The following is a 922,746-nucleotide window of genomic DNA, read 5'->3' as shown; positions in this document are numbered from 1 at the left end:
AGTAACCATGCTGGCATATATGAAATGTGCAAGAAGGATTATCCTGATATTCTGGCGGAGCTGGAGAAAGAGCCGTTTAGAGAATTGCTGGATGCAGGATGTGGTCCGGCTCCAATGATTTCTTTATTATCAGAAAAATATCCAGACAGACATTATACCGGACTGGATTTGACTCCTGCAATGATCGAACAGGCAAAAAAGAAAGATATTCCAAATGCAACATTTGTGGTAGGAGACTGTGAGAATTTTCCTTTTGAAAATGATTCATTTGATGCAATTATTTGTTCTATGAGTTTCCATCATTATCCGGATCCACAGGCATTTTTTGACAGCGTAAAAAGATGCCTTCGCCCAAATGGAAGATTGATTCTGCGGGATGTGACCAGTGACAATAAAGTATTGGTATGGCTGATGAATACACTGGAAATGCCTCTGGCAAATATATGTGGACACGGAGATGTCCGGGTTCCAACAAGAGATGTGGTTATGAAATGTTGCAGAAGAGCAGGGTTAAAAGTAGAAAAATTTGAAATCCGTAAAGGCATGAGGATGCATTGCGTTGTAAGAAAACAATAGCGGAAGGCGATAGATAATGAAAGAAAAAGTGAATGTGACAGGTGTACCTGAAACGATGGTACAGACTTTGTATGCAAGAGCAAAAGAAACAAAAAAGCAAAATGCAAAGATCAAAGATGAGATCGCAGTAAAACTAGTGGAAAAGCTTGATTATGACTTTTCCAAGGCGGATAAGGATAATGCCATGACTTATGGTGTGATTGCAAGAACAATTGTATTAGACCGGATGGTTGAGCAATATTTGAAGAAGTATGAAAATGCAGTTGTTATAAATCTTGCATGTGGACTGGATACCAGATGTTACCGTATGAAGGGAAAATATCTGCGCTGGTACAATGTCGATTTGCCGGAGACTATGAAGATAAGGCGGCAGTTTCTTCCGGAAACGGGTCCGATATACCAGATTGCAAAGTCTGCAATGGATGATTCCTACGTGGACGATATCGATTATCATGGAGAAAATGTTCTGGTGATAATTGAAGGACTTACCATGTATTTGTGTGAGAAGGACATCAGAAAGATATTTTCTATTATTGAAAGATCATTTCAGAAAGTAAACGTAATGGTTGAAACCATGTCACCATTTGTTGTAAAACATGTGAAAGAAAAATCTATAGAGAACAGCAATGCAAAATTTACATGGGGTGTTAAGAACGGAACAGAACTACAAAAGATTGTACCGAATTTTTCTATCCTGCATGAGGTCAGTCTGGTTGAGGGAATGAAAGAACTTATGCCCGTTTATTGTGTAATAGGCAAAATTCCAGCGGTTCGGAATATTTCGAACAAAATAATAGTTTTGAAGAAACGCGGCTGATACTGAGGAGATGATACAGATGCAGAAAAAGCATTTTGAAGTGGAAACAGATGGATTTTATGGTGCATATTGGAAATGTAAAACCGACTCAGACTGTGCAATGATTGCAATGATCGGAGATGATTCAGAGGATTATCTGGCACGGACATCCGTGAAATGGTTACATAAACTCGGTGTGAATGTGATGACAATGTCACCGGCAAAAAAGGATTATGGACATCATAATTATCCGCTAGAACGTATAGAGAAAGCTATCAGTTGGTTAAAAACACATGGTAATCAGAAGATAGGAATTGTCGGGGCATCTACTACAGGAACACTTGCTTTAACTGCCGCTTCTTATTTTGAAGATCTTACATTGACAATAGGCCTGACACCGAGTGACTTTATCTGGCAGGGGTTTATGCAGGGCAAAAAAGATGGATGTAAGGAATGGCCGATTGAGGGCGAATCACTTTTCTCTTATAAAGGAGAACCTCTTCCATATATGCCGTTTTGTTATAAACATCCAGATTACTGGCATGTGATTGATGAAGAAACAAAGCGGACCGGTGATATGCTTAATTCGAGAAAACTGTTTGATGATTCAGAGGCAACTCATCCAATTACGGAAGAAGAAATAATTAAGATTGAAAAAATTCATGGGACATTATTGCTGATTGGCGCTGAAGATGATGTGTTGTGGGATACTGCAAAATATATACGCCGTATGGAGCAGCGTATGAAAGAACATCCACATACGTGCAGGTTGGAGTCTGTTATTTACGAGCATGCGACCCATTTCGTTTTTCCGGAGAGTATGTTAAGGACGATGCTGCCAATTGGTTCTGGAATCTTTATGAAACTGGCATTTCAAGCGGCAAGAAAATATCCGAAAGAATGCCAGAGAGCACGTCTGGATATTGACCAGCGGGTGAGAAATGCTGTTGCTGAATGGAAGAGTGCAAAAAGATAGATTAAAATAGATAGAAGGTATAAGTATGGTATTTAAAACAATAGGAAATAAATCAAATCCAGTCATCTTGTTTTTCCATGCAATGGGAGTAATTGGGGAAAGCAGTATGCCGGTTGCAGAGAAAATGAAAGAAAAATATTACTGTATTATGCCAACATCAACCGTGTATTGCCCTGGACAGAGATATCAAAGTAAAAGAGATGAGATACAGCAAATTGTACGATTTCTGGAAAATCATGGAATCAAAGAGATAGAACTTGCAGTTGCATCTTCGATTGGTGCAGATCTTGCCATGGCATTCCTGACAGAGGCAAAAATACCGGTAAAGCATGTTTTTTTTGATGGCGGACAGTTTGCACAGATTGGAAAGGCAACACGCAGAATCATGGTCCCATTCTTATATATAGCAATGAAAAGTTTATATTGGTCAAAGGGAAAGACACTAAAGAGAATCATGTGGTGTGACGATGACAAAATTAAACCCTATTTTATAGAGGCAGGGAAGAACTTGACATATGGAAATCTGAGAAGACAGCTGGCAGACAGCTTGGAAGATAAAGCATTTCCAGAACTGTCAGAAGAATTGCAGAAACATACATTTTGGGAATTTGGAAGTATAGAAGAACATTTTAAATATAGAAATGCAGTGATGCAGACCTATATACACGGTAACTTTCCTGTTTTTGAGAGATTTAACCATATGCAATATCAAATCCAAAATCCGGAAGGATTTGCCAGAATGCTCAAAAAAATTATTGAGACAGATAGATTACCTAAATTGGTATTTTGAAAGAAGGTATCAGAAAAATGTTATTATTGTTGCAAAATGTATTGTACTGTCTGCTGTATGCATCACTGATAAAATGTGCAGTGAGGAACGACGGGCGTAACTGTTTATATTTTTATCCGAAAGAATATATAGAAGAAGCACAGAAACGTGGAATTGCTGATAAAGAAACTGTGATGAAAAGGTCAAAGTGGTTTATGATACCATTTTGTATTATTATATTTGTGGCTCTGATTTTGATTATTTCTGTTTGGAATCATGTTATGGATTTTAAAACAGCATATCTTCAAGCCTGTCTTTTTCTTGTGGTCATGAACTGGTTTGATGGTATTGTGATTGACAGATTATGGGTGGGACACAGCAGAATCTGGCATATAGATGGTATGGAAGGAATTCCGTATGTAAAGCCTTGGAAGACTGTGTTGGTAAAACGAGGGGCGGCTACTGTACTGTATTTGGTGGTTGCATTTGTAGTAGCAGGGATTGTGGAATTACTTGGTAAAATATGGTAAATTTCAGTTTCATTAAGTGAAAAATATTTTGTTGTAGAGACAGAGGTGTATTTAATGATGAATATCCATGAATTTGGTAAAGAAAATAATGAAATTATTTTGCTGATTCATCCATCAGTCGTAAAGTGGGATTATTTTGAAAACGTGATTCCTTTATTACAGGAAAAATACCATTTGCTGATTCCGGCACTTCCAGGATATGATTTTGAGAATGATAGTGATTTTACAAGCGTAGAACAAATTGCCTCAGAATTGAATGATTGGCTCAGTACAAGAGGTTACAGAAATCTATATGCAGTATATGGCTGCTCCATGGGTGGATCTATTGCATTAATGGTAACATTGGAACAAAGGATCAAGATAAATCATTGTATTATGGACGGCGGAATCACACCGTATCAGCTTCCGTGGTTTGTGACACGTTTTATCGCTCTAAAAGATTATTTGATGATGATGCTTGGAAGGGTGGGTGGCATTAGCTTATTGGAAAAGGCATTTGCAACAGATGAATATTCTAAGGAAGATTTACAATATGTGGTAGATGTTCTGCGACATTGTAGCAGAAAAACACTATGGCGTACCTTTGATTCCTGCAATAATTACAGAGTACCTGAGCCTGTTTCGGATATTAACACGCAAATTCATTACTGGTGTGCAAAAAATGAGGAAAAAGAGCGGAAACAGGATATTGCCTATATGAAACGCAAGTTTCCTCAAACAGAATTTACAAAATTGCCGGACTTGGGACATGGAGGGTTAGTTTTACTGAAACCTGAAGTATTCTCAGAAATGATTTGTAAACTTTCGTGAGATGTGAACTTTTTATAGAGTGTATGGATTCAAATTCCATATGCTCTTTTTCTTATTTAAATCCAGGAAAAATGTAGAAATCTAATGTTACGAGTTTCTTACGAGTGGCATTAAAAAAAACTCGCAAGAAAAAAGTAAAAAAATTTGCTTTTGACCACTGTAAAACATGCTCTGAGCGTTTCGTTATATGAAGGGATAATTTTTCTTTCGTATTTCAAAGAAAAGAGGATAAAGAAATGTTAGAAAAAAGATGTTATACAGTTCAAGAGTTACAGGAAATCTTAGGAGTCAGCAGACCTACTATTTATAACCTTTTGAAGAAAAAGGAATTCCGGTGGATTCAGTTGGATGGCGGAAAGTATCGCATCTCTAAGAAGAGTTTCGATGACTGGCTCGATAACTTGGAACAGTAAAAAACAGGGTGTTGATCAGGCAGATTTTGTCTGCAATCGACATCCTAAATTTTTATCTGGATTTGAGATATGATATAAGAAAAACACTAACACTAAAAAAGACAGGAAGTGAAGAATAAATGGCAACAGCAATTATGAAACAAAAAGAAGTTCCGGAAATGGACGATGTTGAAGAGATCATTTCAAAGATATCAGAAGACAGTCCTTACAAACGGCGTCCGACACAAAAGAGAACCTGGATGACCGTGCCGGAAATGGGAAAGCTGCTGGGATTAAAAAAGACAGATCGATACTGGCTGGTGCATAAAAATGTTTTTGAATCAAAAGAGATTGCCGGAAAGATACGAATCAATATTGCCAGCTTTGAAAAATGGTATGCCAATCAGATTAAATATCATAAAGTTACCGGAGAAGAACCAGGGAAAGAATTGAAATCCTGGTCCTATTCCGTTAAGGAAGTCGCGGATCTGTTGGGCGTGGATGATTATCTTGTTTATGAATTACTCAAGAAAAATCAAATGGAAGTTGTTATTGTCGATTACTGGAAACGAATACCAAAAGAATCCTTTCAGAACTGGTATAAAAGCCAGTCCCGGTATCGAACAAAGGAAGACAGAGAAAAAGACGCCCTTCTGGAAGATGCAACTATTACGATGCCTGAGATGGCACAGCTGTTAGGAACAACCAGAAGCTCAGTATATACAATTCTTGATAATCCAAAGTATAGTCATTTTTTTGAATTCATTGTGATTGCAGAAAAGAAAAGGATCACAAAAGAGAGTTTTCAAAAATTCCTGGAAGGTCAGGATCGTTATAAGCTGGATCCATCGAATGTTTATGAAGAACTTGCACAGGAACAGAATATTGCCCTGGCTAATTTCCGGCGGAAGAAATTATCACAAACCGGAATACGAGGAAGCAATGGAAATATAAAGTATCTTACTTTTGATGAAGCTTCCTATCTGGCAAAGGTCAGCAGAAGCATGATCAACAAGTGGGCGGATAAAGGAAAGTTCACCGTAATAAAAGTTGGCAGTCGAGTTAGGATCCTTCGGGATGAATTTGAGGACTGGATGGAACAAAGAGATTTGGAAAGGAGCATGCAATAATATGGCATCAATAAGAGAACGAAACGGAAAATTCAATGTAATCTATTCTTATACGAATGAAAAAGGTGAGAGGAAACAGAAATGGGAAACCTATGAAACAAAAGCCGAAGCTAAAAGAAGAAAAAAAGAAATTGAATATAAAAAAGAGATGGGATCATTTGTCGTTCGTAAATGCAAAACACTGGATGAGCTTATTACAGAGTATGTTGCACTTTATGGAAAAGAAAACTGGGCGCTTTCTACATATGAAGGAAATGTCTCTCTTATCAATAACTATATTCTTCCAATTATTGGTGATACGAAACTTTCAGAAATCAATACCCGATTCATCGAAAGATATTATCAGAGTCTTTTGAAGAGACGTGCAGTTATCAATCCATTGAATAAAACCAGTCGAAATGAATTTGTATCGTCCAGTACGGTCAGGGATGTTAATAAGCTGCTCAGGAACTGTTTCGAACAGGCAGTAAAATGGGAGTTGATGGAGAAGAATCCCTGTACTCATGCGACTGTACCAAAACATAAATCCCAAAAAAGAGACATCTGGACAGCGGATACATTGATGTATGCGCTCAGTGTCTGTGAAGATGAACGATTAAAGCTCGCAATTAATCTATCTTTCTCATGTTCTCTGCGACTTGGTGAGTTGCTTGGTCTTACCTGGGATTGTGTAGATATCTCTCCTGAGGCAATTGAAGAAAACCGTGCATATGTCTTCATCAACAAAGAATCACAGCGTATAAGAAAAGAATCGTTGAATGCATTGGATGGAAAAGATGTGTTGTTGGTATTTCCGACAAATCATAAGAAGAATTCTACGGTCCGTATTCTGAAAACACCAAAGACAGAAAGCAGTGTGCGTAAGATATTCTTACCAAAGAGTGTCGCTAATATGTTGGTAGACTGGAAAGCTGAACAGGATGAAATGAAAGAAATCCTTGGTGATGAATATATGGACTATAACCTGGTTATGGCAAGTACCTTTGGGCTTCCTCTTGGTGATGGAGCAATCCGTGGTCCTTTAAAGAAACTGATTGAGGACTATAATCTCCCACCGGTTGTGTTTCACAGTTTCCGTCATAGTAGCGTTACTTATAAGCTGAAACTGAATGGTGGGGACATCAAAGCGGTACAGGGTGATTCCGGTCATGCTCAGGTCAATATGGTTACGGATGTGTACTCTCATATTCTGGATGATGACAGAAGGAAAAATGCAGAGCTTTTTGAAGAAGCATTTTATGAGAAAAAGAATCTGGATCCACAGATGCATGTACAACAGGAAAATAATAATGCAACTGTTGCTGATGAAGTCGATCCGGAACTTCTGGCAAAAGTGTTGGCAAATCCAGAGATGCGGGCATTGCTCAATTCACTGGCGAAGACGATGAAGTAATTAGTCTATCTCCATCATATCTATTGGAATCTCCATCATTTGATGATGGAATGATGGAGATTCAATTACAAAAAAGATTACAGATATTTTTACTGAATAAAATTTGCCAGTCAAAAACGCATGGACAAACCGTCTCGTATGCGTTATATTAATTATAGACAAGAAAATATCTTGTGCTTTCGATAGGAAGTTTAATTGAATACTGTTTACCATGATCGAACGTACGAAGCATGGTGGTCATATAACAGATGTCGATGGTAATATCAAGGCATTCCCCAATTATTAGCTGCAGCAAACAATCAGCTAACTCTCAGAGCTTTACAGAGCTTGACAGAGGGGGTATTCAGAATAACTCGAATTGAATCGGAAACAGTTTTATATAGTATCCCACTTGGGTTTACCTTACCTCAGATTGATAGAGAGTGACAATAGGTTGGAGCTCTCCTAAGCACTAGATGTGGGTTCGATTCCCGCACGGGACGTCCTATCAAAAGCGGAATGTATTAGAAAAATATCTAATATGATTTCCGCTTTTTTGTTTTTTCAAGTGGAAAATGGAATGGAATATCAGCTAATACGGAAAGAATCCTATTAGCCGCTGTCTAATAAAACGCACTGCTGGTATAATAGCTGGAAATAAATCGAAATTCTAATAAAAGAGAAAAGCCAGCTGTTTATTTGAGAAAGTGGATGTAAATTTAAGCTCAGATAAGAAAAAAGAGGAAGGGAAATATCCGGCGGTAAGTTATTAGGCGTGAATACAATAAAATCTTTGCTTAGTGAAAACTAAGGTCAACAGTAAGCCTGTTTGGATCAGATTTCAAAAAGAAATCTATCTGGACAGGCTTTTTCTGTTGCAGATAAGAAATGGAGGAAAGATATGGATACAGTGGATACACGAAGTGCATCAGTTCCAGAAGATGGCGAAAAAATCATAGAGCTTCCGTCAAAATCACAGGGATGGGAGTGTAGAACGTCAGAGAAAGACGATTCAATACGAAAAGGAGATTTTGATAATGACAGAAAGAGATTATGCGATTAGATCGTTTAAAGAAGTAACCTTAAATGCAGCACGCCATACAGAAGAAAGAATGAACCTGTACTATGGAAAAATCAAGGAACTGATGAACAATTATCAGGACTTGATTTTGGAAAATCAGATGGTTCTGGATGAATTAGAGCAGGAGTGTCAGGAAAAGATCAATGAGAACATGGCTTATGCTCTTCAGTATATGGATTCTTACGATTACCGCATGAATTTAGGAAAACTGAAAAAAGAAGTAAACAATATCATTCTAATCTATGGACTTTGCGATATGGTCAACCGGGCAATGACATTGGTAAAATATTTTACCCCGAATTTTGGAACCGAATATTATGATGTGCTTTATGGCTGCTTCTGCAGACACAGAAAAATGACAGATATGGAAATTATGCTTGAACTGGGGATGAGCCGGGCAAGTTTTTACCGGAAGAAAAAAGTAGCTCTCCGGTATCTTGGATATTATTTTTTTGAAATCGTAGTGCCACAATCTGCAAACAAACGATATAAGCCGTCTTTTCCGGAAACGGAAGAGTAGATTTGAAAGAGCCTGGTGGAATCTCCCTTTTCCATCAGGCTTATCTGTTCGTGCAGGTGTATTGATGGAAAGACTGAAAGCCTATGATCCGGAGCTTCCAAAAGATATGGAGCCGATGGTGTATGTGAATTATTGTGAGAAAAGTGAGTTGGGGAATCCAAGATGTGCTAAAAACTCTCGAAAAATTTGAACTTTATACAAAACACATAAAAACCTTATAAAATAAGGCTTTAAGGAATTTGTCCATAAATTTGATATTTGAACAATATTCAGTTTTGAACAAAAGAATATTGTTCATTCTTTTTAAAGTAACATAGATTCTCAATTGTTCATTTTTATAAAGTAAGCAAAATGTTATATTGCCACGATTGTTTTTGCTGATATACCATATTATAATTAGTACGAATGAGTGCAATGGCTGATAGATGCTTTAAGGAGGACTCATTTCATGAAAAAAGTAATTCAGGTAGCAGTCAAAGAGCCGCAGTACGTCGTCAGCACGGATGTGGCGTTCGCACAGGTAGATGCGTGGTTTGGGCATACGGTGCGGGATCTGAAGCTGGATGTTATTTATCCGGAGCACACGGAAAAACGTCCATGTATCGTGTGGATCTGCGGAGGTGCGTGGCTGCAGATGAGTGTGAGCGCACATCTGGCATACCTCTGTGATCTGGCACGCGAGGGTTTTGTCGTGGCGAGCGTACAGTATACCGCACGAGTAACGAGGCGGTATTCCCGGCACAGCTTGAGGATGTAAAGGCGGCGATCCGGTATCTGAAGGCACACAGTGAGCGCTATGGCATCGATCCGGAGCGCTTTGGTGTGATGGGAGAGTCAGCCGGAGGACATCTGACGGTTATGACAGCTCTGACCGGTGGCCATAAGGAATTTGACAAGGGGGATTACCTGGAGTACAGCAGTGCGGTGCAGGCAGCCTGCCCGTGGTATCTTCCGGCGGATATCAGCAAAATGCCGCGTCTTTCCGATGTGGAGATGATGGCTGCGCCGGAATCTCTGATGCTTGGAAAAAACGCGGCATTGCATGAAGAGGAGGCGATGAAGGCCTGCCCGATCAGCTATGTGACAAAGGATGCCCCGCCATTTTTACTGCTGCACGGCACCAATGATCATACGGTACCGTACACACAGGGCGAGGCGATGTATGAGGCGCTGACCAAAGCGGGCGCAGATGCGGATCTGATCGCCATCGAGGGCGCGGATCACGCAGATTTGCACTTTTTCCAGAGAGAAGTCTGGAAAATCATCGCAGATTTTTTTAAAGAAAAGCTCAACGTAAAGTAAATCCTGTTCCGTTTTCCGTGGCACTGCTGCCGCCGATCCATACGCGGAAGGCACCCGGCTCTGTGCCGTAGCTGCCGTCTGCCCGGTGGAAGGACAGCTCTGCCTCGGAAATCCGGAAGGAGACGGTCTGTGTCTCACCAGGAGTCAGGGTGATACGTGTAAAGCCTTTCAGCTCCCGAACCGGGCGAACCGTGCTCGCGGCAACATCCTGAATATAGAGCTGTACGACTTCCGTACCGGTGCATGCACCGGTATTTTTTAATTGTACGGATGCAGTGATGGAATCTTCGCTCGTCAGAGAATCGGAAGAAAGGCTCACATCAGAATAAGAGAACTCTGCATAGCTTAATCCGTATCCAAACGGGAAGAGCGGTGTGTTTGGCGTATCGGTGTATTTGGAGACAAAACGCTGTGGATCTGTTCCGGTCAGCGGACGCCCGGTAGAAAAATGGTTGTAGTAAATCGGAATCTGTCCCATATTCCGCGGAAATGTCATCGGAAGCTTTCCGGATGGATTTTTTGTACCGGTCAGAAGATCAAGGATCGCATGACCGCCCTCAGTACCCGGAAGCCATGCTTGGAGAATTGCAGCGGCATTACGGGAGAGCTCGTCAAGAAGCAGCGGGTGTCCGTTAAAGAGCACAACGGCGACATTTGGATTGACTGTCTTTACTGCGCAAAACAGCTCCATCTGATTCTCCGGAAGGGAAAGCTCAGTGCGTGAGGTCGCTTCGCCGGTCTGGAGGTAATGCTCTCCAAGACACAGAATGACGACATCAGCAGCCTTAGCGGCCGCGACTGCATCTGCCAGTGCCTTTTCCGGATCCGCAAACACGTCGGCATAAAATTCTTCGGCGCGATTTGGCTCTGCAAAGCCGGCAAAGACGTGGTCACGCGGAAGAAGCGTCGTGCCGTGGCAAAAGGTGAGGTCAGAGTCCGGGAGCAGTTCCTTAGCGGCCTGTCGGATCGTGACGGAGTCCTCTGGATGTCCGGTGACGGCCCAGCTGCTGCAAATCTCGTAATTGTCGATGTACGGCCCGATAAAAGCTACTTTCTGGGATGGGCGGATCGGCAGCACTTTGTCGTTTTTGAGCAGTACGCAGGAAGCGGCAGCTGCCTCGCGGGCCAGCGCGCGATGTTCCGGACAGAGGATATAGCGGGCTTCTTTTTCCGGGTCGGCATCCTTATGCGGATGCTCAAAGAGACCGAGCTGATTTTTCAGCTGCAGGATGCGCAGGACACTCTCGTCGATCAGTGACTCCGGAATCGTGCCTTCTTTTACGAGCTTTGCAAGCTCCCCGGCATAGCAGCCGGTCATCATATCGATGTCGACACCGGCGAGCAGTGCTCCCTGATCCCGGCATTCACGAATATCGACAAGGATGTTACCAACATGCTGGCACAGAGCGTTCAGAACTACGTGAAGGAAGGCAAAGTCATCAACGTACCGTACTCCTACCCGGGAGATCACTGGCAGACCGTTGGTGCTTACATGCAGAAGTACTTCGCAGGTGAGACCGACCGCGCTACCTTCGCAACGGAGATTCAGGATTACTGGACCGGACTTGCAAAATAATTCCGAACTGATTCAATGGACATACAGAGCTTGAACGGCTGATGATAGCTGCTGTCGGCGGTGACGGCAGCTATTCTTCGATTAAGAGAGGGAATTATGAATAAAAAAAATGAGTCTTTAAAAAATACGGGACTGTTTCTGGCCTTTGCAGGACCGGCAGTCTTTGCCTTCATGGCAGTAGTTATTATCCCGTTTTTATACGGATTTTATCTGACCTTTACGAGCTGGGACGGCCTTTCCAAGTCAAAGCCGTTTGTAGGACTTGCGAATTACGCTGAGCTATTTAAGGATACCGGCTTCTGGCAGGCACTCGGACTGACATTGATCTATGTGGTTGTGTCCGTGGTTCTGGTCAATGTCGTAGCATTTCTTCTGGCACTGCTGGTTACCGGAAAGCTCCGTGGCAAAAAGTTCTTCCGTGCAGGCTTCTTCGTTCCGAACCTGATCGGAGGAATCGTACTTGGCTACATCTGGCAGTTCATTTTCAAGACCATTCTGGTTTATATCGGTAAGAACGCAGGCATCGGATTTTTATCCAAGTCCTGGCTGTCCTCCCCGGTACCCGCATTTATCGCACTGATCATCGTAACGGTATGGCAGCTGTCCGGTTACATGATGCTGATCTACATCGCAGGACTGACAAGTGTATCTGCCGACCTGCGCGAGGCTGCCAAGATCGACGGATGTACGGAGAGCCAGGTGACAAGAAACATTGTCATCCCGCTGATGCGTTCCTCCTTTACGATCTGTCTGTTCCTGACAATTACCCGCTGCTTCATGGTTTACGATCTGAACCTTGCCCTGACTGAGGGCGGCCCGTTCGGTTCTACCGTTATGGCGGCAATGTACGTATACAACAAGGCATTTGTGACAAAGTCCTACGGACCGGGTCAGACCGAGGCGGTCATTCTGTTCCTGTTTACGGCGATTATTGCAGTTTCTCAGGCTGTTATGAATAAGCGGAAGGAGGTAGAAGCGTAATGGATGAGGGAAGAAGTGTAGAATCCAGCAAAATAAGACCGATTATCCGTACGGTGGTTGCGGTATTGCTGTTCCTGTTTTATATGTTTCCGTTTTTCATGATCGTGCTGAACTCCTTTAAGGATAAGCGTGATATTACAAAGCTGCCGCTCAGCTTCGGCGGCAAGAAGGGATTCACGATTGACAACTACATCACAGCTTTCCAGAGACTGGATTTCTTGAATGTATTTAAGAACTCCTTTCTAGTAACAGGTATCAGTGTCCTTCTGATCATTCTGTTTTCTTCCATGTGCGCTTACATCTTTGTAAGAAAAGACTGGAAGATCAATAAACTCCTGTTCCTTTTGATGATGTTTTCGATGGTCATTCCGTTCCAGGTAGTCATGATCCCGCTGATCTCCATTTACGGCGGCATGTTCCATCTGCTGAATCACAGATATACGCTGATTTTCATGCATCTGGGCTTTTCTGTCTCAATGGCGGTATTCATGTATCATGGCTTTATCAAGGAAAATGTTCCTCTGGCACTGGAGGAGGCGGCGCACATTGATGGTGCAGGCCCGTTCCGGACATATTTCTCCATCGTATTTCCACTGCTGAAGGCGCCGACGGCGACACTGGTCATCCTGTATGTCCTGTCTTTGTGGAACGATTACCTGCTGCCGAGCCTGATACTGACCGACAAGAAGGTATATACCCTTCCGGTAGCGATGTCGCTGTTCCAGGGTACTTATTCAAATCAGATGGATCTGCTTCTGGCAGGCCTTGTGATGTCGATTATTCCGATTATTATCTTATATGTCGTGCTGCAGAAGTATATTATTGCAGGTGTTGTTGCAGGAGCAGTAAAATCCTGATGAATGTATAAGCAAGAAAAAGGGCAATGCAGCAATTTAGTAAAAATGCATTGCCCTTTTCTGCATACAGCAAAGCTGTTTATTTGGCAGAGATAATACGAAGATGCAAGGAGAAAAACGCATGAATCAGCGGGTTTTAATTGAAAAAAATTATCTTCGGATACCGATCAGAAAAGATGCAGTCGAAAAAAATGTGTGGCTTTACCAGGAACTGACCGCAGTGCTGCAGTTCCAGGCGGGCCTTTTTGTGGATTATGGATCCGGGGCACCGGATTTTTATGCGGAGCTTCCGGTAGAACGATGGAAGGGTTCGGTACTGACGCTTGTGCATGAGGAGGACCGGCCGGTTCCGTTTCTGCAGTCGGATGAGCTCCTGCCAAATACAGAGCCATTTCAGCCATGGATTCATTTTGCACCGAAAAGCGGATGGATGAATGATGTCTGCGGAGCGTGCTGGTATCAGGGAAGCTATCATCTGTATTTTCAGCACAATCCGTTTGGTGTTCAGTGGAACAATATGAGCTGGGGGCATGCAGTGAGCAGCGATCTGCTGCACTGGCAGCAGCTGGAGGAGGCACTGCTCCCGGAGGCAGACGGACCGGCTTTTACCGGAAGTGCCATTTTGCATGAGGGTGAGCTCCCGGAAGTGCCGGAGGATGCACTGGTGGTCTATTATACCTGTGCCGGAAATCGCAGCGTATGGAGCCGCGGGAAGAAGATGTGTCAGAAAATCGCGTGGAGCGAGGATGGAACACATTTTCAGACACTGGGTGAGATACTGCCAAATCAGATTTTTGAAAACCGGGATCCAAAGGTATACAGGTTTGGACAAAAGCACTGGTTTATGGTATTATTTCTCGATGGGCATGAATTCGGAATTTTTGTCTCGGATAATATGAAGGACTGGAGGCAGACGCAGAGTCTGGTGATTCCGGAGGCATGGGAATGTCCGGATCTTGTCCGGCTGAGAGTACAAAGTACCGGTGAAGAAAAATGGCTGTTCTGGACACCGGACGGATTTTACCTGGTGGGAGAATTTGACGGCATGCAGTTCACCGCGACACAGCCGGGAAGAAGATTTTACGGAAGCGAGAAGGTCTATGCGGCACAGACGGTCACCAATCTGGATGGACGTGTCCTCCAGATTCCGTTTTTGCGCGGACATACGCAGCCGTATTACAATCATCGCGGCCTGATGGGCGCTCCGAGAGAAATGCAGCTTCAAAAAGACGGCGGTGAATATGTCTTATCCGAACCGCTGTGCCGGGAGCTGCAGCAGCAGAAGATTCCGTTGTGGCGGCGGACGGTTCAGAAGGAACCGATGGAATTTTGCTGGGAAGAGGACGGGGCGATGCTGCTGCAGCTGACTTTTTCCGAGGATACGTCTTTCGCACTGTGGATCTGCGGCGAACGGATTGAATGGGATGCCGAAAAGAAAAAGCTGGCATTTACCTTTATGAACCGTCTTGACATCCTGGAAATCAGAAATATGACGATTCTGGCAGACCGTGGTGTGCTGGAGATCGCAGTTAATGAAGATACAGCCTGCTATTATGTCCCGGGAAACGGGGAACTTGTGAAAAGTATTGAACTTTCCGGTGAGATGGAAGCAGAGCTGTTCCTGATTCGGTAAGAACCTTGCCCACATCTGTGTGAAGGCAGAGTAAGCATTTCCTGATTCAGATGTGCGCAGTGCTGAGCAGTTGGCAGGGAGGATGCTCCCGCTTTGCCAACGGGGATAGAATGGAGATTACTATGTTAGATAAAGCTTTAATTACAAGAGCAGATGATTTTGGGTCCAGCCATTCGGCGAACCAGGCGATTTATGAAGTGTCGAAAAAAGGAATTGTAAAAAATGTATCCGTGATGGCATGTGCACCATATCTGGAGGAGGCAGCGGAAATGCTTGCATCCAGTAAGGATGTCACGTTTGGTATGCACAGTGTGATTAACGCAGAATGGGATCGGGTCGTATGGGGACCGGTAGCGCCGAAGGAGAAAGTGAAAAGTCTGATCGATCACCGGGGCGTTTTTTACCAGGACGTGTTGGAGCTGGCAGCGGCAAAGCCGGATCTGGATGAGATTATTACCGAATACAAGTATCAGCTGGAGCGGCTGCGCAAGGTGGGTTTCCCGATTGCGTATATTGATTCTCATATGATGCCGGAGGGAGACATTCCGGGACTGGCAGAAAAATTTGACCGGTGGGTGGAGGAAGAGGGGCTGATCAACCACCGCTATTACAACCGGATGCTTCCGGATAGCGATAAGTTTTCTCATGACCGGACGCTGTTCGAAAAAGAGATCCGAAAGCTGGAGGGCCAGTACAAGCTGGTGCTGCATCCGGCAAAGACCTCAGATGAGATGAAGATGACCGGAAATCACAATTATTCCGGGGAATTTATTGCGTGGGAACGGGAGGATGACTATGAGTTTTATAATGATCCGACGGTTCTTAGCTTTTTACAGGAGCAGGGGGTAAAGCTTTTGAGCTACAAGGATGCAGAGCCTGCAAAAGAGCCATATAATTTCAGCTTGTGGAGAAAATAGCGTGAGGAACGTTTATGGATATTACAGTGAGTGAGAAGTATCTCTGGTTTCCGGTGGATATGTCCGGAGAAATGGTCTGGGTGTCGGTATATGACGGGGATCAGAAAATCCAGGAGATGAAAGTTTCCCTCGGAAAAGAGCATATTGATTTTTACGGGGTATGGAAGGCGACGGAGTATCTTGGAAAAGAGCTTCGGATTGTCAGTGAAAAGGGCGAGGAGTATCTGGATGGCGTTGATATCCGCCAGGAGAAGACGCGTCCGCAGAATGATTATCCGTACCGCCCGCGGTTGCATTACACACCGGCATACGGCTGGGTGAACGATCCGAACGGACTGGTATATGTGGATGGCGTTTATCATATGTTCCATCAGTATAATCCGTATTCGACGGAATGGCAGAATATGTCCTGGGGACATGCCACCAGTACGGACCTTATGCACTGGGAAGAGCAGGAGGTGGCAAGCACGCCGGATGAGTACGGCACGATGTATTCGGGCTGTGCGATGGTTGATGAAAAAAATACAGCCGGTTACGGAAAGGATGCACTGCTGTTTTTCTATACAGCGGCAGGAGGGATGAACGAGTGGTCGAAGGAAGCAGGCAATCTCTTCACACAGAAGCTGATGTGGTCAACGGACGGAGCGAAAACCATTCATAAGCGTGACGAAGAGCTGGTTCCGTGGATTGTCGGGGAAAACCGCGACCCGAAGGTATTTTGGCATGCGGAATCAAACGCCTATGTGATGATTATGTACCTGGAGGAAAATGATTTTCTGATCCTGCGCTCTGCCGATTTACTTCACTGGGAGCAGACGCAGAAGATGATGGTACCAGGGATGTGGGAATGTCCGCTTCTGATCGAGGTTCCGGTAGAGGGGACAGATAAGAAGGAATGGGTATTCTGGTCTGCGGACGGTTATTATCAGATCGGCAGCTTTGACGGCTATACCTTCCAGACGAAGACGGAGCGGAAGATGGCCTATTTCAGCAGACGGGCCTATGCCGCACAGAATTTTGTAAATGTTGGAGAGAGAGTATTACTCGTTCCGTGGGTGCGGCTGGATAATGCAAACGGCTGGTATCGCGGCGCAATGGGAATTCCGCAGGAAATCTGCCTGAAGGACGGAGCGGACGGATTGCAGCTGGCATTTTCCATGGCAGAGGAGCTGCATGCTCTGCGCGGCAGCTGGGAGGTGCTTCCGCAAAATGAGACCATTTTCATTGCAGGAGAAGCAAGGGAGGTTGTGCTTAGCTGGAATGTCGGAATGACAGGAACGGAGCTTCTTGAGATCGGAGAGACGACGATCCGGGTAGATTTTACACATGGAGAGCTCTGGGTGGACACCGATCGGAAGCATGAGCTGGATGGAGAGCTGCGCGGTGTGTTTGATCCAGCGAAGCCGCTTGATATGACAGTTGTGATCGACCAGGAGATGCTGGATATCCTGGCGGACGGCGGACGGCTTTGCGGCACCATTGAGACCGAGGAAAATGTACTTGGAAAAACGCTTAAGCTGCGCGGAGATGCGGCTCCAGGAGCTGCAAAGTGGTGCGTATTGAAATAAAGGCGCCAAAGAACAAATAGTTGAACAGATAAAAAATTCGAATACCGGAAAAGAAGTGAGGACATACAGGGATGGCAACAATCAAAGATGTGGCGATGGATGCAGGTGTATCGGTAGGAACGGTATCCAATGTCATTAATGGCGGAAATGTAAGTGAAGAGCGGAGGCAGCGGGTCGAGCAGTCGATTCAGAAGCTTGGCTATCAGGTGAATGGGATTGCCCGGAAGATGCGTACACAGCGCACCGACTATGTCGTCGTCATTTTGCCTGATATTACCAATCCGTTTTACAGCCTGCTGCTGCAGGGGCTTGAGCATGCACTTTCTGCCTATGATAAACAGCCACTGCTGTGTATTTCAGACGGCGAGAAAGAGAAAGAGATCAAATATATCGAAATGGCCAGAACCAACAAGGTCGACGGTATCATTGGTGTTACGTTCAGTGATGTGGAGGAATATCTGGATGATACACTGGCATTTGTGTCGATTGAGCGTCGTTTTTCAAAAAATATCCCGTGTGTATCCGGAGATAATTATCTGGGCGGACGTATGGCAGCAGAGAATCTGGTTCGGCGAGGTGCGACGAATCTGTTGCTTGTGCAGACCATTATGTCAGTGGACAATGAGGTGCGAAAGCGCAGACTTGGCTTTGAAGGGTATTGTGAAGAAAACGAGATTCCATATGCAAGCATTACGTTTTCCGAGAAGCAGGTACCGTCCGTGTACTCATCCTTTTCTGCACGCAGCCTGATCGGAAGTGTATTGCAGGCACATATGAATAATCAGATGACGGAAAATGGAAGGCCGAACGGAATTTTTGCAGGTACAGATCATCTGGCGATCGTCATTCAGGAGGAGCTGGAGCAGATGGGCCTGCGTGTCCCGGAGGATGTGCAGGTGATTGGTTATGACGGGCTGCGCTGGATGAATACCGGACAGCCATTTGTGTCGAGTATTTATCAGGATACCGGGATAATCGCAAAGACAAGTGTTGATTGTCTGATGCGGCTTCTGAATGGAGAAGCGGTGGAGGATATTGTGGATCTGCCGATTGTCTTTCAGGACGGCGGGACGACGCTTCCACTGCCAGAGACTGATATAAAGGAGAAACAGGGCATCATGCTTCCGATTCTGGAGGGAGAGGATAGAAGATGAAAAGAACGAGAAAAAAGACAACAAAGCAGGAGACATTACAGCAGCCGACCGTGGCGATCACGATGACAGCTGAGGATAAGGCGGCAGCTGAGAAGGTGGCTGCACTGCGCGAGGCAGAGGCAGCCCAAAAAGCACGCGAGGATGCAATCGAAGCGACGTACCGGAAGCGGTTTGACCGGCACTTTGAGGAGCTGCGCTGGCTGTATATGGAGCTTTATGGCAACAGCTCCATGTTTGCAGAGCTGTGCGACAATATGAAACGCTTCTACATGGAGCGAAATACCGATCTGCGTGCATCTGATGCGAGCAGAGAGAAACGCCCGGACTGGTACAAGCAGAATGACATGATGGGCATGATGTTCTACATCGACAATTTTGCAGGCAATATGAAGGGCGTGCAGAAGAAGCTGGATTATATAGAACAGTGTGGCGTCAACTACATTCATCTGATGCCGTTTCTGGATACTCCGGAGGGGCGCTCCGATGGTGGCTATGCAGTATCAGACTTCCGCAAGGTACAGGAAAAGCTTGGCACAATGGAGGATCTGGAGCATCTGACCGCAGCTTGCCATGAGAAGGACATTAATGTCTGCATGGATTTTGTCATGAATCACACCTCAGAGGATCACGAGTGGGCGAAGCGTGCGCGTCAGGGAGATGGCGAGTATATGGGCCGTTATTTCTTCTTTGACAACTGGGATATTCCGGCAAAATATGAACAGACGGTTCCTCAGGTATTTCCGACGACAGCACCGGGCAACTTTACCTGGCTTCCGGATGCCGGACATTTTGTCATGACCTCCTTCTATCCGTATCAGTGGGATCTGAACTACCGCAATCCGCGCGTGTTCAATGAGATGATGTACAATTTCCTCTTCCTTGCAAATAAGGGAATCGACATTGTCCGGATCGATGCGGTGCCATATATATGGAAGGAACTCGGTACGACCTGCCGGAATCTTCAGCAGGTGCATACGATTGTGCGCATGATGCGTATGATCGGTGAGATCGTCTGCCCGGGTATTCTGCTGCTCGGTGAGGTAGTCATGGAGCCGGAGAAGGTCGTTCCGTATTTCGGCACAGTCGAGAAGCCGGAATGCCACATGCTCTACAATGTGACGACGATGGCTACGACCTGGCATACCGTAGCGACACGTGATGTGAGCCTTTTAAAGAAGCAGCTGGATATCGTGGACAGTCTGCCAAAGGATTATGTATTTCTGAATTACCTGCGTTGCCACGATGATATCGGCTGGGGACTGGATTATGCGACACTGGAGCAGGAGGGCATGATGGAGCGCTCCCACAAGCAGTATCTGAATGACTATTTCCAGGGCTATGCAGGAAACAGCACGAGCCGAGGTGAGCTGTACAATGCCGATCCGGTGACCGGAGATGCGCGGTTCTGCGGAACGACCGCTTCCATGTGTGGAATCGAAAAAGCCGGTTTTGAGCAGGATCCGGCCGCGATGGATCTGGCAATCCGCAAGGATCTGATGCTGCATGCGTATATGTTTATGCAGTCCGGTATTCCGGTACTCTACAGCGGAGACGAGATCGCACAGGTCAACGATTATACCTACAAGGATGATCCGAACAAGGTGGCAGATTCCCGTTACATTCACCGTGGCGTGATGCACTGGGATCTGGCAGAAAAGAGAAACGATCTGTCTACCGTAGAAGGGAAAATGTTCCTTGGCCTGCAAAAGCTGGAGCAGATCCGCAAGGAAGAGAAGGCGTTTGTCTCCTATGCAGATACATGGACAGTCGAGACGTGGGAAAAGGGTGTACTCTGTATCGGAAGATTTTATGACGGAGAGAAAATTTACGGTCTGTTTAATTTCAGTGAGTATGACAAGACGGCATGGATCAATGGAAATGACGGTCTGTATGTCGACCTGATCTCTGGACAGAAGATGAAGGCATGCGGGGTTAATATTCCGGCGTTTGGTTACTATTATCTGAAAAAGCTGTAAAAAAGTAAATTGTAGGAGGAAAAAGAAATGAATGGATTTGGTGGTATTTCAGATCTGACGACAGCAAAAAGAGGCAGAAGCCGTTCTGTCAATGCAGAAAATCCGACAGGCGAAAAAGGAAAGGGCGGGATGGCACCCAGCAATCTGGGACCTTCCAGAAAAGGTTCTCCGTGTCTGCGAAACCTTGCTTCCGGAAGCGTGACAACGCTGGCAGATATCAAAGGGCCGGGCGTGATCAATCATATCTGGATCACGGTAGCAGATCAGACGGAAAAGGACTATTATGTTCTGCGCGATCTGGTGCTGCGGATGTACTGGGATGATGAGGAGACACCTTCTGTGGAGAGCCCGCTCGGGGACTTCTTCTGCTGCGGCTTTGCCAGGGACTGTATCGTCAATTCCCTTCCGATCTGCGTGGTTCCGGCGAGAGGTTTTAACTGCTATTTTCAGATGCCGTTCGGAAAGCGGGCAAGGATCACACTGGAAAATCAGCACGAGACAGAGCTGGAGTGCTTCTTTTATCAGGTTGATTATCTGGAGCTGGATGAGCAGCCGGAGGATACCTTATACTTCCATGCACAGTGGCGCAGGGAGAAGCTGACGCAGCTGCAGAAGGATTATACGATTCTGGATGGCGTGAAGGGACGCGGACATTATGTCGGCACGTATATTGCCCATACATCACTGGAGCGTTACTGGTATGGCGAAGGTGAGATGAAGTTCTATATTGACGGAGATGAGGAATATCCGACGATCTGTGGAACCGGGATGGAGGACTATTTCGGCGGCTCCTGGAGCTTTGCAAAGCAGGTGGACGGGAAGACGGTGGAGCAGAATTACAATACGCCGTTCCTCGGATATCCGTATTATTCCACACACGATGAGCGGGCCTGGAGTGCGTATCATAATGATGATACACTTCCGCAGCGTGGCTTTTATCGCTGGCATATTCTGGATCCGATTCTGTTTGAGGAGGATCTGCGCGTGACGCTTCAGCAGATCGGAGGCTGCCATAAGGGAAATTTTGAACGGCAGGACGATGTGGCAAGCGTGGCTTACTGGTATCAGAGCGAGCCACATCAGGCGTTTGCTCCGCTTTTGAAAAAGGAAGAGCGCTGGCCGAGATGAGTATGGAAGCACATTTTCTTCATTTTGGTTTGACAAAATAGTGCGTTTCCGCTAAGATAGCAGGTATGTAACCTGACTTCCGTCGTTTCTCTCAAAACCTAGTACTCAGTTATCAATTAGCATGGTGAACTCAAAGATATTTTCGATCTCTTTTTCTGTCAGATACAGTGCATCGAGATTGGTTAAGCCGATAAGGTTTTTGATTTTTTCATTAACACTTTGGTTCTGAGAAATATTGATATAGCTTCCGTCGCCTTTGTCAATAACCCTGAAGTCACGCATAAAATTTACAAGATCATAGGAATTGATTTTATTTTTGAAACATTTGATTTCCAGAATCTTTAAAAGAAACAAACTAAGGTAGCAGATTAAAAAATGCCCATAGATTGTTTCTTTTTTTTGCACATAAACAGGCCGGGCATCCAGATAAGATTTGGTTATACGGAAGGACTCTTCTATTTTCCAGAGGTTGTGATACGTGTGGTATACCTGTGAGGGTTCCATATCTAATTCAGATGTTACCAGGAGATTATACCCTGCGTATTTCAGATCCTCGTCAATCTTTGCCTGGTTGATTTCAATTACCGGTTTTTTACTTTTTCCATCTTTATCTGTATTTGTGATCTGTATGTATTTAACGGAATCTCCCAGATCCTCCCGTGCCATTTTTTTATAAGTGGTATAGTTGGTAGCTTTGTCAACCATTTTCATGATTTCAGCTTTTTGCTTCTGGGCAAGGGAAGGGTTATAGGAAACGATGCGTTTTTCTTTTACACGGAAAGAGATTACTTTTTCTTCACCGGTTTCGGGATTCAATTCCTTGAATTTATAAGAAAAAGTATCTACACAGGATTTTAAGCGGAATAGAAGTTTCCCGTTTTTATCCCGGTAATCCGTATAGACATTGGCATCATTTTCAAGAAGCAGCCATTGTTTTTCTTTTTCACTCAGTCCTTTTCCATGGACAGATTTTGAAAAAATGTATCCGTCCCTGGCTTCTATGACAGCAGCATAAATGTTCCTTGCACAGTTTAACCCTTTATCTGCAACCTGTACGGTTTTCCCGGTAACTTTATAACGCTCCTTCATTTCCTGTATGATTTTTCGGATGTACGGTTTCTCTGACTCATTTCCGGGATACATCTGCATGGCAAGCGGAACCAGGTCTGCATCCAGAAGCAGTGCCTGGCCAATGATCGGTTCATGCCTGTTTTCTTTGGAAGGCCCCTTTTGTTTATCTTCCTTTGGGAGGTCAATTTCAAAATAATAGTTAGTGCAGTCAAAAAAAACACTGCTGAAATCCCGCCTGTAATGCTCTTCATAGCAGTGGTTGAACAGTTCAATATATTTTTTATAGGATTCCCCGATGAAAGCACAGCCATCATAAACCTGATCCTCGGAAATAGGAACGCTATGGTAAAGACGCGGGAAGACCGTAGATACTGTTTTGGATTTTGAACAGGGATAAAGGATCCGTGCATAGATCAGCTGTGCAATCATATCATAAAGGTTAAACTGGAACCGTTTTTGTAACGCAAGGATATCGACGGTCTCTTTTACGTTCAGTTCTGAAAGAAGAGAATCGACAAGGAAGTAACCAATGTTTTTTTCAAGCTGTGTGGCAAAGACCCGGGGACGGGTTTCATCGGCAACCGAGGCCGCGTGTTCCCTGTTTTTTTCCGCCACGTATTTTTGGTAATAAGAAACAGGGTCTGGGATCTCATCGGAGATAAGCTCTGAGACGTAACCAAAGCTTTCAATATTTCTTGAACGGGGCTGCTTTTTTTCTTTATCCCAGAAACTTTCATACATCTGGAGATAGAGCCCTTTTTTCTTTTTATCCTGCCGTAAATAGTATGCCATATGCCCCTCCTGATAGAGTACTATGTAGTACTATTATTATACAACATACCGAAAAAAATTTTCAATAAAAAAATGCCCTGTAAGGACATTAAATTTTCCAGTAAAATCAAGCCTTTTAAGATATTTGAGCAATCTGAAATGCATTGGAAGAATTGAAAACGTCGGAACTTTCATAGTACTACGACGGAAGACGGGATTTTACCATGTTTTGTACTTAAAATGTACTCGTAACATGAACTTATTTTGTACTTATCAAATGGAGAGGAAGCCATATGGAAAAAGATAAACACCTTGGTCTTCGGATTGATTCTGAGACGCACGGAAAACTGAAAAGTCTTGCTGAATTTGAGGGGCGTTCTATCAATGGAGAAGTGCTGTATCTGATTCGTCAGGCAATTGCTCAACATGAGAAAAATCATGGCACATTAAATAAATAGGAAGATCATACATCGGGCTGGTGAGTTCCGGTGTATTTTTATGCCAATTTAAAAAGTATCAAATGATGATACTTTTAGAGGAATCAGTGATACTTTACGGTAGGTATTTGAGATACCCTTGATACTTTGGACTGTTATACTGATTATGCTGGAAATAAAAGAATAGCAGGAAAACTTCATATGATTATTAGAAAAGCTCTTTCGGGTTAGCACCCCGGAGGGGCTTTTTTTGTTGCCCTGAAATTTTGATTTCCGGCCAATAAGCCACAGGTCTGCCTGATCTGGTGGCCTGAAAGGAAATCAGTACGCATGATCAGAGACATCAGAAGGAGTCGGTCTCCTCCGCTCCTGAATTTGGAACACGAAACAGATTTCAAATTCAGGAGGAACGGACGATGTATGTAGAGCATCCATATAAATTCAATGACAAATTTTATGCAAAAGTTGATGGAAAATTTTATGAAATAACCAGAGAGGTAGCCAAGGCAATGCTTTCCGCTTACCGTAATGAGATTTACAGAAGTAAAAAGTGGCAGCCAGAAGATCCGGAAACCATGACAAGAAAAACAAAGTGGACGGAGCTGTTAGATTGTGTTTTCAGTGAGAATACAGATGGAATTGGAGTGCAGGACTTACCAGATGAGGGACAGCGGAGCGTAGAAGATCTGGTAATTCTGCAGGCTGAATCAGCAGAACTGCATCAGAATATCGCAAAGCTGTCAGAACATGAGCAGTTTATTATCAAATCCATCTACTTTGAGGGCATGAAGCAGGTAGAACTGGCAAAAATACTGGGAATTTCAAAGGTTCGGATGTCTCAGAAGGTCAGCGCAATCTTAAAGAAAATGCGGAAAATGTATGAAATGGGTTAAAGAGTGGGAACGGCACTCTTAACTTTTTCACGAGTTTTGTATTTAGAAATAAAATCAAAACAGATAGAAAGAGAGTGAAAATATGGCAGAAAAAAGATGTTATACGGTGAAAGATTTACAGGAAATGCTGGATGTCAGTAGATCAACGGTCTATAAGCTGTTGAGACAACATGAGTTCCGCTGGATTCAGTTAGAAGGCGGTGGATACCGCATTTCCAAGAAGAGTTTTGACGAGTGGCTGGATAAAGGAAATGCTTCTGTGACATCCTAAATTTTTTGCGAATTGTGAGATATGATTTAAGAAAAATAAATGGAAGGAGAGTGAAACAAGGCAGTGATACAAAGAGTTGGATCGCCGGCAAAACCCCGAAAGTGGATGAGTGTCCACGAGATGGGGGATATGCTGGGATTAAAGAAGACGGATCGTTACTGGCTGGTTCATAAAAACTATTTTCGGACAGAAACATTGCTTGGAAAGATGAGGGTTGAAATAGCCAGTTTTGAAAAGTGGTATGCCAATCAAGACTGGTATCACAAAGTCAATGGAGAAGCACCGGGAAAGGAGTTGAGGCTCAGATCTTATTCCCCAAAAGAAATACAGGAAATGCTGGGGACGGACAACGCAACGGTATATGAGATATTGAAGAAAAACAATATTGAGACAGTTACCGTGAATGAAAGAATGCGAGTGCCGACGGATGCCTTCTGGGACTGGTATTACAGCCAGTCCAGATACCGTACACAGGAAGATCGTAAGAAAGATGCAGCTGCAGAGGCAGCCAGTCTCAGTATGCCGGAAATGGCCCGGCTGCTTGACGTTCCAAGAAGTACCGTATATGGAATCCTGAGCAGTAAAAAATATGCCCCATTGCTGGACGTTATTGTAATTGCCGGACGGAGAAGGGTGACAAAGGAGAGCTTTGAGCGATTCTTGCAGGCACAGGATACCTATGAGCTGTTTAATTTTGAATATGAAGAATTGGAGTTGAAAGAAAAACGGGAATATGAGAATTATAAGCGAAGATGCCTTGCAGAAGCAGATCACAGCCAGGAGAAAAAATGTCTGGAGTATCTGACAGTGCCGGAAGCGGCAGAACTGGCAGGAGTGGAGCCTGCAACCATAGCTTATTGGTACACCACAGGAAAAATCTCGGTCAGAAAAACAGGAAAGATTATTCGTATTCCAAGAGAAGCATTTGAACAGTGGTTATTGAAGCGGAAGGAAAAGGGGGTGGTATAGCATGGCTTCGATACAGAAGAAAAATAACAAATATTGTGTCGTATATTACTGTAAAGATACAGAGGGAAAACGGAAACAGAAATGGGAAACGTATGATACGAAGAACGAAGCTAAAATAAGAAAAGCAGAAATCGAACTGAAAGAGAAAAAAGGCGGTATTATCGTATCGAACTGTAAGACGTTGGAGGATCTGATAAATGAGTATGTAGAACTGTATGGAAAAGACAGGTGGGCATTGTCTACCTATGACGGGAATATGTCATTGCTGAAGAATTATATATTGCCTATCATTGGGAAAACTCCACTGACGGATATCAATACCAGATTTCTGGAGATTTACTATAAGACTCTGACAAAGACGCCATCCGTTCCAGACTTGAACGGAAATGTCAGAAGCGAGTTCGTATCTACCAGTGTAATCCGTGATGTACATAAGCTGCTGAAGAGTTGTTTTAATCAGGCTGTGAAGTGGGATATCATGGAGAAGAATCCAGCATTTAAAGCGACGGTACCAAAGCATAAATCAGAGAAACGGGTAATATGGGATGCAGAGACCTTTGCATATGCTCTGGATGTGTGTGAAAATGAGTGCCTGAAATTGTGTATGAACCTTGCCTTTGCCGGTTCTCTTCGAATAGGAGAACTACTGGGGCTTACCTGGGACTGCGTAGATATATCAGAAGAAGCGATCAAAGAAAACCGGGCGTATCTTTATGTAAATAAGGAAGTACAGAGAGTCAGCAAAAAAGCGTTAGAGGAATTAGACCAGAAAGATGTGATCGTCATATTTCCAGAGGAGCGGAAAACGAATAAGACGGTACGCATTATGAAAACACCAAAAACAGAAAGCAGCGTGCGGAAAGTGTTTTTACCCAGGAGCGTAGCTGAAGAACTGATTGCATGGAAAGCACAGCAGGAGGAGATAAAGGATATTTTGCAGGAAGAATACCAGGACTATGGCCTTATCCTTGCTACTGAATATGGACTTCCAAGGGGCGGTGCGTATATCAGAGATTCCCTGAATAAGCTGATCAAACAACATGATTTACCACAGATTGTGTTTCACAGTTTCCGGCATATGAGTGTTACCTATAAGCTTAAGCTGAACGGCGGTGATATAAAGGCGGTACAGGGAGATTCTGGTCATGCACAGGCAGATATGGTTACAGAAGTATATTCGCATATTATAGATGAAGACAGACGGCGCAATGCGACACTGTTGGAAGATTCCTTTTATAACAGGAAGAATCTGAATCCGCAGATCCATGATACAGAAAAGAGGACGATGATGGAAGTTCCAGAAGGAGTGGACGCAGAGTTACTTGCAAAAGTTCTCAGCAATCCGGAAATGGCTGTGTTGCTGACATCATTAGCAAAATCAATGCAAGGGGAACATAATTAGGATAAAAGCAGACCGGTGGAGAGCAAAATCTCTGCCGGTTTTATTTATGAGATCAAATCAGAGCATGTGAGAAAAAAGAGGTAAAATAGTGGTCAAAGCATCTTGCGTAAATGGCGGTATCTGATGTATAATTTAGAAGAAATCTGACAAAGAAAATAGTGTATCACACATTTCATTTCCCGCTTTTAAATGGGCAGGATAGTTGGATTTTATGATTTGAAAAATTATAGATGGAGTTGGCGCTTTATATTAGAAGCGTACAATCATTTTCTCAGAAAATGTAAAAATCCGGAATAATTTTCAATGATCTTATATGAACAGAAATAGTCCGGGAAGGCGCTTTTTTACTGGACTTATAAATGAATAGGTTGTCTCTGTTGGACTAGTCTGAACCTGCATAAAAGTTGCTCCTAAGCGAGGGGTCGGAGGTTCAAATCCTCTTGGCGACGGGCTTCAAAGCGTTCGAAAATGTTAGCTGGATTAGCTGACAACGAACGCTTTTCTTATTTTCTAATCACGTTCGTGACATGAAATTCCATTCAAAATGATCCATTTCCAGCTAACACAATCCGATTTTTGTTAGCTGACAGCTAATCAAAATCACCAGTTTGCAAACATGGTTTTTAGGAAGTCTAGCTAACATTTGGGTTCCGCTCTGTTGTCACCCCGTATTTGGGGATGTAAATCAGAGAAAAGGCGGGAAAAGAAACAATCTCTCCCAAACCTGCAAACATAAATTAGCTGAAACAGTATACAATTCTATTAGCTATAGCTAATAGGTTGACGGGAGGCCAAATGGCAATACCGTTAAACATGGGTGGATCTTGCTCTTATTTGTATCCCTCTATATAACGAAACGCTCAGAGACTGTTTTACAGTGGGGGAAAAGAAAAAATATCAAAAAATTGATGATAATGGTGAGCTTGTGATAGAATGGAAAAAAGAGAAAAGCATAAAGTATGTAGTTGTGGAGAATATTTGTTATGATTAGAAAATTACTGAACGGAGATATCGATAGAGTTGCTGACATATGGTTAAAGACAAATCTGAAAACACATTATTTTATTTCCAATCAATACTGGAAAAGTAATTATGAATTAGTGAAAGAAATGATGTTACAATCCGAAGTCTATGTGTATGAAGATGATAAAATGATTCAAGGATTTGTAGGATTAAATGATGAATATATCGAAGGTATTTTTGTCTCTGATGAAATGCAGTCGTGCGGCATCGGTAAGCTTTTATTGGATTATATTAAGGATAAAAAAGTTAGATTACAATTAAATGTATACCAGAAGAATGCCAGAGCAATTTCTTTTTACCAAAGAGAAGGGTTCATTATTCAATGTGAAGGTTTGGATGAAGCTACTGGTGAAAAAGAATACACCATGCTATGGAAACAAAAATAGAAATCGGAAGTTATGGAGGTAATTATCAATGAGAAATATTTACGATAATAGTGAATTTTTTGCCGCATATGCGGAAATGGGAAGAAGCAAAGATGGTCTGAAAGCTGCTGGAGAGTGGCATCAGTTGCAACCGTTATTTCCTAAATTACAGGGAAAAAAAGTTTTGGATTTAGGATGTGGTTACGGTTGGCATTGCAAATATGCCGCACAAATGGGAGCTACTGAAATTCTTGGTATTGATAGTAGTCAAAAAATGATTGCAAAAGCAGTAGCTGATAACTCTGATGACAAAATCAAGTATAAAGTTTGCGGTGTTGAAGAATACATTTATCCTGAAAATACTTATGACCTAGTTGTTTCTAACCTGGTACTGCACTATATCGAAAATTTAGCTAATATTTATCAAAAGGTGTATTGCACATTAAAAGTAGGTGGGTATTTCCTATTCAATATTGAACATCCGACTTTCACCGCAGGTGTTAATGAGGATTGGATTTATGATGAAAATGGGAAACCTAAATATTGGCCAATCGACAATTACTATTACACAGGCGAAAGAGAAACCAATTTTCTTGGTCAACGAGTAATTAAACAGCACCACACATTAACGCAGATATTGAATCCACTTATAAAATGTGGTTTTCAAATTGAGGCTATTGAGGAAGCAATGCCTCCGGCAGATATGATGGGTATGCCGGGAATGTGTAATGAAATGCGTAGACCTATGATGTTGTTGGTTAAGGTTAAAAAGGTTTAATAAACAACTTCCAGTTGATATTTCACTTATTTTAGGAAATTTAATAACTGTTATATTTGATTATCAAATTCTTCGCAAACCCTTGAAAATACTAAGTTTGTAGCAAGTGAACTTTCCCTTACTCTTTCCCTTGTGTTATATCCTCCCATTGGTTTTCATGAACTTTAATATGGGAAAAATTAAGGGAAAGAAAATTTCATAACACATTATAACATATAACAATAGCGACATGGTGAACTGATTGAAATGTTTTCGATATTTAACTCTGTAACTGATTATAAAAAAATGGAGATAAGATACGATGAGAACAATTTATGCAAAATACAACATAAACCACGATAGTATTGATGTTTACACAAGTGCCGGATATATGCTTCGTATTGATTGCTGGGAAGCTGAAAAAAATCTAAAAACCACATACAGATCAGAATGTGCGCTTACTTCATTGGCTGTGGATGAACCTTTGGAATATGCGAGATTATATCTTAATGGTAATTTACAGATGTGGGTGGATGCAGAAGATTCACTTGAATTATAGGCAATTTAAACAAAAGTTTATATCTGATTTTCGATTGGAAAAATGAACGAGATACAAGCAAGGCAAGAGACTCGTTAACACAGATATTTTTTACATAATCAAAGTGGCAGGGGAGAAATCTCTGCCGCTTTTCTTCTTGTTAGGGCAAAGCCCTGTTTACCATTGTGTAGTTTTTCGTTGATCCGAAAAACGGAACTTTGGGAAACAAATAAACCACCTGCTATGCAGGTGAGTTAGGAATGCTTCAGCTTACAGTAAAAAACCTCCTGTGTTACAATAATGTTGGTTCGCCAACCGCATTAAAGGACAAAGGAGGTTATCCAAATGGATAGTAATAGTTTATCACATACAAAATGGAATTGTAAGTATCATATTGTATTTGCACCAAAATATAGAAGAAAAGTAGCATATGGAAAAATAAAGCAGGATATAGCGAATATTTTGAGTATGTTATGTAAGAGAAAAGGTGTAAAAATTGTAGAAGCGGAAATATGTCCAGATCATGTACACATGCTAGTAGAAATTCCACCGAGCATAAGTGTATCGTATTTTGTAGGGTACTTAAAAGGAAAAAGTACACTTATGATATTTGAAAGACATGCAAATTTAAAATATAAATATGGAAATAGACATTTCTGGTGTCGAGGATATTATGTAGATACGGTAGGGAAAAATGCAAAGAAAATACAGGAATATATAGCAAATCAGTTACAAGAAGATTTGGAATATGACCAGATGACACTGAAAGAGTATATTGACCCGTTCACGGGTGAGCCAGTAAAACCGAACAAATAAAAGAAGCCCTTTAGGGCTTAGTGGGTAAATGATGTTGCGCTTGGCGAACCTATTTCAGTGAGTCTTTAGACTCCAGTGCCGGTAATAGACCCTTATAGGGTCAAAGCAAGCCACCGGCTAAGCCGGTGGTCTTGACTAGTAGGACCATTCATAATTCATTTATTGATATTATTCCTTTGAACGAGTATCCTCCTACGCCACCATGTTTGTGTTAGAATATTATTTGCACGAAAGATGGCGGCTTTGAAACCGCCATCAAGTTTTTTATGTGAATAAGCAATGTAATACACCTACTTTATAAGCGTTTTTTTTAACCACCAAAGCAGGTTCATCAGTTTTTTATCCTTTTTGCTTAGGAAAGCACACTACAATTTCAAAAACATTATTATTTAGAGAAGCACTGATAGAACCGCCCATTTTCACAGTTAAATTCTTTGCTATCGTGAGACCTAAACCAGTTGTTTTGCGAGAACGAGATAAATCTGTTGTATAAAAGCGATTAAATATTTTATCTATATCAGATTCACTTATGCTGTCAGTAATATTCTGAAAAGAAAAGTAATAATATTCATTATTATCATAAGATGAAAAATGATAATCACTTTTCCCATGTGACAAGGCATTAGAAATGATATTTTCAAAAATTCTGGTTACTGCTTTTTCATCTCCATAAAATGGAAAAGAAATCTCTGCAATACTTAATGCTGGAATTATTTTGCGTTCCTCAAAAGATTTAAAAAAGGAAACTGCAACAGAGCGTAAAACAGCATTTAAATCAAATGTAGTATAAGAAAATTCCATTTCATCAGCTTCTATTCGTGCAAATTCAAACAACTGATTTAGTAACTGATTTAAAACATTCAATCTTTCATTTATAACAGCTGCTGCATCTAAATCTTCCTCGGACAACTCCGGCGATTGTAGAAGCATTTGGGTATATCCTTGAATAGCAGTCACAGGTGTTCTAAGATCATGAGCTAAATTTGTAATTGTTTCTTTGATTGCCTCATCCTTTTTTTGTAATGAATATACTTGTTTGTGGTAAACTCGAAGCAATTCATTTAAAGCATTTACAAGATCGGTTATATCGGAAGAGGGAAAATCTAATGTCAATTCCGCATGGGTAAATGAATGTAAAAGTGTTTGCAATTTCTGGCTTAACCGGGTTACCTCCCTACGATGAAGCAAGTAAAATGATAAAACAATAATAAGAGATAGTGTCACAATGATAGCATATATTTGAAGTACCACACTCATAACATTATCCCTCCCTGCATTATGTAATATCTCTTTTCTTGAAAATTGTTCCTATAACTCCACCAAATATAATCATATAGGCGAAGAAAATGATAATTGCGGTTGGAAGCCATTGAACTGCCATATCTATTCTTGTTTTATTGATATTACTAATTGCCCAAAAAATTGTGATGTTATATCCTAAGCCCAAAATACTTTCCAATCCATGAAGAACCAGATAACCAAAAAATATAAGCAAAGCATTAACTGCCATGCTAACTGAACTGTTTCTTATGAGAAAAACAAGTGAAATTGCGAGCGTTGATACAGCCATATGATATAATGCCTCACAGAATATGTAGGACACTATATTGCTAATGTTTGTAAAAGTAAGACCGCTTATTTCAAAAAAAATTTTATTACATAACAAACCAATTAAAAAGGCAGACACCAAAAAAAAGAATGATACAATCCAGCCAATTACAAATTTTGAGAAGAAGTAACTCCATCGTGACAGACCTTTTTCTATATAATGTTTTACAGTCCCTTGACGAAAATCATTTGAGAAATAGTAGCTGCAAAAAACAATCAAAGGGAATACAACCGGGTAATAATTAAAAAAAGAATCCCAGTAATTTGCAGAAACTTCTGTACCTACCAAATATTCCCTCATGCCAATCGTTGCTTTTTGTGCATAAGCACATAAGAATATCCATCCTGTCATCATAAGAAAACATACTTTCAAGACTTTTCCATGTATTGCTTTATAAAAATCAGCTCTAATTAAATTAAGCATTGACTATGCCTCCTCTCATTTTTTCATTAAAGTAATCTTCCAGTGACTCCTTTGTTACAGTACATTCATCAACAGAAATTCCATGATTAACCAGTAAGGAGTTTACAATTCCGGGATTGTCTACATATTCAAAAATCCGAATATTATTATCGGAAAGAATTTCGTAGTTTTTAGTATGGAGATTTTTCTCTATTAAAATAGCGGCCTGTGCAGTATCTGATGCCTTAATTTTTAAACAACATTGACATTTTTCATTTAATTCTTTTGCAGTGATTTCTTCAATCAGCTTGCCATTTTTAATAATGCCGTATTTCGTTGCAATTTTTGACAATTCCCCCAAGATATGACTGGAAATCATAATGGTAATATGTTCTTCCCTATTTAGTTTTAATAAGAAATTCCTCATATCTTGTATTCCAGTCGGATCTAAGCCATTGATAGGTTCATCAAGAATCAGAAAATCAGGATTTCCCAACAAGGCAATGCCAATGGCTAAACGCTGTTTCATACCTAATGAAAATTTTTTGACAATTTTATTTTCATATTGTGACAGACCCACCTGCTTTAAAATTTGTTGTACAGATTCTTTGCTTGACAGTCCATATGCATTTCTAAATACTTCCAAATTTTGTTTTGCGGTTAATTCTGCATAAAGTGCCGGAGATTCAATCACACAACCAATACGATAACGCTCAGTCTGGGGAACAAAATTTCCAAATAGTTCAATAGAGCCTTCTGATGGTTCAACCAAACCTGCAATCATTTTCATTAAAGTAGACTTACCAGCACCATTTTCTCCAATCAAGCCATATATTTCGCCTTTTTTAATAGAAATGGATACTTTATCAACAGCATAATAATTTGTGTATTTTTTAGATACTGTGTTCGTTCTTAGTATATATTCCATGATATATCCCTCCTTGTGGTTTTAGTGTAAGGGATAAGTTTAAGTAAATTATTTTCTAAATCTAAGGATTTCATAAAGATTATATGTCCATCTTAAACCCAATTCCCCAAACCGTTTTAATATATGATTTACTATTATCTATTGCAGCAATTTTTTTGCGTAAGTTGCTGATATGAACATTGATAGCATTTTCAGTTCCCTCTAAAGTTTCATTCCATAATTGCTCATAAATCATATCTTTCGTAAATACTTGTTGCGGATGTTCCATAAGCATTTTCAATATAGCAAACTCATTTTTTGTAAGGGGCAATTTTTGATTTTTTAGAGTGGCCTCCATTCCTATTGTATCTAAATTTAAATCGCCACAACATAACAAGGAATTTGATGTATATTGATTTTCATAAATCCGTCGCAAAATCGTTTCAATCCTTGCAAGTAGTTCTTCTATATCGAAGGGTTTCGTTACATAATCATCAGCACCGTTTTTCAATAAGAAAATTTTACTTTTAGAATCTTCTTTTGCAGATAGACCGATTACAGGTACATTTTTTGTTTTCTTTATTTCTGCTAAAACTTGTTCACCAGAAAGACCGGGAAGCATTAAATCCAAAATAATCAGATTAACTTTTTGCTTTTCAAGAAAAAGAAGGGCTTCTGTTCCTGAATAAGCAGAATATGTTATATAACCATTTTTCCGAAGATATTTAACAAGCATATCATTGATAGCCATATCGTCATCAACTATTAGAATTGTGTAATTCATATAAAATACCTCTCTTTAACATTGATCAATTTGCAGAATATAATTTTATGGCATATTCGTATCAACTTTATCACAATCGTTTGCTATATTCAATCATGTGGCTATTTGATAATGAAATAAAATACTACTTAACATCAAATTTCATTACATTCTCATAATTCAACCCGAAATGTACAATGATATAGGGTGATATGAGAATGAACCAAGATGAAATCAGGTTTGACTTTCATGGGCTCGGGCTGGCAATCAAACAAGCCAGAGAGGAAAGGGGCTGGACACAGGCCTATGTGGCGGAGCTGGTCGGCAAGACAGACCGCACGATTATGAATATTGAAAACAAGGGACAACATCCCAGCTTCAATTTATTTTTCAAACTCGTTACCATGTTCGATATTTCCGTAGACCAGTTTTTCTACCGGGAAGAACAGCGGGACGAACACAGTTGCAGAAAGCACATTATGTTAGTTTCCAATGTTATTTACATTGCTGAAACAATGAAACAGACATATCCTAATAGAAATTGAAAAGGATAATATAATAGCAGGGGACGATGTGCGTTTTATCCCCTGCTCTTATACGTTTTTCTATCATATTTTCATCAATATAGCTTGGTATTTAACTGATTTTTCAAATAACATCTAAGTCCAACATATGCTCCCTGTGAAAGCACAAAAAGCAATAGAAGATTTACTGACAGTACCTTTTTGATTGTTTCTCCAAAATAAATGATGACAGCAGTACTTGTCAGTATTATCAGTAGGGTAATAACATCCCAACAGTTTTTCTTATATAATTCTATAACCTTTATTTCTATCAGTATCGCCAGTATCCCTGTCCCTGCGACACATATTCCGACAACCAATATCAGCAATACCCAATATATGATTCCGGCTATAAACGCATTAGGAATTTTGGTACTAATCTGTGCCACAGATTGCCCGGCAGAAATCGTCCATCCGATAAAGGTCTGTATGAATGACGCCGCATCATGAAAGAATGATTTACAATCGGAAAGGAACACATCTGACTGTACTGCCTGAAAAAGAGTGGTTGTCAGCGAATACCATGCAAGAAGGAACAAGGTTGTTTGGAACCTTACCGTTTTTGCTTTATACTGTCCGGCAAGTCGCTCTTTTTGTGTTTCGTATTTCGCTTTTTCATTCTGATAGGCTGTCCGGTCACAGGCTTCACATTTTTCATAGAGTACCGGCTTTTCTACCGGTATCTCTACGATTTTCTGATGTGTCCGGGCATAATCCCGTTGTTGTGTTAAACAGCGTATTTTATCTTGACATTCCCCGATCATGACGTTTGCGCTTAGCAGCTTCTCTTTCTCGATCCGCAATGCTCTGTCTGCCAGCTTCAAGTCGTTCTTTAATGCTTGAATATTCCCGGATCTGTTCTCTTTGTTTAATTTCTCGTTCAAGGTCAGAGATTCGCTGAGCTGCGTCTTCAGTTCCACGATAAGCTGGTCTTTCTGTTCCAGTTCTTCTTGTATCTCCTCGGTCAAGCGCAGAAGTTCTTCCAACTGTTCGGCGTTCTTTAATTCTCTGGATTCGTTCATCTATATCACGTCCTTTCTCTATCTGCTGTTCCAGTTCAGCAATTCGGTGTTCTGTTTCAGTAATAAACTGTTTTCGCTGTTCAGCTTCTGTGCCAATATCTGCCATTGCTGATTTTCGTTTTCCAAAAGTTCTATCTTCGTTTTCTGTTCTTCCATCTTGGAAAGCAGTTCCTCGGTATTTGGCAAAATGTTGAGCAGCTCGGATAACTCGCTGTTTAATTTTTGTAATTTCTGATTCTGTTCCTGCATAAGAGAGAGTTGATTGTCCCGGTTCTGCATTTCCAGAAGCATTTCTGCCATTAAGGTCTGCTGTTCTTCGATTTGCACAATCATGGATTCCATTAAGGGTATAATTTCCCAGCTTTCTTCTAATGTCATTTAATCGCTCCTTCCATAATGATAATGCACCTGATACTTTCCCAAAGGTGTCCAGTATCTTTTGCAATAATGTGTTTTGTTGTTTTATGATTTGATTTTCCGCTACTTTCCACGAACCTTCTATTTCCTGCCCGGCAAGAAACTTTTGTTCAATCTTTCTTGCGTCAGCACCTTCATGGATGGTAGGGATCTGGAGTTTTCCCTGCTTTTCATAAGAACGGTGATCGACCTGATTATGCAAAGGCAGATGTTCATTACACACCTTTGCCCACTCACTCCGCCACAGTTCACAATTTTTTGGATTGTTCCATCCGGTAGCATCGGTCAGCACACGTTTCCATTGCAGGCGGTTTCTTGTAGCAATCTTTTGGATTCCGTTTTCATCTAATACAGGGATACGGATTCCATGACGGTCAGGGTTTTTCTTATCCTGCCACCAGTTCGGATGGGATTCGTCAATCACGACATTTCCGTTTTTATCTCTGAGAAAATCCCAATCCTTGACTTCTTTCTTTCCCCAAGAATGATCCGGGTTAAAAGGACGCATAGTCAGAAGCAGATGGACATGGGGGTTGCCATCCCCTTTATCGTGGATACTCCAATCAGCACACATTCCTCTATCTACAAAAGTTTTTTGAATATAGTCAGTTGTATATTGAATTTGTTCCTGTCTGTTCCATTCTTTGGGAAGGGCAAATTCAAATGACCTGCCAAGTTGGGCATCTGCATTTTTTTCAATCTTCAATACCTCATTCCATAACCTTTGTTTCTGAAATGTGATTTTAAATTTTTCTAAAGCAGCTTCTTTATCTGCTGACCTTTTGTATCGGACAGATTCCTGAAAGCGTTTTATATTTTCTTCTGGTACTATCTGCCATTCAGGAGGTGCGTTTTCACACATCATCAGACTGGTGTAGACCACTTCTTTTTTGGAAGTGTAATAACTGATTCTCCCGGTTTCCTCGTTTTTCATCACATCTCCATTGAGATATGCGGAAGCGGAGATAACAGATTTCCCTTTACTTCGTCCGACTATTTTGATTGTGTAATGAAAAATCGCCATATCTGGATTCCTCCTTTCTGCACATCCGGTATAGATTTCCGGCAACATTGCTTTCGATTTTAGAAAAGGCAGCATTGCCGGAACGCCCTCTGCGTAAGAGTGCCCTGCGCATAGCAGCCTGCATGGAATGCGCCTCTCTGGCGAAGAGTGCCTCCTGTGGCATGAGCAGGTCTGGCTGAAAGCCCCGCCGACGGAACGAGCCCGGCAAGCGTGAGCGCAGACCGGTTGCCACTTGTGGCAAACTTATTGGGACGACCTCTGGTTGTCCATAAGTGCGCCCTTCATGAAAAAGCAATGAAGGGAATGAAAAACTCATCCCCTCCGCCATTACACTTCCTCCATATCGGTATTGGCTTCTTTCTGCATTGCCTTTGAGAAAAACTTCCCATTGGCTTCCTGCCTTTTCAGAAAACCAATCAGCTTTGGGATGTCCTCTTCCTCAATAGGAACACCAAGAACGGATTCCACCGCACCGCCAACCTGACAGAGCCTATGGGTTCGTTTTTTACTTTCTTCGGCTTTCTTTCGTTTCAGAAGTTCTTTCTTCTGTGCTGCATATCGTTTTGCTTTTTCAAGGCTTTCCTGTTCCTTCTTTTCCATTTCAAGCATTCGTTCTTCATAACTTTTTGTTGATTTTGCCATGATTACATTCCCCTTTCTTTTGCAAACATAAGTTCTCGGTTGCGTATCAGAAGAAGCACATGGTATAATCTTCTTGCGTGTAGGTATATCATGGCTTCGGTCTGATAGAACCTTTGGCGGTTTCTTTGGAAGCCGCCTTTTTAATTTGCCGCAGTTCTTGTTACGGCTTTTACATTTCCTCTATCCCTCAAATCACGACCTTCATTAGCTTCCATAAACATTTCCAGAATATCGGTTTTAATCAGGACTTTGCGACCAACCTTTAATACCGGAAGTTTCTTCCATTCTACAAGCTGTCTTAAGGTGTTTCTGCCGATTCCCGTATAGTCAGCAGCTTCTTCGATGGATAATGCAATTTTTCTTTGCGTCATATAATCACCTCCTTATAAATTGCATTATGCAATTCTTGTGATGTAAGTATATCCTTTTCATATCTTTTTGTCAAGCGTTACGAAATATTAAAAACAAACCTTATATTGCATATTGCAATTTTGGAAAAGCAATGCTATAATTCATACATACCGAAAAAGGAGGCAGTCAGCATGAAAGATAAAGAACTACGCAAGCTGATAGGCAGCAGAGTAAAACAGCGCCGTCTGGAATTGAATCTGACACAGCCTTATGTCGCAGAAAAGATGGGGGTTACCGCTTCTACAATCCTGCGTTATGAGAATGGTTCGATTGACAATACGAAAAAAATGGTGCTGGAAGGTCTTTCGGAAGCACTTCATGTATCTGTGGAATGGCTCAAAGGGGAAACAGATGAATATGAAACCGACATTACGGATAAGAGAGAGTTACAGATTCGTGATGCGATGGGAGATATTCTGGAACAGTTACCGCTTGCCCTTACCAAAGAAGAAGATGCTTTTTCAAAAGATTTATTACTGCTGATGTTAAAACAATATGGTCTGTTTTTGGATTCCTTTCAGTTCGCCTGCAAAAACTTCAAGGGGAATGATGGTCAGACGGATATTGCCAAAACAATAGGGTTTGAATCGAATGATGAATATAATGAGATTATGTTCTTAAGGGAAATCACTCCTACCATCAATGCTTTTAATGAGATGGCAGACGTTGTAAGGCTCTATTCCAAGAAACCAAAAACAGCAGAACAAAGGCTTGCAAATCTTTTATCAGAAGTCTTATACGAAGATTCCGAATCGGTATAGTAAGACAACCGGAGTTATGATATACTTACACGCACGAAGCATTTCATCAGTTCCGATTGTCTAATATCGAAAGGAGACATACGATTATGGCAAAAGGATCTGTAAGAAAAAAAGGAAAGAAATGGTACTACCGCTTCTATGTAGAGGACGCAAGCGGCAATCTTGTTCAGAAAGAATGCGTTGGAACAGAAAGCAAAAGTGAAACTGAAAAGCTGCTCCGTCAGGCAATGGATGATTATGAGAAAAAGAAATTTGTTGCCAAAGCGGAAAATCTCACAGTCGGACAACTTTTAGATGTGTGGGCAGAGGAGGAATTAAAAACAAGTACGCTCAGCAATGGTACGGTGGAGAATTACCTCGGAACAATACGAAATATTAAGAAACATCCGCTGGCAGAACGGAAATTAAAAAATGTAACCTCTGAGCATTTGCAATCCTTCTTTGATTTGCTTTCCTTTGGGGGAGTTCATCCCGATGGAAAAGAGAAAAAGGGTTACAGCAAAGATTATATCCATTCTTTTTCCGCAGTCATGCAGCAATCTTTCCGTTTTGCAGTATTTCCAAAGCAGTATATTACGTTCAATCCCATGCAGTATATTAAACTGCGGTATCAGACGGATGAAGTGGATTTGTTTTCCGATGAGGATATGGACGGAAATATCCAACCAATTTCACGAGAAGATTATGAAAGATTACTTGCTTATCTGCAAAAAAAGAACCCAGCCGCAATACTTCCAATCCAGATAGCTTATTATGCCGGACTCCGTATTGGAGAAGCCTGCGGTTTGGCATGGCAGGATGTAAATCTGGAAGAACAATGCCTTACCATAAGACGCAGCATCCGATATGATGGCTCAAAGCGCAAATATATCATCGGACCAACCAAGCGGAAAAAAGTAAGGGTTGTTGATTTTGGAGATACGCTGGTAGAGATTTTCCGTAATGCCCGGAAAGAGCAGTTAAAAAACCGGATGCAGTACGGAGAACTTTATCACACGAACTACTACAAAGAGGTCAAAGAGAAAAACAGAGTGTACTACGAATATTATTGCTTAGACAGAACAGAGGAAGTCCCGGCAGATTATAAAGAAATTTCTTTCGTCTGCTTAAGACCGGATGGTTGTCTGGAACTTCCGACTACTTTGGGGACGGTATGCAGAAAGGTAGCAAAAACATTAGAGGGATTTGAAGGCTTTCATTTCCACCAGTTACGTCACACCTATACAAGCAACCTTTTGGCAAATGGAGCTGCTCCAAAAGATGTGCAGGAATTATTAGGACACTCAGATGTAAGTACCACCATGAATGTCTATGCTCACTCCACAAGAGATGCGAAACGAAAATCGGTTCGGCTTCTTGATAAAGTGGTAGGCAATGACTAAAAAAATTCCCTTATTTCCCTTGTGATTATCTCATAAGGGCAAAAATAAGGGAAACTACATATCATTTCACTAATGGACAGGCGGGAAAGCCTATAAAATGGGGAAAGTTAGAGAGATAATTATATAAATTTCAGTTTGCAGAGCTGACAATCTATCATTTTGTCAATGTAAGATAATTACAATGAATAACGCCGGTGCGGGATTTTGATATCCAGTACCGGCGTTATTGATTCCACAGGGGCTTGGGGGTGTAGCCACCAAATACATTATTCATTTTCGTTTTCAGAAAGTTTGTTAAGGATCCACAAGTATAAAGGAAGCATCTCGAATCTGAAGCCGAGGAAAGCATTTTCTCTCAAATGTTTCCTGCCCGGAAATGTTGTCGCTGATCTGAATATAAAATTTCTCGTTGCTTCTCTGAGCAACAAAGTCGATTTCCTTTTGATAGAGCTTGCCGACATAAACATTATATGAAAATAGATCATACGCTCTGTTTTTTGCAATATTTTATCTTGCGAATTTATCATTGTAACGAATATGCATATCTTCCCAATCCATGAACAATACATAAAATACTTTCCCGTATTGCGGGCTCTCTACAATTCTTCCATGATCAAGAACAGAAAAATAAGTTCCGTCAGCTTTTCGAAGATGAAAGTGAATATAGTCATTTTCATTGCCGTTGTCAATCTGTTCCCAGATACTTGATTCTATCTGTTGCTGTTCATCTTCACGAATCAAGTTGCGAAAACTTTTCTCAGTAAGTCTGAACAGTTCATCTATATCTTTATATCCGGACATATGAAGAAATTCATCATTTGCAAAAAATAGTTCATCATCTTCTTTGTCAGCTCTGTATATGATGAATGCACCTGGAAGATGTTCAGAGATATCCTTGAATGCGAATCCAAGTTGTTTGCGGGCACCTGACCGAAAAAGAAAGACGAAAATGGTTTGGCTACGTGGAGCAGTCTTATCACATGGTGCCGGGAACGATTAGAGATCAGATTACTTTATACGATGAGTCGATCACGGAAGAGCAGTCGTGGCAGAATCGGAGATCCTGCTTCTGGATGAGATTACTGCAAACCTGGATGCCGAGACGGAACACCAGGTGCTGCAGGCATTGAAGAGAGCATCGGAGAACAGAATAGTTATCAATATTTTACATAGAGTACCGCTTAAATAGGAAAAAATATACAATAATCACAACATCAATATACAAAAGTAAAAAAATTATAAAAAAATCGCCGATTATTGATATGTACCCAGAATTCTGGACACATATTTATAAGTTAGGCGGACATCATGGATGCTTCTCTGTATTTTACAGGAGGCATCCATTTTGTTTTTGCCTGGATTCGTTTGCTATTATAGTAATCAATATATTCATCAATAGCAATTGCAAATTCTTCAAATGATGTATAATCTTTTTCAAAACCATAATACAGTTCTGTTTTTATTCTTCCAAAGAATGTTTCCATGATGCAATTATCGTAGCAATTCCCCTTTCTAGACATAGATTGAATTATTCCATGTTCTTTCAAACGATTTCGATAATAAGCATGTTGATATTGCCATCCTTGATCAGAGTGCAAAATTAAACCGTTTACAGAAGAATACTTATCAAAGGCTTTATCAAGCATTCTTTTTATTTGTTCTAAATTAGGACTTAGCGCTAAATCATATGAAATAATCTCATTTGTATTCATATCCAAAATAGGAGAAAGATAGCATTTTCCCCACGAAAAATTAAATTGGGATACATCTGTTGTCCACTTTTGCAGAGGTAAAGTAGTTGAAAAATTTCTATTAATTACATTGTCGGCTACTTTCCCAACTTCACCTTTATAAGAATGATATTTTTCTTTTGGACGTTTTCCAAATAATCCAGCGTCATGCATAAGACGTTGAACTCTCTTATGATTTACGTTGTAGCCACGATTTTTTAATTCCATATAAACTCTGCGTACCCCATATCTGCCTTTGTTTTCTACGAATATTTTTTTAATAACTAGAAGTAATTCTTCATTTCGTATAGCAACTGGATCTGTTTTATTAATTTCAAAATAGTATGTAGAACGCGCCATATTCATAGCCTTTAACAAGTGTTTTAACAGATATCCTTTTTCTTTGAGTTCTTTGATGATTGCTGCTTTTTCGCCTTGAGTAGCGCAGCTTCCCTTTCTTCTCTCAAGGCGATCTCTTTTTTTATTGCTTCATTTTCTGCTTTAATATAAGTAATTTCAGCTCGTAAACGAATCAGTTCTTCATATTCAGACTCATTTAATTTACGTGGATTATTTATGTTCATTTTTTTCATTGCGGACTCCTTTGGTTTTCGCCCTTTTCTTCGGCCTACAAGTCCATTATAACCCCATATTTTATATTTGCGAATCCATTGAGCAAGTAATCCACTGTTTATACCCACAGTATAAGCAACTGAAGTAATAGTATCTCCAGCTATAACTCGTGCAACAAGTTCATATTTTTCCTCTGGAGACCACTTTTTATTTGTACCATAGTGTTTTAAACAATCAGAAGTATTTGATTCTTCCAAATGATGCCATCTGACAATCATGTCATGAAAATTTTTTAGATTTATTATATCATTGGGTGCATCAATCCATTTTCCTTGGCGATACAATTCAACAGCTTTTTTCTTAAATTCGTAAGTATAACGCATAAAAATACCCCTTTCACTGGATGTCCAGTAAAAGGGGTACATATCATATTAGAAATACAATCGGCGATTTTTTATGTATAATGAACACATCATGAATGAGGGAAGAAAAGGAGGAACTATGGAAAAGGTATTACTGAACATGAAGGCCATAAGCAAAACTTTCGGAAGTGTGCAGGCATTAAAAGAAGTTTCTCTGGACCTTTATGCGGGTGAAGTACTTGCTCTGATGGGAGAAAACGGAGCAGGAAAATCCACACTGATGAACATTCTCAGTGGTTCTCTTCAGCCTACAAAAGGAGAAATTTATCTGAAAGGAGAAAAAGTAACTGTCCCGGGACCGATCGCAGCAAAAAAACTTGGAATTTCTAAAATTCATCAGGAACTTCAGATTGTTCCGGAAATGAGCGTGGCAGAAAACATTTTTCTTGGAAGATGGATGAAGAAAAAGGGCGGATCGGTTGATTTTAAAACGATGGCTGCAGAGGCTCGTAAATATCTGGAGATGTTGGACGTACATGTTGATCCGGCAACAAAATTAAAAGATTTAAGAATCGGAGAGCAGCAACTTGTTGAGATCGCAAAGGCGATATCCTTGAATTCTGAAATTATTATCATGGACGAACCGACTTCTGCTATCAGTGAAAAAGAAGCTGAAAAGTTGTTTACGATCATTCGAAAGCTTCGTTCAGAGGGAAAAGGAATTATCTACATCACACATCGAATGGAAGAAATTTTCCAGATTGCAGACAGACTTACTGTAATGCGTGATGGAACGTATATAGGTACCGTAAAGGCCTCTGAGACCTCAAAAGATGAGATTATAAAGATGATGGTTGGACGTGATATGAGCGAGCAGTATCCAAAAGATCCTACTGAAAAAGGTGAGATTGCTCTTAAAGTAGAAAACCTTACATACACTCCACCAGCAGGAAGTTTTCGAAGATCACTCAAGAATATTTCTCTGCATGTAAGGCATGGCGAAGTTCTTGGAATCGCCGGACTTGCAGGTGCAGGAAGATCAGAACTTTTTGAATGTCTGGCAGGTGTACATTACAAAGACACTACAGCAAAGATTTCTATTGATGGTAAAGAAGTAACTATAAAAAATCCTGCAGATGCGATCAAAGCGGGCATTTCCTTTGCAACTGAAGACAGAAAGGGAACAGGTCTTGTTCTTCAGAGATCTATTGGAGAGAATATGTCTCTTCCTCTTCTGAAAAAATTTAGTCCGGCATTTTTTATGAAATCCGGAGAAGAGAAAAAAGAATGGAACAAACAGATGGAAACCCTCAGAGTAAAAGCTCCTGGAACAAAAACTCTTGCCAGTGCTCTTTCTGGAGGAAACCAGCAGAAAGTTGTACTAGGCAGATGGTTGATGACTGAGCCAAAGATTCTTCTTTTGGATGAACCTACCCGAGGAATTGATGTAGGTGCAAAAGCAGAAATATACCAGTTGATCAACAATCTTGCGAAACAGGGGATGGCGATCATTGTAGTATCCTCAGAGCTTCCGGAAGTAATCGGTATTTCAGACAGAATCGTTACTTTCTGTGAGGGAGAACTGACGGGTGAATATCTCCAGGAAGAAGCAACTCAGGAAAAACTTCTTCAGAGTGCAACAAAATAAGGAGGGTGGATAGATGGATAACAAAAAGAAAATGAAAGCTATGATTAAGCAGATGCAGAGTGTAATCGCACTGGTTATTATCTTTGTGGTGGCATCTACAATCTGTATTAAGGATGGCAGAAATAACTTTCTGGATATAAGAAACCTGATGAATGTGCTAAGAGCCGTATCAGAAAATGGAATCATTGCAATTGGTATGACGATCATCCTGATCCTTGGTGATATTGATCTTTCTGTAGGTTCTGTTGTAGGTCTTATCTCAACAGGATGTGCATATCTGATGGTAAAGAGTGGTCTGGGATTTGTACCGGCCATCCTTGTAAGCCTTGGAATCGGAGCATTGTTTGGATTGTTTAATGGATTATGTATCACAAAGCTGAGACTTCAGGCTTTTATCGTTACTCTTGCATCTATGAATATCGCGAGAGGACTTGCAAGATTCTGGGCAAACGGAATCGGTATCCCGCTTGCATATGGAAAAGGTGAAGGAATGGCTCCGCCGGCATTTGAAGTACTTCAGATGCGTCTATGGGGAATCATACCGGTACCGGCAATCATCTTCATTGTTCTTCTGATCGTTTTCCAGATTATTTTGAGTAAGACAAGATTCGGAAGACAGGTATATGCAATTGGTGGAAATAAGAATGCGGCATATCTCTCAGGTATCAAAGTAGACAGAATTAAGATCTATGCATTTATGATCTGTGCAATGCTTTCATCTGTTGCAGCTATGATTCATGCAGCTCAGATCAGCCAGGGTGGACCGAACGAAGGTCAGGGCTATGAACTTAATGCAGTTGCAGCCTGTGCTATTGGCGGAACAAGTCTTGCAGGCGGCAAGGGAACTGTTTTTGGTACACTTATCGGAGCGCTTATCCTTGGTATGCTGGATAATGTCCTTGGTCTTAAAGGAGTCAATTCAAACCTTCAGCTGATGGTAAAAGGATTCCTTATCATCATTGCAGTATTTATGCAGGCAGATAAAGTAAACGACTAACAATTAATAAAGATAATAATTCTCAGGCTCTGTCCGGCAGCAGGCCCGGAGAATAAAATAATAAACAAAAGCGATGCCGGAGAAAGAAGGTAAGTATGAATAAAAAAGCGATCAGTATCCTCTTAACAGCAGCTATGGGTGTTTCTGTCCTGGCAGCAGGCACAGTTACAGTCAGTGCAGCAGAGAAAAAGGACAAATATGTGATCGGAATGTCACAGTGTAATCTTGGTGAGCCATGGCGTGTAGCTATGAATGATCAGATTGCAATGGCAGCAGAAAAACATCCGGAATTTGAGGTTATTTTCGCAGACGCTGCTCAGGATAACTCCAAACAGATTGCAGATATTGAAAACTTTGTACAGATGGGTGTAGACCTTATCATTACATCTCCTAACGAAGCTACACCACTTACTAATGCAGTTAGTGCAGCTTATGATGCAGGAATCCCGGTTATTCTTCTTGACAGAAAGATTGACGGAGACAAGTATACTCAGTTTATCGGTGCAGACAACGTAGATATGGGACGTATTGCAGGAGAATATATTGCAGATACACTTCTTCCTGACGGTGGTAAGGTTTGTGAGATCAAAGGTCTTGAAGGAACTTCTGGTGGAATCGACAGAGATAATGGTTTCCGCGAAGGTATCAAGAAAAATGACAAGATTGAAATCGTAGCTGTAAACAATGCAGACTGGCTTCGTGAAAAAGCAATCACAGTTGCAGAAGAAATGCTTCAGACAAATGATGAAATCGATCTTTTCCTGGCTTTAAATGACCCGATGGCAGAAGGTGCATATATCGCAGCTAAGAATGCAGGAAGAGAAGGAGACATCCTTTTTGTTGGATTTGATGGACTTCCTACACCAGATGGTGGTATTCGAAGCGTTATGGATGGAAGACTCAGCATGACTCAGGTTTATCCTACAGGTGGTACAGAAGCAATTGAAAGCGCTTATCAGCTGCTCGTTGAAGGCAAAGAACTTGACAAAACTCTGACTCTTACTTCTGAAATCGTTACTCCTGACAATGCAGAAGAACTCCTCGAAAAATTTGGTGGATCTGCAGAATAATCAGATTTGAAAAATTATAAAAATGAAATATAGTACGATGCGAAGAAACGGGAATGGCTTAGGCTGTTCCTGTTTTTTCTTTCTGTTTGACATGAAGAGATACTTACTATATCATGGAAGAATAGACAGATAAAAGGAGGATAATATGTTCAGTAAACTGAAAAGAATTCTACATCCGGAGAATATGCTGTTCAAAATGATCATACTGAACTGTGGCCTACTTTTGTTAGTTACATTGGTCCTTACAGCTGCTGGAAACTATATATATGAGGAATCTATTGCAGAAAGATCCTATGCAAACACAATGGAAATCCAGAATCAGGTGTTGAAATCGCTTGATCTGATTTTTAAATCCGTAGAGGATAATGTTGAGGCTTTGGGAAATTATCCGGAAGTACAAGAGTATTTAAAAGTAGATGTTGAAAATCAGCAGGCAAGCCGTGTGGAATTGGAAAGACAGGTGCGAGACCTTCTTCTGGATTATTCCAGAATATACAGTGAATATTTAAATATTGTTGTTGTCAGTGAGAAAGGCCAGTATCTTTCTAATGATTCATACCGAGTCAAAAAGCTTCCGCTTACGGAAGAAAAATGGTATCAGGATGCGGTTCTGGCAAATGGAGAACTGGTTTTAAGTCCTACCAGTCTGGGACGAAATTTAAAAGCCTGGAAAAACTACAGTACAGACAATTATGTCAGCACAGCTAAATTAATTTGTGACAGACAGACGTCTGCGGGGATTGGTGTGATCCTTATAGATTTGGATTTGAAGAGTATTCAGAATCTTGTCGAAGATATTACAATGGGACAGACTGGATTTGGTTATATACAGGATAGTCAGGGGCATGTGCTCTATGCACCCCAAAATGAAGTTGTATACCGGATGAATCCAAACTGGGTCACGGACGGAGAGAGTGGACGTGTCAGATGTCGCATAAAGGGAAAAGATTACAATGTCATATATAGTCATTCAAAATATACAGACCTGACTGCAGTTGGAGTATTTGACTGGGGGAAAACTATCGAAGGCATTTCCAGAGCAAGGACAGTTTCGAAATGGATTGCAGTTATAATAATGATCTTTGCGGCAGGAGCAACGGTTATTTTTTCGGCATCCATTACAAGGCCTATTTCGACGCTTTCAAAACTTATGAAAAAAGCGCAGACCGGAGATATGACGGTTCGTTTTGAAAATCATTATAAAGGTGAAATAGGGCAGCTGGGAGATTCTTTTAATGCAATGGTAGAAAAAATTAATGAACTTCTTGGCGTTGTATACAAAGAACAGAAAAATAAAAGAGAAGCAGAGCTTAAGATTCTTCATGAGCAGATTAAGCCGCACTTTCTTTATAATACACTTGATACGATACAGTGGATGGCAAAGCAGTACCATGCGCAGGATATTGTTGATCTGGTGCTTGCTTTGTCAGGATTTTTCCGTATCAGTCTGAGTCAGGGAAAAGAATTTATTACATTGGAACAGGAAGTTTTAATGGTAAAGAATTATCTGGACATCCAGAAAGTACGGTATGAGGATCTGTTTGAATATAAAACAGAGATTGAAGAAGGACTGGGAAATTATATGGTATTAAAAATCTGTCTTCAGCCGCTTGTGGAAAATGCTCTTTATCATGGGATAAAGGAATCCGATCAGGACAGAGGAACTATATGGATCCGTGCTTTTTCAGAGTCAGAGGATTCGATCATACTTAAGGTAGAAGATGATGGTGCTGGCATGAGTCAGGAAAGAATAGATCAATTGAATTCCTGGCTGAAACTGAAAGAACGTGGAGAAGAAGTAAAAGCCTATGGAACGTTGAATGTAAATGACCGCATAAAGATCGCTTACGGTGACGAATACGGACTTCATTATGAAAAGAGAACGGGAGGAGGTACCGTGGCTGTTGTAAGGCTCAAACGGCTGCAGAAAGAAGTATGTGGAAAGTTTTGATTGCTGATGACGAACCGAAAATTCGTCAGGGATTAAAAAGTGTATTGGAGGAAATGAAACTTCCGATCACAGTCTGTGCAGAAGCACGGAATGGAATGGAAGCATTAGAAAAAATTGAGCAGTTTCAACCGGATTTTATTCTGATGGATATCTGCATGCCTAAGTTGAGTGGTATACAGTTTCTGGAGGAATTGAGAAAACTGGATAAAAACTGTCCGGTAATCGTAATCTCCGGATTTAATGAGTTTTCCTATGCAAAACAGGCAATTAAGCTTGGGGTTTCCGAATATCTTTTGAAACCTATCGCAGAGGAAGAACTTCAAGCTGCGGTCGTGAAGGTGACTGAAGAGATAAAGCAGAAGCGAAAATCTGAAAAATTCATGGAACTTGTGAAACAACAGATGATTCAGAATCAGGATTATCTGAGAGATGTGTTTTTCAATGAATGGATGGAAGGAAAATTATCTAGATTCGAATGGGAAGAACAGGCAAGATTTCTTGATATGGATTTTCCGGATAATATGATTCTCATACTTGTGTCAGTTCAGTCCAGTTATGACAAGAAAATTGATAAAGGTACGGTGACTGAGGAAATATATAAGATCACTCTTGAAAAGATTATCAGAGAACTTATGGAGCCTTATCATACGGTAAGTGTGTTTTCCAGTAAGTATGAGGATGTAGCGATTGTTATGGAAAAGCTGCCGGAAAATTTTCAGGAGTTCAGTGCAGATCTTCAGCTGCAGACAGAAGAAAAAGTGGGTGGAAAGTGTTTTATTACGGCAAGAGAATGTACTTTTGAAACATTGCCTGATATTAGCCGTGAGATGCGCCGGGAAGTGCAGAAAATGCAGGAATGTAGACCAATTGTACAGGACGCAAGAAAATATATTTATGCCAATTATCAGGACAGAAATCTGGATCTCAGACAGGTGGCACATGCAATTGGCTGTAATTCTTCTTATATTAGCAGGATTATGAAACAGGAATTGGGGATATCTTTTAAAGATTTTCTTACAAGGCTTCGTATCAGTCAGGCAGTGCGGCTTATGGAAGATCGGGAATTGTCGATTAATCAGATTGCAGAAAAGGTAGGGTACAGCAACCAGCACTATTTTTCTGCTGCATTTAAAAACTGTCAGGGTATGTCGCCCTCAGAATTCCGTAAAAATATGCTGCAGATTGACAGAAACGGATTATAACTATGAAGAAAATATGGAAAATATGGACAGTGATACTGGTTGCGGCAGCAACAGTCTTACTTACGATCAGTACACAGTATAGCAAAAAAGAAGAGATATCTACAGATAGTTATCAGTATCTGATCGGTGTTAGCCTTCCAAATGTAATAGAACCGTGGCTAAATAATTTTGTTGATGTATTTACAGAAAAAGTATCCCAGGATAAAAAAATAAATGTAATTTTTCGAGATGCAGCTGGAAATCCGGAAAAACAGATTCAGGATATTGAGACGTTGATGGAGTACGGGATAGATATTCTGATTGTCTCTCCTGATGGAAGTGACAGCCTTTCTTCTGTTCTTTCGGAGGCTTTTCAGAAGATACCGGTCATTCTGACAGGTGTTGGTGCAGGGACAGAGGATTATACGTGTCTTATCAAGTCAGATGATCAGAAGATTGGCAGGCTTGCAGGAGAATATATTCTGAATAATCTTTATGAAAAGAATAAAAAGATCGTGGTCTTTCAGGGGGTTGAAGAATCCCCGGTATCCAAACAGAGACTAAAGGGTTTTCAGGATTCTGTTCAGGGTACAATACCGGAAGAAGATATCACTTATTACTGTGGCGACTGGCTTCGGGATCGGGCAGAGCTCAGGATGAAAGACTATCTGATCTCGCATGATTCTGCTGATATAGTTTTCGCTTTTAATGATGATATGGCATATGGTGCATATCAGGCCTGTCAGCAGTACAGGATTGAGGGCAAGGTACATCTGATAGGTGTGGATGGGTTTGAAGGAGAAAGTGCAGGGCTGAGTCTGGTAGACAAAGGTGTACTGGATGCAACGATACAGACACCGGACTTTGGTGGACTTTCTTATGAAATTGCAAGAAAACTTCTTGAGGGAAATAAGGTTGAGAAAAATATTATTATCCAGCCGGAATTGATTCTTCAGGGAGGAGCGGAAAGGAAAGAGTAATTGTAGCTATGAAAAAGAGTTTGAGAATGACAGAGGGACGTATCTCTAAAAAGATCATTTTTTTTGCCATTCCATTGTTTCTGGGGAACCTGTTTCAGCAGTTGTACAATACTGCGGATTCCCTGATCGTGGGAAATTTTTTAGGAAGCAATGCACTGGCGGCGGTCAGTTCATCTGGAAATCTGATCTTTTTGATGGTAGGTTTTATTAACGGTATTGCCATGGGTGCGGGTGTAGTTATTGCCAGATATTACGGTGCCAAAAAAAGAGACAGCCTGCAAAAGGCAATCCATACAACCGTTGCATTTGGTCTTGCGGCCGGTGCGGTCTTGACTGTTTTGGGAATGTTTCTGGCGCCAAAGATCTTGGTGCTGATGGGGACTCCTGCGGATGTTCTCCCGGAATCCATTATATATTTTCGTACATACTTTGCAGGTTCTATGGGTGTTGTCATGTACAACATTTTTGTTGGAGTTCTGCAGTCGGTTGGTGATGGACGTCATCCATTGATCTATCTGATCATTTCATCCTGTGTCAATGTTGTTCTGGATATTTTCTTTATCGCAGGTCTTGGCATGGGAGTTGGTTCAGCAGCGCTCGCAACTGCTATTTCCCAGTTTGTCAGTGCGATTCTCTGTATGGTTCATCTGATGCGTGTGGAAGAAGAATATTGCCTGGAACTGTGGGAAATTCGTTTTGACAGCATTATGTTGAAGCAGATTATTCAGAATGGTGTGCCGTCTGGCTTTCAGAATTCAGTCATCGCGATCGCGAATGTTTTTGTACAGTCAAATATTAATGCATTTGGAAAAATGGCGATGGCAGGATGTGGATCTTATTCTAAGATTGAGGGATTCGCCTTTTTGCCGGTTACCTGTTTTACGATGGCACTGACAACATTTGTCAGTCAGAATCTTGGCGCAAAACAGTATGACCGGGCGAAAAAGGGAGCAAGATTTGGGGTTCTCTGTTCGATCATTATTGCAGAATTGATCGGCGTGATCATATATGCTGCCGCACCGGTGCTGATCGCAGCATTTAACAGAGATCCCGATGTTGTACATTATGGCGTGATGCAGTCAAGAACAATTGCATTATTTTATTGTCTGCTGGCGTTTTCTCATTGTATTGCAGCAGTACTCCGTGGTTCCGGCCACGCATCTGTTCCGATGATCGTTATGCTCTGTGACTGGTGCCTGTTCCGTGTAAGCTATATCACCGTTGCAGTTCGCATCATCCCGGATATCCGTGTGATCTTTTGGGCATACCCATTGACCTGGAGTATCAGCTCCGTGATTTTTCTGTTTATGTTCCTGCGAGGAAAATGGGTATATGGGTTTGAGAAAACATCACAGATGTAATTAAAAATTCAATCTTTTTAAATAGGTCTCCTGGAACTGCCTGGAGGTGGCAAGCTCAACAAACTTGGCCTGCTTTGCAAGTTCTTCGCTTTTTGCGAGAGCGGTCTGGCTGTAAGCGGCCAGTTTTTTCAAATTCATGCATGCAAAGGTAAGCCCGGCTTTCATTTCCATCCGTGCTTTTCCTATATACTGCGTATATCGAAATCCATGCTGTTCTTTAGCTGTACCGAAGATCCGTTCTATGGTTTCTTTTCTTAACTGGTAGATCTGTCTGTTTCCGATTGTGTGCCGAATGTCTTCTGCCACTTCCATGTATTCTTCCCATACATGACGTGTGATTAGTTTTACATGATCTTTGCTTTCTGTGCATTTTGAAAGATATTGACATTCAGCACAATGCTCACCGCAGCTTTTATACTCTTTATATCCATTTCTGTTTGTTGTACTGTATGTCAATATATGTGCTCCCGGACATATATAACAATCATAGTATTCATCATATGCGAAGGCGTGTTTTCCGAAAAAGCCTTCTTTGGTCTTGGGACGGGTATACGGAAAAGTGGTTGAATTCCATCTTCCAACAGCCGATGGGCGATTGCCGGAGTTTTATATCCTGCATCTGCAACTACCATCTGCGGATTCAGTTTAGATATTTTATCGTATAATGCTTTAAAAGTATGACTGTCATGCTCAGGAAGTTCTTCAGATATAGAATCCTTATCATTTCCGGTTCCACCGGATGCAGGTGGCTGGTTATCATCTTTCTTCTTTAATGGCTTTTTTCCATGTGCCAGACGATCTTTTTCAATCTCTTTATTTAATTCTTATTCATACCAGAGAGCCTGTTTCGTATCCCCGGTATCACGGATTTTGAAGCAATCTTTGAGCGGGTAAATGATCAGTGCGATCTGTTCTGGCTCGAAAATCTCAATCTTCGAGGCGGTTTCAAAAAGACAATTATGGATTATATCGCTGGAAAATATCCTGATCTTGTACCACTTTACGACGAGATCTATAACAAGCATAACCGCAGCTACTTTGAAACACTTGAAGTAAAAGCTGAGGAAATGGCTAAGAAGTATGATTGTGCCTTTGTGGATAATGAAATGCCTTATGGCAGAGTCCCACAGGGGCATCCGGTGATCGTAGATTATTTCTATCATGAGGAAATCCGTGGGACAGAGAATACCGGAAAAAGAAATCGCTAACTTCAAGTTTGTAGAATTAAAAATGAAATAAAGTTCCAGTAATCATAGAGTGTATGGATTCAATTCCATATGCTCTTTTTCTTTACTGAAAAATCTAATGTTACGAGTTTCTTACGAGTGGTATTAAAAAAACTCGCAAGAAGACTCGTAAGAGATATTTCGCACTTCTTATTCTTGTAGTAACCAATCGGCTATATCGTGAATTTCGATTCCTTCATAGCTATATAAGGGATGTTTGGTTCTGGCAATAATCATTTTCGGATAAGCATCTCGAATCTGAAGCAGAGGAGAGTATTCTCTCTCAAATGTTTCCTGCCCGGAAATGTTGTCGCTGACCTGAATATAAATCTTCTCGCTGCCTCTCTGAGCGACAAAGTCGATCTCCTTTTGATAGAGCTTGCCGACATAGACATCGTATCCACGGCGAAGAAGCTCGATGCAAACAATGTTTTCATATACTCTGCCATAATCCATATTTCTGCTTCCCAGTATTGCATATCGAATACCGCTGTCACACAAATAGAACTTTTCAGAGCTTTCAAGGTATTTCTTACCTCGGATGTCGTATCTCTTAATATCATAAAATACAAAAGCATTGCACAAATACTTAATGTACTTTCCAACGGTTACATGATTGGTTGGAGTCTCATTTGCTGTCAGTAGCTGACTAACCTTATTCGGAGAAGTCAGGTTGCTGATATTATCCATCAAGAACTCGCTCAGACGCTGCAAAACCAAAGTGTCCGGCAGAGCATATTTCTGTACCAAGTCCCTTGTAACAATGGTTTCGTAGACTTCTTTTATATAGTTTGTTCTGTCTTTTTCGGTTCGATAGGCATAGGAACCTGCTAAACCGCCTTTGATAGCGTACTCATCAAAGAGCTTATCTTTGTCGCTAATATCATCATAAAATTGGCAATATTCCTGGAAACTGAAAGGAAACACATGAATTTCAATATAGCGTCCGGTAAACAGAGTTGCCAGATCCGCACTCAACAGGAAAGCATTAGAGCCTGTTACATAGATGTCGTATTTTCCCTTAGAGTACAGGCTGTTGATTGCCAGCTCAAACTTGGGACACATTTGAACCTCGTCTACAAACAGGTAGTTCGTTTTGCCTTCTTGATAATGTTCTTCCACATAGGCGTGTAAGGCATGGTATTCCTTGATTTCTTCATACGCTAAATCCATGAAGTCAATGAAGATAATATTGATGTTTTCAAAGTTGCTTTTCAGATACGCAATATACGCCTGCATCAGTTTGGACTTACCAGATCGACGAATACCTGTGATGATCTTGATGTCAGGAGTGCCATTCAGTTCAATGATTCTATCGAGATATTTTGCTCTCGTGATTGTTTTCATATAGTCCCCCACTTTCAAAAATTGAAGTTTTTTCATTTTCCGAAACCGCTTCGTTGTACTTAGTATACTGTCTGCTAAAAGTATATGCAAGATGTCGCTTTCAAAAACACAAATTTTTTTATTTTTTGAAAGCGGAAACTATGTACAGGCAACCCGATTCTTTACTGAATTTCAAGTAAAATGCAGAAATTTTCGAAAGATTGCTTTTGACCACTGTAAAACATGCTCTGAGCGTTTCGTTATATGAAGGGATAATTTTTCTTTCATATTTCAAAGAAAAGAGGATAAAGAAATGTCAGAGAAAAGACGTAGAGGAATCTGTTGATAAGATAATCGCCAATCGTATGAGCAAAGCATATTCTGAATGGAAATCAAATCAAGATACACAGTCATTTAATGAAAATATCGAGAAGGAATACCAGAAGCTTTTGGAAACACTGTCTCCGGAACAAGAGAAAGTGCTTACGAAGTATTGTGATGAAATATTTGCCAGCGGAGCAGAAACAGAAGAGTTTTTCTATCGCCTGGGTATAAAGGATGGACTGAGATTAAAAAGTACGGTAAAATCTGTATTAGAAATGATGTCGTGAAATTGGTATTTGAGGAGATAGACTAGTGAGAACATACGAGAACAAAGATGAACTTAAGAACGAGATAAATAAAAGTTTTGCAAAGTACATTTCAGAATTTGATATTATTCCGGAATCATTAAAAGATAAGAGAGTTGAGGAAGTTGACAGAACTCCAGCAGAAAATCTTGCTTACCAGGTTGGCTGGACAACTCTTGTTCTTAAATGGGAATCAGACGAAAGAAATGGTCTTCATGTCAAGACTCCTTCGGATGATTTTAAGTGGAATCAGCTTGGCGAATTATATCAATGGTTTACAGATACATATGCTTATCTGTCGTTGCAGGAGTTGAAAGATATGCTGAAAGAGAATATTAATTCGATTTATGAAATGATTGACTCATTAAGCGACGAAGAGTTATTCGAGCCCCATATGAGAAAGTGGGCCGATGAAGCAACCAAAACAGCGGTCTGGGAAGTATACAAGTTTATACATATTAACATGATTGCTCCGTTCGGAACATTTAGAACTAAAATTAGAAAATGGAAAAAGATAGCACTATAACTTTCAGTTTGTATAACAGGAAAATTTAAATTTAACGCTTGAAAAAAGGAGAAATAAACATGGCAAAGAAAGAAGAAAGATTTGAAGTTACATTTAGAGACGGAAGTCAGCTTAAGGATGAAGGAGTTCGCCAAATCCTTGTAGATAAGGAGACTGGGGTTAACTATCTTTGTTGGAAATCTGGATATGGAGCGGCTATTACACCTCTTCTGGATTCAGAAGGAAAAGTCATAGTTACAAAGTAAAATCGAAAGTTGTAGTAAAGGAGGTTTACAATGGGGTTTTGGATTTTTATGTTGATTATGGATTTGCTTCTTCCATTTACGATGATTGGTTTTGGAAGATATTTTATGAAAAAGGCTCCAAAGGAAATAAATTCAGTATTTGGATATCGGACTTCGATGTCTATGAAGAACAAAGACACATGGGAATTTGCTCATAAATATTGTGGTAAAGTTTGGTATGTCTGTGGAATGGTTATGTTGCCGATAACAGTAATATTCATGCTTTTAGTAATCGGAAAAAATGAAGATTGTGTTGGGAGTATAGGAGGAATTATCTGTGGTGTTCAACTTATTCCTTTAATTGGATCTATTCTCCCAACAGAAATAGCATTAAAAAAGAATTTTGATAAGAATGGAACAAGACGATAAATTCAAGTTTGTTGAAAACCTGTGCGTCGCATTCTCGTTACTTCAGTGATGAGTTAGACGCACTATTTTTTTGAAAATAAGCAGAACAAATGTTTGCAAATTCTATTTGCATATGGTATAATAAAAACATGGATAAAAATATGTTTAATATCAATAACAATGAACTTTCATATGGTAGAGGATATGTGTATTCCCTGCAGTATCATCTGGTATGGTGTACAAAATATCGGAAAAAGGTTTTAAAAGATGGTATTGATGCAGAATGCAAGAGAATGCTCTATAATCTTGCAGAAGAATATAAATTTCAGATCCTGGCAATGGAGGTTATGCCGGATCATATCCATCTGCTTGTAGACTGCAGACCACAGTTTTATATCTCGGATATGATCAAGATCATGAAGGGGAACATTGCCAGGCAGATGTTTCTTGCGCATCCGGAACTGAAGAAGGAACTTTGGGGAGGGCATCTGTGGAATCCATCTTATTGTGCAGTAACGGTGAGTGACAGGAGCAGGGAACAGGTATGCTCTTATATCGAAGGGCAAAAAGAAAAACAGTAATCAAAGCCTCCGTTTTTTATATTTGTAGATGGATAATTCCTTACTGGCTGTAAGGGATATTAACCATAATTATATTGTAATAGAAAGAGGAAAAAAGATGAGGACAGTATCCAGTTATGGCGTAGAACTGCGAAAACAGAATATCCCGATCGGCCAGACACTGGATATTTATCGTTCTGCGGTCAGCTGTCTGATTGAGATCTATGCCCAGGTATGGGATGAACTGGCAGTGATCACGGAACCTAAAAAACGTTTCAATACTGCAGAACATCTGGTGCATACTACAAAAAAGAATCAGGCAAGGTTTGATTTTGACCTGCGATTTCCAAAGATGCCTTCTTATCTCAGAAGGGCAGCTATCCAGCATGCCCTGGGAAGCGTATCTTCATATAAGACGAGGCTGGAACTGTGGAAAAAAATGGATAAGAAAGGCGGCACGCCGAAGCTGGTGTGTGGTAATCATGCCATGCCGGTATTTTACCGTGATGTGATGTACCGTGAAGATACTGAGGAAAAAGATGGAGCGTACCTGAAACTTTATGATGGCCATGACTGGAAATGGTTCCGGGTCAGTCTCAGCCATACAGATATGGAATATCTGAGGAAATACTGGGCAGGAAAAAGAGCAGCAGCTCCCGTGCTGGAAAAAAGGCATCGTAAATACTTCCTGCGTTTTTCTTATACAGAAGAGGTTCCGCTTACAAAGACACCTGTAAAAGGACAGATCATCTGCAGTGTGGATTTAGGGATCAATACGGATGCAGTCTGTACCATTATGCGGTCAGATGGAACTGTCCTGGGAAGAAAATTTATTGATTTTCCCAGTGAAAAAGACCGGATGTACCGTGTGCTGGGACGGATACGCAGGTTCCAGCGGGAACATGGTTCTGTACAGGTGAAAAGCAGATGGGCTTATGCGAAGCGTCTTAACACAGAACTTGGAAGAAAGATCGCAGGAGCAGTTACAGGATATGCGGAAGAAAACCACGCGGATGTGATCGTGTTTGAGTATCTGGAGACAAAAGGAAAGATATCTGGGAGAAAGAAACAGAAGCTGCATCTGTGGAGGAAAAGGGATATCCAGAAAAGATGTGAACATCAGGCGCATCGCAGAGGGATGCGGATATCCAGGATCTGTGCGTGGAATACCAGCAGGCTTGCCTGTGATGGATCGGGAACAGTTGTCCGTGATCCAGACAATCACAGTTTATGTACATTCCAGAATGGAAAAAGATATAACTGTGATCTTTCGGCGTCCTATAATATTGGAGCAAGATATTTTATACGGGAACTCTTAAAACCCCTTCCGGCAACGGAAAGGTCTTTGCTGGAGGCAAAAGTCCCTTCAGTAAAGCGTAGGATCTCATGTGTATATGCGGACTTAAGAGAACTATTTTCAGAAATGGAACTCTTAAGAGCAGCATAAACACAGGCAGATATACAGCGGATTACCTGCAGTGTGGGAACCTGCCATATCTGGCATGGAAAAAGCGCATGACTGCGCATATCCTAAGCTACAGGCGTATCTGCCGATATTTAGCCTTGTCGCTTAAAGCGACCGAGGAGCATGTGACTTTAGTCATGTGAGATCCACTTAAAAATCAGAAGAAAGTCCTTACAAACGGCGTCCAACACAAAAGAGGACCTGGATGACAGTGCCGGAAATGGGAAAGCTGCTGGGATTAAAAAAGACAGATCGATACTGGCTGGTGCATAAAAATGTTTTTGAATCAAAAGAGATTGCCGGAAAGATACGAATCAATATTGCCAGCTTTGAAAAATGGTACGCCAATCAGATTAAATATCATAAAGTTACCGGAGAAGAATCAGGGAAAGAATTAAAATCCTGGTCCTATTCCGTTAAGGAAGTCGCAGATCTGCTGGGGGTTGATGATTATCTTGTTTATGAATTACTCAAGAAAAATCAAATAGAACAGGTACATATCTGGATACCGTAGCAGCATCCACAGATCAGGCAGAACTGAAAACAGTACAGGACTTTCTGGATCGTATTGAGAATCAGGAATTGTATCATGTGCTGATCACCGTGGACAGGCTTACCCTTCAGATCGTTCTGATGAAGATCCAGGGGTATAGCACTCATGAAATAGCCAGGTATCTGAAGATTACCGAAAAGGCGGTTTACAGGCATATGGACAGGCTGAAAGAAAAAGTGAAGAAGATCTTCGAGTAGTTCATGATAATCACAAAGCAGGGTGTGAGAACAAACTCCACCCTGCTTATCATTTATTAGAAAAAATGAAACTTTTGTCAAAACCAGTATTTGAAAATTTTATCAGTAATAAAGTGCAGAATGCTGTTTGGATTGCTATTTTTATGCAACTATTTCTTGTTGCTCTTGACAAAATAATTTTTAGAGATTAAACTTATAACAGTGTTATATATCACTGTTATATAGGAGGTGTGCAAAATAAACGGAAATGGAACGACTTTAGAAAATATCCACCGGGCAGCGAAAGCAGAATTTTTAGAAAAAGGATATAAAGACGCTTCCCTGCGGAATATTGTGAAATCCGTGGGAATGACTACCGGAGCCTTTTACGGATATTATAAAAGTAAAGAAGAACTTTTTGAAGCCATCGTTGGTGAGCATTACGAATATATTCTCAAACGTTTTATAAAGGCACAGCAGGAGTTTGCCGAACTACCAGCTGCCCAGCAGCCGGAAGTCATGAGTGACATTTCGGGGCTTTGTATGTACGATATGCTCCATTATGCGTACGAACATTTAGAGGAATGTAAACTGATCCTCTGCTGTTCGGAAGGAACAAAATTTGCCAGGCTAATTGATGAAATGGTGGAGATTGAAGTGGAAGGGACTCATGCCTATCAGGAGGTTTTAAGGAAGCTTGGAAGGCCCTCTCCGCATATCGATCCTTCGCTGGAGCATATTCTGATCACCGGAATGTTTCATACCTTTTTTGAATTGATCATCCACGAAATGCCGCTCAAAGATGCCGAAAACTACGTCAGAGAAATGCGCGCCTTTTATACAGCGGGATGGATGAAAATTATGGGGCAGTAATGCCTTATAATTTTTGCTTGGTAGTTAGCTAAAACTAATCTAAATTCGGATATTGTAAGAACATAGACGTGTTCTCTTTATCATAAACACAAAGAAAAGGAGGAATTTTTTTGAAAAAGCAATCCAATTTATCACGCCTGCTGGAAATTGCAGGCAGCCATAAGTACCTGACCTATGCTTCCTGGGTGCTTTCTGCGATCAGTGCCCTGATTGCTCTGGTACCATTCTATTACATCTGGAAAATGATCAAGGAAGTATTGGAGGTGGCACCGAATTTTGACCAGGCACAGAACCTGACCGGTAATGGCTGGATGGCAGTATTGTTTGCGGTTATAGCGGTGCTTGTCTACATAGCAGGGCTGATGTGTTCCCATTTGGGAGCATTTCGTATTGCCACAAACCTGCGTATCCAGACCATGGAGCATATTGTTAAGTTGCCTCTTGGGTTTGCCGAGAGTTTTGGCAGCGGAAAACTGCGCAAGATTGTCAACGAATCCAGCGCAGCCACCGAAACCTATCTCGCCCATCAGCTTCCCGACAGAGCCAATGCCATTGCAACCCCCTGCGGTCTTTTGGTGCTGTTGTTCGTGTTTGACTGGAGACTGGGACTATTGAGTCTTGTTCCGGTTGTGCTGGGGTTTCTGATCATGATGGCAATGACCGGAAAGCAGATGCAGGAAAAGATGAAAGAATACCAGAATGCGCTGGATGATATGTCCAATGAAGCGGTAGAGTATGTCCGTGGGATTCCGGTGGTAAAAACCTTTGGCCAGACGATCTTTTCCTTTAAGAAGTTTAAAGACTCCATTGACCGGTATAAAGTATGGGTGATTGCTTATACCAGGCAGCTTCGGACACCGATGATGTTCTATACAGCTGCGATCAACGGCGTTTTTGCCACACTGATTGCCGGAGGACTGTTGCTTACGCAAGACGGTGTGACTTCCGGTTTCTTACTGGATCTTATTTTCTATATCATCATTACACCGGTTATTTCTGTCACACTGACACGCATTATGTTCCAAAGTGAAAACGCCATGATCGTAGACGACGCTTTACAGAGAATTGACAGCGTTTTGCATTTGAAGCCTCTGGAGGAAACGAAACATTCAAAGCATCCTCAAAACGCTTCCGTGGAGCTGAAATCGGTTCATTTCAGCTATGATGGAGAAAAAGAAGTATTAAAAGATATTTCACTGACCATTCCTGCAGGACAGACGGTAGCTTTTGTAGGTCCATCCGGCGGTGGAAAAACAACCCTTGCCAACCTGATTTCCCGATTCTTTGATCCCCAGAGCGGAATGGTAAAAATCGGTGGTGTTAATGTGAAAGACATCCCGAAAGAGGAACTCATGAACACGGTGTCTTTCGTATTTCAGAACAGCCGTCTGATCAAGGCATCCATTCTGGAAAATGTGCGTATGGGAAAACCGGAAGCTGCCCGTGAGGAAGTTCTGACTGCCCTTCATCACGCGCAATGCGATGATATTCTGGAAAAACTCCCACAGGGTGTGGATACGGTCATCGGTACAAAGGGTGTCTATCTTTCCGGCGGCGAGCAGCAACGAATTGCCATTGCCCGTGTGATGCTGAAAAATGCTCCGATTATCATTCTGGATGAAGCCACTGCCTTTGCTGACCCGGATAACGAAAGCCGCGTACAGGCTGCTTTCTCAAGACTTTCCGAGGGTAAGACCGTGATTATGATTGCCCACAGGCTTTCTACCGTAACAAATGTGGATCAGATTTTTGTCATTTGCGACGGACGGGTTGCCGAGTGCGGAAACAGTCGCGAATTGCTTGCAAAAGACGGTATATTCAGCCGTATGTGGAAAAATTACCAGACTTCCGTGCAATGGAAGGTAACAAAGGAGGTGCAGTGATATGATCAAAAAACTGCAGAAAAAATATGCCCTGTCTGAACAGGGAGCAAAAGACCTGATCAAAGGCTGCCTGGCCTGTGTCCTTCAGAATCTGTCTTTTATGTTTCCGGTGGGACTTTTATATTACCTGGTCAGCGATCTGATGAACGGGGGTGTTCCCGGTGGGAAAATTCCATTTTATGTGGCAGGCTGCGTGGTGTGTATCGGCTTGATTCTGCTGACCACTTTCTTTCAATACAATGCGACCTATTTTGCCACTTACAAAGAAAGCGGTATCCGCCGCATTACCCTGGCAGAGCATCTGCGCAAAATCCCCCTTTCCTTTTTCGGGAAAAAGGATTTAGCCGATCTTACCAGTACCATTATGGCGGATTGCACCTTCCTGGAGCAGAGTTTTTCGCATTTTATCCCTGAGCTTGCGGGTTCGATCATTTCTACAGTTCTGATTTCCATTGGTCTGCTCTTTACGGACTGGAGAATGGCACTGGCTGCCTTATGGGTTCTGCCGGTTGCCTTTGCGATTGTGGGATTTTCCGCAAAGATTCAGGAAAATCTGAATCAGAAAGCCATGGATGTAAAGATGGCCTGCGCAGACGGGATACAGGAGTGCATTGAAACGGTTCGTGACCTGAAAGCGAACAATGCGGAACAGGCATATTTAAAAGGTCTGGAAAAGAAGATCCGTGCCGTGGAGCATCGTTCCATCCTCAATGAATTCGGCCTTGCTGTTTTTGTGGTTTCCGCATCGCTGGTGCTGAAGCTTGGTATTGCAACGGTTGCGCTGGTGGGAGCTGTTTTGCTCATGCAAGGAAGCCTCTCCGTGCTTACATTCTTTATGTTCCTTCTGGTAGTATCCCGTTTATATGACCCTCTGCAGGGCGCACTCCAGAATCTTGCGGCAGTCATCAGTACACGAACCAACATTGCCCGTATGAATGAAATTCTCGATCATCCGATCCAGCAGGGCAGCGACAGGCTTTCCAATCAGGGGTATGATATTGTCTTTGACCATGTTGGGTTTGCCTACAATACCGGAGAAACCGTATTGAAAGATGTTTCCTTTACGGCAAAACAGGGAGAGGTTACGGCTTTGGTCGGCCCATCTGGCGGCGGAAAAACAACCGTATCCCGGCTGGCAGCAAGGTTCTGGGATATTAACAGAGGAAAGATTACCGTGGGAGGCATGGATGTATCCCGAATTGACCCGGAAACACTGCTTTCTCTGTATTCCATCGTATTCCAGGATGTTACACTGTTTGACAATACGATTCTGGAAAATATCCGAATCGGAAACAAAGACGCCACAGATGAACAAGTCATTGCTGCTGCGAAACTTGCCAATGTGGATGAATTTGCGGAAAAACTGCCGGATGGATGGCATACCAATATCGGGGAAAATGGCTGTGAACTTTCCGGCGGAGAGCGCCAGCGTATCTCTATTGCCCGTGCATTTCTGAAAAATGCGCCGATCATTCTTTTAGATGAAGCTACTGCTTCCCTGGATGTGGAGAATGAAACTCTGATACAGACAGCCCTTTCCCGTCTGATCGCAGATAAAACGGTTCTGGTCATCGCCCACAGGATGCGTACCGTAGCAGGAGCAGATAAAATTGTTGTCCTTTCTGATGGCACCGTGGCAGAAGAAGGATCACCAAAGGATCTGGAAGAAAAGAATGGTGTATATGCCCATATGGTAAAACTGCAGACAGAAAGCCAGAATTGGAAACTTGCATAAAGAAAAAGGAGGGCTGGTTATGCAAACATTAGGCGTTGTGGAGGATACCCTGTTTGTCCCTATGCTGGGCAGAATCTATGCCAGTGAGCATTACCCGCAAATTTTATATGATAAAAAAGCATTGGAATTGAAAAAGAAGCTACCTTCAGACTTGATTAAACAGAATATGCAGAGCCAGTATACCCTTTTGGCCTCTGCTTCCCGGTCTGCTAATATGGATCGGATTATTCGGACTTTTCTGGAACGCAGACCGGACGGTGTGATTGTCCAGTTGGGCTGTGGTCTGGAGACAACCTATCACCGATGTGATAACGGAAAGACACACTGGTATGCCATGGATCTGCCTCATGTAATCGAATACCGGCGGGGACTTCTTCCCGAACCAGAGAGGGAATTATATATTTCCGGGGATGCCTTTGCAAAGGATTGGATCAAAAAAGTTCGCAATGATGTACTTGATGCTCCTATTCTCGTTACTGCAGGCGGGTTATTTCATTATTTTGAGGAACATAAGGTCATTGCCCTTCTGCGTATGATTGGGCAATTTGGAAATATGGAAGTTGTTTTTGATACGGTGAACAAAAGAGGAATGACCATGATGAAGAAAAAATATATGAAACAGGTCGGCCATGCCGATGCACAAATGTTCTTTTATGTGGATTCAGCGGAAGAACTGGCAGCAAAGATCGGGGGTAATGTGAAGGTGATTGCGGAGGAACCATACTATCGTTACATCCCTAAAAATGGCTTAAAGTTGTCCACAAAGGTCAGTATGGCGGTTTCTGATCAATTCAAGATGGTAAAGATGATACATCTAAAACTATAGTGGATATACAATATCAGAGAGATAGAACTTTATCATTTTTTCGGACGCACTGATGAAACACCATCAAAAGCCGCCTTCTATCACCAGCGTGCAAAATTAAAAGATAATGCACTATGGGAACTTTTGCAAATCTTTAACCAGAAGCTTCAACCAACTCTATACAGAAACCGTTATCGTTTGGTTGCTTGTGACGGTTCTGTTGCTGATGAAGTTGATCCGGAACTTCTGGCAAAAGTATTGGCTAATCCAGAGATGTGGGCATTGCTCAATTCACTGGCGAAAACGATGAAGTAATGAAAAATAGTGAAAAAATAGTGTGATTTTAGTGAAAAAACAATTCATAAAACGATATAATATATGGATAAAATGAGGATATTTATTGTGTATATGGATATTCTATCTCCATCAGTAAACTAAGTAAAATAAAAATTCTGCTTTACAAATAACAGATAAAGTATTAAAATAAACAAAAAGATATCTTCAGGGCAGGGTGAGATTCCCTACCGGCGGTAAAGCCCGCGAGCCGAGAGGCATGATCCGGTGAGATTCCGGGGCCGACAGTACAGTCTGGATGGAAGAAGATGATAGTACAGTTGATTTTTTGTATGAATGAATGTAGTATCAGAGCTCTGAGATGGTGATCCATTTCAGAGCTTTTTATATAGGAAAATCAGACATTCATTTATCAATCATATGTAACAGATCAATTCCACCCTGCAGATATTTCTGCAGGCTTTTTTTGTATCTGGTACATCGTTTTCGAAATAACTATACCATTCACTTGTCTGTGAATCCGATTGCACATGTTTAAAAGCCTCGGCGTAGCCCAGGCAAAGAACAGGAATAAGAAAGAAGGAATAGAAATGACGGATCAGGAATATATGCTTCGGGCTATTCAACTGGCCAAAAAAGGAGAAGGCTGGACGAATCCCAATCCTATGGTAGGGGCAGTGATCGTAAAAGACGGAAAGATCATCGGGGAAGGCTATCATAAAAAGTATGGAGAACTTCACGCGGAACGTAATGCAATTGCTTCTCTTACAGAATCAGCAGAAGGTGCGGTGATTTATGTCACGTTGGAGCCTTGCTGTCATCATGGTAAAACACCTCCATGTACGGAAGCGATCATTGAACAGAAGATCAGAAAAGTGGTGATCGGTTCCAGAGATCCGAATCCGAAAGTGGCAGGAAAAGGTGTACAGATGTTAAGGGAAGCCGGTGTAACAGTAGTTGAAGATTTTATGAGAGAAGAATGTGATCAGCTGAACCCGGTGTTTTTCCATTATATTACTACGAAGACTCCTTATGTGGTAATGAAGTATGCCATGACACTGGATGGGAAGATCGCAACGAAAACAGGAGCATCAAAATGGATCACCGGAGAATCTGCACGAAAAGAAGTACAGCATATGCGGCATCAGTACATGGGAATCATGGCTGGTATTGGAACTGTGCTTGCAGATGATCCGATGTTAAACGTCCGGGTAGAAGGCTGGAAAAGTCCTGTCAGGATTGTGTGTGACAGTAAGCTCAGGATCCCGCCGGGCAGTCAGATTGTAAAAAGTGCGGAAAAGTACCGGACGATCGTGGCTTATGCAGAACAGAAAAATGCAAAAGAGAAAATAAAAATATTACATACCATGGGAGTTGAAACCATTTACTGTCCCGACGAAAAGAATCAGATAGACCTTAAGAAGCTGATGGCAGATCTTGGAAACAGAGGCATTGACAGCATCCTCCTGGAGGGAGGAGGTACGTTAAATGACAGTGCACTGCGAGCTGGAATTGTAAAGGAAGTACAGGCTTTTGTGGCACCAAAGCTGTTTGGCGGTGTGGCTGGGAAGACACCGGTAGAGGGTATTGGAGTTGAACTGCCGTCTGAAGCAGTGGAACTGAAATATACAGATATCTGCCAGATCGGTGAGGATATCCGGATAAAATGTCAGGTGTGTGATAAAAAACAGGAGGAATCATGTTTACAGGAATCGTAGAAGAGAAAGGAAAAGTCCGTTATATACAGCTGACAGGGGAATCAGGGATCCTGGCAGTGAAAGCCCGGAAAGTCCTGGAAGGGACAAGGATCGGTGACAGTATCGCTGTGAATGGTGTGTGTCTGACAGTTACGTCGATTCAGCCGGACGGATTTACTGCCGATGTGATGGCAGAGACGATCAGAAGAAGCAGTCTTGGCAGCTGCAAGGCCGGAAGCCAGGTAAACCTGGAACGTGCAATGGCTGCAGACGGCAGGTTCGGGGGACACATAGTAAGCGGCCATATTGATGGGACTGGCGTGATACGTTCCATGCTCCGGGAAGAAAATGCCATCTGGGTATCAATTGAGACATCGCCACAGATTTTGCATCTGATCGTGGAAAAAGGATCCGTCTGTATTGATGGGATCAGTCTGACAGTTGCAAGGGTTGATGAAGCTGGTTTTCAGGTGTCGGTCATTCCACATACAGGAGAAGAAACCACTCTTTTGGAAAAGGTGCCGGGGGATCTGGTTAATCTGGAAAATGATGTGATCGGAAAATACGTAGAAAAACTGCTTGGCATCAGAAAAAACGAAGAAGAGAAAAAAGAATCCGGAATTACGATGGAGTTTCTTGAAGAATTCGGGTTTTAGAACAGGAGGATATACACTATGTCACAAAATTATCAGTACAACACAATTGAAGAAGCACTTAGGGATCTTAAGGAAGGAAAAATAGTTCTGGTCACAGATGATCCGGACAGAGAAAATGAGGGAGATCTGATATGTGCGGCAGAGTTTGCGACCAGAGAAAATATTAATTTCATGGCGACCTATGCAAAGGGTCTTATCTGTACACCGATGAGTGCAGAAATTGCGGTGAGATTGAACTTTCCGCCGATGGTTGCGGAGAATACGGACAATCACAGTACAGCATTTACCGTGGCAGTAGATCACGCAGATACAACCACAGGTATCTCTGCGGAAGAGCGCTCCTATACTATCATGAAGTGTGTGGATGATCAGTCAAAACCGGAGGATTTCAGAAGACCGGGACATGTGTTTCCGCTTATTTCCAGAAAAGGCGGGGTTTTGGTACGAAATGGCCATACAGAGGCAACAACAGATCTTATGAGACTTGCCGGACTGAAAGAATGCGGCGTGTGCTGTGAAGTTATGAAAGAAGATGGAACTATGATGCGTACATCACAGCTATGGGAAATGGCAAAAGAGCATAACCTTACATTTATTACGATCCGTGATCTGCAGGATTATATAAGAATACATGAAAAGCATGTAAAGGAGGAAGCCGTTGCAAACCTCCCAACGCAGTACGGTGATTTTAAAATGTATGGTTATATCAATGATATTACAGGAGAGCATCATCTGGCACTGGTAAAAGGTGATCTGGGAGATGGTGAGGATGTGCTTTGCCGGGTACATTCGGAGTGTCTGACAGGGGATGCATTCGGATCGCTCAGATGTGACTGTGGCCTGCAGCTGCAGACAGCGATGCGCCAGGTAGAAGCAGAAGGCCGAGGAATCATTCTGTATATGAGACAAGAAGGCCGAGGAATCGGACTGATCAATAAGATCAAAGCATATGCGCTTCAGGAGCAGGGATACGATACTGTGGAGGCTAATGTGAAGTTAGGGTTTGCACCGGATCTCAGAGAGTACTGGGTCGGGGCACAGATACTGTCAGACCTTGGTGTGAAATCATTAAGATTACTGACAAATAATCCGGATAAAGTCTATGGACTTGGCGAATTCGGACTGAAGATCAATGAGAGAGTACCTCTGGAGATTCCGGCACAAAAGTATGACCGGAAGTATATGAAGACGAAGCAGGAAAAGATGGGTCATATTTTTAAAGAAATAAATTTATAAAAAACAGCAAATATCAGGAGGAAGAAAAAATGAGACAGATCAATTTAGTAGAAGGAAAAGTAGTAGCACCGGAGGGAATGAAGGTTGGTATCGTGGCAGCGAGATTCAATGAAATTATTGTGAATAAATTATTGGGAGGGGCAGTCGACGGACTGGTAAGACATGGAGTAGAAGAAGAGAACATTACTGCAGCATGGGTACCGGGAGCATTTGAGATTCCGATTACAGCACAGAAGATGGCACAGTCAGGAAAATATGATGCAATTATCTGCGTTGGAGCTGTCATCCGTGGAGATACTTCACATTATGATCTGGTGTGTAATGAATCTGCCAAGGGAATCGCACAGGTTGAACTTGCAACAGGAATCCCGGTTTTATTCGGAGTGATCACGACTGAAAATATCGAGCAGGCTATTGCGCGTGCAGGAAGCAAAGCGGGAAATAAAGGCTATGATTGTGCATTATCTGCGATTGAGATGGTCAATCTGATGAAGCAGCTCTAAAAGACAGGAAAATAAATGATGACAAAAACGATCATATTCGATTATGATGGAACGATCCATCATACCCTTGGAATCTATGAACCGGCATTTCGTGAAACCTATCAGTGGCTGACAGAACAGAAGGTTACCGAAGAACGGGAGATAGGCTCGGTGGAAATTGCCGGCTGGCTGGGACTTAACAGTAAGGAGATGTGGAATACATTTTTGCCGGAACTGGATCAGAGCTATAAAGAGCAGGCAAGCAGGATGGTAGGAGATCTGATGGTAAGACAGATCAGGAAACATAAGGCAGTGTGGTATCCGGGAGCAGAGGAGATGCTAACAGCTTTGAAGAACCGGGGATATCACCTTGTGATCTTAAGTAACTGTAAAGCTTCATATCGTGAGGCACACTGGAAGGAATTTGGGATGGAACGATGGTTTGATCGTTTTTATGACTGTGAATCATACAGATTCCGTCCAAAGACAGAAATTGTGCAGGAAATCATCCGGGAATATAGTGGCCCTTATCTGGTAGTCGGAGACAGGAGACAGGATCTGGAATGTGCCAGGTCCTGCAAAAGCCCTTTTATAGGATGCCTGTATGGATATGGTGAGAAAGGGGAACTGAATGGGGCTGATTATTATGCAGAACATATAGAGGATATACTGCAGATGGTGATATGATTTTTGCAATATAAAAATCTGAAGGAAAAAAGTTAAAAATAAGTACTTCTGTAAAATAAAAGGATATAGAAAATTTGCAACAATTTGTTGCAAATTCTGAGGCGGGGATGATTTTAGGATAGTCATAGTGATAGAGGTAATCCACTTTCCTAACCCCATCTGTACAGTAAAGTTCTCAAGTCCAGTTGTACAAAGCGCTACTGCACGAGGAACCAGATGGAATGCATCTCCACTTCCTAAAAGAACTGCCATAATTCCAAACATGGTAAACTGTCGGTTTCCTTTGCCTTTGCGGATTATTTATAGATTTTACTGTGGAAGATTTTGCATAAAGTGTTTTCCGTGCTTGTGTGTACCATTATCTGATATCAAAGCAGTACAGGGTGATTCCGGCCATGCACAGGTCAATATGATTACGGATGCGTACTCTCATATTCCGGATGATGACCAAAGGAAAAATGCAGAGCTTTTTAAAGAAGCATTTTATGAGAAAAAGAATCTGAATCCAGAGAGGCGGGCGTTGCTCAATTTGTTGGCGAAAACGATGAAGTAATGAAAAATAGTGAAAAAATAGTGTAATTTTAGTGAAAAAAACAATTCGTAAAACGATATAATATATGGATGAAATGAGGATATTTATTGTGTATACGGATATTCTATCTCCATCAAATCTATCGAGATCTCCATCATTTGATGATAGAATGATGGAGATAAATCTGAAATGAAGGAGATTCCTATGAGAGACTTTGATTTTATTGTAAGTCCTGCAAAGTTGTTAACACCTGAAATTGTTCAGATGGTTAGCAGCATCCATGAACATAAAGGCAAACAGGAATTATTTCTCGAAGCCAATGTAGATGAATTGAAAACACTCTTAGAAGTTGCATTGATTCAGAGTACGGGAGCATCCAACCGAATCGAAGGTATATTTACAAGCGATAAGCGTTTGGAAGAATTGGTAAGTCAAAAAGCAGAACCCCGCAACCGATCTGAGCAGGAAATTGCTGGTTATCGTGAAGTACTTTCCACAATTTACGAAGGTTATGAATATATCAACCCAAGACCGAACATTATTTTGCAGTTACATTGAGATCTGTACTCCTATTCACAGGGGGCTGCTGGTGGAAGTTATAAGAATTCCGATAATGTAATTGCAGAAACAGATGCCGAGGGTCATCAGAAGGCACGTTTTATTCCAGTTCCCGCATTTCAGACTGATGAAGCAATGGAAGAACTTTGCGCTCGCTTCCTTGAAGCATGGGAAGCTGACCGCATTGATAAACTGGTTTTGATTCCCATGTTCATTCTGGACTTTCTGTGTATCCATCCTTTCAATGACGGAAATGGTAGGATGAGCCGTTTGCTCACTTTATTGCTTTTTTATAAGGCGGGATACATCGTTGGAAAATATATCAGTATGGAAATGTTGATTGAAAAGACAAAGGAAACATATTATGAAGCCCTTCAAGCAAGTTCTACTGGCTGGCATGAGGGAGAAAACAGCTATGAGCCTTTTGTTAAATATTATCTGGGTATCATGTTGAAAGCATACAATGAATTCGAAAGCCGTGTAGAGCATTTGAAGCATCGGAGTCTTTCTAAGCCTGATAGAATTAAAGCGGTTATTGATAACAAGGTTGGCAAAATTACAAAGAAAGAAATCATGGAGCTTTGTCCTGATATAAGCAAAATTACCGTGGAAAGGACTTTGACGAATCTGGTTAAGAGTGGGTATATCGCAAAAGTTGGTGCAGGTCCATCTACTGGTTATGTCCGTGTTTAAAAATATGAAAGCAGCTTATAAATTTAAAGTGTCCTTGACAAAGGGTACACTTTACAGGTGAAATCTAAATCGAAGTTTGTCTTGCTGTGTTCAAATCACAAAAAGGTCATCGTTTCACGATTATGGTAAAACGATGATCTTTTTTATTTCTTCCAATAACAGATTAGCAACAGGAGTGAATATTTGATATTTTTTCCATATAACATACATTTTTGTGTGGAGAGGTGGTGTGATCGGACGGAAGCATAAATCACTTTCTGCATTTGTTTCTACTAACTTTTCAAAGGTAAGCTCAACCCCCAGCCCTTCACGGACAAAAACGGCACCGTTATTGCAGAGATTAAATGTCGCTAATATATTAAGTCGGTCAAGGTTATCGGAACACCAACGGGGTAAATCCATTTTAGCAGACTGTTCCGAACAAAAAATAGGAATATCCAATAAATCATCAAAGGCAATAGCCTCTTTTGCGGCTAATGGATTGTCCTTTCTCATCAGAACACCCCATGTATCGTATTCAGGCACTTCAAGATAATTGTATTTTGATAAATCGGGCGGTTCTACTATAAATGCCATATCCAGAAGTCCACGGTCTAATCGTTCTGTTACCTGTTCGGTATCACCGCTGGTAACATGATAATGGATATTGGGATAAATGCTGCTTAACTTTTTTACAGCACGGGCAAGATATTTTACAAGATAGGATTCTGCACAGCCAATATAAATATCACCTCCTGTGATATCATCCATTGCCTGAAATTCGTTTGTGATTTTGTCAGCCATGGCCAGTAAATCTTCTGCTCTTTTTCGCAGAAGCATACCCTCATCAGTAAGACTGACGCTTGTGCTGCCACGCTTAAATAGTTTTTTGCCAAGCTCTTGTTCCAGATCTTTCATCTGTTTAGACAGCGTTGGCTGTGTAACATGAAGTCTTTCAGCAGCCCTTGACATATTTCCTTCACGTGCAATTTCAAGAAAATAACGAAGTACACGAATTTCCATAGTACACCTCCAACCTTTTTTATTATCCTATACTCAAATGATATTCCTGTCAAGAATATCGTGATATGAATTATAAGTATTAGATATATCGTTTGAAGCATGTATAATTTAAGCAGGAGGTGCAGACAGATGGCAGAAGCAAATGACAAATATGGAATAATTTATCAGAATCTTGTGGACGCAGGCTGTAATCAGAAAACAATCCAGTGTTGCATGAAACTGGCACAAGAAAACAATGTAGAAGCGCTGTTATCACAGTTATGTATGTATAGAAAACATTTAATGGAACAGACACATATTTATCAGGATAACATAGATTGCCTGGATTATTTGATCTACTCGTTAAAGAAATCTAATGAAAATAGATAAGGAGAATGTAAATGACAGATTATAAAATTATTCAAACAATTAACGGACCGGAAGATGTAAAAAAATTGTCTATGGAGCAGCTGGAGGAACTTGCTTCGGAAATCAGAGAGGCATTGTTTAACCGGCTGACTAAAATCGGCGGTCACTTTGGTCCAAATTTCGGTATGGTGGAGGCAGAGATTGCCATGCATTATGTTTTCTCTTCGCCTAAGGATAAGTTTATATTTGATGTATCTCATCAGAGCTATCCTCATAAGATTTTGACCGGAAGAAAGAATGGATATATTTCCGATGAGCACTTTTCAGAGGATTCCGGTTATACAAATCCGGAAGAAAGTGAACATGACTTCTTCAATGTAGGTCACACTTCGACCTCAGTTTCTTTAGCTACGGGTCTGGCTAAGGCGAGAGATATAAAAGGAGATAAAGAAAATATTATTGCAATTATTGGTGATGGCTCCCTCTCAGGCGGTGAAGCACTAGAGGGATTGAATGTAGCTGGATCAGAGATTAACTCCAATTTAATTATTATAGTAAATGATAATGAGCAGTCGATTGCCGAAGTACATGGCGGAATGTATAAAAATCTTGCCGAATTAAGAGAGACAGGCGGAACTGCTTCCAATAATCTCTTCAAAGCGTTTGGATTAGATTATATATATGAGGAAAACGGCAATGACATAGCATCACTGATTTCCTTATTCCGCAAGGTGAAAGATACGGATCATCCAATCGTAGTCCATATCCATACACAAAAAGGAAAGGGATATGAGATTGCTGAAAAAGACAAAGAGGGATGGCATTGGTGTATGCCATTTGACCGTGAAACAGGCAAACCAACAATCTCTTTTGGCGATGGAGAAGATTATACATCTATCACTGCTGAGTATATTATGCGAAAAGCAAAAAGTGATTCTGAGCTTCTTGTGATTACTCCTGCTATGCCGGGCAGTGCAGGCTTAAATCAGGAACAGCGAAAGGAGCTTGGATTGCAGTATGTGGATGTAGGGATTGCGGAAGAACAGGCGGTTGCCATGGCATCTGGTGCTGCAAAAAACGGTGCGAAGCCGCTTGTGGTTACAAACACAACCTTTATTCAAAGAGCGTATGACCAGATTTCCCATGATGTATGTATTAACAATAGTTCTGTCACGATTCTCTTAAACTACAATTCTTTTGATAGTTTGACAGATGTTACGCATCTTGGAATTTTTGGACTGGCGGCATACACGAATGTTCCGAATCTGGTAGTGCTTGCACCTACCTCAAAAGATGAATACCTTTCTATGCTTGATTGGTCAGTTGATCAAAGGGAACATCCTGTTATGATTCTCATCCCCGGAAATCAGGTAACCTATCGTGAAGCAGATAAGGATTTTGACAGACTGAATCATTTTAAAGTGGAAGAAGCTGGTGAAAAGGTTGCAATTCTGGCACTTGGTGATTTTTATCAGCGTGGTGAACAGCTCAGTGCAAAAATAAAAGCAGAACTTGGCTTTACGCCGACACTGATCAATCCTCGTTTTGCTTCTGGTATTGACAAAGAATTACTGGAAAGTCTTTCCGAAAGACATCAGATGGTCATTACCATGGAAGACGGTATTTTAAGCGGCGGTTTTGGCGAGAAAATAGCTTCCTTCTATGGTAGTTCTGATATGAAAGTGAAAAATTACGGACTTGAGAAGAAATTTTATGACCGATATGACCCAAATGAATTACTGAAAGAGGTTGGTATGACACCGGCTCAGATTATTGCGGATATTTGCAATCAGTTAAAATAAGAATTGGGAGGCTGGAAGTAGTGACACCAGAATTGTAATTCCGGGTTCAAGCAATCCTGATCACATCATGGAGAACACGCAGTTGTATGATTTTGAATTAACTGACGAAGAGATGGAGCAGATTGAGGCTTTGGAAAAAAATGAGAAGCATGACTGGTACTAAGATTGAAGAATAAAAAGATAAGGTGATGGAAATGAAGATATTAGTATTAAATGGAAGTCCACATTCACAGGGAAGTACAAAAGATATGGTTAATGCATTTAAGAAAGGAGCTGAGAGTGCAGGACATATCGTTGATGTGGTGGATGTATGCAAAAAGAAGATAGGTGGGTGTTTGACATGTGAATACTGTCATAGCAAAGGACACGGTGAGTGTATTCAGAAGGATGATATGCAGGAAGTATATAATCTTTTGAAAGAAGCAGAAATGCTTGTTATTGCATCGCCCATTTATTATCACGGCATATCCGGTCAGCTAAAATGTGTAATCGACAGATTTTATTCTGCGGCATATCCGAGAGGACCGAAGAATTTGAAAAAAGTTGCCATGATACTTAGCTCCGGAGATGCTAATATGTATGAGGGTGCTCTTTTCTCGTTCAAAGGAGACTTTCTGGATTATCTTGGACTTGAAAACATGGGTGTGTTTACAGCACATGGGTCTGAAAACAAGAGCGAGAAAAAGAGAGAAGAACTAAGGGCGTTCGGGGCATCGCTGCGTTAGGTAAATTCCATTTGGCGAGATGTCGATAGACCATAAAATTGTTTTTTTCTAAAGCAGACTATTGATTGTATTTATATTAAGTTTTCAACAACAATGTAACCATTGAAATTACATCTGTTTTTTGATATGATTACTGTCAAAGAGAGGTGTTTATAATGCAGATTTCAAGCAGATTTACAATGGCAATCCATATGTTTGCCTGTATAGATATATTTTCGGATCAGAAGATGACTAGTGATTTTATGGCAGCAAGCATTGGAACTAATCCGGTGATTGTTCGTAAAATATTGCAACAATTAAAGGCTGCTGGTCTTATTGAAGTTGCAAGAGGGACAGGCGGTGTGACAATTACCAGACCATTGGAGCAGATTACATTCCTTGATGTGTATAAAGCAGTGGAATGTGCACCAGATGAAGAACTGTTTCATTTTCATGAGAATCCCAATCAGAAATGTCCGGTAGGAAAGAATATTCACCATGTTCTTGATAAGAGACTGTTAGAAGTACAGAAGGCAATGGAGGAAAAACTTTCAGAAATGACACTTGCTGATGTGAAAAAAGATATTGCAGTGTATACAGAGGAAGAGTAGCCTACAGAAGGCTTCGGATGAGTGATTATATCATCACAATTTCCGGAGCCTTTTCGTTTTTCATAATCAATGTAAAATCTTCAAAAGGAGTTGTAACAAAAAAAGTTACAAAAAGTTTGATGTAACTATTGACATTACATTAAACGGATGATATTGTATAGCTACAAGATGTAATAATCATTGTTACAACATATCGAGGAGGTAATTTAAAATGCAGAAAGTAGTAGAATTTTTACAGAAAAATTCAGTTCAGTACTTAGCAACAGTCGGAAGAGATGGAAAGGCAAAATGCCGTCCATTCATGTTCTGTTTTGAGCAGGACGGAAAGCTTTGGTTCTGTACTAACAACACAAAGGATGTTTACAAGGATATGTTAGCAAATCCTGAAGTAGAAGTATCAGTATCTTCCCCTGAATACGCATGGATTCGCCTTCATGGCAAAGCAGTATTTGAGGACAACAAGAGTGTAAAGGAAGGATGCATGAACAATCCTATCGTTAAGGGACAGTACCAGACAGCAGATAATCCTATTTTTGAGGTATTCTATCTTGAAAATCCGCATGGTTTAATCGCAGATTTCTCTGGAAATCCACCTTATGAATTTTAAAGATAATTAACAGAAAAAATTACAGTCTTCGGGACAAGGTGTAATTCCTGACCGGCAGTATAGTCTGCGAGCAAAAGCTGATATGGTGCAATTCCATAACCGACGGTAAAGTCCGGATGAGAGAAGATATGATAAAACAAGTCCCGCAGGGAATCCCGTCCTGCGGGCTGTTTTAAATTCAGGCATATCTCACAAAAAGGAGATTTATGAGTAACAATACAGCAACTATTAAAACAAGAAAAAATTTAGTTTCTACAAGAACGATAACAATGACAGCTCTACTGGCAGCTATATCATATGTGTTGGCATTTTTAGAGTTTCCGGTTCCTTTGAGTCCATCATTTGGCGAATTTCTGCCATTTATTAAGACTAAGCTGGACGTTGTGCTATTCAATGCATTGCCGTTTAATATCTTAAAAGGCTTGGTAATTGGAGCAATTGCCATGATGATATATAAAAAACTTACACCGATACTGAAAGGAGAGACTTTGAAATGACAAAAATGGATTATCTTAAACTTCTGGTGGATGAAATTCATTCAACAACAGTTGCAACGATAGGTTCAGATGGACATCCTCAGACAAGAATCATAGATATGATGTACTATGATGAAGAAGGTGTGTATTTCCTTACAGCAAAGGGAAAAGCATTTTATGACCAGTTAATGGAGCAGCAGTATGTGGCAATATCCGCAACAAAAGACAAAATTGCGGTGTCTCTGCGTGGAAAAATAAAGAACATCGGAAAAAAGAATCTTGATATTATGTTTGAAAAAAATCCATATATGAAGAAAATCTATCCGGGAGATACGAAAGACGCAATCGAAGTGTTTCGGCTGTATGAGGCACAGGGAGAGTATTTTGATATCAGCAATCCATCAAATATTGTGAGGGATACTATAACAATTGGAAAAACCGAGGCAGTTCAGACAGGGTATTTTATTGGAAAAGAATGTATTGGATGCAAACTGTGTTGCTCTGTATGTCCGCAAAAATGCATTGATATATCTTCAGTTCCGGTTACTATCAACCAGAATCATTGTCTGCATTGCGGAAGATGTGCAGAAATTTGTCCGAAGCAGTGTATTGAGAAAAGAGGTTCATTATGATTTTTAAGAAAATCAGAAAAGGGCATGCTGACTGGAGAAACTTTTTATGTAGTACTCCGGCAAGGGATTATGTATTCCAAAAAGATGCATATGAAGATCAGATTGACAGGGCAGCAAAGAATATAAGAAATACAGACTGTGTTATAATCGGGGCAGGAGCCGGGGCATCGACAGCTGCGGGAATCCAATATGGTGGTAAAAGGTTTACAGACAATTTTGCAGAATTTATAAAAAAATACGGTGAGTACTACATGACAGATATGTATGCAGCCGGATTTTATCCATATCCGTCTGAGGAGGCAAAGTGGGGATACTGGTCAAAACATGCATTGATGAACCGCTTTGATCCTCCGGCATTGCCGCTTTATACAGAGCTTTATGATCTTGTAAAGAATAAAGAATATTTTGTACTTACAACCAATGTGGATCATCAGTTTTATAAAGCGGGATTTGATGAAAAAAGAATATTTGCAACACAGGGAGATTATGGGAAAATCCAGTGCCAGAAAGCCTGTCATTCAAAGACTTACGATGCAAAAGACCTGTTTCGTAAAATGGATAAAGCAAGAAGAGACTGCCTGATTCCATCAGAACTTGTACCAAAATGTCCGGTGTGTGGCGGCAATATGGCTATGAATCTCCGTTGTGATAATTATTTTGTGGAAGATGAAGCGTGGCATGAGGCAGCCGACAGGTATGCGGGGTTTCTGGAACAGCATAAAGATAAAAAGGTTGTTCTTTTGGAACTTGGAGTTGGATTTAATACGCCGATTATTATACGTTTCCCTTTTGAAAAGATGGTGAGGGAGAACTCGTCTTATAGTTTGATACGCCTGAATATGGATGAAGCGGTAGTTCCGGAAAGCTTCGGGGAACGTGCAATCGGTATTGGCGGTGATATGGCAAAGGCAATTACTGATATAAGGGGGCTGGTATTATGACACAGGATGAGCAAAGAGAATATCTGATTCAGTATCTTTTAAAAGAAGAGATACCGTTTGGCAGACAGAACATTCCTACGGATAAGCAGGGGCAGGAAAATCTGCTCCGCTCACTTATGAATGTCAGACCGCCAAGACCAATCAGTAATGATTTTTTGAAAATACAGGATGAGTATCTTACAGAAAGAAATATAGAGCGTGGAATCACAGATGTTGACACGCTTGCACCTGTAAAATCCGATTCGAGATTATATATCTGGCAAGGGAATATTACCACTTTGAAATGTGATGCGATCGTGAATGCGTGTAACTCACAGATGCTTGGTTGTTTTTCACCGATGCATGCCTGTATTGATAACTTTATTCATACTTATGCTGGAATGGAACTTCGTCTGAAAATGCATGAAATTATGGCAAAGCAGGGGCATGAAGAAGAGACCGGCAAAGCAAAGATAACATCGGGATACAATCTTCCGACAAAATATATTCTTCATACGGTAGGACCTATTATACAATGGAAAGTCACAAAAGAAGATGAAGACCTGTTGGCAAGCTGCTACACAGAGTGCCTAAAGCTTGCAGCGGATACTGGTGTGGAATCTATTGCATTCTGTTGTTTGTCTACAGGTGTATTCCGTTTTCCACAGCAACGAGCTGCCGAGATTGCAACGAGCACTGTAAAGCAGTATCTTAACAAAGACAGCAGAATAAAAAAGGTAATCTTTAATGTGTTTAAGGATGAAGATTTAAAAATATACAGTGGATTGTTATAAACGTCTGTTGAAATATCCGATAAATCTTATTGTACTGTTACTGCCTGAGAATGTGATTTATATTGGAATCCGATGTTAAGTGAAAGAATGGTGGGAAGAACGAGAATATTATTAAAAAAGTGGACAGTTCACCAATTGGGGGCTGTCCACTGAGAGGACGGCGGTTAGTCACCGCCTCCTACTCAATTTTTAACAGGAAATATTAAAGTTCAAGTGAATCTTCTGCATCAACCCACATCTGTAAATTTCCATCAAGATATAATCTTGCATATTCCAGTGGTTCGTCAATAGCAAGTGTATTTAATGCACAGTCTGATCCAGGCGTGGTTTTTAAGTCCTTCTCAGTTTCCCAGCAGTCAATGCGAAGCATATAGCCGGCACTGGTATAAACATCAATACTGTTGCATTGTGGATTATATTCTGCAAATATTGTTCTCATCGTATCTTATCTCCTTATCGATCAATAAATCATCAGTTACAAAAATCAGAAGCATTTCAATCAGTTCACCATGTCACTTTTATTTTGTGTTATACTGTTTTATATGATTTTCTTGCCCTTGTATTTTCCCTTATCAGAGTTTGTAAACACTGGCGGGACGATATAACACAAGGGAAACAATAAGGGAAAGCTCACCTGCGACAAATCCAGTGTTTTCAAGGGTTTACAGAGAATTTAATAACAAAATATAACAGTTATTAAATCTCTTAAAACAGGTGAAATCTCAATCGGAATTGATCGCGAAGCGACTGCGTTCATGAGCAAGTAGCGAAGCAGATTGCGAATGTCCGCTTTACAAGCTTGAAGAAAAAAGAAATGCACAGTTCTTAGCTTATCGAGAGCTGTGCATTTTTGTAAATAAATACTTTTAATTAGCCGATTACGGCATCCTCTGCTGTAAAATGTTCCAGAGAATTTTCTTTTACCTGAATGCAGATATAAGTAATTCCGGAAATATCGGATGCAAAAAACTGACGTTTTGCAGCAGGTGCGATCTTTAGCCAGTCTCCAGTTGAAAGACTGATTTCTTCTCCATCAATTATGGCTTTGCCGTTACCTGAAAGAATTCCATAGATTTCTTCATTTTCTTTATGAGAATGAACAAATGGGACATTTGCTCCTGCAGGTAGTTCGTTTAAACTGATTTCTGCACCTGTTAAAGACAACTTTTCATGCAGCTCAATTCGGTTTTCCTTTCCAATAGTTGTTTTTGTGTAATTTGCCATAATAATACCTCCATAGTTAATTTGTAGTTTCTGGTCGCTTGGTATTAGTATAGTGTGAGACACATACAAAAACAAGTACGCACCTTTTTGTAACTGTACACTCAAAAATGAATGTGTTACAATGGACTTGGAGGTGAGAATTATGCGAGCAAAAGAAGAATTACCGGAATGCCCAGTTGCAACAGCAGTATCTCTCATCGGAGGAAAATGGAAACTGCTGATTTTGCGTAACTTGAAAGAGCGTCCATGGAGATTCAATGAGCTACAACGAAGTATAGATGGTATTTCACAAAAGGTTTTGACGGATAGTTTAAGGCAAATGATGAGTGATGGACTGGCATATCGCCACGATTACCATGAGCAGCCACCGAGAGTTGAATACGGCTTAACGGAACTCGGAACAAAAATGCTTCCAATTGTTAATTCACTTGCTGACTTTGGTAACTACTATAAATCAATTATTGAACAGAATTAAGGACGTTAGCATTTGAAAAGCTTGAACAATTCCAGTTTGTTGAATTAAAAATGAAATGAAGTTCCAGTAATCATAGAGTGTATGGATTCAATTCCATATGCTCTTTTTCTTTACTTAATTTCATGAAAAATGTAAAAATCTAATGTTACGAGTTGCGTTAAAAAAACTCGCAAGAAAACTCGTAAGAAAAAAAGTAAAAAATTTGCTTTTGACCACTATAAAACATGCGTTGAGCGTTTCGTTATATGAAGGAATAATTTTTCTTTCATATTTCAAAGAAAAGAGGATAAAGAAATGTCAGAAAAAAGATGTTATACAGTTCAAGAGTTACAGGAAATCTTAGGAGTCAGCAGACCTACTATTTATAACCTTTTAAAGAAAAAGGAATTCCGGTGGATCCAGTTGGATGACGGAAAGTATCGTATCTCTAAGAAGAGTTTCGATGACTGGCTCGATAACTTGGAACAGTAAAAAACAGGGTGTTTATGATTTACTCAAGAAAAATCAAATGGAAGCTGTTATTGTCGATTACTGGAAACGAATACCAAAAGACTCTTTTCGGAACTGGTATAAAAGCCAGTCCCGGTATCGGACAAAGGAAGACAGAGAAAAGGACGCTCTTCTGGAAGATGCAACAATTACGATGGAACAAAGAGATTTGGAAAGGAGTATGCAATAATATGGCATCTATAAGAGAACGAAACGGAAAATTCAATGTAATCTATTCCTATACGAATGAAAAAGGTGAGAGAAAACAGAAATGGGAAATCTATGAAACGAAAGCCGAAGCAAAGAGAAGAAAAAAGAAAACTGGGCGCTTTCTACGTATGAAGGAAATGTCTCTCTTATCAACAACTATATTCTTCCGATCATTGGTGATGCAAAGCTGTCAGAGATTAATACCCGATTCATTGAAAGATATTATCAGAGTCTTTTGAAGAGGCGTGCCGTTATCAATCCATTAAATAAAACCAGTCGAAATGAATTTGTATCGTCCAGTACGGTCAGGGATGTTAATAAGCTGCTCAGGAACTGTTTTGAACAGGCAGTGAAACACTGTCTCCGGAACAAGAGGAAGTGCTTACGAAGTATTGCGATGAAATATTTGCCAGCGGAGCAGAGACAGAAGAGTTTTTCTATCGCCTGGGTATAAAGGATGGACTGAGATTAAAAAGTACGGTAAAATCTGTATTAGAAATGATGTCGTGAAAACGAAACATACTTTAGAACTACTAGTTCTGGCAAATCCGTTGGTTGTGCGGATTTATGCACTGCTATTTGATGTAAACTGATAACATCAGAATTAGATAAAAGAGATAAAGGAGAAGAGATATGTGGCTGCCGGATTTTTTTATTCAAAGACCTTTAAAATCATAGCGACAGTAATCCTTAGTGTTGAGCTGATAATCATAATTACATTGAAGGTAGCGGATCTTTACTGTGATGAACCGGGATGCTGGAACAAAAAAGATTGGGGAACAAACTATTGCATGGAGCATATTAACAGTATTTATGAAGAGGCGATGAAAAGAGAAAGAGCATATGAAAATTCTCAAAGAAAAAACAGTACGAGTAACAGCTATTCTAACAAATCCCAAAGAAGTTATTCTTCTGGAAAAAAGAGTACTCCATCGCGTTCATACAATACATACAGCAATTCTTATTCCTCCCGGAGAAACGATTCTTATGATGTTTATAATTATGATGATCCGGATGATTTCGCCGATGACTGGGCTGAGGAATTCGATGGAGGAAATTATGATGGCGGATATGATGATGCGTATGATTACTGGGAGGAGAACTACGGGAATTAATAATACAAGGAAATTGTGGAGTTGAAAAAGATTATAACAATCGAGATTTGGAGGGATAATGAGATGAATATAAAAGATTTTAAGTGGACGAGAGAACCTGATGATTACACGCTGACAGATGACAAAATTGAGATTATTACACAGCCTGGAACTGATTTGTGGCAAAGAACTTACTATCATTTCCGTAATGATAATGCTCCGGTTCTGCAGATAGAAACAGAGGAAAAGTTTTTTTCATTTATAGTGAAAACTGATTTTAAGGAAAGCCATCATCGCTTTGATCAGTGCGGTGTGGTTATGTATCTTGACAGTGAGAATTGGTTGAAAGGTTCTATAGAATATGAGAATGACTATTTTCAGCACCTGGGAAGTGTTGTGACAAATAATGGATATTCAGATTGGGCAACTACGGAAATTGATGCAGAGATTAAATCTATGTGGTATCGTCTCAGTAGACGTGAAGATGATTATTGCATTGAATGTTCTGAGGATGGAATACGGTTTAAGCAAATGAGGATTTGTCATATGTGGGCTGGTGCAGGAAAAATCAAATTTGGAATTTATGCATGCAGTCCGGAAGATTCATCGTTTAAAGCGGTATTTACAGATATGAAATTGACGGAGTGTCAATGGAAAGCCCACGATGGTCAAAAGCCGGATGAGATGTAGCAGAATGTATTTGATATAAAAAACCAATATGAAAATAGGAAAGTACATATCAAACTCCTTGCGGAACAATTCACTATTGGTCAAATAATCTGAGTTTGGATACAACGACGCTTGTATTTTTACCAGGCTTATGCACATTATCCATGGAAGTTGCTTTTGAAATCCGGAACTGAGGGAGTTGCAATTTCTAATTATGGCAGAAACCTGATGAAGGAAATGATGCTGGTCTATGATGGTAATCAACATCGTTATGCCCAAATTGCTGGGCATGGATTTCGTATTCTGGCAGAGGCAATGGAAAAGGATCTGCCATATGAAATCAAATGTCCTTCCATGTTGATATGTGGTACAAAGGATCATGCCGGCTCATGCATAAGGTATAACAGAGAATGGCATCGAAAAATGGAAATTCCTTTAAAGTGGATTGAAGGGGCCGGTCATAATTCTAATACAGATAAATTGGAGATGATCAATAGTTTACTAGAAGAGTTCTTTTCGAATATTTTATGAGAGGCAACCTAAAGTTATTTGAATTGAAAAGTGGGAGAGGAGAAAAACTAATGAAAAATATATTGATTATTTCAAGCTCACCAAGAAAAAAAGGAAATTCACAAATCTTATGTGAACAGTTCAAAAAAGGTGCAGAAGCAAAAGGACACCAGGTGAAAATCGTACGTATCATGGAGCAGAACATAGGCTTTTGCAGGGCCTGTGACGGTTGTATGAGAAATGGCGGTACCTGTGTATTAAAAGATGATATGGCTGAGATACTTAAAATGTTTCAAAAAGCAGATGTACTTGTACTGGCTACTCCGGTTTATTTTTATGGAATCAGTGCCCAGATGAAGACTTTTATTGACCGTACTTATCCAATCTGGCAGCATCTTGGTAAAAAAGAAGTTTACTATATTATATCAGCTGGTCTGGGTGAGGACATTATTGAAAGATCACTTGGTGATCTGAATGGTTTTGTAGAGCATCTGGAAGAATACAAGATTTCAGGAAAGATATATGCAGCAAACGTGATGGATGCTGGATTGGTCAAGAATCAAAGTGTTTTCCAAAAAGCCTACGATATGGGATATGCCATTTAAGTGAGGAATGTCATACCCGATTATACGCAATGGGAGGTCGCGCAGGAGAAGAATACGGAGAAATATTGAAAGAAAACAAACTATGAAATGAGGTGACATTTATGATGAAAAACGAAGCGGGAGTAAGAATCGAAGAAATGCTGTGTCAGCTGGCCGATGCGACGCGCATCGACGGAGAGATCTGGCGTGCAGCGTATACTCTGGAAGACAAAACCGCGAAGAACATCCTGCGTGAGTGGATCGAGGATCTGGGGCTTGAATACAGAGAGGACGCGATCGGTAATGTGTATGGACGGCTTCCGGGGACAGAACCTGGAACCATACTGACGGGATCCCACCTGGATACCGTAAAGAACGGTGGAAAATATGATGGCGCACTGGGCGTTGTGACCGGTGTGGCAGCGCTGGGATACCTCAAACAGTCGGGCTTCGTTCCGAAACACAGCCTGGAAGTGGGTGGTCTGATGGAGGAAGAGGGCAGTCGTTTTCCATCCGGCTGTCAGGGGAGCCGCGCAATCTGTGGCACGCTGAAAGAAGAGGATCTCGAGGAGCTCAGCCGTGATGGCGTCACACTTCGTGAAGCACTGGTATCTGCCGGGTATCAGACGGAAGCGCTGAAAAACGTGAAACGTGACGATATTCGAGCAATCGTAGAATTGCATATCGAACAGGGACCGGTGCTTGAAAGCGAGCAGAAGCAGATCGGTATTGTGGACAGTATCGTCGGTATCGTCAACTATGAGCTGACCATTCAGGGAAGCCAGAACCATGCAGGTACCACCTCGATGCCTTTACGGCACGATCCTGTGGTAGCTGCTGCGGAATTTATCACAGAGTCTACCCGTCAGATGATGGCGCAGGCCCCTTCTGCCACCCTTACCTATGGCGCGATACAGGTATTTCCTGGAATGCAGAATGTCATTGCAGATCGAGTGAATCTGCTCATCGATCTGCGCGATGGTAGCAATGAGGAACTGCTTCAAGATGTGGTTCTTCTGAAACGTGTACTGGAATCCATCGAACGCAAGGGCTTTCAGACCCAGCTTCGACAGAATGACTGGCTGGAGTCCGTACAGATGGATCCGAACGTGATTCGGGTGATCGAGCGGCACTGTGAAGAGAAACATCTCGCGTATAAGCATATGAACAGCGGCGCCGGACACGACTCGATGGTATTCGGAAAGCATTTCCCGACCGCGATGATCTTCGTGCCGAGTATCGGAGGTATCAGCCATAATCCGGCAGAAGCCACCGCTGTAGCGGATATACAGACTGGTTTTGAACTGCTTTGTGACGTGTTAAAAGAATTATCAGCTCAAACCTTTTTATCATGGTAAGTTTTATTACATTGCTAATGATAATAAAGCCTTTAGTAAAGAACTGTTTCATATGACTGATACATATGTTATTGACGTACAGGATCCAGGAAATGCATTGGATGCGCTGATGTTTGTACTGGCAATCGATGCAGAAAAATGTTCCAGAAATTAAATAATTGATCTTGTTACTGTAATTATTCGGAGGATGAAGCATGGGATTATTCAAAAAGAAAATCGTGAAAAAAACATATGACCGAGAACATATGAAACCAGTTATTCGTGCAAGCATTTGTACCGGGGAAGAAGTAGCAGGATTCAAAGACATACGGACCGGAAAAATCGAAGAAATCATGCTGATCAGATCGCCGGAGGAGCTAGAAAGATTCAAAGAGATATATGAGATAACAGAGGAAATCTCAAAAGAATATTAGACATCTTCTGGGTCGTGGATGAACGCTAGGTATTCGTCTGTAAGCTTATAGGGAAAAAGGAGTTATTTTATAAAGGTGATGAAAATTACTTACTCATATATGTTTATCATGATCAGACTTATAATCTGGATAATGGCACCCAAGTCGATACATTGCTATCTAACGATAGTGGTGTAGCATTTATTGTCAAAACAAAGGAAGGCACCATTTATCATGCCGGTGACTTAAATGACTGGTATTGGGATGGTGAGCCAAAAGCTGATAACCAGAGACTTACTTCAGCATATCGTGCGGAGATCAGGAAAATCAAGGGTATGCATTTTGATGCTGCATTTGTCCCTTTAGATCCGAGACAGGGAAATCACTATGCCGACGGGATCCTGTATTTCCTTAAAAATGTAGATTGCAATGTCATTTTTCCAATGCATTACTGGAATGATGCCAATGTAATTAAGCGGTTTATTACAGAATATCCGCAATATAAATCACGTATTAAAAACACAGAATGTGCAAAAGGAGAAGAATTATGAAGTTTAAGATGATTCACGAAAACTACAATGTATCAGACCTGGACCGATCTATTAAATTTTACAACGAGGCCCTTGATCTGCACGAAGTGAGAAGAAAGACTACCGATGATTTTATCATTGTGTATTTGAGCAATGATGTAAGTGATTTTGAGTTGGAACTTACCTGGCTTAAAGATCATCCACAGCCATATAATCTGGGTGAATGCGAATTCCACCTGGCATTCCAGGCAGAGGATTACGAGGCAGCGCATAAGAAGCATGAAGAGATGGGATGCATTTGTTTCGAAAATGAAGCAATGGGAATCTATTTCATTGTAGATCCAGATGGATACTGGCTTGAGATACTGCCGTAAAGTTAGAGTATATTGGGAATTTTAAAATCACCTTCAGACTATAAAAAAAATAGTCTGAAGGTGATTTTTTCAAATATCTTTAAATGTTGTTTCTCTTTGGAAGTGATTGTTTGTTGTTTACGTGAGAATGTGTTTTACGCTTATTTTCCAAATGTATTGCTGGATTTAGCAGCAGCTTTTGCAGCCATGGTGTTGGTGGACTCAAACAAGGAAGTTGTCGGTGCGACCGGACACATCAGTACCCGTCCTGTTCCACGATAAACATTTACCAGACCTTCTCCGCTAACTGCAGATCCGACAAGTGTTTTGGTTGATCGTTCTACGGTAAATTCAAGGTTTGATGACCAGCATACGGCAAGGTTTCCATCAATTTTCAGTTCATCATTTTCCAATATGACTTCAATCAATTCATCTTCGGGAACATTAGACTCCAGTGCAGCTATACCATTTCCCTGCAAACTCAGATTAAACAGACCTTCGCTACCTAATACTGCTGATGAAAGGTTCTTTCTGGCTACAACTTTACTTTTTACATTTGCATCACAAGCCAGGAACATGCCATCTTCAATTGTCATTCCGGCCGAACCCCATTTTCCAATGTCTGCAAGGATAATGTATTTGTATGTCGGTTCTAATATCAGGCAGCCTTCACCAACATATTCCGGTTTAACTGCGGTTTCTTTGGTAACCGCACCCTTGAGTGCCTTTCCAAGGAAATCTCCGATACCTTTTACACCAGATGTGGCTTGTACATTACCACCCATCCATTGCATGGCACCAGCCTGGATAACAGCTGAATGGTCTTTATCAATATCAATAACAACCTGTCTTCTTCTGACATTCATTTTACTCATGAAATACTCATTCATTGCATTCATAGGTGAAACGCTGGCATCCTGCACGTATTCAAGCACATGGAAGTTTCCGATACTTTTCGCATATTTTCTGTTTTCATTTTGTAAGTTTTCAATTCGCATAGCATAATCTCCCTTTAATAACAATCTATGATGTTGCTCGTATATGCTTATTATAAAAGAGTCAGCATAGATAGAAAACAATTCGTGCAGAGAAATATAAAGAGAGAATTCTCAAAATTCGAGAAATACAAAGATGCAATTCCTCATGGTGGATGTGTATTGTGAAAAATAAATTTGTTATAGTGACAATATCAACAAAAAAGCAGAATGTAAATGGGGTGACCAGATGGAAGCAGCACAGAGAATTCGATTAGTCCGGATTATAGAAAAGATGGAGAAAAATCCGGCATTCAGTAATAAACTTGGTATAAAGAACACATCTGAATATTTAGCAGAAAAAGAACAGAAAAAATGAAAGACACATGTCAGAAGGAGTAAAAAATGTTATCGTTATTATTTACAATTTGTATAATTTGGTTTGTTGGAAAATTTTTTATATTTGGATTAAAAGCGTCCTGGGGAATTATGAAACTACTTTGTACAGTTATTTTCTTCCCGGTGATATTGATAGGTATGGTTGTAGGTGGACTGATGTACATTGCTTTTCCATTATTGATCATTGGTGGCATTATAGCATTGGTGACGTCACATTCATAATCGATCAGGAGGAGAAAACAGAAAGTATCGTCAATCAATTACAGCGTATGTAAAGGAAAAGGCAATGAGTCAGAAATGGTTCATTGCCTTTCTTGGCGTTATGGATTATTTTAATTTTTCTTTTTCGGTATTTAAGAGCTCAAGATTAAGACCCTGTTCTCTGGCGGTCTTATCTACCCAAAGATTCAAAGAGTCTATGGCTAAAGAAATTTCATCAAGTTTTTTACTGATATAAGCAAAATCTTTCATTTCATCATCACTGATCTTACCGTCACGGGCAATCTGGATCAGACGACCGGTAAGAGGATTGATTTCATTTAGACTGGCAATTGTCTCCAAAATGATATTTGACAGATTAGTCATTTCTACTTCTGGAACATAACGATGGCCGATCTCGCATTTGTGAGAGCAATAATAATTGCAAAGCTCTGGTCTTTTATAGGCATCTGCCATCTGGAGGATGTCATAGGGCGTAGGTTCTTGTGTTTCATATTCAAATTTTTCAATTTTTGAATCAGAGACAGCATCCATTTTTTCACTGGCCTCTGCTCTTGTAAGTCCTGCCGCTTCTCGGCAAAGCTGGTAAATTGTTTTGTTTTCCCTGGTGGATTGCTTACCCATGAGAATTTCCTCCCCGTATATCGCTAAACATTAGGATTATCAATATTTAAGTCCTCATGCAAGACGTGTATTTCTCGCATAGAGTTTATTATACTTGAATTATCAATTAACAACAAGGATTCCAGCAAGATCTTTCTTCATATGTGTAGAGTAAAGAGCGATGCGGTCATTCCCATAGAAACGAAAACAGGCACGGGCTGTATGGATAAATACAACTGTGTCATCCCAGTAAATAAGATCAGAGGAAATACAGGCACTGCGTAATTCTTCAACGAAGAAAGAGAGTTTACGTGAAAAACGTTTTTGAAGCTTGCGGACTTCCCTCTGGCATGCGTGAAGTTCATTTTTTTGTTTGTAAAAAGCCTCCTTGATATCCATGGCATCCTCCGAAAAACTATTTATTGGTAAGTTTCAAGATCTGTGCCTTAAGTTCAGCGTTCTCTTTTAGCAGGCGTAGGACTTCAGCCTTAAGTTCCTTGATCGTTTTAGGCATGCTGTAATCTTCCTGCGTAGGACCAGTTGGTTGTCGGGATTTTTGCACAGCCATTTATTGTAAGATGATAACATCAAAAAAGAAGAAAAATCCAAGGAGGACTGGCAGATGAAAGGTTATGATACAAGCAACGGATATATGGGATATGTAGAAGGCAAATACATTTTATTTGCCAGTGAACGGGAATATTTCGAGTTTATGGAAGATTAAGAGGAGGAAGGGCAATGAGTAAAATTTATTTCACACTGACAGGAACAAATCATTATTTCGGAAAAGAATTTCTGAAAAAAGGAACGAAGATCCGCTTAGAAAAAGAACCAGACAATGAGTATGACAAGGAAGCAATTAAAGTAATTTACGAAGGTCTGGGAAAAATCGGATATGTAGCGAACAGTTCTTATACAGTACTTGGAGATTCCATGAGTGCCGGAAGAATCTATGACAAAATCGGGAAGAAAGCAAAAGCAAAAGTGGTGCTTGTCACAGAGCACGGAACAATCTGCAGCATCAGCAAGAAGAGCCTTCTGGATAATCAAAAGAAGGTTAAGAAATCTGAAACAGAAGTTGAAGAATAAATTTCCAAGGTTATAAAAATGGTAGAAAAAGGTGATTTATGAGCAGAAAAAATATTTCATATGTAAAAGGTTATGAACATTCAGATTTTACTGATTTGCTTAATGAATTACAAGGAAAAAAACAAAATATAGAAATGGCAGATGGAGCATTGGCACTTGATGCTCCATCATCAACGGAATCTGTCTGCTCATATGAAGAATCGGAAGAACGTCATCGTATTATGAGTGATCAGAGAATTAAATATCTTTATTCAAAGAAAGATGGCATTATTCACGATAAGCATTGTGATAATGCAAAAGATATTCTGGATGAAGATTTACTCTGGTCTGAAGAATATCTTCCGAAATTAAAACCGTGTCCTGATTGTATGATTCATGCTTACGTTATAGCCGGGGCAAAAGATCCAAAGGAGATAGAGACATATCTTGATTTTTTTGAGAGAACCAAAATGACAACAGAGCAGATCAGAAATATCTATGTTGAGAATGGAATGAAAACCAGGATATCTATAGACACTATGACAGTGTGGCATAAGGAAGATACGTGGAGAATAAAAAGCCTTCCAAAGAAAGGGCATGTGCAGCTTTACCACAATAATTATGCTGTGAGAGCAAACGGAGTACGAGAGTTTACTCAAGGGTTTCATATTCAAAGTCTTATGTGCGCAGATACCGATATCAGATATGTGCTGAACATAATTAAGAAATATGAATATAAACCAGAAGAATGTGCATTACACAACGGTAAGTTAAATAAAGCTGAGAAAAAGAAAGCAAAACAGTGCCAGGTAGAAAAAATACAAAAGTTAACACTTTCATTAGAAGCATTGCTTGGCGAGAAGACAGCAGAACCAACATTATGGCAGAAAGTGAAGTCATATATATCCGGCTTATTTAGCAAGAAAACATTCTTTGAGTTGAATGACTTTCTGATGGTATCAGAGCAGGGATATCCCAAGAATCAGGCAATCTGTGTTTACATATGGAAAGATAAGAATGAACAGTTATTCTGGCAGACGGGTATCTATAATCAGAAACTGAAACAATTCTCAGTTTGTTATGGAACAGTGAGGTATGCGATTAATGAAGATAAAGTAATTGCTTGGAAAAAAATGAATGCAGATGCTGTGGCGTTAGAGATAACGGATCGCAGGAATTAGAAATAGTAATCAAAACTAGGGATAAAATGGGAAAAGAACAAATATTTTTACAGGGAGAGGTGATAGTGCAGAATGATAAGTATGTTTTACAGGAAAGATTCACTATAGAGGTTATATCTATGTTATACTTGAGTTGATGTTGAGTGAGAGTATTTGAATTGAATATAGCAGAACAAAATCTGAGAATAAAAGATAAATTTTCTGTATTATCAGTGGAAGTTGTACAGAAATAATAATGCGATATGTGTAAAGTATTTTATGAAACCGGAGGACAAATAAATGGCTGAAATTGAAAATAGCACCAGTTGTCGTTGGTGTTGCTCAGAAGGTGGCTAAGGATGAAAAAAACCAAGCTATTGATGCAGGAGCGAAGGCTGTCGAAGGTTTTGTAAAAGCAATAAGAAAAAAATGAAATCCGAAAATCAAGATAGTGCACTTGGAAACGGAGTACAGGAGAAAGTAAATGGTAAAGCAAATTGTAAGAGACGTTTTCTTTTTAGGTCAGCCATCCGAACCAGCCACGAAAGCAGACATCCAGGTTGGAAAGGATCTGCAGGACACACTGCGGGCAAACCGGGAACGTTGCGTTGGTATGGCTGCAAATATGATTGGTGTAAAGAAGAATATCATCATTGTGAATATGGGATTCATAGATGTTGTGATGTTTAATCCGGTGATTGTTTCAAAGCATGACATGTATGAGACAGAAGAAGGCTGTCTGTCCCTGGACGGTGTTCGTAAGACGACCAGATACCAGGAAATTGAAGTGGAATATTATGACTTTAACTGGAAAAAACAGCGCCAGAAATTGTCAGGATGGACAGCACAGATTTGCCAGCATGAAATTGATCATTTGTCTGGAAAGATTATTTAACTGCATGCGGATTGCGAATATTCGCTTGACTCAAAGCGGAGTGTGAGGTGACGGATATGCTGAAAAACGTACTGATCGTGGTGGATGATATAGAAAAATCCATAGAGTTTTATAGGGACTTATTTGGACTGCAAGTGATTCTTAAGAATGAAGGTAATGTGATCTTATCGGAGGGACTTGTTTTGCAGGATGCCGCCGTATGGGGGAAAACATTGAATGAAAATTCTACGCCATTCAATAACATGATGGAATTGTATTTCGAGGATTTTGATATAGATGGATTGCTTGCGAAATATGAATCCGGTAAGTATTCCGTTCGATATGCCACAGAATTGACAGAACTTGCAGGTGGGCAGAAGCTTGTAAGGCTGTATGATCCGAGTGGTAATCTCATTGAGGTTCGCGCTCCATTCAGGTGTAATTAAAGGAGAGATTATGCAGATTTTTGTTGATGCAGATGCAGTGGATTATAAACTGATCAGTATTTGTCATAAAGGCGATATTGTTGTATCACAGGATTATGGAGTAGCGGCAATGGCACTTGGAAAAAATGCGTATGCGATTCATCAATCCGGGAAATGGTATACGAATGAGAATATTGACCAGATGCTTATGGAGCGGCATCTGAATAAGAAAGCACGAAGGGCATCCGGAAAGAAGCGCTTAAGAGGCTCAAGAAAACGAACAGCGGAGGATGATGAGCATTTCAGAGAATCCTTCGAGAAAATGATACATATGGCGATGGATAAGGAGAAGTAGTTAGAAACGGAACACAGGAGAATCAGGAGGTGTAGAATGATGGAAAAGGAAAGAACCTATATTGCAATCGATCTTAAGTCATTCTATGCGTCTGTGGAATGTATAGAACGAAATAGGGATCCTTTGACGACCAATCTTGTGGTTGCGGATAAAAGCAGAACAGAAAAAACAATCTGTCTTGCGGTATCTCCAGCCTTAAAGTGTTATGGGATACCCGGAAGGGCCCGTTTATTTGAGGTTGTTCAAAAAGTAAAAGAAGCCAACAGTGCCCGCAGGTGGAAGGCACTGAACAGAACATTTATTGGTTCTTCTGATGACAGTACAGAATTAAATAGCAATCTTGCACTGGAGATTGATTATATTGTTGCGCCTCCCCGGATGGCTCTCTATCTGGAATACAGCACCAGAATTTACAGCATTTATCTGAAATATATTGCGCCGGAAGATATTTTCCCTTATTCGATCGATGAAGTATTTATGGATGTAACGAGTTATCTGCATACTTATAATATGACACCAAGAGAACTGGCGATGACGATGATACAGGATGTGCTGAAAACGACAGGCATAACAGCAACTGCAGGAATCGGAACGAATATGTATCTGTGTAAGATTGCGATGGATATCGTGGCGAAGCATATTAAAGCAGATAAAGATGGCGTACGAATTGCGGAACTGGATGAAATGTCATACCGAAGGAAACTCTGGAGTCACAGACCACTTACTGATTTCTGGAGAGTAGGGAAGGGATATGCAAAGAAGCTGGAAGAATACGGGCTTTATACAATGGGTGATATTGCAAGATGTTCCATCGGAAAAGAGAATGAGTTATACAACGAAGATTTGCTATATAAACTGTTTGGCGTTAATGCAGAGCTGTTGATCGACCATGCCTGGGGGTATGAGCCCTGTACAATGGAAATGGTCAAGGCCTACAAACCGGAAACGAACAGTGTTTGTTCCGGACAGGTGCTTCATTGTCCCTATGATTTTGAAAAAGCAAAATTAGTCGTCAAAGAGATGACGGACCAGATGGTTTTGGATTTGGTGGATAAGAAGCTTGTAACGGATCAGATCGTGTTGACAGTTGGTTATGATATTGAGAATCTGAACAATCCTGACCGGAGAAAGAAATACCATGGAGAGGTTACGATCGACCGTTATGGAAGAAGAATTCCAAAACACGCACATGGAACGACCAATCTGAAACGGCAGACTTCCTCAACAAAACTGATAACGGATGCAGTAATAGAGCTATATGACAGAAGCGTTGACAGAAACCTGCTTATCAGAAGAATCAATATCACAGCGAACAGGCTTGTGGATGAAAGTTCGGTAAAGAAAGAAGAAGTATATGAGCAGCTGGATCTTTTTACGGATTATGAGGCACAAAGGAAAAAGCAGGAAGAGGAAGAAGTCGCGCTGGATCGCGAAAAACGTATGCAGGAAGCAATGCTTAGCATCAAAAAGAAATTCGGAAAAAACGCTGTGCTGAAGGGGATGAATCTTCAGGAAGGTGCAACTGCCAGGGACAGAAATGAACAAATCGGCGGACATAAGGCGTAAAGGAGTTGAAAGAGGATGAAAAATAATTCTTATGACGATATCATCAATTTACCGCATCCGGTCTCTAAGAATCATCCGCAAATGCCTCTTTGGGATCGGGCAGCGCAATTTGCTCCTTTTGCAGCCTTGACCGGACATGATGCAGCGATAAAAGAAACAGTAAGATTAACTGATGAAAGATTGGAACTGAGTGAGGAAGTGATTGCTCAGCTGAACGAAAAAATCAACATAATCAGAAATAATATCGGTATAGAACAGAATGTATCGATAACTTATTTTATTCCCGATGCAAAAAAAAACGGTGGATCCTATGTTGTGTGTTCTGGTGTTGTAAAAAAGGTAGACGAATACGAGCATACCATAATCATGACGGATCAAATGGTCATTCCAATCGATCAGATAATTGATATTAAATGTGAAGAGTGGTAAATGTGAAAATATTTCACTGGGAAGAGTGGAAACAGAAAATAGAGGTGATGTGTTATGGCTTCATTTGATCAGAAACTCCGTACGTTATATCTGATGGAAATCCTGCTGGAACGTACCGATGATGAACATATGTTGAATGCATCGGAATTATGCACGATTCTGGATCAGAAATATGGGATCAGTACGGACAGAAGAACAATTTATACAGAGATGGAGATTCTTGATAAATTCGGACTGGATATCCAGCAGAAGAAAGGCAAAATCCCGAGACATACGGGGTAAAATGCCATCACCGAAGGTGATTTGGAACGCATTTTGACCAAGTTACTGTGAACGGAGTGAACAGTAACGGAGAGAGAAAAGTGTAGAAGTGTATCAGGAGGTACGGAAGATCACCAGGAGAGAAAAAGAAATAATCGGAAATTTCGTTTTTATGATACAATTCATTATAGGAATGATACAATCACCATAGCATATAAAATTGTAAAAAACGGGAGGACGTATATGAAAATTATAATTATTAATGGAAGCGCCAGAAAAGGAAATACATTAACAGCAATCAATGCACTTATAAAAGGTGCTTCTGAGAAGAATGAAATTGAAGTAATCGAGCCGGATAAACTGCAGATAGCTCCGTGCAAGGGTTGTGGTGCCTGTCAATGCCATAAGGGATGTGTAGATAATGATGATACAAATCCAACAATTGATAAGATTGCAGCAGCTGATATGATTCTCTTTACAACACCTGTATATTGGTGGGGGATGTCGGCGCAGCTGAAGCTTGTGATCGACAAATGCTATTGCCGTGGACTGCAGTTGAAAAACAAGAAAGTCGGTGTGATTGCTGTTGGAGGTTCACCGGTTGACAGCATACAGTATGAGCTGATCAACAAACAGTTCGACTGCATGGCTGATTATCTGTCATGGGATATGCTTTTTCAGAAATCATATTATGCCAGTGAAAAAACAGATCTTGCGAAAGATGAAAATTCATTGAAAGAACTGGAGGATATCGGAAAAAACTTATGATATGAAAAAGAGAAAACTTATAATTCTTGCCATCACGATAATCGCTGCGGCGTTATTGTTGGAAGGATTTATTCTAAAGTATGTTAATGACAAAAACTCAGACCGGACGTCAAAAGTACTTCTGGATCGTGTCATCACCGTACTCGATAAAAATGATAAGAGTGAAGAAGCGCTTATCAAATCGCTGAAAGACGATTATATAGTAAGAGCTAAGGCGGTTTCTTATATTATCGATGCAAAACCAGAGGTAGAATATGATGTCGACGAGTTACAGAAGATTGCGGCGTTGATATCTGTGGATGAGATACATTTGTTTGACACAAAAGGTTATATTTACAGCGGTTCTGTGCCAAAATATTTTGGTTATAGCTTTGATTCCGGAGAGCAGATGGCATATTTTAAACCAATGCTTAAGGATAAGAAGCTTACCATGTGCCAGGACGTTACGCCGAATACTTCCGAGGCTAAAGAAATGATGTATGCGATCACCTGGAATGAAGCGGGAAACAAAATGATCCAGGTCGGCATTGAGCCGAAACGCCTTCTTAACGAGGCAAAGCAGAATGAGGTTTCTAATGTAGTTGCGGATATGCCGGTTTACAAGGGAATGGAGATTCTGGTTGCGGATGCAGATACAAAGATCGTAGCCGGAGCTACAGACAGCAGCAAAATAGGACAGGAAATTGACAGCATTGATATGCGGAATTATCGGTGCGTGGAGAAACAGGACGGGGCATATATTGTTGCTGTAATGGTAGAGGATTCTTATTATCTGCAGGGAAGTCTTTTTGCTATTCTTATAGTTGGAATATATCTGACTCTGGCTTCGTGCTGTATGGTATATATGCTGTCGAAGGTCATGAAAGAGAAGTACGAAAAGGAGAAATTCCGTTATACGTTGAATACAGACGAACTTACCCGGTGTTACAACAGACGTGCATATGAGGAGGACATAAACAAGCTCGACCTTACTAAGGAGTGGGTGTATGTTTCTATGGATATTAATGGACTCAAGAACGCTAATGATTTCTTCGGACATGCGGCAGGTGATGAGCTTATACGGGCAGCTGCGGATTGTATGAAGAACAGTTTCAGTGAACATGGCAAGGTATACAGAGTGGGCGGTGACGAGTTCGTTGTCATCATTACAAAAGATATACCGCAGTTTGAAAACCTTCTGAGAGCATTTGAGCAGAGAGTGGAAAGCTGGCATGGAGAATTTGTCGAGTCGATGGCGGTTTCGTACGGATATGTCTTCAGTTCGGAGCGCAAGTGGAACAGCATATTTGATATTTCAAAAGCTTCAGATGAAAGAATGTACGAGAGTAAGAAGCAATACTACACCAGAAGTGGAATGGACAGAAGCAGACAGTAAAAGAGCCAAAAACACCGTCCCCATATTACTATTACAGTTTCTGAAATAGAAAAAGAGCCTTCATCTCGTAAGAGACGAAGACTCTTTGCCACTGCCATTGGCGGTACTTTATAAGGTGCCACTAATAGAGAGTAATTCTTTGAATGTAAACGGATTATTCGGGAGAGACTTTTGCAGAAAGTGTTATAGCGGTCAGTACATTTTTTACATATTCTATAGCCGTAATCCTTTGATATCTTTAATACGTGATAAGATTGTATTGCAGCTGCAGCTGACAATGCCAGGCAGGGTATCAATGACATTATGCAGAAAGAGTTCCATTTCATCACTAGATGAGGCAACGGCATGTACATGCAGTTTGTCTCTTCCGGTGACACGGTAAATCTGCGTGACTGTATCATTTTTATATAATATATCTGTCACCTGCGACAGATTGTCTGGTTTTGTTTCAATTTCAAAATAGCATGACACAGCACCACTGATTTTCTGAGGATTTATTATTGTTGTATATTCTTCAATTACACCCTTTTTCTCCAAAGACTGGATCCGGGCTTTTACTGCTACCCTGGAAATACCAATTTTTTCACCAATATCCGAGTAAGAAATCCGTGCATTTTCTATCAGTAACTGGATAATCTTCTGATCCAGTTCATCTAAACCGTCCAGGTACATAAACGTTCCTCCTGTAAAATAATATTCGCTGGATAGCATTTTCTTAAATATCATATCATTCATATTACCAAAAGTAAACAGAAGCTTGACTTAACTGTTATAGCTACCTATAATTATTACATAATGTAACTTACAACTTGCGTTTAGAAGATACGAAATTGATTCAGATGGAGGAAAGAATAAGATAATGTCAAAAGATGAGTATTTGATCACAGATGCGCCTCTTAAAGCGCTGACGGTTTTTGCAATGCCGATGATTCTGGGCAGCTTTTTTCAGCAAATATATAATATGGCTGATTCCATCATCGTCGGTCAGTTTGTGGGTTCCTCCGCGCTTGCAGCTGTCGGTGCATGTGCAGCGTTGACTAATGTTTTCATTTGTGTGGCACTGGGGGCCGGTGTCGGTGCAGGTGTACTCGTGAGCCGCTATTTTGGTGCCAGGGAGTATGGAAAAATGAAAACCATCGTGTCAACGTCTCTGCTTAGCTTTTTAGTTCTAAGCATAGTCCTTGGCGTTTTTGGCTTTTGCTTTTCTCGCTCGATGATGAGTACGCTACAAACTCCTGCCGATATACTGGATGACGCAGTGCTGTATTTGCGGGTCTATTTTGTGGGCTTTCCGTTTTTGTTTATGTATAACATTCTTTCAACGATGTTTAATTCTATAGGAGAATCCAAAATTCCACTGGGACTTCTGATTTTTTCATCAATCTTAAATATCTTCATGGATCTTTGGATGGTAGCCGGACTTGATCTCGGTGTGTTTGGTGCAGCGCTTGCGACCTTGATCGCACAGGGAATTTCTGCGGTGTTCTCACTTTTGCTTTTCCTTAGTCGGATGCGGCGATATAAAAGTTACTTTGACTGGTTTGACAGGCAGGAGTTACATTCCATGTTTCAGATTGCTGTGCCTTCAGTTCTTCAGCAGTCTACAGTATCTATCGGTATGATGATCGTACAGGCAGTTGTAAATCCTTTCGGTACACAGGCACTCGCGGGGTATGCGGCGACAATGCGGGTAGAGAATGTTTTTTCTCTGATTTTTGTATCTATCGGCAATGCGGTTTCGCCATATGTATCCCAGAATCTTGGCGCAAACAAACCCCAGCGTATCAAAAAAGGCTACCGCGCTGCATTAGTGCTGGATGTGTGTTTTGCAGCCATTGCCTTCATTGTGATTGAAACACTCCACACGCAAATTTCCTCGCTGTTTCTTGGTAAAGACGGAACAGACCTGGCCTACCAGGTATCTGGGGATTATATGAGATGGCTTGGCTATTTCTTCATCTTTATGGGAATCAAAATGGCAACTGATGGAGTCCTTCGTGGTCTTGGAATCATGCGCCCATTTCTCATTGCAAATATGGTGAACCTGGCAATCCGTCTTTCTGTTGCTTTGATTTTTGCGCCGCGTTTTGGCATTGCATTTGTCTGGCTTGCTGTACCAGCTGGATGGCTTGCAAACTTTTTAATATCCTATGTGGCTCTCAGAAGGTCATGGCCGACTGATAAATAGATGTGTAAGATGATATGGGAGTGTATGGAGAAATCCATATGCTCTTTTTTTACTCAAAGACTTTAAAATATATGGAATTTCGGAAAATAAGTTAGGCCCCAAAATATTCAAAACTATAAAACTTTTCGGAGAGTTGGGCTGTCTATATAGTAAGAGAGGAGGAACGGCAGAGGTGACGATTCTATGAAAAACAAAATCATGCAGTGCTCTGAAGAGTATTGAACTGCCGAAACAGGTTACCACCATTGGTGCAAATGCATTCATGAGATGCAGTAGAATCAAAACACTGGAAATTCCGGGAAATGTTCAAACAATCGGTAAAACAGCTTTTGCAAAATGTACCGGACTTGAAGAACTTGAGATTGAAGAAGGTGTTCAGACTGTGGAAGAGGCGGCATTTGCAGAATGCTCCAGCCTGAATGCAATGATCTTACCGAAGTCTGTCAGCAATTTTGCAACAAATTTTGTGACAGATTACAATCCAGTCAAAAGAATCTGTTACAGAGGAACCAGAGAACAGTGGATTGCAGCGAACTTAAGCAGTGATAATTTTTATAATGCAAAAGAGTATATTATGTAAGAGTACGTACATATAAAAAATCCGGAAACAGAAGATGCTACTCTTCCTGGTCAGCATCGAAAGCAGTAAAAACAAAATAATACGAGATTTAACGAGAAGGTAGAAAATATAGATGTAAAAGAGATTATTGGAAAAGTAGCAAAAGGAATTTGCTCGTTTGTGTTGCTTCTTCTTTTGATGAGAGGATTTGAATTTGGATTTAGGACGATAAGCGGGAATCCTCGGCAATTCAATTACCGAGATGAAAGCGTAGAATTGTGCATATCTGCACATGGAAATAATATAATAATCCTTTAACCCTTTGATATTAATGCCGTAACCGGCATATAATTAATCGAAAATATGTTCGATTTTTATTGTATGTTTCCAGTTGTTATGTTATACTATATGTATGAAAGAAAATCTAATACATTATAGAACTTGTGTATGTAATATTAACTACCATATGGTATGGTCAGTGAAATACCGGCGGAAGATATTAACACCAGATATTGAGGAATACCTTCAGGAACTGGTGCAGCAGATTGCTGAGGACAAGGGCTTTGCCGTTCATTTATTTGAATGTGGTGAAGGTGACCATGTCCATTGTTTTGTATCAGCTCCACCAAAGCTGTCTATAACAGCAATTGTCAAGTATCTGAAGGGGATCACCGGCAGAAAATTATTCGAACGTTTTCCGGAAATAAGAAACCAGCTATGGAAGGGAGAGCTGTGGAACCATTCCTATTATGTGGAGACAATCGGATCAGTATCTGAAGAAAATATCCGCCGTTATATTGAACATCAGAGCAAATCGTATTAAATCAGGGTGGAGTGTAAAACTCCATCTGCATAGCTGTCTGAAGGAGGGGAGAGGAATGCTGCTGTCACACAGAACATCGTTAAAGATCTGTCCGGAATATTCCAACATTATAGGGCATATGTGTTATGCGGCTTCCAAACTCTGGAATGTCTGCAACTATGAACGTCATCATTATAAAGAACTGGGACTGGAAAAGTATCCTGACTGGTATTATCAGAAAAAAGCACATAAAGGAGATCTGTGGTACAGACAGCTGCCATCACAGACAGCGCAGGAGACCTGCAAGCAGTTGGACAAAGCATGGAAATCTTTTTATGTCCTAAAAAAGACCGGAGGAATCAAAGAGCCAAATCCGCCCCGTTTTAAACAGGACAATATACCGGTCACATATATGCAGATGGGGATCCGGCATGAGAAAGGCTCAGACCAGCTGCGTCTGTCTCTGCCAAGGGATCTGAAAAGCTATATGGAAGAAACCTATGGGATCCATGAAAAATTTCTATATCTTGAAAATAAGATTTTCAGGAACATGGATCATATAAAACAGCTGCGGATCTATCCGCCGGAAAATGGAACATGTGAGCTTATCGTTATCTATGAGATTGAAGAGCCGGAACAGCTTTCTCAGAATGGACATTATTTATCTGTTGATCTGGGACTTCATAATCTGATGACCTGTTATGATTCCGGAAATGGCAGGACTTTTATCCTGGGAAGAAAATACCTTTCATTGGAAAGATATTTTCATAAAGAGATCGCCAGAGTGCAGTCCGTATGGTATGCACAGCAGTCGGAAAGAGGAATAAAATATCCAAAATCATCGAAACATATCCAGAGACTTTACAGGAAAAAGCAGAATGCAGTGAAGGATTACCTTCATAAAACAACCAGATGGATCGCAGAATACTGCAGAAAAGAAGATATCCGATGTGTGGTTGTGGGAGACATCCGAAACATCCGTAAAGAGAAAGATATGGGACATAAGACCAACCAGAAGTTTCACGGACTGCCATATAACAGGCTGTATATCATGCTGGAATATAAGCTGAAACTGTATGGAATACAATTGATAAAACAGGAGGAAAGCTATACCAGTCAGTGCAGCCCGTTATCACCAGAAGTATCAAAAAGACATGCAGAAGCATCAAATCGAAAAGAACGTGGTATGTATATAACTGATGGAGTAAGATTTAACGCAGATGCAGTAGGCGCATTTAATATCCTGCGGAAACATCTTTCCGTATCCGGAAAACAGAAGGAAATGTCCGTAACCGGACTAAAAACACCAGAAATAATAAAAGTAGCTGCATAGCCGAATGGTGAGCAGTATTGGTGTTATGGACGCACCCTGAAAAAAGGCGGTATCCCGCCAGATTTCAAATGCTCTGGTAACTCAGTTGCCGAGTAGTTCACATATAACAAATGCGGGTGACAGAATAAAAATTCGGTGGATCTGCACCGCTTGTAGCATTAAAACTTCCTGGCAGTTTATATTGTTTCTCTTGTCGTGCTTGCTTTTATTTCTCAGAAATCAAGAGCACCGAAGGCAGAAGGAATTCCATACGATAAGGGACAGAGATAAAGAAAGAGAGGAATCAGACATGAAAAATTATTCAGAAGATGCAAGCAAACAGTATCATATTCAGGTTGGAAAAGGAGAAGTCGGACGATATGTGATCTTACCGGGAGATCCGAAACGCTGCAAAAAGATCGCACAGTATTTTGATGATCCGGTTTTTGTTGCTGATAACAGAGAATATGTAACTTATACAGGAACACTGGATGGAGTAAAGGTGAGTGTAACTTCTACTGGTATTGGTGGACCATCTGCTTCTATTGCAATGGAAGAGCTTTATCGCTGTGGTGCAGATACGTTTGTCCGTATCGGAACCTGTGGTGGAATGCAGACAGAAGTAAAGAGTGGAGATATTGTCATTGCGACAGGGGCGATTCGTATGGAAGGCACCAGCAAAGAGTATGCTCCGATCGAATTTCCGGCAGTAGCAAACCTGGAAGTGCTCAATGCTCTTGTGGCAGGCGCCAAAAAAGAAGGCTGTGAATTCCACACAGGTGTAGTACAGTGCAAGGACGCATTTTATGGACAGCATGAACCGGAAACCAAACCGGTCAGCTATGAATTGATGAATAAATGGGAAGCATGGAAACGTCTGGGCTGCCTTGCTTCCGAGATGGAATCTGCAGCACTTTTTGTAGTAGCAAGCCATTTAAGAGTACGTGCCGGCTCCTGCTTCCTGGTATTAGCAAATCAGGAAAGAGAAAAGTTAGGACTGGAAAATCCGGTAGTACATGATACAGATAAGGCAATCCAGGTTGCGGTGCAGGCAATCCGTGAGCTGATCCGCGCAGATAAGGCCAAGGAAAGATGACAACAAAGACAAAAGCATTTGAGACAAAGGATGCACTTGATCTATATAAAAAGATAATCTATACAGAAGGAAAGGCAGGCAGGAGAATGGATAAAAAACAGATTGAAGAAATGATCGATCTGGCGATAAAACAGCTGGGTTATTCTTATGCGCCATATTCACATTTTCATGTGGGAGCGGCACTTCTGGCAAAGAATGGCACGTATTATACAGGATGTAATATTGAAAATGCTGCTTATACACCAACAAACTGTGCTGAGAGGACTGCTTTTTTTAAAGCAGTCAGTGAAGGAGTAAAGGAATTTCAGGCAATCTGTGTTGTAGGCGGCAGGGATGGAGTTCTGACAGGGTATGCGGCACCGTGTGGTGTGTGCAGACAGGTCATGATGGAGTTCTGTGATCCGGAAACATTTCAGATCATTCTGGCAGTCAGCAAAGATAAATACGATGTCTTTACTTTAAGGGAACTTTTTCCGCTTGGATTTGGACCGGCAGATCTGGCATAGTTTAACGGACATTCGCCTGATGGGAACAGGCAGAAAGGAGTGTTTATGGAAACTTATAAGAGAGTATTTGTGATCGTTCTGGATTCACTGGGGATTGGAGCAATGCCGGATTCTGAGAAATTTGGCGATAAGGGTGTGGATACGTTCGGACATATCCTGGATAAGATGGGAACTTTGGATATTCCAAATCTTCAGAAACTTGGAATGTTGAATCTGCATAAGGGTGGTACGATGGAAGGCGTGGAAAATCCGATTGGCCGCTATATGCGAATTGGGGAGACCAGCAATGGAAAGGATACAATGACAGGTCACTGGGAAATGATGGGAATCTATACACAGAAGCCGTTTATTACTTTTACAGAAACAGGTTTTCCTAAAGAACTGATCGATGAACTGGAAAAGAGATGTGGCAAGCGTGTGATTGGAAATAAGAGTGCCAGTGGAACAGAAATCATCGAGGAACTTGGTGAGGAAGAAATCAATACAGGAGCGATGATTGTCTATACTTCTGCGGATTCGGTAATGCAGATCTGTGGAAATGAAGAGACATTTGATCTTGCCAACCTGTATCGCTGCTGTGAGATTGCCAGGGAACTGACCATGAAGGATGAGTGGAGAGTCGGCAGAGTTATTGCGAGACCGTATGTCGGAAAGAAAAAGGGTGAGTTTAAGAGAACCAGCAACCGCCATGACTATGCGTTGAAACCGACTGGAAGAACAGCCTTAAATGCATTGAAGGATGCAGGTCTTGATGTGATTGGTGTTGGAAAGATCAATGATATTTTCTGTGGTGAGGGAATTACACAGACTTACCATTCAGACAGTTCTGTGCATGGCATGCAACAGACGATTGATATCTGTAAAAAAGATTTTCATGGCCTCTGCTTTGTGAATCTGGTGGATTTTGACGCTTTGTGGGGGCATAGAAGAAATCCGGAAGGATACGGACGTGAGATTGAGAAGTTTGATAGTGGACTCGGAACTCTGATGAATGAGCTGCGCGAGGATGATCTTCTGATCCTGACTGCGGATCATGGAAATGATCCAACTTATACCGGAACAGATCATACAAGAGAATATGTACCATTTATTGCATATTCAAAGAAAATGAAAGAAACAGGAGCTATTGAGAATCAGGATACATTTGCGGTGATCGGTGCATCTGTTGCAGAAAATTTTGGGGTACAGATGCCGGAAGGCACGATTGGAAGATCAATATTGAAGGAGTTGCAGTAGGTAAATAAAACTGTTGGTGGGGAGAATATGGGCGAACAGTATTTATATCAGAAATTCCCCTTCTTAAGTCAGAAAAAAAGGAGCTGTCTGAAATATATTTTCGGACTGCTCCTTCTTTTTACTACCTATCGAATGCCTTTGAAAGTGACAGTTTTGCGCATTCCTCGTTTCAGGAATAATTTTTTATAATTTTTGGCCTGTTTTCTTGGAACATAGACTTTCATTTTTGCAGGTGTTCCTTTAAAGGCATTTGAACCAGTGTATTTCTGCGATAATCCTGGAGACTGAATGTTCAGTGTTCTTAATTTCTTACATCCGTATAATCACTGGTGTCAGAAGCTTTTTTGAGAATCTGGGACGCAGGCAGATTGGCTGCGCTGCTGCCAGTGCTGAGATAAGAAGAGACAGTATCTGTACCATCGTCAAAAACCAGAGTTCCGGTATTCTGAGATGAAGAGGTGTTACCATCAGACTGGTGTAAAAGCTATTCTTTTCGCAGAAAATGCAATATCATGAAGAAAAGTAAACAGAAACGTAACCTGCCTGTGATTCAGGACAATAATTTGTTCTGTTGGCGATATTGTCTTGGTGACATCCCGTAAATGTTACGGAATGCTCTGGAAAAATGAAGCTGGTTTGGATATCCAACCTGAACGCTGATGTCACCAATGGACAGGCTGGTGCTGGTAAGCAGAGAGGTTGCTTTACTCATTCGATAGCGAATCAGGAAGTCCTGTGGAGACTGTCCGATCATATCTTTGAAAACTTTACCAAAATAGCTTCGATCAAGATTGCATCGATTAGCCATATCTTCGACTGTAATAGGTAATGCATAATTTTGTTCAATAAAAGAAAGTGCTTCCTGTGCGTAAAATCTAGAAAGCTTTCCGCCCTGAAGCCTTTTTTTATTGGAAGAACCCTGGATAAGGGCATCCATAATAAGATATAACTGACCAATGATTCCAAGTGGGCGGGAATTGTCCGGGTATTGTGTCAGACGCAGCATTTCATCGCGAAGCTTATCTGCTGCTGTATCGGAAATGGGATGAAAGACCGGATGATCGTTGGACAGTCCGGCTTCTTCCATCAGCTCTTTTGCACGCAGTCCATCGAACTCTACCCAGACGTATTCCCATGGGAATTTCTGGTCAGCACTGTAAAGATTGATACGCCCCGGTTCAATGAGAAAGCCGGAATGTGCTTCCATATGGTAAACAGCATTGTCATCTTTTTCTGTAACACTCAGCATTCCTTTGCCGGAAATAATATAGTGAAAAAGATAATGATTACGTACAAATGGACCATAAGAATGCAGCGGTTCACATTTCTCGTAGCCGTACTGATACACGGTCAGGTCAAGAAAACGTTCATCGGAAAATATATGAAAAATAGAATCTGACATGGTTTTTATCATTTCCTCCTACAAAATATAGTAAAATATGCATAAAAACGAGATACAGAAATCGTACAATTTTAACGAAATATCGCTATTTAGTACTATTATATACCATAATGCGTAGTAACATCAACATTATTCTGGAAATAACGCATTATGGTATATTTTGATGTTATCGATCTATGTACGAAGCTTTTCTTTTGGTGTTAGAATCAAATCAAACAGAGATGACCGGTCTGAATCTGAACTGCCAGATGGCAGTGAATAGCTGTAAAGAAGGGAGAAACAAATGGGAAAGCATAAGGTAGGTGCTGTTTTCCTTGCGGGAGTTCTGGCAATGGGAACAGTTATGACAGGATGCTCCGGAAAGGACGAAACAGAGGGCAAAACTGTAATTGAAATGGTACAGTATAAACCGGAGGCGGTAGATATTTTTGAACAGTTTCAGGATGAGTTCAATGCGACACATGATGATATTTATTTAAAGATTGATTCACCGAACGATGCAATGACAATCCTGAAAACAAGATTTATCCGCGAGGATAATCCGGATATCATCGGAATTGGCGGGGATATTAATTATTCCAATTTTCTGGATGCAGACATGCTGATGGATATTTCTGATTTTGAAGGACTGAACGATATTAAAGAGAAATATCTTGAGATGAACAAAGATCTGGAATATGTGCCGAAAGATGGTGTTTATGCCGTTCCGTATATGGCAAATGCAGCTGGAATTCTTTTTAACCGGGATATGTTTGAAGAACATGGCTGGGAGGTTCCGACCACATGGACAGAATTTACGAATCTTTGTGATCAGATCCAGTCAGAAGGAATCCAGCCATTATATTTTGGTTTTAAGGATACATGGACTACACTGGCACCGTGGAATGCAATTGCAGTAAGTCTGTGCGATTCTGATCTGACTTATCAGGTAAACAGTGGAAAAACAACTTTTGCAGAAAATTACAGAGAAGTGGCAGAAAAGGAAAAAGCGCTTCTTACATATGGACAGAAAGATCCGGTGTCTCAGGGATATAACGATGCCTGCACTGCATTCGCAAGAGGAGCATCTGCGATGTTTACAATTGGAAGCTATGCGATCTCTCAGATCAAATCTGTAAATCCGGATATGAATATTGGTTCTTTTGTATTTCCGGCAAATGAAGATGCGGATAAAAATGTGCTGAATTCCGGAAATGATCTGATGTTCTGCGTGATGAAAGATTGTAAAAATAAAGAGGCAGCCTATGAAGTGCTCAGTTATATGCTTGAAGATGAAAATGTCAAAAAATATCTGAATGCACAGAGTGCTGTTCCATGTAAAAAAGGTGATTTTGAGGTTACTCCGGAGCTGGAAGAAATGCGTGATTATATCGAAAACGGTATTGTAGCGGATTATCAGGACCATCATTACCCGAGCGAAATGTCGGTAGATGCAATGATCCAGACATATCTGATGGATGACAGTGCTGATGCGACAGATACATTTATGAAACGATTTGACAAAGAATGGATCCGCTATAACAGAGATATCGTGGCAAAAGTAAAAGCATATGAGGAGGGCAATGATCATGAATAAAAAGCATGGTGCGTGGAGCAAAAATGAAAAGATATTTCTTGGCCTTCTGGCGCCGATTCTGGTTCTTTTCTTCTGCTTTAATACATTACCGCTGATCAAAGGTTTTTATTACGGACTTACAAACTTCCGCGGATATGGAAGTTATGATTTTGTAGGACTGCGGAACTTTGCAGAAATTTTCCAGGATTCCCGTGTGGGTCACTCATATCTGTTTACATTTAAATATGCGTTGGTTATGACAATTGTGGTCAATCTTCTCAGCCTGATCCTGGCACTGGGACTGAACAGCAAGATCCGTGGAAAAAATGCACTCAGAGGAATCTATTTTGTACCAAATATTCTGGGAGGTCTGGTTATCGGTTATATCTTCAGTTTCATTTTTACATATATTCTGCCAACGATCGGAGAAGTAACAGGAATTGATTTCCTGAAAACAAGTCTCCTTGGAAGTACAAAATGGGCATGGATCGCAATTGTGATCGTCGGAGCATGGCAGGGAATCGCGATGAATACGATCATTTATATTTCCGGTCTGCAGACTGTTCCGGAAGAAGTTTATGAGGCATGTATGCTGGATGGAGCATCTGGATGGAAGAAATTTAAAAGCATTACACTTCCGCTGATCATGCCATTTGTAACAATTAACCTTGTCCTTTGTATGAAAAATGCGCTGATGGTATTTGACCAGATCATGTCTTTGACAAAAGGTGGCCCGTCACAGAGCACAGAGTCCATTTCTTATCTGATCTATAACAATGGTATGAGTGGAGGACAGTTTGGTTTCCAGAGTGCGAATGCATTTGTATTCTTTATTGTGATCGTTGCGATATCACTGTTTCAGATGAAATTCCTGGGAAGTAAGGAGGAGCAGTTATAATGAGCAGAACAAAGAAAAAAGAAGGCGCTGTTCGTGGTAAGACTACAAACAGGATTATTAATATTTTACTGGTACTTGGCTGCCTGACGGTTTTATTTCCACTGTATATGACAGTGATCATTGCATTTAAGAAGCCATCGGAAATGACAAATGATGTAGCTGGTGCACTGGCATTCCCACAGAAATGGAGTTTTGAAAACTTTGCAGAGGCAATGCGTGTAACTGATTTCTGGCATTCTCTTGGAAACAGTCTTCTTATTACCGGGGTAACTGTGGTATTATGTATATTGATACATTCACTTGCCGGTTATCTGATCGGAAGAAAGATGAAGCAGCGTAAGATATTTAAGATTTCTTACTATTACATTGTAAGTGGTATGTTTGTACCGTTTGCGGTTCTTATGATGCCGCTGGTAAAAGAAACTGCACAGCTGGGAATCGCAAACCGCTTTGGTGTTATTGTATTGTATGTTGTGTTTTTTATGCCGATGAATGTACTGCTTTATTCAGGATATCTGAATAATATCCCAATGGCACTGGAAGAGGCCGCCTGTGTGGATGGAGCCGGAGTATGGCAGACTTACTGGAAGATTATTTTTCCAAATATGAAACCGATGCATGCAACAGTAGCAGTTCTCACAGCAATGAGTACCTGGAATGACGTTATGACTCCACTGGTCATCATGTCCGGTACAGATCAGAACACACTGCCGCTGGCACAGCTGAATTTCCAGACACAGTTCGGAACGAATTATAACCTGGCATTTGCATCTTATCTCCTGGCACTTTTACCAATTCTGATCTTCTATATCATTTGCCAGAAGCAGATTATCAATGGTGTTGTAAACGGAGCAGTAAAATAATTCTTGAAAAAGACAGAAAGGGAAAACGACAATGGCTATCAATATAAAGAATCAGATTTTTACTCTTCATACAAAAAACAGTACTTATCAGATGAAAGTGGACGAGCAGAATATGCTTATTCACACTTATTACGGAAACCGTACGGATGATACGGACTGTTCCTATCTGATTCGTATGGCAGACCGTGGATTCAGCGGAAATATCCCGGGGACTGACAGAGAGCGTGTATATTCTCTGGATTTTCTTCCGCAGGAGTTTCCGGTATATGGCGACGGAGATTATCGTGTAGACTGTCTGAAAGCAGACCTTGGAAGCGGTGTACAGGACGGGATATTTTTCTTTGACAGCTATCAGGTAAGAGATGGAAAATATAACATTCCGGGGCTTCCGGCATTCTTTTCTTCTGAGAAATCAGAAGGAAAGACACTGGAGATCGTTCTGAAAGATGCTGTTGAAGAAGTCTATGTACATCTTCTTTATGGAGTCTTTGAAGAGCTGGATATTATTACAAGAGCAGCAGTAGTCGAAAACCGTACAGAGGGTGATATCCAGATTTCCAGAATTATGAGTGCGTGTCTGGATCTTGGAATGGGAAAATATGATCTGATTCATTTTTATGGAAAACATGCCGGTGAGCGTCAGATGGAAAGAAACAGTCTGCCACACGGCATCACGGAGCTTCGCAGTACCCGTGGAACTTCCAGCCACCAGCATAATCCTTTTGTGATTCTTGCGGATAAAGACACTACAGAGAGTACTGGTGAGTGCTACAGTGCATCTTTTCTGTACAGTGGCGGTTTTCATGCACAGGCAGAAGTAGATCAGTTTAATCAGACAAGACTGGTCATTGGAATTGATGACTATGATTTTTCCTGGAAACTAAAAAAGGGTGAAAGCTTCAGCACACCTGAGGTATGTCTGACATACAGTGCAGATGGATTTTCAAAGCTGTCCCAGACTCTGCATCAGGCAATCGTGTCGAATCTGATCCGCAGCTGCTGGAAAGACAGAGTGCGCCCGATTCTGGTAAATAACTGGGAAGCAACCTATTTTGATTTTAACAAAGACAATCTGATTGCAATTGCAAAAGAAGCGGCAGAACTGAATCTGGATATGCTGGTACTGGATGATGGATGGTTTGGAAAAAGGGATGATGATTTCTCCGGTCTTGGCGACTGGTTTGTAAATGAGAAAAAGCTGTGCGGAACCCTTTCTGAGCTGGTGAAAGAAGTACATGATATGGGACTTTCTTTCGGGCTTTGGTTTGAGCCGGAGATGATCTCTGAGGACAGTGATCTGTATCGGGCACATCCGGACTGGGCACTGGTCATACCGGGAAGACAGCCGATCAGAAGTCGTTCCCAGCTGGTATTGGATATGTCCAGAGAAGATGTGACAGATTATCTGACAGAGCGGATCTGTGATATTGTAGAGAAAGCGGATATCCAGTATATCAAATGGGATATGAACCGTTCACTTATGGCTGCTTACAGTGCGAAGCTTCCACGTGACCGTCAGGGGGAACTGAGACATCGTTATGTGCTTGGCCTTTATAAAGTACTGGAAGCTGTGACTCAGAGATTCCCGGAACTTCTGCTGGAAGGATGCAGTGGCGGCGGTGGACGGTTTGATGCAGGTATGTTGTATTACTGTCCGCAGATCTGGTGTAGCGATAATACGGATGCGATTGAAAGACTGCGTATTCAGTACGGTACTTCCTTTGGCTATCCGATGTCTTCTGTTTCCGCACACGTATCGGTTTGCCCGAATCATCAGAATCATCGCGTGACACCATTCAAGACAAGAGGAATCTGTGCAATGCAGGGAACATTTGGATATGAACTGGATCTCAGTAAGATGACTGATGAAGAAAAGAAGATGGCGGGAGAACAGATTGCGTTCTTCAAAGAACATGGAAGACTGTTCCAGTTCGGAGATTATTACAGACTGACTTCACCATTTGAAAACAGAGACTATACTGTATGGGAATATGCGGCACAGGATGGCAGTGAGGCCTGCATGTCTGTCGTTTATACAGATATGTATGCAAATGCAGCATCTGAGATCGTGAAATGGAAAGGGCTGGATCCGAAAAAGGTTTATCAGATGCAGCTGGATGGAGAAGACGCTGGAAACTTCTCCGGCGCGGCGTTGATGCATGCCGGAATCCTGCTTCCATTACCAGAGCAAAATTATGATGCATTCCAGATTTATCTGAAGGCAGAATAGAATAAAGAAAAATTACAGAGAAAGCTCCTATGGTGTCGAAAGGCATTGTAGGGGCTTTTTTTATTTAGGAAACCGCGAAATTGTGAATAATATACAAAAATAATTTGATAAAACCATACATAATGCATGAAATGAAAAAAGTATATTTACAAAGTAAAAAATGAATGGTAATATAAAGAAAAATAAACAATGTGAAACCGGTTAACATATGGAGAAAAGTTATAATACGAAGGGAGAACAAAATGAAGAAAAAGGTAATTGCACTTGTATTAACAGCATGTATGGTGCCAGTTGTCAGCGTTGGCAGTGGGGTGGATGTAATGGCTGCCAAGGGAGATTCCGGAGATAAAATTACATTAAACTGGCAGAGCTATGATAGCTATGACAAATATCAGAAAGTTATCGAAGCTTTTGAAAAGGAAAATCCGGATATTGAAATCAATTTTGAAGAAGTATCCGATTATGCAACTAAAATTCTGACAGAAGCTACAGCAGGTGACCTTCCGGATCTTATCAACTGTAATACAGGGACTACGCAGATTCTTGCAAATGCCGGGGCATTACAGAAATTCGATGTAGATGCGCTGAAAGCAGATACAGAATACAAATTTGATGACTTCTGGGATGTCGCAGAAAGATATTGTACATATGATGGTGACTGGTATTCACTCCCACTTGATGGAGGAAATTACGGCTGGGTTTATAATGTTGATATGTTTGACAAGTGCGGAATTGAAGTTCCGGAAGATGGATTTACATGGGATGAATTTACAGAGGCATGTAAAACATTGATGGAACACAAAGATGAACTTGGAATTGAATATCCGACAATTATTAATGATATGTCTTCTGCAATTGATACTATGTATCCATGGATTACAGAGGCTGGTGGAAGCTACCTGAATGATGATGGAACCTGTGGATGGAATTCAGATGAAACCGTTACGGCTTTCGAATATGTCAAGAGTCTTGTAGATGAAGGTTATGTGCCTGCAATAGAAAAATTGGGAGACGGTTATGATGCACTGATCACAAAATTTAATGCGGGTCAGATTGCTATGTGCCGTGTGGCTCTCTGGAATTCCACATATCTTCAGGACGATGTAAACTGGAAAGCGATGAATGCACCGCGTGCGAATGATGGCACACAGGCAGAAGTACTTTTCCTGAATGGTATTGGTATTTCAAGTAGTTGCGAAAATCCGGAAGCGGCAGAAAAATTCATTAAATATTTGACCAGCGAAGAAGGTCTTGCATTATATCTTGAAGATAATACATCTCCACAGATTGCAGTAAGACAGTCTCAAGCAGATCTTTCCGTATCTATGTTTGACGAAAGTCATGATATGAAATTATTTAATACAGGACTGGAGTATGCAGGATATATTGATCTTACAGAAACATTTGCAGATCAGCAGACAATCATTGGACAGTGTTTTGATGAAATCTGGCATAATGATGCAGATATCAAGAGTACACTGGATGGCATGGTAGATCAGTTAAATAGTTTACTTGCTCAGTAACTGAAAACAAAAGGATGATGTGGAAAATATTCCGTATCATCCTTTGAATTTAACAGGAGGGATTCATGTGAGTAACACAAAAACAGTAGTAAAACGTAAAAGAGGAGACTGGCAGATCGCTGTTTTGTTTCTGTTGCCGTCCCTGATTTTGTTGGGATTGTTTGTATTCTGGCCAATGATAGATTCCATCCGTATGTCATTTTATGACTGGAATCCATTAAAAGGTAAGATATTTACAGGATTGGAAAATTATCAGAATCTGCTAAAAGATAAACTTTGGTGGACAAGTCTGGGGAACACGATCAAATATATCCTGATGAATGTTCCGCCGATCGTCATATTTTCCGTCATCATGTGCGAACTTGTGTTGTTTGCAAATAATAAAAGTAAAGTTATTTCGAAATTTATCAGAGGCAGTTTCTTTTTACCATGTGCACTTTCTCTGGTTGCAACTGGTGTTGCATGGAGATATCTGATGGGAACGAATTATGGTGTTATCAATAATTTCTTGAGTGCATTGGGCCTTGAAAAAGTTGGTTGGCTGACAGATGGAAAGATTGCACTGGGTTCTATGGCAATCGTAACAATCTGGAGATGGGCAGGATATTACATGGTTATGGTTGTTGCTGGACGTCTGGAAATTTCGCAGGAATTTTTTGAAGCGGCAGATTTGGACGGCGCAAATGCATGGCACAAATTTGTTTATATTACATTGCCTCAGCTGAAACCAGTTCTTACATATATTATTCTCATGTGCGTAATCGGTACTTTCCAGGAATTTGATCTTGTTTATACGATGACAAATGGTGGACCTGGAACAAGTACGTATTTAACTGGTCTGACATTATATAAGACTGCTTTTTCATCTTTGAAAATGGGATATTCCTGTACAATGGCAGTATTTATCTTTATTCTTTCGATTATTATTTCGGTTGTACAGTTGAAGCTGACAAGTGACAAAGACTGAGAAGGGAGAAGAGACTATGTCCAGAAAATTAAGAAAGAAAATTCTGGGAGACAGTTTAATCTGGGTAGTTATAGCTGCATTTGTAGTGATCATGCTGTTTCCATTTGTTTATATATTATCTACTGCATTAAAATCAGATACAGATCTTGCGACAAGTGTAGGAAGGATCTTACCGAAAGCGGTACAGTGGGAGAATTTTACAAAAGCATGGCAGCTGCTGGATTTTCCTAAGTGCTTTTTCAATTCATTTATTGTTGCGATAGCAGTGACTGCACTTACTATTTTTCTTTGTAGTTTAGCTGCATATGTATTTACGAGACTTGAGTTCAAAGGCAGAAATATTGTTTTTATTCTTTATCTGTCAACGATGATGATTCCGATTACAGTAAGATTGATTCCTTCTTATAATTTATGTAGAAATCTCAACATGCTGGATACATATATGGGAATGATACTTCCGCAGGTAGCATGGTCCATTCCGTTTGGAACATTTCTTATGCGTCAGTTTTACATGGGAATACCAAAGCAGCTGGATGAAGCAGCAAAAATTGATGGAGCAAGTCATTTCCAGATATTCTGGAAGATCTTACTGCCAAATACGAAATCAAGTATGACAACATTAGGAATCTATACATTTATTTCCGCATGGAATAATCTGATCTGGATGTTGTTATCCGTTAGAAGTGAAAGCAAATGGACAGTAACATTGGGAATAAGCTCAATCTGTGGTGCATCTGTAATCAAACAGCCGACATGGAATCTGATCATGGGTGTTATCGTGATTGGAATGATTCCTGTTCTGATTCTGTTCTTTGCATTCCAGAAATATTTTATGCAGTCTGTAGCTGCAACCGGCATTAAATAATAAAAGGAGATCAGTTATGAAAGGTTTAGTGGTAACAAAAGATAACAAACTGTATCTGGAAGAAAATCTTCCGATTCCGGAGATTGGAGATTATGAAGCACTGGTAAAAAATGAATGTTGTATGATCTGCAATGGAACGGATCTGGGAGTTATTGGAGGAAAGGTCAGAGAAGTAACGAGATATCCAGCGGTGTTAGGACACGAAGATGCAGGAAGAGTTGTTAAAATTGGTAAAAAAGTTACTTCTTTTAAAGTGGGAGACCTTGTAGTCAGGGCAGGACAGCCGGACAATGATAAATTTTCCAGTGCTTGGGGCGGATTTGCTGAATACGGAATTGTAAAAGACTATAAAGCTGCTATGGAAGACCAGGCCGATGTAAAAGACATTAATCTTGGAATTACACAGCAGGTGTGTCCGGAAGGAATGCAGGCAGAAGCTGCTTCTATGTTGATAACTTTAAAGGAAACATACAGTGCATTAAAAAGAATTGGCGTTGAAGATAAAAAGAAGATGGTCATACTCGGAGACGGACCGGTTGCGCTTGCTTTTCTAAGCTGTGCAAAACTGATGGGAATTCAGGAGATTTATGTCCTGGGAAATCACAGAGACAAGTTGGAAACAGCAGAAAAAATGGGAGTAGCAGGTATATTTCTTAATAAAGATGAAAAAGAAAAGAAAAAAGCTTCTGATCTGTTTAACAGAAAGATCGATATCTGTATAGATACGATTGGATCAAATCAGACGATCACACAGTGTCTGGACTATATTAAAGAGACAGGGACAATTGCTGTATATGGCTTAAAAAGCGGAGAAAATCTGGATGTACCATTACCGGAACTCAGAAATTTTAATATTCAGTATATACAGTGGCCGGTTCCTGAGGTAGAAGCTGAAGTACATAAGCCAGTTTGTGATGCAATCATGGACGGGAAAATAGACATTGATTTATTTGTGACACACAGATTTTCAATAGATGATTACGAAAAAGGATTTCAGGCAGTGAAAGACAGAACTGCATTGAAGGTAGTTTTAAATTTTTAAGGCAGCTCAGGAGGAAAGCATGATGGCAGGTTATCGATTCAATAAAGAAGAATATTTTAAAGAGACCAAAGCTGTATATTCTAATTATCCAACAGATGTTTCAAGAATGGAAAAAGAACTGGATCGCCTTCAGAAAGAAAATCCAAAGGCAAGTTCTTTTCAGAAAAAAACATGGATTTACAGAACAGCAGCCAGGGATGCTGAGGTGATTCTTTTTCCATCCAGTCCGTTTTATGCAGAAATTGATACAGGAAGAGAGCAGAACAGTGTTACTGCATCATTTCCACCGCAGCCAGGCATAGGATGCTGGTTAATGAAACAATATCCAGATTTCGTAGATGGATATGGAGAATGGAGTGGATACTACGGAAAATATGGTGTCATGAACGGACCACAGTTTATGGATGCGGCACATCATTATGCAAATTGCGAGACTATATTGAAATATGGCTTATCCGGAATAATCAGACATGCAAGGATGCGCCTGGAAGAGAAAGATCTTACAGATCATCAGCAGGATTTTTTAAAATGCATGATTGACGTATGCCGCAGCCTGCAGAGAATCTCTGAGAGATTTGCCGAAAAAGCAGAGGAAATGCTGAAAACAGAACACGATGAGGAACATGTAAAGGCACTTAAAATGATTGCTGTTACAGCACGCCGAATTCCATCTGAACCGGCTGAAACATTTTATGAAGCGATGTGTGCAATCTGGTTTACGCGTGAGATGTGCAACGCGCTGGATGGACTTGGATTTGCTGTGATTGGACATCTGGACAGAATTCTGATCAGTTATTATGAAAGAGATCTGAAAAACAATCGAATAACGCCAGATGAGGCACAGGAACTGATTGACTGTTTTGTATCGATGACAGATGCAAGATGGAATCTTGAGGCAGATCTTCCAGGAGGCACAAATGCAGATATTATCATAGGTGGATGCGATAAAAATGGTGATATTGTTTATAATGACATAAGCAGGATGATCATAAACAGTTATAAAAAATATCATTTCGCAAATCCGAAACTACAGGTGAGAATATCGGCAAAACATCCAGATGAATTTCTGCTGCAGGTAGGCGAGCTGGCAGGAATGGGGCTAAATGTGCTGTCCATCTTTAATGATGATGTTATAATTCCTGCAAATCAGAAGCAGGGAAAGAGTTTGGAAGATTGCCGGCTTTATGTTGCTGGCGGCTGTCAGGAAATCTGCCTTTCTAATGAAGTCAACAGCAGAGCATATACCTATCTAAATCTTGTGCAGATGTTAAATGGATCCTTATATCCAGAGTACTGGAATGACATATTCAAAAGAGATGGGTTTGAGTTTCTACCAGCTGCGAATGCGAGCGATTTTGAAGAATTCTATCATATTGTAATTGAAAATTATAGAAATGAACTGAATTTCTTTGTGAAAAAATATAACGAATATGGTTCATGGTGGAAAATAATAAATCCGTCGTTGTTCTTTTCTGCAACTATGCCATCATGTACTGAGACGGCAAAAGATGTCTCAGAAGGCGGTGCTGTCTATAATACAGATAATTTTGCTGCTGCGGGTGCAGGGACAGTAATTGATTCGTTATATGCGATAAAGAAGGCAGTATATGAAGATAAGATTACGACATTTGGTCACCTGCTTAAAGCGATGAAAGAAGACTTCAGAGATGATGAGATCCTTCGACAATATTTGCTTCATAAAGTCCCAAAATTCTGCAAGGATAAAGATGCTACAGAATTTGGAAAAAAGGTTATGGATGATCTGGCTGAATGTCTTGGAGGACAGGCAAATTACAGAGGCGGAAAATTTGAGCCGTCATTATTTGCTTTTTATTCTTATAACTGGTTTAAAAATGTAACGATTGCAACGGCCGATGGACGAAAAAGTGAAAGTGCTCTCTCACGAGGCGTTAACCCAAGTGAAAGTACAGAAAACATCAATATTGCAGCATTACTTGATGCAATAAAAACAATGGATTACACGAAATATCCGGGTGGGGCAGTTATTTATATGGACATTCCACTGATGTATAAAACTCCGCAGCCGTCATTGTTTGCAAGTGTGATGCGGGCCTTCTGTGAAAATGGCGGAAGCATTATGGATTTTAATGTTATCAGCAGGAATGCACTTTTAGAGGCACAGAAAAATCCGGAAACACATAAAAATATTGTAGTAAGAGTGTGTGGATACAGTGCATATTTCCATACATTGACTGCGGAAATGCAGAATGAGGTAATTCAGCGTACACAGAGGTAATCGGTAAAATGAAGCAAAAATTACTGGTAAGTCAGATACAGAACTTTTCTCTGCATGACGGACCGGGAATACGGACAACTGTATTTTTACAGGGATGTAATTTGCGATGCAAATGGTGTCACAACCCGGAGACATGGAAAAAGAAAAGTATACTGAGTTATACGGAAAATAAATGTATTGGCTGTGGTCAGTGTATTGAAATCTGTCCCTCAGGAGCACAACAGATACAAAACGGGCAGCATATTTATGAAAGAACTCTTTGTACTGTGTGTGGAAAGTGTGTGGAAATTTGCTGCACAGAAGCATTGGAAATCGTAGGAAGTTATTATTCTGTTGAAGAATTATCGGAACTTTTACTCAGAGACAGAAGACTCTATGAAATTTCAGAAGGCGGTGTTACTTTTTCTGGTGGAGAACCAATGATGCAGGCAGAGATTCTATATGATTTGTGCAGCAGACTTCAGGAAGAGCATATTTCAGTTGCTTTTGAAACAGCACTTGCTTTTCCCTGGAAAGTGATACACAGAATGACAGAATGTGTAGATCTGTTTCTTGTAGATTTCAAGATATTTGACAATGAAAAACATAAAGAATATACAGGAACAGAAAATACTCTGATCAAAGAGAATCTGAAAAAATTGGTGAATTACAGACCGATCATGATCAGGATTCCAATCATAAAGGGAATCAACGATGAGATAGAAAATGCTGTTGTAACAGCGGATTTCCTTGCGGCTCTTGGAAAAAACATCAAAAGTGTGGAACTTTTGCCATATCATGATTTTGGAGTTGAAAAAGCAAAACATGTCGGAGTGAATCAGCAGATGTTTGAAGCACCTGATGAAAAACAGCTGGAGCAGTTGAAAGAAGTCTACAGAAGCAGGAAGCTTAACGTAGTGGAATAAAGAAGATTGCTAACAGAAAGGAACAGAGACAGAAATGAAAAAGCTTTTTATGAAAAGGCACGAAGAAAACTGGTTGCGCATTCCTTATGAAGAGAATGCAGATCCATGTATCATAACTATTTCAGACAGTACTGGAAAAAAAGAAATTGTCCGGATGAAAGTATCTGAGACAAGAGTGGACTATTGGATGGCATATCCGTTGAAAGAATTTTCCGGGGACGATATTCAGGCAGAAGGCCCGGCGAACAGATGGATCAATGCAATAGAACTTTCTGATAATCCGGAAAAACAGAGAAGAAGAGAATTGTCTAAGTCTGTCATTCAGTATATGCCGCCAACCGGATGTATCCAGGAACTGAAAGGTGTAAAAAAAGCAGGAGAAAAGTGGATTCTGGACTGTGTGATTGATCCGTGTTCGATGACAGGAATTGAAGAAAATCAAACAGCTATGTGTCTTGTAAGCAAGGATCTCCTACACTGGAAACGTGAGGAAAGTGAGCTTCCGGGGATCGAAAGTATCTGTCGGAAAGCGGATAAATGGATTGGTGATATTGAACAACAAATAGAATTTGAAGAAGATGGAAAAATATGGATTTTAGGTCAGACTGCGAAAAAAACATGTGAAGGTGTTGCTGCATCCAATGCAATCAGTATTCCATCCGTTTTTTCAGGAGAACAGTTAAAGCCGGCTGCACAGGTGGATAATCTGCGTGTGTGGGTCAGACAGTGGCATAATGAGCATATTGATAAGAAGTTTGAATTTCTTATGAGATTTCGTCAGGGACCGGATGTATGGCCGGAAGTCCGACTCCTGGCACCCGAAAATATTGTATCCGATATTCAGACAAAAGCCTGTGAAGTAGAACTGGAAATGTTTGTCGGGCAGGAAACGGAAATTGAGTTTGAGTTGTGTGGAGTAAAATGGATCTGGAAGGCATTGGATCAGACGCTGAACTGCCGGGGATATAAAATGAAAGTTCCAACAGAAAAGGGAAGGTTGTACCTGCATTTTTACAGAGATATGGCAATTCAGGAATTATACGCAGACAGGAAGAATGCAATGCTCATAGTTCAGGACGATGGTCCTAAAAAAGAGGATTATAAGATTCGAAGTGAGCAGGTGGAAAACATCAACAATCCATCCTTTTATCTTCAATATAATGCAGAACCGTATTTTGAAATCCATACAAATGGAAAAACAGCCTCTGTCATTTGTCTGAATATATGGGGACTGAGATCTACGCGATACGAAGAAGAAAACAGATTGTTGATTAAACAGGAAGAAAAAGGACAACCGTTGTTTAAATCTGAATCCTATACAGTATATGAGAACTGTGTAGAAGATCGTATTTATGGAGAACCGGCAGCATGGGCAGTGAGGGATGGAAAGACCGTGTTATCACCGGTGAGGGCTGTAGAAGAATTTTGCTGGAGAGATACTCCGTGGGGAGACATGACAAGAATCCAGAATAGAACCGAGCGTTGGGATGCACCGGAGGAGTCTGTTTATCCGAGTCTGCACACAAAGCATAATGTTATAAATGCCGCATTTTCTCTTGCAACAGATATTATGTGTCAGAACAGGAATAAAAAATATGCCCTGCCAGGCCAGGAAGGTCTGATGAATGCAGCTGTTTTTCAAAGAGAAGGAGAAGGTTTCGGAAGCTGGGTAAGAGACACCTGTCATGCAGCATTTCGATGTCAGAATCTACTTGCACCGGACGAAGCCAGAGAATCTTTGTCCTATATTTCTGAACATGGATTTAATAATGGCGTTGACTGTGCAGCAATGCCGGCGATTGCTGCATGGGATCATTATATAACAACAGGAGATATTCAGCTTTTGTATGAAATGTTGCCGGGAATTATAAAATATGCAGAAGAGGCAGATGCACGCTATGATGAAGAAATGCAGCTGATTCATGCGACAATGTGTCTTGCACAGGATGCCTTTGAAGAGCCGGAAAATGGAGGATATTGTCTTGGGACAGAAATTACATTTGCTTTGATGTATCAGGATGTTGCCAAGATATGTAAGGTTACAGGATGCTATCTGGAGAGAATTAAGTTCTGGGAAAATCGTGCAGAAGAAATGTTTACATCCATAAAGGAAAAATACTGGAATGAAGAAAAAGAATGCTTTACAAGTGGACCGATAGGAAGCGAAGCATATGAAAAAGGCTGGTGGGAAACGACTGGTGCAGAAATGGTTTTGTGGCCACGGTTTGGCATTGCAACTGAAAGACAGAGAAATTTGTTTTTGAAGACAATCGAAAGTAATCCGGAGGCATTTTCTGAGTTTGGAATTAACTGGTATCCTTTCCGTAAAGAAAAAAATCATTTCTGGAGAGCTTGCTGGGTATCATGGACGCTTGGATTATCGGAAGCGGCTGGTGAAAGTGGAAATAAAGAATTTCTGAAAAAGCTTATTTTTGCACAGGTAAGGAATGTGCTTCTGAATAAATCGTTCCATGAAGTAATGGATGTTGATACAGGAAGAGCATGGAGATGGCCGCACCTGCCATGGCATGCAGCAGGGTTTATTGGGTTTATTGTCAATGGAGTTTTTGGAATACGTTACAGTGAGCAGGGAATTCAGGTACATCCATGTATTCTGGATGAATTTGAGGGAGCAGTACTTGATTCTGTTCCATATCAGAATGCAAAATTTGTATTTGAGATACATGGGCATGGTGACAGCTATACAGTAAAACTGGATGGAAATCCGCTGGAAGGTTTCTTTGGCAAAGAAATGACAGGAGAGCATAAAGTGGATATATATGCTCATGAAACTGAATAAGAGTAACGTAGCAGAAAGCTCCTGAATGGGAGCTTTTTGCATGCAAAAAAACAGAGTTTGGCTTGCGAAACATACGAGTAAATAGTTATAATAATAAAAAGATGAGTTAACCTGTAAAAACGCGGAGGATTAAATGGCAAATATTAAAGATGTGGCTAAACTGGCCGGAGTCTCGGTGACAACCGTTTCGAGAGTATTAAATAATAAAGGATATATATCACAGGATACATATGAAAGTGTATATAGAGCAATTGATCAACTGGACTATGTTCCGAATCAGATTGCACGAAATCTTTTTAAACAGAAGTCTTATTATATCAGCCTGATCGTGCCGGACAGCTCGCATCCTTTTTGGGCGGAAATAACGAAATATATTGAAAGGAAGCTTTATAAACATCATTATAAACTTTTTCTTTGTAATACGGGAGATACGGAAGATAAAGAAAGAGATTATATAAAAATGATGAGAGAAAATATGGTTGACGGTATTATTCTTGGAACACATATGCTGGCAGAGACAGAATATCAGAATCTGGATTTGCCTATTGTAGCGTTGGATTACCGGGTGGCAGAAGATATTCCGACCATCTATTCCGATCATAATAAAGGTGGCCTGCTGGCAGCAGGAGAAATTCTAAAGAATGACTGCAAATGTGTTTTAAATGTAACAGCCGTTGTGACAGATAAATCTCCATCTATTAACCGTCATAGAGTTTTTTCAGAAACATTGAAGAAAAATGGTGTAAAATGCATTGATTATACCTGGGATACAAAACAAAAAACGGAAGATTATTATCAGCAGATGAATGAACTTTTTGATAAATATCCAGAAATGGATGCAATGTTTTCAGAAGATCTGATTATTATGAATGCGTTAAAATGTGCAGGTGAGAGGGGAATGCATATTCCTGACGAATTTAAAACGGTGGGATATGATGGAACTTTGATTGCAAAGATGAGTTATCCATCAATGACTTATATTTCACAGCCAATAAAAGAACTTGCAGATACATTGGTAGATGTATTGTTAAAGAAAATAAACGGTGCAAAATTATCTGAAGATATTGTTTTAGAGGATGTCTGTCTGGTAAAAGGGCAAACTACAGAATAAAGAGAAATTGCAGAGAAAGCTCCTATGGTGGCGAAAGGCATTGTAGGGGCTTTTTTTATATGAAAAATCCACAAAACAAAGCACAAAAAAGGAAGAACGGAGTCGAGCAATGCCTTAACTAAATGACATTGCGGAGTCGAGTTCTTCCTTTTTTGAGATATACTTAATTCGATTAAATTGCGTCCAGTGCCTGAGCGATATCTGCGATCAGGTCGTTTTTATCTTCAAGGCCGCAGGAGATACGGATCAGTCCGGCTGGAATTCCGGCAGCAGCGAGCTGCTCGTCATTCATCTGGCGGTGTGTGGAGGTTGCCGGGTTGAGGCAGCAGGTTCTTGCATCTGCTACATGTGTTTCAATTGCTGCAAGTTTCAGATTTTTCATGAATTTTTCGGCAGCAGCACGTCCACCCTTTAATTCAAAGGAAACAACACCGCATCCACCGTTTGGCAGATATTTCTTTGCAGTTTCATAGTATTTGTTGGATGGAAGTGTCGGATAGTTTACGAATTCTACTTTGTCGTGTTTCTCAAGGAATTCTGCAACTGCCTGGCCGTTTTCAACATGTCTTGGCATACGTACATGAAGTGATTCCAGTCCAAGGTTCAGAATAAATGCACTTTGTGGAGACTGAGCGCAGCCGAGGTCTCTCATCAGCTGAGAAGTACATTTGGTGATGAAAGCGCCTTCTTTTCCAAATTTTTCAGCATAGGTAACTCCGTGATAAGAATCATCCGGTGTGCAGAGTCCCGGGAATTTGTCTGCATGTGCCATCCAGTCAAATTTGCCGCCATCGATGATCGCACCGCCGAGCGCTGCTCCGTGTCCATCCATATATTTGGTTGTGGAATGTGTAACGATATCTGCGCCCCATTCGATCGGACGTAAGTTGACCGGTGTTGGGAAGGTGTTATCTACGATGAGCGGCACACCATGTGCGTGCGCTGCTTTTGCAAATTTCTCGATATCAAGAACGGTAAGTGCCGGATTGGCGATAGATTCACCGAAAACAGCTCTGGTATTTTCTTTGAAAGCTGCGTTTAATTCTTCTTCTGTGCAGTCCGGGTCAACGAAGGTAACGTCTACGCCCATTTTTTTCATTGTAACTGCAAGAAGGTTGTAGGTTCCTCCATAGATGGAAGAGGAGGAAACGATATGGCTGCCGGCTTCGCAGATATTGAAGACAGCGAAGAAGTTTGCTGCCTGTCCGGAAGAAGTCAGCATACCAGAGGTACCGCCTTCGAGAGCTGTGATCTTGGCTGCAACATAGTCGTTGGTAGGATTCTGTAATCTTGAATAGAAATATCCTTCAGCTTCAAGGTCAAAGAGCTTGCCCATGTCTTCGCTGGTATCATATTTGTAAGTGGTTGACTGAATGATCGGAATCTGACGTGGTTCGCCGTTTCCTGGTGTGTAGCCTGCCTGCACGCATTTTGTATTAATAGTATAGTCCATGAATTTGCCCACCTTTATATAAATTGTAATATCTTTATGTTATACTTTTTTTTGTTATATGTAAAGAAAAAATACATACTTGATCGGTATGAGAACGAATGGGCTGTGAAGATTGAGACAATCTGTTTTTCACTTTGTTCTGGGGTAGCCGTATCGGGCACGAAATAGACCGCAAGATGGAAAAAGCCGAAATGCAGATGTCATTCTTGGGCGAAAGATAGACTGCAAATTGAGAAAAGATGAAATGCAGATAATATTCTGGGATAAAATGTAGACTTCAAATGTAGACTTCAGAACAGAAAAATATAGAATGTAGATTATATACGCGAAAAATATAGGTCCTTTTATGCATGTAAAACAGAAAAGTGCATTTACCCCAAAAAGAAAAAACTGGAATAAAATATAGCAGGTGATTAATAGGCAGGTATTAAGTAATGCTATAAACAGGAGAAACATTTATGAGACAATACAATAAAAAATTACATGAGAAATATGAATTCCGCGATATCAGGCGGGATGAGATCGAACAGGCCGTGAGAATTGAGGCAATCTGTTTTCCCCCAAATGAGGCTTGTACATATGAGCACATGGCACCACGAATCGAAAATGCACCGGATCTTTTTCTGGTGGCAGTGGACCGAAAAACTGGAAAGATGGCAGCTTTTCTGAATGGTCTGGCAACGAATCGGGAACATCTGACGGATGACTTTTTTACGGATGCTGACCAGCATGATCCGGCTGGTACAAATATTATGCTCCTTGGACTGGATGTGCTGCCGGAGCACCAACACCAGGGACTGGCAAGAGAACTGATGGAACAATATAAGGAAAGAGAACAGGTTAAGGGAAGAAAGAAGCTGATCCTGACCTGCCTCCCGGATAAGGTTGAGATGTATAAGAAATTTGGCTTTAAAGACCATGGAATCGGCGATTCTGTGTGGGGCGGCGAAGCCTGGCATGAGATGGATATTGTGTTGGAGTAGAGTAAGATATCCTTCTTTGCAGACTTGAATTTACATTCGTTTGATATTATAATCAAAGGGATTGAAACGAATCCTGAAACAGCGGGAACATTTAATTTTAAGGAGGAATCTTATTATGATTACCTGGAACAACCTGGATACTCTTGAATCATTCAAAGAACTTTTCAATGTAAAAAAAGTAAACCTTGTAGAAGCCATGACCGGAGAAAATGGTGCAGAACGTGTAAAGAACTACAGTGTACCGATGGCTGCTGGTCTTGCATATAACTATGCTGCAAAGCAGGTAGATGATGAAGTGCTGGAAGGTCTTAAAAAACTGGCAAAAGAAGCACAGCTTACTGAAAAATACGCAGCTCTTTACAATGGCGAAATGATCAATACAGGTGAGAAACGTCTTGTTCTTCATCAGCTGACACGTGGACAGCTTGGTGATACTGTCACAGCTGACGGTGTTGACAAACGTGCTTTCTATGTAGAACAGCAGCAGAAGATCGCTGACTTTGCCAATAAAGTACATGCAGGTGAGATTACAAACGCAGCAGGAGAAAAATTCACAACTGTTGTTCAGATCGGTATCGGCGGAAGTGACCTTGGTCCTCGTGCAATGTATCTTGCACTTGAAAACTGGGCAAAGAAAAACGACAAATTCAAAATGGAAGCAAAATTCATCAGCAACGTAGATCCGGATGATGCGGCAGCAGTTCTGAATTCTATCGATGTTGCACATTCCATTTTTGTACTGGTTTCCAAATCAGGTACAACCCTTGAAACTCTGACAAACGAATCTTTTGTTAAAGATGCTCTGAAGAATGCAGGTCTGGATGCTTCCAAACATATGATCGCAGTTACAAGTGAGACATCTCCTCTTGCAAAGAGCGATGATTACCTTGCAGCATTTTTCATGGATGACTATATCGGCGGACGTTATTCTTCCACATCTGCAGTTGGTGGTGCTGTATTATCTCTGGCATTCGGACCGGAAGTATTTGCAGAATTCCTTGAAGGTGCAGCAGAAGAAGACAAGCTTGCAAAGAACGAAGACGTTATGCAGAATCCGGCTATGCTGGATGCACTGATCGGTGTATATGAAAGAAATATCCTCGGATATCCAAGCACAGCTGTTCTTCCATATTCACAGGCACTGAGCCGTTTCCCGGCACATTTACAGCAGCTTGATATGGAATCCAACGGAAAATCTGTAAACCGTTTCGGTGAGCCTGTAGATTATGTGACAGGACCGGTTATCTTCGGAGAGCCAGGAACAAATGGACAGCATTCCTTCTATCAGCTCCTGCATCAGGGAACAGACATCGTACCGCTTCAGTTTATCGGATTTAAGAACAACCAGATGGGTACAGATGTAGTGATCCAGGACAGCACAAGCCAGCAGAAACTCTGTGCAAACGTAGCAGCTCAGATCGTTGCATTTGCATGCGGTAAAGCAGATGACAATCGCAATAAGAACTTCGAAGGCGGACGTCCGTCCAGCATCATCATCGGCGAGCAGGTAAATCCGGCAAGCCTTGGCGCACTCCTTGCACACTTCGAAAATAAAGTTATGTTCCAGGGATTTCTGTGGAATGTAAACAGCTTTGACCAGGAAGGCGTTCAGCTTGGTAAAGTCCTTGCAAAACGTGTTCTTGCACACGAGACAGACGGAGCATTGAAAGTATTCAGCGACCTTCTGAATATCTGATCTTGAAATTAGATTAATTATGAAATGATATAAGCCCTTCATTTACAGATGAGATTCTGCAAGTGAGGGGCTTACTTTATATGTTGTTATCTCCGTTCTACGATATGATAATACGATTTTGCGGTCATAAGATAGATCAGGCCATATACCAGTGCAAAGATCAGCACCGTACCGGCGGTACAGCCGATGAACAATCTGGTATTTGTCATGCCGAACAGCAGGAGCATCCGGCGGATCAGTGGAAATGCCATGGAAATATGAAGCATTGCCATGAGAAGCGGAAGGAAAAATACCATCAGGATCTGACGTCGGATTGAGCTTTTGACTTCGCGATGGCTCAGTCCTACTTTCTGCATGATCTCAAAACGATTCTGGTCTTCGTATCCTTCCGAGATCTGTTTGTAGTAGATGATCATCGCTGTACCGAGAAGGAAAAGTGATCCGAGGAAAATTCCGATGAACAGAAGGGAACCGTTATCTGCGTAGTAGGAATCATATTCCTGTGCACGGATTCCGGAAGTAATCCAGGAGTTATCCGACAGCTGTCCATTATCTTGCAGAGCTTTTATTGCATCCAGTACCGGTGTACCATAGGCAATTTTTGTTTCATCGGAGCCGGTGATATCCAGACCAAGATGAACGGTCAGATCCTGTCCAGCAGGGGTAGCTGAGGTATTCTTATACATTTCTGTTCGCATTTTATCAAACTTTTCAAAATCAGAATCAGTGACAACAAATACTGCATTTCTATAGACGATATCGCGACCGCAGGTCAGAGGAGAATTCTCCAGCCATTTTTTTACAGAGAAAACAGAATCATTGACTGTGAGAGAATCTGATTTTTCAGTCATCTTTGAAGCCCATGCAAGAATCTCTCCATCCTGTAATGCCGGATTTGTACCAGTGAGTTTTTCATATTCAGACTGACGCACAAGTGAAAGTGTCAGTACAGAACCAGACTCCGTTAAAGTACCTGGCTCAGCAATCTGAATCTGCCCGTGATCTATACGACTGATGATTGTGAGATAAATTTCTTCGGCTTTTTTGTCTACAGGAACCTTGTTGTCAGAAATTGCTTTTTCAAATGTTTCTATTGCAGTCTGGCATTCCTCTTCACCGACACCGGTAATGGAGATATCGGTATCGTATGGGTAACGGTTTACCATGATATCATTCATACCAAAATAGATAGAGACAGTCATGGAGATCATGAGCAAAACTCCGGTACTTAAGATACAGATGCTGGCCAGTCCGACAGCGTTCTGCTTCATACGGTAAAGCATACCGGAAATACTGATAAAATTTCCAGTCTTGTAGTAAAAGCTTTTTCTGCGGCGAAGAAACTTCAGAATTACAATACTGCCTGCAGTAAAAAGCAGATAGGTTCCTGCCATAACAAGGATTACGGCAAGCAGGAAGATTGTGATTGCTTTAATTGGTGATTCTGTTGTGATGGCAAGGTAATAACCGATACCAAGACAGATAAAACCAAGCAGTGCCATAAGCCATTTTGCTTTCGGCTCTCTTTCTCCCGTGTTGTTGCCACGAAGTAATTCTACCGGACGGCTTAAATGAATCCTTCTGAGATTCAGAAGAAGGATCAACAGGAAAATGGCACCGAACATCAGAAGACAAGTAATAATTCCCTTTGTGGAAATATAAAATCCAAGTACTGCCGGAATATGCAGCAGTCTCAGAAGAAGGAGAAGTGACAGTTTACTGGCAAGGATTCCGATTGCGATTCCACCAGTGAGGGAAAGGATCGTTGTAAAAATCGTTTCCAGTAACAGTACAATGCCGATATGATTTCTTTCCAGTCCAAGAATATTGTAAAGTCCGATTTCTTTCTGCCTTCTTTTCATCAGGAAACTGTTACTGTAGATCAGAAAGATCACACAGAAGATCACAACAACAACTTCTCCTGTAGAGAGAATCATTCGTACTTCTGCGGCATGGCGAACAGCCTGATCCAGCGTTGGACAGTCGCGTAAAAATTCCATCATATAGATCATGGCGATGCAGAAGATACAGGTGATCATGTAAGGAATGTAGGTGCTTTTATTGTTGCGGATGTTCTGAACTGCCAGTTTTGAGAAGATTCCTTTACGCATGATATTCACCGCCTGTTGTCAGTATGGTAAGCGTATCGGCAATCATCTGATACATTTCCTGGCGGGATTTACTGCCCTTATAAATCTGATGAAAAACTTCTCCATCTTTAATAAAAAGGACTCTGGATGCATGGCTGGCAGCCTGTGCACTGTGCGTGACCATCAGAATCGTCTGTCCTTCGTCATTGATCTCGCCAAACATGGAAAGCAGTGCAGATGCTGCTTTTGAATCGAGGGCTCCTGTGGGCTCATCAGCAAGAATCAGCTTCGGGTCTGTGATCAGAGCTCTGGCAACCGCTGCACGCTGTTTCTGTCCACCGGAAACTTCATAAGGATATTTATCCAGAAGTTCTGTGATACACAGTGCCTGTGCAATCGGGCGAATCTTCTGTTCCATTTCTCGGTAATCTTCGCCGGCAAGGACGAGTGGAAGATAAATATTATCTCTTAAAGAGAAGGTATCCAGCAGATTAAAATCCTGAAAAACAAAGCCAAGGTTTTTTCTTCGGAAAGCCGAGATTTCTTTTTCTGTAAGATGTACGATATTTTTTCCTTCGAGGAGAACTTCTCCGGAAGTCGGGCGGTCGAGAGATGCCAGTATATTGAGGAGGGTAGTCTTTCCGGAACCGGATTCTCCCATGATTGCAACAAATTCCCCTTTTTCTATAGAAAAAGTGACATTGGAGAGTGCCTGCACTTTGTTTCCTCCGAAACGGGTGCTGTATATTTTTTTGATATTAGTTACTTCTAGTAAAGCCATAACCGGGGCTCCTTTCTTTTTTATTGATAAGGTAAGTATAGAAATCTTTCCCGGCTTCTGCCATCGAAGCAGGTTACAATATACGAAAAAACCTTACATTTCTGTAAGGTCGTTTCGAATGGAGGCATAAACTCCTAGGATATTTCTAATTAATACATGGTCAGGACATTCTGGGAAAATTCCAGGAATACTTTTGTTCCTTTGCCTTCTTCGGAAGTTACATAGATGCGATGACCGAGACGTTTCATGATTTTCTTGCTGAGATACAGACCGATACCGGTTGCACGGTTGTTTTCACGCCCGTTGACTCCGGTGTAGCCTTTTTCGAAGATACGTGGAAGATCTTCCTTGCGGATACCGATGCCGGTATCTTCGATTATAAGTGTAACGGGAGATGGGCTTATCATGTTTGAAATATCCTCTGTATTTTGTGAGTTACCGGGGACATCTTTCAAAGAAATACGAATCCCGCCGGTACGGGTGTATTTGAGTGCGTTTGACAAAATTTGTCCAATTACAAAACCAAGCCATTTTTCATCGGTCAGGACATTCTCTGAAATTCCTTCATAAGTCAGAGACAGTTTTTTTGAAATAAAGATTCCGGCATATTTATGTATCTGTTCGCGGATGATCGAATCAAGGGCACAGCGTGAAAGTTTCAGATCTGAGGACATATCTTCTGTGCGCAGATAACCCAGAACCATTTCTACATACTGTTCAATCTTAAAAAGTTCAGTGAGAGCTTCTTTATTCACTGTCGGATTTTCCTGAAGGAGCAGACGCAGAGCAAAAATTGGTGTCTTGATCTGGTGTGCCCACATCGTGTAATAATCAGTCATTTCTTCCAGTGTCTTCTGGTTAGCAGTTTCAGCATCTATTCGCATTCGGTTCAGGCTGTGCATGATCTCCTGCTGAAGAGCATCGGCTTCGTTGGAAGGAGCATCCATACGGGACAGATTAATATCCGGTGCTGCAGAGATAATCTGAAGATTATGAATGTTCTTCTGGTAGTTATGAAAGCCGAAAGCACACGTACCAAGCCCGGTCAGAATCCAGAGGACCGCAATGTACAGAATGGGTTCCAGTGGAAGTTGGTACAGAAGGAAGATCATTCCTGTAAGTATCGTCGGAAAAAGCATCAGTAAGATTTGTAGTTTTATTTTGTTCAGATAATCCAGAAATAATTTCATAAAGTAATCCTTCATAGGGTGAGTGCTTTTAAGTTGCACATTATACCATGTATCCAAGTCCTTTTTTGGTGATGATAAAGTCTTTCAGCCCTTCCCCTTCCAGTTTTTTGCGCAGACGGGTGATATTTACGGTCAGGGTATTGTCGTCAACAAAGCTGTCACTTTCCCAGAGCTTTGTCATAATGGCATCTCTGGAGACTGCTTTTCCGGCATGTTCCAGAAGTATCTCCAGAATGCGGAGTTCGTTTTTCGTAAGGTCAATATCATGACCGTTCCAGGTCAGGGTACAGCGGGAAGGATTCAGGACAGCACCCTTATGTTCAAGGACACTTCCCGGAGTTCCGAAGGAATAGGTACGGCGCAGGATTGCCTGAATCTTGGCAGTCAGCACATCCAGATCAAATGGTTTTGCAATAAAATCGTCTGCACCACGGCTCATTGCCATGACCATATTCATATTGTCAGATGCAGAGGAAATAAAGATGATCGGTACCTGGGAAATCCGACGAATCTCCTCACACCAGTGAAAACCGTTATAAAAAGGCAGTTTCAGATCCAGCAGGACAAGCTGCGGATCTCTGTGAGCAAATTCCTGTATGATATTGGAAAAATCTTCTGCGCAGGAGACATCATATCCCCAGGAACAGAGATTCTTTTTCAGAAGGTTGGCGATGATCTCATCATCTTCTACGATGAAAATACGGTACATGGGCAGTCCTTTCTGGTAAAATTGTATTTTATGCTAATCATAACATGTCTTTGAAAGATTGCAACAAAATTCACTTTGTGGCATTATAGTAGAAGGAAATTATTTGATGTGTATAATAGAAGACTATGAATAACAACAGAAGGGAGAGTTTAATATGGATCTGGTGAAAGAGGCAATTTTCCTGGGATTTTCGGGAGCTGCCGTTATGGATACAAAAGAGCTTGTTTTTGTGCCGGAATACCGAACGTTCTGTGAAGAAAACTTATGTGGATGTTATAATGTAAATCCGGCCTGTCCTCCGGAGAGCGGAACAGCAGAAGAGATGAAACAACGTGCACTACAGTATGAAAAGACGCTGGTGCTGCAGACCATGCAGGAAGACATGCATGATTCTGCACAATACAAGAAGGACAAGTTACTGCAGAACAAAATGACTGAAGAACTTGCAGAGAAGATGAAAGCAGAGGGCAAAACAGATATCCTGATCATGAGTGCCGGACCGTACAAACATAATTCCTGTATGTCTGCATATTGCGTGGATGCACAGAAGATGGCAGATGCAGCAGGGATGCTCTGCTGGACAGACGATGGAATGGTACGGTATTTTTCACAGATTCTGTTTCATGAATAAAAGAATTTTCGAAAAAATTTCACAGGTAATATTTTACCGTAAATCAAATTGTATTACGAATGCGGATGTGGTAAAATCAGTATCAGAAAATTTGATTTTATAAATCCAGGTGGAAAACCTGGCGCATACACATATGACAGGAGGCTTCTTATTATGGAAAGACATGCATTTGCAATGAAAGTAAAAGCAGGCAGAATGAATGACTACCGCAAGAAACTCGGAGAGATCTGGCCGGAGCTGACCGCTCTTCTTGACCGCAATAAAGTAAAGAATTTCAGTATCTGGAATGCAGAAGACCTGATCTTTGGTTATTATGAAAATGAAGACGGAGCGAAATTAAGCGAAGAAGAAGTTGCAGCAAAAGATGCAATCACTGCGAAGATCGATGACACATTTGACTGGATTTCCACACCGGGTGAAGATATGAGACTGATGTATCATAACTTTGGTATTGTAAGAGAAAATAAAGAATTGATCCGTCACAGAATGTTTATGACAAAACTGAAAGCAGGATGTGAAGAGGAATACAAGAGACGCCATGACGGACTGATCGCACAGAGAGGTGACACTGTAGATCCGGGTCCGGACAGTAATTTCAGCATCTGGTGTGCCGGTGGCTATATTTTTGGATACGATGAGATCGATACTACAATGGAAGTAGAAGAAACGGTTGAATCCAGAGAGCAGACCGTTGAATGGGAAATGCGTCAGCTGGGAATCATGGACTGGATCACCAATGATGTAGACTGGATGACAGGTGATGTACATGCAGATGTAAAACGTCTGGCATGGCATAATTAAGATTACATAAAAAGAACCTTGCAGCTTCGGACAGAGATGAGTTTAAAATTTCTGTAAGAATCCGCAGGGTTCTTTTCTGTTATAATTATTTTTTCATATTCAGATAACCCTGTATGGTATTTTCAATCAGATGATAAGTCAGTCGCGCCACCTGTTCAGGAGACTCACTCTGTGGCGAAGACAGCCAGGTACGGATCAGTCCAACACATCCGTTAAGAATAAAGGCATATGGATATTTGATATCCGGATCATTTTTTGGAAATCTGTCAGGAAGTTGTTTCAGAAAAGTTTCTGCCAGAAGGTTTTCAATCTGTTCTACAAATGCCATGTCACCGTGCGGTCCGAGAAGTGCCAGGCAGAGGTCCCTGTCATTATCCATGATGGAGAAGAACTGGACAATAAATGGAAGTACGGAATCCGGGTTACCTGGGTCAATCAGGTGGTTCTGCATAACTTCCGTAATATTCTGCATTGCTTCTTCTTCAATTTTGTGCAGCATCTGATAAATGTCTGTATAGTGCAGATAAAAGGTAGAACGGTTGATATCGACCTCATCTACCAGTTCTTTTACGGAAATTTCCTTGATACTCTTCTGTTGCATAAGCCGGGCAAGTCCCTCCCGGAGCTGCGCTTTCGTTTTGCGGACGCGTCGGTCCATTTTTTCTGCCATGTAAAAATCCCCCAATCTTTTTACCAAAAACAAACAGGTTTTATGTAAAATGTCAAATTTTGACACCTAATAGACAAATATACAAAAAACGTCTATTAATATACAAAATATAAAATGTTTGTCGGTTGTAACTGTTTCCTGTGTTTAGTATAATACGGATTGCAAAGAAAAGCAACATGATGTTGATTAATAGAGCTAAAGACTTTTACTAGAAAGAAAGGGGCACAATTATGATCAAAAATGAGTGGAAAAGCTTATGGAATAATAAGATTCTGATCATTGTCGTGATGGCGATCATTGTTATTCCGGTGATCTATGCGGGACTGTTCCTGAAATCCATGTGGGACCCATATGGAAATCTCGATAAACTTCCGGTAGCAGTAGTCAACAATGACAAATCAGTAGAATATAATGGAAAGACGTTAAGCGTCGGTTCAGATATGGTGGATGAACTGAAAGACAACGATTCACTGGATTTCCATTTTGTAGACAGCGACGAGGCAGAACAGGGACTGAAAAATGGAACCTATTATATGGTAATTACGATTCCGGAAGATTTTTCTTCTGATGCTTCTACACTGATGGATGACAATCCGAAGAAAATGGAACTGAAATATGAAACAAACCCGGGAACAAACTACATTGCTTCCAAAATGAGCGAAACTGCTCTGTCAAAGATTCGTGAGGCGGTTGCTTCCAAAGTAACAGAAACATACACACAGACAGTGTTCGATCAGATAGGCACAGTCGGAGACGGCATGCAGGAAGCTGCCGATGGATCAACAGAGCTTAAAGATGGTCTGACAACAGCCTCTGATGGAAATAAAACCATTACAACCAATCTGAAAAAACTTGCAGACAGCACGCTGACTTTCAAAAGCGGTGCTGAGACTCTGACAGAAGGTTTGAAAGAATATACAGATGGTGTATCGCAGGTTGACAGTGGTGCAGCACAGCTTGATGAAGGTGTTGGTACACTGACTGACAAAGTGCCGACACTGACAAATGGTGTGAATACATTAAATGATGGTGTGAAAAGTTATACAGACGGAGTGGCAACATTAAATGCTAATTCCGCACAGATCACATCCGGTGTGAACAGTCTGGCAACAGGTGCACAGAGTCTGGAGACAGGTCTGGATACATTAAAAAGTGGTACTACTCAGTATGTCAGCGGAGCAAATACACTGGTGGATGGTGTGACACAGTATGTTGCAGGTGCAGAACAGCTTGCAGCAGGTGCGAAACAGTTATCTGCACTGGAAAATCTGGATCAGGTTTCTACAGGAATCTCACAGTTGAATGCAGCAGTTTCTGACGGAAACAGTTCTCTTACAAGTGGAACACAGCAGCTGGAAAGTGGACTTGGACAGCTGTCATCGCAGTTAAAGACATTGGCAGGAAGTACAACCGCAGAGAGTATCAAACAGCTCGCATCCGGGTTAAACACAGCTAAAACGGGTATGGAATCTGCCAGTGCAGGAATGAGCAGTGCGGCAGATGGTATGAATCAGGCAGCATCCGGGATGAATACGGCAGCCGAGACAATCAGCGCAGCCAGTGCAGGTATCTCCCAGGCAGCATCCGGTATGCAGAGTGCAACGCAGCCGGTTGCTGCAGCAGCTAACAGCATGACAGGCATCGTCCAGCAGTGTGCACAGGATGCCAATAACCAGATCAGTGCAGCGAACGCACAGGTACAGGCAGCTAATAATCAGACAGCAGCCGCGAATGCGACGATTGCAAATGCTGCAGCAGCATTAAGTACACTGCAGGGTCAGGCTGATGAGAATGGAATGATTTCCGCAGAAAGTCTCAGTGCGGTGATCGGCTCTCTTACTCAGGCAGATGCAGGAGTCGCAGGCGTTGATGGAATCAGTGCAGACAGTTATACAGGTCAGGCACAGGCGGTTGTCAGTGCAGTTTCTGGCCAGCTGGCATCTGCACAGGCATCATTGAATGATACAGCTTCACAGTTAAATCAGGCAGCAGCCGGACTGAACAGTGGAGCAGAGACATTAAAAACAAAATCTTCTGATATGAGCAATGGTGCTTCTCAGATGAGTGCCGGAGCAAAACAGATGGAAGCAGGAGTTTCTTCGATTCCGGAAGTACCTTCTGATCCGATCAATACGGTAACTGCAGCAGTAAATCAGCTTTATGCAGGTGCACAGAAAGTGAATGCAGGCACAGGAAGCGTTTCTTCTGCATTGGATACACTGGAAGCAGGAACAAAAGATTTCCCGAAGGCAGCAGCCGGTGTAAAAGCACTGAACACAGGTTTTGAAACTCTGACAGCAAATGATGAAACTCTGACAACAGGAGCTGCAAGTCTGAAAGCAGCCGGAAGCAGTGTGACATCCGGTATCAGCCAGCTGAGTGTCGGTGGAAAGACACTTGCATCTGGTGTGACAACTCTCAGCAATGGACTGAAAACATATACAGATGGTGTAGCTACTCTTGCCGGCAATAACAAAGCATTGACAAGTGGAACACAGCAGCTTGCAGATGGAGCAAAGACACTTGCAGATGGAGCCGACCAGCTTGCATCCGGTACACAGACACTTCATGCAGGAACACAGAAACTGGTTTCCAATAACAGTAAGCTTAACAGTGGTGCTGACCAGCTTGCAGACGGAGCCGGACAGATTCAGGATGGTTCCTCCAAGCTTTATGACGGTTCCAAAGAACTGGGCGATGGTATCACAAAACTGGAAGATGGTTCTGATACACTTGCAACCAGTCTGAATGACGGTGCAAAAGAAGTAAAAGAAACAAATGCATCTGATGATACGATCAGCATGTTTGCAACACCGATCACAGATGAAGAAACAAAGATCACAACAGTAGAAAACAACGGTCACGCGATGGCACCTTATATGATGTCTGTAGGTCTCTGGGTAGGATGCCTGGCATTCTGCCTGATGTATCCGCTTACAGAGTATAAAGGAAAACTGAAATCCGGATTTGCATGGTGGGCAAGTAAAGCTTCTGTACTTTATCCGGTAGCAATCCTTCAGGGCGTACTTCTGATTCTTCTGCTTCATGTATTTGATGGATTTACTCCGGTAGAAATGACGAAGACAATCCTGTTTGCAGCACTGACTGGTGCATGCTTTACATCTATTATGTACTTCTTCAACATTACATTTGGTAAGGTAGGAAGTTTCCTGATGCTGATCTTCATGGTTGTTCAGCTTGCAGGATCTGCCGGAACTTATCCGGTTGAGATCTCACCGTCCTTTGTGGCGAAGATTCACTATTATCTGCCGTTTACTTATACAGTAAATGCATTCCGCAGCACGATATGCGGAGGAGAGAGCATCCGTCAGGCTGTGATCGTTCTGATCGGACTGACGATCATTTTCTCAATATTAACAATCCTTCAGTTCAACCATATGGCAAGAAGAAAGAAACAGGGCAAACTGGTTCTTCTCGACTGGCTGGAAGAAAAAGGGGTTGCATAAAGGCAGTCTTATATGCATAATAGAAGAGTGTTCTGATTATATAGAGTCACATCTGTAAAAGCGGATGTGGCTCTTTTTGGATAATGTTGCTTTTGGCGGAAGATGAAGTTTCCAGAATTAACAATTTCATCACATTTTTCCCACAAAGTAAACACAAATCATCCTTATACTCTTAAGCATAAAAGGAAAACAGAAACAGAGATAGCTATTCACGGGAAATGATTTATGAAGTGAACAGTAATGATCCTAAGGAGGGGATTTTGATGAGCGATAAAAACAACAACGTAATGATGAACAATGATATGAATAACAATATGAACAACGACAACGATCCGAAAGAAAGAATGAGAAAAAAAGTAAAGAAAGCAGCAGGTATTGCTCTTTGTGCAGTACTTGCCGGCGGACTTGCAGCAGGCTCCTTTGAAGGAATCAATACACTGACCGGATGGAACAGTAGCACAGTAGAAGCTGCATCCAATAAAGAAAATACAACATTTCTTCAGACAAAATCAAAGAAGAAGAGTTCCGATAAGAAATCAGATGACAAAGAGAAAAGCAAAGATGACTCTGAATCAAAGACAAAAGGAAGTCTGGATGTCTCTGATATCGCAGCAGAAGGAATGAAATCTGTTGTATCTATTACAACAAAATCTGTTCAGGATGTACAGAACTATCTTGGATATTATGGATTTGGCGGAAGCCAGGGATATACAACACAGCAGGAAGTTGAAGGAAGCGGTTCCGGTATCATTGTCGGAAAGAATGATGACAATCTTCTGATCGCTACCAACTATCATGTAGTAAGTGGCGCAGATACCGTATCTGTTACCTGCATTGATGGGGAAACCTATGCAGCAACCGTTAATGGCTATGATGAAGATAAAGACCTTGCAGTTGTTTCCGTACCGCTCTCTGATATTTCTGATGACACGATGGATCAGATCGAGGTAGCTACGATTGGAAGTTCTGATGATCTGAAAGTCGGTGAACAGGTTGTTGCAATTGGTAATGCACTTGGTTACGGACAGTCCGTAACAACCGGTATTGTCAGTGCAAAGAACCGTAAAATGAACGATCAGGGCATTGAGCAGGATGAAGATTCTGATGCAACAAATCTGATTCAGACAGATGCAGCAATTAACCCTGGTAACAGTGGCGGTGCTCTTCTGAATATGGATGGAGAAGTGGTTGGTATCAACTCTGCAAAACTTGCTTCCACAGAAGTTGAAGGTATGGGTTATGCGATTGCAATTTCAGATGTAACAGATACTCTGGAGCAGCTGATGAATGAAACACCTAGAGATAAAGTAGATAACCATGGTGTACTTGGTATCACAGGTATGTCTGTAAGTGATGAAGCTTCCCAGTATTATGGAGTTCCGGAAGGTGTTCTTGTATCCGAAGTAACAGATGGCGGAGCAGCAGACAAAGCCGGAATCAAAGAGAAATCTATCATCACAGAATTTGATGGTAAGAGAGTTCGCAGTATTGATGAACTGGTAAGCCGTCTTGAGTACTATGAACCAGGTGAAGAAGTAGAGGTAACTCTGGAAGTTGCAGATGGTGATTCTTATAAAGAGAAGAAAGTTACAGTAACACTCGGTGAGAATCCGGATGCAGATTCCAGCGATTCAAAGGATACATCATCTAAAGATGATGCGCAGGCTGAGGATTCTCAGGACGATTCACAGGATCAGGAAGACCAGAGTACGGACAGCCTTCTGCAGGATTTTGAGAATCAGCAGGCGGATGGAACTGCTTACGAACAGTTCTTTGGATTCCTTAATTAACTGTCATTAAAAGAGGTTTCTTGCGGGAAAATTTGTTTCCGTAAAAATATAATATTATAAGCAGGAAAGACCGGTGCAGAGAATTGTACCGGTCTTTTTCTGCTTGTGTTGAAAGAAAAGAGTCTGTCTGTTATACTAGACAACAGAGTAAATCCAAAGTAACTGTTTAAATAAAAAGAAGGAAATACTGTATGAATTATATTGTTTTTGACCTGGAGTGGAATCAGAGTCCCGGTGGAAAAAAATATTCCAACAGTCGTCTGCCTTTTGAGATCATTGAGATCGGTGCTGTGAAAATGAATGAGCAGAGGGAAGTTGTGGATGTTTTTCAGAGACTTGTGAAGCCACAGGTATATAACTGGATTCATGACAGCATACATGAAGTGATCCATGTGGATTATAAGGATCTTGCAGATGGCGAGCCTTTTCAGCAGGCGGTCAGAGAGTTTCTGAAGTGGTGCGGAGAGGAATATGTTTTCTGTACCTGGGGAAATCAGGATGTTATGGAACTACAGCGAAATATGAAGTATTATGGAATGCTTTCGCTGCTTCCAGGACCGGTCACATATTATGATGTGCAGAAAATATACGGAATCTGTCATGAAGAGGCCGGCGGACGAAGGAGCCTGGAATTTGCCATTGACCAGATGGGAATCCCGAAGGCGCAGGATTTTCATCGGGCACTGACGGATGCCCGGTATACCGGGGATATTTTTAAAACACTGGAACCTGCAGCAGTCTGTGTGAATTCATCTATTGATGTTTATCAGAATCCAAAGAATAAAAAAGAAGAGATTTTTATTTCATATCCCACGTATGATCAGTATGTGTCACGTGAGTTTGCAGACAAAGAAAAGGTAATGAAAGACCGGGAGGTTGCAAGTACCCGCTGTCCGGTATGTCATATGCCGGCCAAGCGTAAGATCCGCTGGTTTATGAATAATTCTCGTGCATATGAGAGTGTATCACTTTGTCAGAAGCATGGATATATCAAAGGAAAGGTGCGAATCCGCCATACGGACGAGGATGCATATTATGCAATCAAGAAGTTAAAGAGGATAGAAGAAAAAGATGCGGAAGAAATCCGTGAAAAAAGGGATTCCCTCCGCAAGAAGAGACAGGCGAAACGTCAGTCAGAGAAGCTGGTCTGAAAGAAGCCGTGTCTGATAATATCTGGCAGAGCCGACTACATGATCGTTATACGTATACGTAACGGTCAGAAGTGGGAGACCTGCCGGATTTTTTGTTATAGAGTAAGTTTTTTCCAGAGCATTGGTATCAACACCGGATGGGAGAGATACGCTGGCGGTACGTCTTGTTTCAAAGAGCGTATCGTCTTTATAATCTTTTAAAATGTATTTTTCAGCCGGAAGAAGATGTCTTGTTATTTTTGATGGAAGATCTTTTACCGCAGTTCTGGAAAAATTATTAAAACCATAATCCAGAAGAGCTTTTGTATCAGAGTAAGCACCGTTCACAGACTGCAGGACGACCGAAACCAGATAAGTATTGTCATTCTTTGCATAGGTAACAAGCGTATTTCCGGCAGCTTCGGTGTAACCGGTCTTTCCGCCTAAGACTCCGTTATATGCATATGCCTGATTCTTCATCATCTTATGATGGTTCAGAAGATAACGTGTCTCTGCAAACTTGTTTGTAGGAGGAATTTCATAATACTGCGTGGATGCAAATTTGCGGAAGGTTGGATTAAACCAGGCCGCGCGGGCAATCTTAGCCATATCGGAAGCCGTTGTATAATGGATTTCATCCGGAAGACCGTTCGGGTTATTAAAATGTGTATTAGTGCATCCAAGCTGACGCGCCTTGAGATTCATTTGTTCTACGAATTTTTTGGTGGAACCGGAAGTCAGTTCAGCGACCGCGAGAGTCATTTCATTAGCAGACTGGAGCATAACAGCCATCAGAGCCTGCTCGATGGTGAATTCCTCATCTGTGTCTGCATAGATACTGGAACTGTTGGTTTCGGTAATGCTTCGGGCAGCAGATGCAGTCATAGCAAATTTCTGTGAGGGATTCAGTTTTTCACAGCCGAGGAGAGCAGTCATGATCTTGGTGATACTGGCAGGGTACTGAGTCTTGTCCGCGTTTTTGGAGTAGAGGACTGCTCCGGTAAACATATCTACCAGAATTGCAGATTCACCTTCAATCTGTGGCCCTTTGACCCAGTCCTTGATGGAGTCGGTGTCTGCAGGCTGTTTATAATATGGAGTGTGCGGATCTGGTGTAGGAGTTGCCGTCACCAGAGGAGCACCGTATTCGTCTGTGGCGAAGACCGGGACTGCCTGTGTGATGATAACCGCAGAGCAGAGAACACCGGTCAGTATCCGCCGGAAAAATTGTTTCTTTTTTATATTCATGTAATTACCTTTCTGCACATACTTTCTTACAGTATATCATTCTTTACAATTATACTGTAATCATTTTCTGCATACAAGGGTTAAATCCATGCAAAATCCTTATAAAACCCCGTGATTCTCATAAAAAGACCTTGACATATGGAAAAATATAACCTTATAATAAAACAGCACAAATAGATATAAGTAAAAACTTTGATGGAGACAGTAGATCGGAATAAAATCCGCAGAGAGCCGGGAGAAGGTGGAAGCCTGGTGAGAGTAATTTCGATGGAAGATCACTCCGGAGTTTCTTTCCTGAAATTTTGAATAAGTAAGGAGAGACGGTGTTTCCGCCGTTAAAGGGAACATGTATCGGCATATATGATTATACTACCAGCCCGTACAATGTAACAGGTGGTGCGAATGTGGAAATTGCTTTCGTCCTTTTACAGGACGGAAGTTTTTTTTATTTCATTTGACTATTGATGAAAATTTTTCTGAAGAATTTAAAGGAGGAATCTGTTGTGTATCAGAAAGTAGATACGAACCTGAATTTCGTAGATCGTGAAAAACAGGTAGAAAAATTCTGGAAAGAAAACCATATCTTCGAAAAAAGTATGGAGGACCGTAAAGACGATCCTACTTATATGTTCTATGATGGACCGCCGACAGCAAACGGCAAACCGCATATCGGTCATGTACTGACCCGTGTTATCAAAGATATGATCCCGAGATACCGTACTATGAAAGGCTACATGGTACCTCGTAAAGCAGGATGGGATACCCACGGACTTCCGGTAGAGCTGGAAGTAGAGAAGAAACTTGGTCTGGACGGAAAAGAACAGATCGAGGAATATGGTATGGAGCCATTCATCCAGCAGTGTAAAGAGAGTGTCTGGAAATACAAAGGAATGTGGGAAGACTTTTCTTCAACAGTTGGTTTCTGGGCAGATATGGAGAATCCATATGTTACTTACCATGATGACTATATCGAGTCAGAATGGTGGGCTCTGAAAGAAATCTGGAATAAAAAACTTCTTTACAAAGGATTCAAGATCGTTCCTTACTGCCCGCGTTGTGGTACTCCGCTTTCTGCACAGGAAGTTTCCCAGGGATATAAAACAGTTAAAGAACGTTCCGCAATCGTTCGTTTCAAAGTTGTTGGAGAAGATGCATACTTCCTGGCATGGACCACAACACCGTGGACACTTCCGTCCAACGTTGCACTCTGCGTAAATCCAACAGAGACTTACTGCAAAGTAAAAGCAGCAGACGGCTATACTTATTATATGGCAGAAGCTCTGCTTGACAAAGTTCTCGGCAAACTTGGTTCCGAAGAGACACCGGCATACGAAGTTCTTGAGAAATATGTCGGAAAAGATCTGGAATACAAAGAATATGAGCCACTCTTCGCATGCGCAGGAGAAGCGGCAGCAAAACAGAAAAAGAAAGCTCATTTTGTTACAGCAGACAATTATGTAACTATGAGCGATGGTACCGGTATCGTTCATATCGCACCTGCATTCGGTGAAGACGACAGCCGTGTAGGACGCGATTATGACCTTCCGTTCGTACAGTTTGTAGACGGTAAAGGTGATATGACAGCAGAAACTCCATATGCAGGCGTTTTTGTCAAGAAAGCAGATCCGCTTGTACTTCAGGATCTGGATAAAGAAGGAAAACTTTTCGATGCTCCGAAATTCGAGCATGATTATCCGCACTGCTGGAGATGTGATACACCACTGATCTACTATGCACGTGAATCCTGGTTTATCAAGATGACAGCAGTTAAAGATGACCTGATCCGCAACAACAATACAATTAACTGGATTCCGGAGAGCATTGGTAAAGGACGTTTCGGTGACTGGCTGGAAAACGTTCAGGACTGGGGTATTTCCAGAAACCGTTACTGGGGAACACCACTGAACATCTGGCAGTGTGAATGTGGACATATGCATTCCATCGGAAGCCGTCAGGAACTGTTCGAGATGAGCGGTAACGAAAAAGCCAAGACAGTAGAACTTCATCGTCCATACATCGATGAGATCACACTGAAATGCCCGGAATGCGGTGGAACCATGCATCGTGTACCGGAGGTTATTGACTGTTGGTTTGACTCAGGAGCAATGCCTTTTGCACAGCATCACTATCCATTTGAAAATAAAGAACTTTTTGAAAAACAGTTCCCGGCAGACTTTATCTCTGAGGCTGTTGACCAGACGAGAGGATGGTTCTACTCCCTGCTTGCTGAGTCCACAATCCTGTTCAACCAGGCTCCATATAAGAACGTTATCGTTCTCGGACATGTACAGGATGAAAATGGCCAGAAGATGAGTAAGTCCAAAGGAAATGCAGTTGATCCGTTCGATGCACTTGAAAAATATGGTGCAGACGCGATCCGCTGGTACTTCTACATCAACAGTGCTCCATGGCTGCCGAACCGCTTCCACGGCAAAGCTGTTCAGGAAGGACAGCGTAAGTTCATGGGTACTCTGTGGAATACCTACGCATTCTTTGTTCTTTATGCAAATATTGACAATTTCGACCCGACAAAATATACTTTAGATTATGACAATCTTCCTGTTATGGACAAATGGCTGTTAAGCAAGCTGAATTCTGTAGTGAAGACTGTTGATGACTGCCTTGCAAACTACAAGATTCCGGAAAGTGCAAGAGCTCTTCAGGAGTTTGTAGATGAGATGAGTAACTGGTATGTAAGAAGAAGCCGTGAACGTTTCTGGGCTAAGGGCATGGAGCAGGATAAGATCAATGCTTACATGACTCTGTATACTGCTCTGGTAACAATTTCCAAAGCAGCAGCTCCGATGATTCCGTTCATGACAGAAGAAATCTATCAGAACCTTGTAAGAAGCGTTGATAAAGAAGCGATTGAGAGTATTCATCTCTGTGACTTCCCGAAAGTCGAAGAAGCATGGATCAATAAAGAGCTGGAAGACGATATGGAAGAACTCCTCAAGATTGTTGTTCTTGGACGTGCAGCAAGAAATACTGCAAATATCAAGAACCGTCAGCCGATTGGTACAATGTATATCAAAGCTGACAAAGAAATGGGCCAGTTCTATACAGATATCATTGCAGATGAGCTGAATGTCAAAGAAGTGAAGTTCGCAAATGATGTCGAATCCTTCATTTCCTACAGCTTTAAACCGCAGCTTCGTACAGTAGGACCGAAATACGGTAAACTTCTGAACGGTATCCGTACAGCACTTGCTGAGATCAACGGAACAGAAGCGATGAACGAGCTGAGATCCACAGGTCTTCTGACACTGGATATTAACGGAAACAAGGTAGAACTTTCTGAGGAAGACTTATTGATCGAGACTGCACAGACAGAAGGTTATGTAACAGAAGCAGATGGTGATATTTCTGTAGTTCTTGATACAAATCTGACACCAGAGCTGATTGAAGAAGGATTTGTCCGTGAGATCGTCAGCAAAGTACAGACAATGAGAAAAGAAGCTGGATTTGAAGTTATGGATAAGATTCATATCTATGCAAAAGACAATGACAAGATTCTTGAGCTCATGAAGAACCACAAAGAAGAAATCATGTCTGAAGTACTGGCAGAGGATATGACTCTGGGCACAACCGATGGCTATGTAAAAGAATGGAACATTAACAAAGAGCCAGTTGTTCTTGGTGTTGCAAAAATGTAAGAAGCTCATGCCCGGTAAATATACCGGGCATGATTTGCAAAAATTGGGGGAATAAAAAAGCGCAGCATTGCTGTGTGATTAAGGAGGAAACGCAATGATTGACAAGCAGTTTAAAAAAGAAGCTTTCAAAGAGAGCGTAAAGGAAAACGTTAAATTTCTTTATCGTAAAAAACTCGAAGAAGCTACACAGGAACAGATTTTCCAGGCTGTATGCTACACTGTAAAAGATGTTATCATTGATAACTGGCTGGAAACACAGAATGCATATAAAGAGCAGGATCCTAAGACAGTTTACTATATGTCCATGGAGTTCCTTATGGGACGTGCTCTTGGAAATAACCTGATCAACCTGACAGCATACAAAGAGGTAAAAGAAGCTCTGGATGAACTTGGTCTGGATCTTAACGTGATCGAGGATCAGGAACCGGACCCGGCACTTGGTAATGGTGGCCTGGGACGTCTTGCAGCATGCTTTCTAGATTCTCTTGCGACTCTGAATTACAGTGCGTATGGATGTGGTATCCGTTATCGTTATGGTATGTTCAAACAGCAGATCAAAGACGGATATCAGGTAGAAGTACCGGATAACTGGCTGAAAGATGGATATCCATTTGAACTTCGTCGTCCGGAATATGCAAAAGAAGTTCATTTCGGTGGATATGTTGATGTAGAATATGATCCGGCAACAGGATCCAACAAATTCGTACACAAGGGATATCAGGCAGTAAAAGCGGTTCCGTTTGATATGCCGATTGTAGGATATAATAACAAGATCGTAAACACCTTAAGAATCTGGGATGCAGAGCCAATCGTAGACTTCGAGCTTGACTCTTTCGATAAAGGTGATTATAAAAAAGCAGTTGAGCAGGAAAACCTTGCCCGCAATATCGTAGAAGTTCTTTATCCGAACGACAACCATATGGCTGGTAAAGAGCTGCGTCTGAAACAGCAGTATTTCTTTGTATCTGCAAGTCTTCAGGCTGCTATTGATAAATACAAAAAGAACCACAAAGATATCATGAAACTGCACGAAAAAGTTACTTTCCAGATGAACGATACTCATCCGACAGTAGCAGTAGCAGAACTTATGCGTATCCTTATGGACGAAGAAGGACTTGGATGGGATGATGCATGGTCTGTAACAACTAAATGTGTTGCTTACACAAACCATACAATCATGGCAGAGGCTCTTGAGAAATGGCCGGTTGAGCTGTTCTCCAGACTGCTTCCACGTGTATACCAGATCATCGAAGAGATCAACCGTCGTTTCATTCTTGACATTCAGGCTAAATATCCTGGAAATTATGACAAGATCAAGAAGATGGCAATCCTCTATGATGGACAGGTAAAAATGGCTCATCTTGCAATCGTTGCAGGTTACTCTGTAAACGGTGTTGCAAAACTTCATACAGAAATCCTTAAGAAACAGGAACTGAAAGATTTCTATGAAATGATGCCGGAGAAATTCAACAACAAGACAAACGGTATCACACAGAGACGTTTCCTGCTTCACGGAAACCAGCTTCTTGCAGACTGGGTAACAGATCATATCGGACCGGAATGGATCACAGATCTGTCTCAGATCAGCAAACTGAAAGTTTATGTTGATGATGAAAAAGCACAGCAGGAATTCATGAACATCAAATACCAGAACAAAGTTCGTCTGGCAAAATATATCCTGGAGCACAACGGAGTAGAGGTAAATCCACGTTCTATCTTCGATGTACAGGTTAAGAGACTTCATGAGTACAAACGTCAGCTTCTGAACATCCTGCATGTAATCTATCTGTATGACCAGATTAAGAAACATCCGGAAATGGATTTTTATCCAAGAACATTCATCTTCGGTGCAAAAGCATCTGCAGGTTATGCACGTGCTAAGAAAATCATTAAACTGATCAACTCTGTAGCAGATGTTGTAAACAATGATGCATCTATCGAAGGCAAGCTGAAAGTTGTATTCATCGAGAACTATCGTGTATCCAACGCTGAGATGATCTTTGCAGCAGCAGATGTTTCTGAGCAGATCTCTACTGCAAGTAAAGAGGCTTCCGGTACAGGTAACATGAAGTTCATGCTGAACGGTGCACCGACTCTGGGAACTATGGATGGTGCTAACGTTGAGATCGTTGATGAAGTTGGCAAAGAAAATGCATTTATCTTCGGTCTGAGCGCAGACGAAGTAATCAACTATGAAAACAATGGCGGATATGATCCGAGAGTCATCTACAATACAGATGATGAGATTCGTCAGGTACTGACAGAGCTTGTCAATGGAACATTCTCTTCTGATACAGAACTGTTCCGTGACCTGTACAATTCTCTTCTTAACCAGAACGGTGGAGAAAGAGCAGACCAGTACTTTATCCTTGCTGACTTCCGTTCTTATGCAGCAGCACAGAAGAAAGTGGAAGAAGCCTACAAAGATGAAAAAGGCTGGGCTCGTATGGCTATGCTGAACACAGCATGCGCTGGTAAGTTCACATCTGACAGAACTATCCAGGAATATGTGGATGATATCTGGCATCTGGACAAAGTTTTCGTAAAGTAAAAACTCTGCAAAGGGGACTTTGCCAGTCCCCTCTGCACACCCCTGGGCAGAAAGGCAAAAAATTTCCAGATAACATAAGACAGAAGGAAAGTATAAGATATGCTTGGCTCCTGGATTGTGGTATGGGGAAGTGTATCCTGTGTGGGGACAGATAGATGGAATAAATAAAGGGAATCTGGATTTTCAGTAAAATTGAAAATTCTGATTCCCTTTTTTACATAAGGTCGGATGGTGGGGGGTGAATGTGGATTTTTACCAGGTGCATCCGGAATTAGTGTGGATAAATGCGGCCAGATGGGTGCGAATGGTTTCCATTTTCTGCCGGGTGTCGGGATTGGTGTATGGGATGCGGTTAATGATTCGGTTCAGGTAGTGGTGTTCTTCGATGATATCGAGGCTTGCGCGGAAATAGATATCGCTGAAGTAGGCAACGTAGGATACCCAGTAGTCCATTTTGGTAACCCGGTCAGGGGAGTAGATGCACTGATTTTTAAAGATGGTGTCGTATACGACAGGGGTGATTTCCTGTGCGCCGATTTCTTCGGCAGAGGCTCCCATAAATATCTGAAGGTCGTCTTTCAATTTGACGCGACAGTTGTCCAGCTTGTCAGCATCGCGGATCAGGCGTGCATGAAGAAGTGTACGTGGATCGGTAATTCCTTCAAGACAGAAATCGCTGTGGTGTGCAATGGAGGTTTTGATGATATCATCCCAGGTGTCTTCTGGAACGAACTGGCGGATCATTCCTTCCTCAAATAAAACCTTTACACCGTAGGCAGCGTGATCCATAGTGGTTGGTTCGAAGCTGTCAAAGCGTTTTAACTGTTCAAAACGGCCAATGTCATGGAGAAGGGCGATGATACGTGCAAGTTCAGTGTCTTCTTCTGATAATTGCATGCGATGGCAGATTTCTTCCATGGCATGTACGACACCGTAGGTATGTATGATTTTGAGACGGACTTTATCGTTGTTACTGTCATAGCTATCCAGGTATTTCTCGAATTGCTGTTTTGCATTATTGTAATTCATAGATATTCATCCCTTTACGTTTTTATCTCAGTATATAAAAATATAAAATGCTTGACAAGATTCGACAAAAAATGACATCTTTATTGCTTCAAGAGATTTTTTCGGTATTCTCTCGGGCTGCAACCCTTGATCTTACTGAATACTTTTGTGTAATAGTTGGAATCTGAAAATCCGGTCTTTTCAGCAATGTTGCTGATGGATTCTTTTGTATTCAGGTATTCCAGGCTTCGCTCGATTCGGTATTCTTTAAGAAAAGCGAAGAGTGTAGTATTCATATGTCGCTTGAACAGGCGGGTGCATTCGCTTTCACACAGATGTATATTTTCGGAAATATCTGTAAGAGTGATCCGGTTCATATAATTCTGCTCTATATACGAGAGGATTTTACGGATACGTTCATACTCTGTGAGATCAGATGCGGGAGATACAGCCTGAAGCGGAAAATGCTCTGCCAGCAGTTTCCACATAGTCTGCATATGTATGGAAATATCCAGCTCATAGAAATCAGGCTTTTCTTTGTCCAGGGAGATGACTTTCAGCATATGGTCGCGAAAAATCGTATGCCAGTTTTCAGAATAATCGATATGCATGGCACATACGGCAAGATTCTGTATGACAGGATCTACATATTTGGTACAAATCGTACTCTGAAAGAAGCCGTAGATCAGCTTGGAATCAAAGGTGATCGGAATATAAGAACAGTCTTCCTGATCCTCCATTTCACCGGAATGTAGTGCATTGGAATTGCAGAAAATAATGTCTCCTTCCTTCAGATGGAAGGAACGATTATTCACACGGTAATGCATCGAGCCTTTTTTTATATAGGTGATTTCAATCTCCGGATGACAGTGCCACAGGAAGGAATTGGAATCATACTCTGATAAACGCTGGTAACTGACGAGAAACGGAAAATGATCGCTGCCGTGTTTTTTTAATTCTTTTTGAAACTGATTTGTGATGATCTGCATGGACTCTGGCCTCCGTTAAGTAGCGTCAAACGCATAAAATTACAGATAGTGTTCTTTTATTATAGGCATATTTTTATATAAAACGCAAGATTTTACCATTTTTTCGCAGATTAATTAAGGAATTTTACTATAGATACGTTATAATAAAATTACAGGATGTATTTAGATCGTAAAAAATATAAAGGAGAATGAAATCATGAATTTACCGGAAACAGCAAAACTTCAGGAAATTTACGGGGAAACAGAAATCAGCGGAGCACGTTTCAAAAATCTTGCAGATAATTTTTCAAAAATCTATGGACAGGATAAGGCAGAATACTTTACAGCACCTGGAAGAACAGAGATCATTGGTAATCATACAGATCATAACGGTGGTAAAGTAATTGCAGGAAGCATTAATCTGGATACGATAGGGGCAGCTTATCCGAATGGAACACAGGTGATCCGTATCACAAGTGAAGGATACAGGGATGAAATCGTAGTTGACCTTACAAAGCTCAGCAAGAGTAATTACAAAAAAGGCACAGCAGCACTTGTAGCAGGAATGATGGAAGGTGCGCAGAAGAATGGTTTTGAAACAGGTGGATTTGATGCTTATGTCAGCACCAATGTTATTGCGGCAGCAGGTGTCAGCTCTTCTGCTTCTTTTGAAATGCTGATCTGTACGATCATTGATTACTTTTTCAATGAGAGCAAAATGTCCTTTAATGATTATGCCAAAGTAGGTCAGTACGCAGAAAATGTATACTGGGACAAGGCATCCGGAATGATGGATCAGATGGCATGTGCAGTTGGTGGTCCGGTACTGTTTGATTTTGCAGACAGAGATAACCTGAAATATAGCAAACTGGATTTTTCCTTCGGAAAATTTGGATACAGACTTGTTATTGTAAACACAGGAAAAGGTCATGCAGATCTCAGTCAGGAATATTCTGAGATCCCTGGTGAGATGAAAGCGGTTGCAAAAGTACTTGGTGTGGAACTTCTTCATGAAACAAATGTAGATGCACTTCTTGAACACTGCAATGAAATTGAAGATGACAGAGCCGTCCTTCGTGCACTTCATTTCTTTGGAGAAACATCACGCGTAGAAGATGCAGCAGATGCGATTCATCACAATGATTACGACAAGTTCCTTGAATTGATCGATGAGTCAGGAAAATCTTCATGGGAACTTCTTCAGAACTGCTACACAATGAAAGATTTTCATGAGCAGAAGATTACCAGAACACTTGCATTGACTCAGCTCTTCCTCAAGAAGATCGGGGCAGGTGTATGCCGTGTTCATGGAGGCGGTTTTGCAGGTGTTATCGCAGCAATCGTGCCGGAAAAAGAACAGGATAATTACGTAGAATATATTTCCAGATTTGTTGGAAAAGAAAATGTATATCCGATGGACATCCGCGCGATCGGAGCAGTACATATTGGATAATATGAAAGATAAACGACAACAGTTGATTATCCTTTGAAAATTATTAAAATACATACATAAAAAACATAAGGTATCATAAATACAGACAAAGGAGAGATTCTTTGAAGATCATTTCCTATATTTCTGTATTTATGATACCTTTTTTATACCAGTGATTTATTCTTTTCAAGCATTTCGTAAATGATATTTTGAGTATAAGTTCCGAGATGCCTCTGATCCTCTTTGGAAAGTTCTTTTACATAGATCGGTTTACCGTATTCCAGAACAACATGTGTGGATTTGATCTTTGGCATATGTGCCTCAAAAATTTCTGCGGTATTGTTCATCGCCATCGGGATGATCGCACACCCGGATTTGCTGGCAATTTTGAAACTTCCCTCATGGAACGGAAGGAGTTCCAGTTCATCCTTGTTTTTGTTCCGGGTTCCTTCCGGGAAGATGCAGATGGAGATGCCGGATTTGATCTTTTCAATAGCGGTAAGGATGGTTTTCAGTCCCTGTTTGATATCCTTACGATCCAGAAACAGGCAATGCAGATAGCGCATCCAGTTGGAAAGAAGCGGATATCGTTCCATTTCTTTCTTTGCAATATAACCGGTACGGATCGGGCAGCGACTGTAGGAAAGTACAATGTCAAAGTAGCTTCTGTGATTACCAATATAAAGGACTGGTGTGTCTTTTGGGACATTTTCTTCACCGATTATCGTGACCTTGGTTCCGGCTTCCCACAGAATAAATTTAAAAACTGCCTGGATAATACGAAGAGAGCTGATCTCTTTTGTTCGCGGTGAAAATTTTCCGATGATCCATTCCACAAAAAGGATTGGAATAGATAAAATCAGAAATCCAATGACCGTGATGGCAACAATAACTAAACGAATCATAATGAATTCCTCTTTCTGTCAAAAAGATGTCCCGCATAGCAAGACTCTGGTACAAGTATAAGTGATTTTGCAAATACTTGCAATAAATGTTTTATACTCTGCATAGAATACATACTGAAGAAATCTAATACCGGGAAATGAGAGAATTTATGAAAAAAGCAGCTTCTCTGCTGTGTCTGGCAGTGCTTTTTCTTATGTTGGGCGGATGTCAGATGATACGGATCGAGGAAGAAAATAAAACACCACTTGCATATACCGTGATCGAGGATTCCCAGATTCCGGAAGAAATGCAGGAGCTGATCAGAGAAAAGAAAGAAACAGAATTTCAGATTGCCTATCAGAAGGGAACGGAGCTGTTTCTGGCAAAAGGGTATGGCCGACAGATGAGTGGAGGATACAGCATTCAGGTAAAAGAACTTTCTGCATCTTCAAATGCAGTTTTTTTTGAAACAAAACTGATCGGTCCGACGGAAAAGATTCAGGGCGGGGAACCGTCATATCCGTATATTGTGATAAAGACAGAATACCGGGATGGTCCGGTGCAGTTTCAGTGAGACGGGAGGATGGAATTGTGGAATTAAAAAAAGAAGATATTCAGATATTAAGGACAAAGAGCAAGGCATCCAGCCAGGTAACATTTGATGTGGATTACAATGTACCGGATGTAAAACCGGACATTGGACGTATGATTCAGAATAAGGGGGAGATGACAGTAGAAGAAGTGCGCCTGAATGAAGGGCATGCATTTCTGAAAGGAAAACTGCAGGCAGATCTTCTTTATGTCGGTGAGGAGGATGGCAGGATCTACAGTCTTTCTGCAAATCTTCCAATGGAAGAGACACTGAATCTGGATGGAATAGTCAACGGGGATAAAATGTGCCTGAAATGGGAAATTGAGGATCTGAGCATTCATATCATCCATTCCAGAAAAATGAATATTAAAGCAGTGGTTACTTTTTTTGCTTCTGTAGATGAGCTGACAGGAGTACGGCTTCCGGTATCTCTTGATGATGAGACAGTATCTGTGCAGAAAAAAACAATGCGTGTACTGAGTCTTGTAATACATAAAAAGGATACTATGCGCCTGAAAGAGGAAATAACACTTGTATCGAACAAACCTAATATAGCAGAGCTGCTCTGGTATACAACAGAAGTTCGTGGGCTGGATCTCAGACCTGAAGAAAACAGTGTAAAGGCCAAAGGAGAACTTTTTATTTTTGCATTATATACAGGTGATGATGAAAGTGGAACGCTCCAGTGGATAGAACATTCCATACCATTTAATGGAGAGGTGGAGTGCTCAGGCTGTATTTCGGAAATGATCCCAAATCTGGAAGCTGCTGTGATCAATCAGACCCTGGAGGTAAAACCGGATGCGGATGGAGAAGAAAGAAAGCTTCAGGCAGATGTTGTACTGGAACTGGATATGAAGCTTTATCAGGAAGAAGATCATGAGGTCATCATGGATGTGTATACACCGTTTCGTCAGTGTATGCCAAAAGGTCGGAAAGAGATACTGGAAAGTCTTCTTGTCCGTAATTTCTCCCGATGCAGGATCGCAGACAGGATAGAAGTCAAAGAGACACAGGGGAAGATCCTTCAGATCTGTCACAGCCAGGGCAAAATAAAAATAGACAAAATCCAAATCGTTAAAGATGGAATTCTGGCAGAAGGAATTGTACGACTAAAAGTGCTGTATATTGTAGAAAATGATGAAATGCCGTTTTATTCCATGGAAGCAATGCTGCCGTTCAGTCACGTAGTTGAAGCCAAAGGCATTACAGAAAACAGTGTATATTATCTGCATACGGAACTGGAACAGCTTTCAACGACAATGGTAGACAGCAATGATATTGAGATCCGGGCAACGATAGGACTGAATGTGCTTGTGATCCAGTGCAGTGAGGAGATGATTCTTGAAAAAATTGAAGAAATTCCACTGGATCAGGAAAAAATCCGGAATATGCCGGGAATTACAGTGTATATCATGAAACCAGGTGATACATTGTGGAATATTGCGAAAAAATTTTATACAACGGTGGATGAGATCATACAGATGAATAATCTGGACGGGGATGAGGTATCTTCCGGAACACCACTTCTTCTGGTGAAAAAAGTCGAAGAATAATATTGAATTTAGTATGAAAATCGGCTAAAATATAGCCAGATCATGTTTGTATACAAAGTACAAAGGAACGAAAAGTACAAAGGATGGAAGGTGAATTTATGCGTTTACGTGCAATGGCCAAGATTAATCTGGGACTGGATGTTCTTCGCAAAAGAGAGGATGGATATCATGAGGTTCGAATGATCATGCAGACGATCCAGATGTATGATCTTCTGGATATCCGGAAGAAGGAAGAACCGGGGATCTCCTTATCTACCAATCTTCCATATGTCCCGTCAGATGAAAGAAATCTGGTATATAAAGCAGCAAAACTTCTTATGGATGAATTTGATATCAAAGAAGGCCTTTCTATGAAGCTGACGAAATTTATTCCGGTGGCAGCTGGTATGGCTGGAGGAAGCTCGGATGCAGCAGCAGCATTTGTAGGAGTGAATCGTCTGTTTCGTCTTGGATTAAGTGAAGAGGAACTGATGAAGAGGGCAGTACAGGTTGGTGCGGATGTTCCGTATTGTGTTATGCGTGGAACTGCACTTGCAGAAGGAATTGGAGAGAAGCTGACCAGACTTCCGGGACTGCCGAAATGCTATGTGTTGGTTGGTAAACCGGGAATCAATGTTTCCACAAAACTTGCCTATGAAAATCTTCATCTGGATCAGATTCAGTCACACCCGGATATTGATGGAATGATCAGTGACATTGGGAATCAGGATCTTCACAGTCTTACTGCGAAAATGCAAAATGTTTTTGAACCGGGAATCATCAGTCAGTATCCGGTTATTCAGGAGATTAAAGATCTTATGGAAGCGAACGGTGCGCTTAAGGCAATGATGAGCGGAAGCGGACCGACCGTCTTTGGAATATTTGATGACCGCAGTAAACTTCGGGAAGCTACGGAAGCGCTTCGCAACAGTCATCTGGCGAAAACTGTATTTGCAACACAGATATACAATAAAAAGTAAGAAAGGGGAAGTACTTATGATAAATGATTTTTCTGTAGACATGAATGAATATCTGCCATTACGCGATGTTGTATTTAATACACTCCGTAAAGCAATTTTAAAAGGTGAACTGAAGCCAGGAGAACGACTGATGGAAATTGCACTTGCAGAACGTCTTGGTGTCAGCAGGACTCCGGTAAGGGAAGCTATGCGAAAACTGGAACTGGAAGGTCTGGTTGTGATGATTCCCCGAAGAGGTGCACAGGTTGCCAATATCACAGAGAAAGATCTGAATGATGTTCTGGAAGTTCGAATTGCTCTGGAAAATCTTTCTATTGAAAATGCATGTGCACGTATGACAGAGGAACAGCTGGCGGAATTGTGGAAAGCGGCCAAAGACTTCGAAGCAACTATGGCAGAGGGTAATCTGGTCAAGCTTGCAGAGGCCGATGTGGCATTTCACGAAGTGATTTATAAATCTTCTGATAACAGAAGACTGAATCAGGTATTGAATAATCTTCGGGAACAGATTTATCGTTACCGTGTGGAGTATCTGAAGGATGAAGAGACAAGAAATCTTCTCGTCAAAGAACATGAAGAAATTTACGAAGCAATCCGTAATCGTGATGTAAAACAGGCGCAGGAGATTTCCTATCAGCATATTGAGAATCAGCGGGAGGCGATCATACGGTCTATCCGTGAAGAGACACAGAACCGACAGGTTCATAAATAAAACGGTCAGCAGTGTCTGCACACATAAAATCTTATAATCTGGTTATTCTAAAAGAGATGCATAAAGTGTATCTCTTTTTTTATTCTCAATTTTATTATAGCAGGTATCTGTCTTCAGGAGGAAATGATGAGAGAAGCAGTAGAAGGACCAGTAGAAGGATCAGTAAAAGAAACAGAGCAGATCAGGATTTCGTCAAATCTGAGGGATAATGAGATATATATCCGAAAGCAATGCGAAAATTGTGCAGATATTCTGGTACGTCCGATGCGTCTGGGAGAAGATCGTAAAGTGGACTGCCTTATGGTTTATATTGAAGTTACGGTATCGAATATGATGCTAGATGATTCAGCGATTGGAAAAATGATCAATCATTTCTGGAAAATACCGCCGGAAAAAATACAGGAATTTCTCAAAAATAACAGTCTGGGCATTGCAGATGTGCAGAAACTGGAAAATATGGATGAAGTTTTTGGAGCAATCCTGTCTGGAAATGCAGTGTTTTTTATAGATGGTTACAATAAGGCAATGAAAATCTCCAGCAAAGGGTATCCGGATATGGGAGTCTCTGAGGCAGAATCAGAAAAGGTATTGCGTGGCTCCAGGGAAGGTTTCTCGGATTCAGTAAAGACAAATTCTGCGCTTGTACGCAAAAGAATCCGTGATACCCGAATGAAAGTAGAAGAATATCAGAGTGGAGTCCGTTCCAATACAATGATTCAGATACTGTATATCGAAGATCTGGTACATGAAGAACTTCTGGAAGAGGTCAAAAACAGGCTGGAAGAATACAAAATAGATGGAATTCTGGACAGTGGAATGCTGGAACAGCTGACTGAGAAACCCTGGTATTCGCCTTTTCCGCAGTATCAGGTGACGGAACGCCCGGATCGGACGGCACTGGAACTTCTCAATGGAAAAATCGCACTTCTGTGTGATAATTCTCCGTCTGCCCTGATCCTGCCAGGTGCATTCAGCAGTTTTATGGAGAGCAGTGAAGACTGGTATCATCATTTTGAGATGGCAACATTTCTTCGAATACTGCGTTATCTGGCATTGCTGACAGCAACATTGCTTCCGGGATTGTATCTGGCAGTGATCCGGTTTCATACACAGATATTGCCAACGAATCTTTTGCTGTCTTTTGCAGATGCAAGGGAGGGAGTACCTTTTTCAAGTGTGACAGAACTGGTTTTACTGGAACTCGCTTTTGAACTGATACGGGAAGCCGGAGTCCGGGTACCCGGTGCACTTGGAAATGCCATCGGAATAGTAGGCGGCCTGATCATAGGAGATGCGGCAGTCAGCGCCAATCTGGTAAGCCCTATTGTTGTTATGATCGTAGCACTTACGGCACTTGGATCCATGGTCATACCGGATGAAGAATTTGCAGCTGCTTTTCGTCTGCTGAAATATGGATTTTTGATTCTGGGAGGCTATCTTGGAATATATGGAGTTGTCCTTGGTATCTATCTTACAGTATCACATCTGTCAGGACTGTTGAGCTTTGGAATACCGTATCTGGTGCCTTTTGTGGAAGAACAATCCGTTAGACAGACAGGTAATGGTATTTTTCGAATACCTTTCAAAGCCAGAAAATACAGGCCGGTCTATGCAAGAAAGGAACAGAGGATCCGTCTGCGAAAGATTACAGACAGGAAGGAGCGTGAATCATGAAGTATGCAGAAAACAATCGTATATCACACAGACAGTTGTATCATCAGATCATACTTTCTTTTCTTGCACCACTTCTGATCTGTATTCCGGGATATAACGGAGAACAGGGACTGTCTGGAGCAGTGGGCATCATGGCGGCAGTTCTGATCCTTTTGCTGTATGTTTTTTTTCTGATAAGAACTTCTTATTGTTATGCAGATCCTGTAAAAATAATGGGAAAGCTGAAAGGCAGCCTGTTGGGAATCTTTTTCTTAATATATCTGATCATGACAGGAGTTTATATTCTTTCACTCATTGAGCAGATCGTACCGGTGTGGGCAGTATCAGGGATTGCAACCGGATGGCTGATTTTCTGGGCGGTTGTAGTCTGTGCATATGGTGCAGATCATGGGATGCAGCGCAGAGGGCGGATGGCCGGTGTCTCGGGAGGAATTTTTTTATTTGTGATCATACTTATGCTGCTGTTGTGTATCGGGCAGGGGAATGCAGAATATTTGAAAGAAATGCTGCGGGAAAGTCGATTGTGGGGAAAGGAGATCGTTTACAGCACGTATGATGTGGTGTGTGCTTTTTCGGGAATCAGCCTTCTTCCGTTTGTGTTGCAGAATGTTGAAAAAAGAGGAAATTCCGGCAAAACTGTAACATCGGCCATTCTAACAGTCAGCGGAATTTTACTGCTTATTCTTTTTATCCTGCCTTCTGTATTGGGGTGGGGACGGATACAGAAAGAACTTTATCCGGTCCTTCCGCTGATGGCAGGAGCAGACCTGCCGGGAAATGTACTTGCCAGGTTTGATGTACTCTGGATTGGTTTTTTATTGTACGGGCTTTTTTTTGCACTGGGAAGCTGTTTCCATTATGGAATCCGTATACTGGATACGGTGCATCTGAGAAGCGGAAAATACTGGCTTCCCATAGTAATCTATGCGTTTTCTTTTGTCAGAATAAATGACAGCGGGATCGCAGATTTCTACAAAATGTATCTGGGAACATTTTTTGTTCCGGGACTGGTGCTGATCCAGATCTGTCTGCTTTTCCGGGGACAGAAAAAGAGAAGAAAAAAAACAGCTTCTGCAGTGGCTGTTTTAATGGTATTTATTCTGAGCTGTACCGGTTGTGCCGGAATAGAACCGGAAAAGAGAATGTATCCGCTGGCTATGGGAGTTGATGTGTCTGAGGGAGAATACATTCTGACCTATGCAATGCCGGATCTTCCCAGAGCGACCGGTCAGGGAAAAGAGGAAGAGGATGGCAATCAGACACTCCAGGTCCGTGGGAAAAGTTTTGAGGAAATAAAAAGTCGTTATGAAAGATCCCAGGAAAAATATCTGGATATCGGACATTTGCAGACACTGATACTGAGTCAGGACCTGGCTGAAACCGATATGTGGAAAGATTTTTTTGAATATCTCAGAGAAGAACCGCTGGCAGGAGAAAATATATATGTATTTCAGACGCAGGAACCGGAAAAACTGCTGGGCTGGAAGGAAGGTGGAACATCGGTCGGAGAATATATTACAGGTCTTATGGAAAACCGAATGGACAGAGAACAGAAAAATGGTGTGACTCTGCGGCAGGTCTATTATCAGTGGTATCAGAATGGAACTTTAAAGAAACTTCCGAAAATTACACTTTCCGAAGATCAGATCCAGGTCTGGCTGGAATAATATGGCGATTTTGGGGAATACTTCTGAAAGAATATTATTTTGCAAAGCAAATAACAAAAAGAAACAGGAGGTTCCGGGATGAAACAGATATACAAAAAAGAAAACAGAATCCTGCTCTCTATGATAACAGGAATGATAGTCATCAGTCTGCTGTGTGGAATAGAATGGAGGGGATCGCAGAAAAATGTTCTGGCATGGTGGGGCAGTATTTATCCGGAGTTCTGTTTTTCAGAATGGGATCAGTATGGCTGCGATGTCGAAAAATTTCCATCAGAACAGAGGCCAAAGATATCCTTCTGGCTTGCGAAAGCTATTGAGAGGTGGTAAGATATCGATATGTTCGGAAAAGTTCATTTTACTTTTTCGAACATATAAAACAGAACTGGAGAATTACATATGAAGATAGATAGAGATGCACCGATCGGTGTGTTTGATTCCGGAGTAGGTGGCCTGACAGTGGCACGTGAGATCATGCGTAATCTTCCTTCGGAAAAGATTGTTTATTTTGGTGATACAGCCAGAGTTCCATACGGCAGTAAATCCAGAGATACGGTTATTCGCTACTCCAGACAGATCATTCATTTTCTGAAAGAACAGCAGGCGAAAGCAATTGTGATCGCCTGTAACACAGCAAGTGCATTTGCGCTTGATGCGGTACAGCATGAACAGGATATACCGGTTCTTGGTGTGATTGGAGCAGGAGCAAAGGTTGCTGCAGAAGAGACGGTCAATAAAAGAGTTGGTGTGATCGGTACGGTCGGCACAGTTGGCAGTGGAATTCACGAAGCTTATCTGAAGAAACTGGATCCGGAAATTACGGTGATCGGTAAGGCCTGCCCACTGTTTGTACCTCTGGTAGAGGAAGGCTGGCTGCATGATCCGGTGACCGTAGAAGTTGCAAACCGATATCTGCAGGAACTGAAAGATAAAGATGTGGATACACTGATTCTCGGCTGTACGCATTATCCGCTGATCCGATCTACGATCCGGGAAGTTATGGGAGAAAAAGTAAGACTGGTAAATCCGGCGTATGAGACGGCTTTGGAACTGAAGAATCTTCTGCAGAAAACAAATATGCTCAGTACCGGACAGCAGGAAGAGGAATTTCCTTATCGATTTTATGTAAGTGATCTTGCAGATGAGTTTAAGGAATTTGCCAATTCGATTCTTCCGTATGATGTGGAAATGACTAAGAAAATTGATATTGAAAAATATTGATAATTATCAGAATCAGGAGAGATATATGAAAAAAGATGTACTTATACATGTACGCGGACTTCAAATGATGGATCCGGAAGAGGAACAGGAACCAATCGAGATCGTTGTCCCGGGACAGTATTATTATCGAAATGGAAGCCATTATCTTCGTTATGAAGAAATGATGGACGATACGGCAGAACCGACGGTCAACTATATCAAGATGTCGGCGCAGGGAGTGGAAGTCCGCAAGCAGGGGCAGGTAAATGTACATATGGTTTTCGAACAGGGTAAGAAAAATATGACATTTTATTCTACACCGTTTGGAACACTTCAGATGGGGATTGCAGCAACCGGTTTGGAATTGCAGGAAGAAGAGGATAATATTCATCTGAAAGTTGATTATGCACTGGATATGAATGAGGAACATGTGGCTGACTGCTATCTTACGGTTCAGGCACAGTCCAGAGATTCGGAGAATCTTATATTGTAATAAGTATTGATAGAACTAAAGAGAAAAAAGAAATGCCTGGGAGATGATTCTCTCAGGCATTTTGCATGTGTCCTTATTTGTTGAGTAATCTTTTGAAAAAGCCTTTTTTCTTAGGAGCCGGTGTTTCCAGGGAACCACGGATTCCTTTAACGCCAACGATATATAAACCGCTGACTTCGGCCTTGACTTCTTTTTTGACCGGAATCTGATCAAAAACTTTTTCATCTGCGATCAGAACGGAGATCTTTGGTCCGACTTTTGCTTTAACGATTGGCAGTTTGGAACGGCGCATCAGCTTCGGTGCCTGGTCGATCACCATCTGAGGAAGACCGGATTCTTTTAACGGAAGTCGCTTCTTATCAATAATCAGCATAGAAACGGTTTGCTTAGCAGCTTCAATCTGGGCCTGCTGTTCTTCTTGTTTCTTCTGAGCCTTTTTTCCAAAGAAATAAAGAGCTATCAGAGCAGCGATCAGAACGACCAGGATCACAAGAAGGACGATGGTAAGTGTACTCATAGATACCCTCCTCAATATGTAATTTACAAACTTATGTCATGCGAATTATATTCTAACATCATTTATTACAAAAGGCAAACAAATTCATAAAATTCCATAAAGAACAGGAAAAGTTATAGCAAAGGTACAGAGAAACAGGTATAATAAATTTACGGTTTTTAGAAAAACCTGAAAGATAAATTTATTTGTGGGTACACTAAGAATTACAGAACAAAGAGTCTGGAGAGTTAGTATGGAGAAGAAAAACGACAGGAATAAAAATACCAGTCAGAATAAACTGTATTCAGATGAAATAAAAGAAATGGAACGTTTGTCAGAGGAGCAGGAAAAGGCACTTCGCGAGAGACGTCAGGCAAGAAAACATCGCATAAAAAAGCAGGAACGAAGAAAAAAACTGATCGTATTGGGAAGCATGGCCGTTGTTACCGTAGTGGTAGCAGTGAGTGCAGTCACCGGAATTGTCAGTTTTGTGACCAGAGAAAGCAGGCAAAGTCAGGTTTCATCAAAAAAATCAGCAGAAAAGGACTCATCGGAGCCGACTTTGACAGATACGGTGAAACAGAGTCGTTCAGATCTGGAAGTGGATGAGAGAACCCCGGAGGAAATTCTGGCAGATGCGAAGCTTCTCGCAGTACAATATGATTATGACAAGGCAATCAGCCTGCTTCAGAAATACAGTGGCTATAAAAAGAATACAGAAATGCAGGATGCGGTAAAACAATATGAAGAAATAAAAGCTTCCTGTAAGTCCTGGCCACTGGAAGAAGTTACACATGTTTTTTATCATACACTGATCAAAGATCCATCTAAAGCATTTGATGGAGACTATAAAGAAGCTGATTACAATCAAGTTATGACAACGATCGATGAATTCAACAAGATTACAGAGACTATGTATGAGAAAGGCTATGTCATGGTCAGTATCTATGATATGGCTAAGGCAGATGCTGATGGCAATATAACAGAAGGAGAGATCCTTCTCCCGGAAGGGAAGATTCCGTTTGTTCTTTCACAGGACGATGTCTGTTATTATCATTATATGGATGGTGATGGATATGCATCGAAGCTGGTTGTTGATGAGAATGGAAAAATCCGGAACGAATATATAGAGGATGATGGAAGCGTTTCTGTCGGAGATTATGATATGGTTCCACTGATCGACCGTTTTGTAGAAGAACATCCGGATTTTTCATACAGAGGAGCAAAAGGAATTGTGGCACTTACCGGTTATAATGGTATTTTAGGATATCGTACAGACCAGAGCTATGAGACACGTCCGGATGATCTGGATGCCAATAAGGTTGAATGGTTGGATGCACATCCTGATTTCAGTCTGGCGAAAGAAAGAGAGGGCGCCAAGAAAGTCGCAGATGCCATGAAAGCAGAGGGATGGCTTTTTGCAAGTCACACCTGGGGGCATCAGAATGTAGGGCAGATAGGACTGGAAACACTTCAGACCGATACCCAGAAATTCAAAGATAATGTAGATCCGCTGATCGGAGGTACAGATATCATTATATTTGCGTTTGGTACAGATCTCTGTGGACCGGAGGATTATCACGGCGATAAATTCGAATATTTAAAAGGTGCAGGATACAATTATTTTTGCAATGTAGATTCAAGTAAATATTATGTACAGATAAGAGAGCGGTATTTCCGTCAGGGGAGAAGAAATTTGGACGGATACCGTATGTATTACCACCCGGAGCTTCTGGAGGATCTTTTTGATGTAAAGAGTGTTTTTGATCCGGTAAGACCGACACCGGTGCCGCCAATGGCATAACTGATAAAAGGGGATAAAGAATGAAAAAAAGAGCATTAATACTTACAGCAGTACTTACTGCAGCAGCACTGACAGGGGGAAGTGGTTATCTGCCGGTTACAGACGGCATAAGATCTAAAATGATACAGAACGTTTATGCAAATGCAGAGGATTCAAAAGAATCTGCAGACACAGAAACTTCTGATTCTGTGCTTGATCAGGCAACGATCATGTATCAGCAGTATAATTATGATGAGGCAATCAAATTGCTGAAAAAGCAGGATGATTTTACAAAAAATAAAGATTACATGGATCTTGCTGCAAAATGTCAGATTGCGAAAAAATCACTGGTTGAATATCCTCTTGAAAAAATCACACATGTATTTTTTCATACATTGATCGAGGACACATCCAGAGCATTTGATGGAGATTCAAAATCCGGAAATTATAATCAGGTCATGACAACAGTCAGTGAGTTTAATAAGATCATTCAGATCATGTATGACAAGGGCTATGTACTGGTAAGTCCACATGATATGGCAACGGTAAATAAAGACGGTACGATGAGCAGGGGCAAGATCATGGTTCCGGAGGGTAAGATTCCGTTTGTCCTTTCGCAGGATGATGTCAGCTATTACCATTATATGGACGGCGATGGCTGTGCATCCAAACTTGTACTTGACGAGAATGGAGAGGTAAAGAACGAATATGTTGATGCTGACGGAAATGTTTTAGTCGGAGATTATGATCTGGTACCGCTTCTGGATTCTTTTATCAAAGAACATCCGGATTTTTCCTATCATGGACGTAAGGGAATCCTTGCGATGACCGGTTATAACGGAGTACTGGGATACAGAACAGACAGTGCATATAAGACCGGCGAAAACCTTCAGGATGACCAGAAGAAATTCCTGGAAGATCATCCTGATTTCGATTATGACCAGGATGTAAAAGATGCGACCAAAGTGGCAGATGCCATGAAGGCAGAGGGATGGGAATTCGCAAGCCATACCTGGGGACATATGAATGCAACAGAGCGTTCTGCTGAGGATCTTAAGACAGACGATGAGAAATGGAAAGCAAATGTAGCCCCGATCCTTGGAGATACAGATATGATCATCTTTGCGTTTGGTGCAGATATTGGTGACTGGGAAGGTTACTCTTCTGATAATCCGAAATTTCAGTATTATAAGAGTGCGGGTTATGACTACTTCTGTAATGTAGATTCCAGTCAGTACTTTGTACAGATCACAGATCAGTATTTCCGACAGGGAAGAAGAAATCTGGATGGTTACAGAATGTATTATAACCCGGATATGCTGAGCGATCTTTTTGATGTATCTGAGGTATGGGATTCTTCCAGACCGACACCGGTACCAGAAATGTGATATGCAGATTTGAAAGGAGTTTTATTATGAAGAAAAAAACAGTTGCAGCGATGTTGGTAATGTGCATGGCTTTATCTGCTACAGCATGTGGCGGATCTGATACAAAAGAAACTAAAACCGAGACAACACAGGATACAGGGGATAAAAAAGATTCTGCATCCTCAGATAAAAAAACATCTGCTTCGGCAGTCAGACTGGTGTCTGTTTCTGATGTTTCAAAATATGTTACGATTGGAGAATATAAGGGACTGACACTGGACAGATCATCGGTTACTGTAACGGATGATGATGTACAGGCAGAGATCGATTATAATCTTGAAGAAAACGGAACAGAGGTAAATGACGGAACAGTAGAAGAGGGCGATTCGGTAACGATTAATTTTACCGGAACGATAGACGGAAAAGAATTTGATGGGGGTTCTGCAGAAGATTATGATCTTGTGATTGGCGAGGGCGGAATGATCGATGGATTCGAGGATGGAATCATTGGCATGAAAAAGGGAGAGACAAAAGAACTGGACCTGACTTTCCCGGATGATTACTATGAAGAATCTGTTGCCGGTAAACCGGTTGTGTTTAAAGTTACGCTGCAGAAGTTCACGCGGCCTTCCGAACTGAATGATGAGTGGGTAGCTGCCAATACAGAATACAAGACAGTTGACGAGTATCGTGCAGCCGTCAAAAAAGAACTCGAAGAAAATGAGACAAAATCGGCAGATTATGATCTTTACAGTAATGCCTGGAGCGAAGTACTCGCAAATTCTGAAGTAAAAGAATATCCGGAAGAAGATGTGGATAAGGCGGTTGAAGCATACAAAAAACTCAATGAAAATTATGTCAAAGAAGCAGGTATGGAAATGTCTGATTTCCTTAAGGCACAGGGAATGTCTGAAGAAGATTATGAGGAAGACTGCCAGCAGTATGCAGAATCCAAAGTGGAACAGAACCTTATTGTTCAGGGAATCATGGATGCAGAAGGACTCAGCCTTGATGATGACGATATACAGACATTAAAGGACGAGCTGTTATCAGAATATGGCTATGAGAGTTTTGATCAGCTGGTTGCATATTATGGTGAACAGGAAGTAAATGAATCACTGGCACTGATGCGTGTGGAACGTTTTATAGTGGATAATGCGACAGTAAATGAAACTTCTGCAACAGAAGCTGATGTGGCAAATGAAGATGCAGATCCGGAAAGTGAAGACACAGGAGTTGATGCTGCAGAAGACACTATAGAAGATAATGCGTCAGAGGAAGATAGCAGTGACACTGCAGAAGAAAGTGAGGAAACTGCATCGGAAGATGATGTGGCAAATGAAGGATGATCATAAAAAATGGAAATGTTTTTCAGGAAGATGGAAGTTTTCGCAAGGAAACACTTTATATCAGAAATCACAGACTGACAGAGGCATTTGAAGCAACCTCTGAAGAGGAAGTTATAGATGCCGAGGGTCTTATGGTGATTCCCGGTCTTGTGGATATCCACAGCCATGGAGCATATGGGGAAGATTTTTCTGACGGTGATCCGGAAGGTCTGAAAAAAATCTTAAGATATGAGAGACAAAGTGGAATAACATCATATTGTCCGACTTCCATGACACTTCCGAAGGAACAGCTTAAGAAGATTTTTAAAGGGATCAGGGAAGCAGAAAAGTCCGGCGATGGAGCAACGGTTGCAGGTATCAATATGGAAGGACCGTTTCTGGATCCTGTTAAGAAGGGCGCACATGTCGAAGAATGGATCACGGAACCGGATGCAGATTTTGTAAGGGAATTGAATGAAGTATCCGGTGGAAGGATTAAACTGGTAACGTTGGCACCGAATGTCAGCGGTGCGATGGAATTTATCAGGAAAATGCAGAGTGAAGTACAGATATCTCTGGGACATACAGCTGCAGATTACGAATGTGCATCAGAAGCAATGGCGCTGGGGGCGCATCATGTGACGCACCTTTATAATGCGATGCAGCCACTGGCACACAGAGAACCCGGACTGATCGGAGCTGCAGCAGATGATCCGGAATGTATGGTGGAACTTATCTGTGATGGTTACCATATCCATCCATCCGTGATCAGAACAACATTCAAAATGTTCGGACCGGAAAGAGTGATTCTGATCAGTGACTCCATGCGTGCAACAGGGATGAAAAACGGTACATATGAGCTCGGCGGACAGGAAGTAACTGTGAAGGACCGCAAGGCAGTGCTGAAAGACGGAACACTGGCAGGATCTGCGACAAATCTGTTTGGCTGTATGTGCAAGGCAATAGAATTTGGTGTGCCTGTAGACCAGGCGATTTTTGCAGCCACGAGAAATCCGGCAAGAAGTATTGGGATTTATGACAGAACAGGGTCTGTTCATACAGGTAAAGAGGCAGATCTTCTTCTGGTAACAGAGAATTTTGAATTAAAAAGAGTTATCTGATATACCTGCTGAAGTATTGAATCATCATTCACAGAATAACTTGATTTAGTTCAGGAATTGTGATTGTATTTCAGAATTAAATGCGTTATGATAATAAATAGACAAAAAAGTTATAGAAAAATACAGCAGGTGGAGTAGATGGATAAAAGGGTATTGCGTGAACGAATGCGCAAAAAGCAACAGCAGATAAGACGTCGTCAGATGATGAAAAAAGGCGCGTATATTGTTGCAATAATTCTCGTATTTGTCTTTGTGATACGAGGAATCATTCTTCCGGTCATTAATCGGGTCGGAGGGAAAAATACAGATAAACCGGCACAGGTACAGGCAGAAACAGATACGAATGCGAATACCAATACGGGAGATTCAGGAACTGAGACACAGATAGAAAAAGACACAAATGCAGCAATCCGTAAACCGCTGAAGGGTGCGAGTGATCTGACAAAGGCTTCACAGCTGACTGCTGGCTGGCATGAGGATGAGAACGGAAAATGGTATCAGAACTCGGATGGTACATATTATGCAGGCGGCCTGCAGGAAATAGATGGTTCTACATATTATTTTGGAGACAATGGTTATACACAGACCGGCTGGGTAAGTGTTGGTTTTGATGACTATTATTTCAGTGATGACGGAACGTATGATCCGAGTCAGCATAAGACAAGAATTGCATTTACGTTTGATGATGGCCCGGGAGAGTATACAGACCAGCTTCTGGACTGCCTGGAACAGAATAATGCACATGCGACATTCTTTATGCTCGGACAGAATGTTGAGAACTGGCAGAGCGAAGTTCAGCGAATGGTAGACATTGGATGTGAGATCGGATCTCATTCCTGGGATCATCTGAATCTGTATGATCTTGATATGGATGCAGTTGCCAAAGAGTTTTCAGATACAGATGCAGCTCTGGAGAAGGCATGTGGACAGAAGGCAAGTGTTGCCAGAGCACCATATGGAAACTGGAGTGATGATATCATTGCTACTGTACAGAAACCATTCTTTACATGGTCGCTGGATTCTCTTGACTGGAGTTATAAGGATGTTGACAAAGACTATAATGAGATTATGAACGGAGATCTTACTGACGGTTCGATCATTCTGATGCATGATATTCATGAGCCATCCGTACAGGCTGCGATCAAGATGATTCCGGAACTTGTGCAGAAGGGTTATAAGCTGATGACTGTCAGTGAGCTTGCAGCAGCCAAGGGAGTTACTTTACAGAATGCAAACTATTCTGATTTCTGGGACAGTTCACTTCAGAAGGGTATCGTTGCAGGATATAACAGTGGTTCTTCTGACGGAAGCAGTGATGGTACAGCGGTATCAGATGGTACTACCTCAGATGACGGCTCAACAGATAGTTCTGATGTAAGTGATACAGGATCTTCGGACAGCAGTGATGTCAGTGATGGAAGTGATGAGAGTTCCGACAGTTCTTCCGGAGATGACAGCTCAGGAGGCGATGACTCTTCCGGGGATGGAAGTTCATCAGATGACAGTTCCGGAGATAACAGCTCAGACGATGGATCTTATGATGACAGTTCCGGAGACGGAAGTGATTATGCAGATGAGGACTCCGGAGATGGGTATGATACAGGATATTAATTCTATATAAAATAAGAATCCACAAAAGAGGACAAGTTCGAAAGCGCAATCGGACAAGTCCTCTTTTTGTGTACTTGTAATTTCTTATTTTAATTGACGGGAACATTATGGATTGGTATAATATGTCTATAAAAATGCAAAATATCAGCATGATAAATGTGCATAATGCTGATGGGAGGCGCAGAGTTGTAAAGAGTGCCGGAATAAAATAGCTGTTAAGGGAGGTACGTTTGAATGGGAGAGAAGTTGCAGTTTACAGAGCTGGATCAGTATCTGTTCGGACAGGGAACCCATTATGACATTTACAGGAAATTAGGAGCCCATCCGACGATACAGAGGCGTAAGAAAGGTGTATATTTTGCTGTGTGGGCACCAAATGCCAGATCAGTTTCTGTTGTTGGAGAGTTTAATAACTGGAATACACAGGCAAATCCAATGAAGAAAGTCGGACCAATTGGGGTATATGAGACATTTATACCCGGAGCAAAGGTTGGAGATCTCTATAAATTCTATATTATCGGCTATCATGGTGAAGAATTATACAAAGCCGATCCATATGGGAATGAAGCAGAACTGAGACCTGGCACTGCATCCAGAATTGCGGATATTTCTGATTATAAATGGAAAGATACTACCTGGATGAAAAGACGTCCGGAATTTGATGAAACCAAAGATCCTATGGCCATTTATGAGGTACACCCCGGTTCCTGGAAGAAACATGAAGCAAAAGATGAAGATGATCCGGGATTTTATAATTACCGTGAACTGGCACATGAACTTGCTGCCTATGTAAAGAAAATGGGTTATACACATGTAGAACTTATGGGAATTGCCGAGCATCCGTTTGATGGCTCATGGGGATATCAGGTCACAGGATATTATGCACCAACCTCCCGTTATGGTTCTGTTCAGGATTTCAAGTATATGATCGATTATCTGCACCGTAATAAGATTGGAGTTGTTCTGGACTGGGTACCGGCACATTTTCCGAAAGATGCACAAGGCCTCGCAAATTTTGACGGTACAGCAGTATATGAACATGAAGATCCGAGACAGGGAGAACATCCGGACTGGGGAACCAAGATTTATAACTATGGCCGTCCGGAGGTCAAAAACTTCCTGATTGCCAATGCACTCTACTGGATTGAAGAGTGTCATGTAGACGGACTTCGTGTTGATGCAGTAGCATCTATGCTTTATCTGGATTATGGAAAGAAGGATGGCGAGTGGGTTGCTAATAAATATGGTGATAACAAAAACCTTGAAGCAATTGAGTTTTTCAAACATTTGAATACCGTTGTACTTGGAAGAAATCATGGAACGGTCATGATAGCAGAAGAATCTACCGCATGGCCACAGGTTACCGGAAAAGCTGAAGATGGAGGACTTGGATTCTCTTTGAAATGGAATATGGGATGGATGAATGATTTTCTTGAATACATGAAATTGGATCCATATTTCCGTAAGGACAATCACAATAAGATGACATTTTCTATGACTTATGCATACAGTGAAAAATATGTCCTTGTCATCTCGCATGATGAAGTTGTACATTTGAAATGTTCTATGGTTAATAAGATGCCAGGCTATCCGGAAGAAAAGATTCGTAATTTGAAAGCTGCGTATGCATTTATGCTGTTTCATCCAGGCAAAAAACTTCTGTTTATGGGACAGGAATTTGGACAGCTGCGTGAATGGAGTGAGGAGAGGGAGCTTGACTGGTATCTTCTGAATGAAAAACCACATCAGGATCTTCAGGAGTTTGTAAAGACGCTTTTACATATGTATACAAAGTATCCTGCATTGTATGCAGGGGACAACGATCCTGACGGATTTGAGTGGATCAATGCAGACGATGCATACAGAAGTATTTTCAGTCTGGTAAGAAAATCTCCTACAAAGAGAAATAACCTTCTGTTTATTGTAAACTTTACGCCGGTTGACCGCCCGGATTATCGTGTCGGTGTTCCAAAGAAAAAACAGTATAAACTGATCATGAATGAACATGGACTTTTGGAGAAACCGGAGGTATTTAAAGCAGAGGCACAGGAATGTGATCACAGAGAGTTTTCGTTTGACTATCCACTGCCAGGATATGGTGTTGCGGTATTTACTTATTGATATTTTATTGTGAAAGTTAACCAATTTTGCACATCGATAATTATATAAATTTAACAAATAAAATCGTTGCAATTTAAGAAAATATAGGTTATACTGAACGCAACTGAGGGAAATCATTTGGAAACTCAGTATTTACATGAAATGCAGTAAGTTGAACATAAAAAATAAAAATTTTGAAAGGAGATTTACAATGAAAGTATCTAATATTAAAGACATCGAGAAATTTTTTGAAGTAGTAGACAGCTGCCAGGGCAAAGTTGAACTGGTAACAGGTGAAGGTGACAGACTGAACCTCAAATCCAAACTGTCCCAGTATGTATCTCTTGCAAACATCTTCTCCGGCGGAGAAATTCCGGAACTTGAGATCGTAGCATATGAGAAAGAAGATATCGACAAACTTCTCAGCTTCATGATCAACGGTTGATTTTAGAGAGTATAGAGTGGGGACGTGACTGGTTCATGTCCCCATTACCCATATGAAGGGATAATAACCAGGGGGTATTTTATGCCTCCTGGTCAAATTGCGTTATAAGTTAGTGATATAAAACAAATAATATAAAGTAATTTAGCAATCATTTTGCCCATGGGCAGAAAGAGAGGAAATGCAATCATGGAAAAAACTAAAATTGACATTATCTCCGGTTTCCTTGGAGCCGGTAAAACAACACTGATCAAGAAACTTCTGAAAGATGCCTTTCAGGGGGAGCAGGTCGTACTGATTGAAAATGAATTTGGTGAGATCGGCATTGATGGAGGATTTCTGAAAGAAGCCGGAATCCAGATCCGTGAAATGAACTCAGGATGTATCTGCTGCTCACTGGTTGGTGATTTTGGTGCATCTTTGAAAGAAGTTATCAGCAAATATCACCCGGACAGAATCCTGATCGAGCCATCTGGTGTCGGCAAATTATCTGATGTCATTAAAGCAGTACAGGGCGTAGAAGAAGAAACAGGACTGGTTCTGAACAGCTACACTACTGTTGTTGATGCAAAGAAATGCAAAATGTATATGAGAAATTTCGGTGAATTTTTCAACAATCAGGTTGAATATGCCGGAGCGATCATCATGAGTCGTACAGATATTGTTGACGAAGCAAAAGCACAGGCATCACTGGAACTGCTTCGTGAGATTAACTCCAAAGCAGCGATCATCACAACACCGATCGAGAAACTGGAAGGTAAAAAACTTCTGGAGGTTATGGAGCATCCGGTATCTCTGGCAGATGAACTGATGGAAGAAGAGGAAGTATGCCCGGAATGCGGACATGTGCATGAACATGGCGAACATCATCATCACGACCATGATGAAGAATGTGGATGCGGACATGACCACGATCATGAAGAACATGAGCATCATCATCACGACCATGATGAAGAATGCGGATGCGGACATGACCACGCTCATGAAGAACATGAGCATCATCATCACGACCATGATCATGAATGCGGATGTGGACACGACCATCATGACCATCACCATCATCATGCAGATGAAGTATTTACAAGTTGGGGTCGTGAGACAATTAAGAAATATACAAAAGAAAATCTTGAGAAGATGCTGGAAGCTCTTTCTGCATCTGATGAATATGGAATCATTCTCCGTGCAAAAGGAATGCTTCCGGCAGAAGATGGAACATGGATTTATTTTGATATGGTTCCGGAAGAAACAGAAATTCGTGAAGGCGCACCGGAATATACAGGTCGTCTCTGCGTGATCGGATCTAAACTGAATGAGGACAAACTGGCTGAGCTTTTTGGCCTGTAATCATAGAGGAGAATACAGACAATGGATGAGATCAAAGTACCGATTTATTTAATGACCGGTTTCCTGGAAAGTGGCAAGACTTCTTTCCTGAGTTTTACCATACAGCAGGATTATTTCCATACGGATGGAAAGACACTTCTGATCCTCTGTGAGGAAGGGGAGGAAGAATACGATCCGGCAATTCTTGAAGCCAATAATACTGTTGTGGAGGTAATTGAAAATGAGGAAGACTTTACAACAGACAGACTGGTTGCCATGGATATTCTTCATCAGCCGGAGCGTGTTATCATAGAATATAATGGCATGTGGCTGGTAAGCAATTTTGAAAAAACGCAGCTGCCGACAGGCTGGGGAGTAGAACAGCAGATTACCTGTGTAGATGGAAGTACTTTCCAGATGTATATGGCGAATATGAAATCCATTTTTATGGATATGATAAAAAATACAGATATGGTTATCTTCAACCGTTGCAAAAAGGAAGATCCACTTCCGACTTATCGACGTGGAATCAAGGTCGCAAATCAGAGAGCAGAAGTTATCTTTGAGGATGAAGAAGGCGAGCTGGGTGATATTTTCCAGGATGAAATGCCATTTGATATGAATGCGCCGGTTATCGAGATTCTTCCGGAAGATTATGGCATCTGGTTTGTGGATGCAATGGATCATCCGGAAAATTATGAAGGCAAAACAGTCAAGTTTAAAGCAAGAGTCATGAAACCTCGCGGAATGGGAAGTAAATTCTTTGTTCCGGGACGTACAGCCATGACTTGCTGTGCAGATGATACTACATTTCTTGGTTATGTATGTAAGAGCGCATATGCGCCGAAACTGACGCCGGGAGAATGGGTAGAAGTTACAGCCAAAGTCGGCATTGAGAAACGTAACGAATACCAGGGTGAAGAAGGTATCGTACTTGATGCGGAGCATGTAGAGCAGTGTGATCCACTGGAAGACGAAATGGTTTATTTTAATTAATACAGCGAGGAAATTCTGATGTATCTGATCGTAGGTTTGGGAAATCCCGGAAGGCAGTATGAAGCCACACGCCATAATATGGGATTTGATGTGATTGATAAGCTTGTGGAGGAATATAATGTTCCACAGTCTGGCGTGAAATTCAATGCCATGTACGGAAAGGGAAGAATCGAAGGACAACCTGTCATTCTGATGAAGCCGCTTTCTTATATGAATCTCAGTGGTGGTCCTGTCCGGGATATGGCAAACTACTTCAAAATCGATCCGGAGACAGAGATGATCGTTATTTATGACGATATTGATCTGGAACCGGGACAGCTTCGTATCCGTAAGAAAGGCAGTGCCGGTGGGCACAATGGAATCAAGCATATCATTCAGCAGCTTGGTACACAGACGTTTGTTCGTATCAAGGTTGGTGTCGGAGCCAAACCAAAAGGATGGGATCTGGCAGATCATGTACTTGGCAGATTCGGAAGCAATGAACGTAAGCTTGTGGAAGAGGCGCAGGAGAGAGCCTGCAAAGCTGTAGAGATGATCCTGGCTGACAGTGTGGATGCGGCCATGAACCAGTTCAACAAGAAAATGGAGAATGTATGAAGACATTTTTGCAGCCTCTGCAGAATCTTGCAGAGATGGAAGAAATACAAAAACAGGCAAAAAAGAATCGTGGAATTCTGGAGATCAGTGGTTGTATGGAGTCCCAGAAAGCTCATCTTATGTATGGGCTTTCCGGGCTTTTTCCATGTCATCTGGTAATTGCCGCAGATGAAAAATCTGCGAAAGAACTGTATGAAGATTATCGTTTTTATGATAAACGTGTTTATTACTATCCGGCAAAGGATCTTCTTTTTTTTCAGGCAGATATACATGGGAATCTGCTGATTCGTCAGCGAATGCAGGTGATTCGCGCTCTTCTGGAACGCGAGGATGAGATTACGGTCGTTACCAGTATTGATGGCTGTATGGACTATCTTGTACCTCTGGAAAAAATAGAAAAACAACTGATTCATTTTCGCAACGACAGTACCCTGGATATGGATAAACTGACAGCTGCGCTTGTCCATATGGGGTATGAACGTGTTGGACAGGTAGAGATGCCAGGACAGTTTTCCATCCGTGGAGGAATTATTGATATTTATTCTCTGACAGAAGAAAATCCCTGGCGTATTGAACTGTGGGGAGATGAAATTGATTCGATCCGCAGTTTTGATGCACAGAGCCAGCGTTCTCTTGAAAACCTGGATGATGTTACAATTTATCCTGCAGCAGAACAGCCAATGGAGAAAAATGGTGTCTCATTTCTCGATTATTTTAAAGAAACTGAAACTCTGTTTTTTTTGGATGAACTTAATCATCTGGAGGAAAATGCAAAAGCTGTGCAGGAGGAATTCCAGCAAAGTTGTGAGAATCGAAAGGAAAAGGGCGAGATCAGTCTTTCCGGTGACTGGATGTGTACATGGGAGGAATTGTGTCATAAGATAAATGACAGAAATTGTGTTGCCATGTCTTTGCTGGATCCGAAGAAATCTAACTGGAAAATTTCAGGTCAGTTTAATATCACAGTAAAATCTATGAGCTCTTATCAAAGTAGTTTTGAACTGTTGGTAAAGGATCTGAAACAGTACAAAAAAGAAGGATATCAGATCGTTTTGCTGTCCGGTTCCAGAACCCGTGCAGAACGTCTGGCAAAAGATCTTCAGGAAGAAGGTCTGAATGCATTCTACGGACAGGATTCTGATCGTATTCTGCAGCCGGGAGAGATCATGGTGGCGTATGGCCATGCACGGAGGGGATTTGAATATCCACTGGTTAAATTTGCAGTCATCACAGAGACAGATATCTTTGGAAAAGAGCAGAAAAAGCGTAAAAAGAAAAAAGAATACAATGGAAAGAGAATCCAGGACTTTTCGGAACTTTCCATTGGAGACTATGTAGTGCATGAAAAGCATGGACTCGGCATTTACAAAGGTATTGAGAAAGTTGCAGTAGATAAAGTTGCAAAGGATTATATCAAAATCGAATATCGTAATGGAAGTAATCTGTATATTCTTGCAACACAGCTGGATGCACTGCAGAAATATTCCGGGGCAGAAACAGCAAAACCGCCGAAACTGAATCGGCTTGGTGGGCAGGAATGGAAAAAGACGAAATCCAGAGTCCGCGGTGCCGTGCAGAATATTGCAAGGGAACTTGTGGAGCTTTATGCAGTCCGCCAGGAAAAAGAAGGTTATGTCTGTGGACCAGATACCGTCTGGCAGCGAGAGTTTGAAGAGATGTTTCCGTATGAGGAAACAGAAGATCAGCTGGCTGCGATCGAAGATACTAAGAAAGATATGGAGAGCACCAAGATTATGGACCGTCTTGTGTGTGGGGATGTCGGATATGGCAAGACAGAGGTTGCGCTGCGAGCTGCGTTTAAAGCAGTTCAGGAAAGTCGCCAGGTTGTTTATCTTGTACCGACCACGATTCTTGCACAGCAGGTTTATAACACCTTTATTCAGCGAATGAAAGAGTTTCCGGTGAGAGTAGATCTTCTTTGCCGGTTCCGTACGGCTGCGCAGCAGAAAAAGACAATCGCAGATCTGAAAAAAGGTCAGGTGGATATCGTAGTCGGTACACACAGAGTACTTTCGAAGGATGTGGAATATAAAAATCTGGGACTTCTTATCATCGATGAAGAACAGCGTTTTGGTGTGGTTCATAAAGAAAAGATCAAACAGCTGAAAAAAGATATTGATGTACTGACGTTAACGGCAACACCGATTCCGCGAACACTCCATATGAGTATGATCGGTATCCGCGACATGAGTGTCCTGGAAGAGCCTCCGATGGATCGTGTTCCGATTCAGACATATGTTATGGAGTATGATGAGGAAACGGTAAGAGAGGCGATCAACCGTGAGCTTCGAAGAGGCGGTCAGGTTTATTATGTTTATAACCGCGTGAATGATATTGCAGATGTGACGACAAGGATCGCGAAACTTCTGCCGGATGCTAGAGTGGATTTTGCCCATGGACAGATGAGTGAGCGAGAGTTGGAAGCAGTCATGTATGCATTTATTAACGGAGATATAGATGTACTGGTTTCTACAACGATCATTGAGACCGGACTGGATATTTCCAATGTCAATACGATGATCATTCATGATTCTGACCGATATGGACTTTCACAGCTTTATCAGCTTCGTGGAAGAATCGGACGTTCAAATCGGACTGCTTATGCATTCCTTATGTATCGCAGGAATACGATGTTGAAAGAGACTGCAGAAAAAAGACTTTCTGCGATTCGGGAATATACAGATCTGGGAAGTGGATTCAAGATTGCAATGCGTGATCTGGAACTCAGAGGCGCCGGAAATCTACTGGGAGCAGAACAGCATGGGCATATGAATGCAGTAGGGTATGACCTTTACTGCAAGATGCTCAGTGAGGCAGTCAAGGAGGCAAAGGGTATCCATACAATGGAAGATTTTGAGACAACGATCGATCTGAATATGGATGCATTTATACCGGATTCTTATATCAGCAATGAGTATCAGAAACTGGATATTTATAAGAGGATTGCCGGAATTGAGACACAGCAGGATTATGATGATATGCTGGAAGAATTGCTGGATCGCTTCGGTGAAATGCCAAAAGCAGTTCTGAATCTTCTTGTGATCGCCAGAATGAAAGCACAGGCACACCGATGTTATGTGGTGGAGATCAAACAGATCGCCAGGGATATGAAGATTACATTGTATGAACGGGCCAAACTGAATCCTGCAGGTATTCCTGTACTGATGCAGAAATATAGAAGAGGGCTGCAATTCAAGAATGAACAGGAACCCAAATTTATTTTCACTCCGGAGGGAGCTGGAAATACACTGACAGCTCTGACAGATTTTCTGACGGAACTGGAATCACTTGTAGAAGAATAAAATCCATATAGTCTGATTAAGAGGAGAATCTGTGAAATATCCGTGAAAAACGGCTATTTTTATGATTCTCCTTGCTCTTAAAGGCAAAAAAGTTTATACTCTTATTTATATGCTAGAATTGTAAAGCAATGGAGGAAGAGATGAAAACAATGACAAAGAGAACAGCTGTTGCAGCTCTTACAGGCGTAATGGCAGTGGGGATGCTCACAGGCTGTGGAGAAAAGAAATTAGATGGAACAAAAACAGTTGCAACAGTGGATGGAACAGAAATCCCGCTTGGAATCGTGAGTCTTTCTGTAAGAGAAGGACAGGCACAGACAGAAGCAATGTATAAGAGTTTTATGGGCGGACAGGATTATTCTATCTGGAGCATGGATGCAGAAGACGGAAAGACCTATGGAGAACAGGCAGTAGAACAGTCTCTGAAAGATGTAGAGCTGATGTACATCATGAAAGAAAAGGCTGCAGACTATAATGTAGAAGTTACAGATGATGATGAGCAGAAGATCGCAGATGCAGCAGCAGCATTTATGGCTGCCAACAGTGAAGAGACACTGCAGGAGCTTGCGGTAAGTGAAGATCAGATCAAGACATATCTGGAGCTTCAGACTTATAAGAGCAGAATGCATGATCCGCTCATTGCAGATGTAGATAAAGATGTTTCTGATGAAGAAGCACAGCAGTCATCTTTTGATTATGTAAGCATCAGTACAGCAGATCTCAGCGATGATGAGATCAAACAGAAAAAAGAAGATGCACAGAAGATCCTGGATGATCTGAAAGCAGCCGGTTCCGATGGAGATCTGAATGAAATTGCAAAATCAGTGGATGATTCTTATTCTTCCGTAAGTGGTACTTTTGATACGAATGAAGATGCGGCAAAAGAAGATTCTGATGAAGAGTCCGACAGCAGTTCTTCCAGCAGTGCATATCCGGATGAGGTTATGAAAGTTCTCAGAACTCTGAAAGACGGAGAAATCGGTCCGGACGTTATTGAGACAGATACTTCTTACTATGTAGTAAAACTTGATAAAGTAAATGATGAAGAAGCTACAGAGACTAAGAAACAGTCAATTATCTCGACAAGAGAGAATAAGCTTTATACAGACACAACAGAAAAATGGCTGGATGATGCAGACATCAATGTTGAGAAAAAGGTTCTCAAGACTCTGAAGGTTACGGATAATCACAAATTCTCAATCGCAACTGCAACACCTGAACCGACAGAAGAGGCTGCAGCAACAGAAACACCAGAGGTTACAGAGGCAGCAGAAGAAACAGAGGCAACGGCTACTCCGGAAGCTACAGAGGAGACTGAGGCTACAACAACTCCGGAAGTTACAGAAGCAGCTTCCTATAATACAGATTCTTCTCTTGAAGTTACAGATGGAAACAAGGTCAATATTGATTATGTAGGAAAGATTGACGGAGTTGCATTTGATGGTGGAAGCACAGATGGCAAAGGAACAGATCTGGTAATCGGTTCCGGTACATATATTGATAATTTTGAAGAGCAGCTGATCGGTGCACATCCGGGAGATAAAGTAGAAGTAACTGTTATATTCCCAGATGATTATCAGGCAGCAGATCTTGCCGGTAAAGAAGCAGTATTTGATGTTACTGTAAATGGAATTTATGAATAAATGATATGTAATAAGCCCTCGCATTTGCGGGGGCTTATTGTTTGGAAATCTTAGGATTCTGTACTTTCGCTGTTTCCACTGGAAACATGGATACCATTGATCTCTACATCACCCTCCATTGGAATAACAATGCATTTACGCCCATCGATCACCTGCGTTTCGATCAGCGCGGCACGATCAGGATCAATGTGAATTACAACATCCGGTGTTTTGATCTCAGTACGTCGTGTATTGGTAATATTGGCAGCCATAAGTGAAGCGTTTTCACCGGCAATTGCTTCATAGGTCTGATCAAAAGTTTCGAGTTTTTCATCTTCAACACCGCATTCTTCAAAGAGACGTTTCACTTCCGGTTTAGTCAGTACAGCAGGATCCGGGGAATCCTTCTGAGAATCTACCCATTCATTCAGTTTCTCATGGATATTCATGACAGTATCGTAGGCACAGTCCTCACCAAGGGTTTCTTCTACAAGTGCGTTGAAAGAATCGCGCTGGCCGCCGGCAGAAAGTGGAGTGGTACAGCCAAACATTTCATCTACGAAAGCACTTCTGAGCTGTTCGGCATTTTTAGTGTAATAAAGAAGACTGTGAATATCCGTGCTACGGTCATTAAATACCGGGAACAGGAATCCCAAATCTGGCATTTCTACGATCCAGTCACGGATACGGTCTTCGATGTTGTTGGTTTCTGCGTTGTAGCACAGGCCGGCTTTGGAAAGATTGACCGGACAGATGCTGCAGAGGATATGGTCATAGATTTCATCGGATGCATCGAACATCTCCTGACCATCGGAAGACTTTCCGGGAATATCGTAAACGGCATGAATGAGAATGATATAGTAATTCTCACCATAATCATAATTTTCGATGATCTTATCATAAAATTCCTCAAGTATAGCATTATCCTGAAGTTTACTGCCACGGAGTTTCATGAGAAATTCCTGGGTACCACCTTCTTTTTCCTGTTCAAGCGGAAAGTCCATGTTGATCAGATTTTTTCCAATTGTGCCGGATAAAGTCTTCTTGAAGATTTCAAAGTATTTAAACATTTCTTCTTCCGAAAGAGAAAGAAATGCTTCTTTCAGTTCTGTTTTTTTATTTTTCTCGCCATCCACATAACAGCCGCAGATTCTGGTGATCGCACAGTTATTTGGAGAAAACTGTTTCTTGATTTCTGAGATTTCTTTTTTGTTCATTATGTAATGCTCCTGTTTACAGAATTTCTGTACGGAATGCTTCTGCGATTCCACTTAAATTGTAACGCTCTGCAAGGTCCTGAATTCCCATCATGATCTCCTCGCGGCTGAAATTACTGGCCTCCAGAAATTCATCGTCTTTGCCATTAAGGTGGTAGTAGAACAGAAGACCAATTTCAAGATTCTGACGGTCACCATCGCAGGTCATTTCGTATAACTGATTTTCTGCCTCGTCAATTTTACCATTGTCTGCCAGATCTGTAAGATTTGTAAGTATCTGTCTGGCATCTGTATCTTCAATCACATCAGGTGTCAGTTCGACTGTACTTACCTGGAACAGCATTTTCATGACTGCACGTACCATTTCGCGTATCTGACGCAGTATATAATCATCCTGAAGCATTTATATTCTCCCTTCCAAATTCATGATTCTGAACAATAGAGTACCACAAAAAAAGAGTTTCTTCCAGATAGAAAACTGCACTTTTTTGGTCATTGTTGTGAATATTAAACTTTACGCAATATGCGCAGAATGCTATAATAAAAACATTAAATAAGTTACGTTGTATATCGGCTGTAACGGGCAGCAGTGGCTGGCAGCGCAGGAAGGACATGAATGAATGACGAATGATACTGCAATGACAAAGCAGGAATCCGAGGTAATGATAGAGCAACTCAAAAAAGTATTTGAAGTGGTTCGGTTATTGGATGTGGATACACTGGAAATGGGAAATCTGAAAGGTGTAGAAGATGTGGATGGATTTCCTTGTAAATGCTATGATTTCTGGAAAAAAGGTACACGTTGTAAGAACTGTACATCCAGAGAAGCATTACAGAAAAAAGAAAAAGTACTGAAGCTGGAATATCTGAATTCCAATATCTACCAGGTAATTTCCAAATATATAGAAATAGACGGCAAACCGTATGTGATTGAACTGATCAATGCCATGAAGTCAGATGCGATCATGGATGATGATGGACGTACGGAACTGATCAAACAGCTTTCAGGCTATAATCGGGAATTATATACAGATGCGCTTACCGGAATCTACAACAGACGATATTACGAAGAACGAATCAAAAATTCTGATATGACAGCAGGCATTGCAATGATCGATCTGGATGATTTTAAGATATACAACGATACATTTGGACACGATGCAGGTGACCTGGCACTGACGACAGTTGTAGGAATCGTAAAGGCGAATGTACGTCGTACTGATATGCTGATCCGAATGGGTGGTGATGAATTCCTGCTCGTGATGCCGGATATTACGGATCAGATTTTTGCAGATAAATTAAAGCAGATTCAGGAAAAAATTCATGATACGAAGGTTCCGGGATACTCACAGCTTCGTCTGTCGGTGAGTATCGGAGGTGTGCTTTCCGCTCCGGGAAGTACTGTGGAGAATGCAATCCATAAAGCAGATCAGTTCATGTATCAGGCCAAAACATGCAAGAATATGGTAGTGACTGAACATGATGAAGAAGTTCAGGACAAAGCAGAGGGCGGTGAAACATCCAAAACCTACAAATACAGAATTCTGATCGTTGATGATTCTGAGATGAACCGTGCAATTCTGTCAGAGATCCTCAGTGAAGAATATGATATCGTGGAAGCTGACAGTGGTGAGTCCTGCATCGATAAACTGAGACAGTACGAACGGGAAATTTCGCTGGTTCTTCTGGACATCGTCATGCCGGGAATGGATGGATTCGGAGTTCTTAATTATATGAATCGTCATCACTACCTTGAGGATATTCCGGTTATTATGATTTCCAGTGAGGATTCTACTGAAGTCGTCAGACGTGCATATGAAATGGGTGTTTCGGATTACATTAATCGACCGTTTGATGCAGGAGTTGTGCATCGAAGAGTCTATAATACGATCAAGCTTTATGCAAAGCAAAGACGCCTGATCACTCTGATCACGAATCAGGTTTATGAAAAAGAAAAGAACAACCGTATGATGGTTGAAATCTTAAGTCAGATCGTAGAATTTCGTAATGGTGAAAGTGGAAGCCATGTACTGAACATCAATATACTGACAGGAATGATTCTGGAGAGTCTTGTACAGAAAACAGATAAGTATAATATCACATGGTCAGAAAGACTGCTGATCACAACAGCGTCTGCATTACATGATATCGGCAAGATTGGCATTGATGATAAGATCCTGAACAAGCCGGGTAAACTGACTGATGAAGAATTTAAGATCATGCAGAATCATACGATCATAGGAGCCCGTATTCTTAAAAATATGGAAGGATATGAGGATGAGGAACTGATGATGGTTGCTTATCAGATCTGCAGATGGCATCATGAGAGATATGATGGCAGAGGATATCCGGACGGGCTTAAGGGAGATGAGATTCCGATTTCAGCGCAGGTAGTTTCTCTTGCAGATGTGTATGATGCACTTGTGGGCGAACGAGTTTATAAGAAAGCATATTCCCATGAGAAAGCGGTTCAGATGATCCTGAATGGAGAATGCGGTGCATTTAATCCGATTTTGCTTGAATGTCTGATCGATATTCAGGACAGGATCAAACGCAAAGTAAAAGGCAGTACACAGGAAAACAACCCTCTGAAGAAGAAAGAGAAATCAGCAGAACTCAAAGAGTTTGAAAATGCAAAAGAAGATTTTATGGATTCTGTTTTCAAAAATATGGAAAAAGAATATACGGACCTTGGAAATCCGGAAAATGCCGATTTTTCCAGGGGGGGGGGCAAAGCCAAAATGCTGATGAATGATATGAGAAAAAAGTTTTTTGAATAGGAGATAAATGATATGACAGTCAGAGAATGTTATGAAGAATTAGGATCTGATTTTGATAAAGTACTGAGCAGACTGGTGAGTGAAGCGCTTGTAAAGAAATTTGCGCTTAAGTTTCTGGATGATCCGAGTTTTGGACAGTTGGAGACAGCACTGGCAGATAAAGATGCAGAGACAGCATTTCGTGCAGCACATACACTGAAAGGTATCTGCCTGAACCTTGGATTTGATAATCTTTTTGCACCAAGTCAGGAACTGACAGAAAAACTTCGTGGAGCGACCACGATAGAAGGTACGGATGAACTGTTTGCAGCAGTAGAAAAAGAATATGACAGAACATGTGAGGCACTTCGAAAGATTGCCTGACAGATTTGAAAGAAAGAATTTAAGATAAAATCCCCTGTACTTTGTTTTTGCAACAGAGTGCAGGGTGTTTTTTTCCACTTGTGGAGCAGTACGATGAAAACAATTGCAATTGCTTCAGGAAGTCCATGTGTACTGCTTGCAGGGACATCTTTCAGACAGTAGATGACAAGAAGTCCGATTGCCGCATACGGAAGTACGGTTCCGAGATATTTGATAAATTCCGGTGGATTTTTACCCTCCGGGAAAATAATGAATGGGATAAAACGCGTTGCCATTGTTCCAAGGACAACTGCCGCAATGGTGATGATAGCTTGTGTTGTTGTCATAGTCATTTTGCAGCCACCTCCGGTTTCTTACTGAATCTGCGCTCGGCTGTGAAGGCCACGATGATAAAGATCATGGACGGAACAATAAAATTGCTGCTTCCGAAGATCAGAAGACAGATGGCAGAACAAATTAATCCTACCAGAGCTGGAAGATGATCTTTGGATTCTTCCCATTGGTTCAGGAACATAACGACAAACAGTGCGGTCATGACAAATTCGATTCCGGTTGTATCAAAATGAATCACATATCCTAAGAGTGCACCCGCTGTAGCAGCGAATACCCAGTAAATCTGGTTTAACAGGTTGACAAAAAACATAAACCATCCACGGTCTACATCATCTGGCGGTGTTACTGTACAGTTGACAGTAAAAGATTCATCACACATGCCAAAGATCAGGTAGAACTTCTTCCAACCGGTATTTTTATATTTATCCAGCATGGAAAGGCCATAAAATAAATGTCTGGCATTGACCATCAGTGCCAGAAAGAAAGCTGCAACCGGACTGAATGCCGACAGCAGAAGATTTGCCGTTACGAATTCCATAGATCCCGCAAAGATAAACATACTCATAAAGAATGGATACCATACAGAAAAGCCCTTACTCTGCATCATAAATCCATAGGACATTCCCAGGAAAAGAAAGCCTATACCGATAGGAATCGTGTATGGAAACGCGGCTTTGAATGCTTTTTTCTTCATTTGTGAAAAACTCCTTGACTTTTAGAATGAATATGTATATATTTTATATATAAAATTTTTATATATAATTATTTTACATATCATTTATGGAGGTGATCGGATGTATTATCCCGTATCAGCATTACTTATAGAGTTTCTGATCCTGTCCGTAGTAGAATCACAGGATTCCTACGGATATGAGATCAGCCAGACCGTCAAGATCGTGGCTGATATCAAAGAATCCACTCTATATCCCATCCTGAAGAAACTCGAGAAAAACGGTTATCTCACAACCTATTCTCAGGAATTTCAGGGACGTAAACGCAAGTATTATTCTATCACCGATTCCGGTAAAGAACAACTGGTGTATCTCAATAAAGAATGGATTTCCTACAGAGATACAATTGACGGAATCATTGAAGGGAGGATCCGAAATTGACCAGAGAAGAATATATGACTAAATTGCAGAAATATCTTCGCAAACTTCCGAAGCAGGATTATGAAGACGCAATTGAGTATTTCAATGAATATTTTAGTGATACAGATGAGGAAGGTCAGCAGAGACTGATGGAGGAGCTTGGAACTCCGAAGGAAGCGGCTGCGGACCTGATGTATAACCTTCTGGATCGGAAGATTCAGGAACAGGATGAGAGTGGTGAAGAGAAAAAGAGTAAAAAAGGAATCACGCTGCTGGCTGTTTTAGCTATCATGTCAACACCTGTGACTGTTCCACTTTTTATCGCAATGCTTGCAGTGCTTCTGGCGGCAGCAATCTGTGTTGTCTGTGTGATCTTCAGTGACTTTATTGCAGCATTCAGTATTTTACTGGTGGGTGGCAAGCTGTTGCTCAGAGGACTTGTTTCCTTCCCGTATTCTTTATCGGGTGCACTGATGATCACAGGATGTGGGTTACTTGGAATTGGATGCGCAATCCTGCTGTATCTTCTTGGAATCTATCTCTGCAAATGGACTGGTATGCTTCTTGTTATGCTTGCACGGAAAATAGCTGAAAAGAGGGGTAAGAATCATGAAAAAAACAAATAAACGTTTGCTGGTTGCTGGTGGTATCCTCTGCGCAATAGGAGTCCTGTTTTTGGGAGTTGGTGTTGCATCCGGTGGTAAAAATTATGTAAAAACAGCGGATCTGAACAGAATCAGTGGAAACGCAATGATGGATTCCAGTGACAGCCATGTGATTTTAAGCAAGACAAAGATCAATTCATTTTCTTCTGTGAATGTTGATCTTCGAAATCTTGATCTGGATGTAAAAGAATCTGACGATGAAAACTTTTACATTGCATATAATATTGAGACAAATAAAGGAATGCTGCCTCTTTCCTATCAGGTACAGGATGATACTCTGAATCTTGTAGAGAAAAAGGGAAATGAGTCATATTCATATATTCATATCGATATCAATTTCCTTCAGGAAATGCTCGGTCAGAGCCATGTGATCGAAAATTCAAATAAAGTAACTGTTTATATTCCGAAGGAAAACGACATGAGTAGTTTTTCCTGCAAGATGGGATATGGTGACTTAGATATTGAATCATTGAATGCCAAACAGGCAGTGATTCAGAATGACGATGGCGATGTTAAAATTGTGAGAGGTAGATTTAAGAATCTTGAGTTGAAAGATGATCTCGGTGATCTGAAGATTAAAGATGTTATATTTGCCAATAGTCAGATTGAAATGGCTGATGGTGATATACAAGCCGAGAATGTTACATTTACCGGTAAGAATGAGATTCGCAGCAGCCTTGGTGATATTACACTCAGTATTCCGGAAAAAACACTTGCAGATCTTTCTGTAGAGGCAGAAGCAAGTGAGATCAATATTCCGGAGAAACTTGGCAAAGTCATGACGGATGAAGACGATGAACAGAGCGTTGATTCTGGAAATAAGGCACAGAATTCCCTCGAAATTAAGAGTGAGGATGGGGATATAACGATCAAAGCTGCGAAATAATTATGTACAAATTGTTATTGAAAAAAGAGAACTTGTAGCATATAAAATGAGCCGCTGCATTCGCAGCGGCTCATTTTATCTTTATCTACAGTACTTTATTCAGAAAATCGATAGTTCGAGGTTCTTTTGGATTCAGAAGTACTTCCTGTGGAGTACCTTCTTCTACGATGTAACCACCGTCCATGAAAAGAACACGGTCAGCAACTTCTCGTGCAAATCCCATTTCATGAGTTACAATAACCATTGTCATGCCATCAGCAGCAAGCTGCTTCATAACCTGCAGAACTTCACCGACCATTTCCGGGTCGAGGGCACTGGTAGGTTCATCAAAGAGCATGATATCAGGTGTCATACAGAGTGCACGCGCAATTGCTACACGCTGCTTCTGACCACCCGAAAGCTGTTCCGGATAAGCCTCTGCTTTATCATCCATGCCGACCTTCTTCAGCATGTGGATGGCGCGTTCCTTAGCTTCCTCCTTGGTTGCTTTTTTCAGCTCAACGGGTGCAAGCATAAGATTCTGTGTGACATTCATATGTGGAAAAAGGTTAAAATGCTGGAAAACCATACCTACATTTTCGCGTACTTTGTTGATATCAACATGTTTATCTGTAAGATTTTTGCCGTCTACGATAACTTCACCGTCTGTGATTTCTTCCAGTTTGTTCATACAACGGAGAAAAGTAGACTTTCCGCTTCCGGAAGGTCCGATGATAACGACCACTTCGCCCTCGTGAATGTCGGTGGAGATATCTTTTAATACTTCCAGGGTACCGAAGCTTTTCTTTAAATGTGATACGTGAATTTTGACATTCTCTTTATTTACGGCCACGGTTCAGTCTCCTTTCTACGATTTTGGCTACTTTTGATAAGATCGTGATTACGATCAGGTACATAACTGCGACAATACCCCATGTCTGGAAAGACATAAAGGAATTGGCAACAACATTTTTCGCGGTATTGACCAGTTCCGGGAAACCGATAACAGAAAGAATAGAGGTATCTTTCAGTGTGATGATGAACTGGTTGATGATACTTGGAATCATGGTGCGGATTGCCTGTGGAAGTACAACACGGATCATGGCACGCGAATATGGAAGACCAAGACTTCTCGCTGCTTCCATCTGTCCGGAATCAACAGACAGGATACCTGCACGGATGATCTCTGCCATATAAGCACCACAGTTAAGGGCGAGGCAGACAGTACCGGCCTGGAGTGCTGTAAGTGTGAAATTAAATCCCATCATATTGTTCAGGCAGTACGGAACACCAAAATAAATAAAATATGCCAGAACGATCATTGGGACACCACGGATTACGTCAACAAAAATGGATGATATGATTCTGCATGCTTTGTTTTTCAGTACACTTAAGAGACCAAAAAACATACCCAGTATACAGGCAAAGAACAGACCACACAGTGCAAGTAGTAAGGTCTGTCCCATAGCAAGAAGCAGCAGGTTTCCATATCTGGTTATAATCTGGATCATGGAAATCTCCTTTCAAAAACAAAGCTGCCACAAAATGCAGCAGCCCTGTAATTCGTGTAGTGTTTTAAATCAGTTTATCTGATAAGGCCTGAGTCTTAAAAATTATTCTGCAGCTTCTTCTTCAGCAGCAGGTGTTTCTGTTGCATCAGCGTCGGCTTCGGCTTCTTCTGTCGGAACGGCATCTTCGCCAAGGTATTTAGAGATGATTTCGTTGTATTCGCCGCTTTCCTTGATATCTTTCAGACCAGCGTTGAACATATCGAGAAGTTCCTGGTTGTCAGCGTCGAAAATAGCGAATCCGTAAGGAGATCCTTCATTTGCAGTGTCTTCCAGGATCTGGAGTGCAAGGTCCCCATCTTTGATAGAGGATGCCATGATCGGTGTATCTTCGAAGCATGCAACTACCTGTCCGCCGAGAACAGCCTGATACATTGTCGGTGAATCTTCATAATAGGTGATGTTGAATCCGTATTCATCTTTCAGGCTTTCTGCATAGGTAGCACCCTGAGTACCAGTCTTAACACCAACAGTCTTGCCTTTCAGGTCATCGAATCCTTTGATATCGGAATCTTTCTGTACAGTCATAGACTGTGTAGCATTATAATATCCGTCAGAGAACAGCCAGCCGCTGTCTTTTCTTTCATCTGTAATAGAAGCACCGGCAATCATACCGTCAGCCTGTCCAGCCTGGCAAGCTGCGATGGAAGCGTCCCATCCAAGGCTCTTCAGTTCATATTCAAATCCCTGGTCTTTCGCGATAGCATCAAGTACATCTACATCAATTCCTACGAAGTTGCCATCATCATCAGTATATTCAAATGGTTTGAAGACGGTATCGGTAGCGATAACCCATTTTTTGTCAGATGCAGAATCAGCATCAGAAGCTGCAAATACAGGAACAGTAAGACTTCCTGCAAGTAATCCCATAGTTAATAAATAACACATCTTTTTCATGATTAAAGCACTCCTTTGTTGTTTAATATCGAAAAAAGGCGCAGTTCCCAAAAAAACTGACGCCTTCGTCGCTTTTTTCAATTCTATCATTGTAAAAATACACTGTCAATGGAAAATTTTAACTTTTTACCACATTAAAGGAATTGTCCTATAGAAAGTGGAAACGCTAATTGTTGAAAAAACTGGCAATGTATGTAAAATAGTGAATAGTATGAAAGAAAATATCGTTCCAGAGGGAAATATAAAAGGAGTAACGTGATGGAAAAAATAAAGATTGCTGCCATACAGATGTCGACAGTAGCAGATAAAATGGAAAATGTAAGAACTGTTAAAACTTATCTCGAAAAAATAAAGGATGAAAACCCAGATTTTGTAATTCTTCCGGAGATGTTCTGTTGCCCATATCAGACAGAGAATTTTCCAATCTATGCCGAAAAAGAAGGTGGACCGGTATGGCAGCAGTTATCTGGGTATGCAAAACAGTATGGAATTTATCTGATTGGAGGATCCATGCCGGAAAAAGATGCTGAGGGAAATGTTTACAACACATCTTACATTTTTGACCGTGAAGGAAAACAGATCGGGAAACATAGAAAAGTACATTTATTTGACATTGATGTCAAAGGCGGTCAGACATTCAAAGAATCCGATATGTTAACAGCAGGTGATAGCGACACGGTATTTGATACAGAGTTTGGTAAAATAGGAGTCATGCTCTGCTTTGATATTCGTTTTCCAGAATTATCACGAATGATGGTAAATGATGGTGCGAAAGTTATTTTTGTTCCGGCTGCATTCAACATGACAACGGGACCGGCACACTGGGAATTGTCTTTCAGAACTCGGGCACTGGATAATCAGATTTATATGGTTGGTTGTGCTCCGGCACGTGATGTATCGGCAGGATATATTTCATGGGGACATTCTATTGTCACAGATCCGTGGGGCAGAGTGACAGGCATGCTGGATGAAAACGAAGGAATTCTTCTGGCTGAATTGGATATGGACTATGAAGAGCAGGTAAGAGAAGAACTCCCATTATTAAAGAGCAGACGAAAGGATATGTATAAGTTAGAAAAACTTTGCAAATAAACCGTATGATAAAAAGGGTCAGGGAAATTTTTGACAGAATTTCCTTGATTTTTTGTTATCGCAGAATCTCTTCAATAGTGGAAACAGTACTGAAAGTTCCCCTGTTCTTTGAATTTTTTGTTCAATAGTCATCATCTCCTGAGTTGTTTTATTTTGTAATAGACATTAACAGACAGGAGAAGAGATGTCCATTGACCTAAAGGAGAAAAAGAGAAGAAAATTTCTTCATTTGTTGACATATTTTTTAACGAGTGATACAATACAGTTCTTTGATGAAACAAAATGTAACATGAATGAATCGAAATGCAACGGGGTGTAACAAACAGATTATGAACAAGAAAGAAAATCATTCTGCGAAAAGTGAGATAGAGCAGGCATTTCTGCGGCTTATGACACAAAAATCCTACATGGACATTACAGTAACAGATATTGTGCAGGAAGCAAACGTTGCAAGAGTTTCTTTTTACAGAAATTTTGCATCGATTTCGGAAGTACTGGACAGTATTGCAGACGCAACAGCGGAGAAGCTGAATATAGAGTTTCTTCCATTATTAGATACATCTGATGAACGAAAACTGCGGGAATATCTGTTCAATTATTTTTATCAGATATCGTTGAATTATAAAGAAATGTGGGCGATTCGCGGGTTGAATATGGATCTTTTTACGAAAAGACTCGGGGAGAAAATTCATGAAAAGAGAAAAGCAGTCGAATCCGCAGATTCTGATATATCAGAAAAATATGGATGGGTTGTAAAACTCTGTGTACTGGACGGTGTTTCGAGACGCTGGATCATGGACGAAATGAAAGAAACACCGGAAGAAATCATTGATTATGTGATGCCAATCATTAAAACATTATAAAAACAGAATACAAAGGAAGAAGTTATTATGAAGAAAACAGGAATCATGACAGACAGTCATAGCGGGATTTTAAACGAAGAGGCCGAAAGACTTGGAATCAAAGTGCTTCCAATGCCATTTTATATCGAAGAAAAGGTATATCGTGAAGGCGTAGATTTATCCAGAGAAGAATTTTATGATATGCTGCGCAAGGGAACGGATGTATCTACATCGCAGCCGTCACTGGTAGAGGTTGCGGAGATGTGGAAAGAAATGTTGAAAGAATATGAAGAAATCGTATATATTCCGCTCAGCAGTGCATTAAGCGGTTCCTGTATGGCAGCAATGGCAATGGCAAATGAAGATGAATTTGCCGGAAAAGTCTTTGTAGTTGACAATGGTCGTGTAGCGACTCCGATGCACCGTTCGGTTCTTGATGCAGTAGAAATGACAGAAAAAGGTTACAGTGCAGCTGAAATCAAGAAAATCCTCGAGGAAACCAGAGAAAAGATGACGATTTACATTGGACTCAGCACCCTGGAATATCTGAAAAAAGGTGGAAGAGTCAGCTCAGTGACAGCCCTGGCAGCAGATGTCCTGAATATTAAACCAGTCATGCATTTCAGTACAGGAACACTTGATACTTATCAGAAATGCCGTGGTATGAAGAAAGCACGCAAGGTCATGATCGATGCGATGAAACATGAACTGGAAACTAATTTCCGTGAAGAATACGAGGCAGGAAATGTATATCTGATGGCGGCTTCCAGCAGCACTGATGAAGTAACGGCAGAATGGATGGCTCAGATTAAAGAAAGCTTTCCGGGAATGGATGTTATGTGTGATAAACTTTCCTTTGGTCTGTCCTGTCATATCGGTCCGGATGGGCTGGGAATCGGCTGTACCTGCAAACCTGTAGAATAAACGAAACATATGGAAAAATCGTTGTGAAAAGTCACAGTAAATATTTAATACATTAATGCGGTGCAAATTTACAGCGATTTTTTATTGATTGCCGTCGTCTTAAAACCATGATATTATCAAAGAAGCTGAAATTATTTATGAAGGTTTGAGCAAAATATATGGATGGGGGAAAGGGTAATTTTATGGAGCAACATCATCATGAAAGAAGTACGTTTTCCGGGAAACTGGGATTTGTATTGTCGGCTGCCGGAGCATCGGTTGGCCTGGGAAATATCTGGAGGTTTCCATATCTGGCAGCCAAGTATGGCGGAGGAATTTTTCTGCTGATCTATATTATTCTGGCAATGACATTTGGATATTCCATGATCATAGCAGAAACAGCACTTGGGCGTATGACGAAGAAAAGTCCGGTAGGTGCGTTCGGCAAATTTGGCAAATCAAAATGGCTTTCTTTTGGGGGCTGGATCAATGCGATCATCCCGATTCTGATCGTGCCGTATTATTCCGTTATCGGCGGATGGGTAATCAAATATCTGGTTGAATATGTAAAAGGAAATACTCAGAATCTGGCAACGGATGGTTATTTCTCAGAATTTATTTCAAATGGAGTATCCACAGAGGTCTGCTTCCTGGTATTTGCATTATTTACAGTAGGGATCATCTATGCAGGTGTTCGAAATGGCGTAGAGCGTGTGTCTAAATTTATGATGCCGGTTCTGGTATTTTTATCAATCGTGATCACGGTTTATTCTGTGACAAGACCTGGAGCTCTGGAGGGCGTTAAGTACTTCCTGATTCCAAATCCGAAGAATTTTTCATGGATGACAGTAGTAGCTGCAATGGGACAGATGTTCTATTCACTTTCTATTGCAATGGGTATTCTGGTGACATTTGGTTCCTACATGAAGAAAGACGTGTCTATTGAAAGTTCAACAACTAATGTAGAGATCTTTGATACTGCAATTGCAATTATGGCAGGCTTGATGATCATCCCGGCAGTATTTGCATTTTCTGGTGGAGATCCAAATACTCTGCAGGCTGGTCCGGCGCTGATGTTCATCACGATCCCGAAGGTCTTTGCAAGTATGGGACTTGGAACACCGATTGGTATTCTGTTTTTTGTATTGGTGCTCTGTGCGGCACTGACAAGCTCCATTGCCCTGACAGAAAGTGCAGTATCTACCTTCCAGGATGAACTGAAATGGTGCAGACAGAAATCCACACTGGTTGTTGGTGCGATCATGATCGTCCTTGGCAGCCTGTCATCCCTTGGCTATGGACCACTGGCATGTGTGAAGATCATCGGAATGCAGTTCCTTGATTTCTTTGACTTCCTGACTAACTCCGTGATGATGCCGATCGCAGCAATTGCTACATGTCTTCTGATCTCCAGAGTGATCGGACTGAAGAAGATAGAAGACGAAGTTGTTCTCGGTGAAGGAACCTTTAAAAGAAAGAAAATCTTCAATTTTATGATCAAATATCTTTGCCCAATCTTTGCAGCGATCATTCTGCTCAGCTCTGTGGCAAACGCATTTGGATGGATTTCCATGTAATAAAGAAATAATAAAACCGCGGTATTCTGTATATAAAAAATACAGGAAGCTGCGGTTTTTATGTGCTAAAAAAGTGCACAGGTCTGGCATCGAATCAGACTTTAGGCTGATAGTGCATATCAGATACATTATAAACTGTGATGAAGGCGAGAGGATCCTCATGGTTGATGAAATTCATTAGCTTCTGATATTCTGTTTTATCTACGATCGTGATGATCTCGTTTCGTTTCTGCATATTATAGGCCCCGTATGCTTCATAAACAGTAGCACCGCTGTGCAGTTCATGAATGATGAAGTTACGAAGTTCTTCTTCTTTTTTGGTAATGATACATACACGCCGTTTGATATTGTGGTCAAAAATAAAATGATCCAGTACGATACCATTGAAGTATGTACCAAGAATACTTAAAACAACAGTTTTCTTGTCATAGACCAGAGCAGCGGAAAGTGCAACACACATACCGGAAAGGGACATGGCCTTTCCAAGTTCCATATGCAGGTATTTATTCATGATCTTTGCGACAATATCCAGTCCACCGGAAGAGGCATTCCGGTTAAAGAGAATGCTCAGACCTACACTGACGACCAGAATATAGCAGAGAACATCCAGTTCCTGACTGTTGGTCATGGAACCAAAATTCGGAAAGATTTTTTCAAATATTCCAAGAAAGACCGGGAGCATGATGCTGGTATATACGGTTTTTACACCAAATTCCCGACCGCAGGTAAGAAAGCCGATAATCAGAAGTATGACATTCAGAATCATCGTGATCGCGGACAATGGCAGTGGTACGAAGTTTGAGAGTATGATTCCAAGGCCGGAGATGCTGCTGACAGAGGTATGGCTTGGTACCAGGAAAAAATATACCGCAGCAGCAATGATCGCGACAGCAACGGTCAGTATGACTGTTTCCATAAAGATTTTTGCGTAATTCAGTTGTGTTTTCATAAAAGAAAATCCTTTTTCATTTTTAAAGTGTTATTTAATTCTGAGCTTCCGGATTTGGAAGATTTACCATGAGCGGTGCGTGCTCAAGTTCAGGAATGATCTTGTTTTTGAGGTCTTCAGTCGTGAATTTGAGACTTGAAGTATTGATACAAGGATGACATCCGAAGTAAGGATTTTTCATGACATCTTCATCAATCAGCAGCTGTACTTTCTTATCATGATCGTTCATCAGTCCCATCACACTGACAGATCCCGGAGTGATGTCCAAATATTTTTCCATATATTCCGGTTTAGCGAAGGACAGGCGGGCAGAGTTGATCTGTGCTGACAGATCCTTGGTCTTAAATGGCTTGTCACCTGGCATCAGAAGAAGGTAAAAGTTTGTCTCCTGCCGGTTGCAGAGAAAAAGATTTTTACATATAGTAGTGTCATCGCCCAGAATACGGTCAACTTCTTCGCAGGCTTCCATAGTCATAGTTGCTTCATGGTCTACACGCTGGTAAGCTATGCCAAGTTTATCCAACAGATCATAGACACGAATTTCTTTATCAAGTCTTCCTGATGTGGTTTCAGGTCTTCCATTCTGTAATTCCATTTTTGTGACTCCTTTTTTATTTCATATCTGTGAGTGTACCCCTTTTATATGGAGATTGTCAATGAGATGTGGCTTTGTGATCATTAAAAAAAAGTCTTTGCAAACCACATAAAATGCAGACGATCCAGCCGAATAACTTCAGTGCTCTTACAAAAGATTTCAAAGTGGTGCTGCCAGAAGAATTCCTTTATGAAAAAGAATAAATAGAGGTTGGTTGCAATATTCTCTCCTTATGCTATAATGATTCAAAATTGAACTATTCAAAAAAGAATTAAATAAAGGAGAGAAAAAACATGCAGATTTTATGGACGGTGATCGTCACATTTTTTGCAGGAATGGGAGCAGGGCTTGGAACGGGCTTTGCAGGTATGAGTGCTGCAGCTGTGATCAGTCCCATGCTCATCACATTTCTTGGGATGGATCCTTATATGGCGGTAGGTATTGCTTTGTCATCGGATGTACTGGCAAGTGCGGTATCCGCTTATGTATATGGAAAGAATAAGAATCTGGATATTAAGAACGGTGTGATCATGATGATCAGTGTACTGACCTTTACCGTAGTTGGAAGTTACGTATCGAGTCTTGTACCGTCAGCCACGATGGGGAACTTTTCAGTATTCATGACCTTCCTTCTTGGAATCAAATTTATTGTAAGACCGGTCATGACAACGAAAGAGAGCATGCAGAATGTATCAGCAAAGAAACGTGTAATTCAGTCAATCGTGTGTGGAGTTCTGATTGGATTTATCTGTGGATTTATCGGAGCCGGTGGTGGAATGATGATGTTGCTGATTTTGACATCTGTGCTTGGATATGAGCTGAAAACAGCTGTAGGAACCAGTGTGTTTATCATGGCTTTCACGGCATTTACCGGAGCGGCATCTCATTTTGCGATCGGTGGAATGCCAGATGTGACCGTATGGATTCTCTGTATCGTATTTACCTTTATCTGGGCAAGGATTGCTGCTGTATTTGCAAATAAGGCATCAACGAAAACGCTCAACCGCGCGACTGGCATCATACTGGTCGTACTTGGAATTGTAGTGATGTTATTTTCTTTATTGTCATAAAAAATTACTTTATAAAGTAAAAGTATCAGTAGAACGCAAAAGGAGAAGCCATTTTCAGGCTTCTCCTTTTAGTATGTTGTCAAGATTCTGATCCATAATATTCAGAATCTCGAGAAATTTCTGTCGCGTTTCGTTATCAAGGCCGGTCAGGATCCGGTCAATAAAATCCTGCTGAAGCTGTCGGCCCTTTGCAATGATTGGTTGAGCTTTTTCTGTACAGAGCAGTTCGGTCTTACGGCGGTCACTTTTGACCGCATGACGTTCCAGATATCCGTCACAGACAAGCTTGTCTACATTGACGGAAACTAGGTTTGCCTTTAATTTACGGACTTCGACAATATCCCGTGCAGTGCAGAATTCGGGATTATTTGCCAGAAACATAAGAATGTCGAATGCCGTCTGCGGCAATTTCAGTTCCTGACAAAGCGATTTACAGGTTCTGTTATATGCAAGAGAAGTTTTTCTTGCGAATTCAATGTTTATATCCATAAAAAATCCTCGATTATAGAAAGTATAAATATGATAGTTCAAATTTCAATTAATGGTGAATTTATGGGCAGCATGAGTGCGATCGTGCTGCCTTTTTTGCTGCTCGCCAGAACTTTTACCTGGCCGCCATGTTGTCTGGCAATCTCAGCTACCAGGGCAAGACCAAGACCGGCTCCACCCATGGCGCGACTGCGGGATTTGTCTACGCGGAAAAACGGGGCGAAGATTTTTTCCTGATATTCAGGTGAGATACCGATTCCAGTGTCTGTTACTTCGACTAAAGCATAGTCTGCTGGTTTGGAATGCGCAACAGGCAGTGCTTTTGTCTGAGATATTTTTACCGTTACTTTTCCACCAGAATGATTGTATTTGATGGCATTTTCCACAAGATTATAAACAGCACGGTAGAGAAGAAGATAGCTTCCGGTAACGGTGCAGTCACCCTCTTCCTGGATCAGTTCCACTTTTTTCTGGTCAGCAATGGAGGCAAGATCGCAGCAGACTTCATCGGTGAGTTCTGCCAGTGAAATAGAATCAGAGCGTTCAACGGATTGTATCCCGGTCATATCGAGAAGAACTTCAGATAGATGAGAAAGTCGTTCGGTCTGATTCTGGATCATTCCAAAGATGTCCTGATATTCTTCTATTGTCGGAGTTTTCTTGCGTGCAAAAACTTCGAGGTTTGTCTGCATGACAGCAAGCGGAGTTCTCAGCTCATGAGCGGCACTGGCAGAAAACTGCTTCTGTGCCGTAAACGCATCATCCAGTCGGGAAAGCATCTTATTAAAAGAGCCTGTAAGACGAGAAATCTCATCGTTTGTATCTGGAACTTCAAGAGACTCAGAAAGATTCTGGGCCTCTATTTTATTGACTTCGTTACTGAGTCTGCGTAGAGGCAGCAGTGCACGGCGGCTGATAAAATATGTACCGACACTGCTCAGGAGAATAATGATTGCAGTTGCAATGATACTTCTGGTGCGGAAAAGGTCTTTGGTTTCCTGTACCTGATCTGAAAGACCTGCAAACAGAGTGTTTGGATTAATGTTAAAGGTGATTGGCGTGGAATCAGTTTCATTGATCTTTACGACATAATCACCCAGATTTTCGATTCCGGTAACAGCGGAGTTACTAATAAAAAAATACATCAGGACACAGGTGACAGTCATCAGGAGCGTGATGATCAGTGTCAGCCTCCACTGCAGAGAGAGTTTTTTCAGAGGATTTTTTGTTGTATGTTCTTTTTTCATTTCAGATCCTCCATGAGAATGTAACCCTGTCCAACCTTGTTCTGTATTGGATCGTTTCCCAGAGCTGCGCGCAGCTTCTTGCGAAGGGAAGAAATGTGGACACGGATGGAATTACTGAAGCTGTTTACACTGCCGTCCCAGATATGTTCAATCAGTTCTTCCGGGCTGATGATACGATTCTGGTGGAGCATAAAATACTCCAGCAGAGCACTTTCCTTTCGGGTGAGAGAGAGTTCTTCACTATCAATGTGTGCTTTTCTGGTGCGGGTGTCAAAGCTGATGTGGCCGCACTTCAGGCAGACATTCTCCTGAATAAATCTGCGCCTGGTCAGACTGCGGATACGCGCTTCCAGTTCCTCAAAATGAAATGGTTTTGTCAGATAATCGTTTGCTCCAAGGTCAAGTCCTTCTACTTTATCCTCAATCTGGCCACGGGCTGAGAGAATCAGAACTGGTGTGGAAGAATTTGTCTCACGGAACTGCCGCAGGATATCCAATCCGTCAATGCCAGGAAGGTTCAGATCCAGAAGGATCAGATCGTAGTTTTCAGTCGTACATAATTCCAGCCCTTCGTCTCCGTCTAGGCAGGTATCGGTTTCATAGCCATCCATACGCAGCCCCTCTGCGATCGAACGGCAGAGCTGCTCTTCGTCTTCTATTATTAATATGTGCATGCGCATTCTCCTTTTTTCAGCAGATTTTGATCAGGTTACTGGGAACAAAGTGAGTAGTAACGATGTAATCTCTTCCTATCATATCATGTTCCGTATAAAATTCGTGTAAAAAAATAAATCGAAAAAATTTTTGATTTTCAGGATTTCTTAACACGAATTTTATAGACAGGATGCTATAATTGCGACTATAGTAAACAAAAGGACTACGAAGGGAGAATATAAATCATGAAATTCAGAACACAGAAAATCACAGCACTTATGGTAGCTGCAATAGTAGGGGTATCTACACTTGGAAGTGTATCAGTAATGGCAGCAGAAAGTACAGAAGCAATGGCGGTTCCGGCAGATCAGGCGGGAATGGTGGTTGATGGAGATGCAGCTGCAGCAGATGGTGACGCAATCTCGTCTGATTTTATACAGGGCACTTTTAAACCATCTGAGACAACAGTGCAGGCACAGGATTCTTATGAATATCCATTTCTTGGACTTAACATGAAGCTTCCTGAGGAACTGCTTAAACAGATAAAAGAGCAGACCATTGCAATGATCTCAAATGAAGTATGGAATGACAATGCAGATGCAATTAAATATGCATATATAAGCTGGAGCGAAATGACCGAGGAGCAGAAAGAGGCAGAGGTTGACAAGATGGGAACAGCATATGATGACTGGTACAATAGTCTTGCAAAAGTTGGAGCGATTGGAATCTATGACGAAGATTCTGAGAAAGAACTGGATAAGATCACAGGCTGCACAGAACACAAAGAAATCGGAAGCAGCAGCGACGGAAAATACAAATACTATCTGAGCACCAACAAGGATGCAGATGAATCCTTGAAAAAAGAAGTGGAAAAAATAGATGTGACACTCACAGAGATGACACCATTCCAGCAGCTTTCTGCATTTGACCAGCCGCAGGAAACCAGCAATGCAGGTGATTCTACAAATGTTGGTAAATTCGAGACAAAAGGCGTTGACGGAAAAGACTATACAGAAAAAGTATTCAGCGATTATGATCTTACACTTGTGAATGTTTTTACTACCTGGTGTTCTCCATGTGTAAATGAGATTCCGGAGCTGGAAAAACTCTATGAAGAGATGAAGGAAAAAGGTGTTGGAGTTGTCGGTGTCGTTCTTGATACAGTGAGTGATGATGCCAAACAGAATGAGGATACAGTGAAAAAAGCCGGTGTCCTTCAGGAGAAGACAAAAGCATCCTATCCGTTCCTGGTCCCGGATTCAACAATGATGAATGGACGTTTAAATGGTATCTCTGCTTTCCCGGAAACATTCTTTGTTGACAAAGAAGGAAATATTGTAGGCGAAACATATTCAGGAAGCCATACACTGGACGAATGGAAAGAAATCGTAGAAAAAGAACTCAAGAACATTTCTAAATAATAAAGCGATTCTGACAGAAAGATAAGAAAAATGATGAAAAAAATAACAGATTCAAAGTGGATAGGTCCTGCACTGGCAATTCTGGGAATACTCCTGATGATATTTGGAATTTACCGGGGCGAAGTGGATGTAGTCTTTACAAAGGCGATCAATATCTGTATGGAGTGTATTGGAATTGGATAATAAAAAAATGAAAATTAATGAGTGGCCGCGCCATGGGATTCAGGCACTGTGGGCGTTTCTTACCAACAGTCGCGTATCAGGATTTGTGACTGGCAAGATTTATACTGGAAATTTAAAACATGCATGTGTTCCGGGACTGAACTGTTATTCCTGTCCCGGTGCCACAGGCGCCTGTCCGATTGGATCTCTTCAGGCAGTGATCGGCAGCTGGAATTTTAAAATGGCATATTATGTAATAGGATTTCTGATCTTTGTCGGAGCCCTTCTTGGAAGACTTGTCTGTGGATTTCTCTGTCCGTTTGGACTGATACAGGATCTGCTGAATAAGATTCCATTTCCAAAGAAGATCCGGACATTTCGCGGGGATAAGCTATTACGTAAGCTAAAATATGTGATCTTTGTGGTATTTGTGATCCTGCTCCCAATGTTTGTCGTAGACATCATGGGACAGGGAGCACCTTATTTTTGCAAGCTGATCTGTCCGGCAGGTACGCTGGAAGGCGGACTTCCACTGGTACTTCTGAATAAATCCATGCGCAGTGCGATCGGCTGGCTTTTTATATGGAAGAATACGATCCTTGTTGTTACAATAATTCTTTCTATTATAATATATCGTCCATTTTGTAAATATATCTGTCCGCTGGGAGCTTTTTATTCAATATTTAATAGTGTTTCTGTTTACCGCTATAGAGTAGATATGGAAAAGTGTGTTCACTGTGGAAAATGTGCAAAAGCATGCCAGATGGAAGTAAACCCTGTGGATAACCCGAACAGTGCAGAATGTATCCGGTGTGGGCGATGTAAAAAGGCCTGTCCGACGCAGGCAATCCAGTGTGGAATTAAGAGAAAATAAAATCTTTATACAATCTTAATATCAAGTCTGATAATCTTATACTATCTTTGAACTCTGGCATATATAATAAAATGCAAAGTTAATGATAATAAAATCATCAAAAAGGAGCAGAAGTTATTTATGCCAGAGCATTTACATAAAAGAAAACATCTGACATCATTTCAATTAATTATCTTAGGTTTTGCGGGGGTGATCTTTATAGGAGCCCTCATTTTAACTTTACCTGTTTCATCTGCAAGTGGAGTTGTAACGCCGTTTGATCAGGCACTTTTTACATCAACTTCAGCAGTATGTGTGACAGGACTTGTTGTGCAGGATACAGGCAGTTACTGGTCTATTTTTGGACAAGCAGTTATTTTGGCACTTATACAGATTGGAGGTTTGGGAGTTGTAACCGTTGCAGTATCAGTATTTATGCTGTCAGGACGAAAAATATCGCTCATGCAGCGGAGTACGATGCAGGATGCTATATCGGCGCCAAAAGTAGGAGGTATTGTCCGACTGACAAAATTTATTCTGAGAGGGACCTTTCTGATAGAAGCACTTGGAGCAGTATTATTGTTTCCGGTATTTTGTCGTGATTTTGGAATAAAGGGAATCTGGATGTCGGTTTTTCATTCTATCTCAGCCTTTTGTAATGCCGGATTTGATATACTTGGTACAACAGATCATACTTTTGTATCATTGACCGGATACAGCAGAAATATCTGGCTGAATATAGTTATTATGCTTTTGATCATACTTGGTGGAATGGGATTTCTTACCTGGGAAGATTTCTATACTAACAAATTTAAATTTAAACGTTATCGTATGCAGAGTAAGGTTATTCTGATCACTACAGCCATTTTGATCATTGCACCGGCGGTCTTCTTTTTTGCCTGTGATTTTGGCAATCTGCCTGCAGGCAAAAGATTGCTGGCATCAGTATTTCAGTCTGTAACGACCAGAACCGCGGGCTTTAATACCGAAGACCTGTCACTGATGACAGAAGCAGGAAAAGCTGTTATGATACTTCTAATGCTGATAGGTGGTTCACCAAGTTCTACAGCAGGCGGTATGAAAACAACAACCTTTGCAGTGTTGATACTGAATGCACTTGCTACATTCAGAAGCCGTGAAGACGCAGGCGCTTTTGGACGAAGATTTGACGGGCAGGTAATAAAGAATGCGGCTACTATAGCGATGCTGTATTTTATGCTGTTTTTCTTTGGGGGGATAACGATCAGTGTTTATGAAGGCCTGCCGGTACTGATTTGTTTTTATGAAGCAGCTTCTGCAGTAGGAACAGTAGGACTTACATTAGGAGTTACACCGGGACTTCACATAATATCACGTTTGATATTGATCGCACTTATGTATTTAGGTCGAGTAGGAGGAATGACATTAATATACGCGGTATTTTCCGGGAAAAACAATAATGGTGCAAAAATGCCATTAGAAAAAATAACAGTTGGATAAAAGGAGTAAAAAAATGAAAAATATTTTACTTATTGGTCTGGGACGTTTTGGAAAACATATTGCATTGCAGCTAAACCAGATGGGGCATGAAATTATGGCAGTGGATATTAATGAAGAACGGGTAAATAAAGTCCTTCCTTTTGTTACGAATGCCCAGATTGGAGACAGCACAGATGCTCAATTTTTGGAATCTCTTGGAATAGGGAATTTTGATATTTGTTTTGTTACGATTGGTGACAGTTTTCAGAATTCACTTGAGACAACATCGCTGTTAAAAGAACTGGGAGCCAAACTCGTAATCTCCAGAGCTGAGCGAGATGTACAGGAAAAATTTCTGTTACGTAATGGCGCAGACAAGGTAGTTTATCCTGAAAAACAAGTGGCAAAATGGGCATCTATTCGTTATACAGACGATCACATTCTTGATTATATGGAAGTAGATGCTTCTCATGCAATATTTGAAGTAGAAGTTCCCCATGAGTGGATTGGAAAAACAGTAGGAGGCCTTGATATCAGAAGAAAATATGATATAAATATTCTTGCAGTAAAGAATGAGGGAGAAGTCAGTATAGCGGTATCGCCGAATACGGTTCTTATTGCCGGAAGTACGATTCTCGTGTTGGGAGATTATAAGGCAATTCAAAAATGCTTTCATATCTAAGAACAAGAGGTGATAAACGAATGGCAAAGACAGTTCTAGTATTGATCGTACTTGTGATGTTCAGTATAGGGCTTTTTATAGTATCTAAAGTTGGTGTTTTTCTTAAAGAGAGTAAAAAAGAAGTTTCTGATGAAAGAGAAGGGGTACAATTAGTAAAAATACTGGAAGGAATACCAGGTGAAAGAACAAAAGTGAATATGAATATTCAAGATAGTGTGTGGACAAAAAGACAGAAAAATCATCATCCCATATATATTGAAAAACCATCGATAAAAGATTATTTGTTGACATTTTCAATATTTGTAGGTTGTACGGTGATCGGTCTGGTTTTTCAGAAACTTCATTTCACAGATACCAATATTGTTACAGTGTATATTCTTGGCGTGCTGGTCACATCTATTGTAACGGATGGTTATCTCTGCGGTCTGGTGGGATCGTTTTTAAGTGTTGTTCTTTTTTGTTTTTTTCTTACGGAGCCAGGAATGTCCTTTCAAACATATGCAGTTGGCTATCCGGTGACATTTTTAATAATGTTGATATCTTCAGTGCTTACAGGAACTCTTGCTGCCAAATTAAAAGATCATGCCCGGTTATCTGAGCAACAGGCATTTCGTACACAGATCTTATTTGATACGGACAGATTACTTCAACAGGCGAAAAACAGTGAAGAGATTCTTTGTGTTACCTGTAAGCAGCTGGTACGTTTGTTGAATCGAGACATTGTTGCATATATTGTGAAAAATAATGATTTATCAGAAGGAAAGATGTTTTTTAATAATACTAATGAAAGAAATGGAGAATATCTGACATCTGAAGAACAGTGTGTTGCAAGATGGGCATATGAGAATGGACAGCGCGCTGGAGCAACAACAAATCATTTTAGCAGTGCAAAATGTTTGTATCTTTCGATCCGTAGTGGAGAGAGTGTCTACGGAGTGATTGGAATACCAGTTAAAAAAGATGCAATGGATTCTTTTGAATATAGCATTTTACTTTCTGTGATCAATGAATGTGCGCTTGCAATGGAAAATTCACAAAATGCAATAGAAAAAGAAAAAAATGCTATTCTGGCGAAAAACGAACAGCTGCGGGCAGACCTTTTGCGAGCAATTTCTCATGATCTGAGAACTCCGCTTTGCTCTATTTCAGGAAATGCTGATATGTTGCTGAATAATGAGAGACGTTTGGATGATATAACAAAACAACAGATATATACAGATATTTATGATGATGCAGAATGGCTTATTGGTGTTGTAGAAAATCTGTTATCTATCACAAGATTAAATGATGGAAGATTGAAAATAAAATTCACAGATCAGCTTCTCGATGAAGTTATTGCAGAATCCCTGCGACATATCAGCCGAAAGCATGATGCTTATAAGATTCAGGTGGAATGTGAAGAACTGATTCTCGCCCATATGGATGTTCGACTTATCATTCAGGTTCTTGTTAATTTGATAGATAATGCGATAAAATATACACCGCAAGGTTCAACCATATGTATTCGCGGATTAAGAACAGATGGCAGAGCGCAAATAAGTGTAGAAGATAATGGACCGGGGATTGCGGATGAAATGAAATCGCATATATTTGAGATGTTTTATACCGGAAAAACTACGATTGCTGACAGTCATCGTAGTTTGGGGCTGGGCCTTGCATTATGCCATTCAATTATTGAAGCACATGAAGGGGAATTAACACTTAAGGATAATTATCCTCATGGCTGTATTTTTGTTTTTACATTACCGTTAAGTGAGGTAACACTAAATGAATAAAACATCAATTCTTATTGTAGAAGACGATCGTCCTATACGAAATCTGATCGTAACAACATTAAAAACACATGAGTACAAATATCTTACAGCAGAAAATGGGAGAGAAGCGATTTTGGAAGCATCTTCACACAATCCGGATATCATTTTACTCGATCTGGGGCTTCCGGATATGGAAGGAGTAGATGTGATAAAAAAAATTCGTACCTGGTCCAATATGCCGATTATTGTTATCAGTGCCAGAAGTGAGGATTCTGATAAGATTGAGGCTCTTGACGCAGGTGCGGATGATTATATTACAAAACCTTTTTCAGTTGAAGAATTGCTTGCACGTATACGTGTTACACAGAGACGACTTGCGGTTATTCAGACTGGTGAGATACAGAAGACGGCTGTTTTTATTAATGGAGAACTGAAAATTGATTATACTGCCGGCTGTACTTATATGAGAGGGGAGGAGTTACATCTCACACCTATTGAATACAAACTTCTTTGCTTATTATCTCGTAATGTAGGTAAGGTGTTAACACATACTTATATTACACAACAGATATGGGGAAGGTCTTCAGAAAATGATGTTGCATCTCTTAGAGTTTTCATGGCAACTTTGCGTAAAAAACTTGAATCAGATAAGAATGAAATTCAATATATTCAGACACACATTGGGATTGGGTATCGAATGCTGCGGATAGAGTAAGTAACCTTTGATTATTTAAGATAATATAATATATAGCAAGAATTCTCCTTCCTCTACAGGTGGGAGATGAATTGTAAAAAATAAAAAAGAACATTTGTTTGGCAACGCAATCCATGGTATAATAGAATCAGTCGATAAGATAAGGTAATTATTCAAAAAAGGGCTGGTTTTATGGAAAATATGGATCACAATGCACATTCAGTGTACTTGATGTATTATCATCTGATCATGGCGGTGAAATATCGAAGAAAAGTTATCAATGATCCAATTTCAGAAAGAGCAAGGGAAATATGGGAAAATATTGCCCCACGGTATGGAATTGTTTTGGAGGAATGGAATCATGATATTGACCATGTGCATGTAATGTTTCGTGCACAGCCTAAAACGGAACTCAGTAAATTTATCAATGCTTATAAAAGTGCCAGCAGTAGGCTGCTGAAAAAAGAGTATCCGGAAATCCGGGAAAAACTTTGGAAAGAAGCATTCTGGAGCCAGAGTTTCTGCCTTTTGACGGCAGGAGGGGCGCCAGTAGAAGTGATCCGTCAATACATCGAAACCCAGGGAGAGAAAAAGAATTGAACATAGCATATCGTTTCCGGATTTATCCAACAGAAGAACAGAAGATACTCCTTGGAAAAACATTTGGCTGCTGTCGTTTTCTGTATAACCAGATGCTTAATGACAAGATCCAGGAGTATAAAAAGTCAAAAACGATGTTAAAGAATACACCAGCTATGTATAAAAAAACGTATTCATTTCTGAAAGAAGTTGATTCGCTGGCCCTAGCAAATGTTCAGCTTCATCTGGAGAAAGCATATAAGAACTTTTTCCGTGATCCGAAGGTTGGATTTCCGCGTTTCAAGTCAAAACATCATTCCAAAAACAGCTACACAACAAATGTGGTCAACGGAAATATTCTGGTAGAAGGTAACCGGATCCGGCTTCCGAAATTAAAATGGATCTCCATGAAAAAACACAGGGAGCCTGCAGAAAACTGTCGTCTGAAATCAGTGACAGTCAGTATGGAGTCATCTGGAAAGTATTTTGCAAGCCTGCTGTATGAAGGATACAGCTGCGAAAACCAAGCAGCAGATAAGGATTACAGCAATGCAAAAATACTGGGGATTGATTATGCGATGCAGGGGATGGCAGTGTTTTCAGAAGAGATCGAGCTTGAAAAAGCAGGGTTCTTCAGAAAAAATGAAAAAAGGCTGGCAAGGGAACAGCGTAAACTGTCAAGATGTGTAAAAGGGAGCCACAATTATGTGCGGCAGAAAAAGAAAGTTGCCAGATGTCATGAAAAAATACGCAGCCAGAGAAGAGATTATCTGCATAAACTGAGCCGCAGGATCGCAGACCAATACGATATAGTTGCGGTAGAAGATATTGATATGAAAGCGATGAGCCAGTGTCTGCATTTTGGGAAAAGTGTACAGGATAATGGATACGGGATGTTCCGGAATATGCTGGAATATAAGCTTGAATGGAAGGGAAAAGAATTAATAAAGGTAGACCGCTTTTTCCCTTCAAGCAAAAAATGCAGTAAATGCGGAAAGATAAAAAAAGAGCTGAAATTATCCGAAAGAGTTTATCACTGTACGTGTGGGAATGAGATGGATAGAGATCGAAATGCAGCAATCAACATCCGCGAAGAGGCAAGAAGGATGCTGGCAGCATAAACTGTCCGTATCCGGATAATAAGAAAGAAAATAAGCCCGCGTCCGGGCAAAAAAATCGCGGGGCACGCGAGGATAGCTTGTAGATACTTGGCTCAGTAGAGCCATTGAGCAAGAAGCCCCCACTTCAAAATCAGAGATTTAAGTGGTGGGAGCATGTCACGATATAGATAGGTAAATGCAGAATTATCTGATATAATGAAGCTACTTGTATTGAAAATGAAAGAGGAGGAATAAGCAGTGATTTGTGGAATGACATATTTTCAGATATGCCTGTATTTCCTGGTCTATTCTTTTGGAGGATGGGTAGTTGAAGTTATTTTTCATGCAGTTGCGCTTGGAAAAGTAATAAACAGAGGATTTCTGAACGGACCGGTCTGCCCGGTATATGGCTTTGGTGTGCTCTCTGTTTTTGCCCTGCTTAATACGATTCAAAGTGGTGGACATCAGATGAGTGAAGGAATGATCTTTGTATTTGGATTTGTTCTTGCTACAGCGGTTGAGTTGATCGCAGGATGGCTGCTTGATGTGTGTTTCCATGCAAGATGGTGGGATTATTCAGATAAACCGTTGAATTTTCATGGATATATCTGCCTGGAGTTCTCTCTGATCTGGGGCCTTGCAATCGTTATGGTAGTAAAGGTTTTTCAGAAATATGTAGAAAATCAGGTGTCTCATACACCGGCAACCTGGGAGTGGGTTGTGATAGCAATCTTATATGCAGTGTATCTGACAGACTTTATTGTAACAGTAGCAGTTATCCGTGGATTGAATAAGAAACTTACCAGATTGGATAAAGTCAGCTCAGATCTGAGAATTGTGAGTGATAAGCTTAGTGATACACTGGCAACGACTACGATTGATACAGCGCAGAAGGTTGGCGAAAGAAAGGTTCAGGCAGCACTTGCAAAAGCCGAACTGCTTGAGACGACAGCTGCCCAGAAAGAAAAAACTGTTGAAATGCTCCGTATGAAAAAAGCAGAACTTCAGGCACAGTTTGACGAGTTATCCAGTTCCATCACAAATCATACTGTATTCGGTCAGGGACGACTTCTTAAAGCTTTCCCTGAGATGAAACACAGAGATTACTTTGAGCTGATTCAGGAATTGAAGAAAAAACTGAAATAAAATGAAAATCATTTCTGACTGAGTTGTATTCTTTTGCGGTTATAAACCAGATGTAGATACATGGCATCCTGTGCCCGGAGTGGGTCATGGGATGCTATGGCATTCGTAATCTCGCGGTGAGTCTCGATGGTTTCTTCATGCAGAGGCACGTAAATTGGTTGATTCTATCCGAAAATAATCGGAGCTAATACACATATTCATATTCAGAAAAAAGCAGAACCCGGCAGTAATGCAGAGTTCTGTTTTTTGTTACAGCGAAAGAGAGAGCTTGACAATTTCTCCAACTCCTATATAATTAACAATGGTAATTATCAAAGATAACTATACAGGAGCTTTTTATGACAAACGAAAAAGTTAAGAGAATGCTTGATGCATGTTATCAGGCAAAACGAATACGGGAATTACTTCCTCCACTTCCGCAGGGAGTCATGCCGTCTTATATTCAGTATATGGATACGATCCAGAAACTGGAAAAGCAGGGAATTAAGGTGAAGATCTCAAACATCAGTGATGCAATGAATCTGCCGCGTCCGGGAGTGACCAGAACCGTAAAAGAGATGGAAGCGAAGGGCTATCTTCATAAGTTTGCATCCAAGGAGGATGGACGTGTCACATATATAGCCATCACCGAAGAAGGAAAGAAGCTGTCCCAGAAATATGATAAGGATTATTTCTGGGAACTGGCGCTTTCTCTCAGTGATATTTCCGAGGAAGATGCGGATTGTATGATCCGTACGATTGAAAAGTTCTATCAGATTATGTGCGAGAGGAGAAAAGAATATGACAAACGATAAAGCAGATTTTACACAGGGAAGCATCCTGAAAAAACTGGTTGCATTTATGATGCCGGTTCTTGGAGCCTTGATCCTGCAGGCTGCGTATGGTGCAGTTGACCTCCTGGTCGTAGGTAGATTTGGTTCCACATCAGGGCTTTCAGCAGTTTCCACCGGAAGCCAGGTGTTGAACCTGGTAACCTTTGTAGTAGTTCAGTTTGCAATGGGAATTACGGTCATGATCGCCCGTTATCTTGGTGAAAAAAGACCGGAAAAAATTGGAGCTGTCATAGGTGGCGGCGTTGTTGTATTTACGATCATCTCAATAGCATTGTTTTTTGTAATGGTGTGCTTCGCACGTCCGATTTCTGTACTGATGCAGGCACCGACTGAGGCAGTTGATCTTACCTCCAGTTATGTACGGATCTGCGGTGGCGGAATCTTTTTCATTGTAGCTTATAATCTGCTGTCAGCAATTTTTCGTGGGCTGGGAGACAGTAAGTCACCGCTGCTTTTTGTACTGGTTGCATGTATCGTAAATGTGATCGGAGATATGGTCCTGGTAGCCGGATTTCATATGGATGCAGCAGGCGCTGCAATTGCAACGGTTACAGCACAGGCGCTCAGCGTTGTATTTGCCGTGCTTCTTCTTATCAAAAAAGATCTGCCGTTTACGATCAAAAAAAGTGATTTCAGACTGAACCCACAATGTAAGAGATTTCTTCAGATTGGTTTGCCACTTGCATTGCAGGAGTTCCTGACTCAGCTTTCCTTCCTGGCACTCTGTGCCTTTGTCAACCGACTTGGTCTGGAAGCCTCTTCTGGATATGGGGTGGCCTGCAAGATCGTTAACTTTGCAATGCTCGTACCAAGTTCACTGATGCAGTCCATGGCGTCCTTTGTATCCCAAAATGTAGGTGCAGGAAAGAAAAAACGTGCAAAACAGTCCATGTTTACCGGAATCGGAGTGGGACTGGTGGTTGGATGCCTGGTATTTGTGCTTGTGATGTTTAAAGGGGATGTAGTCGCAGGTATTTTCTCAACCGATGCCTCAGTTATCCAGAATGCCTTTGACTATCTGAAAGGTTTTGCACCGGAGACAATCGTAACTGCAATTCTGTTCAGTATGATTGGTTATTTCAATGGAAATAATAAGACCGTCTGGGTTATGATCCAGGGACTGGTCCAGACACTTCTGGTTCGATTGCCGTTGGCATACTATATGAGTATCCAGCCAAATGCAAGCCTGACCAAGATCGGTCTGGCCGCACCGGTGGCAACTGTGACAGGAATTATTTTGAATGTGGGATTCTTTATTTATCTGAATCGCAAAGAAAAAGCAGTTACTTCTCCATCTTCTTAAGTTCAGGCAGTACGGTACAGAGCATGGTCACAAAGCAGATACTTCCGCCGATCACATTTGATACAGGTTCTGCAAGGAATACGCCCTTGGTTCCCATATGTAAAGCATATGGCATCAGATAGGTAAGCGGAACGACTATAAATACTTTGCGGAGCAGGGAGAAGAAAATCGCAAATTTCTTCTTATTCAGAGACTTAAATACAGTCTGTCCGATGTACTGCAGATCCATAAAAATAAATGCTGCAAAATATTGTTTTAATGCGATCACTGCATCTTTCAGCAGCACGGTATCGGAGCTGAAGATTCGGATCAAAAACTCCGGGATCAAAATGATCATACTCCATGTAACAGCGGTATAGACGAGAACCATGACCGACAGTATAGCACCGGCTTTGCGTACGTGCTTTGGACGACATGCACCATAATTATAGCTCAGAATCGGAGAGGCTCCCTCGTTTATGGCATGAAGAGGTGTCTCTACCAGCTGGCGTACACTGGAGACGATAGTCATAACAGAGATATAGATATCTCCTCCGGTAACAGATAGTACATTGTTGCAGCAGATCGTTACCAGGCTGTTTGTCAGCTGCATGATAAATCCGGCAGAGCCAAGACTTACAATATCTTTGGCGTAACCGGTACATTGCGGAACTTCATTTTTCCTGAGAAGACGGACTCTTAATTCTGATTTTCTGGTAAGGAAAAACAGTACAAAAGCTGCGGATAAAGTCTGAGAGAGTATGGTGGCAATCGCAGCTCCCTGTACTCCAAAACCAAGGACAAAGATAAACAAAGGATCCAGCAGAAGGTTTGCAACAGCTCCGATGGCAACAGAAAGCATACCGATAGTTGAATAACCCTGGGCGTTGATAAAAGGATTCATTCCGATGGAGATCATAGACGGCAAGGTTCCAATCAGGTAGATCATTATATAAGGATAAGCATAAGTAAGGGCATTCGAAGAAGCACCGAATACGACCAGGATTGGACGGGCAAACAGAAAGCCGATGAGCATCAGGAAAACACCGCAGATGCAGAGCATGGAAAAAGAAGTATCCATGATCTGGACGGCAGTGTTTTCCTGTTTTTTTCCTCTGTAAATGGAGAACAGCGGCGCACCGCCACTTCCGAACAGATTAGAGAAGGCCGTGATGATCACGATGATGGGAAAACAAAGTCCTACTGCGCCAAGTGCAGTAGTTCCTACTTTGGGGATTCGTGCGATATAGACACGGTCAACGATGTTATACAATAAATTTAAAATCTGAGCGACTAGCATGGGCAGAGTTGCACCTAAAATATTTCCGGTCACGCTTCCGTTTTCAAAGTCAATTCTTTTCATTTTATTCATGTCCTTAGAGTTATTATTGTAACTGAGTATAGCATTTTATTAAATATATGTAAAACGCAGTGAAGTGGTGAATTAAGTAATCATTGACAGCGTTTTTTTTACGTGTTATGATAAATTCGATTTTGAGAGACGAAGATGCAGAGTAACAGACAGAGTCTTTTCAAAGCAATTGTTTTGGACCACCCATCAGGGTTAAGGCCATACGGACAGCCGGGTCCACTGCCGATTATGGTAACTTTGGTTACCTTATTGATTGAGTTAAAAGCTCAAATTTTATAAGTAGGTTCCTTTGATAACCGAGATGCGCCCAAAGCGCAGACTTGTGAAACGATCAATAAGAGTAGTAAAAGTATGATTGCTATATAGACTCTGATACGCATGCGGATATAGATCAAACGCAGGTTTGTGGCTTAGTGCCCTGACCTGCTTTTTTTATTCAGTCTGTGGAATGTAGATTAAGGGTTGATACAAAGGAAACTGGAATTGGAGGAATGATGAAAGGAAGTCGTTTTAAATTAAACCAGAATCATGCACCAATACATGAAGCTCTGGAGACTTTCCGTCGTATGAGGGTTGTACCATTTGATGTACCTGGCCATAAACGAGGAAGAGGCAATCCGGAACTGACAGAATTTCTGGGACAAAAATGTGTAGGTGTCGATGTTAACAGTATGAAGCCACTGGATAATCTCTGCCATCCGGTATCAGTAATACGGGAGGCAGAAGAACTGGCAGCAGATGCTTTTGGAGCAGCACATGCATTCTTGATGGTAGGAGGCACGACAAGTTCCGTACAGACGATGGTCCTGACTGCCTGCAAACGTGGAGATGAGATTATACTGCCTCGTAATGTCCACAGGAGTGTTTTGAATGCACTTGTTTTATGCGGTGCGATTCCTGTTTATGTAAACCCGGAGGTGGATCAGCGGCTCGGAATTTCCCTTGGAATGAAAAGGGAACAAGTGGAGAAAGCAATAAAAGAACATCCAAAGGCAGTTGCAGTACTGGTAAACAATCCGACTTATTATGGAATATGCAGTGATCTGCGTGCAATCGTCAAGATGGCCCATGATGCAGGAATGCTTTGCCTGGCAGATGAGGCACATGGAACGCATTTTTATTTTGGAGGAGGTCTTCCGGTTTCTGCCATGGCAGCAGGTGCAGATATGGCAGCTGTGTCCATGCATAAGAGTGGAGGAAGTCTTACACAGTCAAGCCTTCTTCTTACTGGTCCGGACGTACACGCAGGATATGTGCGCCAGATCATCAACTTGACACAGACGACCTCAGGAAGCTATCTTCTTATGTCAAGCCTTGATATTTCAAGAAGAAACCTTGCACAGCGCGGCCGTCAGATTTTTCACCAGGTAGCCGATATGGCAGAATACGCCAGAGAGGAAATCAATGCGATCGGCGGTTATTATGCGTTTGGCAAAGAACTGGTAAACGGAGATTCCGTTTTTGATTTTGATATAACGAAACTGAGTGTACATACGCTGGATATCGGACTTGCTGGAATCGAAGTGTACGATATTCTGCGTGACGAATATGATATTCAGATAGAGTTTGGAGATATCGGTAATATTCTTGCGTATCTTTCCATTGGAGACCGTGCGCAGGAAGTAGAGCGGCTTGTGAGCGCGCTCGCAGAGATACGCAGACGTTTTCAGACAGATGGTTCAGGACTTCTGAGCCAGGAATATATTGATCCACAGGTAGTGACCAGCCCGCAGGATGCTTTTTATGCGGACAAATGCAGCCTGCCGCTTCGTGAAACCGAGGGTAAGGTCTGCAGTGAATTTGTAATGTGCTACCCGCCTGGAATTCCGATTCTAGCACCGGGAGAACGTATCACAGCAGAGATCCTGGATTATATTGAGTATGCCAAAGCAAAGGGCTGTAATATGACAGGACCGGAAGATCCAGATATTTTGAGACTGAATGTTCTGACAGGGAGGGAATGACAATGGAAATGTGGTTTTCAGAATTTCATACACCGGATGTGAAACACAGTATCCGGGTAAACCGCCAGCTTTATTCCAGACAGAGTGAGTATCAGAGAATTGATATTTTTGAGACACCGGAATTTGGTCGTGTTCTGACTCTGGATGGAAATGTAATGCTGACAGAGCGTGACGAATTTATTTATGATGAGATGATCACGCATGTGCCGATGTCGGTCCATAAAGAAGCAAAAGATATTCTGGTGATCGGTGCCGGAGATGGCGGCGTTGTCCGTGAACTGACCAGATATGACAGAGTACGTCACATTGATCTGGTAGAAATGGACCCGATGGTTGTTGAGGCCTGTCGTGCCTATCTTCCGGGAAATGCCTGCAGACTGGATGACCGAAGAGTACATCTTCATTATGAAAATGCGCTGAGATTTATCCGAAGGTGCGAAGCAAAATATGATCTGATCATCGTGGATTCTTCTGACCCGTTTGGTCCGTCTGAAGGATTGTTTACCCGTGAATTTTATGGAAACTGTTACAATGCACTGAAGGATGACGGGATTATGGTAAACCAGCAGGGAAGCCCGTTCTACGCAGAAGATGCACATGCCATGCAGCGCAGTCATAAAAGGATTGCCAGCACCTTCCAGATCAGCCGTGTTTACCAGGCACATATCCCAACCTTTGCTGCAGGTTACTGGCTGTTCGGATTTGCAAGTAAAAAATATCATCCGGTGGATGACCTGGATGCAGAGGCATGGAATGCATTAAATCTCCGTACACGTTACTATACGACCAGACTCCATAAAGGGGCATTTTATCTTCCGGCTTTTCTGGAAGACATGCTGAAAGAAGTGGAGGATTAATTTATGATCTTACCTAATATAGAAACTTTTATCGGCTGCGAAAGCAGTTTTGAGGAAGCATCCATTGTTCTTTATGGTGCGCCGTTTGATTCTACAACAAGTTTTCGTCCGGGTGCCCGCTTTGGTCCATCAGCCATGCGCCATGAGAGTTTTGGCCTGGAGACCTACAGTCCGTATCAGGATAAAGACCTTATAGACATCAGCGTATTTGACAGCGGAGATCTGGAGCTTTGCTTTGGAAGCAGTGAAATAGCACTTTCAGACATTCAAAAGAGAGCAGAAGAAATTTTGAAAGCAGGAAAATTCCCACTGCTTCTGGGAGGAGAACATCTGGTAACATTGGGAGCAGTGCGTGCCGCAGCTGCAAAATATCCGGATCTTCATATTATTCATTTTGATGCTCATGCAGATCTGAGAGATGATTATCTCGGAGCAAAATTAAGTCACGCCTGTGTTCTTCGAAGATGCCATGAAATTGTGGGAGACGGCCATATCCATCAGTTCTGTATCCGAAGTGGAGAGAGAGAAGAATTTCAGTTTGCTTCCAGACACACAGATTTTCATCCGTTTACTTTTGAAGGACTGGAAGAAACAGTCAGAGAGCTGAAAGAGAAACAGGTTCCGGTGTATTTTACGATTGATCTGGATTGTATGGACCCGTCAGTATTTCCGGGAACAGGGACTCCGGAGGCAGGCGGCGTGAGCTTTTTAGAGCTTCTTAAAGCAATCCGCATTGTTTCTCAGACGAACGTGGTAGGAGCAGATGTCAATGAACTGGCTCCTATGCTGGATGTGAGTGGTGTTTCAACTGCAACAGCCTGCAAGGTTCTTCGTGAACTGCTTCTGGCAATTGCAAAATAATATTAATAGAAAACAGTAATATATCAACATAAAAAAGGAGAAAAATTATGAGTAGAGTATTAGTGATCGGCTGCGGAGGAGTAGCCAGTGTGGCAATTCAGAAATGCTGCCAGGTTGATGAGGTATTCACAGAAATGTGTATTGCAAGCCGTACAAAGGAAAAATGTGATGCACTTGTAGAAAAACTGAAAGGAAAGACAAAAACCGTTCTTACTACAGCTAAGGTGGATGCAGATGATGTGGATCAGCTGATCGAACTGATCAACAGCTACAAACCAGATCTGGTAATGAACATCGCACTTCCTTATCAGGACCTGACGATCATGGATGCATGTCTGGCATGTGGTGTAAACTATATGGATACAGCAAACTATGAGCCGGAAGATACCGATGATCCGGAGTGGCGTGCCATCTATGAAAAACGCTGCAAAGAAGAAGGATTTTCCGCATACTTTGATTATTCCTGGCAGTGGGCATACCGTAAAAAATTCGAAGATGCAGGACTTACAGCACTTCTTGGATGTGGATTTGACCCGGGTGTTACACAGGCTTACTGTGCCTATGCATTAAAGCATGAATTTGATCAGATTGATACCATCGATATCCTGGACTGCAACGGCGGTGATCATGGATATGCATTTGCAACAAACTTTAACCCGGAGATCAATCTTCGTGAAGTAAGTGCACCGGGAAGTTACTGGGAAAACGGACACTGGGTAGAAATCCCGCCGATGGATATCAAGAGAGAATATAACTTTGACCAGGTTGGAGACAAGGATATGTATCTGCTCCACCATGAGGAGATTGAGTCTCTTGCAAAAACAATCCCGGGTGTAAAACGTATTCGTTTCTTCATGACTTTTGGACAGAGTTATCTGGATCATATGCGTTGCCTTGAAGATGTAGGAATGCTTTCCACAACACCGATTCAGTACAATGGACAGGAAATCGTTCCGATCCAGTTTTTGAAAGCACTGCTTCCGGATCCTGCAAGCCTTGGACCACGTACAAAAGGAAAAACAAATATTGGATGTATCTTTACAGGTGTAAAAGATGGAAAAGAAAAAACCTACTATATCTACAATGTATGTGATCATCAGGAATGCTACCACGAAGTAGGAAGCCAGGCAATCAGCTATACAACAGGTGTTCCGGCAATGTGCGGAGCACTTATGATGCTGACCGGAAAATGGATCAGACCAGGTGTGTATACTGTAGAAGAATTTGATCCAGATCCGTTCCTGGATGCACTTGACCGTTATGGTCTGCCACGCAGCGAAAGCCACGATCCAAAGCTGGTAGACTGATGGAAGGGTTGGATAAAAGAGCTCCGTTTACAGCCACCGGCGGAATGATCCCGCCGGAATTCCAGAATCTAAAAACACCCTGCTACATCCTAGATGAAAAAGCACTCATAAAAAATGCAAAACTGCTCGGTGAAGTGTCTGAGCGAACAGGCTGTAAGATGCTCCTGGCACAGAAAGCATTCAGCAATTATGACTGCTATCGTTTTTTTGAGCCGTATCTTGCAGGTACGGAGGCCAGCGGACTGTTTGAGGCACGACTCGGAGCAGAGGAAATGCCGGGAAAAGAGGTTCATGTATTCTGTGCAGGCTACCGGGCCGATGATTTTGAAGAACTTCTTCAATATGCGGATCATATCGTGTTTAATTCACCATCGCAGCTCCTTCGTTTTGGTGCAAAGGCAAAAGTAGCAGGAAAGAGCGTCGGATTGCGGATCAATCCGGAATGTTCTACTCAGGAAGGACATGATATCTATGATCCCTGTGCTCCGGGAAGCCGTATGGGTACGACAAGAGCACAGTGGGATGAAGCATTTCAGAAAAATCCGGAACTTTTGGATTTACTCGATGGCCTTCACTTCCATACTCTCTGCGAGCAGGATTCCGATGATCTGGAGACAACTCTTGTTTCAGTAAAGAAGCATTTTGGTGATCTCGCTTCCAGAGTAAAGTGGATCAATTTTGGCGGCGGCCACCATATCACAAGACCAGGTTACGATATTGAAAGACTGGAACGTTGTATCCGGATGGTACAAGAGGAATGGAAGGCAGAGGTTTATCTTGAGCCCGGAGAAGCGTGGGCATTAAATGCAGGATTCTTGCTGACCAGCGTGTTGGATGTTCTGAAAAACGGAGAGACACAGATTGCAATCGTGGATGCCAGCGCAGCCTGTCACATGCCGGATGTACTGGAAATGCCTTATCTTCCGCCACTTTTGGGAACAGATGAGACAGAAGAGGGTGGAATCACTGTTCGCCTTGGAGGGTCGACCTGCCTGTCAGGAGATGTGATCGGAGAGTATAAATTCCGACAGCTTCCGGAATATGGAGATCTTCTGATGTTTGGAGACATGGCCATCTATACTACATGTAAAAATAACACCTTTAACGGAATGTCATTGCCGAATATCTGGCTCAGACATGCTGACAATACGATGCAGCAGCTTACAGAGTTTGGTTATATGGATTTTAAGGAAAGACTTGGAAGTCGTGAATAACGGCTTCCTTTTTTTATGTCGAGAGCATATCATCGGATTAAATATGTTGAAATGGAATATGTACGTCATAAATAGGAATACATCAATATCCCCCTACAGGGCTTATGGATGCCAGACCGTTTTGGTATCATTGAGTAAGTTAAGTTACCAAATAAAAAGCGAGGGAACAGATAATGAAAAAGGGGATTTTAACAATTGCCGGAATGCTTCTGACTGTATCACTGGTCAGCGCCGGAACCACAGTGCCTGTACTGGCAGATGAAGAAACAACACTGGTATACGGAAGCGGAGATTATACCAGAATCAACCCGGCCATGGACGAACATGGCGAGATCAATATTCTGATCTTTAATGGATTAACTGCACATGACGGAGACAATCAGGTAGTTCCGGGACTGGCAGAAAGCTGGAAATTTGATGATGCAACAAATACCTACACATTCCACATGGCAGAAGATGCTAAATGGCAGGATGGCGAACCTGTTACAGCAGACGATGTTAAATTTACGATCGAAGCTATCATGGATCCGGAAAATGGTTCTGAGAATGCACCAAACTACGAAGACGTAGAAGAGATCAACGTGGTTGATGACCATACAGTTGAATTCAAACTCGAGGACAAAAACGTTGCATTTCTTGACTATATGACAATGGCAGTTCTTCCTAAGCATCTGCTTGAGGGAGAGGATATGCAGACATCTGATTTCTTCCGTAACCCGGTTGGAACTGGCCCATACAAAATTGAATCCTGGGATGAAGGACAGGCTATCACACTTGCTAAAAATGATGATTACTTCAAAGGTGAGCCTTCTATCGATAAAATCGTATTTAAGATCGTACCAGATGACAATGCAAAAGCTCTTCAGTTAAAATCCGGAGAACTGGATCTGGCTCTTTTAACTCCAAAGGATGCAGCAGCTTTTGCCGGAGACGATGCTTATACATGTTATGATATGAAGACTGCTGATTATCGTGGAATCATGTTTAACTTTGGAAACGAATACTGGCAGAAAAACCGTGACCTGATCCCGGCAGTATGCTACGGACTTGACCGTCAGGCAATCATCGACGCAGTTATCCTGGGACAGGGAATGCCTGCTTATGGTCCTCTTCAGAGAAATACCTACAACTGTGAAGATGTTGAGCACTATGATTACAATCCGGAAAAATCAAAAGAAATCCTTGAAGCTGCCGGATGTGAAATGGGTGATGATGGATTCTACTACCGCGACGGCGAAAAAGTAGGTTTTGTGATCAGTGTAAGTGCCGGAGACCAGGTACGTATTGACATGGCTCAGATCGCAGCACAGGAACTGAGGGAAATCGGTATGGATGTATCTGTAGAAATCCCGGCACAGACAGACTGGGCAGGACAGATGGCATTCCTGATCGGATGGGGAAGCCCGTTTGATGCTGACGATCATACATATAAAGTATTCGGAACAGATAAGGGAGCAAACTACTCCAGCTACTCTAACGAGGAAGTTGACAAATATCTGACAGAAGCAAGACAGTCCGATGATCCGGAGGTTCGTAAAGAAGCTTATGCTAATTTCCAGAAAGCTCTTGCAGAGGATCCGGCTTATGCGATGATCTGCTATATTGATGCAAACTATGTTGCAGACAGCAATATTAAGGGGATCGATCCTGATACCATTATGGGACATCACGGAGTTGGTATTTTCTGGAATGTTGCAGACTGGACTATTGAATGAATAAAACGAGATAAGGGTTGTGACGGGGGCACGCGGAGTGCCCCCTTTTTACACGAGCGGAAAAAGGGTTGAAAATGGAACATTTATTAGAGGTCAAAAATCTTTCAGTCAGCATAGATGGTCCTTCGGGAGAGGTCCAGGCGGTAAGAGATGTCTCTTTTTCGTTAAAAAAGGGAGAAGTGCTGGCTATAGTTGGAGAATCCGGATGCGGAAAGAGTGTACTTTGCAAAAGTATCATGAAGCTTTTGCCGCCAAGGGCCAAGATAAAAGAGGGCAGTATCCATGTAAAGGGGCAGGATATTACCTGTTATCGGGAAAAAGAGATGCAGAAGCTTCGTGGAAGAATTTTTTCCATGATCTTTCAGGATCCTATGACTTCCCTGAATCCAACGATTAAAATTGGAAAACAGATTGCGGAAGCAGTGTTGATACATAATAAGAACTATACAAAAGAACAGGTAAACCAAAAGGTTCTGGAGCTTATGGAACTGGTTGGTATTTCGCATCCAAAGGAACGTTATCATCAGTATCCGTGGCAGTTCTCCGGCGGAATGCGTCAGAGATGCGTTATGGCGATTGCTCTGGCAGCAGATCCGGATATTTTATTCGCCGATGAGCCGACCACGGCACTGGATGTGACCATTCAGGCACAGATTCTGGATCTTCTGCGCGAAATCCAGATGAAGTTTGGAACAGCCACCATACTGGTATCCCATGATCTGGGAGTAGTTGCCCGTGTTGCGGACAGGGTAGCGGTAATGTATGCTGGCAAGATCGTGGAGATTGGCACAGCGGAGGAAGTCTATTATGATCCGCAGCATCCATATACCTGGGGCCTGATGAGATCACTTCCGGCATTTGCAAAAGGAAAAGAAAGCCTGTACACGATTCCTGGAATGCCGCCTACATTGATCAATCCACCTAAAGGGGATGCTTTTGCATGTCGAAATGAATATGCGCTGAACATTGATTATGAAGAAATGCCGCCTATGTTTAAGATCACAGACACGCATTATGCGGCAACCTGGCTGTTGGACCCAAGGGCACCACAGATCAAATCACCTATGGGAGGACAGTGCAGTGAGTAAAGAAGTATTATTAGATGTCAGGCATCTGAGCCAGCAGTTTCATCTGACGAAAAAGATCAAAGTAAAGGCTGTGGATGATGTCTCTTTCCAGATTCATAAAGGTGAGATCTTTGGGCTGGTAGGAGAATCCGGTTCCGGAAAATCTACCGTAGCCAGATGTCTGATGAATATCTATCAGCCGGCGCAGGGAGAAATCTGGTACAAAGATGTAAATATCTGTGACAAAAAAGAATTCAGAAAGAATAAAAAAATGCTTCAGACCAGACGACAGATGATCTTTCAGGATTCTGCCTCCAGTCTGAATCAGAAGATGAAGGTGTCAGATATTATTACGGAACCAATGAGAATCCAGCATATTACACCACCTCGAGGAAGCTATATAAAAGAAGCAGCCTTTCAGATGGAATATGTAGGACTTGAGAACAGTTTTCTGGATCGTTATCCATCCGAATTGTCCGGCGGTCAGAGACAGCGCGTGGCAATAGCCAGATCCTTATGTATGGAGCCGGAATTTCTGGTAGCGGATGAACCAATCGCTTCTCTGGATGTTTCCATACAGGCACAGATCGTGAACCTGTTCCGCCATCTGCAGGAGGAGCACGGATTTACATTCTTGTTTATTGCTCACGACCTGGCTATGGTTGAATATCTCTGTGACCGTGTTGGGGTAATGTATCATGGAAAACTGGTAGAACTGGCACCGTCGGAGGAATTGTATTCCAATCCGGTGCACCCTTATACAAAAACACTGCTGTCTGCAATTCCTGTGCCGGACCCGATCAGAGAAAGAAAAAGAGTCCTTCAGTATTATGATGGCGAAGGAATGGAAAACAGTGTGTGGACAGAAGTGTCACCAGGACATTTTGCAATGCTCCCGGCTGATGGAAAGGGGTGCAGCATATAATGAGACAAAAAAAGTTAGTCTACTATGGTAAAAAATGTCTGATATTCCTGATTTCAGTATTTATTCTGTCTGTTGCAGTGTTTTATGTAGCACGTCTGGCACCGGGAGATCCTCTGATTTCCTATTATGGTGACCGTACAGAAAAGATGAGCCCGGAAGAACGTGAATGGGCGATGGAAAAACTGGGACTGAACGAGCCAATTTCTGTGCAGTATGTGAAATGGGTAAAAAATGCTTTTCATGGAGAATTTGGTATTTCATTTAAATACAAACAGGATGTATTGGAAGTAATTGGCGGTCGTATTGGCAATACGCTTTTGCTGGGAGGAATCGGATTTGTCATTATGTTCGCGGGAGCATTGCTTCTGGGAATCCTGTGTGCCTGGTACGAAAACCGGCTGGCAGACCGGATTTTATGTAAACTGGGTACGATATCCAGCTGTATCCCGGAATTCTGGATGGCGTTGGTGCTGATCCTTATCTTCTCTGTAAATCTCAAGATCCTGCCAAGCAGTGGCGCATACAGTACCGGAAAGGCAGGAGATGTCGGAGACAGGTTGATTCATCTGATCATGCCTTTGACGATCGTAGTTCTGGAGCATCTGTGGTACTATGCTTACATGATCCGAAATAAGATCCTTGAAGAAGTCCGTGCAGATTACGTGCTTCTGGCTAAGGCCAAGGGATTAGATAAGAAAAAGCTTATGTTCAGACACTGTGTTCGAAACGTAATGCCTGCTTACTTAAGCATCATGGCTATTGCAGTTCCGCATGTACTTGGCGGAACTTATGTTGTAGAAAGTGTATTTTCGTATCCTGGAATAGGAGCTCTGTCTTATGAGAGCGCCAGATACCATGATTACAATCTGCTGATGCTGCTTTGTATGATGTCAGGAATCCTGGTTATTTTCTGTAATATCGTCAGTCAGACTATCAATGAACAGATTGATCCTCGTATGAAGGATGAAGTGATAACCGAGAAATCGGAGGTGGTGGAAGGATGACGAATCATTCATTTGAACTGGCAGGAATCAGAAAAACAGAAACTGTAATTTCAAAATCAAAGAAAAAGTGGTACGAAGGTAAACCAGTTGTTTCAGCAGTAATATTGATTCTTATCATCCTGGGCTGTCTGGGAGCAGAACTGATCATGACAAAGGATCCTGCTTATATGGATCTTCTTAATTATAATAAGGCTCCAAATGCGGAGTTCCTTTTTGGAACAGATACCATGGGAAGAGATATCTTTTCCATGATCTGGTATGGGGGAAGAATTTCAATTCTGATCGGTGGCCTGGCCACGGTAATCTCTACGTTTATTGCGGTGGTAGTTGGCGCCTTCAGTGGTGTGGCACCGGCGTGGCTTGATGAAATGATCATGCGATTTACAGAAGTTTTTTTGAGTATACCAACACTGCTTCTGATCATTTTACTGCAGGCTATCCTGGGAAATGCGAACATCCTCAGCCTGTCGTTTGTAATCGGCGTGACCAGCTGGACCAGTATTGCAAAAGTAGTACGTACCGAGGTTCGACAGATTCGAAACAGCGAGTACATCATCGCAGCAAAATGTATGGGAGCAGGGTTCTTCCGTGTTTTGTGGAAGCATCTGGTACCAAACTTCTTCTCATCGATCATGTTTATGGTAGTCATGAATGTAAGAACTGCAATGATCTCTGAGGCTACATTGAGCTTTATGGGAATTGGTCTTCCAATAGAAGTTATCACTTGGGGAAGTATGCTGTCTCTGTCAGATAAAGCACTGATGACAGGATCCTGGTGGATCATCCTGATCCCGGGACTTTTCCTGATCGCAACAGTACTTTGCCTGACAAATATAGGAAATGCCTGCAGAGAGCAGACAAACAGAAAAGAGAGTAATTTCTGATAAGAAAATATTGAGTAAGAAAACACGAGACCGCCATTGGCGGTCTTGTTGTGGTTTAACATACAAACAAAAGCATTTTTTCGGGCTTTATGGGAAATCTATAGGAAGAAAGTATCTACAATGGCAATTTTTCTGGTGTTGCAGATACAATCTATTGGGAGAAAGTATCTACAATAGTGATTTTAGGTTATTGCGGATGAATTTCATTGTAAGAAGGTATCTTTAAATCGAGAATTATATTAGTCAAGATGAATTTATATGTGATAATAAGTTTAATAGTATCTTAAAGTCTAAATAAATGTAAATTGAAGATGCAATCGGTTGTAAAAAAGTATCCTCGGATATAGAATTACATAAAGAGAAGATATATTAGTGTCCTAAATGTATCTGTGATAACTGAAAAAAAGAAAATTAAGATGCATTAGATGATAAAAATACATCTGTAATAGTGGGAGTAGAATAGTGGAGGATGCAAAATGAAAGAAGAAGCTAAGGGCAAAGGAGATGTATTACGAAAGCTGTTTTTTTCATGTTTATATCTCAGCACATTTACATTTGGCGGCGGATATGTAATCGTTACGTTGATGAAAAAGAAATTTGTGGATGATTATCAATGGATCGATGAGAAGGAAATGCTGGATCTGGTTGCAATTGCCCAATCTTCACCAGGGCCGATTGCAGTAAATGGAGCAATTGTTGTTGGCTATAAACTGGCGGGGATTTTGGGGGCTATGACTGCAATCCTGGGAACGATCATTCCGCCGTTTCTGATCATTTCGGTGATATCAGTCGGATATCATTCATTTAGGGACAGCTATATTATCAGTCAGATACTTGAAGGAATGCAGGCAGGTGTTGGAGCGGTGATCGCATCTGTGGTTTATGAAATGGGTGTGGGGATTGTGCAGGAAAAAGACAGGATCTCTTTACTGATCATGGCCGGAGCATTTGCCGGGTCCTGTATATTTAACATCAATGTTGTATATATAATCATTGCCTGTGGAATGATCGGCGTGATCCGAACTTTCCTTTCAAAGAAGGGAGGAGAGAAATGATCTATTTATATTTGTTTGTAAGTTTTTTGCAGGTGGGAATGTTCAGCTTTGGGGGTGGATATGCGGCAATGCCGCTGATACAGGAACAGGTGGTGACGATCCATCACTGGCTGGATATATCAGAATTTACAGATCTGGTCACAATCTCTCAGATGACTCCGGGTCCAATCTCAATAAATGCAGCAACTTTTGTTGGAATTAAAGTTGCTGGGATTCCGGGAGCAGTTGTAGCTACAGGTGGATGTATCCTGCCATCCTGTGTGGTCGTTATAATCATTGCGAAAGTATATTTGAAGTATAGAAAGATGGGAATGCTTCAGGGAATATTGAATGCCTTAAGACCGGCAGTCATAGCGATGATCGCTTCTGCAGGTATATCAATTTTAATAACCGCATTCTGGGGAACTGCAGTTATTAAGTTGATAAATACAAATTGGAGCCTGGTGATAATTTTTGTGATATGTTTTGCATTGCTGCAAAAATTAAAGATGAATCCCATTGGTGTTATGGTTTTGGCAGGGATTATGAAACTGGGGCTTTCACTAATAAAAAAATGATTCAAGAATGCCCAAAGGCATTCTTGAATCGGTGAACTCAATCAGCGTTTTTGCTGGTGCCCTGTTCAAAAATGGCAACCGCTTTTTCATTTGGTGCAGAAGTAAGTTTTGCAACAATAATAGCTACTACAAGGCTTCCAAAGAATCCCGGAACAATTTCAAAGATACCCGTGGAAGCGGTCATACCAGTTAACAGCCAGCCCAGATCGATCACAAATCCGGAGATGACACCGGCTACAGCACCCTGATAATTAAACCGTTTCCAGAACAAAGACAGCAGGATAGTAGGTCCGAAGGAGGCACCAAAGGCATCCCATGCATTTTCGACCATATCCATGATAGCCTGTGCACCGCTGCCCTTGGAATTAGCAATTACAAAAGCAATCAGTGAGAGAACAAGTACAAGTACACGTCCTACGAACAGGGTCTCTTTCTCGGTTGCTTTTTTGTGGAAGAAAGGCTAGTACAAGTCTGCAGTGAAGGAACTGGAGGAAACTAATAACTGAGAGTCTGCAGTGGAAATAGAGGCTGCAATGATAGCTGCCAGCAGCAGTCCACAGATACCAGCAGGGAAGAATCTACGTGCCATTGCAATGAAGACGAGCTTCTGATTTCCCTGAGTAAGCAGTTCGGCACCCATGAGCATTCTTCCGAAATAAGCGATCATTACAGCGGAAAATAATGAAATGATTACCCATACGATCGCAACAATCGAAGATTTTTTAATCATGGAAGGTTTTTCGATGGACATGAAACGAACCAGGATATGTGGCATACCAAAGTATCCGAGTCCCCATCCGAGACCACTGAGGATGTCCTGCCAGCTTGTATTGAAAATACCGCCGCCGAATGCACACTGTGTCACAGTTCCTGTGGCTGCATCAGTATATTCATATACAGTGGTAAAGAATCAGGATTTGCGGTAATACAGATAAGAATAGATCGCTGGCAAAAGGCAGGGAACGATTGCAGCGGCAAGCAGTATCCACATGTTTTGCAGTGGTGAGGTAAGGATCATAATGATTCCTCCGATTACCATGCATTTTCCACCGAAGCGATGAGTGTGATACCAGTTATCAGGATCATTTAATGTCCATGGAATACGAAAACCAATCGTATAGTTTGGCTTTACTGTAGGGAGAAAATTTCCAAGAACAAGATAAAGAACTCCAATGAGGATCCCACATAGATAAGACATATCAAAATCATATCCTAAACTGTATCCGTAGATTACAGTGGAGACAAACAAGGAAACCAACGGGCAGATCCATAAAAGAACCCTAAATATTTTTTTATTAATATCTTTTGATTTGGGATCAATCTTTGTTGCGACCACACATACTAAATGAACTGCCAGCAGAATCAGAGGCAGGCCAAACACTGCAAAGGCTTTGGATGAATATCCGTCCGGCTGATTATCCAGTCCAAAATGTGTTGCAACAGAATCAGGTAATTGATTCCACAAAAACAGACCTATAAAAACTGGAAGCAGTGTTATAATGGATGTAAGTAAAAGCATTTTTTTATTTTGTCTGATCATAATTTTTCTCTCCTTTTAATTCGTTGATCCATAAGAGGATTTCCTCAAGTACGGTAGCATTGAGTTCGTAATAGATAAATTTTCCTTCTCGTTCGTTACGAATCAGATCTGCTTCTTTTAAAACAGACAGATGACGAGAAATGGCGGCACCGGAAATAGAAAAATGATTGCTGATCTCGCCGGCTGATAATCGAGACTGTTTGAGAAGGTTAAGTATTTCACGTCTTGTAGGATCGGCAAGGGCGTGAAGAGTGTCTTGCATACCCAAAGTCATTCCCCCTTCATTTAATATTTAACTTAAATGTTAAATGAATTATAACACAACATTTCTTGTTGTCAAGAGTTCCCCGGTTTATTCTGATGTTTGTGGAAAAGTGTACAAAAACGGGATAGAATTATATGGAAAAGCGGAAATCCTTATGAAGCAGGAACCGATAAGACATTTTCCCTGGATACTCTTCCTCAGGAATATACAGCATATGGAAATGGTGACTATCGTATCAATGGTCTGGAGACAGAGCAGGCGGACGGAAGTGACACTGCAAACCTGAAATATGAATCCTATGAGATCTCAAAAGGAAAATACAGGTACCGCACCGGTCACAGTAAAAAAAGCACTGGTTCTGATCAGCCAGGGTGGTTATAAGAGAATCGGAAAAATGATCGAAGATAGTTTTGCTGAAAATAACTGTGAACTTGTTTTTGATTATTTCAATGGTGAATGCAGTACCAATGAAATCAACAGACTGCTGAAAGTAGTTAGACAACGGCTGTGATCTTACAATTGGTATTGGCGGCGGCAAGATTTTTGATACAGCGAAAGCTGTTGCGCATTATGCCGGAACACAGGTGTTCATCTGTCCGACGATCGCGTCCACAGATGCTCCCTGCAGTGCTTTGTCTGTAATCTATACGGATGAGGGCGTTTTTGAAAAATATTTATTCCTTCCGGCTAATCCAAATCTTGTTATGATGGATACAGAGATCATTGCAAAATCTCCAGTCAGACTTACGGTAGCCGGTATGGGTGATGCGCTTGCAACTTATTTTGAGGCAAGAGCATGCCAGAGAAGTGAAGCAACTTCCTGCGCAGGTGGAAACACAACAGGTGCTGCAATGGCACTGGCAGAACTCTGCTTTGATACCCTGATGGAAGAAGGCGTGAAAGCTAAAATCGCTCTGGAGGCTGGTGTATGTACTCCGGCAGTGGAAAAGATCATTGAGGCAAATACTCTGCTTTCCGGAATTGGATTTGAAAGTGCTGGACTTGCAGGAGCTCATGCAATTCACAATGGTCTGACAGTACTGGAAGAATGCCATCATATGTATCATGGTGAAAAGGTTGCATTTGGAACCCTGGCACAGCTGGTACTGGAAAATGTCCCACATGAAGAATTGGAAGAAATTATTATGTGGTGTATAGAAGTGGGACTTCCGGTCACACTTGAAGAACTTGGAGCAGGTAACGTAACAGATGAGCAGCTTATGGAAGTTGCAAAGGCTGCAAGTGCAGAAGGTGATACTCTCCAGAATATGCCATTTACAGTTACACCGGAGAGTGTATTTGCAGCGATCAAGGCAGCAGATGCATATGGCAGATATTATCTAGGAGAAGAATAAGCGGAGTATAATGTTTTTGTACAAAAGTGACTTTACAAATCCATCCGGAAAAGGTAAGATTCTTTTATAAAATACTTTATAAAAGGAAACTTTGAGATGGTTGGAACGGAAAAGAAAAACAGTACAAAATTTCAAATTATCAATTATATTATAAATCATAAGGCAACGTCTAAAGTGGAATTGTCCAGAAATCTGAATTTCAGTATGCCAACGGTCTTGTCTAATGTAAATGAGCTGCTTGCCAGTGGAATTGTAGTTGAAATGGGAGAGTATGAATCTACAGGCGGACGAAAAGCAAAAATGATCAGTATAAATCCTGCTTATCGTTATGCAGTTGGAATTAGAATTACTGCAAAACATGTAGGGTTTGTGCTTGTAAATCTGAAATCCGAAATTGAAAAGTATGAAAGAATCCGGCTGGAATTTTCAACAGAAGCTTCTTATTATTCACGGCTCAGAGAAGAACTGCATCATTTTCTTGCAGATGTAGAAAATCAGGACAGAATTCTTGGAATTGGTATTTCTGTTCCGGGAATTATAAAGCCAGGTGATGGAATACTGATCAAATCACATGCGCTTCAATTAGAAAACTATAGTCTTGGTTTTCTTGAGCAGACATTCTCGCTTCCTGTATATTTTGTGAACGATGCAAATGCAGCAATGATGGCAGAAGATTTAGACAGATATAAAAATGCACTGTATCTGTCTCTGAATAATACTCTTGGTGGAGCATTTTGTATTGATGGAAAATTAATACAGGGAGAGAATCAGAAAGCCGGTGAATTTGGGCATATGATTCTGGTCCCGGAAGGAAAGCAATGTTATTGCGGAAAGCTGGGATGTGCGGATGCTTATTGTGCAGCGAGTGCATTGACAAATGAAACATACCAGACGTTGGAACAGTTTATGAAGTGTCTGGAAAAAAGGGAAGCCAGTGCAGAAGAGATTTGGCAGGAGTATTTGAAAAATCTGGCAATTTTGATATCAAATTTACGAATGGCGTATGATATGGATATTATTCTTGGAGGTGAAGTTGGAGGATATCTTACAGAGTATATGATTCCATTAGGAGAAAAAGTAATGGAATATAATGGTTTCGACCATGATGTGAGATATCTGAAAATGTGTTCTTACAAGAGAGAGGCATCTGCAGTGGGGGCGGCAAAGCATTTCCTGCAGGAATTTATAAAAAATATGTAATTATGATGTCAGCATCATAAATTTAAAATCCAGAGAGAAAACACAGAAAAGAGTGTTTTCTTTCTGGATTTTTGTTTTGCTGAAAATTACTTCTTAATATTGTAGTAAAAATGCATAAAATCAACGGAACAAACTTGTGCAATAGGCAGAAGTGAATAAAAGGATATTGACAAATACTGGCAAGTGAATAATAATGTAATTACTTTAATAAAACATTTAATAAAAGATAATAAATAAAGGAGGAATTAATTATGTTACAGCAGGTAATGACAAATCCAGGAGAAATTATTTTTAGAGAAGTTCCGGTTCCGGAAATAAAAGATGATCAGGTATTAGTCAAGATCATGAACATTGGAATCTGTGGATCGGATATTCATGTATATCATGGAAAACATCCATTTACCAAATATCCCGTCACGCAGGGACATGAAGTATCAGGAGAAATCGTAAAAGTAGGAAAAGATGCTTCAGGTTTACGTGAGGGACAGAAAGTAACAATTGAACCGCAGGTTTATTGCGGACACTGCTATCCATGTCGTCACGGAAAATACAATCTTTGCGAAGAATTGAAAGTTATGGGATTCCAGACAACAGGAACTGCTTCGGAGTATTTTGCAGTAGATGCATCCAAGGTAACACCGATTCCGGAAGAAATGTCTTATGAAGAAGGTGCAATGATCGAGCCTCTTGCTGTAGCTGTACATGCTGTGAAGCAGATGGGCGATGTAAAAGGAATGAACATTGCAGTTCTTGGTGCTGGTCCGATTGGAAATCTGGTTGCACAGGCTGCGAAAGGGATGGGAGCAGCAAAGGTTATGATTACTGATGTCAGTGATCTTCGCCTGGATAAAGCGAAGGAATGCGGCATTGATGTATGTGTAAATACAAAAGAGAAAGATTTCGGGGAGGCAATGGTTGAAGCATTTGGACCGGATAAAGCGGATGTGATCTATGATTGTGCAGGAAATAATATCACAATGGGACAGGCTATCAAATATGCAAGAAAAGGAAGCGTGATTGTTCTGGTAGCTGTATTTGCAGGCATGGCATCAATTGATCTTGCAGTCGCAAATGATCATGAACTGGATATCAAGAGTACTATGATGTATCGTCATGATGATTATATCGACGGAATCACACTTGTAAATGATGGGAAGGTGCATTTAAGACCTTTGATCTCCAAAACATTTGCATTTAAGGATTATCTGAAGGCATATCAGTATATTGATGACAATCGCGAGACTACCATGAAAGTTATCATTAACGTTCAGGAAAAATAGAATTCCAACAACATTCTGACAGGGAGGAAGATATGGGGAACGAAAGTAATAATGGGAAAGTACCGCTGATCAGTAAGATCGCATATGGATTTGGAGATGTAGGCTGTAATTTCAGCTGGATGTTTGTCAGTAATTTTCTGATGATCTTTTATACAGACGTGTTTGGAATCAGTATGGCTGCAGTGTCAGCCCTGATGCTCTTTTCAAGATTCTGGGATGCGATCAATGATCCAATCGTAGGCGGTCTGACAGATAAGACTCATACAAGATGGGGCAGATATCGCCCATGGCTTCTTGTAGCTGCGCCTATTACAGCGATTCTTCTGGTGCTTTCTTTTTGGGCACACCCGGATTGGTCAAATACAGCGAAGATTATCTATATGGTGATTACCTATTGCCTGCTGGTATTAGGTTATACCTGTGTAAATATTCCATATGGAACACTCTGTGGTGCTATGACACAGGATATTGATGAGCGTGCCAAGATTAATACTTCCCGTTCTGTGTCAGCAATGATTGCGATAGGAATCATCAATATTGTGACAGTGCCGCTGATCAGTAAGCTGGGAAGCAGCAGTGCAAAGAATGGTTATTTGTTTGTTGCAATTATTTATGGATGTATCTTTGCTGCCTGTCATTTCTTCTGTTTCGCAAAGACAAAAGAACAGGTAGCAATTCCTGAGAAAGAAAAAATCTCAATAAAAGTACAGTTGAAAGCAGTTATGCAGAACAAACCATATCTTCTGGCTTTGGTTGGACAGGTGTTGTTTGGATTTACATTATATGGAAGAAATGCAGATATTTTATATTATTTTACTTATGTAGAGGGAAATGCTTCTTATTATACAACATATTCTATGTGTATTATCATTCCGTCCATTATTGGTGCAGCATGCTTTCAGCCAGTATTTCGGAAGCTGAATAATAAAGGAAGAACTGCATCGATCTTTGCACTGCTCACAGGTATTGCAATGCTGGCAATGTACTTCTTCAATGTAAAAGAATCACCAGTTGCATTTTATGCGCTCGCCGGGATTACACAGTTCTTTTTCTCTGGGTTTAATACAGCAATTTATGCAATTATTCCGGATTGTGTGGAATATGGCGAATGGAAGACGGGACTTAGAAATGATGGATTCCAGTATGCTTTTGTTTCTCTTGGAAATAAAATCGGAATGGCGATTGGCACAGCGCTTCTCGCAGCATTGCTTGGAAAATATGGTTATGTAGCAAACCAGGCACAGAATCCGGAAGTAATCGCAATCATGAAACATGCATTCTCGACAATTCCGGGAATTCTGTGGATCGTTACAGCAATTGTTTTGTTCTTTTATCGATTAAACAAAAAACGCTATAACGAAATCGTAGAAGATTTGAAAAAAGGAAAAAGTCATAGTAATAATGCCTAAAAACAGAAGGCTTATTTTTAGTAAAAATCACTTTTGAAAGAAAAAGAATATTGAGGATATAAATCCATGTGGAGGAGAACAATACAGCAAAAAAACACTGATCGAGGCAGAGGCAGCCAGCCCGGAAGCTTATGTAAAAGAAAACGGAAGATTTCCTATCCTGGAAACCACAAGTAACGAGAATGGAGACGTTGTAATAGTAACAGGTGATAATAACGGCTCTTTTGTACGATATACATTTACGGAATAAAAGTGCCGGTAAAATATAATATTTGCAATGAAAAAGTGTGTAGCCTGTGAGCGTAAGTCCAGCTTATAAGACAGGGTGTGCACTTTTTTTGTGCCAGAAAAGAGAGGAGTAAAACAAAATGGCGGAAAGTAACAAAATGAAGGATATGCCGGTGAATAAGCTGATGATCCAGATGTGAGAAGATAATTATGGAATGTATTTGATTTGTTTGGATTAGCAAACTTTTGGGTGACAAACGTAACTTTCCGTGATATCATTAAAAACATATAAACGAAAATGACTTTTGCAGAAGCAGGAGAACAGTTCGAATGTATACCTATACATATATATCGATTGTTCTCTTTTTTGGCTTTTTCATATATTAGTGCGGTGAAGTTTTGCTCACACATAGTGAGATACTGGGATGTTATAAAATTACCTCTTTGTGAAAGCTGTAATAGAAAATAATTGGCAAAGCAGACGAAAGTCTGTGACGCAAAGCTACAGGGCCTGTAAAATGGCAGCCAGTTGCATAAGATGATGATGTGCACTGTCTGTCTGACAGTGCTTTTTTTGAGGAATGACTTATCGGTGGCGGGGGGCACCGAACCGCAGGTCACTGAAGTGTGATAAATGGTAAAGAAGCTGATATGAGAAAAAAAGCAAAATAACAGTAAGGATGGAAGGAAAATGAAAGGAAAAAGAGGGATCGCAGGCATTCTGCTTGTGGGAATTTTGGCGGTCACCCTGACAGGGTGTAAAAACACAGACAGCAGTAAAAAAGAAACCGAAAAGCCGGTCATCACGCTCGGCAGCGATAACTATCCACCATACAATTATCTGAATGAGGATGGTGTACCGACGGGTATAGATGTAGAACTGGCTACAGAAGCTTTCAAAAGAATGGGATATCAGGTGGATGTTGTCCAGATTGACTGGGAGGAGAAAAAAGAACTGGTGGAGAGCGGAGAAATTGACTGTATCATGGGCTGCTTTTCCATGGAAGGGCGTCTTGATGATTACCGCTGGGCAGGACCATACATAGCAAGCCGCCAGGTGGTTGCTGTAAATGAGAACAGTGACATTTATAAACTAAGTGACCTGGAGGGAAAGAATCTTGCCGTCCAGTCTACAACCAAACCGGAAGGCATCTTTCTGGACAGGACGGATGAGAGAATTCCCAAACTGGAAAATCTGATCAGCCTTGGACACAGAGAGCTGATCTATACGTTTCTTGCGAAAGGATATGTAGATGCAGTTGCCGCACATGAGGAATCTATTGTCCAGTATATGAAAGATTATGATGCAAGCTTCCGTATCCTGGAAGAACCACTGATGCTTACCGGAATAGGTGTTGCTTTTGCCAAAGATGATGACAGAGGAATCTGTGAGCAGATGGAACAGACGCTGGAAGAAATGCGTCAGGATGGCACGAGCTTGAAAATCGTTGAAAAATATCTGGATGATCCCCAGAAGTATCTGGAGGTGGATGATCTTGGATATTGAGAGAAAGAAAAAAGAAAAACGAATCCAGCTGGTCGGCGGTCTGATTGGAATCTGTGTGGTTGCAGTCGCACTGTTTTATTTCTTTTATGCGGAAAAGGCAGAAGCAGAGAAAAGAATGGTGGAGATTGTAAATTATGTCAAAGTGCAGTGCTCCACCTATACCCATTATAATGAATCTTCGGAATCCAAAAGTCTTCTTCGGGCGATTGAAAGTGCCAGACAAATGAGTACAAATATTAACATGGAAACAGAAAACGGTGGTCAGCTGAGCCAGGAGTTCCTGAAAGGAAACCTGCAGACTCTCTGGGTGGATGGTATCATTGTACTGAATGCAGAAGGAAAGACGGACTGTGAATACAGCATGGATGAATCTCTGACCGATGAGATTGCGGAATACCTGCAAAAAGATATTATTATGGATTTTGCCGGATATGAAGAAAGATCTTATTCGGAACGATTTACCAGAGAAGACGGGTCATGTATCGACATTGCAGCCTGTGCCAGAAAAGATGCACCGGGGATTGTTGCAATCTACTATTATACATCTCCTGAATTTGTCAGAAACTATACCCTGACGATACAGGGCCTTTTAAACGGCTATAGTGTCCAGAAAGATGGAACAATTATTGTTGCAGACAACGGGACAGTTGTTGCCAGCAATGATGAGAGTCTGTTGGGGCAGAATACAGCCGACAACGAAGTTGTTCAGGCAATGAAAAAGCATACAGACAGTCAGCACATTTTTCACTTGAAAAACGAAGGAACCGGATGTTATGGAATTATGCTGAAGCAGCGTGATTATTATATTTATGCATATCTTCCGGATACGGAAGTATTTCATAATCTTCCATTAAGTGTGATAAGCATTATTTTTCTTTATTTTCTGATATTCAGTATATTCTGGCTCTGGACATATAAAACCAATCTGACACACCAGAAGCTGGAACAGGAAAAAGATGAAAAATATAAAGCAGAACTTCTGATAGCTGCAAAAAAGGCAGAAGCCGCCAATGAGGCAAAAACCGAGTTTCTTCAGAGGATGAGCCATGATATCCGGACTCCGATCAATGGAATCTGTGGCATAATCAATATGGCAGATCATTATGCAGATGATATGGAGAAACAGACGGAATACAGGACAAAGGTTAAAGAGGCCTCCCATCTGCTGCTGGAACTGGTAAACGATGTCCTGGATATGAGTAAGCTTGAGTCTGGTGAAATCGTTCTGGAAGAAACACCGTTTAATCTGAGCAAAATCTCTAAGGAAGTACTTATTGTGATCGAACAGATCGCTGCAGAACAGAATATTCAGATCGAGTGGGAGAAAAAAGAAATCATACACCGGAATCTTATCGGAAGTCCGGGGTATGTGAAACGTGTGATGATGAATATCCTGTCGAATGCGGTAAAATATAACAGAGCAAACGGACATATCTATATCAGCTGTATGGAAATTCCATCCGAACAGCCAGAAATGACGACAATGGAATTTGTCTGTCGGGACACAGGAATCGGAATGACTGAGGAGTTCCAGAAATGTGTGTTTGAACCATTTGCACAGGAACATACAGGAAGCCGCACAAAATTTGCGGGAACAGGCCTGGGGATGGCAATTGCAAAGAAACTGGTCGAGAAAATGGGTGGAACCATTACCTTTGAAAGTGAAGAAGGCATAGGAACGACATTTGTGCTCCGGGTTCCGTTTAAAATAGATCCGGATGCGGATAAACGTGAAGGACAGAAGGATGTATCCGAAAAATCTATAAAGGGACTGCATATTCTTCTGGCAGAAGACAATGAACTGAATATGGAAATTGCAGAGTTTATGCTTCAGAATGAAGGCGCAGTTGTGAAAAAAACATGGAATGGACAGGAAGCTGTTGAGATATTTGAAAAAAGCAGGCCTGACGAATTTGATGTGATTCTTATGGATATCATGATGCCGGTCATGAATGGTTATGAAGCAGCGAAGATGATCCGCTCTATGGACAGAGAGGATGCAAAGACGATACCGATCATTGCAATGACAGCAAATGCGTTCACGGAGGACAGAATAAAAGCAAAAGAAGCAGGAATGGATGAACATATCTCTAAGCCTATTGATATGAAACTACTGGTAAAGATAATTCATGAATTGGTGTACTAGTGGGAAACAATCTCAGAAGGGGGATTCGTAATGAAAAAGAAAAAATGGAACAGAGTGTTGGCTGTACTTTTAATGATGGTGATGAGCATATCACTTCTTTCAGGCTGTGGCGGTAAAAGTACGGAAAAAGAAGATGCAGAAACAATCACGGTGTACTTATGGAGCACAAACCTGTATGAAAAATATGCACCATACATCCAGGAGCAGCTCCCGGATATCAATGTTGAATTTGTCGTAGGTAATAACGATCTGGATTTCTACAAATTTCTGAAGGAAAACGGTGGACTGCCGGATATTATAACCTGCTGTCGTTTTTCACTGCATGATGCAAGTCCGCTGAAAGACAGTCTGATGGATCTTTCCACAACTAATGTGGCAGGAGCTGTCTATGATACATATCTCAGTAGTTTTATGAATGAAGATGGAAGCGTAAACTGGCTTCCGGTGTGTGCAGATGCGCATGGTTTTGTAGTGAATAAAGACCTTTTTGAAAAATACGATATCCCGTTGCCAACAGATTATGAAAGCTTTGTCTCTGCCTGCGAGGCATTTGAAGAGGTGGGAATCCGTGGGTTTACTGCAGACTATTATTATGATTATACCTGTATGGAAACACTGCAGGGTCTGTCAGCATCAGAGCTGTCTTCTGTAGACGGACGCAAGTGGCGTACCACCTACAGTGCCCCGGATAATACAAAGAGAGAAGGTCTGGACAGTACTGTCTGGCCGAAGGCTTTTGAACGTATGGAGCAGTTCATCCAGGATACAGGGCTTAGCCAGGATGATCTGGATATGAATTATGACGATATAGTTGAGATGTATCAAAGCGGCAAGCTTGCCATGTACTTTGGCAGTTCTGCCGGTGTAAAAATGTTTCAGGATCAGGGCATAAACACGACATTTCTTCCATTCTTTCAGGAGAACGGTGAAAAGTGGATTATGACTACGCCATATTTCCAGGTGGCTTTAAACCGTGATCTGACAAAAGATGAAACACGCAGAAAGAAAGCAATGAAGGTGCTGCTCACAATGCTTTCAGCGGATGCGCAGAACAGGATTGTTTATGATGGGCAGGATCTGTTAAGCTACAGTCAGGATGTGGATCTTAAGCTTACAGAATATCTGAAGGATGTGAAACCTGTGATCGAAGAAAACCATATGTATATCCGCATTGCATCAAATGACTTTTTCTCCGTTTCCAAGGATGTGGTTTCAAAGATGATCTCAGGAGAGTACGATGCAGAGCAGGCATATCAGTCGTTTAATTCTCAGCTTCTTGAGGAAGAAGCTATTTCGGAGAATATCGTGCTGGATTTGCAGAAATCCTATTCCAATCGTTTTCATAGCAGTGGGGGCAATGCGGCATATTCAGTTATGGCAAACACTCTGCGCGGCATTTATGGATCAGATGTGCTGATCGCAACTGGAAACAGCTTTACGGGAAACGTGCTGAAAGCTGGATATACTGAAAAAATGGCAGGCGACATGATCATGCCAAATGGTCTTTCGGCTTACAGCAGCAAGATGAGCGGTGCTGAACTGAAAGAGACAGTTAAAAATTTTGTAGAAGGCTATGAGGGAGGCTTTATTCCGTTTAACTGTGGTTCTCTGCCTGTAGTCAGTGGTATTTCTGTGGAAATCAAAGAAACAGATGATGGTTACACATTGAGCAAAGTTACAAAGGACGGAAAACAAATTCAGGACGATGATACTTTTACAGTAACCTGCCTGGCGACACCACAACACATGGAGGCCTATCCGACAGACGAGAATATAGTATTTGACGGAGGAGATACTTCTGTGAAGGATACCTGGACAGGATATATTTCAAATGGTGATGCCGTTCTTGCAGAGCCAGAAGATTACATTAATGTGAGATGAGAAGAATGAATATTAAGAATCATAATACAAACAGAGAAAAGACTGTTATGAGAAAACAGTTAAGGATTGCGGTCTTCATAGCTGTTTTGGTAGGAATTGTTTTGATGGTTTTCCAGTATTTCAGATTTGTGTCGAAAACTATTTATGAGGAAAGTGTTTCTCATCTGACAGAAGTTTTTCATCAGTCTGATAACATGCTGAGAGAACTGACAGATAAGAATCTGACATATCTTCATATGTGGGGCGAGAATCTGCAGGATATTTCCAACGAAGACGAAATCCGTGATTATATAAAGAAAGCGCAGAAAGATGCCGGCTTTATGGAATTCTTTTTTCTGTCAGCCGACGGGAACTATAAGATGCCAACAGGGGAAACCGGGTACCTTGGATTACAGGAAGATATTGGAGAGGATATCCGGCAGGGAAATGATGTGATAGCGAATGCGGCACTTCCCGGAAAATCACAGCTGCTTGTTTTTGCCACACCTGAGGCTCATGGAATATATCAGGGATTTGAATATGATGCGATTGCCATTGCCTATGAAAACTCTGATATCGTAGAAGTGCTGGATATTTCTGCTTTCAATGGAAATGCTCAGAGTTTAATTGTTCATCCGAATGGTCGTGTTGTGATTGATCATTCTTCGGAGTCATGGGGGAACGTGTATAATTTCTTTGGTCTTCTGAGAGAGCATTCTGATATGTCTGAAAAAGAGTTCAATGAACTTTTGGAGAAGTTTAAAGTGGGACGTACCGATGCGATGCTACTGAATCTGGATGGAGGAAATTATTATCTGGTCTATGAAAAATCGAATATTCAGGACTGGATGTTCCTGGGACTTGTCCAGGCGGATATCGTCAATGCCAGTATGAACAGTCTGCAGCGTAGTACAATGCTTCTTGTTGGTGTGGTGGTGCTCTGTATTGCTGCTTTTCTTATCAGTCTTATTATTCAAACAAACAGAACCAATCTCAGAAGAAAGGATACGGAGATCCTGTACCGTGATGAGCTGTTCCAAAAGCTTTCAATGAACGTGGATGACGTCTTTCTGATGTTGGATGCCAAAACATATCAGGCAGATTACGTCAGTCCAAATGCGGAAAAGCTGCTGGGGATTACGGCAGAGCAGATTCGTAAAGATATTCGTGTTCTGGGAAAACTGCATCCGGCAGAACATGAAGATCTAGAGAAGAATTATCTGGAGGAAATCCAGGTTCATGAACAGAGGGAAGGGGATTTTAAATATGTTCATCTGAAGACAGGGGAAAAACGCTGGTTCCATAATATTGCAATGGGCAGTGAGGTAAACGGGAAAAAGAAATATATCCTGGTTATGTCAGACCGTACCTCTGACTGGAAAATGAACCAGGCACTTTCTGAGGCAGTACGTGCGGCAGAGACAGCAAACAAGGCAAAGAGTACTTTCCTTTCCAACATGTCTCACGATATCCGGACACCAATGAATGCGATCATCGGTTTTACCACACTGGCAGTAAGCAATATTGATGATAAAAAAAGGGTTCAGGATTATCTGGGTAAGATACTTTCATCCAGCAACCATCTGCTCTCACTGATCAACGATATACTGGATATGAGCCGGATTGAGAGTGGAAAGATCCATCTGGAAGAAACGGAGGTCAGTCTGTCGGAGGTGCTTCATGACCTGAAGACGATCATCAGTGGTCAGATCCATGCAAAGCAGCTGGAACTTTATATGGATGTAATGGATGTTACAAATGAGGATGTCTATTGTGATAAGACGCGGCTGAACCAGGTGCTGCTGAATCTTTTGTCCAATGCAGTTAAGTTTACACCTGCAGGAGGAACCGTTTCTGTTCGGATCAGACAGTGTCATGGAACACAGAAAGGCAGTGAGCTGTACGAAATCCGGGTTAAGGATAATGGAATCGGTATGAGTCAGGAATTTGTACAGAAGATTTTTTCTCCTTTTGAGAGGGAGCGTACTTCCACAGTCAGCAGGACTCAGGGTACAGGACTTGGAATGGCCATTACCAAGAATATTGTGGATATGATGGGCGGTACTATTGAGGTTCAGACAGAGCAGGACAAAGGCACCGAATTTATAGTCCGTCTGCCATTTCGAACTCAGCCTGAGCATCAACGCACAGAGAAGATCGCAGAACTGGAAGGACTTAAGGCATTGGTTGTAGATGACGATTTTAATACCTGTGACAGTGTGACAAAAATGCTTGTGAGGGTTGGAATGCGCTCAGAATGGACACTTTCCGGCAGGGAAGCTGTTCTCCGTGCACGGCAGTCTATGGAACTGGGAGATGCCTTCCATGCGTATATCATTGACTGGCGTCTGCCGGATATGAATGGAATTGAAGTTACGCGTCAGATCCGCAGCCTTGGTGACGATACACCGATTATTATCCTGACTGCTTATGACTGGTCAGATATCGAAGCAGAAGCCAAAGCAGCAGGGGTGACTGCTTTCTGTGCGAAACCTCTGTTTATGTCAGATATCCGAGAAACCTTGATGACTGCCATCGGCCAGAGTCAGTCTGAACCAGAAGATTCGGTTCTTCCGGCAGCAGGTTCAGATTTCAGAGGCAGATGTATACTGCTTGTGGAAGATAATGAACTGAACAGAGAAATTGCGGTGGAGATCCTTAATGAATATGGATTCCTGGTTGATACTGCCAAAAATGGAGCAGAGGCAGTGGAGAAAGTTAAGAATTCGGAGCCAGGTAATTATGATCTGGTGCTGATGGATGTGCAGATGCCGGTAATGAACGGATATGAAGCTACGAAGCAGATCCGTGCTCTGGATAATCCGGCACTGGCGGGGATTACAATCCTTGCCATGACTGCCAATGCCTTTGATGAGGACAGAAAGAAAGCCCTGGAATGTGGCATGGATGGATTCTTATCCAAGCCAATAGTTATTGAAGAATTGATCAGTACCTTACACGACAATCTGCTGGGTTAGGCAGAAGATGTACGTTTTGACAGCCGAGGACAGTTCGCAGCATGAAACTGTCAAAGCCGGTTGTGCCTGAGAAAGTGATAAAAACAATTTCAGGATATGTTCACTAAACTATATTAATGAAGGTATAAGAGGAAGGGATCATAATGGATAAAAGACAAAAAATACTTATTGTGGATGATGCGGAATTTAACAGGGTTATATTGAAGGAGATTCTCGGAGAAACTTATAATTATCTGGAAGCTGAAAATGGAAATCAGGCAATCCAGATAGTGGAAGAAAATCCGGAGATTGACCTGATGTTGTTGGATATCAACATGCCACAGATGAATGGTTTTGGAGTCCTGGAATGGATGAACCGTTTCCAATGGATCGATGAAACTCCAGTTATTATGATCTCCTCTGAAGAATCTGTTGATACTATGCGTAAAGCCTATGAGATGGGTATTACCGATTATATTACACGGCCTTTTGACTCTGTTATCGTAAAGAAAAGAGTCCAGAATACACTGGCACTTTATGCGAACCAAAAGCGTCTGGTAAATGTGGTTGTAGACCAGGTTTATGAAAAAGAAGAAAACAACAATATTATGATCGGAATTTTGAGTAATGTACTGGGATTTCGCAACAGCGAAAGCAGTGAGCACATTCTGCATATTAAAACAGCAACGGAAATGATGTTAAGAAAATTGGTAAAAGTAACAGATGCTTATCCTCTGACAGAGGCAGATATTGCTTTGATCACAACTGCATCCTCCCTTCATGATATCGGTAAAGTGGGTATTCCGGAAGAAATACTGAATAAACCGGGCAGGCTGACGGATGAAGAGTTTAAGATTATGAAAACCCACAGTGAGATAGGCGCATCCCTGATCCGGGATATGCGCTTCCCAAAGGATAAACCATTGGTGCATACTGCATGGGAAATCTGCAGATGGCATCATGAAAGATGGGATGGAAAGGGTTATCCGGATGGACTGAAGGGTGAAGAAATACCGATTTCTGCACAGGTTGTATCGATAGTCGATGTTTATGATGCACTTACCAGTGAAAGATGTTATAAGAAAGCATTTGATCATGATATAGCAATCCGAATGATCCTGGATGGGCAGTGTGGACAGTTTAATCCAGTTCTTCTTAAATGTCTGAAAGAACTCAGCCTTCAATTTTCCAGAATGTTTACTAATAAACCAGATGATAATAAACAGTATTATGAAGCGCAGAGACTCTCTGATGAAATACTTAGGGAAAAGTCTTTACCCCGTAAAAATTATTCCCAGCGTGTCATTAAGCTTATGCAGGAAAAGATTGAGTTTTTTAAAACGAATAGTGGAAAAACCTCCATTGAATACAATGTCATTTCAGGTCAGCTTAGTATAATGAATGAAAAACAGCAGATAATATGTCAAAAAAATGATCCGAAGTACGATATATCTAATGTGTTTGAAGTAAACAGAGAAGATATACGGCAAGTCAGTAATCTATTGGATCAGACATCAATACAGAATAAAGAGGTTTTATTGCACGTAATGGCAAAAGTAGAGAACAAAAGGCAGATGTGTGCTCTGAAGCTGCACACCCTATGGTCTCCTTTAAAGAAAGATGGTTATATAGGAATTGTTGGATATTTTGAGAGTATATAGGTTCCTGAAAAGTGGTAGTGCTGATTTTTTCCACCATATTAATGTATTTTCTGAAGGAGTATGATACAATTGGTTATGAATACTAAGAACTGAGGAAAAACCATGTATGTTAAATAAAAAAGATTTCTTGAAACATGCATCAAAACTAGCTTTTCCGATCATGATCCAAAATCTGATCGGAACTCTGGTAAACATTGCCGATACGGTAATGCTTGGATATGTAAGCCAGACTGCCATGGCGGCTTCATCCCTTGCGAACCAGTATACTTTTATTCTTTTCTGTTTATATTATGGCATGGCCACGGGTACTTCAGTTTTATGTGCACAGTACTGGGGAAAAGGTGATAAAAAGACTGTAGAAAGAATTCTCGGCCTGGCGGAACGAATCTCACTGATCGTTTCTCTTGTATTTTTCGTGATTTCCTTCACAATGCCAACTACGATCATGAAGATCTTTACAAGCAGTCCGGATACGATTGCTGCCGGCAGTGAATACTTAAGGGTAATTTCATTTTCATTTATGTTTATGGGATTTTCTCAGGTTTTTATGAGTGCCCTTCGAAGTATCGGAAAAATAATGCTGCCATCTGTCACGTACATTGTTTCGCTTTGTGTCAATGTAATTTGTAATGCGACCTTTATCTTTGGTCTGTTTGGACTTCCAAAGCTTGGCGTTACTGGTGTGGCTCTTGGTACTGTCATTGCCAGAATCACAGAAGTACTGATCTGCCTCATCTATTCATTAAGAAGTTCCGATGTCAGATTCCGGATCAAATACTTCTTTACGAAATCAGGTATTCTGTTCCAGGACTTTATGAAAATTGCCACCCCGGCTGTAATAAATGATGTTGTCTGGAGTTTTGCCAGCTCAGCATTCGCAGCAATACTCGGCCATATTGGCGATGATATGGTTGCCGCAAATGCAGTTGCTGTCATGGTGGTAAATATTGGTGCGATCGCCTGTCGTGGTTTTGCCAATGCGACTACCATCATTGTCAGCCAGGAACTGGGTAAAGATAACATTGATACAGCAAGAGAATATGGAAAGCGCATGCTCAGGATAACAATGGTTGTGAGTCTGATCGGATGTGTCATTATTCTGGCGCTTCGTCCGCTAATACTGGATTTCTATCGGGATAAACTGACAGAGACGGCCATTTATTATCTTGGCATTTTTATAATTATGACAACCTGGCGTCTTGTGGGAGAAGGTATCAATACCTGCCTTATCTGCGGATGCTTCAGAGGTGGCGGTGATTCCAGATTTGGAATGATCATAGATTCCATATTTATGTGGCTTGTTGCAGTGCCGCTTACTTTCCTTGCCGCATATGTTTTAAAATTGCCTCCAATCTGGGTGTACTTTGTAATGACTCTGGATGAGTTCGAAAAAATGCCTGTGGTATTTATTCACTATTTCAGAGGCAAATGGCTCACAAATATTACCAGAGATTTTGATTGATTTAATGGAGGAGCGAAACATGATTATCAGAAAAGCTAAAGAAAAAGATATTCCAAGAATTATAGAGCTATTAGGACAGGTGTTGCAGATCCATGCAGACATAAGACCTGATATTTTTATTCCCGATACAACAAAATATACAGTGGAAGAATTAACAGAGCTTTTGAAAAATAAAGAAAAACCGATATATGTTGCAGTGAACGAGTCTGATGTTTGTGTAGGGTATGCCTTTTGTCAATTGCAGGAACAGCCCTTCTCAAATAATATGGTGCAGTTTAAATCGCTTTTTATAGATGATCTATGCGTTGACCAGCAGGCACGAGGTCAGCATATCGGTGAAAGCTTGTTTGAGCATGTAAAAAAAGAAGCCAGGAAAATGCACTGCTATGAAGTGACATTAAATGTATGGTCAGGAAATACTTCAGCAGAAAAATTCTATGAAAAAATGGGAATGAAGACAAAAGAGAGGCAGATGGAATACATTCTGGATGATTTATGAAAAAAGCATTTAAGAGATTTAGAATCGTATTCTGCTGTGGTAATAATGACTAAAAACAGAAGGTGCTTTTTTAGTAAAAACTGCTTTTGCAACCAGAATAAAATAGTTTTATAATAAAGATAGTGGCGAGTGGCGTAATCATGCAGAAAAGCAAAATATACGTTACTCGCCTTTACAAAATTAATTTCAGGAGGAAGCAGATATGCATGAGTATGAAATTTTTATTGAGGATATAAATCCATGTGGAGGAGAACAATACAGCAAAAAAACATTGATAGAGGCAGAAGCAGCCAGCCCGGAAGCTTATGTAAAAGAAAATGGAAGATTCCCGATCCTGGAAACTACAAGTAATGAGAGTGGAGACATTGTAATCGTAACAGGAGATAATAACGGCTCTTTTGTACGATATACATTTACGGAATAAAAGGGACGGTCAGTAAGTTTAAAATATAATATTCGTCATGAAAAAAAGTGTGTAGCCTGTGAGCGTAAGTCCAGCTTATAAGACAGGGTGTGCACTTTTTTTGTGCCAGAAAAGAGAGGAGTTAGAACAAAAATGGCGGAAAGCAACAAAATGCAGGCAGTCAAGAACATATTTATCGGTGCAATGAGGGTGATTTCTTTAAGTTTCTTGTTTGCCGGAATCAATGTTGCTTATCAGAGAATTTATCAGGCACTGGATGGAGGTATGGAATCACTGGTTATTTCACTTTTGAGACAGCTTGTAATCATTTTACCATTGGCGGGAATTTTTTCTATATTTGTCAGAAATGCACAGAAACCAGGACTTATCAAAGATCCATATATTTACAAACCGGATTCCATCATGCTGGATATGGAAGATGCAGTAGCAGAAAATCAGAAAGATGCAGCACGTTTTTCACTCTATCATGCACTTAAGACGATTAATTATCGTGTTTGTGAACGAGTAGTCAGAATCAACGGACTGGACAGCCCTTACTGGAAAGAAGACATTCGTTGTTCAGTAGCCGGTGGATGTGATTCTATTCGTATTCCTAAGACAGAAAGTGCACAGGATGTGCAGCTTGTAGAGCGTGAGATCATTTCAGCAGAAAAAGAATTTGGACTTCCGGAAGGAAGTGTCCTGATCATGGCAGCTGTTGAATCAGCAAGAGGTGTTATGAAAGCTCTTGATATCTGTGAATCCAGCGAGAGACTTTTCGGTATCGCACTTTCCGGTGGTGATTATACAAAAGACCTCCAGACACACATCACAGGAACCGGAATCGAGCTTATGGGTGCAAGACAGAACGGTTGAATGCAAAAGTTATTGCAACCCGGGGGGGACGTTTTCTTGGACTAAATTGCTATTCCTAAACTACGTCTATATTGAAATGGACTCATTCCACCCAACGATAATGACATCCTCGATCAGAATGAACTAGAGGATGCTCTGAAGGATCAATTAATATTTTTTTCCGCCATAATATAAAAAATGGTGGCATTTCGTATTTGCTGAAGGTACATGAAAGTGTTCTCCTGTTAAATAATATTCTGTAAGTTATTTTCTATAGATGTCCGCTGATAGTAGGTATCTATGATATCCTGTAAAGTAATCGTATTCATTTTTTCTTCGGCATCCTTTTGAATTTCATTGTAAAATCCCTGCAAAGATAACTGAATGTTAATGCCAACGCCGCAATCAGGGTTGGTATGAGTATCTAAATGAAGCAAAGGTTTATCACCTTCAACTGCTTTATAAATATCCAGCAATGTAATCTGTTCTGCTGGTTTTGAAAGAGAAGGACGGGCATGTCCGGCTACACTGGTCATAAGTTCCGCTTTTTTTAGTTTTAACATAAGCTGGCGTACAAAGCCGGGATTTGTATGGACACTTTCTGCAATTGAGGCACTGGAGAGGGATTTTTCCTGGTTGATAGCAATCAGAACCATCACATGAACAGTATCACTTAATTTCGTTGAGTATTTCATGATAAGAAGCTCCTTGTAGTATGATATAATAATCTTGTTTTCACGTTTTGGGGTGAAAATATTTTTGGTTTGTTTAAAACGTCCTAAGTTCTCAACAGTTCTTTTTAATGTGTTGATAAACTGTACATTTTTTAATGTTTGATGATTGTAAATAATATAATTACAACTATAATGGGGATTAAAGGAAAAGTCAACACAGTAATGAAACTTACGGCAAAGGAGAGTTTATGGAATACAAAAATCAAACAGAAAATCGTGCATTTCAGGAAATGTTGCAGGCGGCAGTAAAACGGCTGCAAAATCGTTCTGGAGAGGATATTGCTGCAAAAAGTGGGGCTGTTTTTCATAGCAGCCGGAATGCGCTTGAAGTACTGAGTTTTTATGAAACGATTGAAATTCAACTCCCTGAGTTTCGTATTAACTCAAATATGGATGAATGGCATTATCTGATATTGCTGCATTATCTGGATATGGCCGATGGAACAGAAGGTTCACAGAAGCTCATTACTTTTGGTAACCTGAAAGATGGATTGATTCGAGGAACCAAGTTTGACCGGACTGCAGAGCAGAAACTGGAAAAACTTTTGCAGGACAAAGAGCCTGAGAAAATTCAGAAAGCATGTACAAGTCTGGGTGCAGAATTCACAGAGACAAAGGCGGATCTGTGTGCTGTTTTTCCAGTTCTGCCAAGATATCCGGTAACTTTAAAGATATGGTTTGCGGATGAAGAATTTCCTGCATCGGGAAAACTATTTCTTCAAGATCATGCCGATCATTATCTGAGTGTAGAAGATGCGGTAACAGTTGGAGAAATTTTACTGCAAAAATTATCGGAAGCATTTTCTTCCCTCTGATCATGAATCAGAAAACTTTCCAGTCCGGCTTTGATAAATTTGTCGATTACTGTCTGAATCTGTTTCCAGTCATTACAGTGATTGCGGAGCATCAGTCTGTTGATGGAAAGGCAGCCGTTCATTTGAAAATAAAAAACCGATTCTGCCTGTTCAAAGGTCAGGAGGCTGTGTGACATAAGCCAGGTCACATAGCCTTCTTTTGTATTTTCTGCTATTTTTTCCAGAAGAATAGGGGCAATTGCATCATCCAGAAACAGTGCCCTGTATTGTGATTCCATCTGTATTTTCTGACAGAACGGATAGGAACAGCTTTTTTGATTTAGACAGAATAAATGATCTACAGTTGTTAACATATCCTGAGTCATATCATTAAAAATATCTGATAATACATCATGGATATCGTAGTAATGAAGATAAAAAGTGCCACGGTTGATTTCAGCATTTTTGCAGATCTCTGTAACTGTAATTTTCGTAAAACTTTTCTGCGTTAACAATTCTAAGAACGTATTTTTTATGGTTTGCCTGGTATAGCGGGTACGGCGATCTTGTTTTCTGGTTTTTTCTGACATTATATACTCCTGTATTATTTGGTATCGTATGATTCCTCAACAATTTTTCTGATGTGTTGAGTAGCCATACAAATCTCAAAGATTGATTATTGTAATTTATATAGTAACAACTATAATGGGGTTTAAAGAAAAAGTCAACAGATTGTTCAGAATATTAGGAGGAAAAACATGGGACATGTAATTGCAATATCAGGAAAAGGCGGCGTAGGAAAAACAACACTTTGTGGATTATTGATCCAGTATTTGTGTGAAAGTGGGAAACGTCCGGTTCTGGCCGTGGATGCAGATGCGAATGCCAATTTAAATGAAGTGCTTGGTGTGGAGCCGGAGATCACACTTGGAGAGCTGAGAGAAGAAATTGAGCGGGCAGGCGTAGATCCACGATATCAGATCCCATCCGGTATGACGAAACAGGCATATCTGGAAATGCGTCTTTCTGATGCGATTGCGGAAGAAGATGATTATGATCTGATGGTAATGGGGCGAACCCAGGGACAAGGCTGCTATTGTTTTGTAAATGGTCTTGTGCAGACCCAGGTTCAGAAACTGCAAAGCCATTATCCATATATTGTGGTTGATAACGAAGCAGGTATGGAACATATCAGCAGAGGAATCCTGCCAATGATGGAAGTTGCGATTCTTGTAAGTGACTGTTCCAGAAGAGGTGTTCAGGCAGCCGGACGTATTGCAAAGCTGATGAAGGAGTTAAACTTTAAACCACAGAAAACTGGATTAATCGTGAATCGTGTTCCAGATGGAAAACTGGATGCCGGAACTCTGGAAGAAATTCGAAATCAGGGACTGGAATTGTTAGGGGTTGTGCCACATGATGACCAGGTATATCAGTATGACTGTGATGGAAAGCCGATCATACAGCTTCCGAAAGATTCTCCTGTAAGAAGTGCACTGGGAGAAATTGTAAAGAAGTTGGGATTGTGAGTTGGAGGATTGAAAGTTTGAAGATTGAGTAAACAGAAATATTATCTGATTTGGCATAACTAATTGTAAAGAAAGGAAAATCTTCATGAGAAATCATTGGGCAGAAATAGAAAAATATTTAGAAGACCAGAAGATAGCGCAGGAACTAATTGGAGAACTGAGAGATTTTCACATGCGTTATGAGGTAGAGGATCAGGTAAAGGAACGGGTAGAAAAACCGGATATCCTGTTTTATGGGAAAAAGATTCTGGAAATGTCAATAGCAGCGCTTCTTCAGGGAGATAACCTGTTACTTTCCGGTGCGAAAGCTACAGGGAAAAATGTACTATGTGAGACACTGGCATGGATATTCGGAAGACCGGAATACGACATTTCTTTTCATGTAAATACAGACAGTGCCGATCTGATTGGAACGGATACCTTTATAAATAATGAGGTTCGCCTTCGGAAAGGCCCCATCTACCAATGCGCGGAATTTGGAGGATTTGGAATCCTGGACGAAATCAATATGGCAAAAAATGATGCGGTCTCTGTACTGCATGCCACACTGGATCATCGGCGCAGAATCGATATTCCAGGATATAACAGGATTTTACTTCATCCGGCAACACGATTTATCGGCACGATGAATTATGGTTACGCAGGTACCAGAGATCTAAATGAAGCATTGATTTCAAGGTTTATGGTAATTGATATGCCTGAAATGGATGAGGATAGTGTCCTTTTTGTATTAAGACAACATTTTCCAGAGGGGAAAAAAAGTGCATTGAAAGCTTTTGCAGGACTGTTTCTGGATTTGCAGATCAAAGCTTATCATGGAGAAATCTCAACAAAATCTCTCGACCTGAGAGGATTGGTTTCTGCTGTAAAAGCAACAAGAAGCGGACTTTCTCCAATTGAAGCAATCCAGATGGGGATCATAAATAAAAGTTTTGATGTATTTGAAAAAGAGATCGTAGAAGATGTGGTTTCTACCAGAATCCCATCTTCCTGGACCGGAAAAGACATATGGGGGTAAACTTGTATGGAGGATGTCAGATGGCCGGCGGAACAACTGGAAGAACATCGTCTGGAGGTCAGCAATCGTATCAGAAATCTTTTTTGGACAGTCAGTGGTGATTATGATATAGAATTTGAACCGGACACAGAAAAATATGTTTATTCAAAACAAACGGTTCTATATGAGGCAGTGAAGCAGGGTGCCTTTGCACGATATTTTGATCAGAAGAAACTTGGCATGTATTTGATGAAAAAAATATATTTTTCTGCTGGAGAAGATATGCTTTTGCCTCTTACTGGATTATGCATGGATGCTGCAGTGAATCGTTTTATCATTCGAGAACGTTTGGGAACAAAGGAAATCAGAGAACAGGCGTTCAGAGAATTGGAAAAAGCCGAGGAAGAGCAAGTATCAGACAAAGCTGGAACAGACCTGATTCACAGGATTAGGCTTCTGTATATAAGGCATGTTCTGGAGAACACAGACGATAAGGGAATGGAGCCACAGGCAGAGATTGCATTGTACAAGATTCTTTCTCTGAAGGATGCGGAAAATACGGAAGATGTCATAAACGTGATAGACGAGATTTATAATCATGTTCTGGATCCCTCTTTTGAAAAAAGAAATGGAAATCTGGAGAAGATTCTGAATTTGCCGGATATGGCATTGGCCAATGACGCGTGGCAGGAATGCATGACAGATGAACAGATGGAAGACATCATTCAAAAATATCTTTCTAATCTCAAAAAAAAGATGATGAGTCTGGATATCAGAAACAAAAAGAAAAAAAGATTTTATTTCTCGCCGGAAAATGAAGAAGTTCCGAAAAGCTCGGAAAATATAAATCCACAGGCAGTGCGACGAATACGGGAATATGTGGAACTGAATTACGGAAAATCGTATCTAAGTGAATCGGAGCAGGTCAGAGTCAACCGGAAATTTTGTACAGGAATCCATAAAAACTGTATCCTGTATCTTACAGATGGAATTTTACAGAGCCCTGTGATAAAAAATAATCAATACCGTTTTTCTCAGCTGCAGTTTGAAAAAAATAAAGCCTATTATGGAAATAATCACTGGATCATCAAAAGAAATATTTCTGTGTTGGCAGAGTCACTGAAACGGGCATTTATAATCCGAAAGGATGATTTTGTCAGCAGATCTGATGCAGGGCAGCTTGTTCCTGAGAGGTTATGGAAAATTGGAAGAACAGACGATGACAAGTTATTTAATAGAAAAAAAAGATCTGATGATTCTGAGTTTGTAATAGACGTCCTGATTGATTCCAGTGGTTCCCAGGCTGACAGACAGGCTCAGGTAGCGGCTCAGGGATATATTATCAGTGAAGCATTAAGCCAGGCAGGAATTCCTCATCGGGTGACAGGATACTGTGCTTTCTGGGGATATACAGTACTTCAGAGATTTCGGGATTATGAAGATCCAAGGGAAACAAATGAAAGAATCTTTCAATTTCGGGCATATGCCAATAACAGAGATGGGCTTGCACTGAAAACAGTCTCTTCCTCTCTCATGGAGCGACCGGAAAAAAATAAGATTTTAATCGTATTAAGTGATGGAAAACCCTGTGATATGAGCATACAACGACCAGGAACCCGCCAGCCCAAGATCTATGACGGAGAAAAAGCTGCGAAAGATACTGCATATGAGGTGCGTCGGGCCAGAAATCAGGGAATTTTCGTAATTGGTATTTTTGTAGGGAATGAAGAAGAGCTCTCCGTGGAAAAGAGAATCTATGGAAAAGATTTTGCCTATATTCGTAATATCAGCAATTTTTCCCGTATGGTAGGAACTTTTTTGCGAAGACAAATTGATATGGAATGAAAATGGAGGAATCACTATGGGTAAAATTGAATTTTCCAATTGTCAGGATGTAAGAAATCAGAAAAAGATACAGGAATTAGATTGTCCACGCTGTCATGAATCGGGAGGCATTGAAGCCTTTGTGAAAGACGGGATGCTTGCAGAGGACGGAGTATGTGATAACTGCGGATATATTCTTCCAGAAGGAACAGAACTGGAGGAAGTGGAGTAAGAAGCATTTAAGGAAAGTAAAAGTCATTAAATAATCAATTACGGGTAAAGGAGTAAATATAGAGATGAAAATAGCAGTTTGCGGAAAAGGCGGATGTGGAAAAAGTACAGTAACCAGTCTTTTGGCTAAGGCTTTAGCCAGACGAGGAAAAGAAATTTTGGTAATTGATTCCGATGAATCTAATTATGGTCTACACCGACAGCTAGGTATGAAGCTTCCCAGAGATTTTACAGATTATTTCAGTGGTAAGCAAAATGTTTTAAATGATATGATGTTATCAAAATTTACTCATCAGTTTTTTGAGGAAATCTGGACTATAGATGATATACCGGAAGATTATTATAGTCTGAAGGACGGTGTAAAACTGATGAGCAGTGGAAAAATCCATCAGGCAAATGAAGGGTGTTCTTGTGCTATGGGAACAGTTATGACTCAATTTATCCAAAATCTCAGGCTTACAGAAGACCAATTTGCGCTAATGGATATGGAGGCTGGTATTGAACACTTTGGACGTGGAATTGATAACGGTGTAGATTTGATATTGATAATCATAGATCCATCATATGAATCCCTACAGCTTTCCAAAAAAATCGGGGAATTATCGGAAAGTATTCGAAAACCATTTTATTACGTTCTCAATAAAGTAACAAAAGAGAATCAGGAAATGATGTATGAAGCTGTATGGAATTCAAGTCGAGTCGCTGCGTCTCTTAGTGCGGATTCTAGTATTATGGGAGAGGGACTGATGGGGAAAGAACTATCAGAAAAACCAGATGCTATTGAAAACTTAACAGAATTTCTACTTTCTATTTAAAGAACGAGGAGATTTACTGTGGATATATGATAAAAGAAAACCAGATTATACAGCTGTAATTTGTAAAATTAGATCCGCTTGATGCAAGAAAAAAGCAGTGATATACTGAAATAAAAGATATTTATAAAATAATAAAAACCTGGAACTAAATTGTGTGATTGAACAGTTACAAAGAATGCAATTTTTGCGGAGGGTATAGGATGATACAGATTGCAGTTGTGGAAGATGAAGAAATTTACGTAAAACAATTAACAGAGTATATCCGGAAATATCAAACGGAAAGGGGAAGATCAATAAAGGTTACAGTATTTGGTGATGGAGAAGATATCACAGAGAATTACAGTGGCGGTTTTGACATTATTCTGATGGATATCCAAATGCAGTTTATGGACGGTATGACAGCAGCAGAAAAAATCCGTCAGATGGATCAGAAAGTAATTATCATGTTTATCACAAATATGATCCAATATGCAGTACGTGGATATGAAGTTGATGCAATGGATTATGTAGTAAAACCAGTTGAGTATTTTTCTTTTTCGCAGAAACTGGATAAAGCAATTGGACGTATTCGTTCTGAAGCAAAGGAATTTCTTATGATTACGATTGGAGAAGGAATCGTAAAAACAGATATAGCAGATATCTATTTTATTGAAGGACAGGGACATAATGCAGTTTTTCATACTTTAAGAGGGGATTACAGTTCCAGAGTTACGTTAAAGGAACTGGAAGAAAAATTGATAGTTCATAATTTCTTCCGGTGCGCCAAGGGGTATCTGGTAAACATGAATCATGTAGAAGGCATTGTTGGTTCTGACTGTGTGATTCATAGTGTACATATACCAGTCAGCAGAACTAGAAAAAAGGAATTTATGAATAAACTTTTGCAAAATCTGAACATGGATTAATTTTGTTGGGCGGATAACGGAGGAAGTTATGTTATACCAGGATATTCCAAGAATTTATACAGCAATTGCGGAGTGGGGAGCGTGTCTGGTTTATCTCTATATGTTGAAAAGAGAAAAAATGAAATCTGCACATTTTTTTATTGGTGTGTTGCTCATGCTGGCATTGCAGTGTGCTTTTCTGGTTGCGACAGGTAATGTATCAGAGGTTTTATGGATTCCCTGTATGATTATTGCTGTTGCTATAATGTATGTATTTCTTATGGTTGGAGGAAGCATGAAACCTCTTGGGGCAGGCTATTGCTGTGCCAGAGCATTTGTGTTGGCAGAGTTTGTTGCTTCTCTGCAGTGGCAGATTGTATCTATTGTACAGGTGAGAGGAATTCAAAGTTTCTGGACTGAAATTTTGATTACGATTATAGTTTTCGGTGGTTGCTTTGTCATTGATATTTATCTGGAAAGGGATTTTCTGAAACAGGATTATCTTCAGCAGATGACTGTAAAAGAAGTTGTAGCAGCAGCAATCATGGCAGTTACAATCTTTGCGTTCAGTAATCTGAGTTTTTTGAGTGAAAATGTACCATTTGCAAGCAAAGAACGTGCAGATATTTTTTCTATGAGAACCCTGATTGATTTTGGAGGAATTGCAATCCTGCATGCTTATCAGAGCAGGATTAGTGAGTATATTGCCGAAAAAGAACTTTCAGCAATGAATGTGATCCTGAAAAGTCAATATGACCAGTATCGAAACTATCAGGACAGTCTGGATCTCATTCAGATGAAATATCATGATTTGAAGCATCAGATCACAGCACTTCGTGCCGAATCAGATGCGGAAAAACGCAAGAAGTGGATTGATGCCATGGAGGAAGAAGTTTCTGCATTTGAAAATATGAGCAAGACAGGTAATCAGGTGCTGGATACAATTCTTGCAGCTAAAATTTTTCATTGTCGAAAAAATCATATACAGATTACCTGTGTGGCAGATGGTAAGTTGCTAGATTTTATACATGTAACAGATTTGTGTTCCATTTTTGGAAATGCACTGGATAATGCAATTGAACATGTAATTATGATACCGGAAGCGGAAAAAAGACTGATTCATCTGACGGTATCTGCAAAAAAGAGTTTTGTATTTATTAAAATAGAAAATTACTGTGAAGATAAAATTCAGAAAAATGAAAATGATCTGATTACAACAACAAAAGCAGATCGACAAAACCATGGATTTGGTTTAAAAAGCATTCGTACTGTTGTGGAGAAATATAATGGTTCTGTGGATTTTGGAGTAGATCAGAACTGGTTTGAATTAAAGATTCTTTTACCCAGAGTAATGTAAAGCTCTGGGTGTTTTTTTGCATTTCATGCCATATTTTTGCATGTTGTGCCAAAACCGGCACGATGAAAAAGATATGATATAGTAAGGTCAACAGGAAACAGTTCCTGAAATTACAGGACAGATAAAAAGGAGGAGAAGAGAATGATCAGTGTTGAAATGGAAGACGTCCTGGCGGTATTACAGTTGTGCAAACCGTATATTATCGGTATTGTTGCTGCACTTGTAATTGGAATCGTAATTATGATCGCGTGCCGCAGGATGTGCAGGGACAAAAGATTTCTGATAAGAAGGGAAGCTGCGATCGCAATGGTTCTTGCAGTTGTTGTCTGCGTGAATATGATCTGTTTTGGACCAATGGCTACGTTGATTGGACTTGCAACGGGAAATGGAACTTTAAGCGATGAAACAAATGAAGAAGCTGCGGAAGCAGCAGAAGAAATTATGGAAGACGGAATTGTTCTTCTGAAGAATGAAAGCCTGCTTCCTTTAAATGAAACAAAAAAACTGAATATTTTTGGCTGGGAATCTATTAATCCGGCTTACGGAGGAGCTGGCTCAGGAGGAATCAATGATCTGTATGATATTGTCAGCCTGAATCAGGGACTTGAAAATGCAGGATTTTCTATTAATCAGGATCTTGTTGATTTTTATAATAATTATGGTGCAGATAATCCGGAAATGTCAATTCAGAAACAGAGCTGGACATTACCAGAACCACCGGCAGATACATACAGTGATGAACTTATTGAAAGTGCAAAAGAATATTCAGATGTGGCAGTTGTGGTTCTTTCAAGAAAAGCAGGTGAAGGTCATAACGATATTCCGATGGATGTAAGCAAAGCAGCTTATGACAATAACTCTGATGCGTATGACGATTTCCCGGAAGGAGAGCATTATTTACAGCTTTCCCAGACAGAAAAAGACATGGTAGACATGGTCTGTGATAATTTTGATGATGTTATTGTAATTTATAATGGCGCAAACCAGTTTGAACTTGGATTTACAGATGAATATCCACAGATTAAGTCTGTTGTATGGTGTCCTGGAACTGGAAATGTCGGATTTAATGCACTTGGAAAAGTATTTTCCGGTGAAGTAAATCCTTCTGGAAAAACACCGGATACATTTATTTACGACATGACAACTGCTCCATGGTGGAACAATGGAGAAAAGATTGAATATACTAACCTGGCAGATATGGCAGTTGAAGGAATGAATGCAGGATCTCCGCAGGTATACGCTCCAGCATTTACAAACTATGTAGAAGGAATCTATGTAGGGTACAAGTATTACGAAACAGCAGCACAGGAAGGCTTTATCGATTACGATAAAACAGTACAGTATCCATTTGGATATGGACTGAGTTATACAGAATTTGAACAGAAAATGGGTGAACTGGAGGAAAAAGACGGACAGATTTCTGTAGATGTAGAAGTAACCAATACAGGAGATGTTGCAGGAAAAGATGTAGTAGAAGTGTATTACAATCCACCGTATACGAATGGCGGGATCGAGAAAGCTTCTGCAAATCTGATTGAGTTTGCAAAAACAGACCTGCTTCAGCCAGGAGATTCTCAGACAGTCACAGTTACATTTGATGTAGAAGATATGGCATCTTATGATGAGAATGACGCAGAAGCGTATGTCCTCGAAAAAGGAGATTATGTGATTTCTATTAACAGGGATTCACATACCGTTTTAGACCAGAAAACTTATACCGTAGATGACACTGTGGTATATGCAGGCGAAAATAAAAGAGCATCAGATGATACTGCTGCAGTAAATGTATTTGAAGATGCAAAAGGAGATATAACATATCTGTCACGTGCGGATCATTTTGCAAATTATGAAGAGGCTACAGCAGCACCGGCATCTGTAGAGCTGGGTGAGCCATATGTTTCTGAATATCATCTGAACAGCAACTTTGATAAGACTACATATCTCAATGATGAGGATGTAATGCCGACAACGGGAGCTGATAATGGACTTACATTAGCTGATATGCGTGATGCTGATTATGACGATCCTCGTTGGGAAAAACTTCTGGATCAGCTTACTGTTGATGAAATGGCAAATATGATTGCGATGGCTGGTTATCAGACAGCAGCTATGGATTCTGTGGGAAAAGTGGCTACACTTGATTTCGACGGACCAGCAGCAATTAATAACAACTTTACAGGAGTTGGTTCTATTGGTTTTCCGATTGAAGTTGTAATTGCTTCCACATGGAACAAAGAACTTGCACAGACCTGGGGTGAATGCATGGGCAAGATCAGTCAGGAAATGGGTGCAGAAGGCTGGTATGCACCAGGTATGAATACTCACAGAACTGCATTTGGAGCAAGAAACTATGAATATTTTTCAGAAGATGGAGTTCTTGCAGGAAATATGGGTGCAAATGCAGTAGAAGGTGCAAGAAAATATGGAGTTTATTCTTACATTAAGCATTTCGCACTGTATGAGGGAAATGCAAAGATGGTAAGTGTCTGGTCAAATGAGCAGGCAATCCGGGAAATCTATCTGAAACCATTTGAAGTCTCTGTAAAACAGGGAGGCGCAAATGCGGTTATGGTTTCCTGGAGTTTCCTTGGAGATAAATGGACTGGGGAATGCAGTAATCTTATGAACACAGTTCTCAGAGATGAATGGGGCTTCAGGGGAATGGCACTTACAGATTTCTTCCGAAATAATGGCCACGGATTTATGAATGCAGATGCAGCTCTGGCAAATGGAGTAGATGCAATGTTGTCCACGTTCAACGGAGAAGAAAACAATGTAGCTAATCCGGAGCATCCGACATCTGTACTTCAGATGAGAAATGCCTGCAAAAATGTCATGTATACAGTTGTAAGCAGCTGGGCTTATGACGGAGAACACGAAGAAACAGGTATGGAAAACTGGAAAAAAGCAGGAATTGGTATCGATATTGTAGTGGCACTTCTTGCAGTAGGAATGGAAGTACTGATTATCAAAGGATATAAGAAAAGAAAAAATGCAGAATAAAAGATGAAAGCGGGATGAAAGACGGTATGAAACAGCAAAAACTGGTTGAAAAGATGACAATAGAAGAAAAAGCAGCTATCCTTAGTGGAAAAACTGTCTGGCAGACCAGAGAGATTGACAGGCTTTCCATCCCGTCCATCTTTCTTTCGGATGGACCTCATGGGATAAGAAAACAGGCAGGAACAGGAGATCATTTGGGACTGAATGCATCCTTGAATGCAACTTGTTTTCCCACAGCAGCGACGATAGCAAACAGCTGGAATCAGAACCTGGGGGAAGAAATCGGACAGGCATTAGGAGAAGAAGCTGCAAGTATGGATGTAAATATCCTGCTTGGTCCGGGATTAAACATTAAAAGAAGCCCATTATGTGGAAGAAATTTTGAATATTTTTCAGAAGACCCATATCTTTCCGGTAAGATGGCGGCGTCATATATTCGTGGAATACAGAGTAAAGGCGTTTATGCCTGCCCGAAGCATCTGGCGGTTAACAGTCAGGAACTTCGGAGAATGGCAATGGACGCAGTTGTTGATGAACGGACATTAAGAGAAATTTATCTGACCGGTTTTGAGATAGCTGTTAAAGAAGGACACGCAAAAGCAATCATGAGCAGTTACAACCAGATTAATGGGATTTATGCTAATGAGGACAAACATCTTTTGACAGACATCCTGCGCAAAGACTGGGGATTTGATGGAATTGTAGTAACAGACTGGGGCGGAAGCAATGACCATGTGAAAGGAGTTGCTGCCGGCTCAAATCTGGAGATGCCGTCCTGTGGGTACGATTCTGCAAGAGAAGTGATTGCTGCTGTCCAAAATGGAAAGCTGAAGGAAGCGGATTTGGATGAAAGAGTTGGAGAACTGGTGGATGCAGTTATGGAACTGACATCAGGTAAGAAGCTTTCAGATAAAAACTTTGACAGAAATGAACATCATCAACTGGCAAGGAAAGCAGCAGCAGAAAGCATGATTCTTCTGAAAAATGAAAAACAGATTCTTCCGCTGGATACTAAAAAATCCATCGCTGTTATTGGAGATTTTGCTTTTTCACCCAGATATCAGGGGGCAGGATCTTCTATGGTCAATCCAACAAAAGTAGAAGACATGTCATCGATTTTGCAACAATATGATTTGAATATTTTGGGAATGACAAGAGGTTATCATAGAAATGGAGATGTAGATGAGAATGATAGAAAGTTTGCATTAAATTTGTCTATGAACGCGGATATTGTAATTTTCTGCTTTGGTCTTGATGAGATCAGTGAATCAGAAGGACTGGACAGAACCCATATGCGTATTCCGCAGGACCAGATCGATCTTCTGCAGGATATCAGTAAGGTGAATGAAAATGTTATTGGTATATTGAGTGCAGGATCTGCGATAGAAATGCCATGGCACACCTGCTGCAAAGCAATTTTGCATGGCTACCTGAATGGACAGGCAGGCGCTTCTGCAACATTGGATATTCTGACCGGAAAAGTGAATCCATCAGGAAGACTGGCAGAAACGTATCCTATATCTTATGAACAGACACCGGCATACCGATATTATCCAAGCAATGAGAAAACATCGGAATACCGCGAGAGTGTTTATGTGGGATATCGCTATTATGATACTTCAAAAGTCCGGGTGCAATATCCATTCGGCTTTGGGCTTTCCTATACGGAATTTACATATTCTGATCTTATTATAGAAGAGGATGGAATCAAAGTTTCGGTTACCAATACAGGTGACAGAGACGGAGCCGAGGTTGTTCAGATGTATGTAGGACTTCCTAATGCAATCGTGTTCCGACCGGAAAAAGAACTGAAAGGTTTTGCAAAAGTTTATTTAAAGGCAGGAGAAAGCAGACAGATTAGAATTCCTTTTGATGATAAGACATTCCGTTATTGGAATATAAAAACGGGACAGTGGGAAATAGAAACAGGAACTTATCAGATTATGGTAGGGGCCAGTGTTGCAGATATTCGTTTAACAGGTATGACTGAGAGAACAGGAAATAGTAAAGGGTATCCGTATAATCCAGCAAAAATGCCTTACTATTATACAGGAATCGTGCAGAAAATATCAGATGAGGAATTTCGTGAACTTCTTGGTCATGAGATACCGAATAGAAGATGGAGTGGAAATCTGGAAATCAATGATGCAATTTGTCAGATGTATTATGCAAAAAGCCGACTTGCAAGACTGATATATAGATGTCTCACAAAAATGAAAAAGAAGAGTGAGGCACAGGGAAAGCCGGATCTGAATATTCTTTTTATTTACAATATGCCGTTTCGAGGGATTGCCAAGATGACCGGTGGGGCAGTCAGTATGGAAATGGTATATGGAATTGTCGATGCTGTGAATGGCCACTTTATGCTTGGGGTAAAAAAAATAATTGGCGGATATTTCAGAAACAGAAGAAATAATAAGAAATATGAAAAATTATTAAAAGGAGCCGGAGGGAAGTGCAGATGAATCATATAAAAAATATATGGAAATGTTTTGAAGAGAAACATTCTGCTATCGCAAAATGGCTTTATCAGATATTCTATTTTGTTATATTCAGTATGGGCGTGACAGTATTCCAGTATCTTGTATTTACATTTTTACCAGGGATTTTGGGAATTGGTCTGGCTGGTACAGAATTTATGTGGCCAAAGGTTTCCATGAATCTGTTTGGAGTAAAATTTACATGGAGTTTGCTGGGGTATAATGTATTGCGTGATGCAACGGGAAATATACTGATCGGTGGTGGACTTGGCTATTTTATCAGTTATGAATTGGGGTCATTTCTTGCACAGTGTATCAATTTTCCACTTCAGAGAAATATTACTTTTAAAAGCCATGGAAATCCTGTATATCAGGCAATCTGGTATTTTGTTGCATGGGTGGTAATTTCACTGATTTGTAATGGATTTAATAATCTGTGGATGCCAGTTGCATCTGCATATGTGGCCCCGGCAGTCTATAACATGCTTGTGACAATTATCACAGGTGGAGTTTCTATGGTGATTTTTTTCTTTGTGTTTAAAATTATTTTCCCAGAGGGGAAGGCTGAATAGAAGAAATTAGCAAGTATGCCTGAAATCTAATAATAAAAGAGATGAGGAGTAGTAAGAAAATCAGACAAATATATTTTTCCAAGAATTTGTCGTAAAAATGTGGTCAAACCAAGAAAATCGAGTGCGAAAGAGAATGTTACGCCATGCACAGCTCGGGAAAGAATTCCCTCGCTGTAGGGCGGTCGCCCTATAAAATAGCAAAAAAAGACGCCTTTGCAAGTGATATGTACCCAGAATTCTGGACACATATTTATAAGTTAGGCGGACATCATGGATGCTTCTCTGTATTTTACAGGAGGCATCCATTTTGTTTTTGCCTGGATTCGTTTGCTATTATAGTAATCAATATATTCATCAATAGCAATTGCAAATTCTTCAAATGATGTATAATCTTTTTCAAAACCATAATACAGTTCTGTTTTTATTCTTCCAAAGAATGTTTCCATGATGCAATTATCGTAGCAATTCCCCTTTCTAGACATAGATTGAATTATTCCATGTTCTTTCAAACGATTTCGATAATAAGCATGTTGATATTGCCATCCTTGATCAGAGTGCAAAATTAAACCGTTTACAGAAGAATACTTATCAAAGGCTTTATCAAGCATTCTTTTTATTTGTTCTAAATTAGGACTTAGCGCTAAATCATATGAAATAATCTCATTTGTATTCATATCCAAAATAGGAGAAAGATAGCATTTTCCCCACGAAAAATTAAATTGGGATACATCTGTTGTCCACTTTTGCAGAGGTAAAGTAGTTGAAAAATTTCTATTAATTACATTGTCGGCTACTTTCCCAACTTCACCTTTATAAGAATGATATTTTTCTTTTGGACGTTTTCCAAATAATCCAGCGTCATGCATAAGACGTTGAACTCTCTTATGATTTACGTTGTAGCCACGATTTTTTAATTCCATATAAACTCTGCGTACCCCATATCTGCCTTTGTTTTCTACGAATATTTTTTTAATAACTAGAAGTAATTCTTCATTTCGTATAGCAACTGGATCTGTTTTATTAATTTCAAAATAGTATGTAGAACGCGCCATATTCATAGCCTTTAACAAGTGTTTTAACAGATATCCTTTTTCTTTGAGTTCTTTGATGATTGCTGCTTTTTCGCCTTGAGTAGCGCAGCTTCCCTTTCTTCTCTCAAGGCGATCTCTTTTTTTATTGCTTCATTTTCTGCTTTAATATAAGTAATTTCAGCTCGTAAACGAATCAGTTCTTCATATTCAGACTCATTTAATTTACGTGGATTATTTATGTTCATTTTTTTCATTGCGGACTCCTTTGGTTTTCGCCCTTTTCTTCGGCCTACAAGTCCATTATAACCCCATATTTTATATTTGCGAATCCATTGAGCAAGTAATCCACTGTTTATACCCACAGTATAAGCAACTGAAGTAATAGTATCTCCAGCTATAACTCGTGCAACAAGTTCATATTTTTCCTCTGGAGACCACTTTTTATTTGTACCATAGTGTTTTAAACAATCAGAAGTATTTGATTCTTCCAAATGATGCCATCTGACAATCATGTCATGAAAATTTTTTAGATTTATTATATCATTGGGTGCATCAATCCATTTTCCTTGGCGATACAATTCAACAGCTTTTTTCTTAAATTCGTAAGTATAACGCATAAAAATACCCCTTTCACTGGATGTCCAGTAAAAGGGGTACATATCAAAGTAAACTAGCAGGGCGTCTTTTTTCAACATTTTGCATGGCTTGTAGCGTTCACAAAATCTTCACAAAAAATTAGCACTCATTTATTGTTATTGTGACGTTGGTTTTGTCTAGTTTCATATAGTCCCGTAACGCCCTAGTTACAAGGGTTTCACGGATTTTGAAAATTTGTAGCTGTTCATCAAAAATCGTCATTTTTCAGAAATTTGGGGTCAAAATTGGCGTCAGATAGCACACCAGAGAGAAAAATTAAATATTTTATAGACTATGGAACGTACACTTTTGGCGTTCCTTTTCTATTTCCAGTCGTTCAGAAATGGACGGCTTTTTTCATACCCAAAATCGAAAGGAGAAAGAGAAAATATGAATAAGCTAGTAAAGCGATTGCTGACAGGAACGCTTGCTTTTGCAACCATTCTCACGGCATTACCAGTGACGGCGGTTCATGCTTCCGGCAATCAATATTGGACAGAATCAGCAGAACGTGTCGGCTACATTGAACACGTTATGAATGATGGTTCTATCAAATCTACATTCAATGAGGGACACATGAAAGTTGAGGGCGAAACTGCCTACTGCGTGGATATCAACACCAGTTTTAAGAATGGATATAAAACACGTTCTGACGCAAGCACCCGCATGAGTAGCGATCAGATTGCGGACGTTGCTCTTTCCTTAGAGTACGTCAAGCAATATACCGCTTCTCATACGAACTTGAATTACAAACAGGGATACTTGCTGGAACAGTGTGTTGTCTGGCAGAGGTTGAGTGAACAGCTCGGCTGGCAGTGCGATAACGTCAGAGCTTCCTATAATGAAATCTCACAGGCAGTACAGAATGAAGTTTACGCTGGTGCGAAAGCATTTGTGAAAGCAAATAAGGGACGCTATGAATGTGGCGGTTACATTTATACTGGCGAAGGACAGGACATCGGACAGTTCTGGGCGAAGTTAAATGTAGGAAATGCAAAGGTCAAAAAGACTTCTTCCAATCCAACGGTCACAGATGGCAATGCCAACTATTCCTTTGAGGGTGCGACATTTGGTGTCTATTCTGATAAGGGCTGTAACAGCCAGCTTGCCACACTTACTGCCGATGGAAACGGCGATACCAAAGAAGTTGAGGTAAAAGCCGGAACAGTTTACATCAAAGAACTTTCCGCACCAAAAGGTTACAAGCTGGATTCTACTGTCCATGCCTTAAATGTGGAAGTTGGAAAAACAGCGACATTAACTGTTGCTGACACTCCAAAGGTCACAGAGGCTTTGATTGATTTATTCAAAATTGACATGGAAACAGGAAAATCTACTCCACAGGGAACTGCTTCTTTAGAGGGTGCAGAGTTCACATGGAGCTATTATGACGGATACTACAATGCAGATAATCTACCTGCAAAAGCTACCCGTACATGGACAACCAAAACCGTTGCCGAAAAAGACAGTGACGGAACTATCCATTATGTATCCAGACTTGCCGACAGCTACAAAGTATCCGGCGACAGCTTCTATACACAGGACGGTAAAAATGTATTGCCACTTGGTACACTCACTGTCACAGAAACAAAAGCACCAAACGGCTACTTATTAGATGGTGCATATATGCAGGCTGACGGAAGTTCCGAACAGATTAAGGGAACGTACCTTACACAGATTTCCGAAGATGGCGAACTTGCCGTACTTTCTGGAAGCAACCAGTATTCCGTATCTGACAAGGTTATCCGTGGCGGTGTGAAAATCCAGAAACGTGACCTTGAAACAAAGGATACCAAAGCACAGGGAAGTGCGACCTTACAGTACACAGAGTTCAATATCATTTCTTTAAATGACAGTCCTGTACTGGTTGTGGGAAAATTATACAACAAGAATGAAACCGTAAAGAAGATTCAGACAGGCATTGACGGAATTGCTTCTACTTCTGCCGACTTGCTCCCTTACGGAAATTACAGATTAGAAGAAAGCAAAGCACCAGAGGGCTACTTGACAGATGGTGCAAAGGCAATCGACTTTTCTATCACGGAAGATGGAAAAATCGTGGACTTGACCGACAAATCCCACTCTGTCTACAACCAGATTAAACGTGGCGATATTGAGGGTGTAAAAATCGGTGCAGGTACACACAAACGTCTTGCAGGTGTTCCATTCAGAATTACAAGCAAGACAACGGGAGAATCCCATATTGTAGTTACTGACAAAAACGGTCAGTTCTCTACTGCTTCAAGCTGGGCTTCCCACAAGGTCAATACCAATGCCGGAAAATCCAGTGAGGACGGTGTATGGTTTGGGACATCTGAACCAGACGACAGCAAAGGTGCATTACTCTATGATACCTATGTGATTGAGGAATTAAAGTGTGATTCCAACGCCGGATTTAAGCTGATTCCAGCCTTTGAGGTGGTCGTATCCAGAAATAAAGTGACCGTAGATTTAGGGACACTTACTGATGAATACGAAAAAGAAATCACAATCCATACCACAGCGACCGACAAGAAAACAGGCGAAAAAATGATTGTTGCCGGAAAGAACATCAAGATCGTGGACAAAGTCACACTTGATGGCTTGGAAGCTGGAACAAAATATAAACTTTCCGGCTGGCAGATGTTAAAGGAAGAAAACGCCGAACTTCTGATTGACGGGAAACGTGTAGACAGTAATTATACTTTCACTGCTGACAGTGAAAAAATGACGGTTGAGATTACTTACAGTTTTGACGGTTCAGCTCTTGGCGGTCAGAACCTTGTTACTTTTGAGGAATTGTACGATATAAGCAATCCGAAAGAGCCTGTCAAGGTTGCCGAACATAAAGACATCAACGATGATGGACAGACTGTTCTTATCACAGAACGTATCATCAAAATCCATACGACCGCTACGGACAAGAACGGCAAGAAAGAAATCGAAGCCGGAAAAGATGTAACGATTGTGGATAAAGTCACATTAGATGGGCTGGAAGTTGGAACAAAATACAAACTTTCCGGCTGGCAGATGTTAAAAGAGGAAAATGCAGAACTTCTGATTGATGGAAAGAAAGTATCCAATGATTATGAGTTTACAGCCGACAATGAAAAAATGACAGTTGAGATTGCATTTACTTTTGATGGTTCTTCTCTTGGTGGCAAGAGCCTTGTCACATTTGAGGAATTATACGATATGACCAATCCAGACGAACCAAAGAAAGTGACAGAACATAAGGACATCACAGACGATGGACAGACTGTGACAATCAAGGAAGTGCCGGAAGTCCCAGACACACCAAAGGATACCGACACGCCGGATACACCATCTATGGTTACTAAGACAAGTGACAGCCCAAAAACAGGCGACAATACCAATATCTATGCTTATCTTGCCATGCTCGGTCTTTCCTGCGTAGGGCTTGGCGGTATGCTTTACTTCAAACGTCGTAAAAAGAAATCATAAGGCGGTAATGTAGCGGTTGGTAGAGCGTTCAAGGTCGCCACCCTTTTTACAACTTCACGCTCCCGTGAAGCTCTGATTTACGGGAGCGTGAAGTCCACTAGGGGCGTGGGGAGTGTAGCTCCCCACAAAGTACAGCAGGAAAGAAAATAAAACAGAAAGAAAAGAGGTCAATCATTTATGGAATTAAGATTTGTCGTACCAAACATGGAAAAGACATTCGGGAACTTGGAGTTTGCCGGAGAAAATACTACGGAACAGCAGAGAATCAACGGGCGTATGGCTGTCATTACCAGAAGCTACAACCTGTATTCCGATGTGCAGAGAGCTGATGATGTTGTCGTTGTGCTTCCTGCCAAAGCTGGTGAAAAACATTTTTCGCCGGAACAGAAAGTAAAACTTATCAACCCACGAATCACTACCGATGGTTATAAAATCGGGGAACGTGGATTTGTCAATTATATCCTGCTTGCAGACGATATGTTACCAGCAGAAAGTAAATAAGGGGGTATTCAGATTATGAGATTAGCAAATGGAATCGTCATTGATAAAGAAAAGACTTTTGGAGTGTTGAAGTTCTCCGCATTACGCCGTGAGGTTCATGTACAGAATGAAGATGGAACGGTCAGTGAAGAAATCAAGGAGCGTACTTACGATTTGAAGTGCAACACACAGGGACGCATGATACAGGTATCCGTTCCGGCGACTGTTCCGTTAAAGGACTATGACTACAACGCCGAAGTGGAACTTATCAATCCTGTTGCAGATACGGTAGCCAATGCAAATTACCGTGGTGCAGATGTGGACTGGTATGTAAAAGCAGACGATATTGTTTTGAAGAACAAAGGCACTCATGCCGGAAATCCACAGAACAATGCTCCACAGCAACCGCCGAAGAAATAAGAGGTGTTAGCGTATGACGTGGAAAAAGAAAGGTAACAGGATTCGTGCCAGTGACAAATCGCTGGTCTATCACTTCTGTATCGGTTGGCTGTTGCTCCTGTTCGTTGAGGTGTTCCTGCTACTGAATCTGCGACAGCTCCTTGTTATAGACTGGAAAGATTTTAACCTGCTCCATGCCGGAATTACTTGGACTGCCTACAATTCCATTACGGTTCTGATAGCGACTGGTGTTTGTGCATTGGTCGCTTTCCTCTACTACCGTTACGGATATGACCGTATCAAGCGGTTGCTACACAGACAAAAGCTGGCTCGCATGGTGCTGGAAAATAAATGGTATGAAGCGGAGAACACCAAAGACAGCGTTTTTTTCACTGACCTGCAAAGCAGATCAAGAGAAAAAATCGTGTGGTTTCCGAAAATTTATTACCAGATGGAAAATGGATTGCTCCATATCCTGTGTGAAATCACAATGGGAAAATATCAAGAACAGCTTCTGTCCTTAGAGGACAAATTGGAATCGGGGCTGTACTGTGAGCTGACTGATAAGACACTGCATGACGGCTATATCGAATACACCCTGCTCTATGATATGATAGCGAACCGTATTTCGATTGATGAAGTGATTGCCGAAAACGGCGGTCTGCGGTTAATGAAAAATCTGGTGTGGGAATATGATTCACTTCCCCATGCCCTTATCTGTGGTGGTACTGGCGGTGGAAAGACCTATTTTCTGTTGACCATCATTGAAGCCCTGCTTAGAACCAATGCGGATTTATACATTCTTGACCCGAAGAACGCTGACCTTGCAGATTTGGGAACAGTCATGGGAAATGTCTACCACACGAAAGACGATATGATTGACTGCGTCAATGCCTTTTATGAGGGCATGGTCACACGCTCAGAAGAAATGAAACTGCACCCAAACTACCGCACAGGAGAAAACTATGCTTATCTGGGGCTTGCTCCACAATTCCTTATCTTTGATGAATATGTGGCGTTTTTGGAAATGCTGACGACAAAGGAAAGCACTGCCCTGTTAAGCCAGCTAAAGAAAATCGTTATGCTCGGCAGACAGGCTGGATACTTTCTGATTGTGGCTTGCCAGCGTCCAGACGCAAAATATTTCGGAGATGGTATCAGAGATAATTTCAATTTCCGTGTGGGACTTGGTCGGCTGAGTGAACTTGGCTATGGTATGCTCTTTGGAAGTGATGTGAAAAAGCAGTTTTTCCAGAAGCAAATCAAAGGGCGTGGATACTGTGATGTAGGAACAAGTGTCATATCGGAATTTTATACTCCCCTTGTACCCAAAAGCTATGATTTCTTGGGTACAATTGGGAAACTTGCACACATAAGGCAGGACGGACAGGTGGCGTGCGGAGCGAAAGCCACAGGTACGGACTAGCCTTGCTGGTGTGGCGGTAGCCACGCCAGCATATATTAAGCCCCTCGGTATCTAACAGAGGGGCACAAATCACAAGGAAACATACACAAAAGTTACCGATTCTTGGCTCAAATCAAGCGTTTGGTAGCTTTTTTTACTGCTGTGACATCGGATATAAAATGTCACAGTTTTTTCGTAAAGGGGGTATCGCACTGAATGATACAGAGTGGATACAGGATTTTGCAGACAGACGTTTGCAATACGGTGTATCCCAGACGAAACTTGCGGTCATGGCTGGAATCAGCCGTGAACATTTAAGCCGTATCGAATCCGGCAAGGTGGCAGTCACAGAAGAAATGAAAGTAAAACTTTTGGAAGCTCTGGAAAAATTCAATCCAGAAGCACCGCTTACCATGCTGTTTGATTATGTGAGGATACGGTTTCCGACACTGGATATTGGACATATCATCAAAGATATTTTACAGCTCAATATTCAGTACATGATACATGAGGACTTCGGGCATTACAGTTATACAGAACACTACTACATCGGAGATATTTTCGTATATACTTCTCCCGATGAAGAAAAAGGTGTCCTGCTGGAACTGAAAGGAAAAGGCTGTCGCCAGTTTGAAAGTTATCTGCTGGCACAGGAACGGAGCTGGTATGATTTCCTTATGGACGCTCTGGTGGACGGTGGTGTGATGAAACGCCTTGACCTTGCCATCAATGACCATACAGGAATGTTGGATATTCCAGAACTGACCGAAAAATGCCGGAATGAGGAATGTGTATCGGTGTTCCGTTCCTTTAAGTCCTACGCTTCCGGCGAACTGGTCAAGCATGAGGAACAGGACAAGGCTGGCATGGGCTATACGCTTTATATCGGCTCATTGAAAAGTGAGGTGTACTTCTGTGTCTATGAAAAAAGCTATGAGCAGTACATCAAACTGGGGATTCCCATTGAGGAAGCACCCATAAAAAACAGATTTGAAATACGGTTGAAAAATGAACGTGCTTATTATGCTGTCCGTGACCTGCTGACTTACTATGACGCTGAACGGACGGCATTTTCTATCATCAACCGTTATGTACGCTTTGTGGATAAGGAAGCAGACAAGAAACGGAGCGACTGGAAATTATCTGTCCGCTGGGCGTGGTTCATCGGGGAAAACAGAGAGCCGTTAAAGCTCACGACCAAACCCGAACCCTATACACTGGACAGAACCCTACGCTGGATTCAACGGCAGGTTGACCCGACACTCAAAATGCTGGAAACAATCACAGCGAAAACAGGGATTGATTATCTGAAAGAAATCCGTAAATCCACGAAACTGACGGAAAAGCACTACAAGATAATCGAACAACAGACCACATCAACCGAAGATGTGATTTTAGAAAAGGAGAATTGAAAAATGCAACGATTATTATTTGACTTCCTGTTCTTCTCTTTAGGTGGAACAGTTGGCGTGATTGCCATGTGTATTTTACAGGCTGGCAGACAGTCTGACCGAAAAATGATGGAACTGAAAGGAGAAAAGAAAGTATGAATTTTGGACAGAACCTTTATAACTGGTTTTTAAGCAACGCACAGAGCCTTGTGCTGATGGCGATTGTTGTTATCGGTATCTACTTGGGATTCAAGCGTGAGTTTTCCAAACTTATCGGATTCTTGGTAGTTGCCTTAGTAGCCGTTGGTCTTGTATTCAATGCGTCCGGCGTAAAAGACGTATTGTTACAGTTATTCAATAAGATTATTGGAGCGTAAAGCCTATGGAAGAATGTAGCGTATTGATTGAAACGACCAAATCAGCAGAGGATAAAACCTCTCGCTGGTTTGATTTACCCATTGATTATGAGCTGTTCCGTGACCTGCTCGGTGTGGAAGCTGACAGCAAAGACTATCAAATCACAGATATGAAGCTCCCCTTTGCTGGCGATATTGTAAGGACAACTTCTGTAAGACGATTAAACAAGCTATACTTTGCTTACACGGATTTATCGCCAGAAGTTCAGCAGGCATACAAAGACTTGATTCCTTATTTTGGCGGTGTTGAGGATTTGTTGCAGGAATCCGAAGAATTTTTGTTTTATCCAGAGTGTCACAACATCATGGACGTTGCCCGTTACCGCTTGGAGCATAACATTGAATTTTCTGCTCTTTCCGAAAAAGGAAAGAAATATTTTAATCTGGAAGCCTACGCCCATGAACTGGAAGAAAAAGGACGTTATGCTCTCTGCAACAACGGTATGTTCAAACTTTGACAGGTGGTATTGCTTATGGCAGAAATGAAAGTATTTGTTATCAATCTTGATGAACAGGAAAAAGATACAGGCTGTGCATGGTTTACACTGCCCTGCAACATAGAAACATTAAAACAATCCATTGGCTTACCGCCGGACAGTGACCGTTATCTTATCAGTGATTATGATTTCCCTTTTGAAATCCTGCAAGATACAGACCTTGACCTGTTAAACAATATCTGCCTTGCGATTTCGGAGTGTGAAATTCCACCCGAAGATATACCTTTAATTCAAAGAGAATGGTTTTCAAACCTGCAAGAGCTGGAAGCCGGACTTTGCAATGTTACATACCATCGGAACTGGTCAGGTATAGAAGAAACATCGGAACATTTCTTGTGTGTGCATGGCAGATTTTATGAATACAATGAGTGAAAGGAAGTGACCGCTTATGATTGATGATATGCAAGTCTATATAGCCAATCTTGGCAAGTACAATGAGGGAGAACTGGTCGGGGACTGGTTCTCTTTTCCGTTGGACGAAGAAGTGATTGCAGAACGTATCGGCTTAAATGCAGAGTACGAAGAATACGCAATCCATGATACGGACAACTTCCCGATGGAGATTAGCGAATACATTTCCATCGAAGAACTGAACCGTATCTATGAGCAGTTGGAAGAATTACCGGATTACCTGCTGGACGACTTGGACAGTTTTATATCCTGCTATGGAAGTCTGGAAGAACTGGTGGAACATAAGGACGACATCATTCTGTATTCCGGCTGTGAAACGATGACCGATTTAGCCTACTATCTGATTGATGAAGAACAGGTACTCGGAGAAATCCCGTCCTCTTTACAGAACTATATCGACTACGAAGCCTACGGGCGTGACCTCGATATAGAGGGGACATTTATTGCAACAAACGCTGGTATCTGTGAGGTACTGCGTTAAGGGCTGGCAGATCAGCACCGCCACTGGTGCTACTGTCAGCTTTTCTCTTGGGGACAGTCTGGGAAATCCGGCTGTCCCTATTGTTATAAAAATGAAGAAAGGAGCATTTACAAGTGAAGAAAATCCGAAGTTATACAAGTATCTGGAACGTGGAAAAGGTACTGTATGCCATCAATGATGTAAACCTGCCATTCCCTGTGACCTTTACCCAGATTACATGGTTCGTGCTGACGGAATTTATCATCATTCTGTTTGCAGATGTACCGCCACTTTCCATGATTGAGGGAGCATTTTTAAAATATTTCGGGATTCCCGTTGCCCTCACATGGTTTATGTCACAGAAAACCTTTGACGGGAAAAAGCCATACAGTTACATCAAGACGATGGTTCTGTATGCTCTGCGTCCCAAAGTGACTTATGCCGGAAAAGCCGTGAACCTGCATAAGCAGAAATTTGAGGAAACTATCACGGCAGTAAGGAGTGTGACCTATGTTCCCGATTAAATATATCGACAATAACCTTGTCTGGAATAAGGACAATGAGGTGTTCGCCTACTATGAGCTGATACCGTACAATTATTCATTCTTATCCCCAGAACAGAAATACCTTGTGCATGACAGCTTCCGTCAGCTTATCGCACAGTCCCGTGAGGGAAAGATTCATGCGTTGCAGATTGCAACTGAAAGTTCAATCCGAAGCATACAGGAACAGTCAAAGAAGCTGGTAACTGGAAAGCTCCGTGAGGTAGCAATCCAAAAGATAGACGACCAGACCGAAGCCCTTGTATCCATGATAGGCGACAATCAAGTAGATTACCGTTTCTTTCTGGGATTCAAGCTCATGGTCACAGAGGACGAAGTCAATCTGAAGAACATCAAAAAATCGGTATTTCTGACATTCCGTGAGTTTTTGAATGAGGTAAGGCATACGCTGATGAACGACTTTGTTTCTATGAGCAATGATGAAATCAACCGTTATGTGAAGATGGAGAAATTACTGGAAAACAAAATCTCCCGTAGGTTCAAAATCCGCCGACTGGAAGCCAAAGATTTTGCCTATCTGATGGAACACCTCTACGGCAGGGACGGGATAGCTTATGAAGATTATGTGTATCCTCTGCCAAAAAGAAAATTAAAAAGAGAAACACTGATTAAGTATTATGACCTTATCCGTCCTACCCGTTGTGTGGTAGAAGAAAGCCAGCGATATTTGCGTCTGGAACATGAGGACAGCGAAAGCTATGTATCCTACTTTACGGTCAATGCCATTGTCGGGGAGCTGGACTTCCCATCATCGGAAATCTTTTATTTCCAGCAACAGCAGTTCACATTTCCTGTGGACACTTCTATGAATGTTGAAATTGTGGGAAATAAGAAAGCCTTAACCACTGTCCGCAACAAGAAAAAGGAATTAAAGGACTTGGATAATCACGCCTATCAAGCTGGAAACGAAACAAGTTCAAATGTGGTGGAAGCCTTAGACAGTGTCGATGAACTGGAAACAGATTTAGACCAGAGCAAGGAAAGTATGTATAAGTTAAGTTATGTCATACGGGTGTCTGCACCCGATCTTGACGAACTGAAACGCCGTTGTGATGAAGTCAAGGATTTTTACGATGATTTGAACGTGAAGCTGGTACGTCCTGCCGGAGATATGATGGGACTGCATGGAGAATTTCTTCCAGCCAGCAAGCGTTATATCAATGATTATATCCAGTATGTGAAATCCGATTTTTTAGCCGGACTTGGTTTCGGTGCTACCCAGATGTTAGGAGAAAACACAGGAATCTATATTGGGTATTCCGTGGATACAGGAAGAAATGTCTACCTGCAACCGTCCCTTGCCAGTCAAGGGGTAAAAGGTACGGTCACAAATGCGTTGGCTTCTGCTTTTGTAGGTTCGCTTGGCGGTGGAAAATCATTCTGTAATAACCTGCTGGTGTATTATTCCGTTCTGTTCGGTGGACAGGCAGTTATCCTAGACCCGAAAAGTGAGCGTGGGAACTGGAAAGAAACACTGCCGGAGATTGCAGAGGAAATCAACATCGTAAATATTACCAGTGATTCCAGCAATCAAGGGCTGTTAGACCCGTATGTGATTATGAAAGATGTCAAAGACGCTGAAAGTCTTGCCATTGACATTCTGACTTTCCTTACGGGGATTTCTTCAAGGGACGGCGAAAAGTTTCCTGTCCTTAGAAAAGCAGTCCGCACGGTATCCCAGAATACGAACCACGGGCTGTTACAGGTCATTGAGGAATTGCGAAAAGAAGATACCGCCGTATCCCGTAACATTGCTGACCATATCGAAAGTTTTACCGACTATGATTTTGCACAGCTTTTATTCTCGGACGGTTCGGTGGAAAATGCAATCAGTCTGGATAACCAGCTCAACATCATACAGGTGGCGGATTTGGTTCTGCCGGATAAAGATACTACTTTTGAGGAATACACGACCATTGAACTGTTGTCGGTATCCATCTTAATTGTTATCAGTACCTTTGCCCTTGACTTCATTCACAGTGACCGAAGCATTTTTAAAATCGTGGACTTGGACGAAGCATGGGCGTTTCTGAATGTGGCACAGGGCGAAACCTTATCAAATAAACTAGTGCGTGCTGGTAGAGCCATGAACGCCGGAGTATATTTTGTCACACAGTCCTCTGGGGACGTATCAAAAGAAAGTCTGAAAAATAACATCGGCTTAAAATTTGCGTTCCGTTCCACAGATACCAATGAAATCAAGCAGACCTTAGAGTTTTTCGGGCTGGACAGTGAGGACGAAAACAACCAGAAACGGTTGAGGGATTTGGAGAACGGACAATGCTTAATGCAGGATTTATACGGGCGTGTCGGTGTGGTACAGATACACCCTGTCTTTGTAGAACTGCTCCATGCCTTTGATACCAGACCGCCGATAAAAAGTGAGGTGGATTTGGAATGATGAAATCTGTCACAAAAGAAAAGGTATTCCATGTACTGAAACTGGTTCTGCTCGCCGTGACCGTTACGCTGGTACTGCTGTCCCTACTTGGGACGGTAGCTCATGCGTCTGGACTGGTCGATGATACGGTCAATGCAGACAACCTGTATTCAAAGTATCCGCTTTCCAACTATCAGCTTGATTTCTATGTGGACAATAGCTGGTCTTGGCTACCGTGGAACTGGCTGGACGGCATTGGAAAATCGGTGCAGTACGGGCTTTACTGTATCACAAATTTTGTCTGGACAATCAGCCTGTATCTTAGCAATGCCACAGGATATGTGGTGCAACAGGCGTATAAGCTGGACTTCATCAATGACATGGCAGATGGTATCGGGAAAAGTATCCAGGCACTTGCCGGAGTGACCGAACATGGATTTTCCAGCAGTGGATTCTATGTGGGATTCCTGCTCATTATCATTCTGATTGTAGGTGTTTACACCGCCTATACAGGGCTTCTCAAACGGGAAACAAGCAAAGCACTTCACGCTGTTATCAACTTTGTGGTGGTGTTCATTGTGTCTGCGTCCTTTATTGCTTATGCTCCCAACTACATACAGAAAATCAATGATTTCAGTTCGGACATCAGCACCGCTTCTCTGGACTTGGGGACAAAAATCATGCTCCCAGATTCACAAAGCAAAGGCAAGGACAGTGTAGACCTTATCCGTGACAGCCTGTTTGCGATACAGGTAGAAAAACCGTGGCTGTTATTGCAATTCGGGAACAGCGATACCGAAGAAATCGGGGCTGAACGTGTGGAAGCTCTGGTATCTGCAAGCCCGTCCGATGAAGATGGGGAAACAAGGGAAAATGTTGTGAAAACAGAGATTGAGGATAACGACAATGATAACCTTACTATTCCACAGGTCGTCAACCGTCTGGGTATGGTGTTCTTCCTGCTCATTTTCAATCTCGGTATCACAATCTTTATCTTCCTGCTTACCGGAATGATGTTATTTTCCCAGATACTATTTATCATATATGCCATGTTTCTACCTATCAGTTTTTTACTGTCCATGATACCAACCTATGAGAACATGGCGAAACAGGCAGTTGTCCGTGTATTCAATGCCATTATGACAAGAGCCGGAATCACACTGATTGTGACTGTGGCATTTTCGATTTCCAGTATGTTCTACAACATTTCCACAGATTATCCGTTCTTCATGGTGGCATTTTTGCAGATAATCTGCTTTGCCGGAATCTATATGAAACTCGGAGAACTAATGAGTATGTTCAGCCTTAATGCCAATGACAGCCAGCAGATAGGTCGCCGGATTTTCCGTAGACCGATGGTGTTCATGCGACACAGGGCAAGACGTATGGAACACAGGATTGCAAGGGCTGTCGGTGCTGGAAGTGTTGCAGGTGCGATGGCTGGTGCAAGTGTTGCTAGAGCCGGAAAGCCAGCAACGAACCAACCGCCAAAGAAACGTGAAAATACCTCTTCCAGCATGGGAAGCCGTGTCGGTTCTGCGGTAGGTGCTGTGATGGATACGAAAAATAAAGTCCGTGACAGTGCTTCCTCTCTGAAAGAAAATGTGAAAGACTTGCCGACACAGGCTGGTTATGCTGTCCACTCTGCAAAACAGAAAGCAAAGGATAATGTATCAGACTTTAAGCGTGGCGTTGTGGAAGAACGGGAAAACCGACAGGAACAGCGTACACAGAAACGCAATCTGCACAGGGAAAATATCTCACAGAAAAAACAGGAATTGCAGAAAGCACAGGAAGCAAGACAGACAGTTCATGCGAATGGATCAGCGACAGCCGGAGCTACCAGAAGCCATGAACGCCCTGTTGCCACACCTGTTCCAAAACCAGCACAAACCGATATAGTTACGAAGCCGGATATGAAACGTCCTGCTACTTCTCCTGTGATAAAAAATGCAGAAATCAAGGCTGGAAAAGAAACCGTCCAAACCAATATCAGACAGGAACAGCAGGTTAAATCTGTTGCCAGAGCGAACCAGCCAAACGTAGCAGAATCCATCAGCAATCATAAGAAATCTACAGTACAGAAAACACAGGTCAACCAAAAACAAAATCGTAAGACTGTTACGAAGCAACCAGAGAAAGGACGGAAGAAATGAGATTAAAGCGTATCCTTATCATAGGTACGATATTTCCTGTCCTTTTCTCCATCATTCTCTTTTTCGGGATATTGATTTCCGGCGAAGATGACGACAGTTCCAACAGTTATTTGCCTGTCTATTCTGGCATGAACCTGTCAGCCGATGTCCTCAGACATCAGCCAATGGTAGAAAAATACGCCAGAGAAAACGGTATCTCGGAGTATGTGAACGTCCTGCTTGCTATCATACAGGTGGAAAGTGGCGGTACAGCTACCGATGTCATGCAGTCCAGTGAAAGTCTGGGGCTACCGCCGAACTCATTAAGTACAGAGGATTCTATCAAGCAGGGGTGTAAATATTTTGCGTCCCTGCTTTCTTCCTGTAAAGCCAAAGGCATGACGGACATTAACGTAGTTATTCAATCTTATAACTATGGTGGTGGCTATGCAGACTATGTTGCGAAGAATGGGAAAAAGCACAGCTTCAATCTTGCAGAGAATTTCGCAAAGAATAAATCCGGCGGTACAAAAGTGACCTATACAAATCCGATAGCTGTCAGTAAAAATGGTGGCTGGCGTTATAACTACGGAAATATGTTTTATGTGGAGCTGGTCAACCAATATCTGACTGTAAAGCAGTTCAGCAACGCAACCGTACAGGCGGTTATGAATGAAGCATTGAAATATCAAGGCTGGAAATATGTCTATGGTGGCAGTAATCCGAACACCTCTTTTGACTGTTCTGGTCTTACCCAGTGGTGCTACGGAAAAGCCGGAATTAGTTTGCCACGAACCGCACAGGCACAGTATGACGCAACACAGCATATCCCATTGTCACAGGCACAGGCTGGCGATTTGGTATTTTTCCATTCCACTTACAATACCAGTGACTATGTTACCCATGTGGGTATTTATGCTGGAAATAATCAGATGTACCATGCCGGAAATCCCATTGGTTATACCGATTTGACCTCTGCCTACTGGCAACAGCACATCATTTGTGCCGGAAGAATTAAGCAATAGAAAGGACTTGAAATATGTTTAAGAAGAAAGAAAAAACAATGAAAGAACCCAAAGAAAAGAAAGTGCGTACCATGAAAGTCGGGACACACAAGAAATCTGTCCTGCTTTTGTGGGCGGTACTTCTTGCAAGCACCAGTTTTGGCGTGTACAAGAACTTTACCGCCATTGACACCCACACGGTACATGAAAAAGAAATCATTCAGCTACGATTGAACGATACCAATGGGATTGAGAATTTCGTTAAGAACTTTGCGAAAGCCTACTACTCATGGGATACCAGCAAGGAAGCCATTGAAGCAAGGACAACAGAAATCAGTAAATACCTTACCAAAGAATTACAGGATTTGAACGCCGATACCATCAGAACGGACATACCAACCAGTGCGACCGTTACAAATGTGCTGGTCTGGAATGTAAAGCAGTCTGGAACGGACGATTTTACCGTTGCCTACGAAGTAGATCAGCAGGTAAAAGAGGGAGAACAGACACAGGCAGTCACAGAAAACTATACTGTAACCGTTCATGTGGATAAGGACGGTGCAATGGTCATTACCCAGAATCCTACCCTCGCTCCGGCAGTACAGAAATCAAAGTATGAACCGAAAGCACAGGAAGCCGATGTCAGTGTCAGCTCCGATACAGTCAAGGACGCTACCGCTTTCTTGGAAACATTCTTTAAGCTCTATCCGACAGCTACGGAAAAAGAACTTGCCTATTATGTTAAAGCCGGAGTGCTTGCTCCTGTCTCCGGCGACTATGTATTTTCAGAACTGGTAAACCCTGTCTTTACCAAAGACAGCAACAACCTCAAGGTCAGTGTGTCTGTGAAATATCTGGATAACAAGTCGAAAATGACACAAATCTCACAGTATGAGCTTTTACTTCATAAGGACGATAACTGGAAGATTGTAGGATAAAATCAAAAGGCTTACATTTCGGTATAGGGTGTAAGCCTTTTATTTGCTGTCATATATTACAAACGAATGGTTTGTTTTGCCAAAGAGAACAAAGAAAAAACGCTGCAATCCCGTAAAGGTTGCAACGTTTCTTTCTGTCATATTCAGTTGTGTACGGACAGCTTATTTGTCCGAGTTTTCGATTTCCGCAACCTCTTTCGCCGTAGCAGTCACAATCCTTAATCCCTTATCGCTGATATTGTCAAGCAGAGTATCAAGCTGCCGCCGCTGAGTGGATTTTTCAGTGTCTCTATTCGGAAAAAAGAATTGGTCTACCGATATGTTATAGCGTGTCACAAGCTCATAAAAGATTTGCAGGCTTGGTTGTTGTCCCTTATTTTCAATATTGGTAAGGTAACGCGGAGAAATATTCATTGCGTCGCTTACATCTTTGCGACTTTCCTTTCTCGCTGTCCGCGCCGCTTTTATCGCTTGCCCGAAAGCTGCGAAGTCATAAAGTGGTACAGGTCTTTTAGCCATAATTATTCACCCTGCTATATTGTATAGTTCCTAACTTTTTCAAGATACGTCTATACAATTCCTACATCTAGCTTAAATAATTCCTAATATATGATTGGATAAATTTTAAATTCTTTATGAAATCTTCAAAAATAGAAACTATTCTTTATTCATAATCAAAAGAAAGGGTATCACAAAATATGGAAATGATTTTAAAAACAACAAACCTTTGCAAATCTTTCAGCGGGCAAACGGTTGTAAACAATATTTCGCTGAACATTGAAAGAAATTCTGTCTATGGACTGCTTGGACCGAACGGAGCTGGAAAATCTACAACACTAAAAATGATTACTGGCATTTTGAAACCGACTTCTGGAAACATCGAATTTGACGGTCATACATGGAAGCGTAGCGACTTAAACCATATCGGGGCATTGATTGAAATGCCACCGCTTTATGAGAACCTAACCGCCTATGAAAATCTGAAAGTGAGAACTACCGTGTTAGGGCTGACAGATAAGCGGATTGACGAAGTGCTGCAAATCGTCCGGCTGACGGAAACAGGCAAGAAAAGAGCCGGACAGTTTTCTCTTGGTATGAAACAGCGTCTTGGAATTGCAGTTGCATTACTAAACAACCCGAAGCTGCTCATACTTGATGAACCAACCAACGGGCTTGACCCGATTGGGATTGAAGAACTTAGAGAGCTTATCCGTTCCTTTCCTGCAAAGGGTATTACCGTTATTTTATCAAGTCATATTCTCTCCGAGGTACAACAGACCGCTGACCACATCGGCATTATTGCGGGCGGCGTCTTAGGCTATGAGGGAAAACTTAATGCAAACGAAAATTTGGAACAGCTTTTTATGGACGTTGTAAAAAGCAATCACAGGGAGGGTTAAGGCATGGACTATCTAAAATCAGAACATTTGAAATTCAAGAGGACAATATCGAACAAACTGATTTTCATTGTTCCGCTAATTACGGCTATTTTTGCATGGCTTATGGGTGGATATATAGGGTATCAGTACATGACGCTTTACTGGTGGTATGCGTTCCTGCTTCCGGGAGCAATCGCAATTTTGTGTTCTTTGTCACACAGAAAAGAAGAAAACGCCGGGAAATACTATTCGGTATTTTCTATGCCTGTAAATCTTTCGAGATTTGAATTTGCCAAGGGCATTATCTTAGTCGAAAAACTGCTTGTTTCAGCGATATTTTTAGCATTGCTTATTTCTATCAGTAATATCATTGCTCCGGCAACGGCAGTATATTCTCTTTTACACAGCATTACAGGAAGTATCGGAATTATCCTTGCGTCTGTCTGGCAAATTCCTTTGTGTCTGTACTTAGCACGCAAAACGGGAATGTTTGTGCCGATTGTGTTAAATACAATACTTGGGATTGTCCTATCTACTGCTACCGCATTAGGAAATACAATAGCATGGTGGTTTGTACCGTATTGTTGGGCAGCAAAACTGGCAGAGCCACTTATGGGAATTGAAATAAACGGAACTTATGCGGGGAATTGTGGATTTTCTATAGCCATTATGATTTCCATTTCGTTGTCAATACTCTTGTTTCTTATTTTATCCTATGCCGACGCAAAGGATTTTTCCAAAGGGAGGTAGACAGAAATGGGTTTTATTTATGCGCTTCGTTCTGAACAGGAAAAAACGAAGCATACATCGTTTTGGGCTATTCATTTTTGTGTACCCGTTATGGGGGCATTGTTATTTCTTGCTTACTATTCCCAGTATGCCAGCACCGCAGACAGTAAAAAGCTCAAAATGATATTGGAAATTACGACAACGTTTTTTCCGGTGTTGATAAGCGTTATTGTTGGTCTGAACGTTGCACTGGAAGAAAAGGCTTCACACTTCCAAACGCTGCTTGCTGTACCAAACAGACACAAAAATATGCTTGCAAAATTAACTTATCTTTATGGTTCGGGGGTATTTGCATTGTTCTTTCTGTTCCTGTTATTTGTGATTGGCATACATCTTTTGGGAATGGCTGATACAGTGCAGCTCGGAATGCTCATTGGAGCCGCCGCCGGGATGGCTTTTTGTAATTTTATAATATACATCTTGCACCTGTTCCTTAGCTTCAAATTTGGATTAGGGTTATCCCTGTTTTGGGGCGTGTTTGAAAGTCTGCAATGTATCTTATATAGCAATATTGAGCTGAAAGGTGTAGCCCGGTATATCCCCTTTGCATGGTCTATGAATTGGGTACAGGATATTTTGAGCCGACAAATTTTCAACTATGGAACAGAAAAAATATGGATTGCAGCATTAACGACAGGTGGCTTGTTGCTGACCTTATTATGGTTTTCTCATTGGGAGGGAAGAAAAAATTATGAATAAAAGCAAAAAAATAATGCTACTTCTGCTGTTTACCTTTATCGTTTGTGTGGCTCTTGCTGGCTGTACTTTACAGGACAGAATCGAAGAATATTCCAGTGACAAGGAACAATGCTATTTGAATACGGAAAATGTAACACGTTTTTCCTATAAAGGTAACGATTACACCATTTTGGCAGATACCGTATCAAATGGCGGGCTTGGAGAATGGATTGGATATATCCGGCAGCTGGCTGCCATAGACGAGAACGGAAAAATATTGCTGCAAGAAAATGTTGAAACGGTGACTTTTCAATCCTTAGCGGATTTGGCGGAGAAAGCACCAGAAGCCGCTTACATTATTCCTTTTCTCAATGTATATGCGGCTCCTAACGCAGACGATTATCTTATTGTAGATGTAAACGGAGGGTATCATAAAGCTGTTATCAGCAAAAATGTCAAAGATAGCGATACTGTTTTTGATTTTAAGAAAACAGAAGAATCTATAAATGACAGCTTTGAAGTCAATCCAGAAAATGCGACACAACTTCTTTGGGGCGGGACGGTTTATCAAGTAACGTCTGATATGGTATCAGATGATGAATTAGGCAGCTACATTGATATTCTCGCTGAAAGTGTTACATTCGATACAGAAACGAAAATCCCTTTGTCAAAAGAAGATTTAAGCAAGATTGACTGGTACGGGGAAAATGCCGGACAGGGGCGAGAGTTTTGGTTTTACACAGATGTCTATGAGATTTACGGAACCGATAAAGCGGAAGCGGTTGCGGTCAATGTAAATGATAACTACTATATTGCAAAGCGACAATGACAGCTTTCCTACCTTCCTACCCTTGGAGCTTGTGTTATACTAAAAAGGACAACGAAAGGAGGCAACAATATGGCAACGATCCTTATGATTGATGATGAACAGGCTATTTTAGAGCTTGTCAAAAACGGGCTGCGAAAGGATGGGCATTTCGTGACCACTTATACCTCTGCCGCACAGGTACCGATTGATAAGCTGAACAGATATGACTTGATTATACTGGATATTATGATGCCAGATGTAGACGGCTTTTCCTATTGTGATAAAATTCGTTCCCTTGTAGACTGTCCTATTCTTTTTCTGACGGCAAAGACAATGGAGCATGACATCACATTTGGGCTTGGTCTGGGAGCAGACGACTATCTGACAAAACCATTTCGTATTGCAGAATTGCGGGCGAGAGTAAACGCCCACTTACGGCGTGAACGTAGGGAACGACATACCGCACTTACCTTTGACCGCATAAAAATTGATTTATCTGAAAAAGAATTACGGGTAGATAACACGCCTGTTGCCTTAACGAAAAGCGAATATCTGATTTGTGAATATCTTGCAAGGAATAAAGGACAGGTATTTTCAAAAGAACAGATTTACGAAGCTGTTTTCAGCTTAGAGGGCGACAGTGATAATTCTACGATTTCTACTCATATCAAGAATATCCGGTCAAAATTGAACAAACTGGATATTCAGCCGATAGCGACAGTCTGGGGGATTGGGTATAAATGGGAATAAAAAAAACAACATCACTGAAAGCGTCTTTTTGGAAATTCTTATGTATGCTTCTGATTGGGCTAATAGGTGCGGTGGTGATACCATTCAGTCTTATTTTAGCCGGAACCAGTACGGGACTTATTACCTATGCGGATTATTCAGAACGCAGTGCAAAAAACCTTGTTCCTGTTATTGCTGCAACGCCGGATTTGACAGATGTGCAGCTTCCTATGGGTTGCAAGTATTTGGTGCTGGATAAGAATTATCAAGTGACAGAAACGACCTTAGAGGGCGACGATTTAGACCGGGCTATGGAATACGCAATATCCGGGAAGATAAATACAAACCTCAACAAACAGTATTTGCTTGTGACCCGCGAAAATGAATATGTGGTGCTACAATATTACATCGGCTCACAATTTACAAATGAATGGCTTTATGAACATTTTCCCTCACCGGAAATTCTGCTTTATATTCTCATAGCAATCAACTGTATTGCGGTATGCGTGATATTGACAGCGAAGTTTGCAAAAAATATGCGGGCGCAGCTCTCCCCGCTTTTTGAAGCAACAAGGCAGGTTGCCGGACAAAATCTTGATTTTGAAGTGGAACATTCAAAAATCAAAGAATTTGAGGATGTACTTTGTTCTTTTGCTAATATGAAAGATAATCTGAAAATATCTTTAGAGAAGCAATGGCACGCGGAACAATTACAAAGAGAACAGATTGCAGCACTCGCTCATGATTTGAAAACACCTTTGACCGTCATTCAAGGAAATATTGATTTGATAAGTGAAACAGAGCTTGACGACGAGCAACGTCTATATGCGGGTTACATCACTGAAAGTTCCGAGCAGATAGGCATTTATATTAAGACGTTAATTGACATTTCCCGGACAGTCGCCGGGTATCAGCTTCATTTAGAAAAATTTGATATAGCTGATTACATGAGACGGATTGAAACGCAGGCAAGCTCTTTATGCCTTACTAAAGGAATTTGTCTGCACATGGAAACGGGAGCTGACTTGGGCGCACTCAAAGCGGATAAGTTGCTGTTGGAACGGGCAATTATGAATGTGATAAGCAATGCGTTAGACTACTCTCCAACACAGGGGACAATTTATGTAACAGTGCAAATGACAGACTGCTTTTTGCACATATCCATAACAGACGAGGGAAGCGGCTTCACGCCAGAGTCCCTACACCATGCACAGGAACAGTTTTTCATGGGCGACAAAAGCAGAATTTCTAATATGCACTTTGGTATGGGACTTTATATCACGAGCAGCATTATCAAGCAACATGGCGGGCAGCTTGTTTTAAGCAATTCTAAAAAGACTGGCGGCGCACAGGTTATTATCAAAATTCCATATTAGAAATTTGGTGAGCGGTACTGCGGTATCGCTCATTATTTTTCAAATCTTTATGAAATCCACAAAATTAACATATAGCATATAAGTAAAGAATAAAAATGCAATCTGCCGGACGACGGCAAAAGAAAAAAAGCCGTCGTGGAGCAGACATATTTTCATGCGCGTATGAAACGGCGACTTTGATTTTCAGAGCCGCCGTTTCTTTGCGTTTACACAAACCTATGACGACTTGCAGGGACACGGTAGCCGATTGGAGGTTGATTTACCGTGTCTGTTTTGGTTATTCATAGTGTACATGAGTTACATCAATTAAAAAAAGCGTAGCTCCCTCTCCGGGTAATTTCGACTATAAATACGAACTGACAATTCAATATACTGGCTTTTTTATTTCCTATGCGTTTACTTGCGTTCTGCGAGCAGACGCATTTTGTCTTTTTTATAACATAAAGAATTTTTTTGATTCTGCAACAAATCACACCCTGCTGTACAGATATGGTGCGGAAAGAGGGATACATACTTTTTACTTCATAACGGAAAGGGGGTGTGATTGTGAAACCGTCAGACTTCCAAAAGACGATACAGTGTCAGTTCGACTGTAAGCTCAAAAAAGTTGTTAAAGGAATTGTCCGTAATTACCGCAAGGAATTAGCCAGACGACAGGCAAAGGAAGTATCCTTTTGTGAGCTTCCAGAGATTGTTGTTGAGAAATTGATTGTATGGGACGATTACGAAAGTGAATATACAACATTCGATGTGTGCGGTACAGAAATCCGTGTACTTGATGAAGAACTTGCAGAAGCACTGAAACAGTTGCCGGAGCAGAGTCGGAACATTGTATTGATGTTTTTCTTCTTGGATATGAGCGATTCGGAGATAGGCGAAAAGCTGAACATCAACCGAAGCACATCATACAGACACAGAAGAAATTCACTTGAAGAAATCAGAAAGCAGTTAAAGGAGAAGAAAACAAATGAAGAATAAGCAACACACACTTCCATCATTTTTTCTCATATCATCAGCCGTGGACGGTAACGAAAACGCCATAGAAAAGCTGTTGTTATTCTATGAAGCCTACATATCAAAATGCTGTTTACGCCCGTTTTACGATGAATACGGCAACGTATACATTGTGGTTGATATGGAATTAAAGGGACGTATCAGAGAAGCCCTTTTGAAAATGATATGTGAATTTGAAATAGACGAACATTAAGTAATATTTGAGCGGAGCATGATTTAACAAACTCCCCTCTTTCCTGTTCCGCTTTTTCTTATCATTCTGTATCAGTCCATTTGTAAAAATGAATTGATACAGGCTGACAAGAGCCTAACAGTTCTTTGATAAGTGAATAAAGCAGTCAGATACGTTTGTGCTTGCAGTGAGCCATCAGAGGTTGTACGCCGTGACTTTTCCAATCGGGAGATAGCGATTCATGCAATGATCTGGGAGCGACCGTTGGAAAAGTCGTTCTGCCATGACCTGCAACACAGGATAATGATACACCCGTATGACACGGTTCAGCCCACAGGAATGGGAATGGTTGAGATACCAGCGGAGCTTGCCGAAGCCGTCTGACTGCTTGTAAAAAAGCACATAGTAAAGGAGAGTGATACTTTTACTGGTGTGCAGAAAATGACGATAATACAGGTCGGTAAAAGGAGGGTTGACAGATGAACAAAACAAAAGAAAGACCAACCTCACAGCCGATAACGGTAAATATAGATAAATTGTCTGCAATGTTATCTTGTGGTCATGCTACTGCAAGAAAGATTGGAGAACAGGCAGGAGCAAAAATTGTGATTGGACGTAGGGTTCTTTATTCGGTAGAAAAAGTCAAAAATTACCTCTCATATCTGGAAGAATAACACCCTTTTTCATTTATGTTTCTTGTGATATATGGTATAATATTTATAGACATAACCACGTCATGAGAACAAAAAAGGGGGCTATTACAGAAAGGAATGTTTCTCATGGCAAATAGCAGAAAAGACCATAAAGGAAGAAAATTAAGAGAGGGCGAAAGCTGGCGTAAAGATGGTAGATATAGTTACCGTTATACAGATATAAGAAGTGGAAAACGTCTGACAGTATATGCAAAGGATTTACCGGAATTAAGGGAAAAGGAAAAGCAGATTGTAAAAGACTTGGAAGATAACATTTTAACGGATGGAGCAATCAAAAAACTTACTCTTAATAAATTGTTTGAAAGATATATGTCTACTAGGGAGCTGAAAGAATCCACTAGAGCAAATTATCTGAAAACATGGGAGAATCGTGTCAAAGATGAAATTGGAAACATCAAGGTTATTCAGATTTTACCATCACACATCAAATCGTTTTACTCAAAACTTTCTAAAGCAGGATACGCATATTCTACAATAAAATTTATTAACAATATGATTTATCCGGCACTGGAAATGGCTGTTGATGATGATATTATCCGCAAAAATCCGGCAAAGTTTTCTATCAGTGATTATGGTAGACAGGCAGAAGAACGTATTGCCTTAACAGTTTTACAACAGGAAAAAATGCTGGAATTTGTGAAAAATAATCAAGTATACAATACCTATTATCCAATGCTTAGAATCATGTTAGGAACAGGTGTAAGGTGCGGAGAACTGATTGGATTGACTTGGGAAGATGTAGATGTCAGAACAAAAGCGGTAAGTATTGACCATCAGTTGATTTATAAAGATTTAGGAGATGGCTATAAATTCCATATTTCCACGCCAAAGACGGATTCTGGAATCCGAACTATCCCTATGACATCAGATGTACAAAGAGCATTTGAAGAACAAAAGAAATTAAACTTTATGCTTCAAAAAGGAAAAGATGTTGAGATAGACGGTTATAAAGGATTCATTTTCATGGCAAAGTCCGGCAGACCGCTCATGCCTAGTGCAATAAACAATATCTTATATAATATTGTAGACGCATATAACAAAAAAGAAGTTCAAATTGCAAAGACTGAACATAGAAATGCTGAATTGTTACCAACGGTATCCGCTCACATTATGCGACATACGGCTTGTACCAGAATGGCAGAAAAAAGAATGGACGTAAAAGTTCTTCAATATATTATGGGACACGCCCACATAGACGTAACGATGGACGTATACAACCATGTAAGTGAGATGTCCAGAATTGAGAGTGAAATCACAAGACTGGAAAGCGTAGCAATTAGCTGACACCAAAAATAAAAAATTGGTGTCAAAATGGTGTCAAACCAAGAAAAAGTGATGATTATAAGGAAGAAAAAGTGTTGCAAACCCCGTAAAATCAAGGTTTGCAAAAAAAATCTCAAAAAATTAGCACTCACCTCTTGACAGTGCTAACAATACGTGTTATATTACAATTAGAACAAAGGAAGAGGGATAAAGAGATAAGAAAAATGAAGAAAATCTCTTAGATATCCTTCATACCAACCGGGTTCAGCACTTAACAATTTAGTTGATATAGATTATAAAGAAAAAGGGAGAGATGACTTATGTTAATGCCTAGTATTTTTGGAGAAAACTTATTTGATGATTTCTTTACACCGTTCTATTACGATGACAAAGATGAGAAGAAAGCAGAGAAGAAACTGTACGGACACAGAGCACAGAACCTTCTGAGAACAGATATTAAAGAAACCAAGGAAGGTTATGAACTGGTGATTGATGTACCTGGATTCAAGAAAGACGAAGTTAAGGTAGCTCTGAAAGATGGTTATCTTACCGTCAGCGCAGCTAAAGGTCTTGATGAAGAAGAGGATGACAAGAAGACAGGACGTTACATCAGACGTGAACGTTATGCAGGAGCATGCGAGAGAAGCTTTTATGTAGGTGAAGATGTTACACAGGAAGACATCAAAGGTGAATACAAACACGGTATCCTGAAACTGTTTGTTCCGAAGAAAGAAGCAAAACCAGTTTCCAATGATCCGAAATATATCACCATTGAATAATCAGCAATTGATTTGATCAAGATTCTTGTCAGACATATCTGACCGCTAAAAAGCTGGTGGTACTGCCCGGAGATTTCGGGCGGTGCCCTTAAATATAGATTTGCAGACAACAGTCGAAAGACTTGTATATAGATTTTTATCATTAAAGGAGAGATGACTTATGTTAATGCCTAGTATTTTTGGAGAAAACTTATTTGATGATGATTGGATGAACTTCCCGTTTAACGATGAGTTTTGGGGCAAGAAGAATCCACTTTATGGTAAACATGCACAGAATATGATGAAAACAGATATCCGTGAGACAGATGGCAGCTATGAACTTGATATTGATCTTCCGGGATTTAAGAAAGATGAGATTAAAGTTCAGCTGAAAGATGGTTATCTGACACTATCGGCAGCCAAAGGACTTGATAAGGATGCTAAGGACAAAGAAGGAAACTACATCAGACGTGAACGTTATGCAGGTTCCATGAGTCGAAGCTTCTATGTAGGTGATGGAGTAAAGGAAGAAGATATTCATGCAAAATATGAAGACGGTATTCTGAAACTTTCTCTTCCGAAGAAAGCACCAAAAGCTGTTGAAGAAAAAGACGGTTATATCGCAATCGAAGGTTAACCTTCCATTGCTTATTCTCCCTCTTATATATGGCCGGGATCCGAAAGGGTCCCGGCTTTTTTGTGTTGTATTCCAGATTTTGCATGTATCAGTGTTGTTTGATATATGTAAGATTTTGTGCTAAGATGATTTCCAGAAAGTGAGTGAATAAAAAATGAAAAAAGTTCGACTTTACGGGTGCTTTTTTATGTTACAGGACTTCTTGTCCTGGCATTGGGAATCATCTGTACCGGGAGTGGAGTATTGCTAAGGAGAGGAAAGATGAATCAGAAAGACTTTAAAAATAAGAGTGAGATGCAGATTTTTCTGTCGTATTTTAAACCTCACAGGAAATTATTTTTGCTGGATATGGTATGTGCATTAGCGATTGCGCTGATTGATCTGGCATTTCCGTTTATTTCCAGATGGTGTATGTACAAACTTTTGCCGGACAATGCGTGGAGAACATTCTGGACAGTAATGGCGGTTGTGTTCTGCGCTTATATTTTGCGGTCAGTTTTTACTTATATTATCACCTACTGGGGGCATACATTTGGCGTGCGGATAGAAACCGATTTCCGGCGTGATCTGTTTCAGCATATTCAGGAACTGAGTTATGCGTATTTTGATAATGCTCGAGTAGGACAGCTGATGAGCCAGCTCACATCGGAACTTTTTGATATTACAGAATTTGCACATCATGCACCGGAGGATATTTTTATTTCTACTGTGACGATCATTGGTGCACTGATCATTATGTTTACGATTCAGTGGAAACTGGCACTGGTAATCGCAATTACCATTCCGATTTTTCTGCTCATTGTGTGGAAATGCCGTTTTTCCATGCAGAATGCATCGCGCAATGTAAAAAAAGAGATGGCAGCGATTAATACCGATTTTGAATCCGGACTTTCCGGACTTCGAACTGCAAAAGCTTTTGCAAATGAGGACAAAGAACTCGATAAATTCGATTCTGCAAATCTGAGCTATCGCGATTCCAAAGCGGATTTTTACAGAGCCATGGGACGGTTCAATGCAGTGATGGAATTTTTTATGTGTATTCTTTCTGCGATTGTAATTGCAGTTGGTGGTGCACTGATCATGTCGGACCAGTTGAATATTATTGATCTGATCACATTCAGCCTGTATGTTTCCACTTTCGTGAATCCGGTACGAAAGCTTTCAACGACTGTGGAACTGATTGCGAATGGAACAGCCAGTCTGCACAGATATGTACAACTGATGCGGACGGAGGCGACGCTGAAAGACGCTCCGGATGCGACAGAACTTCAGGATGTAAAAGGCAGAATTGACATTGATCATGTTGGATTTGCTTATGAAGGAGATCATGATGTGCTTCAGGATGTTTCACTTCATATTGCACCGGGAGAGACGATTGCATTTGTCGGATCATCTGGTGGTGGTAAGACAACGCTGAGTCAGCTGATTCCGCGATTCTATGATGTAACATCAGGAAGTATTTCGATTGATGGCACCGATGTGCGAAAAGCAACACAGGAATCTTTGCATAAGAACATTGGAGTTGTGCAGCAGGAGGTATTCCTTTTTGCAGACAGTATTGCAGAAAATATCCGTTATGGAAAGCTGGATGCAACGATGGATGAGATTGTCCGTGCGGCAAAGATGGCAGAAATTTATGATGATATCATGGAAATGCCGAAAGGGTTTGGTACGAATGTTGGTGAACGGGGAGCACTTCTTTCCGGAGGACAGAAGCAGAGAATTTCTATTGCACGTATCTTCCTAAAAAATCCGCCGATCCTGATTCTGGATGAAGCGACATCCGCATTGGACAGCGTAACCGAAGCAAGGATTCAGGGAACTTTTGAGAAACTGGCTGTCGGAAGAACGACGATCATCATTGCACACAGACTTTCTACAGTGAAGAATGCAGATGATATTGCTGTGATCGAGCAGGGACAGATTGTCGAAAAGGGAACACATGAGGAACTGATGCAAAAAGACGGTATCTATGCTTCACTGGTTCATACGCAGGAACTCAAAGAGTAATGCGTGCAGCAAACAGTTACATTAAATTGCGTATATAAACACAAAAATATAAAAAAATAAAAAATCTGCTTGCATTTTCTGTAAAATATGATATTATAGTTTATGCATTGCAGATGCGGGTGTAGTTCAATGGTAGAACACCAGCCTTCCAAGCTGGATACGTGGGTTCGATTCCCATCACCCGCTTTTTTGTTGCAAAAATATAAAAGAAATCCCTGACAGATCAAGATTCTATAAAGAATGCGGATTCGTCAGGGATTTTTTGAATGAATTTAGTCTTGGATATTATCCTTTGATTACTTTCCTGATTGCATCATACAGCTCATCGTAAGTTTCATATGCCGGAATCTCCGGATATTCAGATTTGATGGCATCGGTGCTCTTGAACAGGAAGCCTGCTTTGCTTGCCTGGATCATGCCAAGGTCGTTGTGGCTGTCACCGCTTGCGATGGTGTCATAGCCGATGGACTGCAGGGCTTTGACAGTTGTGTATTTGGATTTTTCACAGCGCATCTTGAAGTCTGTGATTTCGCCGTTGTCTGCTACAACGAGTGAGTTGCAGAAGATTGTCGGATAGCCGAGTTTTTTCATCAGAGGTCCTGCGAACTGAGAGAAGGTATCGCTGATGATGATCACCTGTGTCATTTCTCTGAGTTTGTCGAGGAATTCTTTCGCACCCGGGAGTGGATCAATCTTGGAAATTGTTTCCTGAATCTCTTTCAGTCCAAGATTATGTTCTTTTAAAATATTGAGACGGTATTTCATTAATTTGTCGTAATCCGGCTCATCTCTTGTTGTTCTTTTTAATTCCGGGATACCGGTCTCTTCTGCAAATGCGATCCAGATTTCAGGTACCAGGACACCCTCAAGGTCTAAACAAACAATTTCCATAATATTTCTCCTCCGTTCTGAAGCGGCTTTAGTGTTGTAATAAGGTGCCGCGTCTCTTCGTGTATGTATTCAGCTATCATTATAACGGAAAGAATGTGAAACTTCCATATAAAATTTACAGGGAATGAAAATATTCAGCTTGTTATGTGGTAGAATCTCTATTGTATCTGCAAGCGGATTGGTGCTATGATAAATAAAAAGTGATATTATAGAAGCTTTTTATTTTTAAAGAAAATATGAGGAGGCTTATAGATTAAATATGAAACAGGAAAATTATATAAAAGGAATGGTCATGATCATCCTGTCTGCATTTTTCTTTGCATGTATGAATGTGAGCGTGCGTCTGGCAGGAGATCTTCCATCCGTGCAGAAGAGTTTTTTTCGTAATTTGGTAGCAGCTGTTTTTGCGGCAATCATTCTGACCAGAAAGCATATGGTACCAAGAGTTCAGAAACAATACTGGGGACCGCTTTTCCTTCGTTGTGCATTTGGAACACTTGGAATTCTCTGTAATTTTTATGCGATCGACCATCTTCTGGTTGCGGACGCATCTATCCTGAACAAACTGTCACCGTTTTTTGCAATCATTTTTTCGTTCCTTCTTTTGAAAGAGAAGATTACGCCGACACAGGGAGCTTGTGTATTTCTTGCTTTTATCGGATGTTTGTTTGTTGTGAAACCAGGGTTCCAGAATGCGGCATTGGTTCCGGCACTGATCGGTGTCTGTGGTGGGCTTGGAGCAGGGGTTGCCTATACAATGGTGCGTGTGCTCGGGACACATGGAGTGAAAGGTCCCATCATAGTATTTTATTTTTCGGTCTTTTCCTGCCTGTTTGTATTACCGTATCTGATTTTTGATTATACGCCGATGACAGGAAGACAGCTGGTAACACTTATGATGGCAGGATTGTTCGCTGCGGGTGGACAGTTTACGATCACTGCGGCGTATACGTATGCACCGGCAGGTAAGATTTCAATTTTTGATTATTCGCAGATCATATTTGCGACACTTCTGGGATTTTTCCTGTTTGGAGAGATTCCGGATACTTACAGTTTTGTTGGATATGGACTGATCATTTTTGCATCACTGGGTATGTTCATTTATAATATGAAGGCAGCGAAGAAATCATGATCTTTGCTGCTTTTTGTATGTGAAGAGAAAAAACAAAAACCTGACAAAAAGTGTCGAGAATATAATGAACAACTATTGATTTCATGTGAGAGAGTGGATATAATGAGTTCAAAAGCGAGTGAAAGACAGCTTGAATAACAGAAAGAAAAATAAAGGATATAAATAAAACAGACCAATGAGGAGGTTTATGGTAACAATGAAAGTCGGAAATGATATTTATTATGTAGGTGTCAATGATCATCAGGTAGATTTGTTTGAAGGACAGTATGATGTTCCGAACGGTATGTCTTACAACTCTTATGTGATCATGGACGAAAAGATTGCAGTTATGGACACGGTAGATGCGCATTTTGCAGAAGAGTGGCTTGGTAATGTGGCAAAAGTGCTGAATGGTGCAAAGCCGGATTATCTGGTCGTACAGCATATGGAACCGGATCATGCTGCAAATATCGAGAATTTTGTCAAAGCTTATCCAGAAGTAACGGTTGTAGCTAATACCAAGACATTCACTATGATGGAGAACTTCTTCAGAAACATGGATCTTGGCGACAGAAAACTGGTAGTTGCTAATGGTGAAAGCCTGACACTTGGCAAACATGTACTTACATTTGTATTTGCACCGATGGTACACTGGCCGGAAGTTATGGTTACCTATGATAGCACAGACAAGGTTCTGTTTTCCGCAGACGGATTTGGTAAATTTGGTGCGCTTGATGTAGAAGAGGACTGGGACTGCGAAGCACGTCGTTACTATATTGGAATTGTTGGAAAATACGGTCCGCAGGTTCAGAAACTTCTCAAAGCTGCTTCTACACTGGATATTCAGACAATCTGTCCGCTGCATGGACCGATTCTGACAGAAAATCTTGGTCATTATATTGAAAAGTATGATATCTGGTCTTCCTATAAAGTAGAGGATGAGGGCGTTGTGATCGCTTATTCATCTGTATATGGAAATACAAAGAAAGCAGTTGAAGTTCTGGCACAGAAGCTGGAAGAAAAAGGCTGCCCGAAAGTCTCTGTATTTGACCTTGCAAGAGATGATATGGCTAAAGCAGTTGAAGACGCTTTCCGTTATGGCAAGCTGGTTCTTGCAACCATTACATACAATGCAGATATTTTCCCGTTCATGAAAACATACATCGATCATCTGACAGAAAGAAACTATCAGAACCGTACAATTGGTTTGATCGAAAACGGAAGCTGGGCTCCGAATGCAGCCAAGGTTATGAAAGCAGAATTCGAAAAGAGCAAAAATATCACATGGCTTGATACAACCGTTAAGATCGTGTCTTCACTGAGTGAGGAGAATATGGAACAGCTGGATCAGATGGCTGAAGAACTGTGCAAATAATAAAATAAAAAAGTTGCTCCCTGCAGAATACGAGATCCGGAGAAAACAGGCGGAAATTGTATTTTTGCAGGGATTTTTTTATGAATCCTATTGACAAAAATTCTCATTTATCATAGGGTTAGTTTATGCGTACTAAATGAGAAAAAGTATCAATAACAGGGAAAGGTAAGAGGAAAGCAGATATGACATCATTACGTGAATTACCGATCGGAAAAACTGCGACAATACGCTCTGTCGGAGGAGAGGGCGCGCTGAGACAACATTTCCTGGATATGGGGCTGATTCCAAAAGGAGAAGTTACCATGGTGAAATATGCACCAATGGGAGATCCTATGGAATTACGTATTCATAGCTATGAACTGACATTGCGTCTGGCAGATGCAGAAAAAATAGAGATAGAGAATATTCGTGATGCAGTCGAACCATCAGAAGGGAAGGCAGCACACAAAAAAGATATTTCTAAAGCAATCCCACATCCTGGTCTTGGTGAGGGTGGTAAATATCATATTAAAGAAAACGAACATCCGCTTCCGGACAGTGAAATACTGACCTTTGCACTTGCCGGAAACCAGAACTGTGGAAAAACAACACTGTTTAACCAGCTGACAGGTTCCAGTCAGCATGTTGGAAACTTTCCGGGAGTTACAGTAGACAGAAAAGATGGAAATATCCGAGGAAGGAGTAACACTCTGGTGACTGATCTTCCCGGAATTTATTCCATGTCCCCGTATTCCAGCGAAGAGATCGTGACCAGAAATTTCGTACTGGATGAGCATCCGAAGGGCATTATCAACATCGTCGATGCAACAAATATAGAGAGAAATCTTTATCTGACCATGCAGCTGATGGAACTGGATATCCCGATGGTCCTGGCACTGAATATGATGGATGAAGTCCGGGAAAACGGAGGTTCCGTCCTGGTGAACCAGATGGAAGAGATGCTGGGAATCCCGGTCATTCCGATTTCAGCAGCCAAGAATGAGGGAATTGATGAGTTGGTTCAGCATGCACTTCATGTGGCAAAATATCAGGAAAAGCCGCAGATCATCGATTTTTGCGATGCTAATGAAGATGGCGGAGCAGTGCATAGATGCCTCCATGCGATCATGCATCTAATCGAAGACCATGCCAAAGCAGCAAGAATCCCGGTTCGCTTTGCAGCAGCAAAACTTGCGGAAGGTGATCAGCTGATCATGGACAGTCTGAATCTGGATCAGAACGAGAAAGAAATGCTGGAGCATATTGTTAAACAGATGGAAACTGAACGTGGTCTGGACAGAGCAGCGGCAATCGCACATATGCGTTTTGATTTTATTGAAAAAGTCTGTGATGAAACGGTTGTGAAACCAAAAGAAAGTAAAGAACATCTTCGCAGTATGAAAATCGATAAGATCCTCACGGGAAAATACACGGCTATTCCATGTTTTATCGGTATTATGGGTCTGGTGTTTTTCCTGACATTCAGTGTGATCGGTGCGTTTCTCCAGAATATTCTGGACATGGGAATCACAGCACTCGGAAATATCGTTGATCATTGGATGATGGCTGCTGGTGTGAATGATGTACTGCATTCACTGGTTATGGATGGGGTATTTAATGGAGTAGGAAGTGTATTGAGTTTCCTTCCGGTAATCGTAACCCTGTTTTTCTTTCTCTCCTTGTTGGAGGACAGTGGATACATGGCACGAGTTGCCTTTGTTATGGACAAGCTGCTTCGAAAGATCGGACTTTCCGGAAGAAGCATCGTGCCGATGCTGGTCGGATTTGGATGTACGGTACCAGGGGTTATGGCGAGCCGTACGCTTCCATCTGAACGAGACCGTAAGATGACGATCTTACTGACACCATTTATGAGCTGTTCGGCAAAACTTCCGATTTATGCATTTTTTACGGCAGCATTTTTTCCGGATCACGGTGCGATCGTGATGATCGCATTGTACTTCGGTGGCATCATCATGGGAATTCTGATGGCGCTGCTGATGCGAAAAACATTGTTCAGTGGTGAGGCAGTGCCTTTTGTTATGGAATTACCGAACTACCGTATGCCGGGTGCGAAGAATGTAGGACATCTTCTCTGGGATAAAGCAAAAGATTTCCTGCAGAGAGCGTTTACCGTTATTTTCATGGCGACACTGGTGATCTGGTTCCTGCAGACATTCAATACACATCTGAGCATTGTAACAGATTCCAAAGACAGTATTCTGGCAATGGTGGCAAGTGTGATTGCTCCGATCTTCAAACCAATGGGATATGGAGACTGGAGGATTTCCACAGCTCTGATCACTGGATTTATGGCAAAAGAGAGCGTGGTATCAACACTTTCTATCCTGTTTGGAAATACAGCGGCTTTGCTTGGAAGTATTACATCACTTTCCGCAGCGAGTCTTCTGGCTTTTTGTCTGCTGTATACACCTTGTGTGGCAGCTATTGCTTCAATCAAACGTGAACTTGGTGGCAAATGGGCAATTTTTGTTGTGCTTGCCCAGTGCGTGATCGCATGGCTGGTTTCTTTTGCGGTTTATCTGGTGGGAGGATTGTTCTTCTGACGACTGACATTCAGCGCCAGCCCCATTTCCCCGAGCAGAAATACAATGGAAGTACCTCCGTAACTGATGAAGGGGAGAGTAATTCCGGTGTTGGGAATGGTATTGGTAACGACGGCAATATTCAGAATAACCTGAATCGCCAGATGCCCCATGATTCCGGCAGCGATCATGGCACCGGAAAGTTCCTGACAGTTCATGGAGATGACACAGAGTCTCCAGAGCAGCAGGGCAAAAATAAGAATCAGGATGATGGCACCTGTCAATCCCATTTCTTCGCATATAATTGAAAAGATCATATCATTCTGGGCTTCGGGAACGAAGCCCAGTTTTTGTATGCTGTTGCCAATGCCTCTGCCAAAAAGGCCGCCGCTTCCGATAGCGTAAAGTCCCTGGATCGTCTGAAATCCTTTTTCATATTTTTCCGGTTCGCGCCAGATTGCGAGACGTTCCAGACGATAGCTTTCCGCAGCAAGAAAGATCGCGATAAAACCGATTCCGGCTCCACCAAGTGCTGCAAACTGTATATAGCGAGGGCTGGCAGCGAAGATCAGGATAACTCCGATTCCCAGGATGATGATGGCAGTACTCAGGTTGTTAGAGCCAACAAGGCCTACGATTGGAAGCAGTGTGAGCATAGTGCGACACATAAACCAGAACCCGTCTGTTCGTTTATGGGATCTTTCAATCTGCCAGGTCAGAAAAAGCACAACGGAAACTTTGGCAAACTCAGAAGGCTGGAAAGAAAGTGGACCGAGATTCAGCCAGCGCTTTGAACCGTTGATCTCCTGTCCGAAAAGCAGAACGGCGGTGGACAAGAGCATGGAAAGCAGGTAGGCGGCCGGTGCAAGACGGACGAAAAAGTGATAGTCAATGGAAGAAACCAGATACATGGTACCAAGGCCGAGAGCTGTGGCAAAAAGTTGTTTCTTAAAATAATAGGCAGAGTCGTGAAAACGTACTCTGCCATTATATTCACTGGCACTAAAAAGAATGAGCAGTCCCAAAACAGCCAGAATAAGAGCAAGAGTCAGCATGATCGAATCTGCTTGATGTGTAGAATGGGGTTGTTTGTCCTGTGACATGGCAGACTCCGAGAGGCTTTTATTTAAAGGTATAGATATAATTCAAAAAATATGCATGAGGGATTGTACAAAAAGAGCTGTGTGTTATAATTTACAATATACTAATGGAAGACGAGGAGTATTTATGTCCTATATAGAAAATCTGGAAAAGCAGTTGTTTGAGATGCAGGATCTGAAATATCGGGATTTCCACAGTAAATTATTGCCGGGTATTGACAGGGAAACCATTATAGGAATCCGTACACCGATGCTCCGCAAGTTTACAAAAGAATTTGCAGAGACACTGGAAGCAGAACTTTTTCTGAAGGATCTGCCACACCGATATTATGAAGAGAATAATATGCATATGATGATCATAAGCTGGATCAAAGACTATGAGGTGTGCCTGAAAGAAGTGAAAAAACTGCTTCCATATGTAAATAACTGGGCAACCTGTGACCTTCCGGCACCAAAGTGTTTTGCGAAGCATAAAGAAGAGCTGCTTCCGGAAATCAGAAACTGGATCTCATCTGGAGAAACTTATACGATTCGTTATGGAATCGGTATGCTGATGAATCTTTATCTGGAGGAAGATTTCAGACCGGAATATCTGAAGCTGGCAGCAGATATACGGTCTGAAGAATATTATGTAAACATGATGATCGCCTGGTATCTTGCTACGGCCCTTGCAAAGCAATGGGAGGCGACCATTCCGTATATCGAGGAACGACGTCTGCCGGAATGGGTACACCGTAAGACCATTCAGAAGGCGGTGGAGAGCTACCGGATCACACCAGAGCAGAAGGCATATTTAAAGAGTTTCAGATAGAAGGAATAAGTGAAATCAATCCTCATCTACCCAGACTGGCAGAGGAAGATTATTTTCCAGCGCATGTTTGATTTCAGAGTAGTATTCTACTTTGTGATGGACATGTGCTGAATCTTTTTGAAGCTGGATCAGCTTTTCATTTACAATTTGTTCCTGATCTTTTAGAAGAGAGATAATTTTATCAATGTGAGCTGCTTCATCTGCCTCATATATAAAAAATTTTCGAAGCTGTGGGATAGTCATTCCTGTGCGTTTGAAACAGTTGATACATTTAAGACGTTCAACATGTTCATCATTGTATATACGTTGTCCGGAAGAGGATTTGGGTACTTCTGGAAGGAGCTCTTCACTTTCGTAATAACGAAGTGTAGATGATGGTAACTCAAACATTTCGGATATTTCTCTGATCGTATAGTTTTTCATTAGATGCGATACCTCCTGTAAAAAATTAAATGCCGAATCACAAATTTACTTTTATATAAAATTCTTGACTTCAAGTATACTTGAAGTGCTAATCTTTGTAAAGAGAAGTAAATATATTCGTATTGGGAGGAAAAGAATATGTACACTGCGTCTAAAGAAAGATACACAACCATGGAATACGATCATTGTGGAAACAGTGGTCTGATGCTGCCAAAGGTGTCACTGGGATTATGGCATAACTTTGGAGACACCGCAAATTTTGAAAATATGAGAAAGCTTTGTTTTACGGCTTTTGATAGTGGAATCACACAGTTTGACCTGGCAAATAATTATGGTCCGGAACCAGGAAGTGCAGAAAAGAACTTTGGCCGCATTCTGAAAGAAGACCTGGGCGTTTATCGTGATGAGCTGATCATTACAACAAAAGCCGGATATGAGATGTGGGATGGCCCTTATGGGAACTGGGGAAGCCGCAAGTATCTTCTTGCCAGCCTGGATCAGAGTCTGAAACGTATGGGCCTTGATTATGTAGATATTTTTTATCATCACAGAATGGATCCGGATACACCGCTTGAAGAGACCATGGGTGCACTGGCAAGTGCAGTACAGAGCGGCAAGGCAATTTATGTCGGACTTTCCAATTATGATGGAGAGACATTAAAGAAGGCTACTGCAATTCTGAAGGATCTGCATTGTCCGTTTGTCATCAATCAGAACCGTTATTCTATTTTTGATCGAACAGTAGAGAAGAATGGTCTGAAAAAGGCAACTGCTGAGCTGCAAAAGGGTCTGATCACATTCAGCCCGCTTGCACAGGGACAGCTGACTGACCGTTACCTGCATGGAATCCCGGAAGACAGCCGTATCCGTACTGATGGCAGATTCCTTAAAGAAAGTACTTTGGATGAACACAGACTAGATCAGATCCGTAAGCTGAATGAGCTGGCAGCACAGCGAGGAGAAAAGCTTGCAGATATGGCACTTGCATGGCTTCTGCAGCAGAAAGAAGTGACCAGTGTTCTGATCGGCGCATCCAAAACACAGCAGATTCTGGATAATATAAAAGCAATTTCCAGTGCACCGCTCACTGAGGAAGAACTGAAACTGATTGATGAGATCTCATTAAATTGAGGAGCCATCTCCGGAAGAAAAAGCAAAGATGGACAAAGAATACAATATCTGGAAGATTGCCACAATTGTTGCGACGATCATTGCACTTGGAATTTATATTATTCCGGTGCTCTTCTAAGAGATAAATAAGTAAGACATACCACATAAATCCCCCGCATACACTGTAAAAACGGTGTCTTCGGGGGATTTTTCTTTGAAGGATTATATCGAAGAACGTGCAGTGGAGATTGCACATTACATAATAGAAACAAAAGCGACAGTACGACAGACGGCGAAAAAATTTGGGATCAGTAAGAGTACGGTACATAAAGATGTGACAGACCGGCTGATCCAGATCAATCCGGCACTGGCGGGAGAGGCGCGTAAGATTCTGGATGTGAATAAAGAAGAACGTCACATCCGTGGCGGACTTGCTACCCGGGAGAAATATCTGCATATGCATCATTGAAAACAGCAAAATGGGAGATGCTCAGGAACAGTTAAGAATATACGCATAAAAGTATAAAAAAGAAGCAGCTGGATCACAGCTGCTTCAGTATGTCTAACAATCGTGTATTATCTTCAGGCATCATGATGCAGAACCGGACAAATTCTCCGTCCAGGCACTGGAAAGAAGAACAGTCACGAATCATCAGCCCTTTTTTGATGCAGGCTTCAAATACATCTGCGGAAGTCAGGCCTTCTTTCTGGATTTTCAGAAGGATAAAGTTTGCATATGCCGGATAGACCTTGAAGATTGAAAGTTTTTTTAATTCGGTTTCCATCCGGTCACGTTCACCGAGGATCAGCTCACGTGTCCTGCGGAAATAGTCATGGTCAAGGAGCATTTTTTTTCCGGCAAATGCACCAAGACTATTCAGAGACCATGGCGTTTGCTTTTCTCTCATTCGGGCGAGAAATTCTCTGTTTCCTGTAATGCCATAGCCGAGACGCATACCCGGAGCCGCATAAAATTTAGATACACCACGCAGAACCATCAGATTTGTAAATTCTCTGGTCAGAGGAACCGCTGTTACTGCATTGATGTCCGGTGCAAATTCCACGTATGTTTCGTCAATCATGACAAAAATATTTTTTCCAGAACAGAACGCAATCAGCTTTCTCAAATCTTCCTGCATGATCGCAGAAGAAGTCGGATTATTCGGATTACAGATGATCAGGAAATCATAGCCTTTTTCCAGTGTTTTACACAGATCATCCACGTCCAGAGTGAAATTTCGTCCTTCCTGTAGATGATAATATTCCTGTGTGCTTCCGGAGAAAGAAAGTTCTCTTGAATATTCGGAATAAGTCGGTCCGAGGATCAGAGTATGCTTTGGTGCACGCTCTTGGATAAGCAGGGAGATCAACTCGCTGGAGCCATTTCCCGGAAGAATAAATTCTGCCGGAATCTGACAGTATGCAGCAATCGTATTTCGGAGGCTGACATAATCTCTGTCCGGATAAGAAGAAAACAGATCTATATTTTCTGCAATTTCTTTTTTGACAGAAGCAGAAAGACCAAGTGGATTGACGTTTGCTCCGAATTTAACGATATCTTCTTTATTCAAATGATAGTAAGCGCAAATTTTTTCTATATCACTTCCGTGAAAAACCATTTTAGTAGTCATTGGTATACACTCCTTTTTTCGCTATTTACTATAATAAAGCATGGAAGCGATTTTTACAATAGACAACCGACAGGGATGTGTTATACTAAAGAACATGAGTATTTAAAGCAAAGTCGTCGTTAAGACGACTTCGATGTTTAACAGAAATATATGATAAGGACAGGAGAAACAGATATGAAACTGCAGATGGTACAGAATGCGTTAAAACAGAAAAATATCAAATATGAATATACAGAAGAAGATGACTGTGGAAGTCTTGATTTCATGTTCCGTGGACTTCGTTTTCATGTGTGGGAATATCATGATGAAGTCTGGGGTGCAGAAACCAATATTTATGAAGCGGGCAGAAGCCAGGATATCGAGGGCGATTACGAAAAAGAAATTGCTGCAGAGATTCTGTCATGGCCGGATATGATTAATAATTAAACAGGAGACAAATAATATGAAACTGATGAACATTGCCGATGAAGGCGCACAGTATAAATGGCAGCTGTATGACTTATACGATAAGGCGTTTCCAGAGCAGGAAAAAAAGCCACTCCAGGTTATGGAACAGCTGGTTGCTGATGGAAAGATGGAAATGCTTGTGTTGGTCGATGAGGATGAATTTGCAGGTCTGGCGATCAATCTGATCGATGAAGAGCAGAATCGGGCGCTTCTGGACTATTATGCAATCGCACCTGAGAAACGAAATGGTGGTTATGGAAGCAAAGGGCTGGAAGTGCTTCTGGAACGCTTTAAAAATTATAAATATATTTTTGAAATTGAAACACAGAATGAAAAAGCGGAGAATGCAGAAGAACGTAAGAGAAGAAAAGCATTTTATCTGCGAAATGGTCTTAAAGAGACTGGTCTGTTTGTAAATGTTTATGATACAGATTTTGAACTTCTCACGCCGGACGGAGAGTTGACTTTCTGGGAATATGTGGATTTTCTCAGAGAAGTTATGTACGAAGAATATGTGGAAATTCTTCGGCCTACACTGATTGCGATGAAGAAGAAATAATAAATAACAAAAGAAGTTGAGGACAGGGAACGTGGGAGAAAAAGTGATATTAGTTTATCTGGTAGTATGTTTTTTTGTATTTCTGGCAGGATTTGTAGATTCGATTGCCGGCGGTGGGGGACTGATCTCTCTTCCGGCATATATGATCGCCGGATTGCCGGTACATACTGCGATTGCAACAAATAAAATGAGCAGCTTCATGGGGACTTCTGTTGCAACTTACCATTATATGAAAAAGGGCTTTATGAAGTGGAAAATATGTATTCCGGCAATTTTTGGTGCGATTGCCGGGTCCTGGATGGGGTCTCATCTTGCATTACTCATTTCAGACAGAGTTCTCAAAATAGCAATGGTGATCGTTTTGCCGGTAATCTTATTTTATGTTCTCAGAAGCAAAGCACTGCAGGGGAATGACGAAAATACTACAGATGCAGTCAATGGAATGCTGATCTTTAAATGCATTCTGATCGCAGTGGTAATCGGCATTTATGACGGAATTTATGGACCGGGAACAGGCACGTTCCTGATGCTTCTTTTTACAGGATTCTGCCATATGACACTGAATGATGCAGCGGGAACAACGAAGGCAATCAATCTTACAACCAATATTACGGCACTGGTTGTGTTTTTGATCAATGGTAAGGTACTCCTGCCACTGGGAATTGCTGCGGGCTGCTGTAATATGGCAGGAAACTATCTTGGAAGTCACAGTTTTACATCAAATGGTCATAAGATCGTGAAACCGGTCATGATCGTCGTGATCGTAATTTTCTTTATCAAAGTAGTAACAGAATTGGTTTAATAGTGAAAGCCAGGGTTTAATAGCCCTGGCTTTTGATGTATTCGTAGGTTCGCTGACAGTTATTGTGATCGATATAAGCAAAATATTCTTTGCGCATTTCGGCGTATTTCTGTTTTTCCTGAAAGCCGTTTTCAGCATAATCTTTGATCAGATGAACGAGATCTTCCTGCTCTGTGCAACGGTCGCCGAACAGATCTTTTTCCATATTGAGGTAACTTCCATTAGTCCTGTTATAGTCATCCACATCAAATTGATAGAACAGAACGGGTTTTCCCTGATAATAAACATCCCAGCAGGCACTGGAGTAATCCGTGATCATCATGGAACACCGCATGAGAAGCTGGTTCAGAGGCATGGAATCAAAGGAATACAGCTCAATCTGAGAGTCTTCGGAATGGAAAGTGCTGATAAATTCCTGTAGTTTTGGATGAATATAAAACAGCAGTTTCAGTTCATGTGCTTTCAGATAATCCTGAAGTTCCTGATTGCTCAGGAGAGAAGCATAATGTTGATAATAACTGCTCTGTTGGAAAATTTCGTCATTCTGTCCTTCCAGCCAGGAGCGCCAGGTAGGCATGAGTAGGATAACAGGATGCTCCGGGTCTGAAGTATCGTGGAGGCCGTCCCAGCGGGCAAGTCCGGTTACCGGAACTTTATCCGGGTTATATCCCATGCGGTTTACGATAATATTCTTTTCGAATTCTGATGATGCAGTAAAATAATCAACGGAAGACGAAGAGTCAACGCTGAAAAGACTATCAACGTTTTTGAGAGCCAAAACACCATGCTGCAGAAAATATAATTTCTGTTTGTTGAGTGTTCGGGTCACAGGGTTTGGCATAGGCTTCCATGCATAGGCGTGGTGTCTTCCATCCGGAGAGATTAGAAGATCAGCGCACAGCAGATACAGGATATGGCGAAAACTCAAGGCAGGAATGATGTTTTTTCGATATTGCTGCATATAATCCCACTGAGGAGATTTTTTATCCAGTATAAAAAATACATTGTCTTTCTTATTTTTCATACAGTATTCAAAAAAATAAAAACCGTTTTCCTGAGCTGTGATGCAGAATTTCTCATACACAAGCCACATGTGTTTTTCCTTCAGAGAACGACCAAATAGTTTTGCAATACCAAAGGCTGTCAGCTCTTTGATTCTGAAAGTCAGATGATCCTGTTTCTGCCAGCGGCGGCAGCGCAGAAGAAAGCTGTGAGAAGCGCCTCCCATAGGAAAGAAAAGAGTTTCTTCATTTCGCACAAAATGTCTGCCGAGAAGCAGAGAAAGGCGTATGCGGCTAGTGAAAACAGGAGTGTAAGTGTCATTAGAATCCTGGATTGTCAGCTTCCAGTCACCATCATAGTTTTCAAGTTTATCTGTGTTGATTGGACAAACCAGACTTTTTCCAACAGGATAGAAGGCAACTGGATGACAGAAGTTCAGCCAGGCATTCTGAAAGCGAAGCTCACCCTGAAGTGTTTCGGGTTTTTTAGGACAATTCAAAAACAGAAGAATCTGAGAATGTCTGATTTTAATCTTGGTAATAGAAATCTGTTTTTCCATAAAAACTCCTTGAAGAATTTGATAATAATAAAATTATACAGAAGTATACATTTATTTGCAAGGAAATCGCAAATGCTTCTGACTGCACTTCATTGACAAAAACCTTGAGTCTGAGATAGAATGGTTACTGTTCACAGATGTTATGGAATGATGAAAGTATATAAAATCAGGAAGGAAAATGGAATGGAACAAACCATTAAATTTACGAAAAAAAACACGTTGGCGGTGAAGGGAATCGCGATTTCTTTCCTGCTGTGTTATCATTGCTTTTCGCAGACTGCCAGAATGGGTGGGGCAGAAGTGAGTTTTTGGCCGCTTCCACAGAATCTAGCAATGCTGATCAGCTTATGCATGGTGCACTGCGTAGGGATGTTTGCATTTTTATCTGTATATGGGCTGACACTCTCTATGAAGTCAAAATATCCGGAATATGATTTTGATGGTCATACAGCAACTTTGTTTGTTTTAAAAAGATATGTAAAGCTTGTATTAACGTTTTTAGTTCCATTTGTATTTTGTGTGGGCGTGACTTTTGTTACAGATACCTTCCGTTATCCGGCCGGAATGTTTGCTAATATTATCAGTATCATTATGGATTTCTTTGGTGTGGGTCATATGTTTGGGGGCAGAATGCTGGTTAGTACCTGGTGGTATTTGAGCCTTGAGGTGCTGCTGATTTTTTTCCTTCCGGTAGCGCTTCAAATCTACAGAAAATACAGCTGGCTTATTATGATGCTGTTCCTTCTTCCGGGCAGTTTCCTGATAGAAAAGCATGTACATCTGACAAAATATCTTTTTATCGTACCGCTTGCGATATGTTTTGCTGATCAACAGGTCTTTGAGAGACTGAAAAGCTGGAAACCGCTTAAGAGCCAGGCGTTGAGCAAATTTTTAAAATTTGTTGTCAGTACAGGTATGATTCTGGCATTATTGATGCTCTGGAACAGTCGTTGGGCGTTGGAACGTTTTGAATTTATGCTGAATGGTCTTATTCCGGTTGCAATCATTTACTGGGCTTACGAATTTTTGCTGGATATTCCCGGACTTCATCAGTTGCTGGAATTTCTTGGAAAATACTCAGCAACAGTATTCTATATCCATACCTTTATAAGAACATTATGGCTGAGAGATTTTACTTATTCACTTGGACATGCAGCAGTGATCTGGCTGTTCCTGATGGGAAGCAGTATTCTGATTGCAGTATTTCTTGATGTTGTGAAGAAACTCATTCATTACGAAAAAATCTCAAATGCAGTCATAGATGGTTTTATGGCATGGGCCGACAGAACTTTATGGTGAGAATACTACCAAAAATGCAGTATCATAAGAGAGTATAGAAACTCTGCAATATGATGCTGCATTTTGTTTTATAACTGTGAGAGAATTGAATTGTTAAAGCTTTTCCTTAATCTCTTCACAGATATGGCGGCTGTGTTGATTATCCTTGAACTGAAGATATTCGTGACGTTTTAGTTCATACTCTGGTTTCAGACGGAAGTCGTTTAAAACGGTTTCCTTCAGAAGTTCCATAAGCTGCTCCTCGGTTTCGGCACGGTCTCCAAACAGTTCCGTTTTCATATCTATGTAACTGCCGTGAGCTTCGTTATATTTATCAAGGTCAAATTGATAAAACAAAGTTGGTTTATCCTGATATAAGACATCCCAGCATACACTGGAGTAATCTGTGATAAGCATACGGCATCTCATGAGCATTTCATTGACAGCAACTTCTCCAAAAGAGATCAGATGGATACGATCGCTGACTGCCTTAAAGTTATCGGAGTATTCCTGGAATTTAGCATGCAGATAAAAATTGACCTGTAAATCATATTTTTCCAAAAGCTGACTAAAATGACTGGAATTCAAAAGAGCCATATAGTGGCGGAAGTAATCACTTTCCTCAAAATCTTTATCCGGAACGGAATCCAGCCAGCTTCGCCAGGTTGGCATGATCAGTATCTCACGATTTCCGTTAGAAGTATCCTCAAGAACATCCCAACGGGGAAGACCTGTATTGATAACTTCGTCTGGCTCATAGCCAAAATTATCAACGATCGTCTGTTTTTCCTGATTGGTGGATACTACAAAGAGGTCGCAGCCGCCACGCATACCTTTGCTGTAAAAGGCATCAACTCTTTTCAGGGCGATAACGCCGTGCTGAAGAAAGACGAATTTCTTCTTGCGCAGATAGCGGTTGAAAATACTGTGACGACACTGCATTGCATAGGTGTGGTATCTGGAGTCAGAGCTGACAATCAGATCAGCAGCCTGTGTATAGATCATGTGTCGGATGGACATAAAATTGATCACATTCTTTTTGTAAGGATCTACTTTATAATGATCAGGAGAATCTTTTGATATTATATAGTAGATTTTTTTATGCAGATAAGCTTCTTCGTTTTCGTCCATGCAGTGTTTGAAGAAGTAATATCCATTATCCTGAGCCATGGAAGCAAATTTTTCACTAACCAGGCAGATGTGTTTTTTGTTCCAGTAGGATTTTGCGAGGCGATAAAGGAATATTGCAGTAAATTCCTTGAAAACGATATCGAGTCCGTCGTAGTTCCCTTTATTTCGGTAAACAAAAGCAAGTGTTTTCTTTCCGGTATAGTAAGGATAGAAGAAAAATCCATTGTCAGTCTTGTAGGAACCATTGTAAAGGAATTTCTGGAACATACGTTGTTTTGTATCCATTGATATGGAAATGTGGTTTGTCTTGTTGTTGCCCTGGTTGTATAGGAGAACGTTGACATCCCAGTAGAGACTTTTCCAGTCAACTTTATTTAGATCAAGTGAAATCTTTATACGAAGAAGATTTCCGCGTTTGTTGGTGCTTAGAGTGGTGAAGTCGTAAGTAACTGCATCCTCTGCAAGTTTGTTTCTGAAAGACAGCTCGGTTTTTACATATTCATGATACCCGGTTTCCAGGTCGTAACAAATTTTTAATTTGCCGCCGTTCATTTTCAGGCTGCGCAGAGAACAGTAATGAGTCTGGGCCAGATATTTGTTGCGGCTGCAGAGATGAATACAGAGATTATCTTTGGAATCAGCACTGAGTACGCCAATGTACTCTGTTGGGCGGATGGCGGAATCCTCATCAAAATAGATTTCCTCAGTAAAGAGATGAAAGTTGTTCCACGGAGCAGCTTTCTGACTCTTATCCTTTAATAGAAAAAGTTCGGCTTTCTGATCATGGACTCCGAGAATATAAATTCGAAATTCTTTGCTGCGTCTGAACTCAAAATGAGATCTTAAAGAAGAAAGGTTCAGAATCAGTGAGGTATCAGATATGGAAAAGTCCAATGGTGCAGGCTCAGAAAACTCTGTTTCCTTTATTATAATAGAAAGATCTTCGTAATTATCGAAAGAAAAGTCCTTAACTGTCAATATAGCTTTATCCGCTGAAATAGAAGAGACTTCCACAGAAACAGTTCCGTTCGGATTCTTGTGATTCAAAGATGAAAGTGTTTGGTTATCTGGTATCATAATTCCTCCAAGGTAAATAAGTATTGTAATTATATTCTGTTAAACTTTAAAAGGATATACATTTTTAACAAGTAATACAATCATAACATAATCTTAACAAACTTTAAATATTTTCTGTAAAAGTAAATTTACTTTTTGGTTATATTAAAGATGCAGAAAAAGTTAAAAAAGGTATTGACACGCGTGGGAAAGTGTGATAGATTAACATAGAACGCTGCCGAAGACAGTAGGTGCCGAAAGGCATAAGGATTAAAACGCCTACCGAGGACTAAGTATTCTATTTAAGATTACAGAGACCTTACTGTCATGCAGTAAGGTTTTTTTATGTTTTGACGCGGCGGTATATCAAAATCTATAAGGAGGTGTACCATTTATGGCAAAAGTAGAACTGAAACAACCAATCGTAGATGAAATCGCAAACAGCATTAAAGACGCACAGGCAGTAGTACTTGTTAACTACAGTGGTCTTACAGTTGAACAGGATACAATTCTGCGTAAGGAGTTAAGAGAAGCTGGTGTTCAGTATAAAGTATACAAAAACACTATGATGAACCGTGCTTTTGCAGGAACAGCATGTGAAAGCCTTTGCCCACATCTGGAAGGAACAAACGCTCTGGCTATTTCCGCAACAGATGCTACAGCACCGGCAAGAATCCTTGCTAAATATGCAAAACAGTTCCCAGCTCTTGAGCTGATCGCAGGTGTAGTTGAAGGTAACTACAACGATCAGGCTGGAATCCAGGCACTGTCCCAGGTTCCGTCCAGAGAAGAACTTCTTGGAAAACTTCTTGGAAGTATCCAGTCTCCTATCACAAACTTCGCTCGTGTGCTTAATCAGATCGCAGAGGCACAGGGTGGCGCTGATACAGAGGCAGCCGCTGAGTAAATCCCAGCATTATTAAAACAAATCTTAAAAAATGGAGGAAAATTAAAATGGCAAAATTAACAACAGAAGAATTTATTGCAGCAATCAAAGAATTATCTGTATTAGAATTAAATGAACTCGTAAAAGCTTGCGAAGAAGAATTCGGTGTATCCGCAGCAGCAGGTGTTGTAGTAGCAGCAGCTGGAGCAGCTGGAGAAGCAGCTGAAGAAAAAGATGAGTTCGACGTAGAACTTACAGAAGTTGGACCGAACAAAGTAAAAGTTATCAAAGTTGTTCGTGAAGTTACCGGTCTTGGACTGAAAGAAGCTAAAGCAGTAGTTGACGGTGCTCCGAAAGCTCTTAAAGAAGGCGCATCCAAAGCAGAAGCTGAAGACATCAAAACAAAACTTGAAGCAGAAGGCGCTAAGGTTACACTTAAATAATTCTGTTAAAGATGAGAATTGGATGGAGACACCCTGCGGTGTCTCCATATTTTTTTGGATAAATTTACAAAAAACTGGTTGACAGGCAGAGATCGCTATGCTATAGTGAAGAATGCTATATTATGGCAAGGATATGCCTGTTTATCTCAAACCGTAAACAGGAGCATGTTGTAAAATAAATAAAAAAACAGGGGTGAAACGTCAATGGAAAAAAACAGAATTCGTTCTGTAAAAACTGGAAAAAGCATGCGCATGAGCTACCAGAGACAAAAAGAAGTTCTGGAAATGCCGAATTTGATTGAAGTCCAGAAAGATTCCTATAAGTGGTTTCTCGATGAGGGCCTCAAAGAAGTGTTTGATGATATTTCTCCGATCGCGGATTATGGCGGAAAGTTTAGCCTGGAATTCATCGATTTCACGTATGACGCTAAAGATGCAAAATATACCATCGCACAGTGTAAAGAACGTGACGTAACTTACGCGGCACCTTTGAAGGTTCGCGTGCGACTGATCAATAAAGAAACAGAGGAAATCAACGAACACGAGATCTTCATGGGAGATCTTCCGTTAATGACAGAAACAGGTACTTTTGTTATTAATGGCGCTGAGCGTGTTATCGTCAGCCAGTTGGTACGTTCCCCTGGAATTTATTACGCAATTGCACATGATAAACTTGGTAAGAGACTGTTTTCCAGTACTGTTATTCCGAACAGAGGTGCATGGCTGGAATATGAAACAGATTCCAATGATGTATTCTATGTACGTGTGGACAGAACCCGTAAGGTTCCGATCACTGTGCTGATTCGTGCCCTTGGTATCGGCACCAATGCAGAAATCGTAGAATTATTCGGTGAAGAGCCGAAGATCCTTGCAAGTTTTACCAAGGATACATCTACCAATTATCAGGAAGGTCTTCTTGAACTGTATAAGAAGATCCGTCCGGGTGAGCCTCTTGCAGTAGAGAGTGCAGAGAGTCTTATCATGGCTATGTTCTTCGATCCGAGAAGATATGACCTTGCCAAGGTCGGCCGTTATAAATTTAATAAGAAACTTCATTTTAATAAACGTATTGTAGGACATAAGCTCGGAGAAGCTGTTGTTGATCCGTCTACAGGAGAAATCCTTGCAGAGGAAGGCACAAACGTAACAATCGAGCTTGCAGACAAGATTCAGAATGCAGCAGTACCATTTGTATGGATTCAGGGTGAAGAACGTAAGATCAAAGTTCTTTCCAGCATGATGGTTGATATTACAGCTCATGTAGATCTTGACTGTGATCCAAAAGAACTGGGTGTTACAGAATTAGTATACTATCCGGTACTTGAAAAAATCCTGGAAGAAAATGATAATCTCGAAGACATCAAAGCCGCTATCAAGAGAGATATCCATGATCTTATTCCGAAGCATATTACCAAAGAAGATATTTTGGCTTCCATTAACTACAATATGCATCTGGAATATGGCATCGGAAATGATGACGATATCGACCATCTGGGTAACCGTCGTATCCGTTCTGTTGGTGAACTCCTTCAGAATCAGTATCGTATCGGTCTTTCCAGACTGGAAAGAGTTGTACGTGAACGTATGACAACTCAGGACACAGAGAGTATTTCTCCACAGTCCCTGATCAATATCAAACCGGTAACAGCAGCAGTTAAGGAGTTCTTTGGTTCATCTCAGCTGTCACAGTTCATGGATCAGAATAACCCTCTTGGTGAGCTGACACATAAGAGACGTCTTTCTGCACTGGGACCTGGCGGTCTGTCACGAGACAGAGCCGGATTCGAGGTACGAGATGTCCACTATTCTCATTATGGACGTATGTGCCCTGTTGAGACTCCTGAAGGTCCTAACATCGGTCTGATCAACTCCCTTGCATCTTATGCAAGAATCAATGAGTATGGATTTATTGAGGCTCCTTATCGTAAAATCGATAAAACAGATCCGTCAAATCCGATCGTAACAGATGATGTTGTATATATGACAGCTGATGAGGAAGATAACTATCATGTAGCTCAGGCAAATGAGCCATTGGATGAAGAGGGACATTTCCTCCACAAAAACGTATCCGGTCGATTCCGTGAAGAGACTCAGGAATATGAGAAACGTATGTTTGATTACATGGACGTATCACCTAAGATGGTATTTTCTGTAGCGACAGCGCTGATTCCTTTCCTTCAGAACGATGATGCTAACCGTGCGCTGATGGGATCCAACATGCAGCGTCAGGCAGTACCGCTTCTTACAACAGAAGCTCCTGTAGTAGGAACTGGTATGGAAACAAAAGCGGCTGTTGACTCAGGTGTATGCGTTCTGGCTAAGAAGTCCGGTACCGTTCTTCGTTCCACATCTACAGATATCAGTATCAAGAATGATGATGGAACAAAAGATGATTATCATCTTACAAAATTCCTCCGCAGTAACCAGAGTAACTGCTACAACCAGAAGCCGATCGTATTCCAGGGTGAACATGTAGAAGCAGGACAGGTTATCGCAGATGGTCCGTCTACTGCAAATGGTGAGCTTGCTCTTGGTAAGAACCCGCTGATCGGATTCATGACATGGGAAGGTTACAACTATGAGGATGCTGTTCTGTTAAGTGAGAGACTGGTACAGAACGATGTCTATACTTCTGTTCATATTGAAGAATATGAAGCAGAAGCACGTGATACAAAACTTGGACCGGAAGAGATCACAAGAGATGTTCCGGGTGTCGGTGATGACGCACTGAAAGATCTGGATGAGCGTGGTATTATCCGTATCGGTGCAGAGGTTCGTGCCGGCGATATTCTTGTTGGTAAAGTTACTCCTAAGGGAGAAACAGAGCTAACAGCAGAAGAACGTCTTCTGCGTGCAATCTTTGGTGAGAAAGCAAGAGAAGTTCGTGATACTTCCCTTAAAGTTCCTCACGGAGAATATGGTATTATCGTAGATGCCAAAGTATTTACAAGAGAGAATGGCGATGAGCTGTCTCCTGGAGTAAATCAGGCAGTACGTATTTATATTGCTCAGAAACGTAAGATTTCTGTTGGTGACAAGATGGCTGGTCGTCATGGTAACAAGGGTGTTGTTTCCCGTGTACTTCCTGTTGAGGATATGCCATTCCTGCCGAACGGACGTCCACTGGATATCGTACTGAACCCACTGGGTGTACCTTCACGTATGAATATCGGTCAGGTCCTTGAAATCCACTTAAGTCTTGCTGCCAAAGCACTTGGATTCAACGTTTCCACACCGGTATTTGATGGTGCGAGTGAAATTGATATCCAGGATACTCTGGAACTGGCAAATGATTATGTAAATATTGAAGATTTTGAAGAATTCCGTGCAAAATATCAGGATACACTTGCACCTGATGTTATGGAATATCTGGATGAACACAAAGATCACAGAGAATTGTGGAAAGGTGTTCCGATTTCCAGAGATGGTAAAGTACAGCTCCGTGACGGACGTACAGGTGAATACTTCGACGGTCGTGTAACAATCGGACACATGCATTACCTGAAACTGCATCATCTGGTTGATGATAAGATCCATGCGCGTTCTACAGGTCCTTACTCACTTGTTACACAGCAGCCTCTGGGTGGTAAAGCTCAGTTTGGTGGACAGCGTTTCGGTGAGATGGAGGTTTGGGCTCTGGAGGCATATGGTGCTTCGTATACACTGCAGGAAATCCTGACAGTTAAGTCCGATGACGTTGTTGGACGTGTTAAGACTTATGAAGCAATCATCAAGGGCGACAATATTCCTGAACCAGGTATCCCTGAGTCCTTCAAAGTTCTTCTGAAAGAACTTCAGTCTCTGGGTCTGGATGTCAAAGTCCTCAGAGATGACAATACAGAAGTACATCTGCTGGAAACAGTAGATTATGGTGATACAGACCTTCGTTCTGTAATCGAAGGTGACAGCAGACATCACAGAGAAGAAGAGTCCTTCGGAAAACATGGTTACACCAAACAGGAATTCGAAGGTGAAGAACTTGTAGATGTTGAAGAGGATGAGGAAGACGATGATGATTTCATCGACTTCGACGAGTCCTACGATGATGAAGACAACGAGTAGAAAGGGGAAAGAATACATGGCAGAATCAACCACATCAAATGAAACATATCAGCCAATGACTTTCGATGCCATCAAGATTGGACTGGCGTCCCCTGAGAAGATCAGAGAGTGGTCCAGAGGTGAGGTAACGAAACCGGAAACCATCAACTACCGTACTCTGAAACCGGAGAAGGACGGACTTTTCTGTGAAAGAATTTTCGGGCCAAGTAAGGACTGGGAGTGCCATTGTGGTAAATATAAAAAAATCCGTTATAAAGGTGTTGTCTGTGACCGATGCGGTGTAGAAGTTACAAAAGCATCTGTCAGAAGAGAACGTATGGGCCATATCGAGCTTGCTGCTCCGGTATCCCATATCTGGTATTTCAAGGGTATTCCGTCCCGTATGGGACTGATCCTTGATCTGTCGCCGAGAACATTGGAAAAAGTTTTATACTTTGCTAACTATATCGTACTGGATCCGGCTGATTCCGGACTTCAGTACAAGCAGGTACTTACAGAGAAAGAGTATCAGGATGCTCGTGAAGCATATGGATATAATTTCCGTGTAGGTATGGGAGCAGAATCCATTATGGAACTGCTCAAAGCAATTGATCTTGAAAAAGACGCTGCTGAACTGAAAGCTGAACTTGTTGATGCAACCGGACAGAAACGTGCCAGAATCATCAAGAGACTGGAAGTTGTAGAGTCTTTCCGCGAATCAGGAAACCGTCCTGAGTGGATGATCATGACTGCAATCCCGGTTATTCCGCCGGATCTGCGTCCTATGGTACAGCTGGATGGTGGACGTTTTGCAACATCTGACCTGAATGATCTGTACAGAAGAATTATCAACCGTAACAATCGTCTGAAACGTCTTCTGGAGCTGGGGGCGCCGGACATCATCGTCCGCAATGAGAAACGTATGCTTCAGGAAGCTGTAGATGCTCTGATTGATAACGGCCGTCGTGGCCGTCCGGTAACAGGCCCTGGAAACAGAGCTTTGAAATCCCTTTCTGACATGTTGAAAGGTAAATCCGGACGTTTCCGTCAGAACCTGCTCGGTAAACGAGTTGACTACTCCGGACGTTCTGTTATCGTCGTTGGACCGGAACTGAAAATCTATCAGTGTGGTCTTCCGAAAGAAATGGCAATCGAACTGTTCAAACCTTTCGTAATGAAAGAGTTGGTTGCAAACGGAACTTCTCATAACATCAAGAATGCTAAGAAGATGGTTGAAAAACTTCAGCCGGAAGTCTGGGATGTCCTCGAAGATGTTATCAAAGAACATCCGGTTATGCTGAACCGTGCACCTACACTGCATCGTCTGGGTATCCAGGCGTTTGAGCCGATTCTTGTAGAAGGTAAAGCTATCAAGCTTCATCCACTTGTTTGTACTGCGTTCAACGCTGACTTCGATGGTGACCAGATGGCTGTTCATCTTCCACTTTCTCAGGAAGCTCAGGCAGAGTGCCGTTTCCTTCTGCTCTCACCGAACAACCTTCTGAAACCTTCAGATGGTGGACCGGTAGCCGTTCCTTCACAGGATATGGTCCTTGGTATCTACTACCTGACACAGGAGAGACCTGGAAATCCGGGAGAAGGTAAGTTCTTCAAGAGCGTTAATGAAGCAATTCTTGCTTATGAAAATAAGGTTATTACTCTTCAGTCCAGAATTAAGGTTCGTATTACAAAGACAATGCCTGATGGAACAGAAATGACTGGTATTGTAGAGTCTACACTTGGACGTTTCCTGTTTAATGAAATCCTTCCTCAGGATCTTGGATTCGTAGACAGAAGCATTCCGGGTAATGAACTTCTTCTGGAAGTTGATTTCCTGGTTGGTAAGAAACAGCTGAAGAAAATTCTGGAAAAAGTTATTAATACACACGGAGCTACCAAGACAGCAGAAGTTCTTGATTCTATCAAGGCTACAGGTTACAAGTACTCTACACGTGCAGCGATGACCGTATCCATTTCTGATATGACTGTGCCGCCTCAGAAACCTGAGATGATCCAGAATGCGCAGAATATCGTAGACAAAATCACAAAGAACTATAAGCGTGGTCTTATTACTGAAGAAGAGCGTTACAAAGAAGTTGTTGAAACATGGAAGAAGACTGATGATGAGCTTACAAAAGCACTTCTGGATGGTCTTGATAAATATAACAATATCTTCATGATGGCTGACTCCGGTGCCCGTGGTTCTGATAAACAGATCAAACAGCTTGCAGGTATGCGTGGTCTGATGGCCGATACAACTGGTCATACGATCGAGCTTCCTATCAAGTCAAACTTCCGTGAAGGTCTTGAAGTACTGGAATACTTCATGTCTGCACATGGTGCTCGTAAAGGTATGTCCGATACAGCACTTCGTACAGCCGACTCTGGATACCTGACCAGACGAATGGTTGATGTATCTCAGGAACTGATCGTTCGTGAGACAGACTGCTGCGAAAACAGACCGGAAATCTCTGGTATGTATGTCAAAGGCTTCATGGATGGAAAAGAAGAAATCGAAAACCTTCAGGAACGTATCACAGGTCGTTTTGCATGTGAGACTATCACAAATAAAGATGGTGAAGTTCTTGTTAAGGCAAACCATATGATCACCCCAAGACGTGCTGCACGTATCATGAGTGAAGGTGTAAGCAAAACTGGTGGACCGATCGAAGAAGTCAAGATCCGTACAATTCTGACCTGTAAGTGTAAGGTTGGTGTCTGCGCAAAATGTTATGGTGCAAACATGGCAACTGGTGAAGCTGTTCAGGTTGGTGAGGCTGTTGGTATTATTGCTGCGCAGTCTATCGGTGAGCCTGGTACACAGCTGACTATGCGTACATTCCATAGTGGTGGTGTAGCCGGTGGAGATATCACTCAGGGTCTTCCTCGAGTTGAGGAGCTTTTTGAGGCAAGAAAACCGAAAGGTCTTGCTATTATCACAGAAATTCCTGGTGTTGCTGTCATCAACGACACAAAGAAAAAACGTGAGATCATTGTAACAAATCCGGAGAACGGAGATTCCAAGACATATCTGATCCCTTATGGATCTCGTATCAAGATTGCAGACGGACAGGTTCTTGAAGCTGGTGATGAACTTACAGAAGGTAGTGTAAATCCACATGATATCCTGAGAATTAAAGGTGTTCGTGCTGTTCAGGATTACATGATCCGTGAAGTTCAGAGAGTATATCGTCTCCAGGGTGTAGAAATCAGTGATAAGCATATCGAGGTTCTGGTTCGTCAGATGCTGAAGAAGATTCGTATCGAAGACAATGGAGATACAGAATTCCTTCCGGGAACACTTGTAGATGTTCTTGAATTTGAGGAAGTTAATGAAAACCTTGAGAAAGAAGGAAAGAAACCGGCAGAAGGAAAGCAGGTAATGCTTGGTATTACCAAAGCTTCTCTGGCAACAGATTCCTTCCTGTCAGCGGCATCCTTCCAGGAAACAACAAAAGTCCTGACAGAGGCTGCAATCAAAGGTAAGGTTGACCACCTGGTTGGTCTGAAGGAAAACGTTATCATTGGTAAACTGATTCCAGCAGGTACAGGTCTGAAACGTTACAGAGATATCCAGTTGGATACAGGCATGCCGGAAGAGGCACCGACAGTGGATGAAGAAACTGCAGAAAGCCTTCCGGAAGACGAAGAAACGATCACACTGGAAGAAACTGTTGATGCTGCAGACGATGAAATCATCAATGCAGAAGAAAACACTGACGATACAGAGGAATAATTAATTATTATTCACAGACATCCCCTGACCATTTTGGTGGTCGGGGGATTTTTATATGGAAAAATATAAATATTGTATGAAAAAAACTGGAAGAATATCGAAAATTACAGACATGGATTTATTTGCATGCTATAATGAAGCTAATTAATATTTAAAATAAATAAAAAACTCTGAAATATAGGAGATTACCGGGAAAGGAGGGGGAAGATGGATAAGCAACTGCCGGTTTCTGTATGGCCGGAATGGAAGATTACAGAAAAGATTGGAGAAGGATCTTTCGGTAAAGTTTATAAAGCTTGTCGAAGTGAGCAGGGAACGACATTTTATTCTGCGATTAAAGTTATCACGATTCCCTCAAATCCCGGGGAATTAAGCAGCGTTCGTTCTGAAAGCCCGAATGAACAGTCAGTGAAAGAATATTTTCAGGGACTTGTTGATGAATGTATTCAGGAAGTCAGTACCATGGAATATTTCAGAGGAAATTCTCATGTGGTTTCTGTTGAAGATTATAAAGTAGTAGAATATCTGGATGACATTGGATGGGATATTTATATCCGGATGGAATATCTGACCAGCTTTATGGAATATTGTGCAGGACGCGCACTTTCGGAAGATGATGTGCTCCGCCTTGGTATTGATCTGTGTAAAGCATTGGAATACTGTCAATGTCAGAATATTATTCACAGAGATATCAAACCTGAAAATATTTTTGTATCCAGGTTTGGAGAATTTAAACTTGGAGACTTTGGTATTGCCCGTGAACTGGAACGCACTATGAGCGGACTTTCAAAGAAGGGTACCTATTCTTATATGGCTCCGGAAATGTATAAAGGTGAAGCTTATGATTCAAGAGTAGACATTTATTCGCTTGGAATTGTTTTATACAAACTTCGGAATCACAACAGACTTCCGTTTATCAGCCTGGAAAAACAGCTGATTACATACAGAGATAAAGAAAATGCTTTGAATAAACGTATGGCCGGGGAGAAACTCCCTAGACCGGCAGAAGCAGGCGATGCGTTTGCGGAGGTGATTCTCAAAGCATGTGCGTTTGACCGGGAAGAACGTTATGCCAATGCAGTGGAATTTCGTGAAGCATTGGAGAGAGTAAAAACAGGAAGTTCATCTGCAAAAACAGCGCATGTACGTAAAACGCAGGAGCTTGAACATGCACCGGGGAAAATAAATCCACAGAAGGTGCAGCACAAATCTCAGCAAAGAACGCCACAGAAAGACCGAAAACAAGCAATCCAGCAGTCCCAAATGAAAGCAGAGACAGAAGGGACAGTGATTGTACGCAAAAACAATCAGGAAAGACCGCTATCAGCAAAAAAAGCCAAAAAGAGAGCAAAAAAGAAATTTGAGCCACTGGTTGCTGCGGTTATTATCATGTTTGCTGCAGTCTGTGTGATCGTGGGTGTATTTATCTGGCTTTTGAGGGAAAATGCGGAACTGCAGCGTTTGAAACAGTCTGTAACGGAAACTGTTCAGACTGCAGAAAGTAAGCAGTTGCAGGAGACACTGGAAAAAATACAGACGCAGGCAACAGAGATCAGTGATAATCTGAATGATTACAGCTGGATCGGTTCAGAAGAGGATGGAAAGATCAGCTACCTGAAACAGCTGGATGATGGCAGCTGGCAGGTAAGGAAGATCCTTATCTATCCATCCCTTTCGAAGGATAATCAGTATGAAGAATACTATTACTGGAAGAATGAACTGTTTTTTGCATATATTTGGTCAGACAGCAGTACATCCGGAGATATAAAAGAAGGACAGCAGAAAATAGACCGTTATTATTATGATGATGGAAAGCTTGTCCGATGGATTGATGAAAATAACCGTTGTCATGACAATGAGACAAATAATGATGAATACGTCAGCAGAGGCGAAAAGTATCTGAATCGTGCAGAGGAATATAAGAATGAACTGAATCTTTCTTCAGACAGCAGCTCAGAAAATTCAGCATCATAAGAAAGGACGGAATATGGCCTATCAGATTGAATATGCATATACATGCCATATAGGAAAAATCCGCAATAATAATGAAGATAATTTCTGGTGCTGCGGTGATAGTCTGGAGGCTCAGAATCAGGGAATGAGCCATATTCGAAGCGGATATATGAAACAATCGGAATATCCGCTGCTTGCTGTTTTTGATGGCATGGGAGGTGAGAGCTGTGGCGAGATGGCTGCTTTTCTTGCGGCAGAAGCCTGTGGCGAACATTTTAAAACTGCAAAAGATGGAATACGGAATGATCCGGAAGAATTCCTGAATGAAATCTGTGAAAGTATGAATCAGGCTATCTGCGATTACGGCAGGACAAATAAGATCAACAGCATGGGAACAACGGCAGCATTACTTGCCTTTGCAGAAGATGCTGTTTATAGCTGCAATCTTGGAGACAGCCGGATCTATAAATCAGACCGTGAGAAATTTTATCAGATTTCACAAGACCACGTCCTGGGGCGCAGTTTGTTTGGAAAGGCACCATTAACACAGTATCTTGGGATGGAAGAAGAAAATCTGCAGCTGGAACCGTCGATCAGCAGGCAGGAAATTAAAATAGGGGATCGCTTCCTGCTTTGTTCTGATGGAATCACAGATATGCTTTCAGACGGAGAAATCGCGGATATACTCAGCAGGGATATTCCAGTGGCAAAAACCGTAGAGATTCTCGTGGACAGAGCTCTGAAAAAGGGTGGAAGAGATAATATTACAGTTGTTTTATGTGAGATCATGGAGCAGCCACGCAATATGTTCAGACGAGTGTTAAATTGGTTTCACAGGCAGAATGAGGGTGATATATAATGAAAAACAGAATGCAGGATCTTGATTTTGAGCAGACAGTGGCATTTGATTCTGTAAAAGACTTTGAATTTACGAGAAAAGCTGCACAGAGATTTCGTCAGGTTGTCAGTCTGGATGGCTTTGAGGATGAGGATGCAGATGTTATTTTTCATTATTTATATAAAGAAATGGAACTCGTGTCTTTTGGAGATCATCTGAAACGTTATATTTATGAACGTGCAGGATTGGAAGAACCTTATAACGAAGTCACACAGGATATTTACAGAGATATTGTGATCGAATCATTTCATGAGACTTGTACACCGAAATCTATGAATCCAACTTCGACAAAACTGACATCGTTGGTAAATAACTGGCTGACACAGGCTTCGGTAAAAAGAGAAACTGTTTTTTTATTGGGTTTTGGATTGCGCATGAGTGCAGAAGATGTATCCGATTTTCTGACAAGGGTTTTGCGGGAACAGGATTTTGATTTCCATAATCCGGATGAGGTAATCTACTGGTACTGTTATTCGCAGCAGCTTGGTTATCATAGGGCAGAAGAACTTAAGAAACGCTATGAAGAGCTGGAACCAGATGAGAGTTATACAGAAGCTCCACAGGTTTATTCGGGAAAAATCTGTCTTGATACAGAGGATAAACTGCTTCGTTATCTGGCGTATGTGAAAGTTGGAGCAGATGATCCGATGTCCGAGAAAAGTCAGGCCTATCAGGAATTTGTCCGTCTCCTTACTCATGCAAAAGAAATCATCGCGAAGATGTATCAGGGGGATGAGGTGGAAAAATCCCGCAATAAGGTGTGGAATATTTCAGATATTACGGATTCAGATGTGGAAAAAGTTATCTGCAGTGGAATTCCTGTAAATAAAATGGGAAATCTTAAAAAGATGTCGGCATCTATTCTGGCGAAACATTTCAGTCAGAAGCGATTCAGCAGACAGAGAATCAACAGTATATTGAATCATAAATTTCCAGTAGAGCGCTTTGATCTGATTACATTAGAGTTCTTTATCATTTCACAGGAGATGCAGGATGATGATCCGTATAATCGTTATCATCATTTTCTTGAGGAGATTCAGGAAATTCTTAAGAAATGCGGAATGAGTGAGATCTACATAGTAAATCCATATGAATGTTTTTTGCTGATGTGTCTTTTGACAGATTGTCCGCTTGCTGTTTTTGCGGATATCTGGGAAATGTCATATGAGGAAGATAAGCAAGAAGAATAAGAAAAACCTGTCAGACCGAAAATTCGGAATGACAGGTTTTTTGCTGTGAAAAATGATCATTCGTTGTAATAACCATAGATCAGACGAGCATCCTGTGCGATTACTGCCTGTGCTTCACTACTGTCGGTGAGATCCTGCGACATAAAGCAGACAACCAGATCGATGTTTTTGGCGGTATTGTAAATGATTCCGGCATCATTTTCGACATCATCCAACTCTCCGGTTTTGTTGGCAACTTTTACTCCATCTGGAAGGTTGGCAGGAATTTTATTTCTGCGCTGCTGCATTTTGAGAAGAGAATACATTGCATCTGTATGCGCAAGAGTGGATTTGGCAGTGCCGGCATTGCTCTGATAGATTTCCTTCAGAAAATGACCGCAATCACTGACGGAAGTGTAATTATCACCATATTCATTACTCTGGAGAAGGAGACGTCCCATTGAAGTGCTGGAGTATCCATGAGAAGCACAAAATGCATTCACAGCACGCATACCGGTTTCATCATCGCCATCACCAAGCATATTTACAAGTTTATTTGCCGCATCGTTATCACTTACGGTAATCATTGAATTCAAATAACTGTTCAGTGTATCAGCACCATAAGTTTCGGAGAGAGATTCATAATTTTCGTAAACAGTACCCATAATAAAAAGTTTGATCAGACTGGCAGCCTGCATGGGCTGATCGTCAATCACACCTTCTGTATTTTTCATAAGGTTGCATACATATACGGACCAGGTGCCATTGTTCTGAGGAAGGAGCGGTTTAATCTGAGCGAGAAGACTGTTCAGACTTTCGTCAGTGGAAGACTCAGAAGAATGGGAAGGAGAAATAGTCCCTTCTTCCTGTACATCCTGTGAAGAATCAACGGAGGAATCTGTTTCAGAATCATTTGAGGATTCCAGTTGATCGTTCAGACTACCTAGTTCCTTTGCCTGACTGATCAGTTCTGCTGATGTATCAGAAATTTCCTGTACTGTATTCTGGAGATCAGTGACTTTTGAACGGAGAGAAGCAAGATCCTGAAAAGAGTAGAGTGTCAGCCCGCCAAGTGCGAGAATGACAAGCGCGAGGATGATGATGATCGTATAAAGAAGAAATGGCTTTTTGTGCTTGCTATTTTTCATTATATAAATCCTTTCTGTATGTAAGAGTTCTTTCTATAGTAAATATCTTATAAAATATCTCTGGAATCAGCTGTGGTCCTGACTGAAAACGGAAGTGACAGCTTCGGATGACTCCTGAGTATCGCGATGCTCCTGCACAGCAGTCTGCCGACCGGAAGCTTTTTGCTGGCGATAATTCAGAAGATCTTTTTTTTCTTTGACAGCGGATGAAAAAGAAGTTTGTGCGTCGTTTAACGCCTGCTGTTTGTCTTTTACCTGGGAAATGAAAGCATCAAGGCTTTGCTCAGTATCCGAAATTTGTTGTCTGGCCTGGATTCCCATGAAAAAGATACCGGCAATAAAGAAGATCACGGTAATGATAAGCAGGATAACAGATGGGGTGATTTTGTTTTTCATAAAAAATCCTTTCCTATATTATAGATGTAAACAAATAAAGTGAAAATTACTTTTTTTTATTATAAGCAGAGATGTCTTAAAATGCAATAATAAGGATTTCGTAAAATAACGAAAAAATCCTGTAAAATGCCTTGACAGCTGCATTTTTACGGGATATAATGAGCAAGCGTGCAACAGGAACGCTGTTTTTTTGTGCGCAATATTCATTTGACAATAGCAACCGCGCTACCCCATGACTAACCATGGAGAAAATAATCGGGAGGTGAAATGGAATGCCAACATTCAACCAGTTAGTAAGAAAAGGACGTCAGACAGCTGTAAAGAAATCTACAGCACCGGCTCTGCAGAGAACATTCAACTCTTTAAGAAAGAAAGCTGTTGAACAGTCTGCACCACAGAAACGTGGAGTTTGTACAGCAGTTAAAACTGCAACACCTAAAAAACCTAACTCAGCTCTTAGAAAGATTGCCAGAGTTCGTCTTTCCAATGGAATCGAAGTAACAAGCTATATCCCAGGAGAAGGTCACAACCTTCAGGAACATAGTGTAGTTCTTATCCGTGGTGGACGTGTTAAGGACTTACCTGGTACCAGATACCACATCATCAGAGGTACACTGGATACTGCAGGTGTAGCTAACAGAAAACAGGCCCGCTCCAAATATGGTGCTAAGAGACCTAAAAAGAAATAAAGTAGAAAAAAGTAATCAATCGAAGATTCACTTATAACTATAAATATTGTACGGTATTCCATATACCCTGTCGGTTGCGGGTTAAATATAGGACTTTACCAGTGCGAACACCTTAGTTTTAATAGTGAGTACCGATGATTTAATCATTTTGATTAAGGAGGGAAGTAACGTGCCACGTAAAGGACATACTCAGAAAAGAGACGTTCTGGCAGACCCGATGTACAACAATAAAGTGGTTACCAAACTTATCAACAACATCATGTTAGATGGTAAGAAAGGTGTCGCTCAGAAGATTGTATACGGCGCTTTCGCTAGAATTGAAGAAAAAGCTGGCAAACCAGCTATCGAAGTTTTTGAAGAGGCTATGAACAACATCATGCCACTTCTCGAGGTAAAAGCAAGACGTATCGGTGGTGCTACTTACCAGGTTCCGATCGAGGTAAGAGCAGACAGACGTCAGGCACTGGCTCTTCGCTGGCTCACCACATATTCTCGTAAAAGAGGCGAGAAGACTATGGAGGAGAGACTTGCAAACGAGCTTCTGGATGCAATGAACAACACAGGCGCATCTGTTAAGAAGAAAGAAGATATGCACAAGATGGCTGAAGCAAATAAAGCATTTGCTCACTATCGTTTCTAATCAAGGAGGAAAATCCAATTGGCTGGAAAAGAAGGTAGAGAATACCCGCTTGAGCGTACCAGAAACATTGGTATCATGGCTCATATCGATGCAGGTAAGACAACTCTTACAGAACGTATCCTTTATTATACAGGTGTCAACTACAAAATCGGTGATACTCATGAAGGTACCGCAACAATGGACTGGATGGAGCAGGAGCAGGAGAGAGGTATCACAATTACTTCCGCTGCTACAACATGTCACTGGACTCTGCAGGATCACTGCAAGAAGAAACCAGGTGCTCTGGAACATCGTATCAACATCATTGATACTCCAGGACACGTAGACTTCACCGTAGAGGTTGAGCGTTCACTCCGTGTACTTGACGGCGCTGTCGGCGTCTTCTGTGCAAAGGGTGGTGTAGAACCTCAGTCAGAAAACGTATGGCGTCAGGCTGACACTTACAATGTACCGCGTATGGCATTCATCAACAAGATGGATATCCTCGGTGCAAACTTCTACAATGCTGTAGATCAGATCAAGACTCGTCTTGGTAAAAACGCTATCTGCTTACAGCTTCCAATCGGAAAAGAAGATGAATTCAAAGGTATCATCGACCTTTTCGAAATGCAGGCTTATATCTACAATGATGAGAAAGGTGAAGACATTTCCATCACAGATATTCCGGAAGATATGAAGGAAGAAGCAGAACTTTATCATACAGAACTCGTAGAGAAAATCTGCGAACTGGATGACGATTTAATGATGGAATATCTGGAAGGTGAAGAACCGTCTAATGAAAAATTAAAAGCAGTTCTTCGTAAAGCTACTTGTGAATGTACAGCTGTACCGGTATGCTGCGGTACTGCATACAGAAACAAGGGTGTTCAGAAACTTCTGGATGCAATCATTGAATACATGCCTGCTCCAACAGACATTCCTCCAATCGAGGGTGTTGACCTAGATGGAAACCCGATCGTGAGACATTCTTCTGATGAAGAACCATTCTCTGCTCTGGCATTTAAGATTATGACAGACCCATTTGTTGGTAAACTGGCATACTTCCGTGTATACTCCGGTACCATGAACTCTGGTTCTTATGTACTTAACGCTACTAAGGACAAGAAAGAACGTGTTGGACGTATCCTTCAGATGCATGCTAACAAACGTATGGAACTGGATAAAGTATATTCAGGAGATATCGCAGCAGCAATCGGTTTCAAATTCACCACAACTGGTGATACAATCTGTGATGACCAGCACCCGGTAATCCTTGAATCCATGGAATTCCCGGAACCGGTTATCGAACTTGCAATCGAGCCTAAGACAAAAGCCGGCCAGGGTAAACTTGGTGAAGCTCTTGCAAAACTGGCAGAAGAAGACCCGACATTCCGTGCACATACAAATCAGGAAACAGGTCAGACAATCATCGCTGGTATGGGTGAGCTGCATCTGGAAATCATCGTTGACCGTCTGCTTCGTGAATTCAAAGTAGAGGCTAACGTAGGTGCTCCTCAGGTTGCATACAAAGAGACTATTACTAAGGCCGTAGACATCGACAGCAAATATGCTAAACAGTCTGGTGGTCGTGGACAGTATGGTCACTGTAAAGTTAAATTCGAGCCTATGGATGCCAACGGTGAAGAACTGTACAAGTTCGAATCCACTGTTGTTGGTGGTGCTATTCCGAAGGAATACATCCCGGCTGTTGGCGAAGGTATCGAAGAAGCTATGAAAGCTGGTATCCTGGGTGGATTCCCGGTAGTCGGCGTTCATGCAAATGTATATGACGGTTCTTATCATGAAGTCGATTCCTCTGAAATGGCATTCCACATTGCAGGTTCCCTTGCATTCAAGGATGCTATGCAGAAAGCAGCTCCGATTCTTCTTGAGCCTATCATGAGAGTCGAAGTTACTACTCCGGAAGATTACATGGGTGATGTTATCGGTGATATCAACTCCCGTCGTGGTCGTATCGAGGGTATGGATGACATCGGCGGTGGTAAGATGATCCGTGGATTCGTTCCGCTTTCCGAAATGTTCGGATACGCAACAGACCTCCGTTCCAGAACTCAGGGACGTGGTAACTACTCCATGTTCTTCGAGAAATACGAACAGGTTCCGAAGTCCGTTCAGGAAAAGATTCTTTCTAAGAAAGACTGATAAATGTAAAAAAGCTTGCAAATATCCTTGATTTGCAATATAATCAAGGATAGCAAGTCAAAAACTGATAAAATGCTCTGAAAGAGAGAGCATAGTTTTTTAAGGAGGACATTTTAAAATGGCAAAGGCTAAGTTTGAGAGAACAAAACCGCATTGTAACATTGGTACCATCGGACACGTTGACCATGGTAAAACAACTTTAACAGCAGCTATCACAAAAGTTCTGGCTGAAAGAGTTCCAGGAAACACAGTTGAAAACTTCGAAGATATCGATAAAGCTCCAGAAGAAAGAGAGCGTGGTATCACAATTTCTACAGCACATGTTGAGTATCAGACAGAGCATAGACATTATGCACACGTTGACTGCCCAGGACATGCTGACTACGTTAAGAACATGATCACAGGTGCAGCTCAGATGGATGGTGCTATCCTCGTAGTTGCTGCTACAGATGGTGTTATGGCTCAGACAAAAGAGCACGTTCTTCTTGCTCGTCAGGTTGGTGTTCCGTACATCGTTGTATTCATGAACAAATGTGATATGGTAGATGATGACGAACTTCTTGAACTGGTTGAGATGGAAATTCGTGAACTTCTTTCCGAGTATGACTTCCCAGGAGATGACATTCCGGTTATCCAGGGATCTGCTCTTAAAGCTCTTGAAGATCCGGCTGGCCCATGGGGAGACAAGATCATGGAACTCATGAACGCAGTTGATGAGTATATTCCGGACCCACAGCGTGACACAGACAAACCGTTCGTTATGCCTGTAGAGGATGTATTCTCTATCACAGGACGTGGAACAGTTGCTACTGGTAGAGTAGAAGCTGGTGTTCTTCATGTATCTGAAGAAGTTGAAATCGTTGGTATCAAAGAAGAAACACGTAAAGTTGTTGTTACAGGAATCGAAATGTTCCGTAAACTTCTTGACGAAGCTCAGGCTGGTGATAACATCGGTGCTCTTCTTCGTGGTGTTCAGAGAAACGAAATCGAGCGTGGACAGGTTCTTGCTAAACCAGGAACACTTACATGCCATACAAAATTCACAGCTCAGGTTTACGTTCTGACAAAAGATGAAGGTGGACGTCATACTCCATTCTTCAACAACTATCGTCCACAGTTCTACTTCAGAACAACAGACGTAACAGGTGTTTGCAACCTTCCAGAAGGAACAGAAATGTGTATGCCTGGAGATAACATCGAAATGACAATCGAACTGATCCACCCAATCGCTATGAGCCAGGGTCTTACTTTCGCTATCCGTGAAGGTGGACGTACTGTAGGATCAGGACGTGTTGCTACAATTATCGAGTAATACAATCTGAATATAGATTTGTTATCGTAAGATAACTTGTGTCCAAACGTAAGATACCCCGGAACCGCAAGGTTTCCGGGGTTTTTCTGTTGCATAAAAAAGTTAAATAAATCGGAAAAGATAGGCCGGAGAGAGGAGCTGATTTGTGCTTCAAAATTTTATGTGACAAATGAAACAACCTATGATATTATAAAAACGATATAAACGAAAATGACTTTTGCGGAAACGAAAGTATCTTTATATTTTTTTTATCCGTATACTTCCTATTGCGGATAAAATAACATCTTTATGTGAAAAGCGTGACATTATCGCAGTTTTTTCAGGAAGGTAATTCAGAGAATCTGACAGAAAAACAGAAAGAAGTTCTAGGGATATGGAACGATCTGAGTACAAATGAGCAGGAAACAGTAATGTCAATGCTGCGTGGACTTCGGAAGTAGGAGAACAGTTCGAGTATATGTATGGGCTGTTCTTTTTTTGTTTTTGAACGTTAAAACGGTAATTTTTTTTCTTGTGCATAGTAGAACGTTAAAGTATAATAAAATCAGTTTTTTTGCATAAGTTTAAAAGTTATATCTATAATAAGGAAATCGGCAAACCAGATGAAAGTCTGGGACGCAAAGCTACAGGGCCTGTAAAATGGCAGCCAGTTGCATGAAATGAGGTGCACTGTCTGTCTGACGGTGCTTTTTTACGGTGTTATTTCGCAGATGTAACAATAATGATTTTATCAGGAAAGAATGAGGAAAATAAAAGTATGAAAAAGGCAAAACGTTGTCTGACAGCAGTGGTGTCAGGTGTACTTGTAGCATCTGCTGTCTTGTCTGGATGTGGACAGTCAAAGAAAGAAGTATCTAAAAATGATGATCATCTTACCGTTTATCTGTGGGAAAATCGTTTGATGAAAAATATTGCACCCTATATCCATGAACAGTTTTCTGATCAGGATATTGAATTTATTATTGGTAACAATGATACCGATTTATACAGTTATTTTAAAGAACATGATGAATTACCGGATATCATAACAGTACGTCGATTCTCCGGAACAGATGCACAGGACTTACAGCCTTATCTTATGGATTTTGCTTCTTATGATGTTGTTTCCAAGTATTATTCTTATGCGCTGCAATATTATAAGAATGCGGAGGATGAAATCCAGTGGCTGCCAATCTGTGGTATTCCGCAGACGATCATTGCCAACAAAACACTGTTTGATCAGTATGGAATTAAGATTCCGGAAAATTATGAGGAATATGTACAGGCATGTCAGCAGTTTTATGATAATGGCATAAAACCGTACTCCATGGATCTTGGTGAAGACTGGTCTAATAATGAGATCATCCAGGCGGCGGCAATCGGTGAGTTCACAAGCCTGGATGGTATTGAATGGCGAAACGGTGCAGAGACTGCATCGGATGAAGTAAAGTTTGATGATGCATTATGGAAACGTATTTTTTCAGAAACCAGCCAGTTTCTGAAAGACTCGCACTTTGGTAAAGAAGATATCAATATTGACGTCGATACAGGAATCCAGATGTTTGTCGAGGGAAAATCAGCAATGTTTCATGGACATCCGACGGTTATGCAGCAGCTGCAGAAACAGATGGATGCAGATCTGATCCGTATTCCTTACTTTTCACAGACATCGGATGAATCCTATGTGTACATGACTCCGTCCTTAAACATTGCATTTAACAAAAACCTGGAAAAAGACCGGGAGAAACTGGATACTGCACTGGATGTGCTGGATTGTATGATTTCAGAAAAGGGGCAAAAGCTGATTGCGGATGGAAGCGGTGTTATTTCATTGAATACAGATGTTCCAACCATGATGCAGGATGTGCCTGGACTGGAAGAGGAAATTAATAATAATGCTGTTTATATCCGATATTCCGCTCAAAAATCATTTGATGCAAGTCTTGAGGCTGTTCACGGATTACTGTCAGGGGAAATGGATGAAACACAGGCTTATGATACTTTTCGTAGTGTAATGAATCGTAAAGATCCAGAAGAAAAAGCAACGGTGAATTTTGAAAATGAATATTCCATTTCACTGAACGATAGAAATGGCCGTGATGCAGCATCTTCCATTTTAACTACGATCAGAGAAGAAAATGATGCACAGCTGGCTCTGGCGCCATATTATTATTTCACTTCCTCTATGTACAAAGGAGAATGCACCAGCAGCCGGGTTGGCATGATGACAGCGAAGAGTTCAGATACAGCATTATATGTTGCAAAAATCAATGGTAAACAGGTTTGTGAACTCGTGAAAAATTATCTCGCCGATGCGGATGAGAATTTTTACGTAACCAATAAATACGAATTACCAATTGCATCCGGTATGAAAATGATTGTCAATCAAGAGGAAAGTGGATGTTCGTTAAAGGACTTGACAGTTAATGATAAGAAAATAGACAAAGAAAAGGAATACTCTATTCTTCTTACAGACACCACAATGTCTGTATTGAAAAAAATAAATCCGAAATGTGAGATTGAGCAGCTTAAAGAGACAACATTATCAAGTGCATGGATTGAAGCAATGTCAAAAGGACAGCAGCCGTCAGCACCGGAAGACTATATAGAGGTTGAACAGTAAAAGTGGAGATAGAACAAACGGTAAATAAAAGAAAAAAAATAACAAGGCTGTTGCTTATACTACTTATGATTCTTTTAAGCTTAGGTTGTATCAAGTATCTGATAAGTAAGTCTAAGAAGTATATCAGCGAAAATGGAAAAAGCAGTATGGGAGCTGTTGTTGAACAGATACAGCAGACCTATGATCTTCAGGTGAGTGGATACTACAGCCAGCTGCAGTTGGTTGAGGAATTTTTACTTCATGAGAGGGAGCTGTCTCTTGAAACGGATGTGAACAAAAGTTTCTTTGAAGCATGGGAAAAAGAATCGGAAAGTACCCTTATATTCATTCAGGAGAATGGTCAGGCAATATCAGCACGTGGAACAAAAATGCGGATTGATATGCCAAGTAAACTTCTGCTGGACTTAAAGAATGGATACAATATTGGAAAACTGGTGCGTCTTGATTATGATCAGAAGAAAAAAGACGGTTATCTGGTTGCAATTCCATGTCAGGAATATACGATCAATGGGGAAACTTATACGGCAATTGGAACTGTGTATGATCATTCGAAACTGGATTCCATGTTAAAACTGAAAGGTTATGACGGGAAAGCATATTTGTTCATGCTGGATAATGACGGAAATATTACGTATACGAACCAGAGTGGAGATAAATACCAGCGTAATTATTCTTTGTTAAAACATTTAAAAGGGGAACAGGCCATTACAGAAGAAGAGGCTGATTGGTTCAAAAAGAAGTTTGATAACAGAGAATCCGGAGTTGCCCTTTTGGGAAAACAGAACCCCTATTATCTGGGGTATTGCCCGATAGAAAGCAACAACACCATTTTGGTATGCATTGTGGCAAAGGGAGTTGTTGACAATGTGCTGATGGATTACCAGAAAACGGTGCTGTTTACAACAATACTCATGGCAGGTTTTATACTTTTACTTTTTGCTGGATTATTCTACAGTATTTCCAGACTTAGTCTTGCAGATCAAAAAGCAGAATATGAAAAAAGAAAGAATGAACTTCATTTACAAACAATGAAGGAAATGGAAGTAGTCAATCAAAAACTGAAAAAGGCAAAGAACGTTGCAAAAGAGGCTTTACAGACAGCTGAAAATGCAAATAAGGCGAAAACGGATTTCCTGTCTAATATGTCACATGATATTCGCACACCTATGAATGCAATCATTGGTATCACGTCTTTGATCAGACATGATGCAGGTAATAAAGCAAAAGTTATAGAGTATGCAGATAAAATAGATAGTTCATCACAGCATCTGCTAGGAATTATTAATGATGTTCTGGATATGAGTAAGATTGAGGCAGGAAAAACAGTCTTCAAATATTCTGACTTTTCTATTCTGGATCTTGTACAGGAACTTGACACTATATTTCATACTCAAATATATGAAAAGCAGCAGACCCTTACAATCATAAAAGAAAATATTCAGCATGAGTGGGTGAATGGTGATCAGGTTCACCTGATGCAGATTTTCAGCAACCTGCTTTCCAATGCAGTGAAGTATACCCAGGAAGGTGGGAAAATTCAGTTCTTTGTAGAAGAATGTGAGACAAAGTCATCTGTCTATGCAAAGTACCGTTTCTTAGTTAGCGATAATGGTATGGGAATGTCGGCAGATTTCAAGGATACAATTTTTGATGCGTTTACCCGTGCGGAAAGTTCCCTTACAAATAAAATACAGGGAACCGGACTTGGAATGGCGATTACTAAGAATCTGGTTGAGGCAATGGGAGGTACCATTGATGTGGAGAGTGAATTGGGACAGGGAAGCTGTTTTGAGGTTCTCCTGGATCTGAAAATTGCAGAGGATAGAACGGTTGCTCTGGCGGCACAAGAAGAAACAGATGAGCAGGATGGTAATATCCTTCAGGGAATGAGATTTCTGTGTGCAGAGGATAATGAGCTGAACGCGGAGATCCTGATAGAACTGTTAAAGATTGAAGGTGCGGAATGTACCATCTGTGAAAATGGCGAAGAGATTTTGAAAGCATTTGAACAGTCTGTTCCAGGTGATTATGACATGATCCTGATGGATGTGCAGATGCCTGTTATGAATGGCTATGAGGCGACGAAGGCAATTCGCAGAAGTTCCCATGAACTGGCAAAGAAGATTCCGATCATTGCCATGACTGCCAATGCATTCTCAGAGGACATTCAGCATTCTCTGGCAGCCGGTATGAATGCACATATTTCAAAACCGGTTGAGATGAAGGTGCTGGAAAAAACAATCAGAAGTATAAAATCTGGTGGGGGGGTACAGAAATGCAGGCTACTGAACAGTGACAAATGGATTTGATGCGGCAGTGCAATTTTATCTCAGTCGAGAAGACTCCCACTTCTGCAAGTGGTGAGTAATAACAAGTCTTTCTCAGTGGGAGTACAATCTCCGACTGAGATAAACGCTCCGCGAGGATGTGCAGTGATTCTGAGAAGAATATGTCAGCTTTCGCTGACCAGAATCACGCACCAAGTCTCACGTGCGTTCGACTTGAATAAACCAGGAGGTTGACAAGGAGATGTATAGAGAAATATATTTGACAGACAGACAGGAGATTTAATATGATTTCGAGAGCAAAGAAATATGTGGCAGTGTTACTGGTTTTTGTATGCGTGTGTATGATATTTTCTCCCCAGACTGCATACGCAGCCGAGGACAGTTCGCAGCATGAAACTGTCAAAGTCGGTTTCTTTGCCATGGATGGTTATCATGTGATGGATGAAGAAGGCAACCGCAGCGGGTATGGCTATGATTTTCTTCGGCTGATGGCCCGTTATTGGGATGTAGATTACGAATATGTCGGATATGATAAGAGCTGGGATGATATGCAGCAGATGCTTGAAGATGGCGAGATTGACATGGTAACATCTGCCCGCAAAACACCGGACAGAGAAGAAAAGTTTGATTTTTCACGTCCAATCGGAACCAATTATGGGATGCTGACCGTCCGCAGTGACAACAGCACGATTGTGGACGGCAATTACAGCACTTACAACGGTATGCGTGTGGCGCTTTTGAACGGAAACACCCGGAATGAAGAGTTTGCGGATTTTGCAGGCAATAAAGGATTTACATATGATCCATTTTATTTTGATACGACCACAGAAATGGATGAAGCCCTTCAGAGCGAAAAAGTTGATGCGATTGTTACCAGTTCTCTGAGAAAAACAAACAATGAGCGAATCGTGGAGAAATTTGGCAGCAGCGATTTCTATGTCATTGTTAAAAAGGGCAATACAGAATTGCTGAATGAGATCAATTATGCGATCGATCAGATGAATGCGGTTGAGGGTGACTGGAAAACGACGCTTTACAATAAAAATTATGAAAGCATAGAAACTAAGAATCTGGAATATACGGAGAAAGAAAAAAGTATTATTTCACAGTATTCCAAGGACAACCCGCTTCATGTTCTGTGTGATCCGACCCGTTATCCATATTCTTATAATGAAAATGGTGAGATGAAGGGTATTATCCCGGATTACTTCCGGAAAATTGCAGACTATGCCGGGATTTCCTATGAGTTTCTTACACCTGCTACCAGAGATGAGTATATTGCCTATCAGAAAAATAAGGAAACCACAGATATGAGCATCGATGCGCGCCTGGAAACAGATAACTATGCTGAGACGAATAAATGGGGGATTACTGCACCTTTCATTACGATGCAGCTGGCAAGGGTGACACGGCGTGACTTTGATGGAAAAATTAATGTTGTTACTACTGTTGACCAGACAGCATCAAAGTCAATTGAAGATGCAATGGCACCCGGTGCAGAAAAACTGATGTGCAGTACCCGACAGGAAATGATGGAAGCTGTCCGTAAGGGTAAAGCAGATGCTGCCTTCGTCTACTATTACATGGCACAGGCGTTTGTGAACAGTGACACTACGGGCACCATGACATATACTCTGCTGGAACAGCCTACATTCACCTACCGCATGGTAATTTCATCAACTGAGAACCATGCACTGGCTGGTATTCTGACGAAAGCAATGTATGCCATGCCCCAAAATCTTGTTGAAGATCTTGCAGCACAGTATACCACATACAAAGCAACAGAGCTGACATTTGTTGACTGGATCCGTCTGCATCCTGTTGTTACTGTTTTGGTTCTTCTTATTTTAGGATGGCTGCTGACTATTATGGCTGCGACAATAGTGCGTCTCAGTGCAAGAAAAAAAGCTCAGAAGGCAGCCCAGAAGAAAGCTGAGGAAATGGCGGAACTGGCAGAGCATGCACAGGCTGCAAACAAGGCAAAAACAGCATTTCTGTCACATATGTCCCATGATATGAGGACACCGATGAATGCAATCATAGGATTTACCGGTATTGCAATGAAAAACAATCCGTCAGACGAAGTGAAAAATTGTCTGGAAAAGATTGACGAAAGCTCAGAGCATTTACTGTCGCTGATCAATGATGTATTAGATCTGACCCGCATCGAAAGTGGAAAAGTGAATTACAATCCGGTACCGGCGGATGTGAAAAACATTACAGATTCTGCATTGGATATTACAAAAGGTTTTCTTATGAACAGGGATATCAACTTTAAAATTCAGCGTGAGGAAGCAAAGATTCCAAATGTACTTGCGGATCCTGCACGCCTGCGCGATGTGCTGGTCAATATTCTGAGCAATGCCGTGAAATTCACTCCGGATGGAGGGACGATTACATTTGAAGCCCGGTGTCAGGAAAAGGGCGGGGATGGATATATAAATATGCGTTACCGCATTTCGGATACTGGTATTGGCATGAGTGAGGAATTTACAAAAGAAGTTTTTGAGGAATTTGCACAGGAAGATTCCGGTGTGAGAACGCAGTACCATGGAGTTGGACTGGGGATGGCTATCGTAAAGAAGTATGTAGATATGATGGGTGGGACCATTTCCGTGCATAGTAAAAAGCATGAGGGAACCACATTTACTGTGGATATTCCTTTGGAAATTACAGATAAGGAATGTAATAAATCAGACACAGGTATTTCTGAAAAGGTAAATCTTACAGGTGTGAATGTCCTTCTTGTAGAGGATAATGAACTGAATGCAGAGATTGCTGCCGTGCAGTTGGAAGAGTTCGAGATGAATGTAGAAAGAGCTGTGGATGGAAAGAATGCTGTTGAGATTTTCAGAAATCATCCGGAAGGCACATTTGATGTAATCCTGATGGATATCATGATGCCTGAAATGAATGGTTATGAAGCGGCAAAAGCAATCAGGGCAATGAATGACAGACCGGATGGAAAAAACATTCCTATTATAGCAATGACAGCTAATTCATTTGCAGAAGATGTTCAGGCATCACTGGATGCAGGAATGAACGCACATTTGTCAAAGCCGATTGTGATTGATGAAGTTATAAAAACGATTTTAAGGTATGTATATAATTGATTAGCAGAGGTTCATGAATTAGTGGAAGACAATTGACAGGAGGACTAAAATATGGATAAAAGACAAAAAATCCTGATTGTAGATGATTCAAAATTAAACAGGGACATATTGAAGGAGATTCTTGGAGATGCTTATAACTATCTGGAAGCCGAAAACGGAAATCAGGCAATCCAGAGGATAGGAGAAAATATTGGAATTGATCTGATGCTTTTAGATATCAATATGCCACAGATGAATGGTTTTGAAGTCTTGAAAATAATGAAAAGAAGCCAGTGTATTGCTGAAACTCCTGTCATCATGATATCTTCTGAAGATGCTGTTGATACTATGCGTAAGGCATATGAGCTGGGAATCACAGATTATATCACACGACCGTTTGATTCTGTGATTGTAAAGAAAAGAGTTCAGAATACCTTGGGCCTCTATATGAACCAAAAGCATCTGATAAATGTGGTTTATGATCAGGTTTACGAAAAAGAAGAAAATAATAATATCATGATCCGAATTATGAGTAATATATTGGGATCTCGTAACAGCGAGAGCAGAGAACACATCCTGCATATAAAAACAGCAACGGAGATGATGCTGAGACAACTGGTAAAAGTAACAGATGCTTATCCTTTGACAGAGGCAGATATTGCTTTGATTACAACTGCTTCTTCCCTTCATGATATTGGTAAGATTCGTATTCCGGAAGAAATATTGAATAAGCCAGGCAGACTTACCGATGAAGAATTTCAAATTATGAAAACCCATAGTGAGCTTGGCGCAGCTATAATTAAGGATATGGACTTTCCACAAGATCATCCACTGGTACATACCGCATGGGAAATCTGCAGGTGGCACCATGAAAGATGGGACGGAAAGGGTTATCCGGATGGCTTGAAAGGTGAAGAAATACCAATCTCTGCACAGGTGGTATCAATTGTCGATGTTTATGACGCACTTACAAGTGAAAGATGTTATAAGAAAGCATTTGATCATGACACAGCGATTCAAATGATCCTGGATGGACAGTGCGGACAATTTAATCCCCTCCTTCTTAAGTGCCTGAAAGAACTGAGTCTTCAGCTTTCAAAAATGTCTGGTAAAGAGATGGACGATAATAAATATTCTCATGAAATACAGAGACTTTCGAATGAAATACTCCGTGATAAATCCTTACCGAACCAGATTTATTCACAGAGTCTTGTCAAGGTCATGCAGGAGAAAATTGATTTCTTTAAATCGAACAGTGGCATAAATTCGATTGATTACAATGCGGTTTCGGGTCAGCTTACTATATTAAACGGAAAACAGCAGATATTATGTCAGCGAGATGATCCGAAATTTAATCTGTTCAAAGAATTTGGAGTAATTGAAGAAGACGTTCAATATATTCGGGATTTGTTACATCAGACATCTGTGCAAAATAAAGAAATCTCTGTGCAGATAAAAGCAACGGTGGAGAATGACAGTCAGATGTACAAACTGAAATTGCATACATTGTGGTCGCCTATGAAGAAAGACGTATATATAGGAATTATCGGGTATTTTGACACTGTAAAACAGAAGAAATGAAAAGGAAATTCAGAGGAGGACTCATAATGAAAAAGAAAAAATGGAACAGAGTTTTGGCTGTGCTTTTGGCGATGGTGACAGCCGTAACACTTCTTTCAGGCTGTGGCGGGAAGAGTGCGGAAAAGAAGATGCAGAAACAATCACGGTGTATTTATGGACCACAAATCTGTATGAGAAATATGCACCATACATTCAGGAACAGCTCCCGGATATCAATGTTGAATTTGTAGTAGGGAACAATGACCTGGATTTCTACAGGTTTCTTAAGGAAAACGGTGGACTGCCGGATATTATAACCTGCTGTCGTTTTTCACTGCATGATGCAAGTCCGCTGAAAGACAGTCTGATGGATCTTTCCATAACCAATGTGGCAGGAGCTGTCTATGATACATATCTCAGTAGTTTTATGAATGAAGATGGAAGCGTAAACTGGCTTCCGGTGTGTGCAGATACGCATGGTTTTGTAGTGAATAAAGACCTTTTTGAAAAATACGATATCCCGTTGCCAACAGATTATGAAAGCTTTGTCTCTGCCTGCGAGGCATTTGAAGAGGTGGGAATCCGTGGGTTTACTGCAGACTATTATTATGATTATACCTGTATGGAAACACTGCAGGGTCTGTCAGCATCAGAGCTGTCTTCTGTAGACGGACGCAAGTGGCGTACCACCTACAGTGCCCCGGATAATACAAAGAGAGAAGGCCTTGACAGTACTGTCTGGCCGAAGGCTTTTGAACGTATGGAGCAGTTCATCCAGGATCAGGGCATAAACACGACATTTCTTCCATTCTTTCAGGAGAAGGGTGAAAAGTGGATTATGACTACGCCATATTTCCAGGTGGCTTTAAACCGTGATCTGACAAAAGATGAAACACGCAGAAAGAAAGCCCTGAAATGTGGTATGGATGGATTCTTATCCAAGCCAATAGTTATTGAGGAATTGATCAGTACATTACAGAAGAATCTGGATCAGGTGTCAGGAGTATAAGAAAAGCCACATAAATAAAGGAAATAGAAGAATGAATAAAAGTAAAAAAAACTTAGCTGTATTATGCACATCTATATTTGTAATCCTGGGAATGTGGCTGATGTTATCAGTACACTGCCAGGCTGCTGGGACGAATAATGATGAAAAACAACAGACACAGACCATCCGTATCGGGGCATTTGAGGATACCTTCAATTATGTCGACAAAAATGGTGTCAGACGGGGTTATGGATACGAGCTCATGCAGGCTCTGGCAGGTTATACCGGATGGAAATTCGAGTATGTGAAATGTGACTGGTCCAACTGTTTTGATAAGCTTGAAAATGGTGAGATTGATATCATGGGTGATATCTCTTACACCGATGAACGTGCACAAAAGATGCTTTTCCCGGATGAACCGATGGGTGAGGAAAAATATATCCTTTATGCTGATTTATCGGATATGGATATTGAAACCTCTGATTTTAAGTCGCTGGATGGAAAACGTGTAGGCGTGCTCTTAGGCACAGAACCTGAAATCATGCTGACAGAATGGGAAAATAAGAATGGCATACATACAGAACATGTAAATGTGAATAATAATGATGATGTCGAAAAGAAACTGGCAAATCATGAGATCGACTGTTTTGTATCTCTGGAGGAATCTATCTGGTCTGAACAGAGAATATCATCCGTTACCACGATAGGTAAATCTGGCATATATTTTGCAATAAATAAAGAACGCAGCGATATCAAGACGAAGCTGGACTATGCTATGCGTCAGCTGGAACAGGACAGTCCTTTTTTTAAGGCAGATCTGTATAAGAAGTATTTTACGCTTGATTATATTCAGCTACTTACAGGTAAAGAAAAGGTCTGGGTGGAAGAGCATGGAGGTATCCAGATAGGATTTTTGAACAATGATCCGGCAATCTTTTCCATGGATAAAGAGACTGGAAAACTTACCGGTATGCTGGCGGAATATATCTCCTATGCCAAAGATTGTCTGGGAAATCAGACACTGGAATTTAATATACAGGCATATGATAATTATGACGAAATGATTCAGGCGCTGCAGAATCGTGAGATTGATGTTGCTTTTTATGCCGGCAGAAATCCTGATTTCGCAGAAAAAAATGGCTATGCACTTACAAACACAGCCTGGACCTACAGCCTGATGGCGGTAACTGATGAGAAAAACTTTGATGAGGATAAGGTGTATACAGTAGCTGTGCCAAAGGAAAAAGAAGCCTTGAAACAGTATATTGCTTTCAGCTATCCACAATGGAAGATTGTAGATTATGATTCGCTTGACGATGCTGCAGATATGGTCATCCATGAAAAAGCAGACTGTTTTCTCATGGGAGCAAGCCAGGCGCTGATATATGATAACAGACAAAATTTCAAGAGTTTTCCACTTACAAATACAATGGAGGCATGCTTTGCAGTAAGAGGCGGAGAGGGAAGCCTTTTATCAATACTGAATAAAACCTTAAAGGCTATGCCATCTGATATGCTTACAAGTGCACTTGCTATCTATGACAGTACACCAGATAAGGTTACATTTTTGGATTTTATAAAAGACAATATGCTTGCTTTTATTGTCACGGCAGGATTTTTGTCACTTGTCATCATTGGCATTATCCTGGTACTTTTATGGAAGGCAAGAAAAGCAGAAGCTGCCGCAAAGCTTGCTGCAAATGATACACAAAAGCTTAATGACAAATTGGAAATCGCTCTGAAAAAAGCAGAAGATGCCAGTTTCGCAAAGACCCGTTTCCTTAACAATATGTCCCATGACATCCGTACTCCTATGAATGCGATTCTGGGCTATGCACAGCTTATGGAGGATGAACTGAAAGAAAAGGATTTGCCTGAAATTTCAGAATACTTAAAAAAACTGCAGCAGTCAGGAAATCTTCTTCTGTCAATCATAAATAATGTACTTGATATGGCTCGGATTGAAAGTGGAAGAATGGAGATTGATGAGAACTATGGCATGATTGAAGATATCTGGCAGACCTTATTTGAAATATTTGATGATGAAGCAAAGAAAAAGAATATTGCACTTCATTATACGATAAATGTAGAACATGAGCACATACTGACAGATGTAACAAAGGTAAAAGAAATATTTGTTAATATTCTGAGCAATACCATGAAGTATACTCCATCCGGTGGTTCTGTTATGATAAACATAGATGAATTACCATGCAGTGGGCCTGGATATATGATAGTGAGGACTAGGGTGAGTGATACAGGAATTGGTATGAGTCAGGAGTATCTGACAAATATTTTCGAGGCATTCACGCGTGAGCGGAATACTACAAAGAGCAAAATTGCAGGAACCGGACTGGGAATGTCAATTGTCAAGAAATATGTTGAACTGCTTGGTGGAACAATAGATGTAGAGAGTGAGCTTGGAAAGGGCAGTACTTTTACAGTTACACTGAAACATAAGATAGCGGATGAAAACTATTATGTAAAAAATTATGCTGAAAATCCAGAAACATATAGTGAAATCCTTAAAGACAGGAAAATCCTTCTGGCAGAGGATAATGATCTGAATGCAGAGATTGCTGAGGCAATACTTGAACGTGCCGGTCTTAAGACAGAGCGTGTGGAGGATGGCATTCAGTGTGTAAATAAGATAGAAAAAATGCCGGCAGGCACATATGATATGATCCTAATGGATATTCAGATGCCGAAAATGAACGGTTATAAAGCAACACAGGCAATTAGACGCCTGCCAGATAAGGATAAAGCATACATACCGATCATTGCGATGACAGCAAATGCCTTTGCGGAAGACAGGAAAAAGGCGTTTGATGCCGGCATGAATGGACACATTGCAAAACCCATTGATATTGAGAAACTGGGAGCGGTTATTCTTTCTGTATTGAATAAGCAGGAAAACTTACAGAATGGAAAGAACAACAGCATGAACGCAAACAGACTGCGTTCATGAGCAAGAAGCGAAAGCGGATTGCGAATGTCCGCTTTAATGGATAATAAAGAGGGAATGAATGAACAGAAAGATAGAAAAACTGACAGGAAAACAACTCAGGTAATAGAGGAAGAGAATAAAACAGTGAGAGTCGGGTATTTCCCATATGCCAATTTTCAGGAAGGCGGCTATGGGGAACACAAGCAGGGAGCAGTCCTCTAATATTTTGAATGGGGTTGTCCTTGCGCAGAACTCTGTTTCGGAAAAGAAAATGACCTTGCAGGATGTCCTTGCAGAGTATGCAGGCTTAGGAATTGTGGTTTCATTAGTGATTATTTTTGTACTACTTCTTCTGGTTTATTCCCTTTCAGTAAGCAGAAAAAAACAGATGGAAGCCCTGAAAGAAGCACAGAATGCAAATGCGGCGAATATTGCAAAAACGACGTTTCTGAACCATATGTCCCATGATATCAGGACACCAATGAATGCAATTATTGGATTCACGGATATTGCCATGAAGAAAAAAATCCTTATGTGATGGCAGATGAACTCAGAATCAGGGAAGTATTGCTCAACATTATTCCGGGGACGGTGTTTTTGATTGTGCTACCTTTTCTGCAAAAGTATAACTGACCTTTCCAAGAAGATCAGTTAACCGGTCCGCGCTTGTCAGTCTTTCGGAGGACTGAATGAAATAGTCGGAGAGCTGATAAGTTTCTTCCAAAAGAAGAGAGGCATCTGACATAACGTCACCCTCAGACAATGCCTGTCCGACAGAAGTAAGCTCTTCAAGTGAAAGCAGCTCTTCGTGCAGACAATAGTTGAGGTATTTTAACAATGAATCGGCCGCAGAAACCATACAGCAACGAGTAATGTCAGAGCTTCTGCTGCAGGAACGGCGAGCCATACTCCAGTCAAACCAAATTTCAAAGGCAGTACAATCAGAAATAAAAGTAATAGTAGGAATGAACGTAAAAATGTGATCAGACCGGAGAAATACCCTTTTCCATATGCCATCATTCGAATTGCAGCAAAAATATTAATTCCTGAAAATAGAAAACCAAGTCCATAAACTCTCATTCCGGACACTGCAATAGGAAATACAGGGCTGGATGTATCTGCGAAACAGGATACAGCAACTGGAGTAAGAAAGTAGGTCAGTGCATAAATGATGATCGGAGCTACTTCGAAAAAGCGACGAGCATAGCTTTCTAGTTTTCGGCAAATTCTTATTTTTCGGTCGCCATACGCATAACTCAGAGGTGGTGCCATGCCCATAGAAAAGCCAAAGTAGACACCGATAAACAAAAACTGCAGATACATGATGATGGAAACTGCGGCGACACCGTCTTCACCGGCAAAGGAGAGTGCAGTGCGGTTAAATACGATGGTTGTAACTGCAATAGCAAGTTGATTGACAAATTCGGATGCACCATTTAGCATACAGTGCATGGCTTCCCGTAAGGATAAGTTATGCAAGGTAAATGAAAGATACTTTTGTTTATGGATAAAATAATAAATTCCCATAGAAAATGATAATACCAGTCCAAGAATTGTTGCTAGTGCAGCACCATAGATTCCCATTTGCATTTGTCCGACCAGAATATAGTCCAAAACGATATTCAAAATACCACCGGACAGTGCAGTTATAAAGCTATATGTGGGGGCACCGTCCACTCGGATAAAATATGTAAACAGTTCCTTACCGATTACGACGGGAGCTGCCAAAAGCCACCAACGTGCGTATGTTTTACACCCTGCAATTGTCACGGGGGTTGCACCGAGTATGGTCAGAATTGCTGAGAGATTCGTAAGAATCATCAGGGAAACGAGGCATCCAAGCAAAATAGCTGCAAAAGAGCTGGCAGAAAAGGAGCGGTCTGCTTCCTTTTTTCTGTTTCCTCCAATGTACAAAGCTGTGACAGAGCTGCCGCCGGTAGCAAATACAAGTGCAATTCCGGTCAATACATTTACAATAGGATAAACAATGTTAATAGAAGCCAGTGCATTGGTTCCGACATATGTAGAAACAAAAATACCATCAATAATGGTATAGACTGTGTTAAATAATGATGTTAGATATGTCGGAACAATAAATTTTAATAGTTTTGTGAATCGAACTTCTTTTTCAGAAGCAAAAATTAAAACATTTTCCATAAAAATTTCCTCCCTTGATGGAAGTATAAACCTTAAAGTAGCTTGAAGGTCAATGTGAAAAATAGTATAGTGGATAAATAGTAGTAAGTTTTTAAACCAGGAAGGGAAGAATCATGGATAAAAAATTTCAAATTGGAGAAATAGCCCGTTTTTTTGATATGCCAGCATCTACGTTTAGGTATTGGGAGGATAAGGGGATTTTACATCCCAGAAAGAAAATTGAAAATCAATATCGGGAATATGCAATTGAAGATTTAATGACCATTTCAGATGTCATTTTTTATAAAAATCTTGGGTTAGAGTTAAAGGAAATTCGTGGAATGGATGCCGCAACGCCTGAGCAGCATGGAAAATTATTTTCTGAGAAACTTGTAGAATTGGAACATCAACAAGAACTGCTTGCACGTCGGATGGAGAAATTACGCTATCATATGAAGGCGTTGAAGACATTGGAGGAATTGAAAACACAGATATATCAAGAGTCTGATATTGATACAGCTTGCATTGTATCTTTTGACTTGATTGAAAGGGACAAGCTGCGTCAGTATATTGAAAATCCATATCTTTATTCACGGGTGCAGCATACGCAAACACTTCCACAGGAACAACGTGGGCTTACTATACCAGCGGAAATGAGTTCCTCATTTCCAAAATCCAGTATTCTTTGGCAAAAAAAGGCAAATCGATATGTAACTTTTTTGCTTAGGGAAGAAGTGACAGAGGGGTTTCCTAATAACCTGCACGAACACTTATCACGTATTCAGAAATCATACCGTACTGGTGCAATCATCAGCCGCTTTTTGCTCTGCGCTCAGGAAAACGGAAAGACATATGATTTCTATAAGACGTTTATAGAAATCATATGAAAGAGCAACATTTATAGCAACTGTGAAAGCACTGACCAACTACGAATGACTTAGTGATAATGACAATCTTAATGAATGCATAGCCGATATCATTACAAAGATTCATGATGAACATCCAGATATAGAGAAATACATAGATTATTACACAAACAAAAGAGTTCAACGAAATCTTGGGGTGCTTACACCAATGGAATTCCATGAACGAAAACTAGAAAACGTCGCATAAACAACCCGGTACATAAACTGTACCGGGGAAGAAAAAAATTTCGTTATTTAATTTGTCTACTTGACGGGTAGCACACCAATTAAATCTCTTAAAACAGATGAAATCTCAATCAGAATTTGGAGAAGTTAATGATTATGTGGAATGAATTAGGCATAAGTGGAGGAACCGCAATTGTTATTTTGATCGCACTGTATTTCGTTATCAAATGGGCAGTGAAAAATGGTATTAAAGAAGCCTACAGTGCTATCACTGGAAAGAAAACGTATGAAGATGTCAGAAACGAAAAAGAACTCGGATTTGAGTTAGAAGATAAATAAAAGTTTGGAGAATTGAGAAAATCGTGAGCTGTTGAATGAATTTTTGAGGATTACGGAGGAAACAGTATGAAAAAATGCAAATATTGTGGTAAAAAACTAAAGGATAATTTTGAATTTTGTAACAGTAAATGTGAAAATTGTTATGAAAAGATGATGGATAAAGACAGCCATAAAATCAAGTATTTTATATTAGGCATTATTTTGGGTTTCGTAGTTATGTTTTATGGCATTATTTCTAACAATAATGTCTTCATAATAGGAATAGGAATTATAGTAATGGGTATGGATGTTGTTTTATTGCCATTTACAACTCCCGAAACAATAAATTTTCTAGGATATAAAAAGTCGAAATTTGCAGGAAGAATATCAGGTATATTGCTTATAATAGTTGGAGTATGGATGTGGTTTATTCAGTGATAAATTCTAGTTTGTATAATTGAAAAATTAAAAACGCGTAGACAACTGTGTCTATTAGTGAAAATACGATATTTCTCGCTTTGTGTCGTGTTATTTGCAGATAACAGATTCTATATTTGATGATGAAAGGAGGAGTTGAGGTGGACCAAGTAAAAATCGGGAATTTTTTAAAAAAACTTCGCAAAGAAAAAGGCATTATACAGGAGCAGTTGGCAGAAATATTAAATGTCTCTGGAAGGACCGTATCCAGATGGGAAACCGGAAACAATATGCCGGATATCAGTATTCTTGTGGATATTGCAGATTATTATGATATCAGCATTCCTGAGATTATCAGTGGAGAAAGGAAAAGCGAGATGATGAACGAAGAAGAAAGAAAAATTGCTAAAACAATGTCAGATTATGCAACTACAGAGAAAGAGAAGATTTTTAAGGAAATGAAGCTCCAAAGTGTCATGGGAGTTTGTGCATTGGTTCTATACTGGATTCTGCATGAAACAGGTGCATATATGTATAATGATGTGTTAGGAAAGCTTACCGGTTATTGTGAGACCTTGGTATCTGTGTCAGTCATAATGATGGCAGCATTTACGACAGGATCTTTAAGCAAGGTGCGGAGCAAGAGTAGGAAAGTTTTTGTGTTCGAAAATTTCCCAAAACCTATGCAATTAGTTGTAACTGCAGTTGTTGCTTTTGGTGGAGCTGCTGTGATCAAGCTGGTACTGGTGTATTTTTTCGGCTTATAAGTATTTTCAAATTCGTATTACATACTATGGAAAAAGAACTTTTTGATATTTTCACAGATGCGTGATAATATGATTATAGAAAAAGAGTGCTACCGATAGACGGTTAGTCCGTTTTACTATTTAGAATATCTATCAAAGATAACCGCTTAGTTTTGCAGACAGGGTGGGAATTTGGCAGAGAGAAAAAGAGCCGGGATCTCTGTTTTGGCACGCAGTGTACGGAACAGGGAAAGCCTACTGATGTCTGGGATTGACAGAATCAGAGAAATAACCTATTATAATTACAGAGATAAAGATTTTTACATGGGAAGCTTAGCCTTCCCATATTTTACTTTATAGGAAATGTTCAATAACAGAAAGTTACTCTGCAATATTTTCCTATATTATGAAAAGGATGAGGTTTGTATAATGAAAAAAGAAAAAGGAAATGTCATCGCTCTTCTGCCAATTGGTGTATTTCTCATACTGTATCTTGGTCTGGGAATTTTATTTGAATATATAATGAAGATTCCGATGGGATTTTATAATGTACCGATCGTGGTTGCATTTCTTGCTGCGATTCTGGTTGCCTGTTTGCAGAACAGAGCAGTAAATTTTGACAGGAAACTGGAAATCATGGCACATGGTGTTGGGGACAAAAACATCATTACAATGCTTTTAATCTTCCTGGCAGCAGGATCCTTTGTTGGTGTGGTTGGAAGAAATAGTGCAGAAAGTGTAGCATATTTTATGCTGACACTGATACCGGCAAGATTTTCTGTAGCAGTTTTATTTGTGGTTGCCTGTTTTGTCTCTGTAGCGATGGGGACTTCTGTTGGAACGATTACACTTCTGGTACCAATCGCGGCAGCTGTTTCCAGTGCATCAGATTTTGATCTTGCATTTTGTGTTGCATCGGTTATGGGTGGAGCAATGTTTGGAGATAATCTTTCTTTCATTTCGGATACGACGATTGCGGCATGCAATGGACAGGGCTGTGAGATGAAAGATAAGTTCAGAGAAAACTTCTGGATTGCATTTCCGGCGGCTGTTGCAACTCTGGTCATAATCCTGATTCTGTCGTTTCAGACGGAGATCCAGGGACATATCAGTCAGGATTATCATTTACTTCAGGTGTTACCGTATGTATTGGTGCTGATTGGCGGTATTATCGGAATCAATGTTTTTGTGGTGCTTCTTACTGGAATTGTTTCCGGAGCAATCATCATGCTTGCAGGAGGGCATATCACTCCGGTGGAACTTCTGACCAATATGGGATCAGGCGTATCAGGAATGTTTGAAACCTGTATGGTTGCGATTCTGGTGGCAGCGATGTGTGCCCTGATTCGTGAATACGGTGGTTTTGATGCACTTCTTAACTGGATTCACAAAATTTTCCACGGAAAGAAGGGTGGCCAGCTTGGCATGGGACTCCTTGTCGGTACCATGGATATTGCGACTGCAAATAATACGGTAGCTATCGTCATGGCAAATCCGATCGCCAAAGAGATGGCACAGGAGTATGGAATCACACCCCAAAAGACTGCCTCCTTACTGGATACTTTTTCCTGTATCTTTCAGGGAATCATTCCATATGGTGCACAGATGCTTGTGGCAATTTCTGCAGTCAATGAGTTGGGTGGAGAACTTTCTGCTTTTCAGATCATACCGAAGCTTTTTTATCCAATGTTTCTTCTGCTTGCATCCATTATTACTATAATAAGAAGTGATTCATGATGCGCAGCAGGTGACAGAATACGTGAATGAACTAAAAACAGAAATTTTCAAAAAACACTTGACCTTCCACCTTATGGAAGCTGTATAAAACAGATACAGACAGGGAGTTGAACGATTTCCGGAACTGTCGGGAAAGTAAGAGGTAGCACGATGAAAATCAAACAGGTGGAAGAACTTGTGGGAATCACAAGAAAGAATATTCGGTTTTATGAAGATCAGGGACTCCTGAATGTGGAGCGTGCAGAAAACGGATACAGGGAATATCATCAGGCGGATGTTATCCGGCTTCAGGAGATTAAATTATTCCGCAAGATGGACATTTCCATAGAAGAAATGAAACTTCTCTTCGAAAAAAAGAAAAGCCTGCAAATCTGTTTGGAACAACATCTGAAAGAACTGGATCATCGTAAAGAAGGTCTTTCGAAGATGCAGGATATGTGCGAGCGACTGATCCTGGAACACCGGTCACTGGAATCTCTGAATGCAGAGGACTGTCTGGAAGAAATCGAGCAGATGGAGAAAGAAGGTGCAAAGTTTATGAACGTAAACAAAACGGATGTCCACAATAAGAAAAGAAAAGGAGCAATCATAGGTGCAGCAGTTATGACACTGCTTATGCTTCTTACGATTATAATTATATTCTGGGCAAACATACAGGATCCAATTCCGACAGGATTGTTTTTGCTGTTGGAGGGAATTCCGATAGTGATCATTGTGGGAACGCTCATAGCACTTGCAGGAAGAATGAAAGAAATCGAAGGAGGAGAAGAAGATGAAGCTTCTAAGTATTGAATATATTCCAGGTGTGGATTTTGAGCCACTGGGAATCGTAAAAGGAACTGTTGTACAGACAAAAAATGTCGGCAGAGATTTTATGGCAGGTATGAAAACATTGGTTGGCGGTGAAATCGTAGGTTACACAGAAATGTTGAATGAGGCGAGACAGATTGCCACGAAGCGTATGGTAGATGAAGCCAAAGAAATGGATGCAGATGCGGTGATTGGTGTGAAGTATGGATCTTCACAGGTTATGTCAGGGGCAGCAGAAGTGATCGCTTATGGAACTGCAGTGAAATATAAATAAAAAGATCGTCAGACAGATATAAAAAAGAATACAGAACAGATTGGAGATCTCACATCATAGTCAAAGGTGGTGTGAGATTTTTTTTAATTGAATAGTAATGTATATAATGTTTCGTAAGATATGGGTGATATCTTAGAAATAGGATGAAAACATATGACAAACAATGTATAATAGGAATAATGGATGAATCAAAAGAAATAAAAACGGATGAGGAATTTAAATGGAAGGAAATTTAACAAAAGGTCCTATTTTGAGGACACTGACGAAGCTTGCGATTCCAATCATGGCATCGTCATTTCTTGGGACTTTATATAACATTACAGATATGGCATGGATTGGGCTGTTGGGTTCGAAAGCCGTTGCCGGAGTTGGTGTAGGAGGCATGTTTACCTGGTTTTCACAGGGACTGGCTGCCATGGCTCGAATGGGAGGACAGGTACAGGTTGCACAATGTATCGGTCGTGGTGAAAAAGAAAAAGCACATGGTTTTGCACAGGCGGCGGTGCAGTTGGCTGCTTTTATGGGGATGGCATATGCGCTTCTGTCGCTTGTGTTTACGAAACAGATGGTAGGATTTTTCCAGCTCGCAGATGCGGAGGCACATGCAGCGGCCATGTCCTATACAAAGATTGCATGTGGGTTGATTGTATTTTCCTTTATGACGCTGACGCTTACAGGCATTTATACAGCTCAGGGTGATTCAAAAACACCGTTTCTGGCGAATCTGATTGGACTTGTGACCAATATGATCCTGGATCCGGTCCTGATTCTCGGACCAGGACCATTTCCGAAGCTTGGGGTGACAGGTGCAGCGATAGCAACGGTGACAGCGCAGGCAATTGTTATGAGTATTATGGCCCTTGCAGTTATCATACGGAAAAAAGAAAATGTACTGAAAGGGATTCATCTTTTGGCTAAAATCCCACGCGAATATCTGGGAGGAATCTGCAGAATCGGAATTCCAACAGCTGTTCAGGGAATGGCGTACTGTGCGATTTCCATGGTTCTGACACGAATGGTATCGGGATATGGCGCAGAAGCAGTTGCAACACAGAGAGTCGGCGGTCAGATTGAGTCAATTTCCTGGAATACCGCGGATGGTTTTGCTGCAGCTTTGAATGCGTTTATCGCACAGAATTATGGAGCAGGGAAAATGGATCGTGTAAAGAAAGGATACAGAGCCTCTTTATGGACAGTTGGTATCTGGGGAATATTGATCACGTTCGCATTTGTCTGTTTCCCGCGGCCAATCGCAGAGATCTTTTTCCATGAACCGAAAGCAATTACAACAGCAGTTGGTTACCTGATCATCATTGGCTTCAGTGAGGCATTCATGTGTGTGGAACTTACAACGGTCGGGGCATTGTCCGGACTTGGAAGAACAAAACTTTGCAGTATTATCAGTATTACATTTACCAGTGCGAGAATCCCGCTTGCAATCATCCTTGGGGGCCTTATGGGACTCAGTGGAATCTGGTGGGCTCTTTCTGCAACATCGATTGTCAAAGGAATCATATTCACCTGTACATTTTTCTGGATCACCAGGAAGAGAGGACAAAGCATATGAAAACAGCAAAAAAAATTTTTAAAATTGTTGGAATCATTCTTGGAATTATCATACTTGCACTGATCGGATATATCATTTATTTATTTGCAAGTTATCATCGGATTGAGGATAATCTGCCACTTGAGGTGGAATCCCATGCAGCAGACGCGGAACTTACAACAGAAAAAGAATATTCCGCGCTTACATATAATATCGGATTTGGTGCATATACACCGGATTTCAGCTTCTTTATGGACGGTGGCAAGTTTTCCTGGGCGAAGAGCAAAGACAGTGTGCTAAAAACGGTTCAGGGGGCAGGAGAGCTCGTTGCTTCTTATGATCCGGACTTTGCGCTTATTGAGGAAGTGGACTTGAATTCCACGAGAAGCTATCATGTAAACGAATACACAATCTTGAAAGAATGTCTGGCAGATTATGACACGGTATTTGCACAGAACTATGATTCGGCATTTTTGTTCTATCCATTTACCCAGCCACATGGTAAGAGCAGATCAGGTCTGGCCCTGTTTTCCAGATATCCGGTGACGGATTCTTTGAGAAGACGTTTTCCGGTATCCACATCATTCAGTAAATTCTTTGATCTGGACCGCTGCTACAGTATTTCCAGAGTTCCGGTCGATAACGGCAAAGAATTTGTGATCTTTGAGCTGCATATGTCTGCATATGGAAACAGCGATGCGATTCGCGAAGGACAGATTCGTATGCTGGCTGAGGATATGCAGAAAGAATATGAAGCAGGAAATTATGTGCTTTGTGGTGGTGATTTCAACCATGATCTGAAAGCAGCAGAGGATGACTCTGCAGATAAAGAGTCCTGGGCATACCCTTTCCCGAGAGAAGAACTTCAGGAACATTTTGCGTTCTGCATAGATCAACTGACCGCGCAGGAAAAAAATGACCTTTGGGACAGTGCTCGTAATGCAGATATGGAGTACGTGCCGGGAGTGACTTACACCGTTACATTGGATGGATTTATTATATCTGATAATATAGAATGCGTTTCTTATGAGGACATCAATACAGGATATTCTTACTCCGACCACGATCCGGTATACTTGAAATTCAGACTGAAATAAAATAGCATTCTTATAAAAATAAGAAGGAGAGACATCAGATGAAATTTTTGTTTGCTTCTGATTCATTTAAGGGAACTTTGTCTTCTCCCAAAACAGCAGAATTACTTACACAGGCAGCCCGGGAGATATTCCCGGACTGTGTCTGCGACAGCATAGAAGTAGCAGATGGCGGAGAAGGAACAACAGAAGCAGTACTTTCAGCAGTCAAAGGAACAACAATTCCCTTGAAAGTGCACGGACCTTTATGGGAAGAATTGACATGCAGCTATGGTATGCTGGATGAAAAACGGGCAGTTATGGAAATGGCTGCGGCATCTGGCCTTCCGCTGGTTTCGGATGAGAAACGGGATCCGAGATATACAACTTCTTATGGAACGGGTGAGATGATACGGGATGCTCTGGAGAGAGGATTTCGTGATATTTCCATAGCGATTGGAGGTTCTGCTACCAATGATGGTGGAATTGGATGCATCCGTGCTCTGGGAGGTCGTTTTCTGGATGAAAATGGCGAAGAACTGAAAGGCTGTGGAGGAGATCTCATTAAAATAAAAAAGATTGATATATCCGGACTGAATCCGCTGATCAAAGAATGCAGATTTACAGTTATGTGTGATGTGACCAATCCACTTTGTGGTAAAGACGGTGCAACTTATACATTTGGCCGGCAAAAGGGCGCAACACCTGAGATTCAGGATGAACTGGAAAAAGGTATGTGTAACTATCGTGATATCATCCAAAAGCAATTTGGCATGGATATGGATAACGTAAAAGGTGCCGGAGCTGCCGGTGGCCTTGGATCCGCTTTGATGGTATTTCTGAATGGCACATTGAAATCAGGAATTGAAACAGTCCTTGATCTGGTTGACTTTGACAGACGCCTGGAAGGGGTAGATGTAGTAGTTACCGGAGAGGGAGCTACAGACTGGCAGTCCGTATTTGGAAAAGTCATGCAGGGCGTTGGTATACACTGCAAGGCGCATGGTATACCGGCAGTGGCAATTGTTGGAAGTATGGGCAAAGGGGCAGAAGATATTTTTGAATATGGAATAGAGTCGATGATTACGACTATTAACGGTGTCATGACACTTCCGGAAGCATTGGATCATGCGGAAGAATTGTATCTTGGAGCGGCCAGACGGCTGTTTCGTATGCTGCGTGCAGGAAGGAAACTCTCAGTTGCTGTGAACGGAGTGAACAGTAACGACTCTCATAAGAGGGCAGAGTAATTAATATAGGTTTCCTTGAGGTTGTCAGGCGGTTATGGTATACTGAGTCTAGCAAAATTTTAATGGGGTTTTTATCAAAAAGAGGAGGTTTTTACAATGAGAGAAGTAAAAGCGATCAAGATCAACGTAGCAGATTTTGCTCCATATGGAACATTCTGCAACATGACAGAGCCGGAAGGCTATCCATTACAGGGAGAAATCCATAAGTTCTATCCGGATCGTATTTCCGGAACTAGTATGGGAAGTATTGCATTTTCTCCAATTGCAGTTCGCAAAGATGAGAGGATTATCAAAGCAGCGGAATATCATACAACGACATGGGAAGGAATTGTAGCACTGGATGATGATATGATCATTCATGTAGCACCGGCATCCGGCGGGGTACCGGTTCCGGAACTTGCCAAAGCATTTATCGTACCGAAGGGATGCATGGTCAAGATTAATGCAGCAATCTGGCATCTCTGTCCACTTCCGCTGAATAATGAGGAGCTTCATGCAATGATTATTCTTCCGGAATGCACCTATGCGAATGACTGTACCGTCGTTGATTTCGAAGAAAAAGACTGGTTCAAGATTACCGTATAAGTATAAAAATATATACTAAAAACTCCTCCAGACGAGCTGTTTCCCTAAAGAAAGCAACCGGTATGGAGGAGTTTTATTTAGCGTCAGAGCATTTTGGGGACATTCAATATTAGAAGATCAGATCTACAAATCCGGTAGATACCAGGAACAGGATCAGCATAACGAGCGGTACCACATATCGAATCATAAAGCGATAAAGACCGGCACGTTTGAAGTGTTCGCCATTGCGTTCTACTTCGCCTATGATCCAGTCCGGACCAATTACCCATCCGATCAGAATGCTGGTCAGAAGAGAGATAAACGGCATCAGGAAACTGTTACTGATATAGTCCATGACATCCAGAAGCTGCCCTACAGACCCATTTGGAAGTTTCAGTTCAAAGTACAGCTTGTTATATCCAAGGCAGATTACTACAGCTGTGATCAGAGAATAGATACCGACAGCCCCACACATTTTTTTACGTGGTTTGTGATAAAGTTCCATGCAGTTGGCAACCAGAGTTTCCATAACGGAGACGCAGGAGGTAAGTGCAGCAAATCCCATCATCAGAAAGAAAGCAATTGCTACAGGTTGTCCCAGAACACCCATTGAATCAAATACTTTGGGTAATGAAATGAAGATAAGGCTTGGTCCGGAAGCCATGCCATCTGTGCCAAGAAATACAAATACAGCCGGGATGATCATCATTCCTGCAAGGAAAGCAACGCCGGTATCAAAAATTTCAATCTGGTTTGTTGCTTTGTTCAGATTGACTTCATTTTTTACATAAGAACCGTAGGTGATCATGATTCCCATGGAAACGCTTAAGGAGAAAAAGAGCTGGCTCATTGCATCCAGAAGAATTTCCAGGAAACGCTTCACAGTGAGCCCACTGAAATCTGGCTTTACATAAAAAGCAAGTCCCTCCATACCGGTACGGACAGTTCCGTCTGCATCGGTATGTGTCAGTGTCAGTGAGAAAATCGCGATGATCAGGATCAGAAGAATCAGTCCTGGCATGATGATCTTGGAAAATTTTTCGATTCCTTTTTCTACACCGCGATATACGATCCATGCGGTCAGTGCAAGAAAGACCAGCATAAATACGATCGGTGCAATATCTGATGTGATGAAAGCTGTAAAATATCCATCAGCCGCAGCATCTTTTCCATCAGATATAATATAGGTAACAAAGTATTTCGTGATCCAGCCACCAATGACAGAGTAATAGGTCATGATCAGTGTTGGAACTATAAATGTCAGTTTACCAAGAAATTTCCATTTCGGATTGAGCGCTTCAAAAGCCCTGAGCGCATTTTTCTTGGTTTTTCGACCGATTGCAACATCTGTTGTCAGTAATACAAATCCGAAGGTCAGTACCAGTACCAGATAGACCAGCAGGAATAATCCACCGCCGTCTTTGGCACAGAGATATGGGAACCTCCAGATATTTCCAACACCTACGGCACTTCCGGCAGCAGCCAGAACGAAGCCGATCGATCCGGAAAAACTACTTCCTTTTTCCTTCATTTTCAATTTCCCCCCTACATAAAGTTTAATTAAGGGCCAGAAAATATCTGACCCGATGTCTTTATTTTAACGCAAATAAGTATGTGTGTAAATGGTAGAAGTAGAGAGTTTTTTATATCAGATGTGAGATGACTCCCACCTCTGTAGGTGGTGAGCAACAAAATTATATCAGTGGTGGGATTCAATCTCCCATCTGATATAGCCTCCGGCAGGATTGTAGAGATGCACAGAAGAATATGTCATGCATTGCATGACGTGCATCTCGCAGCAAGAATGCCGAGGGCATTCTTGAACAAAAATATGGAAAGAAATTCTCCGGCACATTCAGTGGAATCGTAAACAATAATTGTGAATACAGACAATATATGGCATAATAAATATAATGTTAATTGTAGATCTTTGGAAGAAAAGCAGGTGATCAAGTGGTTAACAAAGAGTTTTTTGGTGAAGCAAGAATGTAGAATTCAAAAGGGAGATTCCGACTAAACGTGAAAAGTTTTTGAAAGATATCATAAAAAAGTTAAAGGATACCACAATATGAATGACAAGATAAAAGTCCTTTTTCTGGACATTGACAATACGCTTCTGGATTTTGATGCGGCCGCATCCTGGGCAATGGAGCAGTGCTTTCAGAAAGCGGGACTGGAATATAAATCAGAAATGTTTGCTGCTTTTACAGAGGAAAATAATAAGATCTGGCAGCGTATCGAACGCAAAGAACTGACGATGGACGACCTGTTTTATGTGCGCTGGCAGGCAATTCTTGGGCATCTTGGACTGGAGGCTGACGGAGTTGAAATGGAAAAAGAATTCCGTATACTTCTCAACTTAAGCGCTGTACCGGTTGATGGGGCAGAAGAAATTCTTACATATTTAAAAGAGAAAGATTACTGTCTGTGTGCGGCAAGCAACGGACCATATGGTCAGCAGATTAATCGTCTGAAGAAGGTAGATATGTTGAAATATTTTGCGCACTGTTTTGTTTCCGAAAAAGTAGGAGCAGACAAGCCGGGCAAAGCGTTTTTTGATGGCTGCATGAAAGAACTTCCGGGAGTATGTCCGGAGGAATGTATGATGATAGGTGATTCCCTGACTGCGGATATTACCGGTGGCAGGGCTTATGGAATGTCCACATGCTGGTATCTGCCTTCGGTGGAAAAGTATAAAGAAGAAAAATTGAAAAGTGGAAAACCAGCGGACTACATCATTCATGATTTACTGGAATTAAAGAAGATTCTGTAGTAGTTCAAATTGACATGAGAGCACTGGGAGACTTATAATTTATCAGTCAGAAAAGTTATCTGAGAATGAAAGAATTACATATAGAAGGTGAAAAATGTCAACATCTATGACAAAGGGCAGCCCGCTGAAACTAATGCTTCAGTTTGCACTGCCGCTGTTGATGGGGAATCTCCTTCAGCAGACTTATAATATTATTGACGCGGCAATCGTAGGTCAGATTCTTGGTGCTGATGCGCTTGCAAGTGTTGGATCGAGCAGCAGTGTACAGTTTCTGGTTTTAGGCTTCTGTATTGGATGCTGTGCCGGTTTTGGCGTTCCTGTTGCCAGATATTTTGGCGCCGGGGATCATCGTACTATGCGAAATTACATATTTAATGGCGCGGTACTTACAGCAATTATTGCGGCAATCCTTATGATTGCCTGTTCGTTATCCTGTGGACAGATCCTGCATCTGCTTTCTGTTCCGGATAATATTTTTGGAAATGCGTATGCATATCTGATCGTCATTTTTATCGGAATACCATTTACACTGCTGTACAATTATCTGTCCAGCATTCTGCGTTCTGTAGGCGATAGCCGGACACCTTTCCTGTTCCTGGGGTTTTCAGCAGTCCTGAATATTTTCCTGGATCTGTTCTGTATTATTGTTTTGAAATGGGGCTGTATGGGAGCTGCGATCGCAACGATCACAGCACAGGCGATCAGTGGAATTCTCTGTTTCTTTTATATAAGAGGGAAGATGCAGCTTCTTCGCCTGGAGAAAGAAAACATGATCGTGCAAAAGGATGCGGTAAAGGAACTTCTGGGCATGGGACTTCCGATGGGATTTCAGTTCTCGATCACAGCAATCGGGAGTATGGTCATGCAGGCGGCGAACAATGGACTTGGAAGTATTTATGTTTCTGCTTTTACAGCGGCTATGCGTATTAAGCAGTTCCTTCTGTGTCCATTTGATGCGATTGGAACAGCAGCATCTGTATTCTGCAGTCAGAACCTTGGCGCGCGTCAGGCAGACAGGATTAAAAAGGGTGCACTTGAGGCAACGATCGCAGGATGCATTTATGGTTTTAGTGCCGGTCTGATCCTGATTTTCTTCGGAAGACCGCTTTCCATGATCTTTCTGAGTAAAAATGCGACTGCAGTTCTGGATGCTTCAGCCAAATATCTGAGATGTCTTGGATTTTTCTTTGGAATCCTGGGAATTCTGAATGTGTGCAGAATGGTGACGCAGGGGCTGGGATATTCCGGAAGAGCTATTTTCTCAGGTGTTATGGAAATGATCGGACGAGTAATTGTAAGTGTTGGATTTGTAGGAACTATGGGTTATACAGCAATCTGTTTTGCAGATCAGGCTGCATGGATAGCGGCCAGTTGTTATATTGGACCGACCTGCATCTGGTGTATCCGCCGTTCCATTAAATTACTGGAAGGAAAACAGGCATAAAATCCTGAAAAATAAATGAGGAGTAGATATGATCATGAAAGATTACAAAGCAGATGAGGGACTTCAGGGCAATGATAAAATAGAAAAAGCAATTGCCGGGCTTCAAAAAGAAACTACACAGGAGATGCTGGCGCATACACTTACCGTTATCCGCAGACGCATGAAAGATGCTGGTCAGCTTATCATTGCTGTAGAACCGCCCAGTGGTGACGGTCAGCTTCGCCTGGAAGCAGTCAGAACAGAAGATGGTAAGAACTGGTGGGTTGCATTTACCAGTTTTGAAGAGGAACTGAAAGGCGGCGGAAGCGTCAAATCAACGTTTTTGACGGATATCGACAAATTATTTGAACTGACTCTTCAGACAGATGAGATTGAAGGTGTGATTCTCAATCCATGGAACCGTACCATTATGTTGGACAAATATCTGATTGAGATTATTTTGGGAAAAACTGCATAAATTTTTCTATATGACAGATACTATCATCGTATTGCAAAATGAAAGAGAGGAAGCAGGTACGATGATATTAAAAGAAAAAGAACGCACAACGATTGAAGACTTACAGACACAGGAAAAAAGCTGCATTGAGAAATATGGCAGATATGCACAGCAGGCAAAAGATCCTGAGCTGAAAAATCTTTTTCAGACTTTACAGCAAAAAGAACGTGAACATTATGATTCTCTTGACTGTGTGCTGAGAGGAGAAGTTCCGCAGTGCAACTGTAATGACAGTGATGGACGAGATTATCAGCCAAAGGCAACTTACACAGCAATGAGTTCACCGGAGGATAAACAGCAGGATTCATTTCTTGCAACAGATTGTATTGCGACAGAAAAGCTGGTGTCAGGAGAATATAACTCAGAAGTATTTGCTTTTGGCGACAGCGGTGTGCGCAAGCTGCTTGCAGATATTCAGGTAGAAGAGCAGAATCACGCAGAAATGTTATATAAATACAAAATGGCCAATAATATGGCATAAAAAAGAGAGACTATGACTCAGAACAATGAGTCACAGTCTCTTTTTGCATATAGATCCGAGCTGCTAATATAAGAAAAATCAGTCTGCATAATATTCTTTAAGGAATGGAATAGAAAAAGTTCCCATTGCATCTTTGAGATCTTCGATATTTCTTGGACCATAAAGTGGAAGGCAGGTGAAATCACGACAGGTCAGATAACCAAGGACTGCCTGTGTAAGTGAAATCTGATATTCTTCCATCAGTCCGTGAAGTCCTTCGGCAATCTTGAGATTTTCTGGTGTGTAGTATTCAGAATTTCTGACAGCATCAGCACCGCCGGCATATAATTTGTGGAAAAATCCACTGGCTACAGACATATATGGCATGGCCAGATTCTGTGGATTTTCTATATGATATTGCTGCATTTCTTGATCCATGATCTTCAATGTATCGTCTTCAAGAGGTTTCATGGAAGCAGAAGCAATATTAAACAGAGCTTCATTTGCGACAAAACCACGGTATCCTTTGGATGCTGCATAAGCATCGGCTTCTTTCATACGTGCAGTACTCCAGTTGGAGCATGCATAATAGCGAATCTTACCTTCTTTTCGAAATTCTTCCATAACTTCAATTAGTTCACTGGCAGGAATCGCCTCATTATCTCTGTGATAAAAATAAACATCAATATAATCAGTACCAAGCGCGCGGAGAGAAAGTTCCAGATCGTGACGCATATTTTCTGCTGAAATCCGAGAAGCATGCATGTCCGGAACGGCAGGTGTCATATCCGGATGTCCGCCTTTGGAGACAAGAATAATGTCATGACGTTTCCCGCTTTCGCGAAGCCACTGTCCAAGTACACGTTCACTGCGGCCGATTTCAGAAGGAATCCAGTCGGCATATACGCGGGCAGTGTCATAAACGGTTCCGCCCATATCCAGAAAAGCATCAAAAATTCTGAAAGCATCCCCTCCATCCCATTTGATACCGGCATTTACGCAGCCCATTCCCATTGGAGAAAGCTCAAGGTCTGTGTTTTTAATCGTTATTTTTTTCATACTATATCCCTTTCCTGTTATGTGATACGAAAAAGAATCTGTTACGGTGCACATAGCAATCTTAATATAAGTTTATTATAACTATCTTTTAGATACAGGTCAAAGTTTTTTGAAAAATCATTTTTACAAAGATTTTACACGCATGTGATTATGCATTTTACTTTTCTCCCATATAATTGCAATTGTCAATGAGAAATACAAAAATTAAATAAAGCAAAATAAAGAGGAGATTTATCATTATGAAGAAAAAAGTTTTAGCAATCGTTACAGCAGCACTTATTGGAACAACCGCATTCGCAGCAACAGCAAGTGCAGCAAGCGGAACCATTGATGTTATATCCCGTGAAGATGGATCCGGAACAAGAGGAGCTTTCATTGAACTGTTTGGAATCGAAGAGAAACAGGGAGACGAAAAAGTAGATATGACAACAGAAGATGCAAGCATCACAAACAGCACATCTGTTATGATGACAACAGTAGCTGGTGATGAGAATGCAATCGGATACATCTCACTTGGTTCTCTGAATGATACAGTAAAAGCAGTTAAGATCGATGGTGCCGAGGCATCAGCAGAAAATGTAGCAAACGATACATACAAAGTATCCCGTCCATTCAACATCATTACAACTGACAAACTCAGCGATGCAGCACAAGATTTTGAAAACTACATCATGAGTGCAGATGGACAGCAGATTGTTGAAGACAATGGATACATTAAAGTAGCAGATGATGCAAAAGCTTACGAGCAGAGCGATGCGGAAGGTAAAGTTGTAGTAGCTGGTTCTTCTTCTGTAACACCGGTTATGGAAAAACTGAAAGAAGCATATGAGAAAGCAAATGGCGGTAAGATCACTGTAGAAGTACAGCAGAGCGATTCCACAACAGGTATCACATCTGCAGCAGAAGGTATCTGTGATATCGGTATGGCATCCCGTGAACTGAAAGATGAAGAAACGAAAGAAAACCTTACAGCTACTAAGATTGCAAGAGATGGTATTGCAGTAGTAGTAAACAATGACAATGACATTGATGAACTGACAAGTGACCAGGTAAAAGCAATCTTCACAGGTGAAACAACAGATTGGGAAGACCTTGCGAAATAAGTAAGACCGATAGATATAGACTTAAGCAGGAAGCCCGGATTTCCGGGCTTCGTGTATGTCTGGTATTGTATATCAAAAGAAACACCAGTGGTGTTATCTGATGATGAGTATAAGAGAGGAAGAGTCCTGTATGAATAGATTTAAAGAACAGGCCATGAAAATTGTTTTTATGGTGGCTGCCTGTGCTTCAGTCTTGGCAGTATTTCTGATATGTTTGTTCCTTTTTGCCAATGGAATCCCGGCAATTGCCAAAATTGGACCGCTGAAATTTCTTCTTGGAACGGTATGGAAACCGTCTAATGACAAATTTGGAATTTTTCCAATGATCATTGCCAGTATTTATGTAACAGGTGGAGCGATTCTGGTTGGAGTTCCGATCGCCTTATTTACTTCAGTATTTATGGCTCGCTATTGTCCGAAAAAAATCTATCGTCCACTGAAATCCGGAATTGAGCTGATGGCAGGTGTCCCTTCTATCGTATATGGATTTTTCGGACTGGTACTTATGGTTCCACTGATCAGAAACACATTTGGTGGAACCGGAACCAGCTGGCTGGCGGCATCCCTCCTTCTGGGGATCATGATCCTGCCGACGATCATCGGACCTACAGAATCTGCACTTCGCAGTGTATCGGAAAGTTATTATGAAGGTTCGCTTGCACTGGGAGCAACAAAAGAAAGAAGTATTTTTGTGGTTATGCTTCCGGCAGCAAAATCCGGAATTCTGGCAGCAGTCGTTCTTGGTATTGGACGTGCGATCGGTGAAACCATGGCGGTGATCATGGTAGCCGGGAACCAGGCAAGAATGCCAGCCGGACTGCTCAAAGGTCTTCGTACCATGACTGCGAATATCGTAACTGAGATGGGATATGCAACAGGTCTTCACAGAGAAGCACTGATTGCAACAGGAGTTGTACTTTTCGTATTCATCCTGATCATCAACCTGAGTCTTTCTTTACTGAACAGGAGGTCAGAGAATGCAAACTAACGCAGCAGTAGCAGAACCGATGGTGGAAAAAATGAAAAAAAGAAATGAAACATCAGCAGCAGATCGAATTCGGTCTTATCTGCGTCATCCAGGATCAGGTGTACTTGCACTTCTTACGATTGGTGCAGCAGTTGTTACGTTTGCAGTCCTGATTTTCCTGGTGGCTTATATTCTGGTGAAAGGTATTCCATATCTGACACCAAGCTTATTCAGCCTGGAATATACATCAGAGAATGTTTCTCTGATGCCATCACTGATCAACACTTTTATTATGACAGCTTTGTCGCTGGTAATTGCAGCACCACTTGGGATCTTTGCTGCGATCTACCTTGTAGAATATGCAAAAAAAGGAAATAAACTGGTACAGGTGATTCGTATTACAGCAGAAACACTTTCTGGCATTCCTTCAATCGTATATGGCCTGTTTGGTATGCTGTTCTTTGTAACAGCACTTCATTGGGGAATGTCTCTTCTGGCAGGTGCATGTACACTTGTTATCATGGTTCTTCCTTTGATCATGAGAACCGCTGAAGAAGCATTAAAGGCAGTTCCGGATTCTTACAGAGAAGCAAGTTTCGGACTTGGGGCTGGTAAGCTGCGTACAATCTTTACTATCGTACTTCCATCAGCAGTTCCTGGAATCCTGGCAGGAATCATCCTTGCAATCGGACGTATCATTGGAGAAACGGCAGCACTTCTCTATACATCAGGAACAGTTGCTCAGGTCCCGAATCTGATGGGATCCGGCCGTACACTGGCTCTTCATATGTATGTACTTTCCAGTGAAGGTCTTCATATGAATCAGGCATCTGCTACCGCAGTTGTAATTCTTTTATTTGTATTAATTATCAACGGTTTGTCCGGTATGGTGGCAAAACGTATCGCGAAAGGATAACAGAACATGAGTGATAATATCAAACTTTCAATTGAAGATATGAATCTTTTTTACGGAAATTTTCATGCACTGCATGACATCAATATGCATATTCCAGAAAAAGAGATTACCGCTTTTATCGGACCAAGTGGATGTGGAAAATCTACACTTCTGAAGTCTCTGAACCGTATGAATGACCTTGTAGAAGGCTGTAAGATCACCGGTAAAGTAGAACTTGACGGAGAAGATATTTATGGAGATATGGACGTAAACGTTCTTCGAAAAAGAGTCGGAATGGTATTCCAGAAGCCGAATCCGTTCCCGATGAGTATTTACGATAACGTTGCGTACGGACCGAGAACTCATGGTATCCGTTCCAAGGCAAAACTCGATGAGATCGTAGAAAAATCTCTCCGTGATGCTGCCATCTGGGATGAAGTAAAAGACCGATTAAAGAAAAGTGCACTTGGTATGTCTGGCGGACAGCAGCAGAGGCTCTGTATTGCAAGAGCTCTCGCAGTAGAGCCGGAAGTTCTCCTGATGGATGAGCCGACCTCCGCACTTGATCCGATCTCAACCTCCAAGATTGAAGAGCTTGCAATGGAATTAAAAGGAAAATATACGATCGTGATCGTTACGCATAATATGCAGCAGGCGACTCGAATTTCTGATAAAACAGCGTTCTTCCTTCTGGGAGAAGTTGTAGAATTCAGCGATACAGATACTCTGTTTTCCATGCCAAAAGACAAGAGAACAGAGGACTATATTACAGGGAGGTTTGGTTGATTATGGCAACGCATTTCGAACGGCAGCTTGAAGAACTTCATGTACAGATCATTACAATGGGAAGCCTCTGTGAAAAGGCTATTTCACTTTCGAACAGAGCTATCCGCGGTGATAAATGTATCCAGGAAATCTTTGATACTGATAAGGAAATCGACACAAAAGAGCGCGAGATCGAGAACCTCTGTATGCGTATTCTGTTGCATCAGCAGCCGGTTGCAAGAGATCTGAGAGAGGTTTCTGCAGCACTGAAAATGATTTCAGATATGGAAAGAATTGGAGATCAGGCATCGGATATTGCGGATCTTTCCAAGTTCATTGAGGAAAATCATGTGCAGATTCCGGAACTGATCGGCAAGATGGCGGAGATGACAGTCGGCATGGTGACAGAAAGCGTAGATGCTTTTGTCAAGAGAGATCTGGATCTTTGCCGCAAAGTTATTGATGACGATGATCAGGTAGATGATGCATTTAATCGGATCAAAGAGGAGCTGGCAGAGCTTATGTATCAGAATCTGGATGCAAAAGCAGGCCTTGACCTTCTTATGACTGCGAAATATATGGAACGAATCGGAGATCACGCAGTGAATATTGCAGAATGGGTTGAGTATGCAATTACTGGTGTTCACAGAAATAATGAACATCAATTAGGAGGTCATTGATGTGACAAAAAAGATTTTTAAATCAAGCATACTGGTAGCTGCGGCTGTACTGATTTTTGGGATTGCATGTGTTATGGCAATCCTTTATCAGCATTTTGGAAAACAGATCAATACTGAGTTGAAAAAAGAAGCAACTTATCTGGTATATGGTGTAGAGGAGAATGGTATAGATTATCTGAAACAGATCAAAGAAAAAGATGACCGTATCACCTATATTGCGGAAGACGGAACGGTTCTCTATGATAATCAGGCTGATGCCGCAACTATGGAAAATCATGGTGACCGTAAGGAGATTCAGGAAGCACTGAAGACGGGCAGCGGCCATGCGGAACGTACTTCCAAAACCCTGTCGCAGAAAACTTTGTACTATGCATTGCGACTGTCGGATAACAGTGTACTCAGGGTATCCAGTACGCAGTATTCTGTCTGGGTACTTCTTATGGAACTGGTACCACCACTTATAGGCATTGCTGTTGTGATGCTGATTCTGGCAGCAATTATGTCTGTGCATATGGCAAATAAGATCGTGGAGCCGATCAATAATGTAGATCTGGAGCATCCGGAAGAAAATCAGATTTATGAAGAAGTAGGACCGCTTCTCAGCAAGATTTACAAACAGAACCGACAGATCAAGAGTCAGCTGGAAGCAGCCCGACGGAATCAGGAAGAGTTTGGCATTATTACAGAAAACATGCAGGAAGGTCTTCTTGTTATTGACAGTTACACAATGATTCTTTCGGGCAATTCCAGCGCATGGAAGCTGTTTCAGTTAAAAGATCCAAAGATTGGTGACAGTGTGTACTCTCTGAACAGGAATGAAGATTTCCGTCTTTTGATCGAACAGGTACTGAAGGGACAACATGGAAGTGTTCTGCTTCATATGGGAAGTGAAGCCATTCAGATGATCGCAAACCCGGTAAACAGGGAACACAGAGTTGTGGGTGCGGTCATCCTTCTGATGAATGAAACAGAGAAGGTTGAGCGGGAACAGTTACGCAGAGAATTTTCTGCAAATGTATCTCATGAGCTGAAAACACCTCTGACTTCTATTTCTGGATTTGCAGAGATCATCCAGGACGGACTTGTCAAAGAAGAGGACATCAAGAAGTTTGCGGGCAGAATTTATAACGAAGCACAGCGTCTGATCACGCTGGTAGAAGATACGATCAAGGTTTCGCAGCTGGATGAGGGTGAAAATCCATATGAATGGGAGAAGTTGGATGCGTATACAATAGTGAAGGATGTCTGTGGCCGTCTGAGAGAAGTTGCAGAGAAGAAGAATGTACATCTCTATATAGACGGTGGCAAAACGATGCTTACGACGGTGCATCCAATTTTGGATGAGGTGATCTATAATCTATGCGACAATGGTATCAAGTATAATAAAGAGGATGGAACGGTAAGTATTCATCTTCGTGATCTGGGAGAAAATGTGGAGATTCGTGTCAAAGACAATGGAATCGGTATTCCGGGTGAAGACCAGAGCAGGGTATTTGAAAGATTTTACCGTGTGGATAAGAGCCATTCCAAGGCAATCGGCGGAACAGGACTGGGTCTTTCTATCGTCAAACACGGTGTGACATTCCTTGGCGGTACACTGAAGATGGCCAGTGAGATTGGCAAAGGAACCGAGATCACGATGACATTTCCGAAAGAACGAAAGGCAGTTTGAAAGAGCAAAAAAGATGCTGACATGCAATGCACGCCAGCATCTTTTTTGTCGTTAATAACAATAGGCGCCCTCATAGCTGTTGCAGGATTCTTTCTTATGGGAAAGATCCTTGCAGGAGCTGCAGTGATCACAGAATTCCTGCTCATAACAGGTGGCGCAGACACAATTCCCACAGTGGCTGCGGTCATAGGCCGGAGTACAGGTGTAGGGAAGTGCGTCTTTTTTCGCTTTTTCTTCCATATACGATTCACCTCTCCTGAAGTTACCATTCGTTTCGTTCACAGTAACTTACTGATACATTTCTGATACTGATATTATATCGCTGTACTTCAGGAGATTCAAGAAAATAATGATAAAAATTATCAAATTTTCAGAAGAATTTGAATACTCTATTTCGCTTCCCAACGGCCGGAAGCACCGCATGGAAGTACCAGCCCATTGGAAGTTACCGGGAGTCCGATTTCCTGGGAATCGACATGTCCGTCAAATTCTTTCAGCTCTGTAGCCAGCATATAAGTCAGCACAGCCGGAGCAAGTCCTGTAGTATAGGAGTTGATCAGGAAAAACAGCGGATTTGGACTTAAAAGCTTCACACACAGCTTGATGAGCGGATGAATTGCTTCTTCAATCTTCCAGATCTCACCTTTTGGTCCACGTCCGTACGATGGTGGATCCATGATGATCGCATCGTAGTGATTTCCACGGCGGATCTCACGTTCTACAAATTTCACACAATCATCTACCAGCCAGCGGATCGGTGCTTCAGAAAGTCCGGATGCAGCTGCATTTTCTTTGGCCCAGGCAACCATACCCTTGGAAGCGTCTACGTGTGTAACCTGTGCACCGGCAGCGGCAGCAGCCAGAGTTGCACCGCCTGTGTAAGCAAAAAGATTCAGGACTTTGATCGGGCGTCCGGCTTTACGAATTTTATCACCGAACCAGTCCCAGTTGACAGCCTGCTCCGGGAAAAGACCAGTGTGTTTGAAACTGAATGGTTTCAGATGAAAAGTAAGATCCTTGTAATGAAGATCCCACTGCTGTGGGAGATCAAAGAATTCCCATTCACCGCCGCCCTTTTTGCTTCTGTGGTAGTGAGCATTCATGTTTTTCCATCCACGGCTTATCTTTGGGGTGTCCCAGATCACCTGTGGGTCCGGGCGTACCAGCGTGTATTTTCCCCAGCGTTCAAGTTTTTCACCGCAGGAAGTGTCAATTACTTCGTATTCTTTCCAGTCATTTGCAATCCACATATATGATAACCTTTCTTTGATAACCTGATTTGTATATTCTGCTTATTTAGTATAGGTGAAAGCTCGAAATTGTGCAAGTTTTTTATATTGCTAGGGACTTGACAATCAGTATTTTACCATACTAAAATATACAGGATAATGATTTAGCATAAAAGCTATATCAGAAAATCCATTATAAGATGAATGAATTTTGCCGGACAGTATTCTGGAAGCGGCACGAGGAGGACGAACAATGCAGAAATACAGTGAGATGAGCAAAGAACAGCTTCAGGCTGTCAAGAAAGAGCTGGATCAGCAGTATGCAGAAATCAAGGCACAGGGACTTGCCCTTGATATGTCACGTGGTAAACCGTCAGTTGATCAGCTGAATATTTCCATGGATATGATGGATGTTCTGTCAAGCAGCACAGACCTGAGATGTGAGACAGGCGTTGACTGTCGTAACTATGGTGTAATGGATGGTATTCCGGAAGCCAAACGTCTTCTCGGAGAAATTTCTGAGGTTGATCCGGAACACATTATTATTTATGGAAACTCCAGCCTGAATGTTATGTTTGATACTGTATCACGTTCCATGACCCACGGTGTTATGGGAAACACTCCATGGTGCAAGCTGGATAAAGTAAAATTCCTCTGTCCGGTTCCAGGATATGATCGTCACTTTAAGATCACAGAGTTCTTCGGAATCGAAATGATCAATGTCCCAATGTCACCGGAAGGACCGGATATGGATATGGTAGAAAAACTGGTAAGTGAAGATCCGGCAATCAAAGGTATCTGGTGTGTACCGAAATATTCTAACCCACAGGGATACACATATTCTGAAGAGACCGTTAAGCGTTTTGCAAATCTGAAACCGGCAGCACCGGATTTCCGTATTTACTGGGATAATGCTTACAGTGTACATCATCTTTATGATGACGAAAAAGATCAGGATTTCCTTCTTGAAATTTTGGATGAATGCGCAAAAGCCGGAAATCCGGACATGGTTTATAAATTTACATCTACATCCAAGATCAGCTTCCCAGGTTCTGGTATTGCAGCTCTGGCAGCATCTAAGGCAAACCTGGATGATATCCGCAAATACATTACCGTACAGACGATCGGACATGATAAACTGAATCAGCTTCGTCATGTAAAATTCTTCAAGGATCTTGAAGGTGTTCATGCACATATGAGAAAACATGCAGCAATCCTTCGTCCAAAGTTTGAAATGGTAGAGGCTACCCTTGAGAAGGAACTTGGCGGACTTGGAATCGGAGAATGGACAACACCAAAGGGTGGATATTTTATTTCCTTCGAATCCCTGGACGGATGTGCGAAAAAGATCGTAGCAATGGCAAAAGAAGCCGGCGTTGTTATGACTGGAGCAGGAGCTACCTATCCATATGGAAAGGATCCGAAAGACAGCAATATCCGTATTGCACCATCTTTCCCACCGATTGAAGAGCTTGAAAAAGCGGCACAGGTATTTGTCGTTTGCGTTAAACTTGCCAGTGTAGAGAAATTACTGGCTGAATAAAATTTCATATTTCCGAATGTTAAGGAGGCGCCATGGCGGAAAATAACAAGAGTATGGACAAAGGAAGAAAACTACTGATCGGTTTTATTATTGTACTGCTCCTGCTTACCGCAGGCGCCTACTTTTTTGGAGTTTATTATTTTACCGAGCATTTTCTTCCCGGCTCACAGGTGAATGGTTTTAACTGTTCTTATATGACAGAGAAGGAAGCAGAGAACCTGCTGGAACAGAAGACAGGGGTATATGCACTGGCAGTACAGACCAGAGGAAACGGACAGGAAGCAATCACAGCGGATGAAATTCAATTGAAATATACATCTGACGGCAGTGTAAATAAATTGCTTCACAAACAGAATCGTTTTAGCTGGTTTTTAGCATTCAGCCAGCAAATGACTTATGAGCTGCCTTCTTCTGTGTCTTATGATGAAAGCCTGTTTGAACAGAAAACTGCCAGTTTGAAATGTATGCAGGACAATGTAGAGCCGGTGGATGCGTATATAAAGGAAATCGATGATGGATTTGAAGTTGTTCCGGAAATTGAAGGAACAAAAATAGACCGTGATAAACTGATGGAGGACATCAAAAATGCTGTTACTACCGGCAGGACAGTTGCAAATCTGGAAGAAGACGGATGTTACATAAATCCGACCGTGTATGCAGATGATCTGACAAAAGACTGCCAGCAGATGAATGAACTTACGGATGTTGTGGTTACGTATGATTTCAGCGACCGCAAGGAAACAGTAGATCGGTCTGTGATCAAAAACTGGCTGACAAAGGACGAAAATGATGATCTGGTGCTGGATAAGGCGGTTATTGCAGATTATATTTCGGAGCTTGCGAAGAAGTATGACACTGTAGGCACAGAACGAACTTTTTCTACTTATGACAATCAGGAAATTACGGTATCCGGTGGAAATTATGGCTGGGTGATCGACCAGGAAAAAGAAACAGATGCATTATATCAGGATATCATGGACAAAAAGACAGAAGTACGGGAACCTGTTTATGAACAGGAAGCGCAGAGCCGTAATACAAATGATATCGGATATTCCTATATAGAAATTGACCTTACCCGTCAAAGAATGGTATTATATCAGAATGGATCCCCGATTGTGGATACTGGTTTTGCGGCAAGCAGCAGTACGCCGACAGGTGTTTACAGACTGGGTGACAAGCAGGAGGCTGCTTCTGTAGATTTCTGGATGCCTTTTACAGACAAACTTGGCATTTATGGAGATTCCGGTCTGGTCATTACAGGAACGGATGTGTCAGATGAAACTGGGGATTCTGGCGATTTTGGAAGCTCAGAGGAGAGTGTGGATTTTGGCTCCTCAGACAGCTGGATGAGTACAGAAGGCTGTATAGTGCTGCCGGAAGAGCAGGCGCAGACAATTTATCAGAATGTAGATTCTGGATTGCCGGTAGTTATATACTGATACCAGGGGGAAAAGATCTGAATCCATGTGAGCTTGCTCACAAGTGGATGAGTTAGAATATTATGTGAGGATGATGAGAAAATGAAAATTGTTGTATTAGCAGGTGGAACCAGCACAGAAAGGGATGTTTCAATCGTATCTGGAACAGGAATCTGCGGAGCGTTGAGACAGAAAGGACATCAGGCGATTCTGGTAGATGTTTTCTGTGGTCAGGAAGAGGTAGACTGGGAAGATCCGTTCCCGGCAGAATATGATGTGGAAAAAGCAGCAGCTTATATCAGAGGATTTAATCTGCAGATGGCTGAACTGAAAAAAACAAGAAAAAATTTCTTTGGACCGAATGTCATCGATCTTTGTAAAAAAGCAGATTTTGTTTTCCTGGGACTTCATGGAGCCAACGGGGAGGACGGTAAGCTGCAGGGAGCATTTGATCTGATGGGTATTCCATATACCGGAACCGGATATCTGAGCAGTGCCATGGCAATGGATAAAGGTGTGACCAAGGCAATGTTCCAGATGAGAGGTGTTCCGACTCCGGCAGGTAAGGCCATGAAGAAAAAGGACCGTGTGGAAACTCCACAGGAGCTGGGAATGGATTTTCCGGTTGTTGTCAAGACATGCTGCGGTGGTTCCAGTATCGGTGTCTATATTGTTGATAACCAGGAAGACTACACGAAAGCACTGGATGGTGCATTCACTTATGAAAACGAAGTAGTTGTAGAGGAATTTGTAGAAGGTGTTGAATACACAGTTGCTGTTGTGGACGGTAAGGCATATCCGGTCGTTCAGATCGTTCCGGTACAGGGCTTCTATGATTATGAAAATAAATACAAACCAGGTGCAGTAAAAGAAACCTGTCCGGCGCCGATTTCAGAAGAACTGACAAAACGTCTTCAGGAAGCAGCCGTGGATGGTTATCATGCACTGGAGATGGAGAGCTATGCCCGTCTGGATTTCATTGTGACAAAAGATGAAAAAATCTACTGTCTGGAGGCAAATACGCTTCCGGGAATGACACCGACCAGCCTGATCCCGCAGGAAGCAGCGGTTCTGGGTATGGATTATCCGACACTGTGTGAAGAACTGATCAAAGTGTCTCAGAAAAAGTATGCTTAACAGACGAATATGTACCTGAATTGAGGTAACATATCAGGAGAGGAAATCAGAATGAAAAATCTTACTTTGAGAAATCTTACAAAAGTATGTAATGGCATCTGGCATGGCGACAATGCTCTGCTGGATCAGGAGATTTCTGCAATTACTACAGACAGCCGCAAGATTGAGAAAGACTGTCTGTTTGTGCCAATCGTGGGAGAGAGAGTCGATGCACACCGTTTTATTCCGGATGTGATGACGAAGGGAGCGCTTGCAACACTTTCCGAGCGAGAACTGCCGGAGGCTGACTATGCATATATTCAGGTAGATGCTTCTCTTCAGGCAGTTAAAGATATCGCAGAGTTTTATCTGGAACAGCTGCAGATTCCGGTTGTAGGTATTACGGGAAGCGTTGGAAAGACCAGCACCAAAGAAGTGATCGCATCTGTCCTGAAAGAAAAGTACCGCACTCTGAAAACACAGGGAAACTTTAATAATGAGCTCGGACTTCCTCTTACAGTATTCAGACTTCGTGATGAAGATCAGATTGCAGTTCTGGAAATGGGAATCAGTGATTTTGGCGAGATGGCCCGGCTGACAAAGATTGCAAAACCGGATACCTGTGTGATCACAAACATCGGTACCTGTCATCTGGAGAATCTGGGAGACAGAGACGGAGTCTTGAAAGCAAAGACAGAGATATTCCAGTCTATGAAGCCGAATGGACATATCGTTCTGAATGGTGACGATGATAAACTTATTACGGTCCGTGAGTACAATGGTGTGAAGCCGGTATTTTTTGGCTTGAACAGTGAACGTGATGTGTATGCCGATCAGATTGAAAGTAAGGGCCTGAAAGGGGTTGCCTGCCGTATCCATCTGGGAGAGGATGCTTTTGACGTACTCGTTCCGACTCCGGGAATACATATGGTCTACAATGCCCTGGCAGCTGCGGCTGTAGGACGAATTTATGGTCTGACGATCGAAGAGATCAGGAGAGGCATTGAAAGTCTTGAGACGATTCGAGGACGTTTCAAAATGATCGAGACAGATAAGTTCCTGGTCGTAGATGACTGCTACAATGCGAATCCGATGTCCATGAAGGCATCTCTGGATGTGCTTCATGATGGGGAAGGCCGCAGAGTGGCGATCCTTGGGGACATGGGAGAACTTGGCGAAGATGAAGCTGCACTTCACGAGGGTGTAGGCATACATGCAGCAATATGTGGAATTGATGCATGTGTATGTGTAGGAGATCTGGCTGTTCATATAGCAGAAGCGGCGCGCAAAGCGAATCCGGATTTCCCTGTATATTATGAAAAAACAAGAGAATCCCTTCTGGAGCATCTGAATGATTATGTACAGAAAGGCGATACGATTCTTGTAAAAGCTTCTCATTTTATGAAATTTGAAGAAGTCGTAAAAGCGCTGGAAGAAATGTAACGGATAATTTAAAAAAGAAAATTTTTACGCAGGTGAGCCGGAAAGGTGTTACCTGCGTAAATTTTTGGCAGTTAAGAGGGGAGTTTTGCGAGAATTTGACGAACGATTTTTGTTTCATATAGGACGGGGCAGGTGTAGAATAGGCTTAACGGTAAATATTGTATTCAAGGAGGGACTTATGCTGGAACGAATCATGGACCTGCAGATCCTGCTCTATCTGATGACTGTTCTTGGAACAGCTGGAGCGATAGGGATGCTGGCAGTACACCTTACTTACAGAAGAACCCTGCGAAAGACAAAAGCGACAACAAACCTGAGAGAAAAATGGCTGAATCTGTGGAAGACACGAGATAAACTTCTGAATCGGATGAATTTCCTGGTATGGATTCCATCACTGCTATCTACTGTATGTCTGGGAATGTCGCTTTTTTTTATATCCAGAATCCGTGACAGCAGAGGACTTCCGATGAGCTATCTGTATATAGGGACTGCCGTGCCAATTGTTCTTCTTGTCCTCAGGCAGGCTCTGGATTTTAGCTTCAAAGAAGAACTGGTTATGAATTCACTTTCGGATTATATTCTGCAGGCGCGTTCCTGCAAAGAAAACCCACCGGCCGCCCGTAAATACGAACCGGTGCAGGCAGTACAGAAAACAGATCCGGTATTCAAAGAGGAAATGGTGGAGCGGATTGCTGCAAGTATCCGACAGACTGCGGCGACAGGAAGTCATTTCAGCAAGATGCTGAGTCCGGAGGAGGAAGAAATCATGAGAGAAATCATCCGGGAGTTTATGGAATAACCAGGATATTTCTTGTAGAGTCGGGAAGGATTTGTTATACTTTCGATGTAAAAAGTGGTCACTGTGGAAATCGAAAGTAACCAAAAGAGATTACGTAGGAGAGAAAAAGGCCGGAAGTATCAGACCTTTTGTAAAAACGATATGAATAAAAAAAGAGTTATATGGATTGAGCTGCTTCGTGTCATGGCGTGTATTGGAGTTATTGGCATTCATGCAGGCTCACAGCATTTTCGTGATATGCCACTGGATTCGTCTGTATGGGCGGTTTCAAACTTTTATCACGGGATCAACCGGTTTGCAGTAGCATCTTTTATTATGATCAGTGGATGTCTGTATCTTGACAGTAAGCGGACATGGAATCTCAGACGTTTGTGGAAAAGAAATATTCTGCCGATAGCTGCAGCATATATTTTCTGGCAGATGTTTTACGCAGTATACAGGATTATTACAAATGGAACGCTGGCGAAGGGCAGCAAAGCAGCTCTGGTCAAATTTATGGTATATATCAGTAAATCGTATTTCCATCTCTGGTATCTTCCAATGCTGATCGGACTTCTGATCATCACACCGATGCTATGGGAAATTGTAAACAGTGCCAGGGGAAAACAGTGGGAAGAGTATATGATCGTACTGTTTCTGGTGTTTCAGATCCTGCCATATACAATAAATTATTTTCCACTTCCATGGAAGGACCATATCATGGATATTCTGCAGACCGTGCAGCCGGAAATGGTTACCGGTTACATAGGATATTTTATACTGGGGCATTATCTGTCTCATTATGAGGTATCAAAGAAACTGGAATATCTGGTTTATGTACTGGGGGTAATATTGATTTTGGCAGCGATCGGCTTGTGTTACATCAGCTCACAGAAATCAGGAAAACCAATACAGTCATTTTATGAGAACTACACACTGGCAGGATTTTTCTGGGGAAGTTCGTTTTTTCTGTTTTTCAAAAACCATGTATCCAAGATCAAATGGAATGAAAAACAGGAAAAGAGGATCTGCTATCTGGGAAGCTGCACTTTTGGAATCTATCTGATCCATGCGCTTATCAGAGATATTCTTCACAGAATAGGAATTGACAGTATGATGATAAGTAATACTGCAATTGCGATTCCGCTTCTGATCACAATGATTTTTGTACTAAGTCTTGCTGCAGTTATGATCATTAAAAAGATTCCGCGAGTTAGTAAGTGGATCATATAAGAGTAGATATGTAAATAAAATAGAATCATTACTTCACAATAAAAAATCTGCCGGGGACAGGAGATGCCTGAACTTCGGCAGATTTTTTTAATCTTCTTCGATCACCTGGATTTCAAGATAATCAAACTCGATATGTTCAATAAAACTGTCCTGGCGAAATCTGGTCTTTGAATGGCGTTTGAAATCAGAAATATTACTTTCCAGCCAAATTGGGTTCTCCAGGTCAAAATCATAGCAGATTTCCTGCAGGGCATGAAAAATTTTGTGTGTTCTTGTATCTTCCGAGTCATCATCAATAACCAGATCTTTTAGCATGTGGTTGTCTTTCCACATTTTTCCCCATAAACGAAACATAATGCTGTACCTCCTGTAAGAAGTGATTTTATACTGAATCAGCAAAAACAATACTTTAAGTATAGCTATTCTTTATAGAGAAGTAAAGAAAATTTATTGCAGATTTTAGCGAGATAAAGTATAATAGTATTACTGTTCGCAGGTAGTATCCCGCGAGATGTTTTGCCATTATTCATGGCATAAATCGCAGAGCGGTAGATGCGTGATTTTTATGAATGGAGGAGTTACAATGAAGCTTTATGACAGTGGTATTTATCTGGTAAATGGCCGTGATATCGTAGAAGAAGAGAACATGACACAGCCGGTTTCCAGAGAAGAAGCAGCCAGAAATACAATGGCTTATGGTATCCTGGAAGCACACAATACTTCCGGAAATATGCAGAAACTGCAGATTAAATTTGACAAGCTGACATCTCATGATATTACATTTGTAGGTATTATTCAGACAGCACGTGCTTCAGGACTTGAGAAATTCCCGATTCCATATGTACTGACCAACTGCCACAATTCTCTTTGTGCAGTAGGTGGAACGATCAACGAAGATGATCATATGTTTGGACTTACCTGTGCCAAGAAATACGGTGGAGTTTATGTACCACCTCATCAGGCAGTCATCCATCAGTTCGCACGTGAAATGCTTGCCGGTGGCGGTAAGATGATCCTTGGTTCCGACAGTCATACTCGTTATGGTGCACTTGGCACCATGGCAATGGGTGAGGGTGGTGGAGAGCTTGTTAAACAGCTTCTTTCCCAGACCTATGATATTAATATGCCGGGTGTTGTAGCAATCTATCTGAAAGGGGAACCGCGTCCGGGTGTAGGACCACAGGACGTTGCACTGGCAATTATCGGTAAAGTATTTGCCAACGGCTATGTGAAGAATAAAGTTATGGAATTTGTAGGACCTGGAGTAGCCGGTCTGAGTGCAGATTTCCGTATCGGTATCGATGTCATGACGACAGAGACTACTTGTCTTTCCTCTATCTGGCAGACAGATGAGACGATTGAAGAGTTCTATGAGATCCATGGCAGAAAAGAAGATTATAAAGAACTGAAACCAGGTAAGGTAGCTTACTATGATGGATGTGTAGAAGTTGATTTAAGTGAGATCAAACCTATGATCGCCATGCCATTCCATCCGAGCAACACATATACCATTGATGAATTGAAAGCAAATCTTTATGATATTCTGGATGATGTTGAGAAAAAAGCGCAGATCAGCCTGGATGGTAAAGTACCTTATACACTGAAAGACAAAGTGATCGACGGACAGCTTTATGTGGATCAGGGAATCATTGCAGGATGCGCGGGCGGTGGATTTGAAAATATCTGCGCAGCAGCAGATATCCTTCGTGGTGCAAGCATTGGAGCTGATGCATTTACACTCAGTGTTTATCCGGCAAGTACTCCGATCTATATGGAACTTGCTAGAAATGGAGTCCTGGCAGATCTTCTTGAAACAGGTGCGGTTGTTAAGACTGCATTCTGCGGACCATGTTTTGGTGCAGGAGATACACCTGCAAACAATGCGTTCAGCATCCGTCATACCACCAGAAACTTCCCGAATCGTGAAGGCTCCAAGGTCCAGAATGGACAGATTTCTTCTGTTGCACTTATGGATGCAAGATCTATCGCAGCAACAGCAGCAAACAAAGGTTTCCTGACATCCGCGGAAGAATTTACCGGAAATTACAGACATCAGAAATACTTCTTTGATAAGACTATTTATGAGAATCGAATCTTTGACAGCAAGGGTGTTGCAGATCCAAGTGTAGAAATCCAGTTTGGCCCGAATATTAAAGACTGGCCGGAGATGCCGGCACTGGCAGAGAATCTGGTGCTTAAAGTGGTATCTGAGATTCATGATCCGGTTACTACGACAGATGAACTGATTCCGTCCGGAGAAACTTCTTCTTTCCGTTCCAATCCACTTGGACTGGCTGAGTTTACTCTTTCCCGTAAAGATCCGGCTTATGTTGGACGTGCAAAGGAAATTCAGAAGGCAGAGAAAGCTCTTGAAGCAGGTGAGTGCCCGGCAGAAGCGGTTCCGGAACTGAAACCGGTTATGGATGCGATCAGGGCACATTTTTCTGATGTCAGCAAGGAGAATATCGGCATCGGAAGTACGATCTTTGCGGTAAAACCTGGAGATGGTTCTGCACGTGAGCAGGCTGCATCATGCCAGAAAGTTCTTGGTGGATGGGCAAATATTGCCAATGAATATGCAACCAAACGTTATCGCTCCAATCTGATCAACTGGGGTATGCTTCCGTTCCTGATTCCTGCAGGAGACCTTCCATTTGCAAATGGAGATTACCTTTTCTTACCACAGGTTCGCAAGGCAGTTGCAGACAAAGTGGACAGTATTACAGGATATGTAGTAAAAGCAGATGGACTGAAGGAATTTCAGGTAACACTTGGAGAACTGACGGATGATGAACGTGAGATCATTCTGAAAGGTTGTCTGATCAATTACAATAGAAGATAGTGTGATGTAATATAATATAATATTAATAAAGACGACAGGGTGTTTTCCATACAGTCCCGCAAATACCATTGCGTCTGCTATGTGATACATGCGCTTATGATCTGCCAGTCGCTCGAACTCGCTTACGCTCAGACAGCGAGCTTGGTGGCAGAAGCTAAGCCTGTATCACATGACGCAGTACTCATGAGTATTTGTGGGTTCTGTATGGAAGATACCCTGTCTGTTTATTAGCATGGGGAAAGATGAGAATGGCTGGTATGTGGAAGATAGTATAAAATCGTAAGATGATAGAGTTGTCAGAAAATAATATATAATATAAAAAATATACAATATAACAATTCGGTAAATGATAAGATAAATAATAATTACAAGAAATATATAAAAATGTGTTGACAAATATGCGGTGTGGTGTTATTATAATGACATCAAAAGAAAAGAGAGAAAATAAAACGAAGAAGTAACAAATTTAAAAATCATTCAATTCATAGCATATATATAAATGTTACATGAAAAGGATGAAATTAAATGAAAGGGTAAAGGTGATACCGTTGGGAAAGTAGTCAATCATTTTCAATATGAGAAGTGGCAGAAATCAAGTTTCCTGCAAGAAAGACCTGATACATAAATTATCCATTATTTAAATCAGATTATCGGAATACATTCGGAAGAGAATATTAAATATATTACCTGGTGAACAGGACTTTCAGAAAAAGGATAATCTTTATAAACGTATTACAGGTATATAGAATTGATTACTCATATTGAATAACTGTCACAAACCTGATATAAAGATTTTTGAATCTGTGTAAAGAAACATTTTCAAATATTGCGATCCATAAACGTGAGTTATATGAATCAAAGCTTTACATCAGAAGAATATCTTCTCACAAAAGATATTAAACAGAAATAACAGAAACCTTATTCCCGAAGAAAACAGTTTGAAATTTAAGAAGTTAAGTTTGAAGCTGCTCTAGTCTGACGGAAAAGATTTCAGAGATTATTTCAAAATGGAATTATAATCCGTAAATTATAATTTCGACTCTATGAACTTTCTAAATGAATCGAATGATAAACATCATATCGTTTATGAGCAGGAAATTAAATGAACTGTAACCGAATAAAGACACGATATAATATATATAATAAAAACTGAATACAGAAGATTGAAGGAAGTATACTATAAGAGGTATCAGAGGATTTCAATCAGCAAACAAGACGAAAAGTTTTGAAAGAACAAAGAGGTAAATTAAAATTGAATATTGAAGATTGTTAAGACGGTCATCATTTCAGGATTATGAAAAGTAATTGTTAAGAGAAGTGATGACCGTCTGACTGTTGTATAAAAAAGTTTTTTACGATATACTCTCCATAGAAAGTGCGAAAGCATAAAAGGGAGAGCTTTTTTTATGTGGAATAATAAGAATAGTATAGAAGATATGATCATATTTGAGGATAAAGACATTCTGGTATGCCATAAAGCTGCGGGTATTGCAGTTCAAAATGCACGAATTGGAGCTGCAGATATGGAAAGTTCTTTAAAGAATTATCTGGCTTTAAAAAATACGGAAACAGTTCCTTATCTGGGAGTTGTGCACAGACTGGATCAACCGGTTGAAGGGGTTCTGGTATTTGCAAAGAATAAAAAAGCAGCAGCTGGTCTGACGAGGCAGATTACAACGGGAAATATTGTCAAAGAATATCTGGCAGTGACAGACAGGATGTCGGAGAAACACCAGGGACGACTGGAAGATTATCTGATAAAAAATGGAAGAACCAATACTTCTGAAGTAGTAACATCAAAGACGAGCGGAGCTAAAAAAGCAGTTTTAGATTATGAGGTTATACATCAAATTTCAGATGAGAGGACAGAGAGCGGAAAAAGAATCCTTATAAAAATTCATTTGGAAACCGGTCGTCATCATCAGATACGTGTACAGATGGCGCATGCAGGAATGCCGCTTCTTGGTGACCGTAAATATAATCCAGGAGAGATATCTCAATTACCACTTGGATTGTGTTCCTGTCATCTGATATTTCGTCATCCGATTACCGGAAAGAAGATGGAGTTTCAGGTAACTCCGAATGGAGAAAGTTTTGCAGGTTTCCCAAATCCGTGATTTTAAAACTGGTAAAATTGCCGTATTTTCCTCTAAAAGATGAAAAAACTATGAAATCTATAGACGCAAAAAAGAAAATGTGTATAATGTAGAAAGATAACGGTAACAGAGCGCATTTGTATAAAAATATATTCAGAAAAGAGGAAAATACGATGAAAAAAGCAGCTGTTGTGGTGCTTCTTCTTGCAGGTGTGGCTGCAGTGGCAGGAGAAGCCGGTATAATGGATGGCTTTGGTAATTTTGTTGCGGATGTGCAGGCAGAAGATGAACTGCCGGATAACGAGAAAGCTCAAAATGAATCAGAAGAAGTAACAGGTGAGGAAGAGGACAGTGCATCCAAGATAGATACTTCCATCACAATTGGGACAGGGAGCAGGATTGCTGTTGTAAGCAAGGCTACAGATGGAGAATACTGGAAACTTGTTCACCGGGGCATGGAAGATGCTGTGAAGGATATCAATACAGCATATGATTTTTCTTCTGATGATGCAGTCACTATGACATTTGAAGGACCTTCCGATGAACAGGATGTAGAAACACAGATCAATACGCTTGATGCGGTAATTGCGGAGAATCCAACGGTTCTTTGTATGTCTGCAAGTGACATTGAATCCTGTCAGGCACAGCTTGAAGCAGCAAGTGAAAACGGAATTCCGGTCGTAGTATTCGATTCTAATGTTAATGAAGATGAACTTGTGGCAGCATTTCGCGGAACCGATAATACATATGTAGGAAAGCTTGCCGCAGAAAAACTGGCAGACGCTATTGGCGGGTCTGGTAAGATTGCAGTATTTTCTGCCCAGGAAAAGACAGAAAGTTCCCAGAAACGAGTGGAGGGATTCAAAGAAACCCTTATGGAGTATCCGGATATTACGATCGTAAGTGAATTGTATACAGATAAAGTAGATGATATGGAAACTGCAATGGCAGATGTACTTAACAGATATCCGGATCTGAGCGGAGTGTTCTGCACAAATGAAGATGTTTCAGATCTGTATCTTGGTCTTGATAAGGGAGAGAAGGCTCCGGTTATGGTTGGAGTTGATGCGACGACTGTTCAGCAGAAAGCGATTGCAGATGGACAGGAACTTGGAACAGTATCACAGGATCCATATGCTATAGGATATCAGACGATCATTGCGGCTGCACAGGCAATGTCCACGGATGTTCAGAAGGCTGCGGAAGTAGAAAAGAATGTTCTTCTTGAGCCAGAATGGATTGATGCATCAAATATCAGCGATGAGACCAACAGTAATTATCTTTATTCAAAATAATATATGATAATGGCAAAAGGGTGTCATAAATAGTTTTCAACTCCGGCAAGGACAGTTCACATTGAACTGTCCTTGTGTTATAATAGATAAGATTCGACGAAAATGTAATGAATCGGATTTAGAATGGAGGAAATTTTTTTGAAAGAAAGAGAAACATTTGGCTCAAGACTTGGATTCATCCTGGTTTCTGCAGGGTGTGCAGTAGGTCTTGGAAACGTATGGAAATTCCCATACATGACAGGAAAATATGGAGGAGCTGCTTTTATCCTGATCTATCTTGTCTTTCTCGTTCTGCTTGGCCTGCCAATTCTTGTAAGTGAATTTGCAGTAGGACGAAGCAGCAGACTGAGTACGGCAAGAGCATTTCACAAACTGGAGCCGGAGGGTTCCAATTTCCATAAGTACAGCTATATGGGAATGATCGGTAATTATATGCTGATGATGTTTTATACCATGGTAGCAGGATGGATGATGTACTACGGTTATGTTATGGCGACCGGGAAACTGAGCGGAGCTTCTTCTGATGAAGTGAGTGGCTTTTTCTCAAACCTGATGACATCTACCGGAACAATGACCGGCTGGATGATCGTTGCAGTCCTTCTTGCCTTTGGTGTTTGTTCTTTGGGACTTCAGAATGGAATTGAACGTATCACAAAGGTTATGATGATCTGTCTTCTGGCACTGATCGTGGTGCTGGCTGTTCATTCTGTAACGCTGGACGGAGCGATGGAAGGTGTTAAATTTTACCTTGTACCAAACCTCGACAATATCCGTGCGGCAGGTCTTGGAAACGTGATCTTTGGTGCGCTGTCACAGGCATTCTTTACTTTGAGTATCGGTATCGGTGCGATGGAGATCTTCGGAAGCTATATGGGAAAGGAATGTACCCTTGCAGGAGAAAGTATTAATATCCTGATCCTGGATACATTTGTAGCACTGATGGCTGGTCTTATCATCATTCCGGCATGTTTTGCATTTAACGTAGAGCCTGGTGCGGGACCGGGACTTGTATTCATCACTCTGCCAAACGTATTCAACCAGATGGCAGGTGGAAGACTCTGGGGAGCTCTGTTTTTCCTGTTTATGTCCTTTGCGGCACTGTCTACGGTTATTGCAGTATTTGAGAACATTCTGTCCTTCGCAATGGATCTGTGGGGCTGGAAACGTAATAAAGCAGTTTTATTTAATATCGTTCTGCTCATTATTCTTTCCATGCCGGCAATTCTTGGCTTCGGACCATGGTCCGGAATTCAGATCCTCGGTGAAGGAACAAATATCATGGATCTGGAAGATTTTATTATTTCCAATAATATCCTGCCACTTGGTTCAGTAATCTTTGTAATCTTCTGTGCATCTAAGAATGGGTGGGGATGGGACAACTTCATTAAGGAAGCCAATACTGGAAAGGGAATAAAATTCCCGACATGTATCAGAAATTACATGTTGTGGGTAATTCCGGTCGTTGTAGCGATTATTTATCTGAAAGGTTATTATGATATGTTCCAGCCGAAAGGAAATACTTATCTGATTCCATGGATGATCGTGGGCATCGCAATGCTGATATTGGTAGGATGGATCGTATTCGGACATAGTAAGAAAAACAAGAAGTAAGAAATAAGAGGGGGCATAAATTATGATAGCAGAAAAAATGAAACCTTTTGTACAGAACAATTCAGCAATTCGTATGATGTTCGAAGAAGGAAATCGTCTCCGGGCAAAGTATGGTGCAGACAAAGTCTATGACTTCAGCCTTGGTAACCCAAGTGTTCCAGCACCGGATTGCGTACGCGAGGCAATCATAGATCTTGTAAACAACGAAGAACCGACTGTTCTCCACGGATATATGAGCAACGCAGGCTTTGAGGATGTCAGAGAAACGATCGCGCAGTCTCTGAACCGCCGTTTCGGGACAGCTTTTTCTGCACATAATCTGATCATGACAGTTGGTGCTGCCAGCGGTCTGAATGTCATCCTCAAGACGATACTGAATCCGGGCGAGGAAGTGATCGTTTTTGCACCGTACTTTCTGGAATACGGTGCATATGTACGTAACTATGACGGTAAGCTTGTGGAAATCTCTCCTAATACAGAGACTTTCCAGCCAAATCTGAAAGAACTGGAAGAGAAGATTACAGCCAATACCCGTGCAGTGATCGTAAATACGCCACATAACCCGACCGGTGTTGTTTATTCTGAGGAGACGATCAAAGAACTTGCTGCGATCCTCGAGAAAAAACAGCAGGAGTTTGGTTCTGTGATCTATCTGATTTCGGATGAACCGTACAGAGAACTGGCTTATGATGGCGTAGAAGTTCCATATCTGACGAAATATTATAAGAATACGGTTGTAGGATATTCCTATAGCAAATCTCTGTCTCTGCCGGGAGAGCGTATTGGATATCTGGTCATCCCGGATGAACTGGAAGACAGCGCAACAGTCATCACAGCAGCAGCAATTGCAAACCGTGTACTTGGAAGTGTTAATGCACCATCCCTTATGCAGAAAGTTATCCAGAAATGCGTAGATGCAGAAGTGGATGTGGCTGCTTATGACAGAAACCGTCTGGCACTTTACAATGGCCTTAAAGAATGTGGATTTGAATGTATCAAACCACAGGGCGCATTTTATCTGTTTGTGAAATCTCCGGTTGCAGATGAGAAGCAGTTCTGCGAGGCCGGTAAGAAATATAATATCCTGATGGTTCCGGGAAGCTCCTTTGCCTGCCCTGGATATGTAAGACTGGCATATTGTGTATCTTACGAGACGATTCAGAATTCTCTGCCTGAATTTGAGAAGCTGGCAGCAGAGTATGGGCTGTAGGAAGCCGGAATGTACAGTACACGAATTTGTAAAATGTATAATAGAAATTTATAAGAGTAAAAACAGATAAAAAAGACGCAGGAGCTGACTTTTTTGGTCATGCCCCTGCGTCTTTTGCAGTGCATATCGAGGAAGCACCGGTGGTGCGCTGGTCAGATCTTGTCAATTTTTTTACGGATATCCAGCATTTTCTGATCGAGCTGTGTGATCACAGAAGCACACTGCTGTAATTCTTCATTGATCACTGCTGCCTGCTTTTGTCCGCGTTTGTAACGCAATTGATGGTCGAGGTTGGCCCAGTAATCCATGGCAGCAGTTCGAAGCTGCAATTCCAGTTTGATCCACTGGTTTTCTTTCTGGAATGGAATTGCAATTTCCAGAATCAGATGAAGGCTTTGATAGCCGGATTTCTTTGGCTGCTGTACATAATCTTTGATTTTCAGGATATGGATATCCTGTTGTTTTTCGATCAGGTCAGCCACTTTGTAAATATCATCTACATAAGCACATACAGCACGAACACCGATCAGGTCATTGATCTTTTCCAGTGCCAGATCAAAATTCAGCTCCAGTCCTTTTTTCTGCATTTTTTTGCAGACACTGTCATAGCTTTTGAGTCTCCAGGTTTTCATCTGAATAAAATTCCGTTTATATTTCATCAGCAGAAATGTGTTGATGATGTCGAGTTTGGTCATCATAAGATTGATGGCACATTGTCCTTTAATGCTAAATTCACTGTCGGTCAGCATGCTCTTAAGAAGTTCTTTCTTTTTCAATTTCTGTCTTTCTTCCTCTAATTGTATCAGTGTAAATGTTTCTGTTGCCCGTAATGCATTTCCCGTTCCCATTAGAATACTCCTCCAGTAATAAATCTGTACGTGATTTGCGTTAAATCAAAGTTAAACAGTCGCGTTGCCAGCGTTAGCTGGAATGCAACCCGTGTGCGGGAATCTTGATTTGGATTTCTGTTTCCCATCATTTAATCTATGAAAAGGGGTGGAGAAATATGACAGGAAAAAATAGAAAATTTTGTTATGAAAATCACAATCTTATGAGCATGAAATCGAGGAAACAGACTTTGAAAACAGGTGTATATCAAATTTTTTGCCTGGGAATTAAGAGGAATGATGAAAATACGGATTGTATAAAATGCTGATTAATGGCGAAAATGTAAGAAACAATTTGTTTGAAATTTTAACAAAATACAGATTGACAAATGATTAACGAACCCGTATAATAAGCGCATATCAATCATTGATAAATAATTAACGTTAATAAATTGACGGAATTGTTTATCGGACTAAAGAATAAGGCTCATATCATAACAGAAAAACAGGAGGATTCACAAATGGCAAAGAAAGAAACCCACATCCCGGCAATCATTGATACTCCGGAAGCACTGGAAGCAAAGATCGCTGCGATGAAAGAAGCACAGAAACTTTTCGCCACTTATACACAGGAGCAGGTAGATAAAATCTTCAAAGCTGCTGCAACTGCAGCTGATAAAGCACGTATCCCGCTTGCAAAAGCTGCTGTTGAAGAAACTGGAATGGGTATCGTTGAAGATAAGGTCATCAAAAATCATTATGCAGCAGAATATATCTACAATGCGTATAAAAACACCAAAACCTGTGGTGTTCTTGAAGAAGATCCGGTTTATGGAATCAAGAAGATTGCGGAGCCGATCGGTCTGATCGCGGCAGTTATTCCAACTACAAACCCGACTTCCACAGCAATCTTTAAAACGCTGATCGCGTTAAAAACCAGAAATGCGATCATCATCAGCCCACATCCTCGTGCAAAAGGAAGTACGATTGAAGCTGCAAGAGTTGTTCTGGAAGCTGCCGTAAAAGCAGGTGCTCCGGAAGGCATCATCGGATGGATCGATGTACCGAGCCTTGAACTTACAAATCTTGTAATGAAAGAAGCTGACATCATTCTTGCAACAGGTGGTCCTGGAATGGTTAAAGCGGCATATTCTTCCGGAAAACCGGCACTTGGAGTTGGCGCCGGAAACACACCGGTTATCATTGATGACACTGCAGATGTTCGTCTGGCAGTAAACTCTATCATTCACTCCAAAACATTTGATAATGGTATGATCTGTGCATCCGAACAGTCCGTAACAGTTCTCGAAGGTGTATATAAAGCAGTTAAAGAAGAATTTCAGTACAGAGGATGCTACTTCCTGAAGAAAGATGAGATTGAAAAAGTAAGAAAAACAATCCTGATCAATGGTGCACTGAATGCCAAGATCGTTGGACAGAAAGCTGCTACGATTGCAGAGATGGCAGGCGTTACAGTTCCGGCAGAAACCAAGATCCTGATCGGTGAAGTAGAATCTGTAGATATCAGTGAAGAGTTTGCACACGAGAAACTTTCTCCGGTACTTGCCATGTACAAGGCAAAAACATTCGACGAAGCGATCGCAAAAGCAGAACAGCTTGTAGCTGACGGTGGATATGGACATACCTCTTCTCTGTATATCAATGTGAATGAGAAAGAAAAAATGGCAAAACATGCAGCAGCAATGAAGACCTGCCGAATCCTGATCAATACTCCATCTTCTCAGGGTGGTATCGGAGATCTTTACAACTTCAAACTCGTACCATCTCTGACACTTGGCTGTGGTTCCTGGGGTGGAAACTCTGTATCTGAAAACGTTGGTGTGAAACATCTGATTAATATCAAGACTGTTGCTGAGAGGAGAGAGAACATGCTCTGGATGAGAACCCCGGAAAAAGTTTACTTCAAAAAAGGCTGCCTGCCGGTTGCTCTGGATGAGCTGAAAAATGTGATGGGCAAGAAACGCTGCTTCATCGTAACAGACTCCTTCCTGTACAAGAATGGATATACAAAGAAAATTGAAGATAAACTGGATGAGATGGGAATTGTTCATACATGCTTCTCTGATGTAGAACCTGATCCGTCTCTGGCTTCTGCAAAAGCAGGTGCAGCAGCAATGCGCGCATTTGAACCAGACTGCATCATCGCAATGGGCGGTGGATCTGCAATGGATGCCGGTAAGATCATGTGGGTTCTTTATGAAAATCCGGATGCAGACTTCGATGACATGGCAATGGATTTCATGGATATCCGTAAGAGAATCTATACATTCCCGAAAATGGGTAAAAAAGCTTACTTTATCGCTGTACCTACATCTTCCGGTACAGGATCTGAGGTAACACCGTTTGCCATCATTACAGACAAAGAAACAGGAATTAAATGGCCACTGGCTGACTATGAACTGATGCCGGATATGGCAATCGTGGATACCGACAACATGATGAGTGCACCAAAAGGACTGACAAGTGCTTCTGGTATCGATGTTATGACACATGCGATCGAAGCATATGTTTCTATGATGGCTTCTGACTACACAGATGGACTTGCTCTCCGTGCGATCAAACTTGTATTTGATTATCTGCCAAGAGCATACAGAGATGGAAATGATGTAGAAGCAAGAGATCATATGGCAAATGCATCCTGCATGGCCGGTATGGCATTTGCAAATGCATTCCTTGGAGTAAACCACTCCCTGGCTCACAAACTGGGTGCTTTCCATCACATCCCGCACGGTATCGCAAATGCTCTGGTTCTGACAGATGTTATGCGTTATAATGCTGATGAAGTTCCGACCAAGATGGGTACTTTCCCGCAGTATCAGTATCCAAAGACACTGGCACGTTATGCAGAGATCGGACGTTTTGTAGGACTGACAGGAAAAGATGACAAAGAAGTATTTGAGAAACTTCTGGATAAACTGGAAGAACTCAAGAAGATTATTGAGATCAAACCTACGATCAAAGATTATGGTGTAGATGAGAAATACTTCCTTGAGACTCTGGATGAGATGAGTGAACAGGCATTTAATGACCAGTGTACCGGTGCAAACCCGAGATATCCACTTATTGCAGAACTGAAAGAAATCTACCTGAAAGCATACTATGGTAAATAATAAATTTTAGATTGGTGTGTTTTCTTCCATAAAAATATTATAAGCAGTGATTGCCCCGGAATTACAGGAATGTAATACCGGGGCAATTGCTTTATTGGTCATACTATTGTAAGAGAAATTTAGATAAAATTCAGAATCTGTGTATTGCAAGCCGGGGGATATGGATGTTACAATAAGCACTAATGACAATGTTAACATAAACAGAGAGCTTATATAGGAGATATATAAGGAAAAGAAGCTGATGCTTCAGGGGGCATGATTATTGAAACAAAATGAAAACACAAAATATGTAAAACTTGGTATTACAGGAGCGGCAGTTCTGGCATTTGGATTTGCCATCATGTATATTCTGAATCAGAGCAAGAATATTGCAGCAGGTATTCAGTTGGTATTTAATATTCTGAAACCTTTCCTGTATGGTGCGTTGATTGCCTATCTGCTGGCACCGATCTGTAACCGGATGGATGAGCGTTTCCTGAAATGGTTTCCCAAGGCAACAGAAAAGCAGAAGAAAGGTTTGAAATTTCTATCTATTGCAATTGCAGTTATTTGTGCAGTCACGATTGTAGTTCTGCTGATTCTGCTGATTCTTCCGCAGGTATGGGACAGCACAGTGAAGATCATTAAGATACTTCCGGCCAGACTTGCCTATTGTAACCGCATGATTGATCAGCTGCTCAAGGATCAGCCGGAATTACAGACATATTTTAATCATTTTTCATCACAGGTGGAGAATGGTCTGAATGATGTTCTGAAAGCAAATTCCAGTATGATGACAACGATTCAGGGAATTGTCAATAATATTACAGTACAGTTGATCGAGGTTTTAAGCGTATTCAAAAATATGTTTCTTGGATTTTTGATCGCAGTATATCTTCTTGCAAGCCGTAAACTGTTTGGAGCACAGGCAAAGCTTCTTCTGTATGGTATCTTTTCGAATAAATGGGCGAAGATCATTGAAGAAGAAGTTCATTATACAGACAAAATGTTTAACGGTTTCTTTGTTGGTAAGATCATCGATTCTGCAATTATCGGTCTGATCTGCTTTGCGGGAACCACTTTATTGGGATTCGAATCCGCTGCATTTATCAGTGTTGTGATTGGTGTGACGAATATCATTCCGTTTTTCGGACCATTTATCGGAGCAATTCCATGTGCATTATTACTGCTTCTGGGAAGTAATCCGTGGGATGCTTTATACTTCCTGATTTTTATCGTGATACTTCAGCAGGTGGACGGAAATATCATCGGACCGAAGATCCTTGGTAATACAACCGGAGTTTCCAGTTTCTGGGTATTATTTTCCATTCTGTTATTTGGAGGTCTGTGGGGACTGGTTGGTATGGTGATCGCAGTACCATTGTTTGGGGTTATCTATGATATTATCCGTAAACTGACAGCAAGAGGACTGAAGAGAAACAGACATGAAGAGATGATGCAGGAATATAATGAAAAATTTCATGAAGAGCCTGAAGAAACAGAGACAACTCAAAAGGATACGTTCAGCAAAAAAATTAATGCAAAAATCAATGAGTACATTGATAAGAATGTAAATAACAAATAGCATATTGAGTATAAAAATAAGTCCCATGAGTTTTGACTCATGGGACTTATTTTGTGTAAAACACCTTAAGGTGTTTATATTAATGTTTTTATCACTGCTTACGAAATGCTGCACGTTTTCTTTCTCTAGGATCCAGAATTCTCTTACGGATACGAAGGCTTTCTGGTGTTACTTCCAGAAGTTCGTCCTGATCGATGAATTCGATTGCCTGCTCGAGGCTGAGAACTCTTGGCGGTGTCAGTTTCAGAGCTTCATCCGCGGAAGAAGAACGTGTATTGGTCAGATGTTTTGTCTTGCAGACATTCAGCTCGATGTCTTCGGCTTTACCATTCTGCCCGATGACCATACCACTGTATACTTTTTCGCCAGGACCAACGAAGAGTGTTCCACGATCCTGCGCTGAGAACAGACCATATGCAACTGCTTCACCGGATTCAAAGGCAATCAGGGATCCCTGTTTACGATACTGGAAATCTCCTTTATATGGTGCATATCCGTCGAAAGTAGTATTCAGGATACCGGTACCCTTGGTGGAAGTCAGAAATTCACCACGGAATCCGATCAGTCCACGAGATGGAATGTGGAATTCCAGACGAACAGATCCGTCACTTGCTGTGCTCATTCCCTGAAGTTCACCTTTACGCTCGCTCAATTTCTGGATAACAGTACCGGAGAATTCTTCCGGAACATCTACGTAAGCGATTTCCATTGGCTCAAGTTTCTTACCACGTTCGTCCGTGTGATACAGAACTTCCGGTTTACTTACTGCGAATTCATAACCTTCACGGCGCATGTTCTCAATCAGTACGGAGAGATGAAGTTCACCACGTCCGGAAACTTTGAAGCACTCTGTAGAGTCAGTATCTTCTACACGAAGGCTGACATCGGTGTTCAGCTCACGGTACAGACGGTCACGAAGATGACGGGAAGTGATGTATTTACCTTCCTGTCCGGCGAGCGGGCTGTCATTTACCATGAAGTTCATGGAAAGAGTTGGCTCGGAAATCTTCTGGAAAGGAATTGCTTCCGGGTTGTCACCGCCGCAGAGGGTATCACCGATATGGATATCTTCGATACCGGAGATCGCTACGATAGATCCGATAGATGCTTCTTTTACTTCGACCTTGTTCAGACCATCAAATTCATAAAGCTTGCTGATCTTAACTTTTTTACGTTTGTCAAGGTCGTGGTGGTTCAGAAGTGTCAGCTCCTGGTTTACTGCAATTTTTCCATTTTCAACTTTGCCGACACCGATACGTCCAACATATTCGTTGTAATCGATGGTACTGATCAGTACCTGTGTGTCTGCGTCCGGATCACCTTCCGGTGCCGGGATATATTTCAGGATGGTTTCAAACAGCGGAGCCATGTTTTCCGGTGTGTCTGCAAGGTCAAGAACCGCATGTCCTGCTTTTGCGGATGCATACAGGAACGGGCAGTCAAGCTGCTCATCGGATGCTTCAAGGTCCATGAGAAGTTCCAGAACTTCATCAATAACTTCTTCCGGACGGGCTTCCGGACGGTCGATCTTGTTGATGCAGACGATGACATGAAGGTCCAGTTCCAGAGCTTTACGGAGAACGAATTTAGTCTGTGGCATAGCACCTTCAAAGGCATCTACCAGAAGAATAACGCCGTCTACCATCTTAAGAACACGTTCTACTTCACCACCGAAGTCTGCATGGCCAGGGGTATCAATGATATTGATCTTTACTCCCTTGTAATGTACAGCAGTGTTTTTGGATAAAATAGTAATTCCACGCTCACGTTCAATGTCGTTGGAGTCCATGACACGTTCCTGAACTTCCTGGTTTTCACGGAATACACCGCTTTGTTTAAGGAGCTGATCCACCAGGGTAGTTTTGCCGTGATCGACATGGGCGATGATGGCAACGTTACGTACGTCTTCGCGTTTTGTCTTCATAAAAATCGAAATCCTTTCTTTTTTCTTCTATATAAATGTGTAAAAACTTTTTTTCGTGATACGATATTCCAGTTTACCACATTTTTCGCAGATTACAAGGAGTTACAGAAATTTTTTTAATTTTTTGGTTCTAAATCTTCAGGGGTATTCATAGCTTAGTATAGACAAAATACCCAAAGAGGAAGGAGAACAACATTATGGCAGACAAAATCATTGAAAACAATCAGGTATCGATCATGGGGAAAATTGATACAGGCTTCACATTCAGTCATCAGGTATTTGGTGAAGGCTTTTATACCATGGAGCTTCTTGTGCGCAGGCTGAGTGATTCTGAGGACAGGATTCCGGTCATGGTTTCAGAAAGGCTTCTGGATATAACGCAGGATTATACGGGGCAGTATATTGAGATCCATGGACAATTCCGGTCTTATAACAGGCATGAAGAAAAACATAACCGTCTGGTTCTTTCTGTTTTTGCGAGGGAAGTAAATTTTGTTGAGGAGCAGGACGAATCACTTCCGGTCAATCAGATCTTCCTGGATGGATTTATCTGTAAGCCGCCGGTCTACCGAAAAACGCCGCTTGGCAGAGAAATTGCAGATATGCTTCTGGCAGTGAACCGTCCTTACAGTAAATCTGATTACATACCATGTATCTGCTGGGGCAGAAATGCCAGATATGCATCAGCGTTTACTGTTGGAGGTCATGTGCTTCTGTGGGGAAGAATTCAGAGCCGTGAATATATGAAGCGGATCGGTGAGAATCAGTCAGAGAGAAGAACAGCATATGAGGTGTCTGTAAGTAAGCTGGAATATATAGATTAGAAGGGGCAAAGTAGTTCGGTATTGCTTTTTTGGCGGAACTGCGGTAAGATAAGACCAATAATGCGATAAGCGAGTCTTAGATAACATTAAGAGGAAGTATTATGGAAAAAGAATTAACAGAGGTATACTGCGGAAACGGCAAAGGCAAGACTGCACTGGCTATCGGACAGAGTCTCCGTGTGGCTACCCAGGGCAAAAGCGTGATCGTGATCCAGTTTCTGAAAGGAAGAGACCAGCGTTCGCTGGATTTCTTGCAGGATGTGGACAACCTGGATTTTAAGATCTTTCGCTTCGAAAAGAGAGAATGCTGCTACGAAGACCTGACAGAAGAAGAAAAGGCAGAGGAGAAATCCAACATTCTGAACGGACTGAATTTTGCCCGTAAAGTTGTTGTTACTCAGGAATGCGATTTTTTGGTTCTTGATGAGATTCTTGGACTTCTTGACTGTGGTATCATAACAGTTGAGGGAATCGCAGATATACTGAAACACAAGGATGAATCTATGCATATTGTCATGACTGGATGGAATTTCCCGGAGGAATTAAGACCGTATGTAGATGTGATCACAACGCTGAACACCGAGGAAGTTCATCCATTGGATGCCAACGAATAATATAAATTACAGAAGAATAAAAGGAGGAGTTAAAATGGCAATTTTTAAAGGTGCGGGCGTCGCAATTGTTACCCCTATGTATGAAGATGGAAAGGTGAATTACGATAAACTGGAAGAACTGCTGGAATTCCAGATCGCCAACAGCACAGATGCCATTATTATCTGTGGAACAACCGGTGAGTCTTCTACAATGACACACGGAGAACATCTTAAAACAATTAAATTTGCAATTGATAAAGTAAATAAACGTGTACCGGTTATCGCAGGAACAGGTTCTAACTGTACAGAGACAGCAATCATGATGTCAAAGGAAGCTGCATCCTACGGAGCAGATGCATTACTGGTTGTAACTCCTTATTATAATAAAGCAACACAAAAGGGACTTATCGCTCACTATACTGCAATCGCAAATGCAGTTCCTGAGACTCCGATCATTATGTATAATGTACCGAGTCGTACAGGATGTAACATCCAGCCGGCAACCGTTGCCACACTGGTTAAAAATGTTAAGAACATCGTAGGCCTGAAAGCCGCAAGCGGAGATCTTTCTCAGATCGCAAAGACAGTATCTCTGGCAGGTGCTGATCTGGAACTGTATTCCGGAAATGATGATCAGGTTCTGCCGATCCTTTCACTTGGCGGACTTGGCGTTATCTCTGTACTTTCTAATGTTGCACCGAAGGAAACACATGATATGGTCATGAAATTCATGGAAGGTGACACTGCAGGTGCTGCCAAGATTCAGATCGATGCGATTCCGCTGATCAATGCTCTGTTCTGTGAAGTCAATCCGATTCCGGTTAAGACAGCACTGAACCTGATGGGTATGAATGTAGGACCTCTTCGTATGCCTCTTTGTGAAATGGAAGAAAGCAATAAAGAAACCCTGAAGAAAGCACTGCAGGATTTCGGAATTAAGCTGGCATAAAACAGGCATAGGATACGGAGGAATACTATTATGGTAAAAATTATCATGCACGGATGCTGCGGACATATGGGACAGGTGATTTCTGATCTTGTTGCAAAAGATGCCAATGCAGAGATCGTAGCAGGAATTGATGTAACAGATAAAGGAAATACTACTTATCCGGTATTTACCAATATTAAAGAATGTCAGACAGAGGCAGATGTCCTGATCGATTTCTCTTCTGCAAAGGCAGCAGATGCATTACTGGATTACTGCACAGAGCGTAACCTTCCGGTTGTTCTCTGCACAACAGGTCTGTCTGAAGAACAGCTTGCAAAAGTTGAAGAGACAGCAAAAAAGATTCCGGTACTGAAATCTGCAAACATGTCACTTGGTATCAACACTCTGATGAAACTGATCCAGGAAGCTGCAAAGGTTCTTGCAACAGCTGGATTTGATATGGAGATTGTAGAGAAACATCATCATCTGAAACTGGATGCTCCGAGCGGTACAGCGCTGGCACTTGCTGACAGCCTGAATGAAGCGATGGATAATCAGTATCACTATGTGTATGACAGAAGCCAAAAACGTGAGATGCGTGATGAAAAAGAAATCGGTATTTCTGCAGTACGTGGCGGTACGATCGTTGGTGAGCATGAAGTGATCTTTGCCGGCGAAGACGAAGTGATTGAATTTAAGCATACCGCTTATTCAAAAGCCATCTTCGGTAAAGGTGCAATTGAAGCGGCTAAATTCCTGGCTGGTAAACCGGCCGGAAAATACGATATGGCTGATGTGATCGAAGGCTGATCGTAGTTTTGTATTAATATTGAAATTCTGGCAGGCATGTATCGAAAGATATGTGCCTGTTTTTTTACATTATTTTGTATAGGAATCTGCCAGATTGTACATATTATCATTACAAGTTTAAATCCATAGTAAAGGAGAAATTAGAATGAAAAAAATACGCACAATTCTGACAGGAATCCTCCTGATCCTGACGTTGAGCATCTTTACTGCCTGCGGAAATAACAATGCACCGGCAGATGAGGCAGGAACAGCTGCAGAAGAAAACACGACCGATACAGGGACGAATGAAAATGCAGATGCTGTGAATGATAAAAAAGACAATGAAAATACGGATAATTCAAATAATAAAGTAACGGACAACGAAGGTGTGGCAGACGATGCTGCAATCGATAACGGTGATACCATGTCCGAGGGAACAGACAATGATAATGTGCCCAATAATACAGAAGATGGAAATGTGGCGCAGGATCTTGGTGATGGTGTCCGTGATATTGGCGATGGAGTTGGCAACGCAGTAGAAGATGTCGGTGATGCGGTCGGAGATGTCATTGATGGAGATGCCGAGACACGATAACGGTTACTGTTCACCCCGTTCACAGCAACCAATGATTTGATTTATTCGTTTAGCACAATAAAGTGCTTGCATCAGATGAAAAATCATATTATCATAGCATCAGATAAACCTGATGATTTATAGTACAGGCTTCGGATTCAGGAAATCCGGGGCCTTTTTGAAAGGAAAATACAGATGAAATTTCGACCATGCATTGACATACATAATGGAAAAGTAAAACAGATCGTAGGCGGAAGCCTCAAAGATGCCGGAGATCAGGCAAGAGAGAATTTTGTGTCCGGTCAGGATGCAGCCTTTTATGCTGAGCTGTATAAAAATGCCGGATTAAAGGGCGGACATGTTATCCTTTTGAACGGAAAAGATTCAGAGTATTACGAGGCGACCAGAAATCAGGCACTTAAGGCGCTGGCAGCTTATCCGGGAGGCTTACAGATCGGCGGTGGTGTCTGTCCGGATAATGCGGAAGATTATCTGAAAGCAGGGGCAAGTCATGTAATTGTTACTTCCTACGTCTTTAAAGACGGACAGCTTTCCTGGGAAAATCTAAAAAAAATAGAAGAAATTGCAGGAAAAGAGCATCTGGTTCTGGACTTAAGCTGCCGTAAAAAAGACGATCAGTATTTTATTGTGACAGATCGTTGGCAGAAATTTACAAATGTACCGGTGACACTCGAAGTAATGGAAGAACTGGGAAATCATTGTGATGAATTCCTTGTGCATGCGGTAGATGTCGAGGGAAAGGCAAATGGAATTGAAACAGAACTGGCGGACCTGCTTTCTGACTATACACAGCGACCGGTGACTTATGCGGGAGGTGTCGGAAGCATGGAAGATCTGAAACTTCTGAAAAAGCATGGAAAAGATCGTTTGGATGTTACCGTTGGCAGCGCATTGGATCTTTTTGGAGGAACGATTCCGTTTGAAACACTAAAAAATCTGGATGATCTGCATATATGACAGGTGGAAATTCTTGACGAAAAAGTTTCCTGATTATATGATGTAGGCAGGAATATGGGTGGTGAGAACACCCACTAAATAAATGATCACAGGGAGGTATTTATCATGAGTGAAGTACTTGACAAAATCAAAAGCAGAAGAAGTATCCGTAAATACAGGAGTGATATGATTCCACAGGATAAGCTGGAGAAGATCATCGAAGCAGGAACTTATGCGGCAACAGGAATGGGAAAACAGTCTCCGATCATCATTGCTGTAACGAACAAAGAACTTCGTGATAAGCTTTCTGCAATGAATGCAAAGATTATGGGCGTTGATAATATGGATCCATTTTATGGAGCACCGGTTGTTCTGATCGTGCTGGCTGATAAGAGCAGACCAACATGTGTCTATGACGGAAGTCTTGTTATGGGAAATCTGATGCTGGAAGCAGAAGAGCAGGGAATCGGAAGCTGCTGGATCCACAGAGCAAAAGAAGAATTTGAAAGTGAAGAAGGAAAAGAAATCCTGAAATCCCTTGGAATCGAAGGTGATTATGAAGGGATCGGACACTGCATTCTGGGTTATGCGGACGGTCCGGCACCGAAGGCTGCACCAAGAAAAGATTCCTATGTATATCATATAGATTAAACGTAGTAATAATATTGCTTAAATAATGGGTTGGTGGGGAAATTTCCCCACTGACCATTTTTTGTCCATTGAAAATAGAAAGTTTATCTGAATATAATGTAGAAAGATAAAAAAATATTGCCAGAGATGGAGGAAATACCAATGAACAAGATTAAACATGCAGCAGCTAAGAAGGTTTTCGCAGGAGTAATGGATTATGCTGTTGATCAGGTGAATAAGAATCCTGAGACAGCTTATGAGAAAATTATCGACACTGCTGAGAAGTATTTAAAAGATTTTGGAAAGGGTGTGAACTGGGATTATCTCAGGAAAGTTGCCTGTAATCCGGAATATACACTGAATCGTTATATAACTTCCATGGTACAGGAACTCCATCCTAATGTTCTGAAGACAACTCTGATGAATCTTGGATTTGAAGCTTTCTATAATGGAACAAAAACAATTCATGAGATGCGAGAAATACATAAATGTAATATCCCGTGGATCATTCTGATGGATCCTACCAGTGCATGTAACCTGCATTGTACAGGATGCTGGGCAGCAGAATACGGAAACAAGCTGAACCTGTCCTTTGACGATATGGATTCAATCGTTACACAGGGTAAAGAACTGGGAGTTTATTTCTATATGATGACAGGTGGAGAGCCGATGGTAAGAAAGAAAGACATCATCGAACTCTGCAGAAAACACAATGACTGTGTATTCTTTGCATATACAAATGGAACACTGGTTGATGAAGCACTCTGCAAACAGATGCAGGAAGTTGGAAACCTGTTTCTTGCCTTAAGCGTTGAGGGTGAGCCGGATGTTAACGATATGCGTCGTGGAGAAGGTGTGTACAATAAGGTTATGCATGCCATGGATCTGCTGAAAGAGCATGGACTTGTATTTGGTACATCAATCTGCTATACAAGTGCCAACTATAAGAGCGTTACCAGTGATGAGTTTATTAAGATGCTTGTTGATAAGGGTTGCCGTTATGCTCTGTACTTCCATTACATGCCGGTTGGAAATGCAGCATCTGTTGATCTGCTGCTGAATCCGGAACAGCGTGTTTATGTGAAGAACCGTGTAAGAGAGATCCGTAACATGGAACATGGCCCTGGAATCTTCACTATGGACTTCCAGAATGATGGGGAATTTGTTGGTGGATGTATCGCCGGAGGAAGAAACTACTTCCACATCAATGCAAATGGTGATGCAGAACCTTGTGTATTTATCCATTATTCCAATGGAAACATTCATGAGAATACAATCCTTGAGATTCTGAAACAGCCGTTATTCATGGCTTACCATAACAACCAGCCGTTTAACGATAACATGCTTCGTCCATGCCCGATGCTTGAGAATCCAGAGATCCTGCAGCGTATCGTAAAAGAAAGTGGTGCACATTCAACAGATCTGCAGTCTCAGGAGACAGCAGAACATCTTTGCAGTAAGTGTGTTCATTATGCCGAGGAGTGGGCTCCGGTTGCAGATAAACTGTGGGCTGAGGAGCATAAAGAGTAAGCTATAAAAATTTAGGATATAAGGGTGGGACCTCTCATCCTGTATCCAGATTCCAGACAATTCAGAAATTCAGAAGTACTAGAAACATATAAATTTATAAAAAACACTCTGTAAAACGTCAAACTCGCTGACGCTCAAACAGTGCCGTTTTACAGAGCAAAATAAATTTCTATGCATCAAGTACTTCTACAAATTTCTTCAGGCGTCTGGAGTCCGGATACAGGAGAGAGGTCCTTTTCTCATATCCGGAAGTCTTTTATATGGGCAGGGAGAAAAAAGGTTAGGGTTTATTTTTGCAGGGGTTTGTATTAGAATAGGGGTATTGGCAGGAATGTAGTTTCAGGAATTGGAGAGTATTTATGAAGGTTGTTATTTTAGCTGGTGGTTTTGGGACAAGGATCAGTGAGGAGAGTCATCTTAAGCCAAAGCCAATGATCGAGATCGGGGAGAAGCCGATCTTATGGCACATCATGAAGATGTATTCTGCGTATGGTTTTAATGAATTTGTAATCTGCTGTGGATATAAGCAGCATGTGATCAAGGAGTGGTTTGCAGATTACTATCTTCATAACAGCAATATCACATTTGATTTTACACAGGAAAATAAAATGATCGTGCACAATAACGTGCTGGAACCATGGAAGGTAACGCTGGTTGATACAGGTCTGAATACTATGACCGGCGGTCGTATCAAACGCGTAAAAGAGTATCTGGATGGAGATACGTTTATGCTCACTTACGGTGACGGAGTTGCAGATGTAAATATCAGAGAACTTCTGGAATATCACCGCTCCCATGGTAAAATGGCGACGATTACAGCAGCACAGCCGGGAGGACGATTTGGTATCCTGGATATTCAGAATGATGGAACGATCACGAATTTTAAAGAGAAGAAAAAAGAAGACGGAGGCTGGATCAATGCCGGATTTATGGTGCTGGAGCCGTCCATTATTGAGCTGATCGAAGGAGACCAGACTGTATTTGAAAAAGAACCGCTCGTGGAGGCAGCCCGCATGGGACAGCTGAATGCATATCGCCACAAAGGATTCTGGCAGTGTATGGATACTCTGCGTGAAAAGAATCTTCTGGAGACATTGTGGCAGAGTGGACAGGCTCCATGGAAGATTTGGGAATAAACAGAATCGGTCAGAAAACAATCTGGTGTAAAATAAATCTGTTGGAGGAATTGTTTTGAGTGCAACAAGCTGTGATTACTGTGCAAATTATGTATATGATGAAGAAAGTGAAAGCTATTACTGCGATGTGAATCTGGATGAGGATGAATACTACCGCTTTATCAGTACAGAATATAAAGAATGTCCGTATTATCGTAATGGGGATGAGTACAGGGTAGTGAGACACCAGATGTAAAAATTACGAAAGTCAGTAATTAAGGGATCGGAGAAAAACATGATTACAGTAGAGCTGGATAATTTCAGCCTGAGAGAAATCTGCCGGTCGGGACAGTGCTTCCGTATGCACGAGACGGCAGAAAATAACACATATGAACTGGTTGCCGGGGATAAATATCTGAAAATATCTCAGGCAGGAAGCATTGTAAATTTTTATTGCAGTGATGTAGAATTTATCTGTTATTGGGTACCGTATTTTGATATTGATTCGGACTATGGACGCTATATTGAAAAGGTGAATCCGAGGGACACGTATCTGAGTGCGGCAGTACAGTGCGGAAATGGGATCCGTATTCTGCGACAGGATCTTTGGGAAATGATCATTACTTTTTTGATCTCGCAGCAGAATAATATTTCCAGAATCCGGAGCTGTATCGAGAGGCTTTGTGTCAGATATGGTGAGAAACTGAAAGCAGGAGATATCGAATATTATTCCTTTCCGACACCGCAGCAGTTGTCCGGGGCGACAGAAGAAGAACTGCGGAGGCTTGGAATGGGATACCGTGCCAGATATATCGTGGAGACAACGCGAAGCATTCTGGAGGGAGAAGTTTCACTGGAAAAACTGTATCAGATGAAGTATTACCGCAGAGCACGAAAAGAACTGATGAAGCTCAGTGGAGTAGGCGAAAAAGTAGCAGACTGCATTTGTCTGTTTGCATTGCATCACATGGATGCATTCCCGATCGATACGCATATCCGGCAGGTTCTTAACGAACATTATCGCAGAGGTTTTCCGAACAGGAGATATCATGGCATGAGAGGCATTATGCAGCAATATATTTTTTATTATGAACTGATCGGAGAGAGAGGGAAGATATGAAGTATTTTGTAAATGTGCTGGTGGATGTTCTTGGAGCAGTCTATCAGGCAGCAGGCGCATCGCTGCTTATCGCGGTTCTGATCATGTGTGTCTATATGCTGGGAAGGAAGCAGGGGGTTGGACCGGTAGCCAGAGCGTGGATCTGGCAGTTTAAAGAAAGCAGCTGGTTTCGCAGACACTTTTTCCTTGTGTTTTATACCTGTATGCTGCTTTTTCGTACGTTATTCTGTCGGAGCGTCTGGGGAAATCCGCTGGAAAACGTGATCGGAATCTGGGGACTGCATTATAACGGACAGCTGTATACGGAGAATTTTGAGAATCTGATACTGTTTATGCCGTTTATTATTTTTCTTTTCTGGGCGAGAGAAGAAAAAGATCACACAAAGGATAAAAGAATTAAGGAAGTATTGTTGAACAGTTTTGAGATCAGTTTCTGCTTTTCACTTGGAATTGAAACCTGCCAGCTTTTTTTGAAAATTGGAACGTTTCAGCTGACAGATCTTTTCTTTAATACGCTTGGCGGAATGCTCGGTGGAGTGATCTACTGGGGATTTGAGAGAACCAGAAAAAGAATTGTTTTCGGCGTGAAGAGAATAGGCGGCTGGGATGTTATCCCGTGGAAAAATGTCGCACAGAAGGAAGCAGATGTGGAAAACACTGCGGAAACTGTTACAGTCGTAGAGGGAAGCCTTCCGGAAGAGGCGATTGCGCCGGAATGTTCGGAACCAAGATATGCTGCAATCGAGAAACTGGTAAGAGAAGCCGGACAGAAAATGTTGAAGGCGAGACCGGGTGAGGAAAATATCCACAAAAAAGAGGGACTTGCAAATTTCTGCACGGATTATGATACAGCGATCCAGAGATTTCTGATCAAAGGTCTGGGTGAGATTCTTCCGGGAGCTGCTTTCTTCGGGGAAGAAGACACGGAAGGAAACGCCGGTGCTGATGCAGAGGGTGAATTTACTTTCTACATAGATCCGATCGATGGAACTACGAACTTTATGTTTGATTATCATCACAGTTGTATATCGGTTGGTCTGGCGCATGGCGAGCAGATGATTGCCGGATTTGTATATCATCCATATGTGGACGATATGTATGTGGCAGTGAGAGGACACGGAAGTTATCTGAATGGAAAAAGACTTCAGATGGCTGACAAACCGGTGGAAGAGGGAATCGTGGAATTTGGCTGTGCGAGATACAATGAAGCAGGAATCGACTGGCTGTTCCGCGTGGTAAAAGAAATGTTCCAGAACAGTCTTTCTATTCGCTGCGGTGGTTCTGCGGCACTGGGACTCTGCAGAGGAGCATCCGGAAGTAACACCGTTTATCTGGAACTGAAACTGCAGCCGTATGATTATGCGGCAGCATCGGTGATCCTGGAGGAAGCCGGAGGTAAGATTACACAGATCGATGGCAGCCCGATTACCTTACATGAGGGATGCTCGATCATCGGAGGAACACCTGCAGCATGGCAGGAGAGCAAAGAGGCCTTCGAAAAATTAAAAGAAGAGATGTAGATCAGAACCGACAAGATTCTAAAAATCAGTAAAAAAGCATTGTGTGGTTGAAAAACTGCATAGTGCTTTTTTATTACGAAAAAGTTAAAATAAAATAACAAGTGTATTTCGTGCTATTTTGTTGCTGAAAATGATTTTCAATAAGAACATTAATGAGAAAAAAAGTCAATTTCTGGTTAGAAAATGCTAACATTTTTGTGGACATGAAAAAAGAGTTATGGTATAAAAATAAATGGTTAGAAAACGCTAACGCAATGGTGTATAAATAAAGAGGAGGAAGGAAATGGCAAATCAGAGATTGATGAAAAAAGTTGCACCAGTTGTTTTGAGTGCAGCGGTCGTAATGACAAGTATGCCGGCAACAGCTTTTGCAGCAGATTTTTCTGATACAGAAGTTACTGTAGCAGAGGAAAGTGCTGATATTGAAGAAGCAAGTGCAGAAGCTGCGGACACAGATGTTGTGGAAGATACAGAGGATACAGATGTAGACGTTGAAGAAGCAGCAGAGGACGTGACAGAGGATGAAGAAACATCTGATGAAGAACTCTTCAGCGCAGAGGTCAGTGAAGATGAATTTGCTGATGAGGCTGGAGATGGACAGACAGAAGGCGAAGCATATGTCCTCATGAACATTCCTTATGACGATTTTTATAAGGCAGAATTAAAGAATAATGATGTGAAAGTTGATACATTCACATCTGCAACAAAACAGAAGACAAGATCCAGTCTTGCAAAAGGCTCTTATCACGTAAATTCAGATGGAAGCGATATCACTGGTGTGACTTTTCCTGTGAAAGTATCTGATATTTCAGTATTGAAGGACAAAAAACAGATTAAAGATAACGCTTCAGTGAGTATCACAACAGCTATAAAGGGAAAAGAAACTACTACAGAATACAAAGGAAAAGATGCTCTTTTTGAAAGCGACTCATATTCCTATTATGTTCTTTCTGAGGAACCATCCTACTACAAAGAACTGACAGTCGGTGAAGATGGAAGTTTTACATTCAGTGCCATTAAAGGTAAATCAGCAGCACCGGAGACAAAACAGGTGCAGGCTGAATTCAAAACAAAATCCAACTATGGTGACTACCAGCTGAAGTTTGATAAGACTGAATTCAAAAGCATTATCAATATAGATACTGACACAGTGTATGGTGCAGTTATTAATACAACAGACGGAACAACCTATGGTCTCTGCCATCAGGAAAATATCTGGAAAGGATATGAGTTGGCATGGAGTACAGGATATACAACAGAAAGTCATGGATGCCATCTCAACTCTGAACATTTTGAGTCTATGATGGGAAAGACAATTGACAGCGTAACATATTATGCAAGTAATGGCATTTATACATTAGATATTGCAGATGTAAAGGTTCTGGCCAAAACTGGTGTGACAGCGACTGTTACAGATATCCATACAACTGATACAGAAGCAGCGGTTACTCTGGACGGAACTCTTCCAGAAGGATTTTTAGCAGAATATACTGTTGACGAAACAGAAGTTGCTTATGCAGATGGTAAGATTACAACAGGAGCACTGGCGGCAGGTTCCCATACATTGACGATCAGTGATGCTAATGATGTATATGCTCCGATTCAGGCTTCCTTCTATGCAAAAGAGGCAAATGTACCGGCTGTATATGATGCGACAGAACATAAAATCGCAGCAGCTGACGGAATTACTGAAGACCAGTTAAAAGCATATATTAAAACAATTACTTCTGTAACAGTGGGAGATAAGACTTATGCAGCTTCAGGAAAAGGTGCAACAGTGATTGTCAAGAAAGACGGAACACTGGATACCTCTAAACTGGAATTGGCAGAAGGTACAAAATTTGTAGTAACATCCAGTTCATATGATAATCTCGAATTCTCTTACAGCCTTTACAGCTATGTGTACGCAGGACTCACCTGGGGTGAATACTGGAGTCAGGAGAGTGTGACCGCAGCGGGAAACGTAAGCGGATCTGATGAAAAAGACTCTCATAATGAATCTGATACAGGCGCATTTGATGCAGTAACAAGAGCTACAACAAATCATGGCCTTCACAGAGGAAGCTATCAGTGCATGGCAACAATTTATACAACAGAAGGCAATGCATATCAGTTATCTTACTGGAAGAGCAGTACAGAACCGGTTCTTGCAGATGGAACAGTTGCAATCTGGACTCCGGCAGATAGAAAGACTGGTACTCCGGCATCTATTCAGGTAAATGGCGGAGCGAAAGAAAGCCTTGATCATTATGCAGTAACAGGTATTAAATATGTCCCTGTACAGGTAAAAGCTGAAGATTATGCAGATTTTGCAGCAAAATATCCGGTAGTAAAAAATGGTGAAATACTTGTTGGTGGTTTCTCTGAAAACAATCTGAAAGCATACAGCGAGACTGCAAATGTAACAGTAAACACAAATGGACTGAAAACAGTAACTAAGAATGAAGATGGAAGCTTCTCTTTCAGTGCAAGAAAAACAGGAACAGAATCCGGTATTCAGGGAACTGATCTCAAAGTTGCAACTGGAATTAAGCCAGAGGTTAAAACAGCAAGTGGATCTTATGGAGAATTCCTTCGTGTGGATCTGAATGGTAATTATGGTGGTCTTGGTGCTGCAATGCAGGCAGTTAAATGGGATTACTATGGAAATGGTAATACAGTACTTGCAACATATGGTACGAAATTTGCTGCTGATAACTGGATGCATAAAATGATGGGAATTCAGCTTGGTCTGACACATTCTGTAAGATGCCAGCTTCCGGCAGGAACAGATGGAACAGGTCACTGGAAATTGACCGTTTATGCACTGGGATATCAGGACTATACATTTGAGTTTGATGCAACAGCTACCAATATTGTGACTCCAACAGATCCGTCCACAATTGATACAACAGCACTGAAAGCAGCACTTGAAAAAGTAAAAGCTCTCAATAAGGATGATTATACAGAGGAATCCTGGAAGAAAGTAGAAGATGAAGCTACTGAAACACAGGAAATGCTGAAAGAAATTGAGGCAGCAATTAAGGATAAGACAACAGTTGCATTCAGCCAGGCTGCAGTAGATGAGCAGGTTAATGAGCATCTGACAGCAGCAATCAATGGACTTGTGAAGAAAGAAAAACCTGTAGAGCCGGTAGTGACACCAGATGTTAAACCAACAGTAACACCAGGTAAAAATGAAACTAAGCCAACAGCAACTCCGACGCCAGTAGTTAAGCCTGGTATCACTGCAAAAGTCTCACAGGTTTATGTCGGAAAGAAAGCTACAATCAAAGTTACCAAAACTAAGGTAACAGGAAAAGTTACTTTCAAATCCAGCAATAAGAAAGTTGCAACAATCAACAGTAAGGGTGTTATCACAGGTAAGAAAGCTGGAAAAGCTGTTATTACTGTAAAAGTTGGTAAATACACCAAGAAATTAACTGTTAAAGTTAAGAAACCTTCCTTCAAGCTTGTAAAATCTTCTGTAAAGCTGAAAAAAGGTAAGAAAACAACGATTAGAGTAAAAGCAGCACCGGTATCTAAAGTTACATACAAGACCAGCAACAAGAAAGTTGCAACAGTTAACAGCAAAGGTGTTGTAACAGCTAAGAAGAAAGGAACAGCAAAGATTACTGTTAAATGCAATGGAATTACAAGGACATTCAAAGTAACAGTAAAATAATTCCTTTATAAAATACACATACAAAAGAACGGGGGCCGTTTATAACTGCCCCTTCTTTTGTATGTTAAGGGGTAGATTATATGTACAAAAAGAATCTTATGAAACTTCTTCCGGCAGTTGCTGTAATTATTGCGATCGCAGCAGCTGGATTTCAGCAGGACAGTGAAGTGAAAAGTACAAAAACAGTTCAGGCAGCTGAGAATGAACTGATAAAATCAGATGAACTTACGAGTCTGCTGACAACTGCATATTTTAATGACGGAGGAATGAAGGATACGGATGAGGCAGACAGCAGCATTCTGAAAACAAAGAAAAGTAAATCCAAAATAAAAAAAGCGGGAATTACGACAGGAAAAACAAAAGCACTTCCGGAAAAGTCAGCAGCAGCTTCTGGGCAGGGGCAGGGAACGACCACGACACCTACAACTTCTGTTCCAAAGGGCGGATATAAAGATGGGATTTATCAGGGAAGTGGAACTGGATTTGGTGGAACGATCACTGTTCAGGTAACGATTTCCGGAGGAAAGATTGCTTCTATAGAAATACTGAGTGCTGCTGGTGAAACAGGCTCTTATTTTGCATCAGCCAAAGGCGTGATCAGCAAGATGATTTCCGGTCAGACTCCAAATGTCGATGCAGTAAGCGGCGCAACCTATTCCTCAAATGGAATCATCCAGGCAGTTCAGAATGCACTGTCAAAGGCCGGAAAAGGAAAAGCTGCAAAGACAACGAAAAAGACGACAAAGAAGAATACCAATACTTCAAATAAAACAACGATACCGGTTGAAATCACAAAACCGTCCGGAGAGGTAACTTATAAAGATGGAATGTATACTGCAGAAGCAGAAGGATTTGACGGTCCGATAAAAGTTACTGTTACGATTAAAGACGGAAAGATAACCGCAATCACAAATACGAACACTGATACAAAAGAATATTTTAATAAGGCATGGAATAGTATTCAGCCGAAGATTCTTGAGAAGCAGGCAGTGTATGGTGTGGACACCGTAATCGGAGCAACGTTTTCTTCAAATGGTATTCTCAAGGCGGTACAGAAAGCCCTGGAACAGGCTTCGGTAAATGTGACACCGGCACCAGAAGTGACGGTAAGTCCAACTCCGGTACCGACAACCGCTCCAGCACCGGTTATACCGGACACTCCGAAGGTTTTATATAATGACGGAACGTATACGGGTACTGGAATTGGATATGGTGGAAAGATAAATATCAGTGTAACAATTAAAGATGGAATAATTACGGAAGTATCTCAGACCAATGAAGGAGAAACACCAAGATATTTCAGAAATGCATGGAATGTAATACAGCCGGCAATTATTGCAAAACAAAGCACAGATGGCATTGATACTGTATCAGGAGCAACATATTCTTCTGAGGGAATTCTGTATGGAGCAAAATCAGCTTTAGAGCAGGCTTTAAAAACTTCAGATATAACAGCGACACCAACTCCGAATCCAACAGCAACACCGGAACCAACGGCAGCACCGGAACCAACGGCAGCACCGGAACCAACGGCAGCACCGGAACCAACGGCAGCACCGGAACCAACGGCAACACCGGAACCAACAGCAACACCGGAACCAACAGCAACACCAGAGCCAACAACAGCACCCGGAGCTGGGTATAAAGATGGAAGTTATACGGGAACAGGAGAAGGATTCAATGGTCAGGTAACTGTTACGATTAATGTATCAGGGGGAAATATTGTGTCAGCCGGATATGATGGGGAAGATGATGAACCGGAATTTTCAAATGCATGGAATGGCATTTATAATCAGATCATGGGAAAACAGTCTGCCGATGGAATAGATACAGTGACAGATGCTACATATTCTTCAAATGGACTGATTCAGGCATTTCAGAGTGCTATCAGCCAGGCAAAATAATAAATGTTCGATAGTGAAAAAGAAAACTTGAAAATATAAGGAGTCTGAAAGGAAAACTTTAGATGAAATACCAGAATTTTATTATGAGAATTTTGTGTCTTCTGTTGATTCTTGCCGCTGTAGTAGGATATAATTCTATGCAGAAAAAAGATACGCAGGCACAGGAATCACAGGAGATTACGGCACTCACAAAGCGTGTGGAGAAGCTGGAAGAACAGAATACGGAGATACTCTCTGCTCTGGAAGAGGCTGCTAAGAATCAGGAAGCAGCGATCGCACAGGCACAGAGGGATGCAAAAGACAAAGATGATGCTGCAAAAGAGGATGCGGAGGGAGCTGACGCTGCAGATACAGAAGAGTCTGATGATTCGGAAAATGTATACAAAGATGGTACGTATACCGGTTCTGCACAGGGATTTGGAGGTGCGATCACCGTACAGGTCACACTTGCAAATGATGAGATCACAGATATTCAGGTGACAAGTGCACCGGGTGAGGATTCCGCTTATCTTTCGCAGGGAGAGGGCGTGATTAGTTCCATCATTTCTGCGCAGAGTACGGATGTGGATACGGTATCAGGTGCGACATTCAGCTCTACAGGTATTATCAATGCAGTTGTAGATGCTCTTGGAAAGGCGGAGAACTGATGAAAAAGAGGCAGAGAAAGGTCCGTCTGATCCGGGCTGCCATACAGCTTGTATTTTTTATCTTTTATCCGGCGCTTTTTTCAACGGCATTTGCGGGCGTGAAATCTATTTTTCAGGCAATTGCAGCACACCAGCAGATTGCCTGGAACTCATTTCTTGATGTGACAGGATTACTTCTTCTGGTTACGATTTTGTTTGGCAGACATTTCTGCGGATATGCATGTGCATTCGGTTCATTGGGAGATGCCATGTATGAACTGACTGTTTTTATCAGACAGAAAGTATTTCATAAAAAGGGAAGACATGGTTATCCGGAAAAAGCAGTCAGAATTCTTCAGAAGGTGAAATATGTGCTTCTGGCATTTCTTCTGCTTTCCATCCTGACCGGATGGTATGCATCCCTTCAGGGGATGAGCCCGTGGGATGTCTTTTCCATGCTGACAGCAAGAAAACTTCCAAATGCTTCTTATAAGATTGGAATTATCCTGCTGGTGCTGATCCTGATCGGAATGTGTACACAGGAAAGATTTTTCTGTCAGTTCCTTTGTCCAATGGGAGCAGTTTTTGCAATGATGCCGATCCTTCCGTCTGCACTGTTTAACAGAAACAGGGAGAAATGCCCTTCAAAATGCGGACTGTGCAGGAAGAGATGCCCTGCACATCTGGAGATTGACGGAGATACACCGCTTTCAGGGGAATGTATCTGCTGTCATGCCTGCCAGGTGACCTGCCCACGTAAAAATATTCAGATTGGCCCGGTAAAAGAGCGGGAAATGGTGAAAGAATGAAGATAAAAAAGAAGTCAGCTGTCATGCTGTGCGGAGTTTTCTGCACGGCATTGACAGCAGTTCCGGTACTGGCGGATATAGAGGTACAGAAATATACAAATACGGATTTTGCAATGGATACAGTTGTGTCTGAAACATTGTATACAACAGGAGATGACCTGAATACTGCAATTGGTCAGAAGATACGGGATATTGAGACAGAGTATCTTTCCTGGACGGATGAGGATTCTCAGATCGCGAAACTGAATGCAGCATCGGGAGAAACAACGGAAGTTTCAGATGAGCTTGCCGGCTATTTGGAAAAAATATTTCAGCTTGCGAAGGATTCGAATGGAGCTTTTGATCCAACGATTGGAAAGATCATTCGTCTCTGGGATATTACAGGAGAAAATCCTCATGTCCCGGAGCAGTCAGAGCTGGATGAACTTCTGAAAGATGTGGGATACCAGAAAGTATCTCTGGATGGCGATAAGGTAACGCTGGAAAAAGGAGCTACTCTGGATCTGGGAGCAACCGGAAAAGGAATTGGCTGTGATGTAGTTTCTGATTTTCTGAAGACACAGGAAGATGTGTCAGGAATGATCCTGAACCTTGGCGGTAGCAGTGTTATGGCTTACGGCGAGAAACCGGATGGTTCTGACTGGAAAGTTGCTGTGACTGATCCGCGTGATGTCGAAGGCGATTACCTTGGTGCGATCACACTGGAAGGTGGAGAATTCCTTTCGACTTCCGGTGACTATGAAAAATATTTTATGGAAGATGGTAAGAGATATCATCATATCCTTGATCCGAAGACAGGATATCCGGTGTGGAATGGTCTGGACTCTGTGACGGTTGTCTGTGACAGCGGACTTCTGGCAGATGGACTTTCTACAGCATGTTTTGTACTTGGAATGGATGATGCATTAGAATTGCTTGAGAAATATAATGCGGAGGCAGTCTTTGTAGATGAGGATAAGAACGTGTATCTGACGTCCGGGATGAAAGACCGTTTTGAATTGATGAAGAATACCTATACAGTGAAAGAGGCAGAATAAAAAAACAACGAAATTGTCTTCGGACGATTTCGTTGTTTTTACGTTACAGTAAATGATTTATATAAAATTAAAAATGAATACGTTTCAAAACTTCATTAGTCAGTGTTCCAATCAGTAATCCGGTAATGACACCGGAGATCAGCAGTGCCGGTGCATAGTAGATCAGACCGGACGTCATGGTGATCAGACAGGCAATCAAAAGCTGACCAATATTATGGGAGACACCGCCGGCAACACTGATACCGAGGATGCTGAAGTCGGATTTTTTTTTCATAACCGTCATGACGGTGAGGCTTAAAGCTGCACCGGCCAGACTGTACAGAATACTGAAAAGATTTCCGAACATGAATCCGATGATAAAGATACGGATGACAGAAACAAGGGCGGCTTCTTTCCAGGTATATTTTTCAAGGATAAACAGGACTGCAAGATTGGCCAGCCCGAGTTTCATTCCCGGAATTCCGGCAAAAAAGGGAATCAGTGATTCCACATAGCCAAAGATGATTGCTACTGCGGCAAAAAGCCCGAGATTGGCAAGTTTTTTCTGATTCATGGCAGGTTCCTTTCAGGGAGAATTCTCCCGGAATGATGATAAAGTTTCAGACAGCAGTATCGAATTCAGGGGAATCTTCATTGAGGGATTCTCCTTTTTCGCCTTCAATCACAACTTTATTCGGCAGACAGACAATCGTTCCACCGGTACTGTCAACTGCTTTCTGTTTCATACAGAGGTGGTCCGGGCAGTCGGCTTCGGTCATTTTGACCTCGCCGTTTTTTATTTCGCATACATTGGTGCCGTTTATTTTGATCACCTGATCTTTCCCAAGGGAATAGGTGCCGTATTCCTCGCCGTTTACGGTAATTCGGATACTTCCGTAATTCCCGCGGCGGGTGAGATACATGCCACCCCAGAGGAGCAGGGCAAACACCACGATGCCAATAATAAAAGTCAGTTCTTTTTTCTTCAATTTCAATACCTCAGTCAAAAAAGTATGTTCATAAGATGCGTAGAAGGTTGAGTTTATGGTTTCTTTTGAACTTACAGATACGCAGACTATCATAGCATATCGAAGATTGATTGACAAGCATAAGTTAGAAATAACAAACAAATGCACGGGGATTCGTCATGGACATACTTTATTTAAGAAATATTCATTGTTTTCCCCGGTGGAAAGTGGTAAAATAGTAAGGATTTCTTAAATAGGACAAATACGATAATTTCGTATATAAGCGATCAATAAATACAGAAACAGGAGCAGGCTATGAATTTATTCCAAAAAGTATTCGGGACAAGAAGTGAGCATGAAGTAAAACGTATCATGCCGCTTGTGGAGAAAACAGAATCACTCCGCCCGGAAATGCAGAAATTAACAGATGAACAGTTAAGAGACAAGACCAGAGAATTCAAGAAGCGTCTGAGTGAAGGTGAGACACTGGATGACCTTCTTCCGGAGGCTTTTGCGGTTGTACGTGAAGGTGCCAAACGAGTTCTTGGTATGGAACATTACCGTGTACAGATCATCGGTGGTATCATTCTTCATCAGGGCCGTATCGCAGAGATGAAGACCGGTGAAGGTAAAACCCTTGTTTCTACACTTCCGGCATATCTGAATGCACTGGAGGGTAAAGGCGTTCATATCGTAACAGTCAACGACTACCTGGCAAAACGAGATGCTGAGTGGATGGGTAAGGTTCATGAGTTCCTTGGACTGACAGTAGGTGTTGTCCTGAATGATATGAAACCAGAAGAGCGCCGTGCAGCATACGGATGCGATATCACATATGTAACAAACAACGAACTGGGATTTGATTATCTTCGTGACAATATGGTCATCTATAAAGAACAGCTGGTACAAAGAGATCTGCACTACTGTATCATCGATGAGATCGACTCCGTCCTGATTGACGAGGCACGTACACCTCTTATCATTTCCGGACAGAGCGGTAAGTCCACCAAGCTTTATGAAGTATGCGATATCCTTGCACAGCAGCTGGAACGTGGTGAAGCCAGCCATGAGATGACAAAGATGGCAGCCATCATGGGTGAAGAGGTTGTTGAGACCGGTGACTTCGTAGTAAATGAAAAAGATAAGATCGTCAATCTTACTGAACAGGGTGTGAAGAAGGTTGAGAAATTCTTCAATATTGAAAACCTGGCAGATCCGGAGAACCTGGAAATCCAGCATAACATCACACTGGCACTTCGTGCACATAATCTGATGCACAAAGACCAGGATTATGTTGTAAAAGATGACGAGATTCTGATCGTTGATGAATTTACCGGACGTATCATGCCGGGACGTCGTTATTCTGACGGACTTCATCAGGCAATCGAAGCAAAAGAACATGTTAAGGTCAAAAGAGAGAGTAAAACGCTTGCGACGATCACATTCCAGAACTTCTTTAATAAATATGACAAGAAGGGCGGTATGACCGGTACAGCACTTACAGAAGAAAAAGAATTCCGTGATATCTACGGAATGGACGTTGTAGAGATCCCTACCAACAGACCAGTACAGCGTATAGACCTCGAAGATGCTGTATATATGACAAAAAAAGAAAAATTCAATGCAGTTGTTGAGGCTGTTAAAGAAGCTCATGCGAAACAGCAGCCGGTTCTGGTTGGTACGATTACCATTGAAACATCCGAACTTCTCAGCAAGATGCTCCGTCGTGAAGGTATTGCGCATAACGTACTGAATGCGAAGTTCCATGAACTGGAGGCTGAGATCGTTGCACAGGCCGGACAGGCAGGAGCTGTTACAATTGCTACCAACATGGCAGGTCGTGGTACGGATATCAAGCTTGACGATGTGGCAAGAGAAGCCGGTGGTCTGAAGATCATTGGTACAGAACGTCATGAGTCCAGACGTATTGATAACCAGCTGCGTGGACGTTCCGGACGTCAGGGAGATCCGGGTGAATCCCGTTTCTATATCTCTCTGGAAGATGATCTGATGCGTCTGTTTGGTTCTGAGAGACTGATGAAGATCTTTACTTCACTTGGTGTTGCTGAGAACGAGCAGATCGAACATAAAATGCTTTCCAATGCAATTCAGAAAGCACAGGAGAAAATCGAGTTCAATAACTTCGGTATCCGTAAAAATCTTCTGGATTATGACCAGGTTAACAATGAACAGCGTGAGATTATTTACAAAGAGCGTCGCCAGGTTCTGGATGGTGAGAACATGCGAGATACGATCTACAAGATGATCACAGATATTGTAGACAGTACAGTGGACATGTGTTTCTCTGATGATGTAGATGCAGTTGACTGGGATCTGAATGAGTTTAATACAACACTCCTTCCGATTATTCCGATCGAGCCGCTTACTACAGAGAAAGTAAAAGGCAAGAGAAAAGATGAAATCAAACATCTGATCAAAGAGGAAGCCGTGAAGCTTTACGAAACGAAGGAATCTGAGTTCCCTGAAGCAGAGCAGCTGCGTGAACTTGAACGAGTAGTTCTTCTGAAATCCATCGACAGCAAGTGGATGGATCATATCGATGATATGGAGATCCTTCGTCAGGGTATTGGACTTGTAGGATACGGCCAGAGAGATCCGGTAGTAGAATACAAGATGAGTGCTTTTGAGATGTTCAACAATATGATCAGTTCTATTCAGGAAGATACGGTACGTATGCTGTATCATGTCCATGTTGAACAGAAGATTGAACGTGAGCAGGTAGCGAAAGTTACCGGAACAAACAAAGATGACACATCTGTTAAGAAACCGGTTCAGAGAAAAGAGGACAAGGTTTATCCGAACGATCCGTGTCCGTGCGGAAGCGGCAAGAAGTACAAACAGTGCTGTGGACGTAAATTGATGAAAGCATAATATATTAATATATAACAGAGCACCGATTCATATATTGATTCACAGGTAACCGGATAACGATCTGGCGAACTAACTGCTAACTATGACTAGGCATTCTCTCAGGAGTACCTTCGAGAATGAGTCATCGTAAGCAGTGGATTTTGCCAGAATCTAAAACCATCCGGAAATAACCTGTTCATTCAATATATGAAGCGGTGCTCTTGTTTATATACAAAAACTCCCTACATGATCCAGTTATCATACGGGGAGTTGATTTCACGCTATTCATCTAGAAGAATTTCGCGATTTCTTCGATTGGTTTACGGTGTGGGCGGATTGGTTCTTCGGCTGCTTTGCCGACTGCGATAACGGATACAATAGTCTCTGTTTCCGGGATGTGCAGAATCTCACGGAGTCTGTCTGCTTCACGGAGTCCCATGATCAGAGTGGACAGACCGAGATCTGTGGCTTTCAGAATGAGATTTTCGTTCTGCAGACCAAGATCGTAGCATCCCCATCCGTTGCCGAGTTCGTTATCAGCACTGCCGTCTTTCTGAAAACCGGCACGGTCATGAACGAAGGTTGTGATGATCAGTGCGGCATGTTCTGATTTACCGGCATTTCCGGCGTCCGGCAGGCATTCCACGCGGATTTTATCTACCATCTCTTCTGACAGGACACAGTAATAACGGCCGGTCTGGGAGTTTTTCCAGGATGGAGCTTCCTGTGCGGCACGAAGCAGTTCTTCCATCTGTTCTCTGGTGACACCGGCACTGTATTTACGAACGGTTCTTCTTGTTTCTAATACTTTCTGAAATTCCATGAGATTCAGGCCTCCTTAATATGTAAGAATTATATGAAATAAAAATGGCATACAGAAGAAAATCTGTATGCCATAATTATGCCATTTTGTGATGAAAATTGCAATTCTGCAGTAATATCTTACAGAGTGCTTTGTTGTGTATGAATGTGGATCGGAAAAGGTTTATCTTATAAAAAGATATGCTGTATATCCGATATAAGCCAGTGCACAAGCTGCACCTTCCATTCTGCTCACAGATTTTTTAGTAAATGCAAAAACAAACAGCAGAATTCCACTGATGAGGAGGATTCCACAGTCGATAACAGATTCTGAGAGAATATGAAGTGGTGAAATTGTTGCTGACATTCCCAGGATAAAAAGAATATTAAATATGTTTGAACCAATTGCATTTCCAAGTGCAAGTCCGCTGTCACCCTTTCGTGTTGCAACGATGGACGTTACAAGCTCCGGAAGAGATGTACCGATTGCAACAATGGTGAGACCAATGAAATTTTGGCTCACACCGAAAGATACTGCAATCTGACTTGCATTATTTACCACGAGGTTACCGCCGAAAATTACAGCGGCAAGACCGCCGATGATAAAAAGAAGAGCTTTATAAAGTGTTATACTTTGTTCCGCGGGGCATTCAGTTCTCTTTTTTAATGCGGTACGAATCATATTCAGAATATAAAAGATCATTCCGGCCAAAAGAAGAATTCCCTCAATTCTGCTGAGCTTTCCGTTGGCAATCATTATGCAGAGGATAACTGTGATCAGAATATTTACAGGCATATCCCGCTTTAAAATATCTTTATTTGTTTTAAACCCGGAAATAAATGCGCAGATACCTACAACAATAAGTCCATTAAAAATATTGGAACCGATAATATTGCTGACAGCAATATCATTGTTGCCGGCAAGTGCAGCGTTGATGCTGACAGAAGCTTCCGGAGCACTGGTTCCCATGGCAACGATCGTAAGACCTATGATGACGCTGGGAATCTTGAGAAACCTGGCAAGTGAAGAACTTCCCTCCACAAAAAAATCAGCACCTTTAATTAATAATACAAAGCCGATAATCAGTAACAGATATTCCATATAAGCTCCTTTCCTGTGATAAAAGCATGGAATAAAAAAAGAGACCTTTATCACATCAAAAAAATTGATTGATAAAAGTCTCGTTGATTACAACAATAACCGGCCGCAGGGCGTGATGACGATCATTGTTTCACCCTGTGTGCAGGATGATAACTACTCCCTCTTATTGATATTATAATAAACAAATGGAGAGAATATGTCAAATAGAATTTGATTCCAGATTAATTAGAAACAACCACTACCTGTGAACATTTGACATATTCGAGGTTATTCACAGGAAGGGACTTTGCCAAATTGCTTCTTATAAGCTCTTACAAATGTGGTGTAGTCCTGGAAACCACTTTTTTCCGCGGCTTTCATGACAGGAGTTCCTTGAGAGAGCAAAGAACGTGCCAGAAGAAGTCGTTTGTTAGTGACATAGCTGTGAATGGTGTAGCCAGTCTCAGCCTTGAACTTACGCATCATGTGGTATTTGCTGAAAAAGAAATGATCTGCGAGCTGGTCGATTGACAGGTCGTCTGACAGATTTCGATTGATATATTTCAGGAGCTGTTCTACCTGTGTGTCAGAGGAATATGTTTTTTTGTCCGGGGAACTGCTCGTGCGAAGAAAAATCCGGTTGATATATATCATGAATTGAGTAAACAGCGCATTTCTCAGTACTGTATCTCCAAAATGTTTGTTCTGTAAGGTCTGCTCTATTTCTGGAAGCAGATCTTTCAGACGTTCCTGCAGGGCAGAATCGGCTCTTACAAGGTTGAAACTGCGATCGTTTGCTTTTTGAAAGCAGGTATTCAATTCCTGGCAGGAAAGATCATCACGAATCCAGAAAATATAGCGCTCATACGGAACCGATGGATCAATCTCTGGTTTGTGGATCGCACCCTGGCTGACAAGCAGAATATCCCGTGGTTTCAGATGATACGCTTTTCCTTCTATATGATAGGTTACCTTCCCGGAAATAAAAACAATGATTTTATGAAAATCATGATAATGATAAGAAAAATCTTTCTTTGTCTGGTCATTGATATGGAACAGTCGAAAATCTTCTTTCAGATATCCGGTTTTCTCGAGATTATACTGTGAATAATCCATGAGATACCTCCTCAGAAAACGAATGTTTGCTATATATTAGGATTTTATATAATCATTTTATTATATTATAGCATTTTTTGCAATATAGCACGCATTTTATTCTATATACATAGCAAAAAGAAAACTATATACTGGAACAAAAGACGTACGTAAATACGATTACTTAATTCGGAAAGAGAGGATATGGTTATGGATAACTGTATTACAATGATAAAATATCAGGGACTTGGAAATGATTATCTGGTGCTGGATCCAAACAAAAACCGTGTACAACTTCAGGGCAAGAAAATCGCACTGCTGTGCCAGCGAGGCTTTGGACTTGGAGCAGACGGTATTCTCTACGGACCGATTGAAATTGATGGGAAGATGGGCGTTCGTATTTTTAACTCAGATGGAAGTGAAGCTGCCATCAGTGGAAACGGTGTCCGTATTTTTGCAAAATATCTGATGGATCATGAATATGTAAAAGAGCAGAAATTCAGTATTCAGACACTTTCCGGACCGATAGAGGTGGAATGCCTGAACAATCGTGCTACTGAATTTCGTGTAAAAATGGGCAAAGCCTCTTTTATCTCCAGGGAAATTCCGGTAACTGGAGAAGTTCGTGAAGTAATCAATGAGTCCTTTACTTTTCATAATAAAGAGTACAAAGCTACCTGTCTGACCGTCGGAAACCCACATTGCATTATTTTTATGAATCAGGTGACACCGGAACTGGCAAAAGAGCTCGGACCATATGTGGAAAATGCTGATGAATTTCCGGAAAAAATGAATCTTCAGATCTGCCGCAAGATCGATACAGGCAACCTGGACATTGAAATCTGGGAGAGAGGTTCGGGATATACAAAAGCCTCCGGTACAGGAAGCTGTGCGGCAGCTGTGGCAGCATACAGACTTGGACTTGTTGAAAACAGAGTCAATGTAAATCAGCCAGGCGGTATGATCCAGATTGACATCAAAGATGACGATACGATCTATATGACTGGTACAGTCGGATATGTGGCGGATATGAGTGTGGCTGAGAGCTTCTTCTCATAAAAAATATAAAACATAATTACGAGATATATTCTAAGGGAACAGTGTAGGACGACTGTTCCCTTTCTTTCTGACTTATGGTAAGATAAATTAATATTATCAAACCTGCAAGGGAGGAACTTTCCGATGAATATAACAATGCTTGGAACAGGAAATGCAATGGTTACGGAGTGCTATAACACATGTTTTGTTCTGGAGGATGGGGATAAACATCTTCTTGTCGATGGTGGTGGTGGAAATACACTGCTTCGTCAGCTGAAACAGGCAGGTTTTGATTGGAAAGATATGCGCGAGATCTTTGTGACACATAAACATGTAGACCATATCATGGGGGTTGTCTGGATGATCCGCATGATCTGTCAGAATATGAAACAGGGACAATATGATGGAGAAGCAACTATCTATGGACACGAGGAAGTCATCCGAATTCTCAAAGAAATGGCAGAGATGCTTTATCCAGCAAAACAGACCTGCTTTATTGGAGACCGTCTGCATCTGGTTGTGGTAAATGACGGAGAAGAAAGAGAATTGATGGGACATAAGACAACATTCTTCGACATTCAGTCCACCAAGGCAAAACAATATGGTTTCTGTATGGATATGGGAAATGGAGAAAAGCTTACCTGTTGTGGTGATGAGCCATATAATGAATGCGAGAAAAAATATGCCGAGAACAGCAAATGGCTGCTTCATGAAGCTTTCTGCCTTTATGATCAGGCAGATGTTTTTCACCCATATGAAAAACATCATTCAACGGCAAAAGATGCCAGTGAATTGGCGGAGCAGTTAGGTGTGCAGAATCTGATCCTTTATCATACAGAGGATAAAAACATCGCCCGCCGTAAAGAATTATATACAGAAGAGGGAAAGAAATATTTCAGCGGTAATCTGTATGTGCCGGAAGATCTGGAAAAGATTGAATTATAGGCAAAATTATGGTATTGTATAACAGTATATGATTATTTATATTTATTATATAGAAAGAAGGTGAAGCTGTGGTTGAATTAGATCAGTTCAAGAGTATTCTTGCAACATACACAGAACCATTAGTGGAAGTGAGGGATTCACTTTGACCTCGCTAATAAAGAGCAGAGGGTTGAAGAATTAGAGCGTGAAATGGAAGCGCCGGACTTCTGGGATAATGCAGAAGTTTCCCAGCAGAAGATGAAAGAACTCAAGAGCATGAAGGACGATATGGAAATCTATCACAGTCTGGAAACCCAGATGGAAGATATGGAGACCATGATCGAGATGGGCTATGAGGAAAATGATCCGGAAATCATTCCGGAGATTCAGGAAATGCTGGATGAATTTCAGAAGAATTTTGACAGTATTCGTGTCAAAACTTTATTATCAGGAGAATATGACAGTGAAAATGCGATCATTAAGCTGAATGCCGGAGCCGGTGGAACAGAAGCCTGCGACTGGTGCGGAATGCTTTATCGTATGTACAGCCGCTGGGTAGACCGTAAGGGATTTACAATGGAAGTTCTGGATTATCTGGATGGAGATGAAGCAGGTGTCAAGTCTGTTACATTCCAGGTAAATGGTGAAAATGCTTATGGTTATCTGAAATCCGAAAAGGGTGTACATCGTCTGGTACGTATTTCACCGTTTAATGCAGCCGGTAAACGTCAGACCTCATTTGTGTCCTGCGATGTTATGCCGGATATTAAAAAAGATCTGGATGTTGAGATCAATGATGATGATATCCGTATTGATACCTATCGAAGCAGTGGTGCCGGCGGACAGCATATCAACAAGACATCTTCTGCGATCCGTATCACACATTTCCCGACAGGAATCGTGGTACAGTGCCAGAATGAACGTTCTCAGCATATGAATAAAGATAAGGCCATGCAGATGCTGAAAGCGAAGCTGTATCTTCTGAAACAGCAGGAAGCAGAGGCAAAGCTTTCCGGTATTCGTGGTGAAGTTACTGATATCGGCTGGGGAAACCAGATCAGATCCTATGTTATGCAGCCATATACGATGGTAAAAGACCACAGAACCAGTGAAGAGACCGGTAATGTGGATGCCGTCCTGGATGGAGACATTGATCCATTCATTAATGCATATCTGAAATGGATCGCTCTGTCAAATAAACCAGCAGAGCAGCAGTAATCCCGGCGTGTGCTGCGAACGAGGTGAGCAGTAACACAAAATCAGTTTTCAGCCTGTTTGGAGCGACAAAAAATCCTTGCAGAGTGTGGGCTGGTATGATAACATATCCCTCGTAGGGAAACACGTGTCCTTGATATATGGACATGCCCGAAGAGGGATATGTATTATTTTGGTTACAAGTAGTATCCATAATGTGACTGATATACACTGTAAAAGGATTAAGGACTCAACAGGAACAGGAAGATTGGAATGGAAAAAACAACAGAGAAGAAAAAGTATTTTGTAGTCAGGGAGCGGGCAGTTCCGGAAGTATTGTTGAAGGTGGTACAGGCAAAGCGCCTGCTTGATTCAGGCAGGGCACAGACTGTGCAGGATGCAGCAGAACAGACCGGAATCAGTCGAAGCTCCTTTTATAAATATAAGGATGATATTTTTCCTTTTCACGAAGAGGCAAGAGGAAAGACCATTACCTTCATTATTCAGATGGATGATGAACCAGGACTTTTATCTGTAGTACTTCAGACCATTGCACATTTTCATGGAAATATTCTTACGATTCATCAGAGTATTCCAATCAATGGAATCGCAACTCTCACACTCAGTGTAGATATTCTTCCGGGAGAGGGAGATGCAGAGGCCATGGTTGAAGAAATCGAAAGTCGGGAAGGAATTCATTATCTGAAGATCCTTGGAAGAGAATAGAAATTTTTTTACACAGGAGGAAGATATGGTTAATATTGCGGTATTAGGATACGGTACAGTTGGAAGTGGTGTCGTGGAGGTTATCAACACAAACCACGAAAGCATTAATAAACGGGCAGGTCAGGAGATCAATATCAAATATGTTCTCGACCTCAGAGATTTTCCGGGAGATCCGGTACAGGAAGTTCTGGTACATGATTATGAGATCATTGCCAACGATCCGGAAGTAGACATTGTAGTAGAAGTTATGGGCGGTATTGAACCGGCATATACCTTTGTAAAGAGAGCGCTGGAATCAGGTAAGAGTGTCTGCACTTCCAATAAAGCTCTGGTTGCAAAGCATGGCCCGGAGCTGATGGAGATTGCAAAAGAAAAGAACATCAACTTCCTGTTTGAGGCAAGCTGCGGTGGTGGAATTCCGATCATTCGAGCACTTAACGGATCTCTGACAGCAGATGAAGTCGATGAGATCACAGGAATCTTAAATGGAACTACCAACTACATGATGTACAAGATGGCAACAGAAGGTTCTGATTTTGATGTGGTTCTTAAAGAAGCACAGCAGAAGGGATATGCAGAGGCTGATCCGACCGCAGACGTAGAAGGTTATGATGCATGCCGTAAGATCGCAATCCTGTCTTCCCTAGCTTATGGAAAGTTCCTGAATTATGAAAATGTTTATACAGAAGGAATCACAAAGATCACACCGGAAGATATGGTCTATGCAGAAGAACTTGGCATGACCATTAAACTTCTCGGAACCAGCCGAAAACTGGGCGAGGACACATTCACCGCACTGGTTGCACCGTTCCTGGTTGGCCAGAAGAGCCCGTTATACAGTGTTAATGATGTTTTTAATGCTGTTTTTGTACATGGAAACATGCTTGGAGATGCCATGTTTTACGGAAGTGGAGCAGGAAAGCTTCCAACAGCAAGTGCAGTAGTGGCAGATGTTGTTGATGAAGCGAAGAATCTTCATGAAAATATTGCAACAAACTGGTCAAATGAGCCGATGAAACTGACTCCGATGGAGGAGACAGAGGGAAGATTTTTCGTAAGAGTCAAAGGTGTGACGGAAGCACAGGCAGAAGCCGCTTTTGGAAAACTTCAGATTGTAAAAGTTGCTTCTCTTCCAGATGAATTCGGATTCATTACAGAGTGCATGAAACAGAAAGAATATAAAGAAAAGATCAGTAAACTGAATGGTGAAGTGATCGCAATGATCCGTGTAAAGGATTGATAAAATCGTATTCCGGGAGGAAACTATGTTAATAGTAAAGAAATTCGGAGGTACATCTGTAGCAAACAAAGAACGTATCTACAATGTTGCCAACAGATGTGTTGAAGAATATAAAAAAGGAAATGATGTGGTAGTCGTTCTTTCTGCAATGGGAAAATATACGGATGAACTGATCTCCATGGCAGAAGATATTAATGAAAAACCACCAAAAAGAGAAATGGATATGCTCTTTACGATTGGAGAACAGATGTCTGTATCTCTGATGGCAATGGCATTTGACAAACTGGGAGTTCCGGCGGTATCACTGAATGCATTTCAGGTAGCTATGCATACGACAAGTGTGCATGGAAATGCCCGCCTCAAAAGAATTGATACAGAACGTATCCGCAGAGAACTGGAAAATCATAAGATCGTCGTTGTTACAGGATTCCAGGGAGTCAATAAATACGATGATTATACAACTCTGGGAAGAGGCGGTTCTGACACGACTGCAGTTGCTCTTGCAGCAGCTCTTCATGCAGATGCCTGTGAAATCTATACAGATGTAGACGGAGTTTATACAGCAGATCCACGTAAGGTTCCGAAAGCACGTAAGCTGAAAGAAATTACGTATGATGAGATGCTGGATCTTGCAACGCTTGGGGCAGGAGTACTTCATAACCGTTCTGTAGAGATGGCGAAGAAATATGGAGTACCGCTTGTGGTACGTTCCAGTCTGAATAACAGTGAGGGAACTGTCGTAAAGGAGGAAGTTACAGTGGAAAGAATGCTGATCAGCGGTGTTGCGCTTGATACAGAGGCAGTAAGGATTGCCGTTATCGGTCTGAAAGATGTACCGGGTATGGCGTTTAAATTATTTGATGTTCTTGCTAAAAAACATATTAATGTTGATGTTATTCTGCAGTCTATCGGACGTGCAGGTACAAAGGATATTTCCTTTACGGTAGATGGCAAAGATCTGGATGATGCAATTGTGGCTCTTGAAGAAAATAAAGCCAGACTTGGCTATCAGGAACTGCATTCAGAGAGAAATATTGCAAAACTTTCTATTGTTGGTGCAGGAATGATGAGCAACCCTGGTGTTGCTGCAAAAATGTTTGAAAGCCTTTATAATGAGGGTGTAAACATTAATATGATCTCAACTTCTGAGATTCGAGTAACTGTTCTGATCAATGAAAAAGATGGTGTGAGAGCCATGAATGCAGTACATGATGCATTTAATCTTGCAGACTGATACAGGATCTCGGGATCATTGCAGAAGTAAGGAACAGTAAAATTCAAAATATGCAAATTCCATCTTCGGTTTTGCGAAGGTGGAATTTTTGTCTGATGCCTGAAAAAAGGCAGATAGGAGAAAAATGACTGGACAGAGAAAGTACTGGAAATCCTATGCAAAGAGTAATCTGAAAGGAAACTGGGGGATTGCAATTGCTGCAATGCTGGCCGTTGTAGCTGTTAATTTTATCGGAAATATTTTTGCTGTACAGCTGTTTCCGGGAGATTCCGTATTTGCATTGGTATTAAGCGAAATTTTTGTGTTTATTGTATCTCTGATAGGAATGATCTTCAGTACCGGATACAGCTATATGCAGCTGAATATCTGCAGAGGCAGGGATTACAGCCTGAGTGATCTGATGTATATGTTTCATAACCAGCCGGACAGAGTACTGGTTGCCGGACTGGTCGTGGCGTTGATCGACACAGTGGTGCAGATTCCATTCTATTATGTGACTTATATGGTAAATCCGGGAGAGACTGTGGAAAGCATGATTCACTGGTATCAGCTTCTGCTGGGGGCGTGGCTTCTTGCAATGGTATTGAGTGTGATTTTTACAGTGCCATTTGCACTGACATTCTATTTTCTGGCTGATGATCCGGAAATGGGTGGTATAGAGGCACTGAAAGCAAGTACACATGCCATGAAGGGGCACATCTGGCAGTATCTGATGTTGGAGCTTAGTTTTGTCCCACTGCTGTTTTTGTCACTGTTTACTCTTTATATTGGGCTGCTGTGGCTGATGCCGTATATGCAGTTTACAGAAACCGCATTTTATATGTATGTAACAGGAGAACTCGATCAGCAGAGAACTGACCGGCAGCATACGGGAATCCAGGAGATAGCTGACCGAACCGGTGATGATTATAATTCAGAAGCATAGAACAGAAAACAAAATATAAAAGATACAATGATTATCATGCATGAAAAAGGAGACTATAATGGATATTATTCAGGTGATAACCAAAGAACTTAATGTGGAAAAATGGCAGGTAGAAGCAGCAGTCAAATTGATTGACGAAGGCTGTACTATCCCGTTTATTTCCCGATACCGTAAAGAAGCAACTGGTTCTTTAAATGATGAACAGCTTCGTACTCTTCATGAAAGACTGACCTATCTTCGTAATCTGGAAGAAAAAAAGAATCAGGTACTTGGAAGTATCGAAGAGCAGGGAAAACTGACGGCAGAGTTGAGGAAACAGATCCTTGATGCACAGACGCTGGTCGTAGTAGAGGATCTTTATCGTCCATTCCGACCGAAACGTCGTACCCGTGCGATCATTGCGAAGGAAAAAGGACTGGAACCGCTGGCGAATATTATTATGCTTCAAATGACAGACAAGCCGATTGAAGAAGAAGCACAGGATTTTGTCTTAGAAGACAAAGGTGTGGAAAGCGTAGCAGATGCGATCAATGGAGCCAAAGATATTATTGCAGAGCACATTTCTGATGAGGCAGATTATCGTATTTATCTTCGTAAACTGACTATGGACAGAGGTTCTGTTGCTTCTACAGCGAAGAAACCGGAAGAATCTTCTGTTTATGAAATGTATTATGAATTTGAAGAGCCGATCAAAAAGCTTGCGGGACATCGTGTGCTTGCCCTGAATCGTGGTGAGAAAGAAAAAATCCTTACGGTTAAAGTCAATGCACCGGAAGAAGAAGCAATGGGATGGCTTCAGAAACAGGTCATTACAAAAGAAAATCCAATTACAAAACCGATTCTTCGCGAAGTAGTGGAAGACAGTTACAAACGTCTGATCGCACCTGCGATTGAGCGTGAGATTCGAAGTGATCTGACAGAAAAGGCCGAAGACGGGGCAATCCATGTATTTGGAAAGAATCTGGAGCAGCTTCTGATGCAGCCTCCAATCGTTGGTAAAGTAGTTCTTGGATGGGACCCGGCTTTCCGTACAGGCTGTAAACTGGCTGTTGTAGATGAGACAGGAAAGGTCCTTGATACAACTGTTATTTATCCGACAGCGCCGACAAATGATGCAAAGATCCGCGCTGCAAAAGAAACACTTAAGAAGCTGATCAAAAAGTATAATGTTTCTCTGATCTCTCTGGGCAATGGAACAGCATCCAGAGAATCTGAGCAGATCATTGTAGAACTTCTGAAAGAAATTCCAGAGAAGGTACAGTATGTGATCACAAATGAGGCAGGAGCTTCTGTATATTCCGCAAGTAAACTGGCAACTGAGGAATTCCCGAATTTTGATGTCGGACAGAGAAGTGCGGCTTCTATCGCAAGACGTCTGCAGGATCCGCTGGCAGAGCTGGTCAAGATCACTCCACAGTCTATCGGTGTAGGACAGTATCAGCATGATATGAATCAGAAGAAGCTCGGAGAGGCTCTGAGTGGAGTCGTAGAGGACTGTGTAAATAAAGTTGGGGTGGATCTGAATACAGCATCTGCATCCCTTCTGGAATATATTTCAGGTATCAGTAAAGTGATCGCGAAGAACATCGTGGCTTATCGGGAAGAGAACGGAAGATTTGAAAGTCGTCGTGAGCTTCTCAAAGTTGCAAAACTCGGACCGAAAGCATTTGAACAGTGTGCAGGTTTTGCACGTATCACAGGCGGAAAGAATCCGCTGGATGCGACAAGTGTTCATCCGGAAAGCTATGAAGCTGCGCAGAAGGTTCTGGAAAAACTGGGATACAAACCAGAAGATATCACTGCTGGCAAACTGAGTGGTATTTCCAGACAGATTAAGAATTACAAAAAACTGGCAGAAGAGCTTGGAGTTGGTGAACCGACACTTCGTGATATTGTCAAAGAACTGGAAAAACCGGCACGAGATCCTCGTGATGAGATGCCGAAGCCGGTACTGAGAACAGATGTACTTGATATGAAGGACCTGAAAGAAGGCATGATCCTTAAAGGAACCGTACGTAATGTAATTGACTTTGGGGCATTTGTCGATATCGGTGTACATCAGGATGGACTTGTGCATATCTCTGAGATGACCGAGAGATATATCAAACATCCACTGGAGGCAGTGTCTGTTGGGGATGTTGTAGATGTACGAGTGATTGGAGTGGATTTGAAGAAGAAGCGAATCAGCTTGTCCATGAAGGGGATCAAATAAAGCAGGGAATCTATTTTAATAGCGGGCTAGCAGATGGGATGAATGATGCGTAAGAGAAGGATGTGTGTGCAGGATGAATGTGCATGAATCCCTGAAACGGCTTCATCGCCCGGAAATACTAAGAATATACCCTGTCTGTTAAAAACATGAATCAAAAGTGCATAACTCGCCTGACGGCTCAGACAATGCACTTTATGCTTCATAACACAGACTGGGTATATTCAAGTATTTCTACGGACGATTGCAGAGGTTTCTGGAATTCATGCACATTATACCTGCCATTCTAACATACTGGTACTTACGCAAACATACATCCCATCTGCAGCCCGTTTTTACGTTTTCGCAAGCTTTATAAAAGCCCCTTGACCTGGACAGCGCTATTTATAGTATCGTGCGGGGAAAATAACCGGATTATGCCTATCAAAGCCATGCTGTCGATTTCCTGCTCCTTGCTATAGCCTTCTGCGGCGTGTGGTCGGGATCCCTCCGGGAAGGAGGCAGCTGAGCGAGATGGGGGAGGAGGTAAAGATAAAATATTTGGAATTTAAAATAGACTTAAGAATATTATAGAAAATATGAGTGGAATATGATTGGCGTTATTATAGAAACTATAGAAGGACTTGAGACAATTTTCTTACTGTGAACATAAAGTATATTTTTTCCAAATTACAGCAACTAAAAAAGATATATGATTAATTCAACATCTGCAAGAATCCTGGAAGTTCTTAGGAATGTTCCGAGTGTGTTATTCATAAAAATCACACTGTTTGAGCGTCAGCGAGTTTGTGATTTTTATGAATGTATTTAACACGAGGGTTATTCCTTAGTACTTCCGGATGATGAAGCCGTTGAAAAATCATATATCTTTAATTAGTTGCGTGAATATTAATAGTAATATCAATAGTAATATTACTTCTTTAATGTTTGCGTAAAAGAAAAACCATATCTTTTACGAAATCCCCATCTCAGCTCAGCAGAGCAGAATCATTGGAGAACTCCTGTCCGCTGGCTTTCTCAAACTGATCCAGCAGATTTCTTACCGTAAGCTTCTTCTTTTCTTCCCCCTGAATATCCAGGATAATCTTTCCTTCCATCATCATGATCAGGCGGTTTCCGTGTGTAATAGCGTCCTGCATGTTATGAGTGATCATCATTGTTGTCAGATGATCGCGGTTTACGATCATCTCAGTGATCTCAAGGACCTTGGCTGCTGTTTTCGGGTCAAGGGCTGCGGTATGCTCATCGAGGAGCAGAAGCTTTGGTTTCTGGAGGGTTGCCATCAGCAGAGTAAGTGCTTGGCGCTGTCCACCGGAGAGAAGTCCGACTTTGGAAGTAAGGCGATCTTCCAGTCCAAGGCCAAGAATCTTCAGAAGTTCTTTATATTCTTCGCGTTCTTTCTTTGTGATTCCTGGTTTCAGGAAACGTGTTTTGCCGCGACGTTTAGCAAGGGCAAGGTTTTCTTCAATTCCCATTGTGGCAGCTGTTCCTGTCATAGGATCCTGGAATACGCGTCCCAGGTAAGCTGCTCTTTTGTGCTCGGATAATTTGGTAACGTCGATTCCGTCAATGATGATCTGGCCTTCATCGACCATCCAGGTACCTGCAACAGCGTTCAGCATCGTGGATTTACCGGCACCATTACCACCGATAACAGTTACGAAATCTCCCTCGTTCAGTGTAAGGTTCAGACCATTCAGAGCCACTTTCTCATTAATGGTTCCAGGATTAAAGGTTTTATATATATTCTTAAGTTCTAGCATTATTTGTTACCTCCACGTTTTACTGGTTTAGAAAAATACTTTGCTTTCCAGTATGGAACAGCAAGGAAGACTGCAACTACAAGTGCGGACAGCATCTTCAGAAGGTCTGTATCAATACCCATCCAGATAACTGTCTGGAGTACCAGATAGTAGAGGATAGAACCAAAAGCAACGCTAAGAAGACGAAGCGCAAAGTTATGGAAGATCTTTCCAAAGATTGCTTCACCGATGATAACTGCAGCAAGACCGATAACGATAGCACCACGTCCCATGTTGACATCAGCAAATCCCTGATACTGTGCAAGGAGAGCACTGGAAAGCGCAACCAGTCCGTTGGAGATCATAAGACCAAGAACTTTACATACATCCGTATTGATTCCCTGTGCACGGGACATATTCGGATTACATCCGGTAGCGCGGAGGGAGCATCCAAGTTCTGTACCGAAGAACCAGTAAAGGATTGCAATCAGAACAACGATAAAGATTGCAACGATGAAAATTGTATTCTGATAAAATGGAACATTTTTTACATTACGGAGGGAAACAAGCAGATCAAATTTGTTTCCGTTTACTGCCTGGTTTGCTTTTCCCATGATCTTAAGGTTGGCAGAGTAAAGACCAAGCTGAGTCAGGATTCCAGCGAGGATCGCAGGGATTCCCATGAATGTGTGGAAGATACCTGTAGCGAGACCGGCAAGCATTCCGGCTCCGGTAGCAGCAAGCATAGAAACCCACACACTGTGACCGCTCATCAGCATCATAACGCAGACAGCACCGCCAGTACACATGGTGCCGTCAACAGTAAGGTCGGCTACATCGAGGATACGGAAGGTGAGATAAACACCAATTGCCATGATTCCCCAGATCAGACCCTGCGCAGCAGCACCTGGAAGTGCATTGATTAAAGTAAGAATATTCATTTTTCAGTTCCTCCTGATAGCACAGAAAGCGAGAAAGGATAATTCCTTTCCCGCTGCCTGTATAAATTTGTAATGTTTGATTATCTTCGAAAATTATTCAGCCTCTTCGGTTGTTTCCTCTTCAGATGTCTCGTCTTTTGCTGCATCATCATCAGAAGCTTCTTCTTCGTCTGCACCGATTGCTACATAATCATCCGGAACTTCAATACCGAGTTCTTCACAGATTTCCGGGTTGTATTCTTTTGTGAACTGTGGAGCATATTCAATTGGCATTTTGGAAATATCTTCACCATCTACAAGAACTTTGAGAGCCATTTTACCGGTAGCAACACCGAGGTCATAGTAGTTGATGGAAAGTGTGGCAACACCGCATCCTTCACAGATACCTTCTTCACCTGCGATTACCGGAACTTTTTCCGGAAGACAGATGTTGTTGATGATCTCTGTATTAGATGCAACAGTATTATCAGTCGGAACATAGATCACATCACTCTCAGTAGCTGCTGTTGTAGCAACAGAAGAGAGGTCGTTGGAGTCTGAGAATGCATAGTAAGTACATGTGTAACCTAATTTCTCAAGAGCTGCTTTTACTGTATCAACCTGATACTGGGAATTGGCTTCTGCTGAACAGTAGATAAGACCAACATTTTTTGCATCTGGGAACAGTTCGTTGAGCATTGCAGCCTGATCTTCAAGCGGAGCAAGGTCTGATGTACCGGAGATGTTTCCGCCAACAGTTCCATCGAAATCATCCAGATCAAGTGCTACACCGTATTCTGTAACAGCTGTACCAAGAATCGGGATATCAGATGTTCCTGCTGATGCTGCCTGAAGTGCAGGTGTAGCGTTTGCAAGAATCAGATCAACGTTTTTAGAAACAAAGTCGGTGATGATTGTAGAACATGTATTGGAATCACCCTGAGCGTTCTGCTCATCGAAAGTTACTTTATCGCCAAGTTCTTCTGTGATCGCATCTTTGAATCCCTGTGTTGCAGCGTCCAGTGCTTCGTGCTGTACGAGCTGGCAGATACCGATGTTGTATGTTTTATCATCTGCTTTATCTGCTGCAAATACGCTGACACCACCCATGCCAACTACCATTGTTGCAGACAGAATGCCTGCTAAAATCTGCTTTTTCATATTTTTAAACCTCCTGATTTTACTGATTCATGTTCGAATCAAATTAACTTTCTAAAGTATAACGCTTTAACGTGAAAAAGTCAAGAAAATTATTATTTCCTAATTAATATACAAAAAAAATTAGGTTATCAAATAAATAGTACGTTTTTTGCAAATTTATTGACAATTTAAAAAGTGCCATGTATAGTAAAAGTACTTGCAAAGAGGCGTAACTGAGAAAGTTGTGCCTCTTTTGTTCCGCAACAGGAGTAAGAGCACAGAAAACGGAGGAAAGAAGAATGAAAAAAGCATTGGCAATTGGACTTGCAGCAGCTATGGCAGTTACTATGACTGCACCTGTATACGCAAGTGACGACAGCGAAAGTGGCAAAGGTATTGCAAAGGAAGACCTCAAGATTGGTGCAATTTACATCGGCGATGAGAACGAAGGTTACACAGCAGCTCATATGGCTGGTATCGATGAAATGCAGGAGGCACTTGGCCTTGACGATTCACAGGTTATTGAAAAAACTCTGATCGGTGAAGATGAGGGATGCTACGATGCAGCAGCAGACCTTGCAGATCAGGGCTGCCAGATCATTTTTGCAAACAGCTTCGGACATGAGACTTATATCCTTGAAGCAGCAGGGGAATATCCGGATGTGCAGTTCTGTCATGCAACTGGAACTCAGGCAGCATCAAGCGGACTTTCCAATATGCACAACTACTTCACAAACATTTATGAAGCTCGTTATGTGTCCGGTGTAGTAGCTGGCCTTAAACTGAATCAGATGATCGAAGATGGAACTATTACAGAAGATAGCTGCAAGATGGGTTATGTTGGTGCATTCCCGTACGCAGAGGTTATTTCCGGATATACTTCTTTCTACCTTGGCGCAAAGAGTGTATGCCCGTCCGTAACTATGGAAGTAAAATATACAAACAGCTGGGCAAGCTTCGACCTTGAAAAAGAATGTGCAGATGCGCTGATTTCTGATGGATGTGTTCTGATCAGCCAGCACGCAGATACAACAGGTGCTCCGACAGCATGTGAAGCAGCAGGCGTTCCTTGCGTTGGATACAATATTGATATGACATCTGTTGCACCGAATACAGCTCTTACTTCTGCATCTATGGACTGGGGTGTATATTACACATATGCAGTACAGTGCATGCTTGATGGAACAGCAATTGATACTGACTGGTGCAAAGGCTTCTCCGACGGCGCTGACAAGATCACACCTCTCAATGAAAAAGTTGTAGCAGAAGGAACAGACGAAAAAGTAAAAGAAGTGGAAGATGCACTTGCAGACGGATCCCTTCATGTATTCGATACTTCTACATTTACAGTAGATGGCAAAGAACTTACTACTTATAAGAAAGATGGCAGTGATACAGAATATGTTTCTGACGGATATTTCCATGAATCAGAATATGGTTCTGCACCGGCATTTGATGTAGCTATCGATGGAATCACATCTATCACAGAATAAGATCTGAAACAGGCGGAGCTGCTGGGTCAGCAGCTCTGCTTTTTTTCTTGTTATACGTGCAAAGGAAGTCTTCAGGGCGGAGGTTTCTTTTGCAGATATGACAATATATCAGATAAAAGGAGGGAACGATAGTGGAAGAAACTTATGCACTTGAGCTTAGAGATATTTCCAAGCGATTTGGATCAGTTCAGGCGAATGACCATGTAAATCTTACACTGAGGAAATCAGAGATTCTCGCAATTTTAGGTGAGAATGGAAGCGGTAAAACGACTCTGATGAATATGATCTATGGAATTTATTATCCAGATGAAGGTCATATTTTTGTAAATGGGAAGGAAGTAAAAATCCGTTCGCCAAAAGACTCCTATGAATTAGGAATAGGTATGGTACATCAGCATTTCAAACTGGTAGATGTACTTACGGCAGCAGAAAATATTGTATTGGGCCTGCCTGGTAAGGCCAGACTCAATATGAAAAAAATAACCGAAGATATTCAGAAACTGGTCAATAAATATGGTTTTGATCTGGACCTTTCCAAAAAAATCTACGAAATGTCCGTTTCTGAAAAACAGACAGTTGAAATTGTGAAGATGCTGTATCGTGGAGCAAGGATCCTGATCCTGGATGAGCCGACAGCAGTGTTGACGCCACAGGAAGCCGACAGGCTGTTCGATATTCTTCGAAACATGCGTGACGATGGATGTTCGATCATTATCATTACCCATAAATTGCAGGAGGTTCTTGCTTTGTCTGACCGCGTTGCAATTCTTCGAAAGGGTCAGTATATTGACACGGTAGAGACAGCACAGGCCAATGTGCAGAGTCTTTCAGAAATGATGGTTGGAGCCAAAGTAGATCTGAACATCGAACGTCCGAAACCTGAAAATGTAAAACCGCGTCTGATCATTGATGGAATCAACTGTAAGGACAAAGAAAATGTCAAGACACTGGATGATGTGGATCTGACAGTCAATACAGGGGAGATTCTTGGAATTGCCGGCATTTCAGGAAGTGGACAGAAAGAACTTCTTGAGGCGATTGCAGGACTGCAGAATGTAGAAAGCGGTTCCATACGTCTGTTGGATGATAACGGAGGCGAAATGGAACTTTCCGGAATGGATTCTATTTCCATTAATGAAGCGGGAATCAGCCTTGCTTTCGTTCCGGAGGATCGTATTGGTATGGGACTTGTCGGTGATATGGATATGACAGACAATATGATGATCCGAAGCTATCGTAATGGAAAGGGACCTTTCCTGGATCGTAAAGGACCAAGAGCACTTGCAGAGAAGATTAAAGATCAGCTGGAAGTTATGACACCAAGTATCTCTGCACCGGTCCGCCAGATGTCAGGTGGTAATGTACAGAAAGTTCTGGTAGGAAGAGAAATCGCACAGAATCCAAAAGTTCTTCTTGTAGCATTCCCGACTCGCGGTGTGGATATCAATACCTCTCATGTTATTTATCAGCTTCTGAATGAGCAGAAGAAAAAAGGCGTAGCAGTTGTCTGCGTAATTGAAGATCTTGATGTAGTACTTGAACTCTGTGACCGCATTGCGGTACTGTGTGGAGGAAAAATCAGCGGAGTGGTTGATGGCAGAACTGCAACCAAAGAAGGAATCGGTCTTCTCATGACGAAACATGAAAAAGGAGGGGTTGTCAATGAATAAAGAACCTTTCTTACAGGTAAGTAAAAGAAGAAACAAAGCCGGATGGCAGGAAAGACTGCTGATTCGATTTATTGCGCTGATCCTTGCACTGATCGTGTGCGGTGCTGTAATCGTCGCACTTGTCAAGATGAATCCGGTAGATGTATATAAAGCAATCTGGGATGGAGCAATGGGATCGGAACGTCGTATCTGGCAGACAATACGTGATACGATGGTTCTTCTGTGTATTGCAATCGGACTTGCTCCGGCATTCAAAATGAAATTCTGGAATATCGGTGCAGAAGGCCAGATCCTGATTGGTGGAGCCTGCTCCGCAGCGGTGATGATCTATGCAGGTGATAAAATGTCACCGGTGATCTTACTTATTGTTATGTTTATTGCAAGTGCACTTGGCGGCATGATATGGGGTATGATCCCGGCGGTATTCAAAGCATACTGGAATACAAATGAAACACTTTTTACTCTGATGCTGAATTATGTTGCCATGCAGGTGGTTACATATTGTATCGTTTTCTGGGAAAATCCAAAAGGTTCTAATACTGTTGGTATCATTAATCAGGCAACACAGGCAGGCTGGCTGCCGGAACTGTTTGGACAGAAATACGGCTGGAATGTTCTGATCGTTCTGATTTTGACTGTTGGGATGTTCATTTATCTGAAATACTGCAAACAGGGTTATGAGATCGCTGTAGTTGGTGAGAGTGAGAATACTGCAAAATATGCCGGTATCCATGTAAAGAAAGTTATTATCCGTACCATGGCAATTTCCGGTGCAATCTGTGGTATCGCAGGATTTGTTATTGTAAGTGGTGCGAGCCATACAATCTCTACTGCAACAGCAGGAGGACGTGGATTTACAGCAATCATCGTTGCATGGCTTTCCAAATTCAATACTTTTATTATGGTGGCTGTATCTTTTGGTATTGTATTTATGAATCAGGGTGCTGTTCAGATTGCGACTCAGTATGGATTGAATGAAAATGCATCCGATGTTATTCTCGGCATTATTCTGTTTTTCCTGATCGGGGCAGAATTCTTTATCAACTACAGAGTAAAGCGTACAAAAAAATAGGAGGTAGATGCAATGAGTGTACTGACCATCTTTATTCAAAAAGCAATTGTCCAGGGCATCTGTATTCTTTATGGTGCGCTTGGTGAAATCATGACGGAGAAATCCGGAAACCTGAATCTTGGTATTCCGGGAATTATGTATATGGGCGGTATTGCCGGCCTGATGGGAGCTTTTCTTTATGAAAAAGATAACCCGAATCCGAATGCATTTATAGGTGTCCTGATATCGTTTGTATGTGCCTTTGCATGTGCAATGATCGGTGGCCTGATCTACAGTATCCTGACCATTACTCTTCGTGTAAATCAGAACGTAACCGGTCTTGCTCTTACAATCTTTGGTACAGGTTTTGGTAACTTCTTTGGTGGTTCTATTTCCAAACTTGCCGGTGGTGTCGGACAGATTTCTGTAAAAGTAACAGGAAGTGCTTACACAGCCAAAATCCCGGGATTATCTAAGATTCCGGTAATCGGACCGATTTTATTCAATTATGGATTTATGACATATCTCTGTGTGATCGTAGCGGTGGTTTTGTCTTTCTTCTTATTTAAGACAAGAGCAGGCTTGAATCTTCGTGCAATTGGCGAGAATCCTGGAACAGCAGATGCAGCAGGTATCAATGTTATCAAATACAAATATCTGTCTACCTGTATCGGAGCAGGGCTTGCCGGACTTGGCGGACTCTATTTCGTAATGGAATATTCCGGCGGAACCTGGACAGACAATGGATTTGGTGACCGTGGATGGCTTGCAGTTGCGCTGGTAATCTTCGCCCTGTGGAAACCACTGAATGCAATCTGGGGAGCGTTCCTTTTCGGAGCACTTTATATCCTGTATCTGTATATCCCGGGACTGGGACGAAGTATGCAGGAGGTGTTTAAGGCACTGCCGTATGTGGTAACGATTATCGTACTGGTGTTTACAAGCTTCCGAAAGAAGAAGGAGCACCAGCCGCCGGCGGGACTTGGATTGCCGTATTTCCGTGAGGAGAGATAATAAAGGATTCCCGGTGATTATGGGATAATTAAATGAACCAGATGGGATTTTCGATAAATGTTCCTCTGGATACGTCTTAATTCAGAACTTCTAAGGTACCAAGGTGTACAGAACTTTGCTAAGAACAATACAGAAAATACTTTAAGCATATCCTTCTTTCTAAAATTTATATTGCATTCTTATAAAGTTAGTTATATAATACAGAAATATAAAAGAAAATTCTTCGGGGCAGGGTGACCGACGCAGTTGGAATTCCCTACCGGCGGTAAAGTCCGCGACCCGCGTAAGGCGGCTGATCCGGTGACTGGCACAAGTCAGAATTCCGGAACCGACAGTAAAGTCTGGATGAGAGAAGAACACGAATAATTCATACGTGCTCAGTACCCCGGGAAGATTATTCCCGGGATTTTTTTATGCAGCAGAAACTAATCTCCCCACTAAACTTATCTGCAGCATAGCGTAGAATTTTCTTTTAGAAAAAAAGAACAATTCAAAAAGGAGAGATAAGTATGAGTGAACAGGTTTTAAAAAGTGGAAACGTAATGGAGAGGAGTCGTACAAGAACGATCACACAGATCGCAATGCTTGGAGCCCTCGCCGGAATATTAATGAATTTTGAATTCCCGCTCCCATTCCTGGCACCATCCTTCTATCAGCTGGATTTCTCTGAGATTCCGGTACTGGTAGGAGCCTTCGCAATGGGACCGATCGCAGGTATCCTGATCGAAGTGGTAAAAGTTCTGGTGCATCTTGTAACAATGGGAACTATGACAGCAGGTGTTGGTGATTTTGCAAACTTCCTCTTTGGATGTACATTTGTTGTACCGGCAGGAATCATCTACAGACTGCATCATAACAAGAGTCGCAAACATGCCGTTATTGGAATGGCAGCAGGTACAGTACTGACAACAGCAGCAGCCTGCCTTATGAATGCATTTGTACTGCTTCCGGCATATGGCAAAGCATTTGGTATGCCGATCGAAGCATTTATTGAAATGGGATCAGCAGTACATCCTTCTGTAAACAGCCTTCTTGGTTTTGTAGCATTGATCATCGTTCCATTTAACTTATTTAAATATATTCTGATTTCTGTAATCGTATTCTTTATTTATAAAAGAATTCGTGTTATCCTTAAGGGAGACTGATTCAGGCACAGCAGACAGAGTGTGCAGAAAAGAGGAAACCCATGGGAAAGATTCATAATGTAGAAAAAATGACAGATAACCGTTTTGTCAATCTGTATCATGTGGATGCTACAAGTGTTCACAATACCCCGGTGTCTTATTACGTGGCATCCAGAGCAAAGGATGTTCCGGCGCTGAAACTGAAGACCGGACGTAATGATCCGGATGGTGTGATCATTTATAGTATCTATGGACAAAAGAAGGACAAGGTTGTTCTGGTACGCCAGTATCGTTACACATTGGGCGATTACATTTATGAATTTCCGGCAGGTCTGGTTGAGCCAGGCGAAGATTTCCATGAAGGTGCAGTCCGTGAGATGTATGAAGAAACTGGTCTTAAACTGGAACCTTTGAAAGTAGATCCTGCATTCGAAAAGCCGTATTTTACAACAGTAGGTATGACAGATGAATCCTGTGCAACTGTATACGGCTATGCCAGCGGTGAGATCAGTAAGGCAGCACAGGAAGACAGTGAGGAAATTGAAATCGTACTCGCTGACCGTACCGAAGTAAAACGAATCCTCAAAGAAGAACGTGTGGCAATTATGTGTGCCTATATGCTGATGCATTTTTTAAAGGATGAGGATCCATTTGAGTTTTTGAACTAATATGGCTGAAATGTCATGACCGCCTTGTGTGGATTGACATTTCAGTTTTTTTTACACATGAATGTGAGGCGTTAAAGATGAAAGAAATAACGGATTTTTTAAGAGACGAAGGAATCAGTCCGGAACTGATTCAGGAGGTACAGGAGTTTTCTGCGACTCACCCGGTGAAGGACGGGCTGAAGGGAAGGATTCCTGTGCCTCATTTTTTTTATTATGGAAAAAAAGTGTGGGAGGAAGCTCTGGCAGCACTTTTGTGTGGAAAGAATCTATTGCTTTCAGGTGAAAAAGCCACGGGGAAAAATGTACTTGCGGAAAATCTGGCAGCAGTTTTCGGCCGTCCTGCCTGGGATATCTCATTTCATGTCAATATGGATGCGTCTTCGCTTATCGGCACGGATACTTTCAGAAACGGGAAGGTTGAATTCAGACCAGGACCAGTATACAGCTGTGCGTGCAATGGAGGCTTTGGTATATTCGATGAGATCAATATGGCAAGAAATGAAGCACTTGCAGTTTTGCATTCTGCATTGGATTTCAGGCGGGTTATAGACGTTCCCGGATATGAAAGAATAACTCTGGCAGACGATACTCGCTTTATTGCAACGATGAACTATAACTATGCAGGAACACGAGAATTGAATGAAGCACTTGCGTCAAGATTTGTAGTGATCCGTATGCCTGCACTTACACTGGAAGATCTGCAGAGGCTTTTAAGAGAACAGTTTCCAGATCTTTCTTCTAAATATAATAAGCAGTTTGGATTACTTTTTATGGATATCCAGAAAAAATGTGAAAGTGGAGAACTGACTTCAAAAGCAATGGATCTTCGTGGACTCTTGGATGCAATCAGCCTGATGCACAAAGGAATTCCAGTCAGAGATGCTCTTGATCTTGGCGTGACAAATAAAATATTTGACAGTTATGAGCAGGCTCTGCTCAGTGATGTGATGAATGCCAGAATTTCTATGAAACTCAAAGCTTCGGAGGTGTTTGATGGATGACCGGATCTTATACAGAAGTACAGAGACGGGCCGCCAATCAGATTTGGGGTGCTGCTGGCCATTATGATTTTGAACCAATGTTTCTGGCAATACACAGTCAGGAAAACAGGCCGGATTTTTATATGAATCTGGTCATAGGACTTGCATATAAATATTTTGGCCAAAAGACACTTACAGAACTTTTTGTGCGGTGGCAGGGAGATAGCCGGCAGCAGATGCTGGATGATCTGGCCTGGATTTATATAGAACAGATCGTGTACAAGCTTGAAATTCCGATTAGACCGGCACTGGAAGAGGTGCGGATGGATTACGCAGAAGCTTTTTTTGCAGGAGAGTATAAGCTGTCACGGCAGGAATGGATGAGCAAAAATCAATTGGTATATACCCTGCAGTCTGCCAGGTGGAGCAGAGTATCAGGCAGAAAACTTCCAGTGATGACGCCATTTGAGAAAAAATTGCTTTTGGCTCTGACTCCGGAAAATAAAGTGTCACAGGAAGAAATTATAGAGAAGCTGGTAAGTATTTACAAAACTTTTTATTTATTTGATGGGAAAAAGCATATCAGAAAACCATTAATGCTCCATTTTACTGGAACAGCGGCCAGGCTGCTGACTCGAATCATGCCGGCTCAACTGGTAAAGACAGACCGGGTTGTGGTAATGCGTTCTTCACAGGCTGACAGCAGCCAGAATGGAATCATGCAGAATAAAAGCAGCAGTCATATGATCTTAAAAAAAGAAGAAACCGATCATGCATATATAGAAAACTGCTTTGGAAGGTCACTGTATTCAAAACAGGAACTGGCAAGGACCGAGAAAGAACTCTGTAAAGGAAATCACGCAGGCTGCCACGTATGGTTTACGGATGGAAAATATATTCCAAAAGAGAAAATATCGGCAGAAAACCGTTATCTAAGAAATCAGGCACAGCTTCAGATGGAAAGAAACAGAATATATTATTATAAAAATCAAAAACTGTATCAGAGTATTATCGCACAGCTTTCGTCACAGATAAGAAATTGTATGATGGTTCATCAGCAGCCGGATATACTGCCTGGCAGATCTGGACGCCTTGATCCTGCGAGAGTGTGGAGATCGGAATATGTCATGGATGATCGGGTCTTTCATGCTAATTATGAAGAGAAAAAGCCACTGTTTACGGTGGATCTTCTTTTGGATGCGTCTGCGTCAAGATTACAGTATCAGGAAATGATCGCTGCGCAGGGAGTGATTCTTTCAGAAAGTCTTCAGGCATGTCATATTCCGGTCAGAGTTTCGGAATTCTGCAGTGTACGCGGATATACAGTGCTTCGGATTCTGAAGGCATTTGAGGAGAAAAAAAGTGATGACGTTTTTCGATACTTTGCAACTGGCTGGAATCGTGACGGACTTGTCATGCGGGAGATGAATGAACTTCTGAGATCCCATAGTGGATCAGCTGACCGTCATCTGCTTATTTTACTGACGGATGCGGAACCAAATGACAGTTTTCGTATACAGTCTTCAGAACAGTTTCCATTTGGAAAGGACTATGGAGATGAGGCAGCTGTTAATGATACAGCGGCTGAAGTGCGGGCATTGCAACGAAAAGGTATCTGTGTTTCTGCTGTATTTATGGGAACGGATGCAGGCGCATTGAAGGCAGAAATAATTTATGGAAAAGAATATACCAGAATACAGGAGGTCGGACAGTTGGCCAGGGCAGCAGGTTTGCTGATCCAGAAGGAAATAAGTAAAATTGATTTATAAATATGATAAATAAATAACAAAGATGTTATGGAATAGACAAATAAAATTGTATACAATATTCCTGTATATTTATAAGAATAATAGACAAATTTAACAATAACTATTGTTTTTTAAACGAGAAGTTTTATAATAATAATTGCTAAGCAGAGTGTATGGTAAGCTGATCTGCCATACTTTGACAAAATTATGACAACTGCGAATTGCAGTAGAGGGAGGGATTTAAATGATCAGTTTTATTTTATGTCTGGCACTTCTGATTATCGGTTACTTTACCTATGGTAAGGTCGTTGATAACACTTTTGGACCGGATGATCGTGAAACCCCGGCGGTAAGCATCAACGACGGAGTGGATTATGTAGTGATGCCACAGTGGAAACTGTTCCTTGTACAGCTTCTTAACATTGCAGGATTGGGACCTATTTTTGGTGCGATGCAGGGTGCATTGTGGGGACCAATCGTATTTCTCTGGATCACGTTTGGTACAATTTTTGCCGGCGGTGTTCATGACTACTTCTCTGGAATGATCAGCGAACGTAATTCCGGAAGCTCAGTAGCAGAATTTACAGGTAAATACCTCGGCGGTGTTATGCAGAACATCATGCGAGTATTTTCAGTAGTGCTCCTGATCATGGTTGGTACTGTTTTTGCAGTAGGTCCGGCAGGTCTGATCGTTACCCTGTGTAAGAATGGCGGACTGTCAGGTATTCTTACCACTACACTGTTCTGGCTTATTCTTATTTTAGTGTATTATTTTATTGCAACATTTATTTCCATTGATAAGATCATCGGTAAGATTTACCCGGTATTTGGTCTCTGCCTGATCATTATGGCAGTTGGTGTTATCATAGGAATCTATACAAATCCTGAATTTACGATTCCTGAAATCTGGAGTCATATGTACAGTATGCATCCGGCAGGAACACCAATCTGGAGCTTTATGTTTATCACTGTAGCCTGTGGTGCAATCTCCGGTTTCCATTCTACTCAGTCACCATTGATGGCTCGTTGTATGAAGAGTGAGAAACAGGGTCACTTTGTATTTTATGGTGCAATGGTTGCAGAAGGTATCATTGCACTGATCTGGGCAGCAGCCGGATGTGCTCTTTATAAAGTTACAGGCGGATTGAATACAGGTCTTGCAGAAATTCTTTCCGGTGGCCAGTCAGCAGCTATCTATGATGTATGTTCCAAGACAATGGGTGGTGTTGGTATTGCACTTGCGATGATCGGTGTTGTTGTATGTCCTATTACTTCAGGTGATACGGCTTTCCGTTCAGCAAGACTTACTCTGTCTGACTGGTTCCATATTGATCAGGGAAGATACGCTAACAGACTGAAACTTTGTATTCCGGTTCTTGGTGTTGGCGCTGTTCTTGGTATTGGTAATGCAGTTGGCGCAATTGACTATACAGTTATCTGGCGTTATTTTAGCTGGACAAACCAGACACTTGCAATGATCGTTCTCTGGGCAGCATCCATGTATCTGGTAAGTGAAAAGAAAAACTTCTGGATCACAGCAGTTCCGGCCACTTTTATGAGTGCAGTTTCCAGTACATATTTCATCCTTGCACCGGAATGTCTTGGCGGTCTGATCAATTCCAAAACGGCAGAAGGCGCAGTTGTTTATAATACAGCTGTAGCTTATCCGATAGGTATTATTTTTGCAATCGTACTTCTTGTTATTTTCCTTCGCGCAGCGAAGAAACATGCAGCTGCCTGAAACTATTTTAAGTGAGGTCTGATATCATGATTTTTAAACCACATCCACTTAGTACATCTCAGCTTCCGGCACCGGAACTTGAGGAAGACAGAAAATCCTGTCGTAAGGTCGGCCCCTGTGGGATCGGAAAGAAAGCAATTTACCTGAACAGCTTTTATGTAGACAGGTGCTATTATATTCCTTTTACGGCGGTCCGACGCGTCTTTAAACGCGTGGCTATGAGTAAGGGTGGATTTTCTGGAAAAGGAATGTTTGCCAGTATTCCGTATCTGGTTGTGGAGTATGATGACGGACAGCAGAAACAATGCAATTTCAAATATGAAAATCAGGTAGATGATCTTTTGAAACTGCTTTCAGCTGAGCAGCCACAGATACGGCTGCTCAGTGAGGCCGCGGAAGCGAAGCTGGAAAAGCAGAAAGCAGAGAAAGAACGGGAGCTGCGTTCCAGACCGGAAATAACCACTCAGTCACAAAAAGAAGTGGCAAAGCTTCAGAGGGCCATTGATTACCTGGACCAGAAACCTCAGTTAAGTGAGAATCTGAGCCGGGCGGCGGGAAGACGACGGACCTATCAGTGCACAAGTCCAAGCTATCGCTGGGTTGCAATGGCAATTACTATGCTGGGATTTGTAGCAGTGGCGGCAGGAATTTATTCATTTATTGTACACAATGATTTTGCAGTATACTTTCTTTTGTTTGGTATCGCTGCTGTTTTTACCTTTGCCGGTTTCAGTGTTCTGCCAACGGCACGTAATAATCGAAAAGCAATCATGAGCCAGGATGAACAGGCACGAAAGCAAATGGAAGATTACGTTAAAGGTTATCCGGATTTTCCGGTACCTGCCAGATATGCTCACCCGATGGTACTGAAACGGATGCAGAGAGTGATCGAACAGGGACGTGCAGAAGAAAAAGGCCAGGCACTTGAAATTGTCAAGGAAGATCTCAAAGCATTGAACAGTGATGTGAAAGTATCGCAGGAAGAATATGATGAGGTAGTTGCGATTAAGCCAATGTTTTTGAATGCTATGTATCAGTAAAGCTGCTGTGAACGGAGTGGACAGTAATTCAGTAAAAATAGAATCAGTAAAAATATAAAATAGCGGGTTGACAAGTTCTGGGCTGACGTGTTATATTTTCATCAGTTGTAGTGTGTAACTCGATTTCAGGAGGCATTAACTATACATAACTAGGAGTGTTTATGTATATTAGTGCCTTTTTTTGTACAAAAGTTGCTGTAAACAGTAACAAAAACCGGTTGTTTAAGGCCTTTTATATGTACTCACTTCTATCAAATATATAGAAGGAGAGTGTCAGATGAAAGACAAGATTTTTGGTGTTTTACAGCGAGTTGGACGAAGCTTCATGCTCCCGATCGCAATCCTTCCGGTAGCCGGACTTCTTCTTGGTATCGGAAGTTCTTTCACCAATGCAACAACGATTGAGACATATGGCCTGACAAAGATTCTGGGTGACGGAACACTGCTTCATTCCCTGATGGTGATCATGAACAGCGTAGGAAGTGCAGTCTTTAATAACCTGCCACTGATTTTTGCAGTTGGTGTTGCAATTGGTATGGCAAAGAAAGAAAAAGAAGTTGCAGCTTTATCAGCAGTTATCGCATTTTTCGTAATGAATACAGCGATCAATGCGATGCTGACAGTTACAGGACAGATTCTTGCAAATGGAGAGATCGCAGAATCCGTTCTTGAGGGAACGATCACTTCTGTCTGCGGTATCCAGTCACTGCAGATGGGCGTTTTTGGTGGTATTATCGTAGGACTTGGAGTAGCAGCTCTGCATAATAAATTTTACAGAATACAGCTGCCGAATGCACTGTCATTTTTTGGAGGTACCCGTTTCGTTCCGATCATTTCCACGATCGTCTATATGTTTGTGGGAATTCTTCTGTATTTTGTATGGCCGGTAGTTCAGAACGGAATCTACGCTCTGGGCGGTCTTGTAACAGGAACCGGTTATGTTGGAACACTGATTTTTGGACTTATTAAACGTGCTCTGATTCCATTTGGTCTTCATCATGTATTTTATATGCCATTCTGGCAGACTGCTGTCGGTGGTACAATGGAAGTTGCAGGACAGATGGTACAGGGCGGCCAGAATATTTTCTTTGCACAGCTAGCTGATTCTGCAAATATTGCACATTTCAGTGCTGATGCAACAAGATATTTTTCCGGAGAATTTATTTTTATGATCTTCGGTCTTCCGGGAGCTGCACTGGCTATGTATCAGTGTGCAAAACCTGAGAAGAAAAAACAGGCAGGAGGCCTTCTTCTGTCTGCAGCGCTTGCATGTATGGCAACCGGAATTACAGAGCCGCTGGAATTTTCATTCCTGTTCGTAGCTCCGGCACTGTTTGCTGTTCAGGTAGTTCTGGCAGGTAGCGCATACATGATCGCACATATGCTGAATATTGCCGTAGGACTTACTTTCTCCGGTGGATTCCTTGATTTCTTCCTGTTTGGTATTCTTCAGGGAAACGCAAAGACAAGCTGGATGAGAGTTATCCCGGTTGGTATTATTTATTTCTTTTTATATTATTTTATTTTCAAATTCATGATCAAAAAGTTTGATTTCAAAACGCCTGGTCGTGAGGATGATGATGTAGAAACAAAGCTTTATACGAAGGCTGATGTAAATGCCCGCAAAGAGGCACAGAATGGTGCTGTTGAAGCTGGTTCTTCTGATCCGGTCAGCGAGGCAATCACAAGAGGTCTTGGTGGTAAGAAAAATATCAGTGATGTGGACTGCTGTGCAACACGTCTTCGTTGTACGGTTAAGGATGCATCTCTGGTAAACGATGGTATTTTAAAGGCAACAGGTGCATCAGGTGTGGTTCATAAGGGACTTGGCGTACAGGTTATTTATGGTCCAAATGTTACCGTTATCAAATCAAATCTTGAGGATTATCTGGAAACAGCACCAGATACTCTGGAAACACCGGCGGAAAGTGTTGAAACACCGGAAGTAAGTGAGCAGAAAGAAGATGCCGGACAGAAAGTTGTCGACCGCATTGTGATTTCCAGCCCGATCACTGGTGTAGCGGCTGAGCTCTCTACAGCACCGGATGAGGCATTTGCCCAGAAGATGATGGGGGATGGTGCGGTAGTTACACCGGAAGATCCTTATGTACGTGCTCCTGAAGATGGAGAAGTTGCCTTTGTCTTTGACACAAAACATGCAATTGGATTTGTAACAGAATCCGGAATCAGTCTTCTGATTCATGTGGGAATCGATACTGTAAAACTGAATGGTGAGGGATTTGAGGCACTGGTAGAAAGCGGGCAGGAAGTGAAGAAAGGAGATCCGATGCTGAAACTGGATCTGGATTATCTGAGCAAAAACGCACCTTCTATTGTATCACCGGTTCTTTGTACAGAGCTGGAGGATAACCAGAGAATCCATCTGTTAAATGAGGGTCAGGTCAAAGCAGGAGAGCCGCTTTTCGAAATCGAGGTTCTTCAGTAAGAACTACCCGGATGGGGAAGAGATACGGATGTTGTACAGGATAGCAAAAATTTTAAATCATAATTCCTTTATGGGAATCCAGGATGAAAATAACCAGGAATGTCTGGTTATGGGAAAAGGAGTTGCTTTTGGCAAGAAAGTGGGACAAACTGTTCCGGTCACTGCGGAAGCAAAGGTTTATTCATTGAAAGAAATGACAGAGCGAGGAGAGGCAAAAGATATCCTCAAATCGGTTTCACCACTTTGTCTGGAGTTTGCAAACGAAGTGCTGAATCAGGCGGAGCAGGAATTTGGCAAAGTAGACCGGACAATTCTTTTTACCATGGCAGATCATCTGGACTTTGCGATCCGCCGCATTCAGAATGGAGAGCAGATCAGCAACCCGCTGACTGATGACATCCGTGTTATGTTTTATAAAGAATATAAAGTAGCCAGTTGTATTCAGGAACTTCTGAAGGAAAAACTTCAGTTGGAGATAGATGAACATGAGATTGGCTATATCGCCCTGCATGTGCATGCTGCCATCGTAGATGAAAATGTTTCCCAGGCAATGGAGATTGCCAGAACAGTCCGCGAATGTATTTCTCTTGTAGAGAAAGAAACCGGAAATTCTATCGACGTCATGTCACTCGGATACAATCGTCTGATGAATCATGTGCGCTATATGGTAGCACGTGCAATCCATGGTGAGAAATTAAAAATGAATCTGAATGAATATATGTCCGTAAAGTTCCCGGAAGCATTTATGGCAGCAGAGCGAATCTGCCGTCAGATGGAAAAGAGCCTGAAGCTTCCGATTCCGGACATTGAAATCGGATATCTTGCCATGCATCTGGAAAGAATGTTAGATACGGATATCAATGAGTAAGATATAAAGTTAAATGTCACTGTCGAAGGTAACTGTAGGATAAATATAAATACAAAAACATAATATAAAAGGAGAACAAAACTATGAAAACATTTGAGTATACAATTAAAGACGAACTTGGAATCCACGCAAGACCGGCAGGACTTCTTGTAAAAGAAGCAAAAAAATTCGAATCTGAATGCACCATCACAAAAGACGGCAAAACAAAAAAACTCACACAGCTTATGATGCTTATGTCTCTTGGTGTAAAACAGGGTGACACTGTTACTGTAACAGCAGAAGGCGCTGATGAAGAAGCTGCAGCTGCTGCATTAAAAGAATTCTTTGAGAATAACTTATAATTCGCTGGAACGACCAGAATCAGTTTACATTTGAATTCAGGGAGGAAAAGGAATGCAGTGTTTTCAGGGAAAATCTGTATATAAAGGAATCGCGATGGGACCGATCGTGGTTCTTAAGAAAAATGATTATCAGGTAAAACGTACCCGTATCGAAGATACAGAAGCAGAAGTAAAACGTGTGGATGAGGCATTAAAAGCATCTCAGGAACAGCTGCAGAAACTGTATGACAAGGCTGTCAGAGAAGTTGGCGAAGCCAGTGCTGCAATCTTCGAAGTACATCAGATGATGCTGGAGGATGAGGATTATCTGGAGGCAATCCAGAATATGATCCGTACAGAACAGGTCAATGCCGAGTATGCGGTTGCGGTTACCGGCGATAATTTCGCAGAGATGTTTGCTTCCATGGACGATGATTATATGAAAGCACGTTCTGCCGATATCAAAGATATCTCTGAACGTCTTGTACGTAATTTAAGTGGACAGGGAGATGTGGATTTAAGCGAAATCGAGCCATCTGTAATTGTAGCGGATGATCTCAGCCCAAGTGAGACAGTCCAGATGGACAAAGATAAGATCCTTGCATTTGTAACAGTTCACGGATCTACCAATTCTCATACAGCGATTCTTGCGCGTATGATGAATATTCCGGCACTGATCGGAGTAAAAATGGATCTGGAAGCTCTTCAGAGTGGAGTGACAGCGGTTGTAGACGGTTTCCAGGGAATGGTTACTTTTGACCCGGATGAAGAGACAAAAGCACAGACTGAAACCAAAATACAGGAAGAAGCTGAGAAACTGAAGCTTCTTCAGGAACTCAAAGGCAAAGAAAACATTACTCTGGACGGACGTAAGATTAATATTTATGCAAACATTGGAAGCGTTGGCGATATTGGTTATGTGATGGAAAATGATGCCGGCGGAATCGGACTTTTCAGAAGTGAATTCCTGTATCTTGGAAGAAACGATTTCCCTACTGAGGAGGAACAGTTCCAGGCTTACAAGCAGGCAGTACAGATGATGGCAGGTAAGAAGGTTATTATCCGTACATTGGATATCGGAGCCGACAAACAGGTAGATTATTTCAATCTTGGTAATGAAGATAACCCGGCTATGGGATACCGTGCAATCCGTATTTGTCTGAGACAGCCGGAAATTTTCAAAACTCAGCTTCGTGCACTTCTCCGCGCAGCCGTTTATGGAAATCTTTCTATCATGTATCCGATGATTACTTCTACAGAAGAAGTAAAGAAAATTTATGAGATCGTAGCAGAAGTAGAAGAAGAGTTGAAAGCACAGGAGATTCAGTATAAGATTCCGGAACAGGGAATCATGATTGAGACTCCGGCAGCAGCGATCATCAGTGATAAACTGGCAGAGATGGTTGATTTCTTCAGTATTGGAACGAATGATCTGACCCAGTATACACTGGCAATTGACCGCCAGAATGAAAAACTGGATGAGTTCTATAATCCACATCATGAAGCAATCCTGCGTATGATCCAGATGGTTGTGGACAATGCGCATAAATGTGGTAAATGGGCAGGTATCTGCGGAGAACTTGGAGCAGATGCAACTCTTACCGAGCAGTTTGTACGTATGGGACTGGATGAACTCTCTGTAGCACCATCCATGGTTCTGAAGCTTCGTAAAATCGTTCGCGAGATGAAAGTAGAAGAATAAGTAAATAAGAAAAAATATCAAAAATGAAAACCGTTTTCATATTGACACTCTATCAGAATGTGCTATAATATGAAAACGGTTTTCATTTTGGGTAAAAAGAAGGAAGAAATTATGGGAACGAAAGCACCTTATCAGACAAAACAAATGAAACAGATACTGGCTTATCTTCAGACGATAGAGGGTACACATGTGACGGCCGCAGATGTCTGCTCCTATTTCAAAGAGCAGGGAATCAATGTCGGAACAACGACAGTTTATCGTAATCTTGAGAAGATGGTAGAACAGAGGCTTGTTGCCAAGTATAACGTGGATGGGACGAGCAGTGCCTGTTTTGAATATCTTGGAGCGGAGGAGCATTGCCACAAGATGTCCTGTTTCCACTGCAAATGTGAAAAATGTGGAAAACTGATTCATCTTCACTGCGAGGATGTGGTTAAACTGGAGCAGCACCTGATGGACAGTCACGGATTTCGCATGGATCCGTGCAGAACGGTTTTTTATGGAATCTGTGAAGAATGCAGAGGACTGGAAGATGACAAAAAAGAAACAGAGACTGTACATATCAGGGCAAAATAAGCGGAATATAAGGTAACGGAGTAGAATGCTGAGACAGAAGAAAGCAGGTATAAGGATGAAAAAATGGATCACTGGTGCGCTAGCAATTCTGCTGGGTGTGATGAGCATTGCGATTCCTTTTTCAGGAATGCACATAGCAGAAGCTAAAACAACGGAGGAAACAGACAGGAAACTGAATATTGTGACAACCATTTTTCCGGAATATGACTGGACAAGAAATATTCTGGGGAACAGGGAAGCGGATGTGAATCTTACGATGCTCCTGGATAATGGGACAGACCTTCATAGTTTTCAGCCGGCAGTGAAAGATATTATGAAAGTATCCAGCTGTGATCTCCTGATTTATGTGGGTGGAGAATCCGACCAGTGGATTGAGGATGCACTGGAATCGGCTCAGAATAAAGATATGAAGACGATTAATCTGATGGAAGTCCTTGGCGATACGATTAAGGAAGAAGAAACAGTTGAGGGTATGCAGGACAGTGAACACGAACATGGTCATGAGGACGAGCATGCCCATGAGGGTGAGGATGAGAAGGAATATGACGAGCATGTCTGGACTTCCATGCGAAATGCTTCTGTGATCTGTGACGCGATTGCAGAAACGCTTGAGGAGATGGATCCTGAGAATAAAGAAATCTATCAGACAAATGCTGAGAACTACAAAGCAAAACTTTCTACACTGGATCAGAAATATCAGGAAACGGTAGATACAGACAGACAGAATACGCTGATCTTTGCCGATCGTTTTGCATTTCGTTATCTGGTCGATGATTATGGACTGAACTATTATGCAGCTTTTTCCGGATGCTCTGCAGAGTCGGAAGCAAGCTTCAAGACTGTGACTTTTCTTGCGGGTAAACTGGATGAACTGGGAATAAAAACGGTATTGACGATTGAGAAGTCCGATGACAGGATAGCACAGACCGTGATTGAAAATACAAAAAAGAAAGATCAGAAGATCCTCGAGCTTAATTCCATGCAGTCGATCACTTCGGATGAGATTAAAAACGGAGTGACATATCTTTCTGTGATGGAAGATAATCTGAAGGTTCTGAAAGAAGCACTTAAGTAGGAAAAGAGGAACAACAATGGCACAGCTTACATGTAAAAATCTTACATTGGGATATGATAACCGGGCAATTCAGGAAGACCTGAATTTCTCTATTGATGCAGGTGATTACCTTTGCATCGTAGGTGAAAATGGTTCCGGTAAATCTACATTGATGAAGACACTTCTTCATCTGCAGGCACCGATCAGCGGCAGTATTGAACTGGGAGATGGCCTGAAAAAAAACGAAATTGGTTATCTGCCGCAGCAGACGCTGGTGCAGAGAGATTTTCCGGCATCCGTGAGGGAAATTGTGTTATCTGGATGCCAGAGTCGTTGTGGATGGAGACCTTTTTATAACAAAGAGGAAAAAATGGTTGCCCAGAGAGCCATGGAAAAAATGATGATCCAGGATCTGGCAGATCAGTGCTATCGCGAACTTTCCGGAGGGCAGCAGCAGCGGGTTCTTCTTGCAAGAGCTCTTTGTGCAGCACAGAAGATCCTGCTTCTGGATGAGCCGGTTTCGGGACTTGATCCGAGAGTGACAGCAGAGATGTACCAGCTGATCAGGAATCTGAATAAAAAAGATGGAATTACGATCATTATGATCTCACATGATATTGCGGCGGCAGTAAAATATGCAACACATATCCTGCATATCGGGGAGCATTGCTTCTTCGGAACAAAGAAACAGTATCTGGAAAGCAGTCTGGGAAAGGCGTTTACTGGACAGGAAGGAGAGGACGAATAAGATGTTTGAGACACTTTGTATGTATTTTCAATACCCGTTTGTGCGTTATGCATTGATCGTTGGGGTACTGATCGCATTATGTTCTTCACTTCTGGGCGTGACTCTGGTATTGAAACGTTTTTCCTTTATCGGTGACGGACTTTCTCATGTGGCATTTGGTGCAATGGCGATAGCATCTGTCCTGAATATTACCAACAATATGCTGTTTATCCTGCCGGTAACAGTAATCTGTGCGATCCTTCTTCTTCGTGCTGGTCAGAACACAAGAATCAAGGGCGATGCGGCGATTGCCATGATCTCTGTCGGAGCCCTGGCAATCGGATATCTTTTGATGAATCTTTTTTCCACCAGCCCAAATATCTCCGGAGATGTATGCAGTACATTGTTCGGCTCCACATCGATCCTGACACTGACAAAAGGCGAGGTATGGCTGTGTGGAATCCTTTCTGTTGTGGTTGTTGCTATTTTTATTCTTTTTTATAATAAAATTTTTGCAGTAACATTTGATGAGAATTTTGCCAGAGCGACCGGAACGAGAGCGAATGCCTATAATCTGCTGATTGCAGTTGTGATTGCAGTGATCATTGTACTTGCAATGAATCTGGTAGGTTCACTTCTGATTTCAGCACTTGTAATTTTTCCGGCGTTGTCAGCAATGCGGTTGTTTAAATCTTTCCGTTCGGTAACGATCAGTGCGGCAGTGTTGTCCGTTTTAAGTGCTACTGCCGGCATTCTGATCTCCATTCTGGCAGGTACTCCGGTTGGCTCCACGATCGTGGCAGTGGATATTGCTGTATTTCTGATTTCTTATGGCATTGGAAGGATTACGGGAAGATAAAAATATCTCAGCCGGAGCTGGATCCCCGACTGAGACAGTATTTTAAAAATGTTGGTTTATAACAGGAATTCTTGTAGAACTCAGATTTCTACGAGGATTCCTTTTTCTTTGTCATAATGGCAGTATTTGCCATTTGCGGAGATGAACGGCTGATATGTATCGGTACGGGTGTCTTTGACATAGACAACACCGGTTGCGATCATCTCAACAAGAGAGAAACGTTTGCTCAGGCTGGAAATCCACGCATAGGTCTTCTCGCTGTCAGAGTCAGCTGCAAGCAGACTGTAACCGCCGTCACAGGCTTTGAGAGAGAAATAGATTTTTTCAGGTTTTACAATTTCCTTGAAAACCTGACTGGTAATGTAAGAAGAGAAATTCTCCTTTACAAATTTCTGGAAGGTTTTCGTGGTATAAACTTCTCCGGATACTTCATCAGTGATTCTGTCTCCACGCTCCAGACGGTTCTTGATCAGAGTCAGAACTTCGATCGTCCAGTTGATAAAGGAGATACTGCTGTAGGTCATGCTTTCCTGAAGCTGGTCGATCAGCTTTTTTGTCAGGACATTTGATTTGGCCGCTTCGTTAAAAAGTTCTTCGTTCATAATGTTCCCTCCATAATAAATGTATGTGGTAATTGATAATTTTTATTATAAAGTGCAGTTGTGCAAAAAGCAATGAAAAACAGATGAAACATCATAAAAATTGTATAAAATACACATACTTAGCACTTGCTGTTGCTTGAACCACATATTTTGAATATGTTGCAGAAAAATAGGGAATCAGTTACAATAGAATCAGGTGTGAAATCAGAATTCAAAATAAAGAAGAGAATAAGATCTGCCGGCAGTTCGGGGCAATTGATGGGATGGAAACAGAATGAAGAAGGATAAAGATAAGAAACTGACTTATTTTTTGAGAGCCGCGATGATGGTTCTGACAACGATATTAATCGTATTGTTTCTTGTGATCATGTCGATGGTGGGCAAAATACAGGGAACAGCCAGGGTTGTGAATTATGCGGGACTTGTCCGGGGTGGTACACAGAGGATGGTTAAGCTGGAAATCTCCGGTGCACCGCAGGATAAGATGTATGAGACGATTTCTTCTTACATAGAGGGGCTCCGAAATGGCAGTGAGAAACTGAATTTTGTACGTCTGGATGATGAAGATTTCCAGACTAAGATGGATGAACTGGAAAAATATTTTGATGAATTGAGAAGTGAAATCCTCCTTGTTCGCGAGAAGGGTTATGAGAATACAGAAATTATAGAAAAGAGCGAAAAATTTTTCCAGATCTGTGATGAGGCAGTAGGTTTTGCAGAAGTCTATTCACAGAAAAAAGCGACCGGACTGGATCATCTGGAAAAAATCGTATTGGTTGATATTCTGGGACTGGTATTGATCATTGCTACGGAACTGATAAAGGTGGTACGTTTTGCTGCACAGAATAAGATTTTGCAGAAAAAAGTCTATCTGGATGAGGCGACAGGCCTTCCAAACAAAAATAAGTGTGAGGAGATCCTGAATGAGACGGAGCCGATACCGGTGAATGAGCTGGTGGCAATGTGTGTGTTTGATCTGAACAATCTGCGAACGATCAACAACAATCTGGGACATGACAAAGGGGATGAGTATATTCGCTCTTTTGCAATCCAGCTCCGTGAGGCGGTACCGGAAGAATTTTTTGCAGGTCGTGATGGTGGTGATGAATTTATTGCGGTTCTGAAGGGACTGGACCATGAGGGCGTTCGGAAATGTCTGCAGAACATCCGCAACCAGGCTGCAGAATATTCCAGACAGCATCCGGAAATGCCAATCAGCTATGCAGCCGGTTATGCACTGTCAAGTGACTTTGAAGGCAGTACGATGAGAGAACTCTTCCGTTTGGCTGACAAAAACATGTATATTGATAAAAACCGTGCAAAGATGGAGGAAGCAGCAGAGAAACAGAGGATGAATATTCGTCTTCTGGAAGAAATTACAGAAAAGGGGTTTCAGTTTACGGACTGCATTTATTGCGATGCGCTTTTGGATCAGTATTATGTACTGCGCGCAAGCTCACGATTTTTCCTGGCCGAGGATGGAAGCTATTCCGGAGCTGTTGAGCAGATCGTGCAGGAACTGGGAACGGATGAGAATCGCAAGAGTATGAGAAAGAAATTGCAGATTTCTTATCTTGCAGAACAGATCAAGGACAAAGGCGAGAAGCTGGAGCTTCCATATCAGTACAGGAAAGAGGACAGTATTTGTCGAGGACGAATGACAGCACTGTTTGTAAATAATACCGAAGATGGCAGGCTTCATCATTTCATTCTGGGATTTGAACCATTCCAGAATAAAAATGAAAACACAGCAGATGAAAAGACTCGACTGAATCGATATTATGAACAGCTGAAACAATCCATTGTTGAAAACGAGAATTATGCGGAGGCACTCCTTCAGACTGCAAATGCAGTCTATACTGTGGATCTGACGAATGATAAGCTGGAGAATGTTTATTATCATGAGGCAGCATTTAAGATTGAAAATGATATACAGACACCACGTTCTTATAGCGATTATTGCAATAAACGGAGTCGGTATGTGACCGAAGATACTTTGGAGAACTACAGAATCGTTGATTCTTCTTTCAAACTACTGAAGCGATTTGCTACAGGTGCGAAGCAGGTTACAGTAGAATACTGCGAAATGATGGGAAAAGAAAATAAGCCGGTATGGCTGCAGAAAACAGTTCTGATGTCCAGAGACATGGTGTATGATGCGAATACAGATAAAGAGAGTTCCGTAGTCCATGGAATTGTTCTGTTTAAGAATACTTCAGATTTCCATGAAAAGGAACAGCAGGAAAAAGCACGTCTGCAGATGGCTTATGAAGAAGCGGATTCCGAGAACAGAGCCAAGACGGAATTTATGAATCGTATGAGTCATGATATTCGTACGCCGATCAATGGAATCATGGGAATGGTAGATATCATCCGTAAAAACAGGGATGACTGGGGAAAAGTTGATGACAGTCTGGATAAGATTCAGCTGTCTACCCGACATTTGCTGGAGCTGGTCAGTGATGTCCTCGATATGAGCAAACTGGAAGCTGGTATGTTTGAGATTCATGAAGATGTATTTGATATGAATGAGCTTATGGATGAAGTTGCTGCACTTGTGGATGCTCAGCTGGTTGAATCCAGTATTACACATTGCAAGCACAGAAGTAATATTCAGCATACTGCCTTGAAGGGAAGCTCCCTGCAGCTGCGGCGTATCATGGTCAATCTCTTGAGCAATGCAATCAAATATAATAAACCAAATGGAACAATTGATACATATGCGGAAGAACTTTCCTGTGACGGTACAACCGTGTGGTATGAATTTAAAATAGTTGATACTGGAATTGGCATGAGCGAAGAATTTATAAAAGAACAGCTGTTTAAACCATTTACACAGGAGAAGAATGACGCCAGAACACTGTACAGAGGAACCGGTCTGGGAATGTCGATCGTCAAGGCGCTTCTGGATAAAATGGGAGGTTCTATAGAAGTAGAGAGTCAACTTGGAGAGGGAAGTACTTTTACTTTCCGCCTTCCGTTTAAAGTTGATGAAAATGCCATCGAAACCAAAAAAGAAGAGCAGAGCTCAGGCGAACAGAAGCTGGAAGGAAAGCAGATTCTTCTGGTTGAGGATAATGAAATCAACATGGAGATTGCAGAGTTCTATCTGAAGGAACTGGGAATTGTGGTTGATAAGGCATGGAATGGCAAGGAAGCGATTGACAAGTTTGAAGAGTCAGCACCGGGAACTTATGATCTGATTCTGATGGATATTATGATGCCGGTTATGGGCGGCAGAGAAGCAGCCCGTCGTATCCGGACAATGGAGCGACCGGATGCAAAAACAGTGCGTATATATGCTATGACGGCGCAGGTTTCTTCCGAAAGTGTACATAAATGTCTGGCTTCCGGAATGAATGGACACATTGCGAAGCCGATTGATGAAAGCAAACTCAGAGAAATCCTGACCAGATGTGAAAGCGTGAAAAAGCAGAAGGATTAACATAAAATAGAGATACGATAAAGCAAGATCAAAAGTTCCAGTGAATTTTTGTTATCGCTAATCAATTATGTGCTGGAGACAGCCCGAATTGAGAGTGGAAAGACGAGTCTGAAAAAAGAAGTTCGCTGTGCTTCCAGATTGATCGAATCCTTTATCAATATCATTGGAAATTCACTGAAATATACTCCGGCAGGTGGCAAGATCACCATAGATATCAGGGAGATTCCGTTTGACAGGGAAAATTATATTGCATATAAGATTGTAGTTGAAGATACTGGAATTGGGATGAGTGAAGACTATCTTCCACATATTTTTGAAGAATTTTCCAGAGAACATACAAGTACGGAAAGCAAAGTAGTCGGAACAGGTTTGGGGCTTCCAGAGCTGCTGTTCCGATCGTAGCAATGACAGCGAATGCTTTTGAAGAGGACAGGCAGAAGGCACTTGATGCAGACATGAATGCACATGTATCAAAGCCGGTGGATATGAATGTTCTGTTCCGAGTGATGGCGAAGTTCAGCTGATTTCGCTGTCGTTATAATATATGGAAGAAGCACAGTAAATAGCTGCATGAGGAGGAGCTGTCCATGATACAGCAGAAAAAGATTAATGTTGAAAGAATTCTTCGCGTCAACAGAGTAGGAGCATGGAGAATAGAAATTGAGGATGGGAAATCACCGAGATTTTATGCAGATGCGGTGATGGATGAATTACTTGGAATCCAGGGAGAAATCTCACCGGAAGAGCGATTTACATTTCATCGGGCACGTGTACATCCGGATGATATGCAGTTATTTCTGGAATATTCAGATAAACTGTCAGAGACAAAATCAGAAATCGTATATCGCTATATTCATCCTACATTTGGAGAGATGTTCGTACGTTGCAGTGGCATAAGAGATAGGTCTGTAGTGGATGGTATTTCCATTATGGGAATACATCAGGACATTTCAGAGACAGCGCGTATGGAGAAAGAAAAAGAGGCAGAACGCCGTCTGGCAGAACTTAATGATACACTCCGTAAAGAAAAGATTGAACAGGAAGATTATTACAAAGAACTGCTGGAAATGCAAAGTTGTGGTGTACTTGCATATACAATTCCCGGGCATAAGATCATTCATATGAATGCACAGGCTTTGCGCATGTATGGTGTAAAGAGCATAGAAGAAGCACAGTCCAAACTCGGTATTATGCTGAAAAAAGTAATCTATCCGGATGTGGACGTAATAGAGAAGTTGAAAAGACTTCACAAAGTAGATGCTATGGTTGATTATGAGTGTATCATCGGGAAAGGTGAGTCGAATGAATGTCATGCACTTGCTACAACGAAAGTGGTTCGCATTCCGTCGGGAGAAAGAGCTGTGATCACCACATTTCTTGATGTATCAGAGATGGTAGTACTTAAGAATGCACTGCAGAAGGCGGAAGAGGGAAACAGGGCAAAATCATCCTTTTTATTTGCCATGTCACACGATCTGCGGACTCCGATGAATGCAATTATAGGATATGCAGAACTTATGGAGCGGCACTGGGGAGACAATGAGCTTACGACAAATTATCTGCATAAGTTGAAGGGAGCGAGCCAGTTCCTGCTTGCATTGATAGGAAATGTACTGGAAATTGCCCGTATTGAAAGTGGTAAGGAAACTTTGAATGAAGCACCATGGAATCTGAAGAAAATAAATGATACGTTGGAGATCGTTCTTGACAGAGAAATTCTGAATAAACAGCTACATGTAGCACGAAATATAGAAATTCAGCATACAGATGTATATTGTGATTCGTTGAAGATTCAGGAGATTATCATGAATCTTGTAAGTAATGCAATTAAATATACACCGGATGGAGGAAAAATAGACGTAGATATCGAGGAAATGGAGGCTGTCGGAGAGGATTCCATAATTCTGCGGATTTGTGTTTCGGATACGGGAATTGGTATCAGCCAGAAATATATTCCACATATATTTGAGGCATTTACACGTGAGAAAAATTCTTCGGAAAGTGGTATAATGGGAACTGGTCTAGGACTGCGTATCGTGAAATCCTTTGTAGATCTGATGGATGGAAGCGTGATCGTACAAAGTGAACCTGGAAAAGGCAGCAGTTTTATTGTTGAGATTCCATGTCGGATCGTATCGGAAGAAGAACGTATTGACCAGGCAGAACAGAGTATGACAGAAACTTCGCTGAAGCATAAAAGAATTCTTCTGGTTGAAGATAATGAATTAAATGTTGAGATTGCAAGAACAATTCTCGAGGATGTACAGGCAGAGGTGGAAGTTGCTGCGGATGGTGCAATTGCAGTTGCAATGCTGCAAAAGGCTCCTGTCGGGTATTATGATGTGATATTAATGGACATACAGATGCCGAAGATGAATGGGTATCAGGCAACAGAGGCGATTCGAAAGCTTCCGGATGAAAGAGCTCAGGTTCCGATCATAGCGATGACCGCAAATGCATTTGAAGAAGACAGACAGGCGGCGTTTGCAGCAGGAATGGATGATTATCTGGCTAAACCGATTGAAATTGATAAATTACTTCGCAAAATAGTAAAGGTATTAGAAAAGAAGTAAAAGACGTCAGATAGGGAAATTGCAATTCAGACGGAGAAAGAGATATTATGGAGATCAAAATTCGGACAGCGAAAGTAGAAGATGCAGAGAAATTGCTCGACATTTACAGCTACTATGTGAAAAAGACAGCGGTGACATTTGAATATGAAGTTCCATCGGTCGAAGAGTTTCAGGAACGAATCCGGCATATTTCTTCTCATTATCCATATCTTATCGCAGAGGAAGAGGGAGAAATTATTGGCTATTCTTATGCAGACCGTCTGCGTCCGAGGGCAGCTTTTGCATGGGATGTGGAGATGACAATTTATCTGAAACAGGATATACGACGAAATGGTTTAGGACGACATATGTATACTCTTATGGAAGACATCCTGAGAGAGCAGGGCGTTGTAAATGCTGTCTCATTGATTACAAAGCCGACAGATGAATATTCTGATTTTAATAGTGTACAGTTTCATGAAAAAATGGGATATAAGCATGCTGGTGAGCTGAAAGACTGTGGCTATAAATTCAATAGATGGTATGCACTTTTGTATATGGATAAACAGATTGGAATTCCACAGGAAGAGATGCCGCCAATCAGAGATTTTGACGAAGTGCGGGAAAAATTTGGCCTGTAGATTTTTCACGAGGAGAAAGTTTATTATGTGCTATAAAAACGGAGGTTTGAATGATTTACAAGAAAGTTGAGATTAAAGTAGAAGGTTATCAGGAAACTGCGGATTTGTATACTTATATTCTGGACAATTCTGTGGAAATGCGTCCGGATCGAAAGCGCCCGGTCATTGTGATCTGCCCGGGTGGCGGTTATACAATGACCTCTGACAGGGAGGCAGAACCAATTGCCATGCAGTATCTTGCAAGAGGATACCATGCAGTGATCCTTCGTTACAGTGTAGCCCCGGCGAGATATCCACTGGCACTTCTGCAGCTTGCGAAGTCTGTCGCATATTTAAGAGAACATGCAGAAGAATTTCATATTGATACTGCTAAAATTATCCTGCAGGGATTTTCGGCGGGTGCCCATCTGGCTGCAAGTCTTGGGGTATTCTGGAAGAAAAAATTTATCTCCGAAGTATTACATACAGAAACAGAAATGGTGAGACCGAACGGCATGATCCTCAGTTATCCGGTCATTTCCTCCGGAAAATTTGCACATACGGGGTCTTTTGAGGCGTTGCTTGGAGCTGACAGCAGTGATCCTGAAAAAAGAAAAAAGCAGTCGCTGGAATTTCAGGTAACAACGGATACTCCGCCGACTTTTCTCTGGCATACGGTCACGGATGATTGTGTCCCGGTTGAGAATTCACTGTTATTTTTTGAGGCATTGCATAAATACAAAGTGCCGGTAGAACTGCATTTGTACCCGACAGGTGTTCATGGGCTCAGTCTTGCAAATGAAGAGACAAGTCATGAAGATGGTGGATGTATTCAGCCGGAATGCCAGTCATGGATGGAACTTGCGTGTACATGGATCAGGAATTTATAAAAAAAGAAAAAGGTGTTCCATAAATCGGAAGGCCTTTTTCTTTTTGTGAAATTTTTTGTAACGTTTCCCATACATATATCGTCATATATGTGAAGGAGGACAAAACTGGTAGAGAGAGGAGAAACAAATGCTGAATATTCAGGAAGTATATGAGCAGTATTTTACTGTCGTATACCGTTATCTGCTCTCGCTTTCGCACAATACCCATATTGCAGAGGAACTGACGCAGGAAACATTCTTCAAAGCACTGAAAAAAGTCGACGATTTCAGAGGTGACTGTGACCTGCGTGTATGGCTTTGCCAGATTTCCAAAAACACGTACTATGACTATCTGAAGAAAAACAAGAAGTATGCACCGGAATCTCAGGACGAAAAGGAAGAAAGCTTTCCCTCAGATCTGCTTCAGAATTTTTCAGATAAAGAAACTGCACTTCAGGTTCATAAGGTTCTTCACAGACTTTCAGAACCCTATAAAGAAGTTTTTTCACTTCGTGTATTTGGAGAACTGTCATTTGGTACAATTTCCTCGTTGTTTGGCAAAAGCGAAAGCTGGGCAAGAGTTACTTATCACAGAGCATGTAAAAAAATCAGGGAGGAATTGGATCATGAAGATCAGTTGTAATATTATTGAGGACCTGCTTCCGCTTTATGTGGACGATATGGTCAGTGAGGACAGCAGACAGCTTGTAGAAGAGCATTTGAAAGCGTGTCCGACATGCCGAAGAATGCAGGAAGAAATAATGAGGGAAAATCATCTGACAGATGTTAAAAAAGGCAGTGATTCTGTACAGACAAATAAAATGGAAGCAGAACTGCTCAAAAAAATTCGCTGTAAGATTCGTAAAAAGAGAATTGCGTCGGTACTCCTGGCAGTTGCCATTGTTCTGGCAGCCGGTGGAATCGGGCATTATTGGTATTATGATAAGGAAAATTACATTTCCTGGGACGAGGCAAACATATCTGTAAAGGATGGAAAAGTATATTCTACGGTAAATCCATTGGGAAGGATGAAATCAATTCTGTCCGTAGACCAGAAAAACATGTTTTACATGCTGTCAGAAACCATGTGGACCCACAAAGAATATCCATCCGATTCAAACACAGAAAATGAACTCTGGAATCTGCAGGATTTTCAGGAAGCATATGAACGTGGAGCAGATACAGTTACTGATGAAACATCTTTTCCAACAGGAATTGAACATGTTTATTATGTAGATCCGGAAAATGTAAAAGAGGCTTTTAAACTCTGGGATTATCAGGATGAACCTGAGAAGGCGCAGCAGAAAGAAGAAGAGCTGGCCGCGAAATGCCACCTGATCTGGAGCGCATATTAAAGTGGATTATCATGAGTATTCTTCTGACAGTGGCGGCAGAATTCTTAAGCAGCCCATGCTATCATAGTTCTTTTGTAATCTAATCATAGAATCCGGTACAGCTTTGTGGTAAGATAGAACAAAAAGCAAGAAAGGACTGCACCAGAATGGGAAATTATCTGAATCCGGATAACAGCAAATTTCAGAGAGCGGTAAATTCTGATATTTATGTGGATAAAACAGGACTGATAAAATATACGAATCGTGTAATAAATACCATGCAGGCATATGTCTGTGTCAGCAGACCGAGACGTTTCGGAAAATCTATGGCGGCAGATATGCTGACTGCGTATTACAGCAGAGGGTGCGATTCCAGAGAATTGTTTGCAGGCCTGGAAATTGCGAAAGATGAGAATTTTGGCGGATACCTGAATAAATATGATACGGTTTTTCTCAATGTACAGGAATTTTTGAGCAGAAGTTCTGATGTGAAGGAATTAATTGCGAGAATTAAGCAAAGAGTAATTCGTGAGCTGACAAGGCAATATCCGGATGTAGAGCTATTTGATTCGACAGATCTGGCAGAAACTATGCAGGATATCTACGCAGAAAGTAAATGTCCGTTTGTGCTTATCATAGATGAGTGGGACTGTATTTTCAGAGAATTCAAGAATGATAAGGAAGCACAGGAAAAATATCTGGATTTTCTGAGGGATCTTATCAAAGACAAGAGCTATATTCATCTGGCATATATGACAGGAATTCTTCCTATCAAAAAATATGGTACGCACAGTGCTTTGAATATGTTTGATGAATTTTCCATGATCGATCCGGGACCGCTGGCTTCTTATGTAGGCTTTACGGAAAGCGAAGTAGAAAAACTCTGCGGAGAATACCAGATGGATATAGACGAGATAAGAAACTGGTATGATGGATATTCTTTTGAAGAAGTTCCGTCTGTATACAGCCCAAAGTCTGTTATCAGTTGTATGAGGCTTGGCAGGTTGGGAAATTACTGGAACCAGACAGAAACATTTGAAGCACTGCAGCTTTATATCGATATGAATTTCGAGGGCCTGAGGGACGATATCTTAAGTATGCTCGCAGGAGAGGAAGTTCCAGTAAATACAGGAAGTTTTACGAATGATATGGCAACGTTCCGTACAGAAGATGATGTCCTGACACTGCTGATTCATTTGGGATATCTGGGGTATCGTTATGCGACAAAGACAGTATTTATTCCAAATGGAGAAATTCGTGCAGAATTTGTGAATGCAGTTTCAGTATCAGATTGGGGAGAAGTATCCAATGCCCTTAAGAACTCAGCAGATACGCTACAGGCAATTTGGCAGGGGCGGGAAAAACAGGTTGCAGAGGGGATTCGACAGGCGCATTTTGAGACTTCACATATTCAGTATAATGATGAAAATGCATTGAGTTATACGATTTCTCTGGCACTTTATGCGGCAAGAAATTTTTATACGGTTCATAGAGAATTATCTGGTGGAAAAGGATTTGCAGATCTGGTATTTATTCCGAGAAAACGTTTTATGGATAAGCCGGCATTGGTGGTGGAACTGAAATGGGACAAAGATGTAGCAGGTGCAATTACTCAGATCAGAGAGAAAGAATATTGCAGAAGTCTGGAAGAATATCATGGAAAACTTTTGCTGGTTGGAATTAATTATGACAAAAAGACAAAAGAACACAGCTGTAAGATAGAGGAATACAGGAAATAAATTGTATGAAAAATATTATTGAAATCAACGACATTACTGCACTGGAACTGGATGTTTATGCGAGAACATCCGAGGTGCAGCTTCTTAGATATAATGAGCCAAATCCAGGACTTTTTATTGCAGAGAGCCCAAAGGTGATTGAGCGTGCATTGAAAGCGGGGTACGAACCGCTTTCTTTTCTGGTTGAACATAAAGATCTGGATGGAGAGGCAGGAGATATCCTTGCGCGTTATCCGGAAATCCCGGTATACACAGCAGAATATGAAACACTTGTCAAAATGACCGGTTATGCACTGGCAAGAGGGATGCTCTGCGCCATGAAACGCCGAACACTGCCTTCTGTAGAAGAAATCTGTAAGAACTCCAGACGTGTTGCTATACTGGAAAATATTGTGAATCCGACCAACATAGGGGCGATTTTCCGCAGTGCGGCAGCACTTCATATGGACGCTGTTCTTTTGACAGGAGGATGCAGCAATCCACTCTATCGAAGAGCGGCCCGCGTAAGTATGGGAACTGTTTTCCAGATTCCGTGGACATATTTTGAGAAAAAAACATCCTGGCCGGAAGATGGTATGAAAGCAATCCAGAATCTTGGATTCAAAACCGTGGCAATGGCACTTCGTGATGATTCCTACAGCATTGATGATCCGGAACTTCTTGCACAGGAAAAACTTGCGATTGTTCTTGGTACAGAAGGAGACGGCCTGGCATCCGAGACTATTGCGGACTGTGATTATACGGTTAAGATTCCCATGGCTCATGGTGTGGATTCTCTTAATGTGGCAGCTGCAAGTGCTGTGGCATTCTGGGAACTGGGTAGGAAACGATAGTTGAGAACGGAATGAACAGTAACAAATTCATTGACGATACAAAAGCGAAACAGATTATGACAATTAAGGTACAGCTGTGATCACAGTAAAATCCGGAAGCAAGACAGTTAAATGCAAAGTAACTGTTAAATAAAATCTAAATTAAAAAGTGAGTAAAAAGTTCTCCAGGAGACATTGTCTTTTGGGGAACTTTTTACTATAATGCAAAGGATAGTTATCAGAAGGAGAAGAGTCAAAAAATGCTAAAAAGATTTTCAAAATACATATGCCAGAGTGTAGCTGCCATGATCGGGCAGTCCGTCTATATTCTTGCGGATACTTTTTTTATATCATTTAATTCAGGAGCGAACGGTCTGGCGGCTCTTAATCTGATTCTGCCGGTGTTTGGAATCATGTTCGCGATAGGCTCGATGATCGGAATAGGATCTGCGACAAGATATGGGATCAGCAAAGCCAAGGGTGAAGATGCAGATCATTACTTCACACAGTCAATAAGCTGGAGCCTGGTGTGCAGTGTTCCATTTATACTGATCGGTATTTTGACCCCGGATAAATTTCTGGCGCTTCTTGGAGCAGATGCAGGTCTGGTTGAGCTGGGAAAAACTTATCTGCGGATCGTTCTCATCTTTGCACCATTTTTTATGTGTAATTATTCGGTAACTGCCTTTGCAAGAAATGATAATGCAACTTCAACGGTAATGGCAGGTTCACTGACTGGAAGTGCTTTTAATATTGTGTTTGACTATATTTTTATGTTCCCTATGGGACTTGGATTTTCCGGTGCAGCACTTGCAACCGCTTTTTGTCCGGTAGTGACTATGCTGGTATGTTCTACTCATTATCTGAGCAAAAAATGCAATATTGGTTTCAAATGGAAAAGATTGTCTCTCAGACATCTGATTTCCTGCTGTCAGCTTGGTGTGTCAGCATTTGTAGGCGAAATTTCTTCTGCAGTGATCACGTTCATATTCAATATGCTGATTCTCGGACTTACCGGAAGTACCGGAGTTGCTGCTTACGGTGTTGTAGCAAATATGTCACTTGTAGGGATGGCAATCATGAACGGTATGTCACAGGGGGCGCAGCCGCTGATCAGTGAAAGCTTTGGTAAAGGTGCAGCTGATGATGTAAAAAAACTTCTCAGCTGGGCTTTGAAGAGCGTAGTGGCAGTAGAAATCATTCTGGTTGCTCTGGTCTGGATATTTACCGATCCTTTCATAGCTGTTTTTAACAGCGAAAATAACAAGCTGCTTCTGGAATATGCACATACAGGTCTTCGGTTATATTTCCTGGGATTTTTGTTTGCAGGAGTGAATATCATGCTTGTTGCATATTTTTCTGCAACGGCAAATGCGCGTCCGGCAATCATTGGTTCATTGCTGCGAGGTGCAGTTGCTATTGGAGCATGTGCGATTGTACTTTCCATGATTTGGGGAATGAATGGCGTGTGGCTGTCTTTCCTGACATCAGAAATTATCACCTTTGCGGTTCTTCTGATTCTTGGAAGAAATAAGGAAAGCAGGAAAATGAATGAATACGTTTGATATTATACTTCAGCAGGTTGGATTATTCGTTATTTACATTCTGGCAGGCCTGCTTCTGGTCAAAACAAAAGTGCTGAACAGGGAAACTTTGGAACCGATTTCAAAATTTGTGATCAAAATGGCATTGCCGCTGATGGTTTTTATTAATATCACAGATGGAACAGACAAGAAGAACCTGTATGAGTCGTGGCCGATTCTTGTGATTGCGGTCGGTTTTTATATCTGTATATATGCAGCAGGAGCAATGGCAGTGAAGTTTTTTAAACTGCAGGAAAGTCGTGTCGGAATCTATCGGGCGATGCTGCTGTTCGGAAATATCGGGTTTATAGGACTTCCAATGATCTCAAGTGTTTTTCCGGAAAATGGAATTTTGTATGCTTCAGTATTTATGCTTATAGACCAGTTCATGCTGTGGACTCTAGGTGAGAAGCTGACATCTCCGACGGGTGAAGGAGGCTTCAAGCTGAAAAAAATGATCAACCCTGCAACAGTGGCAATTGTGCTCGCAATAGTACTGAAGTTTACGGGGATAAGGATTCCGGTTCTTCTGGATACTGCCTTTTCAAAAATAGGATCTACCGCATCTCCACTTGCAATGATTTATGTAGGAGGAATTTTTGCAGGAATTTCATTAAAAAAATATCTCAGGGAAATTTCTCTGTATGGAATTGTATTGCTTAAAATGATTCTTGCACCGGTCTTTCTGTTTTTGATTCTCGGACTGTTTCCGGTTTCAGGTGAGCTGCGTCTTGCAACGTCATTGATCGTTGGGATGCCGACTATGACGGCGGTTGTCATGATGGCGAATGCGTCCGGGCTTGACGGAGATTACGCTCTGGGTGGTGTATTTATAACAACGATCAGTGGAATTATTACACTTCCGGCAGTATGTTGGCTTCTGCAATATGTATTATAAATATGAAAGAAGGGTATCAATTTTCAGAGGAAAGTTGGTATCCTTTTTGATTTATCTTTTCAATAAGGAAACATGAAAATCCTTGCATGATAGCCAGAATTAGTCTATACTAACTACAGAGTTAGATAAAAGAAACTCTTGTGTAAATAAAACAGTCGTGGTCTGGTACAGAGACCGGAGGCCGGGCTGAAAAGTAGTAGAAAGGGGATTTATCATGTACCTTGAGATTGAGAAAGTTGTAGGAAGAGAAATTCTGGATTCCAGAGGAAATCCGACAGTAGAGGCAGAGGTTTATCTTCTGGATGGAACCGTAGGAAGAGGAACTGCACCGAGTGGAGCATCCACAGGTGAGTTTGAAGCCCTGGAACTCAGAGATGGAGATAAAGCACGCTATCTTGGAAAAGGTGTACAGAAAGCAGTTGAAAATATCAATACAACTATTAATGATGCAATTGAAGGGCTCGATGCAAGTGACATTTATGCAGTAGATGCGGCAATGATCGCAGCAGATGGAACAAAAGATAAATCCAAACTGGGTGCCAACGCAATTCTTGCAGTTTCTATTGCATGCTGCAGAGCAGCAGCTACGGCACTGGAGATTCCGCTGTATCGTTTTCTCGGAGGTGTATCTGGAAATCGTTTGCCAGTACCGATGATGAATATTGTAAACGGTGGGTGCCATGCACTTTCATCCGGACTGGATGTTCAGGAATTTATGATCATGCCGGTTGGAGCACCTTCTTTTAAAGAATGTTTAAGATGGTGCGCAGAAGTGTTCCATGCGTTGGCTTCTATTTTGAAAGAACGCGGACTTGCAACATCCGTAGGAGATGAAGGTGGATTTGCTCCGGCGCTGAAATCAGATGAAGAGGCAATTGAGACGATTCTGGAAGCCGTGAAGAAAGCTGGATATGAACCAGGAAAAGATTTTAAGATCGCAATGGATGCAGCTTCTTCTGAATGGAAGAGTGAGAAGGGAAAAGGATATTACAAGCTTCCAAAAGCAGGTACAGAATATGCAGCAGAAGAACTTATTGAACACTGGGCTAAACTCTGCGAGAAATATCCGATTATTTCCATCGAGGACGGTTTGGACGAAGAAGACTGGGAAGGATGGCAGAAACTTACTGCAAGACTGGGAGATAAAGTACAGCTTGTTGGCGACGACCTGTTCGTAACAAATACGGAAAGACTTGCCAAAGGTATTGAGCTTGGAGCGGGAAATGCGATTCTGATCAAGCTGAACCAGATTGGTTCTGTTTCTGAGACATTGGAAGCCATTAAGATGGCACATAAAGCAGGATACACAGCAATTTCTTCACATCGTTCAGGAGAAACCGCAGATACAACGATTGCAGATCTTGCAGTTGCATTGAATACCTGCCAGATCAAAACCGGTGCACCAAGTCGTTCGGAGCGTGTGGCAAAATACAATCAGCTTCTCCGCATTGAAGAAGAACTTGGCGCAAGTGCCGTATACCCGGGCATGAAAGCATTTAATGTAAAACAGGATTAAAAAAAATTACCTTCTAAAGCAGAACAGATTCCCGGCAGCAAGCCAGGGATCTGTTTTTATCTCTATATCACATGGGAGAGTCCTTTTTGCAGGGCAAGGATCTTATTATAAATTGCATCAGCCAGTGCGGCATGACCTTTTTCATCCATATGTTCACGGTCAGTAACACTTGGAGCAGCAAAATCAGATGCGTTTAAGAAGGCAGCATGATTTTGGAGTGCAATCTTGCGGTATTCATTAGCCAGATTTCTGGAAACCGCTACAGAAGCTGCATCAAATTCCGGATCAAAATCGGCATCTCCGACGCCAACGCCCAGGTGGATTGGCGAGATGACAAGCAGATCAAAATGCCGGGACGCATTCTGACGTGCTTTTCGGATTACCTGATCAAGTCCTTTTGCGATTACACTGGCGGATGCTCTGTAGCGTGTCTTACAGTCATTCGTGCCGAGCATGATGATCATGAGGTCAATTGGGTTATGCATCTCTACTGTGACTCCAATCAGATCCAGTCCGCGGCGGCCCTCACGCAGCTCATCCTGAAAGACAGTTGTTCTGCCGCAAAGTCCCTCTTCTATAATGTGATATCCAGATCCGAGTTTTTTCTGTAAAAGTCCGGTCCATCTTATATTTTCATCATAACGTCCGGATTTATCCGGCTTATATCCCCAGGTATTCGAATCACCAAAGCATAAGATATTCATAAGATCACGCTCCTTAACCAAACAAAATCATACAAACATACCAAATAAATATGCTGATATAATAAAGGTATTTCATTGAATTGTCAATGATAATTTTCAGAAATGAAAAGATGGTCATTTTGTTTTTTAGGGGAGATAGAATTTAGAAAATAATTAATTAAATATTGCAGATCAGGAAAAAAGAGAATATAATGGATATAAGTTAAACAAAACTAACTTAAACCATGAAAAAACTATTTCATGGATATAGCATATACTGTAAACAGAAGGGCATTTTGATTGGGGTGTCTGAATGACAATCATAAAATGCGCAAGGGAGGAGAAGAATGAATTTAAACGTATTTTATGGAATTTTGATTCCATTTATCGGCACATCAGCCGGTGCGGCCTGTGTCTTTTTTATGAAAAAAGACCTGAACCGGTGGGTACAGCGCTGTCTGACCGGGTTTGCTGCGGGTGTCATGGTAGCAGCATCTGTGTGGAGCCTGCTGATCCCTGCACTTGAACAGTCAGAAGGAATGGGAAAGCTCTCTTTTGTACCGGTAGCAGTTGGCTTCTGGGCAGGGGTGCTATTCCTGTTTTTGTTGGATCATATTATTCCACACCTGCATCAACAAACAGATAAGGCGGAAGGACCGAAGAGTCGTCTGCAAAAAACGACTATGCTTATATTGGCAGTTACACTTCATAATATCCCGGAAGGAATGGCAGTCGGTGTCGTTTATGCTGGTTATCTGACCGGAAACGTGCAGATTACGTTGATGGGGGCACTTGCACTGTCACTTGGAATTGCAATCCAGAATTTCCCGGAGGGGGCGATTATTTCCATGCCTCTGCGTTCTGAGGGAATGGGAAAAACAAAGGCATTCATTGGTGGTGTTTTATCAGGAATCGTGGAACCGATCGGGGCAGTGATCACAATCCTGGCAGCAGGACTGATCGTCCCGGCATTGCCATATCTTCTGAGTTTTGCGGCGGGAGCCATGCTCTATGTTGTTGTGGAGGAACTGATCCCTGAGATGTCTGCCGGGGAACATTCGAATATTGGAACGATTTTCTTTGCAGTTGGATTTACGCTGATGATGATATTAGATGTGGCATTAGGCTAAGTGCGTATTCTGATGGTTGTATAAACCAGTGGCGGTATGAGGAAGACTTGCGGCATCTTTGTAGATATAGAAGATGCCGCCCAGGAATCCAAAGATCAGACCTGCATAGCCACCGGAACAAAGAACAATGGTCGCTTTGACAAGTGCCGTTGTATTGTGAAGAAACAGACAGATCAGAGCACCGGCAAAAAGTCCGAGAACTGTCCATTCGAGTACCAGAACAGGAAGAAAAACGGATGCGGTAGAAGATTTTTTTGAATGTTTGCTGATATAGTTCCATATTGTTTTATACATTGTAATCCCTCATTTCTTAATGAAAAGTAATTGTTTTTTGATTTATTTTCATTATAGTGAGAGATTGTAAAGCAGGAATGCATAGTAATGAAAAATCTTTGTAAAATTTATGGTTTTGGTCAAAAGCTTTACATACAATAAATAAATGCATGAATGGAAATGAGATATTTATGCCGGATCAGAAACTTGATAATCTTTTAAACCTTGCAATGGATGCTACGCCACAGGAGCGGGCGGAGTCGGAAAATCTGAATGTCGGATATGATTCTACGACCAGGCTGTGGGATGTGATCGTAAAATACAGTGAACCGGAAAGAGGACTTGGTGGTGATGGAATTCAGGTAGTTCCGCTGCTTGGCGGTTATGCTGTGGTTACTTTACCGGAAACGGAGCTTGATGCATACTCTGACAGAGAGCAGGTGGAATTTATAGAAAAGCCGAAAAGACTTTATTTTGAGACTTTTGAAGGGAGAGAGGCGAGCTGTATCCTGCCAGTACAGGCTGAGTTAAATGGGCTGACCGGTGAGGGGATTCTGGTCGGTATTGTTGATTCCGGAGTGGACTATTTTCATCCGGATTTCCGAAACGAGGACGGCAGCAGTCGGATTCTGCGATTATGGGATCAGAGTGTGAATGGAAATCCACCAGAAAGTTATGTGACAGGAACAGAATATACAAAAGAAGAAATAGATAAGGCGCTTGCACTTGAAGAAACTGAGGGCAGGCGCCTTGTTCCGTCCAGGGATTTCAGTGGACATGGTACTGCAGTTCTTGGAATTGCAGCGGGAAATGGGAGAGCATCAGGTGGAGTGAACCGTGGTGTTGCGTATGAAAGTGAACTTCTGGTTGTAAAGATGGGAAATGCACGAGAAAATTCTTTTCCAAGGACAACGGAACTGATGGAAGGGATCGATTATCTTGTCCGACAGGCAGTGCAGATGGGGAAGCCGATTGCTATCAATATCAGTTTTGGAAATAATTATGGTTCCCATGAACCTTATAATTAAGGGAAAACATAAGAAAACACTGATATTTCCTGTGTTTTCAGGCAATTCAGTGTTTTACTCGGATTCATGTTTGGTTGTTGTTTGAGTCTTATAATACTCGGTCAGGATCATGTTAATCTGCTGGGAACGTGTACGATAGTTCGCTTTTGCATCCTTATCAATCTCAGCAACCAGTTCTTTGGACAAAGTAGTATAGACCTGAATATTGTTGGAACTGATAGCCATGTGGCACCTCCGATTCAATTTAATAGAATTATTCTATCATACTTCTTCGGGAGGGGCAATGTGAACTGAAAATTGAAGAATTATTGTTACTGTAAAATTGGAACGGTCGTAAAGAAAATCTATGAATAGAGAACGATAAGAAAGGTAGAACAGACAATGAAGAAAACAATTTTTGAAGAGATGGGCGGTACTTATATCAGACATGGGGATTATCTTATCCCTGCTCTTACCTTACCGAAGGAAGAAGAACAAAGGGTTGTCGGTGTATGGGGACAAAGACATTTGCGGTATTTGAAGGAATACCGCAGATTGCTATATCTGAATATGCTTACAAGCGGCAGGCTGAATGGTTATTTGGCTGATATAGAAGAACAGGCACAGGAACGCTTTGAAAGACTTGTAGAACAGATGAAACAGGCACAAGGCATTACAGAACAGCTAAAGGTGGAAAATGTCTTGGAATGGATAGGAAGAATGAACAATATACAAGTATGTGCGAGGGAGATTGTGGATAAAGAGATAATTTATCAAGAATGAAATGTAAGATAAATAGTGTATAAAATGTAGCAGGGCATCATAAGATAAAATTGTAATTGCATTTTCCACATAGTTCGTGTAAAATGTAATTAGAAAAGCTGTGCATCAGCGGTGGGTTGACACCTAAAATCTGATACGTTTTCCGAACGAAGGTGTCGGAGGTTGGCAGGCAACGGAAAAACCTGATATTTTCCAGACGAAGGTGCTGGAGGTTGGCAGACAACGGAAAAATCAACCATGAGAAGGGAATGTTTAGTGCTGCGGCGTGAACATTCCCTTCTCTAAATTTTATGGGATAAGGATTAAGTTATGGACAAAAGACGTGCAATTCAGATTATGACAAAAGCGGCACAACTATATAAAGAACATCTTGAGGATCAGAAGGTTTTGTTCCTATATGGCTTACCGAAAGAGGTGAATAAGCAATTACAGGAAAGTAATAAGATTTTGTCATCTGTACAGGGATATGAAGTTGTTTTCCATAGATACAATTTTTTACATTTGACAGGAGTTCGATTGAATAAAAAAGAGACAGCTTCTGCAATTCATTTTTACCAGAAATGCCTGGATAAGCGATTAACAGAAAATGATTTTGTTTTTGCAAAAGATGGCTCTACGGGGCAAAAATTGGATATATTGGAACGTATGATGCTTATTAAGAAAAACGTAACAATGATAGGAGAATTTACAGATCGAGGACCGAAATTATATACAGAAAAAGCTGCCGGGAATATATGTGGTTGTATTGGCTTCGTAAAAGATAAAAATACGAAATTAAATGTACCGAACACATTGCTGAAAAAGGACATCAGAGATGTAACAGCACAGCCTACATATAAAGTATTTGCTGTAATATCAAAACACTATACAGATGAGAAATATACAAATCTTGTGAAGATGGACAAAAGTATTGATTTGAAAGAGTGTTGTTTCTCAGAAACAATAGAAAATATGATAGATAGAGAAAATCTATAATGAAATATAAAGAAACCATGCTACTGCTTTTTGTAACAGTATCATGGTTTTATTGTTTGTCGTCTATATTTTAAGTTGATTATTACTTTACAAAATTGGCAATGTTATAATTATCATTGATTTTAGAAGAAGGGAGTATCGAGGGAAATTAGTGGAACTGGTTTTGCAAGCATAGCGTTTGGATATCCAAACGCACTTTGGGAGCCCCCCAAACCCCATTTGTTGGCTTTACAAAGTAGGAATTTTTTGCTCAAGATAAAAAGAGAGTGCGTAAGCGGAAAGAAATCAAATTATGCTTACGCACTTTGTGCCTCACTTTTGCTCGGTGGTTAGCAGTTTGTGAATTATTGGGATGAAGCAATATAACTGTTTTGAGAAAACGGGATATTTTTTATATTAGTAGTTTAAACATTATAGTTCTGTGTTGTGCGATTTTTGCCTGGATTGAACAGGATGTTTTTTTTGCAATTCCTGTTTCCTCTGATATTCAAGTTCCCAGGTACGATGAGAGAAGCTATAGGGATCTTCCATATTGAGATCATCCACTTCATGGGTTGCGATATCACGATAGTGATAGTCATAATATTCACCAAAAGTACCTTTGAGCTGCTCAATCAGTTTCTCTCGGAAAGTAGGTCGTATCTGGATTCTGGCATCCAGTAATTCTGTATATTGCTCTGGTTTAGGCCGGAGTTTTTCCTCTTGGAAAGCGACAGCATCTTTTTCAAGCTGCTCTTTGAGAGCCATATCCTGAGAATCGAGAATATCCAGATTCTTATCCATCTGGTCGTATTTTCTGGAAAGGCTCGCCATATCTTTCTCTGTGGAGCATTCAGCCTGAAACAGCAGCTGTTCTTTGGCAGATTTCAGTTCCTCGATTTCTTCTGTTACGGTTGTAAGCTGCTGGTTTAACTTTATATGCTGGAAAGGATTTAGAATACTGGTTTTACTTTTTTGCACATTTAGTTCTTTCTTTTCAGTAACTTTCGCTTTGAGCTTTTTCTTAATGGTATCATATTTATTTAGGATAGGACGAAAATGCTGCATCCAGTCATGGATCACTTCTTTTTGCATTTCATTATGAAGTAAATGATATTGTGTAAAAATCATATGATTGCGGATTGCTTCTAATGTTTCTGCAATTACCGGAATAGATTTTTCGACAGCTTGAACCAATTTTTTTATCTGTGTTTTTAATTCCCGTAGTATTCTGTTATCCGCACGAACCCGACGGTTGATTTCACACCGGTCTGCTATCATGCCTTTCTTTTCCATATTCTGGGCAATGTAGCCTTCGTGGATGGTTGGCTGTTCAGTGATTCCCTGAGCTGAAAACTGCGGTGATCAATGGCGGCATTTATCTGATTAAGGGCAAGCATTTTATTTACGGCATCTGCCCAGTTTGCTCTCCAGAGGCAGAGCTGTTCCTCACTGTTCCATTGTTCGGAAATCGGGTTTTGTCTGCCATACCGGGTGCTTTTTGGATGTTTGTCGATACGTTCATAACCTTTCTCCTGTGCTGCCGAGGGAGTCAGATATACTTTCTTTTTCCCAGCTTTATAACGATACTGTTTTTCCCAGCCCTCTTTCTGAGCATCCTTAAATTCAGAAGCAGTAAATCCCTTTTCCTCTCCATCTTTGATGCATAGATATTCTTTTTCGGTTTTATACTGCCATGTTCCGTTTTCGTTTAATGGACGGACAGTAAGTAGAATGTGTGCATGGGGATTGTGACCATCTGTATCGTGAATGGCGAAATCGGCACACATTCCCATATCTACAAAATTCTTTTGAATAAAATTCTGAAGAAGAGAAATATTGCTGTCTTTATCCAACTCAATAGGGAGTGCGACAACAAATTCTCTTGCCAGTCGGCTGTCTTTTGTTTTTTCAGCAGCTTCTACAGCATTCCAGAGTTGCTCCCGGTTTTTCCATTTAGGCGGAGCCATAGGGGGAAGCATTACTTCCTGATAGATCAGTCCATGTTTTCGGGTGTAGTCATGCTGGATGCCATCGTAATCATTGTATATGCGGCTACAGCTCATATAAGCAGATGCAGCGACAGCAGACCGCCCGGAACCACGGCTGACGACCTTGGCTTGCATATGATAAATTGCCATATCTGGCACCTCCTTTCGATGTTGCCTGCAACAGCGGATAGCCCTCGGCAGAGCGCACGAGCCCCGTAGGGGATACCACCGCCCGATTTATCGGGTGGTGAGTAAGTGCGCCCTTCGGGAGTAGAACTTGTGTATTTACATTCCTCTTAGCCGGAGCATCAGCTCCCGCTTTAGGGTATCTAAATCCATTTCTTTAATATGTGGAGCAATGCTTTCCAGAATCGCTCCTTCTTGAATCAATCTGCGTGTTCTGGCATTACGTTCCTTTTTACGGTTTCTTGCTTCGATTTCTTCCAGTCTGTGTTTTGCCTGTAAAAGCACTTTTTCTTCTGGTGTCATAATTCTTTTATTTGCCATATCTGGCACCTCCTTTTTATGCCCGTATCCGGGCGATTTAGTTTTAAAATCTTGTGGTTTAGTACTATAGTTTTAGATAACTGACAGTGGCATGTCTCTGGTGATAAATAAGAAAAGAAAGTAGTACTACTGTCAGTGAAAAATAGTTATTGTGCGATGCTGCTTTGTTTCAACTCTGGTTTGAAGTGTGATTATCTAACAGAATTTTTTTCGTTTTTTTTAAATTAGCTGTTGCATTGTCCTGACGGATATTCCGGTTATTGATACGGATGGGAACACATCTCTCCAGAATCCGGTCATAAATTCGCTTGTGTGCGATATCAGCGGCGTTATTCAGCTCTGATAAAGTGAGATTGGTTGTTATGATCAGGGGCTTTTTACTGCGGTAACGGCTGTCAATCACATTGAATACCTGTTCCAGTGCAAAGTCAGAGTTCCGTTCAATTCCGAGGTCATCAATGATCAGAAGGCTGTAGCGGTTTAAGCTGTGGATGAACTGATTCCTGTCTTCAAAATGCATTCCGGTAAGGGTATTCAGAATCCGGGAAAAGTTGGTCATCAGTACCGGGACGCCTTTTTCCAGAAGGGCATTGGCAATGCAGCCTGCAAAGAAAGATTTTCCAGTACCGACATCGCCCCAGATGAGAAGTCCGGAAGCGTTTGCTTTCATCTCTTCCCAGTTACTTACATAATTGTGTGCAAGTTTCATTTCCGGATTGCTGCCGTTATCTTTGGCAAAGGTGTAGTCATAAAGTGATTTGTCCTGTAAGCCGCTGGTTTTGAGATGCTCTATTTCCATTTGCTTTTCATGAAGTTTTCTCTGGGCTTCCTCCTGTTCAAAGATCTCCTGCTGGCACTTACAGCGGATGGAAGGAATAAGAACCTTTCCCTGTAATTCATGCCTGCACTGTCTTGGCGTATTGCATTTGGAACAGTAGATCAGGTGATTTGTTTCGTTAAAATATTCATCAGACTGAAGCTCTCTGTTTGGTGTGATAGCTGTTGGTTTTTCTGTAAATGTTGTCATAATGTTTCGTATTCCTCACTTTCATAATTTCGTTGCCGGGAAACAGGATGATCCTGTCTTGCCCAACGGATGATGGTAGCTGCATGGTTTTGGTATTGCTTTCCGGTAGAAGCCATATAACCGGATAAGCGTTCCATATAGTCCTGCCAGTCAGGGATTGTCTGCCGGATATTTTCCAGCTCCGTCTCTGACAGAAAAACATTTTGAAATGTTCCATAGGGTGAGCGTGGCTCTTTACTCCCTCTTATTGTTAAATGGTTCTTTTTTATCTCTTTCTTATTACTGGACAGTTTTCTGTCTGTATCAGGGAAAGAATCCTGTCTGTCAATAGGACAGTTTTCTGTCTGTCTTGAGGAAAGAATTCTGTCTGTATTGCTGAGGGTTTCTTTCGGGATTTTTACATAGATCCGATTAGGGTGTCCGGGTCCCTGCCGTTTTCGGAAGATAAGCTCTTGTTTTTCCAGTACTGCCAGAGCAGTTTTCACCGTCATCTGGCTTTTGTGGAGAACTTCTGCCAGTGCTTCAATCGTAAAGTAGAGGAACACATGACCATTTGTATCTGACCAGCCCTCATTTTTCTGGGAAAGCCTTGCACGGTCGAGCAGGATCATATAAAGCATTTTGGCAGTTTCGTTTATTTCCATGTCCAGAAGAAAACGGGGAAACATCATATAAGATGGCAGGCTTGTGTCTGCTGTCAGAAAGTCCGTCATGTGTTCACCTCCAATCACAATGGTTTATTCTCCAAGAAAATCCCAGTCTATATCACGATCCGGCTGTTCTTTTTCAGGAGCTGGAAAGGGCATCCTGATGGGGGATTCCCTTTCCAACATGCCTGCAGTCAGCCCGGACAGAAAAATCGGCAATGACTGTTTCAGGCTGTGTTCTACTGCTTCTACAATCTGTTTCACAAAAAGTTCTTCCCGTTCCCTTGTTTCCAGATAGGGATCAGCCTGAGTGCGGTAGTAGCGGTCAAAATAATCGACCAGTGCAAGGGAGATTACCTGGCTGTAAGATTTAAAATTCTGTCTGTCCATCGTCTGTAAATATTCCCAGGCTCTCCGCTGCTGGTCTTTGTCCAGATTAAATCGCAGGTTTGTGTTGCGGATATGGTTCTGCATGGCTTATCCCCTCCTTTTCAGGCTCATATAAGCCAGAGATTCATAACCTTTGGCAGTGGCACAGATATCATCAAGGATGGTAACTCGTGATTTGTCATACGCTCCAAAGTTACGGATCAGGCATCCACCGCCTCCGACCACATACAGGCGCATCAGGCCAGGATTGTATTCATATTTGCGGAGCGTGGCAAAAATATCTGTGACATACTGTCTGGCAACAGCAGTAATACAATCCAGATAAGACGCTGAAATGTCAGCGGTTCCAAACCGCAGAATCTGCTCTACGGTAGATTCTTCAATCTTTACTCCGAAGTTGTCCAGAACAGCGTTTTTAGCGGCAATCATGCATTGGTTTACGCCAAACTTTTCTGTCCAGCACCGGCTTTCCTGTGCTTTCTTATTATTGATATACAGAATGTTCATGGTTCCGTTGCCGATATCTGCAAGAAGATTTGTCCCCTTGAAATCTCCAAGTCGGTTTACGATAGCCGGATATCCCTGCGGGTAAAGGCTGCATCCCACAAAACGGAGATGATACTCTTTGCTGTTAAATCGGTAATGGACTTCTGGATTCTGGAGCAGATAGGAACGGAAATCTTCTCTCTGGTTTCTGATCCATGTCAGAGGAAGCCCGGCAGCCAGATGAACGTCTGCTTCACGGATGGAAAAGACATTCAGTTCCCTTGCAATCGCCATGAGAGTTAGAAGATAATATTCTTCGTCCATAGCTTTATCTGGGATAAATTCTTTGTGTCCTTCGCCAATCCGGTAGTAAATGCCGTTATATTCCAGAATATTCCCGGTGAAGATGGGTTCTGTTTCATAGGCTTTGATTCCGGTTGGTGTGACGGTATTTGCTGTTTTCATGTTGCCGTAGCCGTGATCTACAGCAATGATTTTTGTGTTTCTGAGTTCTCGCATAAAAAACACCTCCATTTTCGTATTGATTAATTCAGCAGGCTGTACCGGTGTGGTACTGCTTTGCTGTGAGATAAGCATACGAAAGTTGGAGGAAAAAGACATTGAGGGAAAATTGAGTTGGAATTGAAAAATAGGATATAATTTTGTAAAATAGAGCAATTTCTTTAGTTTTTTATAGCCCTGCATTTTTTTGTTATAAACGTTCATTAAATGTTGACATGTTATTATATAAATTGTAAAATTGTACAATAAAATGTGGAAAGTTGGATGGAATTTATTGAATTATAATAAAACTAATCGTACTTAACTGGCGGCTTATGTATTTGTAGAACTTAGAATAATAGAAAATTTAAAATATTATCAATTTTTACAGCTGTTGCAATGCTTTCAGTAGGAACAACAGTTTTTGCAAGTCCTTAACTGTTGTTTGATAAGGAGTGTAGTTTTATACAAATAGTGATATTATTGCAAAAAACTAGGATTTTATAAAAATAAAAAAATCAAGTCTATAGCTGTTTGAAGTGAGGAGAAAAGCGTATGAGAAATGTGTTGGCAACGGACATAAAAAACAATATTCGAAGCATTCGCTTTATTTTGGGGATTTTTCTAATCGTTTCGGCTACCCTGATGTCTGAGCATGAGATGTTGCAGAAGATCATAAATGCAGGCGGATCTGCAGAAGGACCAGGCTGGTTCGTAGCATACACCTATTGTATGAACAGCGTTAATATGCTTCTGTTTGTTCCCATTGCCGTTGCTTTTGCGGGTGGAGAGAATACGGAGGCTGAGCTGCACAGTCGTTTTTTTCTGTTCAGTTATATCCGTTCAGGGAGAAAACAGTATCTCGTAGGAAAAGCAGCAGGATTGTTGGTCTCCGGAGGTTTGACAGCTTTTTTAGCCATGGTGTTCCTTCTTGTAATCTGTATACTGAGGTTCGGTCAGTATCCTTCTCTGATTGACGGAAATTATGAGATGGCAGTGCTTGTGGGCAGAACGGCGGTAAGCTTTCTGAGATTGTTTTTAAATGGCGCTTTTTGGGCGCTAATTGGCGGTACGTCGGCTGTCATAACAAAAAATCGCTATATGTCCTATGCCGTTCCTTTTATTCTTTATTATGTCCTGACCGTATTTCAGGAGCGTTACTATCAAAAAGCATTCTTTCTGAGTCCCCGCTATTGGGCGGCGTCTATTTACTACAATGATATCTTCTGCATTGCTATATTAGCGGTTGGAAGTTTTTTAACGGCACTGATCTTTATGTGCGCAATAGAAAGAAGGTTGCGGTATGCGTGATATTAAACAGGCTTTTTGGATTGCAGGCCAGAATTTCTATGGATGGAAAAAAAGTCCGAGGATCTGGATGACCTTTATTTTGGCAGCTATATTATGTCTGATGCTGTCGGATCAGATTATTTCCCATGCGATAAAATATGAGACAATCCTTCAGGTATTCGAGCCGTTTATTTGGACATATGGGGATGCATCCTCTGTTATGCTGTCCTCCCTGCTTTTAATCCTGCTCTTTGCGGACATGCCATTTATCAGTCAGGCAACTCCGTATTGGCTTGTACGCACAAAACGGAAGATATGGCTTGCGGGTCAGATTATCTATGTGATCCTGGCGACTGTGATCTATAATATTTTTTTGGCTGTGATGCTTGGAATTATGGGAGCTCCCTTTTCCTTTACGGGAAATGTGTGGAGCGAAACAGCGGCAATGTTGGGCTATGGCGGTGGGGAGAGCATAACCGTTCCTGTTTCCATAAAAACAATGGAAAGCTCAACTCCTTATATGTGCGCAGCAATAGTGTTTGGACTTGTACTTTTATATACTCTTTTTATCGCAGTTCTCATGTTGTTTTTAAATCTGGCTGCGGGAAATATGGCAGGGGTGATCGGTGCTTTTGCAGTCAGTCTGTATGGGCTCCTGCTGAACCCAGATGTTTTCCGGAAACTGTTTCATTTTACAGAAAGTCAGGAATATAGGGCGAACGTGTTCTGCGGCTGGCTGTCTCCGTTGAACCAAGCTACCTTTCCCATGCACAGCTTTGGTTATGATTACCTGCCAGGGATCGGGATGAGCATGTTCATATTTGCAATATTAATCATAGCGCTGATCGGCTTGTCAGCCGTCCGAATTAAGGGCTATAATTTCTCTTTTACGCAGACAAACGAATAAATGGAGGGCAAAATGGAATATGCAATCAGGTTGAAGGGACTGACAAAATCCTTTCAAAAAGAAAAAGTATTAAAGAACATTACCCATGATTTTGAAAAAGGGAAGATTCATGGGATTATGGGGTTTAACGGTTCAGGGAAAACCGTAATGTTTAAATGCATCTGTGGATTTTTACAACCTGAGAGCGGCACAGTGCTCGTAGGGGGAAAACAGATCGGGAAGGAGCTGGACTTTCCAGATTCCGTAGGCATTATCATTGAAAACCCTGGCTTCTTTCTGGATCTCAGCGGTTTTGCGAATTTAAAGAGACTGGCGTCTCTGAAACACCGTATTTCCGATGACGATGTGAGGGCGACGATGCGTGCCCTAGGGCTTGATCCTCTGTCTAAAAAGAAGGTAGGACAGTATTCTCTTGGAATGCGTGAACGTCTTGGTATCGCACAGGCAATCATGGAAGATCCGGAGCTTTTGATATTGGACGAGCCTTTTAATGGTCTGGACAAGCAGGGGGCAGGAGAGGTCTGCGAGCTTTTGCGGGGATTAAAGGAACGAGGGAAGACTATTCTTATCGCAGCACATAACATGCTGGAGATCGAATGGCTCTGCGATACGATCTGTGAGATGGATGCAGGTGTCCTGACGCAGATAAAATAAAAATACGGGGGAAAGAATATGGGAAAGGTATTAATTAAATGCATTCAAACACCAATGCAGAAATATTTTTATGATCGTTCTTTGGATTCTGTAGTTATGGTGAATGATGAAGAATATCAGATATTAAAAACTGTGGAAAAGACAAAATTGGTTCCTGATGGAGTGTTAAGACGGTTTGTGAAAAGCGGATTATTGCGTGAGACTGCGATAGAAGAAATTGAGCATCCTGAGACAGAAAACTTACATTTGTTGGCAGAACATTATATGGGCAATCTGATTTTGCAGGTAACTCAGCAGTGTAATTTGAGATGCAAATATTGTGCATATTCTGGAAACTACTATAATCGTTCCCATACGTCAAATAGGATGGATTTCGAGACAGCCAAAAAAGCAATAGACTTTTATTTGAAAAGAAGCGAAAAAGCGGATCAACTTGCATTATCATTTTATGGGGGTGAGCCTCTTCTGGAATTTGAATTGATTAAGAAATGTGTTTCCTATATTTTACAACGTAAAGGGGATAAAAAAATTCTTTTTACTATGACGACTAATGGGACTTTAATGACAGAAGATGTCATAGAATTTTTGGTAAAATATGAGTTTAATCTTATGATTAGCCTTGATGGTGATAAGAAAAGTCACGATATAAATCGAAGATTTAAAACAGGAAAAGGTTCATTTGACATTATTTTAGAAAATTTGAGTAGACTGAAAGCTTACAATGAAGAGTACTATTCAAAAGTTTTGTTTAATTGTGTTATTAGTTCTTCATCAGATCTTGAAAATATATATCGATTTTATTCGGAAGAAGAGCTGTTTGAAGCAGGGACAGTGAATTTCAATTATGTAAATCCAGTTGGTTTAAAAGATGAGACATTGTCGCGCATAACACAAAAAAATTTCAGAGTACATCGACTAGCATATATAAAGATGATTTTATCTGTATTAGAGAAGCGAAAATGGGATGCACAAAGTCGATTGTTGCGAAGAGAACTGCAAGATATTGAGTTATTATATGAACAGCTACATAGTCATGTTGCTGAAGGCAAAAAAACACATCATGGTGGTCCATGCATTCCTGCAGTTAGAAGACTATTTGTGGATACAAAAGGTGAATTTTTTCCATGTGAAAGAGTTTCGGAAGAAGATTCAGAAATGTGCATCGGAAGTTTGGATTCGGGATTTGATTTTGATAAAATGAGTTTCCTACTTAACCATGGTAAGATGATTAAAGAAAAATGTTTAGGATATTGGAATTTGAGAATGTGTGCATATTGTTTGGCGCAAATTCCAAAAGATAATCAGATATTAACAGAAAATATGTTGCTACAGCAATGTGAAAACTCAAAAGAAAGTACACTTTTATTGCTATATAAATTGTGTATACTTGTTGAGTTTGGATATAAAGGAAATGAAAATTTGCAAGTATTAAAATAAAGGAGTGCATATGGAAAAATTAGTTGTGTTTCCATTAAATAATGACACAGAAATACTTATCAAGGGATTGAAAGAAAACAAATTATATCAGGTGGTTGCGGTATCCAGCTATATAGAAGATAGGAGTAGGCTTGAACTATTACAAAAGAAGAGTTCGATATATTGTAGTACAGAATTTGAAGAATGTCTTACTCGAGCTGATGCTATTGTTTTTTCAGAAAATACAATGGGATATAGTTATGACGGATACCAAAAAAGAGTGCAAATGGCATTAGACTCAGGGAAAAAGATTTATGCTGGTTTAGCACTGCTAGATAAGATTCAAATTGACAGAGATAAAGTATGTATATTACAGGAAAGTGAATTGTCAGATGAAGTTGTTTCGCCAAATAAAAAAGAAATAGATATTCCGGTAATATCAGTCATGGGATTGGGCGAAAATTGCGATAAATTCCAATTGCAAGTGAAGATTAAAAAGGTGATTGAAAAACAGGGGTATCGTGTACTGGCACTTTGCTCTAACGTTCTCGGTGGATTTTTAGGAATGGAAAATCTTCCTGGCTTTCTATATTCAAAATTCATGTCTTATCCAGAAAAGATTATTGCTTTAAATCATTGGATACATACAAAAGTAAAACAACAGGAGTACGATGTGATTCTTGTGGGTTGCCCTGGTGGTGTTTCGGAATTTGAAAAATATGAAACAAATTATTTTGGCGAGTTACCTCTGATTATTTCAAACGCATTGGATGTAGATATAGGCTTTTTGGCTTTGTATAGGTATACTGATTTGAATTATACTGTATTAAAAAATATAAGCGATTTTGTTCTAAGAAAATATAATACACCAGTGAAAGAATATATTCTTTCACGACAATTTTATAAGGCGGATCATGAATGGAAAAAGATACGGTATTATACCATGGAGGATATGAATGAAAAACCAGCGATACCTGAAAATTCTGAATATCAAGTCCTTGATATATTTGATGATACTAAAATTGAAAAAGAAATTTTGAAAATTTTGGAAGAACTTGCAAATAATATTTTTGTAATATAAGTGAGGAGATAGGATGGAAGAGCTAATTAAAAATGTGATATTGAAATACACAATGATAAAAGTAGAAAATTCAGAACAGAATCTATTGGATTTGCCTGTAGTAGAAGAGTGCTGGATATATGTGATAATGGAATTAGAGAATACATATAATTTGCCGATTATAAAATTGCTGGATGATATAAAAGTGGATGAGTTTAATTTGCAAACAATATGCGATAAATTAAATCACATACGAAAAGTAGCATTTTGAATTAGTTTATTCTATATCCGGAAATTATAATATGAAATATCATATATCTGTTTCTCTTGGCACCAATGAAGCGGAAATATTGATATTATTTTAACAGAAAGGAGGAGAACCGTATGAAGAAACTCAACAAAAATATGAAGAAAAACAGGAACACGATTGAGTCTTTTGGGTGCGTTTGTGGATGTGGTTGCCCATGTTCATATTGTGCTGCGACTTGGTTATCTCAGCATAATGCGGATGCTTCAAGAGTGGTTATTAGTAATGACAATAGCGTAATGTACTAACAAGTTATAGTTACTAGTACATAGAACAGACTGCCTTATACATTAAAATAAATAAGGTAGTCTGTTTCTAAAAAATATACGAAAACGTTAATAGTGTCAGGACGGTATTTATAAGTTAAAGAGTTTATAATTGAAGTTTCGTGAAAAAGCGACAATTCTATAAGATATATGGAGGAAAAATGAAAAAAAGTGTTCTAGCAATTATGGTAGGTGCGTTGTGTATTATTCTTTCCAGCTGTCAGGAAACACCAGAGGAGAGTTCGGTAGTCAGCAAAGTGGATGGGATTAGCGAGGCGGCTGTCTGTGAACCTCTTAAAAAAGGAGAAAAGAGAGAGACAAATGTTCCAACGCATTGGAAATTTGAAGAAAAGAAAAGCAACGACCGTGTGGTTATCCAGGCAGATATTAAGTTGGGCGAACAAAGCATTGGCAATCTTCCAGTCATAGAGATGCAAAATCACGAGTTAACGCAGGAAGAACTGAATGGATTGATTGATTATTTTACGGACGGTGAGGAACTATATATGCCACAGATGGTGACAAAGGATGCGTATCAGGAAGTGTTAGACAGGATTTCCAGCAAGGAAGGAAGTTACTTGCAATCAGCATATTCTACATCGATTGCAGGGATTCAAAACGCAACCCGAGAGGGGATGGAGCTTGCACCGGATGAAGCGTCTGCACCGGAAAAGATGGAGATAAAATTTCAAAAAAAAACAGAGGATCACGGTGTGGAAGCGGCACGGAGTTGGATGAGTACTGAATTGGAAAACACAGATACAGAGGATTATTTTACTGCAGATGTGGGCGAGGACAGGAAGGCATATATAGAAGCAGAGCGGTATAATCAGGAAATTGACAATGACAGTAGTTTTCTCTGGATGGAGGGTTCTAATTTTATAGAAGAAGAAACAATAGAAACTGAGGAAATGCAGAGTGAGTATTACAGTAGCTTTGGCATGGATACCAACGGCTATACAGAGAAATTTCATGAACTGGCAGATGCGTATCGAAAGTGCATGGACAAGATCACCTTTACAGAGGAAGATGGAAAGGAACAGGCAGAACAAGTTTTAGAGGATTTAGGTATCGATGGAATGGGCCTTGTAGATTCTGATCGTACCGTGTGGTTCCCGAATGGCGCATGTTCAGAGCGCAATGGTCTGGGACTTGGTAGTGATGCTTTGTGGCAGGGAGATCTGGATAGAGGATTACCGGGATATCTGTATTGTTTTTCGAAAAGTGTAGAGGGTATTACTTCAGTTCCTGATGGCGTGGTTGCGGAAGAAACAGTGGATAGTTATGTGCCTCCGTTCCAGGTAGAAACAATCTCTATTCTGATAACAGAGGAAGGAATTAAATATTTTAAATGGGATGGGATATCGGAAGAAGTCTGTACGGTGACGGAAAATACAAAGCTTCTGCCTTTTGAAAAAATACAGGCAAAGCTGACAGATCAGATTTTTTATTGGTATTCCGGAAAAGGCCAGTCTGCCAACGACACTACCGCACTGGAGTATGATGTGGTAAACGCAAAATTGCAGTATACTTATACCACAGCCTATCAGGAGCCGAAACACGCATGGTTGGTTCCAGCATGGATTTTTACTGTCAGGGAAAGTATTGGTGGAAATTCTCTACAGGAGCTTTCTTATGTGATCAATGCTTATGATGGCAGTGTGATTGGAGAAGCATATTAGGGTTCAGCGACACTTGAATTTTTATTGACCATAGAATTACAAGGTTTATCATGAGAATAATAAATATGCGATATTTGGCTTGGATATATAACAGGTAAGAATAGGAATAGTGCAAATGATTAAGCTCGCATTGATTGATAACGGTATACCTTATCATATGAGAAATAACAGGAATCAAAGGATTGTTCATAAATCTTTTTTGGCTTCTAAATGCGATCCAAGTGAGTATAAAGACGATAAATCATTCCATGGCGCTGTATGCGTCGGAATTATCACAAGCATATGTAGTGATATAGAATTATGGGACTTGAATGTGACTGACTCTGCAGGAACAACACAGATCACAGTTTTGCTGGAAGCTTTGGAATGGTGTATTCAAAATAAAATAAAGTTAATTCACATGAGTCTTGGAACAATCAATTATTTTGATATTAAACCCTTATGGATTCAAATAAAAAGATTACTTGATGCTGATGCGATTATAGTAGCAGCATATCATAACAGAAATATAAAGACTTATCCAGCTGCATATCCAGGTGTTTTTGGTGTCAGGCAGGATCGTTATGGTCTTTTGGGAAATGGTCAAATTCTGTTTCAAGAACAAAAAGGTTATAATATTGAGAATTCTATTATAGCAAATTTTTCGTGGAATGGGATCGTAAATCAAGCCAATAGTTATGCGGCTCCTGTTGTCACTGGACATATTGCTACATATTTAAACAGAAAGCCCACAGCAGGATTTGATGATGTTATGGACTTTTTGATGACTATAGCAACGCATAAATCTGATTATCCGGATATACTAGAAAATGTAATAAGGGATAAAACCAATATAGAGATACCGGTAATTGCCGGTATTGATTTAGATTACGAGGAAATGATACAGCTAAAAGAGATGTTTAGTCAGAACGGTTATTACGCAATAAATCTGCAGAAAAATCCTTTAGATGAAAATGTAATTCCTTTAGAATATTATGACGATTCCAATGAGTCATTGAACGATATCCTTTATACAGTATATATAGCTTATGAACCTGATATTATTCTTTTGAATCAAGAGGAAGAAATATTTGAAAGTAGTAAGGCATCAGATATAGATATGTATATTGTGCGTAAAAATAATATGTATGAATTGTATGCAGAAGATCGAATAGGAATAACTTACAATATAGAGGATATATATGAGCTTGTTTGTCAATATTTTGCTTAACGAATAGTGAGGATGGCAATTGGATATGAGAGAAAATGGGAAAACATGGTATCGAATTTGTAAAATGTTGTGTGAATATAAAAAGTATTTTCCAGGGATTATCTGTTGCCTTTTGGGTTCATCATTCATAACGTTTATACACCCACTGCTTATAAGACAAATAACAGATTGTGGTATATTGCAGAAAAACATGAAATACATTCTTTTATTTTCTGTTATATTAATAATAATTTCTTTAACCCAGCAAGAGTTAAATATAATCCAAACAAAATTATTTTCAAATGTACATAATCAGTTTACACATTCTCTCTATAAAAAGACTTACTGGAAAATCAATAGGATGAAAATACAGTATTTTGCTGAAAGAGGAAGTGCAGAGATTATAAATACAATTGGTATGGATATTGATAATGTGTCATCTGTTGTGGATCAGATTACTCAGTTTTCTATATCATCAATTCTCCAAATAATAGGAGGAGTAGTTGGGCTGTCCTTATTAGACTGGAAATTAGCAATATTGATAGAAGCAATTATTCCACTGAAATTTATAATAGTGTCCTATTGTGCAAACAAGAAACGGGAAGTGTTTGAACAGTGGATTGAGGATAAACGAAAGTTTATGAGTTGGTTTGCCGAGTGTATAAATGGAATTCATGAAATGAAGCTCTGGAATCTGTTTCAGGTAAAAAAATCTCAATTTGAAGGTCTGCAAAAAGATTTGATGGATTCATATAAAAAGAACGCAATGCTAGATGAATATAGTACTGTCAGTGTTGTAGTAATAGACACGGTTGTAAATGCGTTATTATATATATTAAGTGGGCTTTTTATAATAAAAGGAGAATTCACTATAGGCGGAGCATTTGCTTTTATTACATATAGTGCATATGTTGTAAATCCAATTTCAGCATTGATAAACATTAAATATTATTTTGCGCAAATTGAGCCATCGGCAAAACGTCTTTTTGAGTTATGGGGACAACCGGAAGAATTGGAAATGAAATTATGTGAAATGAAACCTGAGAAAATTTATCAAGATAGGGATATGGTTTTTGAAGTAAAAAATCTTGTCTTTGGTTATGAACCAGGACACCCTATTTTAAATGGTATTTCACTATGTGTAAAAAAAGGGGAACGAATTGCGATCGTAGGAGAAAATGGAAGTGGCAAATCAACACTTTTGAACCTTTTGGCGGGATTCTACCGGCCACAAAAAGGAATAATAAAATTGTATGGAGCTCCTGTGGAATTGATGGATATACAAGATATGAGAAATAGAATTGCGGTTATAAGCCAAAGACCATATCTATTCCAAGGGACTATAGAGGAGAATGTTAATATCGATGGAAAGGCGTCAAGAGATGCAGTTGTTGAAGCATGTAGAAAAAGTGGTGCTTTAGGTTTTATTGAAAAATTGGATCATGGATTTGGACAAAAAATTGGACAAGATGGTGCAAAACTTTCTGGAGGAGAAAGACAAAAGATAGCTGTAGCTAGGGCTCTGCTGAAAAATGCAGACATTTTACTTATGGATGAGGCTACAGAAGGATTTGATGTTGAATCAAATGAAGCTTTACGTGAGTTATTACATAGTGAATTAAAAAATAAGACTATCGTTTTTATTACGCATAAGTATAAAGAACTGGAAAGTGTTGATAAAGTATATCGCCTTTCAAAAGGAATTTTAGAATTGGTGCGGAGTTAGAGATATAAATTTCTAATAGAACTGAGCCACTATGCATTTGACATATTGTATCAAACAGTAGGTTGATGACGAGATGATTGTAATGTATCGCAGATTGAACAAGCAGAGGAGCATATTTACAAGTTCTCAGGCATTGATGAAGGCAATATACCTAGACTATAAAAAATTTGAGATAGGAGGAGCGAAAAGTGTCAAAAAAAGAAAAGTGATCCTTATGTAAACGCTCCATGTCTAAGAAAAAATGGAAATGGACAAGCGCCTAGTCTTGGAGTGTATCTCAAAACTAGGCGTTTACATTATTGAGGCAATATATTTTACAAGTGTTTGTAGGAACCGTTAGTGCTTGGTGAGAAGAATACTTTTTGCCAGAGCAATTCCAGCTTGTGGATACAATTCTTGAATTGCTTGATATTTTTCTTCAATCAATTCGGGTTCGTCTGCCCATATATCCTCATAAATTTTCAAGGCTTTTTTAAAATGGGTTTTCGCTTGCGAAATATTTGCAGTGATCAGGCAGATACTTCCAAGGGATTCCTGTACCTGGGCATAATCCAAACAGTGGTTTGAATTATATTCTTTGATAATCTGTGCTAATTTCTGAAGAGCAGACAGGGCAAGGTCAGGTTCTTGTATTTCAATTAAGAGGACAGCATAATTATTAATCTGAGGAATACTGTCATTAGTATAAAGAAGCTGGTATTGTTGTAAAAGAGAGATACCCATTTTCATGTGCCTTTTAGCGAGATCAAGTTGTCCGTTGATTCGGTAAAGCCCTCCAAGATTGGAATGGAGGTTGGAAACCAGGTGGGCATTTTCTTTTGTGGTTTCTTTTATTTGAGCAAGTGCTTCTTTTTCTAATTTTATCGCTTTTTCTGTTTTGGGTTCCAGAGTTGCCTGATAATCCAATAGTAAGGCACGGTCAGATGCAGTCCCGTAAGTATTTGCTTTTATAAAATGCTGTAGTTCCTGGATGATTTTTTTCATACCCTTTTGATAGTGGTACTTCTCCATATATGGAAAAACATCTTCTAAAAATAACAGGTATTGGGGAATATCGTCCTTTTCAATGAAAAGCATGATGTTTTCTACTGTTTGAAATAATTTTTTATAATAGCTAACTTCAATGCCATGCATCAAACATATTTTTTGCAGAGAATCCAATAACGTGTGGCAGCTTGTAACAGAAGGTGCGGTCTCGGAAACTGCAATTTCCTGAATCATTGGATGCAGAGAAATAGTATGCCGGAGACTTGACTGTACAAAACCTGTCTCGATCAGATCATTCACGTCATTTAAAGTAGGCAGCTCCAGCCATTTGGAAAATATACGGGCAGAAATACCAGATGAAGGCATAAAACACATATTGCACATAATATCCTGCTGTTTCCGTGATAAGGAGTATAACGAAAACAGGGTATGGATATGGTTGTAATAGGTGGCTTTTTTGCTCTGACCATCTTTCATTACTTTAATCTTATCTTCATTATGAAGAGAAGCCTTTTCCTCTTGAAGTTTTATCAATAATTGCTCTGGAGTTAAAATTCCATTTTCCAGAAGTTTGGCTGCCAGTTCGACAGCAAAAGTATGGTAGTGTACAGTTTCTATGATTTTTTCTACGATTGCCCGGTTTTCCTCTGCTTCTGAATAAAATACAGATGTCAGTTGAAAAAGAGTGGGTATATCTTTCAGTTCTTTTAATTGAAAACTACAGTATTCAGACAGTTGGCTTCTGGTTGTAAATAAAACCCGGCAACGGTATTTTAATACGACTGACAGGCAACTGTCCTGTGTGGATGTGACATTAAAATTGTCTATGATCAGCAGTGTATCAGATTTCAAAGAGCGTAAGAAACGGTTATGTCTTTGAAAACGTTCCTGCTCACTGATTTCTGGTGGATCATCAATAAAATCCATGTCTACAATATCTTGATATAGATTACCGGTGTATTCCATATAGAGAATATTGGTGTACTGTTTTCTGTATTGCTTTGCATAGGCTTTAGCAAGCTCGCTTTTTCCAATTCCGGCAATTCCATAAAGAAATATATGTCGGTTCTCTTCAAACAAAGTATGGAGTTCATCCAGTTCTTCTTCTCTTCCTAGAAAATGACGGCATGGTTTTGGGACTTCGCTGTCCATAATGTAATCCAGAACAATCGGAGATAGAACACCTCCTGCAATCAGTTTTTGATTTCTTGTATCACGTTTAATAAATTGCCGTTCCATACCAAAAGAAAGTACTTTTGCTAAAAACAACAGCCTTGAATCAGAAGGTTTATATAGAGATACAAGTTCCTGCTTTTTTGTATCCGAAATCGTATCGTCCTGTATGAATAACGTGTAAATGTCCTGTATAACCATGTTGCAGTCTGCCATTAAGGGAAGTAAGTTCCGCTGAATGGTTGTTGCCAGTTTTTTCTGATTGCTGGGTTTTGCATAATATGAGGTTATTTTGGGACTGATTTTTGCTTGTCCGGTTATCCAGCGGCAAATTAGACCATTATCCATAGAAAAATCTTCATTTATCGGATCATTCATAAAATCTTCAAATAATTCGTATAAAAAATCAGGTTGGTTCATCTGATTGCTTTCACTGATTTGATTTTTTAGGCATGTGCTAATAGAAGAAAAATCACATCGTTCCAACAGAAATCCCTCCTTTGGTTTTCGTGTTTTATATTCTTAAAGTCTTTTTATTATAACACGAACAAATGTTCCGGACAATAGGAATTGATACTGTATAGGAAGAAAATGAATCTTAAAAACTCAATCTGCGGTCAATTTCAATTCAATGTGATTGGTGCAGAATAATTTTAGAATGTAATCAGGCTTTCGAAAGCCGAATTCAATTCATACAGAACTTTTGTACAATCCTGCCGGCATAGGATGTAGAGAGAACTGTATGCTGAAGGAGGCATATAGCATGAATACGTTATTTGATTCTGTAGAAGTTCTGGATACAAAAAAAGAAATCCAAAAAGAGAATGTAAGCTATGAACATGCAGGATATCAGATTCGAGTGCATTTTAATGGGGAAAAGACATTGATCCAGTGCATTCAGAATCTTACTGAACGAAAAATTGCAGGTTGATTTTCTTAAGTTCTTGTTGTAAAATAAAGACAATTAAAGACAATGACTACGCAAGACCGATGAAAAGAGGGATAGAATGTATCAGGCAGGAATTTATTGCCGAATTTCCATTGAAGAGCAAAATAAAGAGGGTGAATACAGCAATAGTATTCACTCTCAGATTCAGATGGCAAGAGATTATATTGCAGAGAATAAAGATATTGCAGAGAAAAAAGTTTATGTAGACGATGGGGCTTCTGGAAGTAATTTTGAAAGAACTGAATTTCGGAGGATGCTGGCAGATATTGAGCTTGGTGTTATCAATATGGTGATTTTTAAGGACGTATCTCGACTTGGAAGAGAACATATTGATACCAACTATTATCTAGGCAAATATTTCCCGGAGAAACAGATTCGGATTGTTTCGATTCTGGATAATTATGATTCAGCCGTTGGAACTTATGATGAAATGTTAGAAATAAAAACTTTGCTGAATGATATGTATTTGAGAGATACATCCAGAAAGATTAAGACAACGATTCAGACCAAAAGAAGTATGGGCGAATATACTCCGAAACAGCCCCCCTTTGGATATGTGAAAAGTAAAACAATTCATAATCATCTGGAAATTGATCCTTATGCAGCCGAGGTTGTTCGAAGAATTTACAGAATGTATCAAAATGGATTTGGCTGTACGGTTATTTGCAGGACTTTGAATGAAGATGAAATCCCTTGTCCCGCAAAATATAAAAAGGAAGTTTTAAAAACCAATTATGTATGGGATTCGGGAAAAGGTCTGTGGACATCGTCTACTGTAAGTGGAATTTTAAAGAATCCGGTCTATACTGGGGCGGTTGTGATTCGGAAACATGAAAGACCGTCTTATAAGCTGAAATACAAAAAGGCAATTCCCCTGGAAGAAATGGAGCTGGTGCCGGATGCACATGAGGCAATCATTTCTAAAGAAGAGTTTGATAGGGTTCAGCAAATAAGAAAGGGGCGCAGAGTTTCCTATTTTGATAAAAACAATGAACCACATAAATATGTGGGACTGCTCTTTTGTGGGAAATGTAAAACAGCCATGCGAAAACGTTATCTGGCATCTCATAAAGACTATGACGGATATATGTGTGGTTTTCATCAGAAGCAGGGGCAGAATTACTGTGAGCTGAATCATATTACATTTGAAAAGCTGGATGAACTGGTTGTATTTGCAATCAACCAGCAATTGAAACAGATGAAGATGGATATGAAGAATCTGGAAACTCAGATCAGACAGAAACAGCCGGAACTGGATGGTAAAATTGCAAAATTGCAGGCAAAAATAGAAAGAAATCTGGAATACCGGAAACGAGCATATGAACAGTTTATGGATGAAGTACTTTCCAAAGAGGAATATCTGGAATTAAAACAGATGTATGAAACAGAGAATCAGAAATATCAAAAAGAATTATCAGAACTGAACCATGAAGAGCAAAGGCAGCGGGCGGCGGTCAATGAAACAAAGATATGGTTGGAGCACTTTAATCGCAGAAGAATAACGGTAAAGCAGCTTACCAGAGAAGCGCTTGTGGAGTTAGTTGATAAAATTTATGTATATCCAGAGCAGAAAATAGATATATATTTTAAGTTTGCTTCAGTAGAGAGTTCACCAGATAGAATACTTGAGAAAGATGGGGTGATATGATGTATCAGATGGGTGTATATTGTCGTCTGTCGAAGGATGATGGAGAGAATAAAGTTAGTGAGAGTATTGAAAATCAGATGAAACTGATTCGTGAGTATGTGACTAAATCAGAGGATCTGGAAATCGCAGATATTTATATTGATGACGGTTATTCGGGGCTTTATTTTGCGAATAGACCGGAATTTCAGCGGATGATGGAGGATATCTACAAAGGGAAAATTCAAGGCGTTATTACGAAAGATATTTCCCGGCTTGGGCGTGAACATATTGAAACCAGTAACTATATTGAGCGTGTTTTTCCATCTTTGGGTGTGCGTTATATTGCAATTTTGGATGGCGTGGATTCTGTTCATCACAGTAATGAAGAATTGGCACAGTTTAAGACGTTGTTTAATGATATGTATAGTCGTGATATATCTAAGAAAATCAGAGGTGCATTGACCGCCCAGAAGAAACGGGGACAGTTTATGTCTGGGTTTGCCCCATATGGATATGTAAAAGATCCGGCAGATAAGCATCATTTTCTTGTAGATGAAGAAGCAGCTAAAGTGGTACGGAGAATCTTTTATATGAGTTTGGAAGGATATTCCAGGGATGGTATTGCAAAGAAACTGAATCAGGAAGGAATTCTGACACCGTCAGAGTATAAGAGAAAGGTGCAGGGATTGAAATATGCCAATGCATTAGAAAAAGCGGGTGCAAAGGGCTGGGCATATCCTACGATCAATGTAATTTTGCGAAACAGAGTTTATACAGGGGCTATGGTACAGCATAAATCAGAAAAGATATCCTATAAAGTGGAAAAGTATCAATATATTCCAGAGGAACAGCAGTATATTGTGGAAGGAATGCACGAAGCAATTATTAGCAAAGATACTTTTGAGCAGGTACAGGAACTTATGAAGAAAAGAACACGGACACCGGGATTTAATAGCGAAGTGAGAAAGGTAAATCCATACGCAGGAATTATTGTTTGTGGAGATTGCGGATATAATTTCCAGAGGGTTACTTGTCGGGACGGTTATGAGTGCGGTACCTATCACAAAAAAGGAAACACAGTTTGTTATTCTCATTTCATTAAAAAAGAAGTATTGGATTCTATTGTAAAAAATGAAATCCAAAGACAAGCGGAACTGGCACTGAAAGAAAGTGATAAGGATGAAATATTAAAAGTAGCAGATAGGAAGAAGGAGGTGCAGAGACGATGTGCAGAAGCAGACCAGCAGATTGAACGGTTACAAAAAGAACTTGCGGCTGTCCAAAAGTATAAAAAGAAAACTTACGAAAATTATGTAGATGGTGTTCTGGATAAAGAAGAATATCTCTCCTATAAGGCAGAATATGAAAAGCAGGATAAAGATATCAGGGCGAAGATTCAGTTGGCAGAACAAGAGAAAGACAGCTTTGGAGAGGCAGAAGAATCTTATGAAAACTGGATAGAGAAATTTATCAAGTATGGAACATTATCCGAAGTGACAAGAGAAATTGTGACAGAATTGATTGAAAAAATTGTTGTGAATGGAGATAAGAGCATTGATATTGTATTTAAGTATCAGTCGCCTTATCCGGTAGAAAAACAGGCAGTGTAAAGACTGCAAATTTTTTTACAGTAATTTTCCCCTAGTTATAATGAACACATCAGGGAGACTCATTGTTGGAAACTTATATCAGCAACGTAGTGAATGTGGGACGTTCTGTCATTTGTGTTGGAAGCGGAAATAATGGGAATGACAGAATCCATACGGCGGGACAGCTGCGTCAGGGACAGACAGAGACGATAGAAATGAGCATTGGGACTTATGAGACAACTCTGAATCTACAGCTGTGGAAAGCATATGCAGACGAGATTGAAATTTCCATAGAAACGCCATCCGGTGAACGACTGCCGACGCTTTCTGAAAAAATCGGTACACAGAGATATCGTGCGGGGGAGACGAATCTGTTGATTTATTATGGTAAACCAGGGCCTTTTCAAGTGACACAGGAGATTTATTTTGATTTTATTCCTGTGGGGACATATCTTACCAGCGGAATCTGGAAGATTCATCTGCAGGGAAAACGAATCCGGGAGGGTAACTATAACCTGTGGCTCCCGGGAGGAAACGTCTTGAACCCGGTGACTGGATTTTACCGACCGGTGGCATCGGAGACATTGACGATTCCCTCCACGGCAGCGAAGGTGATCACGGTAGGAGCCTACGACTCCAGATTAAATGCCTATGCAGACTTTTCCGGTCGCGGTGGAGAGAGACTTTCTTATCCAAAACCAGATCTCGTCGCACCAGGTGTCAATATCACTGCACCCGTACCGGGCGGCGGATATGCTAACGTAACCGGGACATCATTTGCCACACCATTTGTGACCGGATCGGCAGCACTTATGATGGAGTGGGGAATTGTAAGGAGAAATGACCCATTTCTATGGGGAGAGAAGGTAAAGGCATATCTGAGACGAGGCGCCCAGCCACTGCCTGGTTTTGAGAAGTATCCGAACGAAAGTGTGGGGTGGGGAACCTTATGTACAGCACAAAGTATCCCTTATATGTGAAAGTAAATGTTGGGTAAAGAGTGAAGATTTTCATTCATCCGGGTTTGTTTCATTCATTGCGGAATCAATATACATGCACAATACCCCGGATGCGGCTGAGAGCAATAAATAGTCAGGTCTTTCCCGATTTCCGGACTGTAAATAAAATATATGCAGAACCATCAAATCAAAAAGAGTGGGGCATGTATATGACTGGTGATATATTTTTCAGCTACAGCAAAGTGTACAAAAACAAATAGACAAAAATATGAAATATGTCTAATTTGTTCCTCGATTTTCTATGAGAAAAAGAGTAAAACATAGGTAAATCAAAAAAGAGAGAAATGCATTGATTAGGACAGGTCACAAGAAGTAACCGGATTACAGAGAGCCGCAGATGATGAGACACGGCAGAAGGTATTTTGTGATATCACCAGGGAGCATCCCACTGAATATTAAAGTAAGCCGGGACGTAGTCTTCACGTTACAGAAGAAGCTGTTTATACTGACAGTAGTAAGAGGTTATATCAGATGTGAGATGACTCCCACCTCTGTAGGTGGTGAGCAACAAAATTATATCAGTGGTGGGATTCAATCTCCCATCTGATATAGCCTCCGGCAGGATTGCAGAGATGCACAGAAGAATATGTCATGCATTGCATGACGTGCATCTCGCAGCAAGAATGCCGAGGGCATTCTTGAATTAGTAATAGATAGGACAACGCAAAGTGGTACCGCGGAAATTTCGCCTTTGTTATCCAAATGGATAGCAGAGGCGTTTTTTATATACAAAATATAAGAGAAAGAAGAGGACAAGATTATGAGTGGAATCTTAATGATGGTAATAGCCATTGTAGTGCTCGGAGGAGCATATCTTCTGTATGGCCGTTATCTTCAGAACAAATGGGGAATTGATCCCAAAGCTAAAACACCAGCATATGAGCTGGAAGACAGAGTTGATTATGTACCAGCTGATACAAATGTAGTATTTGGGCATCAGTTTGCGTCTATTGCAGGAGCCGGCCCGATTAACGGACCTATTCAGGCTGCAATTTTCGGATGGCTTCCTGTTTTACTCTGGATTCCGATGGTATTTATGATGGCAGTAACATTTACAGCACTTGGTATGACAATTACAAAACTTTCAGGAGCTCTGTTCACAACAGGCCTGGATATGGGAAATACCTTACAGCTCATTTTTGCGATATTACTATTGATACTTGGTGTACTGGTAGCAATTCAGGGTGTTAAGAAACTGTTTGAAAAACAGAAAGCTTAACAAATAAGATTCTGGTCAGTAGCACTTGGAGAAGCAAATACGTTTATATAGTTAATGACTTTTCATTAAAAGTCAATGTGCTTTTAGAAAAAAATATGCCCCATATACCACAAGGTGATATATGGGGTATATTTATGCTAAAAAGCAAGAATTCCGAGATGTTCCAGAAGAATTTTGACGCCCAGAAGAACCAGGATCAGACCACCGATAAATTCTGCTTTGCTTTTATATTTGCTTCCGAAGAAGTTGCCAACGATAACTCCGATGATAGAGAGTACAAAGGTTGTGATACCAATAATACTAATTGCTTCAATGATCGGAGTATTAAGAAAAGCAAACGTGATGCCGACTGCGAGCGCGTCGATGCTTGTTGCAACAGCAAGAACAAGCATGTTTTTGTGATCAATCGGAGCATCTGTGACTTCGACGATTTCTTCTTCATTCCATTCACGGACGGCTTCAATTATCATTTTGCCGCCGATGAAACCAAGAAGGATAAATGCGATCCAGTGGTCAATGCTGGTGATGTACTTCTGGAACTGGCTGCCAAGAAGCCAGCCGATGAGCGGCATAAGTGCCTGAAATCCTCCAAAATACAATCCGATAATAACGGCCTGTTTTTTGTTAAGTTTTCTCATTCCGAGGCCCTTACAGACTGAAACTGCAAAGGCATCCATGGAAAGTCCGACACCCAGCAGAAATAATTCAATAAAAATTGCCATAATAATCTCCTTTTCTTTTCTGAAAGTATGTAAGCATACAAAAAACTCACGTATGCAACAAAACAATACAGACAAATGTCTGTATGTGATATTGCATACATGAGTCTCATTCATTAAGATTTGCCAGGTACAGGTACCAGTATGTTGACAAATCACACATTCGTGCAAACTACTCCCTCACGTAAGTTTGTGTTAAGTTTTTCCAACTATAACAAATGCAAGGACGCCTGTCAATAATTTTTTTCATTAACAGCTACGTGTATTTCATTAGCAGCTGTGCGCGAAATGTTTTCCTTTTGGCAGAAACGCGTTATAATATTAAGTAATATAAGCATTTTTTATTAAGAAATTAAGTTTTCAGTGGAGGATAATTTCAGGGATGAAAGCGATTGGAATTGATATTGGAACAACTACGATCAGCGGAGTGGTTGTTGAAGTTGATGAAAGAAGACATTCAACTGTAATAGAGGCAAAGACAATACAAAATGGAAGTTTTATTAGAACTTCTAATGAGTGGGAACGAATCCAGGATGCAGAAAAGATTATCCAAAAGGCAAAGGTAGTCGTCGATGAGTTTATTGATAAATATCCGGATGCACACAATATTGGTCTGACCGGACAGATGCATGGAATTGTCTATCTGAATGCTGAGGGGAGAAGTGTAAGTCCACTGTATACATGGCAGGATGGACGTGGGAATATCTGTGATGATAAAACAGGAAAAAGTCTCTTAAAAGAGATCGAAGAGAAATGTCAGTACAAGGCTGCTTCTGGTTATGGACTTATCACACATTTATATAATGAAAAACATCATCTGGTTCCGATAGAGGCGAATACATTCTGTACAATCATGGATTATCTTGGAATGTGTCTGACAAAGAGAACCCATCCACTCGTACACGTCAGCAATGCTGCCAGTTTTGGATTTTTTGATGTGCAGAAAAAGTGTTTTGAAATGGACTGGTTGAATAAAATTAGAATGGACACTATAAGACTGCCGGAAATTTGTGAAGATATGGAAGTGCTGGGAATGTATAAGGATATTCCGGTAACAGTAGCAATCGGTGATAATCAGGCCAGCTTTCTGGGGGCAGCAGGCAGCGAAAATAATACATTACTGGTGAATATGGGAACAGGAGGACAGATTTCAGTTCTGACAGATCAGTATTTTGAGACGGAGGGAATCGAAGCGCGTCCATTTCTTGGGGGAAAATATCTTCTGGTTGGAGCCTCCCTGTGTGGTGGTAAAGCATATGCATTGCTTGAGAATTTTTTCAGGTCATTTATGAAGGAGGCAACCGGACAGGATATACCATTGTATGAAATATTGGGAAGACTTGCAGAAAAAGGAATGGACGCCTCAAGTAGTAGTATGAAAGTGCAGACAACTTTTGATGGAACCAGAACAGATTCAGGGCTCCGTGGGGAAATCAGAAATATTTCATCAGATAATTTTACACCGGAATTCCTGACATATGGTGTACTGGAAGGCATGATCCGGGAGCTTTATGATATGTTTGTTCAGATTGAAAAAGGCACGGAGATAAAGATTGTTCAGATGATCGGATCTGGTAATGGGCTCAGAAAAAACAAAGTGCTTTGTGAGATAGCTGAGAAAATGTTCGGGATGAAACTGACTTTATCAGAGTGCAAAGAAGAGGCCGCAACTGGTGCAGCAATCAGCGGTTGCTTATAATAATTCTATCAAAACAATTTGATGATTCCTGTATTTGTAGTAATATATAGTTAAAATGATGAAAGCAAAGTGAGGGAATAAAATGTTAGGATATTTGATCAAAGACACAACAGTTGAGGAGCGTAAAAAGATCGTAGAGGAATCACTGGGTAATATTTCAGCAGATTGTGACGGATGCATGTCAGGTCTTGCGGAGATGTACCAGGATTATATCGAGGGAAAAAGAGAAATCCGCGATATCAATATGGAATTCAATGCTCGTTATGTCAGAGGAGACATGGACAAAGAGGAGCGAAGAAGCTGTCCGATGTGATTTGAGCCGTATAGGCAGAATTCTTATTCTAAAATGTGGACTGTGGGGAAATCGTGATGAAGAAAAAATTAATTAAGCCGTTTGCAATACTGCTGGCAGTCTTTCTGGGATTACTGGAGGTGGGATGGCGTTTTTTTAACATGGTAGTCTGCTGCAAAAGAGGAGAGCACAAAAAGGAAAGAAAGAAATGGTTTGAACTATCTCATATCAGGGAAAATCATCCCAGGAATGGTTATGCAAGAGTATATAATGAGAGTAAGGCCTGGTGTCTTGAACAGAAGATGCAGGACTGTTATATTAAAAGCATTGACGGATTAAAACTGCATGCATTATATCTGCCGGCAGAAGATGCAAAACGGATTGTTATATTAAGCCATGGATATCGCGGCAGCCGGTTTGGCACATTGTCATTTATGGCAAAATATCTGCATGAGCATCAGTGTGATGTCCTGTTTATAGAACATCGCTGCTGCGGTGACAGCGAGGGAAAATATATCACCTTTGGAGCAAAGGAACAATGGGATGTACAGCAATGGGCAGTCTATGTATCTGAACGAAACAAAGAGAAGCTTCCGATTTATCTGTACGGACAGTCCATGGGGGCAGCTGCTGTACTGATGGCATCAGGACATATGCTCCCGGCGGAGGTAAAAGGCCTGATCGCGGACTGCGGTTTTCAGTCTATGGAAGGACAGATGCGAGATATGGCAGCTAACTGGTTCCACCTGCATCATATCCCACTGCTTCTGATAGAACTGGACTGGTTCTGTTCTCTTCTGGCAGGATTTCATATGAAAGATGCAGACACTGCCGAAGCCATGAAAAAAAATACAAGACCGGTTCTCTTTTTCCATGGAGAGAAGGACACCTATGTGTATCCAAATAACTCTTTTCAGAATTATATGCTCTGCAGGGCAGAGAAGGAACTGGTGATCATACCGGGAGCACGGCACCTGTGCTGCGCTTATGTAGATCCGGAACTGTATCAGCACAAGATGATGGAATTCTTTGAAAAATACGATTAAACTGAGATAAAAAATCCTGACCGGGATTTATCAGACATAGTACATAACAGGAAAAATACCTTTAATCTGTTATGTTAAATGCATGATAAGTCCCGGTCAATTTTTTGTAAAGTGTTCATTAAGTCTTTGGGGTACTGGTATTTCCTGCGAAGGTATGATATTTTTGCACCTGAAGCATATATACAATGTTTTCTGTCTCGGATAAAGAGGAAAACCGGGACAATGGAGGTTATCTATTATATGAGAAATTATTATCCTTTGACGGCAGCTCAGAAGATGCATCATAACTGGATCATGGATTATGGTACACAGCAGGTATCTGGCGTAAGTGTTGTGGCTTCTGTACAGGCAGAACTGGATTTTGGATTATTAAAAAAATGTATTCAGATGGAAACAGAGCGTTCAGGCTGTACCAGAGTCCGTTTTACAAAGCCGGATAAAGATGGAAATGTAAAACAGTATATAGAGAAGCAGGATTCGCGAGATATTGAGCTGAAGGATCTGTCGGGAATGGAAAGTCTGGCAAAGGCAGATGAGCTGATGCAGCAGTGGGCTTATGAAACATTTGACGGAGATAATATCCCGATGTGTGAATTTATTATGCTGAAGCTTCCGGAAGGATACAATGGTTTCTTTTTACATATGGATCACAGACTGATCGATTCCTGTGGGCTTGTAGTTATGATTGAAGACCTGTTCCAATTATATACGCATTACAGATATGGAACAGCCTGCCCGCAGGAGCTGGTAGATTTTGAAACAGTCCTGAAAAAAGATCTGGCAAAAGCGGGCAATGAAAAGCGTTTTGCAAAAGACAAAAAATTCTGGGATGACCAGCTGGATGCATTGGGCGAGCCGTTATATTCTGATATACAGGGACCAGCCGTATTAGAGGAAGCAAGAAAACGTCATGGAAATCCGAAACTTCGTGCTTCTGATATTGAGATGAAGGAGCTGTTTGTTGCAGTAAAGGATTATCATCTGGAACCTTATGCAACACAGAACCTGATGGATTTCTGTATGAATCATCAGCTCTCTATGACGAATCTGCTTCTGCTTGGTATTCGTACTTATCTGTCAAAAGTAAATAATGGACAGGAAGATATTACGATCCAGAATTTTATATCCAGACGTTCTACCCATGAAGAATGGACTTCTGGAGGAAGTCGAACCATTATGTTCCCGTGCAGAACAGTGATCTCACCGGAAACAGATTTTCTTTCGGCAGCTTATGAAATCCAGAATATGCAGAATCGAATTTATATGCACAGCAATTATGATCCGGCATTTATTGTGGATGAGATGAGAAAAAGATATCATACACCGGAGCATACCAGTTATGAAAGCTGCTATCTGACCTATCAGCCAATGCCGGTGAAGGTGGAGAATGAAATGCTTGGAACCATACGCCAGCATGCCAAATGGTTTGCAAACGGTGCCGCAACCAAAAAAATGTATCTGACCGTATCGCATACTGAGGATGGTGGCATGAACTTCTCCTATCATTATCAGACTGCTCATCTGGAAGAGCATGACATGGAACTGCTTTATTATTATATGATGCGTATTCTTTTTAAGGGGATCGCAGAGCCGGATATGAGCATCGGCGAGATTATGGAACAGGTATAGAAATCAAAAATAACAGGAGGATATGAGATGAATCAGGAAATGGAATTTAAAAATATTGTAGCGCAGTACAGCAAAGTGAAACCGGAAGAGATGACGGGTGAAATGAGATTCCGTGAAGATCTGGGATTTACTTCTCTGGATTTCATGTCTTTTCTGGGAGAGCTTGAGGATACCTTTGACATTGAACTTGAGGAAACCGAAGTGACCCAAATTACAACTCTTGAGGAGGCGCTTAAGCTTCTGGAGGAGCTTCAGTAAGAATGAAGCTGTTGTCCGCAGAAAAGTGAAGGAGGAGAAAGACATGCTGATCAGGGAGATATTAGAAGAAAGTGTACAGAAATTTGGCGAAGTCAAAGCAGTAAAATGGCTTAACAGGAAAGAAGTTCTGGAGAGAAGTTACAGCGAAATGTTGAGAAACGTGATTTCCATCAGAAAAGGACTTCTTGCAGAAGACTTTGCGGGAAAGCATATTGCATTGATCGGAACCAGCTCTGTAGAATGGATCGAAAGTTATCTGGGAATTATTACAGGATGTACTACAGCGGTGCCGCTGGATGCAGCACTCCCATGTGAAGAACTGATCAATCTGATAAACCGATCCGATTCCGAAGCACTCTTCTTAAGTCCGAAACACAGACCATATCTGGAAGCGTTCCTTGCAAACTGTCCGAAACTCCAGAAAGTATGGATGCTCCAGGAAGAGGTGGAGGATGTACCTTCAGGTGTATACAGTATCAATGAGCTGAGAAACACGGGAATTAGTGCATCGGCAGATGCTTCCTGTCCGGCAGCAGAAGATATTGCGACGATTATCTTTACTTCCGGAACGACAGGAAAGAGCAAAGGGGTTATGCTGACACAGAATAATCTGGCATCCAATGTTGAGGCAGTTAAGATTTCAGCAGAACCCGGAACTGCCATGCTCAGTGTACTTCCAATCCATCATGCATTCTGTCTTGTCATGGATTGGCTGAAAGGTTTCTCTCAGGGAGCAACTATCTGTATTAATGACTCTCTGCTTCATATGGTCAGAAATATGAGTATTTTTAAACCCGATATCATGCTCATGGTTCCGATGATGATTGAAACAATTTATAAGAGACTGTCAGCAGCTGATCCACAAATCCCGAAGGTAGTTCTTGCAGAAAAAGTTTTCGGTGGAAAACTGCAGACGATTTTTACCGGTGGCGCACATCTGGATCCGTACTATATTGACCGTTTTGCAGAGTATGGTGTTCAGATTCTGGAAGGATATGGCATGTCAGAATGTTCTCCTGTTATCAGTAATAATACACCGGAAAATCATAAGCCGGGTTCTATTGGAAGACCACTTGAGAATGTGGAGATAAGATTTGAAAACGGTGAGATTCTGGTAAAAGGCACAAGTGTTATGAAAGGGTATTATCAGATGCCGGACGAGACAGCTGAAACACTGAAAGATGGCTGGCTGCATACTGGCGACAAGGGTTATATGGATGAAGATGGATACCTCTTTATTAATGGCCGTGTAAAAAATCTGATCATTCTCTCCAATGGAGAAAATATATCTCCTGAGGAAATCGAGAACAAGCTTGCATTGAATCCGCTTGTGGGTGAGGTTATTGTAACAGGTGAGGACAATGGTCTTACAGCCCGAATTTATCCGGAACAGGCAGTTGTGGAGGCAAAGGCACTGGATACGGAGATGATTCGTTCACAGCTTCAGGAATTTCTGGATGAATACAATAAAAATCAGCCGACCTATCGTCGTATTACAGGCCTGGTGATCCGGAAAAATCCGTTTATACGCAGCACGACAAAGAAAATCAGGAGACAGGATGTCCTGATCGACGAGCCACAGGCATAATAAAAACCCGTTTGAGTGAATTTCTCAGACGGGTTTTTATTATGTCTGTTTATATGCAGGGCATTCAGGATAAAAGAGGCAGCATGCCAGACAGGAAAATCTGCGTCAGAATCCCTGCAATGACTTCTGGTGCAAGATCAAAATTATCCCTTGTCCATTTGTGAAGGACACCGATCGTACTGCCGATCGCACAGGTGATCACGTAAGATATTTCCTCTTTTGTATGCCTGCCGGGTCTGGCACTGGAGGTAGTAGCGGTGACATAGTGATGAAGCATAGTCAGCATTTTTTCAAAGAGATCATTTCCATGAGGCGTACTCAGAAGACTGGAAAGAAAAGGATTTTCCATTGTATAACGGCAGATCGTCAGAAAATAGGACTGACAGATATCGTGGTCATTTTCAGGATGAAATTTTTCCATTATGGAGAAAACATCATGGATCGTCTTTTCTTCAACAGCAGATACAAGAGAGGGGATGTCCTGATAATGATTATAAAAAGTGCTTCTCGCGATACCGGCTGTTTTTGTGATATCGGATACAGTGATCTGGTCAGTAGTTTTTTTCTTTACAAGTTTAAAAAAAGCACCCAGAATAGCTTCATCCGCTACAGAATATCTTTCATCAGAAACTGGATTTTGCATAGTCACGATTCCCTCCCACATCTTATCAATAAATATAATAAAGTATAACACAAATCCAATAGTAAATAGTATAAGAACAAGAAAAAACAGTAACAAGCAGTTTACGCTTCTGGTAAAAAAATAACGATAATGTTTAGAAAATAACAAGATTTTGGGGCCTGTAGAAATTAAAATTTATAAAAAAAGCCAATCTTTTTGATAAAAATATACAATAATATCTGGATAAAATGAGTGCTTTGTGCTACATTTATATAGACAGTAATTATAGAACCAGATTATCAGATTTTTATTGTTTTTTTCTTAACAGTGCAGAGGAGGAAAAGAAGGATAAAAGGCGATAAGTATACAGGTTCAAATATTTCATAAGGAAGGTGAGCAATTGGAAAACTATACTAAGTACAAGCTGAAAAGCAGTGATGAACTTACATCAGTGCTGAACGGCAGGGACAACCTGTTTGTGATTGCCTGCAACAAGTGTTTCAAAGAGTTTGAAACTGTTGACGAACCAGATTGCGGAGAGTTCCTGAAATTTGCTGCGGAGCAGGGAAAAAACGTCACGGGCAGTGCAAAGTTTGATTTCTTATGCAATAAAATGCACACAGAAAGAAAATTACAGGATCTGATTCCAGAAGGTACAGAGAATGTAGTAGTAATTTCCTGTGGTCTTGGTATTCAGACTGTTGCGGATCTGGCTGGCAAACCGGTCATTGCCGCAAGCAATACCCTTAACTACAGAGGCCATCATGGTATGGCACTTACAAAGAAGAGCTGTGATGCTTGTGCACAGTGCTATCTGAACATTACCGGAGGCGTCTGTCCTATCGTTGACTGTTCAAAAAGTCTTGTAAATGGACAGTGCGGCGGAGCAAAGAACGGAAAATGCGAAGTGGATCCGAACAAGGATTGTGCATGGGAAAAAATCTATCAGAGACTGGCAAAACAGGGACGTCTGGAAGAATTTCTCAATCAGCCGGTACAGGTTCGTGATTTCTCCAAAGTTAATTTCAAGGTCATCAATGACTATGTGAAATCTATCAGAGAAGACAGACTGAACGGATATTACGGCGGTGTTCATCCATCAGAACACAAGGAATTCAGTGAACATGTTGATCTGAAGAAATTCCCGGATCCGAAGACTGTTGTAATTTCCATGTCACAGCATCTGGGAGCTCCGGCTAACCCGATCGTTCAGGTTGGCGATACCGTAAAAGTTGGTCAGAAGATTGGTGAAGCTGCCGGATTCATCAGTGCTCCGGTACACTCCAGTGTAAGCGGAACTGTAGTTGCCGTTGAACCTCGTATGCATGGTACAAGAGGCAGTGAAGTAATGGCTGTTGTTATTGAATCGGATGGAAAAAATACTCTGCATGAATCCGTACAGCCACATAAATCATTAGATGAACTGACTCCAGATGAAATCATTGACATTGTAAAAGAAGCAGGAATCGTTGGTATGGGTGGTGCAGGTTTCCCAACCTGTGTCAAACTGAAACCAGCCAAACCAGTTGATACGATTCTTCTCAATGGATGCGAATGTGAACCATATTTAACAGCAGACCACAAGGTTCTTCTTGAGTTCGCAGATGATATCATTTTTGGTCTGAAAGCAATCCTCAAGACGACAGGTGCCGAGAAGGGTATCATCGTTATCGAAGATAATAAACCAGATGCTATCGAATTAATGAAAGAAAAAGTTGCTGATATTGGAAATATGGAAGTCTTTGTTGCACGGACCAAATATCCACAGGGTGCTGAAAAAACTCTCATTAAACGTGTCATGGGCAGAAAGGTTCCAAGTGGCGGTCTCCCGGCTGATGTTGGAGTTATCGTAGATAATATCAGTACGGTAAAGGCAATTTCCGATGCAATCCAGAAAGGCATGCCTTTGATCGAACGTGTTACAACAATAACAGGTGAAAAGATCAAGAATCCTGGCAACTTTATCATCAAGATTGGTACAAGTGTAAAAGATCTGATCGATTATTGCGGTGGATTTACAGATGATGATGTACTGGTTAAGATGGGCGGACCAATGATGGGATTCCCTCTGAACACGCTGGATGTTCCTATGATGAAGGGCTCCAACGGTATCATCGCTATTGATACAGATGAGACAAAAGAGCAGCCATGTATCAAATGCGGACGTTGCGTAGATGTCTGTCCGATGGAACTCTCTCCGCTGTATTTCGTGAAATATGCAAAAGAAGAGAACTGGCAGGGCATGAAAGACATGAACGTTATGGATTGTGTTGAGTGTAGATGCTGCCAGTATATCTGTTCTTCCAAGATTCCGATCATTAACAGTATCAAAGCCGGAAAAAATGCAGTAAGGGGGATGAAGTGATATGTTGATTACCCAGTTAAAAGCAAAAGAAACCATCACATCACTGACAGCTGGAAAGAAAGTTTTTATCATTAACTGCCACGGATGTAAAGAAGTTCGTTTTCCGGAAAAAGAAGCTGTTGAACTTCAGAAAGAGCTTGCTGCTGAGGGAACGGTAACAGGAATCATGACAACAGATTACATTTGTAATCCGGAAAATCTGGAACTTCGCCTTAAGAAACATATGAGTAAGATCCAGGAAGCAGATCTGGTTCTGGTATTCTCCTGTGGTGTTGGTGTACAGACAGTTGCCGAATACCTAGATGACAAGATGGTCTGCGCAGCCTGTGATACATACCCGGTACCAGGTTTCCAGGGTGTGACACCATTAGAGTACAAATGTGACCAGTGTGGCGAATGTTATCTGAACCTGACAGGTGGAATCTGTCCGATCACAGCATGTTCAAAGAGCCTTGTTAACGGCCAGTGCGGTGGTTCCAAGAATGGAAAATGTGAAGTAGACAGTGAGATGGAATGTGGATGGGAACGCATCTACAGACGCCTGAAAGAAATCGGACGCCTTGACGCACTGAAATGCCCGACACAGATTCATAATTTTGCGACAGATGATGAAGTAAAATAATTAAAATGTCTGGTAACTATTTAGTTACGAAGCCTGATAAATTATAATATTATAATGATTGGAGCAATGTACAATGAAAATGAAAGAATTATTCGACCGTGGTGAATTTGTAGTTTCAGCAGAAGTAGGACCGCCGAAAGGAATTCATGTAGATGAACTGGTAGAGGAAGCCAAAACATATCTCAAAGATGTCCATGCAGTTAACGTAACAGATAACCAGTCTTCTGTTATGCGTCTTGGCTCTCTTGCAATGTGTAAAGTCCTTAAAGATGCAGGAATGGATCCGATCTTCCAGCTTGCATGCCGTGACAGAAACCGTATTGCTCTGGAATCTGATCTTTTAAGTGCTGCAATGTTTGGTATTGAGAACATTCTCTGCCTGACAGGTGACCATACAAAGATGGGTGACCATCCGCAGGCAAAACCGGTATTCGACCTTGATTCCGTATCTCTTCTTCATACAGTAAAACTTCTGGAGTCAGGTGTAGACCTTGGTGGAAACGAACTGGTTGGTGAACCGCCGAAATTCTCCAAAGGTGCTGTAGTATCTCCATGCAGTGATTCTGTTGATGCACAGCTTGCAAAAATGGAAAGAAAAGTTGCTGCAGGTGCAGATTACTTCCAGACACAGGCTGTATTTGAGCCGGAGAAATTCATCAAATTCATGGAAAAAGCAAAACAGTTCGGTAAACCGGTACAGGTTGGTATCATCATTCCGAAGTCAGTTGGAATGGTAAGATTCATGAACAATAACGTTGCCGGTATTCATGTTCCGGACGAAATGATCGAAGAACTGAAAGCAGACAAAGAAAAGACAAAAGCAGGTATCACAGGTGTTGAGATCGCCGCGCGCATTATCAAAGAGTGCAAGCCATACTGTCAGGGTGTACATATCATGGCACTTGGCTGGGAATCCAAGATTCCGGATCTGCTGAAACTGGCTGAGATCTAAAAAAGTATATATAGTCTGAAATAAAATGACAGGTGTCTGTCTTTGGTGAGAACCAGAGGCAGGCACCTGTTTTTTGATTCTGTATATGAGTAAAAAACAAAAATATCCATTAAATAATAGACATAAAGCTTGAGTAATGATGACAATTGCATGCTATTTTGTTATAATATTTTTTATGCAATATAGAGGAATATGAAACAGTTAATCATATCAGACAAAGTACAAAAAGAGATGCTTACAGATTTTATGATTATGAGGGAAACAAAGGGACTGAATGAACAGAAAGATAGAAAAGCAGATAAGAAAAAAAGGTAAGAAAAAAAGATTCTATTTGAGCATTTTTGCATTTATCATGTTGCTTTTTGTACCGGTTTTTGTTTATGCGTCGGAAATGAAAAGTGACGGGAAAACAACTCAGGTAATAGAGGAAGAAAATAAAACCGTGAGAGTTGGCTATTTTCCATATTCCAATTTTCAGGAAGGAAGTTATGGGGAACATAAGCAGGGAGCAGGCTATGAATATCTTCAGAAAATTTCTTATATAACCGGCTGGAAGTATGAATATGTCTATGGTTCATTTAAAGAGTGTCTGGATATGCTGGCAGATGGAAAAATAGACATACTTGGAAGTGTCAGTTATACACCAGAAAGAGCGGAATCTATCGATTTTTCAACCTACGCTGAGGGGACAGAAAAATATTGGATCTATACCCGGGAAGATCATACGGATCTTACGGATGGTGATCTGAAGCAGATGAATGGCTGTCGTATCGGTGTTGCAGATGGAAGTTATCAGAAAGATCTTTTGGAAAAATGGCTGGACAGCAATCAGATCCATGCAGAGGTTGTTGCCTGTAAAGGCTATGATGAAATGATAGAAAAACTGGATGCAGATGAACTGGATGCACTTGTGATCCCGGCACTGTCTGTCAACAGCGATTTTATTGCCATTGCTAATATCGGTGCAGGTGACTGCTATTTCGGTGTATCAAAATCCAGACCGGATCTGTTAAAGGAATTAAATGCTACCCTGGAAGAAATCAACAATACAGAAACGGACTACAGCAGCAAGCTGTATGCCAGTTATGAAGGAAAAGCGGTCATAAATTATGCACTCAACAAGGAAGAAAAACAATGGCTGGATGCACATGAAAATACAATCCGTGTGGGATATCTAAAGGATAATCTTCCTTTCTGTGGTGAAGAAAATGGGAAACTGACAGGAATCCTTGGAACCGTTCTGGATACGGTTCAGGAAAAATATGAAATTACGATCAAGGTGGTTCCCTGTTCCACGGGAGTACAGATGAATGAGGCATTGCAATCTGGTGAAATAAATATTGCCGGTCCTATCATTCAGGATTTTTATATGCAGGAACAGTTTCAGGTGGTGTTGACAGATGCAATCTTTGATATTACGCCAGTTGTTATTTACAAAGGAAAAGAATATAGCAGCTGCCTCTCTACGATTGCAGTGACAGAGACATCATTGTATTCTGAATTGATGGTGTCCCTTCTTTTTCCAGATGCAGAGATTAAACAATATGGCACACAGGAAGAATGCCTGGAGGCAGTAGCAAATGGAAAAGTAGGAGCAACTGTTATTCCATCTTCGAAGATTAATCTTCTTAATGAAAGTCCACTGACCAAAAGCCTGTCATTTGCAGAAATGGCAAAACGGCAGGAATTAGCGATGTTTACGACGAGAGAAAACAGAAGAGCAGCTACCATTATCAATAAAGCAATCGATCAGTCCTCCAATATTTTAAATGGCGTTGTCCTTGCACAGAATTCTGTTTCAGAAAAGAAAATGACCTTGCAGGATGTACTTACAGAGTATGCCGGTTTCGTTATCGGAGTTTCATTTGTGATTATTTTTGTATTACTTCTTCTGCTTTATTCCCTTTCCGTAAGCAGGAAAAAACAGATGGAAGCATTGAAAGAAGCACAGGATGCAAATGCAGCGAATATTGCAAAAACAACTTTCCTGAACCATATGTCCCATGATATCAGGACACCAATGAATGCAATTGTTGGATTTACAGATATTGCCATGAAGAGGAAACCGGACAAAGAAGTGGAGGATTGTCTGAAAAAGATCAGGCAGAGTTCAGAATATCTGATGACACTCATTAACGATGTGCTGGATATCAGCCGCATCGAAAGCGGTAAACTGGAATATAAACCGGTACTGGTAGATCTCAGGGATATGACAGATACTGTCTTGTCGATCGCAAGGGGATATATGGAAAACCGTGACCTTAATTTTTCTGTTTCAAGAGAAGAACTTAAAAATCCTTATGTGATGGCAGATGAACTCAGAATCAGGGAAGTATTGCTCAACATTATCAGCAATGCAGTCAAATTTACAAAAGACGGAGGTACCATTTCATTTGTAGCAGAAAACTGTCCGGGCAAGGATGAGCATCATTTAATCGTACGCTATCATATATCAGATACCGGAATTGGTATGAGTGAGGAGTTCCAGACCAGAATATTTGATGAGTTCAGTCAGGAAAATAATGGGGCAAGAACCAGTTATAAGGGAACCGGACTGGGAATGGCGATTGCCAAACAGTATGTAGATCTTATGGGTGGGAAAATTGAAGTCAGCAGCAGACAGGGCGTTGGCTCAGCATTTACTGTAGAAATCCCGCTACTTATAGCAGAACATGTACTAACTGAAGAGAAAGAAAAGTTAAGGAAAGATATTGATTTACATGGTTTACATGTTCTTTTGGCAGAGGACAATGATTTAAACGCAGAAATAGCAATAGCTTTGTTGGAAGAAAAAGGGATGATTGTAACTAGAACCACTGATGGTAAATCTGCCCTGACACAGTTTTGCAATACAGTTCCGGGGACTTTTGATCTGATTTTGATGGACATCATGATGCCGGAAATGAATGGGTATGAAACGACAAAAGCTATAAGAAATCTGCCGGATCGTCCGGACGGAAAGGAAATCCCTATTATTGCAATGACAGCAAATGCATTTGCAGAGGATGTACAGGCTGCTTTGAAGGCTGGAATGGATGATCATGTGGCAAAGCCGATTGATATGAGCATTTTAATATCTGTCATCACAAAATATATAGAGCAATGAGTTAGTGGAGATCAAAGCGCCGAATGATGCCAATGACCTGTTTGTTTCCAAGATCGAGCAGCTTCTTCAGGAACACTCTGGTAAATAACTTCAGGAAACAGTAAATAACGATAAAATTTTATACAAAAAATGCGGAAGAGCATTGCGAAGAAATCTATTCGATGACCTTGCAGTGCTCTTTTTTCGTTTTATAGGAGATTATTTTCGTGTGAGAGCGGGAGAAGTTGGTAATAGTATACAAAAAAAGCAAAATAACATTGTAGCAATTGTCAATAGATTTTTAGAGAACTTATATATATATGTTGTGGACGATATATTGTAAATGCGAAATCCATGCTTGGTGTTCTGAGCATGCCGGAGTTTGACAAAGGTGAACTGCATATCCACACCGATGTAAAAGACATTGAGAAAGTTTATGCTATGATCAATCAGGCTGGGCTGAACAGTACACAGGATACAGTTCATTTTCTTCCGTTCTGGGAGAATGGAGTGAAGTTCTTTACAATTGAAGGACCGAATAAAGAAAAAGTAGAGTTCAGTCAATATTTGTAATATACATATTTATAAAAAGCGCATTTCATATCTGGTGTGGTATGAGATGCGCTTTTTTTCAGTGGAGAATCAGAACTCTCCGTTATTTTTTATATAATCTTTGTACCAGTAAGCAGAATCTTTCAGGATTCTTTGCTGTGTCTGGTAGTCAATATAGATCAGACCAAATCGTTCGGAATATCCCTTGGACCATTCGAAATTATCCATCAGGGACCACTGGAAATAACCGCGTATATCCGCAACAGTGGCGGCCTTTTTTAATTCATCAAGGTATCTGGCGAGAAAATCAATTCTGTTTGGATCATGCACTTTGCCATCCAGAGAAACAACATCGTGGCAGGACATTCCGTTCTCTGTAATATAGATTGGAGTTTTGTAACGTTCATACAGGAAACGTGGTCCCCAGTTCAGACATTCCGGTGTTACAGGCCAGTCGATGGCTGTTTTTGGAAAGCCTTCATAGCGTCTGACGTATTCAGGATGTCCATCTTTACCCATGCGGATACACTGGCCATTGTAGATATTCTGACCATAGATATCAATCGGCTCAGAAATAAGCTTCATATCATCATCTGTGATTTTGGGAAGATATTTTTCATATTTCTGCAGACCTTCCTCTGGGTATTTGCCAAAAAATACAGGATCCGACCACCAGGAAACATTCCAGGTCCAGTTGTGTGGATCATCTGGAAGAGAAAATAGTGCTTTTCTTGCAGCTTCAATATCTTCTGCGCTTTCGGTTTCCGGATAACACATGGAAGCAGTTGGAGCGAAACCAATCGACAGTTTTTGTTTCCCATAAGCACGAAGCATCTGTACAGCTTTGCCGTGTGCCTTAAGAGCATTATGCGCCATTTCGAAAGTGTCACGGAGAGGTGCCTGGACTCCCGGTGCATGTTCGCCGGTCAGAAATCCAAGTCCGACAAAGCATTGCGGTTCGTTCAAAATGAAGAAATTTTTTACTCTGTCACTGAAACGCTCTGCGATAAGACGTGCATAATCACCGAACCAGTCTACGATCTGCGGATTCAGCCAGCCTCCTCTTTTATATAATTCATAGGGAAGTTCCCAGTGATATAAAGTTATATATGGTTCGATATCGTTTGCCAGAAGTTCGTTGATCAGGGCATTATAAAAGGCAATACCTTTTTCATTTACCTGTCCATATCCGTTCGGAAGAACACGACTCCAGTTGATGGAGAAGCGATAGGCATGAAGGCCAATTTCTTTCATCAGTTTCACGTCTTCTTTGAAACGGTGGTAATGATCACAGGCTGTTTCTCCTGTATGATGTTCAAAAATGCGATGGTCCTCTTTTGTAAAAACGTCCCAGATATCTTCGCCTTTGCCATCTTCACTGACGGCACCCTCAATCTGATAAGAACTGGTTGCAGCACCCCATACAAAATCGGCCGGGAATTTATAGTTTTCTGTAGGCATTATGTGTTCCTCTTTCTTTTGTGTGTATTCATATCCAAAGTATAATTTAGACGGGATGATTAATCAATTCAAAAATAAAAAATGTTCGTTGTAAAAATGATTGTTATAACAGATAGCGTATTATAGATAAAATTATCCGGAAGTTATGGCGATACCAGGATAATACATAAAATGCAAAAAGCTGTATGAGGGAATAAATCAAGAGATATATGCAAATGTAAAAATGCATTATACGTTCGAAATAAAAGAATATCAAATACCTATTAACTATGATAAAATATAGATAAAAAGCATGAAGGAAAACAGAAGAAGGAGTGTAGCGTTTATGAAAGAATTACTCTACGGAGCAGCCTACTACGATGAATACATGCCATATGAACGTCTTGCGAAGGATGTTTCCATGATGCAAAAAGCCGGGATTAATACGGTGCGGATCGCAGAATCCACATGGAGTACCTGCGAGCCTCAGGAAGGAGTTTTTGATTTTTCTCATGTGATCCGTGTGATGGATGCAATGGAAAAAGCAGGGATTAATGTTATCATAGGGACTCCGACCTACGCTGTGCCGACCTGGATGGTAGAAGCATATCCTGACGTATTGGCAGAAACGGTCAGGGGAAGAGGCATTTATGGGACAAGACAGAACATGGACATTACACATCCGGTTTACCGTTATCATGCAGAAAAAGTAATCCGTAAACTGATGGAGGTTTCTGCACATCGTAAGTGTGTGATTGGATTTCAGTTGGATAATGAAACAAAATATTATGGAACAGCAGGCAGGAATGTACAGCTTGGGTTCGTGAAATACCTTCGCGAGAAATTTCATAATGATCTGGACACCATGAATCACGAATTCGGTCTGGATTACTGGAGCAATCGCATCAATGCATGGGAAGATTTTCCGGATGTGCGTGGCACGATCAATGGAAGTCTGGGTGCGGAGTTTGAAAAATACCAGAGAAGTCTGGTGGAAGAATTCCTTGGCTGGCAGGCAGCGATTGTTTCCGAATATAAGAGAGAAGATCAGTTTATCACTCACAATCTGGATTTTGAGTGGAGAGGTTATTCCTACGGCGTGCAGCCGGATGTGAACCATTTCAAATGTGCAAAGCACCTGACTATGGCAGGAACAGATATTTATCATCCGACCCAGGATCATCTGACCGGTGCAGAAATTGCCTTTGGCGGAGACCTGATCCGATGTCTTAAAAATGACAACTATCTGGTTCTGGAAACAGAAGCACAGGGTTATCCGGGCTGGATACCGTATGATGGGCAGCTTCGTCTGCAGGCATACAGCCATCTGGCATCCGGTGCGCTTGGCGTGATGTACTGGCACTGGCATTCAATCCATAACTCCTTTGAGACTTATTGGAAAGGTCTTCTTAGCCATGACATGGAAGAAAATGCTGTATACCGAGAGGCATGTATCGTAGGTGATGAATTTAAGAAACTTTCTCCTGTTTTATCAGGTTTGAAGAAGGATAACAAAGTTGCAATCATGGTGAGCAACGAGGCTCTGACTGCACTCAAATGGTTTGGAATCGAAGCAACTGCAGCAGGAAACAGTGGAATTGGATACAACGATGTTGTTCGCCGGATCTACGATGCACTTTATAAAATAAATATAGAGTGTGACATTATCTGGGAAGAGAGCGAAAATATTGAGAAATACCAGGCAATCATCCTTCCGGCTATGTACACCGCAGATGAAAAAGTTCTCACACGTCTGAAAGATTATACCGCGCAAGGAGGCACACTGATCGCGACGTTCAAGACTGCATTTGCCAACGAGAATGTGAAGGTATATTCTGACAGACAGCCACATATTCTGAGTGAAGTCTTCGGGATGTATTATCAGCAGTTTACATTCCCGGAAAAAGTTACTCTGACAGGTTTTGAAGGTGGTGAACCAGAGGCAGAGACTTTCATGGAACTTCTGATTCCGGATGGTGCAGAAATCATTTCTGCATATCAGCATCCAAACTGGAAAAAGTATGCCGCAGTTACGCATCATACTTATGAAAGCGGAAATGCCTGGTATATCGGATGTATGTTTGAAGAATGCTACCTGCAGCAGTTGTTGATAAAGATTCTGGCTAAGGCTAGTGTAAATGCTGCAGTGCCGGAAAAATTCCCGGTGATCGTGCGAGAGGGAGTCAATGAACAGGGCGAAAAACTTCGTTTCTATCTGAATTATTCCTGGGAAGAGCAAAGAGTTGAGGTGGCGGATGATTTTGAGGTAGTACTTGGGAATGGTGATAGTACGAAGTATGAAATTTACCTGTCGGCATGGGATGTATGTATTATAAAATTTGAAAAATAAAAAGCTTTGTAACAAGCAAACCCCGAGGCAGCAAGCCTCGGGGTTCTTTTATCTCTTTTCTTTTTTCAGAATGGAATTAAACAGTGTGAAGAAGGTGATCGTTGTCACCGCAGCAGCTATGATATCGCTGACTGGTTCTGCGAGGAATACTGCAAATACTTTATTGTCGAAGAAATTCGGCAGGATAAAGATCAGAGGTATCAGCAGGACAATCTTACGAAGGCAGGCAAGCAGCAGGCTGACCTTTGCCTGTCCGAGAGCCATAAAGCTCTGCTGGCAGCTTACCTGGAAACCAAGAGAGAAGATTCCGGCCATGTAGATGCGGAGCGCCCAGGCAGAGTATGTTACTAGTTCCTTATCGGAAGTAAAGATTGTTGCAAATGCTTTCGGGAAAATCATTACAACAAGCCAGAAGAGTGTTGTATAGATGACGCAGGTGCAGAACTGTGTGAAGAATGCTTTCTTTACACGGTCTGGTTTGTTTGCGCCAAAGTTGTAACTGATGATCGGCTGTCCGCCTTGACAGATTCCCTGAAGCGGCAAGGTAACGAGCTGACTGATACTTGTGATGATCGTCATTGCTCCAACGGCCACGTCACCGCCAAATCTGGAAAGGCTGCTTGTAAAACTGATTGACAGAAGGCTCTCCGTTGACAGCATAACAAAGGTAGAAATACCAAGAGCAAGGCACGGACCAAATACCTTAGGATCCAGATGCATGTTGCTCCGTTTCAGGCGGAGGATGGTTTTCCTTCCGGTCAGGAAGCGGAGAATCCATACAGCACCCACGGTCTGGCTGAGAACAGTGGCAAGTGCGGCACCTTTTACGCCCATGCCAAGGGCAAAAATAAAGATCGGATCCAGGATAATGTTGATAACAGCACCGATAATTGTAGTCATCATACTGATCTTGGCAAATCCCTGAGTTGTAATGAAGGTATTCATGCCCAGTACGATCAGTACAAAAAAGCTTCCGAGGATATAGATTCTGGCATAATCTGTTGCATAAGTTAAGGTGACATCACTGGCACCAAAGAGTCTGAGCAGAGTTGGTGCACTTACATAAAATACGATGGTCAGCACGACTGCAAGACCGACCAACAAAGTAAAACAGTTTCCGAGGATCTTTTCGGCCAGATCATTGTCCTTCTTTCCCATTGCAATGGCTGCACGTGGAGCACCGCCAGAGCCAACAAGCATGGCGAAGGCATTCAGAAGCATCAGAATCGGAGTAAAAAGTCCGACACCCGTCAGCGCGGCGGCTCCGATTCCCGGAATATGACCAATGTAGATTCGGTCTACAATGTTATAAAGCAGATTAATAACCTGCGCCACAACTGCCGGAATTGCCAGCTGTGCAAGGAGTTTGGGAATACTTCCCGTCTCCATATGGGTTGTTTTGGTTTGCGTTTTCATAATATTCATCTCCATATTTATATTGGAATTTTGAGTATCAAAATTTAAGCATTGAGTAGCATAGCACAAAAGACAAAAAATAGAAAGTTATTATACAAAAAAGAGGTTTTGTTTGAATTTTGGACAGAACCTCTTTATTGTTACATGACAGTAAAAAGACGAGAATGATATAATACTAACAAAAAGATTTTGAGAATACCAAAAATATTTGAATAAATTGTACAAATGCGTTGTGAAAAATAAACAAATGTGTTAAAATTTGACTATGCGCAATGGAAATAATAGATAAAAATTAGTGAAAAAGGAGAATGATATTGAAACAGTGGTCAGAGATCCTGCGAAATGTCACAATGCTTTCGCAGCTTGGGCTGTCATTTATAACACCGCTTCTTCTGTGCCTGGCGCTCTGCTGGTTCATTATTTCAAAGACCGGTGTTGGTGTCTGGGTCTACATTCCGGGATTTTTCTTCGGAATGGGTGGTTCGGCAACCGTGGCATACAAGTTTTATTTGTCGATCAATAAACAGCAAAAGAAAAAACATAAAAAAGACAAAATATATTTTAACAGACATTCATAAACATCTACATGAAGGACAGAATAATGGAAAGGAAGTAACTGTTTTGGAAGATATGCGTGATCATACAGAACAGTTACGAAAGGAATGGAATTATGAGCAGTATATTGGATAATGTGCAGCCGGCGGTAAAGAAAGAAACAAAAAGGGTCGTGAAGATCACGGCAGTTGGTCTGATTCTGATGTGGATTCTTTTTGCAGTACTTCATTTTACAATGCCGGATAAGGTGCCGTTAGATTATACAGTATTTTTAGGAGGCATTGGAGGCGGAGCAGTTGCAGTTCTGAATTTTTTCCTGATGGGGCTGGCAGTACAGAAGGCTGCATCAGCTTCTGACGAGGGAACTGCAAGAATGAAACTCAAAGCCAGTTATTCACAGCGTTTTTTGATGCAGATCCTGTGGGTGATCCTGGCAATCGTCGCACCGTGCTTCCATTTTGTTGCAGGAATTGCTCCACTTTTATTTCCGGGAACGGGAATAAAGATCATGGGGATATTTCATAATAAAATATAAGACGGAAAACTGATATAGATGGGAGGTGAATGAATGTATGGAACTGGATATTAATGGGGCGAAGATATTATTTACTTTACCCATTGACCTGCCGGTTCTGGGACCTTTAAGAATCAGCGAGACCATGGTCGTAAGCTGGATTGTTATGATACTGATTACAGGATTCTGTATCTGGCTGACGCATGATCTCAAGGAAGAAAACATCTCTAAACGGCAGGCTTTGGCAGAAATGCTGGTAGAGATGGCAAACAAATTTGTTGTCGGCAATATGGGCGAGAAGTTCAGATATATGATTCCGTTCGTTGCAGCACTTTTTGCAACAAGTGTGGTATCGAACCTGATCAGTCTTGTGGGACTTCGAAGTCCGACTTCAGACCTGTCGACAGAGGCAGCGTGGGCAGTCGTGGTATTTATCATGATCACCGCGCAGAAGATCAAGACCAGTGGTTTCGGTGGATATCTCAAAGGATTTACACAGCCGATTCCGGTCATGACACCATTTAATGTTCTTTCTGAACTGGCAACACCGGTAAGTATGGCGTGCCGTCACTTCGGAAACATTCTTTCTGGTGTCGTTATCAATGGTCTGATCTATGGGGCGCTGGCAGTGGCAAGTTCCGCACTTCTGGGGTTGATCCCGGGACTTGTGGGTGATGTATTGTCACAGATACCTGTTCTTGATGTAGGTATCCCGGCTATTTTATCTGTATATTTTGACTGGTTCTCAGGAATTATGCAGGCATTTATTTTCTGTATGCTGACTGTTATGTACATCGCAAATGCAGCAGAGGAGTAACAAAACAGCGGATATGGGGAATCCGCAGGATTAGAAAAACAAACATACTACAGGAGGTTTTTACTATGGATTTTCAGTTATTAGCAAAAGGTATCGCATTAGCAGGTTGTGCAATTGGAGCAGGATGTGCACTGATCGCAGGTATCGGCCCTGGTATTGGTGAAGGTAATGCTGTTGCAAGTGCTCTGGAAGCAATCGGACGTCAGCCGGAATGCAAAGGTGATGTTACATCTACGATGCTTCTTGGTTGTGCTATCGCAGAGACAACTGGTATTTATGGATTTGTAACCGGCCTGCTCCTTATTTTTGTAGCACCTGGTATGTTTATGAATTTCCTGGGTTAAGTAGGGAAAATCAGACAGCAGGAGACAGGAAAGTAAAGCAGGATCTGTTCGCCGTGAAGAGTATGAAGCGAACAGTGACAACAGGAGGTTACAAACATGCAGGTACAGGAATTAGTAGGAATTGTGCCGTGGAATTTTATAGCGACGATTTGCAACCTTTTTATTCAGGTGTATCTCATCAAACGTTTTCTTTTCAAGCCGGTCAATGAAATGCTTGAAAAACGCAGGGCCAAAGCCGATGCCGAGATTCAGGACGCTGTAAAGGCTAAAGAAGAGGCAGAGGTTATGAAAGCCGAATACGAAAAGAATATGCAGGAAGCAAAAGAAAAGGCAAATGACATCGTACTGACAGCTCAGAAAACAGCAGCTGTTCAGAGTGAGGAAATGCTCAAGGAAGCTTCCAGTCAGGTAACTGCCATGAAAGAAAAGGCAGAAAAAGACATTGCACAGGAAAGACGTAAAGCCGTCAACGAGATCAAAGGTGAGATCGGAGGTATGGCTGTTGAGATCGCCGGTAAGGTAATCGAGCGCGAAATTAACGAAGAGGATCATACGAAACTGATTAATGATTTTATTGAGAATGTAGGTGAGGCATCATGACACAGGCTGCCAGAGTTTATGGTGGCAGTCTCTATGATCTTGCCACTGAAGAAAAGCTCGATGGACAGATCATGGAGCAGATGAATGAAATCAGACAGATTTTTCGGGAAAATCCAGGATATCTGAAATTATTGGGAGAACCGGCAATTCCGCAGGAAGAGAGAATAAAGCTTCTCGATGAAGCCTTTGGTGGACAGGTAGAACCGTATCTCCTTAATTTTCTCAAACTTTTATGCGAGAAGAAGATTCTGAGAGAGTTTTCCGGCTGCTGTGAGGAGTTTACACGTAGATATAATGCCGATCATGGTATTGTGGAAGCTCTGGTCACAAGTGCAGTGAAACTCAAAGATGATCAGATGGAAGCTTTACGTATCAAACTGGAGAAGATCAGTGGTAAAAAGATCCATCTCACACAGAAAACAGACCCGACGGTTCTTGCCGGACTCCGTGTAGAAATGGAGGGCATACAGCTTGATGGAACCGTACAGGGACGAATTTCAGATATCACGAAGAAACTGAATGAAGTTGTTGTTTGATGAAAAGTAAAATTTAGTAACTATTCAGCAGGTAGTAACTGAGAAGGTACTGAACAGTTACAAAAGCTATAAAATGTTAAAGGATGGAATGGACACATGCAATTAAAACCTGAAGAAATATCCAAAGTCATCCGAAGCCAGATAAAATATTATGAAAATGCTATTCAGCAGAATGAAACAGGAACGATCCTTATGGTCGGTGATGGTATTGCCCGTGCCAGTGGACTCGTAAACTGTATGGCGGGTGAACTGCTGGAATTTGAAGACGGAAATTTCGGAATGGCGCAGAACCTGGAAGAAAACAGCGTTTCTATCGTAATATTTGGCTCCGATGAAAATATTGGTGAAGGTCAGACTGTAAAACGTACAGGCAAGGTCGTGTCTGTACCAGTAGGTGAAGCGATGATCGGACGAGTAGTCAATGCTCTTGGACAGCCGATTGACGGTGCAGGTCCGATCGACACAAAAGAATTTCGCCCGGTAGAGACCAAGGCACCTGGGATCTGTGAGAGACGTTCCGTATACCAGCCTCTGCAGACTGGTATCAAGGCAATTGACTCCATGATTCCGATCGGTCGTGGACAGCGTGAGCTGATCATCGGCGACCGTCAGACAGGAAAGACAACCATTGCAACAGATACGATCATTAACCAGAAGGGAAAAGATGTTCTCTGTATCTATGTCGCAATCGGACAGAAACGTTCAACAGTAGCATCTCTGGTAGAGAATCTTACCAGAAACGGTGCTATGAACTATACAATCGTAGTTGCTGCGACGGCTTCGGAATCCAGCCCGATGCAGTATATTGCACCTTATGCAGGCTGTGCAATGGGCGAGTACTTTATGAACCAGGGAAAAGACGTACTCATCATTTATGATGATCTGAGTAAGCATGCGGTTGCTTACCGTGCACTTTCTCTTCTGATCCGTCGTCCACCTGGACGTGAGGCATATCCTGGAGATGTTTTTTATCTGCACTCCAGACTGCTCGAGCGAGCAGCGAAACTTGACGATGAGCATGGTGGTGGTTCTCTTACTGCACTGCCGATCATTGAGACACAGGCGGGTGACGTATCTGCTTATATCCCGACAAACGTAATTTCCATTACAGATGGACAGATATTCCTTGAGACAGAGCTTTTCCACTCCGGTATCATGCCGGCGGTTAACCCTGGTATCTCTGTATCACGAGTTGGTGGAGATGCACAGATCAAGGCTATGAAGAAAGTAGCCGGAACTCTGAAACTGATCTATTCGCAGTACCGCGAACTTCAGAGTTTTGCCCAGTTCGGTTCAGATCTGGATGCGGATACCAAGGCTCGTCTGGAACAGGGTGCACGTATCGTAGAAGTTCTGAAACAGAGCCAGAATGCTCCGGTGCCGGTAGAAAAACAGGTAGCGATCCTGTATGCCGTAACCAAGGGCATCCTCGAAAAAGTTAAAGTGGAAGATGTAAATGCATATGAAGCAGGACTGTATACCTACCTTGATGCAGATGCAGCCGGTTTGGAAGTAATGCAGCTGATCAGTACCACAGGCAAGCTGGAACCGGAAACAGAAGAAAAACTGCGTCATGTACTGGAAGCGTATACAGAAAATTTCCTGAATACAAGACCTGACAAATAATGTGATTAGGAGGGTATGATCATATGGCTGGAAATATGAAAGCGGTAAAGCTGCGTATCAAAAGCGTACAGAGTACGATGCAGATTACCAAGGCCATGGAGCTTGTTGCATCCTCCAAACTGCGTAAGGCAAAGGAACGTGCAGAAACCTGCCGTCCTTACTTCACAGAGCTGCATGAGACACTGAAGGACATTGCCAGAGAAAACATTGATTTTTCTTCTGTATACGCCAGAGAGTCATCCAATCCGCGTTACTGCTATGTAGCGATTGCCGGTGACAGAGGTCTGGCTGGTGGATATAATGCCAATCTTTTCAAATGTCTGGAAGCTGCAGCTGAAGGCAAGGATTATGTGGCTCTGCCGATAGGAAAAAAAGCAGTTGAGTATTTCAGACAGAGAGGTATTGAATGTCTGACAGATAAGTTTGCGGAGATCGCAGATATTTCTGTCGCAGACTGTTTTGAGATCGCAAATCTGCTTTGTGAAGAATTCCGCAAAGGAACATTCGGGCATATTGAATTATGTTATACCGTTTTTGCATCCATGCTTTCTCAGCAGCCGGAGGTATTTTCTGTACTTCCTATGACTGACATCCGAGAGGAAAGCGGTGGCAGAGTAGCTACAAGAAATCTCATCCTCTATGAGCCGAATGCAGAAGTTGTGTTTGATGCCGTTGTTCCGGAATATCTGGCGGGACTGGTTTATGGTGGTGTATGTGAAAGTACAGCCAGTGAACTTGCAGCCAGAAGAATGGCTATGGACGCTGCGACAAGTAATGCAGAAGAGATGATCGATAAACTGAATCTGTATTACAACAGAGCGCGACAGGCCAGCATCACGCAGGAAATCACGGAGATTGTTGCAGGTGCGGAAGGGCTTTAAAATATCATAGGAGACTTAAAACATGAGTGAAAAACACATTGGCGAAGTAGTACAGGTCATCGGTCCGGTTCTGGATATCCGCTTTGCGCACGATGAACTCCCGGCTCTTCTCAATGCCATAGAAATAGAATCAAACGGCGCAAAGCTGACGGCCGAAGTAGCACAGCAGATTGGTGATGATGTCGTAAGGTGTATTGCCATGAACTCTACCGATGGTCTTGTCCGGGGCACGAAGGCAGTAGATACCGGCGGCCCGATCACAGTTCCGGTAGGAGATGCCTGCCTGGGACGAGTATTTAACCTTCTTGGAGATCCGGTAGATAACAAACCAGCTCCGGAGGCGAAGGAGCGCTGGTCTATCCATCGTCCGGCTCCTTCTTATGAGGAACAGATGCCGGCTACAGAAATTCTGGAAACCGGTATCAAAGTCGTAGACCTGATCTGCCCATACGCAAAGGGTGGTAAGATTGGTCTGTTCGGTGGCGCAGGTGTAGGAAAAACAGTTCTGATCATGGAATTGATCCACAACGTAGCTACCGCTCACGGCGGTCTGTCTGTATTCACAGGTGTTGGAGAACGTACCCGTGAGGGAAATGACCTTTATAATGAAATGAAAGAAAGTGGGGTTATCGATAAGACGGCCCTGGTTTATGGTCAGATGAATGAGCCACCAGGAGCACGTATGCGTGTCGGACTTTCAGGGCTTACCATGGCGGAGTACTTCCGTGATGAGAAGAACCAGGATGTGCTTCTCTTTATCGACAATATCTTCCGTTTTACACAGGCTGGTTCTGAGGTATCTGCACTTCTTGGACGTATGCCGTCTGCAGTGGGATATCAGCCGACACTGGCAACTGAAATGGGTAACTTGCAGGAGCGAATCACTTCTACACGTAAGGGTTCCATTACATCCGTACAGGCTGTTTATGTGCCTGCCGATGACCTTACAGACCCTGCTCCGGCAACAACTTTCTCACATCTGGATGCTACGACTGTACTTTCCCGTGAAATCTCCAGTCAGGGTATTTATCCGGCAGTAGATCCGCTGGATTCCACAAGTCGTATCCTTTCACCGGAGATCGTTGGTAAAGAGCACTATGAGATTGCAAGATCTGTACAGCGTGTGCTTCAGCGTTACAAAGAACTTCAGGATATCATTGCCATCATGGGTATGGACGAACTTTCTGAAGAAGACAAACGTACAGTAAGCCGTGCACGTAAAGTGCAGAGATATCTGTCCCAGAGCTTCTCTGTAGCAGAACAGTTCACAGGTATGCCTGGTAAATATGTTCCTCTCAAAGAAACCTTAAGAGGATTCAAGATGATTCTCGACGGTGAATGTGATGATATTCCGGAGAGTTACTTCCTGTTTGCCGGTACCATTGATGAAGTATTCGAAAAAGCTAAGAAGCAGTAAAGGAGGTGTCTTATGAGTACCTTCTCTTTACGGATCGGAACACCGGACGGGCTGCTTTTTGAGGGCGATGTGGAACGTGTGGTCTGCAGAAGTATCGGCGGTGATATCGCGATTCTTGCAAGACACTGTAACTTTTGTACTGCTCTTGGAATGGGGGAAGCCAGTGTCGTCATGGCAGATGGAAACAGACGAACTGCGGCCTGTATTGGAGGGATGCTTTCTGTTATGAACGGCACCTGTCGTCTTCTCGCGACCACCTGGGAGTGGAAGGAAGATATTGACGTAGAGCGTGCGCAGGCAGCTAAGAAACGCGCTGAAGAAATGATTGCCAAAGGCGGTCTTACTGACCAGGAATACAAAATGGCATCTGCAAAACTGCAGAGAGCATTGGTGCGTCTGAGTGTAAAAAAATAAGTTATTTGTGCAGGGAGAGTCAGTGGCTCTCCCTGAAATTTTGGGTAAAAGCTTAGTTTTTGAATATTTACGGATTCTCTGTAAAGTGCTATGATGTATCACAATCACAAAATGGATTTGCCGCTACAGCAGGCGGAAGAATAACAGAGAAGAGGGAGTGGGTTTTATGAAAGATACAACGTTGGAGGGAAGGGCAAAAACCAAAAACGGAGTTGCCAGGCTGGCATTCTCCGTATTGTGCATTTTGTTAGAGGTTGTGTTTATTGTTGCGTTGTTTACCAGACTGAACAGATATGCAGAAGCACTGAACCTTCTGACAAGAGTGTTGGGACTGATTGTCATTTTGAATATGTATGCATCGCCGGTCACATCGACGATCAAGATGCCCTGGATTCTTCTGATCCTCGCATTTCCGATCATGGGACTTGGACTGTATCTGCTGGTTGGTCTGAATGGAGGTACGGCAAAGATGCGAAAGCGCTATCAGAAAATTGATGAACAGCTTTTGCCTTGTCTTCCACAGAACCGTACAATTCAGAAAAAACTTGAACAGATACTTCCAAAGGCAGGAAATATATCTTCGTATATTTACAGGAATGCTTTTTATCCGGTGTATCAGAATACGGATGTGACTTATTACGATGAGGCGGCAAAGGGGCTGGAAGCACAGCTTATTGATTTGGCAAAAGCAGAGCACTTTATTTTTATGGAGTACCATGCAATCGAAGATGCCGATGCGTGGCAGCGGATTCAGCATGTGCTGGAAGAACGAGTGAAGGCTGGGGTAGAGGTCCGTGTTTTTTATGATGACATGGGCTCGATTGGCTTTATCAATACAGATTTTATCAAAAAGATGGAGGCTGTCGGAATACGTTGCAGGGTCTTTAATCCATTTGTGCCAGGCTTAAATTTATTTCTGAACAACAGAGATCATCGAAAAATTACGGTGATTGACGGCAAGATTGGATTCACAGGAGGCTATAATCTTGCAAATGAATATTTTAATCTGACACATCCTTATGGACAATGGAAAGATACTGGCATTCGTCTGGAAGGTGATGCAGTACGTTCACTGACGGTGACATTCCTGGAGATGTGGAATGCTGTCAGTGATAAGGATGAAAATGACACGGATCTTGAGCAGTTTCTCCTGGAATATTCATATGAGGCACAGCAGACAGGATTTATACAGCCTTATGCAGATAGTCCACTGGATGATGAACAGGTGGGAGAAGAGGTCTACATCAGTATGGCAGATAAAGCAGAAAAATACTGCTGGTTTATGACACCATATCTGATCATTACGGATGAAATGGCACATGCACTGACACTTGCTGCAAAGCGTGGTGTTGATGTAAGGATCATCACCCCGGGAATTCCGGATAAGAAGTTGGTCTATAATGTCACCAGATCTTTTTATCATGAACTGGTCAAGGATGGGGTTCGGATTTATGAATGGACACCGGGATTTTGTCATGCCAAGATGAGTGTTGCGGATGACTGTATGGCGACTTGTGGAACAATCAATCTGGACTATCGAAGTCTGTATCATCACTTCGAAAATGGATGCTTTATGGCAGACTGTGATGCTGTTCAGGATATTCGAAATGACCTGTATGAGACGATGAAAGAGTGCCGCGAAGTTACAGAAAAATATCGTACAGGACGCAGTGCATACCTGCGACTGGGACAGCTGTTTATGAGATTGTTTGCGGGATTGCTGTAAACAAAATTGTCTTGACAAAAGTGTGAAAATAAGTATATAATACAGAAAATTATACATTTATCAAAAGGAGCGATGTTGCTACAGCATCGCTCCTTTTTGCATTTCCGAAAAAAATGCATTTTTTTGAAGCTGTCGGGAGTACTTTAATGTATAGGAAAAGAGGAGGGAACATCGATATGGAACAGTTGAACGAAATTATTGCACAGATTGATGATTTTGTCTGGGGACCGGTTATGCTGGTCCTGTTGGTAGGAACCGGAATATTTCTTACATTTCGAACAAGATTTCTGACGTGGAGAAATCTCGGATATGCACTGAAGAGTACTCTCAGTAAAGAGGCACGCACAAAGAGTCGTGGGGAAGGGGATGTTTCTCCGTTTTCTGCACTTACAACGGCACTCGCAGCTACTATTGGAACAGGTAATATTGTTGGTGTTGCAACTGCTATGGTATCTGGTGGTCCGGGAGCTCTTGTATGGATGTGGATTTCGGCAGCGTTTGGCCTGACTTCCAAATTCAGTGAGTGCATGCTTGCAATTAAATATCGAGAGATAAATGCCAAGGGTGAGATGAGTGGCGGTCCTATGTATACGATGAAAAAAGGTCTGAAAAATAAGACGTTTGGCGCTGTTCTGGCATGGCTTTTTGCTCTGTTTGCAGTAATTGCTTCTTTTGGAATCGGAAACATGACACAGGGAAACTCTATTGCCGGAGCTTTACATTCTACCTTTAGCGTGCCGACATGGGTAACTGGAATTGTGATCACAGTAGTTTCTTTACTGATTATTGTAGGCGGAATTAAATCCATATCAAAAGTCTCTTCGATTGTCGTTCCCGTTATGGCAATTTTTTATGTCATCTGTGGAATGATCGTAATTTTGGGAAATATTTCCAATTTGCCGTCAGGACTTGCGATGATCTTTAAAATGGCATTTTCAGTCAAAGCGGTTGGTGGTGGCCTCTGCGGTTCCATTGTTGCATCTATGATGAGTGCGATGCGATTTGGTGTTGCACGTGGTGTGTTTTCAAATGAAGCAGGTATGGGTTCTGCTGCAATCACAGCGGCAGCGGCAACTACTGATAATCCGGTACGTCAGGGTTACATAAATATGACCGGTACTTTCTGGGATACGATAGTTGTATGCACGATTACTGGCCTTGCCATTGCATCTTCAGGGGTCCTTGGAATGACCAATGAAGCCGGTGAAATGCTTACAGGTTCGGATGTTACGATTGCCGCATTTAAGACAATCCTTGGAACTTCAGGCGGATGGCTTGTAACAATCGGCATCACATTGTTTGCATTTTCCACGATTCTGGGATGGGAATATCATGGAGAAAAAGCTTTTGAATATCTTCTGGGAACACACAAATTTAACATGATTTACCGAGTTGTATTTTCGCTGGTCGCTTATTTGGGATGTACACAGACATTGAGCCTTGTATGGAATTTTTCGGATATTGCGAATGCACTTATGGCGATTCCAAACCTGATCTGTATGTTGCTTTTAAGTGGTGAGATCGCAAAAGATATTCAGGAATTTCAGTCTGAAATATATTCCTGTTAGTATTGACTCACCCGGTGTCTTTAAAGTACAATAAAACAGAATAAAACGAAAACAGAACAGACTCTGACGGCAAGGAATTCATCCGAGCGGGAATAGTTGTTGATGTGAAATTTACAGGACTTCTCTACCCTGACGGTGGAGGAGTCTTTTTGTATGTATGGGGAGGTATTTGCAAATGCTGAAAGTGGCAATTTATGGAAAGGGTGGTATCGGGAAATCGACAGTGACTTCCAATCTGGCGGCGGCTTTTGCTTCTATGGGGAAGAAAGTCATTCAGATTGGCTGTGATCCGAAGGCAGATTCTACGATCAATCTGCTTGGTGGAGAACCACTTCGCCCGGTTATGAACTATATGCGGGAAGAGGACGAGGAACCGGAGAAACTGGAAGACATTTCACGTGAAGGATTCGGAGGCGTTCTCTGTATTGAAACAGGCGGTCCGACACCGGGACTTGGGTGTGCCGGAAGAGGAATTATTGCGACATTCCAGCTTCTGGAGGATTTGAGATTATTTGAAACATACCAGCCGGATGTGGTTCTTTATGATGTGCTTGGTGATGTAGTGTGCGGAGGATTTGCTGCACCGATTCGTGAAGGATATGCAGAGAAAGTGCTGATCGTGACATCCGGAGAGAAGATGGCTTTATATGCTGCAAATAATATTTCCAGTGCCGTGAGAAACTTCGAAGATCGGAGTTATGCGCGGGTTTTCGGTATTGTTTTGAATCATCGAAACGTCGAAAATGAAACAGAAAAAGTGCAGGCATTTGCAGACAAGAGCGGTATTCCGATTGTTGGTGAGATACCGAGAAGTGATGAGATCATCCGATGGGAAGACCAGGGTAAAACAGTGATCGAAGGAGATGCAAAGTCCTCGATTAGCAGACGTTTTTTTGATCTGGCAGAGATGCTTTTGAAAGCAGAGGAAGAAGAATGAGCAGAGCTTATTATTGTACAGTAGAAGAACTGAATGAACGTGGAAGAGAGAATATCCCGGGTCAGTTTAAATCAAATATGCATCTTATTTACAGTTCTCCGGCGACCCTTGCCTTTAACTCTCCGGGAGCAGAAGGGTTCGGAGTCAAGAGAGCAGGGCTGGCAGTTCCGGGTTCGATCATGCTGATCGTGGCTCCGGGATGCTGTGGGCGAAATACGTCTCTGATCAGTTCCATGCGCGAATATGACAATCGCTTTTTTTATTTGATGATGGATGAGACAGATATTGTGACTGGCCGTCATCTGAAGAAAATCCCAAAGGCAGTGGCAGAAATCTGTGAAGGTCTTGAGAAGAAGCCTTCTGTTGTGATGATCTGCATCACCTGTGTAGATGCACTTCTTGGCACAGATATGGAGCGTGTGTGCCGAAAAGCAGAAGAAAAAGCGGGGCTTCCGGTGCGGCCGTGCTACATGTATGCACTGACCAGAGAAGGACGAAAACCACCGATGGTACATGTACGACAGTCCTTATATTCCCTGCTAGAGCCGACAAAAAAGAAGGGAAATGTCGTTAATCTTCTGGGATTTTTCTCACCGCTTGTGGATGACTGTGAGCTGTATGATCTCCTTCACAGTGCAGGAATTAAGACAATCCACGAGATATCCAGATGCAGAGATTTTGAAGAATATAAGACGATGGCGGAGGCGAATTTCAATCTGGTTTTGCATCAGGAATCACGTTATGCGGCGGAGGATTTTAATGACAGACTGAAGATTCCATTTATTGAGTTACGACGTTTATATCAGACGGATAAGATACAGAATCAGTATCAGGCACTTGCGTCTGTACTGGGCATTTCCTTCGAGCTGGACGAGTATCGAGAAGCAGCAGAACAGGGAATCGAGGATTTCCGAAAAGTCTGTCCGGATGCATCATTTGCAGTCGGGGAATGCATGAACGGGGATCCGTTTGAACTGGCACTGGCTCTTCTGAAATATGGATTCAAAGTACCTGAGATTTATGGAACGATTACGGCAGAGAACTTTGTGTATATGAAACAGCTTGCACTCTTAAGCCCGGAAACGAGGGTGTTTTCCAATATGGAACCAACCATGATCTATTACGATCCGGCACAGAGCGGAGTGAATATCACCATAGGCAAGGATGCCCTTTATTACCATCAGGACTGTCCTGGACTGATGTGGAACCAGGACGAACAGCCGTATGGATTCGCCGGGGTGAGAAGGCTGTTTGAGGCGTTAAAGGAGGTGGCTGGATGAGAGGACTTCGGAAATACCTGACGCCGTTCGCACCAGATCAGTCAGGTGCGGTGTCAGTACTTTTTGAACTGGGAGGTATTGTGGTGATCTGCGATGCCGGAGGATGCACCGGCAATGTCTGTGGATTTGATGAGCCACGGTGGTTTGAACAGAAAAGTGCAATTTTCAGCGCCGGACTTCGAGATATGGATGCAATCCTGGGACGTGATGACCGCCTGGTGGCGAAGCTTGCTGATGTGGTGCAGAAGATAGATGCAACGTTTGTAGCAGTGATTGGAACTCCGGTTCCAGCAGTTATCGCAACAGACTATCTTGCGCTTAAACGCATGAGTGAAAAAAAGATAAAACTGCCAATCCTGACAGTAGATACAGACGGAATGGAACTCTATGACAAAGGCGAAGAGAAAGCTTTTCTGGAGCTTTTTAAGATTTTTGCGATAGAAAAATATCAGGCGGAAGAAGACAGAATTGGTATTCTGGGGATGACACCGCAGGATGTCAGTGACCTTGACGCGGCAGACAAAATACGTGATCTATATCAGCAGAAATATGGCAAACAGGCAGTCTGTTACTGCATGGGAGACGGACTGGAAGAGATAAGAGAAGCCTCCTCAGTAAGTAGAAATATCGTTGTTTCGCCGGCGGCACTAATGACAGCAAAGTATCTGGAAAAGACATTTGGGACACCGTATGAAATTCACTATCCGCTGGTGGATGAACTAATTCCAGATGTAGATTATACCGGTAAAGAAGTTCTCATTGTACACCAGCAGGTAATTGCAAATTCTATTCGAAAAGAACTGTTGAAGAAGGGTGCAAAAAGAGTTCAGATTGCAAGCTGGTTTATGATGAAAAAAGAGCTTTTGGCAGATGGTGATGTGCTTCTCCGAGATGAGGATGCTTACATAGAACTTGTGCAAAATGGAGATTTTGATATCATTTTTGCAGATGGATGTATGGAGCGGATGATACCAGAATTTAAGGGAATATTTGTAGACACACGGCATTTTGCGGTGTCTGGAAAGTTGATTGGAAAATAAAAATCCTGCTGTATTTATGAAGTGATACAGTAGATTGGAGAAACTTATGAGTGAAGAGATTACCAGACAGATCCGTGTCTATGGAATCGTGCAGGGGGTAGGATTCCGGCCAACAGTCAGCCGTCATGCAGCTGCTCGTGGAATACATGGAAATGTTTGTAACAAGGGGCCTTATGTGGAAATCTATGCACAGGGACCAGAGGAAGCTGTCAGCGGATTTATTTCAGATATCGAGAATCGACCGCCGAAGCGTGCGGCAATCCTTAAAATAAATGTAGAAAATATAGAGAATTCGGAGAGATATACACAGTTTGATATCATCGAGAGCGAGAAGACAAAGGGTGAAATTTTTGTTTCTCCGGATATCGCAATCTGTGAGGAATGCAAAGAGGAAATGTTTGATCCGAAGAATCGGAGATATCTGCATCCGTTTATCAACTGCACCTGTTGCGGACCGAGACTGACGATTCTGGATTCGCTTCCTTATGATCGTGAGCGGACCAGTATGAAAGAGTTTCCGATGTGTCCGGACTGTGCGAAAGAATACAATGCTCCTGCGACCAGAAGATACGATGCACAGCCGGTATGCTGTAATGAATGTGGTCCGGAAGTGTATCTGATCGGCAGAGAAGAACGGGGCAGAGAAGCAATCACTTATGCGAGAAAAACGATTGCCGGGGGCGGAATTGTTGCAATCAAGGGAATCGGAGGATTTCATCTTTGCTGCGATGCTTCGAATGAAACAGCAGTTCGGAAACTTCGCCAGCTTAAACGTCGTCCGATGAAGCCGTTTGCAGTGATGGCAAAAAATCTCGAAGCAGTCAGAAAAGAATGTGAAGTGAGTGCAGAACAGACCAGGATCCTAGATGGACATCAGAAACCGATCCTGCTTCTGGATAAGAAAAAAGAAGCAAAAATCCTCTGTCCGTCCGTAGCACCGGGCAATCCCAAAGTTGGTGTAATGTTGCCGTATGCACCAGTACAGCTTTTGATTTTTACATATGATGATGGAATTGAAATGCCGGAATTTCTGGTAATGACCAGTGGAAATACTTCTGGTGCGCCAATCTGTCGTGATGATCAGGAAGCAGAGGCAGAATTGTCCGGATTCTGCGACTGCATGCTGTCCCATGACCGCAAGATCCGTATCCGTGCGGACGATTCGGTAATGGATTTTTATGAGGACAGACCATATATGATCCGACGTTCCAGAGGGTATGCACCTCTTCCGTTTATGGTTTCCACACCATATCGAGGACAGGTGCTTGCCATTGGTGGAGAACTCAAGAATTCTTTTTGCATTGGTGTGGATAACCGATTTTATCCGTCTCCATATGTCGGAGATCTGGAAGATCTGCGAACGGTAAAAGCACTTCGGGAGACTGTAGGAAGGATGGAAACACTGCTGGAAGTAGAACCGGAGATTGTATGCTGTGATATGCATCCAAAGTACAATTCTGTGATGGTCGCGGAAGAACTGGGACTTCCGGTGGTGAAAGTGCAGCATCATTATGCACATATCCTTTCCTGCATGGCAGAAAATGACTGCGCAGAGCAGGTGATCGGTGTATCTTTTGATGGAACCGGATATGGAACTGACGGTACGATCTGGGGAGGAGAAATCCTGTTATCAGATTTAGATGGATTCACGAGAGTGGGAAGTGTGATGCCATTTCTTCAGGTTGGTGGAGACGCTTCTTCGAAAGAAGGATGGAGAATTGCAGTTTCTCTGATCTATGGAATGACAGGTGACAGAAAAAAAGCAGCTGAAATCACAGAAAAATTAGAACTTTGTACGAAACAGGAAGCAAACGTGCAGTTTACCATGGCAGATCGTAAGATCAATGCCGTGATATCAACCAGTGCAGGACGATTGTTTGACGGTGTGAGTGCGATGCTTGGAATCCGAAGGAAGTCTACATTTGAAGGTGAGGCTTCTATGGCACTGGAATTTGCAGCAGAAGAGTACCGGGAAACTATGCTTGAAAAGAGTAAACAACAAATTCAGGAAACTGAAAAATATGGTTACGATAAAGAGGATACAGATACTCTCAGTAGAAATGAAAATCTGTCAGAGACAGAAGAAATAAAGAGAATGGATGACAAGTTGATTTCTGCAGGTGATCGCTTGCTGCTCAACACAGAATCCCTGATAAAAGAAATCCTGAATCGTCAATTAAATGGAGAAGATCCGGGCAAGCTGGCATACTTTTTCCATCGGGAGCTTGCCTGCCAGATCACGGCAGCCTGTGTGAAGATCAGAGAACTGAGCGGCTGTAATAAAGCAGCCTTAAGTGGCGGGGTTTTTCAAAACAGACTGCTTCTGGAGCTGACTGATCATATGCTTCTGGAACAGGGATTTGAAGTGTTGAAACATCAGCTGCTGCCGCCAAATGATGGTGGGATTGCGCTGGGACAGGCTGTGTATGCGATGGCATATCTGGAAAAAGCATAGAGACAAAGACTATATAAAATAATACAAGTTACATAGTAAAAGGGAGGCATTACCATGTGTGTAGGGTTATCAGCAAAAGTAGTAAAAATCAGTGAAGGAACAGCAGTTGTAGATGCTGGTGGAGCTAAGAGAGAAGTTTCCGCACAGCTTCTGGAAGACCTGGAGCCAGGCGATTATGTGATGGTTCACGCAGGCGTTGCAATTGCAAAGATCACCGATGAAGATGATGACGAAACAGATCAGTTAATGGAGGAACTGCTGTAATGGGAGAAGAGAAAAAAAGAACAGCGCGGGAGATCATAGAGAACTATGATGGTGCGGCAGTCCGTATCATGGAAGTCTGTGGAACACATACACACGAGATATTTCGACTTGGCATTCGCAAACTTCTGCCACCACAGGTGGAATTGATCTCTGGTCCGGGATGCCCGGTCTGCGTAACACCAGTCGGATTTATTGATGAAGCGGTGTGGTTGGCACTGAAAAAAAATGTGACGATCTGTACCTTTGGAGATCTGGTACGAGTGCCTGGAACGGAAATGAGCCTTGCAGGAGCAAGAGAAAAAGGAGCAAAGATCAGAATCGTTTATTCTCCGGCCGATGCAGAAAAATATGCTCTTGAACATCCGGAAGAACAGGTCGTTTTTCTTTCTGTCGGTTTTGAAACAACGACACCGGCAGAGTGCCTTTCTGTAAAACAGGCGAAGAAAGATGAGCTTTCTAATTATTCTCTGTTAATGGCGAACAAAACCATGCCACAGGCATATGAAGCCTTAAAAGGAAGTGCAGATGTTTTTCTGTATCCCGGACATGTCAATGCAATCACAGGTACGGAACTCTGTGAAGATTTGACAGAGGAAGGGGTAAGTGGTGTTGTGGCCGGTTTTACAGCAAAAGAGCTTCTCACAGCACTGGCGGTTGCACTGGTGAAATTTCAGGAGGGAAAACCATTCTTTGTAAACTGCTATCCGCGAGTTGTGAAGCCGGAAGGAAGTCGTGAGGCACAACAGCTTACCGAAGAAATGACAGAGGCGTGCGATAGTGAGTGGAGAGGTCTTGGAGTGATTCCAAAGTCAGGAGTCTGCCTCAAAAAAGAATGGAGTGCATTTGATGCAAGAAAGAAATACAACATTCCATCGATTCAGGGCAAAGCGAATCCTGCCTGTCGGTGCGGAGATGTCCTGCAGGGAAAATGTAAACCATCCGATTGCAAAGTATTTGGGAAAGTCTGTACCCCGCAACATCCGGTAGGCGCGTGTATGGTTTCGAATGAAGGTGCATGTTCGGCTTATTATGCGTATGGAGACAATCAATAAATCAACGTATTCCGAATGATTGTAAGACTGCGAGAATTACGAAGTAATGAAGCAATCTGCAGGTATGATAATATTAAGAAAAAAGAGGATGATCCTATGAGCAGTTTAAAAGATAAAACAGTAACGATGGCACACGGTGCCGGAGGTCGCCAGACCTCTGAACTGATCGACCAGATTTTTGCAGCACATTTTGCAAATCCGGATCTGACTGCAGATGATGCAGCAGTATTGACTCCGCCGGCAGGAAAAATGGCAGTATCAACAGACGGATTTATCGTTTCACCGGCATTCTTTCCGGGAGGAAATATTGGTAAACTTTCTATCTGTGGAACAGTCAATGATCTTGCCTGCATGGGTGCAAAACCACTCTATCTGACCTGTGCATTTGTTATCGAAGAGGGATTTCCGATGGAAAAACTGGAAGAAATCGTTTCTGCGATGGAAAAAACGGCGACAGAAGCAGGTGTACATATCGTGTCCGGAGACACCAAAGTAGCCGGAAAAGGACAGGTGGATGGTGTTTTTATCACAACGACCGGAATGGGACAGATTGAAGACGGAGTAAATGTTGGCGGAACACTTGCGCATCCGGGAGATGCGATTATCGTGACCGGAGATGTCGGAAGACATGGATGCACGATCCTTCTTGCAAGAGAAGATTTCGGAATTGAAGCAAATGTTACCAGCGACTGCGCGCCTCTCTGGAAAACAGTAGAAGCTGTTATGAACACGACTCATGATCTCCATGTAATCCGCGATGCTACAAGAGGTGGTGTCGGAACTGTTCTCTATGAAATAGCCGGACAGAGCAATGTTGGGATTCGACTTGATGCCGCCTCCGTTCCGGTAGCACCGGAAGTCAAAGGAGTCTGTGGCATGCTCGGACTCGAACCACTTTATCTGGCATGCGAAGGCCGTATGGTCATCATGGCACCAAAAGCCGAAGCTGAAAAAATCGTAGAGACTCTCCGCAAATGTCCATACTCCAAAGATGCTGCCATTATCGGAGAAGTTATTGATGATCAGCCGGGTAAAGTCGTCATGACCACTGAAATCGGCACTCAGGCACTCCTTCCACAGCCGGGGGGAGAGTTACTGCCACGTATATGTTAAGATATGAGTAATCATTAATTATGAGTAATCACGAATCTGCACAGAGATAGAAAAACTGGTTTCCTGACACACTGCGATTTCTGTTCGTTACGTGCGCTTGTTTGCTGTCATTCGCGCAAACTCGGCTTTGCCTCAGACAGTGCGCTCGGTGACAGCAGCTAGCACATAACTCTCGACGAAATCTCCGTTTGCCGTCAGTTCAATCCAGTTTTCTACTCGTGCAGAATTCTGTTGACTGGATGAATTTAATAATATATTGCTCTGTTCAGAAGAATGTCCCATGAGGGCACTGAACAGCTATAATTATTGTATGTATAACACGGAGGACTAACATGGATACTAGAGTAGCAGTAATCTCCATCATTGTAGAGGACAACAATTCGATTGAAACTTTAAACCAGCTCCTTTACGATGCCCGTGACCATATCATCGGTCGCATGGGTATCCCATACCGTGAAAAAGGAATCAGCATCATCAGTATTGCCATTGATGCTTCACAGGATATCATCAGTGCTCTTTCCGGCAAGATTGGCCGACTGAAAGGCGTATCCACGAAGACCGCTTATTCCAATGTCATCACACACATGGAGGAAAAACATGATTAAAATAGCAGTGTACGGCAAAGGTGGCATTGGCAAATCAACGACTGTATCCAATGTGGCAGCAGCACTTGCAGAAAAAGGTTTGACAGTTATGCAGATTGGCTGTGATCCAAAAGCAGATTCCACGATTCAGCTTCGTCACGGAAAAGAAATGAGAACGGTGCTTGATCTTTATAATGAAAAAAAGCAGAACCTCAAACTCAAAGACATGACCATGGTCGGTTATCAGGGCGTGATCTGTGTAGAGGCAGGTGGTCCGACACCAGGGCTTGGCTGCGCGGGACGTGGAATCATTACGGCTCTTGAAAAATTAAAGGAAACCGGAGCGTATGAAACCTATAAACCGGATATTGTCCTTTATGATGTACTGGGGGATGTTGTTTGCGGGGGCTTTTCCATGCCAATGCGAAAAGGATATGCGGACAAAGTTTTGATTATCACATCCGGGGAAAATATGGCAATCCATGCCGGGGCCAATATTGCCATGGCGGTACAGAATTTCAGAAACCGTGGTTATGCTGCCCTTGGAGGAATTATCCTGAATCGCCGCAATGTAAAACGGGAAGAAGAAAAAGTACAGGAACTTGCGGAAGATTTTGAAACAAAGGTAATCGGAAAACTTACCCACAGTGATCTGGTTACAGACGCAGAAGAACAGGGAAAGACTTTGATGGAATGTTATCCGGAAAGCGAAATGGCAACAGAATACCGCATACTGGCAGAGCAGATTCTGAACCTCTGCAGAGAGGATGGTTTATGCTGAAACGAGTTGGTGGTGAGATAGATCCGGAAGGTGCGGTTACAACGATTGGAGAGGCTGATTTTCCTGTTCCATTTCCAACAGGTCTGGAATTTAATTCTCCCGCACATGGTAACTGGAACATTGTTCATACCGGAATGCTGATGCCAGAGGCAATCCAGATTTATGTCTGTGCAGACAACTGCATGCGGGGTGTTGTCCTGACAGCGGCAGAGATGAATGCAGCAGAACGTTTTTCCTTTGTGATTGTAGAAGAAGAAAATCTTCTCAATGGAAATCTGGAGGATGTGACGATCGAAGGCGTGACCGATGTCCTGAAGAAACTTGAAAAAAAACCGAAAGCAGTGCTTCTTTTTACAGTATGTCTGCACCATTTTCTGGGATGTGACCTGGAACTGGTGTATGGAGAACTGGAAGCACGCTTTCCGGAGATCGTGTTCGTACGCTGTTATATGGATCCGATCATGCAGAAGCATGGAGCTACGCCGGATCAGAAACTACGCAAAGCAATGTATGATCCTCTGACAGCAGGACACATTGATAAGAAAACAGTGACTCTTGTCGGAAGTGACTTTGTGCTGGATAAAAACAGTGATATCAAGCGTTTGCTGAAAAATAAGGGATACACGTTAAGAGAAATCCCGGCATGCAAAAACTGGGAAGAATACCAGTGTCTTGGTGCAGGAGAATTTTTTATTTCCTGCTATCCTCCGGCTAAATATGGTGCAGAAATGCTGGCCGAAAGACTGAACAGAAAACATCTGTATCTGCCGGGAAGTTTTGATTATAGGGAAATTAAAGAAGAACTGAGAAAGCTGCTACAGGAGCTGCAGACGGGCCAGGAACAGGAGAATGTTTTAGGTATAGAAACAATATCTGAAGAACTGGAAGCTTTTTGCAAACGAGAAATTACACTCTGCGAAAATGCTGTTGGTCACGCCAAAGCAATCATTGGTGATACTTCGATCGTCCTGGACTATCTGTATCATCCCAGACCACTTGGACTTGCAGGTTTTCTTCTGAAACATGGATTTCATGTGACAACGGTTTACCTTGACAGTGTAAGCCCGGAAGAAAAAAATGTATTTGACTGGTTAAAGATACATCATCCAGATCTTGAACTCTGTGCTACGATTCAGGCAAAGATGCGTGTCCTTCCACGCCATACAGAAGAGAAAGTTCTTGCCATTGGGCAGAAAGCCGCCTGGTTTTCCGGCAGCAGTTATTTTGTTAATATGGTGCAGGGTGGTGGTCTATGGGGCTTTGATGGGATTCGAAGGACTCTGGAATTGATGACAGAAGCTTTTCTCGAAGAAAAAGCTCCGGAAGATCTGATCATTCGCAAAGGATGGGGGTGCGAAAGCTGCATATGAGACAGTCGTATAAGATTATACCGGTTTATACTGCGGATGTTTCAGGCGTGTGTTCTGCCCTGTATGAACTTGGCGGTATGGTGGTCATGCACGATCCTTCAGGCTGTAATTCTACCTACAATACGCACGATGAGATTCGCTGGTACGATCAGGACAGTCTGATCTATATTTCCGGGCTGACAGAGATCGATGCAGTCATGGGAAATGATGCGAAATTTATTCATGATATTGAAGAAACGGCGCGAGAATTGAAGCCAAGGTTTATTGCCCTTGCGGGTTCTCCAATCCCATTTATGAATGGGACAGATTTTCCTGCAATTGCCCAGGTGATTGAGACAGAGACAGGAATTCCGGCTTTTGCCATTCCAACGAATGGTATGCATGATTACACTTATGGTGCAGGAATTGCTCTGGCAAGGATTGCAGAGCGATTTACAGGAGAGTCGGAAACTGTATCAAAAACAGCAGAATCGGCAATTGACAGAGAATCGTCAGTCAACCAACCTCATACGCTCAATCTCCTTGGTGTAACCCCACTGGATTTTGGGCCACAGACCAATGTAGATATCATGAAGAAAAATCTTCAAAAATATGGATGGGAAGTTGTTTCCTCCTGGGCTATGGGTGATACACTTGAAAATTTGTCCCGCACAGGCGAAGTAGAAATGAATCTGGTTGTTTCTTCCGTGGGACTTCCGGCTGCGAAGATACTTAGAGAGAAATTCGGGACTCCGTATGTCATCGGAACTCCGATCAGCGGATTTACAGAAGAACTTATACAGATCATGAACAAAAAAATCCCATATGAAACAGAAGGCAGAAATGAGGAAAAGAATAATGATTCGACAGCGTATCTTGCAAACCGTTTAAGCGGGGTACCGGAAATTACCCTCATTGGTGAAGCTGTAACCATGGGCTCGCTGGCGGCATTCATCGAAAAAAAATATCAAAAACCAGTCCGTGTTATCTGTCCTTTGGAAACTCACGAGAATCTTCTGGCGACAAATGACTGTACAGCAAATGGCGAAGAAGAGATGGAAAAGCTGCTGAGAGATGCAGACATTATTGTGGCGGATCCTCTGTATCGTCCGATCTGCCCGAAGCAGAGCCAGTTTTATGAGCTTCCGCATATTGCATTTTCCGGTCGGATCTTCCTGAAAGATATCAAACGTAAATATCCTGAAATGATATATCAGAGCCAAGAGAAAATAATGTGACCTGGAGCAGCAGTTCCGGTATGGGCAGCAGAGGCAGAAACAGAGGAAACTGCAGAATAAAATACAAAAAATATATTGACGAAACAAAAATTTTGGTGCTATGATGAGAAAAAGACTGAACGGAGGAATTTCTCATGAAAACATTTGAAACTAAAAAAGCACCTGCAGCAATTGGACCATATTCTCAGGCTAAAATGGCAGGGAATTTTGTATTCGCATCCGGCCAGATTCCGGTAGATCCGGCAACCGGCGAAGTAGCAGGGGATAAGATCGAGACTCAGGCTGAGCAGTCCTGCAAAAATGTTGGAGCGATCCTTGAAGAAGCTGGTCTTACATTTGACAATGTTATAAAGACAACATGCTTCCTTGCTGATATGGCAGATTTTGCTGCATTTAATGCAGTCTATGAAAAATACTTCACAAGCAAACCGGCTCGTTCCTGCGTTGCTGTAAAACAGCTTCCGAAGAATGTTCTGTGTGAAGTAGAAGCGATTGCAGTAGCTGAATAAGTCTGTCAGATCGTATGGCATTAAATAAGTCAGAAAAAAGAAGATTTCCATGACGGGAGTCTTCTTTTTTTCTTGTAATTTGAAAATTCTCATGTATAGTATAAGAAGAAATAGGGTGGCTGCTGTTTGGCGGATATTATCTGTGAATGGCAGTGAAGGATGACAGATAGGAGGCAGCATGGCAAAAAAGAAATTTTATGCAGTAAGACAGGGAAGAAAGATAGGGATGTTCCTTACCTGGGATGAGTGTAAGAAGCAGGTAATGGGGTATCCGGGCGCGATATATAAGAGCTTTGGGACGGAAGAGGAAGCAAAGGAATATCTGGGAATTGCTGTGGCTGTAGATGAGATGCAGGGAGGTGATCCGTCAGCAGGTGCGGTGGAAATCTACGTTGATGGAAGCTATCATGCAGGCACGAAAGAATTTTCCTACGGGATGGTGGTTCTGATCAATGGAAAAGAAGAGAAATTTTCGCAGAAAATGTCTGATCCAGAGTTGGCGCAGATGCGAAATGTGGCTGGTGAGATCAAAGGAAGTGAAGCAGCGATGCAATACGCTCTGGACCACAAAATCCCTTCTATTATAATTTATCACGATTATCAAGGTATCGCGAGCTGGTGCAATGGTGACTGGAAAGCAAACAAAGCCGGAACGATTGCATATCGTGATTTTTATCGTAAGGCGAAAGAACGGGTTCACATTGAATTTCGAAAAGTCAAAGGACATTCTAATGATAAGTACAATGATATGGTCGATGAACTTGCAAAAGAAGCACTTGGAATCCATTGACAAAATCTGCCCAAAAGACTTATACTATCACTGTCTCTGGCATGACCGGAGCAAAACTTTTTGAGGAGGATACTATCATGAAAAACAACAGCAGTATCAAAACCGTGGTTGCTGTCGGAATTGGCGCAGCACTGTTCTTTGTACTCGGACGTTTTGTTGCAATACCGAGCCCGGTACCGAACACAAATATCAGTCTTCAGTATGCAGTACTTGCACTTCTGGCTACTATGTATGGACCGGTTGCAGGCGGACTGATCGGGTTTATCGGCCACGCACTGATCGATCTTTCCTGGGGTGGAAGTCCGTGGTGGAGCTGGGTAATCACATCAGCATTTGTCGGCGTGGTTATCGGACTGTTTGCCAAGAAACTTGATGTTCAGGAGGGTGAATTCGGAAAAGGCAAAGTTGCTGTATTTGTAGTTGCAAATGTGATCGCGCATGTGATCGGATGGGTAGTTGTAGCACCTGTACTTGATATTCTGATCTATGCAGAACCTGCAAACAAAGTATTTGCACAGGGTGTATTTGCAGCGGTTTCTAATACAGTCACCGGTGTGATCGTAGGTGGACTTCTTGTTCTGGCATATACAAAGACGATTGCCAAGAAGGGTTCCCTGGATCAGGAATAAGATATGGAGTTGCTGTTCACAGGTGTTCATGCAGAAGTGGACAGCGTCGGAAAAGCCTTCTCATGTAGCTTATATGGCTTGTGGAAAGGCTTTTTCTATTGTTGATCAGATAGTATTCTTGAATTGTTTTTGTAGTTATTGAATGGTTAATATAAATTTTGAGGTGTTTGAATGGCTGAGAAAAAATCCCCTGTTATTTCATTTAAAGATTTTTCATTCCAGTACAGGGCGCAAAAAAAACCTACACTGACTGGAATCAATCTGGATATTTATCCAGGTGAAAAAGTGCTGATCGCGGGACCTTCCGGAAGTGGAAAAAGTACCCTGGCAGGATGTATCAACGGACTGAATCCTTTTTCAAATCCGGGAGAATGTAAGGGAACATTGACGGTGGATGGTGTGGATGCACCACACAGCAGTATTTTTGAATTATCTGCGCATGTAGGAACGGTTCTTCAGGATCCGGATGGACAGTTTATCGGACTGACGGTTGGTGAGGATATTGCATTTGCTCTGGAAAACAGTTGTACTCCTCAGGATGAAATGCATGCGATCACCAGACATGCGGCAGAACTGGTAGGAATCGAGAAGCATCTGGATTATGCACCGCATGAACTCTCTGGTGGACAGAAGCAGAGAGTCAGTCTTGCGGGTGTCATGGTAGATCAGGTAAAAATCCTCCTGTTCGATGAGCCTCTGGCAAATCTTGATCCGGCAGCAGGAAAACAGGCGATTGAGCTGATTGATGAGATCCGGAAAAAAACGGATACGACAGTTCTGATCATTGAGCACCGTCTGGAAGACGTTCTCTGGAGAAACGTAGACCGTATCATATTGGTAAATGAAGGAACGATCCTTGCAGATATGACTCCGGATGAATTGCTTTCTACCAGCCTGCTGGCAGACAATGGCATTCGTGAGCCTCTTTATGTGACTGCGATGCGCTATGCAGGAATCGACATTACAAAGGAAAAGAGGCCGGCACACGTGGATTCTGTTGTGCTGAATGAAGGAGACCGTAAGAGATTACAGGAATGGTTTGAGGCACAGCCGTTTAAAGAAGAGGCCGGAGAACGGGAAAAGCTTCTGGAAGTGAAGAATCTCAGTTTTGGATATACGAAAGAGCATCAGACACTTCATAATGTCAGCTTGTCAATTGACAAAGGAGAGATGGTCAGTATCGTGGGAAGGAATGGCGCCGGAAAATCAACGTTTTCCAAACTTGTATGTGGATTTGAGGATCCGGATTCCGGAGAGATTCTGTTCCATGGAAAAGATCTGTTAAAGGAGAATATCCGTCACCGTGCGAAATATATCGGATATGTTATGCAGAATCCAAATCAGATGATTTCGAAGACGATGATCTATGAGGAAGTAGCACTGAGTCTCCAGAAGGCAGGAATGCCGGAGGAGAAAGTTCGGCAGAAGGTAGAAGATACATTGAAGATCTGCGGACTTTATCCGTTTCGTAACTGGCCGGTTTCAGCTTTGAGTTTTGGACAGAAGAAACGTGTGACGATTGCAAGTGTACTGGTGCAGGATCCGGAACTGATCATTCTGGATGAGCCGACTGCCGGGCAGGATTTTAAACATTATACAGAGATCATGGAGTTTTTGCGTAAACTCAATGAACGTGGTGTGACAGTCGTGATGATCACACACGATATGCACCTGATGTTGGAATATACACCAAGAGCACTGGTATTTTCCGATGGACAGCTGATCGCAGACCGCAGAGCATCCGAAGTACTCTGTGATCCGGAACTGATCGAACGTGCGGCACTGAAAGAAACAAGTCTTTTTACTCTGGCAAATCATTGTGCGATCACACCGCCGGAAGCATTTGTGGAACGATTTATCGGAGAGGACAGGGAGGTGAGAAGCCATGGCTGCTAAAACGGTACTAAATTATCTGGATCGCGACAGCGTGGTACACAAAATGACAGGAACAACCAAGCTGGCATTTTTCCTGTTGTTCACGTTCGCAAGTATGATCACTTATAATACCTGGGTGCTGTTGGGATTGTTTGCAGTCAGCCTTGCTGCATTTAAACTCAGTAAGATCAAATACCGTGAAGTTCGGTTTATGATGATCTTTATGCTTGTTTTTCTGCTTTTGAACAACCTGTTTATTTTTCTGTTTGATCCGAATCAGGGAACGAATCTGTATGGAACAAGGCATGTATTGCGTCATTTGTTTTGGAGATATGATGTGACCGCAGAGCAGCTGTTTTATATGTTGAATATTTCGCTGAAATATTTTGTAGCCCTTCCAGTTGCGATCCTGTTTATTTCTGCGACAAATCCGAGCGAGTTTGCCGCCAGTCTGAACAGTATTGGAATTTCCTATAAAGTAGGATATTCTGTGGCAATCGCACTTCGTTATATTCCGGATATTCAGAGGGATTATCACAGTATCAGCCAGGCACAGCAGGCAAGAGGTGTGGAACTTGGAAAAAATGAACACTTCTTTTCCAGATTAAAGAATTCTGTTAATATTCTATTACCGTTGATTCTGACGAGTCTGAACCGTATTGATACGATCTCTAATGCGATGGAACTGCGTGGATTTGGGAAGAATAAGAAACGGACGTGGTATACCAGACGGCCGTTTGAGCGGAGAGATTTTGCGGCGCTTGGACTGGGCGTAGTGCTGCTGGTTGTAAGTCTGATGGTGACAATTAAGTTTGGAAGGTTCTACAATCCTTTTATATAAATAGAATGAAAAAACAGCGGGATATCTTCTCCATACGACAGAAGAAGAATCCCGCTATTTTTACATATTGCGATATCATTTATACGAAAGCTTATCGATTTGAAATATCAGGAGAAGAACAGGTCTCAGGGCGCATGCCATGGGAAATTGTTAATACAAATTAACGGGTTACAGGGAAGTACCCAGTGCTGCCTTCTTAACCTGTACCAGTGCCTTTGATACTGCCGGAATGGAAATCACGATCACTGTGATGATTCCTTCTGCAAGCAGATAGCTGTAGTTATATACGATCGGATAAATTGCAGTCAGGGATTTTGGAAAGTTATCCGGCATGTAGCTCATCCAGTACAGATATCCGCCAAGTGCATGAAATGCACCTCTGGCAATAACTGCCACAATGTATCCTTTAAGCAGACCATGGCTTTGCTTTGCGAAGAATCCGGCAACTCCAAGGGCAGCGAATGCAAGAATGTAGTCACAGCACACCTGGAAGAAGGAAAGTACATATGGTTCCTGGATAAACTGCAGGATTCCATAAGCAAGGCCAACTGTGATACCGGTGCCTACACCATACCAGTTAGCAGCCAGTACAATAAACAGCATACTGCAAAGAGTAACGCTTCCGCCCCACGGCAGAGTAATAATCTTCAGGTAAGAAGTGATAAAAGCGAGTGCCATAGCTACAGCACAGAATACAAGCTGTCTTGTAGTCAGTTTGTGTTTTTCTGAGTGTTTTCCTGCAAAACAGATTGCAGCCAGGAACAGAATGATTCCTGCGATGATTGCGATGGCATATCCGGCTGTTGTCAGGCCGCCTTCATTTGTAACCATAAAATTAAACATAAAATAAGACCACCTTTGTCTTGATATGTAAGTTAATATTATCTGGATTTTCCAGACATACTTATTATAAACAAAGGAGTGGATAACGTCAAGACTGCCGATTTTTGACTTTAAACTTCAAAAGTGCTTGTGTTTAAAGGTTATTATGAGTTATACTGGAATAGTATCTGCCTGAGGGAAATGTTCTTTCAGGTGTGTGAAAATGGGAAGAGGGTTAAAGTTATGATGGTTGATCTGATTGAGAAAATATACAGCTTTCTGTGGGGAGATCTGGTGCATATTCCGCTGCCGGGTGGCAGTACACTTGGAATTTCGCTGTTGATCATTCTACTGATCCCGGCGGGAATTTATTTTACGATCCGGACGCGTTTTCTGCCGATTCGTCTGTTTCCGGATATGGTAAGAGCACTGGTTGAAAAGAAAAAGGATAAAAACAGTCTTTCATCTTTTCAGGCACTGGTCGTATCAACGGCTACCAGGGTTGGTATGGGAAATCTGGTCGGTGTGGTTGCAGCGATTTCCGCAGGTGGTGCCGGGGCTGTGTTCTGGATGTGGGTAACAGCACTGATCGGTTCATCTACAGCATTTATTGAAGCAACACTGGCACAGATCTATAAAGAAAAAGATCCACTGTATGGCGGTTATCGTGGTGGACCGGCATACTACATCCACGCCTATGTGGAAGAAAAACAAAAGAAAAAAAGAAACAAAGTTGTGATTTCTGTGTTATTTGCAATCTCCGGCCTGATCTGCTGGTGTGGTATCAGTCAGGTGATCAGTAATTCCGTTGTTTCTTCGTTTAAAAATGCATTTTCCATTCCGCCAGTCTATACGACGGTTGTGCTTGTTGCAGTTGCAGCAGTGATCGTACTTCGTAAGAATGCGACGGTCAAGATCCTGGATATGATCGTGCCGGTAATGGCAGTTGTTTATTTTGCAATCACGATTCTGGTCATTGTGATGAATATCGGCAGTATTCCGGGCGTTTTTGCAAGAATCTTTCAGGAAGCATTTGGATTTAGACAGGTGGCAGCCGGTGGTTTCGGGGCGGTACTGATGAATGGAGTCAAAAGAGGACTTTTTTCCAATGAGGCAGGCTCTGGTTCTGCTCCGTGTGCGGCAGCTGCGGCAGAATGTGATCAGCCGGTCAAAGCAGGACTGGTACAGGCACTTGGAGTATTTATCGATACGATCGTAATCTGCAGCTGTACTGCAATGATCATGCTTCTTGCCCCGGAAGAAAAAGTTGCAGGACTTTCCGGAATGGATCTTCTGCAGACGGCGATGGAACATCATCTCGGAAGATTTGGTGTGGTTTTTATTGCAGCGACATTATTTTTGTTCAGCTTCTCGACATTCCTTGGAATTTTATTCTATGCAAGAAGCAATGTGGCATATCTTTTCGGAGATAACTGGATATCACAGACGGCATACAAGATCATAGCACTGTTTATGTTGTTTATAGGTGGCCTTGCAGCTTATACTTTTGTATGGGACCTTGGAGATGTGGGAATCGGTCTGATGACAATATTCAATATCATTATTCTGTATCCGCAGGGTGAGAAGGCGTTGAAAGAGCTGAAAAAATACGAAGAATCCAAAAAACATCGAAAAGAACGACCTGAAAAATAAAGAAAGAAATACATAAAAAATACCCTGGCAGGAATTCCCTGACAGGGTATTTGTCATGTGCGGCTTATTATGATCAATAATAATCAACAGCTTCGACAGTTTCGCTTCCGGAAGTGAAATCTGTTGTGATGGAGAAATCGTTGAATGAGTAAACACCACCAACTTCGTTGCCATTTGCATCGTATGCAGGTTCATAATCAACTGGTGTTCCATAGATGTTCATGAATTCATTCAGTGTAGAACCAACATAAGATGATGCATCACCGGAAGATGCACTTGCTGTGGAAGAAGCAGAGTCAGAACTGGTATCTGTGGATGCTGCATCAGAAGATGTGCTGCTGTCTGTAGAAGCAGTTCCGTCTGTTGTTGTACCATCTGCCGGAGTTGTGGAAGAAGCATCTGTTCCGGCCGGTGCAGGTGTAGTTGTCAGGTTGGCTGTCGGGGTAACAGTAGGTGCTGGTGTAGCTGTAGGTGCCGGTGTAGCAGTTGGTTCTGGAGTTATAGTTACAGCCTGACTGTCAGCCGGATCATCTGCGGTGAAACCGCATCCAGTCATGAGGATCGATGCTGCAGCAATTGCTGATAATAGCATAAGATTTCTTTTTTTCATGAGTATAATCTCCCTTACTATAATAATCTCTTACGTTTATTATGCGTTCTTTTTTGAACTTGTCAATAGGATATGAGAAAAGTTTAGAATAAAAACACAAATTATATCGATATTTTTAATAAATTAGAAAAAGCTGTATGAAAAAGAATGCAGGCAGAATGCAAAGGGAATGCTTGCCAACAGGGTTCATAAATGATACATTAATAGGGAAATGTAGGAGGCAGATATATGTTTAAAGAAATTAAAGATGAGAAAGCTTTTGATGGAATACTGAATCAGATCATAGATAATATTCAAAATGGACATCTGAAAGCAGGCGATGCGCTTCCGGCAGAAAGAACGATGGCAGAGACGATGGGAGTATCCAGACCGGCGGTACGGGAAGTCTTAAGAGCACTTGAATTGCTTGGAATCATAAAGACCGTGCCCGGTGGTGGAAACTATATAGCAGATGACCTGGATTCCTGGCTGATTGGCCCATTATCTATACTGTTTAAACTGAATAACGGATATATCCGGCAGACACAGCAGCTTAGGGCTGCACTGGAACTAGAGATGGCAATTCTGGCTGCGAGAAAGTGCACACCACTGGATGCGGCAGAACTGTGGAGGATACTTTCGAGTATAGATAAAGCGGAAGATGAGAAGACCAGAGGAGAACTGGATAAAGAACTGCATACGCAGATTGCAAAGATTGCAGACAATCCGATGATCTACAGTGTGCTTGCTGCAGCGGATCAGCTGATTGAAAATATAATTGCGGGAACCAGAGATTATATTATGAAGAAAAACCGTCCGGAATTTAAAGTGGATGAACAGCATCGTCTTCTTGTTGAGGCTATTATCAATAACGATGAGAAGGGTGCCGAGCAGTACATGTCCGAGCATATGGAGATAATCGAAAAATGCATGGATGAGATGCAGAAGAACAGCAACAACAAAAGACCAGCAAATGGAATTGTAATAGGAGGAGAATGAGATGGATTATGCGAAAGAATCCCTGAGATTACACGGAGAATGGAAAGGTAAGATTGAAGTCGTTACACGAGTACCGGCAGAGAATAAAGATGACCTGTCACTTGCATATACACCGGGTGTTGCACAGCCATGTCTGGAGATCCAGAAGGATGTGAACAAATCTTATGACCTGACAAGAAGATGGAATATGTGCCTTGTTGTTACAGACGGATCAGCGATCCTTGGCCTTGGAAATATCGGACCGGAGGCGGGGATGCCGGTAATGGAAGGAAAATGTGCACTTTTTAAAGCGTTTGGTGATGTAGATGCATTTCCGCTCTGTATCAAGAGCAATGATGTAGATGAGATCGTAAATACCATTTATCTGATCTCAGGATCTTTCGGTGGAGTCAATCTGGAAGATATTTCCGCACCGAGATGTTTTGAGATAGAGAAAAAACTGAAAGAAAAATGTGATATTCCAATCTTTCATGATGACCAGCATGGAACCGCAATCGTCGTATCAGCAGGACTGACCAATGCTCTGAGACTGGTAGGAAAGAAATTCTCAGAAGCAAAAGTAGTCATCAACGGAGCCGGATCAGCAGGTATCTCCATCTGCAAACTTCTTCTGGAACTTGGAATCGGTGATGTAGTCATGGTTGACCGTAAGGGAATCCTGGCGCCTGGTGAGGAATGGATGAATCCGGCACAGAAGGAAATCGCAGAAAAAACAAATAAAGAACAGCTGCATGGGGACCTTAAGGCTGCCATGAAGGGCAGAGATATTTTTGTCGGTGTATCTGCACCGAATATTGTAACAGCAGAGATGGTAAGCACAATGGCAGATGATGCGATTGTATTTGCAATGGCAAACCCGACACCTGAGATCATGCCGGATGAAGCAAGAAAAGGTGGCGCAAGAGTCATCGCAACAGGACGTTCTGATTTCCCGAATCAGATCAACAATGTACTTGTATTCCCTGGTGTGTTCAGAGGTGCGTTTGATGTGAGAGCAAGTGATATCAATGAGGAGATGAAGATTGCAGCAGCAAAAGCAATTGCAGAACTGATCTCTGATGAAGAACTTTCTGAAGATAATATCATTCCAAAGGCATTTGACAAGAGAGTTGGACCGGCAGTAGCCAAAGCAGTTGCAGAAGCAGCAAGAAAGACCGGTGTGGCTCGGAAGTAGGATTGTGAGAGTGCGTAGCACGGAACAATCCGTATGTATCCTCGTAAAAAAGCAGATAAAAAAGTAGATAAAAAAGAAAGAAGACATGAAGATGGGCAACTGGGAAAACAATATCCGCAAGGTGGTTCCGTATACACCGGGAGAACAGCCAAATCAGACGGATATGATCAAATTAAATACAAATGAAAATCCTTATCCGCCGGCACCAGGGGTTACGGAGGTACTTCGGAATACAGATACAGATGCACTGAGACTTTATCCGGATCCGGCAGCGAAAGATCTTGTGCATGCCATTGCAGGGGAGTATGGGCTTCAGGACGATCAGGTATTTGTCGGCGTGGGATCTGATGATGTACTGGCAATGAGTTTCCTTACTTTTTTTAACAGTAAGAAACCAATTCTGTTTCCTGACATCACCTATTCTTTTTATGATGTATGGGCAGAACTGTTCCGCATTCCATATGAGAGACCGGCACTGGATGAATACTTTCATATAAAGAAGGAAGATTATTTCAGAGAGAATGGTGGAATTATCTTTCCGAACCCGAATGCTCCGACAGGTGTTTCTCTTCCGCTGAGTGATATTGAAGATATCGTGGAACACAATCAGGATGTGATCGTGATCGTGGATGAGGCATATGTTGACTTTGGTACACAGTCAGCATTACCTCTGATCGAGAAATACGAGAATCTTCTGGTGGTACAGACATTTTCCAAGTCCCGATCCATGGCAGGCATGCGTATCGGATTTGCGCTTGCATGCCCGAAACTGATCAAATATCTGAATGATGTCAAATATTCGTTTAATTCTTATACAATGAATCGTACGTCGATCGCAGCTGGTGTTGCGGCGATAAAGGATCAGGAATATTTCCTGGAAACTTGCGGTAAGATTATAGAGACGCGGGAATGGACAAAAAAAGAACTCAGGAAACTTGGATTTTACTTTGAAGAGTCAAAAGCAAATTTCATTTTTGCGGCTCATAAAAACTGCCCGGCAGAAAAACTGTTTCAGGCATTGAGAGAGCAGCATATTTACGTGCGCTATTTTCCGGGTGGAAGAACCGGTAACCATCTGCGTATTACGATTGGAACAAGGAATGAGATGGAAGTTTTCATTAATTTTGTAAGAGAATATCTAAAAAAGGAGAATTTATGGAAGTTTTAGTACAGTGGTTTACAGATAACCTGTCTCAGCATATTTCCAGAGAACTTATCATTTTTATCATTTCCATGATACCGATTCTGGAACTTAGAGGAGGTCTGCTGGCGGCATCTCTTTTGAAGGTGTCTGCGGCGAAAGCAATTCCGATCTGCATTATCGGAAATATTATTCCTATACCATTTATATTACTGTTTATTCGTCAGATTTTTAAAGTTCTGAAGAAAACAAAACTGTTTCATGGCCTGATCGTTAAGATGGAAGACCGTGCCATGGGCAAGAGTGACCAGATCAAACGGTATGAATTCTTTGGATTGCTGCTGTTTGTAGGAATTCCTCTTCCGGGTACGGGGGCATGGACAGGATCTCTGATCGCATCCCTTCTTGAAGTGGATATCAAGAAGTCTTCTATTGCTATTTTCTGTGGACTGATTATGGCAACTGTGATCATGTATGTGGTATCCTATGGAATCGTAGGAAATCTGATTCATTAATTTTATTACTTATATTACTTATCAGTTTTACCGGTGACACCTTCTGTATGGTGTCTGCTGGTATTCTGATTCATGTCATTTCAGACAAATATTCCGTAAATAATTTTATTATCAAGTAAACAGGTTTTGAGAAGACAGAGAGGATTTTTTTATGAGAGAAAAATACGAATCATTGTCGCTTGCAACATTAAAAGATCTGGCAAAAGCGAGAGGATTGAAAGGGATTTCTACATTGAGGAAACCTGAACTGATAGAGCGTATGCTCCAGGAAGATGAAAAAGAGTCCACCGGTGGAGAGGCAGAAATGAAAAAAACTGAAATCCTGCAGGAGGAACCGGGCAGACAGGAAAATAGAGTAAGAGAAAACAGAACATCTTATGAGGTGAATGAGAGAAAAACATATCAGGATAAAAATTATCAGGACCGGAACTATCAGGAACGAAATTATCAGGACAGAAATTATACAGAACGGACGGAATATGCACATAAGAATCCGACCGATACGGCACAGCTTGACAGTGGAGAAAAAGCAAATGGTATTTTGGAGGTCCTTCCGGACGGATATGGATTTATTCGCTGTGCAAATTATCTCCCAGGTGAAAATGATATTTATGTATCACCGTCTCAGATACGCCGGTTCAATCTGAAAACCGGTGATATCCTGAAAGGAAGCATCCGTATTAAAACACAGGGAGAGAAATTCAGTGCCCTTCTTTATGTGGATTCCATCAATGGTTTTCCACCGAGTGAGGGACAGAGACGATATAATTTTGAAGATATGACGCCAATCTTTCCGAATGAGCGTCTGCGTATGGAAAGACCAGGTGGAACCGTGGCAATGAGGATCATGGATCTTCTAAGTCCGATCGGCAAGGGACAGCGAGGCATGATCGTATCACCACCGAAAGCCGGCAAGACAACCCTTCTGAAAGATGTTGCCAAATCGATTCTCAAGAATAATCCGGATATGCATCTGATCATTCTTCTGATCGATGAACGTCCAGAGGAAGTTACGGATATTAAAGAAGAGATTCGTGGAAGCAATGTAGAGGTTATTTATTCTACTTTTGATGAACTTCCGGATCATCACAGACGTGTTTCAGAGATGGTCGTAGAGCGTGCTCGCCGACTGGTTGAACATAAACAGGATGTAACGATCCTTCTGGATTCGATCACAAGACTTGCGAGAGCGTATAATCTCTGTGTGACACCAAGTGGCCGGACGCTGTCCGGTGGTCTGGATCCGGCAGCACTTCACATGCCGAAGCGATTTTTCGGAGCAGCACGTAATATGAGAGAAGGTGGAAGCCTGACGATCCTTGCTACTGCACTGGTAGACACCGGAAGCAAAATGGATGATGTTATTTATGAAGAATTTAAAGGAACCGGTAATATGGAACTGGTTCTTGACCGTAAACTGCAGGAAAAGAGAGTATTTCCGGCAATCGATATCCAGAAATCAGGTACCAGACGAGAGGATCTGCTCCTGACTCCGGATGAACAGGAAGCAGTTTATAATATGCGCCGTGCACTGAACAGTCTGAAGGCCGAAGATGCTGTGGAACAGATCCTGAATATGTTCTCCAGAACGAAGAATAATGAGGAATTTGTGCAGACGGCAAAAAAACAGAAATTTTTATAAACGACTTGCATTTGAGAAATCAGTGTGTTATAATCAGAAAGCTGCGAAATAAATTAGCAATTTCGTTAAGTTAATACGAATAGAAAAATAGAGAAATATAGAGAGGTGAAAATCATGCGCGAAGGAATCCATCCGAACTACTATCAGGCAACTGTAACCTGCAACTGTGGAAACACATTCGTAACAGGATCTACTAAGAAAGATATCCATGTTGAAATCTGTTCCAAATGCCATCCATTCTACACTGGACAGCAGAAAGCAGCTCAGGCTCGTGGACGTATCGATAAGTTCAACAAGAAATACGGCTTAAACAAATAATTCAGACTGAATAATGAAAGAAGAGACAGGTTGAGGTTGGGAAATCTCAACCTTTCTTTGCTTTTATCAGTGATAATGGAGTGATATATGAAATCATCGAATATTGGTGGTCAGGCAGTAATGGAAGGCATCATGATGCGTCACAAGGACAAATATGCCATTGCAGTACGCCGTCCGGATAAAGAAATAGAATTAAAGGTAGAAGATTACAAATGTACATTTGGAAAGGCTGCATTTTTGAAATGGCCGATCATCCGCGGAGTGGTAAGCTTTGTTGACGGACTGGTAGTAGGAACCAAATGTCTGATGTATTCTGCTGAGATTGCAGGCGATGAAGAGGACGAGAAGGAAGCTGCAAAGAATGCGACACTGACAGAGGAAGAACTTTCTGCAAAGAAAGCGAAAGAAGCAAAGCAGTTTCAGTGGCTTCTTTACATAACGGTTGCTATTTCCATAGTTGTTTCTGTTGCAGCTTTTATGCTGCTTCCGTATGCACTGGCAAGCCTTCTGCGCAAGGTTGGTGCTTCTGAAGTAGGGGTAACAGTTGCAGAAGCATTTGTGAAACTGGCACTGTTTATGGGATATATGCTGCTGATCTCAAGAATGAAGGATATTCAGCGTACGTTTATGTATCATGGTGCAGAACATAAATGCATCAACTGTGTGGAACATGGACTTCCACTTACTGTGGAAAATGTCCTGGCAAGCTCCAGACAGCACAAAAGATGTGGGACAAGTTTCCTTTTTCTGGTAATGATCGTCAGTATATTCCTGCATTTTATTTTTGTGCTGGTACCGGGCTACTGGGTTCGCCTGTTTGGGCGTCTTCTGATGGTTCCAATCGTGTCAGGCGTTTCTTTTGAACTTATTCAGTGGGCTGGCAGAACAGACAGCAGACTTGCTGATATTTTGAGCAAACCGGGACTTGCAATGCAGAAGCTGACAACCAAAGAGCCGACAGCAGATATGGCTGAAGTAGCGATTGCAGCAGTAGAGGCTGTTTTTGACTGGAGAGAATATCTGAAAGAAGAATTCGGCTGGAAGCCAGAAGAAAATGAGGAAAAAAATGCGGACATATAAAGATGTTCTGGAAGATGGAATCCAGCTTCTGGAAACTGCCGCAATCGAAGAAGCCAGGTTAGATGCCTGGCTCCTTCTGGAGTATACGGCAGATATTACAAGAGCATGGTATTATGCACATATGGATGATGGACTGGATGCTAAAACAGAAGAACGTTATCGAACGCTGTGCACAAAACGTGCTCAGCATATCCCGCTGCAGCATATTACCGGGCGTGCATATTTTATGGGATACGAATTTTGTGTGGATGAACGTGTACTTGTACCGAGACAGGATACAGAGGTGCTTGTGGAAGAAGCGATTTCTCGCATGAGGAATCTGGAGAAACCGCAGATCCTGGATATGTGTACCGGTTCCGGATGTATTCTTCTGAGTCTTCTTCTGGAATTGCCACAGGCATTAGGAACAGGTGTGGATGTTTCAGAAGGAGCACTTTGTGTGGCAAAGGAGAATCGAAAACGTCTGGGACTGGAACAGAGAGCTGAGCTGATACAGAGTGATCTGTTTTCGGCAGATTATTTTCGGAAAAACAGTGGAAATGACCACATGGAATATGATATGCTTATTTCAAATCCGCCATATATCCGGACTGAAGATATTGAAGGTCTGATGGAGGAAGTGCGTTTTCATGATCCGGTGCTTGCACTGGATGGCAAAGAAAATGGTCTGTATTTTTATGAAAAGATCACAGAACAGGCGGGCACATATCTGAAACCCGGCGGATGGCTGATGTACGAGATCGGTTGTGATCAGGGTATGGATGTGTCGGAAATTATGAAAAAAAATGGTTTTGAACAGATAGAAATAAAAAAAGACCTTGCCGGGCTGGACAGGGTTGTTACAGGAAGAAAAATGCAGGAGGAACAGAATGTTTGATAAATTAGAGGATCTGCTTGTGCGCTTTGAGGAAGTTCTGAATGAGCTTGGTGAGCCGGGAGTAACGGACAACCAGGAACGTTTTCAGAAGCTGATGAAAGAGCAGAGTGAGCTGCAGCCGATCGTAGATGCCTATAAAGAATATAAAGACAATAAAGAAACGATTCAGGACAGTCTTTCCATGCTGGAAGAAGAAAAGGATGAAGAAATGCGTGAAATGCTGAAAGAAGAACTTTCTGATGCAAAGAAGCGTGTGGAAGAACTTGAAAAGGAACTGAAGATCCTTCTTTTACCAAAAGATCCGAATGACAGCAAAAACGTTATCGTAGAGATCCGTGCAGGTGCGGGCGGTGATGAGGCTGCTCTGTTTGCAGCAGAGATTTATCGTATGTATGTGAAATACGCAGAATCCCGCAGATGGAAGACGGAGATGATGAGTCTGAATGAGAATGGGATCGGCGGATTCAAAGAAGTTACATTTATGATCCAGGGACAGGGAGCATATTCCCGTCTGAAGTATGAGAGTGGGGTACATCGTGTACAGCGAGTCCCGGAGACAGAATCCGGTGGACGTATCCATACGTCTACCTGTACTGTGGCAATTATGCCAGAAGCCGAAGAAATTGATTTCCATCTGGATATGAACGACTGTAAGTTTGATGTGTTCCGAGCATCCGGAAACGGTGGACAGTGCGTCAATACAACAGACTCTGCAGTACGTCTTACACATATCCCGACAGGAATCGTTATTTCCTGCCAGGATGAAAAATCACAGCTCAAGAATAAAGATAAGGCATTGAAAGTGCTTCGTTCCCGTCTGTATGAGATGGAACTGGCCAAACAGCATGATGCGGAGGCGGAAGCCAGAAGAAGCCAGATCGGAACAGGAGATCGTTCCGAAAAGATCCGTACTTACAATTTCCCTCAGGGACGTGTGACAGACCATAGGATCAAGCTGACACTTCACCGTCTGGACGCTGTTCTTGGAGGAGATCTGGATGAAATTCTGGACAGCCTGATAGCAGCAGACCAGGCCGCAAAACTGAGTTCATTAAATGAGGAAGATGCATAAACAAATGTAGAATGCCAGTGTGCATAAGGAGGATATTTTTATGAAAAAGACAGCACTTGTTATTATGGCTGCCGGAATTGGAAGCCGTTTTGGAAAAGGAATCAAACAGCTTGCACCAGTAGGACCAAATGGTGAGATCATTATGGATTATTCCATTCATGATGCTCTGGAGGCAGGGTTTAATAAAGTTGTATTTATCATTCGTAAAGATCTGGAAGAGGAGTTCCGCCGTGTAATCGGGGAGAGGATCGAAAAGATCACGGAGGTAGAATATGCATTCCAGGCGCTGGAAGATCTTCCGGCTGGATTTGAGAAACCGGCAGACCGTACCAAACCGTGGGGAACCGGTCAGGCTGTACTTGCAGCAAAAGCTGTTCTGAATGAGCCTTTTATGGTAATTAATGCGGATGATTATTATGGTAAGGAAGCCTATGTGAAAGTCCATGATTATCTGATCCAGGAACAGCCGGACGATGGAATTCTCCATATCTGTATGGCTGGTTTCCGTCTTGGAAATACTCTGAGTGACAATGGAAGTGTTACCAGAGGAGTATGCCATATTGAAGAGGGCGCGCTGACAGGTGTTACGGAGACACATAACATTTTTAAGACAGCAGACGGTGCGGAAGCACGTAATGATGATAAAGTCGAGAAACTGGATGTGAAGAGCCTTGTTTCCATGAATATGTGGGGGCTGACACCGGTATTTATGGATACACTGGAAAAGGGATTTGTAGATTTTCTTTCTGAGATCAAAGAGGGGGATATTAAGAAAGAGTATCTTCTTCCGGAGATGATTGACTGTCTGATCAAAGAAGGCAAAGCAAAAGTAGATGTTCTTGAGACAAAAGATACCTGGTTTGGTGTAACATATCAGGAAGATAAAGCGGCTGTTACAGAGGCATTTGCGAATCTTGTAAAATCAGGAGTATATCCTTCAAATCTTTATAAATAATAAATGTGATCAATCATGTGCAGAAGGGTGCACAGTAAGGAGTTAAAAATGGGTAAATATTTTGGAACAGATGGTTTTCGTGGAGAAGCAAACATTCAGCTGACAGTAGATCATGCATTTAAAGTGGGCAGATATGTGGGATGGTATTATGGCCGTGATCATAAAGCCAAAATCGTCATCGGTAAAGATACAAGACGCAGCAGTTATATGTTTGAGTATGCACTGGTTGCCGGCCTGACTGCATCAGGTGCAGATGCATATCTGCTTCATGTAACGACTACACCGAGTGTTTCCTATGCAGTACGTACAGAAGATTTTGACTGTGGAATCATGATCTCTGCAAGTCACAACCCATTCTATGATAATGGAATCAAACTTCTGAACGGAAACGGACAGAAGATCGAGGCTGAAGTTGAGGCAAGAATCGAAGCATATCTGGATGGCAAGATTGAAGAACTTCCATATGCAACAAGAGAAGATATTGGACGTACTGTAGATTTTGCTTCCGGACGTAATCGTTATATCGGATACCTGATCTCCATTCCGTGCCGCGATTTCAAAAATATCAAAGTTGGTCTGGATTGCTCCAACGGAAGTTCTTCTGCGATCGCAAAGAGTGTTTTTGACGCTCTGCGTGCAAAAACTTATGTCATTAACAATGACCCGGATGGAACAAACATCAACAGAGCGTGTGGATCCACGCATATTGAAGTACTTCAGAAATATGTGGTGGATAACGGACTGGATATCGGTTTTGCATATGATGGAGATGCCGACCGTTGTATTGCAGTAGACCATAAGGGAAATATCATTGATGGAGACAAGATTCTGTATGTCTGCGGTAAATTCCTGAAATCTCAGGGAAAACTGAATGGAAATACCGTAGTTACAACTGTTATGTCAAATATGGGACTTTACAAGGCATTTGAGGCAGAAGGCATCAACTATGAACAGACGGCAGTTGGTGATAAATATGTTGCCGAAAATATGCTTGAGAATAACTACAGTATTGGTGGAGAACAGTCCGGACATGTTATTTTCAGTCGCTATGCAGCCACCGGGGATGGAATCCTGACTTCTCTTATGATCATGGAAGCTTGTGTGGAGCAGAAGGCAACGCTCTGTGATCTGGCAAAAGAAATGAAGGTTTATCCGCAGATTCTCCGCAATGTTCGTGTTGCAGACAAGAAGACTGCAAGAGAAAATCCGAAGGTTGTTGAAGCGGTAGAGGCTGCTGCAAGAGCACTCAGCACAGATGGACGTATTCTTGTAAGAGAAAGTGGTACAGAGCCGCTGATTCGTGTCATGGTAGAGGCCGGAACAGAGGAAATCTGTGCAGAACACGTAAATAACGTTGTTCGTGTAATGGAAGAAGAAGGACTCGTAGTAGAATAGGATATCAATGAAAAATAAAAGAATCGTATGGATGCTGACAGCCGGACTGACATTTGGAATGCTGACCGGCTGTGGAGGGGAAGAAAAGAAAACTTATGACCAGGCCTGTGCAGATCTTGCACAGGGCAGTTATGATTATGCCCTTCAGGGGTATCAGTCATCGATCACTGCTGGATATAAAACAGCAGAGGCATATCGTGGGGCCGGAATCGCAAATATTCATCTTGGAAATTATCAGGATGCCATTGACAGCCTGACCAATGGTCTGAACGATGAAAAAGCAGGAAAAGCACTTAAGAAAGATATGCTTGCTTACAGAGCAACCGCAGAATTAAAATCCGAACTGAATGATGCTGCGATGGCGGATTGTCAGACACTGGCAGAAAGCTACAGCATGGATGCGGAGACATATTATCTGACAGGATGTGTGGCACTGGCAATGGATTCTTATGATGAGGCTTCTTCGAACTTTACAGAAGCCTACGGAGAAGATGCCACTTATGACAGAGCGATCCAGATCTATGAGGCATATCTGGAAAAGGATATGGAAGCAGATGGTACACGATATCTTGAGGCTGCGTTGAAAACAGAACCGAAAAATGCAGAGGATTACTGCAACAGAGGAAAAGTCTATTATTATATGGAAGATTATTCCAATGCACAGAAGGAACTTACGGAGGCTGTGAATCAGAAGAGTACAGAAGGAATGCTTCTTCTGGGAATGGTCTACCGCGCACAGGGAGATACTTCCAATGCCAGAAGTATGTATCAGCAGTATGTGTCAGCGGATGGCAGTGATCCGGCCAAAGGTTACAATGGTCTGTCACTTTGTGATATGGACGATGGCTCTTATGACAGTGCACTGGAGAATATCAGCAAGGGGCTGGAAGATGCATCTACAGAAGAAATGCAGGATCTGCTGTTCAATGAGATCGTGGTATATGAGAAAAAACTGGATTTTTCAACAGCACTGAGCAAAATGCAGGAATATATCAAGATGTTCCCGGATGACGAGAATGCAGCAAAGGAACTGACCTTCCTTCAGTCACGTAATGGTGAACTGAGTAATGATACAGCTTCTGATACAACGGAGAATACTGATGCAGAGGCGGCTTCTGATGCAGGTGATGCTGCAGATACTTCTGATGAAGCTGGTGAAGAGGAGTACTGATCTATGCAGTTTTATGATTTCAAGGAGATAGAAGAGCGTGTCATCCTGATCGGTGTACAGACAGAACAGGACGAGGATGTTGCTGCATCGCTTGACGAACTGGAAGAACTGGCGGCCACTGCAGGCGCTGTAACCGTTGGGAAAGTAATCCAGAACCGTGAAGCAGTACACCCTGGAACTTATATCGGCAAAGGTAAGATAGAAGAGGTTGCGGCGCTTCTGGCAGCGTATGATGCCAATGGGGTGATCTGCGATGATGAGCTTTCACCGGCACAGATGAATAATCTGGAGAGAGAACTGGACTGCAAGGTTATGGATCGAACACTTCTGATCCTGGATATCTTTGCCGGCCGTGCGACCACAAGTGAAGGTAAGATTCAGGTAGAACTGGCGCAGCTTCGTTACCGGTCGGCGCGTCTGGTCGGACTGCGCGAATCTCTTTCCAGACTTGGCGGTGGTATCGGAACAAGAGGACCGGGTGAGAAAAAACTGGAAACAGACAGACGTCTGATCCGTACCAGAATATCTGCTCTGAAAGCAGAACTTGCGCAGGTAGAGAAACACCGTGAACTGATCAGAGGCAAGAGAAGTAGAGGAAATCTGAAGACAGCGGCGATCGTAGGCTATACAAATGCAGGAAAATCAACGCTTTTGAATACACTGACAGGAGCCGGCATTCTGGCAGAAGATAAGCTGTTCGCAACATTGGATCCGACGACGCGTGTATTGGAACTCAAAGATGGGCAGCAGATCCTTCTGACAGATACTGTAGGATTTATCCGCAAGCTGCCACATCATCTGGTAGAAGCGTTTAAAAGTACGCTGGAAGAGGCTAAGTATGCAGATTATATCATTCATGTGGTAGATGCTTCCAATCCGCAGGCAGAGCTTCAGATGCATACGGTGTATGAGACACTCCGAGAGCTGGGAGCGACAGGTAAAAAGATCATTACACTCCTGAATAAGCAGGATCAGGTGCAGGGAGAATCGCTTCGGGATTTTCGGGCGGATTATACAGTCAAATGTTCTGCCCGTACAGGAGAGGGCCTGGAGGAACTTAAAGATGTTCTGGCAAAACTCCTCGCAGAGAGCCAGATTTATCTGGAAGAATTATATACTTACAAAGAGGCTGGTAAGATTCAGATCATCCGGGAGTATGGAAGTCTGCTTTCTGAAGAATATCGGGAAGATGGAATTTTTGTAAAGGCGAGAGTACCTGCAGAAATCTTTGCTTCAGTAATGCCAAAGTCCCATAAATAAAGGAAAAACGGGAATATTGGACAACACCATATAGTTGTGCACTTACATTAGCGGCACAATATATGGTGTTTTTGTCTATTGACGTATAGATAAGAGTCTGCTACAATAGGTTCTACACGGTTGCTGTGAACGGAGAAAACAGCAATCTGCAGCATGTAATTCACGGTATGAATATGACCGTATATAATACAGGTGCAAGTAGTAGAGGGAGGAATGTATAACATGTTTCAGGTAGTAAAACGTGATGGTGAAATTGCTGAATTTCAGATGGCAAAGATTACATCAGCTATTGATAAAGCATTTGATGCAAAAGAAAAAAACTACAGTAAAGATATGATCGACCTTTTGGCCCTTCGTGTTACTGCAGATTTCCAGAATAAGATCCAGGATGGGAAGGTAACCGTAGAAGATATTCAGGACAGTGTGGAGAATGTTCTGATCCAGGCCGGATACAGTGATGTTGCCAAGGCATATATCCTCTATCGTAAACAGAGGGAAAAGATCCGTAATATGAAATCCACGATTCTGGATTACAAAGAGATCGTGGACAGTTATGTGAAGGTCGAGGATTGGCGAGTAAAAGAGAACTCTACTGTCACATATTCGGTAGGTGGTCTGATCTTGAGCAATTCCGGTGCGGTTACAGCCAATTACTGGTTATCCGAAATCTATGACAATGAGATCGCAGATGCACACAGAAATGCGGATATCCATATTCATGATCTGTCCATGTTGACCGGTTACTGTGCAGGATGGTCATTGAAACAGCTTATCAAAGAAGGGCTGGGTGGCATCGAAGGCAAGATTACATCCGCGCCGGCAAAGCACCTGAGTGTCCTTTGTAATCAGATGGTGAATTTCCTTGGAATCATGCAGAATGAATGGGCTGGTGCGCAGGCATTTTCTTCTTTTGATACGTATCTGGCACCTTTTGTCAAGGTGGACAACCTGAGTTATCCGGAAGTTAAGAAATGTATTGAATCTTTCATTTATGGCGTGAATACACCAAGCCGTTGGGGAACACAGGCACCGTTTTCCAATATCACACTGGACTGGACGGTTCCGGATGATCTTGCAGAGCTTCCTGCGATCGTTGGCGGCAAAGATATGGATTTCAAATACAAAGACTGCAAAAAAGAAATGGACATGGTCAATAAGGCTTTTATTGAGACGATGATCGAGGGAGATGCCAATGGACGTGGGTTCCAGTATCCAATCCCGACATATTCTATCACAAAAGAGTTCGACTGGTCCGATACTGAGAACAATCGTCTGCTGTTTGAGATGACTTCCAAATATGGAACTCCATATTTTTCAAATTATATCAACAGTGATATGAAACCAAGTGATATTCGAAGCATGTGCTGCCGTCTGCGTCTGGATCTTCGTGAACTGCGTAAGAAGAGTGGCGGATTCTTCGGATCCGGTGAAAGTACCGGTTCGGTAGGTGTTGTTACGATCAACATGCCACGTATCGCATATCAGTCCAAGACACCGGAAGAATTCTACAGAAGACTGGATCGTCTGATGGATATTTCTGCAAGATCACTGCATATCAAGAGAGAGGTTATTACAAAACTTCTGAATGAAGGTCTTTATCCGTACACGAAGAGATACCTTGGAAGCTTTGACAATCATTTTTCGACCATTGGTCTGGTAGGCATGAATGAAGCCGGTCTGAATGCGAAATGGCTTGGCTGTGACATGAGCGATCCGCGTACGCAGAAATTTACAAAAGAGGTTCTTACACACATGCGCAACCGTCTTTCTGATTATCAGGAAGAATATCCGGGCGAACTGTTTAATCTGGAGGCGACTCCGGCAGAATCTACGGCATATCGTCTTGCAAAACATGACCGTAAGCGCTGGCCGGATATCCGTACAGCCGGAAGCAAAGGAGATACTCCGTATTATACCAACAGTTCCCATCTGCCGGTAGAATACAGCTCAGATATTTTTGATGCACTGGATATTCAGGATGAACTGCAGACTCTTTATACATCTGGTACCGTATTCCATGCATTCCTCGGTGAAAAACTTCCGGACTGGAAGGCTGCTGCATCTCTGGTACGCAAGATTGCCGAGAACTATAAACTTCCATACTATACGATTTCACCTACTTACTCCGTATGTAAGGAACATGGATATTTAAGTGGTGAGCACTTTACCTGTCCGAAATGTGGAAAGAAAGCAGAGGTTTACAGTCGAATTACCGGATATTACCGTCCGGTACAGAACTGGAATGATGGAAAAGCGCAGGAGTACAAGAACCGTACACTGTATGATGTGCTTCACTCCAAACTTAAGAAAGTCCATACCAGTATGGTTACAGTGACAGATGATGATGTCAAGATCGAGCCGGTAGAAACACATAAATATCTGTTTACAACCAACACCTGTCCAAACTGCCGCATGGCAAAGAAGATGCTGGAAGGTGAAGATCTGGAGATCATTGATGCAGAGAAGAATCCGGATATGGCACGTCAGTTTGGCATTATGCAGGCACCGACACTGGTCATTACGGATGGAGAACATCTGAAGAAATATGTAAATGCATCCAATATTCAGAAATATGTGGATGAAGAGTTAGATTAAAAGAATACAGGTGGATAAGTTCTACTGAAAAGAGTCCTGTGGAAGGGTTTGGTGTACAGAAAGAAAACGTACAGAACATTTCCGCAGGATTTTTTTGTCCACTGCAAAGGTTTACATTTGAAAGAAACGTGAGTATAATGGATAAAGTTGGTATAATATGCAAGTTTTAATTTATTTATGCACAGGACGAGGAGAGAGAAAATGATCGAACAGAACATTGTATTTATTGAAAATAAAGCAGGAAGTCTTCAGAAAGTCACCGAACTTCTGGCAGAAGCAGGAATTGATATTTATGGATTTGCATGCTTTGATGCACCGGAGTTTGCTCTTTTTCGTATGATAACAAACCAGGCAGATGAAGCAGAGAAACTTCTGAGTGAGAATGGATATATGAATCGTGTGACAGAGGTCATTGCTGTAGACCTGAAAGATGAAGTGGGCGGACTGAATACCGTACTGCAGGTCCTTGGCAACTGTAATGTGAATCTGGATTATATTTATACATCCTATCATAGAGAAAACAGCCTTCCGATCATGATCCTTCAGACAGATGATGTATTTGTGACAGAAAATGTACTGAGCAATAATGGATTCCGTGTACTGAATTCACTGGAGGACTGATACAGGCATGAATAAAACAAGCTTTGGGAAAGGCCTTCAGGATGGAATTCCGATTGGCCTGGGATACTTTGCGGTATCCTTTACCTTTGGGATCATGGCTATTCAGTCAGGTCTGACTGCATGGCAGGCAGTTCTGATCTCACTGACAAATCTTACCTCGGCAGGACAGTTTGCAGGTATTGGAATCATTGCAGCCGGTGGTTCGCTGTGGGAGATGGCACTGACGCAGCTGGTTATCAACTTAAGATACTGTCTGATGTCTTTTTCTCTGTCACAGAAACTGGAAAAAGGTGTTTCCAATGGACACAGACTTGCGGTTGCGTTTGGTGTGACAGATGAGATTTTTGGTGTCAGTGCAAGTCAGGAGGGAAGGATCAGTCCGTGGTATAATTATGGTGTAATGTGTGTCGCGATTCCGGGATGGACACTGGGAACACTGGCAGGAGCTGTTTCTGGAAGCCTGCTTCCAGATTTCTTGGTAAGTGCACTGAGTGTGGCAATCTATGGAATGTTTCTTGCGGTGATCATTCCACCGGCAAAGAAAAATCGAGCCGTTCTTGGCGTAGTGATCGGAGCGATGGCTGTGAGTACGTTATTTGCAGTGGTTCCGGTACTGAATAAAGTTTCTACCGGATTTGTGATCATTATCACGACATTGCTGGTAGCAGGGTTGGCAGCACATTTCTGCCCGGTTGAGGAAAAAGAAACAGAGGAAAAGGAGGCAGCAAACTGATATGAAACCGAATGTATATCTGTATATTCTGGTGATGGCAGGCGTAACATATCTGATTCGTATGCTTCCACTGGTCCTTTTCAAAAGGGAAATCACCAGTCCGTTTGTAAAATCCTTTCTGTACTATGTGCCATATGCATGTCTTGCTGCTATGACATTTCCGGCAATCCTGACAGCAACGGCAGGCGGGATCATTTCCGGTGCGGCGGGACTCATTGTAGCACTGATCGTGGCATATCGTGAAAAGAGTCTTCTTATGGTTGCGTTGTTCGCGTGTGCAGCGGTATTTATTGTAGAGAGAATAATGGAATTTATAATGTAGAAAAAGTTCTGGTTTTGCTTTGTGCAGGGCCGGATTTTTTTTTCGAAAATAGTTAGATGAAGCAAATTTTCTTGACAAAACGGATAGCCTAAACTAACATAAGTGTAGATGCAACTAACCGATAAGGTTGGCAAAGGTATGAAAAGGAGAAACTTATGTTTTTGGAAATTCGGGATATTAAGAAATCATTTGGCACCGGGGACAGCAAAGTAGATGTTCTGAAAGGGCTGGACCTGGATATTGAAAAAGGGGAATTCTGTGTACTTCTGGGGCCGTCGGGCTCCGGTAAATCCACCTTGCTGAATATTATCGGTGGAATCGAGAACGCAGATGGTGGAAGTATTTCTATCGAAGGCGAAAAACTGGCTGATATGAAAGAAAAGAAACTTTCTCAGTACAGACGGAAACATCTTGGCTATATCTTTCAGATGTACAACCTGATTCCGAATCTGACTGTGAGGGAGAATATTGAGGTGGGTGCTTATTTAAGTGACCGGGCACTGGATGTGGATGAGCTTCTGCATACACTTGGTCTTTTTGAGCATCAGAGGAAACTTCCGAATCAGCTTTCCGGTGGACAGCAGCAGAGAACCGCGATTGGGCGTGCAATTGTAAAAAATCCGGATATTCTGCTCTGTGATGAGCCGACCGGTGCCTTGGATTACAATACTTCCAAGGAAATTCTGAAATTGATCGAAACAGTGAATCAGAAATACGGAAATACTGTGATCATGGTAACACATAATGATGCGATCAAGGACATGGCAGATCGTGTGGTAAAACTTCGAGATGGAATGATCCGTAAAAACTATCAGAACGAGCATAAGATTCCTGCGATGGATCTTGAATGGTAAGGGGGCGGTGCTATGAAGAGTCCTCTGAGAAAAAGAATTCCCCGTGAACTGAAAGGGGAGATTGGAAAATATCTGGTTGTATTCATCTTGATGGTTGCGACGATCGGTATGGTGTCCGGATTTCTGGTTGCAGATGGAAGCATGATCCAGGCATACGATGAAGGATTTGAAAAATACAATATTGAAGATGGAAATTTTCGTACCGGAGAGCGTCTGTATCGAGGACAGCGCGAGGCAATTGAAGAGGAAGGTGTCAAAATCTATGAAAACTATTATATAGAAGATTCTCTTTCAAATGGAAGCACAATGCGCTTTTTCAAGAATCGTACAGAGGTGGATAAAGTATGCCTGATGGACGGAGAATTACCGTTAGAAACCGGTGAGATCGCAATTGACCGTATGTACGCAGATAATAATTCACTGAAGATTGGAGATACTCTGGATGATGGGACAAAGTCCTGGACGATCACCGGGCTGGTTGCATTATCAGATTACAGCTGTTTGTTTCAGAGTAATAACGATTCTATGTTTGATGCTGTAAAGTTTGGAGTAGGCGTAGTGACGGATGAAGAATTTGATTCTCTGGATCAGGATAAGCTGCAATATAATTATGCATGGACCTACAATGAAAAACCGCAGACAGAACTCGAGGAAAAGAATGTTTCGGAAGATCTGATGAAGGCAATGGGAAAAGTTGTCACTTTGGAAAATTTTGTGCCGCAATATCAGAATCAGGCGATTATATTTACTGGAGATGATATGGGAAGTGACAAGGCAATGATGATCATGCTTCTCTATATCATCATCGTGATCATGGCTTTTGTATTTGGCATCACGACCAGTAATACGATTGCAAAAGAAGCTGGTGTCATCGGAACGCTTCGGGCATCCGGCTATACAAAAAATGAGCTGATCCGGCATTATATGACTCTTCCGGTGATCGTAACGCTGGTGGGCGCGCTGATCGGTAATATTTTAGGTTATACGGCATTTAAGGATGTATGTGCCGGTATGTATTATGGAAGCTACAGTCTGCCGACTTATGTGACAATCTGGAATGCAGAAGCTTTTCTTATGACGACAGTAGTTCCGGTAATAATTATGTTTGTAGTTAACTATGCGGTTCTGCATCATAAGCTGAAGCTGTCGCCGCTTAAATTTCTGCGAAGAGATCTTTCTTCCAGAAAGCAGAGACGTGCGGTTTATCTCAGCCCGCGAATGAAAATTTTTCACAGATTCCGCCTGCGCGTGATCTTTCAGAATATCAGCAATTATCTTGTCCTTTTTGTGGGGATCATATTTGCAAATCTGCTTCTGATGTTTGGCCTTCTGCTCCCGTCCGCACTGGATCATTACCAGCTGGAGATCCAGAACAATATGCTGGCAAAATATCAGTATATGCTTTCAATGCCGGTAAGTGTGATGGGGGGCAGTAATAAGCTTGAAAGTATGCTGGATATGCTGCTGTTTGCACATGACGCAGAAACAGATAATGAAGACGCAGAGGAATTCAGTGCTTACTCACTGAATACACTTCCGACCAAATACAAAAGTGAAGAAGTAACACTCTATGGCGTTCACGATGACAGCAAGTACATTGATGTGGATTTTTCAGATGGCGTGTATATTTCGAAAGCGTATGCAGATAAATTCCTGCTGAAACCGGGAGATTCGATCACACTCAAAGAAAAATATGAGGATGACGAGTATACTTTTAAAATCAGTGGAATTTATGATTATAATGGCAGTCTTTGTATTTTCATGCCACAGGAGGAATTGAATCAGACCTTTGATCTGGGTGATGATTATTTCAGCGGATATTTTAGCAACACGGAGATCACGGATATTGACAGTAGCTACATAGGTTCAGTGATCGACCTGGATGCACTGACAAAGATTTCCAGACAGCTGAGTGTTTCTATGGGAAGTATGATGGGGATGGTAAATTTATTTGCAGTTGCAATCTATATGATCCTGATATATCTTCTCTCTAAGATCATAATTGAAAAAAATGCACAGTCGATTTCGATGACGAAGATTCTTGGTTATACCAATGGTGAGATCAGCAGGCTATACATCTTGTCTACGTCGATCGTGATTGTTTTGTGCCTTCTGATCAGCCTGCCAATTGAGACTACGATCATGGAAATTCTATTCAGGGAAATGATGCTGCAGAGTATCTCCGGATGGATCGCGCTCTGGATTGACCCGATGATCTATGTACAGATGTTTGTGATCGGGCTTGTGACATATGCAGTGGTTGCACTTCTGGAATACAGAAAAATCCGAAAAGTACCGATGGGTGAGGCACTTAAAAATGCGGAGTAATAAAAAAAGTTCCCACTTTATATTGTTAACGTGCTAAATAACTGTTATAATGAGCAAATAGTGATGCAGTGAACAAAGGGAATATAAAGTGTTCACAGCGATAAATTTGTTTATAAGAGAGGGAACGATACATATGAATCAGTTGGAAGTACTTCGAGAGAGCCTTGGACAGTGTGATGAGATCGTGCTGGATGCATTACTTATGCGTAACAGAATCGTAGAAGATATCATGGCTTACAAAGAAGCAAATGATATTCCGATCCTTCAGCCGGAGCAGGAAGCAAAACAGAGAGAATGGCTGAACCGCAGAATGGAAGGCAGACGCCATAAAGATGAAGTGACTGCTGTTTTTGAAGAAATTACCAGAAACAGTAAGAGAATCCAGGCACGTAAATTGTTTGATTACAATATTGTACTGATCGGTTTCATGGGTGCAGGTAAATCTACGATTTCTGATTTCCTGCGGACAGTATTCGCAATGGAAGTTGTAGAGATGGACCAGATCATTGCCGAGAGAGAGGGAATGTCCATTTCTGATATTTTTGAGACATATGGAGAAGAGTATTTCCGTAATCTGGAGACAGAACTTCTTATAGAAATGCAGTCCAAGACCAATGTAGTTATTTCCTGTGGCGGTGGTGTGCCGATGAGAGAACGCAATGTAGTCGAAATGAAGAAGAATGGACGCGTTGTCCTTCTGACAGCTAAACCGGAGACAATCTTAAGCCGTGTCAAAGATAATCACGACAGACCACTTCTGGAAGGCAACAAGAACGTTGACTTTATTGCAGACCTGATGGAAAAACGTCGTGAGAAATACCAGGCAGCAGCTGATATTGTGATCGAGACAGATGGTAAGGATAAACTGGAAATCTGTGAAGAACTTGTTCAGAGAATCCGTGCACTTGACGCAGAAGAGTAAACAGGGGTAACATACAGCAGATTGTTGTCTGAGAATATCCCGAGACATACAGGTTGATACGAACGTAGTGAGTGACAACCTGTCAATAGCACAAAATTATTGTTTTTTTAATGAACATATCGAAAATGTCCAGATGCATGCCATCTGGATGTTTTTTTATCACAAAAATTGAAAGATATATCAAAAAACAGTCCATTTTGTTTAATATATCCATATGGTATTATAATTTCATCAAAAAGCTATACGAAATAGCTAAAGAGCAAACAAAAATGGGAGGTTTCTTTTATGAAGAAAAAATTAGTTTTAGCGATGGCAGCAACAATGGCAATCACATCTTGTGCAGTTCCGGTACTTGCAGATGATGCAGCAGCTGAAGGCGGAAAGATTGGTATCTCAATGCCAACACAGTCTCTGGAACGTTGGAACAGAGATGGTTCTTATCTGGAAGAACAGTTTAAAGCAGCTGGATATGATGTAGAGCTGACATACTCCGATAACGAAACAGACCGTCAGGTAAATGATATCCAGAACCTGATCTCCGATGGAGTTAACCTCCTGGTAATTGCAGCTATCGATGGTGAAGCACTTAATACAGTTATGGATGAAGCAGCAGATGCAGGAATCCCGGTTATCGCTTATGACCGTCTGATCAAATCCGATGCAGTTTCCTATTATATCTCCTTCGATAACTATACAGTAGGTACTCTGCAGGGCCAGTACGTAATCGATACTCTGGATCTTGACAATGCAGGTGATAAAACATATAACATCGAGTTCACAGCAGGTGACCCGGCAGATAACAATGCAGGATACTTCTTCAACGGTGCTTATGACACTCTGAAACCGTATCTGGATGCAGGCACACTGAATGTAGTTTCCGGACAGACTGATTTCGATTCCGTAGCAACAGCAGCATGGGATACACAGACAGCACTCGAGAGAATGCAGAACATCCTCGCTTCCTACTATGCAGATGGAACTCAGCTGGATGTAGCTCTTTGCTCCAATGACTCCACAGCACTCGGTGTTACACAGGCAATCGAATCTGACTATGCAGGCAAAAACGACGTTCTGATCACAGGACAGGACGGTGACGAAGCTAACCTTGCAAACATCGTAGATGGAAAACAGTCCATGACAGTTTACAAAGCAGTTGCAAACGAAGCAGTTGTTACTCTTGACCTTGCAGAAGCAATGCTGAAAGGTGACACAATTGATGATTCTCTGATCACAAACTCCAAATGGGATTTCGACTGTGCATATGATACAGAATCCTATGAAACATCTGAAGGACATAAATGCCCATCATTCCTTCTGGTTCCTACAGTTGTAACAAAAGACAACATGAAAGAAGAACTGGTTGACACAGGATACTATACACAGGACGATGACGGATATCTTCATCCAGCACAGTAAGCAGAAAAAATTGCTTAAGTAACCAATAAAACATGTAATTTGAAATTTTAGGGCGGGGTGAAGAGCCCCGCCCGGTTTTTTGAAAGGGGGCGCCATTTTGGCAGACAATATTTTAGTAATGGATCACATTACAAAAGAGTTCCCCGGTGTCAAAGCTCTGGACAATGTAAATCTTGAAGTCCAGCGAGGAGAGATTCACGCGCTGATCGGTGAAAACGGTGCGGGAAAATCCACACTGATGAACGTTTTAAGTGGTCAGTATCCATATGGAAGTTATACAGGTACAGTTACCTATGAAGGTGAGGAATGCAAGTTTAAAAACCTGAACGACAGTGAAGCGAAAGGAATCGTTATCATCCATCAGGAACTTGCGCTGATTCCGTTACTTTCTATTGGCGAGAATATGTTTCTCGGAAACGAGATTAAGAATAAAAGCGGCAGCATTGACTGGGACAGAACATACAGTGAAGCAGAAAAACACATGGCACAGGTTGGACTCCATGAATCTGCACAGACACTGATCAAAGATATCGGAACAGGTAAACAGCAGCTGGTAGAGATCGCAAAGGCATTCTCTAAGAAGGTTAAACTTCTGATCCTGGATGAGCCTACTTCATCTCTGAATGATGAAGATGCAAAGATGCTTCTGGATCTTCTGATGGAATTCAAGAAGAACGGACTGACCTCTATCATCATCACTCATAAACTGAATGAGATCATCTACTGTGCAGACCGCTGTACGATCATCCGAGATGGTACAACGATCGAGACACTGACCAAGGGTGTAGATGATTTAAGTGAAGACCGTATCATCAAAGGTATGGTTGGTCGTTCTATGGATGACCGTTATCCTACCAGAAAACATAATGTCAGCAAAGAGGTTATGCTGGAAGTAAAAGACTGGACCGTTCATCATCCACTCTATCCCGAGAAGATCGTAGATAATAAAATTAACTGTAAGGTACATAAAGGTGAGGTTGTCGGTTTCTCAGGACTGCAGGGTGCAGGACGTACCGAGTTTGCAATGTCTGTATTTGGTAAGAGCTATGGAAGCAATATTTCCGGTGAACTTTATATCAAGGGAGAAAAAGTAAATCTCAAGAATCCGCACGATGCGATCCGTCATGGTCTTGCATATGTAACAGAAGACCGTAAGACAAACGGACTGATTCTCGGAGAATCCATTCGATTTAATACAACACTTGCCAGACTTTCCAAAGTCTGTGAGAAAGGTGTCGTCAATACAGATATGGAAGTTCATCTGGCAGATGAGATGACAAAGGAAATGGGAACCAAGACTCCTTCCAATGAGCAGAAAATCGGTAACCTTTCCGGTGGTAACCAGCAGAAAGCTCTGCTTGGTAAGTGGATGTTTACAGAACCGGATATCCTGATTCTGGATGAACCTACACGAGGTATCGATGTAGGTGCAAAATATGATATCTACTGCCTGATCAACAAGATGGTAGAAGATGGAAAATCAGTCATTATGATTTCTTCTGAAATGCCGGAACTTCTCGGTATGTGTGACCGAATCTATGTTATGAGTGAAGGCCGTCTGGCTGGTGAATTTACAGCGGAAGAGGCAACTCAGGAACGTATTATGGCTTCGATCATGCAGGAACAGAATAAAAAATAAGAAATAGTGACTGAACAGTTACTGGGAAAGGGGTAAAAAAATGAAATTTAATGTAAAAGATTTCTTAAGAAAGTATACAATGGTCATTGCACTGGTGATCGTATTTATCCTGTTCTGTGGATTGACAAACGGAAGACTCCTGTATGCACAGAACATGTCAAACTTAATGCTTCAGAATGGTTATGTTCTCGTTCTTGCCTGTGGTATGTTATTATGTATCCTGACAGGTGGTAACATCGACCTTTCTGTTGGTGCTGTAATCTGCCTGGTTGGTGGTCTTGCAGCAGTACTTATCAGCAACAAGGGAATGAACCCATATCTGACCATCATCATCTGCCTGGTTGTTGGCCTTCTGGTAGGTATCTGGCAGGGTTACTGGATCGGTTACAAACGTATTCCTCCATTCATCACAACGCTTGCTGGTATGTTCATCTTCCGTGGATTTGGACGTCTGATTCTGGACAACAAAACTGTTTCTATCCAGAACAAAGATTTCCTGAAAGTATTTACTTCTTATATTAATATTCCTGGATTGGATGACACTGCAAACTATTCAGCACTGATCGTTGGTATTGTTGTTGCTGTATATGTAATCTTCAGTGTAGTTCGTTCCAGAGCAAACAAAGCAAAAAGAGGATATCGTCAGAATACAGCATTTTCTGATTACAGCAAAGCTGTTATCATCGCAGTAGTTATCCTCTGGTACTGCTATAAACTGTTCCAGTACAAAGGTATCTCCGTAATGTTCATCTGGGTAGTTGCAATCTGCCTGATCTACAACTTTATTACATCCAAAACAGCATTTGGACGTTACTTCTACGCAATTGGTGGTAATGAGAAAGCTACACAGCTTTCCGGTATTGATACAAACAAAGTTTACTTCATTGCATATGTAAACATGGGACTTCTTGCAGGTCTTGCAGGTCTTCTCTGTGCAGCACGTGTAGGTTCTGTAAATGGTAGCACAGGTACTTCCTTCGAGATGGATGCGATCGGCTCCTGTTTCATCGGTGGTGCTTCCGCATACGGCGGCAGCGGTACTGTAGGTGGTGTTGTAATCGGTGCACTTCTCCTTGGTGTTATCAACATGGGTATGTCAATCATGGGTATCGGTGATTCCTGGCAGTATGTAGTAAAAGGTGCCGTACTTCTGATCGCAGTAGTATTCGATGTATTATCCAACAGAAAGAATGGATGATAGAAGCAGATAACAAATCAATAAAATGAATGATGAGGGTCATTGCGTGTAACGCAATGGCCCTTTTTATAACTGGATATGAAATGGACAACAACACTTTTGCACTATGGAGTGGAATATGTTACACTGATATCTGATAAAAATAAACAGAAAGAATGAAAGCTATGAAGAAATTTACACTGACAGTTTTTTGCATCCTGGCAGGCTGCATCTTTTTTCTTTCCGGTATCTGGATTTATTTTCAGAAAAGTCTGGACAGAGTAGAGCTTGGAGAAGGAGAGCATGCGGCAAGCTATCAGAGACATTATCTGATGATCTCCAATGATAAAGATACTGGTATGTGGCAATCGGTTTATGAGAGTGCATCCAAGGAAGCAGAAGAGAAAGATGCGTATGTAGAACTTCTTTCTCCTGAACAGATGAACGGCTATTCTCAGGCAGACTGTCTGAAAATCGGAATTGCTTCCCAGGTGGATGGAATCATTCTGGAAGCGGATGGAAGTAAAGAAGAGCAGCATCTGATCAATGAAGCATTGAAGGAAAAAATCCCTGTAGTAACGGTTATGACGGATGATACTGCAACAGGCAGGATCAGTTTTGTCGGCTTAAACAGTTATCAGACGGGAAGTGCTTACACAGAGCAGATTAGCGGCATGCTGAAAGCGCAGGGAACTACCAGTGTCATGTTTCTTTCTACATCCAGTTCCAAGACACAGGAGACGAATCTTGTCTATTCGCAGGTCAAAAAGGAACTGGAGGCACAGAAAAAAACAGGCCAGTCTGTAGACCTGACGGAATACTGTGTAGACAGCAGTGCAGATTTTGATACAGAAGAATTTGTACGTGACATGTTTGTAAATGATGAAAATCTACCTGACGTTCTGGTATGTATGGACGAAGTTGTGACAGAGTGTGTTTATCAGGCACTGATCGATTATAACCAGGTAGGTAATGTCAAAGTGATCGGATTCTACTATTCAGATGTGATTCTGGATGCCATCGATAAGGAAATCATTTCTTCTGCGATTGCTCTGGATATGGACGAGATTGGCCGATACAGCGTCAATGCACTGGATGAGTATCTGTCACTTGGACATAGTAATAACTATTATAGTGTAAACCAGCATGTGATCACAAAGGAGAATACAAAGGATTACAGGACGGAGGATGAGAAATGAGACAGGGAAAAGAGATATCTTCCGTAAAAAACTCTATACAGACCCGACTGAGCGGAGTTATGCTTCTGGTTCTTGTGTTTGCGCTGGGAATCAATGTGTTTATCTTTAAGCAGATTCATACAGCGGTTACAAGAATTGATGCAGTCTTTTCCAGTAATACGGCTGTGAATGAACTCTCGGAATCGCTGGAGCAGGTAGAGAGTACGGTTTATGAATATTTAAATACCAAGAGCACACAGGCTCTGGAAAATTATTATCGTTATGAACAGAATTACAAGAATCTGATCGAAGAACTGAATGACCGAAATCTGGATAATGAAGTGAAAATGCTGGAAAAAAATATCCGGAGAATGTCAGAAAGTTATCTGGAACAGACAAATGAGACGGTTCAGGCAAAACGAGGAAGAAATGTAGAAAAATACAAAACTTCCTACGAAGATGAAAATGAGCTTTATGAATATATCAATGTCTATATTTATAAGCTGAATAATTTACGATTTAAAACGAACTCGGCAAATTACCAGCTGCTGCTCTTAGCAATGAATGTACTCTATAAACTCTGTATTTTCGTTATGCTGGTTGTATATGCACTTGGTCTTGCAGTCACAACGCTTCTTGTCCGTAATATGATCCGTCCACTTACAGCATTGTCCAATACAGCGCATGAAGTTGCAAAGGGTAACTTAAATGTACCTCAGCTTCCGGTAGTTGTTGAAGATGAGGTTGGTGTTGTAACACGAAGTTTTAACCAGATGCTGGAAAGTATCCGGCAGAATATTGAGCAGCTTAAGGAAAGCATGGAACGTCAGGCACAGATGAAGGAACGGGAGCTTCTTATGGAAACCCATCTGAAGGAGGCTCAGCTGAAATACCTTCAGGCGCAGATCAATCCACATTTTTTGTTTAACAGTCTGAATGCAGGTGCACAGCTTGCCATGATGGGGGATGCGGATAATACAGGAATTTTTCTTGAAAAGATGGCAGATTTTTTCCGTTATAATGTACGTAAGATGGAAGAAGACGCCATGCTCTGGGAGGAGATTGGGGCGGTAGATAACTACATTTATATCCTGAATGTCCGTTTTGCCGGAGATATCACCTATATTAAGGAAGTGGATGAAGGTATTGATAATATTCGTATTCCGAGTATGATTCTGCAGCCACTGGTTGAAAATGCAGTGCAGCATGGAATTCATGACTGTATGGAAACGGGATGGATCCGTATGGAAATTCACCGAAATGGTGAGATGTTGGATGTTACAGTAAGCGACAATGGTGCGGGAATGACAGAAGAAATGATAGCCAGGGTTATGGCCGGACGCGCAGATCAGAATGAAGAAGACCGTTTTTCCACGGGAATTGCTGTTCGGAATGTAATTGACAGACTACAGCTGTATTATAAAGAAGAAAATTTGTTTACGATTGAAAGTGACGGACCAGGGAAAGGGACCAGAGTTCATATCATCCTTCCTGTGTATAAAGATGAACTGGAATGAGAATAATGTGGAAATATTGCATAACAAAGGGGAGACAGAAGAATGTATCGAATTTTAGTTGCAGATGATGAAGGAATCATGCTGGAAGCCTTTAAGAATGTTATATCCAGTACATTTGGGGATTCATGTATCGTAGAAACTGCCAAAACAGGAAGAGCCGTAACAGAGATCGCGGAGACTTTTCATCCGGATATCGTATTTATGGATATTCATATGCCTGGTATTAATGGAATACAGGCTATGCGAGAAATAAGAAAATTTAATACAACAGCTCTGTTTTATGTTGTATCGGCCTATGACAAATTCGATTATGCAAAAGAAGCAATTGATCTGGGAGTCGAGCGATATCTGACAAAGCCAATCTCAAAGGCCAAGATCATTGCAGCAGTGGAAGAGGCCACAGCAAAAGTTGATACAAAAAGAAATCAGCGAAGTAACCTTCTGAGAATACAGGAAAAACTGGAAACAGTCATTCCGGTCGTAGAAAACAGTTTTGTTGGAAGCCTTCTTTTCCAACAGGAGATGCAGGTGGCAGACTATTACCAACAGCTTCTGGATATTGAGGAAAAACAGGGCTATGTTATGATCATTCAGTTTGGACAGTCTTATGAGAATGGAAGGCTGGTAAGCCCGGTTGGAATGAATGTTAAGGCACAGGACTTTTATGCGGAATTGAGAGATATCGTAAAATCTTCTTTTTCCTGTGCAGTGGGATCGATCATGTCCAATCGTATTCCAATCGTGGTTCCGTGTGCACTGTCTGAGAATCCATATGAAGAAAGAATCGATCTGGTTGAACAGGCACGAAGCCTGATTACCCGATTAGAAGATCGTATCGAAGCGAAATTTCGTGTCGGAATCGGAAGAGTACGGGAAATGCAGGAGATGGAGCGCTCTTATCGTGAGGCACTGCGTGCATTGAATGGAAGCAAGAGCCGTGTGATACATATCGAAGATCTTTCCCAGAATGGTGTGTATGATGAGGAATTTCCGGTAGAGATGGAAAAAAATATTTTCCGTTATCTGGAAGAGGGAAAAGAAAAAGAATGTATCCAGGAGATAAATGTGTTTTTTGACTGGATGGTGGCACATTATGCAGACGACATGAATAACATCCGGCTGAAGACCCTGGAATATATTATCTGGGGTGAGAAAAAGCATTTGAAGCAGGCGCGATCAATTATGGATTTAGCTATCGACGCGATTATCTTGATGCAGCCATGGCATGTACAGGGTATGAAGAACTGCGAAAATGGTTTCTGGACAAGATGGTGAATGCCTGCCGCGCAATCCGGGATCAGAAGGAAGACCAGTCCAATTCTGCTGCAAAGAAAGCGATGCTGTATATCCAGGAGAATTATAATAAAGACATCTCATTGGATGATGTATCTGGCATTGTAAATATCAGCCCTTATTACTTCAGCAAGATCTTTAAAGAAGAGACCGGAGAAAACTTTATTGAATATGTGACGAAGGTGCGGATAGAAAAAGCTAAGGAATTTTTGGCTCAGCCGGATATCAGTATTAAAGAAGCCGGGATCCGGAGTGGTTATACAGATCCGAATTATTTCAGCAGGATTTTTAAGAAACAGACAGATATGACACCAAGTGAATATAAAACGAGGTATGGAAAATGAAAAAGAAAACAGGCATTTTTCTTATAATCGGGATAGTGCTTGCACTGATGCTTACAGGATGTGGAAAGCAGAGTGTGGAGACGGAAACAGCACATACAACAGAAGAGGATAAACTGCAGATTGGACTTAGCTTTGATTCTTTTGTAATTGAACGATGGCTGCGTGACCGTGATATGTTTGTGTCTACAGCGCAGAGTCTTGGGGCAGAAGTAAATGTGCAGGTGGCCGGAGGAGAAGTGGAGGAACAGATTTCTCAGATTGAGTACTTCATCCAGAAAAAAATGGACGTGATCATTATTATACCAATTGATGGCGATGCATTATATGATGTGGTAAAAGAAGCAAAAAGCAAAGGAATCTGTGTAATCTGCTATGACCGTATCATTCCCAATGTAAATGCGGATCTGTATATTACGATCGACAATGAGATGGTTGGAACACTGATGGGTGAAGCCCTGAAAAAAGCTTGCCCGGATGGCGGAAATATCTTTGCGATTTATGGATCACCGACAGATAAAAATGTTGAGGAAGTTGAGAAGGGATTTAAAGATGCACTGGTGGATAGTAAGCTTAATATCGTTTACTCCGGTTATTGTGATAACTGGCTTGCAGAAATAGCGGAAACTCATGTAAACAAGGGGCTGGAAGTGACGGATGATATTGTTGGTGTTATGTGTGGTAATGACGATCTGGCAAGTCAGGTAGTTAAAGTTTTGTCCGAAAACCGCCTTGCCGGACAGGTCGCTGTTGTCGCACAGGATGCAGAACTGGCTGCATGCCAGCGTATTGTAGAAGGAACCCAGACCATGACGGTGTATAAGCCGATCGAGCAGGAGGCATCTACGGCGGCGACACTGGCAGTGATGCTTGGAAATGGGGAGGATATCGGGTCAGCTGACTGTGAATACCCTGTTACCGAGACGACCAATGATGGAGAATATGAGATTCCGTATTATAAGATCACGCCGGTGGCTGTGACGAAAGAGAATATGGATGAAGTGGTCATAGATGGAGGGTTCCATACACATGAGGATGTATACCTTAATGTGAAATAATGAGAAAGTCACAGTATAAAATATAAACTAATTACGTCTCATAGCTGTTCTTACAGGCTAGTTCAAAGATCTGGAAGTACTAAGAGAAGATAATTCTACAAAAACCACTTCGAAAAATGTCAAACTCGCTGTCGCTCAGACAGTGCCATTTTTCGAAGCAAAGTAGAATTCTCTTCACTAAGTACTTCTGACAGATCTTTTCAGGCCTGTATAAAACAGATAGGATACGTAATTTTACATCTCAGCGCTGGTATTATTCTTTATCCATATATGTTTCATAAATCTCCGGCTTGATCACTTTCTTAATCGAATCATACACGCCTTTGGATGCCTCGCGGATCTCTTTACGTGTCTCATCGGACAGGGTAATGATCTGTGTACCGCTTTCTTCGATGGTTGCAATTTTATCTGCAATACGTGCATCGGACTGTTCTCTTGCGTATTCTGTTGCAAGTTGTGCGGCTTCTGTCATGATATCCTGTTCATTCTCCGGAAGATCTTTGAAGAAATCATCGTTGACGATCAGAGAGATCAGATGCGGAAGATGATTGGTCTCGACCACATAATCCTGCTGTTCATATAAGTTGTTGGAAACGATAACTTCATATGGATTTTCCTGCGCATCGATCGTATGCTGTTGAAGACCGATATAAACCTCACTGAAACTCATTGGAGTCGGGTTTGCACCGAGTGCCTTCCAGAATGCCAGATGATAACTGTTTTCCATAGTACGGATCTTCTGACCTTTAAAGTCTGCAAAGCTATTGACTGGTTTGTTTGTGCTCATGACACGGAAGCCCTGGTCAGCCATACCGAGAAGATGATAGCCGCCGTTTGTATAAACATCACTGATCAGGCTGTAGAATTCCGGGTCATCGATCTTCTTACGACAGTCGTCGAGAGAATCAAAAACACATGGAAGATCAAAGACTGCCAGATCACTCATGAAAGAAACCTGAGGTGCAGTATTCTGTACGACAAATGGGATATCTCCATCTGAGCAGGTTTCAAGCAGGTCGCGGTCACCACCGAGTGTGGAGTTCGCGTATACCTGGATCTTCATTTTGCCATCGCTTAAATCTGCGACTTCCTCGGCAAACTTTTCTGCAAAGATCTGTGTAACAGTGTCTTCCGGGCTGGCGGTTGCCAGTGGCCAGGAATAGCGTTGTACTTCATCTTCAGAAGAAGTACCACATCCTGTAAGGGCAATGCTCAAAGCACCAGCCACAGTCAGCACCGGGAGCATACGGAGGATGTGACGCTTTTTCTTATCGGATGTATTGCATGTAGTAAATTTTTTCATGTCTTTCCTCCTATAAGATTCCGATAGAGATTGCCGGTATGAAAGTGATCAGGAGTAGCGCTGCCAGGAAAAATGCGATCATTGGCAGGGCTTTTTTTGCAATCTGCATAACCGGCACATCTGTCAGTGAACTTGCAACGAACAGATTGACTCCGATTGGTGGAGTTACAAATCCGATGGCAAGGTTGACAACCATGATTACACCAAATTGGATTGGATTCATACCGATAGCCTGCACGATCGGAAGCAGGATCGGTGTCAGAATCAGGATTGCCGGTGTGGTATCCATGACCATTCCTACGATCAGTAGGAAGAGATTAATGATCAGCAGGATTGCAACCGGACTGTGGAAATTGTTCAGGATAAATTCGCTGACGGTCTGCGGTACCTGCATCAGAGTCAGTACTCTGGAGAAGGCAGTAGAGGCTGCCAGGATGAACAGGATTGGTGTAAAAGTACGGATCGCTTCTACAAGGATCGGCCAGATATCACGGAGCTTAATGCTCTTGTATACGAACAGACTGATGATCAGGGCATAAAATACGGAGATAACAGCAGCTTCTGTCGGAGAAGCAACACCTGTGTAGATACATCCGAGAATGATGACCGGGCTTAACAGTGCAAAGAAGCTTTCTTTGAGCACTTTCAGAAGCCCTTTGTCATGAAGCATCTGTACCTCTGCATGGATTTTTTCTTTGTCTTCACCGTAGCGTTTGCAGTGATAGATCGCATAGAGCATGAGCAGGGCTCCGATCATGAGTCCTGGGATAATTCCGGCAAGGAACAGATCGCTGACAGACGCACCGGAGGCCATGCCGTACATGATGAATGGAATACTAGGCGGAATGATAACACCGAGTCCACCAGCCACTGCAACGATTGCAGTAGAAAATGTCAGATCATAACCAAGATTGGACAAGATTGGAATCGTCATACTTCCAACAGCAGCAACCGTTGCCGGAGCAGAACCGGAGATCGCACCGTAAAAAAGGCAGGTGACGATTACGGCACATGGCATACCAGCAGTGAATTTGCCAAGAAAATAGGCAAAAACATCAAACAGCTTTTTGGAAATACCGCCCTTGGCCATGATGATACCGGAAAGGACAAACATTGGAACTGCCAGGAGCGGGAAGGAGTCCAGACCGCCAAACATGGCACGAATCAGATATTTGGCACCAACAGTAAAGGACGGATCAAACACAGACGGAAGAACAGATGTGATTCCAAGGGTGATGGATACCGGAACTGCGATGACCAGTAAGACAACAAAGATAATAAATAAAACTACAACTGGCATTTAGTGTTCCTCCTCATTTGAATTTTTGATCGTGTTGATGCGGTTATCGATTCCTGATTCCAGAGCAGATTCGTTATGGGATTCTGCATTTGCCTGGATAAAGGATTCTGGGGTATTGCGTTCCGGATGTGCCGGGTCAAATACATTTTCACCTCTTGCAACACGGAACTCAATGATCCAGCGCTGCAGGACACGGAATGTGACCAGTACAAAAGAAACCAGAGGTGCGGCCTGTACATAGTACATCGGAATGCCGCATGCCGGTGAAAGCTGTCCGCTGTGAACAGAAGACATCATATAAGAATAAGCAAACGGAATCATGTAAATAAAAAAGATTAGCTCGAAGGTGTGATTCACTACTTTGAAGATTGCTTTTCCGCGGCGTGGAAAAATTGCGACAAATTGCTCGATCTTAATAGAAAGGCATTTTTTGCTGCAGTAGCTTACACTCAAGAATCCACACCAGATGAAGAGATATCTGGTAAGTTCTTCGGACCAGGACAGGGACATTCCAAGAACATATCTGCAGAATACCTGAATTCCCATGATCAGTGTCATGGCAATCAGGAAGATGACCAGGATAAATTCTTCGAGATTCTCGTCCAGCCAGTGAAGTATTTTTTTCATGAAGGACCTCCCTTAAAATAAGTATAGATGGTAATGTAACTGTAACAGTTCAACGCTTTGCAGTTATAAAAACACCGATATTTCTATTTTAAATAAAAATACCGGTGTTTTCAAGAAGTAAATATATTATATGTTACATTGCATTGTGAAGAAGTCCAAGGACTGTATTCAGATCATTTACTCCCATCTGTCCCGGTGCAGATGCTTTCTTAGCGGCACCGAATGTCATGGAAGAACCAAATACTTCACCGCAGAGACGGCTGATGACGCCGGTACCTGCCATAGACATGGTGATGATCGGCCTGTCAGCATAATTTGTTGTCATTTCCTCTGTTGCAGCCAGAAGAGTCAGAACATCCTTTTTGTTCTGTGGCATAACGGCAATCTTTGGAATATCTGCATTCATATCCTGCATCTTGCGGAGACGATAGATGATATCGGTCTTTGCAGGAGTTTTGAAGAAGTCATGGTTGGAAGCGATAACCTTAACACCTGCTGCATGAGCTCCGTCGATGATCTTTTTAACGATCTCATCACCTGTGAAGATCTCTACGTCAACCAGATCTACATATCCGGTCTGAGCTGCTTTGATGTTGAGCTCTGCATAAGCATCCGGCTCGATTGCTTTCTCGCCGCCCTCTTTAGAAGTACGGAAAGTCATGAGAAGTGGGATGTTACCAAGAACTGTACGAAGGTCTTTCAATACATCTTCAACCTTTGCAAAATCAAAAACACCTTCAAACCAGTCTGCACGCCACTCAACAACATCAACTGGGATAGAATCAAAAGTTTTGGCTTCTTCAATGATATCTTCTTTTGTAATACCAACGATCGGAACGATGATTTTCGGTGCACCTGCACCGATTTCGATATCACGGATTTTAACTGTATTCATGATGAGTTTCCTTTCTATTATATAATGATTACGACGGGTTCCAAGTCCAGATGCCTTATCGTGCAAGCACGAACAGCTATTGGACTTTTCGCCCCTGGTTCTCATTTTAGTTCTCAGCTTCTGCGAGTTCAACCATTTTTTTGTAACGGATGTTTACAAACAGACCAAGTACAACACCAACTGCTGTAAGTACGATGTTCATGATCATAACCTGAGATGGCTGCATTTTGGATGCTGCTGTCAGGATCGTGTAGTTACACAGAGAGGATGCGATCATAACCAGAGCAGTTACCGTACCTTTGATCTTAGGGAAGAGCATGTTGCATACAGAGGTAGCAATCTGGAGCAGTCCACCTGCACCTGCCCAACCGATGATGAATGCACCGGCGATCATCAGTGTCTGGTTCTGGCCTGTCAGAACAACGATCAGTGTTGCCAGACAGATAACCGGATAGATTACAATAAAACGAACATCTTTGATCTTTCTTGTGAGGAGTGCTGTCACAACAAGTGCGATCAGTGTTCCTGCGGAATAATAAGTCTGCATGATAGACGGGTCAGTCCAGCCTACATTTTCTTTTGCAAAGTTCTGTGCACAGTTCAGCCACAGCTGGAAAGTACCTGTACATGTGAATCCGATCAGGATCATTGCGATAGATTCGAAGGAGAAGTGTGTGTGTTTCAGGCTGTCGATAAGTCCTTCTTTCTTACCAGCTGCTTTCTGGTCTGCATCTGGAAGTGGGAACAGGAATACCAGTACGAAGAGTACGAGGTAGATGATTCCACATCCGAAGAACAGATGGTTGTAGGAAGTAAGTCCTGCAGCTGTTGTAGCTACGGTTGCACCGAGTACGAATGGAAGCAGCATCTGGGCGATCGCGATGAAGAATTTAATTCCCATGGTTGCAACGCCAGGAGCTTTGTAGATGATCTCGGCAACTGCCGGATAGATACCAGTGTCAAGGAATGAGTTTGCGATACCGCCGATGATCGCACATACATAAGCAATTGTGTAACCGCCGCTTGTGCCTGCATTAAATGCAAGAGCAAGACCGATCAGGTAGATTGCATAAGAAGCACTGCCGATCGCTGTGGAAATGCGACGTCCAAGTTTGTCTGAAAGAGGACCGGCAAATGGAAGGGCAATCAGTCGTCCAAGTCCAAGAGCAGCAGAGATCGCTGTGATCGCCATTGCCTCAACGCCCCATGCGGTAGCGAGAGCGTCTTTGATAACAGCCTGTCCCAGAATAGAGCATCCAACACCGTGGATGAAGTAGTTTAAGTACAAAATCAATGCACTTGGCAGGTATTTTTTGTTCATGTTATTCTCCTTTTCCTAAAGTAATTGTGCTGTTACTGTTCACGGGTAACTGTGAACGGAGTGAACAGTAGTTTTCTTCGGTTTTCTTTTTGTTCTGTCACAAACATCAGAAATGCCGGGTTACATTGTGTTAAAAAAATAACATTTGATTGTATTGTAACAGGAACAATGCATGTAGTCTAATGCTTTTAAAGTGGAAAACTAATGCATTGAATGCATTAATATGGTATAATAACTGATAAATTTTAGCTATTTATATAAGGAAGGAAAATAGGAAAGATCAGGTTGCTGTAGATGGTACAAACAGTAACGGGTAATTCTGTAGAATAAGAGGTATATTATACAGGAGGAGAAGGTAATGACACTAAATCAGATTCTGTATTTTCAGAAAGTAGCAAGACTGGAAAATTATCATCAGGCAGCAGAAGAACTGTATATCTCACAGCCGTCCCTGAGCCGCTCGATGGCAGTACTGGAAAGCGAACTTGGGGTAGCTTTATTTGAAAAAAAAGGCAGGGGAGTGACACTGACCAAGGCAGGACAGCTTTTTCTGGAGCATGCAGACCGGATCGCAGCAGACTGCGATGTGGCAGTGGGTAAAATGCAGGAGCTTTCTGCGGATGGCGGCAAAATTGATATCGGTTATATTTTTCCGCTTGCGGGCCATTATATTCCGCATAAAGTGAGAGAATTCCTGAATAAAGAAGAGAATAAGAATGTGGTCTTTAATTTCTGGCAGAATCATACACCGGCAATCGCTGCGAAGGTGCGTACCGGAGAACTGGATATCGGATTTGGTGGTTATCTGAAAAAAGAGGATATGGAATTTTTTCCACTCAGTGCACAGGAGCTGGTGATCATTACACCAAAGAAGCATCCGCTTGCCGGAATCCGGGAAGTGCCACTTTCAGAGATGAATCATTATCCCGTGATTGGTTATGAGAAAGAATCCTGGATGGGAACGTACGCAAAATATTTATACAGAAAATACCAGATCGAACCAAATACGATCGTAGAATGTCCGGATGAATATTCTATCGTGTCTTTGGTAAGAGAGAACTTCGGAATTGCCCTGATGCCACAGACAGATATTCTTTTGGATGCAGATGGTATCAATATCCACAAATTAAAGGGTTTGCAGATTTATCGTCAGGTGTTTATGTTCTGGATGAAAGACCGTTATCGTCTGCCGGCTGTAGAGCGTTTTATCAATTATATGAAGGAGCAGCAGGCAGAAGATGCGAATGATACCGAAAACGTATCAAAAGTTTATCTGAAAGATATTGTTAATTTTTAATACAAAGAGTTATGATAATTGTGTCACAAACAAAGGATTGCCACTCATGTGAATATCATATTTTATTATTTATGAATGAATAGGAGATTATTTCATGAAGAGTGATTACCCAAAGATTTTTGAACCAATTACGATTAAAAGAACGACTATTAAAAACCGTATTGCAATGACTCCGATGGGAACCAACTACGGTGAAACAAGCGGTGAGATGAGTAACCGTCATATGAATTACTACTCACTTCGTGCAAAAGGCGGCACAGGTCTTATCATTCTGGAGAATGCCAACATCGAGTATCCGGCAGGCTCTAATGGTACAAGTCAGATCCGTATCGACCATGACAGTTTTATGCCACGTTATTATCAGCTCGTAGAAAACCTTCATAAAAATGGTGCGACTGTAGCAATTCAGGTAAACCATGCCGGAGCATCTGCTTCTTCCGCAAGAACCGGAATGGAAACCGTTTCTTCTTCAAACATCCCGACAAAGGTCGGCGGAGAAGTTCCGCGTCCGATGACAAAAGAAGAAATCCTTACAACTGTTAAAAAATATGGAGAGGCTGCAAAGCGTGTCCAGGCAATTGGATTTGATGCAATCGAGATCCACTGCGGACATTCTTATCTGATGAGCCAGTTTATCTCTCCTTATTATAATAAGAGAACAGACGAGTTCGGAGGTTCTGTAGAAAACCGTCTTCGTTTCCCACGTATGGTACTCGAAGAGGTCCGTAAAAATGTAGGACCATGGTTCCCGATCATCGTTCGTATCTCTGCTGAAGAAAGAGTACCGGGTGGAAACACTCTGGAAGATACACTGGAATATCTGGAATATCTGGATGAGTTCGTAGATATGTATGATGTTTCCTGTGGACTGAATCCGTCTCTTCAGTACCAGATCGACTCCAACTTCCTTCCGGATGGCTGGAGATCCTATATGGCAAGAGCCGTAAAAGACAAATTTAAGAAACCGGTCATCAATGCTGGTAACTATCGTGATCCGAAGATCGTTGAGAAAGTTCTCGAAAGTGGGGATGTGGACATCGTCGGAATGGGACGTGGTCTGATCGCAGAGCCGAATTGGGTTAAGAAAGTCGAGAACGGAGAAGAAGATATTCTTCGTAAATGTATTTCATGTAATGTTGGATGTGCAGGAAACCGTATCGGCGTAAACCGTCCGATCCGTTGTACCGTCAACCCGGCTGTACCGGAAGGCGATATTTATAAAGCACTCAAAGTCAACAAAAACTGCAATGTTGTAGTAGTAGGTGGCGGAACAGCCGGACTGGAAGCAGCATGTACAGCTGCTGAAGTTGGATGTAATGTTTTTGTTCTGGAGAAAAAAGATCACCTTGGCGGTCTTTCTACATTTATTTCTGATCTTCCGAGCAAGACTCGTATGAAAGATTTCCCGAAATATCTGGAAGCTCGTGCAGCCAGACTGAAAAATCTTTATGTTTTCCTGAATACAGAAGCAACTGTTGAGAAAGTAAAACAATTCAAACCGGACATCGTTGTAAATGCAACGGGTTCCGTACCGCTTGTACCTCCGATCAAAGGCCTTAAAGAAAACATCGAAGCCGGAAATGTGGCTACGATCTTTGATATGATCAACAACCTGAATGCAGGAAAATACCCGGATGAAGCCTGTCAGGGCAAAAAAGTCGTTGTAGTCGGCGGTGGATCTGTCGGACTTGACGTGATTGAATATTTTGCACCTCGCGGAGCAGAGTGTACGATCATCGATATGCTTCCTCAGATCGGTATGCTTGCAGATCCGATCACCAAATGTTCCATGCGTGAGACACACGATAAGTATGGTGTTAAGGAATATGTAAACACAGCACTTCAGGAAGTAAAAGAAAATGCATTCACAGTAAAACTTCCGGATGGTCAGATCAAGGATATGGAATTCGATCTTGGCTTCAACTGCCTTGGAATGCGTTCTAACAATCCGGTACTTCCGGGACTTGAAGAGGCATTTAAAGATACAGAAACTTATGTATATACAATTGGTGATTCTGTACGTGCCCGCCGTATTATGGAAGGTACCATGGAAGGTCGTGCGATCCTGAACGTGCTTGAATCTCAGGGTTATCTGCACTTAGAGCCACTTGAATAAATGATACTAAGGGAGCAAAGATCCAAGTCGTTGGTATCAGAATATATATAATTTCATTAAAAGAAAAGAGGAAAAAATCATGCCAAACATTACAGGACATACAGAATTAGTAGGATTAATGGCTTACCCGATCCGTCACACACAGTCACCGACAACTCACAACCTCGCATATGACAAAAACGGCGATGATGTTATTCAGCTTGCATTTGAAGTAGATAATGATTCCCTGAAAGATGCTGTTCAGAGTATCCGTGCGCTTAAAATGCTTGGTTCCAACATCTCCATGCCGAACAAAACAGTTGTTCACAAATATCTGGACGAAGTTGATGAAGCTGCCAAATTATGCGGTGCCATCAACACAGTTGTAAACATGCGTGATGAAAACGGACAGGTTACAGGAAAACTCAAAGGCTACAACACTGACGGTATGGGATACTGGCAGGGACTCAAAGAAGAAGGCATTGATTTTAAAGGAATGAAGATGGTCCTGATCGGAACCGGCGGAGCTGCAACAGCAATCGCAGTACGCGGAGCTCTTGACGGAATCGCTGAGATTGAAATCTTCAACATCAAAGATAAATTCTATAGCCGTGGAGAAGAAATCGTTGACCTGATCAACAAGAACACAAACTGCAAAGCTACAATGAACGATCTTGCAGATCATGATCTCCTCAAAGAAAAAATGCATGCAGCAGACCTGTTCTGTGATGCAACAGGTGTAGGAATGCATCCACTCGAAGACCTTTCCAATATCCCGGATCCTTCTTTCTTCAAGAAAGACCTGATCGTAACAGATACAGTTTATGCACCACGCGAAACAGTTATGATGAAGCAGGCCAAAGAAGCAGGATGTGAAAGAGTTTACAATGGTATGAGCATGATGCTGTTCCAGGCTCTGATTGCAATCAAACTTTACACTGGAAAAGATACTCCGGTAGACTACATGAAAGAAAAACTTGGAATCTGATCAGTAAAGACCGATTCTGAATAAGCTTATAAAGGACTGTGCACTGACGCATTGCGCGACGGTGTGCAGTTTTTTTATTATTATGGAAAAAACGGACAAAAACGTTAAAAATGCTGAGAAAAAACGGACAAAATAAGCAAAAAAACATTGGAAAAACGGACAAAAATATTGTTATATAATTGGAAATGTGGCATACTATATGTAGCGGAAGCGCAAAATAGCCTGAATAAAAGGGAGTGAGAGCAATGTTATACAGGGAAATTGAAGAAAAAATTAAGGATTTTTTTCAGACAGAAAAAAAGTCCGCGTTAATGATAACAGGGGCAAGACAGGTTGGCAAAACATACTGTATCAGAGAATTTGCAAAAGAAAATTTCCCATATGTCATAGAAATTAACTTTCTTGAAATGCCATCAGCGGTTACACTTTTTGAAAATGCTTCAGACAGCAGAGACATTTTGCTTCGTATATCGGCGTTAACAGATGTTCCAATGGAAAAAGGAAAGACCTTGATATTTTTTGATGAGGTGCAGGAATGCAAAGAAATTGTTACTGCGATTAAATTTCTTGTGGAAGAAGGTAGCTTTCGATATATTTTAAGTGGTTCACTTCTGGGAGTAGAATTGAAGGATATTCGTTCCATTCCAGTAGGATATATGTCCATTTATGAAATGTTTCCGATGAATTTTTTTGAATTTTGCAGAGCAAATCGCGTTTCACAGAGAGTAATGGACAATCTGCAGAAATGTTTTGAAGAAAGAACGCCGATTGATCCATTGATTCATGAGAAAATGATGGAATTATTTCGATTGTATCTGATTGTGGGTGGAATGCCGGCTGCTGTACAGAGATACTTAGATACAAACAATCTGAATGAAGTTATGCAGGTGCAGAAGGGAATCATTCAGCTTTACAAGAAAGATATATCGCGATATGATCCGGAGCACAAATTGTATCTTGAAGAAATCTTTCAGCTGATTCCGAGCGAATTGAACAGCAAAAATAAACGATTTATTTTGAAAAATCTGAATGAAAATTTTAAGTTTTCAAGATACGAAAATAGTTTTATATGGTTGAAGGAGGCTGGAGTTGCACTGCCAACCTATTGTGTTCAGGAACCGGAAATTCCGTTGCTTCTGTCAAAATCGACAAACCTGTTCAAGTTATTTTTATCAGATGTAGGTTTGCTGGCTGCAATGTATGCCGATGGTCTGCAGATCAGAATACTGAATAAAGAAGTGGATATCAATTTTGGCTCCATTTATGAAAATGCAGTGGCACAGGAACTTTACGCTCATGGTTTTGAACTTTACTATTTTAACAGTAAAAAACAGGGAGAGCTTGATTTTGTGATAGAATATGAAGGATATCCGCTTCCGATAGAAGTGAAATCCGGAAAAAACTATATGAGACATCCGGCTTTAAATAATGTCATGCAGAATAAGTCATACGAGATCAAACAGGCAATCGTATTATGTAATGAAAACATTGAAATGAAAGATCAGATTTTTTACTGTCCGATTTACCTGGCGGGTCTGTTAAAAAAGAGAACAATTCCGGAAGATTATATATATAGCCCGGATTTTAGCATATTGCAATAGTTTTTGAGTAATGAGGAAAAGAAGAGGAGAATTTTTATGATAAAGCTTATCGTATCAGATATTGATGGAACACTTGTAAAAGATGGAACTTTGGACATTAACCCGGAGTATATGGATGTAATAAGGAAACTGACGGAAAAGGGCATACATTTTGTAGCATGCTCCGGCAGGCAGTACAGCAGTGAAAAGCAGTTGTTTGCTCCGGTAAAAGATATCATTTCTTATATTTCAGATGGAGGGACCCTGATCCGTACATCTGAAAAAATCCTGAAGGTGCATACATTGTCAGATGAGATATGGAAAAACATGGCCCGTATGGCCAAAAAGGAAATGCCGGGATGTGATTATTTTATTTCCAGTCCGGACAGAAGTTATGCGGAAAACGCGAATACACCGATGTTCCGATGGCTCCGGGATTCCTATGGATATGACATCAGAGAAGTACCGGATCTGGCAGAAAACTTTGCGGGCGAACAGATTATGAAGATTGCCATATATAACACAGATCATTGTGAAGAAAAATGCGCACCTGTCTTTACACCATACTGGAAGGACAAGGTGAATATGGCATGTGCTGGTAAAGAATGGATGGACTGTACACCACACGGTGCGGATAAAAAATCAGCCGTTGCATTTTTACAGGAATATCTGGGGATTACTCCGGAAGAAACCTGTACATTTGGGGATAACATTAATGATATTGAGATGCTGAAAAGTGCGGGTGTCAGCTATGCAGTGGCAAATGCAAGGGAAGAAGTACAGAAAGCCGCCAAAAAAGTCTGCCCTTCTTATGAAGAGGACGGGGTTTTGAGTATACTGAAAACATTATTGTAAGTACAGACAAACCTCCTGCTAAAACATAAAAAATAGTCTTTGCTTTATCACTTTAAATCGTGTATAATATTTTTTATATTCAGGCGAGAGTGAAATCGTCAAATTTTGATACGCGGAAAGGAAAATGGATTATGTCGAAACATATCACAGGACACACCGGATTATTATGTTTACTTGGAAGCCCGGTCGCGCACAGTGTTTCTCCGGAAATGCATAATGAAGCATGCGATCAGCTGGGGCTGGATTATACATATCTTGCGTTTGATGTACCGGAAGATAAAATGCCGGAGGCAGTACAGGGACTTCGTACGATGGGAGCAAGAGGATGGAATATCACGATGCCAGGCAAGAACATTATGTGTAAGCTTGCAGATAAAGTATCTCCTGCATCTGAGATTTCAGGAGCATGTAATACCATCGTTAATGACAATGGTGTTCTGACAGCATACACAACAGACGGTGTCGGATTTATGAGAGCTGTCAAAGAAGACGGCGTTGATATTATCGGAAAGAAGATGACTCTTCTCGGTGCTGGTGGAGCTGCAACTGCGATTCTGGTACAGGCCGCACTGGATGGAGTTGCTGAGATCAATGTATTCAACGTAAGAGATAACTTCTTCGCAAGAGCAGAAGAAATCGTTGCAAAACTGAACGAGCGCACAGAGTGCAAAGTAACTCTGCATGATTATTCCGATCCGGAAGTACTCCGTACATCTATCGCAGAAAGTGCAATCCTTGTAAATGGTACTTCAGTAGGTATGGCACCGAATGTAGACAGAACGATCATTACAGATACAAGTATGTTCCATAAAGATCTGTTTGTATTTGATGTAATCTATAATCCGCAGGAGACAAGACTTCTTCGTGAAGCAAAAGAAGCAGGATGCAAGACTGGTAATGGAATGTACATGCTGCTGTACCAGGGAGCTGCTTCCTTCAAACTATGGACAGGTGAGGAAATGCCTGTAGAGATCATTAAAGAGAAATATTTCTCTTGACAAGAGAAGTTATGGCTTTATAAAAAAACAAGGGGACTGGCTTACGAAGTCCCCTTGCTTTTTTTATAAAAAGATTTCCCCATCAAATACGGTTGTAGCAGGGCCGGTCATGTAAACGAGATTTTCCTGACGGTTCCAGAGAATCTGCAGATCACCACCGAGCAGCTTCACGGTAACAGGCTGGTCTTCATCTACCAGACCGTTCAGGGTAGAAGCAACAGCAACGGCACATGCGCCGGTACCACAGGCGAGCGTTTCACCGGATCCACGTTCCCACACACGCATCTGCAGTGTATGGCGGTCGATTACTTTGACAAATTCCGTATTGATACGGTCCGGGAAAGCAATGTGATTTTCGAATTTTGGTCCGATCTTTTCGATATCCAGATTTCTCAGGTCATCCATATATACGATCGCATGTGGATTTCCCATAGAAACAGCAGTGATGTGGTAAGTAGTTCCATCAACATTCAGTGGCTCATCGATTACCTGCTCTTTTGTGGAAACCACCGGAATCTGTCTGGAAGTCAGAATTGGTGCGCCCATGTTAACCTTAACAAGAGCAACTTTTCCATCATCACCCAGAGTCAGGTCCAGATATTTAATACCGCTCTTAGTAGCAACAGAAATATTCGTTTTATTTACAATGCCGTAATCATAGGCATATTTTGCCACACAGCGAATTCCGTTTCCGCACATGGCACCCTGAGAACCATCAAGATTGTACATATCCATTTCACAGTCTGCCACATCGGATGGCTTGATCAGAATCAGTCCGTCAGATCCGATTCCGAAGTGACGGTCGCTGACAAATTTTGCGACAGCAGACGGATTACTTACAGTTTCTTCAAAGCAGTTTACATATACATAATCGTTTCCGATTCCATGCATTTTGGTAAATTTCATAAAAATAAATCCTCCTCATTCAAATAAATATTCTCCCTGATAAAAGTACTTCCCTTTTTAATCGTATTTGGAAAATTCCAAAACAGATTCTATATTTCGAGGTTTTAGTATAACGAAAAAATGTTATAGTTTTGTGAAACCAGAGTAAAAAATTACAATTCAATTACAAATATAACATAAATATGCAGAGACTGTATAGCACAGAAACGTTAAAATTAAGAAATTAAATTGGTTATGAAGGCAGTCTCAGATCAATTTCTGCATTTCCGGGAAAGGCCCGAGGCTTCGTTTCAGAATACCTGTCACCTGTGCGATCAGGATTCCGTAATTGGTAATCGGTACACCCTGATCCTGGCAGCAGGCGATACGGTACTTCATTTCACGTTCGTTTAACATACAGCCACCACAGTGAACCACCATTTTATAGGAAGAGACATCATCCGGAAACTCTGTTCCGGAAGTGAATTCAAAAACAGGCTTCTTTCCGGTATAATTTCGAATCCATTCAGGCATCTTGCATGTTCCAATATCTCCGCACTGGCGATGGTGTGTACATCCTTCTGCAATCAGGATGCGGTCACCATCTTCAATAGAAGAAAGAGCAGCAATACCTTTCAGCTGAATTTCCAGTTCTCCTTTATATCTTGAAAAAAGAATCGAAAAAGAAGTCAGGGTGATGTTTTCCGGCACGTCTTTTGAAACACGTGCAAATGCCTGACTGTCTGTAACGACAAGTTTCGGACAGGCACCTTGTGCAAGAAAATGATCCAGGGTACTTTTTAATTCTGTATCTCGTACAACAAGAGAGAGAGCACCACGTTCCAGAATATCGCGGATTGTCTGCTGCTGTGGCAGAATCAGACGGCCTTTTGGGGCAGCTTTATCGATTGGGACAACGAGAATGACCAGGTCGAGGGGTTCGATCAGATCCTGGATCAGTGGGTATTTGTGCGTGTCTTCCGATTTCAGAGAGGCAATTTTTTCTTTCAGTTCCTGGATGTTCATGCCGTCGGAAGCACTGACCAGAACTTCTCCGGCACGGACGGACATGGCAAGATCCTTGATCTTTTCGGTAGAAAGCAGATCAATCTTATTATATACGATCAGATAAGGGATGCCTTTTTTATGAAAACGGTGAATCAGTTCAAGTTCTTCTTCGCCTTTTCCAGCCGTACTGTCGATAACAAGAATTGCGATATCTGTTTTGTTCAGAACCTGATAACTTTTGCGGACGCGGAGCGCACCAAGTTCACCTTCATCATCAATACCGGGAGTATCAATGACCATGACCGGGCCAAGTGGAAGCAATTCCATGGTCTTGTAGACGGGATCGGTGGTTGTTCCCATAACGGAAGAAACAATTGCGAGATCCTGTCCGGTTACAGCATTGATAACACTGGATTTACCGGCATTCCTTTTTCCGAAAAAACTGATATGTACCCGTTCAGAAGCGGGTGTCTGATTCATTCCCATAGAACAGCCCTCCTGTATAATGCATAAAAATTTATAATACACTAAAATATGGATTCAGTATGATCTGAAATAAAAGTATTCTTTTATTATAGAAAAATATAAAAACAGATTCAAGTGAAATACATGTATCTGAGAATGTTTTTGCGCCTGAAAGCAATGCCAAAACAGTATATTTATGCGTTTTAACAAGTGAATGTTAAAATATTGCATAATTTTTGTGTACTAATTAATAAAAGTTGTGCTTGTAATTTTGGGATAGTATGATACAATAAGAAAAATGAAAAGAAATTATGCATTTTCATGCATAAATATTCTCAAGGAAAATCGAGGAGGAAGAGAAGATGAACTTAAAGAAAATTACAGCAATTATGATTGGTGCAGTTATGGCTGTTTCTATGGCAGTTCCGGCAATGGCTGATGATAAGGTAGAGACTGTTACAGATGGTAAGCTTACAGTTGCAACAAGCCCGGACTTCGCACCATATGAATTTTATTCAATCGATGAAGATGGCAACCCGACACTTTCCGGATTTGATATGGATCTGGCTCAGTACATCGCAGACAAGATGGGACTGGAACTGGAAGTAGTTCCGATGGACTTCGACGGTGTATTAAGCGAGCTTTCACAGAAAAACGTTGACCTTGGCATGGCAGGTCTTTCACCGGATCCGGCTCGTGCAGATGCTATGGAGTTTTCAGATCTGTATTACAAGGGCGGACAGTCTTTCGTAACAGTAAAAGACAAAGCTGATCAGTTCAAGACTCTTGAAGATGCAAACAACAAAGATTATTCTATCGGTGCACAGACAGGTTCTATCCAGCTTGATCTTGCAAACGAAAACACTCCGGATGCAGATATCGTATCTCTCCCGAAGGTTACAGATATCATCACTGAGCTTCTGACAGGTAAGATGGACGGTGCATTCATTGAGACAGCTGTAGCAGAAAGCTACCAGAAAAACTATCCGGATCTTGAAATCGTATGTGATGTACCATATGATACAGAAGGATCGGCAATCGGTGTAGCAAAAGGAAACGAAGCACTTCTTAAAGCTGTAAACGAAGCGATCGCAGATGCTATTGATGATGGTTCTATAGATAAATTCGTAGCAGATGCAACAGAGCTTGCAGCAGGTCAGACATATGAAGGAACACTGGACGAGAACGGTGCAGTTCCGGAAGCTGATGCAGCAGATGACGCTGAATAATATTTAAGAAAGATTTCTTATAAAAATATTTTATAAGATATTTCAGGCAACACAAACAAAAATCATAGATTCCTCCCCAGATATATATGGGGAGGAATTGTTGCTGTTTAAACTTAAGTAATTAAGTTCAGTATTCAGCAATGATATATGAAAATTAACTATACAATGAAAGGAGTTTATATGGACAGTTTTATTAAATTATCTAATTTTGGCAAAATTGCCCCATATGCACAGCTGTTTCGACAGGGTCTTCTCGTAACTGTATTGTTGTCACTGTTTACAGTAGCGATTGGTTTTGTTCTTGCTCTGATCCTCGCACTGATGCGTATGTCAAACATCCGTCCGTTCCGTGCTCTGGCAGTAGACCGTAATGGACATCTGAGAGAGGGAGGACCGCTGGTGTGGCTGTCCAAATTTAATCCCCTTTCTTTTATCGCAACTGCTTATGTAGAGATTCTTCGTTCCACTCCGGTACTGGTACAGATTTTTATCATCTACTATGGTGTGTTCGGAATGATCGATCTTCCATCATTCCAGCTGTTTGGATTTATCAAATTCAATCGTTTCTTCCCGGGTGTTGTTGCACTTGGTATGAACTCAGGCGCATATCTCTGCGAGATCATGCGAGCTGGTATTCAGTCTATTGACCAGGGACAGACAGAAGCAGCACGTTCCCTGGGACTTTCCCAGACCATGAACCTGCGTTATATCATCCTTCCGCAGGCACTCAAGAATATCCTTCCGGCGATCGCAAACGAATTCGTTGTTATCATCAAGGAATCCGCGATCACATACACCATCGGTGTACAGGATATCATGTCTGCCGTAAACGCAGTCAAAGGTGCGACATTCATTATCATCGAGCCGTTGCTGGTAGCTACAGCTATTTACTTCTGCCTGTGCTTCCCAACCTCCAAACTGATTGCATATTTCGAAAGGAGAATGAGCCATGGCGACAAGCGATAGTCTGATTCAGGTAAAAAACCTCAAGAAACATTATCACAGAGGCGCGATTAAAGCACTGGACGGTGTGACAGCAGATATCAACAAAGGCGACGTAATGGTAGTCATCGGACCATCCGGTTCCGGTAAATCCACATTTCTTCGCAGTCTGAATCTTCTGGAAGAGCCGACAGACGGTGAGATAATTTTTAACGGTGTGGACATCACCAAGAAGAAATACAAAGATGCTTCCGGCAAGACCGTAAAACTTGATATCGATGGACTTCGTCAGAAAATGGGAATGGTTTTCCAGCATTTTAACCTGTTTCCGCATATGACCATTCTGGACAATATGACTCTGGCACCGATGAAAGTCAAAGGCGTTTCCAAAGAAGAGGCAGAGAAAAAAGCACTCGAGCTTCTGGAACGTGTCGGACTTGCAGACCGTGCAGGGGCGTATCCGATCCAGCTCTCCGGTGGACAGAAACAGCGTGTTGCGATCGTAAGAGCACTTGCGATGGAACCGGAAGTGATGCTCTTTGATGAGCCGACATCTGCGCTTGACCCGGAAATGGTAGGAGAAGTTCTGGATGTTATGAAAGAGCTTGCCAAGGAAGGTATGACCATGGTTGTAGTAACGCACGAGATGGGATTTGCGCGTGAAGTTGGAAACCGTGTTCTTTTCATGGCAGACGGAAAGCTTCTTGTAGATGGCACTCCGACAGAAATCTTTGATAATCCGACGAACCCGCGTCTGCAGGAATTTTTATCTAAGGTATTATAATAATGAAGGCGACCGGAATACTCTGGTTGCCTTTGTCTTTTCTTAATTTTATAGAAAGAAGGTACGATACGATGACAGCACAAAAACAGTCTGCACTGCAGACAATTGAAGAAAAAAAGTCTCTGATCGTTGGCATTGCCGATAAAGTCTGGGAATTCGCAGAGCTTTCTCTTCAGGAATTCAAATCCGCGGAAACCTACTGTGAAGCACTGGAAAAAGAAGGATTTGATGTGGAACGCGGAACCTGCAATATTGAGACTGCGTTTGCAGCATCATATGGACACGGACGACCATATATAGGTATTCTTGCAGAGTACGATGCTCTCTCAGGACTTTCTCAGGAAGGTGGCCTTATCGAGCGTAAAGAAAAAAACGCTGGTGGAAATGGTCATGGATGCGGACATAATCTTCTTGGTGCAGGTGCGTTTGCAGCTGCTCTTGGAATCAAGGCATATCTGGAACAGAATGATGTTTCTGGTACAGTGATCCTTTACGGATGCCCGGGAGAAGAAGGTGGTGCTGCAAAAGCATTTATGGCTCGTGATGGTCTTTGGAAAAAACTGGATGCAGCACTTACCTGGCATCCGGAAGATGTAAATGAGGTGGCTACAGGCTCTTCAAATTCCTGTATCCAGACACAGTATAAATTTACCGGCATCGCTTCACATGCCGCCGGTGCACCTGAGAAGGGACGCAGTGCTCTTGATGCAGTTGAGCTTATGAATATCGGAGTGCAGTTCCTTCGTGAGCACATGAGTGATAAAGCACGTATCCATTATGCGATCACAGATGCCGGCGGATGCAGCCCGAACGTGGTACAGTCTCGTGCAAGCGTTCTTTATATGGTCCGTTCCAACCATGTGGCAGAGGCAGTGGAGCTTCAGAAGCGTGTGGATAAGATCGCAGAGGGTGCTGCTCTGATGACAGAGACTACTTATGAAAAGAAATTCATAGACGGTCTTGCAGATACCGTAAGCAACTTTGCACTGGAGAGAGTTCTCTACAAGAATTTTGAAGAACTTGGTGTGCCGAAATATACAGAAGAAGAAAATGCATATGCGGATGCACTGGCTGAGACTTATGATTCCAGCGGTGTACCTGGAGTTGCAGCAGAAAATGATGAGAATGCAAAAGAACAGGTGGAGAAGATGCAGAAGGAATACGGACATGCAATGAATGGATTCCTTACACCGTTGTATCAGAAGGATGCCTTTAAGGCTGGCTCTACTGATGTTGGAGATGTAAGCTGGCTGACACCGACAGCCCAGATCCATGTAGCAGCATGGCCGAATGGATGCCCGGGACACAGTTGGCAGAATGTTTCCTGTGACCGCACAGAGATTGGCCATAAAGCAGCGGTCCACGCAGGAAAAGTTATTGCAGCAACCGCAATTGATCTGATTGAAGATACATCTCTCTTGGATGAGGCAAGAGCAGAATTTGAAAAGAGAACAAAAGATGGTTTTGTCTGCCCGATACCGGCGGATGCAGTTCCGGTGATTCCGGATTAAAGATTAAAAAAGAAGCCGCTCCATTCAGGAGTCGGCTTCTTCTTTTTTACGAAGAATGCTTAATTCTTTCATTTCTTTGTAACAGTATTTGATGATTTCTTTACGTGTGATGATTCCGATGAAATATCCCTGATCATCAACTACCGGGACGTAATTCTGATTGATCGCACGATCCAGAAGGTCTTCCATATCAGCATCTGCGTGTACCGGTTTATAAGTGGCGCGTCGCGGGATAGCCATGATGGAGACATTTTCCATTTCCTTCAGGTCAGTGCTGTTGATATTCAGTCGCCTGATGCCCCATAGAATATCCCCCTCGGAAATCGTGCCGGTATAACGGCCATCCATACTTAGGAGAGGAATACAGGAGAATTTGCGGTGCTCCATCTTCTCAACAGTCTGGCGAAGTGTCTCGTCCTCAAATATATAGGCTACATCACTTTTGGGTGTCAGGAAAAATAAAATATTCACGGTAAGTACCTCGGTCTTTCATATATGTTGCAGCTGTGAACAGCTGATGTATATTTACTGAAACAATTTATGTCAGTTGCTATTGATATGATAGTATGAAGGTACCTGTCTGTCAATAATTCAATTATTAAAATTTGGTGAAATCATACTATAGAAGAAATGCTTAGTAGTAACTTTTACAGCAGATTTACGTTACTGCTCACTTCTTTTATAATAAATTTACTCCGGCTTCTTCGGCTGCTTTGGTTATGGATTCCGGCCACAGGGATACGTGGACTTCTCCGATATGAGCTTTGCGAAGGAAGAACATACAGATACGGGACTGGCCAATTCCACCGCCAATAGTGTATGGAAGTTCTTTATTCAGAATTGCTTTCTGGAAAGGAAGTTCTCTGCGGTCATCGCATCCGGCTTCTGTCAGCTGACGGTCGAGTGCTTCTTCGTCAACACGGATACCCATGGATGAAAGTTCCAGAGCAATGTCAAGAACCGGATAGTATACGAGGATATCTCCGTTCAGTTCCCAGTCATCGTAGTCCGGTGCACGTCCGTCATGACGTTCTCCGTTGGACAAAGTCTTACCAACCTGCATAAGGAATACAGCGCCTTTTTCTTTGACGATCTTGTATTCTCTTTCCTTTGGAGTCAGATCCGGATACATGTCTACCAGTTCCTGGGTGGAAACGAAGGCAATTTCTTTTGGCAGGATCTCTTCAATATAATCATACTGTACAGCCATGTATTTCTCTGTTTTGCGGAGTACACTGTAGATAGAGCGGACTGTGTTGATCAGAGTTTCCATGGTACGTTCTTCTTTGGAAATGATCTTTTCCCAGTCCCACTGATCAACATATACAGAATGGATGTTGTCCAGGTCTTCATCACGACGGATCGCGACCATATCTGTATAAAGGCCCTCGCCATGAGCAAAGCCGTATTTCTTCAGCGCATAGCGTTTCCATTTGGCAAGGGAATGTACGATCTCAGCATTTTCGTCCTGGCCTTTGATGTCGAAGCTTACCGGACGTTCTACACCGTTAAGATTGTCGTTCAGACCTGAGGATGGAGATACAAAGATAGGAGCAGAAACACGGAGAAGATTCAGCTTCTGGGAAAGTGTCTGCTGGAAAAAGTCTTTGACAGTTTTAATTGCAACCTGTGTATCATGCAGATTCAGATCTGAATGATACCCGTCAGGAATCTTGATTTGTTCCATAATAATCCTCCTAGATTTAATGTAACTATTATAGCAAGAAAAAGTCGGTATTGCAATTTTTTTACCTTGTAAGATTGCAATAAAAAGGATACAATAATGAATACAGCAATTTGAAGTGAAATCGGAGAAATGATTTGAACTAAGGGGGTGTTGTCTATGAAATGTCCGTTATGTGACGGAACGGTTGTAAATGGACGATGTAAAGAGTGTGGTATGCCATACCGCAATGATGAAATCCTGTATCATCTGAATGAGAGCCGGAGTGATCACTATCGACATGCATCAGATAAGGCCCGTAAGATCATGCAGACACAGGGAGTCGGATCCTTGGGGAAAGGAAGCACCGGAAAGGCTGCTGGCAATCGGAATACATCCTCTGGCAGAGAAAAAATCCGGCCTGCAAAAACTAAGAAGCATTCAAAACTTGGGATACTTTGGGTGATCATTATTATTCTTGCAGCAGTTGCACCACTGGCTGAAGATCTGGGTGGTGTCATAAAAGAAGCAATTCAGTCTGAGGTTGAGAATAGCAGTGAGATACAGACAGATACCGCTGAGACCACAGATCCGGGTACATATTTTTACAGCTGGGATGATGAGCAGGGATACAAGGATTATTCGATCGGCGCAGGATATGGACCGGCACAGGCTGGTGTCCAGTTTGAAGCAGGAAAATATGGCGTTTTTACTTCCAGCGCCGAAGTGACACTTACTGTTACCAGAAAGAAAGCAGACAACGAACAATATACACTCAAAGATGGTGAGGATACACTGTTTCTGACATTTGAAGAAGGTGACACGATTCAGGTAGAATCCGAAGAGAGTGACTTCGACAGTGTTTATCTGATGGAGTGGGAAGATTAAAAATATTAGTTTAATAATGGATTTTCGGGGGAAGATTTCAGACAATAAAAAATGAAATTCCCCCTTTTATTTCACATGATATTGTGTTATACTCTCATATGCAACACAATATATGGGGAGAATGCGATAGGGGAAGTATCGCCGCTCAGGACGACGCAAACAGTGAAAAACCCTACAAACAGTAGCAAACAGGAGAGACAAGGTATGATTTATGTAATTAAGAAAGACGGAACAAGAGAAGAATTTGATCCGCAGAAGATCGTGAAAGCAGTAAACAAATCTGCCGCACGAATCCTTTATAAATTTTCACCAGAAGAAAAAGATTTTATCTGTCGTTTTGCACAGGAGCATGCAGATTCTCTTGGAAAAAATGAGATTGAGATCCAGGAGATGCATAATATCGTTGAAGGAGCTCTGGAGCGTGTGAATCCGGCAGTTGCCAAGAGCTATCGTGATTATCGTAATTATAAACTTGATTTTATCCACATGATGGATGACGTATATACAAAGAGCCAGGCAATCCGTTACATCGGAGACAAGAGCAATGCGAATACCGACAGTGCGCTGGTGGCTACGAAACGAAGCCTGATCTTTAATGAATTGAATAAGGAACTGTATCGTAAGTTTTTTATGAACCGCAACGAGCTGCAGGCATGTAAGGATGGATATATTTATATTCATGACCAGTCAGCACGTCTGGATACGATGAACTGCTGTCTGTTTGACGTTGGCTCCGTATTAAAAGGCGGATTTGAGATGGGTAATGTCTGGTACAATGAGCCGAAGACACTGGATACTGCATTTGATGTTATGGGAGATATTATCCTGAGTACTGCGGCACAGCAGTATGGCGGTTTTACCGTACCGGAAGTTGACAAGATCCTTGGACCATATGCACAGAAGAGTTATGATAAATATATCAGTGAATTTCTGAAATATGCGGATGAGAACTGGAACGGCAGAGAGGAAAAAGCAATCGAATATGCGTTGGATAAAGTAAGACGTGATTTTGACCAGGGATGGCAGGGAATTGAGTACAAACTCAATACAGTAGGTTCTTCCCGTGGAGATTATCCGTTCGTTACAGTTACATTGGGACTTGGAACCGGACAGTTTGAGAAGATGTGTAATATTTCTCTTCTGGAGGTCCACAAAGGCGGACAGGGTAAGAAGGGGCACAAGAAACCGGTACTGTTCCCGAAGATCGTATTTCTTTATGATGAAAATCTTCATGGACCTGGAAAACCATGTGAAGATATTTTTGAAGCCGGTGTGGATTGTTCAGCAAAGACGATGTATCCGGACTGGCTGTCTCTGACAGGCAAGGGTTATATCGCCAGCATGTATAAACAGTATGGCAAAGTTATCAGCCCAATGGGGTGCCGTGCATTCTTAAGTCCGTGGTATGAACGCGGCGGTATGTATCCGGCAGATGATAAAGATACACCGGTATTTGTCGGACGTTTCAATATCGGTGCAGTCAGCCTTCATCTTCCAATGATCCTGGCGAAAGCAAGAGCCGAGAGCAGAGATTTCTATGAGGTGCTGGATTTCTATCTGCAGATGATCCGTAATCTGCATATCCGTACTTATGAATACCTGGGACAGATGCGTGCTTCCACGAACCCACTGGCATACTGCGAGGGCGGTTTCTATGGCGGTCATCTGAAACCAAATGAAAAGATCGGCAAGCTTTTGAAGCCAATGACAGCTTCTTTTGGTATTACAGCACTGAATGAACTGCAGGAGCTTTATAATGGTAAGTCAATCCGTGAAGATGGACAGTTTGCCCTGGAAGTTCTGAAATACATCAATGATAAAGTAAACCAGTTTAAGCAGGAAGATGGATATCTGTATGCAATCTACGGTACACCGGCAGAGAGTCTCTGCGGTCTGCAGGTAGAACAGTTCCGTAAGATGTACGGAATTGTTGAGGGTGTTTCTGACAGACCGTATGTCAGCAACAGCTTCCACTGCCATGTAACAGAGGATGTAACTCCGATTGAGAAACAGGATCTGGAGGGACGATTCTGGGAACTCTGTAATGGTGGTAAGATCCAGTATGTACGTTATCCGATTGGCTATAATAAAGAAGCCATCCGTACTCTGATCCGCAGAGCAATGAATCTGGGATATTATGAAGGTGTCAATCTTTCTCTGGCATACTGTGATGACTGCGGTCACCAGGAACTGGAGATGGATGTGTGCCCGGTATGCGGTTCGCATAACCTGACCAAGATTGACCGAATGAATGGATATCTTTCTTACAGCCGTGTCCATGGTGATACACGACTGAACGAAGCAAAGATGGCAGAGATTGCAGAACGTAAATCAATGTAAATCAGAAAAATAATAAAACAGCCGGTACATCATAGTGTACCGGCAATTTTTTGCAGAATTATTATTTTTTCTTCGGTGTAACTGGCGGCAATTCGCAATTATATGCGATTCCGAGTGGAGTTACAAGAAGTGGATGAACCGGACGATATACCGGTAATTTCAGCTTCTTCTCGAATACATTTGTGAATTCCCTGAAGCTTGCGGAGCCACCTACAACATAAACTGCAGGCACCTGATAACCATTGAGAAATTTCTCAGTGATGGTTGCCATTTTCTCTATGGTAGCCTTGACGACCGGGAAGATTTCATCCTCTTTCTCAGGAGTAGTCTTTAGAACTTCTGCTTCTTCATAAGGAATCTTATAATGCCCGGCAACTGTCATGGTCATATGACTTCCACCGGTTGCTTCATCATCGGTGTAGATGACTTTGCCATCTTTGAGGATGCTGATACCGGTTGTGCCGCCGCCGACATCAACAACTGCACCGTCTGTGATCTTGAGGACAGCAGCGGCAGCAGTCGGCTCATCTACGATATTCATCACTTCGAACCCGGCACCTTCCAGTACATAGCCGATGCTTTTGACACTGCCTTCGGAAACTCCCGGAGGGATGGCAGCAGCAGCATAGGGGAGCTCGGTGCCAAGTTTTTCCTCGAGCTCTGCTTTCAGCTTTGTGACAAGCTGAACGGATTCATAATAGTTTACGATCACACCGTCACGAATTGCATGAGAAGGTGCGGAGACACCTGCAATCGGTCTGTTTGTGCTGTCAACAACCGCAAGGACCGTATTGGCAGTACCGAGATCCACACCGACCTTCAGACGGCCTCTGAATTTCTTGCATTCTCCGGTTCGTACCAGTTCTGCAAAATTCGATAAAGTTCTGTTTTTTATTTCCATTTAAGAATGCTCCAATTATTTAATGATAGTACCAGTCTTTTCTTTGTAGCCATCTTTTGCATGAGCAATATCTGTGATGATGGTGCGATGTCCATTGCCTTTTTCTGCAAATGCGACCGCAGCTTCGATCTTCGGAAGCATGGAGCCTGCTGTAAACTGATTCTCATCAATGTATTTGCGGGCATCTGCAACAGAAACAGTGTCCAGATAAGTTTCTTTGTCAGTATCTTTATTCAGGCTGACTTTCTCAACGCTGGTGAGGATCAGAAGCGTATCTGCATTTAATTCCTCTGCGAGAAGCTCACTTGCAAAGTCTTTTTCAATGATAGCACTTGCACCATGGAGATCGATTCCCTGTTCCATGACCGGGATTCCGCCGCCGCCGGCTGCGATCACGACCTGTCCTGCATCTGCAAGAGTACGGATCGTTTCAAGTTCCACGATTTTCTGTGGCTTCGGGGCTGCAAGGATTCTGCGATATTCGCCATTTCCAACTTCTGTAACAAAGTTTCCCTTGTCCTCCTCTGCTTCTGCCTCTTCAGAAGTAAGAATACGTCCAATGATTTTCTCTGGTTCCCCGAAAGCTTCATCATAAGGATCGATCACAACCTGGGTGAGAATCGTTGCGACCGGTTTGTAGATTCCTCTGGAGATCAGTTCTGCACGGATTGCATTCTGAAGATCATATCCGATATATCCCTGACTCATGGCAGAACATACAGACATTGGCGCAAAGGTATAATCAGGATGTGCCTTACCGAATTCGTTCATAGCTGTATGGATCATGCCGACCTGAGGTCCGTTGCTGTGGGAGATGACAACGTGTGCACCATCCTCTACAAGATCTGCAATGGCTTTTGCAGCGGCCTTGGTAGCCTGTTTCTGTTCTGGAAGAGTTGCGCCCAGGGCTTTGTGACCAAGAGCAACAACGACAGTTTTTTCGCTCATATGGATTCCTCGTTTCTTTTCAATTTGTCTGTAAAACAATCTAATTCTTATTATAAAAGAATGAGAATGGAATTGCAATAAAAAGATAAAATGTGGTAAAAAGACAGACTATAAAAGGGTGATTGTTATAAAAAGATAGAAACTGAAAGTTTGACGTGCTATAATGAGAAAACACAAGGAGGGTGAAGACATGAACTATACGATCAGCAATGAGAAACTTACACTGGTGGTTTCTTCCAGGGGGGGAGAATTTCAGTCTGTCAAAGATGCAGAAGGACAGGAATACTTGTGGCAGGGAGATGCTGCAACATGGACAGACAGAGGACCGAATCTATTTCCCTATATCGGTCGAATGACAGAAAAAAGCTATAAATACCAGGATACCGTTTATCATATGGATATTCACGGATTTCTTCCGTATGATGAGATGGAGCTTGTTGAGCAGAAAGCAGATTCCCTGACGCTGCGCCTTGTAAGCTCACCGGAAACAAGAAAACAGTATCCTTTTGAGTTTACACTTGATATCACATGGAAACTTGAAGGAGAAAAAATCACAATTACATATCAGGTAAAGAATACCGATGATAAGAAGATGTATTTCGGTATCGGCGGACATCCGGGATTCCAGATTCCGATTGAGAAGAATCTGAAATTTGAGGATTACAGGATTGATTTTGGCGAAGATCCCAAACCACGCAGGATTCTTTTTTCGGAGGACTGTTTCGTACTGGAGGAGGATGAGGCTTTTGCATTGGAAGAAGGCCGTTATCTGAATCTGGAGCATAATCTGTTCGATGATGATGCGATCGTGTTGAAAGAAATGCCGAGGGAAGTAACACTTGAAAGTGCAAAAGGCAGCAAAAAGATCACAGTCGCATTTCCGGATATGGATTATCTTGGAATCTGGCACTGGCCACATGTAGAAGTAGATTATGTCTGTATTGAGCCGTGGAGTTCGCTTCCTTCACGCAAAAATGTAGTTGAGGATCTGGAAAAACAGGCAGATCTGCTTTCGCTTGAAAGTGGACAGGAATATACCAATACATGGAGTATTACGATCAAAGAAAAATAATACTCCCTGTATTTAATGGCCGGGGATCTTGCCCTGGCATCATATCATGATTTGAAGGGGAAAATGATCATGCAGGTAAACATGAAAAAAGGAAATGGCAAGAACAGCATAACATCCAAACAGTTCAACAGAGGACTGATCTTTCAGTTGATCGCTACGGGAACCTGTAATACGAGAATTGAACTTTCGAGGAGGACTGGCCTTGCCAAAACCACAGTGACCAATATTGTGGCAGAGTTCATGGAGAAGGGAATTGTAAAGGAATGTGAGGAAGAGCTTACAGAAGTCTGCGGCAGGAATCCGATCATTCTCAAAGTTGCTGATCAGGCCCCGAAGATCATAGGAATTCTTGTTTTCCGAACAAATATCCAGGCTGTACTCTGCAGCCTGGACATGCAGATATTCCGCACAGAGACCATAGAATTTGGCGAGCTGACAGGGGATATTCTGATTCAGAATGCTTTTGAACTGATTGACCGGATGATGGAAGAGGAGAAAAATATTCTGGGAATTGGCATTGCTTCTATCGGGCCGGTAGATATCCGCAACGGAATTATTCTGAATCCACCGCGATTTTATGGAGTTAAGCATGTCCCGATCAAAGAAGCAATCCAGAAGAAATATAATCTTCCGGTTTATTTTGATCATGATAACAACTGTGCAGCACTGGCAGAAAAACTGTTTGGAATCGGCAAGGCGGAACAGGATTTCCTTCTTCTTGCTGTATCCAATGGTATTGGTTCCGGCTTTGTATGTGGAGGAGAGGTTTTTCACAGTCACAGAGGATTTGAAACAGAGCTTGGTCATGTCAGCATTAACTGTAAAGGACTGCAGTGTTCCTGCGGAAACAGAGGTTGTCTGGAAATGTATGCGAGCAGTTATGTGGTCAGAGAAAAACTGAAAAAAATAACCGGGCTGAATCTGCCTTATGCGGATTACTTTAAGATTCATGACAGACCGGAAGTTGAGGATATTCTGGAAGAAATGATTCAGGATATCAGTGCAGGACTGGTAAGCATTATCAATATGCTCCAGCCGGAGATGATCGTACTTGGATATGATGGAATAGATTGGCCGGAGGATTACGTAAAGAAACTGGAGATACTGATCAATGACCGTAAGATCGCACAGGATGGATGGAATATTCCGGTCAAGAAGGCTTATTTCGGCAAGCAGGCACAGCTGGTCGGTGCGGCAGCATTGGTAGTAAACAGTATTTTCAAAGGGGAATTACAGTTTTTTGTGTAAATTTTTCTTTGTAAAAATATACACCAATAAACTCACCGATATATGTCGGTGAGTAAATTTAAAAGATAATAGTTCTTTAAAAGAACTATTAAAAATTAAAGGGGGATTATTCATGTTAGTAAATTTAAACGATGTTTTAAAACCGGCAAGAGAATATCATTATGGAGTAGGACTTTTTAACATAACATAGCAAGAATTCTCCTTCCTCTATAGGTGGGAGATGAATTGTAGATCTGAGCATAAATGCTCAAAAGAATTTCATAAACAAAAAAGAAAACACTTGTTCGCATGTTGGGATTGTATTATAATAATAAAAAGAGAACATATTGTTCGAAAAAACGATGATTGAAATCATTCATATGTAGGAATAAGGTGAGGAAAATAAATCGGGCAGTAAAAATACGAATCTATCCAAATGCAGAACAACGTGTGCAAATAGAAAAAACAATCGGCTGCAGCCGGTTTATCTATAACTGTATGCTTGCGGATAAAATAGAACATTATAAAAAAGAAAAGAAGATGTTAAGGAACACACCAGCCAGTTACAAGAAAGAATATCCCTGGCTGAAAGAGGTGGATTCATTGGCATTAGCAAATGTACAGATGCATCTGGAAAGTGCATTTCGTAAGTTTTTCCGCGAACCATCGGTAGGATTTCCACGTTTCAAATCAAAGAAGTCAGCAAGAAAATCTTATACAACAAACGTAGTGAACGGAAATATCTTTCTGGAAGGAAAATATTTGAAACTGCCTAAGATGGCAGCTGTCAGAATAAAGCTTCACCGTCCAATATCAGAAAAATGGAAACTGAAATCTGTGACAGTCAGAAGGGAGCCCTCCGGAAAATATTTTGCCAGTCTTTTATTTTACTGTGAAAACCAAACAGCAGAAAAAGGACCAGCAGAAAAATTTATCGGGATTGATTTTGCCATGCAGGGGATGTGTGTGTTTTCTACTAATGAAAGAGCCAAATACCCGATGTTCTATCGGCACGCAGAGAAAAAGCTTGCACGGGAACAGAGAAAGCTGTCCAGATGTCAGAAAGGCAGTCAGAATTATAAAAAACAGAAGAAACGAGTTGCATTGTGCCATGAAAAGATCCGAAATCAGAGAAAAGATTTTCAGCATAAACTCAGTACCAGTCTTGCCGAGAGCTACGATGCAGTATGCGTGGAAGACCTGAATCTGAAAGGGATGGCAGGAGGATTTCATTTTGGAAAAGGCGTGCATGATAATGGATATGGCCTGTTTCTGTCTATGCTGGAATATAAACTGGAGGAACGAGGAAAATATCTGATAAAAGTAGATTGTTATTTTGCATCCAGTAAGATTTGCAGTGTATGCGGAAAGAAAAAAGAAGAATTGTCTTTATCTGATAGGATTTATTGTTGTGAATGTGGAAACAGAATGGATCGAGATGTAAATGCAGCAGTTAACATCATGAATGAAGGAAAAAGAATTTTTGCAGAATGTGCATGACAGCACAATAAAAAGTCCGTAACCGGACTAATAAAAATCGCGGGGCACGCGAGGATAGCTTGTAGATACTTGGCTCAGTAGAGCCATTGAGCAAGAAGCCCCACTTCAAAATCAGAGATTTAAGTGGTGGGAGCATGTCACAGGCGAAATATCAGTTTGAAGTCAGAGATGTAGAGTTAAGAGAACCTGACAGAAACGAGGTGGAAGTCGCTGTCAAAGCTTGTGGTTTCTGTGGGCATGATAATATTCTGGCAAATTATGCAGCAACTGAGTGGGAGCCGTTTGGCCATGAATTTGCGGGAATTGTAACCAAAATAGGAGCAGAGGTACAGAATGTTGCGGTAGGTGATCGTGTGGCAATCGAAACTTCAACATTCAATCCATTTTCCGATGCTGCCCTGAATGGAAGACCGGATCTTTGTACAGACTGTACGGATTATATGAAACGTAAAAAAGGAGATACCATGGGATTTGCAGAGAGAACGATTGTACCTGCAAATCTGGTTGTAAATATCCGAGATCTTTCTTTTGAGGAAGCGTGTATCCTGGAACCAATGGGAGTTGCAGCAGACCTTATCCTGACAGCAGATATTCATCTGAATGATGATGTTCTTCTTCTGGGTGCAGGTCCGATCGGACTTATGGCAATGCAGATGGCCAAGAAGAGTGGTGCACGCCATATATATGTAGCACAGCATTCCGGAAGTAAAGCGCGTGTAGATCTGGCCTGCAAATTTGGTGCTGATGATGTGATCTTTACAGATAAAGAAAATCTTGAAAAATATCCATTCCCACGAGGTGGCGTGGATAAAGTTCTTGTAACTTCACCGCCGAGTACGATTGACCTTGCAACAAGAGTTACCAACCCGGGAGGCAAAGTTGCATTTCTTGGAATCGGATATGGCGACAGGGCAAAGGCAACGTTTGATTCAAATATTGTACATCTCAGAAAAATTTCCATTATCGGATCCAATGCGATCCCGGCATTGTATTTCCCAAGATGTATCAATCTTCTGGAAGCAGGTATGGTCGATGTGAAATCACTGATCTCGCATCGATTCAAACTGGAGGATCTTCCAACAGCAATGGCTCAGTATCTTGCGGAGAAAGATAAAGCGGTTAAAGCGATTATGGTGAACGAATAGAAGGCGCCCTTGTACTGATTGCTGTACTTTTTAACACTTTACAGACGAGGAAAACGGAATAGTATTATATAAAATAACAAATAACGGGTGATGGAATTACGATAATTTATACAAAATAAATAATTTACCATCTCAAAACAATATTTTGCCCCCCTTTTTTGCACAAACACCTCTGTGTATAATAAATACATAAACAAGAGAGAGAAGTATTTCGGAAAGCAGGGTGAAGATATGGGAGATGTAATTGTTTCCATGGAACACATTACGAAAGAGTTTCCGGGTGTTAAGGCACTTGATGATGTTAAATTTAATCTTCGTGCCGGTGAGGTTATGGCACTGTTAGGTGAAAACGGTGCAGGTAAATCAACACTGATGAAAATTTTGAGTGGTGTATATTCTCTGGATCAGGGAAGTTTGAAGATATTTGGTAAAGATTATGAATCACTTACACCGAGCTCGGCGCGAGAGGCCGGAGTTGCGATTATCCATCAGGAACTGAATATGTGTAAGGATCTTACAGTAGCACAGAATATGTTCCTTGGACGAGAAGAACGTAAGGGCTTCGTGTTAAATAACTCCAATATGGAAGATATCGCAAGAAAATATCTTGGAGAACTTGGAGTAGATATCAGTCCGGATGAGATCGTTGGAGAACTTCCGGTTTCCAAACAGCAGATGATTGAGATTGCAAAAGCACTTTCAATCAATGCAAAAATCCTGATCATGGATGAGCCTACATCGGCACTTACATCCCGTGAGATCGATGAACTGTTTAATATTATCCGTAAGCTGAAAAGCCAGGGATGCGGAATCGTATATATTTCACATCGTCTGGAAGAGCTTGCACATATTACAGACAGAGTTACGATCATGCGAGATGGTCACTACATAACAGAAGGTAATTTCACAGACTTTACAATGGATGAGATCATTGCCAACATGGTTGGCCGTGAGATCAAAGAGAAATTCCCTCATGTTGAGTGCGAGAAAGGCAAGAAAGTATTCGAGGTCAAGAACCTGAACGCAGGACGCCTGGTAAGAGATATCAATTTCTCGCTGTATGAAGGTGAGATCGTTGGATTTGCCGGACTTATGGGTGCCGGACGTACAGAAACAACAAGAGCTATCTTCGGTGTTGATCCGAAAGAATCAGGAACACTGATCCTGGATGGTAAAGAAATTACGATCAACAATCCGATGGATGCTATCAAAGCAGGTGTTGTACTTGCTCCGGAAGACAGAAAGAAAGACGGATTATGTACAAAACTCAGTATCCGTCATAATATTGCACTTCCAAACCTTGATCTTATCTGTGGAAAAGGCGGAGTGATCAATACAAAAGTTGAAGAAGAACTCTGTGACAAGGCTGTAGCAGACCTCACGATCAAAACTCCGAATCTGGATGTTGATGCCGGAACGTTATCCGGTGGTAATCAGCAGAAGGTCGTTGTTGGTAAATGGCTGGCGAGAAATTCAAGAGTTGTAATTTTTGATGAGCCTACAAGAGGTATTGATGTAGGTGCCAAGGTTGAGATTTATCAGCTGATGAATCAGCTGAAAAAGCAGGGAATCGCTGTTATGTTTGTTTCCTCCGAGATGCCGGAGGTTATGGGTGTGGCAGACCGGATCATCGTTATGTGTGACGGACGTATTACCGGTGAGGTAATGGCAAAAGAAACCACACAGAATGACATTCTGAAATATGCAACATCCTTTGAGAATAAACTTGGATCTCAAAGCCAGAACAACAAGGAGGAATAATCATGAAGAAAAAAAGTGGCTTTTCAAAAATTTTGGGGGCGAAGGGTGCCGGCACGGTAGTAACCGCCTTCATAGGATTAATTATTATTTATATAGCATTTGGTATTCTGAACCCGAAGGTGTTTTCACTTCTTAATATCCAGAACCTTCTTCGTTCAATGTCAAAATATCTGCTGATCGGTATCGGACAGAGTTTTGTAATGATCACAGGTAATATTGACCTGTCGATCGGTTCTGTTGTTGGTATGAGTGCTATGATCTCAGCAACCATGATGACAAAGGGAATGAACCCGGTTGTTGCAATTCTCGTAACAATTATTCTGGCACTGGTAGTAGGTGTTGTGAACGGATATCTGGTTGGTAAATTTAAACTTCCGCCATTTATCGCAACACTGGGAACCATGTTTGTAGCTCGTGGTATTGCTTACATCGTAAATAATAACAGAAATACTGACAACATCGCATCCGGAATCGGTAAAGAGGCCGGAGACAGATTCCAGAATATTTTCTATTATGGAAAAACAGCAGGAATCTTTAATACATTCTGGATTGCACTTATTGTTTTCCTTATTTTCTGGTTTTTCCTTGCAAGAACCAGATCCGGACGTCACATTTATGCAATCGGTTCTAACGTAGATGCAGCAAGACTTTCTGGTGTAGATGTAGTTAAGACAACAACAAAAGCTTACATGGTAAGTGGTTTCTGTTCCGCAGTCGTTGGATTTGTTCTTTGTGCACAGGCTGGTATGGGTAACATGGATGCAGGTAATATGTACGAAATGTACGGTGTTGCAGCAGGTGTTATCGGTGGTGTATCACCACTTGGCGGATCCGGTATCCTTCTTGGAACATTCGCAGGTGCAGGTGTATGGCAGACACTTGAAAATGGTCTGAACCTTATTCATGCACAGGTTGGCTTCCAGCGTATCATCATCGGTGTGATCGTTGTTGGTGCAGTTCTTCTTGATGTAGTTGTCCGCAGCGGTAACTTCAAAAAGAAAAAGAAATAAATTTGAATGAATCTTGATATTATATTTTGATAAAATAACACAGGAATATAAAGCAAAGAGCTTTATAATATATTAAGGGAGGTTTTTACCATGAAGAAAAAAATTTTAGCAGCAGTATGTTGTGCATCTATGATCGGATGCCTCGCAGCAACACCAGTATTAGCAGATGAGACAGTTAAGGCTGACGGAGATTACAAAATTGCACTTATCACAATGGACTCTGTAGACCAGCATTGGGTATCTCTGAAAGAGGGTGCAGAGGAAGAAGCAAAAGCTGATGGTGTTACCGTTGACTTCATGGCACCGGACGTAAAAGACGATGCAAAACAGATCGAATGTATCAACAATGCAGTAGCTGGTGGATATGATGCTATCCTTGTAGCAGCTAATAGTGAAGATGCAGTTTCCGGTGCTCTTCAGGAAGCAGTTGATGCAGGAATCAAGATTGTTTATGTTGATTCTCCTGCAAACGTAGAAGCAGAAGCTACATTCTCCACAGATAACAAAGCTGCTGGTAAAACAGCTGGTGAAGAAATGATCAAAGCTCTGGAAGACAAAGGAATTAAAGATGGAAGCATCGGTATCGTAAATATTAATACTTCCACAAATTCTACTATCCAGCGTGAAGAAGGATTCAGAGAAGCTCTTGAAGGAACAGATTATGAACTTCTTGAAACACAGTACTGTGAAGGTGATGCTGCAAAAGCTCAGACAATAGCTGAGAACTATATCACAGAAGGTGTTGTAGGTATCTTTGGTGCAAACGAAGGTGCTGCTACTGGTACTGGTAATGCAATCAAAGCATCCGGAAGCGACGAAATTGTCGGTGTTGGTTTTGATAAATCTGATACACTGAAAGGTCTTATCGAAGATGGATATCTTGTATGCACAATGGCTCAGAACCCGGATCAGATGGGTAAACTTGGTGTTCAGGCTTGCATCAAAGCTCTCAATGGCGAAGATCTTGGCGGCGAAGTAACAGATACAGGTGTATCCGTACTTACAAAAGAAGCTCTTGCAGAAGACGGTGCTGAAGAAACAGAAGAAGCAGCTGACACAGAAGAAGCTGATGATGCTGAAGAAACAGAAGAAGCAGCTGAATAATTATCAGACCTGATTATATGTAATAAGTGAATATAGGCCGTCGGTTTTTTCCGACGGCCTGTTTCAGGATTAATGAGACTTAATAAGGAGACAGAGGACATGAAAAGATCAGAAATTAACAAAGCTTTAAAAGAACTGGAAAAAATGATTGCAGATCATCAGTATTATCTTCCGAAATTTGCAAATTTCACACCGGAAGAATGGAAAACAAAAGGCCATGAATTTGATGAGATCCGTGATAACATGCTTGGATGGGATATTACCGACTATGGCATGGGAGATTTTGATAAATATGGATTTTCCCTGTTTACTATTCGTAACGGAAATATTAAAATGAAAGATAAATATAAGAAACCGTATGCAGAGAAATTCCTTTATCTGAAAGAAGGACAGTATGCGCTGAATCATTTCCACTGGTATAAGATGGAAGACATCATCAACAGAGGCGGCGGAAATATTCTGATCCGTGTATATAATTCCCTTCCGGATGAAGAAATCGATAAAGAAGGCGATGTTACCGTACATATCGATGGAGAAGTTCAGGTCGTTCCGGCTGGTACACAGGTAAAACTGGAACCAGGTATGAGCATTACGATCATGCAGGGAATGTATCATGACTTTGAAGTAGAACCAGGAACAGGCCCTGTACTGATTGGTGAAGTAAGCCAGTGTAATGACGACAATATTGATAACCGCTTTAATCCACCAGCAGGAAGATTTCCTGAGATCGAAGAGGATGAGCCACCATATCGTCTGCTCTGCAACGAATATCCGGAAGCTTCAGAAAAATAAGAATGTTTGTGAGATGACGCCGGAAGTATATTCCGGCGTTATTTAATATATGGCAGAAAGAGGTAGTTATGGTCAAACTCGTAGTAGCAGATGACGAAGAACGTGTATGCAGACTGATCGTGGCACTTGGCAATTGGGAAGAACTTGGAATTAAGGTGGTTGGTACTGCTGCAAATGGAATCCAGGCACTGGAACTTATTCGTAAAGAAAAAACAGATATTTTAATCACAGATATCAGAATGCCGGGCCTAAACGGACTGGAACTGATCGAGAAAGTTCGGGAAATATCACCGGATATAAAAATTATGATCATCAGTGGTTATGCGAATTTTGAGTATGCCCAGAATGCACTGAAACAGGGAGTGAGTGACTATCTCCTGAAGCCGATCAACAAAGATGCACTCAATGAATCACTGGCCAAAATGGTACATCAGATAGAAACTGAGAGAAGAACAGATATGGCGTTTCAGGATATCCAGAATGAACGGCGGGAAGAACTTATCAAGCTCAGAAATATGCTCCTTCATGATCTGTGTCATGACAGATCTCTTGGACTGTCGGAAGATATTCTGCGAGAGAAATATTATCTGAATGTACAGCCGGGGCTGTATCAGGTCCTTGCGATCAAGCAGGATGCTGAAGGAAACGACAGCAAAGAGGATACCATAGAACTGATCTGGCATAAGATGGAAGAAATCCTGCAAAGAGAGATCACCAAAGAATGCTATGATTTTGTAACGGCTATTGAAGGGGAATATCTCTACGGACTTATGAATTATCCTGCCAGAAACAGTGAGAAAATCCGTAAGATAGTGCGCAGCTGCTTTAATCAGATGCTTGCAAGAAACGATTATCTTGGAAAAACACAGCTTTCACTGGGCCTTGGTTCCTCTGTTAAAGAGGCAGAGAACATTAAGGGTTCTTTTGTGATTGCAAATCGTTCACTTGCTGAACGATTACTTGAGGGAAACAGCAAGATGCTGGAGGCGGATGCTTCCAATGGTGTTCTCTATGAGAAAAAACTGGTGGATAAATTCACCAGAAATCTGGGAAGTGCGCTCCAGACACTGGATGTAGAAGAAATCAGAAATACGATAAATGTTATATATAATGAAACAATGGAAACACCGGGGGTTCATGGCTGGGAGATCCTTGAAATGATAAGGCAGTGTGGAAGCATTTTTATCATGCGGCTTGATGTACCGGATAAGGCGGAACTTCAGAAGGAATTTGATAACAAATGTGATAATTGTGTAACTGTAAATGCATTGTTTACCTGTCTGCTTGATTTCATGCTCACCAAAGTAAACCAGATGATCGCACTTCGTGAAGAGGATTCTGTGAGACCGGTACGACTGGCGAAGCAGTATATCCACAATCATTATCAGGAGCAGATCACCCTGGAAGAAGTCAGTGATTATGTAGGACTGACTCCGGCATATTTCAGCGTGATGTTTAAGAAGGAAACAGAGATTGGATTTGCCAAATATCTGATCAACGAAAGGATTGAAGGTGCAAAGGATCTTTTGCGAGAATCTACATTGTCGGTTGCAGACATATGCAGAAAGGTTGGCTATAATGATCCGAAGCATTTTACGAGGCTTTTTGAAAAAAATGTCGGTGTGAAGCCCGCGGTATACAGGAAACTGTATGGATGATGAAATGATCTGGATGGATCAGGATGACTGAAATATTTGGAATGACTGAGATGGTGATAACATGAAGAAATATAAAGAAAAATTCCGATATCTGGATGCAAGGCTGAAAATATCTTTTGTTGTGGTTTGCATTCTCTCTTTTCTGCTTGTTCTGTGTCTGGACAGGGAGTGGATCTTTCCAGAGGGATTCTGGAAGATAGCTATGATTTTTCTTCCATTACTGTTAGTGGGATTTACATATCTGTGGATTTGGAAACCATACAGAAGGCTGACCAATCAGGTGCAGCGTTTTTCAGATGGCTATATATCGCTGGCAGATCTGACCGATGTAGAGGTTGCCATTTCACCGGAATTTGAACGTATGGCACGTCATATGAACAAGATCGTTACGGCAACGAGAACATTGGATATGTCGAAGCGGCAGGCACAGTACAGGGCACTGCAGAACCAGATCAATCCACATTTCCTTTATAATACATTGGAAGGGATTCGTAGTGAGGCGATCATGGCAGGACTTGATAATCTGGCAGATATGACAGAAGCACTTGCAATCTTCTTCCGTTATACCATCAGTAAGGTAGAGAATCTTGTTACAGTTGAAGAAGAACTGGAAAACTGTGCAACGTATTTTAAGATTCAGCAGTATCGTTTTGGCAGCAGAATCCATCTGGAAATCGAACAGGATGAAGAAGACTGGGATGACATTCTTCACTGCATGATCCCGAAGCTGACTTTGCAGCCGATTCTTGAGAACAGTATCATTCATGGAATCGAGCTCAAACTGGATGAGGGAAAAGTTACGATTTCCATATCCAGAACGAAATCTCGTCTTCTGATCAAAGTTTCGGATGATGGCGTTGGAATGAATCGTGAGACACTGGATAAACTGAATGCAAAACTGGGTTCCAAGGAAGAAGAGGTAAAGAATTATACGCAGCCGGAAAAAGGCGGCGTGGCACTTGTCAATGTAAACAATCGTATTCATCTTATTTTTGGAGAGGAATATGGAATGCATGTATATTCGCTTGAAAATATGGGAACCAGTGTGGAATTATCCATTCCGGTCATTTATAATGAAAATGAACTGAAAAAGAAGGATAAATAATGAAAAAAGAAATTCTTCGTTTGCAGGATGTTACATACAAAAAACAGAATACGATTATTTTTCGAAATATGACTTTTAATATACTGAAGGGTGATATCATGGGGATTATTCCGATGAATTCCTATGGGATGGATGAGCTCCTGGATGTGATTGTTAATAACCTTCCATTGTATTACGGATATGTTTATTATCAGGATAAGTGCGTAAACTCATGGAAAGAGGAGAAGCACAGTCGCAACAGAATATGCCTGATTGACAGTGAGACTTCGCTGGTTAATGGTCTTGATGTTCTGACCAATGTATTCACTCTTCGTACAGGATTTGGACAGGAAATATTGAATGAAAAAATGCTGGCTATGCAGCTGCAGCCATTTATTGATGAACTTGGAGTTTCTATTGATCCATTTATGTCTGTGGAAAAGCTTTCTGCCTATAAAAGAGTTATGGTAGAGCTTCTTCGAGCTATCGTAGCAGGATATCATCTTATCATTATCCGGGAGATCAGCACTGTTATCAGTGAAGATGAGCTTGAAAAACTGTTTGACACCATGCGGTATTACACAGGTAAAGGATTTACTTTCCTTTATGTATCGTATCACTTTGAGGAAATACAGCAGGTATGTACCAGAGCAATTCTGATGTCGGAGGGAAGTATTAATCTGATATTTGATAAAGAACAGATAAAAAAAGGGATCAGTGAAGATAATTATATTGATTATTATAATCATGTAAGCCAGCGTCTTCTGTACAGAGCACGTGGAAATGTTCCTACAGCGGAGTCACGGAAAGAAGTTCTTTATGTACGTGATATGTCAGGTAAATACCTGGAGCACTTTCAATTCAGTGTCTATAAAGGCGAATGCCTGGTAATTCAGAGTCTGGATACCAGGATGTATAATGAATTTTTGGAGATACTGGAAAAGGAAGGCGGGTTCAAAGATGTTGACATGCTTGTCGAGGGTAAAAAAGTATCAGATTACCGGACAAGAAAAATCGCATTTATGAAAGAAGAGGCAACCCAGACGATGCTTTTTGATGACCTGACAGTACGGGATAATATTTGCATAGGTCTTGATAGAAAAGCACCGAACATCTGGCTTAAGAAGAGAATCCAGAAATCTGTCCAGGAAGAGTATTATCGTATTTTCGGGGAAGATATCTTTGACTGTTATATAAATGAACTGAGTGATGAACAGAAGACCAGAGTAATTTATATGCGAATTCTTCTGGAAAAACCTGAAGTGGTATTTATGGTACAACCGTTTAAACATGCCGGTACACCACACAGGATGCAGGTGTGGGAATTACAGACACTTCTTCTTGAGAGAGGGATTTCTATTGTGATCCTGGCGATGAATATGTCGGATTCACTGACAATTGCGGACAGGGTAATACGAATCAGCCGTGTGGATGGAAAAATGACAACTAAAGAGTTTACATACAATCAGTTTTCAGAATTACCAATGTCATTGCCTTGGGTTGGTTTCTTTGATGAACTAAAAAATAACGGGGAGGAAATGTAAAATGGAAGTAATTGCGGGAATTGATATTGGAGGAACCAAATGTGCGGTTTCCTTTATCCATATGAATGGGGATGAGGTAGAGTTTTTGTCAAAGGAAAAAAGACCCACGGATGAATCACATCCAGATGAGATGGTGCAGTCGTTTGTGAATGAGATTGCAGAAAAACTGAATGATCATCCGGACTGGGAGCTTGTCTCCATCGGAATTTCCTGTGGCGGTCCGTTGGACGAAGAGAAGGGACTGATCTTATGTCCGCCAAACCTTCCGCACTGGGATCATACAGATCTTTTTACACCGCTAAAGGCAAAGTTTGGAGATGTGCCGATCATGCTGCAGAATGATGCGAACGCATGTGCACTGGCAGAGTGGCAGCTTGGTGCCGGAAAAGGATGCAGAAATATGATTTTCCTTACATTTGGTACCGGTCTTGGAGCAGGACTGATTCTGAATGGTGAATTATACAGTGGTACCAATGGTATGGCAGGAGAAGCAGGACATATACGTCTGGCAGAAGATGGCCCGGTAGGCTATGGCAAGGCGGGGGCTTTTGAGGGATTTTGCAGTGGTGGCGGAATTGCACAGCTGGGTCAGGTGATGGCTGAGGAAGCCCTCGACCGTGAGGAAATTCCTTCATTTTGCCAAAGTAAAGGAGAACTATTTAAAGTTAATGCCAGAACTATAGCAGAGGCTGCCGAAAAGGGAGATCCTCTGGCACTAAAGATATATGATATTGTTGCGGACAGATTGGGGCAGGGACTGGCAATACTGGTAGATCTTTTAAATCCTGAAAAGATTGTGATCGGTAGTATATTTCTGAGACAGGAGAAGCTTTTAAGACCGCGAATGGAAAAAATACTGAATAAAGAGGCGCTTGATCAATCTCTGTCAGTGATGGAAGTGCTTCCGGCAGGATTAGGAGAAAAACTTGGTGATTATGCGGCTGTTTCTGTGGGCCTCCGTGCATATCAGAAAAAATAGAAAGGGTAATATAATGAATGAATTAGAAAGACTTATGAAAAGATATCCTCAGCTCGTGGGATGTCGTGAAGCTATTACAGAGACATATCAGGTGCTGGAAGAATCTTTCAGAAATGGCGGCAAACTTTTGATCTGTGGAAATGGCGGAAGTGCTGCGGACAGTGATCATATCGTCGGTGAGCTGATGAAGGGATTTAAGAAGCAGCGCCCGGTTCCGGCGGATATGAGAGAGAAACTGGGAGAAGATCTTGCGGATCATCTTCAGGGAGCACTCCCGGCAATTTCCCTGGCAGGTCACGCGGCATTATCCACTGCATTTCTCAATGACGTAGCACCGGATATGGTTTTTGCACAGCAGGTTTATGGATATGGCAATGAAAATGATGTGCTGCTTGCAATCACAACATCCGGTAATTCAGGAAATGTTTTGCATGCGGTAAAAGTGGCACAGGCTAAAAATATGAAGACGATCGGTCTTACGGGACCGAAAGGCGGTAAGCTTAAAGAAGCAGCAGATACTTGTATCTGCGTTCCGGGAAGCTGTACAGCGGATATTCAGGAACTGCACCTCCCTGTGTATCATGCACTGTGTGCAATGCTGGAAGAGAGGTTTTTTGAGTAAAAGGATTTAAAATGTTTTTTTAGAATGGTGCCAATGTTGGTGGATATATAGAAAAATATCTGGATGAATTAAGACATCTTGTTTCTCAAAGATGTACATTTGCTACAGATGGAAGCTTTATCAAACCATGTTTCTTCAAACACGAGTCATCAGCTGTAGGTGCAGCACTGTATTTTGTAGATAAATTTATTGAAGAAATCTAAGGAGGTATAATTATGGAATGGGCAGAAAATTTTAAGGGATTACAGCATATTGGTATTCCAACTAATGATATGGATAAAACTGTTGAGTTTTATAAAAAAATTGGATTTGAGGTAGCACATGAAACAAAGGATGGAGATGTGAGAGTTGTATTTTTGAAGTTCAGGGATCTGATTTTGGAAACATATGAAAATAAAGAAGCAGCATTGTGTGACGGTGCAGTGGACCATATTGCATTTGATGTTGTTGATATTGAAGAAGCATATAAATTTATTACCGGACTGCAGATCAAGATTCTGACAGAAATCACCTTCCTTCCGTTCTGGGAAAAAGGAGTAAAATTCTTTATAGCGCAAGGACCAAATTTGGAAAGACTTGAATTTGCTCAGCATATAAAATAAAGTAATCATCAGCCCTGATAAAGATTGATATCAGGGCTGATTAAGGTTATAATTGAATTACAATTTGCATTGCATATTTATAACACAAGGAGGTATTTTTATGGGCAAAAAGAAAGCAATAGCAGCTGGCCACATCTGTCTGGACATCACCCCGGCTTTTAAGAGCAAGGAAGAAAAATCTATCAAAGATCTTTTCAGACCGGGACAGCTGATCGCGATGGATGCGGCCAAAGTAAGCCTTGGCGGTTCAGTATCCAACACTGGGATCGGTATGAAACGTTTGGGCGCGGATGTAGAACTTATGGGAATGGTCGGCAATGATGCATTCGGTCAGATGGTTCTCAATGAACTGGAGAAATATGGTATTTCACCGGACAGTATGATTGTAAGAGATGGTGTGGGTACTTCATATTCAGTAATCCTCGCTCCGGCAGGAATCGACAGAATATTCCTTCACTGTTCAGGAGCTAATGATACATTTACGCTCGATGATATTGATCTTGAAAAAGTAAAAGAAGCAAATCTGTTTCACTTTGGATATCCGTCGCTGATGCGCATGATGTATATCGATGGAGGTAAAGAACTGGTACGTCTTCTGAAAGCAGTACATGAGTTGGGAGTTGCGGTATCTGTTGATATGGCGATGTTTGAAGAAAGTACTGAGGCAGGAGCTCAGGACTGGAATGAAGTTCTGAAATCAGTGATTCCATATATTGATTTCTTTGTACCGAGTATTGAGGAACTTTGTATTATGCTGGATCGTGACCGTTATCATGAATGGAATGAAAGAGCGCAGGGAGCTGACGTTACAAATTTCCTTGATATCGAAAAAGATGTCAGACCATTGGCAGATAAACTTCTTTCTTACGGAGCAAAAGTGATTCTTATCAAATGCGGAACTCCGGGTATCTATTTCCGCACAGCTGATAAAGAACAGCTTATTAAAATCGGTGGTGGAATCGGAGAAGAAATCGCAGATTCATGGTCCGATCAGGAAGCATTTGAAAAAAGTTATCTGGTTGAAAAAGATAAAGTCGCTTCCGGAACAGGAGCAGGAGATACAACGATTGCCGCTTTCTTAAGTGCTATACTTGCAGGAAAAGACTGGTCGGATGCACTTCATCTGGCAACAGCCACAGGAGCTCTTTGTGTACAGACATATGATGCGCTCAGTGGAATCATACCTCTTGAAGAAGTACAGAAAAAGATTGATGCTGGATGGGAGAAAAGAAAATAAATTTTTTTCAATTAATAGTTTTTTTAAAAAACTTTTAATTGAATTTATCCCTGATAGCTATTATAATTAAAGATAGTGATAAATAATTTTACAGGAGGAAACAAGATGTTAGTTAACATGAATGACGTGCTTTATCCGGCAAAAAAAGGCAAATACGCAGTAGGCCTTTTTAATGCAGTAAATCTGGAACTGGCACGTGGAATCATTGCAGCAGCAGAAAGTTCTCAGTCACCGGTCATCATGGGAACAGCGGAAGTACTTCTTCCATACGGACCACTGGAGGAGGTTTCCTATTACCTTATCCCTATGGCTAAGAAAGCAAATGTTCCGGTTGTTATCCATCTGGATCATGGTCTTAAGAAAGAAACCTGTCTGAAAGCACTGGAACTTGGATTCTCATCCATTATGTACGACTGCTCTACAGATTCTTATGAAGATAATGTAAGAAAAGTTAAAGAGATGGCAGACATCGCGCACTCTTATGGGGCAACCATCGAGGGTGAGCTTGGACATGTAGGAGATAACCCGGATTCTGCAGAGGGAAGCTCTCATATCAATCCGGCTGATTTCTATACAGATCCTAAAATGGCCAAAGACTTTGTTGACAAAACTGGTGTAGATGCTCTTGCAATCGCAGTAGGAACTGCTCACGGAGCATACAAACTTCCACCGAAACTTGATTTTGAACGTATTCATACAATTGCAAATACTGTAGATGTACCGCTTGTTCTTCATGGTGGATCCGGACTTACAGACAACGACTTCAAACGCGCAATTCAGGAAGGTATCAGTAAGATCAATATCTTCACAGATATCAACGTTGCAGCAGTAGAAGCTGAGTTCCGTAAATTCGAAACTATGAATAAAGGTATCATTGACCTGATCCCGGCAGCAGTAGAAGCTGTAAAACAGGAAACATTAAAGAAAATGATGCTCTTCTCCAGCAATGGAAAAGGCACATTAAATCAGCCATCCCAGGATGAGCTTGTAAAAGCTGTTGTTCAGGAAGTGCTCAGAGAACTTGGCAGGAAATAATTACATAATATAAAAAGGTGCGCCGTAAGGCGCACAACAAAAATACAGCAGGTGAATTGCTCACCTGCTGTATTTTTTAACTTTTTTGAGGGGGGAGATAGAGAGTGGTTATTCATCTATCCAAAATCTATTATAGGGAAGAAATATGTTCAAAGTGTGTACTAATTCTAAAAGAAATCTAAAAAGGGTAAAGAAAAATTAAAGAAAATCTATAATTTTTACAGCGTATTGTAGTTTCACAGAAAAAATGGTAGAGTGTAAACACCTGCTGAAAGTCAGCAGATAATATCATAGGGATTCCGGTTCCGGAAATCCATTTTCAAATGTCATTTCGACAACTATTCCAAAGAAGAAAACATAATAAGTTCAGAAAGGGGAGATGCCTATGCCCTGACAGATTTACATCCAGTTTACTTTGTTGAGAGAGGCTGCCGGAGAGGAAAAGGCAGCAAAGAGGAGTTCGCAGATGAATTTTAATATGAAAAACAGAATATGGAAAAATTTAAGTGCAATGAGTATGGCCTTTTTCATGACAGGAATGGTTCTTGGAGGATGCGGACAGACAACAGTTTATGCGGCAGAACTGGCGTATGAAAGTGTAGAATTTGAAGAGCATTCTGAAACAGAAGAGACAGGGATAGAAGAAGCCGGAACAGATGAATCTGATCCGGATGAAATACAATCAGAAGAAAATGCAGAAGAAACTGAACCTGAAGAGACGGAAGATTCCGAAGAGAAGGATCAGGATAAGGCCAATCTGTCTGATGGTAAATCGGAAGAAGAGGATAAAGAAAACGAGAATAAAAAGAAAACACCGAACTTTACGGTTAACGTAGTCACAGATGAAAGTACAGTAAAAGCAGGAAGCGACCTGGTATATACGGTGACACTGGAAAATACAGGTGATGTAATGTTGAAAAACATACAATTGCAGGCATTGTTTTCAAACCAGAATCTGCAGGGCGAGTGGTCCGGGGATAATTTAGAACAGCTGGATGTCGGGATAAGGAAAGAGCGGTATCTGACAGTGAATCTCCCGGAGGAGCAGGAAGTGGCTGTTTCTGTGAAAATTCTAGCATCTGCAGAAGTAGAGATGACAGAAGCAGATACGGAGGATGCCGTAATCAACAGAGAGACATCCCTTGATACAGAAATTATCCCACTGGAAGCATCTTTTGAAGTGACGAAAACGGCTGACCGTTCCGTTGCAGTGCCTGGAGATAAGATTCTGTTTCAGATCTGCATTCGAAATACCGGAGAGCGGACACTGCATTCTGTAGTTACGACAGAACGCTTTCAGCTTGGAAATGTACCGGTACAGTTTTTAGAAAAAGAGGGGGTGGTTCTGAATAAGTCAAAGACAAAAGCAAGGATCGAAAGAATTGAACCGGGCAAAGCAGCAGGCCTGCAGGCAATGGTAACATTGCCGGAAAACCTAAAAGAACAGGAACTTTTGAATGAAGTAACCGTGACGACACTGGAGACTGGGGAACAGGTGATGACTTCTCAGGCAAAAATTCAGATCAGGGCGGTTGAAGAGGTGGAAACAGAAGATGCAGACAGAATGTCTGTGGATATGGATAATAGTGCGGTTTCCCATACGGGAGAGAGTTATCCGGCTTCTACACATCCAAAAACCGGAGATCCGTACCAACCGTTTCTGTGGCTGGCAATGATCCCCGGTTCTATGCTGGCTGCGGGCTGGATCCGCAGACGGATGTAATTACAATTACAGAATATCGATATGTTCTCCGGCAAGTGCTTTGTTCATACTGCGGACAGCACAGAACTTACCGCACATACTGCAGGTATCACTGTGGTCATCTTCCGGAAGACGGTCATCACGGATAGCTTTGGCTGTTTCCGGATCAAGAGCACAGTCAAACTGTGCATCCCAGTCAAGGACACGGCGGGCATCTGCCATCTTGTCATCGATATCTCTTGCATGCGGGATTCCTTTGGCAATATCTGCCGCATGGGCTGCAATCTTGGAAGCAATAATTCCCTGTTTGACATCTTCTACATTCGGAAGAGCCAGATGTTCTGCTGGTGTTACATAGCAGAGGAATGCGGCTCCGTTCATGGCTGCAACAGCACCACCGATCGCAGCAGTGATATGGTCATATCCAGGTGCGATATCTGTAACGAGAGGTCCGAGTACATAGAATGGCGCTCCCATGCAGATGGTCTGCTGAACTTTCATGTTGGCAGCAACCTGATCAAGCGGCACATGACCTGGTCCCTCAACCATGACCTGTACGTTATGAGCCCATGCACGTTTGGTAAGCTCTCCAAGACGTACCAGCTCTTCAATCTGGCATACATCAGTGGCATCAGCCAGACAGCCAGGACGACATGCATCTCCAAGAGAAATAGTAACGTCATGCTCTTCACAGATGTCCAGAATCTCATCGAAGTATTCATAGAACGGATTTTCTTCACCGGTCATGCTCATCCATGCAAATACAAGGCTTCCACCACGGCTTACAATGTTCATTTTACGTTTGTGTTTTTTGATCTGCTCGATGGTCTTTCTTGTGATTCCGCAGTGGAGAGTAACAAAATCAACACCGTCCTCAGCATGAAGGCGAATTACGTCGATGAAATCATGAGCAGTCAGTTCAGAGAGATCACGCTGATAATGAATGACACTGTCGTATACCGGAACGGTTCCGATCATTGCAGGACACTCATGTGTCAGTTTCTGGCGGAACGGCTGTGTATTGCCGTGGCTGGAGAGGTCCATGATCGCTTCTGCACCGAGATCTACTGCTTTCATAACTTTCTGCATTTCGATATCATAATCTTTGCAGTCTCTGGATACACCAAGGTTTACATTGATCTTGGTGCGCAGCATGCTGCCGACACCTTCCGGGTTCAGGCAGGTATGATGTTTGTTGGCACAGATCGCTACTTTACCTTCGGCAACCAGTTCCATCATTTTTTCAACCGGCATGTGTTCTTTTTCTGCAACAGTTTTGATCTGAGGGGTTACGATGCCTTTGCGTGCGGCATCCATCTGTGTTGTATAAGTTGTCATATGGTATATTCTCCTTCTATGTAAATGATAATTTTTATTGTGTTTTTCCAAGGGTGTGGTCCAGTGGACCAGAACCATGTCCGAGATCCAGCTGTGCCTTCAGGGCATCAGTCAGATACTGCTTGGAACGGCGCACAGAATCTTCAAGAGAAAATCCTCTGGCAAGATTTGAGGCAATCGCACTGGAAAGTGTGCAGCCGGTGCCGTGAGTATTTGAATTGTTGATGCGTTCACCATGCAGCCAGATGCCATGTCCGTTTGTATAAAGAAGGTCATTTGCATCGTTGATGCGATGGCCGCCTTTCAGAAGGACAGAAATGTGAAAGCTTTCATAAAGTTTGTGAGCAGCTTCTTCCATAGAGTCAGCATTTGTGATCTGCAGTCCGGTGAGCGCTTCAGCTTCTGGAATATTGGGTGTGATGATCTCTGCAAGAGGAAAGAGTTCCTTCTGAAGTGTTTGCTCGGCATCTTTGTCCATCAGACGATGTCCGCTGGTGGAGATCATAACAGGATCCAGTACGATATGGTGTGCATGGTACTGCTGTAATTTGACAGCAACGTGATGCATGATCTCAGCGGATGAGAGCATGCCGATCTTAACTGCATCAGGAAAAATGTCAGTAAAGATGCAGTCCAGCTGGTTGTCAAGAAATTCCGGAGAGGTTTCCTGAATTCCGTAAACACCGGTTGTGTTCTGGGCGGTCAGAGCTGTGATCGCACTCATGGCATAGACTCCGTTCATGATCATGGTCTTGATATCTGCCTGAATGCCGGCACCACCACTACAGTCGCTTCCGGCAATCGTTAATACTGTTTTCATAATCGTGTTATTCCTTATTGTTTTGTTGAGATTTACAGTTTTTGCAGTTCCGTAAGAAAATGTCTGACGGCTTCGGCTTTGTTATCAGGTTTAAAAAGTCCGCTGACAACGGCGGCACCGGAAATCCCACTTCCTGCAAGAAGATAAAGGTTGTCAGCAGTAACACCGCCGATTGCAACAACCGGAATTTCTACAGCCTGACAGATCGCTCGCAGAGTTTCGACAGGAAGTTGTGTGACGTTGGTTTTAGTGGTGCTTCCGAAGACTGCACCGCAGCCTATGTAGTCTGCTCCGGCATTCTGGGCTGCAAGTGCTTCTTCGACATTATGGGCACTTCCGCCGATGATAAAGTCAGGCCCGAGAAGCTGACGTGCTTTCTGGATGCCCATATCAGAAAGTCCGACATGAACACCGGAAGCATTTGCTTTCTGTGCAAGATCCGGGCGGTCATTGATGATCAGTGGAACATTGTAACGTTCACATATTTCTTTTAAAAGGGCGGCTTCCTGAAGGATTTCTTCGTCAGAAGCATTTTTTTCACGAAGCTGGACACAGCTGACACCTGCGCGAAGGAGTTCCTCGGTAACGGATGCAAGTGTTTCATCGGGTTTCAGCCAGCTTCGGTCTGTAACAGCATACAGTTTCAGCTGTTCTGGTGATATTTTCATAGGTCTTTCTCCAATATCTGATCAGAATTTATGTTTCGAGGTGTACATTAATTTCTCTTCCAGTACATCAAAAAGATGTATATGAAAACTTCCAATGCCGGATTTTTCTGCGTCTGTTCGTCTGCCTGCTTCAAGGGCAGTTTCACGCCAGAGTGCTCCGGCGGCACGGACCGCATCAAATGCAGAAGTGTCCGTACACAGAAATAATGTGCAGAGTGCAGAAAGCATACATCCGCCACCGGTGATTCGTCGAATCCTGGAGTCACCGCCGGTCAGAATCTGTGTCTGCTTTCCATCAGATACCACATCCTCTTTGCCCGTGATCAGAACTGTGCAGTTGAGAAGAGATGCCGCCTGCCCTGCAATCAGACAGACATCACGTTCCGCCATCTGCAGGGAACTTTCTACACCGCCGTGTTTTTCAGGGCTGGCGGTATCCGAAAGAAGAGAACACAGAACAACGGCTTCTTCCTGATTACAGCGAACAGCAGTCAGATGAACGGCTTGAAGAAGTTTTTGCAGCTCTTTTCTTCGAAATGTGCTGGCACCGGCGCCGACCGGATCCAGGACGACCGGGTGGCCAAGGGCATTTGCCTTCTGTCCGGCAAGGATGCAGGCCTGTATTTTGGCAATGTCCGGTACTCCGGTATTCAGAAGGGTTCCATGACAGAAAGAAGTGATTTCTTCGACTTCCTGTTCATCCTGTCCCATTACGGCACTTCCGCCGGCTGCAAGCAGTAGATTGGCAACATCCTGCATGGTTACCGGATTAGTGAGACAATGAATCTTGGGAGCATTCTGGTGAATGCAGAAAGAAATTTCTTCTATATTATTAAGTGACATAAATTATCTCCTGGCGGCAAGAAATACCTGGCTTTTTTCAAAAACACGAAGCAGGATAAAGGCCAGTACACTTCCGGTAAATGTTGAGATAAAAAACGGGATCATGTATACGGTGAATCCGGCCGGGGCAAGTCCCATGAGAAGTTTGGCTACCGGATAGGCTGCAAGACCTCCGAGGATTCCGGTTCCCAGTGCTTCTGCAACACAGGTAAGACTTAATTTGCGGGTGAGTCGGAAGACCAGACCACAGCATAAGGCGCCAACCATGCTTCCGGGAAAGGCAAGAAGACTGCCGATTCCTAGCAGGTTGCGGATCAGACTTGCACAAAAAGCAATGCCGATTCCCCACCATGGGCCAAGCATGACTGCTGCAAAGACATTGACCATATGCTGGACCGGAGCACATTTGCTTCCGGCAACAGGAACGCTGATCAGACTTCCGGCAACAGCAGCTGCTGTCAGTACACCTGCAATGGCCAGTTTCTGAGTGGATGTTGTTTCTTTTGTGTTCATTTTGAGTAAACCTCCTGTTCTACCTGATGAGGGATGAGCCATTGACAGCTTCTTAAAAATCTGATAACAAAAAAGAAGATACCGCAGGGGTACCTTCGTTCAATGTGTCTGGTATTTCCCTACGTTGGCATTATCCAAATCAGGTTAAGGGTCGAAACCAATCAGTTTCCTCTCAGCCGGCTTCAGCCAGCTCCCCTATTTTGTAATTTTACTTTCCTATTATACTGCCAGTTAAAGAAGATGGCAAGACTATATTCAGTGATGTTTTGTAAAAAGCAGAAAAGCAGAAAAGGAAGACAAAATCTACAAACATTGAAAAGAGAATCTGTTTGTGCTATTCTGTAATGGAGTATATATCCCTAGGCAGAGGAGGACAATATGAAAGTATCAACATTATTGGAAGGTTTGAAATATATCTGTTGTCAGGGCAGCACAGAACAGGAAGTCTCTACAGTTGTATATGACTCCCGAAAAGTAGAAGAAAATTCCCTGTTTATCTGCATTCGCGGTGCGGTTGTAGATGGACACAAATTTGTACCGGATGTGATCAGGAAAGGTGCGAAAACACTCGTTGTTGAAGAAGAGGTAGAAGCACCGGAAGATGTAACTGTGATCAAAGTTGCAGATACCCGTTATGCGATGGCCTTTATTTCCGCTGCATATTTTGGACATCCGGCGGAGAAACTGAAAACGATCGGAATTACCGGAACAAAAGGAAAAACTACCACAACATATATGGTAAAATCCATTCTCGAAAATGCAGGATACAAAGTTGGACTGATTGGAACCATCGAAGCGATCATTGGAGAAGAATCCATTCCGGCATGCAACACAACTCCGGAATCTTATCTGGTGCAGGAATACTTTCGTAAAATGGTAGATGCAGGATGTGACTGTGTAGTTATGGAAGTTTCTTCACAGGGACTGATGCTTCACCGTACACAGGGATTTGTCTTTGATTATGGTATCTTTACCAATATTGAACCAGATCATATCGGACCAAACGAGCATAAGGATTTTGATGATTATCTCAGATGCAAATCTATGCTGCTCCAGCAGTGTCGTGTGGGAATTGTCAACAGAGATGATGAACACTTTGAGAGAATTATCGAAGGTCATACCTGTCAGCTGGAAACTTACGGATTTTCTCCGGAAGCTGACTTGCGTGCAGAAGATGCACATATGGTAGGCGGCAAAGGATATCTAGGTATCTCTTATCAGCTGAAAGGACTGATGGAATTCCCGGTTGAAATTGATATTCCGGGTAAATTCAGTATTTATAATTCACTGACTGCAATCGCAATCTGTCGTCATTTCAATGTATCACAGGAAAACATCATCAAGGCACTGAAAGTGGCGAGAGTCAAGGGTCGTATCGAGGTGATCAAAGTTTCTGATGAATTTACATTGATGATCGACTATGCACATAATGCAATGGCACTGGAGAGTCTGCTTACTACATTAAGAGAATATCATCCGCATCGACTGGTCTGCCTGTTTGGCTGTGGAGGAAACCGTGCAAAATCCCGCCGTTATGAGATGGGAGAGGTCTCTGGCAGACTGGCAGATCTGACGATCATCACATCCGATAACCCGAGATTTGAAGAGCCACAGGATATCATTGATGATATTAAGATCGGCATCAGTAAGACGGATGGAAAATATGTCGAGATCTGTGACCGCAAAGAAGCGATTGCCTATGCAATCCATCATGGAGAACCCGGAGATATCATTGTTCTGGCAGGAAAAGGACATGAAGATTACCAGGAGATCAAAGGTAAGAAGTATCCTATGGATGAAAGAGTCCTGATCGCAGAGATTCTTCAGGAGGATAAAGAAAGAGCAGATAAATGATCTACGCGGATATCATTGTGGATATATCCCACGAAAAGCTTGACCGCAGTTTTCAATACAGAGTTCCGAAAGAACTGGAAGCAGAGATTCAACTGGGAATGGTAGTGACCATTCCCTTTGGAAACGGTAATCATGAAAGAAAGGGATATGTGACAGGCCTTTCTGACAAACCGGCATTTGATATATCCAAAATGAAAGAACTTCATGGAATCTGCAGCAGTGAGGAGACCACAGAAGAACGCCTGATTGCACTTGCGGCATGGATGAAGAACCGATACGGTTCTACAATGGTACAGGCGCTGAAAACGGTTCTTCCGGTCAGGGAAAAGGTCAAAGCAAAAGAAAAACGTTATATAGTACTGAATATGGATGTGGCAGCGGCAGAGCAGCTGGAAGCGGAACTGGAGAGTGGCAGATGCAAAGCCAGGGCAAGACTGGTTCGGGCGCTTCTGAAAGAGAAGAAACTGGATTATACAAAAGCGTCTAGAGAACTTGGGATGACAGCAGCTGTGATAAGGCCGCTGGTGGATCAGGGTGCAGTGCTGGTGACACAGGATGAAGTCTATCGAATGCCGGTAGACGGTTCTGATATTCCACGGGAACAACTGTCCATGCTTACAGAGACACAGGAAGCTGCGCTGTTGCAGATTCAGGAAGAGTGGAAGCAGGAAACACCACGTCCGGTTTTGATCCATGGAGTGACTGGAAGTGGAAAGACGCAGATTTATATGAAACTGATTCAACAGACAGTGAATGAAGGAAAACAGGTTATCGTACTGATTCCGGAGATTGCCCTGACTTATCAGACAGTCCGCAGGTTTTATGGATGGTTTGGGGATAAAGTTTCTGTGTTGAATTCCAGACTTTCACAGGGAGAGAGATATGATCAGTTCAAGAGGGCAAAACGTGGTGAGATCCAGATTATGGTTGGCCCCCGTTCGGCTCTGTTTACACCTTTTTCCAGACTGGGTTTGATCATCATTGATGAGGAACATGAACAGACATATAAAAGTGAAAACAGCCCAAGATACCATGCAAGAGAAACGGCAGAATATCGTGCACAGATGGAAAATGCCCGCCTTGTCATGGGCTCGGCTACTCCATCACTTGAAGCGTATACAAAGGCAAAAGACGGAGAATATCGTCTGGTAAAGCTGGAAGCACGCTATGAGGACCGGCCGCTTCCGGAAGTTACTGTTGTAGATCTTCGCGAGGAATTAAAAAACGGCAACCGTTCCATATTAAGCCGTAGTCTGAAGACTGCAGTTGAGAGGAGACTGGAGAGAGGAGAACAGTCAGTACTTTTTCTGAACAGAAGGGGATATGCCGGTTTTGTATCCTGCCGTTCCTGTGGGGAAGCGTTGAAATGTCCACACTGTGATGTGGCGCTGACAGAACACAACAACGGAAAGCTGGTCTGTCATTATTGTGGCTATGAACAGCCACGGGTGGAAAAATGTCCGAGGTGTGGTTCTCCGTATATCGGCGGTTTTAAAGCCGGGACACAGCAGATTGAGCAGGTTCTTCGAAAGACTTTTCCAAAGGCACGCGTTCTTCGAATGGATTACGATACAACGAGAACAAAAGGAAGTTATGAGAAAATACTGTCATCTTTTGCAGAACACAAAGCAGATATTCTGGTAGGTACGCAGATGATCGTTAAAGGACATGATTTTCCGGATGTGACGCTGGTCGGTGCGATTGCGGCAGATCTGTCGCTGAATGCTGCTGACTATCGCTGTGCAGAACGTACATTTCAGCTGCTGACACAGGCCGTCGGCCGTTCTGGCAGAGGGAGAAAAGCCGGTGAGGCGATCATACAGAGCTATCATCCGGATCACTATAGCATTCAGGCGGCTGCAAAGCAGGATTACGAAGCTTTTTACCAGGAAGAGATGGCATACCGTATGCTGATGGATTATCCACCGGCGGCACATATGCTGTCTGTGCTGGCATCCGGAGAAGATGAGAAGCTTCTGGAGCAGGGAATGGACTATCTTGCGAAGTTTGTAGAGCGCATTAGCGGAAAGTACAGAGTACATGTGATCGGCCCTGCATATGCATCCGTGGGAAAGGTAAATGATATCTACCGAAAGGTATTGTATTTGAAACACAAAGATGAACGTGTACTTCAGGACATAAAGAATAAAACAGAGAAATACATTGAAGTAAATTCCGGATTCCGGAAATTATATATTCAGTTTGACTATACATAAATATCAGGATCGCAAGAACAATTTGTTGTGGAGCAATCCGCAGTATTTATATGCACCACAAAAGAAGAAAAAGAGAGGAAGAATAATATGGCAATCAGAGTAATCAGAACAGAAGAAGATCCGGTTTTGCGAAAAATCAGCAAGCCGGTAAAAGAAGTAACTCCAAAGATCATAACACTGATCGATGACATGCTGGATACCATGTATGAGGCAATGGGTGTCGGACTTGCAGCACCACAGGTCGGTATTTTGAAACGAATTGTAGTCATTGATGTAGGAGAAGGCCCGATCGTACTGATCAATCCGGAAATCCTTGAAACTTCCGGAGAACAGACTGGTGACGAAGGCTGCTTAAGCGTACCGGGAATGGCAGGTCAGGTGACTCGCCCAAACTATGTCAAAGTTAAAGCCATGGATGAAGAGATGAATGAAGTGATCTATGAGGGAACCGAACTTCTGGCGCGTGCATTCTGCCATGAAATCGATCACCTTGACGGAAAAATGTACACAGATCTGGTTGAGGGAGAACTCCACAGAACCAGCTATGAGGAAGACTGATTGCAATAAAGAGCAATTAAGGTGATCACAGATTAAATAATGAAACAGCCCCATGTATAATGGGAGAAAAGAGGAGCAGACTACTATATGAAAATTGTTTATATGGGAACGCCGGATTTTGCGGTACCGCCTCTTGCGGCACTTGTACAGAATGGATATGAGGTGACTGCAGTTGTAACACAGCCGGATAAACCAAAGGGAAGAGGCAAGACACTTCTGCCGACACCGGTCAAAGAAGAAGCAATGAAACACGATATTCCGGTTTATCAGCCGCTCAAAGTGCGTGAACCGGAATTTGTGGAAACTTTAAAAAAACTGGAACCGGATATGATCATCGTAGCCGCTTTTGGACAGATCATTCCAAAGACGATCCTGGATATGCCAAAGTATGGATGTCTGAATATTCATGCATCACTTCTGCCGAAATACAGAGGTGCGGCACCGATCCAGCAGGCCGTGATCGACGGAGAAAAAGAATCCGGTGTAACGATCATGCAGATGGGGGTTGGATTGGATACGGGAGATATGATCTCTCAGGCAGTCGTACCACTTGCAGAGGATGAGACAGGTGGAAGCCTTTTTGACAAACTGGCAGAGGAAGGTGCCGCTCTTTTGATCAGAACGATTCCTTCAATTGTAGATGGAACTGCTGTTTATACAAAACAGCCGGAAGAGAGCCCGACACCGTATGCAGCTATGATCAGCAAGAAAATGGGTCTGATGGATTTTTCAAAAAGTGCTGTTGAACTGGAAAGACTGGTGCGTGGACTGAATCCGTGGCCGAGTGCATATACGTTTCTTAATGGAAAGACGCTGAAGGTGTGGAAATGTGCAGTTGAGCGTGCAGAATGTGGAAAAGAAGCACCGGGAACGATCATTGGTGTGGATAAATCTGGCATTCATGTTGCATGCGGAAGTGATACACTGATTCTGAAGGAAGTGCAGCTGGAAGGAAAGAAACGGATGGAAACAGATGCGTTTCTTCGCGGATATCAGGTAACTGCAGGGACGATGTTGAAAGATCATAAGGAGTGATGCGGATGTACGGATATGGATACGGATATTATGGATTTGACTGGACCTATGTGCTGCTGATCATTGGAATGCTGCTGTCACTTGCTGCATCTACAAGGCTGAAAAGTACATTTTCCTATTATCGCAGAATCAGAAGTGCATCCGGTCTTACCGGAGCGGAGACAGCAGAGAGAATCCTTCGTGCGGCAGGGATTACAGATGTACATGTAAGAGCAATTTCCGGAAGCCTTACAGATCATTACGATCCAAGGACAAAGACTGTAAGTCTTTCCGAGGATATCTATGATAAAACTTCACTGGCAGCAGTTGGAGTAGCTGCGCATGAGTGCGGACATGCAATTCAGCATGCAATCGGCTATGCACCACTTGAATTTCGCAGCGCGATCGTTCCGGTGGCGAATTTTGGGAGCACGCTTTCCTGGCCGTTGTTTCTGATCGGACTTTTTTCAGGAATCCGCCCACTGGTAACAGCAGGAATCGTTCTCTTTTCACTTGCGGTTCTGTTTCAGCTGGTGACGCTGCCCGTAGAGATCAATGCATCTTCCAGAGCTTTGAAAATGCTTCAGAGTACAGGAATTCTTGGGAGTGATGAGACAAAAGGTGCAAGAAAAGTACTGACAGCTGCGGCAATGACCTACGTAGCTGCACTGGCTGCTTCCATACTGCAGCTGCTGAGACTTTTGATACTTGCAGGAGGAAGAAGACGAGATGACTAGTGGAATCAATACAAGAGAAATGATCATGGAGATCCTTCTTCAGATTGATGAAGAGGGAGAACACAGTCATATTGCGATTCGTAATGCGCTTTCCAAATATCAGTTTCTGCCGAAACAGGAGAGAGCTTTTATCACAAGAGTCTGTGAGGGAACACTGGAATACAGGATATTGATCGATTATATCATCGATTCTTTTTCTAAGATCCCTGTTGATAAAATGAAACCGCCGATCCGCGAGATTCTGCGAAGTGCAGTATATCAGCTGAAATTTATGGATCGTGTGCCGGACAGTGCAGTCTGCAATGAAGCGGTGAAACTGGCACAGAAAAAAGGATTTTATAATCTGAAACCGTTTGTAAACGGTGTACTTCGCACGGTGGCAAGACAGATGGATGAACTGGAATATCCTCCAAGAGAAGAGAATCTTGTACGTTATCTTTCGGTTCGCTATTCCATGCCAGAAGAACTGGTAGAACGCTGGCTTGCCGATTATGGAGAAGAGACAACAGAAAAAATGCTTGCGGATTTTCTGGAGGAAAAACCGGTGACTGTACGCTGCCGTACATATCTTAATTCCGTAGATAAGATCTGTGAAAGTCTGAAAAATCAGGGAGTCAAAGTAGAACAGGCACCATATCTTCCTTATGCAAAACGTATTTCAGGATATAATCATATTCTTGCACTGGATGCATTTATTCAGGGGAAAATGGTTGTACAGGACGTCAGTTCTATGCTGGTTGCCGAGATTGCCAATCCTCAGAAAGGTGACTATGTTATCGATATGTGTGCAGCACCGGGAGGAAAAAGCCTCCATATAGGAGATAAAATGGAAGGTTTTGGAACGGTAGACGCCCGCGACATCAGTCAGTATAAGGTAAACCTGATTGAAGAAAACATTCAGAGACTGAATTCCATCAATGTACAGGCAAAGGTACAGGATGCAACCATATTTGATGTGGAATCGGAATGCAAAGCAGATATTGTCCTTGCGGATGTGCCGTGTTCCGGATATGGTGTGATCGGCAAAAAACCGGAAATCAAATATCGTTCGACAACACAGAAGGAAGAAGAACTTGTGATCCTCCAGAGAACGATCCTGGACAAAGCAGCAGAATATGTAAAACCGCGAGGAGTACTGGTATTCAGTACATGTACGATTGCAAAAGAAGAAAATGAAGAGAACATGATGTGGTTTATGAACAATCATCCGTTCAAACTGGAAAGTATTGATGAATTCATACCGGAAGAACTTCGCTCAGAAACGACCGGACTTGGATATTTGCAGATGCTTCCGGGAGTGCATGGCACAGATGGGTTCTTTATTGCAAGATTCAGAAGGAAATAATTATGACAGATATCAAATCAATGACGATAGATGAGTTAAAAGAACTCATGACGCAGATTGGAGAAAAGCCTTTTCGTGCAAAGCAGATCTACAGTTGGCTGCATGAACATCTGGTAACTTCTTATGATGAGATGGCAAATCTCCCGAAGAATCTGAAACAGAAACTGGCTGATTATCCGATCACGGCACTGGAAACTCTGGATGTTCAGATCTCAAAGGTGGATGGAACCAGAAAATATCTGTTTCGTCTCTCTGACGGAAATATGATCGAAAGTGTTCTCATGCGTTATAAATATGGAAATTCCGTCTGTATTTCATCTCAGGCGGGATGCCGTATGGGATGTCGTTTCTGTGCATCTACGATTGGCGGCCTGACCAGAAACCTTCTTCCGTCAGAGATGCTGGATCAGATTTACCGCATTCAGACATCTATCGGAGAACGTATCTCCAATGTAGTGGTAATGGGGACCGGTGAGCCACTGGATAATTATGACAATCTGCTGCGTTTTATTCATATTCTTACGGAAGACGGAGGAATCCATATCAGCCAGCGAAATCTTACTGTTTCTACCTGTGGCCTGGTTCCGAAAATTTATGAACTGGCAGAAGAAAAACTTCAGATGACACTGGCTGTGTCTCTTCATGCACCGAATGATGAAAAGCGGCGGGAGTTAATGCCGATCGCCAATAAATATTCTATTGATGAATTACTGGCAGCCTGCCGCAATTATTTTGACAAGACAGGGCGCAGAATCACCTTTGAATACAGTCTGGTGGCAGGAGTGAATGACAGTAAAGAAAATGCGCAGGAACTTGCAGGCCGTCTGAAAGGGCTTAACTGTCATGTGAATCTGATTCCGGTCAATCCGGTAAGAGAGCGTTCCTTTGTGCGTTCCACACGTGAGGCAGTGGAGAATTTCAAAATTAATCTTGAAAAATGTGGAATAAATGGTACTATTAGAAGGGAAATGGGCAGCGATATTGACGGTGCCTGTGGTCAGTTAAGAAAAAGATATATGGAAAAAACAGAAAGTGAGAAGTGACATGAGGGTATATTCAGCTACGGATGTAGGGCAGAAGAGGAAGATGAACCAGGACTATGTGTTTGTTTCCGAAAACCCGGTTGGAAATCTTCCGAATCTGTTTGTCGTTGCTGATGGTATGGGTGGACACAATGCCGGAGATTATGCATCTTCGCATGCAGTTCAGACTTTGGTGGACGAGATTCGGAGAGATGCGGATTTCAACCCTATCAAGGTGATTCGTCATGCCATTGAGACTGCAAATACGGAGATTCTGGAACGCTCCCGCAGAGAAGAACATCTGAGGGGAATGGGAACAACGATCGTGGTCTGCACAGTTGTCGGTCACTATGCATATGTGGCGAATGTAGGAGACAGTCGTTTATACGTGATCCAGGGAGAAATTCATCAGGTGACAAAAGATCATTCACTGGTACAGGAAATGGTCCGTATGGGTGAGATCAAACCGGAGGAGGCAAGAAATCATCCGGATAAAAATATCATTACCAGGGCGCTTGGTGCAGAGAGAACCGTAGATATTGACTTTTTTGACCTGAAATTGGAACCGGACAGTACGATTCTTATGTGTTCCGATGGTCTGAGCAATATGGTAGAGGACAGTAAATTAGAGGAAATCATACTGGACCAGACAGAGGAACTGCCGAAGAAGGGCGAGAAACTTCTGAAAGAAGCAAACCAGAACGGTGGTAAGGACAACATAGCAGTCATACTGGTAGAACCATTCACAAATGAGGTGGAAAAATGTTAAAGACGGGAATGATCATAGCAGAACGCTATGAAATCTTAGGTAAAATAGGCACCGGCGGAATGGCCGATGTATATAAGGCAAAGGATCACAAGCTGAACCGCTTTGTGGCAGTAAAAGTATTGAAGCCGGAATTCAGAGAGGATACAACTTTTATCCGCAAGTTCCGCAGTGAGGCCCAGGCGGCAGCAGGACTGACACATCCGAATATTGTCAATGTTTTTGATGTGGGTGATGATGAAGGTGTATATTACATCGTTATGGAGCTGATCGAGGGCATTACACTGAAAGAGTATATTGCCAAAAAGGGTAAACTTTCGATCAAAGAAGCAACAAGTATTGCGATTCAGGTATCTATGGGGCTGGAGGCAGCGCATAATCACGGAATCGTTCACCGAGATGTAAAGCCGCAGAATATTATTATTTCAACAGACGGTAAAGTAAAAGTAACAGATTTTGGTATCGCAAGAGCTGCTTCTTCAAATACTATCAGTTCCAATGTGATGGGTTCTGTACATTACAGTTCTCCGGAACAGGTCCGCGGCGGTTACAGTGATGAAAAGAGTGATATCTATTCACTGGGTATTACATTGTATGAGATGGTAACGGGACGTGTACCGTTTGACGGAGATACAACTGTTGCGATCGCAATCAAACATCTGCAGGAAGAAATGGTACCTCCGAGTGTATATACAGAAGAACTTCCGTACAGTCTGGAGCAGATCATCCTGAAATGTACACAGAAGAGTGTAAATCGTCGATACGAAAAGATGGAGGATGTAATTGCCGACCTGAAACATTCTCTGATCGATCCGCAGGGGAATTTTGTGAAATTATCTTCTGTTGACAACGAAGCGAAAACAGTTGTGATCTCTGATGAAGAACTTGGCGAGATCAAGCATACACCGAAAAACCGTACTTCCCAGCGTAAGCAGGATGTAGCTGAACTGGAAGATGAAGTACTGGATGAAGATTATGACGACGATGATGATTACGAGGACGAATATCGCCGCAGACGACGTGAAGAAAAGAAATCCAGAAATAAAAAGAAACATAAAGCACCGAACAGTGCACTGACAATCCTGTCTCTCGTTGCAGGTGCAGTGATCCTTGTAATCGCAATTTTCTTTATCGGCAAGGCGGCAGGTATCATCGGTGGTGAAACACAGACAGATAACCAGCAGGAACAGAATACAGATACAACAGGTACAGATGAAGATGGAATGGTTACAGTACCGAATCTGGTAGGCAAGACAGAAGATGAAGCAGCAGCTCTGCTTGAAGAAGAAAAGCTGGGCAAACAGATGATGGGAGAAGAAAATTCTACTCAGGAAAAAGGCAGAATTTCTTCACAGGATATTCCGGCTGGAACAAAAGTAGAGCAGTATACAACTCTGAAATATTATCTCAGTAAAGGTCAGCAGGAAGTTGTTATGCCTGATCTTTCCGGTGAAACCGGTATAGATGCACAGCAGACACTGGAAGATCTTGGACTGAATGTAACGGTACAGAAAGAGTACAGTGAAGATGATGGAACAGGCTATCCAATGGTAAATCCAGGTTATGTGGATTCTGTCACACCGACAGCTGGAAGCAGCGTTTCTGCAGGTGACGAGGTTACACTGGTTGTCAGCCGTGGTCTGGATTATGGCGATAGTGTTTCAGTGCCAAGCGTTGTCGGTATGACAAAGAATGATGCAATCACAACACTTGGAAAATGGACTGACATTAAGGTGACAGAGCAGCAGAGCAGCGATGTGGCATCTGGGGAAGTTATTTCTCAGGATCCGGCAGCAGATGAATATGCAGATCCGGATCAGCCGATTGAAATTGTAGTTAGCAGCGGAAATGAAGCTCCATCTTCTGATACAGAAGACACATCAGCAACAGATAATACTGCATCAGCACAGAGCACAGATAGCACACAGCAGAGTGCAGCAGCTGCAAATGGTGAAGTATGGAAATGTACACAGACACTGAATACACCGACCGGATATCAGGGAGGACAGGTTCGACTGGAACTTCTTCAGGATGTGAACGGAGAAACACAGTCTTCGATCATTGTGGACTGCAAACAGATAACATTCCCATATACACTGGATGTTACCGGAGCTCCGGGAGTCAGCGAAGGTACATTATATGTGTCAGAAGTAGTGGATGGTACGATCCAGCAGCTGGGACAGTATCCACTTACTTTCAAGAAAGCAGAGTAATACATGCAGGGTAAGATCATCAAAGGAATAGCGGGATTTTATTATGTATACGGAGAAGATGAAGTGCTCTATGAATGTAAAGCCAAGGGAATCTTCCGCAAAGATAATCAGAAACCGCTGGTAGGTGATAATGTGGAAATCACAATACTTGACCAGCAGGAACAAACGGGCAATCTGATCCGAATCCTTCCACGCAAGAATTCATTGATTCGTCCGGCAGTTGCAAATGTTGACCAGGCGTTTGTGATCTTTGCACTTGAAAATCCCAAACCCAATTTTATGCTGCTGGACCGCTTCCTGATCATGATGGAACAGGCAGAGGTTCCGGCAGTGATCTGCTTTAATAAAAAAGATCTTGCATCGGAAGAAGAAACCCGGACATTATGTGAAATTTACAGAAACTGCGGTTATCAGGTGATCCTTTCCAGTGCACTTGAAAAAGAGGGACTGGATGAGATACACAGGATCCTGAAGGGAAAGACAACAGTTGTTGCAGGACCTTCCGGAGTCGGTAAGTCTTCCCTGACGAATCTTTTGCAGGGAGAAGTACAGATGGAGACCGGCGAGATCAGCCGTAAGCTGAAGAGAGGCCGGCATACGACCAGACATTCACAGGTGATTCCGGTTGGAGAAGATACGTTTCTGATGGATACACCAGGATTCTCGTCTTTATATCTGATGAATATGGAAGAGCAGGATCTGAAAAATTATTTTCCAGAATTTCGAAAATATGAGGATACATGCAGATTTCAGGGATGCAGACACATCCATGAACCGGGATGCAGAGTAAAAGAAGCTTTGGAGAATGGTGAGATCAGCAGACTCCGATATGAAGATTATCTAAGTTTATATGAAGAATTGAAAGAGAAAAGGAGATATTAAATGGAATATCGATTGTGCCCCTCAATTTTGTCGGCGGACTTTAACCGCTTGGGCGAACAGATTCAGACTTTGGAAAAAGCAGGAGTTGAATGGCTTCACATTGATGTTATGGATGGAGATTTTGTGCCGAGTATTTCGTTTGGAATGCCGGTGATCCGTTCTATCCGCAAAGAATCCAAAATGTTTTTTGACGTACATCTGATGGTATCGGCACCGGAGCGTTATATTCAGGATTTTGTGGACTGTGGTGCAGATTCCATTACGGTACATGCAGAAGCATGTGAGGATCTGGAGAGAGCAATTGAACTGATCAGAGATGCCGGTGTCAAAGTCGGAGTTTCTATTAAACCTGCAACTCCGGTGAATGATATCAGCCATCTTCTGGAAGATGTGGACATGGTTCTTATTATGACTGTACAGCCAGGGTTTGGTGGTCAGAAATATCTTCCGGAATGTACAGAGAAGATTGAGGAACTGAAGGAACTGATCGACAGAGAAGAACTGGATGTAGATATACAGGTGGATGGCGGAATCAACGATGAAACGATGGAAACTGTGATGAAAGCCGGTGCGAATCTTCTGGTTGCAGGTTCTTATGTATTTAATGGTGATCTGGAAACAAATGTTTACAGTATACAGAAAAAGATGGACAAGATTAAATCAGAGATTGATTGAGGAAGAGCATGAAAGATGTGATCATCGTAAGCGGGGGCAATATCCAGAGAGATTTTGCCCTCGATTTTTTGAAGAAAAACAAAACAGAAAAAGTAGATCTGATCGCAGCAGACAGAGGTGTTGAATTTTTTAAAGGAACAGATTGGCAACCGGAGGTAGCAGTAGGAGATTTTGACAGCCTTTCGGCTGAGGGGGAATTGTATCTGCAGGGACTGATGGAGACAGAGATTGTGCGTCTGAAGCCGGAAAAAGATGATTCGGATACACAGTCTGCCGTGAATTTTGCGATTGACCATGGTGCAGAGCGGATTACGATTCTGGGTGCGACCGGAAAACGGATCGATCACCTTATGGCTAATTTCGGACTGCTGGTACATGGAAGGAACCGAGGTGCGGATATCATACTGGTCGATCAGTGGAATTATATGAAATTGATCGAAAGCCATACAGTTCTTAAGAAAGAGGAACAGTTTGGCAAATATGTTTCTTTCTTTTCGCTGGAGGGAGACCTGACAGGTCTGACCCTGAGAGGGTTCAAATATCCACTGAATAAATATCATCTGAAAGTTTCAGACAGTGGACTTACAGTCAGTAATGAAATTGCAGATGATGAGGCATGTGTAGAGTTTGACGCAGGATCCTTACTGATGCTGATGACAAGAGATTGACTGAAAAACTGAAAAACAGCGAGGGGAATACGCTTGACAGATGAAAATGACAGAGGTATACTTTAAAAGATAATTTTATAAGAAAACCAATGAGAGTGAACAGAGTTCATGAAGGGGTGCACCACCGCGGGTGTATTTCTTTGTGGACTCTTTTTTTGTGTAATAGAAAATTACTCCGTAATTTTCCTATTACACGTTGGTTTCACACAGGAGGACAACATATGATCACAGTAAATGGAGTAAAAAGAACTCTGGAGCAGCCGTTATCTGTTACAGAATATCTGGAGAAGAACCAGTATGTACCAGTACAGGTTGCCATTGAATTAAATGACCAGATCCTGGCAAGAGAACTTTATGGAAGCACAATTTTGAAAGAAGGAGACGTTATGGAAATCGTTAGTTTTATGGGCGGCGGAAGCGGCAAGAATGAAGAAATGGACAGAACAGAAGATAAACTGATTCTTGGAGGACATGAATTTACATCCCGTTTTATTCTTGGATCCGGTAAATTTTCACTGGATCTTGTAAAAGCATGTATTGAAAAAGCAGGAACACAGATCATTACGCTTGCCCTTCGTCGTGCAAATCAGGGGGGCCTTGCGAATATTCTGGATTATATTCCAAAGAACATTACGCTTCTTCCAAATACCTCTGGAGCGAGAAATGCGGAGGAGGCTGTGCGTATCGCGAGACTTTCCAGAGAGCTTGGATGTGGTGATTTTGTCAAGATTGAAGTTATCCATGATTCCAAATATCTTCTTCCGGACAACTATGAAACGATCAAGGCAACAGAGATTCTTGCAAAAGAAGGGTTTGTAGTTATGCCGTATATGTATCCGGATCTGAATGCAGCAAGAGACCTGGTCAATGCTGGTGCAGCATGTGTGATGCCTCTTGGATCTCCGATTGGTTCCAATAAAGGAATCTGCACAAAAGAATTTATCCAGATTCTGATTGATGAGATTGATCTTCCGATCATTGTAGATGCCGGAATTGGAAGACCATCCCAGGCATGTGAGGCAATGGAAATGGGAGCTGCCGCTGTTATGGCAAACACTGCAATCGCAACTGCAGGTGATGTACAGGTGATGGCAGAAGCATTTAAAAAAGCAATTGAAGCAGGCAGAAGTGCTTATTTATCCGGACTTGGACGGACTTTGGATAAGGGCGCCAGTGCTTCTTCACCGCTGACGGGATTTCTGCACGACTAAAGACTATCAGATAAAGGAGAAGACAAAATGTCATCAAATACAACAGAACATGGCGAACATTTTAATGAAAGTATCGTCAATGAAGTAATTCTGGAAGATATGAAAAAAAACCGTATCGATCATATGAAATATCTTCCGGGAATGGAGACAATGGAAGAGTCCGATGTTATGGAACAGGTCATCACAGCGATGAATGCCTATGATTATGATAAGTATACAGAAAAGGATGTCCGCAGAGCACTGGAACATGACAATCGGACGGTTGAGGACTTCCAGGCACTTCTTTCTCCTGCGGCACTTCCACTTCTGGAAGAGATCGCGCAAGCGGCGAGAGTGGAGACAAGAAAACATTTTGGAAACAGTGTATATATGTTTACACCAATCTATATCGCAAACTACTGTGAAAATTACTGCATCTACTGCGGTTTTAACTGCCACAATAAAATTCGCCGTGCACAGCTGAATGCAGAGGAAATTGACAAAGAGATGGCAGCAATCGCAAAGACCGGTCTCCAGGAAATTCTGATTCTTACCGGAGAGAGCCGTATAAAGTCCGATGTGAAATATATTGGTGAGGCGTGTAAGATCGCAAGAAAATATTTCAAAGTGATCGGGCTGGAAGTTTATCCGATGAATTCGGATGAATATCATTATCTGCATGAATGTGGAGCCGATTATGTGACTGTTTTCCAGGAAACTTACAATTCAGATAAGTATGAAACACTTCATCTGGCCGGACATAAACGAATTTTTCCATATCGCCTGAATGCACAGGAACGTGCATTGAAAGGTGGCATGCGCGGTGTTGGTTTTGCTGCACTTCTGGGACTGGATGATTTCCGTAAAGATGCCTTTGCTACCGGTTATCATGCCTGGCTTCTTCAGAGAAAATATCCACATGCTGAGATTGCATTTTCCTGCCCGAGACTGCGTCCGATCATTAATAATGACCGGATCAATCCGATGGATGTGCATGAACCTCAGCTTCTGCAGGTAGTCTGTGCATATCGGCTGTTTATGCCATTTGCCAGTATTACGGTTTCCACCAGAGAGTGCGAAAGAGTTCGTGACAATCTGGTTAATATTGCGGCAACCAAAATTTCCGCCGGGGTTAGTACAGGTATTGGAAGCCATGTAGAGGATATCGAAGACAAGGGAGATGACCAGTTTGAAATTTCAGACGGAAGATCTGTGGATGAAGTATATCAGGCCCTTTTGAATCATGATCTTCAGCCGGTCATGAACGATTATGTCTATCTGTAAAGAAAAAAATGGCACCGGAAATGAAAACGCTGGTGCTGCAGAATATAGAAATATAATAGCAGTAACGAACCGAAAACTCTGTGAAAAACCTTTTCTTGAACAGGTGGAGAGAATCTGCCAGATGCATCCCAAAGCATTGATCCTGCGGGAAAAAGATCTTTCAGAGTCCGCATATGAGGTAATGGCGGGACAGGTTCTTGAGATCTGTGGCAGATATGACACACCATGTATGCTCCATAGCTTTGTAGAAGTGGCGCGGCGACTGCATCATCCATATATTCATCTGCCTCTTTTTTTACTGGAAGAATATTGTGGAAAACTCAATGATTTTCGAATGGTCGGTTCTTCAATCCATTCTCCGGAGGAAGCGATCAGGGCACAGAAAGCTGGCGCAGCCTATGTGACGGCGGGCCATGTTTATGTGACAGACTGCAAGAAAGGGCTTCCACCACGTGGACTTGAATTTCTGAAAGAAGTCTGTACAAAGGTAACAATTCCGGTGTATGCTATAGGAGGAATTCATGCAGGAACCGGACAGATACAGGAAGTAATGGACTGTGGGGCATCCGGCGGCTGCATCATGTCGGAGATGATGAAAATTTGATAGAATATGAACTGATACGTTCCAACAGAAAGACATTGACGATTCAGGTAAAACCAGACGGAAGTGTTATCGTACGGGCACCGGTCCGGCTGGCGAAATACAGGATTGCGAAATTTGTAAAAGATCATGAAACGTGGATATTTGCACAGCAGGAGAAACTGGAGAAATATCGTGAGAATATGCATGTGATCACAGACGAAGAGCGTCAGGAAGGAATTTTGCAGGCAAAAAGGATCTTTCCTGAACGTACCGCATATTTTGCAGAAAGGATGGGAGTTACCTATAACAGAATCACGATCCGGGAACAGAAAACCCGTTGGGGAAGCTGCAGTTCTGCGGGAAATCTCAACTTCAACTGGAAGCTGGTACTGATGCCATCGGAACTTCTTGATTATGTGGTTGTCCACGAACTGGCACATCGTAAAGAAATGAATCATTCGCCGCGTTTCTGGGCAGTTGTGGAAAAAGAACTGCCGGATTACCGCGAAAGAAGGGAAAAATTGAAAAAAATGGGAAAACAGCTGGGATAAAACCCGGCTGTTTTTTTGCCATTCATGCAAAAGTAATGTATAATATTAAGGCAAGGAGGCGGAACATGATGAAAAATATGGTCATATATTTACTGGCAGTCAATTTCATTACTTTTCTGTTGTACGGAGAAGATAAGAGCAGAGCACGGCGTCATGCCTGGAGGATCCCGGAGAAAGTTCTGATGGGGGCTGCAGTTATAGGCGGAAGCATCGGAGCTTTACTTGGGATGAGTATTTTTCATCACAAAACAAGAAAACCGAAATTTTATATAGGTATTCCGCTGATTCTGCTCATAGAATTTGGGCTGGCCGCCTGGATATGGTATACAGGTGGACATTTTTGAGCAGACTGTAGAGAACAATAGTGAAAATATGCAAGAAAAGAGGATAAAAACATGCCAGGAACATTGATCTGTTATGGAGATTCCAATACATATGGATATGATCCGCATGATACAAATGAAGGAAGATATACCAAAGAGGTCCGATGGACAGGAATACTGGATACAGAGACAGACTGGAAAGTCGAAAATCATGGTGTAAATGGACGAAGCATACCACATACGGTCAGCACTGTAAAATTTGCCTGTCAGCAGGTTCGAGACTGGCATCGAAAGCCGAATTCGGTATGGCTTCTGGTAATGCTTGGAACAAATGATCTTCTGGAAAATCCGGATTTTACAGCAGCGGATGTGGCAAAGAGGATGGAACGCTTTCTGAAACGAATGATGGAAGAAGCAGGACTTGCAAGCAGAAAGATGCGCCTTCGTCTGATCGCACCGCCGGCAATGCAGGAAGGACAGTGGGTGGACCGTCCGGAACTTCTGACGGAATCCCGCAATCTGGGAAAAGAATATAAAAGGATTGCAAAGCGCCTTGGGATTGCTTTTACAGATGCCAGTGGATGGGAAATCCCGACAATTTACGATGGAGTTCATTTTACGAAAGAAGGACACCGTATTTTTGCAGAAAACATTCGAAAAGAATTAAATATTTAAGAATGATAAGGAAAAAAGACAATGGTAAAGGTAGATTTGATCACGGGCTTTCTTGGCTCTGGTAAGACCACATTTATAAAAAAATATGCCCGTTATCTGATGGAGCAGGGACAGAACATCGGCATCCTTGAAAATGATTTCGGAGCCATCAATGTGGATATGATGCTTCTTCGTGAGCTGGAAGGTGAGAACTGTGAGCTGGAAATGGTAGCCGGTGGCTGCGATAAAGACTGTTACAGAAGACGTTTCAAAACAAAACTGATCGCAATGGGAATGTGTGGTTACGACAGAGTTCTGATCGAACCGTCCGGAATCTTCGATGTAGATGATTTCTTTGATGCACTTCATGAAGAACCACTGGACCGCTGGTACCAGATTGGGAATGTGATCACAGTTGTGGATGCGAGTCTGGAAAAAACACTTTCAAAGGAAGCGGATTACGTGCTGGCTTCGGAAGTTGCCAACGCAGGATGTGTACTCTTAAGCAAAACACAGGATGCATCTGAAGAAGAAATTCGACAGACAGTTGCACATCTGAACCGTGCATTGCAGGAGATTCACTGTTCGAGAGTTTTGAAAGACGAAGTGATCTGTAAGGACTGGGAAGACTTCACAGAAAAAGAATTCAAAAAAATCCTGGAGTCCGGTTATTTGGTCGAGGATTATGAGAAACTGTATGTAGATCAGGACGAAATTTTTCAGACATTATTTTTTATGGATGAGAAGATTGCTGTATCAAAAGCAAAACATGCAGCCAAAAAAATCTTTGCAGATCCTGCCTGCGGTGGAGTTTTGCGTGTTAAAGGATTTTTGCAGGATGGAAAAAACTGGCTGGAACTGAATGCAACGCAGCACGAGATAAGCTTAAAACCGATCGGTGCAGGACAGGATGTGCTGATCATCATCGGTGAAAAATTAAACGAGGAGAAAATTAGATATTATTTGGAATGATCTGCTGTGTTAAAGAATACAGCATAGAGGAAGTAATGGAGGAACAATACAAAATGTCTGTTGAAACAAGAATACTATTTACGGATCTGGATGGAACTTTACTGAATGATCATAAGGAAGTGACATCGGGAAACCAGGTGGCAATTGATGAAGCTCTGGCATGTGGACATAAGATCGTAGTCTGCACAGGGCGTCCTCTGGCGAGTGCGCGTGTCTGTGCGGCAAAAGCCGGACTGGATAAAGAAGGCTGCTATGTGATCTGCTTTAACGGAGGACAGATCTATGATCCATATCATGAAAAGACCGTTTACGGTAAAACCTTCTCAAAGGAAACTGCGGCAAAGATCATCGGGGAAGCTATGAAGCGTGATCTGCATATTCAGAGTTACTCAGATACACATATTCTTTCTGCCAGGGATACGGAAGAACTTCACAGATATGCAAAGATCAATCAGCTGCCCTACAAGGTTGTAGAATGTGCGGCAGATGTTGTGCCGGAGGATCCGTATAAACTGATCGCGATCACACCGGCAGAACAAAAAGAGAAAAATATTTGTTTTCAAAAAGAAGTGATCTCGCAGTATGCAGGAGAAGTACACAGCTTTTTCTCTAATGACTGTTATCAGGAAATCGTACCAGAGGGAATATCCAAGGGATTTGCGGTTCGATGGTTCTGCGATTATCTGGGAATCCCGATTGAGAATTCTGTAGCCGCCGGAGATGCACAGAACGATGTGGAAATGCTTAAAGCGGCCCATGTGGGAGCTGTCATGTGCAATGCTTTTCCGGGAATTGCGGAATATGGAAACTATGTGACGGAACACGATAATAACCATGACGGAGTGGCGGAGATCATTCATAAATTTATATCAGATGTGAGATGACTCCCACCTCTGTAGGTGGCGAGCAACAAATCAGTATCAGTGGTGGGAGTCAATCCCCCATCTGATATAGCCTCCGGCAGGATTGCAGAGATGCGCAGAAGAAGTATGTCATGCATTGCATGACGCGCATCTCGCAGCAAGAATGCAGAGGCATTCTTGAATGAAAGATGCCTGAGAAATCAAAGTAGAAGATATCATTGCAATTCGGAAATGATCCCCCGGGGGTAACTGTAAGCAGGATATCGGATTTATGGGGATATAGACTTTTTTACACATGTGTGATAAGATTGAATAAGTATGAAATCTAATAAAATAACGAAATGGAGAACTATAGAGAAATGAAACTTGGAATTGTAGGACTGCCAAATGTAGGAAAAAGTACACTGTTTAATTCACTGACAAAAGCCGGAGCAGAATCTGCCAATTATCCGTTCTGTACCATTGATCCGAATGTTGGGGTTGTTACTGTACCGGATGAGAGGCTGAAACTTCTGGGAGATTTTTATCACTCAAAGAAAGTAACACCGGCGGTGATCGAATTCGTTGATATCGCCGGACTTGTAAAGGGCGCTTCCAAAGGTGAGGGACTTGGAAACCAGTTCCTGGCAAACATTCGTGAGGTAGACGCGATCGTACATGTTGTACGTTGTTTTGAAGATCCGAATGTCATTCATGTAGACGGAAGCATTGATCCGCTCAGAGACATTGAGACGATCAATCTGGAACTGATCTTTTCTGATATTGAGATCCTGGAACGTCGAATCGCCAAAGTTACCAAAACAGCCCGTATGGACAAAGAGGCTGCAAAAGAACTGGATTTCCTTCAGAGAGTGAAGAAGCATCTGGAAGACGGCAATATGGCAATCACTATGGAACTTGAAAATGAAGATGAAGAAGCATGGATGGGAACCTATAATCTGCTTACCTGGAAACCGGTCATTTATGCTGCCAATGTAAGTGAGGACGATCTTGCAGATGACGGAGAATCCAATGCTCATGTACAGGCGGTACGTAAATATGCAGCAGAGCAGAAGAGCGAAGTATTTGTGATCTGTGCAGAAATTGAGGAAGAAATTTCTGAACTTGATGATGATGAGAAAAAAATGTTCCTCGAAGATCTGGGGCTGAAAGAGTCCGGTCTTGAGAAACTGGTAAGGGCAAGCTACAGACTTCTGGGCTTGATGAGCTTTTTGACATCAGGAGAAGATGAGACTCGTGCATGGACGATCAAAATCGGAACAAAGGCGCCACAGGCAGCCGGTAAGATTCATACAGACTTTGAAAGAGGATTTATCAAAGCAGAGGTTGTGAATTATCAGGATCTTCTGGACTGTGGTTCTTATGCAGGTGCAAGAGAAAAAGGACTTGTCCGTATGGAAGGTAAAGAATACATCGTACAGGATGGAGATGTGATCCTGTTCAGATTCAATGTATAAAAATCGATAGCCTTAAAGGTATATCGGTTTCTGTACAACATATCCGATAATACGAAGTATATGATAAAGGGGTTTTATGGAGATAACAGTAAGATTTCCGAATCTGGGGTTTTTGTTTGAATATGAGGACAGAACTTTTTCTGTTCTTGGATTTGATATCACAATATACGGGATACTGATGGCTGTAAGTCTGCTTATTGGGCTGGGGATGATTCTTCTCTGCGCCAGATGGCAGAAATTGAATCTGAATCTCTGCCTGGGAGCGTCAATCTCGGCATTGATTGGTGGAGTGATCGGAGGCAGGCTTTATTACATTGCTTTTTCATGGAGTCAGTTCAGTGGTAAATCCTGGAAGATCCTGTGTGATATACGCAGTGGTGGTATGTCTATTTATGGAGCAATTCTGGGGGGCGTGCTTGTGGCAGCTCTCTTCTGCCGGCTCAGCAGAACGTCATTCTGGAAAATGGCAGATATTGTATGTATGGGACTGCTCAGCGGACAGATAATAGGTGTATGGGGAAACTTTTTTAACCGAGAGGCTTTTGGCGAGTACACAGACAGTCTGTTTGCAATGGGACTTCCGATGGATTCCGTACAGAAGAGCGCAGTGACAAAGCTGATGAAACAGCATCTGGTAACTTTCAGAGATATGGATTACATTCAGGTACATCCACTGTTTTTCTATGAAAGTATCTGGTGTCTGCTACTGCTTCTGATTTTGCTGCTTTATACCTGGAGAAAAAAATTTGAAGGTGAGATCTTTCTCAGATATCTTGCAGGATACGGGCTGGGCAAGTGTGTGATCGAGTGGCTTCGCACGGATAAACTGTATATTCCGAAGACAAAGATACCGGTTTCCCTGCTTGTGTCTGCTGCACTTTTCCTGATCTGTGGCATTGTTGCGACAGTGCGAAGGATTCTTTCAAAGAAAAGAGAGAAGGTCAGCAGACGCAGGAGAGAGGAGCGTAATGCCGCAGAAGAGAAAAATGATGGCAGCAGACTGGAAGACATTCATAACTTTGAGAATGTACAGGATGAGTTCAGAGACATTCTTGAAGAACTGGATAGAGCGGGAAAGATGGTGGCTGAAGAAAATACGGAATCAAATGAGTCGGAAGATTCAAAATCCGCAGAAACTGCTGAAACGACAGAAACGGAAGTTTCAGAGTCTGTCGAAGATGCGGAAGCGGCAGAAGCTCCGGCGTCTGCAGAAACTGTTGAATCAGAGAATAAGGGAACGGAGGGATCTGCCGAATCAGCTGAGGCTGAGCCAGAGGCTGGACCGGATGATCGCGAAGATGTATAAATAATAAACGGGTAACATGAAAATAGACATGTGACAGAGTTAAAGGGGGTTCTCCAAAGGGAGGACCCCTTCGCTTTTTAAACAACTTTGAAAATTAGAAAATCTTCTGTAATACTCTCGTAAAATATGGCAATTTTCCGCTTAAAATGTATAAAATTGTTCAGAAAAAAACTACGATTCCCACTTGTATTTTCAAGGTAAATAGGTTAGAATGATTTTATAAGTGGTAGAAAGTGGTGAATAGTGGTGGCGAATGGAGGGAATGTGGCATATTTATCCATTTCCGCCGGCAGATACGAAGGGGAGAATCGTATCTCACGAGAGTAGGTGAGTTTATATGTTCATGGGCGAATACAATCATACAATCGACGCGAAGGGGCGTCTGATCATCCCTTCCAAATTCAGAGAACTCCTGGGAGAGGAGTTTGTTCTGACAAAGGGACTTGATGGTTGTCTCTCTATTTATCCTATGGATGAATGGAATGCCTTTGAAGAAAAACTCAGAGCCTTACCACTTACAAACAAAAATGCCAGAACCTTCACACGTTTCTTTGTAGCAGGTGCGACAAACTGTGAACTGGACAAGCAGGGGAGAATTCTTGTACCGCAGACGTTACGGGAATTCGCTGGTCTGGAAAAAGACGTTGTGCTCACCGGAAACCTCAACAGAATTGAGGTATGGAGCAAAGAGAAGTGGAGCGAGAATTGTGATTATGATGATATGGACAGTATTGCAGAGGGTATGCAGGACATGGGTATCATCATTTAAGCATTACGCCGGAAAGAAATCCAACAGGAGACGGATATGGAATTTAAACACAAATCTGTATTACTGGAAGAAACCATCGATGGTTTAAGGGTAAAACCTGATGGTACTTATGTGGATGGAACTCTGGGAGGAGCAGGGCACGCACAGGAAGTGTGCCGCAGACTTTCTGCCAAGGGGAGATTTATTGGCATAGATCAGGACCAAGATGCAATAGTTGCTGCGAGTGAACGGTTGTCCGCCTATGGTGACAGAGTTCAGATTATTCGCAGCAATTATTGTTACATGGCGAATGAGCTGAAGAACCTGGGAATTCAGAAAGTTGATGGAATTGTTCTGGACCTGGGAGTTTCGTCTTATCAGTTAGACAATGAAGAGCGTGGATTTACCTATCGTGTGGATGCACCGCTGGATATGAGAATGGACCAGAGACAGAGCCGCACAGCTGCGGATATCGTGAATGGTTATGATGAAAGAGAACTGTACCGTATCATTCGTGATTACGGTGAAGATAAATTTGCAAAAAACATTGCAAAACATATTGTGGCTGCGAGAGCCAAAGCACCGATTCAGACAACCGGAGAACTGACCGAGATCATACGACAGTCGATTCCGATGAAAATCCAGGCAACTGGAGGACATCCTGCAAAGAGAACTTTTCAGGCAATCCGAATTGAACTGAACCGGGAACTTGATGTTCTGAGAGAATCACTGGATGGGATGATCGATCTTCTGGATGATGGCGGAAGAATCTGTATTATTACCTTTCATTCTCTTGAGGACAGGATTGTAAAAACAATTTTCCGAAAAAATGAAAATCCATGTACCTGTCCACCGGATTTCCCAGTATGTGTATGTGGCAAGAAATCCAAAGGAAAAGTGATCACGAGAAAACCGATTCTGCCAAGTGAGACAGAAATGGAAGAGAATCCGAGATCTAAGAGTGCAAAACTCAGAATCTTTGAAAGAAGATATCTTTAATTAAGTATAGAAGTAGAAAGTTGTGAGATGTAGATGGAGAGGACGAACAGAGCAGTCACATCCAGAAAAAACAGAACAAATGCCAGAAATGCCCGTGGAATGTATGTGGATGGGAATGCGGTGCGAAGACTGCAGGAAGTTCCTGCGAGACCGTATCAGGCTCCTGGAGTGCAGACCGCGCGACGAGTTCGTGAAAATATGCCGGAGAGACCGGCAGCTCAACCGAGACAGCTCAGTCGGGAAGCACAGAGAAACAGAGAAAAAGCAAAGAGCATGGGACGCGGTTTTGTGGTGTTCCTTGCAGTGGTAAGTGTTGCCGTACTTTTTTGCTGTGTCAATTATCTTCAGCTGAAATCGGAGCTGACAGGTAAGATAAAAACAGTTGCTTCTCTGGAAACAGAACTGTCACAGATTAAAGAAGACAACAATGCATATGAGAGTCAGGTAACTTCAGATGTGGATCTGAATACGATCAAGAAGCTTGCCATAGGGCGTCTGGGAATGAATTATCCGAAAGATGACCAGAAAAAGACTTATACTATGCCGAGTAACAGTTATGTAAGACAGTATCAGGAAGTTCCTGAGTCCAAGAGGTGATAGATCATTGAGCAATACCAATACGAGGAATCGAAGAAGACCTCAGAAAAAAATTAATCACAAAATGAGAGGAAAGCTAGTAGGACTATTCGCTGTAGTGTTGCTAGCTTTAGTTGGTTTACTGGGCAGAATTACTTATATTAATGCTACCAGTGGCAAAAAATACAAAAAACAGGTTCTGACACAGGCACAGCAGAAGTATCAGAGCAGTACTCTTCCAGCGAAAAGAGGAGATATTTATGACCGTAACGGTAATATCCTGGCGACAAGTCAGAAAGTGTATTCTGTGATCCTTGACTGCAAGACCGTCAACTCTGATGAAAAATATGTAGAACCGACAGTAAGAGCACTGACAGACGTGCTGGGACTTGATGAAGACAAGATTCGGTCGATCCTTTCCGCCGAGGATACGAAGAACAGCCAGTATCAGATCCTGAAGAAGCAGCTCTCCATGGATGAGAAAAAAGCTTTTGAAGATTATGAATCTCCGGCTGAAGACAGCGAGCTGTCAGATGCACAGAAAGCAGAGCGGGCAAATATAAAAGGGGTATGGTTTGAAGAAGATTATCTGAGAAGTTATCCGTTTAATGAGCTTGCAAATGATGCGATTGGATTTACACTTTCCAGAGATACGGCAGACGTAGGGCTGGAGAGTTACTATAACAGTACGTTGATGGGGACGGATGGCCGTCAGTATGGATATATCAATGACAATGCAGATGTGGAACAGACTATCATCGATCCGAAAGACGGACAGAGTATTGTAACAACCTTGGATGTGGGTGTACAGCAGATTGTTGAAAAATATGTTAATGGATTTAAAGAAGCCATGGGAGCAAAAAATATCGGTGTGATCGCAATGAAGCCATCTACCGGTGAGATCGTTGCCATGGATGGCGGGGACCGCTATGATCTGAATGATCCGCGTGATCTTTCGAGTATTTATTCTGAGGATCAGATTGCAGCGATGAATGATGAGGATACGGTGACAGCCCTGAATGCCATGTGGAACAATTTCTGTGTGACAGAGACGTATGAGCCGGGATCTGTTGTGAAGCCGATCGTTATGGCGGGTGCACTGGAAAAGGGTAAAATTTCGGAGAACGATACATTTGTCTGTGATGGTGGACAGACCTTTGGTGCGAATGGCGATACGTACATCAAATGTGCGGTTTGGCCGGATGCACACGGAACAGAGGCACTGCGGGATGTTATCGCGAACTCCTGTAACGATGCGATGATGCAGATTGCAGCCAAGATGGGAACGGAACAGTACCTCAAGGCACAGACGCTGTTTAACTTCGGAAGCCGTACCGGAATCGACCTTCCAAATGAAGGTTCTGGTGTGATTCATACTGCAGATACGATGGGCGAGACAGAGCTTGCATGTTCCGCGTTCGGACAGGGATTTACCTGTACCATGATCCAGGAGATCAACGCCATGTGCTCTGTTATCAATGGAGGCTCCTATTATCAGCCTCATCTGGTAAGTGAGATCAAAGACAGCAGTGGTTCAACTGTAAAGAAATTTGATCCGATTCTTATGAAACAGACAGTTTCTTCAGAGATATCAGCAGATATCCGTTCTTACATGCAGGCCAGTGTGCAGGAAGGTACCAGTGGTACTTCAAAGGTACAGGGATACAGTTCCGGTGGTAAGACCGGTACTGCCGAAAAGTTTCCGCGAGGCAACGGCAAATACCTGGTTTCTTTTATCACTTTTGCACCGGTGGATGATCCGCAGATCCTTCTCTACGTGGTTGTTGATGAGCCGAAAGCAGATGAGCAGGCGGACAGTAAATATCCACAGTATATCGCACAGGGAATTCTGTCAGAACTTCTTCCGTATCTGAATGTTACTCCGGATGAATCTGAAGACGGCAGTGTTCCTGAGACGGAACTCTGGGAAGGATTTAAAGGCCGCCTGGTAGATGTATCCGGAAGTAGTGTGGATGAAAAGGGAAATCTGGTGGATGGCAGTGGAAACCGCGTGGATCTTGAAGGAAACCGTATTGATGAAAATGGCTATCTTTTAAATGACAACGGAGAACACAAGCTGGATGATAACGGACAGTATATCATGTCCACATATCTGATTACGTCTTCTTCGGATTCAGACACTACGTTGAAGGAAGCGATTTCAGATACCAATGTTCCTGCACCACCGGAAGAGGATGAATCGGACACTACAGAAAATAACGATATGGAAAGCGAAGGCATCACAAACGAAGAGGCCGGGCTGGACTAAATAAAGAGTCGTACACATCTCCTCTGGAGAACAGTCATATATTATTATGACTGTTTTCCAGAGGATTTTTTTATGAAAAAAAATTATACATTTCATAAAAGGAAAGTGTGGATCGTTTTCTTTTTGTGTCTGCTGATGATCTTGTGTCTGATTGGCAGACTGATCTATCTTATGGGCTTTCGTTCGGATTATTATTATGAAAAAGCGGAGGATCTTCATGAACGGGAAAGAGACATTAAGGCCGCACGTGGTGAAATTGTGGACGCAAAGGGAAAAGTACTTGCTGCAAATAAAACAGTGTGTACGATTTCTGTAATTCACAGTCAGATAAAAGAGCCGGAAAAAGTGATCGCTCTTTTGACAGAAAAACTGGGGATATCTGAGCAGACTGTACGGAAAAAAGTAGAAAAAATTTCTTCCATAGAAAGAATACGTACAAATGTGGAGAAAGAAACAGGAGATGAAATTCGAAATGCAGGATTTGCGGGGATAAAAGTAGATGAAGATTACAGGCGTTACTATCCGATGGGGACACTCGCGTCGAAGGTGCTTGGGTTTACAGGCGGGGATAATCAGGGAATCATTGGACTGGAAGTGGAATATGATGATATTCTAAAGGGAAAACCTGGAAAAATCCTGACAACAACGGATGCGAGAGGGATTGAACTGGACGGAATCGGTGAAAACAGAGAAGAACCACAAAAAGGCTATACACTGAGAATAAGTCTGGATGCAGATATACAGAAATATGTACAGCAGGCGGCACAGAAAGTGATGGAAGAAAAACAGGCCGAGAGGGTTTCCATACTCCTTATGAATCCGCAGAATGGAGAAATTTATGCCTGTGTAAATGTTCCGGAATTTGATCTGAATGAGCCTTTTGAACTGAATTCAGGCATGGATGCAGAAGGGATGAGTGAAGAAAAAAAACAGGATCTTCTGAATCAGATGTGGAGAAATCCGTGTCTGAATGATACATATGAACCAGGATCGACTTTTAAGATCATTACGATGGCAGCCGGCCTTGCGGAAGGAGTAGTATCATTGAACGATTCTTTTTACTGCCCGGGATATAAGCTGGTGGAGGACCGGCGAATCCACTGTGCGAACCGAAGAGGCCATGGAGCACAGAATTTTGTGAAAGGTGCGGAAAATTCCTGCAATCCGGTGTTTATTGAGGTGGGATTACGGCTTGGTGCGGATAAGTACTATCAGTATTTTCGACAGTTTGGACTGATGGAAAAGACCGGGATCGATCTTCCGGGAGAGGCGGGAACGATCATGCATCAGGAAGAAAATATGGGAGAAGTGGAACTTGCGACGGTATCGTTTGGACAGTCTTTTCAGATCACACCGATTCGTCTGGCGGCAACTGTGAGTTCCCTGATCAATGGTGGAACGCAGATCACTCCTCATTTTGGAGTGGCGATTGAGTCATCAGATGGAGAAACAGTAAAGGCGCTGGAATATTCCAATGGCAGAAAGATTCTGGATGGCAAGATCTCTGAAACTGTCCGGTATATCCTGGAGCAGGTAGTTGAGGAGGGATCCGGGCGCAATGCAGCAGTGGAGGGATATCGGATCGGCGGAAAGACTGCAACATCACAGACGCTTCCCAGAAGTGCAAATCGCTATATTTCTTCGTTTCTGGGATTCGCACCGGCAAATGATCCGAAAGTTCTTGCATTGTGTATTATCCATGATCCACAGGGAATTTATTATGGAGGAACGATCGCAGCTCCCGTTGTGAGAAGTATCTTCGAAAATATACTCCCGTATCTGGGAGTTGATAAATCAGACGAAAAGCCTTATAATCAAACGTAATAAAAAACGAAAGAATGATAAGAGGTGTGAGGATGAATATTCAAGTTGTATTCCCGGTACTGATCTCATTTGCGATCAGTGTGATCCTGGGACCAGTCATCATCCCGTTTCTGAGAAAACTCAAGATGGGACAGACAGAACGAGTGGAAGGTGTGCAGTCGCATCTGAAAAAGGCAGGAACTCCGACAATGGGTGGAGTGATCTTTCTGATCGCTGCAGTGGTTACTTCTCTGTTCTATGTAAAAGACTATCCGGCAATTATTCCGGTACTGTTTCTGACACTTGGATTTGGAATCATCGGTTTTCTGGATGATTATCTGAAAGTTGTACTGAAACGTTCAGACGGACTGCTGGCATGGCAGAAATTTGGACTGCAGGTCGTTGTGACCGGTATTTTTGTTTTTTATATCCTGAACTATACAAATATTGATCTTGCAATGCGTATCCCATTCTGGCCGGATCATTATCTGAACCTTGGATGGTTTGCGATTCCGGTGCTGTTTTTTGCTGTGATCGGTACTGTAAACGGTGTGAACTTTACAGATGGCCTGGATGGACTGGCTTCCAGCGTGACTTTGATCGTAGCGGTATTTTTTACCGTAGTTTCCATTGGAACAAAGAGCGGGATCGAACCTGTGACAGGAGCCGTTGTCGGTGGACTGATGGGATTCCTTCTGTTTAATGTATATCCGGCAAAAGTGTTTATGGGAGATACCGGTTCTCTGGCACTGGGCGGATTTGTGGCAGGTGCTGCATATATGATGCAGATGCCGCTGTTTATTTTGCTGATCGGTCTGATTTATCTGGTAGAAGTACTTTCTGTCATGATTCAGGTAACTTATTTTAAAGCTACTCATGGCAAACGTATCTTTAAAATGGCGCCAATCCATCATCATTTTGAACTGTGTGGATGGTCAGAAACGAGAGTTGTAGCAGTATTTTCTGTAATTACTGCTGTTATGTGCCTGATCGCACTTCTGGCGTTATAAGATGTCCGGACAAAAAGGTCAAAATCCACATGAGCTTGCTCATAGGTAATAAGGAGGAAATTAAAATGAATTTACAGGGGAAAAAAGTGCTTGTATTTGGTTCCGGAAAAAGTGGAATCGGTGCAGCAGAGCTTCTGGCGAAAGTAGGGGCGCAACCTGTCATTTATGATGGAAATAAAGATCTTGATAAAGAGACTGTAATAAAAAAAGTTCCAGATTGCAACAATATTGAAGTATATGCAGGAGAACTTCCGGAAGAAGTGCAGAAGAGACTGGATCTGGCAGTGCTGAGTCCTGGTGTACCGACGGATATTCCGCTTGTAAAGAGCTTTTATGAACAGGGACTTCCGGTATGGGGTGAGGTAGAACTTGCGTATCGTACCGGCAAGGGAAGAGTATTGGCAATTACAGGAACAAATGGCAAAACAACTACAACAGCTCTTCTGGGAAAGATTATGAGTGATGCAGAAGATTCTGTTTTTGTAGTAGGAAATATTGGAACTCCATATACATCAAAGGCACTGGAAATGAAAGATAGCTCCACAACAGTGGCCGAGATCAGCAGTTTCCAGCTGGAAACGATCGAAGAGTTTGCGCCGAAGGTAAGTGCAATCCTGAATATTACGGAAGACCATCTGAACAGACACCATACGATGGAAGAATATATCCGCGTCAAAGAACTGATCGTCAAAAATCAGACAGCAGAGGATTACTGTATCCTGAACTATGAAGATGAAGTGCTTCGTGAGTTTGGCAGACACATTGTTCCGAAAACTGTGTATTTTTCAAGCGTGAGAAAACTGGACGAGGGTATTTATCTGGATGGAGATCTGATCGTACTGAAAACAGCAGACGAAGAAATCCCTCTGGTACATACAGGAGAACTGAAACTTCTCGGACAGCACAATTTTGAGAATGTTATGGCGGCATCTGCAATGGCATATTATGCAGGTGTGTCTGTGGAAAATATCCGTAAGAGCATCTGTGCGTTCACAGCAGTAGAACACCGCATTGAATATGTCATGGAGAAAAATGGTGTTGCATATTATAATGATTCCAAGGGAACCAATCCTGATGCAGCAATAAAAGGAATCCAGGCAATGAACCGTCCGACGCTCCTGATCGGTGGTGGTTACGACAAAGGTTCCAGTTATGATGAGTGGCTGAATTCTTTTGACGGGAAGGTAAGATATCTGGTGCTGATCGGCCAGACGCGTGACAAGATCAAAGAGGCGGCAGAACGTCTTGGTGTCTGCCCATGCATTCTCTGTGAAAATCTTGAGGAGGCAGTAAAGATATGTGCCGAAAAAGCCAATCCTGGTGATGCGGTACTTCTTTCACCGGCATGTGCAAGCTGGGGACAGTTTGATAATTATGAACAGCGTGGAGACATGTTCAAAGAATATGTAAGAGCATTGTAATATAAGACCAGACTTCTGTGACGGAAGTCTGGTCTTTGCATATATTAACTGTAAGAGACTCTGTGGGAGTGGATCATTTGGATGAAATTCACGTGATTGGGGGAAACTGTCTTAAGGGCAGCATAACTGTGCAGGGATCAAAAAATACAGTACTTCCGATCATGGCTGCATCACTGCTTCAGAGGGAAATCTGTGTTCTGAGAGGCTGTCCGCGTATTCTTGATGTCTGTTATATGGAAGAAATCCTTCACATTCTGGGAGTCGTTACCTGGTGGAAGGGCCATGATCTGTATCTTGACTGCAGCAAAGTCTGTGGAATGGAAATTGCCTCGGAATATACAGGAAGAATGCGTTGTTCTGTGATTCTGCTGGGAGCACTTCTCGGCAGAAACCAAAGAGGTGTGATCGGTTATCCGGGTGGCTGCGTGATCGGAAAACGTCCGATAGATCTTCATCTGTATGCGCTGAAAAGTCTGGGTGCGATAATTTCAGAAAAAAACGGAAAAATTCAGGCAGATTGCAAAAAGCTGAAAGGGCAGGAGATAAATTTTCCTGACAGAAGTGTAGGGGCCACGGAACAGGCACTGCTTGCAGCTGTTCTGGCTGAAGGAGAGACCGTACTCAGAAATTGTGCAAGAGAACCTGAGATTACATGGCTTTGCAGATTTCTGCAAAAGATGGGAGCGCGGATCTGGCATGAGAAAGAAGGGTGCATCCGGGTTCAGGGAGTGACCTCTCTTCACGGGACAGAGATGCTAATACCGGCAGACCGGATCGTTACGGGAACATATCTTTGCGCGGCTGCAGCTTCGCGTGGATCAGTGACTGTGGAGAATGCACCTGAGGGAGAAATGGAGGCGTTCCTTGAAGTATATCGGAAAATGGGTGGACAATATGAATGGAAGAGTGGTAAACTAATAGCGAATGGAGCCGGAATACAATTTTCGGTTCCGTTTCTGGAAACAGAAGCTTATCCGGGATTCCCGACAGATCTTCAGTCACCACTGCTGGCAGTACTGACTACAGTTCCGGGAATAAGCCGCATAAGGGAGAATATATTTGAGAACCGGTTTAAGATATGCAGTGAACTTACAAAAATGGGGGCACACATAGAAGTTAGGGGAAGCGAAGTAAAGATCTGTGGAAGCAGACTAAAGGGATGCAGGCTGCGGGCAGAGGAACTGAGAGGTGGAGCAGCGCTAGTGATCGCGGCTCTTGCAGCAGATGGAGAATCTGTGATAGAGGGTGTTCCTTTTATCCGAAGAGGGTATGAAGACATTTGCAGAGATTTGAGGTACCTTCAGGCAGAAATCTATATGGAGGATATCTTATCGGTTTGAGTTAATATGAGTTCAGAGGATACAGGTATTAGTTTTTTATGAGAACATCCAATTACAGGAAATTTAAAATAACAAAAAAACAGGCGAAACTGGTCGGAGGAGCTGCTGCTGTTGCTGTTCTGGCCGGGATTATTTTTTTCTTTGCTTTTTTTCATGTGTCAAAGGTGGAAGTGATGGAAAGTAACCACTATACAAAAGAAGAACTGAAGGAAATGGTTCTTACAGGAGCTTTTTCTTCTAATTCTGTTCTGGCACCGATCACGTGTTCAAAAAATAATGTGCAGGGTGTGCCATATATTGAAGGATATTCCGTCAGCAGATCCGGTCGGAACTCGATCGTGATCAGTGTCCGTGAGAAAAGTGTAGTGGGTTGTATCCCATATCTTGACAGCTATGTGTATTTTGATCGAAATGGAATGTTTGTAGAAGGCGACAAGACCAGGGATGAGTCTGTCCCCTATTTTGAGGGTATTCAGGTAAAAAAAGTTGTTATGAATGAAAAACTTCCGATTAAGGATGCTGTTCTAAATACTGCGGTTGCACTTTCTACGATTTTTGCAAAAAATGATCTTCAGCCAGATTATATCCAGCTGGAGGATGATTCCACCATAGACCTTATTTATGGAGACATCATGGTAAAACTTGGAAAAGATAAATATCTGGAAGATAAAATGTCCAGAATGGTTGCGATTCTTCCACAGATTACGGGTGAGAAGGGGATCCTTCATATGGAGAATATCACAGAAAGTTCTAAAACAGTGACTTTTGAAAAAGAGGAAGAGGAAGTAACTGCAGAGAACTGGACCGGAGGTTATGATGAAAATGGTGATTATACCGGTGATGGTGAATACGATGAAAATGGCAATTATGTAGGAGCAAAACCAAAGACGGCACTTGATTATGCAAAAGAAAACTGGGTAGGCGGTTATGACGAAGAAGGCGATTATACAGGTTCCGGTGAATATGATGAAAATCTGAACTATGTTGGATCGGAGCCGACGCAGGAACTTCTGGATAGCTTTGGAGACTGGACAGGCGGATATAATGAATCCGGTGGCTTTGACGGTGTCAGCGAGTATGACAAAGATGGCAACTACGTGGGACCTATGCCGGATAATGACGGCACTTCTTCAGGTGATACTTCGGAGGAAGATTCAGAAGAAGACAGTTCTGATACGAATACAGATTCCTCGGATGAAGATACTGAGAGCTACAGTGATGAAGAGTCGGATGGCTGGGATCAGGGAGATACAGATGAGGAATCTTATGAGTGATGGAAATGGCGAATAATAGTGAAAAAAGTATAAAAAAACAAAAATAGTAGTTGATTAATTCGAAAAAAAAATATATGATATATCTATATGCAGCCTGATACGCTGATATCAGGTAAATAAAGGAGGAAGTACATTGTTAGAGATTATGTCAAATGAAGCTGAGTCCTCTGCAAAGATTATTGTAATCGGTGTAGGCGGGGCTGGTAATAATGCAGTTAACAGAATGGTGGAAGAAGCCATCGGAGGAGTTGAGTTTGTTGGTGTAAATACTGATAAACAGGCCCTGACACTTTGCAAAGCTCCAACAGTACTTCAGATTGGTGAAAAGATTACAAAAGGCCTTGGCGCCGGTGCACAGCCGGAAGTTGGTCAGAAGGCCGCTGAAGAGAGCATAGAAGAAGTAAAACAGTTGATCGAAGGCGCTGACATGGTATTTGTTACCTGTGGAATGGGTGGTGGTACCGGTACAGGTGCAGCTCCTGTTATTGCAGCAGCAGCTAAGGAAATGGGAATCCTGACCGTTGGCGTTGTAACAAAACCTTTCCGTTTTGAAGCAAAAACACGTATGAACAATGCTCTTACAGGAATCGAGAATCTGAAGAAAGCTGTTGATACATTGATCGTTATCCCGAACGACAAACTGCTTGAGATCGTAGACCGTCGTACAACTATGCCGGAAGCACTTCGCAAAGCTGACGAGGTTCTGCAGCAGGCTGTCCAGGGAATTACAGACCTGATCAATCTGCCGGCACTGATCAACCTTGACTTCGCGGATGTTCAGACAGTTATGACAGATAAAGGAATCGCACATATCGGTATTGGTGAGGCCAGAGGAGATGACAAGGCTATGGAAGCTGTTCAGCAGGCTGTATCCTCTCCGCTGCTTGAGACAACCATCAAAGGTGCTACTCATGTGATCATCAATATTTCCGGAGATATTTCTCTTATGGATGCAAATGATGCAGCAAGCTATGTACAGGAGCTGACAGGTGAAGATACAAACATCATCTTTGGTGCTATGTATGATGATTCTGTTGCAGACTATGCTAAGATCACAGTTATTGCGACCGGATTATCCGATACAGCTGCAAAGACCACTCCATTTGGTACAAGAAGCAATACAACACCATTTGGTGTACGTAAACCGGCAGCAGGTACATCTGCATCGTCTTCCAGTACAATGTCTATGCCAAGCTTCAGTCTGCCGACTATGAACAATGGTTCTTATACAGGCAAAGTTCCGACCAGCACAGTACAGAAGAAAGATATCCAGATTCCGGATTTCCTGAGAAACAGATAGGAAGCGACAGGATTAGAAACTGAATGATTCAGACATAAAAAAGACGCTGTTTGATGCAGCGTCTTTTTGAGAGTAAGGATCAGCATTTGCAGGAGAAGGTATTACATTTTGTTTCGTTACATCCGTCTGTGCTGCATCCGACCACATCAATAGCAGAAGCCGTACATTTGCGCTGATCGTTATAGGTACATTCCTGAGCTTTACAGTCGATGTTGATTTTTTCACAGCCGCAGTGATGAGCTTTGCTGTTTGTCATACCGGCAGTCGCGCGGTCACGAAAACTTCCACAGTTTGTTTCATCTGCACGATGAGCATTATCTCCTGTAATCTCAATATCGCCTCTGGAACAGAGCTCATTTTCATTGTAAAGACATTTTGTGGCACTACATTTCAGAATTGTCATAATAGAAGCCTCCTTCTTATATAATGATATGATTATGCATAACAGCAAACGTCATGCAGGAATAGTATGCGCTGAAAAAATAAAAATATGTATAAAAAATAACTTGACATTATATAAAAGACATGATATCTTTTTAAAGTACGTGGAAAACAAAGCAGAGTTTCACTCTCACCTCAGCGCATATAATGCGGCTCAGGTTGATATATCGCAGCAGGCTGATCTACAGAGATCGGGGAATGCACAGAGATAAAAATGAAAAAGAGATTTCATTTGGTTATCCCTGGATATAGCAGAGTGTGGAAACTGTCCATACTCTTTTTTGTTTTCATAAGACAGGGTGGAGTTACTGTTCCTATACAGTAGCTGAGAGATTCAGGTTTATCATTTATTTAAATGTATGGAGGTGTACTACAATTAGCAATTTAATGATTAACGAACAGATCAGAGACAAAGAGGTACGTTTGATCGGACCGGATGGAGCACAGCTTGGAATCGTTTCTTCAAGAGAAGCATTTGCAAAGGCTCAGGAAGCCGGACTTGATCTTGTTAAAATCGCACCGCAGGCAAAGCCGCCGGTTTGTAAGATTATCGACTACGGCAAGTATCGTTATGAGCTCTCCCGTAAGGAAAAAGAAGCTAAGAAAAAACAGAAGACAATTGACATCAAGGAAGTACGTCTTTCTCCAAACATTGATACAAATGACCTGAAGACGAAGGTCAATGCAGCAAGAAAATTTCTTTCTAAAGGAGACCGTGTCAAGGTTACATTACGTTTCCGTGGAAGAGAAATGGCACATATGGCAAGCAGCAAACATGTACTTGATGATTTTGCAGAACTTCTTGCAGATGTGGCAGTTGTTGAGAAAGCCCCTAAGATTGAAGGCAGAAGCATGACAATGTTTCTCAGCGAAAAGCGTTAAGCAGTTATCACAGACAGCGTGTTTTGGCACGTGTTCTTGATAATAAGAAATAAAAAACAGTACCACGAATTAAGGAGGAAATAATTATGCCTAAGATTAAAACTTGTAGAGCAGCAGCAAAACGTTTCAAAAAAACCGGAACCGGAAAAATCATGAGAAATAAAGCTTATAAGAGCCATATCTTAACAAAGAAATCTCAGAAGAGAAAGAGAAATCTGAGAAAAGCTACTGTTGTTGATTCTACAAACCTTAAGAACATTAAGAAAGCACTGCCTTATTTATAATAATAAGCAGCAGATGATATTGGAAGACGAACAGGAGGAAATAAGAAATGGCAAGAATTAAAGGCGGATTAAACGCAAAGAAAAGACATAACCGTACATTAAAACTGGCAAAGGGTTACAGAGGAGCCCGTTCCAAACAGTATAGAGTAGCAAAACAGTCTGTTATGAGAGCACTTGCAAGCTCCTATGCAGGACGTAAACAGAAAAAACGTCAGTTCAGACAGCTCTGGATCGCTCGTATCAATGCAGCAGCAAGAATGAACGGACTTTCCTACAGCAAAATGATGCACGGACTTAAAGTTGCAAACATCGATATCAACAGAAAGATGCTTGCTGAACTTGCAGTAAACGATGCAGAAGGATTTGCAGCACTTGCTGAAATCGCTAAAAAAGCAGTAGCATAAGTAATAAGATTATGGGGCCGTGGAGTTCGATATTGAACCACGGTCTTTTTTTGAACTCAATGTCCGCTCAAAGACAACAAGAGTTCTTGAGAAAAATACAAAATATTAAATAAATCTAAAATTTTTGCTTGCAATCGTAGAAACTGAATGCTATAATCAAATACATTAAAGCTTTAGCGAGTGAAAGCGACGCAGAGCTAATATAAGATAGGAGGATCTTATTATGAAAAATATGAAGAGAGTACTTGCAGTAACAGCAGCAGTAGCTATGACAGCAGCAATGATGCCAACAGCAGTATTTGCAGATGAAGCGGAGACATTTAAGATTGGTGTTATTGGACCGATGACAGGAGATTATGCACAGTATGGACTTGGTGTATATCATGCAGTACAGCTTGCAGCTGAAGAAGTAAATGCAAACGGCGGATTCAACGGATATAATGTTGAAGTTCTTGCTGCAGGAGATGACCAGGGAGACCCGGAAAAAGCAGTCAATGCATACAATGACCTTCTCGACAAAGGAATGCAGATGCTTTGTGGTACAGTAACATCTGGTGCATGTATTGCAGTTGGTGCCGAAGCAGCAGAGAGCACATTCCTCTTTACACCATCTGGTACAGCAGTTGATTGTATCACCTCCGGAAGCAATGAATTCCGTATGTGCTTTACAGACCCGGCACAGGGAACAAAATCTGCTGAATTTATCGGTAAACATAAGCTGGCAACAAAGGTAGCAGTTCTTTATGATTCTTCCGCAGATTACAACTCAGGTGTTAATGATGCATTTGTTGCAGCAGCTGAGGATAACGGACTTGAAGTTGTAGCTGACGAAGCTTACACAGCAGACAGCAATACAGACTTCTCTGTACAGCTTAAAAAGATCAAAGACAGTGGAGCAGAGCTCCTGTTCCTTCCTAACTACTATTCAGACAACGCTCTGATTCTTCAGCAGGCACATGACGCTGGAATGGATGATATGAAGAAATTCGGTGTAGATGGTATGGACGGTATCCTTGGAGTAGAAAACTTTGATACTTCACTTGCAGAAGGCGTTATGCTTCTGACACCATTCTCAGCTACATCTGATGATGAAAAATCCAAAGCATTTGTAGATGCTTATGAAGCAGCAAACAAAGATGAAGTTCCGAACCAGTTCGCAGCAGATGCATATGATGTAATCTATGCTATGCAGCTTGCAGCAAACGATGCAGGAATTACACCGGATATGTCCAACGAAGATATCAGCGCAGCAATGTCTGCATCCATGCTGAACATCGAGCTTGATGGTCTGACAGGTAAAGCTAAATGGACAGAAGATGGTGAATGTGACAAAGAGCCAAAAGCTTTTGAGATCAAAGACGGCGCTTACGTAGAAATGCAGTAAGCAGTCAGATACTGAAATTCAGAGGACGGGGGACGGCTTCCTGTTATCACAGGGCCGTCCCCTTTCTTGCGCTAATATGACATATTATTAAAGAGGTGCACTATGAGTTTTTTATCATATTTAAAAGATGGAATAAGCCTGGGCAGCATCTATGCGATCATCGCACTTGGATATACGATGGTGTATGGTATCGCCAAAATGCTTAATTTTGCCCATGGTGACGTTATCATGGTAGGTGCGTATGTGATACTTACCGCTGTTACAAGAGGAGGAATGTCTCCGGTTCTGGCCGTAGGGCTTTCAGTAATATTCTGTACAGTTCTTGGTGTTGTGATTGAGAAGGTTGCATACAGCCCGCTTCGTAAAGCATCTTCCAACCTGGCCGTACTGATCACTGCGATCGGTGTCAGTTATCTTCTGCAGAACCTTGCACTGTTGATCTTTGGTGCAGATGCAAAGAGTTTCGTAACAGTTGTGGATGTACCATCCGTTACACTGTTTAATGGAGAACTTACGATCAAAGGTATTACGATTGTAACAATTCTTGCATGTGTTGTGATCATGGTAGGACTTACTCTTTTTGTTAAAAAGACAAAACCTGGCCGTGCAATGCTGGCAGTCTCAGAAGACCGTGATGCCGCACAGCTTATGGGAGTTAATGTCAATGCAACGATTTCCCTGACATTTGCTATTGGTTCAGGACTTGCTGCGATCGCAGGTCTTCTGCTCTGTCAGACATATCCGACTCTGACACCATATACAGGTGCCATGCCTGGTATCAAAGCTTTCGTAGCAGCTGTATTTGGTGGTATCGGATCTATTCCAGGAGCAATGGTCGGTGGAATCCTCCTTGGTGTGATTGAGATCTTCGGCAAGGCTTACATCTCTTCACAGGTTGCAGATGCTATCTGCTTTGCAGTTCTGATCGTGGTACTTCTTGTAAAACCTACCGGATTGTTCGGCAAGAACATCCAGGAGAAAGTATAAGGGGTGGACGATATGAAGAATATGAACAAAACAACCAAAAACAATCTGATCAATTATGGACTGGTATTAGTCCTGTTTGTCATCGTTGAAATACTTTCAGCTACAGGAAATCTTTCAAACCTTCTGAAGGGACTTATGGTTCCATTGTGTGTATACACGATTGCATCAATCTCCCTGAATCTGGTCGTAGGATTTTCAGGCGAGCTTAGTCTTGGCCATGCAGGCTTTATGTGTGTAGGTGCATATTCCAGTGCATTGTTTTCTCATATTGCCAGTGATATCCCGCAGGTTCCGAGATTTATTCTTGCGATTCTGGTTGGTGCAGCGGTGGCAGCTGTATTTGGTGTCATTATCGGTATTCCGGTACTCAGACTCCGTGGCGACTATCTGGCTATTGTAACACTGGCTTTTGGTGAGATTATTAAAAACCTGATCAATATCCTCTATGTTGGAATTGATGACAGTGGCCTTCACGTAGCTACAAGTTCCGCAGCTCTCAAGCTTGGAACAGGTGGTAAACAGATCCTGAAGGGCGCACTTGGTATTTCAGGAACAGGTGCACTTTATAAAGATGTAAAGCATTATTTCTTCCCGATTGGAATTGTGCTTGTCCTTCTGACATTATTTATCGTACAGAATCTGGTAAATTCCAGAAGCGGACGTGCGATCACAGCAACAAGAGATAACCGTATTGCAGCAGAATCGGTAGGTATTGATGTTACAAAATTCAAACTTCTTGCATTTACAGTTTCAGCAGCTCTTGCCGGAGTGGCAGGTGTGCTTTATGCACATAATCTTTCCATGCTGAAGGTTTCAGGATTTGATTATAATATGTCTATTCTGATTCTGGTATATGTTGTGCTTGGTGGTATTGGAAATCTTCGCGGCTCCATTATTGCAACAGTTATTCTGTATGCACTTCCGGAACTGCTTCGTGGGTTTGCGAATTACCGTATGCTGATCTATGCAATTGTACTGATTGTTATGATGCTCTTTAACTGGGCTCCTGCAGCAAGAAACTGGAGAGCGCGTATGGTTGAAAAATTCAAAGGAACAGCAAAGAAAAAGGAGGCAGCTTAACTATGGCAATGTTAGAGGTAAATCATCTGGCTATTCAGTTCGGCGGTCTTCGCGCAGTTGACGGATTCAATGTATCTATCGAAAAGGGTCAGCTGTATGGCCTGATCGGACCGAATGGTGCAGGAAAAACAACAATTTTTAACCTTCTTACAGGCGTTTACAAACCGACAGAGGGTATTATCAAACTGGATGGACAGGACATCACAGGAAAGAGCACGATTGAGATCAACAAAGCAGGTATAGCGCGAACCTTCCAGAATATTCGTCTGTTTAAAGAAATGACGGTTCTTGACAACGTTAAAGTAGGACTGCATAATCACCATTCCTATTCCACACTGACCGGAATTCTGAGACTTCCGAAGTATCACAAAGTCGAGAAAGAAATGAATGAAAAAGCAATGGAGATCCTGAAGGTATTCGATCTTGATAAGGAAGCGCAGACCCTTGCAGGAAACCTTCCATATGGTAAACAGCGTAAACTTGAGATTGCCAGAGCACTGGCAACAGATCCGAAGCTTCTTCTTCTCGACGAGCCGGCAGCCGGTATGAATCCGAATGAAACACAGGAACTGATGGACACTATCCGTTTTGTGCAGGAACATTTTGATATGACAACTCTTCTGATCGAACATGATATGAAGCTGGTTGGCGGTATCTGCGAAGAACTGACTGTACTGAACTTCGGACAGGTGCTTGCGCAGGGTGAGACATCCAAAGTCCTGAAGGATCCGACAGTTATCACCGCATATCTGGGAGAATAGGAGGAAAATCAAATGTCAATGTTGGAAGTAAAAGATCTCCAGGTTTATTATGGTGTTATCCAGGCATTAAAAGGGATTTCCTTTCGTGTAGAGAAGGGAGAGGTCATTGCTCTGATCGGTGCAAATGGTGCAGGTAAAACAACTACCCTGCAGACTCTGACAGGAATTATTCCGGCAAAAGCAGGAAGCATTGTTTTTGAAGGAAAAGACCTGACAAAGACACCGGCCCACAAGATCGTTGAGATGGGGATGGCTCATGTGCCGGAGGGAAGACGTGTATTTGCAGATATGTCCGTATACGAAAACCTTCTGATGGGAGCTTATACAAGAAAAGATAAAAATGAGATCGCTCAGAGCCTTGAGATGGTATACAAAAGATTTCCACGTCTGAAAGAGCGTACCGGCCAGCGTGCGGGTACACTTTCCGGTGGGGAGCAGCAGATGCTTGCCATGGGACGTGCGCTGATGAGCAAACCGAGGATCATCCTTATGGATGAGCCATCAATGGGTCTGTCACCGATCTTTGTAAATGAGATCTTTGATATTATCAAAGAAGTAAGTGAGAGTGGAACAACGGTTCTGCTTGTTGAGCAGAATGCGAAGAAAGCACTTTCTATCGCAGACAGAGCATACGTTCTCGAGACAGGAAGTATCACTCTGGAAGGAAAAGCAGATGATCTGCTTCATGATGAATCCGTCCAGAAAGCATATCTGGGCGAGTAGGGAGGAAATTAATATGGATCATGTAGTGATCACAATTGCAAGACAGTATGGAAGCGGTGGACGTACCGTAGGAAAGATGCTGGCAGAACGTCTGGGAATCTCTTTTTATGATAAACAGATCATTCATATGGCATCTGATGAAAGTGGGATTGATGTAAATCTCTTTGGAAAAATTGAAGCAGGAGATAAGATCAAATCATCTCTGTTCGGAAATAAGAGCAGCATTTATAAAGGGGATCTGGTCCTTCCGGGAAATAAAGATTTTATTTCTGATGAAAATTTGTTTAATTATCAGGCAAAAGTTGTTAATGATCTTGCAGAAAAAGAATCCTATGTAATTGTCGGACGATGTGTCAATTATGTTTTCAAGGACAGACCGAATACATTGCGTGTATTCATTCATGCACCATGGGAGTTCCGTGTAGAGCAGGCATCTCAGAAGATCTCCGGATCAAGAGAGGATGTCGAGAAATTCCTTCTCAAAGATGATAAGCGTAAACAGGATTATTATCGTAAATTTGCAGGTGGTCAGTGGAGTGATGCCACGAATTATGATCTCTGTCTGAACAGTGGAAAACTCGGATTTGACAAATGTGTGGATGCAATTGAAACACAGCTGAAGATCATGCTTGGTAAATAAAATACAGGATCATTACAGAGCACTGAGGGCTTTTTACGAGCCCCGGTGCTTTTTTTCTGCCACTTTTCATATACTGAACAGAAGGATAGTTATGTCTGGGATTTGAAACCGGAATATGAAAAAAAGAAAAGCAGGAATTGGGATATTGGTGATCGTACTGATCATAACTGCGGTGCGAGTAAAAAGTATGGACTCACACCGTATTTCAGGCAGAATCCTGGCTGAAAATATAGCAGGTCCGGGGATGATGCGGCTGGTGGAGCAATCCATGCAGGCCCAGGCACAAAAAACATCAGTTACGGAAATAGCTGTGAAAGAATGGAAGCATCCGCAGGCGGCACTGACATTTGACGACGGACCGGATATCAGATATACACCACTTCTTCTGGATGGTCTGAAAGAGCGGAATGTCAGAGCTTCTTTTTTTCTTCTTGGAGAGAAGGTTGAACAGTATCCGGAGCTTGTAGAACGGATGCAGAAAGAAGGGCATCTGGTAGGAAACCATACTTATCATCATGTACAGCTGGATAAACTGAATGAGACGAAGGCAAGGGAAGAAATCCTGAAAACAAATAATCTGATCTATGAGACAACAGGTGTTTATCCACTGTACCTGCGCCCGCCGTTTGGTGCCTGGAAGAAAAATCTGGAACTATGTGTGGAGATGCTTCCTGTATTCTGGACGATCGATACACTGGACTGGAAAGTGAAGAACACAGAAAAGATTGTCCGTACCGTGAAGGAACAGATTGAGGATGGTGCAATCATTCTGATGCATGATGAATATGATACTTCTGTCGAAGCTGCACTGCAGGTTGCTGATGATCTGAAGGCGCAGGGATATCAACTGGTGACAGTAGACCAGTTGATCCTGCCGTAAAATCCAGAACAGGATGCTGCACATAGTAACACATAAGAAAACAACCGTTTGGGTTTTGATTGCTTTTTCGCGGGATTTTCGTTATACTGTAAGACAGAGGCTGACACACAGAGGATTACTGGGGTATCAGTACCGGAAAACAAAGGAGCTGTGCATATGGGACGTTTTTTCAGTATGGACAATAAGTTTTTTACATTTATGAATAAGGTGGCAGATCTTTGTATCCTGAATATTATCTGTCTGGTCTGCTGTATTCCGATCGTTACTGCCGGAGCATCTATTACGGCTATGTATTATGTGACACTGAAGATGGTCCGGAATGAGGAAGCTTATATTGTTCGGAGCTTTTTTAAATCTTTTAAAGATAATTTCAAACAGGCGACAATTATTAATCTGATCATGATCGCCGTTGGTGCGGTTCTTTATCTGGATCTGAATGTTGCAAAAAATATGCCTGGAAGTGCCGGTCAGATTTTTCATGTAATCTTTATGGCATTTGTGATCATATATTATGTACTGCTTTTATATGTTTATCCGATTCTTGCCAGGTTTTACAATACGATCCGTAATACGATCAAAAATGCACTGTTCATGGCAATCCGCCATCTTCCGTATACAGTTGTCATGGTACTGATCGGACTTTGTCCGCTGCTGTTGTTATTTATAGGCTCTTATCAGATACAGTCCACGTTGTTTGTTCTGTTTCTGGTCATGGGATTCGGAGTGATCGCGTACTGTAATTCCTTCTTCCTTGTAAAAATATTTGATCTTTATATGCCGAAGGAAGAAAATGAAGAACAGAAAAGCGAAGGCACAGAAGTATGAATACAGATGCGGTGACACAGCAGAAGAACTGGAATGGAAAGCCGTATCATTCGCTGGATCATATGCTTAGGGAAAGGTTCGGAGAAAAAGTTTATAAGGTGACTCTGAACGGAGGAATGTCCTGTCCCAACCGGGATGGTAAGCTTGGCAGCAGAGGCTGTATTTTCTGCAGTGCCGGTGGAAGTGGGGATTTTGCAGCAGATGCGGAGCTGTCGGTAACAGAGCAGATCGACAGTCAGATCGCATTGCTTTCTGCAAAGCGGCCGATCCATAAATATATTGCTTATTTTCAGGCATATACCAATACGTATGCACCGGTGGAATACCTGCGGAAAATCTTTACAGAAGCGCTTGCGCATCCGTCAGTGGTCGCATTATCCATCGGAACGAGACCGGATTGTCTTGGCGAGGATGTACTGGATCTCCTGAATGAACTGAACCAGAGGAAACCGGTATGGGTAGAACTTGGACTTCAGACGATGCATGAGCGTACCGCTGCCTATATTCGACGAGGATATCCTCTTTCCTGTTTTGAAGATGCAGTACAGAATTTACGGAAGCGCCAGATTGAGGTGATCGTGCATACGATACTGGGACTGCCGGGAGAATCAGAAAAAGACATTCTGGAGACAATGCAGTATCTGAATGGACAGGATATTCAGGGAATTAAACTGCAGCTTCTGCATGTGCTGAAGGGAACCGATCTGGCAGAGGATTACCTGGCCGGGAAATTCCGGGTCTACGAAAGAGAAGAATATCTGAATTTACTGATAGATTGTCTGGAATATCTGGATCCTTCAATCGTTATTCACAGAATGACGGGAGATGGACCGGAGAAGCTGCTTATCGCACCATTGTGGGCAAGCCGGAAGCGGGAAGTTCTGAATCTTCTTCATCACGAAATGAAGGTTCGTAACAGCTGGCAGGGCAAACAGCTGCAATAAGAAGCGAGAAGCCTGACTTGTGTGAGAAAGAGGTGATTGAAATGGCAGAACCATTTACAACTTATAAACTGATCGTTTTATATATGGCGAAACATTCAAAAGAAACACTGACAAATTCTCAGATTTCAGAATTTATACTGGACAGAGATTACACAGATTATTTTCAGCTTCAGAAAGTACTTTCTGAACTGGTAGAAACAGAGCTTCTGAGAAAGCGAACAATTTCCAACAGTTCCTATTATGAGATTACGGAAGAGGGAAAAAAGACACTTTCTTATTTTGAAAAAGAACTGTCGGGTGAGATTAAGAACGAAGTAAAAGATTATCTGCAGACGCATGGCGGACAGGTGCAGGAACGCATCCTGACACCGGCAGATTATTATACGACACCACAGGGAAATTATGCAGTGCGCTGCCAGATCATTGAAAAAGATACGACAGTGCTGGATCTGACACTGGCAGCACCAAGCAGGGAAGCTGCACAGGCGATGTGCCACAGCTGGGCTAAGAAATCACAGGATATTTATGGAATGCTGATGGGAGAACTGATTTAATCAGTTCTCCCTTTTATCTTTTGTAAATATTCTTTTATCGTTTTTTCGTAGCCAAGATCACCTGGTTCATAGAAATGAGAACCTTCAATCTCAGAAGGAAGATATTGCTGATTAACATAATGATCTGGATAGTCATGAGCATATTTATATCCAATTCCCTTGCCGAGCTTTTCATGACCGCCGTAGTGAGCATCCTGCAGGTGAACCGGAACAGTTGTCTGTGTGTGTTTCACAGAATCCATGGCGGCAAAAATGGCATTGACAGCGGCATTACTCTTTGGAGCACATGCCATATAAGTGACTGCCTGAGAAAGGATGATCTGTGATTCCGGCATGCCGACACGTTCAACAGCCTGTGCGGCAGCAACGGCGACCTGCAATGCCTGTGGATCTGCATTTCCGATATCCTCTGAGGCGAGGATCATGATACGTCGGGCGATGAATTTGACATCTTCTCCGGCGTAGAGCATCTTGGCAAGATAGTAGACTGCTGCATCAGGATCGGAACCACGCATACTTTTGATAAAGGCGGATATGATATCGTAGTGATTGTCGCCTTTTTTGTCGTACTTGATGACTCGTTTCTGAATACATTCAGACGCAACATCCAGTGTCAGATGAATAGAACCATCTTCGCTTTTGGGGGTAGTAAGGATACCAAGTTCTACCGCATTCAGGGCACTGCGGGCATCACCGCCTGCCATATCAGCCAGAAATTCCAGGGCATCGTCATCAATTACGGCGCCATAATTTCCCATGCCTTTATCGCAGTCATTTACGGCTCTGAGGATCAGCGTGCGGATATTTTCATTACTGAGAGGTTTCAGTTCAAAAATGATGGAGCGGGAAAGGAGAGCTCCATTTACTTCGAAATAAGGATTTTCAGTAGTTGCACCGATCAGAATGATCGTACCGTCCTCCACAAATGGAAGCAGGTAATCCTGCTGGCCTTTGTTGAAACGGTGAATCTCATCAATGAAAAGAATCGTTTTTTTGCCATACATGCCAAGACGGTCCTGTGCCTCTTTTACGACTTCTTCCATGTCTTTCTTACCGGCGACTGTCGCATTGATCTGGGTAAAACTTGCACTGGTAGTATTTGCGATTACCTTGGCAAGGGTAGTCTTTCCGGTTCCGGGAGGTCCATAGAAAATAACAGAAGTCAGCTTGTCAGCTTTGATCGCACGGTACAGTAATTTATCTTTGCCAACGATGTGCTCCTGCCCAACGACTTCATCCAGCGTAGTCGGACGAAGCCGGGAAGCCAGTGGAGATTCGCGGTCTAGCGTTTTTGATTTTGCATATTCAAATAAATCCATAGCAGATGCTCCATTCTATGATCAGTTGGATATGTACTGAAAAATGGCATTCTTGAATACGTTGCCTTTTCAGTACGTACATTTGTTCTAAGTATACTTGATATGAGAACAAAATTCAAGTTGCTGTAAACAGGAATAAATAAAGGAAAATGAAAGATAATGTGACATGTTGATCACTGGTAATGCACTAAATTAGCACTTGCTTTTCACATGTTAAAGTGTTAAAATACCATGTATATGAAACAGAACATATAATGAATGTAACTAAAGGAGCAGGGTTATGGGTAAAAAAATCAGAACAGAAGAGGTTGACCATCTATTTGAAGCAATCCTTTGTCTGAAGAATAAGGAAGAGTGCTATACGTTTTTTGAGGATGTATGTACGATCAATGAACTTCTTTCTCTGTCACAGCGTTTTGAAGTTGCAAAGATGCTGACAGACAAACGCACATATCTGGATATTTCAGAGAAGACCGGTGCTTCCACCGCGACGATCAGCCGTGTGAACCGTTCTCTCAACTACGGAAATGACGGATATGAGATGGTCTTTTCCAGAATGAAAGAAAAAGAAACCGCAGGAAAGACAGAAGAATAAAGAAATACGGGGAAAAGGAACAGGCAATGGAATAATCCAAAGGTCTGTTCCTTTTTTGTTGCTGTGAGAAATTACTTTTGTTTTGTGGTCATATATGTATAGACACCTGCAGAGATTTTTTTGATCGTATTCTGTGCACTGGAATTATTCTTGATATTATTGGAGAGTACACAGAGCACATATGGATGCTCTTTGTCAAAGACAATGGCAATATCGTTTTCGACAACACCGAGTTTTCCGGAATCTGCAAGTTCTCCGGTTTTGTTGGCAGTTGCGGTGCCGGAAGGAACACCTGCCGGAATCTTGGCTGTCTTTGTCTGGCTCGTAAGGAGCGCAAGCATTTCGGCAGATGCTTCTGCGTTTACCAGAGAACTGTTGTAAATATCAGAGAGCAGTCGGCAGCAGTCGGAAGCACTTGTGTAATTGTCATCGGTTGGATCAGAAGCCAGGAACTCGCGGCCAAGATGCGTGGAGGTGTAGTTCCGCTCCTGACAGAACTCATTGACAATAGCAGCTCCTGTCTGAAAATCGCCTCCACCGAGCTTGCGGACCAGTTCGTTGGCAGAGTCATTGTCACTGACTGTGATCATACTGGTGAGGAGAGGTTTCAGAGTACTTTCATAATCGGATGAAACCGTAGTTCCTTCATCTGGATATATCAGTTTGTCATAAACAGCGGCCATGATAAATGCTTTGATAACACTGGCAGACTGCATGGACTGTTCGGCATTGACTGTGCTGTAGGCCTGCGTCTTCAGATCCATAGCTGCGATTGCCCAGAGTTCTCCCTGTTGTTCAAGCGGATCAGTATAGTTCTTTTCCAGCTGTGAGGTGAGATCGGCGAGGTGTTCTCCGACAGTAGTAATAGCCGGTTCGACAGTATTGAAATATGCATCGATTCCATCGGCAATTCCCCTTGCCATAGTTTCGTGATTTGCGGAATTGGTAATGTAAAGATCATCATTCTGGTTACTCATAAATCCCATTTCGAGGATGGCAACCGGAACTGTACTCCAGTTGGTACCAGTCATATTGTCGGCAGAGATGACGCCTTTGTTTGCAAGTCCGGTGGCATTGCAGTAACTGTCGATGATACAGGATGCAAGCGTATTACTTTTTTCGATGAGTTCCTTGTCCAGATACTGATTGGAACTGGTTGGGGCCATGGTAAGAGCACCGGCAGCAGAAGCACTGTTGTCACTGTTTGCATGAATGCGGACCGTGATATCGGCGCCGGATTCTGTGGCGAATTCTGCACGTTCTTTGTTGCTGATGGCCTTGTCGTTATCCTCGCGGGTCATGACAACCTTGTACCCACGAGAAGTCAGTTCTTTTTCAAGGACAAGAGAAACTTCAAGGTTGACTTCATATTCCGGAACCTTGGAGTAGTTACCGGCAGTACCGGTCGTAGCTTTATTTTTGGTCTGAGATGAACCTGGAGCCATAGGTTCCTGTGCACTCATGTCTACCCAGCTTCCCTGATGTCCCGGATCAATACAGACGGTAAACTGTCTGGAAGCGGAAGACGGAGTTGAAGCCGTGTTTGCGGCAGACCAGTCCATGCCTGAGGAAGAACCGGAAGGACTCAAAGTACCTTCGGAGTCATCTGAAGAATCGACATCGGCTTCAGTATTGGCAGAAGCATTTGGAGAAGCCGAAGATGGAGCCTTGATCATGGCCTGTCCCTGTTCGCTTTCATAGGTGGTTTCCGCAGAAGCCCAGATCGTGGCAGGAAGCAGTAAAAGCAGACATCCGGCAAGAAAAACAGATAATAGTTTGCGCATGAATATATATCCTCCCGAGAAATTTTATTTTACAAAAAGTTGTTTCCTATATGATAAACTATAATAAAAAATTTGACAAGAACGGTTCGGTGTCGTATTTACTCGAAGACTTGTCACGGGGAGCAAAAACTAAATACAAAGGAGGGCAACATTATGAAGAAGAGATTTTCCACAATGCAGAGGTCAGGAGTCCTGAAACGTATTTTCACATGTGTGATCGCACTTGCACTTGCTATGCCGATGACGGTGCAGACAGGATGGGCGGCCACCACTTCCTACACAGTTACAGTAGCGGATGGCTATCTGGCACTTCGTAATGCAAAGGCTTATGATGACAAGAATGAAATCGGTAAGCTTTATACAGGTGATACCGTTGATGTGACAGATTCCAGTGGAAGCACCTACTGGTATGTATATGCATCACGACTCAAGAAATCCGGATATGTAAATCGCAGATATCTGGCGAATTCTTCAAGTGAACGTTATGTAAGTGTCAAGAGTGGATATCTGGCGCTTCGTAATGCCAAGGCGTTTAAATCGTCCAATGAAGTTGCAGAACTTTATACAGGAGATAAGGTACAGATTGCGGATGCCAGTGACAGTACCTACTGGCTGGTATATGTACCGGGACTTGGAAAGGGCGGATATGTAAATAAAGATTATCTGGTAAAAAATAAAGACAATACAGCATCTGCGGTTGTTACAAAGACAGTGAAAGTCAAGAGTGGCTATCTAGCACTTCGTAATGCAAAAGCGTATGATGATGCAAATGAGATCGGACAGTTGAATAACGGCGATACCGTTCAGGTCCAGGATTCCAGTGGAAGTACTTACTGGTATGTATATTCTTCCAGACTTGGAAAGAGCGGCTATGTAAATAAAAATTACCTGCAGTGATGCAGGTAATTTTTACGTAATACAGGATCAGTACTTCTGATGCTGTATTATTTTTTCTTATGTTTTGGGTCTGTATCCGTGGAAGCACGGAGTTCGTCGATCATCTGTTCGATCAGCATTTTTTTTACGTAAACATCAAAGCTGAGGAGACAGATGAAAGAAAATAATTTCAGGAAATCCCTGTCTTCTTCCGGTGCATTCTCAAAAGTTCCCTGAGCAATTTCATAGCGTTCCAGAAGCTCCTTCTGAAGAGATTCGATCTGTCCTTTTTCCATACTGAATACTTCGTTGTAGATAGCAGTGAGATCCATATCATCCATAGATTTGAAATATTTATCGGTCAGTGGTCCGAGCAGAGTCTGGATATCGCTGATCGATAAAATATTTTTGAAATAGTAGATAAAGATCAGAACCAGCAGGTGTTCTTTTGAATAGCGCTTCTTCTCAGGAGAAGGAAGCAGATTATTCTTGGCATAATTATTGATCATGGTCTTTGTAAGAATCTTGTCATCTTCATAGCGTTTGGAATGAGCAAGCTGTGCTTCCATAAAAGTAGTGACCTGATCCATATAAAGATCTATATTGGGAATATCCTCTGGTTTTACATAACCGATTCTGGAAACACGATCCAGAATATTACGGATCATGGAGTCTGTATTAACTGACATAAATTCATCTCCTTTGCCTGAAATAAAGGCAGAATGGTATTTCTAATACCTGCACGCTCTATTATATAGTTTTAAATACTACTTGTAAATGGTTTTTGCAAATGATTTTAAAATTCCTTTACCCCATACCAGGTTTCATGTATAATTAAAAAGATAGCAAGAAAACATCAGTTCGAAATAAGTAACCACAAAGAAACAGGAGATAATTGATGAATACAATTTATGATACATTGAATGACCGACAGAAAGAAGCTGTTCTGCATACAGATGGACCACTTCTGATTCTTGCAGGAGCCGGATCAGGAAAGACCAGAGTTCTGACACACAGGATTGCTTATCTGATTGCAGAAAAGGGTGTGAATCCGTGGAATATTCTGGCAATCACATTTACCAACAAAGCAGCCCACGAGATGAGAGAACGTGTGGACAAGATCGCAGGAAGCGAAGGGGGAAGTGTATGGGTATCAACTTTTCACTCGACATGTGTACGGATCCTCCGACGCCATATAGACCGTCTCGGTTATGATAATAATTTTACGATTTACGATGCGGACGATCAGAAGACCCTGATCAAAGAAATCTGCCGCAAAATGAATATTGATACCAAGAAAGTGAAGGAACGGGCACTCCTGGCTCAGATCTCACATGCAAAAGATGAGCTGCTGAATCCGGATGAGATGGAAATGAATGCAGGTGCTGATTTTAACCAGAAAAGAGCGGCGCAGGTTTATCGTGAATATCAGGCGGCACTGCGTCGGAATAATGCGTTGGATTTTGATGACCTCATATGCAAGACAGTGGAACTGTTCCAGAATTGTGGCGATGTTCTGCAGAGTTATCAGGAACGTTTCCGCTATATTATGGTAGATGAATATCAGGATACCAATACGGCACAGTTTAAGTTTGTAAGTCTTCTGGCATCCAGGTATGAGAATCTGTGTGTAGTCGGTGATGATGACCAGTCCATTTACAGATTCCGTGGAGCCAATATTGGAAATATCCTGGGATTTGAGAGGGTATTCCCGGATGCTAAAGTTATTCGTCTGGAGCAGAATTATCGTTCTACGCAGAATATCTTAAATGCAGCGAATGGTGTGATCGCAAATAATACAGAGCGTAAAGAAAAAACACTCTGGACCGAGAACCCGGAGGGAGAGAAAATCCATTTCCGACAGTTTATGAATGGATATGAGGAAGCCGAATTTGTTGTAGGGGACATTGCCCGACGACACAGAGAAGGGACAGCAGAGTATCATAACTGCGCAGTACTTTATCGAACAAATGCACAGTCCCGTCTTTTTGAAGAGAAGTGTCTGCTTGCAAATATTCCTTACAAGATCGTAGGGGGAGTGAACTTCTATGCGCGTAAAGAAATCAAAGATCTGCTCTGCTATCTGAAAACGGTAGATAATGCAGCGGATGATCTTGCGGTACGTAGAATCCTGAATGTACCAAAGCGTGGAATCGGAGCAACAACGGTCGGCAGAATTCAGGATTATGCCGACATGATGAATATCAGTTTTTATGATGCACTCCGTGTGGCAGAGGAAGTGCCGTCGATCGGACGCAGTCTTTCAAAAGTGGATGGATTTGTTACATTTATCCAGTCACTTAAGAGTAAAGCACAGGCATATTCTGTATCGGAGCTTCTGGAGGAAATCATAGATCTGACTGGTTATGTGGATGAACTGAAAGCAGAAGATACAGAAGAAGCCAGAGCCAGGGTGGAGAATATCGATGAGCTGATATCCAAAACGGTTTCTTATGAAGAGACAATGAAGGCTGAGAATAGAGAGGCAACATTATCTGGATTCCTGGAAGAAATTGCACTGATCGCGGATATTGATTCTGTAGATGAGAATCAGGATTATGTGGTACTGATGACTTTGCACAGTGCAAAGGGACTGGAGTTTCCATATGTATATCTTGCCGGAATGGAAGATGGTATGTTCCCAAGCAGTATGTGCATCTTTTCCGGTGACCAGTCGGATCTGGAAGAGGAGCGCAGGCTTTGTTATGTGGGAATCACCAGAGCCATGAAAGAACTGACTATGACCAGTGCACAGCAGCGTATGGTGCGTGGGGAAACGCAGTATAATCGCGTTTCCAGATTTGTGAGAGAGATTCCACGGGAACTGGTGGATCTTGGACATACTGTTCAGGAACACAAACCAAAGATCCCGGAGGCAAAATCTCCGCTCAACAGCTATCTGCAGATGAAGAAAAGCTTCCATACGAAGGCATTTCAGCCACAGAATTTTAAGGTAACGAAAGCGGATTCCCTGGATTACGGTGTTGGGGATACGGTCCGTCACATTAAATTTGGTGTTGGCATCGTTAAGGATATCGTAGAAGGCGGCAGAGATTATGAGGTTACTGTAGATTTTGACAAAGTCGGAGTCAAAAAAATGTTCGCTGCCTTTGCAAAACTTAAGAAAATATAACTTTTTATAATTTTCTTAAGAAATCTTAAAGTTTCTGTACTTTAGTTGTTTTACCTTTTAATGAATGATATACTGGATACATGAAAATTCGAAGGGAGTACAGAATGAAAAAAATTTTAAAAGGCCTCACGAGGATACTCCCTGCATATGGAATTTTCCCGGTTATTTTTTCGTTTGTATTTAATTGTCTTGTTTATTCAGGTTCCAGAATGATCGCAGGTGGATGGTACCACCACAATATAGAAACTGCTGTGGACAGGAGCCTTCCTTTTGTTCCGCAGTTTCTGATCATCTATTTTGGATGCTATCTTTTCTGGGCCGTCAATTACATTCTGATTGCCAGGCAGGAACGACACAGTGTGTACCAGTTTTTTACAGGAGATTTTATATCAAGATGTATCTGCCTTGGTTTCTTTCTTTTGTATCCCACAACGAATACTAGACCAGTGATAACAGATGGAGGATTATGGAATCAGCTTGCTTTGTGGCTGTACTCTATTGATGCAGCAGATAATCTGTTTCCGTCTATTCATTGTCTGGTCAGCTGGTTCTGTTATCTGGGCATCCGCGGAAAAAAAGAAATTCTGGTATGGTACCAGAGAGTGTCGGCAGTGCTTGCAATTCTTGTATTTGTCTCTACATTGCTGACGAAACAGCATGTCCTGGTGGACGTGGCAGGAGGAATCCTTCTTGCAGAACTGTGTTTCTGTATTGGCAGAAACACAAATCTATACAAAATTTACGAAAGATTTGGCAGCAGGATTGAGAAAAAGATTCTGAAATCTACAGAAGGGTGAGCTGCTTATGAAAAAAAATAAAAGAGTGATCTTTAATGGAGCTTTCCTGCTCATTGTCTTTGTGCTCACAATTTATGGAGTGTTTCATGGAGAAGACCTCGGGGCTATGATGGATGCCATTCGGAGTGCGGATAAACGATGGCTCGTGCCCGGACTTGCACTGGTGGCATTCTTTATCTGGGGTGAGTCGATCATCATATGGTATATGATGCGGTCCTATGGAATAAAACTGAAAAAAAGAACCTGTTTTCTCTTTTCATCGGTAGGATTCTTTTTCAGCTGTATTACACCATCTGCGAGTGGTGGACAGCCAATGCAGGCATATTATATGAAAAAGAAAAATATATCTATCCCGGTTTCTGCGGTTATTCTGATGATCATTACGATCACCTATAAGCTGGTGCTGGTGGTGGTCGGTATCGGAGTAGCTGTGTTTGGAAGAGGATTCCTGCATCAGTATCTGGAAGGAATTCTTCCTGTTTTCTATCTGGGACTGGGACTGAATATTTTTTGTGTGACTTTTATGACGATTCTGGTGTTTCATCCATTGCTTGCCAGATCAGCTCTTGTATGGGGACTTTCGATTCTAGAGAAATTCCATATTCTGCGTCACAAAGAAGGAAGGCTGAAAAAACTGGAAAATTCCATGGATACTTACAGAGATACAGCTGCTTATCTGAAGACACATCCGAGAGTGATCGTGAATGTCATTGCGATCACATTTGTACAGAGAATGGCAATGTTTGCAGTAACATGGTTTGTATATAAAGCATTTTCACTGTCGGGGACAGGATTCTGGGCGGTGCTGTTTCTTCAGGCAGTGATCTCTGTTTCCGTAGATATGCTTCCGCTTCCGGGAGGTATGGGAATCAGTGAGACACTGTTCCTGACAATATTCACCCCGGTATTTGGCACATTACTTCTGCCGGGGATGGTTCTCAGCAGAGGACTTGGTTATTATGGAGAGCTTTTGATCAGTGCACTTTTTACGATTGTGGCACAGCTTACGATCGGACAGGGGCATGGCAAAGAAAATAAGGAGAGTTACGAATGATAGGATTTTATGATTATACAGTAGTTGTTACATATATCAGTCTTGTTTCATCCATCCTGGGTATGTTTTGTGCGATCGACGGGAAGCTTACGCTGGCAGTATCCTGTCTGGCTTTTTCCGGACTGTGTGATATGTTTGATGGAAAGATAGCCCGGACAAAGAAGAACAGAACCGATGATGAGAAATCCTTTGGTATTCAGATCGATTCTCTCTGTGACATTGTCTGTTTTGGGATTTTTCCAATCATTCTGGGCTACAAACTTGGAATGTGTAAAGCATACAGCATTGCGATCCTTGCATTTTACGGGATGGCAGGAGTGATCCGTCTTGCATATTTTAATGTGATGGAGGCAAAACGCCAGAGCGAGACATCTGAGAACCGCAAGTACTATCAGGGACTTCCGATCACATCTATGGCTGTGATCATGCCGCTTCTGTTTGTGGCATCGGTATTTTTTCCGGGATTTCGTTATTTTGTGGGATTGCTTCATGCAGCGATGCTGATCGTAGGATTCTTGTTTATTTTTAATTTCCGTTTCCGCAAGCCGACCAATCAGGAACTGGTGGTACTGGTTGCAGTTGTGGCAGTGGCAGTACTGTTTATTCTTTTTTACAAAGAAGGATGGTGGGCTCATTACCATACGATCAGGAAACTGAAAGGAGCAGCAGCATGACAACATATACGGCAGACCGAAAAGGTCATGTAACTGAAAATGATTCGTTTCAGGACAGATTCCTGGAAAAAATGTATGGCTCTGCAATTGGCAGGGCTTTACTTAAACCGCTTGTAAATCCTGTACTTTCAGAGATTGGGGGCAGAATTCTGGACTCCAGAGTATCTGCACTGGCGGTTCCGGCATTTATAAGACATGCAGGAATTGATATGAGAGATTATGAACCGAAAAAGTATTGGTCGTACAATGATTTTTTTACTAGACAGATTCGAGAGGGTGCCAGAGAAATCGATATGGTACCGGAAGCTTTTGTCAGTCCCTGCGACAGCAGGGTGAGTGTTTATCCGATCAGTGAGAACTGTCATGTAAAAATCAAACATACATCCTATACAGTTGCTGAACTTCTGAAGAATCCGGTTCTGGTGAAACGATACGAAGGCGGACTTCTCTGGGTGTTCCGTTTATGTGTGGACGATTATCACAGATATATCTATATAGATGATGGATTTGAATCCCGGAGAGTGCATATTCCAGGTGAACTGCATACGGTCAATCCGGTCGCCAATGATGTGTATCCAATCTACAAAGAAAATACAAGAGAATATGCGTTGTTGAAGACTGTGAATTTTGGAACTGTTCTGATGATGGAAGTCGGAGCGTTGATGGTCGGCAGGATTGAGAATGTACCACTTCGTGGCCGTGTAAAACGGGGAAAAGAAAAAGGAAATTTCGCATTTGGTGGTTCGACGGTTATACTGATGACACAGAAGGAACGGGTACTGCCTGATCCAGACATTTTTATGAATTCCGAAAATGGAATTGAGACAAGAGTAAAACTTGGGGAGCGGATTGGTGTATCAGAAGTTCTGGAGTGATAAGGTGCAGAAACATAATCGAAAATTTGCGAGAAAATATGGTAAAATGGATGGATTAGTGGTATACTATGACCTATAAATAAGTGAGAGGAAGGTGCCCGTCATGAATCTGAATAATTTAAACTTGAACGAGAAAATTGAGGATTTACTTGCTGCTTTAAAGAAAAAAGAAGACGAAAAAGAAAAAAATACAGTCCTCTGGGTACTGGCTATCATAGGCGCAGTTGCAGCAGTTGCAGGAATCGCATTTGCAGTATATCGCTTCTTTGCTCCGGATTATCTGGAAGATTTTGAAGAAGATTTCGATGATGATTTTGATGATTACTTCGAGGATGAAGAAGAGTAAGATGACTGCTTGCAGAGAGAATGGCAACAGAGTAAGCGTAGCATGAAGTTCAAACAGCTCCGGCAGATAACCGGGGCTGTTTTACTGCTCTGTCAAAGACAAAAGAGTGAGGGTTACGAAGAGACAGCTGGATGCAAGTGTTTCAAATATATAAATGAGGAATAGAAAGCATGAAAAAAGGTGAAATTTACGAAGGTGTAATAGAGAAGGTGGACTTCCCGAATAAGGGATATGTTTTTGTGGAGGATCAGAAGGTTCTGATCAAGAACGGAATTCCGGGACAGAAGGTACGCTTTATGATTCAGAAGAAACGTTCCGGAAGGGCACAGGGACGTATCCTGGAGGTAATAGAAAAATCACCATTGGAGACAAGAGAACCGGTATGTAGCAATTTTCCGGCATGTGGTGGTTGCATGTATCAGACAATGTCCTATGAAGACCAGCTTCATATGAAAGAGATACAGATACGAGAGCTTCTGGAAGAGGCATTGGTCCAGGGGGGTCAGATAGATGAGAATGGAAATGCAGCTTTTGAATGGGAGGGTATTCACGGAAGCCCGATCGAATTCGGATACCGCAATAAGATGGAGTTTTCTTTTGGAGATGAGGTCAAAGACGGACCACTGTCCCTTGGCCTGCATAAGAAAGGAAGTACGTATGATATCCTGAATACTGACGACTGTAAGCTGGTGCATAAGGATATGACGGATATCCTGACTTGTGTAAGAGAATTTTTCAGAGAAAAAGGAGCTTCTTATTACAGGAAACTGCAGCACACCGGTTATCTGCGGCATCTGATGTTGAGAAGAGGTGTTACTTCCGGTGAGATTCTGGTGCATCTTGTAACGACCACTCAGGAAGAGTATGATCTGGAACCGCTGAAAGATCAGCTTCTGGCTCTTCCACTGGAGGGCAGGATTGTTGGAATCATGCATATTCTCAATGATTCACTTTCAGATGTAGTTCAGAGCGATGAGACAAGGATACTTTATGGACAGGACTATTTCTATGAGACACTGCTCGGACTGAAATTCCGTATCAGCACGTTTTCTTTCTTCCAGCCGAATTCACTGGCTGCGGAAGTACTGTACAATATTGTGCGTGATTATATCCAGAATACGAGTGGAATGGAAGTGTTTGATCTTTACAGTGGAACCGGAACGATCGCGCAGCTGCTTGCTCCGGTGGCAAAAGAAGTGATCGGTGTGGAAATCGTGGAAGATGCAGTTGCAGCAGCAAGAGAGAATGCGAAGCTGAACGGACTGGATAACTGTAAATTCATTGCCGGTGACGTCCTGAAGGTTCTGGATGATCTGACTGAGAAGCCGGATGTGATCGTCCTGGATCCACCTCGCGATGGAATCCATCCGAAAGCGCTGCCGAAGATCCTTTCCTATGGGGTAAAACGTATTGTGTATGTCTCCTGTAAAGCAACCAGCCTTGCACGTGATCTGGAGGCATTTTTGCAGGCGGGATATCGACTTGAAAAAGCCTGTTGTGTAGACCAGTTCTGCGAGACCGTGTGGACAGAAGCAGTGGCACTGCTGGTGAAGGAATAAAAGAGAGAAAATCCTTTCAGTATATTTTTACAATACTGAGAGGATTTTTTTGTGCATAAATCGTCTGAAAAGTTCTTTAAAATATATTGACATATATGAGGGTAGTGTTATAATACAATCAAACATATGAATGAATGTTCATATGAAAACGTGAATAAAACATATATGAGAAGGAGAATACTACTATGAAGAAATCTTACAAAATTGAAGTTGACTGTGCAAACTGTGCAAATAAAATGGAAGAAGCAGCTAAGAACACAGCAGGTGTTAAAGATGCAAGCGTTAATTTCATGATGCTCAAGATGAAAGTAGAATTTGAAGAAGGACAGGATCCGGACAGCGTAATGAAAGAAGTTCTGAAGAACTGTAAGAAAGTAGAAGACGATTGCGAGATTTATTTATAAGATGAAATGAGAATGCTCTGCTGCGGATGCGGCAGGGCATTTAAATAAATGGTGGGAGGAAAGAGGTTATGAATAAAAAGCAGAAAAAAATGCTGGCACGTATCATCATAGCAGCGGTGTTACTGATCGTTTTGCATTTCGTTCCGATTACGGAAATTCCGAGATTTATCTGCTATCTGGCAGTTTATCTGGTTATCGGATATGATATTGTAAAGAAAGCATTTAAAGGAATCAAAAATGGTCAGGTTTTCGATGAAAACTTTTTGATGGCCATTGCAACAATCGGTGCATTTGCGCTGGCAGTTTATGAAAAAAGCGGCGATTATAACGAATCGATCGCGGTTATGCTGTTCTACCAGATCGGTGAACTTTTCCAGAGCTATGCAGTTGGAAAGAGCCGCCGTAACATTACCGAACTGATGGATATCCGCCCGGATTATGCTAATATTGAAAACGATGGTAAGTTAGAAAAAGTAGATCCGGATGAAGTTGAGGTTGGTTCCGTTATCGTCGTACAGCCGGGTGAAAAAGTCCCGATCGATGGCGTGATCGTAGAAGGAAACAGTAGCCTCAACACCAGTGCACTGACCGGTGAGAGCCTTCCGCGCAGTGCAAAAGCGGGAGATGAGATCATCAGCGGATGCATCAATATGACCGGTGTACTGAAGATTAAGACAACAAAAGAATTTGACGAATCGACCGTATCGAAGATTCTGGAACTGATTGAAGAATCCAGTTCCCGTAAATCCAGATCTGAGAATTTTATTTCAAAATTTGCCCATTATTATACACCGGCAGTATGTTATGGAGCACTTGCACTGGCAATCCTGTCGCCGCTTGTAAATCTTGTGCTCCTTCACAATCCTGCAATGTGGGGCCAGTGGATCTACAGAGCCCTGACATTCCTTGTAATCAGCTGCCCGTGTGCTCTGGTCATCAGTATTCCGCTGGGGTTCTTTGCGGGAATCGGTGGAGCCAGCAATGCCGGTGTTCTGGTCAAAGGATCCAACTATCTGGAAACTCTGGCCCGGACAAAATATGTAGTATTTGACAAGACCGGTACCCTGACCAAGGGTGTGTTTGAAGTTGTAGGTGTTCACCATAACACGATGGAAGAAAAAAAGATTCTGGAATATGCAGCACTGGCAGAAAGTTTTTCGTCACATCCGATCAGCCGTAGCCTGAAAACTGCTTACGGTAAGGAAATTGACCAGAAACGTGTCACAGATGTAGAGGAAATCAGCGGAAATGGTGTTACGGCGAAGGTGGACGGAATCTCTGTTGCAGTCGGAAATACAAAACTGATGAAACGTATCGGCGTGGAGGCAGTAGAGTGCCATCAGGTCGGAACGGTCATCCATGTTGCAATCGATGGAGCTTATGCAGGGCATATCCTGATTTCGGATGTCCTGAAACCGACTTCAAAAGAGGCAATTGTAAATCTTAAGAAAAATGGCATTAAAGAGACGGTCATGCTGACGGGCGATATTGATAAGGTTGCACAGCAGGTAGCAGGTGAGCTTGGTGTAGACCGTGTATACAGTGAACTTCTTCCGGCTGATAAAGTAAGTAAGGTAGAAGAACTTCTCGCAAAAAAGACAGAGAAAGAGAAACTTGCCTTTGTTGGGGATGGTATCAATGACGCTCCGGTACTTTCCAGAGCAGATATCGGTATTGCAATGGGAGCTATGGGTTCTGACGCAGCGATTGAGGCTGCTGATGTAGTTCTGATGGATGACGATCCGATGAAGATCGTCAAGGCAATCCGTATCGCGAAGAAATGTATGCGTATTGTATATGAAAATATTTATTTTGCAATCGGAATCAAGGTAATCTGTCTGATTCTTGGTGCAGTGGGTATTGCCAATATGTGGGTTGCGATTTTTGCAGATGTCGGAGTTATGATCATTGCAGTGCTGAATGCGATCAGAACTTTGTTTGTAAAGAAACTGTAACTACAGGCTACAAAGTAAATCTGTGGATTCCGAATGTTTGCAGGATTGCGAGAGTGTGTAACACGAAGCAATCCGTAGTTACCTGAACTGAATAATTTAGAGAGAAAGCGAGAAAAATATGGCAGAAGAAAGAGAAGAGATCAGCTGTGAATGCCAGGAGATTCATGAAGATCTTTTAAAGATCGTGAATGAGACCATGCCGGATGAAGAGGAGCTGTATGATCTGGCAGATCTGTTTAAGGTGTTTGCGGATTCTACCCGTATCCGTATCCTGTTTGTGCTGTTTGAATCTGAAGTGTGTGTCTGTGATCTGGCAAAGGTCCTGAACATGACCCAGTCCGCAGTGTCCCATCAGCTTCGTATCCTCAAGCAGAATAAACTGGTGAAGGCCCGCAGAGACGGAAAATCTATTTTTTATTCTCTGGCCGATGATCACGTAAGAACGATCATTTCCATGGGAAGAGAGCATATTTTAGAGTAAGAAGAAGTCGGTGTATATCTGAAAGAAACAGATGTGCACCGGCATTTTTATATGGTCAAAAGGAAAAGAATAGGGTAAGATAGAAATCAGGAAAACAGACAAGGAGAAACATGATGATAAAAGCGGTCATTTTTGACATAGACAATACCTTATACAGTTATGATGAAAATCATATTTATGGAATGGAAGCTTTGGCTGTATACTGCAGGGATTCGTTTGGGATTACAACAGACGAGATGCAGGCCTGCTACAGAAAGGCCGGACGGATCATGACAGACCGGATCGGAACAGATACTGCTGCAATCCACAGCCGTATGCTGAGGATGCAGTGTATGCTGGAGCTTCTTGAACAGCCACTTTTTCCGCATGCGAGAAATATGTATCATGCCTACTGGGACACATTTATTCAGCATATACAGTCAAATCCGGGAATCCTGGAATTTATGAAAGAACTGAAAAAAAGAAAGATTCGTATCGGAATCGGTACAGATATGACTGCATACGTTCAGTACAGAAAACTGGAAGCAATTGGTGTAACACCGTATATTGATTTTATTGTTACCAGTGAAGAAGTGGGGGCAGAGAAACCACATTATCATTTTTTTGACATCTGTGTGGAAAAAGCGGGAGTTCGTCCGGAAGAATGTGCATTCATCGGTGATAATGTCCGAAAAGATATTGAAGGTGCATGGGAGAGCGGCATGAAAGGAATCTGGTATACCCAGGAAAAAGAACCGTCAGAACACAGATATTTCCCGACAATCCGGTCATTCAGAGGAATAGATGTCGATGAATTCCTGAAATAAAATGGCACGTAAATATGGTATTGAAAAATACGGACCGAACCGTTATCATATCGTAACTGCAAAGATGGGATTCCATGGAAGAACTTTCGGTGCCATGTCAGCAACAGGTCAGCCGGCTAACGGATGTTAGGTTGGATTCGGACCAATGACTTATGGATTCTCCTATGCACCGTACAACGATCTGCAGGCATTCAAAGATGCATGTACCGAAAATACGATCGCGATCATGGTCGAACCGGTACAGGGCGAAGGTGGTGTACATCCTGCAACAATGGAATTTATGCAGGGACTTCGTAAATTCTGTGATGAAAACGATATGCTCCTTCTGATCGATGAAGTACAGACAGGATGGTGCAGAGCAGGTGCTGTAATGTCTTATATGAATTATGGCATCAAACAGGATATTGTTGCGCTGTATTACAAGGCATTATAAAAGATAAATATGCCGAAGATAAACGTTTTGTAAAAGTAAGACGTACAGATGTAGTCCATATGTGGAAACATCGGTATGTCTTCTTTTATTTACAGAGAATTGCTATACAACTGTCCTGTGACATGCTATACTTTGGAGCAGATAAAACAGCCGAAGATCCGCAGGAGGGATAGGATGAATCTTTTTGAATTATATAATGTACTGAAAGACGGACAGAAGGGAAGAAATAATTTTCTGGTGACCGTGATACAGGGAAATGGGACTGGAAGCAGATATTTCCTGGCGGACGGAGAAGTGAAAGCACAATGCGGCAGCGGAGACATAGAGACAGAACGGCTGCGGGAACTGGTGCAGCCGGGGGAGAGTGGTATTGCAGAAGCAGATGGGAGAAGATTATTTGTGGAATCACTGAAACAGCCGGCACATCTGGTAATCTGTGGAGCGGGACATGTGGCACAGCAGGTGATCCTTCTGGCAGGAAAAGTTGGATTTACGGTGACTGTTCTGGAGGACCGTGTGAGTTTTGCAGGAGAAGCACTACGCGCAGGAGCGGATCAGGTGATCTGTGACAGTTTTGAAAATGCACTGAAGCAGATTCCGGGAAGTGAAGATACGTATTTTCTGATAGTGACCAGAGGGCATCGTTATGATCGGGTATGTCTGGAGGCAATTTTGAAGAAACCCTATGCTTATGTCGGAATGATGGCAAGCAGAGGAAGATCGGCTCTTCTGAAAAAACAGATGGAGGAAGATGGTTTTGACAGAAAGGTTCTGGATGAGATACATACACCGGTAGGACTTGATATCCATGCAGAAACACCGGAGGAAATTGCAGTCTCCATTGTTTCAGAACTGATCAAAGAGAAAAACAGTGTGCGTAAGACGAGTGGTTATGACGCAGAACTGTTGGACTATCTGACTGGTGAGAAGGAGCCGGACACAAAGAAGGCACTTGCGACGATCGTTGCAAGAAGAGGTTCAGCACCCAGAGGCATTGGAACAAAGATGCTGGTCCTTGAAGATGGAAGAATCATAGGAACGATCGGAGGCGGATGCATGGAAAGTGAAGTACAGCATCTCTGTTTGCGAATGCTTCATGAAGAGAGGGCACAGGGGCAGATCTTTACAGTAGATATGACTGCTTCACAGGCAGAAGAGGAAGGACTCGTATGTGGCGGTACGATCCAGGTATTTATGGAAGTAATATGATATCTGAAAATTGTTTCGTGCTGTGCATGCCCATGATTCTGTCTGGTATCAGAAAATAAAAAATACAATTATGGCAGAATGTGTGTTATAATACTGGATATTAAAAAGAAGATGTAATTGCCGGTCGGAAGATACTCGGATTTTCTGTCGGCGTGAACAATGGAGGATGAAGATATGAAGAAAAGAAGTGTTATCGTTGCAATGCTCTGCAGTATGTGTCTGGCAGTCAGCACACCGATTCCTGCAATGGCAGATGCGTCAAAGGTAGTTACACTTGGAGCGGATCTTACTGACGAACAGAAAAATACAATGATGAACTATTTCAAGGCAGATGCGAGCCAGGTGCAGGTTATCAGTGTTACCAACCAGGATGAGCATGATCTGCTTGGCAAATATATCCCAAGTGAACAGATTGGAACGAGAACACTGAGCTGTGCCTATGTAAAACCTACACAGTCCGGCGGCATCAAGGTGCGTACAGCCAATCTGAATTATGTAACATGTAATATGATCGCAACAGCACTTTCTACAGCAGGAGTAACGAACTGTGAAGTTGTTGCCGCATGCCCGTATGAAGTATCCGGTACTGGTGCACTTACCGGTGTCATGAAAGCATACGAGTCTGCAAGTGGACAGGAACTGGATTCTACCAAGAAAGACCTTGCAGCCAAAGAAGTTGTAGTTACAGGTGATGTGGCTCAGCAGGTTGGACAGGATAATGCAACCAATATCATCAACCAGGCAAAGATGCAGATCATTGGTGACAATATTCAGAATGCAGATGAAATCTACAATATTGTATATAATATCGCTGAGCAGAATGGCGTAAGCTTAAGTCAGGATGAAATCGACACGATCGTATCACTGCTTCAGCAGATCGCACAGCAGAATTATGATATTCAGGAAATGAAAAAGACTCTTGCAAATATTCAGCAGAATCTGGAACAGAGCAAAGCAGAAGCAGAAGGGCAGCCTACACCAACTCCGATCGAGAGCGACGTTGCTGATGAAGGTACCGGTGAAGATATTACAACGAATGTAGACAGTGGTGCGCTTGGCGGAAATGTCAAAGAGACATCTACAGAGGATCCGGGACTTGCAGAGCAGACAGGTGCAGATACAAACAATGCAGGTGAGAGCAGTGACAGTTCCACAGGAATTCCGGATGCGACAGAAGACGGAACCGTAAATACAGATGGAAGTTCAGATGGAACTACAGAAGACACACCTCAGGAAAGCACAGACAGCAGTACAGATAACAGCAGCAGTGAAGAAATCCCAGCAGCAACAGAGGATGGAAGCACTGAAAATACAGATACTTCTGCAGATGGAACAACAGAAAATGCAGATGGTTCCACAGAAGGAACAGACGAAAACACAGATGCTTCTACAGAAGATACTCTGAATACAGAAACACTGACAGAAGAAGGCAAAGCAAAATTTGAGCAGGCACAGCAGTTCTGTAAGGGAGAATATGAGGGAGATCTTGCTGTACTTCAGAGCGTTGTACAGAATGTGACAGAACTTCCGGTAACACTTGATCAGGATGTGGCTTCCAAACTCAGCAAAAAAGTTCTGGAAACCTATATCAAAGTATTAAATGATGCAGGGGCTTCTTATGTACCGGCAGACACAGACAAATACTTCTCAGCTGAGCTGAACGTACTGGATAAAGAGCTGAAGACAGTCTTCAGTATTGATACAGAAATTGCAGATGATGATCTGCTTGTAAATGTAGATGCTGAAGTAAGACAGAAACTGTATGATGATACAATGAAGTTCTTTGCAAACCTTTATGGAGAAACTACATCGGAAGATACTTCCACAGATACCGCAGAAGCCGGAACTGACGAAAATACAGAAGCAAATTCTGAAGATGGAACTACAGAAGAAACTTACTAAAGATAAAAAACAGCGATGCAAGATGAGGATGTCTCCTTTGGGGAGGCATCCTTTTTGTCCCTTTAGAGGCAACTGTGCTGTGAAGAGATTGTGAAAAGCTGGAAATCCATATCTTTCTGTGCTAAAATAAAAAGAGTTTTTTATCTCAGATATAACTTTGAAAACCAAAAGAGAAGGATCCGAAAGGAGAAAAACTATGAGTCTTGCTGTGGTTACACTGAAAAAGGGAGAGGGCCGTCTTCTGAAATCAGGCGGAATGTGGATATTTGATAATGAAATTGCAACGATCATGGGCAGTTTTGTAAATGGAGATATTGTATTGATTCATGACTTTGACGGATATCCGCTGGGAAGAGGATTTATCAATACGAATTCTAAGATTACAGTCAGATTGCTGACAAGAGATGAAAATCAGAAAATTGATGAAGAATTTCTTGAGAAACGAGTGCGCGATGCATGGGAGTACAGAAAAAAAGTAACAGATACATCCAGCTGCCGCCTGATCTTCGGAGAGGCAGATTTTTTGCCCGGACTTGTTGTAGACAAATTTGAAGATGTTCTGGTCGTACAGTCACTGGCACTGGGAATTGACCGTCTGAAGAATACGATTCTGGAACTGCTCAAAAAAGTTCTGGCAGAAGACGGAATCCAGATTCGCGGTATTTATGAAAGAAGTGATGCAAAGGTCCGCAAACAGGAAGGAATGGAACTGTATAAAGGCTTTATCGGACCGGAATTTCCTACACTGGTTGAAATTGTGGAAAATGGTGTAAAATATCAGGTAGATATCAAAGACGGACAGAAAACAGGATTTTTCCTTGATCAGAAATACAACCGTCTTGCAATCCAGAAACTCTGCAAAGATGCAAGAGTACTGGACTGTTTCACACATACAGGTTCTTTTGCCCTGAATGCGGGAATCGCCGGAGCGAAAGAAGTTACAGGTGTGGATGCATCGCAGCTTGCTGTGGATCAGGCAACAGAAAATGCAAAATTAAACGGGCTGGATGACAAAGTAAAATTTATTTGCGAAGACGTATTTGAACTGCTCCCGAAACTGGAAGAAGAGGGAGAAAAATATGACGTGGTGATTCTGGATCCACCGGCATTTACCAAATCACGCAGTTCTGTCAAAAATGCAGTCAAGGGATACCGGGAAATCAATCTTCGCGGACTGAAACTGGTAAAGGACGGAGGATTCCTTGCGACCTGTTCCTGTTCCCATTTTATGGAATATGAACTGTTTACCAAAACGATCGGTCAGGCTGCCAGAAGCGCACATAAGAGACTGCGTCAGGTGGAATACAGAACACAGGCACCGGATCACCCGATTCTCTGGGCATCTGATGAATCTTATTATCTGAAATTCTATATCTTCCAGGTATGTGATGAGAAATAGTCGGATGAGCAGACAGAAAGAAGGACTTAAATGAGAGATAAATTTAATAAATTTATGCAAGGACGTTATGGAGTGGACGCATTTGCACGTTTCACAATGGGAGTTGCACTTGTAGCAATCATTATTTCTATCTTTTTCCCGGGTGGAAACAGAATTGGTGCATTATTTGACACGATAGGGCTTTTGGTGCTTTTATATACATACTATCGAATGTTGTCCAGAGATATTCAGAAGAGATATGCAGAAAATGAAAAATATCTTGCAGCAACAGCAAAATTCAGACAGAGATTTAACCGGGAAAAAAATATGATGAACCAGAGAAAGACCCATCATATTTATTCATGTCCGGGATGCGGTCAGAAGATCCGTATTCCAAAAGGCAAAGGCAAGATTGAAATCGAATGTCCGAAATGTCATACGAAATTTGTCAAAAGAAGCTGATAAACTGACAGAGAGGTATCTGTATGTTTGGGTATGTGGTGCTGAATAAGCCGGAAATTAAATTTAAAGATTTTGATATGTACCGTTCTTTTTACTGCGGACTGTGCAGGGAGCTGAGAGAGCGTTACGGGATAAGCGGGCAGATCACACTGAGCTATGATATGACATTTGTGATTCTTCTGCTCAGTGCGTTGTATGAGCCGCCGACCAGAAAAGGTACGACCAGATGTATTGTACATCCGGTACGTAAACAGACGGTACGGAAAAATGCCATAACAGAATACGGAGCAGATATGAATATCTTTCTGACTTACTATAAGTGTAAGGATGACTGGAATGACGAGAAAAAAATCTTAAGTCTTGCATATGGGAAGCTTCTGGAGAGTAAAGAGAAAAAAAGCGAACAGCAATGGAAGAAAAAAATCGATGTGATCATTTCCTGTTTGAATGAACTTTCAGAGATGGAACAGGAGGGAGAGACAGATATCGATCGTGTTTCGGGCTGTTTTGGAAGAATCATGGCAGAAATCTTTGCATACAGAGAAGATGTCTGGGAACCAACACTTCGCCGCATGGGATTTTATCTGGGTAAGTTTATTTACCTGATGGATGCCTACGATGATGTGGAAGATGATGTAAAAAAAGGAAATTACAACCCTTTTGCAAAAGATTATATAATAAAAGGGTTTGATGACAGGATAAAAAATATGTTGCTGCTAATGATGGCAGAAACCTGTCGGGAATTTGAAAAACTTCCTATTATAAAATATGCAGACATCCTGCGGAATATTTTATATTCCGGAGTATGGTGCAGATTTGAGAGTATATCGCGAAAGCGCAGGGAAGAGCGGGAGAAAGAAGATGTTTGATCCATACAGTGTGCTGGGTGTTTCGAGAGATGCATCTGATGATGAAATAAAGAAGGCATATCGTAAGCTGAGCCGTAAATATCATCCGGATGCTAATATCAACAATCCGAACAAAGCACAGGCAGAAGAAAAATTTAAAGAAGTCCAGCAGGCATATGAACAGATCATGAAAGAACGGGAATATGGTTCTTCAGGAAACTATAATTCATATGGTGGTTTTGGTGGCTTTGGTACACAGGGCCAGAATACGTATCAGGATGAAGAGGCAGTGCGCCGACAGGCTGCGGCAAATTATATCAACAGTCGACATTACAAAGAGGCAATGAATGTGCTTTCGTCGCTTCAGCAGAGAAACGGCCAGTGGTATTATCTGTCCGCAATGGCGAACATGGGACTGGGAAATAATGTAAATGCGTTAAATGATGCACGAAGTGCAGTAAATATGGAACCGGATAATATGCAGTACCGAATGTTGCTGCAGAGACTGGAAGGCGGAGGAACCTGGTATCAGGAACAACAGAATCCATTTGGAGGAATGCCAAGTGACGGAAGCGATTATTGTATGAAGCTTTGCCTGGCCAATCTGGCATGTAATCTTTGCTGTCCGGGTGGAATGTTCTGCTGCTGAGAAGAATCGTCAATAATGAAAAGAAATAACAGACCTTCTGGAATATCAATAAAATATTTTAGAAGGTTTTTTATAAAAAAATTGACAATTGTCGATTGGGATATTATGATAATGGGTGTGCTGTCATGCTAAAGCGATGTAGCGGCAAAGAACAGCATATGGGAAGCTGCTGTGAACAGAACAGTAACTACCGAAGTGAAATAACAGGAGGAAATCACAATGAGTATTCGTATTGGTATTTTAGGATATGGTAATCTTGGAAGAGGCGTAGAATGTGCAATTAAACATAATCCGGACATGGAACTGGTTGCAGTATTTACACGTCGTGATCCTGCAACTGTAAAAATTCTTACAGATTCAGCATCTGTTTACCATGTAGATGAAGCAGAAAAGATGAAAGATAAAATTGATGTTATGATTCTCTGCGGTGGAAGTGCAACAGATCTGCCGGTTCAGACACCGAAATATGCACAGTGGTTCAATGTGGTAGACAGTTTTGATACACATGCCAGAGTACCGGAACATTTCGCAAATGTTGACAAGGCAGCATCTGAAAGCAATCATGTAGGAATCATTTCTGTTGGCTGGGATCCGGGAATGTTCTCCCTGAACAGAATGTATGCAAACGCAATCCTTACAAATGGAAAGGATTATACATTCTGGGGCAAGGGTGTAAGCCAGGGACATTCCGATGCAATCCGTAGAATTGATGGAGTAAAAGATGGAAAACAGTACACAATTCCTGTAGAAGCTGCACTGGAAGCAGTCAGAAACGGAGAAAATCCGGAACTGACTACAAGACAGAAGCATACAAGAGAATGCTTCGTAGTAGCTGAGGAAGGTGCTGATCTTGCACGCATTGAAAATGAGATTAAGACAATGCCGAATTATTTTGATGAATATGATACAACAGTACATTTCATTTCTGAAGAAGAACTGAAACGTGATCACAGTGGAATTCCGCATGGTGGATTTGTGATCCGTACAGGCAAAACCGGCTGGAACGATGAGAACAGTCATGTGATCGAATACAGCCTGAAGCTGGATTCCAATCCGGAATTTACATCTTCCGTAATTGTTGCATATGCGAGAGCTGCATATCGCATGAGCCAGGAAGGACAGAAAGGATGCAAAACAGTATTTGATGTTGCACCGGCATATTTAAGTGCACTGGATGGCGCTGAACTGAGAAAACATCTTCTGTAATATATGAAATGAAATTGTAAAAAATAAGGATCGGGTTTTTACCCCGGTCCTTTTTGCGCTCCAGGAGGGGAATATATTGGCAGGTTTTTACTTTTTTATTGACGTTGTTACAAACATGATATATAATACCTACATAATATTGTAACAAGATTGTAAAAAATACGAATATTTATACTCGTAGAAAGAGGTTGACCGTATGGGAAAGGTGTGCAAAAAGTCATGGATCGCAGCCATATTTTTAGGAGTAATGCTTTTTGCTGCAGGCTTTGCGTTTCAGGCATCCACGGTAGATGCGCAGGCTGCTACAACTGGTTTTCGAACCGTAAAAGGAAAAACATACTATTATAAAAACGGAAAGAAAGTTAAGGGATGGCTTACTTTAAATGGAAAGAAATACTTCCTTAATACAAGGACAGGCGTCTTGCTGAAAGGCTGGCAGAGAAGTTCCAGAGGACCAAAGCGCTATTTTAATAAAAAAAATGGTGTTATGTATACCGGAATGAAAAAAATCGGCGGTAAATATTATTACTTCGATATCAAGACCGGCTACACGAAGAGGGGATTTGTAAGATCTGCCAATGGCGCAGTTGTCCGTTATTTCCAGCCCTCGAATTATACGATGGCAAAAGGCTGGCTGAAAAATGCAAAGGGGCAGAAGTGGTATTTTGCCAGCGATGGTAAGATGTATATGGGACTGAAAAAAATCGGCAAATATTATTATTATTTCAATCCAAGTACAGGAATTGCAGCCAGCGGTTATGTGAATACTGGAAATGAGACGAGATATTTCAATGCCAAATACAAAAGAATGGTTACCGGCTGGACAAAATCTGCCAAAGGAGAATTAAGATACTTTGGCAGCAATGGTGTTATGGCCAAGGGACTTGCAAAGGTTGGCAGCGCTACGTACTATTTTGATCCAAGTACAGGAATCGCAGCGGGCGGCTGGGTAACGATCAGTGGAAATAAATATTACTTTGACAAGAGTAGTTTCAAGATGGTTACAGGTACCAAGTCGATTGATGGTGTGACCTATACATTCAGCTCAACAGGTATTATGACCTATTCATCTGCAAATGACAGCAGTACGACAAGCAATACCTATTTTGCAAATGATCCGAAACCGGTTGAGCAGACCGGGATCAAAACGCTCAAGAATTATCTTGCCGGGGCATTGAAACCGGTTGGACAGGCATTGTATATCTGGGGCGGCGGTTGGTATGATTCCACAAGGATCGGTGTCAGCCCGACCTGGCAGAGCTTTTATCTCAGCCAGACAAGTAGTTATAACTATAATAATTATCGTGATCTGAGTACTGCAAACAGAGCAAAAGGACTTGACTGTTCTGGATTTGTAGGATGGGCAGCACAGCAGGTTATGAGAAATGGAAATAGTTATACGGTTGTATCAGGAGAAATCGGCAGTTATTATAAGAATACATTAAAATGGGGAACTTATGTGAACCAGAATTATCTGTCCAAAACAGGATGGAAAGTATATCCTGGTGATATCGGATATGATGATGGTCATACATGGATTATCCTCGGACAGTGTTCCGATAAGAGTGCCGTGATCGTTCATTCCACTCCGAATGCAGGATGCCAGATTGCAGGAACCTGTACACCGGATGGTGATTATGACAGCCAGGCAGTAGCTCTTGCAAATAAATACATGTCCAGATATGCAGGATTTAAGAAGTATACCTATCGTCCATCCTGCGGTAACTACATCCGAAGAGGAAATTATATGAGATGGTACAGCTCCACTCTTTCTGATCCGGATAACTTTAAGAACAAGACTGCAGATGTAATTCTTCAGGAATTGTTTGGATTTTAAATAAGAATGAAATGTTACGGAGAAGTTTCCAGACACGGGAACTTCTCCTTTCTTTTGCGGAGTTTTTAATAAATGTTACAAAATATTAAACTTTTTATCGATTTACTCTTGCAATCAAAAGAACCTTGTGTTAATATGTATAAGAACTTAAGAAAGATATTTCACAAATGTTACAAAATAGAGTTAAAATGATTATGAGGTGAGAAACATGAAAAAAAGAATTGTTTGCCTGACGTTGGCATTAATGATGACTGCAACACAGGTTGTCAGTGTAAGCGCGTCAAGAGAAGATGAACTGAGAGAGGAACAGGCAGCTACAAGCGCACAGCTTGATGCTACATATGCTCAGATTGATCAGCTCTACTCCGCTAAGCAGCAGTTACAGGATGAGATCAACTCCCTGGACGCAAATCTTGTGAATGTCATGGTTTCCATTCAGACCTTGGAAGGGGATATCAGTAATAAAGAAGCAGACATTCAGCAGACACAGGCTGACCTGCAGAAGGCACAGAATGCCAAAGACAAACAGTACGCAGCAATGAAACAGCGTATCCAGTATCTGTACGAAAAAGGTGGAAATGAAGCCTGGTTCCAGATGATGATGAGTGCAGATAATCTTTCTGATCTTCTTACAAAAGCTGAGTATACTCAGAAAATGTATGATTATGACAGACAGAGCCTTGAAAAATATGCAAACACAATTACACAGGTAACAAACCTTGGAAATCAGTATCAGCAGGAAAAAGCTGAACTGGAAGGTATGAAACAGGAATATGAAGCACAGTCTGTAGATCTTCAGAATCAGATTGATACAAAGAAAGCAAATTCTGCAGATTGTGATAATGAAATTGCATATGCACAGGAAATGGCAAATGAATATGCAAACCTGATTCAGGAACAGCAGGCAGAGATTGAGCAGCTTGAAGCAGAACGTATTGCAGCCGAAGAAGAGGCAAGACGTCAGGCAGAAGCTGAAGCGGCAGCTGCTGCAGCAGCCGAGGAAGAAGCTGCACAGCAGGAACAGGAAGATCAGACAGTATATGATGAAGATGGTAACGAAGTTGATGCTTCAGAAGCAGCAGAAAACGGAGATACTGTATATGACGAAGATGGAAACGAGGTTGATCCGAGCCAGACTACAACAGAAACAACTACAGAAGACAGTGGAAGCAGTGATGTAGAATATGATGAATATGGAAATGTGATTGACAGTGACAACACAGTTGATCCGGATACAGTAGATACTTCATCCAGCTCTTCAAGCTCCAGCAGTTCTTCATCCAGTGGTTCAGGATCTTCAATCGTAGATTATGCTACACAGTTTGTTGGAAACCCATATGTATGGGGTGGCACAAGTCTTACAGGTGGAGCTGACTGCTCTGGATTTACACAGAGTGTATATGCTCAGTTTGGCTACAGCCTTCCGAGAACATCTTATGAGCAGCAGAACTGGGGAACAGAAGTTTCTTATGCAGATGCTCAGCCAGGAGACCTGATCTGCTATGGTGGACATGTCGCAATCTACATGGGTAACGGACAGATCGTACATGCATCCAACTCCAGAGATGGTATTAAGATCAGCAACAACGCTGCTTACAGAACAATCCTGTCTGTAAGAAGACCTTCATAAATATGATTTTAGGGCAGTTCCTTCGGGAGCTGCTTTTTTTTCTTGACTTTTAAAAGAAAAAGTATTAATATGACTTAAAGCGCAACGGAGCACTTCATGGTTCCGTGCGCTCTTTTTTATTTAAACGTCAGGAGGAAACGAAAATGAGAAAGAGTAAAATGTGGAGAATGTTGACAGTAGCTGCAGTAGCTGCATCAATGACATGTGGGATTATAGGTGTACAGAGTGTAAGTGCGGATGATAAGAAAACTCTGAAAGTTGCAATGGAATGCGGATATGCTCCTTACAACTGGACACAGCCAGATGACTCCAATGGAGCAGTACAGATTTCCGGAAGTTCTGATTATGCGTATGGATATGATGTTATGATGGCAAAGAAAATTGCAGATGAATTAGGCTATGATCTTGAAATCGTAAAGCTTGACTGGGATTCTCTTGTACCGGCAGTACAGTCCGGTCAGGTTGACTGTGTTATTGCAGGACAGTCTATTACAAAAGAACGTCAGCAGATGGTTGATTTCACAGATCCATATTATTATGCATCCATCATCACTTTGGTTAAGAATGATGGAGATTACAAGGACGCAGCAAGCGTAGAAGACCTTAAAGGAGCTACAGTGACATCACAGCAGAATACGATCTGGTATGATTCCTGCCTGCCTCAGATTCCAGATACTGATATCCTTCCGGCACAGGAAAGTGCACCGGCAATGCTGGTTGCTCTTGAATCCGGCAAATGTGATGCAGTTGTCACTGACATGCCTACAGGAAAGGCTGCATGCGTAGCATATCCGGATTTCAAACTGCTGGACTTCAGTGGAACAGACGGAGCATTTGAAGTATCTGATGAAGATATCAATATTGGTATTTCAGTACAGAGGGGCAACGATGAACTTAAGGATGCAATCAATGGCGTGCTTAAAGATATGACCGAAGATGATTATAATAAAATGATGGATGAGGCTATTTCCGTACAGCCACTTTCAGAATCATAAAGGAGGAGCGAAATGCTGCCTGAGAGTTTTGGAGGAAGAATTATATATCTTCTTCAGCAATATGGTCCTTCTTTCCTGAAGGGAGCCGGTGTCAGCATGTGGCTGGCGCTGGTAGGAACACTTTTTGGATGTATCATTGGTTTTCTGGTTGGTATCGTTCAGACGATCCCGGTGGACAAAAATGATTCAACAGCCAAAAAAGTAATTATCAAAGTTGTCAAATTTATTATGGCCTGCTATGTGGAGTTCTTTCGTGGGACTCCAATGATGGCCCAGGCAATGTTTATTTATTTTGGAAGTGCCTATCTATTTAACATCAATATGTCTATGTGGTTTGCAGCAATCTTTATTGTATCGATCAACACAGGGGCATACATGGCAGAGACAGTTCGAGGTGGTATTCTTTCCATCGATCCCGGACAGACAGAAGGCGCCAAGGCAATCGGCATGACACATGTTCAGACGATGATAAATGTAATACTTCCGCAGGCCCTGCGAAATATCATGCCGCAGATCGGAAATAACCTGATCATCAATATCAAAGATACCTGTGTACTTTCAATCATTGGTACAGTAGAGCTCTTTTACACGACTAAAGGTGTTGCAGGAGCACTGTATACATATTTTGAGTCCTTCACAATTGCAATGGTTATCTATTTTATCATGACGTTTACCTGTTCCAGAATCCTGCGTGTGATCGAACACAAGATGGACGGACCGGATAATTATGATCTTGCAACCGCTGATACTCTGACACATACCAGCGGAATGTACTCTTATAAAGAAAGGAAGGACAGCAGAGAATGAGTGAGACAATTCTGAAAGTACAGCATCTGGGAAAATCTTTTGGAAATAATGAGATTCTGAAAGATATCGATTTCTCAGTGAAGCCGAAGGATGTTACCTGTATCATTGGCCCTTCCGGTTCCGGTAAATCCACGCTGCTGCGTTGCATGAATCTTCTGGAAACACCTTCCTCAGGAGAGATAAGATACCATGGAACGAACATCATGGATAAGCATGTGAATGTGCCGGAATATCGTTCAAAGGTTGGTATGGTGTTTCAGAACTTTAACCTGTTCAATAACATGACAGTTCTTAAAAACTGCACGGTGGGGCAGGAGAAAGTCCTGAAAAAGAGCAAGGAAGAAGCCCATAAAAACGCAATGATGTATCTTGAGAAGGTTGGTATGGCTCCATATATCAATGCAAAGCCGAAGCAGCTTTCCGGAGGTCAGAAGCAGAGGGTAGCAATTGCCAGAGCGCTTGCCATGGAACCGGAGATCCTGCTCTTTGATGAGCCTACTTCAGCACTCGACCCGCAGATGGTCGGAGAAGTCCTTGAGGTTATGCGAACGCTTGCCAAAGACGGACTGACAATGATCATTGTCACACATGAGATGGCATTTGCCCGGGATGTGGCAAAGCATGTAATCTTTATGGGTAATGGAGTTATTGTAGAAGAGGGAACTTCACAGCAGATCTTTGAAGATCCACAAAATGAGATGACGAAGGAATTTTTGAGTCGTTTCAGAAATGCATGATGCCGGGAATTGCCCGGTGCCCGCCTGTTTGGCAAACAAAACGCTGCATTAAGTGAATTAAAATTCATTTTTTGCAGCGTTTTTGTTATGTATAAAAAATATCAGATTTCAATGAGAAGGCTCAGTTGTTTTTCGATTGATCAGAATTGGAGGAATAATCTTGTGAACCGGCTCAGAAGACAGAGCCGGTTTTCTTTTGTGTCTTTCTGTAATCTGTTCATGCAGGATTTTCATGGCAGATGCGGCAATCTTGTCAATCTGCTGTCCGACAGTACTGATCGGAACAATAGCTTCTCTGGAAACTGGAGAATCATCAAAACCAATGATCTTGTAGTCATCTGGAAGCTGTCCATACTTTTGAATCAGATGATTGAGCATGATGTTGGCAAATGTATCGTTTGGAAGAAAAATTCCCTTTGTTTTGCCTTGATATTTAGAATCAATTGTTTCCAGCAAATCTTTGAGAATCAGAGAACTTTCTTCATAACTGTGGCCGGTATCTGTGAGAATCAGTTCATGTGGAATCTGATATTCTTCACAGATATCAGAAAAGCCTTTTATACGTCCATAGGATGGAACCTGTGGAGATAATTCAACATTGATATGGATCAGAATATCTGCTCCAGTCTTTGCAAGCAGACTGGTTGCCTGCACCGCACCCATATAGTTATCCGTATTGACACTGCTCACAAACTGATCTTCACGCTCGATCGTTACAATTGGGAGATTGTAGGAGGCGAGCTCTCTGGAAGGAATGGTATGGCTTAAAATAACCATTCCTTCTATTTTATAAGAAAGAAGTTCCTGAATATACTCGCGTTCAGTTGATTTATGATCATCACCGGTAAAAACAAGAAATTTGTAGCCATAGGTATCATAAGTTTTCAGTATCTGGTTTAGCATTTCAGAATAGTAATGTAAATAAAGGTTTGGAATGATAACACCGATAAATTCGGTTTTCCCGTTTGCCAGGATCCTGGCAACTTTATTCTCCTGATAGTTTAGTTTATCAAGTGCATCCGAGATAATCTGCTGATTCTTCAATGTGAGGGAATCAGGATTGTTGAAATATCTGGAAACAGTGGTTTTTGAGAAACCAGTATATTTGGCAATGTCATTGAAGGTTATATTTTTTTTGCCCATGGTAGTTTCCTTTCAGTAAAACTCAGTAATAATTGTAGTTTTAGTATAACAGAAAAAGAGAGTCAGAACAAGGTTAACCAGTAACAGAATTGGTAAAGTAACCGGTTCTGTACAGATTTTACAAAACTTGTATATTAAAATTGTAAAAATCAATGAAATGTAAGAGAATACTTGACGTAAAAATGAGTATATGCTATTATCAACACATAAAGTAACCGGTTACTTTACCGGTCACGAAGAACGGAAAGATGGAAAAGGAGGAGAACATGAAAAAAGCAAAACTGATTCTTCTTGCCGGTCTGGCAATTGCAGTCAGCCTGACAGGATGTCAGAAAAAAGAAGTAAAGCCTGGCGATGTAGCAGGCTATGATGAAGGAGAACAATATCTTTCAATCTGGGTGCATAGTATTGAAGATACTCTGGAAGGACAGGTGTACAGGGAATCTGTAGACAGCTTTAATGAGAAATATAATGGTAAATATTTCGCAGATATTGAATTTATTCCGCGAAATGACAGCGGCGGTGGATATTCGGACAAGGTAAATTCTTCTGTACTGTCAGGAGGACTTCCGGATGTTCTTACTCTGGATGGACCGAATGTGGCTGCTTATGCAGAGAATGGCATCATACAGCCGTTGGCAGAGCTGACAGAGGAAGAAAGAGGCGAATATCTGGAATCCATTCTGGATCAGGGCACTTATAACGATAAGCTTTATGCACTTGGAGTTATGGAATCCAGTGTAGGGCTTTATTATAACAAAGATATTCTGGAAGAAGCCGGAATTGAGGTTCCGGATGCAGATCATCCGTGGACACAGACTGAATTTATGGATATTCTGGCTAAGCTGAAACCGCTGATGGATGAGAAGAATGGTTATCCGATCGACATGACATTCCCTGTAGGTGAAGCAAGTATTTATTATTATGCCCCATTTATCTGGGCAAATGGTGGAAACCTGGTAAGCGAAGACGGACTGACAGTGGACGGATATTTCAATTCAGAAAAGAATGTTGAAGTTATGAATTATTTCCACCAGATCGTAGAGAACAAATACATGTCCGAAGCTCCGATCGAGAATCTGTTTGAAAGTGGAAGAGCAGCCTTCAAATTTGACGGTGCGTGGGAAGTCAACACAATCTACGAGAACTATCCGGATGTGAATCTTGGCGTTGCACCTTATGTAGTTGGTGATGACTGGGATGGTGAAAGATATACACCGACAGGCTCCTGGGCATTTGCAGCATCTTCAGAAACAGACAATATTGAAGGTGCAACAGAGCTGGTCAAATGGATGAGTGGTGTGGAAAGTGGTGTAAGGATCTGGAATGAAGCAAAATCACTTCCGTCTACATATAAAGCATTTGAACAGATCGATGTATTCCAGACAGACGAAAATTACAAAGCACTGTACGAGCAGCTGAGTAAATATGGGCACCCAAGACCAAAGACTCCTGTATATCCACAGGTAAGTACATCTTTCCAGCAGGCACTTGAAAGTGTTGGACTGGGCGGTAAAGATGCGCAGGCAGAACTGGATAAATCTGTAGAAAGGATTAACGCGAAACTGGAACGTTATACGAGAGAATAATGAAGAAAAAAGAATCAATTTTAGGAATGGCTTTCTTTGGCCCGGCACTGGTACTTCTTACATTGTTTTTATTTCTGCCGATGGTGCTGACACTGGTGTTCAGTTTTACCGATTACTTTGCACTGAATCCGGATATGACACACTTTGTAGGCTTGGAAAACTATATAAACATTTTTAAAGACGAATTATTTGTAAAATCATTTTTTAACACGGTAAAATTTGTACTTATTATCGTACCGTGTCAGTGCATCGGAGCACTTGTTCTGGCACTTGCGATAAACAAAGTCACACATTGTAAGAAATACTTCAAAGTGGCATTTTTTATTCCGGTTGTTATGTCGCTGGCGGTTGTATCCACACTCTGGATGGATATCTACAGTCCGGAAGGAATCCTGAACACACTGCTTGCTCATCTGGGAATCAGTGCACAGCCATTTATTCACAGTGCGAAACAGGCACTTCCATCCATCGCAGTTATGAGTGTATGGCAGGGTGTCGGATATCAGATGATCATTTTCCTTGGTGGACTCCAGAATATCAATCCAGCACTTTATGAAGCAGCAGAAATGGATCATGCAAGTGGATGGCAGAAATTTAAAGATATCACACTTCCAGAATTGAAACCACTTTGTGTGTTTGTATTTATCACGGTTACGATCGGTGCGTTCCGTATGCTGGTACAGCCGATGGTCATGACAGGTGGAGGACCGGATCACTCAACATACACACTTGTATATGATATTTATGAAACCGGTACAATGAACTGGGAGATGGGACTTGCATCAACAATGGCAATTGTCTTCACTATATTTGTTGTCATACTGACAATTATACAGAATGTACTGACCAAAGGAAAGGAGGAGAAAAAACATGTTAACAAAAAAGCAAAAAACAATTAACTGGATACTGGCAGTTATTTTGCTGGTACTTTCCATATTCTTCCTGTTTCCGGTGATCTGGATGCTTGCAAACTCCTTTAAACCAGATGCAGCGATCACAGCAGATATGAATTCCATAGCAGCATTTATTCCTCCTGCTTTAAATGGAAATTATTTTGAAAACTATATTACGATTCTGACAGATACCAATTTCCTTCGTTACATGCTTAATACTCTGGGATATGCGGCACTGCTGATCGTACTTGGGGTTATTGTAAACGGACTTGCAGGCTATGCACTTGCAAAGATCAACTTTCCATTCCGTGACCAGTGGCTTTTGATCATCATGATGCTTCTGATCGTACCGACAGAAACCGTTATCACGATACACTTTCTGATCATTGCAAAAGCAGGACTACTGAATACCGTGATTGGATATGTACTTCCAATGATCGTGAATCCGTTTAATATCTTTCTGTTCCGACAGGTTTTCGTAAGTCTGCCGGATGATGTTTATGAGGCGGCACAGCTTGACTTCTGCAGTCCGGTAAAATATTTCTTTACCATGGTATTGCCAATGTCAAAGACAGTCGTTGCAACTGTCAGTGTGTTTACATTCCTTGGAGTATGGAATGACTATCTCTGGCCGTCACTTGTATTTACATCCAGTGATCTTCTGACCGCGCAGATTGGTCTGAACTCCATAACATCCAATGACAATACAACAATGGGACAGACACTTGCAGTAATCACACTGATCACAATCCCTGTTATTATTATTTATGCACTGTTCTCCAAACAGATTGTAGAAGGTGTAACATCAACTGGTTCCAAGGAGGGTTAATGAATTATGAGTTTTATAGAATTTAAACATATCGGAAAAAAATATGCAGGAGCAGAACACAAATCTGTAGATGATTTTAATCTTAATATAGAAGAAAAAGAATTTATCGCATTTGTAGGACCGTCTGGATGTGGAAAATCCACAACACTTCGTATGATTGCCGGATTCGAAGAGATTACAGAAGGAGATCTGTATATTGACGGCAAAAGAGTGAACGAGACAGCACCGAGAGACCGTGGTATTGCGATGGTATTCCAGAACTATGCTCTGTATCCTCATATGACCGTAGAAAAAAATATCGGATACGGGCTGAAGAACATGAAGATGCCAGCAGACCAAATCAAGAAAAAAGTAGACTGGGCAATTGATATCTTGGGACTGCAGGAATTCCGTTACAGAAAACCGAAGAATCTTTCTGGAGGTCAGAGACAGCGAGTGGCACTGGGGCGTGCAATCGTAAAAAATCAGAAGGTATTTCTGATGGATGAGCCACTGTCCAATCTGGATGCAAAACTTCGTGTCAGCATGAGAACAGAGATCAGCAAGCTGCATCGTGAAATGGGTGCAACGACGATCTATGTTACGCACGACCAGGTTGAAGCCATGACTATGGCTGATCGTATCGTTATCATGAAAGAGGGTGTGATCCAGCAGGTTGGAAAACCAATGGAATTATATGATCATCCGGTAAACAAATTTGTTGCAGGATTTATAGGATCTCCTCAGATGAACTTCTTTGATGTTACCTTAAAAGGAAACGAAGTAACATTTGAAGACGGAAATAAACTGATGCTTCCGGAAGCTATTCTTAAGAAACTGAATGGTAAAGAAGGCGAGATGACACTTGGTATCCGTGGAGAGGATCTTAAAATGGATGCGCAGAACCTGGAACTTTATAAAGAAAATAAAATGAAAGCTGTGATCACAGATACAGAAGTCATGGGAAATGAGAATAACCTGTACTTCCAGTTCGGAGGCTGCCAGGCAGTTGCACGAGTTTCTAAATATGAGATCAGCCAGGTTGGAGATGAAATTGAATTTGTATTTATGCCATCCAAGATTCATTTCTTTGATAAAGAAACTGAGATGAATTATTTATAGGAGTGACGTTGATAATGAGAGAAGTAAAGATTTTTTTAGGAACAATAGAAAGAGTAAAAGATTTTGTCAATGCTGTGACACGTCTGGACTGTGATGTGGATATTGTTTCCGGAAGATATGTGATTGACGCGAAATCAATCATGGGAATTTTCAGTGTGGATCTGTCAAAAGCGGTAGATCTGAGAATTCATGCAGAAGGTGCAGAAGCAGAAAAAGCGATGGAAGTAATTAATCCATTCATAGAAAAATAAGAAAGTGAGCAGAATATGCAGAAAATATATGTAAAACCGAAAGACTACTGGATGAATGACCCGAATGGCTTTATATATTACAAAGGCATGTACCATCTGTTTTACCAGTGCTTCCCGTATGGGCCGCGCTGGGGACGGATGCACTGGGGACATGTTGTCAGCAAAGATCTGGTGAACTGGGAAGAACAGGGAATTGCGCTGTTTCCGAGCAAAACGGATGATCGGAGCGGATGTTTTTCCGGAAGTGCGATTGAAGAAGACGGAAAAATGCAGCTGTATTATACAGGTGTGAATTATCTTACAGAAAATCCGGAGGATATCAATTTATGTGTGGATGAACATTTTGTATCTGCACAGCTCATGATCACTTCTGAGGATGGTATTCATTTTGACAACATCAAAGACAAAAAGACCGTGATTCCGGTTATTCACGATGCAGATATCGGAGATGCACGCCATACAAGAGATCCAAAAGTCTGGAAAGACGGGGACATATGGTACATGGTGCTTGGAAGTACCATCAATGATAAACAGGGAAAACTTTTGTTCTTCACAAGTACAGATGGAGAAGAATGGAAATTTGAAAATTCTGTAACCAGAGAAAACTTTGGCTGGATGTGGGAATGCCCGGATTATTTTGAAGTGGATAACAGCCAGGTAGTGATCTTTTCACCGATGCAGTTGTTTAAAGATGGTAAGGCAGACGATGCACAGACAGTATGCATGCAGGTAACATTTGATAAAGAAACCTGTGATATGAAACTGCCGGAAAAATACCAGTTCCTTGATTATGGAACAGACCTTTATGCACCACAGAGCACTCTGGATGAGAGTGGCAGAAGAATCCTGACAGCATGGCTCCATATGCCGGAACCGGTGGATGGGAAATGGCAGGGAATGATGTGTATTCCGCGTGTTGTGGAAGTGCAGAAAGATCACATTTATTTCCGCGTTCATCCGAATGTACAGGCAGTATATACAAAGGAAATCTCTGAACCATCCGAGGCAGATGAAAGTGGATATCGTCTGCGCTTTTCTTTGGAGGATGGGGATAAAGTAAATGTCGGTGGATATGTGATTTCCAGAGAAGGGAATAAAATCTGTACCGACAGAAGTGCCCTTTTTGAAAAGTTCCCGAATCACAGAGTGAAATTTGAGACACCGGAGCTGAAAGACGGGTTCGAGATTGAGGCATATGTGAACCCGAACCAGATCAGTGTTTTTGTAAACAATGGTGAAGCGGTGATTACGAATACAGTATATGATCTCAAAAAAGAAATAAATACAGATGTAAGAGTGAAAATAGAAACTCTGTAAAAATAAAAAACTCCGGTCATGAAGAAATTTGTGACCGGAGTTTTTTAGTATTAGAATTTGTCTTCTGCAAATCTATGACCTTACATTTTTAATGCCAGATATAATCGCACAGCATCCTGAAATTCTCTCGGGTTGTATCCGCTTTTTTTATGAATCTGGTTCAGCCTGTACTGAATGGTATTCTTATGCAGAAATGTTTCTTCGCAGTTTTTTTTGAGGGACATATCGCAGGAAAAATAAATACGAAGCAATTCAAGGTCTTCCGAAGAAAGCTTATCCAGAGTTTTCTCCAGGAAGGCTTTTTTATTGCGTGAATTGACAGAAGCCAGGATCAGTTCCAGATCCAGTCCGGCTGCCTCTGCATAGTTGCTGCCTGCTGTCCGATTTCATGGAACATTCCGATGCGGGATTCGTCGGTGTTGGATATATTTCAGATGATCTGCATCTGCGAACAGGATTCCGACAGGTCTGCCTTTCTGCATATATTGTTGAAAGAGCGGAAGGGCAAGCTTTTCATAAGCCATACGGTTGTAGAGTCCGGTAAGGGAATCGTGGATATAAAGCTGAGAAAGCTGTTTGTTTTTCTTTCGAAGGATCAGTTTTCCATAGAGCGCTTCTATAGATGTACGGAAGGTGTTGAGCGTCTCAAAAAGAAACTGATGATCCAGCAGGTAATCGCAGTTTTCCAGAACAAGATACCCAATCTCACGTTCACGGAAATGAACCGGTGAAAAGAAATACACATTTTGTTTCGCAGAAACTACAGTATGTGGAAGCAGAGAGCCTTTTGAACGGTCAAGTTCAAGCGAATCCATGGTATTGCGGGGATATACGACAGCCAGTCGGTCAGGATGTTATCGGCAACGTATTGTCCATGATCAGCCGGATTGACAGGAATGCAATGGCAGCTTTTTGAAGTATAACATACAAAAAAACGTCTGGGCGGATGCTTATTTTTTGAAAATATATATAAATAACAAAAAATGTATTATAAAGGAGTTTCCTGGAAATATCGGTGGAATGTAGATAAAGGTTGATATCTATAATTAATCATGATACAATATCCGAAAAGTCGGAAATAATCAATAGAAGGGTGTTATGGCATGAAGATATATGAAAAGATTTTTGACAGACTTGATGAGTTACATATGAGTCAAATGGAACTGTCTAGAAGAACAGGAATTGCAACCAGTACGATTAGCGATTGGCGAAAGAAAAAAATTAATCCACAAGCGGATAAAATAGTGTCTATATGTAGAGCGCTTGATATGTCACTTGTGGATTTGCTTTGTGATGAAGAAACTGTGGAACCGGCAGCCCAGATTGATTGCTTGACAAATGAAAATTATATGATTGAATTGTTTCGTCAATCAGATGCAGAGAGCAAGAGGAGAATAATCAGCTATATTGAACTTCTTGAAGTTTGTAAACAAATCAACAATGCCTGTCAGTCTAGAAAACGGCAGCGAAATGTTTCGATCATTCAGGATATTGATGGAAATAATATTGTGGTGATCAATGATATTAGATTTAAGGGAAAACGCTCCATCAATTGGAGGGAAGTACGTGCATACTTGAAAGAATATGTTGGGGATTTTTATATGGTGGCTTCTACTGGAGATGTTATATATATTGGAGCTGATTTACCAAATGAATATAGTGGTTCGAAATATACACATAGTCTTAAGGGAACAAATGCCAAGGCGAAAGCAAATGCAACACAGGGAATTCCTGAAATGATAGAAATAGCTTTGGGTAAATATTATAGAGAAAATAAAGAGAGCAAGCATTGGAGAAATGCGAGGTATGGTTGGTATCGCTATAATTCGAGGTTTGCACTTCCTGTGTATAAAGACGATGAGATAGAAAGATATAATATTTTTCATGCATCACTTATAGTAAGATATTCGGAAGATAATAGAATGTATTTGTATGATATCATAGACATAAAAAAAGAAACGAGCAACTCGCTTGAGCCGTAAGGCTGTACACGATACAAAACCCATTTCTTTTATATAGATGATAAAATATTGGAGAGAAAATGTCAATCTGAATATTCGAAAAAATTGACTTAAAATCAATTGGAACATGGAGAAAAAAATCACTTTGGCTCTTTCCCGGCGGCGAAGACCATCATCATTTCATTGGTAAGGCTGCTGCCGGTGTCCTGACAGATAATTTTGTCACGGTCAAACCACTGTGCTACAGAAAGCTCTTCATGATCCACCGTGAGAGTATCGTCCCCGTCTACATCGCAGAAAAATCCAAAAAGTAATGTACCGGAGAAGGACCATGGCTGACTCTTATAATAACGGAGATTTTTCACTTTCAGACCGACTTCTTCCATGACTTCGCGATGAACGGTTTCTTCAATTGTTTCACCAATTTCCGCGAAACCGGCGATCAGGGCATATTGCTTAAAGCTTCTGCCCTCATATTTGGAGCAGATGATCTTATCTCCGTTAGTAATACCGACGATCACAGCCGGCATAAGTACCGGATATTCCTGACGGCCACAGGAAGGGCAGTACATCATACGTTCTTTTGTATCGTGTTTCATTGGGAACCCGCAGCATCCGCAGAAACGGCGGTTTCTGTACCAGAACCAGAGCTGATATCCGGTAATCGAAGCAAAAGCAAGATACTGTGGCTGTACATAACGAAGCTCTCTGTTTTCGTGGAATTCATAGCCTGGCAGCAGGGAAGTATCCAGTCCCGGAATCAGATAAAAACGTTCGTCATCTATCGAGAAAAGATAGATATAATTTTTGTACAGGTCGCTTACGTTTCCTTCCAGTTCGCGGAAACGGGGAAGCGTTATAGAATTGTCTGTATCATTTTTATGAAAGAAACTCTTTCCGTTTTCATAAGCGAGCACAAAACTGCTGCCATCCGGAGCAACCGGTCTGTATTCATTGTGATAAGTATGTGGTGCAATATCCTGTATCATAAGGAACCTCCTGAAAAATAGAGTGCAATTTATTGTCTGGCGATGAGCTGTATTATCGAAAAGCTGTATTTACTGCTTTATCAGACTGTATTCAGTATAGGTGAGGTGTTGGGAAAATGCAAGGGAGGAGTTTATATAAGAAATGCGGTATGTAAATAAAATGATAAAAATTTGACAAAATGTTATGCGGGTTATTGACAGCATACTGACATCGTGCTATTATAATGTCAGTATAATTCCATATTGAACATATGAAGTGCTGACTGTAATCCGCGTAGCAGTCAGAAGAGGGAATCAGGTGAGAATCCTGAGCGATCCGGTCACTGTAACAGAGGAGCGACTTTTCGATATCCCATTGTACGATAGTATGAGAAGGGGAAAAGAAGTGATGATCCTGAAGTCAGGAAACCTGCTTTGTATGGCGAGGTTAAACTTCCGTGTAAAGTGTAACAACCAACTTAGGGTATCCGCAACCCAAAGTGTTGTCTGCTTGTTGGAAGCAGGCATTTTTTTATGGAATTCGCCTGTTCGTATGAATTATACCTATATGTATCGTGGTGGCCGCCACATACATACGACCCCTTAAAGGGTATGATTAAATGGCAGGCGGTACTACTCCGGATGCATTCGTTCCCTCCGCATATTTGAACGGATTCATTGTCTACCCCGGAGCAGTATCGCAAATCCTCTGAAATAAGTTTTGAAGATGACCAGTTCGGCAGTGCCGTGACTGGATTTTTTTATATAATGAGGTGAAAGTAAATGGAAAAACCATATTGGGAAGGGAAACACTATGCTTTTTTCAGCAATAAGGAATGTGAATATTTTCCGTGTCATGCAGGCGCAGATCCGGAGAACTTCAACTGTCTGTTCTGCTACTGCCCGCTGTATGCACTGGGCGATAAATGCGGCGGGAATTTTCGAATGACAGAAACAGGAATAAAAGACTGCACGAACTGCCAGCTGCCACATAAAGCACAAAATTACGGATACGTAACCGGGAAATACAGCGAGCTGGCGGAACTGATGAAGAAGATACGAGAAGAAAAAGACGGATTATGATATAGACATACATCCGATATTCTGGAACACGCTTCATTTTCGGGCTGCTCCCGTGCGCTTATTAGCGATTGCTCCGCATAACTCGCTGTCGCTCAGACAGATGCTCCACAACCGCCACTAGCACAGTCGCAGTCTCGAAAGCCTTGCTGGGTTCCTGAATATCGGATGCATGCTTTATCAGTTCAAAGCTTTTTATAGGATCATTTTCTTGCGACAGTTCCGCTTCCCCACAACCGGGAAGGCCTCTCGGGGCAGCGGCCGAAGGCCGTGAACCTCCGCCGGGGTGTGGTGGCACCACAAAGATGATATGGAAAATGAGAGAAGAGGAATTAATAGTATACATATATTTAAAATCTTCAGATAAATATAGAAAATATCTTAATTTAACTTCATATTCCTATACACAGAAAAAGGAACAGTCTCCTGACATTTTGACTCAGCAAATTTCCGTAGATTCTGACTGCGCTAATGATGGCTGCGTTGCACTGTCTGAGCACCCTTGGGTGCGAGTTTGCAAAAGCAGTCATCGATAGATGCGCGGGAAGAATCCGGAAATGCAGCGTGTCAACAAGTCAGGAGACTGTTTGCTTTTTCGTGATATATATTATTATTATTTATTATAGAATCTAAGATTCCTACCTCTCACTCAGTATCATCTTCAACCGAGGAATATCATTATTCAATATCATTTTTTCGGGAAACATCATCTCATGCACAAACTCCGCCGCACACGTAAAATCCCCGATATGCTCCACTCCATGGCTGTCACTCGACAGCACGATCGGAATTTCATACTTCATACAATACTTCAGGATCTCCCGGTTATTCGCCCGTGTATCCCCACGATACCCATACGGTGCGAGTGAAGCTTCATTGATCTCAAAAATAACACCATTCTCCTTAGCACCGACTGCCAGAGTCTCATAATCTACAGGAAAAGCTGGATTATCACAGTGTCCCAGGACTTTGACACATGGATGCGTCATGGCATTCAGATACGCACTGGTGTTTTCCGCAATCGTTCCACTATTGTAATTCTGTGCATGCATACTCGCAACCGCATAATCCAGTTCTCCGAGCAGTTCATCGTTCAGATCCAGATGCCCGTCAATATCCAGGATATTTAATTCCACTCCAAAAAGCAATTCAATTCCAAAACGCTTCTTCGGCGCATAAGTCAGACTGCGGAAATAAGAAGAAGTTCCAGCGGCCAGCGTTCCAGGACCGTGGTCTGTGATTCCGAGCAACTTCAGCCCTTTTCTGGAGGCTGCTTTGGCCATATCAGAAATCGTACAGGTGGTTCCGTGGCCACTTGCGATAGAATGCGTATGTATATCAGAAAGATACATGAAGATCCCTCCTTAGATCGAAAATAAATCGAAAAAATGTGGCAGATAAATATAAAATCTGACCGCAAAGATATCATTAACTCCAGTATGGCAGTCACTATCACAAAAGTCAACAGAAAAATGCAGTTCAAAATAAAAACCAACACAAAACCAATAAAAACCACAACAAAAACCTCGTAAAAAACAGAAGAATAATGTTGGATTTCGTTGACATGAAAGAGCACGTAGAGTATAATGATTCTATATGAATCGTGGCGTTTTAGCGCCTTCTGATTGCATATGAGATATGGTGTAAGAGATACCTTTAAGGTAGTGACACCATAAGAAAGGAGAAGCGTGGAGATGTTTAATACCACAGATGTTCCAAAGTCATCCAGGATTCCGAAACTGGTTGAGGCACTTTATGCCAATATGCCGGTAATCGAGTCTGCCAGAGCGAAGCTGCTTACTGAATCATATAAGGCTACCGAAGGTGAGCCGATGGTCACACGGCGTGCGGAAGCTTTTGCTCACATTCTCTGTAATATTCCGATCATCATTCGTGACAATGAACTGATCGTCGGAAGCAGCACGATCGCACCGCGAGGATGTCAGACATTCCCGGAATTTTCCTTCCAGTGGCTGGAAGATGAGCTGGATACCGTTGAAACGAGGAGCGCGGACCCGTTTTATATTGCAGAAGAGACCAAGCAGGAGTTAAGAGAAGTACATAAATACTGGAAGGGTAAGACATCCAGTGAACTTGCTACATCCTATATGGATCCGGAAGCAATCAAAGCAATCGAACACAATATCTTTACACCTGGAAACTATTTCTACAATGGTGTAGGTCACGTAACTGTTAAATATGGTGAAGTCCTTGCAATCGGATACAAGGGAATCATCGACAAAGCACAGGCAGAGCTGGACAAATGCCAGGTTGGAGATGCCAACTATGTTACGAAGAGCCATTTCTTAAATGCAGTGATCCTTTCCTGCCAGGCAGCAATCGAATACGCAGAAAGATATGCAGAACTCGCATCCCAGATGGCAGCAGAGTGTACAGATCCAGTACGTAAACAGGAACTTCTGCAGATTTCAGAAAACTGCAGCCGTGTACCGGCGAACGGAGCTACAAGCTTCTATGAAGCCTGCCAGTCTTTCTGGTTTGTACAGCAGCTGATTCAGATTGAATCCAGTGGACATTCCATTTCACCTGGACGTTTTGATCAGTATATGTATCCTTATTATAAGGAAGACATAGACAAAGGTGTGATCACAAGAGAGTTTGCACAGGAGCTGATCGACTGTATTTGGGTTAAGATGAATGACCTGAACAAGTGTCGTGATGAAGAATCAGCTAAGGGCTTTGCGGGATACAGCCTTTTCCAGAACCTGATCGTAGGCGGACAGAACAAATACGGCGAAGATGTTACCAATGATCTTTCATTTATGTGCATCGAGGCGTCCAAGCAGGTATTCCTGCCGCAGCCGTCTTTGTCGATCCGTGTATGGAATGGTTCTCCGCATGAACTGCTGATGAAGGCAGCTGACCTTACAAGAACCGGTATCGGACTTCCGGCTTACTATAATGATGAAGTTATCATTCCGGCACTGCAGAACAGAGGCCTCACTCTGGAAGATGCAAGAGAATACAACATCATCGGATGTGTTGAACCGCAGAAATCCGGTAAGACAAACGGCTGGCATGATGCAGCGTTCTTTAATATGTGCCGTCCGCTTGAACTTGTTTTTGCAAATGGTATGGACAAGGGTGTACAGGTTGGCATTCAGACTGGCGATGTTACCAAGATGAATACTTTCGACGAATTCTATGATGCATACAAGAAACAGATGGAATACTGTATTTCTCTGATGGTCAATGCAGATAATGCGATCGATGTTGCACATGCAGAGAGATGTCCGCTTCCGTTCCTTGCATCCATGGTAGATGACTGTCTGACCCGTGGCCTTACAGCAGAGCAGGGTGGAGCAGTTTATAACTTTACCGGTCCGCAGGGATTTGGTATTGCGAATATGGCAGATTCCCTGTATGCGATCCGCAAGCTTGTTTATGAAGATAAGAAAGTTTCCATGGAGACTTATAAAGAAGCGCTCGCATGGAACTACGACAAAGGCCTTGATGAAAAATCTGTTGCCGATATGTCAGAAATGATTCTCAAGGGAATGCAGGATGCAGGAATGACTGTCAACGAAGATACAGCAAAAGCAGTTCTTCAGACAGTTATGAGACTGAAACCTTCCGATGAGCAGATTCAGAAATTTACAGAACTGCATGATATGATCGATGAAGTTCCGAAATTCGGAAATGCCATCGATGATGTGGATTATTTTGCAAGAGATGTTGCATATACCTATACACGTCCTCTTCAGAAATATCATAATCCACGTGGAGGACAGTTCCATGCAGGACTTTATCCGGTATCTGCGAATGTTCCGCTGGGCGGACAGACAGGCGCTACTCCGGATGGCCGTTATGCGCATACTCCGGTAGCAGATGGTGTTTCTCCTTCTGCAGGTAAAGATGTCAACGGTCCGACGGCAGCAGCAACATCTGTTTCCAGACTGGATCACTTTATCGTATCCAACGGAACACTGTTTAACCAGAAATTCCATCCGTCAGCACTTGCCGGAAGAGAAGGACTGGAGAAATTTGTGGCTCTGATCAGAACATATTTTGATCAGAAGGGAATGCATATGCAGTTTAACGTTGTTGACAGAGCGACTCTGATCGATGCACAGAAGCATCCGGAGAAATACGCACATCTGGTTGTTCGTGTTGCCGGTTACAGTGCATTGTTTACAACACTGTCACGTTCTCTTCAGGACGATATCATCAGAAGAACAGAACAGGGCTTCTAAGAGGTAAACTATGAGTTATTTACAGACAAAAGGCCGCATTTTTGATGTTCAGCGATATTCGATCCATGACGGCCCGGGAATCCGTACGATTGTTTTCCTGAAAGGCTGTGTGTTGAGATGCAGATGGTGCTGCAACCCTGAATCACAGGAATACGGAATCCAGACAATGAAAGTCCTTGGCAAAGACAAGGTGATCGGTCGAGATGTTACAGTAGAAGAGATGATCAAAGTAGTCGAACAGGATCGTCCGTACTACCGCCGCTCCGGAGGGGGACTTACTCTTTCGGGCGGTGAGAGCCTCTGCCAGCCGGAATTTGCCAGAGATATGCTTCGGGCAGCAAAGGAACGGGGAATCAATACTGCACTGGAAAGTATGGCCTGTGCTCCATTTGAGACGATCGAGACAATCCTTCCGTATCTGGATCTGTATCTGATGGATATCAAGCATACCAATCCGGCAAAACACAAAGAATTTACCGGACGGGCAAATGACCTTATGATGGAAAATGCCCGTAAAGTAGCACTTTCCGGTAAATGTAAGCTGATCATCCGTGTTCCGGTCATTCCGACTTTTAATGATACAGTGGAAGAAATCCAGGGAATTGCATCTTTTGCAGATACACTTCCGGGTGTGGAACAGCTTCACCTGCTTCCGTATCACAGACTTGGTCAGGATAAATACATCGGACTTGGAAGACCTTATTTAATGGAAGGAATTCTTCCACCAACACAGGAACATATGCAGACGTTGAAGAAAGCAGCAGAATCCGTAAGTTCTCTGCATGTTCAGATTGGTGGATGAACAGAAAACAACAAAAACAACATTTTTATCGTGATAAAAACAACACAAAACAACGATAAAATCTTGACAATCTTGTTTATAAGGAGTAAAATCTCCTTAGAAGTACAATAAAACCAAAGTGGTTGTCCAGGGACTGAATTTCAGCTGACGGGCAGCTGCAAAAAACCAAATTGCTTTAGGAGGAAAATAAGCATGGTAAACGAATTTGAAATCAAAAAACAGATCTGTGACATCGGAAGACGTATCTACAACCGTAACATGGTTGCAGCTAACGACGGAAACATTTCCGTAAAGCTGAATGACAACGAATTCCTTTGCACACCAACAGGCGTATCCAAAGGATTTATGACTCCAGAGTTCATCTGTAAAGTAGATGCTCAGGGTAATGTAATTCAGGCTAACCCGGGATTCAAACCATCTTCTGAAATCAAAATGCATATGAGAGTATATCAGAAGAGACCGGACGTAGGATCTGTAGTACATGCTCATCCGATCTATGCAACATCTTTTGCTATCGCTGGTATCCCGCTTACACAGCCGATCATGCCAGAAGCAGTTATCGCTCTTGGATGTGTTCCGATCGCTGAGTACGGTACACCTTCCACAATGGAAATTCCGGACAACCTTGAAAAATATCTTCCATACTTCGATGCAGTTCTTCTTGAGAACCACGGAGCTCTTACATGGAGCACAGACCTGAACGCTGCATACATGAAGATGGAATCCGTTGAATTCTATGCACAGCTGCTGTATCAGAGCAAACTGCTCGGTGGCCCGAAGGAATTCGACAAAGAAAATATCAAGAAACTGTATGAAATCCGTCGTAAATTCGGTATGCCAGGAAAACATCCTGCAAACCTTTGCCAGAACAAAGATGGTGTTAACTGTCATAACTGCGGTGGCGCTTGTCACAGCCAGGATTACAAACAGTTCCCGGGATATCAGTATGATTTCGTAGGAAGCGAAACTAAAGCAGAAGCTCCGGCAGCTACAGGAGCAGCTGATGCAGAACTGGTTGCAAACATCACAAAACAGGTTATGGCACAGCTTGGAATGAAATAATCCATTCCATATTAAGTGGTAGACATTAAAGGAGGACAATCTCATGCCAATTAGTGAGAGCATGGTACAGGACATTGTACAGGAAGTAATGGCAAAAATGCAGATTGCAGATGCTCCGACAGGAAAACATGGTATCTTCAAAGATATGAACGATGCAATTGAGGCTGCTAAGAAGTCTGAACTGATCGTTAAGAAGATGTCCATGGATCAGAGAGAAAAAATCATCACCTGCATCCGTAAAAAAATCAAAGAAAACGCAGAAGTTATGGCTCGTATGGGCGTTGATGAAACAGGAATGGGTAACGTAGGAGACAAGATCCTGAAACATCATCTGGTAGCAGACAAAACACCTGGTACAGAAGACATCACAACAACTGCATGGTCAGGAGACAGAGGACTTACTCTGATCGAGATGGGACCATTTGGTGTAATCGGTGCGATCACACCTTGTACCAACCCGAGTGAAACAATCCTCTGCAATACAATGGGTATGCTGGCTGGCGGAAATACAGTAGTATTCAACCCGCATCCGGCAGCAATCAAGACCTCTATCTTTGCAATCAATCTGGTAAACGAAGCTTCTCTTGAAGCTGGCGGACCGGACAATATTGCAGTAACAGTAGAGAAACCTACGCTTGAAACAAGCAATATCATGATGAAACATAAAGATATTCCGCTGATCGCAGCAACAGGCGGCCCTGGAGTTGTTACAGCAGTTCTTTCCTCCGGTAAGAGAGGAATCGGAGCTGGTGCAGGTAACCCACCGGCAGTTGTTGATGAAACAGCTGATATCCGTAAAGCAGCACAGGACATCGTAAACGGATGTACATTTGATAACAACCTTCCATGTATCGCAGAGAAGGAAGTTGTAGCTGTATCTTCTGTAGTAGATGAACTGATGCATTACATGCTGACAGAAAACGACTGCTACCTGGCTTCCAAAGAAGAACAGGACAAATTAACAGAAGTTGTTCTGGCAGGCGGTAAACTGAACCGTAAATGTGTAGGTCGTGATGCAAGAACACTTCTTTCCATGATCGGAGTAAACGCACCGGCAAATATCCGTTGCATCATCTTCGAAGGACCGAAGGAACATCCGCTTATCACAACAGAGCTTATGATGCCAATCCTTGGAATCGTAAGAGCAAAAGATTTTGATGATGCTGTAGAACAGGCTGTATGGCTTGAACATGGCAACCGTCATTCAGCACACATCCATTCCAAGAATGTTGACAACATTACCAAATATGCGAAAGCAATCGATACAGCAATCCTTGTTAAGAATGGCCCGTCCTATTCTGCACTTGGATTTGGTGGAGAAGGTTACTGTACTTTCACAATCGCAAGCCGTACAGGTGAGGGACTTACAAGTGCAAGCACCTTTACAAAGAGAAGACGCTGCGTAATGTCAGACAGCCTTTGCATTCGCTAATCAGGAGGAAATATTAAAATGGATATGAACAATGTAAATATCGAAGAAATTGTAAAACAGGTTCTTTCCGGAATGACCGGAAATGCACCGGCTGCAGCAGCAGCTCCGGCAGCAGCAGCTCCAGTAGCTCCGACAGCTGACCCGGTAATCCCAAAAACAGCACATGTTGCAATGCTTACAGCACTGGAACATTATGAAATCAAAGAATTCCCAATGCCGGAAGTTGGCGATGACGATATCCTTGTTAAAGTAGAAGGATGCGGTATCTGCGGTACTGACGCACACGAATTCAAAAGAGATCCATTTGGCCTGATTCCGGTTGCTCTTGGACATGAGGGAACTGGTGAAATCGTAAAAATGGGTAAAAACGTTAAAGTTGATACAGCTGGAAAACCAGTTAAAGTCGGCGATAAAGTTGTTACATGTATGATCTTCAAAGATGATCCGGAAATCACAATGTTCGACCTCAACAAGAAAAACGTTGGTGGAGCTGATGTATACGGACTTCTTCCAGATGATGATGTACATCTTAACGGATGGTTCTCTGATTACATCCTGATCAGAGGCGGATCCTTCGGATCTACATTCTTCAACGTAAGTGATCTGGATCTGGATTCCCGTATCCTGATCGAGCCATGTGCAGTACTTATCCATGCAGTTGAAAGAGCAAAAACAACAGGAATCCTGAAATTCAACTCAAGAGTTGTTGTTCAGGGATGCGGACCGATCGGTCTTATCTGCATCGCTATCCTTCGTACAATGGGTGTTGAAAACATCTGTGCAGTAGATGGAAACGCAAAACGTCTTGAATTCGCTAAGAAGATGGGCGCTGAAGTATCCGTAGACTTCACACAGTACAAAGGAATCGAAGCTCTTACAGAAGCTGTTAAAGAAGCTCAGGGCGGACATCTTGCAGACTTTGCATTCCAGTGCACAGGTAACCCGCACGCACATGCAAACATCTACAAATTCATCCGTAACGGCGGCGGTCTTTGCGAACTTGGTTTCTTCATCAATGGTGGAGATGCTACAATCAACCCGCACTTCGATCTCTGCTCCAAAGAAATCAACCTGGTTGGTTCCTGGGTATACACACTGAGAGATTATGCTACAACATTTGATTTCCTCAAGAGAGCAAAAGCAATCGGACTTCCGATGTCTGATCTGATCACAGACAGATTCCCGCTTGAGCAGATCAATGAAGCTCATAAGACTAACCTTGCAATGACAGGTCTTAAGATCGCGATCATTAATAAATAATCCGGAAATAAAGGAGAAGCAAAATGGCAGAAGCTGTAGGAATTTTGGAAGTATTCGGGCTGGCGACAGCCTTTGTAGCGGCAGATGCAGGATGCAAGGCAGCCAATGTCCGCCTGGAGGTGTTCGATAAGAACAAACCTGCAAACGCTGACAGCCTGCCAGTACCGCTTCTGGTATGCATCAAATTCCGCGGAAGCGTCGAAGACGTAACCGCAGCTGTGGAAGCAGGAATGGCAGAAGCAAACCGGAGAACTGGTGTAGTGCAGCACTACGTAATACCGAATCCTACCGAGGATACGGTAAAGATGCTGAAAATCAGCGCCCTGGATAAAAGCTGACAGCTGATATCCCTGGCATATTAGAAATCAATTAACGAACAATGATTCAGGAGGAAGAAACAATGGCACAGGAAGCTTTAGGAATGGTAGAAACCAGAGGACTGACAGCAGCAATCGAAGCAGCTGATGCAATGACAAAAGCAGCAGAAGTAGCACTGGTAGGAACAGAAAAAATCGGATCCGGACTGGTAACAGTTATGGTTCGCGGTGATGTCGGAGCAGTTAAAGCAGCTGTAGAAAGCGGAAGCGCAGCAGCATCTAGACTTGGAGAACTGGTTGCTACACATGTAATTCCGAGACCACACACAGACGTAGAAAAAATTCTTCCAAAGATCTGATAAGTTACATATCTTATCTGAAGGAGTTCGCTCATGAGTAAAGCATATGGTTTTATCGAAATCACAGGTGTCGTAGCTGCGATCAATGCACTCGATATCATGTGTAAAACTGCAGACGTTGAGCTGGCGTCATGGGAACGTAAGCTGGGCGGACGACTGGTAACTCTTATTGTAGAAGGCGATGTATCAGCAGTAAACGAAGCAGTCGAAGCTGCTGTGGCAGGCGCAATAAAGAAACCGGCGAGTTATGCAGTAATCGCACGGCCTCACGAAGAAATTGTCAAGCTCGTGGAGTTAAGTGCAAGCCGTTGGAAGAAAAAAACTGACGAAACAAAAAAAGAAAATAAATAATAATTTTCATTTATCCATAAGGAGGAAATAATCATGACACAGGAAGCTTTAGGAATGGTAGAAACCAGAGGACTTACAGCAGCAATCGAAGCAGCTGACCAGATGTGCAAAGCAGCTAACGTAGCACTCGTTGGAACAGAAAAAATCGGATCCGGACTGGTAACAGTTATGGTTCGTGGAGATGTAGGAGCTGTTAAATCTGCAGTAGAAAGCGGAAGCGCAGCAGCATCCAGACTTGGAGAACTCGTTGCTACACACGTAATCCCGAGACCACACACAGACGTAGAAAAAATCCTTCCGGTACTGAAATAATATATTTCCTGAAAACGGAAGAAAGCAGGTGTAATCTTGGAATCAAAAAACATCGAACTGATCACAAAGATGGTAATTGATGCCATCAATCAGTCTGAAGACAAAGGCAACGGCTTCATGGTTCCAATCGGTGTATCTGCAAGACACGTTCATCTGACTCAGGAACACGTAGAAGCATTATTTGGACCAGGATATCAGCTCACAAAGAAAAAAGATCTTATGGGTGGACAGTTTGCATCAAATGAAACTGTTACGATCGTTGGTCTGAAGCTCCGTGCGATCGAGAAAGTTCGTGTACTCGGACCAGTCCGCAGTGCAACACAGGTTGAGGTATCTGCGACAGATGCTATCAAACTTGGAATGAACGTTCCGGTACGTATGTCCGGAGATATTGCAGGAAGCGCACCGATTGCGATCGTTGGACCGAAGGGTGCTATTTATCTGAAAGAGGGATGTATCGTGGCTATGCGTCACATCCATATGTCTCCGAAGGATGCACAGGCAGCCGGAGTGAAAAACGGTGATATCGTATCTGTCAAAGCAGATAATGAGCGCGGAACAATCTTTAATCATGTTGCAATTCGTGTAGACGACAGCTTTACACTGGAAATGCATATTGATACAGATGAAGCGAATGCAGCAAAGATTGCCACAGGCAATACAGTTACCATCATAAAGTAAATAATTCCTCAGAATCAGCCGGTGGCAGTTACGCCACCGGCATAGAGGGATTATAGGAATAACATGCGGAGGCACACACATGATAGTAGGTAAAGTAGTTGGAAGCGTGGTTTCCACGCGGAAGAGCGACAAGTTAATAGGACAGAAATTCATGATCGTGGAGCCGGTGCATCATATGAAAGCTGACTTATCCCAGATCGTTGCAATCGATATTATCGGTGCAGGTATCGGGGAATATGTGTTGGTGGCACAAGGAAGCGCAGCAAGAATTGGCTGCGGCGAAGAAACAGCACCGATCGATGCGGCAATAGTCGGAATCGTCGATGATGGTGCAGGATTGGAGTAACGCCATGGAAATCAAAGATTTACAGAAAATTATGCAGGACAATGGTGTTGTAGGTGCAGGTGGTGCCGGATTCCCGTCATATGCCAAGCTTACAGACAAGGCGGACACAATTCTTTTGAACTGTGCCGAGTGTGAACCATTGCTGAAACTTCACAGACAGCTGCTTGAAAAACATGCATATGAGATCATGAAAACTTTCCATACGGTTATGGAGACAGTTGGTGCTTCACAGGCCATTATCGGAATCAAGAAATCATATGTACAGACAGTTAAAGCACTGCAGCAGCACATTGAAGAATTCCCTGGTCTGAAACTTCATCTTCTTGATGAAGTATATCCGATGGGTGATGAAGTTGTGCTGATCTATGAAGCAACCGGACGTGTATGCAGACCAGGCGGACTGCCGATTGAGCAGGGCGTCATCGTATTCAACGTAGAGACGATCTACAATGTATATCAGGCACTGGAATCCCAGAAACCTGTTACAGAAAAATACGTATCAGTCGTAGCAGAAGTTGAACATCCGGTTACAGTTAAAGTACCGCTTGGATGTACTTTAGACGAAGTAGTAGCACAGGCTGGTAATATTACTACCAAAGATCCTGTTTATTTTGTTGGCGGACCTATGATGGGACGCATTGGCAACGGAGCAGATCCGGTGACCAAAACAACAAACGCTGTTCTCGTTCTTCCAAGAGATCATCAGATCGTTATGAAGAAACAGAGAACATCAGCAATAGATTTAAAACGTGCAGCATCTATCTGCTGCCAGTGTAATACCTGTACGGACCTTTGCCCAAGACATAATCTTGGACATCCGATCGATCCGGCCCGCTTTATGAGAGCAGCATCTGCCGGAGATTTCAGAGATGTAAATCCATACATCGATTCTGCATTCTGCAGTTCCTGCGGTGTATGTGAAATGTATGCCTGCCCACAGAGTCTGGCGCCAAGAACACTTCTTGCAGACATGAAGGGCGGACTTCGAAAAGCAGGTATCAGACCTCCTCAGGGAGTACAGCCGGTACCGGTTCAGCCTTCACGAGAATATCGTAAGGTTCCGGAAGAACGTCTGATGGCTCGCCTCGGACTGACAAAATACGATAAGGATGCACCGATGGATGAGAATGTAGTTCCGGTATCCAAGGTTAAGATCCTTTTAAGCCAGCATATCGGCGCACCGGCACAGGCAATTGTGAAAACAGGCGACATGGTAACCAAGGGACAGATGATCGCACAGCATGCTGACGGATTAAGCGTAAGCATTCATGCAAGTATCTCTGGTAAAGTAACTGAAGTAACAGACCGCCACATCATAATTGCAGCAAAGTAGAAAGGACGTGCAGAAAATGAGTAAAGCAATCGGAATGATTGAATTTAAAACCACTGCCACAGGTATCACAGCAGCGGATGCCATGGTTAAGACATCTGAAGTAGAGATCGTCGAGGCACAGACCGTATGTCCGGGAAAATATATTGCAATTATCACAGGCGATTTAAGTGCAGTAAAAGCAGCAGTTGACGCTGCAGTAACTACTTACGAGGACAAATGCATCGACAGTTTTGTACTTGGTAATCCTCATGAGTCTCTCTTCCCGGCTATGTATGGAACAACACAGATCGAGGGGATCAGCGCTCTGGGAATCCTTGAAACATATGATGCAGCTTCTATCATCGAAGCAGCTGACCAGGCAGCAAAAACAGCAATCGTAGATGTTATCGAATTACGTATTGCAAAAGGTATGTGTGGAAAATCCTACATGCTTCTTACCGGAGAAGTTTCAGCAGTAGAAGCTTCCATCGAAAAAGCAAAACAGCTTGTAGCATCCAAGGGAATGTATCTGGATTCTTCAGTAATTGCTCATCCGGATCAGAGAATGATCGATTCTATTCTTTAATGAATTAAAAGAAATAAAATAAATGTTCTCAAAAGGGGGCAAAGTAAATGCTGGCATTAGAAAGACGAAATTTAATTCTTGAGAAATTACAGGCTGAGAAACGGGTCGTTGTAAGCGAACTCAGTCAGCTTTATGAGGTTTCTGAAGAAACAATTCGCCGTGACCTCGACAAGCTTGAAAAAGAGGGACTGGCCACCAAAAGTTATGGTGGTGCTGTTATAAATGAGGATGTAAGCATTGACTTGCCCTTTAATATTCGAAAAAACCAGAATGTAAGCGGCAAACAGCAGATGGCTGATCTAGCAGCCTCTCTGGTGCAGGAAGGTGATCATATTTTTCTTGATGCGAGTACCACTGCAGTATTTATTGCAAAGGCACTGAAAGAAAAAGAAAGACTCACCGTGATCACCAATTCCATGGAGATCCTTCTGGAATTATCTGATGTTTCGGGATGGAATATCATTTCCACCGGTGGCGTTATGAAAGAGGGATATCTTGCTTTTCTTGGGTCAAAGACAGAAGATGCGATTCGTTCCTATTATGTGGACAAAGTAATCATCTCCTGCAAGGCACTGGATCATGAATGGGGGATCATGGAATCGCAGGAAGCTTTTGGCACGACCAAAAAAGCAATGATTGCGTCCGGCCGTGAGAAGATTCTGGTAGTAGACAGTACAAAATTTGATCAGACCGCATTTTCCGTTGCAGGAAAACTGCGGGATATAGATGTGGTTGTAACAGACAGGAAGCCATCTGAGAAGTGGCTGGCACATTTTGCCGAAGAAGGCGTAGAGTGCCGTTATCCTGGTATGCAGCCATAGAAAGGAAGCAACAGATATGAAGACCTTTGGAATGAAAACAGTCATTCATTTTGGAGACAACGCTCTAGATCGCTTAAGAGAGATTCCATATAAAAGAGTTCTCGTTATCACCGATCCATTTGTTGTGCAGAGCAAAATGATTGATCTGATCACAGAGCCTTTGGCAAAAGGCGGCATTGAATATGATATTTTCAGCAACGTAGTACCGGATGCGCCTGTAGATAAGATTGCAGACGGAGTTAAAAAGTTCTTAAGCTATCAGCCGGAAGCAGTTGTCGCTGTTGGCGGCGGTTCCGCTATCGACTCTTCTAAAGCAATCCGTGAGTTTGCACTGAAGATCAACAACTACGGTAAAGTAGGACTGATTGCCGTTCCAACTACCAGTGGAACTGGTTCAGAGGTTACATCCTTTGCAGTCGTAAACGATACAGAAGCAAAAGTAAAATATCCACTTGTTTCACCAGACCTTACAGCAGATGAAGCAATCCTGGATGCAGAATTAGTTAAAAGCGTACCGCCGGCTATTACAGCAGATACAGGTATGGACGTGTTTACCCATGCGCTGGAATCTTATGTAAGTACAGGACATAATGAGTTTTCAGCAGCACTTGCAGAAAAAGCGATGGAGATTTGCGGCGTATTCCTTCTGAGAGCTTATCTTGATGGAAGCGATATGCATGCAAGACAGAAAATGCATGTAGCATCCTGCCTGGCAGGTCTTTCCTTCAATACAGCGGGCCTTGGAATTACACACAGTATGGCTCATCAGCTTGGTGCACAGTTCCATATTCCTCATGGAAGAGCTAATGCAATGCTTTTACCTCATATTGTTGAGTTTAATGCAAATATCAACAAGAGAAGCAGAAGCCAGAAAACATATCTTCCTGCAGTAGAGAGATACGCATCTGTAGCACATATCCTGGGACTGAGCAATTACAACCAGGTAATGAGCGTTCGTTCTCTTGTAAACTGGATTCAGTTTATGCAGAAAGAAATGAATATCCCTATGACAATCCAGGAGATTGGAACAATCAGCCCGGACGAATACTTCGGAGCAATTGATAAGATGGCAGATGCAGCGCTTGCGGATGCGTGCACGCCAAGCAATCCAAGAACCCCGACCAAAGAGGATATTATGAAGATTTACAAGAAACTCTGGTCTTTCTAATTTTATAAAACATGACTTTTCCAGGAAGGTAGACCTATGAAAAGATCGAAAAGAATAGAGGTTTTGGATCATAGACCGGTCAACAAAGATGGATTCATCGATGAGTGGCCGGAAATGGGATTTGTGTCAATGCACAGCCCATACGATCCAAAACCTTCTGTAAAAATAGAAGATGGTATCATCACAGAACTGGACGGAAAGAAACGCGATGAGTTTGATTTCTTGGACCAGTTTATTGCTGATTATGCGATCCGTGCGGACCGGGCGGAAGCATTCATGGCAATTCCATCACTGGAGATTGCCAGAAAGATCGTGGACATTCATGTATCACGTAAAGAAATACTGGAAATCGTTTCCGGTATTACACCGGCCAAAATGGTTGAAGTAATTAATTATCTGAATGTTGTTGAGCTGATGATGGGTATGCAGAAAATGCGTGCCAGAAAAGTACCTGGAAATCAGGCCCATATCACGAACCTGAAAGATGATCCGGTACAGATCGCAGCAGATGCAGCAGAGGGAGCCCTTCGAGGTTTCAGTGAAGAAGAGACAACAATGGGTGTTGCCAGATACGCTCCGTTCAGTGCCATGGCACTTCTGATCGGATCCCAGACAGGTCGTCCGGGTGTCCTGACGCAGTGTTCTGCGGAAGAGGCAACGGAACTGGAACTTGGTATCCGAGGCCTGACAACGTATGCAGAAACACTTTCTGTATATGGTACCGAGAAAGTATTTATTGATGGTGATGACACCCCATATTCTAAAGCATTTCTGAATTCTGCTTATGCGTCAAGAGGTCTGAAGGTACGTTTTACCTCAGGTGCCGGATCTGAAGTCCTGATGGGAAGCAGTGAAAAGAAATCTATGCTTTATCTGGAATGCCGCTGCCTTTATGTTACAAAGGGCTGTGGAAGCCAGGGAATCCAGAATGGTTCAGTAAGCTGTATCGGTGTTGCTGCCGGTGTTCCGGCGGGTATCCGTGAAGTTATGGGAGAGAATCTGGTTGCAGCGCTTCTCGGACTCGAGTGTGCATCTTCCAATGACCAGAGTTTCTCAAACTCCGATATGAGAAGAACAGCAAGAACCATGCTGCAGTTTATGCCGGGAACAGACTTTATTTTCTCCGGATATGCAGCAGAACCAAACTACGACAATATGTTCGCGGGATCCAATTTTGATGCCGAGGACTTTGATGATTATAATGTTTTGCAGAGAGATATGCAGGTGGATGGCGGTCTTCGTCCTGTTACAGAGGAAGATGTCATCCGTGTTCGTCATGAAGCAGGCAAAGCTGTTCAGGCAGTCTTTAAATATCTGGGCCTTACAGAAGTGACAGATGAGCAGGTTGAAGCAGTTACCTATGCGCATGGAAGCAAAGATACACTCAAACGAGATGTGGCATCCGACCTTATGGCTGCAGATGACATGATGAAGAGAGGTATCACGGGAATTGATGTAGTCAAAGCGCTTGCGGAGAGCGGCTATACTGTTCTTGCAGACAATATTCTCAACATGTTGAAACAGAGAGTAATCGGTGATTATATGCAGACGGCAGCAATTCTGGATAAAAATTTCCAGGTAATGTCCGGAGTAAATACACCAAACGATTACATGGGACCGGGAACCGGTTATCGGGTTTCAGGTAAGCGTTGGGAGGAGATCAAAGCGATTCCTCACAGAATCAACGCAAATGATATTTAAGGAGGTGCACCATGGAAGTAAATGAGCAGCTGGTACGTGCCGTAACACAGGCAGTCGTTGTACAGCTTATGGCATCCGGTGCACAGCCTCAGAATGTGAGCAGTACACCGGCACCGGCAGGAACAGGAAGTTTTGCCGGAAAAACAAGAATGCGTCCGAAACATTCTTATGAAGGTGCGGTAAGGGCCTCAAAGGGCACTGATCCGAAAGAAGTTGTGATCGGAGTCGGCGCAGCATTCCAAACAGAGATCACCAAGACGATGAGTGGCATTCCACTGGAGGAAGTTCTTCGCAATATCTGTGCAGGAATCGAGGAAGAAGGTATGACATCAAGAGTTGTCAAAGTGCTGGATACCTCAGATGTAGGATTTATGGGACTGGAAGCAGCGAAGCTTTCCGGATCCGGAATCGGCATTGGTCTGCAGTCAAAAGGAACAACTGTCATCCATCAGAAAGATCTGTATCCACTGTCCAATCTGGAGCTTTTTCCACAGGCACCACTGATGGATCTGGATACCTATCGTAAGATTGGACGTAATGCTGCCAAATATGTAAAAGGCGAAAAGGTAACACCGATCGAATGTACCAACGATCCAATGGTACGTGCAAAATATCAGGTAAAAGCAGCACTTCTTCATATTATTGAGACAGAGCAGCTGGATCCGGAAAAAGGCATGATTGAATGGGAGGGTACAAAATGAGCAGCTATCCTTTAGGACAGAGTGAAGCGGATACCATTACTTCAAGAACCGGCAAAAAGCTTTCTCAGATCACGCTGGATGAAGTAAAAAAAGGAAATGTCACAGCCGATGACATTAAGATTTCCGCTGAAACATTAAAAAAACAGGGACAGGTTGCAAAGGAAGCAGATAACCCGACAATGGATGCAAATTTCCAGAGGGCAGCTGAACTTGTCAATGTACCTGATGATATTATTCTTGATATGTATAACAAACTGCGTCCGAATCGTTCAACCAAGAAAGAACTGATTCTGATGGCGCAGGAACTTCTTCAGAAATACAACGCTCCTCATTGCGCCAAACTGGTACTTGAGGCAGCAGAAATTTACGAAAAAAGGGGAATTCTTCGTTGAAACTGATTGCAGGTGTTGACATAGGAAATTCCACAACTGAAGTATGTATTGGAAGCGTAGGAGAGGATGGAAGTTTCCGTTTTCTCTCCAGTGCTTCACGTATTACCACGGGAACAAAGGGAACGCTTCCGAATGTTCACGGAATCAAGGCAGCTCTTGAGGAAGCCATGAGTGCGATTGGCATGCCACTGGAAAAGCTTGATCTGGTGAGGCTTAATGAGGCGGCTCCGGTCATTGGTGATACGGCGATGGAAACGATTACAGAGACGATTATCACAGAATCTTCTATGATCGGCCATAACCCATCCACGCCGGCTGGTGCAGGTGAGGCAGTGGGCAGGCTTCTTTTCATAGAAAATATGGACAGAGGTATGCAGAATACACCATATATTCTGGTTGCATCCTCACAATTTTCTTACGAAGAAGTAGCTGCGAAGCTGAATCAGTATGAAGAGAGACTGGATATCCGTGGACTGATTCTTCAGGCAGATGAGGCAGTCCTTGTTGAGAACAGATTAAACAAAAAAATCCCGATCGTCGATGAAGTAAGACATATCGACAAGGTGCCGGAGGAGAAACTGGCAGCAATTGAGGTCGCACTTCCGGGTACGAGTATCCGGATGCTTTCCAATCCATATGGAATTGCGACACTTCTGGGACTGGATGCAGATGAGACAAGAGCAGTCACACCGATTGCAAAAAGTCTGATTGGCAAAAGAAGTGCTGTTGTGATCCGAACTCCGAACGGGAACATAAAAGAGAATATTCTTCCTGCAGGTGAAATTGTTTTTCATGGACAGCAGGAATTATCCATAAATATAGATCGAGGCGCTGACGAGATCATGGACAGACTGGCAGAAGCCGGAGAAATCCGGGATATCGATGGTCAGCCCAATACAAATGTAGGAAATATGCTGACGCGTATCCGGACAAGTATGGCGGATGTCGCAGAATCTGAGAATCACGATGTGCGGATCACAGATATTCTTGCTGTTGACACACTTGCTCCTGTAGAAATTTCCGGTGCACTTGCCGGAGAAACCTGCATGGAAAAAGCGGTTGGTATTGCAGCAATGGTCAAAACTGCGCATCTTCCAATGCAAAAGATCGCAGAGCGGTTGGAACAGGAACTTCACATCCGAGCAGTTGTTGCCGGTGTAGAAGCTGTTATGGCATCCCTTGGAGCCATGACGACTCCTGGAACAAAACTTCCGCTTGCTATTCTGGATATGGGAGGCGGTTCTACCGATGCAGCAGTTCTGGAATCGGATGGCAGAGTACGTACTACACATCAGGCTGGTGCCGGTGAACTGGTAACTATGCTGATCCAGACAGAGCTGGGACTTAAAAGTCGGACAACGGCCGAACAGATCAAGAAATATCCGATGGGAAAAGTGGAAAGTCTTTTTCATTTACGGCTGGAAAATGGAGCTATGCAGTTCTTCGAGGAATCCATTGATCCAAGATATTATGGACATGTAGTTTTGCTGGCACCGGATGAAATGCTCCGTATTGAAGAAGATATTCCTATGGAGCGGATTCTGGAAGTACGAAGAGATGCCAAACGCAAAGTCTTTGTACGAAATGCAATTCGTGCGCTTCGTCAGGTCGCACCGGAGCATGATCTTCGCTCTATTCCGAATGTGGTACTGGTAGGTGGTTCAGCCGAAGATTTTGAGATACCGGAAATGCTGATGCAGGCACTTTCTGAATACCGTATTGTATGCGGACGCGGAAACATCCGCGGAACAGAAGGGCCGAGAAATGCAGTTGCAACGGGCCTGCTTTTGTCTTATATCGGAAGTACCCAGGAGGGATAAACGTGGTTGTAAATAAACCGACGATCATTATTTATACACAGGAAGCTGATTCAGATCTTCTTCACGAGGTCTGTTCAGGAATTGAAGAAGAGGGGCTGTTGTTTGAAGTGCATGAAAAATCCGGGGAGCTGGATGAACTGGCTCATGCGGCAGCAGAAGATTCCATGCTTGGATCGGGGATCGGAATGAGTGGTCAGAGGATTGCCATGCAGATGAGACGGCTTCCAAAAGGACATAACGTATTTGAACTGAATGCACCACGTTTCTGGCAGTGCCGGAATCTGGGGGCAAACAGTGCAAGAGCAGTTAAAAAGATGCCATTTAAAGCAATTTACAGGGGAGAATAACCTGTTGCATATTTTATTTTTCGAGAGTAAAATAGTTACCAGTAAACAATACAGGAGATGCCAAGATGAACATTTATACAAAAGGCGGTGACAAGGGAACGACAAGCCTTGTCCATACAAAAAATGTCTCCAAGTCAGATGACCGCATTCAGCTGGTGGGAACCATTGATGAACTGACCAGCCATCTGGGCCTGGTTAAGACCATGCTGAAGGATGAAGACACGATACAGTTTCTGGAGAAAATCCAGCGTACACTGATCACGGTCATGGCAGGGGTGGCAGATCCTTACAAGAGAGACTACAGGATTGACGACGTTAAAACAGAATATCTGGAAGACGAGATCAACCGGATGGAAGGCCTTTTTCAGAGACCGAAGGAATTTATCCTGCCGGGCAAATGTCGTCTGTCTGCTGAAATGGATGTAGCCAGAACGGTAGCAAGAAGGGCTGAGAGAGCACTTGCAACAGTCAGTGTGAAATTCGGAGCGGACAACGGAGCTAAGAAATATATGAACCGGCTGGCAGATTATCTTTATATACTTGCCAGATATACCGATGCAAAGATGGAGGAAATGTCTGCTGAAGAGGTGGATAAACCGACAGAAAAAACATCGGACGGTGGAAAAGATGAGGTCAGAACCATGCCAGAGAACCAGAATCAGACAGGAGCAGTCAATGAAGCTGTGATCCAGGAAGTTTTAAAGAGAATGGGCATTCAGGGAAGAATTACACTTGCCAGTGCCAAGCGTCTGATCGAGAAGATCGAACAGGAAGCAGAACGTCGCGGTAAGAAGGCTGTTATTGCAGTCTGTGGACCGGATGGAAATCCAATCGCCGTCCATGTAATGGATGGAGCGTTTCTTGTAAGCTTTGATGTGGCAACTAAGAAAGCCTATACATCTGTTGCGGTCAAGATGTCCACAAAAGAATTAAGCGTTCTGGCTCAGCCTGGTGGAACTTTCTATGGCGTAGACAAGATGGATAATGGCAAGATCGTAATCTTTGGCGGTGGAGTTCCACTTAAAGTGGGTGATACCATCATCGGCGGACTGGGAATCAGCGGTGGTACCGGTGAAGAAGATCACAGCCTTGCAGAATATGGATTATCTGTACTGAATGAGGTACTGTAATACAACTGTTTTAAATGTGATAATAAAAAAAGAGCTTTGAAGATTCGCGCAGGTGTGAGTCTTCAGAGCTCTTTTTCTATGCTATGCTTTTTTATATTTCCCGGGAGTGATCCCCTTATATTTTTTGAATGTCCGGATAAAATAGCTCAGATCGTTGAAACCATTTCGATATGCGATCTCCGTGATCGAGTCATCAGTGGTGGAAAGCTGATAACAGGCCTGTTCGATCCGCTGGTGATTCAGATAATCCATTGGAGTCTGATGTGTCATCTCGGAAAAGAAACGACAGAAGTATTTCGGTGACATGGATACAGAGGCAGAAAGCTGCTGCAGTGTCAGTGGAGAAGCATAATTGTGCTCGATGAAATCCAGGACCTGCTTCAGCTGCAGGATTCGTTTGTAATCGCGGCGTGCGCGTGTGACACTCTCCAGATAGTAATGATTACCAAAAATCAGACCAAAAAAGTGGTAAAATTGTCCAAGCACAGACAGCTCATAACCAGAAGGTTTCTTCCATAATGCGTCAAAAAGACTGTTTACAGTTGCACAAATGTCCACATATTTCGGAGTGAAATGATGATAGATCAAAATCTCCTGATGAATGATCTTCTGCATGTATCCGGCGCAGACTGAATTATTTTTGAGAAAAGTGTTTCCATCAAAGACGATACACTGATAGACACAATCCTCAGGAATTCCACTGTGGAGGATTCCACTATGCACAAAAATGATATCTCCGGCAGTAGCAGTAAAACTTTTTTCGTCTAAAGTGACAGTGAGTGAGCCATCCAGAATACGAATAATCTCATATTCGACATGCCAGTGATAGGACATCACGTAGCGGGGATGATTGTGGTCGATATGATGAAATTCAAATGGAAAATCATAAGTTCCTCTTAAACGGTCCTCGTTGCGGTCCAGATCGTGCAAAATAAGTGCCTCCTTATCATAAGTTCACAGATTTTTTACAAAATAATTAAAAAAAGTGAATATTGTACTGTTTTTTGCTATTATAACACAAGTAATTAACGTTTGGCAATTGTATACTATGAAATATAGGAAACAACGAGATTTTTTAGTAAAAACTTCTCGTATAATAAAGTACTTAATTAAATGGAGGTAATGAATCATGGCAAAGAGCAGATTAGTAGGCAGCTATCCGGTTATCGGTATCAGACCAACAATCGATGGACGTAGAGGAGCACTCGATGTCAGAGGATCTCTTGAAGAGCAGACAATGAACATGGCTAAATCCGCTGCAAAACTTTTCGAGGAAAATCTGAGATATTCCAACGGCGAGCCAGTTAAAGTTGTTATTGCTGATACAACAATCGGACGTGTAGGTGAAAGTGCTGCATGTGCTGACAAATTCCGTAAAGAAGGCGTTGACATTACACTTACAGTTACACCATGCTGGTGCTATGGCGCAGAAACAATGGATATGGATCCTCAGACAATCAAAGCTGTATGGGGCTTCAATGGAACAGAAAGACCAGGAGCAGTTTACCTTGCTTCCGTACTTGCTACACATGCACAGAAAGGTCTTCCGGCATTCGGTATCTATGGACATGATGTTCAGGAAGCTGATGACACATCTATCCCGGCAGACGTTGAAGAAAAATTACTCAGATTCGGACGTGCAGCAGTTGCAGCAGCTTCCATGAGAGGAAAATCATATCTGCAGATCGGTTCCGTTACAATGGGTATCGGTGGATCTATCATTGATTCCGATTTCATCGAATCCTATCTTGGAATGCGTGTTGAATCCGTTGATGAGGTTGAGATCATCCGTCGTATGACAGAAGGTATCTACGATCACGCAGAATTCGAAAAAGCTCTCAAATGGGCGAAAGAAACATGTAAGATTGGTTGGGACAAGAACCCTGAAGAACTGCAGTTCTCACCAGAAAAGAAAGAAGAGCAGTTTGAATTTGTAGTTAAGATGGCAGTTATCATCAAAGAACTGATGAACGGCTGTGATAACCTTGATCCTGCATTCTCCGAAGAAGCAATCGGACACAACGCTCTGGCAGCTGGTTTCCAGGGACAGAGACAGTGGACAGACTTCTATCCAAACGGTGACTTCGCAGAAGCTATGCTGAACACATCCTTCGACTGGAACGGAGCTCGTGAGCCATACATCCTCGCTACAGAGAATGATGTTCTCAATGGCCTTGGAATGATGTTCATGAAACTCCTTACAAACAGAGCTCAGATCTTCGCTGACGTTCGTACATACTGGAGCCCGGAAGCTGTTAAGAAAGCTACAGGATATGACCTTGAAGGTGTTGCAAAAGAAGCTGGCGGATTCCTTCACCTGATCAACTCCGGTGCTGCATGCCTCGATGCTAACGGCGAAGCTAAAGATGAAAACGGCAATGCTGTTATGAAACAGTGGTGGGATATCACAGAAGAAGACCAGAAAGCAATCATGGATAACACAGAATGGTGTATGGCCGACAACGGATACTTCCGTGGAGGCGGATACTCCAGCCGTTACGAAACAAAAGCTCAGATGCCTGCAACTATGATCCGTCTGAACCTTGTCAAAGGACTTGGACCGGTTCTGCAGATCGCTGAAGGATGGACAGTAGCTCTTCCGGCAGAAGTATCTGACAAACTCTGGAAACGTACAGACTACACATGGCCATGCACATGGTTCGCTCCAAGATGCGATGGCAAAGAAGGACCGTTCAAGACAGCTTATGATGTAATGAACAACTGGGGAGCTAACCACGGTGCTATCTCCTATGGACATATCGGAGCTGACCTGATCACAATGTGCTCTATGCTTCGTATCCCGGTATCCATGCACAACGTTCCGGAAAAAGATATTTATCGTCCGGCAGCATGGAATGCATTCGGAATGGACAAAGAAGGTGCAGATTTCCGCGCTTGCAAGAACTACGGACCTCTGTACAAATAATGAAACTGGCTTTTCTCAAAAGTGCCATGATGTAAGCAAAGACCTCGGAGATAACTCCGGGGTCTTTGTACTTTCCGTAAATTATGTCGAAAAACTTCCGCTTTTTGTTGATTTTTACATTTTTTTATGACAAAAAAAGATTATCATTATAACGGTACTGTGGTATGATGGTTTACGAAATACAGGAAAACACGCGAGTGAAGGGGATAAAAAGAAAATGAAAAAACTGACGAAAAGTTTTCTGGTTATGATACTGGGACTTCTGATGAGCGTCAATGTCATGGCAGATGTACAGACGGGTAAGACAGAACCGGATTATCCGACAGACTATTATATGATCGTAGAATCAAAGGCAGGAGGAATCGATATTTATTCACAGCCGGATCTGGAATCTACGAGGCTGAATGATGAGCAGATTCCGAATGGAACGGCGCTTCATATAGAAGGAGAAGTAGAGGATACCGAGAATAACCGTACGTGGGGATACACAGAATATCATGGCATGTATGGATACGCCCCGCTTGACGAGTGCAGGCCGGCGGATTCCAGAAAAGAAGCAATTGATTCTGAACTTTATATCGCAGGTAAGGATTATGTGAATTACAATGCTGATTATGATGTAAAGGCAGATGCAGAAGGAGGTTTCCAGAAGCTTTATCAGGGACCTGGAACAAAATATGGAGAAGTTCCGGGAGTGCGCGATATTGAAAATGGCGAGACTCTTCATATCACACAGGATGCAGAAATGGTAGATGGAAGTCACTGGGGAGTGACTACGGTTGACGGAACAGAAGGCTGGGTAGATCTGGAGAAAACAGAAGAATGGAAGAAGGAACACCCGGATACTGTAGAGGAGAGTGTGGATGCGGTGGCAGAAGTGAGTGTAACACCAACCGAAGTAGCTAAAGCGACCGAGACACCGACACCAACTGAGGCCGCAGAAGCAACAGAGACACCAGCCCCGACAGAGACTGCAGAAGCGACCGAGACACCAACACCGACAATTACAGAAGAAGCAGATGAAGCTGAAAATACAGAAAAAGACTCCAAAGAGCCTGAAGCAGAAAACACTGACACAAAGGACATCCGCGAGGCGTCCGGGCAGAATGTAAAAGCTGCAAAAACAAAATGGTATCAGAATCCGTTCACATGGATTATCGGAATTGCAGTACTTGCAGTGATTGGATTGCTGGTCTATCATAATAAGAAGAAATAAAATAATAAGAAGATTAAAATGAACGCAAGGCGAAGGACAGGGAATATTCTGGAAAGATATCCCCTGTCTTTTTCTGTGCAAAAGAGTTCTTGACAAAGCACAGAAGAAATACATGAAGAGCCTGAAAAGATGAAAATATACATGAAATTGAGAAAAATCAATGAGAATGACGCATTGATGAATAGAAGTGAATATGAGATGAAGCAGCGCTTAGCTCGGTAAAATTAAATTTGGATCAGGATCTGGAGAAAGTTCCGGCCGTTTTTTCTGATTATGTAGATAAACTTTCAGCATATTCTGTGACTCTGGTGTATTCGGACGGATCAGAAAAGTTGTTGGATGGAGAAGATTCGAATTACAGTCTGACGGTTACCTATGAAGATTTGAAGGATGAGGAGCAAAACATTCACAAAATCTGTCATGCTGTTGTGAAGGAAGTCCCAACAGGAAAAGAATTTGAAGATACGCAGGAGATCATTCTGGGAAGGGCTGCACCGGATGAAATCAGTACAGAGGCGATGACAACCCTGATTCTGCAGGGTAAAAAGAAATGGCTCATCGTTCAGTCAACTCCGAGTGTCAGCGGCAGTTATGCACTGAACAGTGACAGGACAATAAATAATATATGGTATAAATCGGAGAACGGAGAGATCATTTGCACGGAGGATATTCTGAAACTTCAGAAGGATACGACCTATCAGTTTCTGATTACACTGAAATAAGAAAACAGCAAAAAGGAACAGGGAAGATGAAATTTCATCTTCCCTGTTCCTTTTTGCTGTTTAAAACTTTTTAATTTTTACCGTCCGGGATTTCTTCCAGAGTATTTTTTTGTATGCCTTGTATTTCTTTCGTGGAACGCATACGGTCATCTTGCTGGTGGACTGGTCGATCTTGGAGGAAACCTTCTTAAGCTTTAAGCTTTTGATCGTGATCGTGCATCCCTTTTTGACTCCGCGGAAAGCTCCGGAGTTTATCTGTGTCAGGCCGGTTCCGATGGTAACCTTTTTGAGCTTCTTGCACTTATAGAAAGCATTCTTGCCGATCACGGAGACGTTGTTTCCGATGGAAACAGTGGTGAGCCGTGATTTGTTTTTGAAGGCATTAGCCCAGACTGAGGTGACGCGATAGGTGATTCCTTTGTAACGGATTATTGAAGGAATGCTGGCCCTGGTGATCCTTTTGTTTGTTGTTCCATAGCAGGTAACTGCCTGTTTTCCGACAACCCGGTAAATCAGCCTTGCAGATGAAACATAGGTGAAATTCCACTGGGCATAAAGTGTGAGATTCTGGTTTAATTGTATTTTCTGCCCCGGACTGTAGCTCTTTCCCCGTCCATCGGAGCGGGTATTCCATCCGGCAAAAAATCTGGTTTTACAATATGGTGCATTTCCAACTGTAATAGTCTGTTTTTCCTGTGCGGAAGATGCAGAAGGCATATTTCCGACCCCAAGACTGCTGTTTTTATTGTAATTAATCCGATGACTTACAGGAGTCGGTGTTGGTGTCATGGTAGGAGTCGGTTCCGGTGTATCCGGTGTGTCATCTGGAATTTCAATTTCCGGAGTTATTTCTGGACTAACTGCCGGTGTTACTGCCGGAGAAACAATCGGTGTTTCATCCGGGTCAGGATCAGGAGTTACGACTGTCGAAGTACTCAGGGTTCTGGTATGTGCCTTAATGGAGAAACAATACTCGGATTTGGCTGCATCTGTCCATCTTTTTCCATCTGCGGAATAAAAACTTTGATTTGCATCAATACCGGCAACTGTTGTAAACCAGGAACTGCTGCTGCTTGTTTTTTCCAGATAATATCTCTGAGAACCGTTCGGAATTTGAAGAACAACAGAGTAGAGAGTTCCCGGTGGAATCTTCACCGGCTTCTCAAGCCGAATGGTCTGGATTCCGGCAAAGGCCTGCGTATATTCCATTGGTGTGGCATAAGCAGGAGTGCCGCTTGTCGGATCAGAAGGATTCGTCAGATCGGTATAAATCTGAATCTGAAAATCAGTATTATCCTGTGGAACTGCAGTAACGATCTCACCGAGCTCTTCATCTTTTCCTTTTCCGGCGGTTGCCTTAAAAATATTGGAAGCATAGTATCCATTGGAAATACCTGGAAAGACAACGGTTCCTGCGGAAGCACCATCATAAAAATAATTATTATTATATTCTTCTGAAGTTGATGCAGTATTGCAGACCAGGTTGGAAAAGGTTGCATTGTCATAGGCCATATAGAAATAGCCTTTGTCACCGAAGCCTGTGCCATAGCTGTTTTTGACAATCCATGCACCGTTTCTGCTCGGCTTGGGACCATCTATAAAGTTTTCTTTCTTATAGTTGTCATCCCATCCCACAATTGTCACAGCATGATTGACCATCTGTTTACCATTAGAGGAAAGTTTAGGAACAGCCTGGTAATAGGCTGCGGTATTGACAGTATAATTCTGAAGATTCCAGTACATCATCGCCGATACAGATTTATATTCGCTTAAAAGCAGTTTTACACGGTCTTCATCGTATTCCGAAAAGACAGCATCCTCCATATATGCAGCACTGTCGTATGCAAGATCTTCCGGCCAGGTTTTGGTTGTGGAAGAGAAAGGTACCTTTTCTTCGGTGGTCATACCGGACCAGGTGCTTAAGAAGAAGGAAGCCACCTGACCATTTCCGGTTCCGTGATAATCAGCATTGGTTCTTGTGATCTTGTCGTTGGGAGTATTAGCAAGAGGATCATTTACGCGATTGGCCCAGAAATAAGCAAGATGCTCTTCTGAGAGATCATAATATCCGAGTCCTCTTGAAAGAAGAGAGGTCTCAATATTTGAGGTAAGACTGAAATCCCAGCAGAGGCTGGTCGAACTCTGATTTTTTACGGGTGTGACAAGCCCTTCTTTTGCCGAGTTGTATTCTTCTGGATAAAGTGCATAGGGTACAATATCCAGATCACTGGTGACTTCATCCGTTACAGGCATATCGGTAAGTTCCGGGATCATGGCGAGCTGGGCTTCACGTTCTCCATCTGTCATTGGACGCCCGAGAACATAATCCAGTTCGCTGTCAATGTCAGTAACTGTCCCGTCTGAGAAAACTTCCTGGCTGTCATCACTGCTAAAATCGTCAGATTCATTTTCTTTATCAGAATTGGCTGCCGCAATAGAGGAACCTTCCTCGTCTGTAGATACATCGGAATCTGTTGCATCAATGGACAGATTCGTATCCTCTGAAGCCACTGTGTCATCTGAAGCAGCCATATCAGCTGCTGAATCAGAATCAACTGTCAGATCAGAACCATCGTCTTCGGCTGATAATTCAACATTGCTGTACTCGCCGGCATAAACGGGAATTCCTCCGAAAAGGAGCGAGCCAGTAAGAAGCAGTGCAAGGACTCGTCTGTTTTTAGGTGATTTATGGTAATGCATAATAACCTCCGATTTTAAAAACGTTTATAGCTGCACTTGAAAACAGATTTTTTTTATCATAACACATATGAGAATAAAAGCAACCGGATGAAAACAGAAAGTTGACATAAAAATACCCTGAAGATTCGAAAATCTCCAGGGCAGCTTAGGAAAAAAGATGGCCGATGATTATTTGTTGATAACAACACCTTTCTGCAGCATAACATTTGCATACAGAGCTTTTTCGCTTGTAGAAATGATGCAGTAAGCTGTTTTGGCTTCATCATAGAATGCAAAACGTTCGATGTTTCCTACTACAGCATCTCCTCTGTCATCATATTTACGGATGATCTCTTTGTAGGTATCCCAGATCGGGGTTTCTACATCGTCACCAGGCATTACTTCCATCAGGTTAACCGGATGTTCTACATAAGTATCCAGTGGGAAAACTTTCAGGATCGCTTCCAGAATTTCCGGAACACCATGTCCGTCACAGCGGATGGTAATCGCATTTTTACCCATAGATTCAACCGGGAAGTTACCGTCTGCGATAACAAGACGATCGCTGTGTCCCATTTCACATAATACCTTTAATAATTCAGGTGATAAGATTTCAGGAATTCCTTTTAACATATCTTTATGCCTCCGTTCAAATTTTTACTGAATTATGGCATATCTCGCACAGAGACAGCCTCTATATAAAGAATGTACCTGCATTTATGATACTTTGCAAGAGAATATTTTCCGATAAAAGATGAATATTTTACACTGTTTTGAAGAAATTGAAAAGTGAATATTTTATGGTTGACAGAATCAGAGAACAGAGGTATGATTGGCTCAAACGGAAACGTTTCGGTTTTGTAAATGTTATCCGGCATTACAGAAACAGTAAGAACAAAAATCATACATATATTATGAGGAGGAAAATCATTATGCCACTTGTTACATCAAAAGAAATGCTGTCCAAAGCTCAGAAAGGCGGTTATGCAGTAGGTGCATTTAACGCAGAGAACATGGAGATGGTCAAAGCAATCATCCAGGCAGCAGAAGAACTCAAAGCACCTGTTATGATCCAGACTACACCATCTACAGTTAAATACGGTACCGTAGATACCTATGCGGCAATCGTTGCAGCAGAAGCAAAGAAAGCATCTGTTCCGGTATGCCTTCATCTGGACCATGGCAGCAGCTTTGAGCTTGCTATGCAGGCAATGCATGCAGGATATACTTCTGTTATGATCGATGGATCCAAACTGGATTTTGAAGCAAACATCGCAGAGACCAAACGTGTGGCAGATGTAGCAAAAGCACTTGATATTCCATGCGAAGCAGAACTTGGTAAGGTCGGCGGTAAAGAAGATGATCTGGAAGCAGAGGCAGACACCAACACAGATCCACAGGAAGCAAAAGAATTCGTAGAGCGTACAGGAGTTACATCTCTTGCAGTTGCAATCGGAACTGCACATGGTTTCTATGTGGGAACACCGGTTCTCGACAAAGAACGTCTCAGTGAGATTCGTGAAGTTGTAGACATTCCGCTGGTTCTCCATGGCGCATCCGGACTCAGCGATGAAGATGTTATGGATTGTGTAAAACGTGGTATCTGCAAAGTAAACTTTGCTACAGAACTTCGGGCAGCATATTCTAAGGCAGTGAAAGAACTTCTTGCAGAAAAACCGGATACCATTGATCCAAAGGCATATGGTAAGACAGCTATTGCAGCGGTGAAGGAACTGGTTATGGCAAGAATGAAAGTCTGCGGATGTGACGGAAAAGCAGAATAAATAAAAAAGTATGAGAACCATGATTCAGTACACAGAAATATCAGTGGAAACAGAAGGCAGTGAGACATAATGGCGGCAACAATGAAAGACATCGCCAGACGGACTGGCCTTGGTCTGGCTACGATTTCTTCGTATTTTAATGGCGGTAACGTCCGAGAGAAAAACAGAATAAAGATTGAAGAAGCCATCGAGGAACTTCATTATGAAGTCAATGAAGTTGCCAGGGGGCTGAAGACGAATGCGACCAAAACGATAGGTGTTGTGATTCCAGAGTTGAATAATACATTCTGTGCTGAAATTATAACGGGTATGGAAGATGTCCTTCGAAGTCATGGCTATGCCACGATCGTCTGTGACTGTCGAACCGATAAGAAACTGGAACGGGAGGCAATAGAGTTCCTGATCCGCAGGCGGGTTGACGGGGTTATTAATATGCCGGTCGATGAAGAAGGAAATCATCTGAAGAAATTTCAGAGGACAGGAAAACCAATCGTTCTGATTGACCGTAAGATACAGGGAATTTCCTGTGACAGTGTGTTGGTGGACAATAAAAAAGCTGCGGAGGATGCAGTACGACAGTTTATAGAAAGAGGCCATCGCTATATCGGGATCATCGGTGGACCGAAGGGGATTTTTACTGCACAGGAACGTATGGCCGGATATTACAGAGCATTGGAAAAGGCCGGAATTCCGGTCAGAGAGTCCCTGATCTGTCATGGAGATTATACGATTCAGGGCGGTGTACGGAGTCTGGAGGAACTGGTGCAGAAAAATCCGGATATGACAGCGGTGTTTGTGACCAACTACGAAATGACAATGGGGGCCATGATCGGAGTAAATGAACTTGGAATACAGATACCGGAACAGCTTTCTGTGATTGGTTTTGACAATCTGCAGTTTGCGAGGGCATGTAACCCAAAGCTGACGATCGTATCACAGCCAACGGATGGAATTGCCAGAGAAGTGGCAAGAATCATGCTGGAACATCTGGAAAATGGCAAAAAAGAATCAGAAGAGTTTTTTACAGAAAAACTGCAGACAGAAATCATAGAAGGCAAGTCTGTAAATACTTTAAAATGATACAGAGAGAACAGATCGGAGTGTCAGCTGAAGAGAAGAAAATTCGGATATTTCGGAAAATGGGAGCAGCAAAATGAAAAAATCATATTTACTTGGAATTGACATCGGAACAAGTGCCTGTAAGGTTGCTGTATTTGACAGAGAAGGCAGAGTCCTTGCAGCAGCAAATGGTGCTTATCCGGTATATTATCCGCATGAGGGATGGGCAGAGCAGAATCCTGAAGAATGGTGGAGCGCAGTCTGCCAGGCAACAGAGGAAACGATACAGAAAGCCGGAATCGCACCGGAAGAAATCGCCGGAGTGGGAATTGACGGACAGAGCTGGTCGGCAATTGCAATAGATCAGGAAGGAAAAGTCCTTACGAATACTCCGATCTGGATGGATACCAGAGCACAGGCTATTTGTGACAGACTGAACCAGAAGGTTGGGGCTGATAAGATTTTTAAGATATCAGGAAATTCCCTTCAGCCGTCTTATTCTACAGCAAAGATCATCTGGTACAGAGAAAATAAGCCGGAAGTTTACGAGAAAATCTATAAGATCCTTCAGTCGAACAGTTATATCGCATTTAAACTGACAGATGCGATCACACAGGATGTTTCTCAGGGTTATGGATTACATTGTTTTGATATGAAAAAAGGATGCTGGGATGAAGAGATGTGTGAACAGCTTGGAATTCCGATGGGATTCCTTCCGGAAATATGTGACTGTGATCATGTGGTAGGCACTGTCACCGCGAAGGCAGCAGCAGAGTGTGGACTTGCCGAGGGAACACCGGTTGTTGCCGGTGGACTTGATGCTGCATGCGGAACGCTTGGAGCTGGTGTGATCCATACAGGAGAAACACAGGAACAGGGAGGACAGGCCGGGGGAATGAGCATTTGTACAGATGAGTACAAAGCTGATCCAAGGTTGATCCTCAGTTATCATGTTGTTCCGGGCAAGTGGCTCCTTCAGGGAGGAACTACCGGAGGCGGTGGAGTCATGCGCTGGTTTGAACATGAATTTGCAGACTATGAGCGTATGATGAAAGAAGAGACAGGAACTTCATCACTGGATCAGCTTAATGAAATCGCAGAAAAAGTAGCCCCGGGATGTGATGGAATGGTATTTCTTCCATATATGTCCGGAGAGCGCTCACCAATCTGGAATCCGTATGCAAAAGGTGTTTTCTACGGCCTGGATTTTGCCAAGACCAAGGGACATATGGTGCGTGCCTGTATGGAAGGAGTGGCTCTTTCCCTGAGACATAACCTGGAAGTTGCAGAGGAAGCCGGAGCGGAGGCAGAAGTTCTGAGAGCCATGGGTGGATCTGCGAATTCTTTACTCTGGACACAGATTAAATCCGATATTACAGGTAAACCGATCGTTGTTCCGGCATCTGATACGGCTACGACACTTGGAGCAGCAATCCTTGCAGGCGTAGGAGTTGGATTCTATAAGGATTATGATGAGGCAGTTTCACTTACTGTCAAAGAAACCCGCCGTCATGAACCGAGTCCGGAGAACAAAGCCATCTACGACCAGACTTACCAGACATACCTTGAACTCTATAAGTCCCTGGCCCACATGATGACCGCGAAATAAAAATGATATATTTGTCTGTCTTGGGAGACAGATAACTCATCACCAATAGAAGGTCCCCACACAGGACAGCCTACATATATAAACAGTATGAGAAACTATCACCAATAGAATGTCCCCACACAGGACATCTTACATATTTAAACAACCAGGAGAGAACAACCTTATTCACTCCCTTCCGTCTTGAATAAAATGGCTTACATTCATCCAATGCAGGGGGAGTCTGAGGGGGCGACGCTCGTCCCCCTCGGGATTCATTTCACTACCAAGTGGGATTCCTCCACTTTCAAGTGAAAGAAAAGGCTTTTCCCTCCTTTCACGAAAGGAGAAAATATATATTATGAAAGCAGCAGTAGTAGTTGCAAATGAAGATGTACAGTATCAGGAAGTCGAAGAACCAAAAGTAACCAAAGGAACTGTAAAAATCAAAGTCAGATACTCTGGTATCTGTGGTTCTGACATTCCTCGTGTTCTCAATCACGGAGTTCATTTTTATCCAATTGTTCTGGGACATGAATTTTCCGGTGATGTGGTAGAAGTTGGCGAAGGCGTAACCAAAGTTAAAGTTGGGGATCGTGTATCCGGTGCTCCACTTCTTCCGTGCATGAAATGTGACGATTGTCAGAAGGGTAACTTCTCTCTTTGCAAACATTACAGCTTTATTGGTTCCAGACAGCAGGGCAGCAATGCAGATTATGTAGTAGTTCCGGAGCAGAATGCAGTTCCGTTTGATAAAACAGTTCCGTATGAGCAGGGCGCTATGTTTGAACCTGCAACAGTTGCAATCCATGGGGTATTCCAGAATGATTATCATGGTGGAGAATATGTTGCGATCCTTGGTGGCGGTACAGTCGGAATGTTCACTATGCAGTGGACAAAGATCTTCGGTTCCAAAAAAGTTGTTGTATTTGATATCAGTGATGAACGTCTTGCACTTGCAAAACGTCTTGGTGCAGATGAAGTCATCAATACAAAAGAAGAAGGATATATGGAAAAAGCCATGGCTATTACAGGCGGAAAAGGATATGGTTTCGTATTTGAGACAGCCGGACAGGTTCCGACCATGCATATGGCATTTGAACTGGCTGCAAACAAAGCTCATGTATGCTTCATCGGAACACCGCATGAGAATCTGACCTTTACACCAAAACAGTGGGAAAATATGAACCGTAAAGAATTCAAACTGACAGGTTCATGGATGTCTTACAGTGCACCATTCCCGGGACGTGAATGGGATCTGACCGCGCATTATTTTGCAACCGGTCAGCTGAAATTTGATCCGGGCTTCATTTATAAGAAGATTCCGATGAGCCAGGCACAGGAAGCATTCCAGTTATTTAAGACACCGGGGCTTGTAAAAGGTAAGATCCTGTTATCAAACGAGGAAGAATAAAATGATACTGACAGTAACATTAAATGCTGCAATCGATAAACGATATGTAGTCGATGATTTTAAAGTAGGCGAAGTAAACCGTGTCCGGGAATGTTCTTACGTTCCCGGAGGCAAAGGTCTCAATGTATCCAAGCCGGCATCTATTTATGGTGCGAAAGTCGTAGCAACCGGATTTGTAGGTGGCCACGCAGGAAACTATATTGAAGATGCTCTGAAACCGTTTGGAATCAAAGGTGAGTTTTATCATGTAGATGCGGAAAGCAGATCCTGCATCAATATCTGGGATGAAGTGAATCATGTCCAGACAGAATTTCTGGAACCGGGATTTACGTTGACTGAAGAAGATTTCCAGGGATTCGAAAAGAAATTTACAGAGCTTGTTAAGGATGCAGATGTTGTTTCCATGTCCGGAAGTGTACCGAAGGGTCTTGATGGAACTGCATATCAGAGACTGGTCAAAATTGTAAAAGAAGCCGGCAAACCGGTGATCCTTGATACCAGTGGCAAACTGCTTGAAATGGGAATCAAAGCATGTCCGACACTGATAAAACCAAATATTGATGAGATTCGTATGCTGACGGGCACACACTGTGATGATATTCAGGATATCATTGATGCAGCTAAGACAATCCATGCAAACGGAGTGGAAATCGTAGTAGTTTCCCTTGGAGCAGATGGTTCTCTTGCTGTTGGTGAAGAGGGAATTTTCCGGGCAATCGTTCCAAAGATTGATGCAGTAAATACCGTAGGATGTGGTGATTCCATGATCGCTGGATTTGCACTTGGTTTAAGCGAGGGCCTTTCTCTGGAAGAAACTTTAAGAAGAGCAAGTGCGATCTCAGCCGCTGCGGCAATGCGTGAAGAAACGGGATTTTTTGTAATGGAAGATATGGAAAAACTGCTTCCGCAGATTGTTATACAAAAACTATATAATTAAAATCCAGGAGGAAACAAAAATGGCAGAATTTATTGATCCGGCAATCGTGCCGAAGGTAACACTTCCGTCAGGAGAAGAAGTTCCATGTATGGGTATGGGAACCTTTGGTTCTGACAGAGTAAGCGCTGAAGATGTTTCGGCAGCAGTTGCAGGTGCAATCCGCAGCGGATATCGTATGTTTGACTGTGCAGCATGCTACGGAAATGAACATCAGATAGGTGAGGTTTTCAAAACAGCTTTTGATGAAGGTGTCGTAGAAAGAAAAGATCTTTTTATCATGACAAAAGTATGGAATGACATGCACAGAAAGGTCGAAGAAGCCTGCACAAAGAGTATTCAGGATCTTCAGTGCGATTATGTAGATCTGTATTTCATTCACTGGCCATTCCCGAACTATCATGCACCATTCTGTGATGTAGATTCCAGAAATCCAGATTCCAGACCATTCAGCGTAGAAGAATTCATGGATACATATCGTCAGTGTGAAGAACTGGTAGAAAAAGGAAAAATCCGTTATATTGGTATTTCCAATATGACCATCCCGAAACTGGAAGCGGTTCTTCCTTTAATGAAAATCAAACCGGCAGCCTGTGAACTGGAACTTCATCCATGCTTCCAGCAGCAGGAACAGTATGATTATCTTGTTGCTCATAATATCCAGCCGGTAGGCTATATGCCACTTGGTTCACCGAGAAGACCGGAAAGAGATATCTGTCCGGAAGATGTTGCGGATATGCAGACACCGGAAATGCAGGAAATTGCCAAAGCACACGGTGTTCATCCTGCACTGATCGCTCTGAAATGGGCTCATCAGAGAGGTGAGATTTCTATTCCATTCTCTGTACATAATTATGTAAGTAATCTGAAGTGTGTGACAGAAGATCCGTTGACAGAAGAAGAAATGGCCAAGATTGGAACACTGGAAAGAGGAAACCGTCTGGTTAAAGGCCAGGTATTCCTGTGGGAAGGTGCAAAGGATTGGCATGATCTGTGGGATGAAGAGGGATTTATTGTTAAGTAAGGGAACTGTCCTTAGACCCGTCAATCATTTTGACAATTGAAAAACTTTGCGAGGGGAGGGCGCTCGCAGTTGCGAAGGCCGCTCTCCCCTTACTCTGCCTTCACGATCTGTTGCCGGTACGCGATCGGTGGAACTCCGACCAGCTTCTTAAATACCGTGATAAAATAATTATAATCACTGAAACCACACTTATAGGCAATCTCAGCAAGTGACAGATCCGTCTGCTCCGCCAGAAGCTGTCTTGCCCGGTCAATCCGCAGTTTCCGGATATATTCCGCGATGCCCATTCCATAATTCTGCCGGGCGATTTCATAAATCTTCGTTTTTCCAATGTGAAAATGCTGTGCAATCGACACCGCGTCGATTCTTTCAGTGTAGTGTGACTGAATATATTCATCAATCTGTACTGGAAGTTCCTGCTGATGCATCGAAACCATACGGTCCATACAAAGATAAGATGCGACCGCTTTCATAATATGCGAAGCGGAATCAATATATTCTTCCGAAAGGTTTGGAAGCTTCCGGCAGCATTTCTCAAGCTCATCAAAAGAAATTCCATAATCTGCACATCTCTCACGGATCACTTTCCAACCCTCGTCATAACTTGTATACGAAAAAACATGTCCGAACAGAAGATAACCGATCACAATGTTTCCCATACGGATCGGGATGATACTCTCTGTAAGCCCGGCATGACAGTGATAAGTATAAGAAGAAGTACGACGCGAAGCAATATCACAGGCATGGCGGTCACACAGATGACATTTCATGGCACAGCCGGGTGTCTGGCGGATCAGCTTACAGAAATCTGCGATCTCATCCGGATAAGAAGTCAGTTCACGAAAAGAGTCATCAAAAACAGTGATGCGGATTTTTGTGAGCTGATAAAAGTCTTTTAACAAAGAATGCAATTTGGCAATATCAAAGCTGGATATCATTTTCAGAAAATCCTTTCTATGTTCATATCTAATTCGAAATCATATGGAAATCATATCACAAATGCGAACAAAATCAAAGTAAGTAGAACAAAAGTCTATATAAAAGAAAAAGAAAATCCACTAAAATAAACACAGAAAATGAAAAAAACACTCAAGAAGAAACAAGGAGGATATAGATATGAGCAAAAAAATGACATTTGCATTGGCATTTTGTAACCGAGGATTTATGCCAGGCGAGCTGATCTACGGAGCAAGAGAGGATATGATCAAAGCTGTAACGGACGCAGGATATGATTATATCGCAATGGATGCAGACCTGACAAGATACGGCGGAATCGAGACAAGAGACGAAGGCCTTCTCTATGCAAAATGGCTCAAAGAGCACGAAGGACAGTATGACGGCGTTATCTTCTCTATGCCAATCTTTGCAGATGAGAATGGTGCGATCACAGCACTTCAGGATGCAGGCGTTCCGATCCTGATGCAGGCATATCCGGATGAAATCGGCAAGATGGATTTTGCACACAGACGTGATGCATTCTGCGGTAAATTTTCTGTAACAGATGTATTTACTCAGTATCAGGTTCCATTTACAGTATTAAAACCACATGTAGTTCATCCGCTTTCTGAGAAATTCCAGGAGAACTTAAGAGATTTTGCTGCTATCTGCCGAGTTGTTAACGGTATGAAACGCTTTACGATCGGATGCATCGGAGCAAGAACTACAGCATTCAAGACTACACGTTTTGATGAGATTGGTTTACAGAAAAATGGTATTACGGTAGAAGCATTTGACCTTTCTGAGGTATTCTATAAAGTAAACGCAAAAGAAGATAACGATCCGGCCGTACTGGCTAAAAAAGAACGCCTTGAGAACTATACAGATTTCTCAAATGTTCCGGAAGACAAGAAGATTATGCTTTCCAAGATCTCCGTTGTTATTGATGAATATGTTGAAGAGTACCATCTGGATGCACTTGCAATCCGTTGCTGGAATGAAATGGAAACAATCCTTCGCGTATGTCCATGCGTACTCCTTTCTGAACTGAATGACCGTGGAATCGCAACATCCTGCGAGATCGATCTGACATCTGCAATCTCCATGCGTGCAATGCAGCTGGCAAGCGAACAGCCGACAGCAGTACTTGACTGGAACAACAACTACGGCGATGCAGAAGATAAACTGATTCTTTTCCACTGTGGATCCTGTGCACAGAGTCTGATGACAAAGAAAGGAACCGTTACATCCCACAAGATGTTTGACAAAGGTGATCCGGGAAGTGGCTGGGGAACCAACGAAGGAAGAATTCGTCCATTCAAGACAACAATTTCTAACTGCCTGACAGTAGACGGTAAGATCAAAATCTATGCATCTGAAGCAGAATTTACCGATGATCCGATCGAGGATGCATACTTTGGATGCGCCGGTGTATGCCAGATCCCGAATATGGAAGACAAGATGATCCGTCTGGCAAGAGGTGGATTTAAACATCATACATGTGTAGGTGTCGGACATATGAAAGACATCTTAAAAGAAGCATTTACTACATATCTGGGATATGAATGGGTAGATATTGACTAGGAGCGAATGATATGAAAATTGCAGGATTGGATATAGGAACGACCGGTTGTAAATGTACGGTGTTTGATGAACAGGGCAGGTATCTGAATAAAGCATACAAAGATTATCCGGTCCGCAGAAGTGTCAGCGGACATGAAGTAGATGTATCTACGATCATGGATGGGGTTTATGCAGTAGTCGCAGAAATGGCAAAAGAATATCCGGACATTGCCGGAATCGGTGTGACCAGTTTCGGAGAAACTTTTGTTATGACAGATGAAAATGGTAAACCACTTCATACAGCCATGCTTTATACAGACCCACGTGGAGAAGAAGAATGCAAAGCTTTGACAGAAAAGTTCGGTGCACGTGAACTTGCCGGAATCACCGGTCTGCGAGCACATCAGATGTACAGTATCCCTAAAATGATGTGGATTAAGAAAAACAGACCTGAGATTTACGATGCAGCTGCATATATATTCCTGATGGAAGATTATGTAGTATATCATCTTACTGGAAAACGCCAGATTGATTATTCTCTGGCTACCAGGACTATGGCATTTGATATTAAGAAACTTGACTGGAGTAAGGAAATTTTTGAAGTAGCCGGCATTGATGTGAATAAAATGTCAAAGACGGTACCGACAGGTACAGATGCCGGAGCAATTACGGCAGAGGCTGCAGAGAAAACCGGTCTTGCACCGTCTACACATATCGTATCGATCAGTCATGATCAGGTATCTGCGGCAATCGGAGCCGGTGCATTTGATTCTTCTGTTGCAGTGGATGGCGCAGGGACTGTTGAATGTGTAACTCCAATTTATGATTCCATTCCGGATATAGATGCAATGTACGATGGATATTTTTCCATTGTACCATATGTGATCCCCGGAAAATATGTTGCTTATGCTTTTTCCTATACCGGCGGGGCACTGATCCAGTGGTGTGTGGATAATCTTGCAAAAGATGAAAAAAGAGCAGCAGCAGACAGAGACCTTTCAGTGAATGAATATCTCGAAAAGAAATATGCAACAGAGCGCGGTGAAGAAAATCCAAGCAATCTGTTGATTCTTCCTCATTTTGCCGGAGCGGCAACACCTTATATGGACACAGGATCCAAAGGAGCAATTCTTGGACTTACCACAGACACGACTGTAGCAGATATTTATCGAGGCTGCATGGAAGGTGTTGTTTATGAAATGTTGGTGAACACCAGCGCATTGAAGAAATCTGGATGTAAATTCAAAAAGCTCAATGCAACCGGTGGCGGTGCAAGGTCAGGAGAATGGATGCAGATGAAAGCAGACATGCTGAATGTACCGATCACAGCACTCAAAACAGTTGATGCAGGTACAGTTGGCAGTGCTATGCTGACAGGTATTGCCACAGGAGTATTCAAAGACTTGAATGATGCGGCTGAACATATGGTAGAAGAAACCGTGGAATACCTTCCAAGAAAGGAAATGCATGAAAAATACATGCATATCTTTGAAAGATATGCGAAAGTATATCAGGCAGTAAGACCGCTCGTGTAAACGGGCGGCTTCTGTGAGGATAAAGTGTTATCTGGAAAGGAGATTACAATGAATCCTTATATTGGACATGAAACACAGATCAGTGGAGTTGAGGAACATCGCCTGGTTGGAGGCAAGGGAGACGGGATGCGCCTTTATGAGGCAACGAACGGAAAAGGCCTTGAGCTGACACTTTCCCCGGACAGAAATGGTGATATTACAAGACTTCGTTATAAAGGCATTAACATGAGTTATTTTTCCCCATGTGGTTATGTAGCTCCTGCATATTATGATAAAACAGGTTCAAACTGGCTGCAGTCATTTACAGCAGGTTTTTTAACTACCTGTGGTCTTCAGGCTGTTGGAACACCATGTACAGATGATGGAGAAGAACTTCCACTTCATGGTTCTATTGCAAATCAGCCATGTGCACACAGTTACTGGGACGAGAATGAAAAAGAAATCCGCATTCATTCAGTGACAAAAGACGAAGTGATCTTTGGAAGAAAATTGGTTCTGGCAAGAACTGTAAAAATTTCCAAAGAAGAAAATACATTTTCCATTCAGGATAAGATCGAAAATACAGGAAGCAAAACGGAACCGATGGAGATTCTGTATCATATGAATATGGGATATCCGCTCCTTGATGAAGAAAGTGAAATTAAGATTCCTTCCGTAGAAGTAAAAGCAAGAGATGCTCATGCGGAAGAAGATATTGCAAACTGGATGCATATGGAAAAACCACAGGGCAATTATCAGGAAAGATGTTATTATCATAAATTTGAAGGATCCGATGGAAAAGCAAGTATTTATCAGCCTAAATTAAATGTTGGACTGGAAATCAGCTTTGACGCTTCCAAACTGGATGGATTTGTAGAATGGAAGATGATGGGGGTACGTGATTATGTTCTTGGTCTGGAATGTGGAAACTGCTATCCGGATGGAAGAGATGTCATGAGAAAGACTGGTATGCTGAAATTCCTGAACCCGGGTGAATCTGTTGAATATCAGGTAAATATAAAATTATTTGAAAAATAAAAACAAAAGGCAGGAAAGCTGAAGTGAAATACCAGGAAATAAAATATGTCACAAAACCATTATCGAAGATCATTTTTGGATGTGCGATACCGTCAATGATTCAGGGGGAAGATGCAGATGAATTGCTGGATGAGGTTTATGCACAGGGAATTACGACTTTTGATACAGCTGAAAATTATGGATTGAGTGAGGTCTCTCTGGGGCATTGGCTCAAAAACCGTGGAAACAGAGAAAAAGTCGTGATCATTTCCAAAGGATGCCATCCATATGATGGGAGAGACCGAGTGACTCCGGAAGATCTGAAACATGATATTGAACAGTCTTTTGAACGATTAGGCACAGATTATATAGATATTTATCTGATGCACAGAGATGACCTGAAGGTTGAACCAGGGCCGATGGTAGAAATTTTAAACGAATATCATAAAGCAGGAAAGATTGGTGCATTTGGAGGATCAAACTGGACACACCAGAGAATCGCAGAAGCTAATCGTTATGCAGTAGAACATGGACTTGTTCCATTTTCTGTATCAAGCCCAAATTTCGGGCTCTGTGATCAGATCGGAGATCCCTGGGGCGGTGGCCCGGGATGTGTAACAATTTCAGGCCCTTCTAATGAAGAAGCAAGAGCGTGGTATCGGGATAACCATATACCTGTACTGGCGTATTCCAGTCTTGGAAGAGGAATGTTTGCCGGAATCGTCAAAAGCGATGACATAGAAGGGGCGAAGAAAATCCTGGATCCGAATGCAGTGAAAGGATACTGTTATCCTGAGAATTTTGAACGCCTTGCAAGAGCAGAACAGTTGGCAAAAGAAAAGGACTGCACAGTACCGCAGATTGCACTTGCATGGATCCTGAATCAGGATTTTGAGGTCTTTCCGCTTGTCAGTGCCAAAAAGGCGAGCAGGATCGCAAGCAATGCGAAGGCTTTGGATATTGTACTTGCAAAAGAAGAAGTAGAATGGCTTGATTTGAGAAGAGATAGGAGATAATTATGGCAAAAATCGCAAGACCGGAAATTGAAATCGAAGAACTGACCGGTGAAGGCTCCGGTATATTAAAGAAAAATGCCTTGCTGTACGGCAAAGAGCTGGGAGAACACTGCAGAATGTATACAGAAGTTGTTATGCCTGAAGGCAGTGATCTTGCTTTTCATGTACATGAAGGAGAATCAGAAACCTATTATATTTTGACCGGAACCGGAATTTATAATGACAATGGTACGAAGTATCCGGTAAAAGCAGGAGATGTCGTCTTTTGTGATGATGGAGAAGGACATGGACTTCTGAATAATGGAAAAGAAGATCTCAAATTTATCGCACTTATTTTGAAAAAATAAGATGACAGGAACTCTTCACAATATTTTTATATTGTGTTATAATCTTAACATATTGTTGTAGTCCGAAGTGGACAGAAAGGAAGTTACAAAATGCTCGTAACGTTATCTGAGATCCTACAGCTTGCAGAGGCTAAGAAATGTGCTGTAGGATCTTTTAACACACCAAACCTTGAGAGTATTATGGCTGTTATTGGTGCAGCTGAAGAATTAAATGTACCGGTAATCATAATGCATGCGGAAGTACATGAGCCAATGATGCCAATCAGTGTGATTGGACCAATCATGATCGAAAGAGCCAAAGCTGCCAAAGTTCCGGTATGTGTTCACTTGGATCATGGCGAAACACTTGCATATCTTGACCAGGCATTAAATATTGGATTTACATCTGTTATGTTTGATGGCTCGGCTCTTCCATATGAAGAGAATGTAGCTAACACTAAGATCGCAGTCAAACTTGCGCATGCAAAAGGTGCATCCGTAGAAGCAGAGATTGGTACGCTTGGCAAACGAGAACTTGGATTGGGACATGACGACGGAATCCCGACAGGCGATGAGCCGAAGAAAATCTATACAGATCCGAAACTGGCAGAAGCATTTGTTAATGAAACAGGTATTGATGCACTGGCTTGTTCATTTGGAACAGCACATGGTCTGTATCTGACCAAGCCGAAGCTTGATATGTCTGTACTTGAGAATGTTAAAGCGAGAGTAAATATTCCACTTGTTATGCATGGTGGATCTGGTGTCAGTGAAGAAGACTACAGGAAAGTTATCGCCCGTGGCGTAAGAAAGATCAACTACTATACATATATGGCAAAAGCCGGCGGAACTGGTGTAGAGAGCAAACTTCCATTTAAAGAAATGCCAATTGTTCACCAGGGCAGGAAATATAAGATGCATTATTTACTTCAGGAAGAGGGAAAGGAAATTCCGGTTTACTATCATGACATCGTAGACTGGGGAATGAAAGCCATGAAGAAAAATGCTTATGAGGCTATGAAGATATTCTCAAATAAATAAGCATATGATCTAAGATGCTCCTTATTATGGTAGACAGTGGGAGAAAACTCTGTAACTATCATATGAGGGGTATCTTTCTGTCTGTAAACTGAATTACCAGAAGGAAAAAACGGAAAACGTTATTTTATCAGCAGGGGGAAAACAAACTGTATGTATCGCATTTTACTAGTAGATGATGAAATCCTTGTTCGAGATGCAATCAAAGAAAACATTGACTGGAAGGGCATGGACTGTGAACTGGTCGGAGATTGTGAAAACGGCAAAGAGGCAGCAGAATTTGTAAAAGAACATCCGGTGGATATTGTGTTGACAGATATATTGATGCCATACATGGACGGAATGGAACTGAGCAATTTTCTGCATGATAATTATCCGGAAATTGTAATTGTGATTTTTAGCGGATTCGGAGAATTTGAATATGCAAAAAAGGCAATTCAGTATGGAGTAAGTGAATATCTATTGAAACCGGTGACAGCGATGGAACTTACCGGGGTAATTGAAAAAATGAAGAAAAAAGTGGAACAGCAGCGTCTTGAAAAAAGTAAAATGGATGCACTGGCCCAAAACTCGGAAGAGTATCGTAAAAATAAGCAGATAATCCGGTCAAAAAATATAGAAGCACTTGTAAACTGCACGACAGATGTGAATGCAAGTATTGAACGTCTTGCAGAAATGGGGATTGACATCTCCGCAGCAAGCTACCGCGTGGCAATCTTTGATATTGACCTCTATTCCGGCATGTACCAGCTGGATACAGAAAAACGTCAGGAAAGCGCACTGATGGCATTTGTTCTTTTCAACATCAGCGATGAGATCGTCACCAGAGAAGAAGCCGGTATTGCCTATCAGGAAGGCAATAACCGAGTCGGAATCCTTTTTCAGGAAAAATGGAGCCGTAATTTTACATCCAGAACAAAAGAAATCTGTCATGAGATTCAGGAAAAAACAAAAGAGGTTATGGGATTTGACGTATCCATGGGTATCGGTAAATGGGTAAAAAAACCAGAAGAACTGATCCAGTCACACGATATGGCTGCACAGACCCTTCAGTATCGTTATCTCCTTGGTGGAAACCTTCTTATTGATATGGAAGAACAGCACCCCGTTCAGGAAATCGCAATCGAAGATGATCTGGCAGAACTCAAAGAAGCCATGAAGACCGGACAGAAGGAGCAGGTTTACCAGATCCTCATAAAGATTGAAGATTCCATTCGTCCAGGCACTTATGGAAAAAGCCGTGCCTGCATGTATCTGCAGCAGGTCATCCGTACAATGGACAATGCATGCGAAGATGTATCTGCTGATATGGACAGGATCAGAGAAGACAGAGATGAACTGCTCCGCCAGATAACAGATCAGAAATTTTTTGAAGATGCCTGCAAAGTTGTACAGAAACATACGGACAGGATTTTTGAGATCCTTTCTGAACTGAATACATCCAGCAGCAAGAGGCAGGCCCGACTTGCGATTGACTACATACAGAAAAATTATATGGATCCGGATCTGAGTCTGAACAGTATCTGTTCTTATCTGAATATCAGCACCAGCTATTTCAGTACGATTTTTAAAGACGAGACAGGCGAGACATTTACCGAAGTCCTGATTCGGACCAGAATGGAAAAAGCAAAAGAACTGCTGGAAAATACAACCTTAAAGAACTATGAGATCGCAGAAAAAGTCGGATTTTCTGATCCACATTATTTCGGAATCTCATTTAAGAAAATGACCGGATGCACACCTACGGAATATGCAAGGGAGAAGCGTAGATGAAAAATAAAAATCTGTCGGCGAGATTTATTGGAAAATTCAGCAGTATCCAGAGCGTTATCTTTGCAACTGTTGCAGTCCTGGTCCTGAGTGCGGTTGTGATCGTTACCGGTGTTTCTATGAAATTTACCAATACATCTATTTTTGAAAATTCATCGGAATATACGCATACGATCATCCAGCAAATGAATCAGAATATTGATTCCTATATTGATTATATGGAGAATATTGCGTATCTGATCTCGAGTAACGAGGATGTGCAGGATTACCTTTTTGATGAAAAAATCGATAACGAAGGAAGATACCGTATTTTAAATCAGTTCCAGACAATTCTGGACAGCCGGAGTGATATTCGAAATGTTGGTATCATCAGTAAGAATGGACGGATGCTGATTAATGATGGAAGTAAATCGGTAAATCAGGATCTGGATCTCAATACGCAGGAATGGTATGCTACTGCACTCGAAAAGCCTAATGGTCCGATCCTGACTTCTTCCCATGTACAGCACATCATTAGTGGAGAACGCCCATGGGTGATCACACTGAGCCGTGGAATCCGTGACCGGAGCGGTAGCGGTGAAAAAGAAGGTGTCTTTTTTATCGATCTGAACTACAGCGCGATCAGTGGACTCTGTGATCAGAGTACAGTTGGAACAAAGGGATATGCGTTTATTCTTGATGCAAAAGGAAATATTGTTTATCACCCACAGCAGCAACAGCTCTACAATGAACTGCAGACCGAAAATATCAGTCTGATCATGGATACGGATGAAGATACCGTACTGACCGGTACCGGAAACGACGGAAAACTGTATTCCATCTCACGTTCAGAAAAGACCGGGTGGACGGTTGTTGACTGTACGAATGTGAAGGAACTTTTGAGTAAAAGTCGGCAGGCACAGAGTGTCTATGTACTGACGGCAATCATACTGGTCATTGTGGCACTTCTTTTTTCAAGATTTATGGCAAGGAGTATTACTCTTCCGATACAGAAACTCCGTGATTCCATGAAAAAAGTACAGGAAGGTGATTTCAGCGTTTCTGATGTTGTGGTAGATTCAAAAAATGAAATCGGCAGTCTGACAAAGTCCTTTGATGTGATGACACACCGGATACATGAACTGATGGAGCAGAATGTCCACGAACAGGAAGAAAAACGTAAGAGCGAGTTGAAAGCATTACAGTCCCAGATCAATCCACATTTCCTTTATAATACGCTGGATTCGATCATCTGGATGGCAGAAGGAAAGAAAAATGAAGAAGTTGTTCTTATGACGGCATCTCTTGCAAGACTTCTCCGTCAGAGTATCAGCAATGAGGATGAAGTTGTTCCGATCGCGAATGAAGTAGAGTATGCGCGCGGCTATCTGACGATACAGAAAATGCGTTACAAGGACAAACTGGAATTCCAGATTGAGGTAGATTCTTCTATATTATATATCCCTCTGATAAAGCTTGTACTTCAGCCAATCATAGAGAATGCAATCTACCATGGACTTAAATATAAAGAAAGTAAGGGCCTTCTTATTGTAAAAGGATTTATGAAGGATGGAAATGCAGTCCTTCAGGTGATTGACGATGGAGTTGGAATGGATGAAGAAACTCTTGCTCATATTTATGATAAACATAAAGTGAATTATCATTCCAACGGAGTAGGTGTCTATAATGTACAGAAACGTTTAAAACTCTATTATGGAGAAGATTACGGAATTACGTATACCAGTGAATTGGGTAAAGGAACAACTGCAACGATCACAATTCCAGGCAGACAGGAGGGACAGATATGAAAAAGAAAAAATGGCTGAGTATCTTCCTGGTAGTCTGTCTGATCAGCGGAATCGGAGGTGGCATCTGGTATCGCCAGAAAAGAATTGATGAGCGCAGGCTTTCGCTTGTGTATATTCCAAAGGTCGTAGACAAGACAAATGATTTCTGGAAAGCACTGATCCTGGGAACCAGAATGGCAGCACAGGAGTACAATGCAACAATCGAGATCAAGGCGCCGACAGAAGAAAATGATGTGGAACGACAGAATGAACTACTGAAAGAGGCGATTGAAGAGGGACCGGATGCGATTCTGATCTCTCCATCCAGTTTTACAGAATCCAACAAAATATTGGATGAAGCAAAGGAAAAAGGAATTAGGATCAGTTTTATTGATTCCTATACGGAAGAACCGGTGCAGGATCTGACGGTTGCAACGGACAATCTGGAAGCAGGAGAGAAACTCGGTAAATTTGCGGCATCACTTCTCGGACCGGATGATCAGATTGCGATCGTGGCCCATGTGAAGGGTGTATCCACCGCAGTGGAGAGAGAAGAGGGATTTCGCAAAGGACTCGGAGATCTGGCAGATAATATTGTTGAGGTTGTATATTGTGATTCGCAGTATGAGAAATCACGTAAACTGACAAATGAACTTATGCAAAAATATCCGAATCTTAAGATGATCGCAGGAATGAACGAATATTCATCAGTAGGTGCTGCAAGGGCAGTTAAGGCAGCTGGAGCGAAAGACCGGATTCAGGTAGTTGGTGTCGACAGTTCACAGGAAGCTGTTCAGCTGATGGAAAATGGTGTATTTAAAGCGCTTGTTGTTCAGAAAGCTTTCAAGATGGGGTATATGGGTGTGAAGGAAACTGTACGTATGCTCAGAGGGAAAGATTATGAGAAAGATGTGAATTCCGGTTGTGAACTGGTTACACCTGACAATATGTACAATAGTGAGATCGAAAAACTGCTTTTTCCGTTTAATACGCTGAAGCTTTCATAAAGTAAATAATGAAATTATTATAAAAAAGGTTAAATATTTATGTACGAACCGTAAATATTTAACCTTTTTTTGGAAGATATTCCATTACATTTGTGCGGGTTTAACGGTATTATATAGAAAACGCAAGAGTTGTGTGTAAAACTTTTAAGGAGGGTGAAACATTGGAAAAGCTGAAACAAAATCCAATAGTCAAAAAGCTCGGACTGAACAGAATCTTACTTGTATGTATTCTGATAGTGATGTTCGCAGTTTTTAAGGTAGTGCTGGGAAATAAATTCCCTGTTGGAGACAGCATTAAGTCCACATTGAACTATGTATACTTCTTGGGCTTCCTGTCACTTGGTGTTACGTTCGTAATCGCAACCGGAGGAATCGATTTCTCCATCGGACCGGTTATGTTCTGTTGTGCACTGGTATCCGGTTACTGCATGACATCTTATGGTGTTCCATGTGCAGCAGCAATGGTTATCTGCATTCTGATCGGCCTTGCATTCGGTATCTTCAACGGATGGCTGGTATCTTATCTGTCAGTTCCGGCATTTATCGTATCCATGGCATCCATGAATATCGCAAAAGGTATCGCTTCTGTATTTACAAAAACACAGTCTGTAAGCTGGCCGCTGAGCAGTGATCCGAAAAACGGATGGTTCCGTAGCATCGTATCAGTTAACGGATTCCCGGTAGGTCTGGTAATCTTCCTCGGAATGGCAGTTGTATGTGGTATCGTTCTTTACAATACAAAACCAGGACGTTACATCCTTTGCCTTGGATCCAACAGCGAAGCAGTTAGACTTTCTGGTGTAGATACCAAGAAATGGAACATGCTTGCATATGTAATCTGTGGATTCCTTGTTGGAATCGCAGCACTGTTCTTTGTAGCAACATATACAACCGTTCAGCCAGGTTATGGCGATCAGTACAACAACGAAGCAATCGCTGGTTGTGTAATGGGTGGTACATCCATGGTTGGTGGACTTGCTTCCATCGGTGGTACTGTAATCGGTGTATTTATTATCTCTCTTCTGCAGCAGGGTATCATGGCATTTGGTCTTGGTAAAGGACAGCAGATGATCATCACAGGTATCATCGTAATCGTAGCTGTATATGCCGACGTTTCTGCAAGACGTAGAAAGAACTGATCGAAAGGGAGGATGAAACAATGGGTGACGTTATTTTAACAATGAAGGATATTGATAAGTCCTTTCCTGGAGTTCATGCCCTGGATCACGTTAACTTCGAAGTGAGACGCGGTGAAGTACATGCACTTATGGGAGAGAACGGTGCCGGTAAATCAACACTTATGAAAGTTCTTACCGGTATTTATCAGAAAGATTCCGGATCTATTACATACAAAGGCCAGGAAGTTGCTTTTCACAATACTCGTGAAGCACAGGACAATGGTATCGTAATCGTACATCAGGAATTAAACATGGTCGGTGACCTTACAGTTGCACAGAACATCTTTATCGGACGTGAGCCGAAAAAAGGTATCCGTGTAGATGATAAGAAGATGGTTGAAGATTCCAAGAAGTTATTCAAGGATCTGAACATTGAAATCGACCCAAGAGAAAAGATGAGCAACCTTACTGTTGGTAAACAGCAGATGTGTGAGATCGCAAAAGCTATTTCCCACAAAGCAGAAGTTATCATCTTCGATGAGCCGTCAGCAGCTCTTACAGAAAAAGAAATCGCTGACCTGTTTGTAATCATTCGTGATCTTCGTGAGAAGAATCTCGGTATCGTATATATCTCACATCGTATGGATGAGATCAAAGTTATCACAGACCGTGTAACAGTCATGCGAGATGGTGGATATGTAGGAACTCTGATCACAAAAGACAGTACAAAAGAAGACATCATTAACATGATGGTTGGTCGTGTTATTTATGAAGATCCGAAGGAACACAGCATGGTTGCACCAGATGCACCGGTTGTTCTTAAAGTAGAACATCTGAACGCTGGTAAGATGGTTCAGGACGTAAGCTTTGAACTTCGCAAAGGTGAAATTCTTGGTTTCTCGGGACTTATGGGTGCAGGACGTACAGAGACTGCAAGAGCACTTTTCGGAGCAGACCCGAAACAGAGTGGAAAGATTTCCATTATGGACAAGAGCGGACAGCTCAGAGAAGTTACAATCAACAGCCCGCAGGATGCTGTTAAATATGGTATCGGTTATCTGTCAGAGGACAGAAGAAGATATGGTGTTGTAGTTCAGAAATCTGTTAACGAAAACACAACACTGGCAACAATGGAAGAGTTCACAAATGGAATCTTCATCAATAAGGCAAAAGAAAAAGAAGTCAGCGAAAGATATGTTAAAGAACTGGCAACTAAGACACCAAGCGGTGATCAGCTGGTAGTTAACCTTTCCGGTGGTAACCAGCAGAAAGTTGTTATTGCTAAATGGCTTACCCGCGACAGTGACATCCTGATTTTCGACGAACCTACAAGAGGTATCGACGTTGGTGCCAAGAACGAAATTTACAAGTTAATGAGTAAACTGGCAGCAGAAGGAAAATCAATCATCATGATTTCTTCTGAAATGACAGAAATTCTCCGTTTGAGTGACCGTATCATCGTTATGTGCGAAGGTAAAGTAACTGGAAATATTGATATTTCCGAAGCTACACAGGAACGCATCATGGATAAGGCCACAAGAAATATCGATTAAGGAGGATAGTCATGACTAAGAAGAAAAAAAGTATTATAAGTGATCAGAGATTTATTGTATTACTGGTTATCATCGCTCTGACAGCGATCTTCTCCATTATGAGTAAGGAGTTCAGACAGTATACAACTCTCTTAAGTATGTTGGATTTCTCTTACTATGATCTTCTGATGGCAATCGGTGTTACATTCCCACTTATCACTGGTGGTGTAGACCTGTCAATCGGAACCGGTATGGTTTGTTATGCACTTATCGCCGGAACAATGGTAAGAAGCCATGGATGGCCGGTAGCAGCAGCTATGGTGCTCTGCCTGGTACTTGGACTCGTCATTGGAGCCCTGAATGGTGTGCTCATCGGTGTTATGAACCTGCCGCCGTTCCTTGCAACTCTTTGTACATGTATGATCACCCGTGGTGCTGGTTCTCTCTGCAGCGCAACACCATGGCCGGGACTTACACAGGATGGTGGATGGTTCCACTCAATCTTCAAGATCACAGTTGGTACAGGAAGAAGTGCTTCCCGTTATCCGATCGGGTTCCTGTGGATGGTTCTTCTGGTTCTGCTGATGGAATTCGTTCTGAATCACACAAAATTCGGACGTTACACTATCGCAATCGGATCTAACAAAGAAGCAGCAGCTCTTTCTGGAATCAATGTAAAATTCTACCACGTTATGGTATACGTAGTATGTGGTCTGTTCGTAGGACTTGCAGCAATCGCTTATGCAGCAGTAACACCTACCGTACAGCCTGGTACAGGTGCCGGACTTGAAATGGATGCTATCGGCGGTGTATTCGTTGGTGGTGTTGCGGCAACCGGTGGTTACGGTTCCGTAATCGGAACATTTGTTGGTATCTTCGTTATCATGCTCCTGAAGACAGGTCTTCCATATATCGGCCTGCAGGCTAACTGGCAGCAGATCATCACAGGTCTTGTACTTATCGTAGCAGTCCTGATTGATATCATCAAAGAAAAGAAAAAAGCTGCTATGTAAGCAGTATAAATGAATGATTTAAACAGCACAGTGGATTATAGATATCCGCTCTGCTGTAAAAGAAATTGAATATTTATTAAAACTTCATAAGGATGTGGGGCGTCAGACAATTTCCTACTGACGTATCATCATAAAAACTATATAATTTATATTTATAAGGAGGAAGTAAATTATGAATTTCAAAAAGGTAGTAGCATTAAGCATCTGTGCAGCAATGGTAGCAGGAATGTCCGCATCAACAGTTATGGCAGCTGATCTTCCGGATCAGTTCAAAGATCTCAAAGCAAATGAAGCTTATGAGTTCCCGATGATGGTTAAATCTTTCCAGTCCACATACTGGGATGCAGCACAGGAAGGTATGAAGAAAGCTGCTGAAGAACTTGGTGTTACTTACACAGCACAGGGACCGAACAGTGAATCTGATATCGCTGACCAGGTTAACATGATCAACACAGCAATCGCTTCCAACCCGAAAGGATTAGGACTTGCAGCTTGTGATACATCTTCCGTTCTTGACGCTCTGAACGATTGTGTATCTAAAGGAATCCCGGTTGTTACATTCGATACAGGTATCGCAGATGCTCCAGAAGGATCTATCGCTTGCGAAGTTTGTACAGACAACGCTCAGGCTGGTTCTGTAGCAGCTGAAAATATGTACAACGCAATCAAAGATGTTGTAGCTAACGCAGAAGGACAGGTTGTCATCGGTGAAGTTAACCAGGATGCTACAGCTCAGAACATCCAGCAGCGTGGTGGCGGATTCATCGACAAAATGATCGAACTGCTTCAGGCTGACGGAAAAACAGTAGCAGTTGCTGGAAACGAATTCTATGTAAACGCAGCTAAAAACGCTGATGCAACAGAAGCTGACGCAGACGTTGTTATCCAGGTTGCTGTACCGGCACAGACAACTGTAGAGCTTTGCTCTAACGAAGCTCAGGCTATCCTTTCCAAAGAAAACTGCATCGCTATCTTCGGTTCCAACCAGACAGCAGCAGAAGGTGTTCTTGCAGCTAACGCTAACCTGAACGTTCTTGGATCTGACGCAGCAGCAGGCGATGTTATCGGTGTTGGTTTCGACGCTGGTTCTATCATCAAAGCAGCAGTTCAGGACGGAACATTCCTTGGTGCAGTTACACAGTCTCCTCTGATGATGGGCTACTATGCAATTTACGCTCTGACAGCAGCAGCTAACGGACAGGAGCTTGAAGATGTTCCTACAGATGGTTACTGGTATGATTCTACAAACATGGACGATGAAGAAATCGCTCCAAACCTTTATGACTAATCTTTAGTTTAGGGTGAAAACCCCCAGGGCATTTGCCCTGGGGGTTTTTTAAGTAACACATTCACAATTTACTTCAATAAAGCAACTGAGGACACTTTTTTTTACAAACGAGGTTCTTAACATTTATCGCTTTTTAGGATATTATGTTATTATCAAATATGAAAGAACCTTTTTGACATAGCATTTTGCACAACAATAAATGCTATACACATCTTACATATTTAGGAGGATTTAACAATGGCAACATATTATGCAGCAGTAGATATGGGCGCATCCAGTGGACGTCTGATTCTTGGACACATGGAAAACGGAAAGATGGAACTTGAAGAAATCCATCGTTTCGAAAATGGTATGGTTAAGAAAGACGGAGAACTCTGTTGGGAATTCGACCGAATTTTTACAGAAATCGTTGCTGGTCTTAAAAAATGTAAAGAAATCGGCAAGATTCCGGTAAGTATGGGTGTTGATACCTGGGGCGTTGACTTCGTTCTTCTTGACAAAGAAGACAAAGTACTTGGAAACACTGTAGGATATCGTGATCACCGTACAGAAGGCATGGATGAAGAAGTTTACAAATTCATTCCAGTAGAAGAACTGTATGCAAGAACTGGTATCCAGAAAGCTATTTACAATACTATTTATCAGCTTATGGCAGTTAAGACAAAACATCCTGAATATCTGGAAAAAGCAGAAACTCTGCTTCATGTACCGGATTATTTCCATTTCCTTCTGACAGGACAGAAGACTTGTGAATATACAGAAGCTACAACAGGACAGATGGTTAACGCTGAAACAAAAGACTGGGATTATGAGATCATTGACAAACTTGGATATCCAAGAAGAATTTTCCAGAAACTGATCATGCCTGGAACAGTAGTTGGACATCTGACAGAAGAACTTCAGAAAGAAGTTGGATTTGACCTGGAAGTAGTTGCACCTGCAACTCATGATACAGGATCCGCTGTTCTTGCAGTACCGGCAAACGATGATGACTTCATCTACATCAGCTCCGGAACATGGTCACTGATGGGTATCGAAAGAAAAACTCCGGACTGCTCCGCAAAGAGCTGTGAACTGAACTTCACAAACGAAGGTGGATACGAAGGACGTTTCCGTTACATCAAAAACATCATGGGTCTGTGGATGATCCAGTCTGTACGTCATGAAGTAAATGACAAATACAGCTTTGCAGAAATCTGCGCAATGGCAGAAGAAGCAAAAGACTTCCCGTCCAGAGTAAATGCAAATGATGAATGTTTCCTTTCTCCAGAAAATATGACAGAAGAAGTAAAAGACTACTGCCGTAGAACAGGACAGAAAGTTCCGGAAACAATGGGCGAGATCGCAACAGTTATCTACACCAGTCTTGCTGAATGCTATGCAAAAACAGCAAAAGAACTGGAAGAGATCACAGGAAGAACTTACAGCCGTATTCATGTAGTTGGCGGAGGCTCTAACGCTGGATACCTTAATGAACTGACAGCAAAAGCTACAGGAAAAGAAGTTCATGCTGGCCCTGGCGAAGCAACAGCAATTGGTAATATTACAGCACAGATGCTGAAAGCCGGAGATTTTAAATCCGTAGAAGAGGCTCGTACAACGATCCACGAGTCCTTCGGGATCAAAATTTATAAATAACAAATAGGAGGTTTTACTATGTTAGTAAACACAAAGGCAAAAGTTGGTGTATTTTCTATCGCATTAGGAGCATATCTTCCTCAGTTCCCATCACTGGTACCTGAGTTTGAAGCTCAGTATGAGGCATTCAAGAAGACAATTCCTGATACAGTAGAGATCATTGACGGAGGAATGGTAACAACAAAAGAACAGTCTATGGTAGCTGGAGATAAATTCCGTGCAGCTGATGTAGACATCGTTTTCCTTCAGATGCTGACTTATGCTACATCTTACAATATGCTTCCTGCAATCCGTGATCTGGATGTGCCAGTTGTTCTGGTTAACGTTCAGAAACTGAAAGCACTGGATTACGATCACACAGATATCGCTGCATGGCTTGGTGAAGGATATGCCTGCGGTGCTGTTGGTGAAGCTGTTGCTGACCTTGAAAGAGCAGGCAAGAGACACGCTGTTATCACAGGTGTTGTAGAAGGTGGAGATCCGGCTGTTCAGGCTGAGATTGAAGACTGGTGTAAAGCTGCTCAGGTCAGAAGAAGATTCCGTGATACTAACATAGCTCAGATCGGAAGACCATATCCGGGTATGATGGACCTTTACATCGATGAGACAAACCTGTACAACAGAATGTTCCTGTACACAAAACAGTTTGACTGGGAAAAAATGTGGGCTATCGCTGATGATATTACAGATGAAGAAGCAATCCGCGCAAAAGCTCAGGATATTCTTGATACATTCGATATCGAAGATGGCGGCACAATCGAAAAAGTATGGGATATGGCAAAATACGTTGTAGCATTTGAAAAATGGGTTAAAGATGAACACCTCAGCATGGTTGCTTCTCATTACGACGGATTTGCTCAGGGTAAAGCTGGTGTCCTTGACAGTATGCTGATTCCGGCATTTTCCATGCTGATCAAACAGGGTACAGCATGCGCTGTAGAAGGTGATATGAAAGTTGCCATGGCAATGAGTATCCTGAAGACAATTTCAGGTACAGGTCAGCTGTCAGAAATGTATTCCATCGACTTTAATGAGGACATCTGCATTATCGGACATTCCGGAAGTGGAGATGCTGATATTTCCGATAAGAAACCTACCATGAAGATCGTGCCGGTATTCCACGGTAAAACAGGCGGCGGATACCTGACACAGTTCTATCCATACACAGGTCCGGTTACCTATCTTGCAATCACACAGGATAAAGACGGACACTTCAAATTTGTTGTAGCAGAAGGTGTAAACGAAGAAGGACCTATCCTTTCCTTCGGTGATACAAACATGAGAACACGCTTTACATGTGGAGCAAGAGAGTTTGTTAACCGCTGGAGCGAAGCTGGCCCGACACATCATATGGCAGCAGCTACAGGAAGACATATCGATACAATTCTGAAGGTAGCAAAAATCTTCAATATTCCGGTTGATATCGTTACAAGATAATTTAAGCCATCTACTTTATACACATATTCATATTCAAAAAAAGAGATCGCATAAAGCGGTCTCTTTTTTTATTTTCTGTATAATGGAGGAATAGAATCAAGGGTTGCAGAATGCTTTCGGGCAGGTATACGAATTTCAACTTCTGTTCCCTGGCCAGGATTGCTGGTGTAACTGAGTCCATAATCAGAACCATACAGGATCTGAAGACGGCGGTGTGTATTGTACACTGCTATATTTGTGCCACCGGAGGAACTTGCACCTTCACCGGACAGGATCGTTGCAAGTTGCTCCGCAGCAATTCCGATTCCGTCATCAGATATCAGAAGAACAATGTCTGAATCTTCCATCCATCCGGTAAGAACAATAGTTCCTGTTTTATCAGCGGTTTCCAGAATGCCGTGCAGTACAGAATTCTCAATGATTGGCTGCAGAGTCAGCTTAGGAATCTGATATTCCATGAGTTCATCAGGAATGTCGGATACAAAGGTAATGCTGTCATGATAACGCATATTCTGTATCTGCAGGTAGATGGAAACGTGTTCTGCTTCTCTGTAAATCGTGCTGATGCTCTGTTTGCGGCTTAAAGTCAACTTATAAAAGCGGGAGAGACTCTGAACGGCGCGGGAAACTTCATCTGTCCGTCCCTGCTGCGCCAGCCAGTTGATCATATCCATGGTATTATAAAGAAAATGTGGATTGATCTGGGCCTGAAGAGAACGAAATTCAGCGATTCGAAGTTCTTCTGCAGCTTTAGCCTGATCAGTCATAAGCTGATCCATCTTACGCGTCATATAGTTGTAAGTATCAATAAGATCACCGATCTCATCATGGTATTCCGGACTGTCCATAGGACTTAAGGTTCCTTTACGTACCTTACTCATCTGATGTATGACAGAGGAGATTCGGTTCGTGATCGAGTGTGACATAAAATGTGCAAGAACCAGGGCGAATACCAGAAAACCAAGATACATCAGGACATACTGAACCATGATGGCATTACTCTGATGAATCAGTGGACCAGAAGGCAGGACAGTAACCATAAACCATTCGGGCTGTTTGATGTTATAGAAGCCGGCATACACGGTAGTATCCAAAATATTCCGTTCAATGAAGTTGTTGGAGGACATAAAAGATTCCTCAATTGTATCGTAATCCAACAGATAGATACCCGAAAGGGATATATCGGAGGATGCGACCACGGCATTTCGATCATTGATGATGTAAGAAACACTTCCGTCAATCGTCAGATTATCTTTCAACATATCTGAGAGATAATCTGAAGAACTGTAAAGGGCGATGTAAGCCTGACGGGCTTTTCCCTGATAATAAAAGGTCGTGGAAGTAATATATGCAAGATCTCCGTATTTTTTTTTCTCGCGTTCACCAAGATAGAAAGCAGGACAGAACAGGGAGGACTGCTGTGTACCCTGAAAGATACCGTACCAGTAGGTACCACGAGCTTTGCTCATAGGTGAAAAATAATCTTTCGTAAGATCATCACTGAAAAGTCGTACAGATTGCGGTGGAAAATCCATATAGATTTGTAAACCGGAGATCATATCAGAATCAATCAGATTTTCTACATATTCATGGAAATACTGTGCATCGTTTGTATCCAGAAACATCTGAAATGGTGAGTTAACAGGCTGGTGGAACAGAATCTGAAAAAATTCCTGATCAGTGATTCCGTCATGGGCATCAATGATCTGCTGTACAAGATCTTCTATGTAAGGAGCTGTCTGGGCGGAAGTATCCTGTTCCTGGCGGATCGTGTAGGAAACAACCATGTCATAAAGTTTTCCATAGAAGAAGCAGGCCATCATTACAACAGGTACAGTTGCAGTGAGCAGCAGTACAAGTGTAAATTTGTAACTCAACTTCATGTCACCATAAGACTGCCGGCATTTTTTTATAATATTATTCATTTCAAATTCTGCTCCCTGTATTCAGAAGGAGAAAGCCCACTGTATTTTTTGAAGCTCTTTCCAAAATAGTTACCGTCACTGTAGCCAACCCTGGAAGATATGTCTGTGATTTTAAAACGTGCATCTTTCAGAAGCTGTTTGGCTTTTTCCATACGATATTCTGTTATATACTGATTCAGCGTCTGCCCGGTCTCGCTTTTAAAGAATGTGCATACATACGAAGTAGAAAGAAACACATGGGAACTGATATCCTTTACAGAAAGAGTTTCGTTCATATAATTCTTACTGATGTAGTCTTTGATCAGAAAAATAGTCGGATTTTCCTGAGAAGTTGTTTCGGCTTTCGTGAAATATTCTTTTGTTTTGGTGATCAGGGTCTGATGAAGCTCCGGAAATGTGAAACAGTCATCAATTGTTTCGGCGATACTTTCAACATTTCCGGAACCGGCAATCTTCTGTTGGTGGCGGGCATCTTCTAGGCATAAAAAAAGTTTGTAATAAAGATCTTTGACCGGATTCTGCAGAAAACGATGATTTTTATAAAAAGTAGTATACAGTTTCTGAAGAATAGTTTCAGCGGAGATCTGATCCAGCCTGGATAATGCATCTGCAAAAGCCGCCGCCGGCGAGTCTGAAAAAATATTACTCTGTACATCCGGACTTTCGTCTGGCTGGGCAGAAGTCAGTAGCGTATTTTCTGGAAAAAAATAACTGCTCTGTAACAGAATAACAGCAGAAGTATAGGTCTGATAGGCTTTTGAAAGGCCGTATACTGTATCACCACATGCCATAGAATAATGTCCGATCTCTGCAAAATGACTGCAAAGGTAAGTATTCACTGACTGCAACTGTCTGCTGGCTGGCTCATTCTGTGAAAACAGAAAATAAACAAGATACTGCATTTTCTTTTCGAGATAAATGCATTTCATATGAAATGGTTCCAGAAAATCCTGGAATTCCTGATAAAAATCAGTCATGGATGGAATGGATGCATCCAGAAACAGATCCGTTTTTACGATAAAAGAAGTAAAGTAAGTGGATGCATTCATAGTAAGCCCAAGTTCAGATGAGAGCTGCTCTATGATCTGGCTGTTGCCTCCGTAGGGAAGAGTCAGCTGCAGTGCCAGACGGGAAGCAGTTTCCATTGAATGCAGTGTCTCGCCTCTGCGGGAATGGACTTTTTGGGTGTAAAGTTCACGGGCTTCGCGGATGGCAGTTTCGATTTCTGAAATAGAAAAAGGCTTTTCAATATAGTTGACTGCTTTTAATTTGATAGCCGCCTTCAGATATTCTTTATCTGAGTATCCGCTCATGAAGATCGGAACAGTATCAGGAAGAAACTTTTCCAGACGTTCCAGCATGGAAATACCATCCATGCGGGGCATACGCACATCACACAGAATGATTTCCGGCTTGCAGAGCCGTGCTGTTTCAAGACCGTGCACACCATCATCTGCCTGCAGGACTTCATCTATGCCAAGAGAAGCCCAGTCCAGCGAAGTGATCACACCAGTGCGGGTAAGCTCTTCATCATCTACGATCAGTAATTTCATATGATTCTCCTTAGTATTGGTGCAGTAAAGATTAAAGTTACCAAATCATTTTCAGAACCTTGTTACAGATATCAGCAGCACAGGGATGCTGAATTTCATTAAAAAGACGGTTTACCCGTGTCCGTTCAGATTTCCAGAAATCCTCTTTTGGAGAGAGGGCATCCAGAAAGTCATTGAATGTCTCAGGCTTCGGACCAGGGGTTACGTCATCATAATCAAAATTCATGCCGCGTCCGTCAAGGTACTGCTGACGGTCGTACGGAAGAAATATCATTGGTTTGTCAGTGAGAAGATAATCAATGTAAATACTGGAATAATCGGTGATCAGGCAGTCAAAGATATTCAGAATACCGGTGACATCTTCAGCCTGTTCATTTCCAAGAAAACGAATTCTTTTTCCAAGATATGGAGCAGCAGAACCCTGTTCGGCAACATGAGTCCGTATAAAAAGCAACATGTTCTTTTCATCAAGAAATGCCTCCAGCTGTTTCTGATCAAAATCTTTAAACGGAAACAGCTGAACCTGTCCATAATCGCGGAAAGTTGGGGCATAAAGCACAGTCTTTGTATATTCCGGAAGATCCGGAAACAGTTGGCCTAAAATTTCACGGCAGTCATTTTTTTGGAACAGTCCATCGTTTCGCGGCTGTCCCCAGACCTTGATTTTGTCTTCAGAAACAGCAAAACTTCTGGCCATAAGGGGAATCAGTTCATGAGAGGTTGTCAGGATACAGGTATAGTTTTCAGAGAAAATCTTTTTGAAATAAATACGTGCTGCTTTTTTGAGATTAGGATCCAGAAGAGCAATTTTTTTCAGTGGAACACCATGCCAGAGATTAATGATCAGTCTCTTTTTGTGAAGACCGGTCCCATAGGCAGGAAGCCCGGCAGATGTAAACCATACACCGGCTGACAGTGCCTGACGAATACCCTGTATACTTTCTGTTTCGATAAAATACTGTTTTCCATATTTAGAGGAAAGACTATTTCGAAGCTCCGGATCATTGATCACGAAAAGAGGGGTGATCTCCGGAAGATTTTCTTTTACGTATTCAAAAAGATAACGGGAATTATAATTGTAATGACTGTTATCTGTAGAAGAAAACAGCCAGATATGAGAATCTGGACGAATCTGTCCAAAATGCTCCAGGCATGCTGTGAACAGCAGATTTTTGGCTTTTCCCATGGTTGCTATGTCCTTTCCAGTTAAAATGATACAGTATCAGCGGTATTTCCAGAATCCATGTATGGCATAGGAAATAAAATACAGAATACAGCGCATGTGGCTGTAGCCCATATAACGATATACTTTATAAGTCATAATGGCAGATTTCTTTTTGTCTCCGGATTTGCTGGTTTTGCTCATACGATATTTAAGAAGCGGGCGGTCAATACCGGCAGCGGGACCGTATTTGCGCAAAATCTTAAGCCATGTAAGGTAGTCTTCGTGGCTGTCATCGTGTTCCATCGGGAATTCAGCAGCGACATCTCTCAACAGGAGAACAGAAGAACAGTTGATACTGTTATGTTTCAGAAGATCCCTGTAAGAGACTGTTTCCTTCACCGGGATATATTTGCCGGTAGGAGTTCCATCGTAGTTCATAAGTTCTCTTCCGGTAGAACAGAGTACACGACCTGTTTCGTGAAGAGTATCCAGCTGAATCTGCAGTTTGCCGTTTTCCCACCAGTCATCTGCGTCAAGGAATGCGACATACTGTCCGTGAGCTTCCTGAACCCCCCGGTTACGGGAGGCTGCAGCTCCAATATTATGTGGATTTTTCAGATAATGGAAATCTGGACGATTCCGGTAAACGGACAGTACTTCTGAAGTCTGGTCCGTGGAACCGTCGTCAATGACCAGCAGTTCCAGAGGAATATTCTGGCAGAAAACAGATTCCACTGCCTGTCGGATGGTAAAGCCACCATTATAGACGGGCATGATAACTGAAATCAGAGGTTTATTTGTTGTCATAAAAAGTTCCTTTCAGTTTTTGGACGAGATATCACCGGCAATTAAAGCCTCTACCTGGGCGGCTGAGGTACGGTTAATGCATTCGGCATCGATATGCAGTGGGAGAACTTTTCCTTCTGCGAATAACTGCATGCCGTGCAGGAGTCCGGCTTCTGAATCTTCGAGCAAAAGCCCGCCGTATTTTTTCAGAAAACTGTGACATCCGCTTACGTCGCAGGCCATTACAGGGATACCGAGTGTTGCCGCTTCCATAAGAACGATTCCCTGTCCTTCATAATAGGAAGAAAGAAGGAACAGATCACAGCGTTTCAGAATGGGCATAGGATTGGTGACTGCACGGATCAGGATAATATGATCGGATGCGCGCAGAGCCCTGGTATGAGCCAGTGTTTCATCGTAGAGATTACCAACACCGCCGATGATGATTAGCCAGGTGTCAGGGTGCTCCTTCCAGTATTGTTCAAAAGCATCCAGAAGTCGTTTGTGTCCCTTCTCAGGTGAAAAACGACCGATGCTGATAAATTTTGGAGCGTCAGAATCAAGTACAGACTGTAGTGTTTCCAGAGAAACATTGGATAGTGTATCTTCATTGAATGCAACGGGAGCAAGGCTTCGCTCCAGCACACTCTGATAATCGTGACAGTTGTGTATGGCCGTGATTCTGGAACGGTCAGCACCGAATTCACTGACAACAGGCTGGATAAGATCTTCACTCACCGGTACAATGTGATCATAGGTATGATATGCCTCTTTCAGAAGATAAGGGTTCATATTGCCTTTCAAGTGGACTTCCCTTGCCATATCATTGTGAATCCAGATACTTCGTGGGCATGGAGCCTCTTCAAGAAGTGAAGTTGTATAGGCTTCGTAGCCGTTATAATGAATTACACAGGCAAATTCAGTACTTCCGAAATGTTTTTTCCATTCGCGTCTGTAAGCGGTATGCAGTCTGTGTTCGGCCCAGGAACCGGTATGGCCTTTCAGTTTCAGAAGCTGGACAGCCATTGTCAGCAGATCCATATTCATTTCACTGGCCAGTGGATAGATCCCGACGCCTTCCGGGAGGCGTTCCATCCTTTCCGGGTGATCTTTTACGTACAGTGAACGGAAAGAAATAAAATAATTATAACGGGTAAGATCCAGTTCATGAAGCTGAGAATACAGGACAGTTGTGATACCGTTGAGATCCAGGTCTCCTGCATAAATCAGAATATTTTTTTTACCATTGCCATGATATTGGTACTTGCGGCAGCAGTCCTCATGAAGGAAGACCTGACGACAGATCTTTTCGGCACCGTGTCCGTCTTCATAGCTGGCATATTTTTGCATAAAAGCATTGTCCGGTGTGCCACCGGAGCAGTGTGCAAATGGAATGACCTCCTCTGCTTTTTCAGTATAATCAAAAGGATAGGAATCGATTGTTTCATACATACCACGGGAACTTTCATATTCCTTGCGGTCATAGGCAAAAAGTATGATTTTTTTGCCGGAGTTGGCATAATCATAAAACACGCTGGAATAATCCGTGATTAGCGTATCACAGACACTCAATCCCTCATAAGTATCCCAGGATGCCGGAAATGGCAGAATATGATGATAACCGGAAAAATCTTCCAGACCATGAAGGAACGGATGCAATTTAATAAGAAGAATCTCATCCTCATTCAGCTGGGAATCCCACAGAGAAAGATTTTGAGAGAGCGTTTGCATATATCCCTGATCGTCCAGAGCATTAAAATTACCACGGAAAGTCGGAAGGTAGGCAAGCAGTTTTTTGCCCTGCAGACCGACCTGCTCTTTTAAGTGGAGATTTGCCGGCTGACGAAAGATATCGTTACGTGGGTAACCCTCGCGAAGAACGGTTCCGCGGTACAGACTGTCCAGCATATAGGCTCCGGACATTTTTTCTTCCATAAACTGGTTTGGAAATACCAGATAGTCAGAATCCAGCAGATTCCGCTGTACATTTCCCATGGTTACCATCTCAGGACGATTGTCACGTCCCATCTTCTTAAGAGGCGTGCCATGCCAGGTATTCAGGTAAATCTGACCTTCCTTTTTTATAAAGCGTCCCGGGAACGAGGTATCATTCACAAGATAGCCGGCACGGCTGAGGGCGTGGTAATAAGCAACAGAACCGGTACGCACAAAATGAACTCCCTGAATGGAGTTCTTCTGGAGTTTCTCTTTTATTTCATTTTCAGAGTCACGATGGACAGACAGTACAAGTGTGAAACTGCGATAGGGTTCCTGACAGAGCTCTTTTAATAAGGAAAGAATATTACTCTCCAGAGCTTTGCCACTTCTGGATTCCAGCAGGATCATATGGGGATCCAGATTATTTTTTTCATAGAATGTATTGTAAAAAGGATACCAGCTGCCGTTTCGCAGTTTCTTTTTTACTTTGCCAAGAAAGCTCATTTTTGCACGAATTCCCTTCAGTAATAAATATATAGTAACTATAACAAATGCAAAAACTCATGTCAATGTCATGGAACGCTTGCTGTGAACAGTTACTAATGACAGTGCCTGTTTTGGGAAGATAACTGGAAAATATTACCCATTAACAGGAAAATATTTTACCCCGATTCGAAATATTTTCCTGTTTTGGATAGAAAGTTTTATTGTTATAATAATAACAGATTTAAGAAAAGGGAGGAAAGAGCCGTGTCTGAATATGTTCTTGAACTTAAAGGCATAACAAAGATTTTCCCGGGCGTTAAGGCACTGAACAATGTACAGTTCCAGTTAAAACCTGGCGAAGTTCACGCACTTATGGGTGAAAACGGTGCTGGTAAATCTACATTTATTAAAGTAATTACCGGTGTACATAAGGCAGAAGAAGGCGAGATGTTCTTAAATGGACAGAAGGTGGATTTCAAAGGACCGAAAGATGCACAGGCCGCAGGTATCGCAGCCGTATATCAGCATCCGACATCTTATCCGCATCTGACCGTTGCAGAAAATATTTTCATGGGACATGAGATCATCAAAAACAGAATGATCCAGTGGAAAGCCATGAACACAGAAGCAAACAAACTTCTGAAACAGCTGGATGCAGATTTTGATGCAACAGCAGAAATGGGTACCTTAAGTGTTGCTCAGCAGCAGATGGTAGAGATTGCAAAAGCAATGTCCACCAATGCAAGAATCATCATTCTTGATGAGCCTACTGCAGCACTGACAAGATCCGAATCCGAAAAACTTTACACACTGGTTGATAAATTAAAAGCTGACGGAGTTTCCATTATCTTCATTTCTCACCGTTTTGAGGATATGTATCGTCTGGCAAGCAGAGTTACTGTATTCCGTGATTCCCAGTATATTGGAACTTACGATGTAGATGGAATTACAAATGCAGATCTGATCAAAGCAATGGTTGGTCGTGAGATCAAAGACCTGTTCCCGAAACCGGAAGTGAAACTGGGAGATGAGATGCTCAAGGTTGAAAATCTTTCCAGAACAGGTTATTTCAAAGATGTATCTTTTAAAGTTCGTGCAGGCGAAATCCTTGGACTTACCGGTCTGGTAGGTGCAGGACGTACCGAAACCGTTGAAGCTGTCTGCGGTATCACACAGCCGGATTCCGGTAAGGTTTACCTCGAAGGTAAAGAAGTTCACATCAAAAAACCGTCCGATGCAATGGGAAAAGGTATCATTCTTCTTCCGGAAGACCGTCAGAAAGAAGGTCTGATCATGAGCTGGGGACTGGGAAGAAACGTAACACTTCCTACCATCAGCAAATATGCGAAGAGTGGTATCAATGATGAAAAGACAGAACGTGATCTTGCCAAAAAACTTCTTGAAGAAGTTGATACAAAGGCAGTTGATATCTTCCAGCCGGCAAGCTCTCTTTCCGGTGGTAACCAGCAGAAAGTTGTTGTTGCCAAGGCGTTAAGCCAGGAAATGAAAGTTGTTATCATGGATGAGCCTACCAAAGGTGTAGACGTAGGTGCAAAAGCTGAAATCTATGCGATCATGGGCGACCTTGCAAAGAAAGGTTATGCGATCATCCTGATTTCTTCTGAAATGCCAGAGATCCTTGGTATGGCAGACCGTATCGTTGTTATGTGCAACGGACGTAAGACCGGCGAGCTGAACCGTGGCGAAGCTACACAGGAAAGAATCCTTGAACTCGCAATGGAAAAAGGACATACAGGGGGTGCTGAATAATGGAAAAGAAATCAGTCATGAAGAAGATCACAGGCTCCCGTGAAGCACTGCTTGCAGTTGTCCTGATCGTTCTTTTTGTAATCATTACAGCAATCAACCCATCATTCCTGACTCCTAAGTCACTGATGGATATGCTGAAAAACAATGCAGTAACAATGGTAATGTCACTTGGTATGCTGTGTGTAATGCTTGTTGGCGGAATTGATATTTCTATCATGTCAACACTTGCACTTTCCGGTATGAGCATCGGTATGCTTCTGAAATATGAACATATCTCCAGCACATTCCTCGCATTCGTGATCGCAATTGCAATCGGTATCGTATGTGGAGCTGTTGTTGGTCTGATCATTTCCAGAGCAGATGTTCCTCCGATCATTGCAACCATGGGCTTTATGTATATCTACCGTGCACTTGGTTATCAGGTATCCCACGGTGGTGAATGGGCAAGTGCAGCAGCACTTGGCAACTTCAAGAATTTTGCAACAACAAAATTCCTCGGACTGAATGCAGTCATCTGGGTAATCATTGTATGTTATGTATTTTTCTTCTGGTTTATGAAATGGACCAGAACAGGACGTATGATCTATGCAGTAGGTAGTAACCCGAGTGCAGCAGAAGTATCTGGTATCAATGTAAAGAATATCAAACTTCTTGTTTATACGATCATGGGCCTTCTGGCAGGTCTTGGCGGAGCTCTTCAGGTTTCTGTATATGCATCTGCAATGCCTGACATGCAGTACGGCGGTGAAATGGATGTTATCGCAGCCTGCGTTATCGGTGGTGTAAGCATGAACGGTGGACGTGGTACCGTGATCGGTGCTTTACTTGGATCCCTGATCCTTGCAACAATCGCAAAAGCACTTCCGCTGATTCCATTCTTCAACCAGTTATGGCTGAATACCATCAAGGGTATTATCATCCTTGTCGTAGTAGTAATGAACGTAATCCTGCAGCGTATCGCTGATAAGAATGCACTGAAAGGAAGGGAGATGTAATCATGGCTGGAAAATCTGGAAGAAGTATTAATAATGTGCCGGAGAGCCCAGTGAAGAAAATGATCTTCTCCTGGGAGGGAATATTGGTCCTGCTGTTTATTGCAGTCAATATTTTCTGCGCAATGTTTTCTGAATATTATAACCTGAGCAGTCTGCTTCGTCAGATGCCGGTTTATCTGGCAGAGGTATTTATGATGCTGCCGATGGCATACATCCTGGTACTTGGCGAGATCGATATCTCCGTAGGTGCGATCGTTTGCCTTTCTGCAACAATGAGCTGTATCGTGTGCAACGCAAATGCACCATTTATCGTAGTTGTGATTACAGCGCTTGGCGTTGGTACCATCTGCGGAGCAGTTAACGGATTTATCCTTACAAAATTCCAGGAACTGCCTCCAATGATCGTAACACTGGCAACACAGATCATCTTCCGTGGTATCTCCGAGATCGTTCTTGGAAGCGGCGGTAGTATTTCTGCAAGCAACACCGATGGTTTCCGTGCAATCGGCGGAAAGATCGGAAATGTTCCATACATTCTGTTTCTCGTAGTAATCCTTTCTGTGATCTTTGCTGTTATCTTAGGCAAGAGCACATTCGGACGTCGTGTATATGCAATCGGTACAAACCGTCTGACAGCATATTACTCAGGTGTTCATGTACAGAAGATCCGTTTCATCATTTACACCATCATGGGTACAGTTTCCGGACTGTGTGCACTGTTCTTAGTTTCTTCTTCATACGGTGCAAATACAACAACCGGTAACGGATTTGAAATGGATGCCATCGCAATGGCAGTATTCGGAGGTATTTCCTCTACAGGTGGTAAAGGTAATATCGCAGGTGGATTTATTTCCGCATTCATCATCGTTTGCCTCCGTGTAGGTCTTGGTCAGAGAAACGTTAATGCACAGGTTATCCTGCTGATCATCGGTGTACTTCTGATCGCTGCAGTAGCTCTTCCGAACATCATCGGAAATGTTAAAAAAGCAGTAAGCATGAAGAAAAACTAAATATTTATTTAATAACGTAAGTGGCTGCTCTCTTGTAGCAGGGGAGCAGTTGCAAATAAAAACTATATTTCCAAGGGAGGAAAACAAAATGAACAAAAAAATTATCAGCGCACTTCTTTGCGGAGCAATGGTACTTAGCTGTGCAGCACCTGTAATGGCAGCTGACAAAGCCGGAGACGGACAGAAAATCGCACTGGTTGGAAAATCAGCAGGTAACGCATTCTTCGAAATCGCTGCAAAAGCATTCAAAGAAACAGCAGAAGCTGAAGGTGCAACTGTAGATGTTGTTTATCCGGAAGCTGCAACAGCAGATGCTCAGATCAAAGTTCTTGACAACCTGATCTCTCAGCAGCCAGATGCAATCTGCATCTCCGCAAATGACGTTAACGCTCTTCAGGCTAAACTGGAAGAAGCTATGGACGCTGGAATCAAAGTATCTTCTTTCGACTCCGCTCCGAATAAAGACAGCCGTCAGGTATTCGTAAACCAGGCTGGTACACAGGCAGTTGGACAGGCTCTTATGGATGCAGTTCTTGATATCTCCGGTGGAGAAGGACAGTTCGCTATCCTTTCTGCAACATCTCAGTCTGCAAACCAGAACGCTTGGATCGACGCTATGAAATCCATCATGGAAGGCGATGAGAAATACAGCAAACTGGAACTTGTAGAAGTAGCTTATGGTGATGACGAACCTCAGAAATCTACAGACCAGACAGCAGCTCTTCTTCAGAACTACCCAGATCTGAAAGTTATCTGCGCACCTACAACAGTTGGTATTGCTGCAGCTGCTAAATACCTTCAGGACAACGAATCTGCTTGCAAACTGACAGGTCTTGGACTTCCTTCTGAAATGCAGGAGTACACAGGTGATGACGATGCACATTCCTGCCCATACTTCTATCTGTGGGATATGGAAGGCCTTGGAAAACTTTCCGCATATGCAACAATGGCACTTGTAAAAGGTGACATCACTGGTGCAGAAGATGAAACATTCACAGCTGGCGATATGGGTGAATTCACAATCACAAAAGCTGATGATGAAGGAACAGAAATCGTTCTTGGTGAGCCACTTCAGTTCACACCAGACAACGTAGCTGACTACGCTAAACTGTACTAATCAGCACGCTTGGAGAAGCAAAAGTTTTTCTGAATATGATAAATCCTTAAAAGACAGGGCGGAGCCGAAAGGCTTCGCTCTGTTTTTGTGTACTTTTTTGTCATATTGCTTTATACTGTCTGAGCATGGTAGAATAAAAGAAATAAGTTACCGGAGCAAAATTATAGCAGTGAAGAAAGCGGGAGTAACAGATGCAGCAGGCTTTATTGGATCATTTAAGAGTTGTAACAGAAGAAGAACAGAGAATCCTGGATGGGGTTGCAGAGGTAGATAAGGACCTTTATACATCTGGGAAGGATTTCACGGTGGACAGTGCGAAAATGCTCAGTGAGGGCAAACTGATCGCTGTACGTACCCATACACGATTTGTGCATTTTCCATCGCACAGGCATAATTATATTGAGGTGCTTTATGTCTGCCAGGGACAGCTTACAAATATTATAGGTGGCAAAGAAGTCGTGATCCATGCAGGCGAACTGTTGTTTTTGAACCAGTATACGAGACATGAGATTCTGCCGGCGGGGGAAGAAGATATTGCAATCAACTTTATGATCCTTCCAGAGTTTTTTGATGTGGCCTATACGATGGCGGGGAATAATAATGTCCTTGCGGATTTTCTGGTCAATGTACTCAGACAGGATGAAGAGCGGGGAGAGTACCTGCATTTTAAGGTCGCAGAGGTGCTGCAGATCCAGAATCTCCTGGAGAATATGATCTATTCGCTTGTGACAGGGAAAGGAGATCAGAATCGGATTAACCAGACAACAATGGGACTGATCTTTCTTTATCTTCTGGAATCTGTGCAGTATGCAGAAATGCGCCTGCCAAATCAATATGAGAACATGATCATAATGACAACGTTGGATTATATTGAACAGCAGTACAAAACGGCAACACTTACAGAACTCTGCGAAAAATTGCATTTGCCGATGCATATGCTGAGTAAGATGATCCGGAAAAATACGGGATTTAATTTCAAAGAACTGCTTCAGCGCAAACGTCTGAACAAAGCTGTGGAACTGATGTGCGAGACAGATCTTCCGATCAGTGACATCATTGCAGCGGTTGGTTATGAGAATGGCAGTTATTTTCACCGGGTATTTAAAGAACGCTACCATACGACACCGAGAGCGTTCCGTGTGGCAAATGGAAAAGAAGAACGGGTGAGATTATAAAAAAGGGGCATTGCAGATGTAATAATAACATACATTTGTAATGTCCCTTTAGATTTTATTTTATCATTTGTGTCAGACAAGAACTGTCCACAGATTATGTAGAACATGAATGCAGAGAAGATGCTGTTCTGAACAGTTACCGGAGAAGTCCTCTTTTGTGTCCTGTTCTTTTGTACATATTCTAAAATCTGTGGTCAGTATATCACATGGTCAGGTTTTTGAAAAGCTCGATATCTGACGCTTTTACTTTGAGATTTGTCTCAATCACTTTTCCTTCAGCTGTTGTGATTTTGATCTCAATCAGTGTATCTTCTTTGACAGCTGTGCTGGCTGCCTGAAGAAACTTCGGGAATTTCGGATGATTCTGGGTAAAGGTTGCCCAGGAATTTTTTAACTGCATTAAATTTCCAAGATTCATGTGTTGTGCCTCCTAATTCTGAAAATGAATCTGCTCACCCTGAATGACCGGATAACAGATTAAAGTAGTTCCATCCAGATTTTCTCTGTGCATATCAACAGCACTGATCTGGTGGTTTTCGTAAGTTGTATAATAGTAAATTCCTTTTGTTGCGTTACAGCAGGATGTATAGAGTGTGATTTCATATTTTCCCTCAGTAACCTCGCAACAGCCCCTCTGCTGGTCAACGGAGCCAAGAATATGGAAAAACTGGCTGATGCTTTCTGTTTCAGAATCTCCGGAGATGGAATTCATCTTTGTGAAAGCAACACGTGCAAAACGGGAAGCTGAAGACAGATCCCCCGGAAGTCCGAGGGCACCCATTCCGCGGCTGTAGGCAGTAAGAGTCAGATCATCTGCAAAAGTATTTACGGGCTGTTTTGAAGAAATGTGCATATAATTATTCAACTGGAACATCTGCTGTGGAAAAGGTGGGTTATTTGTGAGTACACCGACCGGATTATCGTAGATATGCAGACCGTCTGCGATGGATTCTACTGTAATAGATGCAGTTTCATCAGAGATGATCCAGTGAAGCTGCGCCAGAGGAAACTGTTCGCTGAATGGAGTATTGACCAGATTCATGTGGGAAAGAAGTGTGCGAACTTCCGCGACAGAAGCACACTGGCTTAAGATCCACGGGATGAATTCGAATTGGGCAACATTGGTTACATCCGGTTTTACATTGGCATAAGCAGCATTTCCAACGAAATTCAGTCCTGCCATGCCAACACCTTTTTCATTGATGGCATCATAATATAATGGATAACCTCCGGCTACATGAGCCATGCCGATGATCGCATAGTGCGTTTGTTTTGTACCGGCATGCCGGAAAGAAAATGGATAATTCCTTGGAGTGATCGTAATCTGATCGCCGTAAGAAAATTCGTAGTCCAGTGTTCTTCCAAAATAAAAATCTTTTGTTTTATAAGTTGCAGCTGTACACATAAGCATTCCTCCTTAGAAATCGAAGTCTGCGTAATCTTCCGGCAGGAAGCGGTGGTAAATGATATGGCAGCCTTCGTCTTTGAAACAATAGTAATAAGTGTCTTCTGGTTTATCAGCAAAACGGATCAGACGGTCAAATTCGTCGTTGTTTATTTCTTCTGTGATAATGTTCTGTGAATAAGTATGGAACAGATCCAGAATTTCATTCATCGTGCAGTCGTGTTTTGCTACTAATTCCACAAGACTTTTGATGAATTCGTTTGGTGCGGTGTTATCATGCACATAGACGGTTCCTTCTTTTGGGATGTGAAAACAGAAACGATCTCCTTTGTGAGAGATTTCGATCTGTCCAAGCTTTTCTGTGATGGATGTCGGTAAGGCATTCAGGCGGGCCTGCATCTCGTCTGCATTGTCTGTGGCAGAGAAAAAATGATTCAGGGAAGAAAGCGGATAGTACAGACGGATATCTTCTTTAAAGAAACCGAGTTTCGCCTGTTCTTCCTTGATGATGTCGATCAGATTTCGTTCAAGTTTATCATAGCCCATGTCGGGAAACCTCCTTTATATAAGATGGATTAGTTTGCAATATGCATTCGGCCAGAATCGAAATGGTCGTAAGCAGTAAGTTAAATAACTGCAACATATTGTAGCAGATTCATACATAAAATACCAGAGTCGTTCGGAAAAAATAGAATGGACAGATTCGACAAAATGTTACAAAAAAAGCTCGTTGACAGTACCAGGGCAGTGGGATATCATAGAACAAAAGAGGTAACTGTTTACAGAGACTCAAAATTTGACATATAGGGGAAATCATCATGTTAGTTTTAGTATATCACAAATGCAGCACCTGCCAGAAAGCCCTAAAATGGCTTGATGAACACAAGATTTTTTTCGAGGAGCGCCCGATCATAGAGGAAAATCCTACATATGAAGAATTGAAAGAATGGTATGAAAAAAGTGGAATGCCACTTAAGAAATTTTTTAACACCAGTGGCATGCTCTACAAGCAGATGAACCTCAAGGATAAACTTCCGGAGATGTCAGAGGATGAACAGCTGAAATTACTGGCAACAGATGGCATGCTTGTCAAACGCCCGCTTGTAGTAGGTGAAGATTTCGTCCTTACAGGATTTCGCGAGAAAGAGTGGGAAGAGAAGATTCGGGGCTAGACGACAATTTTATACTGTGAAATTTTTGCTTACGAAAGTTTTGTTGATTTATCTCTATTTATCTATTGTATTTTAGGGTATATTCGTGTAAAATAGAATACAATTTAGTCTAGTAACGCATGAATGCGTGAATTCTGGCGAAGCTGTAAATGCATCGGCCGGAAATCCTTTGTAGAATAGAAATAGAGATGGAGGAAGAGAGCAAATGGCAGATCATGAGATGTTGAATCTTGAAGAGATGGGCAATTTGAAAGACAGCATGGAATTGCTTGGGGAAGAACTGATGAATGGTCACCGGATCAACCCGAATCTGTATGTAGAATATGATGTAAAAAGAGGCCTGCGTGACTCCGCAGGTAAAGGTGTCCTGACAGGGCTTACCGAGATTTCAGATGTAACAGGTTACGATCTTATTAATGGACGTAAGATCCCGGCACATGGAAGACTGTATTATCAGGGATATAATGTAAATGATATCGTAGATGGTCTTAAGGGACGTAAATTTGGTTTTGAAGAAACCATCTATCTGCTTCTGTTCGGAAGACTTCCGTCAGATAAAGATATGGAAATATTCAAAAATATCATGGAAAACTTTGAAACTCTGTCCGGACGTTTTGTGCGTGACGTTGTTATGAAAGCTTCCAACGGTGATATCATGAATGCAATGCAGAGATGTATTCTCACTCTGTACACCTATGATTCCAAACCAGAAGATATTTCTGCGGAAAATGTTCTTCGCCAGAGCATTGAAATGATCGCAAAACTGCCTTTGATTGCAGTATATTCCTATCATTCCTACAGACATTTCCGTCGTGATGAGACTTTGTTTATCCGTAATCCACAGAAAGGGCTTTCCCTTGCAGAAAACATCCTTCTGATGCTTCGACCGGATGGCAAATACACAGAACTGGAGGCGAAAGTACTTGATATTGCCCTGATTCTTCATGCAGAGCATGGTGGTGGTAACAACTCTACTTTTACGACACACGTAGTTACTTCTTCCGGAACAGATACTTATTCTTCTATTGCAGCATCTATCGGTTCGCTCAAAGGACCTCGTCATGGTGGTGCAAACCTTAAGGTACAGAACATGTTTGAGGATATCGAGGCGAATGTCAAAGACTGGACAGATGAGAAAGAGGTAGAAGCATATCTCCGCAAGATTCTGAATAAAGAAGCATTCGATCATACCGGTCTGATCTATGGTATGGGACATGCTGTTTATACACTTTCTGATCCGCGTGAAGTAATCCTGAAACGTTTTGCCAGAGACCTTGCACAGGAGAAGGGAATGATGAAAGAATTTGCCCTTTACGAACTGGTAGAACGTCTGGCAGGAAGAATGGTCATGGAACAGCGGAGACTTTTCAAAAATGTCTGCGCAAACGTAGACTTTTACAGTGGTTTCGTATATACTATGCTTGGAATCCCCAAAGAGCTGTTTACACCAATTTTCGCAATTGCACGTATTCCGGGATGGAGCGCACATCGTCTTGAGGAAATCCTCAATGCGAGCAAGATTATCCGTCCGGCATATAAATATGTGGGACATCATGCAAACTTCGTTCCGTTTGAAGAAAGAGAGCCGGAGGAAGGCTGCGAAGAAGTATTGCGGGATCTCGAAAAGGAATCCCCAGAACAGCCGGAAGAACAGGCAGAAACTATAGAAAAAGAGGCACCGCAGGATTCGACAGAGTGCCCTGAGGAGAAGAAATAAATGAAACAGGTTATTTTAACTGGTGACCGTCCTACCGGAAGACTTCATGTAGGACATTATGTAGGCTCACTGAAAGAACGTGTTAAACTTCAGAATTCCGGTGATTATGATGAAGTTTATATTATGATTGCAGATGCGCAGGCGCTGACAGACAATGCGGAACATCCGGAAAAAGTACGTCAGAATATCATTCAGGTTGCATTGGATTATCTGGCATGCGGGATCGATCCGGCAAAATCTACAATCTTTATTCAGTCTATGGTACCGGAACTGACAGAACTGACTTTTTATTATATGAACCTTGTTACGGTTGCACGTGTGCAGCGTAACCCTACCGTTAAAGCTGAAATTCAGATGCGTAACTTTGAGGCAAGCATTCCGGTTGGTTTCTTCTGTTATCCAATCAGCCAGGCAGCAGATATCACAGCTTTTCGTGCAACTCATGTGCCGGTTGGCGAGGATCAGCTTCCAATGCTTGAACAGTGTAAGGAGATCGTACACAAATTTAATACAGTATATGGCGAAACTCTTACCGATCCAAAGATTGTCCTGCCATCCAATAAGGCATGCTTACGTCTGCCTGGTATTGACGGCAAAGCCAAAATGAGTAAATCTCTTGGCAACTGCATTTATCTTTCTGATGAGGAAGCGGATGTTAAGAAGAAGATCATGTCCATGTTTACGGATCCGAATCATCTTCGTGTCCAGGATCCTGGTCGTGTAGAAGGTAACCCGGTATTTATTTACCTGGAAGCATTCTGCAAACCGGAATATTTCCCGGAATTCCTTCCAGAATATCAGAATCTCGAAGAACTTGAAGATCATTACCGCAGAGGCGGTCTTGGTGATGTTAAGGTTAAGAAATTCCTGAATAATGTTATGCAGGCAGAACTTGGACCAATCCGTGCAAGAAGAAAAGAATGGGAACAGCGTATTCCGGATGTTATGGATATTCTCAAAGAAGGCAGCAGAGTAGCAGAAGCCAAGGCAGCTGAGACACTGAATGATGTCAAAGCATCTATGAGAATCAACTACTTTGACAGTGATCAGTCTGATATGTATCAGAAATAAAAAGCATTAAATTATAGCAACTGTTTTGGAGAAATCTGAAACAGTTGTTTTTTTGTGCGTTTTAAATCTGATAGAAAAAAATGTGTGTTGTTTTTTGTGGGTTTCTTTTTGAAAATCAGTTGTTTTTTGCAGAGTTTAAATAAGATAACCTTGACATCAGGAAAGTTAAATAGTAAAATTATAACTATTAGATAGTCGGTATTATATGAGGTATTTGACGATAGATGAGATTATGAAAGTGAGGAGCTATCAATGGCAAATGAACATAACGATCAGATCAGAATCGTGCAGGAGACGGTAGCAGGTAAGGAAATTACTTTTGCCCATGTAATGGGTGGCCCGGCTCCGATCATATATCAGAAACTTGGACTGAACCCACAGGTGGATTACCGTTCATCTGCAATCGGAATCATGAACATGACACCATCTGAATCAGCAGTTATCGCATCCGATATTGCAGTAAAGAGCGGTAACGTTTATCTTGGATTTGCGGATCGTTTCACAGGAACCATGATCATCACAGGAGAAATCTCTGATGTTATGTCTGCAATGACAGAAGTTGTGGATTATTTCCGTGATACACTGGGATATGTAGTCTGCAACATCACCAAAAGATAGGAAGTAAAACATGGAAGAACGTATAACGAGAGAAGAACTTCTCGAGAGACTGTTTCATGATGATTATGAGAATCTGAAAGGAAGGAAGCTTCGTCTGACGCGTGTACGGGTTCCGGGTAAGTCTCTTGATTTTGCACATGTAATCACTCCTTCAGATCCGGCTGTTTATCAGAACCTGGCACTCAACATTGGTGTTCACGAAGGAGAAGATCATACAGGTGAATCCATTGGTATTATGCGCGTTACGCCATGGGAGGCCATTGTGGTTGCAACAGATGTTGCAGTGAAGGCGGCAGATGTTCAGGTAGGATTTATGGATCGTTTCAGTGGAGCACTGATTATACTTGGCGGTTTATCGCAGGTGATGACTGCAGTAGAAGAAGTTGTGAAATTTTTTCGTGATGAGCTGCATTTCGATGTATGTGAGATTCACAAAAGCTGATAACAGGACAGGATAAAGAATGAAAAAAGTTTTCTTAATGGGGCGAAGTGAAGCTGGTAAGACTTCTTTGACACAGGCGTTGAAGGGTGAAGAATTACATTATCACAAAACCCAGTATACAAATTCAAATGAAGATACGATCGATTCACCGGGAGAATACGCAGAATCCAAGCATTTCAGCGTCGGACTGGCGTGTTTTTCTTTTGAGGCAGATGTTGTTGCAATCGTGCAGGCGGCAGATGAACCATTCAACTTATTCAGTGATGGCAGCAGATGTTTCCTTTTGAGACCGCTGATCGGTATTATTACAAAGGTTGATTCTCCATATGCTAATTTACCAATGGTTCGTCAGTGGATGCAGAATATGGGATGTGAGCATATTTTTGAGGTGAATAATGTTACACGTGAAGGTATTCCTGAATTGATGGCGTATCTTCAGGATGATCTTCCGAAGCTGACACTTGAACAGGCTAAGTTTAAGCAGAGCCTTGGGCTGAACGAATGGCAGCCATTGCCGGAAGGTGTGGAATATCCGAAAGATATTCGATAAGACATGACAGAGAGACATACAGAGATGTGTGTCTTTTTTTTATGTAATAATGGAAAATTACTCCGTAATGTTCCTATTACATAAAAACGCTCTGCGAGGATGCGACCAGATGCAGATGGAATATGTCTGCTACCTGGTAGAAAAATGAAAAGAATGAAAAGTTTTCAGAAATGAAACATAAAACATGGTAATAAACATCAAAAATGAATAATAAAAAGATGCAAAACATAGAAAAAATATACGTATAGCACAAAAATATTGACTGTATTTCTGAAAAATGATATGTTTTAAATGAAAAATGAAACAAAGATTGAAAGAAAAATGAAATCATAAAGGGGGTAATGAGATGGTAAAAGTCGGGATTATAGGATGTGGAAAGATTGCACAGGTTCGTCATATTCCGGAATATCTGGATAATCCGAATGCAAAGCTGACTGGCCTTTATGATCTGAATCTGCAGCGGGCAAAAGAACTTGCTGAAAAATATGACTGTAAGTCTTATGAAAGCGTTGAGGAGATGCTGGCAGATCCGGAAATTGATGCAGTCAGTGTATGTGTGGCAAATCATGTGCATGCTGAAATTACGATTGCAGCATTAAAAGCCGGAAAACATGTACTTTGTGAAAAACCGATGGCAACAAAATTAAAAGACTGCCAGATGATGGTGGATACAGCAGAGCAGATGAGCAAAAAACTTATGATCGGTCAGAATCAGAGATTTGCAAAAGCCCATGCAGAAGCAAAAAAACTCATCGAGCGTGGAGATATCGGAAGCGTTCTTACTTTCAAAACAACATTCGGACATGGCGGTCCGGAAACATGGAGTGTAGATGCTGGTCCGCAAAACTGGTTCTTTGATAAGAAGAGAGCTGCAATGGGAGCAATGGCAGATCTTGGAGTACATAAGACAGACCTGATCCAGTACCTGCTTAATGATACAGTAGAGGAAACAACTGCAAAAGTTACGACTCTGGATAAGAAAGACAGTAATGGAAACCTGATTGGAGTAGATGACAATGCCATCTGTATTTACAAAATGAAGAGCGGAATCATCGGAACGATGACAGCCAGCTGGACGTATTATGGTGAGGAGGATAATTCCACGATCATCTATGGAACAGAAGGAATGCTCAAGATTTATCATGACCCGAAATATTGTATCGAACTGATCCGCAAAGATGGAGGAAAAGTGTTCTACGATATTGATCAGATTCAGACAAATGATAATCAGACAAAATCAGGAATCATTGATGCCTTTGTAGAATCTGTAGAAAATGATACAGAACCGGCTGTTCCGGGGAAAAGCGTACTCAGTGCAATGAAAGCAATTTTCGGAAGTCTGAAATCAAGCGAACTTGGAAGAACCGTTCGCGTAGATGAGGAGGAATTAGAGTGAAGATAGGGTTAGTCAGTGCAATACTGGAAGATTATGATTTCAAAAAAATGATCGATACGGTTTCAGAGATTGGCTATGAATGTGTGGAAGTTGCCTGCTGGCCGAAAGCCAAAGCAGAGCGCAGATATGCAGGAGTCAGCCACATCGACGTGGCAAATCTGGGAGACAAAGAAGCAGAAGAAATTCTTTCTTATTGCAAAGAGAAGAATGTGGAGATTTCTTCTCTGGCATTTTATCCGAATACCATGGATGGAAATCTGGAAAAAAGAGCTGCCAATATTGAACACTTATACAAAGTAATCGATGCAAGCAAAAAACTTGGAATTAACCTTGTTACAACCTTTATCGGAAGAGATCAGACAAAGACAGTAGAAGAAAATCTGGAACTGGTAAAAAAAATCTGGATTCCGATCGTGCGTTACGCAGAGGAAAAGAAAGTTCGTATTGCAATCGAAAACTGCCCGATGCTCTTTGACGGAGATCAGTGGCCAGGTGGACAGAACCTGATGACAACACCGGTAATCTGGAGAAAAGTCTTTGATATTCTTGACAGTGATTATATCGGAATCAATTATGATCCATCTCATTTTGTATGGCAGATGATTGATTACATCCAGCCGCTTTACGAGTTTAGAGATAAAATCTTCCATGTACATTACAAAGACATTAAACTTTTCAAAGAAAAACTGAAAGAGTGTGGAACAATGGCATATCCACTTCAGTACATGAAACCAAAGCTTCCGGGACTGGGAGATGTGGATTGGGGCAAATATGTGTCTGCATTAACAGACATTGGATTTGAAGGATATACCTGTATTGAAATTGAAGATAAATCTTTCGAAGGTTCCGAAGAAAGAGTTCTGGACAGCTTGAAACTTTCTCTGAGATATATGAGACAGTTTGTAATCTGAGAAGTTGCTCTGAATAATTGAATTATTAAATAAAATGCTGAAATAATGCGGGGGAAAACCGCTTATTAAAAACAAACATATTCCAAAAGGAGGAAATGAATTATGAAGAAAACAGTAGTTTGCATGCTGATCGCAGCTATGACAATGGGTAGTATGGTTACTCCAGTATTTGCGGACGGAGAAGGAGATGCTACACACATTTATGTACTGACAGCTCCGGAAGATCATGGCTGGACTGGTTCCGTAGCAACATTCGCAAAAGAAAAAATCGAAGAAGTAAATGACGCAGGAACTTACAGTGCAGAGCTGATCACATCTGCAGATGCAGCAGAACAGATTGTCAACATCGAAGATATCATCGCAGCTGGTGAAGACAACATCGCTGTTGTTATTCAGCCAATCGATGATACTGTTCAGTCTGCAATCCAGCAGCTGGTTGACGCTGAGATCCCATATGTAGCTTTTGACCGAATCATTGAAGGCGTAGCTGACAGTGCAGTATCCAACGTAAAAGGTGACAACGAAGGTATCGGTGCAGCATGTGCGGCTTACTATACAGAGCAGGGATTAAAACCTGGTGATGCAGTTTATGTATACGAAGGAGATACTTCTTCTGTAACAACTCTCCGTGATGAAGGATTCACAAAGTACCTTACCGGAGAACTGGAATACGATGGAAAAACAATTGCAGACGATGCAAAATGGTCTGAAGACGATCTGAAATCTATCACATATTCAGGTGCTATGAACTGGAGCCGTTCTGATACAAAGACAGCCTATGAATCTCTGCTCGGAGATGCATCCAACGCAGATATCAAATGGTTCTATGCAGAAGACGATGAACTTGCAATGGGTATCCTTGAAGCTCTTCAGGGCGGCGGAATCGACGATGCAACAAAAGAAAAATTCCTCGGAAATGCACCTTATCTGACAGGCTGTGGCGGACTGGATGAGCTTTATGCAGTACTTCGTGGTGAATCCTTCACAGATATCGCAGATCAGTTTGGTGGTATTGTATCTGTAACTTACAGTCCTGCAATGATCCAGACAGCAATCCAGGATATGGTTGATTATCTGGATGGAAAAGATGTAGAACAGGATCACGTAATTGCCTGCGAAATCGTAAATAAGGACAACGTAAAAGATTATCCTTCTTTCTAAATCGAGTAATTTTCGTGATATAATTCTTTTTAATAAGACAGAAATGGCGAAGGGAACTGTAAAGTTCCCTTCTGTCAGATAATTAAATGAATGCGTATCAGAGCAATGTATCAAAAAGCCCGGTAACTCGGGCGGGGAGGCGAGAATTATGAGTTTGCTGCAGATGAAGAACATCTGTAAGTCCTTCAGTGGGGTTCCGGTACTGAAAAATGTACAGCTTACAGTAGAAAAAGGAGAGGTGCATGCACTTCTTGGAGAAAATGGAGCGGGAAAATCAACACTTATGAATGTTTTGACAGGTGTATTTCCGCGTGATAAAGGCGAGATAGAATTTGATGGTAAGGAACTGAAAAATATTACAATAAAGCAGTCTGAAAACCTGGGAATAGCTTTTGTTCATCAGGAACTAAATCTGTTTAATGATCTGAAAGTATATGAAAATATTTTTCTTCAGAAAGAATATACGACTAAATTTGGATGTCTTGATAAGAAAAAAATGATTCAGGAGGCAGAGAGACTGTTCCAGGAACTGGGAGTGGATATTGATCCTACGCAGCAGGTTTCTAAACTGAAAACCAGTCAGAAACAGTTACTTGAAATATCAAAAGCACTGTTTTTTAAAGCAAAACTTCTGATTTTGGATGAGCCAACAACATCATTAAACAATGATGAGGTGGCACATCTGTTTGACATTGTCAATAATTTGAAGAAAAAGGGAACTTCCTTTATCTTTATTTCACATAAAATGCCGGAGATTTTCCGTCTGTCAGACCGATATACCGTATTCCGAAATGGAGAATTTATAGGTGCCGGAAATATAAAGGATACTACACCAGAAGATGTTACACGTATGATGGTTGGAGAGAAATATTCGGATCAGGATGTATATGAAAAAAGGTCGTTGGGTGATATAATCCTGGAACTGAAGGATTTCAGTGGAGAAGGTTTTCGCAATATCAATCTGGCAGTAAAAAAAGGCAGTATTGTTGGACTGACCGGCCTTCAGGGTGCCGGAAGCAGTGAACTGATGCAGTGTATGTTTGGTGTAACAAGAGCATACAGCGGCGAGATGCGGGCAATGGGCAAAGTTATGCGGGATCACTCTATTCATACAGCTATGAAAGATCAGATTGCGATGCTTGCTTCGAACAGAAAAGAAAATTCTGTGATTCCAGATATGAATATTCTGGAAAATATGTATCTGTCAGAACATACTCTTTCTGCATGGAAACCAGCTATTTCAAAAAAGAAAGAAATAGAGAGATATAAAAAATATAAAGAGATGCTGAATATAAAGGCAAATTCCTGCGAAGATTTAATTACATCATTAAGTGGTGGAAATCAGCAAAAAGTTTTTCTTGCACGTTGGCTGAATACAGATGCAGAAATTCTTCTTCTGGACAACCCGACACAGGGAATCGATGTAGGAGCAAAAGCAGAAATTTACAAACTGATCCTGGAACTTGCAAAACAGGGAAAAACAATTCTGATCAATACTTTAGAAATACCGGAGATCCAGAAAGTTGCCGATTACTGTGCAGTATTTTATAACGGTGAGATCATTAAAGTTCTGGAACATCAGGAAATTGATGAGATGACAGTCATGATGTATTCAACAAATGCGGCGCAGGCAGAGGAGGGAAAATAAGATGAGTAAAAAGAATACAGCAGTTCCTGGACGTATCGCAGGATTTTTGGGAGAAAATAGTTATATCATTGTTTTTGTGGCAATTTTTATCGTATATGCACTGACAACAAACGGACTGACCTGGAGCGGTATGATGAATGTATTTCGTCATTCTGCAGTAATTGGCATCATCGGATTGGGCATGGGACTGATCTGCATCACCGGTGAGATCGATCTTTCTGTTGGTTCCATGCTGGCTTTAGATGGTGGATTTTCTGTCATTATCTTTAACATGACAAACAGCATTATCCTCACATTTTTATTTGCAGTTCTGTTTGGCGCATTCTGCGGACTGATCAATGGCGTGATGGTAGGATGGATCCAGATGCCAGCATTTATCGTTACACTGGCAACGATGCTGATTTATCGTTCTTTTGCACAGTATTTCTGCCAGCATGTGGATAAAGCACTGATCGGGGGAGGAAGTTCTGTGTACAAGATGGCAAACAGCCAGTCCTCTTATCAGACACTTTATAATTTTGGTAATGGAAAAGTATCTACGATTCCGATCGTTGGTCTGATCCTTATTATCATGACACTTGTTTTTGTATATATCACAACAAGTACAAAATATGGCAAAAAAGTATATGCAGTAGGAAGTAACATGAAAGGTGCACAGATGGCGGGAATCAATACCGCGGTTGTGAAAATTTCTGTATTTGTGATCGCGGGTGCACTTGTTGGAATCGGTGCTTTTCTCTGGATTGCAATGAATGCTTCTGCTGACCCGGCAACGACAGGAAACAGTTATGAGATGTATGCTATCGCAGCAGCAGTCCTTGGTGGAATCAGTATGTCGGGTGGAAAAGGAAAATGTCTGGGAATTCTGTTTGGTGCAATGTCCTATACGATTATTGATAAAATTATTGTGTCCCTTAAAATGGACTCTCTTATTAACAACGCGATTAAAGGAATTATTCTGTTGATCGTCATCATGGTGCAGATTGTAGGTCCGCAGATCAAACAGAAATTCAAGAAGACAGAGTAGAAATACAGGAACATAAATATCTCTGTTAAACAGGCTCAAAATGCTTTATAATAGAAATGATTTTAACCTAAAACCTGAAAAAGAGAGAAAGTATGAAGAAGATAACTGTTTCGTTAATTGCTGAGAAAGCACAGGTATCACCGGCAACGGTATCAAGAGTTCTGAATCACAGAGAACTGGTGAAAGAGCCAACAATACGACGGGTAGAGGAAGCAATGCGTTCTCTGGGCTGTCAGATAGAAAATACAGTCACAGTTTCGAAGGAGACACAGCCGTTGATCGTTCTGAACATTCCGGGAATCGAGAATGTATTTTATCAGGAGATCATCCGGGGTGCGAGAGTATCTGCAAAGGCACATGGATGCCATCTGCTGATCCATGAATCACATCTGAATAAAGGGAATCTGCTGGATTTCTGCAATCTTCTGCGGAGAGTGGATGCAGCAGGCGTGATTCTTCTGAATCGTGTTTCGGAAGAGGGCCTGAATCAGATACGAGTGATCGCTCCGCTGGTACAGTGCTGTGAATATAATGACCATGCGGATTACCCATATGTCAGTATTGATGACGCCAGAGCTGCAGAACTTGCAACGGAATATCTTCTGTCAAATGGAGGAAGTAAGATCGCGCTGATCAACGGACCGGGAAACTTCAAATATGCAAGAAGACGTCAGGAAGGATTTATGAATGCACTTCGTAACGCGGAGGTCATGATCCCGAAGCAGTGGATCGTGCAGCTGCCGGAAGTAAGCTATGAGATGGCTTATGCAGCGGTGTGCAGATTATTGAACTCTGACAGCAGACCGAATGCATTTTTTACCATATCCGATGTTTTTGCAGCGGCAGTGATCCGTGCGGCGAAGCGTTTTCACCTGCATGTACCGCGGGATATTCTGGTGGTTGGATTTGATAATATTGAGTTATCCTCTATGACCTCACCTTCGATCACAACTGTGAATCAGCCGAAATTTCAGATGGGTTATACAGCCTGTGAGATGTTATTGGAACTGATGGAAGATCCTCATGGGGAAATGAAATCGCTTTTACTTGATACAGAACTGGTGATCAGGGAATCAACATAAGAATAGAACAGCCGGAGATATTCCGGCGAATTCTTTTGCAGCAGGTGTGCCGGCGAGGGTGATCTGTGAGATTACAGAAGAAGATTCTGTAAAAAATATGTTTGAGGAAATTTACTGACAGAATATGTGACTTTATAGAAAAACACCGGAGCAGGTTATGAAATCTGTTCCGGTGTTTTCCTGAATATGTGTGCATTCTTAAGATATCATATCTGATTGTCTGATGCAGTATCACATATTATAGAAACATTGCATATTTTCTATTTTTCGTTTCATTATAGAATTACATTCCATCTTTCAGCACATCATAGTCTCTCAATACTTTCTCGATCACCGTTCCCTTAATGAAGTGGAGCAGAGGTTTCTTAATGATGCCGGCTCCCGGAATATCAATTTCCAGTGGAGATTTACCATCCATCAGCTTCACACTGCTGCTTAAGAGTTCACGGATATCGTAAACGCTTCCCCATACTTCCGGTACGCCACGGTCAACACCGAGGAGTCCATAAACAGCTTCCATCGCAGTTCTGACAGAGTATTCTGTGGTGAATACGGTATCACGCGGGGTATCTGCGAACTGACCGAGGAAGGCGAAGTTTACACAGCCATCCGGGATAACATCCGGGCGGTCACCCTTGGTTCTTGGCATGAAGAATGCGGTGATATAAGGCATCATGGTCGGTACGCACACTGCACTGTGTTCAGCAAGTTCATCAATCTGATCTTCCGGAACACCGAGATGATACAGCCACTCTGCGGTGATCTCTTTACCGGTACAGTCTTTCATAGGTTTCTTGATATAGTCGCCAGGTACATCTGTGAACAGACCATAAACCCATACGCAGACCTTATCTTTGTCCTGATCCTTGAACTGTCCCTGACGGTTGATGGTCCAGCTTAAGAGCCACTTGGAATCCTGACAGCTTACGATACCACCTGTAACAACTTTGCCAGTACGCGGATCACGTTTGCAGATGTCAGTAATATAAGGAATGATCTTGTCATCCAGAGTTGTGACGGTCGCGGATTCCCAGTTGGTCTTGTTGATATCGGAGCAGAATTTTTCCGGATGTCCGAAGGACGGATCCTGTGCTGCGATATTTTTCCAGAGTGACCAGCAGCCGCTTGTACGAACTTCCGCATCACCGTTTGGTGCATGGTTCTGATCACCGTAGATCGTGCCTTCTGTACAGCTTCCGTTGGTAACAAATACGAGGTCATTTTCAGTAAGGACGATGCCTTTTTCTACGCCGTTGACTTTGCATTCGATTGCAGAAGCAATCTTCTTGCCATCCTTGAAATCAAAGATAACGTTAGTAACTTCAGTATTAAACTGGAAGTCAACGCCAGCATCTTCCAGATATTTCTGCATAGGCAGGATCAGGGAATCATACTGGTTGTATTTTGTGAATTTAAGTGCACTGAAATCCGGAAGGCCTGCGATGTGATGAATGAAACGCTGGAAGTACAGCTTCATCTCCAGGGCACTGTGCCAGTTTTCGAATGCAAACATGGTTCTCCAGTACAGCCAGAAGGTGGAATTGAATACTTCATCATCGAAAACATCTTCGATGGTCTTATCGTAGAGGTCTTCATCTTTAGTCATAAAGAGCTTCATGATTTCCATACAGCCCTTCTGGCTGAGGTTGAATTTGCCGTCTGTATGAGCGTCTTCTCCGCGATTTACAGTTGCACGGCAAAGAGAATAGTTTGGGTCATGTTTGTTCAGCCAGTAGTATTCATCCAGTACGGAAACACCAGGTGTTTCAATAGAAGGAATGCTGCGGAACAGATCCCAGAGACACTCGAAATGGTTTTCCATTTCACGGCCGCCTCTCATGACATAGCCACGTGTTGGATCAAAGATACCATCGCAGGCACCACCGGTGATGTCCATAGCTTCCAGAATGTGGATATGGGAACCAGGCATCTGACCGTCACGAACGAGGAAGCAGGCAGCAGCGAGTGAAGCAAGCCCGCTGCCTACGATATAAGCGTTTTTGTCATCGACGCCTTCTGGCTTTTCCGGACGGGCGAATGCTTCGTAGTTACCGTTTGTATAATAAATACCTTTGCTGTTCTTTTCATATTTGCCGCGTTCTGTGTTGCGGTAATCAGATCTGGCAGCTTCGGCTTTTTTGGCCTTTGTAGCTTTGATCTCTTTATTTTCCTGAGACGTTTTGGTAAGAATAGCTGCTGCGCCGGCTCCGGCTGCAAGTGCAACACCAAGTTTTAATCCTTTTTTAGACATGTAAAAAACCACCTTTCATTTGTTTGTGATGATGTGTAGCTTTCCTTTTCTGTCTCTTATAGTATTGCCATTTGTGTTTGAATTCAATTTACAAAAAATATGGAATGAGTAAAAACTTATCATTTGGCATGTTTTGTAAAGTTTTGAATAGAATTTGTGATGTTTCCATGGATTGTGATGCACATGTTTTTCCAGATGTCGGTATAGTCTGATTTCATTCCCTGTCGGATCCAGTCGAGCATGATGCCGACAAAACTGTATTTATAAAAATCTGCGATAAAACTTTTCTGTTCCTGCGTAAGGGAAGTGGATCTTGCCTGCTCTTCGACGACACTCATGATCAGGTCGTGGGTCAGCTGGAAGAGAAAATTCTCAATCTGTTCCCGACTGATTGCGTTGTAAGCATTTATAATGAAAGGTTTGTTTTCATAGACTGCTTCAAAAATCTGAAGAAGTCCTTTCTGCCAGGTATCATAGGTCTTTTTTCCCTGGAGAGCTTTACGTGATTCTTCGAGACATGCCCATTCGACCAGATCGTAGATATCTTTGAAATGATAATAAAAAGCCATACGGCTGATGCCACAGTCGGTGGTCAGATCGTTGATCGTGATTTTGTTCAGCGGCTTTTTGAGAAGAAGTTTTTTCAGGGATTCTGCCAGAGCATGTTTGGTGATATTTGACATGGGATTCCTCCGTTTGTGTGTTGGTTTTGAAGTGCATATTTCGGGATTTTGCCATATTTATGACAAAACACTTCACGGGATAGTGCCAGTGAGCAGTAACTGTTTATTATTATAATAGGATAACGGAATGTCTGCAAGGTTGACAGTTACTGGCACTGGTGAGAAAATTAGGATACAATTACTGTTTACTCAGTTGTTGTGAACGGTCAGATATAATGAACATCGGAGGCAGGATATATATGAGTGGATTAAAAATAAAACAGGAATGGATGCAGAAAACAGTTGTTGTCTGGTTTGGCGCACTTTTATGCTGTCTGTTGTGGGGAAGTGCATTTCCCTGTATCAAAATTGGATATCGGCTGTTTGAAGTCGATGCAGCGGATACGGCATCGCAGATCCTTTTTGCCGGCTGCAGATTCACGCTGGCAGGAATTCTGGCAGCTGGGATTGGAAGTGTAATGGAGGGACGTTTTTTACGTCCGGAGAGAAAAGCAGCAAAAGAAATTATCTGGTTAAGTCTGCTTCAGACGATCATTCAGTATTTCTTTTTTTATATGGGACTTGCACATACCAGTGGAGTAAAAGCTTCTATTATAGAAGCGGTGAATGTATTTATTGCGATTCTGGTAGCCGGATTTTTGTTTCATCAGGAAAAGATTACATCAAGAAAAATCACCGGCTGTATTCTGGGATTTGCAGGAGTAGTATTGATTAATCTGAATGGAATGAACTTTCAGTTCAGTCTTGCAGGAGAGGGAGCCATTTTCTTTTCTACGATCGCTTATGCATTTTCTTCGGTGTTTGTAAAGAAATTTTCTCAGAAATTTAATCCGGTCATGCTCAGTGCTTATCAGTTTATTATCGGAGGAATCGTGCTTATGGCAGCAGGAGGCGTTATGGGCGGACATATTACAAAAGTGACACCAAGTGGAATCGGACTGCTGGTTTATCTGGCGCTGGTTTCAGCAGTGGCATATTCCCTCTGGGGCATTCTTCTGAAATATAATCCGGTTTCAAGAGTTACAGTATTTGGATTTATGAATCCGGTATTTGGCGTGCTTCTTTCGGCACTTCTGCTGGGCGAAACAGATCAGGCATCCGGAATATTGGGATTGCTTTCACTTCTGCTTGTAAGTGTTGGAATTTATGTGGTAAACAGTGGAAAGTGACCATGGATGATCGAACATGAAATACAGCGTAAAAAATCGTAAAAATTATGGAAAAAACTGTTGACATATGAATGCCCTTATAGTAGAATAACCCAATGTGACATAGTGCGATGACTCCTGAGCCAAAGCCCCGGCAAAGGTGTTTTTATCAGCGGTTTCGGACATTTCCGCAGTATAGATTTGCACTGTTCACCAGGAATTTTATATATGATATTACGGATGACCGTAATTACACAAACTATCGTTGATAAATAACAGGAGGTAAAACCATGCAGACTTATATGGCTAATCCAGATAAAATCGAAAGAAAATGGTATGTAGTTGACGCTGAAGGCTGTACACTGGGCCGTCTGGCATCTGGTGTTGCTAGCGTATTAAGAGGAAAGAACAAACCGCAGTTCACACCACACGTTGATACAGGTGATTATGTGATCATCGTTAACGCTGATAAAGTTAAAGTAACTGGTAAGAAAATGGATCAGAAGATTTACTATCATCACTCCGATTATGTTGGTGGAATGAAAGAAACCACATTAAAAGAAATGATGGCTAAGAAACCGGAGAAGGTTATCGAGCTGGCAGTTAAAGGTATGCTTCCAAAAGGACCTCTGGGAAGAACCATGTACAAGAAACTTTTCGTTTATGCCGGACCAGAGCACAAACATGAAGCTCAGAAACCGGAAACCTTAACATTTTAATAGGAGGTAGGAGACATTGGCTAGCGCAAAATTCTACGGAACAGGAAGAAGAAAAAAATCAATCGCAAGAGTTTACCTTACACCTGGTACAGGCAAAATCACAATTAATAAAAGAGATATCGACGAATACTTCGGATTAGAGACTCTGAAAGTTATCGTTCGTCAGCCACTGGCTGCAACAGAAACAGAAGGAAAATTTGACGTTCTCGTTAACGTTAAAGGTGGCGGATACACAGGACAGGCTGGTGCCATCAGACATGGTGTTGCAAGAGCCCTTCTTGAAGCAGATGCTGAATACAGACCAGTTCTTAAAGCTGCTGGATTCCTTACACGTGATCCACGTATGAAAGAACGTAAGAAATACGGTCTCAAAGCAGCTCGTAGAGCACCGCAGTTCTCTAAACGATAATTTATCGTTCAATATTGTATTATCTATCCCGGGAGCAATATGCTTCCGGGATTTTTCTAAAATTAATCTAATATCTTCTGATATTCAAAGCATTGATTCATTCATAATTCAAACAATTCAAATCAGTTAAAATAAATTTCAATAAAAAAATCCTAAATTATATTAATAAAATAGAATAGCAAAAAAAGTATCTTCAAAAGGGAAGTTAAAGTAATAAAGATAAAATCTAATGGCGGATGTTATCCTCGGACCATAGTAATAGTAAGAAAAGGATACAATCGCGAGTGATAAAGTATCTTTAAACAATGGAAAAATAACATGAGGATGCAATTGAGAATGATAAAGCATCTTTAAACAATGGAAAAATAACATGAGGATGCAATTGAATATGGCAAAGCATCTTCGGGTTTAGGGCAAGATAAATTAAGGATGCATTTATCGGTATCTGATATATGAAGAATATCTGCAAAAGTATAGAGAAAATAGTTGAGGATGCACAATTATTAACAAAAGTATCTACATGAGGAATTGAGAAGCAAATGAAGATATAACAGGATGCAAAAAAGTATCTTTAAATTTAAGGACTATCAAGTTGAGTCATAGTTTAAGTTTTATAAAAATAGCAATTGAATAAGCTATAAATTTGCGAATGGAAAACAGTAAATTAAATGAGAGAGAACAAATAAAACCAATAAATAAAACCAATAAATAAAACCAATAAATAAAACCAATAAAGGAGAAAGTGATTTATGCAAAAATTCAAAGATGCTTTACGTGAGGAGCAAAAACGATTGAAAGAGATAATTGCAAAGGCAAAAAAAGAGAATGAGCATATGCCGGAAGGCAATCTCAGAATATCAAAGCACAAAAACAGATGCCGCTATTATCATTGTGTACATGATAGAAATGGCATCTATATACCGAAAAGAAATATGATATTAAGAGAGCAATTAGCTCAAAAGGCATACAATAGCTCCATCATAAACATAGCAGAAGAGCAGCTTGCTAAAATAAATAAAATGTTGGAAATAGATGCGGATGAGAAAATGAAAAAAATGTATGATTCCTTGCATCCTGACAGAAAGAAATTAATAAATCCAATTGATGATACCTGGGAGAATAATCTTCAAAAATGGTTTGCAGCACCATATCAAGGGAAAGAATTTCAAGAGGGCGCACCTATGATTTTAACTGAAAATGGAGAAAGAGTACGATCAAAATTCGAGAAGATTCTGGCAGATTATTTTTACAGGCAGAATATTTTGTATAAGTATGAAAAACCATTATATTTGAAGGGGTATGGCACTGTTTATCCTGACTTTACATTTTTGTCTTCAAAAACAGGGAAAGAGATATATTGGGAACATGAGGGGATGATGGATAAGCAAGAATATGCAAGAAATGCTGTTCGAAAAATAGAATTATATCAAAAAAATGGGATTTATCCTGGGGAACGATTGATTCTTACATTTGAGACGGAACAAAGTATGCTTAATCAGAATATATTAGAAAAATTAGTAGAGAAATATTTATAAATTACTGTAGCTGAACTTTAAATTGCTACGAAAAGTATCTGCAATGATGAGTATTTTTACTATGAAGATGATATTTGGGATAAGAAGGTATCTGCAGATCAAAGAAAAGCAAATTGTAGATGCAAGTATTTGTAGGGAAGTATCTTTAATTTGCAAAGAAAGCAAGATAAAGATACACTAATCAAGCAGCAAGCATCTTCAAGTGTCATAGAAAGAAAAACAAGATGCAATCATCGGGCGGCAAGCATCTTCAAGTGCCATAGAAAGAAAAGCAAGATGCAATCACCAAGCTGCAAGCATCCTCAAGTGCCATAGAAAGAAAAGCAAGATACAATCACCAGGCAGCAAGCATCTTCAAGTGCAATAGAAAGAAAAAGCAAGATGCAATCATCGGGCTGCAAGCATCTTCAAGTGCCCCAAAAAGAAAAACAAGATACAATTGCTTATTAGGGATCATCTTCAAAATATGGAAAATACAAGTTGAGGATGCGTTTGTTCATAGTTGACAGAAATAAGTCATCTGCATACGAATTAACTATGTAAATGAAGATGCACTGCTGAAAACTAAGTGATCTACAAATGTAATTAAAGTGCGAATGAAGATGCACTGCTGAGAATTAAGTAATCCGCAAAAGTTATTGAAGAGCAGCTCAAGATGCACTGCCAAGGCATTAGGGAACAATATCAGAAAGAAGGAGTTTATCCCCCAATACTCTCTGGTTTCCGGATTAAAAAATCCCCTCTTGACCTTTCGCCGCTTTTGCGGTATAGTTCTCTACACTTTGTTAAAAATAATTTGAAAGCTAGTGTACGAAAGGAGCGAGTTTTATGACTTTTTATCAGGAACTTCAGCTGAGCTCGACCGGTTCGAAGCAGCTGATCAAAAACACCACTGACCCGAAAGAAAAACGCAGACATATTTTAATCTATAATTTTAAAGTCTATCTGGTAATGATATTCTGTGTTGCGGTGGTATCGCTGTATAGCAAGTTTATTGGAAATGATAACAGTGTCGTAGGTGTAACTGTCCTGCTTGCGGTGCTTGTGCTCAGACAGGCAGACTTTGGAATCCGCACATCACATGGATTGCTCTCTATTGCCGGAATATTTGCTATTCTGATGACGGCACCACGTTTTGCAAACACACTGTCACCAGTACCTGCATTTGCAGTAAATGTGATTGCAATTCTTCTTCTGATGATTCTTGGATGCCACAATGTGATCATGTATAATCATTCCACTTTTGTACTGGGGTATTTACTTCTGCTTGGCTATGATGTGACAGGAGCATCATACATAAAGCGAGTGGAAGGCCTTGCGGTAGGTATGATCTTGTGTATGATCATTTTCTACAAGAATCAGAAAAACAGACTGTACAGAAGAACCTTTTTTGATCTGTTTCGAGAATTTGATCTTCATTCAGCGCGTGGCAGGTGGTATCTGAAACTGACATTCATCGTATCAAGTGCGATGCTGTTTATGAATCTTCTTGGACTTCCAAGAGCTATGTGGGCAGGAATTGCCTGTATGTCAGTATGCCTTCCATTTACAGAAGACTGCGTTGCAAGATCAGGAAGCAGATGGCAGTTTAATATAGTAGGCTGTGCGATATTTATCGTGCTGTACCTGGTGCTTCCGGAGTCAATGTATCCGTATATTGGTATGATTGGTGGAATTGGAGTTGGATATTCAGCAGGATATGCATGGCAGACTGTATTCAATACTTTTGGTGCATTGTCCATTGCTGCAGGATTATTTGGAATGCCGGCTGCGGTTGCACTTCGTATCGGCGCAAATGTATTTGGTTCGGCCTATACCGTAATTTGCAATAAGATAATTGACAAACTGGCTGACAGATTTATGGTAAGACAAAGTGCAGAAGCATAAATATTACCTGTGAACAGTAACCAAAATAACGATATATACAGAACTGTCATGTGTTTTTTCTTGACAGAGAAATGCTGAATTGGTAACATATTAAAGGATATAAAGATTGAGAAAGCGTTGATTTTTATTCTGAATCAACGCTCTTTTTATGAAGGAGGAATAATATGTTAAAAGTATGGATTGCAGGTGCCAGCGGACAGATTGGACGCGCCCTGAATGATGTGCTTGATCCAATGCAGATTGAAGCACTGAACACAGATCTTGATGAACTGGACATTACAGATACTGATGAAGTCATCAATTTCGGTACAGTCAACCGCCCGGATGTCATCATCAACTGTACTGGTATCACAGACACCGATGAGTGTGAAGCGAACCCGGAACATGCGTACCGTGTCAATGCCCTCGGTGCAAGAAACTTAAGTATCGTTGCCCGTAAATGTGGATCTAAGATCGTGCAGCTTTCTACAGATGATGTTTTTGACGGACAGAGCAAGAAACCGTATACAGAGTTTGATGATACCAATCCGCTGACAGTATATGGCAGATCCAAAAGAGCCGGAGAAAACTATGTCAAAGAATTTACGCACAAGCATTTTGTTATCCGAAGTAACTGGGTGTACGGACATGGTGGACACAACTTTGTAAACCGCGTGCTGGCAGCGGCAGAAGCAGGAAACGGACTTTCTGTTGCATCCGATCAGTTTGGTTCTCCGACCAGTGCAAAAGACCTGGCAAAGATGATCATGTATCTGATCAGCACCAACGAATATGGAACCTACCATGTAACATGCAGAGGTGTATGCAGCCGGTACGAATTTGCGCAGGAAATCTTAAAACTTGCAGGTAAGGATATAGAGCTGAGAGCTGTTCCGACAGAGCAGTCAGACCTTTCCGCAGTCAGACCACCGTACGCGGTTCTGGATAATTTTATCCTTCGTATCATTGAAGTGTATGATATGCCGGACTGGAAAGAATCACTGAAAGAGTACATGGATGAAAGAACGGAGGATTGATATGAAAGAAAAAAACGTAAAAGCAAAAGCTCCGAATAAAAAAGTTCTCGGACTGACTACAAAGATTTTTATTGCACTGCTCGCTGGTGCAATTCTGGGTATTGTACTTTGTTATCTGGTTCCGGACAGCAGCTTTAAGAAAGATGTCATTGTTGAGGGCATTCTGTATGTCATCGGACAGGGATTTATCCGTCTGATGAAGATGCTGGTCGTACCATTGGTATTCTGCTCTTTGGTCTGCGGAAGTATGGCGATCGGAGATACCAAGAAGCTCGGAACCGTAGGTGTGAGAACTCTGGCATTTTACCTTGCAACAACTGCACTGGCAGTTTGCGTTGCACTTGGTGTCGGAAATCTGATCAATCCTGGTGTCGGACTTGACATGAGCGCGATCCAGAGTTCTGCGGCATCCGTGGAAACCATGGAAGCAACGTCACTCACTGATACGATCCTCAACATCATTCCGGACAACCCGATCAATTCTCTGGCGAGCGGAAGCATGCTTCAGGTTATCGTATTTGCCCTGATCGTAGGTGTGATCCTCGCGAAGATGGGAGAGCGTGCAGAGACCGTAGCAAACTTTTTCAGCCAGTTCAATGACATTATGATGGAAATGACCATGATGATTATGAGCCTTGCCCCGATCGGCGTTTTCTGTCTGATCAGCCGTACCTTTGCAAATATCGGTTTCAGTGCATTTATTCCGCTGGCGAAGTATATGATCGGTGTACTGCTTGCCCTGGCAATCCAGTGTTTCGGTGTATACCAGATCCTGCTCAAGATCTTTACCGGTCTGAATCCGATTCGTTTTATCAAGAAATTTTTCCCGGTTATGGCATTCGCATTCTCAACTGCTACATCCAATGCGACCATTCCGATGTCTATTGATACCCTTTCCAAGAAGGTTGGTGTCTCCAAGAAGATTTCTTCCTTCACGATTCCGCTTGGTGCGACCATCAACATGGATGGTACTTCCATCATGCAGGGCGTGGCTGTTGTTTTTGCGGCGCAGGCATTTGGTATCCACTTAACCCCGATGGATTATGTAACGGTTATCGGAACAGCAACACTTGCTTCCGTAGGTACTGCCGGTGTACCGAGCGTTGGTCTTGTAACCCTGACGATGGTATTCAACTCTGTAGGACTTCCGGTTGAGGCAATTGGTCTTATCATGGGTATCGACCGTATCCTGGACATGACAAGAACAGCAGTCAACATCACCGGTGACGCTGTCTGCACAACGATCGTTGCACATCAGAACGGTGCTCTGGATAAGAAGGTCTTTAACGAAACAGAATAAAAGCAGAGTGATCTGTAAAAAACGACTGTACATGATGTATGGTCGTTTTTTATGTAATAGGAAATTACTCTGTAATGTTCCTATTACATAAAAACGCTCCGCGAGGATGCGACCAGATGCATGAGGAATATGTCTGCTGAAGCAGACTGCATCTGGCGCGCAAAGCGTAGCAAGTCCCTCAAAGATTGAGGGATTCAGGGAGTTTGAAGCGGACTTGTCCGCTTTGTTCTGTAATACATAAAACCGGTTGCATTCGTCATATGGCTTCGGCTATAATACGAGATATCAGGATTGCAGAAGTGCAAATACGCACAGCAGTCCGTATAGATCAGTTAAATGAAAGAGAGAATACTATATGAGTATATTAAATGTAGAACATCTGACCCATGGCTTTGGTGACAGAGCAATCTTCTCAGATGTTTCTTTTCGCCTTCTTAAGGGAGAACATATCGGACTTGTTGGCGCAAATGGTGAAGGTAAGTCCACGTTTATGAGTATCGTGACAGGAAAACTGATGCCGGACGAAGGTAAAGTAGAGTGGGCAAAAAATGTTCACGCAGGATACCTTGACCAGCATGCAGTCCTGGAGAAAGGAATGACGATCCAGGAAGTCCTGAAATCTGCATTTGATCCGCTGCTTCAGAAAGAACAGCGCATGAATGAAATCTGTGATCTTCTCGGAAGCGCAGATGAGGAAGAAATGAACGTGCTGATGGAAGAACTCGGCACAATTCAGGATGAACTTACCCTGCATGATTTTTATGTTATTGATTCCAAGGTTGAAGAGGTTGCAAGAGCACTCGGACTTCTGGATCTGGGGCTTGACCGGGATGTTACAGACTTAAGCGGTGGTCAGAGAACAAAAGTCCTTCTTGGCAAGCTGCTTCTGGAGAAACCGGACATTCTTCTGCTGGACGAGCCGACCAACTATCTTGATGAAGAACATATCGCATGGCTGAAGCGATATCTTCTGGATTATGAAAATGCATTTATCCTGATTTCTCATGACATTCCATTCCTTAACGAAGTGGTGAACATCATTTATCATATGGAAAATCAGGAACTGAACCGTTACGTAGGTGATTATGATCATTTTCAGGAAGTTTATGCAGTCAAGAAAGCACAGCTCGAGGCGGCATACCGCCGTCAGCAGCAGGAGATCAGTGAACTGAAAGATTTCGTTGCAAGAAATAAAGCCCGCGTTTCTACAAGAAACATGGCAATGTCCAGACAGAAGAAACTGGATAAGATGGATGTGATCGAACTGGCAGCAGAGAAACCAAAGCCGGAATTCAATTTCCGCTACGGAAGAACACCGGGAAAAATGCTCTTTGAAACACATGATCTGGTGATCGGCTACGATGAGCCGCTTTCCAAACCACTGAACTTTACAATGGAACGTGGACAGAAGATTGCTCTGGTCGGAACCAATGGTATCGGAAAGACGACTCTTCTCAAGAGCATCCTCGGATTGATTCCGTCTCTGAAAGGAAGCTGTGAGCGAGGTGAAAACCTCCAGCTTGGATATTTTGAACAGGAAGTGAAGGGTGATAATAAGACGACCTGTATTGAAGAACTCTGGCAGGAATTTCCATCATATACACAGTATGAAATCCGTTCTGCTCTTGCGAAATGCGGACTGACGACCAAGCATATCGAAAGTCAGGTTCGTGTCCTGAGCGGTGGTGAGCAGGCAAAAGTCCGTCTGTGTAAGCTGGTCAACAGAGATACGAATGTCCTTCTTCTTGACGAGCCGACCAACCATCTGGATGTCGATGCCAAGGAAGCCTTAAAGAGTGCACTCAAAGAATACAGAGGCAGCATCCTTCTGATCTGTCATGAGCCGGAATTCTACCAGGATGTAGTAAATGAAGTCTGGGATATGAGTAAATGGACTACGAAGGTATTCTAAATAACAGGAGGATTTATGCAGAAAGAGTTAAACCACAAGGTTCGTAAATGTTTCAACGAGGGGATATACAATGTCGCACGCTATACGGAAATCGTACTTTCAATCATTATTTTGATTGTGATCGCGCTGGCTGGGATCCGCCTGATCTTTACGATCACAGAAATACAGATCATGGACATGGACATAGATTTCTTTACAACATTTCTTGCAAATGGGTTATCTCTGGTAGTCGGAGTTGAGTTTGTAAAGATGCTCTGCAGACATTCAGCACAGACAGTTGTTGAAGTATTGATGTTTGCAACAGCCCGACAGATGGTAGTGGAACATATGAAACCATCACAGACACTGATCGGTGTGATCGCGATCGCAATCCTCTTTGCCATCCGGAAATTTCTGATGACAGAGGATGACGATATGGCGCATGCTCCGGTCAAAAAGCATGCAGATATGAATAAAGATGAGAATGTAGATGAGAAAGAATAAATTATCTCCTGCCCTTACTTAATGTACTGTTGTGATAATCAGAGGAGAAGGTCACATCACGGCCGAACCATGCCGGAGCGGTGTAAGCGTTGGCTGCATCCTCGGATGGGAATTCCACCTCTGCGAGCAGTAGTCCCTCGTAATCATCATGAAAAACATCCAGCTCGATCGTAAGCCCGTTTTTTTCCGGAATCAGATAACGGGTTTTGGAGATAACAAGCCCATCTGATTTGGGTTTAAGATGTTCATAGGCCTCCTGCGTCAGTGGAAGATTATATTCTTCTCTGGCCATGAGGCCTTTTGATTTGTATGTGAGAAAATATTCATTATCTTGACGACGGATACGGACAACAGGAGAAGTACAGAGATATCCCTGTTCGATTCTGTGAAATGGATAGTCGGAGAGGTTCTCCGGAAGCTGTTCTTTTTCTATCAGATATTTTCTTTCGATTTCCATATATGTTTCTCCTTTAAAAAACTCAGTTATTTTGTGGATTTAGTATATCGCTTTCAGGGCAAAAATGCTATACTGAATGACAGAATGACGCACTAAAATAATGAAATAAAATTTCAAAAAGATATAAAAAGGAGAGGTTTTTTATGAGCAAAAAAGTATATATTTTTCTGGCAGATGGATTTGAAGATATTGAAGGTCTGACCGTGGTGGATCTGATGCGGCGTGCAGACATTGATATAAAAACAGTTTCGATCAAGGAATCAAAAGAGATCACGACCTCACATGGAATCAGCATGTTGACAGACCTGGTATTTGTAGAAACGGATTTTTCAGATGCAGATATGCTGGTACTTCCGGGAGGAATGCCGGGAACAAAATATCTGAATGAATATCAGTCGCTTCGTGACCTGCTTGCGGACTTTTACAGAAAGGGCGGTAAAGTAGCTGCTATCTGTGCTGCACCGACTGTTTTTGCTTCTCTCGGATTCCTGGAAGGCAGAAAAGCAACCGCATATCCATCCTGTATGGATGGACTTGCAGGTGCAGAGCGTTCACTGGAGAGCGTTGTTGTAGATGGTAATGTGACGACCAGCAGAGGACTTGGAACGGCAGTGGATTTCGCACTTAGCCTAATCGGACAGCTTCTGGGAGAAAAAAAGGCAGATGAAATTGCTGAATCTGTGGTTTATAGCCGAAAATAAAGGAAAAACAGGGCTTTTTCATAAAAAATACTGGTGTTTTTAAAAACGTTGTGCTATACTACGATAATGACTGTAATTGTATCTCTTAATGAGAAGATACAGGGCCTGGACTATAGGAAACAGGCGCAGGGATAAAGATTATAGGTAGAATATAAGTAACTGGATCAGTTACGATTATAAGAAGTCTAACCTGAAAATTAAGGAGGAACAGGAAACATGAGTTTACAGGTGGAAAAACTGGAAAAAAACATGGCGAAACTGACAATCGAGGTTTCTGCTGAAGATTTAGAGAAAGCTATGCAGGCTGCATATCAGAAAGCAAAAGGAAGAATCACTCTTCCTGGATTCCGTAAAGGAAAAGCTCCAAGAAAAATGATCGAGCAGATGTACGGCAAGGGAATCTTCCTTGAAGACGCTGCAAACGCTCTGATTCCGGAACACTACAGCAAAGCACTGGAAGAATGCGACCTTGAGATTGTATCCCAGCCGGAAATCGATGTAACACAGGCTGAGCCAGGAAAAGCTTTCATCTTCACAGCAGAAGTTGCTGTTAAACCGGAAGTTACTCTTGGTGAGTACAAAGGTGTAGAAGTTCCGAAGTCTGAAACAGAAGTAACAGACGAAGACGTTGAAGCTGAACTGAAGAAAGAACAGGAGAAAAACTCCAGAACAGTTACAGTAGAAGACCGTGGAGCAGAAAACGGTGATATCACAACAATCGATTTCGAAGGATTTGTTGATGGTGAAGCTTTCGAAGGCGGAAAAGGAACAGACTACCCGCTGACACTTGGTTCCGGATCTTTCATTCCAGGATTCGAAGATCAGCTGGTTGGAGCTAAAGCCGGAGATCACGTAGAAGTAAAAGTTACATTCCCGGAAGAATACCAGGCAAAAGAGCTGGCTGGCAAAGAAGCTGTATTCCAGTGTGACGTTAAGAAAGTAGAAGCAAAAGAACTTCCAGAACTGGATGATGATTTTGCACAGGATGCTTCTGAGTTCGATACTCTTGCAGAGTACAAAGAAGACATCAAGAAGAACCTGACAGAAAAGAAAGAAAAAGAAGCACGTGCTGCAAAAGAAAATGCAGCTGTAGATAAAGCAATCGAAAACGCTCAGATGGAAATCCCGGATGCTATGCTGAATACACAGGTTCGCCAGATGCTGGATGATTTCTCCAGAAGAATGCAGTCCCAGGGACTTACTATGGAACAGTACTTCCAGTTCACAGGAATGACTCTTGAGAAAATGCAGGAAGAAATGAAACCGCAGGCTCTGAAGAGAATCCAGACAAGACTTGTTCTTGAAAAGATCGCAGAAGTTGAAAACATTCAGCCAACAGATGAAGAAGTTGAAGAAGAATTCAAGAAAATGGCTGATGCATACAAGATGGAAGTGGAGAAGATCAAAGAACTGCTTGGTGACCGCGAGTTAGAGCAGATGAAGAAAGATATGGCTGTACAGAAAGCCGTAACTCTCGTTGCTGACGAAGCAAAGGAAGCCTAAGTAAGCGTTCGTTCTGAATTACCACTGGAATCGACGAATGGAGGCATTTATATATGAGTTTAGTACCATATGTCATTGAACAGACAAGCAGAGGAGAAAGAAGCTATGACATTTACTCCCGTCTTCTGAAAGACCGTATTATCTTTCTTGGAGAAGAGGTAAATGATGTAAGCGCCAGCGTTATCGTGGCACAGCTTCTGTTTCTGGAAGCAGAGGATCCGAGCAAGGATATCCAACTGTATATCAACAGCCCGGGAGGATCTGTAACTGCTGGTATGGCTATTTACGATACCATGAAATATATCAAGTGTGACGTTTCCACAATTTGTCTCGGAATGGCAGCCAGCATGGGTGCTTTTCTTCTGGCAGGCGGAACCAAGGGTAAGAGATTTGCTCTGCCGCACTCTACTATCATGATTCATCAGCCGTCAGGCGGTGCCCAGGGTCAGGCAACAGAGATCCAGATCGTAGCAGATCATATTGCCCAGACCAAACGGACATTGAATGAAATTCTGGCAGAGAACACTGGCCAGCCTTACGAAGTAGTGGAAAAAGACACAGACCGCGATAATTCTATGACTGCTGAAGAAGCAAAGGCATACGGACTGATCGATGGTGTTGTCGAGCATAAATAAAGCAGACAGAAGGAACCTCTTTTCAGGGGGTTCCTTTTGTGCCATATCAAACTGAAAGGAAACGAGAACTATTTATGGCAGAAAAAATGAGAGATGGAAAAGTCAGATGCTCTTTTTGTCACAAGTCAGAAGACCAGGTCCGCAAGCTGATCGCCGGACCGGAAGGTGTTTTTATCTGTGATGAATGTATTGGTATCTGCTCAGAGATTATGGAGGAGGAACTGGCTCAGTATGATACAGAAGATGTTTATGATTCAGACATCAATTTGCTGAAACCGGAAGAAATTCATAAGATTCTGGATGACTATGTCATTGGACAGGATGAAGCCAAAAAGGCTCTGTCTGTGGCTGTCTATAACCATTACAAAAGAATTACCGCATCTAAGAATCTTGATGTGGAACTGCAGAAAAGTAATATTCTGATGCTGGGACCTACCGGTTCCGGTAAGACACTTCTGGCACAGACACTTGCCCGTCTTCTGAATGTACCGTTTGCGATCGCAGATGCTACGACACTTACAGAAGCCGGTTATGTCGGTGAGGATGTAGAGAATATTCTGTTAAAGATCATTCAGGCTGCGGATTATGATATTGAACGTGCGCAGTATGGAATTATCTATATTGATGAGATCGACAAGATCACAAGAAAATCTGAAAATGCATCAATCACCCGTGATGTATCCGGTGAAGGTGTGCAGCAGGCTCTTCTGAAGATCCTGGAAGGTACGGTAGCCAGTGTACCGCCACAGGGTGGACGTAAGCATCCGCACCAGGAATTTATTCAGATTGATACAACAAACATTCTGTTTATCTGCGGTGGAGCATTTGATGGTATTGAAAAGACGATCGAAGCCCGTCAGGATACCAAATCCATCGGATTTGGAGCAGATGTTTCTGTGCAGGAAGAAAGAAATATCGGAGAAATTCTGAAGGACGTTATGCCGGAAGACTTTATCAAATATGGTCTGATTCCGGAGTTTATCGGACGAGTTCCAATCGTAGTAACATTAGACGGGCTGGATGAGGAGGCACTGATCCGTATTCTTAAAGAGCCTAAGAATTCTCTGACCAAACAGTATCATAAATTATTTGAACTGGATGGAGTAGAGCTGGAATTCCAGGAAGAAGCACTGAAAGAAGTAGCCAGAAAATCCCTGGAACGTAAGACCGGCGCCAGAGGACTTCGTTCCATCATGGAAAAATCCCTGATGGATCTGATGTACCGTACGCCTTCTGATAATACGATATGCAAATGCATCATCACAAAAGATGCAGTAGACGGAACCGGAGAACCGGAAGTGGTTCATGGTGAACAGCCTGCTGTACAGCAGAATACCACAAGAAGAAATTCCCGTTCCAGAAAGACAGGAAAGCCGGAGACGGCTTAAAGAAGGGATTGAAGATACATGAAACAGCCAATTAGCATTCTTCCGGCAATTGCGCTCCGTGGGACAACGATTCTTCCGGATATGATCGTGCACTTTGATGTGAGCCGGGAACGTTCGATCAAGGCTATTGAGGCAGCAATGCTTCATGATCAGAAAATCTTTCTCGTTACACAGAAAGATCCGGAAGTAGAAAAACCAGAGTTGTCTGAGCTGTATCAGGTGGGAACGGTTGCTTATATCAAGCAGGTTGTGAAACTTCCACATGATCTGCTCAGAGTGCTGGTAGAAGGAATTGAACGAGCAGAACTTCTCGGTCTGGAACAGGAAGAGCCGTTTCTCAAAGCAGAGACGGCACTTTTTGAGCCGGATGGAGCGCAGTATACAAAGTCTCTGAAAGAAGCGATGTTCAGAAGCATTCAGGAACTTTTTCAGAGATATTGCATGGAAAGTGGAAAGATCAGCAAAGATCTGGCTGCGCAGATTATGAATATTACAGAACTGGAAGAGTTGATTCCCCAGATTTCCGTGAATGTACCACTGACTTATCAGAATAAGCAGAAAATTCTGGAAGCAGTCAGTCTGGAAAATCAGTACGAAGTTCTTGCTGTGATTCTGAATAATGAAATTGAAGTCCTGCAGATCGGGCATGACCTGCAGCGTAAATTAAAGGCACGTGTAGACAAAAATCAACGTGATTACATTCTCAGAGAACAGCTGAAGCTGATCCGGGAAGAACTCGGTGAGGAGAATACTGCGGATACGGCGGAAGAATACCGACAGAAAGCGGAAGCACTGGATGCACCGCAGGAAGTAAAAGACAAGCTGAATAAAGAAATCGACCGATTTAAGAGTATGAATAATGCTGCGGCAGAAAGCAGTGTTCTGAGTACTTATATCGAGACACTTCTGGGACTTCCGTGGAATAAGAAATCGGAAGATTCCACTGATCTTAAAGAGGCGTGGAAGATCCTGGAAGAAGGTCACTACGGTCTGAAAGATGTGAAGGAACGTATCATGGAATTCCTTGCAGTACGTAAACTGACATCTGGCGGTAAGAGTCCGATCCTGTGTCTGGTAGGACCTCCTGGAACCGGTAAGACTTCCATTGCGAAATCTGTAGCAGAAGCACTTCATAAGAAATATGTACGTATCTGTCTGGGCGGAGTCCGCGACGAAGCTGAGATCAGAGGTCATCGTAAGACTTATGTGGGAGCTATGCCCGGACGTATCACAGCAGCTCTTTCGCAGGCTGGTGTCAGCAATCCGCTGATGCTGCTTGATGAAATCGACAAGACAAGCAGTGATTATAAGGGTGATACTTCAGCGGCACTTCTTGAAGTACTGGATCCGGAACAGAACAATCATTTCAATGATCATTATGTAGAAGTTCCACAGGATCTCTCTGAGGTACTTTTTATTGCAACAGCCAATGACATGGACGGTATTCCGCGTCCACTCCTTGACCGTATGGAAGTGATTGAAATTTCCGGTTATACTGAGAATGAGAAGGAACACATTGCAAAAGATCACCTGATTCCAAAACAGCTGGAAGTAAACGGAATTCCAGAGGGCAAACTCAAGATTCAGACTCCGGCACTTCGGAAGATCATTACACTCTATACAAGAGAAGCCGGTGTGCGTGGACTCGAACGTAAGATTGGACAGATCTGCCGTAAGGCAGCACGTGAGATCATGGAAAATGATCAGAAAAAGGTGACTGTCAACAGTAAGAATCTGGAGAATTACCTTGGAAAAGCCAGATACAGTTATCTGATGGCAAACAAAAAGGATGAGGTTGGTATCGCAAGAGGTCTTGCATGGACGCAGGTCGGCGGTGATACGCTGCAGATTGAAGTTAATGTAATGCCTGGTAAGGGAGAACTTGTTCTCACAGGACAGCTTGGAGATGTTATGAAAGAATCCGCGCAGGCGGGTATTTCTTATATTCGTTCAGTGGCAGATAAATATGGAATCGCACCGGAGTTTTTCCAGGAAAATGATATCCATGTACATATTCCGGAGGGAGCAGTTCCAAAAGATGGTCCTTCTGCGGGTATTACCATGGCAACTGCAATGCTTTCTGCAATTATCGGCAGAGAGGTGCGTGCAGATGTGGCTATGACCGGTGAGATCACACTTCGTGGTCATGTGCTTCCAATCGGTGGTCTGAAAGAAAAGCTTCTTGCGGCCAAATATGCCAAGATCAAGCAGGTTCTGGTACCGAAGGATAACAAACCGGATATTCAGGAGATGGATGCCGAGATTCTTGATGGACTGAAAATCTCCTTTGTAGATAATATGAATGAAGTGCTGCATGAAGCACTTGCCTGATAATCGAAAGAGGATTTTATGATCATAAAAAGTGCAGTTTTAGATATCGTATGCGGTATTACCAGTAAGATTCCGGATACCGGTCTGCCGGAGGTTGCATTTGCAGGTAAATCAAATGTTGGCAAATCGTCTCTGATCAATGGACTGATGAACAGGAAAGCACTGGCACGTACCAGCGCACAGCCTGGCAAAACGCAGACGATCAATTTTTACAAGATCAATGATGAACTTGATCTGGTGGATCTTCCAGGTTATGGATATGCGCGGGTTACACCGGCCGAGAAAGAAAAATGGGGAAAGATGATTGAAAATTATCTTCATACTTCACATAATCTGAAAGCCGTTTTTCTCCTGATCGATATCCGTCATGATCCTTCTGCAAATGACAGACAGATGTATGAGTGGATCCTTCACAACGGATATGAGCCGATCATCATTGCAACGAAACTGGATAAACTGAAACGCAGTCAGGTTCAGAAGAATCTGAAAGCGATAAGAGAAGGCCTTCAGCTGAAAAAAGGAACTACAGTTATCCCTTATTCAGCAGAGACAAAGCAGGGCAGAGATGAGATCTGGGAACTGATCGAATCTCTGACCGGTGGAGAGCCTTCCGAAGAAGCCTGAAAGGACTAGAAAGATGGGAATCATCAAAGCGGCAAAACTTGCATTTGACTATTTAAGATATGACGAGGACGGAAATGTAGAAGCTACGCAGAGAGCAGTTGATGGTGTGGATTTGGACATTCAGGCAGGTGAATTTGTAGCAGTACTGGGTCATAATGGTTCTGGTAAATCTACTTTTGCAAAGCATATCAATGCACTGCTGCTTCCGACAGAAGGTACGATCTGGATTGATGGAATCGATACATCGAAAGAGTCGGAACTCTGGAAAGTACGCCAGAAAGCCGGAATGGTATTTCAGAATCCGGATAACCAGATCATCGGAACTGTAGTGGAGGAAGATGTGGGATTCGGACCGGAAAATATGGGGATATCTACCGGTGATATCTGGAAACGCGTGGATGAGAGTCTTGCAAAAACAGGAATGACGGCCTATCGTCATCATTCACCGAACAAACTGTCCGGAGGTCAGAAGCAGCGGGTTGCGATCGCCGGAGTAATGGCGATGCGCCCACAGTGTATCGTTCTGGATGAGCCGACTGCCATGTTGGATCCGAATGGACGAAAAGAAGTTCTGGAGGCAGTTCATCAGCTGAACCGGCAGGAAAATGTTACGGTCGTTCTGATCACACATTACATGGAGGAAGTCATTGATGCAGACCGGGTTGTGGTTATGGATGACGGTCATGTAGTGATGGAAGGAACACCGAAAGAAATTTTTTCTCAGGTAGAGACCTTGAAAAAATATCGCCTGGATGTGCCACAGGTAACTTTGCTGGCACATGAACTGAAACAGTCCGGAGTGGATATTCCGGATGGAATTCTTACTACGGAAGAGTTGGTAAATGCCTTATGTCAATAGAATTAAAAAATGTAACATACACATACAGTCCTGGAACTTCCTATGAGATTCATGCATTAAAGGATATCAATCTGAATATTCCGGATGGGCAGTTTATTGGTGTGATCGGACATACAGGCAGTGGAAAGTCCACACTGATCCAGCATCTGAATGCACTGATCCAGCCGACTTCAGGAACAGTATCTTACAATGGTGAAGATGTATGGGCAGAGAACTATAATCGACGCGCACTTCGAAGTGAAGTCGGTCTGGTGTTTCAGTATCCGGAGCATCAGCTTTTTGAAAGTGACGTGCTTTCGGATGTCTGCTTTGGACCGATGAATCAGGGAAAGAGCAGAGAAGAAGCGGAAGAAGAGGCGAAGAAAGCACTTCTTCAGGTTGGGTTCAAAGAAAAAAATTTCAAAAAATCTCCATTTGATCTGTCCGGAGGACAGAAAAAGCGTGTTGCGATTGCCGGAGTTCTGGCAATGAATCCGAAGATCCTGATTCTGGATGAGCCGACGGCTGGTCTGGATCCAAAGGGAAGAGATGAGATCCTGGATCAGATTGCAGAACTTCACAAAGTCCGCGGCATTACGATCATTCTGGTATCACACAGCATGGAAGATGTAGCCAAATATGTGGAACGCCTGATCGTAGTCAATCACGGAAAGATTGCTTTTGACGATATACCGAAAAAGGTATTCGCACATTATAAAGAACTTGAAGAGATGGGGCTGGCAGCTCCTCAGATTACCTATATTATGCATGCCCTGAAAGAAAAAGGACTTCCTGTAGATCCAGCAGATACAACGGTGGAAGAAGCGAAGCAGGATATTTTGCATGCACTTCGGGAAATGAACTCATCCTTGCTGAAAGGAGGAGTCCAGAATGATTAGAGATATTACGATTGGACAGTACTATCCTGCGAAGTCTGTGATCCACAAATTGGATCCTAGAACAAAACTTTTTGGGACACTGGTTTTTATCATTTCTGTATTTTTGTTTCACTCAATTGCCGGTTATGCGGTAGCGACGGTGTTCCTTGCAGGAATGATCCTGATTTCCACGGTTCCGGTGAAGTTTATCTTTAAGGGACTGAAAGCCATCTTTATGATCCTGCTGATCACGATGGTGTTTAATATATTCCTGACACCAGGGGAAGCACTTGTGAGTTTTGGAATCTTTAAGATTACAAAGGAAGGACTTTCCATGGCAGTCCGTATGGCAATCCGACTGGTTTATCTGGTAATTGGTTCTTCGCTGATGACATTGACAACGACACCAAACCAGCTGACCGATGGTCTGGAAAAAAGTCTCCGTCCATTAAACAAGATTCATGTTCCGGTACATGAGATTGCGATGATGATGTCGATTGCGCTTCGCTTTATACCGATTCTTCTCGAAGAGACGGATAAGATCATGAAAGCACAGATTGCCCGTGGTGCGGATTTCGAAAATGGAAATCTGATCCAGAAAGTCAAAAACATGGTTCCATTGCTGGTGCCACTGTTTATTTCAGCCTTCCGTCGTGCCAATGACCTGGCGATGGCGATGGAAGCCCGCTGTTATCATGGTGGAGATAATCGTACGCAGATGAAACCGTTGAAATACAAAAAGAGAGATCACATTGCATACCTGATCCTGTTTGCATATCTTGCGGTAGCAATTGGATTTCGTGTAGCCGGGTTATAAGAAGAATAGATGGTTCTTGCTGTAAGGGCGAGAACCATTTTTACCATAAATGGAGGGAAACATGAAAAGAGTTGGACTTGTAGTCGCCTATGATGGAACGAATTACAGTGGCTGGCAGATTCAGCCGAATGGAATTACCATTCAGGGTGTACTCAATGATGCATTGACAGATCTTTTGGGGGAAAAGATTGAGATCATGGGTGCAAGCCGTACAGATGCAGGAGTACACGCACTTGGAAATGTAGCAGTGTTTGATACGAATACACGCATTCCGGGCGAAAAGATTTCCTATGCACTGAACCAGAGACTGCCGGAGGATATCCGGATCCAGTTGTCAGAAGAAGTGGAGCCGGATTTTCATCCAAGATACTGTGACAGCGAGAAAACATATGAATATCGCATTCTGAACCGTAAATTTCCAGTTCCGACGGAACGTCTGTATTCCTATTTCTATCATTATAAGCTGGATGTGGACAAGATGCGGGAGGCGACCTCCTATCTGATCGGACGTCATGATTTTGCGAGCTTCTGTGGAACAGGAGCACAGGTGAAATCTACGGTCCGTACATTGACGGGAATCGATATCTGGCGCGATGGTGATATCGTAACGATCCGTGTCAAAGGTGAGGGATTCCTTTATAACATGGTGCGCATCATTGCTGGAACACTGATTCAGGTTGGAAACGGCCAGTATCCGCCGGAACGTGTAAAGAAGATCCTGGATGCCTGTGACCGTTCGGTTTCCGGACCGACTGCACCCGCACATGGACTGACACTGATGGGAATTGAGTTTTTTGATTAAAAATTTAAATGAATGCATATAAACAAGGCAGGGCTTAAGGTTCTGTCTTTTTTTATGGAAAATTCTTTTATTTCATTTTGTAGAATCATATCAATCCGTGGTTATAACCACATCTTTAAGGTGGAATGTATATTATATTAGATTTGCAAAGAAAATAGAATATACGTTAACGCAATAAGGAGGTTTAACCATGGGAAATAAAGAAAATAAAATGTTTTGTTTTCAATGTCAGGAAACAGCAGGATGCAGTGGATGTACAGTATCAGGGGTATGTGGCAAGAAGCCGGATGTAGCAGCAATGCAGGATCTTCTTGTTTATGTGACAAAAGGATTAAGCGCAGTGACTACGGAGCTTCGTTTCGATGGAAAAGAGATTGAGGCCTATGTAAATGAGATGATCATAGTGAATCTGTTTACGACGATCACCAATGCGAATTTTGATAAAGATTCTATCATTGAACGAATTAAAAATACATTGGCGACAAAAGAAGAATTGATCCGGAAAGTGGAAAATCGAGAAGTACTTCCGGAAGCAGCACTCTGGAAAGGGACGGAAGCGGATTTTGAAGCAAAAGCTTCTCGCGTGGGAATTCTTTCTACAGAGAATGAAGATATCCGCAGCCTTCGTGAGTTAATTACTTACGGGCTGAAAGGCCTTGCAGCTTATGCGAAACATGCGGCGGCACTTGCACATACCGATGTGGAGATTGACGCATTTTTGCAGAGGGCACTTGCAGCGACTCTGGATGATTCCCTGAGTGCAGATCAACTGACTGCACTGACACTGGAGACCGGAAGTTACGGTGTGAAGGTGATGGAACTTCTGGACAAAGCCAATACAGAGACTTATGGAAATCCGGAGATCACAAAAGTCAACATTGGGGTTGGCAAAAATCCAGGAATCCTTGTTTCCGGGCATGATCTTCGTGATCTGGAGATGCTTCTGGAACAGACACAGGGGACAGGTGTGGATGTTTACACACATTCGGAGATGCTTCCGGCACATTACTATCCGGCCTTCAAGAAATATTCGAACTTTATCGGAAACTATGGAAATGCATGGTGGAAACAGAAAGAAGAATTTGAGCGTTTCCACGGTCCGATTCTGATGACGACAAACTGTATCGTGCCGCCAAAGGACAGCTACAAGGACCGTATGTACACGACAGGAGCAGCTTCCTATCCGGGATGCACCCATATTCCAGGTGCTATCGGAGAAGAAAAAGATTTTTCTGCGATTATCGAACAGGCAAAGAAATGTCCGGCGCCGGAAGAAATCGAGCATGGTGAGATTGTGGGAGGATTTGCACATGCACAGGTACTTGCCCTTGCAGATAAGATTGTGGAAGCAGTCAAATCCGGAGCAATTCGTAAGTTTGTTGTTATGGCAGGATGTGATGGACGTGCAAAATCCCGAAACTATTACACGGATTTTGCCAAAGGATTGCCAAAAGATACCGTGATCCTGACTGCCGGCTGTGCAAAATATAAATATAATAAGCTGGATCTGGGGGATATCGGTGGAATTCCGAGAGTCCTTGATGCTGGACAGTGCAACGATTCCTATTCTCTGGCAGTGATCGCACTGAAATTAAAAGAAGTTTTTGAGCTGAATGATATCAATGAACTTCCAATCGTGTATAACATTGCGTGGTATGAACAGAAAGCTGTGATCGTGCTTCTGGCGCTGCTTTCCCTTGGCGTGAAAAATATTCATCTGGGACCGACATTGCCGGCATTCCTCTCCCCGAATGTTGCCAAGATTCTGGTGGATAACTTTGGAATCAGCGGAATTGGAACCGTGGAAGAGGATTTGAAAAATCTGATCGGATAAGAAATTTTGAATCAGATGATGTTTCCCTTGACTAACCGCACCTGTATATGATTAAATCAACAGGAATCAATCATATATATCTATATGAGGGAGTAGTGGCGCACAGCGTGGCAAGTCAACATCCTGACCGCTGGTCTGGCTTGTCTTAAATAACGAGACTCATGTATGGCAAAGTTACTGTAAAAGTAACGTTCTGTTTGCTGTACAGGGAGTCTCATTTTTGTATGTACGAAGAATAATAAAGCCACACAAATTTGTACGTAAATAAAGATTACTGTGAATAGTGACACATATAGCAGACAGTGGCAGATCATTTGGAGGGAATGGGTATGATTACTTTTCTGGCATCACTTTTTATCAAGGACAGTAAAAATTATAAAGAACCATCGGTAAGGCAGGCATACGGAGTATTAAGCGGGGCAGTAGGAATCGGACTGAATATTTTGCTGTTCTTTGGAAAATGGCTTGCCGGTACGATCAGTGGTTCGATTGCAATTACTGCAGACGCATTCAACAACCTTTCAGATGCCGGATCGTCGATCATCACGTTGATCGGCTTTCGGCTTTCCGGACAGGAACCGGATCCGGAGCATCCATTTGGACATGGAAGAATGGAATATATTTCCGGTCTTCTGGTGTCCGTTGCAATTCTTGTCATGGGATTTGAACTGATCGGGTCCTCCATCGGCAAACTGCGAAGTCCGGAACCGATTGAGAGCAGTGCACTGGTATTCGGCATTCTGATCGCATCGATTCTTGTAAAGCTGTACATGTTTTTTTACAATCATTCCTTAAGCAAAAAGATAGAAAGTGCAGCGATGAAGGCAACATCAGTGGACAGCCTGAGTGATACAGTTGCAACAACGCTGGTTCTGATCGCAACACTGATCAGTAAATATACGGGATTACTTCTTGATGGATGGTTTGGTATTCTGGTAGGATTGTTTATTCTTTATACCGGAGGCTCTACGCTGAAGGAAACCATAGATCTTCTTCTTGGTCAGCCGCCGAAACAGGAGTTTATCGATGAGGTTAAGGAAATCGTGCTGGGACATTCAATGGTACATGGCGTGCATGATCTGATCGTGCATGATTATGGACCGGGGCGTGTAATGATCTCACTTCATGCTGAAGTGGATGTGAATGGAGATATTCAGGATATTCATGAACAGATCGATCATATTGAACATGAACTGCAGGAAAAACTGCACTGTTCGGCAACGATTCATATGGATCCGATCGTAACCGATGACAAAGAGGTCCTTGCGATGAAGGCAAAAGTTGAGGAGATGGTACATTTTCTGGATGAATCGTTCAGTATGCATGATTTCCGCATGGTGAAGGGATCGACCAGAACGAATCTGATCTTTGATGTGGAGGTACCGAGAAAAACATCTTATACAGATAATGAAATCGTGAACTGGCTGAAAGAAAGGATTCATGAACTGCCGGGGAGTAAATATTTCGCTGTCATTCAGATTGATCATGAATACTATTAAAAATATTGATGACAATACAAAAAGTTTTAGTTTGACAGGTCATATGGATTTGGTATAATAAACTAATCGTGGCAATATTCAGTGCGTAGAACGGTATAATCGCACCTTCAAAGGAAATAGCAGAGAGCTTCAAAGAAGAAGTAACTGTTGTTTCCTTTTTCATGTTATGAATAAATAATTCCGGAATGTTCCAATAACGTGAAAAGTAAAAGCCCGGTAAGAGAATTGAAAGAGAGGAAAGAGTATGGAAACAAAAGAAAAAAACACTGCAACGCCATATGATCTTGATGGAAAACCGCCATTGAAGCTGGCAATTCCGCTTGGCCTGCAGCATGTTCTGGCAATGTTTGTCGGAAACCTGACACCGCTTCTGATCATTACAGGAGTTTGTGGCATTGAGTCAGGAAGCGAACTTCAGGTAGCACTTCTTCAGAATGCTATGCTGATTGCGGGAATTGTAACACTGATCCAGATTTATACGATCGGACCGGTTGGAGGTAAATTACCGATTGTTATGGGAACCAGTTCCGGATTTATCGGAGTCTGTAGAAGCGTGGCAGTAACCATGGGAAGTGGTGTGGCTGGTTATGGAGCAATTCTGGCAGCTTCTTTTATTGGCGGCCTGTTTGAAACAGTGCTTGGCGGATTCCTGAAGCCATTGCGTAAATTTTTCCCGGCAGTAGTAACCGGTACAGTTGTATTGTCAATCGGTCTTTCACTGATTTCTGTTGGTATCGGTTCTTTTGGTGGCGGAAATACCGCACCAGATTATGGTTCACTGGAGAACCTTTTTGTAGGTACGGTAGTTTTGGTTGTAATTATTGCACTGAAACATGGAACTAAAGGATTTACCAGTTTTTCTTCCATTCTGCTTGGTATCATTGTTGGATATGTTCTCGTATCTGTTATGGCGATGGTCCTTCCAACAACATTTACCTATGTAGATGAGACCGGCGCTACGATCGAAGCGACAAAATCATGGGTTATCAACTGGAGCAAAGTGGCAGATGCATCCTGGTTTGCAATTCCAAAGATCATGCCGGTCAAATGGGTATTTGATGCGAAAGCGATCGTGCCGATCTGCATTATGTTTGTGGTTACAGCAGTAGAGACGGTTGGTGATATTTCCGGTATCACAGAAGGTGGACTTGGAAGAGAAGCTACTGATAAGGAACTTTCCGGTGGCGTTATGTGTGACGGACTTGGTTCTTCACTTGCAGCAGTATTTGGCGTTCTTCCGAATACTTCTTTCAGCCAGAATGTAGGTCTGGTTGCCATGAATAAAGTCGTAAACCGTTATTCGATTGGTATTGGTGGAATTTTCCTGATCGCATGTGGCTTATTCCCGAAACTTGCGGCACTGATTTCCATCATGCCACAGAGTGTTCTGGGTGGAGCAGCAGTTATGATGTTCTCATCTATCGTAATCAGTGGTATTCAGCTTATTACAAAATGGCCATTGTCTCCAAGAAATGTAACAATCGTTTCTGTGGCACTTGGTGTGGGATACGGACTTGGTTCCAACTCTGCAGTACTTGCACAGCTTCCGGAGAGTATCAATCTGATCTTCGGCGGTTCAGGTATCGTGCCGGCAGCATTGTTTGCGATCATTCTGAATATCATTCTTCCGAAGGATGAAAAGACAGAAGTGGAGATGGCAGAGGAGATACTGGCGGAGAAGAAAGAAATGGAAAGTAAATAAAAAGTTTATTTCTGCCGCGAAATTTCCAAGTTATTTTATTGCACCATGAAAACTTTTTATGTAATTATGAAAAAAGTCAGAGAATTTTATATTATGTATACAATTTTAAAATATCAACAAAAATCTAAATGAAAAAATTTGATATTTGGTTAATCTGTTTTGGTACTCGGTGCTATACTTCTAACCGTAAAAAGAAAACGAACTTAACAAAACCTCCTTTCACAAAACAAAGTTGAAGGCTGCTAAGCATCAGATTTTTGGAGGAAAAGACAAATGAATACTTTAAAAGCTGAAAAAAGAAGCATGGACGTTAAGGCAAAAAGACTGAGAAGAGAAGGATACGTTACAGGCAATGTATTTGGTCGTGAGATCGAAGGTTCTATTCCGGTAAAAATGTCTAAGTCAGAGGTTGACAAATTGTTAAAGACCGACCATAAGGGAAGTCAGGTTATGCTGGAAGTAGATGGTCAGACATATGATGCACTGATCAAAGAGGTTGATTTCAACCCACTGGCAGGCAGAGTTGATGAGATTGATTTCCAGGCACTGGTAAGCAATGAAAAAGTACATTCTGTTGCTGAGATTGTAATCGTAAACCATGACAAAGTAGCAGATGGTGTTCTCCAGGAGAACATGGAAGAAATAAATTACAGAGCTTATCCGTCAGCACTGGTTGACAAAGTAGAAGTAGATGTTGCCGGACTGAAAGTCGGCGATACTATCCGTGTCAAAGATTTGAGCCTTGCAAAAGACAAAGATGTTGATATCAAGGATGATCCGGAAGCTGTTGTACTGACAGTTGTAGCAGTTCATAACGGAGCTGTACCGGAAACCGTAACACCTGAAGAAGCAGAAACAGAAGAAACTAAATAATCTGCTGAATCAGAACTCATACCTATACAATAAAATAAGATAAAAGATTCCTCCTGTAGAGTTGGTTCACAGGAGGAATTTTTTTGTAACATTTTCCGTGTTCAGATGTTATATTGTTGAAAGAGAGAAAAAAGCCGGTGGAAAAAGTGGGCAGGCAGACAGTATCCGGTGCAGAAAGCAGGAAAGGGGGAATACGGATGTGGATAATGAAATTTTATTAAAACTTTACAGCCTTTATCAGAAAGAACTTTACCTGTATCTGTATTCTTTTTGTGGCGACAGGCATCTGGCAGAAGACCTGCTGCATGAGACATTTCTCAAAGCACTGCTGGCACTGCCGGACGGGCATACGAACATGCGGGCATGGCTTTATATGGTTGCGAGAAACCTGTTTTACAATCAGCAAAAAAAGAAATCCCAGGAGATTTTAATGGAGGAGCAGGAGTGTTTCCCTGAGAAAAACAGAGACGAGGATCTACTTGAAAAAATCCTTGAGGAAGAAAACAGACGAATACTTTATCAGGCAATCCGCAGATTGGAGGTAAAGAAACGAGAAGTGATTCAGATGCAGTATTTCGGTGGGATGTCTCAGAAAGAAATCGCGGCAGTGCTACATATCACGCCGGAGAATGTGCGTGTACTGGCATATAGGGCAAAGAAAGAATTAAAGAAAGATTTGGAAGAGTTAAAAAAGTGAATAGCCAGATAAGTGAAAAACGTAAAGACAGTACGAGGTATGTTTGTAGAATCTGATAAAACAGAGTTGACGGAGAGGAGGAGGTCAAATGACATATCGTGAATTACTGAAATTATATAAGCAGGGGAAACTGGAAGACAGCACAAAGAAACAGATAGAAGCGGAAATCGAAAAGCAGGATGCAATCAGTGAATTTCTTTATGAAGAAGGAGCAATACCAGATTTCTCTGATCTGGAGAGTGGGCAGGACTATTTCGATGATTTGAATGACAAAAAACAGTGGACAGAACGACAAAACAGTAAGACAGAGGACAACGTAGAAAAACAATCAGAAAATCGGATAATAGAAAAAAGTAAGTTTGCCGGAGACTCCAGAAATCAGCAGGAGGATGAGTTCAACAGGCAATTCATAAAAGAAATCCAGCGTTTTATCCGCAGAGCTTTTATCAAAATGGGACTGGCAGTGGGGGTGGTTGTCCTTGCAGTCGTCCTGAGTGCGGTATTTATCTTACCAAAAGCAGTGTCTGAGTTTTATTATAATCCAAACGAAGCAGCTGGTCAGTATGAAGAAATGACCACGACTAGAATGAACCTGGATCTGTCTGTCTATTCTGAGTTGTTTCTGCCAGGTAATCACCGTGATCAGGTCAGTGCAGTATCAAGGGGCTACGGTGAATACGATATCGTCATTCCACAGACCTCCAGCTGGACGGGAAAATTTACTTCTGTCAGTGGCCGCCTGGTGAGAGGAAAACTCACTCTTTATGATAATAATGTATTGAGTCGCCCGATCATGCAGTTCTACCTTCCGGGAGACGAGGATGCATGGGCGGCGTGGGAAGTAGACGAAAATGGAAAAGAAACTAAAATGGATACAGAGGCACGTAAGGAAGCAAGTATTCAGGATTCCAAAGAAACAATCGCAGATTACAATGACAATGACTGGTACCTCGCGTATGTTTCCATCAATGATATCATGGACTACAAAGATTTTATTGAGTGGTTTCAGAATCTTTCCAACCAGAAAGAACTGGAATGGGGAGCCCTCTGGTGTGCGGTTCATACAGAAGATGAGGATGGTTATTGTGTAGAACCAAATATTGGTTTCTGTCCGCTGCCATCCGGAATGAGCGTAAGCTGGGACAGAGAAAAATATCCATATCTGTCGCTTCTGGACAATTCGGATCTTAGCCATGTGGCAGAGGCAAATGACGAAGAAACCATGCAGACTCATTTTACCAGTATGCTTTCTTACATTCAGGATCATGATGATATCCTTTCCATGATGGGACAGACGACAGATTCTCCGAACAGATATCAGGATATGATTAATTTTGTGCAGAAAAATGGCCTGAAGATTCATGGTTTTGCAATCAGTGCAAAGAAGACGGCTCTTCTTGAATTATATAAAGAAGATGTGGTATCTTATATTCAGACAACACCACAGAATTGAGAAAGAAGTGAGACCATGGAAATTACAGAAATGTTAGACGAACTGAAAAGTAAAGCACGCCGTGACGAAAAACTTCGGGCAGAGCTTCTGGAGACACGAAAGAATGCACAGCCTCTCAGCGCATTCTGCCGGAAATGCCGTGAACTGGGCTATGAGATTTACGATATGGATCTTATCACAGCTGGAGAAGAATTTTACGCTACTATGCGCAGAAGTACCAATGGTGGAGGGGAAAACTCCCCGATGCTGGAGGGTGAGGATGATTTTTACGAGCTGTTTTTTGCGGGATTGGAGTAAATTATGAACATATGCATCTATGGAGCTTCCAGTGCAGAGCTGGAGCAGATCTATTATGATAAAACAGAAGAACTTGGCAGGATGATGGCAAAACGTGGACATGGCCTTGTATTTGGTGGCGGGGCGACCGGAATGATGGGAGCAGCAGCGAGAGGCGTCGATTCTGAAGATGGGTATATCCTCGGCATTGCTCCGCGTTTCTTTGACAAGCCGGGAGTTTTATATGAGAATTGCAGTGAATTTATTTTTACAGAAACTATGCGCGAGCGAAAAAAACTCCTTGAGGAACGTTCCGATGCAACAATCGTGACTCCTGGCGGAATTGGAACTTACGAGGAATTTTTTGAGATTCTGACACTCAAAAGTCTGCACAGGCTGGATCGCCCGATCGTTCTTTATAATATCAACGGCTATTACGATAGAATGAAAGCTCTGCTTCAACATACCGCGGACGAGAAATTTATGGATGTTGCCAACATGGAACTCTGTGCGTTTATGGATGGTCCGGAGCAGATCCTTACATACATAGAAAACTATCGAAGACAATGGACACAAACGAAGGAATAAAAGATGAAAAATCCATTACATTACCAGTTATCCGAATACGACTGCGGACCGACATCTATGATGAATGCAATCGCCTATTTATTTGAACGGGAAGAAATCCCACCGGAGGCAGTCCGAAATATGATGCTCTACTGTCTGGACTGCCACAGCAAAGAGGGCATCCCAGGGAAACGTGGGACGTCCAGAGCTGCAATGATGTTTTTAAGCAACTGGCTGAATGAATACGGCGAGCTGGGAATCATGTCCGTGAGCAGTGAGTATCTGTCAGGGCGAAGCGTGTACATAAGTGAAGAAAGCCGCATTAATCATGCATTGAACCATGGTGGCGTGGCAGTTGTTCGTCTGTATCTGGAGGAAGAGCATTATGTTTTGATGACAGGTATACAGAATGAAAATATTCTTCTCTTTGATCCTTATTACTGGGATAAACCATTTGAACAGAAAGATATTCTGATGGATGATAAACATCCCAGGGAATATAACCGTATCGTGCCTTTTAAATACTTTAATCAGGAAAATAAAGAAACAATATACGCTCTCGGTCCGCTGGAAGAGAGAGAAGCAGTTCTGATCTTCAATGAAAAGACCAGGACCGTGCCGGAGGAAGTTATCGAGTACTTTATCTGATTATAGAAAAAAGGATTTCAGAATCCATGGAGATTTTATATCAAACCATGGAACTGAAATCCTTTTTTGGGCGTATTTAAGAACTATGGATGAAGTTCGCCGACACCCTGAATGATGTTTGCCGGGATGTTCATAATAATATTCCTCATTTCATGCTGTCACAGAAGATTTTTTCCATGCTTGCTTTCAGCGGAACGCCAAGCTTAGCGAGTGTTCCGTCCAGAGCAGCAAAGACTTCACGGACATTGTAGAAATCAGCATTGTTTCCCATATGACCAATGCGGATGACTTTGCCTGCAAGAACATCAAAAGAACCGGCAAGCATGATGTTGTAGTCCTTTTTGACACCATCGAGGATGGCAGCTGCGGTGGTTTCTTCCGGTACTTCGAATACCGTGACCGTATTGGAGAATCCACTCTTAAGGTAGAGGTTCAGTCCTGCACCTGTGATTGCCTTGCGAGAAGCCTCGGCGATTTTTTCATGTCGTGCAAGGATACCCGGGTCTGCGGCGATATTGTCGATCGCTGCACGAAGTCCGTAGATATCGCTGATCGGCATGGTGTATGGGAACCATTTTTCTTCATAATAATGTGCAAAAGTAGTCAGGTTTGCATAGAAGGATGCAATCGGTGTCTTACGTTCTGCCATAGCTTTTTTGGCATCATCACTGATGACTACAAAAGTCAGTCCTGGAGGTGCGGAGACAACTTTCTGGGAGCCACCGCACATAATGTCAATCTGCCAGTCGGAGATACGCATTGGTTCACCGAAAGAAGCAGATACGGAATCGACAACCGTCATGATGCCGTATTTCTTGAGAAGTGGACAGATTGCGGAAATATCATTCAGCATACCGCTTGGAGTGTCGCCATGGACAACGGTTGCGTATTTGTAATTGTGATGTTCTTTGAGAAATTCCTCGAGTTCCTGTACATCGAGAGTTTCACGGTAATCTCTGGAATAGAGTTCCGGGATACCACCGTACATGGAAACGAAATCCGCGAATCCTTTGCCATAGATACCGTTATCCAGTACGAGGACACGGTCACCAGGTTCTGTCATAGAAGCGCAGGCAGCCTCCAGACCGAGGATTCCTTCTCCGCCAAGAATAAGAGTTTCGTTGTCAGTATGGAGAAGACGGCTGATCTCTTCACAGGTTTCTTTGTAAAATTCTACGAAGCTTGCATCGAGATCAGGATTGGTGCATTCTCTGCTGCGGGCGAGACGCACGTTTTCAGCAACCTGTGTCGGTCCCGGTGTCATAATTTTATACATAAGATCAATCCCTTCTTAAATAATTCTTATTTTTTTAATCCAGTTCTTTTTGCTGCAACATTCAGTGGTGCGATAACAACAAGAGTGATCACTGCTGCAACACCGATCTGTACCAGGTTTCCAGGAATAGAAGCAACCGGTGCAAGCGGATTTCCATAAATAACGACCTCAGCAATGTAGTAGCCGACAACTTTGATCACACATGCTGCTGCGATTGCAATCACATACCATTTGAAGTTCTGGTGTTTTTCATTCTCAGTAAGTTTTCCTACTGTGAAGCCCATCAGTCCAACGATTACAAAAGTAAATGGAGCCCATAAAGTCCATCCGGAAAGCAGATCAAAGAGTCCCATTCCAACACCGCCTGCAACTGCGCCGGTCTTTTTGCCAAAGATGATCGCACCGATGAACAGAGGAACGTTGCCGAGGTGAATGAGTCCTCCATTTGCTGCGATTGGAAGACGGACGTTGATGAATGCAGTAAAGATATAAGTCAGTGCAACGAAGATTGCTGTTACGGTGAGAAACTGAACAGAAGAAACCTCCTGATCGTTTGCTGCTGTCTGTACATTTGCGTTTGCCATGATGAAAAGTTCCTTTCCCGGAAGGTAAAGAGTATTTGATCTGTTACAGTATATTTTGCAGTAACGAAAACCTGTTTAACCTTCCTTTTATATATGTTTTTGATTGGGTATACTTTACAACAGAACTGTACATGAATAAAGAGGCAGTTTATAGAAAAAATAAGGGGACAGTTTGAATATTGATGGCATGTAGATTTATAGTTGTGATGAACAGGATGACATGGTATGATAATCTAAAATCAGAAATATGAAATAACTTATAAATGAGAATGGACATACGGGAGGAAAAAAGTGAAAAAAATACTGTCCCCTATGGAAAAACTGAATTTTCCGGAGAGTGAAGAGCTTCCGGAAGGTGTCAGAGAAATAGAAGCAGAAGACACCTTTGGATACTGTACAGAGCTATATCCGGATGTAGAGTATGCAGAACACAGTGGAAAGAAATTACACCTTCAGATCATGACACCAACAGTATTTGGACAGGATCTGAAATGGCCATTGATCGTATATGTGCAGGGTTCTTCGTGGCACAAACAGAAGCTTTTTCAGAGCCTTCCCACACTGGCGAGGATGTGCGAAAGAGGATATGCGATCGCCATCGTAGAGCACAGAGAAAGCGAGCTGGCTCCATTTCCGGCACAGGTAATAGACGTCAAAACAGCAATTCGTTTCTTGCGTTTAAATGGACAGAGATATCATATTGATACAGATAAGATTTCTCTCTGGGGTGATTCAAGCGGAGCCCACAGTGCTTTGATCGCAGGAATTACAGGTGATACAAAGTATCTTCCGGAGGAATATCCTGAAGTCAGTACAGAAGTCGATTGCATTGTCGACTGGTTTGGACCAACGGATCTTATGGCAGCAGTACAGCATCCCGCAGTCATTGATCATGATTCCAGTACCAGTCCGGCAGGCATTCTGATCGGGGGAAAATCACTTCATGATCACCCGGAAGATGTTTATCCGACCAATCCCGTGGTTCATTTGCAGCCTGACCGAGAAACACCTCCGATTCTCATTATGCACGGTGGCAGGGATCCACTGGTTCCGTTTAATCAGTCCTGCATTTTATATGAGGCATTAAAACAGATGGATAAAGAAGTAGAATTTGTCAAGCTGAAAAATGCCGGACATGGCTGGGGCGGCTTTATGAGCGAGACCGCATTAAATATAGTAGAAAACTTCATTAAAAGGGAGAAATAGAATGGAACAGGAAACACAGACACCACACAAACGAAGAGTACGATACAAAGGAAAATATCCACGCAAATTTGAAGAAAAATATAAGGAACTTAATCCGGAGAAATATAAGGACACGATCGAGCATGTTATCAGCAAAGGAAATACGCCTGCTGGAATGCATATTTCTATCATGGTAAATGAAATCCTTGATTTTCTCAAGATTCAGCCAGGTGAGACAGGGTTTGATGCGACACTTGGATATGGCGGTCACACCAAAGCGATGATGGAGTGTCTGCACGGCGAGGGGCACATGTATGCAACAGATGTGGATCCGGAAGAGTCTGCAAAGACCCGTAAGCGTCTGGCAGAGCAGGGATTTGGAGAGGATATTCTGACAGTGAAACTTCAGAACTTCTGCACAATTGACGAAATCGCAAAGGAAGCCGGCGGTTTTGATTTCATCTTGGCAGACCTCGGTGTGTCATCTATGCAGATCGATAACCCGAAGCGCGGTTTTTCCTTCCGTGCAGACGGACCGCTGGATCTGCGCCTGAATCAGGAAAAAGGAATCAGTGCAGCCGAGCGACTGGACAAGATTAGCCGCGATGAGCTTGCCGGAATGCTGTATGAGAACTCTGATGAGCCATACTGCGAGGAAATTGCTAAGGCAATCACAGATGAGATCCGCAAAGGAAACCGTGTGGATACTACTACGAAATTACGTGAGATCATAGAAGAAACTCTGGATTTCCTTCCGGAAAAAGAAAAAAAAGATACTGTCCGCAAAACCTGCCAGCGAGTTTTCCAGGCACTGCGTATCGACGTGAACCGAGAATTTGAAGTTCTCTATGAATTTATGGAAAAGCTTCCGGATGCGCTCAAACCAGGCGGACGCGTGGCAATCCTGACTTTCCACTCCGGAGAGGACAAACTGGTCAAGAAAGCACTGAAAGCCGGATATAAGGCAGGAATCTATTCTGATTACGCCAAAGATGTCATCCGCCCATCCGCCCAGGAATGTGCCCAGAATGGACGCGCCAGATCAACCAAAATGCGCTGGGCAGTCAAATCAGAATATTAAATAAGAAAAAGGCATCTGGGAGAAAATCTCAGATGCCTTCGTTCATTATAAGAGCTATGTGTCTGTATTATCTGTCTGCACCGTAGTACTGGTCAGAGCCAAAGCCAAGAATCAGTAAGAAGATTGGCTGTAATAAGATGAGTCCGATCGCAAATCCAATACCACGTCCGAATGCTCTTGCAAGTTTTACGCAATACATGATATTGATCACTGTAAGCGCAATCTTAAGCAGAATAACGATCAGTGAGAGAAACATGCTTTCATTAAGATTGGCATTTGATACATAAGAAAGTAATATTCCAAGGATAAAATTCAGCCAGAAATAGGATGTCTGCCAAGCAATTTTGTAGGAAACATAATCACCGTAGATCGGAATAAGGCTTTTCCACCCTGCCTCACCGGCTTTGGTAAAAATATTCCAGTTTGCGATGATCTGCAAAATCCACCATACAAAAGCAAAGATCAGATACATACCGCCTAAGACCATCATAGAACTGATTATAAGAAGTCCCATAGTTATTGCCTCCTAATTTTTTGTACCCTCATTAAAGCACAATCAGGGTGGACTGTCAAATGGGTGGAGGTGGGACAGAAAAATTCATGACATGCTTACCTTATCGTGATATACTGTTCAATATGAAACCTAGGGGGAAAGAATTTTGATAATTACAGGTGAACTTAAGAATAAAATTGACAGTTTGTGGGAGATGTTCTTGAAATAAAGAATGGCAAAAATCAAAAAGCAGTAGAAAATCCTGAAGGGAAGTATCGTTGACGTATTCACAGATCTTTCAGTATGGATGGGAATCAGAAAAACAATAGAACAGGTCAATGCCAATGCATTGGCTGCGTAAAATTATTTAAGGAGTATCTACATGAACAATCTACTAAATAAAATCCACCAGCAGAACGCAACTGCTTTCACCCACAGCGGTAAATTCCATGCAGATGATGTGTTTTCGGCTGCGTTATTACTATATTTAAATCCGGAGATCACGATCACACGCGGCAATCGCGTGCCTGAAGATTTTGACGGTATCGTATTTGATATCGGTCGAGGCAGATACGATCATCACCAGAAGGACAGCAGAGTTCGTGAGAACGGCATTGCCTATGCCGCATTTGGGCTTCTCTGGGAGGAGCTTGGATCAGAGATCCTTGGCGAAGAATTGGCACAGAAATTTGATGAAGCTTTCGTGCAGCCACTGGATAATAACGATAACACCGGTGAAAAAAACGAGCTTGCTTCACTGATCGGAAATTTCAATCCAACCTGGGATGCTGAAGGAAGCAACGATGAAGCCTTTTTCCAGGCTGTCAGTGTTGCCGGAATGATTCTGGAAAACAAATTTGACCGTTACAGAGGAAATGAGCGTGCAGACAAACGAGTAGAAGAAATCTACGAAAGACATATGCAGGCATTTCATGACAGAGAAAAACACAGCGAGGATGCAAAGATTCTGATTCTGCCGGAGTTTGTACCGTGTCAGAAATTCCTTTCTGAGACGCCAGTTGCATTTGTGATCTTTCCGTCTAACAGAGGCGGTTACTGCATTCAGCCTCAGAAAAAAGAATACTCCATGAATTACAAATGCAGTTTTCCTTCAGAATGGCTTGGTCTCGAGAATGAAGAACTGCAGGAGGTTACAGGACTTAAGACTGCAGGATTCTGCCACAAAGGCGGCTTCCTTATGACAACCGGAGAACTTGCGGATGCAGTACAGGCATGTAAGATCAGTATGGAACAGTTTCGCGAGAAACCAGTGATTGTAAGCTTTGGCGGAGATACCGAATATGATGAACTCCTTCACCAGATTCCAAAATTACAGGCAGCAGAAATCATTCACATAGATATCCAACCTCTTCCGGAAGTAGAAATTCAGGGCATCTATGCAGAAGTAAGCATGGAAAAACAGGAGTGGAAAGCCAGAATCAAGGAACAGGTAAAACAGATCCTGAAATACAAGCCAGAGGCCGTTTTTGTCGGAGAAAATCTCTTCGTGGCATATCCAATCGTACATGCACTGCGTAAAAAACATATCCCGGTGCTAGTGCCGGCAGAAAAAGACGGACAGAAACTCCTTATTCGAATCCCGTCAGGTTCATAAACGAATAACTTTCATAACGCTGCAACACACAAAAGGAGGTTATTAACAGATGATTCGTCTTCAGGATATAGCTGAAATGGCTGGTGTCAGCCGCACTACCGTATCAAATGTGATAAACGGAAATACAAAAAGAGTTTCGCAGGAAACTATTGATAAAATCACAGCAATCCTTAAAGAACAAAATTATGTCCCACATATGGGGTCAGTGATGCTTTCCGGTCATGGTTCCAGAATCATAGGCGTAGTACTTGGATTTCATTATGCACATGGTATGCAGTCTCTTCAGGATCTGTTTGTAGGTGAATTGGTTGGAACGATTCAGATGGAAACGGAAGAAAAAGGATACTATGTTATGCTTATCGGCGGTGAGAATATTCAGAACGTAGTAGACATTGCTTCAAAATGGAATGTCGAGGGTCTGATTATCCTTGGATACACGGAAGAACAGTATCGCAAACTTTCTCGTAAGTTAAATAAAAAAATGATTCTGATAGATGCCTATCCCGAAGGTGCCTATACCTTCCAGAATGTCGGTGTAGATGATTACTCAGGAGGGTATCAGATTGGAGAATATCTCTATTCCTGTGGCTATGAGAAGGCCCTGTTTGTTGCGGAGACAGAGCAGGACAGTGACTATTATCGATGGACGGGATTTAAACAGGCGATGGAAAAGCAGGGAAAATTCTGTAGTCGTTCCCGTTATATCGTTGTTCCGGGTGAAAAAAATTCGCGTCTCAGGAAATACAGAGAACTTCTTCCACGCTTCCTTGAAGCGAAAGCACTGGCTTTTTCTTCTGATTTTGATGCAATTGAAGCAATGAATTTCTTTTTTGATGAGGGAATCAAAGTTCCGGATCAGATATCCATTACGGGTTATGATGACAGTATGTATGCGAGTATGGTTCGTCCAAAACTGACAACAGTTCATCAGGATGTCAGGCAAAAAGCGCATGTGGCATTGAAACGGCTGATGAAACTGATTCAGGGAGAAAGTCTGAAAGAATTAAATATAAAAAGTCCGGTTTATTTAGTAAAGAGGGATTCTGTCAGAGAATGACGGAGTCCTTCTTTTTTTGTTGCATAGCGAAGAAAATCAGAAAAAACGAAACTGGACTTGTGCAAAATATATAAAAAAGTGAGAGAAACTTTGGATAGATTATAAGTTTCACGAGAAACCTGTTGATTTTACTGGGATGCAGGGGTTATGATATAGTCACCGAAAGGGAAGAGGACAGACGGGTTCGAGGTAACATTTCCCAGATCAATGGTCCTGCGCAGCTTTCATACTTCTAAAAAACATCATGGAGGAAAGAAAAGATGAATAATAAAAAATTGTCAGTTTGTTACTGGTTGGTGCTTATTCCTGTACTGCTTGTATATCTTTTCTGCCAGAAATGGATCATGAACGGTGTTGTTGCAGGAGCAGTCAAGTAATAAATGAAATCTGCGGAGTAATTCGCAGGTTTCGTTAACAAAATAATAAACAGGAGATGATTAATAACATGGAGAAAAAATGGTGGAAAGAAAGTGTGGTATATCAGATATATCCTAAAAGTTTTAAAGACAGCAACGGAGATGGCGTAGGGGATATCAGAGGAATCATACAGAAGCTTGATTATCTCAAAGAGCTTGGTGTAAATGTTTTATGGATATCTCCGATGCTGGAATCTCCTCAGGATGATAATGGTTATGATATTTCTGATTACCGCAGAATTTATAAAGAATATGGAACTATGGAGGACTATGAAGAACTTTTGTCAGAAGCTCACAAAAGAGATATCAGAATCCTGATGGATCTCGTAGTCAACCACACTTCTGATGAACACAACTGGTTCATTGAGAGCCGCAAGTCCAAAGACAATCCGTACCGTGATTATTATATCTGGAAAGATCCTGTCAATGGAAAAGAACCAAACAACTGGGGCGGTGTATTTGGCGGTTCTGCATGGGAATATGATGCACAGACCCAGATGTATTACCTGCATCTGTTCTCAAAGAAACAGCCGGATCTCAACTGGGAAAACGAGAAAGTACGTCAGGAAGTTTATGATATGATGACATTCTGGTGTGAAAAAGGAATCGATGGCTTCCGTATGGATGTTATCAGTATGATTTCCAAAGACCAGGCATTTCCGGATGGAAAAATGAATAACAGTCTCTATGGTGATTTTGGACCATATTGCGTACATGGTCCAAGAATTCATGAATTTCTTCAGGAAATGAACAGAGAAGTCCTTTCCAGATATGATATCATGACAGTTGGTGAAACTTCAGGAGTTACCATCGAAGAGGCACAGAAATATGCGGGAGAAGCCGGAAAAGAACTGAATATGGTATTTCAGTTTGAGCATGTGGATAATGGAAGCGGTGATTACGGAAAGTGGACAACTGAGAAATATGATTTCAAAGAGTTCAAGCGCATCATGATCAAATGGCAGGAAGAACTTCAGGGCAAAGCATGGAACAGCCTGTTTCTTGGAAATCATGATCAGCCGAGAAGTGTCAGCCGATTTGGAAATGACAATCCGGCATACAGAGAGACTTCCGCAAAAATGCTGGCAACCTGTCTTCATATGATGCAGGGAACACCGTATGTATATCAGGGTGAAGAGCTTGGTATGACAAATGTCTACTTCGATAAACTGGAAGACTATCGTGATATTGAGAGTATCAATTTTTTTACAGAACTTACGGAATCAGGACTTATGACTCCGGAATACATGATGAAATGTCTGATGCTGAGAAGCCGTGACAATGCGAGAACCCCTATGCAGTGGGATGATTCAGAACAGGCCGGATTTACAGATGGCGAGTCCTGGATCAAAGTGAACCCGAACTATAAAGAGATCAATGCGGCGCAGCAGCTCAAAGATCCGAACTCTATTTTCCATTACTATCAGAAACTGATCAGCCTGCGTAAAGAAAAAGACATCATCGTTTATGGTGAGTTTGAACCGCTTTATCGTGACGACGAGCAGATTTTTGCTTACACAAGAAAACTGGATCAGGAAAAACTTCTGACAGTCTGCAATTTCAGTGACAAAAATGCAGAGATGGAGATTCCGGAAGAATTCAAAGGAGCAGAATGTCTGATCACAAATCTTGACAGAACTGTATTTGAAGGTAAAATTGTTTTGAAACCATATGAAGCATTTGTACTTTATAAAAAATAAGAGGTAGCACAGAGATGATTAGAAAATACAGATATGGAGCTCCGTTTGATACGGAGGCACTGACCGAAAAAATTGAAACAGCTGAGGAAGCTTTTCCATATGGGGAAATCAGCCAGAAAGAAGGATTTGCTTTTACCTATATCATGGACGAAGATGACATCGTTTATGGTCTGGGCGAATCCAACCGTGGAATCAATAAGAGAGGTTACTGCTATATCAGCAACTGCACAGATGATCCAATTCATACAGAGGACAAGCGTTCTCTGTATGGAGCCCACAATTTTATTATAGTAAGCGGAAAGACTACATTTGGCCTGTTTTTTGACTATCCGTCAAAACTGACCTTTGATATCGGATATACCAGAATGGACACCCTCAAAGTGTCCTGCGAGAATGCAGATCTGGATATCTATGTGATCGAAGGTGAGAATGCTTACGATATCGTAAAACAGTTCCGTCGTGTGATCGGCCGCAGCTACATTCCGCCGAAGTTCGCTTTTGGTTTTGGACAGAGCCGCTGGGGCTATACAACAAAAGAAGACTTCCGCGCAGTTGCAAAAGGATATCGTGAAAATCATATCCCGATCGACATGATCTACATGGATATTGACTATATGCAGGATTTTAAGGACTTCACAGTCAATGAGAAAAACTTTCCTGATTTCCCTGAATTTGTAAAGGAAATGAAAGACCAGGAGCTTCGCCTGATCCCGATCATTGATGCCGGCGTCAAGGTGGAAAAAGGCTACGAGGTTTACGAGGAAGGTGTAAAAAATAACTACTTCTGTAAAAGAGAAGACGGAAGTGATTTTGTTGCAGCTGTATGGCCTGGAGATACCCATTTTCCGGATATGCTGAATCCGGAAGCCCGGAAATGGTTCGGAGATAAATACCGTTTCCTGATCGACCAGGGAATCGAGGGATTCTGGAACGATATGAATGAACCGGCAATCTTTTATTCTTCTGAGGGACTTGCAGAGGCAAAAGAATTCGCCGGAGAATTTGCAAAAGACACCGAAGGCAAGATCCATCCGTGGGCAATGCAGGCAAAGATGAAAGATATTGTTAACAGTCCGGAGGATTACAAAAGATTCTATCACAATGTAAATGGTAAGAAAATCCGCCACGACAAAGTGCATAATCTTTTTGGTTATAACATGACAAGAGCAGCCGGAGAAGCATTCGAACGCATTGATCCGGAAAAACGTTTCCTGATGTTTTCCAGATCTTCTTATATTGGAATGCATCGTTACGGAGGAATCTGGATGGGAGACAATAAATCCTGGTGGTCACACATTCTTTTAAATCTGAAGATGCTTCCATCTCTGAATATGTGTGGATTTATGTACACAGGCGCAGACCTTGGCGGATTTGGTGACGACACGACCAGAGATCTTCTGCTCCGTTTCCTTGCACTCGGTGTGTTTACACCTCTGATGCGTGATCATGCGGCAGAAGGAACAAGAGAACAGGAATGTTACCAGTTCGAAAACATCGAAGATTTCCGCAGCGTCATTAACGCCAGATATCGTCTTGTGCCGTATCTTTACAGTGAATACATGAAAGCTGCGTTGAATGACGATATGTACTTTAAACCGCTTGGCTTCGTTTATCCGGATGATAAGATGGCAATCCGCGTCGAAGACCAGCTGATGCTTGGCAACGAGATCATGATCGCACCGGTATACGAGCAGAACGCAAGAGGCCGTTACGTTTACCTGCCAGAAGAAATGAAATTCATCAAGTTTATGCCGGATGGAAGCATTTCTGAAGAAGTCCTCGAAAAGGGAGTTCATTATGTGGATGTTGCTCTCAATGAAGTGCCTCTTTTCATTCGAAGCGGCAAATGCATCCCGGTTGCAGAAGCAGCAGAGTGCGTGAAGGATATTGATACAGAAAATATGCAGCTTATCGGATATGAAGGCAGCAGCTATACTCTGTATGAAGATGATGGAATCCATAAAGATTATGATAAGAAAGAAAATTATCGGGTTCTGACGAAATAAGTAAGTTCTAAAAGGATACGCAGTGCGTAGCGAATTGGAACTGTAAAGTAAATAAGTGCAGAGAAAGGCGTGAGTTATAGAAATATGGCTTGCGTCTTTTTCTTTGCCTGAAAGGAAGTGCAAAAATTGAAAAAAAGGATAAGATTGCAATCAGAGAAAATAAACGAGATAAAATTTTTCTGTGGAATCGGATATATAGTGGCACTTGTACTTTCAGCTCTACATTTCACTACAGTTATTCAATAAGATTATTGGAGCATAAAATTAGTATTGCTATTGTGCGGACATTTGCATATAATAAAGATATATGGAAATACTACTCACGAAAGGAGATGTTTTATATGGCTACAAAATCAGCAAATTTATATGCAAGGATTGAACCAGATGTCAAAGAAAAAGCAGAAAGTATCCTGTCTACACTTGGTATCTCTGCTTCCAGTGCTATCAATATGTTTTATAAACAGATTATCTTACAGAGAGGACTTCCGTTTGAAGTAAAAATACCATCTGCCAGACCTGTTGATATCAGCACATTATCAGAAGTAGAGTTCAATGAAGAATTGGAGAAAGGATATGCAGATATGCAGGCTGGACGGACAAAAAATGCGAAGAAAGCATTTGCTGACATTCGCAAGGATTATGGCTTATGATATATGAAGTAGAATTATCCGAACAGGCTGACAGTGACTTGAGAGGGATTTTTGAATATATTGCTTTTGAATTACAATGGTTGAATGAAAAAGTAACTTCCACCATACATTGGCACAGGTAAAATAAGACCTTTTTGCAGGACTAACATCCATATAGTTCTGGATTATTCGTAAAAATTAACATATAATAAGGGCAGAAAACAAAGCTTTTTCTGGAAGATGGGCATGATTTTGGGACCACTGAAAGTACTTTTGAAAAATTAACTTCCACCGGCCTGATTATGAAACCAGCACCGGAAATGGATCTTGCAGTTACTTTTTCAAGAGTGATGGTTTAAGGATCACCTGGTTGGCGGGAATCCTTTCCAGCTGGCAGAGGTCCAGCAGTTTTCTGTCTATCAGCAGCAGAGCCAGTTCAAACGGGGTGCAGCCGTTTAAACTGGCTCTTGCTACGCTATTGATGTGGTTGGTGATCAGAGTTACCTGCTCCTGGTCCAAGCCTGCGAATGTCGTACCTTTGGGGATAATATAACGGATGAATTCATGATTTTTTTCCAGACGTCCCTTCTGCCAGGAAGCCATGGGATCGCAGTAAAAGACACGGGATAGAAGTTCACCTTCAGGCCGTTCAAAAATAGCTGGATCTTTGAATGAGGCACCATTGTCTGTAAGAATGACCGGAAAGAGTTTTCGATATAGCTCTGCTCCCAGATGGGTATATATTCGCTGAAACACATCTTGTACGTTGTCCTTCCTGTCAGCCTCCATAAGAAAAATAAGCATAAGGCTACAATTACGGAAAAGCATGGTCAACAGTACTTGTTCTGATTTTCCCCCGGCACCTTCCACCACATCTAATTCCACCACATTTGTATCTGGAAACTTTTCCAGATATCTCTCAAAATCCTGATAGGATCTGTCTTTTCTATATCCAGTGTTGTCAGGTTCTCTGCGGACCTGCCGACGTTTTTTGTAGCGGACCTTCCGGGGAAGGTCGAGGTTGATTGCAGTGAAGTATCCCTGGTCTATATAGTTGTAGAGGGTCCTTATAGAACAAGGGACGGATTCCTGATTAGAAGCAAAGATATGGGACAAAGGCTGTCCCTGCAGAAGCAGAGGGGAAACCAGACGGTCCAGCTGTTCCAGGGACTCAGGAGTCTGGTTAATCCCAGACCGTGAAGAAGATTTTGTTTCACTGTAAATATCGTTGGCATAATTGGCCCTGTAGAAATAGAAGTCGTGGGAACAGTTGCGTATCTGAGGGCAGTCATTACACACGTAGGGGGGCTTTTTTAACTTTTCGCAGAGTCTGGGAGTAAAGTCAGGACAATACATGGAACAGCGCTTAGGGCGGCATTTCCAGCATAAGGAATTACAAGTCTGATTCCCGCAGATATGCTGCTTTACACAGTTCTGAAAATGCTCGCATTCTGAGCGCTTCCGCTGGGTTTCGTTTTGAAAATGAGGAACCCGGAAAAGGTGACGCCGAATCTCCTTGGAAATGGTAGAAGAATCCTTGTTGATTCTGCAGGCAATCTGCGTGAAATTTTCCCCACGGCTGATACCATGTTCAATGGCAGCACGATCAGCAAGGGTAAGGTGTTTTTTGTTTCCAGTAGCTTTAGTAGACATAAATGAATCCTCCTATACAATAAAAATATCCCATTTCCGGTAGTTGGAGGATATGACCAGGGAGGAGCCCTGGTATTTCTTATAGAATAAACGATTGCAAGACTAACTTCCACCCCCAGTTCCTAATGTAGAGCAAAACAGACTAAAGGTGGAAGTTAGTTTTTCATTTAAGGATTCACAGAATGTTCATAATTAATTAGCACTCACCTCTTTACAGTGCTAACAATATGTGTTATATTACGAATATAACAAAGATGACCAAAGGATACAGAAAGAAATTTCAGTATCCTTTTCCTACGATATACAAGGAGGAGAGCCTATGAACATCAGTAAATTTACTCAAAAATCAGTACAGGCTGTTCAGGATCTTGAAAAGGTTGCTTACGAATACGGCAACCAGGAAGTAGAGCAGGAGCATCTTCTGTATGCCCTGTTAACGCAGGAAGACAGCCTGATCCTCAAATTGATCGAAAAGATGGAGATCAATAAAGATTATTTTATCAATACAGTGAAAAAAGCGCTGGATGCAAAAGTAAAAGTATCCGGTGGTGATCTGAGATTTGGCCAGTATCTGAACAAATCTTTGGTAAACGCAGAGAACGAAGCAAAAGCAATGGGAGACGAATACGTTTCTGTTGAGCATCTGTTCCTGTCCTTGCTGACACAGCCAAGCCCAAGCATGAAGAAAATCTTCAACGAGTTTGGAATCACCAGAGAGAGATTTCTCCAGGCACTTTCAACTGTAAGAGGCAACCAGAGAGTTGTCAGCGACAATCCTGAAGCAACCTATGACACCTTAAATAAATATGGTGAGGATCTTGTCGAAAAAGCAAGAAACCAGAAACTGGATCCAGTCATCGGCCGTGATGCAGAAATCCGTAACATCATCCGAATCCTTTCCCGTAAGACCAAGAACAACCCGGTATTGATCGGTGAACCTGGTGTTGGTAAAACAGCAGCTATCGAAGGTCTTGCACAGCGAATTGTTGCAGGTGATGTGCCGGAAGGCCTTAAAGAAAAGAAAATCTTCGCACTGGATATGGGCGCACTTGTTGCAGGTGCAAAATACCGTGGCGAATTTGAGGAACGTCTGAAAGCAGTTCTTGAAGAAGTCAAAAAGAGCGAGGGTGAAATCATCCTCTTCATCGATGAACTTCATCTGATCGTCGGCGCCGGCAAAACAGACGGTGCAATGGACGCAGGCAACATGCTGAAACCTATGCTTGCCAGAGGTGAGCTGCACTGTATTGGTGCAACCACACTGGATGAGTATCGCCAGTACATTGAAAAAGACGCTGCTCTTGCACGTCGTTTCCAGCCAGTCATGGTTGATGAGCCGACAGTAGAAGATACCATTTCCATTCTTCGTGGCCTGAAAGAAAGATACGAAGTATTCCATGGTGTTAAGATCACAGACAGTGCCCTTGTTGCGGCAGCAACCCTTTCTCACAGATACATTACCGACAGATTTCTTCCTGACAAAGCAATCGACCTTGTCGATGAAGCATGCGCACTGATCAAGACAGAACTGGATTCCATGCCGACAGAGCTGGATGAACAGAGACGTAAGATCATGCAGTTAGAGATTGAGGAATCTGCTCTTAAGAAAGAAACAGATAATCTGAGTAAAGAACGTCTGGCAGACCTGCAGAAAGAACTTGCAGAAATGAGAGACACCTTCAATACTCAGAAAGCACAGTGGGATAATGAGAAACATTCTGTAGAGAAGCTCCAGAAATTACGTGAGCAGATCGAGGATATCAACAAGCAGATCCAGAAAGCAAAACAGAACTACGATCTGGAAAAAGCAGCCGAGCTGCAGTATGGAGAACTTCCAAAACTTCAGCAGCAGCTGGAGATTGAGGAAAAACAGGTCAAAGAAAGTGACCGCAGCCTGGTGCATGAGGCAGTTACAGACGATGAGATTGCAAGAATCATTTCTCGTTGGACAGGCATCCCGGTAACCAAACTTACTGAGGGAGAGAGAACAAAACTCCTTGGCCTGGAAGATGAACTGCATAAACGTGTGATCGGACAGGATGAAGGTGTACGTCTTGTGACAGATGCAATCCTTCGTTCCAAAGCAGGTATCAAAGATCCGACCAAACCAATCGGTTCATTCCTTTTCCTTGGACCTACCGGTGTTGGTAAGACAGAACTTGCAAAAACTCTGGCAGCAACGCTGTTTGATGACGAACAGAATATGGTACGAATCGATATGAGTGAGTACATGGAGAAATATTCTGTATCTCGTCTGATCGGAGCGCCTCCGGGATATGTTGGATACGAAGAAGGCGGCCAGCTGACAGAAGCTGTTCGTCGTAAACCATACAGTGTAGTACTGTTTGATGAGATTGAAAAAGCACATCCGGATGTATTCAATGTACTTCTTCAGGTACTGGATGATGGACGAATTACAGATTCTCAGGGCAGAACTGTAGACTTTAAGAATACCATTCTGATCATGACCTCCAACATTGGTTCCCCGTATCTTCTTGAGGGAATTGATGAAAACGGCGAGATCAAACCAGAAGCTCAGGAACAGGTTATGAATGACCTGCGTGGACACTTCCGTCCGGAATTTCTGAACCGTCTGGATGAGATTATTCTCTTCAAACCATTGACAAAAGATAATATTGGTGGCATAGTCGACCTTATGGTCAAAGAACTCAGCGACCGTCTGGCAGACCAGGAGCTTTCTCTTGAACTGACAGATGCAGCCAGAACACAGGTAATCGAAAATGGATATGATCCGGTTTACGGAGCTCGTCCACTGAAACGTTATCTGCAGAACTATGTGGAAACACTTGCAGCCAAGAAGATCCTTTCCGGGGATGTTCATGCAGGCGATACACTGGTACTGGATGTCAAAGACGGAGAGTTTGTGATTAATACGAAATAAATGTGGCTGTGGATATGGCGCGCAGTCACAGGAAGTAACAGGAGGTACCTATGATACCAAAGGATCCAGTGATGCTGTTGAGCTATGTCAATACACAGCTTAGAGATTATTATGATTCCCTGGACGATTTCCTTAAAGATAAGGAGTTGTCCAGGGAGGGGCTGATAAAGAAACTCGCGTCGATTGATTACCAGTACGATGCCGAGCTTAATCAGTTTGTATAAAGAATTCCCGGTGTTGGGAAATTGAAAGAAGAACTTCAGAAGGAAAGTGAATCCGAGCGTTATTATCTGAAGTTGGTTCAATTCAAAACTTCTAAGTCATCAAGGTGTACATGCTTTTGCTAAAACCGATACAGAAAATGCTGAACTCGCATCTAAAGATGCTCAAACAGCAGCATTTTCTGTATCAACGCAAAAACCTGTACGACCTGATGCCTTCACGAAGTTTTTCAGGCGAACCAACTTCAGATGATAACTCCAGATTCCATCCTTGCTGGAGTTCTTTTTTGTTTCCCTCGCACCGTACTTTATACTTGTTAGTGTGGCGTTGGGGGGAGGGGGTCGCCGAACATAAAGCCTCCTGAATGGTTACTCCACACGCAGATAAATACAACTCACAGCCGAGTATCAAGCCTCCTGAATGGTTATTCCACACGCAGATAAATATAGATCAACAGCCGAGTATTAAAGACTCCTGAGAGGGAAACATCTGCAGGAATTCTTAGAAATACTCAGGATAGTATCAGACTGTGTTATGGATTAAAAAGTGCATTGTCTGAGCGTAAGCGAGTTATGCACTTTTAATCCATGAATTTAACAGGCTGAGAATATCCCTAGTATTTCTGAATTCCGAAGCCGTTTCCACGCCAGGAGTCTTTAATACTCGGCGTAAACTATATATTAATTCATATTTATTTCCATTTCTAGAATCTTTATACTCGGCGTCAAATCTGATTTTTTTGTGAAATCTACAAAAACAGTTGCATTTTCTGCACAAATGCATATAATAAACAATTAGCCGACTAATCAATAGCCGACTAATCAAAACAACAGACATCACATGGAGGTGAAGACTTGTTTACAGATGAAGAACCAGACTTTTGTCAGAGAGAGTATAAATCCAGTATTCTCACAATGTTTATGCGGATTGACCGGCGTTTTATGGCCAAATGCTTTGGACAGATGCAGGAACTGGGAATCTATCCGGGACAGATACCGGTGCTCGGTCTATTGGCACACAAAGACGGACTGAGCCAGCGCGAGATCGCAGAAAAACTGCACATCAAACCACCGACTGTCAACGTAACTGTCCAACGCCTGGAAAAAGCGGGATTCCTTTACAGAGAAGCCGATGAAAAAGATCAGCGTATCTCAAGAATCTATATGACAGAAAAAGGCAAGCAGGCCAAAGAAAGTGGCATGAAGAAGGTGCAGGATAACGAGAAAATACTTCTCGATGGTTTCAGCGAAGAAGACCTTTGCCTTCTGCGAAGATTTCTGGACCAGATCACAGAGAACATTGAAAAAATACCGGTTGCATCCGGTAAGAACAACACCAGGAAAGAGAGGCAGCAAAAGTGATCAAACTGATGAAATATCTGAAAAAATCAGCTGGCTATGTAGTACTGATCATAGCACTTCTGTTTCTTCAGGCTTACTGCGATCTGTCACTGCCGGATTACACATCCAAGATCGTTAATGTGGGAATCCAGCAAAGTGGTATCGAAGACAGTGTACCTGAAAAGATCAGAAAAACATCCATGGATAATCTGAAATTATTTATGGATGAAGAGGAAAAAGAAACCATAGATTCCTATTATGAAGAAGATGGGGACAACCTCGTACTAAAAGATGATGTAAAATCTGAGGAACGAGAGAAACTCAACGATATTTTAACAAAACCGATGATGATAGCTGCAAGCTTTTCATCCGGCAGTGACGAAGTAAATGAGATGCTTGCAAAGATGGGAGTTCCGGAAGGAACAGATCCGATGCAGGCAATCGCTCAGCTGCCAGAGGAAGCTCTGACCTCAATGATCGAGAAGATCAGTGAGAAGATTGACAAGATGCAGCCATCCATCCTTACACAGGCTGGTGTAGCTTATGTAAAGAGTGAATACGAGGCAATGGGTGAGGATGTCGATGCGATCCAGATGCATTACATCAAAATCTCAGGCGTTAAGATGCTGGGAATGGCACTTATCACCATGCTCTGCGCAATCTGCGTGGTATTTCTTTCATCCAGAGTGGCAGCAGCGCTTGGTCATGACCTGAGAAATGCAGTGTACAATAAAGTTATTTCATTCTCAAGCCGTGAATACCATAAATTCTCAACAGCATCCCTGATCACCCGATGCACAAACGATATTCAGCAGGTGCAGCAGGTAATGGCAATGTTTTTCCGTATCGTACTATATGCGCCGATCCTTGGTATCGGTGGCGTGATCCGTGTATTGAAGACGGATTCTTCTATGACATGGATCCTTGGTCTTGCAGTAGGCCTGATCCTTGTTGTGATCGTTGTTCTGTTCCAGGTGGCAATGCCTAAGTTTACAATACTGCAGACTCTGGTTGACAAACTGAACCTGGTAACACGTGAGATCCTGACAGGTATCCCTGTTATCCGCGCATTCAGCCGTGAAAAACACGAAGAAGAACGTTTTGAAGAGGCAAATCTAAGACTTACAAAGACAAACCTGTTTGTTAACAGATGTATGACTTTTATGATGCCGACGATGATGCTCATTATGAATGGTGTCTCTGTGCTGATCATCTACAGTGGATCTTATGCAGTAGACAATGGAACCATGCAGGTTGGTAATGTTATGGCATTCATTCAGTATGCAATGCAGATCATCATGTCCTTCCTGATGATCACAGCAATGTCCATTATGCTCCCAAGAGCAAATGTTGCAGCACTTCGTATCAACGATGTACTCAATACAAAAGTCAGCATAACAGATCCGGAAAATCCGGTTCAGCCAGAGGCGAATGTCAAAGGAACCGTTGAATTCGACCATGTAAGTTTTGCATATCCGGAAGCAGGCGAAAACGTCATCAGCGACATCTCCTTTAAGGCAGAAAAGGGCGAAACGATCGCCGTGATCGGAAGTACCGGAAGCGGAAAGAGCACACTGATCAATCTGATTCCTCGTTTCTATGATGTGACAGAAGGCCGTGTTCTTGTCGACGGAGTGGATGTTCGTGAAATGACTCAGAAAGAAGTACGATCCAGACTTGGATATGTTCCACAGAAGGGAGTCCTTTTCTCCGGTACGATCGATTCCAATATCCGCTACGGCAAGACTGATATTTCAGAAACAGAAGTAAAAGAAGCAGCAGAGGTTGCTCAGGCAACAGAATTTATTGATGCGAAACCAGAGAAATATGCTTCTCCGATCGCTCAGGGCGGAACAAACGTATCCGGCGGACAGAAGCAGCGGCTTTCAATTGCAAGAGCGATCGCCAAGAAACCGGAGATATTTATTTTTGACGACAGCTTTTCCGCTCTGGATTTCAAGACTGACAGTACTCTGCGTAAGGCTCTGAAAGAACATACCAAAGATGCTACAACGATCATTGTTGCACAGCGTATCAGCACGATCCTGAATGCAGACAAGATCATTGTACTGGATGATGGACATATGGCAGGAATTGGTACTCATGGAGAACTGATGAAAAACTGTGAAGTTTATCGTCAGATTGCAATGAGTCAGCTGTCAGAGGAGGAATTGGCATGAGTGGACAGAGACGACGCGGACCGATGGGCGGTCATGGACCTGGAATGCGCCCGACAGAAAAAGCAAAAGATTTTAAAGGTTCAATGGGAAAATTGTTCCGTTATATGAGCCGTTATAAATTACGTTTTGTAATGGTATTTATCTTTGCGGTTGCAGGAACTGTTTTTAATATTGCAGGACCTAAGATCCTTGGTAAAGCAACGACAGAGCTTTTCAACGGCCTGGTTGCCAAGGTAAACGGAACCGGAGGCATTAATTTTGGCAAGATCGGAATGATCCTGCTATGGACATTGGGATTATATCTGGCAAGTGCATGTTTTTCCTTTATCCAGGGATGGATCATGACAGGAATCTCCAATGATGTAACCTATAATTTAAGAAAAGATATTTCAAAGAAGATCAATAAACTGCCGCTCAATTATTTTGAGAGCAGAACAAACGGTGAGATCCTCTCAAGAGTAACAAACGATGTCGATACTCTGCAAATGAGTCTGAACCAGAGTCTGACCCAGCTGATCACATCCGTAACAACACTGATCGGTGTATTTATTATGATGCTGTCCATCAATGTGTGGATGACACTGGCAGCACTTCTGATCCTGCCGGTATCTATGTTTATCATTCAGACAGTGATGAAGCATTCACAGAAATATTTCCAGGCACAGCAGAATTACCTTGGTGCAGTCAATGGCCAGATCGAAGAAAACTTTGGCGGCCATGATGTGGTAAGAGTTTTCAACAAAGAAAATGATGTTCTGGAGGAATTTGAAAAGGACAACAAAAAGCTCTACGAATCAGCATGGAAATCTCAGTTCTTCTCAGGAATGATGATGCCGATCATGCAGTTTGTAGGAAACCTCGGATATGTGATGGTTGCACTTCTTGGTGGTGTTTTTGTTATCAAAGGTTCCATCGAAGTTGGTGATATCCAGTCCTTCTTCCAGTATATCCGTAACTTTACACAGCCAATCCAGCAGATCGCTCAGGTTACAAACCTTCTGCAGTCTTCAGCTGCAGCATCCGAGCGTGTGTTTGAATTCCTAGATGAAGAGGAAGAAGTACAGCAGCCGGAAAATCCGGATTCTATCGAAGGACTCAACGGAAATGTACAGTTTGAGCATGTAGAGTTTGGCTATAATCCGGATAAGATCATCGTGCATGATTTTTCAGCAGATGTGCATGATGGCCAGAAGGTAGCTATCGTAGGTCCGACCGGAGCGGGAAAAACGACCATGGTAAAACTTCTGATGCGTTTCTATGATGTAAACAAAGGCGCGATCAAGGTTGATGGCCATGATGTCAGAAACTTCAACAGAAGTGAGCTCCATGAAATGTTCGGAATGGTTCTTCAGGACACCTGGCTTTTCTCAGGAACGATCATGGAAAACATCCGTTACGGACGTCTGGATGCAACCGATGAAGAAGTTATTGCAGCGGCAAAGGCTGCTCATATCCATAACTTCATCATGCAGCAGCCTGGCGGATACCAGATGGTACTGGATGAGGAGACAAGCAATATCTCTCAGGGACAGAAACAGCTTCTTACCATTGCAAGAGCAATTCTTGCAGACAACAAGATCCTGATTCTTGATGAGGCAACATCTTCTGTCGATACCCGAACAGAAATGCAGATCCAGAAAGCAATGGACAACCTGATGAAGGGCAGAACAAGCTTCGTTATTGCACACAGACTTTCTACGATCAAAGATGCAGATCTGATCCTTGTTATGAAGGATGGCGATATCATCGAGCAGGGAAATCACAAAGAACTCCTGGCAGCAAATGGATTCTATGCGGATCTTTACAACAGCCAGTTTGACAAATAATTAATAGGACACCGGGCGGCTGCTGGACAGGAGACCTCTTGTCAGCAGTCGCCTTTTTCGGTATAATAATTTTTTACAGTTGGTAAAATAAGCTGAAAATAAACAGGTTACAGATGACTGTAGTGTATGTGATAAGATAAGCAGAATCACAGCAAAATAAATGATGATTGGTTGATGAGTTATGACAAATATGGAAAATGGCAGAGATTATCTGCAGCATGTGCTGAACTGTCTCTGTACAAGGCTTGCACAGATCGATCAGGCAATTCTCGAAGGTGAAAAAGAAGTCGAGGATATGCATGAATATTACTGGGAAAACTATACAGAGATGGACGAGTATGGTTATGAGAACTATGATAACCAGCAGGCACTGTTCCACCAGATGCATGCGAATGAAGAACAGTTTCTTCTAAGAAAACGTTTTAAGAAAATGCTGGATTCACCGTTCTTTGGGCGGGTAGATTTTGTGTATGATGGAGATGATGAGCCGGAAATCTTTTATATAGGAATTGGAAACCTGTCCGAGACAGCCGGACATCGTCCGTTGGTATATGACTGGAGAGCTCCGGTCAGCGGTCTGTTTTATGATTATGATAAAGGACCGGCGGCTTATGAGGCACCTTCCGGAACCTTTTCCGGGGAAGTGGTCTCCAAGTGGCAATACAAGATCCGACGCGGTAAGATGATCTACGAGTTTGAGAGTGATGTAAAGATCGATGATGAGATTCTTGGCGCGGAGCTTGGAAGTAAGGGAGAAGTCCAGCTGAAAAATATTGTACGCACGATTCAGAAGGAGCAGAATGCGATCATCCGTAATACCAAGGACCGGATCATGGTGATCCAGGGAGCTGCCGGAAGTGGTAAGACTTCCGTAGCACTTCACAGAATTGCATATCTTCTCTATCATGACAGAGAAAATCTGAAATCTTCCAATATACTGGTACTTTCACCAAACGGGGTATTTGCGGATTATATTTCACACATTCTGCCGGAGCTGGGAGAAGAAAACATTCGTGAAATGAGTTTTGACCTGTTTGCGTATAGAGAACTGAAGGGAATTGCTGCAGACTGTGAAGACCGCTATGATCAGATCGAACGGGTAATCATCTGTCCAGAATCGCAGGAACTGTGCAGGAAAAAACAGTCAGCAGAATTTGCCGGCAAGCTGGATGCTTTTATGCTTGGCATGGAAGATGATCTGATGAATTTCAAGGATGTAGAGTACAAAGGCTGCATTCTGAAAGAAAAAGAAATCATAGATCTTTTTTATTTCAAATTCCTGGATATCCCGCTTCTTTCCAGAATGGAAGCAGTAGCAGAATATTTCATTGACCAGGTGGAAACACTGAGGGACAGAGATCTTGCAGATGAAGAAAAGGAAGAGCTGACCGAGCGTTTCCAGCGGATGTATGAGACAAGAGACTGCTATATACTGTACAGCCGTTTTCTGGAACAGGAAGGTTATAAAGCACTTCCACGGCTTCCGCTTGAAAAAAGAAAACTTCGTTATGAAGATGTATATCCGATACTTTATCTGAAATATTCTCTGTTCAGATGCAAGGGACATCACGGAATCAAGCATGTGGTAGTGGATGAAATGCAGGATTATTCCTGGATTCAGTTTGTGCTTCTGAAGAAACTGTTTCCATGTAAGATGACGATCCTGGGGGACAAGGCACAGACCATGGAAGAACAGCAGCAGGATGTGCTTAAGTTTCTGCCGAAAATCTTCGGAAGAGATATCCGTAAGATCGTGATGAACCGCAGTTACCGTAATACGATGGAAATTGCACAATATGCGAATCGTCTTACCGGTGTCTCGGATATAGAGCTGTTTGACCGACATGGTGATGCAGTGGAAGAGATGCAGTTCAAAAATCTGCATACAGCGTTGGACAGGGTTCTTGAGAAATGGGAACAGAAACGAGAGGATTATGAAACAGAAGCACTGGTTCTTTTTACAGAAAGAGAAGCAGAGCATGCGTTTCTTTATCTGGAAGAAAAACTCAGAACACTTGATCCAGATGGTGAATATCAGCTTACTTACATGAATCGTGACAGCCAGAATTTCAAAAAAGGACTGACAGTAACGACCTTTTATCTTGCAAAGGGACTTGAGTTTGACCAGGTTTTTGGGGTGTTTCATGCAGAGGACAACAGCGGTCTTGCGGCACAGGCCAGGTACATCACAGCGACAAGAGCATTGCATGAACTGCATATGTATGATGTAGAAGACTAAATTTGAAATTTGTTGACAATTTTGTAATAAAAATGTAAAATATAGACTGCTGTGAATGAAGTGCACAGGAATACAGATATGCACAGATGTGTGGTTACAGAGATAACCATATTAAGGAGGATACTATGAGAAATAAAAGATTACTTGCAATTTCGGCAATAGCGATATCTGCATCTGTTTTTATGACAGCATGCAGCTTTGGCGGAGACGGCAAAACAGATAAAACAGAAACTGTGGAGGTTACTGATACACCGACACCGGAGGTGACGCAAGCACCGACAGAGACACCGGTACCGACGATCTCACCAAATGTACAGAGTACAACTTATACATCAGCAGATAAGAGCATTGCAATCAATCTGCCGGATGCTACATGGGCAAATAAGACAGACGAAACAGATATGCTCAGCTTCGAATCACCAGAGCAGGGAAATATCCTGATTCTGCATGGACAGGGCGAGGATACGATGGCAGCAACGGTTGTCCCAAGTACACAGGATATGGCAGTATCTCTGGAACAGGCAGATGGAGACAAAGTCAACGGAACAGATTTTGAGATTCAGGAATACAGTGCCAATGATGTCAATGGAATCGGTGTATACAGCTATACAACAAAAATGCTGAATACAGACAAGAGCAATGGAAATCTTTATGTTGTTCATAAAGTATTCGCAAATGATACAGAGTACTATACGATCGACGCCGGAGTAAAAACAGAGGATGCACTTGCTTCTGTTAAAGCCGCAGTAGAATCTTTCCAGATCCTTGGGGATTCCACACTGAAGGAAGCAGCTCCACAGCAGGCCCCGATAGAGAATACAGCACAGACAGATGCAAATACCGGTGATGCAGCAGCTCAGCCGGCAGCAGATGCAAATACCGGTGATGCAGCAGCAAATGGTTCTACGGACGCAGCAGCAACAGATGGAACGGCAAATGCAGCAGCAACAGACAACAGTGATAGCTCCGGAACAGCAACAAATTCCGGTGGATTCACAGAGGAACAGCTGACCAATACAGATGAGACAAGAACCCTGTATCGTAACTCTGACGGACATCCGTTTGTTATCACACCGGATGGAAATGGAAACTGGGTTGATTCTGATGGAAATGTTTACAACTTCATCGATGAACAGGATGCATATGATGCAGAAGGCAACAGCTATTACTGGCACGGAGAAGCAGCAGACGTATATTATATGCCTGTACAGTAAGCGGGAAGCATAAACTGGCTGCTTGCAGAAATATGTATTAAAAAAGGCAGGTGAGAGATCATCTGCCTTTTTGGGCACTACAGGAGTTTGGAAGAAACAGGTACAAAATTACGGATAAAGGAGAAAAACTATGAGTGCATATGAGAAGTTTGCACAGGTCTATGATCTGTTCATGGATAACATTGATTATGAAGGATGGGCGGAGTATGTTACAGATCGTCTCAGAGAATATGAGATTACAGATGGTCTGGTTCTGGAACTTGGATGTGGAACCGGGACAATGACAGGATTGCTTGCTGGCAAGGGTTATGATATGATTGGTGTGGATAATTCTGAGGAAATGCTTGCAGAAGCAATGGAAAAAAGAGTAGAATCCGGACAGGATATTCTGTATCTTCTGCAGGATATGCAGGAATTTGAACTGTATGGTACGGTGCGGGCTGTGGTAAGTGTCTGTGACAGTCTGAACTATATTACGGACAGAGATGAACTGCGTCATGTGTTTGAACTGGTAAATAATTATCTGGATCCGGAAGGCATTTTTCTGTTTGACATGAATACCGTACATAAATACCGGGATCTGCTGGGAGATACCACGATCGCAGAGAACCGTGATGAGGGAAGTTTCATCTGGGATAACAGTTATGATGAGGAAGAAGGGCTTAACTATTATGAACTGGCTGTATTTCTTCCGAGAGAAGACGGACTGTATGAGAAATCTGAAGAAGTCCATTGCCAGAAGGCATATCCGCAGGAAGAAATAGAGACTTTGATTAAAGAAGCAGGCATGGAGCTTCTTGCGGTGTATGACGCATATACATTAAATCCGGCAACAGAGGACAGTGAAAGACTATTTTTTGTGGCGCGGGAGAAAGGCAAGAAGAAACAATAAGAACTAAAGAAAGGTTAGTATTTTATGAAAGACTATATTGTAAGAGCAATTGCGGCAGACAGTCAGATTCGTGCGTTTGCAGCGGTTACAACAGAAACAGTAGAAACAGCGAGACAGGATCATAATACCAGTCCGGTTGCTACAGCGGCGCTTGGCCGTCTGCTCACAGCAGGAACCATGATGGGTGTAATGATGAAGGGAGATAAAGATATCCTGACACTTCAGGTAAAGGGTGACGGACCGATTCAGGGAATTACAGTTACTGCGGACTCCAAAGGCCGTGTAAAGGGATATGTCGGCAACCCGGAAGTTATTATCCCGGCAAATGCAAAGGGAAAACTGGATGTATCCGGAGCTGTCGGCAATGGATTTCTCCAGGTGATCAAAGATATGGGACTGAAAGAACCATATGTCGGACAGGTCGCACTGCAGACTGGTGAGATTGCAGAGGATCTGACCTATTATTTCGCAGCAAGTGAACAGGTTCCATCTGCAGTTGGCCTTGGTGTCCTGATGAATAAGGATAATACTGTACGTCAGGCTGGCGGATTTATTGTGCAGGTCATGCCGTTTGCAGAAGAAGCTACAATTGCAAAACTAGAAGAGAATGTACAGAAAATCCAGTCTGTTACAACGCTTCTTGAGCAGGGACATACACCGGAGAGTCTTCTTGAGCAGGTGCTTGACGGATTTGATATTGAGATCAATGATACGATTCCTACGGAGTTTTATTGTAACTGCAGCAAGAGCCGTGTTGAAAGAGCGTTGATCAGTATTGGACGTAAAGAACTGAATGAATTGATTCAGGAGGGAAAAGATGTAGAACTGAACTGTCATTTCTGTAATCAGAATTATGTGTTCAGCGTAGAAGAATTAAAAGAAATTCTCAGAAAGTGCAAATAGGAGGAAGAAGCTGTGAAGGATGGTTTTATCAAGGCTGCTGCCGGAACACCGGATGTTCGCGTAGCAGACTGTGAATTTAATGCAACAGAGATCATTCGCATGGTACATGAAATGGAAGAGCAGGGAGCCAAGGTCATGGTTTTTCCGGAACTCTGTATTACTGCTTATACCTGTGGAGATCTGTTCTGGCAGGAAAATCTTCTGGAAGAGGCAAAGGTGCAGCTGGTACGTATTGCAGAAGAAACTGCTGATGTGGACGCGCTTATTTTTGTAGGGCTGCCACTGGAATATAAAGGAAAACTCTATAATGTTGCTGCAGGACTGAATCATGGCGAAATTCTTGGATTTGTGCCGAAGATCAATCTGCCTAATTACAATGAGTTTTATGAAGCAAGATATTTTACTTCAGGAGAAAACCTTGACGGAACCGTGCATATTGATCGGGATGTGTACAGAGCTCGTTATGAATCAGATACAGAATCCGATGATGTGGAATTTGAGATTGAGATGTCTGAATTTGATGGCTTTGAAGAACTTGAAGAACTTGAAGAGGATGAAGAGCCGGATTATATAGACGAAAATGATGAGGAAGAGGATGAAGAACTGTATGAGGAAGATATCTGGATTTCTCCGAATATGATCTTTACCTGTGAGGAGATGCCGAAGCTTCAGATTGCAGCCGAAATCTGTGAGGATCTCTGGGTACCGAATCCACCGAGTGTTGCACATGCATATCATGGTGCGAATCTGATCGTCAATCTGTCTGCAAGCGATGAAGTTGTTGGCAAAGATTCTTACCGGAGGAGTCTTGTGAGTGCTCAGTCTGCGAGACTTCTCTGTGGATATATTTATGCGACGGCAGGGGAGGGCGAGTCCACGCAGGATGTGGTTTACGGTGGACAGAATCTGATTGCCGAGAATGGGACGATTCTCGCTGAGAGCAGAAGGTTTGTGAATGGCATCATCTATGCGGATCTTGATATTCATCGTCTGGATAATGAAAGAAGGAGAATGACAACCTGTCAGTTTGCACCGGATCTTGCTCCGGAAGGACAGGATATCAGTTATAATGAAGCTTTGTTTACTCTTGAAAGAGAAGAAACAAAACTTACCCGCAAATTTGATTCCAGACCATTTGTACCGGGCATAAAAGAAGAAAGAGAACGCCGTTGTGATGAGATCCTGAATATTCAGGCAATGGGACTTAAAAAACGTCTGGCACATATCCACTGTCAGAACGCAGTGATCGGTCTTTCTGGTGGACTGGATTCTACACTGGCACTTCTTGTGACCGTGCGGGCATTTGACATGCTTGGCATGGACCGGGGCAAGATTACGGCAGTGACGATGCCATGTTTTGGAACGACTGACAGAACCTATAACAATGCATGCAGTTTAAGTAAATGCCTTGGAGCAACACTTAAAGAAGTAAATATCCGTGAGGCTGTTAATCTGCATTTCCGTGATATCGGACATGATCCGGAAGTGCATGATGTAACCTATGAAAATGGACAGGCACGCGAACGTACGCAGATTTTGATGGATATTGCAAATCAGTCCGGTGGTATTGTGATCGGAACCGGAGATCTTTCAGAGCTTGCACTGGGATGGGCAACTTACAATGGAGATCACATGTCCATGTATGCGGTCAATGCATCCGTACCAAAGACGCTTGTCCGCCATCTGGTAAGATATTATGCAGATACCTGTGAGGATCAGAAGCTTGCAGATATTTTGCTGGACATTCTGGATACGCCGGTCAGCCCGGAACTTCTGCCGCCGAAAGATGGTGTGATCTCTCAGAAAACAGAAGATCTGGTCGGACCATATGAATTGCATGATTTCTTCCTGTATTATATGCTTCGCTGGACATTTCCACCGAAAAAGATCTTCCGTCTGGCTCAGAATGCATTTGCAGGAGAATATGATGATGAAACGATTCTGAAATGGCTTAAAACATTTTATCGAAGATTCTTCATGCAGCAGTTCAAGCGTTCCTGTCTGCCGGATGGTCCGAAAGTCGGAAGCGTTGCAGTGTCACCGCGAGGAGACCTTCGCATGCCAAGTGATGCGAGCGCTGCATTGTGGATGAAAGAACTGGAACAGATTCGTATCTGACAGACACAAGTGCTGGTGTGGTCACGGGAAGACGTCAATCGGCTTCGGCTTTGGTGACTGCTTCATCGATCGCATGAATCAGCATCAGAGCAGTGTATTTCTGATCACTGGAGTATTCCAGATCATCCAGGGACTGGCCGGAGTAGATCTGGCTGGACAGAGAGTCCAGTACAGGTTCAACCAGTGGAAACATGGCAGAAGTGCTTTCGCTTAAGTTGGCAAGATGAATGGATTGTATCTGATCCTGGTCTACCGTTACTTCTACATCGAACGTGTTGTTGTTCAATCGGATAGAAGTGCGGTAGATTCCGGGCGTATATTTTGAAACGGCATCGGAAGATGCCGTTTTTGATTTGCCGGAACCAAACATAAGGAACATCACCACACCTAAAATCACGAGGAGCAGCAGAAAGATTCCTGTATAGATCACTTCTTTCATATGTAGAACTACAATTTTGGTCTTGGAACTCATGGATAAGCCTCCTGATTTCGGAAATATGGTTTGTTGCAGATGCAGATCTGATCTAACTCTGATTCTGTATATCTTATTACAATTTGAGTAGATTTATGTTAAATTAATAGAAAGAATTATTTTGAGGAGGACTTTTATGTCACTTCAGTTTATTATAGGAAATTCAGGTGCAGGAAAATCCTTCAGGGCTTACCAGAGGGTGATTCGTGAAGCCGCTGCTCATCCGGAAAAAATGTATTATGTGATCGTTCCGGAGCAGTTCACGATGCAGACACAGAAAACACTTGTAGAGATGCATCCGCAGAAAGGAATCCTGAATATTGATGTGCTGAGTTTTGAACGACTGGCCTATCGGATTTTTGAAGAAGTAGGTGGAGATACCCGTAAAGTATTGGAGGAAACCGGCAAAAATATGATTCTTCAGAAACTGGTGCAGGTCAGCCAGAAGAAACTGGTCTATCTGAAAAACCAGATGAAAAAACCAGGATATCTGGATGAAGTAAAATCACTGATTTCTGAATTTATGCAGTATGAGGTTCGCAAAGAAGAACTTGATAAGATGATCCAGGATGCGTCAGACAAACCACTTCTTCAAATGAAACTGAAAGATGTGGCAGTTTTGTATGAGGCTTTTCGGGAATACCTGTCCGATCATTTTATGACGGCAGAAGAGGTATTGGAAGTGCTGGCAAAAGAAATTCCTTTTTCAGAAAAATTGAAAGGAAGTACAGTTGTGCTGGATGGATATACCGGTTTCACGCCAGTGCAGCATACCGTTATCCGGGAACTCCTTCAGGTCTGTGAACATGTAACAGTGACAGTAACAATGGATGTCAGAGAACAGTTGCTTGCGAAAGGAAAACCACATGAGTTGTTTTATATGAGTCACAAAATGATTCGATCCCTTTCGGAATTTACCAGGGATATGAAAGAACCAATCTGGGTAAAGGCCGGAGCTGAATCCAGATTTGCAAAAGCACCTGCATTGAATTTTCTGGAACAGAATCTGTTTCGTTATCACAGAGGAGCCTATAACGAAGAACAGAAGGAGGTGCAGATTTTTCAGGCAGGAAATCCGGAACGTGAAATGGAAGAAACGGCAAGGCGAATCAGCCGGCTGGTGCGTGAACACGGATACAGATACGGCCAGATCGCTGTGATCACGGGAAATCTGGAGGAATATGGAAGCATTGCCAGACATGTGTTTGATGCAGCGGAAATTCCTTTTTTTGTGGATGAAAAACATTCGGTATTGATGAATCCATTTGTGGAGTATCTGCGTGCTGCCCTGGAAATGACAGTACAGGGATTCAGTTATGAAAGTGTTTTTCGTTATCTGCGATGTGGAATGTCGGATCTTTCAAGAAGAGAAGTGGATATCCTGGAAAATTATGTGATTGCACTTGGAATCCGTGGATTTCGCAAATGGAATGAGACATGGGTAAGGATCTACCGTGGCATGGATCCGGCGGTTATCATGGATTTGAATGAAATTCGTGAACATTTTACAGAGGAAGTACGTGAACTGGCAGAAGGATTCTCCGGAAAAAAGAAAACAGTCGGAGAATACAGCAGATATCTGTATGATTTTATTGTAAAGAGACAGATCCAGGAAAAACTGAAAGTGCAGGAACTGCATTTTAAACAGCAGGGAGATCGTGCCAGGGAGAAAGAATATGCACAGATCTATGGGATTATCATGGATCTTCTGGACAAGATGGTCAGTATCCTTGGTGAAGAAGTAGTTTCTCCTGAAGAGTTCAGACAGCTTCTGGAGACCGGTATGACGCAGGCGAAAGTTGCGTTGATTCCTCCGGGAATCGATCAGGTTCTGATCGGAGATATGGAGAGAACACGACTGAAAGATATTCGGGCATTGTTTTTTGTCGGGGTTAATGAAGGATGCATTCCGAAAAATACGGAGTCCGGTGGAATACTGACAGAGATGGACAGAGACTTCCTGGGAAATCAGGGGATTGAGCTGGCACCGGGACCAAAAGAATTGATGAACATGCAGCGTTTTTATCTGTATCTGAATCTGACAAAACCGAGTGAAAGTCTCTGCCTTTCTTACAGCAGATCAAATGGAAAAGGAGAAGCAGTAGGACCGGCATTTCTGATTCGTACAATACAGACACTTTTTCCTGAAATTCATATAGAGCGTGCAGAGAAACCGGAAAAGGAACTGGATCTGTTGGAAACGCCAAATACATCGGTAGGATATCTTCTGGAAAATCTGACAGATGAAGAGAAACGAAAAGAAAATCAGCTGTTTGCAGAACTCTACAGCTGGTATCTGAATAGTCCCGATTATTGTACAATGACAAAAAAACTGACCGAGGCAGCTTTCCTCAGAAAACCGGTGGATCAGATCAGCAAAAGTGTCGCAAAAGCGTTGTATGGGGAAATCTCACCAAATGGTGCAACGAGGCTGGAGCGTTTTTCTGCATGTGCATTTGCACATTTTCTGAAATATGGACTTGAACTTACGGAACGGGCAGAATATGAGTTTCGGGCAATGGATATGGGAAACATTATTCATCAGGCCCTGGAGGAGTTTGCAGTAGAGCTGCGGCAAAAACAACTGAACTGGCGAGAACTCTCTGATGAAGAACGAGATACGATCGCAGATAACTGTCTGGATAAAATTGCTGCTGATTATGGAAATACGATTCTGCAGAGCAGTGCAAGAAATTACTACATGATAGAACGGACGAGACGAATTCTCCGAAGAACCGTATGGGCATTACAGGAACAGTTAAAAAACGGCAGATTTGAGCCGGAAGGTTTCGAGGTGGCTATTGGCGGAGGCCGAATTGACCGCCTGGATGTGATGCAGGAAGAAGACAGGGTTTATGTAAAGATCATAGATTACAAGACCGGAAATACCTCATTTGATCTGGTAAGTATTTATTATGGACTTCAGATGCAGCTGGTCGTGTATATGGATGCCGCCATGCAGGCAGAACAGAGAAAACATCCGGACTGTCAGGTAAGACCGGCAGGAATCTTTTATTACAATGTCAAAGATCCGATGCTTCAGAAAGAAATGGAAGAAGATCTGGATGAACTGGATCCGGAGATTTTCAAAAAGCTGAAAATGAATGGCCTTGTCATGGACGACAGGGATGTGATCGAGAATCTGGACAGGACTACGATCTCATTGCCATTGTCTTATACGACAAAGGGAACACTTCGAAAAGGTTCTTCTGTGGCAAGCGAGACAGAATTTGAACTTCTGGATGCTTATGTAAAGAAAAAAATCACTGATATCCGGGAATCGATATTGAACGGCAATGCGGAAGCTGCTCCATATGAGATGGGAAACCGTAATGCCTGCACATACTGTCCATATCAGGGGACCTGCGGTTTTGACCGGAAGATTCCAGGTTATGAATTCCGCAGACTGAAACAGTTTGCAGATGAGGAGATCTGGAAAGCATTTGCAAAGGAGGTGGAAGACTGATGGGAGTAACCTGGACAGAAGAACAGCAGAAAGTCATTTCACTTCGGGATCGGAATATTCTGGTCAGTGCTGCAGCTGGCTCCGGAAAAACGGCTGTGCTTGTACAGAGGATATTAAGCAAGATCATGGATACAGAAAGACCAGTGGACATTGACCGTCTGTTGATCATGACATTTACGCGTGCTGCGGCAGGGGAGATGAAGGAGAGGATTTCAGCTGCAATCGATCAGATATTGTACGATAATCCGGACAATGAACACCTGCAAAGACAAGCATCGTTGATTCACAATGCACAGATTACAACAATTGATGGATTCTGTGCTTACATCATTCGAAATTATTTCCATATGATCGATCTGGATCCTGGCTATCGGACGGCAGAGGAAGGAGAACTGAAACTTCTCAGGGAAGATGTCATGAAGGAGGTTCTGGAGGCTGCCTATGCAAGGAAAGGCGAGAAGTTTTTAAGTCTTGTGGAGTGTTATGCGACGGGAAAGACAGATGATGAGATACGCGATATGATCTATAAACTGTACGATGCGTCTATGAGTCATCCGTTTCCGGAAGAATGGATCGAGGAGTGTCTTGAAGTGTATCAGGTGGATTCACTGGAAGATCTTCACGATACACCGTGGATGAAGCTGATCTGGGATGCCGCAGATGAGAGCATCGTGCAGGTACGAGAGCTTCTTTCCAGGGCAGCTGCAATCTGCCGGGAAGAGTCAGGACCTTATTTTTACGAGGCTGCGCTGGATGATGATATTCTGTTACTCAGAGCAGCGGAGACTGCGGTCAAAGAGCGTGATTACAATGGATTTTCAGAACTTCTTAAAAATCACAAATATGCCCGGCTTTCAACGAAAAAAGATCTGTCGGTAGACGAGGAAAAGAAAATACAGGTGAAAGATCTCCGTGACAGTGCCAAGGGACTCTGGAATGAACTGACAGAAAAATATTTTAACCAGACAGAAGAAATGATTCTTGAGTATCTGCAGTATTGCCGTAGACCAATGGAAGGACTGGCTGAAGTCACACTGCAGTATAAGGACGCTTTTGCTGACCGAAAAAGAGAACAGAATATTCTGGATTTTACGGATATGGAACATTTTGCATTGGACATACTGATGCACAAAGAAGGCGATACGATCACACCGAGTGCAGCTGCATGGGAATTATCTGCACGTTATGATGAAGTAATGGTAGATGAGTATCAGGACAGTAATCTGGTACAGGAGATGATCACGAATCTGGTAGCCGGATGGGCAGACAAACGGAAAAATATTTTTATGGTTGGAGATGTCAAGCAGAGTATCTATCGTTTCCGTCTGGCACGACCGGAGCTTTTTATGGAAAAATACCACAGCTATTCACTGGAAGACAGCGAGGAACAGAGAATCGATCTGCACAAAAACTTCCGAAGCCGTGGAACGGTATTATCATCTGTCAACTATCTGTTTCGCCAGATCATGGGTGAGGATCTTGGCGGGATCACTTATGAGGATGAAAATGCACTTTATACAGGTGCGTCATTTCCAGAGAGAGCAGATGGTAAAGAGCCGGAGACAGAAGTACTCCTGATCGAAAAGGACGGTGAGGAACTGGAGGAGCAGGGAAATCAGACAGTACAGGAACTGGAGGCACTTGCGATCGCACAGCGGATCCAGAAGCTTGTCGGTATCGAAGAGGTGCTGGATAAGGATAGCGGAACTTATCGTAAGGCAGGATATGGTGATATTGTCATCCTTCTGCGAACTTCTGCGGGATGGGCGGAGCCATTCAGCCAGGTACTTGCATCAAAGGGAATCCCGGTCTATACAGCATCTCGAACAGGATATTTTGCAGCACAGGAAGTGGTGACGCTTCTGAATTATCTCCGCATATGCGATAATCCAATGCAGGATATTCCGCTGACAGGTGTACTGCATTCTGCAATCGGAGGTTGCAATACACAGGAACTTGCGATAATCCGAAGCAAATGTCCGGATGGTATGTTGTATGAAAGTCTGCTTGCATTCAGAGAAAGAAAGACAGATGACAGGGATGAAGAAGAACTTGTATTAAGAGAGAAGATCAGTCATTTTATAGAGCTGCTGGAAGAAATGCGTGACCTTGCGGTGTACACACCGGTTCATGAGTTGATCCAGTATATTCTCAGAAAAACAGGATATGGGGATTATGTAAGAGTAATTCCGGGTGGTGCACAGAGAGGTGCGAACCTTCATATGCTTGTGGAAAAAGCAATGGAATACGAAAAAACAAGCTATCGTGGACTGTTTAACTTCGTTCGTTATATAGAAAAACTGCAGAAATATGAAGTGGATTTTGGAGAAGTAAATCTGGCTGATGCCGGAAACGGTGCAGTGCAGATCATGACAATACACAAAAGTAAAGGACTGGAATTTCCAATCGTGTTTGCAGCAGGAATGGGAAAACAGTTCAATTTTCAGGATATCAACAGTCGTTTTCTGATTCATCCTGATATGGGCTTCGGAGTGGATGTCATCCTTCCGGAAAAACGTCTGATTCTGTCAACAGTACACAAACAGATCATACGGAGACAGCTCAAAAGGGAAAGCCTTGGGGAAGAATTGAGAGTTCTTTATGTGGCGCTGACCAGGGCAAAGGAAAAACTGATCATTACAGGGACAATTGCAAAGCTTGCGGATGTGCTGCAGGCGGTTTCCTGGCAGATGGGACGCAGAGAGACATTGCTTCCAATTGGAACAAGGGGAGAAGCAAGAAACTACTGGTCATTTATCCTTCCGGCTCTGGCTCGCCATGAAGCTATGCTGCCACTTTTCAGGGAATATGGGATTGCAGACCGGCAGATCCAGGTCTGTGAGATGGAACATGCGGAATTCAAAGTGCAGAAAATTACGGCAGCGGAGCTGGTACAGGGTGAGATTCTTGGACAGACGGACAGCCAGATGCAGGAAAAACTTCTCAAAGAATGGGACAGCAGAAAAATTTATGATGAGGAGATCCATGAGATTCTGACAGAAAGATTTGCTTTTCGCTATCCATTTGAATATCTTAAAGATCTGCCGGTGAAAGTCAGTGTATCGGAACTTAAGAAACGCAGCTGGCGGGGGGAGGAAGAAAAAGAAGAATCCCTGTTTTATGAACCGGATATTCAGGAGATCATTCCGACATTTGTTTCAGGGGAAAAAGAAGAATATCGTGGAGCTGCAAGAGGAACGGCCTATCACCGTCTGATGGAATGCCTGGATTATACACATGCAGAAGATGTACATCAGATCCAGAAACAGATTCGGATGCTCACAGACAGCAGGAAAATGTCACCGGAGGAAGCACAATGTATCCGAATTGCAGATATTCTTGCGTTTGTGGATTCAAAACTTGGACAGCGTATGAAAACAGCAGCAGAACAAAACGCACTTTATCGCGAACAGCCATTTGTTATTGCACAGAAGATGAATCAGATCGAGGCAGCCTGGAACGGTGAAGAGACAGTACTGGTGCAGGGAATCATAGATGCCTATTTTATTGAGGACGATGAGATCGTACTGGTGGATTATAAGACTGATAAGGTATCACCGGGGGGAGAACAGGATCTGATCGATCTGTATCATATACAGTTGGAGGATTACGCAGCGGCATTGGAACGAATGCTGCAGAAAAAAGTAAAGGAAACATATATTTATTCATTTACACTGAGAAAGATGATACCGTTATCATGAAAATATCCCGTAGGACAGAGAGGTTACACTCTCCATCCTGCGGGATATTTGTTTTTGAGAGTCTGGCCGACGAGTTTACCGAATCCGATTGGATAACCTTCAACGCAGAGCAGATGCCATCCTTTTGCGTGAGCAGCCTCTTCCGGTTCAATATTGAGAGTCTCACCCTTGAGATAGCGTGTCAGACGCTGATCGGAGACCGGAAGTGAGATTACGGCTTCTGCATCACCTTTTCGAAGGGAAAGTGCAAATGGCTGGGAAGGTTCGAAACGGTTTTTCTTAAGGTCCCCGAGATACAGCCCATTTCGAAGGAATGTAAGTCCACGGAAATCACCGCCTATCGGTGGCAGATAGTAGACTTTGTCTTTTCGTGTTTCAACGCGATTCCAGTCAAAGGGCTGCCCACCAAGTGTTTTCAGTCCGATCTCCTTCAGGAAAAGTTCCAGCCATTTGCGGGTTTCGGCATTTGGTTTTGCAGAAGACATTGTACCGATCAGATCAGTTCTGCCCTCTTTACGAAACAGTGCAAGAAAGTGTCCCTCTCCCTGCATCTTATGGGGAAAGAGATGTACGCTGCGTATAAGTGACGGATCTCCGTTTCCCCATTCCGGGACACCTGAAGTGAATCCTTCATATTCCGGAAGCTCAAGGAGTTCCATATCCGGTCGGTTTTCAAGAAGATGAGAAACAACTTCTTCGTCTTCTTCCGGCGCAAAGGTACATGTGGAGTACAGAAGCAGTCCGCCTGGACGAAGCATATCGGCTGCCTGCAGAATCAATTCTTTTTGCAGACTGGAAAGTTCATGAGACTTTTCAGGAGTCCAGTCACGTGCAAGCGCTTCTTCTTTGCGAAACATGCCTTCTCCGGAGCAAGGTGCATCAAGCAGAATCTTATGGAAAAATTCAGGAAAATGTTTGCCGAGATGTGCCGGAGTTTCATTTGTAACAAATGCATTGGTGATACCGAATAATTCAATGTTGCGAAGGAGTGCCCTGGCTCTGGAAGCACTGATGTCGTTGGCGACCAGGAGTCCGCTTCCATTCAGCATTGCACCAAGGGCAGTAGCTTTGCCGCCAGGTGCAGCACAAAGGTCCAGAACGTTTTCACCTGGAGTGACTGGAAGACAGGATGCCGGTGTCATGGCACTTGGTTCCTGCAGATAGAAAAGTCCGGCCTGATAGAGTGGACAGAAAGATGGACGGACATCTTCCGGATAAAAATATCCATTGGAGATCCACGGAATCGGAGTGACCGGGAACGGGACGATCCGTTCGAATTCGTCACAGCTGATTTTTGCGGTATTTACACGAAGCCCGTAAGTACGCGGTGCTTCATAACTTTTTAAAAAGCTTTCATATTCATCACCCAGCATATTCTGCATGCGAGACAGAAATGCAGGAGAGAGGAGTTCGGTAATTGTATGTTCAGACATGAAAATCTCCTTAGTATCTGTAATAAGTTATTATTGTAGAAGAGTCTGCAAATAGCAGATATAACAATAAAATTATAAATTAGTTAAAGAAAATAGAAAATACTATTGACAAAACTATATTATATATCATATAGTATTACTAACGAAATAATATTATATCGCTAGATAATATTGCAGAAAAAATATGAAGGAAGTGATAGCATGGTATTTAACACAGGTGCGGCACTTCTGGACGCGATCGTTCTGGCTGTAGTATCGAATGAGAAAGATGGAACCTACGGCTACAAGATCACCCAGGATGTACGGAGTGTGCTGGAGGTATCCGAATCAACGCTGTATCCGGTGCTGCGGAGACTGCAGAAGGATGAATGTCTGGAGACATACGATCAGGCTTTTGCAGGCAGAAACCGCAGATATTATAAGATTACAGAAAAAGGCATGGCACAGCTGAATCTGTACAGAGTTGAATGGAGGAATTATTCAACAAAGATTTCGAAGCTGTTTGAGGGAGGCATAGAGTTATGAACAGAGTGCAGTTTATGGAACAGTTAAAGAAACTGCTTTCTGATATCTCTGAGGAGGAAAGACAAGAGGCTCTTGAGTATTATGAGAGTTACTTTGATGATGCCGGAGAAGATCAGGAGGCAGAAGTGATCCGGGAGCTTGGAAGTCCGGGAAAGGTAGCGGCTATTATTAAAGAAGATTTAAAGAGCAGCTCGCAAAACTACGGAGAATTTACCGAAAATGGATTTCAGGATGAGCGTGCAGATAATGAACGTCAGATGCCACAGAACCGTGTGGACCGAGGTTATCATGCTGAACGCAAAGGCGGAAAGGCCAGTGTGATTCTGGTATTGATCCTTCTGGTATTTATTTCACCTCTGATCAAAGGAGCAGTCGGAGGAGTACTTGGGTTTATTGTAGCACTGGCATTGCTTCCGTTTCTGGTCGTATTCGGAATCGGTGCTGCTGTAGTTGGTCTGTTTGTTGCCGCAGTAGCAGTGATCGGAGCCGGAATTGGAACCTGTTTTACAGCACTTCCGTTTGGTGTCCTTCTCGTTGGAATTGGTCTGCTCCTGTTTGCATTGGCACTTGTTGGTCTTGTGTTCCTGAAATGGGCAGCAACCTGTGCACTTCCGGCAATTCTGCGTAATTTTACAGATTTTTGCTGCCGTATTGTGAACAGAGGCAGAAAGGAAGGTGAACGGGCATGAAAAAATCTTCAAAAGTAATGCTGCTTACAGCTGCCGTTGTTGGTGTTGTCGGAATTGGAATGAGTATCGGTGGAGTTGCCATGGGGGCTACGATCGCAGGACTGAACTTATCAAAATATGGATTCGATGGTATTGTTAAACAGACAGCAAAATATATCAGCCTTGATGACAAAGATGACTGGGAACAGGACTGGGATGAGATCACACAGCTTGAACCGGTTGAAACAGATAATGACAAAGAAATTTTTGAAACAGCACCAATTTCTGATCTGAAACTTTCACTGAGTGGAGACGAACTTAAGTTTCGGTCCTATGATGGAGATAAGCTTCGCATAGAGGTGTCTGGTTCGAAGAAAGATAAGATAAGGATCGGTACAGAGGATGACAGTCTGATTCTTGAGACGACCGGCAGGACCCGGGACCGTGAGATCACAGTGAGTTATCCGAAGAATGTACGATTTAAGGAGACTTCTATAGAGGTTGCAGCAGGTACAGTTACAATGTGCGATGAATTCCGGACGGATGATCTGGATGTATCTGTAGCGGCAGGTGAGTTTACAAATACAGGGAAGATCCGTGCAGCCAGCGATACAACAATTGCAGTTGGCACAGGAAATGTAGAACTGTCAGAGCTGGATATAAATAATCTGGAAGTTGACTGTGGTATTGGAAATGTTGATCTTGGTATTCTGGGAAAAGAAGCAGACTACAATTATCAGATTTCCTGTTCGGCGGGAAATGTGGATATTGGCGACAGCTCTTACAGCGGTGTCGGACATAATAAGAATATCACGAACCCAAATGCCAAAGGAAATATGAATCTGGACTGTGGTGTGGGAAATATAACGGTAGATTTTGAAAAATAAACGGCTGTTCAGAATATCGGCCGGTTTATAAGGTACCTGTAAAATGTTTTCAGTTTAAGAAAGAAGGAATTGATCATGGATAACAAAAGGCTTTACAAATCATCTGTAAATTATATGCTGTGCGGTGTATGCGGTGGTATTGCAGAATATTTCAACATTGATCCAACATTGGTACGTCTTGCCTGGGTGATCCTGACCTGCTTTGGCGGGGCAGGGATCTGGGCATATATCATTGCTGCCATTATTATTCCTAAGGGATGAGCCGGTGCAGATTTGATAGTTCGATATGAAGAACATCCGGAAAACAATGTATAATTTCTGAAAAAGATGTCCATACTCTGAAAGAACAGGAATGCTGGAAGGCAGACTGCTGTGAATCAGTGCGAAGCAGTATAAAAGGAGTTGTGGACATGAACAAAGAAAAGGAAGTGGAAGCTTATCTGAAGGGAGTACTTCCGGAAGAGCAGAAACTGAAATATGAAATTGCACAGGAACTGGGAATTCTGGATAAAGTACTGGAAAGTGGATGGAAAAGCCTGTCAGCAAAAGAAACCGGCAGGATCGGAGGTTTGCTTGCAAGTAAACGAAAAGAAGAAAAAGATATGTGAAACACAAAAAAAATACAAAAAGCATCGTCTGGAAGCTGTTGCGGACGGTGCTTTTTTGGTATACTGATAGTAGCAGGTATTGAATATGGTTGCAATATACAGGAGAAAAATATGGGAAACCTTCAAAATTCATATGTAAAATTAGATAAAGTTTCTAAGATATACAAAATGGGTGAAGTTGAGATCCGGGCAGTGGATAATATCAGCTTTGAAATATCAAAAGGTGAATTTGTCGTAGTTGTTGGACCGAGTGGAGCCGGTAAAACAACGGTTCTGAATATTCTTGGTGGAATGGACACAGCGACAAAAGGAAATGTTTTTGTGGATGGCAGCAACATTGCGAAATATAACAACCGCCAGCTGACCGCTTACCGCCGCGATGATATCGGCTTTGTCTTCCAGTTCTATAATCTGGTGCCGAATCTGACTGCACTGGAAAATGTGGAACTTGCGATGCAGATCTGCAAAAATCCGCTCGATGCCAAAAAAGTTCTCTGTGAAGTTGGCCTCGAAGACCGCATGGGTAACTTCCCGGCTCAGCTTTCCGGCGGTGAACAGCAGAGAGTTTCGATCGCAAGAGCCCTTGCAAAGAATCCGAAGCTTCTTTTGTGTGATGAACCGACAGGGGCACTTGACTATCAGACAGGAAAGGCAATCCTGAAGCTTTTGCAGGATATGTGCAGGGAAAAAGGGATGACAGTTATCGTTATTACACATAACTCAGCATTGACACCAATGGCGGACCGCGTGATCCATATCAAAAATGGTACGGTTTCGGCAATGGAACTGAATACTGATCCTACGCCGGTGGAGGAAATCGAATGGTAGGAAAAAGAAGAAAAAGGGCATTGCACAAGGATTTCTGGATGGAAGTCAGAAAGAGCCGGGCGCGTTTTATATCGATCTTCTGTATCGTGGCCCTGGGTGTGGCTTTTTTCTCGGGGATCCAGGCATCCTCTCCGGATATGCGGCTTTCCGGTGATGCATATTATAACGAGTCAAAGCTTATGGATCTGAAAGTGGTCGGAACCATGGGACTGACCGATGATGATATACAGGCGCTTAAAGAACTGCCGGAGACTGATGCAGTGGAAGGGGCATATTCTACAGATGTGATCTGTGGAGAAACAGATTCCCAGAAGGTACTCCATGTGGAATCCCTGAATAAAGAAGTTAATCACCTGAGCATAACAGAAGGAAGACTTCCCCAAAAGAGCGGGGAGTGCTTCCTGGATTCCGCGTTTGCGTCAGGCCAGAAATATTCGATCGGAGACAAGGTTGTTATCCGACAGCCCGGAGACTCTGAATTATTAAAAGAAGAGACCTATACGGTCGTCGGCCTTGGCAAAAGTCCTCTCTATATATCCTTTAACAGAGGAAATACGACCGTAGGATCCGGTGAAGTAAATGGATTCATGTATGTCGTTGCGGATGATTTCGATTCAGATGTGTATACACAGATCTACGTGCGCGCACATGAGGTGGATAAGGTCACCAGTTATACCGACGGCTATGATAACCTGGCTGACAAACTGGAAGATAAAGTAAAAGGCATTGAGGCAGAGCGCTGCCAGGCACGTTATGATTCGGTAGTCGGTGAAGCACAGGAAAAAATCGAGGATGCCGAAAAAGAGCTTGCGGACGGCAAAAAGGAAGCGGATGAAGAACTTGCTGATGCAAAGAAAAAGCTTGATGATGGAGAACAGGAATTAACTGACGGCGAAAAAGAATACGAAGATGGCAAACAACAGCTTGCCGATGCCCGGCAGGAACTCGAAGATGGCAAAAAACAGCTTGCCGATGCAAAACAGAAGATAGCTGACGGAAGATCTCAGATCGCATCAGCCCGTCAGCAGGTTGCCGATGGTCAGGCTCAGATTGCTACAGCTCAGAAGAAACTGGATGAGGGCTGGAATCAGTATAACGACGGTAAGAAAAAATACAATGCCGGTAAGAAAAAGTTTGATGCCGGTAAAAAAGAGCTGGAAAACGGCAAAAAACAAATAGCCGCTGGTAAAGCGGAACTCGAACAAAAACAGCAGGAACTGAATGCCGGGATTGCCCAGATACAGGAGGGGCAGCAGACCGTTGAGACACAGCTTGCACAACTCCAGGAACAGATTCCTCAGCTCGAGGCTGGAATCGGTCAGCTGCAGGCAGCTGTGGAAGGTCTGGAGGCAGCGCAGAATGCAGTGGCGCAGCTTGAGGCAGCTGTTCAGGAAAAACAGAGTGCAGTGGAAGCGGCACAGGCCGCCCGTGACGAAGCAGCGCAGAAAGTCGAAAACGGAGAGCTGACGGAAGAAGAGCTTGCCGGATATGAGCAGGCTCTTGCACAGGCCCAGGCAGAACTCGAAGCTGTAAATGGCGGCCTTGCACAGGCTCAGGAGTCATTAAATGCCTGTCAGCAGGCGGCAGCACAGAAAACAGAACTTGAAGCAAATCTTTCAGCAGCAAATGCCGGAGTCGAAACTCTTCAGGCTAAAAAGACAGAACTTGCCCAGACTTTGGAGAACTTAAGTGCAAATCAGACAGCAATCGACGAAGGAAAAGCGAAGTTAAATGAAGAAGAGGCAAAGCTTGGTCCTGCAGAGAAAGAGATTGCAGCAAATGAAAAAACTCTAAAAGACAGTAAAAAGAAACTGGACGCCAGCTTGAAAAAGCTCCAGGATGGTCAGGCAGAAATAGATGCAAACAAGGCTAAAATGAACTCTGCTCTGGCCGAAATCGAGGCAAATGAGCAAAAACTGAATTCCGGTGAGGCCGAGATAGCAGCAAATGAACAGAAACTGACCGACGGTGAAAGAGAAATTCAGGAAAACGAGCAGAAGCTAAAAGATGCAGAGAAGGAGCTTGAGGATGCCCGAAAAGAGCTTGCCGATGGCAGGAAAGAATATGAAGACGGTAAAAAAGAAGCAGAAGATAAAATAAAAGACGGGCAGGAAAAGATTGACGATGCAAAGAAAGAACTTACAGACTTAAAATATCCGGAATGGATTCTCACAGACCGAAATGGACTTCCGGAATACTCTGATTACGGAGACAATGCAGACCGTATCAAAAATATCGGCGAGGTATTTCCTGTTATTTTCTTCCTGGTAGCAGCCCTTATCAGTCTTACCACCATGACCAGAATGGTCGAGGAGCAGAGAACGCAGATTGGAACAATGAAGGCTCTCGGCTACAGTAAAATCAGTATTGCTTCCAAATATCTGAATTATGCGTTCCTGGCAACGGCAGGCGGCAGTGTTGCCGGTATCCTGATCGGTGAAAAGATCATTCCGTTTGTAATTATCAAGTCTTATGGAATTATGTATCACAATGTGGAGAATACCCTTCAGATACATTATGAACTGAAATATGCACTGCTTGCTTCCGTGGCGGCATTGATCTGTACAGTTGGTGCAACGATTTTTTCTTGTGTGCATGCGCTGGCAGAGACACCGGCATCATTGATGCGTCCACCGACACCTAAAGAAGGGAAACGAATCCTTCTGGAGTGGATACCGATTTTGTGGAAACATCTGAATTTTACCTGGAAATCTTCTCTTCGAAATCTGTTCCGTTATAAAAAACGTCTGTTCATGACGATTTTTGGAATTGCAGGAAGTATGGCGCTGATGCTGGTAGGTTTTGGTATTCGTGATTCTGTTTCAGACATTGTACATCTTCAGTACACGAATCTGCAGCATTATGATGCGACGATCATCTCAGATGACGATGCCACGGATACGGAAAGGGAAGCACTTATAGAATCTCTGGATAAAAATGAATCACTGGATCATTATACGAAGATAAGGCTCTCCAAGCTCACAGCTCCAAACGGAAAATCAAATCTGAGTGTATATGTGTTTGTTCCTGAAAACCTTGAGAACTTCAAAAAAGATGTGACACTTCGAAACCGTGTTACAAAAAAAGAATACGAGTTGCCTGAGGATGGGGCGGCGGTCTGTGAAAAGACAGCGAGTCTTCTGGGGCTGAAGCCCGGTGATGAACTGACACTCGAAAAAGATGACAAAGAGTATCATGTGAAGATCTCTGTTATCACCGAAAATTACGCAGGCCATTATGTTTATATGACACCGCAGATCTACAAAGAAACATTTGGAGAAGAGCCGGTTTATGAAGATATCGTTTTCTCGGTAAAAGAGGAATATAAGGATCGGGTAGAAAAGGTCGGACAGAAGATCATGGATTTACCGGCTGTCTTAAGCATCAGCTATACAGAGAGTACGATCGAAATGGTAGACCGTATGCTCAGCACTCTTGGTGTAGTTATTCTTGTACTGATCGTGTCAGCAGGAATGCTTGCATTTGTAGTACTTTATAATCTGAACAATATCAATATCACTGAGCGCCAGCGAGAGCTTGCCACATTAAAGGTACTTGGTTTCTTTGATATAGAAGTTTCTCAGTATGTCCTGCGAGAGAATATCATTCTGACGATCGCAGGAATTCTGTTTGGCTCAGGATTTGGTATCCTGCTCCATCGCTTTATTATTGTCACAGTAGAGGTGGATGCGGTCATGTTTGGAAGAAACATTGCTCCACTCAGCTTTTTGTACTGTGCGGTGATCACCTGTATCTTTTCAGCTGTGGTAAACATCTTTATGCATAAAAAACTGAAAAAGATCGATATGGTAGAATCGCTGAAATCCGTTGAATGACGATTTGAAAAAATAATACAGGAAAGCAAATCTCCCAGATTCTGTGAAAAATGCACAATCCGTCTTGACAAGGCGAAAAAATGCAATTACAGTAGATGGGAGATGCTTTTTTTAATCAGGAGGAAATTATGAGCAAAGAACTTGCAAAAACATATGACCCAAAGGGTCTGGAAGACCGCCTTTATCAGAAATGGATGGACAACGGATACTTCCACGCAAAAGTAAATCCAGATAAGAAACCATTTACAATCGTAATGCCGCCGCCGAACGTAACCGGCCAGCTTCATATGGGACATGCACTTGATGAAACCATGCAGGATATCCTGATCCGTTTCAAGAGAATGCAGGGATACGAAGCTCTGTGGCAGCCGGGAACCGACCATGCTGCAATCGCAACAGAGGTTAAGGTTATCGATAAACTGAAAAAAGAAGGAATCGACAAACTCGATATCGGACGTGAAGAATTCCTTAAACATGCGTGGGCATGGAAAGAAGAGTACGGCGGAAAGATCATCAACCAGCTGAAGAAACTCGGTGCTTCTGCAGACTGGGAGAGAGAACGCTTCACAATGGACGAAGGATGCTCCAAGGCTGTACAGGAAGTATTTATCCGTCTGTATGAGAAAGGATATATTTACAAAGGTTCCAGAATCATCAACTGGTGTCCGGTATGCCAGACTTCCATCTCTGATGCAGAGGTAGAACATGAGGATCAGGACGGATTTTTCTGGCACATTAATTATCCGATCGTAGGTGAGGAAGGCAGATTTGTAGAGATCGCAACTACACGTCCGGAAACACTTCTCGGAGATACTGCAGTTGCAGTCAATCCGGATGATGAAAGATACAAAGATCTGATCGGCAAAATGCTGAAACTGCCGTTGACTGACCGTGAGATCCCGGTTATTGCGGATGAGTATGTTGACAAAGAATTTGGAACAGGATGTGTAAAAATTACACCGGCACATGATCCGAATGACTTTGAAGTAGGCAAACGTCATAATCTGGAGGAAATCAATATTCTGAATGATGATGCTACCATCAATTCTCTTGGTGGCAAATATGCAGGTATGGACCGCTACGAAGCCCGTAAAGCAATGGTAGCAGATCTTGAAGCGCAGGGACTTCTCGTAAAAGTTGTTCCACATAATCACAGTGTTGGTACGCATGACCGTTGTGGCACAACCGTAGAGCCAATGATCAAACCGCAGTGGTTTGTTCGTATGGACGAGATGGCAAAAGCAGCTATGGAATCCTTAAGACCGGGTGAATTGGAATTTGTTCCGGCAAGCTTTGGTAAGACATATCTGCACTGGCTGGAAAATATCCGTGATTGGTGCATTTCCCGTCAGCTCTGGTGGGGACACAGAATCCCGGCTTACTACTGTGATGAGTGCGGTGAAGTTGTCGTTGCAAGAGAAATGCCGGAAAAATGCCCGAAATGTGGATGCACACATTTCCACCAGGATGAGGATACTCTGGATACCTGGTTCAGTTCCGCTTTGTGGCCGTTCTCCACACTTGGATGGCCGGACAAAACACCGGAACTCGAATACTTCTATCCGACAGATGTTCTTGTAACAGGATACGACATTATCTTCTTCTGGGTTATCCGTATGGTATTCTCCGCTCTTGAGCAGACAGGAGAAGTTCCATTCCACCATGTACTGATCCATGGTCTTGTACGTGACTCACAGGGACGTAAGATGAGTAAATCTCTTGGAAATGGTATCGATCCGCTGGAAGTTATTGATAAATACGGCGCAGATGCACTTCGTCTGACACTGATCACAGGAAATGCACCTGGAAACGACATGCGTTTCTACTGGGAGCGAGTAGAATCCAGCCGTAACTTTGCAAACAAGATCTGGAATGCATCCCGATTCATTATGATGAACCTGGAAGGCAAGACAGTTACTGAACCTGCAGATTTAAATGAGCTTTGCCTTGAAGATAAATGGATTCTTTCCAAACTCAATACAGTGATCCGTGAAGTTACAGACAACATGGACAAATATGAGCTTGGAATCGCAGTACAGAAGGTTTATGACTTCCTGTGGGATGAGCTCTGTGACTGGTATATCGAGATGGCAAAAGTTCGCCTCTGGAAAGCAGAAGAAGATCCGAAGGCTGCAAATAATGCACTCTGGACACTTCGTACAGCCCTGACAGAAGGACTGAAACTGCTTCATCCATACATGCCATTCATCACAGAAGAAATCTACTGCACACTTCTTCCTGAAGAAGAATCTATCATGATTTCTGACTGGCCGGTATTCCAGGAAGCATGGTCCTTCCCGGAGGCAGAAAAAGCAGTGGAAAGCTTTAAAGAAGCAATTCGCGGTATCCGTAACACACGTACAGAAATGAACGTGCCGATGAACCGCAAAACCAGCCTTTACATCGTAGGTAAGGATGCGGATACATGTGCAAGATACGAAGCATGCAAGAAATCCTTCGTGAACCTTGCATTTGCAAAAGAAATCCTTGTACAGGAAAGCAAAGACGGTATCGGTGAAGATGCAGTATCTGTAGTAGTATCCGATGCAGTTGTATATATGCCGCTTGAAGATCTTGTCGACAGAGAAAAAGAAATCGAGCGTCTGAAAAAAGAACAGGAGCGTCTTGCAAAAGAAATCGCAAGATGCCAGGGAATGCTGAGCAATCCGAACTTTGTCAACAAAGCTCCGGAAGCAAAAGTAAATGCAGAAAAAGAAAAACTTCAGAAATATGAAGAAATGATGGAAAAGGTTAAAACACAGCTTACTCAGATGGACAAGTAATAAAGGAGCATTTGGATGAAATTGTATAAGATATGCAATAAGATATCCCTGCTGCTTCATGCGCTTTGCAGTGCAGCCGGATATTTCCTTATCGAAGCGATCAGTCGTCATTCTTTTACCGATGCGTGGACCTACATGACAGGAAAACCACTGGTATTTGCTTATAACGCAGGCCTTATATTTACCACGAGCCTGATTGTATATTTGTTCCGCCGAAGAACCTTCTGGCGTGTTCTGGTATCCATATTCTGGCTGCTTCTTGGAATTATCAATGGCGTGATCCTGGCAAACAGGGTCACACCGTTTACCGGCCCGGATCTGCATCTGCTCACAGACGGTATGGCAGTCCTTAACAAATATCTGCCGTCCTGGGGTGTGGTAGTTGCATTGATCGTGCTTGGAGTATTAGTACTGATTCTTCTTTCTTTGTTGGTCAAAGGACCAAAGTATCAGCGAAAAGTAAAATTCCGCTATGACCTTCTCCTGGTTGTTGTGGGAATTGCAGCATTTGTAGGAATCACACAGCTGGCGCTGGAAAAGAGAGTGCTTTCCAATTACTTTGGAAATATTGCATTTGCATATGAAGATTATGGATATCCATACTGCCTTGGTGTCACAATATTTAACACCGGCATCAGCTGTCCTCGTGATTATTCAGAAGAAGAGATTGAGAGAATCGAGAAGACTGAGGATAACCTTCCGGCAACAAATGAGAAAAATCAGCCGAATATTCTCTTCCTGCAGCTCGAATCCTTCTTTGATCCGACTTTGGTCAATTATCTGAAAATCTCCGAAGATCCGATCCCTACGTTCCGCAAGCTGATGAAAGAGTATTCATCCGGATACTACAAGGTTCCGGCAGTCGGAGCCGGTACAGCAAATACGGAATTTGAGTCAATCACAGGTATGAGCCTTCATTATTTTGGACCGGGAGAATATCCGTACAAGAGTATTCTGAAAGAGACAACCTGCGAAAGCGCACCATATGTCCTGAAGAATCTTGGATACAGCACTCATGCAGTGCATAATAATGAGGCAAACTTCTACGGAAGAAGAAGTATCTTTCCGAACCTTGGATTTGATACTTTCACTTCTGCTGAATATATGGCAGAGGAAAATGATAAGAACCCGCTGGGCTGGACAAAAGATGAAGTTCTCACTGATGAGATCATCAAATGTCTGGATTCTACGGAAGGACCGGATTATGTATATACAATCTCCACACAGGGACATGGAGCATATCCGGAAGAACAGCTGATCGATGATCCGGAGATCACAGTCACAGGTGCCGCAACAGAAGCGCAGAACAACCAGTGGGAGTATTACTGCAATGAGATCCACGAAATGGATAATTTTGTTAAAGAGCTGACAGATGCACTGGCAGATTATCCGGAGGATGTGATCCTGGTTATGTACGGCGATCACCTTCCAACAATGGGACTTACGGTTGAAGATCTCAAGAATAAATATCTGTTCCAGACAGAATATGTAATGTGGGACAATTTCGGCATGGAGAAAAAGAAGGTGAATCTCTCAGCTTATCAGATGGCAGCAGAGGTTATGGATCGCGCCGGAATACATGAAGGAACAATCTTCCGTTATCACCAGGCAAGAAGAAATACCCGAAATTACCAGGTAGATCTGGAAACGCTTCAGTATGATCTTCTTTATGGAGAAAAGTATGCATACAAAGATAAGGAACTGACATTTGAAAGAACCAAAATGCGAATGGGCATTTATGATGTGAGTCTGGATTCTATGGATCTTATCTCTGACATAGATTTTACATATCGATTAAAGGGAACAAACTTCACACCATCCAGTCAGGTTAAGCTGAACGGGGAATGGATCGATACTGTATATGTGAATCCGACCACACTGATGATATCAGGCACAGAACTGAAGGATTTTGACAGAATATCAGTATCACAGCGAAGCAACAGTTCAACCAGAAAGGCATTGAGCAAGAGTTACGATCGTTCGGTTTATATGTTGTATTCTGAAAATAAATGGAAACTTCCGACAGATGAATCCTGATTCTGACGAATAAAAGATTACGATTAGTACTGGACATCTTTCACCACTCATATATAATGATATCGTAGCGGTTTGGTTTTAAAGACCAGATAGCTGCGAATACATTAGATGAGTGGTGAATTTTTTTATGAATTACGAAGAAGCGGTTGCTTATATTGAAGAAACTCCGAAATTTACAACAAAGAATAAACTGGAGCACACAAAAGAATGCCTGCGGCGTCTTGGAAATCCGCAGAAGCAGTTTCAGGTTGTACATGTGGCAGGAACAAATGGAAAGGGAAGCACCTGTGCATTTCTGACTTCGGTCTTTAGAGAAGCCGGATATTCCTGTGGACTGTTTACCTCTCCGCATCTGGTTGTGATCAATGAACGCTTTCAGATCAATGAGAAGAATATTGACAATGATACATTCCTCAGAGCATTTGAAAAGGTAAAAAAACTTGCAGATGAGCTGGTAGCGGAAGGTAGTTATCATCCAACATATTTTGAGTTCCTGTTTCTGATGGGAATGGTGATTTTTGCGGATGCAAATGTGGATTATGTGATACTTGAAACAGGCCTTGGTGGAAGACTGGATGCGACAACAGCAGTAGAAGAACCGAGTGCCTGTGTAATTACGTCGATCAGTTTTGACCATATGCAGTATCTGGGGAATACCATTGAGGCAATTGCCGGAGAGAAGGCGGAAATCATTGTGCCGGGTGTGCCTGTGATCTATGATGGAAATAATCCGGCTGCAGCAGGTGTGATCAGAGCAAGAGCACAGGAACTGGGAAGTCCGTATTTTGAAGTGAAGAGAGAAGATACAAAAATCATCCGAAACACCAGGGCAGGCATTGATTTTTCTTATGAGAATGAGTATTATGGAAATACAGTTTTTACGCTTCCATTTATTGCAGAGTATCAGGTGATGAACAGTTCACTTGCATTGAAGACGATTGAAGTATTAAAAGACCAGGTGAAGATACCGGTGGAGGCGGTCAGGAAGGGACTTCTCGAGACACGCTGGCAGGGAAGGATGGAAACCGTGTTGCCGGGTGTGATCGTTGACGGGGCACATAATGAAGATGGTGTAGAGAAATTTGTGGAGACAGCAGTACATTTCCAGAAAGATTATCCGCTGACACTGCTTTTTTCGGCAGTAGATGATAAGGATTATACAGATATGATCCGTACCATTCTTGGGAAAATTTCTTTCCATCATGTGATCGTGACTCAGGTTGGAGGCTATCGAAAGGTTCCGGCAGAAAAACTGGCAGAGATATTCAGAGAAAAAGGCTGTCCGACAGCGGAAGCCTGCGAAGATGTGGAAGAAGCGTTTAAGAAAGCTCTGGCGGCAAAAGGAGAAGACGGAATGTTATTCTGTGTCGGTTCTCTGTATCTGGTTGGAGAAATCAAGACACTTATTCTGCAGGGAGTCGGTAAATAAAGGAGAATAATATGATTGATTATGAAGAGGAACTGAAGAAATTTGAGCCATGTCTGGATGTTACAGATGCAGAGGGCGCAATCTATGACAGAGAGCTTACGGATATCCTGGATGTTCTTCAGGAAGTATTAAGAGAAGCAAAAAGCAACAGACGTGTAAAATAAGATACAAGGAGAACTACATGAATTGTATGAACTGCGGTGCATTTCTTACAGATATGGATCTGGATTACTGTCCAAATTGTGGGTATAATGTACTGATTCAGAAAAAGGTAGATTATCTGTCTAAGATTTTTTATAATCAGGGACTTGAGAAGGCAAGTATCCGTGATCTTTCCGGTGCGATCGCCTGTCTGAAACAGAGTCTTATGTATGACAAAAGAAACATCAGGGCGAGAAATCTGCTTGGGCTGGTATATTTTGAAACAGGGGAAGTTGTCTCGGCACTCAGTGAATGGGTGATCAGTAAGAATCTTCAGCCAACCAGAAACCTGGCATCAGAATATATCAACAAATTGCAGGCAAATCCCAATAAACTTGCGGCAATCAATGAAACAATCAAGAAATATAACCATGCATTAATGCTCTGCCGAGAAGGGCATGAAGATATGGCAGCCATTCAGTTGCGAAAGATTCTTACACAGAATTCCAAACTGATCAAGGGATATCATCTGCTGGCTTTAATCCAGATGAAGAACGGAGAATGGAATAAAGCGCGAAGAATCCTCAAAAAAGCTGCAAGGATTGACAAAACAAACACAACAACCCTTCGTTTTCTGCGAGAGGTAGATGAGCAGACAGGAGTGACGACCAGACTTGAAAAGAAAAAGAAAGGTCTGTTTCGCTCTGGGACTAAAGAAAATCTGGATACGGATATTCTCGGAAGCGAGAGAGTCGCTCAGCCGACCGTGTACAGAGAACATTCAAAGGTTTCTGTATTTTTTATTCTGATGGACGGAATAGCAGCTGGTGCAGTAGCATTCTGGCTTCTGGCGGTACCTGCGATACGGCAGGGAATCTATCAGGAGGCGAACCAGCAGATTGTCCAGTACAGTGAATCTCTGGCAAGCCAGGGAGCGGAACTCACGAAAGCACAGGGAGAGGCCAAAGAATCCGGAGATACGGTAGAGTCTGTCACGCAGGAACTTACGACAGAACAGGCGAAGAGCGAAAGCTATCAGGCACTTCTGCAGGCTTATACGTATTATCAGCAGCAGAATCTGGATGAAGCAGCTGTGGAGATTCAGAAGGTGCATGTGGATGTACTGACAGACAGCATGAAATCTGTTTATACAACGATCAGAGATGCGACCGGTGTAGCAGGAATCGGAGATACAGGGGGAGTGCAGAGGCAGGAGAATTCGTCAGACAGCACAGAAGATACTTCTTCGTCTGAAGATACTTCTTACGATGAGTCGGATTACAGCAATTATGATGAAGAGTATTATGAATAAATAACGATATAGCAGAAAAACCTCGGAGAAGGGGATGTACGATTTCAGAACGTACATCTCCTTTTCTTTATATCAGATGTGAGATGACTCCCACCTGCAGGTGGTGAGCAACAAAATTATATCAGTGGCGGGCATTCTTGAAAGTGGACAGAAGGGGGAGTAGAAAATGAATGAAATGTTTCAACTGGAGGGGACTACATTACGTATCATTCTTCCGCAGGAACTGGATCATCCGATGGCAGATCTGATCCGGAAAGGAACAGAAATGATTGCAGGGAGGACTTATATCCGTACAATTGTGTTTGATTTTTCGGAGACAGAGTTTATGGACAGTTCAGGCATCGGGCTTCTGATGGGAAGATATCGTGCACTTGGAATGCGAAAGGACTGTATTCAGGCAGTCGGCGTAAACGGTCATATAGGGCATTTGCTGCGTCTGTCAGGACTTCATCGTTACATTGTGATCCAGAAAGCAGGGGAGGGGGAAGTGTCATGAGAGAAGATACAAATGAAGTATCTGCAAATGAGATGCTACTTATTTTTGAAAGTAATCCGGTTAATGAAGGGCTTGCAAGAGTTACGGCAGCATCTTTTTGCACGCAGTTGAATCCGACTCTGGAGGAGATCGCAGATCTGAAGACTGCTGTTTCGGAGGCAGTGACAAACTGTATTATACATGGATACGAAGGCAGAAGAGGAAGGATTGAGATGCACCTGTCTTACAGGGAACGGGAGCTTTATGTAGATATTACTGATTATGGCGTGGGGATTAGTGATGTGGAGAAAGCAATGGAACCGATGTATACTTCAAAACCGGATAAGGACAGATCTGGAATGGGATTTACGTTTATGGAGGCATTTATGGATGAATTATCAGTAGAATCGGAACCAGATAAAGGAACTGTCGTACACATGAAAAAAATCATCGGCCGGTAAAAAATGACCTGGGATACCGTTGCCCTGATCGGGCGTGCGCACCAGGGGGATAAAGAAGCAAGAGACATTTTGTTCCATGAAAACACAGGACTGATCTACAGTGTTGCACACAGATTCCTGGGAAGAGGTGCAGAGATGGAAGATTTGTTTCAGATTGGCAGTATCGGACTCTTGAAAGCAGTAGATAAATTTGATCTGTCATATGATGTGAAATTTTCTACGTATGCAGTACCAATGATTGCGGGAGAAATCAAACGTTTCCTGCGAGATGACGGGATGCTGAAGGTCAGCCGCAGCATAAAAGAAAATCAATATCGCATTTATAAAATGCGGGAAAAACTGGAAAAGAATCTGGGTAGGGAGCCGACGGTGACAGAGCTGGCAGAAGAGCTGGGAATGACACCGGAGGAAATTGCCATGGCATCGGATGCAGCAACAGAAGTAGAATCAATCTATCGTCCTATACATCAGGGGGAAGGAACGGAATTGCAGCTTTTGGACAAGCTTCCGGAGAAGGAAAACAGGCAGGAAAGAATACTGGACAAAATCTTTCTGGAAGAATTACTAAATATATTGGGAACAGAAGAAAGAAGGCTGATCTGCATGCGTTATTTCTGTGATATGACACAAACGGAGGTGGCAAAGAGGCTGGGAATATCACAGGTGCAGGTTTCGAGAATGGAAAAAAGAATCTTACACAGACTCAAAAAAGAGATACAGGATAAAACGGAAGTATAAAATTGCTGAATATAAAGATACTGTATATATCGGACAAAATGTCCTGTAAAAAAAGAAAGGACAGATGAAAGTATGGCTTCCGAAAATATAACACTTTATATAAAAGGAGACCGCAATGTTGAAGTGACAGAACAGGATGTGTTTCTGAAGGATATTGTCAGCATGGAATGTTCCGATAAAAAATTTCTGCCGAAACTTCAGACAGTAAAGATACTGAAGCTTCATGGAAACAGAGAACAGCGGTATGTGGTCTCTGTACTGGAAATCATTGCCTGTATCCATGCTACGTACCCTGAAGTAGAAGTGCAGAATCTTGGAGAAGCGGATATTATCGTGACATACGAAAATCAGAAAACTTCGCCATATCTCTGGCATATCCTCAAAGTGGCAGTTGTGGCAGCAATTATCTTTTTTGGCTCGGCATTTTCAATCATGGCATTTAATAATGATGTGGGTGGAACAAAACTGTTTGGTCAGATATATGAACTTGTGATGGGAAAACAAAGTGATGGCTTCACTGTTCTGGAAGTCACATATTCTATTGGACTGACATTTGGAATCCTGGTCTTTTTTAATCATTTTGGTAAAAAACGATTTACAGTCGATCCGACTCCGATGGAGGTGCAGATGCGTCTCTATGAAAATGATATTCAGACGGCACTCGTAGAAAATGCATCCAGAAGAAAAGAAGAACTTGAAGTGGGTGATCGATAATGTGGTGGCGAAATGTGTTTCTGGCACTGATCGGTATCAGCGCAGGAATGGTTGTTGCAGGAGGTGTGTTCTCCTTTATTGTGGAACTGGGAGTGATCTCTGATTTTGCTGACCGTACACATACTGCAAAGCACATCCTGTTTTATGAAGATATGGTTTCTGCTGGTGCTGTACTGGGAAATTTGTTTCAGATTTTTGAGGTCCATTTGCCGGGACGTTCCATATTCCTTGGGATATTTGGACTGTTTGGAGGAATTTTTGTTGGATGCTGGGCTATGGCACTTGCAGAAATCCTGAATGTGTTTCCGATATTTATGCGCCGGGCAAGAATCGTTCGATACCTGGCAGTGTTTGTGCTGATGTTAGCACTTGGAAAAGGCTTCGGGGCAGGATTGTTTTTCTGGAAAAGATGGTAGACAAAAGTATACAAAGAAAGGATGAAATGGCAGCAAAAAGCCCCGACAGATTAATGCCGGGGCTTTCGTGTATGTCTGATCTGATCAGAATTTGATTTCTTTTCCTTCGAGTCGCCACTGTCTGAATTCAGCAGAAGCAGAGAGAAGAAGGTCGGATGAAGAGTTCAGGGCTGTTTCTACAGAGTCCTGGATCACTCCGATGATGAATCCTACTGCAACGACCTGCATGGAGACATCATCTGAGATGCCAAACAGGGAGCATGCCATCGGAATCAGAAGCAGAGAACCACCGGCAACACCAGATGCACCACAGGCTGACAGAGCAGCCAGAAGGCTTAAGATGATTGCAGTAGGGATATCTACATGAATGCCAAGGGTAAAGGCGGTTGCCATCGTCATGACAGTGATCGTGATGGCAGCACCGTCCATGTTGATCGTTGCACCAAGAGGAATCGTTACAGAATATGTATCACGGTCAAGTCCCATTTCTTCACAGACTTTCATATTGACCGGGATATTGGCTGCAGAACTTCTTGTGAAAAAAGCAGTCAGAGCACTTCTCTTCAGACAGTGGAAGATCAGCGGATATGGATTCTTGCGGATACACCAGTATACCAGAAGAGGGTTTGTTACAAAATAGATAAAAAGCATACATCCGACAAGCAGAAGAAGCAGTTTTCCATATGTTGTGAAGATATCCAGGCCATTGGTAGATACTGTGTTGAATACAAGACCGAAGATACCGAATGGAGCCATATTGATGATCCAGGTAACAACTGTGGAAATTCCATCAGCAACATCTTTAAGTACATTTTGGGTCATGTTATTGGCAGCACGGAATGCAAGGCCAAGAAGAATTGCCCACATAAGGATGCCGACATAGTTTGCGTTCACAAGGGAAGATACCGGGTTGGCAACTAGATTCAGAAGGAGATTGTTGAGAACCTCGACAATACCCTGCGGTGCTGCTGCATCTGTAGTGGCAGCAGTGGCAAGTGTCAGTTTTACAGGAAATGCCATACTTGCAAATACGGCAATGACTGCGGCAAGTACAGTACTGAACATGTAAAGTATGATAACTGTCTTGATGACACCGCCGTGAGATTTACCTGCGTTACACAGAGAACTGATAACAAGAAAGAATACCAGAAGTGGTGCGATCGCCTTAAGTGCACTTACAAAGACATCTCCAAGGATTGCGATGCCGGTCGCCCCTGGTACAGCGATTCCGAGGATAGCACCGAGAATCAGTCCAACCAGGATTCGCTTTACCAGAGCGATGTCTGTCCATTTGTTCCAAAGCTTTTTCATATTTCTACTCCTTTAACGTTTTAAAATGATAACAGGGTACATTATAAACGAAAAGGACAGAGAACGCAATAGAATAATTTACAGATGTTCGCTGGTGGCAGACAAATGGGGAATTTATTATTCTTTCATTCTGGGATGAAAAATCAGACTTGCCAGATATGAAAAAATCAATGCGGCAGAAACACCAACGGCACAGGCAGTGAAACCACCAGTGAACAGACCGAGAAAACCGTTTTCATCGATCGCTTTTTTCATGCCTTTCCACAGAATATTTCCAAATCCAAGAAGTGGAACACTGGCACCTGCGCCTGCATATTCTATAAAAGGCTGGTAAAAGCCCAGAAAACTCAAGACAGCACCGGAGCAGACGAGCAGGACCATAACACGGCCCGGAAGCAGCTTGGTTTTGTCCAGAAGAATCTGTACAAGAGCACAGATCAGTCCACCTACCCAGAATGCATTAAAATAATCCATGGTCAGACCTCCGTTTCTTTACTGATGTGTTCGATGACAACTCCGTGGGCGATTCCGGCAACAGATTCGCCTTCGTTAAAACTGACTTTGGAAAGCATGGCGCCGGTCGGTACAAAGAGGACACGTTTCCAAAAGCCGGACACGACACGGGGAAGAATATAGGCGGCAAGTACAGAGGCTGCACAGCCACAGCCGCTGCCGCCGGAATGTGTATCCTGTTTCTGGTTATCGTATATCAGCAGACCACAGTCCTGATGGACGGATGACAGATCTATATTTTTTTCTTTCAGAAGATCGAGAAGGATCTGCCGTCCAACAACACCGAGGTCTCCTGTCAGAACAGCATCGTAGTCATTTACAGAACGCCCGAAGTCCTCAAAATTCCGGTAAATGGTATCACATGCGGCAGGAGCCATACAGCCACCCATGTTGAGAGAATCACGAAAGCCAAAATCAATGACTTTTCCTGTGGTGATTCCGGTGATCGCTACAGATCCGAGGGTACTTCTGAGAAGTGAAGAACCGACTATTTCTGATGGATGAGGGGCCTCTGGACTGAGAATACAGGCAGCGCTTCCGGTAACAGTCCAGGTAGCGGAAAGAGGGCGCTGACAGCCGTAACCAAGAGGAAAACGAAATTCTTTTTCGGCAGTGGCAAAATGGCTGGAGGTGGCACAGAGAATGTGATGCCCATATCCGGCAGATACGGCGATAGCTCCAAGAGAGAGTGATTCTCCCATTGTAGAGCAGGCACCATACAGACCGAAGAATGGAATTCCCATTTCTGCAATACCAAAGGAAGAAGCAATGGTCTGGGCGAGCAGGTCACCAGCGAAGACAAATCGAATATCATCCGGTGTAAGACCGGCTTTTCCGATCGCAAGAACAGCGGCCTCTTTTTGCATGGCACTTTCAGCAGCTTCCCATTTCTTTTCTCCGAACATCGGATCATCACAGATCATATCAAAACAGTTTTTTAAAGGACCATCCCCTTCTTTGGGACCAACTACGGACGCGCAGCTTTGAATATAAACGGGGCGGGAAAAAGAGATACTTGCCTTCCCGAGCAGAGTTCCGGAATTCATCAGATCACCTCCAGGAGTTTGTATACATAATAAATAAGGCCAAGAAGCCAGGAACTTAAAATGCCATACAGGATGACGGGGCCGGCAATCGTGAAAATCTTGCAGCCGATTCCGAAGACCTGACCTTCTGCACGGTATTCGATAGCCGATGCGGCAACAGAATTGGCGAAACCGGTAATAGGGACCAACCCTCCGGCACCGCCGAATTTTCCTATTTTAGAATAAACATTCAGACCAGTCAGAATAACACTGATAAAGATCAGCAGAAGAGAACACCAGTTTCCGGCAGTTTCTTTGTCAGCTCCTATAGAAGATGCGGTGTTCAGGATAAGCTGACCGAGAACACAGATCAGTCCGCCAGTCAGGAATGCTTTCAGCATGTTTAACGGAAGATTGTGAACAGGAGTGATCTTTTTTACGTATTTTTCGTATGCTTTCTGTTTTTCGCGTTGTTTTTCTTCTGACATGTAATCCATCCTTTCCTTAACAATTTTTGGAATAAAAAAATTTATTTGTAAAAAAACATGGTTTTCTTTTGACTTTTACGTTATTTATGCATATAATGAGAAGGCTATTGCCAATCGAAAAGCAAAAGAACACAGTTAATGTCAGTAGTATATGGAACTGTTCATGATTCATGCACGGATTGTAAAAAAAGTATGAAAAACTGTACATTCTTTTGTGTGGATAGTATAATGAGCTTTAGTTAGGGTGGAGATAGAGAAGTTTTAATAAATAATGAAAAAACAGGAGGAGGTTTACACATGTACGATGCATTTTCCAGAATGGAAAATCTGCTTGGAACCAAAGGCGTGAAACGGCTTGGCAGTGCGAAAATCGCAGTGTTCGGCATTGGTGGTATCGGTTCGTATGTGGTGGAAGCTCTTGCACGCTGTGGAGTTGGAAGCCTTACACTTGTTGATAATGAAGATATTTCTCTGACTGACATCAACAGGCAGTTATATGCATTGCGTTCGGCAATAGGCCGCAAAAAAGTTCAGGTAGCAAAAGAACATATTCGTGACATTGATGAGGATATTCTGGTGCATACCTATGAAACATATTATAGTAATGATACAGCAGGGATGTTTGATCTGAAGGCGTATGACTATATTGTAGATGCGATGAATTCATTGGCATCCAAGATTCTTCTGATCGAACAGGCAAAAGCCTGTGGAGTTCCGGTGATCTCATGTCTCACGACAGAAAACAAACTGAATCCGGCAAGACTTGAGATCGCAGATATTTCCAGGGTAAGCAATGATCCGTTTGCGAAAACTATTCGTGTCGAGCTTCGCAAAAAAAACGTCCGAAAAGTCAAGGTGTTATATTCTCGTGAAAAAATCCGTAAGGAAAAGAACAGCAGGATAATGAAAGATAACAATACCGACCGGGCGTCGGAAGGAAGCGGAAGCATTTCGTTTGTGCAGGGAACAGCAGGAATGCTGGTATCTGCAGAGGTGGTGAAAGACCTGCTGGCGGAGAAAACAAGAAATAAATAAGGATATTAACTGAATAGAAAGATAGGGGACAAAATCTGTGAATGAAGAAATAAAACAGAAGTTTTGCCGGGAGTTTGGAAGTGATCGAGTGCTTTTGGAAGAACCGATGAAACGTCATACAACTTTTCGAATCGGCGGTCCGGCAGAAGTATTTGTTATGCCTGGGAATCTTGAAGAGGTGCAAAGAATACTGGAAATCTGCAGGACAGAAGATCTCCCGTATTTTATTCTTGGAAATGGAAGCAATCTTCTTGTCAGTGACAGAGGATACCGGGGGGTTGTGATTCAGCTGGACCGTAATTTCGGAGAAGTAAAAGTAGAAGGTACGGAGATCCATGCATCAGCGGGAGCACTGCTTTCTACGATTGCTGTAGCTGCCAGAAGAGCATCACTGACAGGATTTGAATTTGCCGGAGGAATTCCGGGGACGCTTGGCGGAGCAGTGGTCATGAACGCCGGGGCGTACGGTGGAGAAATGAAAGATGTTCTTCGAAAAGTAATGGTAATGGACCAGAGCGGAAAGGTCTTTGAGATTCCGGCAGAAGAACTTCAGATGGGATATAGAACGAGCATCATAAAAACAGCAGGATATATTGTCCTGGGTGCGGTGCTCTCTCTTAAAGAAGGCAATCTCGAGGAAATAAAAATGCTGACCAGAAAGCTCAGTGAGCAGCGTACATCGAAACAGCCGCTGGAATATCCAAGTGCTGGAAGTACATTTAAACGACCGGAAGGATATTTTGCCGGCAAACTGATCATGGACAGCGGACTGCGGGGTTATCGCGTGGGTGGAGCCCAGGTATCGGAGAAACACTGCGGCTTTGTGATCAATACAGGAGACGCTACTGCTGAAGATGTACGCAGCCTGATGAAGCATGTAACAGAGATTGTATATGCTAAATTTGGAGTGACACTTGAACCGGAAGTGAAATTTCTGGGAGAATTTTAACAGGAGATAAAACATGCGGCTTGTAATTGTTACCGGCATGTCAGGAGCAGGAAAATCTACTGCACTGAAAATGCTTGAGGATGCGAGATATTTTTGTGTAGATAATCTGCCGATCGCGCTTGTCGGGAAATTTGTCTCGCTGATGGCGACATCGCAGGATGAAGAAGTACAGAACGCTGCGATAGGTATTGATGCACGCAGCGGACGGGCTCTTGAAGAACTGGAAGTTGTGCTTGACAGACTGAAAGCAGAAGGACATACTTTTGAGATCCTTTTTCTTGATGCGGATGATAAAGTACTTGTCAAAAGATATAAAGAATCAAGAAGAAGCCATCCGCTTGCCATGACAGGAAGAGTGGATGATGGAATCAGGCTGGAACGTAAAAAAACAGAATTTTTACGCAACAGGGCAGATTATATTATAGATACAACACATCTGCTGACCAGAGAACTGAAGAAGGAACTGAATAATATTTTTGTTGATAACGGAAAATTCAGTAATATGATGATATCTGTTCTTTCTTTCGGATTTAAGTATGGAATACCGGAAGATGCAGACCTGGTCTTTGATGTCCGCTTTCTTCCAAATCCGTATTATGTAGATGAACTGCGACCGCAGACGGGAATGGATGAGGGTGTTTATAATTATGTGATGGATAATGAAACAGCCAGACAGTTTGCTCAGAAACTGGAAGATATGGTTGAATTTCTGATTCCGAATTATGCGAAGGAAGGCAAAACAAGTCTGGTCATTGCAATAGGATGTACCGGAGGAAAACACAGATCTGTGACACTGGCAAGGGTTCTGTATAACAGACTGGTGGAGAAGCGTGAATATGGAATACGGCTGGAACACAGAGATATCGGTAAGGACGCTCTTCTGAAGAAGTAGAGATGCTGTGAGCAAATCGAAATGTAACGAAACAGAGTAGCAGAACAGGAGAAATGGAAATGTCTTTTTCGGGGATGGTGAAAGAAGAACTTTCCAGACAGATCAGCACGGCAAGACACTGCCGGATTGCAGAAATTGCAGCATTGCTCAGTGCCTGTGGCAAAATGACTGCCGCAGGGATACTGCGGTTTCAGACAGAAAATGATGCTGTGGTGAGAAAGTACTTTACTTTATTACAAAAAACATTTAATATAGAAACAGAAATAGCCATTCGCGAGAGTCGTCAGATGAAGAAGGGAAATGTGTATTATGTGGAGATCACAGATCCCGGACAGGTGGAGACTGTCCTTCAGGGAACGAAACTTTCGGTGAATGAGGGTGACGGAGAAACGTTATATACGGAGAATGCATTGCTCACGCAGCAGAGCTGCTGTAAGCGGGCGTTTATCCGGGGTGCTTTTCTTGCATCCGGATCGATCAGTGATCCGGAAAAAGGGTATCATTTTGAAATCGTTACTCAGGATGAGAGAAAAGCTGCGCATTTGCAAGAAATCATCTGTAGTTTTCAGATCGATGCGAAGATCGTGCTGCGTAAGAAGTCATATGTGGTCTATGTGAAAGAAGGCGCGCAGATCGTAGATATGCTGGCAATTATGGAAGCAAATGTGGCACTGATGAATCTGGAGAATATCCGGATCCTGAAGGAGATGCGTAATTCCGTCAACCGGAAAGTAAACTGTGAAACAGCAAATATCAATAAAACGGTGAACGCGGCAGTCAAACAGATCGAAGATATCAGGCTGATCGAACAGAAAAAAGGATTTCATAATCTGAACGAAGGACTGGCAGAAATTGCAGAACTGAGATTGCAGTACCCGGAGGCCACACTTAAAGAACTAGGAATGATGTTAAATCCGCAGGTTGGAAAATCAGGGGTTAATCACCGGCTGAGAAAATTAAGTGAGATAGCCGATGAACTGCGGATGAACGAGGAGGATTTATTATGATTAAAAAACCAATCACTATTCACCTGTCTACAGGACTTGAAGCGCGCCCAGTTGCGCAGCTGGTTCAGGTTGCCAGTCAGTTTAACAGTGAGATCTACGTTGAGATTGGAAGAAAAAAAGTCAATGCAAAAAGTATCATGGGAATGATGACACTTGGTCTTGATGCGGGAGAAGAAATTACTCTTTCTGCAAATGGGGAAGATGAAGAGGACGCAATGAAGAGCATTGAAAATTATTTGAGCAATCAGTAATCAGGATTCGTTATTCTATAATATAAAAGAGCATTGCCGGGAAGAAGACCGATTCCAGGGCAATGCTTTTAATAAAAGGTGAACCAAAGCAAAGGAGATACCAATGTCAAAATTTTTGAAATTTATTGTACATTTCTTTGTTATTTGTACGATCGTGTGTGTTCTTGGACTGGCTCTGCCGCCATTCTTTGGGGTAAGAACAGTTATTATGGATTCTTCAGATAAAGCTACAAATTTGCCGGTAGGTTCTGTGACCTATGCTATACCGGTAAAAACAGAAGACGTTGCTGCGGGAACACCGATTCTTGTCCAGGAAGATGGAAAGTCTTATCGTTACAATCTGGTAAGTGTAAATCGGGAAAATAATACGGGTACAGTGATCGATACTACAACATCTGCACAGCAGAATATCACAGTGTCAGTCAAGAACTGGGTACCGAAGATCGTAGTTACAATTCCATTTGTGGGATATTTGCTTGTAGCTACAGAAAGTATTGAAGGCCTGATCATCCTCGGGCTTGTAATTCTTTTCCTTATTATATTATATGTGATTGCGGAACTCTGGAAAAAAGAGCCGGAAGATGAATATGAAGATCTTCAGGGTGATACACGACATGTGAAAACTTCTAAAGAACTTAAAATGGAAGAAAAGGCGCGTGCAAGAAAAATGAAGGAAGAAGACAACGAGCTTCTTTATGGAGAGAAAGAAAAGAAAAAACGTGCCAAAAAAGAGGAAAAGATAAAAAGAAAAAAAATCCGTACAGGCGGTTTTGTAGATGAAATCTATGAAGATGATCTTGATGAAGAAGCACAGGAACAGGAACCAACCGTACGTCCGACACAAAATGTGCAGGCTGCAACAAGCGAGGCACATGAGCTTCTGAAAAAAGAAATTGCCGCTGCAACCGCAGATGACAGCCAGGAACTTCCGGATGACTACTTTGATGCACCGGGCAACCTTACTGAGAGAATTTCGCTTCTCGAAAGCGATCTTGCTGAAACAGAACCGGAGGATGAGGAAGAAGAGGTTGAAATCAAGAAACTTGCGATTCCAAGACGCTCAGCAGCTCAACTGGCAAATAAAGCGCGTAAGGCAGGAGATACTCCTGATATCGTAAGAGACTCTATTACAAAAGTAACATTGTTTGATTATTCGGATATCATTGCAGGAGAAGATGATGAAGAAGAGGATAACGAATAATATCTGAATTTAAATGTTACATATTATAAGAAATAATTACTTCTTATATATAAGAAGTAACGCAGAAAGCGGCTCGGGAGAAACTCCTGAAGCCGCTTTTGATATAACTGGAACGATAATTCCTGGGTAAAAGAGTATAAATAAAATTGTACTTATAAAAATACAAAAATAAATGAAAAAAGGACTTGCATAAGTGAAATGCCTTGTGTATAATAATCCTTGCTGTGACATGATAGCAATGAAGCGCGAGGTTGCCGTCAGGATATGACGGGTTTTCCGTGGAGCGAATGTCAAGTTAGGAAACTGACGACAAGTCACTGTACAAGTTCAGAAACCATCAACGGGATGGACGTGTGTAAAGAAGTCGAAAGACACACACGGAGATGTGTACAGTCGCCGCTTGTCGTACTGCATAATTGAGTACGAATAGGAGGAGACTTTTTTTATGGCAAATCAGGTAATGAGAATCACATTAAAAGCTTACGATCATCAGTTAGTAGATGCATCCGCAGCAAAAATCATCGAGACTGTTAAAAAGAACGGAGCAACAGTTAGCGGACCGGTTCCGCTTCCGACTAAGAAGGAAGTTGTTACAATCTTAAGAGCTGTTCACAAATATAAAGATTCCAGAGAACAGTTCGAGCAGAGAACTCACAAGAGACTTATCGATATCATGACACCAACTCAGAAAACAGTTGATGCACTTTCCAGACTGGAAATGCCTGCTGGCGTTAACATCGATATCAAGATGAAAACAAAATAATTTAAACTCGTTTTAAATGCCCTTTGGGCGTTTCAAAAAACTATATGATTGCCTTTTTGGTAATCCGCTATAAGGAGGAAGAAAGAAATGAAGAAAGCTATTTTAGCTACAAAAGTCGGAATGACTCAGATCTTCAATGAAGATGGCCAGTTAATCCCGGTAACCGTTTTACAGGCTGGTCCATGCGTTGTAACTCAGGTTAAGACAGAGGAAAACGATGGATACGCTGCAGTTCAGGTGGGCTATGGCGAAATCAGAGAAAAACTGGTTAACAAACCGGAAAAAGGTCACTTTGACAAAGCTGGTGTTGCAGCAAAGAGATTTGTAAAAGAATTCAGATTTGAAAATGCTGCAGAATACACTGTAGGACAGGAAATTAAAACTGATATCTTTGCAGACGGCGATCACATCGATGTAACTGCTGTTTCCAAAGGTAAAGGTTTCCAGGGCGCTATCAAGAGACATGGACAGTCCAGAGGACCTATGGCTCACGGCTCCAAATATCATCGTCATGCTGGTTCCAATGGTGCTTGCTCCGATCCGAGTAAAGTATTCAAAGGAAAACACATGCCGGGTCACATGGGAAATGTACAGGTTACTGTTCAGAACCTTGAGATTGTTCGCGTTGACACAGAAAATAACTTACTGTTAGTGAAAGGTGCTGTTCCAGGACCTAAGAAATCTCTGGTGACCATCAAAGAGACAGTAAAGTCTTTATAATGAGAAAGGAGGAGCATCAGAATGGCAAACGTAACAGTTTATAATATGGAAGGCAATGAAGTTGGAACAATGGAACTGAACGATGCAGTGTTCGGAGTAGAAATCAACGAGCATCTGGTTCATCTTGCTGTTGTTCGTCAGCTTGCAAATAATCGCCAGGGTACTCAGAAAGCAAAAACACGTTCTGAGGTAAGCGGCGGCGGAAGAAAACCGTGGAGACAGAAAGGAACAGGTCATGCAAGACAGGGTTCCATCCGTGCACCACAGTGGACTGGCGGCGGTGTAGTATTCGCTCCGGTACCGAGAGATTATGAAGTAAAAATGAACAAAAAAGAAAGAAGAGCAGCTCTGAAATCCGCTCTGACTTCTAAGGTTCAGGAAAATAAACTGGTTGTTGTTGACAGCCTTGCACTTGCAGAAGCAAAGACAAAAGAAATGCAGAAGGTTCTCACAAACCTGAAAGCAGACAAAGCTCTTGTTGTAACTGCTGATGATGATCAGAAAGTAGTTCTTTCTGCAAGAAACATTGCAGATGTACAGACTGCAACTGTAAACACTATCAACGTATATGATGTTATGAAACACAATACAGTAGTGGTTACAAAAGACGCAGTTGCATCCATTGAGGAGGTATACGCATAATGGCAGATATTAAATATTATGATGTAATTCTCAAGCCTGTAATCACAGAGAAATCCATGAACGCCATGGGTGAGAAAAAATATACATTCCTGGTTCATCCGGAAGCAAACAAGTCTCAGATCAAAGAGGCTGTTGAGAAAATGTTCGAAGGAACAAAAGTAAAGAGCGTAAACACCATGAACATGGATGGAAAGAAAAAACGTCGCGGTGTTACAGTTGGTAAAACAGCTAAAACTAAAAAAGCGATCGTAGCTCTTACAGAAGAAAGCAAAGATATCGAGATCTTCGAAGGATTATAATCCACGCTTTCTGAAGATATATGCTGGAAAGCATGATAACTAATATTCGAAAGGAGAAACATCATGGGAATCAAAACCTATAACCCATATACACCTTCCAGAAGACATATGACTGGATCTGATTTCTCTGAGATCACAACAAGTACCCCTGAGAAATCCTTAGTCGTATCTCTGAAGAAAAATGCTGGACGTAACAACCAGGGTAAAATCACTGTTAGACACCGCGGAGGCGGAAGCAGAAGAAAATACAGAATCATCGACTTCAAGAGAAGAAAAGATGGAATCCATGCTACTGTTAAGACAATCGAATACGATCCAAACAGAACAGCAAACATCGCTCTGATCAGCTATGAAGATGGTGAAAAAGCATACATCCTTGCTCCAGAAGGACTGAAAGTCGGACAGAAAGTCATGAACGGTCCGGAAGCAGAAATCCGTGTAGGAAACTGTCTGCCACTGGAACTTATCCCGGTTGGTACTATGGTACACAACATTGAGCTTCACCCAGGAAAGGGCGGACAGATGGTTCGTTCTGCTGGTAACGGTGCTCAGCTGATGGCTAAAGAAGGAAAATACGCAACATTAAGATTACCGTCTGGAGAAATGAGAATGGTTCCGCTTGTATGCCGCGCATCTATCGGTGTTGTTGGTAACGGCGATCACAACCTTGTTAACATTGGTAAAGCTGGACGTAAACGTCACATGGGAATCAGACCTACAGTTCGTGGTTCCGTAATGAACCCGAATGACCATCCGCATGGCGGTGGTGAAGGAAAGACCGGAATCGGTCGCCCAGGCCCGTGTACACCATGGGGCAAACCTGCTCTTGGTCTGAAGACCAGAAAGAAAAACAAACAGTCCAACAAGCTCATCGTAAGAAGACGCGATGGAAAAGCTTTATCAAAATAATAAGGAGGGTACAGAATGTCTCGTTCATTGAAAAAAGGACCTTTCGCAGACGCAAGCCTGCTTAAAAAGGTTGACGCTCTGAATGCTGCAAATGATAAATCTGTGATCAAAACATGGTCACGTCGTTCCACTATCTTCCCGTCCTTCGTAGGACATACAATCGCAGTACATGACGGAAGAAAACATGTGCCGGTATATGTAACAGAAGATATGGTAGGACATAAACTTGGTGAGTTCGTTGCAACAAGAACTTACAGAGGACACGGAAAAGACGAAAAGAAATCCGGCGTTCGCTAGTATTAAACTTAAAATAAATAATCTGCCTGTTGTCCCATAAGGGGCAGCAAGGCGGTGTTACCAGATATCGAAAAATTGGAAAGGAGGCACTTTAAAATGGCAAAGGGACATAGAAGCCAGATTAAGAGAGCCAGAAATGAGAGTAATAGAGAGACAAGACCGTCTGCAAAATTATCTTATGCAAGAATTTCTGTTCAGAAAGCCTGCTATGTATTAGATGCAATCCGTGGTAAAGACGTGCAGACAGCACTTGGTATCCTCACATATAATCCGAGATACGCTTCAAGCGTTCTGAAGAAACTGCTTGAGTCAGCAATCGCAAACGCAGAAAACAATAACGGAATGAGCGCAGATAACCTCTACGTTGCAGCGTGCTATGCAAACAAAGGACCTACAATGAAACGTATTCAGCCAAGAGCACAGGGTAGAGCTTACAGAATCGAGAAGAGAACAAGCCATATCACCATCGTGCTGGATGAAAGATAAGGAGGAAAAGCATGGGACAGAAAGTTAACCCACATGGCCTTAGAGTCGGTGTTATCAAGGATTGGGATTCCAGATGGTATGCAGAAGCAGATTTTGCAGATTACCTGGTTGAAGATTATAATATCAGAACATTTTTAAAGAAAAAACTTTACAGCGCAGGTGTTTCTAAAATCGAGATCGAAAGAGCATCTGACAGAGTTAAGATCATCATCTATACTGCTAAACCGGGTATCGTAATCGGTAAGGGCGGTTCTGAGATCGAAAAAGTTAAAGCTGAATTACAGAAATATACAGATAAGAAACTGATCGTAGATATCAAAGAAGTAAAGAGACCGGACAGAGATGCTCAGCTTGTTGCTGAAAACATTGCACTGCAGCTTGAGAACCGTATCTCCTTCAGACGTGCTATGAAATCTACAATGCAGAGAACAATGAAAGCTGGAGCAAAAGGAATCAAAACATCCGTATCTGGACGTCTTGGTGGAGCTGATATGGCTCGTACAGAGTTCTACAGCGAAGGAACTATTCCGCTTCAGACACTTCGTGCAGACATTGATTACGGATTTGCAGAAGCAGACACAACTTACGGAAAAGTTGGTGTAAAAGCTTGGGTATACAACGGTGAAGTACTTCCTACTAAAGGAAATAAGGAAGGGAGCGATAAATAATGTTAATGCCAAAAAGAGTAAAACGTCGTAAACAGTTCCGTGGCACCATGAAAGGTAAAGCCCTCAGAGGTAACAAAATCAATTATGGTGAATTCGGTCTTGTTGCTACCGAACCTTGCTGGATCAGATCTAATCAGATCGAAGCAGCCCGTGTTGCCATGACTCGTTATATCAAACGTGGTGGCCAGGTTTGGATTAAGATTTTCCCGGATAAACCAGTAACAGCGAAACCAGCAGAAACACGTATGGGTTCCGGAAAAGGTTCCCTTGAGTACTGGGTAGCAGTTGTTAAGCCAGGACGTGTAATGTTCGAAATCGCAGGCGTTTCTGAAGAAATCGCTCGTGAAGCATTACGTCTTGCGATGCACAAGTTACCATGTAAATGTAAAATCGTTTCTCGTGCAGACTTAGAAGGCGGTGATAACAGTGAAAATTAATAAATTCGTAGAAGATTTAAAGGCAAAATCAGCTGCAGAATTAAATGAAGAATTAGTAGCTGCTAAAAAAGAACTTTTCAATCTGAGATTTCAGAATGCAACCAATCAGTTAGACAATACAAGCAGAATCAAAGAGGTTCGCAAAAATATTGCCAGAATCCAGACAGTAATCACTGAGCAGGCAAACGCTGCGAAATAGTGATATATAGGAGGAAATAATCGTGGAAAGAAATCTGAGAAAGACCCGTGTGGGTAAGGTTGTCAGCAATAAGATGGACAAGACCATTGTTGTTGCTATCGAAGACCATGTAAAACATCCTCTTTACAAAAAAATCGTAAAGAGAACATATAAACTTAAAGCTCATGATGAAAACAATGAGTGCAATATCGGTGATACCGTTAAAGTTATGGAAACCAGACCGCTGTCCAAGGACAAAAGATGGAGACTGGTTGAAATTGTAGAGAAAGTGAAATAAGGAGGAAACCAGTATGATTCAGCAGGAAACAAGACTGAAAGTTGCCGACAACACTGGTGCAAAAGAAATCCTTTGTATTCGTGTTATGGGTGGCTCTACAAGAAGATATGCTAACATCGGTGATACTATCGTTGCTACTGTTAAAGATGCAACACCAGGCGGTGTTGTTAAAAAAGGCGATGTAGTAAAAGCTGTTGTAGTTCGTACAAAAAAAGGCGCTCGTCGTAAAGATGGATCTTACATCCGTTTCGATGAAAATGCAGCCGTAATCATTAAAGACGATTTAACTCCGAAAGGAACACGTATCTTTGGACCAGTTGCCAGAGAACTTCGTGAGAAAAAATTCATGAAGATCGTTTCCTTAGCTCCGGAAGTATTATAGGAGGGTGCCTAATGTCAGCTATGAAAATTAAAAAAGGCGATACTGTTAAAGTAATCGCTGGAAAAGATAAAGGCAAAGAAGGAAAAGTTCTTGCCGTTAACGTAAAAGACAACACCGTAATCGTTGAAGGTATCAACATGGTTACAAAGCACAACAAACCATCAGCTGCAAACCAGGCTGGCGGAATCACAACAAAAGAAGCTGCTCTTCATATTTCCAACGTAATGCTCGTTGTTGACGGAAAAGCTACAAGAGTTGGATTCCAGATGGATGGAGACAAAAAAGTACGTGTTGCAAAAGCAACAGGTAAAGTTATCGATTAATTAAGAGAGGAGGCATGACAGGTGAGTAGATTAAAAGAACTTTACAAAAATGAGATCATGGATGCCATGACCAAAAAATTTGGATATAAAAACGTTATGGAAGTGCCAAAACTCGATAAGATCGTTATCAACATGGGTGTTGGTGAAGCTAAAGAAAACGCTAAGCTTCTTGATGCAGCAATCGCTGATATGGAACTGATCACAGGCCAGAAAGCAATCGCAACAAAAGCTAAAAAATCTGTAGCTAACTTCAAAATCAGAGAGGGTATGCCAATCGGTTGTAAGGTTACCTTAAGAGGCGAGAAGATGTATGAGTTCGCTGATCGTCTGATTAACCTTGCTCTTCCTCGTGTACGTGACTTCCGTGGTGTTAATCCAAACGCTTTCGATGGCAGAGGAAACTACGCATTGGGAATTAAAGAACAGCTGATCTTCCCAGAAGTTGAGTATGATAAGGTAGACAAAGTAAGAGGTATGGATATCATCTTCGTTACAACTGCTAAGACAGACGAAGAGGCTCGTGAGCTGTTAACTCAGTTCAATATGCCTTTTGCTAAATAAGGAGGAGAATTCGAATGGCTAAAACAGCAATGAAAATCAAACAGCAGCGCAAACAGAAATTCTCCACAAGAGAATACAGCCGCTGCAGAATCTGTGGACGTCCACATGCATACCTGAGAAAATACGGTATCTGCCGTATCTGCTTCCGTGAACTGGCTTACAAAGGTCAGATCCCGGGTGTTAAAAAAGCTTCTTGGTAATTTGATTTAGAAAATATATCGACATGTAAAGTCTGAAAAATTAGGAGGAAACTAACATGACAATGAGTGATCCAATCGCAGATATGCTTACAAGAATCCGTAACGCTAACACTGCAAAACATGATACAGTAGATGTTCCGGCATCCAAAATGAAAATCGCAATCGCAAACATCCTTGTAGATGAAGGATACATTGCAAAATACGATCTGATCGAAGATGGTGTATTCAAAACCATCCACATCACACTGAAATATGGTGAAACAAAGAACGACAAGATCATCACAGGACTTAAGAGAATCTCCAAACCAGGTCTTCGTATCTACGCTGGTAAAGATGAACTCCCGAGAGTACTTGGCGGACTTGGAATCGCAATTCTTTCCACAAACAAAGGTGTAATCACTGACAAAGAAGCTCGTAAACTTCAGGTTGGTGGAGAAGTTCTTGCATTCGTTTGGTAAGGTAAAAAATCTGCAAGCAGATTTTTATAGATGAAGGAAACACCATCGTCACTAAATTCGACAGCCGGCGCAATGCATCGACTTTCTCATTAAGTGTCGAGGTGTACTTTCACACTAAACTTGTACAGCACTTGTACTTGTTAAGTGGTTAATGCACTGAAAACAGAGAAGGAAGTACCTTCTCCGACAATTTAAGTAAGGAGGACAATATTATGTCACGAATCGGAAGACTTCCGGTAGCTATCCCGGCAGGCGTTGAAGTAAGCGTAGCTGCAGGTAATGTAGTAACCGTTAAAGGTCCTAAAGGAACACTCGAAAGAGCACTTCCAACCGAAATGGAAATCAAAGTAGAAGATGGTCATGTAGTAGTTACAAGACCAAATGATCTTAAGAAAATGAAAGCATTACACGGTCTGACAAGAAGCCTGATCCACAATATGGTAATCGGTGTAAGCGAAGGCTACACAAAAGAGCTTGAAGTTAACGGTGTAGGTTATAGAGCACAGAAACAGGGCAAGAAACTTGTTCTTTCTCTGGGATATTCTCACCCGGTAGAGATGGAAGATCCAGAAGGTCTGGAATCCAAAGTTGATGGAAACAAGATCATCGTTTCCGGTATCAGCAAAGAAAAAGTTGGCCAGTATGCAGCTGAAATCAGAGATAAGAGAAGACCGGAGCCATATAAGGGCAAAGGTATCAAGTATGCTGATGAAGTTATCAGACGTAAAGTCGGTAAGACTGGTAAGAAATAAATAAGGAGAGTGAGAATATGATTAATAAAGCATCCAGAGCGGAAATTCGCGAGAAAAAACATAGAAGAATCCGTCATCATCTCAATGGAACAGCTACTACTCCAAGACTGGCAGTATATCGTTCCAACAAGCATATGTATGCACAGATCATTGATGACACTGTAGGAAAAACTTTAGTATCTGCTTCTACTCTTCAGAAAGATGTAAAAGCTGAACTGGAAAATACTGATGATGTAAAAGCTGCAGCATACCTTGGAACTGTAATCGGAAAGAAAGCAGTTGAAGCAGGTATCGAAAGCGTTGTCTTCGACAGAGGAGGCTATATCTATCACGGTAAAGTAAAGGCACTGGCAGACGCAGCAAGAGAAGCTGGGCTGAAATTCTAAAAGGGAGGAAAAAGACACATGAAAAATAATCTTATTGATGCTAGTCAGTTAGAATTAGAAGATAAAGTAGTGTCAATCAAACGTGTTACCAAGGTTGTTAAAGGTGGCCGTAACTTCCGTTTCACAGCTTTGGTTGTTGTAGGTGACGGCAACGGACATGTTGGTGCAGGTTTAGGAAAGGCAGCTGAAATTCCGGAAGCTATCCGCAAAGGAAAAGAAGATGCCATGAAAAAACTGGTTACAGTTGCAAGAGATGAGAACAATTCCATCACTCATGACTATGTAGGTAAATTCGGAAGTGCTGAAATGCTTCTGAAACGTGCTCCGGAAGGTACTGGAGTTATCGCTGGTGGTCCAGCCCGTGCAGTCATCGAGCTTGCAGGAATCAAAAATATCCGTACAAAATGTATGGGATCCAGAAATAAACAGAACGTAGTTCTGGCTACTATCGAAGGATTAAGCAAACTGAAAACTCCGGAAGAAGTTGCAAAACTTCGCGGAAAATCTGTAGAAGAGATTCTGGCATAAGGAGGACAAAATAATGGCAAACACATTAAAAGTTACACTTGTTAAGTCTCCAATCGGTGCAGTTCCGAAACACAAAAAAACTGTAGCAGCTATGGGACTTACAAAAATGCACAAAACAGTTGAAATGCCTGACAATGCAGCTACAAGAGGAATGATCCAGCAGGTTCAGCATCTTGTAAAAGTAGAAGAAGCATAATAATTTCCAGAGATTGAATAATAAAAGGAGGTGCCAAAGATGGAATTATCAAACTTAAGACCAGCAGAAGGTTCTAAACATAGTGATAACTTCAGAAGAGGCCGTGGACATGGATCCGGAAACGGTAAAACAGCCGGAAAAGGACACAAAGGACAGTTAGCTCGTTCCGGACATAAGAAACCGGGATTTGAAGGTGGACAGATGCCTTTATACAGACGTCTTCCGAAGAGAGGTTTCAAGAATAGAAATTCTAAAGAAATCATCGCAATCAATGTAGACGTTCTCAATCGTTTCGAAGATGGTACAGATGTTACCGTTGAAACTTTACTGGAGAGCCGTGCAATTTCCAAAGCCGGAGACGGTGTTAAAATTCTTGGAAACGGTGAGCTGACCAAAAAACTTAATGTAAAAGTAAATGCTGTCAGCGAAACCGCAAAAGCAAAAATCGAAGCTGCAGGTGGTACAGTAGAGGTGATCTAATGTTTGAGACTCTTAAAAGTGCTTTTAGAGTGAAAGAGATGAGACGTAAGCTTCTCTACCTGTTAGCGATGATCTTTGTCATCCGTATAGGTTCGCAGCTTCCCATCCCGGGTGTGGATGGCAGCGTATTCAAACAGTGGTTCAAGAGCAATACCGGTGATGCATTCAATTTCTTTGATGCATTCACCGGTGGTTCCTTTGAAAGCATGTCTGTTTTTGCGTTGAACATCACACCATACATTACATCTTCCATTATTATCCAACTTTTGACAATTGCAATTCCTGCTCTGGAGGAAATGCACAGAGATGGTGAAGAGGGAAGAAAGAAAATGACTGCGATTACCCGTTATGTCACAGTTGGTCTGGCTCTTTTTGAGTCTATTGCCATGACAATCGGATTCAGCCGTGGAAATATCGTAAAAGATATGAATTTCTTAAAGGCAGTTGTAGTAATCGCCAGCCTTACAGCCGGTTCTGCTATGCTGATGTGGATCGGTGAACGTATCACAGAAAAGGGTGTTGGAAATGGTATTTCTATCGTTCTTGCGGTTAATATCGTATCCAGAATTCCAAGTGATATGACAACTCTTTATGAGAACTTTATTAAGGGAAAAACAATTGCAAAAGGAATGCTTGCAGGAGTGATTATTTTTGCAATCATTATGGTTGTAGTTGTATTTGTCCTTATTCTTAATGGAGCAGAGAGAAGGATTCCTGTTCAGTACTCCAAAAAGATGGTTGGCAGAAAGATGATGGGCGGCCAGGCCACCAACATCCCATTGAAAGTTAACACCGCAGGTGTTATCCCGATCATCTTTGCTTCCTCAATCATGTCATTCCCGGGTGTTATCGCGCAGTTTGCCGGTAAGACAAACGGAACAGGCATCGGAAGCGAGATCCTGAGAGGTCTTTCTTCAAGTAACTGGTGTAATCCATCCCAGCCACAGTATAGCTGGGGACTGCTTGTATACATTGTACTTTGTGTATTCTTTGCATATTTCTACACTTCTATCACATTTAATCCGTTGGAAGTCGCAGATAATATCAAAAAGCAGGGTGGTTTTATCCCAGGTATTCGTCCTGGAAAACCAACATCAGACTATTTGACTAAAATGCTTAATTATATTATATTTATAGGTGCGGTAGGCCTGATTATTGTGGCAGTAATTCCGTTCTTCTTCAATGGTGTATTTGGAGCACATGTTTCATTTGGTGGAACATCTATCATCATCGTCGTTGGTGTTGTTCTTGAAACATTGAAGCAGATCGAGTCTCAGTTGCTTGTCCGCAATTACAAAGGCTTTCTGAACAGCTAAAACGAAGGCTGTGGTGTGAAAGCATCACAGTCTTTTTTGCTTTATGGAAATTTCTATAAAGCTTATGCTTCATAAAGAAAAAGGAGGGTATTTATTATGCGTATTATTATGTTAGGTGCACCGGGAGCTGGAAAGGGAACACAGGCAAAGAAAATTGCTGAAAAATATGGAATTCCGCACATTTCCACTGGGGATATTTTCCGTGCAAACATAAAAAATGGTACTGAATTGGGGAAAAAAGCAAAGACATATATGGATCAGGGACTTTTAGTACCAGATGAATTAACCTGTGATCTTGTAGTAGACAGAATTCAGCAGGATGATGCAAAGAACGGATACGTACTGGATGGTTTCCCGAGAACGATTCCTCAGGCAGAATGCCTGACAGCCGCTCTTGAAAAACTGGGAAGCAAAATTGACTACGCAATTGATGTAGATGTACCGGATGACAATATTGTGAACCGCATGTCAGGAAGAAGAGCATGCCTGAAATGTGGAGCAACTTATCATATTGTATATGCTGCACCGAAGGTAGAAAATGTTTGCGATACCTGTGGCGAAAATCTTGTACTCCGTGATGACGATAAACCAGAAACCGTTTCCAAACGTCTGAAGGTTTATCATGAACAGACACAGCCGCTGATTGACTATTACACAAAACAGGGTGTTTTGAAGACGGTAGACGGAACAGCTGCACTGGATAAAGTTTTCCAGGCAATCGTCGAAATCTTGGGAGAATAAAGATGTCAGTTTCTATTAAGTCAGAACATGAAATTGAGCTTATGAGACATGCCGGTCATTTACTGGAACAGGTTCATGATGAATTGGCTTCTCACATTAAGCCGGGAATCAGCACAAAAGAACTGGATCGAATTGGTGAGGATATGATCCGCTCTATGGGCTGCATTCCGAACTTTAAAAATTATCAGGGCTTTCCAGCATCATTTTGCATCAGTCTGAATGATGAAGTCGTACATGGAATCCCGTCCAGACAGAAGATCATCCAGGAAGGCGATCTTGTAAAGATTGACGCCGGACTGATCTATAAAGGATATCATTCAGATGCAGCGCGTACTTATGCAGTCGGTGAGGTATCTCCGGAAGCAAAACAGCTGATGGAAGTTACAAAACAGAGCTTTTTTGAAGGAATCAAATTTGCAAAAGCCGGAAATCATCTGAACGATGTTTCCAAGGCAATTGGTGCATATGCTGCAAAATTCAACTACGGAATCGTACGTGACCTGGTAGGACACGGAATCGGAACTCATCTTCATGAAGATCCGCAGATCCCGAATTTCCCACAGAAACGTAGAGGCATCAAGCTGATGCCGGGTATGACACTTGCAATCGAACCGATGATCAATCTTGGACGCGCAGATGTAGCGTGGGAAGATGATGAGTGGACGGTTGTAACGATGGACGGTTCACTTTCTGCACATTATGAAAACACCATTCTGATCACGGATGGAGAACCGGAAATTCTGACTCTTACAAAATGACAGATGACACAGGAGGTTTATAATGTCTAAAGCAGATGTAATCGAAGTGGAAGGTACTGTATTAGAGAAGCTGCCTAATGCGATGTTCAAAGTAGAACTGGAAAACAAGCATGTAGTGCTGGCACATATCAGCGGAAAGCTGCGTATGAACTTTATCCGTATTCTTCCTGGAGATAAAGTAACAATTGAACTTTCTCCATATGATCTTTCTAAGGGACGTATTATCTGGAGAGATAAATAAAGATTTGAGGGGGACAGGCTCACAGTTGCGAAGGCCGCATGTCCCCCTCAAACTCCCCCTCTTGGCCACGCCGGCTTACAGGGGGAGTTTTTTCATTTGTGAGGGGATGGATTATAAAGCTCTATGCTGTAGAAATAAAAAAATATCGACTAATCCTGTATTCTAAGCTATTGAATTATGCAGGCTGAGCCGATTATTTTTTATTTCTCATATATTAACAAAGCCGAAGGCGGTCTGCGATCAACTACCGTCATCGACCGTCCATCCGTTGCTATGTATTCAAAGGGTACAGTCAGGAGATAGAAGGATGGTACTTCCAGACGGTAAACGTAGATTTCGTCATATGATTTGTGCTAGCTGATGCCACCGAACGCACTGTTTGAGGCGAAGCCGAGTTTGCGTGAATGGCATCAAACAAGCGCACGAATCATATAGAAATCGCAGTGTGTCAGGAAGTACCATCCTTCTCATCTCCGTAACGTACCATTTCTACATTCTACTCCAACAAAAAAATTAACAAAAATTTAAAATTAGGGCTTGCATAATCCAATCGACAGTGTTAATATATCATATGTACGCGCAAAGACTGTGTGTATGAACTGCAGATTCAAGCCTATATTACGGAAAAGGAGGATTTCCAGTGAAAGTAAGATCATCTGTAAAGCCGATCTGCGAAAAATGCAAGATCATCAAAAGAAAAGGATCTATCAGAGTAATCTGTGAAAATCCAAAACACAAACAGCGTCAGGGTTAATTGACAAGTTTGTGAAACGTGCGGCTGCAGTTTGATACACCCGGAAGGGTTGTTCGAACTGTTTTAATATCTTATTAAAGAAGCATGTATTGCCTAATACCGAGAGGCAACAGCGTCCGTGAGGACACAATTTCGGAAAGGTCGCTTTACGCCAAAAGCGGCTGGGTGTTTTACCGAGGCACCCCAATTAGGAAACTAGAAAATCAGGAAGCTTGTGAAGATATACCCCATTTCACCTTGCGAGACAGCAAGTGGTATAATTCAGAAGACTATCCAAAAAGAAAATGGAGGAAACAGTACATGGCTCGTATAGCTGGTGTAGACTTACCAAGAGACAAACGTATCGAAATCGGCCTTACCTATATCTATGGTATCGGCAGAACAAGCGCTGACAAAATTCTTGCTCAGGCAGGTGTAAATCCTGACATTCGTGTCAGAGACCTGACAGATGATGATGTTAAGAAAATCAGTGCTGTAATTGATGAAACAATGACAGTTGAAGGTGATCTTCGTCGTGAAATCGCTCTGAATATCAAGAGACTGCAGGAAATCGGATGCTACAGAGGTATCCGTCATCGTAAAGGACTTCCGGTTCGTGGCCAGAAGACCAAAACAAACGCTAGAACACGCAAAGGTCCTAAGAGAACCGTTGCAAACAAAAAGAAATAAGTAACGTATAATTGATTATATAAAGGAAAGTGTAGGTTAGTTTTAAAATGGCAAAGACAACCAGAAAAGCGACAACAAAACGTCGTGTTAAGAAAAACGTTGAACACGGACAGGCACATATCCAGTCTTCTTTTAACAACACAATTGTTACTCTGACAGACAGCGAAGGAAACGCTCTTTCATGGGCAAGTGCTGGTGGTCTGGGATTTAGAGGTTCAAGAAAATCTACCCCTTATGCAGCACAGATGGCAGCTGAGACTGCAACAAAAGCTGCTTTAATTCATGGTTTAAAAACTGTTGATGTTATGGTTAAAGGACCAGGATCAGGACGTGAAGCTGCAATCCGTGCACTTCAGGCATGTGGTCTTGAAGTAACAAGTATCCGTGACGTAACACCGGTTCCGCACAACGGATGCCGTCCACCAAAACGCAGAAGAGTCTAATTTTAGGAGGTAGCTTGAAATGGCAGTAAATAGAGTTCCTGTTCTGAAAAGATGCAGATCCCTCGGCCTGGATCCGATTTATTTAGGAATTGATAAAAAATCTACAAGACAGTTAAAACGTGCAAACAGAAAAGTGTCTGAGTACGGTTTACAGTTAAGAGAAAAACAGAAAGCAAAATTCATCTACGGAGTTCTGGAAAAACCTTTCCACAACTACTACAACAAAGCTGACAGAATGCCAGGACAGACTGGTGAAAACCTTATGGTTCTTCTGGAAAGCAGACTTGACAACGTAGTATTCCGTATGGGACTTGCTAGAACCAGACGTGAAGCTCGTCAGATCGTTGACCACAAGCATGTACTTGTAAACGGAAAATGTGTAAACATTCCGTCTTACCTTGTAAAAGCTGGTGACACAATCGAAATCAAAGAAAAATGCAAAGGTTCTGAAAGATACAAAGGAATTCTGGAAGTAACAGGTGGAAGACTTGTTCCGGAATGGCTTGATGTAAATCAGGAAGCTTTAAGCGGAACTGTAAAAGAACTTCCAAGAAGAGAAGCTATTGATGTTCCGGTTAACGAAATGCTTATCGTCGAGTTGTACTCCAAATAATGCATTTTAAATTAAATACCCTCAAATGTTGACAAACCCAGAAGGAGGGACTTATAGTGTTTGATTTTAATAAACCAAAAATCGAAATTACGGAAATTTCCGAAGATAAAAAATTTGGCAGATTTGTAGTAGAACCTCTGGAAAGAGGATATGGAACTACACTTGGTAATTCTCTCAGAAGAATTATGCTGTCATCCCTCCCGGGAGCAGCAGTCAGCCAGGTTAAGATTGATGGAGTCCTTCATGAATTCAGCTCTATTCCGGGCGTGAAAGAGGACGTTTCAGAAATCATCATGAATCTGAAAAGCCTTGCTATCAAGAATAACAGTGCCGACAATGAACCAAAGACCGCATACATTGAGTGTGAGGGCAAAGGTGTCGTAACTGCTGCTGATATTCAGGCAGATCAGGATATCGAAATCATGAATCCAGATCAGGTCATTGCTACTCTGAACGGTGGCAAAGACTGCAGACTGGCTATGGAGCTTACAATTACACGTGGACGTGGATATGTAAGTGCTGACAAGGGAAAAACAGACGATATGCCGATCGGTGTACTCGCTGTAGATGCAATCTATACTCCGGTTGACCGAGTAAACATGATTGTTCAGAACACCCGTGTTGGACAGATCACTGATTACGATAAACTTACATTGGATGTATATACCAATGGTACATTGGATCCGGATGAGGCTGTCAGCCTTGCTGCTAAGGTACTGAGCGAACATCTCAGCCTTTTCATTGATCTTTCTGAGAATGCTAAGACTGCAGAAGTCATGATCGAGAAAGAAGACAATGAAAAAGAAAAAGTTCTTGAAATGAGCATTGATGAGCTTGAACTTTCCGTTCGTTCTTACAACTGCCTGAAGAGAGCCGGTATCAATACAGTAGAAGAACTTTGCAACAAAACTTCTGATGACATGATGAAGGTTCGTAACCTTGGTCGTAAGTCCTTAGAAGAAGTACTTGCTAAACTGAAAGAACTGGGATTACAGCTTCAGCCGACTGAAGAGTAATTTCATTCAGCAAATATGAGCGGGGATGCCTAAGCATTTATACAGTAAGACCGAACAAGCATGTATGGATGTCCCGTAGATGGAGGAAAATAAAATGGCAAAATATAGAAAATTAAGCAGAACTTCTGATCAGAGAAAAGCTCTGTTAAGAAACCAGGTGACAAATCTTCTGTACCACGGAAAAATCGTTACCACTGAAGCAAAAGCAAAAGAAATTCGCAAGATCGCCGAAAGCCTTATCGCTATGGCAGTACGTGAAAAAGACAATTTTGAGACAGTTACAGTAACTGCAAAAGTTGCACGTAAAGATGCTGATGGTAAGAGAGTAAAAGAAGTTGTAGACGGTAAGAAAGTTACTGTATACGATGAAGTGCAGAAAGAAATCACTAAAGATGCTCCGTCCAGACTGCACGCTCGTCGTCAGATGGCAAAAGTTTTCTATTCTGTTAAAGAAGTACCTGCAAAAGGTGCTGGCAGAAAGAAAAATACCAAAGACATCGATATGACTAAGAAGATGTTCGAGGAAATCGCACCTAAATACGCTGGACGTAACGGTGGTTACACAAGAATCGTTAAGATTGGACCGCGTAAAGGTGACGCTGCAATGGAAGTACTCATTGAGTTAGTATAATCTTTATGATGATCAAGGGATGTCTCTTCGGAGGCATCTCTTTTTTTATTCCCGTTAATTTATTCCATAAGGTTGATAAATTTCGCATTTTAGCGTAAAATCATTTACAAACACTATTTATAGAAAAAGGAATTGCTGTGACGGAAGATACAGCAACAAAAGGATACAAACTATGAACATACGAAGAATAGCAGCAATCTGGGCAGCAAAAGCTGCCGGTGCCGGCTGTAAGCTGCTGGGACGTCAGGGTGTTACCTGGGCAGGAAAGATTGCATTAAAAATATATCCACCGATTTTGCAGGAGCTTGCTGCAGAAGTACGGAAAGACATTTTTGTAGTCTGTGGAACCAATGGTAAGACAACTACCAATAATATGCTCTGTGCAGCTCTGGAGGAAGAAGGGAACAAAGTTATCTGCAATCACACCGGATCCAATATGCTGAACGGTGTTGTGGCTGCGTTTGCACTTGGTGCCGGAATGAATGGACATATTGATGCGGATTATGCCTGTATTGAAGTAGATGAGGCATCTACCAGACATATTTTTACAAAGATCAAACCGAATTATATGGTTATGACGAATCTTTTTCGAGATCAGCTGGACCGTTATGGTGAGATTGATATTACCATGAATATCCTCGAAGAAATGATCCGCAAAGTTCCGGACATGAAACTGATCGTAAATGGTGATGATGCACTGTCGGCATATCTTGCCAAGGACAGTGGCAATGCATGTATTTATTACGGAATCAGTCGTCCGGTCATGAAAAATGAAACAAACGAAATCCGGGAAGGACGTTTCTGTAAATGCTGCGGGGAAAGACTTCAGTACAGCTTTTATCATTACAGTCAGCTTGGTGATTACAGGTGTCCGAAATGCGGATTCAAGCGTCCAACACCTGACTTTGATGCAGAGGATGTAAAAGTAGGAGATCAGCTTTCTTTTTCTGTTGAGAACAGACGTATTGTAGCGAATTATAAGGGATTTTATAATGTATATAATATTCTGGCGGCTTATGCAGGAATCCGGACAGCCGGACTTAAGGCTGAACATTTTAGTGATATGCTGAAAAAATTTAATCCGGAGAATGGAAGAATGGAGCAGTTCCGCATCAAAGGAACCAGTGTGATCCTGAATCTTGCCAAGAACCCGGCTGGATTTAACCAGAATATTTCCGCAGTCATGCAGGATCGTAGTCCAAAAGATGTGATCATCGCGATCAATGATAATGCACAGGATGGAATCGATATATCCTGGCTTTGGGATGTCGATTTTGACCGTTTCAGCGATGAAAGTGTACGTTCTATTACCGTCAGTGGTATCCGTTGTCAGGATATGCGTCTGCGAATGAAATATGTGGATATCCCGTCTGTGCTGGAAGCTGATGTAGAAAAGGCAATCC

Annotated in this window: 849 protein-coding genes, 1 tRNA gene, 15 pseudogenes, 7 riboswitches and 1 other annotated feature (2 of these 873 running past the window's edge); of the genes and pseudogenes, 714 read left to right on the top strand and 151 right to left on the bottom strand. The window is 42.1% G+C overall.

The window, feature by feature from the left end:
• From NQ503_RS17055 to NQ503_RS16995, 13 genes are all read left to right on the top strand, one after another.
• Positions 1-576: the 3' portion of a class I SAM-dependent methyltransferase gene (locus NQ503_RS17055; RefSeq protein ID WP_005423625.1), read on the top strand. 66 nt of this gene lie to the left of the window's left edge; only the last 576 of its 642 coding nucleotides appear in the window; the start codon falls outside the window, past its left edge; it ends in the stop codon at positions 574-576.
• A 16-nt stretch (positions 577-592) separates the two neighbouring features.
• Complete coding sequence (locus NQ503_RS17050; RefSeq protein WP_259893001.1) at positions 593-1,393, top strand: class I SAM-dependent methyltransferase; 801 nt, start codon at positions 593-595, stop codon at positions 1,391-1,393.
• Between the two features lie 19 nt (positions 1,394-1,412).
• The gene (locus NQ503_RS17045) at positions 1,413-2,348 is read left to right on the top strand and encodes an acyl-CoA thioester hydrolase/BAAT C-terminal domain-containing protein (protein WP_044925255.1); all 936 of its coding nucleotides are present in this window, start codon (positions 1,413-1,415) and stop codon (positions 2,346-2,348) included.
• 25 nt (positions 2,349-2,373) lie between these two features.
• Positions 2,374-3,138: a hypothetical protein gene (locus NQ503_RS17040; RefSeq protein ID WP_005423632.1), complete on the top strand. Its 765-nt coding sequence runs from the start codon at positions 2,374-2,376 to the stop codon at positions 3,136-3,138.
• 17 nt (positions 3,139-3,155) lie between these two features.
• Entirely contained in the window at positions 3,156-3,647 is a 492-nt protein-coding gene (locus NQ503_RS17035) for a hypothetical protein (protein WP_005423634.1), read from the top strand.
• Between the two features lie 54 nt (positions 3,648-3,701).
• Positions 3,702-4,457, top strand: a complete 756-nt coding sequence (locus NQ503_RS17030) for an alpha/beta fold hydrolase (RefSeq protein WP_005423635.1) — start codon at positions 3,702-3,704, stop codon at positions 4,455-4,457.
• Positions 4,458-4,693: 236 nt separating this feature from the next.
• Complete coding sequence (locus tag NQ503_RS17025; protein WP_005423637.1) at positions 4,694-4,870, top strand: helix-turn-helix domain-containing protein; 177 nt, start codon at positions 4,694-4,696, stop codon at positions 4,868-4,870.
• 119 nt (positions 4,871-4,989) lie between these two features.
• Positions 4,990-5,979: a helix-turn-helix domain-containing protein gene (locus NQ503_RS17020; protein ID WP_005423640.1), complete on the top strand. Its 990-nt coding sequence runs from the start codon at positions 4,990-4,992 to the stop codon at positions 5,977-5,979.
• A 1-nt stretch (position 5,980) separates the two neighbouring features.
• A complete protein-coding gene (locus NQ503_RS17015) occupies positions 5,981-7,372 on the top strand; it encodes a tyrosine-type recombinase/integrase (protein WP_187306739.1) in 1,392 nt (463 codons plus the stop codon).
• Between the two features lie 880 nt (positions 7,373-8,252).
• Positions 8,253-8,414 (top strand): hypothetical protein, encoded by a 162-nt coding sequence (locus NQ503_RS17010; protein ID WP_154648319.1) that lies wholly within the window; start codon positions 8,253-8,255, stop codon positions 8,412-8,414.
• Positions 8,389-8,952, top strand: coding sequence for an ArpU family phage packaging/lysis transcriptional regulator (locus NQ503_RS17005; RefSeq protein WP_005421571.1), 564 nt, complete (start codon positions 8,389-8,391; stop codon positions 8,950-8,952). Before NQ503_RS17010 ends, NQ503_RS17005 begins: the two co-directional genes overlap by 26 nt.
• A 448-nt stretch (positions 8,953-9,400) precedes the next feature.
• Positions 9,401-9,709, top strand: coding sequence for a carboxylesterase/lipase family protein (locus NQ503_RS17000; protein WP_005423653.1), 309 nt, complete (start codon positions 9,401-9,403; stop codon positions 9,707-9,709).
• Positions 9,710-9,717: 8 nt separating this feature from the next.
• A complete protein-coding gene (locus tag NQ503_RS16995) occupies positions 9,718-10,254 on the top strand; it encodes a prolyl oligopeptidase family serine peptidase (protein ID WP_242650140.1) in 537 nt (178 codons plus the stop codon).
• Here the strand turns inward: NQ503_RS16995 and NQ503_RS16990 are convergent.
• Positions 10,241-11,575, bottom strand: coding sequence for a glycoside hydrolase family 3 C-terminal domain-containing protein (locus NQ503_RS16990; protein WP_005423657.1), 1,335 nt, complete (start codon positions 11,573-11,575; stop codon positions 10,241-10,243). The genes NQ503_RS16995 and NQ503_RS16990 overlap by 14 nt on opposite strands.
• A gap of 72 nt (positions 11,576-11,647) precedes the next feature.
• Here NQ503_RS16990 and NQ503_RS16985 point away from each other — a divergent pair, with 72 nt between their 5' ends.
• From NQ503_RS16985 to NQ503_RS16945, 9 genes are all read left to right on the top strand, one after another.
• Entirely contained in the window at positions 11,648-11,830 is a 183-nt protein-coding gene (locus NQ503_RS16985; protein WP_005423659.1) for a hypothetical protein, read from the top strand.
• A 96-nt stretch (positions 11,831-11,926) separates the two neighbouring features.
• Positions 11,927-12,811, top strand: coding sequence for a carbohydrate ABC transporter permease (locus NQ503_RS16980; RefSeq protein ID WP_005423661.1), 885 nt, complete (start codon positions 11,927-11,929; stop codon positions 12,809-12,811).
• On the top strand, positions 12,811-13,668 hold the full coding sequence (locus NQ503_RS16975) for a carbohydrate ABC transporter permease (protein WP_005423663.1): 858 nt from the start codon (positions 12,811-12,813) through the stop codon (positions 13,666-13,668). Before NQ503_RS16980 ends, NQ503_RS16975 begins: the two co-directional genes overlap by 1 nt.
• Before the next feature lie 121 nt (positions 13,669-13,789).
• Positions 13,790-15,301 carry a glycoside hydrolase family 32 protein gene (locus NQ503_RS16970; protein ID WP_049940389.1) on the top strand — a complete coding sequence of 504 codons (1,512 nt, stop codon included), beginning with the start codon at positions 13,790-13,792 and terminating at the stop codon, positions 15,299-15,301.
• Positions 15,302-15,423: 122 nt separating this feature from the next.
• The gene (locus NQ503_RS16965; protein ID WP_167531108.1) at positions 15,424-16,218 is read left to right on the top strand and encodes a polysaccharide deacetylase family protein; all 795 of its coding nucleotides are present in this window, start codon (positions 15,424-15,426) and stop codon (positions 16,216-16,218) included.
• Positions 16,219-16,232: 14 nt separating this feature from the next.
• Positions 16,233-17,786 (top strand): glycoside hydrolase family 32 protein, encoded by a 1,554-nt coding sequence (locus NQ503_RS16960; protein ID WP_005423671.1) that lies wholly within the window; start codon positions 16,233-16,235, stop codon positions 17,784-17,786.
• Between the two features lie 71 nt (positions 17,787-17,857).
• The gene (locus tag NQ503_RS16955) at positions 17,858-18,940 is read left to right on the top strand and encodes a LacI family DNA-binding transcriptional regulator (RefSeq protein ID WP_005423673.1); all 1,083 of its coding nucleotides are present in this window, start codon (positions 17,858-17,860) and stop codon (positions 18,938-18,940) included.
• A complete protein-coding gene (locus NQ503_RS16950) occupies positions 18,937-20,916 on the top strand; it encodes an alpha-amylase family glycosyl hydrolase (RefSeq protein WP_005423675.1) in 1,980 nt (659 codons plus the stop codon). The genes NQ503_RS16955 and NQ503_RS16950 overlap by 4 nt, the downstream gene beginning before the upstream one ends.
• A 27-nt stretch (positions 20,917-20,943) precedes the next feature.
• Positions 20,944-22,044 carry a glycoside hydrolase family 172 protein gene (locus NQ503_RS16945; RefSeq protein ID WP_005423676.1) on the top strand — a complete coding sequence of 367 codons (1,101 nt, stop codon included), beginning with the start codon at positions 20,944-20,946 and terminating at the stop codon, positions 22,042-22,044.
• A 105-nt stretch (positions 22,045-22,149) separates the two neighbouring features.
• Here NQ503_RS16945 and NQ503_RS16940 read toward each other — a convergent pair whose 3' ends face one another.
• Complete coding sequence (locus tag NQ503_RS16940; protein ID WP_005423678.1) at positions 22,150-23,907, bottom strand: IS1634 family transposase; 1,758 nt, start codon at positions 23,905-23,907, stop codon at positions 22,150-22,152.
• 272 nt (positions 23,908-24,179) lie between these two features.
• Here NQ503_RS16940 and NQ503_RS16935 point away from each other — a divergent pair, with 272 nt between their 5' ends.
• The 9 genes from NQ503_RS16935 to tnpA (NQ503_RS16895) all read left to right on the top strand — a co-directional run bounded on the left by NQ503_RS16935 (position 24,180) and on the right by tnpA (NQ503_RS16895) (position 31,357).
• Positions 24,180-24,344 (top strand): type II toxin-antitoxin system antitoxin, encoded by a 165-nt coding sequence (locus tag NQ503_RS16935; protein WP_005423682.1) that lies wholly within the window; start codon positions 24,180-24,182, stop codon positions 24,342-24,344.
• Between the two features lie 395 nt (positions 24,345-24,739).
• Positions 24,740-25,216, top strand: coding sequence for a sigma-70 family RNA polymerase sigma factor (locus NQ503_RS16930; protein ID WP_005423684.1), 477 nt, complete (start codon positions 24,740-24,742; stop codon positions 25,214-25,216).
• An 82-nt stretch (positions 25,217-25,298) separates the two neighbouring features.
• Positions 25,299-25,487: a helix-turn-helix domain-containing protein gene (locus tag NQ503_RS16925; protein WP_005423686.1), complete on the top strand. Its 189-nt coding sequence runs from the start codon at positions 25,299-25,301 to the stop codon at positions 25,485-25,487.
• A 129-nt stretch (positions 25,488-25,616) separates the two neighbouring features.
• Positions 25,617-26,456 carry a helix-turn-helix domain-containing protein gene (locus NQ503_RS16920; protein ID WP_173716689.1) on the top strand — a complete coding sequence of 280 codons (840 nt, stop codon included), beginning with the start codon at positions 25,617-25,619 and terminating at the stop codon, positions 26,454-26,456.
• A 1-nt stretch (position 26,457) separates the two neighbouring features.
• Positions 26,458-27,858, top strand: a complete 1,401-nt coding sequence (locus tag NQ503_RS16915; RefSeq protein WP_005421624.1) for a tyrosine-type recombinase/integrase — start codon at positions 26,458-26,460, stop codon at positions 27,856-27,858.
• A gap of 983 nt (positions 27,859-28,841) precedes the next feature.
• Positions 28,842-29,267 carry a GNAT family N-acetyltransferase gene (locus NQ503_RS16910; RefSeq protein WP_005423693.1) on the top strand — a complete coding sequence of 142 codons (426 nt, stop codon included), beginning with the start codon at positions 28,842-28,844 and terminating at the stop codon, positions 29,265-29,267.
• 28 nt (positions 29,268-29,295) lie between these two features.
• The gene (locus NQ503_RS16905) at positions 29,296-30,024 is read left to right on the top strand and encodes a class I SAM-dependent methyltransferase (RefSeq protein ID WP_005423694.1); all 729 of its coding nucleotides are present in this window, start codon (positions 29,296-29,298) and stop codon (positions 30,022-30,024) included.
• A 301-nt stretch (positions 30,025-30,325) separates the two neighbouring features.
• Positions 30,326-30,562 (top strand): DUF6061 family protein, encoded by a 237-nt coding sequence (locus tag NQ503_RS16900; RefSeq protein ID WP_005337278.1) that lies wholly within the window; start codon positions 30,326-30,328, stop codon positions 30,560-30,562.
• 324 nt (positions 30,563-30,886) lie between these two features.
• Positions 30,887-31,357 (top strand): IS200/IS605 family transposase, encoded by a 471-nt coding sequence (tnpA, locus tag NQ503_RS16895; protein WP_005423698.1) that lies wholly within the window; start codon positions 30,887-30,889, stop codon positions 31,355-31,357.
• Positions 31,358-31,696: 339 nt separating this feature from the next.
• Here tnpA (NQ503_RS16895) and NQ503_RS16890 read toward each other — a convergent pair whose 3' ends face one another.
• From NQ503_RS16890 to NQ503_RS16875, 4 genes are all read right to left on the bottom strand, one after another.
• Positions 31,697-32,614 (bottom strand): sensor histidine kinase, encoded by a 918-nt coding sequence (locus NQ503_RS16890; protein ID WP_005423700.1) that lies wholly within the window; start codon positions 32,612-32,614, stop codon positions 31,697-31,699.
• 19 nt (positions 32,615-32,633) lie between these two features.
• Positions 32,634-33,389, bottom strand: coding sequence for an ABC transporter permease (locus NQ503_RS16885; protein WP_005423701.1), 756 nt, complete (start codon positions 33,387-33,389; stop codon positions 32,634-32,636).
• The gene (locus tag NQ503_RS16880) at positions 33,382-34,296 is read right to left on the bottom strand and encodes an ATP-binding cassette domain-containing protein (RefSeq protein WP_005423704.1); all 915 of its coding nucleotides are present in this window, start codon (positions 34,294-34,296) and stop codon (positions 33,382-33,384) included. Before NQ503_RS16880 ends, NQ503_RS16885 begins: the two co-directional genes overlap by 8 nt.
• Positions 34,297-34,375: 79 nt before the next feature.
• Positions 34,376-35,059, bottom strand: coding sequence for a response regulator transcription factor (locus NQ503_RS16875; RefSeq protein ID WP_005423706.1), 684 nt, complete (start codon positions 35,057-35,059; stop codon positions 34,376-34,378).
• Positions 35,060-35,256: 197 nt separating this feature from the next.
• Between NQ503_RS16875 and NQ503_RS16870 the strand changes: the two genes are divergently transcribed.
• Positions 35,257-35,583: a helix-turn-helix transcriptional regulator gene (locus tag NQ503_RS16870; protein WP_005423708.1), complete on the top strand. Its 327-nt coding sequence runs from the start codon at positions 35,257-35,259 to the stop codon at positions 35,581-35,583.
• Positions 35,584-35,657: 74 nt separating this feature from the next.
• On the opposite strand, the gene NQ503_RS16865 is transcribed toward NQ503_RS16870, so the two are convergent.
• The 5 genes from NQ503_RS16865 to NQ503_RS16845 form a co-directional block, all read right to left on the bottom strand.
• Positions 35,658-36,365, bottom strand: a complete 708-nt coding sequence (locus tag NQ503_RS16865; protein WP_005423710.1) for a DUF6040 family protein — start codon at positions 36,363-36,365, stop codon at positions 35,658-35,660.
• A complete protein-coding gene (locus tag NQ503_RS16860; protein ID WP_044925265.1) occupies positions 36,343-38,064 on the bottom strand; it encodes a MobA/MobL family protein in 1,722 nt (573 codons plus the stop codon). The genes NQ503_RS16865 and NQ503_RS16860 overlap by 23 nt, the downstream gene beginning before the upstream one ends.
• Entirely contained in the window at positions 38,021-38,392 is a 372-nt protein-coding gene (locus NQ503_RS16855; protein ID WP_016304809.1) for a hypothetical protein, read from the bottom strand. Before NQ503_RS16855 ends, NQ503_RS16860 begins: the two co-directional genes overlap by 44 nt.
• On the bottom strand, positions 38,392-38,706 hold the full coding sequence (locus NQ503_RS16850) for a hypothetical protein (protein WP_005423715.1): 315 nt from the start codon (positions 38,704-38,706) through the stop codon (positions 38,392-38,394). Before NQ503_RS16850 ends, NQ503_RS16855 begins: the two co-directional genes overlap by 1 nt.
• Before the next feature lie 140 nt (positions 38,707-38,846).
• Positions 38,847-39,077, bottom strand: a complete 231-nt coding sequence (locus tag NQ503_RS16845; protein WP_004843519.1) for a helix-turn-helix domain-containing protein — start codon at positions 39,075-39,077, stop codon at positions 38,847-38,849.
• A 171-nt stretch (positions 39,078-39,248) separates the two neighbouring features.
• Between NQ503_RS16845 and NQ503_RS16840 the strand changes: the two genes are divergently transcribed.
• Together NQ503_RS16840 and NQ503_RS16835 are read left to right on the top strand one after the other, a co-directional pair.
• The gene (locus NQ503_RS16840; RefSeq protein WP_005423725.1) at positions 39,249-39,878 is read left to right on the top strand and encodes a helix-turn-helix domain-containing protein; all 630 of its coding nucleotides are present in this window, start codon (positions 39,249-39,251) and stop codon (positions 39,876-39,878) included.
• Between the two features lie 86 nt (positions 39,879-39,964).
• Positions 39,965-41,260, top strand: a complete 1,296-nt coding sequence (locus NQ503_RS16835) for a tyrosine-type recombinase/integrase (protein WP_005423727.1) — start codon at positions 39,965-39,967, stop codon at positions 41,258-41,260.
• Positions 41,261-41,578: 318 nt separating this feature from the next.
• Here NQ503_RS16835 and NQ503_RS16830 read toward each other — a convergent pair.
• A pseudogene (locus tag NQ503_RS16830) lies at positions 41,579-41,731 on the bottom strand (ATPase); the annotation flags it as partial.
• 36 nt (positions 41,732-41,767) lie between these two features.
• On the bottom strand, positions 41,768-42,151 hold the full coding sequence (locus tag NQ503_RS16825) for a PAS domain-containing protein (protein ID WP_259893524.1): 384 nt from the start codon (positions 42,149-42,151) through the stop codon (positions 41,768-41,770).
• 154 nt (positions 42,152-42,305) lie between these two features.
• On the opposite strand from NQ503_RS16825, the gene NQ503_RS17665 reads away from it, so the two are divergent.
• Positions 42,306-42,449 carry a P-loop NTPase family protein gene (locus NQ503_RS17665; protein WP_005423732.1) on the top strand — a complete coding sequence of 48 codons (144 nt, stop codon included), beginning with the start codon at positions 42,306-42,308 and terminating at the stop codon, positions 42,447-42,449.
• A gap of 106 nt (positions 42,450-42,555) precedes the next feature.
• Here NQ503_RS17665 and NQ503_RS16815 read toward each other — a convergent pair whose 3' ends face one another.
• The gene (locus NQ503_RS16815) at positions 42,556-43,407 is read right to left on the bottom strand and encodes an IS3 family transposase (protein ID WP_227231694.1); all 852 of its coding nucleotides are present in this window, start codon (positions 43,405-43,407) and stop codon (positions 42,556-42,558) included.
• Positions 43,374-43,946: a transposase gene (locus tag NQ503_RS16810; protein ID WP_005422936.1), complete on the bottom strand. Its 573-nt coding sequence runs from the start codon at positions 43,944-43,946 to the stop codon at positions 43,374-43,376. Before NQ503_RS16810 ends, NQ503_RS16815 begins: the two co-directional genes overlap by 34 nt.
• Positions 43,947-44,064: 118 nt before the next feature.
• Here NQ503_RS16810 and NQ503_RS16805 point away from each other — a divergent pair, with 118 nt between their 5' ends.
• The 7 genes from NQ503_RS16805 (at position 44,065) to NQ503_RS16775 (ending at position 53,113) form a co-directional block, all read left to right on the top strand.
• A complete protein-coding gene (locus NQ503_RS16805; protein ID WP_044925270.1) occupies positions 44,065-45,573 on the top strand; it encodes a sugar ABC transporter ATP-binding protein in 1,509 nt (502 codons plus the stop codon).
• A gap of 13 nt (positions 45,574-45,586) precedes the next feature.
• Entirely contained in the window at positions 45,587-46,570 is a 984-nt protein-coding gene (locus tag NQ503_RS16800) for an ABC transporter permease (protein WP_005423735.1), read from the top strand.
• Between the two features lie 95 nt (positions 46,571-46,665).
• Entirely contained in the window at positions 46,666-47,640 is a 975-nt protein-coding gene (locus tag NQ503_RS16795; RefSeq protein ID WP_005423736.1) for a substrate-binding domain-containing protein, read from the top strand.
• A 145-nt stretch (positions 47,641-47,785) separates the two neighbouring features.
• Positions 47,786-49,591: a cache domain-containing sensor histidine kinase gene (locus NQ503_RS16790; protein ID WP_005423737.1), complete on the top strand. Its 1,806-nt coding sequence runs from the start codon at positions 47,786-47,788 to the stop codon at positions 49,589-49,591.
• Positions 49,576-50,793, top strand: a complete 1,218-nt coding sequence (locus NQ503_RS16785) for a response regulator transcription factor (RefSeq protein WP_005423738.1) — start codon at positions 49,576-49,578, stop codon at positions 50,791-50,793. The genes NQ503_RS16790 and NQ503_RS16785 overlap by 16 nt, the downstream gene beginning before the upstream one ends.
• A gap of 2 nt (positions 50,794-50,795) precedes the next feature.
• A complete protein-coding gene (locus NQ503_RS16780; protein WP_005423739.1) occupies positions 50,796-51,752 on the top strand; it encodes a substrate-binding domain-containing protein in 957 nt (318 codons plus the stop codon).
• 8 nt (positions 51,753-51,760) lie between these two features.
• The gene (locus NQ503_RS16775; RefSeq protein WP_005423740.1) at positions 51,761-53,113 is read left to right on the top strand and encodes an MATE family efflux transporter; all 1,353 of its coding nucleotides are present in this window, start codon (positions 51,761-51,763) and stop codon (positions 53,111-53,113) included.
• On the opposite strand, the pseudogene NQ503_RS16770 reads toward NQ503_RS16775, so the two are convergent.
• Positions 53,114-53,934 (bottom strand): annotated as a pseudogene (locus NQ503_RS16770) (transposase); the annotation flags it as partial.
• Positions 53,935-53,967: 33 nt separating this feature from the next.
• Here NQ503_RS16770 and NQ503_RS16765 point away from each other — a divergent pair.
• A pseudogene (locus tag NQ503_RS16765) lies at positions 53,968-54,321 on the top strand (radical SAM family protein); the annotation flags it as partial.
• A gap of 168 nt (positions 54,322-54,489) precedes the next feature.
• On the opposite strand, the gene NQ503_RS16760 reads toward NQ503_RS16765, so the two are convergent.
• The gene (locus NQ503_RS16760) at positions 54,490-55,722 is read right to left on the bottom strand and encodes an ATP-binding protein (protein ID WP_004844964.1); all 1,233 of its coding nucleotides are present in this window, start codon (positions 55,720-55,722) and stop codon (positions 54,490-54,492) included.
• 308 nt (positions 55,723-56,030) lie between these two features.
• On the opposite strand from NQ503_RS16760, the gene NQ503_RS16755 reads away from it, so the two are divergent.
• From NQ503_RS16755 to NQ503_RS16675, 17 genes are all read left to right on the top strand, one after another.
• Entirely contained in the window at positions 56,031-56,276 is a 246-nt protein-coding gene (locus NQ503_RS16755) for a hypothetical protein (RefSeq protein ID WP_004844965.1), read from the top strand.
• A 25-nt stretch (positions 56,277-56,301) separates the two neighbouring features.
• Complete coding sequence (locus NQ503_RS16750) at positions 56,302-56,820, top strand: ClbS/DfsB family four-helix bundle protein (protein WP_044925272.1); 519 nt, start codon at positions 56,302-56,304, stop codon at positions 56,818-56,820.
• Positions 56,821-56,879: 59 nt separating this feature from the next.
• Positions 56,880-57,065, top strand: coding sequence for a DUF6440 family protein (locus tag NQ503_RS16745; protein ID WP_005342831.1), 186 nt, complete (start codon positions 56,880-56,882; stop codon positions 57,063-57,065).
• A 30-nt stretch (positions 57,066-57,095) separates the two neighbouring features.
• Positions 57,096-57,473, top strand: coding sequence for an SdpI family protein (locus tag NQ503_RS16740; RefSeq protein ID WP_003864540.1), 378 nt, complete (start codon positions 57,096-57,098; stop codon positions 57,471-57,473).
• A 128-nt stretch (positions 57,474-57,601) separates the two neighbouring features.
• On the top strand, positions 57,602-58,033 hold the full coding sequence (gene tnpA, locus NQ503_RS16735) for an IS200/IS605 family transposase (protein WP_422677819.1): 432 nt from the start codon (positions 57,602-57,604) through the stop codon (positions 58,031-58,033).
• Between the two features lie 97 nt (positions 58,034-58,130).
• Positions 58,131-59,459: a transposase gene (locus tag NQ503_RS16730; protein WP_259892997.1), complete on the top strand. Its 1,329-nt coding sequence runs from the start codon at positions 58,131-58,133 to the stop codon at positions 59,457-59,459.
• A 223-nt stretch (positions 59,460-59,682) separates the two neighbouring features.
• Complete coding sequence (locus NQ503_RS16725) at positions 59,683-59,991, top strand: helix-turn-helix domain-containing protein (RefSeq protein ID WP_004844969.1); 309 nt, start codon at positions 59,683-59,685, stop codon at positions 59,989-59,991.
• Between the two features lie 77 nt (positions 59,992-60,068).
• On the top strand, positions 60,069-60,227 hold the full coding sequence (locus NQ503_RS17930; protein WP_004611461.1) for a sigma factor-like helix-turn-helix DNA-binding protein: 159 nt from the start codon (positions 60,069-60,071) through the stop codon (positions 60,225-60,227).
• A 228-nt stretch (positions 60,228-60,455) separates the two neighbouring features.
• A complete protein-coding gene (locus NQ503_RS16715) occupies positions 60,456-61,079 on the top strand; it encodes a TetR/AcrR family transcriptional regulator (RefSeq protein ID WP_009243655.1) in 624 nt (207 codons plus the stop codon).
• Between the two features lie 110 nt (positions 61,080-61,189).
• Entirely contained in the window at positions 61,190-62,962 is a 1,773-nt protein-coding gene (locus NQ503_RS16710; RefSeq protein WP_044925864.1) for an ABC transporter ATP-binding protein, read from the top strand.
• Between the two features lies 1 nt (position 62,963).
• Positions 62,964-64,697 (top strand): ABC transporter ATP-binding protein, encoded by a 1,734-nt coding sequence (locus NQ503_RS16705; RefSeq protein ID WP_004844974.1) that lies wholly within the window; start codon positions 62,964-62,966, stop codon positions 64,695-64,697.
• Positions 64,698-64,716: 19 nt separating this feature from the next.
• The gene (locus tag NQ503_RS16700; RefSeq protein WP_005426031.1) at positions 64,717-65,523 is read left to right on the top strand and encodes a class I SAM-dependent methyltransferase; all 807 of its coding nucleotides are present in this window, start codon (positions 64,717-64,719) and stop codon (positions 65,521-65,523) included.
• 472 nt (positions 65,524-65,995) lie between these two features.
• Positions 65,996-66,110, top strand: a riboswitch (FMN riboswitch).
• Between the two features lie 276 nt (positions 66,111-66,386).
• Positions 66,387-67,514 carry a bifunctional diaminohydroxyphosphoribosylaminopyrimidine deaminase/5-amino-6-(5-phosphoribosylamino)uracil reductase RibD gene (gene ribD / locus NQ503_RS16695; protein WP_009243651.1) on the top strand — a complete coding sequence of 376 codons (1,128 nt, stop codon included), beginning with the start codon at positions 66,387-66,389 and terminating at the stop codon, positions 67,512-67,514.
• Positions 67,496-68,149: a riboflavin synthase gene (gene ribE / locus NQ503_RS16690; RefSeq protein ID WP_004844978.1), complete on the top strand. Its 654-nt coding sequence runs from the start codon at positions 67,496-67,498 to the stop codon at positions 68,147-68,149. The genes ribD and ribE overlap by 19 nt, the downstream gene beginning before the upstream one ends.
• An 18-nt stretch (positions 68,150-68,167) precedes the next feature.
• On the top strand, positions 68,168-69,385 hold the full coding sequence (locus NQ503_RS16685) for a bifunctional 3,4-dihydroxy-2-butanone-4-phosphate synthase/GTP cyclohydrolase II (protein WP_004844979.1): 1,218 nt from the start codon (positions 68,168-68,170) through the stop codon (positions 69,383-69,385).
• Between the two features lie 29 nt (positions 69,386-69,414).
• Positions 69,415-69,888: a 6,7-dimethyl-8-ribityllumazine synthase gene (ribH, locus tag NQ503_RS16680; RefSeq protein ID WP_004844980.1), complete on the top strand. Its 474-nt coding sequence runs from the start codon at positions 69,415-69,417 to the stop codon at positions 69,886-69,888.
• A gap of 15 nt (positions 69,889-69,903) precedes the next feature.
• Positions 69,904-70,554: an HAD family hydrolase gene (locus tag NQ503_RS16675; protein WP_004844981.1), complete on the top strand. Its 651-nt coding sequence runs from the start codon at positions 69,904-69,906 to the stop codon at positions 70,552-70,554.
• Between the two features lie 117 nt (positions 70,555-70,671).
• On the opposite strand, the pseudogene NQ503_RS17835 reads toward NQ503_RS16675, so the two are convergent.
• Positions 70,672-70,854: pseudogene (locus NQ503_RS17835) on the bottom strand (hypothetical protein); the annotation flags it as partial.
• Between the two features lie 46 nt (positions 70,855-70,900).
• Between NQ503_RS17835 and NQ503_RS16670 the strand changes: the two are divergent.
• Together NQ503_RS16670 and NQ503_RS17830 are read left to right on the top strand one after the other, a co-directional pair.
• Positions 70,901-71,107 (top strand): hypothetical protein, encoded by a 207-nt coding sequence (locus NQ503_RS16670; RefSeq protein WP_044925865.1) that lies wholly within the window; start codon positions 70,901-70,903, stop codon positions 71,105-71,107.
• A gap of 168 nt (positions 71,108-71,275) precedes the next feature.
• Positions 71,276-72,337 (top strand): annotated as a pseudogene (locus tag NQ503_RS17830) (Fic family protein).
• A 120-nt stretch (positions 72,338-72,457) separates the two neighbouring features.
• Here the strand turns inward: NQ503_RS17830 and NQ503_RS16660 are convergent.
• Positions 72,458-73,339 carry a LysR family transcriptional regulator gene (locus tag NQ503_RS16660; RefSeq protein WP_004844985.1) on the bottom strand — a complete coding sequence of 294 codons (882 nt, stop codon included), beginning with the start codon at positions 73,337-73,339 and terminating at the stop codon, positions 72,458-72,460.
• Between the two features lie 129 nt (positions 73,340-73,468).
• Here NQ503_RS16660 and NQ503_RS16655 point away from each other — a divergent pair, with 129 nt between their 5' ends.
• The 10 genes from NQ503_RS16655 (at position 73,469) to NQ503_RS16610 (ending at position 80,233) form a co-directional block, all read left to right on the top strand.
• On the top strand, positions 73,469-73,708 hold the full coding sequence (locus NQ503_RS16655) for a hypothetical protein (RefSeq protein WP_004844986.1): 240 nt from the start codon (positions 73,469-73,471) through the stop codon (positions 73,706-73,708).
• Between the two features lie 11 nt (positions 73,709-73,719).
• Positions 73,720-75,489 (top strand): 1-deoxy-D-xylulose-5-phosphate synthase, encoded by a 1,770-nt coding sequence (locus NQ503_RS16650; RefSeq protein ID WP_005426036.1) that lies wholly within the window; start codon positions 73,720-73,722, stop codon positions 75,487-75,489.
• A gap of 31 nt (positions 75,490-75,520) precedes the next feature.
• The gene (locus NQ503_RS17825) at positions 75,521-75,652 is read left to right on the top strand and encodes an aldo/keto reductase (protein ID WP_117640109.1); all 132 of its coding nucleotides are present in this window, start codon (positions 75,521-75,523) and stop codon (positions 75,650-75,652) included.
• A 31-nt stretch (positions 75,653-75,683) separates the two neighbouring features.
• On the top strand, positions 75,684-76,214 hold the full coding sequence (locus NQ503_RS16640) for a flavodoxin family protein (RefSeq protein WP_044925866.1): 531 nt from the start codon (positions 75,684-75,686) through the stop codon (positions 76,212-76,214).
• Between the two features lie 155 nt (positions 76,215-76,369).
• The gene (locus NQ503_RS16635) at positions 76,370-76,804 is read left to right on the top strand and encodes an Rrf2 family transcriptional regulator (RefSeq protein ID WP_044925867.1); all 435 of its coding nucleotides are present in this window, start codon (positions 76,370-76,372) and stop codon (positions 76,802-76,804) included.
• 211 nt (positions 76,805-77,015) lie between these two features.
• Positions 77,016-77,411: a pyridoxamine 5'-phosphate oxidase family protein gene (locus NQ503_RS16630; protein ID WP_005426043.1), complete on the top strand. Its 396-nt coding sequence runs from the start codon at positions 77,016-77,018 to the stop codon at positions 77,409-77,411.
• Between the two features lie 20 nt (positions 77,412-77,431).
• Positions 77,432-77,543: riboswitch (FMN riboswitch) on the top strand.
• A gap of 74 nt (positions 77,544-77,617) precedes the next feature.
• Positions 77,618-77,908 carry a hypothetical protein gene (locus NQ503_RS16625; RefSeq protein WP_005426046.1) on the top strand — a complete coding sequence of 97 codons (291 nt, stop codon included), beginning with the start codon at positions 77,618-77,620 and terminating at the stop codon, positions 77,906-77,908.
• Positions 77,905-78,519, top strand: coding sequence for a pyridoxamine 5'-phosphate oxidase family protein (locus tag NQ503_RS16620; protein ID WP_005426048.1), 615 nt, complete (start codon positions 77,905-77,907; stop codon positions 78,517-78,519). Before NQ503_RS16625 ends, NQ503_RS16620 begins: the two co-directional genes overlap by 4 nt.
• The gene (locus NQ503_RS16615) at positions 78,516-79,460 is read left to right on the top strand and encodes an SIR2 family NAD-dependent protein deacylase (protein WP_005426050.1); all 945 of its coding nucleotides are present in this window, start codon (positions 78,516-78,518) and stop codon (positions 79,458-79,460) included. The genes NQ503_RS16620 and NQ503_RS16615 overlap by 4 nt, the downstream gene beginning before the upstream one ends.
• Complete coding sequence (locus NQ503_RS16610; RefSeq protein WP_005426052.1) at positions 79,457-80,233, top strand: protein-ADP-ribose hydrolase; 777 nt, start codon at positions 79,457-79,459, stop codon at positions 80,231-80,233. The genes NQ503_RS16615 and NQ503_RS16610 overlap by 4 nt, the downstream gene beginning before the upstream one ends.
• A 202-nt stretch (positions 80,234-80,435) precedes the next feature.
• Here the strand turns inward: NQ503_RS16610 and NQ503_RS16605 are convergent, their stop codons facing one another.
• Together NQ503_RS16605 and NQ503_RS16600 are read right to left on the bottom strand one after the other, a co-directional pair.
• Positions 80,436-80,672 (bottom strand): DUF6061 family protein, encoded by a 237-nt coding sequence (locus NQ503_RS16605; RefSeq protein ID WP_005426055.1) that lies wholly within the window; start codon positions 80,670-80,672, stop codon positions 80,436-80,438.
• 431 nt (positions 80,673-81,103) lie between these two features.
• Positions 81,104-81,457 (bottom strand): cupin domain-containing protein, encoded by a 354-nt coding sequence (locus NQ503_RS16600; protein WP_004614173.1) that lies wholly within the window; start codon positions 81,455-81,457, stop codon positions 81,104-81,106.
• A 142-nt stretch (positions 81,458-81,599) separates the two neighbouring features.
• On the opposite strand from NQ503_RS16600, the gene NQ503_RS16595 reads away from it, so the two are divergent.
• The 12 genes and pseudogenes from NQ503_RS16595 to NQ503_RS16540 all read left to right on the top strand — a co-directional run bounded on the left by NQ503_RS16595 (position 81,600) and on the right by NQ503_RS16540 (position 88,142).
• A complete protein-coding gene (locus NQ503_RS16595; RefSeq protein ID WP_008373705.1) occupies positions 81,600-81,932 on the top strand; it encodes a winged helix-turn-helix transcriptional regulator in 333 nt (110 codons plus the stop codon).
• Between the two features lie 294 nt (positions 81,933-82,226).
• A complete protein-coding gene (locus NQ503_RS16590) occupies positions 82,227-82,403 on the top strand; it encodes a helix-turn-helix domain-containing protein (protein WP_005426062.1) in 177 nt (58 codons plus the stop codon).
• Between the two features lie 14 nt (positions 82,404-82,417).
• Entirely contained in the window at positions 82,418-82,870 is a 453-nt protein-coding gene (locus NQ503_RS16585; RefSeq protein WP_005426065.1) for a hypothetical protein, read from the top strand.
• Entirely contained in the window at positions 82,780-83,085 is a 306-nt protein-coding gene (locus tag NQ503_RS16580) for a hypothetical protein (RefSeq protein WP_227234729.1), read from the top strand. The genes NQ503_RS16585 and NQ503_RS16580 overlap by 91 nt, the downstream gene beginning before the upstream one ends.
• 181 nt (positions 83,086-83,266) lie before the next feature.
• On the top strand, positions 83,267-83,746 hold the full coding sequence (locus NQ503_RS16575) for a hypothetical protein (protein ID WP_005426069.1): 480 nt from the start codon (positions 83,267-83,269) through the stop codon (positions 83,744-83,746).
• A gap of 63 nt (positions 83,747-83,809) precedes the next feature.
• Positions 83,810-84,415 (top strand): DUF1349 domain-containing protein, encoded by a 606-nt coding sequence (locus NQ503_RS16570; RefSeq protein WP_005426072.1) that lies wholly within the window; start codon positions 83,810-83,812, stop codon positions 84,413-84,415.
• A 156-nt stretch (positions 84,416-84,571) separates the two neighbouring features.
• Positions 84,572-84,925 (top strand): alpha/beta fold hydrolase, encoded by a 354-nt coding sequence (locus tag NQ503_RS16565; protein ID WP_233435757.1) that lies wholly within the window; start codon positions 84,572-84,574, stop codon positions 84,923-84,925.
• Between the two features lie 50 nt (positions 84,926-84,975).
• Complete coding sequence (locus tag NQ503_RS16560; protein WP_044925868.1) at positions 84,976-85,509, top strand: flavodoxin family protein; 534 nt, start codon at positions 84,976-84,978, stop codon at positions 85,507-85,509.
• A 101-nt stretch (positions 85,510-85,610) separates the two neighbouring features.
• Positions 85,611-86,846 (top strand): M20 family metallo-hydrolase, encoded by a 1,236-nt coding sequence (locus NQ503_RS16555; RefSeq protein WP_005426075.1) that lies wholly within the window; start codon positions 85,611-85,613, stop codon positions 86,844-86,846.
• A 194-nt stretch (positions 86,847-87,040) separates the two neighbouring features.
• The gene (locus NQ503_RS16550; RefSeq protein ID WP_005426077.1) at positions 87,041-87,259 is read left to right on the top strand and encodes a hypothetical protein; all 219 of its coding nucleotides are present in this window, start codon (positions 87,041-87,043) and stop codon (positions 87,257-87,259) included.
• Positions 87,260-87,351: 92 nt separating this feature from the next.
• A pseudogene (locus NQ503_RS16545) lies at positions 87,352-87,789 on the top strand (MBL fold metallo-hydrolase); the annotation flags it as partial.
• Entirely contained in the window at positions 87,786-88,142 is a 357-nt protein-coding gene (locus tag NQ503_RS16540; RefSeq protein ID WP_005426079.1) for a VOC family protein, read from the top strand. The pseudogene NQ503_RS16545 and the gene NQ503_RS16540, both read left to right, overlap by 4 nt.
• 140 nt (positions 88,143-88,282) lie before the next feature.
• Here the strand turns inward: NQ503_RS16540 and NQ503_RS16535 are convergent, their stop codons facing one another.
• The 3 genes from NQ503_RS16535 to NQ503_RS16520 form a co-directional block, all read right to left on the bottom strand.
• The gene (locus tag NQ503_RS16535; protein WP_005426080.1) at positions 88,283-89,119 is read right to left on the bottom strand and encodes an AIM24 family protein; all 837 of its coding nucleotides are present in this window, start codon (positions 89,117-89,119) and stop codon (positions 88,283-88,285) included.
• A 702-nt stretch (positions 89,120-89,821) separates the two neighbouring features.
• Positions 89,822-90,337: a helix-turn-helix domain-containing protein gene (locus NQ503_RS16525; protein ID WP_005426086.1), complete on the bottom strand. Its 516-nt coding sequence runs from the start codon at positions 90,335-90,337 to the stop codon at positions 89,822-89,824.
• Between the two features lie 102 nt (positions 90,338-90,439).
• On the bottom strand, positions 90,440-90,715 hold the full coding sequence (locus tag NQ503_RS16520) for a hypothetical protein (protein ID WP_005426088.1): 276 nt from the start codon (positions 90,713-90,715) through the stop codon (positions 90,440-90,442).
• Positions 90,716-91,054: 339 nt separating this feature from the next.
• On the opposite strand from NQ503_RS16520, the gene NQ503_RS16515 reads away from it, so the two are divergent.
• The 11 genes from NQ503_RS16515 (at position 91,055) to NQ503_RS16465 (ending at position 98,597) form a co-directional block, all read left to right on the top strand.
• Entirely contained in the window at positions 91,055-91,405 is a 351-nt protein-coding gene (locus NQ503_RS16515; RefSeq protein ID WP_005426093.1) for an HIRAN domain-containing protein, read from the top strand.
• 38 nt (positions 91,406-91,443) lie between these two features.
• Complete coding sequence (locus tag NQ503_RS16510; RefSeq protein WP_005426095.1) at positions 91,444-92,565, top strand: hypothetical protein; 1,122 nt, start codon at positions 91,444-91,446, stop codon at positions 92,563-92,565.
• A gap of 289 nt (positions 92,566-92,854) precedes the next feature.
• Positions 92,855-92,977 (top strand): hypothetical protein, encoded by a 123-nt coding sequence (locus tag NQ503_RS16505; protein ID WP_005426098.1) that lies wholly within the window; start codon positions 92,855-92,857, stop codon positions 92,975-92,977.
• 51 nt (positions 92,978-93,028) lie between these two features.
• Entirely contained in the window at positions 93,029-93,439 is a 411-nt protein-coding gene (locus NQ503_RS16500; RefSeq protein WP_005426100.1) for a peptide deformylase, read from the top strand.
• A gap of 56 nt (positions 93,440-93,495) precedes the next feature.
• On the top strand, positions 93,496-93,864 hold the full coding sequence (locus NQ503_RS16495) for a VOC family protein (RefSeq protein WP_005426102.1): 369 nt from the start codon (positions 93,496-93,498) through the stop codon (positions 93,862-93,864).
• A 10-nt stretch (positions 93,865-93,874) separates the two neighbouring features.
• A complete protein-coding gene (locus NQ503_RS16490; RefSeq protein WP_005426104.1) occupies positions 93,875-94,198 on the top strand; it encodes a DUF188 domain-containing protein in 324 nt (107 codons plus the stop codon).
• 39 nt (positions 94,199-94,237) lie between these two features.
• Complete coding sequence (locus NQ503_RS16485; protein ID WP_044925886.1) at positions 94,238-95,764, top strand: Y-family DNA polymerase; 1,527 nt, start codon at positions 94,238-94,240, stop codon at positions 95,762-95,764.
• A gap of 15 nt (positions 95,765-95,779) precedes the next feature.
• Positions 95,780-96,193 (top strand): YolD-like family protein, encoded by a 414-nt coding sequence (locus tag NQ503_RS16480; protein WP_259892996.1) that lies wholly within the window; start codon positions 95,780-95,782, stop codon positions 96,191-96,193.
• A gap of 54 nt (positions 96,194-96,247) precedes the next feature.
• Positions 96,248-96,475 carry a hypothetical protein gene (locus tag NQ503_RS16475; RefSeq protein WP_005426111.1) on the top strand — a complete coding sequence of 76 codons (228 nt, stop codon included), beginning with the start codon at positions 96,248-96,250 and terminating at the stop codon, positions 96,473-96,475.
• A gap of 222 nt (positions 96,476-96,697) precedes the next feature.
• Entirely contained in the window at positions 96,698-97,222 is a 525-nt protein-coding gene (locus NQ503_RS16470; protein WP_005426112.1) for a flavodoxin family protein, read from the top strand.
• Position 97,223: 1 nt separating this feature from the next.
• Positions 97,224-98,597 (top strand): GGDEF domain-containing protein, encoded by a 1,374-nt coding sequence (locus tag NQ503_RS16465; RefSeq protein WP_005426114.1) that lies wholly within the window; start codon positions 97,224-97,226, stop codon positions 98,595-98,597.
• Positions 98,598-98,810: 213 nt separating this feature from the next.
• On the opposite strand, the gene NQ503_RS16460 is transcribed toward NQ503_RS16465, so the two are convergent.
• Positions 98,811-99,269 (bottom strand): Lrp/AsnC family transcriptional regulator, encoded by a 459-nt coding sequence (locus NQ503_RS16460; RefSeq protein WP_129796110.1) that lies wholly within the window; start codon positions 99,267-99,269, stop codon positions 98,811-98,813.
• Between the two features lie 187 nt (positions 99,270-99,456).
• On the opposite strand from NQ503_RS16460, the gene NQ503_RS16455 reads away from it, so the two are divergent.
• The 7 genes from NQ503_RS16455 to NQ503_RS16425 all read left to right on the top strand — a co-directional run bounded on the left by NQ503_RS16455 (position 99,457) and on the right by NQ503_RS16425 (position 106,296).
• On the top strand, positions 99,457-100,785 hold the full coding sequence (locus NQ503_RS16455; RefSeq protein WP_005426118.1) for an MATE family efflux transporter: 1,329 nt from the start codon (positions 99,457-99,459) through the stop codon (positions 100,783-100,785).
• A gap of 208 nt (positions 100,786-100,993) precedes the next feature.
• Positions 100,994-101,365, top strand: a complete 372-nt coding sequence (locus NQ503_RS16450) for a leucine-rich repeat domain-containing protein (RefSeq protein WP_082246511.1) — start codon at positions 100,994-100,996, stop codon at positions 101,363-101,365.
• A 391-nt stretch (positions 101,366-101,756) separates the two neighbouring features.
• Entirely contained in the window at positions 101,757-102,167 is a 411-nt protein-coding gene (gene tnpA / locus NQ503_RS16445) for an IS200/IS605 family transposase (RefSeq protein WP_411327696.1), read from the top strand.
• A 55-nt stretch (positions 102,168-102,222) separates the two neighbouring features.
• On the top strand, positions 102,223-103,479 hold the full coding sequence (locus NQ503_RS16440; protein WP_242650167.1) for an RNA-guided endonuclease InsQ/TnpB family protein: 1,257 nt from the start codon (positions 102,223-102,225) through the stop codon (positions 103,477-103,479).
• Between the two features lie 289 nt (positions 103,480-103,768).
• Complete coding sequence (gene udp, locus NQ503_RS16435) at positions 103,769-104,554, top strand: uridine phosphorylase (RefSeq protein WP_005426124.1); 786 nt, start codon at positions 103,769-103,771, stop codon at positions 104,552-104,554.
• Positions 104,555-104,640: 86 nt separating this feature from the next.
• A complete protein-coding gene (locus NQ503_RS16430; RefSeq protein WP_044925888.1) occupies positions 104,641-105,060 on the top strand; it encodes a cytidine deaminase in 420 nt (139 codons plus the stop codon).
• A gap of 45 nt (positions 105,061-105,105) precedes the next feature.
• Positions 105,106-106,296: a phosphopentomutase gene (locus tag NQ503_RS16425; protein ID WP_005426127.1), complete on the top strand. Its 1,191-nt coding sequence runs from the start codon at positions 105,106-105,108 to the stop codon at positions 106,294-106,296.
• 550 nt (positions 106,297-106,846) lie between these two features.
• On the opposite strand, the gene NQ503_RS16420 is transcribed toward NQ503_RS16425, so the two are convergent.
• Positions 106,847-107,698: an AraC family transcriptional regulator gene (locus NQ503_RS16420; RefSeq protein WP_044925870.1), complete on the bottom strand. Its 852-nt coding sequence runs from the start codon at positions 107,696-107,698 to the stop codon at positions 106,847-106,849.
• Between the two features lie 283 nt (positions 107,699-107,981).
• Between NQ503_RS16420 and NQ503_RS16415 the strand changes: the two genes are divergently transcribed.
• The 12 genes from NQ503_RS16415 to NQ503_RS16360 all read left to right on the top strand — a co-directional run bounded on the left by NQ503_RS16415 (position 107,982) and on the right by NQ503_RS16360 (position 124,714).
• On the top strand, positions 107,982-109,274 hold the full coding sequence (locus NQ503_RS16415; RefSeq protein WP_005426135.1) for an ABC transporter substrate-binding protein: 1,293 nt from the start codon (positions 107,982-107,984) through the stop codon (positions 109,272-109,274).
• A complete protein-coding gene (locus tag NQ503_RS16410) occupies positions 109,267-110,151 on the top strand; it encodes a carbohydrate ABC transporter permease (protein WP_044925871.1) in 885 nt (294 codons plus the stop codon). The genes NQ503_RS16415 and NQ503_RS16410 overlap by 8 nt, the downstream gene beginning before the upstream one ends.
• Positions 110,151-111,014 carry a carbohydrate ABC transporter permease gene (locus tag NQ503_RS16405; RefSeq protein WP_005426139.1) on the top strand — a complete coding sequence of 288 codons (864 nt, stop codon included), beginning with the start codon at positions 110,151-110,153 and terminating at the stop codon, positions 111,012-111,014. Before NQ503_RS16410 ends, NQ503_RS16405 begins: the two co-directional genes overlap by 1 nt.
• Before the next feature lie 31 nt (positions 111,015-111,045).
• Positions 111,046-113,244, top strand: a complete 2,199-nt coding sequence (locus tag NQ503_RS16400; protein WP_005426141.1) for an alpha-galactosidase — start codon at positions 111,046-111,048, stop codon at positions 113,242-113,244.
• 242 nt (positions 113,245-113,486) lie between these two features.
• The gene (locus tag NQ503_RS16395) at positions 113,487-114,767 is read left to right on the top strand and encodes an ABC transporter substrate-binding protein (RefSeq protein ID WP_005426142.1); all 1,281 of its coding nucleotides are present in this window, start codon (positions 113,487-113,489) and stop codon (positions 114,765-114,767) included.
• Between the two features lie 67 nt (positions 114,768-114,834).
• Positions 114,835-115,734 carry a carbohydrate ABC transporter permease gene (locus NQ503_RS16390; protein WP_022387825.1) on the top strand — a complete coding sequence of 300 codons (900 nt, stop codon included), beginning with the start codon at positions 114,835-114,837 and terminating at the stop codon, positions 115,732-115,734.
• 16 nt (positions 115,735-115,750) lie between these two features.
• Positions 115,751-116,599, top strand: a complete 849-nt coding sequence (locus NQ503_RS16385; protein ID WP_005426146.1) for a carbohydrate ABC transporter permease — start codon at positions 115,751-115,753, stop codon at positions 116,597-116,599.
• A gap of 16 nt (positions 116,600-116,615) precedes the next feature.
• Positions 116,616-117,641 (top strand): zinc-dependent alcohol dehydrogenase, encoded by a 1,026-nt coding sequence (locus tag NQ503_RS16380; protein WP_005426149.1) that lies wholly within the window; start codon positions 116,616-116,618, stop codon positions 117,639-117,641.
• 19 nt (positions 117,642-117,660) lie between these two features.
• On the top strand, positions 117,661-119,898 hold the full coding sequence (locus NQ503_RS16375; RefSeq protein ID WP_005426151.1) for a pyruvate formate lyase family protein: 2,238 nt from the start codon (positions 117,661-117,663) through the stop codon (positions 119,896-119,898).
• Between the two features lie 8 nt (positions 119,899-119,906).
• Positions 119,907-120,803: a glycyl-radical enzyme activating protein gene (locus NQ503_RS16370; RefSeq protein ID WP_005426153.1), complete on the top strand. Its 897-nt coding sequence runs from the start codon at positions 119,907-119,909 to the stop codon at positions 120,801-120,803.
• A gap of 34 nt (positions 120,804-120,837) precedes the next feature.
• Positions 120,838-123,603 carry a hypothetical protein gene (locus NQ503_RS16365; protein ID WP_005426155.1) on the top strand — a complete coding sequence of 922 codons (2,766 nt, stop codon included), beginning with the start codon at positions 120,838-120,840 and terminating at the stop codon, positions 123,601-123,603.
• 133 nt (positions 123,604-123,736) lie between these two features.
• Positions 123,737-124,714, top strand: coding sequence for a LacI family DNA-binding transcriptional regulator (locus tag NQ503_RS16360; RefSeq protein WP_005426157.1), 978 nt, complete (start codon positions 123,737-123,739; stop codon positions 124,712-124,714).
• 172 nt (positions 124,715-124,886) lie between these two features.
• On the opposite strand, the gene NQ503_RS16355 is transcribed toward NQ503_RS16360, so the two are convergent.
• On the bottom strand, positions 124,887-126,167 hold the full coding sequence (locus NQ503_RS16355; protein WP_005426159.1) for an O-acetylhomoserine aminocarboxypropyltransferase/cysteine synthase family protein: 1,281 nt from the start codon (positions 126,165-126,167) through the stop codon (positions 124,887-124,889).
• Between the two features lie 458 nt (positions 126,168-126,625).
• On the opposite strand from NQ503_RS16355, the gene NQ503_RS16350 reads away from it, so the two are divergent.
• Together NQ503_RS16350 and NQ503_RS16345 are read left to right on the top strand one after the other, a co-directional pair.
• Complete coding sequence (locus tag NQ503_RS16350) at positions 126,626-127,150, top strand: GNAT family N-acetyltransferase (protein ID WP_005426161.1); 525 nt, start codon at positions 126,626-126,628, stop codon at positions 127,148-127,150.
• Positions 127,151-127,265: 115 nt separating this feature from the next.
• Positions 127,266-128,846 carry a glucose-6-phosphate isomerase gene (locus tag NQ503_RS16345; protein ID WP_005426165.1) on the top strand — a complete coding sequence of 527 codons (1,581 nt, stop codon included), beginning with the start codon at positions 127,266-127,268 and terminating at the stop codon, positions 128,844-128,846.
• Positions 128,847-128,932: 86 nt separating this feature from the next.
• Here NQ503_RS16345 and NQ503_RS16340 read toward each other — a convergent pair whose 3' ends face one another.
• The 4 genes from NQ503_RS16340 to NQ503_RS16325 form a co-directional block, all read right to left on the bottom strand.
• Positions 128,933-130,957, bottom strand: a complete 2,025-nt coding sequence (locus tag NQ503_RS16340) for an FtsX-like permease family protein (RefSeq protein ID WP_005426167.1) — start codon at positions 130,955-130,957, stop codon at positions 128,933-128,935.
• Positions 130,950-131,717, bottom strand: a complete 768-nt coding sequence (locus NQ503_RS16335; RefSeq protein WP_005426169.1) for an ABC transporter ATP-binding protein — start codon at positions 131,715-131,717, stop codon at positions 130,950-130,952. Before NQ503_RS16335 ends, NQ503_RS16340 begins: the two co-directional genes overlap by 8 nt.
• Before the next feature lie 149 nt (positions 131,718-131,866).
• On the bottom strand, positions 131,867-132,907 hold the full coding sequence (locus NQ503_RS16330) for a sensor histidine kinase (protein ID WP_117639190.1): 1,041 nt from the start codon (positions 132,905-132,907) through the stop codon (positions 131,867-131,869).
• A 40-nt stretch (positions 132,908-132,947) separates the two neighbouring features.
• Positions 132,948-133,616 (bottom strand): response regulator transcription factor, encoded by a 669-nt coding sequence (locus tag NQ503_RS16325; protein ID WP_005426172.1) that lies wholly within the window; start codon positions 133,614-133,616, stop codon positions 132,948-132,950.
• Between the two features lie 154 nt (positions 133,617-133,770).
• Here NQ503_RS16325 and NQ503_RS16320 point away from each other — a divergent pair, with 154 nt between their 5' ends.
• Both NQ503_RS16320 and NQ503_RS16315 read left to right on the top strand, forming a co-directional pair.
• Positions 133,771-134,247, top strand: a complete 477-nt coding sequence (locus NQ503_RS16320; protein ID WP_005426174.1) for a DUF2284 domain-containing protein — start codon at positions 133,771-133,773, stop codon at positions 134,245-134,247.
• A gap of 153 nt (positions 134,248-134,400) precedes the next feature.
• Positions 134,401-135,048: an L-rhamnose mutarotase gene (locus tag NQ503_RS16315; RefSeq protein ID WP_005426177.1), complete on the top strand. Its 648-nt coding sequence runs from the start codon at positions 134,401-134,403 to the stop codon at positions 135,046-135,048.
• A gap of 85 nt (positions 135,049-135,133) precedes the next feature.
• On the opposite strand, the gene NQ503_RS16310 is transcribed toward NQ503_RS16315, so the two are convergent.
• Positions 135,134-135,718 carry a TetR-like C-terminal domain-containing protein gene (locus NQ503_RS16310; RefSeq protein WP_005426179.1) on the bottom strand — a complete coding sequence of 195 codons (585 nt, stop codon included), beginning with the start codon at positions 135,716-135,718 and terminating at the stop codon, positions 135,134-135,136.
• A gap of 230 nt (positions 135,719-135,948) precedes the next feature.
• On the opposite strand from NQ503_RS16310, the gene NQ503_RS16305 reads away from it, so the two are divergent.
• The 3 genes from NQ503_RS16305 (at position 135,949) to NQ503_RS16295 (ending at position 142,126) form a co-directional block, all read left to right on the top strand.
• Entirely contained in the window at positions 135,949-139,185 is a 3,237-nt protein-coding gene (locus tag NQ503_RS16305) for a YhgE/Pip domain-containing protein (RefSeq protein WP_005426182.1), read from the top strand.
• A gap of 263 nt (positions 139,186-139,448) precedes the next feature.
• Complete coding sequence (locus tag NQ503_RS16300; protein WP_044925872.1) at positions 139,449-140,975, top strand: S1C family serine protease; 1,527 nt, start codon at positions 139,449-139,451, stop codon at positions 140,973-140,975.
• A 191-nt stretch (positions 140,976-141,166) separates the two neighbouring features.
• On the top strand, positions 141,167-142,126 hold the full coding sequence (locus tag NQ503_RS16295) for a 3'-5' exonuclease (protein ID WP_005426193.1): 960 nt from the start codon (positions 141,167-141,169) through the stop codon (positions 142,124-142,126).
• Here NQ503_RS16295 and NQ503_RS16290 read toward each other — a convergent pair.
• Positions 142,109-143,353, bottom strand: coding sequence for a D-alanyl-D-alanine carboxypeptidase family protein (locus NQ503_RS16290; RefSeq protein WP_005426195.1), 1,245 nt, complete (start codon positions 143,351-143,353; stop codon positions 142,109-142,111). The genes NQ503_RS16295 and NQ503_RS16290 overlap by 18 nt on opposite strands.
• 503 nt (positions 143,354-143,856) lie before the next feature.
• On the opposite strand from NQ503_RS16290, the gene ileS reads away from it, so the two are divergent.
• On the top strand, positions 143,857-147,009 hold the full coding sequence (gene ileS, locus NQ503_RS16285; RefSeq protein WP_044925873.1) for an isoleucine--tRNA ligase: 3,153 nt from the start codon (positions 143,857-143,859) through the stop codon (positions 147,007-147,009).
• 94 nt (positions 147,010-147,103) lie between these two features.
• Positions 147,104-149,560: a glycogen/starch/alpha-glucan phosphorylase gene (locus NQ503_RS16280; RefSeq protein ID WP_005426203.1), complete on the top strand. Its 2,457-nt coding sequence runs from the start codon at positions 147,104-147,106 to the stop codon at positions 149,558-149,560.
• A gap of 252 nt (positions 149,561-149,812) precedes the next feature.
• On the opposite strand, the gene NQ503_RS16275 is transcribed toward NQ503_RS16280, so the two are convergent.
• Positions 149,813-150,589: an HD domain-containing protein gene (locus NQ503_RS16275; RefSeq protein ID WP_005426205.1), complete on the bottom strand. Its 777-nt coding sequence runs from the start codon at positions 150,587-150,589 to the stop codon at positions 149,813-149,815.
• Between the two features lie 80 nt (positions 150,590-150,669).
• On the bottom strand, positions 150,670-151,557 hold the full coding sequence (locus tag NQ503_RS16270; RefSeq protein ID WP_005426208.1) for a helix-turn-helix transcriptional regulator: 888 nt from the start codon (positions 151,555-151,557) through the stop codon (positions 150,670-150,672).
• Between the two features lie 196 nt (positions 151,558-151,753).
• Here NQ503_RS16270 and NQ503_RS16265 point away from each other — a divergent pair, with 196 nt between their 5' ends.
• Positions 151,754-152,989 carry a galactokinase gene (locus NQ503_RS16265; RefSeq protein WP_005426210.1) on the top strand — a complete coding sequence of 412 codons (1,236 nt, stop codon included), beginning with the start codon at positions 151,754-151,756 and terminating at the stop codon, positions 152,987-152,989.
• Positions 152,990-153,132: 143 nt separating this feature from the next.
• On the opposite strand, the gene NQ503_RS16260 is transcribed toward NQ503_RS16265, so the two are convergent.
• Complete coding sequence (locus NQ503_RS16260; RefSeq protein WP_005426212.1) at positions 153,133-153,873, bottom strand: lysophospholipid acyltransferase family protein; 741 nt, start codon at positions 153,871-153,873, stop codon at positions 153,133-153,135.
• A 149-nt stretch (positions 153,874-154,022) separates the two neighbouring features.
• Here NQ503_RS16260 and NQ503_RS16255 point away from each other — a divergent pair, with 149 nt between their 5' ends.
• The 9 genes from NQ503_RS16255 (at position 154,023) to NQ503_RS16215 (ending at position 162,703) form a co-directional block, all read left to right on the top strand.
• A complete protein-coding gene (locus NQ503_RS16255) occupies positions 154,023-154,427 on the top strand; it encodes a protease complex subunit PrcB family protein (protein WP_022388227.1) in 405 nt (134 codons plus the stop codon).
• Between the two features lie 17 nt (positions 154,428-154,444).
• Positions 154,445-156,001, top strand: a complete 1,557-nt coding sequence (locus NQ503_RS16250) for a DUF3794 and LysM peptidoglycan-binding domain-containing protein (RefSeq protein WP_044925875.1) — start codon at positions 154,445-154,447, stop codon at positions 155,999-156,001.
• A gap of 98 nt (positions 156,002-156,099) precedes the next feature.
• On the top strand, positions 156,100-156,960 hold the full coding sequence (ispE, locus tag NQ503_RS16245; protein WP_044925876.1) for a 4-(cytidine 5'-diphospho)-2-C-methyl-D-erythritol kinase: 861 nt from the start codon (positions 156,100-156,102) through the stop codon (positions 156,958-156,960).
• Between the two features lie 16 nt (positions 156,961-156,976).
• Positions 156,977-157,672: a GntR family transcriptional regulator gene (locus NQ503_RS16240; RefSeq protein ID WP_005426219.1), complete on the top strand. Its 696-nt coding sequence runs from the start codon at positions 156,977-156,979 to the stop codon at positions 157,670-157,672.
• Positions 157,673-157,798: 126 nt separating this feature from the next.
• On the top strand, positions 157,799-159,346 hold the full coding sequence (locus NQ503_RS16235; RefSeq protein ID WP_044925877.1) for a spore germination protein: 1,548 nt from the start codon (positions 157,799-157,801) through the stop codon (positions 159,344-159,346).
• A complete protein-coding gene (locus NQ503_RS16230; RefSeq protein WP_005426228.1) occupies positions 159,343-161,013 on the top strand; it encodes a GerAB/ArcD/ProY family transporter in 1,671 nt (556 codons plus the stop codon). The genes NQ503_RS16235 and NQ503_RS16230 overlap by 4 nt, the downstream gene beginning before the upstream one ends.
• Positions 161,014-161,091: 78 nt before the next feature.
• Entirely contained in the window at positions 161,092-161,340 is a 249-nt protein-coding gene (locus tag NQ503_RS16225) for a hypothetical protein (RefSeq protein ID WP_005426240.1), read from the top strand.
• 69 nt (positions 161,341-161,409) lie between these two features.
• A complete protein-coding gene (gene murI / locus NQ503_RS16220; protein ID WP_005426242.1) occupies positions 161,410-162,231 on the top strand; it encodes a glutamate racemase in 822 nt (273 codons plus the stop codon).
• A 25-nt stretch (positions 162,232-162,256) separates the two neighbouring features.
• On the top strand, positions 162,257-162,703 hold the full coding sequence (locus NQ503_RS16215) for a YwiB family protein (protein WP_005426244.1): 447 nt from the start codon (positions 162,257-162,259) through the stop codon (positions 162,701-162,703).
• A 73-nt stretch (positions 162,704-162,776) separates the two neighbouring features.
• On the opposite strand, the gene NQ503_RS16210 is transcribed toward NQ503_RS16215, so the two are convergent.
• Positions 162,777-163,220 carry a hypothetical protein gene (locus NQ503_RS16210; protein WP_005426246.1) on the bottom strand — a complete coding sequence of 148 codons (444 nt, stop codon included), beginning with the start codon at positions 163,218-163,220 and terminating at the stop codon, positions 162,777-162,779.
• Between the two features lie 232 nt (positions 163,221-163,452).
• Here NQ503_RS16210 and NQ503_RS16205 point away from each other — a divergent pair, with 232 nt between their 5' ends.
• The 12 genes from NQ503_RS16205 (at position 163,453) to NQ503_RS16150 (ending at position 180,833) form a co-directional block, all read left to right on the top strand.
• Positions 163,453-165,003 (top strand): polysaccharide deacetylase family protein, encoded by a 1,551-nt coding sequence (locus tag NQ503_RS16205; RefSeq protein WP_005426248.1) that lies wholly within the window; start codon positions 163,453-163,455, stop codon positions 165,001-165,003.
• A 20-nt stretch (positions 165,004-165,023) separates the two neighbouring features.
• Positions 165,024-166,370 carry a polysaccharide deacetylase family protein gene (locus NQ503_RS16200; protein ID WP_005426249.1) on the top strand — a complete coding sequence of 449 codons (1,347 nt, stop codon included), beginning with the start codon at positions 165,024-165,026 and terminating at the stop codon, positions 166,368-166,370.
• A gap of 26 nt (positions 166,371-166,396) precedes the next feature.
• Entirely contained in the window at positions 166,397-167,698 is a 1,302-nt protein-coding gene (gene tig, locus NQ503_RS16195) for a trigger factor (protein WP_022388236.1), read from the top strand.
• The gene (gene nagA / locus NQ503_RS16190; protein WP_005426255.1) at positions 167,695-168,798 is read left to right on the top strand and encodes an N-acetylglucosamine-6-phosphate deacetylase; all 1,104 of its coding nucleotides are present in this window, start codon (positions 167,695-167,697) and stop codon (positions 168,796-168,798) included. Before tig (NQ503_RS16195) ends, nagA begins: the two co-directional genes overlap by 4 nt.
• Before the next feature lie 138 nt (positions 168,799-168,936).
• The gene (locus tag NQ503_RS16185; protein WP_005426256.1) at positions 168,937-170,409 is read left to right on the top strand and encodes a polysaccharide deacetylase family protein; all 1,473 of its coding nucleotides are present in this window, start codon (positions 168,937-168,939) and stop codon (positions 170,407-170,409) included.
• A gap of 234 nt (positions 170,410-170,643) precedes the next feature.
• A complete protein-coding gene (gene glgB, locus NQ503_RS16180; protein WP_005426260.1) occupies positions 170,644-172,530 on the top strand; it encodes a 1,4-alpha-glucan branching protein GlgB in 1,887 nt (628 codons plus the stop codon).
• 190 nt (positions 172,531-172,720) lie between these two features.
• Entirely contained in the window at positions 172,721-172,954 is a 234-nt protein-coding gene (locus tag NQ503_RS16175; protein ID WP_022387919.1) for a hypothetical protein, read from the top strand.
• A gap of 186 nt (positions 172,955-173,140) precedes the next feature.
• On the top strand, positions 173,141-174,295 hold the full coding sequence (locus NQ503_RS16170) for a CobW family GTP-binding protein (RefSeq protein ID WP_044925890.1): 1,155 nt from the start codon (positions 173,141-173,143) through the stop codon (positions 174,293-174,295).
• A 21-nt stretch (positions 174,296-174,316) separates the two neighbouring features.
• Positions 174,317-175,270, top strand: a complete 954-nt coding sequence (locus tag NQ503_RS16165) for a TIGR03943 family putative permease subunit (protein WP_005426265.1) — start codon at positions 174,317-174,319, stop codon at positions 175,268-175,270.
• Positions 175,271-175,288: 18 nt separating this feature from the next.
• Positions 175,289-175,867 (top strand): aminoacyl-tRNA hydrolase, encoded by a 579-nt coding sequence (gene pth / locus NQ503_RS16160; protein ID WP_005426267.1) that lies wholly within the window; start codon positions 175,289-175,291, stop codon positions 175,865-175,867.
• A complete protein-coding gene (gene mfd / locus NQ503_RS16155; protein ID WP_005426269.1) occupies positions 175,864-179,190 on the top strand; it encodes a transcription-repair coupling factor in 3,327 nt (1,108 codons plus the stop codon). The genes pth and mfd overlap by 4 nt, the downstream gene beginning before the upstream one ends.
• Before the next feature lie 140 nt (positions 179,191-179,330).
• Positions 179,331-180,833: an FKBP-type peptidyl-prolyl cis-trans isomerase gene (locus tag NQ503_RS16150; protein ID WP_044925878.1), complete on the top strand. Its 1,503-nt coding sequence runs from the start codon at positions 179,331-179,333 to the stop codon at positions 180,831-180,833.
• A 50-nt stretch (positions 180,834-180,883) separates the two neighbouring features.
• Here the strand turns inward: NQ503_RS16150 and NQ503_RS16145 are convergent, their stop codons facing one another.
• Together NQ503_RS16145 and NQ503_RS16140 are read right to left on the bottom strand one after the other, a co-directional pair.
• Complete coding sequence (locus NQ503_RS16145; RefSeq protein WP_005426273.1) at positions 180,884-182,029, bottom strand: DUF4317 domain-containing protein; 1,146 nt, start codon at positions 182,027-182,029, stop codon at positions 180,884-180,886.
• A gap of 16 nt (positions 182,030-182,045) precedes the next feature.
• Positions 182,046-182,432 carry a DUF6483 family protein gene (locus NQ503_RS16140; protein ID WP_005426275.1) on the bottom strand — a complete coding sequence of 129 codons (387 nt, stop codon included), beginning with the start codon at positions 182,430-182,432 and terminating at the stop codon, positions 182,046-182,048.
• Positions 182,433-182,649: 217 nt separating this feature from the next.
• Between NQ503_RS16140 and NQ503_RS16135 the strand changes: the two genes are divergently transcribed.
• Both NQ503_RS16135 and NQ503_RS16130 read left to right on the top strand, forming a co-directional pair.
• Positions 182,650-184,809 carry a diguanylate cyclase gene (locus tag NQ503_RS16135; RefSeq protein ID WP_129795876.1) on the top strand — a complete coding sequence of 720 codons (2,160 nt, stop codon included), beginning with the start codon at positions 182,650-182,652 and terminating at the stop codon, positions 184,807-184,809.
• A gap of 12 nt (positions 184,810-184,821) precedes the next feature.
• Positions 184,822-185,172 (top strand): Hpt domain-containing protein, encoded by a 351-nt coding sequence (locus NQ503_RS16130; RefSeq protein ID WP_005426280.1) that lies wholly within the window; start codon positions 184,822-184,824, stop codon positions 185,170-185,172.
• Here NQ503_RS16130 and NQ503_RS17815 read toward each other — a convergent pair.
• Positions 185,055-185,498, bottom strand: coding sequence for a branched-chain amino acid transporter permease (locus tag NQ503_RS17815; RefSeq protein WP_082246513.1), 444 nt, complete (start codon positions 185,496-185,498; stop codon positions 185,055-185,057). The two genes, NQ503_RS16130 and NQ503_RS17815, sit on opposite strands and share 118 nt — an antisense overlap.
• 2 nt (positions 185,499-185,500) lie before the next feature.
• The gene (locus NQ503_RS16120) at positions 185,501-186,199 is read right to left on the bottom strand and encodes an AzlC family ABC transporter permease (protein ID WP_044925879.1); all 699 of its coding nucleotides are present in this window, start codon (positions 186,197-186,199) and stop codon (positions 185,501-185,503) included.
• 100 nt (positions 186,200-186,299) lie between these two features.
• On the opposite strand from NQ503_RS16120, the gene NQ503_RS16115 reads away from it, so the two are divergent.
• Genes NQ503_RS16115 through NQ503_RS16105 form a run of 3 tightly spaced genes read left to right on the top strand, consistent with a single transcriptional unit; the run spans position 186,300 to position 188,147 of the window.
• Positions 186,300-186,617, top strand: a complete 318-nt coding sequence (locus NQ503_RS16115) for a PadR family transcriptional regulator (RefSeq protein ID WP_005426283.1) — start codon at positions 186,300-186,302, stop codon at positions 186,615-186,617.
• A complete protein-coding gene (locus tag NQ503_RS16110; RefSeq protein WP_044925880.1) occupies positions 186,614-187,222 on the top strand; it encodes a DUF1700 domain-containing protein in 609 nt (202 codons plus the stop codon). Before NQ503_RS16115 ends, NQ503_RS16110 begins: the two co-directional genes overlap by 4 nt.
• Positions 187,206-188,147, top strand: a complete 942-nt coding sequence (locus tag NQ503_RS16105; protein WP_005426286.1) for a DUF4097 family beta strand repeat-containing protein — start codon at positions 187,206-187,208, stop codon at positions 188,145-188,147. Before NQ503_RS16110 ends, NQ503_RS16105 begins: the two co-directional genes overlap by 17 nt.
• Positions 188,148-188,232: 85 nt before the next feature.
• Here the strand turns inward: NQ503_RS16105 and NQ503_RS16100 are convergent, their stop codons facing one another.
• From NQ503_RS16100 to NQ503_RS16090, 3 genes are all read right to left on the bottom strand, one after another.
• The gene (locus NQ503_RS16100) at positions 188,233-188,979 is read right to left on the bottom strand and encodes an amino acid ABC transporter ATP-binding protein (RefSeq protein ID WP_044925881.1); all 747 of its coding nucleotides are present in this window, start codon (positions 188,977-188,979) and stop codon (positions 188,233-188,235) included.
• The gene (locus NQ503_RS16095) at positions 188,966-189,637 is read right to left on the bottom strand and encodes an amino acid ABC transporter permease (protein WP_005426290.1); all 672 of its coding nucleotides are present in this window, start codon (positions 189,635-189,637) and stop codon (positions 188,966-188,968) included. Before NQ503_RS16095 ends, NQ503_RS16100 begins: the two co-directional genes overlap by 14 nt.
• Before the next feature lie 102 nt (positions 189,638-189,739).
• Positions 189,740-190,591: a transporter substrate-binding domain-containing protein gene (locus tag NQ503_RS16090; protein WP_154648343.1), complete on the bottom strand. Its 852-nt coding sequence runs from the start codon at positions 190,589-190,591 to the stop codon at positions 189,740-189,742.
• A gap of 258 nt (positions 190,592-190,849) precedes the next feature.
• Between NQ503_RS16090 and NQ503_RS16085 the strand changes: the two genes are divergently transcribed.
• From NQ503_RS16085 to NQ503_RS16070, 4 genes are all read left to right on the top strand, one after another.
• Positions 190,850-191,683 carry a carbon-nitrogen hydrolase family protein gene (locus tag NQ503_RS16085; RefSeq protein WP_005426296.1) on the top strand — a complete coding sequence of 278 codons (834 nt, stop codon included), beginning with the start codon at positions 190,850-190,852 and terminating at the stop codon, positions 191,681-191,683.
• Between the two features lie 329 nt (positions 191,684-192,012).
• Positions 192,013-192,546: a TetR/AcrR family transcriptional regulator gene (locus NQ503_RS16080; protein WP_044925882.1), complete on the top strand. Its 534-nt coding sequence runs from the start codon at positions 192,013-192,015 to the stop codon at positions 192,544-192,546.
• Between the two features lie 27 nt (positions 192,547-192,573).
• On the top strand, positions 192,574-193,449 hold the full coding sequence (locus NQ503_RS16075; protein ID WP_005426302.1) for a DegV family protein: 876 nt from the start codon (positions 192,574-192,576) through the stop codon (positions 193,447-193,449).
• 182 nt (positions 193,450-193,631) lie between these two features.
• Positions 193,632-195,005, top strand: a complete 1,374-nt coding sequence (locus NQ503_RS16070; protein ID WP_044925892.1) for a sodium-dependent transporter — start codon at positions 193,632-193,634, stop codon at positions 195,003-195,005.
• Between the two features lie 94 nt (positions 195,006-195,099).
• On the opposite strand, the gene NQ503_RS16065 is transcribed toward NQ503_RS16070, so the two are convergent.
• Positions 195,100-195,954, bottom strand: a complete 855-nt coding sequence (locus NQ503_RS16065) for a YitT family protein (RefSeq protein ID WP_022387901.1) — start codon at positions 195,952-195,954, stop codon at positions 195,100-195,102.
• A gap of 34 nt (positions 195,955-195,988) precedes the next feature.
• Positions 195,989-196,549: a prolyl-tRNA synthetase associated domain-containing protein gene (locus tag NQ503_RS16060; protein WP_005426315.1), complete on the bottom strand. Its 561-nt coding sequence runs from the start codon at positions 196,547-196,549 to the stop codon at positions 195,989-195,991.
• A 293-nt stretch (positions 196,550-196,842) separates the two neighbouring features.
• On the opposite strand from NQ503_RS16060, the gene NQ503_RS16050 reads away from it, so the two are divergent.
• Positions 196,843-197,619 (top strand): sulfite exporter TauE/SafE family protein, encoded by a 777-nt coding sequence (locus NQ503_RS16050; RefSeq protein WP_005426316.1) that lies wholly within the window; start codon positions 196,843-196,845, stop codon positions 197,617-197,619.
• A 54-nt stretch (positions 197,620-197,673) separates the two neighbouring features.
• Here the strand turns inward: NQ503_RS16050 and NQ503_RS16045 are convergent, their stop codons facing one another.
• From NQ503_RS16045 to NQ503_RS16035, 3 genes are read right to left on the bottom strand one after another with little or no spacing between them, the layout of a single operon-like run.
• Positions 197,674-198,108, bottom strand: a complete 435-nt coding sequence (locus tag NQ503_RS16045) for a MarR family winged helix-turn-helix transcriptional regulator (RefSeq protein WP_005426317.1) — start codon at positions 198,106-198,108, stop codon at positions 197,674-197,676.
• 38 nt (positions 198,109-198,146) lie between these two features.
• A complete protein-coding gene (locus NQ503_RS16040) occupies positions 198,147-199,355 on the bottom strand; it encodes a sensor histidine kinase (RefSeq protein WP_005426318.1) in 1,209 nt (402 codons plus the stop codon).
• A complete protein-coding gene (locus tag NQ503_RS16035) occupies positions 199,352-200,029 on the bottom strand; it encodes a response regulator transcription factor (protein WP_005426319.1) in 678 nt (225 codons plus the stop codon). The genes NQ503_RS16040 and NQ503_RS16035 overlap by 4 nt, the downstream gene beginning before the upstream one ends.
• 225 nt (positions 200,030-200,254) lie before the next feature.
• Here NQ503_RS16035 and NQ503_RS16030 point away from each other — a divergent pair, with 225 nt between their 5' ends.
• The 10 genes from NQ503_RS16030 to NQ503_RS15985 all read left to right on the top strand — a co-directional run bounded on the left by NQ503_RS16030 (position 200,255) and on the right by NQ503_RS15985 (position 209,858).
• Complete coding sequence (locus tag NQ503_RS16030; RefSeq protein WP_005426323.1) at positions 200,255-201,430, top strand: TlpA family protein disulfide reductase; 1,176 nt, start codon at positions 200,255-200,257, stop codon at positions 201,428-201,430.
• Between the two features lie 30 nt (positions 201,431-201,460).
• Positions 201,461-201,613, top strand: a complete 153-nt coding sequence (locus NQ503_RS16025) for a CD1871A family CXXC motif-containing protein (protein WP_005426325.1) — start codon at positions 201,461-201,463, stop codon at positions 201,611-201,613.
• A 7-nt stretch (positions 201,614-201,620) separates the two neighbouring features.
• On the top strand, positions 201,621-202,466 hold the full coding sequence (locus NQ503_RS16020; protein WP_005426327.1) for a 4Fe-4S binding protein: 846 nt from the start codon (positions 201,621-201,623) through the stop codon (positions 202,464-202,466).
• Positions 202,467-202,562: 96 nt separating this feature from the next.
• Complete coding sequence (locus NQ503_RS16015; RefSeq protein WP_259893522.1) at positions 202,563-203,924, top strand: TrkH family potassium uptake protein; 1,362 nt, start codon at positions 202,563-202,565, stop codon at positions 203,922-203,924.
• Between the two features lie 13 nt (positions 203,925-203,937).
• Positions 203,938-204,585 (top strand): potassium channel family protein, encoded by a 648-nt coding sequence (locus tag NQ503_RS16010; RefSeq protein WP_005426329.1) that lies wholly within the window; start codon positions 203,938-203,940, stop codon positions 204,583-204,585.
• Between the two features lie 197 nt (positions 204,586-204,782).
• Complete coding sequence (locus NQ503_RS16005) at positions 204,783-206,360, top strand: ATP-binding protein (RefSeq protein WP_243128015.1); 1,578 nt, start codon at positions 204,783-204,785, stop codon at positions 206,358-206,360.
• Positions 206,353-207,054, top strand: coding sequence for a response regulator (locus tag NQ503_RS16000; protein WP_055055936.1), 702 nt, complete (start codon positions 206,353-206,355; stop codon positions 207,052-207,054). Before NQ503_RS16005 ends, NQ503_RS16000 begins: the two co-directional genes overlap by 8 nt.
• 171 nt (positions 207,055-207,225) lie before the next feature.
• Positions 207,226-207,633, top strand: a complete 408-nt coding sequence (tnpA, locus tag NQ503_RS15995) for an IS200/IS605 family transposase (RefSeq protein WP_118236148.1) — start codon at positions 207,226-207,228, stop codon at positions 207,631-207,633.
• Positions 207,630-208,733 carry an RNA-guided endonuclease TnpB family protein gene (locus tag NQ503_RS15990; protein ID WP_117628856.1) on the top strand — a complete coding sequence of 368 codons (1,104 nt, stop codon included), beginning with the start codon at positions 207,630-207,632 and terminating at the stop codon, positions 208,731-208,733. Before tnpA (NQ503_RS15995) ends, NQ503_RS15990 begins: the two co-directional genes overlap by 4 nt.
• A gap of 237 nt (positions 208,734-208,970) precedes the next feature.
• Positions 208,971-209,858, top strand: coding sequence for a putative ABC transporter permease (locus tag NQ503_RS15985; protein WP_044925667.1), 888 nt, complete (start codon positions 208,971-208,973; stop codon positions 209,856-209,858).
• 8 nt (positions 209,859-209,866) lie between these two features.
• Here NQ503_RS15985 and NQ503_RS17805 read toward each other — a convergent pair whose 3' ends face one another.
• A complete protein-coding gene (locus NQ503_RS17805) occupies positions 209,867-210,007 on the bottom strand; it encodes an FCD domain-containing protein (protein WP_319638755.1) in 141 nt (46 codons plus the stop codon).
• Between the two features lie 189 nt (positions 210,008-210,196).
• Here NQ503_RS17805 and NQ503_RS15975 point away from each other — a divergent pair, with 189 nt between their 5' ends.
• Both NQ503_RS15975 and NQ503_RS15970 read left to right on the top strand, forming a co-directional pair.
• The gene (locus NQ503_RS15975; RefSeq protein WP_005424855.1) at positions 210,197-210,652 is read left to right on the top strand and encodes a MarR family winged helix-turn-helix transcriptional regulator; all 456 of its coding nucleotides are present in this window, start codon (positions 210,197-210,199) and stop codon (positions 210,650-210,652) included.
• The gene (locus NQ503_RS15970) at positions 210,639-211,994 is read left to right on the top strand and encodes an MATE family efflux transporter (protein ID WP_005424859.1); all 1,356 of its coding nucleotides are present in this window, start codon (positions 210,639-210,641) and stop codon (positions 211,992-211,994) included. Before NQ503_RS15975 ends, NQ503_RS15970 begins: the two co-directional genes overlap by 14 nt.
• Here the strand turns inward: NQ503_RS15970 and NQ503_RS15965 are convergent.
• Entirely contained in the window at positions 211,975-213,336 is a 1,362-nt protein-coding gene (locus NQ503_RS15965; protein ID WP_044925669.1) for an MATE family efflux transporter, read from the bottom strand. The genes NQ503_RS15970 and NQ503_RS15965 overlap by 20 nt on opposite strands.
• Before the next feature lie 500 nt (positions 213,337-213,836).
• Between NQ503_RS15965 and NQ503_RS15960 the strand changes: the two genes are divergently transcribed.
• The 12 genes from NQ503_RS15960 (at position 213,837) to NQ503_RS15905 (ending at position 226,755) form a co-directional block, all read left to right on the top strand.
• Complete coding sequence (locus NQ503_RS15960) at positions 213,837-215,309, top strand: aminotransferase class I/II-fold pyridoxal phosphate-dependent enzyme (protein ID WP_005424862.1); 1,473 nt, start codon at positions 213,837-213,839, stop codon at positions 215,307-215,309.
• Positions 215,310-215,311: 2 nt separating this feature from the next.
• Positions 215,312-216,166 carry a polyamine aminopropyltransferase gene (gene speE, locus NQ503_RS15955; protein ID WP_044925671.1) on the top strand — a complete coding sequence of 285 codons (855 nt, stop codon included), beginning with the start codon at positions 215,312-215,314 and terminating at the stop codon, positions 216,164-216,166.
• Between the two features lie 3 nt (positions 216,167-216,169).
• The gene (gene speB, locus NQ503_RS15950; protein WP_005424870.1) at positions 216,170-217,027 is read left to right on the top strand and encodes an agmatinase; all 858 of its coding nucleotides are present in this window, start codon (positions 216,170-216,172) and stop codon (positions 217,025-217,027) included.
• A gap of 47 nt (positions 217,028-217,074) precedes the next feature.
• On the top strand, positions 217,075-218,334 hold the full coding sequence (locus NQ503_RS15945) for a saccharopine dehydrogenase family protein (protein ID WP_005424872.1): 1,260 nt from the start codon (positions 217,075-217,077) through the stop codon (positions 218,332-218,334).
• Complete coding sequence (locus tag NQ503_RS15940; RefSeq protein ID WP_005424874.1) at positions 218,334-219,548, top strand: carboxynorspermidine decarboxylase; 1,215 nt, start codon at positions 218,334-218,336, stop codon at positions 219,546-219,548. Before NQ503_RS15945 ends, NQ503_RS15940 begins: the two co-directional genes overlap by 1 nt.
• 173 nt (positions 219,549-219,721) lie before the next feature.
• The gene (locus NQ503_RS15935) at positions 219,722-221,263 is read left to right on the top strand and encodes an ABC transporter substrate-binding protein (RefSeq protein ID WP_005424878.1); all 1,542 of its coding nucleotides are present in this window, start codon (positions 219,722-219,724) and stop codon (positions 221,261-221,263) included.
• Between the two features lie 74 nt (positions 221,264-221,337).
• On the top strand, positions 221,338-222,351 hold the full coding sequence (locus NQ503_RS15930; RefSeq protein ID WP_005424880.1) for an ABC transporter ATP-binding protein: 1,014 nt from the start codon (positions 221,338-221,340) through the stop codon (positions 222,349-222,351).
• Positions 222,344-223,255, top strand: a complete 912-nt coding sequence (locus tag NQ503_RS15925) for an ATP-binding cassette domain-containing protein (protein ID WP_044925672.1) — start codon at positions 222,344-222,346, stop codon at positions 223,253-223,255. Before NQ503_RS15930 ends, NQ503_RS15925 begins: the two co-directional genes overlap by 8 nt.
• A complete protein-coding gene (locus NQ503_RS15920) occupies positions 223,255-224,259 on the top strand; it encodes an ABC transporter permease (RefSeq protein WP_005424884.1) in 1,005 nt (334 codons plus the stop codon). The genes NQ503_RS15925 and NQ503_RS15920 overlap by 1 nt, the downstream gene beginning before the upstream one ends.
• The gene (locus tag NQ503_RS15915) at positions 224,256-225,143 is read left to right on the top strand and encodes an ABC transporter permease (protein ID WP_005424886.1); all 888 of its coding nucleotides are present in this window, start codon (positions 224,256-224,258) and stop codon (positions 225,141-225,143) included. The genes NQ503_RS15920 and NQ503_RS15915 overlap by 4 nt, the downstream gene beginning before the upstream one ends.
• Before the next feature lie 476 nt (positions 225,144-225,619).
• Positions 225,620-226,198, top strand: a complete 579-nt coding sequence (locus NQ503_RS15910) for a chromate transporter (protein ID WP_005424888.1) — start codon at positions 225,620-225,622, stop codon at positions 226,196-226,198.
• Positions 226,195-226,755 carry a chromate transporter gene (locus tag NQ503_RS15905; protein ID WP_005424890.1) on the top strand — a complete coding sequence of 187 codons (561 nt, stop codon included), beginning with the start codon at positions 226,195-226,197 and terminating at the stop codon, positions 226,753-226,755. Before NQ503_RS15910 ends, NQ503_RS15905 begins: the two co-directional genes overlap by 4 nt.
• A gap of 37 nt (positions 226,756-226,792) precedes the next feature.
• Here the strand turns inward: NQ503_RS15905 and NQ503_RS15900 are convergent.
• From NQ503_RS15900 to NQ503_RS15890, 3 genes and pseudogenes are all read right to left on the bottom strand, one after another.
• Positions 226,793-227,635: pseudogene (locus NQ503_RS15900) on the bottom strand (sodium:solute symporter family transporter); the annotation flags it as partial.
• Between the two features lie 30 nt (positions 227,636-227,665).
• Positions 227,666-228,295, bottom strand: a complete 630-nt coding sequence (locus NQ503_RS15895; protein ID WP_005424898.1) for an SdpI family protein — start codon at positions 228,293-228,295, stop codon at positions 227,666-227,668.
• Positions 228,279-228,569: an autorepressor SdpR family transcription factor gene (locus NQ503_RS15890; RefSeq protein WP_005424900.1), complete on the bottom strand. Its 291-nt coding sequence runs from the start codon at positions 228,567-228,569 to the stop codon at positions 228,279-228,281. The genes NQ503_RS15895 and NQ503_RS15890 overlap by 17 nt, the downstream gene beginning before the upstream one ends.
• A 90-nt stretch (positions 228,570-228,659) precedes the next feature.
• Between NQ503_RS15890 and NQ503_RS17915 the strand changes: the two genes are divergently transcribed.
• The 15 genes and pseudogenes from NQ503_RS17915 to NQ503_RS15815 form a co-directional block, all read left to right on the top strand.
• Entirely contained in the window at positions 228,660-228,941 is a 282-nt protein-coding gene (locus tag NQ503_RS17915) for a glycoside hydrolase family 36 N-terminal domain-containing protein (protein WP_005424904.1), read from the top strand.
• Positions 228,850-229,915, top strand: a pseudogene (locus tag NQ503_RS15880) (glycerol dehydrogenase). The gene NQ503_RS17915 and the pseudogene NQ503_RS15880 overlap by 92 nt, the downstream one beginning before the upstream one ends.
• A gap of 96 nt (positions 229,916-230,011) precedes the next feature.
• The gene (locus tag NQ503_RS15875; protein ID WP_005424909.1) at positions 230,012-231,115 is read left to right on the top strand and encodes an ROK family transcriptional regulator; all 1,104 of its coding nucleotides are present in this window, start codon (positions 230,012-230,014) and stop codon (positions 231,113-231,115) included.
• Positions 231,116-231,366: 251 nt separating this feature from the next.
• Positions 231,367-232,395 carry a zinc-dependent alcohol dehydrogenase gene (locus NQ503_RS15870; protein WP_005424911.1) on the top strand — a complete coding sequence of 343 codons (1,029 nt, stop codon included), beginning with the start codon at positions 231,367-231,369 and terminating at the stop codon, positions 232,393-232,395.
• Between the two features lie 32 nt (positions 232,396-232,427).
• On the top strand, positions 232,428-233,804 hold the full coding sequence (locus NQ503_RS15865) for an MFS transporter (RefSeq protein WP_005424912.1): 1,377 nt from the start codon (positions 232,428-232,430) through the stop codon (positions 233,802-233,804).
• Positions 233,805-234,493: 689 nt separating this feature from the next.
• A riboswitch (cyclic di-GMP riboswitch) is annotated at positions 234,494-234,569 on the top strand.
• A gap of 154 nt (positions 234,570-234,723) precedes the next feature.
• Complete coding sequence (locus tag NQ503_RS15860) at positions 234,724-235,539, top strand: substrate-binding periplasmic protein (RefSeq protein ID WP_005424913.1); 816 nt, start codon at positions 234,724-234,726, stop codon at positions 235,537-235,539.
• A complete protein-coding gene (locus NQ503_RS15855; RefSeq protein WP_005424916.1) occupies positions 235,523-237,685 on the top strand; it encodes an ATP-binding protein in 2,163 nt (720 codons plus the stop codon). The genes NQ503_RS15860 and NQ503_RS15855 overlap by 17 nt, the downstream gene beginning before the upstream one ends.
• A 30-nt stretch (positions 237,686-237,715) precedes the next feature.
• The gene (locus NQ503_RS15850) at positions 237,716-239,566 is read left to right on the top strand and encodes an ABC transporter substrate-binding protein (RefSeq protein ID WP_259892920.1); all 1,851 of its coding nucleotides are present in this window, start codon (positions 237,716-237,718) and stop codon (positions 239,564-239,566) included.
• A gap of 5 nt (positions 239,567-239,571) precedes the next feature.
• Positions 239,572-242,523 carry a hybrid sensor histidine kinase/response regulator gene (locus tag NQ503_RS15845; RefSeq protein WP_044925158.1) on the top strand — a complete coding sequence of 984 codons (2,952 nt, stop codon included), beginning with the start codon at positions 239,572-239,574 and terminating at the stop codon, positions 242,521-242,523.
• A gap of 143 nt (positions 242,524-242,666) precedes the next feature.
• On the top strand, positions 242,667-244,163 hold the full coding sequence (locus NQ503_RS15840) for an HD domain-containing phosphohydrolase (protein ID WP_005423120.1): 1,497 nt from the start codon (positions 242,667-242,669) through the stop codon (positions 244,161-244,163).
• 106 nt (positions 244,164-244,269) lie between these two features.
• Positions 244,270-245,625: an MATE family efflux transporter gene (locus NQ503_RS15835; RefSeq protein WP_005423122.1), complete on the top strand. Its 1,356-nt coding sequence runs from the start codon at positions 244,270-244,272 to the stop codon at positions 245,623-245,625.
• 19 nt (positions 245,626-245,644) lie between these two features.
• Entirely contained in the window at positions 245,645-246,124 is a 480-nt protein-coding gene (locus NQ503_RS15830; RefSeq protein ID WP_044925110.1) for a GNAT family N-acetyltransferase, read from the top strand.
• Positions 246,125-246,326: 202 nt separating this feature from the next.
• Positions 246,327-246,548, top strand: a complete 222-nt coding sequence (locus NQ503_RS15825) for a hypothetical protein (RefSeq protein WP_005423125.1) — start codon at positions 246,327-246,329, stop codon at positions 246,546-246,548.
• Positions 246,549-246,710: 162 nt separating this feature from the next.
• Positions 246,711-246,902: pseudogene (locus NQ503_RS17800) on the top strand (MATE family efflux transporter); the annotation flags it as partial.
• A pseudogene (locus tag NQ503_RS15815) lies at positions 246,882-247,397 on the top strand (HpcH/HpaI aldolase/citrate lyase family protein); the annotation flags it as partial. The pseudogenes NQ503_RS17800 and NQ503_RS15815, both read left to right, overlap by 21 nt.
• A 230-nt stretch (positions 247,398-247,627) precedes the next feature.
• Here NQ503_RS15815 and NQ503_RS15810 read toward each other — a convergent pair.
• On the bottom strand, positions 247,628-248,077 hold the full coding sequence (locus NQ503_RS15810) for an Rrf2 family transcriptional regulator (protein ID WP_005423129.1): 450 nt from the start codon (positions 248,075-248,077) through the stop codon (positions 247,628-247,630).
• A gap of 227 nt (positions 248,078-248,304) precedes the next feature.
• On the opposite strand from NQ503_RS15810, the gene NQ503_RS15805 reads away from it, so the two are divergent.
• Positions 248,305-248,931: a DUF3786 domain-containing protein gene (locus tag NQ503_RS15805; RefSeq protein ID WP_005423133.1), complete on the top strand. Its 627-nt coding sequence runs from the start codon at positions 248,305-248,307 to the stop codon at positions 248,929-248,931.
• Here NQ503_RS15805 and NQ503_RS15800 read toward each other — a convergent pair.
• Positions 248,853-249,500 carry a TetR/AcrR family transcriptional regulator gene (locus NQ503_RS15800; RefSeq protein WP_005423137.1) on the bottom strand — a complete coding sequence of 216 codons (648 nt, stop codon included), beginning with the start codon at positions 249,498-249,500 and terminating at the stop codon, positions 248,853-248,855. The genes NQ503_RS15805 and NQ503_RS15800 overlap by 79 nt on opposite strands.
• Positions 249,501-249,668: 168 nt before the next feature.
• Between NQ503_RS15800 and NQ503_RS15795 the strand changes: the two genes are divergently transcribed.
• The 10 genes from NQ503_RS15795 to NQ503_RS15750 all read left to right on the top strand — a co-directional run bounded on the left by NQ503_RS15795 (position 249,669) and on the right by NQ503_RS15750 (position 262,602).
• The gene (locus NQ503_RS15795) at positions 249,669-250,439 is read left to right on the top strand and encodes an ATP-binding protein (RefSeq protein ID WP_005423141.1); all 771 of its coding nucleotides are present in this window, start codon (positions 249,669-249,671) and stop codon (positions 250,437-250,439) included.
• A gap of 85 nt (positions 250,440-250,524) precedes the next feature.
• A complete protein-coding gene (locus NQ503_RS15790; RefSeq protein WP_005423143.1) occupies positions 250,525-251,457 on the top strand; it encodes an AAA family ATPase in 933 nt (310 codons plus the stop codon).
• A gap of 6 nt (positions 251,458-251,463) precedes the next feature.
• Positions 251,464-253,281: a cobaltochelatase CobT-related protein gene (locus NQ503_RS15785; RefSeq protein ID WP_005423145.1), complete on the top strand. Its 1,818-nt coding sequence runs from the start codon at positions 251,464-251,466 to the stop codon at positions 253,279-253,281.
• A 16-nt stretch (positions 253,282-253,297) separates the two neighbouring features.
• Positions 253,298-253,492 carry a hypothetical protein gene (locus NQ503_RS15780; RefSeq protein ID WP_005423147.1) on the top strand — a complete coding sequence of 65 codons (195 nt, stop codon included), beginning with the start codon at positions 253,298-253,300 and terminating at the stop codon, positions 253,490-253,492.
• 64 nt (positions 253,493-253,556) lie between these two features.
• On the top strand, positions 253,557-254,306 hold the full coding sequence (locus NQ503_RS15775) for an ATP-binding protein (protein ID WP_005423149.1): 750 nt from the start codon (positions 253,557-253,559) through the stop codon (positions 254,304-254,306).
• Between the two features lie 200 nt (positions 254,307-254,506).
• Positions 254,507-255,211 (top strand): LytR/AlgR family response regulator transcription factor, encoded by a 705-nt coding sequence (locus tag NQ503_RS15770; protein WP_005423151.1) that lies wholly within the window; start codon positions 254,507-254,509, stop codon positions 255,209-255,211.
• A gap of 28 nt (positions 255,212-255,239) precedes the next feature.
• Positions 255,240-256,547: an ATP-binding protein gene (locus tag NQ503_RS15765; RefSeq protein WP_005423153.1), complete on the top strand. Its 1,308-nt coding sequence runs from the start codon at positions 255,240-255,242 to the stop codon at positions 256,545-256,547.
• 141 nt (positions 256,548-256,688) lie between these two features.
• A complete protein-coding gene (locus NQ503_RS15760) occupies positions 256,689-259,550 on the top strand; it encodes a glycoside hydrolase family 3 C-terminal domain-containing protein (RefSeq protein WP_005423155.1) in 2,862 nt (953 codons plus the stop codon).
• Positions 259,551-259,576: 26 nt separating this feature from the next.
• Positions 259,577-262,015, top strand: coding sequence for a glycoside hydrolase family 3 C-terminal domain-containing protein (locus tag NQ503_RS15755; RefSeq protein ID WP_044925161.1), 2,439 nt, complete (start codon positions 259,577-259,579; stop codon positions 262,013-262,015).
• Positions 262,012-262,602, top strand: coding sequence for a hypothetical protein (locus tag NQ503_RS15750; RefSeq protein ID WP_005423172.1), 591 nt, complete (start codon positions 262,012-262,014; stop codon positions 262,600-262,602). Before NQ503_RS15755 ends, NQ503_RS15750 begins: the two co-directional genes overlap by 4 nt.
• Before the next feature lie 257 nt (positions 262,603-262,859).
• Here the strand turns inward: NQ503_RS15750 and NQ503_RS15745 are convergent, their stop codons facing one another.
• On the bottom strand, positions 262,860-263,711 hold the full coding sequence (locus NQ503_RS15745) for an IS3 family transposase (RefSeq protein ID WP_227231694.1): 852 nt from the start codon (positions 263,709-263,711) through the stop codon (positions 262,860-262,862).
• Positions 263,678-264,250 carry a transposase gene (locus NQ503_RS15740; protein WP_005422936.1) on the bottom strand — a complete coding sequence of 191 codons (573 nt, stop codon included), beginning with the start codon at positions 264,248-264,250 and terminating at the stop codon, positions 263,678-263,680. Before NQ503_RS15740 ends, NQ503_RS15745 begins: the two co-directional genes overlap by 34 nt.
• Before the next feature lie 409 nt (positions 264,251-264,659).
• Between NQ503_RS15740 and NQ503_RS15735 the strand changes: the two genes are divergently transcribed.
• From NQ503_RS15735 to NQ503_RS15665, 15 genes are all read left to right on the top strand, one after another.
• The gene (locus NQ503_RS15735) at positions 264,660-267,713 is read left to right on the top strand and encodes a VaFE repeat-containing surface-anchored protein (RefSeq protein WP_044925112.1); all 3,054 of its coding nucleotides are present in this window, start codon (positions 264,660-264,662) and stop codon (positions 267,711-267,713) included.
• A gap of 177 nt (positions 267,714-267,890) precedes the next feature.
• Positions 267,891-268,214, top strand: a complete 324-nt coding sequence (locus tag NQ503_RS15730) for a YdcP family protein (RefSeq protein WP_005423177.1) — start codon at positions 267,891-267,893, stop codon at positions 268,212-268,214.
• Positions 268,215-268,229: 15 nt separating this feature from the next.
• On the top strand, positions 268,230-268,613 hold the full coding sequence (locus NQ503_RS15725; RefSeq protein ID WP_005423181.1) for a YdcP family protein: 384 nt from the start codon (positions 268,230-268,232) through the stop codon (positions 268,611-268,613).
• A 13-nt stretch (positions 268,614-268,626) separates the two neighbouring features.
• Positions 268,627-270,018, top strand: coding sequence for an FtsK/SpoIIIE domain-containing protein (locus tag NQ503_RS15720; RefSeq protein WP_005423182.1), 1,392 nt, complete (start codon positions 268,627-268,629; stop codon positions 270,016-270,018).
• A 158-nt stretch (positions 270,019-270,176) separates the two neighbouring features.
• On the top strand, positions 270,177-271,409 hold the full coding sequence (gene mobT / locus NQ503_RS15715; protein ID WP_005423183.1) for a MobT family relaxase: 1,233 nt from the start codon (positions 270,177-270,179) through the stop codon (positions 271,407-271,409).
• Between the two features lie 3 nt (positions 271,410-271,412).
• The gene (locus NQ503_RS15710) at positions 271,413-271,547 is read left to right on the top strand and encodes a DUF3789 domain-containing protein (RefSeq protein WP_005423185.1); all 135 of its coding nucleotides are present in this window, start codon (positions 271,413-271,415) and stop codon (positions 271,545-271,547) included.
• Positions 271,544-271,765 carry a hypothetical protein gene (locus NQ503_RS15705; protein WP_004844214.1) on the top strand — a complete coding sequence of 74 codons (222 nt, stop codon included), beginning with the start codon at positions 271,544-271,546 and terminating at the stop codon, positions 271,763-271,765. The genes NQ503_RS15710 and NQ503_RS15705 overlap by 4 nt, the downstream gene beginning before the upstream one ends.
• A gap of 5 nt (positions 271,766-271,770) precedes the next feature.
• A complete protein-coding gene (locus tag NQ503_RS15700; protein ID WP_005423187.1) occupies positions 271,771-272,262 on the top strand; it encodes an antirestriction protein ArdA in 492 nt (163 codons plus the stop codon).
• Between the two features lie 15 nt (positions 272,263-272,277).
• Positions 272,278-272,673: a hypothetical protein gene (locus NQ503_RS15695; protein WP_005423189.1), complete on the top strand. Its 396-nt coding sequence runs from the start codon at positions 272,278-272,280 to the stop codon at positions 272,671-272,673.
• A gap of 16 nt (positions 272,674-272,689) precedes the next feature.
• On the top strand, positions 272,690-273,193 hold the full coding sequence (locus tag NQ503_RS15690) for an antirestriction protein ArdA (RefSeq protein ID WP_005423194.1): 504 nt from the start codon (positions 272,690-272,692) through the stop codon (positions 273,191-273,193).
• Positions 273,194-273,306: 113 nt separating this feature from the next.
• Positions 273,307-273,696 carry a conjugal transfer protein gene (locus tag NQ503_RS15685; RefSeq protein ID WP_005611098.1) on the top strand — a complete coding sequence of 130 codons (390 nt, stop codon included), beginning with the start codon at positions 273,307-273,309 and terminating at the stop codon, positions 273,694-273,696.
• The gene (gene tcpF, locus NQ503_RS15680; protein ID WP_005423199.1) at positions 273,683-276,136 is read left to right on the top strand and encodes a conjugal transfer ATPase TcpF; all 2,454 of its coding nucleotides are present in this window, start codon (positions 273,683-273,685) and stop codon (positions 276,134-276,136) included. Before NQ503_RS15685 ends, tcpF begins: the two co-directional genes overlap by 14 nt.
• Complete coding sequence (locus tag NQ503_RS15675) at positions 276,133-278,271, top strand: CD3337/EF1877 family mobilome membrane protein (protein WP_005423201.1); 2,139 nt, start codon at positions 276,133-276,135, stop codon at positions 278,269-278,271. The genes tcpF and NQ503_RS15675 overlap by 4 nt, the downstream gene beginning before the upstream one ends.
• Complete coding sequence (locus NQ503_RS15670; protein ID WP_005423202.1) at positions 278,268-279,275, top strand: bifunctional lytic transglycosylase/C40 family peptidase; 1,008 nt, start codon at positions 278,268-278,270, stop codon at positions 279,273-279,275. The genes NQ503_RS15675 and NQ503_RS15670 overlap by 4 nt, the downstream gene beginning before the upstream one ends.
• 14 nt (positions 279,276-279,289) lie before the next feature.
• Positions 279,290-280,192: a conjugal transfer protein gene (locus tag NQ503_RS15665; protein WP_005423203.1), complete on the top strand. Its 903-nt coding sequence runs from the start codon at positions 279,290-279,292 to the stop codon at positions 280,190-280,192.
• 162 nt (positions 280,193-280,354) lie between these two features.
• Here the strand turns inward: NQ503_RS15665 and NQ503_RS15660 are convergent, their stop codons facing one another.
• A complete protein-coding gene (locus tag NQ503_RS15660; RefSeq protein WP_005423204.1) occupies positions 280,355-280,711 on the bottom strand; it encodes a helix-turn-helix transcriptional regulator in 357 nt (118 codons plus the stop codon).
• A gap of 179 nt (positions 280,712-280,890) precedes the next feature.
• On the opposite strand from NQ503_RS15660, the gene NQ503_RS15655 reads away from it, so the two are divergent.
• The 14 genes from NQ503_RS15655 to NQ503_RS15590 all read left to right on the top strand — a co-directional run bounded on the left by NQ503_RS15655 (position 280,891) and on the right by NQ503_RS15590 (position 292,704).
• On the top strand, positions 280,891-281,592 hold the full coding sequence (locus NQ503_RS15655; RefSeq protein WP_005423205.1) for a lantibiotic protection ABC transporter ATP-binding protein: 702 nt from the start codon (positions 280,891-280,893) through the stop codon (positions 281,590-281,592).
• Positions 281,593-281,595: 3 nt separating this feature from the next.
• A complete protein-coding gene (locus NQ503_RS15650) occupies positions 281,596-282,321 on the top strand; it encodes a lantibiotic immunity ABC transporter MutE/EpiE family permease subunit (RefSeq protein ID WP_005423207.1) in 726 nt (241 codons plus the stop codon).
• 6 nt (positions 282,322-282,327) lie between these two features.
• Positions 282,328-283,059 (top strand): lantibiotic immunity ABC transporter MutG family permease subunit, encoded by a 732-nt coding sequence (locus NQ503_RS15645; RefSeq protein ID WP_005423209.1) that lies wholly within the window; start codon positions 282,328-282,330, stop codon positions 283,057-283,059.
• Positions 283,052-283,867 carry a NisI/SpaI family lantibiotic immunity lipoprotein gene (locus NQ503_RS15640; protein WP_005423210.1) on the top strand — a complete coding sequence of 272 codons (816 nt, stop codon included), beginning with the start codon at positions 283,052-283,054 and terminating at the stop codon, positions 283,865-283,867. Before NQ503_RS15645 ends, NQ503_RS15640 begins: the two co-directional genes overlap by 8 nt.
• Positions 283,868-283,936: 69 nt before the next feature.
• Positions 283,937-284,596 carry a response regulator transcription factor gene (locus tag NQ503_RS15635; RefSeq protein WP_005423211.1) on the top strand — a complete coding sequence of 220 codons (660 nt, stop codon included), beginning with the start codon at positions 283,937-283,939 and terminating at the stop codon, positions 284,594-284,596.
• Positions 284,587-285,951 carry a sensor histidine kinase gene (locus NQ503_RS15630; protein ID WP_005423212.1) on the top strand — a complete coding sequence of 455 codons (1,365 nt, stop codon included), beginning with the start codon at positions 284,587-284,589 and terminating at the stop codon, positions 285,949-285,951. The genes NQ503_RS15635 and NQ503_RS15630 overlap by 10 nt, the downstream gene beginning before the upstream one ends.
• Before the next feature lie 546 nt (positions 285,952-286,497).
• Positions 286,498-286,929, top strand: a complete 432-nt coding sequence (locus tag NQ503_RS15625; protein ID WP_044925118.1) for an RNA polymerase sigma factor — start codon at positions 286,498-286,500, stop codon at positions 286,927-286,929.
• On the top strand, positions 286,919-287,158 hold the full coding sequence (locus tag NQ503_RS15620; protein ID WP_005423216.1) for a helix-turn-helix domain-containing protein: 240 nt from the start codon (positions 286,919-286,921) through the stop codon (positions 287,156-287,158). Before NQ503_RS15625 ends, NQ503_RS15620 begins: the two co-directional genes overlap by 11 nt.
• A gap of 458 nt (positions 287,159-287,616) precedes the next feature.
• Positions 287,617-287,811 (top strand): hypothetical protein, encoded by a 195-nt coding sequence (locus tag NQ503_RS15615; RefSeq protein ID WP_005423220.1) that lies wholly within the window; start codon positions 287,617-287,619, stop codon positions 287,809-287,811.
• Positions 287,812-287,916: 105 nt separating this feature from the next.
• Positions 287,917-289,134, top strand: coding sequence for a tyrosine-type recombinase/integrase (locus tag NQ503_RS15610; RefSeq protein ID WP_044925121.1), 1,218 nt, complete (start codon positions 287,917-287,919; stop codon positions 289,132-289,134).
• Between the two features lie 299 nt (positions 289,135-289,433).
• Positions 289,434-289,892 (top strand): Hsp20/alpha crystallin family protein, encoded by a 459-nt coding sequence (locus tag NQ503_RS15605; protein ID WP_044925124.1) that lies wholly within the window; start codon positions 289,434-289,436, stop codon positions 289,890-289,892.
• A gap of 160 nt (positions 289,893-290,052) precedes the next feature.
• The gene (locus NQ503_RS15600) at positions 290,053-290,508 is read left to right on the top strand and encodes an Hsp20/alpha crystallin family protein (protein WP_044925128.1); all 456 of its coding nucleotides are present in this window, start codon (positions 290,053-290,055) and stop codon (positions 290,506-290,508) included.
• Positions 290,509-290,769: 261 nt separating this feature from the next.
• Positions 290,770-292,518, top strand: coding sequence for an ABC transporter ATP-binding protein (locus tag NQ503_RS15595; RefSeq protein WP_005423239.1), 1,749 nt, complete (start codon positions 290,770-290,772; stop codon positions 292,516-292,518).
• Positions 292,519-292,633: 115 nt separating this feature from the next.
• Positions 292,634-292,704, top strand: a tRNA-Gly gene (locus tag NQ503_RS15590).
• A 99-nt stretch (positions 292,705-292,803) separates the two neighbouring features.
• Here the strand turns inward: NQ503_RS15590 and thrH are convergent.
• Entirely contained in the window at positions 292,804-293,409 is a 606-nt protein-coding gene (thrH, locus tag NQ503_RS15585) for a bifunctional phosphoserine phosphatase/homoserine phosphotransferase ThrH (RefSeq protein ID WP_005423242.1), read from the bottom strand.
• A gap of 259 nt (positions 293,410-293,668) precedes the next feature.
• On the opposite strand from thrH, the gene NQ503_RS15580 reads away from it, so the two are divergent.
• The 3 genes and pseudogenes from NQ503_RS15580 to feoB all read left to right on the top strand — a co-directional run bounded on the left by NQ503_RS15580 (position 293,669) and on the right by feoB (position 298,441).
• A complete protein-coding gene (locus tag NQ503_RS15580) occupies positions 293,669-294,541 on the top strand; it encodes a DMT family transporter (RefSeq protein WP_022388650.1) in 873 nt (290 codons plus the stop codon).
• A 196-nt stretch (positions 294,542-294,737) separates the two neighbouring features.
• Positions 294,738-295,892, top strand: a pseudogene (locus NQ503_RS15575) (FprA family A-type flavoprotein); the annotation flags it as partial.
• 185 nt (positions 295,893-296,077) lie between these two features.
• Positions 296,078-298,441 carry a ferrous iron transport protein B gene (feoB, locus tag NQ503_RS15570; protein ID WP_005423260.1) on the top strand — a complete coding sequence of 788 codons (2,364 nt, stop codon included), beginning with the start codon at positions 296,078-296,080 and terminating at the stop codon, positions 298,439-298,441.
• Here feoB and NQ503_RS15565 read toward each other — a convergent pair.
• The gene (locus NQ503_RS15565; RefSeq protein WP_005423261.1) at positions 298,414-299,523 is read right to left on the bottom strand and encodes an FtsW/RodA/SpoVE family cell cycle protein; all 1,110 of its coding nucleotides are present in this window, start codon (positions 299,521-299,523) and stop codon (positions 298,414-298,416) included. The genes feoB and NQ503_RS15565 overlap by 28 nt on opposite strands.
• Positions 299,524-299,647: 124 nt before the next feature.
• Between NQ503_RS15565 and NQ503_RS15560 the strand changes: the two genes are divergently transcribed.
• Positions 299,648-300,331 (top strand): DNA alkylation repair protein, encoded by a 684-nt coding sequence (locus tag NQ503_RS15560; RefSeq protein WP_044925131.1) that lies wholly within the window; start codon positions 299,648-299,650, stop codon positions 300,329-300,331.
• 15 nt (positions 300,332-300,346) lie between these two features.
• Here the strand turns inward: NQ503_RS15560 and NQ503_RS15555 are convergent, their stop codons facing one another.
• Positions 300,347-300,754, bottom strand: a complete 408-nt coding sequence (locus NQ503_RS15555) for a MerR family transcriptional regulator (RefSeq protein ID WP_005423268.1) — start codon at positions 300,752-300,754, stop codon at positions 300,347-300,349.
• A 138-nt stretch (positions 300,755-300,892) separates the two neighbouring features.
• On the opposite strand from NQ503_RS15555, the gene NQ503_RS15550 reads away from it, so the two are divergent.
• Together NQ503_RS15550 and spoIIID are read left to right on the top strand one after the other, a co-directional pair.
• The gene (locus NQ503_RS15550; protein ID WP_005423269.1) at positions 300,893-301,885 is read left to right on the top strand and encodes an aldo/keto reductase; all 993 of its coding nucleotides are present in this window, start codon (positions 300,893-300,895) and stop codon (positions 301,883-301,885) included.
• A 193-nt stretch (positions 301,886-302,078) separates the two neighbouring features.
• Positions 302,079-302,333: a sporulation transcriptional regulator SpoIIID gene (spoIIID, locus tag NQ503_RS15545; protein WP_044925134.1), complete on the top strand. Its 255-nt coding sequence runs from the start codon at positions 302,079-302,081 to the stop codon at positions 302,331-302,333.
• Positions 302,334-302,406: 73 nt separating this feature from the next.
• On the opposite strand, the gene NQ503_RS15540 is transcribed toward spoIIID, so the two are convergent.
• Positions 302,407-303,495 carry a pyridoxal phosphate-dependent aminotransferase gene (locus NQ503_RS15540; RefSeq protein WP_117739691.1) on the bottom strand — a complete coding sequence of 363 codons (1,089 nt, stop codon included), beginning with the start codon at positions 303,493-303,495 and terminating at the stop codon, positions 302,407-302,409.
• A 174-nt stretch (positions 303,496-303,669) separates the two neighbouring features.
• Between NQ503_RS15540 and NQ503_RS15535 the strand changes: the two genes are divergently transcribed.
• Genes NQ503_RS15535 through NQ503_RS15525 form a run of 3 tightly spaced genes read left to right on the top strand, consistent with a single transcriptional unit; the run spans position 303,670 to position 305,303 of the window.
• Positions 303,670-303,921 (top strand): thioredoxin domain-containing protein, encoded by a 252-nt coding sequence (locus tag NQ503_RS15535; protein WP_022388877.1) that lies wholly within the window; start codon positions 303,670-303,672, stop codon positions 303,919-303,921.
• 16 nt (positions 303,922-303,937) lie between these two features.
• On the top strand, positions 303,938-304,501 hold the full coding sequence (locus NQ503_RS15530; protein WP_005423274.1) for a GNAT family N-acetyltransferase: 564 nt from the start codon (positions 303,938-303,940) through the stop codon (positions 304,499-304,501).
• Positions 304,502-304,544: 43 nt separating this feature from the next.
• On the top strand, positions 304,545-305,303 hold the full coding sequence (locus NQ503_RS15525) for a sulfite exporter TauE/SafE family protein (protein ID WP_306440960.1): 759 nt from the start codon (positions 304,545-304,547) through the stop codon (positions 305,301-305,303).
• A gap of 16 nt (positions 305,304-305,319) precedes the next feature.
• Here the strand turns inward: NQ503_RS15525 and NQ503_RS15520 are convergent, their stop codons facing one another.
• Complete coding sequence (locus NQ503_RS15520; protein WP_049940381.1) at positions 305,320-306,864, bottom strand: CDP-glycerol glycerophosphotransferase family protein; 1,545 nt, start codon at positions 306,862-306,864, stop codon at positions 305,320-305,322.
• Positions 306,865-307,047: 183 nt separating this feature from the next.
• Here NQ503_RS15520 and NQ503_RS15515 point away from each other — a divergent pair, with 183 nt between their 5' ends.
• The gene (locus tag NQ503_RS15515; protein WP_259892862.1) at positions 307,048-308,163 is read left to right on the top strand and encodes a hypothetical protein; all 1,116 of its coding nucleotides are present in this window, start codon (positions 307,048-307,050) and stop codon (positions 308,161-308,163) included.
• Positions 308,164-308,256: 93 nt separating this feature from the next.
• Here the strand turns inward: NQ503_RS15515 and NQ503_RS15510 are convergent, their stop codons facing one another.
• Positions 308,257-310,350, bottom strand: coding sequence for a CDP-glycerol glycerophosphotransferase family protein (locus tag NQ503_RS15510; protein ID WP_005423282.1), 2,094 nt, complete (start codon positions 310,348-310,350; stop codon positions 308,257-308,259).
• A 199-nt stretch (positions 310,351-310,549) separates the two neighbouring features.
• Positions 310,550-310,683, top strand: a sequence feature (ribosomal protein L10 leader region).
• Positions 310,684-310,723: 40 nt separating this feature from the next.
• Here NQ503_RS15510 and rplJ point away from each other — a divergent pair.
• The 7 genes from rplJ (at position 310,724) to NQ503_RS15475 (ending at position 323,476) form a co-directional block, all read left to right on the top strand.
• The gene (gene rplJ, locus NQ503_RS15505) at positions 310,724-311,236 is read left to right on the top strand and encodes a 50S ribosomal protein L10 (protein ID WP_005423283.1); all 513 of its coding nucleotides are present in this window, start codon (positions 310,724-310,726) and stop codon (positions 311,234-311,236) included.
• A 47-nt stretch (positions 311,237-311,283) separates the two neighbouring features.
• Positions 311,284-311,658, top strand: coding sequence for a 50S ribosomal protein L7/L12 (rplL, locus tag NQ503_RS15500; RefSeq protein ID WP_005423287.1), 375 nt, complete (start codon positions 311,284-311,286; stop codon positions 311,656-311,658).
• A gap of 204 nt (positions 311,659-311,862) precedes the next feature.
• Positions 311,863-315,720: a DNA-directed RNA polymerase subunit beta gene (gene rpoB / locus NQ503_RS15495; protein WP_005423288.1), complete on the top strand. Its 3,858-nt coding sequence runs from the start codon at positions 311,863-311,865 to the stop codon at positions 315,718-315,720.
• 16 nt (positions 315,721-315,736) lie between these two features.
• Positions 315,737-319,435, top strand: a complete 3,699-nt coding sequence (rpoC, locus tag NQ503_RS15490; RefSeq protein ID WP_044925143.1) for a DNA-directed RNA polymerase subunit beta' — start codon at positions 315,737-315,739, stop codon at positions 319,433-319,435.
• A 207-nt stretch (positions 319,436-319,642) separates the two neighbouring features.
• Entirely contained in the window at positions 319,643-321,409 is a 1,767-nt protein-coding gene (locus NQ503_RS15485; RefSeq protein WP_005423291.1) for a serine/threonine protein kinase, read from the top strand.
• A gap of 13 nt (positions 321,410-321,422) precedes the next feature.
• On the top strand, positions 321,423-322,247 hold the full coding sequence (locus tag NQ503_RS15480; protein ID WP_005423292.1) for a PP2C family protein-serine/threonine phosphatase: 825 nt from the start codon (positions 321,423-321,425) through the stop codon (positions 322,245-322,247).
• On the top strand, positions 322,247-323,476 hold the full coding sequence (locus NQ503_RS15475; RefSeq protein ID WP_005423293.1) for a hypothetical protein: 1,230 nt from the start codon (positions 322,247-322,249) through the stop codon (positions 323,474-323,476). The genes NQ503_RS15480 and NQ503_RS15475 overlap by 1 nt, the downstream gene beginning before the upstream one ends.
• A gap of 56 nt (positions 323,477-323,532) precedes the next feature.
• Here the strand turns inward: NQ503_RS15475 and NQ503_RS15470 are convergent, their stop codons facing one another.
• Both NQ503_RS15470 and NQ503_RS15465 read right to left on the bottom strand, forming a co-directional pair.
• Positions 323,533-324,603 (bottom strand): serine hydrolase, encoded by a 1,071-nt coding sequence (locus NQ503_RS15470; protein ID WP_005423294.1) that lies wholly within the window; start codon positions 324,601-324,603, stop codon positions 323,533-323,535.
• A 66-nt stretch (positions 324,604-324,669) separates the two neighbouring features.
• Positions 324,670-324,999, bottom strand: coding sequence for a hypothetical protein (locus NQ503_RS15465; protein WP_005423297.1), 330 nt, complete (start codon positions 324,997-324,999; stop codon positions 324,670-324,672).
• Positions 325,000-325,271: 272 nt separating this feature from the next.
• On the opposite strand from NQ503_RS15465, the gene rpsL reads away from it, so the two are divergent.
• The 12 genes and pseudogenes from rpsL (at position 325,272) to NQ503_RS15405 (ending at position 343,797) form a co-directional block, all read left to right on the top strand.
• Positions 325,272-325,688: a 30S ribosomal protein S12 gene (rpsL, locus tag NQ503_RS15460; protein ID WP_005423305.1), complete on the top strand. Its 417-nt coding sequence runs from the start codon at positions 325,272-325,274 to the stop codon at positions 325,686-325,688.
• Between the two features lie 169 nt (positions 325,689-325,857).
• A complete protein-coding gene (gene rpsG / locus NQ503_RS15455) occupies positions 325,858-326,328 on the top strand; it encodes a 30S ribosomal protein S7 (protein WP_044925146.1) in 471 nt (156 codons plus the stop codon).
• Positions 326,329-326,346: 18 nt separating this feature from the next.
• Positions 326,347-328,470 carry an elongation factor G gene (gene fusA / locus NQ503_RS15450; protein WP_227190170.1) on the top strand — a complete coding sequence of 708 codons (2,124 nt, stop codon included), beginning with the start codon at positions 326,347-326,349 and terminating at the stop codon, positions 328,468-328,470.
• A 118-nt stretch (positions 328,471-328,588) separates the two neighbouring features.
• Positions 328,589-329,782, top strand: a complete 1,194-nt coding sequence (gene tuf / locus NQ503_RS15445; protein WP_005423313.1) for an elongation factor Tu — start codon at positions 328,589-328,591, stop codon at positions 329,780-329,782.
• 582 nt (positions 329,783-330,364) lie between these two features.
• Positions 330,365-330,440, top strand: a riboswitch (cyclic di-GMP riboswitch).
• A gap of 99 nt (positions 330,441-330,539) precedes the next feature.
• On the top strand, positions 330,540-332,384 hold the full coding sequence (locus NQ503_RS15440; RefSeq protein ID WP_044925170.1) for an ABC transporter substrate-binding protein: 1,845 nt from the start codon (positions 330,540-330,542) through the stop codon (positions 332,382-332,384).
• Between the two features lie 146 nt (positions 332,385-332,530).
• Entirely contained in the window at positions 332,531-334,693 is a 2,163-nt protein-coding gene (locus tag NQ503_RS15435) for an ATP-binding protein (protein ID WP_044925152.1), read from the top strand.
• Positions 334,694-334,956: 263 nt separating this feature from the next.
• Complete coding sequence (locus NQ503_RS15430; protein WP_005423322.1) at positions 334,957-337,785, top strand: transporter substrate-binding domain-containing protein; 2,829 nt, start codon at positions 334,957-334,959, stop codon at positions 337,783-337,785.
• A gap of 51 nt (positions 337,786-337,836) precedes the next feature.
• Positions 337,837-339,345 (top strand): response regulator, encoded by a 1,509-nt coding sequence (locus NQ503_RS15425; RefSeq protein ID WP_005423323.1) that lies wholly within the window; start codon positions 337,837-337,839, stop codon positions 339,343-339,345.
• A 26-nt stretch (positions 339,346-339,371) separates the two neighbouring features.
• Positions 339,372-340,240, top strand: a pseudogene (locus NQ503_RS15420) (carbohydrate ABC transporter substrate-binding protein); the annotation flags it as partial.
• Between the two features lie 124 nt (positions 340,241-340,364).
• On the top strand, positions 340,365-343,280 hold the full coding sequence (locus tag NQ503_RS15415; RefSeq protein WP_005423325.1) for a transporter substrate-binding domain-containing protein: 2,916 nt from the start codon (positions 340,365-340,367) through the stop codon (positions 343,278-343,280).
• Between the two features lie 54 nt (positions 343,281-343,334).
• Positions 343,335-343,481 carry a hypothetical protein gene (locus NQ503_RS15410; protein WP_173908585.1) on the top strand — a complete coding sequence of 49 codons (147 nt, stop codon included), beginning with the start codon at positions 343,335-343,337 and terminating at the stop codon, positions 343,479-343,481.
• A complete protein-coding gene (locus tag NQ503_RS15405; protein WP_227233646.1) occupies positions 343,450-343,797 on the top strand; it encodes a histidine kinase dimerization/phospho-acceptor domain-containing protein in 348 nt (115 codons plus the stop codon). The genes NQ503_RS15410 and NQ503_RS15405 overlap by 32 nt, the downstream gene beginning before the upstream one ends.
• A gap of 39 nt (positions 343,798-343,836) precedes the next feature.
• On the opposite strand, the gene NQ503_RS15400 is transcribed toward NQ503_RS15405, so the two are convergent.
• Positions 343,837-344,097: a hypothetical protein gene (locus NQ503_RS15400; RefSeq protein WP_138344380.1), complete on the bottom strand. Its 261-nt coding sequence runs from the start codon at positions 344,095-344,097 to the stop codon at positions 343,837-343,839.
• Positions 344,091-345,416 (bottom strand): MATE family efflux transporter, encoded by a 1,326-nt coding sequence (locus NQ503_RS15395; protein WP_005423330.1) that lies wholly within the window; start codon positions 345,414-345,416, stop codon positions 344,091-344,093. Before NQ503_RS15395 ends, NQ503_RS15400 begins: the two co-directional genes overlap by 7 nt.
• Before the next feature lie 113 nt (positions 345,417-345,529).
• Between NQ503_RS15395 and NQ503_RS15390 the strand changes: the two genes are divergently transcribed.
• The 12 genes from NQ503_RS15390 to NQ503_RS15335 all read left to right on the top strand — a co-directional run bounded on the left by NQ503_RS15390 (position 345,530) and on the right by NQ503_RS15335 (position 355,242).
• Positions 345,530-346,282, top strand: a complete 753-nt coding sequence (locus NQ503_RS15390) for a helix-turn-helix domain-containing protein (protein ID WP_005423331.1) — start codon at positions 345,530-345,532, stop codon at positions 346,280-346,282.
• Positions 346,283-346,361: 79 nt separating this feature from the next.
• Complete coding sequence (locus NQ503_RS17795; RefSeq protein ID WP_319638773.1) at positions 346,362-346,508, top strand: IS3 family transposase; 147 nt, start codon at positions 346,362-346,364, stop codon at positions 346,506-346,508.
• Positions 346,509-346,642: 134 nt separating this feature from the next.
• Entirely contained in the window at positions 346,643-346,825 is a 183-nt protein-coding gene (locus NQ503_RS15380) for a DUF6019 family protein (protein ID WP_044925172.1), read from the top strand.
• A gap of 66 nt (positions 346,826-346,891) precedes the next feature.
• The gene (locus NQ503_RS15375) at positions 346,892-347,242 is read left to right on the top strand and encodes a DUF2116 family Zn-ribbon domain-containing protein (RefSeq protein WP_005423334.1); all 351 of its coding nucleotides are present in this window, start codon (positions 346,892-346,894) and stop codon (positions 347,240-347,242) included.
• Positions 347,243-347,382: 140 nt separating this feature from the next.
• On the top strand, positions 347,383-347,988 hold the full coding sequence (locus tag NQ503_RS15370; protein WP_082246481.1) for a helix-turn-helix domain-containing protein: 606 nt from the start codon (positions 347,383-347,385) through the stop codon (positions 347,986-347,988).
• Between the two features lie 408 nt (positions 347,989-348,396).
• On the top strand, positions 348,397-349,704 hold the full coding sequence (locus NQ503_RS15365; RefSeq protein WP_044925156.1) for a Na+/H+ antiporter NhaC family protein: 1,308 nt from the start codon (positions 348,397-348,399) through the stop codon (positions 349,702-349,704).
• 150 nt (positions 349,705-349,854) lie between these two features.
• Positions 349,855-350,496: a MerR family transcriptional regulator gene (locus NQ503_RS15360; RefSeq protein ID WP_005423340.1), complete on the top strand. Its 642-nt coding sequence runs from the start codon at positions 349,855-349,857 to the stop codon at positions 350,494-350,496.
• Positions 350,477-350,788, top strand: coding sequence for a YbjQ family protein (locus NQ503_RS15355; RefSeq protein ID WP_005423341.1), 312 nt, complete (start codon positions 350,477-350,479; stop codon positions 350,786-350,788). The genes NQ503_RS15360 and NQ503_RS15355 overlap by 20 nt, the downstream gene beginning before the upstream one ends.
• A 220-nt stretch (positions 350,789-351,008) precedes the next feature.
• The gene (locus NQ503_RS15350; RefSeq protein WP_005423343.1) at positions 351,009-352,355 is read left to right on the top strand and encodes an MATE family efflux transporter; all 1,347 of its coding nucleotides are present in this window, start codon (positions 351,009-351,011) and stop codon (positions 352,353-352,355) included.
• On the top strand, positions 352,352-353,431 hold the full coding sequence (locus tag NQ503_RS15345; protein ID WP_173899186.1) for an endonuclease/exonuclease/phosphatase family protein: 1,080 nt from the start codon (positions 352,352-352,354) through the stop codon (positions 353,429-353,431). Before NQ503_RS15350 ends, NQ503_RS15345 begins: the two co-directional genes overlap by 4 nt.
• Positions 353,432-353,469: 38 nt before the next feature.
• Entirely contained in the window at positions 353,470-354,657 is a 1,188-nt protein-coding gene (locus tag NQ503_RS15340) for a glycerate kinase family protein (RefSeq protein ID WP_005423345.1), read from the top strand.
• Between the two features lie 96 nt (positions 354,658-354,753).
• A complete protein-coding gene (locus NQ503_RS15335; protein ID WP_005423346.1) occupies positions 354,754-355,242 on the top strand; it encodes an ureidoglycolate lyase in 489 nt (162 codons plus the stop codon).
• 109 nt (positions 355,243-355,351) lie between these two features.
• Here NQ503_RS15335 and NQ503_RS15330 read toward each other — a convergent pair whose 3' ends face one another.
• Positions 355,352-356,752 (bottom strand): sodium-dependent transporter, encoded by a 1,401-nt coding sequence (locus NQ503_RS15330; RefSeq protein WP_173899187.1) that lies wholly within the window; start codon positions 356,750-356,752, stop codon positions 355,352-355,354.
• A 537-nt stretch (positions 356,753-357,289) separates the two neighbouring features.
• Between NQ503_RS15330 and NQ503_RS15325 the strand changes: the two genes are divergently transcribed.
• The 4 genes from NQ503_RS15325 to NQ503_RS15310 all read left to right on the top strand — a co-directional run bounded on the left by NQ503_RS15325 (position 357,290) and on the right by NQ503_RS15310 (position 360,415).
• Positions 357,290-357,994 carry an HAD family hydrolase gene (locus NQ503_RS15325; protein WP_005428516.1) on the top strand — a complete coding sequence of 235 codons (705 nt, stop codon included), beginning with the start codon at positions 357,290-357,292 and terminating at the stop codon, positions 357,992-357,994.
• 94 nt (positions 357,995-358,088) lie between these two features.
• Positions 358,089-359,438, top strand: coding sequence for an MATE family efflux transporter (locus NQ503_RS15320; protein ID WP_044926286.1), 1,350 nt, complete (start codon positions 358,089-358,091; stop codon positions 359,436-359,438).
• 34 nt (positions 359,439-359,472) lie between these two features.
• Positions 359,473-359,895 (top strand): SseB family protein, encoded by a 423-nt coding sequence (locus NQ503_RS15315; RefSeq protein WP_044926334.1) that lies wholly within the window; start codon positions 359,473-359,475, stop codon positions 359,893-359,895.
• A 61-nt stretch (positions 359,896-359,956) separates the two neighbouring features.
• Positions 359,957-360,415: a ferritin-like domain-containing protein gene (locus tag NQ503_RS15310; protein WP_022388308.1), complete on the top strand. Its 459-nt coding sequence runs from the start codon at positions 359,957-359,959 to the stop codon at positions 360,413-360,415.
• A 78-nt stretch (positions 360,416-360,493) separates the two neighbouring features.
• Here NQ503_RS15310 and NQ503_RS15305 read toward each other — a convergent pair whose 3' ends face one another.
• Entirely contained in the window at positions 360,494-361,453 is a 960-nt protein-coding gene (locus tag NQ503_RS15305) for an aldo/keto reductase (RefSeq protein WP_005428512.1), read from the bottom strand.
• Between the two features lie 239 nt (positions 361,454-361,692).
• Between NQ503_RS15305 and NQ503_RS15300 the strand changes: the two genes are divergently transcribed.
• The 6 genes from NQ503_RS15300 to NQ503_RS15275 all read left to right on the top strand — a co-directional run bounded on the left by NQ503_RS15300 (position 361,693) and on the right by NQ503_RS15275 (position 367,535).
• Positions 361,693-362,556 carry a substrate-binding domain-containing protein gene (locus NQ503_RS15300; RefSeq protein ID WP_005428510.1) on the top strand — a complete coding sequence of 288 codons (864 nt, stop codon included), beginning with the start codon at positions 361,693-361,695 and terminating at the stop codon, positions 362,554-362,556.
• Positions 362,557-362,686: 130 nt separating this feature from the next.
• Positions 362,687-363,544, top strand: a complete 858-nt coding sequence (gene pstC / locus NQ503_RS15295; RefSeq protein ID WP_022388305.1) for a phosphate ABC transporter permease subunit PstC — start codon at positions 362,687-362,689, stop codon at positions 363,542-363,544.
• Positions 363,545-363,563: 19 nt separating this feature from the next.
• Positions 363,564-364,439 (top strand): phosphate ABC transporter permease PstA, encoded by an 876-nt coding sequence (gene pstA, locus NQ503_RS15290; protein WP_117591916.1) that lies wholly within the window; start codon positions 363,564-363,566, stop codon positions 364,437-364,439.
• Positions 364,440-364,445: 6 nt separating this feature from the next.
• Positions 364,446-365,204, top strand: coding sequence for a phosphate ABC transporter ATP-binding protein PstB (gene pstB / locus NQ503_RS15285; protein WP_005428502.1), 759 nt, complete (start codon positions 364,446-364,448; stop codon positions 365,202-365,204).
• Positions 365,205-365,206: 2 nt separating this feature from the next.
• Positions 365,207-365,863, top strand: coding sequence for a phosphate signaling complex protein PhoU (gene phoU / locus NQ503_RS15280; RefSeq protein ID WP_005428500.1), 657 nt, complete (start codon positions 365,207-365,209; stop codon positions 365,861-365,863).
• A gap of 1 nt (position 365,864) precedes the next feature.
• On the top strand, positions 365,865-367,535 hold the full coding sequence (locus NQ503_RS15275) for a sensor histidine kinase (protein ID WP_044926282.1): 1,671 nt from the start codon (positions 365,865-365,867) through the stop codon (positions 367,533-367,535).
• A gap of 51 nt (positions 367,536-367,586) precedes the next feature.
• Here NQ503_RS15275 and NQ503_RS15270 read toward each other — a convergent pair whose 3' ends face one another.
• Positions 367,587-367,775, bottom strand: a complete 189-nt coding sequence (locus tag NQ503_RS15270) for a hypothetical protein (RefSeq protein WP_044926280.1) — start codon at positions 367,773-367,775, stop codon at positions 367,587-367,589.
• A 149-nt stretch (positions 367,776-367,924) separates the two neighbouring features.
• Entirely contained in the window at positions 367,925-368,785 is an 861-nt protein-coding gene (locus tag NQ503_RS15265) for a class I SAM-dependent methyltransferase (RefSeq protein ID WP_005428492.1), read from the bottom strand.
• Between the two features lie 232 nt (positions 368,786-369,017).
• Between NQ503_RS15265 and NQ503_RS15260 the strand changes: the two genes are divergently transcribed.
• From NQ503_RS15260 to NQ503_RS15235, 6 genes are all read left to right on the top strand, one after another.
• Positions 369,018-370,307: an aspartate aminotransferase type Ic gene (locus NQ503_RS15260; protein WP_005428489.1), complete on the top strand. Its 1,290-nt coding sequence runs from the start codon at positions 369,018-369,020 to the stop codon at positions 370,305-370,307.
• Positions 370,308-370,339: 32 nt separating this feature from the next.
• The gene (locus NQ503_RS15255; RefSeq protein WP_005428484.1) at positions 370,340-371,746 is read left to right on the top strand and encodes a L,D-transpeptidase family protein; all 1,407 of its coding nucleotides are present in this window, start codon (positions 370,340-370,342) and stop codon (positions 371,744-371,746) included.
• Between the two features lie 81 nt (positions 371,747-371,827).
• Positions 371,828-372,862 (top strand): D-alanine--D-alanine ligase family protein, encoded by a 1,035-nt coding sequence (locus tag NQ503_RS15250; RefSeq protein WP_055055425.1) that lies wholly within the window; start codon positions 371,828-371,830, stop codon positions 372,860-372,862.
• A gap of 51 nt (positions 372,863-372,913) precedes the next feature.
• A complete protein-coding gene (locus tag NQ503_RS15245; RefSeq protein ID WP_005428478.1) occupies positions 372,914-374,284 on the top strand; it encodes a UDP-N-acetylmuramoyl-tripeptide--D-alanyl-D-alanine ligase in 1,371 nt (456 codons plus the stop codon).
• Between the two features lie 178 nt (positions 374,285-374,462).
• On the top strand, positions 374,463-375,083 hold the full coding sequence (locus NQ503_RS15240; RefSeq protein ID WP_259892799.1) for a hypothetical protein: 621 nt from the start codon (positions 374,463-374,465) through the stop codon (positions 375,081-375,083).
• A 141-nt stretch (positions 375,084-375,224) separates the two neighbouring features.
• Complete coding sequence (locus tag NQ503_RS15235; RefSeq protein WP_005428475.1) at positions 375,225-376,295, top strand: acyltransferase; 1,071 nt, start codon at positions 375,225-375,227, stop codon at positions 376,293-376,295.
• Between the two features lie 87 nt (positions 376,296-376,382).
• Here NQ503_RS15235 and NQ503_RS15230 read toward each other — a convergent pair whose 3' ends face one another.
• Positions 376,383-376,649, bottom strand: coding sequence for a hypothetical protein (locus tag NQ503_RS15230; protein ID WP_005428474.1), 267 nt, complete (start codon positions 376,647-376,649; stop codon positions 376,383-376,385).
• 229 nt (positions 376,650-376,878) lie between these two features.
• Between NQ503_RS15230 and NQ503_RS15225 the strand changes: the two genes are divergently transcribed.
• The 5 genes from NQ503_RS15225 (at position 376,879) to NQ503_RS15205 (ending at position 385,349) form a co-directional block, all read left to right on the top strand.
• Positions 376,879-379,137, top strand: coding sequence for a hydratase (locus NQ503_RS15225; RefSeq protein ID WP_044926278.1), 2,259 nt, complete (start codon positions 376,879-376,881; stop codon positions 379,135-379,137).
• Positions 379,138-380,543: 1,406 nt separating this feature from the next.
• Positions 380,544-381,254: an RluA family pseudouridine synthase gene (locus tag NQ503_RS15220; protein WP_005428468.1), complete on the top strand. Its 711-nt coding sequence runs from the start codon at positions 380,544-380,546 to the stop codon at positions 381,252-381,254.
• 152 nt (positions 381,255-381,406) lie between these two features.
• On the top strand, positions 381,407-382,528 hold the full coding sequence (locus tag NQ503_RS15215; RefSeq protein WP_005428463.1) for a substrate-binding domain-containing protein: 1,122 nt from the start codon (positions 381,407-381,409) through the stop codon (positions 382,526-382,528).
• A 123-nt stretch (positions 382,529-382,651) separates the two neighbouring features.
• Positions 382,652-384,139, top strand: coding sequence for a sodium-dependent transporter (locus NQ503_RS15210; RefSeq protein WP_005428462.1), 1,488 nt, complete (start codon positions 382,652-382,654; stop codon positions 384,137-384,139).
• Positions 384,140-384,161: 22 nt separating this feature from the next.
• Positions 384,162-385,349 (top strand): pyridoxal phosphate-dependent aminotransferase, encoded by a 1,188-nt coding sequence (locus NQ503_RS15205; RefSeq protein WP_005428460.1) that lies wholly within the window; start codon positions 384,162-384,164, stop codon positions 385,347-385,349.
• Positions 385,350-385,501: 152 nt separating this feature from the next.
• On the opposite strand, the gene NQ503_RS15200 is transcribed toward NQ503_RS15205, so the two are convergent.
• A complete protein-coding gene (locus tag NQ503_RS15200; protein WP_005428458.1) occupies positions 385,502-386,197 on the bottom strand; it encodes a GTP pyrophosphokinase in 696 nt (231 codons plus the stop codon).
• Positions 386,198-386,697: 500 nt separating this feature from the next.
• Between NQ503_RS15200 and adhE the strand changes: the two genes are divergently transcribed.
• Positions 386,698-389,307 (top strand): bifunctional acetaldehyde-CoA/alcohol dehydrogenase, encoded by a 2,610-nt coding sequence (gene adhE, locus NQ503_RS15195; RefSeq protein WP_005428448.1) that lies wholly within the window; start codon positions 386,698-386,700, stop codon positions 389,305-389,307.
• A 262-nt stretch (positions 389,308-389,569) separates the two neighbouring features.
• Positions 389,570-390,871 (top strand): AI-2E family transporter, encoded by a 1,302-nt coding sequence (locus NQ503_RS15190; protein WP_154648362.1) that lies wholly within the window; start codon positions 389,570-389,572, stop codon positions 390,869-390,871.
• A 91-nt stretch (positions 390,872-390,962) separates the two neighbouring features.
• Here the strand turns inward: NQ503_RS15190 and typA are convergent, their stop codons facing one another.
• Positions 390,963-392,795: a translational GTPase TypA gene (typA, locus tag NQ503_RS15185; RefSeq protein ID WP_005428444.1), complete on the bottom strand. Its 1,833-nt coding sequence runs from the start codon at positions 392,793-392,795 to the stop codon at positions 390,963-390,965.
• A 197-nt stretch (positions 392,796-392,992) separates the two neighbouring features.
• Here typA and NQ503_RS15180 point away from each other — a divergent pair, with 197 nt between their 5' ends.
• The 17 genes from NQ503_RS15180 to NQ503_RS15100 all read left to right on the top strand — a co-directional run bounded on the left by NQ503_RS15180 (position 392,993) and on the right by NQ503_RS15100 (position 411,415).
• Positions 392,993-393,619, top strand: a complete 627-nt coding sequence (locus NQ503_RS15180; protein ID WP_005428443.1) for a single-stranded DNA-binding protein — start codon at positions 392,993-392,995, stop codon at positions 393,617-393,619.
• 101 nt (positions 393,620-393,720) lie between these two features.
• Positions 393,721-394,233 carry a cob(I)yrinic acid a,c-diamide adenosyltransferase gene (locus NQ503_RS15175; RefSeq protein ID WP_005428442.1) on the top strand — a complete coding sequence of 171 codons (513 nt, stop codon included), beginning with the start codon at positions 393,721-393,723 and terminating at the stop codon, positions 394,231-394,233.
• Between the two features lie 34 nt (positions 394,234-394,267).
• Entirely contained in the window at positions 394,268-395,161 is an 894-nt protein-coding gene (dapA, locus tag NQ503_RS15170; RefSeq protein ID WP_022388286.1) for a 4-hydroxy-tetrahydrodipicolinate synthase, read from the top strand.
• A 30-nt stretch (positions 395,162-395,191) separates the two neighbouring features.
• Positions 395,192-395,950: a 4-hydroxy-tetrahydrodipicolinate reductase gene (gene dapB / locus NQ503_RS15165; protein WP_022388285.1), complete on the top strand. Its 759-nt coding sequence runs from the start codon at positions 395,192-395,194 to the stop codon at positions 395,948-395,950.
• A 145-nt stretch (positions 395,951-396,095) separates the two neighbouring features.
• Positions 396,096-396,524 carry a hypothetical protein gene (locus NQ503_RS15160; protein WP_005428439.1) on the top strand — a complete coding sequence of 143 codons (429 nt, stop codon included), beginning with the start codon at positions 396,096-396,098 and terminating at the stop codon, positions 396,522-396,524.
• Between the two features lie 174 nt (positions 396,525-396,698).
• Entirely contained in the window at positions 396,699-397,481 is a 783-nt protein-coding gene (gene hisA / locus NQ503_RS15155) for a phosphoribosylformimino-5-aminoimidazole carboxamide ribotide isomerase (RefSeq protein WP_005428437.1), read from the top strand.
• 105 nt (positions 397,482-397,586) lie between these two features.
• On the top strand, positions 397,587-398,111 hold the full coding sequence (locus NQ503_RS15150; protein ID WP_005428435.1) for a nitroreductase: 525 nt from the start codon (positions 397,587-397,589) through the stop codon (positions 398,109-398,111).
• 141 nt (positions 398,112-398,252) lie between these two features.
• Entirely contained in the window at positions 398,253-399,620 is a 1,368-nt protein-coding gene (locus tag NQ503_RS15145; protein ID WP_022388282.1) for a radical SAM protein, read from the top strand.
• A 359-nt stretch (positions 399,621-399,979) separates the two neighbouring features.
• Complete coding sequence (rfbF, locus tag NQ503_RS15140) at positions 399,980-400,756, top strand: glucose-1-phosphate cytidylyltransferase (RefSeq protein ID WP_005428430.1); 777 nt, start codon at positions 399,980-399,982, stop codon at positions 400,754-400,756.
• 55 nt (positions 400,757-400,811) lie between these two features.
• The gene (locus tag NQ503_RS15135; RefSeq protein WP_005428427.1) at positions 400,812-400,991 is read left to right on the top strand and encodes a DUF6472 family protein; all 180 of its coding nucleotides are present in this window, start codon (positions 400,812-400,814) and stop codon (positions 400,989-400,991) included.
• A gap of 39 nt (positions 400,992-401,030) precedes the next feature.
• Positions 401,031-401,855, top strand: coding sequence for a DNA-3-methyladenine glycosylase family protein (locus NQ503_RS15130; protein WP_044926275.1), 825 nt, complete (start codon positions 401,031-401,033; stop codon positions 401,853-401,855).
• Entirely contained in the window at positions 401,852-403,375 is a 1,524-nt protein-coding gene (locus tag NQ503_RS15125; RefSeq protein WP_227190150.1) for an inositol monophosphatase family protein, read from the top strand. The genes NQ503_RS15130 and NQ503_RS15125 overlap by 4 nt, the downstream gene beginning before the upstream one ends.
• Before the next feature lie 283 nt (positions 403,376-403,658).
• The gene (locus tag NQ503_RS15120; RefSeq protein ID WP_005428419.1) at positions 403,659-407,039 is read left to right on the top strand and encodes a penicillin-binding Tp47 domain C-containing protein; all 3,381 of its coding nucleotides are present in this window, start codon (positions 403,659-403,661) and stop codon (positions 407,037-407,039) included.
• 80 nt (positions 407,040-407,119) lie between these two features.
• Positions 407,120-408,943, top strand: a complete 1,824-nt coding sequence (locus NQ503_RS15115; RefSeq protein WP_005428418.1) for an FMN-binding protein — start codon at positions 407,120-407,122, stop codon at positions 408,941-408,943.
• 62 nt (positions 408,944-409,005) lie between these two features.
• Entirely contained in the window at positions 409,006-409,590 is a 585-nt protein-coding gene (locus tag NQ503_RS15110) for an FMN-binding protein (RefSeq protein WP_005428417.1), read from the top strand.
• The gene (locus tag NQ503_RS15105) at positions 409,590-410,378 is read left to right on the top strand and encodes a 4Fe-4S binding protein (protein WP_005428416.1); all 789 of its coding nucleotides are present in this window, start codon (positions 409,590-409,592) and stop codon (positions 410,376-410,378) included. The genes NQ503_RS15110 and NQ503_RS15105 overlap by 1 nt, the downstream gene beginning before the upstream one ends.
• A complete protein-coding gene (locus NQ503_RS15100; RefSeq protein ID WP_005428414.1) occupies positions 410,375-411,415 on the top strand; it encodes an FAD:protein FMN transferase in 1,041 nt (346 codons plus the stop codon). Before NQ503_RS15105 ends, NQ503_RS15100 begins: the two co-directional genes overlap by 4 nt.
• Positions 411,416-411,482: 67 nt before the next feature.
• On the opposite strand, the gene NQ503_RS15095 is transcribed toward NQ503_RS15100, so the two are convergent.
• Together NQ503_RS15095 and NQ503_RS15090 are read right to left on the bottom strand one after the other, a co-directional pair.
• Positions 411,483-411,968, bottom strand: coding sequence for a Gx transporter family protein (locus NQ503_RS15095; RefSeq protein WP_005428412.1), 486 nt, complete (start codon positions 411,966-411,968; stop codon positions 411,483-411,485).
• Between the two features lie 46 nt (positions 411,969-412,014).
• Positions 412,015-412,383, bottom strand: coding sequence for a NusG domain II-containing protein (locus NQ503_RS15090; protein ID WP_049940459.1), 369 nt, complete (start codon positions 412,381-412,383; stop codon positions 412,015-412,017).
• 294 nt (positions 412,384-412,677) lie between these two features.
• Between NQ503_RS15090 and secA the strand changes: the two genes are divergently transcribed.
• On the top strand, positions 412,678-415,254 hold the full coding sequence (secA, locus tag NQ503_RS15085; protein ID WP_005428407.1) for a preprotein translocase subunit SecA: 2,577 nt from the start codon (positions 412,678-412,680) through the stop codon (positions 415,252-415,254).
• Positions 415,255-415,522: 268 nt separating this feature from the next.
• Here secA and NQ503_RS15080 read toward each other — a convergent pair whose 3' ends face one another.
• The 3 genes from NQ503_RS15080 to NQ503_RS15070 form a co-directional block, all read right to left on the bottom strand.
• Positions 415,523-416,056 carry a nitroreductase family protein gene (locus tag NQ503_RS15080; protein WP_005428400.1) on the bottom strand — a complete coding sequence of 178 codons (534 nt, stop codon included), beginning with the start codon at positions 416,054-416,056 and terminating at the stop codon, positions 415,523-415,525.
• A gap of 162 nt (positions 416,057-416,218) precedes the next feature.
• Positions 416,219-417,136, bottom strand: coding sequence for a calcium/sodium antiporter (locus NQ503_RS15075; RefSeq protein WP_005428399.1), 918 nt, complete (start codon positions 417,134-417,136; stop codon positions 416,219-416,221).
• Between the two features lie 267 nt (positions 417,137-417,403).
• Entirely contained in the window at positions 417,404-418,231 is an 828-nt protein-coding gene (locus tag NQ503_RS15070; protein WP_005428398.1) for a helix-turn-helix domain-containing protein, read from the bottom strand.
• A gap of 183 nt (positions 418,232-418,414) precedes the next feature.
• Between NQ503_RS15070 and dapF (NQ503_RS15065) the strand changes: the two genes are divergently transcribed.
• The 8 genes from dapF (NQ503_RS15065) (at position 418,415) to NQ503_RS15030 (ending at position 427,703) form a co-directional block, all read left to right on the top strand.
• Positions 418,415-419,269 (top strand): diaminopimelate epimerase, encoded by an 855-nt coding sequence (dapF, locus tag NQ503_RS15065; RefSeq protein WP_005428397.1) that lies wholly within the window; start codon positions 418,415-418,417, stop codon positions 419,267-419,269.
• Positions 419,270-419,392: 123 nt separating this feature from the next.
• The gene (locus tag NQ503_RS15060; RefSeq protein WP_005428396.1) at positions 419,393-420,193 is read left to right on the top strand and encodes an MBL fold metallo-hydrolase; all 801 of its coding nucleotides are present in this window, start codon (positions 419,393-419,395) and stop codon (positions 420,191-420,193) included.
• A 68-nt stretch (positions 420,194-420,261) separates the two neighbouring features.
• A protein-coding gene (prfB, locus tag NQ503_RS15055) for a peptide chain release factor 2 (RefSeq protein WP_117591778.1) occupies positions 420,262-421,390 on the top strand; the annotation gives its coding sequence in 2 pieces (ribosomal slippage) (positions 420,262-420,336 and positions 420,338-421,390; 1,128 coding nt in all).
• A 249-nt stretch (positions 421,391-421,639) separates the two neighbouring features.
• The gene (locus NQ503_RS15050) at positions 421,640-422,092 is read left to right on the top strand and encodes an ACT domain-containing protein (protein WP_005428394.1); all 453 of its coding nucleotides are present in this window, start codon (positions 421,640-421,642) and stop codon (positions 422,090-422,092) included.
• A gap of 25 nt (positions 422,093-422,117) precedes the next feature.
• Entirely contained in the window at positions 422,118-423,332 is a 1,215-nt protein-coding gene (locus NQ503_RS15045) for a homoserine dehydrogenase (RefSeq protein WP_005428392.1), read from the top strand.
• A 25-nt stretch (positions 423,333-423,357) separates the two neighbouring features.
• Positions 423,358-424,566: an aspartate kinase gene (locus tag NQ503_RS15040; protein ID WP_005428390.1), complete on the top strand. Its 1,209-nt coding sequence runs from the start codon at positions 423,358-423,360 to the stop codon at positions 424,564-424,566.
• A gap of 124 nt (positions 424,567-424,690) precedes the next feature.
• The gene (locus NQ503_RS15035) at positions 424,691-425,491 is read left to right on the top strand and encodes a DUF975 family protein (RefSeq protein WP_005428387.1); all 801 of its coding nucleotides are present in this window, start codon (positions 424,691-424,693) and stop codon (positions 425,489-425,491) included.
• 58 nt (positions 425,492-425,549) lie between these two features.
• Entirely contained in the window at positions 425,550-427,703 is a 2,154-nt protein-coding gene (locus tag NQ503_RS15030) for a Tex family protein (protein ID WP_044926273.1), read from the top strand.
• A gap of 965 nt (positions 427,704-428,668) precedes the next feature.
• Here the strand turns inward: NQ503_RS15030 and NQ503_RS15025 are convergent.
• The 3 genes from NQ503_RS15025 to NQ503_RS15015 form a co-directional block, all read right to left on the bottom strand.
• Positions 428,669-429,463, bottom strand: a complete 795-nt coding sequence (locus NQ503_RS15025) for an ABC transporter ATP-binding protein (protein WP_005428382.1) — start codon at positions 429,461-429,463, stop codon at positions 428,669-428,671.
• Positions 429,463-430,383, bottom strand: a complete 921-nt coding sequence (locus tag NQ503_RS15020) for an ABC transporter permease (protein WP_005428380.1) — start codon at positions 430,381-430,383, stop codon at positions 429,463-429,465. The genes NQ503_RS15025 and NQ503_RS15020 overlap by 1 nt, the downstream gene beginning before the upstream one ends.
• Positions 430,384-430,476: 93 nt before the next feature.
• Positions 430,477-431,523, bottom strand: a complete 1,047-nt coding sequence (locus NQ503_RS15015) for an ABC transporter substrate-binding protein (RefSeq protein WP_005428378.1) — start codon at positions 431,521-431,523, stop codon at positions 430,477-430,479.
• A gap of 326 nt (positions 431,524-431,849) precedes the next feature.
• Between NQ503_RS15015 and NQ503_RS15010 the strand changes: the two genes are divergently transcribed.
• The 18 genes from NQ503_RS15010 (at position 431,850) to NQ503_RS14925 (ending at position 452,583) form a co-directional block, all read left to right on the top strand.
• On the top strand, positions 431,850-432,995 hold the full coding sequence (locus tag NQ503_RS15010; RefSeq protein WP_416385678.1) for a BMP family ABC transporter substrate-binding protein: 1,146 nt from the start codon (positions 431,850-431,852) through the stop codon (positions 432,993-432,995).
• 131 nt (positions 432,996-433,126) lie between these two features.
• On the top strand, positions 433,127-434,665 hold the full coding sequence (locus tag NQ503_RS15005; RefSeq protein WP_044926271.1) for an ABC transporter ATP-binding protein: 1,539 nt from the start codon (positions 433,127-433,129) through the stop codon (positions 434,663-434,665).
• Positions 434,637-435,737 carry an ABC transporter permease gene (locus NQ503_RS15000; protein ID WP_005428372.1) on the top strand — a complete coding sequence of 367 codons (1,101 nt, stop codon included), beginning with the start codon at positions 434,637-434,639 and terminating at the stop codon, positions 435,735-435,737. Before NQ503_RS15005 ends, NQ503_RS15000 begins: the two co-directional genes overlap by 29 nt.
• A 12-nt stretch (positions 435,738-435,749) precedes the next feature.
• A complete protein-coding gene (locus NQ503_RS14995) occupies positions 435,750-436,730 on the top strand; it encodes an ABC transporter permease (protein WP_005428370.1) in 981 nt (326 codons plus the stop codon).
• Positions 436,731-436,945: 215 nt separating this feature from the next.
• Positions 436,946-437,091, top strand: a riboswitch (FMN riboswitch).
• Positions 437,092-437,239: 148 nt separating this feature from the next.
• A complete protein-coding gene (locus tag NQ503_RS14990) occupies positions 437,240-437,875 on the top strand; it encodes an ECF transporter S component (RefSeq protein ID WP_005428368.1) in 636 nt (211 codons plus the stop codon).
• 41 nt (positions 437,876-437,916) lie between these two features.
• A complete protein-coding gene (locus NQ503_RS14985) occupies positions 437,917-438,522 on the top strand; it encodes an NUDIX hydrolase (RefSeq protein WP_005428363.1) in 606 nt (201 codons plus the stop codon).
• 77 nt (positions 438,523-438,599) lie between these two features.
• On the top strand, positions 438,600-439,523 hold the full coding sequence (locus tag NQ503_RS14980) for an AAA family ATPase (protein WP_005428361.1): 924 nt from the start codon (positions 438,600-438,602) through the stop codon (positions 439,521-439,523).
• Positions 439,520-441,271, top strand: a complete 1,752-nt coding sequence (locus NQ503_RS14975) for a vWA domain-containing protein (RefSeq protein ID WP_005428359.1) — start codon at positions 439,520-439,522, stop codon at positions 441,269-441,271. Before NQ503_RS14980 ends, NQ503_RS14975 begins: the two co-directional genes overlap by 4 nt.
• 223 nt (positions 441,272-441,494) lie before the next feature.
• A complete protein-coding gene (locus tag NQ503_RS14970) occupies positions 441,495-442,991 on the top strand; it encodes a carbon starvation CstA family protein (protein ID WP_005428358.1) in 1,497 nt (498 codons plus the stop codon).
• Positions 442,992-443,017: 26 nt separating this feature from the next.
• On the top strand, positions 443,018-444,031 hold the full coding sequence (locus NQ503_RS14965) for a hypothetical protein (protein ID WP_055055408.1): 1,014 nt from the start codon (positions 443,018-443,020) through the stop codon (positions 444,029-444,031).
• Positions 444,032-444,308: 277 nt separating this feature from the next.
• Positions 444,309-446,477 carry a PTS sugar transporter subunit IIABC gene (locus NQ503_RS14960; protein ID WP_005428353.1) on the top strand — a complete coding sequence of 723 codons (2,169 nt, stop codon included), beginning with the start codon at positions 444,309-444,311 and terminating at the stop codon, positions 446,475-446,477.
• Between the two features lie 28 nt (positions 446,478-446,505).
• Positions 446,506-447,345: a PRD domain-containing protein gene (locus NQ503_RS14955; protein ID WP_005428351.1), complete on the top strand. Its 840-nt coding sequence runs from the start codon at positions 446,506-446,508 to the stop codon at positions 447,343-447,345.
• Positions 447,346-447,428: 83 nt separating this feature from the next.
• Positions 447,429-447,686, top strand: coding sequence for an HPr family phosphocarrier protein (locus NQ503_RS14950; RefSeq protein WP_005428348.1), 258 nt, complete (start codon positions 447,429-447,431; stop codon positions 447,684-447,686).
• 52 nt (positions 447,687-447,738) lie between these two features.
• Entirely contained in the window at positions 447,739-449,367 is a 1,629-nt protein-coding gene (ptsP, locus tag NQ503_RS14945; protein ID WP_005428347.1) for a phosphoenolpyruvate--protein phosphotransferase, read from the top strand.
• Between the two features lie 111 nt (positions 449,368-449,478).
• A complete protein-coding gene (locus NQ503_RS14940) occupies positions 449,479-449,943 on the top strand; it encodes a Fur family transcriptional regulator (RefSeq protein ID WP_044926320.1) in 465 nt (154 codons plus the stop codon).
• A gap of 55 nt (positions 449,944-449,998) precedes the next feature.
• A complete protein-coding gene (locus NQ503_RS14935) occupies positions 449,999-451,018 on the top strand; it encodes a metal ABC transporter substrate-binding protein (RefSeq protein WP_044926269.1) in 1,020 nt (339 codons plus the stop codon).
• A gap of 16 nt (positions 451,019-451,034) precedes the next feature.
• A complete protein-coding gene (locus NQ503_RS14930; protein ID WP_022389018.1) occupies positions 451,035-451,745 on the top strand; it encodes a metal ABC transporter ATP-binding protein in 711 nt (236 codons plus the stop codon).
• A 1-nt stretch (position 451,746) separates the two neighbouring features.
• Positions 451,747-452,583, top strand: a complete 837-nt coding sequence (locus NQ503_RS14925; protein WP_005428335.1) for a metal ABC transporter permease — start codon at positions 451,747-451,749, stop codon at positions 452,581-452,583.
• Between the two features lie 80 nt (positions 452,584-452,663).
• On the opposite strand, the gene NQ503_RS14920 is transcribed toward NQ503_RS14925, so the two are convergent.
• Positions 452,664-453,185: a hypothetical protein gene (locus NQ503_RS14920; RefSeq protein WP_005428334.1), complete on the bottom strand. Its 522-nt coding sequence runs from the start codon at positions 453,183-453,185 to the stop codon at positions 452,664-452,666.
• A 274-nt stretch (positions 453,186-453,459) separates the two neighbouring features.
• Here NQ503_RS14920 and NQ503_RS14915 point away from each other — a divergent pair, with 274 nt between their 5' ends.
• The 12 genes from NQ503_RS14915 (at position 453,460) to eno (ending at position 468,553) form a co-directional block, all read left to right on the top strand.
• Positions 453,460-456,630, top strand: coding sequence for an ATP-binding protein (locus NQ503_RS14915; protein WP_259892748.1), 3,171 nt, complete (start codon positions 453,460-453,462; stop codon positions 456,628-456,630).
• Positions 456,631-456,678: 48 nt separating this feature from the next.
• Positions 456,679-457,032: a sensor histidine kinase gene (locus NQ503_RS14910; protein ID WP_005428323.1), complete on the top strand. Its 354-nt coding sequence runs from the start codon at positions 456,679-456,681 to the stop codon at positions 457,030-457,032.
• Positions 457,033-457,217: 185 nt separating this feature from the next.
• Complete coding sequence (locus NQ503_RS14905; RefSeq protein WP_005428319.1) at positions 457,218-459,203, top strand: hybrid sensor histidine kinase/response regulator; 1,986 nt, start codon at positions 457,218-457,220, stop codon at positions 459,201-459,203.
• A gap of 47 nt (positions 459,204-459,250) precedes the next feature.
• Positions 459,251-459,823, top strand: a complete 573-nt coding sequence (locus NQ503_RS14900) for a GNAT family N-acetyltransferase (RefSeq protein ID WP_005428318.1) — start codon at positions 459,251-459,253, stop codon at positions 459,821-459,823.
• Between the two features lie 50 nt (positions 459,824-459,873).
• Positions 459,874-460,692 carry an alpha/beta hydrolase gene (locus tag NQ503_RS14895; RefSeq protein ID WP_005428317.1) on the top strand — a complete coding sequence of 273 codons (819 nt, stop codon included), beginning with the start codon at positions 459,874-459,876 and terminating at the stop codon, positions 460,690-460,692.
• Between the two features lie 127 nt (positions 460,693-460,819).
• Positions 460,820-461,314 (top strand): RNA polymerase sigma factor, encoded by a 495-nt coding sequence (locus tag NQ503_RS14890; protein ID WP_005428316.1) that lies wholly within the window; start codon positions 460,820-460,822, stop codon positions 461,312-461,314.
• Positions 461,298-462,026 (top strand): zf-HC2 domain-containing protein, encoded by a 729-nt coding sequence (locus NQ503_RS14885; RefSeq protein ID WP_005428309.1) that lies wholly within the window; start codon positions 461,298-461,300, stop codon positions 462,024-462,026. The genes NQ503_RS14890 and NQ503_RS14885 overlap by 17 nt, the downstream gene beginning before the upstream one ends.
• Before the next feature lie 146 nt (positions 462,027-462,172).
• Positions 462,173-463,744, top strand: coding sequence for an AAA family ATPase (locus NQ503_RS14880; protein ID WP_005428306.1), 1,572 nt, complete (start codon positions 462,173-462,175; stop codon positions 463,742-463,744).
• Between the two features lie 5 nt (positions 463,745-463,749).
• Positions 463,750-464,577: a TrmH family RNA methyltransferase gene (locus tag NQ503_RS14875; RefSeq protein ID WP_005428305.1), complete on the top strand. Its 828-nt coding sequence runs from the start codon at positions 463,750-463,752 to the stop codon at positions 464,575-464,577.
• 239 nt (positions 464,578-464,816) lie between these two features.
• Entirely contained in the window at positions 464,817-466,121 is a 1,305-nt protein-coding gene (locus NQ503_RS14870; RefSeq protein WP_005428303.1) for an MATE family efflux transporter, read from the top strand.
• The gene (locus NQ503_RS14865; protein WP_005428300.1) at positions 466,108-467,037 is read left to right on the top strand and encodes an AEC family transporter; all 930 of its coding nucleotides are present in this window, start codon (positions 466,108-466,110) and stop codon (positions 467,035-467,037) included. Before NQ503_RS14870 ends, NQ503_RS14865 begins: the two co-directional genes overlap by 14 nt.
• Before the next feature lie 211 nt (positions 467,038-467,248).
• On the top strand, positions 467,249-468,553 hold the full coding sequence (gene eno, locus NQ503_RS14860; RefSeq protein ID WP_044926266.1) for a phosphopyruvate hydratase: 1,305 nt from the start codon (positions 467,249-467,251) through the stop codon (positions 468,551-468,553).
• Positions 468,554-468,615: 62 nt separating this feature from the next.
• On the opposite strand, the gene NQ503_RS14855 is transcribed toward eno, so the two are convergent.
• Complete coding sequence (locus NQ503_RS14855; RefSeq protein ID WP_005428297.1) at positions 468,616-469,257, bottom strand: GDSL-type esterase/lipase family protein; 642 nt, start codon at positions 469,255-469,257, stop codon at positions 468,616-468,618.
• Positions 469,258-469,583: 326 nt separating this feature from the next.
• Between NQ503_RS14855 and NQ503_RS14850 the strand changes: the two genes are divergently transcribed.
• Positions 469,584-470,366, top strand: coding sequence for a ZIP family metal transporter (locus tag NQ503_RS14850; protein ID WP_005428293.1), 783 nt, complete (start codon positions 469,584-469,586; stop codon positions 470,364-470,366).
• Here NQ503_RS14850 and NQ503_RS14845 read toward each other — a convergent pair.
• The gene (locus NQ503_RS14845) at positions 470,358-470,660 is read right to left on the bottom strand and encodes a hypothetical protein (RefSeq protein ID WP_005428290.1); all 303 of its coding nucleotides are present in this window, start codon (positions 470,658-470,660) and stop codon (positions 470,358-470,360) included. The two genes, NQ503_RS14850 and NQ503_RS14845, sit on opposite strands and share 9 nt — an antisense overlap.
• Before the next feature lie 170 nt (positions 470,661-470,830).
• Between NQ503_RS14845 and NQ503_RS14840 the strand changes: the two genes are divergently transcribed.
• Entirely contained in the window at positions 470,831-471,667 is an 837-nt protein-coding gene (locus tag NQ503_RS14840; RefSeq protein WP_044926265.1) for a S8 family serine peptidase, read from the top strand.
• 54 nt (positions 471,668-471,721) lie between these two features.
• Here the strand turns inward: NQ503_RS14840 and NQ503_RS14835 are convergent, their stop codons facing one another.
• Positions 471,722-471,892, bottom strand: coding sequence for a hypothetical protein (locus NQ503_RS14835; protein ID WP_005428285.1), 171 nt, complete (start codon positions 471,890-471,892; stop codon positions 471,722-471,724).
• Positions 471,893-472,048: 156 nt separating this feature from the next.
• Here NQ503_RS14835 and NQ503_RS14830 point away from each other — a divergent pair, with 156 nt between their 5' ends.
• Complete coding sequence (locus tag NQ503_RS14830; RefSeq protein WP_005428283.1) at positions 472,049-472,429, top strand: TnpV protein; 381 nt, start codon at positions 472,049-472,051, stop codon at positions 472,427-472,429.
• Between the two features lie 309 nt (positions 472,430-472,738).
• Positions 472,739-473,404 (top strand): PBECR4 domain-containing protein, encoded by a 666-nt coding sequence (locus tag NQ503_RS14825; RefSeq protein WP_005428282.1) that lies wholly within the window; start codon positions 472,739-472,741, stop codon positions 473,402-473,404.
• A gap of 411 nt (positions 473,405-473,815) precedes the next feature.
• Here the strand turns inward: NQ503_RS14825 and mobQ are convergent.
• From mobQ to NQ503_RS14790, 6 genes and pseudogenes are all read right to left on the bottom strand, one after another.
• Positions 473,816-475,524 (bottom strand): annotated as a pseudogene (gene mobQ / locus NQ503_RS17790) (MobQ family relaxase).
• Positions 475,525-475,659: 135 nt separating this feature from the next.
• Entirely contained in the window at positions 475,660-475,881 is a 222-nt protein-coding gene (locus tag NQ503_RS14810; RefSeq protein ID WP_005428277.1) for a hypothetical protein, read from the bottom strand.
• Between the two features lie 169 nt (positions 475,882-476,050).
• A complete protein-coding gene (locus tag NQ503_RS14805; protein ID WP_005428275.1) occupies positions 476,051-476,908 on the bottom strand; it encodes an ATP-binding protein in 858 nt (285 codons plus the stop codon).
• A complete protein-coding gene (locus NQ503_RS14800; RefSeq protein WP_005428274.1) occupies positions 476,905-477,621 on the bottom strand; it encodes a replication initiator protein A in 717 nt (238 codons plus the stop codon). The genes NQ503_RS14805 and NQ503_RS14800 overlap by 4 nt, the downstream gene beginning before the upstream one ends.
• A 24-nt stretch (positions 477,622-477,645) precedes the next feature.
• Positions 477,646-478,029, bottom strand: a complete 384-nt coding sequence (locus NQ503_RS14795) for a hypothetical protein (RefSeq protein WP_005428271.1) — start codon at positions 478,027-478,029, stop codon at positions 477,646-477,648.
• 3 nt (positions 478,030-478,032) lie between these two features.
• Entirely contained in the window at positions 478,033-478,950 is a 918-nt protein-coding gene (locus tag NQ503_RS14790; RefSeq protein WP_009245410.1) for a ParM/StbA family protein, read from the bottom strand.
• Between the two features lie 537 nt (positions 478,951-479,487).
• On the opposite strand from NQ503_RS14790, the gene NQ503_RS14785 reads away from it, so the two are divergent.
• The 9 genes from NQ503_RS14785 (at position 479,488) to NQ503_RS14745 (ending at position 489,429) form a co-directional block, all read left to right on the top strand.
• The gene (locus NQ503_RS14785; protein ID WP_005428267.1) at positions 479,488-480,243 is read left to right on the top strand and encodes a hypothetical protein; all 756 of its coding nucleotides are present in this window, start codon (positions 479,488-479,490) and stop codon (positions 480,241-480,243) included.
• Positions 480,236-481,129 (top strand): hypothetical protein, encoded by an 894-nt coding sequence (locus NQ503_RS14780; protein WP_005428264.1) that lies wholly within the window; start codon positions 480,236-480,238, stop codon positions 481,127-481,129. The genes NQ503_RS14785 and NQ503_RS14780 overlap by 8 nt, the downstream gene beginning before the upstream one ends.
• 12 nt (positions 481,130-481,141) lie before the next feature.
• Positions 481,142-481,783 (top strand): ABC transporter ATP-binding protein, encoded by a 642-nt coding sequence (locus tag NQ503_RS14775; protein WP_009245407.1) that lies wholly within the window; start codon positions 481,142-481,144, stop codon positions 481,781-481,783.
• An 18-nt stretch (positions 481,784-481,801) separates the two neighbouring features.
• Positions 481,802-483,220: a Cys-rich peptide radical SAM maturase CcpM gene (gene ccpM / locus NQ503_RS14770; protein ID WP_005428261.1), complete on the top strand. Its 1,419-nt coding sequence runs from the start codon at positions 481,802-481,804 to the stop codon at positions 483,218-483,220.
• Between the two features lie 10 nt (positions 483,221-483,230).
• A complete protein-coding gene (locus NQ503_RS14765; protein WP_005428260.1) occupies positions 483,231-484,280 on the top strand; it encodes a TIGR04066 family peptide maturation system protein in 1,050 nt (349 codons plus the stop codon).
• A 13-nt stretch (positions 484,281-484,293) separates the two neighbouring features.
• Positions 484,294-484,530, top strand: a complete 237-nt coding sequence (locus tag NQ503_RS14760; protein WP_005428259.1) for a hypothetical protein — start codon at positions 484,294-484,296, stop codon at positions 484,528-484,530.
• A gap of 463 nt (positions 484,531-484,993) precedes the next feature.
• Positions 484,994-486,514 (top strand): DUF6034 family protein, encoded by a 1,521-nt coding sequence (locus NQ503_RS14755; protein ID WP_005428257.1) that lies wholly within the window; start codon positions 484,994-484,996, stop codon positions 486,512-486,514.
• A gap of 115 nt (positions 486,515-486,629) precedes the next feature.
• Positions 486,630-487,724, top strand: coding sequence for a S8 family serine peptidase (locus NQ503_RS14750; RefSeq protein WP_005428255.1), 1,095 nt, complete (start codon positions 486,630-486,632; stop codon positions 487,722-487,724).
• 25 nt (positions 487,725-487,749) lie between these two features.
• The gene (locus NQ503_RS14745; protein ID WP_005428253.1) at positions 487,750-489,429 is read left to right on the top strand and encodes an ABC transporter ATP-binding protein; all 1,680 of its coding nucleotides are present in this window, start codon (positions 487,750-487,752) and stop codon (positions 489,427-489,429) included.
• Positions 489,430-489,765: 336 nt separating this feature from the next.
• Here NQ503_RS14745 and NQ503_RS14740 read toward each other — a convergent pair whose 3' ends face one another.
• Entirely contained in the window at positions 489,766-492,009 is a 2,244-nt protein-coding gene (locus NQ503_RS14740; RefSeq protein ID WP_005428247.1) for a tetratricopeptide repeat protein, read from the bottom strand.
• A gap of 343 nt (positions 492,010-492,352) precedes the next feature.
• On the opposite strand from NQ503_RS14740, the gene NQ503_RS14735 reads away from it, so the two are divergent.
• From NQ503_RS14735 to NQ503_RS14715, 5 genes are all read left to right on the top strand, one after another.
• Entirely contained in the window at positions 492,353-492,520 is a 168-nt protein-coding gene (locus NQ503_RS14735) for a hypothetical protein (RefSeq protein WP_009245398.1), read from the top strand.
• 76 nt (positions 492,521-492,596) lie between these two features.
• Positions 492,597-494,186: a recombinase family protein gene (locus tag NQ503_RS14730; protein ID WP_009245397.1), complete on the top strand. Its 1,590-nt coding sequence runs from the start codon at positions 492,597-492,599 to the stop codon at positions 494,184-494,186.
• The gene (locus NQ503_RS14725) at positions 494,183-495,775 is read left to right on the top strand and encodes a recombinase family protein (protein ID WP_005428244.1); all 1,593 of its coding nucleotides are present in this window, start codon (positions 494,183-494,185) and stop codon (positions 495,773-495,775) included. The genes NQ503_RS14730 and NQ503_RS14725 overlap by 4 nt, the downstream gene beginning before the upstream one ends.
• A gap of 65 nt (positions 495,776-495,840) precedes the next feature.
• The gene (locus tag NQ503_RS14720) at positions 495,841-496,734 is read left to right on the top strand and encodes a S8 family serine peptidase (RefSeq protein WP_242650203.1); all 894 of its coding nucleotides are present in this window, start codon (positions 495,841-495,843) and stop codon (positions 496,732-496,734) included.
• Positions 496,735-497,533: 799 nt separating this feature from the next.
• Positions 497,534-497,992, top strand: a complete 459-nt coding sequence (locus NQ503_RS14715) for a carbon starvation CstA family protein (RefSeq protein ID WP_005428229.1) — start codon at positions 497,534-497,536, stop codon at positions 497,990-497,992.
• A gap of 137 nt (positions 497,993-498,129) precedes the next feature.
• Here NQ503_RS14715 and NQ503_RS14710 read toward each other — a convergent pair whose 3' ends face one another.
• Entirely contained in the window at positions 498,130-498,714 is a 585-nt protein-coding gene (locus NQ503_RS14710) for a manganese efflux pump MntP (RefSeq protein ID WP_005428226.1), read from the bottom strand.
• Positions 498,715-499,093: 379 nt separating this feature from the next.
• On the opposite strand from NQ503_RS14710, the gene NQ503_RS14705 reads away from it, so the two are divergent.
• The 6 genes from NQ503_RS14705 (at position 499,094) to NQ503_RS14680 (ending at position 505,223) form a co-directional block, all read left to right on the top strand.
• On the top strand, positions 499,094-500,410 hold the full coding sequence (locus tag NQ503_RS14705; protein ID WP_259892688.1) for a sedoheptulokinase: 1,317 nt from the start codon (positions 499,094-499,096) through the stop codon (positions 500,408-500,410).
• Positions 500,411-500,492: 82 nt separating this feature from the next.
• Complete coding sequence (locus NQ503_RS14700; protein WP_005428221.1) at positions 500,493-500,723, top strand: hypothetical protein; 231 nt, start codon at positions 500,493-500,495, stop codon at positions 500,721-500,723.
• 56 nt (positions 500,724-500,779) lie between these two features.
• Positions 500,780-501,748, top strand: a complete 969-nt coding sequence (locus NQ503_RS14695) for an alpha/beta hydrolase (RefSeq protein ID WP_005428219.1) — start codon at positions 500,780-500,782, stop codon at positions 501,746-501,748.
• A 240-nt stretch (positions 501,749-501,988) separates the two neighbouring features.
• On the top strand, positions 501,989-503,377 hold the full coding sequence (locus NQ503_RS14690) for a condensation domain-containing protein (protein ID WP_055065940.1): 1,389 nt from the start codon (positions 501,989-501,991) through the stop codon (positions 503,375-503,377).
• A gap of 27 nt (positions 503,378-503,404) precedes the next feature.
• Entirely contained in the window at positions 503,405-503,635 is a 231-nt protein-coding gene (locus NQ503_RS14685; RefSeq protein ID WP_005428211.1) for an acyl carrier protein, read from the top strand.
• A gap of 43 nt (positions 503,636-503,678) precedes the next feature.
• The gene (locus tag NQ503_RS14680; protein ID WP_005428210.1) at positions 503,679-505,223 is read left to right on the top strand and encodes an AMP-dependent synthetase/ligase; all 1,545 of its coding nucleotides are present in this window, start codon (positions 503,679-503,681) and stop codon (positions 505,221-505,223) included.
• Between the two features lie 64 nt (positions 505,224-505,287).
• Here the strand turns inward: NQ503_RS14680 and NQ503_RS14675 are convergent, their stop codons facing one another.
• Complete coding sequence (locus tag NQ503_RS14675) at positions 505,288-505,866, bottom strand: TetR/AcrR family transcriptional regulator (protein WP_022388056.1); 579 nt, start codon at positions 505,864-505,866, stop codon at positions 505,288-505,290.
• A gap of 379 nt (positions 505,867-506,245) precedes the next feature.
• Here NQ503_RS14675 and rsxC point away from each other — a divergent pair, with 379 nt between their 5' ends.
• From rsxC to NQ503_RS14650, 5 genes are all read left to right on the top strand, one after another.
• Positions 506,246-508,210 (top strand): electron transport complex subunit RsxC, encoded by a 1,965-nt coding sequence (gene rsxC, locus NQ503_RS14670; RefSeq protein ID WP_022388057.1) that lies wholly within the window; start codon positions 506,246-506,248, stop codon positions 508,208-508,210.
• Between the two features lies 1 nt (position 508,211).
• On the top strand, positions 508,212-508,832 hold the full coding sequence (locus NQ503_RS14665) for a methylenetetrahydrofolate reductase C-terminal domain-containing protein (protein WP_005428198.1): 621 nt from the start codon (positions 508,212-508,214) through the stop codon (positions 508,830-508,832).
• Between the two features lie 73 nt (positions 508,833-508,905).
• Positions 508,906-509,784: a methylenetetrahydrofolate reductase gene (locus NQ503_RS14660; protein WP_005428196.1), complete on the top strand. Its 879-nt coding sequence runs from the start codon at positions 508,906-508,908 to the stop codon at positions 509,782-509,784.
• 274 nt (positions 509,785-510,058) lie between these two features.
• Entirely contained in the window at positions 510,059-512,890 is a 2,832-nt protein-coding gene (locus NQ503_RS14655) for an ATP-binding protein (protein WP_044926262.1), read from the top strand.
• Positions 512,891-513,241: 351 nt separating this feature from the next.
• Entirely contained in the window at positions 513,242-513,442 is a 201-nt protein-coding gene (locus NQ503_RS14650) for a hypothetical protein (protein WP_233435634.1), read from the top strand.
• A gap of 69 nt (positions 513,443-513,511) precedes the next feature.
• Here the strand turns inward: NQ503_RS14650 and NQ503_RS14645 are convergent, their stop codons facing one another.
• On the bottom strand, positions 513,512-514,882 hold the full coding sequence (locus NQ503_RS14645) for a GH1 family beta-glucosidase (protein WP_005428189.1): 1,371 nt from the start codon (positions 514,880-514,882) through the stop codon (positions 513,512-513,514).
• A 325-nt stretch (positions 514,883-515,207) separates the two neighbouring features.
• Here NQ503_RS14645 and NQ503_RS14640 point away from each other — a divergent pair, with 325 nt between their 5' ends.
• Positions 515,208-517,211, top strand: coding sequence for a beta-galactosidase (locus NQ503_RS14640; RefSeq protein WP_044926259.1), 2,004 nt, complete (start codon positions 515,208-515,210; stop codon positions 517,209-517,211).
• Between the two features lie 48 nt (positions 517,212-517,259).
• Here NQ503_RS14640 and NQ503_RS14635 read toward each other — a convergent pair whose 3' ends face one another.
• Entirely contained in the window at positions 517,260-518,627 is a 1,368-nt protein-coding gene (locus tag NQ503_RS14635) for an MATE family efflux transporter (protein ID WP_044926256.1), read from the bottom strand.
• A gap of 308 nt (positions 518,628-518,935) precedes the next feature.
• On the opposite strand from NQ503_RS14635, the gene NQ503_RS14630 reads away from it, so the two are divergent.
• The 28 genes from NQ503_RS14630 to NQ503_RS14495 all read left to right on the top strand — a co-directional run bounded on the left by NQ503_RS14630 (position 518,936) and on the right by NQ503_RS14495 (position 546,362).
• Positions 518,936-519,205 (top strand): AtpZ/AtpI family protein, encoded by a 270-nt coding sequence (locus NQ503_RS14630; protein WP_005428184.1) that lies wholly within the window; start codon positions 518,936-518,938, stop codon positions 519,203-519,205.
• Between the two features lie 92 nt (positions 519,206-519,297).
• Positions 519,298-519,717, top strand: a complete 420-nt coding sequence (locus NQ503_RS14625) for a hypothetical protein (protein WP_005428182.1) — start codon at positions 519,298-519,300, stop codon at positions 519,715-519,717.
• Between the two features lie 37 nt (positions 519,718-519,754).
• On the top strand, positions 519,755-520,513 hold the full coding sequence (locus NQ503_RS14620; protein ID WP_005428181.1) for a F0F1 ATP synthase subunit A: 759 nt from the start codon (positions 519,755-519,757) through the stop codon (positions 520,511-520,513).
• Positions 520,514-520,578: 65 nt separating this feature from the next.
• On the top strand, positions 520,579-520,857 hold the full coding sequence (gene atpE / locus NQ503_RS14615) for an ATP synthase F0 subunit C (protein WP_005428180.1): 279 nt from the start codon (positions 520,579-520,581) through the stop codon (positions 520,855-520,857).
• Positions 520,858-520,953: 96 nt separating this feature from the next.
• A complete protein-coding gene (gene atpF, locus NQ503_RS14610; RefSeq protein ID WP_005428179.1) occupies positions 520,954-521,457 on the top strand; it encodes a F0F1 ATP synthase subunit B in 504 nt (167 codons plus the stop codon).
• Positions 521,454-521,993, top strand: a complete 540-nt coding sequence (gene atpH, locus NQ503_RS14605) for an ATP synthase F1 subunit delta (protein WP_005428175.1) — start codon at positions 521,454-521,456, stop codon at positions 521,991-521,993. Before atpF ends, atpH begins: the two co-directional genes overlap by 4 nt.
• Before the next feature lie 96 nt (positions 521,994-522,089).
• The gene (gene atpA / locus NQ503_RS14600; RefSeq protein ID WP_005428174.1) at positions 522,090-523,619 is read left to right on the top strand and encodes a F0F1 ATP synthase subunit alpha; all 1,530 of its coding nucleotides are present in this window, start codon (positions 522,090-522,092) and stop codon (positions 523,617-523,619) included.
• Between the two features lie 23 nt (positions 523,620-523,642).
• Positions 523,643-524,500, top strand: coding sequence for an ATP synthase F1 subunit gamma (gene atpG, locus NQ503_RS14595; protein ID WP_005428173.1), 858 nt, complete (start codon positions 523,643-523,645; stop codon positions 524,498-524,500).
• 22 nt (positions 524,501-524,522) lie between these two features.
• Entirely contained in the window at positions 524,523-525,917 is a 1,395-nt protein-coding gene (gene atpD, locus NQ503_RS14590) for a F0F1 ATP synthase subunit beta (RefSeq protein ID WP_005428171.1), read from the top strand.
• Between the two features lie 12 nt (positions 525,918-525,929).
• Complete coding sequence (atpC, locus tag NQ503_RS14585) at positions 525,930-526,331, top strand: ATP synthase F1 subunit epsilon (RefSeq protein ID WP_005428169.1); 402 nt, start codon at positions 525,930-525,932, stop codon at positions 526,329-526,331.
• Between the two features lie 166 nt (positions 526,332-526,497).
• The gene (cls, locus tag NQ503_RS14580; RefSeq protein ID WP_005428162.1) at positions 526,498-528,057 is read left to right on the top strand and encodes a cardiolipin synthase; all 1,560 of its coding nucleotides are present in this window, start codon (positions 526,498-526,500) and stop codon (positions 528,055-528,057) included.
• Between the two features lie 176 nt (positions 528,058-528,233).
• On the top strand, positions 528,234-529,625 hold the full coding sequence (locus NQ503_RS14575; RefSeq protein ID WP_022389081.1) for an alanine/glycine:cation symporter family protein: 1,392 nt from the start codon (positions 528,234-528,236) through the stop codon (positions 529,623-529,625).
• Positions 529,626-529,800: 175 nt separating this feature from the next.
• Positions 529,801-530,562, top strand: a complete 762-nt coding sequence (locus NQ503_RS14570) for a nitrogenase iron protein NifH (RefSeq protein ID WP_022389082.1) — start codon at positions 529,801-529,803, stop codon at positions 530,560-530,562.
• Complete coding sequence (locus NQ503_RS14565) at positions 530,559-531,842, top strand: nitrogenase component 1 (protein WP_005428155.1); 1,284 nt, start codon at positions 530,559-530,561, stop codon at positions 531,840-531,842. Before NQ503_RS14570 ends, NQ503_RS14565 begins: the two co-directional genes overlap by 4 nt.
• Complete coding sequence (locus NQ503_RS14560) at positions 531,839-532,882, top strand: nitrogenase component 1 (protein ID WP_005428154.1); 1,044 nt, start codon at positions 531,839-531,841, stop codon at positions 532,880-532,882. The genes NQ503_RS14565 and NQ503_RS14560 overlap by 4 nt, the downstream gene beginning before the upstream one ends.
• Before the next feature lie 46 nt (positions 532,883-532,928).
• The gene (hypF, locus tag NQ503_RS14555; protein ID WP_005428153.1) at positions 532,929-535,337 is read left to right on the top strand and encodes a carbamoyltransferase HypF; all 2,409 of its coding nucleotides are present in this window, start codon (positions 532,929-532,931) and stop codon (positions 535,335-535,337) included.
• A 54-nt stretch (positions 535,338-535,391) separates the two neighbouring features.
• Positions 535,392-535,601, top strand: coding sequence for a HypC/HybG/HupF family hydrogenase formation chaperone (locus NQ503_RS14550; RefSeq protein ID WP_005428144.1), 210 nt, complete (start codon positions 535,392-535,394; stop codon positions 535,599-535,601).
• Complete coding sequence (gene hypD, locus NQ503_RS14545; RefSeq protein WP_005428143.1) at positions 535,601-536,653, top strand: hydrogenase formation protein HypD; 1,053 nt, start codon at positions 535,601-535,603, stop codon at positions 536,651-536,653. Before NQ503_RS14550 ends, hypD begins: the two co-directional genes overlap by 1 nt.
• 96 nt (positions 536,654-536,749) lie before the next feature.
• On the top strand, positions 536,750-537,766 hold the full coding sequence (gene hypE / locus NQ503_RS14540; RefSeq protein ID WP_005428142.1) for a hydrogenase expression/formation protein HypE: 1,017 nt from the start codon (positions 536,750-536,752) through the stop codon (positions 537,764-537,766).
• Between the two features lie 332 nt (positions 537,767-538,098).
• Positions 538,099-538,371 carry a TM1266 family iron-only hydrogenase system putative regulator gene (locus NQ503_RS14535; RefSeq protein WP_005428140.1) on the top strand — a complete coding sequence of 91 codons (273 nt, stop codon included), beginning with the start codon at positions 538,099-538,101 and terminating at the stop codon, positions 538,369-538,371.
• Complete coding sequence (locus NQ503_RS14530; RefSeq protein WP_005428139.1) at positions 538,364-539,131, top strand: nitrogenase iron protein NifH; 768 nt, start codon at positions 538,364-538,366, stop codon at positions 539,129-539,131. The genes NQ503_RS14535 and NQ503_RS14530 overlap by 8 nt, the downstream gene beginning before the upstream one ends.
• The gene (locus NQ503_RS14525; protein ID WP_005428138.1) at positions 539,125-540,501 is read left to right on the top strand and encodes a nitrogenase component 1; all 1,377 of its coding nucleotides are present in this window, start codon (positions 539,125-539,127) and stop codon (positions 540,499-540,501) included. Before NQ503_RS14530 ends, NQ503_RS14525 begins: the two co-directional genes overlap by 7 nt.
• The gene (locus tag NQ503_RS14520) at positions 540,498-541,718 is read left to right on the top strand and encodes a nitrogenase component 1 (protein WP_005428137.1); all 1,221 of its coding nucleotides are present in this window, start codon (positions 540,498-540,500) and stop codon (positions 541,716-541,718) included. The genes NQ503_RS14525 and NQ503_RS14520 overlap by 4 nt, the downstream gene beginning before the upstream one ends.
• A gap of 134 nt (positions 541,719-541,852) precedes the next feature.
• Positions 541,853-542,227: a RidA family protein gene (locus tag NQ503_RS14515; RefSeq protein ID WP_005428134.1), complete on the top strand. Its 375-nt coding sequence runs from the start codon at positions 541,853-541,855 to the stop codon at positions 542,225-542,227.
• A gap of 178 nt (positions 542,228-542,405) precedes the next feature.
• Complete coding sequence (locus tag NQ503_RS14510) at positions 542,406-543,017, top strand: ribonuclease H1 domain-containing protein (RefSeq protein ID WP_005428132.1); 612 nt, start codon at positions 542,406-542,408, stop codon at positions 543,015-543,017.
• 77 nt (positions 543,018-543,094) lie between these two features.
• Entirely contained in the window at positions 543,095-543,646 is a 552-nt protein-coding gene (locus tag NQ503_RS14505) for an ECF-type riboflavin transporter substrate-binding protein (RefSeq protein ID WP_022389086.1), read from the top strand.
• Between the two features lie 171 nt (positions 543,647-543,817).
• Positions 543,818-545,542 carry an ABC transporter ATP-binding protein gene (locus NQ503_RS14500; RefSeq protein WP_005428129.1) on the top strand — a complete coding sequence of 575 codons (1,725 nt, stop codon included), beginning with the start codon at positions 543,818-543,820 and terminating at the stop codon, positions 545,540-545,542.
• Entirely contained in the window at positions 545,532-546,362 is an 831-nt protein-coding gene (locus NQ503_RS14495) for an energy-coupling factor transporter transmembrane component T family protein (protein ID WP_005428127.1), read from the top strand. Before NQ503_RS14500 ends, NQ503_RS14495 begins: the two co-directional genes overlap by 11 nt.
• A 168-nt stretch (positions 546,363-546,530) precedes the next feature.
• On the opposite strand, the gene NQ503_RS14490 is transcribed toward NQ503_RS14495, so the two are convergent.
• Positions 546,531-547,205, bottom strand: a complete 675-nt coding sequence (locus NQ503_RS14490; RefSeq protein ID WP_005428124.1) for an energy-coupled thiamine transporter ThiT — start codon at positions 547,203-547,205, stop codon at positions 546,531-546,533.
• Between the two features lie 222 nt (positions 547,206-547,427).
• Here NQ503_RS14490 and NQ503_RS14485 point away from each other — a divergent pair, with 222 nt between their 5' ends.
• Positions 547,428-548,837 (top strand): alanine/glycine:cation symporter family protein, encoded by a 1,410-nt coding sequence (locus NQ503_RS14485; protein WP_117627538.1) that lies wholly within the window; start codon positions 547,428-547,430, stop codon positions 548,835-548,837.
• Positions 548,838-548,910: 73 nt separating this feature from the next.
• On the opposite strand, the gene NQ503_RS14480 is transcribed toward NQ503_RS14485, so the two are convergent.
• Positions 548,911-549,447: a hypothetical protein gene (locus NQ503_RS14480; RefSeq protein ID WP_022389090.1), complete on the bottom strand. Its 537-nt coding sequence runs from the start codon at positions 549,445-549,447 to the stop codon at positions 548,911-548,913.
• Positions 549,448-549,675: 228 nt separating this feature from the next.
• Between NQ503_RS14480 and NQ503_RS14475 the strand changes: the two genes are divergently transcribed.
• The 28 genes from NQ503_RS14475 to NQ503_RS14340 all read left to right on the top strand — a co-directional run bounded on the left by NQ503_RS14475 (position 549,676) and on the right by NQ503_RS14340 (position 581,019).
• Complete coding sequence (locus NQ503_RS14475) at positions 549,676-550,425, top strand: FadR/GntR family transcriptional regulator (protein ID WP_005428109.1); 750 nt, start codon at positions 549,676-549,678, stop codon at positions 550,423-550,425.
• A 1-nt stretch (position 550,426) separates the two neighbouring features.
• Positions 550,427-551,599 carry an NAD(P)-dependent malic enzyme gene (locus NQ503_RS14470; RefSeq protein ID WP_005428108.1) on the top strand — a complete coding sequence of 391 codons (1,173 nt, stop codon included), beginning with the start codon at positions 550,427-550,429 and terminating at the stop codon, positions 551,597-551,599.
• A 91-nt stretch (positions 551,600-551,690) separates the two neighbouring features.
• Positions 551,691-552,767: a histidinol-phosphate transaminase gene (hisC, locus tag NQ503_RS14465; RefSeq protein WP_044926251.1), complete on the top strand. Its 1,077-nt coding sequence runs from the start codon at positions 551,691-551,693 to the stop codon at positions 552,765-552,767.
• Positions 552,755-553,255, top strand: a complete 501-nt coding sequence (locus NQ503_RS14460) for a COG2426 family protein (protein WP_005428103.1) — start codon at positions 552,755-552,757, stop codon at positions 553,253-553,255. Before hisC ends, NQ503_RS14460 begins: the two co-directional genes overlap by 13 nt.
• 151 nt (positions 553,256-553,406) lie before the next feature.
• Positions 553,407-554,897, top strand: coding sequence for a transcription termination factor Rho (rho, locus tag NQ503_RS14455; RefSeq protein ID WP_005428102.1), 1,491 nt, complete (start codon positions 553,407-553,409; stop codon positions 554,895-554,897).
• A 114-nt stretch (positions 554,898-555,011) separates the two neighbouring features.
• Positions 555,012-555,215 (top strand): 50S ribosomal protein L31, encoded by a 204-nt coding sequence (rpmE, locus tag NQ503_RS14450; protein ID WP_015541906.1) that lies wholly within the window; start codon positions 555,012-555,014, stop codon positions 555,213-555,215.
• Between the two features lie 87 nt (positions 555,216-555,302).
• Positions 555,303-556,295 (top strand): DUF1385 domain-containing protein, encoded by a 993-nt coding sequence (locus NQ503_RS14445; protein ID WP_005428100.1) that lies wholly within the window; start codon positions 555,303-555,305, stop codon positions 556,293-556,295.
• Positions 556,282-557,172, top strand: coding sequence for a peptide chain release factor N(5)-glutamine methyltransferase (gene prmC / locus NQ503_RS14440; protein ID WP_044926247.1), 891 nt, complete (start codon positions 556,282-556,284; stop codon positions 557,170-557,172). The genes NQ503_RS14445 and prmC overlap by 14 nt, the downstream gene beginning before the upstream one ends.
• The gene (gene prfA, locus NQ503_RS14435; RefSeq protein ID WP_005428098.1) at positions 557,165-558,244 is read left to right on the top strand and encodes a peptide chain release factor 1; all 1,080 of its coding nucleotides are present in this window, start codon (positions 557,165-557,167) and stop codon (positions 558,242-558,244) included. The genes prmC and prfA overlap by 8 nt, the downstream gene beginning before the upstream one ends.
• A gap of 40 nt (positions 558,245-558,284) precedes the next feature.
• Positions 558,285-559,199 carry a sugar phosphate nucleotidyltransferase gene (locus NQ503_RS14430; RefSeq protein ID WP_005428097.1) on the top strand — a complete coding sequence of 305 codons (915 nt, stop codon included), beginning with the start codon at positions 558,285-558,287 and terminating at the stop codon, positions 559,197-559,199.
• Between the two features lie 48 nt (positions 559,200-559,247).
• Positions 559,248-560,594 (top strand): phosphoglucosamine mutase, encoded by a 1,347-nt coding sequence (gene glmM, locus NQ503_RS14425; protein WP_022389096.1) that lies wholly within the window; start codon positions 559,248-559,250, stop codon positions 560,592-560,594.
• A 7-nt stretch (positions 560,595-560,601) separates the two neighbouring features.
• The gene (locus tag NQ503_RS14420) at positions 560,602-561,765 is read left to right on the top strand and encodes a tetratricopeptide repeat protein (RefSeq protein WP_005428095.1); all 1,164 of its coding nucleotides are present in this window, start codon (positions 560,602-560,604) and stop codon (positions 561,763-561,765) included.
• A 3-nt stretch (positions 561,766-561,768) separates the two neighbouring features.
• Positions 561,769-563,025, top strand: a complete 1,257-nt coding sequence (hflX, locus tag NQ503_RS14415; protein WP_005428094.1) for a GTPase HflX — start codon at positions 561,769-561,771, stop codon at positions 563,023-563,025.
• Between the two features lie 222 nt (positions 563,026-563,247).
• A complete protein-coding gene (locus NQ503_RS14410) occupies positions 563,248-565,620 on the top strand; it encodes a ribonucleoside triphosphate reductase (RefSeq protein WP_022389099.1) in 2,373 nt (790 codons plus the stop codon).
• Positions 565,621-565,821: 201 nt separating this feature from the next.
• Positions 565,822-566,241 (top strand): amino acid-binding protein, encoded by a 420-nt coding sequence (locus tag NQ503_RS14405; protein WP_044926244.1) that lies wholly within the window; start codon positions 565,822-565,824, stop codon positions 566,239-566,241.
• Positions 566,242-566,248: 7 nt separating this feature from the next.
• Positions 566,249-566,974 (top strand): AzlC family ABC transporter permease, encoded by a 726-nt coding sequence (locus tag NQ503_RS14400; RefSeq protein ID WP_055055371.1) that lies wholly within the window; start codon positions 566,249-566,251, stop codon positions 566,972-566,974.
• Between the two features lies 1 nt (position 566,975).
• Positions 566,976-567,296 carry an AzlD domain-containing protein gene (locus NQ503_RS14395; protein WP_005428080.1) on the top strand — a complete coding sequence of 107 codons (321 nt, stop codon included), beginning with the start codon at positions 566,976-566,978 and terminating at the stop codon, positions 567,294-567,296.
• 155 nt (positions 567,297-567,451) lie between these two features.
• Positions 567,452-568,150: an ABC transporter ATP-binding protein gene (locus NQ503_RS14390; protein WP_005428079.1), complete on the top strand. Its 699-nt coding sequence runs from the start codon at positions 567,452-567,454 to the stop codon at positions 568,148-568,150.
• A gap of 12 nt (positions 568,151-568,162) precedes the next feature.
• Positions 568,163-570,478: an ABC transporter permease gene (locus NQ503_RS14385; protein ID WP_005428077.1), complete on the top strand. Its 2,316-nt coding sequence runs from the start codon at positions 568,163-568,165 to the stop codon at positions 570,476-570,478.
• Positions 570,479-570,611: 133 nt separating this feature from the next.
• Positions 570,612-571,400, top strand: coding sequence for a shikimate kinase (locus NQ503_RS14380; protein WP_005428076.1), 789 nt, complete (start codon positions 570,612-570,614; stop codon positions 571,398-571,400).
• 285 nt (positions 571,401-571,685) lie between these two features.
• Positions 571,686-572,816 carry a substrate-binding domain-containing protein gene (locus NQ503_RS14375; RefSeq protein ID WP_005428070.1) on the top strand — a complete coding sequence of 377 codons (1,131 nt, stop codon included), beginning with the start codon at positions 571,686-571,688 and terminating at the stop codon, positions 572,814-572,816.
• A gap of 97 nt (positions 572,817-572,913) precedes the next feature.
• The gene (locus tag NQ503_RS14370) at positions 572,914-574,455 is read left to right on the top strand and encodes a sugar ABC transporter ATP-binding protein (RefSeq protein ID WP_022389106.1); all 1,542 of its coding nucleotides are present in this window, start codon (positions 572,914-572,916) and stop codon (positions 574,453-574,455) included.
• A 40-nt stretch (positions 574,456-574,495) separates the two neighbouring features.
• Entirely contained in the window at positions 574,496-575,653 is a 1,158-nt protein-coding gene (locus NQ503_RS14365; protein ID WP_005428066.1) for an ABC transporter permease subunit, read from the top strand.
• A 164-nt stretch (positions 575,654-575,817) separates the two neighbouring features.
• Positions 575,818-576,831: a substrate-binding domain-containing protein gene (locus NQ503_RS14360; protein WP_117627650.1), complete on the top strand. Its 1,014-nt coding sequence runs from the start codon at positions 575,818-575,820 to the stop codon at positions 576,829-576,831.
• Complete coding sequence (locus tag NQ503_RS14355) at positions 576,828-578,327, top strand: histidine kinase (protein ID WP_005428062.1); 1,500 nt, start codon at positions 576,828-576,830, stop codon at positions 578,325-578,327. Before NQ503_RS14360 ends, NQ503_RS14355 begins: the two co-directional genes overlap by 4 nt.
• 42 nt (positions 578,328-578,369) lie before the next feature.
• A complete protein-coding gene (locus NQ503_RS14350) occupies positions 578,370-579,602 on the top strand; it encodes a response regulator (protein ID WP_005428060.1) in 1,233 nt (410 codons plus the stop codon).
• Positions 579,548-579,964 (top strand): helix-turn-helix domain-containing protein, encoded by a 417-nt coding sequence (locus NQ503_RS14345; protein ID WP_242650199.1) that lies wholly within the window; start codon positions 579,548-579,550, stop codon positions 579,962-579,964. Before NQ503_RS14350 ends, NQ503_RS14345 begins: the two co-directional genes overlap by 55 nt.
• Positions 579,961-581,019, top strand: coding sequence for a sugar ABC transporter substrate-binding protein (locus tag NQ503_RS14340; RefSeq protein ID WP_005428056.1), 1,059 nt, complete (start codon positions 579,961-579,963; stop codon positions 581,017-581,019). The genes NQ503_RS14345 and NQ503_RS14340 overlap by 4 nt, the downstream gene beginning before the upstream one ends.
• Positions 581,020-581,272: 253 nt before the next feature.
• Here the strand turns inward: NQ503_RS14340 and NQ503_RS14335 are convergent, their stop codons facing one another.
• From NQ503_RS14335 to NQ503_RS14315, 5 genes are all read right to left on the bottom strand, one after another.
• Complete coding sequence (locus NQ503_RS14335) at positions 581,273-582,322, bottom strand: TRAP transporter substrate-binding protein (protein WP_005428054.1); 1,050 nt, start codon at positions 582,320-582,322, stop codon at positions 581,273-581,275.
• A gap of 10 nt (positions 582,323-582,332) precedes the next feature.
• Entirely contained in the window at positions 582,333-583,622 is a 1,290-nt protein-coding gene (locus NQ503_RS14330; protein ID WP_005428052.1) for a TRAP transporter large permease, read from the bottom strand.
• Positions 583,623-584,249, bottom strand: coding sequence for a TRAP transporter small permease (locus tag NQ503_RS14325; protein WP_055055365.1), 627 nt, complete (start codon positions 584,247-584,249; stop codon positions 583,623-583,625).
• Positions 584,250-584,382: 133 nt separating this feature from the next.
• Positions 584,383-585,144, bottom strand: coding sequence for a type I 3-dehydroquinate dehydratase (aroD, locus tag NQ503_RS14320; protein ID WP_005428046.1), 762 nt, complete (start codon positions 585,142-585,144; stop codon positions 584,383-584,385).
• A 106-nt stretch (positions 585,145-585,250) separates the two neighbouring features.
• A complete protein-coding gene (locus NQ503_RS14315; RefSeq protein ID WP_005428044.1) occupies positions 585,251-586,465 on the bottom strand; it encodes an MFS transporter in 1,215 nt (404 codons plus the stop codon).
• A 358-nt stretch (positions 586,466-586,823) separates the two neighbouring features.
• Between NQ503_RS14315 and NQ503_RS14310 the strand changes: the two genes are divergently transcribed.
• The 6 genes from NQ503_RS14310 to aroE all read left to right on the top strand — a co-directional run bounded on the left by NQ503_RS14310 (position 586,824) and on the right by aroE (position 594,278).
• Positions 586,824-587,762, top strand: coding sequence for a LysR family transcriptional regulator (locus NQ503_RS14310; protein ID WP_005428043.1), 939 nt, complete (start codon positions 586,824-586,826; stop codon positions 587,760-587,762).
• A 94-nt stretch (positions 587,763-587,856) separates the two neighbouring features.
• Positions 587,857-589,878 (top strand): oxidoreductase, encoded by a 2,022-nt coding sequence (locus tag NQ503_RS14305; protein WP_005428041.1) that lies wholly within the window; start codon positions 587,857-587,859, stop codon positions 589,876-589,878.
• A 76-nt stretch (positions 589,879-589,954) separates the two neighbouring features.
• Entirely contained in the window at positions 589,955-590,845 is an 891-nt protein-coding gene (locus NQ503_RS14300; RefSeq protein ID WP_334290520.1) for a quinate/shikimate dehydrogenase, read from the top strand.
• Between the two features lie 245 nt (positions 590,846-591,090).
• A complete protein-coding gene (locus NQ503_RS14295) occupies positions 591,091-592,446 on the top strand; it encodes an ATP-binding protein (RefSeq protein ID WP_005428036.1) in 1,356 nt (451 codons plus the stop codon).
• 36 nt (positions 592,447-592,482) lie between these two features.
• On the top strand, positions 592,483-593,280 hold the full coding sequence (locus NQ503_RS14290; RefSeq protein ID WP_005428034.1) for a Cof-type HAD-IIB family hydrolase: 798 nt from the start codon (positions 592,483-592,485) through the stop codon (positions 593,278-593,280).
• 131 nt (positions 593,281-593,411) lie between these two features.
• Complete coding sequence (gene aroE / locus NQ503_RS14285) at positions 593,412-594,278, top strand: shikimate dehydrogenase (protein ID WP_044926238.1); 867 nt, start codon at positions 593,412-593,414, stop codon at positions 594,276-594,278.
• Between the two features lie 63 nt (positions 594,279-594,341).
• Here the strand turns inward: aroE and dapF (NQ503_RS14280) are convergent, their stop codons facing one another.
• Together dapF (NQ503_RS14280) and hydF are read right to left on the bottom strand one after the other, a co-directional pair.
• On the bottom strand, positions 594,342-595,184 hold the full coding sequence (dapF, locus tag NQ503_RS14280; RefSeq protein ID WP_005428029.1) for a diaminopimelate epimerase: 843 nt from the start codon (positions 595,182-595,184) through the stop codon (positions 594,342-594,344).
• A gap of 246 nt (positions 595,185-595,430) precedes the next feature.
• Positions 595,431-596,657, bottom strand: coding sequence for a [FeFe] hydrogenase H-cluster maturation GTPase HydF (gene hydF, locus NQ503_RS14275; RefSeq protein WP_005428027.1), 1,227 nt, complete (start codon positions 596,655-596,657; stop codon positions 595,431-595,433).
• A 341-nt stretch (positions 596,658-596,998) separates the two neighbouring features.
• On the opposite strand from hydF, the gene NQ503_RS14270 reads away from it, so the two are divergent.
• The 4 genes from NQ503_RS14270 to NQ503_RS14255 all read left to right on the top strand — a co-directional run bounded on the left by NQ503_RS14270 (position 596,999) and on the right by NQ503_RS14255 (position 601,102).
• Entirely contained in the window at positions 596,999-597,865 is an 867-nt protein-coding gene (locus tag NQ503_RS14270; protein ID WP_005428017.1) for a transporter substrate-binding domain-containing protein, read from the top strand.
• Positions 597,866-598,045: 180 nt separating this feature from the next.
• Complete coding sequence (locus NQ503_RS14265) at positions 598,046-598,831, top strand: amino acid ABC transporter permease (RefSeq protein WP_022389139.1); 786 nt, start codon at positions 598,046-598,048, stop codon at positions 598,829-598,831.
• Positions 598,815-599,591 carry an amino acid ABC transporter ATP-binding protein gene (locus tag NQ503_RS14260; protein WP_005428014.1) on the top strand — a complete coding sequence of 259 codons (777 nt, stop codon included), beginning with the start codon at positions 598,815-598,817 and terminating at the stop codon, positions 599,589-599,591. The genes NQ503_RS14265 and NQ503_RS14260 overlap by 17 nt, the downstream gene beginning before the upstream one ends.
• A 71-nt stretch (positions 599,592-599,662) precedes the next feature.
• Positions 599,663-601,102, top strand: coding sequence for a M20 family metallopeptidase (locus NQ503_RS14255; RefSeq protein WP_044926234.1), 1,440 nt, complete (start codon positions 599,663-599,665; stop codon positions 601,100-601,102).
• A 24-nt stretch (positions 601,103-601,126) separates the two neighbouring features.
• On the opposite strand, the gene NQ503_RS14250 is transcribed toward NQ503_RS14255, so the two are convergent.
• Both NQ503_RS14250 and asnA read right to left on the bottom strand, forming a co-directional pair.
• Positions 601,127-601,573: a CBS domain-containing protein gene (locus tag NQ503_RS14250; RefSeq protein WP_022389142.1), complete on the bottom strand. Its 447-nt coding sequence runs from the start codon at positions 601,571-601,573 to the stop codon at positions 601,127-601,129.
• A gap of 208 nt (positions 601,574-601,781) precedes the next feature.
• Complete coding sequence (gene asnA / locus NQ503_RS14245; protein WP_005428005.1) at positions 601,782-602,789, bottom strand: aspartate--ammonia ligase; 1,008 nt, start codon at positions 602,787-602,789, stop codon at positions 601,782-601,784.
• Between the two features lie 156 nt (positions 602,790-602,945).
• Here asnA and NQ503_RS14240 point away from each other — a divergent pair, with 156 nt between their 5' ends.
• Positions 602,946-603,653, top strand: a complete 708-nt coding sequence (locus NQ503_RS14240) for a hypothetical protein (RefSeq protein ID WP_044926231.1) — start codon at positions 602,946-602,948, stop codon at positions 603,651-603,653.
• 204 nt (positions 603,654-603,857) lie between these two features.
• The gene (gene nrdD, locus NQ503_RS14235; protein WP_044926228.1) at positions 603,858-605,993 is read left to right on the top strand and encodes an anaerobic ribonucleoside-triphosphate reductase; all 2,136 of its coding nucleotides are present in this window, start codon (positions 603,858-603,860) and stop codon (positions 605,991-605,993) included.
• 61 nt (positions 605,994-606,054) lie between these two features.
• Here nrdD and eutJ read toward each other — a convergent pair whose 3' ends face one another.
• A complete protein-coding gene (gene eutJ / locus NQ503_RS14230; RefSeq protein ID WP_005428000.1) occupies positions 606,055-606,894 on the bottom strand; it encodes an ethanolamine utilization protein EutJ in 840 nt (279 codons plus the stop codon).
• Positions 606,895-606,909: 15 nt separating this feature from the next.
• Positions 606,910-607,842: a carbamate kinase gene (gene arcC / locus NQ503_RS14225; RefSeq protein ID WP_005427999.1), complete on the bottom strand. Its 933-nt coding sequence runs from the start codon at positions 607,840-607,842 to the stop codon at positions 606,910-606,912.
• Between the two features lie 190 nt (positions 607,843-608,032).
• Between arcC and NQ503_RS14220 the strand changes: the two genes are divergently transcribed.
• The 17 genes from NQ503_RS14220 to NQ503_RS14140 all read left to right on the top strand — a co-directional run bounded on the left by NQ503_RS14220 (position 608,033) and on the right by NQ503_RS14140 (position 627,937).
• The gene (locus tag NQ503_RS14220; RefSeq protein ID WP_044926227.1) at positions 608,033-608,914 is read left to right on the top strand and encodes an aldose 1-epimerase family protein; all 882 of its coding nucleotides are present in this window, start codon (positions 608,033-608,035) and stop codon (positions 608,912-608,914) included.
• A gap of 69 nt (positions 608,915-608,983) precedes the next feature.
• A complete protein-coding gene (locus tag NQ503_RS14215) occupies positions 608,984-610,162 on the top strand; it encodes an ROK family transcriptional regulator (protein ID WP_167531123.1) in 1,179 nt (392 codons plus the stop codon).
• 372 nt (positions 610,163-610,534) lie between these two features.
• Complete coding sequence (locus NQ503_RS14210) at positions 610,535-611,641, top strand: RNA-guided endonuclease TnpB family protein (protein WP_044926226.1); 1,107 nt, start codon at positions 610,535-610,537, stop codon at positions 611,639-611,641.
• A 134-nt stretch (positions 611,642-611,775) separates the two neighbouring features.
• Positions 611,776-612,786, top strand: a complete 1,011-nt coding sequence (locus NQ503_RS14205) for a zinc-dependent alcohol dehydrogenase (protein ID WP_005427994.1) — start codon at positions 611,776-611,778, stop codon at positions 612,784-612,786.
• 231 nt (positions 612,787-613,017) lie between these two features.
• Positions 613,018-614,547 carry a sugar ABC transporter ATP-binding protein gene (locus NQ503_RS14200; RefSeq protein ID WP_005427993.1) on the top strand — a complete coding sequence of 510 codons (1,530 nt, stop codon included), beginning with the start codon at positions 613,018-613,020 and terminating at the stop codon, positions 614,545-614,547.
• A gap of 2 nt (positions 614,548-614,549) precedes the next feature.
• Positions 614,550-615,557: an ABC transporter permease gene (locus NQ503_RS14195; protein WP_005427992.1), complete on the top strand. Its 1,008-nt coding sequence runs from the start codon at positions 614,550-614,552 to the stop codon at positions 615,555-615,557.
• 90 nt (positions 615,558-615,647) lie between these two features.
• A complete protein-coding gene (locus NQ503_RS14190) occupies positions 615,648-616,661 on the top strand; it encodes an ABC transporter substrate-binding protein (protein WP_005427990.1) in 1,014 nt (337 codons plus the stop codon).
• 99 nt (positions 616,662-616,760) lie between these two features.
• On the top strand, positions 616,761-617,453 hold the full coding sequence (locus NQ503_RS14185; RefSeq protein ID WP_044926224.1) for a D-lyxose/D-mannose family sugar isomerase: 693 nt from the start codon (positions 616,761-616,763) through the stop codon (positions 617,451-617,453).
• Between the two features lie 68 nt (positions 617,454-617,521).
• On the top strand, positions 617,522-619,111 hold the full coding sequence (locus tag NQ503_RS14180; protein ID WP_005427987.1) for a response regulator: 1,590 nt from the start codon (positions 617,522-617,524) through the stop codon (positions 619,109-619,111).
• Between the two features lie 61 nt (positions 619,112-619,172).
• On the top strand, positions 619,173-620,216 hold the full coding sequence (locus tag NQ503_RS14175) for a sensor histidine kinase (protein ID WP_005427984.1): 1,044 nt from the start codon (positions 619,173-619,175) through the stop codon (positions 620,214-620,216).
• Positions 620,216-621,739: a hypothetical protein gene (locus NQ503_RS14170; protein ID WP_005427977.1), complete on the top strand. Its 1,524-nt coding sequence runs from the start codon at positions 620,216-620,218 to the stop codon at positions 621,737-621,739. The genes NQ503_RS14175 and NQ503_RS14170 overlap by 1 nt, the downstream gene beginning before the upstream one ends.
• A 1-nt stretch (position 621,740) precedes the next feature.
• Entirely contained in the window at positions 621,741-622,718 is a 978-nt protein-coding gene (locus NQ503_RS14165; protein ID WP_005427976.1) for an ROK family protein, read from the top strand.
• Between the two features lie 13 nt (positions 622,719-622,731).
• The gene (locus NQ503_RS14160; RefSeq protein WP_005427975.1) at positions 622,732-623,340 is read left to right on the top strand and encodes a D-sedoheptulose-7-phosphate isomerase; all 609 of its coding nucleotides are present in this window, start codon (positions 622,732-622,734) and stop codon (positions 623,338-623,340) included.
• Positions 623,341-623,555: 215 nt separating this feature from the next.
• Entirely contained in the window at positions 623,556-623,942 is a 387-nt protein-coding gene (locus NQ503_RS14155; protein ID WP_005427974.1) for a VOC family protein, read from the top strand.
• Positions 623,943-624,042: 100 nt separating this feature from the next.
• A complete protein-coding gene (locus NQ503_RS14150) occupies positions 624,043-625,179 on the top strand; it encodes a carbohydrate kinase family protein (RefSeq protein WP_005427972.1) in 1,137 nt (378 codons plus the stop codon).
• Positions 625,180-625,284: 105 nt separating this feature from the next.
• The gene (locus NQ503_RS14145; RefSeq protein WP_005427971.1) at positions 625,285-626,214 is read left to right on the top strand and encodes a class II fructose-bisphosphate aldolase; all 930 of its coding nucleotides are present in this window, start codon (positions 625,285-625,287) and stop codon (positions 626,212-626,214) included.
• Positions 626,215-626,680: 466 nt separating this feature from the next.
• Positions 626,681-627,937 carry a COG1361 family protein gene (locus NQ503_RS14140; RefSeq protein ID WP_005427970.1) on the top strand — a complete coding sequence of 419 codons (1,257 nt, stop codon included), beginning with the start codon at positions 626,681-626,683 and terminating at the stop codon, positions 627,935-627,937.
• 6 nt (positions 627,938-627,943) lie between these two features.
• Here the strand turns inward: NQ503_RS14140 and thiC are convergent, their stop codons facing one another.
• The 5 genes from thiC to thiW are packed head-to-tail and all read right to left on the bottom strand — an operon-like array spanning position 627,944 to position 632,098.
• Positions 627,944-629,254 (bottom strand): phosphomethylpyrimidine synthase ThiC, encoded by a 1,311-nt coding sequence (gene thiC / locus NQ503_RS14135; RefSeq protein WP_044926295.1) that lies wholly within the window; start codon positions 629,252-629,254, stop codon positions 627,944-627,946.
• Positions 629,255-629,288: 34 nt separating this feature from the next.
• A complete protein-coding gene (gene thiD / locus NQ503_RS14130) occupies positions 629,289-630,074 on the bottom strand; it encodes a bifunctional hydroxymethylpyrimidine kinase/phosphomethylpyrimidine kinase (protein WP_173908651.1) in 786 nt (261 codons plus the stop codon).
• A 32-nt stretch (positions 630,075-630,106) separates the two neighbouring features.
• The gene (thiE, locus tag NQ503_RS14125) at positions 630,107-630,742 is read right to left on the bottom strand and encodes a thiamine phosphate synthase (RefSeq protein WP_005427966.1); all 636 of its coding nucleotides are present in this window, start codon (positions 630,740-630,742) and stop codon (positions 630,107-630,109) included.
• A 21-nt stretch (positions 630,743-630,763) separates the two neighbouring features.
• Positions 630,764-631,585, bottom strand: coding sequence for a hydroxyethylthiazole kinase (gene thiM, locus NQ503_RS14120; RefSeq protein WP_005427964.1), 822 nt, complete (start codon positions 631,583-631,585; stop codon positions 630,764-630,766).
• Between the two features lie 3 nt (positions 631,586-631,588).
• Positions 631,589-632,098, bottom strand: coding sequence for an energy coupling factor transporter S component ThiW (gene thiW / locus NQ503_RS14115; protein WP_022389179.1), 510 nt, complete (start codon positions 632,096-632,098; stop codon positions 631,589-631,591).
• Between the two features lie 99 nt (positions 632,099-632,197).
• A riboswitch (TPP riboswitch) is annotated at positions 632,198-632,305 on the bottom strand.
• A gap of 171 nt (positions 632,306-632,476) precedes the next feature.
• Between thiW and NQ503_RS14110 the strand changes: the two genes are divergently transcribed.
• The 33 genes and pseudogenes from NQ503_RS14110 (at position 632,477) to ftsZ (ending at position 667,971) form a co-directional block, all read left to right on the top strand.
• A complete protein-coding gene (locus NQ503_RS14110) occupies positions 632,477-633,952 on the top strand; it encodes a UDP-N-acetylmuramoyl-L-alanyl-D-glutamate--2,6-diaminopimelate ligase (protein WP_005427956.1) in 1,476 nt (491 codons plus the stop codon).
• A complete protein-coding gene (priA, locus tag NQ503_RS14105) occupies positions 633,949-636,168 on the top strand; it encodes a replication restart helicase PriA (protein ID WP_005427955.1) in 2,220 nt (739 codons plus the stop codon). The genes NQ503_RS14110 and priA overlap by 4 nt, the downstream gene beginning before the upstream one ends.
• A gap of 87 nt (positions 636,169-636,255) precedes the next feature.
• On the top strand, positions 636,256-636,726 hold the full coding sequence (gene def / locus NQ503_RS14100; RefSeq protein WP_005427954.1) for a peptide deformylase: 471 nt from the start codon (positions 636,256-636,258) through the stop codon (positions 636,724-636,726).
• An 87-nt stretch (positions 636,727-636,813) separates the two neighbouring features.
• The gene (gene fmt / locus NQ503_RS14095) at positions 636,814-637,761 is read left to right on the top strand and encodes a methionyl-tRNA formyltransferase (protein ID WP_005427953.1); all 948 of its coding nucleotides are present in this window, start codon (positions 636,814-636,816) and stop codon (positions 637,759-637,761) included.
• 5 nt (positions 637,762-637,766) lie between these two features.
• Entirely contained in the window at positions 637,767-638,477 is a 711-nt protein-coding gene (locus tag NQ503_RS14090) for a zinc metallopeptidase (RefSeq protein ID WP_044926220.1), read from the top strand.
• Positions 638,470-639,822, top strand: a complete 1,353-nt coding sequence (gene rsmB / locus NQ503_RS14085; RefSeq protein ID WP_005427945.1) for a 16S rRNA (cytosine(967)-C(5))-methyltransferase RsmB — start codon at positions 638,470-638,472, stop codon at positions 639,820-639,822. Before NQ503_RS14090 ends, rsmB begins: the two co-directional genes overlap by 8 nt.
• A gap of 2 nt (positions 639,823-639,824) precedes the next feature.
• Positions 639,825-640,865 carry a dual-specificity RNA methyltransferase RlmN gene (rlmN, locus tag NQ503_RS14080; protein ID WP_005427944.1) on the top strand — a complete coding sequence of 347 codons (1,041 nt, stop codon included), beginning with the start codon at positions 639,825-639,827 and terminating at the stop codon, positions 640,863-640,865.
• Between the two features lies 1 nt (position 640,866).
• On the top strand, positions 640,867-641,613 hold the full coding sequence (locus tag NQ503_RS14075) for a Stp1/IreP family PP2C-type Ser/Thr phosphatase (RefSeq protein ID WP_005427943.1): 747 nt from the start codon (positions 640,867-640,869) through the stop codon (positions 641,611-641,613).
• On the top strand, positions 641,607-643,823 hold the full coding sequence (gene pknB / locus NQ503_RS14070) for a Stk1 family PASTA domain-containing Ser/Thr kinase (RefSeq protein WP_005427941.1): 2,217 nt from the start codon (positions 641,607-641,609) through the stop codon (positions 643,821-643,823). Before NQ503_RS14075 ends, pknB begins: the two co-directional genes overlap by 7 nt.
• 3 nt (positions 643,824-643,826) lie before the next feature.
• Positions 643,827-644,705 (top strand): ribosome small subunit-dependent GTPase A, encoded by an 879-nt coding sequence (rsgA, locus tag NQ503_RS14065; RefSeq protein ID WP_005427939.1) that lies wholly within the window; start codon positions 643,827-643,829, stop codon positions 644,703-644,705.
• Entirely contained in the window at positions 644,706-645,380 is a 675-nt protein-coding gene (gene rpe, locus NQ503_RS14060) for a ribulose-phosphate 3-epimerase (protein WP_005427937.1), read from the top strand. It begins immediately after the preceding gene.
• Between the two features lie 8 nt (positions 645,381-645,388).
• Complete coding sequence (locus tag NQ503_RS14055) at positions 645,389-646,048, top strand: thiamine diphosphokinase (RefSeq protein WP_005427936.1); 660 nt, start codon at positions 645,389-645,391, stop codon at positions 646,046-646,048.
• 89 nt (positions 646,049-646,137) lie between these two features.
• Positions 646,138-646,452 (top strand): annotated as a pseudogene (thiS, locus tag NQ503_RS17785) (sulfur carrier protein ThiS); the annotation flags it as partial.
• A gap of 30 nt (positions 646,453-646,482) precedes the next feature.
• Entirely contained in the window at positions 646,483-647,259 is a 777-nt protein-coding gene (locus NQ503_RS14045; RefSeq protein ID WP_044926294.1) for a thiazole synthase, read from the top strand.
• A gap of 27 nt (positions 647,260-647,286) precedes the next feature.
• Positions 647,287-648,522, top strand: a complete 1,236-nt coding sequence (gene thiH / locus NQ503_RS14040; RefSeq protein ID WP_005427932.1) for a 2-iminoacetate synthase ThiH — start codon at positions 647,287-647,289, stop codon at positions 648,520-648,522.
• Entirely contained in the window at positions 648,509-649,126 is a 618-nt protein-coding gene (locus NQ503_RS14035; protein ID WP_005427929.1) for a thiamine phosphate synthase, read from the top strand. The genes thiH and NQ503_RS14035 overlap by 14 nt, the downstream gene beginning before the upstream one ends.
• Complete coding sequence (locus NQ503_RS14030; protein ID WP_082246521.1) at positions 649,123-649,656, top strand: M48 family metallopeptidase; 534 nt, start codon at positions 649,123-649,125, stop codon at positions 649,654-649,656. Before NQ503_RS14035 ends, NQ503_RS14030 begins: the two co-directional genes overlap by 4 nt.
• A 65-nt stretch (positions 649,657-649,721) precedes the next feature.
• Positions 649,722-650,000: a DUF1294 domain-containing protein gene (locus NQ503_RS14025; protein WP_044926217.1), complete on the top strand. Its 279-nt coding sequence runs from the start codon at positions 649,722-649,724 to the stop codon at positions 649,998-650,000.
• A gap of 51 nt (positions 650,001-650,051) precedes the next feature.
• The gene (locus NQ503_RS14020) at positions 650,052-650,654 is read left to right on the top strand and encodes a GDSL-type esterase/lipase family protein (protein ID WP_005427922.1); all 603 of its coding nucleotides are present in this window, start codon (positions 650,052-650,054) and stop codon (positions 650,652-650,654) included.
• Positions 650,655-650,675: 21 nt separating this feature from the next.
• Positions 650,676-651,605, top strand: a complete 930-nt coding sequence (locus tag NQ503_RS14015; protein WP_055055315.1) for a GTP-binding protein — start codon at positions 650,676-650,678, stop codon at positions 651,603-651,605.
• A gap of 53 nt (positions 651,606-651,658) precedes the next feature.
• A complete protein-coding gene (locus tag NQ503_RS14010; protein WP_118197667.1) occupies positions 651,659-652,489 on the top strand; it encodes a Cof-type HAD-IIB family hydrolase in 831 nt (276 codons plus the stop codon).
• Between the two features lie 338 nt (positions 652,490-652,827).
• Positions 652,828-653,925 carry a redox-regulated ATPase YchF gene (ychF, locus tag NQ503_RS14005; protein ID WP_022389198.1) on the top strand — a complete coding sequence of 366 codons (1,098 nt, stop codon included), beginning with the start codon at positions 652,828-652,830 and terminating at the stop codon, positions 653,923-653,925.
• Between the two features lie 76 nt (positions 653,926-654,001).
• Positions 654,002-655,231, top strand: coding sequence for a prolipoprotein diacylglyceryl transferase (gene lgt, locus NQ503_RS14000; protein ID WP_005427907.1), 1,230 nt, complete (start codon positions 654,002-654,004; stop codon positions 655,229-655,231).
• A gap of 337 nt (positions 655,232-655,568) precedes the next feature.
• Positions 655,569-656,000 (top strand): division/cell wall cluster transcriptional repressor MraZ, encoded by a 432-nt coding sequence (gene mraZ / locus NQ503_RS13995; protein WP_005427905.1) that lies wholly within the window; start codon positions 655,569-655,571, stop codon positions 655,998-656,000.
• A gap of 36 nt (positions 656,001-656,036) precedes the next feature.
• Positions 656,037-656,978, top strand: coding sequence for a 16S rRNA (cytosine(1402)-N(4))-methyltransferase RsmH (gene rsmH, locus NQ503_RS13990; protein WP_005427903.1), 942 nt, complete (start codon positions 656,037-656,039; stop codon positions 656,976-656,978).
• 33 nt (positions 656,979-657,011) lie between these two features.
• Entirely contained in the window at positions 657,012-657,575 is a 564-nt protein-coding gene (locus NQ503_RS13985) for a hypothetical protein (protein ID WP_005427902.1), read from the top strand.
• A gap of 97 nt (positions 657,576-657,672) precedes the next feature.
• Positions 657,673-659,823 carry a penicillin-binding transpeptidase domain-containing protein gene (locus NQ503_RS13980; protein WP_242650207.1) on the top strand — a complete coding sequence of 717 codons (2,151 nt, stop codon included), beginning with the start codon at positions 657,673-657,675 and terminating at the stop codon, positions 659,821-659,823.
• Between the two features lie 72 nt (positions 659,824-659,895).
• On the top strand, positions 659,896-661,647 hold the full coding sequence (locus tag NQ503_RS13975) for a peptidoglycan D,D-transpeptidase FtsI family protein (protein ID WP_259892663.1): 1,752 nt from the start codon (positions 659,896-659,898) through the stop codon (positions 661,645-661,647).
• 32 nt (positions 661,648-661,679) lie between these two features.
• Positions 661,680-662,636: a phospho-N-acetylmuramoyl-pentapeptide-transferase gene (gene mraY, locus NQ503_RS13970; protein ID WP_044926214.1), complete on the top strand. Its 957-nt coding sequence runs from the start codon at positions 661,680-661,682 to the stop codon at positions 662,634-662,636.
• Between the two features lie 65 nt (positions 662,637-662,701).
• Complete coding sequence (gene murD, locus NQ503_RS13965; protein WP_044926212.1) at positions 662,702-664,057, top strand: UDP-N-acetylmuramoyl-L-alanine--D-glutamate ligase; 1,356 nt, start codon at positions 662,702-662,704, stop codon at positions 664,055-664,057.
• Positions 664,058-664,125: 68 nt separating this feature from the next.
• Positions 664,126-665,397: a UDP-N-acetylglucosamine 1-carboxyvinyltransferase gene (gene murA / locus NQ503_RS13960; protein ID WP_334290518.1), complete on the top strand. Its 1,272-nt coding sequence runs from the start codon at positions 664,126-664,128 to the stop codon at positions 665,395-665,397.
• 38 nt (positions 665,398-665,435) lie between these two features.
• Positions 665,436-666,671 (top strand): cell division protein FtsQ/DivIB, encoded by a 1,236-nt coding sequence (locus tag NQ503_RS13955; protein WP_005427889.1) that lies wholly within the window; start codon positions 665,436-665,438, stop codon positions 666,669-666,671.
• Between the two features lie 145 nt (positions 666,672-666,816).
• Positions 666,817-667,971 (top strand): cell division protein FtsZ, encoded by a 1,155-nt coding sequence (ftsZ, locus tag NQ503_RS13950; RefSeq protein WP_005427887.1) that lies wholly within the window; start codon positions 666,817-666,819, stop codon positions 667,969-667,971.
• A 79-nt stretch (positions 667,972-668,050) separates the two neighbouring features.
• On the opposite strand, the gene NQ503_RS13945 is transcribed toward ftsZ, so the two are convergent.
• Positions 668,051-668,374: a DUF1540 domain-containing protein gene (locus tag NQ503_RS13945; RefSeq protein ID WP_005427885.1), complete on the bottom strand. Its 324-nt coding sequence runs from the start codon at positions 668,372-668,374 to the stop codon at positions 668,051-668,053.
• A 425-nt stretch (positions 668,375-668,799) separates the two neighbouring features.
• Here NQ503_RS13945 and infC point away from each other — a divergent pair, with 425 nt between their 5' ends.
• From infC to NQ503_RS13880, 13 genes are all read left to right on the top strand, one after another.
• Positions 668,800-669,294, top strand: a complete 495-nt coding sequence (gene infC / locus NQ503_RS13940; protein ID WP_005427883.1) for a translation initiation factor IF-3 — start codon at positions 668,800-668,802, stop codon at positions 669,292-669,294.
• Positions 669,295-669,380: 86 nt separating this feature from the next.
• Entirely contained in the window at positions 669,381-669,578 is a 198-nt protein-coding gene (rpmI, locus tag NQ503_RS13935) for a 50S ribosomal protein L35 (protein ID WP_015541985.1), read from the top strand.
• Between the two features lie 47 nt (positions 669,579-669,625).
• Positions 669,626-669,982, top strand: a complete 357-nt coding sequence (rplT, locus tag NQ503_RS13930; protein ID WP_005427881.1) for a 50S ribosomal protein L20 — start codon at positions 669,626-669,628, stop codon at positions 669,980-669,982.
• A 223-nt stretch (positions 669,983-670,205) separates the two neighbouring features.
• Positions 670,206-671,366: an ABC transporter substrate-binding protein gene (locus NQ503_RS13925; protein WP_005427879.1), complete on the top strand. Its 1,161-nt coding sequence runs from the start codon at positions 670,206-670,208 to the stop codon at positions 671,364-671,366.
• 102 nt (positions 671,367-671,468) lie between these two features.
• Entirely contained in the window at positions 671,469-672,353 is an 885-nt protein-coding gene (locus NQ503_RS13920; RefSeq protein ID WP_005427878.1) for a branched-chain amino acid ABC transporter permease, read from the top strand.
• 12 nt (positions 672,354-672,365) lie between these two features.
• A complete protein-coding gene (locus NQ503_RS13915; RefSeq protein WP_005427877.1) occupies positions 672,366-673,433 on the top strand; it encodes a branched-chain amino acid ABC transporter permease in 1,068 nt (355 codons plus the stop codon).
• A gap of 2 nt (positions 673,434-673,435) precedes the next feature.
• On the top strand, positions 673,436-674,194 hold the full coding sequence (locus NQ503_RS13910) for an ABC transporter ATP-binding protein (protein WP_005427876.1): 759 nt from the start codon (positions 673,436-673,438) through the stop codon (positions 674,192-674,194).
• A gap of 12 nt (positions 674,195-674,206) precedes the next feature.
• Positions 674,207-674,917 carry an ABC transporter ATP-binding protein gene (locus NQ503_RS13905; protein WP_044926205.1) on the top strand — a complete coding sequence of 237 codons (711 nt, stop codon included), beginning with the start codon at positions 674,207-674,209 and terminating at the stop codon, positions 674,915-674,917.
• Positions 674,918-674,930: 13 nt separating this feature from the next.
• Positions 674,931-675,557, top strand: a complete 627-nt coding sequence (locus tag NQ503_RS13900; protein ID WP_005427869.1) for a cytidylate kinase-like family protein — start codon at positions 674,931-674,933, stop codon at positions 675,555-675,557.
• Between the two features lie 115 nt (positions 675,558-675,672).
• Positions 675,673-676,437, top strand: a complete 765-nt coding sequence (locus tag NQ503_RS13895; RefSeq protein WP_005427867.1) for a polysaccharide deacetylase family protein — start codon at positions 675,673-675,675, stop codon at positions 676,435-676,437.
• Between the two features lie 156 nt (positions 676,438-676,593).
• On the top strand, positions 676,594-677,262 hold the full coding sequence (locus tag NQ503_RS13890; RefSeq protein WP_005427866.1) for a YesL family protein: 669 nt from the start codon (positions 676,594-676,596) through the stop codon (positions 677,260-677,262).
• Positions 677,259-678,206, top strand: a complete 948-nt coding sequence (gene mnmL, locus NQ503_RS13885; RefSeq protein ID WP_005427864.1) for a tRNA modification radical SAM protein MnmL/YtqA — start codon at positions 677,259-677,261, stop codon at positions 678,204-678,206. The genes NQ503_RS13890 and mnmL overlap by 4 nt, the downstream gene beginning before the upstream one ends.
• A 41-nt stretch (positions 678,207-678,247) precedes the next feature.
• Positions 678,248-678,760, top strand: coding sequence for a DUF4364 family protein (locus tag NQ503_RS13880; protein WP_005427862.1), 513 nt, complete (start codon positions 678,248-678,250; stop codon positions 678,758-678,760).
• Here the strand turns inward: NQ503_RS13880 and NQ503_RS13875 are convergent.
• Entirely contained in the window at positions 678,757-680,079 is a 1,323-nt protein-coding gene (locus NQ503_RS13875) for a replication-associated recombination protein A (protein ID WP_259892656.1), read from the bottom strand. The genes NQ503_RS13880 and NQ503_RS13875 overlap by 4 nt on opposite strands.
• Positions 680,080-680,359: 280 nt before the next feature.
• Here NQ503_RS13875 and NQ503_RS13870 point away from each other — a divergent pair, with 280 nt between their 5' ends.
• Positions 680,360-680,674: a YerC/YecD family TrpR-related protein gene (locus NQ503_RS13870; RefSeq protein ID WP_005427856.1), complete on the top strand. Its 315-nt coding sequence runs from the start codon at positions 680,360-680,362 to the stop codon at positions 680,672-680,674.
• A gap of 71 nt (positions 680,675-680,745) precedes the next feature.
• Here NQ503_RS13870 and NQ503_RS13865 read toward each other — a convergent pair whose 3' ends face one another.
• On the bottom strand, positions 680,746-682,458 hold the full coding sequence (locus tag NQ503_RS13865) for an N-acetylmuramoyl-L-alanine amidase (RefSeq protein WP_005427855.1): 1,713 nt from the start codon (positions 682,456-682,458) through the stop codon (positions 680,746-680,748).
• A 153-nt stretch (positions 682,459-682,611) separates the two neighbouring features.
• Here NQ503_RS13865 and NQ503_RS13860 point away from each other — a divergent pair, with 153 nt between their 5' ends.
• Positions 682,612-683,355 (top strand): SH3 domain-containing protein, encoded by a 744-nt coding sequence (locus tag NQ503_RS13860; protein WP_005427845.1) that lies wholly within the window; start codon positions 682,612-682,614, stop codon positions 683,353-683,355.
• Positions 683,356-683,402: 47 nt separating this feature from the next.
• Here NQ503_RS13860 and NQ503_RS13855 read toward each other — a convergent pair whose 3' ends face one another.
• Positions 683,403-684,023: a DUF1836 domain-containing protein gene (locus tag NQ503_RS13855; protein ID WP_005427844.1), complete on the bottom strand. Its 621-nt coding sequence runs from the start codon at positions 684,021-684,023 to the stop codon at positions 683,403-683,405.
• A 209-nt stretch (positions 684,024-684,232) separates the two neighbouring features.
• Between NQ503_RS13855 and pcrA the strand changes: the two genes are divergently transcribed.
• The 24 genes and pseudogenes from pcrA to NQ503_RS13735 all read left to right on the top strand — a co-directional run bounded on the left by pcrA (position 684,233) and on the right by NQ503_RS13735 (position 709,511).
• Complete coding sequence (pcrA, locus tag NQ503_RS13850) at positions 684,233-686,467, top strand: DNA helicase PcrA (RefSeq protein WP_005427840.1); 2,235 nt, start codon at positions 684,233-684,235, stop codon at positions 686,465-686,467.
• A 104-nt stretch (positions 686,468-686,571) separates the two neighbouring features.
• A complete protein-coding gene (locus NQ503_RS13845) occupies positions 686,572-687,264 on the top strand; it encodes a phosphatase PAP2 family protein (protein WP_044926201.1) in 693 nt (230 codons plus the stop codon).
• A gap of 7 nt (positions 687,265-687,271) precedes the next feature.
• The gene (locus tag NQ503_RS13840; protein WP_117592425.1) at positions 687,272-688,318 is read left to right on the top strand and encodes a lysylphosphatidylglycerol synthase transmembrane domain-containing protein; all 1,047 of its coding nucleotides are present in this window, start codon (positions 687,272-687,274) and stop codon (positions 688,316-688,318) included.
• Positions 688,315-688,992, top strand: a complete 678-nt coding sequence (locus NQ503_RS13835) for a CDP-alcohol phosphatidyltransferase family protein (RefSeq protein WP_005427830.1) — start codon at positions 688,315-688,317, stop codon at positions 688,990-688,992. Before NQ503_RS13840 ends, NQ503_RS13835 begins: the two co-directional genes overlap by 4 nt.
• A complete protein-coding gene (locus tag NQ503_RS13830; RefSeq protein WP_005427829.1) occupies positions 688,989-689,867 on the top strand; it encodes a phosphatidylserine decarboxylase in 879 nt (292 codons plus the stop codon). Before NQ503_RS13835 ends, NQ503_RS13830 begins: the two co-directional genes overlap by 4 nt.
• Positions 689,868-689,970: 103 nt before the next feature.
• Positions 689,971-690,213, top strand: coding sequence for a hypothetical protein (locus NQ503_RS13825; protein WP_005427824.1), 243 nt, complete (start codon positions 689,971-689,973; stop codon positions 690,211-690,213).
• Positions 690,214-690,383: 170 nt separating this feature from the next.
• Positions 690,384-691,772, top strand: a complete 1,389-nt coding sequence (rlmD, locus tag NQ503_RS13820; RefSeq protein WP_005427820.1) for a 23S rRNA (uracil(1939)-C(5))-methyltransferase RlmD — start codon at positions 690,384-690,386, stop codon at positions 691,770-691,772.
• A gap of 185 nt (positions 691,773-691,957) precedes the next feature.
• Entirely contained in the window at positions 691,958-692,176 is a 219-nt protein-coding gene (locus tag NQ503_RS13815; protein ID WP_005427815.1) for a cation transporter, read from the top strand.
• Between the two features lie 68 nt (positions 692,177-692,244).
• Entirely contained in the window at positions 692,245-694,131 is a 1,887-nt protein-coding gene (locus NQ503_RS13810) for a heavy metal translocating P-type ATPase (protein ID WP_005427813.1), read from the top strand.
• A 118-nt stretch (positions 694,132-694,249) separates the two neighbouring features.
• The gene (locus tag NQ503_RS13805) at positions 694,250-694,612 is read left to right on the top strand and encodes an ArsR/SmtB family transcription factor (RefSeq protein WP_005427812.1); all 363 of its coding nucleotides are present in this window, start codon (positions 694,250-694,252) and stop codon (positions 694,610-694,612) included.
• A gap of 110 nt (positions 694,613-694,722) precedes the next feature.
• Complete coding sequence (locus tag NQ503_RS13800; protein WP_005427811.1) at positions 694,723-695,418, top strand: HAD family hydrolase; 696 nt, start codon at positions 694,723-694,725, stop codon at positions 695,416-695,418.
• A pseudogene (locus NQ503_RS13795) lies at positions 695,417-695,833 on the top strand (aminotransferase class III-fold pyridoxal phosphate-dependent enzyme); the annotation flags it as partial. The gene NQ503_RS13800 and the pseudogene NQ503_RS13795, both read left to right, overlap by 2 nt.
• A 192-nt stretch (positions 695,834-696,025) precedes the next feature.
• Positions 696,026-697,060, top strand: coding sequence for an XdhC family protein (locus NQ503_RS13790; RefSeq protein ID WP_005427808.1), 1,035 nt, complete (start codon positions 696,026-696,028; stop codon positions 697,058-697,060).
• A gap of 174 nt (positions 697,061-697,234) precedes the next feature.
• A complete protein-coding gene (locus NQ503_RS13785) occupies positions 697,235-698,962 on the top strand; it encodes a DUF1002 domain-containing protein (RefSeq protein WP_044926195.1) in 1,728 nt (575 codons plus the stop codon).
• Between the two features lie 196 nt (positions 698,963-699,158).
• A complete protein-coding gene (locus tag NQ503_RS13780) occupies positions 699,159-700,361 on the top strand; it encodes a class I SAM-dependent rRNA methyltransferase (protein ID WP_005427803.1) in 1,203 nt (400 codons plus the stop codon).
• A gap of 30 nt (positions 700,362-700,391) precedes the next feature.
• A complete protein-coding gene (locus NQ503_RS13775) occupies positions 700,392-700,802 on the top strand; it encodes a hypothetical protein (RefSeq protein WP_022389235.1) in 411 nt (136 codons plus the stop codon).
• A 23-nt stretch (positions 700,803-700,825) separates the two neighbouring features.
• The gene (locus NQ503_RS13770) at positions 700,826-701,671 is read left to right on the top strand and encodes a DUF5685 family protein (protein ID WP_005427795.1); all 846 of its coding nucleotides are present in this window, start codon (positions 700,826-700,828) and stop codon (positions 701,669-701,671) included.
• Positions 701,664-702,299 (top strand): J domain-containing protein, encoded by a 636-nt coding sequence (locus NQ503_RS13765; RefSeq protein ID WP_005427794.1) that lies wholly within the window; start codon positions 701,664-701,666, stop codon positions 702,297-702,299. Before NQ503_RS13770 ends, NQ503_RS13765 begins: the two co-directional genes overlap by 8 nt.
• Before the next feature lie 219 nt (positions 702,300-702,518).
• Complete coding sequence (locus NQ503_RS13760) at positions 702,519-703,505, top strand: diaminopimelate dehydrogenase (RefSeq protein ID WP_005427792.1); 987 nt, start codon at positions 702,519-702,521, stop codon at positions 703,503-703,505.
• A 196-nt stretch (positions 703,506-703,701) separates the two neighbouring features.
• A complete protein-coding gene (locus NQ503_RS13755) occupies positions 703,702-705,342 on the top strand; it encodes an N-acetylmuramoyl-L-alanine amidase family protein (protein WP_256147221.1) in 1,641 nt (546 codons plus the stop codon).
• A gap of 208 nt (positions 705,343-705,550) precedes the next feature.
• Positions 705,551-706,972 (top strand): C40 family peptidase, encoded by a 1,422-nt coding sequence (locus NQ503_RS13750; RefSeq protein ID WP_005427784.1) that lies wholly within the window; start codon positions 705,551-705,553, stop codon positions 706,970-706,972.
• A gap of 197 nt (positions 706,973-707,169) precedes the next feature.
• A complete protein-coding gene (locus NQ503_RS13745; protein WP_422666792.1) occupies positions 707,170-707,967 on the top strand; it encodes a transporter substrate-binding domain-containing protein in 798 nt (265 codons plus the stop codon).
• Between the two features lie 15 nt (positions 707,968-707,982).
• Positions 707,983-708,774, top strand: a complete 792-nt coding sequence (locus NQ503_RS13740; RefSeq protein WP_171030228.1) for an amino acid ABC transporter permease — start codon at positions 707,983-707,985, stop codon at positions 708,772-708,774.
• The gene (locus tag NQ503_RS13735; RefSeq protein WP_005427770.1) at positions 708,771-709,511 is read left to right on the top strand and encodes an amino acid ABC transporter ATP-binding protein; all 741 of its coding nucleotides are present in this window, start codon (positions 708,771-708,773) and stop codon (positions 709,509-709,511) included. The genes NQ503_RS13740 and NQ503_RS13735 overlap by 4 nt, the downstream gene beginning before the upstream one ends.
• Positions 709,512-709,619: 108 nt before the next feature.
• Here NQ503_RS13735 and NQ503_RS13730 read toward each other — a convergent pair whose 3' ends face one another.
• Positions 709,620-710,654 carry a LacI family DNA-binding transcriptional regulator gene (locus NQ503_RS13730; protein ID WP_005427768.1) on the bottom strand — a complete coding sequence of 345 codons (1,035 nt, stop codon included), beginning with the start codon at positions 710,652-710,654 and terminating at the stop codon, positions 709,620-709,622.
• A gap of 266 nt (positions 710,655-710,920) precedes the next feature.
• On the opposite strand from NQ503_RS13730, the gene NQ503_RS13725 reads away from it, so the two are divergent.
• The 6 genes from NQ503_RS13725 to NQ503_RS13700 are packed head-to-tail and all read left to right on the top strand — an operon-like array spanning position 710,921 to position 716,634.
• Complete coding sequence (locus tag NQ503_RS13725) at positions 710,921-712,243, top strand: ABC transporter substrate-binding protein (protein WP_044926192.1); 1,323 nt, start codon at positions 710,921-710,923, stop codon at positions 712,241-712,243.
• On the top strand, positions 712,243-713,142 hold the full coding sequence (locus tag NQ503_RS13720; RefSeq protein ID WP_005427761.1) for a carbohydrate ABC transporter permease: 900 nt from the start codon (positions 712,243-712,245) through the stop codon (positions 713,140-713,142). Before NQ503_RS13725 ends, NQ503_RS13720 begins: the two co-directional genes overlap by 1 nt.
• Positions 713,114-713,965, top strand: coding sequence for a carbohydrate ABC transporter permease (locus tag NQ503_RS13715; protein WP_005427759.1), 852 nt, complete (start codon positions 713,114-713,116; stop codon positions 713,963-713,965). The genes NQ503_RS13720 and NQ503_RS13715 overlap by 29 nt, the downstream gene beginning before the upstream one ends.
• Before the next feature lie 6 nt (positions 713,966-713,971).
• Positions 713,972-715,066, top strand: a complete 1,095-nt coding sequence (locus tag NQ503_RS13710) for an ABC transporter ATP-binding protein (RefSeq protein WP_005427758.1) — start codon at positions 713,972-713,974, stop codon at positions 715,064-715,066.
• A gap of 14 nt (positions 715,067-715,080) precedes the next feature.
• Positions 715,081-715,317, top strand: a complete 237-nt coding sequence (locus NQ503_RS13705) for an HPr family phosphocarrier protein (RefSeq protein ID WP_005427756.1) — start codon at positions 715,081-715,083, stop codon at positions 715,315-715,317.
• Between the two features lie 15 nt (positions 715,318-715,332).
• The gene (locus NQ503_RS13700) at positions 715,333-716,634 is read left to right on the top strand and encodes a glycoside hydrolase family 32 protein (RefSeq protein ID WP_005427754.1); all 1,302 of its coding nucleotides are present in this window, start codon (positions 715,333-715,335) and stop codon (positions 716,632-716,634) included.
• An 80-nt stretch (positions 716,635-716,714) separates the two neighbouring features.
• Here the strand turns inward: NQ503_RS13700 and NQ503_RS13695 are convergent, their stop codons facing one another.
• The gene (locus tag NQ503_RS13695; RefSeq protein ID WP_005427752.1) at positions 716,715-716,885 is read right to left on the bottom strand and encodes a helix-turn-helix domain-containing protein; all 171 of its coding nucleotides are present in this window, start codon (positions 716,883-716,885) and stop codon (positions 716,715-716,717) included.
• Positions 716,886-717,020: 135 nt separating this feature from the next.
• The gene (locus NQ503_RS13690) at positions 717,021-717,449 is read right to left on the bottom strand and encodes a GGDEF domain-containing protein (protein WP_005427750.1); all 429 of its coding nucleotides are present in this window, start codon (positions 717,447-717,449) and stop codon (positions 717,021-717,023) included.
• Positions 717,450-717,737: 288 nt separating this feature from the next.
• Between NQ503_RS13690 and NQ503_RS13685 the strand changes: the two genes are divergently transcribed.
• Positions 717,738-718,616: a helix-turn-helix domain-containing protein gene (locus tag NQ503_RS13685; RefSeq protein ID WP_005427742.1), complete on the top strand. Its 879-nt coding sequence runs from the start codon at positions 717,738-717,740 to the stop codon at positions 718,614-718,616.
• A gap of 119 nt (positions 718,617-718,735) precedes the next feature.
• Here the strand turns inward: NQ503_RS13685 and nudC are convergent, their stop codons facing one another.
• Positions 718,736-719,584, bottom strand: a complete 849-nt coding sequence (nudC, locus tag NQ503_RS13680; RefSeq protein WP_005427741.1) for an NAD(+) diphosphatase — start codon at positions 719,582-719,584, stop codon at positions 718,736-718,738.
• Between the two features lie 237 nt (positions 719,585-719,821).
• Positions 719,822-720,015: riboswitch (cobalamin riboswitch) on the top strand.
• A 331-nt stretch (positions 720,016-720,346) separates the two neighbouring features.
• Between nudC and NQ503_RS13675 the strand changes: the two genes are divergently transcribed.
• Entirely contained in the window at positions 720,347-720,646 is a 300-nt protein-coding gene (locus tag NQ503_RS13675) for a cysteine-rich small domain-containing protein (RefSeq protein WP_005427739.1), read from the top strand.
• A gap of 635 nt (positions 720,647-721,281) precedes the next feature.
• Here the strand turns inward: NQ503_RS13675 and NQ503_RS13670 are convergent.
• Positions 721,282-721,995, bottom strand: a complete 714-nt coding sequence (locus NQ503_RS13670; protein WP_044926191.1) for a phosphatase — start codon at positions 721,993-721,995, stop codon at positions 721,282-721,284.
• 342 nt (positions 721,996-722,337) lie between these two features.
• Between NQ503_RS13670 and NQ503_RS13665 the strand changes: the two genes are divergently transcribed.
• The 21 genes from NQ503_RS13665 (at position 722,338) to NQ503_RS13565 (ending at position 741,757) form a co-directional block, all read left to right on the top strand.
• Positions 722,338-724,857, top strand: coding sequence for a glycyl radical protein (locus tag NQ503_RS13665; protein ID WP_005427735.1), 2,520 nt, complete (start codon positions 722,338-722,340; stop codon positions 724,855-724,857).
• Positions 724,858-724,867: 10 nt separating this feature from the next.
• The gene (locus tag NQ503_RS13660) at positions 724,868-725,659 is read left to right on the top strand and encodes a glycyl-radical enzyme activating protein (protein WP_044926189.1); all 792 of its coding nucleotides are present in this window, start codon (positions 724,868-724,870) and stop codon (positions 725,657-725,659) included.
• 192 nt (positions 725,660-725,851) lie between these two features.
• Positions 725,852-726,721 carry a class II aldolase/adducin family protein gene (locus tag NQ503_RS13655; protein WP_005427731.1) on the top strand — a complete coding sequence of 290 codons (870 nt, stop codon included), beginning with the start codon at positions 725,852-725,854 and terminating at the stop codon, positions 726,719-726,721.
• A gap of 43 nt (positions 726,722-726,764) precedes the next feature.
• Positions 726,765-728,153 carry an aldehyde dehydrogenase family protein gene (locus tag NQ503_RS13650; protein ID WP_005427729.1) on the top strand — a complete coding sequence of 463 codons (1,389 nt, stop codon included), beginning with the start codon at positions 726,765-726,767 and terminating at the stop codon, positions 728,151-728,153.
• Between the two features lie 18 nt (positions 728,154-728,171).
• Positions 728,172-729,413 (top strand): zinc-dependent alcohol dehydrogenase, encoded by a 1,242-nt coding sequence (locus tag NQ503_RS13645; protein WP_044926187.1) that lies wholly within the window; start codon positions 728,172-728,174, stop codon positions 729,411-729,413.
• 23 nt (positions 729,414-729,436) lie between these two features.
• Entirely contained in the window at positions 729,437-729,751 is a 315-nt protein-coding gene (locus tag NQ503_RS13640; RefSeq protein ID WP_005427726.1) for a BMC domain-containing protein, read from the top strand.
• 62 nt (positions 729,752-729,813) lie between these two features.
• The gene (gene pduA / locus NQ503_RS13635) at positions 729,814-730,089 is read left to right on the top strand and encodes a propanediol utilization microcompartment protein PduA (RefSeq protein WP_022215767.1); all 276 of its coding nucleotides are present in this window, start codon (positions 729,814-729,816) and stop codon (positions 730,087-730,089) included.
• A gap of 33 nt (positions 730,090-730,122) precedes the next feature.
• Positions 730,123-730,440 carry a BMC domain-containing protein gene (locus NQ503_RS13630; protein ID WP_005427722.1) on the top strand — a complete coding sequence of 106 codons (318 nt, stop codon included), beginning with the start codon at positions 730,123-730,125 and terminating at the stop codon, positions 730,438-730,440.
• A gap of 33 nt (positions 730,441-730,473) precedes the next feature.
• The gene (locus NQ503_RS13625) at positions 730,474-730,752 is read left to right on the top strand and encodes a BMC domain-containing protein (protein ID WP_005427721.1); all 279 of its coding nucleotides are present in this window, start codon (positions 730,474-730,476) and stop codon (positions 730,750-730,752) included.
• A 69-nt stretch (positions 730,753-730,821) separates the two neighbouring features.
• Positions 730,822-731,433 (top strand): phosphate propanoyltransferase, encoded by a 612-nt coding sequence (locus NQ503_RS13620; RefSeq protein ID WP_005427719.1) that lies wholly within the window; start codon positions 730,822-730,824, stop codon positions 731,431-731,433.
• Between the two features lie 79 nt (positions 731,434-731,512).
• Positions 731,513-731,779: a EutN/CcmL family microcompartment protein gene (locus tag NQ503_RS13615; RefSeq protein ID WP_005427718.1), complete on the top strand. Its 267-nt coding sequence runs from the start codon at positions 731,513-731,515 to the stop codon at positions 731,777-731,779.
• A gap of 4 nt (positions 731,780-731,783) precedes the next feature.
• Positions 731,784-733,112 carry a 4Fe-4S dicluster domain-containing protein gene (locus NQ503_RS13610; RefSeq protein WP_044926183.1) on the top strand — a complete coding sequence of 443 codons (1,329 nt, stop codon included), beginning with the start codon at positions 731,784-731,786 and terminating at the stop codon, positions 733,110-733,112.
• A 16-nt stretch (positions 733,113-733,128) separates the two neighbouring features.
• A complete protein-coding gene (locus tag NQ503_RS13605) occupies positions 733,129-733,677 on the top strand; it encodes a BMC domain-containing protein (RefSeq protein WP_005427711.1) in 549 nt (182 codons plus the stop codon).
• 47 nt (positions 733,678-733,724) lie between these two features.
• Complete coding sequence (locus NQ503_RS13600; RefSeq protein ID WP_005427710.1) at positions 733,725-734,498, top strand: DeoR/GlpR family DNA-binding transcription regulator; 774 nt, start codon at positions 733,725-733,727, stop codon at positions 734,496-734,498.
• A gap of 16 nt (positions 734,499-734,514) precedes the next feature.
• Positions 734,515-735,666, top strand: coding sequence for a 1-propanol dehydrogenase PduQ (locus tag NQ503_RS13595; protein WP_005427709.1), 1,152 nt, complete (start codon positions 734,515-734,517; stop codon positions 735,664-735,666).
• A gap of 36 nt (positions 735,667-735,702) precedes the next feature.
• Positions 735,703-737,367, top strand: coding sequence for a propanediol/glycerol family dehydratase large subunit (locus tag NQ503_RS13590; RefSeq protein ID WP_005427708.1), 1,665 nt, complete (start codon positions 735,703-735,705; stop codon positions 737,365-737,367).
• Positions 737,368-737,378: 11 nt separating this feature from the next.
• Positions 737,379-738,068, top strand: coding sequence for a propanediol/glycerol family dehydratase medium subunit (locus NQ503_RS13585; protein WP_005427705.1), 690 nt, complete (start codon positions 737,379-737,381; stop codon positions 738,066-738,068).
• A complete protein-coding gene (locus NQ503_RS13580) occupies positions 738,065-738,460 on the top strand; it encodes a diol dehydratase small subunit (RefSeq protein WP_005427704.1) in 396 nt (131 codons plus the stop codon). The genes NQ503_RS13585 and NQ503_RS13580 overlap by 4 nt, the downstream gene beginning before the upstream one ends.
• Positions 738,457-740,280: a diol dehydratase reactivase subunit alpha gene (locus tag NQ503_RS13575; RefSeq protein ID WP_044926181.1), complete on the top strand. Its 1,824-nt coding sequence runs from the start codon at positions 738,457-738,459 to the stop codon at positions 740,278-740,280. Before NQ503_RS13580 ends, NQ503_RS13575 begins: the two co-directional genes overlap by 4 nt.
• 2 nt (positions 740,281-740,282) lie before the next feature.
• Positions 740,283-740,627: a glycerol dehydratase reactivase beta/small subunit family protein gene (locus NQ503_RS13570; protein ID WP_044926179.1), complete on the top strand. Its 345-nt coding sequence runs from the start codon at positions 740,283-740,285 to the stop codon at positions 740,625-740,627.
• 65 nt (positions 740,628-740,692) lie between these two features.
• Positions 740,693-741,757: a cob(I)yrinic acid a,c-diamide adenosyltransferase gene (locus NQ503_RS13565; protein ID WP_005427701.1), complete on the top strand. Its 1,065-nt coding sequence runs from the start codon at positions 740,693-740,695 to the stop codon at positions 741,755-741,757.
• 81 nt (positions 741,758-741,838) lie between these two features.
• Here the strand turns inward: NQ503_RS13565 and NQ503_RS13560 are convergent, their stop codons facing one another.
• Complete coding sequence (locus NQ503_RS13560; protein ID WP_022388775.1) at positions 741,839-742,687, bottom strand: AraC family transcriptional regulator; 849 nt, start codon at positions 742,685-742,687, stop codon at positions 741,839-741,841.
• A 199-nt stretch (positions 742,688-742,886) separates the two neighbouring features.
• Here NQ503_RS13560 and NQ503_RS13555 point away from each other — a divergent pair, with 199 nt between their 5' ends.
• From NQ503_RS13555 to NQ503_RS13545, 3 genes are all read left to right on the top strand, one after another.
• Positions 742,887-744,683, top strand: a complete 1,797-nt coding sequence (locus tag NQ503_RS13555; RefSeq protein ID WP_005427699.1) for an L-fucose isomerase — start codon at positions 742,887-742,889, stop codon at positions 744,681-744,683.
• A 217-nt stretch (positions 744,684-744,900) separates the two neighbouring features.
• A complete protein-coding gene (locus NQ503_RS13550; RefSeq protein WP_005427697.1) occupies positions 744,901-745,899 on the top strand; it encodes a hypothetical protein in 999 nt (332 codons plus the stop codon).
• Positions 745,900-746,129: 230 nt separating this feature from the next.
• Positions 746,130-746,621 carry a hypothetical protein gene (locus NQ503_RS13545; RefSeq protein WP_044926177.1) on the top strand — a complete coding sequence of 164 codons (492 nt, stop codon included), beginning with the start codon at positions 746,130-746,132 and terminating at the stop codon, positions 746,619-746,621.
• Between the two features lie 60 nt (positions 746,622-746,681).
• Here the strand turns inward: NQ503_RS13545 and NQ503_RS13540 are convergent, their stop codons facing one another.
• Together NQ503_RS13540 and NQ503_RS13535 are read right to left on the bottom strand one after the other, a co-directional pair.
• The gene (locus tag NQ503_RS13540; protein ID WP_256147374.1) at positions 746,682-749,321 is read right to left on the bottom strand and encodes a C1 family peptidase; all 2,640 of its coding nucleotides are present in this window, start codon (positions 749,319-749,321) and stop codon (positions 746,682-746,684) included.
• A gap of 168 nt (positions 749,322-749,489) precedes the next feature.
• A complete protein-coding gene (locus tag NQ503_RS13535; protein WP_005427685.1) occupies positions 749,490-749,933 on the bottom strand; it encodes an RbsD/FucU family protein in 444 nt (147 codons plus the stop codon).
• Between the two features lie 299 nt (positions 749,934-750,232).
• Here NQ503_RS13535 and NQ503_RS13530 point away from each other — a divergent pair, with 299 nt between their 5' ends.
• The 6 genes from NQ503_RS13530 (at position 750,233) to NQ503_RS13505 (ending at position 757,100) form a co-directional block, all read left to right on the top strand.
• Positions 750,233-751,084 carry a class II fructose-bisphosphate aldolase gene (locus tag NQ503_RS13530; RefSeq protein WP_044926287.1) on the top strand — a complete coding sequence of 284 codons (852 nt, stop codon included), beginning with the start codon at positions 750,233-750,235 and terminating at the stop codon, positions 751,082-751,084.
• 69 nt (positions 751,085-751,153) lie between these two features.
• Positions 751,154-752,164, top strand: coding sequence for a LacI family DNA-binding transcriptional regulator (locus NQ503_RS13525; protein ID WP_005427676.1), 1,011 nt, complete (start codon positions 751,154-751,156; stop codon positions 752,162-752,164).
• 73 nt (positions 752,165-752,237) lie between these two features.
• Positions 752,238-753,752: a xylulokinase gene (gene xylB / locus NQ503_RS13520; protein WP_005427674.1), complete on the top strand. Its 1,515-nt coding sequence runs from the start codon at positions 752,238-752,240 to the stop codon at positions 753,750-753,752.
• 337 nt (positions 753,753-754,089) lie between these two features.
• A complete protein-coding gene (locus tag NQ503_RS13515; RefSeq protein ID WP_005427672.1) occupies positions 754,090-755,142 on the top strand; it encodes a galactitol-1-phosphate 5-dehydrogenase in 1,053 nt (350 codons plus the stop codon).
• Position 755,143: 1 nt separating this feature from the next.
• Entirely contained in the window at positions 755,144-756,079 is a 936-nt protein-coding gene (gene pfkB, locus NQ503_RS13510; RefSeq protein ID WP_005427671.1) for a 1-phosphofructokinase, read from the top strand.
• Positions 756,080-756,098: 19 nt separating this feature from the next.
• Entirely contained in the window at positions 756,099-757,100 is a 1,002-nt protein-coding gene (locus tag NQ503_RS13505) for an aldo/keto reductase (RefSeq protein WP_005427670.1), read from the top strand.
• A gap of 89 nt (positions 757,101-757,189) precedes the next feature.
• Here the strand turns inward: NQ503_RS13505 and NQ503_RS13500 are convergent, their stop codons facing one another.
• Entirely contained in the window at positions 757,190-758,038 is an 849-nt protein-coding gene (locus NQ503_RS13500) for a PocR ligand-binding domain-containing protein (protein ID WP_022387944.1), read from the bottom strand.
• A gap of 178 nt (positions 758,039-758,216) precedes the next feature.
• Here NQ503_RS13500 and NQ503_RS13495 point away from each other — a divergent pair, with 178 nt between their 5' ends.
• The 15 genes from NQ503_RS13495 to NQ503_RS13425 all read left to right on the top strand — a co-directional run bounded on the left by NQ503_RS13495 (position 758,217) and on the right by NQ503_RS13425 (position 777,079).
• Positions 758,217-759,620, top strand: a complete 1,404-nt coding sequence (locus NQ503_RS13495; protein ID WP_005427666.1) for an L-fucose/L-arabinose isomerase family protein — start codon at positions 758,217-758,219, stop codon at positions 759,618-759,620.
• Positions 759,621-759,631: 11 nt separating this feature from the next.
• A complete protein-coding gene (locus NQ503_RS13490) occupies positions 759,632-761,134 on the top strand; it encodes an FGGY-family carbohydrate kinase (protein ID WP_005427665.1) in 1,503 nt (500 codons plus the stop codon).
• A 48-nt stretch (positions 761,135-761,182) separates the two neighbouring features.
• Entirely contained in the window at positions 761,183-762,151 is a 969-nt protein-coding gene (locus NQ503_RS13485; protein WP_005427664.1) for an aldose 1-epimerase family protein, read from the top strand.
• Positions 762,152-762,174: 23 nt separating this feature from the next.
• Positions 762,175-763,146 (top strand): aldo/keto reductase, encoded by a 972-nt coding sequence (locus NQ503_RS13480; RefSeq protein ID WP_044926172.1) that lies wholly within the window; start codon positions 762,175-762,177, stop codon positions 763,144-763,146.
• A gap of 2 nt (positions 763,147-763,148) precedes the next feature.
• Positions 763,149-763,493, top strand: a complete 345-nt coding sequence (locus NQ503_RS13475; protein WP_055055978.1) for a cupin domain-containing protein — start codon at positions 763,149-763,151, stop codon at positions 763,491-763,493.
• A 90-nt stretch (positions 763,494-763,583) separates the two neighbouring features.
• Complete coding sequence (locus tag NQ503_RS13470; RefSeq protein WP_005427660.1) at positions 763,584-764,513, top strand: class II fructose-bisphosphate aldolase; 930 nt, start codon at positions 763,584-763,586, stop codon at positions 764,511-764,513.
• Positions 764,514-764,663: 150 nt separating this feature from the next.
• Positions 764,664-766,283, top strand: coding sequence for a response regulator (locus NQ503_RS13465; RefSeq protein WP_005427653.1), 1,620 nt, complete (start codon positions 764,664-764,666; stop codon positions 766,281-766,283).
• Positions 766,280-768,067, top strand: coding sequence for a cache domain-containing sensor histidine kinase (locus tag NQ503_RS13460; RefSeq protein WP_005427651.1), 1,788 nt, complete (start codon positions 766,280-766,282; stop codon positions 768,065-768,067). The genes NQ503_RS13465 and NQ503_RS13460 overlap by 4 nt, the downstream gene beginning before the upstream one ends.
• Positions 768,064-769,053, top strand: coding sequence for a substrate-binding domain-containing protein (locus NQ503_RS13455; RefSeq protein WP_005427649.1), 990 nt, complete (start codon positions 768,064-768,066; stop codon positions 769,051-769,053). The genes NQ503_RS13460 and NQ503_RS13455 overlap by 4 nt, the downstream gene beginning before the upstream one ends.
• 161 nt (positions 769,054-769,214) lie before the next feature.
• Positions 769,215-770,192, top strand: a complete 978-nt coding sequence (locus NQ503_RS13450) for an ABC transporter permease (protein WP_022387934.1) — start codon at positions 769,215-769,217, stop codon at positions 770,190-770,192.
• 20 nt (positions 770,193-770,212) lie between these two features.
• Entirely contained in the window at positions 770,213-771,724 is a 1,512-nt protein-coding gene (locus NQ503_RS13445; RefSeq protein WP_005427646.1) for a sugar ABC transporter ATP-binding protein, read from the top strand.
• Between the two features lie 11 nt (positions 771,725-771,735).
• Complete coding sequence (locus NQ503_RS13440; RefSeq protein ID WP_005427644.1) at positions 771,736-772,716, top strand: ABC transporter permease; 981 nt, start codon at positions 771,736-771,738, stop codon at positions 772,714-772,716.
• A 172-nt stretch (positions 772,717-772,888) separates the two neighbouring features.
• Entirely contained in the window at positions 772,889-774,004 is a 1,116-nt protein-coding gene (locus NQ503_RS13435; protein ID WP_005427643.1) for a substrate-binding domain-containing protein, read from the top strand.
• 237 nt (positions 774,005-774,241) lie between these two features.
• Positions 774,242-775,642: a rhamnulokinase gene (rhaB, locus tag NQ503_RS13430; RefSeq protein ID WP_005427642.1), complete on the top strand. Its 1,401-nt coding sequence runs from the start codon at positions 774,242-774,244 to the stop codon at positions 775,640-775,642.
• Positions 775,643-775,660: 18 nt separating this feature from the next.
• Positions 775,661-777,079 carry an arabinose isomerase gene (locus NQ503_RS13425; protein ID WP_005427641.1) on the top strand — a complete coding sequence of 473 codons (1,419 nt, stop codon included), beginning with the start codon at positions 775,661-775,663 and terminating at the stop codon, positions 777,077-777,079.
• A 68-nt stretch (positions 777,080-777,147) separates the two neighbouring features.
• Here the strand turns inward: NQ503_RS13425 and NQ503_RS13420 are convergent, their stop codons facing one another.
• Genes NQ503_RS13420 through NQ503_RS13400 form a run of 5 tightly spaced genes read right to left on the bottom strand, consistent with a single transcriptional unit; the run spans position 777,148 to position 784,950 of the window.
• The gene (locus NQ503_RS13420) at positions 777,148-779,004 is read right to left on the bottom strand and encodes a sensor histidine kinase (protein WP_005427639.1); all 1,857 of its coding nucleotides are present in this window, start codon (positions 779,002-779,004) and stop codon (positions 777,148-777,150) included.
• Positions 779,001-780,557 (bottom strand): response regulator transcription factor, encoded by a 1,557-nt coding sequence (locus NQ503_RS13415; RefSeq protein ID WP_005427637.1) that lies wholly within the window; start codon positions 780,555-780,557, stop codon positions 779,001-779,003. The genes NQ503_RS13420 and NQ503_RS13415 overlap by 4 nt, the downstream gene beginning before the upstream one ends.
• 37 nt (positions 780,558-780,594) lie before the next feature.
• Positions 780,595-781,743: a CDP-glycerol glycerophosphotransferase family protein gene (locus NQ503_RS13410; RefSeq protein WP_005427633.1), complete on the bottom strand. Its 1,149-nt coding sequence runs from the start codon at positions 781,741-781,743 to the stop codon at positions 780,595-780,597.
• 36 nt (positions 781,744-781,779) lie between these two features.
• Positions 781,780-782,529, bottom strand: coding sequence for a glycosyltransferase family 2 protein (locus NQ503_RS13405; RefSeq protein ID WP_005427629.1), 750 nt, complete (start codon positions 782,527-782,529; stop codon positions 781,780-781,782).
• A gap of 12 nt (positions 782,530-782,541) precedes the next feature.
• Positions 782,542-784,950 carry a glycosyltransferase gene (locus tag NQ503_RS13400; protein ID WP_005427628.1) on the bottom strand — a complete coding sequence of 803 codons (2,409 nt, stop codon included), beginning with the start codon at positions 784,948-784,950 and terminating at the stop codon, positions 782,542-782,544.
• A gap of 246 nt (positions 784,951-785,196) precedes the next feature.
• Between NQ503_RS13400 and NQ503_RS13395 the strand changes: the two genes are divergently transcribed.
• From NQ503_RS13395 to NQ503_RS13375, 5 genes are all read left to right on the top strand, one after another.
• A complete protein-coding gene (locus NQ503_RS13395) occupies positions 785,197-786,702 on the top strand; it encodes a sugar ABC transporter ATP-binding protein (protein ID WP_044926169.1) in 1,506 nt (501 codons plus the stop codon).
• A complete protein-coding gene (locus NQ503_RS13390) occupies positions 786,702-787,697 on the top strand; it encodes an ABC transporter permease (RefSeq protein ID WP_005427626.1) in 996 nt (331 codons plus the stop codon). The genes NQ503_RS13395 and NQ503_RS13390 overlap by 1 nt, the downstream gene beginning before the upstream one ends.
• 2 nt (positions 787,698-787,699) lie before the next feature.
• Positions 787,700-788,707 (top strand): ABC transporter permease, encoded by a 1,008-nt coding sequence (locus NQ503_RS13385; protein ID WP_005427624.1) that lies wholly within the window; start codon positions 787,700-787,702, stop codon positions 788,705-788,707.
• 88 nt (positions 788,708-788,795) lie between these two features.
• Positions 788,796-789,824: a substrate-binding domain-containing protein gene (locus tag NQ503_RS13380; RefSeq protein ID WP_005427622.1), complete on the top strand. Its 1,029-nt coding sequence runs from the start codon at positions 788,796-788,798 to the stop codon at positions 789,822-789,824.
• Between the two features lie 191 nt (positions 789,825-790,015).
• Positions 790,016-790,999 (top strand): AraC family transcriptional regulator, encoded by a 984-nt coding sequence (locus tag NQ503_RS13375; RefSeq protein ID WP_005427620.1) that lies wholly within the window; start codon positions 790,016-790,018, stop codon positions 790,997-790,999.
• Between the two features lie 202 nt (positions 791,000-791,201).
• Here the strand turns inward: NQ503_RS13375 and NQ503_RS13370 are convergent, their stop codons facing one another.
• From NQ503_RS13370 to NQ503_RS13360, 3 genes are read right to left on the bottom strand one after another with little or no spacing between them, the layout of a single operon-like run.
• Complete coding sequence (locus NQ503_RS13370; protein ID WP_005427618.1) at positions 791,202-791,417, bottom strand: hypothetical protein; 216 nt, start codon at positions 791,415-791,417, stop codon at positions 791,202-791,204.
• A 12-nt stretch (positions 791,418-791,429) separates the two neighbouring features.
• Complete coding sequence (gene bsh, locus NQ503_RS13365) at positions 791,430-792,404, bottom strand: choloylglycine hydrolase (protein ID WP_044926166.1); 975 nt, start codon at positions 792,402-792,404, stop codon at positions 791,430-791,432.
• Positions 792,405-792,416: 12 nt separating this feature from the next.
• Positions 792,417-792,950, bottom strand: coding sequence for a DUF3877 family protein (locus NQ503_RS13360; protein ID WP_005427616.1), 534 nt, complete (start codon positions 792,948-792,950; stop codon positions 792,417-792,419).
• Positions 792,951-793,222: 272 nt separating this feature from the next.
• On the opposite strand from NQ503_RS13360, the gene NQ503_RS13355 reads away from it, so the two are divergent.
• From NQ503_RS13355 to NQ503_RS13300, 12 genes are all read left to right on the top strand, one after another.
• A complete protein-coding gene (locus tag NQ503_RS13355; RefSeq protein ID WP_005427615.1) occupies positions 793,223-793,576 on the top strand; it encodes an arsenate reductase family protein in 354 nt (117 codons plus the stop codon).
• Between the two features lie 205 nt (positions 793,577-793,781).
• Positions 793,782-795,293, top strand: a complete 1,512-nt coding sequence (locus NQ503_RS13350; protein WP_005427614.1) for a citrate/2-methylcitrate synthase — start codon at positions 793,782-793,784, stop codon at positions 795,291-795,293.
• Positions 795,294-796,364 carry a tryptophan--tRNA ligase gene (gene trpS, locus NQ503_RS13345; RefSeq protein ID WP_005427613.1) on the top strand — a complete coding sequence of 357 codons (1,071 nt, stop codon included), beginning with the start codon at positions 795,294-795,296 and terminating at the stop codon, positions 796,362-796,364.
• Between the two features lie 252 nt (positions 796,365-796,616).
• Positions 796,617-796,982, top strand: coding sequence for a BMC domain-containing protein (locus NQ503_RS13340; RefSeq protein WP_005427612.1), 366 nt, complete (start codon positions 796,617-796,619; stop codon positions 796,980-796,982).
• 10 nt (positions 796,983-796,992) lie between these two features.
• Entirely contained in the window at positions 796,993-797,424 is a 432-nt protein-coding gene (locus NQ503_RS13335) for a BMC domain-containing protein (protein WP_005427611.1), read from the top strand.
• A 19-nt stretch (positions 797,425-797,443) separates the two neighbouring features.
• Positions 797,444-797,974, top strand: coding sequence for a EutP/PduV family microcompartment system protein (locus tag NQ503_RS13330; RefSeq protein WP_005427609.1), 531 nt, complete (start codon positions 797,444-797,446; stop codon positions 797,972-797,974).
• Between the two features lie 346 nt (positions 797,975-798,320).
• Positions 798,321-799,370: a Gfo/Idh/MocA family protein gene (locus NQ503_RS13325; RefSeq protein ID WP_005427607.1), complete on the top strand. Its 1,050-nt coding sequence runs from the start codon at positions 798,321-798,323 to the stop codon at positions 799,368-799,370.
• Entirely contained in the window at positions 799,367-800,281 is a 915-nt protein-coding gene (locus tag NQ503_RS13320; protein WP_055055962.1) for a sugar phosphate isomerase/epimerase family protein, read from the top strand. The genes NQ503_RS13325 and NQ503_RS13320 overlap by 4 nt, the downstream gene beginning before the upstream one ends.
• Positions 800,282-800,383: 102 nt before the next feature.
• Positions 800,384-801,442, top strand: a complete 1,059-nt coding sequence (locus NQ503_RS13315) for a substrate-binding domain-containing protein (RefSeq protein ID WP_022388882.1) — start codon at positions 800,384-800,386, stop codon at positions 801,440-801,442.
• A gap of 148 nt (positions 801,443-801,590) precedes the next feature.
• Positions 801,591-803,090, top strand: a complete 1,500-nt coding sequence (locus NQ503_RS13310) for a sugar ABC transporter ATP-binding protein (RefSeq protein WP_005427602.1) — start codon at positions 801,591-801,593, stop codon at positions 803,088-803,090.
• A gap of 1 nt (position 803,091) precedes the next feature.
• A complete protein-coding gene (locus tag NQ503_RS13305) occupies positions 803,092-804,117 on the top strand; it encodes an ABC transporter permease (protein ID WP_005427601.1) in 1,026 nt (341 codons plus the stop codon).
• 92 nt (positions 804,118-804,209) lie between these two features.
• On the top strand, positions 804,210-805,199 hold the full coding sequence (locus tag NQ503_RS13300; protein WP_005427600.1) for a LacI family DNA-binding transcriptional regulator: 990 nt from the start codon (positions 804,210-804,212) through the stop codon (positions 805,197-805,199).
• A gap of 283 nt (positions 805,200-805,482) precedes the next feature.
• Here NQ503_RS13300 and NQ503_RS13295 read toward each other — a convergent pair whose 3' ends face one another.
• Entirely contained in the window at positions 805,483-807,450 is a 1,968-nt protein-coding gene (locus tag NQ503_RS13295; protein WP_005427597.1) for an oleate hydratase, read from the bottom strand.
• A gap of 119 nt (positions 807,451-807,569) precedes the next feature.
• On the bottom strand, positions 807,570-808,133 hold the full coding sequence (locus NQ503_RS13290) for a TetR/AcrR family transcriptional regulator (protein ID WP_005427596.1): 564 nt from the start codon (positions 808,131-808,133) through the stop codon (positions 807,570-807,572).
• Between the two features lie 239 nt (positions 808,134-808,372).
• Between NQ503_RS13290 and NQ503_RS13285 the strand changes: the two genes are divergently transcribed.
• The 9 genes from NQ503_RS13285 to NQ503_RS13245 all read left to right on the top strand — a co-directional run bounded on the left by NQ503_RS13285 (position 808,373) and on the right by NQ503_RS13245 (position 818,542).
• Positions 808,373-809,302, top strand: coding sequence for a DMT family transporter (locus NQ503_RS13285; RefSeq protein WP_117627632.1), 930 nt, complete (start codon positions 808,373-808,375; stop codon positions 809,300-809,302).
• Between the two features lie 269 nt (positions 809,303-809,571).
• Complete coding sequence (rplM, locus tag NQ503_RS13280; protein ID WP_005427591.1) at positions 809,572-810,000, top strand: 50S ribosomal protein L13; 429 nt, start codon at positions 809,572-809,574, stop codon at positions 809,998-810,000.
• Between the two features lie 16 nt (positions 810,001-810,016).
• Positions 810,017-810,409, top strand: coding sequence for a 30S ribosomal protein S9 (gene rpsI / locus NQ503_RS13275; RefSeq protein WP_005427589.1), 393 nt, complete (start codon positions 810,017-810,019; stop codon positions 810,407-810,409).
• 749 nt (positions 810,410-811,158) lie between these two features.
• On the top strand, positions 811,159-811,944 hold the full coding sequence (locus NQ503_RS13270; protein ID WP_005427586.1) for a hypothetical protein: 786 nt from the start codon (positions 811,159-811,161) through the stop codon (positions 811,942-811,944).
• A gap of 828 nt (positions 811,945-812,772) precedes the next feature.
• The gene (locus NQ503_RS13265; RefSeq protein ID WP_005427582.1) at positions 812,773-813,831 is read left to right on the top strand and encodes an FUSC family protein; all 1,059 of its coding nucleotides are present in this window, start codon (positions 812,773-812,775) and stop codon (positions 813,829-813,831) included.
• 164 nt (positions 813,832-813,995) lie between these two features.
• Complete coding sequence (gene rfbD, locus NQ503_RS13260) at positions 813,996-814,847, top strand: dTDP-4-dehydrorhamnose reductase (RefSeq protein ID WP_005427580.1); 852 nt, start codon at positions 813,996-813,998, stop codon at positions 814,845-814,847.
• A 1-nt stretch (position 814,848) separates the two neighbouring features.
• The gene (locus NQ503_RS13255; protein ID WP_044926162.1) at positions 814,849-816,147 is read left to right on the top strand and encodes a dicarboxylate/amino acid:cation symporter; all 1,299 of its coding nucleotides are present in this window, start codon (positions 814,849-814,851) and stop codon (positions 816,145-816,147) included.
• 355 nt (positions 816,148-816,502) lie between these two features.
• On the top strand, positions 816,503-818,059 hold the full coding sequence (locus NQ503_RS13250; RefSeq protein WP_005426024.1) for an ABC-F family ATP-binding cassette domain-containing protein: 1,557 nt from the start codon (positions 816,503-816,505) through the stop codon (positions 818,057-818,059).
• Between the two features lie 15 nt (positions 818,060-818,074).
• Positions 818,075-818,542, top strand: a complete 468-nt coding sequence (locus tag NQ503_RS13245; RefSeq protein ID WP_005426023.1) for a hypothetical protein — start codon at positions 818,075-818,077, stop codon at positions 818,540-818,542.
• Position 818,543: 1 nt separating this feature from the next.
• Here the strand turns inward: NQ503_RS13245 and NQ503_RS13240 are convergent, their stop codons facing one another.
• Entirely contained in the window at positions 818,544-818,999 is a 456-nt protein-coding gene (locus tag NQ503_RS13240) for a CYTH domain-containing protein (RefSeq protein ID WP_005425290.1), read from the bottom strand.
• Between the two features lie 143 nt (positions 819,000-819,142).
• Here NQ503_RS13240 and NQ503_RS13235 point away from each other — a divergent pair, with 143 nt between their 5' ends.
• The 19 genes from NQ503_RS13235 (at position 819,143) to NQ503_RS13145 (ending at position 839,065) form a co-directional block, all read left to right on the top strand.
• Complete coding sequence (locus tag NQ503_RS13235; protein WP_005425292.1) at positions 819,143-819,700, top strand: DJ-1 family glyoxalase III; 558 nt, start codon at positions 819,143-819,145, stop codon at positions 819,698-819,700.
• A gap of 216 nt (positions 819,701-819,916) precedes the next feature.
• Positions 819,917-821,203 carry a trigger factor gene (gene tig, locus NQ503_RS13230; RefSeq protein ID WP_005425294.1) on the top strand — a complete coding sequence of 429 codons (1,287 nt, stop codon included), beginning with the start codon at positions 819,917-819,919 and terminating at the stop codon, positions 821,201-821,203.
• 53 nt (positions 821,204-821,256) lie between these two features.
• Positions 821,257-821,838 (top strand): ATP-dependent Clp endopeptidase proteolytic subunit ClpP, encoded by a 582-nt coding sequence (gene clpP / locus NQ503_RS13225; RefSeq protein WP_259892623.1) that lies wholly within the window; start codon positions 821,257-821,259, stop codon positions 821,836-821,838.
• Between the two features lie 74 nt (positions 821,839-821,912).
• Complete coding sequence (clpX, locus tag NQ503_RS13220; RefSeq protein ID WP_005425296.1) at positions 821,913-823,226, top strand: ATP-dependent Clp protease ATP-binding subunit ClpX; 1,314 nt, start codon at positions 821,913-821,915, stop codon at positions 823,224-823,226.
• A gap of 18 nt (positions 823,227-823,244) precedes the next feature.
• The gene (gene lon / locus NQ503_RS13215) at positions 823,245-825,557 is read left to right on the top strand and encodes an endopeptidase La (RefSeq protein ID WP_005425297.1); all 2,313 of its coding nucleotides are present in this window, start codon (positions 823,245-823,247) and stop codon (positions 825,555-825,557) included.
• An 18-nt stretch (positions 825,558-825,575) separates the two neighbouring features.
• Positions 825,576-826,181, top strand: coding sequence for a ribosome biogenesis GTP-binding protein YihA/YsxC (yihA, locus tag NQ503_RS13210; RefSeq protein WP_005425298.1), 606 nt, complete (start codon positions 825,576-825,578; stop codon positions 826,179-826,181).
• Positions 826,182-826,194: 13 nt separating this feature from the next.
• A complete protein-coding gene (locus NQ503_RS13205) occupies positions 826,195-827,040 on the top strand; it encodes an energy-coupling factor transporter ATPase (RefSeq protein WP_005425299.1) in 846 nt (281 codons plus the stop codon).
• A complete protein-coding gene (locus NQ503_RS13200; protein ID WP_005425300.1) occupies positions 827,031-827,918 on the top strand; it encodes an energy-coupling factor transporter ATPase in 888 nt (295 codons plus the stop codon). The genes NQ503_RS13205 and NQ503_RS13200 overlap by 10 nt, the downstream gene beginning before the upstream one ends.
• Entirely contained in the window at positions 827,911-828,714 is an 804-nt protein-coding gene (locus NQ503_RS13195) for an energy-coupling factor transporter transmembrane component T family protein (RefSeq protein ID WP_005425301.1), read from the top strand. The genes NQ503_RS13200 and NQ503_RS13195 overlap by 8 nt, the downstream gene beginning before the upstream one ends.
• Positions 828,715-828,775: 61 nt before the next feature.
• Positions 828,776-829,516 carry a tRNA pseudouridine(38-40) synthase TruA gene (gene truA / locus NQ503_RS13190; protein ID WP_044925733.1) on the top strand — a complete coding sequence of 247 codons (741 nt, stop codon included), beginning with the start codon at positions 828,776-828,778 and terminating at the stop codon, positions 829,514-829,516.
• A gap of 190 nt (positions 829,517-829,706) precedes the next feature.
• Positions 829,707-831,350, top strand: a complete 1,644-nt coding sequence (gene hcp, locus NQ503_RS13185) for a hydroxylamine reductase (protein WP_005425309.1) — start codon at positions 829,707-829,709, stop codon at positions 831,348-831,350.
• Between the two features lie 329 nt (positions 831,351-831,679).
• Entirely contained in the window at positions 831,680-832,849 is a 1,170-nt protein-coding gene (locus NQ503_RS13180) for a cation diffusion facilitator family transporter (RefSeq protein ID WP_044925735.1), read from the top strand.
• Positions 832,850-833,093: 244 nt separating this feature from the next.
• Positions 833,094-834,551 (top strand): uracil-xanthine permease family protein, encoded by a 1,458-nt coding sequence (locus NQ503_RS13175; RefSeq protein WP_055065724.1) that lies wholly within the window; start codon positions 833,094-833,096, stop codon positions 834,549-834,551.
• Positions 834,552-834,824: 273 nt separating this feature from the next.
• A complete protein-coding gene (locus NQ503_RS13170) occupies positions 834,825-835,424 on the top strand; it encodes a 50S ribosomal protein L25 (RefSeq protein ID WP_005425313.1) in 600 nt (199 codons plus the stop codon).
• 199 nt (positions 835,425-835,623) lie between these two features.
• On the top strand, positions 835,624-836,121 hold the full coding sequence (locus NQ503_RS13165) for an RNA polymerase sigma factor (protein WP_022387954.1): 498 nt from the start codon (positions 835,624-835,626) through the stop codon (positions 836,119-836,121).
• 88 nt (positions 836,122-836,209) lie between these two features.
• Positions 836,210-837,574, top strand: coding sequence for an anti-sigma factor C-terminal domain-containing protein (locus NQ503_RS13160; protein WP_005425326.1), 1,365 nt, complete (start codon positions 836,210-836,212; stop codon positions 837,572-837,574).
• Positions 837,575-837,589: 15 nt separating this feature from the next.
• On the top strand, positions 837,590-837,871 hold the full coding sequence (locus tag NQ503_RS13155; RefSeq protein WP_005425328.1) for a hypothetical protein: 282 nt from the start codon (positions 837,590-837,592) through the stop codon (positions 837,869-837,871).
• A gap of 3 nt (positions 837,872-837,874) precedes the next feature.
• Positions 837,875-838,438, top strand: a complete 564-nt coding sequence (locus NQ503_RS13150; RefSeq protein WP_055056887.1) for an LOG family protein — start codon at positions 837,875-837,877, stop codon at positions 838,436-838,438.
• 3 nt (positions 838,439-838,441) lie between these two features.
• Positions 838,442-839,065, top strand: a complete 624-nt coding sequence (locus NQ503_RS13145) for a peptidase C39 (protein ID WP_044925736.1) — start codon at positions 838,442-838,444, stop codon at positions 839,063-839,065.
• A 145-nt stretch (positions 839,066-839,210) separates the two neighbouring features.
• On the opposite strand, the gene NQ503_RS13140 is transcribed toward NQ503_RS13145, so the two are convergent.
• A complete protein-coding gene (locus NQ503_RS13140) occupies positions 839,211-840,341 on the bottom strand; it encodes a pyridoxal-phosphate-dependent aminotransferase family protein (protein WP_005425343.1) in 1,131 nt (376 codons plus the stop codon).
• A 26-nt stretch (positions 840,342-840,367) separates the two neighbouring features.
• Positions 840,368-840,925, bottom strand: coding sequence for an ECF transporter S component (locus tag NQ503_RS13135; protein WP_005425344.1), 558 nt, complete (start codon positions 840,923-840,925; stop codon positions 840,368-840,370).
• A 291-nt stretch (positions 840,926-841,216) separates the two neighbouring features.
• Here NQ503_RS13135 and NQ503_RS13130 point away from each other — a divergent pair, with 291 nt between their 5' ends.
• Both NQ503_RS13130 and rsmH (NQ503_RS13125) read left to right on the top strand, forming a co-directional pair.
• Positions 841,217-842,131 carry an alpha/beta hydrolase gene (locus tag NQ503_RS13130; RefSeq protein WP_233435644.1) on the top strand — a complete coding sequence of 305 codons (915 nt, stop codon included), beginning with the start codon at positions 841,217-841,219 and terminating at the stop codon, positions 842,129-842,131.
• Between the two features lies 1 nt (position 842,132).
• Positions 842,133-843,191: a 16S rRNA (cytosine(1402)-N(4))-methyltransferase RsmH gene (rsmH, locus tag NQ503_RS13125; protein WP_005425347.1), complete on the top strand. Its 1,059-nt coding sequence runs from the start codon at positions 842,133-842,135 to the stop codon at positions 843,189-843,191.
• A gap of 67 nt (positions 843,192-843,258) precedes the next feature.
• On the opposite strand, the gene NQ503_RS13120 is transcribed toward rsmH (NQ503_RS13125), so the two are convergent.
• The gene (locus tag NQ503_RS13120) at positions 843,259-843,705 is read right to left on the bottom strand and encodes a DUF5684 domain-containing protein (protein WP_005425348.1); all 447 of its coding nucleotides are present in this window, start codon (positions 843,703-843,705) and stop codon (positions 843,259-843,261) included.
• Between the two features lie 361 nt (positions 843,706-844,066).
• Here NQ503_RS13120 and NQ503_RS13115 point away from each other — a divergent pair, with 361 nt between their 5' ends.
• The 5 genes from NQ503_RS13115 to NQ503_RS13095 all read left to right on the top strand — a co-directional run bounded on the left by NQ503_RS13115 (position 844,067) and on the right by NQ503_RS13095 (position 851,128).
• Positions 844,067-845,299 carry an MYG1 family protein gene (locus tag NQ503_RS13115; protein ID WP_005425349.1) on the top strand — a complete coding sequence of 411 codons (1,233 nt, stop codon included), beginning with the start codon at positions 844,067-844,069 and terminating at the stop codon, positions 845,297-845,299.
• A 49-nt stretch (positions 845,300-845,348) separates the two neighbouring features.
• The gene (locus NQ503_RS13110) at positions 845,349-846,356 is read left to right on the top strand and encodes a LacI family DNA-binding transcriptional regulator (protein ID WP_005425350.1); all 1,008 of its coding nucleotides are present in this window, start codon (positions 845,349-845,351) and stop codon (positions 846,354-846,356) included.
• Between the two features lie 445 nt (positions 846,357-846,801).
• Positions 846,802-848,472: a glycoside hydrolase family 13 protein gene (locus NQ503_RS13105; RefSeq protein WP_044925738.1), complete on the top strand. Its 1,671-nt coding sequence runs from the start codon at positions 846,802-846,804 to the stop codon at positions 848,470-848,472.
• 14 nt (positions 848,473-848,486) lie between these two features.
• Positions 848,487-850,478 carry a glycoside hydrolase family 31 protein gene (locus NQ503_RS13100; protein WP_005425354.1) on the top strand — a complete coding sequence of 664 codons (1,992 nt, stop codon included), beginning with the start codon at positions 848,487-848,489 and terminating at the stop codon, positions 850,476-850,478.
• A gap of 341 nt (positions 850,479-850,819) precedes the next feature.
• Positions 850,820-851,128 carry a type II toxin-antitoxin system RelB/DinJ family antitoxin gene (locus tag NQ503_RS13095; protein WP_044925739.1) on the top strand — a complete coding sequence of 103 codons (309 nt, stop codon included), beginning with the start codon at positions 850,820-850,822 and terminating at the stop codon, positions 851,126-851,128.
• A 312-nt stretch (positions 851,129-851,440) separates the two neighbouring features.
• Here NQ503_RS13095 and NQ503_RS13090 read toward each other — a convergent pair whose 3' ends face one another.
• Positions 851,441-852,760 (bottom strand): IS30 family transposase, encoded by a 1,320-nt coding sequence (locus tag NQ503_RS13090; protein WP_009243531.1) that lies wholly within the window; start codon positions 852,758-852,760, stop codon positions 851,441-851,443.
• A 319-nt stretch (positions 852,761-853,079) separates the two neighbouring features.
• Between NQ503_RS13090 and clpB the strand changes: the two genes are divergently transcribed.
• The 10 genes from clpB (at position 853,080) to NQ503_RS13040 (ending at position 868,596) form a co-directional block, all read left to right on the top strand.
• Positions 853,080-855,662 (top strand): ATP-dependent chaperone ClpB, encoded by a 2,583-nt coding sequence (gene clpB, locus NQ503_RS13085; protein WP_005424921.1) that lies wholly within the window; start codon positions 853,080-853,082, stop codon positions 855,660-855,662.
• 50 nt (positions 855,663-855,712) lie between these two features.
• The gene (locus NQ503_RS13080) at positions 855,713-855,886 is read left to right on the top strand and encodes a DUF4250 domain-containing protein (protein WP_005424922.1); all 174 of its coding nucleotides are present in this window, start codon (positions 855,713-855,715) and stop codon (positions 855,884-855,886) included.
• Positions 855,887-856,738: 852 nt separating this feature from the next.
• Positions 856,739-857,245, top strand: a complete 507-nt coding sequence (locus NQ503_RS13075) for a MarR family winged helix-turn-helix transcriptional regulator (protein ID WP_022388270.1) — start codon at positions 856,739-856,741, stop codon at positions 857,243-857,245.
• 8 nt (positions 857,246-857,253) lie between these two features.
• Positions 857,254-859,404, top strand: coding sequence for an ABC transporter ATP-binding protein (locus NQ503_RS13070; RefSeq protein ID WP_005424924.1), 2,151 nt, complete (start codon positions 857,254-857,256; stop codon positions 859,402-859,404).
• Positions 859,401-861,230 (top strand): ABC transporter ATP-binding protein, encoded by a 1,830-nt coding sequence (locus NQ503_RS13065; RefSeq protein ID WP_005424925.1) that lies wholly within the window; start codon positions 859,401-859,403, stop codon positions 861,228-861,230. Before NQ503_RS13070 ends, NQ503_RS13065 begins: the two co-directional genes overlap by 4 nt.
• A 181-nt stretch (positions 861,231-861,411) precedes the next feature.
• The gene (locus NQ503_RS13060; RefSeq protein ID WP_005424926.1) at positions 861,412-863,469 is read left to right on the top strand and encodes a HelD family protein; all 2,058 of its coding nucleotides are present in this window, start codon (positions 861,412-861,414) and stop codon (positions 863,467-863,469) included.
• Positions 863,470-863,594: 125 nt separating this feature from the next.
• The gene (locus NQ503_RS13055; protein WP_044925678.1) at positions 863,595-864,683 is read left to right on the top strand and encodes a PsbP-related protein; all 1,089 of its coding nucleotides are present in this window, start codon (positions 863,595-863,597) and stop codon (positions 864,681-864,683) included.
• 130 nt (positions 864,684-864,813) lie between these two features.
• Positions 864,814-865,575 carry a class I SAM-dependent DNA methyltransferase gene (locus tag NQ503_RS13050; protein WP_005424929.1) on the top strand — a complete coding sequence of 254 codons (762 nt, stop codon included), beginning with the start codon at positions 864,814-864,816 and terminating at the stop codon, positions 865,573-865,575.
• 24 nt (positions 865,576-865,599) lie between these two features.
• The gene (hslO, locus tag NQ503_RS13045; protein WP_005424930.1) at positions 865,600-866,478 is read left to right on the top strand and encodes an Hsp33 family molecular chaperone HslO; all 879 of its coding nucleotides are present in this window, start codon (positions 865,600-865,602) and stop codon (positions 866,476-866,478) included.
• 12 nt (positions 866,479-866,490) lie between these two features.
• Positions 866,491-868,596, top strand: coding sequence for an NAD(+) synthase (locus tag NQ503_RS13040; protein ID WP_044925679.1), 2,106 nt, complete (start codon positions 866,491-866,493; stop codon positions 868,594-868,596).
• A gap of 34 nt (positions 868,597-868,630) precedes the next feature.
• Here NQ503_RS13040 and NQ503_RS13035 read toward each other — a convergent pair whose 3' ends face one another.
• Complete coding sequence (locus NQ503_RS13035; RefSeq protein ID WP_005424933.1) at positions 868,631-869,068, bottom strand: hypothetical protein; 438 nt, start codon at positions 869,066-869,068, stop codon at positions 868,631-868,633.
• Between the two features lie 136 nt (positions 869,069-869,204).
• On the opposite strand from NQ503_RS13035, the gene addB reads away from it, so the two are divergent.
• Together addB and addA are read left to right on the top strand one after the other, a co-directional pair.
• On the top strand, positions 869,205-872,534 hold the full coding sequence (gene addB / locus NQ503_RS13030) for a helicase-exonuclease AddAB subunit AddB (protein WP_005424934.1): 3,330 nt from the start codon (positions 869,205-869,207) through the stop codon (positions 872,532-872,534).
• Positions 872,534-876,235, top strand: coding sequence for a helicase-exonuclease AddAB subunit AddA (addA, locus tag NQ503_RS13025; RefSeq protein WP_005424935.1), 3,702 nt, complete (start codon positions 872,534-872,536; stop codon positions 876,233-876,235). Before addB ends, addA begins: the two co-directional genes overlap by 1 nt.
• A 23-nt stretch (positions 876,236-876,258) precedes the next feature.
• Here the strand turns inward: addA and NQ503_RS13020 are convergent, their stop codons facing one another.
• A complete protein-coding gene (locus NQ503_RS13020) occupies positions 876,259-877,668 on the bottom strand; it encodes an RsmF rRNA methyltransferase first C-terminal domain-containing protein (protein WP_005424937.1) in 1,410 nt (469 codons plus the stop codon).
• A 201-nt stretch (positions 877,669-877,869) separates the two neighbouring features.
• Here NQ503_RS13020 and NQ503_RS13015 point away from each other — a divergent pair, with 201 nt between their 5' ends.
• The 17 genes from NQ503_RS13015 (at position 877,870) to NQ503_RS12935 (ending at position 895,526) form a co-directional block, all read left to right on the top strand.
• A complete protein-coding gene (locus NQ503_RS13015) occupies positions 877,870-878,193 on the top strand; it encodes a PadR family transcriptional regulator (RefSeq protein WP_005424938.1) in 324 nt (107 codons plus the stop codon).
• The gene (locus NQ503_RS13010; protein ID WP_005424940.1) at positions 878,190-878,882 is read left to right on the top strand and encodes a DUF1700 domain-containing protein; all 693 of its coding nucleotides are present in this window, start codon (positions 878,190-878,192) and stop codon (positions 878,880-878,882) included. The genes NQ503_RS13015 and NQ503_RS13010 overlap by 4 nt, the downstream gene beginning before the upstream one ends.
• A complete protein-coding gene (locus NQ503_RS13005; protein WP_005424941.1) occupies positions 878,879-879,748 on the top strand; it encodes a DUF4097 family beta strand repeat-containing protein in 870 nt (289 codons plus the stop codon). Before NQ503_RS13010 ends, NQ503_RS13005 begins: the two co-directional genes overlap by 4 nt.
• Positions 879,749-879,823: 75 nt before the next feature.
• The gene (locus tag NQ503_RS13000) at positions 879,824-880,009 is read left to right on the top strand and encodes a PspC domain-containing protein (RefSeq protein ID WP_005424942.1); all 186 of its coding nucleotides are present in this window, start codon (positions 879,824-879,826) and stop codon (positions 880,007-880,009) included.
• A gap of 149 nt (positions 880,010-880,158) precedes the next feature.
• Positions 880,159-880,356, top strand: coding sequence for an alpha/beta-type small acid-soluble spore protein (locus NQ503_RS12995; protein WP_005424943.1), 198 nt, complete (start codon positions 880,159-880,161; stop codon positions 880,354-880,356).
• Positions 880,357-880,467: 111 nt separating this feature from the next.
• The gene (locus NQ503_RS12990; RefSeq protein WP_005424944.1) at positions 880,468-881,184 is read left to right on the top strand and encodes an ABC transporter ATP-binding protein; all 717 of its coding nucleotides are present in this window, start codon (positions 880,468-880,470) and stop codon (positions 881,182-881,184) included.
• A complete protein-coding gene (locus NQ503_RS12985) occupies positions 881,178-885,020 on the top strand; it encodes an FtsX-like permease family protein (protein WP_005424945.1) in 3,843 nt (1,280 codons plus the stop codon). Before NQ503_RS12990 ends, NQ503_RS12985 begins: the two co-directional genes overlap by 7 nt.
• A 128-nt stretch (positions 885,021-885,148) precedes the next feature.
• Positions 885,149-887,803, top strand: coding sequence for a valine--tRNA ligase (locus NQ503_RS12980; RefSeq protein WP_044925681.1), 2,655 nt, complete (start codon positions 885,149-885,151; stop codon positions 887,801-887,803).
• Positions 887,804-887,818: 15 nt separating this feature from the next.
• Positions 887,819-889,840, top strand: coding sequence for an LTA synthase family protein (locus NQ503_RS12975; RefSeq protein WP_005424947.1), 2,022 nt, complete (start codon positions 887,819-887,821; stop codon positions 889,838-889,840).
• 127 nt (positions 889,841-889,967) lie between these two features.
• On the top strand, positions 889,968-891,269 hold the full coding sequence (locus NQ503_RS12970; RefSeq protein WP_005424948.1) for a bifunctional folylpolyglutamate synthase/dihydrofolate synthase: 1,302 nt from the start codon (positions 889,968-889,970) through the stop codon (positions 891,267-891,269).
• 11 nt (positions 891,270-891,280) lie between these two features.
• Positions 891,281-891,433, top strand: a complete 153-nt coding sequence (locus NQ503_RS12965; RefSeq protein WP_005424949.1) for a hypothetical protein — start codon at positions 891,281-891,283, stop codon at positions 891,431-891,433.
• 17 nt (positions 891,434-891,450) lie between these two features.
• Positions 891,451-892,722 carry a tetratricopeptide repeat protein gene (locus NQ503_RS12960; protein WP_044925682.1) on the top strand — a complete coding sequence of 424 codons (1,272 nt, stop codon included), beginning with the start codon at positions 891,451-891,453 and terminating at the stop codon, positions 892,720-892,722.
• Between the two features lie 166 nt (positions 892,723-892,888).
• On the top strand, positions 892,889-893,218 hold the full coding sequence (locus NQ503_RS12955; protein WP_005424951.1) for an STAS domain-containing protein: 330 nt from the start codon (positions 892,889-892,891) through the stop codon (positions 893,216-893,218).
• Positions 893,215-893,658 carry an anti-sigma F factor gene (gene spoIIAB, locus NQ503_RS12950; protein ID WP_005424952.1) on the top strand — a complete coding sequence of 148 codons (444 nt, stop codon included), beginning with the start codon at positions 893,215-893,217 and terminating at the stop codon, positions 893,656-893,658. The genes NQ503_RS12955 and spoIIAB overlap by 4 nt, the downstream gene beginning before the upstream one ends.
• A gap of 3 nt (positions 893,659-893,661) precedes the next feature.
• Positions 893,662-894,396 carry an RNA polymerase sporulation sigma factor SigF gene (gene sigF / locus NQ503_RS12945; RefSeq protein ID WP_022388256.1) on the top strand — a complete coding sequence of 245 codons (735 nt, stop codon included), beginning with the start codon at positions 893,662-893,664 and terminating at the stop codon, positions 894,394-894,396.
• A 72-nt stretch (positions 894,397-894,468) separates the two neighbouring features.
• Complete coding sequence (locus NQ503_RS12940) at positions 894,469-895,110, top strand: stage V sporulation protein AA (protein WP_005424955.1); 642 nt, start codon at positions 894,469-894,471, stop codon at positions 895,108-895,110.
• Positions 895,110-895,526: a stage V sporulation protein AB gene (locus NQ503_RS12935; RefSeq protein ID WP_005424956.1), complete on the top strand. Its 417-nt coding sequence runs from the start codon at positions 895,110-895,112 to the stop codon at positions 895,524-895,526. Before NQ503_RS12940 ends, NQ503_RS12935 begins: the two co-directional genes overlap by 1 nt.
• Positions 895,527-895,610: 84 nt before the next feature.
• On the opposite strand, the gene sstT is transcribed toward NQ503_RS12935, so the two are convergent.
• The 4 genes from sstT to NQ503_RS12915 form a co-directional block, all read right to left on the bottom strand.
• On the bottom strand, positions 895,611-896,837 hold the full coding sequence (sstT, locus tag NQ503_RS12930) for a serine/threonine transporter SstT (RefSeq protein WP_005424958.1): 1,227 nt from the start codon (positions 896,835-896,837) through the stop codon (positions 895,611-895,613).
• Positions 896,838-896,954: 117 nt separating this feature from the next.
• Complete coding sequence (locus NQ503_RS12925) at positions 896,955-897,311, bottom strand: SpoVA/SpoVAEb family sporulation membrane protein (RefSeq protein ID WP_005424961.1); 357 nt, start codon at positions 897,309-897,311, stop codon at positions 896,955-896,957.
• A 2-nt stretch (positions 897,312-897,313) separates the two neighbouring features.
• Positions 897,314-898,396 carry a stage V sporulation protein AD gene (locus NQ503_RS12920; RefSeq protein WP_005424962.1) on the bottom strand — a complete coding sequence of 361 codons (1,083 nt, stop codon included), beginning with the start codon at positions 898,394-898,396 and terminating at the stop codon, positions 897,314-897,316.
• Complete coding sequence (locus NQ503_RS12915; RefSeq protein ID WP_044925684.1) at positions 898,396-898,863, bottom strand: SpoVA/SpoVAEb family sporulation membrane protein; 468 nt, start codon at positions 898,861-898,863, stop codon at positions 898,396-898,398. The genes NQ503_RS12920 and NQ503_RS12915 overlap by 1 nt, the downstream gene beginning before the upstream one ends.
• Positions 898,864-899,160: 297 nt before the next feature.
• Between NQ503_RS12915 and NQ503_RS12910 the strand changes: the two genes are divergently transcribed.
• The 38 genes from NQ503_RS12910 to NQ503_RS12725 all read left to right on the top strand — a co-directional run.
• A complete protein-coding gene (locus NQ503_RS12910; protein ID WP_005424964.1) occupies positions 899,161-899,898 on the top strand; it encodes a tRNA threonylcarbamoyladenosine dehydratase in 738 nt (245 codons plus the stop codon).
• 37 nt (positions 899,899-899,935) lie between these two features.
• Positions 899,936-900,847, top strand: coding sequence for a UDP-N-acetylmuramate dehydrogenase (gene murB / locus NQ503_RS12905; RefSeq protein WP_044925685.1), 912 nt, complete (start codon positions 899,936-899,938; stop codon positions 900,845-900,847).
• Between the two features lie 13 nt (positions 900,848-900,860).
• The gene (gene rapZ, locus NQ503_RS12900; protein ID WP_005424966.1) at positions 900,861-901,739 is read left to right on the top strand and encodes an RNase adapter RapZ; all 879 of its coding nucleotides are present in this window, start codon (positions 900,861-900,863) and stop codon (positions 901,737-901,739) included.
• Between the two features lie 59 nt (positions 901,740-901,798).
• On the top strand, positions 901,799-902,746 hold the full coding sequence (whiA, locus tag NQ503_RS12895; RefSeq protein ID WP_044925686.1) for a DNA-binding protein WhiA: 948 nt from the start codon (positions 901,799-901,801) through the stop codon (positions 902,744-902,746).
• Positions 902,743-902,997 (top strand): HPr family phosphocarrier protein, encoded by a 255-nt coding sequence (locus NQ503_RS12890; RefSeq protein ID WP_022389247.1) that lies wholly within the window; start codon positions 902,743-902,745, stop codon positions 902,995-902,997. The genes whiA and NQ503_RS12890 overlap by 4 nt, the downstream gene beginning before the upstream one ends.
• A 103-nt stretch (positions 902,998-903,100) precedes the next feature.
• Positions 903,101-904,198: a hypothetical protein gene (locus NQ503_RS12885; protein WP_005424970.1), complete on the top strand. Its 1,098-nt coding sequence runs from the start codon at positions 903,101-903,103 to the stop codon at positions 904,196-904,198.
• A gap of 445 nt (positions 904,199-904,643) precedes the next feature.
• Entirely contained in the window at positions 904,644-904,961 is a 318-nt protein-coding gene (gene rpsJ / locus NQ503_RS12880) for a 30S ribosomal protein S10 (protein WP_005424971.1), read from the top strand.
• Between the two features lie 87 nt (positions 904,962-905,048).
• Positions 905,049-905,681 (top strand): 50S ribosomal protein L3, encoded by a 633-nt coding sequence (gene rplC, locus NQ503_RS12875; protein ID WP_005424973.1) that lies wholly within the window; start codon positions 905,049-905,051, stop codon positions 905,679-905,681.
• A 21-nt stretch (positions 905,682-905,702) separates the two neighbouring features.
• Positions 905,703-906,323, top strand: a complete 621-nt coding sequence (rplD, locus tag NQ503_RS12870; RefSeq protein ID WP_005424974.1) for a 50S ribosomal protein L4 — start codon at positions 905,703-905,705, stop codon at positions 906,321-906,323.
• On the top strand, positions 906,323-906,622 hold the full coding sequence (gene rplW / locus NQ503_RS12865; RefSeq protein WP_005424975.1) for a 50S ribosomal protein L23: 300 nt from the start codon (positions 906,323-906,325) through the stop codon (positions 906,620-906,622). The genes rplD and rplW overlap by 1 nt, the downstream gene beginning before the upstream one ends.
• A gap of 63 nt (positions 906,623-906,685) precedes the next feature.
• On the top strand, positions 906,686-907,531 hold the full coding sequence (rplB, locus tag NQ503_RS12860) for a 50S ribosomal protein L2 (protein WP_044925688.1): 846 nt from the start codon (positions 906,686-906,688) through the stop codon (positions 907,529-907,531).
• A gap of 15 nt (positions 907,532-907,546) precedes the next feature.
• Positions 907,547-907,828 carry a 30S ribosomal protein S19 gene (gene rpsS, locus NQ503_RS12855; RefSeq protein WP_008707255.1) on the top strand — a complete coding sequence of 94 codons (282 nt, stop codon included), beginning with the start codon at positions 907,547-907,549 and terminating at the stop codon, positions 907,826-907,828.
• A gap of 96 nt (positions 907,829-907,924) precedes the next feature.
• Complete coding sequence (gene rplV / locus NQ503_RS12850; RefSeq protein ID WP_005424978.1) at positions 907,925-908,314, top strand: 50S ribosomal protein L22; 390 nt, start codon at positions 907,925-907,927, stop codon at positions 908,312-908,314.
• 11 nt (positions 908,315-908,325) lie between these two features.
• The gene (gene rpsC / locus NQ503_RS12845) at positions 908,326-908,982 is read left to right on the top strand and encodes a 30S ribosomal protein S3 (RefSeq protein WP_005424980.1); all 657 of its coding nucleotides are present in this window, start codon (positions 908,326-908,328) and stop codon (positions 908,980-908,982) included.
• Positions 908,982-909,419 carry a 50S ribosomal protein L16 gene (gene rplP / locus NQ503_RS12840; RefSeq protein ID WP_005424982.1) on the top strand — a complete coding sequence of 146 codons (438 nt, stop codon included), beginning with the start codon at positions 908,982-908,984 and terminating at the stop codon, positions 909,417-909,419. The genes rpsC and rplP overlap by 1 nt, the downstream gene beginning before the upstream one ends.
• A complete protein-coding gene (rpmC, locus tag NQ503_RS12835) occupies positions 909,409-909,618 on the top strand; it encodes a 50S ribosomal protein L29 (protein WP_022067328.1) in 210 nt (69 codons plus the stop codon). The genes rplP and rpmC overlap by 11 nt, the downstream gene beginning before the upstream one ends.
• Positions 909,619-909,640: 22 nt before the next feature.
• Positions 909,641-909,895 carry a 30S ribosomal protein S17 gene (rpsQ, locus tag NQ503_RS12830; RefSeq protein ID WP_008707264.1) on the top strand — a complete coding sequence of 85 codons (255 nt, stop codon included), beginning with the start codon at positions 909,641-909,643 and terminating at the stop codon, positions 909,893-909,895.
• A gap of 13 nt (positions 909,896-909,908) precedes the next feature.
• On the top strand, positions 909,909-910,277 hold the full coding sequence (gene rplN / locus NQ503_RS12825; protein ID WP_005424985.1) for a 50S ribosomal protein L14: 369 nt from the start codon (positions 909,909-909,911) through the stop codon (positions 910,275-910,277).
• Positions 910,278-910,288: 11 nt separating this feature from the next.
• Positions 910,289-910,600, top strand: a complete 312-nt coding sequence (gene rplX, locus NQ503_RS12820; RefSeq protein WP_005424986.1) for a 50S ribosomal protein L24 — start codon at positions 910,289-910,291, stop codon at positions 910,598-910,600.
• A gap of 21 nt (positions 910,601-910,621) precedes the next feature.
• The gene (gene rplE / locus NQ503_RS12815; RefSeq protein WP_044925691.1) at positions 910,622-911,161 is read left to right on the top strand and encodes a 50S ribosomal protein L5; all 540 of its coding nucleotides are present in this window, start codon (positions 910,622-910,624) and stop codon (positions 911,159-911,161) included.
• A 14-nt stretch (positions 911,162-911,175) separates the two neighbouring features.
• On the top strand, positions 911,176-911,361 hold the full coding sequence (locus tag NQ503_RS12810) for a type Z 30S ribosomal protein S14 (RefSeq protein WP_005424988.1): 186 nt from the start codon (positions 911,176-911,178) through the stop codon (positions 911,359-911,361).
• Positions 911,362-911,417: 56 nt separating this feature from the next.
• Positions 911,418-911,819: a 30S ribosomal protein S8 gene (rpsH, locus tag NQ503_RS12805; RefSeq protein ID WP_005424990.1), complete on the top strand. Its 402-nt coding sequence runs from the start codon at positions 911,418-911,420 to the stop codon at positions 911,817-911,819.
• A 212-nt stretch (positions 911,820-912,031) separates the two neighbouring features.
• A complete protein-coding gene (gene rplF, locus NQ503_RS12800; RefSeq protein ID WP_005424992.1) occupies positions 912,032-912,571 on the top strand; it encodes a 50S ribosomal protein L6 in 540 nt (179 codons plus the stop codon).
• 17 nt (positions 912,572-912,588) lie between these two features.
• Entirely contained in the window at positions 912,589-912,957 is a 369-nt protein-coding gene (gene rplR / locus NQ503_RS12795; RefSeq protein ID WP_005424994.1) for a 50S ribosomal protein L18, read from the top strand.
• Positions 912,958-912,975: 18 nt separating this feature from the next.
• On the top strand, positions 912,976-913,485 hold the full coding sequence (gene rpsE, locus NQ503_RS12790) for a 30S ribosomal protein S5 (protein WP_005424995.1): 510 nt from the start codon (positions 912,976-912,978) through the stop codon (positions 913,483-913,485).
• Between the two features lie 13 nt (positions 913,486-913,498).
• Entirely contained in the window at positions 913,499-913,681 is a 183-nt protein-coding gene (gene rpmD / locus NQ503_RS12785) for a 50S ribosomal protein L30 (RefSeq protein WP_008707273.1), read from the top strand.
• A gap of 39 nt (positions 913,682-913,720) precedes the next feature.
• Positions 913,721-914,161, top strand: a complete 441-nt coding sequence (gene rplO / locus NQ503_RS12780) for a 50S ribosomal protein L15 (protein WP_005424999.1) — start codon at positions 913,721-913,723, stop codon at positions 914,159-914,161.
• Positions 914,161-915,477 carry a preprotein translocase subunit SecY gene (gene secY, locus NQ503_RS12775; RefSeq protein WP_005425000.1) on the top strand — a complete coding sequence of 439 codons (1,317 nt, stop codon included), beginning with the start codon at positions 914,161-914,163 and terminating at the stop codon, positions 915,475-915,477. Before rplO ends, secY begins: the two co-directional genes overlap by 1 nt.
• A gap of 96 nt (positions 915,478-915,573) precedes the next feature.
• Entirely contained in the window at positions 915,574-916,218 is a 645-nt protein-coding gene (locus NQ503_RS12770) for an adenylate kinase (protein ID WP_055056354.1), read from the top strand.
• Between the two features lie 2 nt (positions 916,219-916,220).
• Positions 916,221-916,976, top strand: coding sequence for a type I methionyl aminopeptidase (gene map, locus NQ503_RS12765; protein ID WP_005428549.1), 756 nt, complete (start codon positions 916,221-916,223; stop codon positions 916,974-916,976).
• A gap of 22 nt (positions 916,977-916,998) precedes the next feature.
• Positions 916,999-917,217 carry a translation initiation factor IF-1 gene (gene infA / locus NQ503_RS12760; protein WP_005428560.1) on the top strand — a complete coding sequence of 73 codons (219 nt, stop codon included), beginning with the start codon at positions 916,999-917,001 and terminating at the stop codon, positions 917,215-917,217.
• A gap of 640 nt (positions 917,218-917,857) precedes the next feature.
• On the top strand, positions 917,858-917,971 hold the full coding sequence (gene rpmJ / locus NQ503_RS12755) for a 50S ribosomal protein L36 (RefSeq protein WP_003497809.1): 114 nt from the start codon (positions 917,858-917,860) through the stop codon (positions 917,969-917,971).
• A gap of 300 nt (positions 917,972-918,271) precedes the next feature.
• Positions 918,272-918,640 (top strand): 30S ribosomal protein S13, encoded by a 369-nt coding sequence (gene rpsM / locus NQ503_RS12750; protein ID WP_022387993.1) that lies wholly within the window; start codon positions 918,272-918,274, stop codon positions 918,638-918,640.
• Positions 918,641-918,687: 47 nt separating this feature from the next.
• Positions 918,688-919,083: a 30S ribosomal protein S11 gene (gene rpsK / locus NQ503_RS12745; protein WP_005428565.1), complete on the top strand. Its 396-nt coding sequence runs from the start codon at positions 918,688-918,690 to the stop codon at positions 919,081-919,083.
• 19 nt (positions 919,084-919,102) lie between these two features.
• A complete protein-coding gene (gene rpsD, locus NQ503_RS12740; protein WP_005428567.1) occupies positions 919,103-919,696 on the top strand; it encodes a 30S ribosomal protein S4 in 594 nt (197 codons plus the stop codon).
• A gap of 56 nt (positions 919,697-919,752) precedes the next feature.
• Positions 919,753-920,712 carry a DNA-directed RNA polymerase subunit alpha gene (locus tag NQ503_RS12735; RefSeq protein ID WP_044926370.1) on the top strand — a complete coding sequence of 320 codons (960 nt, stop codon included), beginning with the start codon at positions 919,753-919,755 and terminating at the stop codon, positions 920,710-920,712.
• Between the two features lie 94 nt (positions 920,713-920,806).
• Positions 920,807-921,343 carry a bL17 family ribosomal protein gene (locus tag NQ503_RS12730; RefSeq protein ID WP_044926372.1) on the top strand — a complete coding sequence of 179 codons (537 nt, stop codon included), beginning with the start codon at positions 920,807-920,809 and terminating at the stop codon, positions 921,341-921,343.
• Between the two features lie 172 nt (positions 921,344-921,515).
• On the top strand, positions 921,516-922,746 hold the 5' portion of the coding sequence (locus NQ503_RS12725; protein WP_005428572.1) for a MurT ligase domain-containing protein. The gene runs 107 nt beyond the window's last position; only the first 1,231 of its 1,338 coding nucleotides appear in the window; its start codon is at positions 921,516-921,518; its stop codon lies off the right edge, out of view.

Source organism: Blautia obeum ATCC 29174 (assembly GCF_025147765.1).
In the GTDB taxonomy this organism is placed as follows: Bacteria; Bacillota; Clostridia; order Lachnospirales; family Lachnospiraceae; genus Blautia_A; species Blautia_A obeum.
The sequence above is the reverse complement of the archived record's forward strand: the minus strand, read 5'-3'. Positions and strand labels throughout refer to the sequence as shown.

Bases quoted from the DNA above. Each gene is read 5' to 3' on its own strand.
- NQ503_RS17050 (WP_259893001.1), top strand. From the start codon at position 593: ATGAAAGAAAAAGTGAATGTGACAGGTGTACCTGAAACGATGGTACAG.
- NQ503_RS17045 (WP_044925255.1), top strand. From the start codon at position 1,413: ATGCAGAAAAAGCATTTTGAAGTGGAAACAGATGGATTTTATGGTGCA.
- NQ503_RS17040 (WP_005423632.1), top strand. From the start codon at position 2,374: ATGGTATTTAAAACAATAGGAAATAAATCAAATCCAGTCATCTTGTTT.
- NQ503_RS17035 (WP_005423634.1), top strand. From the start codon at position 3,156: ATGTTATTATTGTTGCAAAATGTATTGTACTGTCTGCTGTATGCATCA.
- NQ503_RS17030 (WP_005423635.1), top strand. From the start codon at position 3,702: ATGATGAATATCCATGAATTTGGTAAAGAAAATAATGAAATTATTTTG.
- NQ503_RS17025 (WP_005423637.1), top strand. From the start codon at position 4,694: ATGTTAGAAAAAAGATGTTATACAGTTCAAGAGTTACAGGAAATCTTA.
- NQ503_RS17020 (WP_005423640.1), top strand. From the start codon at position 4,990: ATGGCAACAGCAATTATGAAACAAAAAGAAGTTCCGGAAATGGACGAT.
- NQ503_RS17015 (WP_187306739.1), top strand. From the start codon at position 5,981: ATGGCATCAATAAGAGAACGAAACGGAAAATTCAATGTAATCTATTCT.
- NQ503_RS17010 (WP_154648319.1), top strand. From the start codon at position 8,253: ATGGATACAGTGGATACACGAAGTGCATCAGTTCCAGAAGATGGCGAA.
- NQ503_RS17005 (WP_005421571.1), top strand. From the start codon at position 8,389: ATGACAGAAAGAGATTATGCGATTAGATCGTTTAAAGAAGTAACCTTA.
- NQ503_RS17000 (WP_005423653.1), top strand. From the start codon at position 9,401: ATGAAAAAAGTAATTCAGGTAGCAGTCAAAGAGCCGCAGTACGTCGTC.
- NQ503_RS16990 (WP_005423657.1), bottom strand. From the start codon at position 11,575: ATGATGACCGGCTGCTATGCCGGGGAGCTTGCAAAGCTCGTAAAAGAA.
- NQ503_RS16985 (WP_005423659.1), top strand. From the start codon at position 11,648: ATGCTGGCACAGAGCGTTCAGAACTACGTGAAGGAAGGCAAAGTCATC.
- NQ503_RS16980 (WP_005423661.1), top strand. From the start codon at position 11,927: ATGAATAAAAAAAATGAGTCTTTAAAAAATACGGGACTGTTTCTGGCC.
- NQ503_RS16975 (WP_005423663.1), top strand. From the start codon at position 12,811: ATGGATGAGGGAAGAAGTGTAGAATCCAGCAAAATAAGACCGATTATC.
- NQ503_RS16970 (WP_049940389.1), top strand. From the start codon at position 13,790: ATGAATCAGCGGGTTTTAATTGAAAAAAATTATCTTCGGATACCGATC.
- NQ503_RS16965 (WP_167531108.1), top strand. From the start codon at position 15,424: ATGTTAGATAAAGCTTTAATTACAAGAGCAGATGATTTTGGGTCCAGC.
- NQ503_RS16960 (WP_005423671.1), top strand. From the start codon at position 16,233: ATGGATATTACAGTGAGTGAGAAGTATCTCTGGTTTCCGGTGGATATG.
- NQ503_RS16955 (WP_005423673.1), top strand. From the start codon at position 17,858: ATGGCAACAATCAAAGATGTGGCGATGGATGCAGGTGTATCGGTAGGA.
- NQ503_RS16950 (WP_005423675.1), top strand. From the start codon at position 18,937: ATGAAAAGAACGAGAAAAAAGACAACAAAGCAGGAGACATTACAGCAG.
- NQ503_RS16945 (WP_005423676.1), top strand. From the start codon at position 20,944: ATGAATGGATTTGGTGGTATTTCAGATCTGACGACAGCAAAAAGAGGC.
- NQ503_RS16940 (WP_005423678.1), bottom strand. From the start codon at position 23,907: ATGGCATACTATTTACGGCAGGATAAAAAGAAAAAAGGGCTCTATCTC.
- NQ503_RS16935 (WP_005423682.1), top strand. From the start codon at position 24,180: ATGGAAAAAGATAAACACCTTGGTCTTCGGATTGATTCTGAGACGCAC.
- NQ503_RS16930 (WP_005423684.1), top strand. From the start codon at position 24,740: ATGTATGTAGAGCATCCATATAAATTCAATGACAAATTTTATGCAAAA.
- NQ503_RS16925 (WP_005423686.1), top strand. From the start codon at position 25,299: ATGGCAGAAAAAAGATGTTATACGGTGAAAGATTTACAGGAAATGCTG.
- NQ503_RS16920 (WP_173716689.1), top strand. From the start codon at position 25,617: ATGCTGGGATTAAAGAAGACGGATCGTTACTGGCTGGTTCATAAAAAC.
- NQ503_RS16915 (WP_005421624.1), top strand. From the start codon at position 26,458: ATGGCTTCGATACAGAAGAAAAATAACAAATATTGTGTCGTATATTAC.
- NQ503_RS16910 (WP_005423693.1), top strand. From the start codon at position 28,842: ATGATTAGAAAATTACTGAACGGAGATATCGATAGAGTTGCTGACATA.
- NQ503_RS16905 (WP_005423694.1), top strand. From the start codon at position 29,296: ATGAGAAATATTTACGATAATAGTGAATTTTTTGCCGCATATGCGGAA.
- NQ503_RS16900 (WP_005337278.1), top strand. From the start codon at position 30,326: ATGAGAACAATTTATGCAAAATACAACATAAACCACGATAGTATTGAT.
- tnpA (WP_005423698.1), top strand. From the start codon at position 30,887: ATGGATAGTAATAGTTTATCACATACAAAATGGAATTGTAAGTATCAT.
- NQ503_RS16890 (WP_005423700.1), bottom strand. From the start codon at position 32,614: ATGAGTGTGGTACTTCAAATATATGCTATCATTGTGACACTATCTCTT.
- NQ503_RS16885 (WP_005423701.1), bottom strand. From the start codon at position 33,389: ATGCTTAATTTAATTAGAGCTGATTTTTATAAAGCAATACATGGAAAA.
- NQ503_RS16880 (WP_005423704.1), bottom strand. From the start codon at position 34,296: ATGGAATATATACTAAGAACGAACACAGTATCTAAAAAATACACAAAT.
- NQ503_RS16875 (WP_005423706.1), bottom strand. From the start codon at position 35,059: ATGAATTACACAATTCTAATAGTTGATGACGATATGGCTATCAATGAT.
- NQ503_RS16870 (WP_005423708.1), top strand. From the start codon at position 35,257: ATGAACCAAGATGAAATCAGGTTTGACTTTCATGGGCTCGGGCTGGCA.
- NQ503_RS16865 (WP_005423710.1), bottom strand. From the start codon at position 36,365: ATGATCGGGGAATGTCAAGATAAAATACGCTGTTTAACACAACAACGG.
- NQ503_RS16860 (WP_044925265.1), bottom strand. From the start codon at position 38,064: ATGGCGATTTTTCATTACACAATCAAAATAGTCGGACGAAGTAAAGGG.
- NQ503_RS16855 (WP_016304809.1), bottom strand. From the start codon at position 38,392: ATGGCGGAGGGGATGAGTTTTTCATTCCCTTCATTGCTTTTTCATGAA.
- NQ503_RS16850 (WP_005423715.1), bottom strand. From the start codon at position 38,706: ATGGCAAAATCAACAAAAAGTTATGAAGAACGAATGCTTGAAATGGAA.
- NQ503_RS16845 (WP_004843519.1), bottom strand. From the start codon at position 39,077: ATGACGCAAAGAAAAATTGCATTATCCATCGAAGAAGCTGCTGACTAT.
- NQ503_RS16840 (WP_005423725.1), top strand. From the start codon at position 39,249: ATGAAAGATAAAGAACTACGCAAGCTGATAGGCAGCAGAGTAAAACAG.
- NQ503_RS16835 (WP_005423727.1), top strand. From the start codon at position 39,965: ATGGCAAAAGGATCTGTAAGAAAAAAAGGAAAGAAATGGTACTACCGC.
- NQ503_RS16810 (WP_005422936.1), bottom strand. From the start codon at position 43,946: ATGCGTTATACTTACGAATTTAAGAAAAAAGCTGTTGAATTGTATCGC.
- NQ503_RS16805 (WP_044925270.1), top strand. From the start codon at position 44,065: ATGGAAAAGGTATTACTGAACATGAAGGCCATAAGCAAAACTTTCGGA.
- NQ503_RS16800 (WP_005423735.1), top strand. From the start codon at position 45,587: ATGGATAACAAAAAGAAAATGAAAGCTATGATTAAGCAGATGCAGAGT.
- NQ503_RS16795 (WP_005423736.1), top strand. From the start codon at position 46,666: ATGAATAAAAAAGCGATCAGTATCCTCTTAACAGCAGCTATGGGTGTT.
- NQ503_RS16790 (WP_005423737.1), top strand. From the start codon at position 47,786: ATGTTCAGTAAACTGAAAAGAATTCTACATCCGGAGAATATGCTGTTC.
- NQ503_RS16785 (WP_005423738.1), top strand. From the start codon at position 49,576: ATGTGGAAAGTTTTGATTGCTGATGACGAACCGAAAATTCGTCAGGGA.
- NQ503_RS16780 (WP_005423739.1), top strand. From the start codon at position 50,796: ATGAAGAAAATATGGAAAATATGGACAGTGATACTGGTTGCGGCAGCA.
- NQ503_RS16775 (WP_005423740.1), top strand. From the start codon at position 51,761: ATGAAAAAGAGTTTGAGAATGACAGAGGGACGTATCTCTAAAAAGATC.
- NQ503_RS16760 (WP_004844964.1), bottom strand. From the start codon at position 55,722: ATGAAAAAACTTCAATTTTTGAAAGTGGGGGACTATATGAAAACAATC.
- NQ503_RS16755 (WP_004844965.1), top strand. From the start codon at position 56,031: ATGAGCAAAGCATATTCTGAATGGAAATCAAATCAAGATACACAGTCA.
- NQ503_RS16745 (WP_005342831.1), top strand. From the start codon at position 56,880: ATGGCAAAGAAAGAAGAAAGATTTGAAGTTACATTTAGAGACGGAAGT.
- NQ503_RS16740 (WP_003864540.1), top strand. From the start codon at position 57,096: ATGGGGTTTTGGATTTTTATGTTGATTATGGATTTGCTTCTTCCATTT.
- tnpA (WP_422677819.1), top strand. From the start codon at position 57,602: ATGGATAAAAATATGTTTAATATCAATAACAATGAACTTTCATATGGT.
- NQ503_RS16730 (WP_259892997.1), top strand. From the start codon at position 58,131: ATGAGGACAGTATCCAGTTATGGCGTAGAACTGCGAAAACAGAATATC.
- NQ503_RS16725 (WP_004844969.1), top strand. From the start codon at position 59,683: ATGACAGTGCCGGAAATGGGAAAGCTGCTGGGATTAAAAAAGACAGAT.
- NQ503_RS16705 (WP_004844974.1), top strand. From the start codon at position 62,964: ATGATCAAAAAACTGCAGAAAAAATATGCCCTGTCTGAACAGGGAGCA.
- NQ503_RS16700 (WP_005426031.1), top strand. From the start codon at position 64,717: ATGCAAACATTAGGCGTTGTGGAGGATACCCTGTTTGTCCCTATGCTG.
- ribD (WP_009243651.1), top strand. From the start codon at position 66,387: ATGACGGATCAGGAATATATGCTTCGGGCTATTCAACTGGCCAAAAAA.
- ribE (WP_004844978.1), top strand. From the start codon at position 67,496: ATGTTTACAGGAATCGTAGAAGAGAAAGGAAAAGTCCGTTATATACAG.
- NQ503_RS16685 (WP_004844979.1), top strand. From the start codon at position 68,168: ATGTCACAAAATTATCAGTACAACACAATTGAAGAAGCACTTAGGGAT.
- ribH (WP_004844980.1), top strand. From the start codon at position 69,415: ATGAGACAGATCAATTTAGTAGAAGGAAAAGTAGTAGCACCGGAGGGA.
- NQ503_RS16675 (WP_004844981.1), top strand. From the start codon at position 69,904: ATGATGACAAAAACGATCATATTCGATTATGATGGAACGATCCATCAT.
- NQ503_RS16660 (WP_004844985.1), bottom strand. From the start codon at position 73,339: ATGGAAATTCGTGTACTTCGTTATTTTCTTGAAATTGCACGTGAAGGA.
- NQ503_RS16655 (WP_004844986.1), top strand. From the start codon at position 73,469: ATGGCAGAAGCAAATGACAAATATGGAATAATTTATCAGAATCTTGTG.
- NQ503_RS16650 (WP_005426036.1), top strand. From the start codon at position 73,720: ATGACAGATTATAAAATTATTCAAACAATTAACGGACCGGAAGATGTA.
- NQ503_RS16640 (WP_044925866.1), top strand. From the start codon at position 75,684: ATGAAGATATTAGTATTAAATGGAAGTCCACATTCACAGGGAAGTACA.
- NQ503_RS16635 (WP_044925867.1), top strand. From the start codon at position 76,370: ATGCAGATTTCAAGCAGATTTACAATGGCAATCCATATGTTTGCCTGT.
- NQ503_RS16630 (WP_005426043.1), top strand. From the start codon at position 77,016: ATGCAGAAAGTAGTAGAATTTTTACAGAAAAATTCAGTTCAGTACTTA.
- NQ503_RS16625 (WP_005426046.1), top strand. From the start codon at position 77,618: ATGAGTAACAATACAGCAACTATTAAAACAAGAAAAAATTTAGTTTCT.
- NQ503_RS16620 (WP_005426048.1), top strand. From the start codon at position 77,905: ATGACAAAAATGGATTATCTTAAACTTCTGGTGGATGAAATTCATTCA.
- NQ503_RS16615 (WP_005426050.1), top strand. From the start codon at position 78,516: ATGATTTTTAAGAAAATCAGAAAAGGGCATGCTGACTGGAGAAACTTT.
- NQ503_RS16610 (WP_005426052.1), top strand. From the start codon at position 79,457: ATGACACAGGATGAGCAAAGAGAATATCTGATTCAGTATCTTTTAAAA.
- NQ503_RS16605 (WP_005426055.1), bottom strand. From the start codon at position 80,672: ATGAGAACAATATTTGCAGAATATAATCCACAATGCAACAGTATTGAT.
- NQ503_RS16600 (WP_004614173.1), bottom strand. From the start codon at position 81,457: ATGGCAAATTACACAAAAACAACTATTGGAAAGGAAAACCGAATTGAG.
- NQ503_RS16595 (WP_008373705.1), top strand. From the start codon at position 81,600: ATGCGAGCAAAAGAAGAATTACCGGAATGCCCAGTTGCAACAGCAGTA.
- NQ503_RS16590 (WP_005426062.1), top strand. From the start codon at position 82,227: ATGTCAGAAAAAAGATGTTATACAGTTCAAGAGTTACAGGAAATCTTA.
- NQ503_RS16585 (WP_005426065.1), top strand. From the start codon at position 82,418: ATGATTTACTCAAGAAAAATCAAATGGAAGCTGTTATTGTCGATTACT.
- NQ503_RS16570 (WP_005426072.1), top strand. From the start codon at position 83,810: ATGAATATAAAAGATTTTAAGTGGACGAGAGAACCTGATGATTACACG.
- NQ503_RS16560 (WP_044925868.1), top strand. From the start codon at position 84,976: ATGAAAAATATATTGATTATTTCAAGCTCACCAAGAAAAAAAGGAAAT.
- NQ503_RS16555 (WP_005426075.1), top strand. From the start codon at position 85,611: ATGATGAAAAACGAAGCGGGAGTAAGAATCGAAGAAATGCTGTGTCAG.
- NQ503_RS16550 (WP_005426077.1), top strand. From the start codon at position 87,041: ATGGGATTATTCAAAAAGAAAATCGTGAAAAAAACATATGACCGAGAA.
- NQ503_RS16540 (WP_005426079.1), top strand. From the start codon at position 87,786: ATGAAGTTTAAGATGATTCACGAAAACTACAATGTATCAGACCTGGAC.
- NQ503_RS16535 (WP_005426080.1), bottom strand. From the start codon at position 89,119: ATGCGAATTGAAAACTTACAAAATGAAAACAGAAAATATGCGAAAAGT.
- NQ503_RS16525 (WP_005426086.1), bottom strand. From the start codon at position 90,337: ATGGGTAAGCAATCCACCAGGGAAAACAAAACAATTTACCAGCTTTGC.
- NQ503_RS16520 (WP_005426088.1), bottom strand. From the start codon at position 90,715: ATGGATATCAAGGAGGCTTTTTACAAACAAAAAAATGAACTTCACGCA.
- NQ503_RS16515 (WP_005426093.1), top strand. From the start codon at position 91,055: ATGAGTAAAATTTATTTCACACTGACAGGAACAAATCATTATTTCGGA.
- NQ503_RS16510 (WP_005426095.1), top strand. From the start codon at position 91,444: ATGAGCAGAAAAAATATTTCATATGTAAAAGGTTATGAACATTCAGAT.
- NQ503_RS16500 (WP_005426100.1), top strand. From the start codon at position 93,029: ATGGTAAAGCAAATTGTAAGAGACGTTTTCTTTTTAGGTCAGCCATCC.
- NQ503_RS16495 (WP_005426102.1), top strand. From the start codon at position 93,496: ATGCTGAAAAACGTACTGATCGTGGTGGATGATATAGAAAAATCCATA.
- NQ503_RS16490 (WP_005426104.1), top strand. From the start codon at position 93,875: ATGCAGATTTTTGTTGATGCAGATGCAGTGGATTATAAACTGATCAGT.
- NQ503_RS16485 (WP_044925886.1), top strand. From the start codon at position 94,238: ATGGAAAAGGAAAGAACCTATATTGCAATCGATCTTAAGTCATTCTAT.
- NQ503_RS16480 (WP_259892996.1), top strand. From the start codon at position 95,780: ATGAAAAATAATTCTTATGACGATATCATCAATTTACCGCATCCGGTC.
- NQ503_RS16475 (WP_005426111.1), top strand. From the start codon at position 96,248: ATGGCTTCATTTGATCAGAAACTCCGTACGTTATATCTGATGGAAATC.
- NQ503_RS16470 (WP_005426112.1), top strand. From the start codon at position 96,698: ATGAAAATTATAATTATTAATGGAAGCGCCAGAAAAGGAAATACATTA.
- NQ503_RS16465 (WP_005426114.1), top strand. From the start codon at position 97,224: ATGAAAAAGAGAAAACTTATAATTCTTGCCATCACGATAATCGCTGCG.
- NQ503_RS16460 (WP_129796110.1), bottom strand. From the start codon at position 99,269: ATGTACCTGGACGGTTTAGATGAACTGGATCAGAAGATTATCCAGTTA.
- NQ503_RS16455 (WP_005426118.1), top strand. From the start codon at position 99,457: ATGTCAAAAGATGAGTATTTGATCACAGATGCGCCTCTTAAAGCGCTG.
- tnpA (WP_411327696.1), top strand. From the start codon at position 101,757: ATGAAAGAAAATCTAATACATTATAGAACTTGTGTATGTAATATTAAC.
- NQ503_RS16440 (WP_242650167.1), top strand. From the start codon at position 102,223: ATGCTGCTGTCACACAGAACATCGTTAAAGATCTGTCCGGAATATTCC.
- udp (WP_005426124.1), top strand. From the start codon at position 103,769: ATGAAAAATTATTCAGAAGATGCAAGCAAACAGTATCATATTCAGGTT.
- NQ503_RS16430 (WP_044925888.1), top strand. From the start codon at position 104,641: ATGGATAAAAAACAGATTGAAGAAATGATCGATCTGGCGATAAAACAG.
- NQ503_RS16425 (WP_005426127.1), top strand. From the start codon at position 105,106: ATGGAAACTTATAAGAGAGTATTTGTGATCGTTCTGGATTCACTGGGG.
- NQ503_RS16420 (WP_044925870.1), bottom strand. From the start codon at position 107,698: ATGTCAGATTCTATTTTTCATATATTTTCCGATGAACGTTTTCTTGAC.
- NQ503_RS16415 (WP_005426135.1), top strand. From the start codon at position 107,982: ATGGGAAAGCATAAGGTAGGTGCTGTTTTCCTTGCGGGAGTTCTGGCA.
- NQ503_RS16410 (WP_044925871.1), top strand. From the start codon at position 109,267: ATGAATAAAAAGCATGGTGCGTGGAGCAAAAATGAAAAGATATTTCTT.
- NQ503_RS16405 (WP_005426139.1), top strand. From the start codon at position 110,151: ATGAGCAGAACAAAGAAAAAAGAAGGCGCTGTTCGTGGTAAGACTACA.
- NQ503_RS16400 (WP_005426141.1), top strand. From the start codon at position 111,046: ATGGCTATCAATATAAAGAATCAGATTTTTACTCTTCATACAAAAAAC.
- NQ503_RS16395 (WP_005426142.1), top strand. From the start codon at position 113,487: ATGAAGAAAAAGGTAATTGCACTTGTATTAACAGCATGTATGGTGCCA.
- NQ503_RS16385 (WP_005426146.1), top strand. From the start codon at position 115,751: ATGTCCAGAAAATTAAGAAAGAAAATTCTGGGAGACAGTTTAATCTGG.
- NQ503_RS16380 (WP_005426149.1), top strand. From the start codon at position 116,616: ATGAAAGGTTTAGTGGTAACAAAAGATAACAAACTGTATCTGGAAGAA.
- NQ503_RS16375 (WP_005426151.1), top strand. From the start codon at position 117,661: ATGATGGCAGGTTATCGATTCAATAAAGAAGAATATTTTAAAGAGACC.
- NQ503_RS16370 (WP_005426153.1), top strand. From the start codon at position 119,907: ATGAAGCAAAAATTACTGGTAAGTCAGATACAGAACTTTTCTCTGCAT.
- NQ503_RS16365 (WP_005426155.1), top strand. From the start codon at position 120,838: ATGAAAAAGCTTTTTATGAAAAGGCACGAAGAAAACTGGTTGCGCATT.
- NQ503_RS16360 (WP_005426157.1), top strand. From the start codon at position 123,737: ATGGCAAATATTAAAGATGTGGCTAAACTGGCCGGAGTCTCGGTGACA.
- NQ503_RS16355 (WP_005426159.1), bottom strand. From the start codon at position 126,167: ATGGACTATACTATTAATACAAAATGCGTGCAGGCAGGCTACACACCA.
- NQ503_RS16350 (WP_005426161.1), top strand. From the start codon at position 126,626: ATGAGACAATACAATAAAAAATTACATGAGAAATATGAATTCCGCGAT.
- NQ503_RS16345 (WP_005426165.1), top strand. From the start codon at position 127,266: ATGATTACCTGGAACAACCTGGATACTCTTGAATCATTCAAAGAACTT.
- NQ503_RS16340 (WP_005426167.1), bottom strand. From the start codon at position 130,957: ATGCGTAAAGGAATCTTCTCAAAACTGGCAGTTCAGAACATCCGCAAC.
- NQ503_RS16335 (WP_005426169.1), bottom strand. From the start codon at position 131,717: ATGGCTTTACTAGAAGTAACTAATATCAAAAAAATATACAGCACCCGT.
- NQ503_RS16330 (WP_117639190.1), bottom strand. From the start codon at position 132,907: ATGAAATTATTTCTGGATTATCTGAACAAAATAAAACTACAAATCTTA.
- NQ503_RS16325 (WP_005426172.1), bottom strand. From the start codon at position 133,616: ATGTACCGTATTTTCATCGTAGAAGATGATGAGATCATCGCCAACCTT.
- NQ503_RS16320 (WP_005426174.1), top strand. From the start codon at position 133,771: ATGGATCTGGTGAAAGAGGCAATTTTCCTGGGATTTTCGGGAGCTGCC.
- NQ503_RS16315 (WP_005426177.1), top strand. From the start codon at position 134,401: ATGGAAAGACATGCATTTGCAATGAAAGTAAAAGCAGGCAGAATGAAT.
- NQ503_RS16310 (WP_005426179.1), bottom strand. From the start codon at position 135,718: ATGGCAGAAAAAATGGACCGACGCGTCCGCAAAACGAAAGCGCAGCTC.
- NQ503_RS16305 (WP_005426182.1), top strand. From the start codon at position 135,949: ATGATCAAAAATGAGTGGAAAAGCTTATGGAATAATAAGATTCTGATC.
- NQ503_RS16300 (WP_044925872.1), top strand. From the start codon at position 139,449: ATGAGCGATAAAAACAACAACGTAATGATGAACAATGATATGAATAAC.
- NQ503_RS16295 (WP_005426193.1), top strand. From the start codon at position 141,167: ATGAATTATATTGTTTTTGACCTGGAGTGGAATCAGAGTCCCGGTGGA.
- NQ503_RS16290 (WP_005426195.1), bottom strand. From the start codon at position 143,353: ATGAATATAAAAAAGAAACAATTTTTCCGGCGGATACTGACCGGTGTT.
- NQ503_RS16280 (WP_005426203.1), top strand. From the start codon at position 147,104: ATGATTGACAAGCAGTTTAAAAAAGAAGCTTTCAAAGAGAGCGTAAAG.
- NQ503_RS16275 (WP_005426205.1), bottom strand. From the start codon at position 150,589: ATGAATTACAATAATGCAAAACAGCAATTCGAGAAATACCTGGATAGC.
- NQ503_RS16270 (WP_005426208.1), bottom strand. From the start codon at position 151,557: ATGCAGATCATCACAAATCAGTTTCAAAAAGAATTAAAAAAACACGGC.
- NQ503_RS16265 (WP_005426210.1), top strand. From the start codon at position 151,754: ATGAATTTACCGGAAACAGCAAAACTTCAGGAAATTTACGGGGAAACA.
- NQ503_RS16260 (WP_005426212.1), bottom strand. From the start codon at position 153,873: ATGATTCGTTTAGTTATTGTTGCCATCACGGTCATTGGATTTCTGATT.
- NQ503_RS16255 (WP_022388227.1), top strand. From the start codon at position 154,023: ATGAAAAAAGCAGCTTCTCTGCTGTGTCTGGCAGTGCTTTTTCTTATG.
- ispE (WP_044925876.1), top strand. From the start codon at position 156,100: ATGCGTTTACGTGCAATGGCCAAGATTAATCTGGGACTGGATGTTCTT.
- NQ503_RS16240 (WP_005426219.1), top strand. From the start codon at position 156,977: ATGATAAATGATTTTTCTGTAGACATGAATGAATATCTGCCATTACGC.
- NQ503_RS16235 (WP_044925877.1), top strand. From the start codon at position 157,799: ATGAGAGAAGCAGTAGAAGGACCAGTAGAAGGATCAGTAAAAGAAACA.
- NQ503_RS16230 (WP_005426228.1), top strand. From the start codon at position 159,343: ATGAAGTATGCAGAAAACAATCGTATATCACACAGACAGTTGTATCAT.
- NQ503_RS16225 (WP_005426240.1), top strand. From the start codon at position 161,092: ATGAAACAGATATACAAAAAAGAAAACAGAATCCTGCTCTCTATGATA.
- murI (WP_005426242.1), top strand. From the start codon at position 161,410: ATGAAGATAGATAGAGATGCACCGATCGGTGTGTTTGATTCCGGAGTA.
- NQ503_RS16215 (WP_005426244.1), top strand. From the start codon at position 162,257: ATGAAAAAAGATGTACTTATACATGTACGCGGACTTCAAATGATGGAT.
- NQ503_RS16210 (WP_005426246.1), bottom strand. From the start codon at position 163,220: ATGAGTACACTTACCATCGTCCTTCTTGTGATCCTGGTCGTTCTGATC.
- NQ503_RS16205 (WP_005426248.1), top strand. From the start codon at position 163,453: ATGGAGAAGAAAAACGACAGGAATAAAAATACCAGTCAGAATAAACTG.
- NQ503_RS16200 (WP_005426249.1), top strand. From the start codon at position 165,024: ATGAAAAAAAGAGCATTAATACTTACAGCAGTACTTACTGCAGCAGCA.
- tig (WP_022388236.1), top strand. From the start codon at position 166,397: ATGAAGAAAAAAACAGTTGCAGCGATGTTGGTAATGTGCATGGCTTTA.
- nagA (WP_005426255.1), top strand. From the start codon at position 167,695: ATGATCATAAAAAATGGAAATGTTTTTCAGGAAGATGGAAGTTTTCGC.
- NQ503_RS16185 (WP_005426256.1), top strand. From the start codon at position 168,937: ATGGATAAAAGGGTATTGCGTGAACGAATGCGCAAAAAGCAACAGCAG.
- glgB (WP_005426260.1), top strand. From the start codon at position 170,644: ATGGGAGAGAAGTTGCAGTTTACAGAGCTGGATCAGTATCTGTTCGGA.
- NQ503_RS16175 (WP_022387919.1), top strand. From the start codon at position 172,721: ATGAAAGTATCTAATATTAAAGACATCGAGAAATTTTTTGAAGTAGTA.
- NQ503_RS16170 (WP_044925890.1), top strand. From the start codon at position 173,141: ATGGAAAAAACTAAAATTGACATTATCTCCGGTTTCCTTGGAGCCGGT.
- NQ503_RS16165 (WP_005426265.1), top strand. From the start codon at position 174,317: ATGGATGAGATCAAAGTACCGATTTATTTAATGACCGGTTTCCTGGAA.
- pth (WP_005426267.1), top strand. From the start codon at position 175,289: ATGTATCTGATCGTAGGTTTGGGAAATCCCGGAAGGCAGTATGAAGCC.
- mfd (WP_005426269.1), top strand. From the start codon at position 175,864: ATGAAGACATTTTTGCAGCCTCTGCAGAATCTTGCAGAGATGGAAGAA.
- NQ503_RS16150 (WP_044925878.1), top strand. From the start codon at position 179,331: ATGAAAACAATGACAAAGAGAACAGCTGTTGCAGCTCTTACAGGCGTA.
- NQ503_RS16145 (WP_005426273.1), bottom strand. From the start codon at position 182,029: ATGAACAAAAAAGAAATCTCAGAAATCAAGAAACAGTTTTCTCCAAAT.
- NQ503_RS16140 (WP_005426275.1), bottom strand. From the start codon at position 182,432: ATGCTTCAGGATGATTATATACTGCGTCAGATACGCGAAATGGTACGT.
- NQ503_RS16135 (WP_129795876.1), top strand. From the start codon at position 182,650: ATGACGAATGATACTGCAATGACAAAGCAGGAATCCGAGGTAATGATA.
- NQ503_RS16130 (WP_005426280.1), top strand. From the start codon at position 184,822: ATGACAGTCAGAGAATGTTATGAAGAATTAGGATCTGATTTTGATAAA.
- NQ503_RS17815 (WP_082246513.1), bottom strand. From the start codon at position 185,498: ATGACAACAACACAAGCTATCATCACCATTGCGGCAGTTGTCCTTGGA.
- NQ503_RS16120 (WP_044925879.1), bottom strand. From the start codon at position 186,199: ATGAAGAAAAAAGCATTCAAAGCCGCGTTTCCATACACGATTCCTATC.
- NQ503_RS16115 (WP_005426283.1), top strand. From the start codon at position 186,300: ATGTATTATCCCGTATCAGCATTACTTATAGAGTTTCTGATCCTGTCC.
- NQ503_RS16105 (WP_005426286.1), top strand. From the start codon at position 187,206: ATGAAAAAAACAAATAAACGTTTGCTGGTTGCTGGTGGTATCCTCTGC.
- NQ503_RS16095 (WP_005426290.1), bottom strand. From the start codon at position 189,637: ATGATCCAGATTATAACCAGATATGGAAACCTGCTGCTTCTTGCTATG.
- NQ503_RS16090 (WP_154648343.1), bottom strand. From the start codon at position 190,591: ATGAAAAAGATGTGTTATTTATTAACTATGGGATTACTTGCAGGAAGT.
- NQ503_RS16085 (WP_005426296.1), top strand. From the start codon at position 190,850: ATGGAAAAAATAAAGATTGCTGCCATACAGATGTCGACAGTAGCAGAT.
- NQ503_RS16080 (WP_044925882.1), top strand. From the start codon at position 192,013: ATGAACAAGAAAGAAAATCATTCTGCGAAAAGTGAGATAGAGCAGGCA.
- NQ503_RS16075 (WP_005426302.1), top strand. From the start codon at position 192,574: ATGAAGAAAACAGGAATCATGACAGACAGTCATAGCGGGATTTTAAAC.
- NQ503_RS16070 (WP_044925892.1), top strand. From the start codon at position 193,632: ATGGAGCAACATCATCATGAAAGAAGTACGTTTTCCGGGAAACTGGGA.
- NQ503_RS16065 (WP_022387901.1), bottom strand. From the start codon at position 195,954: ATGAAAACACAACTGAATTACGCAAAAATCTTTATGGAAACAGTCATA.
- NQ503_RS16060 (WP_005426315.1), bottom strand. From the start codon at position 196,549: ATGGAATTACAGAATGGAAGACCTGAAACCACATCAGGAAGACTTGAT.
- NQ503_RS16050 (WP_005426316.1), top strand. From the start codon at position 196,843: ATGCAGATTTTATGGACGGTGATCGTCACATTTTTTGCAGGAATGGGA.
- NQ503_RS16045 (WP_005426317.1), bottom strand. From the start codon at position 198,108: ATGGATATAAACATTGAATTCGCAAGAAAAACTTCTCTTGCATATAAC.
- NQ503_RS16040 (WP_005426318.1), bottom strand. From the start codon at position 199,355: ATGAAAAAAGAACATACAACAAAAAATCCTCTGAAAAAACTCTCTCTG.
- NQ503_RS16035 (WP_005426319.1), bottom strand. From the start codon at position 200,029: ATGCACATATTAATAATAGAAGACGAAGAGCAGCTCTGCCGTTCGATC.
- NQ503_RS16030 (WP_005426323.1), top strand. From the start codon at position 200,255: ATGAAATTCAGAACACAGAAAATCACAGCACTTATGGTAGCTGCAATA.
- NQ503_RS16025 (WP_005426325.1), top strand. From the start codon at position 201,461: ATGATGAAAAAAATAACAGATTCAAAGTGGATAGGTCCTGCACTGGCA.
- NQ503_RS16020 (WP_005426327.1), top strand. From the start codon at position 201,621: ATGAAAATTAATGAGTGGCCGCGCCATGGGATTCAGGCACTGTGGGCG.
- NQ503_RS16010 (WP_005426329.1), top strand. From the start codon at position 203,938: ATGAAAAATATTTTACTTATTGGTCTGGGACGTTTTGGAAAACATATT.
- NQ503_RS16005 (WP_243128015.1), top strand. From the start codon at position 204,783: ATGAATATTCAAGATAGTGTGTGGACAAAAAGACAGAAAAATCATCAT.
- NQ503_RS16000 (WP_055055936.1), top strand. From the start codon at position 206,353: ATGAATAAAACATCAATTCTTATTGTAGAAGACGATCGTCCTATACGA.
- tnpA (WP_118236148.1), top strand. From the start codon at position 207,226: ATGGAAAATATGGATCACAATGCACATTCAGTGTACTTGATGTATTAT.
- NQ503_RS15975 (WP_005424855.1), top strand. From the start codon at position 210,197: ATGACAAACGAAAAAGTTAAGAGAATGCTTGATGCATGTTATCAGGCA.
- NQ503_RS15970 (WP_005424859.1), top strand. From the start codon at position 210,639: ATGACAAACGATAAAGCAGATTTTACACAGGGAAGCATCCTGAAAAAA.
- NQ503_RS15965 (WP_044925669.1), bottom strand. From the start codon at position 213,336: ATGAAAAGAATTGACTTTGAAAACGGAAGCGTGACCGGAAATATTTTA.
- NQ503_RS15960 (WP_005424862.1), top strand. From the start codon at position 213,837: ATGATGAAAGGAAGTCGTTTTAAATTAAACCAGAATCATGCACCAATA.
- speE (WP_044925671.1), top strand. From the start codon at position 215,312: ATGGAAATGTGGTTTTCAGAATTTCATACACCGGATGTGAAACACAGT.
- speB (WP_005424870.1), top strand. From the start codon at position 216,170: ATGATCTTACCTAATATAGAAACTTTTATCGGCTGCGAAAGCAGTTTT.
- NQ503_RS15945 (WP_005424872.1), top strand. From the start codon at position 217,075: ATGAGTAGAGTATTAGTGATCGGCTGCGGAGGAGTAGCCAGTGTGGCA.
- NQ503_RS15940 (WP_005424874.1), top strand. From the start codon at position 218,334: ATGGAAGGGTTGGATAAAAGAGCTCCGTTTACAGCCACCGGCGGAATG.
- NQ503_RS15935 (WP_005424878.1), top strand. From the start codon at position 219,722: ATGAAAAAGGGGATTTTAACAATTGCCGGAATGCTTCTGACTGTATCA.
- NQ503_RS15930 (WP_005424880.1), top strand. From the start codon at position 221,338: ATGGAACATTTATTAGAGGTCAAAAATCTTTCAGTCAGCATAGATGGT.
- NQ503_RS15920 (WP_005424884.1), top strand. From the start codon at position 223,255: ATGAGACAAAAAAAGTTAGTCTACTATGGTAAAAAATGTCTGATATTC.
- NQ503_RS15915 (WP_005424886.1), top strand. From the start codon at position 224,256: ATGACGAATCATTCATTTGAACTGGCAGGAATCAGAAAAACAGAAACT.
- NQ503_RS15910 (WP_005424888.1), top strand. From the start codon at position 225,620: ATGAAAGAAGAAGCTAAGGGCAAAGGAGATGTATTACGAAAGCTGTTT.
- NQ503_RS15905 (WP_005424890.1), top strand. From the start codon at position 226,195: ATGATCTATTTATATTTGTTTGTAAGTTTTTTGCAGGTGGGAATGTTC.
- NQ503_RS15895 (WP_005424898.1), bottom strand. From the start codon at position 228,295: ATGATCAGACAAAATAAAAAAATGCTTTTACTTACATCCATTATAACA.
- NQ503_RS15890 (WP_005424900.1), bottom strand. From the start codon at position 228,569: ATGACTTTGGGTATGCAAGACACTCTTCACGCCCTTGCCGATCCTACA.
- NQ503_RS15875 (WP_005424909.1), top strand. From the start codon at position 230,012: ATGGTTGGAACGGAAAAGAAAAACAGTACAAAATTTCAAATTATCAAT.
- NQ503_RS15870 (WP_005424911.1), top strand. From the start codon at position 231,367: ATGTTACAGCAGGTAATGACAAATCCAGGAGAAATTATTTTTAGAGAA.
- NQ503_RS15865 (WP_005424912.1), top strand. From the start codon at position 232,428: ATGGGGAACGAAAGTAATAATGGGAAAGTACCGCTGATCAGTAAGATC.
- NQ503_RS15860 (WP_005424913.1), top strand. From the start codon at position 234,724: ATGAAAGGAAAAAGAGGGATCGCAGGCATTCTGCTTGTGGGAATTTTG.
- NQ503_RS15855 (WP_005424916.1), top strand. From the start codon at position 235,523: ATGATCTTGGATATTGAGAGAAAGAAAAAAGAAAAACGAATCCAGCTG.
- NQ503_RS15850 (WP_259892920.1), top strand. From the start codon at position 237,716: ATGAAAAAGAAAAAATGGAACAGAGTGTTGGCTGTACTTTTAATGATG.
- NQ503_RS15845 (WP_044925158.1), top strand. From the start codon at position 239,572: ATGAATATTAAGAATCATAATACAAACAGAGAAAAGACTGTTATGAGA.
- NQ503_RS15840 (WP_005423120.1), top strand. From the start codon at position 242,667: ATGGATAAAAGACAAAAAATACTTATTGTGGATGATGCGGAATTTAAC.
- NQ503_RS15835 (WP_005423122.1), top strand. From the start codon at position 244,270: ATGTTAAATAAAAAAGATTTCTTGAAACATGCATCAAAACTAGCTTTT.
- NQ503_RS15830 (WP_044925110.1), top strand. From the start codon at position 245,645: ATGATTATCAGAAAAGCTAAAGAAAAAGATATTCCAAGAATTATAGAG.
- NQ503_RS15825 (WP_005423125.1), top strand. From the start codon at position 246,327: ATGCATGAGTATGAAATTTTTATTGAGGATATAAATCCATGTGGAGGA.
- NQ503_RS15810 (WP_005423129.1), bottom strand. From the start codon at position 248,077: ATGAAATACTCAACGAAATTAAGTGATACTGTTCATGTGATGGTTCTG.
- NQ503_RS15805 (WP_005423133.1), top strand. From the start codon at position 248,305: ATGGAATACAAAAATCAAACAGAAAATCGTGCATTTCAGGAAATGTTG.
- NQ503_RS15800 (WP_005423137.1), bottom strand. From the start codon at position 249,500: ATGTCAGAAAAAACCAGAAAACAAGATCGCCGTACCCGCTATACCAGG.
- NQ503_RS15795 (WP_005423141.1), top strand. From the start codon at position 249,669: ATGGGACATGTAATTGCAATATCAGGAAAAGGCGGCGTAGGAAAAACA.
- NQ503_RS15790 (WP_005423143.1), top strand. From the start codon at position 250,525: ATGAGAAATCATTGGGCAGAAATAGAAAAATATTTAGAAGACCAGAAG.
- NQ503_RS15785 (WP_005423145.1), top strand. From the start codon at position 251,464: ATGGAGGATGTCAGATGGCCGGCGGAACAACTGGAAGAACATCGTCTG.
- NQ503_RS15780 (WP_005423147.1), top strand. From the start codon at position 253,298: ATGGGTAAAATTGAATTTTCCAATTGTCAGGATGTAAGAAATCAGAAA.
- NQ503_RS15775 (WP_005423149.1), top strand. From the start codon at position 253,557: ATGAAAATAGCAGTTTGCGGAAAAGGCGGATGTGGAAAAAGTACAGTA.
- NQ503_RS15770 (WP_005423151.1), top strand. From the start codon at position 254,507: ATGATACAGATTGCAGTTGTGGAAGATGAAGAAATTTACGTAAAACAA.
- NQ503_RS15765 (WP_005423153.1), top strand. From the start codon at position 255,240: ATGTTATACCAGGATATTCCAAGAATTTATACAGCAATTGCGGAGTGG.
- NQ503_RS15760 (WP_005423155.1), top strand. From the start codon at position 256,689: ATGATCAGTGTTGAAATGGAAGACGTCCTGGCGGTATTACAGTTGTGC.
- NQ503_RS15755 (WP_044925161.1), top strand. From the start codon at position 259,577: ATGAAACAGCAAAAACTGGTTGAAAAGATGACAATAGAAGAAAAAGCA.
- NQ503_RS15750 (WP_005423172.1), top strand. From the start codon at position 262,012: ATGAATCATATAAAAAATATATGGAAATGTTTTGAAGAGAAACATTCT.
- NQ503_RS15740 (WP_005422936.1), bottom strand. From the start codon at position 264,250: ATGCGTTATACTTACGAATTTAAGAAAAAAGCTGTTGAATTGTATCGC.
- NQ503_RS15735 (WP_044925112.1), top strand. From the start codon at position 264,660: ATGAATAAGCTAGTAAAGCGATTGCTGACAGGAACGCTTGCTTTTGCA.
- NQ503_RS15730 (WP_005423177.1), top strand. From the start codon at position 267,891: ATGGAATTAAGATTTGTCGTACCAAACATGGAAAAGACATTCGGGAAC.
- NQ503_RS15725 (WP_005423181.1), top strand. From the start codon at position 268,230: ATGAGATTAGCAAATGGAATCGTCATTGATAAAGAAAAGACTTTTGGA.
- NQ503_RS15720 (WP_005423182.1), top strand. From the start codon at position 268,627: ATGACGTGGAAAAAGAAAGGTAACAGGATTCGTGCCAGTGACAAATCG.
- mobT (WP_005423183.1), top strand. From the start codon at position 270,177: ATGTCACAGTTTTTTCGTAAAGGGGGTATCGCACTGAATGATACAGAG.
- NQ503_RS15710 (WP_005423185.1), top strand. From the start codon at position 271,413: ATGCAACGATTATTATTTGACTTCCTGTTCTTCTCTTTAGGTGGAACA.
- NQ503_RS15705 (WP_004844214.1), top strand. From the start codon at position 271,544: ATGAATTTTGGACAGAACCTTTATAACTGGTTTTTAAGCAACGCACAG.
- NQ503_RS15700 (WP_005423187.1), top strand. From the start codon at position 271,771: ATGGAAGAATGTAGCGTATTGATTGAAACGACCAAATCAGCAGAGGAT.
- NQ503_RS15695 (WP_005423189.1), top strand. From the start codon at position 272,278: ATGGCAGAAATGAAAGTATTTGTTATCAATCTTGATGAACAGGAAAAA.
- NQ503_RS15690 (WP_005423194.1), top strand. From the start codon at position 272,690: ATGATTGATGATATGCAAGTCTATATAGCCAATCTTGGCAAGTACAAT.
- tcpF (WP_005423199.1), top strand. From the start codon at position 273,683: ATGTTCCCGATTAAATATATCGACAATAACCTTGTCTGGAATAAGGAC.
- NQ503_RS15675 (WP_005423201.1), top strand. From the start codon at position 276,133: ATGATGAAATCTGTCACAAAAGAAAAGGTATTCCATGTACTGAAACTG.
- NQ503_RS15670 (WP_005423202.1), top strand. From the start codon at position 278,268: ATGAGATTAAAGCGTATCCTTATCATAGGTACGATATTTCCTGTCCTT.
- NQ503_RS15665 (WP_005423203.1), top strand. From the start codon at position 279,290: ATGTTTAAGAAGAAAGAAAAAACAATGAAAGAACCCAAAGAAAAGAAA.
- NQ503_RS15660 (WP_005423204.1), bottom strand. From the start codon at position 280,711: ATGGCTAAAAGACCTGTACCACTTTATGACTTCGCAGCTTTCGGGCAA.
- NQ503_RS15655 (WP_005423205.1), top strand. From the start codon at position 280,891: ATGGAAATGATTTTAAAAACAACAAACCTTTGCAAATCTTTCAGCGGG.
- NQ503_RS15650 (WP_005423207.1), top strand. From the start codon at position 281,596: ATGGACTATCTAAAATCAGAACATTTGAAATTCAAGAGGACAATATCG.
- NQ503_RS15645 (WP_005423209.1), top strand. From the start codon at position 282,328: ATGGGTTTTATTTATGCGCTTCGTTCTGAACAGGAAAAAACGAAGCAT.
- NQ503_RS15640 (WP_005423210.1), top strand. From the start codon at position 283,052: ATGAATAAAAGCAAAAAAATAATGCTACTTCTGCTGTTTACCTTTATC.
- NQ503_RS15635 (WP_005423211.1), top strand. From the start codon at position 283,937: ATGGCAACGATCCTTATGATTGATGATGAACAGGCTATTTTAGAGCTT.
- NQ503_RS15630 (WP_005423212.1), top strand. From the start codon at position 284,587: ATGGGAATAAAAAAAACAACATCACTGAAAGCGTCTTTTTGGAAATTC.
- NQ503_RS15620 (WP_005423216.1), top strand. From the start codon at position 286,919: ATGAAGAATAAGCAACACACACTTCCATCATTTTTTCTCATATCATCA.
- NQ503_RS15615 (WP_005423220.1), top strand. From the start codon at position 287,617: ATGAACAAAACAAAAGAAAGACCAACCTCACAGCCGATAACGGTAAAT.
- NQ503_RS15610 (WP_044925121.1), top strand. From the start codon at position 287,917: ATGGCAAATAGCAGAAAAGACCATAAAGGAAGAAAATTAAGAGAGGGC.
- NQ503_RS15605 (WP_044925124.1), top strand. From the start codon at position 289,434: ATGTTAATGCCTAGTATTTTTGGAGAAAACTTATTTGATGATTTCTTT.
- NQ503_RS15600 (WP_044925128.1), top strand. From the start codon at position 290,053: ATGTTAATGCCTAGTATTTTTGGAGAAAACTTATTTGATGATGATTGG.
- NQ503_RS15595 (WP_005423239.1), top strand. From the start codon at position 290,770: ATGAATCAGAAAGACTTTAAAAATAAGAGTGAGATGCAGATTTTTCTG.
- thrH (WP_005423242.1), bottom strand. From the start codon at position 293,409: ATGGAAATTGTTTGTTTAGACCTTGAGGGTGTCCTGGTACCTGAAATC.
- NQ503_RS15580 (WP_022388650.1), top strand. From the start codon at position 293,669: ATGAAACAGGAAAATTATATAAAAGGAATGGTCATGATCATCCTGTCT.
- feoB (WP_005423260.1), top strand. From the start codon at position 296,078: ATGACATCATTACGTGAATTACCGATCGGAAAAACTGCGACAATACGC.
- NQ503_RS15565 (WP_005423261.1), bottom strand. From the start codon at position 299,523: ATGTCACAGGACAAACAACCCCATTCTACACATCAAGCAGATTCGATC.
- NQ503_RS15560 (WP_044925131.1), top strand. From the start codon at position 299,648: ATGTCCTATATAGAAAATCTGGAAAAGCAGTTGTTTGAGATGCAGGAT.
- NQ503_RS15555 (WP_005423268.1), bottom strand. From the start codon at position 300,754: ATGAAAAACTATACGATCAGAGAAATATCCGAAATGTTTGAGTTACCA.
- NQ503_RS15550 (WP_005423269.1), top strand. From the start codon at position 300,893: ATGTACACTGCGTCTAAAGAAAGATACACAACCATGGAATACGATCAT.
- NQ503_RS15540 (WP_117739691.1), bottom strand. From the start codon at position 303,495: ATGACTACTAAAATGGTTTTTCACGGAAGTGATATAGAAAAAATTTGC.
- NQ503_RS15535 (WP_022388877.1), top strand. From the start codon at position 303,670: ATGAAACTGCAGATGGTACAGAATGCGTTAAAACAGAAAAATATCAAA.
- NQ503_RS15530 (WP_005423274.1), top strand. From the start codon at position 303,938: ATGAAACTGATGAACATTGCCGATGAAGGCGCACAGTATAAATGGCAG.
- NQ503_RS15520 (WP_049940381.1), bottom strand. From the start codon at position 306,864: ATGGAAAAACAGATTTCTATTACCAAGATTAAAATCAGACATTCTCAG.
- NQ503_RS15515 (WP_259892862.1), top strand. From the start codon at position 307,048: ATGGAACAAACCATTAAATTTACGAAAAAAAACACGTTGGCGGTGAAG.
- NQ503_RS15510 (WP_005423282.1), bottom strand. From the start codon at position 310,350: ATGATACCAGATAACCAAACACTTTCATCTTTGAATCACAAGAATCCG.
- rplJ (WP_005423283.1), top strand. From the start codon at position 310,724: ATGGCAAAAGTAGAACTGAAACAACCAATCGTAGATGAAATCGCAAAC.
- rplL (WP_005423287.1), top strand. From the start codon at position 311,284: ATGGCAAAATTAACAACAGAAGAATTTATTGCAGCAATCAAAGAATTA.
- rpoB (WP_005423288.1), top strand. From the start codon at position 311,863: ATGGAAAAAAACAGAATTCGTTCTGTAAAAACTGGAAAAAGCATGCGC.
- rpoC (WP_044925143.1), top strand. From the start codon at position 315,737: ATGGCAGAATCAACCACATCAAATGAAACATATCAGCCAATGACTTTC.
- NQ503_RS15485 (WP_005423291.1), top strand. From the start codon at position 319,643: ATGGATAAGCAACTGCCGGTTTCTGTATGGCCGGAATGGAAGATTACA.
- NQ503_RS15480 (WP_005423292.1), top strand. From the start codon at position 321,423: ATGGCCTATCAGATTGAATATGCATATACATGCCATATAGGAAAAATC.
- NQ503_RS15475 (WP_005423293.1), top strand. From the start codon at position 322,247: ATGAAAAACAGAATGCAGGATCTTGATTTTGAGCAGACAGTGGCATTT.
- NQ503_RS15470 (WP_005423294.1), bottom strand. From the start codon at position 324,603: ATGAAAAATAGCAAGCACAAAAAGCCATTTCTTCTTTATACGATCATC.
- NQ503_RS15465 (WP_005423297.1), bottom strand. From the start codon at position 324,999: ATGAAAAACAAAATCACCCCATCTGTTATCCTGCTTATCATTACCGTG.
- rpsL (WP_005423305.1), top strand. From the start codon at position 325,272: ATGCCAACATTCAACCAGTTAGTAAGAAAAGGACGTCAGACAGCTGTA.
- tuf (WP_005423313.1), top strand. From the start codon at position 328,589: ATGGCAAAGGCTAAGTTTGAGAGAACAAAACCGCATTGTAACATTGGT.
- NQ503_RS15440 (WP_044925170.1), top strand. From the start codon at position 330,540: ATGAAAAAGGCAAAACGTTGTCTGACAGCAGTGGTGTCAGGTGTACTT.
- NQ503_RS15435 (WP_044925152.1), top strand. From the start codon at position 332,531: ATGGGAGCTGTTGTTGAACAGATACAGCAGACCTATGATCTTCAGGTG.
- NQ503_RS15430 (WP_005423322.1), top strand. From the start codon at position 334,957: ATGATTTCGAGAGCAAAGAAATATGTGGCAGTGTTACTGGTTTTTGTA.
- NQ503_RS15425 (WP_005423323.1), top strand. From the start codon at position 337,837: ATGGATAAAAGACAAAAAATCCTGATTGTAGATGATTCAAAATTAAAC.
- NQ503_RS15415 (WP_005423325.1), top strand. From the start codon at position 340,365: ATGAATAAAAGTAAAAAAAACTTAGCTGTATTATGCACATCTATATTT.
- NQ503_RS15410 (WP_173908585.1), top strand. From the start codon at position 343,335: ATGAATGAACAGAAAGATAGAAAAACTGACAGGAAAACAACTCAGGTA.
- NQ503_RS15405 (WP_227233646.1), top strand. From the start codon at position 343,450: ATGGGGAACACAAGCAGGGAGCAGTCCTCTAATATTTTGAATGGGGTT.
- NQ503_RS15395 (WP_005423330.1), bottom strand. From the start codon at position 345,416: ATGGAAAATGTTTTAATTTTTGCTTCTGAAAAAGAAGTTCGATTCACA.
- NQ503_RS15390 (WP_005423331.1), top strand. From the start codon at position 345,530: ATGGATAAAAAATTTCAAATTGGAGAAATAGCCCGTTTTTTTGATATG.
- NQ503_RS15380 (WP_044925172.1), top strand. From the start codon at position 346,643: ATGTGGAATGAATTAGGCATAAGTGGAGGAACCGCAATTGTTATTTTG.
- NQ503_RS15375 (WP_005423334.1), top strand. From the start codon at position 346,892: ATGAAAAAATGCAAATATTGTGGTAAAAAACTAAAGGATAATTTTGAA.
- NQ503_RS15365 (WP_044925156.1), top strand. From the start codon at position 348,397: ATGAAAAAAGAAAAAGGAAATGTCATCGCTCTTCTGCCAATTGGTGTA.
- NQ503_RS15360 (WP_005423340.1), top strand. From the start codon at position 349,855: ATGAAAATCAAACAGGTGGAAGAACTTGTGGGAATCACAAGAAAGAAT.
- NQ503_RS15355 (WP_005423341.1), top strand. From the start codon at position 350,477: ATGAAGCTTCTAAGTATTGAATATATTCCAGGTGTGGATTTTGAGCCA.
- NQ503_RS15350 (WP_005423343.1), top strand. From the start codon at position 351,009: ATGGAAGGAAATTTAACAAAAGGTCCTATTTTGAGGACACTGACGAAG.
- NQ503_RS15345 (WP_173899186.1), top strand. From the start codon at position 352,352: ATGAAAACAGCAAAAAAAATTTTTAAAATTGTTGGAATCATTCTTGGA.
- NQ503_RS15340 (WP_005423345.1), top strand. From the start codon at position 353,470: ATGAAATTTTTGTTTGCTTCTGATTCATTTAAGGGAACTTTGTCTTCT.
- NQ503_RS15335 (WP_005423346.1), top strand. From the start codon at position 354,754: ATGAGAGAAGTAAAAGCGATCAAGATCAACGTAGCAGATTTTGCTCCA.
- NQ503_RS15330 (WP_173899187.1), bottom strand. From the start codon at position 356,752: ATGAAGGAAAAAGGAAGTAGTTTTTCCGGATCGATCGGCTTCGTTCTG.
- NQ503_RS15325 (WP_005428516.1), top strand. From the start codon at position 357,290: ATGAATGACAAGATAAAAGTCCTTTTTCTGGACATTGACAATACGCTT.
- NQ503_RS15320 (WP_044926286.1), top strand. From the start codon at position 358,089: ATGTCAACATCTATGACAAAGGGCAGCCCGCTGAAACTAATGCTTCAG.
- NQ503_RS15315 (WP_044926334.1), top strand. From the start codon at position 359,473: ATGAAAGATTACAAAGCAGATGAGGGACTTCAGGGCAATGATAAAATA.
- NQ503_RS15310 (WP_022388308.1), top strand. From the start codon at position 359,957: ATGATATTAAAAGAAAAAGAACGCACAACGATTGAAGACTTACAGACA.
- NQ503_RS15305 (WP_005428512.1), bottom strand. From the start codon at position 361,453: ATGAAAAAAATAACGATTAAAAACACAGACCTTGAGCTTTCTCCAATG.
- NQ503_RS15300 (WP_005428510.1), top strand. From the start codon at position 361,693: ATGAAGAAAAAAGTTTTAGCAATCGTTACAGCAGCACTTATTGGAACA.
- pstC (WP_022388305.1), top strand. From the start codon at position 362,687: ATGAATAGATTTAAAGAACAGGCCATGAAAATTGTTTTTATGGTGGCT.
- pstA (WP_117591916.1), top strand. From the start codon at position 363,564: ATGGTGGAAAAAATGAAAAAAAGAAATGAAACATCAGCAGCAGATCGA.
- pstB (WP_005428502.1), top strand. From the start codon at position 364,446: ATGAGTGATAATATCAAACTTTCAATTGAAGATATGAATCTTTTTTAC.
- phoU (WP_005428500.1), top strand. From the start codon at position 365,207: ATGGCAACGCATTTCGAACGGCAGCTTGAAGAACTTCATGTACAGATC.
- NQ503_RS15270 (WP_044926280.1), bottom strand. From the start codon at position 367,775: ATGGAAGAAAAAGCGAAAAAAGACGCACTTCCCTACACCTGTACTCCG.
- NQ503_RS15265 (WP_005428492.1), bottom strand. From the start codon at position 368,785: ATGTGGATTGCAAATGACTGGAAAGAATACGAAGTAATTGACACTTCC.
- NQ503_RS15260 (WP_005428489.1), top strand. From the start codon at position 369,018: ATGCAGAAATACAGTGAGATGAGCAAAGAACAGCTTCAGGCTGTCAAG.
- NQ503_RS15255 (WP_005428484.1), top strand. From the start codon at position 370,340: ATGGCGGAAAATAACAAGAGTATGGACAAAGGAAGAAAACTACTGATC.
- NQ503_RS15250 (WP_055055425.1), top strand. From the start codon at position 371,828: ATGAAAATTGTTGTATTAGCAGGTGGAACCAGCACAGAAAGGGATGTT.
- NQ503_RS15245 (WP_005428478.1), top strand. From the start codon at position 372,914: ATGAAAAATCTTACTTTGAGAAATCTTACAAAAGTATGTAATGGCATC.
- NQ503_RS15240 (WP_259892799.1), top strand. From the start codon at position 374,463: ATGCTGGAACGAATCATGGACCTGCAGATCCTGCTCTATCTGATGACT.
- NQ503_RS15235 (WP_005428475.1), top strand. From the start codon at position 375,225: ATGAATAAAAAAAGAGTTATATGGATTGAGCTGCTTCGTGTCATGGCG.
- NQ503_RS15230 (WP_005428474.1), bottom strand. From the start codon at position 376,649: ATGTTTCGTTTATGGGGAAAAATGTGGAAAGACAACCACATGCTAAAA.
- NQ503_RS15225 (WP_044926278.1), top strand. From the start codon at position 376,879: ATGAAGCTTTATGACAGTGGTATTTATCTGGTAAATGGCCGTGATATC.
- NQ503_RS15220 (WP_005428468.1), top strand. From the start codon at position 380,544: ATGTGGAATAATAAGAATAGTATAGAAGATATGATCATATTTGAGGAT.
- NQ503_RS15215 (WP_005428463.1), top strand. From the start codon at position 381,407: ATGAAAAAAGCAGCTGTTGTGGTGCTTCTTCTTGCAGGTGTGGCTGCA.
- NQ503_RS15210 (WP_005428462.1), top strand. From the start codon at position 382,652: ATGGAGGAAATTTTTTTGAAAGAAAGAGAAACATTTGGCTCAAGACTT.
- NQ503_RS15205 (WP_005428460.1), top strand. From the start codon at position 384,162: ATGATAGCAGAAAAAATGAAACCTTTTGTACAGAACAATTCAGCAATT.
- NQ503_RS15200 (WP_005428458.1), bottom strand. From the start codon at position 386,197: ATGGGAACGGGAAATGCATTACGGGCAACAGAAACATTTACACTGATA.
- adhE (WP_005428448.1), top strand. From the start codon at position 386,698: ATGGCAAAGAAAGAAACCCACATCCCGGCAATCATTGATACTCCGGAA.
- typA (WP_005428444.1), bottom strand. From the start codon at position 392,795: ATGAAGACAAAACGCGAAGACGTACGTAACGTTGCCATCATCGCCCAT.
- NQ503_RS15180 (WP_005428443.1), top strand. From the start codon at position 392,993: ATGGCAGACAAAATCATTGAAAACAATCAGGTATCGATCATGGGGAAA.
- NQ503_RS15175 (WP_005428442.1), top strand. From the start codon at position 393,721: ATGGAAAAAGAATTAACAGAGGTATACTGCGGAAACGGCAAAGGCAAG.
- dapA (WP_022388286.1), top strand. From the start codon at position 394,268: ATGGCAATTTTTAAAGGTGCGGGCGTCGCAATTGTTACCCCTATGTAT.
- dapB (WP_022388285.1), top strand. From the start codon at position 395,192: ATGGTAAAAATTATCATGCACGGATGCTGCGGACATATGGGACAGGTG.
- NQ503_RS15160 (WP_005428439.1), top strand. From the start codon at position 396,096: ATGAAAAAAATACGCACAATTCTGACAGGAATCCTCCTGATCCTGACG.
- hisA (WP_005428437.1), top strand. From the start codon at position 396,699: ATGAAATTTCGACCATGCATTGACATACATAATGGAAAAGTAAAACAG.
- NQ503_RS15150 (WP_005428435.1), top strand. From the start codon at position 397,587: ATGAGTGAAGTACTTGACAAAATCAAAAGCAGAAGAAGTATCCGTAAA.
- NQ503_RS15145 (WP_022388282.1), top strand. From the start codon at position 398,253: ATGAACAAGATTAAACATGCAGCAGCTAAGAAGGTTTTCGCAGGAGTA.
- rfbF (WP_005428430.1), top strand. From the start codon at position 399,980: ATGAAGGTTGTTATTTTAGCTGGTGGTTTTGGGACAAGGATCAGTGAG.
- NQ503_RS15130 (WP_044926275.1), top strand. From the start codon at position 401,031: ATGATTACAGTAGAGCTGGATAATTTCAGCCTGAGAGAAATCTGCCGG.
- NQ503_RS15125 (WP_227190150.1), top strand. From the start codon at position 401,852: ATGAAGTATTTTGTAAATGTGCTGGTGGATGTTCTTGGAGCAGTCTAT.
- NQ503_RS15120 (WP_005428419.1), top strand. From the start codon at position 403,659: ATGGCAAATCAGAGATTGATGAAAAAAGTTGCACCAGTTGTTTTGAGT.
- NQ503_RS15115 (WP_005428418.1), top strand. From the start codon at position 407,120: ATGTACAAAAAGAATCTTATGAAACTTCTTCCGGCAGTTGCTGTAATT.
- NQ503_RS15110 (WP_005428417.1), top strand. From the start codon at position 409,006: ATGAAATACCAGAATTTTATTATGAGAATTTTGTGTCTTCTGTTGATT.
- NQ503_RS15105 (WP_005428416.1), top strand. From the start codon at position 409,590: ATGAAAAAGAGGCAGAGAAAGGTCCGTCTGATCCGGGCTGCCATACAG.
- NQ503_RS15100 (WP_005428414.1), top strand. From the start codon at position 410,375: ATGAAGATAAAAAAGAAGTCAGCTGTCATGCTGTGCGGAGTTTTCTGC.
- NQ503_RS15095 (WP_005428412.1), bottom strand. From the start codon at position 411,968: ATGAATCAGAAAAAACTTGCCAATCTCGGGCTTTTTGCCGCAGTAGCA.
- secA (WP_005428407.1), top strand. From the start codon at position 412,678: ATGAATTTATTCCAAAAAGTATTCGGGACAAGAAGTGAGCATGAAGTA.
- NQ503_RS15080 (WP_005428400.1), bottom strand. From the start codon at position 416,056: ATGGAATTTCAGAAAGTATTAGAAACAAGAAGAACCGTTCGTAAATAC.
- NQ503_RS15075 (WP_005428399.1), bottom strand. From the start codon at position 417,136: ATGGAATATCTGTTACTGATTATCGGCTTTGTATTATTAATTAAAGGT.
- NQ503_RS15070 (WP_005428398.1), bottom strand. From the start codon at position 418,231: ATGGATTATTCACAGTATAATCTCGAGAAAACCGGATATCTGAAAGAA.
- dapF (WP_005428397.1), top strand. From the start codon at position 418,415: ATGGTTATGGATAACTGTATTACAATGATAAAATATCAGGGACTTGGA.
- NQ503_RS15060 (WP_005428396.1), top strand. From the start codon at position 419,393: ATGAATATAACAATGCTTGGAACAGGAAATGCAATGGTTACGGAGTGC.
- NQ503_RS15050 (WP_005428394.1), top strand. From the start codon at position 421,640: ATGGAAAAAACAACAGAGAAGAAAAAGTATTTTGTAGTCAGGGAGCGG.
- NQ503_RS15045 (WP_005428392.1), top strand. From the start codon at position 422,118: ATGGTTAATATTGCGGTATTAGGATACGGTACAGTTGGAAGTGGTGTC.
- NQ503_RS15040 (WP_005428390.1), top strand. From the start codon at position 423,358: ATGTTAATAGTAAAGAAATTCGGAGGTACATCTGTAGCAAACAAAGAA.
- NQ503_RS15035 (WP_005428387.1), top strand. From the start codon at position 424,691: ATGACTGGACAGAGAAAGTACTGGAAATCCTATGCAAAGAGTAATCTG.
- NQ503_RS15030 (WP_044926273.1), top strand. From the start codon at position 425,550: ATGGATATTATTCAGGTGATAACCAAAGAACTTAATGTGGAAAAATGG.
- NQ503_RS15025 (WP_005428382.1), bottom strand. From the start codon at position 429,463: ATGCTAGAACTTAAGAATATATATAAAACCTTTAATCCTGGAACCATT.
- NQ503_RS15020 (WP_005428380.1), bottom strand. From the start codon at position 430,383: ATGAATATTCTTACTTTAATCAATGCACTTCCAGGTGCTGCTGCGCAG.
- NQ503_RS15015 (WP_005428378.1), bottom strand. From the start codon at position 431,523: ATGAAAAAGCAGATTTTAGCAGGCATTCTGTCTGCAACAATGGTAGTT.
- NQ503_RS15010 (WP_416385678.1), top strand. From the start codon at position 431,850: ATGACTGCACCTGTATACGCAAGTGACGACAGCGAAAGTGGCAAAGGT.
- NQ503_RS15000 (WP_005428372.1), top strand. From the start codon at position 434,637: ATGAAAAAGGAGGGGTTGTCAATGAATAAAGAACCTTTCTTACAGGTA.
- NQ503_RS14995 (WP_005428370.1), top strand. From the start codon at position 435,750: ATGAGTGTACTGACCATCTTTATTCAAAAAGCAATTGTCCAGGGCATC.
- NQ503_RS14990 (WP_005428368.1), top strand. From the start codon at position 437,240: ATGAGTGAACAGGTTTTAAAAAGTGGAAACGTAATGGAGAGGAGTCGT.
- NQ503_RS14985 (WP_005428363.1), top strand. From the start codon at position 437,917: ATGGGAAAGATTCATAATGTAGAAAAAATGACAGATAACCGTTTTGTC.
- NQ503_RS14980 (WP_005428361.1), top strand. From the start codon at position 438,600: ATGAAAGAAATAACGGATTTTTTAAGAGACGAAGGAATCAGTCCGGAA.
- NQ503_RS14975 (WP_005428359.1), top strand. From the start codon at position 439,520: ATGACCGGATCTTATACAGAAGTACAGAGACGGGCCGCCAATCAGATT.
- NQ503_RS14970 (WP_005428358.1), top strand. From the start codon at position 441,495: ATGATCAGTTTTATTTTATGTCTGGCACTTCTGATTATCGGTTACTTT.
- NQ503_RS14965 (WP_055055408.1), top strand. From the start codon at position 443,018: ATGATTTTTAAACCACATCCACTTAGTACATCTCAGCTTCCGGCACCG.
- NQ503_RS14960 (WP_005428353.1), top strand. From the start codon at position 444,309: ATGAAAGACAAGATTTTTGGTGTTTTACAGCGAGTTGGACGAAGCTTC.
- NQ503_RS14955 (WP_005428351.1), top strand. From the start codon at position 446,506: ATGTTGTACAGGATAGCAAAAATTTTAAATCATAATTCCTTTATGGGA.
- NQ503_RS14950 (WP_005428348.1), top strand. From the start codon at position 447,429: ATGAAAACATTTGAGTATACAATTAAAGACGAACTTGGAATCCACGCA.
- ptsP (WP_005428347.1), top strand. From the start codon at position 447,739: ATGCAGTGTTTTCAGGGAAAATCTGTATATAAAGGAATCGCGATGGGA.
- NQ503_RS14940 (WP_044926320.1), top strand. From the start codon at position 449,479: ATGGGAACGAAAGCACCTTATCAGACAAAACAAATGAAACAGATACTG.
- NQ503_RS14935 (WP_044926269.1), top strand. From the start codon at position 449,999: ATGAAAAAATGGATCACTGGTGCGCTAGCAATTCTGCTGGGTGTGATG.
- NQ503_RS14930 (WP_022389018.1), top strand. From the start codon at position 451,035: ATGGCACAGCTTACATGTAAAAATCTTACATTGGGATATGATAACCGG.
- NQ503_RS14925 (WP_005428335.1), top strand. From the start codon at position 451,747: ATGTTTGAGACACTTTGTATGTATTTTCAATACCCGTTTGTGCGTTAT.
- NQ503_RS14920 (WP_005428334.1), bottom strand. From the start codon at position 453,185: ATGAACGAAGAACTTTTTAACGAAGCGGCCAAATCAAATGTCCTGACA.
- NQ503_RS14915 (WP_259892748.1), top strand. From the start codon at position 453,460: ATGAAGAAGGATAAAGATAAGAAACTGACTTATTTTTTGAGAGCCGCG.
- NQ503_RS14905 (WP_005428319.1), top strand. From the start codon at position 457,218: ATGATACAGCAGAAAAAGATTAATGTTGAAAGAATTCTTCGCGTCAAC.
- NQ503_RS14900 (WP_005428318.1), top strand. From the start codon at position 459,251: ATGGAGATCAAAATTCGGACAGCGAAAGTAGAAGATGCAGAGAAATTG.
- NQ503_RS14895 (WP_005428317.1), top strand. From the start codon at position 459,874: ATGATTTACAAGAAAGTTGAGATTAAAGTAGAAGGTTATCAGGAAACT.
- NQ503_RS14890 (WP_005428316.1), top strand. From the start codon at position 460,820: ATGCTGAATATTCAGGAAGTATATGAGCAGTATTTTACTGTCGTATAC.
- NQ503_RS14885 (WP_005428309.1), top strand. From the start codon at position 461,298: ATGAAGATCAGTTGTAATATTATTGAGGACCTGCTTCCGCTTTATGTG.
- NQ503_RS14880 (WP_005428306.1), top strand. From the start codon at position 462,173: ATGGGAAATTATCTGAATCCGGATAACAGCAAATTTCAGAGAGCGGTA.
- NQ503_RS14875 (WP_005428305.1), top strand. From the start codon at position 463,750: ATGAAAAATATTATTGAAATCAACGACATTACTGCACTGGAACTGGAT.
- NQ503_RS14870 (WP_005428303.1), top strand. From the start codon at position 464,817: ATGCTAAAAAGATTTTCAAAATACATATGCCAGAGTGTAGCTGCCATG.
- NQ503_RS14865 (WP_005428300.1), top strand. From the start codon at position 466,108: ATGAATACGTTTGATATTATACTTCAGCAGGTTGGATTATTCGTTATT.
- NQ503_RS14855 (WP_005428297.1), bottom strand. From the start codon at position 469,257: ATGAATATCTTATGCTTTGGTGATTCGAATACCTGGGGATATAAGCCG.
- NQ503_RS14850 (WP_005428293.1), top strand. From the start codon at position 469,584: ATGAATTTAAACGTATTTTATGGAATTTTGATTCCATTTATCGGCACA.
- NQ503_RS14845 (WP_005428290.1), bottom strand. From the start codon at position 470,660: ATGTATAAAACAATATGGAACTATATCAGCAAACATTCAAAAAAATCT.
- NQ503_RS14840 (WP_044926265.1), top strand. From the start codon at position 470,831: ATGCCGGATCAGAAACTTGATAATCTTTTAAACCTTGCAATGGATGCT.
- NQ503_RS14835 (WP_005428285.1), bottom strand. From the start codon at position 471,892: ATGGCTATCAGTTCCAACAATATTCAGGTCTATACTACTTTGTCCAAA.
- NQ503_RS14830 (WP_005428283.1), top strand. From the start codon at position 472,049: ATGAAGAAAACAATTTTTGAAGAGATGGGCGGTACTTATATCAGACAT.
- NQ503_RS14825 (WP_005428282.1), top strand. From the start codon at position 472,739: ATGGACAAAAGACGTGCAATTCAGATTATGACAAAAGCGGCACAACTA.
- NQ503_RS14810 (WP_005428277.1), bottom strand. From the start codon at position 475,881: ATGGCAAATAAAAGAATTATGACACCAGAAGAAAAAGTGCTTTTACAG.
- NQ503_RS14805 (WP_005428275.1), bottom strand. From the start codon at position 476,908: ATGACAACATTTACAGAAAAACCAACAGCTATCACACCAAACAGAGAG.
- NQ503_RS14800 (WP_005428274.1), bottom strand. From the start codon at position 477,621: ATGACGGACTTTCTGACAGCAGACACAAGCCTGCCATCTTATATGATG.
- NQ503_RS14795 (WP_005428271.1), bottom strand. From the start codon at position 478,029: ATGCAGAACCATATCCGCAACACAAACCTGCGATTTAATCTGGACAAA.
- NQ503_RS14790 (WP_009245410.1), bottom strand. From the start codon at position 478,950: ATGCGAGAACTCAGAAACACAAAAATCATTGCTGTAGATCACGGCTAC.
- NQ503_RS14785 (WP_005428267.1), top strand. From the start codon at position 479,488: ATGAGAAATGTGTTGGCAACGGACATAAAAAACAATATTCGAAGCATT.
- NQ503_RS14780 (WP_005428264.1), top strand. From the start codon at position 480,236: ATGCGTGATATTAAACAGGCTTTTTGGATTGCAGGCCAGAATTTCTAT.
- NQ503_RS14775 (WP_009245407.1), top strand. From the start codon at position 481,142: ATGGAATATGCAATCAGGTTGAAGGGACTGACAAAATCCTTTCAAAAA.
- ccpM (WP_005428261.1), top strand. From the start codon at position 481,802: ATGGGAAAGGTATTAATTAAATGCATTCAAACACCAATGCAGAAATAT.
- NQ503_RS14765 (WP_005428260.1), top strand. From the start codon at position 483,231: ATGGAAAAATTAGTTGTGTTTCCATTAAATAATGACACAGAAATACTT.
- NQ503_RS14760 (WP_005428259.1), top strand. From the start codon at position 484,294: ATGGAAGAGCTAATTAAAAATGTGATATTGAAATACACAATGATAAAA.
- NQ503_RS14755 (WP_005428257.1), top strand. From the start codon at position 484,994: ATGAAAAAAAGTGTTCTAGCAATTATGGTAGGTGCGTTGTGTATTATT.
- NQ503_RS14750 (WP_005428255.1), top strand. From the start codon at position 486,630: ATGATTAAGCTCGCATTGATTGATAACGGTATACCTTATCATATGAGA.
- NQ503_RS14745 (WP_005428253.1), top strand. From the start codon at position 487,750: ATGAGAGAAAATGGGAAAACATGGTATCGAATTTGTAAAATGTTGTGT.
- NQ503_RS14740 (WP_005428247.1), bottom strand. From the start codon at position 492,009: ATGAACCAACCTGATTTTTTATACGAATTATTTGAAGATTTTATGAAT.
- NQ503_RS14735 (WP_009245398.1), top strand. From the start codon at position 492,353: ATGAATACGTTATTTGATTCTGTAGAAGTTCTGGATACAAAAAAAGAA.
- NQ503_RS14730 (WP_009245397.1), top strand. From the start codon at position 492,597: ATGTATCAGGCAGGAATTTATTGCCGAATTTCCATTGAAGAGCAAAAT.
- NQ503_RS14725 (WP_005428244.1), top strand. From the start codon at position 494,183: ATGATGTATCAGATGGGTGTATATTGTCGTCTGTCGAAGGATGATGGA.
- NQ503_RS14715 (WP_005428229.1), top strand. From the start codon at position 497,534: ATGAGTGGAATCTTAATGATGGTAATAGCCATTGTAGTGCTCGGAGGA.
- NQ503_RS14710 (WP_005428226.1), bottom strand. From the start codon at position 498,714: ATGGCAATTTTTATTGAATTATTTCTGCTGGGTGTCGGACTTTCCATG.
- NQ503_RS14705 (WP_259892688.1), top strand. From the start codon at position 499,094: ATGAAAGCGATTGGAATTGATATTGGAACAACTACGATCAGCGGAGTG.
- NQ503_RS14700 (WP_005428221.1), top strand. From the start codon at position 500,493: ATGTTAGGATATTTGATCAAAGACACAACAGTTGAGGAGCGTAAAAAG.
- NQ503_RS14695 (WP_005428219.1), top strand. From the start codon at position 500,780: ATGAAGAAAAAATTAATTAAGCCGTTTGCAATACTGCTGGCAGTCTTT.
- NQ503_RS14690 (WP_055065940.1), top strand. From the start codon at position 501,989: ATGAGAAATTATTATCCTTTGACGGCAGCTCAGAAGATGCATCATAAC.
- NQ503_RS14685 (WP_005428211.1), top strand. From the start codon at position 503,405: ATGAATCAGGAAATGGAATTTAAAAATATTGTAGCGCAGTACAGCAAA.
- NQ503_RS14680 (WP_005428210.1), top strand. From the start codon at position 503,679: ATGCTGATCAGGGAGATATTAGAAGAAAGTGTACAGAAATTTGGCGAA.
- NQ503_RS14675 (WP_022388056.1), bottom strand. From the start codon at position 505,866: ATGCAAAATCCAGTTTCTGATGAAAGATATTCTGTAGCGGATGAAGCT.
- NQ503_RS14665 (WP_005428198.1), top strand. From the start codon at position 508,212: ATGTTGATTACCCAGTTAAAAGCAAAAGAAACCATCACATCACTGACA.
- NQ503_RS14660 (WP_005428196.1), top strand. From the start codon at position 508,906: ATGAAAATGAAAGAATTATTCGACCGTGGTGAATTTGTAGTTTCAGCA.
- NQ503_RS14655 (WP_044926262.1), top strand. From the start codon at position 510,059: ATGAACAGAAAGATAGAAAAGCAGATAAGAAAAAAAGGTAAGAAAAAA.
- NQ503_RS14650 (WP_233435634.1), top strand. From the start codon at position 513,242: ATGCCGGAGTTTGACAAAGGTGAACTGCATATCCACACCGATGTAAAA.
- NQ503_RS14645 (WP_005428189.1), bottom strand. From the start codon at position 514,882: ATGCCTACAGAAAACTATAAATTCCCGGCCGATTTTGTATGGGGTGCT.
- NQ503_RS14640 (WP_044926259.1), top strand. From the start codon at position 515,208: ATGAAAGAATTACTCTACGGAGCAGCCTACTACGATGAATACATGCCA.
- NQ503_RS14635 (WP_044926256.1), bottom strand. From the start codon at position 518,627: ATGAAAACGCAAACCAAAACAACCCATATGGAGACGGGAAGTATTCCC.
- NQ503_RS14630 (WP_005428184.1), top strand. From the start codon at position 518,936: ATGATATTGAAACAGTGGTCAGAGATCCTGCGAAATGTCACAATGCTT.
- NQ503_RS14625 (WP_005428182.1), top strand. From the start codon at position 519,298: ATGAGCAGTATATTGGATAATGTGCAGCCGGCGGTAAAGAAAGAAACA.
- NQ503_RS14620 (WP_005428181.1), top strand. From the start codon at position 519,755: ATGGAACTGGATATTAATGGGGCGAAGATATTATTTACTTTACCCATT.
- atpE (WP_005428180.1), top strand. From the start codon at position 520,579: ATGGATTTTCAGTTATTAGCAAAAGGTATCGCATTAGCAGGTTGTGCA.
- atpF (WP_005428179.1), top strand. From the start codon at position 520,954: ATGCAGGTACAGGAATTAGTAGGAATTGTGCCGTGGAATTTTATAGCG.
- atpH (WP_005428175.1), top strand. From the start codon at position 521,454: ATGACACAGGCTGCCAGAGTTTATGGTGGCAGTCTCTATGATCTTGCC.
- atpA (WP_005428174.1), top strand. From the start codon at position 522,090: ATGCAATTAAAACCTGAAGAAATATCCAAAGTCATCCGAAGCCAGATA.
- atpG (WP_005428173.1), top strand. From the start codon at position 523,643: ATGGCTGGAAATATGAAAGCGGTAAAGCTGCGTATCAAAAGCGTACAG.
- atpD (WP_005428171.1), top strand. From the start codon at position 524,523: ATGAGTGAAAAACACATTGGCGAAGTAGTACAGGTCATCGGTCCGGTT.
- atpC (WP_005428169.1), top strand. From the start codon at position 525,930: ATGAGTACCTTCTCTTTACGGATCGGAACACCGGACGGGCTGCTTTTT.
- cls (WP_005428162.1), top strand. From the start codon at position 526,498: ATGAAAGATACAACGTTGGAGGGAAGGGCAAAAACCAAAAACGGAGTT.
- NQ503_RS14575 (WP_022389081.1), top strand. From the start codon at position 528,234: ATGGAACAGTTGAACGAAATTATTGCACAGATTGATGATTTTGTCTGG.
- NQ503_RS14570 (WP_022389082.1), top strand. From the start codon at position 529,801: ATGCTGAAAGTGGCAATTTATGGAAAGGGTGGTATCGGGAAATCGACA.
- NQ503_RS14565 (WP_005428155.1), top strand. From the start codon at position 530,559: ATGAGCAGAGCTTATTATTGTACAGTAGAAGAACTGAATGAACGTGGA.
- NQ503_RS14560 (WP_005428154.1), top strand. From the start codon at position 531,839: ATGAGAGGACTTCGGAAATACCTGACGCCGTTCGCACCAGATCAGTCA.
- hypF (WP_005428153.1), top strand. From the start codon at position 532,929: ATGAGTGAAGAGATTACCAGACAGATCCGTGTCTATGGAATCGTGCAG.
- NQ503_RS14550 (WP_005428144.1), top strand. From the start codon at position 535,392: ATGTGTGTAGGGTTATCAGCAAAAGTAGTAAAAATCAGTGAAGGAACA.
- hypD (WP_005428143.1), top strand. From the start codon at position 535,601: ATGGGAGAAGAGAAAAAAAGAACAGCGCGGGAGATCATAGAGAACTAT.
- hypE (WP_005428142.1), top strand. From the start codon at position 536,750: ATGAGCAGTTTAAAAGATAAAACAGTAACGATGGCACACGGTGCCGGA.
- NQ503_RS14535 (WP_005428140.1), top strand. From the start codon at position 538,099: ATGGATACTAGAGTAGCAGTAATCTCCATCATTGTAGAGGACAACAAT.
- NQ503_RS14530 (WP_005428139.1), top strand. From the start codon at position 538,364: ATGATTAAAATAGCAGTGTACGGCAAAGGTGGCATTGGCAAATCAACG.
- NQ503_RS14525 (WP_005428138.1), top strand. From the start codon at position 539,125: ATGCTGAAACGAGTTGGTGGTGAGATAGATCCGGAAGGTGCGGTTACA.
- NQ503_RS14520 (WP_005428137.1), top strand. From the start codon at position 540,498: ATGAGACAGTCGTATAAGATTATACCGGTTTATACTGCGGATGTTTCA.
- NQ503_RS14515 (WP_005428134.1), top strand. From the start codon at position 541,853: ATGAAAACATTTGAAACTAAAAAAGCACCTGCAGCAATTGGACCATAT.
- NQ503_RS14510 (WP_005428132.1), top strand. From the start codon at position 542,406: ATGGCAAAAAAGAAATTTTATGCAGTAAGACAGGGAAGAAAGATAGGG.
- NQ503_RS14505 (WP_022389086.1), top strand. From the start codon at position 543,095: ATGAAAAACAACAGCAGTATCAAAACCGTGGTTGCTGTCGGAATTGGC.
- NQ503_RS14500 (WP_005428129.1), top strand. From the start codon at position 543,818: ATGGCTGAGAAAAAATCCCCTGTTATTTCATTTAAAGATTTTTCATTC.
- NQ503_RS14495 (WP_005428127.1), top strand. From the start codon at position 545,532: ATGGCTGCTAAAACGGTACTAAATTATCTGGATCGCGACAGCGTGGTA.
- NQ503_RS14490 (WP_005428124.1), bottom strand. From the start codon at position 547,205: ATGTTTAATTTTATGGTTACAAATGAAGGCGGCCTGACAACAGCCGGA.
- NQ503_RS14485 (WP_117627538.1), top strand. From the start codon at position 547,428: ATGATGGTTGATCTGATTGAGAAAATATACAGCTTTCTGTGGGGAGAT.
- NQ503_RS14480 (WP_022389090.1), bottom strand. From the start codon at position 549,447: ATGAAAAAAAGAAATCTTATGCTATTATCAGCAATTGCTGCAGCATCG.
- NQ503_RS14475 (WP_005428109.1), top strand. From the start codon at position 549,676: ATGTTTAAAGAAATTAAAGATGAGAAAGCTTTTGATGGAATACTGAAT.
- NQ503_RS14470 (WP_005428108.1), top strand. From the start codon at position 550,427: ATGGATTATGCGAAAGAATCCCTGAGATTACACGGAGAATGGAAAGGT.
- hisC (WP_044926251.1), top strand. From the start codon at position 551,691: ATGGGCAACTGGGAAAACAATATCCGCAAGGTGGTTCCGTATACACCG.
- NQ503_RS14460 (WP_005428103.1), top strand. From the start codon at position 552,755: ATGGAAGTTTTAGTACAGTGGTTTACAGATAACCTGTCTCAGCATATT.
- rho (WP_005428102.1), top strand. From the start codon at position 553,407: ATGAGAGAAAAATACGAATCATTGTCGCTTGCAACATTAAAAGATCTG.
- rpmE (WP_015541906.1), top strand. From the start codon at position 555,012: ATGCGCGAAGGAATCCATCCGAACTACTATCAGGCAACTGTAACCTGC.
- NQ503_RS14445 (WP_005428100.1), top strand. From the start codon at position 555,303: ATGAAATCATCGAATATTGGTGGTCAGGCAGTAATGGAAGGCATCATG.
- prmC (WP_044926247.1), top strand. From the start codon at position 556,282: ATGCGGACATATAAAGATGTTCTGGAAGATGGAATCCAGCTTCTGGAA.
- prfA (WP_005428098.1), top strand. From the start codon at position 557,165: ATGTTTGATAAATTAGAGGATCTGCTTGTGCGCTTTGAGGAAGTTCTG.
- NQ503_RS14430 (WP_005428097.1), top strand. From the start codon at position 558,285: ATGAAAAAGACAGCACTTGTTATTATGGCTGCCGGAATTGGAAGCCGT.
- glmM (WP_022389096.1), top strand. From the start codon at position 559,248: ATGGGTAAATATTTTGGAACAGATGGTTTTCGTGGAGAAGCAAACATT.
- NQ503_RS14420 (WP_005428095.1), top strand. From the start codon at position 560,602: ATGAAAAATAAAAGAATCGTATGGATGCTGACAGCCGGACTGACATTT.
- hflX (WP_005428094.1), top strand. From the start codon at position 561,769: ATGCAGTTTTATGATTTCAAGGAGATAGAAGAGCGTGTCATCCTGATC.
- NQ503_RS14410 (WP_022389099.1), top strand. From the start codon at position 563,248: ATGTTTCAGGTAGTAAAACGTGATGGTGAAATTGCTGAATTTCAGATG.
- NQ503_RS14405 (WP_044926244.1), top strand. From the start codon at position 565,822: ATGATCGAACAGAACATTGTATTTATTGAAAATAAAGCAGGAAGTCTT.
- NQ503_RS14400 (WP_055055371.1), top strand. From the start codon at position 566,249: ATGAATAAAACAAGCTTTGGGAAAGGCCTTCAGGATGGAATTCCGATT.
- NQ503_RS14395 (WP_005428080.1), top strand. From the start codon at position 566,976: ATGAAACCGAATGTATATCTGTATATTCTGGTGATGGCAGGCGTAACA.
- NQ503_RS14390 (WP_005428079.1), top strand. From the start codon at position 567,452: ATGTTTTTGGAAATTCGGGATATTAAGAAATCATTTGGCACCGGGGAC.
- NQ503_RS14385 (WP_005428077.1), top strand. From the start codon at position 568,163: ATGAAGAGTCCTCTGAGAAAAAGAATTCCCCGTGAACTGAAAGGGGAG.
- NQ503_RS14380 (WP_005428076.1), top strand. From the start codon at position 570,612: ATGAATCAGTTGGAAGTACTTCGAGAGAGCCTTGGACAGTGTGATGAG.
- NQ503_RS14375 (WP_005428070.1), top strand. From the start codon at position 571,686: ATGAAGAAAAAATTAGTTTTAGCGATGGCAGCAACAATGGCAATCACA.
- NQ503_RS14365 (WP_005428066.1), top strand. From the start codon at position 574,496: ATGAAATTTAATGTAAAAGATTTCTTAAGAAAGTATACAATGGTCATT.
- NQ503_RS14360 (WP_117627650.1), top strand. From the start codon at position 575,818: ATGAAGAAATTTACACTGACAGTTTTTTGCATCCTGGCAGGCTGCATC.
- NQ503_RS14355 (WP_005428062.1), top strand. From the start codon at position 576,828: ATGAGACAGGGAAAAGAGATATCTTCCGTAAAAAACTCTATACAGACC.
- NQ503_RS14350 (WP_005428060.1), top strand. From the start codon at position 578,370: ATGTATCGAATTTTAGTTGCAGATGATGAAGGAATCATGCTGGAAGCC.
- NQ503_RS14345 (WP_242650199.1), top strand. From the start codon at position 579,548: ATGGCATGTACAGGGTATGAAGAACTGCGAAAATGGTTTCTGGACAAG.
- NQ503_RS14340 (WP_005428056.1), top strand. From the start codon at position 579,961: ATGAAAAAGAAAACAGGCATTTTTCTTATAATCGGGATAGTGCTTGCA.
- NQ503_RS14335 (WP_005428054.1), bottom strand. From the start codon at position 582,322: ATGAAAAAATTTACTACATGCAATACATCCGATAAGAAAAAGCGTCAC.
- NQ503_RS14330 (WP_005428052.1), bottom strand. From the start codon at position 583,622: ATGCCAGTTGTAGTTTTATTTATTATCTTTGTTGTCTTACTGGTCATC.
- NQ503_RS14325 (WP_055055365.1), bottom strand. From the start codon at position 584,249: ATGAAAAAAATACTTCACTGGCTGGACGAGAATCTCGAAGAATTTATC.
- aroD (WP_005428046.1), bottom strand. From the start codon at position 585,144: ATGAATACAGTTAAAATCCGTGATATCGAAATCGGTGCAGGTGCACCG.
- NQ503_RS14315 (WP_005428044.1), bottom strand. From the start codon at position 586,465: ATGAACAAAAAATACCTGCCAAGTGCATTGATTTTGTACTTAAACTAC.
- NQ503_RS14310 (WP_005428043.1), top strand. From the start codon at position 586,824: ATGACACTAAATCAGATTCTGTATTTTCAGAAAGTAGCAAGACTGGAA.
- NQ503_RS14305 (WP_005428041.1), top strand. From the start codon at position 587,857: ATGAAGAGTGATTACCCAAAGATTTTTGAACCAATTACGATTAAAAGA.
- NQ503_RS14295 (WP_005428036.1), top strand. From the start codon at position 591,091: ATGTTATACAGGGAAATTGAAGAAAAAATTAAGGATTTTTTTCAGACA.
- NQ503_RS14290 (WP_005428034.1), top strand. From the start codon at position 592,483: ATGATAAAGCTTATCGTATCAGATATTGATGGAACACTTGTAAAAGAT.
- aroE (WP_044926238.1), top strand. From the start codon at position 593,412: ATGTCGAAACATATCACAGGACACACCGGATTATTATGTTTACTTGGA.
- dapF (WP_005428029.1), bottom strand. From the start codon at position 595,184: ATGAAATTTACCAAAATGCATGGAATCGGAAACGATTATGTATATGTA.
- hydF (WP_005428027.1), bottom strand. From the start codon at position 596,657: ATGGGAATGAATCAGACACCCGCTTCTGAACGGGTACATATCAGTTTT.
- NQ503_RS14270 (WP_005428017.1), top strand. From the start codon at position 596,999: ATGAACTTAAAGAAAATTACAGCAATTATGATTGGTGCAGTTATGGCT.
- NQ503_RS14265 (WP_022389139.1), top strand. From the start codon at position 598,046: ATGGACAGTTTTATTAAATTATCTAATTTTGGCAAAATTGCCCCATAT.
- NQ503_RS14260 (WP_005428014.1), top strand. From the start codon at position 598,815: ATGGCGACAAGCGATAGTCTGATTCAGGTAAAAAACCTCAAGAAACAT.
- NQ503_RS14255 (WP_044926234.1), top strand. From the start codon at position 599,663: ATGACAGCACAAAAACAGTCTGCACTGCAGACAATTGAAGAAAAAAAG.
- asnA (WP_005428005.1), bottom strand. From the start codon at position 602,789: ATGGAACAAATCAAGATTCCTGACGGGTATCATTCAGATCTGAATCTG.
- NQ503_RS14240 (WP_044926231.1), top strand. From the start codon at position 602,946: ATGAAATGTCCGTTATGTGACGGAACGGTTGTAAATGGACGATGTAAA.
- nrdD (WP_044926228.1), top strand. From the start codon at position 603,858: ATGATTTATGTAATTAAGAAAGACGGAACAAGAGAAGAATTTGATCCG.
- eutJ (WP_005428000.1), bottom strand. From the start codon at position 606,894: ATGGAAATAAAAAACAGAACTTTATCGAATTTTGCAGAACTGGTACGA.
- arcC (WP_005427999.1), bottom strand. From the start codon at position 607,842: ATGAGCGAAAAAACTGTCGTTGTTGCTCTTGGTCACAAAGCCCTGGGC.
- NQ503_RS14220 (WP_044926227.1), top strand. From the start codon at position 608,033: ATGAACTATACGATCAGCAATGAGAAACTTACACTGGTGGTTTCTTCC.
- NQ503_RS14215 (WP_167531123.1), top strand. From the start codon at position 608,984: ATGCAGGTAAACATGAAAAAAGGAAATGGCAAGAACAGCATAACATCC.
- NQ503_RS14205 (WP_005427994.1), top strand. From the start codon at position 611,776: ATGTCACAGGCGAAATATCAGTTTGAAGTCAGAGATGTAGAGTTAAGA.
- NQ503_RS14200 (WP_005427993.1), top strand. From the start codon at position 613,018: ATGGGAGATGTAATTGTTTCCATGGAACACATTACGAAAGAGTTTCCG.
- NQ503_RS14195 (WP_005427992.1), top strand. From the start codon at position 614,550: ATGAAGAAAAAAAGTGGCTTTTCAAAAATTTTGGGGGCGAAGGGTGCC.
- NQ503_RS14190 (WP_005427990.1), top strand. From the start codon at position 615,648: ATGAAGAAAAAAATTTTAGCAGCAGTATGTTGTGCATCTATGATCGGA.
- NQ503_RS14185 (WP_044926224.1), top strand. From the start codon at position 616,761: ATGAAAAGATCAGAAATTAACAAAGCTTTAAAAGAACTGGAAAAAATG.
- NQ503_RS14180 (WP_005427987.1), top strand. From the start codon at position 617,522: ATGGTCAAACTCGTAGTAGCAGATGACGAAGAACGTGTATGCAGACTG.
- NQ503_RS14175 (WP_005427984.1), top strand. From the start codon at position 619,173: ATGAAGAAATATAAAGAAAAATTCCGATATCTGGATGCAAGGCTGAAA.
- NQ503_RS14170 (WP_005427977.1), top strand. From the start codon at position 620,216: ATGAAAAAAGAAATTCTTCGTTTGCAGGATGTTACATACAAAAAACAG.
- NQ503_RS14165 (WP_005427976.1), top strand. From the start codon at position 621,741: ATGGAAGTAATTGCGGGAATTGATATTGGAGGAACCAAATGTGCGGTT.
- NQ503_RS14160 (WP_005427975.1), top strand. From the start codon at position 622,732: ATGAATGAATTAGAAAGACTTATGAAAAGATATCCTCAGCTCGTGGGA.
- NQ503_RS14155 (WP_005427974.1), top strand. From the start codon at position 623,556: ATGGAATGGGCAGAAAATTTTAAGGGATTACAGCATATTGGTATTCCA.
- NQ503_RS14150 (WP_005427972.1), top strand. From the start codon at position 624,043: ATGGGCAAAAAGAAAGCAATAGCAGCTGGCCACATCTGTCTGGACATC.
- NQ503_RS14145 (WP_005427971.1), top strand. From the start codon at position 625,285: ATGTTAGTTAACATGAATGACGTGCTTTATCCGGCAAAAAAAGGCAAA.
- NQ503_RS14140 (WP_005427970.1), top strand. From the start codon at position 626,681: ATGAATTTTAATATGAAAAACAGAATATGGAAAAATTTAAGTGCAATG.
- thiC (WP_044926295.1), bottom strand. From the start codon at position 629,254: ATGACAACTTATACAACACAGATGGATGCCGCACGCAAAGGCATCGTA.
- thiD (WP_173908651.1), bottom strand. From the start codon at position 630,074: ATGAAAACAGTATTAACGATTGCCGGAAGCGACTGTAGTGGTGGTGCC.
- thiE (WP_005427966.1), bottom strand. From the start codon at position 630,742: ATGAAAATATCACCAGAACAGCTGAAACTGTATGCTGTTACAGACCGA.
- thiM (WP_005427964.1), bottom strand. From the start codon at position 631,585: ATGTCACTTAATAATATAGAAGAAATTTCTTTCTGCATTCACCAGAAT.
- thiW (WP_022389179.1), bottom strand. From the start codon at position 632,098: ATGAACACAAAAGAAACAACATCCACTCAGAAACTGGCCATTGCAGGT.
- NQ503_RS14110 (WP_005427956.1), top strand. From the start codon at position 632,477: ATGAAAGTATCAACATTATTGGAAGGTTTGAAATATATCTGTTGTCAG.
- priA (WP_005427955.1), top strand. From the start codon at position 633,949: ATGATCTACGCGGATATCATTGTGGATATATCCCACGAAAAGCTTGAC.
- def (WP_005427954.1), top strand. From the start codon at position 636,256: ATGGCAATCAGAGTAATCAGAACAGAAGAAGATCCGGTTTTGCGAAAA.
- fmt (WP_005427953.1), top strand. From the start codon at position 636,814: ATGAAAATTGTTTATATGGGAACGCCGGATTTTGCGGTACCGCCTCTT.
- NQ503_RS14090 (WP_044926220.1), top strand. From the start codon at position 637,767: ATGTACGGATATGGATACGGATATTATGGATTTGACTGGACCTATGTG.
- rsmB (WP_005427945.1), top strand. From the start codon at position 638,470: ATGACTAGTGGAATCAATACAAGAGAAATGATCATGGAGATCCTTCTT.
- rlmN (WP_005427944.1), top strand. From the start codon at position 639,825: ATGACAGATATCAAATCAATGACGATAGATGAGTTAAAAGAACTCATG.
- NQ503_RS14075 (WP_005427943.1), top strand. From the start codon at position 640,867: ATGAGGGTATATTCAGCTACGGATGTAGGGCAGAAGAGGAAGATGAAC.
- pknB (WP_005427941.1), top strand. From the start codon at position 641,607: ATGTTAAAGACGGGAATGATCATAGCAGAACGCTATGAAATCTTAGGT.
- rsgA (WP_005427939.1), top strand. From the start codon at position 643,827: ATGCAGGGTAAGATCATCAAAGGAATAGCGGGATTTTATTATGTATAC.
- rpe (WP_005427937.1), top strand. From the start codon at position 644,706: ATGGAATATCGATTGTGCCCCTCAATTTTGTCGGCGGACTTTAACCGC.
- NQ503_RS14055 (WP_005427936.1), top strand. From the start codon at position 645,389: ATGAAAGATGTGATCATCGTAAGCGGGGGCAATATCCAGAGAGATTTT.
- NQ503_RS14045 (WP_044926294.1), top strand. From the start codon at position 646,483: ATGGACAGAACAGAAGATAAACTGATTCTTGGAGGACATGAATTTACA.
- thiH (WP_005427932.1), top strand. From the start codon at position 647,287: ATGTCATCAAATACAACAGAACATGGCGAACATTTTAATGAAAGTATC.
- NQ503_RS14035 (WP_005427929.1), top strand. From the start codon at position 648,509: ATGTCTATCTGTAAAGAAAAAAATGGCACCGGAAATGAAAACGCTGGT.
- NQ503_RS14025 (WP_044926217.1), top strand. From the start codon at position 649,722: ATGATGAAAAATATGGTCATATATTTACTGGCAGTCAATTTCATTACT.
- NQ503_RS14020 (WP_005427922.1), top strand. From the start codon at position 650,052: ATGCCAGGAACATTGATCTGTTATGGAGATTCCAATACATATGGATAT.
- NQ503_RS14015 (WP_055055315.1), top strand. From the start codon at position 650,676: ATGGTAAAGGTAGATTTGATCACGGGCTTTCTTGGCTCTGGTAAGACC.
- NQ503_RS14010 (WP_118197667.1), top strand. From the start codon at position 651,659: ATGTCTGTTGAAACAAGAATACTATTTACGGATCTGGATGGAACTTTA.
- ychF (WP_022389198.1), top strand. From the start codon at position 652,828: ATGAAACTTGGAATTGTAGGACTGCCAAATGTAGGAAAAAGTACACTG.
- lgt (WP_005427907.1), top strand. From the start codon at position 654,002: ATGGAGATAACAGTAAGATTTCCGAATCTGGGGTTTTTGTTTGAATAT.
- mraZ (WP_005427905.1), top strand. From the start codon at position 655,569: ATGTTCATGGGCGAATACAATCATACAATCGACGCGAAGGGGCGTCTG.
- rsmH (WP_005427903.1), top strand. From the start codon at position 656,037: ATGGAATTTAAACACAAATCTGTATTACTGGAAGAAACCATCGATGGT.
- NQ503_RS13985 (WP_005427902.1), top strand. From the start codon at position 657,012: ATGGAGAGGACGAACAGAGCAGTCACATCCAGAAAAAACAGAACAAAT.
- NQ503_RS13975 (WP_259892663.1), top strand. From the start codon at position 659,896: ATGAAAAAAAATTATACATTTCATAAAAGGAAAGTGTGGATCGTTTTC.
- mraY (WP_044926214.1), top strand. From the start codon at position 661,680: ATGAATATTCAAGTTGTATTCCCGGTACTGATCTCATTTGCGATCAGT.
- murD (WP_044926212.1), top strand. From the start codon at position 662,702: ATGAATTTACAGGGGAAAAAAGTGCTTGTATTTGGTTCCGGAAAAAGT.
- NQ503_RS13955 (WP_005427889.1), top strand. From the start codon at position 665,436: ATGAGAACATCCAATTACAGGAAATTTAAAATAACAAAAAAACAGGCG.
- ftsZ (WP_005427887.1), top strand. From the start codon at position 666,817: ATGTCAAATGAAGCTGAGTCCTCTGCAAAGATTATTGTAATCGGTGTA.
- NQ503_RS13945 (WP_005427885.1), bottom strand. From the start codon at position 668,374: ATGACAATTCTGAAATGTAGTGCCACAAAATGTCTTTACAATGAAAAT.
- infC (WP_005427883.1), top strand. From the start codon at position 668,800: ATGATTAACGAACAGATCAGAGACAAAGAGGTACGTTTGATCGGACCG.
- rpmI (WP_015541985.1), top strand. From the start codon at position 669,381: ATGCCTAAGATTAAAACTTGTAGAGCAGCAGCAAAACGTTTCAAAAAA.
- rplT (WP_005427881.1), top strand. From the start codon at position 669,626: ATGGCAAGAATTAAAGGCGGATTAAACGCAAAGAAAAGACATAACCGT.
- NQ503_RS13925 (WP_005427879.1), top strand. From the start codon at position 670,206: ATGAAAAATATGAAGAGAGTACTTGCAGTAACAGCAGCAGTAGCTATG.
- NQ503_RS13920 (WP_005427878.1), top strand. From the start codon at position 671,469: ATGAGTTTTTTATCATATTTAAAAGATGGAATAAGCCTGGGCAGCATC.
- NQ503_RS13915 (WP_005427877.1), top strand. From the start codon at position 672,366: ATGAAGAATATGAACAAAACAACCAAAAACAATCTGATCAATTATGGA.
- NQ503_RS13910 (WP_005427876.1), top strand. From the start codon at position 673,436: ATGGCAATGTTAGAGGTAAATCATCTGGCTATTCAGTTCGGCGGTCTT.
- NQ503_RS13905 (WP_044926205.1), top strand. From the start codon at position 674,207: ATGTCAATGTTGGAAGTAAAAGATCTCCAGGTTTATTATGGTGTTATC.
- NQ503_RS13900 (WP_005427869.1), top strand. From the start codon at position 674,931: ATGGATCATGTAGTGATCACAATTGCAAGACAGTATGGAAGCGGTGGA.
- NQ503_RS13895 (WP_005427867.1), top strand. From the start codon at position 675,673: ATGAAAAAAAGAAAAGCAGGAATTGGGATATTGGTGATCGTACTGATC.
- NQ503_RS13890 (WP_005427866.1), top strand. From the start codon at position 676,594: ATGGGACGTTTTTTCAGTATGGACAATAAGTTTTTTACATTTATGAAT.
- mnmL (WP_005427864.1), top strand. From the start codon at position 677,259: ATGAATACAGATGCGGTGACACAGCAGAAGAACTGGAATGGAAAGCCG.
- NQ503_RS13880 (WP_005427862.1), top strand. From the start codon at position 678,248: ATGGCAGAACCATTTACAACTTATAAACTGATCGTTTTATATATGGCG.
- NQ503_RS13875 (WP_259892656.1), bottom strand. From the start codon at position 680,079: ATGGATTTATTTGAATATGCAAAATCAAAAACGCTAGACCGCGAATCT.
- NQ503_RS13870 (WP_005427856.1), top strand. From the start codon at position 680,360: ATGGGTAAAAAAATCAGAACAGAAGAGGTTGACCATCTATTTGAAGCA.
- NQ503_RS13865 (WP_005427855.1), bottom strand. From the start codon at position 682,458: ATGCGCAAACTATTATCTGTTTTTCTTGCCGGATGTCTGCTTTTACTG.
- NQ503_RS13860 (WP_005427845.1), top strand. From the start codon at position 682,612: ATGAAGAAGAGATTTTCCACAATGCAGAGGTCAGGAGTCCTGAAACGT.
- NQ503_RS13855 (WP_005427844.1), bottom strand. From the start codon at position 684,023: ATGTCAGTTAATACAGACTCCATGATCCGTAATATTCTGGATCGTGTT.
- pcrA (WP_005427840.1), top strand. From the start codon at position 684,233: ATGAATACAATTTATGATACATTGAATGACCGACAGAAAGAAGCTGTT.
- NQ503_RS13845 (WP_044926201.1), top strand. From the start codon at position 686,572: ATGAAAAAAATTTTAAAAGGCCTCACGAGGATACTCCCTGCATATGGA.
- NQ503_RS13840 (WP_117592425.1), top strand. From the start codon at position 687,272: ATGAAAAAAAATAAAAGAGTGATCTTTAATGGAGCTTTCCTGCTCATT.
- NQ503_RS13835 (WP_005427830.1), top strand. From the start codon at position 688,315: ATGATAGGATTTTATGATTATACAGTAGTTGTTACATATATCAGTCTT.
- NQ503_RS13830 (WP_005427829.1), top strand. From the start codon at position 688,989: ATGACAACATATACGGCAGACCGAAAAGGTCATGTAACTGAAAATGAT.
- NQ503_RS13825 (WP_005427824.1), top strand. From the start codon at position 689,971: ATGAATCTGAATAATTTAAACTTGAACGAGAAAATTGAGGATTTACTT.
- rlmD (WP_005427820.1), top strand. From the start codon at position 690,384: ATGAAAAAAGGTGAAATTTACGAAGGTGTAATAGAGAAGGTGGACTTC.
- NQ503_RS13815 (WP_005427815.1), top strand. From the start codon at position 691,958: ATGAAGAAATCTTACAAAATTGAAGTTGACTGTGCAAACTGTGCAAAT.
- NQ503_RS13810 (WP_005427813.1), top strand. From the start codon at position 692,245: ATGAATAAAAAGCAGAAAAAAATGCTGGCACGTATCATCATAGCAGCG.
- NQ503_RS13805 (WP_005427812.1), top strand. From the start codon at position 694,250: ATGGCAGAAGAAAGAGAAGAGATCAGCTGTGAATGCCAGGAGATTCAT.
- NQ503_RS13800 (WP_005427811.1), top strand. From the start codon at position 694,723: ATGATGATAAAAGCGGTCATTTTTGACATAGACAATACCTTATACAGT.
- NQ503_RS13790 (WP_005427808.1), top strand. From the start codon at position 696,026: ATGAATCTTTTTGAATTATATAATGTACTGAAAGACGGACAGAAGGGA.
- NQ503_RS13785 (WP_044926195.1), top strand. From the start codon at position 697,235: ATGAAGAAAAGAAGTGTTATCGTTGCAATGCTCTGCAGTATGTGTCTG.
- NQ503_RS13780 (WP_005427803.1), top strand. From the start codon at position 699,159: ATGAGTCTTGCTGTGGTTACACTGAAAAAGGGAGAGGGCCGTCTTCTG.
- NQ503_RS13775 (WP_022389235.1), top strand. From the start codon at position 700,392: ATGAGAGATAAATTTAATAAATTTATGCAAGGACGTTATGGAGTGGAC.
- NQ503_RS13770 (WP_005427795.1), top strand. From the start codon at position 700,826: ATGTTTGGGTATGTGGTGCTGAATAAGCCGGAAATTAAATTTAAAGAT.
- NQ503_RS13765 (WP_005427794.1), top strand. From the start codon at position 701,664: ATGTTTGATCCATACAGTGTGCTGGGTGTTTCGAGAGATGCATCTGAT.
- NQ503_RS13760 (WP_005427792.1), top strand. From the start codon at position 702,519: ATGAGTATTCGTATTGGTATTTTAGGATATGGTAATCTTGGAAGAGGC.
- NQ503_RS13755 (WP_256147221.1), top strand. From the start codon at position 703,702: ATGGGAAAGGTGTGCAAAAAGTCATGGATCGCAGCCATATTTTTAGGA.
- NQ503_RS13750 (WP_005427784.1), top strand. From the start codon at position 705,551: ATGAAAAAAAGAATTGTTTGCCTGACGTTGGCATTAATGATGACTGCA.
- NQ503_RS13745 (WP_422666792.1), top strand. From the start codon at position 707,170: ATGACATGTGGGATTATAGGTGTACAGAGTGTAAGTGCGGATGATAAG.
- NQ503_RS13735 (WP_005427770.1), top strand. From the start codon at position 708,771: ATGAGTGAGACAATTCTGAAAGTACAGCATCTGGGAAAATCTTTTGGA.
- NQ503_RS13730 (WP_005427768.1), bottom strand. From the start codon at position 710,654: ATGGGCAAAAAAAATATAACCTTCAATGACATTGCCAAATATACTGGT.
- NQ503_RS13725 (WP_044926192.1), top strand. From the start codon at position 710,921: ATGAAAAAAGCAAAACTGATTCTTCTTGCCGGTCTGGCAATTGCAGTC.
- NQ503_RS13720 (WP_005427761.1), top strand. From the start codon at position 712,243: ATGAAGAAAAAAGAATCAATTTTAGGAATGGCTTTCTTTGGCCCGGCA.
- NQ503_RS13715 (WP_005427759.1), top strand. From the start codon at position 713,114: ATGTTAACAAAAAAGCAAAAAACAATTAACTGGATACTGGCAGTTATT.
- NQ503_RS13710 (WP_005427758.1), top strand. From the start codon at position 713,972: ATGAGTTTTATAGAATTTAAACATATCGGAAAAAAATATGCAGGAGCA.
- NQ503_RS13705 (WP_005427756.1), top strand. From the start codon at position 715,081: ATGAGAGAAGTAAAGATTTTTTTAGGAACAATAGAAAGAGTAAAAGAT.
- NQ503_RS13700 (WP_005427754.1), top strand. From the start codon at position 715,333: ATGCAGAAAATATATGTAAAACCGAAAGACTACTGGATGAATGACCCG.
- NQ503_RS13690 (WP_005427750.1), bottom strand. From the start codon at position 717,449: ATGGATTCGCTTGAACTTGACCGTTCAAAAGGCTCTCTGCTTCCACAT.
- NQ503_RS13685 (WP_005427742.1), top strand. From the start codon at position 717,738: ATGAAGATATATGAAAAGATTTTTGACAGACTTGATGAGTTACATATG.
- nudC (WP_005427741.1), bottom strand. From the start codon at position 719,584: ATGATACAGGATATTGCACCACATACTTATCACAATGAATACAGACCG.
- NQ503_RS13675 (WP_005427739.1), top strand. From the start codon at position 720,347: ATGGAAAAACCATATTGGGAAGGGAAACACTATGCTTTTTTCAGCAAT.
- NQ503_RS13670 (WP_044926191.1), bottom strand. From the start codon at position 721,995: ATGTATCTTTCTGATATACATACGCATTCTATCGCAAGTGGCCACGGA.
- NQ503_RS13665 (WP_005427735.1), top strand. From the start codon at position 722,338: ATGTTTAATACCACAGATGTTCCAAAGTCATCCAGGATTCCGAAACTG.
- NQ503_RS13660 (WP_044926189.1), top strand. From the start codon at position 724,868: ATGAGTTATTTACAGACAAAAGGCCGCATTTTTGATGTTCAGCGATAT.
- NQ503_RS13655 (WP_005427731.1), top strand. From the start codon at position 725,852: ATGGTAAACGAATTTGAAATCAAAAAACAGATCTGTGACATCGGAAGA.
- NQ503_RS13650 (WP_005427729.1), top strand. From the start codon at position 726,765: ATGCCAATTAGTGAGAGCATGGTACAGGACATTGTACAGGAAGTAATG.
- NQ503_RS13645 (WP_044926187.1), top strand. From the start codon at position 728,172: ATGGATATGAACAATGTAAATATCGAAGAAATTGTAAAACAGGTTCTT.
- NQ503_RS13640 (WP_005427726.1), top strand. From the start codon at position 729,437: ATGGCAGAAGCTGTAGGAATTTTGGAAGTATTCGGGCTGGCGACAGCC.
- pduA (WP_022215767.1), top strand. From the start codon at position 729,814: ATGGCACAGGAAGCTTTAGGAATGGTAGAAACCAGAGGACTGACAGCA.
- NQ503_RS13630 (WP_005427722.1), top strand. From the start codon at position 730,123: ATGAGTAAAGCATATGGTTTTATCGAAATCACAGGTGTCGTAGCTGCG.
- NQ503_RS13625 (WP_005427721.1), top strand. From the start codon at position 730,474: ATGACACAGGAAGCTTTAGGAATGGTAGAAACCAGAGGACTTACAGCA.
- NQ503_RS13620 (WP_005427719.1), top strand. From the start codon at position 730,822: ATGGTAATTGATGCCATCAATCAGTCTGAAGACAAAGGCAACGGCTTC.
- NQ503_RS13615 (WP_005427718.1), top strand. From the start codon at position 731,513: ATGATAGTAGGTAAAGTAGTTGGAAGCGTGGTTTCCACGCGGAAGAGC.
- NQ503_RS13610 (WP_044926183.1), top strand. From the start codon at position 731,784: ATGGAAATCAAAGATTTACAGAAAATTATGCAGGACAATGGTGTTGTA.
- NQ503_RS13605 (WP_005427711.1), top strand. From the start codon at position 733,129: ATGAGTAAAGCAATCGGAATGATTGAATTTAAAACCACTGCCACAGGT.
- NQ503_RS13600 (WP_005427710.1), top strand. From the start codon at position 733,725: ATGCTGGCATTAGAAAGACGAAATTTAATTCTTGAGAAATTACAGGCT.
- NQ503_RS13595 (WP_005427709.1), top strand. From the start codon at position 734,515: ATGAAGACCTTTGGAATGAAAACAGTCATTCATTTTGGAGACAACGCT.
- NQ503_RS13590 (WP_005427708.1), top strand. From the start codon at position 735,703: ATGAAAAGATCGAAAAGAATAGAGGTTTTGGATCATAGACCGGTCAAC.
- NQ503_RS13585 (WP_005427705.1), top strand. From the start codon at position 737,379: ATGGAAGTAAATGAGCAGCTGGTACGTGCCGTAACACAGGCAGTCGTT.
- NQ503_RS13580 (WP_005427704.1), top strand. From the start codon at position 738,065: ATGAGCAGCTATCCTTTAGGACAGAGTGAAGCGGATACCATTACTTCA.
- NQ503_RS13565 (WP_005427701.1), top strand. From the start codon at position 740,693: ATGAACATTTATACAAAAGGCGGTGACAAGGGAACGACAAGCCTTGTC.
- NQ503_RS13555 (WP_005427699.1), top strand. From the start codon at position 742,887: ATGGCAAAGAGCAGATTAGTAGGCAGCTATCCGGTTATCGGTATCAGA.
- NQ503_RS13550 (WP_005427697.1), top strand. From the start codon at position 744,901: ATGAAAAAACTGACGAAAAGTTTTCTGGTTATGATACTGGGACTTCTG.
- NQ503_RS13540 (WP_256147374.1), bottom strand. From the start codon at position 749,321: ATGCATTACCATAAATCACCTAAAAACAGACGAGTCCTTGCACTGCTT.
- NQ503_RS13535 (WP_005427685.1), bottom strand. From the start codon at position 749,933: ATGTTAAAAGGAATTCCTGAAATCTTATCACCTGAATTATTAAAGGTA.
- NQ503_RS13530 (WP_044926287.1), top strand. From the start codon at position 750,233: ATGCCACTTGTTACATCAAAAGAAATGCTGTCCAAAGCTCAGAAAGGC.
- NQ503_RS13525 (WP_005427676.1), top strand. From the start codon at position 751,154: ATGGCGGCAACAATGAAAGACATCGCCAGACGGACTGGCCTTGGTCTG.
- xylB (WP_005427674.1), top strand. From the start codon at position 752,238: ATGAAAAAATCATATTTACTTGGAATTGACATCGGAACAAGTGCCTGT.
- NQ503_RS13515 (WP_005427672.1), top strand. From the start codon at position 754,090: ATGAAAGCAGCAGTAGTAGTTGCAAATGAAGATGTACAGTATCAGGAA.
- pfkB (WP_005427671.1), top strand. From the start codon at position 755,144: ATGATACTGACAGTAACATTAAATGCTGCAATCGATAAACGATATGTA.
- NQ503_RS13505 (WP_005427670.1), top strand. From the start codon at position 756,099: ATGGCAGAATTTATTGATCCGGCAATCGTGCCGAAGGTAACACTTCCG.
- NQ503_RS13500 (WP_022387944.1), bottom strand. From the start codon at position 758,038: ATGATATCCAGCTTTGATATTGCCAAATTGCATTCTTTGTTAAAAGAC.
- NQ503_RS13495 (WP_005427666.1), top strand. From the start codon at position 758,217: ATGAGCAAAAAAATGACATTTGCATTGGCATTTTGTAACCGAGGATTT.
- NQ503_RS13490 (WP_005427665.1), top strand. From the start codon at position 759,632: ATGAAAATTGCAGGATTGGATATAGGAACGACCGGTTGTAAATGTACG.
- NQ503_RS13485 (WP_005427664.1), top strand. From the start codon at position 761,183: ATGAATCCTTATATTGGACATGAAACACAGATCAGTGGAGTTGAGGAA.
- NQ503_RS13475 (WP_055055978.1), top strand. From the start codon at position 763,149: ATGGCAAAAATCGCAAGACCGGAAATTGAAATCGAAGAACTGACCGGT.
- NQ503_RS13470 (WP_005427660.1), top strand. From the start codon at position 763,584: ATGCTCGTAACGTTATCTGAGATCCTACAGCTTGCAGAGGCTAAGAAA.
- NQ503_RS13465 (WP_005427653.1), top strand. From the start codon at position 764,664: ATGTATCGCATTTTACTAGTAGATGATGAAATCCTTGTTCGAGATGCA.
- NQ503_RS13460 (WP_005427651.1), top strand. From the start codon at position 766,280: ATGAAAAATAAAAATCTGTCGGCGAGATTTATTGGAAAATTCAGCAGT.
- NQ503_RS13455 (WP_005427649.1), top strand. From the start codon at position 768,064: ATGAAAAAGAAAAAATGGCTGAGTATCTTCCTGGTAGTCTGTCTGATC.
- NQ503_RS13445 (WP_005427646.1), top strand. From the start codon at position 770,213: ATGGGTGACGTTATTTTAACAATGAAGGATATTGATAAGTCCTTTCCT.
- NQ503_RS13440 (WP_005427644.1), top strand. From the start codon at position 771,736: ATGACTAAGAAGAAAAAAAGTATTATAAGTGATCAGAGATTTATTGTA.
- NQ503_RS13435 (WP_005427643.1), top strand. From the start codon at position 772,889: ATGAATTTCAAAAAGGTAGTAGCATTAAGCATCTGTGCAGCAATGGTA.
- rhaB (WP_005427642.1), top strand. From the start codon at position 774,242: ATGGCAACATATTATGCAGCAGTAGATATGGGCGCATCCAGTGGACGT.
- NQ503_RS13425 (WP_005427641.1), top strand. From the start codon at position 775,661: ATGTTAGTAAACACAAAGGCAAAAGTTGGTGTATTTTCTATCGCATTA.
- NQ503_RS13420 (WP_005427639.1), bottom strand. From the start codon at position 779,004: ATGAATAATATTATAAAAAAATGCCGGCAGTCTTATGGTGACATGAAG.
- NQ503_RS13415 (WP_005427637.1), bottom strand. From the start codon at position 780,557: ATGAAATTACTGATCGTAGATGATGAAGAGCTTACCCGCACTGGTGTG.
- NQ503_RS13410 (WP_005427633.1), bottom strand. From the start codon at position 781,743: ATGGGAAAAGCCAAAAATCTGCTGTTCACAGCATGCCTGGAGCATTTT.
- NQ503_RS13405 (WP_005427629.1), bottom strand. From the start codon at position 782,529: ATGACAACAAATAAACCTCTGATTTCAGTTATCATGCCCGTCTATAAT.
- NQ503_RS13400 (WP_005427628.1), bottom strand. From the start codon at position 784,950: ATGAGCTTTCTTGGCAAAGTAAAAAAGAAACTGCGAAACGGCAGCTGG.
- NQ503_RS13390 (WP_005427626.1), top strand. From the start codon at position 786,702: ATGGAAAAGAAATCAGTCATGAAGAAGATCACAGGCTCCCGTGAAGCA.
- NQ503_RS13385 (WP_005427624.1), top strand. From the start codon at position 787,700: ATGGCTGGAAAATCTGGAAGAAGTATTAATAATGTGCCGGAGAGCCCA.
- NQ503_RS13380 (WP_005427622.1), top strand. From the start codon at position 788,796: ATGAACAAAAAAATTATCAGCGCACTTCTTTGCGGAGCAATGGTACTT.
- NQ503_RS13375 (WP_005427620.1), top strand. From the start codon at position 790,016: ATGCAGCAGGCTTTATTGGATCATTTAAGAGTTGTAACAGAAGAAGAA.
- NQ503_RS13370 (WP_005427618.1), bottom strand. From the start codon at position 791,417: ATGAATCTTGGAAATTTAATGCAGTTAAAAAATTCCTGGGCAACCTTT.
- bsh (WP_044926166.1), bottom strand. From the start codon at position 792,404: ATGTGTACAGCTGCAACTTATAAAACAAAAGATTTTTATTTTGGAAGA.
- NQ503_RS13360 (WP_005427616.1), bottom strand. From the start codon at position 792,950: ATGGGCTATGATAAACTTGAACGAAATCTGATCGACATCATCAAGGAA.
- NQ503_RS13355 (WP_005427615.1), top strand. From the start codon at position 793,223: ATGTTAGTTTTAGTATATCACAAATGCAGCACCTGCCAGAAAGCCCTA.
- NQ503_RS13350 (WP_005427614.1), top strand. From the start codon at position 793,782: ATGGCAGATCATGAGATGTTGAATCTTGAAGAGATGGGCAATTTGAAA.
- trpS (WP_005427613.1), top strand. From the start codon at position 795,294: ATGAAACAGGTTATTTTAACTGGTGACCGTCCTACCGGAAGACTTCAT.
- NQ503_RS13340 (WP_005427612.1), top strand. From the start codon at position 796,617: ATGGCAAATGAACATAACGATCAGATCAGAATCGTGCAGGAGACGGTA.
- NQ503_RS13335 (WP_005427611.1), top strand. From the start codon at position 796,993: ATGGAAGAACGTATAACGAGAGAAGAACTTCTCGAGAGACTGTTTCAT.
- NQ503_RS13330 (WP_005427609.1), top strand. From the start codon at position 797,444: ATGAAAAAAGTTTTCTTAATGGGGCGAAGTGAAGCTGGTAAGACTTCT.
- NQ503_RS13325 (WP_005427607.1), top strand. From the start codon at position 798,321: ATGGTAAAAGTCGGGATTATAGGATGTGGAAAGATTGCACAGGTTCGT.
- NQ503_RS13315 (WP_022388882.1), top strand. From the start codon at position 800,384: ATGAAGAAAACAGTAGTTTGCATGCTGATCGCAGCTATGACAATGGGT.
- NQ503_RS13310 (WP_005427602.1), top strand. From the start codon at position 801,591: ATGAGTTTGCTGCAGATGAAGAACATCTGTAAGTCCTTCAGTGGGGTT.
- NQ503_RS13305 (WP_005427601.1), top strand. From the start codon at position 803,092: ATGAGTAAAAAGAATACAGCAGTTCCTGGACGTATCGCAGGATTTTTG.
- NQ503_RS13300 (WP_005427600.1), top strand. From the start codon at position 804,210: ATGAAGAAGATAACTGTTTCGTTAATTGCTGAGAAAGCACAGGTATCA.
- NQ503_RS13295 (WP_005427597.1), bottom strand. From the start codon at position 807,450: ATGTCTAAAAAAGGATTAAAACTTGGTGTTGCACTTGCAGCCGGAGCC.
- NQ503_RS13290 (WP_005427596.1), bottom strand. From the start codon at position 808,133: ATGTCAAATATCACCAAACATGCTCTGGCAGAATCCCTGAAAAAACTT.
- NQ503_RS13285 (WP_117627632.1), top strand. From the start codon at position 808,373: ATGAGTGGATTAAAAATAAAACAGGAATGGATGCAGAAAACAGTTGTT.
- rplM (WP_005427591.1), top strand. From the start codon at position 809,572: ATGCAGACTTATATGGCTAATCCAGATAAAATCGAAAGAAAATGGTAT.
- NQ503_RS13270 (WP_005427586.1), top strand. From the start codon at position 811,159: ATGCAAAAATTCAAAGATGCTTTACGTGAGGAGCAAAAACGATTGAAA.
- NQ503_RS13265 (WP_005427582.1), top strand. From the start codon at position 812,773: ATGACTTTTTATCAGGAACTTCAGCTGAGCTCGACCGGTTCGAAGCAG.
- rfbD (WP_005427580.1), top strand. From the start codon at position 813,996: ATGTTAAAAGTATGGATTGCAGGTGCCAGCGGACAGATTGGACGCGCC.
- NQ503_RS13255 (WP_044926162.1), top strand. From the start codon at position 814,849: ATGAAAGAAAAAAACGTAAAAGCAAAAGCTCCGAATAAAAAAGTTCTC.
- NQ503_RS13250 (WP_005426024.1), top strand. From the start codon at position 816,503: ATGAGTATATTAAATGTAGAACATCTGACCCATGGCTTTGGTGACAGA.
- NQ503_RS13245 (WP_005426023.1), top strand. From the start codon at position 818,075: ATGCAGAAAGAGTTAAACCACAAGGTTCGTAAATGTTTCAACGAGGGG.
- NQ503_RS13240 (WP_005425290.1), bottom strand. From the start codon at position 818,999: ATGGAAATCGAAAGAAAATATCTGATAGAAAAAGAACAGCTTCCGGAG.
- NQ503_RS13235 (WP_005425292.1), top strand. From the start codon at position 819,143: ATGAGCAAAAAAGTATATATTTTTCTGGCAGATGGATTTGAAGATATT.
- tig (WP_005425294.1), top strand. From the start codon at position 819,917: ATGAGTTTACAGGTGGAAAAACTGGAAAAAAACATGGCGAAACTGACA.
- clpP (WP_259892623.1), top strand. From the start codon at position 821,257: ATGAGTTTAGTACCATATGTCATTGAACAGACAAGCAGAGGAGAAAGA.
- clpX (WP_005425296.1), top strand. From the start codon at position 821,913: ATGGCAGAAAAAATGAGAGATGGAAAAGTCAGATGCTCTTTTTGTCAC.
- lon (WP_005425297.1), top strand. From the start codon at position 823,245: ATGAAACAGCCAATTAGCATTCTTCCGGCAATTGCGCTCCGTGGGACA.
- yihA (WP_005425298.1), top strand. From the start codon at position 825,576: ATGATCATAAAAAGTGCAGTTTTAGATATCGTATGCGGTATTACCAGT.
- NQ503_RS13205 (WP_005425299.1), top strand. From the start codon at position 826,195: ATGGGAATCATCAAAGCGGCAAAACTTGCATTTGACTATTTAAGATAT.
- NQ503_RS13200 (WP_005425300.1), top strand. From the start codon at position 827,031: ATGTCAATAGAATTAAAAAATGTAACATACACATACAGTCCTGGAACT.
- NQ503_RS13195 (WP_005425301.1), top strand. From the start codon at position 827,911: ATGATTAGAGATATTACGATTGGACAGTACTATCCTGCGAAGTCTGTG.
- truA (WP_044925733.1), top strand. From the start codon at position 828,776: ATGAAAAGAGTTGGACTTGTAGTCGCCTATGATGGAACGAATTACAGT.
- hcp (WP_005425309.1), top strand. From the start codon at position 829,707: ATGGGAAATAAAGAAAATAAAATGTTTTGTTTTCAATGTCAGGAAACA.
- NQ503_RS13180 (WP_044925735.1), top strand. From the start codon at position 831,680: ATGATTACTTTTCTGGCATCACTTTTTATCAAGGACAGTAAAAATTAT.
- NQ503_RS13175 (WP_055065724.1), top strand. From the start codon at position 833,094: ATGGAAACAAAAGAAAAAAACACTGCAACGCCATATGATCTTGATGGA.
- NQ503_RS13170 (WP_005425313.1), top strand. From the start codon at position 834,825: ATGAATACTTTAAAAGCTGAAAAAAGAAGCATGGACGTTAAGGCAAAA.
- NQ503_RS13160 (WP_005425326.1), top strand. From the start codon at position 836,210: ATGACATATCGTGAATTACTGAAATTATATAAGCAGGGGAAACTGGAA.
- NQ503_RS13155 (WP_005425328.1), top strand. From the start codon at position 837,590: ATGGAAATTACAGAAATGTTAGACGAACTGAAAAGTAAAGCACGCCGT.
- NQ503_RS13150 (WP_055056887.1), top strand. From the start codon at position 837,875: ATGAACATATGCATCTATGGAGCTTCCAGTGCAGAGCTGGAGCAGATC.
- NQ503_RS13145 (WP_044925736.1), top strand. From the start codon at position 838,442: ATGAAAAATCCATTACATTACCAGTTATCCGAATACGACTGCGGACCG.
- NQ503_RS13140 (WP_005425343.1), bottom strand. From the start codon at position 840,341: ATGTATAAAATTATGACACCGGGACCGACACAGGTTGCTGAAAACGTG.
- NQ503_RS13135 (WP_005425344.1), bottom strand. From the start codon at position 840,925: ATGGCAAACGCAAATGTACAGACAGCAGCAAACGATCAGGAGGTTTCT.
- rsmH (WP_005425347.1), top strand. From the start codon at position 842,133: ATGGAACAGGAAACACAGACACCACACAAACGAAGAGTACGATACAAA.
- NQ503_RS13120 (WP_005425348.1), bottom strand. From the start codon at position 843,705: ATGGGACTTCTTATAATCAGTTCTATGATGGTCTTAGGCGGTATGTAT.
- NQ503_RS13115 (WP_005425349.1), top strand. From the start codon at position 844,067: ATGAACAATCTACTAAATAAAATCCACCAGCAGAACGCAACTGCTTTC.
- NQ503_RS13110 (WP_005425350.1), top strand. From the start codon at position 845,349: ATGATTCGTCTTCAGGATATAGCTGAAATGGCTGGTGTCAGCCGCACT.
- NQ503_RS13105 (WP_044925738.1), top strand. From the start codon at position 846,802: ATGGAGAAAAAATGGTGGAAAGAAAGTGTGGTATATCAGATATATCCT.
- NQ503_RS13100 (WP_005425354.1), top strand. From the start codon at position 848,487: ATGATTAGAAAATACAGATATGGAGCTCCGTTTGATACGGAGGCACTG.
- NQ503_RS13095 (WP_044925739.1), top strand. From the start codon at position 850,820: ATGGCTACAAAATCAGCAAATTTATATGCAAGGATTGAACCAGATGTC.
- NQ503_RS13090 (WP_009243531.1), bottom strand. From the start codon at position 852,760: ATGTCTACTAAAGCTACTGGAAACAAAAAACACCTTACCCTTGCTGAT.
- clpB (WP_005424921.1), top strand. From the start codon at position 853,080: ATGAACATCAGTAAATTTACTCAAAAATCAGTACAGGCTGTTCAGGAT.
- NQ503_RS13080 (WP_005424922.1), top strand. From the start codon at position 855,713: ATGATACCAAAGGATCCAGTGATGCTGTTGAGCTATGTCAATACACAG.
- NQ503_RS13070 (WP_005424924.1), top strand. From the start codon at position 857,254: ATGAAATATCTGAAAAAATCAGCTGGCTATGTAGTACTGATCATAGCA.
- NQ503_RS13065 (WP_005424925.1), top strand. From the start codon at position 859,401: ATGAGTGGACAGAGACGACGCGGACCGATGGGCGGTCATGGACCTGGA.
- NQ503_RS13060 (WP_005424926.1), top strand. From the start codon at position 861,412: ATGACAAATATGGAAAATGGCAGAGATTATCTGCAGCATGTGCTGAAC.
- NQ503_RS13055 (WP_044925678.1), top strand. From the start codon at position 863,595: ATGAGAAATAAAAGATTACTTGCAATTTCGGCAATAGCGATATCTGCA.
- NQ503_RS13050 (WP_005424929.1), top strand. From the start codon at position 864,814: ATGAGTGCATATGAGAAGTTTGCACAGGTCTATGATCTGTTCATGGAT.
- hslO (WP_005424930.1), top strand. From the start codon at position 865,600: ATGAAAGACTATATTGTAAGAGCAATTGCGGCAGACAGTCAGATTCGT.
- NQ503_RS13035 (WP_005424933.1), bottom strand. From the start codon at position 869,068: ATGAGTTCCAAGACCAAAATTGTAGTTCTACATATGAAAGAAGTGATC.
- addB (WP_005424934.1), top strand. From the start codon at position 869,205: ATGTCACTTCAGTTTATTATAGGAAATTCAGGTGCAGGAAAATCCTTC.
- addA (WP_005424935.1), top strand. From the start codon at position 872,534: ATGGGAGTAACCTGGACAGAAGAACAGCAGAAAGTCATTTCACTTCGG.
- NQ503_RS13020 (WP_005424937.1), bottom strand. From the start codon at position 877,668: ATGTCTGAACATACAATTACCGAACTCCTCTCTCCTGCATTTCTGTCT.
- NQ503_RS13015 (WP_005424938.1), top strand. From the start codon at position 877,870: ATGGTATTTAACACAGGTGCGGCACTTCTGGACGCGATCGTTCTGGCT.
- NQ503_RS13010 (WP_005424940.1), top strand. From the start codon at position 878,190: ATGAACAGAGTGCAGTTTATGGAACAGTTAAAGAAACTGCTTTCTGAT.
- NQ503_RS13005 (WP_005424941.1), top strand. From the start codon at position 878,879: ATGAAAAAATCTTCAAAAGTAATGCTGCTTACAGCTGCCGTTGTTGGT.
- NQ503_RS13000 (WP_005424942.1), top strand. From the start codon at position 879,824: ATGGATAACAAAAGGCTTTACAAATCATCTGTAAATTATATGCTGTGC.
- NQ503_RS12995 (WP_005424943.1), top strand. From the start codon at position 880,159: ATGAACAAAGAAAAGGAAGTGGAAGCTTATCTGAAGGGAGTACTTCCG.
- NQ503_RS12990 (WP_005424944.1), top strand. From the start codon at position 880,468: ATGGGAAACCTTCAAAATTCATATGTAAAATTAGATAAAGTTTCTAAG.
- NQ503_RS12985 (WP_005424945.1), top strand. From the start codon at position 881,178: ATGGTAGGAAAAAGAAGAAAAAGGGCATTGCACAAGGATTTCTGGATG.
- NQ503_RS12980 (WP_044925681.1), top strand. From the start codon at position 885,149: ATGAGCAAAGAACTTGCAAAAACATATGACCCAAAGGGTCTGGAAGAC.
- NQ503_RS12975 (WP_005424947.1), top strand. From the start codon at position 887,819: ATGAAATTGTATAAGATATGCAATAAGATATCCCTGCTGCTTCATGCG.
- NQ503_RS12970 (WP_005424948.1), top strand. From the start codon at position 889,968: ATGAATTACGAAGAAGCGGTTGCTTATATTGAAGAAACTCCGAAATTT.
- NQ503_RS12965 (WP_005424949.1), top strand. From the start codon at position 891,281: ATGATTGATTATGAAGAGGAACTGAAGAAATTTGAGCCATGTCTGGAT.
- NQ503_RS12960 (WP_044925682.1), top strand. From the start codon at position 891,451: ATGAATTGTATGAACTGCGGTGCATTTCTTACAGATATGGATCTGGAT.
- NQ503_RS12955 (WP_005424951.1), top strand. From the start codon at position 892,889: ATGAATGAAATGTTTCAACTGGAGGGGACTACATTACGTATCATTCTT.
- spoIIAB (WP_005424952.1), top strand. From the start codon at position 893,215: ATGAGAGAAGATACAAATGAAGTATCTGCAAATGAGATGCTACTTATT.
- sigF (WP_022388256.1), top strand. From the start codon at position 893,662: ATGACCTGGGATACCGTTGCCCTGATCGGGCGTGCGCACCAGGGGGAT.
- NQ503_RS12940 (WP_005424955.1), top strand. From the start codon at position 894,469: ATGGCTTCCGAAAATATAACACTTTATATAAAAGGAGACCGCAATGTT.
- NQ503_RS12935 (WP_005424956.1), top strand. From the start codon at position 895,110: ATGTGGTGGCGAAATGTGTTTCTGGCACTGATCGGTATCAGCGCAGGA.
- sstT (WP_005424958.1), bottom strand. From the start codon at position 896,837: ATGAAAAAGCTTTGGAACAAATGGACAGACATCGCTCTGGTAAAGCGA.
- NQ503_RS12925 (WP_005424961.1), bottom strand. From the start codon at position 897,311: ATGGATTATTTTAATGCATTCTGGGTAGGTGGACTGATCTGTGCTCTT.
- NQ503_RS12920 (WP_005424962.1), bottom strand. From the start codon at position 898,396: ATGAATTCCGGAACTCTGCTCGGGAAGGCAAGTATCTCTTTTTCCCGC.
- NQ503_RS12915 (WP_044925684.1), bottom strand. From the start codon at position 898,863: ATGTCAGAAGAAAAACAACGCGAAAAACAGAAAGCATACGAAAAATAC.
- NQ503_RS12910 (WP_005424964.1), top strand. From the start codon at position 899,161: ATGTACGATGCATTTTCCAGAATGGAAAATCTGCTTGGAACCAAAGGC.
- rapZ (WP_005424966.1), top strand. From the start codon at position 900,861: ATGCGGCTTGTAATTGTTACCGGCATGTCAGGAGCAGGAAAATCTACT.
- whiA (WP_044925686.1), top strand. From the start codon at position 901,799: ATGTCTTTTTCGGGGATGGTGAAAGAAGAACTTTCCAGACAGATCAGC.
- NQ503_RS12890 (WP_022389247.1), top strand. From the start codon at position 902,743: ATGATTAAAAAACCAATCACTATTCACCTGTCTACAGGACTTGAAGCG.
- NQ503_RS12885 (WP_005424970.1), top strand. From the start codon at position 903,101: ATGTCAAAATTTTTGAAATTTATTGTACATTTCTTTGTTATTTGTACG.
- rpsJ (WP_005424971.1), top strand. From the start codon at position 904,644: ATGGCAAATCAGGTAATGAGAATCACATTAAAAGCTTACGATCATCAG.
- rplC (WP_005424973.1), top strand. From the start codon at position 905,049: ATGAAGAAAGCTATTTTAGCTACAAAAGTCGGAATGACTCAGATCTTC.
- rplD (WP_005424974.1), top strand. From the start codon at position 905,703: ATGGCAAACGTAACAGTTTATAATATGGAAGGCAATGAAGTTGGAACA.
- rplW (WP_005424975.1), top strand. From the start codon at position 906,323: ATGGCAGATATTAAATATTATGATGTAATTCTCAAGCCTGTAATCACA.
- rplB (WP_044925688.1), top strand. From the start codon at position 906,686: ATGGGAATCAAAACCTATAACCCATATACACCTTCCAGAAGACATATG.
- rpsS (WP_008707255.1), top strand. From the start codon at position 907,547: ATGTCTCGTTCATTGAAAAAAGGACCTTTCGCAGACGCAAGCCTGCTT.
- rplV (WP_005424978.1), top strand. From the start codon at position 907,925: ATGGCAAAGGGACATAGAAGCCAGATTAAGAGAGCCAGAAATGAGAGT.
- rpsC (WP_005424980.1), top strand. From the start codon at position 908,326: ATGGGACAGAAAGTTAACCCACATGGCCTTAGAGTCGGTGTTATCAAG.
- rplP (WP_005424982.1), top strand. From the start codon at position 908,982: ATGTTAATGCCAAAAAGAGTAAAACGTCGTAAACAGTTCCGTGGCACC.
- rplN (WP_005424985.1), top strand. From the start codon at position 909,909: ATGATTCAGCAGGAAACAAGACTGAAAGTTGCCGACAACACTGGTGCA.
- rplX (WP_005424986.1), top strand. From the start codon at position 910,289: ATGTCAGCTATGAAAATTAAAAAAGGCGATACTGTTAAAGTAATCGCT.
- NQ503_RS12810 (WP_005424988.1), top strand. From the start codon at position 911,176: ATGGCTAAAACAGCAATGAAAATCAAACAGCAGCGCAAACAGAAATTC.
- rpsH (WP_005424990.1), top strand. From the start codon at position 911,418: ATGACAATGAGTGATCCAATCGCAGATATGCTTACAAGAATCCGTAAC.
- rplF (WP_005424992.1), top strand. From the start codon at position 912,032: ATGTCACGAATCGGAAGACTTCCGGTAGCTATCCCGGCAGGCGTTGAA.
- rplR (WP_005424994.1), top strand. From the start codon at position 912,589: ATGATTAATAAAGCATCCAGAGCGGAAATTCGCGAGAAAAAACATAGA.
- rpsE (WP_005424995.1), top strand. From the start codon at position 912,976: ATGAAAAATAATCTTATTGATGCTAGTCAGTTAGAATTAGAAGATAAA.
- rpmD (WP_008707273.1), top strand. From the start codon at position 913,499: ATGGCAAACACATTAAAAGTTACACTTGTTAAGTCTCCAATCGGTGCA.
- rplO (WP_005424999.1), top strand. From the start codon at position 913,721: ATGGAATTATCAAACTTAAGACCAGCAGAAGGTTCTAAACATAGTGAT.
- secY (WP_005425000.1), top strand. From the start codon at position 914,161: ATGTTTGAGACTCTTAAAAGTGCTTTTAGAGTGAAAGAGATGAGACGT.
- NQ503_RS12770 (WP_055056354.1), top strand. From the start codon at position 915,574: ATGCGTATTATTATGTTAGGTGCACCGGGAGCTGGAAAGGGAACACAG.
- map (WP_005428549.1), top strand. From the start codon at position 916,221: ATGTCAGTTTCTATTAAGTCAGAACATGAAATTGAGCTTATGAGACAT.
- infA (WP_005428560.1), top strand. From the start codon at position 916,999: ATGTCTAAAGCAGATGTAATCGAAGTGGAAGGTACTGTATTAGAGAAG.
- rpsM (WP_022387993.1), top strand. From the start codon at position 918,272: ATGGCTCGTATAGCTGGTGTAGACTTACCAAGAGACAAACGTATCGAA.
- rpsK (WP_005428565.1), top strand. From the start codon at position 918,688: ATGGCAAAGACAACCAGAAAAGCGACAACAAAACGTCGTGTTAAGAAA.
- rpsD (WP_005428567.1), top strand. From the start codon at position 919,103: ATGGCAGTAAATAGAGTTCCTGTTCTGAAAAGATGCAGATCCCTCGGC.
- NQ503_RS12730 (WP_044926372.1), top strand. From the start codon at position 920,807: ATGGCAAAATATAGAAAATTAAGCAGAACTTCTGATCAGAGAAAAGCT.